Source organism: Streptomyces chartreusis (genome assembly GCF_008704715.1).
GTDB classification, from domain to species: domain Bacteria; phylum Actinomycetota; class Actinomycetes; order Streptomycetales; family Streptomycetaceae; genus Streptomyces; species Streptomyces chartreusis.
The window spans coordinates 1,767,438-2,690,183 of record NZ_CP023689.1; the positions used below are offsets into that span (position 1 = coordinate 1,767,438).

General features: G+C 71.7%; 759 protein-coding genes, 1 tRNA gene, 5 pseudogenes and 3 riboswitches (2 of these 768 running past the window's edge). Of the genes and pseudogenes, 337 read left to right on the plus strand and 428 right to left on the minus strand.

Translation table 11 applies throughout. From position 1 onward, the window contains the following. The 3 genes in view from CP983_RS07350 to ribA are tightly spaced (at most 33 nt apart) and all read right to left on the minus strand, a layout consistent with a single transcriptional unit that may run on beyond the window. A protein-coding gene (locus CP983_RS07350; RefSeq protein ID WP_150499005.1) for an NAD(P)/FAD-dependent oxidoreductase crosses the window boundary here: on the minus strand, positions 1 to 491 show its start. It extends 655 nt beyond the left edge of the window; 491 of the gene's 1,146 nt are visible here — the first part of the coding sequence; the start codon lies at positions 489 to 491; its stop codon lies beyond the left edge, outside the window. Next, entirely contained in the window at positions 488 to 1,462 is a 975-nt protein-coding gene (locus tag CP983_RS07355; RefSeq protein ID WP_150499006.1) for an ornithine cyclodeaminase family protein, read from the minus strand. The genes CP983_RS07350 and CP983_RS07355 overlap by 4 nt, the downstream gene beginning before the upstream one ends. A gap of 33 nt (positions 1,463 to 1,495) precedes the next feature. Then, on the minus strand, positions 1,496 to 2,164 hold the full coding sequence (gene ribA, locus CP983_RS07360) for a GTP cyclohydrolase II (RefSeq protein WP_150499007.1): 669 nt from the start codon (positions 2,162 to 2,164) through the stop codon (positions 1,496 to 1,498). Between the two features lie 41 nt (positions 2,165 to 2,205). Between ribA and CP983_RS07365 the strand changes: the two genes are divergently transcribed. After that, positions 2,206 to 2,988, plus strand: coding sequence for a creatininase family protein (locus tag CP983_RS07365; RefSeq protein WP_167537668.1), 783 nt, complete (start codon positions 2,206 to 2,208; stop codon positions 2,986 to 2,988). A 107-nt stretch (positions 2,989 to 3,095) separates the two neighbouring features. Here CP983_RS07365 and CP983_RS44660 read toward each other — a convergent pair. The 5 genes and pseudogenes from CP983_RS44660 to CP983_RS07390 form a co-directional block, all read right to left on the minus strand. Further along, positions 3,096 to 4,214: pseudogene (locus tag CP983_RS44660) on the minus strand (lysylphosphatidylglycerol synthase transmembrane domain-containing protein); the annotation flags it as partial. Then, the gene (locus tag CP983_RS07375; protein WP_373309804.1) at positions 4,211 to 5,161 is read right to left on the minus strand and encodes a class I SAM-dependent methyltransferase; all 951 of its coding nucleotides are present in this window, start codon (positions 5,159 to 5,161) and stop codon (positions 4,211 to 4,213) included. The pseudogene CP983_RS44660 and the gene CP983_RS07375, both read right to left, overlap by 4 nt. A 140-nt stretch (positions 5,162 to 5,301) precedes the next feature. Then, positions 5,302 to 6,546, minus strand: coding sequence for a glycosyltransferase family 4 protein (locus tag CP983_RS07380; RefSeq protein ID WP_373309789.1), 1,245 nt, complete (start codon positions 6,544 to 6,546; stop codon positions 5,302 to 5,304). After that, the gene (locus CP983_RS07385; protein ID WP_093747920.1) at positions 6,543 to 6,941 is read right to left on the minus strand and encodes a 6-pyruvoyl trahydropterin synthase family protein; all 399 of its coding nucleotides are present in this window, start codon (positions 6,939 to 6,941) and stop codon (positions 6,543 to 6,545) included. The genes CP983_RS07380 and CP983_RS07385 overlap by 4 nt, the downstream gene beginning before the upstream one ends. A gap of 152 nt (positions 6,942 to 7,093) precedes the next feature. Beyond that, complete coding sequence (locus CP983_RS07390) at positions 7,094 to 8,077, minus strand: zinc-dependent alcohol dehydrogenase (protein WP_150499010.1); 984 nt, start codon at positions 8,075 to 8,077, stop codon at positions 7,094 to 7,096. A 108-nt stretch (positions 8,078 to 8,185) separates the two neighbouring features. On the opposite strand from CP983_RS07390, the gene CP983_RS07395 reads away from it, so the two are divergent. Beyond that, on the plus strand, positions 8,186 to 8,944 hold the full coding sequence (locus CP983_RS07395; RefSeq protein WP_150499011.1) for a CDP-alcohol phosphatidyltransferase family protein: 759 nt from the start codon (positions 8,186 to 8,188) through the stop codon (positions 8,942 to 8,944). 106 nt (positions 8,945 to 9,050) lie between these two features. On the opposite strand, the gene CP983_RS07400 is transcribed toward CP983_RS07395, so the two are convergent. The 4 genes from CP983_RS07400 to CP983_RS07415 are packed head-to-tail and all read right to left on the minus strand — an operon-like array spanning position 9,051 to position 14,089. After that, positions 9,051 to 10,277 (minus strand): MDR family MFS transporter, encoded by a 1,227-nt coding sequence (locus CP983_RS07400; protein ID WP_150499012.1) that lies wholly within the window; start codon positions 10,275 to 10,277, stop codon positions 9,051 to 9,053. Next, on the minus strand, positions 10,274 to 12,064 hold the full coding sequence (locus CP983_RS07405) for an ABC transporter permease subunit (RefSeq protein WP_150499013.1): 1,791 nt from the start codon (positions 12,062 to 12,064) through the stop codon (positions 10,274 to 10,276). Before CP983_RS07405 ends, CP983_RS07400 begins: the two co-directional genes overlap by 4 nt. Before the next feature lie 3 nt (positions 12,065 to 12,067). Beyond that, on the minus strand, positions 12,068 to 13,552 hold the full coding sequence (locus CP983_RS07410) for an ABC transporter substrate-binding protein (RefSeq protein WP_150499014.1): 1,485 nt from the start codon (positions 13,550 to 13,552) through the stop codon (positions 12,068 to 12,070). Between the two features lie 3 nt (positions 13,553 to 13,555). Then, entirely contained in the window at positions 13,556 to 14,089 is a 534-nt protein-coding gene (locus CP983_RS07415; protein WP_150499015.1) for a GNAT family N-acetyltransferase, read from the minus strand. Between the two features lie 166 nt (positions 14,090 to 14,255). Here CP983_RS07415 and CP983_RS07420 point away from each other — a divergent pair, with 166 nt between their 5' ends. The 7 genes from CP983_RS07420 (at position 14,256) to CP983_RS07450 (ending at position 18,749) form a co-directional block, all read left to right on the plus strand. After that, complete coding sequence (locus CP983_RS07420) at positions 14,256 to 15,221, plus strand: ATP-binding protein (RefSeq protein ID WP_150499016.1); 966 nt, start codon at positions 14,256 to 14,258, stop codon at positions 15,219 to 15,221. Positions 15,222 to 15,330: 109 nt separating this feature from the next. Continuing rightward, positions 15,331 to 15,750 (plus strand): WXG100 family type VII secretion target, encoded by a 420-nt coding sequence (locus tag CP983_RS07425; RefSeq protein WP_150499017.1) that lies wholly within the window; start codon positions 15,331 to 15,333, stop codon positions 15,748 to 15,750. Positions 15,751 to 15,873: 123 nt separating this feature from the next. Beyond that, positions 15,874 to 16,734: a hypothetical protein gene (locus tag CP983_RS07430; protein WP_150499018.1), complete on the plus strand. Its 861-nt coding sequence runs from the start codon at positions 15,874 to 15,876 to the stop codon at positions 16,732 to 16,734. Then, positions 16,731 to 17,471 carry a hypothetical protein gene (locus CP983_RS07435; RefSeq protein WP_150499019.1) on the plus strand — a complete coding sequence of 247 codons (741 nt, stop codon included), beginning with the start codon at positions 16,731 to 16,733 and terminating at the stop codon, positions 17,469 to 17,471. The genes CP983_RS07430 and CP983_RS07435 overlap by 4 nt, the downstream gene beginning before the upstream one ends. Before the next feature lie 9 nt (positions 17,472 to 17,480). Further along, positions 17,481 to 17,954: a protease inhibitor I42 family protein gene (locus CP983_RS07440; RefSeq protein ID WP_150499020.1), complete on the plus strand. Its 474-nt coding sequence runs from the start codon at positions 17,481 to 17,483 to the stop codon at positions 17,952 to 17,954. Next, positions 17,951 to 18,364 carry a hypothetical protein gene (locus tag CP983_RS07445; protein WP_150499021.1) on the plus strand — a complete coding sequence of 138 codons (414 nt, stop codon included), beginning with the start codon at positions 17,951 to 17,953 and terminating at the stop codon, positions 18,362 to 18,364. Before CP983_RS07440 ends, CP983_RS07445 begins: the two co-directional genes overlap by 4 nt. 55 nt (positions 18,365 to 18,419) lie before the next feature. Next, positions 18,420 to 18,749, plus strand: a complete 330-nt coding sequence (locus CP983_RS07450; protein ID WP_150499022.1) for a deoxyxylulose-5-phosphate synthase — start codon at positions 18,420 to 18,422, stop codon at positions 18,747 to 18,749. 36 nt (positions 18,750 to 18,785) lie between these two features. Here the strand turns inward: CP983_RS07450 and CP983_RS07455 are convergent, their stop codons facing one another. Continuing rightward, positions 18,786 to 19,184 (minus strand): EVE domain-containing protein, encoded by a 399-nt coding sequence (locus tag CP983_RS07455; protein ID WP_125527648.1) that lies wholly within the window; start codon positions 19,182 to 19,184, stop codon positions 18,786 to 18,788. A gap of 209 nt (positions 19,185 to 19,393) precedes the next feature. Between CP983_RS07455 and CP983_RS07460 the strand changes: the two genes are divergently transcribed. Genes CP983_RS07460 through CP983_RS07480 form a run of 5 tightly spaced genes read left to right on the plus strand, consistent with a single transcriptional unit; the run spans position 19,394 to position 26,734 of the window. Beyond that, positions 19,394 to 19,915, plus strand: a complete 522-nt coding sequence (locus tag CP983_RS07460) for a hypothetical protein (protein WP_150499023.1) — start codon at positions 19,394 to 19,396, stop codon at positions 19,913 to 19,915. Further along, positions 19,915 to 21,309, plus strand: a complete 1,395-nt coding sequence (locus CP983_RS07465) for a hypothetical protein (RefSeq protein ID WP_150499024.1) — start codon at positions 19,915 to 19,917, stop codon at positions 21,307 to 21,309. The genes CP983_RS07460 and CP983_RS07465 overlap by 1 nt, the downstream gene beginning before the upstream one ends. Beyond that, positions 21,306 to 22,733 carry a vWA domain-containing protein gene (locus tag CP983_RS07470; RefSeq protein ID WP_150499025.1) on the plus strand — a complete coding sequence of 476 codons (1,428 nt, stop codon included), beginning with the start codon at positions 21,306 to 21,308 and terminating at the stop codon, positions 22,731 to 22,733. The genes CP983_RS07465 and CP983_RS07470 overlap by 4 nt, the downstream gene beginning before the upstream one ends. A 57-nt stretch (positions 22,734 to 22,790) precedes the next feature. After that, positions 22,791 to 23,915 (plus strand): ATP-binding protein, encoded by a 1,125-nt coding sequence (locus CP983_RS07475; RefSeq protein ID WP_150499026.1) that lies wholly within the window; start codon positions 22,791 to 22,793, stop codon positions 23,913 to 23,915. Continuing rightward, positions 23,912 to 26,734, plus strand: coding sequence for a DUF5682 family protein (locus CP983_RS07480; RefSeq protein WP_150499027.1), 2,823 nt, complete (start codon positions 23,912 to 23,914; stop codon positions 26,732 to 26,734). Before CP983_RS07475 ends, CP983_RS07480 begins: the two co-directional genes overlap by 4 nt. Positions 26,735 to 26,789: 55 nt before the next feature. Here CP983_RS07480 and CP983_RS07485 read toward each other — a convergent pair whose 3' ends face one another. From CP983_RS07485 to CP983_RS07505, 5 genes are all read right to left on the minus strand, one after another. Continuing rightward, positions 26,790 to 28,664, minus strand: a complete 1,875-nt coding sequence (locus CP983_RS07485; protein ID WP_150499028.1) for a discoidin domain-containing protein — start codon at positions 28,662 to 28,664, stop codon at positions 26,790 to 26,792. 140 nt (positions 28,665 to 28,804) lie between these two features. After that, positions 28,805 to 30,169, minus strand: a complete 1,365-nt coding sequence (locus CP983_RS07490; RefSeq protein WP_150499029.1) for a GH1 family beta-glucosidase — start codon at positions 30,167 to 30,169, stop codon at positions 28,805 to 28,807. A gap of 29 nt (positions 30,170 to 30,198) precedes the next feature. Further along, on the minus strand, positions 30,199 to 31,038 hold the full coding sequence (locus CP983_RS07495) for a carbohydrate ABC transporter permease (RefSeq protein ID WP_107908098.1): 840 nt from the start codon (positions 31,036 to 31,038) through the stop codon (positions 30,199 to 30,201). Positions 31,039 to 31,045: 7 nt separating this feature from the next. After that, positions 31,046 to 32,035, minus strand: a complete 990-nt coding sequence (locus CP983_RS07500) for a carbohydrate ABC transporter permease (protein ID WP_150499030.1) — start codon at positions 32,033 to 32,035, stop codon at positions 31,046 to 31,048. Between the two features lie 5 nt (positions 32,036 to 32,040). Next, the gene (locus CP983_RS07505; RefSeq protein ID WP_125527640.1) at positions 32,041 to 33,360 is read right to left on the minus strand and encodes an ABC transporter substrate-binding protein; all 1,320 of its coding nucleotides are present in this window, start codon (positions 33,358 to 33,360) and stop codon (positions 32,041 to 32,043) included. A gap of 206 nt (positions 33,361 to 33,566) precedes the next feature. On the opposite strand from CP983_RS07505, the gene CP983_RS07510 reads away from it, so the two are divergent. Continuing rightward, positions 33,567 to 35,375, plus strand: coding sequence for a coagulation factor 5/8 type domain-containing protein (locus CP983_RS07510; RefSeq protein WP_150499031.1), 1,809 nt, complete (start codon positions 33,567 to 33,569; stop codon positions 35,373 to 35,375). A gap of 75 nt (positions 35,376 to 35,450) precedes the next feature. On the opposite strand, the gene rph is transcribed toward CP983_RS07510, so the two are convergent. After that, positions 35,451 to 38,048, minus strand: coding sequence for a rifamycin-inactivating phosphotransferase (gene rph / locus CP983_RS07515; protein ID WP_150499032.1), 2,598 nt, complete (start codon positions 38,046 to 38,048; stop codon positions 35,451 to 35,453). 296 nt (positions 38,049 to 38,344) lie between these two features. Further along, on the minus strand, positions 38,345 to 40,393 hold the full coding sequence (gene fusA / locus CP983_RS07520) for an elongation factor G (protein WP_150499033.1): 2,049 nt from the start codon (positions 40,391 to 40,393) through the stop codon (positions 38,345 to 38,347). Between the two features lie 502 nt (positions 40,394 to 40,895). On the opposite strand from fusA, the gene CP983_RS07525 reads away from it, so the two are divergent. Next, positions 40,896 to 41,774, plus strand: coding sequence for an ABC transporter substrate-binding protein (locus tag CP983_RS07525; protein ID WP_150499034.1), 879 nt, complete (start codon positions 40,896 to 40,898; stop codon positions 41,772 to 41,774). 38 nt (positions 41,775 to 41,812) lie between these two features. On the opposite strand, the gene CP983_RS07530 is transcribed toward CP983_RS07525, so the two are convergent. Beyond that, a complete protein-coding gene (locus CP983_RS07530; RefSeq protein WP_229914719.1) occupies positions 41,813 to 44,479 on the minus strand; it encodes a SpoIIE family protein phosphatase in 2,667 nt (888 codons plus the stop codon). Positions 44,480 to 44,799: 320 nt separating this feature from the next. After that, a tRNA-Leu gene (locus CP983_RS07535) sits at positions 44,800 to 44,884 on the minus strand. A 142-nt stretch (positions 44,885 to 45,026) separates the two neighbouring features. Here CP983_RS07535 and CP983_RS07540 point away from each other — a divergent pair. Beyond that, positions 45,027 to 46,358: a DUF2254 domain-containing protein gene (locus tag CP983_RS07540; protein WP_150499036.1), complete on the plus strand. Its 1,332-nt coding sequence runs from the start codon at positions 45,027 to 45,029 to the stop codon at positions 46,356 to 46,358. Positions 46,359 to 46,396: 38 nt separating this feature from the next. Here the strand turns inward: CP983_RS07540 and CP983_RS07545 are convergent, their stop codons facing one another. From CP983_RS07545 to sucC, 3 genes are all read right to left on the minus strand, one after another. Further along, entirely contained in the window at positions 46,397 to 47,938 is a 1,542-nt protein-coding gene (locus CP983_RS07545) for an aldehyde dehydrogenase family protein (protein WP_150499037.1), read from the minus strand. 109 nt (positions 47,939 to 48,047) lie between these two features. Next, on the minus strand, positions 48,048 to 48,932 hold the full coding sequence (gene sucD / locus CP983_RS07550; RefSeq protein WP_107908091.1) for a succinate--CoA ligase subunit alpha: 885 nt from the start codon (positions 48,930 to 48,932) through the stop codon (positions 48,048 to 48,050). Positions 48,933 to 48,946: 14 nt separating this feature from the next. After that, complete coding sequence (gene sucC / locus CP983_RS07555) at positions 48,947 to 50,080, minus strand: ADP-forming succinate--CoA ligase subunit beta (RefSeq protein ID WP_125526838.1); 1,134 nt, start codon at positions 50,078 to 50,080, stop codon at positions 48,947 to 48,949. A gap of 145 nt (positions 50,081 to 50,225) precedes the next feature. Here sucC and CP983_RS07560 point away from each other — a divergent pair, with 145 nt between their 5' ends. The 5 genes from CP983_RS07560 (at position 50,226) to CP983_RS07580 (ending at position 58,209) form a co-directional block, all read left to right on the plus strand. Further along, complete coding sequence (locus CP983_RS07560; protein WP_030950510.1) at positions 50,226 to 51,908, plus strand: thiamine pyrophosphate-binding protein; 1,683 nt, start codon at positions 50,226 to 50,228, stop codon at positions 51,906 to 51,908. 10 nt (positions 51,909 to 51,918) lie between these two features. Continuing rightward, the gene (frc, locus tag CP983_RS07565) at positions 51,919 to 53,160 is read left to right on the plus strand and encodes a formyl-CoA transferase (protein WP_150499038.1); all 1,242 of its coding nucleotides are present in this window, start codon (positions 51,919 to 51,921) and stop codon (positions 53,158 to 53,160) included. A gap of 4 nt (positions 53,161 to 53,164) precedes the next feature. Next, positions 53,165 to 55,309: an acetate--CoA ligase family protein gene (locus CP983_RS07570; RefSeq protein ID WP_150499039.1), complete on the plus strand. Its 2,145-nt coding sequence runs from the start codon at positions 53,165 to 53,167 to the stop codon at positions 55,307 to 55,309. Positions 55,310 to 55,430: 121 nt separating this feature from the next. Continuing rightward, positions 55,431 to 56,819 carry an OFA family MFS transporter gene (locus CP983_RS07575; protein WP_167537669.1) on the plus strand — a complete coding sequence of 463 codons (1,389 nt, stop codon included), beginning with the start codon at positions 55,431 to 55,433 and terminating at the stop codon, positions 56,817 to 56,819. A gap of 1 nt (position 56,820) precedes the next feature. Next, entirely contained in the window at positions 56,821 to 58,209 is a 1,389-nt protein-coding gene (locus tag CP983_RS07580; RefSeq protein WP_150499040.1) for an OFA family MFS transporter, read from the plus strand. Between the two features lie 65 nt (positions 58,210 to 58,274). Here CP983_RS07580 and CP983_RS07585 read toward each other — a convergent pair whose 3' ends face one another. The 15 genes from CP983_RS07585 to CP983_RS07655 form a co-directional block, all read right to left on the minus strand. Beyond that, positions 58,275 to 59,315, minus strand: coding sequence for a sugar phosphate isomerase/epimerase family protein (locus tag CP983_RS07585; RefSeq protein ID WP_150499041.1), 1,041 nt, complete (start codon positions 59,313 to 59,315; stop codon positions 58,275 to 58,277). A gap of 84 nt (positions 59,316 to 59,399) precedes the next feature. Beyond that, positions 59,400 to 60,845, minus strand: coding sequence for an alkaline phosphatase family protein (locus tag CP983_RS07590; protein ID WP_229914658.1), 1,446 nt, complete (start codon positions 60,843 to 60,845; stop codon positions 59,400 to 59,402). Then, positions 60,842 to 62,011, minus strand: coding sequence for a metabolite traffic protein EboE (eboE, locus tag CP983_RS07595; protein WP_150499042.1), 1,170 nt, complete (start codon positions 62,009 to 62,011; stop codon positions 60,842 to 60,844). The genes CP983_RS07590 and eboE (CP983_RS07595) overlap by 4 nt, the downstream gene beginning before the upstream one ends. Positions 62,012 to 62,014: 3 nt before the next feature. Further along, positions 62,015 to 62,935, minus strand: coding sequence for a TatD family hydrolase (locus tag CP983_RS07600; protein WP_150499043.1), 921 nt, complete (start codon positions 62,933 to 62,935; stop codon positions 62,015 to 62,017). After that, positions 62,935 to 63,789 carry an EboA domain-containing protein gene (locus CP983_RS07605; protein WP_150499044.1) on the minus strand — a complete coding sequence of 285 codons (855 nt, stop codon included), beginning with the start codon at positions 63,787 to 63,789 and terminating at the stop codon, positions 62,935 to 62,937. The genes CP983_RS07600 and CP983_RS07605 overlap by 1 nt, the downstream gene beginning before the upstream one ends. Further along, positions 63,786 to 64,700, minus strand: a complete 915-nt coding sequence (locus tag CP983_RS07610) for a sugar phosphate isomerase/epimerase family protein (RefSeq protein ID WP_150506461.1) — start codon at positions 64,698 to 64,700, stop codon at positions 63,786 to 63,788. Before CP983_RS07610 ends, CP983_RS07605 begins: the two co-directional genes overlap by 4 nt. 359 nt (positions 64,701 to 65,059) lie before the next feature. Beyond that, complete coding sequence (locus tag CP983_RS07615) at positions 65,060 to 66,139, minus strand: SCO3242 family prenyltransferase (protein ID WP_150499045.1); 1,080 nt, start codon at positions 66,137 to 66,139, stop codon at positions 65,060 to 65,062. Next, positions 66,109 to 67,365, minus strand: a complete 1,257-nt coding sequence (locus tag CP983_RS07620) for an inositol-3-phosphate synthase (RefSeq protein ID WP_229914659.1) — start codon at positions 67,363 to 67,365, stop codon at positions 66,109 to 66,111. The genes CP983_RS07615 and CP983_RS07620 overlap by 31 nt, the downstream gene beginning before the upstream one ends. An 84-nt stretch (positions 67,366 to 67,449) precedes the next feature. After that, positions 67,450 to 71,172: a ThuA domain-containing protein gene (locus CP983_RS07625; RefSeq protein ID WP_150499046.1), complete on the minus strand. Its 3,723-nt coding sequence runs from the start codon at positions 71,170 to 71,172 to the stop codon at positions 67,450 to 67,452. A 322-nt stretch (positions 71,173 to 71,494) separates the two neighbouring features. Further along, positions 71,495 to 72,493 (minus strand): sugar phosphate isomerase/epimerase family protein, encoded by a 999-nt coding sequence (locus tag CP983_RS07630; RefSeq protein WP_150499047.1) that lies wholly within the window; start codon positions 72,491 to 72,493, stop codon positions 71,495 to 71,497. A gap of 36 nt (positions 72,494 to 72,529) precedes the next feature. Beyond that, entirely contained in the window at positions 72,530 to 73,786 is a 1,257-nt protein-coding gene (locus tag CP983_RS07635) for a Gfo/Idh/MocA family protein (RefSeq protein ID WP_150499048.1), read from the minus strand. Positions 73,787 to 74,024: 238 nt separating this feature from the next. Continuing rightward, a complete protein-coding gene (locus CP983_RS07640; RefSeq protein WP_150499049.1) occupies positions 74,025 to 75,062 on the minus strand; it encodes a substrate-binding domain-containing protein in 1,038 nt (345 codons plus the stop codon). A gap of 48 nt (positions 75,063 to 75,110) precedes the next feature. Further along, positions 75,111 to 76,130, minus strand: coding sequence for an ABC transporter permease (locus CP983_RS07645; protein WP_150499050.1), 1,020 nt, complete (start codon positions 76,128 to 76,130; stop codon positions 75,111 to 75,113). Further along, positions 76,127 to 77,647 (minus strand): sugar ABC transporter ATP-binding protein, encoded by a 1,521-nt coding sequence (locus CP983_RS07650; RefSeq protein ID WP_150499051.1) that lies wholly within the window; start codon positions 77,645 to 77,647, stop codon positions 76,127 to 76,129. Before CP983_RS07650 ends, CP983_RS07645 begins: the two co-directional genes overlap by 4 nt. A 142-nt stretch (positions 77,648 to 77,789) precedes the next feature. Then, positions 77,790 to 78,971 carry an ROK family protein gene (locus CP983_RS07655; RefSeq protein WP_125526592.1) on the minus strand — a complete coding sequence of 394 codons (1,182 nt, stop codon included), beginning with the start codon at positions 78,969 to 78,971 and terminating at the stop codon, positions 77,790 to 77,792. Between the two features lie 235 nt (positions 78,972 to 79,206). Between CP983_RS07655 and CP983_RS07660 the strand changes: the two genes are divergently transcribed. Continuing rightward, the gene (locus CP983_RS07660) at positions 79,207 to 79,707 is read left to right on the plus strand and encodes a DUF4231 domain-containing protein (RefSeq protein ID WP_150499052.1); all 501 of its coding nucleotides are present in this window, start codon (positions 79,207 to 79,209) and stop codon (positions 79,705 to 79,707) included. Positions 79,708 to 79,774: 67 nt separating this feature from the next. Here the strand turns inward: CP983_RS07660 and CP983_RS07665 are convergent, their stop codons facing one another. From CP983_RS07665 to CP983_RS07675, 4 genes are all read right to left on the minus strand, one after another. After that, complete coding sequence (locus tag CP983_RS07665) at positions 79,775 to 80,452, minus strand: GntR family transcriptional regulator (protein WP_126900353.1); 678 nt, start codon at positions 80,450 to 80,452, stop codon at positions 79,775 to 79,777. 140 nt (positions 80,453 to 80,592) lie between these two features. Further along, positions 80,593 to 81,531 (minus strand): beta-ketoacyl-ACP synthase III, encoded by a 939-nt coding sequence (locus CP983_RS07670; protein WP_125526583.1) that lies wholly within the window; start codon positions 81,529 to 81,531, stop codon positions 80,593 to 80,595. A 149-nt stretch (positions 81,532 to 81,680) separates the two neighbouring features. Further along, a complete protein-coding gene (locus CP983_RS44940) occupies positions 81,681 to 81,815 on the minus strand; it encodes an MFS transporter small subunit (RefSeq protein WP_255345596.1) in 135 nt (44 codons plus the stop codon). Further along, positions 81,796 to 83,127 carry an OFA family MFS transporter gene (locus tag CP983_RS07675; protein WP_107908073.1) on the minus strand — a complete coding sequence of 444 codons (1,332 nt, stop codon included), beginning with the start codon at positions 83,125 to 83,127 and terminating at the stop codon, positions 81,796 to 81,798. The genes CP983_RS44940 and CP983_RS07675 overlap by 20 nt, the downstream gene beginning before the upstream one ends. A gap of 258 nt (positions 83,128 to 83,385) precedes the next feature. Here CP983_RS07675 and CP983_RS07680 point away from each other — a divergent pair, with 258 nt between their 5' ends. The 5 genes from CP983_RS07680 to fdhD are packed head-to-tail and all read left to right on the plus strand — an operon-like array spanning position 83,386 to position 89,824. Then, positions 83,386 to 84,357: a 2-dehydropantoate 2-reductase gene (locus CP983_RS07680; RefSeq protein WP_107908072.1), complete on the plus strand. Its 972-nt coding sequence runs from the start codon at positions 83,386 to 83,388 to the stop codon at positions 84,355 to 84,357. Next, positions 84,354 to 86,273, plus strand: coding sequence for a molybdopterin oxidoreductase family protein (locus tag CP983_RS07685; protein WP_150499053.1), 1,920 nt, complete (start codon positions 84,354 to 84,356; stop codon positions 86,271 to 86,273). The genes CP983_RS07680 and CP983_RS07685 overlap by 4 nt, the downstream gene beginning before the upstream one ends. A gap of 5 nt (positions 86,274 to 86,278) precedes the next feature. Continuing rightward, entirely contained in the window at positions 86,279 to 88,111 is a 1,833-nt protein-coding gene (locus tag CP983_RS07690) for an NAD(P)H-dependent oxidoreductase subunit E (RefSeq protein WP_150499054.1), read from the plus strand. After that, positions 88,108 to 88,968 (plus strand): 2Fe-2S iron-sulfur cluster-binding protein, encoded by an 861-nt coding sequence (locus CP983_RS07695; RefSeq protein ID WP_030950548.1) that lies wholly within the window; start codon positions 88,108 to 88,110, stop codon positions 88,966 to 88,968. The genes CP983_RS07690 and CP983_RS07695 overlap by 4 nt, the downstream gene beginning before the upstream one ends. Before the next feature lie 7 nt (positions 88,969 to 88,975). Further along, positions 88,976 to 89,824, plus strand: a complete 849-nt coding sequence (gene fdhD / locus CP983_RS07700; RefSeq protein ID WP_150499055.1) for a formate dehydrogenase accessory sulfurtransferase FdhD — start codon at positions 88,976 to 88,978, stop codon at positions 89,822 to 89,824. Between the two features lie 238 nt (positions 89,825 to 90,062). On the opposite strand, the pseudogene CP983_RS45180 reads toward fdhD, so the two are convergent. After that, a pseudogene (locus tag CP983_RS45180) lies at positions 90,063 to 90,198 on the minus strand (isochorismatase family protein); the annotation flags it as partial. A gap of 342 nt (positions 90,199 to 90,540) precedes the next feature. On the opposite strand from CP983_RS45180, the gene CP983_RS07710 reads away from it, so the two are divergent. Both CP983_RS07710 and CP983_RS07715 read left to right on the plus strand, forming a co-directional pair. Continuing rightward, positions 90,541 to 92,427, plus strand: coding sequence for a sialidase family protein (locus tag CP983_RS07710; RefSeq protein WP_150499056.1), 1,887 nt, complete (start codon positions 90,541 to 90,543; stop codon positions 92,425 to 92,427). Between the two features lie 19 nt (positions 92,428 to 92,446). After that, positions 92,447 to 93,682 (plus strand): DUF4185 domain-containing protein, encoded by a 1,236-nt coding sequence (locus tag CP983_RS07715; protein ID WP_150499057.1) that lies wholly within the window; start codon positions 92,447 to 92,449, stop codon positions 93,680 to 93,682. Here the strand turns inward: CP983_RS07715 and CP983_RS07720 are convergent. Then, positions 93,618 to 94,628 carry a bile acid:sodium symporter family protein gene (locus tag CP983_RS07720; protein ID WP_167537671.1) on the minus strand — a complete coding sequence of 337 codons (1,011 nt, stop codon included), beginning with the start codon at positions 94,626 to 94,628 and terminating at the stop codon, positions 93,618 to 93,620. The genes CP983_RS07715 and CP983_RS07720 overlap by 65 nt on opposite strands. Before the next feature lie 180 nt (positions 94,629 to 94,808). On the opposite strand from CP983_RS07720, the gene CP983_RS07725 reads away from it, so the two are divergent. Next, on the plus strand, positions 94,809 to 95,672 hold the full coding sequence (locus tag CP983_RS07725) for a LysR substrate-binding domain-containing protein (RefSeq protein ID WP_150499059.1): 864 nt from the start codon (positions 94,809 to 94,811) through the stop codon (positions 95,670 to 95,672). Positions 95,673 to 95,778: 106 nt separating this feature from the next. Here CP983_RS07725 and CP983_RS07730 read toward each other — a convergent pair whose 3' ends face one another. Then, positions 95,779 to 96,759, minus strand: coding sequence for an Lrp/AsnC family transcriptional regulator (locus CP983_RS07730; RefSeq protein ID WP_150499060.1), 981 nt, complete (start codon positions 96,757 to 96,759; stop codon positions 95,779 to 95,781). 126 nt (positions 96,760 to 96,885) lie between these two features. Here CP983_RS07730 and CP983_RS07735 point away from each other — a divergent pair, with 126 nt between their 5' ends. Continuing rightward, positions 96,886 to 98,385 carry an MFS transporter gene (locus CP983_RS07735; RefSeq protein WP_150499061.1) on the plus strand — a complete coding sequence of 500 codons (1,500 nt, stop codon included), beginning with the start codon at positions 96,886 to 96,888 and terminating at the stop codon, positions 98,383 to 98,385. A gap of 250 nt (positions 98,386 to 98,635) precedes the next feature. Continuing rightward, positions 98,636 to 100,462, plus strand: coding sequence for an AMP-dependent synthetase/ligase (locus tag CP983_RS07740; RefSeq protein ID WP_150499062.1), 1,827 nt, complete (start codon positions 98,636 to 98,638; stop codon positions 100,460 to 100,462). A 30-nt stretch (positions 100,463 to 100,492) separates the two neighbouring features. Here CP983_RS07740 and CP983_RS07745 read toward each other — a convergent pair whose 3' ends face one another. The 7 genes from CP983_RS07745 to pqqA are packed head-to-tail and all read right to left on the minus strand — an operon-like array spanning position 100,493 to position 106,828. Continuing rightward, positions 100,493 to 102,562 (minus strand): PQQ-dependent sugar dehydrogenase, encoded by a 2,070-nt coding sequence (locus CP983_RS07745; RefSeq protein WP_150499063.1) that lies wholly within the window; start codon positions 102,560 to 102,562, stop codon positions 100,493 to 100,495. Between the two features lie 49 nt (positions 102,563 to 102,611). Further along, positions 102,612 to 103,385: a heparin lyase I family protein gene (locus tag CP983_RS07750; protein WP_150499064.1), complete on the minus strand. Its 774-nt coding sequence runs from the start codon at positions 103,383 to 103,385 to the stop codon at positions 102,612 to 102,614. Between the two features lie 4 nt (positions 103,386 to 103,389). Beyond that, on the minus strand, positions 103,390 to 104,571 hold the full coding sequence (locus tag CP983_RS07755; RefSeq protein ID WP_150499065.1) for a glycoside hydrolase family 88/105 protein: 1,182 nt from the start codon (positions 104,569 to 104,571) through the stop codon (positions 103,390 to 103,392). Continuing rightward, a complete protein-coding gene (pqqE, locus tag CP983_RS07760) occupies positions 104,568 to 105,653 on the minus strand; it encodes a pyrroloquinoline quinone biosynthesis protein PqqE (protein WP_150499066.1) in 1,086 nt (361 codons plus the stop codon). Before pqqE ends, CP983_RS07755 begins: the two co-directional genes overlap by 4 nt. Continuing rightward, a complete protein-coding gene (gene pqqD, locus CP983_RS07765; RefSeq protein WP_107908059.1) occupies positions 105,650 to 105,904 on the minus strand; it encodes a pyrroloquinoline quinone biosynthesis peptide chaperone PqqD in 255 nt (84 codons plus the stop codon). Before pqqD ends, pqqE begins: the two co-directional genes overlap by 4 nt. Then, on the minus strand, positions 105,901 to 106,656 hold the full coding sequence (gene pqqC, locus CP983_RS07770; protein WP_373309790.1) for a pyrroloquinoline-quinone synthase PqqC: 756 nt from the start codon (positions 106,654 to 106,656) through the stop codon (positions 105,901 to 105,903). The genes pqqD and pqqC overlap by 4 nt, the downstream gene beginning before the upstream one ends. A 22-nt stretch (positions 106,657 to 106,678) precedes the next feature. Next, entirely contained in the window at positions 106,679 to 106,828 is a 150-nt protein-coding gene (pqqA, locus tag CP983_RS44410; protein ID WP_189748492.1) for a pyrroloquinoline quinone precursor peptide PqqA, read from the minus strand. A 310-nt stretch (positions 106,829 to 107,138) separates the two neighbouring features. Here pqqA and CP983_RS07780 point away from each other — a divergent pair, with 310 nt between their 5' ends. Further along, positions 107,139 to 107,969, plus strand: coding sequence for an aldo/keto reductase (locus tag CP983_RS07780; protein ID WP_125529604.1), 831 nt, complete (start codon positions 107,139 to 107,141; stop codon positions 107,967 to 107,969). A gap of 105 nt (positions 107,970 to 108,074) precedes the next feature. Here the strand turns inward: CP983_RS07780 and CP983_RS07785 are convergent, their stop codons facing one another. Beyond that, positions 108,075 to 108,686, minus strand: a complete 612-nt coding sequence (locus tag CP983_RS07785; RefSeq protein ID WP_125529605.1) for a hypothetical protein — start codon at positions 108,684 to 108,686, stop codon at positions 108,075 to 108,077. Between the two features lie 207 nt (positions 108,687 to 108,893). Between CP983_RS07785 and CP983_RS07790 the strand changes: the two genes are divergently transcribed. Beyond that, a complete protein-coding gene (locus CP983_RS07790) occupies positions 108,894 to 109,589 on the plus strand; it encodes a glycoside hydrolase family 75 protein (protein ID WP_150499067.1) in 696 nt (231 codons plus the stop codon). A 26-nt stretch (positions 109,590 to 109,615) separates the two neighbouring features. Here the strand turns inward: CP983_RS07790 and CP983_RS07795 are convergent, their stop codons facing one another. Then, the gene (locus tag CP983_RS07795; protein WP_150499068.1) at positions 109,616 to 110,317 is read right to left on the minus strand and encodes an SDR family oxidoreductase; all 702 of its coding nucleotides are present in this window, start codon (positions 110,315 to 110,317) and stop codon (positions 109,616 to 109,618) included. Positions 110,318 to 110,413: 96 nt separating this feature from the next. Beyond that, positions 110,414 to 111,322, minus strand: a complete 909-nt coding sequence (locus tag CP983_RS07800) for a class I SAM-dependent methyltransferase (protein WP_150499069.1) — start codon at positions 111,320 to 111,322, stop codon at positions 110,414 to 110,416. A 137-nt stretch (positions 111,323 to 111,459) separates the two neighbouring features. Between CP983_RS07800 and CP983_RS07805 the strand changes: the two genes are divergently transcribed. Beyond that, complete coding sequence (locus CP983_RS07805) at positions 111,460 to 112,230, plus strand: phytanoyl-CoA dioxygenase family protein (RefSeq protein WP_150499070.1); 771 nt, start codon at positions 111,460 to 111,462, stop codon at positions 112,228 to 112,230. A gap of 114 nt (positions 112,231 to 112,344) precedes the next feature. Here CP983_RS07805 and CP983_RS07810 read toward each other — a convergent pair whose 3' ends face one another. Together CP983_RS07810 and CP983_RS07815 are read right to left on the minus strand one after the other, a co-directional pair. Continuing rightward, the gene (locus CP983_RS07810) at positions 112,345 to 114,063 is read right to left on the minus strand and encodes a glycoside hydrolase family 6 protein (RefSeq protein WP_150499071.1); all 1,719 of its coding nucleotides are present in this window, start codon (positions 114,061 to 114,063) and stop codon (positions 112,345 to 112,347) included. A 33-nt stretch (positions 114,064 to 114,096) separates the two neighbouring features. Further along, positions 114,097 to 115,572 carry a cellulose binding domain-containing protein gene (locus CP983_RS07815; protein WP_189748494.1) on the minus strand — a complete coding sequence of 492 codons (1,476 nt, stop codon included), beginning with the start codon at positions 115,570 to 115,572 and terminating at the stop codon, positions 114,097 to 114,099. Between the two features lie 251 nt (positions 115,573 to 115,823). Here CP983_RS07815 and CP983_RS07820 point away from each other — a divergent pair, with 251 nt between their 5' ends. Together CP983_RS07820 and CP983_RS07825 are read left to right on the plus strand one after the other, a co-directional pair. Next, positions 115,824 to 118,739, plus strand: a complete 2,916-nt coding sequence (locus CP983_RS07820; RefSeq protein ID WP_150499073.1) for a glycoside hydrolase family 48 protein — start codon at positions 115,824 to 115,826, stop codon at positions 118,737 to 118,739. 279 nt (positions 118,740 to 119,018) lie between these two features. Next, positions 119,019 to 121,667, plus strand: a complete 2,649-nt coding sequence (locus CP983_RS07825; protein ID WP_150499074.1) for a cellulose binding domain-containing protein — start codon at positions 119,019 to 119,021, stop codon at positions 121,665 to 121,667. Positions 121,668 to 121,682: 15 nt separating this feature from the next. Here the strand turns inward: CP983_RS07825 and CP983_RS07830 are convergent, their stop codons facing one another. From CP983_RS07830 to CP983_RS07850, 5 genes are all read right to left on the minus strand, one after another. Then, positions 121,683 to 123,437, minus strand: coding sequence for an MFS transporter (locus tag CP983_RS07830; protein ID WP_229914660.1), 1,755 nt, complete (start codon positions 123,435 to 123,437; stop codon positions 121,683 to 121,685). A gap of 51 nt (positions 123,438 to 123,488) precedes the next feature. Next, a complete protein-coding gene (locus tag CP983_RS07835; protein ID WP_125526338.1) occupies positions 123,489 to 123,938 on the minus strand; it encodes a MarR family winged helix-turn-helix transcriptional regulator in 450 nt (149 codons plus the stop codon). A gap of 109 nt (positions 123,939 to 124,047) precedes the next feature. Continuing rightward, complete coding sequence (locus CP983_RS07840) at positions 124,048 to 125,922, minus strand: rhamnogalacturonan lyase (protein ID WP_150499075.1); 1,875 nt, start codon at positions 125,920 to 125,922, stop codon at positions 124,048 to 124,050. A 97-nt stretch (positions 125,923 to 126,019) separates the two neighbouring features. Continuing rightward, positions 126,020 to 126,763 carry a class I SAM-dependent methyltransferase gene (locus CP983_RS07845; RefSeq protein ID WP_150499076.1) on the minus strand — a complete coding sequence of 248 codons (744 nt, stop codon included), beginning with the start codon at positions 126,761 to 126,763 and terminating at the stop codon, positions 126,020 to 126,022. Between the two features lie 3 nt (positions 126,764 to 126,766). Further along, positions 126,767 to 127,069 carry a 4a-hydroxytetrahydrobiopterin dehydratase gene (locus tag CP983_RS07850; protein WP_150499077.1) on the minus strand — a complete coding sequence of 101 codons (303 nt, stop codon included), beginning with the start codon at positions 127,067 to 127,069 and terminating at the stop codon, positions 126,767 to 126,769. Between the two features lie 173 nt (positions 127,070 to 127,242). On the opposite strand from CP983_RS07850, the gene CP983_RS07855 reads away from it, so the two are divergent. After that, on the plus strand, positions 127,243 to 128,073 hold the full coding sequence (locus CP983_RS07855; protein WP_150499078.1) for a helix-turn-helix domain-containing protein: 831 nt from the start codon (positions 127,243 to 127,245) through the stop codon (positions 128,071 to 128,073). Here the strand turns inward: CP983_RS07855 and CP983_RS07860 are convergent. Continuing rightward, positions 128,055 to 128,480, minus strand: a complete 426-nt coding sequence (locus CP983_RS07860) for a hypothetical protein (RefSeq protein WP_150499079.1) — start codon at positions 128,478 to 128,480, stop codon at positions 128,055 to 128,057. The genes CP983_RS07855 and CP983_RS07860 overlap by 19 nt on opposite strands. Positions 128,481 to 128,753: 273 nt before the next feature. Between CP983_RS07860 and CP983_RS07865 the strand changes: the two genes are divergently transcribed. From CP983_RS07865 to narI (CP983_RS07890), 6 genes are all read left to right on the plus strand, one after another. Continuing rightward, complete coding sequence (locus tag CP983_RS07865; protein ID WP_176574787.1) at positions 128,754 to 129,614, plus strand: helix-turn-helix domain-containing protein; 861 nt, start codon at positions 128,754 to 128,756, stop codon at positions 129,612 to 129,614. 61 nt (positions 129,615 to 129,675) lie between these two features. After that, positions 129,676 to 130,491 (plus strand): SAM-dependent methyltransferase, encoded by an 816-nt coding sequence (locus tag CP983_RS07870; protein ID WP_125526343.1) that lies wholly within the window; start codon positions 129,676 to 129,678, stop codon positions 130,489 to 130,491. A 148-nt stretch (positions 130,492 to 130,639) separates the two neighbouring features. Beyond that, the gene (locus CP983_RS07875; protein WP_150499080.1) at positions 130,640 to 134,332 is read left to right on the plus strand and encodes a nitrate reductase subunit alpha; all 3,693 of its coding nucleotides are present in this window, start codon (positions 130,640 to 130,642) and stop codon (positions 134,330 to 134,332) included. Next, positions 134,332 to 135,966 carry a nitrate reductase subunit beta gene (narH, locus tag CP983_RS07880; protein WP_107908040.1) on the plus strand — a complete coding sequence of 545 codons (1,635 nt, stop codon included), beginning with the start codon at positions 134,332 to 134,334 and terminating at the stop codon, positions 135,964 to 135,966. The genes CP983_RS07875 and narH (CP983_RS07880) overlap by 1 nt, the downstream gene beginning before the upstream one ends. Then, entirely contained in the window at positions 135,966 to 136,460 is a 495-nt protein-coding gene (narJ, locus tag CP983_RS07885) for a nitrate reductase molybdenum cofactor assembly chaperone (protein WP_107908039.1), read from the plus strand. Before narH (CP983_RS07880) ends, narJ (CP983_RS07885) begins: the two co-directional genes overlap by 1 nt. After that, positions 136,457 to 137,179 carry a respiratory nitrate reductase subunit gamma gene (gene narI / locus CP983_RS07890; RefSeq protein WP_125526347.1) on the plus strand — a complete coding sequence of 241 codons (723 nt, stop codon included), beginning with the start codon at positions 136,457 to 136,459 and terminating at the stop codon, positions 137,177 to 137,179. Before narJ (CP983_RS07885) ends, narI (CP983_RS07890) begins: the two co-directional genes overlap by 4 nt. Here narI (CP983_RS07890) and dnaK read toward each other — a convergent pair. The 6 genes from dnaK to CP983_RS07920 all read right to left on the minus strand — a co-directional run bounded on the left by dnaK (position 137,176) and on the right by CP983_RS07920 (position 145,427). After that, a complete protein-coding gene (gene dnaK / locus CP983_RS07895; protein ID WP_150499081.1) occupies positions 137,176 to 139,068 on the minus strand; it encodes a molecular chaperone DnaK in 1,893 nt (630 codons plus the stop codon). The two genes, narI (CP983_RS07890) and dnaK, sit on opposite strands and share 4 nt — an antisense overlap. A 231-nt stretch (positions 139,069 to 139,299) precedes the next feature. Further along, a complete protein-coding gene (locus CP983_RS07900) occupies positions 139,300 to 139,728 on the minus strand; it encodes an OsmC family protein (RefSeq protein ID WP_030946875.1) in 429 nt (142 codons plus the stop codon). 65 nt (positions 139,729 to 139,793) lie between these two features. Further along, positions 139,794 to 141,605 carry a vWA domain-containing protein gene (locus CP983_RS07905; protein WP_150499082.1) on the minus strand — a complete coding sequence of 604 codons (1,812 nt, stop codon included), beginning with the start codon at positions 141,603 to 141,605 and terminating at the stop codon, positions 139,794 to 139,796. Further along, on the minus strand, positions 141,602 to 142,663 hold the full coding sequence (locus tag CP983_RS07910) for an ATP-binding protein (protein ID WP_126900335.1): 1,062 nt from the start codon (positions 142,661 to 142,663) through the stop codon (positions 141,602 to 141,604). Before CP983_RS07910 ends, CP983_RS07905 begins: the two co-directional genes overlap by 4 nt. 102 nt (positions 142,664 to 142,765) lie before the next feature. Beyond that, the gene (locus CP983_RS07915; protein ID WP_189748592.1) at positions 142,766 to 144,796 is read right to left on the minus strand and encodes a phage holin family protein; all 2,031 of its coding nucleotides are present in this window, start codon (positions 144,794 to 144,796) and stop codon (positions 142,766 to 142,768) included. Positions 144,797 to 145,019: 223 nt separating this feature from the next. Continuing rightward, on the minus strand, positions 145,020 to 145,427 hold the full coding sequence (locus CP983_RS07920) for a hypothetical protein (protein WP_030961912.1): 408 nt from the start codon (positions 145,425 to 145,427) through the stop codon (positions 145,020 to 145,022). Positions 145,428 to 145,511: 84 nt separating this feature from the next. On the opposite strand from CP983_RS07920, the gene CP983_RS07925 reads away from it, so the two are divergent. Genes CP983_RS07925 through CP983_RS07935 form a run of 3 tightly spaced genes read left to right on the plus strand, consistent with a single transcriptional unit; the run spans position 145,512 to position 147,368 of the window. Further along, entirely contained in the window at positions 145,512 to 146,285 is a 774-nt protein-coding gene (locus CP983_RS07925) for an MBL fold metallo-hydrolase (RefSeq protein ID WP_107908035.1), read from the plus strand. Beyond that, positions 146,282 to 146,902 (plus strand): DedA family protein, encoded by a 621-nt coding sequence (locus tag CP983_RS07930; protein WP_107908034.1) that lies wholly within the window; start codon positions 146,282 to 146,284, stop codon positions 146,900 to 146,902. Before CP983_RS07925 ends, CP983_RS07930 begins: the two co-directional genes overlap by 4 nt. A 49-nt stretch (positions 146,903 to 146,951) precedes the next feature. After that, positions 146,952 to 147,368 carry a hypothetical protein gene (locus CP983_RS07935; RefSeq protein WP_107908033.1) on the plus strand — a complete coding sequence of 139 codons (417 nt, stop codon included), beginning with the start codon at positions 146,952 to 146,954 and terminating at the stop codon, positions 147,366 to 147,368. A gap of 3 nt (positions 147,369 to 147,371) precedes the next feature. On the opposite strand, the gene CP983_RS07940 is transcribed toward CP983_RS07935, so the two are convergent. The 4 genes from CP983_RS07940 to CP983_RS07955 all read right to left on the minus strand — a co-directional run bounded on the left by CP983_RS07940 (position 147,372) and on the right by CP983_RS07955 (position 152,041). Further along, positions 147,372 to 148,532 (minus strand): MBL fold metallo-hydrolase, encoded by a 1,161-nt coding sequence (locus tag CP983_RS07940; protein ID WP_150499084.1) that lies wholly within the window; start codon positions 148,530 to 148,532, stop codon positions 147,372 to 147,374. Continuing rightward, positions 148,529 to 149,776 (minus strand): aminotransferase class I/II-fold pyridoxal phosphate-dependent enzyme, encoded by a 1,248-nt coding sequence (locus CP983_RS07945; RefSeq protein ID WP_107908031.1) that lies wholly within the window; start codon positions 149,774 to 149,776, stop codon positions 148,529 to 148,531. Before CP983_RS07945 ends, CP983_RS07940 begins: the two co-directional genes overlap by 4 nt. 209 nt (positions 149,777 to 149,985) lie before the next feature. Further along, positions 149,986 to 151,104, minus strand: a complete 1,119-nt coding sequence (locus CP983_RS44415) for a hypothetical protein (RefSeq protein WP_189748603.1) — start codon at positions 151,102 to 151,104, stop codon at positions 149,986 to 149,988. A gap of 220 nt (positions 151,105 to 151,324) precedes the next feature. Next, positions 151,325 to 152,041, minus strand: coding sequence for an ANTAR domain-containing response regulator (locus tag CP983_RS07955; RefSeq protein WP_107908030.1), 717 nt, complete (start codon positions 152,039 to 152,041; stop codon positions 151,325 to 151,327). A 125-nt stretch (positions 152,042 to 152,166) separates the two neighbouring features. On the opposite strand from CP983_RS07955, the gene CP983_RS07960 reads away from it, so the two are divergent. After that, entirely contained in the window at positions 152,167 to 153,294 is a 1,128-nt protein-coding gene (locus CP983_RS07960; RefSeq protein WP_107908389.1) for a PAS domain-containing protein, read from the plus strand. Positions 153,295 to 153,328: 34 nt separating this feature from the next. On the opposite strand, the gene CP983_RS07965 is transcribed toward CP983_RS07960, so the two are convergent. Further along, positions 153,329 to 154,120, minus strand: a complete 792-nt coding sequence (locus tag CP983_RS07965; RefSeq protein WP_150499085.1) for an RNA polymerase sigma factor SigF — start codon at positions 154,118 to 154,120, stop codon at positions 153,329 to 153,331. 265 nt (positions 154,121 to 154,385) lie between these two features. Here CP983_RS07965 and CP983_RS07970 point away from each other — a divergent pair, with 265 nt between their 5' ends. The 4 genes from CP983_RS07970 to fxsT are packed head-to-tail and all read left to right on the plus strand — an operon-like array spanning position 154,386 to position 162,971. Then, positions 154,386 to 156,188, plus strand: coding sequence for a thiamine pyrophosphate-requiring protein (locus tag CP983_RS07970; RefSeq protein ID WP_150499086.1), 1,803 nt, complete (start codon positions 154,386 to 154,388; stop codon positions 156,186 to 156,188). Between the two features lie 52 nt (positions 156,189 to 156,240). Next, a complete protein-coding gene (locus CP983_RS07975; protein WP_150499087.1) occupies positions 156,241 to 158,055 on the plus strand; it encodes a VMAP-C domain-containing protein in 1,815 nt (604 codons plus the stop codon). Positions 158,056 to 158,097: 42 nt separating this feature from the next. Then, a complete protein-coding gene (locus CP983_RS07980; RefSeq protein ID WP_150499088.1) occupies positions 158,098 to 159,192 on the plus strand; it encodes an AAA family ATPase in 1,095 nt (364 codons plus the stop codon). After that, the gene (fxsT, locus tag CP983_RS07985) at positions 159,189 to 162,971 is read left to right on the plus strand and encodes an FxSxx-COOH system tetratricopeptide repeat protein (protein WP_150499089.1); all 3,783 of its coding nucleotides are present in this window, start codon (positions 159,189 to 159,191) and stop codon (positions 162,969 to 162,971) included. Before CP983_RS07980 ends, fxsT begins: the two co-directional genes overlap by 4 nt. Here fxsT and CP983_RS43910 read toward each other — a convergent pair. Then, positions 162,956 to 163,108 carry a hypothetical protein gene (locus tag CP983_RS43910; protein WP_167537673.1) on the minus strand — a complete coding sequence of 51 codons (153 nt, stop codon included), beginning with the start codon at positions 163,106 to 163,108 and terminating at the stop codon, positions 162,956 to 162,958. The two genes, fxsT and CP983_RS43910, sit on opposite strands and share 16 nt — an antisense overlap. 134 nt (positions 163,109 to 163,242) lie before the next feature. Here CP983_RS43910 and CP983_RS07990 point away from each other — a divergent pair, with 134 nt between their 5' ends. Next, positions 163,243 to 163,650, plus strand: a complete 408-nt coding sequence (locus CP983_RS07990; protein ID WP_107908023.1) for a DUF2795 domain-containing protein — start codon at positions 163,243 to 163,245, stop codon at positions 163,648 to 163,650. A 182-nt stretch (positions 163,651 to 163,832) separates the two neighbouring features. Next, positions 163,833 to 164,384, plus strand: a complete 552-nt coding sequence (locus tag CP983_RS07995; RefSeq protein ID WP_150499090.1) for a type 1 glutamine amidotransferase domain-containing protein — start codon at positions 163,833 to 163,835, stop codon at positions 164,382 to 164,384. Between the two features lie 28 nt (positions 164,385 to 164,412). On the opposite strand, the gene CP983_RS08000 is transcribed toward CP983_RS07995, so the two are convergent. The 3 genes from CP983_RS08000 to CP983_RS08010 form a co-directional block, all read right to left on the minus strand. After that, positions 164,413 to 164,688 carry a DUF6158 family protein gene (locus tag CP983_RS08000; RefSeq protein ID WP_107908021.1) on the minus strand — a complete coding sequence of 92 codons (276 nt, stop codon included), beginning with the start codon at positions 164,686 to 164,688 and terminating at the stop codon, positions 164,413 to 164,415. Between the two features lie 254 nt (positions 164,689 to 164,942). Further along, positions 164,943 to 166,562 carry an ABC-F family ATP-binding cassette domain-containing protein gene (locus CP983_RS08005; RefSeq protein ID WP_150499091.1) on the minus strand — a complete coding sequence of 540 codons (1,620 nt, stop codon included), beginning with the start codon at positions 166,560 to 166,562 and terminating at the stop codon, positions 164,943 to 164,945. Between the two features lie 146 nt (positions 166,563 to 166,708). Further along, positions 166,709 to 167,368, minus strand: a complete 660-nt coding sequence (locus CP983_RS08010) for a histidine phosphatase family protein (RefSeq protein ID WP_150499092.1) — start codon at positions 167,366 to 167,368, stop codon at positions 166,709 to 166,711. A gap of 72 nt (positions 167,369 to 167,440) precedes the next feature. Between CP983_RS08010 and CP983_RS08015 the strand changes: the two genes are divergently transcribed. From CP983_RS08015 to CP983_RS08025, 3 genes are all read left to right on the plus strand, one after another. Then, on the plus strand, positions 167,441 to 168,934 hold the full coding sequence (locus tag CP983_RS08015) for a bifunctional phosphatase PAP2/diacylglycerol kinase family protein (protein WP_125528261.1): 1,494 nt from the start codon (positions 167,441 to 167,443) through the stop codon (positions 168,932 to 168,934). A gap of 136 nt (positions 168,935 to 169,070) precedes the next feature. Then, entirely contained in the window at positions 169,071 to 169,916 is an 846-nt protein-coding gene (locus CP983_RS08020) for a methyltransferase domain-containing protein (RefSeq protein WP_150499093.1), read from the plus strand. A gap of 42 nt (positions 169,917 to 169,958) precedes the next feature. Then, positions 169,959 to 170,129, plus strand: coding sequence for a hydrophobic protein (locus CP983_RS08025; RefSeq protein WP_107908017.1), 171 nt, complete (start codon positions 169,959 to 169,961; stop codon positions 170,127 to 170,129). A gap of 25 nt (positions 170,130 to 170,154) precedes the next feature. Here the strand turns inward: CP983_RS08025 and CP983_RS08030 are convergent, their stop codons facing one another. The 13 genes from CP983_RS08030 to CP983_RS08090 form a co-directional block, all read right to left on the minus strand. After that, positions 170,155 to 170,439: a gas vesicle protein K gene (locus CP983_RS08030; protein WP_107908016.1), complete on the minus strand. Its 285-nt coding sequence runs from the start codon at positions 170,437 to 170,439 to the stop codon at positions 170,155 to 170,157. Further along, positions 170,436 to 170,624 (minus strand): gas vesicle protein, encoded by a 189-nt coding sequence (locus tag CP983_RS08035; RefSeq protein ID WP_030953078.1) that lies wholly within the window; start codon positions 170,622 to 170,624, stop codon positions 170,436 to 170,438. The genes CP983_RS08030 and CP983_RS08035 overlap by 4 nt, the downstream gene beginning before the upstream one ends. Next, a complete protein-coding gene (locus CP983_RS08040) occupies positions 170,621 to 171,415 on the minus strand; it encodes a GvpL/GvpF family gas vesicle protein (protein ID WP_150499094.1) in 795 nt (264 codons plus the stop codon). Before CP983_RS08040 ends, CP983_RS08035 begins: the two co-directional genes overlap by 4 nt. After that, positions 171,412 to 171,759, minus strand: a complete 348-nt coding sequence (locus CP983_RS08045) for a gas vesicle protein (RefSeq protein ID WP_107908014.1) — start codon at positions 171,757 to 171,759, stop codon at positions 171,412 to 171,414. The genes CP983_RS08040 and CP983_RS08045 overlap by 4 nt, the downstream gene beginning before the upstream one ends. Next, the gene (locus CP983_RS08050) at positions 171,756 to 172,889 is read right to left on the minus strand and encodes an SRPBCC family protein (protein WP_150499095.1); all 1,134 of its coding nucleotides are present in this window, start codon (positions 172,887 to 172,889) and stop codon (positions 171,756 to 171,758) included. The genes CP983_RS08045 and CP983_RS08050 overlap by 4 nt, the downstream gene beginning before the upstream one ends. After that, a complete protein-coding gene (locus CP983_RS08055) occupies positions 172,886 to 173,497 on the minus strand; it encodes a DNA primase (RefSeq protein WP_150506467.1) in 612 nt (203 codons plus the stop codon). Before CP983_RS08055 ends, CP983_RS08050 begins: the two co-directional genes overlap by 4 nt. Continuing rightward, positions 173,497 to 173,757, minus strand: a complete 261-nt coding sequence (locus CP983_RS08060) for a gas vesicle protein GvpG (RefSeq protein WP_107908011.1) — start codon at positions 173,755 to 173,757, stop codon at positions 173,497 to 173,499. Before CP983_RS08060 ends, CP983_RS08055 begins: the two co-directional genes overlap by 1 nt. A gap of 4 nt (positions 173,758 to 173,761) precedes the next feature. Next, positions 173,762 to 174,529 carry a GvpL/GvpF family gas vesicle protein gene (locus tag CP983_RS08065; RefSeq protein ID WP_150499096.1) on the minus strand — a complete coding sequence of 256 codons (768 nt, stop codon included), beginning with the start codon at positions 174,527 to 174,529 and terminating at the stop codon, positions 173,762 to 173,764. Then, complete coding sequence (locus CP983_RS08070; RefSeq protein ID WP_030953062.1) at positions 174,526 to 174,951, minus strand: gas vesicle structural protein GvpA; 426 nt, start codon at positions 174,949 to 174,951, stop codon at positions 174,526 to 174,528. Before CP983_RS08070 ends, CP983_RS08065 begins: the two co-directional genes overlap by 4 nt. A 51-nt stretch (positions 174,952 to 175,002) precedes the next feature. After that, entirely contained in the window at positions 175,003 to 175,335 is a 333-nt protein-coding gene (locus CP983_RS08075) for a gas vesicle protein GvpO (protein WP_150499097.1), read from the minus strand. A gap of 78 nt (positions 175,336 to 175,413) precedes the next feature. Continuing rightward, a complete protein-coding gene (ligD, locus tag CP983_RS08080) occupies positions 175,414 to 176,340 on the minus strand; it encodes a non-homologous end-joining DNA ligase (RefSeq protein WP_150499098.1) in 927 nt (308 codons plus the stop codon). Further along, on the minus strand, positions 176,337 to 178,184 hold the full coding sequence (locus tag CP983_RS08085) for a transketolase (RefSeq protein ID WP_150499099.1): 1,848 nt from the start codon (positions 178,182 to 178,184) through the stop codon (positions 176,337 to 176,339). The genes ligD and CP983_RS08085 overlap by 4 nt, the downstream gene beginning before the upstream one ends. Continuing rightward, positions 178,181 to 179,824 (minus strand): NAD(P)/FAD-dependent oxidoreductase, encoded by a 1,644-nt coding sequence (locus CP983_RS08090; protein ID WP_150499100.1) that lies wholly within the window; start codon positions 179,822 to 179,824, stop codon positions 178,181 to 178,183. Before CP983_RS08090 ends, CP983_RS08085 begins: the two co-directional genes overlap by 4 nt. Before the next feature lie 245 nt (positions 179,825 to 180,069). Between CP983_RS08090 and CP983_RS08095 the strand changes: the two genes are divergently transcribed. Next, a complete protein-coding gene (locus tag CP983_RS08095; RefSeq protein ID WP_150499101.1) occupies positions 180,070 to 181,161 on the plus strand; it encodes an enolase C-terminal domain-like protein in 1,092 nt (363 codons plus the stop codon). 67 nt (positions 181,162 to 181,228) lie between these two features. On the opposite strand, the gene CP983_RS08100 is transcribed toward CP983_RS08095, so the two are convergent. Next, positions 181,229 to 181,729 carry a phage holin family protein gene (locus tag CP983_RS08100; protein WP_125526241.1) on the minus strand — a complete coding sequence of 167 codons (501 nt, stop codon included), beginning with the start codon at positions 181,727 to 181,729 and terminating at the stop codon, positions 181,229 to 181,231. 97 nt (positions 181,730 to 181,826) lie between these two features. Between CP983_RS08100 and CP983_RS08105 the strand changes: the two genes are divergently transcribed. Continuing rightward, entirely contained in the window at positions 181,827 to 182,174 is a 348-nt protein-coding gene (locus tag CP983_RS08105) for a VOC family protein (RefSeq protein ID WP_107908004.1), read from the plus strand. Here the strand turns inward: CP983_RS08105 and CP983_RS08110 are convergent. The 8 genes from CP983_RS08110 to CP983_RS08145 all read right to left on the minus strand — a co-directional run bounded on the left by CP983_RS08110 (position 182,165) and on the right by CP983_RS08145 (position 190,960). Continuing rightward, positions 182,165 to 183,064 carry an arginase family protein gene (locus tag CP983_RS08110; RefSeq protein WP_150499102.1) on the minus strand — a complete coding sequence of 300 codons (900 nt, stop codon included), beginning with the start codon at positions 183,062 to 183,064 and terminating at the stop codon, positions 182,165 to 182,167. The genes CP983_RS08105 and CP983_RS08110 overlap by 10 nt on opposite strands. A 64-nt stretch (positions 183,065 to 183,128) precedes the next feature. Further along, positions 183,129 to 183,677, minus strand: coding sequence for a GNAT family N-acetyltransferase (locus CP983_RS08115; RefSeq protein WP_125526243.1), 549 nt, complete (start codon positions 183,675 to 183,677; stop codon positions 183,129 to 183,131). A gap of 19 nt (positions 183,678 to 183,696) precedes the next feature. Next, positions 183,697 to 183,951 carry a LapA family protein gene (locus tag CP983_RS08120; protein ID WP_185843910.1) on the minus strand — a complete coding sequence of 85 codons (255 nt, stop codon included), beginning with the start codon at positions 183,949 to 183,951 and terminating at the stop codon, positions 183,697 to 183,699. 56 nt (positions 183,952 to 184,007) lie between these two features. Then, on the minus strand, positions 184,008 to 185,786 hold the full coding sequence (locus CP983_RS08125; RefSeq protein ID WP_189748496.1) for a CocE/NonD family hydrolase: 1,779 nt from the start codon (positions 185,784 to 185,786) through the stop codon (positions 184,008 to 184,010). A gap of 141 nt (positions 185,787 to 185,927) precedes the next feature. Continuing rightward, positions 185,928 to 186,863 carry a S66 peptidase family protein gene (locus CP983_RS08130; protein ID WP_125526245.1) on the minus strand — a complete coding sequence of 312 codons (936 nt, stop codon included), beginning with the start codon at positions 186,861 to 186,863 and terminating at the stop codon, positions 185,928 to 185,930. Next, the gene (locus CP983_RS08135; RefSeq protein WP_229914661.1) at positions 186,860 to 188,812 is read right to left on the minus strand and encodes an LpqB family beta-propeller domain-containing protein; all 1,953 of its coding nucleotides are present in this window, start codon (positions 188,810 to 188,812) and stop codon (positions 186,860 to 186,862) included. Before CP983_RS08135 ends, CP983_RS08130 begins: the two co-directional genes overlap by 4 nt. 17 nt (positions 188,813 to 188,829) lie before the next feature. After that, positions 188,830 to 190,134 (minus strand): M20/M25/M40 family metallo-hydrolase, encoded by a 1,305-nt coding sequence (locus tag CP983_RS08140; protein ID WP_107907997.1) that lies wholly within the window; start codon positions 190,132 to 190,134, stop codon positions 188,830 to 188,832. After that, complete coding sequence (locus CP983_RS08145) at positions 190,127 to 190,960, minus strand: M55 family metallopeptidase (protein ID WP_150499105.1); 834 nt, start codon at positions 190,958 to 190,960, stop codon at positions 190,127 to 190,129. Before CP983_RS08145 ends, CP983_RS08140 begins: the two co-directional genes overlap by 8 nt. 100 nt (positions 190,961 to 191,060) lie before the next feature. Beyond that, a riboswitch (cobalamin riboswitch) is annotated at positions 191,061 to 191,246 on the plus strand. Positions 191,247 to 191,276: 30 nt separating this feature from the next. Here CP983_RS08145 and CP983_RS08150 point away from each other — a divergent pair. The 7 genes from CP983_RS08150 to CP983_RS08175 all read left to right on the plus strand — a co-directional run bounded on the left by CP983_RS08150 (position 191,277) and on the right by CP983_RS08175 (position 196,125). Next, positions 191,277 to 191,978, plus strand: coding sequence for an energy-coupling factor ABC transporter permease (locus CP983_RS08150; RefSeq protein WP_150499106.1), 702 nt, complete (start codon positions 191,277 to 191,279; stop codon positions 191,976 to 191,978). Beyond that, positions 191,975 to 192,343 carry an energy-coupling factor ABC transporter substrate-binding protein gene (locus tag CP983_RS08155; protein ID WP_150499107.1) on the plus strand — a complete coding sequence of 123 codons (369 nt, stop codon included), beginning with the start codon at positions 191,975 to 191,977 and terminating at the stop codon, positions 192,341 to 192,343. The genes CP983_RS08150 and CP983_RS08155 overlap by 4 nt, the downstream gene beginning before the upstream one ends. A 3-nt stretch (positions 192,344 to 192,346) precedes the next feature. Then, complete coding sequence (gene cbiQ / locus CP983_RS08160) at positions 192,347 to 193,096, plus strand: cobalt ECF transporter T component CbiQ (protein WP_150499108.1); 750 nt, start codon at positions 192,347 to 192,349, stop codon at positions 193,094 to 193,096. Continuing rightward, positions 193,093 to 193,236, plus strand: a complete 144-nt coding sequence (locus tag CP983_RS43915; protein ID WP_167537674.1) for a hypothetical protein — start codon at positions 193,093 to 193,095, stop codon at positions 193,234 to 193,236. Before cbiQ ends, CP983_RS43915 begins: the two co-directional genes overlap by 4 nt. Next, entirely contained in the window at positions 193,233 to 194,096 is an 864-nt protein-coding gene (locus tag CP983_RS08165) for an energy-coupling factor ABC transporter ATP-binding protein (protein WP_150499109.1), read from the plus strand. Before CP983_RS43915 ends, CP983_RS08165 begins: the two co-directional genes overlap by 4 nt. Positions 194,097 to 194,210: 114 nt before the next feature. Continuing rightward, positions 194,211 to 195,707 (plus strand): APC family permease, encoded by a 1,497-nt coding sequence (locus CP983_RS08170; protein ID WP_150499110.1) that lies wholly within the window; start codon positions 194,211 to 194,213, stop codon positions 195,705 to 195,707. 1 nt (position 195,708) lies between these two features. After that, positions 195,709 to 196,125: a universal stress protein gene (locus CP983_RS08175; RefSeq protein ID WP_107907991.1), complete on the plus strand. Its 417-nt coding sequence runs from the start codon at positions 195,709 to 195,711 to the stop codon at positions 196,123 to 196,125. Between the two features lie 16 nt (positions 196,126 to 196,141). On the opposite strand, the gene CP983_RS08180 is transcribed toward CP983_RS08175, so the two are convergent. Continuing rightward, positions 196,142 to 197,932, minus strand: coding sequence for an FAD-binding dehydrogenase (locus tag CP983_RS08180; protein WP_150499111.1), 1,791 nt, complete (start codon positions 197,930 to 197,932; stop codon positions 196,142 to 196,144). A 314-nt stretch (positions 197,933 to 198,246) separates the two neighbouring features. Here CP983_RS08180 and CP983_RS08185 point away from each other — a divergent pair, with 314 nt between their 5' ends. Beyond that, positions 198,247 to 198,774: a neocarzinostatin apoprotein domain-containing protein gene (locus CP983_RS08185; RefSeq protein WP_107907989.1), complete on the plus strand. Its 528-nt coding sequence runs from the start codon at positions 198,247 to 198,249 to the stop codon at positions 198,772 to 198,774. Positions 198,775 to 198,788: 14 nt separating this feature from the next. Continuing rightward, entirely contained in the window at positions 198,789 to 201,329 is a 2,541-nt protein-coding gene (locus tag CP983_RS08190) for an immunoglobulin domain-containing protein (RefSeq protein ID WP_150499112.1), read from the plus strand. A 75-nt stretch (positions 201,330 to 201,404) separates the two neighbouring features. On the opposite strand, the gene CP983_RS08195 is transcribed toward CP983_RS08190, so the two are convergent. From CP983_RS08195 to CP983_RS08210, 4 genes are all read right to left on the minus strand, one after another. Beyond that, positions 201,405 to 202,130, minus strand: a complete 726-nt coding sequence (locus CP983_RS08195) for a class I SAM-dependent methyltransferase (protein WP_150499113.1) — start codon at positions 202,128 to 202,130, stop codon at positions 201,405 to 201,407. Between the two features lie 182 nt (positions 202,131 to 202,312). After that, positions 202,313 to 204,748 (minus strand): ATP-binding SpoIIE family protein phosphatase, encoded by a 2,436-nt coding sequence (locus tag CP983_RS08200; RefSeq protein WP_150499114.1) that lies wholly within the window; start codon positions 204,746 to 204,748, stop codon positions 202,313 to 202,315. Positions 204,749 to 204,935: 187 nt separating this feature from the next. Next, positions 204,936 to 207,335 (minus strand): MFS transporter, encoded by a 2,400-nt coding sequence (locus CP983_RS08205; protein WP_150499115.1) that lies wholly within the window; start codon positions 207,333 to 207,335, stop codon positions 204,936 to 204,938. A 190-nt stretch (positions 207,336 to 207,525) separates the two neighbouring features. Then, positions 207,526 to 207,969 (minus strand): SRPBCC family protein, encoded by a 444-nt coding sequence (locus CP983_RS08210; RefSeq protein ID WP_107907984.1) that lies wholly within the window; start codon positions 207,967 to 207,969, stop codon positions 207,526 to 207,528. A gap of 192 nt (positions 207,970 to 208,161) precedes the next feature. On the opposite strand from CP983_RS08210, the gene CP983_RS08215 reads away from it, so the two are divergent. From CP983_RS08215 to CP983_RS08230, 4 genes are all read left to right on the plus strand, one after another. Then, a complete protein-coding gene (locus tag CP983_RS08215; protein ID WP_150499116.1) occupies positions 208,162 to 209,205 on the plus strand; it encodes an Rv2578c family radical SAM protein in 1,044 nt (347 codons plus the stop codon). A 136-nt stretch (positions 209,206 to 209,341) separates the two neighbouring features. After that, on the plus strand, positions 209,342 to 210,892 hold the full coding sequence (locus tag CP983_RS08220) for an alpha/beta hydrolase (RefSeq protein ID WP_150499117.1): 1,551 nt from the start codon (positions 209,342 to 209,344) through the stop codon (positions 210,890 to 210,892). A gap of 53 nt (positions 210,893 to 210,945) precedes the next feature. Then, complete coding sequence (locus tag CP983_RS08225; RefSeq protein ID WP_107907981.1) at positions 210,946 to 211,344, plus strand: RidA family protein; 399 nt, start codon at positions 210,946 to 210,948, stop codon at positions 211,342 to 211,344. A gap of 40 nt (positions 211,345 to 211,384) precedes the next feature. Next, positions 211,385 to 211,954 carry a GNAT family N-acetyltransferase gene (locus CP983_RS08230; protein WP_150499118.1) on the plus strand — a complete coding sequence of 190 codons (570 nt, stop codon included), beginning with the start codon at positions 211,385 to 211,387 and terminating at the stop codon, positions 211,952 to 211,954. Here CP983_RS08230 and CP983_RS08235 read toward each other — a convergent pair. Then, positions 211,945 to 212,520: an adenylosuccinate lyase gene (locus CP983_RS08235; protein ID WP_125526848.1), complete on the minus strand. Its 576-nt coding sequence runs from the start codon at positions 212,518 to 212,520 to the stop codon at positions 211,945 to 211,947. The genes CP983_RS08230 and CP983_RS08235 overlap by 10 nt on opposite strands. A 378-nt stretch (positions 212,521 to 212,898) precedes the next feature. Here CP983_RS08235 and CP983_RS08240 point away from each other — a divergent pair, with 378 nt between their 5' ends. From CP983_RS08240 to pssA, 10 genes are all read left to right on the plus strand, one after another. Beyond that, complete coding sequence (locus CP983_RS08240; protein ID WP_150499119.1) at positions 212,899 to 214,704, plus strand: 3-hydroxyacyl-CoA dehydrogenase family protein; 1,806 nt, start codon at positions 212,899 to 212,901, stop codon at positions 214,702 to 214,704. A 187-nt stretch (positions 214,705 to 214,891) separates the two neighbouring features. After that, positions 214,892 to 215,704 (plus strand): TetR family transcriptional regulator, encoded by an 813-nt coding sequence (locus tag CP983_RS08245; RefSeq protein WP_185843955.1) that lies wholly within the window; start codon positions 214,892 to 214,894, stop codon positions 215,702 to 215,704. Between the two features lie 131 nt (positions 215,705 to 215,835). Beyond that, the gene (locus CP983_RS08250; RefSeq protein WP_150499120.1) at positions 215,836 to 216,054 is read left to right on the plus strand and encodes a hypothetical protein; all 219 of its coding nucleotides are present in this window, start codon (positions 215,836 to 215,838) and stop codon (positions 216,052 to 216,054) included. Positions 216,055 to 216,497: 443 nt separating this feature from the next. Next, the gene (gene ccrA / locus CP983_RS08255) at positions 216,498 to 217,841 is read left to right on the plus strand and encodes a crotonyl-CoA carboxylase/reductase (RefSeq protein WP_107908387.1); all 1,344 of its coding nucleotides are present in this window, start codon (positions 216,498 to 216,500) and stop codon (positions 217,839 to 217,841) included. Positions 217,842 to 217,858: 17 nt separating this feature from the next. Continuing rightward, positions 217,859 to 219,907 (plus strand): protein meaA, encoded by a 2,049-nt coding sequence (locus CP983_RS08260; RefSeq protein WP_150499121.1) that lies wholly within the window; start codon positions 217,859 to 217,861, stop codon positions 219,905 to 219,907. Beyond that, positions 219,904 to 220,866, plus strand: a complete 963-nt coding sequence (locus CP983_RS08265; protein WP_125526851.1) for an HpcH/HpaI aldolase/citrate lyase family protein — start codon at positions 219,904 to 219,906, stop codon at positions 220,864 to 220,866. Before CP983_RS08260 ends, CP983_RS08265 begins: the two co-directional genes overlap by 4 nt. 5 nt (positions 220,867 to 220,871) lie before the next feature. After that, positions 220,872 to 221,384: a MaoC family dehydratase gene (locus CP983_RS08270; RefSeq protein WP_030948303.1), complete on the plus strand. Its 513-nt coding sequence runs from the start codon at positions 220,872 to 220,874 to the stop codon at positions 221,382 to 221,384. A gap of 2 nt (positions 221,385 to 221,386) precedes the next feature. Beyond that, positions 221,387 to 222,592: an acyl-CoA dehydrogenase family protein gene (locus CP983_RS08275; RefSeq protein ID WP_107907975.1), complete on the plus strand. Its 1,206-nt coding sequence runs from the start codon at positions 221,387 to 221,389 to the stop codon at positions 222,590 to 222,592. Between the two features lie 170 nt (positions 222,593 to 222,762). Continuing rightward, positions 222,763 to 223,422: a phosphatidylserine decarboxylase gene (locus tag CP983_RS08280; protein WP_030948297.1), complete on the plus strand. Its 660-nt coding sequence runs from the start codon at positions 222,763 to 222,765 to the stop codon at positions 223,420 to 223,422. A gap of 22 nt (positions 223,423 to 223,444) precedes the next feature. Beyond that, a complete protein-coding gene (gene pssA / locus CP983_RS08285; RefSeq protein WP_107907974.1) occupies positions 223,445 to 224,260 on the plus strand; it encodes a CDP-diacylglycerol--serine O-phosphatidyltransferase in 816 nt (271 codons plus the stop codon). A 223-nt stretch (positions 224,261 to 224,483) separates the two neighbouring features. On the opposite strand, the gene CP983_RS08290 is transcribed toward pssA, so the two are convergent. Then, positions 224,484 to 225,602, minus strand: a complete 1,119-nt coding sequence (locus CP983_RS08290) for a glycerate kinase (RefSeq protein WP_150506469.1) — start codon at positions 225,600 to 225,602, stop codon at positions 224,484 to 224,486. Between the two features lie 192 nt (positions 225,603 to 225,794). Here CP983_RS08290 and CP983_RS08295 point away from each other — a divergent pair, with 192 nt between their 5' ends. From CP983_RS08295 to CP983_RS08305, 3 genes are all read left to right on the plus strand, one after another. After that, positions 225,795 to 226,871 (plus strand): ADP-ribosylglycohydrolase family protein, encoded by a 1,077-nt coding sequence (locus tag CP983_RS08295; protein WP_150499122.1) that lies wholly within the window; start codon positions 225,795 to 225,797, stop codon positions 226,869 to 226,871. 65 nt (positions 226,872 to 226,936) lie between these two features. Further along, the gene (locus tag CP983_RS08300) at positions 226,937 to 227,443 is read left to right on the plus strand and encodes an NUDIX domain-containing protein (protein WP_107907972.1); all 507 of its coding nucleotides are present in this window, start codon (positions 226,937 to 226,939) and stop codon (positions 227,441 to 227,443) included. A 161-nt stretch (positions 227,444 to 227,604) separates the two neighbouring features. Beyond that, complete coding sequence (locus CP983_RS08305; RefSeq protein ID WP_150499123.1) at positions 227,605 to 228,351, plus strand: SIR2 family NAD-dependent protein deacylase; 747 nt, start codon at positions 227,605 to 227,607, stop codon at positions 228,349 to 228,351. Positions 228,352 to 228,469: 118 nt separating this feature from the next. Here the strand turns inward: CP983_RS08305 and CP983_RS08310 are convergent, their stop codons facing one another. From CP983_RS08310 to CP983_RS08325, 4 genes are all read right to left on the minus strand, one after another. Next, complete coding sequence (locus CP983_RS08310; RefSeq protein WP_150499124.1) at positions 228,470 to 229,708, minus strand: cytochrome P450; 1,239 nt, start codon at positions 229,706 to 229,708, stop codon at positions 228,470 to 228,472. Positions 229,709 to 229,732: 24 nt separating this feature from the next. Next, positions 229,733 to 231,124: an NAD(P)/FAD-dependent oxidoreductase gene (locus CP983_RS08315; RefSeq protein WP_150499125.1), complete on the minus strand. Its 1,392-nt coding sequence runs from the start codon at positions 231,122 to 231,124 to the stop codon at positions 229,733 to 229,735. Then, a complete protein-coding gene (locus CP983_RS08320) occupies positions 231,114 to 231,365 on the minus strand; it encodes a ferredoxin (RefSeq protein WP_308436540.1) in 252 nt (83 codons plus the stop codon). Before CP983_RS08320 ends, CP983_RS08315 begins: the two co-directional genes overlap by 11 nt. An 81-nt stretch (positions 231,366 to 231,446) precedes the next feature. Next, positions 231,447 to 232,088 (minus strand): hypothetical protein, encoded by a 642-nt coding sequence (locus tag CP983_RS08325; protein WP_107907968.1) that lies wholly within the window; start codon positions 232,086 to 232,088, stop codon positions 231,447 to 231,449. A gap of 154 nt (positions 232,089 to 232,242) precedes the next feature. Between CP983_RS08325 and CP983_RS08330 the strand changes: the two genes are divergently transcribed. Then, positions 232,243 to 232,611 (plus strand): VOC family protein, encoded by a 369-nt coding sequence (locus tag CP983_RS08330; protein ID WP_125529412.1) that lies wholly within the window; start codon positions 232,243 to 232,245, stop codon positions 232,609 to 232,611. Between the two features lie 10 nt (positions 232,612 to 232,621). Here the strand turns inward: CP983_RS08330 and CP983_RS08335 are convergent, their stop codons facing one another. Together CP983_RS08335 and CP983_RS08340 are read right to left on the minus strand one after the other, a co-directional pair. Further along, the gene (locus CP983_RS08335; RefSeq protein WP_150499126.1) at positions 232,622 to 233,104 is read right to left on the minus strand and encodes a methylated-DNA--[protein]-cysteine S-methyltransferase; all 483 of its coding nucleotides are present in this window, start codon (positions 233,102 to 233,104) and stop codon (positions 232,622 to 232,624) included. A gap of 10 nt (positions 233,105 to 233,114) precedes the next feature. Further along, positions 233,115 to 234,596 carry an AlkA N-terminal domain-containing protein gene (locus CP983_RS08340; RefSeq protein WP_271666685.1) on the minus strand — a complete coding sequence of 494 codons (1,482 nt, stop codon included), beginning with the start codon at positions 234,594 to 234,596 and terminating at the stop codon, positions 233,115 to 233,117. A gap of 155 nt (positions 234,597 to 234,751) precedes the next feature. Between CP983_RS08340 and CP983_RS08345 the strand changes: the two genes are divergently transcribed. Further along, positions 234,752 to 235,114 carry an ArsR/SmtB family transcription factor gene (locus tag CP983_RS08345; protein ID WP_150499127.1) on the plus strand — a complete coding sequence of 121 codons (363 nt, stop codon included), beginning with the start codon at positions 234,752 to 234,754 and terminating at the stop codon, positions 235,112 to 235,114. Positions 235,115 to 235,138: 24 nt separating this feature from the next. Here the strand turns inward: CP983_RS08345 and CP983_RS08350 are convergent, their stop codons facing one another. Continuing rightward, on the minus strand, positions 235,139 to 235,624 hold the full coding sequence (locus tag CP983_RS08350; protein WP_150499128.1) for a hypothetical protein: 486 nt from the start codon (positions 235,622 to 235,624) through the stop codon (positions 235,139 to 235,141). Positions 235,625 to 235,668: 44 nt separating this feature from the next. After that, positions 235,669 to 236,469 (minus strand): hypothetical protein, encoded by an 801-nt coding sequence (locus CP983_RS08355; protein ID WP_189748498.1) that lies wholly within the window; start codon positions 236,467 to 236,469, stop codon positions 235,669 to 235,671. Between the two features lie 158 nt (positions 236,470 to 236,627). Between CP983_RS08355 and CP983_RS08360 the strand changes: the two genes are divergently transcribed. After that, positions 236,628 to 237,593 (plus strand): alpha/beta fold hydrolase, encoded by a 966-nt coding sequence (locus CP983_RS08360; protein WP_150499129.1) that lies wholly within the window; start codon positions 236,628 to 236,630, stop codon positions 237,591 to 237,593. On the opposite strand, the gene CP983_RS08365 is transcribed toward CP983_RS08360, so the two are convergent. From CP983_RS08365 to CP983_RS08420, 12 genes are all read right to left on the minus strand, one after another. Continuing rightward, positions 237,590 to 238,339, minus strand: coding sequence for a phosphate ABC transporter ATP-binding protein (locus CP983_RS08365; RefSeq protein ID WP_229914721.1), 750 nt, complete (start codon positions 238,337 to 238,339; stop codon positions 237,590 to 237,592). The genes CP983_RS08360 and CP983_RS08365 overlap by 4 nt on opposite strands. Positions 238,340 to 238,480: 141 nt before the next feature. Beyond that, positions 238,481 to 239,422 (minus strand): sortase, encoded by a 942-nt coding sequence (locus CP983_RS08370; RefSeq protein ID WP_150499130.1) that lies wholly within the window; start codon positions 239,420 to 239,422, stop codon positions 238,481 to 238,483. Continuing rightward, on the minus strand, positions 239,419 to 240,717 hold the full coding sequence (locus CP983_RS08375) for an Ig-like domain-containing protein (protein ID WP_150499131.1): 1,299 nt from the start codon (positions 240,715 to 240,717) through the stop codon (positions 239,419 to 239,421). Before CP983_RS08375 ends, CP983_RS08370 begins: the two co-directional genes overlap by 4 nt. 36 nt (positions 240,718 to 240,753) lie before the next feature. Beyond that, positions 240,754 to 241,680 carry a hypothetical protein gene (locus CP983_RS08380; RefSeq protein WP_150499132.1) on the minus strand — a complete coding sequence of 309 codons (927 nt, stop codon included), beginning with the start codon at positions 241,678 to 241,680 and terminating at the stop codon, positions 240,754 to 240,756. A gap of 52 nt (positions 241,681 to 241,732) precedes the next feature. Beyond that, positions 241,733 to 243,523, minus strand: coding sequence for a WxL protein peptidoglycan domain-containing protein (locus CP983_RS44420; protein ID WP_150499133.1), 1,791 nt, complete (start codon positions 243,521 to 243,523; stop codon positions 241,733 to 241,735). A 155-nt stretch (positions 243,524 to 243,678) separates the two neighbouring features. Next, complete coding sequence (locus tag CP983_RS08390; protein WP_208852830.1) at positions 243,679 to 245,253, minus strand: Ig-like domain-containing protein; 1,575 nt, start codon at positions 245,251 to 245,253, stop codon at positions 243,679 to 243,681. Between the two features lie 49 nt (positions 245,254 to 245,302). After that, entirely contained in the window at positions 245,303 to 246,301 is a 999-nt protein-coding gene (locus CP983_RS08395; RefSeq protein WP_205614784.1) for a substrate-binding domain-containing protein, read from the minus strand. 101 nt (positions 246,302 to 246,402) lie between these two features. Continuing rightward, positions 246,403 to 249,063, minus strand: coding sequence for a hypothetical protein (locus tag CP983_RS08400; protein WP_150499134.1), 2,661 nt, complete (start codon positions 249,061 to 249,063; stop codon positions 246,403 to 246,405). Beyond that, on the minus strand, positions 249,063 to 250,826 hold the full coding sequence (gene pstS, locus CP983_RS08405; protein ID WP_150499135.1) for a phosphate ABC transporter substrate-binding protein PstS: 1,764 nt from the start codon (positions 250,824 to 250,826) through the stop codon (positions 249,063 to 249,065). Before pstS ends, CP983_RS08400 begins: the two co-directional genes overlap by 1 nt. A 62-nt stretch (positions 250,827 to 250,888) precedes the next feature. Then, positions 250,889 to 252,151 carry a phosphate ABC transporter permease PstA gene (pstA, locus tag CP983_RS08410; protein WP_150499136.1) on the minus strand — a complete coding sequence of 421 codons (1,263 nt, stop codon included), beginning with the start codon at positions 252,149 to 252,151 and terminating at the stop codon, positions 250,889 to 250,891. Between the two features lie 2 nt (positions 252,152 to 252,153). Beyond that, positions 252,154 to 253,209: a phosphate ABC transporter permease subunit PstC gene (gene pstC / locus CP983_RS08415; protein ID WP_150499137.1), complete on the minus strand. Its 1,056-nt coding sequence runs from the start codon at positions 253,207 to 253,209 to the stop codon at positions 252,154 to 252,156. Next, positions 253,206 to 253,622, minus strand: coding sequence for a hypothetical protein (locus tag CP983_RS08420; protein WP_150499138.1), 417 nt, complete (start codon positions 253,620 to 253,622; stop codon positions 253,206 to 253,208). The genes pstC and CP983_RS08420 overlap by 4 nt, the downstream gene beginning before the upstream one ends. A 283-nt stretch (positions 253,623 to 253,905) precedes the next feature. On the opposite strand from CP983_RS08420, the gene CP983_RS08425 reads away from it, so the two are divergent. Continuing rightward, positions 253,906 to 254,406, plus strand: coding sequence for a DinB family protein (locus CP983_RS08425; protein WP_150499139.1), 501 nt, complete (start codon positions 253,906 to 253,908; stop codon positions 254,404 to 254,406). Between the two features lie 48 nt (positions 254,407 to 254,454). Here the strand turns inward: CP983_RS08425 and CP983_RS08430 are convergent, their stop codons facing one another. From CP983_RS08430 to CP983_RS08495, 14 genes are all read right to left on the minus strand, one after another. Next, the gene (locus CP983_RS08430) at positions 254,455 to 254,961 is read right to left on the minus strand and encodes a GNAT family N-acetyltransferase (RefSeq protein ID WP_150499140.1); all 507 of its coding nucleotides are present in this window, start codon (positions 254,959 to 254,961) and stop codon (positions 254,455 to 254,457) included. 227 nt (positions 254,962 to 255,188) lie between these two features. Beyond that, positions 255,189 to 255,695 (minus strand): O-acetyl-ADP-ribose deacetylase, encoded by a 507-nt coding sequence (locus CP983_RS08435; RefSeq protein ID WP_150499141.1) that lies wholly within the window; start codon positions 255,693 to 255,695, stop codon positions 255,189 to 255,191. A 38-nt stretch (positions 255,696 to 255,733) separates the two neighbouring features. Then, positions 255,734 to 256,921, minus strand: coding sequence for a cytochrome P450 (locus CP983_RS08440; RefSeq protein ID WP_150499142.1), 1,188 nt, complete (start codon positions 256,919 to 256,921; stop codon positions 255,734 to 255,736). Beyond that, a complete protein-coding gene (locus CP983_RS08445) occupies positions 256,918 to 258,306 on the minus strand; it encodes an alkaline phosphatase family protein (RefSeq protein ID WP_150499143.1) in 1,389 nt (462 codons plus the stop codon). Before CP983_RS08445 ends, CP983_RS08440 begins: the two co-directional genes overlap by 4 nt. Then, positions 258,303 to 259,460, minus strand: coding sequence for a metabolite traffic protein EboE (gene eboE, locus CP983_RS08450; protein ID WP_150499144.1), 1,158 nt, complete (start codon positions 259,458 to 259,460; stop codon positions 258,303 to 258,305). The genes CP983_RS08445 and eboE (CP983_RS08450) overlap by 4 nt, the downstream gene beginning before the upstream one ends. Positions 259,461 to 259,466: 6 nt before the next feature. Beyond that, entirely contained in the window at positions 259,467 to 260,321 is an 855-nt protein-coding gene (locus tag CP983_RS08455) for a TatD family hydrolase (RefSeq protein WP_150499145.1), read from the minus strand. A gap of 2 nt (positions 260,322 to 260,323) precedes the next feature. Then, on the minus strand, positions 260,324 to 261,055 hold the full coding sequence (locus CP983_RS08460) for an EboA domain-containing protein (protein ID WP_189748504.1): 732 nt from the start codon (positions 261,053 to 261,055) through the stop codon (positions 260,324 to 260,326). A gap of 129 nt (positions 261,056 to 261,184) precedes the next feature. Beyond that, positions 261,185 to 262,045: a sugar phosphate isomerase/epimerase family protein gene (locus CP983_RS08465; protein ID WP_150499146.1), complete on the minus strand. Its 861-nt coding sequence runs from the start codon at positions 262,043 to 262,045 to the stop codon at positions 261,185 to 261,187. 34 nt (positions 262,046 to 262,079) lie between these two features. Continuing rightward, entirely contained in the window at positions 262,080 to 263,408 is a 1,329-nt protein-coding gene (locus CP983_RS08470; protein ID WP_189748507.1) for a UbiA family prenyltransferase, read from the minus strand. A gap of 130 nt (positions 263,409 to 263,538) precedes the next feature. Next, entirely contained in the window at positions 263,539 to 264,951 is a 1,413-nt protein-coding gene (locus CP983_RS08475) for a phytoene desaturase family protein (RefSeq protein ID WP_150506475.1), read from the minus strand. A 118-nt stretch (positions 264,952 to 265,069) separates the two neighbouring features. Then, on the minus strand, positions 265,070 to 265,915 hold the full coding sequence (locus CP983_RS08480) for an inositol monophosphatase family protein (RefSeq protein ID WP_150499148.1): 846 nt from the start codon (positions 265,913 to 265,915) through the stop codon (positions 265,070 to 265,072). Positions 265,916 to 266,034: 119 nt separating this feature from the next. Further along, entirely contained in the window at positions 266,035 to 267,861 is a 1,827-nt protein-coding gene (locus CP983_RS08485) for a gamma-glutamyltransferase family protein (RefSeq protein ID WP_150499149.1), read from the minus strand. Between the two features lie 52 nt (positions 267,862 to 267,913). Then, a complete protein-coding gene (locus CP983_RS08490) occupies positions 267,914 to 268,324 on the minus strand; it encodes a (2Fe-2S) ferredoxin domain-containing protein (RefSeq protein ID WP_189748510.1) in 411 nt (136 codons plus the stop codon). A 62-nt stretch (positions 268,325 to 268,386) separates the two neighbouring features. Then, positions 268,387 to 268,561, minus strand: a riboswitch (cobalamin riboswitch). A gap of 14 nt (positions 268,562 to 268,575) precedes the next feature. Then, positions 268,576 to 270,027, minus strand: coding sequence for a short-chain fatty acyl-CoA regulator family protein (locus CP983_RS08495; protein ID WP_150499150.1), 1,452 nt, complete (start codon positions 270,025 to 270,027; stop codon positions 268,576 to 268,578). 312 nt (positions 270,028 to 270,339) lie between these two features. Between CP983_RS08495 and aceA the strand changes: the two genes are divergently transcribed. The 5 genes from aceA (at position 270,340) to CP983_RS08520 (ending at position 277,488) form a co-directional block, all read left to right on the plus strand. After that, a complete protein-coding gene (gene aceA / locus CP983_RS08500) occupies positions 270,340 to 271,623 on the plus strand; it encodes an isocitrate lyase (protein ID WP_125527423.1) in 1,284 nt (427 codons plus the stop codon). A 97-nt stretch (positions 271,624 to 271,720) separates the two neighbouring features. Next, positions 271,721 to 273,250 carry a malate synthase A gene (gene aceB / locus CP983_RS08505; protein ID WP_150499151.1) on the plus strand — a complete coding sequence of 510 codons (1,530 nt, stop codon included), beginning with the start codon at positions 271,721 to 271,723 and terminating at the stop codon, positions 273,248 to 273,250. Further along, positions 273,247 to 274,119 (plus strand): 3-hydroxybutyryl-CoA dehydrogenase, encoded by an 873-nt coding sequence (locus tag CP983_RS08510; protein ID WP_150499152.1) that lies wholly within the window; start codon positions 273,247 to 273,249, stop codon positions 274,117 to 274,119. Before aceB (CP983_RS08505) ends, CP983_RS08510 begins: the two co-directional genes overlap by 4 nt. Then, a riboswitch (cobalamin riboswitch) is annotated at positions 274,113 to 274,336 on the plus strand. (Overlaps the previous gene by 7 nt.) Before the next feature lie 154 nt (positions 274,337 to 274,490). Beyond that, positions 274,491 to 276,809: a 5-methyltetrahydropteroyltriglutamate--homocysteine S-methyltransferase gene (gene metE, locus CP983_RS08515; RefSeq protein WP_150499153.1), complete on the plus strand. Its 2,319-nt coding sequence runs from the start codon at positions 274,491 to 274,493 to the stop codon at positions 276,807 to 276,809. Positions 276,810 to 276,903: 94 nt separating this feature from the next. After that, complete coding sequence (locus CP983_RS08520; RefSeq protein WP_150499154.1) at positions 276,904 to 277,488, plus strand: histidine phosphatase family protein; 585 nt, start codon at positions 276,904 to 276,906, stop codon at positions 277,486 to 277,488. Positions 277,489 to 277,603: 115 nt separating this feature from the next. On the opposite strand, the gene CP983_RS08525 is transcribed toward CP983_RS08520, so the two are convergent. Both CP983_RS08525 and CP983_RS08530 read right to left on the minus strand, forming a co-directional pair. Continuing rightward, positions 277,604 to 278,362, minus strand: a complete 759-nt coding sequence (locus CP983_RS08525) for a CbtA family protein (protein ID WP_150499155.1) — start codon at positions 278,360 to 278,362, stop codon at positions 277,604 to 277,606. 20 nt (positions 278,363 to 278,382) lie between these two features. After that, the gene (locus CP983_RS08530) at positions 278,383 to 278,604 is read right to left on the minus strand and encodes a CbtB domain-containing protein (protein WP_107907937.1); all 222 of its coding nucleotides are present in this window, start codon (positions 278,602 to 278,604) and stop codon (positions 278,383 to 278,385) included. A 365-nt stretch (positions 278,605 to 278,969) separates the two neighbouring features. Here CP983_RS08530 and CP983_RS08535 point away from each other — a divergent pair, with 365 nt between their 5' ends. From CP983_RS08535 to meaB, 3 genes are read left to right on the plus strand one after another with little or no spacing between them, the layout of a single operon-like run. After that, the gene (locus CP983_RS08535; protein WP_150499156.1) at positions 278,970 to 280,772 is read left to right on the plus strand and encodes a methylmalonyl-CoA mutase subunit beta; all 1,803 of its coding nucleotides are present in this window, start codon (positions 278,970 to 278,972) and stop codon (positions 280,770 to 280,772) included. Further along, entirely contained in the window at positions 280,772 to 282,934 is a 2,163-nt protein-coding gene (gene scpA, locus CP983_RS08540; RefSeq protein WP_150499157.1) for a methylmalonyl-CoA mutase, read from the plus strand. The genes CP983_RS08535 and scpA overlap by 1 nt, the downstream gene beginning before the upstream one ends. Then, a complete protein-coding gene (gene meaB / locus CP983_RS08545; RefSeq protein WP_125527415.1) occupies positions 282,931 to 283,962 on the plus strand; it encodes a methylmalonyl Co-A mutase-associated GTPase MeaB in 1,032 nt (343 codons plus the stop codon). The genes scpA and meaB overlap by 4 nt, the downstream gene beginning before the upstream one ends. Here the strand turns inward: meaB and CP983_RS08550 are convergent. Continuing rightward, a complete protein-coding gene (locus tag CP983_RS08550) occupies positions 283,911 to 284,600 on the minus strand; it encodes a response regulator (protein WP_150499158.1) in 690 nt (229 codons plus the stop codon). The two genes, meaB and CP983_RS08550, sit on opposite strands and share 52 nt — an antisense overlap. Further along, entirely contained in the window at positions 284,597 to 285,700 is a 1,104-nt protein-coding gene (locus CP983_RS08555) for a sensor histidine kinase (RefSeq protein ID WP_150499159.1), read from the minus strand. Before CP983_RS08555 ends, CP983_RS08550 begins: the two co-directional genes overlap by 4 nt. Before the next feature lie 167 nt (positions 285,701 to 285,867). Here CP983_RS08555 and CP983_RS08560 point away from each other — a divergent pair, with 167 nt between their 5' ends. Beyond that, positions 285,868 to 286,875, plus strand: coding sequence for a carboxymuconolactone decarboxylase family protein (locus tag CP983_RS08560; RefSeq protein ID WP_150499160.1), 1,008 nt, complete (start codon positions 285,868 to 285,870; stop codon positions 286,873 to 286,875). Between the two features lie 150 nt (positions 286,876 to 287,025). Beyond that, complete coding sequence (locus CP983_RS08565; protein ID WP_107907930.1) at positions 287,026 to 287,694, plus strand: hypothetical protein; 669 nt, start codon at positions 287,026 to 287,028, stop codon at positions 287,692 to 287,694. Positions 287,695 to 287,716: 22 nt separating this feature from the next. On the opposite strand, the gene CP983_RS08570 is transcribed toward CP983_RS08565, so the two are convergent. From CP983_RS08570 to CP983_RS08610, 9 genes are all read right to left on the minus strand, one after another. After that, positions 287,717 to 289,264, minus strand: coding sequence for an NCS1 family nucleobase:cation symporter-1 (locus CP983_RS08570; protein ID WP_150499161.1), 1,548 nt, complete (start codon positions 289,262 to 289,264; stop codon positions 287,717 to 287,719). Positions 289,265 to 289,496: 232 nt separating this feature from the next. Then, on the minus strand, positions 289,497 to 290,519 hold the full coding sequence (locus CP983_RS08575; RefSeq protein WP_150499162.1) for a TIGR03842 family LLM class F420-dependent oxidoreductase: 1,023 nt from the start codon (positions 290,517 to 290,519) through the stop codon (positions 289,497 to 289,499). Positions 290,520 to 290,530: 11 nt separating this feature from the next. Beyond that, a complete protein-coding gene (hydA, locus tag CP983_RS08580; protein ID WP_030956319.1) occupies positions 290,531 to 291,934 on the minus strand; it encodes a dihydropyrimidinase in 1,404 nt (467 codons plus the stop codon). A gap of 89 nt (positions 291,935 to 292,023) precedes the next feature. Continuing rightward, positions 292,024 to 292,866: a nitrilase-related carbon-nitrogen hydrolase gene (locus CP983_RS08585; RefSeq protein WP_107907928.1), complete on the minus strand. Its 843-nt coding sequence runs from the start codon at positions 292,864 to 292,866 to the stop codon at positions 292,024 to 292,026. A gap of 155 nt (positions 292,867 to 293,021) precedes the next feature. Then, the gene (locus tag CP983_RS08590; protein WP_125529183.1) at positions 293,022 to 294,587 is read right to left on the minus strand and encodes a PucR family transcriptional regulator; all 1,566 of its coding nucleotides are present in this window, start codon (positions 294,585 to 294,587) and stop codon (positions 293,022 to 293,024) included. A gap of 30 nt (positions 294,588 to 294,617) precedes the next feature. Continuing rightward, a complete protein-coding gene (locus CP983_RS08595; protein ID WP_125529182.1) occupies positions 294,618 to 295,901 on the minus strand; it encodes an aspartate aminotransferase family protein in 1,284 nt (427 codons plus the stop codon). Then, positions 295,898 to 296,740 (minus strand): nitrilase-related carbon-nitrogen hydrolase, encoded by an 843-nt coding sequence (locus CP983_RS08600; protein WP_107907925.1) that lies wholly within the window; start codon positions 296,738 to 296,740, stop codon positions 295,898 to 295,900. Before CP983_RS08600 ends, CP983_RS08595 begins: the two co-directional genes overlap by 4 nt. A gap of 191 nt (positions 296,741 to 296,931) precedes the next feature. Next, entirely contained in the window at positions 296,932 to 298,425 is a 1,494-nt protein-coding gene (locus CP983_RS08605; protein WP_150499163.1) for a hypothetical protein, read from the minus strand. 132 nt (positions 298,426 to 298,557) lie between these two features. Beyond that, on the minus strand, positions 298,558 to 298,818 hold the full coding sequence (locus tag CP983_RS08610; protein ID WP_030958005.1) for a helix-turn-helix domain-containing protein: 261 nt from the start codon (positions 298,816 to 298,818) through the stop codon (positions 298,558 to 298,560). 61 nt (positions 298,819 to 298,879) lie between these two features. Between CP983_RS08610 and map the strand changes: the two genes are divergently transcribed. Together map and CP983_RS08620 are read left to right on the plus strand one after the other, a co-directional pair. Next, positions 298,880 to 299,647, plus strand: coding sequence for a type I methionyl aminopeptidase (gene map / locus CP983_RS08615; RefSeq protein WP_150499164.1), 768 nt, complete (start codon positions 298,880 to 298,882; stop codon positions 299,645 to 299,647). 189 nt (positions 299,648 to 299,836) lie between these two features. Further along, a complete protein-coding gene (locus CP983_RS08620) occupies positions 299,837 to 302,389 on the plus strand; it encodes an ATP-dependent Clp protease ATP-binding subunit (RefSeq protein ID WP_150499165.1) in 2,553 nt (850 codons plus the stop codon). Between the two features lie 4 nt (positions 302,390 to 302,393). On the opposite strand, the gene ggt is transcribed toward CP983_RS08620, so the two are convergent. Continuing rightward, a complete protein-coding gene (gene ggt, locus CP983_RS08625; protein ID WP_150499166.1) occupies positions 302,394 to 304,193 on the minus strand; it encodes a gamma-glutamyltransferase in 1,800 nt (599 codons plus the stop codon). A gap of 118 nt (positions 304,194 to 304,311) precedes the next feature. Between ggt and CP983_RS08630 the strand changes: the two genes are divergently transcribed. Both CP983_RS08630 and CP983_RS08635 read left to right on the plus strand, forming a co-directional pair. Further along, positions 304,312 to 305,070, plus strand: coding sequence for a hypothetical protein (locus CP983_RS08630; RefSeq protein WP_107907916.1), 759 nt, complete (start codon positions 304,312 to 304,314; stop codon positions 305,068 to 305,070). Positions 305,071 to 305,186: 116 nt separating this feature from the next. Beyond that, positions 305,187 to 306,755, plus strand: coding sequence for a CocE/NonD family hydrolase (locus tag CP983_RS08635; RefSeq protein WP_150499167.1), 1,569 nt, complete (start codon positions 305,187 to 305,189; stop codon positions 306,753 to 306,755). Between the two features lie 395 nt (positions 306,756 to 307,150). On the opposite strand, the gene CP983_RS08640 is transcribed toward CP983_RS08635, so the two are convergent. Beyond that, positions 307,151 to 307,558 carry a DUF6278 family protein gene (locus CP983_RS08640; protein ID WP_107907914.1) on the minus strand — a complete coding sequence of 136 codons (408 nt, stop codon included), beginning with the start codon at positions 307,556 to 307,558 and terminating at the stop codon, positions 307,151 to 307,153. Between the two features lie 258 nt (positions 307,559 to 307,816). Between CP983_RS08640 and CP983_RS08645 the strand changes: the two genes are divergently transcribed. After that, positions 307,817 to 309,583, plus strand: coding sequence for an SGNH/GDSL hydrolase family protein (locus tag CP983_RS08645; protein WP_150499168.1), 1,767 nt, complete (start codon positions 307,817 to 307,819; stop codon positions 309,581 to 309,583). A gap of 15 nt (positions 309,584 to 309,598) precedes the next feature. Here CP983_RS08645 and CP983_RS08650 read toward each other — a convergent pair whose 3' ends face one another. The 9 genes from CP983_RS08650 to CP983_RS08690 form a co-directional block, all read right to left on the minus strand. After that, positions 309,599 to 310,378 carry an exodeoxyribonuclease III gene (locus CP983_RS08650; protein WP_107907913.1) on the minus strand — a complete coding sequence of 260 codons (780 nt, stop codon included), beginning with the start codon at positions 310,376 to 310,378 and terminating at the stop codon, positions 309,599 to 309,601. Between the two features lie 56 nt (positions 310,379 to 310,434). Next, on the minus strand, positions 310,435 to 311,070 hold the full coding sequence (locus CP983_RS08655) for an MBL fold metallo-hydrolase (protein ID WP_150499169.1): 636 nt from the start codon (positions 311,068 to 311,070) through the stop codon (positions 310,435 to 310,437). 33 nt (positions 311,071 to 311,103) lie between these two features. Then, positions 311,104 to 312,402: a bifunctional 3-oxoadipate enol-lactonase/4-carboxymuconolactone decarboxylase PcaDC gene (gene pcaDC, locus CP983_RS08660; protein ID WP_107907911.1), complete on the minus strand. Its 1,299-nt coding sequence runs from the start codon at positions 312,400 to 312,402 to the stop codon at positions 311,104 to 311,106. Positions 312,403 to 312,519: 117 nt separating this feature from the next. Continuing rightward, positions 312,520 to 313,527: a hypothetical protein gene (locus CP983_RS08665; protein WP_150499170.1), complete on the minus strand. Its 1,008-nt coding sequence runs from the start codon at positions 313,525 to 313,527 to the stop codon at positions 312,520 to 312,522. 110 nt (positions 313,528 to 313,637) lie between these two features. Continuing rightward, positions 313,638 to 315,326: an SWIM zinc finger family protein gene (locus tag CP983_RS08670; protein WP_373309806.1), complete on the minus strand. Its 1,689-nt coding sequence runs from the start codon at positions 315,324 to 315,326 to the stop codon at positions 313,638 to 313,640. Positions 315,327 to 316,105: 779 nt separating this feature from the next. Beyond that, positions 316,106 to 318,928 carry a DEAD/DEAH box helicase gene (locus CP983_RS08675; protein WP_150499172.1) on the minus strand — a complete coding sequence of 941 codons (2,823 nt, stop codon included), beginning with the start codon at positions 318,926 to 318,928 and terminating at the stop codon, positions 316,106 to 316,108. Positions 318,929 to 319,050: 122 nt separating this feature from the next. Further along, positions 319,051 to 319,629, minus strand: coding sequence for a sugar kinase (locus CP983_RS08680; RefSeq protein WP_107907908.1), 579 nt, complete (start codon positions 319,627 to 319,629; stop codon positions 319,051 to 319,053). Further along, the gene (locus CP983_RS08685) at positions 319,626 to 320,774 is read right to left on the minus strand and encodes an ROK family glucokinase (protein WP_030957628.1); all 1,149 of its coding nucleotides are present in this window, start codon (positions 320,772 to 320,774) and stop codon (positions 319,626 to 319,628) included. The genes CP983_RS08680 and CP983_RS08685 overlap by 4 nt, the downstream gene beginning before the upstream one ends. 212 nt (positions 320,775 to 320,986) lie before the next feature. Beyond that, a complete protein-coding gene (locus tag CP983_RS08690; RefSeq protein ID WP_107907907.1) occupies positions 320,987 to 321,724 on the minus strand; it encodes a GntR family transcriptional regulator in 738 nt (245 codons plus the stop codon). A gap of 129 nt (positions 321,725 to 321,853) precedes the next feature. On the opposite strand from CP983_RS08690, the gene CP983_RS08695 reads away from it, so the two are divergent. Beyond that, on the plus strand, positions 321,854 to 322,876 hold the full coding sequence (locus CP983_RS08695; RefSeq protein ID WP_150499173.1) for a Gfo/Idh/MocA family protein: 1,023 nt from the start codon (positions 321,854 to 321,856) through the stop codon (positions 322,874 to 322,876). Between the two features lie 37 nt (positions 322,877 to 322,913). Here the strand turns inward: CP983_RS08695 and CP983_RS08700 are convergent, their stop codons facing one another. The 3 genes from CP983_RS08700 to CP983_RS08710 all read right to left on the minus strand — a co-directional run bounded on the left by CP983_RS08700 (position 322,914) and on the right by CP983_RS08710 (position 326,217). Beyond that, positions 322,914 to 324,098, minus strand: coding sequence for a cytochrome P450 family protein (locus CP983_RS08700; RefSeq protein ID WP_150499174.1), 1,185 nt, complete (start codon positions 324,096 to 324,098; stop codon positions 322,914 to 322,916). 44 nt (positions 324,099 to 324,142) lie between these two features. Next, on the minus strand, positions 324,143 to 324,823 hold the full coding sequence (locus CP983_RS08705; protein WP_107907904.1) for a response regulator transcription factor: 681 nt from the start codon (positions 324,821 to 324,823) through the stop codon (positions 324,143 to 324,145). A 149-nt stretch (positions 324,824 to 324,972) separates the two neighbouring features. Continuing rightward, a complete protein-coding gene (locus CP983_RS08710; protein ID WP_150499175.1) occupies positions 324,973 to 326,217 on the minus strand; it encodes a sensor histidine kinase in 1,245 nt (414 codons plus the stop codon). Between the two features lie 178 nt (positions 326,218 to 326,395). Here CP983_RS08710 and CP983_RS08715 point away from each other — a divergent pair, with 178 nt between their 5' ends. Next, positions 326,396 to 326,596 carry a hypothetical protein gene (locus tag CP983_RS08715; RefSeq protein WP_150499176.1) on the plus strand — a complete coding sequence of 67 codons (201 nt, stop codon included), beginning with the start codon at positions 326,396 to 326,398 and terminating at the stop codon, positions 326,594 to 326,596. A gap of 60 nt (positions 326,597 to 326,656) precedes the next feature. Here the strand turns inward: CP983_RS08715 and CP983_RS08720 are convergent, their stop codons facing one another. The 4 genes from CP983_RS08720 to CP983_RS08735 all read right to left on the minus strand — a co-directional run bounded on the left by CP983_RS08720 (position 326,657) and on the right by CP983_RS08735 (position 329,159). Further along, a complete protein-coding gene (locus tag CP983_RS08720; protein WP_125528903.1) occupies positions 326,657 to 327,043 on the minus strand; it encodes a guanyl-specific ribonuclease in 387 nt (128 codons plus the stop codon). Between the two features lie 153 nt (positions 327,044 to 327,196). Beyond that, a complete protein-coding gene (locus CP983_RS08725) occupies positions 327,197 to 327,823 on the minus strand; it encodes a dihydrofolate reductase family protein (protein ID WP_107907901.1) in 627 nt (208 codons plus the stop codon). A 67-nt stretch (positions 327,824 to 327,890) separates the two neighbouring features. Next, positions 327,891 to 328,949: a P1 family peptidase gene (locus tag CP983_RS08730; protein ID WP_150499177.1), complete on the minus strand. Its 1,059-nt coding sequence runs from the start codon at positions 328,947 to 328,949 to the stop codon at positions 327,891 to 327,893. Between the two features lie 33 nt (positions 328,950 to 328,982). Further along, the gene (locus CP983_RS08735; protein ID WP_150499178.1) at positions 328,983 to 329,159 is read right to left on the minus strand and encodes a hypothetical protein; all 177 of its coding nucleotides are present in this window, start codon (positions 329,157 to 329,159) and stop codon (positions 328,983 to 328,985) included. A gap of 177 nt (positions 329,160 to 329,336) precedes the next feature. On the opposite strand from CP983_RS08735, the gene CP983_RS08740 reads away from it, so the two are divergent. Then, positions 329,337 to 330,083: a 3-oxoacyl-ACP reductase family protein gene (locus CP983_RS08740; protein ID WP_150499179.1), complete on the plus strand. Its 747-nt coding sequence runs from the start codon at positions 329,337 to 329,339 to the stop codon at positions 330,081 to 330,083. A gap of 92 nt (positions 330,084 to 330,175) precedes the next feature. Here the strand turns inward: CP983_RS08740 and alc are convergent, their stop codons facing one another. Together alc and allB are read right to left on the minus strand one after the other, a co-directional pair. Next, entirely contained in the window at positions 330,176 to 331,291 is a 1,116-nt protein-coding gene (gene alc / locus CP983_RS08745) for an allantoicase (RefSeq protein WP_150499180.1), read from the minus strand. Between the two features lie 38 nt (positions 331,292 to 331,329). After that, positions 331,330 to 332,667, minus strand: a complete 1,338-nt coding sequence (allB, locus tag CP983_RS08750; protein ID WP_107907897.1) for an allantoinase AllB — start codon at positions 332,665 to 332,667, stop codon at positions 331,330 to 331,332. A gap of 250 nt (positions 332,668 to 332,917) precedes the next feature. Between allB and CP983_RS08755 the strand changes: the two genes are divergently transcribed. Further along, positions 332,918 to 333,712: an IclR family transcriptional regulator gene (locus CP983_RS08755; protein WP_107907896.1), complete on the plus strand. Its 795-nt coding sequence runs from the start codon at positions 332,918 to 332,920 to the stop codon at positions 333,710 to 333,712. A gap of 9 nt (positions 333,713 to 333,721) precedes the next feature. Here CP983_RS08755 and CP983_RS08760 read toward each other — a convergent pair whose 3' ends face one another. Then, positions 333,722 to 334,006: a DUF5955 family protein gene (locus CP983_RS08760; RefSeq protein ID WP_030954509.1), complete on the minus strand. Its 285-nt coding sequence runs from the start codon at positions 334,004 to 334,006 to the stop codon at positions 333,722 to 333,724. A 211-nt stretch (positions 334,007 to 334,217) separates the two neighbouring features. Here CP983_RS08760 and CP983_RS08765 point away from each other — a divergent pair, with 211 nt between their 5' ends. Both CP983_RS08765 and aceB (CP983_RS08770) read left to right on the plus strand, forming a co-directional pair. Next, positions 334,218 to 334,820: a nucleotidyltransferase family protein gene (locus tag CP983_RS08765; protein ID WP_150499181.1), complete on the plus strand. Its 603-nt coding sequence runs from the start codon at positions 334,218 to 334,220 to the stop codon at positions 334,818 to 334,820. Between the two features lie 210 nt (positions 334,821 to 335,030). Continuing rightward, on the plus strand, positions 335,031 to 336,653 hold the full coding sequence (gene aceB / locus CP983_RS08770) for a malate synthase A (protein WP_150499182.1): 1,623 nt from the start codon (positions 335,031 to 335,033) through the stop codon (positions 336,651 to 336,653). A 1-nt stretch (position 336,654) separates the two neighbouring features. Here aceB (CP983_RS08770) and CP983_RS08775 read toward each other — a convergent pair whose 3' ends face one another. Together CP983_RS08775 and CP983_RS08780 are read right to left on the minus strand one after the other, a co-directional pair. Further along, entirely contained in the window at positions 336,655 to 336,936 is a 282-nt protein-coding gene (locus tag CP983_RS08775; RefSeq protein ID WP_126901106.1) for an Rdx family protein, read from the minus strand. Beyond that, the gene (locus CP983_RS08780; protein ID WP_150499183.1) at positions 336,933 to 337,847 is read right to left on the minus strand and encodes a HipA family kinase; all 915 of its coding nucleotides are present in this window, start codon (positions 337,845 to 337,847) and stop codon (positions 336,933 to 336,935) included. The genes CP983_RS08775 and CP983_RS08780 overlap by 4 nt, the downstream gene beginning before the upstream one ends. A 161-nt stretch (positions 337,848 to 338,008) precedes the next feature. Between CP983_RS08780 and CP983_RS08785 the strand changes: the two genes are divergently transcribed. Further along, positions 338,009 to 338,686, plus strand: coding sequence for a DUF429 domain-containing protein (locus tag CP983_RS08785; RefSeq protein ID WP_150499184.1), 678 nt, complete (start codon positions 338,009 to 338,011; stop codon positions 338,684 to 338,686). 40 nt (positions 338,687 to 338,726) lie between these two features. On the opposite strand, the gene CP983_RS08790 is transcribed toward CP983_RS08785, so the two are convergent. Then, positions 338,727 to 340,244, minus strand: coding sequence for an IucA/IucC family protein (locus CP983_RS08790; RefSeq protein WP_373309791.1), 1,518 nt, complete (start codon positions 340,242 to 340,244; stop codon positions 338,727 to 338,729). Positions 340,245 to 340,346: 102 nt separating this feature from the next. On the opposite strand from CP983_RS08790, the gene CP983_RS08795 reads away from it, so the two are divergent. Genes CP983_RS08795 through CP983_RS08805 form a run of 3 tightly spaced genes read left to right on the plus strand, consistent with a single transcriptional unit; the run spans position 340,347 to position 343,979 of the window. Then, a complete protein-coding gene (locus CP983_RS08795; protein ID WP_150499186.1) occupies positions 340,347 to 341,861 on the plus strand; it encodes an IucA/IucC family protein in 1,515 nt (504 codons plus the stop codon). A gap of 43 nt (positions 341,862 to 341,904) precedes the next feature. Continuing rightward, positions 341,905 to 343,176, plus strand: coding sequence for a VWA domain-containing protein (locus tag CP983_RS08800; protein WP_150499187.1), 1,272 nt, complete (start codon positions 341,905 to 341,907; stop codon positions 343,174 to 343,176). After that, positions 343,176 to 343,979 carry a hypothetical protein gene (locus CP983_RS08805; protein ID WP_150499188.1) on the plus strand — a complete coding sequence of 268 codons (804 nt, stop codon included), beginning with the start codon at positions 343,176 to 343,178 and terminating at the stop codon, positions 343,977 to 343,979. The genes CP983_RS08800 and CP983_RS08805 overlap by 1 nt, the downstream gene beginning before the upstream one ends. 49 nt (positions 343,980 to 344,028) lie before the next feature. Here the strand turns inward: CP983_RS08805 and CP983_RS08810 are convergent, their stop codons facing one another. Then, positions 344,029 to 344,655, minus strand: coding sequence for a winged helix-turn-helix transcriptional regulator (locus tag CP983_RS08810; protein WP_150499189.1), 627 nt, complete (start codon positions 344,653 to 344,655; stop codon positions 344,029 to 344,031). 87 nt (positions 344,656 to 344,742) lie between these two features. Between CP983_RS08810 and CP983_RS08815 the strand changes: the two genes are divergently transcribed. The 5 genes from CP983_RS08815 (at position 344,743) to CP983_RS08835 (ending at position 348,294) form a co-directional block, all read left to right on the plus strand. Next, positions 344,743 to 345,954 carry a pyridoxal phosphate-dependent aminotransferase gene (locus CP983_RS08815; protein WP_107907887.1) on the plus strand — a complete coding sequence of 404 codons (1,212 nt, stop codon included), beginning with the start codon at positions 344,743 to 344,745 and terminating at the stop codon, positions 345,952 to 345,954. A gap of 26 nt (positions 345,955 to 345,980) precedes the next feature. Further along, positions 345,981 to 346,520, plus strand: a complete 540-nt coding sequence (locus tag CP983_RS08820) for an HAD domain-containing protein (protein ID WP_150499190.1) — start codon at positions 345,981 to 345,983, stop codon at positions 346,518 to 346,520. Continuing rightward, positions 346,517 to 347,116 (plus strand): histidine phosphatase family protein, encoded by a 600-nt coding sequence (locus CP983_RS08825; RefSeq protein WP_107907886.1) that lies wholly within the window; start codon positions 346,517 to 346,519, stop codon positions 347,114 to 347,116. Before CP983_RS08820 ends, CP983_RS08825 begins: the two co-directional genes overlap by 4 nt. A gap of 74 nt (positions 347,117 to 347,190) precedes the next feature. Then, complete coding sequence (locus tag CP983_RS08830) at positions 347,191 to 347,820, plus strand: hypothetical protein (protein WP_150499191.1); 630 nt, start codon at positions 347,191 to 347,193, stop codon at positions 347,818 to 347,820. Positions 347,821 to 347,871: 51 nt separating this feature from the next. Next, positions 347,872 to 348,294, plus strand: a complete 423-nt coding sequence (locus CP983_RS08835) for an acyl-CoA thioesterase (protein WP_150499192.1) — start codon at positions 347,872 to 347,874, stop codon at positions 348,292 to 348,294. On the opposite strand, the gene CP983_RS08840 is transcribed toward CP983_RS08835, so the two are convergent. Further along, positions 348,295 to 348,690 carry a winged helix-turn-helix transcriptional regulator gene (locus tag CP983_RS08840; RefSeq protein ID WP_150499193.1) on the minus strand — a complete coding sequence of 132 codons (396 nt, stop codon included), beginning with the start codon at positions 348,688 to 348,690 and terminating at the stop codon, positions 348,295 to 348,297. 92 nt (positions 348,691 to 348,782) lie between these two features. Between CP983_RS08840 and CP983_RS08845 the strand changes: the two genes are divergently transcribed. Continuing rightward, positions 348,783 to 350,216 carry an MFS transporter gene (locus tag CP983_RS08845; RefSeq protein WP_150499194.1) on the plus strand — a complete coding sequence of 478 codons (1,434 nt, stop codon included), beginning with the start codon at positions 348,783 to 348,785 and terminating at the stop codon, positions 350,214 to 350,216. Between the two features lie 155 nt (positions 350,217 to 350,371). On the opposite strand, the gene CP983_RS08850 is transcribed toward CP983_RS08845, so the two are convergent. Then, positions 350,372 to 351,226 (minus strand): SDR family oxidoreductase, encoded by an 855-nt coding sequence (locus tag CP983_RS08850; protein ID WP_150499195.1) that lies wholly within the window; start codon positions 351,224 to 351,226, stop codon positions 350,372 to 350,374. A gap of 96 nt (positions 351,227 to 351,322) precedes the next feature. Between CP983_RS08850 and CP983_RS08855 the strand changes: the two genes are divergently transcribed. Next, positions 351,323 to 352,120 (plus strand): helix-turn-helix domain-containing protein, encoded by a 798-nt coding sequence (locus CP983_RS08855; RefSeq protein ID WP_150499196.1) that lies wholly within the window; start codon positions 351,323 to 351,325, stop codon positions 352,118 to 352,120. 13 nt (positions 352,121 to 352,133) lie between these two features. Here CP983_RS08855 and CP983_RS08860 read toward each other — a convergent pair whose 3' ends face one another. Next, positions 352,134 to 353,798, minus strand: coding sequence for a serine/threonine-protein kinase (locus tag CP983_RS08860; protein ID WP_150499197.1), 1,665 nt, complete (start codon positions 353,796 to 353,798; stop codon positions 352,134 to 352,136). Positions 353,799 to 353,929: 131 nt separating this feature from the next. Here CP983_RS08860 and CP983_RS08865 point away from each other — a divergent pair, with 131 nt between their 5' ends. Continuing rightward, on the plus strand, positions 353,930 to 354,532 hold the full coding sequence (locus tag CP983_RS08865) for a 3'-5' exonuclease (RefSeq protein WP_125527932.1): 603 nt from the start codon (positions 353,930 to 353,932) through the stop codon (positions 354,530 to 354,532). On the opposite strand, the gene CP983_RS08870 is transcribed toward CP983_RS08865, so the two are convergent. The 24 genes from CP983_RS08870 to CP983_RS08980 all read right to left on the minus strand — a co-directional run bounded on the left by CP983_RS08870 (position 354,498) and on the right by CP983_RS08980 (position 375,910). Next, positions 354,498 to 355,883 (minus strand): nucleobase:cation symporter-2 family protein, encoded by a 1,386-nt coding sequence (locus CP983_RS08870; protein WP_107907879.1) that lies wholly within the window; start codon positions 355,881 to 355,883, stop codon positions 354,498 to 354,500. The two genes, CP983_RS08865 and CP983_RS08870, sit on opposite strands and share 35 nt — an antisense overlap. Positions 355,884 to 356,103: 220 nt before the next feature. Then, positions 356,104 to 357,483: an 8-oxoguanine deaminase gene (locus CP983_RS08875; protein WP_150499198.1), complete on the minus strand. Its 1,380-nt coding sequence runs from the start codon at positions 357,481 to 357,483 to the stop codon at positions 356,104 to 356,106. A 113-nt stretch (positions 357,484 to 357,596) separates the two neighbouring features. Beyond that, a complete protein-coding gene (pucL, locus tag CP983_RS08880; protein WP_107907877.1) occupies positions 357,597 to 358,520 on the minus strand; it encodes a factor-independent urate hydroxylase in 924 nt (307 codons plus the stop codon). A 5-nt stretch (positions 358,521 to 358,525) separates the two neighbouring features. Next, the gene (uraH, locus tag CP983_RS08885; RefSeq protein ID WP_107907876.1) at positions 358,526 to 358,918 is read right to left on the minus strand and encodes a hydroxyisourate hydrolase; all 393 of its coding nucleotides are present in this window, start codon (positions 358,916 to 358,918) and stop codon (positions 358,526 to 358,528) included. 4 nt (positions 358,919 to 358,922) lie between these two features. Further along, the gene (uraD, locus tag CP983_RS08890) at positions 358,923 to 359,435 is read right to left on the minus strand and encodes a 2-oxo-4-hydroxy-4-carboxy-5-ureidoimidazoline decarboxylase (RefSeq protein WP_150499199.1); all 513 of its coding nucleotides are present in this window, start codon (positions 359,433 to 359,435) and stop codon (positions 358,923 to 358,925) included. A 123-nt stretch (positions 359,436 to 359,558) separates the two neighbouring features. Then, positions 359,559 to 359,927 (minus strand): helix-turn-helix domain-containing protein, encoded by a 369-nt coding sequence (locus CP983_RS08895; RefSeq protein WP_150499200.1) that lies wholly within the window; start codon positions 359,925 to 359,927, stop codon positions 359,559 to 359,561. Beyond that, positions 359,924 to 360,175, minus strand: a complete 252-nt coding sequence (locus CP983_RS08900) for a YkoF family thiamine-binding protein (protein WP_107907873.1) — start codon at positions 360,173 to 360,175, stop codon at positions 359,924 to 359,926. Before CP983_RS08900 ends, CP983_RS08895 begins: the two co-directional genes overlap by 4 nt. 178 nt (positions 360,176 to 360,353) lie before the next feature. Then, the gene (gene hypE, locus CP983_RS08905; protein ID WP_150499201.1) at positions 360,354 to 361,409 is read right to left on the minus strand and encodes a hydrogenase expression/formation protein HypE; all 1,056 of its coding nucleotides are present in this window, start codon (positions 361,407 to 361,409) and stop codon (positions 360,354 to 360,356) included. Further along, a complete protein-coding gene (hypD, locus tag CP983_RS08910) occupies positions 361,402 to 362,529 on the minus strand; it encodes a hydrogenase formation protein HypD (RefSeq protein ID WP_126902219.1) in 1,128 nt (375 codons plus the stop codon). The genes hypE and hypD overlap by 8 nt, the downstream gene beginning before the upstream one ends. Continuing rightward, positions 362,526 to 362,831, minus strand: coding sequence for a HypC/HybG/HupF family hydrogenase formation chaperone (locus CP983_RS08915; RefSeq protein ID WP_125527939.1), 306 nt, complete (start codon positions 362,829 to 362,831; stop codon positions 362,526 to 362,528). The genes hypD and CP983_RS08915 overlap by 4 nt, the downstream gene beginning before the upstream one ends. Before the next feature lie 71 nt (positions 362,832 to 362,902). Then, a complete protein-coding gene (hypF, locus tag CP983_RS08920) occupies positions 362,903 to 365,275 on the minus strand; it encodes a carbamoyltransferase HypF (RefSeq protein WP_150499202.1) in 2,373 nt (790 codons plus the stop codon). Continuing rightward, positions 365,272 to 366,054: a hydrogenase nickel incorporation protein HypB gene (gene hypB / locus CP983_RS08925; RefSeq protein WP_150499203.1), complete on the minus strand. Its 783-nt coding sequence runs from the start codon at positions 366,052 to 366,054 to the stop codon at positions 365,272 to 365,274. The genes hypF and hypB overlap by 4 nt, the downstream gene beginning before the upstream one ends. Before the next feature lie 3 nt (positions 366,055 to 366,057). Next, on the minus strand, positions 366,058 to 366,456 hold the full coding sequence (gene hypA, locus CP983_RS08930; protein ID WP_107907868.1) for a hydrogenase maturation nickel metallochaperone HypA: 399 nt from the start codon (positions 366,454 to 366,456) through the stop codon (positions 366,058 to 366,060). 139 nt (positions 366,457 to 366,595) lie between these two features. Beyond that, positions 366,596 to 366,709, minus strand: coding sequence for a DUF6893 family small protein (locus CP983_RS45185; protein ID WP_373309792.1), 114 nt, complete (start codon positions 366,707 to 366,709; stop codon positions 366,596 to 366,598). Further along, positions 366,706 to 367,242 (minus strand): hydrogenase maturation protease, encoded by a 537-nt coding sequence (locus CP983_RS08935; RefSeq protein ID WP_150499204.1) that lies wholly within the window; start codon positions 367,240 to 367,242, stop codon positions 366,706 to 366,708. Before CP983_RS08935 ends, CP983_RS45185 begins: the two co-directional genes overlap by 4 nt. Continuing rightward, positions 367,239 to 368,654, minus strand: coding sequence for a hypothetical protein (locus CP983_RS08940; RefSeq protein ID WP_150499205.1), 1,416 nt, complete (start codon positions 368,652 to 368,654; stop codon positions 367,239 to 367,241). Before CP983_RS08940 ends, CP983_RS08935 begins: the two co-directional genes overlap by 4 nt. Beyond that, complete coding sequence (locus CP983_RS08945) at positions 368,651 to 369,334, minus strand: DUF6084 family protein (RefSeq protein ID WP_125527945.1); 684 nt, start codon at positions 369,332 to 369,334, stop codon at positions 368,651 to 368,653. The genes CP983_RS08940 and CP983_RS08945 overlap by 4 nt, the downstream gene beginning before the upstream one ends. Beyond that, positions 369,331 to 369,960: a DUF5947 family protein gene (locus CP983_RS08950; RefSeq protein ID WP_150499206.1), complete on the minus strand. Its 630-nt coding sequence runs from the start codon at positions 369,958 to 369,960 to the stop codon at positions 369,331 to 369,333. The genes CP983_RS08945 and CP983_RS08950 overlap by 4 nt, the downstream gene beginning before the upstream one ends. Beyond that, positions 369,957 to 370,472 (minus strand): hypothetical protein, encoded by a 516-nt coding sequence (locus CP983_RS08955; protein ID WP_150499207.1) that lies wholly within the window; start codon positions 370,470 to 370,472, stop codon positions 369,957 to 369,959. The genes CP983_RS08950 and CP983_RS08955 overlap by 4 nt, the downstream gene beginning before the upstream one ends. After that, positions 370,469 to 372,253, minus strand: coding sequence for a nickel-dependent hydrogenase large subunit (locus CP983_RS08960; protein WP_107907862.1), 1,785 nt, complete (start codon positions 372,251 to 372,253; stop codon positions 370,469 to 370,471). The genes CP983_RS08955 and CP983_RS08960 overlap by 4 nt, the downstream gene beginning before the upstream one ends. Before the next feature lie 89 nt (positions 372,254 to 372,342). Further along, the gene (locus CP983_RS08965) at positions 372,343 to 373,431 is read right to left on the minus strand and encodes an NADH-quinone oxidoreductase subunit B family protein (RefSeq protein ID WP_107907861.1); all 1,089 of its coding nucleotides are present in this window, start codon (positions 373,429 to 373,431) and stop codon (positions 372,343 to 372,345) included. Between the two features lie 137 nt (positions 373,432 to 373,568). Beyond that, on the minus strand, positions 373,569 to 375,275 hold the full coding sequence (locus CP983_RS08970) for an enoyl-CoA hydratase-related protein (RefSeq protein ID WP_150499208.1): 1,707 nt from the start codon (positions 375,273 to 375,275) through the stop codon (positions 373,569 to 373,571). A 154-nt stretch (positions 375,276 to 375,429) separates the two neighbouring features. Then, on the minus strand, positions 375,430 to 375,678 hold the full coding sequence (locus CP983_RS08975) for a hypothetical protein (protein ID WP_107907859.1): 249 nt from the start codon (positions 375,676 to 375,678) through the stop codon (positions 375,430 to 375,432). After that, positions 375,665 to 375,910: a DUF6400 family protein gene (locus CP983_RS08980; protein ID WP_125528959.1), complete on the minus strand. Its 246-nt coding sequence runs from the start codon at positions 375,908 to 375,910 to the stop codon at positions 375,665 to 375,667. Before CP983_RS08980 ends, CP983_RS08975 begins: the two co-directional genes overlap by 14 nt. Positions 375,911 to 376,129: 219 nt before the next feature. Between CP983_RS08980 and CP983_RS08985 the strand changes: the two genes are divergently transcribed. From CP983_RS08985 to CP983_RS09000, 4 genes are all read left to right on the plus strand, one after another. After that, on the plus strand, positions 376,130 to 376,951 hold the full coding sequence (locus CP983_RS08985) for a TIM barrel protein (RefSeq protein WP_150499209.1): 822 nt from the start codon (positions 376,130 to 376,132) through the stop codon (positions 376,949 to 376,951). Between the two features lie 25 nt (positions 376,952 to 376,976). Beyond that, the gene (locus CP983_RS08990; protein ID WP_150499210.1) at positions 376,977 to 377,870 is read left to right on the plus strand and encodes a 2-hydroxy-3-oxopropionate reductase; all 894 of its coding nucleotides are present in this window, start codon (positions 376,977 to 376,979) and stop codon (positions 377,868 to 377,870) included. Between the two features lie 197 nt (positions 377,871 to 378,067). After that, positions 378,068 to 379,540, plus strand: coding sequence for a catalase (locus tag CP983_RS08995; protein WP_150499211.1), 1,473 nt, complete (start codon positions 378,068 to 378,070; stop codon positions 379,538 to 379,540). A gap of 389 nt (positions 379,541 to 379,929) precedes the next feature. Then, entirely contained in the window at positions 379,930 to 380,169 is a 240-nt protein-coding gene (locus CP983_RS09000; protein WP_125528963.1) for a hypothetical protein, read from the plus strand. 197 nt (positions 380,170 to 380,366) lie between these two features. Here CP983_RS09000 and gcl read toward each other — a convergent pair whose 3' ends face one another. Beyond that, positions 380,367 to 382,151, minus strand: a complete 1,785-nt coding sequence (gene gcl, locus CP983_RS09005) for a glyoxylate carboligase (RefSeq protein ID WP_150499212.1) — start codon at positions 382,149 to 382,151, stop codon at positions 380,367 to 380,369. A gap of 252 nt (positions 382,152 to 382,403) precedes the next feature. On the opposite strand from gcl, the gene CP983_RS09010 reads away from it, so the two are divergent. Next, positions 382,404 to 383,093: a hypothetical protein gene (locus CP983_RS09010; protein ID WP_150499213.1), complete on the plus strand. Its 690-nt coding sequence runs from the start codon at positions 382,404 to 382,406 to the stop codon at positions 383,091 to 383,093. A 55-nt stretch (positions 383,094 to 383,148) separates the two neighbouring features. Next, positions 383,149 to 383,652, plus strand: a complete 504-nt coding sequence (locus CP983_RS09015; RefSeq protein WP_150499214.1) for a GNAT family N-acetyltransferase — start codon at positions 383,149 to 383,151, stop codon at positions 383,650 to 383,652. On the opposite strand, the gene CP983_RS09020 is transcribed toward CP983_RS09015, so the two are convergent. Then, a complete protein-coding gene (locus CP983_RS09020) occupies positions 383,649 to 385,232 on the minus strand; it encodes an AMP-binding protein (protein ID WP_150499215.1) in 1,584 nt (527 codons plus the stop codon). The genes CP983_RS09015 and CP983_RS09020 overlap by 4 nt on opposite strands. Further along, complete coding sequence (locus tag CP983_RS09025) at positions 385,229 to 386,899, minus strand: AMP-binding protein (protein WP_150499216.1); 1,671 nt, start codon at positions 386,897 to 386,899, stop codon at positions 385,229 to 385,231. Before CP983_RS09025 ends, CP983_RS09020 begins: the two co-directional genes overlap by 4 nt. 128 nt (positions 386,900 to 387,027) lie before the next feature. Here CP983_RS09025 and CP983_RS09030 point away from each other — a divergent pair, with 128 nt between their 5' ends. From CP983_RS09030 to CP983_RS09045, 4 genes are all read left to right on the plus strand, one after another. Continuing rightward, complete coding sequence (locus CP983_RS09030) at positions 387,028 to 387,852, plus strand: helix-turn-helix transcriptional regulator (protein ID WP_373309807.1); 825 nt, start codon at positions 387,028 to 387,030, stop codon at positions 387,850 to 387,852. A 192-nt stretch (positions 387,853 to 388,044) separates the two neighbouring features. After that, positions 388,045 to 390,864, plus strand: a complete 2,820-nt coding sequence (locus CP983_RS09035) for a helix-turn-helix transcriptional regulator (RefSeq protein ID WP_150499217.1) — start codon at positions 388,045 to 388,047, stop codon at positions 390,862 to 390,864. Positions 390,865 to 391,086: 222 nt separating this feature from the next. After that, a complete protein-coding gene (locus CP983_RS09040) occupies positions 391,087 to 391,875 on the plus strand; it encodes a S1 family peptidase (RefSeq protein WP_150499218.1) in 789 nt (262 codons plus the stop codon). A gap of 148 nt (positions 391,876 to 392,023) precedes the next feature. Beyond that, on the plus strand, positions 392,024 to 392,671 hold the full coding sequence (locus tag CP983_RS09045) for a LysE family translocator (protein ID WP_150499219.1): 648 nt from the start codon (positions 392,024 to 392,026) through the stop codon (positions 392,669 to 392,671). Positions 392,672 to 392,685: 14 nt separating this feature from the next. On the opposite strand, the gene CP983_RS09050 is transcribed toward CP983_RS09045, so the two are convergent. Beyond that, positions 392,686 to 393,789, minus strand: coding sequence for a winged helix DNA-binding domain-containing protein (locus CP983_RS09050; RefSeq protein ID WP_150499220.1), 1,104 nt, complete (start codon positions 393,787 to 393,789; stop codon positions 392,686 to 392,688). A gap of 151 nt (positions 393,790 to 393,940) precedes the next feature. Here CP983_RS09050 and CP983_RS09055 point away from each other — a divergent pair, with 151 nt between their 5' ends. Beyond that, a complete protein-coding gene (locus tag CP983_RS09055) occupies positions 393,941 to 395,098 on the plus strand; it encodes a magnesium and cobalt transport protein CorA (RefSeq protein ID WP_107907846.1) in 1,158 nt (385 codons plus the stop codon). A gap of 8 nt (positions 395,099 to 395,106) precedes the next feature. On the opposite strand, the gene CP983_RS09060 is transcribed toward CP983_RS09055, so the two are convergent. The 7 genes from CP983_RS09060 to CP983_RS09095 are packed head-to-tail and all read right to left on the minus strand — an operon-like array spanning position 395,107 to position 404,884. Beyond that, a complete protein-coding gene (locus tag CP983_RS09060) occupies positions 395,107 to 395,853 on the minus strand; it encodes an anti-sigma factor (RefSeq protein ID WP_167537675.1) in 747 nt (248 codons plus the stop codon). Continuing rightward, positions 395,850 to 396,434 (minus strand): ECF RNA polymerase sigma factor SigK, encoded by a 585-nt coding sequence (sigK, locus tag CP983_RS09065; RefSeq protein WP_229914664.1) that lies wholly within the window; start codon positions 396,432 to 396,434, stop codon positions 395,850 to 395,852. The genes CP983_RS09060 and sigK overlap by 4 nt, the downstream gene beginning before the upstream one ends. Before the next feature lie 43 nt (positions 396,435 to 396,477). Then, a complete protein-coding gene (sbnA, locus tag CP983_RS09075; protein ID WP_229914665.1) occupies positions 396,478 to 397,638 on the minus strand; it encodes a 2,3-diaminopropionate biosynthesis protein SbnA in 1,161 nt (386 codons plus the stop codon). 40 nt (positions 397,639 to 397,678) lie between these two features. After that, complete coding sequence (sbnB, locus tag CP983_RS09080; protein ID WP_150499221.1) at positions 397,679 to 398,749, minus strand: 2,3-diaminopropionate biosynthesis protein SbnB; 1,071 nt, start codon at positions 398,747 to 398,749, stop codon at positions 397,679 to 397,681. Then, entirely contained in the window at positions 398,746 to 399,750 is a 1,005-nt protein-coding gene (locus CP983_RS09085) for a TauD/TfdA family dioxygenase (RefSeq protein ID WP_150499222.1), read from the minus strand. The genes sbnB and CP983_RS09085 overlap by 4 nt, the downstream gene beginning before the upstream one ends. 23 nt (positions 399,751 to 399,773) lie before the next feature. Then, entirely contained in the window at positions 399,774 to 402,335 is a 2,562-nt protein-coding gene (locus CP983_RS09090) for a non-ribosomal peptide synthetase (RefSeq protein WP_150506478.1), read from the minus strand. Further along, a complete protein-coding gene (locus CP983_RS09095; protein ID WP_150499223.1) occupies positions 402,332 to 404,884 on the minus strand; it encodes a Pls/PosA family non-ribosomal peptide synthetase in 2,553 nt (850 codons plus the stop codon). The genes CP983_RS09090 and CP983_RS09095 overlap by 4 nt, the downstream gene beginning before the upstream one ends. A gap of 216 nt (positions 404,885 to 405,100) precedes the next feature. Here CP983_RS09095 and CP983_RS09100 point away from each other — a divergent pair, with 216 nt between their 5' ends. The 3 genes from CP983_RS09100 (at position 405,101) to CP983_RS44670 (ending at position 408,331) form a co-directional block, all read left to right on the plus strand. Next, positions 405,101 to 405,985 carry an amidohydrolase family protein gene (locus CP983_RS09100; RefSeq protein ID WP_150499224.1) on the plus strand — a complete coding sequence of 295 codons (885 nt, stop codon included), beginning with the start codon at positions 405,101 to 405,103 and terminating at the stop codon, positions 405,983 to 405,985. Between the two features lie 132 nt (positions 405,986 to 406,117). After that, the gene (locus tag CP983_RS09105) at positions 406,118 to 406,819 is read left to right on the plus strand and encodes a LuxR C-terminal-related transcriptional regulator (protein ID WP_150499225.1); all 702 of its coding nucleotides are present in this window, start codon (positions 406,118 to 406,120) and stop codon (positions 406,817 to 406,819) included. Positions 406,820 to 406,975: 156 nt separating this feature from the next. Continuing rightward, positions 406,976 to 408,331, plus strand: a complete 1,356-nt coding sequence (locus CP983_RS44670) for a hypothetical protein (protein ID WP_229914666.1) — start codon at positions 406,976 to 406,978, stop codon at positions 408,329 to 408,331. A 156-nt stretch (positions 408,332 to 408,487) separates the two neighbouring features. Here the strand turns inward: CP983_RS44670 and CP983_RS09115 are convergent, their stop codons facing one another. Next, on the minus strand, positions 408,488 to 409,399 hold the full coding sequence (locus CP983_RS09115) for a LysR family transcriptional regulator (RefSeq protein WP_150499226.1): 912 nt from the start codon (positions 409,397 to 409,399) through the stop codon (positions 408,488 to 408,490). Positions 409,400 to 409,543: 144 nt separating this feature from the next. After that, positions 409,544 to 412,021 carry a SpoIIE family protein phosphatase gene (locus CP983_RS09120; protein WP_150499227.1) on the minus strand — a complete coding sequence of 826 codons (2,478 nt, stop codon included), beginning with the start codon at positions 412,019 to 412,021 and terminating at the stop codon, positions 409,544 to 409,546. Between the two features lie 233 nt (positions 412,022 to 412,254). Here CP983_RS09120 and CP983_RS09125 point away from each other — a divergent pair, with 233 nt between their 5' ends. The 4 genes from CP983_RS09125 (at position 412,255) to CP983_RS09140 (ending at position 419,171) form a co-directional block, all read left to right on the plus strand. After that, complete coding sequence (locus tag CP983_RS09125; RefSeq protein WP_150499228.1) at positions 412,255 to 414,321, plus strand: SpoIIE family protein phosphatase; 2,067 nt, start codon at positions 412,255 to 412,257, stop codon at positions 414,319 to 414,321. 58 nt (positions 414,322 to 414,379) lie between these two features. Beyond that, positions 414,380 to 415,138 (plus strand): IclR family transcriptional regulator, encoded by a 759-nt coding sequence (locus CP983_RS09130; protein WP_150499229.1) that lies wholly within the window; start codon positions 414,380 to 414,382, stop codon positions 415,136 to 415,138. Between the two features lie 104 nt (positions 415,139 to 415,242). Continuing rightward, positions 415,243 to 416,379: a PP2C family protein-serine/threonine phosphatase gene (locus CP983_RS09135; protein WP_229914667.1), complete on the plus strand. Its 1,137-nt coding sequence runs from the start codon at positions 415,243 to 415,245 to the stop codon at positions 416,377 to 416,379. A 110-nt stretch (positions 416,380 to 416,489) separates the two neighbouring features. Further along, positions 416,490 to 419,171, plus strand: coding sequence for a SpoIIE family protein phosphatase/ATP-binding protein (locus tag CP983_RS09140; protein ID WP_150499230.1), 2,682 nt, complete (start codon positions 416,490 to 416,492; stop codon positions 419,169 to 419,171). 45 nt (positions 419,172 to 419,216) lie between these two features. On the opposite strand, the gene CP983_RS09145 is transcribed toward CP983_RS09140, so the two are convergent. Next, positions 419,217 to 420,134, minus strand: coding sequence for a MurR/RpiR family transcriptional regulator (locus tag CP983_RS09145; protein WP_107907832.1), 918 nt, complete (start codon positions 420,132 to 420,134; stop codon positions 419,217 to 419,219). A 113-nt stretch (positions 420,135 to 420,247) separates the two neighbouring features. Between CP983_RS09145 and CP983_RS09150 the strand changes: the two genes are divergently transcribed. The 9 genes from CP983_RS09150 to CP983_RS09190 all read left to right on the plus strand — a co-directional run bounded on the left by CP983_RS09150 (position 420,248) and on the right by CP983_RS09190 (position 430,779). Next, entirely contained in the window at positions 420,248 to 421,384 is a 1,137-nt protein-coding gene (locus tag CP983_RS09150) for a C45 family autoproteolytic acyltransferase/hydrolase (protein WP_150499231.1), read from the plus strand. A 68-nt stretch (positions 421,385 to 421,452) separates the two neighbouring features. After that, positions 421,453 to 423,099 (plus strand): ABC transporter substrate-binding protein, encoded by a 1,647-nt coding sequence (locus tag CP983_RS09155; protein WP_150499232.1) that lies wholly within the window; start codon positions 421,453 to 421,455, stop codon positions 423,097 to 423,099. Between the two features lie 6 nt (positions 423,100 to 423,105). Beyond that, on the plus strand, positions 423,106 to 424,059 hold the full coding sequence (locus CP983_RS09160; RefSeq protein WP_107907829.1) for an ABC transporter permease: 954 nt from the start codon (positions 423,106 to 423,108) through the stop codon (positions 424,057 to 424,059). Then, positions 424,056 to 424,913 carry an ABC transporter permease gene (locus CP983_RS09165; RefSeq protein WP_107907828.1) on the plus strand — a complete coding sequence of 286 codons (858 nt, stop codon included), beginning with the start codon at positions 424,056 to 424,058 and terminating at the stop codon, positions 424,911 to 424,913. The genes CP983_RS09160 and CP983_RS09165 overlap by 4 nt, the downstream gene beginning before the upstream one ends. A gap of 5 nt (positions 424,914 to 424,918) precedes the next feature. Further along, a complete protein-coding gene (locus CP983_RS09170) occupies positions 424,919 to 425,920 on the plus strand; it encodes an ABC transporter ATP-binding protein (protein ID WP_150499233.1) in 1,002 nt (333 codons plus the stop codon). Next, positions 425,917 to 426,759 carry an ABC transporter ATP-binding protein gene (locus tag CP983_RS09175; protein WP_150499234.1) on the plus strand — a complete coding sequence of 281 codons (843 nt, stop codon included), beginning with the start codon at positions 425,917 to 425,919 and terminating at the stop codon, positions 426,757 to 426,759. Before CP983_RS09170 ends, CP983_RS09175 begins: the two co-directional genes overlap by 4 nt. Positions 426,760 to 426,951: 192 nt before the next feature. Further along, the gene (locus tag CP983_RS09180) at positions 426,952 to 428,451 is read left to right on the plus strand and encodes a family 43 glycosylhydrolase (protein ID WP_189748513.1); all 1,500 of its coding nucleotides are present in this window, start codon (positions 426,952 to 426,954) and stop codon (positions 428,449 to 428,451) included. A 46-nt stretch (positions 428,452 to 428,497) separates the two neighbouring features. Continuing rightward, positions 428,498 to 429,919 (plus strand): family 43 glycosylhydrolase, encoded by a 1,422-nt coding sequence (locus CP983_RS09185; RefSeq protein ID WP_150506482.1) that lies wholly within the window; start codon positions 428,498 to 428,500, stop codon positions 429,917 to 429,919. Positions 429,920 to 429,996: 77 nt separating this feature from the next. Next, the gene (locus CP983_RS09190) at positions 429,997 to 430,779 is read left to right on the plus strand and encodes a polysaccharide deacetylase family protein (RefSeq protein WP_229914668.1); all 783 of its coding nucleotides are present in this window, start codon (positions 429,997 to 429,999) and stop codon (positions 430,777 to 430,779) included. A 61-nt stretch (positions 430,780 to 430,840) separates the two neighbouring features. Here the strand turns inward: CP983_RS09190 and CP983_RS09195 are convergent, their stop codons facing one another. Beyond that, positions 430,841 to 431,851, minus strand: a complete 1,011-nt coding sequence (locus tag CP983_RS09195; protein WP_150499236.1) for a DUF2278 family protein — start codon at positions 431,849 to 431,851, stop codon at positions 430,841 to 430,843. A 216-nt stretch (positions 431,852 to 432,067) separates the two neighbouring features. Here CP983_RS09195 and CP983_RS09200 point away from each other — a divergent pair, with 216 nt between their 5' ends. Both CP983_RS09200 and CP983_RS09205 read left to right on the plus strand, forming a co-directional pair. Next, on the plus strand, positions 432,068 to 432,508 hold the full coding sequence (locus CP983_RS09200) for an SRPBCC family protein (RefSeq protein WP_150499237.1): 441 nt from the start codon (positions 432,068 to 432,070) through the stop codon (positions 432,506 to 432,508). Between the two features lie 62 nt (positions 432,509 to 432,570). Next, complete coding sequence (locus CP983_RS09205; protein ID WP_150499238.1) at positions 432,571 to 433,881, plus strand: lanthionine synthetase LanC family protein; 1,311 nt, start codon at positions 432,571 to 432,573, stop codon at positions 433,879 to 433,881. Here CP983_RS09205 and CP983_RS09210 read toward each other — a convergent pair. The 5 genes from CP983_RS09210 to CP983_RS09230 all read right to left on the minus strand — a co-directional run bounded on the left by CP983_RS09210 (position 433,827) and on the right by CP983_RS09230 (position 440,519). Further along, positions 433,827 to 434,984 (minus strand): XdhC family protein, encoded by a 1,158-nt coding sequence (locus tag CP983_RS09210; protein ID WP_150499239.1) that lies wholly within the window; start codon positions 434,982 to 434,984, stop codon positions 433,827 to 433,829. The two genes, CP983_RS09205 and CP983_RS09210, sit on opposite strands and share 55 nt — an antisense overlap. 47 nt (positions 434,985 to 435,031) lie before the next feature. Beyond that, complete coding sequence (locus CP983_RS09215) at positions 435,032 to 436,489, minus strand: NCS2 family permease (RefSeq protein WP_030952619.1); 1,458 nt, start codon at positions 436,487 to 436,489, stop codon at positions 435,032 to 435,034. Between the two features lie 166 nt (positions 436,490 to 436,655). Then, positions 436,656 to 439,040 carry a xanthine dehydrogenase family protein molybdopterin-binding subunit gene (locus tag CP983_RS09220; protein ID WP_107907821.1) on the minus strand — a complete coding sequence of 795 codons (2,385 nt, stop codon included), beginning with the start codon at positions 439,038 to 439,040 and terminating at the stop codon, positions 436,656 to 436,658. Position 439,041: 1 nt separating this feature from the next. Continuing rightward, positions 439,042 to 439,626 carry a (2Fe-2S)-binding protein gene (locus tag CP983_RS09225; protein WP_107907820.1) on the minus strand — a complete coding sequence of 195 codons (585 nt, stop codon included), beginning with the start codon at positions 439,624 to 439,626 and terminating at the stop codon, positions 439,042 to 439,044. Further along, positions 439,626 to 440,519, minus strand: a complete 894-nt coding sequence (locus CP983_RS09230; protein WP_150499240.1) for an FAD binding domain-containing protein — start codon at positions 440,517 to 440,519, stop codon at positions 439,626 to 439,628. Before CP983_RS09230 ends, CP983_RS09225 begins: the two co-directional genes overlap by 1 nt. 375 nt (positions 440,520 to 440,894) lie before the next feature. On the opposite strand from CP983_RS09230, the gene CP983_RS09240 reads away from it, so the two are divergent. Then, positions 440,895 to 442,568 (plus strand): PucR family transcriptional regulator, encoded by a 1,674-nt coding sequence (locus CP983_RS09240; protein ID WP_150499241.1) that lies wholly within the window; start codon positions 440,895 to 440,897, stop codon positions 442,566 to 442,568. A gap of 153 nt (positions 442,569 to 442,721) precedes the next feature. Next, positions 442,722 to 443,504: a hypothetical protein gene (locus CP983_RS09245; protein ID WP_150499242.1), complete on the plus strand. Its 783-nt coding sequence runs from the start codon at positions 442,722 to 442,724 to the stop codon at positions 443,502 to 443,504. A gap of 356 nt (positions 443,505 to 443,860) precedes the next feature. On the opposite strand, the gene CP983_RS09250 is transcribed toward CP983_RS09245, so the two are convergent. Next, positions 443,861 to 444,808 carry a GntR family transcriptional regulator gene (locus CP983_RS09250; protein WP_229914669.1) on the minus strand — a complete coding sequence of 316 codons (948 nt, stop codon included), beginning with the start codon at positions 444,806 to 444,808 and terminating at the stop codon, positions 443,861 to 443,863. 154 nt (positions 444,809 to 444,962) lie between these two features. Here CP983_RS09250 and CP983_RS09255 point away from each other — a divergent pair, with 154 nt between their 5' ends. Together CP983_RS09255 and CP983_RS09260 are read left to right on the plus strand one after the other, a co-directional pair. Beyond that, positions 444,963 to 445,814 carry a (2Fe-2S)-binding protein gene (locus CP983_RS09255; protein ID WP_150499243.1) on the plus strand — a complete coding sequence of 284 codons (852 nt, stop codon included), beginning with the start codon at positions 444,963 to 444,965 and terminating at the stop codon, positions 445,812 to 445,814. Positions 445,815 to 446,174: 360 nt separating this feature from the next. Continuing rightward, positions 446,175 to 447,215, plus strand: a complete 1,041-nt coding sequence (locus tag CP983_RS09260; RefSeq protein WP_107907813.1) for a DUF2637 domain-containing protein — start codon at positions 446,175 to 446,177, stop codon at positions 447,213 to 447,215. A gap of 105 nt (positions 447,216 to 447,320) precedes the next feature. Here CP983_RS09260 and CP983_RS09265 read toward each other — a convergent pair whose 3' ends face one another. Continuing rightward, positions 447,321 to 447,743 (minus strand): ATP-binding protein, encoded by a 423-nt coding sequence (locus CP983_RS09265; protein WP_107908368.1) that lies wholly within the window; start codon positions 447,741 to 447,743, stop codon positions 447,321 to 447,323. A gap of 723 nt (positions 447,744 to 448,466) precedes the next feature. Then, complete coding sequence (locus CP983_RS09270; protein WP_150499244.1) at positions 448,467 to 449,081, minus strand: hypothetical protein; 615 nt, start codon at positions 449,079 to 449,081, stop codon at positions 448,467 to 448,469. Positions 449,082 to 449,325: 244 nt separating this feature from the next. Here CP983_RS09270 and CP983_RS09275 point away from each other — a divergent pair, with 244 nt between their 5' ends. Beyond that, complete coding sequence (locus tag CP983_RS09275; RefSeq protein WP_150499245.1) at positions 449,326 to 450,624, plus strand: helix-turn-helix domain-containing protein; 1,299 nt, start codon at positions 449,326 to 449,328, stop codon at positions 450,622 to 450,624. 15 nt (positions 450,625 to 450,639) lie between these two features. On the opposite strand, the gene CP983_RS09280 is transcribed toward CP983_RS09275, so the two are convergent. Both CP983_RS09280 and CP983_RS09285 read right to left on the minus strand, forming a co-directional pair. After that, complete coding sequence (locus tag CP983_RS09280) at positions 450,640 to 451,956, minus strand: protein phosphatase 2C domain-containing protein (RefSeq protein ID WP_150499246.1); 1,317 nt, start codon at positions 451,954 to 451,956, stop codon at positions 450,640 to 450,642. Positions 451,957 to 452,165: 209 nt separating this feature from the next. Beyond that, positions 452,166 to 455,891 carry a S8 family peptidase gene (locus CP983_RS09285; protein WP_150499247.1) on the minus strand — a complete coding sequence of 1,242 codons (3,726 nt, stop codon included), beginning with the start codon at positions 455,889 to 455,891 and terminating at the stop codon, positions 452,166 to 452,168. A 219-nt stretch (positions 455,892 to 456,110) separates the two neighbouring features. On the opposite strand from CP983_RS09285, the gene CP983_RS09290 reads away from it, so the two are divergent. From CP983_RS09290 to CP983_RS09300, 3 genes are all read left to right on the plus strand, one after another. Next, positions 456,111 to 457,100 carry a helix-turn-helix transcriptional regulator gene (locus CP983_RS09290; RefSeq protein WP_150499248.1) on the plus strand — a complete coding sequence of 330 codons (990 nt, stop codon included), beginning with the start codon at positions 456,111 to 456,113 and terminating at the stop codon, positions 457,098 to 457,100. A gap of 121 nt (positions 457,101 to 457,221) precedes the next feature. Next, the gene (locus CP983_RS09295; protein ID WP_150499249.1) at positions 457,222 to 457,704 is read left to right on the plus strand and encodes a DUF456 domain-containing protein; all 483 of its coding nucleotides are present in this window, start codon (positions 457,222 to 457,224) and stop codon (positions 457,702 to 457,704) included. Positions 457,705 to 457,826: 122 nt separating this feature from the next. Continuing rightward, entirely contained in the window at positions 457,827 to 460,145 is a 2,319-nt protein-coding gene (locus CP983_RS09300) for a glycosyl hydrolase family 95 catalytic domain-containing protein (RefSeq protein ID WP_150499250.1), read from the plus strand. Here the strand turns inward: CP983_RS09300 and CP983_RS09305 are convergent. From CP983_RS09305 to CP983_RS09330, 6 genes are all read right to left on the minus strand, one after another. Further along, on the minus strand, positions 460,142 to 460,693 hold the full coding sequence (locus tag CP983_RS09305; RefSeq protein ID WP_229914670.1) for a methylated-DNA--[protein]-cysteine S-methyltransferase: 552 nt from the start codon (positions 460,691 to 460,693) through the stop codon (positions 460,142 to 460,144). The genes CP983_RS09300 and CP983_RS09305 overlap by 4 nt on opposite strands. Beyond that, positions 460,693 to 462,096, minus strand: a complete 1,404-nt coding sequence (locus CP983_RS09310) for a DNA-3-methyladenine glycosylase 2 family protein (RefSeq protein ID WP_150506489.1) — start codon at positions 462,094 to 462,096, stop codon at positions 460,693 to 460,695. The genes CP983_RS09305 and CP983_RS09310 overlap by 1 nt, the downstream gene beginning before the upstream one ends. A gap of 174 nt (positions 462,097 to 462,270) precedes the next feature. Further along, positions 462,271 to 463,362 (minus strand): ribosome small subunit-dependent GTPase A, encoded by a 1,092-nt coding sequence (rsgA, locus tag CP983_RS09315; protein WP_150499251.1) that lies wholly within the window; start codon positions 463,360 to 463,362, stop codon positions 462,271 to 462,273. 245 nt (positions 463,363 to 463,607) lie between these two features. After that, positions 463,608 to 465,089, minus strand: a complete 1,482-nt coding sequence (locus tag CP983_RS09320; RefSeq protein ID WP_150499252.1) for a cellulose-binding domain-containing protein — start codon at positions 465,087 to 465,089, stop codon at positions 463,608 to 463,610. Positions 465,090 to 465,305: 216 nt separating this feature from the next. Further along, positions 465,306 to 466,643 carry a radical SAM protein gene (locus CP983_RS09325; protein WP_150499253.1) on the minus strand — a complete coding sequence of 446 codons (1,338 nt, stop codon included), beginning with the start codon at positions 466,641 to 466,643 and terminating at the stop codon, positions 465,306 to 465,308. 124 nt (positions 466,644 to 466,767) lie between these two features. Then, on the minus strand, positions 466,768 to 467,775 hold the full coding sequence (locus CP983_RS09330; protein ID WP_150499254.1) for a hydroxyacid dehydrogenase: 1,008 nt from the start codon (positions 467,773 to 467,775) through the stop codon (positions 466,768 to 466,770). Positions 467,776 to 467,919: 144 nt separating this feature from the next. Between CP983_RS09330 and CP983_RS09335 the strand changes: the two genes are divergently transcribed. The 10 genes from CP983_RS09335 (at position 467,920) to CP983_RS09380 (ending at position 481,353) form a co-directional block, all read left to right on the plus strand. Then, complete coding sequence (locus tag CP983_RS09335; RefSeq protein ID WP_150499255.1) at positions 467,920 to 469,173, plus strand: D-arabinono-1,4-lactone oxidase; 1,254 nt, start codon at positions 467,920 to 467,922, stop codon at positions 469,171 to 469,173. 164 nt (positions 469,174 to 469,337) lie between these two features. Then, positions 469,338 to 470,585, plus strand: coding sequence for an ROK family transcriptional regulator (locus tag CP983_RS09340; protein ID WP_107908366.1), 1,248 nt, complete (start codon positions 469,338 to 469,340; stop codon positions 470,583 to 470,585). 11 nt (positions 470,586 to 470,596) lie between these two features. Then, positions 470,597 to 472,456: a glycoside hydrolase gene (locus CP983_RS09345; RefSeq protein ID WP_150499256.1), complete on the plus strand. Its 1,860-nt coding sequence runs from the start codon at positions 470,597 to 470,599 to the stop codon at positions 472,454 to 472,456. A 177-nt stretch (positions 472,457 to 472,633) separates the two neighbouring features. Next, on the plus strand, positions 472,634 to 473,899 hold the full coding sequence (locus CP983_RS09350) for an ABC transporter substrate-binding protein (RefSeq protein WP_150499257.1): 1,266 nt from the start codon (positions 472,634 to 472,636) through the stop codon (positions 473,897 to 473,899). A gap of 20 nt (positions 473,900 to 473,919) precedes the next feature. Then, the gene (locus CP983_RS09355) at positions 473,920 to 474,885 is read left to right on the plus strand and encodes a carbohydrate ABC transporter permease (protein WP_150499258.1); all 966 of its coding nucleotides are present in this window, start codon (positions 473,920 to 473,922) and stop codon (positions 474,883 to 474,885) included. After that, positions 474,882 to 475,772 (plus strand): carbohydrate ABC transporter permease, encoded by an 891-nt coding sequence (locus tag CP983_RS09360; RefSeq protein WP_229914671.1) that lies wholly within the window; start codon positions 474,882 to 474,884, stop codon positions 475,770 to 475,772. Before CP983_RS09355 ends, CP983_RS09360 begins: the two co-directional genes overlap by 4 nt. A gap of 12 nt (positions 475,773 to 475,784) precedes the next feature. Then, positions 475,785 to 478,658, plus strand: a complete 2,874-nt coding sequence (locus CP983_RS09365; RefSeq protein ID WP_150499259.1) for a glycoside hydrolase family 2 TIM barrel-domain containing protein — start codon at positions 475,785 to 475,787, stop codon at positions 478,656 to 478,658. Between the two features lie 79 nt (positions 478,659 to 478,737). Continuing rightward, on the plus strand, positions 478,738 to 479,745 hold the full coding sequence (locus CP983_RS09370; protein WP_150499260.1) for an ABC transporter ATP-binding protein: 1,008 nt from the start codon (positions 478,738 to 478,740) through the stop codon (positions 479,743 to 479,745). Next, positions 479,745 to 480,551: an ABC-2 family transporter protein gene (locus CP983_RS09375; RefSeq protein ID WP_150499261.1), complete on the plus strand. Its 807-nt coding sequence runs from the start codon at positions 479,745 to 479,747 to the stop codon at positions 480,549 to 480,551. The genes CP983_RS09370 and CP983_RS09375 overlap by 1 nt, the downstream gene beginning before the upstream one ends. 1 nt (position 480,552) lies before the next feature. Further along, positions 480,553 to 481,353: an ABC transporter permease gene (locus CP983_RS09380; RefSeq protein ID WP_189748515.1), complete on the plus strand. Its 801-nt coding sequence runs from the start codon at positions 480,553 to 480,555 to the stop codon at positions 481,351 to 481,353. Positions 481,354 to 481,402: 49 nt separating this feature from the next. Here the strand turns inward: CP983_RS09380 and CP983_RS09385 are convergent, their stop codons facing one another. From CP983_RS09385 to CP983_RS09400, 4 genes are all read right to left on the minus strand, one after another. Next, the gene (locus CP983_RS09385) at positions 481,403 to 483,424 is read right to left on the minus strand and encodes a DUF11 domain-containing protein (protein ID WP_229914672.1); all 2,022 of its coding nucleotides are present in this window, start codon (positions 483,422 to 483,424) and stop codon (positions 481,403 to 481,405) included. 126 nt (positions 483,425 to 483,550) lie between these two features. Beyond that, a complete protein-coding gene (locus tag CP983_RS09390; RefSeq protein ID WP_150499262.1) occupies positions 483,551 to 484,828 on the minus strand; it encodes an MFS transporter in 1,278 nt (425 codons plus the stop codon). 84 nt (positions 484,829 to 484,912) lie between these two features. Then, on the minus strand, positions 484,913 to 485,425 hold the full coding sequence (locus CP983_RS09395; protein WP_150506495.1) for a hypothetical protein: 513 nt from the start codon (positions 485,423 to 485,425) through the stop codon (positions 484,913 to 484,915). After that, the gene (locus CP983_RS09400; RefSeq protein WP_150499263.1) at positions 485,422 to 487,155 is read right to left on the minus strand and encodes a PHP domain-containing protein; all 1,734 of its coding nucleotides are present in this window, start codon (positions 487,153 to 487,155) and stop codon (positions 485,422 to 485,424) included. Before CP983_RS09400 ends, CP983_RS09395 begins: the two co-directional genes overlap by 4 nt. Positions 487,156 to 487,411: 256 nt before the next feature. On the opposite strand from CP983_RS09400, the gene CP983_RS09405 reads away from it, so the two are divergent. Further along, positions 487,412 to 488,740, plus strand: a complete 1,329-nt coding sequence (locus tag CP983_RS09405; protein ID WP_150499264.1) for a jacalin-like lectin — start codon at positions 487,412 to 487,414, stop codon at positions 488,738 to 488,740. An 18-nt stretch (positions 488,741 to 488,758) separates the two neighbouring features. Beyond that, positions 488,759 to 490,300, plus strand: coding sequence for a hypothetical protein (locus tag CP983_RS09410; protein ID WP_150499265.1), 1,542 nt, complete (start codon positions 488,759 to 488,761; stop codon positions 490,298 to 490,300). Between the two features lie 10 nt (positions 490,301 to 490,310). Here the strand turns inward: CP983_RS09410 and CP983_RS09415 are convergent, their stop codons facing one another. Together CP983_RS09415 and CP983_RS09420 are read right to left on the minus strand one after the other, a co-directional pair. After that, positions 490,311 to 492,626, minus strand: coding sequence for an ABC transporter permease (locus tag CP983_RS09415; RefSeq protein ID WP_150499266.1), 2,316 nt, complete (start codon positions 492,624 to 492,626; stop codon positions 490,311 to 490,313). Continuing rightward, complete coding sequence (locus CP983_RS09420; protein ID WP_125525496.1) at positions 492,623 to 493,330, minus strand: ABC transporter ATP-binding protein; 708 nt, start codon at positions 493,328 to 493,330, stop codon at positions 492,623 to 492,625. The genes CP983_RS09415 and CP983_RS09420 overlap by 4 nt, the downstream gene beginning before the upstream one ends. Before the next feature lie 139 nt (positions 493,331 to 493,469). Here CP983_RS09420 and CP983_RS09425 point away from each other — a divergent pair, with 139 nt between their 5' ends. The 5 genes from CP983_RS09425 to CP983_RS09445 all read left to right on the plus strand — a co-directional run bounded on the left by CP983_RS09425 (position 493,470) and on the right by CP983_RS09445 (position 497,918). After that, a complete protein-coding gene (locus tag CP983_RS09425; protein ID WP_150499267.1) occupies positions 493,470 to 494,336 on the plus strand; it encodes a sensor histidine kinase in 867 nt (288 codons plus the stop codon). Beyond that, positions 494,333 to 495,025: a response regulator gene (locus CP983_RS09430; protein ID WP_150499268.1), complete on the plus strand. Its 693-nt coding sequence runs from the start codon at positions 494,333 to 494,335 to the stop codon at positions 495,023 to 495,025. The genes CP983_RS09425 and CP983_RS09430 overlap by 4 nt, the downstream gene beginning before the upstream one ends. A 47-nt stretch (positions 495,026 to 495,072) precedes the next feature. Beyond that, positions 495,073 to 495,675: a TetR/AcrR family transcriptional regulator gene (locus CP983_RS09435; protein WP_150499269.1), complete on the plus strand. Its 603-nt coding sequence runs from the start codon at positions 495,073 to 495,075 to the stop codon at positions 495,673 to 495,675. A gap of 61 nt (positions 495,676 to 495,736) precedes the next feature. Next, positions 495,737 to 497,158 carry a prenyltransferase/squalene oxidase repeat-containing protein gene (locus CP983_RS09440; RefSeq protein WP_150499270.1) on the plus strand — a complete coding sequence of 474 codons (1,422 nt, stop codon included), beginning with the start codon at positions 495,737 to 495,739 and terminating at the stop codon, positions 497,156 to 497,158. 37 nt (positions 497,159 to 497,195) lie between these two features. After that, positions 497,196 to 497,918, plus strand: coding sequence for a hypothetical protein (locus CP983_RS09445; protein WP_107907788.1), 723 nt, complete (start codon positions 497,196 to 497,198; stop codon positions 497,916 to 497,918). On the opposite strand, the gene CP983_RS09450 is transcribed toward CP983_RS09445, so the two are convergent. Both CP983_RS09450 and CP983_RS09455 read right to left on the minus strand, forming a co-directional pair. Beyond that, the gene (locus tag CP983_RS09450) at positions 497,905 to 498,330 is read right to left on the minus strand and encodes an NUDIX hydrolase (protein ID WP_107907787.1); all 426 of its coding nucleotides are present in this window, start codon (positions 498,328 to 498,330) and stop codon (positions 497,905 to 497,907) included. The genes CP983_RS09445 and CP983_RS09450 overlap by 14 nt on opposite strands. Before the next feature lie 73 nt (positions 498,331 to 498,403). Next, positions 498,404 to 499,183, minus strand: a complete 780-nt coding sequence (locus CP983_RS09455) for an isocitrate lyase/PEP mutase family protein (protein WP_229914673.1) — start codon at positions 499,181 to 499,183, stop codon at positions 498,404 to 498,406. Between the two features lie 150 nt (positions 499,184 to 499,333). Here CP983_RS09455 and CP983_RS09460 point away from each other — a divergent pair, with 150 nt between their 5' ends. Continuing rightward, positions 499,334 to 499,999, plus strand: a complete 666-nt coding sequence (locus tag CP983_RS09460) for a hypothetical protein (RefSeq protein ID WP_150499272.1) — start codon at positions 499,334 to 499,336, stop codon at positions 499,997 to 499,999. Between the two features lie 24 nt (positions 500,000 to 500,023). Here the strand turns inward: CP983_RS09460 and CP983_RS09465 are convergent, their stop codons facing one another. Both CP983_RS09465 and CP983_RS09470 read right to left on the minus strand, forming a co-directional pair. Continuing rightward, positions 500,024 to 501,712, minus strand: coding sequence for a DUF2264 domain-containing protein (locus tag CP983_RS09465; protein WP_150499273.1), 1,689 nt, complete (start codon positions 501,710 to 501,712; stop codon positions 500,024 to 500,026). Positions 501,713 to 501,781: 69 nt separating this feature from the next. Further along, positions 501,782 to 502,810 (minus strand): rhamnogalacturonan acetylesterase, encoded by a 1,029-nt coding sequence (locus tag CP983_RS09470; protein ID WP_150499274.1) that lies wholly within the window; start codon positions 502,808 to 502,810, stop codon positions 501,782 to 501,784. A 160-nt stretch (positions 502,811 to 502,970) separates the two neighbouring features. On the opposite strand from CP983_RS09470, the gene CP983_RS09475 reads away from it, so the two are divergent. After that, a complete protein-coding gene (locus tag CP983_RS09475; protein WP_150499275.1) occupies positions 502,971 to 504,635 on the plus strand; it encodes a rhamnogalacturonan lyase B N-terminal domain-containing protein in 1,665 nt (554 codons plus the stop codon). Positions 504,636 to 504,642: 7 nt separating this feature from the next. Here the strand turns inward: CP983_RS09475 and CP983_RS09480 are convergent, their stop codons facing one another. After that, positions 504,643 to 506,055 carry an RICIN domain-containing protein gene (locus tag CP983_RS09480; RefSeq protein WP_150499276.1) on the minus strand — a complete coding sequence of 471 codons (1,413 nt, stop codon included), beginning with the start codon at positions 506,053 to 506,055 and terminating at the stop codon, positions 504,643 to 504,645. 1 nt (position 506,056) lies between these two features. Then, complete coding sequence (locus CP983_RS09485) at positions 506,057 to 507,148, minus strand: glycoside hydrolase family 43 protein (protein WP_150499277.1); 1,092 nt, start codon at positions 507,146 to 507,148, stop codon at positions 506,057 to 506,059. 171 nt (positions 507,149 to 507,319) lie between these two features. Between CP983_RS09485 and mmuM the strand changes: the two genes are divergently transcribed. After that, positions 507,320 to 508,243 (plus strand): homocysteine S-methyltransferase, encoded by a 924-nt coding sequence (gene mmuM, locus CP983_RS09490; RefSeq protein WP_150499278.1) that lies wholly within the window; start codon positions 507,320 to 507,322, stop codon positions 508,241 to 508,243. Positions 508,244 to 508,291: 48 nt separating this feature from the next. Here mmuM and CP983_RS09495 read toward each other — a convergent pair whose 3' ends face one another. After that, positions 508,292 to 509,869 (minus strand): carboxylesterase/lipase family protein, encoded by a 1,578-nt coding sequence (locus CP983_RS09495; protein ID WP_189748517.1) that lies wholly within the window; start codon positions 509,867 to 509,869, stop codon positions 508,292 to 508,294. 261 nt (positions 509,870 to 510,130) lie between these two features. Here CP983_RS09495 and CP983_RS09500 point away from each other — a divergent pair, with 261 nt between their 5' ends. Both CP983_RS09500 and CP983_RS09505 read left to right on the plus strand, forming a co-directional pair. Continuing rightward, on the plus strand, positions 510,131 to 511,186 hold the full coding sequence (locus CP983_RS09500) for a LacI family DNA-binding transcriptional regulator (protein ID WP_150499279.1): 1,056 nt from the start codon (positions 510,131 to 510,133) through the stop codon (positions 511,184 to 511,186). A gap of 221 nt (positions 511,187 to 511,407) precedes the next feature. Continuing rightward, positions 511,408 to 512,598: a ferritin-like domain-containing protein gene (locus CP983_RS09505; protein WP_150499280.1), complete on the plus strand. Its 1,191-nt coding sequence runs from the start codon at positions 511,408 to 511,410 to the stop codon at positions 512,596 to 512,598. A gap of 124 nt (positions 512,599 to 512,722) precedes the next feature. Here the strand turns inward: CP983_RS09505 and CP983_RS09510 are convergent, their stop codons facing one another. Next, positions 512,723 to 515,575 carry an AfsR/SARP family transcriptional regulator gene (locus tag CP983_RS09510; protein ID WP_229914674.1) on the minus strand — a complete coding sequence of 951 codons (2,853 nt, stop codon included), beginning with the start codon at positions 515,573 to 515,575 and terminating at the stop codon, positions 512,723 to 512,725. Positions 515,576 to 515,781: 206 nt separating this feature from the next. Continuing rightward, complete coding sequence (locus tag CP983_RS09515; protein WP_150499281.1) at positions 515,782 to 516,432, minus strand: ThuA domain-containing protein; 651 nt, start codon at positions 516,430 to 516,432, stop codon at positions 515,782 to 515,784. Between the two features lie 148 nt (positions 516,433 to 516,580). Between CP983_RS09515 and CP983_RS09520 the strand changes: the two genes are divergently transcribed. From CP983_RS09520 to CP983_RS09530, 3 genes are all read left to right on the plus strand, one after another. Further along, a complete protein-coding gene (locus CP983_RS09520) occupies positions 516,581 to 517,603 on the plus strand; it encodes a DUF5954 family protein (protein ID WP_150499282.1) in 1,023 nt (340 codons plus the stop codon). Between the two features lie 62 nt (positions 517,604 to 517,665). Then, positions 517,666 to 518,298, plus strand: coding sequence for a VOC family protein (locus CP983_RS09525; protein WP_150499283.1), 633 nt, complete (start codon positions 517,666 to 517,668; stop codon positions 518,296 to 518,298). Between the two features lie 73 nt (positions 518,299 to 518,371). Continuing rightward, on the plus strand, positions 518,372 to 518,773 hold the full coding sequence (locus tag CP983_RS09530; protein ID WP_150499284.1) for a VOC family protein: 402 nt from the start codon (positions 518,372 to 518,374) through the stop codon (positions 518,771 to 518,773). Here CP983_RS09530 and CP983_RS09535 read toward each other — a convergent pair. After that, a complete protein-coding gene (locus CP983_RS09535) occupies positions 518,770 to 519,471 on the minus strand; it encodes a helix-turn-helix transcriptional regulator (protein ID WP_150499285.1) in 702 nt (233 codons plus the stop codon). The two genes, CP983_RS09530 and CP983_RS09535, sit on opposite strands and share 4 nt — an antisense overlap. 76 nt (positions 519,472 to 519,547) lie before the next feature. Further along, on the minus strand, positions 519,548 to 520,486 hold the full coding sequence (locus CP983_RS09540; protein ID WP_150499286.1) for an AraC family transcriptional regulator: 939 nt from the start codon (positions 520,484 to 520,486) through the stop codon (positions 519,548 to 519,550). Between the two features lie 80 nt (positions 520,487 to 520,566). Here CP983_RS09540 and CP983_RS09545 point away from each other — a divergent pair, with 80 nt between their 5' ends. Then, positions 520,567 to 521,418 carry an NmrA family NAD(P)-binding protein gene (locus CP983_RS09545; protein ID WP_150499287.1) on the plus strand — a complete coding sequence of 284 codons (852 nt, stop codon included), beginning with the start codon at positions 520,567 to 520,569 and terminating at the stop codon, positions 521,416 to 521,418. Between the two features lie 28 nt (positions 521,419 to 521,446). Here CP983_RS09545 and CP983_RS09550 read toward each other — a convergent pair whose 3' ends face one another. Further along, the gene (locus tag CP983_RS09550) at positions 521,447 to 522,598 is read right to left on the minus strand and encodes a YihY/virulence factor BrkB family protein (protein WP_150499288.1); all 1,152 of its coding nucleotides are present in this window, start codon (positions 522,596 to 522,598) and stop codon (positions 521,447 to 521,449) included. Between the two features lie 134 nt (positions 522,599 to 522,732). On the opposite strand from CP983_RS09550, the gene CP983_RS09555 reads away from it, so the two are divergent. The 15 genes from CP983_RS09555 (at position 522,733) to CP983_RS09625 (ending at position 537,645) form a co-directional block, all read left to right on the plus strand. Continuing rightward, a complete protein-coding gene (locus CP983_RS09555; protein WP_150499289.1) occupies positions 522,733 to 524,367 on the plus strand; it encodes an acyl-CoA dehydrogenase family protein in 1,635 nt (544 codons plus the stop codon). 344 nt (positions 524,368 to 524,711) lie between these two features. Beyond that, positions 524,712 to 525,989, plus strand: coding sequence for a GAF domain-containing protein (locus CP983_RS09560; RefSeq protein WP_150499290.1), 1,278 nt, complete (start codon positions 524,712 to 524,714; stop codon positions 525,987 to 525,989). A 145-nt stretch (positions 525,990 to 526,134) separates the two neighbouring features. After that, on the plus strand, positions 526,135 to 527,424 hold the full coding sequence (locus tag CP983_RS09565; protein ID WP_150499291.1) for a hypothetical protein: 1,290 nt from the start codon (positions 526,135 to 526,137) through the stop codon (positions 527,422 to 527,424). A 142-nt stretch (positions 527,425 to 527,566) separates the two neighbouring features. After that, positions 527,567 to 528,139, plus strand: coding sequence for a GNAT family N-acetyltransferase (locus tag CP983_RS09570; protein WP_150499292.1), 573 nt, complete (start codon positions 527,567 to 527,569; stop codon positions 528,137 to 528,139). Positions 528,140 to 528,265: 126 nt separating this feature from the next. Next, on the plus strand, positions 528,266 to 528,349 hold the full coding sequence (locus CP983_RS45190; RefSeq protein WP_310591794.1) for a putative leader peptide: 84 nt from the start codon (positions 528,266 to 528,268) through the stop codon (positions 528,347 to 528,349). A gap of 129 nt (positions 528,350 to 528,478) precedes the next feature. Beyond that, the gene (locus CP983_RS09575; RefSeq protein ID WP_107907766.1) at positions 528,479 to 530,176 is read left to right on the plus strand and encodes a nitrite/sulfite reductase; all 1,698 of its coding nucleotides are present in this window, start codon (positions 528,479 to 528,481) and stop codon (positions 530,174 to 530,176) included. Next, positions 530,173 to 530,352 carry a hypothetical protein gene (locus CP983_RS09580; protein WP_030967755.1) on the plus strand — a complete coding sequence of 60 codons (180 nt, stop codon included), beginning with the start codon at positions 530,173 to 530,175 and terminating at the stop codon, positions 530,350 to 530,352. The genes CP983_RS09575 and CP983_RS09580 overlap by 4 nt, the downstream gene beginning before the upstream one ends. After that, complete coding sequence (locus tag CP983_RS09585; protein WP_150499293.1) at positions 530,349 to 531,059, plus strand: phosphoadenylyl-sulfate reductase; 711 nt, start codon at positions 530,349 to 530,351, stop codon at positions 531,057 to 531,059. Before CP983_RS09580 ends, CP983_RS09585 begins: the two co-directional genes overlap by 4 nt. Beyond that, positions 531,056 to 531,631, plus strand: coding sequence for an adenylyl-sulfate kinase (cysC, locus tag CP983_RS09590; protein WP_150499294.1), 576 nt, complete (start codon positions 531,056 to 531,058; stop codon positions 531,629 to 531,631). The genes CP983_RS09585 and cysC (CP983_RS09590) overlap by 4 nt, the downstream gene beginning before the upstream one ends. Continuing rightward, on the plus strand, positions 531,628 to 532,566 hold the full coding sequence (cysD, locus tag CP983_RS09595) for a sulfate adenylyltransferase subunit CysD (protein WP_107907763.1): 939 nt from the start codon (positions 531,628 to 531,630) through the stop codon (positions 532,564 to 532,566). The genes cysC (CP983_RS09590) and cysD (CP983_RS09595) overlap by 4 nt, the downstream gene beginning before the upstream one ends. Positions 532,567 to 532,568: 2 nt before the next feature. Beyond that, positions 532,569 to 533,897, plus strand: coding sequence for a sulfate adenylyltransferase subunit 1 (locus CP983_RS09600; RefSeq protein ID WP_150499295.1), 1,329 nt, complete (start codon positions 532,569 to 532,571; stop codon positions 533,895 to 533,897). A gap of 187 nt (positions 533,898 to 534,084) precedes the next feature. Further along, positions 534,085 to 535,188, plus strand: a complete 1,104-nt coding sequence (locus CP983_RS09610; protein WP_150499296.1) for an aliphatic sulfonate ABC transporter substrate-binding protein — start codon at positions 534,085 to 534,087, stop codon at positions 535,186 to 535,188. Between the two features lie 41 nt (positions 535,189 to 535,229). Further along, a complete protein-coding gene (locus CP983_RS09615; RefSeq protein ID WP_107908361.1) occupies positions 535,230 to 536,018 on the plus strand; it encodes an ABC transporter ATP-binding protein in 789 nt (262 codons plus the stop codon). Then, positions 536,005 to 536,898: an ABC transporter permease gene (locus CP983_RS09620; protein WP_107907760.1), complete on the plus strand. Its 894-nt coding sequence runs from the start codon at positions 536,005 to 536,007 to the stop codon at positions 536,896 to 536,898. The genes CP983_RS09615 and CP983_RS09620 overlap by 14 nt, the downstream gene beginning before the upstream one ends. 6 nt (positions 536,899 to 536,904) lie before the next feature. Beyond that, entirely contained in the window at positions 536,905 to 537,645 is a 741-nt protein-coding gene (locus CP983_RS09625; protein WP_107907759.1) for a sirohydrochlorin chelatase, read from the plus strand. 10 nt (positions 537,646 to 537,655) lie between these two features. Here CP983_RS09625 and CP983_RS09630 read toward each other — a convergent pair whose 3' ends face one another. From CP983_RS09630 to CP983_RS09645, 4 genes are all read right to left on the minus strand, one after another. Beyond that, positions 537,656 to 537,946: a hypothetical protein gene (locus CP983_RS09630; protein WP_189748519.1), complete on the minus strand. Its 291-nt coding sequence runs from the start codon at positions 537,944 to 537,946 to the stop codon at positions 537,656 to 537,658. Between the two features lie 189 nt (positions 537,947 to 538,135). Continuing rightward, positions 538,136 to 539,152: a ketopantoate reductase family protein gene (locus CP983_RS09635; protein WP_150499297.1), complete on the minus strand. Its 1,017-nt coding sequence runs from the start codon at positions 539,150 to 539,152 to the stop codon at positions 538,136 to 538,138. Between the two features lie 47 nt (positions 539,153 to 539,199). After that, on the minus strand, positions 539,200 to 539,532 hold the full coding sequence (locus CP983_RS09640; RefSeq protein ID WP_373309793.1) for a nuclear transport factor 2 family protein: 333 nt from the start codon (positions 539,530 to 539,532) through the stop codon (positions 539,200 to 539,202). Then, positions 539,525 to 540,073: a DUF1697 domain-containing protein gene (locus tag CP983_RS09645; RefSeq protein ID WP_150499298.1), complete on the minus strand. Its 549-nt coding sequence runs from the start codon at positions 540,071 to 540,073 to the stop codon at positions 539,525 to 539,527. Before CP983_RS09645 ends, CP983_RS09640 begins: the two co-directional genes overlap by 8 nt. Positions 540,074 to 540,437: 364 nt before the next feature. Here CP983_RS09645 and CP983_RS09650 point away from each other — a divergent pair, with 364 nt between their 5' ends. Next, positions 540,438 to 542,705 carry an MMPL family transporter gene (locus tag CP983_RS09650; RefSeq protein WP_150499299.1) on the plus strand — a complete coding sequence of 756 codons (2,268 nt, stop codon included), beginning with the start codon at positions 540,438 to 540,440 and terminating at the stop codon, positions 542,703 to 542,705. Positions 542,706 to 542,768: 63 nt separating this feature from the next. On the opposite strand, the gene CP983_RS09655 is transcribed toward CP983_RS09650, so the two are convergent. Continuing rightward, positions 542,769 to 543,089: a hypothetical protein gene (locus CP983_RS09655; protein WP_150499300.1), complete on the minus strand. Its 321-nt coding sequence runs from the start codon at positions 543,087 to 543,089 to the stop codon at positions 542,769 to 542,771. A 199-nt stretch (positions 543,090 to 543,288) separates the two neighbouring features. On the opposite strand from CP983_RS09655, the gene CP983_RS09660 reads away from it, so the two are divergent. Then, positions 543,289 to 544,239 (plus strand): zinc metalloprotease, encoded by a 951-nt coding sequence (locus tag CP983_RS09660; RefSeq protein ID WP_150499301.1) that lies wholly within the window; start codon positions 543,289 to 543,291, stop codon positions 544,237 to 544,239. A gap of 66 nt (positions 544,240 to 544,305) precedes the next feature. Here the strand turns inward: CP983_RS09660 and CP983_RS09665 are convergent. The 5 genes and pseudogenes from CP983_RS09665 to CP983_RS09685 form a co-directional block, all read right to left on the minus strand. Next, positions 544,306 to 545,545: pseudogene (locus CP983_RS09665) on the minus strand (glycosyltransferase). A 7-nt stretch (positions 545,546 to 545,552) separates the two neighbouring features. After that, positions 545,553 to 546,341 (minus strand): ErmE/ErmH/ErmO/ErmR family 23S rRNA (adenine(2058)-N(6))-methyltransferase, encoded by a 789-nt coding sequence (erm, locus tag CP983_RS09670; RefSeq protein ID WP_150499303.1) that lies wholly within the window; start codon positions 546,339 to 546,341, stop codon positions 545,553 to 545,555. A gap of 262 nt (positions 546,342 to 546,603) precedes the next feature. Continuing rightward, the gene (locus CP983_RS09675) at positions 546,604 to 547,884 is read right to left on the minus strand and encodes an ABC transporter substrate-binding protein (protein ID WP_150499304.1); all 1,281 of its coding nucleotides are present in this window, start codon (positions 547,882 to 547,884) and stop codon (positions 546,604 to 546,606) included. After that, on the minus strand, positions 547,884 to 548,717 hold the full coding sequence (locus tag CP983_RS09680; RefSeq protein WP_150499305.1) for a carbohydrate ABC transporter permease: 834 nt from the start codon (positions 548,715 to 548,717) through the stop codon (positions 547,884 to 547,886). The genes CP983_RS09675 and CP983_RS09680 overlap by 1 nt, the downstream gene beginning before the upstream one ends. Beyond that, on the minus strand, positions 548,714 to 549,649 hold the full coding sequence (locus CP983_RS09685) for a carbohydrate ABC transporter permease (RefSeq protein ID WP_150499306.1): 936 nt from the start codon (positions 549,647 to 549,649) through the stop codon (positions 548,714 to 548,716). Before CP983_RS09685 ends, CP983_RS09680 begins: the two co-directional genes overlap by 4 nt. Positions 549,650 to 549,818: 169 nt before the next feature. On the opposite strand from CP983_RS09685, the gene CP983_RS09690 reads away from it, so the two are divergent. Then, entirely contained in the window at positions 549,819 to 550,682 is an 864-nt protein-coding gene (locus CP983_RS09690; protein ID WP_150499307.1) for a phosphotransferase enzyme family protein, read from the plus strand. Positions 550,683 to 550,691: 9 nt separating this feature from the next. Here the strand turns inward: CP983_RS09690 and CP983_RS09695 are convergent, their stop codons facing one another. Beyond that, a complete protein-coding gene (locus CP983_RS09695; protein WP_125524773.1) occupies positions 550,692 to 551,615 on the minus strand; it encodes a LysR family transcriptional regulator in 924 nt (307 codons plus the stop codon). A 94-nt stretch (positions 551,616 to 551,709) separates the two neighbouring features. Between CP983_RS09695 and CP983_RS09700 the strand changes: the two genes are divergently transcribed. After that, the gene (locus CP983_RS09700; protein ID WP_150499308.1) at positions 551,710 to 552,678 is read left to right on the plus strand and encodes a DMT family transporter; all 969 of its coding nucleotides are present in this window, start codon (positions 551,710 to 551,712) and stop codon (positions 552,676 to 552,678) included. Next, a complete protein-coding gene (locus CP983_RS09705) occupies positions 552,639 to 553,139 on the plus strand; it encodes a YbaK/EbsC family protein (protein WP_150499309.1) in 501 nt (166 codons plus the stop codon). Before CP983_RS09700 ends, CP983_RS09705 begins: the two co-directional genes overlap by 40 nt. 21 nt (positions 553,140 to 553,160) lie before the next feature. Here the strand turns inward: CP983_RS09705 and CP983_RS09710 are convergent, their stop codons facing one another. The 4 genes from CP983_RS09710 to CP983_RS09725 all read right to left on the minus strand — a co-directional run bounded on the left by CP983_RS09710 (position 553,161) and on the right by CP983_RS09725 (position 557,598). Then, positions 553,161 to 553,883 (minus strand): 3'-5' exonuclease, encoded by a 723-nt coding sequence (locus CP983_RS09710; RefSeq protein ID WP_125524770.1) that lies wholly within the window; start codon positions 553,881 to 553,883, stop codon positions 553,161 to 553,163. 145 nt (positions 553,884 to 554,028) lie between these two features. Continuing rightward, entirely contained in the window at positions 554,029 to 555,267 is a 1,239-nt protein-coding gene (locus CP983_RS09715) for an SAV2148 family HEPN domain-containing protein (RefSeq protein WP_150499310.1), read from the minus strand. Positions 555,268 to 555,370: 103 nt separating this feature from the next. Beyond that, positions 555,371 to 556,681: a copper amine oxidase gene (locus CP983_RS09720; protein WP_125524768.1), complete on the minus strand. Its 1,311-nt coding sequence runs from the start codon at positions 556,679 to 556,681 to the stop codon at positions 555,371 to 555,373. Between the two features lie 98 nt (positions 556,682 to 556,779). Continuing rightward, a complete protein-coding gene (locus CP983_RS09725) occupies positions 556,780 to 557,598 on the minus strand; it encodes a Tat pathway signal sequence domain protein (RefSeq protein ID WP_107907742.1) in 819 nt (272 codons plus the stop codon). A gap of 181 nt (positions 557,599 to 557,779) precedes the next feature. On the opposite strand from CP983_RS09725, the gene glgX reads away from it, so the two are divergent. Further along, entirely contained in the window at positions 557,780 to 559,930 is a 2,151-nt protein-coding gene (gene glgX, locus CP983_RS09730) for a glycogen debranching protein GlgX (RefSeq protein WP_150499311.1), read from the plus strand. Here the strand turns inward: glgX and CP983_RS09735 are convergent. Then, on the minus strand, positions 559,927 to 561,249 hold the full coding sequence (locus CP983_RS09735; protein ID WP_150499312.1) for an MFS transporter: 1,323 nt from the start codon (positions 561,247 to 561,249) through the stop codon (positions 559,927 to 559,929). The genes glgX and CP983_RS09735 overlap by 4 nt on opposite strands. Positions 561,250 to 561,330: 81 nt before the next feature. Between CP983_RS09735 and treY the strand changes: the two genes are divergently transcribed. Then, positions 561,331 to 563,694, plus strand: a complete 2,364-nt coding sequence (gene treY, locus CP983_RS09740) for a malto-oligosyltrehalose synthase (RefSeq protein WP_150499313.1) — start codon at positions 561,331 to 561,333, stop codon at positions 563,692 to 563,694. A 360-nt stretch (positions 563,695 to 564,054) separates the two neighbouring features. Then, positions 564,055 to 565,305: a M14 family zinc carboxypeptidase gene (locus tag CP983_RS09745; RefSeq protein WP_150506503.1), complete on the plus strand. Its 1,251-nt coding sequence runs from the start codon at positions 564,055 to 564,057 to the stop codon at positions 565,303 to 565,305. A 37-nt stretch (positions 565,306 to 565,342) separates the two neighbouring features. On the opposite strand, the gene CP983_RS09750 is transcribed toward CP983_RS09745, so the two are convergent. The 3 genes from CP983_RS09750 to CP983_RS09760 form a co-directional block, all read right to left on the minus strand. Further along, complete coding sequence (locus CP983_RS09750) at positions 565,343 to 565,759, minus strand: SSI family serine proteinase inhibitor (RefSeq protein ID WP_150499314.1); 417 nt, start codon at positions 565,757 to 565,759, stop codon at positions 565,343 to 565,345. Continuing rightward, the gene (locus CP983_RS09755) at positions 565,756 to 567,126 is read right to left on the minus strand and encodes a M14 family zinc carboxypeptidase (protein WP_107907737.1); all 1,371 of its coding nucleotides are present in this window, start codon (positions 567,124 to 567,126) and stop codon (positions 565,756 to 565,758) included. The genes CP983_RS09750 and CP983_RS09755 overlap by 4 nt, the downstream gene beginning before the upstream one ends. 139 nt (positions 567,127 to 567,265) lie before the next feature. Further along, positions 567,266 to 567,817, minus strand: a complete 552-nt coding sequence (locus tag CP983_RS09760) for a DUF1707 and FHA domain-containing protein (protein WP_107907736.1) — start codon at positions 567,815 to 567,817, stop codon at positions 567,266 to 567,268. Positions 567,818 to 568,001: 184 nt separating this feature from the next. Here CP983_RS09760 and treZ point away from each other — a divergent pair, with 184 nt between their 5' ends. Beyond that, on the plus strand, positions 568,002 to 569,747 hold the full coding sequence (gene treZ, locus CP983_RS09765) for a malto-oligosyltrehalose trehalohydrolase (RefSeq protein WP_150499315.1): 1,746 nt from the start codon (positions 568,002 to 568,004) through the stop codon (positions 569,745 to 569,747). 35 nt (positions 569,748 to 569,782) lie between these two features. Here treZ and CP983_RS09770 read toward each other — a convergent pair whose 3' ends face one another. The 5 genes from CP983_RS09770 to CP983_RS09790 form a co-directional block, all read right to left on the minus strand. Beyond that, positions 569,783 to 570,727 (minus strand): aminoglycoside phosphotransferase family protein, encoded by a 945-nt coding sequence (locus CP983_RS09770; RefSeq protein ID WP_150499316.1) that lies wholly within the window; start codon positions 570,725 to 570,727, stop codon positions 569,783 to 569,785. Positions 570,728 to 570,788: 61 nt separating this feature from the next. Continuing rightward, positions 570,789 to 571,910, minus strand: a complete 1,122-nt coding sequence (locus tag CP983_RS09775) for an aminopeptidase P family protein (protein ID WP_150499317.1) — start codon at positions 571,908 to 571,910, stop codon at positions 570,789 to 570,791. Between the two features lie 107 nt (positions 571,911 to 572,017). Next, entirely contained in the window at positions 572,018 to 572,638 is a 621-nt protein-coding gene (locus CP983_RS09780) for a LysE family translocator (protein ID WP_150499318.1), read from the minus strand. A gap of 72 nt (positions 572,639 to 572,710) precedes the next feature. Beyond that, positions 572,711 to 573,295: a PDZ domain-containing protein gene (locus CP983_RS09785; protein WP_150499319.1), complete on the minus strand. Its 585-nt coding sequence runs from the start codon at positions 573,293 to 573,295 to the stop codon at positions 572,711 to 572,713. Between the two features lie 94 nt (positions 573,296 to 573,389). Then, positions 573,390 to 574,331, minus strand: coding sequence for a LysR family transcriptional regulator (locus CP983_RS09790; RefSeq protein ID WP_150499320.1), 942 nt, complete (start codon positions 574,329 to 574,331; stop codon positions 573,390 to 573,392). A gap of 94 nt (positions 574,332 to 574,425) precedes the next feature. Between CP983_RS09790 and CP983_RS09795 the strand changes: the two genes are divergently transcribed. Then, a complete protein-coding gene (locus CP983_RS09795) occupies positions 574,426 to 575,160 on the plus strand; it encodes a CTP synthase C-terminal region-related (seleno)protein (RefSeq protein WP_150499321.1) in 735 nt (244 codons plus the stop codon). 53 nt (positions 575,161 to 575,213) lie between these two features. Here the strand turns inward: CP983_RS09795 and phsA are convergent, their stop codons facing one another. Beyond that, on the minus strand, positions 575,214 to 577,103 hold the full coding sequence (phsA, locus tag CP983_RS09800) for an O-aminophenol oxidase PhsA (protein ID WP_150499322.1): 1,890 nt from the start codon (positions 577,101 to 577,103) through the stop codon (positions 575,214 to 575,216). A 162-nt stretch (positions 577,104 to 577,265) separates the two neighbouring features. Between phsA and CP983_RS09805 the strand changes: the two genes are divergently transcribed. Beyond that, complete coding sequence (locus tag CP983_RS09805) at positions 577,266 to 578,792, plus strand: hypothetical protein (protein WP_150499323.1); 1,527 nt, start codon at positions 577,266 to 577,268, stop codon at positions 578,790 to 578,792. Here CP983_RS09805 and cyc2 read toward each other — a convergent pair. The 5 genes from cyc2 to CP983_RS09830 form a co-directional block, all read right to left on the minus strand. Beyond that, positions 578,785 to 580,944, minus strand: a complete 2,160-nt coding sequence (cyc2, locus tag CP983_RS09810; RefSeq protein WP_150499324.1) for a germacradienol/geosmin synthase Cyc2 — start codon at positions 580,942 to 580,944, stop codon at positions 578,785 to 578,787. The two genes, CP983_RS09805 and cyc2, sit on opposite strands and share 8 nt — an antisense overlap. Before the next feature lie 88 nt (positions 580,945 to 581,032). Then, entirely contained in the window at positions 581,033 to 581,782 is a 750-nt protein-coding gene (locus CP983_RS09815; protein WP_150499325.1) for an ABC transporter ATP-binding protein, read from the minus strand. Between the two features lie 37 nt (positions 581,783 to 581,819). Continuing rightward, the gene (locus CP983_RS09820; protein ID WP_229914676.1) at positions 581,820 to 582,668 is read right to left on the minus strand and encodes an ABC transporter permease; all 849 of its coding nucleotides are present in this window, start codon (positions 582,666 to 582,668) and stop codon (positions 581,820 to 581,822) included. A 40-nt stretch (positions 582,669 to 582,708) separates the two neighbouring features. Then, positions 582,709 to 583,488, minus strand: coding sequence for an ABC transporter permease (locus CP983_RS09825; protein WP_150499327.1), 780 nt, complete (start codon positions 583,486 to 583,488; stop codon positions 582,709 to 582,711). Position 583,489: 1 nt separating this feature from the next. Further along, positions 583,490 to 584,398 (minus strand): ABC transporter substrate-binding protein, encoded by a 909-nt coding sequence (locus CP983_RS09830; RefSeq protein WP_229914677.1) that lies wholly within the window; start codon positions 584,396 to 584,398, stop codon positions 583,490 to 583,492. Between the two features lie 189 nt (positions 584,399 to 584,587). Here CP983_RS09830 and CP983_RS09835 point away from each other — a divergent pair, with 189 nt between their 5' ends. Beyond that, the gene (locus CP983_RS09835; protein WP_150499328.1) at positions 584,588 to 585,874 is read left to right on the plus strand and encodes a cytochrome P450; all 1,287 of its coding nucleotides are present in this window, start codon (positions 584,588 to 584,590) and stop codon (positions 585,872 to 585,874) included. A gap of 32 nt (positions 585,875 to 585,906) precedes the next feature. On the opposite strand, the gene CP983_RS09840 is transcribed toward CP983_RS09835, so the two are convergent. From CP983_RS09840 to CP983_RS09850, 3 genes are all read right to left on the minus strand, one after another. Then, positions 585,907 to 587,088 carry a damage-control phosphatase ARMT1 family protein gene (locus tag CP983_RS09840; RefSeq protein WP_150499329.1) on the minus strand — a complete coding sequence of 394 codons (1,182 nt, stop codon included), beginning with the start codon at positions 587,086 to 587,088 and terminating at the stop codon, positions 585,907 to 585,909. A 21-nt stretch (positions 587,089 to 587,109) separates the two neighbouring features. Further along, positions 587,110 to 587,757 carry a ScbR family autoregulator-binding transcription factor gene (locus CP983_RS09845; protein WP_030949148.1) on the minus strand — a complete coding sequence of 216 codons (648 nt, stop codon included), beginning with the start codon at positions 587,755 to 587,757 and terminating at the stop codon, positions 587,110 to 587,112. A 70-nt stretch (positions 587,758 to 587,827) separates the two neighbouring features. Next, complete coding sequence (locus CP983_RS09850) at positions 587,828 to 588,769, minus strand: ScbA/BarX family gamma-butyrolactone biosynthesis protein (RefSeq protein ID WP_150499330.1); 942 nt, start codon at positions 588,767 to 588,769, stop codon at positions 587,828 to 587,830. A gap of 190 nt (positions 588,770 to 588,959) precedes the next feature. On the opposite strand from CP983_RS09850, the gene CP983_RS09855 reads away from it, so the two are divergent. Then, complete coding sequence (locus CP983_RS09855; protein ID WP_150499331.1) at positions 588,960 to 589,637, plus strand: ScbR family autoregulator-binding transcription factor; 678 nt, start codon at positions 588,960 to 588,962, stop codon at positions 589,635 to 589,637. Between the two features lie 147 nt (positions 589,638 to 589,784). Here CP983_RS09855 and CP983_RS09860 read toward each other — a convergent pair whose 3' ends face one another. Then, a complete protein-coding gene (locus CP983_RS09860) occupies positions 589,785 to 591,590 on the minus strand; it encodes a S8 family peptidase (RefSeq protein WP_150499332.1) in 1,806 nt (601 codons plus the stop codon). 370 nt (positions 591,591 to 591,960) lie between these two features. On the opposite strand from CP983_RS09860, the gene CP983_RS09865 reads away from it, so the two are divergent. After that, on the plus strand, positions 591,961 to 592,905 hold the full coding sequence (locus tag CP983_RS09865; protein ID WP_150506507.1) for a lytic polysaccharide monooxygenase auxiliary activity family 9 protein: 945 nt from the start codon (positions 591,961 to 591,963) through the stop codon (positions 592,903 to 592,905). Between the two features lie 34 nt (positions 592,906 to 592,939). Here the strand turns inward: CP983_RS09865 and CP983_RS09870 are convergent, their stop codons facing one another. Beyond that, the gene (locus CP983_RS09870; RefSeq protein WP_093747675.1) at positions 592,940 to 593,593 is read right to left on the minus strand and encodes a Tat pathway signal sequence domain protein; all 654 of its coding nucleotides are present in this window, start codon (positions 593,591 to 593,593) and stop codon (positions 592,940 to 592,942) included. Between the two features lie 679 nt (positions 593,594 to 594,272). Here CP983_RS09870 and CP983_RS09875 point away from each other — a divergent pair. The 8 genes from CP983_RS09875 to CP983_RS09910 all read left to right on the plus strand — a co-directional run bounded on the left by CP983_RS09875 (position 594,273) and on the right by CP983_RS09910 (position 601,509). Then, positions 594,273 to 594,965, plus strand: coding sequence for a DUF6230 family protein (locus CP983_RS09875; RefSeq protein WP_107907721.1), 693 nt, complete (start codon positions 594,273 to 594,275; stop codon positions 594,963 to 594,965). Beyond that, positions 594,965 to 595,375: a DUF6114 domain-containing protein gene (locus tag CP983_RS09880; protein WP_150499333.1), complete on the plus strand. Its 411-nt coding sequence runs from the start codon at positions 594,965 to 594,967 to the stop codon at positions 595,373 to 595,375. Before CP983_RS09875 ends, CP983_RS09880 begins: the two co-directional genes overlap by 1 nt. 140 nt (positions 595,376 to 595,515) lie before the next feature. Next, a complete protein-coding gene (locus CP983_RS09885; RefSeq protein WP_150499334.1) occupies positions 595,516 to 596,319 on the plus strand; it encodes an SAM-dependent methyltransferase in 804 nt (267 codons plus the stop codon). Between the two features lie 240 nt (positions 596,320 to 596,559). Beyond that, entirely contained in the window at positions 596,560 to 597,555 is a 996-nt protein-coding gene (locus CP983_RS09890) for a substrate-binding domain-containing protein (protein ID WP_150499335.1), read from the plus strand. Positions 597,556 to 597,746: 191 nt separating this feature from the next. Beyond that, positions 597,747 to 600,143: a sensor histidine kinase gene (locus CP983_RS09895; protein ID WP_150499336.1), complete on the plus strand. Its 2,397-nt coding sequence runs from the start codon at positions 597,747 to 597,749 to the stop codon at positions 600,141 to 600,143. An 11-nt stretch (positions 600,144 to 600,154) separates the two neighbouring features. Beyond that, positions 600,155 to 600,574, plus strand: coding sequence for a roadblock/LC7 domain-containing protein (locus CP983_RS09900; RefSeq protein ID WP_030961072.1), 420 nt, complete (start codon positions 600,155 to 600,157; stop codon positions 600,572 to 600,574). Continuing rightward, entirely contained in the window at positions 600,555 to 600,935 is a 381-nt protein-coding gene (locus CP983_RS09905; RefSeq protein ID WP_176575067.1) for a DUF742 domain-containing protein, read from the plus strand. The genes CP983_RS09900 and CP983_RS09905 overlap by 20 nt, the downstream gene beginning before the upstream one ends. Continuing rightward, positions 600,922 to 601,509 carry a GTP-binding protein gene (locus CP983_RS09910; RefSeq protein WP_107907716.1) on the plus strand — a complete coding sequence of 196 codons (588 nt, stop codon included), beginning with the start codon at positions 600,922 to 600,924 and terminating at the stop codon, positions 601,507 to 601,509. Before CP983_RS09905 ends, CP983_RS09910 begins: the two co-directional genes overlap by 14 nt. Here CP983_RS09910 and CP983_RS09915 read toward each other — a convergent pair. After that, positions 601,497 to 603,005: a M81 family metallopeptidase gene (locus tag CP983_RS09915; RefSeq protein ID WP_150499337.1), complete on the minus strand. Its 1,509-nt coding sequence runs from the start codon at positions 603,003 to 603,005 to the stop codon at positions 601,497 to 601,499. The genes CP983_RS09910 and CP983_RS09915 overlap by 13 nt on opposite strands. Before the next feature lie 48 nt (positions 603,006 to 603,053). After that, a complete protein-coding gene (locus tag CP983_RS09920) occupies positions 603,054 to 604,217 on the minus strand; it encodes an ROK family transcriptional regulator (RefSeq protein ID WP_150499338.1) in 1,164 nt (387 codons plus the stop codon). Positions 604,218 to 604,390: 173 nt separating this feature from the next. Here CP983_RS09920 and CP983_RS09925 point away from each other — a divergent pair, with 173 nt between their 5' ends. The 6 genes and pseudogenes from CP983_RS09925 (at position 604,391) to CP983_RS09950 (ending at position 612,059) form a co-directional block, all read left to right on the plus strand. Further along, positions 604,391 to 606,148: a peptide ABC transporter substrate-binding protein gene (locus CP983_RS09925; RefSeq protein ID WP_150499339.1), complete on the plus strand. Its 1,758-nt coding sequence runs from the start codon at positions 604,391 to 604,393 to the stop codon at positions 606,146 to 606,148. 3 nt (positions 606,149 to 606,151) lie between these two features. Continuing rightward, positions 606,152 to 607,111 carry an ABC transporter permease gene (locus CP983_RS09930; protein ID WP_150499340.1) on the plus strand — a complete coding sequence of 320 codons (960 nt, stop codon included), beginning with the start codon at positions 606,152 to 606,154 and terminating at the stop codon, positions 607,109 to 607,111. A gap of 65 nt (positions 607,112 to 607,176) precedes the next feature. Beyond that, positions 607,177 to 607,992, plus strand: a pseudogene (locus tag CP983_RS09935) (ABC transporter permease); the annotation flags it as partial. After that, entirely contained in the window at positions 607,989 to 609,617 is a 1,629-nt protein-coding gene (locus CP983_RS09940) for a dipeptide ABC transporter ATP-binding protein (protein ID WP_150499342.1), read from the plus strand. The pseudogene CP983_RS09935 and the gene CP983_RS09940, both read left to right, overlap by 4 nt. Beyond that, the gene (locus tag CP983_RS09945; protein ID WP_229914678.1) at positions 609,614 to 610,561 is read left to right on the plus strand and encodes an ROK family protein; all 948 of its coding nucleotides are present in this window, start codon (positions 609,614 to 609,616) and stop codon (positions 610,559 to 610,561) included. Before CP983_RS09940 ends, CP983_RS09945 begins: the two co-directional genes overlap by 4 nt. Before the next feature lie 118 nt (positions 610,562 to 610,679). Beyond that, positions 610,680 to 612,059, plus strand: coding sequence for a glycoside hydrolase family 43 protein (locus CP983_RS09950; protein WP_150499343.1), 1,380 nt, complete (start codon positions 610,680 to 610,682; stop codon positions 612,057 to 612,059). A 58-nt stretch (positions 612,060 to 612,117) separates the two neighbouring features. Here CP983_RS09950 and CP983_RS09955 read toward each other — a convergent pair whose 3' ends face one another. Then, positions 612,118 to 613,077, minus strand: coding sequence for an ABC transporter substrate-binding protein (locus CP983_RS09955; protein ID WP_150499344.1), 960 nt, complete (start codon positions 613,075 to 613,077; stop codon positions 612,118 to 612,120). A 307-nt stretch (positions 613,078 to 613,384) separates the two neighbouring features. Here CP983_RS09955 and CP983_RS09960 point away from each other — a divergent pair, with 307 nt between their 5' ends. From CP983_RS09960 to CP983_RS09975, 4 genes are read left to right on the plus strand one after another with little or no spacing between them, the layout of a single operon-like run. After that, positions 613,385 to 615,880 carry an ATP-binding protein gene (locus tag CP983_RS09960; protein WP_150499345.1) on the plus strand — a complete coding sequence of 832 codons (2,496 nt, stop codon included), beginning with the start codon at positions 613,385 to 613,387 and terminating at the stop codon, positions 615,878 to 615,880. Further along, positions 615,877 to 616,353, plus strand: coding sequence for a roadblock/LC7 domain-containing protein (locus tag CP983_RS09965; RefSeq protein WP_030961655.1), 477 nt, complete (start codon positions 615,877 to 615,879; stop codon positions 616,351 to 616,353). Before CP983_RS09960 ends, CP983_RS09965 begins: the two co-directional genes overlap by 4 nt. A 19-nt stretch (positions 616,354 to 616,372) precedes the next feature. Further along, positions 616,373 to 616,798 carry a DUF742 domain-containing protein gene (locus CP983_RS09970; protein WP_107907706.1) on the plus strand — a complete coding sequence of 142 codons (426 nt, stop codon included), beginning with the start codon at positions 616,373 to 616,375 and terminating at the stop codon, positions 616,796 to 616,798. A gap of 34 nt (positions 616,799 to 616,832) precedes the next feature. Then, the gene (locus CP983_RS09975) at positions 616,833 to 617,360 is read left to right on the plus strand and encodes a GTP-binding protein (RefSeq protein WP_229914724.1); all 528 of its coding nucleotides are present in this window, start codon (positions 616,833 to 616,835) and stop codon (positions 617,358 to 617,360) included. 107 nt (positions 617,361 to 617,467) lie between these two features. Here the strand turns inward: CP983_RS09975 and CP983_RS09980 are convergent, their stop codons facing one another. The 4 genes from CP983_RS09980 to CP983_RS09995 form a co-directional block, all read right to left on the minus strand. Further along, positions 617,468 to 618,136 (minus strand): ABC transporter permease, encoded by a 669-nt coding sequence (locus tag CP983_RS09980; RefSeq protein ID WP_150499346.1) that lies wholly within the window; start codon positions 618,134 to 618,136, stop codon positions 617,468 to 617,470. After that, the gene (locus CP983_RS09985) at positions 618,133 to 618,846 is read right to left on the minus strand and encodes an ABC transporter permease (RefSeq protein ID WP_150499347.1); all 714 of its coding nucleotides are present in this window, start codon (positions 618,844 to 618,846) and stop codon (positions 618,133 to 618,135) included. Before CP983_RS09985 ends, CP983_RS09980 begins: the two co-directional genes overlap by 4 nt. Next, the gene (locus CP983_RS09990; RefSeq protein WP_150499348.1) at positions 618,843 to 620,021 is read right to left on the minus strand and encodes an ABC transporter ATP-binding protein; all 1,179 of its coding nucleotides are present in this window, start codon (positions 620,019 to 620,021) and stop codon (positions 618,843 to 618,845) included. Before CP983_RS09990 ends, CP983_RS09985 begins: the two co-directional genes overlap by 4 nt. Before the next feature lie 124 nt (positions 620,022 to 620,145). After that, entirely contained in the window at positions 620,146 to 622,821 is a 2,676-nt protein-coding gene (locus tag CP983_RS09995; protein WP_150499349.1) for an ATP/GTP-binding protein, read from the minus strand. 218 nt (positions 622,822 to 623,039) lie between these two features. Here CP983_RS09995 and CP983_RS10000 point away from each other — a divergent pair, with 218 nt between their 5' ends. Further along, positions 623,040 to 623,489 (plus strand): hypothetical protein, encoded by a 450-nt coding sequence (locus CP983_RS10000; RefSeq protein WP_150499350.1) that lies wholly within the window; start codon positions 623,040 to 623,042, stop codon positions 623,487 to 623,489. Here the strand turns inward: CP983_RS10000 and CP983_RS10005 are convergent. From CP983_RS10005 to CP983_RS10020, 4 genes are all read right to left on the minus strand, one after another. Next, entirely contained in the window at positions 623,429 to 624,181 is a 753-nt protein-coding gene (locus tag CP983_RS10005) for a zeta toxin family protein (protein ID WP_150499351.1), read from the minus strand. The two genes, CP983_RS10000 and CP983_RS10005, sit on opposite strands and share 61 nt — an antisense overlap. A 510-nt stretch (positions 624,182 to 624,691) precedes the next feature. Then, the gene (locus CP983_RS10010) at positions 624,692 to 625,588 is read right to left on the minus strand and encodes a methyltransferase domain-containing protein (RefSeq protein WP_229914679.1); all 897 of its coding nucleotides are present in this window, start codon (positions 625,586 to 625,588) and stop codon (positions 624,692 to 624,694) included. 80 nt (positions 625,589 to 625,668) lie between these two features. Then, the gene (locus tag CP983_RS10015) at positions 625,669 to 626,280 is read right to left on the minus strand and encodes a TIGR04282 family arsenosugar biosynthesis glycosyltransferase (RefSeq protein ID WP_150499352.1); all 612 of its coding nucleotides are present in this window, start codon (positions 626,278 to 626,280) and stop codon (positions 625,669 to 625,671) included. Further along, the gene (locus CP983_RS10020) at positions 626,277 to 627,131 is read right to left on the minus strand and encodes a glycosyltransferase family 2 protein (protein ID WP_229914680.1); all 855 of its coding nucleotides are present in this window, start codon (positions 627,129 to 627,131) and stop codon (positions 626,277 to 626,279) included. The genes CP983_RS10015 and CP983_RS10020 overlap by 4 nt, the downstream gene beginning before the upstream one ends. A gap of 104 nt (positions 627,132 to 627,235) precedes the next feature. Between CP983_RS10020 and CP983_RS10025 the strand changes: the two genes are divergently transcribed. Both CP983_RS10025 and CP983_RS10030 read left to right on the plus strand, forming a co-directional pair. Beyond that, a complete protein-coding gene (locus CP983_RS10025; protein WP_229914681.1) occupies positions 627,236 to 628,021 on the plus strand; it encodes a response regulator transcription factor in 786 nt (261 codons plus the stop codon). Between the two features lie 2 nt (positions 628,022 to 628,023). Next, positions 628,024 to 629,136: a sensor histidine kinase gene (locus tag CP983_RS10030; protein ID WP_107907698.1), complete on the plus strand. Its 1,113-nt coding sequence runs from the start codon at positions 628,024 to 628,026 to the stop codon at positions 629,134 to 629,136. 28 nt (positions 629,137 to 629,164) lie between these two features. On the opposite strand, the gene CP983_RS10035 is transcribed toward CP983_RS10030, so the two are convergent. The 3 genes from CP983_RS10035 to CP983_RS10045 are packed head-to-tail and all read right to left on the minus strand — an operon-like array spanning position 629,165 to position 632,369. Then, on the minus strand, positions 629,165 to 630,166 hold the full coding sequence (locus CP983_RS10035) for an NAD-dependent epimerase/dehydratase family protein (RefSeq protein WP_150499353.1): 1,002 nt from the start codon (positions 630,164 to 630,166) through the stop codon (positions 629,165 to 629,167). A 53-nt stretch (positions 630,167 to 630,219) separates the two neighbouring features. After that, positions 630,220 to 631,674, minus strand: coding sequence for a sensor histidine kinase (locus CP983_RS10040; protein WP_125528908.1), 1,455 nt, complete (start codon positions 631,672 to 631,674; stop codon positions 630,220 to 630,222). After that, positions 631,671 to 632,369: a response regulator transcription factor gene (locus CP983_RS10045; protein WP_107908353.1), complete on the minus strand. Its 699-nt coding sequence runs from the start codon at positions 632,367 to 632,369 to the stop codon at positions 631,671 to 631,673. The genes CP983_RS10040 and CP983_RS10045 overlap by 4 nt, the downstream gene beginning before the upstream one ends. A gap of 152 nt (positions 632,370 to 632,521) precedes the next feature. Between CP983_RS10045 and CP983_RS10050 the strand changes: the two genes are divergently transcribed. From CP983_RS10050 to CP983_RS10060, 3 genes are read left to right on the plus strand one after another with little or no spacing between them, the layout of a single operon-like run. Then, complete coding sequence (locus CP983_RS10050; protein WP_150499354.1) at positions 632,522 to 633,859, plus strand: ferredoxin reductase family protein; 1,338 nt, start codon at positions 632,522 to 632,524, stop codon at positions 633,857 to 633,859. Positions 633,860 to 633,877: 18 nt separating this feature from the next. Next, the gene (locus CP983_RS10055) at positions 633,878 to 634,309 is read left to right on the plus strand and encodes an FMN-binding protein (RefSeq protein WP_150499355.1); all 432 of its coding nucleotides are present in this window, start codon (positions 633,878 to 633,880) and stop codon (positions 634,307 to 634,309) included. A 1-nt stretch (position 634,310) separates the two neighbouring features. Further along, positions 634,311 to 635,051 (plus strand): FAD:protein FMN transferase, encoded by a 741-nt coding sequence (locus tag CP983_RS10060; RefSeq protein WP_229914682.1) that lies wholly within the window; start codon positions 634,311 to 634,313, stop codon positions 635,049 to 635,051. A 70-nt stretch (positions 635,052 to 635,121) separates the two neighbouring features. Here CP983_RS10060 and CP983_RS10065 read toward each other — a convergent pair whose 3' ends face one another. The 4 genes from CP983_RS10065 to CP983_RS10080 form a co-directional block, all read right to left on the minus strand. After that, positions 635,122 to 635,637, minus strand: a complete 516-nt coding sequence (locus CP983_RS10065; protein WP_150499356.1) for a YcxB family protein — start codon at positions 635,635 to 635,637, stop codon at positions 635,122 to 635,124. A gap of 5 nt (positions 635,638 to 635,642) precedes the next feature. Then, entirely contained in the window at positions 635,643 to 636,476 is an 834-nt protein-coding gene (locus CP983_RS10070; protein ID WP_150499357.1) for a hypothetical protein, read from the minus strand. 162 nt (positions 636,477 to 636,638) lie between these two features. Next, entirely contained in the window at positions 636,639 to 637,097 is a 459-nt protein-coding gene (locus CP983_RS10075; RefSeq protein WP_150499358.1) for a hypothetical protein, read from the minus strand. Then, positions 637,097 to 638,323, minus strand: coding sequence for a molybdopterin-dependent oxidoreductase (locus CP983_RS10080; protein ID WP_167537678.1), 1,227 nt, complete (start codon positions 638,321 to 638,323; stop codon positions 637,097 to 637,099). The genes CP983_RS10075 and CP983_RS10080 overlap by 1 nt, the downstream gene beginning before the upstream one ends. A gap of 114 nt (positions 638,324 to 638,437) precedes the next feature. Between CP983_RS10080 and CP983_RS10085 the strand changes: the two genes are divergently transcribed. Together CP983_RS10085 and CP983_RS10090 are read left to right on the plus strand one after the other, a co-directional pair. After that, a complete protein-coding gene (locus tag CP983_RS10085; protein WP_229914683.1) occupies positions 638,438 to 639,808 on the plus strand; it encodes a hypothetical protein in 1,371 nt (456 codons plus the stop codon). 64 nt (positions 639,809 to 639,872) lie between these two features. Further along, positions 639,873 to 640,580 (plus strand): DUF2470 domain-containing protein, encoded by a 708-nt coding sequence (locus CP983_RS10090; RefSeq protein WP_150499360.1) that lies wholly within the window; start codon positions 639,873 to 639,875, stop codon positions 640,578 to 640,580. Between the two features lie 86 nt (positions 640,581 to 640,666). On the opposite strand, the gene CP983_RS10095 is transcribed toward CP983_RS10090, so the two are convergent. Genes CP983_RS10095 through CP983_RS10140 form a run of 10 tightly spaced genes read right to left on the minus strand, consistent with a single transcriptional unit; the run spans position 640,667 to position 651,792 of the window. Next, positions 640,667 to 642,241: an ABC transporter ATP-binding protein gene (locus CP983_RS10095; protein ID WP_229914684.1), complete on the minus strand. Its 1,575-nt coding sequence runs from the start codon at positions 642,239 to 642,241 to the stop codon at positions 640,667 to 640,669. A gap of 20 nt (positions 642,242 to 642,261) precedes the next feature. Continuing rightward, the gene (locus CP983_RS10100; protein ID WP_150499361.1) at positions 642,262 to 643,050 is read right to left on the minus strand and encodes an ABC transporter permease; all 789 of its coding nucleotides are present in this window, start codon (positions 643,048 to 643,050) and stop codon (positions 642,262 to 642,264) included. Then, positions 643,047 to 644,000, minus strand: a complete 954-nt coding sequence (locus CP983_RS10105; RefSeq protein ID WP_150506520.1) for an ABC transporter permease — start codon at positions 643,998 to 644,000, stop codon at positions 643,047 to 643,049. Before CP983_RS10105 ends, CP983_RS10100 begins: the two co-directional genes overlap by 4 nt. 8 nt (positions 644,001 to 644,008) lie before the next feature. Continuing rightward, positions 644,009 to 645,571 carry an ABC transporter substrate-binding protein gene (locus CP983_RS10110; protein WP_150499362.1) on the minus strand — a complete coding sequence of 521 codons (1,563 nt, stop codon included), beginning with the start codon at positions 645,569 to 645,571 and terminating at the stop codon, positions 644,009 to 644,011. Positions 645,572 to 645,585: 14 nt separating this feature from the next. Next, the gene (locus tag CP983_RS10115; RefSeq protein WP_150499363.1) at positions 645,586 to 646,383 is read right to left on the minus strand and encodes a class I SAM-dependent DNA methyltransferase; all 798 of its coding nucleotides are present in this window, start codon (positions 646,381 to 646,383) and stop codon (positions 645,586 to 645,588) included. Beyond that, the gene (locus tag CP983_RS10120) at positions 646,380 to 647,603 is read right to left on the minus strand and encodes an MFS transporter (protein WP_150499364.1); all 1,224 of its coding nucleotides are present in this window, start codon (positions 647,601 to 647,603) and stop codon (positions 646,380 to 646,382) included. The genes CP983_RS10115 and CP983_RS10120 overlap by 4 nt, the downstream gene beginning before the upstream one ends. Beyond that, the gene (locus tag CP983_RS10125; protein ID WP_150499365.1) at positions 647,587 to 648,624 is read right to left on the minus strand and encodes a dipeptide epimerase; all 1,038 of its coding nucleotides are present in this window, start codon (positions 648,622 to 648,624) and stop codon (positions 647,587 to 647,589) included. The genes CP983_RS10120 and CP983_RS10125 overlap by 17 nt, the downstream gene beginning before the upstream one ends. Then, on the minus strand, positions 648,621 to 649,697 hold the full coding sequence (locus CP983_RS10130) for a PLP-dependent cysteine synthase family protein (RefSeq protein WP_150499366.1): 1,077 nt from the start codon (positions 649,695 to 649,697) through the stop codon (positions 648,621 to 648,623). Before CP983_RS10130 ends, CP983_RS10125 begins: the two co-directional genes overlap by 4 nt. Beyond that, entirely contained in the window at positions 649,694 to 650,539 is an 846-nt protein-coding gene (locus CP983_RS10135) for a Rossmann-like domain-containing protein (RefSeq protein ID WP_150499367.1), read from the minus strand. Before CP983_RS10135 ends, CP983_RS10130 begins: the two co-directional genes overlap by 4 nt. Then, the gene (locus CP983_RS10140) at positions 650,536 to 651,792 is read right to left on the minus strand and encodes an ATP-grasp domain-containing protein (RefSeq protein WP_189748525.1); all 1,257 of its coding nucleotides are present in this window, start codon (positions 651,790 to 651,792) and stop codon (positions 650,536 to 650,538) included. Before CP983_RS10140 ends, CP983_RS10135 begins: the two co-directional genes overlap by 4 nt. A 151-nt stretch (positions 651,793 to 651,943) precedes the next feature. Here CP983_RS10140 and CP983_RS10145 point away from each other — a divergent pair, with 151 nt between their 5' ends. Then, positions 651,944 to 653,431, plus strand: coding sequence for an alpha/beta hydrolase (locus tag CP983_RS10145; RefSeq protein ID WP_150499368.1), 1,488 nt, complete (start codon positions 651,944 to 651,946; stop codon positions 653,429 to 653,431). Between the two features lie 149 nt (positions 653,432 to 653,580). Here the strand turns inward: CP983_RS10145 and CP983_RS10150 are convergent, their stop codons facing one another. After that, positions 653,581 to 656,421 (minus strand): SpoIIE family protein phosphatase, encoded by a 2,841-nt coding sequence (locus CP983_RS10150; protein WP_150499369.1) that lies wholly within the window; start codon positions 656,419 to 656,421, stop codon positions 653,581 to 653,583. A 187-nt stretch (positions 656,422 to 656,608) separates the two neighbouring features. Here CP983_RS10150 and ligA point away from each other — a divergent pair, with 187 nt between their 5' ends. From ligA to CP983_RS10175, 5 genes are all read left to right on the plus strand, one after another. After that, complete coding sequence (gene ligA, locus CP983_RS10155) at positions 656,609 to 658,693, plus strand: NAD-dependent DNA ligase LigA (RefSeq protein WP_167537679.1); 2,085 nt, start codon at positions 656,609 to 656,611, stop codon at positions 658,691 to 658,693. Between the two features lie 164 nt (positions 658,694 to 658,857). After that, a complete protein-coding gene (locus CP983_RS10160; RefSeq protein ID WP_150499371.1) occupies positions 658,858 to 659,586 on the plus strand; it encodes a DUF4328 domain-containing protein in 729 nt (242 codons plus the stop codon). 276 nt (positions 659,587 to 659,862) lie between these two features. Further along, entirely contained in the window at positions 659,863 to 660,705 is an 843-nt protein-coding gene (locus CP983_RS10165) for an alpha/beta hydrolase family protein (protein ID WP_150499372.1), read from the plus strand. 31 nt (positions 660,706 to 660,736) lie between these two features. Further along, on the plus strand, positions 660,737 to 661,561 hold the full coding sequence (locus CP983_RS10170; protein ID WP_150499373.1) for an alpha/beta fold hydrolase: 825 nt from the start codon (positions 660,737 to 660,739) through the stop codon (positions 661,559 to 661,561). Positions 661,562 to 661,711: 150 nt separating this feature from the next. Continuing rightward, on the plus strand, positions 661,712 to 662,461 hold the full coding sequence (locus CP983_RS10175; RefSeq protein WP_107907675.1) for a DUF4142 domain-containing protein: 750 nt from the start codon (positions 661,712 to 661,714) through the stop codon (positions 662,459 to 662,461). Between the two features lie 93 nt (positions 662,462 to 662,554). Here the strand turns inward: CP983_RS10175 and CP983_RS10180 are convergent, their stop codons facing one another. Together CP983_RS10180 and CP983_RS10185 are read right to left on the minus strand one after the other, a co-directional pair. Then, positions 662,555 to 663,136 (minus strand): Rv1733c family protein, encoded by a 582-nt coding sequence (locus CP983_RS10180; RefSeq protein ID WP_107907674.1) that lies wholly within the window; start codon positions 663,134 to 663,136, stop codon positions 662,555 to 662,557. Positions 663,137 to 663,300: 164 nt separating this feature from the next. After that, entirely contained in the window at positions 663,301 to 664,065 is a 765-nt protein-coding gene (locus CP983_RS10185; RefSeq protein WP_150499374.1) for a sugar isomerase domain-containing protein, read from the minus strand. A 188-nt stretch (positions 664,066 to 664,253) separates the two neighbouring features. Between CP983_RS10185 and CP983_RS10190 the strand changes: the two genes are divergently transcribed. Then, positions 664,254 to 665,135, plus strand: a complete 882-nt coding sequence (locus tag CP983_RS10190) for a MurR/RpiR family transcriptional regulator (RefSeq protein WP_150499375.1) — start codon at positions 664,254 to 664,256, stop codon at positions 665,133 to 665,135. A gap of 65 nt (positions 665,136 to 665,200) precedes the next feature. On the opposite strand, the gene CP983_RS10195 is transcribed toward CP983_RS10190, so the two are convergent. Together CP983_RS10195 and CP983_RS10200 are read right to left on the minus strand one after the other, a co-directional pair. Further along, positions 665,201 to 666,274, minus strand: a complete 1,074-nt coding sequence (locus tag CP983_RS10195; RefSeq protein WP_229914685.1) for an N-acetylglucosamine kinase — start codon at positions 666,272 to 666,274, stop codon at positions 665,201 to 665,203. A gap of 63 nt (positions 666,275 to 666,337) precedes the next feature. Then, positions 666,338 to 667,837 carry a glycoside hydrolase family 3 N-terminal domain-containing protein gene (locus CP983_RS10200; RefSeq protein WP_150499377.1) on the minus strand — a complete coding sequence of 500 codons (1,500 nt, stop codon included), beginning with the start codon at positions 667,835 to 667,837 and terminating at the stop codon, positions 666,338 to 666,340. A 454-nt stretch (positions 667,838 to 668,291) separates the two neighbouring features. Here CP983_RS10200 and CP983_RS10205 point away from each other — a divergent pair, with 454 nt between their 5' ends. Then, positions 668,292 to 669,380 (plus strand): lysylphosphatidylglycerol synthase transmembrane domain-containing protein, encoded by a 1,089-nt coding sequence (locus CP983_RS10205; RefSeq protein ID WP_229914686.1) that lies wholly within the window; start codon positions 668,292 to 668,294, stop codon positions 669,378 to 669,380. Positions 669,381 to 669,405: 25 nt separating this feature from the next. On the opposite strand, the gene CP983_RS10210 is transcribed toward CP983_RS10205, so the two are convergent. The 5 genes from CP983_RS10210 to CP983_RS10230 form a co-directional block, all read right to left on the minus strand. Further along, entirely contained in the window at positions 669,406 to 670,152 is a 747-nt protein-coding gene (locus tag CP983_RS10210) for a PP2C family protein-serine/threonine phosphatase (RefSeq protein WP_150499378.1), read from the minus strand. Between the two features lie 181 nt (positions 670,153 to 670,333). Next, positions 670,334 to 670,741, minus strand: a complete 408-nt coding sequence (gene msrB, locus CP983_RS10215) for a peptide-methionine (R)-S-oxide reductase MsrB (protein WP_107907668.1) — start codon at positions 670,739 to 670,741, stop codon at positions 670,334 to 670,336. Between the two features lie 13 nt (positions 670,742 to 670,754). Beyond that, entirely contained in the window at positions 670,755 to 672,143 is a 1,389-nt protein-coding gene (gene murC, locus CP983_RS10220; protein WP_150499379.1) for a UDP-N-acetylmuramate--L-alanine ligase, read from the minus strand. A 182-nt stretch (positions 672,144 to 672,325) separates the two neighbouring features. After that, a complete protein-coding gene (locus CP983_RS10225; RefSeq protein WP_107907666.1) occupies positions 672,326 to 672,781 on the minus strand; it encodes an indole-3-glycerol phosphate synthase in 456 nt (151 codons plus the stop codon). 170 nt (positions 672,782 to 672,951) lie between these two features. Further along, entirely contained in the window at positions 672,952 to 673,884 is a 933-nt protein-coding gene (locus CP983_RS10230) for a pyrimidine reductase family protein (protein WP_373309794.1), read from the minus strand. 37 nt (positions 673,885 to 673,921) lie between these two features. On the opposite strand from CP983_RS10230, the gene zapE reads away from it, so the two are divergent. The 9 genes from zapE (at position 673,922) to CP983_RS10280 (ending at position 683,032) form a co-directional block, all read left to right on the plus strand. Continuing rightward, positions 673,922 to 675,031, plus strand: coding sequence for a cell division protein ZapE (gene zapE / locus CP983_RS10240; protein ID WP_125528591.1), 1,110 nt, complete (start codon positions 673,922 to 673,924; stop codon positions 675,029 to 675,031). A gap of 193 nt (positions 675,032 to 675,224) precedes the next feature. Further along, positions 675,225 to 675,629, plus strand: a complete 405-nt coding sequence (locus CP983_RS10245) for a hypothetical protein (protein ID WP_150499380.1) — start codon at positions 675,225 to 675,227, stop codon at positions 675,627 to 675,629. An 80-nt stretch (positions 675,630 to 675,709) separates the two neighbouring features. Further along, positions 675,710 to 676,288 carry a carbonic anhydrase gene (locus CP983_RS10250; protein ID WP_107907663.1) on the plus strand — a complete coding sequence of 193 codons (579 nt, stop codon included), beginning with the start codon at positions 675,710 to 675,712 and terminating at the stop codon, positions 676,286 to 676,288. A 5-nt stretch (positions 676,289 to 676,293) separates the two neighbouring features. Then, positions 676,294 to 677,751 carry a SulP family inorganic anion transporter gene (locus tag CP983_RS10255; protein WP_107908347.1) on the plus strand — a complete coding sequence of 486 codons (1,458 nt, stop codon included), beginning with the start codon at positions 676,294 to 676,296 and terminating at the stop codon, positions 677,749 to 677,751. A gap of 120 nt (positions 677,752 to 677,871) precedes the next feature. Next, positions 677,872 to 678,804 carry a slipin family protein gene (locus tag CP983_RS10260; RefSeq protein ID WP_150499381.1) on the plus strand — a complete coding sequence of 311 codons (933 nt, stop codon included), beginning with the start codon at positions 677,872 to 677,874 and terminating at the stop codon, positions 678,802 to 678,804. A 90-nt stretch (positions 678,805 to 678,894) separates the two neighbouring features. Beyond that, entirely contained in the window at positions 678,895 to 680,298 is a 1,404-nt protein-coding gene (locus CP983_RS10265) for a PhoX family protein (RefSeq protein ID WP_150499382.1), read from the plus strand. 63 nt (positions 680,299 to 680,361) lie between these two features. Beyond that, positions 680,362 to 681,897: a serine/threonine-protein kinase gene (locus CP983_RS10270; protein ID WP_150499383.1), complete on the plus strand. Its 1,536-nt coding sequence runs from the start codon at positions 680,362 to 680,364 to the stop codon at positions 681,895 to 681,897. 88 nt (positions 681,898 to 681,985) lie between these two features. After that, complete coding sequence (locus CP983_RS10275; RefSeq protein ID WP_150499384.1) at positions 681,986 to 682,834, plus strand: polysaccharide deacetylase family protein; 849 nt, start codon at positions 681,986 to 681,988, stop codon at positions 682,832 to 682,834. An 18-nt stretch (positions 682,835 to 682,852) separates the two neighbouring features. Further along, on the plus strand, positions 682,853 to 683,032 hold the full coding sequence (locus CP983_RS10280; protein ID WP_093747633.1) for a hypothetical protein: 180 nt from the start codon (positions 682,853 to 682,855) through the stop codon (positions 683,030 to 683,032). Here CP983_RS10280 and CP983_RS10285 read toward each other — a convergent pair. Together CP983_RS10285 and CP983_RS10290 are read right to left on the minus strand one after the other, a co-directional pair. After that, complete coding sequence (locus CP983_RS10285) at positions 683,024 to 683,695, minus strand: ABC transporter (RefSeq protein ID WP_150499385.1); 672 nt, start codon at positions 683,693 to 683,695, stop codon at positions 683,024 to 683,026. The genes CP983_RS10280 and CP983_RS10285 overlap by 9 nt on opposite strands. Beyond that, entirely contained in the window at positions 683,692 to 684,564 is an 873-nt protein-coding gene (locus CP983_RS10290) for an ABC transporter ATP-binding protein (RefSeq protein WP_150499386.1), read from the minus strand. The genes CP983_RS10285 and CP983_RS10290 overlap by 4 nt, the downstream gene beginning before the upstream one ends. 80 nt (positions 684,565 to 684,644) lie before the next feature. Between CP983_RS10290 and CP983_RS10295 the strand changes: the two genes are divergently transcribed. The 5 genes from CP983_RS10295 to CP983_RS10315 all read left to right on the plus strand — a co-directional run bounded on the left by CP983_RS10295 (position 684,645) and on the right by CP983_RS10315 (position 690,583). Further along, positions 684,645 to 685,376: a peptidyl-tRNA hydrolase gene (locus CP983_RS10295; protein ID WP_150499387.1), complete on the plus strand. Its 732-nt coding sequence runs from the start codon at positions 684,645 to 684,647 to the stop codon at positions 685,374 to 685,376. A 151-nt stretch (positions 685,377 to 685,527) separates the two neighbouring features. Next, positions 685,528 to 686,844 carry an MbnB/TglH/ChrH family RiPP precursor modification enzyme gene (locus CP983_RS10300; protein ID WP_150499388.1) on the plus strand — a complete coding sequence of 439 codons (1,317 nt, stop codon included), beginning with the start codon at positions 685,528 to 685,530 and terminating at the stop codon, positions 686,842 to 686,844. Positions 686,845 to 687,116: 272 nt separating this feature from the next. Further along, complete coding sequence (locus CP983_RS10305) at positions 687,117 to 687,914, plus strand: DUF4142 domain-containing protein (RefSeq protein WP_150499389.1); 798 nt, start codon at positions 687,117 to 687,119, stop codon at positions 687,912 to 687,914. Positions 687,915 to 688,015: 101 nt separating this feature from the next. After that, the gene (locus CP983_RS10310) at positions 688,016 to 688,813 is read left to right on the plus strand and encodes a TIGR04222 domain-containing membrane protein (RefSeq protein ID WP_150499390.1); all 798 of its coding nucleotides are present in this window, start codon (positions 688,016 to 688,018) and stop codon (positions 688,811 to 688,813) included. A gap of 123 nt (positions 688,814 to 688,936) precedes the next feature. Next, complete coding sequence (locus tag CP983_RS10315; RefSeq protein WP_150499391.1) at positions 688,937 to 690,583, plus strand: alpha/beta hydrolase; 1,647 nt, start codon at positions 688,937 to 688,939, stop codon at positions 690,581 to 690,583. 68 nt (positions 690,584 to 690,651) lie between these two features. Here the strand turns inward: CP983_RS10315 and hemQ are convergent, their stop codons facing one another. Together hemQ and hemG are read right to left on the minus strand one after the other, a co-directional pair. Next, a complete protein-coding gene (hemQ, locus tag CP983_RS10320) occupies positions 690,652 to 691,383 on the minus strand; it encodes a hydrogen peroxide-dependent heme synthase (RefSeq protein WP_150499392.1) in 732 nt (243 codons plus the stop codon). Between the two features lie 4 nt (positions 691,384 to 691,387). Beyond that, the gene (gene hemG, locus CP983_RS10325) at positions 691,388 to 692,869 is read right to left on the minus strand and encodes a protoporphyrinogen oxidase (protein ID WP_150499393.1); all 1,482 of its coding nucleotides are present in this window, start codon (positions 692,867 to 692,869) and stop codon (positions 691,388 to 691,390) included. Positions 692,870 to 693,076: 207 nt separating this feature from the next. On the opposite strand from hemG, the gene CP983_RS10330 reads away from it, so the two are divergent. Together CP983_RS10330 and CP983_RS10335 are read left to right on the plus strand one after the other, a co-directional pair. Continuing rightward, entirely contained in the window at positions 693,077 to 694,084 is a 1,008-nt protein-coding gene (locus CP983_RS10330; RefSeq protein ID WP_150499394.1) for a DUF4349 domain-containing protein, read from the plus strand. A gap of 27 nt (positions 694,085 to 694,111) precedes the next feature. Next, a complete protein-coding gene (locus CP983_RS10335) occupies positions 694,112 to 695,521 on the plus strand; it encodes an FAD-dependent oxidoreductase (protein ID WP_125528837.1) in 1,410 nt (469 codons plus the stop codon). Between the two features lie 93 nt (positions 695,522 to 695,614). Here the strand turns inward: CP983_RS10335 and CP983_RS10340 are convergent, their stop codons facing one another. Then, positions 695,615 to 695,959, minus strand: coding sequence for a hypothetical protein (locus CP983_RS10340; RefSeq protein ID WP_125528836.1), 345 nt, complete (start codon positions 695,957 to 695,959; stop codon positions 695,615 to 695,617). A gap of 134 nt (positions 695,960 to 696,093) precedes the next feature. Between CP983_RS10340 and CP983_RS10345 the strand changes: the two genes are divergently transcribed. Further along, a complete protein-coding gene (locus CP983_RS10345) occupies positions 696,094 to 696,918 on the plus strand; it encodes a rhomboid family intramembrane serine protease (RefSeq protein ID WP_150499395.1) in 825 nt (274 codons plus the stop codon). Positions 696,919 to 696,924: 6 nt separating this feature from the next. Here the strand turns inward: CP983_RS10345 and hemE are convergent, their stop codons facing one another. After that, positions 696,925 to 697,980, minus strand: a complete 1,056-nt coding sequence (gene hemE / locus CP983_RS10350; RefSeq protein WP_107907648.1) for a uroporphyrinogen decarboxylase — start codon at positions 697,978 to 697,980, stop codon at positions 696,925 to 696,927. Positions 697,981 to 698,126: 146 nt separating this feature from the next. Between hemE and CP983_RS10355 the strand changes: the two genes are divergently transcribed. The 3 genes from CP983_RS10355 (at position 698,127) to CP983_RS10365 (ending at position 701,138) form a co-directional block, all read left to right on the plus strand. Further along, complete coding sequence (locus tag CP983_RS10355; protein WP_229914687.1) at positions 698,127 to 698,762, plus strand: DUF3000 domain-containing protein; 636 nt, start codon at positions 698,127 to 698,129, stop codon at positions 698,760 to 698,762. Positions 698,763 to 698,993: 231 nt separating this feature from the next. After that, positions 698,994 to 699,656, plus strand: coding sequence for a response regulator transcription factor (locus CP983_RS10360; protein ID WP_030967662.1), 663 nt, complete (start codon positions 698,994 to 698,996; stop codon positions 699,654 to 699,656). Positions 699,657 to 699,857: 201 nt separating this feature from the next. Further along, on the plus strand, positions 699,858 to 701,138 hold the full coding sequence (locus tag CP983_RS10365; RefSeq protein ID WP_150499397.1) for a ribonuclease D: 1,281 nt from the start codon (positions 699,858 to 699,860) through the stop codon (positions 701,136 to 701,138). Between the two features lie 27 nt (positions 701,139 to 701,165). Here the strand turns inward: CP983_RS10365 and CP983_RS10370 are convergent, their stop codons facing one another. Genes CP983_RS10370 through CP983_RS10380 form a run of 3 tightly spaced genes read right to left on the minus strand, consistent with a single transcriptional unit; the run spans position 701,166 to position 704,253 of the window. Then, positions 701,166 to 701,996, minus strand: coding sequence for a carbohydrate ABC transporter permease (locus CP983_RS10370; protein WP_150499398.1), 831 nt, complete (start codon positions 701,994 to 701,996; stop codon positions 701,166 to 701,168). Further along, positions 701,993 to 702,940, minus strand: a complete 948-nt coding sequence (locus tag CP983_RS10375; protein WP_150499399.1) for a carbohydrate ABC transporter permease — start codon at positions 702,938 to 702,940, stop codon at positions 701,993 to 701,995. Before CP983_RS10375 ends, CP983_RS10370 begins: the two co-directional genes overlap by 4 nt. Continuing rightward, the gene (locus tag CP983_RS10380; RefSeq protein WP_150499400.1) at positions 702,940 to 704,253 is read right to left on the minus strand and encodes an ABC transporter substrate-binding protein; all 1,314 of its coding nucleotides are present in this window, start codon (positions 704,251 to 704,253) and stop codon (positions 702,940 to 702,942) included. The genes CP983_RS10375 and CP983_RS10380 overlap by 1 nt, the downstream gene beginning before the upstream one ends. 159 nt (positions 704,254 to 704,412) lie before the next feature. Between CP983_RS10380 and CP983_RS10385 the strand changes: the two genes are divergently transcribed. The 4 genes from CP983_RS10385 (at position 704,413) to CP983_RS10400 (ending at position 711,308) form a co-directional block, all read left to right on the plus strand. After that, positions 704,413 to 706,803, plus strand: coding sequence for a glycoside hydrolase family 2 protein (locus tag CP983_RS10385; protein WP_150499401.1), 2,391 nt, complete (start codon positions 704,413 to 704,415; stop codon positions 706,801 to 706,803). Continuing rightward, on the plus strand, positions 706,800 to 707,819 hold the full coding sequence (locus tag CP983_RS10390) for a LacI family DNA-binding transcriptional regulator (RefSeq protein WP_150499402.1): 1,020 nt from the start codon (positions 706,800 to 706,802) through the stop codon (positions 707,817 to 707,819). The genes CP983_RS10385 and CP983_RS10390 overlap by 4 nt, the downstream gene beginning before the upstream one ends. 142 nt (positions 707,820 to 707,961) lie before the next feature. After that, positions 707,962 to 709,182, plus strand: coding sequence for a thiolase family protein (locus CP983_RS10395; RefSeq protein WP_030952690.1), 1,221 nt, complete (start codon positions 707,962 to 707,964; stop codon positions 709,180 to 709,182). Then, positions 709,179 to 711,308, plus strand: coding sequence for a 3-hydroxyacyl-CoA dehydrogenase NAD-binding domain-containing protein (locus CP983_RS10400; protein WP_150499403.1), 2,130 nt, complete (start codon positions 709,179 to 709,181; stop codon positions 711,306 to 711,308). Before CP983_RS10395 ends, CP983_RS10400 begins: the two co-directional genes overlap by 4 nt. An 81-nt stretch (positions 711,309 to 711,389) precedes the next feature. On the opposite strand, the gene CP983_RS10405 is transcribed toward CP983_RS10400, so the two are convergent. From CP983_RS10405 to CP983_RS10420, 4 genes are all read right to left on the minus strand, one after another. After that, complete coding sequence (locus CP983_RS10405) at positions 711,390 to 712,406, minus strand: PLL family lectin (RefSeq protein ID WP_150499404.1); 1,017 nt, start codon at positions 712,404 to 712,406, stop codon at positions 711,390 to 711,392. Between the two features lie 158 nt (positions 712,407 to 712,564). Continuing rightward, complete coding sequence (locus CP983_RS10410; RefSeq protein WP_107907638.1) at positions 712,565 to 713,023, minus strand: hypothetical protein; 459 nt, start codon at positions 713,021 to 713,023, stop codon at positions 712,565 to 712,567. Next, positions 713,013 to 719,867, minus strand: coding sequence for a polymorphic toxin-type HINT domain-containing protein (locus CP983_RS10415; protein ID WP_150499405.1), 6,855 nt, complete (start codon positions 719,865 to 719,867; stop codon positions 713,013 to 713,015). Before CP983_RS10415 ends, CP983_RS10410 begins: the two co-directional genes overlap by 11 nt. Positions 719,868 to 720,038: 171 nt before the next feature. Then, a complete protein-coding gene (locus CP983_RS10420) occupies positions 720,039 to 724,346 on the minus strand; it encodes a LamG domain-containing protein (protein ID WP_150499406.1) in 4,308 nt (1,435 codons plus the stop codon). Between the two features lie 346 nt (positions 724,347 to 724,692). Between CP983_RS10420 and CP983_RS10425 the strand changes: the two genes are divergently transcribed. Both CP983_RS10425 and CP983_RS10430 read left to right on the plus strand, forming a co-directional pair. Further along, positions 724,693 to 725,583, plus strand: coding sequence for an NAD(P)-dependent oxidoreductase (locus tag CP983_RS10425; protein WP_150499407.1), 891 nt, complete (start codon positions 724,693 to 724,695; stop codon positions 725,581 to 725,583). Positions 725,584 to 725,658: 75 nt separating this feature from the next. After that, a complete protein-coding gene (locus CP983_RS10430; protein ID WP_150499408.1) occupies positions 725,659 to 726,030 on the plus strand; it encodes a PIN domain-containing protein in 372 nt (123 codons plus the stop codon). 37 nt (positions 726,031 to 726,067) lie between these two features. On the opposite strand, the gene CP983_RS10435 is transcribed toward CP983_RS10430, so the two are convergent. The 9 genes from CP983_RS10435 to ngcE form a co-directional block, all read right to left on the minus strand. Continuing rightward, positions 726,068 to 727,591: an amino acid permease gene (locus CP983_RS10435; RefSeq protein WP_150499409.1), complete on the minus strand. Its 1,524-nt coding sequence runs from the start codon at positions 727,589 to 727,591 to the stop codon at positions 726,068 to 726,070. Between the two features lie 144 nt (positions 727,592 to 727,735). Continuing rightward, a complete protein-coding gene (gene dxs / locus CP983_RS10440; RefSeq protein WP_125524631.1) occupies positions 727,736 to 729,664 on the minus strand; it encodes a 1-deoxy-D-xylulose-5-phosphate synthase in 1,929 nt (642 codons plus the stop codon). Positions 729,665 to 729,894: 230 nt separating this feature from the next. Further along, complete coding sequence (locus CP983_RS10445; RefSeq protein ID WP_125524630.1) at positions 729,895 to 731,187, minus strand: sugar ABC transporter permease; 1,293 nt, start codon at positions 731,185 to 731,187, stop codon at positions 729,895 to 729,897. Beyond that, a complete protein-coding gene (locus CP983_RS10450; protein WP_163017046.1) occupies positions 731,184 to 731,975 on the minus strand; it encodes an ATP-binding cassette domain-containing protein in 792 nt (263 codons plus the stop codon). The genes CP983_RS10445 and CP983_RS10450 overlap by 4 nt, the downstream gene beginning before the upstream one ends. A 202-nt stretch (positions 731,976 to 732,177) precedes the next feature. Next, entirely contained in the window at positions 732,178 to 733,281 is a 1,104-nt protein-coding gene (locus tag CP983_RS10455; protein ID WP_167537879.1) for a sugar ABC transporter substrate-binding protein, read from the minus strand. A 133-nt stretch (positions 733,282 to 733,414) separates the two neighbouring features. Further along, the gene (locus tag CP983_RS10460) at positions 733,415 to 734,614 is read right to left on the minus strand and encodes an ROK family transcriptional regulator (protein WP_125524628.1); all 1,200 of its coding nucleotides are present in this window, start codon (positions 734,612 to 734,614) and stop codon (positions 733,415 to 733,417) included. Positions 734,615 to 734,831: 217 nt separating this feature from the next. Next, positions 734,832 to 735,755 carry a carbohydrate ABC transporter permease gene (locus CP983_RS10465; RefSeq protein ID WP_107907631.1) on the minus strand — a complete coding sequence of 308 codons (924 nt, stop codon included), beginning with the start codon at positions 735,753 to 735,755 and terminating at the stop codon, positions 734,832 to 734,834. 3 nt (positions 735,756 to 735,758) lie between these two features. Next, positions 735,759 to 736,685 (minus strand): carbohydrate ABC transporter permease, encoded by a 927-nt coding sequence (locus tag CP983_RS10470; RefSeq protein WP_125524627.1) that lies wholly within the window; start codon positions 736,683 to 736,685, stop codon positions 735,759 to 735,761. Between the two features lie 58 nt (positions 736,686 to 736,743). Next, positions 736,744 to 738,207: an N-acetylglucosamine/diacetylchitobiose ABC transporter substrate-binding protein gene (gene ngcE, locus CP983_RS10475; protein ID WP_150499410.1), complete on the minus strand. Its 1,464-nt coding sequence runs from the start codon at positions 738,205 to 738,207 to the stop codon at positions 736,744 to 736,746. A 353-nt stretch (positions 738,208 to 738,560) separates the two neighbouring features. Here ngcE and CP983_RS10480 point away from each other — a divergent pair, with 353 nt between their 5' ends. After that, a complete protein-coding gene (locus CP983_RS10480; RefSeq protein WP_189748532.1) occupies positions 738,561 to 742,361 on the plus strand; it encodes a GH92 family glycosyl hydrolase in 3,801 nt (1,266 codons plus the stop codon). A gap of 125 nt (positions 742,362 to 742,486) precedes the next feature. Here CP983_RS10480 and CP983_RS10485 read toward each other — a convergent pair whose 3' ends face one another. The 7 genes from CP983_RS10485 to CP983_RS10515 form a co-directional block, all read right to left on the minus strand. Next, a complete protein-coding gene (locus tag CP983_RS10485; protein WP_150499411.1) occupies positions 742,487 to 745,753 on the minus strand; it encodes a GH92 family glycosyl hydrolase in 3,267 nt (1,088 codons plus the stop codon). 376 nt (positions 745,754 to 746,129) lie between these two features. Further along, positions 746,130 to 747,212 (minus strand): lytic polysaccharide monooxygenase auxiliary activity family 9 protein, encoded by a 1,083-nt coding sequence (locus CP983_RS10490; protein WP_150499412.1) that lies wholly within the window; start codon positions 747,210 to 747,212, stop codon positions 746,130 to 746,132. 177 nt (positions 747,213 to 747,389) lie between these two features. Beyond that, positions 747,390 to 747,863 carry a hypothetical protein gene (locus CP983_RS10495; protein ID WP_167537680.1) on the minus strand — a complete coding sequence of 158 codons (474 nt, stop codon included), beginning with the start codon at positions 747,861 to 747,863 and terminating at the stop codon, positions 747,390 to 747,392. Between the two features lie 108 nt (positions 747,864 to 747,971). Further along, positions 747,972 to 748,331, minus strand: a complete 360-nt coding sequence (locus tag CP983_RS10500) for an ArsR/SmtB family transcription factor (RefSeq protein WP_030954230.1) — start codon at positions 748,329 to 748,331, stop codon at positions 747,972 to 747,974. A gap of 208 nt (positions 748,332 to 748,539) precedes the next feature. Further along, positions 748,540 to 748,914: a roadblock/LC7 domain-containing protein gene (locus CP983_RS10505; RefSeq protein WP_030954228.1), complete on the minus strand. Its 375-nt coding sequence runs from the start codon at positions 748,912 to 748,914 to the stop codon at positions 748,540 to 748,542. A gap of 191 nt (positions 748,915 to 749,105) precedes the next feature. Further along, positions 749,106 to 749,654, minus strand: a complete 549-nt coding sequence (locus tag CP983_RS10510) for a GNAT family N-acetyltransferase (RefSeq protein WP_150499414.1) — start codon at positions 749,652 to 749,654, stop codon at positions 749,106 to 749,108. A gap of 68 nt (positions 749,655 to 749,722) precedes the next feature. Further along, positions 749,723 to 750,097: a VOC family protein gene (locus CP983_RS10515; RefSeq protein ID WP_163017045.1), complete on the minus strand. Its 375-nt coding sequence runs from the start codon at positions 750,095 to 750,097 to the stop codon at positions 749,723 to 749,725. Positions 750,098 to 750,243: 146 nt separating this feature from the next. Between CP983_RS10515 and CP983_RS10520 the strand changes: the two genes are divergently transcribed. Continuing rightward, positions 750,244 to 750,744 carry a GNAT family N-acetyltransferase gene (locus CP983_RS10520; protein ID WP_176575134.1) on the plus strand — a complete coding sequence of 167 codons (501 nt, stop codon included), beginning with the start codon at positions 750,244 to 750,246 and terminating at the stop codon, positions 750,742 to 750,744. Here the strand turns inward: CP983_RS10520 and CP983_RS10525 are convergent. Further along, complete coding sequence (locus CP983_RS10525; RefSeq protein ID WP_150499415.1) at positions 750,728 to 752,275, minus strand: sensor histidine kinase; 1,548 nt, start codon at positions 752,273 to 752,275, stop codon at positions 750,728 to 750,730. The genes CP983_RS10520 and CP983_RS10525 overlap by 17 nt on opposite strands. 241 nt (positions 752,276 to 752,516) lie before the next feature. Beyond that, entirely contained in the window at positions 752,517 to 755,231 is a 2,715-nt protein-coding gene (gene acnA, locus CP983_RS10530) for an aconitate hydratase AcnA (RefSeq protein WP_150499416.1), read from the minus strand. Between the two features lie 271 nt (positions 755,232 to 755,502). Here acnA and argG point away from each other — a divergent pair, with 271 nt between their 5' ends. The 3 genes from argG (at position 755,503) to CP983_RS10545 (ending at position 758,934) form a co-directional block, all read left to right on the plus strand. Beyond that, on the plus strand, positions 755,503 to 756,957 hold the full coding sequence (gene argG, locus CP983_RS10535; protein WP_107907620.1) for an argininosuccinate synthase: 1,455 nt from the start codon (positions 755,503 to 755,505) through the stop codon (positions 756,955 to 756,957). A 184-nt stretch (positions 756,958 to 757,141) separates the two neighbouring features. Continuing rightward, positions 757,142 to 757,339 (plus strand): DUF4236 domain-containing protein, encoded by a 198-nt coding sequence (locus CP983_RS10540; protein WP_093747609.1) that lies wholly within the window; start codon positions 757,142 to 757,144, stop codon positions 757,337 to 757,339. 65 nt (positions 757,340 to 757,404) lie between these two features. Beyond that, positions 757,405 to 758,934, plus strand: a complete 1,530-nt coding sequence (locus CP983_RS10545) for a helix-turn-helix domain-containing protein (protein ID WP_150499417.1) — start codon at positions 757,405 to 757,407, stop codon at positions 758,932 to 758,934. Positions 758,935 to 759,011: 77 nt separating this feature from the next. Here the strand turns inward: CP983_RS10545 and CP983_RS10550 are convergent, their stop codons facing one another. The 19 genes from CP983_RS10550 to CP983_RS10640 all read right to left on the minus strand — a co-directional run bounded on the left by CP983_RS10550 (position 759,012) and on the right by CP983_RS10640 (position 778,599). Then, positions 759,012 to 759,704, minus strand: coding sequence for a DNA/RNA non-specific endonuclease (locus tag CP983_RS10550; protein ID WP_150499418.1), 693 nt, complete (start codon positions 759,702 to 759,704; stop codon positions 759,012 to 759,014). A 54-nt stretch (positions 759,705 to 759,758) separates the two neighbouring features. Further along, positions 759,759 to 760,589, minus strand: coding sequence for a glycoside hydrolase family protein (locus tag CP983_RS10555; RefSeq protein ID WP_150499419.1), 831 nt, complete (start codon positions 760,587 to 760,589; stop codon positions 759,759 to 759,761). An 18-nt stretch (positions 760,590 to 760,607) separates the two neighbouring features. Continuing rightward, the gene (locus tag CP983_RS10560; RefSeq protein WP_125524617.1) at positions 760,608 to 761,105 is read right to left on the minus strand and encodes a CAP domain-containing protein; all 498 of its coding nucleotides are present in this window, start codon (positions 761,103 to 761,105) and stop codon (positions 760,608 to 760,610) included. Between the two features lie 88 nt (positions 761,106 to 761,193). Continuing rightward, positions 761,194 to 762,351: an ROK family transcriptional regulator gene (locus tag CP983_RS10565; RefSeq protein WP_150499421.1), complete on the minus strand. Its 1,158-nt coding sequence runs from the start codon at positions 762,349 to 762,351 to the stop codon at positions 761,194 to 761,196. Between the two features lie 179 nt (positions 762,352 to 762,530). Continuing rightward, positions 762,531 to 763,229 (minus strand): response regulator transcription factor, encoded by a 699-nt coding sequence (locus CP983_RS10570; RefSeq protein ID WP_150506531.1) that lies wholly within the window; start codon positions 763,227 to 763,229, stop codon positions 762,531 to 762,533. 177 nt (positions 763,230 to 763,406) lie between these two features. Continuing rightward, positions 763,407 to 764,282: a helix-turn-helix domain-containing protein gene (locus tag CP983_RS10575; protein WP_150499422.1), complete on the minus strand. Its 876-nt coding sequence runs from the start codon at positions 764,280 to 764,282 to the stop codon at positions 763,407 to 763,409. 181 nt (positions 764,283 to 764,463) lie between these two features. Continuing rightward, entirely contained in the window at positions 764,464 to 765,951 is a 1,488-nt protein-coding gene (locus tag CP983_RS10580) for a sensor histidine kinase (protein WP_150499423.1), read from the minus strand. 162 nt (positions 765,952 to 766,113) lie between these two features. Then, on the minus strand, positions 766,114 to 767,541 hold the full coding sequence (locus tag CP983_RS10585) for a sulfatase family protein (RefSeq protein WP_373309795.1): 1,428 nt from the start codon (positions 767,539 to 767,541) through the stop codon (positions 766,114 to 766,116). Positions 767,542 to 767,785: 244 nt separating this feature from the next. Further along, positions 767,786 to 768,811, minus strand: coding sequence for a trypsin-like serine peptidase (locus CP983_RS10590; RefSeq protein WP_150499424.1), 1,026 nt, complete (start codon positions 768,809 to 768,811; stop codon positions 767,786 to 767,788). Between the two features lie 109 nt (positions 768,812 to 768,920). Continuing rightward, positions 768,921 to 769,655: a chitinase gene (locus CP983_RS10595; protein ID WP_373309796.1), complete on the minus strand. Its 735-nt coding sequence runs from the start codon at positions 769,653 to 769,655 to the stop codon at positions 768,921 to 768,923. Positions 769,656 to 769,717: 62 nt separating this feature from the next. Continuing rightward, complete coding sequence (locus CP983_RS10600; RefSeq protein ID WP_150499426.1) at positions 769,718 to 770,134, minus strand: cysteine/serine endopeptidase inhibitor; 417 nt, start codon at positions 770,132 to 770,134, stop codon at positions 769,718 to 769,720. Between the two features lie 54 nt (positions 770,135 to 770,188). Then, a complete protein-coding gene (locus CP983_RS10605; protein ID WP_229914688.1) occupies positions 770,189 to 771,394 on the minus strand; it encodes a beta-1,3-glucanase family protein in 1,206 nt (401 codons plus the stop codon). Positions 771,395 to 771,929: 535 nt separating this feature from the next. Continuing rightward, positions 771,930 to 772,367 (minus strand): cupin domain-containing protein, encoded by a 438-nt coding sequence (locus CP983_RS10610; protein ID WP_150499428.1) that lies wholly within the window; start codon positions 772,365 to 772,367, stop codon positions 771,930 to 771,932. Between the two features lie 14 nt (positions 772,368 to 772,381). Further along, positions 772,382 to 772,684, minus strand: a complete 303-nt coding sequence (locus CP983_RS10615) for a putative quinol monooxygenase (protein ID WP_150499429.1) — start codon at positions 772,682 to 772,684, stop codon at positions 772,382 to 772,384. Beyond that, positions 772,681 to 773,763, minus strand: a complete 1,083-nt coding sequence (locus CP983_RS10620) for an Ldh family oxidoreductase (protein ID WP_150499430.1) — start codon at positions 773,761 to 773,763, stop codon at positions 772,681 to 772,683. Before CP983_RS10620 ends, CP983_RS10615 begins: the two co-directional genes overlap by 4 nt. 138 nt (positions 773,764 to 773,901) lie before the next feature. After that, positions 773,902 to 774,627, minus strand: coding sequence for a GntR family transcriptional regulator (locus CP983_RS10625; protein ID WP_150499431.1), 726 nt, complete (start codon positions 774,625 to 774,627; stop codon positions 773,902 to 773,904). Between the two features lie 149 nt (positions 774,628 to 774,776). Beyond that, positions 774,777 to 775,790, minus strand: a complete 1,014-nt coding sequence (locus CP983_RS10630; RefSeq protein WP_150499432.1) for a VOC family protein — start codon at positions 775,788 to 775,790, stop codon at positions 774,777 to 774,779. Beyond that, positions 775,787 to 776,668 carry an alpha/beta fold hydrolase gene (locus tag CP983_RS10635; protein ID WP_189748539.1) on the minus strand — a complete coding sequence of 294 codons (882 nt, stop codon included), beginning with the start codon at positions 776,666 to 776,668 and terminating at the stop codon, positions 775,787 to 775,789. Before CP983_RS10635 ends, CP983_RS10630 begins: the two co-directional genes overlap by 4 nt. Beyond that, on the minus strand, positions 776,665 to 778,599 hold the full coding sequence (locus CP983_RS10640) for a bifunctional 3-(3-hydroxy-phenyl)propionate/3-hydroxycinnamic acid hydroxylase (protein WP_150499433.1): 1,935 nt from the start codon (positions 778,597 to 778,599) through the stop codon (positions 776,665 to 776,667). The genes CP983_RS10635 and CP983_RS10640 overlap by 4 nt, the downstream gene beginning before the upstream one ends. Before the next feature lie 222 nt (positions 778,600 to 778,821). Between CP983_RS10640 and CP983_RS10645 the strand changes: the two genes are divergently transcribed. Beyond that, positions 778,822 to 779,871 (plus strand): amidohydrolase family protein, encoded by a 1,050-nt coding sequence (locus CP983_RS10645; protein WP_150499434.1) that lies wholly within the window; start codon positions 778,822 to 778,824, stop codon positions 779,869 to 779,871. 83 nt (positions 779,872 to 779,954) lie between these two features. Here CP983_RS10645 and CP983_RS10650 read toward each other — a convergent pair whose 3' ends face one another. Together CP983_RS10650 and CP983_RS10655 are read right to left on the minus strand one after the other, a co-directional pair. Next, entirely contained in the window at positions 779,955 to 782,159 is a 2,205-nt protein-coding gene (locus tag CP983_RS10650) for an ATP-binding SpoIIE family protein phosphatase (protein WP_150499435.1), read from the minus strand. 120 nt (positions 782,160 to 782,279) lie between these two features. Next, on the minus strand, positions 782,280 to 783,002 hold the full coding sequence (locus CP983_RS10655; RefSeq protein ID WP_150506536.1) for an IclR family transcriptional regulator: 723 nt from the start codon (positions 783,000 to 783,002) through the stop codon (positions 782,280 to 782,282). A gap of 186 nt (positions 783,003 to 783,188) precedes the next feature. Here CP983_RS10655 and CP983_RS10660 point away from each other — a divergent pair, with 186 nt between their 5' ends. The 3 genes from CP983_RS10660 to dmpG are packed head-to-tail and all read left to right on the plus strand — an operon-like array spanning position 783,189 to position 785,982. Further along, positions 783,189 to 783,995 (plus strand): 2-keto-4-pentenoate hydratase, encoded by an 807-nt coding sequence (locus tag CP983_RS10660; protein ID WP_150499436.1) that lies wholly within the window; start codon positions 783,189 to 783,191, stop codon positions 783,993 to 783,995. Continuing rightward, positions 783,992 to 784,966, plus strand: a complete 975-nt coding sequence (locus tag CP983_RS10665; RefSeq protein ID WP_107907598.1) for an acetaldehyde dehydrogenase (acetylating) — start codon at positions 783,992 to 783,994, stop codon at positions 784,964 to 784,966. The genes CP983_RS10660 and CP983_RS10665 overlap by 4 nt, the downstream gene beginning before the upstream one ends. Beyond that, positions 784,963 to 785,982 (plus strand): 4-hydroxy-2-oxovalerate aldolase, encoded by a 1,020-nt coding sequence (gene dmpG, locus CP983_RS10670; protein WP_150499437.1) that lies wholly within the window; start codon positions 784,963 to 784,965, stop codon positions 785,980 to 785,982. Before CP983_RS10665 ends, dmpG begins: the two co-directional genes overlap by 4 nt. 72 nt (positions 785,983 to 786,054) lie before the next feature. On the opposite strand, the gene CP983_RS10675 is transcribed toward dmpG, so the two are convergent. Beyond that, positions 786,055 to 786,519, minus strand: coding sequence for a DUF6299 family protein (locus CP983_RS10675; protein ID WP_150499438.1), 465 nt, complete (start codon positions 786,517 to 786,519; stop codon positions 786,055 to 786,057). A 238-nt stretch (positions 786,520 to 786,757) separates the two neighbouring features. On the opposite strand from CP983_RS10675, the gene CP983_RS10680 reads away from it, so the two are divergent. After that, positions 786,758 to 786,955 carry a DUF5999 family protein gene (locus CP983_RS10680; protein ID WP_107907596.1) on the plus strand — a complete coding sequence of 66 codons (198 nt, stop codon included), beginning with the start codon at positions 786,758 to 786,760 and terminating at the stop codon, positions 786,953 to 786,955. 43 nt (positions 786,956 to 786,998) lie between these two features. Here the strand turns inward: CP983_RS10680 and CP983_RS10685 are convergent, their stop codons facing one another. Both CP983_RS10685 and CP983_RS10690 read right to left on the minus strand, forming a co-directional pair. Continuing rightward, a complete protein-coding gene (locus tag CP983_RS10685; RefSeq protein WP_125525937.1) occupies positions 786,999 to 787,397 on the minus strand; it encodes a RidA family protein in 399 nt (132 codons plus the stop codon). Next, complete coding sequence (locus CP983_RS10690) at positions 787,394 to 788,575, minus strand: acyl-CoA dehydrogenase family protein (protein ID WP_150499439.1); 1,182 nt, start codon at positions 788,573 to 788,575, stop codon at positions 787,394 to 787,396. The genes CP983_RS10685 and CP983_RS10690 overlap by 4 nt, the downstream gene beginning before the upstream one ends. A 187-nt stretch (positions 788,576 to 788,762) precedes the next feature. Between CP983_RS10690 and CP983_RS10695 the strand changes: the two genes are divergently transcribed. The 5 genes from CP983_RS10695 to CP983_RS10715 all read left to right on the plus strand — a co-directional run bounded on the left by CP983_RS10695 (position 788,763) and on the right by CP983_RS10715 (position 794,051). Beyond that, positions 788,763 to 790,376 carry an AMP-binding protein gene (locus tag CP983_RS10695; RefSeq protein ID WP_189748542.1) on the plus strand — a complete coding sequence of 538 codons (1,614 nt, stop codon included), beginning with the start codon at positions 788,763 to 788,765 and terminating at the stop codon, positions 790,374 to 790,376. Between the two features lie 15 nt (positions 790,377 to 790,391). Further along, positions 790,392 to 791,204, plus strand: coding sequence for a PaaX family transcriptional regulator (locus CP983_RS10700; RefSeq protein WP_150499440.1), 813 nt, complete (start codon positions 790,392 to 790,394; stop codon positions 791,202 to 791,204). Between the two features lie 116 nt (positions 791,205 to 791,320). Beyond that, positions 791,321 to 791,872: an adenylyl-sulfate kinase gene (gene cysC / locus CP983_RS10705; protein WP_126901696.1), complete on the plus strand. Its 552-nt coding sequence runs from the start codon at positions 791,321 to 791,323 to the stop codon at positions 791,870 to 791,872. Continuing rightward, the gene (cysD, locus tag CP983_RS10710) at positions 791,869 to 792,786 is read left to right on the plus strand and encodes a sulfate adenylyltransferase subunit CysD (RefSeq protein WP_150499441.1); all 918 of its coding nucleotides are present in this window, start codon (positions 791,869 to 791,871) and stop codon (positions 792,784 to 792,786) included. The genes cysC (CP983_RS10705) and cysD (CP983_RS10710) overlap by 4 nt, the downstream gene beginning before the upstream one ends. A 29-nt stretch (positions 792,787 to 792,815) precedes the next feature. After that, entirely contained in the window at positions 792,816 to 794,051 is a 1,236-nt protein-coding gene (locus CP983_RS10715) for a sulfate adenylyltransferase subunit 1 (protein ID WP_167537880.1), read from the plus strand. Between the two features lie 25 nt (positions 794,052 to 794,076). Here the strand turns inward: CP983_RS10715 and CP983_RS10720 are convergent, their stop codons facing one another. Both CP983_RS10720 and CP983_RS10725 read right to left on the minus strand, forming a co-directional pair. Beyond that, positions 794,077 to 796,443, minus strand: a complete 2,367-nt coding sequence (locus CP983_RS10720; protein WP_150499443.1) for a bifunctional salicylyl-CoA 5-hydroxylase/oxidoreductase — start codon at positions 796,441 to 796,443, stop codon at positions 794,077 to 794,079. Positions 796,444 to 796,446: 3 nt separating this feature from the next. Further along, on the minus strand, positions 796,447 to 797,274 hold the full coding sequence (locus CP983_RS10725; RefSeq protein WP_150499444.1) for an enoyl-CoA hydratase family protein: 828 nt from the start codon (positions 797,272 to 797,274) through the stop codon (positions 796,447 to 796,449). A 317-nt stretch (positions 797,275 to 797,591) separates the two neighbouring features. Here CP983_RS10725 and CP983_RS10730 point away from each other — a divergent pair, with 317 nt between their 5' ends. Beyond that, a complete protein-coding gene (locus CP983_RS10730) occupies positions 797,592 to 798,044 on the plus strand; it encodes an ATP-binding protein (RefSeq protein WP_107907587.1) in 453 nt (150 codons plus the stop codon). 21 nt (positions 798,045 to 798,065) lie between these two features. Here the strand turns inward: CP983_RS10730 and argF are convergent, their stop codons facing one another. Both argF and CP983_RS10740 read right to left on the minus strand, forming a co-directional pair. Continuing rightward, complete coding sequence (argF, locus tag CP983_RS10735) at positions 798,066 to 799,076, minus strand: ornithine carbamoyltransferase (RefSeq protein WP_125525930.1); 1,011 nt, start codon at positions 799,074 to 799,076, stop codon at positions 798,066 to 798,068. 95 nt (positions 799,077 to 799,171) lie between these two features. Beyond that, positions 799,172 to 800,395 carry an arginine deiminase gene (locus CP983_RS10740; RefSeq protein WP_107907585.1) on the minus strand — a complete coding sequence of 408 codons (1,224 nt, stop codon included), beginning with the start codon at positions 800,393 to 800,395 and terminating at the stop codon, positions 799,172 to 799,174. Positions 800,396 to 800,517: 122 nt separating this feature from the next. On the opposite strand from CP983_RS10740, the gene CP983_RS10745 reads away from it, so the two are divergent. Continuing rightward, positions 800,518 to 801,582, plus strand: a complete 1,065-nt coding sequence (locus tag CP983_RS10745) for an SPFH domain-containing protein (RefSeq protein ID WP_150499445.1) — start codon at positions 800,518 to 800,520, stop codon at positions 801,580 to 801,582. Further along, complete coding sequence (locus tag CP983_RS10750; protein WP_125525928.1) at positions 801,579 to 802,478, plus strand: NAD(+)/NADH kinase; 900 nt, start codon at positions 801,579 to 801,581, stop codon at positions 802,476 to 802,478. The genes CP983_RS10745 and CP983_RS10750 overlap by 4 nt, the downstream gene beginning before the upstream one ends. Positions 802,479 to 802,481: 3 nt before the next feature. On the opposite strand, the gene CP983_RS10755 is transcribed toward CP983_RS10750, so the two are convergent. From CP983_RS10755 to CP983_RS10765, 3 genes are all read right to left on the minus strand, one after another. Then, on the minus strand, positions 802,482 to 805,022 hold the full coding sequence (locus CP983_RS10755; protein WP_150499446.1) for a polynucleotide kinase-phosphatase: 2,541 nt from the start codon (positions 805,020 to 805,022) through the stop codon (positions 802,482 to 802,484). Next, a complete protein-coding gene (locus CP983_RS10760) occupies positions 805,019 to 806,488 on the minus strand; it encodes a 3' terminal RNA ribose 2'-O-methyltransferase Hen1 (protein WP_150499447.1) in 1,470 nt (489 codons plus the stop codon). Before CP983_RS10760 ends, CP983_RS10755 begins: the two co-directional genes overlap by 4 nt. A gap of 154 nt (positions 806,489 to 806,642) precedes the next feature. Further along, the gene (locus CP983_RS10765; RefSeq protein WP_150499448.1) at positions 806,643 to 807,566 is read right to left on the minus strand and encodes an LLM class F420-dependent oxidoreductase; all 924 of its coding nucleotides are present in this window, start codon (positions 807,564 to 807,566) and stop codon (positions 806,643 to 806,645) included. A 245-nt stretch (positions 807,567 to 807,811) separates the two neighbouring features. Here CP983_RS10765 and CP983_RS43930 point away from each other — a divergent pair, with 245 nt between their 5' ends. Beyond that, a complete protein-coding gene (locus tag CP983_RS43930; RefSeq protein ID WP_167537681.1) occupies positions 807,812 to 807,988 on the plus strand; it encodes a hypothetical protein in 177 nt (58 codons plus the stop codon). Between the two features lie 69 nt (positions 807,989 to 808,057). Here CP983_RS43930 and CP983_RS10770 read toward each other — a convergent pair whose 3' ends face one another. From CP983_RS10770 to CP983_RS10785, 4 genes are all read right to left on the minus strand, one after another. Then, positions 808,058 to 808,528, minus strand: coding sequence for a DUF6099 family protein (locus tag CP983_RS10770; protein ID WP_150499449.1), 471 nt, complete (start codon positions 808,526 to 808,528; stop codon positions 808,058 to 808,060). A 198-nt stretch (positions 808,529 to 808,726) separates the two neighbouring features. Next, positions 808,727 to 809,053 carry a nucleotide pyrophosphohydrolase gene (locus tag CP983_RS10775; protein WP_125529745.1) on the minus strand — a complete coding sequence of 109 codons (327 nt, stop codon included), beginning with the start codon at positions 809,051 to 809,053 and terminating at the stop codon, positions 808,727 to 808,729. Next, positions 809,050 to 810,192 (minus strand): AAA family ATPase, encoded by a 1,143-nt coding sequence (locus tag CP983_RS10780; protein WP_189748545.1) that lies wholly within the window; start codon positions 810,190 to 810,192, stop codon positions 809,050 to 809,052. Before CP983_RS10780 ends, CP983_RS10775 begins: the two co-directional genes overlap by 4 nt. Before the next feature lie 178 nt (positions 810,193 to 810,370). Next, the gene (locus CP983_RS10785) at positions 810,371 to 810,760 is read right to left on the minus strand and encodes a cell division protein SepF (protein ID WP_176575169.1); all 390 of its coding nucleotides are present in this window, start codon (positions 810,758 to 810,760) and stop codon (positions 810,371 to 810,373) included. 255 nt (positions 810,761 to 811,015) lie between these two features. Here CP983_RS10785 and CP983_RS10790 point away from each other — a divergent pair, with 255 nt between their 5' ends. Beyond that, the gene (locus CP983_RS10790) at positions 811,016 to 815,071 is read left to right on the plus strand and encodes a bifunctional nitrate reductase/sulfite reductase flavoprotein subunit alpha (protein ID WP_150499451.1); all 4,056 of its coding nucleotides are present in this window, start codon (positions 811,016 to 811,018) and stop codon (positions 815,069 to 815,071) included. 70 nt (positions 815,072 to 815,141) lie between these two features. Here the strand turns inward: CP983_RS10790 and CP983_RS10795 are convergent, their stop codons facing one another. Then, the gene (locus tag CP983_RS10795; RefSeq protein ID WP_125525539.1) at positions 815,142 to 815,660 is read right to left on the minus strand and encodes a YceI family protein; all 519 of its coding nucleotides are present in this window, start codon (positions 815,658 to 815,660) and stop codon (positions 815,142 to 815,144) included. Positions 815,661 to 815,781: 121 nt separating this feature from the next. On the opposite strand from CP983_RS10795, the gene CP983_RS10800 reads away from it, so the two are divergent. Next, positions 815,782 to 816,264, plus strand: a complete 483-nt coding sequence (locus CP983_RS10800; RefSeq protein WP_125525540.1) for a MarR family winged helix-turn-helix transcriptional regulator — start codon at positions 815,782 to 815,784, stop codon at positions 816,262 to 816,264. A 101-nt stretch (positions 816,265 to 816,365) separates the two neighbouring features. After that, positions 816,366 to 816,824: a DUF6174 domain-containing protein gene (locus tag CP983_RS10805; RefSeq protein WP_150499452.1), complete on the plus strand. Its 459-nt coding sequence runs from the start codon at positions 816,366 to 816,368 to the stop codon at positions 816,822 to 816,824. Between the two features lie 38 nt (positions 816,825 to 816,862). On the opposite strand, the gene CP983_RS10810 is transcribed toward CP983_RS10805, so the two are convergent. Next, on the minus strand, positions 816,863 to 817,867 hold the full coding sequence (locus CP983_RS10810) for an RNA polymerase sigma factor (RefSeq protein WP_150499453.1): 1,005 nt from the start codon (positions 817,865 to 817,867) through the stop codon (positions 816,863 to 816,865). A 507-nt stretch (positions 817,868 to 818,374) separates the two neighbouring features. On the opposite strand from CP983_RS10810, the gene CP983_RS10815 reads away from it, so the two are divergent. The 4 genes from CP983_RS10815 to narI (CP983_RS10830) are packed head-to-tail and all read left to right on the plus strand — an operon-like array spanning position 818,375 to position 824,977. After that, a complete protein-coding gene (locus tag CP983_RS10815) occupies positions 818,375 to 822,055 on the plus strand; it encodes a nitrate reductase subunit alpha (protein ID WP_229914689.1) in 3,681 nt (1,226 codons plus the stop codon). Then, a complete protein-coding gene (gene narH / locus CP983_RS10820; RefSeq protein ID WP_163017041.1) occupies positions 822,055 to 823,683 on the plus strand; it encodes a nitrate reductase subunit beta in 1,629 nt (542 codons plus the stop codon). The genes CP983_RS10815 and narH (CP983_RS10820) overlap by 1 nt, the downstream gene beginning before the upstream one ends. Further along, entirely contained in the window at positions 823,680 to 824,303 is a 624-nt protein-coding gene (gene narJ / locus CP983_RS10825; protein WP_107907572.1) for a nitrate reductase molybdenum cofactor assembly chaperone, read from the plus strand. Before narH (CP983_RS10820) ends, narJ (CP983_RS10825) begins: the two co-directional genes overlap by 4 nt. Further along, positions 824,300 to 824,977, plus strand: coding sequence for a respiratory nitrate reductase subunit gamma (narI, locus tag CP983_RS10830; protein ID WP_150499454.1), 678 nt, complete (start codon positions 824,300 to 824,302; stop codon positions 824,975 to 824,977). Before narJ (CP983_RS10825) ends, narI (CP983_RS10830) begins: the two co-directional genes overlap by 4 nt. Positions 824,978 to 825,044: 67 nt before the next feature. Here narI (CP983_RS10830) and CP983_RS10835 read toward each other — a convergent pair whose 3' ends face one another. Then, on the minus strand, positions 825,045 to 825,332 hold the full coding sequence (locus CP983_RS10835; RefSeq protein ID WP_107907570.1) for a hypothetical protein: 288 nt from the start codon (positions 825,330 to 825,332) through the stop codon (positions 825,045 to 825,047). A 231-nt stretch (positions 825,333 to 825,563) separates the two neighbouring features. Here CP983_RS10835 and CP983_RS10840 point away from each other — a divergent pair, with 231 nt between their 5' ends. Then, positions 825,564 to 826,547 (plus strand): amidohydrolase family protein, encoded by a 984-nt coding sequence (locus CP983_RS10840; RefSeq protein WP_150499455.1) that lies wholly within the window; start codon positions 825,564 to 825,566, stop codon positions 826,545 to 826,547. A 43-nt stretch (positions 826,548 to 826,590) separates the two neighbouring features. Here CP983_RS10840 and CP983_RS10845 read toward each other — a convergent pair whose 3' ends face one another. From CP983_RS10845 to CP983_RS10900, 12 genes are all read right to left on the minus strand, one after another. Then, entirely contained in the window at positions 826,591 to 827,679 is a 1,089-nt protein-coding gene (locus CP983_RS10845) for an alpha-hydroxy acid oxidase (RefSeq protein ID WP_208852834.1), read from the minus strand. A gap of 63 nt (positions 827,680 to 827,742) precedes the next feature. Continuing rightward, positions 827,743 to 829,077 carry an aminotransferase-like domain-containing protein gene (locus CP983_RS10850; RefSeq protein WP_229914690.1) on the minus strand — a complete coding sequence of 445 codons (1,335 nt, stop codon included), beginning with the start codon at positions 829,075 to 829,077 and terminating at the stop codon, positions 827,743 to 827,745. A gap of 4 nt (positions 829,078 to 829,081) precedes the next feature. Next, on the minus strand, positions 829,082 to 829,996 hold the full coding sequence (locus tag CP983_RS10855; RefSeq protein WP_150499456.1) for a prephenate dehydrogenase: 915 nt from the start codon (positions 829,994 to 829,996) through the stop codon (positions 829,082 to 829,084). Next, positions 829,996 to 830,913 (minus strand): phytanoyl-CoA dioxygenase family protein, encoded by a 918-nt coding sequence (locus CP983_RS10860; RefSeq protein ID WP_107907568.1) that lies wholly within the window; start codon positions 830,911 to 830,913, stop codon positions 829,996 to 829,998. The genes CP983_RS10855 and CP983_RS10860 overlap by 1 nt, the downstream gene beginning before the upstream one ends. 52 nt (positions 830,914 to 830,965) lie before the next feature. After that, on the minus strand, positions 830,966 to 832,030 hold the full coding sequence (hppD, locus tag CP983_RS10865; protein WP_150499457.1) for a 4-hydroxyphenylpyruvate dioxygenase: 1,065 nt from the start codon (positions 832,028 to 832,030) through the stop codon (positions 830,966 to 830,968). Between the two features lie 44 nt (positions 832,031 to 832,074). Continuing rightward, positions 832,075 to 832,596, minus strand: a complete 522-nt coding sequence (locus CP983_RS10870; protein WP_107907566.1) for a flavin reductase family protein — start codon at positions 832,594 to 832,596, stop codon at positions 832,075 to 832,077. Between the two features lie 12 nt (positions 832,597 to 832,608). Further along, a complete protein-coding gene (locus tag CP983_RS10875) occupies positions 832,609 to 833,853 on the minus strand; it encodes an MFS transporter (protein WP_150499458.1) in 1,245 nt (414 codons plus the stop codon). A 52-nt stretch (positions 833,854 to 833,905) separates the two neighbouring features. After that, the gene (locus CP983_RS10880; RefSeq protein WP_107907564.1) at positions 833,906 to 835,150 is read right to left on the minus strand and encodes an ATP-grasp domain-containing protein; all 1,245 of its coding nucleotides are present in this window, start codon (positions 835,148 to 835,150) and stop codon (positions 833,906 to 833,908) included. Positions 835,151 to 835,153: 3 nt separating this feature from the next. After that, entirely contained in the window at positions 835,154 to 836,377 is a 1,224-nt protein-coding gene (locus CP983_RS10885) for an ATP-grasp domain-containing protein (RefSeq protein WP_150499459.1), read from the minus strand. Next, positions 836,374 to 837,432 carry an LLM class flavin-dependent oxidoreductase gene (locus CP983_RS10890; RefSeq protein WP_150499460.1) on the minus strand — a complete coding sequence of 353 codons (1,059 nt, stop codon included), beginning with the start codon at positions 837,430 to 837,432 and terminating at the stop codon, positions 836,374 to 836,376. Before CP983_RS10890 ends, CP983_RS10885 begins: the two co-directional genes overlap by 4 nt. 20 nt (positions 837,433 to 837,452) lie before the next feature. Then, positions 837,453 to 838,697, minus strand: a complete 1,245-nt coding sequence (locus tag CP983_RS10895; protein WP_125525549.1) for an ATP-grasp domain-containing protein — start codon at positions 838,695 to 838,697, stop codon at positions 837,453 to 837,455. A gap of 55 nt (positions 838,698 to 838,752) precedes the next feature. After that, entirely contained in the window at positions 838,753 to 838,989 is a 237-nt protein-coding gene (locus CP983_RS10900; RefSeq protein WP_150499461.1) for a hypothetical protein, read from the minus strand. 166 nt (positions 838,990 to 839,155) lie between these two features. Here CP983_RS10900 and CP983_RS10905 point away from each other — a divergent pair, with 166 nt between their 5' ends. Then, entirely contained in the window at positions 839,156 to 840,007 is an 852-nt protein-coding gene (locus CP983_RS10905; protein WP_150499462.1) for a helix-turn-helix transcriptional regulator, read from the plus strand. Positions 840,008 to 840,022: 15 nt separating this feature from the next. Here the strand turns inward: CP983_RS10905 and CP983_RS10910 are convergent, their stop codons facing one another. The 9 genes and pseudogenes from CP983_RS10910 to CP983_RS10950 all read right to left on the minus strand — a co-directional run bounded on the left by CP983_RS10910 (position 840,023) and on the right by CP983_RS10950 (position 869,663). Continuing rightward, a complete protein-coding gene (locus CP983_RS10910; protein ID WP_150499463.1) occupies positions 840,023 to 840,721 on the minus strand; it encodes an SDR family oxidoreductase in 699 nt (232 codons plus the stop codon). A 123-nt stretch (positions 840,722 to 840,844) separates the two neighbouring features. Next, the gene (locus CP983_RS10915) at positions 840,845 to 841,288 is read right to left on the minus strand and encodes a hypothetical protein (RefSeq protein WP_107907558.1); all 444 of its coding nucleotides are present in this window, start codon (positions 841,286 to 841,288) and stop codon (positions 840,845 to 840,847) included. A gap of 141 nt (positions 841,289 to 841,429) precedes the next feature. Further along, the gene (locus tag CP983_RS10920; RefSeq protein WP_125525553.1) at positions 841,430 to 841,921 is read right to left on the minus strand and encodes a pyridoxamine 5'-phosphate oxidase family protein; all 492 of its coding nucleotides are present in this window, start codon (positions 841,919 to 841,921) and stop codon (positions 841,430 to 841,432) included. Between the two features lie 103 nt (positions 841,922 to 842,024). Beyond that, entirely contained in the window at positions 842,025 to 848,594 is a 6,570-nt protein-coding gene (locus CP983_RS10925) for a type I polyketide synthase (RefSeq protein WP_150499464.1), read from the minus strand. A 69-nt stretch (positions 848,595 to 848,663) separates the two neighbouring features. Next, positions 848,664 to 851,948: pseudogene (locus CP983_RS10930) on the minus strand (type I polyketide synthase); the annotation flags it as partial. A 57-nt stretch (positions 851,949 to 852,005) separates the two neighbouring features. Beyond that, positions 852,006 to 865,688, minus strand: a complete 13,683-nt coding sequence (locus tag CP983_RS10935) for a type I polyketide synthase (RefSeq protein ID WP_150499466.1) — start codon at positions 865,686 to 865,688, stop codon at positions 852,006 to 852,008. 227 nt (positions 865,689 to 865,915) lie between these two features. Continuing rightward, entirely contained in the window at positions 865,916 to 867,337 is a 1,422-nt protein-coding gene (locus tag CP983_RS10940; RefSeq protein ID WP_150499467.1) for a flavin monoamine oxidase family protein, read from the minus strand. 173 nt (positions 867,338 to 867,510) lie between these two features. Continuing rightward, positions 867,511 to 868,398 (minus strand): NAD(P)-dependent oxidoreductase, encoded by an 888-nt coding sequence (locus CP983_RS10945; protein ID WP_150499468.1) that lies wholly within the window; start codon positions 868,396 to 868,398, stop codon positions 867,511 to 867,513. Positions 868,399 to 868,487: 89 nt separating this feature from the next. Beyond that, a complete protein-coding gene (locus tag CP983_RS10950; RefSeq protein ID WP_093747574.1) occupies positions 868,488 to 869,663 on the minus strand; it encodes an acyl-CoA dehydrogenase family protein in 1,176 nt (391 codons plus the stop codon). A 247-nt stretch (positions 869,664 to 869,910) separates the two neighbouring features. Here CP983_RS10950 and CP983_RS10955 point away from each other — a divergent pair, with 247 nt between their 5' ends. From CP983_RS10955 to CP983_RS10975, 5 genes are all read left to right on the plus strand, one after another. Then, complete coding sequence (locus tag CP983_RS10955; RefSeq protein ID WP_107908336.1) at positions 869,911 to 870,498, plus strand: maleylpyruvate isomerase N-terminal domain-containing protein; 588 nt, start codon at positions 869,911 to 869,913, stop codon at positions 870,496 to 870,498. Positions 870,499 to 870,759: 261 nt separating this feature from the next. Continuing rightward, positions 870,760 to 871,140 carry a YybH family protein gene (locus CP983_RS10960; RefSeq protein ID WP_150499469.1) on the plus strand — a complete coding sequence of 127 codons (381 nt, stop codon included), beginning with the start codon at positions 870,760 to 870,762 and terminating at the stop codon, positions 871,138 to 871,140. Between the two features lie 108 nt (positions 871,141 to 871,248). Then, positions 871,249 to 872,667: a flavin monoamine oxidase family protein gene (locus tag CP983_RS10965; protein WP_229914691.1), complete on the plus strand. Its 1,419-nt coding sequence runs from the start codon at positions 871,249 to 871,251 to the stop codon at positions 872,665 to 872,667. A gap of 50 nt (positions 872,668 to 872,717) precedes the next feature. Further along, positions 872,718 to 873,146 (plus strand): YybH family protein, encoded by a 429-nt coding sequence (locus tag CP983_RS10970; protein ID WP_107907552.1) that lies wholly within the window; start codon positions 872,718 to 872,720, stop codon positions 873,144 to 873,146. A 76-nt stretch (positions 873,147 to 873,222) separates the two neighbouring features. Continuing rightward, positions 873,223 to 874,398, plus strand: coding sequence for an acyl-CoA dehydrogenase family protein (locus tag CP983_RS10975; protein ID WP_107907551.1), 1,176 nt, complete (start codon positions 873,223 to 873,225; stop codon positions 874,396 to 874,398). A 103-nt stretch (positions 874,399 to 874,501) separates the two neighbouring features. Here CP983_RS10975 and CP983_RS10980 read toward each other — a convergent pair whose 3' ends face one another. After that, positions 874,502 to 875,047: a flavin reductase family protein gene (locus tag CP983_RS10980; RefSeq protein WP_150499471.1), complete on the minus strand. Its 546-nt coding sequence runs from the start codon at positions 875,045 to 875,047 to the stop codon at positions 874,502 to 874,504. Between the two features lie 188 nt (positions 875,048 to 875,235). Here CP983_RS10980 and CP983_RS10985 point away from each other — a divergent pair, with 188 nt between their 5' ends. Together CP983_RS10985 and CP983_RS10990 are read left to right on the plus strand one after the other, a co-directional pair. Beyond that, positions 875,236 to 876,837 (plus strand): aspartate aminotransferase family protein, encoded by a 1,602-nt coding sequence (locus tag CP983_RS10985; RefSeq protein ID WP_150499472.1) that lies wholly within the window; start codon positions 875,236 to 875,238, stop codon positions 876,835 to 876,837. Positions 876,838 to 877,029: 192 nt separating this feature from the next. After that, positions 877,030 to 879,297, plus strand: coding sequence for an ATP-binding protein (locus CP983_RS10990; RefSeq protein WP_150499473.1), 2,268 nt, complete (start codon positions 877,030 to 877,032; stop codon positions 879,295 to 879,297). On the opposite strand, the gene CP983_RS10995 is transcribed toward CP983_RS10990, so the two are convergent. The 4 genes from CP983_RS10995 to CP983_RS11010 are packed head-to-tail and all read right to left on the minus strand — an operon-like array spanning position 879,250 to position 883,735. Beyond that, on the minus strand, positions 879,250 to 879,831 hold the full coding sequence (locus tag CP983_RS10995) for a hypothetical protein (RefSeq protein WP_125528505.1): 582 nt from the start codon (positions 879,829 to 879,831) through the stop codon (positions 879,250 to 879,252). The genes CP983_RS10990 and CP983_RS10995 overlap by 48 nt on opposite strands. A gap of 60 nt (positions 879,832 to 879,891) precedes the next feature. Next, positions 879,892 to 882,312, minus strand: a complete 2,421-nt coding sequence (locus CP983_RS11000) for an AfsR/SARP family transcriptional regulator (RefSeq protein ID WP_150499474.1) — start codon at positions 882,310 to 882,312, stop codon at positions 879,892 to 879,894. A 29-nt stretch (positions 882,313 to 882,341) separates the two neighbouring features. Then, entirely contained in the window at positions 882,342 to 883,118 is a 777-nt protein-coding gene (locus tag CP983_RS11005) for a thioesterase II family protein (protein ID WP_150499475.1), read from the minus strand. Next, positions 883,061 to 883,735 (minus strand): NADPH-dependent FMN reductase, encoded by a 675-nt coding sequence (locus tag CP983_RS11010; RefSeq protein WP_093747569.1) that lies wholly within the window; start codon positions 883,733 to 883,735, stop codon positions 883,061 to 883,063. The genes CP983_RS11005 and CP983_RS11010 overlap by 58 nt, the downstream gene beginning before the upstream one ends. A gap of 174 nt (positions 883,736 to 883,909) precedes the next feature. Here CP983_RS11010 and CP983_RS11015 point away from each other — a divergent pair, with 174 nt between their 5' ends. The 3 genes from CP983_RS11015 (at position 883,910) to CP983_RS11025 (ending at position 888,799) form a co-directional block, all read left to right on the plus strand. Then, entirely contained in the window at positions 883,910 to 887,149 is a 3,240-nt protein-coding gene (locus tag CP983_RS11015; RefSeq protein ID WP_150499476.1) for an AfsR/SARP family transcriptional regulator, read from the plus strand. A 245-nt stretch (positions 887,150 to 887,394) separates the two neighbouring features. Further along, on the plus strand, positions 887,395 to 888,087 hold the full coding sequence (locus CP983_RS11020; protein WP_229914692.1) for an SDR family oxidoreductase: 693 nt from the start codon (positions 887,395 to 887,397) through the stop codon (positions 888,085 to 888,087). A gap of 94 nt (positions 888,088 to 888,181) precedes the next feature. Continuing rightward, positions 888,182 to 888,799 carry a VOC family protein gene (locus tag CP983_RS11025; RefSeq protein WP_150499478.1) on the plus strand — a complete coding sequence of 206 codons (618 nt, stop codon included), beginning with the start codon at positions 888,182 to 888,184 and terminating at the stop codon, positions 888,797 to 888,799. A 12-nt stretch (positions 888,800 to 888,811) separates the two neighbouring features. Here the strand turns inward: CP983_RS11025 and CP983_RS11030 are convergent, their stop codons facing one another. Both CP983_RS11030 and CP983_RS11035 read right to left on the minus strand, forming a co-directional pair. Next, complete coding sequence (locus tag CP983_RS11030; protein WP_150499479.1) at positions 888,812 to 890,281, minus strand: aldehyde dehydrogenase family protein; 1,470 nt, start codon at positions 890,279 to 890,281, stop codon at positions 888,812 to 888,814. Positions 890,282 to 890,368: 87 nt separating this feature from the next. After that, positions 890,369 to 891,109 carry an aquaporin gene (locus CP983_RS11035; protein ID WP_150499480.1) on the minus strand — a complete coding sequence of 247 codons (741 nt, stop codon included), beginning with the start codon at positions 891,107 to 891,109 and terminating at the stop codon, positions 890,369 to 890,371. Positions 891,110 to 891,339: 230 nt separating this feature from the next. Between CP983_RS11035 and CP983_RS11040 the strand changes: the two genes are divergently transcribed. The 24 genes from CP983_RS11040 (at position 891,340) to CP983_RS11155 (ending at position 922,720) form a co-directional block, all read left to right on the plus strand. Beyond that, complete coding sequence (locus CP983_RS11040) at positions 891,340 to 893,007, plus strand: IclR family transcriptional regulator domain-containing protein (protein WP_268256199.1); 1,668 nt, start codon at positions 891,340 to 891,342, stop codon at positions 893,005 to 893,007. 55 nt (positions 893,008 to 893,062) lie between these two features. Further along, positions 893,063 to 893,428 carry a winged helix-turn-helix transcriptional regulator gene (locus tag CP983_RS11045; protein ID WP_150499481.1) on the plus strand — a complete coding sequence of 122 codons (366 nt, stop codon included), beginning with the start codon at positions 893,063 to 893,065 and terminating at the stop codon, positions 893,426 to 893,428. Positions 893,429 to 893,547: 119 nt separating this feature from the next. After that, complete coding sequence (locus tag CP983_RS11050; RefSeq protein WP_150499482.1) at positions 893,548 to 894,783, plus strand: MBL fold metallo-hydrolase; 1,236 nt, start codon at positions 893,548 to 893,550, stop codon at positions 894,781 to 894,783. Positions 894,784 to 895,274: 491 nt separating this feature from the next. Further along, entirely contained in the window at positions 895,275 to 896,753 is a 1,479-nt protein-coding gene (locus CP983_RS11055) for a sugar transferase (RefSeq protein WP_125525833.1), read from the plus strand. Positions 896,754 to 896,835: 82 nt separating this feature from the next. After that, a complete protein-coding gene (locus CP983_RS11060) occupies positions 896,836 to 898,152 on the plus strand; it encodes a nucleotide sugar dehydrogenase (protein ID WP_150499483.1) in 1,317 nt (438 codons plus the stop codon). Beyond that, entirely contained in the window at positions 898,142 to 899,407 is a 1,266-nt protein-coding gene (locus CP983_RS11065; RefSeq protein WP_150499484.1) for a glycosyltransferase family 4 protein, read from the plus strand. The genes CP983_RS11060 and CP983_RS11065 overlap by 11 nt, the downstream gene beginning before the upstream one ends. After that, the gene (locus CP983_RS11070; RefSeq protein ID WP_150499485.1) at positions 899,404 to 900,771 is read left to right on the plus strand and encodes a Wzz/FepE/Etk N-terminal domain-containing protein; all 1,368 of its coding nucleotides are present in this window, start codon (positions 899,404 to 899,406) and stop codon (positions 900,769 to 900,771) included. Before CP983_RS11065 ends, CP983_RS11070 begins: the two co-directional genes overlap by 4 nt. Then, on the plus strand, positions 900,768 to 902,288 hold the full coding sequence (locus CP983_RS11075; RefSeq protein WP_150499486.1) for a Wzz/FepE/Etk N-terminal domain-containing protein: 1,521 nt from the start codon (positions 900,768 to 900,770) through the stop codon (positions 902,286 to 902,288). The genes CP983_RS11070 and CP983_RS11075 overlap by 4 nt, the downstream gene beginning before the upstream one ends. Before the next feature lie 3 nt (positions 902,289 to 902,291). Further along, positions 902,292 to 904,223 carry an asparagine synthase (glutamine-hydrolyzing) gene (asnB, locus tag CP983_RS11080; protein WP_150499487.1) on the plus strand — a complete coding sequence of 644 codons (1,932 nt, stop codon included), beginning with the start codon at positions 902,292 to 902,294 and terminating at the stop codon, positions 904,221 to 904,223. 17 nt (positions 904,224 to 904,240) lie between these two features. Beyond that, positions 904,241 to 906,415 (plus strand): bi-domain-containing oxidoreductase, encoded by a 2,175-nt coding sequence (locus CP983_RS11085; RefSeq protein ID WP_150499488.1) that lies wholly within the window; start codon positions 904,241 to 904,243, stop codon positions 906,413 to 906,415. A gap of 2 nt (positions 906,416 to 906,417) precedes the next feature. After that, entirely contained in the window at positions 906,418 to 908,361 is a 1,944-nt protein-coding gene (locus tag CP983_RS11090) for a heparinase II/III family protein (protein WP_150499489.1), read from the plus strand. Positions 908,362 to 908,363: 2 nt separating this feature from the next. After that, entirely contained in the window at positions 908,364 to 909,887 is a 1,524-nt protein-coding gene (locus CP983_RS11095; protein ID WP_150499490.1) for a right-handed parallel beta-helix repeat-containing protein, read from the plus strand. 1 nt (position 909,888) lies between these two features. Further along, the gene (locus CP983_RS11100) at positions 909,889 to 911,124 is read left to right on the plus strand and encodes a hypothetical protein (protein ID WP_107907529.1); all 1,236 of its coding nucleotides are present in this window, start codon (positions 909,889 to 909,891) and stop codon (positions 911,122 to 911,124) included. Between the two features lie 2 nt (positions 911,125 to 911,126). Beyond that, complete coding sequence (locus tag CP983_RS11105; RefSeq protein WP_150499491.1) at positions 911,127 to 912,371, plus strand: glycosyltransferase; 1,245 nt, start codon at positions 911,127 to 911,129, stop codon at positions 912,369 to 912,371. After that, complete coding sequence (locus tag CP983_RS11110) at positions 912,368 to 913,642, plus strand: class I SAM-dependent methyltransferase (protein WP_150499492.1); 1,275 nt, start codon at positions 912,368 to 912,370, stop codon at positions 913,640 to 913,642. The genes CP983_RS11105 and CP983_RS11110 overlap by 4 nt, the downstream gene beginning before the upstream one ends. Further along, positions 913,639 to 914,433 (plus strand): sugar phosphate nucleotidyltransferase, encoded by a 795-nt coding sequence (locus tag CP983_RS11115; protein ID WP_150499493.1) that lies wholly within the window; start codon positions 913,639 to 913,641, stop codon positions 914,431 to 914,433. The genes CP983_RS11110 and CP983_RS11115 overlap by 4 nt, the downstream gene beginning before the upstream one ends. Further along, on the plus strand, positions 914,430 to 915,077 hold the full coding sequence (locus CP983_RS11120) for a PIG-L deacetylase family protein (RefSeq protein ID WP_150499494.1): 648 nt from the start codon (positions 914,430 to 914,432) through the stop codon (positions 915,075 to 915,077). Before CP983_RS11115 ends, CP983_RS11120 begins: the two co-directional genes overlap by 4 nt. A gap of 3 nt (positions 915,078 to 915,080) precedes the next feature. After that, positions 915,081 to 916,106 (plus strand): NAD-dependent epimerase/dehydratase family protein, encoded by a 1,026-nt coding sequence (locus tag CP983_RS11125; protein ID WP_126901426.1) that lies wholly within the window; start codon positions 915,081 to 915,083, stop codon positions 916,104 to 916,106. Continuing rightward, positions 916,103 to 917,377, plus strand: a complete 1,275-nt coding sequence (locus tag CP983_RS11130) for a DUF4910 domain-containing protein (RefSeq protein ID WP_373309797.1) — start codon at positions 916,103 to 916,105, stop codon at positions 917,375 to 917,377. The genes CP983_RS11125 and CP983_RS11130 overlap by 4 nt, the downstream gene beginning before the upstream one ends. Positions 917,378 to 917,382: 5 nt before the next feature. Then, positions 917,383 to 918,672: an MATE family efflux transporter gene (locus tag CP983_RS11135; RefSeq protein WP_150506548.1), complete on the plus strand. Its 1,290-nt coding sequence runs from the start codon at positions 917,383 to 917,385 to the stop codon at positions 918,670 to 918,672. Beyond that, positions 918,669 to 919,616 (plus strand): glycosyltransferase family 2 protein, encoded by a 948-nt coding sequence (locus tag CP983_RS11140; protein WP_150499496.1) that lies wholly within the window; start codon positions 918,669 to 918,671, stop codon positions 919,614 to 919,616. Before CP983_RS11135 ends, CP983_RS11140 begins: the two co-directional genes overlap by 4 nt. Further along, a complete protein-coding gene (locus CP983_RS11145) occupies positions 919,613 to 920,839 on the plus strand; it encodes a polysaccharide pyruvyl transferase family protein (RefSeq protein WP_150499497.1) in 1,227 nt (408 codons plus the stop codon). The genes CP983_RS11140 and CP983_RS11145 overlap by 4 nt, the downstream gene beginning before the upstream one ends. Further along, complete coding sequence (rfbC, locus tag CP983_RS11150; protein WP_150499498.1) at positions 920,836 to 921,387, plus strand: dTDP-4-dehydrorhamnose 3,5-epimerase; 552 nt, start codon at positions 920,836 to 920,838, stop codon at positions 921,385 to 921,387. Before CP983_RS11145 ends, rfbC begins: the two co-directional genes overlap by 4 nt. 7 nt (positions 921,388 to 921,394) lie before the next feature. Continuing rightward, positions 921,395 to 922,720: a glutamate-1-semialdehyde 2,1-aminomutase gene (locus CP983_RS11155; protein WP_150499499.1), complete on the plus strand. Its 1,326-nt coding sequence runs from the start codon at positions 921,395 to 921,397 to the stop codon at positions 922,718 to 922,720. Positions 922,721 to 922,734: 14 nt separating this feature from the next. Here the strand turns inward: CP983_RS11155 and CP983_RS11160 are convergent, their stop codons facing one another. Next, positions 922,735 to 922,746, minus strand: partial view of a phosphatase PAP2 family protein gene (locus CP983_RS11160; RefSeq protein ID WP_150499500.1) — the final stretch only. It continues 669 nt past the right edge of the window; only the last 12 of its 681 coding nucleotides appear in the window; the start codon falls outside the window, past its right edge; the stop codon is at positions 922,735 to 922,737.

Sequence of the window (922,746 nt, forward strand, 5' to 3'; positions counted from 1 at the left end):
TACGCGCGGGCCGCGGACGCGTAGCCGTGCACGACGGATTCGGGGGTGCAGTGGCCGTCGTCCGGGGAGAACGCGGCCGCCAGCAGTCCGTCGGTGCTGATCAGCGGGGACAGCCGCCGGGCCTCGGCGGGGTCGATCATCCGGCTGGGCACCCCGAGGGAGTTCTGGAGCCGGACGCTCGCCTCGAAGCCGGCGACCTCCTCGGGCGTCGACAGCAGGAACAGATAGCCGACCCGGTGCAGCCCGATGTCGTGGCCCAGCTCCAGCCCGAACCGGGCGAACGCCTGGAGGCTGCGCGCCCCGAGCTGGATGTTGAGCTCGTCGGAGAACTGCGCGCGCACTCCGCCGGCCGCCTTCGAGGTGGAGCCGGAGGCCAGTTCGTCCCGCTCGACGAGGACGACGTCCCGTACGCCCCCGCGGGCGAGGTGATAGGCGATGCTGGTGCCCATCACACCGCCGCCGATGACGACGACACTGGCGTGGGTGTTCACGGGCGGGCCTCCTTCCGGGCCGCCTCGACGACGGCCCAGGCGGCGGCCGCGTCCTGGATGCCGAGGCCGACGCTGTTGTAGTAGACGATGTCGCCGGGCCCCGACCGCGGGAAGCTCTGCCCGGTGACCACGGCGCCGAGGCCGACCAGGTCCTCGGGGGCCAACGCCCCTTCGCGCAGGGCGTGCACCACGGGCCCGGCGTGCTCGGCGGCGGTCGCCGGGTCGTCGACGACGACGCTCGCGGCGCGCAGCAGCACGTCGTCGTCGACCTCGCGGCGGCCGGGCTCGAACGATCCGACGCTGACGACCGTGCACCCGGGTGCCAGCCACTCCCCCTGTACGACGGGGGTCGTGCTGAGCGTGCAGGCGGCGACCAGCGACGCCCCCGTCACGGCCTCCTCGGCGGTGCCGACCGCCTCAACGGCGAGACCGAGTTCGGTCGTGAGCTCCTGTGCGGCGCGGGCGCGGTTGCGCTCGGTCGGGCTCCACAGCCGTACGGACTTCAGCTCGCGCACCCTGGCGACGGCCCGGGCGTGGGCGAGGGCCTGGGTGCCGGAGCCCAGGAGGGCGAGGTCCGCGCTGCCCGGGGTGGACAGGGCGTCGATCGCGACGGCGCTCGCGGCGGCCGTGCGCAGGGTCGTGATCGCCGTGCCGTCCATGACGGCGGCCGGACGGCCCGTCACCGGGTCGAGCACGGTGATGACCGCGTGGACGGTCGGCAGGCCGGACGCCGCGTTGCCCGGGTTGACGCTGCCGATCTTCGCGACGGCCCCGGTGTCCGCGGACAGCCGGGAGACGTACGCGAAGACGACGCTGTCGTCGAAGCGGCTCGGGTGCATGATCTTCCCGGGCAGGTCGGCCGCGTCGGCGCCGAGCGCCGTGAAGGCCGCGCGCTGCGAGGCGATCGCCGCGTCGAGGCCGAGCAGGCGCGAGACCTGTTCTCCGGTCAGGAAGAGGACGTCGTCGGTCATTCCCTCTTCCTGTCCGGACGGGCCTCGCCGCAATCAGGACAGCTGCCCGACCGCGTCCAGATGGGGCAGGTGGTGGTCGAGACGCTCCCGCTTGGTGCGCAGGTAGGTGATGTTGTTCTCGCACGGCGGGATGAGCAGCGGGACCTGCTCGGCGACCTCGATGCCGTGCTGCACCAGCGCCTCGCGCTTGCGCGGGTTGTTCGACAGCAGCCGGACGCTGCGCACGTTCAGGTCGTGCAGCATCCCGGCGGCGACGCCGTAGTCGCGGGCGTCGACCGGCAGGCCGAGCGCGAGGTTGGCCTCGACCGTGTCCAGGCCCTCCGCCTGGAGGGCCATCGCCCGCAGCTTGGCGAGCAGGCCGATGCCGCGGCCCTCGTGGCCCCGCAGATAGACGACGATGCCGCTGCCCTCGGCGACGACCGCGCGCAGGGCTGCCGCCAACTGGTCGCCGCACTCGCAGTGCTGGGAGCCGAAGGCGTCACCCGTCAGGCACTCCGAGTGCAGCCGGGTCAGCACCCCGTCCGTGCCTATCTCGCCGTGGACGAGGGCCACTTGCTCGTCTCCGCGGTCGTGATCGAGATAGCCGATCGCACGGAATTCGCCGTACACGGTGGGCAGCGGCGCATTCACCACGCGTTCCACGCCGGAACGCTGCGTCCGCTGCGTGGACTTCTTGCCGAGGACGCCAATTTTTTCTGTCATGATTCTTCAGTTCCTAAGCAGAGACGAAAGGCCGTGAAAAGATGAGTGGTTCGCAAATGCGGCCGGCGGCGCACTCGCTGGTGCCGGCGGACACCACCGAAGACGTACGGACCCGAGGGGCGGGCGTCTCACGACAGGTGGCGGTGCTCCCCGTCGGAAGCTTCGAGCAGCACGGCCGGTTCCTTCCGCTGGCGACCGACACGCTGGTGGCCTGCGCCATCGCGCGCGAGATCGCCGCCGCGCACCCGGTGCACCTGCTTCCGCCCGTGACGATCTCCTGCTCGCACGAGCACGCGGCCTGGCCGGGGACCGTCAGCATCTCCTCAGTGACCCTTCATGCGGTGATACGGGACATTGCGGCTTCGCTCCGCCGCTCGGGCGTCGACGCCCTGGTGGTGGTCAACGGACACGGCGGAAACTACGTACTGGGCAACGTCGTTCAGGAGTCCTCCGCGCGTGGTGAGCGAATGGCGCTGTTCCCGGCCCCGGAGGACTGGGAGACGGCGCGGGTGCGGGCGGGGGTGGAGACCTCACTGCTCACCGACATGCACGCGGGGGAAATCGAGACCTCCATCCTTCTGCACGCTCATCCCGAATTGATCCGACCCGGTTATGAGACTTCCGATTTCGTGGCGGACGATCGCCGTCATCTGCTGACCCTCGGTATGTCCGCCTATACCGATTCCGGTGTCATCGGCCGCCCTTCACTGGGTTCCGCGGAAAAGGGGAAGGGGCTGCTGGCGAGCCTCGCGGATTCCTTCGGCGCGTATGTGTCACTGCTGACCTCCGCGGACGATTCCGTAGCGGACACGGGTGACGCCTGAAAATAGCCGCTGGGTTCCGGGTCCGCCATGGTCGCGGCGGATCCGGATTCCGCGCGCAGCCCGGTGTACCAGCGGACGACCAGGACGACGAGGCCGGGCAGTGCGGCCACGAAGCTGAGGACGCCGTACACGACGGCGACCGCGAGTCCGGTGGTCGCGCCCAGTCCCGCGGCGCCGAACGCCCAGGCGGTGACGCCCTCCCGGGGGCCCCAGCCGCCGACGTTCAGGGGCAGTCCCATCGCGAGCAGCGCCAGGACGGCGAGCGGCACCAGGGCGGCGACGGAGGCGTCGGAGCCGGCGACGCGGGCGGCGAGCACGAACATCCCGATGTGTCCGGCCAGCACGACGGCCGAGGAGACGGCGACGCCGGGGCCGTTGCGGCGGGACAGCAGGGCTTCCCGGGCCTCGTCGAGGGTGGTGCGCAGCGCGGACGGCCGGCTCCGGTCACGCCGCGACGGCGCCCGGTTCATGCGTACGGCGGCCACCACGGCGAGCGCGCCCACCCCGGCGAACAGGATGAGCGGGGTGATGTCGCGGGCCTGGTTCAGCACCGGTGACGGCATGGTCAGCAGCACGACGGCGCCGAACGCGGCGAGGACGACCTGGCCGGCGGTCCGCTCCAGCACGACCGCGCGGACGCCGCGCCCCATGTCACCGGCGCTCTGCCCGTGCCGTACGGCCCGGTGCACATCGCCGAGGACACCACCGGGGAGGGCGGCGTTGAGGAACAGGGCCCGGTAGTAGTCGGCGACGGCGGGCCACATCGGCAGCCGGATCCGCAGCCCGCGGGCCACCAACTGCCAGCGCCAGGCGCTGAACACGGTGGTGACGAGCCCGATCCCGAGCCCGCCGGCCAGCGCCGCACCGTCGATCCGCCGCAGCCCGTCGAGGAACACGCCGGTGCCGAGCCGCCAGAACAGCACGGCGAGAATCACGACGCCGACGACGGTGCCCAGGTGGGTGCGGAAGGCCGGGGTGTTGAGCCGCGACAGCGCTCCACGCAGCCGGCTGCGAGTCGTCGGCTCGGCGGACTCCGCTGCCGACGGGGCCTCGGTGACGACGGCACCGATCCGGTCCGGGGAGACGGCGGCGGTGCCCGGGACGGGGGCGGCGGGAAGGACCGCCTGCACGCGGGCGCCGCGCACGCCGGGCCGCTCCGCCCGGCGGATACGGGGCTTGGGGAGCCGGCGTTCCGGGCGGGTCCGAGCCACCGTCTCCACGGTCATGACGCTCCGCCCGTCGGCCGGCACAGCGCGAGCAGGTCGCTGTGGTGGACGATCACCCGCAGTTCGCCGGCCTGGCAGGCGGCGAGGCGTTCGGTCAGGTAGCGGTCGGCGCGCTCGCGCAGTTCGGGGCGGTGCTCGACCGCCGCGCCGACCCAGCCGCGCAGCCACTGGGCGGTGAGCGCGGACTCGCCGGGGCCGAGCTTCCACGGGCTCGGCTGGACCTGCACGGTCGCGCCGTGCTCGGAGAACGCCTCGGCAGCCACCGTGATCGCGTCGGGGCCGAGCAGTCCCGAGCGCCGCTGGTGGGCGTTGAACGCCTCGGCGATCTCGTCGTCCATCGGGTCGGACGGGGTGAGTTCGACGCGGCCCGCGACGGAGAGCGTCAGCAGCGCCGGGCAGCCCGCGCCCGCGCAGGCGGCGGCGAGGGTGCCGATCTCCTCGACCGTGAGGACGTCGAGGAGCGCGGACGCGGTCACCAGGGAGGCGCCTTTCAGGGCGTCCGGGGTGAGCCGGCCGACGTCGCCGCGGCGCGTCTCGACGGTGACCCGGCTGCCGTCGGCGGAGGAGCGCGGGGAGGCGACGGCGGCGAAGTGCAGAAGGTAGGGGTCGCGGTCGTGCAGGACCCAGTGCTGGGGGCCGTCCAGATGGGGCGCGAGCCAGCGGCCCATGGAGCCGGTGCCGCAGCCGATGTCGTGGATGACCAGCCCGCCGGACCGGGCCGGCAGGTTGGCGAGCCGGATCCGCAGCGGGTCGAGCAGGTCGTGCGCCCGCGCCGAGGCATCGGCGCCCTCCCGCAGCTCCAGCCACTCGGGCGCGTAGCGCGGCGGGTCGTCAGGGCCGGCGTCCCGCAGCCGTACGGTGGCCCGCTCGCCGGGCCGCACGGTGGGGCCGGCCCCGAGGATCACGGCGTCGGCGTCGGACGCCGACGGTATGGAAGCACCACCCATGTCACCCTCCGCCGAAACGATTTCGCCGTGCGTTCCGCTCTGCTCGTCGGCGTCCGCCCCGCGCTGCGTCGAGTCCGTCGCCTCCAGGGGCCCCGGCTGGGTCGGTATCGTCCCGCCGCTCTGTGCCGTCGCCGTCTTCCTCATGCCGCCCTCCGGGGTTCGTTCGGCAGTCGGCCCAGAACCGAGGCCAGGCTGCGGGCCGTGCCGGCCCAGCCGTTCAGGGCGGCACGCCGGCCGCGGGCCGCCGCCTTCAGCCGGCGTCGTACGTCCGCCTCGCCGAACCAGCCGCGCAGCTCGACGGCGATCGCGGCCGAGTTCTCCGGCGGGACGAGGATGCCGGGGACACCGCCGTCGGGTGCCCGGCCGACCGCCTCGGGGAGCCCGCCGACGTCTGTCGCAAGGACCGGGATCCCACGGGCCAGCGCCTCGGTGACCGCCATGCCGTACGTCTCGGCGTAGGAGGTGAGCACCATGAGGTCGGCGGTGTTGTAGCTGGCGTCGAGTTCGGCGCCGGCCTGCGGGCCGGCCAGGATCAGCCGGTCCTCGAGGCCGTGCTTCGCGATCAGGGACCGCAGTTCGGCCACGTATGCGGGGTCCTGGTTCAGCCCGCCCACGCAGACGCAGCTCCAGGGCAGGTCGGTCACCGCGGCCAGCGCCTCCACCAGCCGGTGCTGTCCCTTGCGCGGTGTCACGGCGGCCACGCACAGCAGGCGGGACACACCGTCGGTGCCGGCCGCGAGCGGCGCGATGTCGGCGCCGGGCGCCGCGACATGGACACGCTCGGGGGCGAGCCCGTGGTGGGAGACGAGGCGGCGCACCGCCCAGTCGCTGGTGGCGATCACCGCGTCCACCGCCCGCAGCACGGTGCGTTCCCGGGCGTCCAGGTCCGCGGCGACGGCGGGCTCCAGGCCCGTCTCGTCGCCGAGCGGGAGGTGGACGAGGATCGCGAGGCGCAGCCGCTCCGCCTCCGGCACGATGATCTCGGGCACGCCGCACGCGACCAGCCCGTCCAGCAGGACGACCGTGCCGTCCGGGAACTCCCGCAGTGTGCGGGCGAGTTCGGCGCGGGCCTCGGCGCCGGGGCGGGGCCAGCTGCCGTCCACCGGGCGCTTGTGCACCTGCCAGCCGAAGCCGGGCAGGTCCAGACACACGCGCCGGTCGTAGGCGTTGCCGCCGCTCGGTGCGGCCAGGTCGTCGACGCCGCCCGGCAGGACGAAGTGCACGGAGCGCAGGGACATGGGGATGATCTCGGCGTTCTTCAGGACGGAGTGCTGCACGGGCATATAGCCCAGCGCCGGCTGCTCCGTCTTGTCCAGGGTGACGTTCTTGCCGAGGACGCCGTTCCCGTCGCGGGCCACGTTCTTCTCCAGCGTCACGTCGGTCACAGGGCACGCTCGTAACTCGCCCAGGCGACGTGCGACTCGTGCAGGGTGACGGTGAGGCCGGCGAGGCCCTTGGCGCCCTCGCCCAGCGCGCCCTTCTCGATGCGCTCGGCGAGCCGGTCGGCGATGACCTTGGCGAGGAACTCGGTGGAGGTGTTGATCCCGGCGAAGTCGGGTTCGTTGTCGAGGTTTCTGTAGTTCAGTTCACCGACGACGGCACCCAGTTCCCTTGTGGCGAGTCCGATGTCGACGACGATGTTGTCGTCGTCCAGCTGCTCGCGCCGGAACGTTGCGTCCACCAGGAACGTCGCTCCGTGCAGGCGCTGCGCGGGTCCGAAGACGTCGCCGCGGAAGCTGTGGGCGATCATGATGTGATCGCGGACGGTGATGCTGAACAACGGACGACCCTCCAGGTGCGGTGCGCTCCTCATCCCCCGCTGATCACTGCCGGGGATGTCGTGTAGTACGGCTCTTCGCTTCCCCGTGTTCAGCCGACTCTCACTCTTTTCTGAGGTCAGGCGCTCTTGTCGTCCGGGAATGGACGAGTCCGTCAGGGCGTGTCCGCGTACCTGACGCGGTGGCAGAGGGCCGGGATCTCCCCCGAGGTGAGCTTCGGCATCACTTCGGGCAGCTCCTCGAAAGCGCTCTCTCCCGTGACGAGGGCGTCCAGGGCCGGGTCGGCGAGCAGGTCGAGGGCGAGGGCGAGCCGGTCGGCGTAACTGCGGGTGGCACGGCGGGCCGGGGAGACGGTGCCGACCTGGCTGCTGCGGATGACGAGCCGCCGGGAGTGGAAGGCCTCACCGAGCGGGAGGGCGACGCGCCGGTCGCCGTACCAGCTGAGTTCGAGGACCGTGCCCTCGGCCCTGAGCAGTTCGAGCGAGGAGTTCAGGCCCTGTTCGGTGGCGCTGGCGTGGACGACGAGGTCGCACTCGCCGAGCGCGTCCCCGGGCGTGGCGAATCCGACGCCGAGGGCCTCGGCGACCTCGGCCCGGCGGGGGTCGGCGTCGACCAGTTGAAGCCGTACTCCCGGGAAGCGGGCCAGCAGCGCGGCGACCGAGCAGCCGACCATGCCGCCGCCGACCACGGCGATCCGGTCGCCGACCAGGGGCGCGGCGTCCCAGAGCGCGTTCACCGCGGTCTCGACGGTGCCGGCGAGGACGGCGCGGGCGGCGGGCACGTCGTCCGGTACGACCGTCACGGCGCTCGCGGGGACGACGTACCGGGTCTGATGCGGGTACAGGCAGAACACCGTACGGCCGACCAGTGCCGTCGGCCCGGCCTCGACCACCCCGACGCTGAGATAGCCGTACTTCACGGGGGCGGGGAACTCGCCCTCCTGGAACGGTGCCCGCATGGACGCGTGCTGGTTCTCGGGGACGCCGCCGCGGAACACGAGTGTCTCCGTGCCCCTGCTGACTCCGGAGTACAGCGACCGCACCAGCACCTCGTCCTCGCCCGGCTCCGGAAGGACGGCCTCCCGGATCTCTCCTTCACCCGGAGAGCGGAGCCAGAACGCACGTGCGGCGCGGTTCATCGAAATCCTCCTGAACGATCGTGAAGCCGTGCACGTACGGAGGTGTGCACAGGTCGCGCACAGTACGCGGCCTTGATCGACTCTGTCATCTGGCCGGAGGAATGTGCGGTGGCCCTGAACAACACTTACGACGCAAGGCTGGTCCAGCAGGAGACCGCTGTGGGAGCGGGCGTGCAGATCCTGTTGCTGGCCCTGCTCGGATCGGCGATCGGCCTGGGGCCGGCGGGCTGGCTGACCGGCCTCGTCTTCGCCATCGCGACCTGGGCGCTGCTGTCGCTGGCCCTGCACCGGTCGGGGCTGCGCTCCTTCGGCCCGGCGAACCGGGTCACCCTCGGCCGCGCGACGCTGGTGGGCGGCGTCACGGCTCTGGTGGCGGACTCCTTCCAGAGCTCGCCGCCGGTCACGCTCTTCGTGGGCCTGACGGCGGTCGCGCTGATCCTCGACGGCGTGGACGGCAAGGTCGCCCGTCGGACGGGCACGTCCACGGCGCTGGGAGCGCGCTTCGACATGGAGGTCGACGCGTTCCTGATCCTCGTACTGAGCGTGTACGTCTCGATGTCGCTGGGCCCGTGGGTCCTCCTGATCGGCGCGATGCGCTACGGCTTCGTCGCCGCCGCCCGCGTCTGGCCCTGGCTGAACGCGCCACTCCCGCCGAGCACGGCCCGCAAGACGGTCGCCGCGTTGCAGGGCGTGTTCCTGCTGCTGGCCGCGTCCGGCTACCTCCCGTACGCGGCGACGTTCGCGGTGGCCGCGGTCGCGCTGGCCGCGCTGGTCTGGTCGTTCGGGCGGGACATCATGTGGCTGTACCGGACGTCGCGTACGGAGCCCGTCTCCGTGGCGGAGGTGCGGGAACTGGTGGCGTCCTGAACGCCATGGGCCGTCGATCATCTGCGCCATCGTCGTGGCTGGTCGCGCCCCGCGGCGGAGCCGCACATTGACACAGCCCCGCGCCCCTTCGGGGCGCTGCCGGACCCTACCGGCGAGGCAGCACCCCGATCGCCGCCAGTGGTACGGCCGCCAGCACCAGCCATGGCACGGCCGCCGGCAGGCCCGTGTCCAGGAGGGTTCCCGTCGCTGAGCTCCCGATGAGGACGATCAGGCCCGAGACCGACGACAACGCGCCGGTGTAGAGGCCGAGTCGGCCCTCCTCGGCGAGGTCGGGGATCCAGGCTCGGGCGACCGGTGCGACGAGCATCTGCCCGAGGGTGAGCAGGACGACGAAGCCGGCCGAGGGCAACAGCGCCGCCGTACCCGTCCAGTGGGCGGGGCGAGCCGCGGCCACGACCGAGAAGCCCGCCGCGATGAGGAGCAGGCCGGCCACCATGGACCGGCGCAGGGTGAGCCGCTCCCCCACCCAGCGGGTGACGGGCAGCTGGGCGATCACCACCAGCAGCGAGGACAGGGCGAACAGCCAGGCGAGCGCGGCCTGGGAGCCGGTGGCGCGCTCCACTTCGTCGGGCAGCGCGAGGTAGAGCTGGTTGTAGGCGAGCAGATAGGCGCCGTACGCGCAGCACAGGGCGAGGAAGCGGCGGTTGCGCAGCAGCTTCCCCAGGCCGCCGCGCAGTCGGACGCCGCCCCGTCCGGGTATGCGCTGCGGCAGCAGCCACGCGTGGCCGGCGAGAACGAGACCGAAGATTCCGGCGCCTGCGAGACAGACCGTGCGGAAGTCCACCGCCAGGAGCAGCGCGCCCAGCAGCGGTCCGACGAACGCGCCCGCCTGACCGGCGACCGTCAGCAGCGCGAGCACCCGGGTGCGCGAGCCGCCGCCCGCTTCCTCCCACAGCACGGCCTGGCGGGCGACCTCGGACTCCACGGCCGGTGAGAACAGGGCGGCGGCGAACCCGATCAGCAGCACCGCCCCGATCACCGCCCCGGTCGCAGTCGCGTACCCCAGCCACACGAACCCGGCGATCCGCAGCACGCACCCCGTGAGCACGACCGGCCGGATGCCGTACCGGTCGGCCAGCGCGCCGCCCACCACGAACAGCCCCTGCTGGCTGAACGTCCGCAGCCCCAGCACGAACCCGACCAGCCACCCCGCCATCCCGACGGCCTGCCCCAGGTGTTCGGCGAGGAAGGGCAGCACGGCGAAGAAGCCGATGTTGAAGGCGAGTTGGGTGAGGATGAGGAGACGGAGGAGGGGGGAGAGGCGGAGCCGGTCCGGAGCCGCCTTGCGGAGGCCGGGCGTCGGCGGTCTCATCCGGTCGTCACCAACTCCCTCGGTTCGGACTGCTTCTCGGGCACGTCCGTCGCCTCGGGTGCGGCGGTGCGCTTGTGTCGCCGTACCCCTCCGGCCGCCGTCACCGCCAGCGCGCCCAGCAGGGCGAGTACGGCGGCGGGGGCGAGGACCGCCCAGGGGGCGCGTTCGGCGTAGGGCTGGTTCTCGGCGAGGAGCAGGCCCCACTCCGGGGAGGGCGGCTGGGCTCCCAGGCCGAGGAAGGCGAGCGAGGCGAGGGCGAGGGCGACGCCTGGCAGCCGGAGCAGGGCGTGCCGGGTGACGGGCGGCACGACGGCCGGCAGCAGTTCGTGGCGCAGCAGATACCAGCGTCCGGCGCCCAGGGCGCGGGTGGCGGTGAGGTGGAGGGCGGCGCGTTCCTGCCGAAGGAGCGCGGAGGTGTGGGCGGCGAGCGGTGTCCACGCGACGGCGGCGACGGCGAGGGCGGGCGTGGTGCCGCCGCTGCCGACGATCGCGGTGACGAGCAGGGCGACGAGGACCGGCGGCAGCGCGGTGACGGTGTCCACGACGGGCCCGGACAGCCGCGGCAGCAGGCCGAGCGCCAGCCCGGTGAGCAGGGTGACGGCGGTGATCGCGAGTGCGAGCAGCAGTGTGTCGAGGGCGCCGTGCGCGACGCGGGCGAGGACGTCCCGGCCGAGGGCGTCGGTGCCGAACGGATGCGCGCCGGAGGGCGCGGCGAGTCGCTCGGCGGTGTCGAGGGCCAGCGGGTCGCGGGGCAGGCCGACCGCGATGACGGCGAGGAGCAGGCCGCCGTAGGCGAGGGGCAGGAAGCGGCGGGCGGGCAGTGCCGGCCGGTGCGGGGACGGCAGCGCGCCGTCGCGCAGGGCCGGGCCGATCAGCAGGCGGGTGAGGAGGTGGGCCAAGGCGGCGGCGACCGCGGCGAGCAGCACGAGGGCGAGCGTGCCGGCCTGGAGGACGGGCAGGTCCTGGGCGAGGGCGGCCTGGAGGGTGGTGCGGCCGAGGCCGGGGATGTCGTAGATCTGCTCGACGGTGACCGCCCCGCCGGTGATGCCCACGACGAACAGGCCGGTGTTGGGCAGCAGTCCGGGCAGGCAGCGGCGCAGGGCCCCTCGCGCGACGGTGCGGCCGGGCAGTCCGCGCGCGGTGGCGGCCAGGGCCCAGGGCTCGGCGAACGCGCCGGGCAGCAGGTCGTCGAGGAGCCGGCCGAGGACCGCGCCGGCGGGCAGGCCGAGGGCGAGGGCGGGCAGGATCGTCCACTGGAAGCCGTACCAGCCGAGCGCGGGCAGCCAGCCGAGCTGCACGCCGACGACGGTGGCGAGGACGGACGCGGTGAGGAACTCGGGCAGCGCGGCGAGGACCGCGGACCCGCCGCCCCCGGCCCGCCGCCCGTCCAGACGCTGCCCGGCGCCGAGCCGCAGGGTGCGCGCGCAGATCAGCGCGGCGGTGCCGGCGGCGACCACGAGGGCCACCGCCATCAGCAGCAGGGACACGCCGAGTGCCTGGAGCACGGCGGGCGTGACCTCGCTGCCCGAGATCCAGGACCGTCCGGCGTCCCCGTGCCACAGCCCGCCGAGCCAGTCCCCGAGGAGCCGGAACGGACCCTTTTCCAGGCCGAGTTGGGCGCGGATGTCCGCCAGGACCTCGGGCGTGGGGTCGCGGTCCGCCGACCGGGCCTTGAGGACGGTGAGCGCCGGGTCGGTGTGCGAGAGCCACGGCAGTACGCCGATGGCGCACACCAGGGCGGCCGCGATCCCCGCACGCCACAGGAGCGTGACTGCCTGGAGCCGCACGGGTCAGCGCCGGGTGCCGATGCCGACGAGGGTGCGCTCGTACGGGTCGAGGAGCTCGCCGCTGACGGAACTCCCGACGCCGGTGATGATCCGCTGGTGGACCAGCGGTACGACGGCGTCGGTGCCGAGGATGCGGGCCTCGGCGGCCATCGCCGCGTCCTGCCGCCCGGCGGTGTCGGCGGCGCGCTCGGCCTTGGCCACGGCCCGGTCGACGTCCTTGTCGCAGAGCTGGGCGAGGTTGTAGCCGCCGTCGCAGGTGTAGTCACTGGCGAGGACGGACACGGGGTCGGCGGTGTCGACGAGGGTGTTGCGGGCGAGGACGAACGCGTCGAACTTTCCGGCCAGCGCGTCGCTCTCCAGCCGCGAGTACTCGCGCACCTCCAGCGTGACCTCGAAGCCGGCCTTCTCCAGCTGCTGCTTCAGCACCTGGGCGACCTCGGGCAGTTCGGGCCGGTTGTCGTACGTGGCGAGCGTGACACGGGTCCCGTCGGGCCTGCCGGGCTCCGCCCGTCCGACCGGCTCGGTCCGCTTGCCCGCGGCCCAGGTGACAGCGGGGCCGTAGATGCCGGCGCCGCGGTCGGCGTATCCCTCGTGGACGTCCTCGGCGAGCGCGGAGGTGTCGACGGCGGCGCGGGCCGCGGCCCGCAGTGCGGCGTCCTCGAACGGGCCCTTCTGCGAGTTGAGGAGCAGGCTCGTGGTGCGGGTCGTGGCGGTCGCCTCGCGGGTGCCCTTGTCGAGGGTGGCGGCCTGGGCGACGGGGATCGCCTCGGCGAGGTCGACCTGGTCGGTGCGCAGGGCGCTCGCGCGGGCGGTGCCGTCGGCGACGAACTTGACGTCGATGCCGGTGGCCTGGGCGCGTCCGCCCCAGTAGTCGTCGTAGCGGTCGAGGGTGGCGGCGGTGGTGCCCATGACCTTGGTGAGTTCGTAGGGCCCGGTGGCGGTGCCGACCGGGTCGACGTCGTCCTTCTCCTTGTACGCCTTGGCGGAGAGGACGGCGAGGGAGGGGCTGGACAGCCGCAGCGGCAGGATCGGGTCGGGGGCGCCGGTCGTGATCCGTACGTCGCCGCCCTCGGCCTTCGCGGTGAGGGTGACTCCGGCGACGGCGGCCGGGGCGGGCGCGGTCCGGGTGGCGTGGGTGAGGGCGGCGGCGACGGCGGCCGGGGTGACCTTGGAGCCGTCCTGGAAGGTGGCCTCGCGGAGGGTGAACAGCCAGGTCTTCTCGTCCTCCTGGCGCCAGGAGGCGGCCAGGGCGGGGGTGGCGGTGCCGTTGGCGTCCAGCGCGGTCAGGCCCTCGGTGACGCCGAGGCGGCTGAGGATGGTGGAGTCGGCGCCATACGGCGAGAGGTTCTCGGCGGGCGGGAAGGCGAGGGCGACCCGGAGGCGGGAGCCGGTGTCGGCGGAGTCGCTGCCGCCTCCGCCGGAGGCGAAGCAACCGGCCAGCACCGGGGCGAGAACAAGGGCGAGGATCGGGCGGAGTCGGCGTCGCACGGTCTATCGCTCCATCGGTATGTCGAAGTGGACGACGCCGTTGCCGCCGCCGGTGTCCTCGCGTTCGTCGTGCACGACCTTGCCCAGTGAGCGCCAGAAGCTCTCGGCGCCGGGCACCTTCGGGTCGGTGTGGAGATAGACGGCGCGATAGCCGCCGTCGGCCGCCGCGAAGGCGAGCAGTTCATGGACGAGCCGCCGGGCGAGGCCGCGTCTGCGGTGCTCGGGGCGGACGTAGACGCGGCGCAGCTGCGCGGTCGCGCCGGAGGGGTAGCGCTCGGCGAGGTCGCGCGGGTTCGGCGGGTGGGCCGGGCCGCGCGAGTCGAGCGCGGCCGTGCCGACGACGCCGCCCCGGGCGTCGAGCGCGACGAGGAGGGTGTGGCGGGGTGAGGCGAGGTAGGCGGCGGCCGGATCGATGATGTCCGCGTGCCAGCGGGGCACATAGCCGGTGCCGAAGTCGCGGTAGACGGTGTCGAGCATCAGGGCTCGCGCACCGTCCAGGTCGTCCGGGCTCGCCGCCCTGATGCTGTAGTCGTGCACTTGCACATCATATGCATTAAGCAAAGAGGAAGATCGCGCCGCCCTCGACAACCCCGCAACCCCCTTCCGGCCCAAGCGATTTGACAGTGATCACGAGCCATGACCAACCTGGCCACATGACACTCATTTTCAACAAGGGTACCCTAGCCCGGAAGGCGGCCCGCTGATGCGCATCGCGTTCGTAGGCAAGGGCGGCAGCGGCAAGACGACCCTGTCGGCACTCCTCACCCGCCACCTCGCCGGCTCCGGCGCGCCGGTGCTGGCCATCGACGGCGACATCAACCAGCACCTCGCCGAGGCGCTGGGCCACACCGGCACCGCCCTGGACGCCCCGCCCCTCGGCGCCCACGTCCGGGACATCAAGGAGTACCTGCGCGGCACCAACCCGCGCATCCCCTCCGCCGACGCCATGATCAAGACCACCCCGCCGGGACGCGGCTCCCGCCTGCTGCGTCTCCTCGGCGACGACGAACTGCACACCCGTCACGTCCGGCGCGTCGGCGATGTGCCGCTGATGGTCACGGGCGAGTTCGACGAGAGCGACCTCGGGGTCGCCTGCTACCACTCCAAGCTCAGCGGGGTCGAGCTGTACCTCGGCCACCTGGTCGACGGCCCCGGCGAGTACGTGGTCGTCGACATGACCGCGGGCGCGGACGCCTTCGCCTCCGGCCTGTTCACCCGCTTCGACATGACGTTCCTGGTCGCCGAGCCGACCCGCAAGGGCGTCTCGGTCTACCGCCAGTACCGCGACCACGCCCGCGAGTTCGGCATCCGCGTCGCGGTCGTCGGCAACAAGGTGACCGACGAGGACGACCTGCTCTTCCTCAAGGAGGAGGTCGGCGACGACCTCCTCACCCACCTCGTCCACTCCTCCTGGATCCGAGCGGCCGAACAGGGCCGGGAAAAGGGCGAGTTGGAGGCCCACAACGTCCACGCCCTGAACCTGCTGCGCGAGGCGGTGGACGCCTGCGACAAGGACTGGCCGACGACCCACGGCCACGCCGTCGACTTCCACCTGCGCAACGCCCGCGCCTGGGCGGACGACAGAACGGGCACCGACCTTGCCACCCAGGTGGACCCGGACTTCGTACCGGGCCCGCCGGCACTCGGCTCTCACGCGGACGCGCGCTGACCGCGGCCCCTGCGGCCGCATGCGCATGACACGCAATCAGGTATCATCCCTGGTCAGCAGGTGTGGGCCGTCACAGGAGTTCGGCCGTTCGGATCCGAGGGCGGGGAACATGACAGGTGCGGGCTCGGACGGCTACAGGATCCACGCGAGCGGTATGGACGGCGAAGCCGGAAAGCTCGACCGGGCGGGCGACGACGTCGGCGCCATACGCAAGGCCGTGGAAGACCACATGTGCTACGCACCGGACGCTCTCGGCGGGTCGGATTCCGGCCCCGCGTACGACAACTTCGCCGCCGCCTGGCAGGCCGAGGCGAAAACGCTGGAAGCCGCGCTGCACGAACTCGCGGACAAGGTCGGCATCTCCCGGCGTAGCTACGAGAGCGCCGACAACGACACCATCGTCGCGCTGCACTCCGCGAGCGCGGACGGTGGCCTGACGACCGTCCCCGCACCCGCTGCTGCGCACCCGGGGATGGTCACGGGCGCCACCCCGGGGGAGCCTCCGCCGAGCCTCGCCGACTTCGGCTGACGGGCCGGCGCCCGCGGCGCAGTTCGAGATACCGGCGGCCGCGCGCACCCGGCCGACGTGTGCGCTTCCACCTGACACCTCTGACACCTCACACCTGAGCTAGGACGGCGGGGCTCTCATCACATGGCCGACGCAGGCGAATCCACCACCGACCGCAAGCAGAACATCGACCGTTACATAGGAGACCTCGCGGCCGCCGACAGCAAGAACGCGGTTCTGGAGGCCATCGGCAACCTCCTCGGTGTCCCCGCCCCGGTCGGTTCCCCGAGCACCCTGGACGCCATCGCCCAGCGCTACAAAAGCCAGGCCGACGAAGCCGCGGACGTACAGCACCGGGTTGAGAACGTCGCCGCGTCAGGGGTTCCGTCGGTGTGGGTGGGCAGCACCGGCGCCAAGGCGGCCGAAGTGGTGGCGGCCGCCGGCCGTTCCGCCGAGCAGATGTCCGAGGCGTTCCGCAAGGCGTCCAAGGCTCTCTACGACCTCTCCGACGCACTCACTTCCGCCCAGTCCAAGGACGGCGACGGCCGCGAACAGTTGCGCAGTGCTCGCACGATGCTCGGCGGCGGCGACGGCTTCTTCGACGACATGGTCGAGACGGACGACGAGGAATCCGACCGCAAGCGGGCCCAGGAGACAGCGGGAACGGGGGCCGACTTCCTCTACTACGCCGCGCAGGAAGCGGACGACGCGGCGCGGACGGCTGCGCGGGAGCTGAACAAGTACGCGGCCGAGGCCCGTGCCGGTCAGATGCACACCGACAACATCTCCGCCGCCGACCGCCTCGTCCTCGCCGACGTCGGCGTGTTCGGGGGCCCGCAGGAACAGAACGAACTCCTCACTGCCGGCGACCTCGAACGTTCCGGCCGTTTCATGGAGAAGATGAACCCGCAGGACGAGGCCCGCTTCGAGCGGATGCTCGCCGATGCCAAGACGCCGCAGGAGCGGGCGTATCTGGTCAAGGCGCTGGCCGCGGGCATGACGTGAACCAGGTCGGCCAGTTCCAGGACAAGATCCACGGCAAGGACCCGCACTGGCTTCAGCAGCACCTCAGCCCGGTCGTCACAGCCGGCGACAGCAAGGCGGACGAGGGGCGCAATGCCGACGGGTCGAACAAGAACACCGACTACCAGTGGTTCGGCGACGAGAAGTGGTCCCAGGAGGGCAACACCTGTGTGCCGTCGAGCACCGTGACCGCCCGCGCGATGGTCGATCCCGTCTACGCGCTGGAGTTGACCGGCGGGCCGTCCGGGCAGGAGAACGACCCCGACGCCTTCCGCGACCGTCTCCACGACGAACAGCTGCGCCTGCACGAGGAAGGCGACGGCGACTACACCCACTGGTGGTCCGACGCTCCGGATGGAATGGACAGCGACGGGCAGAACGAGATCGCCAACGCCGAGATCAGCCCGCACACCGGCAGCGAGTACGAGTACCAGCAGGTTCGCGGTGCGGACGAACGCCGTGACGTGCTGCCGGACATCGAGAAGTCCGTTGCCGAGGGCAGACCCGTCCCCATCGAAGTGGAGGGGTACGACAAGGACGGCCGGCACGGGCACCAGATGATGGTGATCGGTCAGGAGGGCGACATGCTGCAGATCTACAACCCGTGGGGCCAGACGACCTGGGTCAGCGAGGACGACTTCGTCAACGGCCGCATGGACAAGGCCTCCGACTCCCGCATGCCCGACGCGTACGCCGTCCATCTGCCCGCCGACCGATAAGTGAGCGTCATGACCAGCGTCCTGCGCCGACTCGCCCTTCCAGCCCTGCTGACGACCATGCTCGCGGGCTGCGGCCTCACCGGGCCGGACACCTACGAGCTGGGTGAGACGCAGATACAGGTGGACGAGGGGGAGGAGTTCACGCTGTCCGTTCCGGTCGACACCGCGATGGGCGAGTGGTGGTACCTGACCTCGCCGGAGCCCGACACCGACATCGTCCGGAACACGGACAAGCGGGAGGAGATCGAGGCCGACGACGACGCCATCGGCAGCGGGAGCGGAACGGACTCCTTCGACTTCAAGGCTGTCGGTCCCGGCACGACGAAGATCCGGCTCATCCAGTGCCCGCACGGTGCTTGCGCCGGCGGCGGCGATGCCGGCGGTCCCGTCACCGCGTCCCCCGTCCCGAGCGGCAGCCCCACCCCCGACAAGAAGTACCGAGCCACCATCCACACCTACACCGTCACCGTGAGCAAGCCATGACCCCCGCGCCGCAGACCTCGCCCCCTGGTCGGACCGACGACGAGCTGGCGCGGTCGGACATCCCGGCCATGCTGCGTTACGGCCTCTCCTTCGCCGGACGGCACCGCACCGCCCTCTTCGGCGACGGCGCGGTGGGCGCCGCCGTTCTGCTGGACCGGCTCGGCATCCGGCCTCGGGCCGTGGCCTTCCTCGCCCAGGTGGTGCGCAGCGGGGGTGTCCGGTACGCGGCCGAGCTGCGCGAGCCGGTGCCGGGCGATGAGGCGGTCTCCATGGTCCGTGCGTGGCTGGAGTCCGCGGCCACCGCCGTCGACGGGGTAGACGGCGACGAGGACGCGGCCCGCTGGCTGGAGACCGTCGCCGAACTGCTCGGCCTCAGACACGTCCACCGCTCTCGGGTGGCCGGGGAGTGAGCCGCGGCCCACAAATTCCGTCGAGTTCGCTCCGGTGGCTGCCTACTCTGGCCGTATGGCCCACGCGAAGACCTCGTACGTCTGCCTGCCCTGCCGGGCCTCGTACAAGCAGCCGTACGACAGGGACAGGCAGCGGATCTGCCCCCGTTGCGCGGAGCCGTTGATCCACGTCGGCTCCGCCTTCGCCGCGCCGCCACGCCGTGACCGCGCGGCCTGGCGGACCCTGTCCGTGCTGCTGCACGCGGGCGTCCGGTTCCACAAGAGTTGCTGCGGCGGGCCCGGTTACCGCCCGCGCACTCTGCGGGAGGTGCGTGAGCGGATGGCCCACGCGCGCCGCACCGGTGAACCCTGCGCTCGGGCACTCGTCCGTTGCGAGATGCCCTGACGCACTCCCCGGTCACGGGCGTTCATCCCGGCTGTCTCACAGCCCCGCCCGTGCCAGCAGCACCGGCAGCGCCTCCGGCTTGACTTTCTGTACCGACCGCACCTGGCCCAGGCCGAGTTCCTCGCGGCTCACCGGCTCCCGGTACAGCGCCTTCGTCGCCTCGGCGATCATGGTCACGGCGACCAGGTAGGGAACGTCGGGGTCCTCGTCGTCCGCCCGGGGTTCCTCGTCGACCTCGGCCACCGCGGCGACCGCCGACTCCGGCTGGGCGAAGAAGAACCAGAGGCGGTCGCCGGGCTGCATCCGGTAGCGACGGCTGAGCCAGAGCTCCAGTTCCGGCTCCTCCTCCGCCACTTGCAGCATCGTCTCCTTGTCGGACGGCTCCCCGTCCAACGAGTCCTTGCGCGGATTGAGGATGTAGATCCAGTCCGCCATGGGATCCCCTTCGGTCAGGGCCCTGGGCCCGCGGCAAGGCGCATGGTGCGGTGCCTCATCGTGCCAGGCCACGATCTCCAGGCATACACATTTTTCTGGGACCCGTCGGTCGGTCCGTGGCCGCCGTCCCGTGTCGGGGGCGTTGTCAGTGGGTGCCGATAGCTTGATCCCGTTGCGCCGCTCTGGCGTTGACGTCCCCTTTCGCATGCATGGGAGATGGTGCGTTGTCGGTGTGGGAGAAGTCGAGTACGGCGCGGGTCGTGCCGTCCGCGCGCCCGAGGAAGCTCGCGAAGGTGCCCTTCGTGGAGCTGGCCGACGGGCGGTTGCAGGGTGTGGTGTCCAGTGGGTCGGACATCGGACGGGTGTATGTGTCGTCGGTCGAGGCCGCGACGTACGCGTTCGCGTGCAGCACCAACAACAACCGCCCCTGCGGCGGGGCGCGCGGATGGTTCTGCAACCACATACGTGCGCTGATCAGTGAGGCGGTGCTTCAGTACGGCGTCGAGCGCGTGGGCCGGTATCTGAAGGTCGAGGTCGCCGGTGGCGCGTCCGCCGATGCGGGCTCCCTCACCGATGCGATGACCGCGGTTCAGCCGGGGCAGGGGGACAGTTCGGCCGCGGCTCAGGTGTTCAGCCGGTTCCTGCGGCATCTGGCCTATCTCGAACTCGCTCCGAGTACCGCTCCGTTGCCCGAGATGCAGTGGTTCCCCACGACGGGGGCGGTGGCCTGATGCGTGCCGATCTGCTGACCGACGCCGTCGACGGGCTCGACGAGGCCCTTGCCGCCGTGGACGGTTTCGACGAAGTGCTGGTCGCCGGTCTACTGCGTCCGCAGCCCGCCCAGGCCCACGGGCTGGCCGCACTCGCCGAGGCCGTCTCGGGCTCGCCGCTGGCGGCGCGGGTCGCCGAGGCCGCCGAGAAGACCGCTGCGGGGGCCGCCGGCGAGGATCACTTCGTCGCGCTCGCCGCCGCCCGCACCGCCCTGCTCGGCTCCGTGCACGATGCGCTCGTCCTGCGCGTCGAGGAGGCGGTCGGGCGGCCTCGGGACGAACAGCGCGCCGCTGTGGCCGGTGATGCGAAGGACGCGGTCAATCTGCTGACCGCGGCGCGCAGTTGGCTGTGCGACGTCGCCCGGGCCGGATGGCAGGGCATCGACCATGAACTCGTCGGCGGGGCGGTGCCCGTCGTGTCCGCGATGCTGCCCGACGCCGCCCTGCGCCGCCTGGCCACGCTGCTGGACGGTTTCGCCGCCGAGCTGGCCGCGTCCTGCCCCGGAGCGACCCTGGAGCGTGTCCCGGTGCGGCGCTGGGCCGACCTGTGGTCGCGCGCCATGCTGCTGACGGTGCCCGGAGCTGGGGCCTCCGCTCCCGGCGTCACCGAGGCGACGGGCCGTCTGCTGCCGCTCGGTGTCGACGTGCAGGAGCACGCCACCGCCGTACAGGCACAGGTTCATGCCGTGTTCGAACCGGCGGACGGCGGCACACCGCGGCTGGTGCGGGCCTCGGTGTCCGCGCCCAAGCCGGACACTGTCGTCGGTGCCGGGCTGTGGCAGCTGTTGCGGCCGCGCATGTCCCTGCTGGCCGCGGTGAGCGAGGGGCGGGCGATGGAGCTCGACGCGATGCCCGTCACCGGTGAGGGCGACCTGATCTGGGACGACGCCCGGGCCCGGACGGGTGAGCCCGCCGAGGTGTTCGCCACCGCGCGGGTGGCGCTGCCCACCGCTGCCGCCTTCCCGACAGCGCCGCTCGACCGGCATCCGGCGCGTATCGCCGTGCCCGTCCTGCTGGAGGGGTATGCCGTGGAGGAGGGCGAGGACGGGGTGGCGTTCCAGGTCGCGGGGCAGCGTCTCGCCGTCGACACCGACCGGGTTCCGGCCGCAGGTCCGCTCACCCCCGAGGTGGTCGCCTCGTCCGCCGCGTGTGTCGGGCTGCTCCGCTGGGACGCCGGGGAGTTCCTTCTCCAGCCGCTCGCCGTCGAGCGGACCGTGCGGAAGAAGTCCGTCGCGGTGCATGCCGGGGCCTGGGCCGGAGGTACGACCGACAAGGCCGGTGTACGGGCCGAGAAGGCCGCCACCGACGCCGTCAACGTGCTGCGCGAGCGGGCGGGGAGGCTGCTGCGGAAATGAGCGAGCAGATCATCGAAGAGGCCCCCGCGCCCGATGCTGAGGAGAACCGGCGGCAGGTGCTGTACTGGCGGCTGCTGGCCCGGCTGTTCGACCCCGAGGAGCAGGCCGGCCTGGAGTCGGCGAGTCTCGCCGTGGTCGAGGACATCGGTCTGCCGTCCGCGCTGCTCGACCCGGGGGCGTCCGTCGACTCCGTCGTGCAGCGGCATCCGGAGCTGGCCGCCGAGTTCGACGGACTGATGGCACCCGAGCCGGACGACGAGGACGGTGGGCGTGACCGGGCCGCCGAGGTGCGACGCGCGGCGCTCGTGTCGAAGGTGCTGCTGAACGTCTTCGCGACCGGCTCCGGCACCGTCACCGCCGAGCAGCTGGCGCGCTGGCAGTCCGACGCGGGATGGCTGGAGCGGGCGCTGGGCTGCCGGCCCGGCGACCTGCGCGGCGGACGTGGCGGTGCCGGCGGTGCGGGAGGCGGGCCGGGCGTCAGCCCGACCGGTACCGGTTTCGGCGGACCCACGCCCGACCTGAGCCGTCTGATCCCCGAGATCGGGCCGGAGCTCGGTGCCCTCGAGGCCGGTCTCGTCAAGCGCATGCATCTGCGCGAGGTGCTGGCCGATCCCGCGCTGGCCTCGCAGCTGACACCGAGCATGTCCCTGATCGAGCAGTTGCTGCGCGACAAGGACAACCTCTCCGGTGTCGCCCTCGCCAACGCCAAGTCGCTGATCCGCCGTTACGTCGACGAGGTCGCCCAGGTGCTGCGCACCCAGGTGGAGAAGGCCACGGTCGGTGACATCGACCGGTCCGTCCCGCCCAAGCGGGTCTTCCGCAACCTCGACCTTGACCGGACCATCTGGAAGAACCTCACCAACTGGGATCCGGAGGGCGAGCGGCTCTACGTCGACCGGCTCTACTACCGGCACACCAGCCGCAAGACGACACCCCAGCGGCTCATCGTGGTCGTGGACCAGTCGGGTTCGATGGTCGACTCGATGGTCAACTGCACCATCCTGGCGTCCATCTTCGCCGGGCTGCCGAAGGTCGACGTCCACCTCATCGCGTACGACACCCAGGCGCTGGACCTGACGCCCTGGGCGCACGACCCGTTCGAGACGCTGCTGCGGACCAAGCTCGGCGGCGGCACCGACGGCACCGTCGCCATGGCGCTCGCCCAGCCGAAGATCGCCGAGCCGCGCAACACCGTCGTGGTGTGGATCTCCGACTTCTACGAATGGCGCACGGACGAGCTGTTCGAGAGCATGGCCGCCGTCCACCGCTCGGGGGCGAAGTTCATCCCGGTGGGTTCGGTGACCAGCTCCGGGCGCGGCAGCGTCAACCCGTGGTTCCGGGAGAAGTTCAAGGACCTCGGTACGCCGGTGATCTCCGGCCACATCAAGAAGCTCGTGCACGAGCTCAAGACGTTTCTCACCTGATCAACCGGCGTACGTCCACGTCTCGTTGTGATCCCCTTGTACGGAAGGCTTTCCCACATGTCAGACCTGCTGCGCGCCCCTGCCGAGATCAAGTACGCCGAGGAGCTCGACTGGCTGGAGTCGATCGACGACGGTCCCAAGCCGTTCTCGTGGCGGCTCTCCCCGAAGATGGTCCGCCTGTTCGTCCTCGGCTCCGAGCGTGCCGACGGACTGGACCGCGAGGTGTCGCAGAAGTGGTTCGGCGACCGCAGCTTCGTCGAGCGGTCCATCGTCACCCTCGCCTCCGACCGCGGTCTGCTGCTCATCGGTGACCCCGGCACGGGCAAGAGCTGGCTGGCCGAACTGCTGTCCGCCGCGATCAGCCGCAACTCCACGCTGGTGGTGCAGGGCACGGCCGGGACCACCGAGGACCACATCAAGTACTCGTGGAACGTGTCGATGGTCATCGCCAAGGGCCAGTCACGGGAGTCGATGATCCCCTCGCCGATCATGACCGCGATGGAGGGCGGTTCGATCGGCCGCTTCGAGGAGCTGACCCGGTCGACGAGCGACGTCCAGGACGCGCTGATCTCGATCCTCTCCGAGAAGTACATCTCCGTCCCCGAGCTGGAGAGCGGCGGCGGTGACGACAACATCGTCTTCGCCAAGCCCGGCTTCTCGATCATCGCCACCGCCAACAGCCGCGACCGGGGCGTCAACGACCTGTCGTCCGCGCTGAAGCGCCGGTTCAACTTCGTCCGCATCCCGGTCGTGACGAACAAGAAGAGCGAGGCGGAGATCGTCCGCTTCCGCACCGAGGAACTGCTGCGCCGGCACTCGATCGACCTCGACGTGCCGCCGACCCTCCTCGATGTGCTGCTCCAGAGCTTCGCCGACCTGCGTGCGTCCGCCGCGGCGGCCGGCAGCGACGACGAGAAGCTGGAGTCCGCGCTGTCGACGGCCGAGCAGATCGGTGTGCTGGAGGACGCCGTCCTGCACAGCAACTTCTTCGGTGAGCGGGCCCTGACCGCCCGCACCCTGGCCTCGTCCCTCGTCGGCTCCCTCACCCGGCGTGAGCCCGAGGACCTGGCCATCCTCAACAAGTACCTGCACGGTGTCGTCGAGCCGCGCAGCAAGGAGGAGGGCGGCTCCTGGCCCGAGTTCCTCGAAGGCGGCCGTGACGCGATCGCCACCCTGTCATGAGCGGGCCCCGGGAGAGCACGTCGTTCGGCGCGCTCCGCGGCCAACTGCAGGAGGCCGCGGCCACGTTCGCGGGCGGGCCCGACGCCCTTGAGGGCATCCTCCTCGGCATGGTCGACGACGTCGACCGCGCGGTGCGCGAGCCGCTGGAGATCTTCCCCGTCTGTCACCACTCCCCCGCCTCGGCTCTCGCCATGGCCCGTCGGCTGCGCGAGAAGCAGCCCAAGGTGGTGTACCTGGAGCTGTGCGAGGACATGGCGCCGCTCCTGACCGAGCTGCGCAACTGCCGGCTGCCGGTGGCGGTGCAGGCGTTCGCCGGCGACGTCGACGGATTCCCGGCCGACTGGGCCCCGCTGTCGGTTGTGGCGCCGGTCACGGAGGCGTCCGCCGAGTACCAGGCGATCGCGTACGCCCTGGACACCCCGGGCGTCGAGCTGGTGCTCGTCGACCGGTCCTCGGACCACGTCTTCCAGTGGGACAGAAGAGGCGAGCACGCCCAGGACCAGGAGGGGGCCACGCCCCCGGAAGAGGCCGAGGCCGCGCTGCACGGCGAGGCCGTAGGCGTCGAGATCGGCGACCTGCGGCCGCGCTTCGCCGAGTTGGAGGAGCATCTGCTCCGCCACGGGAAGGTGCGGCACTGGTCGGAGTGGTGGCACCAGTACGTCGAAGTCCCGCTCGGGGACAGCGATCACGACACCTACCGCCAGGTCATGTTCCTCATCGGCACCCTGTTTCGGCGGCTCGCCCCCGGCGAGGGGTCCCGAGTCCGGGTGGACGAGGACCGCGAGCGGTACATGTGGACCCGTATGCGCGAGCACCTGACGGCCACCGGCACGGACCCGGAGGACTGCCTTTACGTGTGCGGCGCGTTCCATGCGGCCAGCCGTGTCGAGGAGTTCGGTGTCCACGGCGCCTCGGACACCTTCACGATCTCCCCTCGTACGGCCACCACCTGGCAGTACGGGCTGATCCCGTCCAGTCACGCGGCGATCGAGGCTCAGTTCGGGCTCGCCGCGGGCTCGGTGTCGATCGCGGCGACGGAGTGGGCGAAGACCCTGAAGCGGACCCGGGTGAAGCCGTTCCGGCTGGAGGGCCAGGCGGGGACGAAGAAGTCCGGGAAGAAGACGGCACTCCCCGCCGTCGCCGTGGCACCTCAGTCCACGGTCGCCGCGGACAAGCTGACCGGCTTCCTGCGCAGACCGCCCGTGCTCGACGGTCTGGACGAGGCCGAACTGCTCGGCTGGTCGGTCGACATCGTGCGCGCGGCCCGGCGCAACGGCTATCTGGCGTCCACCGCCGACGCCATCGCCGTCTTCGAGACGTCGATCCTGCTCGCCGGCATGCGGGACCGAGCCAAGCCGACGCCGTACGACTTCCAGGACGCGGCGGTCACCTGCATCGAGAAGGACAGCGTGCCGGGGCGGCGGGACGTGCGGCGTCTCGTCGAGATCATGATGGGCGGCGACCGGATCGGCCAGGTCGGCTACGACTCGCTGCCGCCGCTGGCACGCGATGTGTACGACCGGCTCGCACCGCTGGAGCTGAAGCTCGAGCAGCGCGGGGTGCGCCGGGCACTGCTGGACATGGCGTCCCGGCCGGAACTCCAGGCGTGTTCGGACGTGTTGTGGATGCTGCGGCGGCTGCTGCCGCAGGGTGCGGCACGGCCGATCATGGGTGAGCGGGGGCTCGGTGAGCGGTCGATCCAGGAGTCCTGGGACCTGGCGCTCGGCACGCATCAGCGGGCACTGATCGAGCTGGGCTACGAGGGTGTCAGCCTTGAGCAGGTCCTGGAGCAGCGGCTGCGGCGCGACGCGTACGGGGCGCAGGCGACGACGGCGACGGTGCTGGCCGCGGTCGAGGACGCGACCCTGTACCTGCGCAGCCGCCGTCTCTCCGACGAGTTGGGCACGCACGCGCTGAAGGTGCTCGCCACCGAGCGGAGCGTGGACGGCGCGCCGGAGGTGCTGCGAAGGGTGCGGGCGCTGCTGGCGTACTACCGCACCAGCGAGCCGGTGCTGCCGTCGTGGATCGAGTCCTTCGTCAAGACGGGCTACGCCCACTACTGCACGCTGCTGCCGACGGCGTTCCGGGACGAGGACGCGACGGTCGGGCAGGTCGCGGCGATGCTCGGCTTCCTGTTCAGCATGGAGAGCCTGGCCCTGTCGCTGGGCTGCGACCGGGCCCAGCTGGAGCTGGCGGTGGCCCAGTCGCACCCCGACGAGCCGTCGAAGACGGCACTGCTGTGGGCGGCACAGGTGCAGCTCGGCACGCTGTCCCGGGCCGAGCTGCGGGCGCGGTGTGCCGAACTGCTGGACAATCCGCTGGTCGTGCCCGCCTATCCGCGCTACCTGAGCGGCTTCGTACACGCGCTGGAGCCCGTGCCGGGGCTGGCGGACGTGGTCGTGGAGGCGGTGTCGAACGCGTTCGGGCGGCTGCCGGACACGGTGCTGCTGCCGTGGCTGCCGCTCCTGATCACCACCCTGCGCTCCGGCGCGTCCGACCTCGCTCCCCTGCTGATCCGCGAGGCCGGTCGCATCTTCCCGGGCCGGCTGGCGGCACTGGACACGTGGGTACCGCCGTGGCGGATGCCGCAGACGGATCCGTTCGCCGCGGCACGGCCGAAGCCCGCACCCGACGTCCACCGCGGCCCCACGCTCCTCACGAAGCACCCGGCGACCTGCGACGCGGTGGCGGAACTGCTCGGCTGCGACGGCGTATGGGCAGGGACCGCGGCCGGGCCGAACCCGTCGGGCGGGGCCGTGCTCACGGCCCGTCATCCGGCGACGGCGGACGCCCTGGAGTCCCTGCTCGCCGGCGGATGAGTCAGGCGGTGGCCCGGCCCGGAATGCCCGGGCCGGGCCATCTGCCGAGGACGGGTCAGCCCTTCTGCTCCACCCGCACCCAGTCAACCTCGGCCTGCACTCCCCCGCCCGCGATCCGGTCCACGCTCGACTGCGGCAGGCCCCAGTAGGGGGTCGTCACCTGGTTCCAGCCGGCGGGATAGGCGCCGCCCAGGGCCAGGTTCAGGATCACGTACTGGTTGTGGTCGAAGACCCACTTCCCCCGCGTCGACTCCAGCTTGTTGCGGGTCGTCTCCTGGACGAGGCGGTCGTCGACGTAGAAGCGCATGCCCGTCGGGGTCCACTCGACGGAGTAGGTGTGCCACTGGTCGACGGTGCCGCCGTTCGGGAAGATCTGGCGGGCGCCGATGTTGCCGTCGGCCGAGTATCCGGGGCCGTGCAGGGCGGTGCTGGTCCAGTCGCGGTACCCGACGTTCTCCATGATGTCGGTCTCGCCGGACGCGGGCCAGGAGACCGAGGGGTCGTCGACGTTGCTGCCGAGCAGCCAGAAGGCGGGCCAGAAGCCGTCGCCGACCGGGAGCTTCATACGGGCGCTGACCCTGCCGTACGTGAAGTCGAACTTGGTGTTCGTGTCGATGCGGCCCGACGTGAAGTCGTAGGTGCCGCCGCCTGCCTGTGTGCAGCCCTTGCAGTACTTCGCCCGCAGGACCAGCGCACCGTTCTCCGTGCGGATGTTGTCGGCGGAGTCGACGTACGCCTGCGACTCGCCGTTGACCGAGCCCATCTCGGTGCCGGTGCGCACCACGCGCCACTTGCCGCGGTCGAGCGCCCCGCCGGTGAAGTCGTCGAAGAACGTGGTCCGGTACGTCCCCGGCTGTTCGGCCGGGAGCGCGGGGTAGGCCGCCGCGGCGCTGCCGCCCGTGCCCCAGACCTCGAACTCGTAGAGGGAGTAGCCGAACTGGGCTGTGGCGGGGGCCGGGTTGTAGAAGCTGCGGCGTTCCTTGCCGAGCATGCGGACGTAGCGGCCGGTCGCGGGCGAGGGAAGGGTGATCGTGTCGTGCACGCCCACCGCCTCCGCCGGGGACTTCACGTTCGCCCGGCGGGCGGCGACGTCGGCCGCCGAGGGCTGGTACACCGTGCGCCAGGTGCGGTTGTCGTCGGAGACCTGGAGCTGGTAGTCGACCGCGTAGGCGGCCTCCCAGTACAGGTCCATGGAGGAGATCGTGGACGTGGTGCCCAGGTCCACCGAGATCCAGCGGTTCGCGTTCCAGTCGCTGGACCAGCGGCTCGCGTCGGCCTTGAGGTCCGCCGGCCGGCCGCCGTCGGTGACGAACGCCGGTGAGTTGCCCGCGTGCTGGTAGAAGTCGGAGTACGCCGGGTGGTTCAGGGCGAGGTTGGTGCGGGTGGTCGACGCCGGGGCCGGTTCGCCGCCGTAGACCTTGAAGGAGTACAGCGAGTAGCCCCAGGGCGTGGCGCGTTCGACGCCGCGCATGCGGACGTAGCGGCCGGTCACCTCCTGCGGGTAGGTGTGCGCGGTGACCGAGCCGCCGGTGCCGGCGGTCTCCGTGTAGAAGGGGGTCCAGTCCGTGCCGTTCTTCGAGACCTCCAGGACGTATCTCTTGCCGTAGGCGGCCTCCCAGTCGAGGACCACCCGGTCGACCCGGATCGTGGCGCCGAGGTCGACGCGGATCCAGGCGTCGTCGGCGAAGTCGCTGGACCAGCGGCTGGCGCCGTTGCCGTCGAAGGCGAGGCCTGGGCCGGTGGCGCCGTTCTCGCTGCCGGACGCGGTGACGGCGTTCGGGTTCGCGGCGTAGGCGGTGTTCGCACGGTCGGTGTCCCAGGCGACGGCGGCGGCCGCCGCGGACGCCGGTGCGCCGAGGGCAGTGCCCGAGGACAGCAGGGCCGCCGTCGCGAGGGCGGCCAGGAGGGTACGGGGGATGCGGGTCGGCATGCGGCTCTCCTGAGCGTCGATGATGTTGTGTACATGACAGAACGCATGACAGATCAGTGCCGGTCGCTGGTGCGCATGACAGTCCGAGGGGGTGGATGCGGTGGGCGTGGGCTCCGGCTCCCACGCCCACCGCGGTCGGGTCAGGCCGCCCGCTTCGCCCCCGCCCCGTGCTCGCGGACGATGTCCGCGTACCGGTGACCGGTGCCCTTGATCGTGCGGACCTGGGTCTCGTAGTCGACGTGGACCAGGCCGAAGCGCTTGGCGTAGCCGTACGCCCACTCGAAGTTGTCGAGCAGCGACCAGGCGTAGTACCCGGCCAGCGGGGCGCCCTTGCGGGCGGCGGAGGCACAGGCCGCCAGGTGCCGGATCAGGTAGTCCTGGCGCTCGGGGTCGTCGACCGTGCCGTCGGGGCGTACGACGTCCGGGAAGGCGGAGCCGTTCTCGGTGACGTAGATCTTCCGCGGCCCGTACTCCTCGGTCAGCCGCAGCAGCAGCGTCTCGATGCCGCTCGCGTCGATCTCCCAGTCCATGCCGGTGCGCGGCACGTCCGGGCGGCGGACCGCGCGGGCGTAGGGCGCGGGGCCCTCCGGGTCGTCGACGACGTGGGCCGGGAAGTAGTAGTTCAGGCCGAGCCAGTCCAGCGGGGCCGCGATCGTCTCCAGGTCACCGGCCCGCTCGGGGAGTTCGACGCCGTACGTCTCGACCATGTCGGCCGGGAAGCCGCGGCCGTGCACCGGGTCGAGCCACCAGCGGTTGACGTGGCCGTCCTGGCGGCGGGCGGCGGCCTCGTCCTCGGGGCGGTCGCCCGCCGCGTACACCGTCGACAGGTTGTTGACGATGCCGACCTCGGCGCCGGGCGCGGCGGCACGGATCGCCTGCGTCGCGAGGCCGTGGCCGAGGAGGAGGTGGTAGGAGGCGCGGACGGCGGCCGTGAGGTCGGTCAGACCGGGCGCCATCTTGCCCTCCAGGTGGCCGATCCAGGCCGAGCAGGAGGGCTCGTTCAGGGTGGCGAACTGGGTGACCCGGTCGCCGAGCCGGGCGGCGACCACGGAGGCGTACTCGGCGAAGTGCTCGGCGGTCGCCCGCTCGGGCCAGCCGCCCCGGTCCTGCAGCGCCTGCGGCAGATCCCAGTGGTAGAGGGTGACGGAGGGGGCGATGCCCGCCTCCAGCAGACCGTCGACCAACTCGTCGTAGAAGGCGAGGCCCTTGGCGTTCACCGGGCCGTCCCCGCCCGGCACGACGCGCGGCCAGGCCACCGACAACCGGTAGGCGTTGGTGCCGAGCCGGCGCATCAGGCCGATGTCCTCGCGCCAGCGGTGGTAGTGGTCGCAGGCGACGTCGCCGTTGTCGTCGTTGTCGATCTTTCCGGCAGTGTGCGAGAAGGTGTCCCAGATCGACGGGGAACGGCCGTCCTCCGACACGGCTCCCTCGATCTGGTACGCCGCTGTGGCGGTGCCCCACAGGAAGTCGTTCGGGAGTGCGGCGAGGTCGATGCGGTCGGACACAGAAATCCTCTCGGAACGGGGGGTGTGGATCACTTGACGGCGCCCGCGGTCAGGCCGGCGACCAGATAGCGCTGGAGCAGCAGGAAGCCCGCCACCACGGGCACGCTGACGACGAGCGAGGCGGCCATGATCTGGTTCCAGTACACGTCGTTGAGCGTGGAGTAGCCCTGGAGGCCGACGGCGAGGGTGCGGGTGGTGTCGTTGGTCATGACGGACGCGAAGAGCACTTCGCCCCAGGCGGTCATGAAGGCGTAGACGGCGACCGCGACGATGCCGGGGATCGCGGCCGGCACGACCACCCGGAACAGCGCGCCGAGCGGTCCGCAGCCGTCGACCAGTGCCGCCTCGTCCAGATCGCGCGGCACCGAGTCGAAGTACCCGATCAGCATCCAGATCGAGAACGGCAGCGAGAAGGTCAGATACGTCAGGATCAGGCCGCCGCGCGAGCCGAACAGGGCGATGCCGGTGGCGTTGCCGATGTTGACGTAGATGAGGAACAGCGGCAGCAGGAAGAGGATACCCGGGAACATCTGCGTGGACAGGACGGTGACCGTGAAGACGCGCTTGCCGCGGAAGTTGTAGCGGCTGACGGCGTACGCGGCGAACACCGCGATCACCACCGAGCACACCGTCGCCGCGCCCGCCACGATCAGCGAGTTCACGAAGTACCTCGCGAGCGGCACCGTCGACCAGATGTCGATGTACGGGCGGATCGTCAGACCGCTGGGCAGCCAACGGAACTGGCCCGAGACGTCCGCCAGCGGCTTGAGCGAGCTGGAGACCATCACATAGACGGGGACCAGGACGAAGCCGGTGAGCAGGGTGAGGAAGATCCGCCGGGACCACAGGAAGGAACGCGGCGGCGCCATGGGCGAGTTATGCATGCTTGGTCCTCCGTCCGCGCGAGGTGGCGACGAGGTACACGCCCGTCACCACGAGCAGGAACAGCAGCAGGAGCACGCTCATCGCGGAGCCGGCGCCGAAGTTCCAGGTGACGAAGCTGGCTTGATAGATGTGCACCGAGATGAGGTCCCCGGCCTGCGGCGCGGTCTTGCCGAACAGGACGTACGGCGTGTTGAAGTCGTTGAACGTCCACAGGAACAGCACCAGGACGAGGACCTGGTTGACCGGGCTCAGCGACGGCAGGGTGATGCGGCGGATCTGCTGCCACATGCCGGCGCCGTCGAGGGCCGCGGCCTCGTACAGCTCCTTCGGGATGTTCTGGAGGCCGGCCATGACGATGAGGAAGGCGAACGGCCAGCCCTTCCACACCGACACCGTCAGCAGCGCGATGAAGCTGTTGTCGCCGATCAGCCAGAAGGAAGGCTTGTCGGTGATGCCGAGCTGGTCGTGCAGGACGTGGTTCACCAGGCCGTTGTCGTGCTGGAACATGAACACCCAGGTGATCACGGCCGTGTAGACGGGCAGCGCGTACGGCACCAGGAACAGGGCGCGCAGCAGACCCCGGCCGCGGAAGTTGTCCTGCATGTAGATCGCCGCGGCCGTGCCGATCAGCCAGCACAGGCCGACGGACAGCAGGGTGAAGGCGAGCGTGACCAGGAACGAGTGGAGCAGCGCCTCCCCGACGGGGGCGTTGAAGTCCACCGACATCCGGTAGTTGTCGATGCCGTTCCAGGGCGCCGTGGTCCAGTCACGGATGTAGAACTGCGTGAGCTCCTTGAAGCTCATCAGGACGCCGATCACCATCGGCACCAGATGAACGAGGAGTTCCAGGAGCAGAGCGGGCAGAAGCAGCAGATAAGGCAGGCCGATGCGGCGGATCCGCCCGGGACGGCGGCGGGGGCCGTCCGCCGTCCCGGGGGAACTCTGACGCACCTCGGCCTTGGCGGGAACCGTGGTCGTCATCGTGCTCACTTCGTCGGCATCTGCTGCTGGGCCTTCTCCAGCGCCGCCTTCACCGAGTCCGTGGTCACCGGGCGTCCGGCGGCGGCGTCGGCCCACAGCTCCTTGATGGCCGTACCGACGGCCGTCTCGAACTGGGACTCGTCGGCGACCTGCGGTGCCGCGATGGCGCTCTGCGCGAGGGTGTCCTTCAGGACCGCGTTCGCGGGGGTGTTGAAGGACTCGTCCGACTGCGCGCCCTTGACCGGCGGGATCGAGCTGTAGGCCTCGTTGAGGATCTTCTGCTCGTCGTCGCTGGTCATGAACTTCACGAACTTCGTGGCACCGTCGAGGTTGTCGGTGTTCTTGAAGACGGCCAGGTTGATGCCCATGACCATGGAGTTGACGCTGGTGCCGGAGCCCGGGGTGCCGGACTGCACCGGCACCGGCGCGATGCCGTAGGCGTCCTCGCTCATGCCCTGCGACTTGAGGTTGGCGGAGGCGGACTGCCACAGCAGCATCGCCGTCTTGCCCTTGGCGAAGTCGCTGACGGACTGGTTCTGCGCGTACTCGGCGTTGCCGGGCGCGATGATCTTGTCCTTGGCCATCAGGTCGACGAACTGCTTGACGCCTTCGACGGCCTTGTCGGAGGTGAAGTCGGGCTTGCCGTCGGCCGTGAAGAAGTCGGCGCCGTGCTGCTTGGCGAAGACGACGGCGTGGTGGATGTTCTCCGAGGGGTTCGAGCCCTCCACGCCCAGGCCCCACTTGCCGCCCTTGGACAGCTTCTTGCCGTCGGCGACCAGCTCCTCCCAGGTGGCCGGCGGCTTGGAGATGCCCGCGTCGGCGAACAGCTTCTTGTTGTAGTAGAGCGCGTACGACATCGAGTACAGCGGGACCGCGGCCGGGTCCTTGCCCTCGGCGCCGGTCGAGCCGAGCGCGGAGTCGACGAACCGGTCCTTGCCGCCGATCTTGCCAAAGTTCTCGGCGTTCCACGGCAGCAGCGCTCCCGTGGCCTGGAGGGAGGCGCTCCAGGTGTTGCCGATGTTGAGCACGTCGGGGCCCTGGCCGGAGGTGGTCGCGGTCAGGATCCGGTTGAGCAGGTCCGACCAGGGCACGACCTCCAGCTTCACCTCGATGCCCGTCTCCTTCTCGAACTTGTCGAGCTCGGGCTGGAGGACCTTCTTGTCCACCTCGATGCTGGCGCCCTGATTGGAGGCCCAGTAGGTGAGGGTCTTGGGTGAGTCGTTCGACCCTCCACCATCGGTGGACGAACCGCCTCCGCAGGCCGTTGCGGCCAGGGCGAGAGACATGGTGACGGCAGCTACGGCCGCGGCTCGCGTTGTGCGCATGGCTCCAGGTGTCCCTTCCGGGAGTACTGCTGCTTAATTTAGAGCGTGAGTTAAGCCCTAAGAAGAGCCCGCGTCAAGGCTTTTGACGCAGTCGCCGGAGTCTGGTCCAAAGTCTTGACTCCATCGTTTTACAGATGAACCATTCAGCGGCGAGAGAGCGCTCCCACACCCCACCATGTTCATTTCCTGAACAAGGAGAGCCGCCCATGTCTGCTTCCTCCCCGGATTCCCGGCCACCCTCGATCGGCCGTCGCACGCTGCTGGGCGCCGCTGCCGTGGCCACCCCGGCCGTGCTCGGCGTGGCCACGCCGGCCGCCGCGGCGCCGTCCCCGGCCGCGTCCGCGTCCGCTCGCAAGAAGCCGCGCGCCCTGCCCGGCGGCGGCGACCTCGGCCCGAACGTCATCGTCTTCGACCCGTCGACCCCCGGCATCCAGGCCCGGCTCGACCAGGTGTTCCGCCAGCAGGAGTCCGCGCAGTTCGGCACCGGCCGCTACGCGCTGCTGTTCAAGCCCGGCACCTACAACGGCCTCAACGCCCAGCTCGGCTTCTACACCTCCATCGCGGGCCTCGGCCTGTCCCCCGACGACACCACCATCAACGGCGACGTCACGGTCGACGCCGGCTGGTTCAACGGCAACGCGACGCAGAACTTCTGGCGCTCGGCGGAGAACCTGGCCCTGGTCCCGGTCAACGGCACCAACCGGTGGGCGGTCGCGCAGGCGGCCCCCTTCCGCCGGATGCACGTCCGCGGCGGCCTCAACCTCTCCCCCGACGGCTACGGCTGGGCGAGCGGCGGCTACATCGCGGACAGCCGCATCGACGGCCAGGTCGGACCGTACTCGCAGCAGCAGTGGTACACCCGCGACAGCGCGATCGGCAGCTGGCTCAACGGCGTGTGGAACATGGTGTTCTCGGGCGTCGAGGGTGCACCGGCGCAGAGCTTCCCCAACCCGCCGTACACCACGCTCGGCACCACTCCGATCTCGCGCGAGAAGCCGTTCCTGTACCTCCAGGGCAACGACTACCGGGTCTTCCTCCCGGAGAAGCGGACCAACGCCCGCGGCGTGACCTGGGGCAACGGCACCCCGAGAGGCACCTCGCTGCCGCTGTCGCAGTTCTACGTCGCCCGGCCCGGCGTCTCGGCTGCCACCCTGAACCAGGCGCTCGCGGAGGGGCTGCATCTGCTGCTCACCCCCGGCATCTACCACCTCGACCGGCCGATCCAGGTCAACCGCGCGGGCACCGTGGTCCTCGGCCTCGGCTACGCGACCCTCATCCCCGACGGCGGCGCCACGGCCGTACAGGTCGCCGACGTCGACGGGGTCCGCCTGGCCGGATTCCTGGTCGACGCCGGACCGGTCAACTCCGCGACACTGCTGGAGATCGGGCCGCGGGGCGCCTCCCGGGACCACTCCGCCAACCCGACCACCGTCCAAGACGTGTTCGTGCGCATCGGCGGCGCCGGCGCCGGCAAGGCCACCACCAGCATGGTGATCAACAGCCGGCACACCATCGTCGACCACACCTGGGTGTGGCGCGCCGACCACGGCGAGGGCGTCGGCTGGGAGACCAACCGCGCCGACTACGGCGTGGTCGTCAACGGCGACGACGTGCTCGCGACCGGCCTGTTCGTGGAGCACTTCAACAAGTACGACGTCCAGTGGAACGGCCAGCGCGGCCGCACGATCTTCTTCCAGAACGAGAAGGCGTACGACGCCCCGAACCAGGCCGCCATCCAGAACGGCTCCATCAAGGGCTACGCCGCCTACAAGGTCGGCGACGGCGTGACGACGCACGAGGGCTGGGGACTGGGCAGCTACTGCTACTACAACGTCAATCCGTCGATCGTCCAGCACCACGGCTTCGCCGCTCCCGTGCGGTCCGGGGTGCGCTTCCACAACCTGCTCGTCGTGTCGCTCGGCGGCCAGGGACAGTACGAGTGCGTGATCAACGACACGGGGTCGCCGACGTCGGGGACCTCGACGGTGCCGTCGACCGTGGTGTCGTATCCCTGAGGTACGGCCGTACTCCGGTGACGAGCCGCTCTCCCCGGAAGGACGCTCCGGGGAGAGCTGCTGCGGGGCACCGGGTCAGGGCAGGATCTCGACGTACCCGTCGGTTCCGTGCACGCGGATCCGCTGCCCGTCACGGATCAGCCGGGTGGCCTGCTCCACGCCCACGACGGCGGGCAGGCCGTACTCGCGGGCGATCACCGCACCATGGGTCATCAGGCCGCCGACCTCCGTCACCAGGCCCGCGATGCCGACGAACAGCGGCGACCAGCTGGGGTCCGTGAAGGCCGTGACCAGGATGTCGCCCGCTTCGAGGTCGGCGTCGGCCATGTCGAGGACGACGCGGGCCCTGCCCTCGACGGTCCCGGCGGAGACCGGCAGACCGACCAGTGCGCCGGCCGGGACGTCGTCGCGCCGGTACGCCCCGGTGAGGGCGTCGCCTTCCGAGGTGAGCACGCGGGGCGGGGTGAGCGCGTGGTACGAGCGGAACGCGTCCTTGCGTTCCCGGATCAGCCGGTCGTCCACCTGACGGGAGCTCACGGCGTCGCGGAGTTCCTGGAACGTGAGGTAGAAGGCGTCCTCCGTACGCGTGAGCACACCGGCCCGCGCGAGGCTCCCGGCCTCCTTCAGCAGGGCCTGCTTGTAGGCGAAGTAGCGGCTGATGATCCCGTACTTCGGATACTCGCGATACCCGATGAAGGTGCGGACCCGGTCGATCATCCGCTTGGTCTCGTCGGCCTTCTGCTCACCGTCCGGCAGGGCGCGCAGGCGGGACAGCACGTCCTGTTCCTTCTCCTGCGCCCTCCGCCGCCCCTGCTCGAAACGCAACTCGGCGGCGCCCGGCCCGAAGTTCCTGACGTTGTCGAGGATCACGGGCACGAGCGTCGTGGGACGCTCGCTCCACCGTGGCCTCGTGATGTCGATCTCGCCGACGCAGCGCATGCCGTACCGGTCGAGGTAGGCCTCGATGGCGTCGCGCGCCTCGGCCCCGCCGGGGAGCTTCGCCAGCTCGTCGAGGAAGCCGTCGTCCTCGACGCCCTGAAGGAACGTCACCAACTCCGGGTGCGGGCGGATCACGTCAGCGACGTCGAGGAGCGCGAGCCCCATCTCGGAGGTGATGTTGCCGGGGGCGGACAGCGTGAGGGTGTCGGCGGCGTTCTTCTCGCCCAGCCACTCCAGCAGTTTGTCGTTGAGCCACCATGTGGCTTCCATCCCCGCCATGATCGCCTGGATGCTCAACGGGTCGCTGAGGACCCGCTTGTGCTCCTCGAAGGCCTCCACCAGGAAGTCGAAGAGCTCCGGTCCGGACTTCGTCCGGATGTCGCGCTCCAGGGCGGCGACGGACGTCTCGCTCCGCTCGATCAGCCGGGTGACCACGGCCGGGTCGGTCTCGAGCGGGGCGGGCGGGCCGCCTGCCGGGGGCCCGCCGGGGCCGGCGTCCGGGAGCGTCGGGACGAAGCCGTCGCGGTCGAGGACGGTCTCCAGCGCGTCCCTGATCAGCGGATCGCCCTTCCCCAGGACGTCCAGGAGGCCGGCGCGGCTCGTGGGCGCGGCCAGGCGCCGGGTGACGTCGACGAACAGTCTGCCGCCCGCCTCGTGCATCGGCACCATGGCCGTCAGCCGCCACATGGAGTGCCCCAGGGGCTTCATGGGGTCGGTCATCATCTGCCCGTGGCCGACGGAGACGTAGACGTGATTCTCCTGGTCGCCGCTCCCGGGCACCGGGAACAGCGTGGTGATCGGGCGGCTCTGCACGATCTGGAAGCCGTCGTCGGCCAGGCACCATTCGATGTCCTGCGGGCGGCCGAAGTGCGCCTCGATCCGGCGCCCGAGCCGCACCAGCCGCACGACCTGCGCGTCCGTCAGCGCGGGCTGCTCCTGCCGCTGCGAGTCGACCGTCACCTCGCGCGTGCCGCCGGCCGGCAGGGCGTGCACGGCACGCTGTTTGGCGGCGATCGTCCTGGCGACGATCTCGTCGTCCCGCACCTTGTAGACGTCCGGGTTCACCAGGCCGGAGACCAGGGCCTCACCCAGGCCGAAGCCCGCGTCCACGGTGGCGACCTTGCGGTTGCCCGTGACGGGGTCGGCCGTAAACAGGATGCCGGACGCGTCCGGGAGGACCATCCGCTGCACGACCACGGCCATGTGGACCGTGCGGTGGTCGATGCCGCTGCGCTCCCGGTAGATCACGGCCCGCTCGGTGAACAGCGAGGCCCAGCACCGGCTGACGTGCCGGAGGATCGCCTCCGGCCCGACCACGTTGAGGTACGTGTCCTGCTGGCCGGCGAAGGAGGCCGTCGGCAGGTCCTCCGCCGTGGCGCTGGACCGGACGGCGCAGGCGACGTCCTCACCGAGACCGCTGACCGCGCGGGTGATCGCCGCCGCGAGGTCGTCCGGGACGGCGGTCTCTTCGACGGCCCGGCGGATGCGCGCGCTGAGGGTCCGGATCGTCTCCCGGTCGTCCGGGTCCGCGCGCGACAGCCGATCGAGCAGCTCGTCGATCGACGGCACCTCCGCCATGACCCGCCTGAAGGCGGCCGTCGTCACGCAGAAGCCGCCCGGCACGCTGATGCCGTCGATCCGCGACAGCCCGCCCAGCTGCGCACCCTTGCCGCCGACGACGGCGACCTGCGTCTCGTCGATCTCCTGAAGACCCAACACGTACTGCTCAGTCAACGCGATCCTTCCGGGGCTGCCGTGGTCCGTCGTGCCGCGATGGCCGACGTGATCACCGGCGCCTCCAAGTCTGTCGAACCCTTTGTCGGGCATGGCCTCATCCGCACTTCCGATGCCGGATCGCGGCATCGGCCGACGATTGTGCGCCTTGACCCGGCCCTTGTGGCAAGCCCCCCTGTGCGCTATACGTTGAGAGTGGCAGGGAGAGAGTTCTCCTTGCCCTTTCTTTTGCCGTCCGCCAGGGGCCGCGCACGAGTACGGCCCCACCCGCGTACGAGTGGGGCCGCCCCCGTCGATCACCGGGCCGGTGCCGTCACCGGTGCCGGCGCATAGCCCGTCGGCCGGGCCGTGAACGTGCCACGGCCCTGGGTCCGGCTGCGCAACCGGGTCGCGTAGCCGAAGAGTTCGGCCAGCGGCACGGTCGCCGTGACGACCGTCGCGCCCGCCCGGGTGACCGAGCCGGAGACCCGCCCGCGGCGGGCCGCCAGATCGCCGAGCACGCTGCCGACGGCGTCGTCCGGCACGGTGACCGTGACCTCGACGACCGGCTCCAGCAGGACCATCGCGCAGGAGCGCAGGGCGTCGCGCAGGCCGAAGCGGCCGGCCGTGCGGAAGGCGGTGTCGGAGGAGTCCTTCACATGGGTCGCCCCGTCCGTGAGGGTGACGCGCAGCCCGGTCACCGGGTGACCGCCGAGCGGGCCCTCACCGAGGGCGTCCCGGCACCCGGCCTCCACGGCACGGACGTACTCCTGCGGCACCCGACCGCCGACGACGGCCGAGCGGAACTCGAAGCCGGCCCCTGTCTCCAGGGGCTCGACGTCGAGCACGACATGCGCGAACTGACCCGCGCCGCCATCCTGTTTGACGTGCCGGAACACGAAGCCGGACACGCCCCGTCCCACGGTCTCGCGGTACGACACCCTGGGGCGGCCGACGTTGACGTCCAGCCCGGCCTCCCGCCGGATCTTCTCCACCGCGACCTCCAGATGCAGTTCTCCCATCCCGGACAGCAGCGTCTGCTCGGTCTCCGCGTCGGTCCGTACGACCAGCGACGGGTCCTCCTCCGCCAGCCGGGCCAGCGCGGAGGCCAGCCGGTCGGTCTCTGTGGACCTGCGGGTCTCGACCGCGACCGACACCACCGGCTCTGCCACACCGGGCGGTTCGAGGACGAGCGGCGCGCCCGGCGCGCAGAGCGTGGAGCCCGCGCGAGCCGACTTCAGACCGACCACGGCCACGATGTCCCCGGCCAGGGCCACGTCCACCTGGGCGTGGCGGTCGGCCTGCACCCTGAGGATGCGCCCGATCCGCTCGGTGCGCCCCGCACCCGCGTCCAGCACCGTGTCTCCCTTCGCGATCCATCCCGAGTACACCCGCAGGTAGGTCAGCCGGCCGGTCGGGGTCGCGCTCACCTTGAACGCCAGCCCCGCGAACGGCGCCGCCGGGTCGGCGGGCCGCTCCACGTCGGCACCGTCGTGCACACCGCGTACGGCAGGCACGTCGAGCGGCGACGGCAGATACGCCACGACCGCGTCGAGCAACGGCTCGACACCGCGGTTGCGGTAGGCCGAGCCGCACAGCACGACCACGCCCTCGCCCGTGCGGGTCAGCTCACGCAGAGCACCGACCAGCGTCTCGGGCGAGACCGTCGACCGTGCGCAGAACTCCTCCAGCGCACCCGCGTGCAGTTCGGCGACGGCCTCCTCCAGCAACCGCCGACGCCGCCGCGCCTCCTCGCGCAGCTTTCCCGGCACTTCCTCTTCTACGAAGGTGTCGGCGCCGTCGGCCCAGACCAGCGCCCGCATCCGTACGAGGTCCACGACGCCGCGGAAGCCGTCCTCCGTGCCGATGGGCAACTGGACGACCAGCGGCGTCGGATGCAGCCGTTCCCTGATCGACTCCACGGCCCGGTCGAGGTCCGCACCGGCGCGGTCCAGCTTGTTGACGAAGGCGATCCTCGGCACGCCGTGGCGGTCCGCCTGCCGCCACACGGACTCGCTCTGCGGCTCGACGCCGGCGACGGCGTCGAACACGGCTACCGCGCCGTCCAGTACCCGCAGCGCACGCTCGACCTCGTCGGCGAAGTCGACGTGGCCGGGGGTGTCGATGAGGTTGATGCGGTGACCGTCCCAGGCGCAGCTCACGGCCGCGGCGAAGATGGTGATGCCCCGGTCGCGCTCCTGCGGGTCGAAGTCGGTGACGGTGGTGCCGTCGTGGACCTCGCCGCGCTTGTGCGTGGTGCCGGTGGCGTACAGGATCCGCTCGGTGACGGTGGTCTTGCCCGCGTCGACGTGGGCGAGGATGCCGAGATTGCGGACGACGGCGAGGCTGTTTCGGTTGGTGCGCACGGCCCTTGGCCTTTCGGATGTTCCGGAAACGGAAAGGGGTCAGCGCGATTCCCGGACGACGGTGCGTGGGCGCACGCGAGCGGGACCTGCCGCCCGTCGGCAATGGGCCGGGGCGGGGTGGTCGTGGTGCTCGGGCGCTGTCAGAAGTTCGTCACGGGCATCCGGTGCCGGCCGCGCAGCGGGCACCGGGAGGACGAAGACACCAGGATCACCTCGGACCGGAAGGACCGGGAACGGGGAGCGGCGACAGCGATGTGTTCACGCACGGCCGGGCTCCCCTCACTGGTCACGATGTCGTGGTGAGTGTAGGGAGAGGCGGGGCGGCGGGGCCACGGATTTTCCGACGGCGCCTTTGGCCCCTGGCACGGCGGAGCGTCGGGGTGCCTTGTCCCGTGGGCGACCCGACCCGCGCCCGGGAGTCCTCCCACGTGGCCATTGCGACCGTATGGCCATGGGTGATTTATGGTGAATCGAGGAGTATGCCCCTACCGGAGGTGCAAAGATGCGCGCCGCGGCAGCGATCGTCTCTCTGGCTGTCAGCGGGGCGCTCATCGTCGCGACATCGGCATGCGACCAGGGCGGGTCGGAGGCGTCGAAAGCCCGCTACGGCGACTGCCAGGTCTCGGGACATCACGGGGAGTTTCACCTGTCGCCCGAGACGGCGGGCGCACTCACGGTCAAGACGACCCTGCCCGCACCCGGCTGGTGGAACGGCGACACGCCCGAGTCCGTCAAGAGCGGCTACGAGTACTGCATGGCCGCCAACATCGCGTACCGGTCCGGACTCGACCGGCTCAACGTGAAGAACGCCCCCTTCCCGGAGGTCGTGTCCGGCCGGACGAAGGACTTCGACCTGGCCCTGGCGCAGATCACGATCACCCCGGAACGGAGCAAGGTCGCCGAGTTCTCCCCGCCCTACCTCTCCTCGACCCTGGGACTGCTGATCAGGGACGGCGAGAAGATCAACCAGGACAACGTCCGTGACGTCCGGATCGGCGTGGCCGAGGGCACGACGGGCGAGGAGTTCGTCAAGGACCGCATCAAGCCGACCAAGCCCGTCACCGCCTACGCCAACGACCCGGAGATGATCACGGCGCTGGAGGAGGGCCGGATCGACGCGGTCATCCACGACACGACCATCCTGCTGGCGTATCCCCAGAAGCCGGGAAGCAAGGTGAGCCTGGTGGGCCAGTACAGGACCGACCAGGGTTACGGCGCCCTGTACCCGGCGGGGTCGCCCAACAGGGACGAACTGGACCGGGTCATCAAGCAGTTGATCGACGACGGGACGCTCGCGAAACTGTCGGCCGTCTATCTCGGGGCCGCTTTCGGCCAGGACCCGGCCAAGATCCCGTACATCACGGTCGACGACGGCTCCTGAACGCTCAGAATGCCGCACACCCCGGTCTCCGTGCCGCTTCACAGGCTCGCCATCAGGAGATCGCTCACGTCCCCGGTGGCGCCGCCGTCGATCGCCTGCTCAGCCCAGATGATCTTGCCGCGGTCGGTGTAACGGGTGCCCCACCGGCGGGACAGCTGCGCGACGAGGAACAGACCACGGCCGCCCTCGTCGGTCAGGGTTGCCCGGCGCAGATGCGGGGAGGTGCTGGTGCCGTCGGCGACCTCGCAGAACAGGCTGTCGTGGTCGCGCAGCAGCCGCAGGCTGATGGGGCTCTTCCCGTACCGGATGGCGTTCGTGACCAGTTCGCTGAGGATCAGCTCGGTCGTGAAGGCCGTCTCCCCGAGCCCCCACGACTCAAGCCTGCGGGTGGCCTCGGCGCGGATCCGGGAGACGGCCGCTGGGTCCTCCGGCACCTCCCACTCCGCGACCTGATCGGGGTCGAGCAGCCGGGTGCGTGCGACGAGCAGGGCGACATCGTCACTCGGCCTGGTGCGCAGCATCGCGTCGAGCACCGTCTGACAGGTGTCGTCCAGGGTGGCACCGTGCGTACGGGCCAGTGCTTCCCTCAGCATGCCGAGCCCGACGTCGATGTCCCGGCCACGGGCCTCGACCAGGCCGTCGGTGTAGAGCACCAGCCGGCTGTCGGCGGCCAGCCGGAGCACGGCCTTCTCACCCGGCAGACCTCCTCCCACGCCGAGCGGCGGGGCGACCGGGATGTCGGGGAAGGTCACGGAGCCGTCGGGCGCGACCAGCGCGGGACCGGGGTGACCGGCCCGGGCGAGAACACACTGCCCGGAGACCGGATCGTAGACCGCATACAGGCAGGTGGCGCCGGTGACGGACTCGGTCTTGCCCTCGGCCTCGGCGTCCTGGTCGATCCTGCTGACCAGGTCGTCGAGGTGCGCGAGAAGCTCGTCCGGAGGCAGGTCCAGGGCGGCGAAGTTGTGCACCGCGGTCCGCAGGCGGCCCATCGTCGCCGCGGCGTGCAGACCGTGTCCGACCACGTCGCCGACCACCAGGGCCACCCGGGCCCCGGGCAGCGGGATGACGTCGTACCAGTCGCCGCCCACCCCGGCCTGGGCGGGCAGGTACCGGTGGCCGACCTCCAGGGCGGACAGTTCGGGGAGCACGCCGGGGAGCAGGCTGCGCTGGAGGGTGACGGCCGTGGTGTGCTCGCGGGTGTAGCGGCGCGCGTTGTCGATGCACACGGCCGCCCGGGTGGCGAGTTCCTCGGCGGGGGACACGTCGTCCGGCTCGAAGGGTTCCTGGTCCGAACGCCAGAACTCCACGACCCCGAGCAATTGGCCCCGGGCCTGGAGCGGCACCGAGATCATCGAGTGGATGCCGTACGCGATGACCTGCCGGGCCCGCTCCGGGTCCTGGGCCCGCCAGTCGTCGGCCGAGGCGAGGTGCGCCACCAGGACCGGCCGGCCGGTGGCGATACCGGTGGCCACGGGGTTGCCGGGCGCGTAGCTCACCAGCGTCCCGACGGGGTCCAGGGGCGCGTCCGCCCGGATGCCCGCGGCTGCGATGTGCCGCATCGCCGTACTGGCCCCCGTCGGTTCACCGCCTTGCAGCACGGGCTCCGCCAGCTCGACGGTGGCGAAGTCGGCGAAGCGCGGGACCGTCACCTCGGTCAGCTCCTCGGCGGTGCGCTTCATGTCGAGGGTGGTACCGATCCGCGTACTGGCCTCGTAGAGCAGCTGCAGGCGCCCGCCCGCCACATCCGCCCGGCCGGCGAGGGCGCGCAGTTCGGTGGTGTCGCGCAGGGTGGCCACGGAGCCCGCCTTCGGGCCGACCGGTCGCACGTTGACCGCGAGCAGGGTGTCCCCGGCCAGGAAGACCTTGTCGGTGGCCGCCCGGCCCGATCCCAGCAGTCCGGCCAGGGCGGGGCTCAGACCGAGTCCGGTGACCGGCCTGCCCTCGACCTCCGGCGGCAGTGCGAGCAGCCGGCGCGCCTCGTCGTTGACCAGCAGCAGCCTTCCGTCGCCGTCCAGGATGATCACGCCTTCACGGACCGCGTGCAGCACCGCGTCGTGGTGCTCGTACATGCGGGTCATCTCCACCGGCCCCAGGCCCCGGGTCTGGCGCCGCAGACGCCCGCTGACCAGTGCCGACCCGCCTGCGGCCAGCAGCAGCGCGACACCGCCGGCGGCGAGGATCACCGGCAGTTGCTGCTGCACCACGCTGGTGACCTTGTCCACCGTGACCCCCACGGTGACGAGGCCGACCGCGGTCCCCTTGTCGTTGAAGACGGCCACCGTCGAGTCGACCGCCTTCCCCAGACTGCTGTCGAACGTGGTCTGGTGGGGCTCGCCCTCGAGCGCCTGACCGTAGGAGGTGGAGACGTGTTTCCCGATCTGGTCGGTGTCCGGGTGGGTCCACCGGAAGCCGTAGGGGCTCAGCGCCACGACGTAGTCGACGCCGGTCTTCTTGCGCACCGCCTCGGCGTGCGGCTGGAGTTCCGCCGTCGGGTCGTCGCTCTCCATCGCCTCCGCGGTGCCCCGGGCGTTCGCGAACGACTCGGCCGCCACCAGTGACCGGTCCTTGGCTTCCTGGATCGCGCGGTTGCGGTCCTGGATCACGAGCGCCGTCACGGCCGTGGCGATGAGCAGCAGGACGACGACGAATTGCAGCAGGAAGACCTGACCGGCGACTGTGCGCGGCTTCCGCAGCGACAGCAGACGTCGGCCGACCGAAGGGCGACGGGCCGTCGGGCCGGATTCGGGTGGTCCGGCCGTCGGACCGCCTTCCGGTCGCCCGTTCGTCCGACCGCCTTCCGGTGGCCCGGCCGTCCGACCGGCTTCTTGTGGCCCGTCCTTCGGTGGCACGTGGTCGCCCCGGCGGCTCGCTGGGGCGTATCGCCCAAGTTTGCCCACTTCCTCAGTATCAGTGACCGAGCAGACGGGCGCGGCTCAGGACGGGCCGAAGTGGGCGGCGACGCCCCGGAAAAGCAGAAGCCCCCGCATGAGAACCATGCGGGGGTACTGGAGTCGATAGAGAGTGTCCGAGGGGGGACTTGAACCCCCACGCCCGATAAAGGGCACTAGCACCTCAAGCTAGCGCGTCTGCCATTCCGCCACCCGGACCAGGTGTCCGCCGCCTTGCCGGGGGTGTTCCCCTCGGCGACGTGGACAACAATACCAAGCTTTCGGAGTGCCTTTCACCTGCGTTTCCTTCGGCTGGGCGGGGGTCCGGGACCTCCTGCCCCGATGCGCCTAGGGTCACACCATGAGTGACTGGCTGGTTACGCAGAGCCCTCCCGCGCGCCGCCGCCCGCGGGCGCTGTCGCCTCTCAGGGAGCATCTGCGGGACACGTTCTGGTTCGCCCCGACCGCCGCGATGGTGGCGGTCTTCGTGGTCTGGCTCGCGGCACAGGCGCTCGACACGGCCATCGTGGACGCGCTGCGGGACGACGGCGACTACGAGACGCTCGCCGATCTGCTGCGGTTCGCGCAGGACGCGAAGGCCGTGGTGAGCGCTGTCGGGTCGGCGATGATGACCTTCATCGGCGTGGTCTTCAGCATCTCGCTGGTGGCCGTGCAGATGGCGAGCGGGCAGTTCACCCCGCGGGTGGTGCGGCTCTTCGTCCGCAGCCGGATCACCAAGGCGACCTTCGCCGTCTTCCTGGCCACGTTCGTGCTGACGCTGCTGGTGCTGACCGCCTTCGACACGGTCGAGGACCCCCGGGACGTGACGACGCTGCCCCTGGTGCAGTCGGTCCTCACGCTCGGCATGGTCGCGCTGAGCCTCCTGCTGTTCGTGCTGTACGTGAACTCCACCCTGCGGCTCATGCGGATCAGCCATGTGATCGCGCGGATCGCCACCGAGTCCTTCCGGGCGATCTCCTCGATGCCCCCGCCGGCGAGTGGCGCGGAGATCCCCGAACTGGGCTCCGCGACGGCGTGGGTGCCGCACGAGGGCCGGGCGGGGGTGCTGCGGGACGTGCACATCGCACGGCTGGTGCGGGTGGCCCGCAGGCACGGAGTCGTGCTGCGGCTCATCCCGCGGATCGGGGACTTCGTGGTGCCCGGCACTCCCCTGCTGGCGGTCCACGGGGGAGCCGCCCCGCCGCCCGGCGCGCTGCGCTACACCACCTCCGTCGGGGTGGAGCGGACCTACCACCAGGATCTCGGCTTCGGGCTGCGGCAGTTGTGCGACATCGCCCTGCGTGCCCTGTCGGCCGCGATCAACGACCCGACGACGGCTGTGCAGGCCCTTGACCGCGTCGTGCAGATCCTGGCGGCGCTGACCCGGCATCCGCTGGACGTCGCACTGCACCGGGACCGGGGCGGAGCCGTGCGGCTGGTGCAGCCGGTGCCGGGGTGGACCGAGCTGGTGGATCTCGGGTTCACCGAGGTGCGCCGCTGTGGCCTCGGGAGCCCGCAGGTGTCGCGCCGCATGCTGGCCGGCCTGGACGACCTGCTGCTGCTCGCCGGTCCGGACCGGCGGGAGCCGTTGCTGCGGCACCGCGAACTGCTCCAGCAGGCCGTCGACGAGTCCGCCCCTAACCCGACGGACCGCGCGTTCGCGCTGCACCCCGACCGGCAGGGCATCGGCTGACCGGTTCGCCGGCCGGCCGATGCCCCGGCACTCTCCGCTCAGGGAAGGAGCTGGTATTCCGGGAAGTTCCCCGGCAGCCTCTCCCCCGCCGGCCCCTGTGTCACCGCGCGCACCAGCAGCTCGCCGCCGACGAACGCGCCGCGCCAGGACGCGCCGAACCCGCCGAACAACTCGTCACGGTCACCGCGGGAGCGCGGCTTTCCGTGGCCGACCTTGAACGCACGGATCTGCGGCGCGAGTCGCTCGTACGTCGCGGGGTCGTCCGTGGACAGCGTGGCGACCAGCGCGCCGTTGGAGGCGTTCATCGCCGCCAGCAGCTCCGCCTCCGTGTCGACCAGGACGATCGTGTCGACCGGGCCGAACGGCTCCGCGTGATGGAGCGGCGAGGACGGCGGCGGGTTCAGCAGGGTGACGGGCTGGACGTACGCAGAGGTGTCCTGGCCGGGCAGGAAGCCGGCGTCGGACACCTCGCCCCGGTGCAGCGGGACGGCGCCGCGGTCGATCGCCTCGGCGACCTGGTCGTGCAGCTCCTTGGCCTTGGCGGCGTTGATCACCGGCCCGAAGTCCAGTTGCGGATACGGGTCGTCGCGCTGCTCGACCGCCAGGGGGTGCCCGACCTTGAGCGTGCGCACCGCCGGCAGGTAGGCCGCCAGGAACTCGTCGAACAGCTCACGTTGGACGACGAAGCGCGGATACGCCGTGCAGCGCTGTTTGCCGTAGTCGAAGAGCTTGGGGATGACCGCGGTGAGCGAGTCCCAGTCGGTGTGGTTCCAGATGCCCCAGGTGTTGAGTCCCTCCTGTTCGAGTACATGTCGTTTGCCGAGGTCGGCCACGGCCGTGGCCACCGCGGCGCCGGTGTCGCGGCCGCCGACGAAGGAGACGCAGCCGATCTCGGGCGCCCGCACCAGCGCCTGGGACAGCTCGCCTCCGCTGCCGCTGACGAGGGTGACGGGAAGCCCCTCGCGGGCGGCGAGCGCACACGCCAGGGTCAGACAGGCGACACCGCCGTCGGTCGGGGTCTTGGCGATGACCGCGTTGCCTGCCAGTGCCTGTACCAGCATTGCGTGAACGAGCACGCTCATCGGGTAGTTCCAGCTCGCGATGTTGGAAACCGGCCCGTTCAGCGGGGCGCGGCCGGCGACCATCGGCTCGATGCCGTCGACGTACCAGCGCACGCCGTCGATGGCCCGGTCGACGTCCGCCTGCGCGAGCCGCCAGGGCTTGCCGATCTCCCAGACGAGCAGCAGAGCGAGCAGTTCACGGTGCTGGGTCAGGGCGTCGAGGGTCGCAGCGACGCGTGCCCGGCGTTCCTCCAGCGGGATGTGCCGCCACGCGCGGTGCTGGTCGAGCGAGGCGCGTACGGCCTGGTGGGCGGTGTCTGCGTCCAGGCGTGGCGGGCCGGCGATCGGGCTGCCGTCGACGGGGCTGGTGGCGGGAAGGGCACGGCCGTCGGCCTGCCAGGTGGAGTTCCAAAGGTTGAGGACGCGGTCGTCCCGGAAGGCCTCCGGGGCGACGGTCAGGCAGCGCTGCCAGGCATCTGCCCAGGCGGTGCCTGATTTGAGGGTCAGGGTGGTTGCCATGGGGGCTCCGCTCTCGGTGCACAGTCGGGGGCGGTCGTTGATGGCTACGGCGGAAGTTAGCGGCGTGCGGCGACTCCTGAAAGTGACCTCACGCCGACTATGAGTGACGTCACGCCTCGACGGCCAGGCGGTCCAGCACCAGGCGGGCGGTCTCGGTGGGCGTGCTGCCGACTCCCACGCCGACCGACTCCAGCGCTTCCTGCTTCGCCGCCGCCGTGCCGGACGAGCCGGACACGATCGCGCCCGCGTGGCCCATCGTCTTGCCCTCGGGTGCGGTGAAGCCGGCGATGTAGCCGACGACCGGTTTGGTGACGTGGTCGCGGATGTACGCGGCCGCGCGCTCCTCGGCGTCGCCGCCGATCTCGCCGATCAGGACGATGAGTTCGGTGTCGGGGTCGTCCTGGAAGGCGGCCAGGCAGTCGATGTGGGTCGTACCGACTACGGGGTCGCCGCCGATGCCGACGCAGGTGGAGAAGCCGATGTCGCGTAGCTCGTACATCAGTTGGTAGGTGAGCGTGCCGGACTTGGAGACCAGGCCGATGCGGCCGGGCTTGGTGATGTCGGCCGGGATGATGCCCGCGTTGGACTGGCCGGGGGTGATCAGGCCGGGGCAGTTGGGGCCGATGACGCGGGTGCCGCGTTCCTTCGCGTAGGAGGTGAAGGCGACGGAGTCGTGGACGGGGATGCCTTCGGTGATCACGACGGCGAGTGCGATGCCGGCGTCGGCCGCCTCCACGACGGCCGCCTTGGCGAAGGCGGGCGGCACGAAGACGACGGTGACGTCGGCGCCGGTCGCCCGCATGCCGTCGGCGACCGAGCCGAAGACGGGGACGGCACGGTCGTCGAAGTCGACGGTGCGGCCGGCCTTGCGCGGGTTGACGCCGCCGACGACGTTCGTGCCGGCGGCGAGCATGCGCCGGGTGTGCTTCATGCCCTCGCCGCCGGTCATGCCCTGGACGAGGACCTTGCTCTCCTTGGTGAGGTAGATCGCCATGTCGTCGTGTCTCCTCAGGCTGTGGCGGAGGCGAGTTGGGCGGCCCGCAGCGCGGCGCCGTCCATGGTGGTGGCCTGCTGGACCAGGGGGTGGGCGCGGCCGTCGAGGATGGCGCGGCCACGGGCGGCGTTGTTGCCGTCGAGGCGTACGACGAGCGGCTTGGTCAACTGGACGCTGTCCAGGGCCTGCACGATGCCGTCGGCGACCGCGTCGCAGGCGGTGATGCCGCCGAACACGTTGACGAAGACGGACTTCACGTCCGGGTCGGAGAGGATGACGGAGAGTCCGTCGGCCATGATCTGGGCCGAGGCGCCGCCGCCGATGTCGAGGAAGTTGGCGGGTCGGGCGCCGCAGCCCGCGACGACGTCGAGCGTCGACATGACGAGGCCCGCGCCGTTGCCGATGATGCCGACCTCGCCGTCGAGCTTGACGTAGTTGAGGCCCTTGGCCGCGGCGGCCGCCTCCAGCGCGTCGTCGTGCTCGACACCCTCGGCGCCCCACCGGGCCTGCCGGAAGCGGGCGTTGTCGTCGAGGGTGACCTTGCCGTCGAGGGCGAGGATCTGGCCCTGTTCGGTGCGCACGAGCGGGTTGACCTCGACCAGGACCGCGTCCTCGCGGACCAGCACCTCCCAGAGTCTGACGAGCACGTCGACGGTCTGTGGTGGCAGGCCGGCCGCCTCGGCGATCTCGCCGGCCTTCGCCGAGGTGACGCCCTCGGCCGGGTCGATGGGGATACGGGCCACGGCCTCGGGCCGGGTGGCGGCGACCTCCTCGATCTCCATGCCGCCCTCGGCGGAGGCGATGGCGAGGAAGCCGCCCGCCGCGCGGTCGAGTACGTAGGACACGTAGAACTCGGTCTCGATGTCCACGGGCTGGGCCAGCATCACCTTGCCGACCGTGTGGCCCTTGATGTCCATGCCGAGGATCTGGCGGGCCGTGATCTCGGCCGACGCCGGGTCCGCGGCGACCTTCACACCGCCGGCCTTGCCCCGGCCACCGGTCTTCACCTGCGCCTTGACCACCACTCGGCCGCCGAGCCTGCGGGCCATCTCGCGGGCTTCCTTGGGTGAGTCCGTGACCTCCGCCCGTGGCACCAAGATGCCGTGTTCTTCGAAAAGTTCCCTTGCCTGGTGTTCGTACAGGTCCATTCCGGCTCCTGACTCAAAAGTGCCGCACGCCCCCTGGACACCACCCACTGGATGCGGGATAACAAGGTTCATACAGTATTCGTCGACTGTATGCAATGTACCGCGAGAGCCGTTCCACCCCCCTACGAAGGGACAGGACTTCGCCATGCCCGACGACACCCAGGACGTCATTTCCGGTGGTCATCTCGTTGCCAAGGCTCTGAAGGCCGAGGGGGTCGACCGCATCTACACCTTGTGCGGCGGCCACATCATCGACATCTACGACGGCTGCGTAGACGAGGGCATCGAGGTCGTCGACGTCCGTCACGAGCAGGTCGCCGCCCACGCCGCCGACGGCTACGCCCGTCTCACCGGCAAGCCGGGATGCGCGGTGGTCACCGCGGGTCCGGGCACCACCGACGCCGTCACCGGAGTCGCCAACGCCTTCCGCGCCGAGTCACCGATGCTGCTCATCGGCGGCCAGGGCGCGCTCACCCAGCACAAGATGGGGTCCCTCCAGGACCTCCCGCACGTCGACATGATGACGCCGATCACCAAGTTCGCGGCGGCCGTGCCGGACACGGCACGCGCGGCGGACATGGTGTCGATGGCGTTCCGCGAGTGCTACCACGGTGCGCCCGGGCCCTCCTTCCTGGAGATCCCGCGCGACGTGCTCGACGCGAAGGTGCCGGTGAGCAAGGCGCGTGTGCCGAAGGAGGGGGCCTACCGTGCCTCCACCCGTTCGGCCGGCGACCCCGAGGCGATCGAGAAGCTCGCCGACCTGCTGGTCCACGCCGAGAAGCCGGCCATTCTGCTCGGCAGCCAGGTATGGACGACACGTGGCACCGAGGCGGCCATCGAGCTCGTACGCACCCTCAACATTCCGGCCTACATGAACGGCGCCGGCCGCGGCACGCTGCCGCCCGGCGACCCGCACCACTTCCAGCTGTCACGGCGGTACGCGTTCTCCAACGCCGATGTCATCGTCATCGTCGGCACGCCCTTCGACTTCCGCATGGGCTACGGCAAGCGGCTGTCCCCGGACGCGACCGTCGTGCAGATCGACCTCGACTACCGCACCGTCGGCAAGAACCGCGACATCGACCTCGGTGTCGTCGGCGACGCCGGACTGGTGCTGAAGTCGGTCACCGAGGCCGCCTCCGGGCGCGTCAACGGCGGCGCGTCCAAGCGCAAGGAGTGGCTCGACGAGCTGCGCGCGGCCGAGCAGACCGCTCTGGAGAAGCGGCTGCCCAGCCTGAAGTCGGACGCCTCGCCGATCCACCCGTACCGGCTGGTCAGCGAGATCAACGACTTCCTCACCGAGGACTCGATCTACATCGGCGACGGCGGCGACATCGTCACCTTCTCCGGTCAGGTCGTGCAGCCCAAGTCGCCGGGCCACTGGATGGACCCGGGCCCGCTGGGCACGCTCGGCGTCGGGGTGCCGTTCGTGCTCGCGGCCAAGCAGGCGCGGCCCGACAAGGAGGTCGTCGCACTCTTCGGCGACGGGGCGTTCTCCCTCACCGGCTGGGACTTCGAGACGCTCGTCCGCTACAACCTCCCCTTCGTCGGCATCGTCGGCAACAACTCCTCGATGAACCAGATCCGTTACGGCCAGGCCCAGAAGTACGGCCTGGAGCGCGAGCGGGTCGGCAACACCCTCGGTGACGTCCACTACGACAAGTTCGCGCAGATGCTGGGCGGTTACGGCGAGGAGGTCCGTGACCCCGCCGACATCGGCCCCGCGCTGCAGCGCGCCCGCGAGTCCGGCAAGCCGTCGCTGATCAACGTCTGGGTCGACCCGGACGCGTACGCCCCCGGAACCATGAACCAGACCATGTACAAGTGAGGAGGCCTTCATGACTGGCACGTCGACCAAGGCTCTCGAAGGCATCCGCGTCCTGGACATGACCCACGTCCAGTCCGGGCCCTCCGCGACCCAGTTGCTCGCCTGGCTCGGCGCGGACGTCGTCAAGCTGGAGGCGCCGACCGGTGACATCACGCGCAAGCAGCTGCGCGACCTCCCGGACGTCGACTCCCTCTACTTCACGATGCTCAACTGCAACAAGCGGAGCATCACCCTCAACACCAAGACCGAGCGCGGCAAGGAGATCCTCACCGAGCTGATCCGGCGCTCCGACGTCATGGTCGAGAACTTCGGACCGGGCGCGGTGGACCGGATGGGCTTCACCTGGGACCGCATCCAGGAGATCAATCCACGTATCGTCTACGCCTCCATCAAGGGGTTCGGCGAAGGCCCGTACACCAACTTCAAGGCGTACGAGGTCGTCGCGCAGGCCATGGGCGGGTCGATGTCGACCACCGGTTTCGAGGACGGGCCGCCGCTGGCGACCGGAGCCCAGATCGGGGACTCGGGGACGGGTGTGCACGCCGTCGCGGGGATTCTCGCGGCGCTGTTCCAGCGCGAGAACACCGGGCGTGGGCAGCGGGTCAACGTGGCCATGCAGCACGCCGTACTCAACCTGTGCCGGGTGAAGCTGAGGGATCAGCAACGCCTGGCACACGGGCCGCTCGCTGAATATCCCAACGAGGACTTCGGCACCGAGGTTCCCCGCTCGGGCAACGCGTCCGGCGGCGGTCAGCCGGGCTGGGCGGTCAAGTGCGCGCCCGGCGGCCCGAACGACTACGTCTACGTCATCGTGCAGCCCGTCGGCTGGAAGCCGATGAGCGAGCTCATCGGCCGGCCCGAACTCGCCGACGACCCCGAGTGGGCGACGCCTGAGGCCCGGCTGCCCAAGCTCAACAAGATGTTCCAGCTGATCGAGGAGTGGTCCTCGACCCTGCCCAAGTGGGAGGTGCTGGAGCGGCTCAACGCGCACAACATCCCGTGCGGGCCGATCCTTTCGACCAAGGAGATCATCGAGGACTCCTCCCTGGTCGACAACGAGATGGTCGTCACCGTGCCGCACCCCGAGCGGGGCGATTTCGTGACCGTCGGCAGCCCCCTCAAGCTCTCCGACTCCCCGGTCGAGGTGAGCAGTTCGCCACTGCTCGGCGAGCACAACGAACAGGTCTACATCGGCGAGCTCGGCCTCGGTGACGAGGAGCTGCGCCTGCTCAAGTCGAACGGAGTGATCTGACGTGATGGCCGAAGACCGCGAGCTCAGGGTGCGGGCGCTCCTCGACTCCGTGCGGGCCGAGGGACGTACCGCGCTGACCGCGCCCGAGGGCAAGGTGATCGCCGACGCGTACGGGATCGCCGTACCGGGCGAGGAGCTCGCGACGGACGTCGACGAGGCGGTGGCCTACGCGGCGCGCTTCGGCGGGCCCGTGGTGATGAAGATCGTCTCGCCGGACATCCTCCACAAGACCGACGCGGGCGGCGTGATCGTCGGTGTCGAGGGTGCGACGGACGTACGGGCGGCGTTCCACAAGATCGTCGACAACGCCCGTGCGTACGACGCGGACGCCCGCATCGAGGGCGTCCAGGTGCAGGAACTGCTGCCGCAGGGGCAGGAGGTCATCGTCGGCGCGGTCACCGACCCGACGTTCGGCAAGGTGGTCGCCTTCGGGCTCGGCGGAGTGCTCGTCGAGGTCCTCAAGGACGTCACCTTCCGGCTCGCGCCCGTGAGCGCCGACGAGGCGCTGTCGATGCTGGACTCGATCCGGTCGGCGGAGATCCTGCACGGCGTGCGCGGCCAGGCGGGCGTGGACCGGTGGGCGGTCGCCGAGCAGATCCGACGGGTGTCCCAGCTGGTCGCGGACTTCCCGGAGATCGCCGAGGTGGACCTCAACCCGGTGATCGCCACCGCGGAGGGGGCGACCGCCGCCGACATCCGCGTGATCCTCTCCGAGGCGCCCGCGAAGCCGCGCCGGCGCTACTCGCGCGAGGAGATCCTCACCTCGATGCGCCGGCTGATGCAGCCGTCGTCGGTAGCGGTCATCGGCGCGTCCAACGAGCAGGGCAAGATCGGCAATTCGGTCATGCGCAACCTCATCGACGGCGGTTTCGCCGGGGACATCCACCCGGTGAACCCCAAGGCCGATGACATTCTGGGCCGCAAGGCGTACAAGAGTGTCACGGACGTTCCCGGTGAGGTGGATGTGGCGGTCTTCGCTATCCCCGCCAAGTTCGTGGCCTCGGCCCTGGAGGAGGTGGGACGCAAGGGGATCCCCAACGCCGTCCTGATCCCCTCCGGGTTCGCGGAGACCGGTGAGCACGAACTCCAGGAGGAGATCGTGGCCATCGCCGAGCGGCACGGCGTCCGGCTGCTCGGTCCGAACATCTACGGCTACTACTCGACGTGGCAGGACCTGTGCGCCACGTTCTGCACGCCGTACGACGTCAAGGGCGGGGTGGCGCTGACCTCGCAGTCCGGCGGCATCGGCATGGCCATCCTGGGCTTCGCGCGGACCACGAAGACGGGTGTGTCGGCGATCGTCGGCCTCGGCAACAAGTCGGACCTGGACGAGGACGACCTGCTGACCTGGTTCGGCGAGGACCCGCACACCGAGTGCATCGCGATGCACCTGGAGGACCTCAAGGACGGGCGTGCCTTCGTCGAGGCCGCGCGGGCGACCGTGCCGAAGAAGCCGGTCGTCGTCCTCAAGGCGGGCCGTACGGCCGCGGGCGCGAAGGCAGCCGGGTCGCACACCGGAGCCCTCGCCGGCGACGACGCCGTGTACGAGGACATCCTGAAGCAGGCCGGTGTCATCCGGGCGCCCGGGCTGAACGACATGCTCGAGTACGCGCGCGGGCTGCCGGTCCTGCCGGCTCCCAAGGGCGACAACGTCGTGATCATCACGGGGGCAGGCGGCAGCGGCGTGCTGCTCTCGGACGCCGTCACCGACAACGGCCTGACCCTGATGGACATCCCGCCGGACCTGGACGAGGCCTTCCGGAAGTTCATCCCGCCCTTCGGGGCGGCGGGCAACCCGGTCGACATCACCGGCGGCGAGCCGCCGTCGACGTACGAGGCGACGATCCGGCTCGGCCTGGAGGACCCGCGCATCCACTCGCTGGTCCTGGGCTACTGGCACACGATCGTCACTCCCCCGATGGTCTTCGCGGAGCTCACCGCGCGCGTGGTGGCCGAGTTCCGGCAGCGCGGCATAGAGAAGCCCGTCGTCGCGTCGCTCGCGGGTGACGTGGAGGTCGAGGAGGCCTGCCAGTACCTGTACGAGCGAGGGGTCGTGGCGTACCCGTACACGACCGAGAAGCCGGTGGCCGTGCTCGGCGCGAAGTACCGCTGGGCGCGGGCGGCGGGACTGTTGGGGGGCGGTTCATGAGGTGAGGCAGCGGGGGGCCGGCCGACGGTGCGCGTCGGCCGGCCCCGGGACCCGCGCGCGCACGAAAGGCATTGGACAGGGGGCGCTGGCCAGAACTTTCGACGCAAGGGGTGCAATTAACGTGACTACTACTGACGTTACGCGAGTCGCCGCCTATCGGGAGGTGACCGACAAGAACGGACGCGTCTACCGCGTCGGCGAGACAGACGTCGACATCATGGGGCGCAAGCGCAAGTGGATGGTGATCCTGCCCTGGGTCGGCATGATGGGCATCTCCTCCGCCGAGTACGCGTTCGCGTCCGCCGAGGACACGCTCCACACCGCGCACCACTGGGCCAGTGCGCACATCTTCTGGATGATGACGGTCTGGGTGTTCTTCCAGGCCGCGGTGGCCTTCCCCGCGGGCAAGCTGCGCGAGTCCGGGAAGCTGCCGGCCCGTTTCGCGATGATGCTGGGTGCGGCGGGCACGTTCCTGGGCTATCTCTCGCTGGCCTACGCACCACATGTCGTGGTCGCCTACATCGGCTTCAGTATGTTCAGCGGCATGGGCGCGGGCATGGTGTACGCCACCTGCGTCAACATGGTCGGCAAGTGGTATCCGGAGCGCAAGGGCGGCAAGACCGGCTTCGTCAACGGCGGTTTCGCCTACGGTTCGGTGCCCTTCGTCTTCCTCTTCACCGGCTACATGGACCTCACCAACTTCCGTTGGGTCCTGGTCTCGGTCGGTGTCCTCCTCGCCCTGATGGTGGGGACGGCCGGCTTCTTCTTCCGGGACCCGCCGAAGAACTGGTGGCCCGCGGACATCGACCCGCTCAACCCTCCGAAGGACCCGCGCGCGGCCCGCTCGCTGCGGATGAACCCGCCCGCGGTGCGCCAGTACACCCCGCTGGAGGCCTGGAAGACCGGCCGGGTCGCGCTGATGTGGTTCTGCCTGGCGTGCACGTCCGGCGTGAACATCTTCGGCATCGCCTTCCAGGTGGACATCGGCGAGGAGGCCGGCTTCGCGGGCGGCATCGTCGCCACGGCCATGTCACTGAAGGCCGTCGTCAACGGCACCGGCCGCGGCGTGATCGGCTGGCTGTCCGACCTGTACGGCCGTAAGCGGTGCCTGCTCGCCGTCTGCGTCATCCTGGGCCTCGCCCAGTACGGCATCCTCTGGTCGGCCGAGAGCAAGCACCTGGCGTTCTTCCTGATCTTCTCGGCGATCTCCGGCTTCGGCGGCGGCGCCATCTTCCCGATGTTCGCGGCCCTCACCGCCGACTACTTCGGTGAGAACAACAACGCGTCCAACTACGGCATGGTCTACAGCGCCAAGCTGGTCTCCGGTCTCGGCGCGGGCATGGGCGCCGTGGTCGTGAGCGCCTGGGGGCACTCCGGTGCCTTCATCCTGGCCGGCTCCATCTCCCTGTTCGCCGGCTGCGTGGCCCTGTTCCTCAGTCCGCCGGGACGCGACAAGAACTCGCGCGAAATCGCACCCAACCCCCAACCTCTCGGCGAGGACACGGCCTGACATGACGGCAGATCCGTACGCAGCAAACAGCTCGTCCGCACCATCCGACGCCGCACACCGTCCCTACCGCGAGGTGACCGACACACGAGGTCGCGTCTATCGCGTCGGCGAGACCGACCGCGACATCCTCGGCCACTCGCGCAAGATCATGGTGTATCTCCCGTGGATCGCCATGATGGCCATCAGCGTCTTCGAATACGCGTACGGCTCCGCGGAGGACACCCTGTCCCACGCGCACGGCTGGACGCAGAGCAACACCTTCTGGATCCTGAGCGTCTGGGTGTTCTTCCAGGCCGGCATCGCCTTCCCGGCGGGCTGGCTGCGCGAGAAGGGCATCCTGACGGCCCGGTCCGCCATGTACATCGGCTCCGGCATGTGTCTGCTGGGGTTCCTCGCCCTGTCGCACATGGGCAACGTCTGGCTGGCGATCCTCGGCTTCGGCGTCATCGGCGGCATCGGTGCCGGCCTGGTCTACGCGACCTGCATCAACATGGTCGGCAAATGGTTCCCCGAGCGGCGCGGCGCCCGGACCGGGTTCGTCAATGGCGGGTTCGCGTACGGATCGCTGCCGTTCATCTTCATCTTCAACTACGGGTTCGACACCGCGAACTACCACCGGGTGCTGGACCTCATCGGCTGCTACATCATGATCGTCGTGTTCGGCTGCGCGTTCTTCTTCAAGGACCCGCCGAAGAACTGGTGGCCCGCGGACATCGATCCCCTGTCGTACGCGGGCAGCGAGAAGAGCGCGACGAGCCTGGCCAAGAACCCTCCGGCGGTGAAGCAGTACACGCCGCGGGAGGCCATCAGGACGGGCATGCTGCCACTGATGTGGCTGTCCGTGGTGCTGACCGCCGGGGTGTCGATCTTCGGCATTTCCTTCCAGGTCGACTACGCCAAGGAGGTGGGCTTCGGCCCGCTGGTCGCGGCGTCGTCGATGGGCGTGATGGCGGTCATCAACGGCATCGGCCGCGGTGTCGTGGGCTGGCTGTCGGACCGGTGGGGCCGTAAGCCGACCCTGGTGTTCGTGATCGTCGTGCTGGGTCTCGCCCAGTTCGGCGTGATCTGGGCCGGAGACCTCGGGAGCGAGTGGCTGTTCCTGTTCTTCGCGTTCCTGTCCGGGTTCGGCGGCGGCGCCTTCTACCCGTTGTTCGCGGCGCTCACCCCCGACTACTTCGGGGAGAACTTCAACGCGACCAACTACGGCCTCGTCTACAGCGGCAAGCTGATCAGCGGCCTGTTCGGCGGCGGTCTGGGCTCCGTGGTCGTCGCGGCCTGGGGCTACGACGGCGCCTATGCGCTGGCCGGCGGCGTGTCGATCGTGGCGGCGGCCATCGCGCTGCTGCTGCGCCAACCGGGGCGCTCGGTGGTGCCGAGTCCCGCGCGCTGACGAGTCGCTCACATGAGGAGGCCCTCCCCGACTCCGGGGAGGGCCTCCTCATCGTGGTACGTCCGTCAGCACTTGTCCCGCAGCGAGTGCAGGTGCTCGCTGGAGCGGCGGGCGAACGTGAAGGACTCGGCCGGGTTGTCGTGCTCCGCCTGCCAGTGGTGGTCGGTGTGCCGGCCACGCAGCCGGGTCACGGCGGAGATGAACTTCTTGTAGTCGATGTCGCCGTCGCCGACGTCCACCATGCGGTAGCCGTAGGTGTCGGACGGGTCGCTCACGCCGTCCTTGACGTGGAAGAGCGGGTAGCGGTGGGGCTGCTTCAGGACGTAGTTCAGCGGCTCGAAGGGGGCGGGTGAGCCGTCGGGGCGCTTGGAGAAGCGGAACTGGCCCGAGTAGGCCCAGTAGATGTCCATCTCCAGGAAGACCAGGTCGGGGTCGGTCTCGGCGAGCAGCACGTCGTAGAGCCGGACCTTGGGGTTGTCGGTGGCGAAGGAGAACTCCTCGGAGTGGTTGTGCTGGTAGAACTTCATGCCGCGCGCCCTGGCCGCCGCGCCGTAGGTGTTGAACTCCTCGGCGGCACGCTTCCAGGCATCGACGGTGGAGCCGTAGCGGAACGGCCCTGACGCGGTGCCTATGTGCTTCAGGCCGAGGGCCTGGGCGTCGTCCAGGACCTTGGTGAGGTTCTGGGCGAAGGTGTAGGCGTTCGGGTCGTCGGAGTAGTAGCCGACGTGGCTGCCGATCGGGTTCAGGCCGTGGTTCCTGGCCAGCCGCTTGAGCTGGGCGAGGGTGATCGGGCCGGCCGAGCCCTGGGTGTATCCGGCGAACTCCACCTCGTCGTAGCCGTACTTCTCCAGCTCGGCGAATACGGGCGCGAAGCCGAGGGTGGAGACCTTGTCCCGCAGGCTGTAGAGCTGGATGCCGAGCCGCCCGGGCGGCAGGACGGGACGGCCGCGGCCGCCGCCGTGAGAGGCCGCCGCGGGGGCGGCGGTGGCGGGGCTGGTGGCCGCGCCCACCAGCGCGGCGGCCGTGGCGCCCGCCGCAACGCCGAGCATGCCTCGTCTGCTGAGTCGGTGGGTGAGTTCGGGGTCCGTCTGGGAAAAGCGGCTCATGCCTGGAACTCCTTGTGATCGAAGGCCGTTGTCAGTGGTGAGTGCTTCACTGGGGACCAGTCGGAAGTGACGGGCCGTGACCCGTCAGCCGAGACCGGCGAGTTGGAGCAGGAGTGACTTCACGTCGGTGGCCGCGACACGGTCGCCGACAGCGCGGGGGGTGGAGCAGATGAGGAGCGGACCGTCGTCGTCGCTCGCGGGAAGGCGGCCGTGGCTGCCGCGAATAGGTGACGGATCCAGGGGCACGACCGCCATGCGGTAGCGCATGCCGAGTTTCTTGCGGGCGAGCGCGGTCGCGGCCTTGACCTTGACGTAGGGGTCGAGGGGATCCATGAAGAGTTCGACCGGGTCGTAGCCGGGTTTGCGGTGGATCTCGACCAGTCGCGCGAAGTCGGGCGCGCGGGCGTCGTCGAGCCAGTAGTAGTACGTGAACCAGGCGTCCGGCTCCGCCACGGCGACGAGTTCGCCGGAGCGCGGATGGTCGAGATGGTGGGCCTTCTTGCCCTCGTCGTCGAGGAGTTGCTCGATGCCGGGCAGTCCGTCGAGCGCTTCCCTGGTCGCGTCGAGGTCTTCCGGCCGGCGTACGTAGACGTGGGCGATCTGGTGGTCGGCGACGGCGAAGGCGCGTGACGCCATCGGGTCGAGGTACTCCATGCCGTCCTGGGTGTGCACTTCCAGCAGTCCGGCGCGCCGCAGGGCCCGGTTGATGTCGACCGGTCGGTCCGCGCGGGTGATGCCGTACTCGGAGAGCGCCACCACGGTACGTCCCTCTGCCCGCGCGTCGCCCAGGAGCGGGGCCATGGCCGCGTCGAGGTCGGCGGCGGCCTTCAGTGAGCGCGGGTCGTCGGGGCCGAAGCGCTGCAGGTCGTAGTCGAGATGCGGGAGGTAGCAGAGCGTCAGATCGGGGTGGCGGGTGCGGATGATGTGCCGGGTGGCGTCGATGATCCAGCGACTGGAGACGAGGTCCGCGCCGGGGCCCCAGAAGTGGAAGAGCGGGAAGGTGCCCAGTTCCTCGGTGAGTTCGTCGTGCAGGGCGGGCGGCCGGGTGTAGCAGTCGGGTTCCTTGCGGCCGTCGGAGTAGTAGATGGGACGGGGGGTGACGGTGATGTCGGTGTCGGCGCCCATGGCGTACCACCAGCAGATGTTGGCGACGGTGTAGCCGGGGTGGGCGCGTCGGGCGGCGTCCCAGAGTTTGTCGCCGGTGACCAGACCGTTGTGCTGGCGCCACAGGAGTACGTCGCCGAGGTCGCGGAAGTACCAGCCGTTGCCGACGATGCCGTGCTCCGACGGGTGGGTGCCGGTGAGGAACGTGGACTGGGCGGCACAGGTGACGGCGGGCAGGACGGTGCCGAGGGACGCCTGTGAGCCGGACTGGGCGAGCGTCTTGAGGTGGGGCATGTGGTCGAGGAGACGGGGGGTGAGGCCGACGACGTCCAGGACGAGGAGGGGGGTGGGCCGGCCGGTGGCGGTGGCGTCCGTGCCGGTTGCGCGGTGGGTCGCCGGGGCTGCCGGTTCTGGTGGCTCGGTCATGGCAGCTCCTTGAGGCCGAGGTCGGTCAACAGGTCACGGGCGAGGGTGAGTTCGGCGGCGATGCCCTCGGTGAGCTGGCTTCGGGCGCGGGGGCGCAACTCGGCCGGGAGGGCCTGCCAGGTGTAGGTCTCGACCTCGAGGTGGCGGGTGAGCGGGTGCGGGCCGCCGACGAGGCGGACCAGGGCGCTCTTGAGGACGTCGAGCGTGGAGGTGAGGGGTGCGGCGGGGGCCGCGTGGAGCGGGACATGGAAGTGGGCGCGCCACGGGGAGGCGTCGGGGAGTGCCTCGCCGTCGAGGGCCTGGCCGAGGTCGTCGGTGCCGCGCAGGCCGGCGGCGGTGGCGGTGCGGGTCTGGTGCAGGAAGCGGGGTTCGTCGAAGGCGGCGAGGGCCTCGCGGACCTCGGGGAGGTGCGGGTGCTCGGCGTGCAGTGCGGCCGACAGCTGGGATTTGACGACGGGGACGCGGGCTTCGGTGAGTGCGTCCAGCGCGGGCAGCGGATCTTCGAAGGAGGTGGCGAGGTGACAGGTGTCGACACAGATGCCGATGCGGTCGTGTCCGATCGCGGCGAGCGGGGCGAGGGCGTCGCCGGTGGTCTCGACGATGCAGCCGGGCTCGGGTTCGAGGCCGACGCGGATGTCGCGGCCGGTCAACTCCGCGAGGGCGTCGAGGCGTTCGGCGAGGGTGCGAAGGGCGACGCGGGCCGTCTCTGCCCTGTGGTCGTCGTAGGCGGTGCGCCAGGCGAGGGGAAGGGTGGAGATGCTGCCCTCGGTGACGTCGTCGGGGAGGAGACCGGCGAGGACCCTGGCCAGGGCGGTGGTGTGTTCCAGGCGTTCGGGGTCGGCCCAGTCCGGCTTGTAGACGCGGTACTTGACCTCTTCGGCGCCGAACCCTTCGTACGGGAAGCCGTTGAGGGTGACGACCTCGAGGCCGCGCCTGTCGAGTTCGGTGCGCAGGCCGCGCAGGGCGGACGGGTCGGTGACGAGGGCGTGCGCGGCGTCCTTGGCGAGCCACAGGCCGATGCCGAGACGGTCTCGGCCGAGCCGTCGGCGGACGGGCTCGCAGTGGTCACGGAGTTGGGCGAGGACGCCGTCGAGGGTCTCGGCCGGGTGCACGTTGGTGCAGTAGGCGAGGTGGACGGTGGAGCCGTCGGGATGGCGGAAGCGCATGGCTCACGCTCCCGGGGCCGGGGCGGCGGGGTCGTCCCCCTGTCCCGGTGCTCTGCCCGGCCCTTCGTCGGGGTCCTTCGGGGCGCCGCGGAGTATGGAGTTGCCCTCGTGGGTCGCGTCCGGTGCGGCGACGTCGAGGTCGAGGCGGCCGCTGAGTCCGTAGAAGGCGACGGGGTTGCGCCACAGCACCCGGTCGACGTCGTCCTCGTCGAAGCCTTCCGCGAGCATCAGGTCGGCGACCTTGCGGGTCTTCAGGGGGTCGCTCCTGCCCCAGTCGGCGGCGGAGTTCACGAGCACCTGCTCGGGCCCGTACTCGCGCAGGATCGCGACCATCCGTTCCTCGTCCATCTTGGTGTCGGGATAGACGGAGAAGCCGAGCCAGCAGCCGCTGTCCTTGGCCTCCTTGACGGTGGTCTCGTTGAGGTGGTCGACCAGGACGTGGTCCGCGGGCAGGGCCGACTCCCGGACGACGTCGAGGGTGCGGCGCAGACCCGCCAGCTTGTCGCGGTGCGGGGTGTGGACCAGCGCCGGCAACTCGTGTGCGGCGGCGAGCTGGAGCTGGGTGGCGAGGGCGGTGTCCTCGGCGGGGGTCATCGAGTCGTAGCCGATCTCACCGACGGCGACGACCTGGTCCTTGACGAGATAGCGGGGCAGTTCGTCGAGGACGGGGGCGCAGCGCGGGTCGTTCGCCTCCTTGGGGTTGAGGGCGAGCGTGCAGTGGTGGGCGACGCCGTGCTGCGCGGCGCGGAAGGGCTCCCAGCCGAGGAGGGAGTCGAAGTAGTCGAGGAAGGAGGCGGGAGAGGTGCGGGGCTGGCCGAGCCAGAAGGAGGGCTCGACGACGGCACGGACGCCGGCGGCGTACATCGCCTCGTAGTCGTCGGTGGTGCGCGACGTCATGTGGATGTGGGGGTCGAAGAGGCGCATCAGGACTCCTTGCCGTCGGTGCCGCGGCCGCCGCGCTGGGCGGCGGGCGCGGGTGGGGTGGCCGTGGGGTCGGTCAAGGTCAGGACGCGGTACAGGTCTTCGGGCACGGGGCGGCCCGCGGCGGTGCGTTCGGCGGCGTAGTCGCCGAGCATGCGGGCGAGTTCGGTGTCCCGGTGGGCGCGGCGGTCCAGGTCGGCGACCGTCTCGACGTGGACGCCGGTGAACAGGCACTTCAGGACTGCGTGCCGCCACTGGTGGGAGTCGAGATGCCGGGCGGCGTACGGGCCGACGGCGGCGGCGAGGAGCCGGGTGTCGTTGGTGCGCAGGGCGTCCTCGACGAGCGGGAGGGCCTGCGGGCCGGGGACGAGGTGGGGCAGTGCTTGCAGGACGGCGCGGCGTTCGGCTCCGGTGCCCTGGAAGTAGACCCGGCTGAGGGCGTCCGTGTCGGCGCGAGCCGCGTGCAGGATGAGGACGCGGGCGGCGTCGGCGTGGTCCGGGCCGCAGCGCCGGCCGGCCTCGGCGATGCGGAGCTCCCATACGGAGATGGGGCCGTGGGTGCCGGGGTTGGCGGCGGCCTCGTCCAGGGCTCGGTGGAGCCAGGCGCGGGCGGCCGTGTGGAGGCGGGCGGCGAGGTGGGCGCGTAGTTCGGTGGGCGGGGTGAGGGCGAGGGGTTTGCCGTCCTCGAGGTCTGCCGGGTGGGGGGCATCTGGCTGGGGTTTGGTGTCCGCCTGTCTCTCGGTAGGCAGGGGGCTCTCGGTGGGCGAGTGGCCCTCGGTGGGTGCGTGGCCCTCGGTGGGCGGGGGGCTTTCGGTGTCCGCGTCCGGGGTGGCCGGGCTGGTGCGGGGGTGGGTCATGAGGTGCTCCCTTCGGGGATGGCGGAGGGATCGCCATGGGGTGGGACGAGTACGGGTGTTCTGGCGGCCGCGGCCTCGGCGTTGCGGAGGAACGGGAGGGAGTGTTCGGCGAAATGGGGGCCCGCGTGGGAGTGGCGGGGCAGTTCGACGACGGTGAGGCCTCGGTAGCCGGTGGCGGCGAGGGCGGCGAGCACGGGTGGGAAGTCGATCTCGCCGTCGCCGAAGGGGAGGTGTTCATGGATGCCGCGGCGCATGTCCTCGATCTGGACGTGGCGCAGATACGGGGCGGCGGCTCGGATGCAGTCGGCCGGGGACAGGGGTTCGAGGCACTGGCAGTGACCGATGTCGAGGGTGAGCCCGAGGTGTTCCGGGTCGCCGAGTGTGCGGCGGAGCCGGTCGAAGTCGGCGAGGGTGGCGAGGAGGTGACCGGGTTCGGGTTCGACGGCGAGGGGGACGCCGGCGGTGGTGGCCGCCTCCAGGACCGGGGTGAGCGCGTCGGTCAGGCGGTGCCAGGCGGTCGTCGGGTCCGTTCCAGGCGGGGTGATGCCGCTGAAGCAGTGCACGGCGTGGGCTCCGAGGTCGGCGGCCACGCGTACGGCACGGAGCAGCAGGTCGACGCGGCGGGCCCGGTCCTCCGGGTCGGGGTCCAGCAGGGAGGGGCCGTGCTTGCGGCGCGGGTCGAGCACATAGCGGGCGCCCGTCTCCACCGTGACCTCCAGACCTAGCGCGTCCAGCCGCTTGGCGAGGCGGTGGGTGCGCGCGGCCAGGTCCGCGGCGAGCGGGTCGAGATGCATGTGGTCGAGGGTCAGGCCGAGGCCGTCGTAGCCGAGGTCGGCGAGCAGGGCGAGGGCGTCGTCGAGGCGGAGATCGGCGAGGCCGTTGGTGCCGTAGCCGAAGCGGAGGGGGGTCACGGCGGGTGCGTCGGCGACCGGGGCGGTAGCGGGTTCGGCGCTGGGACCGCTGTCGGTGCCGTGAAGGTCGCCGTCGGCTCGCGGGGCGGCGAAGTGCCGCGGGGCGGGCGTCTTCGGGGTCACTTGACGCCCACCTTCCTGTCGCCGTCGCCTCGCGAGGCCGCCTCGGCGGAGGAACGCGGGACAGTCGTGGTGCGGCTCATATGCCACTCACCTTCCTGCCGCCGTCGCCTCGCGAGGCCACCTCCGCGCAGAGACACGGGACAGTCGTCGTGCGGCTCATACGCCACTCACCTTCCTGTCGCCGTCACCTCGCGAGGCCACCCCGGTGGAGTGCCCCGGCAGGGTCGTCGTCCGGCTCATGTCACGCTCACCTTTCTTCCGAACCGTCGGCCGAGCGGGGCGAGTCCTGCGATGAGCAGGGCGGTGAGGCCGGCTCCGGAGCGGGTGGACAGTGCGGCCTGGAGCGGGATCGTGGCGCGGATGCCGCCGCCGACGGCTCGTTGGGTGAGCGGAGGAGACGGGTTGAGGGTGGCGTGGAAGTAGGGGCGGGCGGCGGTCGCGGCGTAGGTGGTGGCCAGGGCCGTGGTCAGGGCTCGGCCCGGCGACCAGGCGGAGTCGGCAGACCGCGGTGGGGTGATCCGCCGGGCGTGGGCGGGCCCAGGTAGTTCAGGGCCGGCGGCCGCGGGTTCGGCAATGGCGGGCAGGGAGCCCGACATGACCGACCGGCGGCTGGGGACGGTCGCCACCCCGTCGGCATCGCCCGGTCCCGCGGCCGAGGGGCGGACCGACGGGACGCCGGTCGGGCGGTGGGCCAGGAGGCGGCTCAGCAGGGCCGTCGTCGTCAGGGCCGCGAGCGGTGCCAGGGGGGAACCGCCCTTCGTCTCCTGGCGGGACACCACGGTGACCGCGAGGGTGTGGGTGCCGAGCAGGGCGGCGGACGGGAGTGCCGCGCGGGTGCGGCCCGTTGTGGCCGCGGCGCCGAGGACGAGGTCCAGGGCACGGGCCGTGGCCATGGCGGCGGGGCCGCACGGGGTGTGCTTGAGGGCGAGGTCGTAGGCCCACACGGTGGCCGCGAGGGGCGCGGCGACGGTGAGAGCGGGGCGGCCGGCGCGAGCGGCGAGGGCCAGGCCTGCACCGGTCAGGGCGCAGGCCGCGGTGAAGGCGGCTGCGGGGTGGACGCGGCCGGACGGGAGGGGGCGGTGGGGGCGTTCGGCGGCGTCCTCCGCGCGGTCCGCCCAGTCGTTGAGGGCCATGCCGGCCTCGTAGAGACAGAGGGAGGAGCCAATGGCGAGCAGAGTCCGGGAGTTGGGCCGGGCCCCGACAGCGGCGGCGCCACTGAGTGCGTCGCCGGGGACGGTGAACAGGGCGGGCAGCCGGAGCAGTTCGGCCCAGGCACGGCTACGGCTCACGGGCGCTCCCCCGCAGCGGGCTCGCACGGATCGGCGCCCTGGCCGGCGCGCTCCTCCTGAGCCGCAGCCGCCTCCCGATGCCCGTCACCCTCACCCCCAACCTCGACCCCCCGCGCATCAGGGTCACCCCCCACCCGCCGGAGCCGAACCCCCAACCCCACCAGCTCCCCGTACTGCTCACCCAAGCTCGCCGGGCCCTCCCCCACCGGGTCCTTGAAGTAGAAGCCCAGTTCGGAGAGGGGGCCCGTGAGGCCGGTCTCGTGGGCTCGGGCGGTGAGGCGGGCCAGGTCCAGTACCAGGGGGGCCGCGAGGGCCGAGTCGCAGCCCTGCCAGATGGTCTGGAGGATCATGCGGGTGCCGAGGAAGCCGTCGAAGGCGATGTGGTCCCAGGCGGTCTTCCAGTCGCCGAGGGCCGGGACGTCGTCGATGTGGACCTCGCCCTCGGGGACGGTGCCGAGGGTGTCGGCGAGGACGCGTTCCTTGCCGGCGTTCTTCGCCGCCGCCGCGGCCGGGTCGGCGAGGGCCGCGCCGTCTCCGCCGCCGAGCAGATTCGTGCCGGACCAGGCCCGCACGTTCAGCGCCCGCTGCGCGAACATCGGGCCCAGGACGGCCCGCAGCAGCGTCTGTCCGGTCTTGCCGTCCCGGCCGGCGTAAGGGAGCCCGCTCCGTTCGGCCTCGGCCGCGGCGACGGGGTGGTGCATGCCCTCGGAGGGCGTGAAGTTGACGTAGGAGCAGCCCGCGCGCAGCGCCGCCAGTGCGTACAGGGTGCTGGCGGGCAGCGGGGCGCCGGGCCCTGCGGACGCGGGTTCCGTCGAGGCGACGTTGACCACGACCGTCCGCTCCAGCTCATGGCGTCGCGCGAAGTCGCGTATGTCGTCGGCGAAGGCCGTGATCAGCTCGGCCTCGCTCCGGGTGTCCCCGGGCGTGGGGCCGCCGGGCCTGATCTCGCGGTCGGCAGCGGCGAGTTCCGCGGCGACGGCGGTGGCGACGCCCGGTGGGAGGACGCCGCCGGCGGTCAGGGTCTCGGCACGCTTGGGCAGGGGGCAGTCGAGGGTGTCGTGGCCGCCGAAGACGAAGTCGGACAGCGCGGGCAGGCCGCTGCCGGTGAACGCCGAGGTCTCGGTCACCATGCCGGTGGGCGGATGCAGCCCCGCCGTGATGGCGGCGCACCCCGTGACGACGGTGGTGGCGACGGAACCTCGGGCTCCGATCAGCCACACTCCCACACGCGGTCGGGAGAGGGACGCGGACATGGGCAGCCTCCTGGTCGTGCGCGAGCCTCAAGGGGAGGGGTGGAGACGGCGGGCGGGGGTCCGGCGTCCCCCGCCCGCCGCCGTTCAGTCGCCCTGGACGGGCAGTTCCTTCAACTGGATGTTGCGGAAGGAGACCTGGTCGTCGGCGCCATGGTTCTGCAGGCCGATGTAGCCGTCGGTCAGGCTCCGCTCGGGGTCCTTGTTGGTGAAGTCGTTGATCCTGACTCCGTTGAGGAACACCTGGAGGCGTTCGCCCTGGACCTTGATCTCGTAGGAGTTCCACTGGCCGGGCGGCCGCAGAACCTGGTCACGGGCCTTGATGTTCGCCGACTTGAACGAGTAGACGGAGCCCGTGGTGCGGTCGGGCGCGTCCGTGGCGTCGATCTGGATCTCGTAGCCCTTGTTCACCGCGGACCAGGGGTCGTCGGAGGCCGGGAAGCCCACGAAGATCCCGGAGTTGTCGTCGCCCTGCATCTTCCAGTCGAGCTTGAGCGAGTACGACTTCAGCTCCTTGGCCTGGTACCAGAGCAGGCCCATGCCGCCCTCGGTCTCCAGGGTGCCGTCCTTGACGTTGAACTTGCCGGGACCGGCCTGCTTCCAGCCCTCCAGGGTCTGGCCGTTGAAGATCTTCCGGTAGTCCTTGCTCGGCTTGCAGTCCGCCTTCACCTGGCCGGTGGCGTACTGGAGGCCGCCGAGCAGGTGGGCCCGGAAGGCCTCGTCGGCGTAGGACTCCTTGGTGTGGCCGCCGCCGGTGTAGAAGGACCGGCCGCCGCCGTAGCTCTGGCACCAGGCGATCGGGTGGTCGCCCTTCATGTTCCCGCCCTGGTAGGTGGTCTCGTCCAGGGTGGCGAGGACCTTGGCCTGCTCACGCGGGTTGGTGCGGTAGTTGTACCACTCGTCGGTGCGCTCCCAAGCGTCGCCGAGGTGCGCGGTGGACGGGTGGTCGTGGTCCTCGACGCGGACCGTGGCCTTCTGGATCGCCGGGTGCGAGTCGAAGTAGGCGCCGACCAGGCCGCCGTAGAACGACCAGTCGTACTCGGTGTCGGCGGCCGCGTGGATGCCCATGTATCCGCCGCCGCCGGCCACGTAGTTCTCGAACGCCTTCTGCTGCTCGGCGTTCAACACGTCACCGGTGGTGGACAGGAAGGCCACCGCGTCGTACTTGGCGAGGTTGGCCGTGGTGAACTGCTTGGCCTCCTCGGTCGCGTCGACCGTGATGCCGGCCGGGCCGCCGAGCTCCTTCAGGGCCGCGACGCCGGCCGGGATGGAGTCGTGCCGGAAACCTGCGGTCTTGGAGAAGACCAGGACCTTCTTGCCGCCCTTGAACGGCTCCTTGGAGAACTCGAAGTCGTCCACGTCGTAGAGCGCGCCCGCGCCGCCCTTGAAGACCAGGTAGACCTCGGTGGTCTTCTTCGGCAGCGCCCGCAGCGGCACGTCGACGTTCTGGAAGGTCTCCCAGCCGCCGGTCGGCGGGATGTACGCCGAGCCGTGCAGCGGTCCCTCGGGGGAGCCCGTGCGCACCTCGATGAAGCCGCCCGCGCCGCCGGAGGAGGCCCGCACGGTCATCTTCCTCTGTCCGTCGAACCGGTAGGGGGTGAAGGCGATCCAGTCGCCGTCGTCGATGTTCCCGACGGTCTTGCCCCCGTTGGCGCCGGTCTTGTCGATCACCGACACGCCCGACTGGGTGGTGAAGTGCTCGCCCTGGCGGTGCAGCGGCTGGAGCACGGCGCGTGCGGTGCCGGTCAGGGCCTCCTGGCCGTTCGCCCCGCCGTCGGTGTAGCTGGCGCCGACCACGCCGTAGATGTTGGCGTTGGGGTCGTGACCGCCGTCACCGGCGGGCGGCGTCAGGGTGCCCTCGCAGCCCATCTCGCTGGTCAGCTCGTGGGCGTGGGAGTCGTGGCCGAGGCTGTAGGCGACCTTGACCTTGGAGCAGTCGACCGTCTCCTCGGGGTCGGTGACGGTCACCTTGAACGGGACGGGCTTGCCGAACTCGGCCAGCGCGCCGTTGCCCGGGATGTCGATCCTCACCTTGGGCTCGGTGTTGCCGACGACGATCCGGGTGCTGGCGTTGCCGGTGTTGCCCTCGGGGTCCTTGGCGGTGAAGGTGGCGGTGTAGGTGCCGACCTTCTTGTACTGGTGGGCGGGGTTGAGGCCCTCGCCCTTGGTGCCGTCGCCGAAGTCCCAGCTGTAGGTGAGGTCCGGGGAGTCGGCGTCCTTGGCGGAGCCGGTGAACTTGACCTTCAGGCCGGCCGCGCCGGACGTCTTGTCGGCGCTCACCTCGGCGATCGGGGAGAAGCCGTCCTCGGCGTTCTCGATCCGGTAGAGCGCGGAGTGCTCGTCGCCCTGGAACCAGGAGATGCCGTAGTCGAGGACGTAGAGCGCGCCGTCGGGGCCGAACTCCATGTCCATGATCTGGGTGCCGGTCCACGGGAAGTCGTTGATCTTCGCGACGGAGCCGTCCTCGTTCTGCTGGATCCGCTTGATCCAGCGGCGGCCGAACTCACCGGCGAAGAAGTCGCCGTCGTAGGCCTCGGGGAACTTCACGCTGGAGTCGAGGTCGGGGTCGTAGCGGTAGACCGGGCCGCCCATCGGGGACTCGGAGCCGGAGCCGAACTCCGGCACGGAGCCGCCGTCGTACGGGATCCAGGCGGCCTGCGCGGGCGGCAGGTCGGTGAGGCCCGTGTTGTACGGCGAGGTGTTCTTCGGCGCGGCGCAGTCGAACTTCGCGCCGGAGGTGCCGGTGGCGAAGTCGTAGTCGACGTAGGCGTCGTTGTTGCCGGTGCAGAACGGCCAGCCGAAGTTCGCGGCCTTGGTGACCTTCGCGAACTCGACCTGTCCGGCCGGGCCGCGCGTCGGTGAGGCGGCGCCCGCGTCGGGGCCGTAGTCACCGACGTAGACGATGCCGGTCTTGTCGTCGACGCTCATCCGGAACGGGTTGCGGAAGCCCATCGCGTAGATCTCGGGACGGGTCTTCTCGGTGCCCGCGGCGAAGAGGTTGCCCTCCGGGACGGTGTACGAGCCGTCCTCGGCGACCTTGATGCGCAGGATCTTGCCGCGCAGGTCGTTGGTGTTGCCGGAGCTGCGGCGGGCGTCGAAGGCGGGATTGCGGCCCTCGCGGACGTCGATCGGCGTGTAGCCGTCGGAGGCGAAGGGGTTGGTGTCGTCGCCGGTCGACAGGTACAGGTTGCCGGCCGCGTCGAAGTCGATGTCGCCGCCGACGTGGCAGCAGGTGCCGCGGGAGGCCGCGACGTCGATGACCTTCTTCTCGCTGGCCGTGTTGAGCGTGCCGTTGGCGTTCAGCGTGAAGCGGGAGAGGCGGTTGACGCCGTCGAACTTCTTGAAGTCGTCAGCGGTGCCGGTCTCCGGGGCGTCGCCCGCGGGGGTGTCTAGCGGCGGGGCGTAGTAGAGGTAGATCGCCCGGTTGTTCTCGAAGTCCGGGTCGATGCCGACGCCCTGGAGGCCCTCTTCGTCGTGGCTGTAGACGTCGAGCTTGCCGGCGACCTTGGTGACGCCGCCCTGGTCGGTGAGGCGCAGTGTGCCGTCGCGCGAGGTGTGCAGGACGCTGCGGTCCGGGAGCACGGCGAGCGACATCGGCTCGCCCATCTCGGGTTCGCCCTTGGCGAGCGGTACCTGCTGGAACTGGCCCTCGGCGGCTGCCGGTTCGTCGTGTTCCGGGTGGCCGGGGTGGGCGCCGGCGACGGTCGCCGGGGCGCCGACCGCGAGGAGCAGGCCGGTGAACAGGGCGACGGCGGTGCGAAGGCGCGGGCGCCTCGGGGTGCGGGTGCTTCGGGGTCTGGTTCTGTGCACGAAGTCCCTCCGGGAACGGGGTGTGCCGTACGGGGTGGGTGCGAAGACGTGCGGTGCGGGCGCCGGGGTGCGCCGTCACCCCGGGGGTGGTTGTGCCGTGAGTACTTCCGTGTGTCCTGAACACTTCCCTGTGTCCTGAACGCTTCTGCGTGTGTCCTGAACACTTCAGGGACGGTAACCGCGTACGTCCGGGGCGAACACCCCTTGCGTCAGGATCTGTTGAACTTTTTCCCATCGCAGGACAAAGCGGGATTCGGGCAGGTCGGAGGGGGGACCGGTGGTATCTCCGGTCCCCGTCCCCGACCTGCGCCGGGTGCGTGGTTCAGCTGTTGAAGGCGGCGTCGAAGGACGCGCTGGGCGGCTCGAAGTCGAAGGCCTTCAGCCGCGTCAGCGCCTCGGGGGCGCCCTGGAGCCGGTCCATGCCGGCGTCCTCCCACTCCACGGAGATGGGCCCCTTGTAGTCGATGGAACGCAGCATCCGGAAGACGTCCTCCCACGGGACGTCGCCGTGCCCGGCCGAGACGAAGTCCCAGCCGCGGCGCGGGTCGCCCCATGGCAGGTGTGAGCCGAGACGGCCGTTGCGGCCGTCGAGGCGCTTGCGGGCCTCCTTGCAGTCGACGTGGTAGATGCGGTCGCGGAAGTCCCACAGGAACCCGACCGGGTCGAGGTCCTGCCACACGAAGTGGGAGGGGTCGAAGTTCAGGCCGAAGGCGGGGCGGTGGCCGACGGCCTCCAGGGCGCGCTGTGTCGTCCAGTAGTCGTAGGCGATCTCGCTCGGGTGGACCTCGTGCGCGAAGCGCACGCCCTCCGCGTCGAAGACGTCCAGGATCGGGTTCCAGCGCTCGGCGAAGTCCTCGTAGCCGCGCTCGATCATCGACTCGGGCGCGGGCGGGAACATGGCGACGAGGTGCCAGATCGCGGAGCCGGTGAAGCCGATCACGGTGTCGACGCCGAGGGCGGCCGCGGCTCGCGCGGTGTCCTTCATACGGGCCGCGGCGCGCTGCCGGACACCCTCCGCGTCGCCGTCGCCCCACACCTCGGCCGGCAGGATGGCCTGGTGGCGCTCGTCGATGATGGCGTCGCACACCGCCTGGCCGACCAGGTGGTTGGAGATCGCCCAGCACTTGAGCCCGTACTTGTCGAGCAGGGCCTTCCTGGAATCGATGTACGACGGGTCCGCCAGAGCCTTGTCGACCTCGAAGTGGTCGCCCCAGCAGGCGAGTTCGAGCCCGTCGTAGCCGAAGTCGCGGGCGAGCCGGCAGACCTCCTCCAGCGGCAGGTCGGCCCACTGGCCGGTGAACAGCGTGAACGTACGCGGCATTGCGCGTCAGCCTCCTCGGGCCGCTATCGGGGTGGTTCAGACGGCGATCGGGGTGTAGACGGAGTTCTTCTCGGCGCTCTCCTCCACCGCCGCGAGCACGCGCTGCACCTGGAGCCCGTCGGCGAAGGACGGCTGCGGCCGGCGGCCCTCGGCGACGGCGTGGACCAGGTCGCGGGCCTGGTGGACGAAGGTGTGCTCGTAGCCGAGGCCGTGGCCCGGCGGCCACCAGGCGTCCAGGTAGGGGTGGTCGGGTTGGGTGACGAGGATGCGGCGGAAGCCGGCGTGCGCGCCCGGTTCCCTGCCGTCGTGGTAGGAGAGCTCGTTGAGCCGCTCCAGGTCGAACGCGATCGAGCCGAGCTCGCCGTTGAGCTCGATGCGCAGGGCGTTCTTCCGGCCGGTGGCGTAGCGGGTGGCCTCGAAGGAGGCGAGGGCGCCGGACGGGAAGCGGCCGGTGAAGACGGCGGCGTCGTCGACGGTGACCTGGCCGGTGCCGTTCGCGGAGACGGCGGACAGACCGCTCGTGGGTCCGCCGGGCAGGGGCCGTTCCCGCACGAAGGTCTCCGTCATCGCGGACACCCCGCCGAGCTGCTCCCCCACCAGGTACTGCGCCAGGTCGATGATGTGCGCGCCCAGGTCGCCGAGCGCGCCCGAACCGGCCAGCTCCTTGCGCAGCCGCCAGGTCAGCGGGAACTCGGGGTCCACCAGCCAGTCCTGGAGGTACGTCACCCGCACGTGGCGCAGGGTGCCGAGGCGACCCTCCGCAACCATGCTGCGGGCCAGCGCGGTGGCGGGCACCCGGCGGTAGTTGAAGCCGACCATCGCCAACTGACCGCGCCCGTAAGCCTCTTCGGCCGCCGCGGCCATCGCCTCGGCCTCCTCGACGGTGTTCGCGAGGGGCTTCTCGCACAGGACGTGCTTGCCCGCGGCCAGTGCGGCGAGGGCGATCTCGGCGTGGCTGTCGCCCGGGGTGCAGATGTCGACGAGGTCGATGTCGTCGCGTGCGATCAGCGCACGCCAGTCGGTCTCCGCCGACTCCCAGCCGTGGCGTTCGGCGGCCGCGCGCACGGCCGTGGCGTCCCGTCCGCAGATCGCGGTCATGACCGGCGTGCGAGGGAGGTCGAAGACACGGCCCGCGGTGCGCCAGCCCTGCGAGTGGGCGGCGCCCATGAAGGCGTAGCCGACCATGCCGACGCGCAGTGGTGGCTTGTGGGTCCCCGGGGCCGGCACTCCCGCCTCGCCGGCCGTGGCCCGTGCCTCCGCCTCGGCCTCTTCGGGCTGCTGCGGCTGTCCCATGCGATGGTCCTCCTCGTCGTCGTGCCGCGGTGGGGGGTTTCGGGGCGTCCTGCGGAATCGAGCCGTCACCTGCCGGGCCCGCCGGAGCCGGGGCGGCGGGCCGTCCCTGCGCGGCGGGCGCGCTCGGGTCCCGGGCGGTCGGCCCGCGTCCCGGTGCCACGGCCCGGGCCGGCCCGGTCCGCCGGACGCTCCCGGCCCTGCCCGACGGGCCCCTCGGCCGCGTCGGGCAGGGTGCGCCTCACTTGAAGCCGGTGGACATGTACTTGTCGACGTTCTCCTTGTCGACGACCGCCGAGTACAGCGTGATCGAGGCGGGGATCTCGAACTCGGCCATGCCGCCGACGCCCTTGCCCTGGCCCAGCGCACGGGCCAGGTCGATGGCGGACGCGGCCATGGTCGGCGGGTACAGGACCGTGGCCTTCAGGACGCCGTCGTCCTGCTTGATGGCCTGGAAGGCGGACAGCGCGCCCGCGCCGCCGACCATCAGGAAGTCGTCGCGCCCGGCCTGCTCGATGGCGCGCAGGGCGCCGACGCCCTGGTCGTCGTCGTGGTTCCACAGGGCATCGAACTTCGACTGGGCCTGGAGCAGTTGCGCCATCTTGGCCTGTCCGGACTCGACCGTGAACTCGGCGGCCTGGCGGGCCACCTTCTTGATGTTGGGGTAGTTCTTCAGCGCGTCGTCGAAGCCCTGGGTGCGCTGCTTGGTCAGCTCCAGGTTGTCCAGGCCGGCGAGCTCGATGACCTTGGCGTCCGACTTGTCCTTGAGCTTCTCGCCGATGTAGTGCCCGGCGTTGAGACCCATGCCGTAGTTGTCGCCGCCGATCCAGCAGCGGTACGCCTGCGGGGTGTTGAAGATCCGGTCGAGGTTGATGACCGGGATGCCCGCGCGCATCGCCTTCAGGCCGACCTGGGTGAGCGCCTTGCCGTCGGCGGGCAGCACCACCAGGACGTCGACCTTCTTGTTGATCAGCGTCTCGATCTGGCCGATCTGCGCGGCGGTGTCGTTGGAGCCCTCGGTGATCTCCAGGGTGACGTCGGAGTACTTCTTCGCCCGGCTCTTGGCGTTGTCGTTGATCGCGTTGAGCCAGCCGTGGTCGGCCTGCGGACCGGCGAAGCCGATCGTGACCTCCTTGCCGGGCTTGTCGTCGGCGGCCGGCTGGTCGTTCGCGGCCGGCTCGTCGCTGGACTCGTTGCTCGTGCAACCCACGAGGAGGGTGCCGGCACCTATGGCGGCGGTCCCGAACAGCAGCCCTCTGCGACTGGTGAGCTCTGGCATGGCGGTGAACCTTTCCTCAGGTCGTGCTCGGGGGTGGCGGTACGACCCTCAGGTCGTGCTTGCGGTACGGCGCTGGACCAGCACGGCGGCGACGATGATCGCGCCCTTGGCGATCTGCTGGACGTCGCTCTGCAGGTTGTTCAGGGCGAAGATGTTGGTGATCGTGGTGAAGATCAGGACGCCGAGCACGGAGCCGACGATGGTGCCGCGGCCCCCGGTGAGCAGGGTGCCGCCGATGATCGCGGCCGCGATGGCGTCGAGTTCGTAGAGGTTGCCGTTGGTGTTCTGGCCGGAGCCGGACAGGATGATCAGCAGGAAGGCCGCGATGCCGCAGCACAGTCCGGACAGCAGGTAGAGGTAGAGCCGCTGGCGGCGGACGTCGATGCCGGCCAGGCGGGCCGCCTCCGCGTTGCCGCCGACGGCGACCGAGCGCCGTCCGAAGGTCGTGCGGTTCAGCACCAGCCAGCCGATGATCGTCACGACCGCGAACACCATGACGAGCGGCGGGATGCCGAGGACGTAGGCGTCGCGTTCGCCGAGGTCGAGCACCGAGGGGATGGTGACGATCTGCGTCTTGCCGTCGGTGATCTGGAGGGCCAGACCGCGGGCCGAGGCCAGCATGGCGAGCGTCGCGATGAACGGCACCATCGCGCCGTACGCGATCAGCACCCCGTTGACCAGCCCGCATCCCACACCGACGATCACGGCGGTGAAGAGGATGCCGGCGAAGCCGTACTCCTGGGTCGCGACCGTCGTCGCCCATACCGAGGCGAGCGCGACGATCGCGCCGACGGAGAGGTCGATGCCGCCGGAGATGATGACGAAGGTCATGCCGACGGTGACGACGCCGATCACGGATGCCTGGGTGAGGACCAGTTGGAGGTTGCGGGTGTCCAGGAACTCGTCAGGCTTGGTGATGCCGCCGATGACGATCAGCGCGGCGAGGACGCCGAGCAGGGAGAGCGTGCGCACGTCGGCGTGGGCCATCAGGCCGCGCCAGGCGGGCGGTCCGTCGGCCGACTGCACCTTGCCGGTGCTGTCCCGCGGCGGGGAGGCGTGCTGCGTCATGACGCCGGGCTTCCTTCCATGACGAGGTCGAGTACGCGGTGTTCGTCGAGTTCACGCGCGGGTGCCGTGTGCACGACACGGCCCTCGCGCAGCACCAGGACGCGGTCGGCCAGGCCCAGTACCTCGGGCACCTCGCTGGAGACCAGCAGCACGGCGAGACCTTCGTCGGCCAGCCGTCGCACGACCGCGTACAGTTCGGCCCGCGCGCCGACGTCGACGCCGCGGGTGGGTTCGTCGAGCAGCAGGACACGGCAGCCGCGCAGCAGCCAGCGGGCCAGGACCGCCTTCTGCTGGTTGCCTCCGGAGAGGGTGCGCACCGGCACCGACGGGTTGTCGGGCCGCAGCGACAGCTCCCGGGTCGCGGCGCGCGCCGCGCCGAGTTCGGCGGCGCGGTCGATCCAACCGCCGCGCGAGAAGCGGGACATGGAGGACACCGACACATTGCGGGTGACGGACTCCAGCATCAGCAGCGCCTGCGCCTTGCGCTCCTCGGGGGCGAGCCCGAGGCCGGCGCGTACGGCGGCGCGCACGCTGCCGGGCTTGAGCGCCCGCCCGTCCACGAGGACCTGGCCGGCGCTGGGTTTGCGGGCGCCGTAGATCGTCTCCAGGATCTCGGAGCGTCCCGAGCCGACGAGTCCGGCGAGGCCCACGATCTCTCCGGGCCGCACGGTCAGGTCCAGGGACTCGAACTCGCCGTCCCTGGCGAGTCCGCGGACCTCCAGCAGCGGCTCGCCGCCGGTGGCGTCCTTCGCGGGCCGCTCGGGGAAGACGTACTCGACGTTGCGTCCCGTCATCATCGCCACGACGTCGCGCGTCGGCGTCGTCTTCGCCGGGAGTCCGCCGGCCACGGCCCGCCCGTCCTTCAGGACGGTCACCCGGTCGCCGATCCGGCGGATCTCCTCCAGGCGGTGCGAGATGTAGACGACGGCGACTCCGGCGCCGGTGAGGTCGCCGACGATGCGGAAGAGGTTGTCGACCTCGTCCGGGTCGAGGGCGGCGGACGGCTCGTCCATCACGATCAGCCGTACGTCGTGGGAGAGCGCCCGCGCCATGGAGACGATCTGCTGCTGGGCCGCCGACAGCTCGCCGACCAGCCGGCCCGGGTCGATCTCGGGATGCCCAAGTCGCTTGAGGAGCTGGGCAGTTGACGACCGTGCGGCTTTTCCGCGTACGACGAATCCGGCGGCCGTGGGTTCATGGCCGAGGTGGACGTTCTCGGCGACCGACAGGTGCTCGACGAGGTCGAGTTCCTGGTAGATGGTGGCGATGCCGAGGCGCATGGCGGCGATCGGCGAGCGGAGGGTGACCTCCTCGCCGCGCCAGCGGATGGTGCCGGTGTCGGGCTGGTGGGCGCCGGCCAGCACCTTGATGAGGGTGGACTTGCCGGCGCCGTTCTGGCCGAGCAGGCAGTGCACTTCACCGGCCTGGACGTCGAGGTCGACGCCGTCGAGGGCGCGGACTCCGGGGAACGACTTGGTGATGCCGTTCATGCTGAGCAGCGATGGTTCTGGTGCCATGAGGTCCCCTTGGCGGGCGTGCGGGCCGGTTTCAGGGCGGGGCGAGGCAGAGCAGGGCAGGAGCAGGGCAGAGCTGAGCGCTGTGCGAGGTGCTGTTTCGGTGCGCCGTGCGGTGTTCGGTGAGCCGTACGGGGCGAGTGGCTTACGCGGGTGAGAACAGGTGGTCGCTGATGAGCCGGGCCGCGCCGATGACTCCGGCGGTGGGGCCCAACTCCCCGAGCACGATGGGGAGGTTGCCGGTCGCGAGCGGCAGCGACTGGCGGTAGACCTGGGTGCGGATCGCGGCGAGCAGGTTGTGGCCGAGGCCGGTCACCCCGCCGCCGATCACCACCAGGCCGGGGTTGAAGAAGCTGACGAGTCCGGCGATGACCTGGCCGACGCGGTTGCCGCCCTCGCGGATCAGGTCGAGCGCGGTGGCGTCGCCGGCGGCGGCCGCGGCGGCGACGTCGACGGCGGTCAGGGTGCCGTTCGCCGCCAGCCGGGAGGCGAGTTCCTCCGACAGTCCCTGCTGGGCCGCCTCCACGGCGTCCCGGGCGAGGGCCGCCCCGCTGAAGTGGGCCTCCAGGCAGCCCCGGTTGCCGCAGGCGCAGGGGCGGCCGTCGGGCACGGCCTGGATGTGCCCGATGTCGCCCGCGCTGCCGGTGACGCCGCGGTGGACGTCACCGCCCGCGACGATGCCGCAGCCGATGCCGGTGCCGATCTTGACGCAGAGGAAGTCGCCCACGGAGCGTGCGACGCCCGCGTGCTGCTCCCCCATCGCCATGAGGTTCACGTCGTTGTCGACCATCACCGGGCAGCCGAGCTCCTGGCTGAGCGCCTCCCGTACGGGGAAGCCGTCCCAGCCCGGCATGATCGGCGGAGCCACCGGGACGCCCTCGGGGAAGCGGACCGGCCCCGGGACGCCGATGCCGGCGCCGTCGAAACCCTCCGCGAGCCCGGAGGCCCTCAACTTGGCCGCCATGGACAGGACTTGCTCGAAGACCGCGACGGGGCCCTCGCGTACGTCCATCGGCTGGTTGAGGTGTCCGAGGATCTCCAGCTCGGGGTTGGTGACGGCGACGTCGACCGAGGTCGCGCCGATGTCGACGCCGAGGAAGCGCAGATCGGGGTTGAGCCGGATGTTGTGCGACCGGCGGCCACCGCGCGAGGCGGCGAGTCCGTCGGCCACGGCCAGTCCCGTCTCCAGCAGGCGGTCCACCTCCACGGCCAGCTTGGACCGTGAGAGGTCGATCTGATCGCCCAGCTGGGCCCGGGAGTTGGGCCCGCCGTCGCGCAGCAGCCTGAGCAGCTTGGCCTGATGACCGTTAGCGGGTCGCGCCGTCATACGTCTCACGAGCCCCTCCCCGCCTCAATCGGCCTGAGCGCGCCGGGTTTCGGCCACATGTCCGTGACCTGCTTTCGAGGGGAACGTAGCAGTGGCCGCCGGGACTGGGAAGAACTTGAGCAGAGATTGCCGTCAACTTTCTCCACTCACAGGACAAAGAAGGGTCCCGGGGCGCGACGAGGCGCCGTTGGCTACGCTTTCCCTGCCGACAGCGGGTGCTTTGGGGGGAGCGCGAATGGCTCAGGACTCACCGGCCGCCGAACCGACGACGACGCCCAGGTCAGACGGCTCAGCCGACGCCGGCCCCAGCTACGCGATGGGCCTGGCGAACGGTTCGTACGACTGGTACCAAGGCGCCGCCGTCCGGGCGCGTCGCAATTTCCGGCTCTCCGAGACCCTGCTGCTGCTCGTCTCGGCCGCCATCCCGGTCTCGGCGGTCCTGTGGTCCAAGAACCCGGAGATTCCAGCCGTCCTGGGCGGCATCGTCGTGGTGATCACCGGCCTGCGCTCGGTCTTCCACTGGCAGGACGACTACCTGCGCTTCACCGAGGCCCGCGAGGCGGTCGAGGCGGAACGCCGCCTCTACAACACGGGGGCGGAGCCGTACGCCGATCCGGCGACCCGCGACCAGGCCCTCGCCGCCGCCGTCACCCGCATCGAACAGCGGGAGATGGGCACCTGGGTCCAACTGTCCGGTCCCCGCGCGGACACCACGGGGACCGGCGCGCTGCCCTGACCGTGGAACGGCGCGATCCTGAACACCGCGCCCGAGTGCCACGACGACTACGGCAGCACGGCCGCGGTCAGGAGTCGCCCCGGGCGTGGTACGACCGTCGCGTGTGTTCCGTGTGTTCGCGCATCAGCTGGGTCGCCTGCTGTTCGTCGCGGGCGGTGATCGCGGCGATCATGCCCCGGTGTTCGATCCAGGACTGGTGGCCGCGCTGGCGGGCGACCGGGGTGTAGTACCAGCGGACCCGGCGGTCGACCTGGGCGGCGAGTTCGGCGAGGACCGCGTTGCCGGCGAGTTCCATGATCTTGGCGTGGAAGCGGGCGTTGAGGGCGACGGCCGCGTCCACGTCGTCCGCGGCGACGGCCTTCTCCCCCTCCGCGCACAGCTCCTCCAGCGCCTTGATGCCGGCGCTGTCCGTGTGGGCCGCGGCGAGCCGGGCCGCCTCGGCCTCGAGGAGGGTGCGGACGGTGAGGAGCTGGTCGGCCTCCTCCTCCGTCGGCTCGTGCACGAACGCGCCCTGCGCGGGGCGCAGATCCACCCAGCCCTCGGTGTTCAGCCGCTGCAGCGCCTCCCGCACCGGCTGTCGCGACACACCGAGGTGACCTGCGAGTTCACTCTCGACCAGATGCTGGCCGGGCTGCAGGGCGCGGGTCGTGATGAGTTCGAGCAGCGCCTCGTAGACACGGTCGCGCAGCGGGCCGGGACGTTCGAGCTTGGGCACCGCACCCTGCGGTAGTCCTGTCGACAACATCGGTTCCCCTCCTGGGCGAACGCCGGGCGACTGCGTCCCGTAGCCGATCGTCACTGAAAGCCAGTATCGATTGTCTTTCGTCTACAGTCTACGGCGCACAAAGGCCAGGGAAACGGGGAGTTGGTCACATCACACCCGCATCAGGGGCAGCGGATGACCTGTCCGGCGTACGAAAGGTTCCCGCCGAACCCGAACAGCAGCACCGGGTCCCCGCCGGAGAGACGTCCCTGCTCCACCAGCTTGGACAGGGCCAGCGGGATGCTCGCCGCCGAGGTGTTCCCGGACTCCGAGACATCGCGTGCGACCACGGCGTTGACCGCGCCGAGCTTTTCGGCGAGGGGCTCGATGATGCGCAGGTTGGCCTGGTGCAGGACGACCCCGGCGAGGTCCTCGGGCCCGAGGCCCGCCCGCTCGCAGGCCCGGCGGGCGATGGCGGGCAGCTGTGTCGTCGCCCAGCGGTAGACGCTCTGCCCCTCCTGCGCGAACCGCGCGGGCTGCCCCTCGATACGCACCGCGTGCCCCATCTCGGGCACCGATCCCCACAGCACCGGCCCGATGCCGGCGTCCTCGGACGCCTCCACGACAGCGGCCCCGGCGCCGTCCCCGACCAGCACGCAGGTCGTGCGGTCGCTCCAGTCGGTCACGTCGGACATCTTGTCGGCGCCGATCACCAGCGCCCGCGTCGCCGCCCCCGCCCGCACAGCATGGTCGGCGGTGGCCAGGGCGTGGGTGAAACCGGCGCAGACGACGTTGACGTCCATCGCGGCCGGCGACGGGATGCCGAGCCGTGCGGCGACCCGCGCGGCCATGTTCGGGGACCGGTCGATGGCGGTGGAGGTCGCGACCAGGACCAGGTCGATGTCACCGGGCGTGAGGCCCGCCGCAGCGAGCGCCTTGGCGGCGGCGTGACCGGCGAGCTCGTCGACGGGTTCGTCGGGCCCGGCGATGTGGCGCGTACGGATACCCACCCGAGATGTGATCCACTCGTCACTGGTGTCGACCATGCCCGCCAGATCCTCGTTGGTGAGCACCCTGGCGGGCTGATAGTGGCCGACTGCGGCGATGCGCGAGCCGTTCATCGTTGGTGATCCCCTTGAACCTCGGGTAGCGGGATTCACCAGTCTGATCAGTGACTCACGGGTACGGCGGCACGTGATGCCACAGGAATCGGGCGCCCTCGTTGTCAGCTTCCATCAGACCCTCGGACGCCCGAACAGCTTCCGAACACCTACCCGGTGAACAGCTGCGTCGCCTTCTGCACGAGTTCGTAGAGCCCGTAGGCGAGCGGTACGCCCACCCACACCCAGGCGAAGGCGATGAGCCCCCGCCGGTCGGGCGGGGAGCTACTGCTGTCGCTGGACATCCGCGGCCTCCTTCTCGGCCTGCGCCGGCACGGGGATGTGATGGCGGGGGTTGACGGGCCTGACGAGTTCATTGGCGACGAAGCCGACGACGAGCAGCCCGATCATGATGAACAGGGACGTCGTGTACAGGGACGAGCCGTCCTTGCCCGCCTCCTCCTGCCGGTCGGCGATCCAGTTCACGATCAGCGGTCCGAGGACGCCGGCCGTGGACCAGGCGGTGAGCAGCCGCCCGTGGATGGCACCGACCTGGTAGGTCCCGAAGAGGTCCTTCAGATAGGCCGGGATCGTCGCGAAGCCGCCGCCGTAGAAGGACAGGATCACCAGCGCGCACAGGATGAACAGCGGCTTGGAGGAGTCGCCTGCCAGCGCGATCAGGCCGTACATCAGCGCACCCACGCCCAGGTACAGCCGGTAGACGTTCTTGCGCCCGACCAGGTCGGAGGTCGACGACCAGCCGATCCGGCCCGCCATGTTGGCGGCGGACAGCAGGGCGACGAAGCCGGCCGCCGCCGACGCGGACACCGGTGTGGAGGTGTTCGCGAAGAAGTCCGTGATCATCGGCGCGGCCTTCTCCAGGATGCCGATGCCCGCGGTCACGTTCATGCAGAGCACGACCCACAGACACCAGAACTGCGGGGTGCGCACGGCGTTGCGGGCGGACACCTGAGGCCCCTCGAAGACACCGGGCGCGTCGCCGACCGGCTTCTCGGTGCGCGGCACCCGGACCAGCAGCACACCGAGCAGCATGAAGACGGCGTACGACAGCCCGTGCACCAGGAACGCCAGGGCGATCCCGGAGCTGTCGCTGCCGAACGACTCCAGCATCTGCGCCGACCAGGGCGAGGCGATGAGCGCGCCGCCGCCGAAGCCCATGATCGCGATGCCGGTGGCCATGCCGGGCCGGTCGGGGAACCACTTGATCAGCGTGGAGACCGGCGAGATGTAGCCGATGCCGAGGCCTATGCCGCCGACGAAGCCGTAGCCGAGGACGATCAGCCAGTACTGCTCGGTGGCCGCGCCGAGCGCGGAGAGCAGGAAGCCGGAGGAGAAGCAGACCAGGGCGACCGTCATGGCCCAGCGCGGACCGTTGCGCTCGACCAGGGTGCCGCCGAAGGCGGCGGACAGGCCGAGCATCACGATGCCGAGCTGGAACGGCAGCGCGCTCTGGGTGCCGCTGAGACCGAGTGCGGATTCGAGCGGTGGCTTGAACACGCTCCAGGCGTAGGCCTGGCCGATGGACAGATGAACCGAGAGAGCGGCGGGCGGAACCAGCCAGCGGCTCCATCCCGGGGGCGCGAGCGGTGGACTCATGATCCCGAACGGTAGGGACGGGCAAGTCCGTTGAGAAGTCGGTGCGTCGACCGTATGCGGTGAGCGGTATGCAGGGCGCGACGAACGGTCGAACACTGTCCGGAAAGCCTTGTCGAAGGCTGTGCGCGAACTCTTGCTGACCCCCTATCCATACTGTAGACAATATTCCGTCGACAGGATTCGGCCCCCTTACCGGCCGAACCGAGAACTTCCCAGCCACCTCCGCGGTACTCCCTCGACCGAACGGAGCGTTCCGAAGTGAAAGTTGCAGTCCTCGGCGCCGGTGCCATCGGCGCCTACGTCGGAGCCGCGCTGCACCGCGCGGGAGCCGACGTGCACCTGATCGCCCGTGGACCGCACCTCGCGGCCATGAGGCAGCACGGAGTGCGCGTGCTCAGTCCGCGCGGTGACTTCACCGCGCGCGCCCACGCCACCGACGACCCGGCCGAGATCGGTCCGGTCGACTTCGTCTTCCTGGGCCTGAAGGCCAACTCGTACGCGGCCTGCGGGCCGCTGATCGAACCACTGCTGCACGACACGACGGCCGTCGTGGCCGCCCAGAACGGCATCCCCTGGTGGTACTTCCACCGCCACGGCGGACCCCACGACGGCCACCGCGTCGAGAGCGTGGACCCGGACGGCACGGTCAGTGCGGTGCTCGCCCCCGAACGAGCCATCGGCTGCGTCGTCTACGCCGCGACCGAACTCGAAGGCCCGGGGGTCGTACGGCACCTGGAAGGCACCCGGTTCTCCATCGGCGAGCCCGACCGCAGTGTGTCCAAGCGCTGTCTGGACCTCAGCGAGGCCATGATCGCCGGCGGTCTGAAGTGCCCGGTCGAACCCGACCTGCGCAACGACATCTGGCTCAAGCTGCTCGGCAACATCTCCTTCAACCCGATCAGCGCGCTGGCCCGCGCCACCATGCGGCAGATGTGCCTGCACGGCGGCACCCGCAAGGTCATCGAGATCATGATGACCGAGACGCTCTCGGTCGCCGAGGCACTCGGCTGCGAGGTCGGCATCTCCATCGAACGCCGGCTCGCGGGCGCCGAGAAGGTCGGCGACCACCGCACCTCCACGCTCCAGGACCTGGAGCGCGGCAAGCCGCTCGAACTCGACGTACTCCTCGCGGCGGTCGTCGAGTTGGCGGAGATCACCGGCGTGGAGGTGCCCACCCTGCGCACCGTGCACGCCATCTCGGACCTGCTCGCGCTGAGGAGCGCCGCATGAGGAAACGGCAACCGAAGAACTACACCCGGCTGACCCACCCGCTCGTCCGCGACTCCCGCGACGAGCCGTTCCGGCCGGCGACCTGGGAGGAGGCACTCGACCGGGCGGCCGCCGGACTGGCCCGCAACCGGGGCGCCTTCGGCATGTTCTCCTGCGCCCGGGCCACCAACGAGATGAACTACGTGGCGCAGAAGTTCGCCCGCGTCGTCATGAGCACGAACAACGTCGACTCCTGCAACCGCACCTGTCACGCCCCCAGCGTCGCCGGCCTGTCGGCGGCCTTCGGGTCGGGCGGGGGCACCTCGTCGTACGAGGAGATCGAGCACACCGACGTCATCGTGATGTGGGGCTCCAACGCCCGCTTCGCGCACCCGATCTTCTTCCAGCACGTGCTGAAGGGCATCCGGAACGGCGCCCGGATGTACGCCGTCGACCCGCGCCGCACCTCCACCGCCGAGTGGGCGGAGAGCTGGATGGGGCTGAACGTCGGCACCGACATCCCGATGGCGCACGCGATCGGCCGCGAGATCATCCGCGCGGGCCTGGCGAACGAGGCGTTCATCGAGCGGGCGACCAGCGGCTTCGAGGACTACAAGGCCCTGGTCGAACCGTGGACGCTGTCGCTGGCCGAGAAGGTGACGGGCGTGCCGGCCGCCGCCATCAAGGAACTCGCGCACGCCTACGCCCGCGCCGAGCGCGCCCAGCTGTGCTGGACCCTCGGGATCACCGAGCACCACAACGGCACCGACAACGTCCGCGCGCTGATCAACCTGTCCCTGCTGACCGGGCATGTCGGCCGCTTCGGCAGCGGGCTCCAGCCGCTGCGCGGACAGAACAACGTGCAGGGCGGCGGCGACATGGGCGCGATCCCCAACCGGCTGCCCGGCTTCCAGGACATCCTCGACCCGGACACCCGCCTGAAGTTCGAGTCCGCCTGGGACACCGTCATCCAGCCCCACTACGGCCTGAACCTCACCGAGATGTTCGAGGCGATGGAGGACGGCGACCTCAAGGCCGTCTACTGCATCGGCGAGAACCCGGCGCAGTCGGAGGCGGACAGCGAGCAGGCCGTACGGCGCATGCGGCAGCTGGACTTCCTCGTCGTGCAGGACATCTTCCTGACGAAGACGGCCGAGCTCGCCGACGTCGTCCTGCCCGCGACCGCGGGCTGGGCCGAGACCGACGGCACCACCACCAACAGCGAGCGCCGGGTCCAGCGGGTGCGCCGGGCGGTCACCCCGCCCGGCGAGGCGCGCGAGGACATCGACATCATCTGCGAGCTGGCGGGACGGCTCGGCCACGAGTGGAAGTACGCGGACTCCGAGGCCGTCTGGAACGAGCTGCGCTCGGTCTCCCCGGACCACTACGGGATGACGTACCACCGCCTGGAGGAGCACCAGGGCATCCAGTGGCCGTGCCCGACCACCGACGGCCTCGAACCGAGTTATCTGCACGGCCGGTTGTGGGAGAGCGACCCGGCCGAGCGCGGCATGCCGGCGCCGTTCGGTCTCGTCCAGCACGATCCGCCGGTCGACCTGACCGACGAGGACTACCCGGTCCGGCTCACCACGGGGCGGCGGCTCGACTCCTACAACACCGGTGTGCAGAGCGGGAGTTTCGCCTCCCCGCTGCGGCGCGGCGAGTACGTCGAACTCAGCCCGGAGGACGCCGAGCGCTACGGGGTCGTCGTCGGCGAGGAGGTCCAGGTGACCTCGCGGCGCGGCTCGGTCGTCGCACCGGTGTGGGTCGACACGGCCCTGCGGCCCGGGCTCGCCTTCATGACCATGCACTTTCCCGACGAGGTGGACACCAACCAGCTGACGATCGAGGCGAACTGCCCGATCGCGGGCACGGCGGAGTTCAAGGCGTCGGCGATCCGGATCGAGAAGCTCCCCGTCGCGACCATCGTGAGGTGACATAAGTGGACCTGCACTTCGGTGACAGCAAACCGACGGACGACGAACGGGCGGCCGTCGACGCCCTGCTCGGGCCGCCCGAGTCGTCCTGGGAGGGCGCCGCCCGCGATGAGATGCGGGCCGCCGACCTCAGGTGGGCCAAGGGCGGGCGCGCGGCCCGGGACCGCCGCGACCTGCTGTTGCCGGGGCTGCACGCGATCAACGACCGGATCGGCTGGATCAGCGAGGGCGCCCTCGACTACCTGTGCCGGCGGCTGACGGTGCCGCCGTCGGAGGCGTACGGCGTCGCCACTTTCTACGCCATGTTCTCCGTCAAGCCGCGTCCCGCGACCGTGCTGCACGTGTGCACGGACCTCGCCTGCGCGGCGGCCGGCGCGAACGACCTGTGCGCCGGGATCGAGGCACGCCTCGGGCTCGGCAGTGGGGTGTCGGTCGAGCGCAGCCCGTGTCTGGGGCTGTGCGAACGGGCGCCGGCGGCGCTCGCGATCAAGGCCGGCGACCCGGTGCGTACGGCGGTGGCGGCGCCGGCGACCGTGCACGACGCCGTCCTCGCCGCGAGCGCCCCGGACTCCGCGCCCGAGGAGCCGGCGGCCGCGATGGCCGTACCGCAGGCGGGCAGCGACGAGCTGGTGCTGCTGAAGCGCGTGGGTGTCGTCGACCCCATGAGTCTCGACGACTACCGCGCCCACGGCGGCTACAGCGCACTGCGCCGGGCCTTCGAGCTCGGTCCCGCCGGAGTCATCCGCGAGGTCACCGACTCCGGCCTGGTCGGGCGTGGCGGCGCCGCCTTCCCCACCGGCCGCAAATGGCAGGCCACGGCGTCGCAGCCCGACCATCCGCACTACCTCGTCTGCAACGCCGACGAGTCGGAGCCGGGCACCTTCAAGGACCGCGTGCTCATGGAGGGCGACCCGTACGCGCTGGTCGAGGCCATGACGATCGCGGCGTACGCGACCGGCGCCCACAAGGGCTACCTCTATCTGCGCGGCGAGTACCCGCGCGCCCTCGCCCGTCTGGAACACGCCATCGCGCAGGCACGCGCGCGGGGCTTCCTCGGCGACGACGTCCTCGGTCAGGGCTACGCCTTCGACATCGAGATCCGGCGCGGCGCCGGGGCGTACATCTGCGGCGAGGAGACGGCCCTGTTCAACTCCATCGAGGGCTACCGGGGCGAGCCGCGCTCGAAGCCGCCGTTCCCGGTGGAGAAGGGCCTGTTCGGCAAGCCGACGGTGGAGAACAACGTCGAGACGCTGGTCAACGTCCTGCCGATCCTGACCATGGGAGCCCCGGCGTACGCGGCGATCGGGACCGGGCGGTCCACCGGGCCGAAGCTGTTCTGCGTGTCCGGGAGCGTCGCGCGGCCCGGGATCTACGAGCTGCCGTTCGGCGCGACGCTCGGCGAGCTGCTGGAGCTGGCCGGGGTCCGCGAGGGGCTGCGGGCGGTGCTGCTGGGCGGCGCCGCGGGCGGCTTCGTACGGCCGGACGAGATGGACATCCCGCTCACCTTCGAGGGCACGCGGGAGGCGGGCACGACGCTCGGTTCGGGTGTCGTCCTGGCCTTCGACGACACCGTGCCGCTGCCCCGGCTGCTGCTGCGCATCGCCGAGTTCTTCCGTGACGAGTCGTGCGGGCAGTGCGTGCCCTGCCGGGTCGGGACGGTCCGGCAGGAGGAGGCGCTGCACCGGATCGCCGAACGGACGGGCGCGGCTGCCGCCGATGACATCGCCCTGCTCAGGGAGGTCGGCCGCGCCATGCGGGACGCCTCCATCTGCGGTCTCGGACAGACCGCGTGGAACGCCGTGGAATCCGCCATCGACCGACTGGGGGCGTACGAATGACCGTGACACCGCTGGGGATTCCGCGCCGGCTGCTGGAGTTCACCATCGACGGGGAGCCGGTGCGCGCCCCCGAGGGTTCGACCGTCCTCGACGCCTGCCGGGCGGCCGGGAAGGACGTCCCGACGCTGTGCGAAGGGGACACGCTGCGGCCCAAGAACGCCTGCCGGGTCTGTGTCGTCGAGGTCGAGGGCTCGCGCACCCTCGTCCCGGCCTGCTCCCGCAAGGCGGAGCCCGGCATGGAGGTCAGGACCGACACGGAGCGCGCACGGCACAGCCGCAAGATCGTCCTGGAGCTCCTCGCCTCCTCGGTCGACCTGTCGACGACGCCGCGGGTCGCCGAGTGGCTCAAGGAGTACGAGGCCAAGCCGGACCGCTTCGGCCCGGACGCGGCCCGGCTGAACGAGGAACCGAAGGTCGACAACGATCTGTATGTGCGGGACTACGACAAGTGCATCCTCTGTTACAAGTGCGTGGACGCGTGCGGGGACCAGTGGCAGAACAGCTTCGCGATCTCGGTCGCGGGCCGCGGGTTCGACGCGCGCATCGCGGTGGAGCACGACGCCCCGCTCACCGATTCGGCGTGCGTGTACTGCGGGAACTGCATCGAGGTCTGCCCGACGGGCGCCCTGTCCTTCAAGTCGGAGTTCGACATGCGGGCGGCGGGTACCTGGGACGAGAGCAAGCAGTCCGAGACGACCACCGTGTGCGCCTACTGCGGTGTGGGCTGCAACCTCACGCTCCATGTGCAGGACAATGAGATCGTCAAGGTCACCTCACCGCACGACAACCCGGTGACCCACGGCAACCTCTGCATCAAGGGCCGCTTCGGCTACCAGCACGTACAGAACCGGGACTGAGAGAAACATGGGACGAGTCACGGAACGACGCAAGGTCATCCGGATCCGGGACGGGGCGGTCTCCAGCCGCCCGGACACGCTCGTGGCCGAGGAACCGCTGGAGATCCGCCTCAACGGCAAACCGCTCGCGATCACCATGCGCACCCCCGGCGACGACTTCGCGCTGGCGGCCGGTTTCCTGGTGAGCGAGGGCGTGCTGGCCGAGGGCCCGGACCTGGAGAACATCGTCTACTGCGCGGGCGCCACGGCGGACGGTTCGAACACGTACAACGTGGTGGACGTGCGGACCGCGCCGGGCGTGGTCATACCGGACATCACTCTCGAACGGAACGTGTACACGACGTCGTCCTGCGGGCTGTGCGGCAAGGCGTCCCTGGACGCCGTCCGTACGACGGCCCGCTGGCCGATCTCCGACACTCCCCCGGTCCGGGTCGATCCCGAACTGCTCGCGAGCCTCCCCGACCGGCTGCGCGCGGCCCAGCGGGTCTTCGACCGGACCGGGGGCCTGCACGCGGCGGCCCTGTTCACCGAGGACGGTGAGCTGCTGGACATACGGGAGGACGTGGGCCGCCACAACGCGGTCGACAAGCTGGTCGGCCGTGCCCTGCAGAACGACGACCTGCCGCTGTCCCGGACGATCCTGCTGGTCTCGGGGCGGGCCAGCTTCGAGCTGGCGCAGAAGGCGGTGATGGCGGGTATCCCGGTGCTCGCCGCGGTCTCGGCGCCGTCCTCGCTGGCCGTGGATCTGGCCGCGGAGACCGGGCTGACACTGGTGGGCTTTCTGCGGGGCAGCTCCATGAACGTGTACGCGGGCGAACACCGGCTCGCCCTGCGGACCGCGGCCGCCCAGGCCTGACCGGCTCCCCGCGACACGGCGGCGGGGCCCCGAACCGGCGGGGAGCGCCCCCTGCGCCGTAGCCGGGGCCCCGCTGTTCTCATGACCGGGCCGGCGGCTCAGCCGCTCGTGAAGGACACGTCCGCGGCCCGTACCACCGAGCCCGGCCTCCGGAAGTCCAGCCGTACCGACGCCTCGTGCTCTGGTGGCGATGTGGAAGCCGCCGATCGTCCGCTTCACGATCTCGATGCCACCCTCCTGCCGCCAACTCCTGCGAGACGGCGAGGGCTTCGGTCCTCTTCCGGGGCTCCAGGGGCAGGGCGACGATGCGGTCCCATCAGGTCGACCAGCACGAGGGCGGTCTGTACGGGCCGGCGCACGATCGGTGCGGTCATGACGGAACGTCAACCGCCGTCAGCTCTGAGTACGGGAAATCCGCGTCAACACCGTCGCGGCGCTCCCGCGTGGCGGGCGGCTTGTGTCATACAGTTCGGACAATGGGACGATTCGGGCATATGACCTGGAGGCTGCTTGAAGAGGGGGCCGTCAAGCCCGTCGCGCCTGAGTCGCGAGTCAACCGGGGGACAGCGGTACTCCATCCGTGACATGACACGTGCACGGTTCTTGTGATGAATGCGATAGCCCAACTAACGTCTGTGATGCGCACTTTGGACGTGGGATGTCCGAATGTTCAGATGCCTGGACGCATGACCAGACGATGAAGGGCGGGCCGCACCATGCCGTCAAGAGTTCGCGCACGTCTCAGAGCTGCCCTCGTCGCGGCCGTCGCCACCACCGCGACGGCCGCGACATTAGGTCCTGCGGAGGCCCAACCGGCCAGGACGGCCCCGTTGTTCGAGCAGCAGGTGCTGTTCAAGGCGTCCCAGGACCCCGGGTACGCCTGCTTCCGCATTCCCGCGATCGTGAAGACCAAGGACGGCACGCTGCTGGCGTTCGCCGAGGGCCGGGTGCTCAACTGCGGGGACTCCGCCGACATCGACATCGTGCTCAAGCGCTCCACCGACGGCGGGCGCACCTGGGGCCCGCTCCAGGTCGTCAACGAGGGCAACGGCGACACCCACGGCAACCCCGCGCCGATCGTGGACCACGAGACCGGGCGCATCCTGCTGGCCGAGACGTACAACACGGGCCGTACGGACAGCGGCAGTTGCTCGGTCCCCTGTGATCGCACGCCCCATCTCCAGTACAGCGACGACGACGGCCGGACCTGGTCGCAGCCACGCGACCTGAGCCCCCAGATACTGCCCGCGGACTGGAACTCCTGGTACGCCACCGGCCCCGTGCACGGCATCCAGCTCACCAAGGGCAAGCACGCCGGCCGGCTCGTCTTCGGCGTCAACACCGAGACCTGGGACGGCAGTCGGGTCAGCGCCAACCACGCCGCGCTCATCGTCAGCGACGACGGCGGCGACAACTGGCGGGTCGGCGCCACCGACTCCTGGCCCATCTCCGCCGCCGACGGCACCTTCCGGCAGAAGCCGTCCGAGGTGACGCTCACCGAGCGCTCCGACGGCAGGATCCTCATCAGCGGCCGGGAGCAGGACGGCACCGACCTCGGGCACCGCTCGCAGACGTACAGCAGCGACGGCGGCGACAGCTTCACCGGGCCCTTCCGCGACCAGCCGGACCTGTACACGCCCCAGGTCCAGGGCGCCACACTGCGGTTGGGCAACCGGATACTGCTGTCCGCGCCCGGCGACCCGGACCGCCGGCGGACCATGATGATCCGCAGCTCCTACGACAGCGGCGAGACCTGGGAGAGCGTGGACCGCGGCAAGGTCGTCACCACGGACTGGTCCGGGTACTCCGACATGGCCGAGATCGACGCGTCCACGGTGGGCCTGATGTACGAGGGCGGCGCCGTCGACGCACGGGACGAGATCCGTTTCGCCCGGTTCGACGAGGACTGGCTCGGCCCCCGGCGCGGCCCCGACCCGACCACCCCCGACCTCGCCATCGGCGCACCCCGCGCGACCGTCCTGGGCGGCCCCGCGAAGACCGACGGCGTCTTCGGCGGCGCCCTGGAGTTCGACGGCCGCGACGACGCCGTACGCCTGCCCTACCGCACCCAACTGCCGCTCGGCAGCGGCGAGTTCACGGTGTCGCTGTTCTTCCGCTACTCCGCGACCAGCGGTGAGCAGCCGTTCCTGTGGATGGGCGGGATCGGCAGCACCCAGCCCCAGGTCTGGATGCGCGGCGAGCCCGCCAACGACCGGGTGCGTGCCCTGATCACCACGCGGGAGGGGTACGGGACCGTGCACACCTCGTCGGTGTGGGCGGGCGGTGCCGCCAACGACGGCGAGTGGCACCATCTGGCCCTGCGGCGCGGCGACGGCCGGCTGACGCTGTTCGTCGACGGCAGGGCGGTCAGCACCACGGACGTGCCCGGTTCGGTCAGCCGGAACTCGCCGTTCGGTGTGCACGTCGGCCAGCGCATGGACAGCCGGGCCTTCCTCACCGGCACCCTCGACGACGTGCGCGTGTGGAACCGGGCGCTCGGCGACGCGGAGCTCACCGCGGCGTCGGCGACACGGTCCGACACCCGCAAGAAGGTGAACACCCGCGACACCGTTCTGTGGCTGCCCATGGACCAAGTGGGCTGAGGCCACTAACGTCCCGGGCGTGCCCGACGACGCACGTGCACGGCAGCGCACGGGAACCGGCCTCGGACTCCTGCTGGCCCTGGTTCTCGCGGCCGTGCTGCTCACCGCCCTCCCGGACGACGGCGATCGGGAGGGCGGTGGCGCGTGCGCACCGCACTCGGTGGCGTCCTGGTCGGCGCACCAGGACCTGACCGCCGAGTTCGCCCGCTACGGCGACGACCCGTCCCGCACCGACGACTGGACCGGCGGCGACGGCACGCACTCGGTGCGGCTGCCGGACGGCCGGGTGCTGTGGCTGTTCTCGGACACCTACCTGGGGCAGGTGCACGCGCCGCCCAACCCGTTCGGCGAGTCCTTCACCTGGCGGGAGGCGTCCGCTCCCCTGGTGCGCAACTCGGCGGTCGTCATGCGCGACGGCCGTCTTCAGCGCACGCTCCCCGCGCCGCTGTTCCCCGATCCCGCCCCGAACCAGTGGCGCTGGCCGGTCGCGGCCCGCGTCGAGCCCCGCTCCCCCGGCTCGTCGGAGCAGGTGCTGCGGGTGCTGCTGTGGGTGCGCACGGCCGGGCAGTCACCGTGGATCTTCGGCGTGCCGACCGCGACCGAGGTGGCCACGCTCTCGCTGCCCGAGCTGCGGGTCGAGTCGGTCGTGAAGGTCCTCGACCAGCAGCTGGTGCCGGATCCCTCGCGGCGGGTGCTGTTCGGCACGACCCTCCTCGAGGAGGACGGCTGGACGTACGTCTTCGGCGGCGACGACGGTCAGGCGGCCTCCCGTCCGGTCTCGCGCGCCTATGCCGCGCGGGTACCGAAGGGGCGGCTCGGCGAGCCGGGGGCCTGGCGGTACTGGGACGGCTCCGCGTGGTCGAAGGCGAAGCCGCGGTTCCGGCCGGTACTGGGGGACGGCCGGGGCACCGGCGTCGGGAGCGCGTTCTCGGTGGCGCGGGTGGACGGGACGTACGTGCTGTTCACGATGGCCGCCGGCACCGACGGGCTGACGAGCGTGACGTCGTACTGGTCCTGCTCCCCCGTCGGCCCGTGGCACGGGCCGACGAAGGACTTCAGTCCGGCGCTGCCGCCGGGCGGCCAGGTCGCCGCCTACAACCCGCAGGTGCACCCGGAACTGAGCGGCGGCGGGCGCCTGGTGCTGAGTTACGACGTCAACTGGCTGGACCCCGGCGGCGCGGCGGCGCAGCTCAGCCGGAACGTGTCCCTGTACCGACCGCGGTTCGTGACGCTGCGGGCGGCGCCGACACGGTGATCGTCTCCTGGACGTCGCGGGCGCGGCGCTTGGCGATGACCGCGCACACCATCAGCTGCATCTGGTGGAAGAGCATCAGCGGCAGCACGGCCAGCGAGGCGTGCGCGCCGAACAGGACGCTCGCCATGGGCAGCCCGGCGGCCAGTGACTTCTTCGAACCGGCGAACTGGATCGCGATGCGGTCCGCACGGTCGAAGCGCAGGGCCTTGGCGCCGTACCAGGTCAGGGCGAGCATCACGGCCAGCAGCACCGCCTCGACGGCGAGCAGGCCGCCGAGCCGCAGCGGGCTGACCTGGTGCCAGATGCCCTGGACCATGCCCTCGCTGAACGCGGTGTAGACGACCAGCAGGATCGAGCCGCGGTCGACGAGCCCGAGGGCCTTCTTGTGCCGGGTGACGAAGCTCCCGATCCAGCGGCGCAGCAGCTGCCCGGCGGCGAACGGCACCAGCAGCTGCAGCACGATCTCGACCAGCGAGTCGGCCGAGAAGCCGGCGCCGCTGCCGAGCACGGCGGCCGCGAGCAGCGGCGTGACGACGATGCCGACCAGCGAGGAGAAGGAGCCGGCGCAGATCGCCGCGGGCACGTTGCCGCGGGCCATCGAGGTGAAGGCGATCGACGACTGGATGGTCGACGGGACGAGGGTGAGGAAGAGCAGGCCCTGGTAGAGGGGCTCGTTCAGCAGCACCGGGACGAAGCCGCGGGCGGCCAGGCCGAGCAGCGGGAAGACGAGGAAGGTGCAGGCCAGGACGGTGACATGGAGCCGCCAGTGCTTCAGCCCGTCCAGCGCCTCACGGGTGGACAGCCGGGCGCCGTAGAGGAAGAAGAGGAAGGCGATCGCGGCCGTGGAGGCACCGGATGCCGCATCGGAGGCCGCCCCGCGCGCCGGGAACAGGGCCGCGAGGCCCACGGTCCCGAGCAGCAGCAGGATGTACGGGTCGATCGGCATCCGACGCGGCCATTGCAGGCGTTTCACTGTGCTCCACTACTTCGCTGTCGCTTCGCTGAACTTCCGGTTGCGGGCACGGACGTGCCCTCCCCATCGTCCTCCGGCGGTCAGCGATCGGGAATCCGGCATACCACTCTGACTGTCATCACGTTCCACGATAGCCGCGGGTAGTCTGACGGTGTGTACGACCCCTCCCACCTTCGCACGTTCCTCGCGGTGGCCCAGACACTGAGCTTCACGCAGGCCGCCCGCCGGCTGGGGCTGCGCCAGTCGACCGTGAGCCAGCATGTCCGGCGGCTGGAGGACGCCACCGGGCGGCCGCTGTTCACCCGGGACACCCACTCCGTGGAGCTGACCGAGGACGGCGAGGCGATGCTCGGGTTCGCCCGCCGGATCCTGGAGGTGCACGAGCAGGCGTCGTCGTTCTTCACCGGCACCCGGCTGCGCGGTCGGCTGCGCTTCGGCGCGTCCGAGGACTTCGTCCTGACCCGGCTGCCGGAGATCCTGGAGGGCTTCCGCTACGAACACCCCGAGGTCGACCTGGAGCTGACGGTCGAGCTCTCGGGAACCCTGCACGAGCAGCTGGCCGCCGGGAAGTTGGACCTCGTGCTGGCCAAGCGGCGCCCCGAGGAGCCGGGGGGCGAACTGGTCTGGCACGACCGGCTGGTGTGGATCGGCACCGAGCGGCTGCGGCTGGAGCCGGACCGTCCGGTGCCGTTGATCGTCTATCCGCCGCCGGGGATCACCCGGGCGCTGGCGATGGAGGCGCTGGAGCGGGCGGGGCGGGACTGGCGGATCGTGTGCACCAGCGGCAGCCTGAACGGGCTGATCGCGGCGGCGCGGGCCGGGCTCGGGGTGATGGCGCACTCGCGGGGGCTGATTCCGCCGGGGCTGGTGCGGGTGCCGGAGCGGTCCGGGCTGCCGGAGCTCGGGCGGGTCGACTTCGTGCTGGTGCACGGGCCGCGGCGGACGGCCGCGCAGGGGGCGGCGGATGCGCTCGCGGCGGCGATCCTGGCGGGCGGGGACCGGTTGCACCGGCGTTAGGACTTCGCCGGGAGGTCCGTGGTCGGGTGCCGGTCCGCCTTGGCTTGTCGCGCCCGCGCGGCGGCAGCCGCAGATCCAGTACAGTCCCGCGCCCCTGAAGGGCGCTTCAACGCGACGGCACCTGGTAGGTCAGCTGCTTCACGCGTCGCAGGAACGGTGACGCCTCCACGTGCTGGACGCCCTCCAGGCGGCCGATCGGGCCGCTCAGGTAGCCGTACAGGTCCGCGCTGTTGCGTACGACGGCCGTCGCGAGGATGTTGCACGGCCCCGCCGTCGCCGCCGCGTGGGCGATCTCGGGGTGGGTGGCGAGCGCCTCGCCGACCGAGGTCAGGGCGGCCGGGGTGGTCGTGATCCACAGGAGGGCGGCGAAGGGGTAGCCGAATCTCTCGGACAGGTACTCCACGTCGATGTACACCGCCCCGGACGCCAGCAGCGCGGCCAGCCGGCGCTTCACCGCGGACTCCGAGCGGCCGGTGGCGCGCTGGAGCTCGGGGTAGGTGGCGCGTCCGTCGCGTTCCAGGGCCGTGATCAGCGGCTCGTCGTCGGGGTCGATACGGGCCGGACCGGGCTCGGGGACCGGCTCGGGGCGCAGTGCCTCGACCTGGTCCTCGGTCAGCGCCCAGAACTTGCGCAGCCAGCCGCTCGGACCGCCGTAGAAGCGGTGCAGGATCTGGTGGGCCCGGATCTCCAGGACGCGCGGGGTACGCGGGAGCTTGCCGAGCAGGAGGTCGTCGCGGTCGCCGGGGCTGCGCGGCCGGGTGCCGAAGATGACCTCGGTGCCGCCGGAGGCGATGCCGATCCAGCTGGTGTCGTCCCGTTTCGCCAGGGCCTGGGCGATGGCCTGGGCGCTGTCCGGCACGCAGCGCAGCCGCATCGTCCAGTGGTCCTGGCCGAGGCGTTCCGGGTCGCGGACGGCGACCACCCTCAGGCCGGCCTCGGCGCACAGCCGGCGGTAGCGGCGGGCGACGGTCTGGTCGGAGACGCCGAGCACCTCGCCGATGCGGGCGAAGGACGCCCGGCCGTTCACCTCCAGCGCGTACAGCAGCTGAAGGTCGAGCCGGTCGAAGACATCGGATTCCATCTCCATCGGCGCGTCCCCTGTCAGATTCCGGCGATCTGGCGCCCGGCACGGCCGTGATCGACCGCGCACGGCCCATCGTACGGACACGTACGCGGCTCGCGTACGTGTCTCGCATTCGGAGGGGAATCAGTCATGCGCACATGGGGGCCGCTCACGGCCGTGTGCCTGGGCACGTTCATGTTGTTGCTGGACGTGACGATCGCGATCGTCGCACTGCCGGACATGGCGCGGGCGCTGGACGCCTCGCTCAGCGATCTTCAGTGGGTGATGGACGGCTACGCGCTGGCGCTGGCGGCGCTGCTGCTCGGCGTGGGGGCCGCCGCCGATGTGCTCGGGCGCCGGCGCGTCCATGTCGTCGGCGTCGTGGTGTTCGCGGCGGCGTCGCTGCTGTGCGGCCTCGCGACCGGGCCGGAGATGCTCGTCGCCGCCCGGGGGCTGCAGGGGATCGGCGCGGCGGCCATGTTCGCGACGACCCTGCCGCTGCTCGGCTCCGTCTACCAGGGCAAGCGGCGCTCGGTCGCGCTCGGCGTGTGGGGCGCGGTCAGCGGGGCGGCGGCCGCGGTCGGGCCGATCGCCGGCGGGCTGCTCACCGACGGACCGGGCTGGCGGTGGATCTTCTACGTCAATCTGCCGGTGAGTGTGGCCGCGGTTTGGCTGACGCTGCGCGTGGTGCCGGAGTCGCGGGGCGCCCGGGGCCGTCGTATCGACTGGGCGGGCACGGTGACGTTCGCGGCGTTCGCGGGTGCGGTGACGTACGGCGCCGTGCGGGCCGGGAGCCACGGGTGGGGCGAGTCGGGGACCCTGCTGTGGTTCGCCGGAGCGGTCCTGGCACTGGTCTGCTTCGTCCTGGTGGAGCGGCGGGTCGCCGATCCGCTGCTGGACCCGCGGCTGTTCCTGCGGCCGGCGTTCTCCGGGGTGATGGCGGGCTCGCTCGCCTTCAACGCGGCGGCGTTCGCGGCCATGGCGTACACCTCGATCTGGCTCCAGACGCTGCTCGGGATGAGCCCGGTGCGCGGCGGTGCGGTCTTCCTGTGGCTGTCGCTGGCGTCGTTCGTGGTCGCCGCGCTCGGCGGGCGCCTGCTGCACGGGGTGTCGGCGCGGCTCACCATCGGGGTCGGGCTGCTCCTGATCGGCGCGGGCCAGTTCTGCATGGCGTTCCTGGACGCCGGGTCGAGCGCGAGTGCCCTGATACCGGGGCTGGTGCTGGTGGGCGTCGGGACGGGGCTGGTGTCCCCCGGCATCGCGGGCGCCGCGCTGGCCTCGGTGCCGCCGGAGCGCTCGGGCATGGCGGGCGGTGCGGTGAACACCTTCCGGCAGCTCGGGTACGCCCTCGGCATCGCGCTGTTCGGCACGGTGCTGACCTCGCGGATGGGCGACTCGCTGCCGGAGGGGGCGGCCCACGCCCTGGCGGGCGGCGGCGCCGGTGCGCTGCGGGGCGCCTTCGGCGAGGAGACGCTGCGCGCGGCCTTCGCGGACGGGCTGAACGCGGTGGCGGTGGCGGCGGGCACCACGGGCGTGGTGGCCGGGCTGCTGGTGCTCGCCCTGGTCAGGCGGCCGGCAGTGACGAAGACCTCAGTGACACCCGGGGCTTCTCGTACGCTGACAGAGGAGACGACGGTACGCAGGGGATGACTTGATCGACACGGCCCGTACCCGGTAACCGGGTCGTACAGATTCGGTGGAGATTACGGGCCCGAAACTTACTCAACCGTCAGTTTTCTGTCCGACCCTTCCCCATGTGAGCGCATTTTCCTGCGCTGACCTGTGCGTACCTGAGTACCGCTCGGCTTTGCACCCCCTCCCGCCCTCACGGCGGGTGGGGTAGCTTTCACGGCGCTGAGCGGAGCTTTTCAGCCGAGGCATTCGGAGCGGGGAGCGGGGTTTGCGCGAGTTCACCAACCCTCCGTTGGCGTTGGCACCGCCGGTGGGCGGCCTGGCCGACGTCGTCTTCCAGCATGCCCAGGAGGACCCGTTGTATGTCGTCCTGGGCCGCAAGGACGAGGACGACAAGTGGCGGGACGTCACCGCCGCCGAGTTCCGTGACGAGGTCCTGGCCCTGGCCAAGGGCCTGCTGGCCCGGGGCATCCGGTTCGGCGACCGCGTCGCGATCATGTCCCGCACGCGCTACGAGTGGACGCTCTTCGACTTCGCGCTGTGGACGATCGGCGCGCAGGTGGTGCCGATCTATCCGACCTCCTCGGCCGAGCAGTGCTTCTGGATGCTGTACGACGCCGAGTGCTCGGCGGCGATCGTGGAGCACGAGGACCACGCGATGACCATCGCGACCGTCATCGACCGGCTCCCCCGGCTGCACCAGCTGTGGCAGCTGGACGCGGGCGCCGTGCAGGAGCTGTACGACGCCGGTGCGCACCTCGATGACGACGTCGTCCACCGGCACCGGCAGGCGGTCACGCCTGACTCGACCGCCACGGTCATCTACACCTCGGGCACCACGGGGCGCCCCAAGGGCTGTGTGATCTCGCACGGCAACTTCATGTACGAGGCGGACACCGTCATCGAGCGGTGGGAGCCGGTGTTCCACTCGAAGAAGGGCGACGAGGCGGCGACCCTGCTGTTCCTCCCGCTCGCGCATGTCTTCGGGCGGATGGTGCAGGTCGCCGCGATCCGCGGCCGGGTCCGCTTCGGGCACCAGCCGCAGATGAACGCCGCCGCGCTGCTGCCGGACCTCGCCGCGTTCAAGCCGACCTTCTTCCTCGCCGTGCCGTACATCTTCGAGAAGGTCTTCAACGCCGCGCGGCGCAAGGCCGAGAAGGAGGGCAGGTCCGGCCCGTTCGAGAAGGCCGTCGAGGTGGCCGTGAAGTACGCGGACGCCGTGGAGGCCAAGGCGTGGGGCATCGGGCCCGGCCCGTCGGCGGGGCTGCGGATGCAGCACCAGCTGTTCGACAAGCTCGTGTACTCCAAGATGCGGGCGGCGATGGGCGGCCGCATCCGGCACGCGATGTCCGGCGGCTCGGCGATGGACCGGCGCCTCGGGCTGTTCTTCGCGGGCGCGGGCGTGCACATCTACGAGGGCTACGGCCTGACCGAGTCCACGGCGGCGGCGACCGCGAACCCGCCGGAGCGCACCCGGTACGGCACCGTCGGCCGGCCCATCCCCGGCATGACCGTGCACATCGCGGACGACGGGGAGATCTGGCTGAACGGCGGCAACATCTTCCAGGGCTACCTCAACAACCCGAAGGCCACCGACGAGTCCCTGCACGACGGCTGGCTGGCCACCGGTGACCTGGGCTCCCTCGACGAGGACGGCTATCTCACGATCACCGGCCGCAAGAAGGAGATCCTGGTCACCTCCGGCGGCAAGAGCGTCTCGCCGGGGGTGCTGGAGGAGCGCGTCCGGGACCACCCGCTGGTCTCCCAGTGCATCGTCGTCGGCAACGACCGCCCGTACATCGCGGCCCTGGTCACGCTCGACCAGGAGGCCGTGGAGCACTGGCTGATGATGCGCGACAAGCCCCAGATGACCGCGGCCCAGCTGGTGCGGGACCCCGACCTGGAGACCGAGGTGCGGCGCGCGGTCGTCGCCGCCAACACCCTGGTCTCGCAGGCCGAGTCGATCCGTACCTTCCGTATCCTCGCGCAGCCGTTCACCGAGGAGCACGGGCTGCTCACCCCGTCGCTGAAGCTGAAGCGCAAGGCGATCGAGAACGCGTACTCGGGCGAGGTCGAGGCGCTGTACCAAGCCTGAGGCAGGGCCCCGACCCGCCCGCACCGGCTGTCAGTCGATGCTCACGCGGAAGATCTTGTCCGCGCCGTCCGGCTCCCCTCCGTTGTTGTCGCTGTTGGTCGTGGACAGCCACAGCTGGTCGGCGCCCGGCACCTTGGTGACCGTGCGCAGCCTGCCGTAGGTGCCGACGTAGTAGGCGGTGGCCGCGCCGACGTTCTCGGTGTCGCCGTCGATCGGGATGCGCCACAGGCGTTCGCCGCGCAGGGCGGCCATGTAGATGACGTTGCGGACGATGGCGATGCCGCTGGGGGACGCCTCGGCGACGCGCCAGGTCTTCCTGGGGTTGGTCATGCCCGAGACCGAGCAGGTGCCCTCGCAGGTCGGCCAGCCGTAGTTGGCACCCGGCTTGATGAGGTTGAGCTCGTCGAAGGAGCTGTTGCCGAACTCGGCCTCCCACAGCCTGCCGCCCCGGTCGAAGGCCAGGCCCTGGGGGTTGCGGTGGCCGAGGGAGTAGACGTAGGTGCCGAACGGGTTGCCGGGTGCCGGCTTGCCTTCGGTCGTCAGGCGCAGGATCTTGCCGTTGAGGGAGTTCCGGTCCTGGGCGAGGGACGAGGTCTGGGCGTCGCCGGTGGAGGCGTAGAGCAGGCCGTCCGGGCCGAAGGCGAGGCGGCCGCCGTTGTGATAGCGGTTCTTCTTGATGCCCTGCAACAGGACGGTGTAGCCGCCGAGGGAGCTGCCGTCGTAGGTCATGCGCGCGATGCGGTTGCCCTCGGCGGCCGTGTGCATGAAGTACACGCGGTGGTTCGTGGCCCAGCCGGGGTCGACGGCCACGCCGAGCAGTCCGCCCTCGCCGTCCGTGGTGACCGCGTTCGGCACGCTGCCGACCTGCGTCTTCGCGCCGTCCTTGGTCAGTTTGAACACCTTGAAGCTATCGCGTTCGGTGACCAGGGCGCTGTTGCCGTCGGGCATCCAGTACGTGCCCCAGGGGATGCTCCAGCCGGACGACACGGTGCCGATCGACGACGGGACGCCGCCGTCGGTGGCGCAGGCACGGGTGGTGAAGGTGACCGCGTTGCTCTGCGGTGAGGTGTTCCCGGCGGCGTCGCGTGCCACGACGTTCAGGGTGTAGGGGCTGTTGCAGGCCAGCCCGGTGACGGTGGTCGAGGTGGCGGGCGGGGTGCCGGTGACGGTCTTGTAGACGGTGGAGCCGCTGCGGATGTCGTACGCCGTGACCGCCTTGTCGTCCGTCGCGGCGCCCCAGCTCAGCTCGGCGCTGTTCGCGGTGACTTCGGTGTACGACAGGGTGCCGGGCCCGGTCGGCGGGCTGGTGTCGGAGCTGGGCCGGGTCGTGCAGTCCACGGCCGGGCTGGCGAGGGAGGCGTTGCCGGCCGCGTCGCGGGCGATGACCGTGAGGTTGTAGGTGGTGGCCGGGGTGAGCCCGGTGAGGTTCTCGGTGGTCGCGCTCCCCGCGGCTTCGCCGATCTTGTTGCCGTGCTCGTAGATGTCGTACGCCGTCACCGCCACGTCGTCCGTGGAGGCGCCCCAGTTCAGGGTGAGGCCGTCCTCGGTGACGGCGGAGCAGTTCGGGGTGCCGGGGCGGGTCGGGGCCTGGGTGTCGGCCGCGGCGTCCACGGTCAGCTTGTCGAGGTTGGGGCCGCCGGACGGGGTCGTCGCGGTGGCGCGGACCTTGTTGCCGCCGGCGGCGAGGTCGGCGTTGACCGTCTTCGTGGCCCAGGTGGTCCAGTTCGCGGTGGGCGGGAAGGACACGTTCGGCGCGACGACCCTGCCGCCTATCGAGATGTCCATGGGCCGGTCGGCGCCGGTGCCGTTGGCGTAGCGGAAGGCCAGTGAGGCACCGCCCGCCGCGCCCGCGCTCACCGTGAACTCGACGTAGGAGCCGGTCACGTTGGTGTAGTCGACGAAGCCTGAGCCGGTGTAGCCGCTGTGGTTGGAGGCCACCGTGCCTTGGGAGATCGTCGCGGTCTCGGCCTGGTGGTCACTCGCCGCGGCGGCTGCGGCGCTCGACGGTGGGGAGGCCGTGAGGAGGGACAGCAGCAGACCGCCCAGAGCGGCGGTGAGCACGCCCCGGCGAGGACGGCGTCCGGTGGGGATGACATGCATGGAGGTCCACCTCCAGGTGGGGGATGTCGGTCTCATCGGGCCGTGGCGCTCACACGAGTTGGTAGCCGCGCAGGTCGGTGAGCAGCAGATGGCAGTCCTGGAGGGAGCCGGAGGTGTCGCCGAGGGAGCGGTAGATGCCCCACTTGGGGCGCACCCGGTCGGCCAGGAAGGTGTCGACGCCCGTCTTGGACTTGTCGATCACGGTGGTGCCGCCGCTCTTGAGGATCCAGCGGACCGAGCCCGCCGAGCCGTTGCCGACCTTGATCTGGAAGTCGACGTCGGTCCATTTGTCGTGCAGCGGCTCCAGGTCGGTACGGCCGACGAGGGTGTCGCTGTCGAAGAGCTTCAGCTCGATGGTCTGCACTCCGTTCACCCGGCGCAGGGACTGCACGACGATCGGCGAGGAGCCGGTGCCCGGCTGCTTCATCTGCATGATGTGCGTGAAGCTGGTGGTCGCCTTCAGCGAGCTCGGGATGTACATGGAGTACGTGATCCGCCAGGTCTGGCCCGAAGTCCACTTCAGATAGCTGGAGGAGGAGGTGCGCAGTCCTGTGACCTCGTGCCGCTGGCGGTCGGTCGAGGTGTCCCGGTCGGCCATGTGCATGTTGAAGCGCCAGTTGTTGCCGGTGGTGTGGATGTGCGGCTGCCCGCCGGGGTGGGAGTCGGCGCGGTCGTCCTCGATCGTCTCGAAGGCTCCGAGCCCGTCGCTCGCGGACGGGGACCACTTGAGCTGCCAGGACGCGGCCCGCGCGGGCTGTGCGGCGGCGGCCGAGGCCACCCCGCCGAGCGCGGCGCCCAGCACCATCCTTCTGGATGTGTTCATGACACTAATCACTCCTCAGCTGTTCGTTCATGATCAGGAAGGCTCCGAGGCCGTGGAAGTCGTTGGTGGCCCGGGTGCGGGCGGCGTAGTACGCGTAGTCGCCGACGTTGGTGCCGACGGAGATGTCGGTGAGTTCGGTGCGGCCGTCGGCGCCGAGCGAGACCTTGCGCAGGACGCCGCGGTAGCCGCGTTCGGCGACGGCCGCGTAGTGCCGGTCCAGATAGCCGCGCTGTGCGGCGCGGGAGAGGGCGTAGGTGAACATGCTGGAGCAGGACGTCTCGGTCCAGTTGTCGGCGCGGGCGCCCTTGTCGATCACCTGGAACCAGCGTCCGGTGGCCGGGTCCTGGTGGCGCTCCAGGCCGGCGGCGAGCGCGCGCAGGATGCGCAGCAGCGCCGGGCGGCGCGGGTGGCCGGCCGGGACGGCGTCCAGGACGTTCACCATCGCCATCGAGTACCAGCCCACGGCCCGGCACCAGTGCTCGGGGGCGAGTCCGGTGGCCGGGTCCGACCAGGCCGCCGTGCGCGACTCGTCGTAGGCGTGCCGGAGCAGGCCGCCCGCGACCTGGAGATGGCCGCCGTACAGCTGGAGTTGCCTCGCCGCCTCGTCGTTCGCGTAGGCGGAGTCGTGGAACTCCTTGCCGTACTCCACCAGGAACGGGTTGACCATGTAGACGCCGTCGGCCCACAACTGGTGCGCGCGGCTCGCGGTGTCGGCGTGCCAGAAGCCGCCGTCCCCGGTGCGCGGGTAGGTGTCGAGGCGGTCGCGGATCCTCTTCGCCGCGACGCGGTAGCGGTCCTCGCCGGTCTCGTGGTGCAGGATCGTCAGCAGTCGCCCGGCCTGCATGCTGTCGAGACTGTTGAAGCCCTGGCTCATGGAGCCGTCCGCCGCCACGAACCGGTCGACGTAGCTCTTGATGTACGACAGGTACCGCGGGTCGTGGGTGCGGCGGAAGACCAGGTACTGGCCGTAGAGGTAGAGGCCGACCGGGTACGACCAGCCGCCGATGGTGGTCGGCGTGTAGCGGGCCGTGGTGGAGTCGACCACGGCGACGGACCAGTCCGCCGTGGCGGCGGGGGTGTTGAGCGCGGTCGTGGCCGGCGCCGGATCGGCCGTGGCCGCGGGGACGGCGGTGAGGGTCGCTGCGGCGAGCACGGTCGTCGTCAGCAGCGCGTGCAGGCGTCTCATGGTGCTCCTTCGCGGTAGGCGTGGACGGGGTTTCCGGCCGGCGGGCGAGCGCTGTCGACCAGGTCCCGGACCAGGGCGTGGTCGGGTGAGAGCCGGCAGGCGGGGTCGGTTCTCGTGGCATCGCCGGTGAGGGCGTACGCCTGGCAGCGGCAGCCCCCGTGGTCGGTGGCGGCGAGGGCGCAGCTCCGGCAGGGGCCGCGCATCCAGGAATCGCCGCGATAGGCGTTGAACGCCCTCGACTCCCACCAGATCCAGGAGAGTTGGCGGTCCCTCACATTGGGCGGGTCGAGGCCGGGGAGAGCGGCCGCGGCCGGGCACGGCAGGACCGTGCCGTCGGGGGCGACGGTGAGCGAGAGGGCGCCCCAGCCGCCCATGCAAGGCTTGGCGACTCCGTCAATGTAGTCCGGGGTGACCCAGATCAACTCCGGTACGGGGTCCGGGTGTTCGCGCCAACGGGTCAGGGTGGTGCGGGCGCGGTGGACCTGGTCCCGCGTGGGCAGCAGGGTGGCACGGTTGCGCAGGGCCCAGCCGTGGAACTGGGTGTGCGCGAGCTCGACCCGGTCGGCGCCCCAGGCCGCGCCCAGGGCGATCAGGTCGTCGAGGGCGTCGATGTTGGCGCGGTGCAGGACGATGTTCAGGCCGAACGGCAGCCCGGCGGCCCGGATCAGCCGTGCGGCCCGCTCCTTGGCGGCGAACGAGCGGGCGCCCGCGATGCGGTCGGAGGTATCAGGATCGGCGTGCTGCACGGACAGCTGGACGCTGTGCAGCCCGGCCTCGACGAGTTCGCCGAGCCGCCTCTCCCCCAGTCCGACACCGCTGGTGACCAGCTGGGTGTACAGGCCCGAGCGCTCGGCGGCGGCGACGATGTCCGGCAGCTCGCGCCGCAGCAGCGGTTCGCCGCCCGACAGATGGGTCTGCACGACGCCCAGGTCGGCGGCCTGCCGGAACACTCCGGCCCATTCGTCCGCGGTCAGCTCTGTTGACCGACCGACCAGTTCGACCGGGTTGGAGCAGTACCCGCAGCGCAGCGGGCAGCGGTGGGTGAGTTCCGCGAGCAGGGCCCACGGCGGGTCGGCGGTCATCGCAGCCAGCCCTCCTTCCGCAACGTCCGGAGGAACTCGGGCACTTCGTCGGCGACGGGGGCGCCGGGGAACCGCGCCCCCAGCTCGGCGACGATGTCGCCCACGGCCCGGCTGCCGTCGCACAGCCGCAGCACGCCGCCGGCGCTGCCGTGCAGGACGACCACCCGCTCGGGCAGCAGCAACAGGTCGGTGCCGCGCACCCGGTCGTGACGCAGCACCACCGAGCGGGCGAGGGCGGGACGCCAGGTCATGGGCCGCCTCCCCCGGCCGCTGCGCCGGCGCCTCGGCCCCCGCCTCGGTCCACCGCGTCCAGCAGCGCCCACAGCACGTCGCACTTGAAGGCCAGCGCGGCCACCGCCCGCTCCTGCTGCTCGCGGGTGCGGGCCCGCTCCAGGACCAGGGCGAGAGCCTCCTCGCCGTCCCGGGCGCCCTGGCCGACACGGGTGCGGAAGTAGGCGAGGCCGGCCGGGTCGATCCAGTGGTAGTGGGTCTCGAAGGCGGCGATGCGGGTGCACATCAGGTCCGGTGCCGACAGTTCCGTCAGGGACGCGGCGACGGCCTCGGCCACGGGGCTCAGCCGGCAGAAGTTGACGTATCCGTCGACCGCGAGCCGGACCCCGGGCACTACGCGGGAGGCGTCCCACAGTTCCTCACGGTCGAGGCCGGCCGCCTCGCCGAGGCGCAGCCAGCGCTCGATGCCGCCCTCGCCCTCGGCCGTGCCGTCGTGGTCGCGGATGCGACGCAGCCAGGCGCGACGCGGCGCGGGCCGCTCCAGCTTGGCGAGGATCAGGGCGTCCTTGACGGGGATGTGGCGCTGGTAGTGGAAGCGGTTGGCGATCCAGCGGCGCAGTTCTGCGGGCGTCAACTCACCCTTGTGCATACGGAGGTTGAAGGGGTGGCGGTCGTGGTAGCGGGCCGCGGTGACGGCGCGCAGCCGCCCGGTGAACTCGGTGGTCGTCCAGGGGGCTGCGGCGCCGTCGGCGTGCACGCGAGTCGCGGTCACGATGCTCTCGCGGTGCGGGCGGCTAGCGGTCGGTGAGGGCGTAGGCGGTCACTTCGAGCGCGGTGTCCACGACGGTGTACCCCGGGCTTTGCCAGACCTTTTCATCCGATGTTTCCTGAATGACCTGGTCCGTCGGGTGGGCAGGGAGGGCGTGGAGCAGCTTCTCGTCCATGTGCGCATACCTGCTTCCTGAGGAAGTGGGGGGTCTCAGAGCCCAGACAGGCGGCTGGCGTTCACATGCATGCACCGAGTTCATCAACACGTTCGGTGGCGCGATACAGAGTCGCGGCAGGACGAGCGAGGGTCAATGGTCCGGACCGATAACATCGGATGCGTTTCCGGCCAATCTCGCCGCCGCCCACTGACTCGTCGGTCAGTTGCGGCGACTTCCCGGGCGGATCGGGCGGTCAGGAATGCATCACGCCTCGTGATCGTTGACGATATGAGTACCACCTGACGACAACCGTAAGGATCAAGAGCTCGTGAGCAGCAAGGTCCCCCCGATCATCCTGAACAACGGCGTCGAGATGCCCCAGCTGGGCTTCGGCGTCTGGCAGGTGCCGGACGACGAGGCCACGCGGGCGGTCGGCACCGCGCTGGAGGCCGGGTACCGCAGCATCGACACAGCGGCGATCTACGGCAACGAGGCGGGCACCGGCCGGGCCATCGCGGCCTCCGGCGTCCCCCGCGAGGACATCTTCGTCACCACCAAGCTCTGGAACGGCGACCAGGGCTACGACTCCACCCTGCGCGCCTTCGACACCTCGCTGGAGAAGCTGGGCCTGGAGTACGTCGACCTGTACCTCATCCACTGGCCGGCGCCGTCGCGCGACAAGTACGTCGACACCTACAAGGCGTTCGAGAAGCTGCACGCGGACGGCCGTATCCGCGCGATCGGTGTCTCCAACTTCCTTCCGGAGCACCTGGAGCGGCTGTTCGGCGAGACGTCGGTCGTCCCGGCCGTCAACCAGATCGAGTTGCACCCGCACCTTCAGCAGCACGCCTCCCGCGCGCTGCACGCCGAGCGGGGCATCGCCACCGAGGCCTGGTCGCCGCTCGGTTCCGGCAAGGGTCTGCTGGAGGTCCCGGCGATCGTCGCCATCGCGCAGAAGCACGGCCGCACCCCGGCCCAGGTAGTGCTGCGCTGGCACCTGCAGATCGGCAACGTCGTGATCCCGAAGTCCGTGACGCCGTCGCGGATCAAGGAGAACATCGAGGTCTTCGACTTCAGCCTGGACGACGAGGACCTGGCGGCGATCAGCGCGCTCAACGAGGACCGGCGGATCGGCAGCGACCCGGCGGACGTCAACTGACACCGCCGCACCGCGACCCCCGTCCGCCCGCCGCTCAGCTGTCCGAGCGGCGGGCGGACGCGTACGGATGGGCGCCCGGATCCCCGGTCGCCCGCGCGGAGCGCCTCAGTCCCCGCGCACGTCCGTGAAGACGACCTCGAACTCCTCCAGCCCGATGACGCTCACATGGGCCTTGGCCGCGCCCTCGTGCCGGGCCGCCGCCTGACCCGAGCGCGACGCCGCCAGGGACGTCTGGTCGACGAAGATCACTCCGACCATCCCGCGCCCGCGCTCCCGGTCGACCAGCAGGGACGCCCGGGCCAGCCCCTGGAGCGTCTCCAGCCGGGGCACCACCGTCGCCCGGAACGTGTCGGCGAGCAGGTCGGTGTCCCTCGGGTCGAACTCCAGCCTGGTCAGCCGCAGTCCGCCGCCCGCCTGCGGCGGGCGCGCCTGGTGGAAGACCAGCGCTTCGTAGTTGTCGACGGCGAGCGTCCCCGCGAACGGGTCCAGCATCGCCGCCCGCCGCTCGCGCAGCACCTCGTCGCTGTTCTGCCGGGCCCGCTCCGACTCCCACCAGCTGGCGGCGAGCAGTTTCCCGAGCGTCCGGTCCACGAAGACACTCGCCCCGCGGTATCCCGGACGGTCCTCCAGCAGATCCCGCCCCTCGGTGTTCATCGCCCGGATGGCCGTGTCGATCTTCGTGGGATCGCCGGTCGTGTAGATCGCGCGTACGAACATGGCACCTCCCGAAAATCCGGGGCACACATCCGAAATCTTCGGCAATCTCCAGTCTTCTACCGGGGCGATCGCGCCGCAATCAGCGCCGGGGACCCCAGGTCGCACGCGAGGGCTTGACGGGGCCATGTAAAGAGGGCCACCTTGTACGGCACCCAGTCAGGAAACTTTCCTAACAGAAGTACTTCCTCACAGAAGGGTCCCCCCACAGTGCGCATCCGAACACTGACCCTCGCCGCGGCCTCCGGCGCCGCGCTGCTCGCCGCCGGACTGCTCCCCACGAGCGCCTCCGGCCATCCGCAGTCGCCGACCCTGCGGGAGGGCTCGGTCAGCGCGGCCGCCCTGCTCGCGAAGGTGACGTCCTGCGCGCAGATCTCCAACGGCAAGTACCGCACCGACGAGGAGACGTCGGCCACCGTCCCGGTCTGCGGCAAGAACGGCGCGGTCTTCTGGAAGGCCGACATGGACATCGACTGCGACGGCCAGCGCACCGCCAAGTGCAACGAGGACACCGACCCCTGGTTCCAGCCGGACACCGCGTTCCACCAGTCCGACGGCAAGCCGCTGCGCTCCGACACGCTGCCCTACGTCGTGGTCCCCAGCATCAGCGGCACCTGGAACTACTCGGCCGCCGGCATCCAGGGCGCGGGAGTGGTGGCCATCGTTTACAACAACCAGGTCGTGTACGCCGTCGTCGGCGACACCGGCCCCCAGCCGATCATCGGTGAGGCCTCCTACTCCGCCGCCGAGAAGCTCGGCATCGACCCCGACCCGGAGACCGGCGGCACCGACTCCGGCGTGACCTACATCCTCTTCAAGAACTCCCGGGTCTCGCCCATCGAGAACCACAGCACGGCGGTCTCGACGGGCGATCGGCTGGCGAAGGAGTTCATAGCCAACAACTGAGTCGGTCGACTCAGCGCTGCGGCAGGTCAGTTGGGCTGTCCGAGCGGCCGTACGACGAGGGTGTTGACGTCCACTCCGTCGGGCTGCCGGATGGCCCACACCACCGAGTCGGCGATCTGGTCGGCGGTCAGCAGATGCCCCGGCGGCAGGCTGCCGTAGCTGTCCCAGAACGGTGTCTCGACCCGGCCCGGGGCGATGTGGGTGACGCCCACGCCCCAGTCGGTCACCTGTCGCCGGGTGTTCTCGGCGAGCCCGGTCACCGCCCACTTGGTCGCCCCGTAGATGTTGCCCGGCCCCGGCACGAACCCGGCGACGCTGCCGACCAGCACGATCCGGCCGCGGGTCTCCTTGAGGGCGTCGATGGAGGCCCGGATGAGCAGGGCCGGGCCGAGGACGTTGGTCAGGACCATCTCGGTCCAGCCGGCCGGGTCGCCCTCGGCGACGCTGTCGTGGGTGGCGAACCCGGCGTTGGCCACGACCGTGTCCAGCCGCCCGAACGCCTTCAGCGTGGCCTCGACCGCCGCCTGTACGTCCGCGTACTCGGCGGCGTTCCCGACGACCGTCAACAGGCCCTCAGGCTCCCCGAGTTCCTCGGCGAAGGCCCGCAACCGCGCCTCGCCGCGGCCGGTGACGGTGACCCTGTGCCCGGCGTCCAGCAACTGCCGTGCGACGGCGGCGCCGATACCGCTGCCGCCGCCGGTGATGAGCGCGACCGGAGAGTCGTTCATGGTGGTTCCCCCTGTGTCTCGGTTCGGGACGAGGGGGAGTCCATCACTTGGAGAGTTCTCGAAGTCAAGCCCCGCCGCCGGCCGCCGTGCCCGGTGTCACCTGGTCCGCACCGCCGTGTACACCGTCTGGGCCGCCAGCACGAACAGATCGGGGCGGTGGTGCACGCTCGCCTTGTCGTCCGGGTCGAGCAGCCGGTCGAGGGTCGCACGGTCCTCGGCGTCGAGGCGGTCGCCGACACCGTCACGGGTGCGGGTGAGGACGTCGGCGGCGTAGGCGCGGGCGCGGTCCGTGGTCGGGGCGGGGAGGTCGAGGAGGAAGGTGCGGGTGCCGGTGGGCCGCAGACCTGCGGCGGTGATCAGCGCGGGCCAGTCCTCGGTCTCGGCGACGGAGCCGGCGAGGTCGGCCCTCATCCGCGCGAACCACTCCGTCTCCAGCACGTCGAGACGCGCCTGGAGCCCGGGCCGTCCGAAGCCGATGTCCCGGGGCAGGAACCGCGTCGGCAGACCGCCCTCCTGGAGGGCCAGCGTGCCGCCGGCGGCGAGACGGTCACCGAACGCGGCAAGGGCGGCCCGCTGGTCGCCGAGGTGGTGCAGACTGCGGCCGGCCCACAGCAGATCGGCCGGATAGTCCAACTCTCCGAGCACATCGGGGAGTTCACCGGCGAGCGTGCCGAAGCGGTCCGCGACACCGAGCCGCTCCGCGCGTGCCTGCGCCCGCTCCAGAAGCGGTTCGGACCCGTCGACGGCGACGATCCGGGCGCCGGGGAAGGCGTCGGCGAGCAGGCAGGACACGACTCCGGGACCGCTGCCGACGTCCACGATCAGCCCCGGCTCGGTCTGCCGCTTGCCCAGCCAGGCCATGGCGTGCTCGTACAGCGGCAGGAACAGCTCGGCCTGCGTCTCCAGCATCGGACCCATCGCGGCCCAGTCGACATCGGTGTGGTCGTGGTGGTGCCCGTGTCCCGGGTGCTCGTGCCGGTGGTGCGGGTGCTCCTCGTGCGCCATGGTGGTCAGCCTCTCGTCCGGTTGCCGCCAGCCTGCTCCGCCGCACCGCCCCGATGCCACTGTCCTTGCCGTGGCGGCAAAAACGGGGCAAAGAAAATGGGGTGCGAGGACCGGTGCGCCTCGCCCACCATGGCCCGATGGACGACGAGATGGTGGAGCGCTTCCTCGAGGACGGTTTCGTGAGGATCGAGGGCGCCTTTCCGCCACGGGTCGCCGAGCACTGCGCGCGGCTGCTGTGGCGCGAGACGGGGCGCGACCCGGAGGACCCGGGCACCTGGAAGGACCCCGTGCACTGGGTGTACGACATGGCGCAGGGCCCCTTCGCGGCCGCCGTGAACACGCCCGTCCTGCACGAGGCCTTCGATGTGCTGGTGGGCGAGGACCGCTGGCAGTCGCGCTACTCACTGGGCAGCTTCCCGTTGCGGTTTCCGCACGCGGAGGAGCCCGACGACGCGGGCTGGCACATCGAGGGCAGCTATCTGCCCGAAGGCGCGGAGCACGTCCACACGAACGTGCACTCCAAGGGCCGTGCCCTGCTGATGCTGTTCCTGTTCAGCGAGGTCGGCGAGGACGACGCCCCGACCCGCATCCGGGTCGGCTCGCATCTCGACGTACCGGAGGTCCTGGCACCGTACGGCGAGGCCGGCGCGACCTTCCTGGAGCTGGGCCCGAAGGTCGCCGAGGCCTCCGCGCACCGCCCGCTCGCCCACGCCACCGGCCGCCCCGGCGACGTCTACCTCTGCCACCCCTTCCTGGTCCACGCCGCCCAGCCCCACCACGGCACCCGCCCCCGCTTCATGGCCCAGCCACCGCTGCACCCGGCGGAGCCGCTGAACCTGGACCGGACCGACGCCGACTACTCGGCGGTCGAGTTCGCGATCCGCCGGGGCCTGGCCAGAGAGAACTGACCGGACCCCGGCGACCACCGCGCCCCTGAAAGGGGCGCGGGGCTGTATCCAATGTGCGGCTCCGCCGCGCGGGCGCGATCAACCACAGCGCACCCGCAGTCCCGATTCACCGCGTTACGACAACGGCGGGTAGGCGTTCTGCATCAGCTGCTGGAACTGCGCGGAGAACCAGTGCCCCGACAGCGGAGCGTTCGGCAGCGCCCCGGACAGGTTGTTGCCGTTGCGCGGGTTACCCGTGTACGTCGGGTCGCACATCCGGTCGAACCCCTTGCCCTCGTCGTTCGGGATCTCCGAGCTGGCCCCGTCGGACTCACCCGGGGGCTTGATCCAGACGTACGCGTCGATCCCCGCCGCGGGACTGGCCTGCGGACGCTCGCCGAGGCCGGCCCCGGACTGGTTGCACCAGTTGCCGACGTGGATACGGCGGTCGTAGCGGCCGCCGTTGACATAGGTGTCGACGTCGGTCGTGGCACCCGGCCCGGCCGGCCGTGCGCTGCCGCCCCAGCCGTTCCTCGACGTGTCGATCAGCATGCCGATGCCGGAGTTGAAACCGGTCGTGACCAGCTGGTTGCGGAAGCCCTGCGCGAAGGACAGCTCGTCGGTGTAGCGGTTCCAGTCGACCCACTTCGACTCACGGACGGACTTGCCGGCGACGGAGTCGTTGATGGTGAAGTTGTTCTCCTTCAGGGCGCTGTAGTTGGCCGTGTTGGCGATGAAGCCGTGCACGTCGTTGACGGTGGCGCCCTCCGAGGTCGCGGCCTCCTTCATGACGGCGGCGCTGGAAGCGAAGTTGTCGTCCCAGCCGATCCAGCCGTGATGGCCGGCGTCGATGTAGTTGTAGACGTTGGCCGCGTCGCCGAGCTTGTTCAGGGCGTAGCCGACGCCCTTCTGGTAGTTGCCGTTGGCCTTCATCACGTCGCACTGCGGAGTGGCCGTCGGACGGCTGCCGGTGTTGGTGACCAGGTTCGGCAGCGAGTCGATCTCGATCGTGGTGACGATCCGCAGCGCGGCGTACTTCGGGTCGGCGAGGATCGCGGCGATCGGGTCGATGTACTCGGTCTTGTAGCGGCCGAGCTCCGTCGGGCCGAGCTCGCCGTTGGAGGCGAGGGCGGCACAGTCGCGGCCCGGCAGGTTGTAGATGACCAGCTGCACGACCAGCTCGCCGGAACCCTTCTGCGTCAGGGCCGCGTCGAGGTGGTCGCGCAGGCCCATGCCGCCGTTCACGCCGTTGATCGCGGCGATCCGGTCGAGCCAGACACCGGTCGGCTGACCGGCGATCCGGCTGCCGCCCGGCTCGGCGGCGGCCTTCGCGGACCACTCCGGGTTCACGTACACCTTGGCGCCGGAGTAGGGGTTGTCGACCTTGGGACCGGTGGGGCCGGGGTCGGTCGGATCGGTGGGGCCGCCACCGCCGTCGTCGACGTTGCAGGTCACGCCGTCGAGGGTGAAGGTGGCCGGCAGGGCGTTGGTGCCGCTGTAGGAGGCCTGGAAGCCGAAGCTGACCGAACCGCCGGTCCCCAGCGTGCCGTTGTAGGTCTCGTTGGCCGCGGTGACGGCGGCGCCGCTCTGGCTGATCTTCGCGTTCCAGCCGCTCGTGACCTTCTGGTTCCCGGCGTACGACCACTTCACCGACCAGTTGGACTTGGCTGCGCCCTGGTTGGTGACCGTGACGGCGGCGGTGAAGCCGGTGTCCCACTGGTTCTGCACCTTGTAGTCGACGGTGCAGGGCACGGCGGCCAGGCCGATTCCACCCGGGTCCGCGGCGAGCGCGGTTCCCGAGGCCCCGGCGACCAGCGCCGCGGCGGCGAGCATCGCTGTTCTGGTACGACTCATGAGTGCGGGTTCCTTCTCGAGTGAGGGGAGTTGTCAGTCCAGGGCGCGCAGATGGTCGCGCAACCCGATGCCGTACGACGTGGGGGTTCCGTCGTAGCCGGAGATCAGGGCCGGGCCCGAGGAACAGTCCCAGGTGTTCCAGGTCCAGCCGAGGTAGGACAGGTCCCGGTCGTCGAACCACTTCATGACCCGGTCGACGAAGGAGTGCGAGCAGGTGTTCTCCCCGATCTCCCCCGCCACCAGCGGCACCCGGTCCGCGACGGGGGCGAGCGTGGAGTTCCAGCAGCTCTCGTTCGCGCAGGTGTTGAAGTTGTAGACGTGCCAGGCGGCGGCGAGATTGCCCGCCGGGTCGGTGGGCCGGTACGTCAGCCACTGACTCAGGTCGTTCGAGTACGCGAGCCCGCCGAGCAGGATCGGGTTGCCGGCGCCCGTGTCCCGCACGGCGTCGACGAGGTCCTGCATGCCGGCCACCTCGTACCCGATGCCGGGACAGGTGCCGCCGTCCCGCCAGCACTGCCACGCCTGGGTGGTCGTGGACGTCGCGCGGTCCGGGTAGGGCTCGTTGAACAGGTCGAACACGACGGTCGGGTCGTCCTTGAAGGTGCCTGCGACCGACGTCCAGAAGGCGGGCGTGTACTGCATGTTCGGCATCGGCTTCTGGCAGGTGGCGTGCACGTCGGAGCAGCCCGCCGAGTTGCCGGTGTACTGGCCCCAGGACCAGTGCAGTTCGAGCATCGGCGTCATGCCGTGGGCCTTGACCCGCCCCACCAGGTCCTTGACGGCGCTCACGTAGTTCGTGCCGCCGTACTCGGGCTTGATGTTCGACAGGCCCAGCCAGCACTCCTCGTTCAGCGGAATGCGGACCGTGTTGGCGTTCCAGTCGGCGATCGCCCCGATGGCGGCGTCGTCGACCGGACCGTCCCAGATGCCGTAGCCCTGGACGCACATGAACTCGCCGCCGGAGCGATTGACGCCGAGCAGGCGACGGGTGGTGCCGTCGGCGTCCACGAGCTTGTTCCCGGCGACATGCAGGGCCGGCACCGAGCCGTCACCGGGTTCCGGCGGATCGGTCGGGTCGGTCGGGTCCGGTTCGGCGCCGGCATTGCAGGTGGTGCCGTTGAGCTGGAACGCGGTCGGAACGGCGTTGCTCCCCGACCACGAGGCGATGAACCCGGCGCTGACGCTCGCGCCGGTGGCGAGGGAGCCGTTCCAGCTCTCGTTCGTCGCCGTCACCGTCGTACCGGACTGGGACCACTTGGCGTTCCAGCCCTGGGTGACCTTCTGCCCGCCCGCGAAGTCGAAGCCGAGGCTCCAACCGCTCACGGGTGCGGCGTTGTTGGTGACGGTCACGGCCCCCTGGAAGCCGCCGTCCCACTGGCCGGTGACGGAGTACTCCACCGTGCACGCGGGTGTGGCTCCCTGCGCCGTGACCACCGGCACCGTCACGGCCGCGACAAGGGCGACCGCTCCGGTGACGGCTAAAAGTACTGAACGCGGGGGGTGTCGCATGAGCGACTCCTTGCAGATCAGGCGCGCCGTGACGGACGCGTCGACTGATGGAATCGCTCCCACTGGTGCCCATGAAGTTAGCGCCAAGTGACGACGAAGGACAGAGGAGTAACTGACTTTCGCTCAACTGAACTCGTCGAATCTTTTCGACTCTTCAAGCACCTTGACCCCTCGCACCCCCGTCCGCACTATGGGAGCGCTCCCACTGGTTCAAGCCTTGACTTCTCCGAGCCGCAAGGAGGAACCAGCACGTGCATCCCCCACGCAGACGCAGAACCGCAGGACGGTTGTGGACGGCGGTCGTAGCGGCCCTGGCGCTCCCCTTGACGATGCTGAGCACGGGTTCGACACCTGCTCAGGCAGCGGCAGTTCAGTGCAGTGTCGACTACAAGACCAATGACTGGGGCTCCGGCTTCACCGCGGATCTGACGATCACCAACCGGGGTACGGACGTCATCGACGGCTGGACCCTGACGTACGGCTACGCGGGCAACCAGAGGCTCAGCAACGGCTGGAACGGCACCTGGTCCCAGTCCGGCCAGACGGTCACCGTGAAGGACGCCGGCTACAACGGACGGATCCCCGCCGGTGCCGCCGTCACCACGGGCGCGCAGTTCACGTACAGCGGCAGCAATGCCGCGCCCACGAACTTCGCGATCAACGGCACGAGTTGCACCGGCGCCCATCAGCCCCCGATCACCGTGCTGACCAGCCCGGCGGCGGGTGCCGTCTATTCGCAGGGCGACGCCGTCCCGCTCGCGGCCACGGCCGCCGCCGCGGACGGCGCGACGATCGGCAAGGTCGAGTTCTACGACGACACGACCCTGCTGGGCACGGACACGACGGCGCCGTACTCGCTCTCGGTCTCAGGCTTGACCGTGGGCAGTCATTCGCTTCTGGCGAAGGCGTACGACAGCCTGGGCGCGTCCGCGGACTCCACGCCGGTCGGCATCACGGTCGCCTCGGGTCCCGCCGTGGTGGCCGCGCCGACCCAACTCCCGGTCCAGCAGGGCAGAACGGCGACGTACGACGTGAAGCTGTCGACCCAGCCGTCGGCCAATGTCACCGTCACGACCGCCCGCACGAGCGGCAACCCGGCTCTGTCGGTGACCGGCGGTGCCTCGCTCACCTTCACGTCCTCGAACTGGAACACGGCCCAGAAGGTGACCATCACCGCGGCCGCCTCCGGCACGGGCTCGGCGACCTTCGAGTCGACGGCCACCGGGCACGCCAAGGCATCGGTGACGGCGACCCAGATCGCGGCGACGAAGGCGTACGACGCCCGGTTCCTGGAGCTGTACGGCAAGATCACCAACCCGGCGAACGGCTACTTCTCGCCCGAGGGCATCCCGTACCACTCGGTCGAGACGCTGATCGTCGAGGCGCCGGACCACGGTCACGAGACCACGTCGGAGGCCTACAGCTACCTTCTCTGGTTGCAGGCGATGTACGGCAAGGTCACCGGCGACTGGTCCAAGTTCAACGGGGCCTGGGAGATCATGGAGAAGTACATGATCCCGACCCACGCCGACCAGCCGACGAACTCCTTCTACAACGCCTCCAAGCCGGCCACCTACGCGCCCGAGCTGGACACCCCGAACGAGTACCCGGCGAAGCTCGACACCGCCGTCTCGGTCGGTCCTGACCCGATCGCGGCCGAGCTGAAGAGCGCGTACGGCACGGACGACGTCTACGGCATGCACTGGCTCCAGGACGTCGACAACGTCTACGGGTACGGCAACTCGCCGGGCAAGTGCGAGGCTGGGCCCGCGGACACGGGGCCGTCGTACATCAACACCTTCCAGCGCGGTGCGCAGGAGTCGGTGTGGGAGACGGTGCCGCAGCCGACCTGCGACCAGTTCAAGTACGGTGGGAAGAACGGGTACTTGGACCTGTTCACCGGTGATGCCTCCTACGCAAAGCAGTGGAAGTTCACCAACGCCCCGGACGCCGACGCGCGTGCGGTGCAGGCCGCCTACTGGGCCGACAAGTGGGCCGACGCGCAGGGCAAGGGCGGCGACATCTCCGCGACCGTCGCCAAGGCCGCGAAGATGGGCGACTATCTGCGCTACGCCATGTACGACAAGTACTTCAAGAAGGTCGGCAACTGCGTCGGTCCGTCGACCTGCCCGGCCGGCACCGGCAAGGACGCCTCGCACTACCTGCTCTCCTGGTACTACGCCTGGGGCGGCGCCACCGACACCTCGGCGGGCTGGGCCTGGCGCATCGGCTCCAGCCACACCCACGGCGGCTACCAGAACCCGATGGCCGCGTACGCCCTGGCCTCCTACGCCGATCTGAAGCCCAAGTCGGCGACGGGGCAGGCGGACTGGGCCAAGTCGCTTCAGCGGCAGGTCGAGTTCTACCGCTGGCTCCAGTCCAGCGAGGGCGCGATCGCGGGCGGGGCGACGAACAGCTGGGCGGGCCGGTACGCCACACCGCCCACCGGCACGTCGACCTTCTACGGCATGTACTACGACCAGCAGCCCGTCTACCACGACCCGCCGTCCAACCAGTGGTTCGGCTTCCAGGCGTGGTCGATGGAACGGGTCGCCGAGTACTACCAGCAGACGGGGAACGCCTCCGCGAAGGCCGTCCTGGACAAGTGGGTGGACTGGGCGCTGTCCGAGACGACCGTCAACCCGGACGGCACGTACCGGATCCCGTCGACGCTCCAGTGGTCGGGGCAGCCCGACACCTGGAACGCCTCGAGTCCGGGCGCCAACAACGGACTTCATGTCACCGTCGCCGACTACACCGACGACGTCGGCGTGGCGGCCGCGTACGCCAAGACCCTGACGTACTACGCCGACCGCTCCGGTGACACGCAGGCCGCGAGCACCGCCAAGGCGCTCCTCGACGGCATGTGGGACAACCACCAGGACGCCCTGGGCATCGCCGTCGCGGAGAACCGCGCCGACTACAACCGCTTCGACGACGCGATCCACGTCCCGAGCGGCTGGACCGGCACCATGCCGAACGGCGACGCGATCAGCTCGTCGTCGACCTTCGACTCGATCCGTTCGTTCTACGAGGACGACCCGGCCTGGTCGAAGATCGAGGCGTATCTCGCGGGCGGTGCGGTGCCGTCGTTCACGTACCACCGGTTCTGGGCCCAGGCGGACATCGCCCTGGCCATGGGTTCGTACGCGGAGCTTCTCGAATAGTCCCCGCCGGGCGCTCCGCGGGTTGGGCCGTGACTTGTCTGCGGGTCCGTTGTGGCTGGTCGCGCAGTTCCCCGCGCCCCTGAAGGGGCGCCTTCAGGGCACGGCGTTTCCTCGGAACCGCCTGAAAGCTCCTCGTGCGTGGTCCCGTCACCTGACGGTGGGACCGAACCGCCGGGCGGCCCCCTCCCGCACAGGGGTCGCCCGGCAACTCTCGGGCCATGCGGAAAGCGCTTACCCCCCACCCGCTTCTCCCCACTCCCTTTCCGGAAAGGACCCCCCGTGCAAAGAACCCGCATCCTCACGGCGGTGCTCGCGCTGGCGGCCGGGCTGCTCGCGGGCGCTCCGCCCGCGCTCGGTGCCGACGCCGCGAAGAACGTGTCGATCACCGCCGACACCTACACCTGGAAGAACGCCCGCATCGACGGCGGCGGCTTCGTCCCCGGCATCGTCTTCAACCGCAAGGAGAGGAACCTCGCCTACGCCCGCACCGACATCGGCGGCGCCTACCGCTGGCAGCAGTCCTCGAAGACCTGGACGCCGCTGCTGGACTCGGTCGGCTGGGACGACTGGGGGCACACGGGTGTGGTGAGCCTGGCGTCCGACTCGGTCGACCCGGACCGGGTGTACGCGGCGGTCGGGACGTACACCAACAGCTGGGACCCCGGGAACGGCGCCGTGCTGCGCTCCGCCGACCGGGGCGCGAGCTGGCAGAAGGCCGACCTGCCGTTCAAGCTGGGCGGCAACATGCCCGGCCGCGGCATGGGCGAGCGGCTCGCGGTGGACCCGAACCGGAACAGCGTGCTGTACCTGGGGGCGCCCAGCGGCAAGGGGCTGTGGCGCTCGACCGATTCCGGGGCGTCCTGGTCGCAGGTGGCGAACTTCCCCAACGTGGGCAACTACGTGCAGGATCCGAGCGACACGAGCGGGTACGCGAGCGACAACCAGGGCATCGTGTGGGTCACCTTCGACGAGTCCACGGGCACGGCCGGGACCGCGACACGGACGATCTACGTCGGGGTCGCCGACAAGGACAACGCGGTGTACCGGTCGACGGACGCGGGGGCGACCTGGTCGCGGGTCGCCGGGCAGCCCACGGGGTACCTGGCGCACAAGGGCGTCCTGGACGCGGCGAACGGCTATCTCTATCTCGCCTACAGCGACAAGGGCGGCCCGTACGACGGCGGCAAGGGCCGGCTGTGGCGGTACGCGACGGGGACGGGCACCTGGACCGACATCAGCCCGGTCGCGGAGGCCGACACCTACTACGGCTTCAGCGGTCTGACCGTCGACCGGCAGAAGCCGGGCACCGTGATGGCGACGGCGTACAGCTCCTGGTGGCCGGACACGCAGCTCTTCCGCTCGACGGACAGCGGCGGCACCTGGACGAAGGCGTGGGACTACACGTCGTATCCCGACCGCGCGAACCGCTACACCATGGACGTCTCGTCGTCTCCGTGGCTGACCTGGGGCGCGAATCCGTCGCCCCCCGAGCAGACTCCGAAGCTGGGCTGGATGACCGAGGCGCTGGAGATCGACCCGTTCGATTCGAACCGGATGATGTACGGGACGGGTGCGACGATCTACGGCACCGAGGATCTGACGAAGTGGGACGGCGGCGGTCGGTTCACCGTCCGGCCGATGGTGCAGGGGCTGGAGGAGACGGCGGTCAACGACCTCGCCTCTCCCCCGTCGGGCGCCCCGCTGCTGAGCGCTCTCGGTGACGTCGGTGGCTTCCGGCACACGGACCTCGCCAAGGTGCCGTCGATGATGTTCACCCAGCCGAACTTCACCACGACGACCAGCCTGGACTTCGCCGAGACCAGCCCGAACACGTTCGTCCGGGTGGGCGATCTCGACTCGGGTCCGCACATCGCGTTCTCGACGGACAACGGCGCCAACTGGTTCGCGGGCACCGACCCTTCGGGGGTCAGCGGCGGCGGCACCGTCGCGGCGGCGGCGGACGGCGGCCGGTTCGTGTGGAGCCCGGCCGGGGCGAGCGTGCAGTACACGACGGGCTTCGGCACGTCGTGGCAGGCGTCGAGCGGGATCCCGGCCGGGGCGGTCGTGGAGTCGGACCGGATCGACCCGAAGGTCTTCTACGGCTTCAAGTCCGGGAAGTTCTACGTCAGTTCGGACGGCGGCGCGACCTTCACGGCGTCGTCGGCGAGCGGGCTGCCGAGCGGGGACAGCGTCCGCTTCAAGGCGCTGCCCGGGACGAAGGGCGAGATCTGGCTGGCGGGCGGTGCGTCGGACGGCGCGTACGGTCTGTGGCACTCGACCGACGCGGGCGCCACGTTCACCAAGCTGTCCGGTGTCGGGCAGGCCGACACGATCGGCTTCGGCAAGGCGGCGCCGGGAGCGTCGTACCAGACCCTCTACACCAGCGCGAAGATCGGCGGTGTGCGCGGCATCTTCCGTTCCACCGACAAGGGCGCGACCTGGACCCGCATCAACGACGACGCCCATCAGTGGGGTTGGACGGGTGCGGCGATCACGGGTGATCCGCGGGTGTACGGCCGGGTGTACGTGTCCACGAACGGCCGCGGGGTCGTCTACGGCGACACCTCGGACGCGGGCGGCGGGACCGACCCCACTCCTGCGCCGACCGGCGCCTGCACCGTGACGTACCGGATCACCAACCAGTGGTCGGGCGGTTTCCAGGCGGAGGTGCAGCTGTCCAACACCGGGTCGTCGGCCTGGGACGGCTGGTCGCTCGGGTGGTCCTTCGCGGACGGTCAGCGCATCACGCAGCTGTGGAACGCCGAGTACACGCAGTCGGGTTCGGCGGTGACCGCGCGGAACGTGAGCTGGAACGGGGGCGTCGCGGCCGGGTCGTCCGTGAGCTTCGGGTTCACGGGGAGCTGGTCGGGGACGAACGCGAGACCGGCGTCGTTCAGGCTGGGTGAACAGAGCTGCACGGTGGTGTGACGACCGGCGGCGTTTTCACGGTCGTTCCGCCGGTGCGGGCGTGGCCGTGCGCCTGCGGCGCCGGATCAGGGAGGCGGCCGTGGCGGCCAGGGACATCGCGATGGCGAGGGAGAAGACCACGACCAGGCCGTCGTGGAAGGGCTGGGAGATCAGGTGCGGGAAGAACTCCCGGCCGGTGAGGTGCGCGGCGTTCTCCGGCGGGAGCCCGCCGAGGATGCTGCCGCCGAGCAGGTGCTGGATGGGGTTGTAGCCGAGGAACGCGGCGAACAGCACGCCGACGGGCGGGAGTCCGGCCACCGTGTGCGCGGCGCCGGCCGGGACGCCCTGCGCGGTCAGTCCGGAGGTCAGGGTTCCCGGCAGTGAGCCGGAGAGTCCGGCGACCATGAGCGAGAAGAAGACGCCCATCGACAGGACCATGCCCGCGTTCTGGAAGGTGGCGCGCATCCCGGAGGCGGCGCCGCGGGCCTCGGCCGGCACGCTGGACATGATGATCGAGGTGTTGGGGGCGGCGAACAGCCCGCCGCCGAGGCCGTTGAGGAAGACCAGCAGCGCGAAGAGCCCGTAGCCGAAGTCGGTGGGCAGGGCGAGCAGTCCGGCGAAGGACGCGGCCATCACCACGAACCCTGCGGCGGCGAACAGCCTCGCCCCGTACTTGTCCGAGAGGTATCCCGAGACGGGCCCGGCGACCAGGAACCCGACGGTCAGCGGCAGCATGTAGATGCCGGCCCACAGCGGGGTGTCGGCGTAGTCGTAGCCGTGCAGCGGCAGCCAGATGCCCTGGAGCCAGATGATCAGCATGAACTGGAGCCCGCCGCGCGCGATGGAACCGAGCAGCGCGGCGAGGTTGCCGCCCGCGAAGGCCGCGTCGCGGAAGAGCCGCAGCGGGAACATCGGTTCGGCGACCTTGGTCTCGATCACGCAGAAGAGCGCGAGGACGGCGGCGCCGCCGATCAGCCCGGCCAGCACCCAGGGGTTGGTCCAGCCCATGGTGCGGCCGCCGTAGGGCTGGATGCCGTAGGTGATGCCGGCCAGCAGCGCGGTCAGCCCGACGGCGAAGGTGAGGTTGCCCCACCAGTCCATCCGGCCGGGGGTGCGTACGCCGGTCTCGTGCAGCGACTTGTACGCCCACACCGTCCCGATGATGCCGATCGGCACGTTGACCCAGAAGACCGAGCGCCAGTTCCAGGTCACCAGGGCCCCGCCGAGCACCAGGCCGACGAACGACCCGGCGATGCCCGCGACCATGTTGACGCCGAGGGCCATGCCGCGCTGCCGGGCGGGGAATGCGTCGGTGAGGATGGCCGCGGAGTTGGCCATGAGCATGGCGCCGCCGACGGCCTGCGCTATGCGCCAGCCGATCAGCCACAGCGCCCCGCCCGCGCCCTGGAACGGGTCGAGGGAGAGGATCACCGAGGTCAGGGTGAAGATCAGGAACCCGGCGTTGTAGATGCGGACCCGGCCCCACATGTCGCCGAGCCTGCCGAGGGCGACCACCAGCACCGCGGTGACGAGCATGTAGCCCATCAGCATCCACAGCAGATAGCTGACGTTGGCGGGCTGGAGCGGGTCGAGCCGGATGCCGGTGAAGATGCCCGGCAGCGAGATCAGCACGATCGAGCTGTTGATGGTGGCGAGCAGGATGCCGAGGGTGGTGTTGGTCAGCGCCACCCACTTGTAGCGGGGGTGGTCGGCGCCGATCCAGGCGCTGCGTCCGCGCTGCCGGGCGGCGGGTGCGCCGGCCCTGCGGTCGGTCGTCTCCTCGGTGGCCATGGCCTGCTCTCTCTGCGTTCCGGGACCGGCCGTCCTCCTCGGTCGGGCCGGTCAGCGCTGGACGTCGCCGGGGCGGTCCGGCTCGTGCACCATCCGCCGGACGAGCGGTACGGCCGTCTCCATGGCCGCGCCCAGCGCTTCCCGCTCGTCCTCGGTCAGGGCGGCCAGCAGGTTCACCAGCCGCGCCTCCCGTTCCCGTCTGCGCTCGGCCAGCACCTCGCGCCCGGCGTCCGTGACGGCGACGAGGCTCACCCGTCCGTCGTCGGGGTCGCCGACCCGCCTCGCCAGCCCCTGGCTCTCCAGCCGCTGCACGAGCTGGGTCATCGACGGCTGCGCGACGCCTTCCGCCGCCGCGAGCGCGGTCAGCCGGACGGGGCCCTCCCGCTCCAGCCGGCCCAGCGTGGAGGCGGTCGTGAAGCTCATGCCCCGGCGGTCCGTCAGGCTGCGGATCACGGTTCCCGCGACTTCGGCGAGCGCCCGGGCGATCTCTTCCGACTCCATCCGCTCCACACCTTCATTCGTATCACGTGCCTATATAGGTTCCCTATTAAAAATAGGGTAAGAGAGGCGGCCACCCGGCGCACCGCGGTGACCGCCTCTCCCTACCGGGTCACGGTGTGTACACCGCGGGCCTCGGTGCCGTCCCCATCCCGTTTCCGAGGAAGAAGCTCGGGTGCGGAGGCTGGTTGTATGCCGTGTTCTGCCAGGCCAGACCCGTGCGGTACATGGTGTCGTGGAGCAGGGTCGTGATCCTCGTGCTCGTCTCGTACGGCGTGGAGTAGATGCGCAGGGCCGTGTTGCCGCTGGTGCGCCAGACGACCTCCTCGCGCCAGTCGCCGAGGATGTCGCCGGAGAGCACGGGTGTGGCCTTGGTGCCGTTGTTCGAGGAGACACCGGAGCCGGTCAGCAGGCGGGTGTCGGACGAGGTGCCGTACTTGTCGATGTGGGTGCCGTCGAGGAGTTCGCGGACGGTGTCGCCGTCCCACCAGGACAGGAAGTTCACGGACGACGGCTCGCGGCCCTTGGTGGCGCCGGCCTCGTCGCGGACGGAGGTGTCGGAGGCGGACCAGACCTCGGCGCCGTCGTTGCCCGCGTAGATGTCCCCGGCCACGCCCCGGCCGTTGTCGCAGCAGGCGGCGAGCTTCCAGTTCACGGCGCCGTTCGCCGGGTTGATGTACAGCTCGGCGGGCTGGCTCGTGGACTCGGAGACCTTGAAGTACTCGAGTCCCGCGTGCGAGGGGTCGAGGTCACCGAGGTGCTGGGCGTCGCCGTGGCCGGTCTTCGTGGTCCACAGGCCGCTGCCGTTGTCGTCGACGGCCATCGCGCCGTACACGATCTCGTCCCTGCCGTCGCCGTCGACGTCCCCGACGGACAGGCTGTGCGAGCCCTGGCCGTCGAAGCCCTTGCCGCTGTTGGTGGAGGAGTTGGTGTCGAAGGTCCAGCGCCGCGTGAAGGCACCGTTCCGCCAGTCCCAGGCCGCGATGACCGTACGGGTGTAGTAGCCGCGGGCCATGATCAGCGAGGGGCGGGAGCCGTCCAGGTAGGCGGTGCCGGCGAGGAACCGGTCGACGCGGTTGCCGTAGGAGTCGCCCCACGAGGAGACCGTCCCCCGGGCCGGGACGTAGTCCACCGTCCCCATCGCCCTGCCGGTCTGCCCGTTGAACATGGTCAGGTACTCGGGCCCGGCGAGGACGTAGCCGGAGGAATTGCGGTGGTCGGCCGACGCACTGCCGATCACCGCGCCCGTCCCGTCGACCGTGGCGTCGGCGGTCTTCATGGCGACCTCGGCCTTGCCGTCGCCGTCGTAGTCGTAGACCTGGAACTGCGTGTAGTGCGCGCCGGAGCGGATGTTGCGGCCCAGGTCGATGCGCCACAGCCGGGTGCCGTCGAGTTTGATGCCGTCGACGATCGTGTTGCCGGTGTAGCCGGACTGGGAGTTGTCCTTGGCGTTGGTGGGCTGCCACTTCAGGACGAAGTCGAGGGCGCCGTCGCCGTCGAGGTCGCCGACGGAGGCGTCGTTGGCCTCGTAGGTGTACGCGACCCCGTCGGGGGTGGTGCCGCCGGCCGGCGGGCTGATGGGGACGTCCTTGTAGCCCGGGCGGAACTGCACGGCGTGCACGGAGTCGGCCTGCTCGACGCCGCCCACGACGGCCCGGACGGTGTAGTCGGCCTGTTCGGGGGCGCCGGAGTGGAAGTAGTTCGTGGAGCCGGTGATCGGGGCGGAGTTGACCTTGGTGCCGGCCCGGTAGACGTTGAAGGAGACGTCGTTCGGGTCGGTGCCGAGCCAGCGCCAGCCGACCAGGTTGCCGGCGGCTGTGTGGACGCTGACGACGCCCCGGTCGAGGGCCTCGACCTGGCGGGCGGTGGCGGCCTGCGCCGTGCCGGCGCCGCCGAGCGTGGTGAGTCCGGCGGCGATCAGACCGGCGGCGGCGATGGCCGCGGACAGTGCGGCCCGGCGTCTGCGGTGCCTGCGCGGGTGCTGCACGGGACGTACCTCCTCGGGAGGACGGACGGGTTCCGTTCCCTCAGTCGCCGCCGTGCGTACGGGAGTTGCCGCGTTTCCCGGCCGGTTCCGCGGAATGTCACCCGGGCTTGCGGAACGCCCGCACGGTGAACACCGGATCGGGTCTGGGGCGGTCCTGGTCCGGGAGTTCCGCCAGCCGGGCGGCGAACCCGGCCGCCAGATCGCCGCCGGGCGGAACCGTGACGAACCAGCCCCGGCGCAGGTCGGCCACCGTGCGGCGGGGGCTGCGGCCCTGGCCGTGCCCGGTGAAGCGGGCCTCGCCCGCCGGGAGCAGGGCGTGGTCGAGGGCGTACGACTCGACGAGCGCCGCCGCGTCCCGGGCCGCGCGGCACGGGCGGGAGGCCATGACGGCGTCGATGTCGCTGCCCACGTTGTGCGCGGCGGCCTTGTCCACGGTGGTGACGTAGACGCCGCCGGGCCGCAGCATCCGGGCGCACTCGCCGACGATGGCCCGCACGTCCTCGGCGGTCGGTGCGAGGTGCAGCAGCCACACACTGCTGACGGCGTCGAAGCGGCCCTCGCGGAACGGCAGCCGGCGGCTGTCGGCGAGCACCACGGTGCCGGGCAGCCGGGCGGCGGCCTGCCGGGCCATGGCGGGCGCGAGATCGACGCCGGTCACGCACAGGCCGTCCCGCCCGGTGGCCAGCCGCCGCGTCACGATGCCGGTGCCGCAGGCCACGTCGAGCAGGCGCCGGGTGCCGTCCGGCACAAGGCCCAGCACGGCCCGCGCGGCGGCCGCCGCTCTGGGCTCGCCGCCGCGCGAGGCGTCGTACCGCTCCGCTTCCTTGTCGTAGTCGAGCACGCCTCACTGCGCTCCGTGACCGGAGGCGAGGTCCTCGATCCTGCGGGCCAGGGCGAAGTCCCGCTTGGTGACGGCACCCACGGTGTGGGTGTTCACGGTGAGTGACACCGTGTTGTAGCCCAGGGTGAGATCGGAGTGGTGGTCGAGCTCCTCCTGGACCTGGGCGATGTGCACGACCATCGCCGTGGCCGCGAAGTGCGAGGGGAGCCGGTAGGAGCGGGCGATCCGGTCGCCCTCCAGCGACCAGCCCGGCAGCTCCGCGAGCCGGTCCTCGATCTCCTTCTGCGACAGCGGTTCGAGGGGCATGGCCTCGCTCCTTCCTGCACGGGAGGGTTCGTCTTCAGCCTGCCACAGCATGGGTGCGGCGGTCCTGGTCAGAGGGGTTCCCGCTGGGCCGGTGCCGCACGCCCCGAGCCGTCGACGATCACCGCCGCGCCCGCCCCGGCCGTTCTCCGCGCTCCTCGGCTACCGTCGTACCCATGACCTCCGTCCCGTCCGGCAACGCCGCCCGCGTCACCGCCCCCACCGGCCAGGGCGTGGGCCCCCTGCTGCGGGCCTGGCGGGAGCAACGCCGGGTCAGCCAGCTGGAGTTGGCGCTGCGGGCGGACTCCTCGGCACGGCACATCAGCTTCATCGAGACCGGCCGCTCCCGGCCCAGCGAGGAGATGGTGCTGCGGCTCGCCGAGCACCTGGAGGTGCCGGTGCGCGAGCGCAACGCGCTGCTGCTGGCCGCCGGCTACGCCCCGCGCTACCCGGAGACCCCGCTGGACGACCCGGCGCTGGACGCGCTGCGGGCCGGCATGGAGCAGCTGATCCAGGGCTACGAGCCCTACCCGGCACTCGTGGTCGACGCGATGTACAACGTGCACGCCGCCAACCGGGGCATCCTGATGCTCCTCGACGACATCCCCGAGCACCTCCTCCAGCCCCCGCTCAACGCGATGCGGCTGACCCTGCACCCCGACGGTCTCGCGCCACGCATCCGCAATCTGCGCGAGTGGCGCGGCCATCTCCTGGCCCAGATGCAGCGGCAGATCGCCCTGCACCGCTCCGAGCCGCTGCGGGAGTTGTACGAGGAGGTCGCGGCCTACCCGGTGCCGGAGGACGTGCCCGGCGCTGAACCGGAGGAGCCCGTCCCGTACTTCGCGCTGCCGATGCAGATCGAGCACGAGGGGCGCGTCCTGTCGTTCATCTCGTCCATCTCCACGTTCAACACGCCCATGGACGTGACCGTCGCCGAGCTGGCCATCGAGACGCTGCTCCCGGCCGACCCGGCGACGGTCAAGTACCTTCAGTCGCTGCTGCCCTGACGGATCCTCAGGGCCGCGTACTGCAACCCGGCGAACCCGGCGACGGTGAGCGCCTGCAGCACGGTCCACACCGCGCCCGCCGTGGTCGGCGACAGCCACAGCGCGAGCGCGACGAGGCTCAGTACCGTCCAGGCGAGGTTGGCCTCGATCACGGCACGCACCGGGAGGTCCGCGGGCCGGGCCCGCGAGGCGAGCAGCGCGACGGCACCGGCGTAGACCGCGAGGAAGGCGCCCAGGGCGAGCAGCAGTGACGACTCGACGCCCAGCAGCCGCCCGAGCGGACCGGACACGGCGAGGTAGGCGAGCCCGTTCGCCCCGGTCACCACCGCGTCCAGGGCCAGGAAGCGGCGCAGCACGGTCTGCGGGTCGGAGGTCCGGGCGAGAGCGGTGAGCGAGGTGGCGGACATGACGAATCACCCTCCGTCGAGGTCGAGTGGCGTGCGGCAGGACCCGGATCCCGGACCGGAGTGCGCCGGCCCGGAATCCGGTGGGTCAAAGGTCTCGCGGAGAAGCGGACGGGTCGATTACCTGCCGGGTAATGACAACGCCCCTCAGGGGCGCGGGGAACTGCGGGCAACCACGACGGACCGGCAGCCCGCACACCACACACCGACCACCCCACGGCTAACCGGAACGTGGCACACTGCACCCCGTACTTCGGCGCGTAGGGGAGGCGTGGCGTGAGTGAGCGGCGGCCCGCACCCACCGTGGGCCAGGTGGTGCTCGGCAAACGCTTGCAGGAACTGCGCGAGGCGTCCGGACTGGGACGCGAGGAGGCCGCGCGGGCCCTGCGGGTCACCGCGGCGACCGTACGCCGCATGGAGACCGCCGAGGTCGCGCTGAAGATCCCGTACGTGCAGGTGCTCCTGGAGACGTACGGCGTCCCGGAGGACGAGGCGGAGGCGTTCGTCTCGCTGGCCGAGGAGGCCAATCAGCCGGGCTGGTGGCAGCGGTACCACGACGTGCTGCCGGACTGGTTCAGCCTGTACGTGAGCCTGGAGGGCGCCGCCCGGATCGTCCGGTCCTACGAGCCGCACTTCGTGCCCGGTCTGCTCCAGACCGAGGAGTACGCCCGCGCCGTACTGCAGGCGGGGACGATAGGGCAGACGGGGCCGGAGACGATAGAGCGGCATGTGTCGCTGCGCATGGAGCGCCAGCGTCTGCTGGAGCGCCAGGACCCGCCCCATCTGTGGGTGATCATGGACGAGACGGTGCTGCTGCGTCCGGTGAGCGGCGGCGAGGTGATGCGCGAACAGCTGGACAAGCTGCTGGAGTTCGCCGAGCGCGACCGGGTCACGCTCCAGATCGCCGAGTTCGCCTCCGGCCCGCACCCCGGCACGTACGCGCCGTTCACCCTGTTCCGGTTCGCCGAGCCGGAGCTGCCCGACATGGTCTACACCGAGTATCTGAGCGGCGCGCTGTATCTGGACTCCCGCAAGGAGGTCGCGGCGCATCTGGAGGTGCTGGACCACATGTCGACGGCCGCCGCGTCCGCCGAGCGCACCAAGAAGATCCTGCGGGAGCGCCGCGAGGACTGCTGAGACAGGGGACCGTCCGGGCAGCGGACCGTCCAGGCAATCGACTCCGAGGAGAAGACCGCGCATGTCCGGATCCGAGTCCGTGCCCGCCCGCGTCGACACCAGCCGGCCGCATCCGGCCCGTGTCTACGACTGGTGGCTGGGCGGCAAGGACAACTACCCGGTGGACGAGGAGCTGGCCCGGAAGATCCTCGCCGTGGACGGCACGGTCCTGCGCGGCGCCCGCGCCAACCGCCGGTTCATGCACCGGGCCGTGCGCACGGCCGCCGAGGCCGGGACACGCCAGTTCCTGGACATCGGCACGGGCATCCCGACCGAGCCCAATCTGCACCAGGTGGCGCAGGGCGTGGCCCCGGAGTCCCGGGTGGTGTACGCCGACAACGACCCGATCGTGCTGCGGCACGCGGAGGCGCTGCTGCACGGGTCGGCGCAGGGCAGCACCGAGTACGTGCACGCCGACGTCCGGGACGCCGACGCGCTGCTGGCCCGGGCCCGCGAGTCCCTGGACTTCGACCGGCCGATCGCGCTGTCGCTGGTGGCGCTGACCCACTACCTGAGCGACGACCCCGACGGCGACGACGTGTACGGCCTGCTGGAGAAGTACGTCGCCGCGCTCGCCCCCGGCAGCCACCTGATCCTGTCGCAGGTGACGCCGGACCTCAGCCCGCAGGCCATCGAGCACGCGGCGAACCACTTCCGGCGCAGCGGCACCCCGTTCTTCCCCCGCTCGCTCGCCGAGTTCTCCCGCTTCTTCGACGGTCTGGAGCTGCTCGGCCCGGGCGTCATCCCCGTATACGGCTGGCGCCCCGAGCCGGCGGACGTGGCGGCCCAGGCGGAGGGCATCGTGCCCGTCTACGCGGGGGTCGCCCGCAAGCCCTGACCCGTACGGGTGCCGTGAACGGGTGCGCTCCCGCGCCCCGCCCTAGGTTCGGGACTAGGGCCTGTCTGACAATTCCCGTCGTCCGCCCGGAGGGCGGGGCAGGCGGGAATTGTCAGACAGGCCCTAGGGGCAAACGTAGGGAGCGTCCGTGACCGACACCCGGGTACCGCCCACCCCGCCCGCCGAGCCGGGTGCGGCGTTGCTGAAGGCCGGCAGGTTCTTCCGGCCCGGCACGCCCGCGTCCGATCTTCACAGCATCGCGCTGACGGGCGGCCGTGAGGCGGACGCGTTCTACCGGGACCGGTGGAGCCACGACAAGGTCGTGAACTCCACGCACGGCGTGAACTGCACGGGCTCCTGCCGCTGGAAGGTGTACGTCAAGGACGGCATCATCACCTGGGAGACCCAGGAGACGGACTACCCGTCGGTCGGCCCGGACCGTCCCGAGTACGAGCCCCGCGGCTGCCCGCGCGGCGCCGCGTTCTCCTGGTACACCTACTCCCCCACCCGGGTCCGCTACCCGTATGTGCGCGGTGTGCTCCTGGGGATGTACCGGGAGGCGCTGGAACGCCTCGGCGACCCGGTCCTGGCCTGGGCGGACATCCAGGGCGACCCGGAGCGCCGCCGGCGCTACCAGCAGGCCCGCGGCAAGGGCGGCCTGGTGCGGGCGACCTGGGACGAGGCGATCGAGATGGTCGCCGCGGCACATGTGCACACCATCAGGACCCACGGCCCCGACCGCATCGCCGGCTTCTCCCCCATCCCGGCGATGTCGATGGTGTCGCACGCGGCGGGCGCCCGCTTCCACTCCCTGATCGGCGCCCCGATGCTGTCGTTCTACGACTGGTACGCCGATCTCCCGGTCGCCTCCCCGCAGGTCTTCGGCGACCAGACCGACGTCCCCGAGTCGGGCGACTGGTGGGACGCGGCGTATCTGATGATGTGGGGCTCGAACGTCCCGGTGACTCGCACGCCCGACGCGCACTGGATGGCGGAGGCCCGCTACCGGGGCCAGAAGGTCGTCGTGGTCGCGCCGGACTACGCCGACAACGCCAAGTTCGCCGACGAGTGGCTCCATCCGCACCCCGGCACGGACGGCGCGCTGGCCCTCGCGATGGGGCACGTCGTGCTCAAGGAGTTCTTCGTCGACCGCGAGACGCCGTTCTTCGCGGACTACGTACGCAGGTTCACCGACCTGCCCTTCCTGGTCACCCTGGAGGAGCGGGACGGCGCCTACGTCCCCGCGAAGTTCCTGCGCGCCTCGGACCTGGGGCAGGAGGACGAGGGCGCCGGGTGGAAGACGGTCGTGCTGGACGAGGTGTCGGGTCGCGCGGTCGCCCCGAACGGCTCCCTGGGCTTCCGCTGGACCGAGTCGGGCAAGGGCCGCTGGAACCTCGAACTGGGCGACGTGCGACCGAAGTTGAGCCTATACGGCAGTGAGGTGTCCGCCGGCGTCGAGGTGCTGCTGCCGCGCTTCGACACCGAGGGCGGGCCGCACGGGCAGGGCCGCGGGGACGTCATACGCCGGGGCGTCCCGGTGACCAAGCTCGGCGGTGCGGACGGCCCGCTGGTGACGACGGTCTTCGATCTGCTGCTCGCCCAGTACGGGGTGGCGCGGCCGGGGCTGCCGGGCCGCTGGCCCGCGTCGTACGACGACGCCGACTCCCCCGGTACTCCGGCCTGGCAGGAGGCGCACACCTCCGTCCCGGCGGCCAAGTGCGTGCGGATCGCGCGGGAGTTCGCGCGCACGGCCGAGCGGTCCGAGGGCCGCTGCATGATCCTGATGGGCGCGGGCACCAACCACTGGTTCCACTCCGAGACGATCTACCGCGCCTTCCTCGCCCTGCTCCAGCTCACCGGCTGCCAGGGCCGCAACGGCGGCGGCTGGGCGCACTACGTGGGCCAGGAGAAGTGCCGTCCGGTGACCGGCTGGGCGACGCTCGCCGCCGCGTCGGACTGGTCGCGTCCGCCGCGCCAGATGATCGGCACGGCGTACTGGTTCCTCAACACCGACCAGTGGCGCTACGACCGGTTCACGGCCGATGTGCTCGCCTCGCCGCTGGGCGCGGGGCGTTTTCGCGGGATGACGGGCGCGGACTGTCTGGCGCTGTCGGCGCGTGTGGGCTGGATGCCGTCGTATCCGACCTTCGACCGCAATCCGCTGGAGCTGGGCGAGGTGTTCGGCGACGCGGTGTCGCGGGTGGTGGCGGAACTGCGCGCCGGCACCCTGAAGTTCGCCTGCGAGGACCCGGACGCGCCGGAGAACTGGCCGCGGATCGTGACGTTGTGGCGGGCGAATCTGCTGGGCTCGTCGGCGAAGGGGGCGGAGTACTTCACCCGGCATCTGCTGGGCACGCAGTCGTCGCTCCAGGCCGAGGAGGCCCCCGAGGACGTCCGGCCGAAGGAGGTGACCTGGCACGACGAGGCGCCCGAGGGCAAGCTCGACCTGCTGCTGTCGCTGGACTTCCGGCAGACGTCGTCGACGCTGCTGTCGGACGTGGTCCTGCCCGCCGCCACCTGGTACGAGAAGCACGACCTGTCCAGCACGGACATGCACCCCTACGTGCACTCCTTCACCCCGGCCGTGGATCCGCCGTGGCAGGCGCGCACCGACTTCGAGGCGTTCAAGGCGCTCGCGGAGCGGCTGAGCGAGCTGGCCGTCGACCATCTGGGCGTGCGCAAGGACCTGGTGGCCTCGCCGCTCCAGCACGACACCCCGGGTGAGATCGCCCAGCCGGGCGGGGTGGTCCTGGACTGGCGGCGCGGGGAGTGCGATCCGGTGCCCGGCAGGACCATGCCGAACCTGACGGTCGTGGAGCGGGACTACACCGCGATCGGCGCCAAGTTCGCCTCGCTGGGCCCGCTGGCGGAGCGACTCGGCCTGCCCGCCAAGGGCATCACGCTCCGGCCGGACGAGGAGGTCGAGGACCTGCGGCTGCTGAACGGCGAGACCGCTGACGGGCGCCCTCTGCTCGACACGGCCGTGAAGGCGGCGAACACCATCCTCGCCCTGTCCGGCACCACCAACGGCCGTCTGGCCACCCAGGGCTTCCGCACCCTTAAGGAGCGGACCGGGCAGGAGATGGCGCACCTGGCGGCCGAGCACGAGGGCAGACGGACCACGTACGCGGACACCCAGGCCGCGCCGGTGCCGGTGATCACCTCGCCGGAGTGGTCGGGCAGCGAGTCGGGCGGGCGCCGCTACACCGCGTTCACGCTGAACACCGAGCACCTCAAGCCGTGGCACACCCTCACCGGCCGCCAGCACTTCTTCCTCGACCACGACTGGATCCACGAGCTCGGCGAGGCGCTCCCCGTGTACCGGCCGCCGCTGGACATGAACAAGCTGTTCGGCGAACCGCGGCTCGGCCCGGACGGGCAGCGGGAGGTGACGGTCCGCTACCTCACCCCGCACAACAAGTGGTCCATCCACTCCGAGTACCAGGACAACCTGTTCATGCTGGCGCTCTCCCGCGGCGGCCAGAACGTCTGGATGTCCCCGCAGGACGCGGACGCGATCGGCGTCGCCGACAACGACTGGATCGAGGCGGTCAACCGCAACGGCGTGGTCGTCGCACGGGCCGTCGTCTCGCACCGGATACCGCAGGGCACCGTCTACATGCACCACGCGCAGGAACGCACGGTCGCCGTCCCGAAGACGGAGACCACCGGCGGGCGGGGCGGCATCCACAACTCGCTGACCCGGCTGATCCTCAAGCCGTCCCATCTGGTCGGCGGCTACGCCCAGCTGTCCTGGGCGTTCAACTATCTGGGCCCGACGGGCAACCAGCGCGACGAGGTCACGGTGATCCGCCGTCGCAGCCAGGAGGTCGAGTACTGATGCGTCCGATGGCCCAGATCGCCATGGTGATGAACCTCGACAAGTGCATCGGCTGTCACACCTGCTCGGTCACCTGCAAGCAGGCGTGGACCAACCGCCGTGGCATGGAGTACGTCTGGTTCAACAACGTCGAGACCCGGCCCGGCCAGGGCTATCCGCGCCGCTACGAGGACCAGGAGCGCTGGCGCGGCGGCTGGGAGCTGAACCGGCGCGGCGCGCTGAAGCTGAAGGCGGGCGGCCGGCTGCGCAAGCTCGCGGGGATCTTCTCCAACCCCGAACTGCCGGAGATCAAGGACTACTACGAGCCCTGGACGTACGACTACAAGAACCTCACCGACGCCCCGCTGGGCGACGACTACCCCGTGGCCCGGCCGATCTCGCAGCTCGACGGCAAGCCGATGAAGATCGAGTGGTCGTCGAACTGGGACGACAACCTCGCCGGCGCCCCCGCCTACGGCGACCTCGACCCGATGGTGGAGCGCACGCGCACGCAGGCGTCCGAGAAGGTGCGGTTCGAGTTCGAGCAGAGCTTCATGTTCTATCTGCCGCGGATCTGCGAGCACTGCCTGAACCCGTCCTGTGTGGCGTCGTGCCCGTCGGGCGCGATGTACAAGCGGGCGGAGGACGGCATCGTCCTGGTCGACCAGGACCGGTGCCGGGGCTGGCGGATGTGCGTGACCGGATGCCCGTACAAGAAGGTGTACTTCAACCACGCCACCGGCAAGGCGGAGAAGTGCACGATGTGCTATCCGCGCGTCGAGGTCGGTCTGCCGACGGTCTGCTCGGAGACGTGCGTGGGCCGGCTGCGCTATCTCGGGGTGGTGCTGTACGACGCGGACAGGGTGACGGCCGCGGCCTCCGTCCCGCGTGAACGGGACCTGTACGAGGCGCAGTTGGGTGTCTTCCTCGACCCCGAGGACCGCGAGGTGCGGCGGGCGTGCGAGGAGGCGGGGATCCCCTACGACTGGCTGGAGGCGGCGCGCCGCTCGCCCGCGCACGCGCTGATCAGCAAGTACCGGGTGGCGCTGCCGCTGCATCCGGAGTACCGGACGATGCCGATGGTCTGGTACATCCCGCCGCTGTCGCCGGTGGTGGACGCGCTGTCGGAGACCGGGCACGACGGGGAGGACGCCGGGAACCTGTTCGGCGCGATCGACACGCTGCGCATCCCGCTGGAGTACCTGGCGGAGATGTTCACGGCAGGCGCGATCGGCCCGGTCCGCTCCTCGCTGGAGAAGCTCGCCGCGATGCGCTCCCACATGCGGGCGATCAACCTCGGCGAGGAACCGGATCCCTCGGTTCCGGACGCCGTGGGGATGGCGGCCGGGGAGATCGAGGACATGTACCGGCTGCTGGCGGTCGCCAAGTACGAGGACCGGTACGTCATTCCGACGGCGGCGGTCGCGGATGCCCGGCGTCTGGAGGAGTCGGCGCTGCCGCAGGGGTGCAGCCTCGACTACGAGGGCGGGCCCGGGATGGGCGGGGACGGCCCCTTCGGCCAGGACTCCGGCGGCCGCAAGCTGCTGCCGCTGATGCCGGTCGAGAACTTCCACGTCCTGCGCAGACGCCAGACCTCCGACGACGCGGCCGACGCCGCCGGACCCACCCGCACAGCCGACACCGAGGAGGCGTGATGCCGTCCTTCGAGGTGCTCTACCAGGCGGCCGCACTCTGTCTGACCTATCCGGACGACGACTTCCGCGCGCGCCTGCCGCTGCTGCGCGAAGCCGCCCCGCAGCTGCGGGAGTTCACCGACCACGCGGCAGTCACGCCGCCGGACGAACTGGCCGCGCACTACGTCCAGGTCTTCGACTTCAAGAACCGGCACAGCCTGTATCTGACCTGGTGGCTCGACGGGGACACCCGGCGGCGCGGCATGTCGCTGCTGCGCTTCAAGGAGGTCTACCGCGCCCACGGCCTGGAGTTCACGGGCGAGGAACTGCCCGACTTCCTGCCCGCGGTACTGGAGTTCGCGGCCCGCACCGGCGAGAACGATCTGCTGCTGGAGCACCGCGAGTGCCTGGAGCAGCTCCGCTCCAGGCTCACCGACTTCGGCACACCGTACGCGTCCGTCCTGGACGCGGTGTGCGCCACACTGCCGACCGAACGCACGGGGGTGCGTCCATGACCACGCTGCTCTGGGGCGTCCTGCCCTACGTCACCTTCGCCCTGCTGGTCGCCGGCCTGTTCTGGCGGCACCGCTACGACCGCTTCGGCTGGACCACCCGCTCCTCCCAGGTCTACGAGTCGAGGCTGCTGAACATCGCCTCGCCCGCCTTCCACTACGGCATCCTGTTCGTGCTGGTCGGCCATCTGGTGGGCCTGTTCGTCCCGGCGTCCTGGACGGACTCGCTCGGCGTGAGCGAGCACACCTACCACCTGTTCTCCCTCTACGGCGGTACCGCGGCCGGCGCCCTGACCGTCGCCGGGATCGTGCTGCTGATCTACCGGCGCCGCACGAACGCGCCGGTGTTCCGGGCGACGACGGCCAACGACAAGCTGATGTACGTCGTCCTGCTCGGCGCGATCGTGCTCGGCATGGTCGCCAAGCTCACCCACGTCTCCGGCGACGGCTACGACTACCGGCAGTCCATCGCCCCCTGGGCCCGCAGCCTGTTCACCCTCCAGCCGGACCTGGACCGGATGGCGGGCGTGCCGGTGCTGTACCAGATCCACGCGGTGGTCGGCATGGCGCTGATCGCGCTGGTGCCGTACACCCGGCTGGTGCACATGTTCAGCGCGCCGGTGCAGTACCTGTTCCGGCCGTACCTGGTGTACCGCAGCCGCGACCCCGAGCAGCTGGGGCCGCGGCCGGAGCGGCGCGGCTGGGAGAAGGCGGGCTCCTAGGCGGCCCCGCCCTTCCGGTCCCGCTGGTCCTTCTCGTCGTCGACGATCTCCGCGTCGACCACGTCGTCGTCCTGCGCGGCGCCCTGCTCGGTGCCGGTGCCGGTGCCGGCGTCGGCCGAGCTGTCGGCGGGGGTCTGCTGGGACTGGGCGTACATCGCCTGGCCCATCTTCTGGCTGACCGTGGCGAGCTTCTCGATGCCGGTGCGCAGGACGTTCGTCTCGGCGTTCTGCTCCAGCTGCTCCTTCAGCTCCGTGATCGCCGACCCGACCTCGGCCCGGGTCTCCGCCGGGACCTTGTCCTCGTTCTCGCGCAGGAACTTCTCGGTCTGGTAGACGAGCTGCTCGCCCTGGTTGCGGGTCTCGGCGGCCTCGCGGCGCTTGTGGTCCTCCTCGGCGTACTGCTCGGCCTCCCGCATCATCCGGTCGATGTCGTCCTTCGGCAGCGCCGAGCCGCCGGTCACGGTCATCTTCTGCTCGCGGCCCGTCGCGAGGTCCTTCGCGGAGACGTGCATGATCCCGTTGGCGTCGATGTCGAAGGCGACCTCGATCTGCGGCACCCCGCGCGGGGCCGGCGGCAGACCGGTGAGGTCGAAGACGCCGAGCTTCTTGTTGTACGAGGCGATCTCGCGTTCGCCCTGGTAGACCTGGATGCCGACGGAGGGCTGGTTGTCGGCGGCGGTCGTGAAGATCTCCGAACGCCGGGTCGGGATCGTCGTGTTGCGTTCGATGAGCTTCGTCATGATGCCGCCCTTGGTCTCGATGCCGAGGGACAGCGGGGTGACGTCGAGCAGGAGGACGTCCTTGACGTCGCCGCGGATGACGCCGGCCTGGAGGGCCGCGCCGACGGCCACGACCTCGTCGGGGTTGACGCCCTTGTGCGGGTCCTTGCCGGTGAGTTCCTTCACGAGGTCGGTGACGGCGGGCATCCGCGTGGAGCCGCCGACGAGGATGACGTGGTCGACCGCGGAGAGCTTGATGCCAGCGTCCTTGACGGCCTGGTGGAAGGGGGTCTTGCAGCGGTCGAGGAGGTCGGCGGTGAGCTCCTGGAACTGGGCGCGGGTCAGCTTCTCGTCGAGGTGGAGGGGGCCCTCGGCGGAGGCGGTGATGTAGGGCAGGTTGATCGTGGTCTCGGAGGAGCTGGACAGCTCGATCTTGGCCTTCTCGGCGCCTTCGCGCAGCCGTTGGACGGCCATCCTGTCGTTGCCGAGGTCGATGCCGTTCTGCCCCTTGAACTTCTTCACCAGGTACTCGACGACCCGCTGGTCCCAGTCGTCGCCGCCGAGGTGCGTGTCGCCGTTGGTGGCCTTGACCTCGATGACGCCGTCGCCGATCTCCAGCAGCGAGACGTCGAAGGTGCCGCCGCCGAGGTCGAAGACCAGCACGGTCTGCTCCTCGCCGCGGTCCAGGCCGTAGGCGAGGGCGGCGGCCGTGGGCTCGTTGATGATCCGCAGGACCTTCAGGCCCGCGATCTCCCCGGCCTCCTTGGTGGCCTGCCGCTGGGCGTCGTCGAAGTAGGCGGGGACGGTGATCACCGCGTCGGTGACGTCCTCGCCGAGATACGCCTCGGCGTCCCGCTTCAGCTTCTGGAGCACCCGGGCCGACAGCTCCTGGGCCCGGTAGCGGGTGCCGTCGATGTCGCCCTGGTCGGGAAAGCGCCAGCTCCCGTCGCCCATGTAGCGCTTCACGGAGCGTGCGGTGCGGTCGACGTTCGTCACCGCCTGTCGCTTGGCCACCTCCCCCACGAGCACCTCGCCGTTCTTGGCGAAGGCCACGACCGACGGTGTGGTCCTGGCCCCCTCCGCATTGGCGACGACAGTGGGCTCGCCGCCCTCCAGAACGGCGACCACCGAGTTCGTGGTCCCGAGATCGATCCCGACCGCGCGTGCCATCACTGTCCCCTTCCGCCAGGGCACCTCTTGAACTCCAGCACAAAACTTGAGTGGGCTCTTGTCAATGGGGCGGGTGACCCGGGGGGCGGGTGCCAAACGAGGGCTGAGCGCCCGCTCAGGCACTGGGGGGCGGCCCGAAGGGCCGCAACCCCCAGGGGCGCGGGGAACTGCGCGACAGGCCACGACGGCGCCGCAGCCGCACGACGACCTGTCGCGGCTCCTCGCGGAGCGCTACGCCAGCTTGGCCGAGAGCGTGATCGTCGTCCCCGTCAGCGCCTGGCTTACCGGGCAGTTCTTCTTGGCGTCCTCCGCGGCGGCGACGAACGCGTCGTTGTCGATGCCGGGCACCGTCCCCTCCACCGTGAGGTGGATCCCGGTGATCCCCTCACCCGGCTGGAAGTTCACGTCGGCCGAGGTGACCAGCTTGGTGGGCGGCGTACCGGCGCCGTTCAGGGCGTGCGACAGCGCCATGGAGAAGCAGCTGGAGTGCGCGGCGGCGATGAGCTCCTCGGGGCTGGTCTTGCCGTTCGCGTCCTGCGAGCGCGAGGCCCACGTGACCGGCTGCGCGGCGATGGCACCGGAGGAGTCGAAGTTGACGACACCGTTGCCCTCGAGCAGGTTGCCTTCCCAGACGGTGTGTGCGGAGCGCGTGGTAGCCACGATTCTTCCTTTCGCATGGGGGCCCGTTTCCGGGGTCCGTGTCCCCCATCCGATCACACTCCGGCTCAACTCACCCGGAAGACCGGCCCACGCGGGGTGAACGGCAGTCGACGGCCCGGGGGAATCAGGTACGCGTGCTCTCGCCGTACCCGCAGCACGTCGCACCAGCCGTCCGTGATGACAAGGACGGGCGCCCCGGGCGGGAAGTCGTCCGCACGCAGCAACAGGTCGATCCCGGGCTGCAGGACCGTACCGCCGCGGCCCCGCACCCGCACCCGTCCGGCGATGTCGGTGACCGGCACGTACCCGGCGTCGTACGGTCCCGCGTCGCAGAACACCACGCGCGCGGCCGGGACGTCGCGGGCCTCGGCGTACGAGGCGATCGCGCCGAGCGCCTTGCCGAGCAGGCCGGCACTCATGGACCCGGAGGTGTCCAGGACGACGCCGAAGGTGCAGCGGGCGATCTCCTCGGGCGGGAAGTAGCGTCCGGCGCGCGGGATTTCGGGGGTAGAGGCCTGCCGGCGCGAGGGCCGGGCGTAGGTCCGCACCGGTTCCGGGCGGGGCACGAACTCGTCGAACCAGCGGGCGAGTCGGGCGTCCCAGGGCAGCGGCGGATGGCTGAGCGCGCGGATCTCCTGGACCAGGCCGCCGGGCAGGAAGCCGCGCTCGTGCTGCTGGTGCAGGTCCAGGCCCTGGCACAGGCCCCGGCGGTACAACTCGTCGAGGTCGACGTAGTCACCGGGTGCGCCGAGCGGGGCGCCGAGGACGTCGCCGACGCCCTTGCCGCGCAGGGTGGCGAGACGGCGCATCCGGCGCAGGTCGCCGGCGATCCGGTCGTAGACCTCCTCGGCGGACAGGCCCGTCATCTCCTGGTCGTACAGCAGTCCTTGGGGCATCTCGCCGACCTGCATCTCGCGCAGCCAGCCGTTGATGACGTAGTCGCAGGCGACGTTGAACAGGTAGGGGTCGCGGGTGCCGCAGCGGTCGCCGTGGCGCAGGGCGGCGTGCAGCATCTCGTGGGCGAGGATGAACCGCCATTCCTCGGGCTCGAACTGGCGCAGCGGGTTGATGTAGATCTCGCCGGCCTCCGCGTTGACGGCGGCCACCGCGATGCCGTGGGCGCGGGCGAGTTCGGCGTCGGCGACCAGCTTGATGCCGGCCGCGATGCCGCCGAGCAGCGGGTAGGAGGTGATGAACCACTCCAGCGCCCACTGCCAGGGCCGCTTCTTGACGGGCTCGCCGACCATGGAGTCGCGGCGGCCGCCCGCCATGTCCATCGCGGTGGAGACGGTCCGGGTGAGCGCGGTGGCGAAGGCCAGCTGGTGGTCCGGAGGGGATCCGTACCAGCTCGTCCACTCCACGAGGAGCTGGTCGGGCTCAGGGCCTGCCGTGCCGCAGCGCTCGTACGCGGCCGGGACGCCGTCGCGCCGCCAGGGCGCGGCGAGCTGCTCCTCGTCGCCGGCCGGGTAGGTCAGCGGCAGGTCCTCCGGGGCCTTGCCGACGGGGAAGGTGAGCAGGAAGCGGTTGACGGCGACGCACCGTGCCGCGAGGTCGGCGCGGTCGGGCTGCACGGGCACGCCCTTCCTGGAGGGGACGTGGCCGAAGCCGAGGTGCAGGACGGCGTGCGCGATCGCCCAGGCCCAGGTGGCGGGTTCGGCGAGCCGGGCGGGGTGGACGTGCAGGACGCCGTCGGAGTCGACGCGAAGAAGTCCGTCGCGCGGGGCCTGTTCGCAGCTCTCGTGGCGGCAGACGGTGAACTCCACGGCGGCGAGTGCCGGGTTGGCGCGCACCAGCCGCAGCCCCTCGGCGAAGGCCTCCGCCGCGAGGTCCCGCTTCTTCTGCCCCTTGCCGCCCTTCTGGCCGCCGCCGCGGCTCATCGCCGCGCCTCGACCAGCCGGGGCATGTCGCGCGCGGCCTCCACCAGGAACCAGGCCGGCAGTACGGGATTGCCGTCGGTGTCGGAGGCGATGACGCTCTGGGCGACCTCGACGGAGATCTCCGCGAGCTGCACCAGCAGCGACTTGGCGCGGTACGCGGTCTGCCGGGCGGCCGCCGACATGTGGTCCTTGCTGACCGGCAGTTCCTTGATCAGACGGCCGCGGAAGGACTCGGCGAGGTAGTAGAGCAGATCACGGTCCTGCATACCGTGCGGCCAGCCGGCGTCGCCCTTGATGATCGCCTCGATGCCGTACTGGCTGCGCACGATCTTGACGTAGCCGCAGAACGCGGTGGCGTGCGTCGGCGTCAGCGTGCCGTGCGCCAGGACCTTCAGGGTCTCCTCGTCGAGGTCGCGGCCGAAGGAGTGCAGCGCGTCGGAGAGCATGTGCCAGGAGCGGGGCGTGGAGAACGGCTCCTCGGTCTTCGGCGGCTTGGACCACAGGTGGTCGGGGCGGTCGGTGAGGTGGTCCAGGATCCACGGGTGGATGCCGTTGTTCGCGGCCCAGGTCAGCCAGTCCTTGGCGGACGCCTCCAGGTGGACGTGGGTGAGCCGGTTGACCAGCGCGGACGCTATGGGCCGGGCGAGGGCGTTGTCGGTGGCGCGGTTGCCGGCGCCGATGACGATGGAGCCCTTCGGCAGTTCGTAGTTGCCGATACGGCGGTCCAGGATCAGCGAGTAGAACGCCTTCTGCACATCGGGCGTGGCCGCGTTCAGCTCGTCCAGGAACAAGCAGTACGGCTCGTCGCGGGCGATGGCCTCCGGCGGGCAGAACACCGAGCGTCCGTCGCGGATCTGCGGCACGCCGATCAGGTCCTCCGGCGCGAGCTGCGTACCGAGCAGACTCACGCACTCCAGCCCGAGCGACGCGGCGAAGTCCCTGACGAGGGACGACTTTCCGATGCCGGGGGCGCCCCAGATGAACACGGGCCGCACGGTGGCGAGGCCGAGGAGCAGTTCGGGGATACGGGTGGGCGTGACGGTGACTGCAGCCTGCAACGCAGAGGCTCCCCTCTTTGCGCCTAAACCGGCGCCGCTCTCGCGGATGTGGTTGCTGTCCGTCGAGGTTCTCAATTGATGGTTGCGCTCGTCATTCGATTTTCAGGCGGCCCGCTCCTGCGGTTCCGCCTCCACCGGCACCTGCGGCCCGTTCGCCTCGCGCAGCCAGCGCCGCAGCACCCGGTGCACCTGCTCGGCGCCGACGAGGTCCTGCCCGTCGTCCACGGGCGCGGACAGGGCGACGGGAGACAGTAGGAACGGCCTGCCCTGCGCGCCGCCGAGCCCGCCGTGCGAGCCGATCTGCTCCTCGAAGGCGAGCACCTCGCCGTCGGCCGGGTCGTAGGCGGAGTTGACCATGATGTCTGCGGTGCTCGGGAAGGAGTGCGTGCGGCGTACGGCGTCGGCGGCGCCCGGTCCGAAGACCTCCAGCGGGCCCGGATCGTCGTCCAGCCGGTCCAGGGGGATCTCGGCGCCGTACGCGCCGAGCACGACCCCGCCGTGCCGCTCGCTGCGCACCAGCAGGAAGCCGATGCCGGGGTGGTTGGCGAGGGTGGTGAGCAGCGCCGGGTGGCGGGCGTCGATCTCCTCCTTGGTCATCCGGTGCGGCACGTCCGGGAAGGACACCAGGCCGAGATTGCCCGAGGCCAGCACGATCGGCTCGGAGCGGCGGCGCGAGGGGCGGTGCTGCTCGCCGCCCTCCTCGACGGGGCGGCGCAGCGCGGCGCGCACGGCCGCGCGGGCCTCGGCGCCGCTGTGGGTGCGCCGTGCCCTGCGCGGCACGGGCAGCCCGCAGCCGGCCCGCACCAGGTCGCCGAGGCCGAGGCCGTAGCGGGCGCGGAAGGTCTCGCCGGGGCTCTGGCCGTGGTCCGACAGCACCACGAGCCGGTACGGCCGCGGCGCGTGCTCGGCGGCCTTCTCGATCAACGCCAGCGCCCGGTCGAGGCGTTCGAGGACCTTCTCGACGTCGCGGCCGAACGGCCCGGAGTGGTGCGCGACCTCGTCGTACGCCACGAGGTCGGCGTAGACGGCGGTGCGGCCGGCGAACATGTCGCCCATGACCGCGGCGACGACGACGTCCCGTTCGACGACGGTCGCGAAGGCCCGCACGAACGGGTAGAGACCGCCGCGGGAGACCCTCGGCCTGGCCTTGCGTGCGCGGGCCCGGGTCGCCTGGCCGATCTCCCGGCCGACCTCGGCGATGAAGGACAGGGCGGTGCGCACGGCGTTGGCCGGGTCGGAGAAGTAGGCGAAGTAGCCCGCGCGGGAGCGGTTGCGGCGGTCGCGCCGCTTGGTGGCGATGGACAGCACCAGGGCCTGCTCGTCGGCGCCGCCGCTGAAGAGGTTGCCGCGGCTGGCGCCGTCGGCGGTGAGCAGTCCGCCGTCGCCGGTGCGGTCGATGGCGCGGCGCTGGAGCTCGGCGGCGCTGGTGGGACGGTTGCAGACCATCACCTCGCGGGCCGCCTTCTCGTACCAGCGGAAGGCCGGGACGTCGTGGTTGCTGCCGTGCAGGATGCCGAGCTGGCTTGCGCCGGTCTGGCTGGACCAGTCGGTGCGCCAGGCGGTGAGCCGGTGGGTGGGGCGCCGGCCCGCACCGGCTCCCTCCCCGAGCCAGCGGGCGACGGTGGGCATCAGGCCCTTGCCCACGGCGGCGAGCAGGAGGTCGTGGCCGACGCCGTCGAGCTGCATGAAGACCGTGCCGGGGCTGGAGGGGCCGGGCGGCAGGGCCCGGCGCCGCCGGTCGGCGAGTCGGTACAGCCGGCGCCGGTAGGCGTCGTCGTCACGAACGGCCAGGGCACCGCCGGTGGCGGAGGCGACGGCGGACATCACGGCGGCCACGATGACGGCGGTCTCTGGGGCGGCCTCACTGTCGCCGGAGGGCACCAGGCGCAGGGCGACGATGAGCAGCGAGCCGTTCAGGAAGAACACCAGCAGGCCGAGCACGAGCGCGGGCACGAGCAGCAGCAGCCGTACGAGCAGGGGCCAGACGAGCGCGGAGAGCAGACCGAAGGCACCGGCGCCGAGGGCCGCGGTCATGGCGAGCCGGGTGGTGCTCTCGTCGTCGGCCGACTGGAGCTGGAAGTCCGGCAGGATCCCGGCGAGCACGAGCATGGTGACGGTCGAGACCGCCCACACGGCCACGCTCCGCCCGACCTGACTGGCAACCCGCCGCCAACGCCCACGCACGCCCAGCCCACCTCACGTCCGGCCCACCGCCCCGAAACGGGCCTTTACGCCCCCAGCCTCGCACAACGCCGGGTTCGGCAGCGCCCCTGAAAGGGGCGCGGAGAACTGCGCGACCAGCCCCGACGGCGCCGCAGCCGAAACACGACACGACCCGGCGCCACAGGGGACCCGCCTATCGGCCGTCGTACCCCGCCGTGGGCATCGACAGCCGCCGATGCACCCGGGCCTTCATCTGCGCGTCGTACAACGGCTCGGCCCGCCCCACCGTCTCCACCCGCACCCCGCGCCGGGCGCACTCCGCGGTGAACTCCTCGACGGACGACAGCGCGCTCTCCAGCACCCTCCGGCTGGGCGCCACGAACAGATCGAGGCCGGGCCGCACGCCCTCCCACAGCACGCTGTGGTCCGCCCGCAGCCCCCGTACGAGGAGCTCACGCGCGACAAAGTACCCGTGCTCGGCGGCCCAGCGCGTGCACATGGCGTGCTGGCTGCGGGAGTCCACCAGGAAGGGGTCGGCGTCCAGCTCTTCGAGCGGCGTCAGACTGGCGATCGCCGTGACGCGCACTATGGATGGCCCCATGGCGTCCCCCCTCACCTCCGGATTTCGCCGCCGACCCTACTCCAGCCCGTACGCTTCGGGGAGTCGCGCGAAGGAGGCAAAGAAGTGCCGGTGGAGATCACCTGGTGGGGTCACGCCACCTGCACGGTCGAGGACTCGAACGTGCGCATCCTCACCGACCCTCTGTTCGCACGCCGGCTCGCGCACCTGCGCCGACGCCGGGGTGCGCTCCCTGCGCCCGACTCCCGGCGCGCCGATGTCGCCGTCGTCTCCCACCTCCACGCCGACCACCTGCACGTTCCCTCACTCGCCGGGCTGCCCGAGGACACCCGCCTGCTCGTGCCCCGGGGTGCGCCGGGCGCGGTCCCGGGTCTGCGCCGGCTCACCCATCTACGGGTGACCGAGATGGCGCCCGGCGATGTGACGACGGTGGGCGGCGTGGCCGTACGGGCCGTTCCGGCGCGGCACGACGGGCGGCGGCTGCCCGTCGGACGGCACCGCTCCCCCGCCCTCGGCTATGTCATCGAGGGCCAGGTACGCACGTACTTCGCCGGGGACACCGGCCTGTTCGACGACATGGCGGAGGAGGTCGGGCCGGTCGACGTGGCGCTGCTGCCGGTGGGCGGCTGGGGGCCGTATCTCGGGGAGGGGCACCTGGACGCGGGGCGTGCTGCGGAGGCGCTGGCCCGGCTCGCGCCGCGCAGTGCGGTGCCGGTGCACTACGGCACCTACTGGCCGATCGGCATGGACGCCGTGCGCCCCCATGAATTCCATGCGCCCGGCGATGAGTTCGCGCGCCTCGCGGCGGAGCGCACGCCCGGCGTATCGGTGCACCGGCTCGCGCACGGCGAGAGTGTGCGCCTGGAGGTGGCCAGGTGACGGTGCTGGCCGCCGCCACGACGACGGTGACGCCGGAGTCGACGCAGCAGGCGATCGGCTATCCCACCCTGTTCCTGCTGGTGCTGATCGGGGCGCTGGTGCCGATCGTGCCGACGGGGGCGCTGGTCAGTTCCGCGGCGGTGGTGGCGTTCCACCAGACGGCGCCGTTCTCGCTGGCGCTGGTGTTCGTGACGGCGTCCACGGCCGCGTTCCTGGGCGATGTGACGCTGTACTGGCTGGGCCGGCGCGGCCTCGGCTCGAAGAACGGTTCGCGCTGGCTGGAGGCGATCCGCTCCCGTGCGCCGGAGGAGCGGCTCGCACAGGCCCAGGAGAAGCTCGCCGAGCACGGGGTGGCGGTGCTGGTGCTGTCCCGGCTGGTACCGGCGGGCCGGCTGCCGGTGATGCTGGCCTGTCTGCTGGCGGAGTGGACGATGCGACGGTTCGCGCGGGGGAACCTGCCGGCCTGTCTGGCGTGGGCGGTGACGTACCAGCTGATCGGGATCCTCGGTGGTTCGCTGTTCAGCGAGCCGTGGGAGGGCGTGGTGGCGGCGGTCGCGCTGACCGTGCTGATCAGTGTGGCGCCGAGTCTGTGGCGGCGGGTTCGCTCCGCCAAGTGAGCCGTGGCATCGGTAGCCTGCTGCGAGCTGTGGATCGGGGGAGCTGGGCGTGGAGAACATCCTGTCCGTGGCCATCGGGGCTGCGATCGGCGTCATGGGGGTCGCATTCGGCTCCTGGTTCACTGCCCGTCGCCAGGACCGTATGTGGCTGCGAGAGCAGAAGCTGAAAGCCGGGGTCGCCTTCAACACGGCCGCGACCCAGCTCATCGACCACCTGCGCGAAACGCAGCTGAGTCACGACGGTGCCGGCGCCAACGAGCTGGCAGGCCGGATGCAGGAGGCCCGGTCGGCCCTCTACCTGCTGTGCGCCGAGGAGACCACCGAGCTCGCCGAGGCTCTCGCGCGTCGGGTGTGGAGCTCCCGGCCCAGCGGGGGCAGGGACGACCGCAGGGCCGAGCACATGGAGACGCTGGACCTGCTTCGCCGCTTCACCCATCAGCTCAGGCGAGAGATCGCCGGGACCTAGTGCCTAGGCGCGCAGTTCTCCGCGCCCCGGGGCGGGCCTCCGGTCCGTCCGCTCCTTCAGCACGCGTGATCCTCCTACCGGCAGGTCCCACAGGTCCTCCCGGTCCAGGCCCGCCTTCTCCCATGCCGCCCGCACCCTCGTGAGCGGCTCCAGGACCGGCTCCGCCGACAGGACGAACGTCGCCCAGTGCATGGGTGCCATCCGCCGCGCGCCCAGGTCCTGAGCCGCCCGTACCGCCTCCTCCGGGTCGCAGTGGACGTCGCTGAGCCACCAGCGGGGGTCGTAGGCGCCGATGGGGAGCAGGGCGAGGTCGATGTCCGGGTAGCGCTCGCCGATGCGGGTGAACCAGTGGCCGTAGCCGGTGTCGCCGGCGAAGTACACGCGCTGTCCGTCCGGCGCGGTGAGCACCCAGCCGCCCCACAGGCTGCGGCAGGTGTCGACGAGGGTGCGCTTGGACCAGTGGTGGGCCGGCACGAAGTCGAAGCGGACGCCGGACAGTTCGGCCGCCTCCCACCAGTCCAGCTCGGTGACCTGCGTGAACCGCCGCCGCCGGAACCAGCCCGCGAGGCCGGCCGGCACGAACACGGGGGTGTCGCGCGGGAGTCGGCGCAGGGTGGGGGCGTCCAGGTGGTCGTAGTGGTTGTGGCTGACGACGACCGCGTCCACGCGCGGCAGGGCGCTCCACGCGACGCCGACGGGGGTGATCCGGGCCGGCGTGCCGAGGATCCGGCGCGACCAGACCGGGTCGGTGAGCACGGTCAGCCCGCCGATCTGCACGACCCAACTGGCGTGCCCCGCCCAGGAGACGGCGACCGTGTCGGCGCCCACGCGGGGCACCGGGCCGGGCTCGAAGGGCAGGAGCGGGATGTCGGCGAGGCCCTCGCGGCCCGGACGTACGGCGCCCTCGCGGGCGAAGCGGGCGAGGGTCTTGATGCCGGGCAGCGGGGCGGTGAGCCGGTCGTGGAAGGAGCGGGGCCACACCCGGCGTTCGCCCAGCGGGCGGGGGGCGGCGAGGGGAGGGATCGGGGTCGCGAGGGGGGATGGGTGGCCCGTCGGATCGCCGGTTTCCTGGGCGGTCGTGCTCGCGGTGGTCTTGTGCTTCGCGGTGGCCTTGTGCGTCGTGGTGGCCGTTCGCCCGGTGGTCGACTCGGACTGCTGCGTCATCGAGGAGGCTCCCGTCGCTGAGCTTCGTCGCGGAGATCGTCGAAGACCGACCTCATGTGGATCAACGCGCGTTGCACGTGTGGCAGTTCCAACGGCGAGGGGGAGGCGATGCATTCCGCGCGCTCCTCGTCGGTGCCCGCCAGCAGCGCGCCGGTGGACAGCCGTACGCGCAACGCCGCGAGGTCGTCGCCGAAGCGGTGCCCGCCCGGCGCGGGCATGCCGAGCCGCGCGGCGAGGAAGTCCTCCAGGTCCTGCGCGTCGCCCACGCCGTGCGAGGACAGCCCGGCGCGCAGGGGACCGAGGTCGACGTACAGGTGCCGGCCGGCCTGCGGGGGCCGGGACAGGGCGCCGGCTCCCACTGCGGCTGCGTGCGCGGCGGCCGCCACGCGCGCGTGCAGCCGTACGGCGGCGCCGATCCGCGCGGTGACGGTCTCCGGCTCGGCGAGCGCGTACCCGGCGGCGAGGGCGACCGGGCCGGCGACGCGGGCGCCGAGTGCGGTGAGCACGTCCAGCACGCGCGCGTGGAGGCCGTTGCCGGCGTTGTGCGCGGGGAACCGGGCGACCGCGGCGGGCCAGCCCGGCGGGAGGTGGGCGCCGGCCAGGTCGGTGACGACGGTGACCTGCTCGGGCAGCATCTCGGCGGGGCTGACCAGCACGGTGTCGTGCGGCGCGTGCACGGTGTCGCGCCAGGTCTCGTCGCTCACCAGGTGCAGGCCCTCGCCGGTGGCGGCCTCCACGGTCTCGTGCAGCACCTCGGGCGGGGCGACGGTGGCGGTGGGGTCGTCGGCGACGGACAGCACGAGCAGCCGTGGGTCACCGCCCTCGTCACGGACCCGGCGGACGGTCTCCAGAAGGGCGTACGGATCCGGGACGCCGCCGCACTCGGCCGGGGTCGCCACGTGGAAGACGGGCCGGCCCAACAGACGTGCGTACGGCGCCCACCAGGCCGCGCAGGGCCGCGGCACGAGGACGTCGCCGCCGAGCGCGAAGGTCAGGCCGAGCAGCAGGGCGGGGGCGCCGGGGCCGGCCACCGCCTGCTCGGGCTCGGTCGGCAGTCCGCGCCGGCCCCAGTAGCCGCACGCGGCCTCCAGCAGGGCGGTGCCACCGCCGACCGGCTCGCTCTCGGCGCGGCCCGCTGCGGCGGCGAGCACGGCCGCGATCTCGGGCAGTACGGGCAGTCCGTCGTCGGGGAGCGGCGGCCCGTAACGGACGGGGCCGTGGCCTTCGGGGTCCGTCCGGCGCATCCGTGCCTCCGCTGTGCCTGGTGCCGTGGTGGGTCTGGTCGACGTCGTCCGATGCTCCGTGCGGGCTGGTGGGGGGTGGGGGTCGTGGGGTCTAACGGTCCGGGGGCGACGTGCGGTGCATCGTGTGTCTCCGCGCTTCGCCTACCCAGCGTGGCGCAACTGCATGGGTGGCCGCCGGGGTTGCGCGGGTCGCGGAGCGGCCGTACGCCTCAGTCCTCCGGGGTGGTCGTCCTGCGACGCAGCCGGTACGCCGCGCCTGAGAACGCACCCGCGATCAGTACGCCGCCGGCCACCAGCGCGGGGACGGAGTCGGTGAAGGTGCCGCCGGTGCCGGCCTGCACACCGTGCTGGTCGGTCGCGCCTGCGCAGTCCTCCGCTCCGGGTTCCTTCTTGCCGGCTCCGGTGTCCCACTCGGGTGCGATTCCGCTCGCGTCGGTTCCACCGGCGTCGGTTCCTCCGGTCTCGCCGGCACCGCTCCCGCCGGTGTCCGTGCCGCCGGTGTCGAGCCCTTCCTCGCCGAGTCCCCCGGTGTCGGTCCCGCCGAGTCCTCCCGTCCCTTCGGTTTCGGCGCCGTCCCACCCGGGTTCGGCCTTTCCGGCCTCCGACTCGGCCGCGTAGGGCTCGGTCTTTCCGGCTCCGGTCCAGTCGGAGTCGGGGTCCTTGCAGGTGTGGCCACCGCCGGTGCCGCCGCTGCCGCTGCCGCCCTGGTGGCCCCCGCTCTCCTCACCCTTGCCGCCCGCGTCGCTCCCCTTGCCGCCGCCGGAGTCGCTCGCGCTCAGGTCGCTGACACCGGAGTCGGTCAGAACGGAGTCGGTGGCATCCGAGTCAGTCGGATCGGAGTCGGTCGGATCGGAGTCACTGCCACCGCCCACGCTCCCGGCACCACCGCTCCCGGTACCACCGCTCTCCCGCGCCACCGTGAACGTCGCGCTCCACTCCTTGCCCTCGCCGCCGCCCACTGCCGGGCAGGTCCCGTCGACCGTCCAGTCGGACTCGGCTCCGGCCGCGTCCGGGTCGCCCTCGAAACTCTCGGCCGGGGGGACCCGGGCGCTGCCGCGGTACACGGCCCCGGCGGCCTTCTCGCCCGTGCCGGAGACCCGTTTCAGCTCGACGGTGCCTTCCTCGAACGCCTGCGAGGTGGCCTGGAGGGTGGCGGGCGCGGACCCGTCGAGGGCGTCGCAGGTGACCGAGACGGTGACGCTGCCGCCCGGCGCGACCGTGCCCGGACTGACCTCCGCGGCCGGGTCCGCGGAGGCGGCCGAGGCGGGGGCGCCCAGGGCGACACCCGTCAGAGCGGCGACGGACAGGGCGCGGGCGGTGCGGCGCATGGGGTGGACTCCTTCGGCCGACGGCTGCGGGGGAACGGCGGTCGTGCCCCCGCAGCCATGACAGCCCGCCCGCGGCCCGGGCGCGCGCGGCCGGACCCCATTCGCGGGATCGGGGAGGGCCGAGCGGGTGACACGACACGCCCCGACGAGCCCGCTCGCCTCTCCCGTCCTGGAGCCGGCCGAGTCCTCTACGCCCCCACCCCCGACTCGCCCCACCCGCTCAGTTCAACAACGCCGCCAGATCCCGCTCGAGCCCCCGCCCGCGCCTGCTGACCACCCCGGCCGCGACGTCCGCCAGCTTGCGGTTCGTGCCCTGTGAGATGCGGCGGAGTACGCCGAACGCGGCGTCGGCGTCGCAGCCGAGTACGTGCATGACGATGCCGCAGGCCTGGTCGACTACGGGACGGGAGCGCAGGGCGGCGCCCAGGTGGTCCAGCTCGGTGAGCGCGGCGCGGTAGGAGCGGTCGCGGACGAGACAGCTCGCGGCGAATTCCCCGAGCGCGTGCACGGGGCCGTGCCGGGCGTCGTCCAGGGCGCCCGGACGGAAGCTGTAGAGGCTCAGCGTCACCGTCAGGCCGGACCGGCGGAACGGCAGCGTGACGCTGGAGCGCACGCCGGAGTCGAGCGCCAGGGCGCGGTACTCGGGCCAGCGCTCGTCGTGCAGCAGGTCGGCCGAGTCGACGGGCTCACCGCGTTCCAGGGCGGCCGGAATGGGTCCGTCCCCGGAGCGGAGCTGCACGGCGACGAGCCCGGCCAGGTCGGGGTGGGTGACGGCGGCGGGCCGGTCGGCGCCCGCCTCGGCCACCGTACTGCTGGCGCCGCAGCAGTCGGCGGTGCAGCGCGCGGCCTGTTCGGCGAGGGCCGACAATCTGCGCCCGGGAAGGGCGGCTTCGGCGGACTCGTCTCCCCAGTGACCCACACGGTCGCGAGCGGGCATCGTCAACTCCTCCTTCTTTTCTGCGCGTTCCCGGTCCCGGCCGGGGAAAACGGTCGTGGAGCGACCAGGAACCGGTTGGATCCCCGCTGCCCCGCAACGTGTCGCCGCGAGCTAGGTTCATGCCCATGGAGAAGACGGACGGATTCGGTGAGGAGCTCGCGGATTTCGTACGCCGCGTCGCGGAACTGAAGGCGGCGCGGTCCGTGACGGGAGAGGACCTGCCGACGGTCCTCGACGCGGCCATCTTCGAACTCGACCATGTCGCCGATCAGTTGTGGCCGTGGTACGAGCGGCTGTCCTCGGCCGGGCTGCCGCGTACGGCCTCCGCCGACCGTCAGGAGCAGCATCTGCTCCGGGCGGTGTTCCAGCAGTTCCCGCTCCCGGTCGCGCTGGTGGACCGGGAGGCGGTGGTACGCCGGCTGAACCTCGCGGCGACCGCTTTCACCGGTGTCCGCTCGGGCCATGCGACGGGCCGCCCGCTGTCCGGCCTCCTCGCGCACGCCGACCGGGCCGCGTTCCGTTCCCAGGCCGCCGCCGTGGCCCGCGGCGAGGGCGACCGCAGTCTGACCGTGCATCTCCAGCAGCGTCCGTCGGCCCCCGTCCACGCGACCCTGACCGCCGTACGTCCGAGCGGGGAGCCGCACCCCACGGTCCTGGTGGTGATGCAGCCCGGCGCGCTCGGGGCACTCGAACCGCCTGCCCGGCCGGCCCCGCAGGCGACCCGGGTCCCCGACCTGGCCGAGACGACCCGGCACGCGACCCTGATGGATCTGCTGGACGAGATGACGACGGCCCTGCTGACCGCACCGCGCGGCGACCGCGAGTCCGTGCTGCGGCGGGCGGCCCGGGTACTGCACGGCGGCTTCGCCGACTGGGTGATCGCCGACGCGACCGCCTCGCCGATGACGCGTACGGCGGTGCTGGCCCCCTCACCCGAGGAGGCGACGGCGCTGGCGGCGCAGGATCCGGCCGCGTGTCCCCTGGTCACGGAGACCACGCGCACCGGATCCCCGTCGCTCCAGGTGCGTCCGGAGGACCCGGACGCCTTCGGGAGGGACCCGCAGGGTGCCCCCGTACTCGTCCGGGCGAACGTCACGTCACTGCTGTGCGTCCCCCTGGCGGCCGGCGGCACCGTGCGGGGCACCCTGACCCTCTTCAGATGCGGGGCCCGGTCCCCGTTCTCCATGGCGGAGGCGAAGGCCCTGGACACGATGTCCCGCCACATATCGCTGGCGGCCACCGAGGTCCCCTAGGAGCGGCTCTCAGACCGTCTCCCAGGGGCGGCCCTCAGGCCACATCGCTGAGCACTTGTTCCCGCACCCGGTTGCAGCACCGGCTGATCAGCCGGGACACATGCATCTGCGAGATGCCCAGGTGCTCCGCGATCCGGCTCTGCGTCATGTCGCCGAAGAACCGCATGTAGAGGATCGCCCGCTCCCGCTCGGGCAGCGCGGCGAGCCTCGGCCTGACGGACTCGCGGTCGACGACGGTGTCCAGCGCGGGATCGGCCGAGCCGAGCGCGTCGCTGAGCGAGTAGCCGTCGTCGCTGCCGGGCAGTTCCGCGTCCAGCGACAGGGCGGTGAAGCTCTCCAGCGCCTCCAGGCCGACCCGGACGTCCGCCTCGGTCATGTCCGCGTGCGCGGCGATCTCGGCGTTGGACGGCATGCGGCCGGAGACGGTCTGGAGGTCGTGCACGGCGAACCGTACGCGGTTGCGCAGGTCCTGTACCCGGCGCGGCACGTGCAGCGTCCACATGTGGTCGCGGAAGTGCCGCTTGATCTCGCCGGTGATGGTGGGCACGGCGTAGCTCTCGAAGGCGTTGCCGCGCTCGGGGTCGTATCGGTCGACGGCCTTGACCAGGCCGAGTGCGGCGACCTGCCGCAGGTCCTCGAAGCTCTCGCCGCGGCTGCGGAAACGTCCGGCGAGCCGGTCGGCCATGGGCAGCCACGCCTCTACGATCCGCCCGCGGAGGGCGTCGCGCTGCGGTCCCTCGGGCAGCGCGGCCAGCCGGCGGAAGTCCTCGGCGGTGTCGGGGGCGTCGTCGTGCGGGTGGTGCTTCGCGCTCACTGGTGTGGGCATGTGCGTCGCAACTCCCTTGGTTGTGCTCTGGCTTGGACGGTCAACCGCGGGAGTGCGGGCGCGCACCGGTACCGGACACACCCGTGGCGGGACTCGCCGTTCCCACGGACGTGCCTCCTGTCCGAAGCACTGTTCGTCCGCCTGCCCTCACTCACCGTCCTCAAACGCCCACGCGGGTTTTCCGCCTGCCCCCGGGGTCACTCGTGGCGGTGCCGCACAGCCCCCGCACGGAGGGCCGGCCCCCGATCGGACCGGGAGGTCCCGCATGAGCAGCAAAGTCGCCGACCATGTCCTTGAGCGCCTGCGCGAATGGGGTGTGGAGCAGGTCTTCGGCTACCCCGGCGACGGCATCAACGGGCTGCTGGCCGCCTGGGGCCGGGCCGGGAACCGGCCGCGTTTCGTCCAGTCGCGGCACGAGGAGATGTCCGCGTTCCAGGCGGTCGGGTACGCCAAGTTCAGCGGCCGGCTCGGGGTGTGCGCGGCGACCTCGGGGCCGGGCGCGATCCACCTCCTGAACGGCCTGTACGACGCCAAGCTCGACCATGTGCCCGTCCTGGCGATCGTCGGCCAGACGCACCGCTCCGCGATGGGCGGCTCGTACGAGCAGGAGGTGGACCTGCACACGCTGTTCAAGGACGTCGCCTCGGACTTCGTGGAGACGGTGACGGTCCCCGAGCAGCTGCCGAACGTCCTGGACCGGGCGATCCGTACGGCGTACGCGCGCCGCGCCCCCACGGCCGTCATCATCCCCGGCGACGTCCAGGAGCTGGACTACTCGCCGCCCACGCACGAGTTCAAGATGGTGCCCTCCAGCCTGGACCGCACTTCCTGGACGGCGGTCCCCTCGGAGGACTCGGTGCGGCGGGCGGCGGAGATCCTCAACACCGGCGACAAGGTGGCGATCCTGGTCGGCCAGGGAGCGGCCGGCGCACGCGCCGAGGTGGAGCGGATCGCCGAACTGCTCGGCGCGGGCGTGGCGAAGGCGCTGCTCGGCAAGGACGTCCTGAGCGACGAACTGCCCTATGTCACCGGCGCGATCGGCCTGCTGGGCACACGGCCCTCGTACGAGCTGATGCGGGACTGCGACACGCTCCTGACCATCGGATCGTCCTTCCCGTACTCGCAGTTCCTGCCGGACTTCGGCAAGGCGCGCGGTGTGCAGATCGACATCGATCCGCACATGGTCGGGATGCGGTATCCGTACGAGGTGAATCTCGTCGGCGACGCGAAGGCGACGCTGGAGCGGCTGATCCCGCTGATCGCCGCCGAGGAGCGGGGCCGCGAGTGGTACGACACGGTGTGCGACAACGTGGCGCGCTGGCGGGACGTCATGGAGCGGCGCGCGGGGCTGTCGGCCGACCCGATCAACCCGGAGTACGTCACCCGCGCGCTGGACCCGCTGCTGCCGGACGACGCGATCGTCTCCTCCGACTCGGGCTCGGCGGCCAACTGGTACGCCCGCCACCTCACGATGCGGCCCGGCATGCGCGCGTCGCTGTCCGGGACGCTGGCGACGATGGGCTGCGGTGTGCCGTACGCGATCGGCGCCAAGTTCGCCCACCCGGACCGCCCGGCGATCGCCCTGGTCGGGGACGGGGCGATGCAGATGAACGGGCTGGCGGAACTGATCACGGCGGCGAAGTACAAGCACCTCTGGGATGACCCGCGTCTGATCGTGGCCGTGTTCAACAACCGCGACCTCAACCAGGTCACGTGGGAGATGCGCGCCATGGAGGGCGCCCCGTCCTTCCTCCCCTCCCAGGAACTCCCCGACGTCGACTACGCCGCCTTCGCCCGTTCCCTCGGCCTGACCGGCATCCGCGTGGAGAAGCCCGAGGAGGTCGAGCCGGCCTGGCGCGCGGGCCTGGAGTCGGACGGCCCCGCCGTACTCGACTTCCTCACGGACCCGGCCGTCCCCCCGATCCCCCCGCACGCCACCTGGGACCAACTGGAAGCAACGGCCACATCCATCCTGAAGGGCGACCCCGACCGAGGCGCGATGATCCGCCAGGGCTTCAAGTCGAAGATGCAGGAGTTCTTGTCGGGACGGGAGAAGAAGCCCAACTGAACCGGTTCGCCCGACTACCCTGAGTTCCTGCGCGGGAGGGGGCACGGGGGACATGGAGTACGGGGCGGACACGGCGGTCGGGGCAGGAAGACCGCGGGTCTTCATCTCCTACGCCCATGACGACCAGCATCACGTCGACAAGGTGGAGACGCTCTACGAGCTGCTGCGCACACAGGGCGGTCTCGACGCGAAGGTCGATCTTTACGCCGGCGTGCAGCCCCAGGACTGGCCACGGTGGATGATGCGGCAGTATGCCGACGCGGACTACGTCCTCGTCGTCGCGTCTCCCGCATACAAGATCCGCGGTGACCACGAAGAGCAGGACGGGGTGGGACTCGGAGTCTCCTTCGAGGCCACTCTGCTGGGCACGGAGCTCTATGAGAACTACAGAGCCTGGTTCCGGAAGGTCCTCCTGGTCATCCTGCCCGGACGCAGTGAGAAGGAACTGCCCTCGTTCCTGGGAGCCGTGCGAATCAGCCGCTTCCGTGTACCGTCGCTCAACTCGGCGGGCATCGAGCAGCTCGTGCGTTACATGACGGACCAACCCGAGCGCGTCGAGCCGCCGCTCGGCCCAATCCCCGTGTACGGCACCCGCCCGTCCTTGCTGGCGGCATCCTCGCCGTGCTCCCCCGCCGGGGACGTAGTGACGCCCGCCGCTGCGCCCGCGGACATGCCGTCGGGCGGGCTGGACGAGGCTGCCTGGCGGCAGTTGGGCGGGCTGCTCAAGGACGTAAGGCCGGAGAGTTGGGCCGGCCAGGCGTACCAGTGGTCCTTCGGAGCCCCGGGCGGTCCGGGACAGGCCGCCGCACCGTACGGCACGCCCGAAGGCGACTTGTACGCATGGGCCGAGGATCTGGGCGAGCGCCGCCACGCTCCGGGCGCGGTGCCCAAGCCGGTCGCCTTCGCGCACGCCCTCGCGGCCGGTTACGCCGCCGGTGAGAGCCCCGCCGACCAGCAGCGTGCATCGGCGCTGGCCACATGGGTGAGCCGGTTCCTGGACAGCCGGGAGCTGCCGACGCTGCCCGAGGCCCCGGGCATCAAACGCGGCGAGGCGACGCTGACCGTGCGGCTGACGGAGCACCCCCAGCGGCCGGACCGGTACTACGCGGAGATATGGCTGCGCACGACGGACGGAAGACAGCCGCGCCGCCTTCAGCCACCCGAGGACGGGTCGTCGATGGTGGTGGACATGGACGGGGCGCGCGACCTGCTTCAGGAATGCATGCGCAATCTCGCGGAGGCGCTCACCGACGGGAAGCAGGGCCCGGGTACGAAGCTGGAGCGCATCGAGTTCGCCGTCTTCGACGGCCTGCTGGAGGAGGCGTTCGAGCAGTGGCCACTGCAACTGCCCAGGGGGACGCGCTCGCTCGGCAAGCTCTACCAGGTCGTGGTCCGCTGCCCGGACGAGCGCTGCGAGTTCGACCTGCCGCAGCTGTGGTCCCGCCGGTGGCAGTGGCTGACCCGGCGCAACGGCCATGCCGAGCGGCCCACGGCGTGGGTGGCGGAGGAGGACGTCGAAAGCCTGGACGAGCGCATCGGCGAGTGGCGCAGGAACGACCACCCGGTGTGCGTCGCGGTGTCGACGACGCCGGCCCGGTCGAGTGTGTACGCGGCGCTGGACGCCGGAATGCCGATCATCGTCTGGCAGCGCGACAGTCATCGTAGTGATCCCGACGTACCGCCGCTGGATGCGCTGCTGGACCTGCACAGCGTGGCCGACGTGGCGGAACTGCCCGACACGGTGGCGAAGTTGCGCCGGAGCACGAAGGTGCCCGACGCGGCCCGGGCGAGCGTGGTCCTCCTGTGGGACGACCCCAACCACTCGCCGGCCGCGGACCCGTTGAGCGACACGAACCTGATCGCGTGACACGACCGTCCGGCACGCTGCCGGAAACCTACCGGAGGTGCCGTGAAGGACTGGTGGATCTACAAGGGCGACCGGGCGGTGCCGACGCAGCGGCACCTCGCCCGGCTCGCCGAACACCGGCCGCCATGGCGGGTGTTCGAGGGCGAGATCGACCCGGGTCACATCGTGCCCTCGCTCGACGACGAACGGTACGCGGCGGACCGTGAGCGCGGGGCGGGCTACCTCGCCGACGACAACGAGATCGACCTCGTCAACACGGCGCTCCTCCTGCGGCGCCCGCTGCTGGTCACAGGCGTGCCGGGGGTGGGCAAGTCGACGCTGGCGTACAGCATCGCGCAGGACCTGGGACTCGGCCCTGTGCTGCGGTGGCCCATCACCAGCCGGGCCACGCTGCGCGACGGCCTGTACCGGTACGACGCGCTACGGCGCCTGGAGGACGCCAACCTCGCACGCATGCGCGCAGCCCCGGACGAGTCACCAGAGGCGGACGAAGGCGACCGGGAAACAGAGGAGGAACGGCCGTCGGACCGTAAGGCGGCCGCGGACGGCATCGGACGCTATCTTCGGCTGGGCCCCCTGGGCACCGCGTTCCTGCCCGCCGAGCGTCCTCGCGTCCTGCTCGTCGACGAGATCGACAAGTGCGACATCGATCTGCCGGGCGACCTGCTGACCGTTCTGGACGAAGGGCGCTTCGACATCCCGGAGCTGGCCCGGCTCGCGGATCACCAGCAGACGATGACCGTGGGAACCGACGACCCCGGCGTACGGGTCCGGATCACCGCGGGTCAGGTGCAGTGCCGGGCCTTCCCCGTGGTCGTCCTCACCAGCAACGGCGAGCGGGAGTTCCCGCCGGCGTTTCTGCGCCGCTGCATCCGGCTGACCATCGACCTGCCGGAAGAGGAGAAGTTGCTGCGCATCATCGAGCGGCGCATCGGGCCCGACGCGGTGGCGACGGCGACCGGTCCCGATGGTCTGATCCGCACGTTCCTGAGTCGGCGCGAGCGCGGTGAACTGGGCACGGACCAGCTGCTCAACGCCGTGCAGCTGCGCCTGGCCGGAGCGTGGACGGCTCCGGAGGAGATCAAGCAGTTGGCGGACGCGACCCTGCAGCCGCTCAGCGGGCCGGACGCGACGTGATCTCCCACCTCCTGGATCTCCTGCGGGAGGGCGGGGTCGAGGACCCCGGCCCCGAGGAACTGGCGGACATCCTCTGGCTCGCCCAGCACGTCCTGGACGGCCGTTCGTCCGGTACCGAGGACGAGCCCGACGCGGAACCGGAGGAGTCCCCCGCCGAGACACCGGAATCCAAGGAGGATCCGACACCACCGCCCACAGAGCCCGTCGACGGCACCGGCGCCGCGCGCCAGGCAACCCTGCACATCCGGGGCTCCCGCCGGCCTGCGCCACGGGAGCGGCTCGCCGCCCCCGTGCACGTCCCGGCGGAGGCCGCACTGCCGCACGGTCTCGCGCTGACAAGGGCGTTGAAGCCGCTCACCCGCAAGGTGCCGTCCCTCACCGCGTTCGAACTGGACGAAGAGGCGACGGTCACGCGACTCGTGGACGAGGACATCATGGTCCCCGTCCTGCGCCCTGAACCGGCCCGCCGGCTCTGCCTCACCCTGGTCGTCGACACCAGCCCCTCAATGGCCCTGTGGCACAACGAGGTCCGGGAAGTCCAACAAGGACTGGCCCGCCTCGGCGCGTTCCGCGACATCCGCCGCTGGAACCTCTCCCCCGCCCCCGACGGCTCCGGGGTCGAGGTGCGCCCGCACCCGTCGGTGGGCAGACCGGCCCGCCACCACCGCGAGATCCTCGACCCCACCGGGAACCAGCTCATCGTCGTCCTCAGCGACACGGTGGGCTCCATGTGGCACGACGCAACGGCGGAACGCCTGCTGCTCGACTGGGCGCAGCGCTCCCACGTCAGCCTCATGCATCTGCTGCCCAGCTCGCTGTGGAGCCGCGGCGGCGCCGCACCGACGCCGGTGTCGCTGCGGGTGCCGCAGCCGGGGGCGCCGAACTCACGATGGGGCCTCGAGCCCTCCCGCCGCTTCGACTCACGTCGCCGACCGGCCCTGGCGGTTCCCGTGGTGGAGCTGGAGCCCGGACCACTGCGCGGCTGGGCCGAGATGACCGCGGGCAGTTGTCGCTGGACCCCGACGGCCGCGCTGCTGCTGCGGCACGGAGCGCGGGGACGGCGTCGCGAGAAACTGCCGGCCCACCCGACCCCACCAACCGGAACGACGGACGCGGACGCGGACGAGGCGATCCTGCGGTTCCGCAGATCGTCGTCGCCCCGGTCCTGGCAGCTGGCCGGGCTGCTGTCGGCACTGTCCACGGTCACCCTTCCGGTGGCGCGGGTGGTGCAGCGGGCCATGCTGCCGGACTCGTCACGAAGCGAACTGGCCGAGGTCTTCCTCGGCGGGATGCTGCACCGGGCCGAGGACAGGGCCGACGACGCCGAACACGGCGAGCCGCGCTTCGAGTTCACTCCCGATGTCCGCGACGCACTCCTCAACGCTCAGTACCACAGCGATGTGAGCAGGGTCCTGGAGCTGCTGCGCGACGAGGTGACGGCCTTCCTGGAGCCCCGGATCGGGCATCCGCGCGCTTTCGACGCGGCCCTCATGGGTGTCGACCGTGATCAGGCGACCGTGCCCGTGGCCGGGGAGGCCTTCGCCGCTCCCTCTGCTGCGGGGGTGACACGGCTCGGGCACGCCCTTGCGCCCGCCGGCGGCGAAGGGCCTGGCACGTGGGGAAGCACTCAACCGTGCGTCCTGATCAGCCATGTGGGCAGGGATCGCGCGTGGGCCGAGTGGGCCGCATGGCACGTACTGGACGCGGGCTACGAGGCCGTGCTGGACGAGTGGGGACCGGAGCCGGGGCACGACCTGGTCGGCCGGTTACGGCACGAGCTGGAGCGGCCCGGTACGCGAGTCCTCGCCCTGTTCTCCCTGCACTATCCCGGCCCTGATCGGCCTCTCTTCCCGAAGGGCCTCGACTTTCTCACCTTGGTCGGTGACGTCGTCCCGATCAGCCTCGACGAGACCTCGTACCCGCCGCTCGGCCGGCCTCTGCCGACCCTGTCCGGGCTGGGTGAGCAGGAGGCCCGGGAGGCCCTGCTGCGCACGGTGCGGAGCCCGTTCGGCGGCCGTACGGAATTCCTCCCCGCCGGTCGGCCGGGCCGACTGCGGCGGGGAAGGGACGGGGGGCCCAGGCTGCCCGGCACACCTCCGCGGGTGTCGAACCTTCCCGCGCGTGGCTCCGGGTTCACCGGCCGGGAGAGCGAGCTCGCCGACATCCGCGTGCGGCTGGCCCATGAGGGGCGCGTCGCCGTCATCGCCCAGCACGGACACGGCGGGGGCGGACGGAGCAGGCTCGCCGTCGAGTACGCGCACCGCTTCAGTGGTGAGTACGACGTGGTGTGGTGGGTGACGGCCGACAAGCTCGCGCGGATCCCCGAGCAACTGGAGAGGCTGGCGCTGGTGATGGGCGTGGCCCGACCGGGCATCTCACCAGGAGCCGTCCTGCCCGCCCTGGCGGCCGAGCTGCGTTCCCGGCCCCGCTGGCTCCTCGTCTTCGACAATGCCGACGACCCTGCCGTCGTCACCCACATTCCCGACGGGCCCGGGCACGTCCTGGTCACCTCCCGTGACGCCAACCTGCGGCTGAACATCCCGGCCGTCTCCCTGGACGTGCTGTCGGTCAAGGCATCCGTGGCACTGCTGCGCAGCCGACGTCCACAGTTGTCCGCGAGGGACGCCGAGCGGCTGGCGGAGGCCCTTGGCCATCTTCCGCTGGCTCTGGAGATGGCAGGCGCCCTGCTCTCCACCATGAGCCTGGAAGTCTTTCTGCGCGGCCTGGCCCGCGAGGTCGCAGGGCAGCCCGGATGGACACCGCCGGTGGTCGCCGTGATCCGGCAGAGCGCCCTGCGTCTGCGTCGGCGCGATCCCGCGGCGGCGGACCTGCTCGACGCCTGCGCGCTGTTGCCGGCCACGGAGCCCTTCCCGCTGCACGCCTGCGTCCCGGCAGGGAAGAACGCCTCCCGTCTGGGCCGGGCCCTGGCCGACCTCAGGGCCCGGCAACGGCTGTTGAAGGAGGTGAGTGAGATCGGGCTGGCTCGGGTGTCCGACGGCACTCTGCAACTGCATCAGCTCACCAAGGCCGTACTCCGCGGGGATCTCTCCGCCGACGAGCGTCGCCGGGCCGCCGGTGACGCCGGTCGGCTGCTCTCCTCGGCATTCCCCAGCGGAGTGCCCGACCCCGCGACCAGGGCACACTGGCCGGCCCTGCTGGCCCATCTGCTGGCCGTCGCCCCCCGGGATCTCACGACGTCGGCAGCCCGGCAAGCCGCCGGTGAGGCCTGCCGCTACCTCTACGACCGGGACGAGACCGAGATCGTCCTGCGTCGGCTGCGGGAACTCCACGAAGGCTGGACGGCCTCGCTCGGGCCCGATGACCGGGACACCCTGCGCGTCGCGTCCCACCTCAGCGTGGTCCTGGCCGAGGCGGGACATCTGGAGGAGTCCCGGGTCGTGGCGGAGGAGACGTACGAGCGTCGCCGCCGGACACGCGGTGCCGATCATCCGCGCACGCTCAACGCGGCCTCCCATCTCGCCGACCGCCTGGCACGGCTGGGACTGTCCGGGAGAGCGTTGCGGCTGACCCAGGACATCTACGAGCGTCGCCGTCGGACTCTCGGGGACGATCATCCGGACACCCTGCGCACGGCGTCCGTCCTCGCGAGGCGGCTCGCCGAGAGCCTGCGGCCGGGCGAGGCGCAGGGCGTGGCCGAGGAGACGTACGGACGTCAGCAACGGGTCCTCGGCATCCACCACCCCGACACCCGGCGTACCGAGTCCGTTCTCGCCGCCCTACGGCATGGCGGACCTGAAAGCGGTCAGCCCGAAGCGTGACGGCTCACCGTCGGGGCCGGCGGTGCGGTCGGGTCGAGGGGGTCCGGCTCTCGTGGCAGCAGGAGGTCCTCGTACCGCCCCAACGCCAGCACCACGCCGAGCATCAGTAGCGGGAGAAGCACGGTGAGCAGTGCCATGGCCTGGGTCCTTCCCCGGATCGTTCGTGGGGGGGGTACCGGTCCGGGTCACCCTCCTTCCGGGATGCAAACCCCCGTGTCGGTCCCCTCTCATCGGGTACGCGGACCGCAGACCCGAAGATCTGGAGGGAGTCATGCAGCGAGGCAGTGACCGGCTGAGCGTTCACCGCGACGACGAGATGAAGCACGAGCTCCAAGGGCTGCTGCGGTCCGGACATCCGACCCGGACCGAGGAGTGGCACGATCCGGAGCCGTCCGCCGAGGACGACCCGCAGGTCGCGGGTGGTCCGGTGGCTCCGGGGACGTCGGCGGCGTCGCTGGCGACGGTACGGCTGGAGCTCGCGCGGTTCCTCGGCCGAAGCGCCTTCCCGGCGACCCCGCGGGACCTGATCCGCGAGCTGCGCCGGGGGTACGCGCCCGACGCCCTGGTCGAGTCGTTGGAGCGGCTGTCGCGAACGTCGCACTATGCAAACGTCCAGGAGCTGGCCGAGGCCGTGACCGGCGGTGAGCGAGAGACCGCCGCCCGGCGCAGGAGCCGGTAGCACGAGATGGGCGCACAACGCCCCGCTTCGGACACATGAGTGCGCGGGCGTTCAGCACCCTTCGGCGGTCGGCCGGGACAACCGGTCGGCCGCCGGTGCCGGTTCCGCGGCCGCGACGGCGAGGCCGGCGCACGACGTAGTCACGAGGCCCTCACAGGGTCGCGGAAGGACACTGAGACATCATGCGTATCGCTTTTCTGACCGCGCCCGAGGGCGTCGAGCAGATCGAGCTCACCGACCCTTGGCGGGCGGCGGTGGACGCGGGGCACGAGCCGGTGCTCGTGTCGACGAGGCCGGGCACGATCCAGGCGTTCCACCATCTCGACAAGGCGGAGAAGTTCCCCGTGCAGGAGGTCGTGGGCGAGACATCGGCCGGCACCTTCGGCGCGCTGGTGCTGCCGGGCGGGGTCGCCAACCCGGACTATCTGCGGATGAACCGCAAGGCCGTCGCCTTCGTACGGGACTTCTTCGACCGGGGCCTGCCGGTCGCGGCGATCTGCCACGCGGCCTGGACGCTGGTGGAGGCGGACGTCGTACGCGGGCGGGTGCTCACCTCGTGGCCGAGCCTGCGGACCGATATCCGCAACGCCGGTGGCTCCTGGGTCGACGAGCAGGTACGGATCTGCGACCACGGCCCGAACGCGCTGGTCACCAGCCGTAGGCCGGACGACCTGAAGGCGTTCTGCGAGACGTTCCTCGAAGTGTTCGCCAGGGAGTCGAGGGCGGCCGTGTAAGACGGGCGACCGCTGCAGGAAGCCACGCTCACATCGGCGGCGTCGCCCCGCCCGGCGCCCGGTCGCGGGCGCCCTCGCGGGTGCGGCCCGAGGCCACCGTGCGGCGTGGGTTGCGGCGCAGATACTCGCCCTCCAGCTGCGCCATCCGTTCGTTGTGGGCCCGAAGCGCGTCGTTCGAGCCGTACAGCAGCGTGTCGTGGCGCGTCCGGTGGATGTTCTCCAGCTCCTTCATGAGCTGTTGGTCGTCCAGCCGGCTGGGGTCGACTCCGGTCATGGTGGTGCCCCGCTCGTCGTGTTCAACCATGCGGTCCCCGCACCCGCCCGTGAGCACGGGGCCCGCGGGCGGTGTACGGGAGACAGCCTTGGGTCTCGCTTCTGCATCCACTGTACGAACAGCGGGGTCCCCGGGCCTCCGTGCGTGTCGGCACTTACCGGGCGCACGGCGGACAGACCCCGTACGCGGCGCCCGACGGCCCGGGTCGCGATCTTCGCCCGTGCGGGTGAGGTCTGCCGTTCACCCTCGGCAATGACCCCGAGCGACGGACCGTACGTCCACGGTTACCGAACCCGCTCGACCCTCCGCTCGTCCCACACCGGCTCCGCCGTCTCCCGTACCCGTCCGTCGCTGCCGAAGACCAGGTAGCGGTCGAAGGAGCGGGCGAACCAGCGGTCGTGGGTGACCGAAAGTACCGTGCCCTCGAATGCCTCCAGCCCCTCCTGGAGCGCCTCGGCGGACTCCAGGTCGAGGTTGTCGGTGGGCTCGTCGAGGAGCAGGGCCGTCACTCCCTGCAGCTCCAGCAGGAGGATCTGGAAGCGGGCCTGCTGGCCGCCGGACAGACGGTCGAACGTCTGCTCGGCCTGCTGGGTCAGCTCGTAGCGGCGCAGACGGGACATCGCGGCGCCCCGGTCCTGCGCGTGCTCCTTCCACAGGATGTCCAGGAGGGTCCGGCCGAGCAGCTCGGGGTGCGCGTGGGTCTGGGCGAAGTGCCCGGGCACGACCCGCGCGCCGAGCTTCCACTGCCCGGTGTGCGCCACGTCGTCGCCGGCCAGCAGCCGCAGGAAGTGCGACTTGCCGGAGCCGTTGGAGCCGAGGACGGCGACCCGCTCGCCGTAGAAGACCTCCAGCGAGAACGGCTTCATCAGGTTCGTGAGCTCGAGGCTCTCGCAGGTGACGGCCCGCACGCCGGTGCGGCCGCCCTTCAGCCGCATCCGGATGTCCTGCTCGCGCGGCGGCTCCGGCGGCGGTCCCGCCTCCTCGAACTTGCGCAGCCGGGTCTGGGCGGCCCGGTAGCGGGAGGCCATGTCCGGGCTGTTCTCAGCCGCCTGACGAAGTGTCAGTACGAGCTTCTTCAGCTGCGCGTGCTTCTCGTCCCAGCGTTTGCGCAGCTCCTCGAAGCGGGCGAACCGGGCACGGCGGGCCTCGTGATAGGTGCCGAAGCCGCCGCCGTGCACCCAGGCGTCCGCCCCGGCCGGCGAGGGCTCCACCGACACGATCTTCTCGGCCGCGCGGGCCAGCAGCTCCCGGTCGTGGGAGACGAAGAGGACCGTCTTGCGGGTCTCCTTCAGCCGCTCCTCCAGCCATCGCTTGCCGGGCACGTCGAGGTAGTTGTCGGGCTCGTCTAGCAGCAGCACCTCGTCGGTGCCGCGCAGCAGCGCCTCCAGCACCAGGCGCTTCTGCTCACCACCGGACAGGGTGCGCACCTGCCGCCACTGCGCCTTGTCGTACGGCACGCCGAGCGCGGCCGTGGTGCACATGTCCCACAGCGTCTCGGCCTCGTACCCGCGCACCTCGGCCCAGTCGGAGAGGGCCTGCGCGTACTTCAGCTGGGCGGCCTCGTCGTCGACGGTCATGATGGCGTGCTCGGCGGCGTCGACGGCCTGCGCGGCCGCGCGGATCCGGGGCGGCGCGACCGACACCAGCAGATCGCGCACGGTCGTCTCGTCCCGTACGGATCCCACGAACTGGCGCATCACCCCGAGACCGCCGCTGACGGTGACGGTGCCGCCGTGCGGTTTCAGTTCCCCGGAGATCAGTCGCAGCAGGGTCGTCTTGCCGGCGCCGTTGGGTCCGACCAGCGCCACGATGGCGCCCTCCCCCACGCGGAAGGACACGTCGCCGAGCAACGCCCTCCCGTCGGGGAGGTAGTACTCGAGGTGCGCGGCTTCCAGATGTCCCATGGACCGGATTGTGCGGGCCGCCTCGGAGCGCGGGCAAACCGTTATCCGCGGCGGCGGGCGAGAAACCGCCCTCGGGCCTCTTTCGGCCTCCACTGGAGGGCCTCCACGAGAGCTGCTACGAGGAGACCGCCGCTACGAGACCGCCGCTACGGCAGGTCCTCCTCCACGGCCTGCCCGGCCGGTCCGCTCTCCCCCGTCGACGCCACGACCGCGCCCGCCCACGACAACGCCTTCCACCCGTCCTCGGGTGAACCCTCCAGGACCACCACGCCGGTGTTGTCGAGCGGATGCGCTCCCGCGAAGGCGACGTCGACATTGGCCACCCGGGCCGCCGCCCACATGCGGATCGCGGCGCCGTGGCTGACCAGGGCGACCGTCCCGGCCCCGCTGCCGGCGGCCTCGGCGACCACCGCGTCGTAGCGCGCGAGTGCCTCCGCACCGCTCTCGCCGCCCGGCATGCGCAGCTCCGTGTCGCCCGCCGCCCAGGCGAACACCGTCCGCATGTAGACATGCCCGGCCTCGGTGTCGCCCGGCAGCATCTCCAGGTCGCCGGCGAACACCTCGCGGATGCCGGCGCGGACGATCACGTCCAGGCCGCGGGCGGCGGCCAGCGGGGCGGCGGTGAGCTGGGTGCGGACGAGGGTGGATGCGTAGATCGCCTCGATGTCCTCGCCGGTCAGGGCGGCGGGCAGCGCGGCGGCCTGCCGTTCGCCGAGCTCGGTGAGACCGGGGCCGGGGACGGCGGTGTCGAGGAGGTAGTCCACATTGGTCGGGGTCTGGCCGTGGCGGACGAGCAGCAGGCGCATCTACGGGTTCCTCCGTGTGTCGGTCACCGCCGGCCGGACAGCAATCGGCCACTTCAGGGTACCCAGCCCTGTATGAGCCCAGACGTCGACCTCACCGTCCTCAAGCCCGGCCGGCACGCCCTGCGCGACCGGTTCCTCTCCCTCGACTCGCGGCTGTTCGAGTTCGCCGCCGAGCAGCACTGGCCGTACGCCGAGCGGATCCTGCCGCGGCTGAGCCGGAGCGCGAACCACGGGCTGCTGTGGTTCGCGGCGGGTGCCGTCATCGCCGCCAGCCGTACGCCACGGGCCCGCCGGGCCGCGGTGCGGGGCCTGGCCTCGCTGAGCCTCGCCTCGCTGACCATCAACACCGTCGGCAAGCGGTCGGTGCGCCGGACCCGGCCCACGCTCGATCCCGTTCCGCTGGTCCGGCAGCTGAAGCGGCAGCCGATCACGACCTCGTTCCCGTCCGGGCACGCCGCCTCGGCGGCCGCGTTCGCCACCGGTGTCGCCCTGGAGTCGCCCGCCTGGGGCCTGGCGGTGGCGCCGATCGCCTGGTCGGTGGCGCTGTCGCGGGTGTACACCGGCGTGCACTTCCCCAGCGATGTGCTGGCGGGCGCGGCGCTGGGCGCGGGCGCCGCCTTCGCCGTACGGGGCATGGTGCCCACGCGTGTCCGGCAGGTCCCGCCGGCCAGGCCCCGTACGGATGTCCCGGCGCTGACCGAGGGGGACGGCCTGATCGTGGTGGCGAACAGGGCGGCGGGCACCTCCGACCGGGTGCACGCCCTGCTGGACCTGCTGCCGCGCGCCGAGCTCGTCGAGTGCGAACCGGCGGACATCGCAGCCGAGTTGGACAAGGCTGCGGGCCGCGCCCAGGTGCTCGGGGTGTGCGGCGGCGACGGCACGGTGAACGCGGCGGCCGAGGTGGCGCTGCGGCACGACCTCCCGCTGGCCGTGCTGCCCGGCGGCACGCTGAACCACTTCGCCCTCGACCTGGGTGTGGAGAGCGAACGCGACGTCGGCCGGGCCGTCCAGCGCGGCGAGGCGGTGCGCGTGGACGTGGGCCGCTTCAGGTGCGGTGCGCAGGAGGGGCTGTTCCTCAACACGTGCAGTCTCGGCGTGTATCCGGAGCTGGTGCGCGAGCGCGACCGCTTCGCGCCCCGGATCGGCGACTGGCCGGCCGGGGTGGTGGCGGCGCTGCGCGTGCTGCGCCGGGACCGCCATCCGCTCCAGGCCGAAGTGGCGGGCAGCTCGCACCCGTTGTGGCTGCTGTTCGCCGGGAACGGCACCTACCACCGGCTGGGCCTGGCGCCCGCGCGCCGGCTGAACCTCGCGGACGGGGTGCTCGACGTAAGGGTCGTGCACGGCGGCCGGCGGCCCGCGCTGCGCCTGCTCGCCGCGGCCGTCGCGGGCCCCCTGACCCGCTCCCCCGCGCACGCGGCGGTCCAGGTCGGCCGCCTGCGGCTGACGGGCGTCACTCCGGGGGCGCTGCTCGCCTACGACGGTGAAGTCACCGAGGTGGGCGGTGAGGTGACGCTGGAGAAGCTGCCGGAGGCGCTGACGGTCTACCGTCCGCTGATCGGTTCCTGATCCGCTTCCGACACCCCGTCAGTCCACATCGCAAAATGCAGGTCTCAGCATTCGACATGCGGGCGTACGGTGTCGAGTACCGCCCGGCGGGGCCGCGCGCCCCGTGAGCCGGTACGACGAGACGAGGGGATCAGGCATGTCGAAGGCACAGCCGGACGCACACTCCAAGGCGCGGGAGACCGCCGTCTACACGCACGGGCACCACGAGTCCGTGCTGCGTTCGCACACCTGGCGCACCGCGGCCAACTCGGCGGCCTACCTGCTCGACTCGCTGAAGCCGCACATGCGGATCCTGGACGTCGGCTGCGGCCCGGGCACGATCACCGCGGACCTGGCCGCCCTGGTCCCGGACGGCCGTGTCACGGGCGTCGACCGGGCGCCGGGGATCCTGGAGCAGGCCCGGGCCACGGCAGCCGGGCGGGGTGTGCCGAACGTCGATTTCGCGGTGGCGGACGTGCACGGCCTGGACTTCCCGGACGAGACGTTCTGCGTGGTCCACGCCCACCAGGTGCTGCAGCACGTCGGCGATCCGGTGGGCGCGCTGCGCGAGATGGCGCGGGTCACCAGGCCGGGTGGTCTCATCGCGGTCCGCGACTCCGACTACGGGGCCATGTCCTGGTATCCGCCGTCCCGCGGCATGGACGACTGGCTGGAGCTGTACCGCCGGGTCGCGCGCGCCAACGGCGGTGAGCCGGACGCCGGACGCCGGCTGAAGTCCTGGGCGCTGCAAGCGGGGCTCACCGACGTCACGGCGACGTCGAGCACCTGGACCTTCTCGACCGAGGAGGAGCGGGACTGGTGGAGCGGGCTGTGGGCGGACCGCACGCTGGCCTCGGCGTATGCCGAGCGTGCCACGGAGGGCGGGCACGCGACCGCCGAGGAGCTGCGGGCGGTCTCGGAGGCATGGCGGGAGTGGGGGCGGCGCGGCGACGGCTGGTTCAGCGTGCTGCACGGGGAGATTCTGTGCCGGAAAGAAGCCTGAACGGCGAATTATTGGTAACTCGCACGAGCAGGAGGTTGGACTATGATTCCTATTCTGCTCGTGCTGCTGCTGGCGCTGATTCTGTTCGGTGCCGGATTCGCGTTGAAGGCCCTTTGGTGGATCGCGATCGTGGTTCTCGTCGTATGGCTTCTGGGATTCGTGATGCGTGGCACGACCACGGCAGGGGGCAGGGGACGCTGGTATCGATGGTGAGTTGATCCGACTTCCCGAGTCGAATTCACTCCCTGGGAAGCAGCGGTCCGAGCGGCCCGAGGTCCAGATTCAGGTCCTCGGGCCGCAGCCCGTACCGCTCCCGGAGTTCGGCCATCCGGTCCTCCAGCAGCATCAGCGTCAGCCCGATCCGCTCCTCCTGCTCCTCGTCCAGCTCGCCCGTGTCGAAGCGGCGCAGCGCCTGGCGTTCCATGAGCTGGCGGAGCAACTCGACGACCGTCAGGACGAGTTTCACGAGGTCGCGTTCGACCGTGTCGGGGTCGAGGTCCAGCCGGTTGCGCGGTGACGTCATGTCAACTCTCCCCAGGGCGACGGGACCTGCTCGTTGACGGAGCTGATCAGCGCGTTCAGGTCGATGCGCACGAGGTCGACGTCGGCGATGCGCAGGGTGATGTCGCCGGTGACGACGACGCCCCCGGCGAGCAGCCGGTCGAGCAGGTCCACGAGCGCGACCTCACGGCGTTCGACGACGGTCACCGGTCCACCTCCGACTCCTCGGCGAACTCACCCGTGAAGGAATACGCCGCCCACGGCCCGGTCAGTTCGACCCGGATTCCGGGGGCGTCGTCCTTCTCCCGGTCCACCAGTTCCACGAATTCCTCGGAATCCGAGCGCGGCACCAGATAGGCGGCATTGAGCACGTTCTGCCCGGACGCGCCCGAAAGCGTGGCGTTCTGCGGGGCGTGCAGCCGGGCCTCCTCACCGAAAGCGGAAAGCGTTTCGTGCAGCCGCCCGGCGAATTCGGTGGCCCGCTGCCACACGTCCTCGTGGGCGCGCGTCTGCATTCGGCGCCGGCGCAGATAGTCACGGCCCGACCCCGCCGCGTGCTCGGGCGGGCCGGGCGCGGTGGGCTCGGCGGCTTCCGTGGGCTCTCTCTCCACGTACACCTTGACGCCCCACTCCACCCGGCCCTCCAGCCGGTCCAGGACGCGCAGGAAGTCCTGCTCGCGCGCCTCCATCATGGTCCGTACGCCGCTGTCGTCCCGGAAGACGGTGCCGAGCCGCAGCGGCAACGGCGTGGTGACGGCGGTGAGCGCGTCGATGACCTGCTGATGGGCGCGGGCCGTGACGGTGAGCCAGTCCAGGTCCTCCAGGTGGGCGCGCAGCGGCGCCTCGGCGAAGTCCGACTCGGGCACCGTGCTGACGACGGCGACCAGGCCGTGGTGGGTGAGCTGCTTGGGCGGCGCCCCGGCGACCCCTGTCAGCTGCGCCTGGAGGGCGGAGCGAAAGGGGCGGCACACGGCGTAGACGTAACGCAGAGCGGTCATGGGGCCTCCTCCTGCGCGCGGGCGCTCTCCCTGGCCGGCTCCAGCTGCTCGAGCCGCTCCAGTCGCTCACGCAACTCGGCGTTCTCCCTGGCCAGTTCGTTGCGGCGGGCGCGGGAGGACAACGCGGGGTCGTCCTCCCACCAGTCGATGCCCATCTCCTTCGCCTTGTCGACGGAGGCCACGATGAGGCGGAGCTTGATGGTCAGGAGCTCGATGTCGAGCAGGTTGATCCGGATGTCGCCCGCGATCACGATGCCCTTGTCGAGCACCCGTTCCAGGATGTCCGCGAGGTTGGCTCCGCTGCCCTGGCTGTAGGGCTCGGGCAGCCTGCTGGACATGGTCATCGCCGGCTCCCACTGCCTGCGTACTCGTCCTCGTCCTCGTACTCGGCGTCTGCTTCGTCCTCGTACTCGGGCTCGTCCTCGTACGCGTCCTCGGGCTCCTCCTCGCCCTCGGCGTCCTCGGCCTCCTCATCCTCCTCGTACTCGTCCTCCGGCTCGTCGTCGGAGTACTCGGCGTCCTCGGCGTCCTCACCGTCCTCGCGGTTCTCGGCGCCCTCGCCGTCCCCGTCCTCGTTCTCTTGGTACTCCTCCTCGTCCTCCTCCGCGACCGCGTCCTCATGGGTGCGCACGACCTCGCCGTCGCGGATCTCGCCGCGCCAGCCGTCCTCGGCCTCTCCCTTGAGGGTGATGAAGCGGACGTAGTTCTTGAGGTCGAGCCGGGCCCGGCGGCCCTGGGCGCGCCAGATGTTGCCGGTCTTCTCGAACAGGCCCTTGGGGTAGTACTCGATCACCAGCAGGACGCGGGTCAGGCCGTCGGTGAGCTTGTGGAAGGAGACGACACCCTTCGTGGTGCCCTTGCCACCCTCCGAAGTCCAGGCGATCCGGTCGTCCGGCAGCTGCTCGGTGGTGTGCGCCTTCCAGCTGCGGTTGGACCAGAACACCTTCAGCTGCCAGTCCGAGGTCGTGTCGTCGGCGCGGTTCGCGCTCTTCACGCCCTTCGCGAAGGTGCTGAAGTCCTGGTACTGGGTCCACTGGTCGTAGGCGGTGCGCAGCGGCACGCCCACGTCGATGTGCTCGATGATGACCGTGGGCTTCTTGCCCGCCCCGCCCTTCTTCTTGCCCTTGCCGCCCCCGCCGAGGTTCTTGAACGCGTTCACGACGTTGTCCTTCGCGCGGGTTGCGCCGAGTTCCAGCGCGCTGCGCAGCGGCCCCTTGCCCTCGGCGAGCTTGCGCCCGCCGTCGAGGGCGAGTTGTGCGAAGCCGGGGCTGCTGCCGTCGGCGATGTCGTTCAGTTTGCCGGTGGTCTCGCCGAGCTTGCGGCCCGCGCCGGTCAGCAGACGCGTGACCTGCGCGGCGAGATAGTCCTGGAGTTCGGACTTCAGCCGGTCGGCCGCCTCACTGTTGGCCAGGCCGGACAGGGGCTTCGCCGCGCCGCCGGCCGCGGAGCCCGCGGATCCGAGTGTCTCGGTCATGACCCGTCACCACCCTTCGAACGGCGTGCCCCGGCCGTCTGCCGGGCCGCCGACCTGGCGGCGCCGCCGGTCCGCTTCGCCGCCGTCTTCTTCTTCGGCGCCGACTGCTTCGCGGGGGCCTTCTTGGCCGCCTTCGTCGCGGTCTTCTTCGCCGCGGGCTTCTTGGCCGTGGCCTTGCGGGCCGGCCGCTCACGCTCTTCGTCGTCCGTGGAGTCCTGCGCGGACTCCTCCGGCTCGTCGTCGCGGTCCTCGCCGTCCTCGTCCTTCGCACCGAGATCCGGCGTCGGCACCGCGCCCGTCAGCTGCTCACGCACCTCGGCGGTACGGCCGTGCAGCCGGTCGGCGAACGCGTCGAGCTGCCGCTCGACCATGGCGCCCGAGGCGGCCTGGCCGACGCCGCGCAGATCCTCGCGCAGCTGGTCCCCGATCTCCTTGAACTGGGGGTTGTTCTTCAGCTGCCCGGAGACCAGGTCCATGATCCCCTGCGGGGTCAGGTTCAGCCGCTTGCCGGCCACCAACGTGCCCAGCGCGAACGCCAGTTTCATCTTCTTCGTACGTCCGAGGACGTATCCGGCCCCTACCGCGAGGCCAAGTCCCACTCGGTTCATCATGCCGTCCCGTCACTGTTCCCGTAGCCTGCGCGCAGGCCGATCTCCAGCCGGTCGAGAAGTTCGTCCTCCAGGCGGTCGAACTCCTCCTCGTCGATCTCGCCCGCGGTCAACCGCTCCTCCAGCCGTGCCAGTTCGGCGCGCACGGCACTGGGGTCGTAGTAGATGCGTTCCGCTTCGCTCAGCACCTGCCTGATCACCCATCCGCTGCCGCGCACCGGGGCGAACGGCAGCAGGAATACCTCTCCGATCAGTCCCATGACCTCACTCCTCCGCGTGCTCCGCGGCGCTCGTGATGGCGGGCTCGGCCGGGCCGGGCTCGACGAAGCTGTACGGCGGCAGCGGGCCGTTGACGCGCAGTTCGAGGTGCGGATGGCCCGAGCGGAGCTGCTCGACCGCCGTGAGGAAGTTCTCCGCCCCGTCGCGGTCCACCAGGAAGGACACGTTGGCGAGCCAGCCGCTGGAGTCGGGGCCGACGCTGACGGCGTCCGCGGCCGGTTCCAGGGTGTGCTGCACATCGGTGGCGTCCTCGGCCTCCTGGGCCTTGACGGCGGCGACCACCATCTCGCCGAGGTGGAGCCGCTGGTCGTAGGTGCCGCCGCCGGCCTGCCGGTTGGCCTGGGTCATGGCCCGCAGCTCCGGGTTCTGGGCCATCACCCGGTGCAGCACGGCCTCCTCGTCGTGCGACGCCTTGACGTTGTACTCGACCTTGCCGTCGAGGGCCGTGAGACGTTCCTTGTAGTGCTCGGAGCGTTCTGCCAGGACCGAGCTGACGGTGTCGTCGTCGGGGGCGACGCTCCCGAACCGCATGGGCAGCACGCAGCCGGCCGCGCCCGCCTCGTCGAGTACGGCGGAGTGGGCGAGCAGTTCCCTGCGCTTGGGACGCAGCCCGTCGGGCGCGTCGCTGACGAGAGCGGCAAGCGCACCTTCCTTGAGCACCCGCACCGGGCGGGCCGGGTCACCGATGCCGCCCATGCCCTTCGGAAGCGCGGGGTGCGAGCTCGCGGTGATGCCATAGACGTACGTGTTCACTCCTGCTCCTCCTTCCGGCGCGACGTCGTGGACTTACGGGTGCGCTGCCTGGGTCGTTCCTCACCTTCCTCACGTGCCTGCTTGAAGGCGTCGGAGATGGTCTCGGCGGCGCCGGAGAGCGCACCCTTCGACTTGCCCTTCGCACCGGATTCGGTGATCTCCCCGACCAGGTCGGGCAGGCCCGGGTCCTTGCGCGGCCCGGCCTCCAGGTCGAGCCGGTTGCACGCCTCGGCGAAGCGCAGATAGGTGTCCACACTGGCCACGACGACCCGGATGTCGATCTTCAGGATCTCGATGCCGACCAGGGAGACCCGCACGAACGCGTCGATCACGAGCCCCCTGTCGAGTACGAGCTCCAGCACGTCGTAGAGGCCGCTGCTGCCGCCTCCGCCGCCGCTCTGCTGTGCCGGGACAACGGTCATGCCGCCGTTCCTCCTTGTCTCGGGACGGTGTACTGGGCGCGGGCGGGCGGCCTACCGGCCGCCCCGCCTCTGCGCGTCGGAACGCCCACGCTCGTAGCGGCGCACGCGCCGGTACCCGGTGAGCTGTCCCTCTGGGTCGAGATCGACCTGGTAGCTCGCCATCAGGCTCATCGTGTCGGGCACGCGGGACAGTTCCAGTACCTCGATCTCGAGGGACCAGCCGTCCTCCGACTGTTCGAAGGACGTCACCTTCTCCGCGTCCGCACCGGTGAGTTCTGCGAGCTGGGTCCGTGCCTGTCGCAGGATTTCCATGGGGCCCGGTTGCTTCTTCGCCCCGCCCGTCTGCCGTCTGGATGTCTTGGGTGTGTTCTGTGAATCATTCATGGCGCCTCCGACGCCGAGTGGCCTGAGAGGCGTGGGTCAAACACTCGGTACGGCTTCTTCGGCCCTCATTCGGCTTCTTCAGCCCTTGAGCGAGTCGAGCCTGCGGCGCGCCGGCCCGAGAGCACGGGCCCGGCGCATCAGCCCGGCCCACGGGTCGCTGCGCGCCTTTTCCACGGCGTCGGCGATGGTCCAGCGCCGCGCGTGGAGGTCCGGGTCGTCCAGGTCGGCCCAGCCGATCGGCGTGGCCACGGGGGCTCCGGGGCGGGCGCGGACCGTGTAGGGCGCGACCACCGTCTGTGCATAGGCGTTGCGCTGCACGTCGAGGTAGAGGCGGTCGCCGCGGTCCTTCTTGCGGGCGGCGGTGGTGAGCCGGTCCGGGTGGGCCGCGGTGAGCGTGTCGGCGACGTCCCGCGCGAACTTCCCTACCTCGTCGCAGTCCTGACGTGCCGTCAATGGCACGACGATGTGCAACCCGCGTGAACCGGTGGTCATCGGCGCCGAGGGCAGCTCCAGTTCGTCGAGCAGTTCGCCGAGGAACCCGGCGGCCTCCCGGACCTGTCCGAAGTCGTCGTCGGCCGGGTCGAGGTCGAAGACCAGCCGGTCGGGGCAGTCGATACTGCAGGTGCGGGAGAGCCAGCGGTGCAGCGTGAGGCAGGCCTGGTCGGTGAGGTACAGGAGACTCGCGGTGTCGTCGCAGACCGTGTGGCGGACGGTGCCGTCCTCCTTGGACACCTCTACCCGGGTGATCCAGTCCGGGTAGTGCTCCGGGGTGTTCTTCTGCATGAACTCGGGCCCGTCCAGCCCGTCGGGGTGCCGTTCCAGCATCAGCGGGCGGCCCCGCAGATGCGGCAGCATGAACCGGGCGACGGAGCGGTGGTAGTCGACGAGGTCGCCCTTGGTGTACTCCTTCGCGTCCCCGGAACCGGGCAAGAGCACCTTGTCGACCCGTTTGACCTCGACGGTACGGCGGCCTGCCCGCACTCTCCTGGTACCGCCGTCGGTCACCGTACGACCGCCTCCTCCACCAGCAGCTTGCCCGCGGCGGCGATGGACGCCGCGTCGATGCCGGCGGCGTGCAGCTGTTCGTCCGGGGACGCCGAGCCCGGCATCATGCGTACGGCGAGCCGTACCAGGCGCGGGACCGGGCGCCCGTCCAGGAAGGCGTCCAGGACGGCGTCGCCGAGGCCGCCCTCCTCGTGGTGGTCCTCCACCGTGAGCAACAGGCCGGTCTCCTCGGCCGCCTGACGCAGCGTGAGCCGGTCGACGGGCTTGACGGAGTAGAGGTCGATCACCCTGATGGCGATGCCCTCGCGGGCCAGGACGTCGGCGGCGGCGAGTGCCTCGTGCACGGTGACTCCGGCCGCGACGACGGTCAGCCGGTCGTGGTCCCCGGCGCGCAGCACCTTGCTGCCGCCGACCGGGAACTCCTCGTCGGGGCCGTAGATCACGGGGCCTGCGCCGCGCGAGGTGCGCAGATAGCGGATGCCGTCGAGGCCGGCCATGGCGGCGACGAGCTTCGCGGTCTGGTTGGCGTCGCACGGGTACAGCACCGTCGAGTCGTACACGGCCCGCATCATCGCCAGGTCCTCCAGGCCCATCTGGCTGGGCCCGTCCTGCCCGATGGCGACACCGGCGTGCGAGCCGACGAGGTTGACGCCGACGCCGCTGATGGACGCCATGCGCACGAAGTCGTAGGCGCGGGTCAGGAAGGCCGCGAAGGTCGAGGCGTACGGCACCCGGCCGCGCGTGGCGAGCCCCACCGCGGCGGCGACCATCTGCTGCTCGGCGATGTAGCACTCGAAGAACCGGTCGGGGAATTCCTTGGCGAAGAACTCGGCGCGGGTGGAGTCGCTGACCTCGCCGTCGAGGGCGACGACATCGGAGCGTGCCGCGCCGAGGGCGGCGAGCGCCTCGCCGTAGGCGTTGCGGGTGGCGACCTCCTCCCCCTTGTCCCAGCGGGGCAGTTCGAGGTTTCCGTCGGGCACGGCGTGCAGGGCGCGGGTCGCGGGCGGCTCGTGGACCCGGACGTGCAGGTCGCGCGGTCCGCCGAGTTCGGCGATGGCCGCGTCGGCGTCCGGGAGCGGCTTGCCGTGCAGCCCCTCGCGGTCCTGGACGTCGGCGACGCCCTTGCCCTTGAGGGTGCGGGCGAGGATGACGGTGGGCTGCCCGGTGGTGGAGCGGGCCTCCGCGTAGGCACGGTCCACGGCGTCCACGTCGTGTCCGTCGACCTCGACGGTGTGCCAGCCGAAGGCCTGGAAGCGGCGGGCATAGGCGTCGAGGTCGTGGCCGTGCCGGGTCGGGCCGCGCTGGCCCAGCCGGTTCACGTCCACGATGGTCGTCAGGTTGTCCAGATTCTCGTACGCCGCGTGCTCGGCCGCCTCCCACACGGAGCCCTCGGCGAGTTCGCTGTCCCCGCACAGCACCCACACCCGGTAGCCGGCGCGGTCCAGCCGCTTCCCGGCGAGCGCGATGCCGACGCCGATCGGCAGTCCCTGTCCGAGCGAGCCGCTCGCGGTCTCCACCCAGGGCACCCGGCGCGGGGTGGGGTGCCCTTCGAGACGGCTGCCGATCCGGCGGAAGGTGAGCAGCTCGCCGTCCTCGATGGCGCCGACGGCCTTGTAGGCCGAGTACAGCAGCGGCGTGGCGTGCCCCTTGGACAGGACGAACCGGTCGTTGCCCGGGTGGGCGGGCCGCTCGAAGTCGTAGCGCAGATGCCGCGCGAGGAGAACGGCCATCAGATCGGCGGCCGACATCGACGACGTCGGATGCCCCGACCCCGCGGCGGCGGACGCCCGCACACTGTCCACCCGCAACTGCTGGGCGAGCTCGGTGAGTTCGGCGGTGTTCATGAATCTCCTTCCGAGGAGGCGGGCGAGCCGGGTTCCGGCGGGGCGAGGGTCGAGGGGTCCCTGGGGCGATGCTTGTGAACGGCCGGCGCGTCGGAGGAGGCGGCGCCCGGGGTGCGCTCGGGAGCCTGGGCCGGGTCCGGCTGCTTCACAGGACCCGGGGGCTCGGCGTGCTGGGCCGCGTCGGCGTCCTGGATCAGGTCCGGCTCCTTCAGCGGGCCCGGAGGTTCGGCGTGCTTGCCGGCGTCGGCGTCCCGTATGGCGTCCGCCGGTTCGGCGCCCTCACCGGCAGGCGATCCCCCGGCCGGCCCCGGGTTCCCCGCGCGCGCCTTCTCGGGGCCGCCCGGCACCCGGGCCAGCTCCGGCGAGGCCGTGTCCAGCGGTACCGACCACGACCGTACGAGACCCAACTGGACGGCCTGGCGCGGCAGTACGGCGTCCAGGAGCCAGTCGGCGGCCACACGGACGCGGTTGCCGGGCATCGCGGCGAGGTGGTAGCCGCGGGTGACCGCGCCCGCGGCCACTCCGGACAGGGGGATGCCCAGCGGGTTGGCGGCGGCCTTGACGCCGCCGAGGTCGACGACGAAGCCCAAGTCGCGGTGGCGGTAGGCGCGCCGCTCCCCCAGGCCCAGCGACGCGGCGACGTTGTGCGCCACGGCCTTGCCCTGCCGCCAGGCGTGCTGGGCGGTCATCGGCGTGTAGGCACCGGGCTTCTCCAGGTCGGGCACCGCGGCCGCGTCCCCGGCGGCGAACAGGCCGGGCCGGCCCGGCACCTGGAGGTAGGGGTCGACGAGCAACCGGCCCTTCTCCAAGGGGAGTTCGAGCGACTCGGCGAGCGGGTCGGGCCGTACGCCGACGCACCACACCAGGGTGCGGGTGTCGACGAACTCGCCGTCGGTCAGCAGCACCCCGCGGTGCGTGGCCTCCTTCACGGAGGTGCCCATCCGCACCTCGACGCCCCGCTGCCGCAGCACCCGGTCGGCGGTGCGTGACAGGGTCTCGTCCAGCTCGGGCAGAACCCGCTCGGCGATGTCGAGCAGCAGCCAACGTGGCCGCATGCCCGCTCGCAGGGGGCGCCTGCGGACCTGGGAGTCGGTGAAGAGCTTGCCCTGCGCGGCGACCTCGGTGCCGGTGTATCCGGCGCCGACGACGACGAACGTGCAGCGTTCCGCACAGCTCGCGGGGTCGTCGGCGGCGGCCGCCAGCTCCATCTGCCGGGTCACGTGGTCCCGCAGGTACAGCGCCTCGGGCAGGCCGCGGAAGCCGTGCGCGTGCTCGGCGACGCCGGGGATGGGCAGCAGCTTGTTGACGCTGCCCGCGGCGAGGATCAGCCGGTCGAAGGGCAGGGTGCCGCCGTCGCCCTCGGGGCCGGTGTGGCGCACGGTGTGCCCGTCGAGGTCGACGGCGTCGGCCTCGCCCAGCACGAGCCGGACGTCCGGCAGTGTGCCGGTGAGCGAGACGGTCACCCTGCGTGGCTCCAGGATGCCCGCGGCCACCTGGGGCAGCAGGGGCAGATACAGGAAGTAGTCGGTCGGGTTCAGCAGGGTGATGTCGGCCTTGTGCCGGGTGAGCCGGGACAGGACGCGGGCCGCCCGGTACCCGGCGAATCCGGCGCCGACGATCACGATGCGGGGTCGACTCACAGTGCGCCTCCGACGCTGTCGCGTACCTCGGAGCCTTCCGCGTCCCCCAGGTCAGGACCGCCAAACGTCGGCCCGGGCAGCCAACGGCCCACGCCGCGCCGACCTGCCGGGACCGGTTTCCGGCGCCGCATGCGGGTACTCGGGCGGCGATCCGTCCGCGCCGCCGAGGCGGCAGTACCGGAGGTGTCCCGCATGCCCGCGTACGGCCAGGTCACGGCGAGCGTGGAGTGGGACGGGCCGGCGCGATGAAACTCCGTCTCCCCGTCGTATCCGTGTACACGGTGCCCACCGACGCCCCCGAGGCGGACGGCACTCTGAGCTGGCACTCCACGACGGTGGTGATCGCCGAGGTGACCTCGGGCGACACCACCGGCACCGGCTGGACGTACGGTCCGGCGGCGGTCGGCGACTTCCTGCGCGACCATCTCGCCCCGCTGATCGAGGGCCGTGGCGCCCTGGACGTCCCGGCGGCGCACGAAGCGATGTGCCGCGCGATCCGCGACGCGGGCCGGGCGGGCGTCGCCGCGTGCGCGATCTCGGCGCTGGACATCGCCCTGTGGGACCTCAAGGCCCGGCTCCTGGAGCTGCCGCTGGCGCGACTGCTCGGGGTGTGCCGTGAGCGTGTCCCCGTCTACGGCAGCGGCGGCTTCACGACGTACCACGACAAGCATCTGGCGGCACAGCTGAACGGCTGGGTGCACGGCCAGCACATTCCGCGCGTGAAGATAAGGATCGGCGAGGACCGGGGCCGTGCGACCCCGCGCGACCTGGACCGGGTGCGCACGGCACGCCAAGTGATCGGCCCCGAGGCCGAGTTGTATGTGGACGCGAGCGGCGCCTACACCCGCAAACAGGCGATCCGGGTCGGCCACGGGCTCGCCGGGCACGACGTCGGATGGTTCCAGGAGCCGGTGTCCTCGGACGATCTGACGGGCCTGCGGCTGGTCCGCGACAGCCTGCCGTGCGACGTCACGGCCGGTGCGTACGGCTACGACCTGCCGTACTTCGCCCGCATGATCTCGGCCGGCGCGGTCGACTGCCTCCAGATCGACGCCACGCGCTGCGGCGGTCTGACGGAGTTCGTGCGTGCCGCCGCCCTCGCGCAGGCCCACGGCCTGGAGGTCTCGGCCCACCGTGCCCCGCACGCCCACGCCGCCGCGGCCGCCGCGATCCCCAATCTGCGGCACATCGAGTGGTTCCACGACCATGTGCGCCTGGAGGACATGTTCTTCACCGGCGCCCTCGACCCGACGGGCGGCACGGTCACCCCGACCCACGGCCTCGGACACGGGCTGACCCTGCGGACGGAGGAGATGGAGCAGTACCGGGTCGCCTGATGGCCCCGGTCATGACGAAGGCCCCGCCGGGAGGGCAGGGCCTTCTTCGTCGTCGCCGCCTCAGGCGTCACGCCCGGTGGTGCGGCTGCTCGGGGTCGATGTCGTCGGGGTGCGGTGTCCGCGTCCCGCCCGTGCCCGGTGCTCCCGCCTGCGGCGGTCCGGGCGGCATCGGCGGATACGGCATGCCGAGTCCGCTGGGCGGAGTGCCCGGCGCCGTGCCGCCGAGGGTGCGCCCGGGTGCGGCTCCGGTGGCCGTGTCCGCCGTCGGCCGGGACGCGGACGGCCGTGCCGCGCCGCGCAGCAGGTACGCCAGCACACCGAGGATCACCGCGGTGATCAGTGCGGCCGCCCAGTCGGGCAGTGCGGCGGCGAGGCCGAGCCCCATCGCGAGCGCGAGGGCCGCGCCCGCGTACAGGGCGACGGCGCCGGACCCGGCGTACAGCGTGGCCCGGCGGCGCTGCCGGCGGGTCTGCTCGCGCAGTTCGTCGCGCACGGTCTCGCGCGCCACCTGCGCCAGCTCGTCGACCAGTTCCTTGTCCAGATGCTCAAGATGATCCAAGCGATCCATGGGCGCCGGGTACCCCTGCCGGCACCGGCATAACGGGGAGTGCGGGGATCGCGTGAAACGATCTCCGTATCCGGCGGCTCCCAACTAGGCTTCCAGCATGGACATTCTGGGAGCCACGCTGCGCGTATGCGTCGACGACCTGGAGACCGCGGTCCCCTTCTACGAACGCCTCGCCGGCGGCACAGCACTGCGCTTCGAACGCGGCGGTGTCCAGGTGGCCGCGGTCGGCTGCTTCCTGCTGATGAGCGGCCCCGCGGCCGAGCTGGAGGTGCTGCGCAAGGTCGCCGCGACGATCGCCGTCAAGGACGTCGAGGAGGCGCGCCAGGTGCTCAGCGAGCTGGGCGCGCACATCGTCGCCGGGCCGATGGCGACTCCCGCCGGGCGCAATCTGATCGCGATGCACCCGGACGGGGCGATCTACGAGTACGTGGACCGTCAGGCGTAGCCCAGGGCCGTCACGACCACGTCGGTGAGCAGCGCCCCGGCCGTGCCCTCCGGGTCCAGGTCGGGGTCGTAGATCGTGACGTTGAGGCCGACGCAGTGCTCGGAGGCCAGCAACGGCCGCAGCAGCGCGACCAGTTCGTCGGGCATGAGCCCGTCCGGGTCGGGGCTGTCCACGGCGGGCATGACGGACGGGTCGAGGACGTCGGCGTCCAGGTGCACCCAGAAGCCGTCCAGTTCGGGGATCTCGAAGGCCTGCCGGGTGACGGTCGCCAGCGCCTCGGCGCCCCATTCGCGCAGGTCTCCGACGGTCACCACGGGAATCTTCAGCTCGGCGAGCTCGGCGCGGTCCTCCTCGAAGCAGTCGCGGATGCCGAAGTACCGCACGTCCTCGTCCCGCAGATAGGGCCGCAGCCCCTCCAGGTCCGTCAGGTCCGCCTGCCCGCGCCCGGTGGCCAGGGCGACCTCCTCGCCGCCGGCCGCGCCGACCCGGTCGGAGTTGCCGGGGTGCCGGAAGTCGGGCGAGGCGTCCACGACCGCCAGCCCGTACCGGCCGGCGCGGCGCAGCGCGAGGGCCGCGCCGAGGTTGATCGAGCAGTCGCCGCCGAGCACGAGCGGGAAGTCCCCGGCGCGCACATGAGCCTCGATGCGGTCGGCGAGCCTGCGGGTGTAGGAGGCGAGGGCGGCCGCGTTGAAGACGCCGTCGCCTTCCTGCCAGTCCCCGCGGTCGTAGCGCGGCGGCACCACGACCCCGCCCTCCAGCGCCCGCAGCCGCTGGACGATCCGCTGCTCGCGCAACGCGCCGGCGAGCTTGTGGCAGCCGGGGACCGTGCCCGGGGCCGGCGGGCGCAGGCCCAGGTTGGAGGGGGCGTCGAGCACCACGATGTTCCGCATGCGCCCCATCCTGTCCGACGTGAAGTCGGCGCTCAATGCCATGGCATCGCGACGGTGACCGGCTTCAGGGACGCATCTCGGCGGTGATCGCCCACCGTTCGTGATCGCGCCAGGCCCCGTCGATGAAGAGCATGTTCGGCGAGAAGCCCTCCAGACGGAAGCCGCAGGCGCGGGCGAGGGCGATGGAGCCGGTGTTGGCCGGCTGGACGTTGATCTCCAGCCGGTGCAGCCGCATCGGGCCGAAGGCATGGCCGACCACCAGGTCGAGGCCCTGCCGCATCAGGCCGCGGCCGGCCGCGTGGGAGAAGGCGCCGTAGCCGAGGGCACCGCTCCGGAAGGCGCCCTCGACGATGTTGTTGATGTTGACGAACCCGGCGATCCCCCCGCCGTCCTCCTTCGCGCACACCAGGAACCCCGCCTTGGTCGGATCCTCGATCAGCCGCCCGGCATAGGCGGCGTACGCGGCTTCGCCGTCCGGCGGGAAGAGCCACGGGCGGTGCAGGTCCTTGCTCTCCCGGGCACGCGCCGTGAATTCGGCGGCGTCCGCGTGGGTGAAGTGGCGTATGCCCACGCGGGGGCCTTCGGCGAGGTAGCGGGACGAGGGCTGCGGCATTGCGCCAGCCTACGACCCGCTAACGGCGGCGTCGCATGAAGTAGCCGCCGACCAGTGCGCCGATGAGCCCCACGGCCAGCAGCGCCAGCCACAGCGGCATCGTCACCAGGGGGATCAGCAGCCGGATCTCGGTACTGCGGGTGTTCTCGAAGATGAAGATCAGCGCGAGGGCGGCGAGCACCAGCACGGTGATCCTGCCAGGGGTCATGTGCCCGGACAGGCCACTCCGCTTCCCGCCGGCCTTCGAGCCGCTCTCCGACGTCTTCGCGGTCATACCACCAAGGATGCTCCCGAAGTGGCGATCACGCACGGTGAGCGGCCCGCCGGGCGCTATCCGATCACCGGCAGCCGGAGCACCCCGGCGTCCTGGGACGCGCCGGCCACGGTCACCGGCTTGATCCCCCGGTTCCCGAAGTACGCGTCGTCACTCGCCGCGATCACGAACCGCAGCCGGTGCCCCTTCTCGTACCGGTGCACGATCCCCGGCAGGGTCACGGTGAAGCTCCTTCTCACGTCGGGCACACGCACCGGTGCGACGAGCCGGTGCACCAGCGTCCGGGTGCCGTCGGGGGCGACGTCGTACAGCTTGGCGAAGAGCACGAGCCTGTCGGCCGCGTCCCCTGAGTGCTGGGTCCGCTCGGCCACCGGGGAGCTGACCCGGAGCGTGGCCCGGGGCGCGCCGACGACGTCGGTGGTGCGGGCGAGCGGCTCGCTGGTCCAGGCGAGGTGGGTGCCCGGGGTGTCGTACGGCGCCGGGTCGGGGAGGCCGATGAGTGAGGCGAGCGAGCTCTCGGAGTGGCTGGTGGGGACGGGCCAGTTGGTGTACGTACGGCTGCCGCGCCGCACCTCGTTACGGTTGCCGACGAGCTTGCCGTCGCCGGAGAGGTAGAGCGTCCTGCTGAGCGCGGGGACGCGGTCGGCGGTGGCGTAGGTATGGTCCGGGTCGGTGATCCAGTCGCGGTAGTAGGCGAAGGCCGGTCCGGTGTCGACGGCGTGCCCGCGCAGGTGGCGGTCGAACCAGGCGAGGACGCGGCGGCCGACGTAACTGGTCTCCAGGTTGCCCTGGCCGAGGTTGAGTTCCCCGGAGGCGGGGTCGCTCATGCCGCCGCTGTGGCCCCAGGACTGCCAGATCATCTTGGTCGGGGTGCCCTGGTCCTTGAGCGTGCGGTACGTCGCCGTCGCCTCGTTGAGGTTGAAGAGGCTGTCGGCCTGGCCCTGGACGAGGAGGGTGGGTGCCTTGACGCGGCTGAGGTACGAGACCGGCGAGACGCTGCGGGCGTAGGCGAGCAGTTCGGCGGTCCGTTTCGCCGGGTAACGGCCGGAGTTGAGGGTGCGGATGGTGTCGCAGGCCTTGGTGACGAAGTGCAGGCAGGCCATGGAGTTGATGCGGGAGGGGTCGAGGTTGGGCTCCAGCAGGGGCTGGCCCTCGCCGATCAGGTAGAAGCCGTTGGCCCACTGCCATTTGAAGGAGCCGGGGACAGCGCCGCTGCCGACGGCGTTGTTCGGGTCGAGGGAGTACGCCAGGTCGTTCCAGGTGATCATCGGCACCAGTGCGTCCAGGCGGCGGTCGACGGCGGCCGTGGCCAGCTGGACGGCCCCGCCGTAGGAGCCGCCGACCATCCCGACACGCGGGTCGCCGGGGGCGTCGAGGGTGACGTAGTCGGCCCTCGTGCCGTCGTCGGCGGCGCGCCGGCCGCCCAGGAAGTCGACCAGACCGGAGGCGGCGACGCCGTCGAGGGTGGGGTCGTCGAGACCGATCAGACAGCCGGACCTGCCGAAGCCGAGGCCGGAGTAGACGAGGGAGACGTATCCGCGCTCGGCGAACGACTTGCCGATGATGTCGGTCGAGCCGTCGGACTTGCTGCCGCCGAAGCCGTTGGTGGCGACGACGGCGGGTGCGGGGTGGGCGCGGTCCACGCCTGCGGGCCGGTACAGATCGGCGTCGACGGTGCAGCTGCGGTCGCCCGCGCGGACGGTGAACTTCAGGGCAGTGACGGTGTACTGGCCGGTCGCGGCGGCGGCCGGTGCGGTGAGCGCGAGGGGTGCGGTGAGCGTGGCGCCGAGGACGAGAGCGAGTGGGGCTCGGAATCTGGGCACACGACGGGACACGGAGACCTCCACACTGAGGCACGTCTGGACAGCCCTGCATACCGACCAGTAAGTACTGGCCGGTTGTCATGGTGTGACACGTGTCAGACGAGGTCAATCGCCGTGACGGAGGTTTCTTGACGGAGATTCAGTGAATCGTGTTCAGCGCAGAGCGGGCTCGTCGAGCGTCAACGTCCCCGCGTCGGCGTCGAGTTCGGCACTCACCCCGAACGGAATCGTCAGCGCTCCCTCACAGTGCCCGAACCCGAACTCCTCCACAACGGGCACACCGAGGCCACCCAGTCGGTCCAGGAGCAGCGCACGCACCCGCTCCTGCGGCTCGCACGCCTGCCACGACCCGAGCAGCACGCCGCGCACGCCGTCGAACAGTCCGGCGCGCAGGAGCTGGGTGAGGTACCGATCCAGACGGTACGTCTCCTCGCCCACGTCCTCCAGGCACAGCAGGCCGCCGCGCGCGGAGGTCCGGGCGTGCGGGGTGCCGGTCTCGGCGGCGAGCAGGCAGAGGCAGCCGCCGAGCGTGACACCGCGCGCCCGGCCGGGGACGAGCGCGGAGCCGGCGGAGGTGATCGTGCGCACCGACTCCGGGTCGAGGAGCGTGGCCCTCAGATGCTCCTGGGCCCGCGCGTTCTTGATGAAGTCGATGCCGGCCGCCATCGGACCGTAGAGCGTGGCCAGGCCCAGTCGGCGGGCGAAGGCCTCGTGCAGGACGGTGATGTCGCTGAAGCCGACGAAGACCTTCGGTCCGGCCGCGGCCATCGCGTCCCAGTCGAGCAGGTCGATCATCCGCTGCACGCCGTAGCCGCCCCGGGCGCACAGCACGGCGTCGACGGACGGATCGCACCAGGCGCCCTGGAGATCGGCGGCCCGGTCGGCGTCCGTGCCCGCGAGGTAGTCGAACTCGCCGTGCCGGTCCAGCACATGGGGTGCCACCACCGGGTCGAGGTCCCAGCCGCGCAGCACGTCGAGCCCGGCCTGGAGCCGTTCCTCGGGGATCGGTCCGCTGGGGGCGACGACGGCGACGCGGGCGCCGGCGGCGAGTCGGGCGGGCCGCACGAGGGGCGGTACGGACTGTGTCACTTGGCGAGCTCCAGCTTGGGGATCCCGGGCGGGTCGATCCCGAAGACCTGGGCGTACAGGGAGAGTTCGGACTCCAGGACGCGGACCATCGTCTCCGCCCGGCGGAACCCGTGCCCCTCGCCCTCGAAGGCGATGTAGGCGTGCGGCACCCGCCGCCCCTCCATGCTGGCGAGGAACCGCTCGCACTGGGTGGGCGGGCAGATCACGTCGTCCAGGCCCTGGAGCAGCAGGAACGGCACCGTGAGGTGCTCGGCGTGCTCCGCGGGCGAGCGCTCCAGGTACCGTGCGGGCACCTCGGCGAGCGGTCCGACCAGGGACTCCAGGTACTGGGACTCGAAGTCATGGGTCTCGCCGCTGCCCCAGCCGGCCAGGTCGAGGATCGGGTAGAGGATCGTGCCGCAGGCGAAGACGTCGGTCGTGGTGAGCGAGGCGGCCGTGGTCCAGCCGCCCGCGCTGCCGCCGCGGACGGCGAGCCGCCGCCGGTCGGCGGTGCCCTCGTCGGCGAGGGCGAGCGCGACGGCCGCGCAGTCCTCGACGTCGACCACGCCCCACTGCTCGCGCAGCCTGTTGCGGTACTCCCTGCCGTAGCCGCTGGAGCCGCCGTAGTCGACCTCGGCGACGCCGATGCCGCGGGAGGTGAAGTAGGCGATGGCCAGGTCCAGCACGAGGGGTGCCCGTGAGGTGGGGCCGCCGTGCGCCCAGACGACGTAGGGCGGCGGGGCGTCGCCTGGGGCCACGCAGCCCGGGTTGTGCGGCGGGTAGATGTGCGCGTGGATGTCCTGGCCGCCGGGTCCGGTGAAGGTGCGGATCTGCGGCTCGGGGTAGTAGGCGGGGTCCACCGCGTCGTCGTGCACGGCCCCGATCACCCGGGTGCGGCCGGTACTGGCGTCCAGCTCGACCACCTCGTAGGCGCTGCGCGGGCTCGCGCCGACGGCCACGACCCGCTCGCCGTACGCCGAGAGCGTGGGCGCGAACTCGGTCCAGGGGCCGGCCGCGTCGACGATCTCGCCGGTCTCCGGGTCGAGCACCCCGAGGGCCGTCGCGCCACGGCCGTGCACGACCGCGACGAGCCCGCTCGCCAACGGCGCGAACCAGCTCAGGCCGAGCTGCCACAGCGGTCCGCCGAACTCCTCCTCGCGGGGGCACAGCGGTACGCCGTCGCGGTAGAGGTTCCACCAGCCGCTGCGGTCGCTCGTGTACAGCAGCCGCCCGTCGGCCGACCAGTCGGCCTGGGCGATCGACTCCTGCGGTCCGCCCGCGACGGTCCGCGGGCTGCCGAGGGTGCCGTCCGCCGCGACGTCCGCGACCAGCAGTTCCGTGCCGTCCCACGGCATGTGCGGGTGGTCCCAGGTGAGCCACGCCGCCCGCCGCCCGTCGGGCGAGATCCGCGCGCCGGTGACGAACCGGCGTCCGTCGTCGGTCAGTTCGCGCACTGCGCCGCGGTCCCCGGCCGCCGAGCCGTCCAGCGGTACGGCGGCCAGGACACGTCGTACGTCGGTGGGTCCGGGGCCGGTGAACTCCTCCAGTACGCACCACACCTCGCCGAGGTCGAGCCGCAGCCGCGGCTCGACCCAGCGCAGTCCGCCGCCCACCTCGGAGACGGGGGTGAGGGGACGCGGCTCGCCGCCCTCCTCGTAGCGGTAGAGCCGCTGGTCGGCGAAGTCGACGAAGACGACGAGCGGCCGGCCGTCCGCGACGGCACCGGCCCACGGCTGTCCGCCGTACTCGATGACCCGGCTGCGTACGTTCCACGGGGCGGGCAGCACCGACTCCTCGCCGCCGTCGGTACGGCGCCGCACCAGCGTGTACCGGCCGCCCTCGGTGGGCCGCGCCTCGGTCCACCAGGCCTCCTCCCCCACGAAGCCCACGAAGTCGGGCCGCCCCTCGTGCGCCGCGGCGACGGCCGCGTCGATGGGCGAGGGCCAGGAACCGTACGCCAGCGTCCGCACTTTCTCCCCCAACTCCCCTAGGCCGTACGCAGAAAACGGTCGAGCACGCGTACGCCGAAGTGCAGTGCCTCGATGGGCACCCGCTCGTCGACGCCGTGGAACATGGCCCCGTAGTCGTAGCCCTCCGGCAGCTTCAGCGGTGAGAAGCCGTAACCGGTGATGCCGAGCCGTGAGAACTGCTTGGCGTCGGTGCCGCCGGGCATGCAGTACGGCACGACGTGCCCCTCGGGTGCGAACTCCTCGACGGCCGCGCGCATCCGGGCGTACGTCGGCGAGTCCACGGGCGACTGGAGGGCCACCTCGTGATGGTGGAACTCCCAGTTCACGTCAGGTCCGGTGAGCTGGTCAAGGGTGGCGCGGAACTCGTCCTCGTGACCCGGGAGATATCGGCCGTCGACATACGCGACGGCCTCCCCGGGGATGACGTTGACCTTGTAACCGGCCTCCAGCATGGTCGGGTTGGCGCTGTTGCGGACGGTCGCCTCGACCAGCCGGGCGGCCGGGCCGAGCTTCTCCAGCAGGCCGTCCACGTCGTCCAGGTCGGCGTCGAGGCCGTAGAGCGCGGCGAGTTCGGTGAGGGCCGCGCGGACGGTCGGGGTGAGCCTGAGCGGCCACTCGTGGGCGCCGATACGGGTGACAGCGGCGGCGAGGCGGGTGACGGCGTTCTCCCGGTTGGGCCGCGAGCCGTGCGCGGCACGCCCGTGGGCGGTGAGCTTGACCCAGCCGGTGCCGCGCTCGCCGGCGGCGAGGGGGTAGAGCTGTCGGCCGCTGCCGTCGTGGACGGTGAACGCCCCGGACTCGCTGATTCCCTCGGTGCAGCCCTCGAACAGCGCGGCGTGCCGGTCGGCGAGGAACCCGGAGCCGTCCTCGGCGCTGGCCTCCTCGTCGGCGGTGAACGCGATCACGACGTCCCGGCGGGGCCGTACGCCCTCGCGGGCCCAGGACCGCACGACGGCGAGGATCATCGCGTCCATGTTCTTCATGTCGACCGCGCCCCGGCCCCACACGACGCCGTCGCGGATCTCCCCGGAGAAGGGGTGCACGCTCCATTCGCCGGCCTGCGCGGGCACCACGTCCAGGTGACCGTGCACGAGGAGTGCGTCCGCCGACGGGTCGGTGCCCTCGATACGGGCGACGACGTTGGTCCGGCCCTCGGTGCGCTCCAGCAGGGCGGGTTCCAGGCCCGCCTCGGCCAGCCGCGCGGCCGCGTACTCGGCGGCGGGGCGCTCACGGCAGTCACCGCCGCCGCGGTTGGTCGTGTCGATGCGGATGAGGTCGGAGGTGAACGTGACGACTTCGTCCAGTGCCTGCCCGTCAGCCATACTGCTCCTCCACCGAGGCCGAGGCGATCGTGGTGACCGCCTTGAAGGTACGGATTCCCTCGTACATTCGCTCGCTGGTGTACGCCACCTTGCGCTCGCCGATACGTTCGACGCCGGGAACGACGGTGACGGCCATCGCGAGGTGTTCGGCGTCGAACTCGACGGCGACGGTGAACGGTCCCCCGCGCACCGGTTCGTGACGGACCGCCAGCCCGGCCGCCTCCTTTGCCGCGGCACGGATGTCGGCGGCGGTCCTGGCCGGCGTACGGCACACGGCGGCGTACCGCGAGACGTGGTCCTTGACGGCGACCTTCGGCGCCCCGGGCGCGTAGCCGAGCGCGTCCTCGCAGGCCAGGTCGTCGCCGGTGACCAGCACCACGGGGACGCCGTACTCTGCGACGACGTGCGCGTTCAGCAGGCCCTCGCTGGCCCGGACGTCGTTCAGCCACACCCCTGTGATCTGGTTCGCGAGGTAGGTGTGCGCGAGAACACCCTCCATGCCGGCGCCCGCGTGGTAGCCGACGAAGGCGATGCCGTCCACGTCGCCGTGCTGCACGCCCTCGACCATGGACAGCGTCTTGTGCCGGCCGGTGAGCATCTCGGCCCGCTCGTCGAGCCGTTCGAGCAGCAGATTGCGCATGGACCAGTGCGCCTCATTGATGAGGACGGCGTCGGCGCCGCCGTCGAAGAATCCCAGCACGGCGGCATCGACGTCCGAGGTGAACATCGCCCGGCAGCGCTCCCACTGGGGAGTCCCCGGAAGCACGTCGGCCGGCCAGGTCACACCGGTGGCGCCCTCCATGTCGGCGCTGATGAGGATCTTCATGCTCGATCACGTTACGCGCCCGGGAGGGAACCCGCCACGAAGCGGACGAACGCCGCTTTCACACCTTTGGGGTGTGCTTGTCAGCCACCCGCCAAGGGCACTAATGTCACCACGCCTTGGTGAACGGGAAATCCGGTGTGATGCCGGTGCGGCCCTCGCCACTGTGAATCGGGAAGTCCGGCTCCTGCCCTCGCGGGCAAGCCACTGGGTCCTTGTGACCCGGGAAGGCGGAGCACGGGCGGTGTCACCCGTCAGCCAGGAGACCGGCCAAGGCACGTCAACCATCCACGAGGTGCTGGAGAGGGTCTGCTGAGCCATGCACATAGCCGAGGGTTTTCTGCCCCCGGCGCACGCGGTCGCCTGGGGCGTCGCGTCCGCGCCGTTCGTCGTACACGGAGTACGGTCACTCACCCGTGAGGTCCGGGAGCATCCCGAGAGCACACTGCTGCTCGGCGCCTCCGGGGCCTTCACCTTCGTCCTTTCCGCCCTGAAGCTGCCGTCGGTGACCGGCAGCTGTTCGCATCCCACCGGCACGGGCCTGGGCGCCATCCTGTTCCGGCCGCCGATCATGGCGGTACTGGGCACCATCACGCTGCTGTTCCAGGCGCTGCTGCTCGCGCACGGCGGTCTGACCACGCTCGGCGCCAACGTCTTCTCGATGGCGATCGTCGGGCCCTGGGCCGGCTACGCGATCTACAAGCTGCTGCGGCGCTACGACGTGCCGCTGATGGTCGCCGTGTTCTTCGGCGCGTTCGTCGCGGACCTGTCGACCTACTGCGTGACCAGCGTCCAGCTGGCGCTCGCGTTCCCCGACCCGGGCAGCGGATTCGTGGGCGCGCTCGGCAAGTTCGGCTCCATCTTCGCCATCACCCAGATCCCGCTGGCGGTGAGCGAGGGCCTGCTGACGGTGCTCGTGATGCGGCTGCTGGTGCAGTCCAGCAAGGGCGAACTGACCCGGCTGGGCGTGCTCCTCGCCAGGAAGCAGTCCCGCAGCGAGACGGAGGCGGTGGCCCGATGAGCAGGAACACGAAGATCAACGTCCTGCTGCTGCTCGTGGTGGCCGCGCTCGCCGTGCTGCCGCTGGCACTCGGCCTGGGCGACCACAAGGAGGAGCCGTTCACCGGCGCCGACGGCGAGGCGGAGACGGCGATCACCGAGATCGAGCCGGACTACGAGCCCTGGTTCTCGCCGCTGTACGAGCCGCCGTCCGGTGAGATCGAGTCGGCCCTCTTCTCCCTCCAGGCGGCGCTGGGTGCCGGTGTCCTCGCCTACTACTTCGGGCTGCACCGGGGACGCAGGCAGGGCGAACAGCGGGCAATGGAGCGGGCCGGCGAGGAGGCGGCGGCCGGTGCCGCCGAGGAGTCGAAGGCCGACAGGGTCTGACACGTGCTGCCGATCGACGCGGCGGCGCACAGCAGTCGCTGGCGCCGCCGTCATCCCGTGGACAAGGCCGTGCTCGGGCTCGGTCTCACCGTGCTCGCGATCTCCCTGCCGCCCTGGCCGGGTGCCGCGTTGGTCCTTCTCACCGCGCTGACCGTGCTGCTGGGGCCGGCGGGCGTGCCCGGGCGGCGGCTGTGGCGGGCGTACCGCGTGCCGCTCGGTTTCTGTGTGACCGGCGCGGCCACGCTGCTGGTCCAGGTCGGCGGCGGGCAGGGCTTCGTGTCCCTCGCCGCCGACGGGCCGCTGCGCGCCGGTGAACTGCTGCTGCGCACCTCGGCGGCCTCGCTCGGGGTGCTGCTGTTCGCGTTCACCACGCCGATGTCGGACCTGCTGCCGCGGCTGGTGAAGGCGGGGGTGCCCGCACCCGTCGTGGACGTCGCGCTGGTGACGTACCGCATGAGTTTCCTGCTGCTCGACTCGATGCGCCGGGTGCGGGACGCGCAGGCGGCCCGGCTCGGGCACACCACCCGCGCCGCGACCTGGCGTTCGCTGGCCGGCCTCGGCGCGACCGCGTTCGTGCGGTCCTTCGACCGGGCCACCCGCCTGCACGCCGGGCTCGCCGGGCGCGGCTACGACGGCACCCTGCGCGTCCTGGTGCCCGAGGCGAAGGTCTCCGTCCGTTTCACGGCCGCGAGTTGCGCCCTGCTCGCAGCGCTGGCCGCTCTCACCCTCGTACTGGAAAGGGCCCTGCCATGAGCGAGCCCACCGCCCTCGTCGCGGGCCGGGACGCGACCCACGCCCACCAGAGCGACCCCGTCGCACCCACGGCCACGAGCCACTCCCCTGTCACGACGCCGGCCACCCCCACCCCCGCACGGAAAAAGGCCCAGCCATGAGCGAGCCCACCGCCCTCGTCGCCCTGCGGGGTGTCTCCTACGCCTACGAGGACGGCCCCGTCGTGCTCAGCGGCCTCGACTTCGACGTCCGCGAGGGGCGGGCTCTCGCGCTGCTCGGCCGCAACGGCAGCGGCAAGACCACGCTGATGCGGCTGCTCAGCGGCGGACTCAAGCCGCACGACGGCCGGCTGACGGTCGGGGGGACGCCGGTCGCGTACGACCGCAAGGGGCTGACCCGGCTGCGGACGACCGTGCAGCTGGTGGTGCAGGACCCCGACGACCAGCTGTTCGCCGCGTCCGTAGCGCAGGACGTCTCCTTCGGCCCGCTCAACCTCGGCCTGCCGGACGCCGAGGTGCGGGCGCGGGTCGACGAGTCGCTGGCCGCCCTCGACATCACCCGGCTGGCGGACCGGCCCACGCATCTGCTGTCGTACGGGCAGCGCAAGCGCACGGCCATCGCCGGGGCCGTCGCGATGCGGCCGCGCGTGCTGATCCTCGACGAGCCGACCGCCGGGCTCGACCCCGACGGCCAGGAACGCCTGCTCACGACCCTGGGCGGACTGCGCGCGAGCGGCACCACGGTCGTCATGGCCACCCATGACGTCGACCTCGCGCTGCGCTGGGCCGACGACGCGGCGCTGCTGACCCCGTCCGGTGTCCGCACCGGTCCCGCGGACACGATGCTGGCCCGCACGGACCTCCTGCGGGAGGCGGGGCTGCGACTGCCCTGGGGCATCGCGGCGGCCCGGCTGCTGCGGGCGCACGGCCTGCTGGACGACTCGGCACCGGGCCCGCGCGACGCGGACGAACTGGCCGCACTGGCGGCGCCGACCACTCCCACGATCGCGGCCGACGGCTGAGACCGCCCGTGCGCTGGGCACACGGGTGATACATACCGCGACCGGCCGCCAAAGGCCCGGCGGACCCCGGGGCTGCCTGTTTCATGAGGTCACGCACGACCGAAGTGAGGCAGCATGGCCGAGGCCACCGAGGACACCAGCCCGCCCGAAGGACTGAAACCCGACGCGATCGGGTTCGTCGACGCCCTCGTCATCGGGCTCAACGCCACCTCGCCCGCGTACTCGCTGGCCGCGGCGATCGGCCCGGTCGTGGCCCTCGTGGGCGTCTACGCCCCCGGCGTCATGCTCGCGTCGTTCGTCCCGATGCTGCTGATCGCGTCGGCGTTCTACTACCTCAACCGGGTGGACCAGGACTGCGGGACGACCTTCTCGTGGGTCACCCGGGCGATGGGCCCGTGGGCCGGCTGGCTCGGCGGCTGGGCCATCACGATGACCGGCGTCCTGGTGATCGGCTCGCTCGCGGACGTCGCGGTGACGTTCGCGCTGATGGCCTTCGGCCTCGACAGCTGGGCCGAGAACGAGTTGGTGCGCCAGACGCTGACGGTGCTGGTCATCCTCGGCATGACGGCCCTGTGCGTGATCGGCACGGAGGTGTCGGCCAGGGTGCAGAACGCGCTCATCCTCGCGCAGGTCGCCTGTCTGCTGGCGTTCGCGGTGGTGGCGATCTACCGGGTCTACGCCGACACCGGTTCGCTCGACGCCGCCGATCCGGCGTTCAGCTGGCTCAATCCCTTCGGGGCAGGCGGCGCCGAGCTGACGGCGGGTCTGCTGCTGGGCGTGTTCATCTACTGGGGCTGGGAGTCGGCGGTCAATCTCACCGAGGAGGTCGAGAACTCCGCCACCGCTCCCGGCAAGGCCGGCGTGTGGTCGACGGTCATCCTGCTGGTGACGTACGTGTCGGTCGCCTACGCGGTGGTCGCCTACGCCGGACCGGCGTACCTGTCCGAGAACGCCTCCGAGGAGGAGTTCATCTTCGCCCTGCTCGCCGACGAGGCGATGGGCACCTGGGACTGGGTCGTGCTGCTGGCGGTCTCGACGTCCGGCCTGGCGTCGACGCAGACGACGATCATCCCCGCCTCGCGGACCGCGCTGTCCATGGCCCGCAGGCACGCGCTGCCCGCGCACTTCGGGCACATCAACCACCGGTTCCGCACCCCCGACGTGAGCACGTGGTGGGTGGCCGCCATCGCCATCGCCTGGTACCTCGTCGTGCGCCAGATCAGCGAGAACGCCCTGTTCGACTCGCTGACCGCGCTGTCGCTGCTGATCGCGTTCTACTACGCGCTCACCGGCCTGGCCTGCGCGGTCTACTACCGCCGCCATCTCACCGAGAGCCTCCACAACTTCCTGCTCATCGGCCTCGGCCCGCTGGTCGGCGCCGGACTGCTGGCGTGGCTGCTGGTCGAGTCGGTCGGCGACATGTCCGACCCCGCCAACTCCTACAGCGGGGTCTCGTGGTTCGGCGTCGGCCCGCCCCTGGTCATCGGCATCGGGATCACCCTCGCCGGGGTGATCCTCATGGTCGTGTGGCGGTTCGTGTCCCCCGCCTTCTGGTCGGAGCGCCCGGAGGTGGCCGACCCCGCACTCGTACCCGGCCACGAGGAGCCCTGAGATGTCGGTCGTTCTCGGTTACGACGAGTCCCCGGGCGCGGTGCGCGCGCTGCACGTCGCCGTGGAGGTGTCGGCCGCGTTCGACGAACCTCTCGTCCTGGTCTACGGCGCGGCGGCGCCCGGCTCCCTCGGCGAGGAGGCCACCGCTCACCGGGACGCCCTGCGGGAGGCCGGGCGAACCGCGCTCTCGCACGCGGTCCAGGTCGCCGACGAGGCCGGGGTGCGCACCACCGTCGAGGTCATCGACCAGAAGCCGGCGGAGGCCCTGATCGACGCCGCGACACGTCATGCGGCGCGGGTCATCGTGGTCGGCAGCTGGGGCGAGAGCCCGCTGCGCGGCGCCCTGCTGGGCGCCACGCCCCACAAGCTGCTGCATCTGGCACGCACTCCGGTGCTGTGCGTGCCCACCGAGCCGTGAGGCCGGGGCGTCTCGCTCAGCTCGCGGTGGCCGCTGCCGCCGCCCGCCCCGCCGTGCGGCCGGAGAAGAGGCAGCCGCCGAGGAAGGTCCCCTCCAGCGAGCGGTAGCCGTGGACGCCGCCCCCGCCGAAACCGGCGACCTCACCGGCCGCGTACAGCCCGGCGATCGGGGTGCCGGCGGCGTTCAGGACCCGGCCGGAGAGGTCGGTCTGGAGGCCGCCGAGTGTCTTGCGGGTGAGGATGTTCAGGCGTACGGCGATGAGAGGGCCGGCGCCCGGGTCCAGGATCCGGTGCACGGAGGCGGTGCGGCTGAGCGTGTCCCCGGGGTACGCCAGCGCGTTGCGGATGCCCATGACCTGGACGTCCTTGGTGTAGGGGTTGTCGATCTCGCGGTCGCGGGCCTCGATCTGCCGCTTGAGGCCGGCGAGGTCGATCAGGTCGTCCCCCGTCAGTTTGTTCATGCCGGCGACCAGTTCGGGCAGGGTCTTGGCGACGACGAAGTCCTCGCCCTTCTCCTTGAACCGCTCGATCGGCTCCGGGGTCTGCCAGATGCGGGACAGCAGCTTCCAGATGTTCTTCTCGGTGAGGTCGGGGTTCTGTTCGGAGCCGGAGAGCGCGAACTCCTTGGCGATGATCTTCTGGGTGGTGACGAACCAGGAGTAGTCGTGTCCGCTGTCGGTGATCGACTTCAGGGTGTGCAGGGTGTCGTAGCCCGGGATGTCGGGGCTGGAGAAGCGTTTGCCGGTGGCGTCGAACCACATGGAGGACGGGCCGGGCAGGATGCGGATGCCGTGGCCGGGCCAGATCGGGTCGTAGTTCTTCAGGCCCTCGGTGTAGTGCCACATCCGGTCCGGGTTGACGATCCGTCCGCCGGCGCGCTCGGTGATCGCGAGCATGCGGCCGTCCACGTGCGCGGGTACGCCGGTGATCATGGACTTCGGCGGACTGCCGAGCCGGGCGGGCCAGTTGGCGCGTACGAGGTCGTGGTCGGCGCCGATGCCGCCGGAGGTGACGACCACGACGGGGGCCCTGAGCTCGAACTCCCCGACGACGGTGCGGGAACTGGGCTTGCCGCGGGCCGCGTCGCTCGGCTGCAGGACCGCGCCGCGCACTCCGGTGACGGCGCCGCCGGTGACGATCAGCTCGTCCACCCGGTGCCGGAACCTGAAGGTGACCAGCCGGTCCGCCACCGCGGCCCGCACCTTCTTCTCGAAGGGCTCGACGACGGCCGGTCCGGTGCCCCAGGTGACATGGAACCGGGGCACCGAGTTGCCGTGCCCGTCGGCCAGTCCGCCGCCGCGCTCGGCCCAGCCGACGATCGGGAACCACTGCATGCCGAGCCCGGCCAGCCAGGCCCGCTTCTCCTCGGCGGCGAAGTCGACGTACGCCTCGGCCCACTTGTAGGCCCAGTGGTCCTGTCCCTCGGGGTCGTCGACGCCCCGGTCGAAGCCGGCCGTGCCCAGCCAGTCCTGCCAGGCCAGCTCGCGGGAGTCCTTGACGCCCATCAGCCGCTGCTCGGCGGAGTCGACGAAGAACAGGCCGCCGAAGGACCAGAACGCCTGCCCGCCGAGGCTCGCCTCCGGTTCCTGGTCCAGCAGCAGCACCTTGCGCCCGGCAGCGGCGAGTTCGGCGGTCGCGACCAGTCCGGCCAGACCGTGTCCCACGACGATGGCGTCCGCGTCCGACGCCGCCGTGGCGCCGAAGGCCGGTGACGCCGCCTGCGCGAGCGCGGCACCGGCGAACACCCCTCCGGCGACCGTGAGGGCACGGCGTCGGGTGATCGCGCCGGGGACTGACGGGTTCTCCATGGGCTGCCTTCCGGGGAGACGCGACCACTGGGGGTGCGCAGGGGGCGGGAGACACACGGGATGCCGCTGGGAAAGCGGGTGTTACCGACGGTAGCCCAGGGGAAGTCGGGGTCGCCAGATGCTGCAACTGTGAACTTTTCTCATGTTTGGCGGACGCGGTCCACCAGGAGTGCGCGTCGGCTTGCGCGCCAACTCCCCTTCCCGAAGCCGCCGTTCACGACCCTTTGCCTTCCATTGACAAATAGAGGCAACGTCAATTTAGGTTAGCCTCACCTAAGTCACTACTCGGGTTTCTTCCAGAAGGGTGCTCCCTGATGAGATCCATCCCCGCCGCCCGCGCGGCCCTCACCGTCGTCGCCGCCTCCGCCCTGACCCTGGGCCTGGCGACCTCGGCCTCCGCCGCGACCTCGACCCGTACGGTCACCGACGGCGGCACGACGTACAACCTGTCCCTCACCGCGCCGGGCACGGCCACCGCCGCGGGCCAGGTCGTCACCGTCTCCGGCTCCGGCTACAACACCGGCCAGGGCATCTACGTCGGACTGTGCGTGGTCGACGGGGCGCAGGGCGCGAACAAGCCCACCCCGTGTCTGGGCGGCCAGGACGAGTCCGGCACCACCGGCGCCTCGCACTGGGTCAACAACACCTTCGGCGGCATGTTCGCCAACAGCTCCAAGTTCGGCACCGGCGGCACCTTCAACGTGCAGATCTTCGTCAAGGCCACCCTCGACGACGGCAGCGTCTGCGGCGAGGACGTCGAGTGCGCGGTGGTCACACGCGCGGACCACTTCGACAGCGGGGACCGCAAGTACGACGTCCACGTGCCGATCACCTTCCAGTGACCGGAGGAACCCCCATGCAGCACAGACGACCGGCGGCGCTCCTGGGCGCCGCCGCGCTCGTGGCCGCGGCCGGCACGTTCGGCTCCGCCGCACAGGCCGCCGACACACCGAGGACCGGTCTCGGCAAGGACGGCCAGAAACTCACCGTCTCCGCCTCGGCGAACCTCGACCCCGAGGGCGAGACGCTCCGCGTCACCGGCTCCGGCTACGACGCGACGAAGGCCGTCTACGTCGCCCTGTGCAAGGACAACGGCGACAACCGCGCCCCCGGCCCCTGCCTCGGCGGCGCCGACCAGACCGGCACCGGGAGCTCCTCGCAGTGGGTCGTCCCCGAGGGCGACGAGTACGCGGGCGACCTGGCCGTGCAGTGGGGCACGGGAGGCACCTTCGACGTGGAGATCGCCGTCAGGGCCAAGGACACGAGCCTCGACTGCGCCAACGTCACCTGCTCGGTCGTCACCCGCGTCGACCACCGCAACCCCGGCGACCGCTCCCAGGACGTCCGTGTCCCCGTCGGCTTCGAGGGCCAGGACCCCGGCGACGGCGGTGACGGTGACGGTGTGGACGTGCCCGCCGGCACGGTCGGATATGTCAAGGCGGCCGAGTTCACGGCGGCCGGCGAGGTGAAGGACCTGCTGCTGCACCCCGGCTCCGGGAAGCTGTACGCCGGTTCGGAGGACTTCGTCGACACCGGTGACGTCAACGAGCGCGGCCTGTACGCCCTCGACGCCGCCGACGGCAAGGTCCTCACCCACGTCAGCCAGGCCCCCGGCACCGGCGGCACCATGGCGGCCCGCAACGTCGCCCTGATCGCCGCGCCGCTCGCCGGTGACGGCGTCGTCTTCCACTACCCGCTGCGGGGCATCGGCACCGCCAGGGACGGTGACACCGCGGCGGCCGGCGCATGGCTCGCGGGCGCCACGGTCACCGGTGCCGGCCCCGGCACCGAGGCCGGCACCACCCTGGTCGCACAGGGCCCCGCGCTCTCCGAGATCCGGACCGCGACCGGCGCGGTCGAACGGACCCTCACCCTCGACGGCGGCTCCCAGCTCGGCGTCGACCCCGCGCACGACGCGGCCTGGTCCGCCGGTTCCGCGGGCGGACAGCTGCGCCGCGTCGACACGAAGACGTTCACCGTCACCGCCACGGCCGAACTCCCCGCCGCTTCCGTCGGTTTCGTCGAGGCCGACCCCGCCACCGGCAACGTGTGGGTGGGCAGCGGCACCTCCGTGCTCGTGTACGACAAGGACGCCAAGCCGCTGACCACGCTGAGCGGGCCGGACGAGACCACGGACGTGGCCTTCGACACCGGCACCGGGCGCGCCTTCGTCGTCCGCCAGGACAACGGCGACAGCGGCAACGGCAACGACCTCAGCTCGCTGGCGGTGTACGACACCGGGACCTTCGAGGAGGCGGCGAAGCCGACCGAGCTCGTGGGCAACCACTCCCAGCTCGGCGAGGCCGCGGTCGCCGTCGCCCCCGGCGGCACCTCCGTCTACGTCAGCAGCCCCGCCGAGGGCAAGATCGTCAAGCTCGACCGGCGGATGTCGCCGAAGGTCGTCCGGTCCCCCACGGACCGGTCCGTCGCGCCGGGCGACAAGGTCACCTTCGTCGCGGCGGCCGAGGGCGCCCCGGAGCCCACGGTCCGCTGGCAGGTCAGCCCGGACGCCGGTCAGACCTGGTCGGCGATCGAGGGCGCCACCGGCAACACGTACGCCTTCACCGCGAAGGCCGCCCACGACGGGCACCGCTACCGGGCCGAGTTCACCAACTCGGCGGGTACGACCCGCACTTCGCCCATCACGCTCACCGTCACAGAGCCCGGCGACGGCGGCGACGGCGGGAGCGACGTTGGGGACACCGAGCCGTCCGGCAGCGGCACGGCCACCGGCCCGAACGGCCAGAGACTCACCGTCACCCCGGTCAACGACCTCGCCACGAAGAACCAGACCCTGAAGGTCACCGGCTCCGGCTACGACACGAAGAAGGGCATCTACGTCGCCCTGTGCGTCGACAACGGCGACGGCGAACCGCCCACGCCCTGCATCGGCGGCGTCGGCATGAGCGGTGGCTCGCAATCCTCGGCGTGGATCTCCTCCGACCCGCCGGACTACGGCGCGGAACTGGCGGTCCCGTACGGCGCGGGCGGCACCTTCGAGGTCCAGCTGACCGTGGACGCCAAGGACGAGTACACCGACTGCTTCAAGGCGACGTGCGTCCTGGCCACCCGCAACGACCACACCCTCTCCGGCGACCGCTCCCAGGACGTCAAGGTCCCGGTCCGCTTCGTCGGGCAGGACCCGGTGGACACGGATGACGGCGACGGCGGGTCCGGCGGCACGGGTGGCGACGGCGGCTCCGGCACGAGCACGTCGGGCGGCGGCACCGGCGGCACCGGCGGCGGGACCGCTTCCCCGACCGGCGGCACCGGCACCTCCGCCGCGGGTGGCAGCCTCGCCTCGACCGGCGTGACGGTGCTCTCCGTCGCGGCGCTCGCGGCCGCGCTGCTCGCCGCGGGCTGGGTGGCGTACCGCAAGGGCCGCAACGCCAACTGACGCACGGCAGAACCGAGTTCGCCCTCCGGCGCACGGAACCCGCACCGGAGGGCGTTCGTCGTTCGCACCGGTCCGTCAGACGGCGCGGCCCGCCACCACCCACTTCGACGGCAGCTCGATCCGGGTGCCGTCGGGCCCGTACTCCGCGGTGATCAGGGGTATTTCGCCGCTCGCGAGGATGCCGAGGCCGGCCGCCCGCAGGAACTCGGGCACCGCGTCGTCGGCCACCTCGCCCGGGGCGATGCCGTGCCGGAAGATCGGCGCGAGTTTGGGCGGCGGTCCCGACGGGCTCTGCGCCAGGCCCATGAGAACGGGCTTGGCCTCCTGGGAGAGCTCCACGAGGAAGGCCCGGCCGCGCTCGCCGACCAGCGTGGCGATGCCGTTCACCAGCTGCTGCCGGTCGTCGGGCTCGGTCTGGTGCAGCACGCCCCGCATATAGATGTTGACGTCCCCGAGCTCGGCGTGGAGCGTCTCCGCCTCGGCCTTCTCCACGGCGTCGAACAGCCGGTACGTCGCCTGTCCGGCGGGGTCGGCGTGGCGGGCGTGGTCGAGGGCCGCGGCGGACAGGTCGACGCCGACGACGCGCGGGAAGCGGTCGGCGAGGAACCGGGTCTGGGTGCCGTTGCCGCAGCCCAGGTCCACCATGGCCAGCCCGGGGTCGGCCAGATGGGCCTCGAACAGGGCCAGATGGCGTCCGGCGGTCAGGGCCGGCTCGGCGTCCCAGAACACCGCCCCCTGTTCCTCGGGGGCTTCACGCCAGAAGCCCTCCCAGGCCTCCCGGTACCGACTCGTCACGCTCATGAACGACTCCCCAGGTAGCGCTGCCGACCCGCCGTCAGATGGCGGGCGACTACGGTCTATCGCGGCGGGGTTGCGGCTACAAGCGCATGGCACATTCCTTCACTCCGCATTCGACACTCGTGCGCCGTTGCACGCCCTGCGCGTCACAAGTCGCAGGTCTTCGAGGCGCCGAGAGCCGGGAATCAGCGTCGCGGGAGCGTGAGTTCGAACCAGACGGTCTTGCCGGTGCTCGTCCGGCTCGTGCCCCACTCGCGCGCGAGCATGCTCACCACGCGCAGCCCGCGTCCGGCGTCGTCGAAGGGGCCGGCGCTCAGCAGGGTCGGCAGATCGTGATCGTCGTCGTCCACCTCGCACAGCAGCGTGTCGCCGCGGACGAGGCGCAGTTCGACCGGGCGGCCGTGGGAGTGCCGTAGGGCATTGGTGACCAGCTCGCTGACCAGCAGCTCGGCGGTGTCCGCGAGGCGGGCGAGGCCCCAGTCGTGCAGCTGTTCACGGACGACATCGCGGGCCCGGCCGACCTCTTCGGGGTCGAGGCCGATGCGCCAGGAGGCGACGTCCTCGGGTTCGATGCCGTTGAGGCGGGCCATCAGCAGGGCGACGTCGTCCTTGCGGCCGCCGCGGGTGTTGAGCGCGCGGATGATGGTGTCGCAGGCGTCGTCCATGGACGCGGCCGGGTGGGCTGCGGACTCGCAGAGGGTCGCGAGTCCGACACCGATGTCTTCGCCGCGCATCTCGACCAGGCCGTCGGTGCACATCACCAGTCGGTCGCCGGGTCGCACACGCACGCGTACCGCCTCGAAGGGCACCCCGCCGACGCCGATCGGCGCTCCCGTGGGCAGGTCGAGCAGCTCGCTGCGCCCGTCGCCGGCGCGAACGAGGACGGGCGGTATGTGACCGGCGTTGGCGATGTGCAGTTCGCTCGCGATGGGGTCGTAGACGGCGTACAGGCAGGTCGCGAGGTAGGTGTCGCCGAGGCGCTGGGCGAGGTCGTCGAGGTTGCGCAGGAGCTGGGCGGGCGGCAGGTCGAGAGCGGCCATGGTCTGCACGGCCGTGCGCAACTGCCCCATCATCGCGGCCGAGTTGAGGCCGTGGCCCATGACGTCGCCGACGACGAGGGCGGTGCGGGCGCCGGGGAGCTTCACGGAGTCGAACCAGTCGCCGCCGACCCGGCCGAGCAGGGTGCCCGGCAGATAGCGGGTGGCGATGTCGCAGCCCGCCATGCGCGGCGGGATGTGCGGCAGCATGCTGTCCTGGAGGGTCTCGGCGACGCTCTCCTGGTAGGTGTACATGCGCGCGTTGTCGAGCACGAGGCCCGCGCGGGCGGCGAGTTCGGCGCCGGTGACGCGGTCCATGTCGTTGAACTCGACGCGCTCCGGGTGACGCAGCAGGATCATGAAGCCCAGCACCACATTGCGGGCCTTGAGCGGGACGACAAGCATGGAACGGCCGGTGATGAGCGGCCGGATGTCCCGCTTCTCGAACTGCGAGGCGATGGCGTGGCCCATCTGCTCGCTGATCCGCGGCACGAGGACGGGCTCACCGCTGGTCATGCACTGGAAGAAGGGGGTGTGGGCCGGAAAGGGCATGGCCTCGCCGACCGGTACGACGTCGTCCCAGCGGCCGGGTTCGTCGGTGTGCTCGACGGCGACCCGGTGCCACATGGTGGTGGTGTCCGGCGCCCCGTCGGGGAATCCCTCGCCGGCGACGACCTGTTCGCGCAGATAGGTGCCGGCGACGTCGGTGAACCGGGGCACCACGGCTCTGCTGACCTCGACGATGGTCCGCGACAGGTCGAGGGAGGTGCCGATGCGGCCGCTGACCTCGTTGAGGAACTCCAGGCGTTCACGGACCGCGGTGTACTCGAGGTCCTCGGCCTCGTCGGAGTACTCCCGCGGTATGGGTAAGCCCTGGGCGGCCGCCTGTGCGGCGCGCTCACGGCGTGCCCTGCGCTCCACGCGCCGGGGCACGCCCCAGTCGGGGGTGACGGGCACCCGGTCGTTCTGGCTGAACTCCAGTACCGGATAGCCCAGTTCGAGGATCTGGCCGACGATGCGGGCGCTCTCGTCGACGCTCATGCTGGGCAGGATCTCGGGGAGCTTGCCCGCGAGATCCTCGGCGCCGGGGAAGTCGGTGTGCAGGGCGAAGCCGGGCGCGACGCGATCGAAGCCGGGGTCGTCCTCGCCGTCCTCCTGCCGGAGGCGGCCCACGTCGGCGCCGAGCACGAGGAGCCGCTCCGGTCCGGGGCCGATCAGCGGGTAGGCCCACCACAGCACGTCGACGCGGTCCCGCTCGGGGACCGTGAGCCGGGCGCGGCCCGCGGCGGGGTAGTACAACCGCCCGTCCAGGGACGTCTCCAGATCGTGGCCGAGTCCGTCGTACGCCCCGTAGGCGCCGTACAGCGAGGGGTCGTCGTCCTCGGGCAGTGCGCCGGAGACCGGCAGCAGATCGACGGCCGGTCGGCCGAGCGCCTCTTCCTTGGTGGCGCCGAACAGACGGCGTGCGCCGGAGCTCCAGTGGGAGACCAGGCCTTCGCGGTCCACCACGACCACGGCCAGCGGGATGCGTCCGGACGCGGCGTGTTCCGTCACCGCGCCGTCCCTCTCGGTGCCACGGTTCATGGCCCAGGCCCTCTCTCCCCAAGGCTCCGCAAGATCTGCGCGCCCTCACCACCGTACGGCTCGGTGCCTCGATGATGTGACTCAATACGGGAATTGATGTATCGGGATCATTGGCGGGCGACAGTGTGCGCCGGTGTCCGCCCCCGGCGCGTCCGCGCTGGACAGCCCGGGTGCGGGTGGTTCCGGTTCAGTCCTCGTGACTCAGCTGAAGATCTCGTTCCGTTCGGCCTCCTCCGGCGACCTGGAGCACGGTGGCGACCGGCGGGTAACCGGCGGCGATGACGGTGTACTCGCCGGACGACAGGTCGACGAAGCGGAAGGTGCCGTCGGGGCCCGTGGTGAGCGTGTCCATGACGTTGCCGGCGGCGTCGAGGAGCGTCACGCGCGCGTCCTCGACGGGACGTCCGCCGCACGCCCGCACGGTGCCCCGCAGCAGGGCGCCGCCGGCGAGTTCGATGTCCTGGCGGGTCTCGCGGGCCGCCTTCACGGTGGCCGGGACGGCGGCAGGCCGGAAGGCGGGCGCGCTCGCGGCGAGGGTGTACTCGCCGGCGACCAGCTCGGTGATGACGTAGCCGCCCTCGCGTCCGCTGCGAGTGGTGGCGACGACCTCGCCCCGGACGTCGGTGAGCGTGACGGTGGCGTCCACGGGGGTGCCGTCCGGGGTGAGCACGGTTCCGGCGAGGCGTCCGGCGCCGCCGAGGACGATGTCCAGTTCGACGGGGCGCTCGCCGACGGTCACGGTGACGGCCTGCGGCTGGTGCCCGCCCGCCGCGGCGATCATGACGTACGCCCCCGCGCCGGGCGCCGCCAGCGCGTACCGCCCGTCCTGGCCGCTCGCGCCCCGGCCGACCTGCTGCCCAGCGACGTCGATGAGGGTGAGCGCCGCGTGCGGTACGAACGTCCCGTCGGGGTGCTGCACGGTGCCGTGGACGGGGAGCGAGGGGGCGTGCGCGGAACGGGCCTGCGGGACGCGGGAGTTCACCGGGGCGGATGCCGTCTCGGGGGCGGGGGCGTCGGGGGACGCTGCGCTGTTCACGAGGGGGATCTCCTTGAGGAAGCAGGCGATGAGCAGTCCGAGCACCAGCACCGGCACGAGGTAGAGGAAGATCCTCGGCATGGCGTCGGCGTAGGCCTGGATGTAGGCGTCGCGCAGCGCCGGGGGCAGCGAGTGGACGAGCTGCGGGGTGATGGACTCGGGCTCGGGCAGGTGCGCGCCGGCGTGCGCGGGGAGCCGTTCGGCCAGGGCGTCGGTGAGCCGGGCCGCGAACAGGGTGCCGAAGATCGCCGCGCCGACGCTGCCGCCGATCTGCCGGAAGTAGTTGTTGGCGCTGGTGGCGGTGCCGAGGTCGGTGGGGCGCACGGAATTCTGCACGGCGAGGATCAGCACGGGCATCACCATGCCGATGCCGGCGCCGAGCACGGCCATCCAGATGCTGTAGTGCAGCCGCGGGGTGTCGCTCTCCAGGCGGGACAGCAGCCACATGCCGAGGACCGACAGGGCGCTGCCGAGCACGGGGTAGATCCGGTACCGCCCGGTGTGGCTGATGAGCTGGCCGCAGACGATCGAGGCGCCGACGATGCCGCCCATCATCGGCAGCATCAGCAGGCCCGACTCGGTGGCGGTGGCGCCGTCGACCATCTGCAGGAAGGTCGGCAGATAGCTGGCGGCGCCGAACAGGGCCACGCCGATCACGAGGCCGACAAGGCCGGTGACGTTGAAGACGGAGTCCCTGAACAGCCGTAGCGGGATGAGGGGTTCGGCGGCGAAGTGCTCGGCGACGAGGAAGAGGACTGCGGCGACGGCCGCGCCCGCGCCGAGGCCGAGGATGACTCGGGAGTCCCAGGCGTACTCGGTGCCGCCCCAACTGGTCAGCAGGACCAGGCAGGTGGAGGCGGCGGCCAGCAGCAGCGCGCCGAGGATGTCGAGGCGGGCCCGGCCGGCGGGCTTGGGCAGCTTCAGCACGACCGTGACGACGGCGAGGGTGACCAAGCCGAAGGGGACGTTGACGTAGAAGCACCAGCGCCAGGAGAGGTGGTCGGTGAAGTAGCCGCCCAGCAGGGGTCCGGCGACCGAGGCGAGGCCGAACGCGGCGCCGATCAGGCCCATGAAGCGGCCGCGTTCGCGGGGCGGCACGATGTCCGCGATGATCGCCTGGACGCCGATCATCAGCCCGCCCGCGCCGATGCCCTGGATCGCGCGGTAGGCGATCAGCTGGTCCATGGTCGCGGCCCGGCCGGCGAGCGCGGAGCCGATGACGAAGACGACGATCGCGAACTGGAAGACACCCTTGCGGCCGAGGAGGTCGCCGAGCTTGCCGTAGACCGGGAGGCCGACTGTGGCGGTGAGCAGGTAGGCGGTGATCGCCCAGGACATCCTGTCCAGGCCGTGCAGCTCGCCGACGATCTTCGGCAGCGCGGTGGCGACGATCATCTGCTCCAGCGCGGCGAGCAGCAGCGCGAGCATCAGGCCGAAGAAGACCAACCGCACCCGGCGCGGGCCGAGTTCACCGGCCGGCGCCGGTGCGGGAGGGGGGACGTCCGGCGCCGCCGCGACCGGTTCGTCCTGTACCAGAGTGCTCCCGCCCACGTGCCGTTCCCCTCGTCGCGCTGCTGCACAATTTCCGCGTAAGCGAACAACTACGAGCAAGCGCGACGAGTTACGGAACCGGGTCGGTCGACGATGGAATCCACCCGATCCGGTGAGGGGGCCAACGACCGCCGGGCACCGGTGGGTTGAAGGGCCCGGGAAGTCGCCTCCCCGGGTCGGCCGGCAGGTGCTACTTCTCGACCTCGGCGGCGAGCTTGACCAGCAGCGCGTCGTAGATCCGGCCGAGGCCCTTGGGCGCGAAGGTCCTCTCGAAGAAGCCGCCGATGCCGCCGGCGCCCTGCCAGGTGCTGGTCACGACGACCCGGGACCTGCCCTCGCCGGCCGGGGTGACCCGCCAGGTGGTGACCATGGAGGAGTTGCGGTCCTTCTCGACGAGCTCGCCGTCGGTGGGCTCGCTGACCTCCAGGAGGCAGTCGCGCACCCGCTTGCTGGTGGCCTGGAGCTTCCAGTGGACGAGGGTGCCCTCGCCGTCGCCGCCCTCGCGCACCTCGTACTCGCTGAAGTGCTCGGGCAGGAGCTTCTGCCGGGTGCCGCTGTAGTCGGCGAGGGCGTCGAACACCTTCTCCGCGTCCGCCGCGACGACCCGCTCCGTAGTGGCCTCGACCTGCGCCATTGACTTCCTCCAGGACCAGAATTCTCGGGGGCTGGAGCAAGCCAACCACCCCGCTCCCGGCCCGCCCAAATCGGGGTCCCGAACTCTTCCCCGAAGCGGTCGCACAGTGATCGAAAACGAAGCACGGCAAGAGGTCGCACGATCAAGGGAACATGTGTTCTATTCTGTGGGCAGTGCTACCGAGGAGGCCTCATGCGCTGGGAGAACCTCACCCTGGAGTCCGACCACAGCCGTGCCGACTCCGCGCTGTTCGGCGCGGACGCGGTGGTCACCCGTACCTTCGACACGCCCGAGTTCGCCGGGATCACGTTCCACGAGATCCGGGCCCGCTCGATCCTCAACCGGGTGCCGGGCGCCTCGCGCATGCCCTTCGAGTGGACGGTCAACCCCTATCGGGGCTGCTCGCACGCGTGCGTGTACTGCTTCGCGCGCAAGACGCACAGCTATCTGGACCTCGACACGGGCCTCGGCTTCGACTCCCAGATCGTGGTCAAGGTGAACGCGCCGGACGTGCTGCGCCGCCAGCTCGCCTCGCGCCGCTGGCAGGGCGACCACATAGCGATGGGCACGAACGTCGACTGCTACCAGCGCGCGGAGGGGCGCTACCGGCTGATGCCGGGGATCCTCGCCGCCCTGCGGGACCACGCCAACCCTTACTCGATCCTCACCAAGGGCACGCTCATCCTGCGCGACCTCGACCTGCTGAAGCAGTCGAGCGAGGTGACCGACGTCGGCATCTCGGTGTCGGTCGGCTTCGTCGACCCCGAGCTGTGGCGCACCGTGGAGCCGGGCACGCCCGCCCCGGAACGGCGCCTGGACGTCGTACGGACCCTGACCGAGCACGGACTCGGGTGCGGGGTACTGATGGCGCCGGTGATCCCGTTCCTCGGCGACAGCCCGGCGCAACTGCGGGCCACCGTGCGGGCGATCGCCGCCTCCGGGGCCACCTCGGTCACCCCGCTGGTGCTGCATCTGCGGCCCGGGGCCCGTGAGTGGTTCATGGCGTGGCTGGGCCGTGAGCACCCGTATCTGGTGCGCCGCTACGAGCGGCTGTACGCGGACGGCGCCTACGCGCCGAAGTGGTACCAGCGCCGGATCACCCGTCAGGTCCACGACCTGGCGCAGGAGTACGGCATCGGCCCCTCGCGGGCGGGGATGCCCCGACGGATCCGCGAACCGGAGCCTGCCGAGGCCGGGGCGACGACAACCGAGCCGACCCAACTCTCGCTCATTTGAGAGCATTGGAGGGCATCCCTCGACCCAATCGGGTCAAGTGTGATCATAAGAAGTTCTCCCGGGCGTCCATGCCGGGACGATGCGGCCAGGACCGCGACCCTCGCGGCCCCAGACCCTCCGTCCTGGGGAGGACCCCATGGGAAAACGCGCAGCCGTACTGTGCGGCGCCGCCGTCCTCGTCGCCGGGACCGTGACGGCCGTCCCCGCGCAGGCACAGACAGCGCCCCTCGCCTGGAAGAAGTGCGGCACCGCGAAGTACCCGAGGCTCCAGTGCGCGTCCCTCGAAGTGCCGCTCGACCACAGCGCCCCGCAGGGCCGGCGGATCACCCTCGCGCTGTCCCGCGTCCCGCACACCGCGAAGAAGTACCAGGGCCCCCTGCTGGTCAACCCCGGCGGCCCGGGCGGGAGCGGCCTGACCCTCGCCGGTTTCGTCGCCTCGGCGCTGCCCAAGGCCGTCGCCGCCCAGTACGACGTCATCGGGTTCGACCCGCGCGGGGTCGGCAGGAGCAAGCCCGCCCTCGACTGCAAGCCGCGCCACTTCGCCCCGGTGCGCCCCGACTCCGTGCCGGTCACACCGCGCGCTGAGCAGGCCAACCTGTCGCGCGCCCGGGCCTTCGCGCGGGCCTGCGCCGAGAAGTACGCGAGCGTGCTGCCGTACATCGACACCATCAGCTCCGTGCGCGACATCGACCGCATCCGTGCGGCCCTGGGCGAGCGGCGGATCAACTACTTCGGCTACTCGTACGGCACCTATCTGGGCGCCGTCTACGCCAAGCTCTACCCGCAGCGGGTGCGCCGGGCGGCCCTGGACTCCGTCGTCGACCCGACCGGCGTCTGGTACGGCGCCAACCTCGCGCAGGACATCGCCTTCGACGACCGGCACCGTGCCCTCATGGCCTGGATCGCCAAGCACGACGCGACCTACCGGCTCGGCACCGACCCGGCGCGGGTCGAGGCCAAGTGGTACGCGATGCGGGCGGCGCTGGCCAGGAAGCCGGCCGGCGGCAAGGTGGGCGCCTCGGAACTCGAGGACACCTTCCTGCCCGGCGGCTACTACAACGGCTACTGGCCCTACCTCGCCGAGGCGTTCGCGGCGTACGCGAACAAGAAGGACACCGCCCCGCTGACCGAGGCGTACGCGAACTTCGGTGCCGCCGACGCCTCCGACGACAACGGCTACAGCGTTTACGCGGCGGTGCAGTGCCGGGACGCCTCCTGGCCGCGCGACTGGCGGCGGTGGCGGACGGACAACCGGGCCGTGTACGCCAAGGCACCGTTCATGACCTGGAACAACGCCTGGTACAACGCGCCGTGCGCGTTCTGGCCGACGAACTCGCTGCGCTCGGTGGACATCGCCAATACGAAGGTGCCGCCGATGCTGCTGTTCCAGGCGACCGACGACGCCGCCACCCCGTACGAGGGCGCCGTCACGGCCCACCGGCGGCTGGCCCGCTCCAGCCTGGTCGTCGAGCGCGGCGGCGGCAACCACGCGGTCACGCTGGGCGGGAACGCCTGCCTGGACAAGCACCTCGCGGCCTACCTCGCGGACGGCACGGTGCCGCGCGGCACGGGCACGGTCGACGCGGTGTGCGACGCGCGGCCCGACCCGAAGCCGCTGAGCGCCAAGGCCAAGGTCACGGCGTCACGCGGCGCCGAACTGCACGGACTGCTCGGTTTCCGGCACTGAGCGGCCGATGACCCGTCGGGGGCGTTGTCAGTGCCATGCTCCACGATGGACGCATGAGTGAGCTGACCAGGATTCCCGCCCCCGACGGCGTCGCCCCCGCCGCCCAGTACTCGCACGTCGTGCTGGGCACCGGCCGTTTCGTCGCCGTCTCCGGCCAGCTCGCCCTGGACGAGGACGGCGAACTCGTCGGCGAGGGCGACGCGGCGGCGCAGGCCCGCCAGGTCTTCGAGAACCTGCGGCGCTGTCTGACCGCCGCCGGGGCGACCTTCGACGATGTCGTCAAACTCACCTATTTCGTCACGGACATGGCCCATATGCCCGCCGTCCGCGCGGCCCGCGCCGAGCACATACCCGACGACCGGCTGCCGGCCGCGTCGGCGGTCCGGGTCGCCGGTCTGGTGCGTCCGGAGTTCCTCATGGAGGTGGAGGCGTACGCGGTGCTGCCGGGTTAATGGGCCGCGCCGCCCCGGCCGGCACGCCTAGGGTCCCTTCATGGACGACGACCGCATACGGATCCGCCCCATGACCCCGGCCGACTGCGACCGGGTCGCCGAGATCCGCATCGGCGGCTGGCGCAGCGCCTACCGGGGACTGGTACCGCAGTCCTACCTGGACGCCCTGGATGTGGCGCGGGACGCCGAGCGCCGGCGCGGCTATTTCTCGCAGCGCGACGCAAGCGTGGTCGACCTGGTCGCCGTGGGGGCACCTCCCAGGCCGTCCAGGCACTGGGGGAGGGACGGCGAGATCGTCGGCTGGGCCTGCCACGGTCCGTACCGCGACGGCGAAGCGCGCACCGAGGACGTCGAGTTGTACGCCATCTACGTCGACCCCGGGCGGTACGGCACCGGCATCGGGCACGCCCTGCTCCAGGAGTCGGTGCGCCGCTGCACGGCCGCCGGTCATTCCCGGATGCTGCTGTGGGTGCTCAAGGACAACGCCCGCGCCCGCCGCTTCTACGAGCGGGCGGGCTTCCGCGCGGACGGCGCCGAGGAGCCCTTCGAGGTGGAGGGGGTCGAGGTGCCGGAGGTGCGGTACGCGCGGGAGTTGACGCCTCACCGTTGACGGGGGATCAGCGCCAGCGCCCGTACCGCCGCCTCCGCGAGGGTCGGATGGGCCAGGGCCTCGTTGAGGACCTGCCGGGCCCGCGCGTCGCCCAGCGCGCCGAGCCCGTCCACACAGGCGAGGGCCACCCGGCGGTAGGGGTCGTGCGGACGCAGCCGCCGCTCCAGGGTGGTGATCAGGGCGGGGACGGCCTCGGGGGCGCGCAGTTCGACCAGGAGCCGGACGGGGTGCAGCGCGTAGGCGACGCGGAGTTCGTTGGTGGCGAGGGCGGCGGCCGCGCGGGCCGTGCGCGGGTCGCCGAGGCGGGCGAGGGCGTGGGCTGCGGAGACACAGCGCTCCGGATCGCGATGGTTGAGCAGCAGGACGAGCGACTCGAAGGCCCGCCGGTCCCGGGCGAGGCCCAGCCGGAACGCGGCCAACTCCCTCGCCCACAGCGGCTGCCCCGGCGCGACCAGCACCTCCGCCAGTTCGTCGAGGTCCCCGGTCGCCACGAGGCGGTCGTACGCGGCCGACGCTCCCGACTCCTGCCGTAAGCGCTCCGTGAGTGATCGCAACTCTTCGTCCATGATGCCGAGCGTATGCAAGCGGCCCGCGGTACGGGACCTACATCACAAAGACGGGGGCTGGCGCGCTCGTTACCCACCGGTTAAGCTCATACGAGCGAGTTACCCACTCGCACACTTGCTTGCAGCGGCCTGGTGACGCAGCCGCCGCGAGTGCTGGTCGGTTCGGTACTTCAGGTACCTCAGTACGACTCGGCTCCGGGACAGGGCCGGTCGGATCGCTGTTCCCCGAGGCGTGTGCACGCTCTCGGCGACGGCACCGGGCGTGTGCGCCAGCAGCCCGGCAACACCCGCACTCAGTCTCCTCATCCGCACCCGGTGCGCGCTCTTCGCGCACTCGGGCGCGCTCCCAGTCGTCACCCTCATTCCTGGAGTCCCGCGATGGCCACTCCCCTGTCCGACACCCCTCAGTCCCCGCTCAAGACCGTCGCCGTGGTCGGCCTCGGCACCATGGGCACCGGTATCGCCGAGGTCCTGGCGAAGGCCGGTCGCGAGGTCATCGGCATCGACATCAGCGAGGCCGCGACCGCCAAGGCCGTCGCCGCACTGGAGTCCTCGACCGCCCGCGCCGTGGAGCGCGGCCGGCTCACGGAGGACGAGCGCACGGACGCTCTCGCCCGCGTCCGCACCTTCACCGACCTGCGGGCCGCGGCCGACGCCGACCTGGTCATCGAGGTGGCTCCGGAGTCGTACGAGATCAAGCACCAGATCTTCCGCGAGCTGGACGGGATCGTGCGCCCCGGGACGATCCTGGCGACCGGCACCAACGCCCTGTCGGTCACCCGGCTCGCCGCCGACTCGGCCCGCCCCGAGCGGGTGCTCGGCCTGCACTTCTTCAACCCGGCGCCGGCGATGCGGCTGGTCGAGGTGGTCTCCTCGGTGCTGACCGCGCCGACGGCCGTCTCCGCGGTCACCAACCTCGCCCTGGACCTCGGCAAGGAGCCCGTCGCGGTCGGCGACCGGCCCGGTTTCGTCGCCGACGGCCTGCTGTTCGGCTACCTCAACCAGGCCGCCGCCATGTACGAGGCGAAGTACGCCTCCCGCGAGGACATCGACGCCGCGATGCGGCTGGGCTGCGGCCTGCCGATGGGTCCGCTGGCGCTGCTCGACCTGATCGGCGTCGACACCGCCCGTACGGTCCTGGACGCCATGTACGCCGAGTCCCGCGACCGGCTGCACGCCCCCGCGCCGATCCTCAAGCAGCTCAGCGAGGCGGGCCTGACGGGCCGTAAGTCTGGCCGTGGCTTCTACACCTACGAGGCCCCCGGCAGCGCCACCGTCGTGCGGGACGCGCTGACGCCGCTGGAGGGCGCCGCCCTGACCCCGGGCCGGACCGTCACCTCCGTCGGTGTCGCGGGCTCCGGCACCATGGCGTCCGGGATCGCGGAGGTCTTCGCCAAGGCCGGGTACCAGGTCGTGCTCGCCGCCCGCAGCGAGGAGAAGGCGCACACCGCGAAGGCCAGGATCGGCAAGTCCCTGGCGCGCTCCGTGGACAAGGGGCGGATGACCGCCGAGGCCGCCGCGCGGACCCTGGACCTGATCACCGCGGCGGGCAGCTACGACGCGTTCGCCGACGTCGATCTCGCCGTCGAGGCCGTCGCCGAGGACCTGGAGATCAAGCGTCAGCTGTTCGCGACGCTGGACAAGGTCTGCAAGCCGGGCGCGGTGCTGGCCACCACCACCTCCTCGCTGCCCGTCGTCGCCTGCGCCCGTGCCACCTCGCGTCCGCAGGACGTGATCGGCATGCACTTCTTCAACCCGGCGCCGGCGATGAAGCTGGTCGAGGTCGTCCGCACGGTCCTGACGGCCGACGACGTCCACGCGACGGTCCGCGAGGTCTGCGGCCGGATCAGGAAGCACGCCGTGGACTGCGGCGACCGGGCCGGGTTCATCGTGAACGCGCTGCTGTTCCCGTACCTGAACAACGCGATCAAGATGGTGCAGGAGCACTACGCCACCCTCGACGACATCGACGCGGCGATGAAGCTGGGCGGCGGCTACCCGATGGGCCCGTTCGAGCTGCTGGACGTCGTCGGACTCGACGTCTCCCTCGCGATCGAGAAGGTCCTGCACCGCGAGTTCCGCGACCCGGGTCTGGCTCCGGCGCCGCTCCTGGAGCACCTGGTGGCCGCGGGCTGCCTCGGCCGCAAGACGGGCCGCGGCTTCCGCGAATATGCCCGCCGCTAAGGGACGTCCCGGCGACTGGTTCAGAGACGGTCAGGAGTGGGGCGGGCTGCTGGACCCCGGCAGCTCTCCCCCGGTCGTCCGGCGCGGCCCGGCCCCGACCGCCGAACCCGGTACTCCCCCGCCCGCGAAGGGCGGGGGAAACCCCGTGCATGCGCATCAAGCTGCGCACATGCAGTACGTTCGGGTCATGTCCCAGCCCGCCAAGTCCTCACGTACACCCACGACGCCCGACGCGCCGGAAAGTGCCGCCGGCAGTCGCGCGGCCGCTCAACGGCTCAAGATGCGCCGCGAACTGGCGGCCGCGGCGATGGAGCTGTTCGCGACCAAGGGGTACGAGGCGACCACCGTCGACGAGATCGCGGCCGCGGCCGGGGTCGCCCGCCGTACGTTCTTCCGCCACTTCCGTTCCAAGGAAGAGGCGATCTTCCCGGACCACGACGACACCCTGATCCGCGCCGAGGCGGTCCTGAACGCCGCCCCGGCCCATGAGCACCCGCTCGACACGGTGTGCCGCGGCATCAAGGAAGTCATGCGGATGTACGCGGCCCGGCCGGAGATCTCGGTCGCCCGCTACAAGCTCACGCGTGAGGTGCCCACCCTGCGCGAGGCGGAGATCGCGTCGGTCGCCCGCTACGAGCGCCTCTTCACCCGCTACCTCCTCGGCCACTTCGACGAGCACGCCCACGACGACGACGCCAACGACGACCCGCTGCTGGCCGAGGTCGCCGCGTCGGCCGTGGTCACCGCGCACAACCACGTACTGCGGCGCTGGCTGCGGGCCGGCGGCCAGGGCGACGTGGAGGCACAGCTCGACCACGCCTTCGCGATCGTCCGCAGGACCTTCGGATCGGGCATCGGGGCGGGCCGGGACACCGCCCCGCGCACGGCACCGGCCTCGGTGGCCGCGCAGGGCGAGGTGCTGGTGACGGTGGCCAGGACCGACGCCCCGCTGGACGAGGTGATGCGGACGATCGAGCAGGCGCTGAAGGAGCGGGCCTAGGCGGTCCGGTCCGGCCCCGGGCCCGACTCGGTACGCACGCGATGGATCCCCCGGCGGGAACCATCGCGTGCGCTCGTCCGTCCTCCATGTCGAGGCACGATCTTCGTGGTGTGCGACGGAAGCGAGTTGCCATGCAGGCGGACGACCCGACCAGGCTCGAAGCCACTCTCACCGACGGACGGCGTATGACCCTGTCCCTGCCGCAGAGCGACGCGAAGTGGGCCGCGGACGGCATAAAGGGCCTGCGCGTCGTCCCGCCCACCCACACGGGCCGCGGCGAGGAGCCGCCCGCCCTCCCCGACGAGCCGATGCTCCCGCTGAAGATGGCACTGCTCGGCTTCGACGGCTAGCCCCGACGCCCGACGCCAAGCCGCCCCGTTTACCGGGGCGGCTTTTTTGTGCCTCGAGATGACCGGCAGATGACGACCGAAAGCGCCCGATTGATACCTACTCGCGAGTAGCTTTGATCGATCATCGCTCATTTGTTACGTAAAGATTTCATCTGAGAGCAAGTTCTGGCACTCGGTGCCTTGCCAGGTGACACGCCGTGCCATACGTTGAAAGTGTCCGGGCGGCCGGCGTGCAGAGACCTTTCGTACGTCGGCTGTCCCCGCAAGTCCCTCCCGGGACCTGCGCGCCCGGGCGCCTGCGTCACAGGCAACCTCCCGCGCCACAAAGCGCTGCCGAACAGCAAGACCCGCCGAACCGACGGCAACCACCCGAAATCCCTCAGCAGCACCGACGTAACCCTCAGCACCCCTCCCTCAGGGTGCGCATCGCCGGAGGCAACACCGTGACCACTCAGGCCATTCTGGACGCGATCCAGTCGCCGGACTCGACGCCGGACGACTTCGCCGCCCTGCCGCTCCCCGAGTCGTACCGCGCGATCACCGTGCACAAGGACGAGACGGAGATGTTCGCGGGCCTTGAGACCCGTGACAAGGACCCGCGCAAGTCGATCCACCTCGACGAGGTGCCGCTGCCCGAGCTCGGCCCGGGCGAGGCCCTGGTGGCCGTCATGGCCTCCTCGGTCAACTACAACTCGGTGTGGACCTCGATCTTCGAGCCGCTGTCCACCTTCGGCTTCCTCGAGCGCTACGGCCGCACGAGCGACCTGGCCAAGCGCCACGACCTGCCGTACCACATCATCGGCTCCGACCTCGCGGGCGTCGTCCTGCGCACCGGCCCCGGCGTGAACTCCTGGAAGCCCGGTGACGAGGTCGTCGCGCACTGCCTGTCCGTCGAGCTGGAGTCCTCGGACGGCCACAACGACACGATGCTCGACCCCGAGCAGCGCATCTGGGGCTTCGAGACGAACTTCGGCGGCCTCGCCGAGGTCGCGCTCGTCAAGTCCAACCAGCTGATGCCGAAGCCGGGCCACCTGAGCTGGGAGGAGGCCGCCGCTCCCGGTCTGGTCAACTCCACCGCCTACCGCCAGCTGGTCTCCCGCAACGGCGCCGGCATGAAGCAGGGCGACAACGTCCTGATCTGGGGCGCGAGCGGCGGACTGGGCTCCTACGCCACGCAGTTCGCGCTGGCCGGCGGCGCCAACCCGATCTGTGTCGTCTCCAGCGACCAGAAGGCGGACATCTGCCGCTCGATGGGCGCCGAGGCGATCATCGACCGCAGCGCCGAGGGCTACAAGTTCTGGAAGGACGAGCGCACCCAGGACCCGAAGGAGTGGAAGCGCTTCGGCAAGCGCATCCGCGAGTTCACCGGCGGCGAGGACATCGACATCGTCTTCGAGCACCCCGGCCGCGAGACCTTCGGCGCCAGCGTCTTCGTCACCCGCAAGGGCGGCACCATCACCACCTGCGCCTCGACCTCGGGCTACATGCACGAGTACGACAACCGCTACCTGTGGATGTCCCTGAAGCGGATCATCGGCTCGCACTTCGCCAACTACCGCGAGGCCTGGGAGGCCAACCGGCTCATCGCGAAGGGCAAGATCCACCCCACCCTGTCGAAGGTCTACTCCCTTGAGGAGACCGGCCAGGCCGCGTTCGACGTGCACCGCAACCTCCACCAGGGCAAGGTCGGCGTGCTGTGCCTCGCCCCCGAGGAAGGTCTCGGCGTGCGCGACGAGGAGATGCGCGCCAAGCACATCGACGCCATCAACCGCTTCCGCAACGTCTGAGACACCCGGGGTCATAGATGACTGAGCGTCAGCCCGCCGAAGGCAAGCGGGAGAAGGACCGGCCGTGGCTCATGCGGACCTATGCCGGTCACTCCACGGCCGAGGCGTCCAACGAGCTGTACCGGCGCAACCTCGCCAAGGGCCAGACAGGTCTGTCGGTCGCGTTCGACCTGCCGACCCAGACCGGCTACGACTCCGACCACATCCTCGCCCGCGGCGAGGTCGGCCGGGTCGGCGTGCCGGTGGCCCATCTCGGTGACATGCGCCGGCTGTTCCAGGACATACCCCTGGAGCAGATGAACACCTCGATGACGATCAACGCCACCGCCATGTGGCTGCTGGCGCTCTATCAGGTCGTCGCCGAGGAGCAGGGCGCGGACATCACCAAGCTCCAGGGCACGACCCAGAACGACATCGTCAAGGAGTACCTGTCGCGGGGGACCCATGTCTTCCCGCCGGGGCCCTCACTCCGGCTGACGACGGACATGATCGCGTACACGGTCTCCCACATCCCGAAGTGGAACCCGATCAACATCTGCAGCTACCACTTGCAGGAGGCGGGCGCCACACCGGTCCAGGAGATCGCGTACGCGATGTCCACCGCGATAGCGGTTCTCGATGCCGTGCGCGACTCAGGGCAGGTCCCCCAGGAGAAGTTCGGGGACGTCGTGGCCCGTATCTCCTTCTTCGTGAACGCGGGCGTCCGCTTCATCGAGGAGATGTGCAAGATGCGGGCGTTCGGGCGGATCTGGGATCAGGTCACGCGCGAGCGCTACGGCATCGAGAACCCCAAGCAGCGCCGCTTCCGGTACGGCGTCCAGGTCAACTCCCTCGGTCTGACCGAGGCGCAGCCGGAGAACAACGTCCAGCGGATCGTCCTCGAGATGCTGGCCGTGACGCTGTCGAAGGACGCACGCGCCCGTGCCGTGCAGCTGCCCGCCTGGAACGAGGCGCTGGGGCTGCCCCGGCCCTGGGACCAGCAGTGGTCGCTGCGCATCCAGCAGGTCCTGGCGCACGAGAGCGACCTGTTGGAGTACGAGGACATCTTCGAGGGCTCGCACGTCATCGAGACGAAGGTCGAAAAGCTCGTCGAGGAGTCGCTCGCCGAGATCGAGCGGATCCAGGAGATGGGCGGTGCGATGGCCGCCGTCGAGTCCGGCTACCTCAAGTCGCAGCTCGTCTCCTCGCACGCCGAGCGCCGTGCTCGTATCGAGTCCGGCCAGGAGAAGATCATCGGCGTCAACATCTTCGAGACGACCGAGCCCAACCCGCTGACCGCCGACCTGGACACCGCGATCCAGACGGTCGACCCGGCGGTCGAGGCCAGGGTCATCGCGGGCCTGGAGCACTGGCGCGACACCCGCTACCAGCCGCCCTTCAACCACCCGCGCCCGTGCAAGGCGCTGGACAGGCTGAAGGAGGCCGCCAAGGGCACCGACAACCTCATGGAGGCCACCCTGGAGTGTGCCCGCGCCGGTGTCACGACCGGCGAGTGGGCCGGGGCCCTGCGCGAGGTGTTCGGCGAGTTCCGGGCACCCACGGGTGTCTCGTCGGCTCCGGTGGCCGTGCCGGCCGAGGAGGGCAGCGCGCTGTCCCTCGTCCGCCGCAAGGTCCAGCTGACGGCGGACGACCTCGGCGTCGGCAAGCTGCGCTTCCTGGTCGGCAAGCCGGGCCTGGACGGGCACTCCAACGGTGCCGAGCAGATCGCCGTCCGTGCGCGTGACGCCGGCTTCGAGGTGGTCTACCAGGGCATCCGGCTGACGCCGGAACAGATCGTGGACGCGGCCCTCGCCGAGGACGTGCACGCGGTCGGCCTGTCGATCCTGTCCGGTTCGCACGCCCAGCTGGTGCCGGACGTGCTGGAGCGGCTCCGTGTGGCCGGTGCCACAGATATACCCGTGATCGCCGGTGGCATCATCCCGAATGGTGATGCCGACCAGCTCAGGGCCGCCGGAGTGGCTGCCGTCTTCACCCCGAAGGACTTCGACATCACCGGAATCATCGGCCGCATCGCCGACGAGATCCGGAAAGCGAACAAGCTCGACCCCCTGGAGGTCCCCGCATGACGACCGTCAACCGCCTTCGCCCGCGGCGCTCCTGCCTGGCCGTACCGGGCTCGAACCCGCGCTTCCTCGAAAAGGCGCAGGGTCTGCCGGCTGACCAGGTCTTCCTCGACCTCGAGGACGCGTGCGCCCCGCTCGCCAAGCCCGAGGCGCGGCACACCATCGTCAAGTTCCTCAACGAGGGCGACTGGACCGGCAAGACGAGGGTCGTGCGCGTCAACGACTGGACGACCGAGTGGACGTACCGCGACGTCGTCACGGTCGTCGAGGGCGCCGGCCAGAACCTCGACTGCATCATGCTGCCGAAGGTGCAGACCGCCGAGCAGATCGTCGCCCTCGACCTGCTGCTGACGCAGATCGAGAAGACGATGGGCTTCGAGGTCGGCAAGATCGGCATCGAGGCGCAGATCGAGAACGCCCAGGGCCTGAACAACGTCAACGAGATCGCGACGGCGTCCCAGCGCGTCGAGACCATCATCTTCGGCCCGGCCGACTTCATGGCGTCCATCAACATGAAGTCGCTGGTCGTGGGCGAGCAGCCGCCCGGCTACCCGGCGGACGCCTACCACTACATCCTGATGAAGATCCTGATGGCCGCCCGCGCCAACAACCTCCAGGCGATCGACGGGCCCTACCTCCAGATCCGCAACGTCGACGGCTACCGCGAGGTCGCCCAGCGCGCCGCCGCGCTCGGCTTCGACGGCAAGTGGGTGCTGCACCCTGGCCAGGTCGAGGCGTCCAACGAGATCTTCTCGCCGTCGCAGGAGGACTACGACCACGCCGAGCTGATCCTGGACGCGTACGAGTACTTCACGTCCGAGGCCGGCGGCAAGAAGGGCTCGGCGATGATCGGCGACGAGATGATCGACGAGGCCAGCCGCAAGATGGCCCTGGTCATCTCCGGCAAGGGACGCGCCGCCGGCATGCAGCGCACGTCGAAGTTCGAGATCCCGGAGGCCTGAGCGCGATGCAGTTCGGACGCACCTACGAGGAGTTCGAGGTCGGCGCGACGTACAAGCACTGGCCGGGCAAGACGGTCACGGAGTACGACGACCACCTGTTCTGTCTCCTCACGATGAACCACCACCCGCTCCACATGGACACGAACTATGCGGAGAAGACGACGGACTTCGGCAAGAACGTCGTCGTCGGGAACTACATCTACTCGCTGCTGCTCGGCATGAGCGTGCCGGACATCTCCGGCAAGGCCATCGCCAACCTGGAGATCGAGTCGCTCAAGCACGTGGCGCCGACCTTCCACGGCGACACGATCTACGGCCAGACGACCGTGCTCGACAAGTGGCCGTCCAAGTCGAAGAACGACCGCGGCATCGTCTACGTCGAGACCAAGGGCTACAAGCAGGACGGCACTCTGGTCTGCGTGTTCCGCCGCAAGGTGATGGTGCCGACCGAGACGTACATCAAGGAGCGGGGCGGCGAGCAGCCCGGCCGCCCCGAGCTCAAGGAGCAGGAGAAGTAGTCATGGCGCGACTCGCCCAGACCGCCGGTCTGACCGACATCCAGCAGGAGATCCTGTCCACCGTCCGCGACTTCGTGGACAAGGAGATCATCCCGGTCGCGACCGAGCTGGAGCACCGCGACGAGTACCCGCAGCAGATCGTCGACGGCCTCAAGGAACTGGGCCTGTTCGGCCTGATGATCCCCGAGGAGTACGGCGGCCTGGGCGAGTCCCTCCTGACGTACGCCCTGTGCGTCGAGGAGATCGCCCGCGGGTGGATGTCGGTGTCCGGCATCATCAACACCCACTTCATTGTGGCGTACATGCTCAAGCAGCACGGCACGCAGGAGCAGAAGGACCACTTCCTGCCGAGGATGGCGGCCGGCGACATCCGCGGCGCCTTCTCGATGTCGGAGCCGGGTCTGGGCTCGGATGTGTCGGCGATCACGTCGAAGGCGGTGAAGGACGGCGAGGAGTACGTCCTGAACGGCCAGAAGATGTGGCTGACGAACGGCGGCACGTCAAGTCTGGTGGCCGTTCTCGTCCGAAGTGACGAAGGACACCCCGAGGGCACGGCGCCCCACAAGTCGATGACGACCTTCCTCGTCGAGAAGGAGCCCGGCTTCGGAGAGGTCCGCCCCGGCCTCACCATCCCCGGCAAGATCGACAAGATGGGCTACAAGGGCGTCGACACGACCGAGCTCATCATGGACGGCCTGCGAATTCCGGCCAATCGGGTGCTCGGCGGCGTCACCGGGCGCGGCTTCTACCAGATGATGGACGGCGTCGAGGTCGGCCGCGTGAATGTGGCGGCGCGTGGCTGCGGCGTCGCTCAGCGTGCGTTCGAGCTGGGCGTTCAGTACGCACAGCAACGACACACCTTCGGTAAGGCGATCGCCCAGCACCAGGCCATTCAGTTCAAGCTGGCCGAGATGGCTACCAAGGTCGAGGCCGCGCATGCCATGATGGTGAACGCGGCACGCAAAAAGGACTCCGGGGAACGAAACGACCTTGAGGCTGGGATGGCGAAGTACCTCGCCTCCGAGTACTGCAAGGAGGTCGTGGAGGATGCATTCCGGATCCACGGCGGCTACGGCTTCTCCAAGGAGTACGAGATCGAGCGCCTCTACCGCGAGGCTCCGATGCTGCTGATCGGTGAAGGAACTGCCGAGATCCAAAAAATGATCATCGGTCGCCGGTTGCTCGAAGAGTATCGCTTCCAGGGCTGAATGTCCGGATACGGGGTGTTTTCTTGGAGAAGAAGATCACACCCCGTCAACACTCTTCGGCCGCCGACTCGGCTTCCTGGCTTGCCCAGTTGTGGCCCACGACCGGTACCATCCCGGGAAAGCCGCCGTCCCCTGTTACCGCGCGGCATCATCCGCTACGAAGGTCATCCATGCCCCACAGCCAAACCTCTGCACCACGCGACAGCCAGGTCGGCGGCGTACGCCTCGCGCGCGGAGCATCGCCGTGGCTTCTCCCGACCGTCGCCACCGCAGCCGTCAGCCTGCTGCGCGCTCGCCGCTCCGGCGTCGCCAAGGCCGTCGCCGTGCCCGCCACCGCTCTCGCAGCGGGCATGCTGTGGTTCTTCCGCGACCCCGAGCGCGAGATCGCCCAGGGCCGGGTCATCTCGCCCGCCGACGGTGTGGTGCAGAGCATCATGCCGTGGAAGGACGGCCGCACCCGCGTCGCGATCTTCATGAGCCCGCTGAACGTCCACGTCAACCGTGCGCCGCTCTCCGGCACGGTGACCTCCGTGGAGCACATTCCCGGCGGGTTCGTTCCGGCGTTCAACAAGGAGAGCGAGAACAACGAGCGCGTGGTCTGGCATTTCGACACCGAGCTCGGTGACATCGAGATGATCCAGATCGCCGGCGCGGTGGCCCGCCGTATCGTCCCGTACGTCCCGCAGGGGACGAAGGTCGAGCAGGGTGACCGGATCGGTCTGATCCGCTTCGGCTCGCGAGTCGACATCTACCTGCCCGAGGGCGTGGAGGTCGCGGTCGAGGTCGGGCAGAAGACCGTGGCTGGGGTGACTCGCATTGACCGTGATTGATCCTGAGACCCAGCCGGGCTGGGTGCCCGAGGCCGACGAGGTGGACGAAGAAGAGGAGATGCCCCTCTCTCTTCGCCTGTCGATAGCGGACACCCTCACTCTCGGCAACGCGACGTGCGGCTTCATGGCGGTGTACTTCACCACCACCGGCATCCTGATCCCGCACCTCACCGGTGACCAGGAGACCGGCATGGCCCGCCACAGCGCGGCCACCGCGGTCATCCTGATGCTGTGCGCGGCGGTCTTCGACCTGTTCGACGGCCTGGTCGCGAGGAAGCTCCGCTCCTCCCCGATGGGTGCCGAGCTGGACAACCTCTCCGACCTGATCAGCTTCGGTCTGGCGCCGGCGTACTTCGTCCTGGTCTACGGCATGGTCGCCGACGACGCCCACCAGCGGGTGGCGGCGGTCGGCGCGATCGTCGTACTGCTGGCGGTGGTGCTCAGGCTCGCGAGATTCTCCTGCGTGACACCGCCGAACGGCATGTTCCAGGGCATGCCCTCGCCGTTCGGCGCGCTGACGGTGGTGTCGATCGTCCTGCTGGAGCTGCCCTTCGTGGCGACGCTGCTGGCGATCCTCGGTACGGCCTGGCTGATGGTGAGCCGCGTCGAGTACCCGAAGCCGCGGGGCCGCCTCGCGGTGGCGATGCTCGCGTGGATCGTGGTCAGCATGGGTCTGCTCGCCGCCTGGGCGTTCGACGCCCCGAGCGGCCAGCTCCTCCTCCAGACGGGCTGCGCGCTCCAGCTGGTGATGGGAGCGGTGATCCCGCTGTTCGCCACGGCTCGCCGGGTGAACAACTTCCGCGACAACCGCAGAGAGGCGCGGGCGGCTCAGCCGTAACGCTGCGCTTGGCTTGGGCCCCGGACCGGGTTGGTTCGGGGCCCCTTGCTTTTCCCCTGGGGGCTGCCGCCCCCAGACCCCCGCTTCGGCCCTGGACGGGCCTCGTCCTCAAACGCCGGACGGGCTGGGTATGTCAGCCCCTCCGGCGTTTGAGGAGCGGGGTCTGGGGCGGAGCCCCAGAAGGACGGGACGGGTAGGGGCGGCGGGGGCGAGAGAAATCGGGTCAGGACAGGAAGTCCCGGGCGATCCGTTCCGCCGACTGCTCCAGGATGGGGCCCGCTTCCGCGATGCACTTCGCCACGTCCGGCTCGATCTCCGTCAGGGGGTACGCGCGCCGGATGCCGGCCCGTCCGAGGGACTCGGGGGCCAGGGCGAGGCGGCCGCAGACCGCGACGACCTCCTTGTCCGCGGCGCGGGCGGCGGCGGCGACGCCGGCCGGTGCCTTGCCGTGGAGGGTCTGCTCGTCCAGGGAGCCCTCGCCGGTGATGACGAGGTCGGCCCGCTCAAGGGCGGGCGCGAAGCCGAGTACGTCGAGCATGACCTCGATGCCGGGGCGGAAGCGGGCGCCGAGGAGGAGGGCGCCGTAGCCGATGCCGCCCGCGGCACCGGCACCGGGCGCGGCCGCATGTTCGGCGGCCCGGGAGCCCACCGACTCCTCCAGCACCTTCGCGAAGTGCGCGAGCGCGGCGTCCAGCGTCTCCACGTCGTCCGGCGAGGCCCCCTTCTGCGGGCCGTACACGGCCGGGGCGCCCTTCGGGCCGGTCAGCGGGTTGTCGACGTCGCTGGCGAGCACCATGTCGACCGCGGAGAGGCGCGGGTCCAGGCCCGACAGGTCGGCCGTGGCGAGGTCGCCGAGGCCGCCGCCGCCCGGCGCCACCGGCTCGCCGTCCGCGTCCAGGAAGCGCGCGCCGAGCGCGGTCAGCATGCCCGCGCCGCCGTCCGTCGTGGCGCTGCCGCCCACCCCGAACACGATCGTGCGGGCACCGGCGTCCAGCGCGGCCCGCAGCAGCTCCCCGGAGCCGTAGGTGGACGCCGTGAGCGGCGCGAAGACGCCCGCGGGCAGCCGCTGGAGGCCGCTCGCCTCGGCCATCTCCACGACCGCCGTGTCGCCGCGCAGCGCGAACGCCGCGCTCACCTCGTCCCCGAGGGGCCCGGCGACCCGGACCTCCCGCCGCTCGAAGCCGGCCGCGACCGCAGCGTCCACGGTGCCGTCGCCGCCGTCGGCCACGGGCATGGCCTCGACCTGGACGTCCGGCACGATCCGGCGCAGACCGGCGGTCACTCGCTCGGCGACCTGCACGGCCGTCAGCGACCCCTTGAACTTGTCCGCGGCGATGAGCACGCGCTGTGTCACCTGTTTTCCCCTTGCTCTCCGGGCCTCGCGCACGTCAAGGCCAGTCGCGCCGCTGCGACCTTAACCGGAGGAGGCCCATGACGTCATGCCCTGCCCGGAGCCTGAGAACGCCCTGCGAGCCCGCTGTGCGTACCGGCGGAACCCCGAGCGGACGCCCCCGGAATTGGGTAAACCGGTCCTATGACCCCTGTGGGCACTGAGCCAGAGCTCGCCGACCGCGTCCTCGGGGGCTGGCTGGGCCGGATCGCGGGCAACATGCTCGGCAAACCGGTCGAGCAGGGCGACCTGTGGACGCGGGACCGTATCGATCAGTATCTGCGGCAGGCCGCCGCCCTGCCCCTCACCGACTATCTCCCCGAGCCGCCCAGCGAGGCCGCCGGGTTCGAGCTGCGCCCGGAGTGGCGCCAGTGCGTGCGCGGCCGTATCCACGGCAGCTGCCGGGACGACGACGTCGACTACGCGATCCTCGGCCTCGACCTGCTGGAGACACACGGCTTCGGCTTCAGCACCGAGCAGGTCGGGGACCTGTGGCTGCTGCGGCTGCCGTACCTGCAGACCTTCACTGCGGAGCGGGCCGCGTACCGCAATCTCGCGAACGGGCTGAAGCCGCCGCTCACCGCGACGTACGACAACCCGTACCAGGAGTGGATCGGCGCTCTCATCCGCGCCGACATCTACGGCTGGACCTGCCCGGGCGTCCCGCGGCGCGCTGCCTCGCTGGCCCGCCGGGACGCGGTCCTTTCGCACACCGGCAACGGCGTGTACGGCGCGATGTGGGCGGCCGCGCTGATCGCGGCGGCGTTCACGGCGTCCACCATCCGGGAGGCGGTCGACCAGGCGCTCGCGGTGATCCCGGCGAGCAGTCGTCTCGCGCGGACCGTGCGCCGTGTCGTCTCGCTCCACGACACCCGGATGACCTGGGAGGACACGCTCACCACGGTCGCCGAGGAGACCGCGGGACTCGGCTGGATCCACACCATCCCGAACGCCGCGGTGCTCACCGCCGGGCTGCTGTACGGCGACGGCGACTTCACCCGCAGCATCACCCTCACCGTCCGCGGTGGCCTGGACACCGACTCCAACGGGGCGACCGCCGGTTCGGTGGCGGGCGTACTGACCGGGGCGCGGGCCATCCCGGGGCAGTGGACCGAGCCGCTGGAGGACACGGTGCGCAGCGCGGTGTTCGGGTTCGACGGGGCGCGGATCAGCGAGCTGGCGGAGCGGACGGTGCGGCTGGCGGAGGCGGAGGAGCAATAGGGCGGCTCCGCAGGGTGCTGCTCTGGGCCGAGGGTGTGGTTGCGCTGGCTGGTTACGCTTCCCCAATGACCACCACGCAAGACTTCGCCACGTACATCGCGGGTCTCCCCCGCGTCCTCGCCGGTGCCGCCGCCCTGTTCCGGGACGCGCAGGGCCGGGTGCTGCTCGTGGAGCCCAACTACCGTGAGGGATGGGCGCTTCCGGGCGGCACGGTCGAGTCCGACGACGGCGAGACACCCCGGCAGGGCGCGCGCCGGGAGACGGCCGAGGAGATCGGCCTGGACCGGCAGCTGGGCGCGCTGCTCGCGGTGGACTGGGTGCACGGGGCGGGGCGGCCGCCGCTGGTGGCCTATCTGTACGACGGCGGGGTCCTCGGCGAGGACGAGCTCAAGGCGATCCGGTTGCAGGAGGAGGAGCTGCTGTCCTGGCGGCTGGTCGCGCGCGAGGAGCTCACGGCGCATCTGCCGGGCTCACTGGGCCGGCGCGTCCTGGCCGCGCTGGACGTCCTGGCGGACGGCGGCGGGACGGTGGAGCTGGAGAACGGGCACCCGGTGAACTCCGGCGCCGTGTGAGTCCGGCTGGGTGCGCCGGGGCCGGCGGACCGTACGCGAATCCCCGTATCGAGCCCTCCGGGCTGCCGGAAGCGGACGGCGAAAAGGGCTGACGGGAAGGGCCGCGGCGGCGCCCCGGAAATCCGTTCGCCGCCGTCATCGCCCCGTCCTACCCTCGGGGCATGACCAAGCCGCCCCTCGTCGCCCTCCTCAGCGGCGCCGGTATCAGCACGGACTCCGGGATCCCCGACTACCGCGGGCCGAACGGACTGTGGCGCCGGGACCCGGAGGCCGAGAAGCTCGTGACGTACGAGTACTACATGGGTGATCCGGAGATCCGGCGCCGTTCGTGGCAGATGCGGCGCAAGAACCGCACGCTGAAGGCGGAGCCGAACGCCGCGCACCGGGCGGTGGCCGAGCTGGAGCGGTCCGGGGTGCCGGTGCGGGTGATCACACAGAACGTCGACGGGCTGCACCAGCTCGCCGGAATGCCCACCCGCAAGGTCCTCGAACTGCACGGCAGCGCACGGAGCGTGGTGTGCACGAAGTGCCATGCGCGCGGGTCGATGGAGGACGCCCTGGCCCGGGTCGACGCCGGCGAGGCGGATCCGCCGTGCCTGGAGTGCGGCGGGATCCTGAAGTCCGCGACGGTCATGTTCGGCGAGCGGCTCGACCCGGCCGTGCTCGGCCAGGCGGTCGCGATCACCAAGGCGTGCCAGGTGTTCATCGCCGTCGGCAGCAGCCTCCAGGTGCAGCCGGCGGCCGGCCTCGCGGGCGTCGCCGCCGACCACGGCGCGCGGCTCGTCATCGTGAACGCCGAGCCGACACCGTACGACGACCGCGCCGACGAGGTGATCCGCGAGCCGATCGGCACCGCGCTGCCGGAGCTGCTGCACGGCCTCGGCGTGAAGAGCGGCCACGTGGACTGACCGGCGGTCCTCGGTACGGCTGGGGTCTGTCCGGCGGATCAGGTCGGCTGCAGGAAGCTGCGCATCTCGGCCGACCCGAGCGGACCCCGCGACGCCGAGCTGATCCGCCGGACAGGCCCTAGGGGCGGATGCCGTCGCAGGCGATTTGCAGTTCGCGCGGGCCGCGCAGCACCGCGTTCTGGCGGTACGGCGGCGGGTCCTGGAGCAGTCGGGGGTTCTCCAGCCTGCGGGCCAGCTCGGACAGGGCGAGCTGGGTCTCCAGGCGGGCGAGCGGGGCGCCGAAGCAGCTGTGGATGCCGCTGCCGAGGCCGAGGTGCTGGATGTCCGGGCGGTCCGGGTCGAAGCGGTCGGGGTCGGTGAAACGCTTCGGGTCGCGGTTGCCCGACGCCAGGACCAGCCAGAGGGCGGCGCCCTTGGGGATGGTGACCCCGCGGACCTCGATGTCGGCGAGGGTGGTGCGCTGCGGCACCAGCTGAACCGGCGGCTCGAAGCGCAGCAGTTCCTCGACGAGGGGCGCCGCCAGCCGCGGTTCGGTGCGCAGCCGCTCCAGGACGTCGGGGTGGCGCAGCAGGGTGAGCATGCCGTTGGTGATGAGGTTGACCGTGGTCTCGTGCCCGGCGATCAGCAGCAGGGCCGCGGTGCTGAGCAGTTCCATCGTGGTCATCGGGCCGTCCTCGCCCTCGGCCGTGGCCAGTTGGGAGAGCATGTCGTCGCCGGGGTTCTTGCGGCGCTCCTCGATCAGGCCGGCCAGGTACATGCCCAGCTGCATACGGGCGTCGTGCGCGCCCTTGCCCCGCTCGGCGGAATCGGCGTCCGGGTCGGGGTCCAGGCTGGCGGCGAGGGTGTCCGCCCAGACGTGGAAGCGCGCCTCGTCCTCGCGCGGCACCCCGAGCAGCCGGCAGATCACGGTCACCGGGAACGGGTACGAGAACTGTTCCACCAGGTCGATCCGGCCCGGGTCGCCGATGCCGTCGATGAGGCCGGTGACGATGTCGTGGAGCTCGGGGCGCATGCCGTCGACGCGGCGCGGCGAGTGCGGCGGGCCGAAGGGGCGGTTCGTCATGCGGCGCAGCCGGTCGTGCTCCGGCGGGTCGAGCTTCAGGAAGCCCGGCGGCAGGGCGCCCTCGCCCTGGGGCGCCTCGGGCAGCGGGTCGCCGGCCTGCGAGGCGAGGTTGCGGGCGTCGGAGCTGATCCGGGGGTCGTGCAGCAGGCTGCGGATCTCGTAGTAGGTGCTGATCACGTACGGTCCGTCGCCGCCCTCGTGGTGGACCGGCGTCCTGCGCAGCTCTTCGTACAGCGGGTACGGGTCGGCCCGGTTGGCGTAGTCCAGGATCTGGTGCAGCAGGCTTTGCGTCATGGCGGGTCCTCGGGGCCGTGCTGGTCAGTGCGCGGGGGTGAACGTCGTCCGGCGGTCGGCCGGCGAGTAGCCGCTGAGGGTCACGGTGGGGCCGTGGGTGGGGACCGAGGGGTCGGGGAAGTCCGCATCGACCGGGCGCTGTCCGCCGGGGCGCCGGTCGACCGTCGCGAACGGCGGCGGGAACGGCGCGGTCGTCTCGATCAGCTCCTGGTAGAACGGCAGCCAGCGGCCGTGGTCGAACGAGACGGCGCCGATGACGCGGCCCTGGTAGCCGTAGACGCCGACGAACCGGCGGCTTTCGAGGGAGCCCTGCGTGATGAGGATCTCCGTCGCCATCGACGGCACTCCGACCGACTTGATGTTGACGCCGAACTGCGCGGACCAGAAGGACGGCACCTCCATGTGGGGCACGCGCTCGGCGCTTTCGCTGAGCATGTTGTGGGCCGCGATCCGGGCCTGGGCGACGGCGTTGCCCCAGTGCTCAAGTGCCAGGAACTGGTAGCCGAAGAGGGGGTGCGGGCAGCGGGCCACGTCGCCGGCCGCGTAGATGTCGTCGGTGACGATCCCCCGGATGTCGAAGGCGCGGCAGCCGGCGTCGCAGGCGATGCCGCGGGGTCCCGCGCCGAGTCCGGACCCGGCGAGCCACTCGGTGTTGCGGGTGGCGCCGAGCGAGACGACCACGACGTCGGTCTCCACGGTGGAGCCGTCGGACAGCCGCGCGGCGCGCACCCGTCCCGAGGCGTCGCCCTCCAGGGCGGTCACCATGACCCCGCACCGCAGGTCCACGCCCCCCTCGCGCTGCATGTCGGCGGCGACCGCCCCGACCACGCCGCCGAGGGCGCCGACCAGGGGCGCCGCGCCGCGTTCGGCGACCGTGACGGGCAGGCCCCGTTCGCGGCAGGCGGAGGCGATCTCCGAGCCGGTGAACCCGGCCCCGATGACCAGGACCCGCTCGGGTCCCGCGTCGAGCCGTCGCGCGAGTGCCGCGCTGTCGTCGCTCGTCCGCAGCACGAAGACGCCGTCGAGTTCGGCCTCGGCCTCCTGTGGCCAAGGGCGCGCCCGCACCCCCGTGGCGATCAGCAGCCGGTCGTAGGGCACCTCGTCGCCGTCGGCCAGTCGCACCAGCCCGGCGGCCATGTCCAGACCGCTCGCCGCGACGCCGAGCCGCCAGGTGGCGTCCACGGCCCGGAGCCTGGGCAGCGCGGTGCGCCCGGCCGAGGCCCGGCCGAGCAGCACCTGCTTGGACAGCGGGGGCCGGTCGTACGGTTCGTGGGGCTCGTCGCCGATCACGGTCAGCGACCCGGCGAAGCCCTCGTCCCGCAGGGCCTCGGCGGCCCGCAGGCCGGCCAGGGACGCGCCCACGACGACGATGCGGCCCTCGCGCCCGAGTCGTTCCAGGGCCCCGTCACCGCGCACCGGACACCGCCTCGGCCGGTACGTCCACGGCGTCGACGAGGATCGCCTGGACGGGGCAGGCCGCGACGGCCCGGGCCAGCTGCTCGCGCTGTTCCTCGTCGGCCTCCGGGACGTACAGCAGGGCCTCCTCGCCGTGCATGGCGAAGACGTCGGGGGCGAGGAACGCGCACTGCGCGTACCCCTGGCAGCGATTCAGATCGACGGCAATCCTGACCACGGGATCGGTCCTCTCCAACGGCACGGTCAACCCTCCTTCGACCACTCTCGGCGTCCGGACGGGATGCGGCGACGAAGAGCGGACCGATCGAGTGAGCGGGGCCGATCAGGCCGGGCCGGCCGGCCGTGCACCGGTGCCGCGCCGGCGCTGCCACAGGATGTTGAGGCTGAGGAGCAGCGCCCAGCCCGGGAAGACGAGTTCGGACCAGGGCACGTCGGAGCCCACCACGAGCAGCGTCAGGCCGGCGAGAAAGCCGAGGACGACGAGCGGGCGCGGCAGGACGCCGAGCCGGCGGCCGATGGTCGAGGTGGTGAGGATGAACACCGCCGCCATCCGCATGGCGTACGTGGTCAGCAGGGCGTAGGCGTAGTCGCGGCCGAAGGGCGAGCCCTGCTGGGTCTCGGCGAGCACGGTCCCGGCCGCCGCGGCGGCGCCGAACAGGGTGGCGACGAAGAGCAGTCCGCTGCCCAGGAACACGGTGGAGACGAACCGGTCCTCGGCCCGGCCTGCCTGCTCGCGCAGGGCGCCCATGAACCACAGGAACGCGATCCCGGCGAACGGGAGCAGTTCGAGGGCCGTCCGTACGGCGTCGCGCTGTCCGGCGTCGATGCTCACGTCACTGCCTTCGACGCCCTGGGGCAGGGCGACGCGCACCAGGACGATCGCCACGGCCATCAGGACCGCGAAGATCACCCCGGCCAGCCCGGCGGCCCAGGGTGTCGCGAGGTGCCGGTGCTCTGGCTCCATGCTCTCCCGCTCTCTGCCTGCTTCCCCTTCGTACAGACACCAGCGGTCGCGGCACCGGCGCCACCGGGGTCACCCGGGAGGCGGGGCGAGGTGCGCCATACAGGTCAGCGCGACCCGCTGCGCGGGCCCCGGGCGGTGGACCAGAATTGCGATCATGACTTCCGACATCCGCCATACGACGATCGACTCCACCGACGCCTACGGGCTCGCCGGGTTCTGGTCCCAGGTGCTCGGTCTGCCCGTGCACGAGGAGAACAGGCCCGGGGACGAGGACGTGCTGATCGAGGGCGCCGGTCTGCTGTTCGTGACCGTCCCCGAGCCCAAGACCCTCAAGAACCGCGTGCACCTGGACCTGCAGCCCAATGACCGCACCCGGGAGGAGGAGGTCGAGCGGGTCCTCGCCCTCGGGGCCACGCTGGTCGACGACCGCCGCAACCCGGACGGCACGGGCTGGGCGGTCCTCGCCGACCCGGAGGGCAACGAGTTCTGCGTGGAGCGCAGCGCGGCGGAGCGGGCCGGCTGAGCCGCCGTACTCAGAACAGCGCCGCCGCGCTCTCGAAGTCCAGCAGGCGCTGCTTGCGGGCCAGGCCGCCGCCGTAGCCGGTCAGGCTGCCGCTCGCGCCGACGACGCGGTGGCAGGGGACGATGATGCCGATCGGGTTCTTGCCGTTGGCGAGGCCGACCGCTCGGGACGCGCCGGAGTTGCCGAGGGCGTCGGCGAGCTGGCCGTAGGAGCGGGTCTCGCCGTACGGGATCTTCTTCAGCTGTTCCCAGACGCTGCGCTGGAACGGCGTGCCGGGCATCCGCAGTTCGAGGGTGAACTCCTTCAACTCGCCCGCGAAGTACGCCTTCAGCTGGTCCTCGGCCTCCGCGAAAGGTGTCTCGTCGCGGAGGCCGAAGGTCTCCTCGGCCGGGCGGTGGCGCTGGTCGGACATGTAGAGGCCGCACAGGATGCCGTCGTCGGCGACAAGGGTGAGCGGGCCGTAGGGGCTGTCGATGACGGTGTGCTGTTTCACTGCTTTTTCCTTATACGGGGAGGAAGTTGATCGGGTGGCTGTCCGTCGCCCACAGGTACTGGACGGCGTACGCCCGCCAGGGCCGCCAGGCCGCCGCGCGTGCCGTGAGGGCCGCGGGGGTGGACGGCAGGCCGAGTTCCTGGGCGGCGCGGCGGATGCCGAGGTCGGTGGGGAGGAAGGCGTCGGGGTCGCCGAGGGCGCGCATCGCGATGACGTCGACGGTCCAGGGGCCGAAGCCGGGGAGGTCCAGCAGTCGGGCCCGGGTCGCCGGCCAGTCGCTGTCGGGGCCCAGGCGCACGTCGCCGTCGGCGAGTTGACGCACCAGGGTGGTGAACGTCGTGCGGCGGGTGCGGGGCATCGCCAGTGACTCCGGGTCCACCGACGCGAGTGCCTCGGGTGCCGGGAAGAGGTGGGTGAGGCCGCCCTCGGGGTCGTCGACCGGCTCGCCGTGGGCGGTGACCAGGCGGGCCGCGTGGGTGCGGGCGGCCGCGGTGGAGACCTGCTGGCCGAGCACGGCACGGACGGCGAACTCGGCCTCGTCGACGGTGCGCGGCACCCGGCGGCCGGGCGCCTTGTCGACCAGGGGCGCGAGCAGCGGATCGGTGCGCAGCTGGTCGTCGATCGCGACGGGGTCGGCGTCCAGGTCGAGCATGCGGCGGCACCGGCTGATCGCCACGGTCAGATCGCGCAGGTCGCCGAGGGTGAGCCGGCAGGCGATGTGGTCGGGCTTCGGGGTCAGGGTCACGATGCCGTGGCCGTACGGCAGCCGCAGCGTGCGCCGGTAGGCGCCGTCCCGCCACTCCTCGACGCCGGGTACGGCGGTCGCGGCGAGGTGCCCGAAGAGGTTGTCGGGGTTGAGGGGGGCGCGGAACGGCAGGCGCAGGGTCAGGGCGCCGGTGGTGTTGCCGGGGTTGCCGCGGGGTGCGCGGGCGCGCAGGTCGCTGGGTGAGAGGGCGAAGACCTCGCGGACGGTGTCGTTGAAGGTGCGGATGGAGGCGAACCCGGCCGCGAAGGCGACGTCCGCCATGGGCAGCGGTGTCGTCTCGATGAGGAGGCGGGCCGCCTGGGCGCGCTGGGCGCGGGCCAGGGCGAGCGGGCCTGCGCCCAGCTCGGCGAGGAGCTGGCGTTCGACCTGCCGGGTGCTGTAGCCGAGCCGGGCGGCGAGGCCGGGCACGCCCTCGCGGTCCACGACGCCGTCGGCGATGAGCCGCATCGCGCGGGCCACGAGGTCGGCGCGCTGGTTCCACTCCGGGGAGCCGGGGCTGGTGTCCGGGCGGCAGCGCTTGCAGGCCCGGAATCCGGCCTGCTGGCATGCGGCCGCGCTCGGCAGGAACCGCATGTTCTCGGGCTTGGGCGGGACCACCGGGCAGCTGGGCCGGCAGTAGATCCCGGTCGTGACGACCGCGGTGAAGAACCATCCGTCGAAGCGGGCGTCCTTGGACTGTACGGCGCGCACACAGCGCCCCGTGTCGATGTGCATCCCCTTCTGCATACGTCCAGCATCGTCCACGGCGGCAGCCGGGGCTGGCGAGAATCCGACATCGACGTGGCCTGCGCTGGGAGCGGCCGTATCACCTCCGCGAGCCTCGCACCTCGAAGCATGAATGATCGTTCATATGTTTGTGTGCGGCGGGTAGGATGACCCGCATGGGTCATGGAGCCGTCACCGCCGCGCAGGACGTCCCCGAGCGCGTGCGTCTGGACGCGGCCAACGTGGCCAAGGTGGCCACCACCCTCCAGGCCCTGTCCACCCCCTCCCGTCTGCTGATCCTGGCGCGCCTGCGCGAGGGACCGCTGCCGGCCACGGAGTTGGCGGCCGAGGTGGGCATGGAGCAGTCCGCGTGCTCGCACCAGCTGCGGCTGCTGCGCAATCTGGGCCTGGTCGTGGGCGAGCGGCGCGGCCGGTCGGTGGTGTACGCGCTGCACGACCACCATGTCGCCGAACTGCTCGACCAGGCCGTGTACCACGTGGAGCATCTGCGGCTGGGCCTCAGCGACACGACCGAGTGAACCGCGTCGCGCGAGCCCCGCGCGTCAGGAGCCGCTCGGGCCAGGAGCCGGACCCACGCCCTGCAACTCCTGTATCTTCCCGCCCAGTTGGGGGCGGAGCTGTTCCAGCAGCTTTGGTTTGGCGCTGACCACCCAGCGGGTGCCGACGAGGTACTTGCCGCCGTAGACCGCGGCCGAGTCCAGCCAGGTGAGCTTGTACTTCTCCTCGGGGAACGTCGTGATGAGGTAGTCGCCGCGCTTCGTGTGGCAGACCCCCTCGCGCAGTTCGTCGGCATCGGTCCGGATCTTGACCTTGCAACCGGTCAGGTCGGCGATCACCTCGACCTTCGCCGGTGCGACGACGCCGGCCACGGTGGCGGCGACGTTGGACGGACTGCTCTGCGCGGCGGCTCCTTCGCCGTCACCGCCGCCGCACCCGGTGGCGGTGAGCAGGAGGACCAGGACCCCGGCCGCCGTGAGGCGGCCGGTGCCGCCTCTGCTTCCTCTGCTGCTTCCTCGCTGTGACTGCACGAGAAGTGGTACGGATCAAGCCCGGCGGCCGTTCACCGCACCGGTCAGGCGGGCTCGGGCGGCAGCCGGCGGTCGCCGTACCCGTACCCGGTCGAGGGACCGGTCGCCGACACCGAACCGGGTTCCGTAGGAATCCAGTTACCGGCCTCCTCCCGCCCCCGCACGCTCGTGTCGATCAGCAGCTGGGCCCGGGCGGTGGCGAGCAGTTCCTTCTGCTCCGCCAGCCGCTCGCGGGTGGCGACGGTGTCGAACAGCAGCTGGTAGACGTGGCCGGCCTTGCCCGCGACGAACACCTCGACGCGTCTGCGGGCCTCGGAGCGGTCGGCGTAGTGGTAATCGATCTCCAGCAGCAGGGCTTCCTTGCCGTTCTGCCGGGTGGGGCGGGTGACGGCCTTCAGGTCGGCCATGGAGGACTCGGGTGTGTCGCGGTACCACTCCAGCTGACCGGCGACGGCGGCCTTCGGCGTCCGCCCGTACGAGGAGTCACGCTTGAGGCTCATGGCGTGCTCCTCGGCCGGGGAGCTCCAGCCGCTCTGGATGGCGCTGTCGACGTCCTGGGTCCAGTCGTCGGGGAGGGCGAAGGCTGCCCTGAGGTCCGGTGCGGCGATGCGGCGCCAGCCTTGCTGCAGCGGGAGCGAGGGTGACGCCTGCGGTGTGTCCGACGCGGCCGGTGCCGCCGCGGCGCCGTCGACCACGGGCCGGCCGGGCGAGGATCCCCCGAGCAGCGGCACCCCGAACACCGCCAGGAGAAGGCCGACGACCGCGGCGGCCGCCGAGACCAACGCGGCCATCTCGCCCGCACTCATCCGCCGCCTCGAAGGCGTCCCGTCCCCCGCACCGCTCATGCCGTACCCCTCCCCCGTGTCGCCGGAACTCACCGGCGTCTCGGGAGTGTTCCCGGGATTGGGCGCAACTCCCGTCGAAAGTCGGCCAGTTGTCGTCGCCCTGCGCCACCGCGGACCTGCATGGCCGCCCCGGCTCCACGGCACGTACGCTCGTCCGCATGGTCGTGCATCGGATGGTTGACGTGAACGGGGTTCGGCTGCACATCGCCGAGCAGGGGGACGGGCCGCTCGTGGTGCTCCTGCACGGCTTTCCCGAGTCGTGGCACTCCTGGCGCCACCAGTTCGGGCCGCTGGCCGACGCCGGGTTCCGGGTGGTCGCTCCCGACCAGCGGGGGTACGGGCGCAGCGACCGGCCGGAGGCCGTCGACGCGTACACCATCCTGCACCTGGTCGGTGACGTCGTCGGGCTCATCCAGGCCCTCGGCGAGGAGAGGGCTCATGTCGTCGGCCACGACTGGGGTGCGCCGGTCGCCTGGCACACCGCCCTGCTGCGGCCGGACCTGGTGCGCGGGGTGGCCGGGCTGAGCGTGCCGCCCCCGCTGCGGGGGCCCCATCCGCCGCTGGCCTCGATGCAGGAGCGGTTCGACGGCCGGTTCTACTGGAACCACTTCGCCCGACCCGGTGTCGCCGACGCCGAGTTCGCGAAGGACACACGCACCGCCCTGCGGAAGTTCTTCTACTCGGCCTCCGGCGACGCTCCCCACGCGGGCGAGTTCAAGCACCCTCTGGTCGACCCCGAGCGCGGCTGGCTCGCGGACATGCCGGACCCCGAGGTGCTGCCGGACTGGTTCACCGAGGACGACCTCGACGCGCTCACCGAGAGCTTCTCGCAGGGCTTCACCGGCGCCCTCAACTGGTACCGCAACATGGACCGCAACTGGGAGCTGACCGCGCCCTGGCACGGGGCCGTCGTCACCACGCCCGCGCTGTACATGTACGGCGACCGCGACCTGGTCCCGGCGTTCCCCGGCACCCCCGAGTTCATCGAGCGCCTGCCCACGCTGATGCCCAACCTGTGGCGCCCGCCCGTCGAGTTGGCGGGCTGCGGCCACTGGACCCAGCAGGAGCGGCCCGCCGAGGTGAACGCGGCGCTCGTCGAGTTCCTCACCCGCAGCGGGGCCTAGCCGAAGCGGCCCTCCACGTAGTCCGCCGTGCGGGGGTCCGACGGGGCCGAGAACATCGCCGGGGTGGGGCCGTGCTCGACGATGGCGCCCGGGGTGTTCTGCTCGGCCAGGAAGAACGCGCAACTGTCGGAGACGCGGGCGGCCTGCTGCATGTTGTGGGTGACGATCACGATGGTGACCTCGTGGGCCAGCTCGCGGATCGTCTCCTCGATCCGGCGGGTGGAGGTGGGGTCGAGGGCCGAGCACGGCTCGTCCATCAGCAGGACCTTGGGGCGTACCGCGAGCGACCGGGCGATGCACAGGCGCTGCTGCTGGCCGCCGGAGAGCGCGCCGCCGGGCTGGCGCAGCCGGTCGCGGACCTCCCGCCACAGGCCCGCCTTGGTCAGGCACTCCTCGACCAGGTCGTCCTTGGCGTCCCCGTTCAGGCGGGTGCCGGTGAGCTTCAGACCGGACGTGACGTTGTCGTAGATCGACATCGCGGGGAAGGGGTTCGGCTTCTGGAAGACCATGCCGATCGTCCGCCGCGCCTCGGTCAGCCGCTGCCCGGCGGCGTAGACGTCCCGTCCGTCGACCAGGACCTCACCGGCCAGTGAGGCGGTCGGGACGAGTTCGTGCATGCGGTTGAGGATGCGCAGGAACGTCGACTTGCCGCAGCCGGACGGGCCGATGAGGGCCGTGACCCGGCCGGCCGGCATGGTCAGGGACACCCGGTCGAGGACCTTGTGGTCGCCGAACCAGGCCGAGATCCGGCGGGCCTGGAGCGTCGCGCCGGTGGCCCCGGTCCCCGGCACCGGCGGGAGGGTCAGCGTGGTCGCGGTCTGGGTGGTCTGGTCGGTCACGGCGAGTCCTTCATCGGCGTCGGCGACGCGGGGCGTCGGGGCGGGTGGTCACAGCAGGTTGGGCAGGAGCAGCAGCGTCTGGTCGGCGGCCGCGAGGCCGAGTGCGCCGAGCAGCGGGACACCGACGACCCAGGTGTGCCGGCGGCCCCAGCGGGCGCGGGCCCAGGCGAGGCCGGCGGCGGCCAGCGTGAGCCCCTGTCCCCACAGCACCAGCGGCAGCCAGGCCGACTGCTGGGTGGCCATCGGCTTCTCCTCCTCGGGCAGTGCGCCGGAGCCGAGGGCGGGCGCGGGCGTGGGCTGCGCGGTCGACACCAGGTCGGCGTCCACGCGCAGGATGCCCCGGGGCATGAAGGGCGTTCCGTCGGCGGTGATCAGGGTCAGGCGGCCCTTGTCCGCCGCGGGCACGGGCGGCTGGGGGTCGCCGGCCCTGCGCGGTCCGATGACCCGGTAGGTGTGCTTGCCCTGCCCGGTGGTCACGGTGAAGGTGTCGCCGGTGCTCAGCTCGCCGAGCCGCCGGAAGGGGCCGCCGTAGGTCGCCTGGCGGCCCATGACGACGCTGACTCCCGACTGGCCCGGCAGGGGCGTGTCCCTGCGGTGGCCGGGTCCGTGGGAGAGGTCGCCGGCCGTGGTGCCCTCGCGGATCACCTCGCGCACCCCGAGTTCGGGGATCGCCAGGATCGCCACGGGTTCACCGGCCTCGGGCGCCCGCCCGCCGCCGACGGACTGCCCGACGGGGGCGGTGCCGCCTGCGAGGGCGGCGCGGAAGGCGGCGTAGTCGACCTGCCGGTCCCGGGCCTGTCGCAGGTCGCCGACCATGCCGGCGTCGGCGACGAGGCCGAGGAGCAGCGCGGCCAGGATGCTCAACGCCGCGCCGGCGACGCGCAGTCCGGGCCCGGCGGTGGGCCGGGCGGGCCGCGCCCGGCCGGGCCCGGGGGCCGACGCGGGGTCGGCCGCCACGGGCCCGGCGGGGGCGATGACCGGTGCCGTCATCCGATCCTCACCGCGGCGGAGGTGGCGGTGCCGTCGGCGAACCCGGCGCGCTTGGCCGTGACGGTCAGGGACAGCAGGTGCCCGCGGTCCGCGCTGGTGGGGGTGTACGTCGAGCGGGTGGCGCCGGTGATGGCCCGGCCGTCGCGCTTCCAGACGTAGCCGTACGACTGGGCGGCGGGGGTCCAGGTGCCGGGCTTGGCGGTCTGCTTGTAGCCGACCTTGCGGGTGCCGGTGAACGAGGGCTTCGTGCCGTTCTTCAGGGCGGGGCCCAGGGCCACGGTCACGGAGGGGCTGGTCGAGGTCGTGCTGCCGGTGCTGTTGGTGGCCTTCGCCCGGCAGGCGATCTTGTGCGCCCGGTCGGCGGCGCCGAGCGCGCGGGTGCGCCCGGTCGCGCCGCTGAGCACCGTGCCGTCCCGCAGCCAGGAGTACGCGACCGAGCTCGCGCCGCTGAACGTCACCGAGCAGGTCACGGTGGAGCCGACCCGGACGGTGCCGGTGACCTTCGCCGCCGAGGTGACGGCCGGGGGCTTGATCTTGACGGTGTAGGAGAGCGCCGCGGATGTGGAGCCGCCGTACAGCGCCGGGTCGGCCGGTACGAACTGGGCCTTGAGCGAGTGGGTGCCGACGGTCAGCGAGCTGGTGGTCCTGGTGGCCACGCCGCCGGAGACGGTGACGGCACCGCCGATCTGGGTCGTGCCGTCGAGGAAGCGGACCGTGCCGGCCGCGGCGGACGGGGAGACGGTCGCCGTCAGCTTCACCGACGTGCCCTGGACTACCGGGCCGGCCGGGCTCGCCGCGAGCTTGGTCGTGGTGGCGGTGACGGGCGCGGTGTTCTGGTACACCGTGTTGGAGGTGAACCAGATCGGCGCGGTGAAGTCGCCGTGGGTCGCGGAGCCGAACGCGCCCCGGCAGGTGAGGGTGAAGTCGTAGCGGCCCTGGAGGGTGGTGAACCCGGCGGTGCTCGCGTAGTTGCGCATGGTGTCGGACAGCGGCACCACGATCCCGCCGTTCGGGGCGGTGGCGTACGTGCTGATCGGCGAGTTGCCCACGACGATCTGGCCGTCGGCGGGGAAGCCCGCCCCCTTGACGCCGACGATGAGGTTGGTCGAGGGGTCCGGGCAGGGCGCGGGCGTGGTCAGCGTGATGCCGCTGGTGTCCGTGCCGGTCGCCGGGGACACCTCCATCGGACCGAGTACGTCGGCCTCGGCGCCACTGGTGCCGAGCACGAGCGCCCCGGCGGCCAGCGCGGTGACGAGGGTGGCCGCCAGGGGGCGGCGTACGGCCTTGACCTGCATGGTTGGTCGTCTCTTCCTGTGGGGTCCGGGCACGGATCAGGCGGTCGGGGTGTCGGTGGCGGGGAAGTCCTCGCGCGGGCGGGCCCGGCGGACGATGACGATGCCCGCGAGCACGAGTGCGGCGGACAGGGCGCCGAGCGCGCCGGCGTTGACGCCGGTGGCCGCCATGGAGCCGCCGCTGCCCGAACCGCCGCCGGACGCACCGCCGCTGACGTCGGTGGAGATGTCCTGCGAACCGCCGCCGCCCGAGGTGCCGCCGTCGGCCGCCGCGGTGTCCGTCGGGGCGCCGGTGTCGGTCGGCGTCGGGGTGTCGATGGGCAGGCCCGTGTCGGTCGGCGACCCGGTGTCCGTGGGCGTCTCGGTCGGCGGGTCGGTGGGCGTGGCCGTGTCCGTCGGCGTGCCCGTGTCCGTCGGGGTCGCGGTGTCGGTCGGCGTCGGGGTGTTGCCGCCGCCGGCCGGATCGGTGTTCCGGTAGGCGGTGTTGGAGGTGAACCAGACGGACGCGGTGAAGTCGCGCAGGCTGGTGCCGTTGAACGCGGTGCGGCAGGTGAGGGTGAAGTCGTAGCGGCCCTGGAGGGTGGTGAACCCGGCGGTGCTCGCGTAGTTGCGCATCGTGTCGGACAGCGGCACCACGATCCCGCCCTGCGGTGTGCTGCCGTAGGTGCCGATCGGGGAGTTGCCGACGACGTTCTGGCCGTCGGCCGGGAAGCCCGCGCCCTTCACGTCGATGATCAGGTTCGTCGCCTCGGCCGGGCAGGCCGCCGAGGTGGTCAGGCTCATGCCTTCGGTGTCCGTGCCGGTCTCGGGGGTCACGGACATGGCGGCGGGGGCCTCGGCGGCGGACGCCTGCACGACGGTGGCGGCGGTGACGAGCAGCCCGGCGGTGCCGCAGGCGGCGACGGCCGAGCCGACGCGGACCGCGGCCGCCCTGGGCATCCGGAGTGTGCGGGGTGTGATGGACACGGGGTTTCTCTCCCTGGCAGTTGGTTCGTTCGGTACGTGGTGTGGTGCGCGGTCACTCGCTCCGGGCCCGGCGTCCGCGCGCCCAGAGGGCGCCGCCGGTCGCGAGGGCCAGCAGGCAGACGCCGAATCCGGTGACGGACCAGGCGGTGAGCGCGGGGGCGGGCTCCTGAGCGGCCTGAGTGCCGTCCGCCGGTACGGCGCCGGGTGCGGCGGAGCCGCCCTGCTCGCCCGGCACGGGCACGGGCAGCCCTTGCGACTGCCCGGGCTGTCCCGGTGCCGTCGGCGTGCTCCCGCGGGGTGTCGGTGCGGCCGGACTCTGCGGCACGGGCGCCTTCTTGGGCAGCGCGACCTCGGTGCCGTCCCGGTAGGCGTGCTCCTTCGCGAACCGCAGCGAGCCCGTGAAGTTCCGCAGACTGCGCTGGTCGAAGGGGCCCTTGAGACAGCTGACGGTGAAGGTGTACGTGCCGCTGAGGGTGGTGAACCCGGCGGTGCTCGCGTAGTCCCGCATGGTGTACGTCAGCGGGATGCTCGGCCCGGCGCCCGGGACCTTGCCGTACGTGGCGAGCGGCGCGTTGCCGACGACGATCTGCCCGCCGCGCGGGAAGCCGGTGCCGGTGACCCGGGCGATGACGTTGGCGGTCCTCGTGGGGCAGGGCGCCTCGGTGGTGAGGGTGATGGGCTGGGTGTCGCTGCCCTTGGCCGGGGTGACGGTGAGCCTGCCCGCGTCCGCCGCGCGGGCCTCCTCGGGGGTGCCCCCGACGGCGGCGGCGGCCAGCAGGGTCGCGGCCGCCAGGCCGACGGCCTGCTTCGGACGGGACACGGAACGCACCGGCGCGCTCTCGGTCCTGCGGCGCCGCCGACGTCGTAGCAGGAGGAACGTGACGGCCGTGGCGAGCAGGAGCAGCAGTGCCAGGAACGCCCAGGGCACGGCGGTGAACGCCTCGGTGCGGGTGACGCGGGGCAGGATGCGGTGCTGGATGTCGCCGCGGACCGGCTGCGGGTCGATGGTGACGCTGGTCGTGTCCCGGAAGGCGGGCAGCACACCGTCGGCCCTCACTTTGACGGACACGGAGTCGCCCGGCAGCAGTTCGGGCAGGTCGCGGAGCTCGGCCGGCTCCGCCGTGCCGCCCAGTCCGTCGCGGACACCGACCGTCTGATGGGCCGCCAGCCGCACGTTGCCGGTGTTGCGGACGGTGTACGTCACCGTCGCGGTGCCCGTGCCGAAGGGGTTGGCGGTGCCGTGGTAGACGGTGCGCAGGTCCTCGACCGCGAGGCGGGGCGTGAGGGCGCCTGCCACCCGGAGGTAGACGCGTGCGCCGACCCGCTGGTCGAGGGCGACCTTGTTGCCCTTCCTGTCGGCGCCGGCGGCCGAGAGGGAGGCGACGATGCCGCCGGTGTGGTCGCCGGGGGTCGCCTTCGCGGGGACGGTCAGGGTGAAGGGGACGATGACGCGGGAGCGGGCGGGGACCTTGACCTCGCTCCTGCGGAGCTTGATCCAGGAGCCGACGTCGGCGGGCCTGTGCCGGGCGGCGAAGAGGTCGAAGCCGCCGTCGTCGGTGGTGAAGGCGTCCTGCGCGTACACCCGCAACGTCAGCGGTTTCCTGCCGTAGTTGAAGACGGCGATGTGATCCTTGACGAGGGCGCCGGGGGTGGCGCCGTAGGAGAAGTTCGGCCGGGCGTCGGGCTTCTTCGCGGCCGAGGGCTGGACACCGAACGTCGTGCGCCCGGGACTCCCCTGTCCCCCGTCGGCCGGCGCGGCGGCCGACGCGGCGGTGGCCGGGAGGACGGCGAGGAGGCAGGCGGCCAGGACGGCGGCGATGCGGCGGGCCGATGTCGTGATCATGTCGGGGTCGTCCGTTCGGGCGCGGTACCGGTGCACGGGTGGGCGTGGGCCTGGGCGGGCGGGTGCGGCCGGGACGGGCAGGAGGGCTGCCCGTCCCGGCCCGGGGCGGATCCGAGGGGGATGCGGGGGTCCGCCCCGTCAGCCATCCGCCCGGGTCAGATGGCCGTCAGGGTGAGGGTGGCGGTGTAGGTGCCGGCCACGGTCGAGGTCGGCACGTTCAGGGCCAGGTCGGCGCCGAGGTGGGCGGTGCCCAGACCGGTTCCGCCCGCCAGCGAACGGGAGGACTTCAGGCCGGCCGAACCCGCGTCGCCGGGGGCAACACCGTGGGCCGCGGCGACCGCCGCACCGGCGGTGACCGTCTGGGACGCGCCCTTGTCGGTGACCTTCGGGTTCCAGCCCAGGTTCTGGCCGTTGATCCTGTGCGAGCCGCCGTCGGCGAAGTCGGTGACCTGGCCGCTGACGGACCAGCCGGGGTTGCCCGCACGGGTGTCGGTGAGCGTGACCGGGTTGATCGCGCCCGCGGTGGTGAGCAGGTCGCCGTCGCTGTTCAGCTGCGGCGAGGGCAGCGTGACGTGCGGGTCGTCCACGCTGATGACGAGGGCGCCCGACTCGACGGTGGTGGTGATGTCCTGCGAGGCCGTCACGCCGTCGAAGGCTCCGATGACGTACGGCACGTTGCCGGAGGACGAGCCGGTGAAGGCACCGGGGTCCGCCGGGACGAAGACCGCCGTGAAGGAGTGGTCGCCCTCGGCGAGGCTGCTGGTGCTGAAGGCCGCCTGACCGCCCGCGACCTGCACGGTGCCCAGGGTGGTCGTGGTGCCGCCCACGGTGTCCTGGAACTTCACGGAACCGGCCGCCGAGGCGGGCGACACCGAGGCGGTCATGGAGACCGGGCTGAACCTGTCCGCCGTACCGGCCGGGGAGACGGCCAGCGCGGTGGTGGTCGGGGTCGCCGGGGCGGCCTCGACGGCGAGGGCGACCGCGCTGGACGTCGAGCCGTTGTAGGCGGCGCTCGACGGGGTGAACACGGCGGTCAGCGAGTGGTTGCCGGCGCCGAGGCTGCTCGTGGTGAGCTGGGCCTGGCCGCCGGTGACGGCCACCGGGGCGCCGAGCGGGTTGCCGTTGTCGCGGAACTGGACCTCGCCGGCAGCGCCCGCGGGGGCGACGGTCGCGGTCAGCGTCACCGGGGAACCCGCGGTGACCGGGGAGGCCGGGGACACCGCGAGGGACGTGGTGGTGTCGGTCTTCACGGCCGGGTCGGTGTTCTGGTACGCCGTGTTGGACGTGAACCAGACCGAGGCCGGGAAGTCACCGAGGCTGGTGGCGTTGAACGCGGTACGGCAGGTGATGGTGAAGGTGTACTTGCCGGTCAGCGTGGTGAAGCCGGCCGTCTGGGCGTAGCCCCGCATGGTGTCGGTGAGCGGGATGATCAGCCCGCCGCCCGCCGTCGTGCCGTAGGAGGTGATCGGCGAGTTGCCGACCACGATCTGGCCGCCGGCCGGGAAGCCGGAGCCGGTCACCGAGGCGATGACGTTGGTGGCGTTCGCCGGGCAGGCGCCCGACGTGGTCAGCGACATCGGGGAGGTGTCGGCGCCGGTGGCCGGGGCGACCTCGGCGGTGCCGATCTCGGCGGCCTGCGCGGCCGGTGCCGCGGCGACACCGCCCGCGAGGACGGCGACCAGGCCCGCGAGGCCGCCGGCCAGAGCCCGCAGATGAGTCTTCTTCAGCACTGTCGTGCTCTCCTTCTGGAGGATGTCTTCCGAAGATCCGGGATGGGCGTCAGGAGGTCTGCTTGCTGGTGTCGCCGCAGTTCGGGTTGGTGGCGAAGCCGTAGGTGTTGATCACCGAGGCCTGCTGGCAGATCAGGGAGTTGTTGCCGACGAAGACCGTGCTCCACGGCGCGGTGCCGAGCTTGCCGGTCGGAATGACGTTGTAGACGTCGCGCTTCACACCGAAGTTGCTGTTCAGCACGGTCGGCGCGAGACCGTCGACGGTGCCGAGGATGGCCCGGCCGCGGAGGTCGGCGATGGTCTGCGAGGCCTGCGAGTTGTACTGCGCGATGGAGAACGGGACGATCGACTTGTCGTCGAGGACGCGGCCGTCGTGCTCCTGGACCGGGCTGCCGTTCTTGGTGTCCTTGATGCACGGGTAGACACCGGCGACGACGTCGGCGTCGGTGATGCCCATCTGGGACTCCCAGAAGCTGCGGGTGCCCGAGCCGGCCTGCGGCAGGTACACCGTCAGGCTGTAGTTGGGGCCGGCGCCCACGTAGTTGGGGTCGCAGTGGTAGATGGCCTTGAGGTCGGCCAGCGTGAGCTTGCGCGGGACCGTGCTGGTGGGCGTGATCGAGTAGCTGACGGCGTCCACGGCGAACGGGACGTAGGTCAGACCCGGGCTCGCGGCGGCCAGGTTGAGGCTGGAGGAGCGGGAGAAGTCCAGGCAACCGTTGCCCGCCTGGAGGGAGTTCTGCAGGGCGGTGCGGCCGGCGCCGGAGCCGTTCGGGCGGGCGATGGTGCAACCGGGGGTGGCGGCCGGGTCCTTGGTGGTGATCTGGGCCGAGCCGGTGGCGTCGTAGGAGCCGATGACCTTGGTGCCGTTGATGGTGATGGCCTGCGCCATCCCGTTCATCACGTCCTGCGTGGTGTCGGAACCCACGCCGGAGAGCTGACGGTAGGTGGGCGGGCCGGCCGGGTCGGCGGCGGCCTGGGTGGCGCTGAGGGTGCCGGTGACGAGGCCGGCGAGACCCACGGCGGCGACGGCGGCCATTCTCTTGTTCACTTGCTGTACCTCTCGATTAGGCTTCGCCCGGGCGGTGGTGCCCGGCGCGGTGATTCGGACAGTTCGTTGGCGCGGACCTGTCGGTGTGTCGGGTGCGGGCATCACCTCCCTTCGCCGGTGGCCGACTTGCCCCTGGCCCGCCGGTCCGCGACCGCTGCGGCCAGTCGCGGCACGGCCCGCGGCAGCAGGGGGCCGCCGACGGCGGCGGCGAGCCCGGTGACCAGGGCGATCAGCAGGGCGTAGCGCACGGCGCCGAGCGCCCACTTCGGGGTGCGCAGCAGCGGGCTGTCCGGGGCGGAGGCGGCGGCCGGTGCGGTGGACGGGGAGCCCGAGGGAGTGCCGCCGCTCGCCGCGGCGGACGGGGAAGCCCCGGTGCCCCCGGCACCACTCGCACCGGCCGACCCGCCCGCGGACCCGGCGCCGCCGTCGAGGGCGGCACCCCCCGAGCCCGCCGCGGCGACGCCGCCCGCGTCCCCGGAGCCGAAGCCCCCGGTGCCCGAACCGCCCGCCGAGCCCCCGCCGGAGGCGGAGCCCCCGGTCGTCCCGCCCGGTGCCGCGGCACCGGCCCGGGAGGCGATGGCCTCGGCGGCGGCACGGGTACGGCCCCGTACCTCGGCCGGCAGCGGCGCGTACCCCTCGGGCAGGGTGCCCGCGGCGACCCCGGGCCGCTGCCCGTCCCCCGCCGCGTAGTTCAGCAGGGCCGCGTAGTCCCGGCCCTCCTCCCTGGTCAGCTTCTCCGGCACGGTCGCGGCATAGCTGAGGAGGGTGAGCGGATAGGCGTCGCGGTTCCTGGTGGCCGGATCGGCGATCTCCACACCGTCGGCCCCGCTCGCCCTCATCGCCGCCTGCCCGGCGAGCAGCCCCCGGGTGTCGGGGGCGACGAACCGGCCTGCGGCGTTCTGGAGCCTGGCCGTCACCAGGCCGTAGCGCGCAGCGGTCGCCGTGTCGGTGAGGGCGAGGACGGCGCGCCGGCCTGCGGGCTGCGGCGGGTTCTTCTTGTAGCCGGGCGGAGTCGCGGTGTTGTCCCAGTTGGTGCGGGCCAGGGTGTCGCCGCGCGCGGCGGCGCGGGCCGCGGAGTGCAGGTCGGTGGCGTACGGGTGCTTGTCCTGGATGCACAGCGGGTGGTCGGGGTGGTCCTGGAACTGCTGGCAGAACGGGTCGCTCTTCGGGAACTCCTCCCGCGGCAGCTCCATGTCCTCGTAGTGCGGGTTGACCTTCATCCCGGAGAAGGCGGGATCGCCGTACCGGCCGGTGTCGTCGGCGGTGCCGCCGAGGAACTCCCGGGCGGCCGGGTCCTGGCGCACCCAGTTCCACAGCTCCCATGTCGCGTCGGCCAGCGCCTCCGGCACGAGCGCGTCGCCGAGGCTGCCGCCGAAGCTGAGGTCCTTGTAGCCGGGGTTGTGCCTGACGAACTCGGGGTCCGTGGCCAGGTTGAACGGATTGGCCAGCGTGCTGGGCGCGAGCCGTGAATTGCCGTCCTGGTACGACTCGGTGAGCAGTTTGGCGACCAGTCGTGGGGTGAGATTCAGCGAGGTCAGCCGGGCTCCGTCCCGCGCCTTCACGGCGGCGGGCGCGTTGAACCCGGCCTGGCTCTCGATGAAGAACCCGAGGGTCAGCCCCGACAGCGCGACCGGCGCGTAGACGGGCCGCTGCCCCGCCGGCACCTGATCGCCGGTGGCCGGACGTCCGAGGAAGACCAGTCCCGGCGAGCCCGATACCAGCTTGGCGCGCGCGGTGTCGTCGGTGACCTGGGCGTACCCGTAGATGGTCCGGCTCGCGGACTGGCACAGGGCGGGCTGCCAGCGTGTGACGACCTCGGCGACGATCTCGTTGCCGAGCGTGCCGCGTTCGTCGGCGCCGATCGGGCAGAACCGCCCCATCGGCTCGAAGCCCAGCGGCACGACGAGCCGGTGCTTCCAGTTGCTCGCGCTGAGCGGCGAGGACTCCAGCAGCCCGCTGGACCGGGTGGTGTACGGGGTGCCGTCGACCTCGCTCCGCCCGCGCGGCACGACGACCAGCCAGCACTTGCGCCCGGCCGTGGCTCCCGAGGCCCCCGCGGGCACCTCGCCGCATCCCAGCCCGGGTGCCTCGAGACCCGTCTGCGCCTCGAAGTAGACCTCGCCGGTGCCGTCGGGTCCGGTGCGGGCGTACGGCACCTCGTTGGAGGTGTTCACGTCGTAGAACTCGTTCCAGTTCCCCTTCGTGATCACGTCCCCGGTCACGGACCGGAACGGCACGTACGAGATCCCGGTCCCGGACGCCGGCGGCAACTCCTGCGCCGGGTCCTTCAGCCCGCCGTAACTGAGCTGCCGGGTGTTGGTGTACGCCCCCGCGGCCTGGCTGCCGGCACCCGCGCCCAGCGCGGAGGACCCCCCGAACTGACACTGCGCGGGGTCGGGCCCACCGCTCGCGTCACCCCAGCACTGCATGATCTGGAGGTAGTCGGCGGCGTAGGTGGTGTCCGAGACGGTGGGAGCACCGCCCTTCCAGGACACCCGGACGACCTGATTGACAAGGTTACGAGTCTGACTGACCGTCACCTTCAGTCCCCCGTAGGGACCTTCTCCGGAGACGGTCACGGCGGAGGAGGAGTCGGCGGCGGAGGCGGGCCCGGGCGAGACGAGCACCGCAGCGCCGATCACGGAGAGCAGGGCGACCGCGACGGCCGTCGAGGTGGCGACGAACCGACGTACAACGCCCCTGAGGGGCGCGGGGAACTGCGCGACCAGCCCCCACGGCGCAGCAGACGAAAGACGACCCATCACAGCGAAGCGCCCCGCTTGAGTCGCCGACTGAGCAACGGAGGCCCAACCGTGATCGCCAGCAGCAACCCACCCGCCAGCACCATCAACGCCGTACGCGTACCCCCGCCGATCCCTCTCGACGTACTGACAGGCTGGGCAAAGGCATCCACCCCGGTCCCGCCGCCCGCAGGGCCCCCCGCTCCGATGACCTGCCCGGTGTCCGGATCGACCGACGCACCCCCACTCGCGGCAGGTGCCCCGGACGCACCCCCGGTCCCGGCGCCGCCGGACCCTCCGGTCGCCCCCGCGGCCGTACCGCCCGTCCCGGCGCCACCGGTCCCTGCGCCGCCGGACGCGGCGGCCCCACCGGTGCCGCCCCCGGACGCGGAACCGGCTCCGCCGCCCGAACCGCCGGTCGCGCCACCGCCGGAACCGCCGCCGCCCGAGCCACCGCCGACCTGGGTCGGCGCCTTGGCCCCACCCGTCCCGGTGGCGCACTGGGACGCGCCCTTCTTGTCGCAGGAGGGCGGATAAGGAGCGGTCCTGACGAGCGTGTTCGTGCCGTCCGGGGAGAACGTCGGGTTGTTGCACTTCTTGATGTCGACGCTCTCGACGTCGACGCCCGGGATCCTGCGGACCTGCTTCAGCCCGGCCTGCACGAGGTTGATCGGCAGCGGCGAGTACCCGAGGCTGTCGACGCGCTGCTGCCCCTGGCAGAGGAAGTAGTACGAGAAGGCACCGAGCGTCTTGCCCTTCTGCGCGTTGAAGTTCGACTCCAGCTTGGTCGGGATGATCATGTAGCTGTAGCTGGAGAGCGGATAGCTGCGCCGGTCGCTGTCGTTGTAGACGCGCTCGAGCTTCTGGGTCAGATACGCCGGCGAGGCGGCGTTCTCCTCGATGTCCGCCTTGGTCAGCGCCACCGCCACGTTCTTCGCGGTCGGCTCGACGTAGTACCCGGCCCGGTTGAGCACCTTGGCGACCGGGAACCCGGTGGTGTACACGGCGTAGGAGTACTCGACGTACGTGATCGTGCCGACGTTGCCGGCCTGTGCGACATAGCCGGAGACGCCGTTGGAGCCCGACTGGCCGACGAAGCCGGCGCCGGACACGACCGGGTAGCTGGAGGTCGCCCCGCAGGGTGTGGTGCGGCCGGCCCGGCGGCAGTAGGAGTCCCACAGCGAGGGGTACTGCTTGCTCATCCAGGTGGTGAACTGGGCCGTGGTGCCGGAGCCGTCGGAGCGGACCACGGGGACGACGCGGCGGGCGGGCAGCGCATTGGCGAGCGCCGGGTTGTCGGCCTTGATCGCGGGGTCGTTCCAGGTCCTGATCTGCCCGGTGAACATCTTGGCGATGACGTCGCCGGACAGCCGCAGGTTGGTCACCCGGCGGCCGCCGATGGTGAGGTTGTACATGAACGACGTACCGCCGGCCACGATCGGCATGTACGCGTACTTCCGGGACGGCGGCGAGTCGACGACGCCCGAGTCCTTGATGCCGTACGGGATTTCGGAGACGGCGTAGTCGACGGTGCCGTTGCGGAACTGGTTGCGGCCGTCGGAGGAGCCGGTGCCGTTGTAGTTCACGGTCATGCCGTACTGCTTGACGTTGGCCCGCCACTGGTCGAGCGCGTTCTGGCTCCAGGTGGAGCCCGCGCCCGAGATCGGCACGTAGGTCGCGGCGTTCGCGGGCACGGCGCCGACCAGCAGGGCGGCCAGGAGGACGAGGGCGGTCACGGCTCTCGTACGGAGGCGTGCGGAGGTGGCCGGAGGTGATCCGGGCATGACGGGGAACTCCAGGTCGGGGTCGGTGATGCGGCGGGTGTGGCCGGGGGGTGCGTCAGGGATTACTCGGGGGCCGGCCCCGGGGCGGTGTCGACGGGTGGCGGGGAGCCGGTGCTCGGGGAGCCGGCGGGCTGCCGGGGCCTGAGTCCGGCGCGCCTGCTCATGCGCTCGGCGTCGCGCCGTGAGGCGAGCACTCGCCGGTGGCGCTGATTGCGGGTCAGCTCGCCCGGGCCGCGCCCGCCGATCACCCGGGCCAGCACGAACAGCAGCAGGACCAGGGCCATCAGCAGCGCGGCGGAGCCGAACCCGCGGGCGATGAAGGAGGGCTGGGGCGAGCGCACCAGGTCGAAGGTGGCCAGCGGCAGCGAGATCTGCGGGCCGTTGAGCGGATCGGCGTTCAGGCCGGCGTTGACCCCGGAGGTGAGCAGCACCGGGGAGGTCTCGCCGATGCCGCGGGCGGTGCCCAGGATCACGGCGGTCGTGAGCCCTGAGCGCGCGGTGGGCAGGACGACCGTCCACACCGTCCGCCAGCGGCTCGCGCCCAGCGCGTACGACGCCTCCCGCAGCGAGCCCGGCACCAGCCGGATCACCACGTCGGCGGCGCGGATGACGATCGGCAGCATCATCACGCCGAGCGCGAGCGCGGCGGCGATGCCGGACTTGTCGAAGCCGAGGATGAGGATGACGGTGGCGTAGATGAACAGGCCGGCCACGATCGACGGCAGGGCGGTCATCGCCTCGACGATGGTCCGTACGAAACGCGCGTAGCGTCCGGGCACTTCGTTGAGGAACACCGCGCAGGCAAGCCCGAGCGGCACGGTGACGGCCAGGGAGATGGCGATCTGCTCCAGCGTGCCGACGATCGCGTGCACCACGCCGCCCTCGCTGAGCGGCTCCAGCGGGCCGGTGCCCGACATGTCCTCGGTGAAGAAGCCGATGTGGACGAGGGCCGACCTGCCGCGCCACAGCGTGTACCCCACGACCAGTGCGAGCGAGCCGAGCAGCAGCACGGCGAGGCTCTGCCACAGCACGGCGGTGACCTTGTCGCGTACGGCGACGGAGTTCTCGTCGAAGGAGACGAGCACCGCGTACAGCGCGAGGAACAGCAGGTACGCGACGACGACGAAGCCGAGGACCGAGTCGAACGGGGCGATCCACACGAACAGCAGCGCCGTGAACGACACCCCTCCCGCGGCGGCGCCCGCGAGGGCGAGCAGGTCAAAGGCCTGCACCGAGGAGGTGTTCCGGCGGACCTCGGGGGCGCTGTCGTGGTCCTCGGCGGCCGGTCGCACGGTCGCGGGTTCCTTGAGGAGCTCGGTGGTCATGCTCAGGCCTCCGTTCCGGCGCCGGAGCGGCTGCGGGCGGCGATCGAGGACGCGACGAAGTTGACGACGAGGGTCAGCAGGAACAGCGCGAGCCCGGCGGCCATCAGGGCCGACATGCCGAACTCGCTGGCGGAGCCGTAGCGCAGGGCGATCAGCGCGGAGACGGAGTTGGCGCCGTTCTGCAGGACGTGCCACTGCACGGAGAACACCGGCGAGATGATCATGTAGACGGCGATCGTCTCGCCCAGCGCCCGGCCCAGGCCCAGCATGGTGCCGCCGATGATGCCGCCCCGCCCGTACGGCAGGACGACCGCGCGGATCATCCCCCACCGGGTCGCGCCCAGCGCCAGGGCGCCCTCGCGTTCCCCGGGCGGCGCCTGCGAGAAGGTCTCCCGCATCACCGAGCAGGCGATCGGCGTGACCATCAGCGCGACGACGATGCCGGCGATGAACGTGGAGGAGGTGTAGACGGTGGTCGTCTGGAGCGGGTCGCCCGGGTCGACGCCGTCGACCGCGAAGACCGGGATCCAGGAGAAGTAGGTGGCGATCCACCGGGACAGCCCGACGACCTGGCCCTGGAGCAGGAAGAACCCCCACAGCCCGTACACGACACTCGGCACGGCGGCCATGAGGTCCACCAGGCTGATCAGGGTCCGCCTCAGCTTCCGGGGCGCGTACTCCGAGATGTAGAGCGCGGTCCCGAGGGCGAGCGGTACGGCGATACAGATCGCGGTCACCCCGATCAGCACCGTGCCGGTGAGCACGGCGGCGATGCCGAAGCGGCGCGAGTCGGGCTCCCAGGCGGAGGTGGTGAGGAACGACCACTGGGCGACGCCCAGCGCCTGGGACGCGCGGTAGGTGAGGAAGACGCCGACCAGCAGCATGATCGCCAGGACGACGGCCCCGCTGCCGCGCAGGACGCCCTGGAAGAGGCGGTCCACGGGTTCGGTCCGGCCGCGCGGTGCGCGTCGGGCGCCGCCGTCGTCGGGACCGCCTTCCGGGCCCGGTTCGGGCGGGGGTCCGCAGGGCTGCCCGAGTCCGGGTACGACGGCACTCATCGCACACGCGTCCCGGCACGCCGCCGTGCGCCGGCCCCTCGCGACGGGGGTGGCAGCGGCTCTGCCAGCTCTGCCACCTGGACCGTGTTGAGGAACTGGGCGAAGTTGTACTGGCAGTCCCGCTGTCGCTGATAGCGCCGCCCCGCGACCGCGACGGCCCTGCCGTCGATCTCCAGGCGCCAGCTCCAGCCGCCGGCCGCCTCCGTCGTGGTCAACAGCACCCTGGCGTCGGAGATCCGCTCTCTCAGCCACAGCACCGCGGCCCGGCACTCCGTGAAACCGGCGAACGACTCGGCGCTGCGCCCCAGTTCACGGTGATTGGATCCGACCAGCCGCCAGCCGACCGACTGATCCTCCTCGACGGGTCTCTGCGGTGTCCCCCAAACCACATACAAGAACCGCGACGAAACCATGGAAACCACCCCCTCTCCACTCCACCGGATGGGCTGTTTTTCGCCGGCAGCGAAGAATCACCCAAAGCGCACTGAGAGTCGCGGACTTGTGTGCGATCTGTGTTCACGGCTGAGTAAAGGCCGAACGGAGGGTAAATGAACGGCAGAGGCGGCACGGTCAGGAGAGGCGGGCGGGGCGTGGTACCGGCGGTGGGGTCCCCCTTTGTTGCCGTAACCGCAACATTCCGTGCCGGGGCGCCGGGTGCCTGGCCACACTGGCCGTCCGCCGACACCGGGAGACCCGATGAGCAGCACCGCGCGCCGCACCCGCCGCCGTGACAATCCGCCGCCCCGGACCGGAGGCGGCGAGAGCGAGGTCCTGCGCGGGTTCCTCGACTACCTCCGCACGTCGGTCGCCGCGAAGGTCGAGGGCGCATCCGAGCCACAGGTGCGCACCGCCGCGGTGGCGTCGGGGACGAACCTGCTCGGCCTGCTCAACCATCTGACGTTCGTCGAGCGTTCCCTGTTCCTCGGGGAGCACGTCCCCGACTGGAAGGCGACCTTCCGGGCGGCGCCGACGGACAGCGTGGCCGATGTCGTGACCCGGTACCGCGACGCTGTCGCGCGTGCGAACGAAGTGCTCGACGGGTGCGCCGACCTGGGTGCGCCGCTTCCCCGGCCGGGGTCGGACCGCCCCGGTCCCGGCGTCCGTTGGGCCCTTGCCCACATGATCGAGGAGACCGGGCGTCACGCGGGGCACGCGGACATCCTGCGGGAGCTGATCGACGGCTCGACCGGCCGCTAGACGGCCGGTGGGGCGGAGGCGAGGTGCCGCCCCGCCCCACCGGTCGGGTCAGATGCCGAACGGTGCGGCGTAGCGCACGGTTCCGCCGGGCAGCGGGTGGCCGGCGTCCAGGGCGAGGGCCATCAAGGCCTCGTCGGGGACGTCGATGGTGAGGCCGATGCCGTGGGCGGAGGCGCGGGTGAAGCCGAACCGGGGGTAGTAGGCCGGGTGCCCCAGGACGACGACGTGGTGCTCGCCCATGTACCGGGCGGCGGCGAGGGCGGCGCGGACGGCCGCGGAGCCGGCGCCGGTCCTCTGCCACTCGGGCCGGACCGCGCAGGGTGCGAGGCACAGGGCCGGCACGTCGCCGATGTGGCACCGGGTCAGCAGGGCGAATCCGACGGGGCGGCCGTCGTCGTCGGTGGAGACGAGGGACAGGCCCTCGATCCAGGAGGGGTCCTCGCGCAGCGCGTCGACGAGGTCGGCCTCTTCCGAGGTGGGGAACGCGGCGAGGTTGATGTCACGGACGGCGCGGATGTCGGCGCTAGTCTCGGCGCGGGTGATCCAGTTGCGCATGATGGATGGGGATCCGTTTCATGGTCGTGTTCGGGTGGGCGCCCCGCGAGCTCACGCTCCCGGCGAGGGCGGACAGGCTGAGGTCAGGCCACGGCCCGGGACGTGAGGGAGACCCGGACGCTGCACACGGTGGCCCTGCGCGCGGTCATCAACCCCACCTCCCTGATTTCTCGGCTCCTGATCGAACACGACCTGGTGGCAGGATACGGGACGCCTCCCCGGGAGCGTCAGCCCTGCTGTGCGAACGCCTCGTAGGCCCGGTCGTCGAACAGGACGAACCGCACCTCCTCGACGGAGGTCGGCGTGTCCCGCACCGTCTCCGTCGCGATCCGCGCCGCGTCGTCCATCGGCCACCGGTACACGCCGGTGGAGATCGCCGGGAAGGCGACCGTGCGGGCGCCCAGCTCGTCGGCCACGCGCAGGGACTCCCGGTAGCAGGAGGCCAGCAGCGCCGAGCGGTCCTCGGAGGCCGACCAGACCGGGCCGACCGTATGGATCACCCAGCCGGCGTCCAGGTCCCCCGCGGTCGTCGCGACCGCCTGACCCGTGGGCAGGCCCTTGCCGTACTGCGAGGCGCGCAGGTCCCGGCAGGCATCGAGGATCGCCGGGCCGCCGCGGCGGTGGATGGCGCCGTCGACTCCTCCCCCGCCGAGGAGGGAGGAGTTCGCGGCGTTGACGATCGCGTCGGCCGTCTCGCGTGTGATGTCGCCCTGCACGAACCTGATGGTGGTCATGACTGCCTCTATAGCAGGGCGGTACCGCCACCGCAGGTTCACCGCCAGGCGACCGGCAGCGAGCGCACCCCGTGGACCGTGCTGGTGGACAGGCCGAGCGAGTCCGACGGGGCCGTCAGGTGCAGCATCGGGAGCCTGCGGAACAGGGTGGCCAGGCCCAGGCGGAGTTCGGCGCGGGCCAGGGCCTGGCCGAGGCACTGGTGCAGCCCGTGCCCGAAGGCCAGGTGGCCGGACGCGTCGCGGTGCACGTCGAGGTCGTCGGGTCCGGTGTACCGCGCCGGGTCGCGGTTCGCTGACTGCAACGCCACGACCACGCCCTCCCCCGCCCGGATGCGGACCCCGGACAGCTCCACGTCCGCCGTGGCGATCCGGCGGATCCCGGAGTGGATGACGGTCAGATGGCGCAGGAGTTCCTCCACCGCCCCGGGCCACAAGGACTCGTCCGCGCGCAGCGCGTCCAGTTGGGCCGGGTTGTGCAGCAGGGCGATCACGGCGAGCGGGAACATGTTCGCCGTGGTCTCGTGGCCGGCCAGCAGGAGCAGGGAGACCATGCCGGTGGCCTCGTCGAGCGTGGCCTCGCCGGTCGCCACGCGCTCCGCGGCCAGCCGGGAGATCAGGTCGTCGGCGGGGTCCTGCGCCCGCCGTTCGATCAGGGCGCGCAGATAGCCGTAGAGCGCCGTGCGGGCGTTCATCGCCTCGGCCGGATCGCCGGCGACGCTGGTGAGGGCGTTGGATTTCTCGCGGAAGAAGCCGTGGTCCTCGTAGGGCACGCCGAGCAGTTCGCAGATGGCGAGGGTGGGCAGCGGCAGCGCGTACGACGCCACCAGGTCCGCCTCGGTCGTGCCGGCCGCTGTCATCGTGTCCAGCAGGTCGTCGCAGATCCGCTGGATGGCGCCCTCCATCTGCTCGATCCGCCGAAAGGTGAAGTCGGGGATCAGCATGCGGCGCAGCCGGGTGTGGTCCGGCGGGTCCATCTGGTGGAAGAGGCCGGGGGCCTGGGGCGGGGCTCCGGGGCGGGTGTGGGGGAAGTCGGGGTGATTGGCGTCCGCGCTGAAGCGGGGGTCCGCGAGGACCGTGCGGGCGTCCTCGTGACGGGTGATCAGCCAGGGGCTGTTGTCGCCCCAGATCGTCACCCGGCTGATCGGCTCCTCGGACTGCCACTTGGCGTATTCGGGGGCCGGGTCGAGCAGGGGGCGGACCGTGGGGAGGGGCGGGTGGGCCGTCATTTCTCGGTTCCTTCGGTGTGCGGGTCCGCGAGGGCGAGGAGCAGGGACTTGACCTCCGTGGCCGCGTAGGCCTCCCGCGCCCGGTCCGGCCGCGAGCACAGCAGTACGGGGCCGTCGGCGGGGTCGGCGGGCAGCCGGCCGTGGCTGCCGCGGACGCCGGACGGGTCCAGCGGCACCGTCTTGAGGCGGTAGCGGAAGCCGAGCTTCTTGCGGGCGACCTGGCCGACGGCGCGCAGCTTCACCGCGGGGACCGTCTCGTCGTAGAGCAGCTCGGCGGGGTCGTAGCCGGGCTTGCGGTGGATCTCGACCTGGCGGGCGAAGTCGGGGGCGCGGTCGTCGTCGAGCCAGTAGTAGTACGTGAACCAGGCGTCGGGGTCGGCGAGGGCGACGAGTTCGCCGGAGCGCTCGTGGTCCAGGCCGTGGGCCGTCTTGCCCTCGGCGTCCAGCACCCGTTCCACGCCGTCCAGTTCGGCGACGAGCTTGGCGACCGCCTCGGTGTCCGCCGGGTCACGGACGTACACATGGGCGATCTGGTGGTCGGCGACCGCGAAGGCCCGGGAGGTCCACTGGTCGAGGTACTCCATGCCGTCCTGCGTGTACACCTCCAGCAGGCCGGACCGGCGCAGGGCCCGGTTGATGTCGACGGGGCGGGAGGCGGGCGTGATGCCGTACTCGCTGAGCGCCACGACGGTCGCGCCCTCGCGCAGGAAGTGGTCGAGCAACGGGCGCAGGGCGTCGTCGAGCCGGCGGGCCGCCTCGGCGGTCGCGTCCGAGTCCGGGCCGGAGCGCTGGGGCTCGTAGTCCATCTGCGGGATGTAGACGAGGGTGAGGTCGGGGCGCTTCTCGTCGAAGACCTGGCGGGCTGCGGCGAGGATCCACTGGGTGGAGGGCATGCCGGCGCCCGGGCCCCAGTAGGTGAACAGGGGGAACGGGCCGAGCCGGTCGGTGAGTTCGTCGTGCAGGGCGGGCGGCCAGGTGTAGCAGTCGGGTTCCTTGCGGCCGTCGGAGTAGTAGACGGGGCGCGGGGTGACCGTCCAGTCGACGTCGGCGCCCATCGCGTACCACCAGCAGATGTTGGCGACCTTGTAGTCGGGGTTCGACTTCCGGGCCGTCTCCCAGATCTTCTCGCCTGCGACGAGGGCGTTGTGCTGGCGCCACAGCATGACCTCGCCGAGGTCGCGGAAGTACCAGCCGTTGGCCACCGCGCCGTGGGTGGAGGGGGGTTCACCGGTGAGGAGGGTGGACTGGACGGTGCAGGTCACGGCGGGCAGCACGGTGTCGAGCCGGGCCTGGAAGCCGCGTTCGCCGAGGGCGGCGACGGACGGCATGTGCTTCAGGAGCTTCGGGGTCAGGCCGACGATGTCGAGTACGACCACACGGTTCATGACGGGTCCTCCTTGAGGCCGAGGCCGGTGAGCCGGTCGCGGGCCCAGGCGAGTTCGGCGGCGATGCCGCCGGGCAGGTCGGCGGGCGGTTCGGGCAGGACGGACCAGGTGTAGGTCTCGACCTCGATGTGTGCGCAGTCGGCCGAAGGGCCGCCCAGCAGTCCGGCGAGAACCTGGTCGAGCTGGGCGGAGGTCGTACGCAGCGGCGGTTCGGGCCGGGTGTGCAGCGGGGCGTGGAAGTGGACGCGCCAGGGCCCGCCGGCATCGGGGAGGCCGCCGCCGAGGGCGTCCGGCAGATCGTCCACGCCGAGGACGTCGCCGTCGGCCGTCGTGCGGGTCTGGTGCAGGAACCGGGGCTCGGCGAGCCGGTGCAGGGCCGCGCGGGCGTCGGGGTCGGCGGGGCGGGCGGCCTCCACGGCGCAGGACGCCTGGAGCTTGACGACGGGAAGACCGGCCTCCGCGAGCCGGTGCAGCGCGGCGGCCGGGTCCTCGAACTGGACGGCGAGATGGCAGGCGTCGAGACAGACGCCGAGCCGGTCGGGATCCAGTCCGCCCAGTTCGCGTACCGCCTGGGTGGTGGTCTCGACGACGCATCCCGGTTCCGGTTCGAAGCCGACGCGGATACGGCGGCCCGTCCTCGACTCCAGCGCGGCGAGCCCGGTGGTGAGCCGGTCCAGCGCCCGGCGTGCCTCCTCGGCGCGGTCGCGGGGCCACGGCGCGCGCCAGGCGAGGGGCAGGGTGGAGACGCTGCCCTGCCGGACGTCGTCCGGGAGGAGGGCGGCGAGGACGCGGGCACAGTCGAGCGTGTACTCCAGGCGGGCCTCGTCGGCCCAGTCGGGCAGGTACACGTCCTTCTTGACGACCTCGCGGTGGAAGCCGGCGTACGGGAAGGCGTTGAGGGTGACCGTCTCCAGGCCGCGCGCCCGCAGCTCGCTCCTCAGCCGCCCCAACGCGCCCGCGTCATCGACGAGTTCGCCGACGACGCCGCGGGCCAGCCACAGCCCGATGCCGAGCCGTCCGGTCCCGAGCCGCTCACGGACGGGCTCGGCGTGGTCGGCGAGCTGGGCGATCACGCCGTCCAGGTCCTCCGCCTGGTGGACGTTGCTGCAGTAGCCGAGGTGGACGGTGCTGCCGTCCGGGTGCAGAAAGCGCATCGGATCTCACGCTCCCCCGCGGCGTATGGAGTTGCCCTCGAAGGTCGCCGTCTCGTCGGGCTCGGGTTCCTCCAGCTCCAGCCGCCCGCTCTGCCCGTAGAAGGCGACCGGGTTGCGCCACAGCACCTTGTCGACGTCGTCCTCGTCGAACCCGGCGGCGAGCATGGCGTCGGCGGTCCGCCGTGTCTTCAGCGGATCCGAACGCCCCCAGTCGGCGGCCGAGTTGACGAGCATCCGGTCGGTGCCGTGCTCCTTCAGGATCTCGACCATCCGGTCCTCGCTCATCTTGGTCCTCGGGTAGATCGAGAACCCGGCCCAGCAGCCGCTGTCGAGGACCACGCCGACGGTGAGCTCGTTGAGGTGGTCGAGAACGACGAGTTCCGGGGCGATGCCCGATTCCCGTACGACGTCCAGGGTGCGGCGCGTACCGGCGGCCTTGTCGCGGTGCGGGGTGTGCACGAGGGCGGGCAGCTCGTGCTCGACGGCGAGCCGGAGCTGGCGGGCGAGCGCCTCGTCCTCCTGCGGTGTCATCGAGTCGTAGCCGATCTCACCGACGGCGACGACCCGGTCCTTGGCGAGATAGCGGTCGAGTTCGTCGAGGACGGGGAGGCAGCGGGGGTCGTTCGCCTCCTTCGGGTTGAGCGCGATGGTGCAGAAGTGCTGGATGCCGAACTGGGCGGCCCGGTGCGGCTCCCAGCCCAGCAGCCCGTCGAAGTAGTCGTAGAAGCTCTCGGGCGAGGTACGGGGCTGGCCCAGCCAGAAGGCGGGCTCGACGACGGCACGCACCCCGGCCGCGTACATCGCCTCGTAGTCGTCGGTCGTCCGGGAGGTCATGTGGATGTGGGGATCGAAGATGCGCACGGTCAGTCCTCTTCCTCGAGTACGTCCGCTTCGTTGGGTACGTCGGCTTCGTTGGGTACGTCGGCGCCCGGGCCCATGAGCGCGGGTGCGAGCGCGGTGCCGATGACGTCCGGAAAGGCACGCACGACGGGCCGGATGTCCGGGGGCACGTCCCGTCCGGCGACGATCCGCTCGTGCGCGAAGTCGGCGAGCATCCGGGCCAGTTCGCGATCGGCGCGGGTGTCGAGGCCGCTGACCCGGGCGAGCGGGATCTCGCAGAACACGCACTTCAGTACGGCCTGGCGGTACTCGGCGTCCGGGAGGTGCGCGGCGGCGTACGGGCCGAGCGCGGCCTCGATCAGGGTGGTGTCGTTGCCCCGCAGGGCCTCCCGGACCAGGGGCAGCGCGAGGTCGCCCAGGTCGAGCAGCGGCAGGGTCCGAAGGACCGCACGCTGTTCGGCAGGGTCGCCGTGCCGATGGAGCCGGCTGACCTCGTCGGCGAGCGCCCGCCCGCTCAGGGGCAGCGCGTTGAGCAGTACGGCCCGGGCGGCCTCGTCGACGGTCCAGTACGGGGTGAGGCGACCGCGCCCGCAGCGCCGCCGGACGGCCGGGAACAGACGCCGCACGGCGCCGGGTTCGGCGGCCACCTCGGCGGCACCGCCGTCGAGCCAGGCACGGGCGGCGGGGTCCAGTACGCCGGCGAGGGCGGGGCGGGGGTCGGGTGGGGGCGAGGGGGAAGCGTTCGTTACGGCCATGGGGGGCGACTTCCGGCTAGTGGGGAGGGGTTGAGCCGTGATGCGGGTGATCGGAACCGAGGGGGAGGTCCGAGCCGGAACCGATGTGGGACCTGACCCGGACGAGGTCGGGGGCCTGCGGTGGTGGGGCTAGAGATCGGCGGCGGCGCGTTCGGCCGTGCGCAGGTAGTCGATCGAGCGGCGGGCGACCTCGGGCGCGTCGAGCGAGCCGCCCTGGATCTCCACGGAGACCAGTCCGCGACGGTCGAGGTCGCGCAGAGCGGCCAGCACGGCCGGGAAGTCGATCTCTCCGGAGCCGAACTCCAGATGCCGATGGACCCCGCGCCGCATGTCCTCGATCTGCACGTTGCGCAGGAGGGGCGCGGCCAGGCGGACGCACTCCAGCAGTGGCTGCTCCTCCACGCAGTGCGCGTGGCCGATGTCCAAGGTGACCCCGAACAACGGGTGCCCACCGACGAGTCGGGCGAGCCGCAGACATCGCTCGACGGTGTCGACGAACATGTACGGCTCCGGCTCGAAGGCCAGCGCCACCCCGTGCTTCTCTGCGCTCTCCAGCACCACCCCGACGCCTTCCGCGAGCCGCTTGAAGGCGTCCTCCTCCGGCAGCCCCTCCGGTGCCGGGCCGCTGCACAGGTGCACGGTGGGCGAACCGAGGTCGGCGGCGATGCGCAGGGCGCGGCGCAGCAGGTCGATCCTGGGCTCGGAGCCGTCCGACATCAGCGTGGGCAGGTGCTTGCCCCAGGGGTCGAGGAAGAAGGGCGCGCCGGTCTCCACTGTCACGTCCAGCCCGAGCCGGTCGAGCTGCCGGGCGAGCGCGGTGACGCGGCGCGGCAGGTCCTCGGCGTACGGGTCGAGGTGGTTGTGGTCCAGGGTGAGCGCGACGCCGTCATAGCCGAGGTCGGCGAGGACGACGAGGACGTCGGCCAGCCGGTGATGCGTGAAGCCGTTGGTGCCGTAGCCGAACTTGAGGGGCGTGGGGGGAGGTCTCATGCTTGCCGGTTCCTCACACGGAGGTGGGTGGGTCTCAGGTGGGGGATATACGCCGTGCCAGCCGTCGCGCGAGGGGATGGACGACGCCGAGGGCGGCGGCGACACGGGGCGAGCCACCCCGTGCGATCAACGCGGCCTGAAGAGGCATCAGCCCGAGGATCCCGGCCCCGACGGCCCGCTGCACGTTGCCGGCCGAGGGCTCCCGCAGGGCCCGGACCTGCGCGCTCCCGTACGCCCCGAGATAGGCAAGAGCGGCACCGGCGGCGACGACAGCAGGCAATGTTCCGGCGGAGACAGTGCCTGACCTTCCGAAGACGACGGCACGAAGCTTTTCAGAGGCGGCGACCCGAAGCCCTTCGGAGGCCGGCGCACGAAGCCCTCCGGAGACGACGGCACGAAGCCCCTCCGCGGCCGGCGCACAAAGCCCTTCGAAGGCGGCGACCCGAAGCCCCTCGGCGGCCGGCGCACAAAGCCCTTCGAAGGCGGCGACCCGAAGCCCCTCGGCGGCCGGCGCACGAAACCCTTCAGAGGCCGCGGCCCGAAGCCCTTCGGAGGGGGCGGCGCAGAGTTCCCTGAGGCGCGCGGCAGCAGCAACGCCCTTCAGGGGCGCGGGGAACTGCGCGACCGGCCGAGACGGCGCCGCAGACGACAGACGCCCCGGCCCGGCACTCCCGGAGTCGGACCGGGCGACAGGAACGGCCGCGGCAAGCGCCGTCACCGCCGACACGGCCAGGGTCGCCGCCGGCACCCGCACCGGCGCACCGCCGATCTCGTGCCGGCTGAGAGCCATCAACGTGCCCGTGTGCGCACCGACCAACGCGGCAGGCACGGCGGCACGGCGAAGCGCGACACCTGCCGGCTGCGCACCGGACCCGGGCACGACCGCCCCGGCCAGGACGTCCAGCATCCGAGCCCCCGCCATGGCGAAGCCACCCGCCGCCGTCGACTTCAGCTTCAGGTCGTACGCCCAGACCAGCCCGGCCAGCGGCAGCGCGGCACAGACACTGCGGCGGCCACCCGCGACCGCCGCGAGACCCAGCCCCGCCGCGGTCAGCCCGCCGGCCACGGCGAGAGCGGTGCGGCGCGGGACGCGTCCGGACGGCACCGGCCGATCGGAACGTTCGACACCGTCGACGGCCGCGTCGGCGTAGTCGTTGAGGGCCATGCCGGCCCAGTACAGACAGACGGAGGAACCGATCACTCCGAAGGTACGGGCACCCAGCGGCCGTCCGGCGGCGACCGCTCCCGCGATCACGTCACCGGGGACACTCAGCGCGGCCGGCGCTCTGACGAGCAGGGCGAGGTCGGCGAGGCGCACGGCAGACCGGGATCGACAGCGGGCAACCGCTTTCCGATCTTTCATGGCCGCACCCTACTCGCGGCCGTTGAGCATTCAGCTACCTACCCCCCGGTAAGCGGAGTGACAAAGAAGACACAGGTTTTCCTTACCCTGCGGCCTCAACTACCGGTAAAAGTAGATCGTTTGAGCGGCGTCAGGGCTCCTGCCGCAGCCGCCGCCACACCGCCTTGGCCGCGTTGTGCCCCGACATGCCGTGCACGCCCGGTCCGGGCGGGGTCGCCGACGAGCAGATGAAGACCGCCGGGTGCGGGGTGGTGTACGGGAACAGCGACAGCTTGGGCCGCAGCAGGAGCTGGAGTCCGGACGCGGCGCCGGAGCCGATGTCGCCGCCGACGTAGTTGGCGTTGCGGACGGCGAGTTCGGCGGGGCCGGCCGTCGCGCGGGCGAGGACTCGGTCGCGGAACCCCGGGGCGAAGCGCTCCAGTTGGCGTTCGATGGCGTCCGTGAGATCACCGGTCCAGCCGTTCGGGACGTGTCCGTACGCCCAGAAGACCTGCTTGCCCTCGGGGGCGCGGGACGGGTCGACGACACCGGGCTGCACGGTGATCATGAACGGCTTGTCGGGCGCCCGGCCCTGCCGGGACGCGGCGCGCAGTGCGGCGTCGATCTCCGCGCTGTTCCCACCGATCTGCACGGTGCCGGCGCGGCGCGCTTCGGGCGCGGTCCACGGCACCGGGCCGTCCAGCGCGTAGTCGATCTTGAAGACGCCGGGGCCGTAGCGATAGCCCTCGTAGTAGTTGCCGAGGCCGGCGATGCGGGCCAGGGCGGTGGGCGAGGTGTCGAAGACGTACGCGCGCGCGGGCGGCAGGTCGTCGAGCCGCTTGACCTCGTAGTCGGTGTGGACGCTGCCGCCGAGGTCCTCCAGGTACGCGGTGAGCGCGTCGGAGATGGACTGGGAGCCGCCGCGGGCAAGGGGCCAGCCGCGGGCGTGCGCGGCGAGGGCGAAGACCAGGCCGATGGCGCCGGTGGCGAAGCCGCCGAGGGGGGCCATGACGTGCGCGACGAGACCGGCGAAGAGGGTCCTGGCCTGCTCGTCCTTGAAGCGCCGCATCAGCCAGGTGGACGGCGGCAGCCCGACCAGGCCGAACCGGGCGAGGGTGACCGGGTCGCGGGGCAGCGCGGTCAGCGGCAGGGACATGAAGTCGCGGGCCAGGGTGTCCCACTTGGGCAGGAACGGTTCGACGAGCCTGCGGTACGGTCCCGCGTCGCGCGGCCCGAAGGACGCCGCGGTCTCGGCGACGGACCGGGACAGCACGGCGGCGGTGCCGTCGGCGAAGGGGTGCGCCATCGGCAGGCCGGGGTGCAGCCACTCCAGGCCGTAGCGGTCCAGGGGCATGGTCCGGAACACGGGTGAGTTGATGCCGAGGGGGTGCGCGGCGGAGCACGGGTCGTGGCGGAAGCCGGGGAGGGTCAGCTCCTCCGTACGGGCGCCTCCGCCGACGGTGTCGCGTGCCTCGAACACGGCCACGGAGAAGCCGCGGCGGGCCAGCTCCACGGCAGCGGTCAGTCCGTTCGGCCCCGCACCCACCACGACCGCATCGAGCATCGACGGCACCTTCGGACTCCTTCGTCAGCCGACGGCCTTGAAGGATCAGGATATGCCGGGGCACCGACAGCGCAGGGCGCGGGCGGTACCGCCCGGTGGGCGCGGCCCAGGTCGGTCCTCACGCCCCGCCGGCCAGCAGCCCCGCCACCCGGCGAGCCGTCGCCGCGTCCCGTGCCGCCGTGAACGGCAGTGCGTTGCCGCCGGTGATCCGGAACGGCTCGCCCGTGCGGGTCAGGTGGGCGCCGCCCGCCTCCTCGACCAGGAGGATGCCCGCGGCGTGGTCCCAGGCGGCCTCCCAGCTGAACGCGGTCGCGTCCAACTCGCCCCGTGCGACGGCCAGATACTCCAGGCCCGCCGATCCGCAGGAGCGCGGCGCGATGCCGTCGGTCCACAGGCCGAGCAGGCCGCGCTTTTGGTCATCGGTCGTGTAGTCCGGGTGGGACGTGGCGATTTCGAGGTCGCGGCCGGGTTCCGGCGCGCCGGACCGCAGCCGTACGCCGTCGAGGTGGGCACCCTGGCCGCGCACCGCCGTGGCGAGTTGGTCGCGGGCCGGGGCGTAGGTCCAGGAGGCGAGCAGGACGCCGTGCCGGGCGAGCGCGACCAGCGTGCAGAAGCCGGTGTCGCCGTTCACGAACTGGCGGGTGCCGTCGACGGGGTCGATGATCCAGACCGGCGCGTCGCCGCGTATCGCCTCGTACGACGCCGGGTCGGCGTGCACGGCCTCCTCGCCGACCACGACCGAGCCGGGCAGGAGCGCGCCGAGGGCCCCGGTGAGGAACCGCTCGGCGAGCCGGTCGGCGTCGGTGACCAGGTCGTGCGGTCCGCTCTTCTGGTCGATCTCGTGCTCGGCGAGCTGCCGGAAGCGGGGCATGATCTCGGCCGCGGCCGCCTTGCGGACCGCTTCCTCCACGTCGGCCGAGTGCTGTGCGAGAAACTCTTCGATGGTTTCGTTGTATTCGATCACGCGTCAATAAGAACACGGCCCTCTGACAATCCCTGCCCGCCGGGTGACCGGCAGATGGCATCGACGTGAATATGAGGGGCCGATATCAGCAGGTCAGAAAGCTGAGACCGGTGTTCTCCTCAGCGCCCGACCGCGTATCCCTGCATCCCGCGCGGATTCGCCGCGGCCGACAGGACGCCGGTCTCCGGGTCCCGTGCCACCGCGCACAGCCGGCCCTCCGACCAGGCGTCACCGACGGTGACGTCATGACCGCGCCGCCGCAGCTCCTCCACCACCGCGGCGTCCGTCCGGGACTCCACGGTCACACTCCCGGGCCGCATCCCGCGCGGGTAGAAGGAGCCGGGGAAGCTGTCGTTGTGCCAGTTCGGGGCGTCGATCGCGCCCTGGAGGTCGAGGCCGCCGCGGACCGGGCCGCGCAGGGCGACCGCGAGGAGGAAGTGGAGCTGCCACTGGTCCTGCTGGTCCCCGCCGGGCGTGCCGAAGGCCATGACGGGCACGCCGTCGCGCAGGGCGACGGAGGGCGTGAGGGTGGTGCGGGGCCGCCGGCCCGGGGTCAGGGAGTTCGGCAGTCCCTCCTCCAGCCAGGTCATCTGGAGCCGGGTGCCGAGCGGGAAGCCCAGCTCGGGCACGACGGGGTTGGACTGGAGCCAGCCGCCGCTGGGGGTCGCCGCGATCATGTTGCCCCAGCGGTCGACGATGTCGATGTGGCAGGTGTCTCCCCGGGTCCCGCCGTCGGCGGCGACATCGGGCTCGCCCGGCACCGGGGACGTGGGGCTCTTGGCGACGGTCGGCTCCCCGGCGCCCGGCGCGTGGGAGCCGGGCCGGGCGGCGGCCGCCACGCGCGCGTGGGCGCACAGTCGCGGGTCACGCCCGCCGGGGCTGCCGGGCCGCAGCTCGTGCGAGGCCTTCTCGCCGATCAGCGCCCGCCGGGCGGCGTTGTACTCGTCCGACAGCAGGTCGGCCAGCGGCACCTCGGCCGCGTCGCCGTACCAGGCCTCCCGGTCGGCCATGGCCAGCTTGCAGCCCTCGATCAGCAGGTGGACGTAGTCGGCGGACCCGTACCGCGGCAGCTCGGGCGGGAGCAGCGCGAGCTGCTGGAGGAGGACGGGGCCCTGGCTCCAGGGGCCGGCCTTGCACACGGTCCAGCCGTTCCAGTCGTACCTCGCCGGCGCCTCGTAGGTCGCGGACCAGCCGGCGAGGTCGGCGGCCGTGAGCGTGCCGGAGTGCCGCTCGCCGCTGGTGTCCAGGGTCGGGCGGCCGGCCTGCCGTACGAGCGCGTCGGCGATGAAGCCGGAGCGCCACACCTCGCGCGCGGCCTCGATCTGCGCGATCCGGTCGCCGGCGTCCGCGACCTCGTGGAGCAGCCGCTTCCAGGTGGCGGCGAGGGCGGGGTTGCGGAACGGCTCCCCGGGGCGGGGCGCCCGGCCGCCCGGCAGATACACCTCGGCCGACGAGGTCCACTCCGTCTCGAACAGCTCCCGCACGGTCTCCACGGTCTCGCCGACCCGCTCCACGGGCGCGTGCCCGTGTTCGGCGTACTCGACGGCGTACCGCAGCACCTCCGCGAGCGGCTGGGTCCCGTGGTCCCGCAGCAGCAGCATCCAGGCGTCGAAGGCGCCGGGCACGGCGGCCGCCAGCGGCCCGGTCCCCGGCACCAGCTCCAGTCCGAGTTCCCGGTAGTGCGCGACGGTGGCCCCGGCCGGCGCCGGCCCCTGCCCGCACAGCACCCGTACCTCGCCGCCCGCCGGGGCGAGCAGGATCGGCACCTCCCCGGCCGGACCGTTCAGGTGCGGCTCGACCACGTGCAGCACGAACGCGCCCGCGACGGCGGCGTCGTACGCGTTGCCCCCGCGCTCCAGCACGGCCATCGCGGACTGCGAGGCGAGCCAGTGCGTGGAGGACACCATGCCGAAGGTGCCCTGGAGGGTGGGACGGGTGGTGAACATCGGGTCTCTCACCTCGCTGTCGCGCGGATCGGTCCTTCCGATCTTCAGGCACTCACTGTTCTGGCTTCAACCTTTTGGCGTCCGCGGCCCGCCGGGGCGGTGTGAAGGTGTAGAGGTCGAGCACGTCGGGGCAGGGCGCGACGCCGGGGCCGCCGGCCCGGACCCAGGTGATGATGTCCTCGGTGGCGTCGGGGTCGTTGACGAGGCCGAGCCAGACGGGGCGGGCGCCGGCCGCGCGGGCGGCGGCGGACGGCTGGACGACGATCACGTTGGCGTGTTCGCACACGTCGAGACAGTCGGAGACGCGCACGGGCACGTTCGCGGCGAGGCGAGCGGTCTGCTGCGCGTGGTCGACCCCGGTCACCTTCGGGGTGCCGCAGCAGCAGTCCCGGCAGACGACGACGCGAGACGGTGCGGCGGTGGGTGCCGGGGGTTCGGTGGGCGCGGGGCGGGAGGGGAGCACGGGCCTGCCTCGGGTGTCGGGGCTCGTACGCGGAGCCTGGCCTACGGACGTCCTCCCCGCCCGGGGGCGTGGAGGTGCCAGCAGGTCTTCGGACTCGGGTTCGTCCGGCCGGGGCGCCTTCCCGGTCTCCCAGTGGCGCGTGCCCCGCCCGTCCCCCTCACCGCTGCGCGTCAGTTCCGGATTCGCACCGGATTCCCTGGCCTCGGATGTGGCTCGACTGGCCCGCCGAGGCTATCAACTCCGCGCACCCCTCAACTCGTGCGCCCGGTCACGGGGTACGGCACGAAGGTGCTGGTGTTCTCGTCGATGCGCAGGGTCCGCCCGAGGGGCGGCGCCGCCCGCTGCGGGCAGTCGAGGCGTTCGCAGACGCGGCAGCCCATGCCGATCGGGGTGGCGGCGGAGGGGCTGGTGAGGTCGAGGCCGTCGGAGTAGACGAGCCGGTGGGCGTGCCGGATCTCGCAGCCGAGTCCGATGGCGTACGTCTTGCCGGGCTCGCCCCAGCCGCCGCGGTGCCGGGTGACCGCACGGGCGGCCCACAAGTACCTTTGTCCGTCCGGCATTTCGGCGACCTGCACATGGATCCGGCCGGGCGCGGCGAACGCCTCGTAGACGTTCCACAGCGGGCAGGTGCCGCCGCCCCGGGAGAAGTGGAACCCGGTCGCGGACTGCCGCTTGGACATGTTGCCTGCCCGGTCGACCCGCACGAAGGAGAAGGGCACTCCGCGCAGGCGCGGGCGCTGGAGGGTGCTGAGCCGGTGGCAGACGGTCTCGTAGCCGAGGCCGTGGCGGTCGGTGAGCCGCTCGATGTCGTAGCGGACCTCCTCGGCCGCCGCGTGGAAGGCGGTGTACGGCAGCACCAGCGCGGCGGCGAAGTAGTTGGCGACGCCGATGCGGGCCAGGGTGTGGGCGGGCGAGCCGGCCGGGAAGTCCTCGGCGGCGTGCCGGTCCAGTTCGCCGGCGTACTCCAGCAGCGCGAGCTGGGTCGCCATGCGGAAGGCCCGCTGGCCGGGGCGCAGCCGGGTCGAGAGGTGGAGGGTGCGGGTCGACGCGTCGTAGTGGTGGAGCCGGTCGCCGGAGCCGGTGGGCGGGCGGTTCCCCCGGGCGTCGGCCTCCCGGGCGGCGTGGGTGTCGGCGAGGCGGATCCCGTGGGCGTCCGTCAGACGGGCGGTCAGGGCCCGCAGGACCTCGCCGGGCCGGATGCCGATCCGCTCGGCGAGCTGCTCGGCCGCGACGTCGGTGTCGTGGAGGTAGTTCTGGCGACGGTAGAAGAAGTCGCGGATCTCCTCGTGCGGCGAGCGGGGTGCCGCCTCGGCGATGTCGCGGCCGTCGGGCCCCGCGAGCCGCTCGGACAGCAGTTGGTTGCGGCGGCCCAGGTCGAGCAGGACCTGCGCGACCGCGGGCATGCGCGAGGCCAGTTCGGCGAGGTCGGTCGGGGAGACCCGGGCGGCGGCGATCTCGCCGGTGAGCGCCTCGCGCAGGTCGGCCACGAGCCGGGCGGTGTCGCGCTCGGAGAAGAAGCCCGGGTCGACGCCGAACGTCTCGGTGAGTCGGAGCAGCACGGGCACGGTGAGCGGGCGTGAGTCGTGCTCCATCTGGTTCAGATAGCTCGGGGAGATACCCAGGACGCGGGCGAGTTCCGCCTGGCTCATCCGGCGTTCCTCGCGCAGCCGCCGCAGCCGCGCACCCGCGTACGTCTTGCTCACCGCGCACCTCCAGGTCCGGGACGCAACCCGGTCAGCGTACGCGAACACCCGCCTGCCGAACCCTTCGCAAGCTTGGCAAACGGCGGCGAGAAGATTCGCAGAACTTGGCAGACGTCCACCATTGTTGGCACTCAGTGCCAGTGTCAGAGTCTTCGTGCGGCCCGCCGAAACTCATTAGAGGCCAGCAACATTGCTCTGCTTCGCCCTCCGGGCGGCGGCGAGCCGCAACCCCTTGACGACACACAGTGCCAGCCATTGCCGCGATCGGCACGGACTTGGCAGACGCAACAGACCGAGGAGACGGTGACAGTCATGGCACAGGCGAGGACGCAGGCGGCCGAGGCACTCGCGCGGCGCTGGGCCACCGACCCGCGCTGGCGGGGCATCGAGCGCACCTACACCGCCGAGGACGTCGTACGGCTGTCCGGCAGCGTCCGCGAGGAGCACACCCTGGCCCGGCGCGGTGCCGAGCGGCTGTGGCGCCAACTTCACGAGCGGGACTACGTCCACGCGCTCGGCGCGCTCACCGGCGGCCAGGCCGTGCAGCAGGTCAGGGCCGGCCTCCAGGCGATCTATCTGTCGGGCTGGCAGGTCGCCGCGGACGCCAACCAGGCCGGGCACACCTACCCCGACCAGAGCCTGTACCCGGTCAACTCCGTTCCCCAGGTGGTCCGTCGGATCAACAACGCCCTGCTGCGCGCCGACCAGATCGCCGTCTCGGAGGACGCCGGTGACCGCACGGACTGGCTCGCGCCGATCGTCGCCGACGCCGAGGCCGGGTTCGGCGGTCCGCTGAACGCCTTCGAGCTGACCAAGGCGATGATCGCGGCCGGCGCGGCCGGCATCCACTACGAGGACCAGCTCGCCTCGGAGAAGAAGTGCGGCCACCTCGGCGGCAAGGTCCTGGTGCCGACCTCGCAGCACATCCGCACCCTCAACGCGGCCCGCCTCGCGGCCGACATCGCCGATGTGCCGACCGTCGTCATCGCCCGCACCGACGCCCTCGCCGCGAACCTGCTCACCAGCGACGTCGACGAGCGCGACGCCGAGTTCGTGACCGGCGAGCGCACGGCGGAGGGCTTCCACCGGGTACGCAACGGCATGGCGCCGGTCATCGCACGCGGACTCGCCTACGCCCCGTACGCCGACCTGATCTGGGTGGAGACCGGTACGCCGGACCTCGCGCAGGCGCGGGAGTTCGCGGAGGCCGTGCACGCCGAGTACCCGGATCGGATGCTCGCCTACAACTGCTCGCCGTCCTTCAACTGGAAGGCCGCGCTGGACGACGACCAGATCGCCAAGTTCCAGCGGGAGCTGGGGGCGATGGGGTACCGGTTCCAGTTCATCACGCTGGCCGGGTTCCACTCGCTGAACCACGGGATGTTCGACCTTGCGCGGGGTTACGCCGAGCACGGGATGACGGCGTATGTCGACCTCCAGGAGCGGGAGTTCGCGGCGCAGGCGCAGGGATTCACGGCGGTGAGGCACCAGCGGGAAGTCGGTACGGGTTACTTCGATCTCGTGTCCACGGCGGTGAATCCCGCCTCTTCCACGACCGCGTTGGCCGGTTCCACGGAGGAAGAGCAGTTCCACTAGGCCGGTTTGTCGGCCGCGGGTGCGTGGGGGCTGGTCGCGCAGTTCCCCGCGCGCCCCAAGAACAGGACGTTTCGCCGCCGTTTGTCAGGAGAAAGCGTTGTCCACCACCGCACTGACCCATCACGTCCGTGTGCTCGGCGCCCCGGGCCGGCGCCACGACGAGATCCTCACCCCCGCCGCCCTGGATTTCCTGGGCCACCTCGCCGCCGCCTTCGGTGGGCGGCGTCAGGACCTGATGCGGGAGCGCCGGCGTCAGTCCCTCCGGCTCGCCGCGGGCACCCCGCTCGACTTCCCCATGGTCACCTCGACCGTCCGCGCCGATCCCACCTGGCGTGTCGCACCGCCCGCCCCGGGGCTGGCCGACCGGCGCGTGGAGATCACCGGGCCGCCCGATAGCCGTACGGCGTCCGACGCGCTCGACTCCGGTGCCCAGGTGTGGGTGGCCGACTTCGAGGACGCCACCTCCCCGACCTGGGACAACGTCATCGACGGGCAGATCGCGCTGCTCGACGTCGGGGAGCAGCACGCCACCCTCGTGGTCCGCCCCCGCGGCTGGCACCTGGACGAGGAGCACCTCGCGTACGACGGGCGTCCCGTGCCCGCCGCCCTCGTCGACTTCGGGCTGTACTTCTTCCACTGCGCCCGGCGCCGGATCGAGGCGGGGCAGGGACCGTACTTCTGTCTTCCGAAGCTGGAGAACCGGTACGAGGCCCGGCTGTGGAACGACGTGTTCGTCCTCGCCCAGGAGTTGCTCGGCATCCCGCGCGGCACCGTCCGCGCCACCGTGCTCATCGAGACGGTGACCGCCGCGTTCGAGATGGAGGAGATCCTCTACGAGCTGCGCGAGCACAGCTCGGGGCTCGGCGCGGGCCGCTGGGACTACCTGTTCAGCCTGATCAAGACGTTCGGCCACCGCACCGACTTCCTTCTTCCCGACCGGGCGCAGGTGACGATGACCGCCCCCTTCATGCGGGCGTACACCGAACTGCTGGTGCGCACCTGCCATCGGCGCGGTGCCCATGCCATCGGCGCCATGGCCGCGCAGGTGCCCGGCGAGGATCCGGCCGCGCTCGCCAGGGTCCGGCTGGACAAGGAGCGGGAGGCGGAGGACGGCTTCGACGGATCGTGGGTGGCCCACCCGGACCTCGTCCCGGTCTGCCGCGAGGTGTTCGACGGTGTCCTCGGCGACCGCCCGCACCAGATCGACCGTAGTCGTGAGGACGTGGAGGTGACGCCCTCCGACCTGCTTTCGGTACGCCGGATCAGCGGGCCGCCCACCCCCGACGGCGTGCGCACGAACGTCGCCGTCGCGCTGCGCTACTTCGCGGCCTGGCTGCGCGGGCAAGGTGCCGTCGCCGTGGGCGGACTGATCGAGGACGCGGCCACCGCCGAGATCGCACGCGTGCAGATCTGGCAGTGGCTGCGGCACCGGGTCATCGACCGGGAGACGGTGCTGCGGCTGCTCGACGACGAGCTCGCCGCTCTGGGCGCCGAGTACCCGTGGGCGCCGGTCGACGAGATACGTGCCCTGTTCGAACGGACGGCGCTGGCAGGCGAGTTGCCGCTGTTCTTCACCCCGGACGCCTACTCCCGTCATCTGGTGCGCCGGACGGAGGCCGGGGCATGAGCGGGGGCATCCGGCGGGTCGGGGTGGTCGGCGGCGGGCAGATGGGCGCCGGGATCGCCGAGGTGTGCGCACGGGCCGGGCTCGACACGGTGGTGTGCGAGGTGGACGCGGTCGCGGCGCGGGCCGCCCGGGACCGGGTGACCGCGTCGCTGGACCGCGCGGTACGGCGGGGGAAACTGACGGAGCCGGCCGCGGCCGACGTGCTCGACCGTCTGGTGTTCACCGGCAGCCTGGAGGACCTGGCCGACCGGCAGCTCGTGGTCGAGGCCGTCGTGGAGAACCCGGACGCCAAGACCGAGGTGTTCGCCGCGCTAGACAAGATCATCGAGGACCCCGCGGCCGTCCTGGCCACCAACACCTCCTCACTGCCGGTCATGCGGCTCGGCATGGCGACCGGCCGCGCGGACCGGGTCGTGGGCCTGCACTTCTTCAACCCCGTTCCGGTGCTGCCGCTGGTGGAGGTCGTGACGTCGCTGCACACCTCGGCCGAGACGACCGCCGCCGTCGAGGAGTTCGCCGCCCGGACGCTCGGCAGGACCGTGATCCGCTCCCGGGACCGGGCCGGCTTCGTCGTCAACGCCCTGCTGATCCCGTACCTGTTGTCGGCGATCCGGATGGCGGAGTCCGGCTTCGCCACCGCCGCCGACATCGACACCGGCATGGAACTCGGCTGCGCCCACCCCATGGGCCCGCTCCGGCTCGCGGACCTGATCGGCCTCGACACCGTCGCCTCGATCGCCGAGTCCCTCTACGACGAGTTCAAGGAACCCCTGTACGCCCCTCCCCCGCTGCTCCAGCGGATGGTCGAGGCGGGGCTGCTGGGCCGCAAGAGCGGGCGGGGGTTCCACACGTACGGCCGGGTAGGCTGACCGGTGCAGCTGGTTCGCCCCGTCCGCCAGGCGGGATGCGTCGTAAGAGGGAACCCGGTGGGAATCCGGGACTGCCCCGCAGCGGTGAGCGGGAACGACCGCCGTCATCAGCACTGAGCCCGACGTACCGGGCCTGGGAAGCGACGGCCAGTAGGAGTCCTCACGAGATGAGGACGTGCCCGCGAGTCCGAAGACCTGCCAACTGCCCGCGCGCGAACCACTCGTGCGCGGACATCCCGGTGACCTCGAGGGCGGGTCGGCGAACATGACCGAGCGGTGGCCGTACGGCCGCTGCCGTCCGGTCCGTCACCCCTTCGCGCTCTCGTCCCGTCGCCGGGATCTCAGGGATTCATCTCGCGAAGGAGATCTCCGTGACCACCAAGCCCGCAGCCGCGGCAGCACGGGCCACCGTGTACGGCTACCCCCGTCAGGGCCCGGACCGGGAACTGAAGAAGGCGATCGAGGGCTACTGGAAGGGCCGCGTCACCGCCGACGCCCTCCGTGCCACCGCCGCCGAACTGCGCCGCGCCAACTGGCGCCGGCTCGCCGACGCCGGCATCCACGAGGTGCCGACCGGCGACTTCTCGTACTACGACCACGTCCTGGACACCACCGTCGCGCTCGGCGCGATCCCCGAGCGGCATCGTGTCGCCGTCGAGACCGACGCCCTGGACGGCTACTTCGCCATGGCCCGCGGCACGCAGGACGTCGCGCCGCTGGAGATGACGAAGTGGTTCGACACCAACTACCACTACCTCGTACCCGAGTTGGGCCCGGACACGGTCTTCGCGGCGGACTCGGCCAAGCAGGTCGCCGAACTGAAGGAGGCCCTGGCGCTGGGCCTGACCGCCCGGCCGGTCCTGGTCGGGCCGGTCACCTACCTGCTGCTCGCCAAGCCGGCACCCGGCGTCGCCGCGGACTTCGAGCCGCTCACCCTGCTGGACCGGCTGCTGCCGGTGTACGCGCGGATCCTGGCCGACCTGCGCGCGGCGGGCGCCGAGTGGGTCCAGCTGGACGAGCCCGCGCTGGTCCAGGACCGCACCCCGGCCGAGCTGAACGCCGCCGGGCGCGCCTACCGTGACCTCGGCGCGCTCACCGACCGGCCGAAGCTGCTGGTCGCCTCGTACTTCGACCGGCTCGGCGAGGCGCTGCCCGTGCTGGCGAAGGCGCCGGTCGAGGGGCTGGCGCTCGACTTCACCGAGGCCGCGGGCGGCAACCTCCAGGCGCTGGCCGCGGCAGGCGGGCTGCCCGGCAAGCGGCTGGTCGCCGGTGTCGTCAACGGCCGCAACGTCTGGGTCAACGACCTGTCGGCGTCGCTCGCCACGCTCGGCACCCTGCTGGGCCTCGCGGACCGGGTCGACGTCGCGGCCTCCTGCTCCCTGCTGCACGTGCCGCTGGACGCGGCGGCCGAGCGGGACATCGAGCCGCAGATCCGGCGCTGGCTGGCCTTCGCCCGGCAGAAGACCGCCGAGGTCGTCACCCTCGCCAAGGGCCTCGCCCAGGGCACCGGCGCGATCACCGCCGAACTCGCCGCGAACCGGGCGGACCTGGCCTCCCGAACGGGCTCGCCGATCACCCGCGACGCTGCCGTACGGTCCCGTGCGGCAGCCGTCACCACCGGGGATGCCCGCCGCTCGCAGCCGTACGCCGAGCGGGCCGCGGCCCAACGCGCCCACCTCAGGCTGCCGTTGCTGCCGACGACCACGATCGGTTCGTTCCCGCAGACCGGCGAGCTGCGCACCGCACGCGCCGACCTGCGGGCCGGCCGGATCGGCATGGCCGCCTACGAGGACCGTGTCAGGGCCGAGATCCAGGAGGTCGTCGCCTTCCAGGAGAAGACCGGCATCGACGTCCTGGTGCACGGCGAGCCCGAACGCAACGACATGGTCCAGTACTTCGCCGAGCGGCTCACGGGGTACCTCGCCACACAGCACGGCTGGGTGCAGTCCTACGGCACCCGCTACGTCCGCCCGCCGATCCTGGCCGGCGACATCTCGCGGCCCGAGCCGATGACGGTGCGCTGGACGGCGTACGCCCAGTCCCTGACGTCCCGCCCGGTCAAGGGCATGCTCACCGGGCCGGTCACCATGCTCGCCTGGTCCTTCGTCCGCGACGACCAGCCGCTCGGCGAGACGGCCCGCCAGGTCGCCCTCGCCCTGCGCGACGAGGTGACCGACCTGGAGGCGGGCGGCGCCCGCGTCATCCAGGTCGACGAACCCGCCCTGCGGGAGACCCTGCCGCTGCGCGCCGCCGACCGGGCCGGGTATCTCGCCTGGGCGACGGAGGCGTTCCGGCTCACCACCGGCGGGGTCCGGCCGGACACCCAGATCCACACCCACATGTGCTACGCCGAGTTCGGCGACATCGTCCGGGCCATCGACGACCTCGACGCGGACGTCATCAGCCTGGAGGCCGCCCGCTCGCACATGCAGGTCGCCCGCGAGCTCGCCGCGCACGGCTATCCGCGCGAGGCCGGGCCGGGTGTCTACGACATCCACTCCCCGCGGGTGCCGAGCGTGACGGAGGCAGCCGAACTGCTCCGTACCGGCCTCAAGGCGATCCCCGCCGAACGGCTGTGGGTCAACCCCGACTGCGGCCTGAAGACCCGCGGCTGGCCGGAGACCCGGGCCTCGCTGGAGAACCTGGTGGCGGCGGCCCGTACGGTACGGGGCGAGCTGTCCCCGTCCTGACCCGGCCCACCGGCCAAGGGCCCTCACCGCTCTCGCGGTGAGGGCCCCCGGGCAGCCAGGAGCACGTCATGACCCCGGCCCGAGGAGCGACCGCGTGACCAGCCGCGTCACCTTCATCTCACCCGCGATGAACGCAAGCCTGCGCCGGGCCCGCTTCGACGACGGCCGGACCCCGCTCGACGACACCGGCGCGGCGCGGGCACGCGCGGCCGCCGGCACCCTGCCCCCGGCCGCCCGGGTGCTCACCTCGCCGGGCCTGCGCTGCCGGGAGACGGCCGGGGCTCTCGGTCTGCACGGCCCGGCGGTCCCGGAGTTGGCGGGACCGGACGTCGGCCGCTGGCGGGGCCGCACGCTCGACGAGGTGAGTGCCGCCGAGCCGGAGTCGCTGGGCCGCTGGCTCACGGACCCGGGCCACGCTCCGCACGGGGGCGAGTCGGTGCGGGAGTTCTGCGGCCGGATCGCCCGGTGGCTGACGGACGTCGAGGACCTGGACGGCCGTACGGTCGCCGTGGTCGAGCCGGAGGTCGTTCGCGCGGCTGTCCTGCACGCCCTCGGGATGCCCGAGGCGGCCTTCTGGCGTCTCGACGTCGCCCCGCTGACGGCGACGGAGCTCAGTGGGCGCGGCGGGCGCTGGAACCTGCGACTGGGGCGGCCCCTCGCGGCGCCGGACGCCGACTAGGGGCGGGCCGCCCGGGATCAGGGCTTGCCCTGCCGGTCCGGTCGACCCGGTGGCCGGGGAACGCGCAAGGGCCCGCGGACGGTTCCGCGGGCCCTTGCGCGTGAGCGCATGCCGGTCAGCCGGTCACGGCCGCCGCCGACGCCGGTGCCGCGGGGGCCGGCCGGGGGTTCAGCAGTCGCTCGGCCAGCTCGCCGAAGAGCAGCCCGAAGCCCGCCCACAGCGTGGCCTGCATGGCCAGTGCGGACAGCCGGAACCGCCACAGCACGGTGGCCGGGAAGTCCGCGGGGACCTCGTCGACGGCCGGCAGGAACGCGAACGCCAGGCCGATCACCAGGGCGAACGCGGCCACCGCGACGACGGTGGCGTACCAGTTGCCCAGTCTCGGGGCGAGTCGCCTGCCGAGGATGGTCGCGGCCACCGCGAGGAGGACGCTGAGCACCATCATCAGGAAGTACAGGGTGGTCCGCCTGCCGATGGTGTCGGGGTCGCCGACGGCGGGCGGGTTGGCCGGGTACTTCAGGAACGGCACGACATAGACGGCGAGCAGCGCGCAGCCGGACAGCAGCAGCGCGGTGGCCCGCGGCGAGAAGCGGCCGACGCGGCCGAGGGCGAAGCAGTGGGCGAGAGCGGCGATGCCGCCGAAGGAGACGCCGTAGATCAGGACACCGGTGGCGAGGCCGGCGGTGGACTGGAGGCTGCGGGAGACGAGTTCGACCTCGTGCTCGTGCCCGGAGGCGTGGGCCTCCTCGAAGCCGATCGCCCTGTCGACGCTCGGCTCACCGAGGACGTAGGCCACGATCAGCGCGAGGACGCCCGCGGCGAGGCCGGCGAGCATGCCTCGCACGAGCAGCTTCCGTACGGTTGCGGAGTTCATGGTTCTGTGGCTCCCCGGCGTCAGTGGCAGGGGAAACCGAGCAGGTGGCGGGCGTCGTGCACCCACTCGTGGACGTCCTCGCCGGAGACGACGGAGGTGGCGCCCTGCTCGGCGCCGACGAAGTACAGCAGGACCAGCATCAGGATGCCGAAGAAGACCGCCCAGGGGACGATCGCGCCGATCGGCAGCTTGGCGGGGAGAGCGGGGGTGTTGGCGGTCGGCTGGGCGACATGCTGCGCCATGGCAGGGCTCCTTCGGGAGTTCGCGTCCCATTTCGGTGGTGCACATGACGACGGCCACGGGTCTGACTCACCGCCCCTGCGAGAGGCGCGGCATACAGTGGCGCGACCGTGCCGGATTCCCACCGGCTTCCGTCGTACCGTCGTCGATATCGCCCTGACCGTACCGCTCGACCAGGACATGACCAATGGCGGGCGGGCTCGCGGGACCCCGCCCTGACCGAACCTTTACCTGAGACGAAAGCCGCGGAACGCCCCTTCCCCGACGGCCGGAAAGGATGCGGAGACGCAGGTCACAATGCGGGAGAGGGCAAGGTCACAGCCGTGCCCACTGCTGCTCCTTTGTCGATCTGACCTAGCATCCGAGCATGACGGTCCTGCCTGACGACGGGCTCTCGCTGGCCGCCGAGTTCCCTGACGCAACCCATGAGCAGTGGCAACACCTGGTGGAAGGTGTGCTGCGCAAGTCGGGCAAGGACGTCTCGGGCACGGCCGCGGAAGACGCCCTGTCCACTGCCCTGGAGGACGGGTTGCGCACCCGCCCTCTGTACAGCGCGCGTGACGCCGCGCCCGATGCCGGCCTGCCCGGGTTCGCCCCGTTCGTCCGCGGCGGTCGAGCCGAGGGCAACACGGCCGGCGGCTGGGACGTCCGGCAGCGGCACACGGCGCTCACGGACGGCGTGGTGCTCGCGGACCTGGAGAACGGCGTCACCTCGATCTGGCTGGTCCTCGGCGAGGGCGGCATCCCGGTGACGGAACTCGGCCGTGCCCTGGACGGCGTCTACCTCGACCTGGCCCCCGTCGTCCTCGACGCGGGCACCGAGGTGGAGCCCGCCGCGCGTGAGCTGCTGCGGCTGTACGAGGAGCGGGGCGTCGCCAAGGAGGCGGCGCGCGGCAACCTCGGCGCGGACCCGCTGGGCCACGAGGCCCGTACCGCGAAGTCCTCCGACTTCACCGCCGTCGCCGGGCTGGCGCGGCTGTGCGCCGAGGAGTACCCGGGGCTGCGGGCGCTGACCGTGGACGCGCTGCCGTACCACGAGGCCGGCGGCTCGGCGGCCCAGGAGCTGGGCGCTTCGCTGGCGACCGGCGTCGCGTATCTGCGGGAGCTCGACGCGGCCGGGCTGACGGTCGAACAGGCCGCCGCACAGCTGGAGTTCCGCTACGCCGCGACCGCCGACCAGTTCCTGACGATCGCCAAGCTGCGCGCCGCGCGCCGGCTGTGGGCGCGGGTGACCGAGGTGTGCGGGGCGTCGAGCGCTCAGGTGCAGCACGCCGTGACCTCGCCGGTGATGATGTCGCGCCGCGACCCCTGGGTGAACATGCTGCGCACGACGGTCGCCACGCTGGCCGCCGGCGTCGGCGGCGCCGAGTCCGTGACGGTGCTGCCCTTCGACCACGCGCTCGGCCTGCCGGACGCGTTCGCGCGGCGTATCGCCCGCAACACCTCGACCGTCCTCATCGAGGAGTCGCACCTGGCCCGGGTGATCGACCCGGCGGGCGGCTCCTGGTACGTGGAGCGGCTCACCGACGAACTGGCCGAGGCGGGCTGGGAGTTCTTCCAGCGCATCGAGCGGGCCGGCGGCCAGGCGGCCGCGCTGCGCTCCGGGCAGCTGGGCGAGGACCTCGCCGCCACCTGGGAGGCCCGCACCGGCAAGCTCGCCAGGCGCCGGGAGCCGATCACCGGCGTGAGCGAGTTCCCGAATCTCGCCGAGCAGCTCGTGGCGCGCGAGCCCGCACCCGAGGCCCGCTCCGGCGGCCTGCCCCGGGTCCGGCGCGACGAGGCGTACGAGGCGCTGCGCGCCCGCTCCGACGCCCACCTGGCCGCGACCGGCTCCCGGCCGCGGATCTTCCTGGCGGCGCTCGGTCCGGCCGCCGCGCACACCGCGCGCCTCACCTTCGCCTCGAACCTGTTCCAGGCGGGCGGCATCGAGCCGGTCACCGGCGGCACCTTCGCCGAGAGCGGCGCCACCGAGGTGTGCCTGTGCTCCAGCGACGCTCTCTACGAGGAGCAGGCCGAGTCCGTGGCCGCCGAGTTCAGGTCGGCGGGCGCGGCGCAGGTGTTCCTCGCCGGCCGCCCCGGGCAGTACACCGATGTCGACGCCTACGTCTTCGCGGGCTGTGACGCCGTCGCCGTGCTGTCCGCCACCCTCGACCGCATGGGAGTGTCCTGATGGGAATCCCCGACTTCTCCGGGATCGAGCTCGGGGAGCCGAGGACCGACGCCGGCGTCGACGAGTGGCGGAAGGCGGCCGGGACCGACGGGGCCTTCTGGGAGACCCCGGAGGGCATCGCGGTCAAGCCGCTGTACACCGGCCGTGACCTGGAGGGCCTGGACTTCCTCGGCACGTACCCGGGCATGGCGCCGTATCTGCGCGGCCCGTACCCGACGATGTACGTCAACCAGCCCTGGACGATCCGCCAGTACGCGGGCTTCTCGACCGCCGAGGAGTCCAACGCGTTCTACCGGCGCAATCTGGCGGCCGGCCAGAAGGGCCTGTCGGTCGCCTTCGACCTGCCCACGCACCGGGGTTACGACAGCGACCACCCGCGGGTGACGGGCGACGTCGGCATGGCGGGCGTCGCCATCGACTCGATCTACGACATGCGCCAGCTCTTCGACGGCATCCCGCTGGACCGGATGACCGTGTCGATGACGATGAACGGCGCCGTGCTGCCGGTGCTGGCGCTGTACATCGTGGCGGCGGAGGAACAGGGCGTCGCGCCCGAGAAGTTGGCCGGGACCATCCAGAACGACATCCTCAAGGAGTTCATGGTCCGCAACACCTACATCTATCCGCCGAAGCCGTCGATGCGGATCATCTCCGACATCTTCGCCTTCACCTCGCAGCGGATGCCGCGCTACAACTCGATCTCCATCTCCGGCTACCACATCCAGGAGGCCGGAGCGACGGCCGATCTGGAGCTGGCGTACACGCTCGCGGACGGCGTCGAGTACATCCGCGCGGGCCGTGAGGCCGGCCTGGACGTGGACGCGTTCGCGCCGCGCCTGTCGTTCTTCTGGGCGATCGGCATGAACTTCTTCATGGAGGTCGCCAAGCTGCGGGCGGCGCGCCTGCTGTGGGCGAAGCTGGTGAAGCAGTTCGACCCGAAGAACTCCAAGTCCCTCTCGCTGCGCACCCATTCGCAGACGTCGGGCTGGTCGCTGACCGCGCAGGACGTGTTCAACAACGTCACGCGTACGTGCGTCGAGGCGATGGCGGCGACGCAGGGCCACACGCAGTCGCTGCACACCAACGCCCTCGACGAGGCGCTCGCGCTGCCCACCGACTTCTCGGCCCGCATCGCGCGCAACACCCAGCTGCTGATCCAGCAGGAGTCGGGCACGACCCGGGTCATCGACCCGTGGGGCGGCAGCGCCTACGTGGAGAAGCTGACGTACGACCTCGCCCGCCGTGCCTGGCAGCACATTCAGGAGGTCGAGGCGGCGGGCGGCATGGCCAAGGCGATCGACGCCGGCATCCCCAAACTGCGCATCGAGGAGGCCGCGGCCCGCACCCAGGCCCGGATCGACTCCGGACGCCAGCCCGTCATCGGCGTCAACAAGTACCGCGTCGACAGCGACGAGCAGATCGACGTGCTCAAGGTCGACAACTCCTCCGTGCGCGCCCAGCAGATCGAGAAGCTGCGGCGGCTGCGGGCGGAGCGCGACGAGCAGGTCTGCCAGGACGCGCTGGACGCGCTCACCCGGGCCGCCGGCGGCGAGGGCAACCTGCTGGAGCTGGCGGTGAACGCGGCCCGCGCGAAGGCCACCGTCGGTGAGATCTCGGACGCCCTGGAGAAGGTGTACGGCCGGCACGCGAGCCAGATCCGTACCATCACCGGCGTGTACCGCAACGAAGCCGGGGAGTCGCCGTCCGTGGACCGCACCCGCACCCTCGTGTCCGACTTCGAGGAGTCCGAGGGGCGCCGCCCGCGCATCCTGGTCGCCAAGATGGGCCAGGACGGCCACGACCGCGGCCAGAAGGTGATCGCCACCGCGTTCGCCGACCTCGGCTTCGACGTGGATGTCGGCCCGCTGTTCCAGACGCCCGCCGAGGTGGCCCGCCAGGCCGTCGAGGCCGATGTGCACATCGTCGGGGTGTCGTCGCTGGCGGCCGGTCACCTCACCCTCGTACCGGCGCTCAAGGAGGCGCTGGCCGAGGAGGGCCGCGAGGACATCATGATCGTGGTCGGCGGTGTGATCCCGCCGCAGGACGTGCCGACGCTCATCGAGATGGGCGCGGCGGCGGTCTTCCCGCCCGGGACGGTGATCCCGGACGCCGCGTACGACCTCGTACGGCGGCTGGGGGCCGACCTCGGGCACGAGCTGTGATCGATCTCGACGCGTATGTGAAGGGCGTGCTCGACGGGAAGCGTGCGATCGTCGCGCGCGCCATCACGCTCGTCGAGTCCACCCGGCCGCAGCACCGGGTGCTGGCACAGCGGTTGCTCACCGAGCTGCTGCCGCACAGCGGCAGGGCGCGGCGGATCGGCGTGAGCGGGGTGCCGGGGGTCGGGAAGTCGACGTTCATCGACGCGTTCGGGACCATGCTCACGGGGCTCGGGTACCGGGTCGCGGTCCTGGCCGTGGACCCGTCGTCCAGCCGGACGGGCGGGTCGATCCTGGGTGACAAGACCCGGATGGAGCGACTGGCGGTGGACCCGGCGGCCTTCATCCGCCCCTCCCCCACGGCCGGCACGCTGGGCGGTGTCGCCAAGGCCACCCGTGAGTCGATCGTGGTGATGGAGGCGGCCGGCTACGACGTGATCCTGGTGGAGACGGTCGGTGTCGGCCAGTCGGAGACCGCGGTCGCGAACATGGTCGACTCCTTCCTGCTGCTGACGCTGGCCCGTACCGGCGACCAGCTCCAGGGCATCAAGAAGGGCGTCCTGGAACTGGCCGACGTGCTGGCCGTCAACAAGGCGGACGGCCCGCACGAGCGTGACGCCCGCGCCGCCGCTCGTGAACTGGCGGGCGCCCTGCGGCTGATGCACGGCAAGGACGCCGCCTGGACGCCGCCCGTCCTGCACTGCAGCGGGCGTGAGTCGATCGGCCTGGACACCGTCTGGGACCGGCTCGAACAGCACCGTACGCTGCTCGACTCGACCGGCCGGCTCGCCGCCAAGCGGCGTGAGCAGCAGATCGACTGGACCTGGACCATGGTCCGCGACGAGCTCCTGGGCCGCCTCCACGCGGACCCGTCGGTGCGGGAGGTCGCGCCGGGGCTCGAACAGCAGGTCAGGGACGGCGAGTTGACGGCGACGCTGGCCGCCGAGCGGATCCTCGCGGCCTTCGAGGGCGTACGTGATCAGCACACCGGGGTGTCGGAACCTCGCGGGGCCACCAGCCCCGACTCGTAGGCGAACACCACGAGTTGGGCCCGGTCGCGCGCCCCCAGCTTGGTCATCGCCCGGCTGATGTGGGTCTTGGCCGTGAACGGGCTGATCACCATGTGCGCGGCGATCTCCTCGTTGGTCAGTCCGCGTGCCGCGAGCGCCGTCACCTCGCGTTCGCGGCGGGTCAGCCCCTCCAGGCCGGGTGCGGTGGCCCGGTCCGGAGGGCGGGAGACGAACTCGCCGATGAGGGTGCGGGTGACGGCCGGGGACAGCAGCGCCTCGCCGCGGGCCACCACCTCGATCGCCTGGAGCAGGTCGGCCGGTTCGGTGTCCTTCAGCAGGAAGCCGCTGGCGCCGGCCCGCAGCGCCTCGAAGACGCACTCGTCGTGGCCGTAGTTGGTGAGGATCACCACGCGGACGGCGGCGAGGGCGGGGTCCGCGGCGATGCGGCGGGTCGCCTCGATGCCCGTCATCACCGGCATCTGTACGTCGATCAGCGCGATGTCGGGTATCTGCGCGCGGATCAGCGCGAGGCCACGTTCGCCGTCGCCCGCCTCGCCGACGACCTCGATGCCGTCCTCGGCGTCCAGCAGGGCCCGGAAGCCCGCCCGCATCAGCGCCTGGTCGTCGACGAGCGCCACCCTGATCACGTCGTCCGTCATCCCGCCTCCCCCAGTGGCAGCCGTGCCCGGACCGCGAAGCCGCCCTCCGCGCGCGGGGCGGCCTCCAGTGTGCCGCCGAGAGCCGTGACGCGCTCGCGCATACCGGTCAGGCCGATGCCGGCGGTGGGGGGACGGGTCGGGTCGGCGGTGCCGTCGTCCTCGACGCGTATCGTCAAGTCGCCTTCTTCATAAGTGAGTTGCACGCTCACCTTGGCCGGGCCCGCGTGCCGGGCCGCGTTGGTGAGCGCCTCCTGGACGATGCGGTACATGGCCCGGTCGACGGTCGCCGCGAGCGGCCGCTCGTCGCCGGTCACGGTCAGGTCGACCGCGAGTCCGGCGGCCCGTGCCCGCTCCACGAGCAGTGCGGGCGTGCCGGTCGCCTCGTCGGTGCGCAGCACCTCCAGCGTGGCGCGCAGTTCGCGCATGGCCTCGCCGCTCGCCTCCTGGATGGCGAGCAGGGCGGGCGGCACGTCCTCGCCGCGCTTGCGGGCGAGGTGCGCGGCGACGCCGGCCTGGAGCTTGACGATGGAGATGCTGTGGGTGAGGGAGTCGTGCAACTCCCGTGCGATGCGCAGGCGTTCCTCGCCCGCTCGGCGCAGCGCCGCTTCCTCGCGGGTGCGTTCGGCCTCCAGCGCGCGCTGCTCGGTCTGGCGCAGGTAGGCCTGCCAGTTGCGGTCGGCGAGGCCGGTCACGACGGCGCACAGGAACCATCCGGCGAGCAGCAGTGCCTCGCGGACGACGTCCGAGGCCGCGGAGCCGACCGTGACGTATCCGGCGAGGAAGACGCCGGCCGCCGCGGCGGCCGTGCCCCGGTGTCCGGTCCGGGCGGCGGTGTGCACGGCGCCCACGACGGGGAGGGCGAGGCTGCTCGCGGGCCCGGCGTGGACGACGTCGGCGAGCAGGCAGGCGGTGGTGATCGCGAGCACGGCGCGCGGGGCGGTGCGGTGTGCTGCCAGGGCCAGTGAACCGGCCGCGATCAGTACCCAGTCGACGGGCCCGGCACGGTCGTCGGCCACGGCGGCGAGCACGGTGATCGCGCCGGCCACGACCGCTACGGTCGCGTCGGCGAACCGCTCGCGTGTGATTCGTTGCCCGCTCATGCCCGCACATTAGACGGCGCCACCGGCAGGTACGTCAGCCCTGTGGACGGCTCCTGGACTACTCCCGGCGCAGTAGTGCGGCAAGCCGGGCCGCCCCGCCGGCGCAGCTCCGACTCCGTTCGCCGGTACGACGACCCGCACGGCCCCGGCGGCGCACGCTACTGCCCATGACCACACCCTTCCGTCACACCGAACCCCTGCCGCCCGCATCGGCCGCCGGCACCGTCGCCGAGGTGTACGCGCAGATCGCCCTCGACTTCGGCATCGCCGAGCCCTCGACCTTCGTGGTCCTGTCGTCCGCACCCGAACTCCTGGCTCCCGCCTGGGCGTTGCTGCGCGAGTCGCTCATCGCCGGTCCGGGCAGCCGGACCGGCAAGGAGCTGGTGGCGCTCGGGGTGTCGCTCGCCAACCGGTGCCCGTTCTGCGTGGACGCGCACACCGTGCTGCTGCACGCCACCGGCGACCACGCGCTCGCCGAGCGGGTGGCCCGCGGAGGGACCCCGCACGACGAGGAGCACGCGCGCCTGCTCGACTGGGGGCAGCGCACGCGCGTGCCCGGCGCCGACCTGGAGCCGTACCCGTTCCCGCGCGAGCACGCCCCCGCCTATCTCGGCACCGCGCTCACCTTCCACTTCATCAACCGGATCGCGTCGGCCCTGCTGACCGAGAACCTGCTCCCGGCGGGCGCCCAGCGCTTCCGGGCGGTACGGAGCATCGCGGGCCGCGCGCTGTCCCGGACGGTGCGCCGCACCGCCCGCCCCGGGCAGTCGCTGGCCCTGCTCGACGACATCGACGCCGGTGAGGCGCCCGCGTGGGCGCGCGGCACGCCCGTCGGGGTCGCTTACGCGTCGCTGCTCAGGGCGGCCATGAGCGGCGCGGGCCTGCTCGACGCCACGGATCACGACCTCGTGGAGGCGGCCCTCCAGGACTGGGACGGCACGCATCCGCCGCTCGGCCTGGCCGGGATCCCGGACCGCCGGGAGCGTCCCGGCGCGCGGCTGGCGCTGCTGGCCGCGCTGGCGCCGTACCGGATCACCGACGAGGACGTGGCGGCATGGCGCCGGCCGCAGCACTCGGACCACTGTCTGGTGCATCTCGTCGCGTACGGCGCCTTCATCGCCGTGGACCGTATCGAAAGCGCCTTTTCAGCCCAAATCACCCAGGAGGCTCTGTAATTGGCCCAGGGCACCACGTAATCGGGACCGGTCCGTAATGGCGTCGGCACGGAGCGAGTTGGCCCTTCCGCCTCACAGTGAGTCATGTGACACTGGCGTCCCGTCCGCAGTGCGGACTGCTTCCGCACCGTCCCCCACGAGAAGTGCGCCGTGCGTTCTCTTCCCTTGCCGCTTGCCCTCACCGCACGACTGTCGCCTGTCGTAGTGCTCGCCGCCGCGGGCTGGGCGCTGTCGTCGGGACCCGCCACGACGCCGGCCGCCGAGGACCGGACGGCGACACAGAAGACGGACGAGGACTCGCCGTCGGCCCCCGCGACCGCGGCGGCGTCGAAGACGTACGCCGCCGCCCCCTCGCCCTGCGGCAGCATGGGCTCGAAGTCGATAAAGGACCTCGTGCCCGGCGCCAAGACGGCCGGCAAGGAGATCCCGTCCTCCGACGCCAAGCTGCGCCGCACCTGCTCGTGGAACGCGCTCAAGGGCTTCGAATACCGCTGGCTGGACGTGTCCTTCGAGATCACGGCCTCGGACGAGGCGGCCGAGGAGTCCTACAAGGGGCGCGTCGCGGACAAGAGCGGCGGGGGCACCGTGCCCGGGGTCGGTGACGCGGGCTACTCCGTGGTGAACCTCAGCACCGACGACGGGCAGCAGACCCGCGAGGGCACGGTGCTGGTCCGCGCGTCCAACGCGCTGGTCTCCATCACCTACAGCGGAAGCGACTTCGAGTCGAAGAAGGCGCCCGGCACCGACGACATCAACAAGGGTGCGATCAAGGCGGCCAAGGAAGCGGTCGCCGCCCTGGAGGACGGCCAGAAGGGCTGACCGTCCTCCCCGGCTCGCCTCGTCAGGCGTCCGCGCGTTCCTTGCGGCCGCCCATCAGCACCACGTACAGCACGAGCGCGGTGCCCAGGCCCACCGCCCAGCCGTAGTCGGCGAGCGGCTTGAGGAACGGGATCAGTCCGTCGGCCGGGAACGGCCCGGTCTTCGAGCCGTCCGCGCCCACACCCGAGTACGAACCGCCTACCGCGAGGACGCCGCCGACGACGAAGGCGGCGATGGCACGCCAGTTCCAGCCCGAGGAGTACCAGTAGCGTCCACCGGGCGTGTACAGGTCGGCGAGGTGCAGGACCGTCCGGCGGACGATCCAGTAGTCGGCGATCAGGATGCCCGCGACCGTGCCGAGCAGGCCGCCGACCACGCCGAGCCAGGTGAAGATGTAGAACTCCGGGGTGGAGATCAGCTTCCACGGGAAGATCAGGATGCCGACGACGCCGGTGATCAGCGCGCCCGTACGGAAGTTGATGAGCTTCGGCGCCAGGTTCGCCAGGTCGTACGCCGGGGAGACCACGTTCGCCGCGATGTTCACGGAGATGGTCGCGATCAGCACCACGACGAGCGCGAAGAGCAGACCGAAGGCGCTGTCGGTCTTGGCGGCCAGGGCGACCGGGTCCCAGATGGCCTCGCCGTAGACCACCTCGGAGCCGGACGTGACCAGGACGGCCAGGATCGCGAAGAGCGTCATGGTCGTCGGCAGACCGAGGGACTGTCCCCAGGTCTGCGCCCGCTGACTGGCACCGAAGCGGGTGAAGTCGGGGATGTTCAGGGAGAGCGTCGCCCAGAAGCCGATCATCCCCATCAGGGACGGGAAGAAGACCGGCCAGAAGTCGGGGCCCCAGCCGAGCTTCGAGGGCTGGTCGAGCAGCGCGCCGAACCCGTCCGCCTTGACCGCGATCCAGACCAGCAGGACCAGCGCGCCGACGATCACGAAGGGCGCTGCCCAGTTCTCGAAGTGCCGCAGGAAGTCCATGCCGCGGTAGATGATGGCGATCTGCACGGCCCAGAACAGGATGAAGCAGAGCCACAGCGGCCACGGGTTGCCCGCGATCTGGCCGGCGTTCTCCCAGTGGCCCCCGGTGAGCTTGGAGCCGAGCGCGAAGATGCCGCTGCCGCCGATCCAGGTCTGGATGCCGAACCAGCCGCAGGCCACGGCCGCCCGGATCATGGCCGGGATGTTGGCGCCGCGCAGCCCGAAGGAGGCCCGCGCCAGTACCGGGAAGGGGATGCCGTACTTGGGCCCGGCGTGCCCGGTGGCCAGCATCGGCAGCAGCACGATGACGTTGGCCAGCGCGATGGTGAAGACGGCCTGCTTCCAGTCCATGCCGAGCGCGACCAGGCCGGAGGCCAGGGTCCAGCTGGGGATGCAGTGGGCCATCGAGATCCACAGGGCGGCGAAGTTGTACGTCGTCCACTTGCGCTCGGCGACCGGGACGGGACGCAGGTCCTCGTTGGCGAAGGGGCTGTCGGCGGGGTACGCCTGAGGGGCGAGCTCGATCCGGCCGCCGCTGTCGGCGGACTGGGATATCGGCGACCCCTTGGGGACTGTATTGGTCATGAGCAGGCCAATCGATCTTGGACGGGAACGGGAGAGGCCGTGCGGGGGCCGGCGGGGCGACGGGAACGGGCGGGTACGGTCCCGCGGGTGCGGGTGCGGGCCCACCCCTCCCCGGGGCCCCGCCACCCCTCCCCTCCCCGGGGCGGCGGGGAGGCCGGGACCGGTGGGGAGGGGGACAAGGGGTGGGGGGTCGGTGGAGCGGTGCCGTGGCGCGTGAACTCGCGCGGCGGCGTCAGGAGTTGACCGCGGGGATGACCGACGAGCCGTACGCGTCGATCACCGCTTCCTGCGCGTCGTGCATGTCGTAGACGGCGAACTGGTCGACGCCCAGCTCGCGCAGGGCGTTCAGCTTCTCGATGTGCTTCTCGACCGGGCCGATGAGGCAGAACCGGTCGACGATCTCGTCGGGCACGAACGCGGTGTCCGGGTTGTCGGCGCGCCCGTGGTGGGAGTAGTCGTAGCCCTCACGGGCCTTGATGTAGTCGGTGAGTTCGTCGGGGACGGCGGCGGAGTGCTCGCCGTACTTGGACACCAGGTCGGCCACGTGGTTGCCGACCATCCCGCCGAACCAGCGGCACTGCTCACGGGCATGGGCGAGCTTCTCGGGCGAGTCGTCCTCGGTGACGTACGCCGGGGCGGCCACGCAGATCTTCACCTCGGACGGGTCACGGCCGGCCGCGACCGCCGCGTCCTTCACGGCCTTGACCATGTACTCGGTCAGATAGAGGTCGGCGAGCTGGAGGATGAACCCGTCGGCCTCCTCACCGGTCATCTTCAGCGCCTTCGGACCGTACGCCGCCATCCAGACGGGGAGTTCGGCGCCGGGCTTGATCCACGGGAACCTGACGACCGTGCCGCCGCCGAGGTCGGCCTCCCGGCCGCTGCCGAGCGCCCGGATGACCTTCATGGCCTCGCTGATCCGGGCCAGGGTGTTGGGCTTGCGGCCGGCGACGCGCATGGCCGAGTCGCCGCGGCCGATGCCGCAGACCGTGCGGTTGCCGAACATGTCGTTGAGGGTGGCGAAGGTGGAGGCGGTCACCTCCCAGGTGCGGGTGCCCGGGTTGGTCACCATGGGACCGACGGTCAGAGTCTGCGTGTTGGCCAGGATCTGGCTGTAGATGACGAACGGCTCCTGCCACAGCACGGCCGAGTCGAAGGTCCAGCCGTAGGTGAACCCGCTGCGCTCGGCGCGTTTCATCAGGCTGACGACCCGCGAGGCGGGCGGGTCGGTCTGCAGGACGAGTCCGAAGTCCATGTGCTCCGCTCCTAGTTGAGGTACTGACAGGTGGAGCGGGGTGTGTAGACGCCGTGCCCGGCGTGACCGGTGTACTCCCGCTCGGTGATGACGAGTTCGCCGCGCGAGAGGACCGTCTCGACCCGGCCGGTGGTCCGCCTGCCCTCGTAGGCCGAGTAGTCGACGTTCATGTGGTGCGTCTCGGCGGACATGATCTGGGTGGCCTGCGGGTCGTAGATCACGACGTCGGCGTCGGCGCCCGGCGCGATGGTGCCCTTCTTCGGGTACATGCCGAACATGCGGGCCGGGGACGCGCAGGCGATCTCGATCCAGCGGCGGCGTGTGATGCGGCCCTCGACGACGGCCTGGTGGAGCAGGTCCATACGGTTCTCGATGCCGGGCATCCCGTTGGGGATCTTGGAGAAGTCGCCCCGGCCGAGCTCCTTCTGGCCGACGAAGCAGAAGGGGCAGTGGTCGGTGGAGACGACCTGGAGGTCGTTCGTCCTGAGGCCCTTCCACAACTGCGCCTGGTGCTCGCGCGGCCGCAGCGGCGTCGAGCACACGTACTTCGCGCCCTCGAAGTCCGGCTCGGCGAGGTTGTCGGTGGACAGGAACAGATACTGCGGGCAGGTCTCGCCGAAGACGTTCAGGCCCTCGTCGCGCGCCCGGGTCAGCTCTGCCACCGCCTCCATGGCCGAGACGTGCACGACGTACAGCGGGGCGCCGGCGACCTGCGCGAGCCGGATCGCCCGGTGGGTGGCCTCGGCCTCCAGCAGCGCCTTGCGCACTTCGCCGTGATAGCGCGGGTCCGTCTCGCCCCGGGCGAGTGCCTGCTCCACCAGCACGTCGATCGCGATGCCGTTCTCGGCGTGCATCATGATCAGTCCGCCGTTCTCGGCGGAGCGCTGCATGGCGCGCAGGATCTGGCCGTCGTCGGAGTAGAAGACCCCCGGGTAGGCCATGAACTGCTTGAAGCTGGTCACGCCCTCCTCGACCAGCAGGTCCAGCTCCTTGAGCGTGTCCTCGTTCACGTCGGAGACGATCATGTGGAAGCCGTAGTCGATGGAGCAGTTGCCCTCGGCCTTGGCGTGCCAGGCGTCGAGGCCCTCGCGCAGCGAGCGGCCCACGCTCTGCACGGCGAAGTCGACGATCGTGGTCGTGCCGCCCCAGGCGGCGGCCCGGGTACCGGTCTCGAAGGTGTCGGAGGCGAAGGTGCCGCCGAACGGCAGCTCCATGTGGGTGTGGACGTCGACGCCGCCCGGGATGACGTACTTCCCGGTGGCGTCGATGGTCCGCTCGGCCGTCCAGGCCTCGGCGGCGGACGTTCCGGCGGCGGCGAGGGCGGCGATACGGCCGTCCTCGATCAGGACGTCGGCGTGCAGCTCGTCGGATGCGGTGATGACGAGGCCGCCGCGGATTACTGTTCGGCCGGTCATGGGTCCTCTCCCTCGTGGTCGCGTGCGGGTCGTTCGTGGCTGGTCGCGCAGTTCCCCGCGCCCCTGAGTCGGCTGCGCCGCCGGCGTTTCTACGGTGCCGTCAGCGGGCCGTACGTCCCCGGGGCGCGGTCCCGGTAGAACTGCCAGCGGTCGCGGACCTCGCGGAGCTTGGCCAGGTCCAGGTCGCGGACGACGAGTTCGGTCTCCTTGTCGCTCGCCACCTCGCCGACGAACTGGGCCTCCGGGTCCACGAAGTACGTGGTGCCGTAGAAGTCGTTGTCGCCGAGGTCCTCCACGCCGACCCGGTTGATCGCGCCGACGAAGTACTCGTTGGCGACGGCCGCCGCCGGCTGCTCCAGCTGCCACAGGTAGCGGGAGAGCCCGCGCGAGGTCGCCGAGGGGTTGAACACGATCTCGGCACCGGCCAGGCCCAGCGCCCGCCAGCCCTCCGGGAAGTGACGGTCGTAGCAGATGTAGACGCCGATCTTCCCGACGGCCGTCTCGAAGACCGGCCAGCCGCTGTTGCCCGGGCGGAAGTAGAACTTCTCCCAGAATCCCTGCACTTGGGGGATGTGGGTCTTGCGGTACTTGCCGAGGTACGAGCCGTCCGCGTCGATCACGGCGGCGGTGTTGTACAGGACGCCGGGCTGCTCCTCCTCGTACATCGGCAGCACGAGGACGATGCCCAGCTCCTTGGCGAGCGCCTGGAAGCGCCGCACGGTCGGGCCCTCGGGGATCTGCTCGGCGTACTCGTAGAACGCCTTGTCCTGCACCTGGCAGAAGTAGGGCCCGTAGAACAGCTCCTGGAAGCACAGCACTTGAGCGCCCTGTGCGGCCGCGTCGCGGGCCGCCTGCTCGTGGACCTGGATCATCGATTCCTTGTCGCCGGTCCAGGCGGTCTGGAAGAGGGCGGCGCGGATCACTCGGCTCATCGGGACCTCCGGTCACTCGGTGTGCCAGAAGGCTAGGAAGTCCGAAGCGGCGGTTTGAGTTGCACGGTGTCACGTCTGCGGGCATGCGGCGTGCCACGGTGTCACCCTGTCGTGATCCCATGTTTCACCGCCGTTTTCCCAGGTCGTGGCAGGTTTCAGCTCTGTTGCGCGTCGTGCGCGAGGAGTGCGATGTGCACGGATGCGGCCTGTTCGAAGTCGTCGAGGTCGACGCCGAGCCGTGTCTGTATCGCCTCCAGGCGGCGGTAGAGCGCGGGCCGCGAGACATGGTGGAGCTGGGCGGTGCGGGACTTGTTGCGGCCGGTCGCGAGGTACGTCCGCAGCACCGACAGCATGTCTTCGTCGGCCGCGCACAGCAGCCCGTCCAACTCCCGCTCCGCGAACGACTGCACATGCGGGTCGTCGCGCAACAGGCGGATCAGACCGCGCAGATGGACGTCCCTGAGGCGGACGACGGCCGGGAGGTCGAGGGCGGCCGAGGAGTCGGCGGCGTCGGCGACGTGCTGGGCCTCGCGCAGCCCGGTGGGCACGTCGTCCCAGGCGGTACGGGGGTCGGCGGCGGCCACGACGGTGCGGGCGGCCTCGGAGTGCACCCGGGCCGCGAAGTTCGCCGTGAGCACCGGGGCGTCCTGGTCCCGGGCGAGGCTCAGCAGTACCGCGACGGCCCCGTCGGCCAGCTCGGCGACGAGCCCGGAGAGCCCCACCATCCGCAGTACGCGGTCGAGTTGGCCGGGTTCGACGTCCCGCACGACCAGCGGGACGAACGTCCGACGGTTGACGGGCAGCCCGGCCGCCCGCGCCCGCGGCAGCAGCTGCCGTGCCGGTACGACGCCGCTGACGAGGTCGGTCAGCAGGCTCTGCGCGGACTGCTCCTCCCAGGTGTGCGCGGAGTTCCCGCCGAGCATGCGGTGCAGGACGAGGGCCTCGGCGGCACGGTCGGCGAGCAGCCGTCCGGTGGCGGTGTCGCCGCGGTGCCCGCACAGCATGATCTGTCCCCAGCGCTCGCCGCGCCCGGCGAGTTCGGCGCGGATCCAGCCGTCGCCCTCGCTGCCGCCGGCCTGCCGGGCGATGCGCTCCCAGTCGCGCAGCACGTCGTCCACGGCGGACCGCTCCCCCGCGGTGGCGAGGACGCGGTGGGCGAGGTTGGTGACGACGACGGGGCAGGCGCTGTGCGAGGCGACCTCGTCGAGCAGGCTCTGCAACGGGGCACCGGAGGTGATGAGCGCGGTGAGTGCGGTCCGTACGGACTCCGAGAGGCTGACGGCGGCGAACTTGCGGCGCACGAGCCGGCACTGGACCTCTTCGGTGAGCTCGGCGAAGGGGAACGGCCGGTGCAGGACCACCATGGGCAGTCCGCACCGCTCGGCCGCCCGGCGCATCACCTCCGGCGGGGCGGGGAACGCCCGGCCGAGGCCCAGTACGACGGCCGACGCCTCGGCGCGGTGCAGGGATCGGATGTACTCGGCCTGCTTGTCCTCGTCGCCGGCGAGCAGCACGCCGGTGGTGAGGACCATCTCGCCGCCGGTGAGCATCACCCCGACGTCCGGTGCCTCGGCGACGTGCACCCAGCGCACCGGCCGGTCCAGCTGACCGGCGCCGGCCACCACCTCGGGTTCCCCGGCCAGCACCCGCTCCAGGGTGAGGACCTGCCGGACCGACAGGGCGGGTTCGGAGAGTTCCGTGGGCTCCGAGGTGGTGGTCATGGCGGCGTTCCCTTGCTCGGGCGGGTCGTGCTAGAGGCTCCTCAGAGCGTTCTCCAGGATCGCGGCGCCCTCCTCGGCCTCCGCGACGGTGAGGGACAGGGGCGGCGCGACGCGCAGGGCGCTGGTGTTGTGGCCGCCGCCCTTGCCGATGAGCAGGCCGCCCTCGCGGGCCGCCTCCAGCACGGCGGACGCCGCTGCGGGGTCGGCCTCGTCGGTGCCGGGCCGGGTGAGCTCGATGCCCAGCATCAGGCCGCGGCCGCGCACCTCCCGGACGTGCGGCACCTGCGCGGCGACGGCCCGCAGCCGCTCCAGGAGCAGCCCGCCGACCCGCCGGGCGTTGCCCTGCAGGTCGTGTTCGATCAGGTACGAGAGGTTGGCGAGGCCGGCCGCCATGGTGATCTGGGTGCCGCCGAACGTCGAGATGCTGTTGGAGTCGAGGCAGTTCATGATCTCGGCGCGGGCGACGACGCCGCCGATGGACATGCCGTTGCCGATGCCCTTGGCGAAGGTCAGCATGTCGGGCGGGCCGGAGCGGGCGTGTGCCTGCCAGCCCCAGAAGTGGTCGCCGGTGCGGCCCCAGCCGGTCTGCACCTCGTCGGCGATCCACAGGATGCCGCGCTCGGCGAGCACCTCGCGGAAGGCGGCGTACAGCCCGTCCGGGCCGGAGGTGAAGCCGCCGACGCCCTGGACGGGCTCGGCGATCAGCGCGGCCGGCGGGCGGGTGTGGCCGAGGAGGTCCTTGAGGTCGTCGACGCAGGCGGCGATGAAGTCGTCGTCGGAGAGGTCGGCGTAGGGGCCCCGGGTGCGGACGCCGCCGTGCACGTACAGCGTCTGGAGCGGCGACAGCGAGGTCGGTGACCAGCCGCGGTTGCCGGTGATGCCGACCGCGCTGAAGGAGCGGCCGTGGTAGCTGTTGCGCATCGCGAGGATCGAGTTGCTCTGCTGGTAGGTCGTCGCGAGCAGGAGCGCGGTGTCGTTGGCCTCGGTGCCGGAGGTGGTGAAGAAGACGCGGGCGTCCGGGATGCCGCTCAAGTGGGCGATGCGCTCGGCGAGTTCGACCATGGGCCGGTTCAGGTACAGGGTGGATGAGTGCACGATCCGCCCGGCCTGCTCGCTCACCGCCTTGGTGACCTCGGGCAGCGCGTGCGCGGTCATCGTGGTGAGGATGCCGCCGAAGAAGTCGAGGTAGCGGTTGCCCTCGGCGTCCCAGACGTGGCGGCCCTCGCCGTGGGTGATCTCAAGCGGCTCCTCGTAGTACAGGGCGAGCCAGTCCGGCATGACGGCACGGTGGCGTCCCAGCAGGTCCTTGGTCACGGCTGCACCAGCCCTTCGTATGCGTCGGGGCGGCGGTCGCGGTAGAACGCCCACTGCTGCCGCACCTCGTCGATCAGGTCGAAGTCGAGATCGCGCACGACGAGCTCCTCGCTCTTGTCGCTGGCGATCTCCCCGACAACCTGCCCACGCGGATCGACGAAATAGCTCGTCCCGTAGAAGTCGTTGTCGCCGTACGGCTCCTGTCCCACCCGGTTGATCGCGGCGACGAAGTACTCGTTGGCGACGGCCGCGGCGGGCTGCTCCAGCTGCCACAGGTAGGCCGAGAGGCCGCGCGAGGTGGCGGACGGGTTGTAGACCAACTGGGCTCCGTTGAGGCCGAGTTGCCGCCAGCCCTCCGGGAAGTGGCGGTCGTAGCAGATGTAGACGCCGACCTTGCCGACCGCCGTTTCGAAGACGGGCCAGCCGATGTTTCCGGGCTTGAAGTAGTACTTCTCCCAGAAGCCCTTGACCTGCGGGATGTGGTGCTTGCGGTACTTGCCGAGGAAGGTGCCGTCGGAGTCGATGACGGCGGCGGTGTTGTAGTAGAACCCGGCCTGCTCGACCTCGAAGACGGGCACGACGATCACCATGCCGGTCTCGCGGGCCAGCTCCTGCATACGGCGCGTGGTGGGCCCGTCGGGGACCGGCTCGGCCCAGCTGTAGTGCTCGGGGTCCTGGACCTGGCAGAAGTAGGGAGCGTTGAAGACTTCCTGGAAGCCGATGATCCTGGCGCCCTGCCGGGCCGCCTCGCGGGCGTGCTCCTCGTGTTTCGCCACCATGGACTCGGTGTCGCCGGTCCAGGTGGCCTGGACCAGAGCGGCGCGTACGACGTTGGCCATGAGCTGCTCCTTCGACGGGACGTCAGAGCCTCTACGCCCGTAGAGGGGGGCCGTAGAGGCTCGAAAGTAAGCCCCCGGAACAGCCTTGCCAAGACCATCGTCGTTAACCCGCTGAGTCGATCAGGTTTCACCCTCCTGTGGGTGATGGATGGGGCCGGTGGGAGGGGTGTGCCGGGTGATGCGGGCCCCGGTCAGGCGGTGAAGCCCGCGACCCGCAGCGCGTGGACGAGGTCCCACCGGCACTCCTCGGAGACGCCCCGGGCGGCCTCCAGCAGCAGCGGCACGAGCGCCCGCGGGTCCGTCTCGACGCTGCGGGCGGCCTCCTCCGGGGTGCGCACGCGGACGTAGGCGTCGAGGAGCGCGCGGACCTCGCGGCGGCGTCCGGCGCCGGCCAGGCCCAGTACGGCCTGCCCTATCTCGGGCGCGGGCCGCAGCACACCCTGCCGCAGTATCTGCTCCCCGTCCTCGGCGCGCCCTGCGGCGGTCAGCGCGTCCGCGGCGGCCACGAGCCCCTCGGCCGGCAGCGAGGCGGCCTCCCACAGCAGGGTCGCCCAGTCCGCCCCGAGTCCGGCGCGCTGCATCTCGGCGGCGAGCAGCGGCAGGCGTACGGCGGGCCAGTGCGCGGCCTCGACGAGCAGTACGTGCGCCTCGCCGCTGCGCCCCTCACGGCGCAGCCGCACCAGCGCCTCGACGCTCCCGGCGACCTCCCGCCGGTCCTCCGGTCCGGCCGCTTGCGCCTGCGGCTCCGGGGTCACGGCCGCACCCTCGTCGTCCGCCCCGGCGAACCGGGCCCCGCGCGGGGTGCGGCGGGTGGTGGCGGCGGGCTGGGCGGGCAGCGTGGGCAGGACGGGCTCGGCGGTCGGCGGTACGACGACGGGGGCGGCCTCCTCCTCGGCCATCCCGGCGAAGCGGGCGCCGCCGCGGCGGCGTTTGCGCTGCTTGGGTACGGGAGCGGGGTCGGTGTGCGGCTCCTGCGTGTGCCGCGTGTCCGGCTCATCGGGCACCCTCGCCGCGCTCTCGGCGACATACGCACCGGCGATCCGCTCCTGACCGGGGCCGGGACCGTCGGGCGCTCCGGCACGCGCGTGCCATTCGGCCGGGTCGGCGGCCGAGCCGCCATCGGCACGACCCTCACCGAACCGGTCCCGCTGGATCACCCGCTCCCGTGCGCTCGCCGCGCGGCGGTCCAAGTCGGTCATCCGGAAGCGGAGTTCGGCGCATCGGGCGGTCGCGCGTTCGTGGTCGTCGCGGGCCCAGGCGAGGTCGAGCCGGATGGCCTCGGCCTGGTCGCGGCTGGTGGCGGAGGTGAGCAACCGGCTCAGTTCCGCCTGCCGTTCGGCGGCGTAGTGCTGTTCGCGGAGCATGACGTCGAGGCGGTCCCGGATGGCGTCGCGCCCGCCGGGACGGGCGTCGTAGGCGGCGAGAGCTGCCGCGTGCAGGGCGCGGGCGCGTTCCGTCTCGGGGCCGGCGCCGCCGGGGCCGTACTGGCCGGCGAGGTCCTGCAGCAGGGACTCCACCACGTCCCAGGGCGGCACCTCGCGGCCGGCGAGGCAGGCCCGCATGCCCTCGGGGTCACGCTGCCAGAACACCGCGCACCAGCCGCCGCCCTGGTCGAGGCGCGCCGTGAGACCGTCCAGGTAGTTAACGAACTCCCGCATCCGAGCCGGGAGTTGATCCACTGACATTGCTCAACTCCCGCCAGACCGGAGCACTCCGGTCCGTTAGGCAACACCAGCCGTGTTACGGACGTGCTACGGGGAGTTTTCCGACTGAACGCAGAGTACGCCGGACCTACCGGAACGTGACGTGCGCACCTTTCAGGCGGCGGCCTCGACGGCCGGCGCGCACCGCCCGACCAGTTCGTCCATCGACAGCCCGAGGGCCGCGGCCAGGGCGGCGACCGTGAAGAAGGCCGGCGTCGGCGCCCGGCCGGTCTCGATCTTGCGCAGCGTCTCGGCGGAGATCCCGGCGTTCGCCGCGACCTCCGTCATGCTGCGGCCGCCGCGGGCCTCGCGGAGCAGCCGGCCGAGCCGCTCGCCGCGTTCACGCTCTTCGGGAGTGAGAGGGGTGCGCACCATGGCACCCATTCTAATACCGCCCCCGAGCGACCCCCATTTAAATACCGGTATAGTAATTGGCATGGTGGAACTGAAGACGGACAAGTCGATCGATGCGATGTACGTGACCGGACAGGTCGTCGGCCAGGCCCTGACGGCCGTGCGCAAGGCCGCCGACGTGGGGGTCTCCCTGCTGGAGCTGGACGAGGTTGCGCGCGAGGTGCTGCGCGACGCCGGGGCGACCTCGCCCTTCCTCGGCTACCGCCCGTCGTTCGCCCCCACCCCGTTCCCCGCCGTCATCTGCGCCTCGGTGAACGACGCGATCGTGCACGGCATCCCGACCGGCTACCGCCTGCGCGACGGCGACCTGGTCTCCATCGACTGCGGCGCCGAACTGGGCGGCTGGGCGGGCGACTCGGCGATCAGCTTCACGGTGGGCCGGGCGCGCCCGGAGGACGTGACGCTGATCGAGACGACGGAGCGGGCGCTGGCGGCGGGCATCGGGGCGGCCGTGGTCGGCAACCGCATCGGCGACATCGCCCACGCCATCGGCTCGGTGTGCCGGTCGGCCGGATACGGCGTCCCGGACGGGTTCGGCGGCCACGGCATCGGCCGCAAGATGCACGAGGACCCGGGGGTGCCGAACGAGGGCCGCCCGGGCCGGGGCATGCCGCTGCGCCGCGGCATGGTGCTGGCCATCGAGCCGATGGTCATCGCGAGCGGCCGGGACGGCTACCACGCGGCCCCGGACGGCTGGACCCTGTGCACGAACGACGGCTCCCGCGCGGCCCACGCGGAGCACACGGTGGCGATCACCGACGCGGGACCGCGCGTCCTCACGGCCCGCTGAGGCCCGTCGCGGGCCGGGGGCGGCCCCGCTGCCTGCGCGTTTCGCTGAAGGTGCCCCCGGCCACGGTTCGTGCGAAGGTGTTCTACGAACGCGGCCAGGTGTAACCGGCTTCAGCCCGGGTTACCCGACTCCGGCACGTCGATCAGCGAGGGCGACCCTGCCCGCGCAGGGAAGCCGGATGGGAACGCCATGAGCAGCGGCTTCAGTGGTCCTGAGGACTACGACCCCTTCGGAGAATTCCTCGCCCGCTTCTTCGGCGGACCGCGTCCCGGTCCGCGCCAGATCGACATCGGGCGGTTGCTCAGTCAGCCGGCCCGGGAGCTGGTGCGCGGCGCCGCGCAGTACGCCGCCGAGCACGGCAGCCGGGACCTGGACACCCAGCATCTGCTGCGCGCCGCGCTGTCCGCCGAGCCGACCCGGAGTCTGCTCAGCCGGGCGGGCGCGGATCCCGACTCGCTGGCGACGGAGATCGACGAGCGCTCGGGCCCGACCCAGCACCCGCCGGGCGAGGGCCCGCCGCCGACCTCGCTGTCCCTGACACCGGCCGCCAAGCGCGCCCTGCTGGACGCGCACGACCTGGCCAGGGCGCGGGGAGCCGGTTACATCGGCCCGGAGCACGTGCTCAGCGCCCTCGCCGCGAACCCCGACTCGGCGGCCGGGCACATCCTGAACGCGGCCCGGTTCGCGCCCTCCGGCATGCCGCCCGAGGCGCCGGACTCGACGCAGTCCCGCCCCGGCGTCGACCAGCGGCCCCGCGTCGACACCGGCACGCCCACGCTCGACAAGTACGGCCGCGACCTCACCGACCTGGCCCGCCAGGGCGGTATCGACCCGGTGATCGGCCGGGACGAGGAGATCGAGCAGACCGTCGAGGTGCTGTCCCGGCGGGGCAAGAACAACCCGGTGCTGATCGGTGACGCGGGCGTGGGCAAGACCGCGATCGTGGAGGGCCTGGCCCAGCGGATCGCCGACGGCGACGTGCCGGACGTGCTCAGTGGCCGCCGGGTGGTCGCGCTGGACCTGACAGGAGTGGTCGCGGGCACCCGTTTCCGGGGTGACTTCGAGGAGCGGCTCACCAATATCGTCGACGAGATCCGGGCGAACTCCGACCGACTGGTCGTCTTCATCGACGAGTTGCACACCGTCGTGGGCGCCGGGGGCGGCGGCGAGGGCGGGTCCATGGACGCCGGGAACATCCTCAAGCCGGCGCTGGCCCGCGGGGAACTGCATGTGGTCGGCGCGACCACGCTGGAGGAGTACCGGCGGATCGAGAAGGACGCGGCGCTCTCCCGCCGCTTCCAGCCGATCCTGGTGCCCGAGCCGACCGCGACCGACGCCATCGAGATCCTGCGCGGACTGCGCGACCGCTACGAGGCCCACCACCAGGTCCGCTACAGCGACGAGGCGCTGGTGGCCGCCGTGGAGCTGTCCGACCGCTATCTCACCGACCGCCGGCTCCCCGACAAGGCCATCGACCTGATCGACCAGGCCGGCGCCCGGGTACGGCTGCGCGCGCGGACCAAGGGCACGGACGTACGGGCCATGGAGCGCGAGGTCGAGCAGCTGACCCGGGACAAGGACCAGGCCGTCGCCGACGAGAGCTATGAGCAGGCGACCCAACTGCGGGACCGCATCGTCGAGTTGAAGAAGCGCATCGCGGACGCCTCCGGGGACGAGGAGGTCGACGAGGGCATCGACCTGGAGGTCACCGCCGAGGCCATCGCGGAGGTGGTGTCACGGCAGACCGGCATCCCGGTGAGCAGCCTCACCGAGGAGGAGAAGGACCGGCTGCTGGGCCTGGAGGACCATCTGCACGAGCGGGTCGTCGGGCAGGACGAGGCGGTGCGCGTGGTGTCCGACGCGGTGCTGCGCTCGCGGGCCGGGCTGGCGAGCCCCGACCGGCCGATCGGCAGCTTCCTCTTCCTCGGCCCGACCGGCGTCGGCAAGACCGAACTCGCGCGGGCGCTGGCCGAGTCGCTGTTCGGCAGCGAGGAGCGCATGGTCCGCCTGGACATGAGCGAGTACCAGGAACGGCACACCGTGAGCCGGCTGATCGGCGCCCCGCCCGGCTACATAGGTCACGAGGAGGCCGGCCAGCTCACCGAGGTGGTGCGGCGGCACCCGTACTCGCTGCTGCTGCTCGACGAGATCGAGAAGGCGCACCCGGACGTCTTCAACATCCTGCTCCAGGTGCTGGACGACGGCCGGCTGACCGACTCGCAGGGCCGCACGGTGGACTTCACCAACGCGGTCATCGTGATGACGAGCAATCTCGGCTCGGAGGCGATCGGCCGCGGCGGCGCCGGGATCGGGTTCGGTTCGGGCGACACGGAGGCCGACGAGGAGGCGCGCAACGAGCGGATCCTGCGGCCGCTGCGCCAGCAGTTCCGGCCCGAGTTCCTCAACCGCATCGACGAGATCGTCGTGTTCCGCAGGCTGACGCCCGAGCAGCTGGAACGGATCACCAATCTGCTGCTGGACCGGACCCGCCGGCTGCTGCACGCGCAGGGCGTCGAGGTCGAGTTCACCGGCGCGGCCGTCGACTGGCTCTCCGAGCGCGGCTACCAGCCGGAGTACGGCGCCCGCCCGCTGCGCCGCACCATTCAGAAAGAGGTCGACAACCAGCTGTCCCGGCTGCTCCTGGACGGCCGGATCGGCGAGGGCGGCCGGGTCACGGTCGACGTGGCGGACGGGCAGCTCGCCTTCCGCACGGAAGACCTGCCGCCCGCCCCCGAGCTCTGAGGCGCTACCGCGCCGATCGCACCACCATCGCCGAGCCGCCGCCGCGTCGTACCTTCTCGGCGGCGGCGAGCCACCTGCCGTCCGGCAGTCGCTGTACGCCGGTGGCCGCGCCGATCTCCGGGTTGGCCCTGAAGCCGTGCCCGATGGCCTCCAGCCGAGTCCTGAGCGGGCTGTCGTAGAGGCCCGGTTCGAGTTCCGTGGTCGCGGCGTTGCGCTGGCTGGCGCGCGGCGCGGCGATCGCGTCGACCAGCGGCAGGCCCCGGTCGAGGAACCCGGTCAGGGTCTGGAGCACGGTGGTGATGATGGTGGCCCCGCCGGGCGAACCGAGCGCCACGACGGGCTTGTCGTGCCGGTCGAGGACGATCGTCGGCGACATGGACGAACGCGGGCGCTTGCCGGGGCCCGGCAGGTTCGGGTCGTGCACGGCCGGGCTCGCCGGGGTGAAGGAGAAGTCCGTCAGCTCGTTGTTGAGCAGGAAGCCGCGGCCCGGGACGGTGATCCCGCTGCCGCCGGTCTGCTCGATGGTGAGGGTGTACGAGACGACGTTGCCCCACTTGTCGGCCACCGTGAGGTGGGTGGTGCTGTCGCCCTCGTAGGTGGTCGGGGCGGCGGTGCCGCGCGCGTCGCAGGACGCCGGGTCGCGCGGGTCGCCCGGCGCCACCGGGCTCGTCAGCACGGCGTCGTCCTTGATCAGGCACGCCCGCGAGTCGGCGTAGCGCTGCGACAGCAGCCCCTTCGTCGGTACGTCCTCGAAGGCCGGGTCGCCGACCCAGCGCCCGCGGTCGGCGAAGGAGATGCGGCTGGCCTCGATGTAGCGGTGCAGGTAGCGGACCTCGCTCGCCTTCGACAGGTCCGTGTTCTCCAGGATGTTGAGGGCCTCGCCGACGGTGGTGCCGCCGGAGGAGGAGGGCGCCATGGAGTAGACGCCCAGACCGCGGTAGGAGGTCTTCGAGGGCGCCTGCGACCTGACCCGGTAGGCGGCCAGGTCCTTCGCGGTCAGGTCGCCGCGGCGGGCGTTCCAGCCGGAGGCCGGGTCCACGGGCGGGTTGTCGACGGTGTCGACGATGTCGTCGGCGATGTCGCCCCGGTAGAGCGCGCCGACGCCCTTGTCCGCCAGCTCGGCGTAGGTGCGGGCGAGGTCGGGGTTCTTGAAGCTGGAGCCGACGACCGGCAGCGCGCCGCCCGGCAGGAACAGCTTCGCGGTGTCCGGGAAGTAGCGGAACCGGGCCTCGTTGGCGGCGGTCTGCGAGCGGAAGGTGTCGTCGACCCGGAAACCGTCGCGGGCGAGGCGCTCGGCGGGCTTCAGGACCGACCTGAGGCTCTTGCTCCCCCACTGGTCGAGGGCCTTCTGCCAGGTGGCGGGCGTACCCGGGGTACCGACGCTGAGGCCGCTGCTGACGGCCTCGGCGAACGGGATCGCGGTGCCGTTCTCCGTGAACAGGCCCGAGTCGGCGCTCAGCGGCGCGGTCTCCCGGCCGTCGATGGTGCGCACAGTTCGGGACCCGGCGTCGTAGTAGACGAAGTAGCCGCCTCCGCCGACGCCGGCGGAGTAGGGCTCGGTGACACCGAGCGCGGCGGCCGTGGCGACGGCGGCGTCGACGGCGTTGCCGCCCTTGCGCAGGACCTCGATGCCGGCCGCGGAGGCATCGGCGTCGACGCTCGACACGGCTCCGCCGTATCCGACGGCCACGGGAACCTTCTCGACGGCATGGGTGCCGGTGCCGGGCGGTGCCGCCGCTCCCACTGACACCACGGCGACCGAGATCGCCAGGACCGACAGTTTCCGCGCGACAGGGCGACGCATCAGCACCTCCAGTCAGGGACCGTTCGCGCAGCCTATTCGATCGGCATGCCCGCGTCAGCCTGCCCTCGCCGTCTTTCGTCGAACGTGGGTTTGCGTTCGCCCGCTACCATGCGCGCCCATGAATGACGACGTACGCAACATCGTCCTGGGCGTGGTCGCGGCCGGCATCAGTGCCACGCTCGGCTGGCTCGCGCGCACCTATCTGTGGAAGCGCAGACTGCGCCGCAAGCAGGCCTTCTTCGGGCTGCCCGACAACGCCGAGTCCTTGCTGGTGGTCAACCGCGGGGCCGGCGGGCCCGAGCTGACGGTGATGCGTTACGACGTGTTCGCGCTGCTCGAACTGGCCGCCCTGATCAAGGACTGCAACGCCCACGCCCAGATAATCCCGCACGACGCGGCCCGCCAGGGCTTCGGCGAGCGCACCGAGTTCTGCGTCGGCGGCCCGGCGTCGAACCGGCGCATGGCGGCGCACCTCGCCTCGCTCCTGCCGGGGGTGCTCGTGAACGTGGACTCCGAACCCGGCCCGGACCGGGGTGCGTTCCAGATCGGCTCCGAGCGCTACCGGGTGGAGGTCGGCAAGGAGGAGTACGCGCTTCTGGCCCGCCTCACCGTCGGCGAGAGCCAAGGCCCGCGCCCGGTCTTCCTGTTCTGCGGGCAGACCGCCATCACCAACCAGGCGGCCACCCGTTATCTCGCCCGCAATCACGAGCGGCTGTCCCGCAAGCACGGCAACGGCACCTTCGCCGTGCTGCTGAAGGTGGTCAACTCGCAGGCGTACGGCCCGGACGTGGTGGAGCTGGTCGCCGATGTCACACGCGCCGCGCAGACCCCCTTGCCGACACCCGCGGCTCCCCGCAATAGCCACCGTGCCTCCTGAGGTCCGCCACATTCCGCATATCGTTACTGGCACGTAACTTACCGACGGGTTACTTGCGGTAAGAGGCCGCGGTTACCGTCGGGTCACTTTGCACTGACACGAGTGAGGAGTGACCCGTGGGAACCCATCGCAAGGCACTGCGTACGACCGCCGTGGGCGCCGTCTCCGCGACCCTGGTCGCCGGTAGCGCCCTCGGGCTCGCCCCCGCGGCCCAAGCCGCCCCGAACAGCGTCCGGTTCGTCGACATCGGCGGCGACGGCGGCACCACCCTGAAGGCGAACGTCGTCACGCCGGCCGGCGCCGACGGCACGCACCGCTACCCGCTGCTCGTCATGCCCACGAGCTGGGGCCTGCCCCAGGTCGAGTACTTCGCACAGGCTCAGAAGCTCGCGAACTCGGGCTACGTCGTCGTCAGTTACAACGTGCGCGGCTTCTGGCAGTCCGGTGGCGAGATAGAAGTGGCCGGGCCGCCCGACATAGCCGACGCGTCCAAGGTCATCGACTGGGCGCTCGCCAACACCCCGGCCGACGCACGGCAGATCGGCATGGCGGGCGTCTCGTACGGCGCCGGCATCAGCCTGCTGACCGCCGCGCACGACAAACGGGTCCGGGCGGTCGCCGCCCTCAGTGGCTGGGCCGACCTCATCGGCTCCATCTACTCGGGCCGCACCCAGCACGTCCAGGCCGCCGCGCTGCTCGACGGCGCGGGCCTGATCACCGGCCGCCAGGGCGCCGAACTCCGGCAGATCTTCGACGACTTCTACGCCTCCAACCTGTCCAAGGAACAGGACATCATCAACTGGGGGAAGAAACGTTCTGTCGGTACATACGTGGACCAACTCAACGACAGCGGTGCCGCGGTCATGATGGCCAACGCCTGGGGCGACACGATCTTCCCGCCCAACCAGTACGCGGACTTCTACGAGAAGCTCACCGGCCCGAAGCGGCTGGATTTCCGCCCCGGCGACCACGCCACCGCCGAGCTCACCGGGCTGTTCGGCCTGCCCAACGACGTGTGGACGGACACCGAGCGCTGGTTCGACCACTACCTCAAGGGCGAGGACAACGGCATCAACCGGGAGCTGCCGGTCCAGCTCAAGTCCCGGTCCGGCGGCGCCTACGAGGGCTACCCGGACTGGAAGTCGGTCGGCGCGACGGACAAGAAGATCTCCCTGGCAGGCACGACGACGATCCGCGCGAACGTCGACTCGGGAGCCAACGGCGGCGTCGTCTTCCTGTCCAGCATCCTCGACCAGGTGGCCCAGGTGCCCCCGATGGCCGCGATCCCGCTGCTGCCCCGCCGCTGGGCGGCCGTATGGCAGTCGGAGAAGTACTCCTCGGCCCAACGTGTGCGCGGCACCTCGAAGTTGCACACCACCGTCACCCCGACCAAGGAGAGCGGCACCCTCGTCGCCTATCTGTACGACGTGGGCCCGCTCGGCCTCGGCAAGCTGGTCAGCAACGCGCCGTACACCTTCCACGGACGGACACCCGGACAGCCGTTCGGTCTCGACCTGGAGTTGTACTCCACGTCCTACGACGTCCCGGCAGGGCACCGCCTCGCGATGGTCGTCGACACGGTCGACCCGCTCTACATCGAGCACAACCCGTCCGGCGCGCGGCTGACCTTCTCCTCGCCGGCGAACGACCCGTCGTACGTGTCGATTCCACTGCGCGAACAGTGATCTCCGGCCGGCGCCGGACGGGTATGGCTCTGTGACTGCTGCCCCCTGCTGCCCCTGTCCCCAGGGGCCGTGGGGGGATCCCCACCCGGCAGCAGCGTCCCTGGTCGTGGGCGGGGCCACCGCCACGGCCTTGGGGACGGACGAAACATCGTAGTCGAGGTCCGACCCGGCGGGGCCGGAAGGGTTCACGGACCACGAAGCGACAAGTCCCCCACATGGTTGTCGACGTCACGCGGCACGATCGGTGGATCGCCAGCCATGCCCAGCCCCAGTCCTGTTCAGTACAGCGATGACCGCAAACTAGCGGGACAAGAGCTGACTTATTGGACGACACGCACTTTTCGGACATAAGCCGTATTTACTTGGTACTTATGCCGCACCCCACGGCCGGGGCCTCAGGCCTCCGCGACCTCCGCGTACAGCTGCGACAGCTCCGGCACGCCGCTCACGGCCCACTCCCGCCCGGAGGCGACGACGTCGAACTCCCGGCCGGACGCGAGCCGGACGACCGGCTGACCGTCCGGCCAGATCTCCCAGGCGGCGCCGGGCACGGTACGCACGATGACGGTGCCGAGGTACAGCCCGGCGTCGTTGCCCAGCCAGGGCAGGATCTCCTCGTCGTCCCGCCAGCGCGGCAGCAGCTGATCGAGGGCCTCCAACGAGGCCACGGTGTCATCGAGTTGGATCCCCGCCCGGGACGCGTGGGAACGCAGCAGCTCGCACTCGGAGAGCAGTTCGGCGATGCCCTCGGGGTCGGGGGCCCCGCGCTTCTCGGGCCGATGGCCAAGAAAAGGGATCTTCATACGCACAGCGTGTCATTCGCACGGCCGAACGCACCACAGGCGCGCGGACCGTCGATTCCGGTCGAGTTCACGCCGACTTGTGGCATGGCTCGTTGACGGGTCACGGGTGCCTCTCTAACTTCTCCGTGCGTCATGCGTCTCGTCGGAACGACTCACACCTGAAAATCTCGCAAGCACTTCTCTTCTGAGTGTCCTGCCCGAACTTGTCATGCGCAGTCATCCGCAGTCCTGAGCGGTCGTGAACGGGAGGAGTCGGCCGTGCGCCGATGTGTGTGGATCTCCGCGGTCGTCCTTGCCCTCTTCGCAGCCCTGGTGCCGGGTGTCTCCGCCCATGCGTCCGGCGAGCGCAGAGCCGTGCCGCTCCCGCTGGAGCGGCTCTTCGACAACACGGCCGTCAGTGACGACGCCCGTCCCGCCGCAGCCGACTTCGACGGGTCGGGCGCCTCTCTGTCCGCGCAGGACCTCGCCGCCGCCGGGTGGACGCCGGGCCGTGCGCTGACCGTGCAGGGCGCCCGGCTGACCTGGCCCGACCGGCAGCCGGGCGAGCCCGACAACGTTCTCGCCGCCGGGCAGGACGTGCGGGTGCGCGGCCGCGGAGACGCGCTCGCCTTCCTGGTGGCGGGCACGGCAGGCATCGACGTGGGCGCGGCGGGGACGGTGGTCTACGCCGACGGCGCCCGGTCCGGGTACCGGCTGACCGCCCCCGACTGGCGCACCGGCCCGCTCGCCACCAAGGCGGTCGCCCTGCCGCACATCAACACACCCGGCGGCCAACTCGCCGAGCGCGCGCGGCTGTACGTGGTGACCGTGCCGCTGGTCGCGGGGAGCCAGGTCGCCTCCGTACGGCTGCCGCAGGCGACCGGGCTGCATGTGTTCGCGGTGGCGGTGCGGTCCCCGGCCCCGGGCTGGACGGGGAGTTGGGCCGCGGCGACGGGCGGCTATCCGACCGTCGGGCCGTGGACCGACCGGACGCTGCGTCTGGTGGTGCACACCTCGGCGGGCGGGCCGCGGGTGCGGCTGCGGTTCGACAACACCTTCGCTGCGGGGCCGGTGCGGATCGGTGGCGCCACGGTGGCGGTGCAGCAGTCGGGCGCGGCGGCGAAGGCGACGCCGGTCCGGCTGTCGTTCGGCGGCGCGGCGGGCGTGGAGGTCCCGGCGGGCGCGCAGGCGTACAGCGATCCGCTCGGCTTCGCCGTGCCCGCCGACACCAACCTGCTGGTGAGCTTCCATCTGCCGGGGACCGTGCCGGCCGCGCCCGTGCACCGGCTCGCGCAGCAGCGGTCGTACGTGAGCGAGCCGGGCGACCACACGGCGGACCTCGCCGCCTCCGCCTATCCGACCGTGCTCACCAGCTGGCCGCTGCTGACGGGCGTCGACGTGGGCGGCGGGCCGGGGTCCGTGGTGCTGCTGGGTGACTCGATCACCGACGGCGACAAGTCCACGACGGATGCGAACCGGCGGTGGCCCAACGTCCTCGCCACACGGCTGCTGAACCAGAGTGCGGTCCCGCGCTACGGGGTGCTCAACCAGGGAATCTCCGGAAACCGTGTGGTCTCCGACCGCTACCCCGGGGACGGCGTCTCCACCGACACGGCCGGGGTGAGCGCCCTGCACCGGTTCGACCTCGATGTGCTGGCCCAGACGTCGGCGCGTACGGCCGTCGTGTTCGAGGGCATCAACGATGTGCGCTGGGACACGACCGCGGAGCAGGTGATCGCCGGGCTGCGCGAGATCGCGGACCGTGGGCACGCGCGGGGGCTGCGGATGCTGGCGGCGACGATCCTGCCGTGCGCGGGCGAGGCGCGCTGCACCGCCGCGGCCGACGCCGAGCGGGTCGAGATCAACGCGTGGATCCGTGGCGCCGGGGTGTACGACGGGGTGCTCGACTTCGACGCGGTCGTACGGGACCCGGCACAGCCCTCCCGGATGCTTCCCGCCTACGACAGCGGGGACCATCTGCACCCGGGGGACCCGGGGCTGGCCGCCATGGCCCGGTCGGTGGACCTGCGGGCGCTGGTGCCGTGACCGCGGCCGGGTGCCTTACACGTCCAGGTCCACGACCACCGGTGCGTGGTCCGAGGCGCCCTTGCCCTTGCGCTCCTCGCGGTCCACGTAGGAGTCGCTGACGGCCTTGGCGAACGGTTCGTTGCCGTAGACCAGGTCGATGCGCATGCCGCGGTTCTTGGGGAAGGCGAGCTGGCGGTAGTCCCAGTAGGTGTAAGGGTGGTCGTACTTCAGGGGGCGCGGGACCACGTCGGACAAGCCGGACTCGCGCAGCGCCGTCAGGGCGGCGCGCTCGGCGGGGGTGACGTGGGTGAGGCCCTCGAAGGCGGCCACGTCGTAGACGTCGTCGTCCGTCGGCGCCACGTTGTAGTCGCCCAGCACGGCGAACGGGCGGCTCCCTCCCGCGTCGCCGGCGACGGCCGCCTTCAGCGCCTCGAACCACTGGAGCTTGTAGGCGTAGTGGGGGTGGTCCACCTCGCGGCCATTCGGCACGTACACCGACCAGACGCGGACCGGACCGCAGGTCGCCGAGACGGCCCGGGGCTCCTGCACGCCGTCGTAGCCGGGGTCGCCGGGCAGGCCCTTGACGACGTCCTTGAGGCCGACGCGGGAGAGCACCGCCACGCCGTTCCACCGGCCGGTGGCGTTGACCGCCGCCTCGTAGCCGAGGTCGCGCAGCGGCTCGAACGGGAACTGGTCCTCGGAGACCTTGGCCTCCTGGAGGCACAGCACGTCGGTGCCGCTGCTCTCCAGCCAGGCCAGGAGCCTCGGCAGGCGTGCGGTGATCGAGTTCACGTTCCAGGTCGCGATGCGCATGTCTCACAACCTACCGGGCGGGACTGACAACCCGGCCCCGCCCGGGGTGGGGCCGGTCACAGCTCCGCGGAGTCCCCCGGCGTCAGGCGCAGGTGCTCCGAGCCGCCCAGGGCGCCGATCTGTCGGTCGTAGATCGGCCGGGCCAGGTCGGTCAGGAGGGCGTCGTGGATGTCGTAGGCGCGCTGCGGCTTGACCTCGCGGACGTAGTCGATGACCTCCGCGATCTTGTTCCAGGGCGCCATGACCGGGAGCATCAGCGTCTCGACCGGGTGCTCGGGCACGGTGAGGGCGTCGCCCGGGTGGAAGATGCGCCCGCCGTCCACGAGGTAGCCGACGTTGGTGATGCGCGGGATGTCCGGGTGGATGACGGCGTGCAGTTCGCCGTGGACCTGGACGTCGAAGCCGGCGGCGGTGAAGGTGTCGCCGTGGCCGACGGTGTGCACGCGGCCCGGGAACGCCGCCGAGATCTGCTCGGCGACGGACTTCAGCGTCCAGATCTGCGCCGCCGGGTCGGCCTCCATGGCCGCCCGCAGCCGCGCCTCGTCGAAGTGGTCGGGGTGCTCGTGTGTGACGAGGATCGCGTCCGCGCCGACCGCGGCGTCCTCCTCGCTGAACCCGCCGGGGTCGAGAACGAGCGTCTGTCCGTCCTTCTCCAGGCGGACACAGGAGTGCGACTTCTTCGTGAGCTTCATGGGTCCATCCTGGCGCGCACCCGCCGGGGATGCTCACTCCTCGGGAGTGGTCTCCTCCCTTATGACCTTCTGGGCGACCTTGAACGCGCTGTTGGCCGCCGGTACGCCGCAGTAGACGGCCGCCTGGAGCAGCACTTCCTTGATCTCGTCCGGGGTGAGGCCGTTGCGCAGTGCGGCGCGGGTGTGGAAGGCGAGTTCGTCCAGGTGGCCGCCCGCGACCAGGGCGGTGAGGGTGACACAGCTGCGGGCGCGCCGGTCGAGGCCGGGTCTGCCCCAGACCTCGCCCCACGCGTAGCGGGTGATGAGCTCCTGGAAGTCCCCCGAGAAGTCGTCGGCCTGCGCCAGGGCCCGGTCGACGTGCGCGTCACCGAGCACCTCACGACGGACCTTGATCCCCGCGTCGTACGGATCCGCCCGCCCCGTCGTCTGCTGCGGTACGACGGCCGGGGCGATCTCGGCGATGGGCGCCGGCTGCGACGGCACGGGGGCCAGGACCGGCTTCACGGGGGCGGCGACGATGGCCATCTGGCCGGTCGTGGAGTCGTAGGCGGGCTGCCAGGCGGTGGAGAAGTGCCGCACCAGCAGGTCGGTGACGGCGGCGGGCTGCTCGACCGGCACGAGGTGGGAGGCACCGGGGACCACGGCGAGCCGCGCGTCCGGTATGCCGGCGACCAGGGTGCGGGCCTCGGCGGGGCCGGTGACCTGGTCGTCCGAGCCGACGAGGACGAGCGTGGGCACGGCGACGCCCGCGAGCTGCGACCGTACGTCGAAGGAGGCGAGGGCCTCGCAGGCGGCGATGTAGCAGCCGGGGTCGGTGGTGCGCACCATCTGCACGGCCCACTCCGTGATGGCGGGCTGGGCGGCGGCGAAGCCGTTGGTGAACCAACGGTCCGGCGAGGTGCGGGCGATGGGGTCCAGGCCGTTCGTGCGCACGATCACGCCGCGCTGCCGGAACTCGTCCGCCGTGCCGAAGCGGGGCGAGGCGGCGATCAGCGCGAGCGAGGCGATGCGCTCGGGGTGGCGCAGGGCGAGTTCGATGCCGAGCGCGCCGCCGAGCGCGCAGCCCGCGTAGCCGAAGCGCTGCACGCCGAGGCCGTCGAGGGTGACGAGCAGTCGTTCGGCGAGTTCGGCGACGGAGCCCGCCGGGTAGGCGGGCGCGCCGCCGTGTCCCGGCAGGTCGAACCGGAAGACACGCCACTGCTGGGTCAGCTCGGGAACCTGCCGGTCCCACATGTGCCAGGTGGTACCGAGCGAGGGGCCCAGGATGAGGACCGGGGCATCTTCCGGGCCGTCGAATCGGTACTGGAGGGCGGGGGTCTTCGTCTCACTCACCGCTCCACGCTAACGTCCGCATCCGAACACCGGCCCCACGGACCCCACGTCCTCACACCTGGCTCCCGCAGATCGGCGAGGAACTCTCACACGGCCTTCACGGGACGGAGGTTCGGCTCAGCCGCGGACGGTGACGCCGTACCGGGTGCGCAGCCGCCACATCTCCCACGCCGAGACCGCGGTCACCGACAGCGGGCCGCCCAGCACCGAGCAGAACTGGGCCACCGGCGGACCCGCGGGCATGCCCTCGCTGATCAGGTTGAAGATCGCGAGGAGCCAGACCAGGATGCCGGTGACCACGGGCGGCAGCATCGGGTGCACATGGGCGGTGTTGAAGGCGCTGCGGGCGGAGTACAGCGACGCCAGGAACAGGAACGGCAGGCCCCAGAAGATGGCCGCCATGGTGATGAGCGCGACCGGCACCACCAGCCACGGGTTCTTGCTCTCCATGACCCCGCTGCTGCCCACGAAGTAGATGATCGCGGCGACGACGGCGAGGGACAGCAGAAACCAGCCGACCGCCTTGAGCGGGGCGCGCAGGCGTGAGCGCAGGTGCGGCCTCAGGTGCGGGGGCGCGTAGTAGATGAACCCGAGGATGACCAGCGGCCCGGCGCAGATCAGCAGGAACGGCGTGACGATCGCGTTGGCGAAGCCCGCCTCGGCCGCGTTGTTCCAACGGTCCTTCTCCACGCCGTAGGCGAGGATCAGCCCGATGGTGGCCAGCGCGCCGAGCACCGTGCGCGCCACCTGCACGCGGTCCACGGTGCGGTCCACGATCCGGTCGCCGCTCTCGTGCACGAACAGCTTGGTGGCGACGCGGTGCGCGGAGCGCAGGAGCAGGACCGCGAGGAAGAGCGGCGAGAAGTACCAGAGGCAGCCGCGGCGGCGTGCCACCGGTACGGGACGGCCGGGCGGCGGGCCGTAAGGGTACGGACCGGGGTGGGGGTTGGGATACGGGTTCGGGTTCGGCGGGGGCGGGCCGTAGGGGGTGCCGCCGTTGCCCGGCCCGTAGGGGCCGTTGGGCGCCGGGCCGGGTCCGTACGGGGCGCCCCAGCCCTGGCCGCCGGGTCCGTTGCCGCCCGGTTGTCCCGAGCCGGGTCCGGGACCCCATCCCCCCGTTGCCATGGCCTCTCCCACCGTTCGCTTCCGGCCAGTTGCTGTGTGCCGCCTGGGCGACAACGCGGCAGTGTAGTTGCTCCCCGAAAGGGCGGTCGTCGGTGCGGGGCATGGTCGGGTCAAGCTTCCGGCGGCGCGAACCCGAGGTCGTCGAGGGCGCCCGCCGGGTCGAGACCGGTGAGCGCGCCGACGGGGTCGAGGTCCGGGGTGCCGCGTGGCCACCAGTCGTCGTGGCCGGGTTCCGACTCGTACGGGTACCACAGCCCGTCGCGGCCGAGGCGGAGTTGGACATGGCCGCGGGGGTGGGTGAGGCGGTTGCGCCAGGGCCGGAAGGCCGGCAGGTCGGCGGCGAGCAGGAGCGGTCGGGCCCGGTCGAAGCGGCCGGCCGGCGGGTCCCAGGGCTCTTCGAGGACGGTGAGCCCTTCGAGCCCGCCCTGCCGCCAGGCCGCGACCGCGCGGGCCAGGTCGGCGGGGGTGCGGTCGGTGGCTGCGGCCAGGGAGGCGTACAGGGCGCGGGTGGCGGCGGTCAGGCCCGAACCGGGGCGGGCGGCGGCGAGCCGTACCGCGTCCTGCCACAGGGTCAGTTCGGCGACCGGGTCACGGCCGGTGCCGAGCATGGCGTGGGCGCGCGCGGCGGCGTCCGTCGCCAACTGGTCCAGCGCGAAGGGGTCCGGGCCGCCCGGGGCCGCCGGATAGACGGGCGGTTGCTCGGGGTGCGGGGGCACCGGCAAGGAGGCCGGGAGGGGCGGGAGCCGACGCTCCGGGTCCAGTGCCTCGGTGGCACGTACGCCCGCGACGGGCGCGGGCTGCTGTTCCTGTGCGGCCCGGGCAGCGCGGGCGGCGCTCAGCCGGGACAGCGCGTCGAGCAACTGCCGTTCACCGCGGCCGCGCAGCAGGAGCAGTACGAAGGGGTCGGCGTCCAGCAGGCGTGCCGTCTGGTAGCAGAGGGCGGCGGCGTGCTTGCAGGGGTGGCCCCGGTCGGGGCAGCTGCAATGGGGGTCCAGGTCGCCCGGCCCCGGCAGCAGCGGCACCCCGCAGTCGGCGAGGGACTGCGGCATCTCCTTGTCCAGCAACGCCGCGATGTGGCCGGGCCGTTCGGCGACGGCGTCCAGGAACCGCGTCCAGTCGGCGTCGTCCAACGTCCGCAGCCGCACCTGCACACGGTACGGACGCGGACGGCTCCCCAGCACGTACGCCAGCACCAGCCCCGGCGTCACGGTGATGGCGTCGACATGCCCTTCCTGCGCGTAACCCCGCCCCCGCGCAAGCCGCTTGACATCGAGAGCACCCTCCTCCAACGCGGTCACCCAGGCGTTGCCCCACCAGCTCTCGGCGAACCGGGTGTCATCCGCGGGGCGCACCGCGAAAGCCGGGAAGGTACGCCGGAGTTCGCCATCGCGGGAGGGGGCGGCCATGGATCGGGGGACCTGGGGGGTGGGGTTGGTGGAGTTGGTGGGGTGGGGACTTGGCGGAGGGGTGGAGGGCGAGGCGGGCGAGGACTCAGGCGGAGATGCGGGGGCAGGGAAAGGGTCGCCGTCGGTGGGCGGCGCGGAGGGGTGCCAGGGGTGGTCGGGCGCGGCTGAGGAGGGACTCGCCGGGTCGCGTCGCGGGTGATCGGGTGCGGCTGAGGGAGGACTCGCCGGGGTACGCCGCGAGTGGTCAGGTGCGGATGAGGAAGGACTCGCCGGGCTGCGTCGCGAGCGGTCGGCCGGATCGGGCAGGCCCGAGTCCTCGTCGCCCTCGGGCGCGTCCGAGGACGGCATCATGAAGGCACCGGCAAGCAGGCTCTGTACGTCACGGACACGCATGCGGTCGGCGGCACGGACCGGCCGGCGGGGCGGCTCGCTCCCCCGCTGCCGGACGTCATCGCCGCCCGCGTCCCGTCGGGGTCGATCCCCGGCTCCGGAACGGGTCGGTGACGCGGGCCGGCGCGAAGTGCCGGCGCCCCGAACTCCCCTGCCCGCTTCCTCCGACTCGGCCCGTCGCCTCTCCTCCAGGGCCGCGCGCAACGCCTCACGCGCGGCGTCCCCAGGACGCGGACCGGGACGGCCGGACGCCGGAGCGGGCGACTCGGTGCCGGGCTCGCTCGACGTGCCCTGCACGCCGTGCTCGGTCGGCGTGCCGGACGGGTCCGACTCGGCCGGATCCGCTTCCGCGCCAGGGCGGTTGGCTCCCTGCTGATGCGCTCCCGGCCGACGCGCGTCCTCGCTCGACACGCGGCGTGCCCCGGACCGCGGAACATCACGGCCGCCCTCCACGACGTCCGGGCCACCGGCAGAGCTCGCACCCACGCCGCCCACACCATGGGCTCGGTCCCGGTCAGGCTCTCGGGTGGACCGCACCGCGGCACGAGCGGCATCCCCCGGTCGAGCAACCCGCCGCTTGTCCTCCCCTGCGGCCGACTCGTCCCCCGCGGCGGCCCCTTGCTCGGACTCCCGCCGCTCCCGGGCGGCCCGCAGCGCACGGCGTGCGGCATCGGCCGGCCGGTGCTCGGCATCCCCGCGCCGACTAGCTTCGGCCTCCGCCGACGGGGCGTGCCGCACCTCCGACTCCTCGCCCTCCGGACTCCTCCACTCCCCCGCCCCCGTCATGACTCCCTCCTCAGCGACACGAGGTCGGACAGTTCGTGGTCCGTCAGTTCGGTGAGGGCCGATTCGCCGGAGCCGAGGATCGCGTCGGCCAGGGCTCGCTTGGATTCGAGCATCTCGGCGATGCGGTCCTCCACGGTGCCCTCGGTGATGAGGCGGTGGACCTGGACGGGCTGGGTCTGGCCGATGCGGTAGGCACGGTCGGTGGCCTGTTCCTCGACCGCCGGGTTCCACCAGCGGTCGAAGTGGACGACATGGCCGGCGCGGGTGAGGTTGAGGCCGGTGCCGGCGGCCTTGAGGGACAGCACCAGGACCGGGGTCGCGCCGTCCTGGAAGCGGTCCACCATCCGTTCGCGGTCCGGGACGGGCGTACCGCCGTGCAGCAGCTCCACCGGGACCGCCCGGGAGGCGAGGTGGGCGGCGATCAGGCGGGCCATCCCCACATACTGCGTGAAGACCAGCACCGAACCGTCCTCGGCCAGCACGGTGTCGAGCAGTTCGTCCAGCAGGGCCAGCTTGCCGGAGCGGGCGGCGAGGCCGGCGGCCGGTGCCGCGGTCTCCTCCTTCAGATACAGCGCGGGGTGGTCGCAGACCTGCTTCAGGGACGTCAGGAGTTTCAGCACCAGCCCGCGGCGCGCGATGCCCTCCGCCGTCTCGATGGCGAGCAGCGACTCACGCACCACGGCCTCGTAGAGCGCGGCCTGTTCACGGGTGAGCGGGACGGGGTGGTCCGTCTCCGTCTTGGGCGGCAGTTCGGGGACGATCCCCGGGTCGGACTTCTTGCGGCGCAGCAGGAACGGCCGCACCAGGCGGGCCAGCCGGGTCACCGCCTCCTCGTCCTCACCGTTCTCCACGGCACGCGCGTGCCGGGCGCGGAAGGACTTCAGCGGACCGAGCAGGCCGGGTGTGGTCCAGTCGAGCAGGGCCCAGAGTTCGGAGAGGTTGTTCTCCACCGGTGTGCCGGTCAGCGCCACGCGCGCGGGCGTCGGGATGGTGCGCAGCGCCTTCGCGGTCGCCGAGTGGGGGTTCTTCACGTGCTGTGCCTCGTCGGCGACGACCATGCCCCAGGTGTGCTCGGCCAGCGTCGGTGCCGTCGACCGCATGGTGCCGTACGTCGTCAGGACGAAGCCGCCGTCCATGTCGTCCAGGGTGCGGTCCGGGCCGTGGAAGCGGCGGACGGGGACGCCGGGGGCGAAACGGGTGATCTCCCGCTGCCAGTTGCCCAGCAGGGAGGCCGGGCAGACCACCAGGGTCGGGGCGGTCCTGGCGCGCTTCAGATGCAGCGCGATCACCGTGATCGTCTTGCCGAGGCCCATGTCGTCGGCCAGGCAGCCGCCGAGTCCCAGGGATGTCATGAGGTCCAGCCAGGCCAGGCCCCGGAGTTGGTAGTCGCGCAGGGTGGCGTGCAGGCCCGGCGGTGCCTCGGCCGGCCGTACGCCCGTGGTGAGCCGGTCCCGCAGGGCCGCCAGTGCGCCGACCGGCACCGCCTCGACCGTCTCGCCTTCGACCTCCGCGGTGCCGGTGAGGGCGACGGACAGTGCGTCGACCGGGTCGAGCAGGCCCAGTTCGCGCTTGCGTGCCTTGCGGACGAGCGCCGGGTCGACCAGGACCCAGCTGTCCCGCAGCCGGACGACGGGGCGGTGCGCCTCGGCCAGAGCGTCCATCTCGCCCTCGGTGAGCGGGTCGCCGCCGATCGCCAACTGCCAGCGGAACTGGAGCAGTTCCTCGCTCTCGAAGAACCCGGTGCCGTCGGTCGCCGAGCCGGGCGCGGGCCGTACGATCGCCGCCGCGCTGAGGTCCTGCGCCAGGTCCCGGGGCCAGTGCACGGCCACCCCGGCCGCCGCGAGGCGGGTGGTGGCCACGCCCAGCAGGTCGCCCAACTCCTCGTCGGAGAGGGCCAGTACGTCGGGCACGTCCTGCTCGGCGAGGCGGTCGAGCGGGGCCCACACCCGGGCCGCGCGGCGCACCGCCAGAGCGGCGTCCACCCGCGCGCGCGGCCCGAAGGCGTCGTCGGCCTGGCCGGCCCACAGGGCGGCCGCGTCGGCCACCAGGGTGGGGTCGGCGAGGCTGTGCACCTGGACGACGGCCGCGCCCGCGCGGCGTGCGCCGTCGTCGCGGTCGTCGAAGAGGTCGTACGCCGAGAGGTCCAGGCGCAGTGAGATCCGTACGCCCGCGTCCATGCCGGCGGCGACCTCGGCCGCCCAGTCGTGGGCGCCGGGCAGCCGCTGGGCCTCGCGCGCGGCGAAGGGCTTCCCCGAGACGTGCGGCGCGGCCGGGGTGCGGGGCAGGGTGTCGGCGACCGCGTCCAGGAAGGCGCGCATCAGCGCCTCCGGCTCGGGCAGCCGCAGCGGGCCGGGGCCGGGCAGGGGGACCGCGTGGCCCTCGTGGGGCAGGGCCGCGGCGACCGCGCGCAGGTGTGCGATGTCGTCGGGGTCGAGGGGGCCAGCGCGCCAGGCGTCGTGGCCGGTGGGGGTCAGGCCGGGCAGCAGCCGGCCGCGTGCGGTGAGCCGCAGGGCGTGCAGGGCGGCCGCGCCCCAGCAGGCGGTGGCGGGGTGGGCGGCCGGGTCCCGCCGCGCCCGCACGAGCAGCGGCAGCGCGTCGTCGAGCGGCAGGGTCAGCGCGGGGGCGGTCCTGCGGCGGACTCCTGCGCCATGGCGCCGTACGACGGTGAGCTCGGTGTCCTCGGCGGGCAGCGGGCCGCCCTCCGGGTCCCAGAAGGCGATCCGCCCCTCGCGCGGAAGGGACGCGGGCAGGAAGACGGCCGCGAGCCGCACAGGGACGTCCCGCCCCGCCCTCTCGGCCACCGTGGCCATGTCGCTCATACGCCCTGTCACCTCCCGCCTTCGAGTCCGATCAACCGTCTTCGACTCTACGGGCGGGGTCTGACAATCGGCCCCGGCGGCCCGTCCGGGCCGGGGACCGCCACGTCGTGATCACCGTGTCGTCAGGGAACCGTACGGGAGACCGCGTACACGAAGGGGTGGTCCGGGTCGGACAGGTTGACCACGATGTCCTGGGTGGGCGCCGGGTCCTTCTGCTTGCGGACCAGGCCGTACCAGGACCCGGAGTCCTTGAAGTGCCAGCCGGTGACCTTCTGGTCGCGGGCGTTGATGGTGACCTCGTCCGCCTCCAGGTCGTCCCGGTCGGCGCCGATGGACTTGAGGAAGACGTCCAGGTTGCCCTTGGTGGTCTCGAACTGGACGTAGAGACGGCTGGTCTTCCAGTTGTTCGTCTCGTAGTAGGCGACCTTGTACGACGGCACCGGGATCGGGATCTGGTAGAGCCGGCGCTGCACCCTCGACGGCCAGCCCTTGGTGAGGCCGGTCGCGGAGTACTTCGCCTCCTTGTCCTTGCCGCTGTCGCGGCTCTGGTTGGCGGAGATCACCAGGTAGCCGGCCGGCACGCCGATGAGCAGCACGATGATGAGCAGGGTGAGCGCCCTGCGGCGGTTCCTGTGGCGACGGCCCTCGGGCTCGGACTGCTCGTCCGGCGAGTCGGCCTGGCGGGGTACGGACACGGTCACGCCGACCCCTGGGACGTCCGGCGGGCTTCCGCGAACCGCGCGTAGCGCTCGTAGCGCTCCACCCGGCGCCGGTTGGCGCGCCGGAACCGGCGGGCGACCAGGCGGGCCAGGTCGGCGGCGCCGACCATGCCGGCCTCGGGGCCGAGCTGGGCGCGGGTGATGCGGGCCTCGGGGCGGTAGCCGCGGCCGGTGAGGTGGCGCTTGAAGGCGTCCCGCGCGGGGCCGATCAGCAGGTCGTCGGCGGCCGACACACCGCCGCCGATGACGAAGCAGGAGGGGTCCAGGGCGGCCGCGAGGTTGGCGATGCCGACGCCGAGCCACTGGCCGATGTCCTGGAGCAGCTCGATGCACATCGCGTCGCCGTCGCGGGCCAGCTCGGTGATCATCGGGCCGGTGATGTCGCCGATCTGGCCCTTGACGTGCTCGATGATCCCGTACGCCACGGGAGAGTCGGCGGCGGCCAGCTCCTTCGCCTCGCGCACCAGCGCGTTGCCGGAGCTGTACTGCTCCCAGCAGCCGCGGTTGCCGCACGGGCAGCGGTGGCCGCCGGGCACGACCTGCATATGGCCGAACTCGCCGGCGACGCCGTACTTGCCCCGCTTGACCTGCCCGTCCTCCAGGATCGCACCGCCGATTCCGGTACCCAGGGTGATCATGACGAGGTGGTCCTCGTCACGGCCGGCGCCGAAGCGCCACTCCGCCCAGGCGGCCGTGTTGGCGTCGTTGTCGACCAGGACCGGCACGGCGAGCCGGCCCGCGATGCGGTCCCGCAGCGGCTCGTTGCGCCAGGACAGATGAGGCGCGAACAGGACGCGGTTGCGGTCGGCGTCGACCCAGCCGGCCGCACCGATGCCGACGGCGTGCACGTCGTGGCGGTCGGACAGGTCCAGGACCAGTTCGACGATGGTGTCCTCGACGACCTTCGGGCTCTTGGACTTGTCCGGGGTCTCCGTGCGGACCTTCTCCAGGATGTTGCCGTCGGCGTCCACGACGCCCGCCATCACCTTGGTGCCACCGATGTCGATGCCCACGGTGGGGACTCTGGGCGCCGTCAGGTGCGAACGGCGCTCTCTTGGGCCCACCGTCCTCAGAACGGGGGCCCGCCGTGAGCCGATCGGGGCGGTGAAGTCGCGGTAGGTGCTCATCAGGGCCGATTCTGCCGCACGCTCACGCTGGGTGCCGAACGGGGCGGCAAAGGCGGGTGCGCGTCACATGCCGGGTGCCGGTTCGGCGTGGTCGGGCGCGCGGTTCCCGCGTCCCTGCCGGGGCGATGCCCTCCAGGCACGTTGCATTGTCCTGACATTGCAACGTACCGATCGGTCCGTCCCGGTTGGTCAGGCGCGCTAGGGGCTTGCGTTCACGACCGTACGAGCAGCTGGAACTCGAAGGAGTAGCGGCTCGGGCGGTACGTGTGCGTGCCGTACTCCACCGCCCGGCCCGTGTCGTCGAACGTCACGCGCTGCATCGTGAGCAGCGGGGCGCCCTCCTCCTCGGCCAGGCGTTCGGCCTCGGCGGCGGTGGCGGCGCGGGCGCCGATCGTCTGGCGGGCACTGTGCAGGGTGATGCCGGCGGCGCGCATCAGCCGGTACAGGCCGGTGGCCTCCAGTTGCGCGGTGTCCAGGCCGAGCAGCCCGGGCGGCAGGTAGTTGCACAGGTAAGCCATCGGCTCGCCGTGCGCCAGGCGCAGCCGCTCGATCCGGTGCACGTCGCTGTCCTCGGCCACCCCGAGGGCCGCCGCGACCTCGGCGGACGCCGGGACGACGGTGTTGACGATCACCCGGGTCGCGGGGCGCTGGCCGGCCGACTCCAGGTCGTCGTAGAGGCTGCTGAGCTCCAGCGGGCGCTTGACCTGGCTGTGCACGACCTGGGTCCCGACGCCCCGGCGGCGCACCAGCAGGCCCTTGTCCACCAGCGACTGGATGGCCTGGCGGACCGTGGGACGGGACAGGCCGAGGCGTGCGGCGAGCTCGATCTCGTTGCCCAGCAGGCTGCCGGGCGTGAGCGCTCCGTGCTCGATCGCGGCTTCGAGCTGTTGGGACAGCTGGAAGTACAAGGGCACCGGACTGCTCCGGTCCACGCTGAGCTCGAGTTCCACGGTCGGGTCCTGTTCTGGTTTCGGCACGGGCCGACTGTAGCTCTACGCGTTGTTGACGGGAAGTCGTGTAGTTTGATTGTCCGGACATTTGCATTGACAGCGCACGCACTGAACCCGCACTTTGTTTCCATGCGCATCGGGGTCATCGGTACGGGCCGCATCGGCACGATCCACGCCAACACGCTCAGCCGTCATCGCGACGTCGGCTCCTTGATCCTCACGGACGCGGATGTCTCGCGCGCCCAGGAGCTGGCTCACCGGCTCGGCGAGACGGCGGCGCCCGGGGTCGACGAGATCTTCCGCTGGGGCGTGGACGCCGTGGTGATCACCACGGCGACTTCGGCCCATGCCGAACTGATCGGCCGGGCGGCCCGGGCGGGGCTCCCGGTGTTCTGCGAGAAGCCGATAGCCCTCGACCTGCCGGGCACCCTGCACGCGATCGGGGAGGTGGAGACCGCCGGGACGATCCTCCAGATGGGCTTCCAGCGGCGCTTCGACACCGGCTACGCGGGCGCCCGTGAGGCGGTGCGCTCCGGCCGGCTCGGGCGGCTGCACACGGTGCGGGCCCTGACCAGCGACCAGGCGCCGCCGCCGGCCGCCTGGCTGCCGCTGTCCGGCGGGCTGTACCGGGACACGCTGATCCACGACTTCGACGTGCTGCGCTGGGTGACCGGGCGTGAGGTCGTCGACGTGTACGCGGCCGGGTCCGACGCCGGACCCGCGATGTTCCGTGAGGCGGGCGACGTGGACACCGCGGCGGTGGTGCTCACCATGGACGACGGCACGCTCGCCACGGCCACGGCGACCCGGCTGAACGGCGCCGGGTACGACGTGCGCATGGAGCTGGCCGGTGAGCTGGACACGGTCGTGGTCGGGCTGGACGACCGCACGCCGGTGGCGTCCACCGAGCCGACGGGGCCACCCGCGGCGGACAAGCCGTGGCCGGGGTTCCTGGAGCGGTTCGGGCCCGCGTACGAGGCGGAGCTGAACGCGTTCGTGGAGGTCGTGCGCGGCGAGCGGGCCAACCCCTGTGACGGCCGGGAGGCCTTGCAGGCGCTGCGGATCTCGGAGGCGTGCGAGCTGTCGAGACGCGACCGAAGACCGGTCGCCGTCGCCGAACTGCCGGGCGGGACCCAGAACGCGGCGATGTGAGGGCGAGTACCCCGAGGAGCCCTCACGGCTCGCGCCTCTACCACCGCACCGGCAGGCTCCGCACCCCACGTATCAGCACCCCCGGCAGCCACTGCCCCGGCGGTCCGTCCAGGGCCAGGTCAGGGGCGCGCTCCAGCAGGGACCGGATGGCCGTGCGGGCCTCCATGCGGGCGAGCGGGGCGCCGAGGCAGTAGTGGATGCCGTGGCCGAAGGCGAGGTGGCCGCGGGTGTCGCGCCGGATGTCGAAGCGCTCGGGGGCGGGGAAGCGGGTGGCGTCGCGGTCGGCGGCGGTGAGGCCGATCATCACCGCCTCGCCCGGCGCGATCGGCACTCCGGCTATCTCCAGGGGCTCGGCGGCGAACCGGAACGTCGCGTTCTCCACCGGCCCCTCGTAGCGCAGCGCCTCCTCGACGGCGCCGTCGATCAGGGTCATGTCAGCGCGCAGGGCGGCCAGTTGGTCTGGGTGGGTGAGCAGGGCGTGGACGGCGTTGGTGATGAGGTGGACCGTCGTCTCGTGGCCCGCGATCAGCAGGACGAAGGCCATGCCGCGCAGCTCCTGCGGGGAGAGCCGGTCACCGTCCTCGGCGGTGGTGCGGATCAGGTCGCTCAGCAGGTCGTCGCCGGGGCCCGCGCAGCGCTTGTCCTCGATGAGTTCGGTGAGGTACTCGGCGAGGCGCACGAAGGCGTCGTACTCGCTCTGTGCGCTGGTCGGGGCGACCGCCTCCGTGGAGATCTTGCGGAACTCCGTGCGGTCCATCTCGGGCACGCCGAGCAGCTCGCAGATGACGGTGATGGGCAGCGGGTAGGCGAAGGAGTCCACGAGGTCGGCGCGCCCCTGCGGGAGCATCGCGTCGAGCAGTTCGCCGGTGATCTGCTGGATCCTCGGGCGCAGTTCCTCCACCCTGCGCATCGTGAACGCGCGTGTGATCAGGCTCCGCAAGCGGGTGTGCTGGGGCGGGTCGGCGACCAGCAGATACTTCCCGATCAGCTCCTCGTCGAGGAAGGTCACCCCGATCCTGCTGCCGTCCTTGGCGAGCCTGGGGTCGGCGAGCGCCGCGCGGGCCTCCTCGTGCCCGACGACGAGCCAGGTCTCGTGGTGCGCATCGGGTTCCTGGAGCCGCACCCGGTGCACCGGGCCCTCGGCACGCAGTCGCGCGTACACGGGGTGCGGGTCCGTGCGGAACCCGTCGCCGAACTCCCCGAGGTCGATCACTTCCACCATGACGCTCCCCCTCCCACTGCACCGAGAACGCACGGCATCGCGGACTAGTGCCCGTTGTCCTCCATTTCCTCCGACAACCCCGCGTCGTACGCCAACAGGGCGATCTGGACACGGTTGTTGAGGTCGAGCTTGGCCAGGACGCGCGAGACGTGGGTCTTGACGGTGGCGACGCTCATGAACAGTTCGGTGGCGATGTCGGCGTTGGACAGGCCCCGGCCCACCGCGACGGCGACCTCGCGTTCGCGGTCGTTGAGGACGGTGAGCCGCGCGCGTGCGCGCGTGCGGCGGGTGTCCGCGGCGGAGCCGGCGGCGTGGTCCATCAACTGCCGTGTCACGGTGGGCGAGAGGACCGGATCGCCGGCCGCGACGCGGCGCACGGCGGCGACGATCTCGGCGGGCGGGGTGTCCTTGAGCACGAACCCGGCGGCCCCGGCGCGCAGGGCGCGCAGCACCTGGTCGTCGGCGTGGAAGGTGGTCAGCAGCACCACCTGCGGGGCGTCCTTCCTGCCGCGGAGGCGCTCCGTGGCGGTGAGGCCGTCGACGGACGGCATCCGGATGTCCATCAGCACCACGTCCGGCCGGGTGCGGTCGAGAAGCGCCTCGACCTCGGAGCCGTCGGACGCCTCGCCGACGATCTCGATGTCGTCGGCGCCGCCCAGCATGAAGGACAGACCGGCCCTGACCAACGGGTCGTCGTCGACGAGGAGGAGCCTGATCGCAGTCATGTGCCTTACGTAATCACGGTTGCACGGGATTCAGGTGCCGGACCGCTTGGAGCGCCCCCGGGGACGCGTCGGCGGCCGGTGCCCGCTGCGGCTCCGCGCGCACAACAGCACGCGGCGGAGCGGCTGTTGGGCGCCCGGTAACACGGACGTCACGCCCACGGCAGCCGCCCCCGCACCTCGAAGCCCCCGTCCGCCGCGGGCCCGTGCTCCAGCCGCCCTCCCGCGAGCGTGGCCCGCTCGGTGAGCCCGATCAGGCCCTGTCCCGAGCCGGGAACGTGCGGGACCCGGCCCTCGGGCGCGGGATTGCGCACCGTGACCGACAGTCCCTCGCCCGGTGCGCCGGTCACCGTCACCGTGACCTCGGTGCCGGGGGCGTGCTTGCGGGCGTTGGTCAGGCCCTCCTGGGCGATGCGGTAGGCGGTGCGGCCGACGGAGGACGGTACGGCGCCCGGGTCGGTGACGCGCTGGACGAGGGTGACCTTCATGCCGGCCTCGCGGGACTCGGCGACCAGCGCCTCCAGTGCCGCGAGGGTCGGCTGCGGGCGGCCGCCGTCGTCGGCCTCGCCCGCGCGCAGCACGCCGATGATCTCCCGCAGGTCCTGGAGTGCCTCGTGGGCGCTCTCCCGGATCACGCCCGCCGCCCGCTGGATCTCCTCGCGGGGCGCGTCGGGCCGGAACTCCAGGGCGCCCGCGTGCACGCTGAGCAGCGTCAGCCGGTGCGCGAGGACGTCGTGCATCTCCCGGGCGATGGCCTCGCGCGCGAGCCGCTGCGCCTGCTCGGCGCGCAGGACGGCCTCGGTCTCGGCACGCAGGGCACGGTCGCGCAGGCTCAGCATGAGCTGCCGCTTCGACCGTACGAACATGCCCCAGCCGACGATCGCCCCCGTCAGCAGCACCCCGAAGACGATCGCCCAGATGTACGGCACATCGGGGTCGGGGCGCAGCCAGAAGAACACCGGGACCAGCGCCAGCTCCGCCAGGGCCACCCAGGCGACGTACCGGAAGGGCCGGTGCACGGCGAGCGTGAAAAGGGCGACCACGGCCGCGCCGCCGGCGGTGTTCGACACGAAACCGATCGGGATCATCGAGACGGCGAGCCCGAGGGGCCAGCGGCGCCGCAGCCACACCGCGGCGCACGAGAGGGCGCCCACCACCTGGTCGAAGACGACGTAGCCGTCCGGCAGGTCCTCGCTGCGCAGCGTGTCGGCGGCCAGCAGCCCGATGAACACCGCGAGCAGGAAGCAGCAGAAGTCGACCACCCAGTCGCGTGCCGTACGCCGGGTGCGCCCGGAGCCCCCGGGGTCGAGTCCGAGTTCCTTCACCAGGGCGGACGGCAGCAGCCAGCGCGGCCCCGCGAACGCCTGCGGGGCGTGCTCCTGCTTGTCACCACTCACGGTCGACAAATCTACGCAGTGCGGGGCACCGATGCGCTGCCTCGAAAGCGATCGCCGACCAAAGTCGCGGCATCACCGACTTTGGACGCGGCGGTCCCTGCGGAAGGTGGACTTCCGTCGGTCATGCCTCGCCCCGCGGCCGATTGGCGTGGGGGGTCCGCGGGGCGAGAGTCATGACATGAAGCAGTTGCTGGAGCTACTCGGATTCATCGCCCTGGTGCAGGGCGTCGCCGGTCTGGTGCACGAGTTCACCGACTGGAAGTGGGGCCTCGTGCAGCGGGTCGGCTTCCTCGACGGCTTCGAGATCTACGCGAGCGTCGCACTGCTCGTGCTGGCGTTCGCGCTGTTCGCCGCCGCCGAGAGCCGGAAGTCCGGCTGAATCCGGACCGGACTCCCGGCCGGTCGCGCCGTTCCTCGGCGTCGGCCGGGGCCCGCGGACTCAGCAGCCGTGGTCGACCAGGTCGAACGACTCGTAGTGGTCGGCCGTGTAGTAGTCCTCCTGGTTCTCCTCACCGGTGACGATCCGGCGAGCTCCGCGTGTGGGGGACCCGGGAGTGATGACCGTGTACTCGTGGTAGTACCCGGCCGACTGGCTCGGCAGGATGCCTTCCCGGTTCTGGAAGACGGTGCCGTCCTGCTCGTACGGGTAGGGGCCGCCCTGCTCGATGAGGTCGAGCGTGTCGTGCGCCTGGGAGGGCAGAGCGCTGTAACAGATGCTGCCCACGGCCGCTGCGGCCGGAGTGGCGGTGACGGTGCCACCGACGAGAAGGGCGGACAGGACGGCGGCTGCGGCGCCGATGCGAGTGATTCGTGGGGGGAATCTCATGACTTCATGATGACGCGCGTAGACAGTGGCATGTCAATGTCAAGAAGGGAGATTTTCCCTTCGAGTCCGATGAGTTCTCGGGAAGTTAACGTGCGCCCCGGCGCTCTCACCCGATCTCCATGAGGCCGTGCGGGAGCGCCGACGTGGGGTGTTTCACGCATCCTCGGGAAGTCCGAACGTGCCGTACTCGGGGCGGCCCGCCAGGTCGTAGGAGTTGATGGCGACGCCCTTGCCCGTGCTGCTGCCGCCGGTGTGCTTGAAGCGGGTCGGCACGGCGCCCTCCGTGAACAGCCGGTGGCCCGAGCCGAGCACGACCGGGAAGGTCATCAGGTGCAGGGTGTCCACGAGGCCGAGGGCCAGCAGCGAACGGACGAGGGCGCCGCTGCCGTGCACCTGGAGCTCGCCGTCGGTGCGCTCCTTGAGGGCGGTGACCTCCTTGCCGAGGTCGCCGCTGACCACGGTGGTGCCGGCCCACCCGGGGTCGGTCAGCGTGGAGGAGGCGACGTACTTCGGCAGCGCGTTGAGCTTGGCGGCGACCGGGTCGGCGGGGTCGGTCACCTTCGGCCAGTACGAGGCGAAGATGTCGTACGTGCGCCGCCCGAGGAGGAAGGCCGCGGGACGCTCGAAGACCCCGGTGATGAACTTCCCGAAGTCGTCGTCGGCGTACGGAAAGACCCAGCCGCCGTGCTCGAAGCCGCCGCGGGTGTCCTCCTCCCGGCCGCCGGGCGCCTGGTAGACGCCGTCGAGGGTGACGAAGAGGGTGGAGACGAGCTTGCCCATGACGAGTGCCTCTTTTCCTGAAATGGCGTCTGCTGTCATGAGCTCAGACCCCGGCGACGCCCGCAACTCATCGGTGGGCCGGGTGCCCCAGCAGGGCGAGCAGCGCTTCCGACGGCAGCGGGTGGCGCGTACGGCCGCCGGGGCCCGTGGTCGTGGTGGCGGTCAGCAGGGCGTTGAGGACGGCCTCCTCCACCGCGTCCAGTACGGCGGTGAAGAGCGGGTCGAGCGTGTCGTCGGGCGCGAGGGCGGGCCCTGACGGACTGCTCGTCGGCCGGGTGCCGAAGGTGATGCCGTAGTCGCCGCTGCCGTGACCGTAGGCGCCACCGGACCTGGCCAGCGCGAAGACGGAGCGGCGGGCGAGCCGGGTCAGCTGGCGGGCGTCCAGCGGGGCGTCGGTGGCGGCCACGACCATGCAGGAGCCGGCCTCCGGCTGCTCGGCAGGGGCCGGCAGGCCGACATCGGCGGGAGTGACCGTCCGCCCGCCGACCCTCAGCGTGCCCCCGAAGTTGGCCTGCACCAGCACGCCGAGGGTCGCCTGCCGCCCCGCCACCGGCACCCTTCGCGACGAGGTACCGATGCCGGCCTTGAAACCCAGGGCGACCGTGCCGGTGCCCGCTCCGACGCAGCCTTCGGGCACCGGCCCGTCGGACGCCGTCTCCAGCGCCGCGCGGACGTGGTCGTCGCGGACCGGGCGCGAGCGGATGTCGGACAGCAGCCCGTCGTTGCACTCCCCCACCACGGGGTTCAGGCTCCGGGCGCGCGCTCCCTCGGGGCGTTCGAGCAGCCAGCCGACCAGGGAGTCCGCGACACGGAACGCGGACAGCGTGGAGGTGAGCAGGACGGGCGTCTCCAGGGCGCCGAGTTCGGCCAGTTGCGTGGCGCCGATCAGCTTGCCGTAGCCGTTGCCCGCGAACACCCCTGCGGGCAACGGGCTTTCGGGCCCCACCCCGGCGGGCACGATCGCGGTGACCCCGCTGTGCACGCGCGGTGGGGACACCAGGGTGGTGTGCCCCACGCGGACCCCCGGCACGTCGGTGAGCGCGTTGTGGGTGCCCGTCGGCAGGTCACCCACGCCCAGGCCGATGTCACGGGCCCGGCGCGGCGCGGGTGGTGCGGGTGGGTGCATGGCGGCACCCTAGTCCGGCCCTGCTCGCGGCCGTCACCTCCGGCGGCCGCGTGCCGACCAGCCGCTGCCGACGCCCGCCAGTTGGAGGGCCAGCACCATGAGGCCGAGCAGCATGATGTTGGTGGAGGTGAAGGTGTCGTTGGTCGAGACCTCCGCCGCGTTGATCAGGAAGGCTATGAAGAACAGGACTGCGGAAACGATGGCCAGCACGATGTCCGTCCCTTTCGTCGACTCCGGCCGGTGCGCCGGTCGCCATCCGGATGCCCCGAACCCGCCGGAGCATGCGGCGGGGTGACGGGCCGGCGTTCGACGGGCGCCGCGAACCCGCCCGGACTCGGTGTCCGTTCGCCGCCGGCATCGCCGTCCGCGCGGAGCTGGGATGGACCCATGACAACCACTTACGGAACTCTGCACGGCAAGGTCGCCCTGGTCACCGGGGGCAGCCGCGGCATCGGCGCGGCAACGGCGCTGCGGCTGGCGCGGGAGGGCGCGGACGTCGCCCTGACGTACGTGCACGGCAAGGAGGCGGCCGAGGAGGTCGTACGGGCCGTCGAGGCACTCGGCCGGCGGGCCGTGGCGCTGCGGGCGGACGCCGGTGACGCGGACGAGGCGCAGGGCGCCGTGGGCCGTGCCGCCGAGGCGCTCGGGGGCCTGGACGTGCTGGTGAACAACGCCGGCATCGGTGTGCTGGGCCCGCTGGAGGGCCTGTCGCTGACCGATGTGGACCGGGTCCTCGCGGTGAACGTCCGGGGCGTCTTCCTGACGTCACGGGCGGCGGCCGCCCGCATGGACGCCGGGGGCCGCATCATCACGATCGGCACCTGCATGACCCAGCGGGTGCCTGGTCCCGGCGGCACGCTCTACGCGACCAGCAAGTCCGCCCTGATCGGCCTGACGAAGGCGCTGGCCCGCGAGTTGGGTCCGCGCGGGATCACGGCGAACATCGTCCATCCCGGTCCCATCGACACGGACATGAACCCGGCCGACGGCCCGTTCGCGTCCGGCCAGGCGGCCATGACCGCGCTGGGCCGCTTCGGCACGGCCGACGAGGTGGCGTCGACGGTCGCGTACCTTGCCGCGGCTGACTACGTCACGGGTACGGAGTTCGCGGTGGACGGGGGCCACGCGGCGTGAACGGACGCGGGGCGCACCGGTGCTGTCCGGCCGGTGCGCCCCACGGGTTTCGGGCGCGCCGCTGCCGTACGGCCCGTGCGCGCCCTACGGAATCAGCCGCCCAGTTCCTGGTGGCGTGCCGCGAGCCCTGCCGTGCCCTGCTCGGTCAGGGAGCCGTGCAGGCGCAGGCGGGAGATGCCGCCGTCCGGGAAGATGTCCACGCGCGCGTGCGTGCCGACGGCCGGGGTCGGCAGGACGAAGCGGTGGTTGGTGTCGGGCTGGAGGCGGGTGCGGGGCAGGATCTCCGTCCACTCGCCGTCCTCGCCGTCCTTCACCGACACCGACGCCCAGCCGGCGCTGTTGCCCTTCAGGTACGCCGTGTCGATCTCGACGGCCCTGATCAAGGACTGCGCCACCAGCCGGTAGCTGATCCAGTCGTTGCCCCGGTCGCGGCGCCGGCGGGTCTCCCAGCCGTCGTCCATCTTGCGGGAGCGCCCCGGCTGGATGGTGTTCGTGGCGGGCGAGTAGAACAGGTTGGAGGCATTCTCGACCTGGCCGCCGTTCTCCAGGGCGACCACGTCGAAGGTGCCAAGCACCGACAGCCACTCGGGGTCGGGCACGACCTCACCGTGCACGCGCAGGCGGGCGATGCCGCCGTCCGGGTGCTGGTTGACCCGCAGGTGGGTGAAGCGCTGCTCGGCCAGGACGGCGAAGCCGTTCGCCGCGTGTCCGCCGATCGGCGTGCGCGGGACCAGGGTCGTCCACTTGACGTCGTCGCCGAGCAGTTCCTCGGGGGACGGCGAACCCGGTACGGACGCGCCCTCGACGGACACCGCCTGCGGGTAGTTGCCGCGGAAGTGGGCCGTGTCGACGACGATCCCGCGGATCACGCCGGGCGCCCCGAGGCGCACCAGCGCCCAGTCGTGGTCCTCGGCCGTCGGCCACGGGTGCTCGGAGGAGGCACCTCGGCGGCGCCGCGTCTCCCAGCCGTCCATGATCTTGCCCTTGTGCCCGAAGTGCTCGGGGTCGAACTCGGCCCGCTCGGGCACCAGCAGGTTCTCCCGCTGGGCGAAGAACTCGTCGTTGGCGGCGATGACTCCGGCGCCCAGCCGGCGGTCGGCGAGGTTGGCGTACTGGGTGAACGGGAAGTCGGCGGTGCGGTAGTCCGCGTACGGGTCGCCGCCGCCGTAGGGGTTCGCGTCGCCGGTGAAGCTGGGTATCGCCGTCACGGTGATCAGGTCTGCCTTTCGAGATCGATGGGTGGGAATCAGTCGGTCCGGGTGAGGAGTCGCCCCTTCGGGTCGGTGAACTCGCCGTCCGCGACGATGCGTTCGCCGCGCAGCCAGGTGGACTTCACGACGCCGTACAGGGTCTTGCCGGCGTACGCCGTCACGCGGTTGCGGTGCTGGAGGGCGGCCGGGTCCACGGTGAAGGTCTCGTCGGGTGCGAGGACCGCGAAGTCGGCGTCGCGGCCGGCCTCGATGGCGCCCTTCTGGTCCAGTCCGACGAGCTGTGCCGTCCGTGCGGACATCCAGCGCACCACGTCCTCCAGGCCGTGCCCGCGCCTGCGGGCCTCGGTCCAGACGGCCGCCAGGCTCAGCTGGAGCCCGGAGATGCCGCCCCAGGCGGTGGCGAAGTCGTCGGTCTTCAGGTCCGCCGTGGAGGGCGAGTGGTCGGTCACCACGCAGTCGACGGTGCCGTCGGCCAGCGCCTGCCACAGCAGGTCCTGGTTGGCGGACTCACGGATCGGCGGGCAGCACTTGAACTCGCTGGCGCCGTCCGGGACTTCCTCGGCGGTCAGGGTGAGGTAGTGCGGGCAGGTCTCGACGGTGATCCGTACGCCGTCCCGCTTTGCCTCGGCGATCAGCGGCAGCGCGTCGCTGGAGGAGAGGTGGAGCACGTGCACACGCGCGTGGAGCCGCTTCGCCTGCGCGATCAGCTGGGCGATCGCGGTGTCCTCGGCGTCGCGCGGGCGCGAGGCGAGGAAGTCTGCGTACCTGGGGCCGCCGTGCTGCGGGGCGGCGTCGAGGTGGTGGGGATCCTCGGCGTGCACGATCAGCAGGCCGCCGAAGGAGGTGATCTCCGCCAGGGACCGGGCGAGCCGGTCCTGGTCGAGATGCGGGAACTCCTCCACGCCGGACGGCGACAGGAACGCCTTGAAGCCGAAGACGCCGGCCTCGTGCAGCGGGCGCAGGTCCTTGACGTTGTCGGGCAGGGCGCCGCCCCAGAAGCCGACGTCGATGTGCGCCTTGTCGGCGGCGACCTCCTGCTTCGTACGGAGGTTGTCGACCGTCGTGGTCGGCGGCAGGGAGTTGAGCGGCATGTCGACGAGGGTGGTGATGCCACCGGCCGCCGCGGCGCGCGTGGCGGTCCAGAAGCCCTCCCACTCGGTGCGCCCGGGATCGTTGACGTGCACGTGCGTGTCGACCAGGCCGGGCAGCAGGACGTCGTCGCCGAGGTCCACCAGCCGGGCGCCGGACGGGACTTCGGCGTCGTGGCCGAGTACGGCCGTGATCTTGCCGGCGGAGACCGCGACCGAGGCGGCCCGTGTCCCCTCCGGGGTGATGACGCGCGTCGAGCGCAGCACCAGTTCAGCGTCGGACACCCGGACCCCTCTCTGCCGCCCCTTGACTTCCGCTCAGCGGAATTCAACGTTCTGTTGAAGGAGTCTTCACTCCCGTTCCGGTGCCGTCAAGGGCACACTTCTCCACAGTGCACCCGTGCGACACTCTCTGGACGTTTCCACAAAGCGGAATTACAATTCCATCAAGCAGAACGTAGCTACGTACAACCAGGGAGTCAACCGACCGACGGGTAGGCTTCAGCCCTTCCACCGGTCCCGAAAGGAACGCGCCGTGCCGACGTCCAGCGCCAGCACCACCGACACCGCCAAGTCCAACGGCGGCGGCGTCCAGTCCCTCGAGCGCGCCTTCGACCTGCTCGAGCGGATGGCGGACGCGGGCGGCGAGGTGGGCCTGAGCGAGCTGTCCGCGAGCAGCGGGCTGCCGCTGCCGACCATCCACCGCCTGATGCGCACGCTCGTGGCCTGCGGATACGTCCGCCAGCAGCCCAACCGCCGCTACGCCCTCGGCCCCCGCCTGATCCGCCTCGGCGAGTCGGCCTCCCGCCTCCTTGGCACCTGGGCCCGCCCCTACCTCGCCCGACTGGTCGAGGAGACCGGTGAGACGGCGAACATGGCCCTGCTCGACGGCGACGAGATCGTCTACGTCGCCCAGGTGCCGTCCAAGCACTCGATGCGCATGTTCACCGAGGTCGGCAGGCGTGTACTGCCGCACTCCACCGGCGTCGGCAAGGCACTGCTCGCCTCCTTCCCGCCGGAGGAGGTACGGGCGCTGCTGTCCCGTACCGGGATGCCGGCCGCCACGGAGAAGACGATCACCACCCCGGACGGATTCCTCGCGGCGCTGGAGGACGTGCGGCGCACCGGCTACGCGGTCGACGACAACGAGCAGGAGGTCGGGGTCCGCTGCCTGGCGGTCTCCGTGCCCGACTCCCCCACCGCGGCGGCGATCTCGATCTCCGGCCCGGCCGGCCGGGTCACCGAGGCGGCGACGGAGAAGATCATCCCGGTGCTCCAGCAGGTCGCCCACGAACTGTCCGAGGCCCTGGCCACCCAGAACCAGACCTGACACCCAAAGTCAGCGACGCGGTTCGCCGAACATCTCGACCGCGTCGCGAACTTGGGTGAGACCCGGGGACAGGGCGCTCACCGAGCCGATCGCACCCGCGATCAGCAGCAGGGACCTTCGTAGTCGGGGAGTCTCCGGTGCCCCTGTGACCGCCATCGCGGCCAGTGCGGCGAGTTCGTCCTCGGCGATGGCCCGGTCCGGGAACTCCGCGGGATGCGCGGCGAGTTCGCGGCGCAGACGGGACACGGCCGTCCGCAGTTCCGCCACCCTCGAGTCCTCGTCGCTGCCCGTCACCGGCCTCTGCCCCAAGCTCCGCAACAAAGCTCCCCCTCGCACGCCGTTGTGCGCCAGCCTTCGCGCAATTCCGCCGAGCACCCCTGGCGTAGCTCGGGCGCCGGGGATGCCGGTCAGTAAACGCCACCCCTTGCCCAAGCGCCACCACGCGGACGGAAATTCAGTCGTTGGGAGTCGGGGCGCTCGCGCGGGTGTCAGGTATGCAGGACGCATGACTGAGAAACAAGCGCCTCCGGTCGCCGGTCTGCTCCTCGCGGCCGGCGGCGGACGACGCCTCGGCGGACGGCCCAAGGCCCTGCTCCCGCACCGCGGCCGGCCGCTCGTCGAGCACGCCGCCGGAGTCCTGCGCACGGCCGGCCTCACCCGTGTGCACGTGGTGCTGGGGGCGCGGGCCGCCGCTGTACGGGAGCAGGCGGAGCTAGGTGACTGCGTACTGGTGGAGAACCCGGACTGGGCCGACGGGATGGGGTCCTCGCTGCGCGCCGGGCTCGATTCGCTGGCCGGCACGGGCGCGCGGGCGGCGCTCGTCTCGCTGGTCGACCAGCCCGGCATCGGCCCGGAGGCCGTGGCGCGGGTGCTCGCCGCGTACGAGGACGAGACGTCACTGGTCTCGGCCGCCTACGACGGGGTACGCGGGCATCCGGTCCTGTTCGGCGCGGCCCACTGGGCCGGTATCGCGGCGACCGCGACCGGCGATCAGGGAGCACGCGCCTATCTCAAGGAGCACCGGGGGTCGATCAGGCTCGTCGAGTGCGGGGACGTGGCTCAGCCGTACGACATCGACACGGAGGCCGACCTGAGCCACCTTGAGTGAGCGGGGTGGCACCGAGCGCCACCTTGCCTCGACTCAGAGAATCTCGACATCAACAAACCATTGAACTTCCACCATGAGGAAACTAGTATCCACTGTTCAGAAGCGCCTGACCGCTCCACGGGCGCCGCTAGCCGTATCCGGGAAGACTGGCACCCGGTGCCAGAAGCTCGACTGCTCGTCCACGTAGCTCGCTGAAGGAAGTGACAGCTCATGTCCGCACCAGCGCCGTCCCCGCTGGCCATCGTCGACGCCGAGCCCCTGCCGCGGCAGGAGGAGGTCCTCACGGAGCCGGCCCTCGCCTTCGTGGCCGAGCTGCACCGCCGGTTCACGCCCCGGCGTGATGAACTCCTCGCCCGCCGCGCCGAGCGCCGCGCCGAGATCGCCCGCACCTCCTCGCTCGACTTCCTCCCGGAGACCGCAGCGATCCGCGCAGACGACTCCTGGCGGGTGGCCCCGTGCCCGCCCGCGCTCCAGGACCGCCGGGTCGAGATCACCGGCCCCACCGACCGCAAGATGACCATCAACGCCCTCAACTCGGGCGCCAGGGTCTGGCTCGCCGACTTCGAGGACGCCTCCGCGCCCACCTGGGAGAACGTCGTCCTCGGCCAGGTCAACCTGAGCGACGCCTACACCCGGAACATCGACTTCACCGACGAGCGGTCCGGCAAGTCGTACGCCCTCAAGGACGCCGAGGAGCTCGCGACCGTCGTCATGCGCCCGCGCGGCTGGCATCTGAACGAGCGTCATCTCCAGGTCGACGGCGTGCCGGTGCCCGGCGCCCTCGTCGACTTCGGGCTGTACTTCTTCCACAACGCCCAGCGCCTGCTCGACCTCGGCAAGGGCCCGTACTTCTACCTGCCGAAGACGGAGTCGCACCTGGAGGCCCGCCTCTGGAACGACGTGTTCGTCTTCGCGCAGGACTACGTCGGCATCCCGCAGGGCACCGTCCGCGCGACCGTCCTGATCGAGACGATCACGGCGGCGTACGAGATGGAGGAGATCCTCCACGAACTGCGCGACCACGCCTCGGGGTTGAACGCCGGCCGCTGGGACTACCTGTTCTCCATCGTCAAGAACTTCCGTGACGGCGGCGCCAAGTTCGTCCTGCCGGACCGCAACGCGGTCACGATGACGGCCCCGTTCATGCGGGCCTACACCGAACTCCTCGTCCGCACCTGCCACAAGCGCGGCGCGCACGCGATCGGCGGCATGGCCGCGTTCATCCCGTCCCGCCGGGACGCCGAGGTCAACAAGGTGGCCTTCGAGAAGGTCCGCGCCGACAAGGACCGCGAGGCCGGCGACGGCTTCGACGGCTCCTGGGTCGCCCACCCCGACCTTGTCCCGATCGCCATGGAGTCCTTCGACAAGGTCCTCGGCGACAGGCCGAACCAGAAGGACCGGCTGCGCGAGGACGTCCACGTCGAGGCGGCCGACCTCATCGCGATCGACTCCCTGGAAGCCAGGCCGACGTACCCGGGTCTGATCAACGCCGTCCAGGTCGGCATCCGCTACATCGAGGCCTGGCTGCGCGGCCTCGGCGCGGTCGCCATCTTCAACCTCATGGAGGACGCGGCAACCGCCGAGATCTCCCGCTCCCAGATCTGGCAGTGGATCAACGCGGGCGTCGAGTTCGAGAACGGCGAGCACGCCACGCCTGAGCTGGCCCGCAAGGTCGCCGCCGAGGAACTGGCGAACATCCGCGCCGAGATCGGCGAGGAGGCCTTCGCCGCCGGGCACTGGCAGCAGGCCCACGACCTGCTCCTGGAGGTCTCCCTCGACGAGGACTACGCGGACTTCCTGACGCTGCCCGCGTACGAGCAGCTCAAGGGCTGACCTACTCCTGCGACGCCTTGTCCGAGTGGCCCAGGGACTTTCCCGGGGCCACTCGGTCGCGTACGGCCTGCTTGACCGCCGTCGGCTCGGGGAAGCCCTGCTCCCGGCGGTCCCAGACCGTCTCGCCGTCCACGCGGACGACGAAGATCCCGCCCTTGCCCGGCTTCAGCGCCAGTTCGGACAGCTCCGCCTCGAAGGTGGTGAGCAGTTCCTGCGCCAGCCAGGCCGCGCGCGGCAGCCATCTGCACTGGGTGCAGTACTCGATCTCGACACGACCGCTCATCCCAGGTGCACCGACCAATCCTGTTCCGCGGCCGGCTTGCCGTGCAGGTCGGGGACCTGCTTGAGCCAGTTCGGCCGGCCCGCTTGAGACTTCGCCGCCCTGCGGGCCTCCTCGGCGGCGAGTTCCTCCCGGGTGGGGAAGTCGGTGGGGAGCCAGGCGGCGGAGGCCCGCACGCGCGCGTGGAGGTGCTCCACGTAGGCATCGCGGGCCGCGTCGGGCGTCACGTGTCCGGGCTCGTCGGCCAGCCAGGCGTCCGGCACCTCGTCCACGATCGTCCGCAGCAGTTCCTCGGTCACCCGGGGGGCCAGCTCCGCGTCGGCGGCACGCACGTCCGGGGTGGAGTGACCGAGGGCGTGATGGCGGAAGTCGTAGGACTTCTCGGGGTCGGCGCCGTCCCAGCGGTGGTGGAAGATCAGGGCCGCTCCGTGGTCGATCAGCCACAGGCGCGGCGGGACCGTGCCGGACGTCGGCCAGATCATCAGGTTCGAGCTGTGGACCGTACGGTCGACGTTCGCGGTCAGCGCGTCCAGCCAGACGATCCGGCCGGCCTCCAGCGGGTCCACGCGGAACGTCTTCGCGACCTCCGGGGTGAAGTCCCGCGCGCCCGGCAGGAAGTCCATGCCGAGATTGACGCCGGCGCTCGCGGCGTGCAGCTCGCGCACCTCCTGGTGCGGCTCGCTGTCCGCGACCGCCGGGTCGAAGTGCACCAGGACCAGCTCGGGGAACCGCAGCCCCAGGGCCCGCGCCAGCTCCCCGACGATCACCTCGGCGACCAGCGCCTTGCGGCCCTGCGCGGAGCCGGTGAACTTCACGACGTAGATGCCCAGATCATCGGCCTCGACGACACCGGGCACGGAGCCGCCGGACCGCAGTGGTTCGACGTAGCGGGTCGCGGTGACCTCTCTCATCATCTTCCAAGGCCCCGCATCTCGTTTGCCTTACATTCCATCATTCCAGGATCAGCTCCGCCCGGGTGCGATCCAGAAAACCTTAACCAGGCGGAACGGCCGGGTCTTCCCGCAACCTCCGGGTACCTTTTCCGCACGCGACCGACAGGGGAGAACGAGTGCCGATGGACGTCCTGGGTGTCGATGCCTGCGGCAAGCAGGGCTGGGTCGGGATCAGGGTCTCGGACGGCGGTTATGCCGGGAGCCTGGTGGACGTCCGGCTGGAGGCGTTGATCGAGCGGGCCGGCGAGGTCTCGGTGATCGCGGTGGACATGCCGCTGGGGCTGGTCGAGCGGGGCTGGCGGGCCGCTGATCTGGGGGCGCGGGTGCTGCTCGGGGAGCGGCGCAGCACCGTCTTCCTCGTGGCGCCGCGGGCCGCGTGGCTGGAGTCGGAGTACGTGGCGGCCGGTGACCGGTGCCAGGAGCTGACCGGGCAGCGCCTGAGCCGGCAGGCGTGGGCGCTGGCTCCGAAGCTGCTGGAGGCCCGGGCGTGCCGGCTGGCCGACGAGCGGATCCACGAGGTGCACCCGGAGCTGTCCTTCCGTGCCCTGGCCGGCGGGGTGCCGCCGGCGTTCGCGAAGAAGACCTGGCGCGGCCAGAACACGCGCCGAGCGCTGCTGGCGGCGGCCGGGGTCGTACTGCCGGACGTGCTCGGCGAGGCGGACCGGGTACCGGTCGACGACGTGCTCGACGCCGCCGCGGCGGCTTGGTCGGCGGACCGGATCGCGCGGGGAGTCGCGGAACGGGTCCCGGAGATAGCGGAGTTGGACGCGGAAGGCCGTGCCGTGGAGATCCGGTACTGACCGGCGGGCGGTGCGGCCCGCCTGCCGCCTCTCTCCGCACTCACCCGGCCAGCGGGTTCGGCAGGGGCAGATAGCGGGCGGCAGCGCCGTCCGCGCCCGTCCAGCGCAGGAGCAGGTTGGTCTTGCCGGGCAGGGTCGGGGACGACAGCAGGGCCGGGATCTCGGGGAGGTCGTGGCGGGACAGCTCGCGGCGGAGCGCGGGCCAGGGATCCAGGGCCGGGTGCTGTTCGACGAGCGCGCCGGCGATCTCCACGAGGTGGTTGACGACCAGGCAGTACACCAGCCGCTCCCAGCCGGCCTCCCGTGACACCTCCGGCAGCAGCTTGACGCCCTCGGCGTCCCGGAACAGGGCCTGGACCGGCGTCCCGGCGGCGTCGACGGCGACCAGGGTGTTCTGGAGGTGTGCCTCCAGGACGACGCCGTGGTCGGCGAAGGCCGTGAGGGCGGGCGGGACGACCTGGGCCAGATACGCCTCCCACCAGGACTCCGGATCCTCGGCGCCGGCCAGTGGGCTGCCGTCGAAGCCCTCGACCAGTCCGGCGGCGAGCAGCGGTGTCGCGCCCGGGAGCACCGTCCCGCGCAGCCCGTCGCGGACCAGGACCGCGAGTTCCTCGAAGGCGAAGCCGGCGGTGCGGTAGCCGCGGTCGGCGAGCCAGGCGGCGGGGCCGTCCTGCGCGGCGAGGGCGGTGGCCGCGGCGGTGTCGGTGCGGCGCAGTCTCAGCAGGTCGTGGCGCCACAGCCGGCGGATGTCGTTGGTGATGCGGACGTCCAGGCTGAACTTCAGGAACAGGTCGCGCCCGGGGGCGTACAGCGTGCGGATCGCGGCCGTCGGCCAGGCGTCGAAATCGGTCGTGCCCAGCCGCAGCAGCCGCCCGTCCGCGAACGCGGCAGCGAGCTCCCGGCCTGCCAGATCCAGCTGCCAGGGGTGCGCCGGAAGCAGGCGGTAGCCGGGCGGGGCCTCGCCGAGGGCGTCCAGGGCAGTGGTGTCGCCCTCCTCCACGACCGCGTCCTCGCGCACGCCGAGCAGCGTCAGCGGGAAGCGGGCGTACGCCTCGGGGGCGTAGGGCAGCCAGGCGGCGACCGGGCCGCCGCCGCGCGCCTTGGGGGCGGGGTGGTAGGGGTGACCGGTCAGCAGTGACTGCTCGGAGCGCAGGTAGCGGTCGTCCGGCGGCGTGGCACGCGCGCGTGCCGTGAGCAGCGCGGCCACCGCGTCCCGGCTGTCGATCATCTCGGCGGGCAGTTCGTGGTTGGACTGACCGGTGTGGCGGCGCAGCTCGTCGGCCACGAGTTTGACCAGCTCGGTGTGCCCGACGCGCCGCCAGGCGCCGTCCACCCGCACCTCCGGCTCGGCGGGCCGCCGCTCGCCGAGCACCCGCAGCAGCCGGCCCGTGCCGCCCAGCCGATACACCCGCCGCTCGCCGTCCGGGCCGGTCGGGTCCGCCCCGGGCTCCCGGAGCGGCTCGGCCACCTCGCGCAGCAGGCAGTTGAGCAGGGGCGCGAGCGCGCGGGCGTCGGCACGGTCCGCGAGGTCGGCCGCGGTCGGAGGGTTGAGGTGCACGTGATCCACTCGGTCTCTACGGTCCGTTCAGGTGGGAAGACGATCAGTATGTCTGTCGTCGGCGCCTGCCCGACGCCCTACTCGTACCCGAGGAGCCCGCCCGTGCACCGTCCTCACAGCGCAGAGGCCGAGGTCGCCGCCGAACTGGCCGAAGTGCGCCCCGACCTCGCAACGCGCTACACGGCCGAACTCCCCGGAGCCCGGTCGGCCGTCCTGACGCGGCTGTGGCGTGCGCTCGCGTACGAGCCGCTGCCCTGGGTGGCCGGCCGTGAACGGGGCGGGGAGGGCCTGACCCTGCGTCTTTCGGACGGCCGCCGGCTGCACGGCCCGCATGCCGACCCGTACGCGACCGCCGCGTACGTCACCGACGTACGACTCGACGGGACGTCGTACGACGATCCGGCCCGGCTGCTGAGCGAGCTGTCCGTGGCGCACGGGACGTCGTTCGCGGCCGAACTCGGCCACAGCGTCGCCTCGTTGGCGCTGTCGCGGGCCGGGCAGGTGACTCGCTCCGAAGATTGGCCGTCGCCGGAGTGGGAGTGGGAGCAGCGGGTGGTGGACGGGCATCCGTTCCACCCCAACTGCCGTTCCCGGCCCGGCTTCTCGGTCGCCGAGCAGTTGGCGTACGGGCCCGAGCACCGGCCGGTGGTGACGCTGGGGCCGGCGCCGGTGCGGGCGGAGGAGTGCCTGGTGACGGGCGCGTGGCCGCGGGACCTGCGGGACGGCGAGCGGCTGCTGATCCCGGTGCATCCGTGGCAGGCCGAGCACGTCCTGAAGCGGCCCCGCGACCCCTACGACGACGGGATCGCCGCGCATCCGCTGATGTCCCTGCGCACGCTCGCGCTGCCGGGTGGGCCGCACGTCAAGACGGCGCTCAGCGCCCGGCTCACGTCGTCGGTGCGGGACATCTCGGGGTACTCCATCGGTCTTTCGGCCACCCTGTCGTCGTTCGCGGAGATGCTCGCGGCCCGTATGGACGGGCTGCTGCACGTCACGCGCACGCTGGGCGCGGCCACGGCCGGCTCCCCCGATCTGGCCGCGGTGGTGCGCGAGTCGCCGCAGGAGTACGCCGGGCCGGGTGAGCGGGTGGTGCCGGTGGCCGCGCTGGCGACCACGGAGCTGCCCCGGTCCCCCGCGTGGCTGGCGCGGTTCACGCGGCTCGCGCTGACCGTGGGATTGCGGCTGCTGGAGCTGGGCGTGGCGCTGGAGGCGCACGGACAGAACCTGCTCGTGGTGCTGTCGGCGGACGGCTCGCCGGTGCGCCTGGTCTACCGCGACCTCGCCGACATCCGCGTCGGTCCGGCGCGGCTGGCCCGGCACGGCGTCCCGGTGCCGGAGCTGACCGGCCGGATCGTCACGGACGACGTGACGGCCCTGCGCCGCAAGTTGTTCGGCTCGCTGGTGGCGGGCGCGCTCGCGGGTACGGCGGGCTCGGGCCCGGCGTTGCGCACGGCGCTGGAGTCGGTCGTGGGCGACCTGCCGGACACCGCGGACGTGCCGGCGCTGCGTGGACAGCCGCTGCCGACGAAGGCGCTGACGCTGATGCGGCTCTCGCCGGGGACGCCGGGGGATCAGTGGACGCTGCTGCCCAATGCGCTGGTCACCGAGGTGTTCTGACCTCGTTTTGAAGCGGGACACCTGAGATCAATAGGATCCGCCGATGATCAGAACACAACGGCTGGCGGCAGGGGTCTGTGCCCTGCTCGCCGCGCTCACGGCCGGGATAGCCTTCCCGGCCGGGGCGGTCGCCGACGAAACCACCGCCACCGCCCCGAAGGTCGATCTCGTGATCGACGTCAGCGGCTCGATGCGGGCGAAGGACATCGACGGCCAGTCGCGGATGGCCGCGGCCAAGCAGGCCTTCAACGAGGTGCTGGACGCGACCCCCGAGGAGGTCCAGCTCGGCATCCGCACCCTCGGTGCCAACTACCCGGGCGACGACCGCAGGACGGGCTGCAAGGACACCGCCCAGCTCTACCCGGTCGGCCCGCTGGACCGCACCGAGGCCAAGACGGCGGTGGCGACACTGACGCCGACCGGCTGGACCCCGATCGGCCCCGCGCTGCTGAAGGCCGCCGACGACCTCGACGGCGGCGAGGGCTCCAAGCGCATCGTGCTGATCAGCGACGGCGAGGACACCTGCGCCCCGCTCGACCCGTGCGAGGTGGCCCGCGAGATCGCCGCCAAGGGCATCGGCCTGACCATCGACACGCTCGGCCTGGTCCCCAACACCAAGCTGCGCCGGCAGCTCAGCTGCATCGCCGAGGCGACCGGCGGCACCTTCACCTCCGTCGAGCACACCGACGAACTCGCCGACAAGGTCAACCAGTTGGTGGACCGGGCGGCCGATCCGGTGGTGACGCCGGTCGCGACGACCGGCGCCGACCGGTGCGCGAAGGCGCCGACGCTGAAGTCCGGTCTGTACACCGACCGTGAGGAGTTCGGGCAGCAGCGCTGGTACCGCGTGGACGTCGAGCCCGGCCAGGAGCTGCGCACCTCGGTGAGCGTGTCGGCCGACCGGGCCGTGAACCCCTCCTACGGGGTGCTGCTGCGGGCGGTGACCGAGCGCGGCCGGGAGATCGTGCGCGGCGAGGCCGCGGGCAACGGCCGTACGGACGTGGTGTCGACCGGTCTGCGCTACCCGAAGGCCGAGGCCGACGGCGACGACGAGGACTCCGCGCCCGCCGAGACCGTGTGCCTCCAGGTCACCCAGTCCTTCTCCGCGGGCTCCGGCGTGCAGTCCACGCCCGGTCTGCCGCTGGAGCTGACGGTCGACGTCGTGGACGGACCGTCGACGTCGAGCGACGTGGCCTCCTTCGGCCTCGGGCGCGGCTGGTGGCTGCTGGGCGCGCTGATCCTCACCGGCTTCCTGGCCGGTGTCGTCTGGGGCTGGCTGTCGCGCTGGCGGTTCGCGGTCTGGAGGACCAACTGATGCGGATCACACGAGTGTTGAGCGGCGCCCTGCTGGCGCTGGGGCTGGCGGCGGGTCCCGCGGCGGCCGACTCCTCGCCGTCGCCGAGCGCCTCGGAGGAGGGCGGCGCGCCGACCACGGCGGGCACCTCCTTCCGTACGGCGGCCGAGGTCGAGCAGGGGCGGACGGCCACGGCGAGCGCCTCCACCGGCGACTACCTGTACTGGTCGTTCCCGGCCGACGCCGGACAGCGCCCCACCGTGAAGGCGACGGTGAAGCTGCCGGACACGCACGCCGCCGAGACCTGGCAGATCGACGTGTACGACGGCCTGCGCCGTCGTCAGGCCTGCCAGTACGGCGCCCAGACGCGCACCGCCGCGGCGAACAGCTCCTCGGTCGAGCTGACCTGTGTGCTGCGCACCGTGCGGGCCTGGTCGGAGCAGTGGGCCGACGACCCGCTGCCGGGCACGTACTACATCCGGCTGACGACCGTGGAGGTGCCCACCTCCGACCTGGGTCTGCCGGTCGGCGCCGAGGTCCGAATCGACTCCGAGGACATCGGCGGTTCGGCCGCCGTGGACGGGTCGCTGGCGGAGCCGCTCGTGCCGGGCGTGGCCGTGAAGTCACAGGAGGACGAGGAGAGTTCGTCGGACTCGGCGGTGCTGTCCAGCATCGAGCCCGACGACGGCTGGGCCTCCGGCTGGTGGTCGGACCGCTGGGTGTGGACCGCGATCGGCGGTGTGCTGGCCGCGCTCGCGGGCATCGGCGGTTACGCGCTGACCCGTGGCACGGGACGGCCGTCGCGGATGCCGCCGGGAGCCTGACACTCCATCACAAGGGGCTCACCGCACCAGCGGTGGGCCCCTTGGGCGTTCACGCCTCCCTGAGCGCCTTCGCGAGCGTGCCCTCGCCGGTCACCTCGATGCGACCGCCCCGTAGCGCGTCGGTCACGCTCATCTCCCCGCGGGCGACGGCCTCGCACGTCCCGGAGTCCAGGACCAGCCGCGCGTCGGGCTCCCCGGGGGCGGGTCCGTCGCCGTAGACCGGCCCGTCCTCGGCGCCGACGTGCAGATGGAAGTCGCCCTCCTCCAGGCGGACTTCGACGAGACCCTCCCCGTCCAGCGCCCGCAGCAGCGGCAGCGCGAACCAGTGCGCGCGCACCGCGTCGGTGGGCCGCCGCTCGCCGAGCTCGGCCTGGCCCCACTCCCCGAGCGCCTGGAGCACGGGCAGCAACTCCCGGCCGCGCGGGGTGAGTTCGTAGACGTAGGCGGCTCCGGGCGGCGGCAGCCGGCGCCGGGTGCTGATGCCCTCCCGCTCCATGTCCTTGAGCCGGGACGCGAGGACGTCGGTGCTGACGCCGGGCAGGTCGGCGTGCAGGTCGGTGTAGCGCCGCGGGCCGGCCAGCAGTTCCCGGACGATCAGCAGGGTCCAGCGGTCGCCGACGGCGTCGAGCGCCCGGGCGGCGGAACAGTACTGGTCGTAGCTTCGGCGAGGTGACATGCGACGCAGTCTAGACATGTTGTTGGACTTTCCAAGCTCGAACTTGGTAAAACCAAGCAACACACGAAACCGGAGGGGCGAGCGCGCATGGAGTTCCGGCAGTCGAGCAAGCTGAGCGAGGTCTGTTACGAGATCCGCGGCCCGGTCATCGAGCACGCGAACGCGCTGGAGGAGGCGGGCCACAGCGTGCTGCGCCTGAACACCGGCAACCCCGCGCTCTTCGGCTTCGAGGCGCCGGAGGAGATCCTCCAGGACATGATCCGGATGCTCCCCCAGGCGCACGGCTACACCGACTCCCGCGGCATCCTCTCCGCCCGCCGCGCCGTCGCCCAGCGCTACCAGACGCTCGGGCTGACGGTCGGCGTCGACGACGTCTTCCTCGGCAACGGCGTGTCCGAGCTGGTCTCCATGGCCGTACAGGCACTGCTCGAGGACGGCGACGAGATCCTCATCCCCGCCCCGGACTTCCCGCTGTGGACCGCGGTGACGACGCTCGCCGGCGGCAAGGCGGTGCACTACCTGTGCGACGAGCAGTCCGAGTGGTACCCGGACCTGGACGACATGGCCTCCAAGATCACGGACCGCACCCGGGCCGTAGTCATCATCAACCCGAACAACCCCACCGGCGCGGTCTACCCCAAGGAGGTCCTGGAGGGCATCCTCGACCTCGCCCGCCGGCACGGCCTGATGGTCTTCGCCGACGAGATCTACGACCAGATCCTGTACGACGACGCCGTGCACCACTCGGTCGCCGCCCTCGCCCCCGACCTCGTCGTCCTCACCTTCTGCGGCCTGTCCAAGACGTACCGGGTGGCGGGCTTCCGCTCCGGCTGGCTGGTCGTCACCGGTCCGAAGCAGCACGCGAAGGACTATCTGGAGGGCCTGACCATGCTGGCCTCCATGCGGCTGTGCGCCAACGCGCCCGCCCAGTACGCCATCCAGGCGGCGCTCGGCGGCCGCCAGTCGATCCGGGACCTGACGACCCCCGGCGGCCGGCTGCGCGAACAGCGCGACGTGGCCTGGGAGAAGCTCAACGAGATCCCCGGCGTGTCCTGTGTGAAGCCGAAGGGCGCGCTGTACGCCTTCCCGCGCATCGACCCCAAGGTGCACAGGATCCACGACGACGAGAAGTTCGTCCTGGACCTGCTGCTGCGCGAGAAGATCCAGGTGGTCCAGGGCACCGGCTTCAACTGGCCGACGCCCGACCACTTCCGCATCCTGACCCTGCCGTACGCGGAGGACCTGGAGGCGGCGATCGGGCGGATCGGGCGATTCCTGAGCGGATACCGGCAGACATGACCGCCCGGGGTGGGTAGGACCCCTCCATGACCACCCGCCCCTTTCTGCTGCTCGACGTGGACGGCCCCCTGAACCCGTTCCGAGCCCTGTACCTCGGCCATCGCGGCTATGTCACGCGCCGGCTGCACCCGGCGAACTGGTCGCAGCGCCAGCGGCCGGGTTCGCTGCGGCAGCGCCGCGGGCTCCGGGTGCGGCTGCATCCGGAGCACGGGGCGCGGCTGCTGGCGCTGCCCTACGAACTGGCGTGGGCGACCACCTGGCAGCACCAGGCCAACGAGATGATCGCGCCGGTCATCGGGCTGCCCCGTGATCTGCCGGTCATCGAGTGGCCCGAGATGTTCACCGCGGACCCCGACGGGCTGTACTGGAAGACCCGGCACGTGGTGGCGTGGGCTGCGGGACGGCCCTTCGTCTGGGTCGACGACATGGTCACCGACCGCGACGTACGGCATGTGGAGGCGCACCACGGCGGCGCCGCGCTGCTGCTCCCGGTCGACGCGCGCAGAGGGCTGCGCGAGGGGGATTTCGCGGAGTTGGAGCGCTGGGCTCTTAGCCTGAGGCCATGAGTGATCTCTTTCTCGTCCGGCACGGCGAGACCGAGTGGTCCCGCTCCGGACGGCACACCGGCTGGACCGACGTACCGCTCACCGAGCACGGGCGGGAGGAGGCGCGGCGGCTCGTGCCGCTGATCCGCTCGCACCGGATCGGGGCGTCGTTCGTCAGCCCGGCGCAGCGGGCACGGGAGACGGCCGAGCTGATCGGGCTGCACGGCACGCGGGTCGACACCGATCTGCGGGAGTGGGACTACGGCGGCTACGAGGGCATCACGACCGTCGAGATCCAGGCCGAGCGGCCCGGCTGGTTCCTGTTCCGGGACGGTGTCGCGCCGGGGCCACCGGACCATCCCGGGGAGACCCCCGAGCAGGTCGGGGAGCGTGCCGACCGGATGCTGGCCAAGGTGGACGCCGCGTTCGCGAACACCGAGGGCTGCGTGGTGCTCGTGGCGCACGGGCACTTCCTGCGCGTGCTCACGGCCCGGCGGCTCGGGCTGCCGGCCGCGGACGGGGCACTGTTCCAGCTGGCCACGGGGACGGTGTGCCGGCTGAGCACCGAACACGGGCGGCCGGTGATCTCGGGGTGGAATGTCAGACCCGGGCCGTAGCCTTCCCAGCAGATGAGGTCTCCGCTTCGCCGACAGGCGGGGCGGTGCCCGAGCGCCCCGGGGAGGAGCACGCCGTGACCAGACCACCGACCGCGGCCCAGCGGCGTGTCATCGACGCCGCCGATCCCGACACGGGACGGCTCAGGGGCACGGAGACACAGCTCGCGGCCCTGGTGAAGCGGGGCCTGGCCTTCCGGCACCCGCGCCCGCCGCACGATCACTTCCTGACACCGGCGGGGCACCGGATACGGGAGGCCGCGGAGCCGGCGCCCGCACCGGCCGAGGCGACCGGTGCGAGGGGCGTGTTCGCCGCGCGGATCGGTGGTGAGGCAGATGCCCCGCCGTCGGGCCCGGCCCGGCTGCGCGAGGTCCGCGGGGCCTGGCAGGGCCTGCTGGAGCTGCGCCGGATGACCAACCCGGACGGAGCCCTGGACCGGCCCTGCGCCTGGGAGCGCACGCACCTCGTGCAGGCCGCCGCGCTCGCGCTGGAGGCGGCCGGCCACCCGCCGGCCGGGCCGGACCCCGAGGAGGGGTACCGGGTGCGGGCGACCCCGCAGCCGGAGGCCGTCGCCGTGCACGAGAGCGACGGCGCGCGGCTGCGGGCCTGCGCGGCCACACTGGAAGAGGCGGGCTGGCAGGTCGGCGAGCACACCGAGCCGCGTGGCAGAGCGCGCTATCTGCTGGCGTCCCCACGACGGGCATGACGTGCGTGCCAAGATCGGTGCACTCAGCACCGAAGGCGAGAAGGGGAAGCAGTGAGCGAGCAGTTTTCCGTCCGGGTCACCGTCCGCGGCTACGAGACCGATACCCAGGGGCACGTCAACCAGAGCGTGTACATCAACTACGCCGAGCACGCCCGCTGGTCACTGCTCCAGGCCGCGGGCATCACCCAGACGGGGCTCATCGGCAAGGGCGTGGGTCCCGTCGCCCTGGAGACGACGATCCGCTACAAACGCGAGCTGATAGCCGGTGACGAGATCGACATCACGTGCGCCTTCGAGTGGTCCGGCGGCAAGACGTTCCGCATCCAGCAGCTCGTGCGCAAGACGGACGGCACGGTGGCCGCCGAACTCACCGCGGTCGGCGGCCTGCTGGACCTCCAGGAACGCAAGCTGGTGGCCCGCCCCGACGAGGTCTTCAAGGAGCTGTCGTCGGACCCGAGCATGTTCGGGCTGTAGTCACACCTGCTCCTTGTCGTGCTCGACGTCGTAGGCCGCGCGTGACTCGGCGATGTAGACCCTGTTCCGCTCGGCCCAGGCGGTCAGGCGTTGCAGGGTCTCGTGCAACTCCCGGGCCACCGGCGTCAGTTCGTACTCCACCTTCGGCGGCACCGTCGGGTGCACGGTGCGGGTGACGAGGCCGTCGCGTTCCAGATTGCGCAGGGTGAGGGTCAGCATCCGGCGGCTGATGCCCTCGATGCCGCGCTCCAACTCCGTGAAGCGGATCGGCCCGTGGGCTGCCGCGACGAGGATCTGGACGCTCCATTTCCCGGAGACCCTGTCAAGAACTTCCCGGACCGGGCACGCCTGCGCGTTCACTGCCTGCACGGTCACACCGGTGTTCCTCTGGGACATCGGACTGCCTCCTTACGCCGGCCTCCATGGTCACTCACGATGTACCCCGTTACAAGTCGTGTACCTATGGAGAACCCGGAGGCAGCGCCGTCATGGCCCTCGTCGAGTCCCGGACGCGGACACCGCGCCGAACGCAGCGAACCCACTCCCGCCGGGCGTCCCTCGTCGTGCTCTGCGCGGGGACGCTGATGACGATCCTGGACGGCAATATCGTCACGGTCGCCATGCCGGCCATCCAGAGCGACCTCGGTTTCTCGGCGTCGGGGCTGGCCTGGGTCGTCAACGCGTATCTCATCCCTTTCGGCGGGCTGCTGTTGCTGGTGGGCCGGCTCGGCGATCTGATCGGCCGCAAGCGCATGTTCACGGCGGGCCTGGCCGTGTTCACCGCGGCATCCGTGCTGTGCGGGGTGGCGACCGGGCAGAGCGTGCTGGTCGCGGCGCGGGCGTTGCAGGGCGTGGGCGGGGCGATGACCTCGGCGGTGGTGCTCGGCATGCTGGTCGCCCTTTTCCCCGAACCGCGTGAACAGGCCCGCGCCATCGCGGTGTTCAGCGCGGTCGGCGCGGCGGGCGGGGCGCTCGGCACGTTTCTCGGCGGGGCACTGACCGAGGCCCTGAACTGGCACTGGATCTTCCTGATCAACCTGCCGATCGGCGTCGTGGCCTGGCTCGCGGCGATCCGCGTACTGGAGCCGGACCGCGGCGCCAGGCTCGGCAGGGGCGCCGACTACCCGGGCGCGGCGCTGGTCACGGGCGCGCTGATGCTCACGGTGTACGTCATCGTCGGCGCGGGCGACCGCGGCCTCGCCCCGACCCTGCTGCTGGCCGCCCTCGCCGTGACCCTGTTCGTGGCGTTCACGCTCCGCCAGGCCCGGGCCGCGCGTCCGCTGCTGCGGCTGCGGCTGTTCGGCTCCCGGGTGCTCAGCGGCGCGAACGCCGTGCAGATCCTGATGATCGCTACGATGTACGGCTTCCAGTTCATCGGCGCGCTCTATCTCCAACGCGTCCTGGGCTACGGCGAGTTGCTCACCGGCACGGCCTTCCTGCCGGCGCCGATCGCGATCGGGGTGCTGATGCTGGGCCTGTCGGCCCGTACCGTCGGCCGGTTCGGCGCGTACCGGGTGCTGCTCGCCGGGCTGCTGCTCATCGTCGCGGGCATGGCGCTGCTGAGCCGCGCGCCGGTCGACGGCTCGTACGTCACGGACGTCCTGCCTCCCCTGCTCCTCCTCGCCACCGGCTTCGCCGCGGCGATGCCGGCACTGACCGGGCTGGCGATGTCGGGGGCCCGGGAGGAGGACGCCGGGCTGGCGTCCGGCCTCTTCAACACCACGCAGGTGGTGGGCGGTTCACTGGGCCTGGCGGTGCTGTCGGTACTGGCGGCGAGCCGGACGGAGGGGCTGCTGGCCGACGGTGCGGGCTCGGTGGCCGCCACGGCCGAGGGGTACCAGCTGGCGTTCCGGGTGGCGACGGGGATCGCGCTGGCGGCACTGGCGGTGGCGGCGGTTGTGCTGCGGGGGCGGAAGGACTGAGGGCGTTCGGGGAGGGGCTGATGCTGAGGGCGTTCGGGCAAGGGCTGGTGCTGAGGGCGTTCGGGCGGGGGCCGACACTCAGGGCGCTCGGGCAGGGCTTGCCCGACCTGGCGGGGGGCGTCGAACCCAAGTGGTCCGGCGCCCCCGCGCCGTGCTCACTCCGCCCCGAAGGCCGTCCGGTGGTCCTCGGCCCACTCCCGGTAGCTCCGAGCCGGCCGCCCCAGGACCTCCGGTACGTCGTCGGTGACGACGGCGTTGCCGCCTTCCTCGATGAAGCGGGCGCCCGCCATGAGGCTGTCCGCGTAGTCGGCGCCCAGGCCCGCCCCGAGCAACTGCTCTCGGCGCTGGTCGGCGGTCGGCGAGAGGAGTGTCACCGGGCGGCCCAGGATCTCGCCGAGGACAGCGGCCTGGCCGCTCGCGCTGATGGTCCCGGGGCCGGTCAGGGTGTAGGTGCGCCCGGTGTGGCCGGGTTCGAGCAGCGTGCGCACGGCGACCTCGGCCACGTCCCGGGGGTCGACCACCCCCTGTTTTCCCTCTCCCATCGGATTGGGCGCCGGGGTGCCCTCGCGGACGGCGTCCGCCCAAGCCAGCGTGTTGGAGGCGAAGGAGGAGGGGCGCAGCACGGTCCATTCGAGGCCGCTCCCCCGCACCGCCTCCTCGCCGGGCAGGTGCCAGCGGCCGAACCCGGCCAGCCGCGGATCCCCGGTCCCGATCGAGGAGAGCTTCACGATGCGCCGCACCCCGGCCGCCCGCGCCGCCTCGACCAGGCCCCGGTCCTGCTCGGCGTCGTCCGGGCCGAACACGCCGACCAGGAAGGCCGCTGTCACGCCCGCCATCGCGCCCTCGACCGAGGCCCGGTCCCCGGGATGCCCGGGCACGGCTTCGACGCCCGTGGGCACCCGGGCCGCCGCCGGGTCCCGGGTCAGGGCGCGCACCTTCTCCCCACGCGCCGCGAGCTGCCGTACGACTTCACTGCCGATGGTGCCGGTGGCACCCGTAACAAGGATCATGTCCACCACGGTGGGCCCCGGGCGGCGCCGGACTCTTGGAAATTCCGGCACGGTTCGCCGGCCCGGACTGCCGGGTGCCGGGCATACGGTGGAGGGGTGACGAACACCTTCTCCCGACAGGTCCTGCCCACGCCGGAGGCGCTGCGCCCCTGGGTCACGGGCATCGGTTCCGTGTCGGTGGGGACCGGGTCGGCGGAGCCGTACGTCCAGCTCCCGGACACCGCGACGACTGTGGTGTTCCGGGTCGGTGAGAACGGCCACCGCAGCACCCTGGTCGTCGGCCCGCGCACCCGCGCCTCGTACCACCACGGCAAACGGTTCGCCTCCTGCCTGGAGATGCGGCTCGCACCCGGCACCACCCGCCCCCTGCTCGGCGTCCCGGCGGTCGATCTCGTGGGCCGGATGGTGCCCCTCGACGAGCTGGCCGCCGCTCCCGCCCGCCGCCTGGCCCGTGAACTGCGGGACCTGGAGCCCGAGGAGGTCGTGCCGCACCTGGCCCGGTCGTTCCCCGATCTGTCCGGCGCCGCGGACCGCTCCCGCACCGCGCTGGTGACGGCCGGTGCGGACGCCCTGTCGATGCGGACCGGCCGTGTACCCGGGCCGGTGCGGGACGTGGCGCGCGAACTCGCCGTCAGCGAGCGCCAGTTGCGCAATCTCTTCGCCGAGGGCGTCGGCCTCTCCCCCAAGCACTACGCCCGCATCAACCGCGTACGCGCGGTGCTGGCCCAGGCCGACGACGTGCCCTGGGCCCAACTCGCCGCGACGACCGGCTACTACGACCAGTCCCACATGACGACCGACTTCCGCACCCTGATGGGAGTGCCACCCCGCTCCTTCTTCACCGGCCGCCTCCCCGCCGCCCGGCCCTGCCGAGCAGCACTCGCCGGGCGCTGAGACGCGACGGGCCCTAGGCCGCCTTCCGCCAGATAGTCATGTCCAGCTGGAGGAAGGCCAGGTCCTGCAGCGCGGTCGCCTTCTGCTGGAGCACGAGCAGCGCGATGTCACCGGAGGAGTGCTTGACGCAGATCTGGCTGCCGTTCGCCGCCGCGGCGAGCGGCCAGCGGTGTCTGTCGGCACTGGCGAGGAGCAGCCGGCACTCGTCGAGAGAGACCTTGGCCCCGGTGTCGTCGAAGATCTGGACGAAGACGCTGGTGTCGCTGTCCAGCGAACACCCGGCGTCCTTGCAGTCGAAGCGGATGTCTCCCTTGCGGTCCCGGCGCTGGAACGGCTTCGTGAAGCTCAGGGAAGTCTTCGCGTCCAGCCACAGAGGGCTGTTCGCGATGGGTCCGGGCGAGGCGGGCGCCGTCGGGGAAGGCGAGGGCTTCGCGTCCTTCGGTGTCCCGGCGTCGGTGTCCTTGTCCGAGGCCCGCCCGGACGCCTCGGAGGACTCCGACGACCGGGTGGACCCGTTCGGGCCGGGTGTGGCCGACCCGCCGGACACCCAGTCGCGGAACCGGTCCCGCGCGTCCGGGAGCGTCCACACCAGGCCGGTCAGCAACGCCACCACCGTCACCGCCGACGCCGTGATCAGCGCCGTACGCCGTCTGCGGGCCCGCCGCTCCTCCGGCCCCGCGGGCTGCGGCTGCGGTCGCGTGACCACCAGCGGCGCCTGGTGCAGCACCCGGGTCGGGTCGGGCACCGGGGACGGACCCACCCGGGCGAGGTCGGGCACCGGCGACGGAACGCTCACCTCCGGTCCTGTCACCTCCCGCCACACGGCCGGTCCCGCGCCCGCGTCGGCGTCGCTCCCCAGCCGGCCCCGGCACCATTCGACGACCTCCGCGAGGGTGGCCCGCTCCGCCGCGTCGGCGGCCAGGCAGCGCGCGATCAGCGGGCGCAACTGCTCGGGCAGCGCGGACAGGTCGGGCCGCTCGTGGACGATGCGGTAGAGGACGGTGGCCGCGGGGCCCTCCCCGTACAGCGCCCGGCCCAGGGCCGCGAAGGCCGCCGTCTGGCCGAGTGCGAAGACGTCGGTCGCCTCGGTGACGTCACCCGCGAGCGCCTGCTCGGGAGCCATGAACTGGGGTGTGCCGACGGCCGAGCCCGTGGCCGTGCGGAAGGTGGCGTCCGCCGCCAGCGAGATGCCGAAGTCGATGACCCGTGGCCCGTCGGCGGCCAGCAGCACGTTCGACGGCTTCAGGTCCCGGTGCACGATGCCCGCGCCGTGAATGGCCTGGAGCGCCTCGGCGACCCCCGCCATCAGCCACAGCACCGCCGGCACCGGCAGCGGTCCGCGCCAGGAGACCGCTTGCGCCAAGGAGGGACCCGGCACGTACAGCGTGGCCAGCCAGGGCGGAGTGCCCTCCGCGTCGGCGTCGATCAGTTCGGCGGTGTACGCGCCCCGCACCCGGCGGGCCGCCTCCACCTCCCGGCGGAAACGCCGCCGGAAGTCATGGTCGTCGGCCAGTTCCGGCCGGACCACCTTGATCGCCACCGGTCTGCCGCCCTGCGTGTGCGACAGATAGACCCGGCCCATGCCGCCCGCGCCGAGCCGGGCGGCGAGCCTGTAGCCCGCCACCACGGGCGGATCGTCGCCCCGAAGCGGCTCGAACACCTCGGTCGCACTGCTCATCGGCCCGCTGCCCCCATCCCCTTGAGCCCCCGGAGTCCCCTGACTCCCGGTCAACCGTGAGTTGACCAAGGCAGCAGCCTAGGCGGAATTCGGATGCGGGAAGCCCCGGTCACCTGGGAAGCTTCCTCTCCATGGCCGCACGACGTATCAAACCGAGCCGTTACATCTCCGTCGACATCGAGGCGGACGGCCCCATCCCGGGGCCCTACTCCATGCTGAGCATCGGCGCGGCGGTCGCCGGGGTGCAGGACGGCGACGGGTTCACGGCGGCCGACCCGCAGGAGCACACCTTCTACCGTGAACTGCGGCCGATCGGCGAGGAGTTCGTGCCGGAGGCGCTGGCCGTGAGCGGGCTGGACCGGGAGCGGCTCAAGGCCGAGGGCAGTGAACCGGCTCTCGCGCTCACGGAGTTCGGCGACTGGGTGCGCGAGGTGAGCGCCGGGGCGCAGCCGGTGATGTGCGGCTATCCGGCCTCGTACGACTGGACGTTCCTGTACTGGTACCTGATCCGGTTCACCGGAGCGAGCCCGTTCGGCCACTCCGGCTGCCTGGACATGAAGACCCTGTACGCCACGAAGGCGGGCCTGCCCCTGCGGGCGGTGGCGAAGGGCACGATGCCGCGTGAACTGCTGTCGCGGCGCCGTCACACGCACCATGCGCTGGACGACGCCGTCGAGCAGGCCGAACTGTTCGCCAACCTCATGGAGTGGCAGGGGCCCGGGTCGCCCCGGTGATCTCCTCTCCCGCCTCCATGGGGTGGGTGACGTCCTGGGCGTCACGGCTCCCGCCCAGGTGGTTGAAGACCAGGTTCAGGGCGACCGCCGCCACACAGCCCGTCGAGATGCCGGAGTCCAGGACGATCCTGACCGTCTCCGGGAAGGCGTGGTAGAACTCCGGCGCGGTGATCGGGATGATGCCGACGGCCAGCGAGACGGCGACGATCAGGATGTTGTTGTCCTTGTCCAGGCCGGCCCGCACCAGGGTCTGGATGCCGCTCGCGGCGACCGACCCGAAGAGGACCACGCCCGCGCCGCCCAGCACCGGGCGGGGTACGACGGCGATGAGCGAGGCGGCCATCGGGCACAGGCCCATCAGCACCAGGAACCCGCCGCCCACGGCGACGACGTACCGGCTGCGGATCTTCGTCATCGCGACCAGGCCGATGTTCTGCGCGAAGGCGCTGCACATGAAGCCGTTGAACAGCGGGCTGACCGCGGAGCCGAGGGTGTCGGCGCGCAGGCCCGCCGCGATGGTCTTCTCGTCGGCCGGGCGGTCGACGATCTCACCGAGCGCGAGCATGTCGGCGGTCGATTCGGTCATCGACACCACCATCACCACGCACATCGAGATGATCGCGGCGAGCTGGAACTGCGGGGCGCCGAAGTGGAACGGGGTCGGGAAGCCGACGACGTCCGCGTCCGCCACCGGCCCGAAGTCCGTGACGCCGAACGGGATCGCGATCAGGGTGCCGGCGACCAGGCCGAGGAGTACGGCGATCTGCTTGACGAAGCCGCGGGTGAAGCGGCGCAGGAGCAGCACGATGAGCAGCGTTCCGGCCGCCAGTCCCAGGTTCGTCGCCGAACCGTAGTCGTGGGCCGCCGGGTTGGGGCCCTGGGCCCAGCCGAAGGCGACCGGCAGCAGCGAGATGCCGATCAGGGTGATGACGGTGCCGGTCACCACCGGCGGGAAGAAGCGCACCGCCTTGCTGAAGAAGGGGGCGGCGACGAACCCCAGGAGGCCGGCGACGATGACCGCGCCGAAGATGACCGGCAGGGCGTCGGACTTGTCGTCGGTGGAGGCGACGATCGCCGTCATGGGGGCGACGCCCGCGAAGGTGACGCCGTTGACGAAGGGCAGCCGGGCGCCGATCTTCCAGATGCCGAGCGTCTGGAGGAAGGTCGCGATGCCCGCGGTGAACAGGCAGGCGCCGGTGAGGAAGGTGAGTTCGGCTGCGGTCAGGCCTATGGCCGCGCCGACTATCAGGGGTGGGGCGACGACTCCCGCGTACATGGCGGCCACGTGCTGAAGGCCGGTCGTCGCCATTTTCAGCGCCGGGAGTTTCTCATCGACAGGGTGGGCGGACATTGCGGCTCTCCTCCGGTCGGTTAAACGCGTCGACTCTGACGCGGGTTCAAGGAGGTGGTGCGCGGTCGTGCGGGACCGGGGACGGGCCGTTCCGGGGGAAACGGAGACCGTTCCGGGGCGCACGCGCCGCGCGCGCCCCGGAGACGGTCGCCGTGGACCCCGCTCGGGTCCACGGCCACCGGTCGGGAGCCGTCCCTCCCGACCGGAGATCTTCAGCCGCTCAGGCCTGACCGGCGATACCCGCCAGCCGCTGCGCCTGCTCGCGCGTCGAGCGGGCGATCGCGTCCTCGTCGGCGGTGAGCAGCCGGCCGTGCTCCACGATCTGCCGGCCGTTCACGAACGACGCGGTGACCGGGGCCGCCGCGCCGAAGACCAGCGCGGTCACCGGGTCGGCGATGGAGGCGTGGGCGAGCGTGTCCAGCTTCCACAGCACCAGGTCGGCGAGCTTGCCGGGCTCCAGGGAGCCGATCTCGGCGGCCCGGCCGAGCACCTGGGCGCCGCCGAAGGTGCCGAGGCGCAGCGCCTGCCGGGCGTTCAGCGCCGCTTCCCGGTGTGCGCCGAGACGGTTGATGAGCAGGGCGTTGCGCAGCTCGGTGTGGAGTTCGCCGGACTCGTTGGAGGCGGTGCCGTCGACGCCGAGGCCGACCGGGACGCCGGCCGCGAGCATGTCGGGGACTCGGGCGATGCCGGCGGCGAGGCGGGCGTTGGAGGACGGGCAGTGGGCGACGCCGGTCTTCGTGCGGGCGAAGGCGGCGATGTCGGAGTCGTTCATGTGGACGCAGTGCGCCATCCACACGTCCTCGCCGAGCCAGCCGGTGGACTCGAAGTAGTCGGTCGGGCCCATGCCGAACAGCTCGTGGCAGAACTTCTCCTCCTCCACGGTCTCCGAGCCGTGGGTGTGCATGCGCACACCGAGGCGGCGGGCCAGCTCGGCGCCCTGCCTGAGGAGTTCGGTGGAGATGGAGAACGGCGAGCAGGGGGCGACGGCGACCTGGGTCATCGCGTCGAAGGAGGCGTCGTGGTGCTTCGTGACGGTCTCCTCGGTCGCGGCCAGCGCGCCTTCGAGGGTCTCGACGGCGAAGTCCGGCGGCAGCCCGCCGTCCTTCTCGCTGCGGTCCATGGAGCCGCGGGCGAGGGTGAAGCGGACGCCCATGTCGCGGGCGGCGCCGATGATGGCGCCTGACAGGTCGCCGGAGCCCTGTGGGTGGACGTAGTGGTGGTCCATGGCGGTGGTGACACCGCCGCGGGCCATCATGGCCAGGGAGCCCTGCGCGGCCGAGCGGACCATCGGCTCGTCGATGCGCGCCCAGGTCGGGTAGAGGGCGACGAGCCAGTCGAAGAGGTTGTGGTCGGTGGCCAGGCCCCGGGTGATCCACTGGTAGAAGTGGTGGTGGGTGTTGATCAGGCCGGGGGTCACGAGATGGCCGGTGGCGTCGATGCGGCGTACGACGTTCTCCAGGCCCTCGGGGGCCCTGCCCGCGCCGAGCGACTCGATGCGGTTGTCCGCGACGACGATGTGGCCGGTGGCGTACTCGGTGTCGTTCGCGTCCACCGTCGCGATCGAACAGTTCTCGATGACGATGCGCTGGGCTGCTGCCATGATTCGTCCTTTGCGCTGTTGTGGAGGGGGCACGGCAGGACCCTGGGGGATTTGAGTGCCGCGGCCGGATCGGGGAGGACCTCACCGGCCGCGGGTGCCGATATGTGGAGTTACTACAGGTTGGTGAGGTCCACCGGGATCTTCGGCTCGCAGCCGTCCCGCAGGATGGTGGCCTCGATCAGGCCGTACGGCCGGTCGGCGGCGTAGTACACCTCGTTGTCGTTCTTCAGCCCGAACGGCTCGAGGTCCACCAGGAAGTGGTGCTTGTTCGGGAGGGAGAAGCGGACCTCGTCGATCTCGCTGCGGTTGTTGATGATCCGCGAACCCATCTGGTACAGGGTCTGCTGGAGCGAGAGGGAGTAGGTCTCGGCGAAGGCCTGGAGCATGTGCTTCTTCGTCTGCTCGTAGGACTTCTCCCAGTTGGGCATCCGCTGCTCGTCGTCGGTCCAGTTGAACCGCCAGCGGGCGGAGACCTGGGTGGCCAGGATGCGGTCGTGCGCTTCCTTGAGCGTCGTGTACTTGTCCTTGACGTAGCCCCAGAACTCGGAGTTGGTCGAGTTCATCACGACGAGGTCCTTGAGGCCGGAGACGACCTCCCACTTCTCGCCGTCGTAGGTGATCTGCGTGAGCCGGGTCTCCTGGCCCTTGCGGACGAAGGAGTGCTTGACCTCGTCGGAGCCGATGAACTGGGAGTTGGCGTCGGACGCCTCGATCCGCTCCCAGGCGTACTCCTCGATGCGGATCCGGGCCGTCTGGATGGGCTCCTGGCTGGTCACGAAGTGCCGGGCCAGGTGGATGCCGAACTGCTCGGCCGACTCGATGCCGTGCTCCTTGGCGAACGCGAACACCGTGTTCTTGGTGGTGTCGGTCGGCAGGACGTTGGCGTTGGAGCCGGAGTAGTGGACCTCGTCCATGTCGCCGGAGAGGGCGACGGAGACGTTCAGGTCCTTGATGTGGTGGGTGGCGCCGTCCCGCGTGATCTTTACGACTCGGTTCTCGGCCTTGCCGTACTGGTTCTGTCCCAGGATCGTGGGCATGTCTGCTAGCTCCCTCGGTAAACGGAGTAGCCGAACGGGTTGAGCAGCAGCGGTACGTGGTAATGCTCCCCGGCCGTCACGGCGAAGGTGATCGCCACCTCGGGGAAGAACACGGCACCGCTGTCCCGATTCGCGGGGGCGTCCTGCTGCGCATCGGCTTGCTTCTTCTCGAAATACGGCTCGACGGCGAAGTCGAGCCGTACGTGTGTGGTGCCCTCCGGCAGCGCCGGGAGGTCCTTGCACCGCCCGTCCACGTCGGTCGCGGAGCCGCCGAGCGCCTGCCATTCGGCGTCCCGGCCGCTGCGGGCCGCGAGCCGGACGGCGACACCCTCGGCGGGGCGTCCGACGCTGGTGTCCAGGATGTGCGTGGACACGGATGCGGTGGTGCTGGTGCTCATGGGGTCAGGCTTCCTCTTCGACGATGCGGGCGAGCCGGATGCGGTTGATCCTGCCCAGCTCGGTGCGGACGATCTCCCGCTCCTGCTCGGGCGAGTTGCCGATCCGCGCCTTGACCGCGTCGCGCATCTGCTCGCCGGTCCGGCCGGTGGCGCAGATCAGGAAGACATGGCCGAACCTGTCCTGGTAGGCCAGGTTGAGTTCGAGCATCTCCGCCTTGAGCTCCTCGGAGACGCCGGCCATGCCGCGCTGCTCCCGTGCCGAGGTCGGGTCGCCCGGCTTGGGGCGGCCGATCGGCGGGTGCCCGGCCATGGCCTCCGCGAGGTCCTCGGCGGTCAGCTCGGCCGTGGCGGCGTCACTGGCGGTGAAGAGGGTGTCGGTGTCGGCGTAGGGGCGGCCGGCGAGCAGCCGGCGCACCCATGCCGTGGAGGCGCACGCCTCGTGGAGGGCGGCGTGGGCCGCGTGCTCCTCCAGGGCGTTGAACCGGGCCAGGCCCGGGGGCGTGGAATTCGACGTCACGGGAGCCTCCGTGGCCGCGAAGGGCCTTCGTGCTGAACGGGCGTGCCGATAGCTAACGCCCTACGACGACGAGACGTCAACACTTTGTTGAAAATTCGCGATGTCGATACCGGACGGGACGCGTCAGGTGTTCTTGTCCCGGTTCAGGTAGTTATAGACCGTGAAGCGGCTCACGCCGAGCGCGCCGGCGACGGTCTCCACACCGTGCCGCACGGAGAACGCGCCGCGGGCCTCCAGTATCCGTACGACCTCCTGCTTGGCCTTGCGGTCCAGGTCGGCGAGCGGCTTGCCCTTGCGGCGCTCCATGGCGGCCAGGATGTGATCGAGGGAGTCGGCGAGCTGCGGCAGACGTACGGCGACGACGTCCGCGCCCTCCCAGGACAGCACGACGTCCTCGGGCCCGGCCTCGTCCGGCGGGAGTATCTCGCCGCCCATGGCGTCGACCAGCGGCTTGACGGCCGCGATGAAGGTCTCGTCCCCGGTACCGGTCACTCCGCGTCCTCCCCGACCACGTTGACCTGGAGGGAGATCCGGGTGGCGCCGGCCTCCAGGGTCCTGCGCAGCAGGGCGTCCACGGCGGTGAGCACGGCGTCGCCGTCACCCTCCGCCGTGTTGCCGAACGGGCCGACGTCCACCGCGTCGAGCTCGGCCGCCTCGATGACCTGGCGGGCGACCAGCGCGTGCGCGGGTGCCTCGTCGAGATCGAAGGGCTCGGTCGTGAACTCCACTCTCAATCGCACGCGCTCAACCTAACGCGCGCGCGATTGTTCGGGCAGCCCCTTCTTCACCGGCGCGACCTGCCTTGACAGGCCGGAATGAGCGACGGCATGCTTCCGCCCAGCGAAATCAAACTTTCGCTGGGCGGAATCACATCGCTGGAGTCATCGCTGCCGGGAGTCTCCGCACCCGGAGTCCGGTTCAGCAGATCCTCGGCAGCTGCTCCCCCAGCGGCAGGTCGACCACGCGTGTGCCGCCCAGCCCGGTGCGGGCCACGACCATGCCGGGGTGGGCCTCGACTGCCTCGCCGATGATCGCGGAGTCCGCGCCCAGGGGGTGGGCCCGCATCGCGTCCAGTACGGCGTCGGCGTGCTCGCGCGGCACGAAGGCCACCAGCTTGCCCTCGTTGGCGATGTACATCGGGTCCAGCCCGAGGATCGCGCAGGCGTTGGCCACGGCGGGCGGGACGGGGACGTCCCGTTCCCGGACGACCACGCCCGCGCCGGAGGCCGCCGCGATCTCGTTGAGGGAGGCCGCGAGACCGCCCCGGGTGGGGTCGCGCAGCACGTGCAGATCCGGGGTGACGGCGAGCATGGTGTCGACGAGACCGCCGAGCGCCGCACAGTCGCTCTCGATCTCCACGCCGAACTCCAGGCCCTCCCGGACGCTCATCACCGCCACCCCGTGGACGCCGATCGCACCGCTGACGATCACGACGTCGCCGGGGACGACCCGCTGCGGTCGCAGATCGACGCCCGCCGGGACGACACCGATGCCGGCGGTGTTGACGTAGATCCCGTCGCCGTGCCCGGACTCCACCACCTTGGTGTCACCGGTCGCCACCTCCACGCCCGCGGTGCGCGCGGCGGCGCCCAGCGCCTCGGCGACCCGGGTGACCGTCTCCAGCTCGACGCCCTCCTCGAGGATGAACCCGCAGGAGAGGTAGGCGGCCCGGGCCCCGCTCATGGCGAGGTCGTTGACCGTGCCGTTGACCGCCAGGTCACCGATGCTGCCACCGGGGAAGAACAGCGGGCGTACGACATAGGAGTCCGTGGAGAAGGCCAGCCGGGCCCCGCCGAGGGAGAGGACGGCGGCGTCGCCCATCTGCGCGAGCACCTCGCCGCCGAAGGCCGGGGCGAAGATCTGCTGGACGAGTTCGGCAGAGAGGGCTCCGCCGCCGCCGTGGCCCATGACGACGCGAGGCCGGTCGCGCAGCGGGGCCGGGCAGGTCCACGAGGTCAGATCGAGGTCAGACAACGGGGCTCGCCTCCCGGGCCGTGGCGGCGGGCACGTCCAGCCGCCGGTACAGGTAGTACGCCGCGCAGGCGCCCTCGCTGGAGACCATCGTGGCGCCCAGCGGGGTACGGGGCGTGCACAGGGTGCCGAAGGCGGCGCACTCGTGCGGCTTGAGCAGGCCCTGGAGGACCTCGCCGCTGCGGCACTCGGCCGGCTCCTCGGTCCGGATCCCCTCGACCGAGAAGCGGTGCTCTGCGTCGTGGTCGCGGTACTTCGGCGACAGCCGCCAGCCGCTGTCGGGGATCACGCCGATGCCCCGCCAGGCGCGGTCGGTGACCTCGAAGACGTCCTCCAGCATGGCGCGCGCGGCCGGGTTGCCCTCGGGCCGCACGGCGCGCGCGTAGGCGTTGTCGACGGTGTGCTCGCCGCGCTCCAGCTGCGCCACGGTGCGGCGTACGCCTTCGAGGATGTCCAGCGGCTCGAAGCCGGTCACCACGATCGGCACCCGGAAGCGCTCCGCCAGCTCCGGGTACTCCCCCATGCCCATCACGCTGCACACGTGGCCGGCCGCGAGGAAGCCCTGCACCCGGCAGCTCGGCGACGACATGATCGCCTCGATGGCGGGCGGGACGCGGACGTGGGACACCAGCATGCTGAAGTTCTTGACGCCGTGCCGACGGGCCTGATGGACCGTCATGGCGTTCGGGGGCGCGGTCGTCTCGAAGCCGATGCCGAAGAACACGACCTCGCGGTCCGGGTTCTGCTGCGCGATCCGCAGGGCGTCGAGCGGCGAGTACACGACGCGTACGTCGCCGCCCTCGCCGCGCACCTGGAACAGGTCACGGCCGGTGCCGGGCACCCGCAGCATGTCGCCGAAGGAGCAGAAGATCACGTCGGGGCGGGAGGCGATCTCCAGCGCCTTGTCGATGACCTCCAGCGGGGTCACACAGACCGGGCAGCCCGGCCCGTGGATCAACTCGACCTCGTCGGGCAGGAGCTGGTCGAGACCGTGCCGGATGATGCTGTGGGTCTGCCCGCCGCACACCTCCATCAGCGCCCACGGCCGGGTCACCGTGGCCCGGATCTCGTCGAGCAGCCGACGGGCCAGCGCCGGGTCCTGGAACTCGTCGATGTACTTCACTGGTTGCCCACCTCTTCCACCGGTGCCACGCCCGCCTCCGCCGCCGCCATCTCCCAGGCGTCGCCGAACTCCTCCTGGAGCATGCCGAGTTCGGCGAACAGCTCCAGCGTCTGTTTCGCCGACTCCTCGTCCAGCCGCTGGAGGGCGAAGCCGACGTGGACGATGGCGTACTCGCCGACCTGGAGGTCCGGCAGATACTCCAGGCACACCTCCTTGACCACGCCGCCGAAGTCGACGGTGGCCATCCGGGTGCCGTCGCGTTCCTCGATCTCCAGCACTCTGCCGGGTACCGCCAGGCACATGGGCCTCTCCTCGCTGTGGTTCGCGGGTCGCTTGGTCGTCGCTTCGTGGTCGCTTCGTGGGTCGTGGGTGCTCAGTCGTCGGGCGTCGTGCGGGCCGCCACCATCAGCTGGCCGAGCGCCAGGCCGCCGTCGCCCGGTGGCACCAGGCGGTGCCGCAGCACCGTGAAGCCGTCCTCGCGCAGGGCGGCCGCGCAGGCCGAGGACAGCAGCGTGTTGGCGAACACGCCGCCCGTCAGGGCCACCGTGTCCAAGCCGTGCCGCTCCCGCGCCCGACGGCACAGGGCGTGCACCAGCCCCGCCACACCGCGGTGGAAGCGGGCGGCGACCGTCGCCGCGGTGCGGCCTTCCCGCAGGTCGCGGACGATCGCCGCGATGACTGGCGCGGAGTCGGCCCGGACCGGCTCGCCGTCGCCGAGCGCGAAGGCGTACGCGGTGGTGTCGTCGGCGGGCGCCTCCAGCGCGGCGGCCTCCAGCTCGACCGCGGCCTGTGCCTCGTGGCCGGCGCGGTGGCAGACACCGGCGAGCGAGGACACGGCGTCGAAGAGCCGCCCCATGCTGGAGGTCGGCACACAGTTCAGGTCGCGCTCCAACTGCCGCTGGAGAAGGCGCAGTTCGTCGGGCGGGCAGGCGGCCGTGCAGGGCAGGTCGCCGGACCATTCGAGGCCGGCCGCGCGCAGCTGGGCCAGTGCCATCCGGTACGGCCTGCGCACCGCCGTGTCGCCGCCGGGCAGGGGGACGTACGCCAGGTGTCCGAAGCGGGTGAAGCCGGCGTAGTCCGCGAGCAGGAACTCCCCGCCCCAGACCGCGCCGTCGTCGCCGTGGCCGGTGCCGTCGAAGGCGACGCCGATCACGGGCCGGGTGCCGTCCAGCCCGTGCTCGGCCATCGCTGCGGCGATGTGGGCGTGGTGGTGCTGGACGCGTACGACGGTCCGGCCCGCCGCGTTCCGGTCGGCCCAGCGGGCGGAGCGGTAGCCGGGATGCCGGTCGCAGGCCAGGCTCAGCGGCCGTACGCCGGTGATGGACTCCAGCTGCTCGACGGCGCGTTCGAAGGCGCCTTGTGTCGCGAGGTCGTCCATGTCGCCGATGTGGGCGGAGAGCCAGGCCTGCCGTCCCTCGCCGAGGCAGAAGGCGTTCTTGAGGTCTCCGCCGGTGGCGAGGGCCGGGCGGACCGGCAGCGGGAGGGTGAGCGGCAGCGGGGCGTAGCCGCGGGAGCGCCGGAGCACGAGCGGTTCGGCGTCGCAGACGCGGACCACGGAGTCGTCGCACGGCACATGGATCGGCCGGTCGTGCGTGAGCCAGCCGTCGGCCAGGTGCGCGAGCCGCTCCAGGGCCTCGTCGTCGTCGGTGACGATCGGCTCGCCCGAGACGTTGCCGCTGGTCATGACGAGCAACCGGGGGCCGTCGGGGTCGCCTGGCAGGCCGAGCAGGAGGTGGTGCACCGGCGTGTACGGCAGCATCACGCCGAGGTCGGGGCTGCCGGGCGCGACGGCCTCGGCGGGGCGCGGCGCCCCCTGCGCGTACGCCGGGTCCGGGCGGCGGCGCAGCAGGACGACCGGCCTGGCGGGGCCTTCGAGCAGCCGCCGCTCCTCGGGCCCCAGCCGGACGAGGTGCTCCACGTCGCTCGCGGCCCTCGCCATCACGGCGAAGGGCTTGTCGCCGCGTGCCTTGCGGCGGCGGAGCAGGGAGACGGCACCGGCGTTCGTCGCGTCGCAGGCGAGGTGATAACCGCCGAGCCCCTTCACGGCGAGGATCGCACCACGGGCAAGCATGACGCGGGCTGCGGCGACCGGGTCGGCCCCGGAGGTTCGCTCTGCCCGTCCTGCGTCCCCCGGCACGATCAGCCGCAGTCGGGGCCCGCAGGACGGGCAGGCCACCGGTTGTGCGTGGAAGCGTCGGTCGGTCGGGGCGGCGTATTCGCGGGCGCAGGCGGGGCACATCGGGAAGGCGGCCATCGTGGTGTTCGCGCGGTCGTACGGGACGCCCGTGACGATCGTGAAGCGCGGGCCGCAGTGGGTGCAGTTGACGAAGGGGTGGCGGTGGCGCCGGTCGGCCGGGTCCGCCAGTTCGGCGAGGCAGTCGGCGCAGGTGGCGGTGTCCGGGGAGACCAGCGTGCGGACCGGACCGCCGCTGCGGGAGGCGAGGATGGTGAACGCCTCACCCCCGGCTGCGGGCAGCTCCTGGTGGTCGACGGACTCCACCCGGGCCAGCGGCGGCGCCTGCACCGCGAGCCGGTCGCAGAAGCGGGCCACGGCCGCGACAGTGCCCTCCACCTCGGCGACCACGCCCTCCGGCGTGTTCGTCACATGCCCGACCAGGGCGAGTTCGGTGGCGAGGCCGTAGACGTACGGCCTGAAGCCCACGCCCTGCACCACGCCCCGGACGAGCACGCGCCGCCGGTGCGGCGGGTCCTGGGCGACGGCGGCCGGCCGCGGCGGGGCGCTCACGAGTGCGTCGGGGACACGGCCGCGGTGTCCGCCACGTGCGTGTGGGAGTGGGCGTGAGAGTGGGAATGGGCGTGGGCGTGGTCCCCTTCGGGGTGGCGGGCCATGACCGGTGCGTGCAGCTGCGCGCCCTCGGCCGCGGCGAGCGCCCGGTCGAGCAGTGTGCCGACGCCACGGTCCCGGCGGGCCGAGGTCAGGACCACCTCCACGCCCGGGTTGACCCGCTGCACGTTCGCCCGGAACGCGTCCTCGTCGAACTCCACCGCCTCGGCGATGTCGGTCTTGGTGACCACGACGAGATGGGCGAGGCCGAAGGCGGTTGGGTACTTGAGCGGCTTGTCCTCGCCCTCGGTCACGGAGGCGAGGACGACCCTCAGGGTCTCCCCCAGGTCGTAGGAGGCGGGGCAGACCAGGTTGCCGACGTTCTCCACGAACAGCAGCCGGGTGCCGTCGGGCAGCCATCCGTCGAGGTGCCCGGCGAGCATCGCCGCCTCCAGATGGCACAGCCCGTCGGTGAGCACCTGCTTGACCGGGACGCCGGAACGCGCGAGCCGTTCGGCGTCGTTCTCGGTGGCGAGGTCGGCGGTGAGCGCGGCGACGGCGACGGACCGCTCCCGGGCCAGCAGCAGTTCGCGTTCCAGCAGCGCGGTCTTGCCGCTGCCGGGGCTGGACAGCAGGTTGACGACCGTGGTGCCCCGGGACTCCAGGTGCATGCGCAGCAGGTGCGCGCTCGCGTCGTTCTTCGCGAGCACGGCCTGTTGCAGGTCGACGACACGGCACATGGTTCAGCACTCCTCGGGGATCGGTTCGCGGGCGTCCGCGCGCGGCGGATCGCCGTCCTCCCAGTGCACCTCGGCGATCTGGAGCTCCCGGCCCGAGAGCAGCTCGACCTCGGCGCCACCGCACTCGGGGCAGGTCAGCCGGGGCGGCATGCCGACGGCCCACTCGTGCGCGCAGGGCGTGCAGCGTGCCCGGCCGGGCACCGGCTCGGTGACGAGTTCGGCGCCTTCCAGCAGGGTCCCGGCGCAGGCGAGTTCGAAGCAGAAGGCGAGGGAGTCGGGTACGACGCCCGCCAGTTCGCCCACACGCAGCCGCACCGAGCGCACCGCGGTGACGTCCCGGGTCTGTGCTGCGGCCGTTTCCACCTGGTCGATCACGGCCAGCGCGACGGACATCTCGTGCATGGGTCCTCGTCCTTAAGGGGCCGGCCTTCATTAGAGGCGAGCCCCCCAGGCGCGAGGGCCAGGCACGCCGTGGCCGGGGCGCCGGGTACGCCGTTCGACGCAAGGCGGCGCACCCGGCACTCGCCCGGCGGGCACGGGTTCACATCCGGCGGATCCGCAGGTAGCGCCGGAGGTCGGGCAGGACCTGGGTGGCGACGGCGGCCGCGGCGGCCAGTGCGGCGCCTGCGGCCCCGGCGGCGAGGATCTTCTTCATCCCGTCTCTCCTCCTGTGGAAGCTTCGGCGGCCGTGGTCCGTACGGGGACCGGCATCCCGCCTTCCAGCAACTCTTCGATCAGGCGCACGGCCCGGGGTACGGCGTCGGACACCTGCGCGCTGAGCCCCATGCCCTCCTCGATCGCGGCCGGTTCGCAGCCGACGACCAGGACGCGCCGCGGTGGCTGTCCGCCGGTGCCGGCGCAGAGCGTGTCCAGCAGCGCGAGCACGGTGTCCGGCGTCATGCGGTGGCCGTCGATCGCGGGGACGGCGTCGCCGGCGCCCGGGGGACCGTCGTGCTCGATGACGTACAGCGTGCCCGGGGCCTCGCCGCGTGCCGTGGCATCGACGAGGACGAGGGTGTCGTAGCCGTCCAGGAGCTGGTAGGCGAGGTGCACCCCGCGCACTCCGATGTCCACGACCTCGACATGGGACGGCAGTTCCCGTTCGGTGAGCCGGCGTGCGGTCTCCACGCCGAAGCCGTCGTCGCCGAGGAAGATGTTGCCGATGCCGGCCACGAGGGTGCGCTTCATCGGGGATCCTCCGGCAGCACGACCTCGTCCGGCTGGAAGTACAGGTAGCGGCCCTGTTCGCGGCGGATGTCGGCGCCGGGGTCGCCGTCGACCGTGACCGCGAGGTGCACCGCGCCGTCGACGTCGTGCAGCACCGCCTCGACGGTGGCGGTGCGGCCCTGGAGGAACAGGTCCTGGGCGTCGGTGTGCCGCAGTCCTGGGCGCAGTTCGACGCGGCTGCCCCTGGCGACGGGTCGGCCGTCGACCATGACCCGGTCCTGCCCGGGGTCGAAGCCCGCGTCGCTCGCCGGGTCCCACCAGGGGGTGTCGGGGCGGGTCACGCCGAACTCGTCGGGGAAGCCGTCGGGCTCGCCGGTGATCTCGCGCAGGCCGCGGACCGCGCCGTGCAGGCGTTCCAGCACCTCGGCCGGCATGGAGTCGGCGAGGTCGATGACGGCGGCGGCCCGTGCGTCGGTGCCGCGGGCCTCGCGTTTCTCCGCGTCGGTGAGGGCGGCGGTACGCAGGGCGAGGATCTCGTCGATCTCGGTGGCGTCGTAGAGGGCACCCAGGCTCTCGGGGGCGATGGCCGGGTGGTCCTCCAGGATGATCGGCGAGGACAGCACGAGGTCCGCGCGGCCGGGTTCACCGGCGAGCACGGGCCAGGTGTGCAGATTGCGGCAGGCGGCGACCGCGCCCTTGGCCCACTCGGGCGGGTCGGTCATCGACAGGAACGAGCCGTTGCTCAGGGCCATGAGGAGGTGCGTGGCCACGAGGGAGTGCGGCAGCGCCGCGTCCCGGTCTGCGGCACGGCCCTCCGGCGGCGTCCAGGGGGTGGTGTTCTCGACGACGGCGGTGAGCCGCAACACCCGGTAGGGGCCGTCGAGTTCGCTCGCGGAGAGCCGCACCACGCCGGTGACCTCGGCGCTGCGCCGGACCAGTCGGCCGACGGTCCGGCCAGTCGCGTCCAGGACCGGCTCGGTGTCCTCGACGGCGGGCTTGCGGAAGGGGAACTCAACGCCGTCGCCGGTCAGTTGCGCGACCGGTGCGACCAACTCGACGCGTTCCTCGGCCCCTTCGTCCCAGGGCACCAGCACCCGGTCGTCGAGGTGGAGCTCGGGTACGGTCTCGAAGCCGCCGTCGGGCAGGGCGCGTTGCACGGTGCGGCGGCGGGCGTGCAGGAAGCGGACCTCGACCGCGAGGCTCGCCTCCGCTCTCGGCTCCATCAGGCACTCGGTGTGCTGGAAGTCGTGCTCCTCGCACTCGGCGCCCCAGGCGGGCGGCACCAGGACGCCGAACTGCCAGCGCAGCCGGTTCTTGGCCGCCGAGGCACGGTACGGGTAGAGCACGTAGCCCTCGAAGAGCACGGCGTCGGCCACCTGCCGGGCGAGGGCGAGGCGCTCCTCGGTCTCGGGGGCGAACGCGGGGGCGGTCACGGCCGGGTCCTTCCGGTGCTGCCGGTGAGGGTGCGCAGCGGGTCGCTCGCCGCTGGGGCGGCGTCGGCGAGGAGCGCCTTGAGCGTCGCCTCCCAGGAGGGCAGCGCGTGCCGGGAGCGGTAGGCGAGGAGGGCGTCCATGGTGTCATCGGGCAGCCGGATCCAGCCGCAGCCGGGGAAGTGCTGCTCGATCATCTCCCGCCAGGTGGTGACCGGCATCCTGAAGGACGCCTCGCGGTCCCACGGGACGGGCTCCACGCGGAAGCCGCCGGTGCCGGTGAACGCCGTGCCGGAGAACAGCATCAGCAGCGGGACCTCGCCGTCGGTGAGGGCGTCCAGGTAGCGGGTCGCGGCGATGTCCATGTCGTAGGTGCACGGGACGACGAGGTCGGTCTCGGTCTCGCCCGTGAACGCGGAGACCATCACCGGGACCTGCGCGAACTGCACGGGCTGAAGGGTGCTGCCCCAGCGGGCGCGCTCCCCGAACAGATCGGTGAGCCCGTCGGCCTCGGCGGGCGCGTACCCGCGGCGCGCGGGCTCGATCCGGATCTGGCAGCGCAGGGCGATGGCGTGCACGGGGACATCGCCGGAGGCGGTGACCCGCAGCCGGAAGACCAGGGTGGGACCGGCGGCGTAGCGATCGGCGCGGACCCCGGTGCAGGTGAAGGAGAACTCGGTCACGTGCGCTCCGCCTCGTCCAGGGGCCGGACGCGACTTCGGACGTCGTCGAAGAAGGCGTCCAGCGCCGCCCGTGCCTCCGCGCCGCCGTCGAAGCCCTGCCACAACAGCCGCATCCGGCCGACGAGTTCGTAGCAGACGTCGATCGGGACGAGGTGGCACTCGAAGGTGTCGCCGTCGCGGCGCAGCAGGAGAGCCTCCACGTCGGGTGCGAGGAGGGCTGCGAGCCGGCTGCCGCCGAGGACCTCGTCGAAGGCGGCCGGTTCGAGTTCGCTCTCGGTGGCGCCGGCCGGGCTGGGATAGAGGGCGACCAGCCGGTCGAGGGCTGCGTTGCGGAAGAAGAAGACGACGCCGACCGGGATCCGCAGCGCCTCCCACGCCCGCTCGTCGAGGCGGTGCCCGGGGTCGGTGAGGTAGCGGGCCGGGACCGCGCGGAAGCGGCCCGCGGCGGCGCCCGGTTGCTGCATGAGCAGCGCGCAGGCACCGCAGGCGCAGACGAGGGCGCGTTGTTCGGTGTCGACCAGGTGGCGGTGGTCCTCGGGCACCACGACCCCGCACAGCTCGCATCGCTCGGGCTGCGGCGGACGCTCGGCCAGGAACCGCCGCAGGCCGACGGTGGCCGCGGTCACCGGGTCTTCGTCCCGATCTGCAACAGGGCGGGCGCCGCCTCCAGCTCGACGGCCCTGACCTCGGGAGCGAAGCAGGCGAGCGCCGCCTCGGCGGCCTCCTGGGCGCCGGTGCCGGAGCCACAGCCGCAGCCGCCGCTCGCGGCCGCCCGCAGCCGAAGGGTGCCCGTCTGCTCGTCGAAGCCCGCCACGTCCAGGTCGTGCCCGCGCACGCTGTCCAGGGCGCGGCCGATGCGGGTGTCGCGGTCCTCGGGGTGCAGGTCGTGCAGGACCAGCAGGCTCGCGACGAGTTCGTCGCCGAGGAGCCGCGGCAGCGGATCGCCGGGTGCGGCCGACAGCAGGTGCAGGACGCGGGCCAGTCCGGAGCCGTAGAAGTCCATGAGGCACCGGACGAGTTCCTCGGCCGCGGCGGCGCCGGCCGGCTCGCCGCTCGCGCTCAGCCGGTCGAGGATCTCCTCGATACGGCGGCCGGTCTCCTCCGCGCTCACCGGCCGCGCCGTCGTCGTCGCGCTCATCCGCCCAGCCCGCTCAGGCCGGTGGGGACGTGCATGCTCTTCACCGTCTTGCCGCCGCCGACGTACATGTGGACGCCGCAGGGCAGACAGGGGTCGAAGCTGCGGACGGCGCGCATGATGTCGATGCCCTTGAAGTTCTCCGGGGTGTTCTCCTCGAAGATCGGGGTGTTCTGCACGGCGTCCTCGTACGGGCCCGGGGTGCCGTAACTGTCGCGGACGCTGGCGTTCCACGGAGTGGGCGGGTACGGGTGGTAGTTGGCGATCTTGCCGTCGCGGATCACCATGTGGTGGGAGAGGACACCGCGCACGGCCTCGGTGAAGCCGCAGCCGATGGCCTGGTCCGGGACCTCGAACTTCTCCCAGGTCTGGGTGCGTCCGGCGCGGACCTCCTCGAGGCCCTTCTCGGCGCAGTGCAGGGCGACGGCGGCGGCGTACGCCTGGAAGTAGGTGCGCGCGCGGTTGCGCTCCAGGGCGTTGGACCACTGCGGGATCTTCCACTCGAAGGTGGTCTCCGGCTTGGTCATCGTGCGCGGCAGGTTGATGACCACGCTGTGGCCGGTGGCCTTGACGTACCCGATGTCGACGAGCCCGGACAGGGCGGTGGACCACAGGCGGGCGATGGGGCCGCCGCCGGTGTCGAGGGCGAGGTGGTCCTTGCCGTCGAACCAGCGCGGGGACATCACCCAGCTGTACTTGTCGTCGAAGTCGCGCTTCTGCGGGGCGGGGATGGTGTGCTGGTTCCACGGGTGGCGCGGGTCGACCGGGTTGCCGAGCGGGTCGTGGGTGACGAACTGCTCCTGGCCCTGCCAGTCCTCGTAGTAGGAGCTGCCGAGCAGGATCCGGATGCCGAGGTTGATCTCGGTGAGGTCGTTGGTGACCAGCTTGCCGTCGACGACGACACCGGGCGTGACGAACATCCGCCGGCCCCAGTCCGTCATGTTGGCGTAGGTGAAGTCGCAGTACTCGGGATCGTTGAGCGCGCCCCAGCAGCCGAGCATGACGCGGCGGCGGCCGACCTCCTCATAGCCGGGGAGGGCCTCGTAGAAGAAGTCGAACAGGTCGTCGTGCAGGGGCACGACCCGCTTCATGAACTCCACGTACCGCATGAGGCGGCTCATGTAGTCGGTGAAGAGCTGTACGGAGGCGACCGTGCCGACGCCGCCCGGGTAGAGCGTGGAGGGGTGCACATGGCGCCCCTCCATCAGGCAGAACATCTCCCGCGTGTAGCGGCTGACTTGAAGCGCCTCGCGGTAGAACTCGCCCTCCAGCGGGTTCAGCGAGCGCATGATGTCGGCGATGGTGCGGTAGCCGTGCTCGGCCGCGTGCGGGGCCTCCGTGCGCTCGGCGAGTTCGAGGACGCCGGGGTTGGTCTCGCGGACCATCTTCTCGCAGTAGTCGACCCCGACCAGGTTCTCCTGGAAGATGTTGTGGTCGAACATGTACTCCGCGGACTCGCCGAGGTTGATGATCCACTCACCGAGGTGCGGGGGCTTCACGCCGTACGCCATGTTCTGCGCGTACACCGAGCAGGTGGCGTGGTTGTCGCCGCAGATGCCGCAGATGCGGCTGGTGATGAAGTGGGCGTCGCGGGGGTCCTTGCCGCGCATGAAGACGCTGTAGCCGCGGAAGACGGACGAGGTGCTGTAGCACTCGGCGACCCGCTTCTGCTTGAAGTCGATCTTCGTGTGGATGCCCAGGCTGCCCACGATCCGGGTGATGGGATCCCAGGACATCTCCACCAGGCCGCTGCCGTCGCCGGCCGCCTTCGTCTTCGCTGCCATCGTCGTTTGCCGTGCCCTTCGTTGCGCGGGAGGTTCGGGTTGTGTGTCGGGGGTGCACGAAGCAGGGGCGGATCAGGGGTGGCGGGGTGTCACCAGGGGGGCCGGTAGCCGGTGGTGATCTTCTCGCCGGTACGGCGCCACTTGGGCTCCTTGTCCACCGTCTTGCCGGTGACCTGCCGCAGCTTGCGGACCACTGCGCCGTAGACGGAACTGCCCGAGACGGACAGCTTGGCGCCGGGGGGTTCGTCCATGAACGGCATGAACTTGTCGGGGAATCCGGGCATGGTGCAGGCGATGCAGATGCCGCCGACGTTCGGGCAGCCGCCGATGCCGTTCATCCAGCCGCGCTTGGGCACGTTGCACTTCACCACCGGGCCCCAGCAGCCGATCTTGACCAGGCACTTCGGTGAGTCGTACGACTCCGCGAACTCGCCCTGCTCGTAGTAGCCGGCCCGGTCGCAGCCCTCGTGCACGGTGGCCCCGAACAGCCAGGTCGGACGCAGCTTGTCGTCCAGCGGGATCATCGGGGCGGCGCCGGTCGCCTGGTAGAGCAGGTAGGTCAGCGTCTCGGCGAAGTTGTCGGGCTGGATCGGGCAGCCGGGGACACACACGATCGGGATGCCGGCCTGGGACTTCCAGTCCCAGCCGAGGTAGTCCGGGACACCCATGGCGCCGGTCGGGTTGCCGGCCATCGCGTGGATGCCGCCGTACGTGGCACAGGTGCCGATGGCGACCACGGCCAGGGCCTTCGGGGCGAGCCGGTCGATCCACTCGCTGGTGGTGATCGGCTGGCCGGTCTCGGGGTCGTCGCCGAAGCCGCACCAGTAGCCCTCGGGCTTGATCGCCTCGTTGGGGATGGACCCCTCGACGACCAGCACGAACGGGTCGATCTCGCCGCGCTCGCCCTTGAAGAACCACTCGATGAAGGTGTCGGCGCCGCCGACCGGGCCGCACTCGAAGTCGATGAGCGGCCAGTGCACCTGGATCTTCGGCAGCCCCGGCAGCACGCCGAGGACGATCTCCTCGATGCTCGGCTGCATGGCCGCCGTCAGCGCGACCGAGTCGCCGTCGCAGCTCAGGCCCGCGTTGATCCACAGGACATGGATCGTGGGTGTCTCGTCGGCGGGCGCGCCTGTGGTGTCCGCAGCGCCGACCGTCTCCGACGTCGCCTCAGTCATGGGACCGCCTCCAAGGGAGGTAAGGGATGAAGGCCCGCATTTCGGGTCATCGGATTCTTGGTATCAGCGGTTCGGCCGGGGTGAAACACACCGTGGGCCATTCGTGTGACGCGGACGGCACTGGTGGCGGGGCCGCATCACGCAACCGGGGGCGGGGCGAGGTGCGGCGGGGTGCACGGGGGCCGGCGCTTGTGGACGAACGCGCGGCGCAGGGCGTGGTACGGGGCGTCGGGGTCGTCGAAGGTCCGGCGCATGAGGGCCAGCTCCCGTTCGCGGAAGCCGGCGAGCGGCGTCGTGGCCTCGCGCCGGTCCAGCTCGGCCTTCTTGGCGGCGATCCGGGAGGCCGTGGCCGGCAGTGCCGCGAGGCGTGCGGCCAGGGTGCCGGTCTCCCGGGCGAAGTCGCCGGGGCCGCAGTCGATCACCCGGTCGGCGAGTCCGAGGCGCAGGGCGCTCGCCGCGCTCACGGGCAGCGCCTCCCGCATGAGCCGTTCGGCCGGGGCCGGCCCCACCCTGCGGGGCAGGGTGTACGTCCAGTACTCGGAGCCGTACAGGCCCATCAGGCGGTAGTGCGGGTTCAGGACGGTGCCGTGGCGGCACCACACCTCGTCGGCCGCCAGGGCGAGCATCGCCCCGCCCGCGGCGGCGTTGCCCGCGACGGCGGCGACCACGAGCCGGTCAGTGGTGGTCAGGACCGCCTCCACGAGGTCGTCGATGGCGTTGATGTTCGCCCAGGACTCGGCGGCGGGGTCGGCGGCGGCCTCGATGACGCCCAGGTGGATCCCGTTGGAGAAGAAGTCCCGCTCGCCGCCCAGTACGAGGACCGAGGTGGGGCGGGTGCACGCCTCGCGGTAGGCGTGCAGGAGGCGCCGGCACTGCTCGGTGCTCATGGCGCCGCCCGGGAAGGCGAACGTCAGGAAGCCGGCTCCGCCGTCCTCCCGGTAGCGGATGTCCGTCCAGGTGCCCTCGCGCGCGTCGGGCAGGACGGGTGACGCGTGCTCCGGCAAGGGTGGCAGCCGGTCGCCCAGGGCCCGCACGGCGGGGAGCTTGAAGGTGGGCGGCATGCCGGGCAGGCGGCGGGGCCGCAGTTCCGGGATCCATACGGCACCGTCAGCGGTGGCCCGGCAGATGGCTCCGGCGCGGGTGGCGAGGAGTTCGCCGGGGCGGCCGCGCAGGGTGCTCTCGGGGTGGCCGCCGTGCAGGTACCACTCGCCGCCGAGCAGCAGGTCCAGCACACCGGGCTGTGAGTCGGCCGCCCGCAGCTTGCGTACGACGGTCTCGGTGGTGTCGGCGGCCCAGTCGATCCGCCGGACGCTCTGGTCGAGGTACGGCCGGACCCGCACGGGCGCGCCCGCCAGTCCCGCCTCGTCCTGCGCGGCCGGGACGTGGGTGCCGCCGGCGAAGCGTTCCACGGCGAGGAGTACGGCGGTGAGCGCGGCGTCGGCGACCTCGCCCCGGTACAGGTCGCTCTTGGCCACCGGAGGGACCCGGCACGGCACCGAGGCCCACACGTCGCCCGCGTCCATCTCGGCGGCGGCCTGAAGGACCGTGACGCCCCAGCGTTCGGCGCCCTCGTGGATCGCCCAGTCCACGGAGGACGGCCCGCGGTCGCCGAGGGGCCCGGGGTGGACGATCAGGCAGGTGTGGGCCGACCACACCTCCTCGGGGACGGCCGTCCTCAGCATCGGCGCCACGACGAGCTGCGGGGCGTGGCGCCGTACCGCTTCGGTGAGGGAGCGGTCCGGCAGGGCGAGTTCCACCGCCACCTTGTGGCCGCGGTCGCGCAGCTCGGCGTGGACGCGCTGGGTGAGGCTGTTGAACGCGCTGGCGACGAGCAGGATCTGCACGGCTGCCTCCGGGCGGACGACCGGCGGCCGGGGGTGGCCGCCGACCGCGATCCTCGGTCACGCCGGCGCGTGGTCCGCGGTGACAGACGGTGGGGTCATCCGAATGACAGACGGTGGCATCGTCCGAACGCGCGGGGCGGGTCGCCGGCCGGTGTCACCAGGCGCGGGTCATGCGCTGCCAGAGGGAGCGCGTCGCGCCGAAGCCGGTCTCGTGGGTCCAGACGTGGGTGCACGACCGGCACTGGAGGTGCAGCAGGCTGCCGGTGCTGGAGAGCAGGTAGCGCCAGTGCCGCGAGCAGGTGCGCTGCTGCTCGCAGTCCCCGCAGCCGCGGCGGTCGTCGCAGTTCGGGCAGGCCACCCAGGCGCGACGGCCGATGTCCGCCTGCGGGTCACGGGGCAGCATGCCCGCCTCCTCGCGGCGGGAGCACGCCGGCCGCGACCAGCTCGTCGTAGACACGCTGCTGGTCCGCGTCGAGGCCGGAGTACAGCAGCTCGTTCGCCTCTTCCTCACCGCGCAGGGCGGCGACGGGGTCCCAGTCGGGGCCGAGGGCGTCCAGTACGTGGGCCCGCCGGAGCATCTCGTGCGCGCTCAGGTCGACGGAGAACTCGACGGGTGCGGGGCCGTGGGAGGACATGCGACCGAACGTAGGTAAGCCTTCCCCGCCCGGGCAAGGGCGGGTGGGGGAAGTCACAGCAGGTCAGAGCTCGCCGTGCACCCCCGCTCACTGCCCGACGTCGGCGTTTTTGCCCCGCGCTCCTCTTGACAAGGGATGGCCGCGAACGGCAATCTTCCATTAAGCAGAAACAAACTTCCGCAATACGGAATCTTGACACGGAAGGGAGCGCCGACCCCCATGGGATTCGCAGAGCAGCGCTTCAACGTCAACCTGTCGATCCTCTTCACGGAACTCCCGCTCCTGGAGCGCCCCGCGGCCGCCGCCGCGGCGGGCTTCACCGCGGTCGAGCTGTGGTGGCCCTGGGTCGACTCCCCCACCCCCGAGCGCGCCGAGCTCGACGCCCTGAAGAAGGCGATCGAGGACGCGGGCGTCCAGCTCACCGGCCTGAACTTCTACGCCGGCCAACTGCCCGGCCCGGACCGCGGCGCGCTGTCGGTCCCGGGCGAGGAGTCGGAGAAGTTCCGCGCCAACATCGACGTGGCGGCCGGCTTCGCGGCCTCGCTCGGCTGCACGGCGCTCAACGCCCTGTACGGCAACCGCGTCGAGGGGGTGGACCCGGCCGAGCAGGACGCGCTCGCGCTGGAGAACCTCGTTCTCGCGGCCCAGGCCGCCGACCGGATCGGCGCGATCCTGCTGATCGAGGCCCTGAACCAGCCCGAGTCGCCGCTGTACCCGCTGGTGAGCGCACCGGCCGCGGTGGGCGTCGTCGACCGGGTCAACGAGGCCACCGGCCTGGGCAACGCCCGCTTCCTCATGGACCTCTACCACCTGTCCATGAACGGCGAGGACCTCCCGGCGGTGATCGAGGAGTACGCGGCGAAGACCGGTCACGTGCAGATCGCCGACAACCCGGGCCGCGGCGCTCCGGGCAGCGGCTCGCTCCCCCTCGAAGACCTCCTCGACCAGCTGAAGAAGGCGGGCTACGACGGCTGGGTCGGCCTTGAGTACAAGCCGGGCGACCGCCCGAGCGCCGAGGCCTTCGACTGGCTGCCCCGCTGACCCCGTTACCGAAAGGCACCCCATCATGAGCAACACCCTCCCCAAGATCGCCTGGATAGGCCTCGGCATCATGGGCTCCCCCATGTCCGAGAACCTGATCAAGGCGGGTTACCGGGTCACCGGCTTCACGCTGGAGCAGGACAAGCTGGACCGTCTCGCCGCGGCCGGCGGCAGCGCCGCCTCCTCGATCGCCGAGGCCGTGCGCGACGCCGACGTCGTCATCACGATGGTCCCGGCGTCCCCGCAGGTCGAGGCCATCTGCTACGGCCCCGACGGCATCCTGGCGAACGCGAGGTCCGGCGCCCTGCTGATCGACATGTCCTCGATCACCCCGCAGACCTCGGTCGACCTGGCGAAGGCCGCGAAGGACAAGGGCATCCGCGTGCTGGACGCCCCGGTGTCCGGCGGCGAGGCCGGCGCCGTCGAGGCGGTGCTGTCGATCATGGTCGGTGGCGAGCAGGCCGACTTCGACCAGGCCAAGCCGATCTTCGACGCCCTCGGCAAGACCATCGTGCTGTGCGGTCCGCACGGCTCGGGTCAGACCGTGAAGGCGGCCAACCAGCTGATCGTCGCCGTGAACATCCAGGCGTGCGCCGAGGCCGTGGTCTTCCTGGAGAAGTCCGGCGTGGACCTCCGGGCGGCCCTGGACGTCCTCAATGGCGGCCTTGCGGGCTCGACCGTGCTGACGCGGAAGAAGGACAACTTCCTCAGCCGGGACTTCAAGCCGGGCTTCCGCATCGACCTGCACCACAAGGACATGGGCATCGTCACGGACGCCGCCCGCAACGTCGGTGCCGCCCTGCCGGTCGGCGCCGTGGTCGCCCAGCTGGTCGCCTCCCTGCGCGCCCAGGGCGACGGCGGCCTGGACCACTCGGCCCTGCTGCGCGCCGTGGAGCGCCTGTCCGGCGCCCAGGTCTGAGCCGGGTCCTTCCCCAGACTTCCGGGCCGCGGCGCCGCTGACAACTGTCCTGTCGCGCCCAGGCGGCGCCGCGGCCCGGAATCCACTTCAACAAACCGTTGATTTGATTCAACAAACTGTTGACCCCAGATCACCCCACTTCTAGGCTCCACGAAGCGGAAACAGTTTTCCGCTGACACCCGCACGGAAGGTCCCCGATGTCGAAGCGCGCGCTCACGACTCGGACTCTCACCACGGAGTCCGGCGCCCCGGTCGCAGACAACCAGAACTCAGCCTCCGCCGGCATCGGCGGCCCGCTCCTCCTCCAGGACCAGCACCTCCTGGAGAAGCTCGCCCGCTTCAACCGCGAGCGCATCCCGGAGCGCGTGGTGCATGCCCGCGGCTCCGGCGCGTACGGCCACTTCGAGGTGACCGACGACGTCACCGGCTTCACCCACGCCGACTTCCTGAGCGAGGTGGGCAGGCGCACCGAGGTGTTCCTGCGCTTCTCGACGGTCGCCGACAGCCTCGGCGGCGCGGACGCGGTCCGCGACCCGCGCGGCTTCGCCCTCAAGTTCTACACGGCGGACGGCAATTACGACCTCGTCGGCAACAACACCCCGGTGTTCTTCATCAAGGACCCGATCAAGTTCCCCGACTTCATCCACTCGCAAAAGCGTGACCCGTTCACGGGCAAGCAGGAGCCGGACAACGTCTGGGACTTCTGGGCGCACGCCCCCGAGGCCACGCACCAGGTGACCTGGCTGATGGGCGACCGCGGCATCCCGGCGTCGTACCGCCACATGAACGGCTACGGCTCGCACACCTACCAGTGGACGAACGCCGACGGCGAGGCCTTCTTCGTCAAGTACCACTTCAAGACCAACCAGGGCATCCGCTGCCTCAGCGGCGAGCAGGCCGCCGAACTCGCGGGCAAGGATCCGAACTCCCACCAGACGGATCTGCTCCAGGCGATCGAGCGGGGCGTGCACCCGTCCTGGACGCTGTACGTCCAGCTCATGCCGGCGGCCGAGGCGGCCGACTACCGCTTCAACCCGTTCGACCTGACCAAGGTCTGGCCGCACAAGGACTACCCGCTCCAGCGCGTGGGCCGGCTGGTCCTCGACCGCAACCCGGACAACGTCTTCGCGGAGGTCGAGCAGGCCGCGTTCTCCCCGAACAACTTCGTCCCCGGTATCGGCCCCTCCCCGGACAAGATGCTCCAGGGCCGCCTCTTCGCCTACGCGGACGCCCACCGCTACCGCCTGGGCGTCAACCACACCCAGCTCGCGGTGAACGCCCCGAAGGCGACGACCGCGCAGAACTACGGCCGCGACGGCCTCATGGCGGCCAACTCCCAGGGCCGCGGGGCGAAGAACTACGAGCCGAACTCCTACGACGGCCCGGTGGAGACCGGCCGCCCGCTGTCGGCGCCGCTGACGGTGACCGGCTGGACCGGCACCCACGAGGCCCCGCTGCACACCAAGGACGACGCCTTCTTCCAGGCCGGCGAGCTGTACCGGCTGATGTCCGCCGAGGAGAGGTCCCGTCTGGTCGCGAACATCGCCGGTGGCCTGTCCCAGGTCTCCCGCGACGACGTGATCGAGAAGAACCTGGCCCACTTCCACGCCGCCGACCCCGAGTACGGCAAGCGTGTGGAGGAGGCGGTCCGCGCGCTGCGCGAGGACTGAACCCCCAGGCTGCGTCCGCCTCCTGACGGGAGGTCATGAGTCGGACGCACCGCCCGCGCAGGACGCCGAGCGACCCGGATGAGGGGTGGTCACCGGCGAGCGGCGCGGGCAACGCTAGGACCGCGGCGGCGTGCGAGCCAGTGCGGTGGTGAAGGTCCGGCCTCCTTCTTCGACCAGAGGGAAGGAGCCCCGGTTCCGTCGCTGCCGCCGCGGTCCAAAGCCCCCAGACCCCGTCCGGCGGCGCGAACGTCCTGTCGCGCCCAGCCTCGCACCGTCGGACGGCCACAACCGAAGAAAGCCTCACCGGCCGGAGAGCGCCGGGTACGGACGGTCCCGTACCCGGCGCTCTCCGGCGTGCGCGGGAGCGGCTTCCGCAGGAGGCTGAAGGCATGGCACATCCAACGGAGCATCCGCATGTCGTGGTGCACCCGCCGGCGCTGGACGGCTCCCGGCGGGTCACCGAGGGCGACGAGACGCTGGGCATCGCCACGCACGTGGACGACGTGAGCGAGATCCTGAGGCTCGCCGATCTGTATGTCACGGACATCTCGGAGAGCGACTTCATCGACTGGCAGGGCGGCGGCCCCGACGACTGGCCGGGGCTGTCGGAGCATCACGAGGAGCCGTAGCCGGACTGCGCAAACCTCAAATCAAGCTCTGAATCTTGTTCAAGAGGCTTCAACCACCGCCGTGGAAGGGCACATTGTCCTCAACACGGGGCCCGCCGACACGGGGGCGGCGGGCCCCGACGAGGGAGCACGGAAAAGGGGCGGCCCAGCCTTTCGGCTGGACCGCCCCTTCTGCGCGCGGGCGTCGAGCGGACGCGTCAGACCTTCAGCGTCCTGATCGACGTCGGCGCGTGGCCGGGCTCCGTCGCGATCTCCTCGAACTCCACGACGTTGCTGATGTCGTTGGTCGTGGACATGGAGATGTTGGTGATGCGCTCCAGGATCGCCTCGACGACGACCGGGACCCGGTACTCCTGGGCGAGCTTCTTGGCCTGCTCCAGGGCCGCGCCCAGGTCGGCCGGGTCGGTCACGCGGATCGCCTTGCAGCCGAGGCCCTCGGCGACCTTGACGTGGTCGACGCCGTAGACGCCCAGCTCGGGCGAGTTGATGTTCTCGAACTCCAGGTTGACCTGGAAGTCGATCTCGAACGCCCGCTGCGCCTGCCGGATCAGGCCCAGGTAGGAGTTGTTCACCAGGACATGGACGTACGGGATCCGGTGCTGGGCGCCGACCGCCAGTTCCTCGATCATGAACTGGAAGTCGTAGTCGCCGGACAGGGCGACGACCTGCGCCTCCGGGTCGGCCTTGGCGACGCCCAGCGCGGCCGGGACGGTCCAGCCGAGCGGGCCCGCCTGGCCGCAGTTGATCCAGTGGCGCGGCTTGAAGACGTGCAGCATCTGGGCGCCGGCGATCTGCGAGAGGCCGATCGTGGAGACGTACCGGGTCTCCGGGCCGAAGGCCTTGTTCATCTCCTCGTAGACGCGCTGCGGCTTGATCGGGATGTCGTCGAAGTGCGTACGGCGCTGGAGGGTCGCCTTCCTCTCCTGCGCGGACGCGGCCCACGCGGAGCGGTCGGGCAGCCGGCCGGCCGCCTTCAACTCCCGTGCCACCTCGACGAACAGATCCAGGGCGGCCTTCGCGTCGGACGCGATGCCGTAGTCCGGGGCGAAGATCTTGCCGATCTGGGTGGGCTCGATGTCGACGTGGACGAACTTGCGGCCGGCCGTGTAGACGTCGAGCTTGCCGGTGTGGCGGTTGGCCCAGCGGTTGCCGATGCCGAGGACGAAGTCGGACTCCAGGAAGGTCGCGTTGCCGTAGCGGTGCGAGGTCTGCAGGCCCACCATGCCGGCGTTCAGCTCGTGGTCGTCGGGCAGCAGGCCCCAGCCCATCAGGGTCGGGACGACCGGGGTGCCGGTCAACTCGGCGAACTCGACGAGGAGTTCGGCGGCGTCGGCGTTGATGACACCGCCGCCCGCGACGATCAGCGGGCGCTCGGACGCGTTCAGCATCCCGATCGCCTTCTCGACCTGGGCGCGGGTCGCGGCCGGCTTGTAGACCGGGAGCGGCGCGTAGGTCTCCGGGTCGAACTCGATCTCGGTGAGCTGGACGTCGATCGGCAGGTCGATGAGGACCGGGCCGGGGCGGCCGGAGCGCATCAGGTGGAACGCCTGCTGGAAGACGCCGGGGACCTGCGCGGCCTCCAGGACGGTCACCGCCATCTTCGTGACCGGCGCCGCGATCGAGGCGATGTCGACGGCCTGGAAGTCCTCTTTGTGGATCACGGCGGTCGGGGCCTGGCCCGTGATGCACAGGATCGGGATGGAGTCGCCGATCGCGGAGTACAGGCCGGTGATCATGTCGGTGCCGGCCGGGCCCGAGGTGCCGATGCAGACGCCGATGTTGCCCGCGTGCGTGCGGGTGTAGCCCTCCGCCATGTGCGAGGCGCCCTCCACATGGCGGGCGAGGGTGTGGTTGATGCCGCCGGAGGCCTTGAGCGCCGCGTAGAAGGGGTTGATCGCCGCGCCCGGCACGCCGAACGCGTTGCTGACGCCCTCGCGCTTGAGGATCTCGACTGCCGCTCGGGCAGCGGTCATACGTGCCATTGAGTACTCCTGCTTCGGCTGTCGGATTCGCACTCCCGTCGCGCCCCGCGGTGAGCAATTCCGTGACGATGTCGGTCCCGCTCGTGGACTCCGGAAGTCAATCCCTTCGATTTCCACATTGCGGAAACTCTTTTCTGCTATCTGGAAGCAATGTAGGCGGGCGGGTGAAGACCGTCAAGAGGGGGACAACCGGGCGCCGCCTGGAGGACGATGGGTGCGCTGTCCCGATGCGAGGTCGTCCTGGAGTGGGCCATGTCCGAGAGCGTGTCGGTGCGCTGCCCGGCCTGCCGGCGCGAGCATCTGTACGCGGCACCCGCCTATCCCTGCGAGTGCGGGGCCCCTGTCGTGCCGCCGCTCGACCCGGCCGGCACCGCGACCGCGGTCACCCATCGCGCCTGGGACGACGAGTGGATCAGCGTCCGGTGCACCGCGTGCGGCCGCGAGGGCGAGTGGCCCCGGCCCGAGCTCGGCTGCACCTGCGGCACGCTGCTGCGGGTGCCGGTGGCACGGGCGAGCGCGGAGGACGAGGAGGCGGAACCGCCGAAGGCGCCCACCCCGCGCCGCGCCTTCCAGCCCATCACCATCCGTACCGCGCGGGACGCGGTCACCGCGGCCGCCGTGTATCTGCGCTGGCTCGGCTACCGGGACATCCGCCGCGCCGACCAGCGCCCCACGTCCGGCATCGGCATCGCCGCGCACGGTCTGCTCGCCCAGGTCGACCCGACCGTCCGGCCGGCCTCGCTGCGGGACGTGGAGTGCCTGTGGCTGACCGCCATGACGGAGTCGGCGGCCTGCGTCTACTTCTCTCTCTCCGGCTACGCCCCCGACGCCCGCGCCCGCGCCGACACCCTCGGCGTCCCCCTCTTCGTCCTGGACCTCACCGGCACGCCCCAGCCGGTCAACACCCTCGCCGACGAGCTGGACTCGACGGGCGCCTGCTGACCGGCCCCGGACAATCCGCTCGCCCGGGACCCGGCCCGCGACGGAGACTCGGCGTATGCGCATCCGCCCCGTCACATCCGACGAGCTCCCGGTCCTCCAGGACATCGAACGCGCCGCGGGCGCCCCCTTCCGCGACCTCGGCATGGCCGCCGTCGCCGACGACGAGCCGCCGACGCTGGAGGTCCTGGAGCACTACCGCCGGGCGGGCCGGGCCTGGGCCGCCCACGACGGCGACGGTCCCCCGGTCGCGTACCTGATCTGCGAGCCGGTCGACGGCGCCCTGCACATCGAGCAGGTCTCGGTGCACCCGGACGCAGCCCGCCGGGGCGTGGGCAGGGCCCTCCTCGCGTACGCCGCCGACCGCGCACGCGAGGAGGGCCTCGCCGGCCTCACCCTGACCACCTTCACCGAGGTGCCGTGGAACGCCCCGTACTACGCCCGCCTGGGCTTTCGCACCCTGGAGGAGGCCGAGCTCACCCCGGGGCTGCGCAAGATCCGCGCCCACGAGGCAGAACTCGACCTCGACCGCTGGCCACGGGTGTGCATGCGCCGCGACTAGCCGGTCGCGAAACGCTCGCGCAGTTCCACCTTGCGCACCTTCCCCGACACCGTCATCGGGAAGGCGTCGAGGGTGCTCAGCCGGCTCGGGATCTTGTAGTGGGCGAGCCGGCCCTCGCAGAAGGCCCTCAGCTCCTCCAGGGTCAGCGGGTCGGCGGCGTCGCGCGGGATGACGCACGCCAGGACCTCCTCGCCGTACCGCTCGTGCGGCACCCCGACCACCTGCACGTCCGCGATCTTGGGGTGGGCGTAGAGGAACTCCTCGATCTCGCGCGGGTAGATGTTCTCGCCGCCACGGATGATCATGTCCTTGATGCGGCCGACGATCTCGACGTAGCCGTCCTCCCGCATCGTCGCGAGGTCACCGGTGTGCATCCAGCGCCCGGCGTCGACGGCCTCGGCGGTCTTCTCGGGCTCGTTCCAGTAGCCGAGCATCACGCTGTAGCCGCGGGTGCACAGCTCCCCCGCCGTACCGCGCGGCCGGGTCACGCCCGTCGCGGGGTCGACGACCTTCACCTCGATGTGCGGCAGGACCCGGCCGACCGTGCCGGTGCGGTGCTCCAGGTCGTCGTCCATGCGGGTCTGGAGCGAGACAGGGGACGTCTCGGTCATGCCGTAGCAGATGGAGACCTCCGCCATGTGCATCTCGGCGACCACCCGCTTCATCACCTCCACCGGGCAGGGCGAGCCCGCCATGATCCCGGTGCGCAGCGTGGAGAGGTCGTAGGAGGCGAAGTCGGGGAGGTTGAGCTCCGCGATGAACATGGTCGGGACGCCGTACAGCGAGGTGCAGCGCTCCTGCTGGACCGCCTCCAGCGTGGCTTTCGGGTCGAAGGAGGGCGCCGGGATGACCATGCAGGCGCCGTGGGAGGTGGCGGCGAGATTGCCCATCACCATGCCGAAGCAGTGGTAGAAGGGCACCGGGATGCACACCCGGTCCTGCTCGCTGTAGGCGATCAGCTCCCCCACGAAATAGCCGTTGTTGAGGATGTTGTGGTGGGAGAGGGTGGCCCCCTTGGGGAAGCCCGTCGTCCCCGAGGTGTACTGGATGTTGATGGGGTCGTCGCAGGACAGCTCCTCGAACGCGGCGGGCGTCCCGCGCCCCAGCAGCTCCTGCCAGCTCGGGTCCCCGATGTACACGGTCTCCCGCAGCTGCGGGCACTTGCCGCGCACCTCGTCGACCATCGCCCGGTAGTCGCTCGTCTTGTGGCTCAGGGAGGCGAACAGCAGCGAGATCCCGGCCTGCTTCAGGACGTACTCGACCTCGTGGGTGCGGTAGGCCGGGTTGATGTTCACCATGATCGCGCCGATGCGGGCGGTGGCGTACTGGACCAGCACCCACTCCGGGCAGTTGATCGCCCAGATGCCCACCCGGTCGCCCTTCGCGATCCCGCTCGCGAGCAGCGCGTACGCCAGCTCGTCCACGTCGGCGGAGAACTCGGCGTAGGTCCAGCGCCGCCCGGACGGCACGTCGACCAGCGCCTCCCGGTCCGGCCAGGCCGCGACGGCCCGGTCCAGGTTGGCCCCGATGGTGTCGCCGAGCAGCTGCGTGTCGCCGGTCCCGTGGGTGTAGGAGCTCACCGGAAGTCCTCCTCGCGGTACTCGGCGTCCGAGCCGGCGGCCGTGGCCTCGCGCAGCTCGATGCGGCGGATCTTGCCGGAGACGGTCTTGGGCAGCGGCGCGAACTCCAGGCGGCGCACCCGCTTGTACGGCGCGAGGACCTCCCGGGAGTGCTCGAAGAGCACCTTGGCCGTGTCGGGCCCCGGCTCCCAGCCCTCCGCGAGGACCACGTACGCCTTGGGCACCGCGAGCCGCACCTCGTCCGGTGCGGGCACGACGGCCGCCTCGGCCACCGCCTCGTGCTCCAGCAGCGCGCTCTCCAGCTCGAACGGGGAGATCTTGTAGTCGGACGCCTTGAAGACGTCGTCGGCCCGGCCGACGTAGGTGATGTAGCCGTCGGCGTCCCGGGAGCCGATGTCGCCGGTGCGGTAGTAGCCGCCGGCCATCGCCTCCGCCGTACGGTCGGGGTCGCCGTGGTAGCCGGTCATCACGCCGACGGGCCGCTCGGACAGGTCGAGGGCGATCTCGCCCTCGTCGGCGCCGGGCGCGCCGGAGACCGGGTCGAGGAGTTCGACGCGGAAGCCGGGGCTGGGGCGGCCCATGGAGCCGGTCTTCAGGGGCTGGCCGGGGCTGTTGGAGACCTGCACGGCGGTCTCGGTCTGCCCGAAGCCGTCCCGGATGGTCACCCCCCAGGCCCGCCGGACCTGCTCGATGACCTCGGGGTTCAGGGGCTCGCCCGCCGCCACGACCTCGCGGGGCGGGGTGCGCAGCGCGCCGAGGTCGGCCTGGATGAGCATGCGCCAGACCGTCGGCGGGGCGCAGAAGGTGGTGACGCCCGCCCGGTCCATCTCGGCCATCAGCCGGGCCGCGTCGAAGCGGGGGTAGTTGTGGATGAAGACCGTCGCCTCCGCGTTCCACGGCGCGAACAGGTTGGACCAGGCGTGCTTGGCCCAGCCGGGCGAGGAGATGTTCAGATGCACGTCACCGGGCTTGAGGCCGATCCAGTACATGGTGGCCAGGTGCCCGATGGGGTACGACGTGTGGGTGTGCTCGACCAGCTTGGGGCGGGCGGTCGTGCCGGAGGTGAAGTAGAGCATCAGCGGGTCGTCGGCACCGGTGGGCCCGTCGGGGGTGAACTCGGCCGGCGCGGTGTAGGCGTCCTCGTACGTCTGCCAGCCCTCGCGCGCCCCGCCGACGGCGATCCGCGTGTAGCGGCCGGGCACCTCGTCGAACTTGCCGGTGTCCTCGGACCGCACCAGCACATGCCGGACACGTCCGCGCTCCACCCGGTCGCGCAGGTCGGCCGGGCCGAGCAGCGGCGTGGCCGGGATGACGACGGCGCCCAGCTTCATCGCGGCGAGCGCGGTCTCCCACAGCTCGGCCTGGTTGCCGAGCATGACGAGGACCCGGTCCTCGGGCCGCACGCCGCGGGCCCGCAGCCAGTTCGCGACGCGGGCCGAGCGCTCGGCCATCTCGGCGAAGGACAGCCGGACCTCGGTGCCGTCCTCCTCGACGATGTGCAGCGCGAGGCGGTCGTTCCCGTCCGCGATCACGTCGAACCAGTCCAGCGCCCAGTTGAATCGCCCGGGCCGCGGCCAGGAGAAGCCCTCGTACGCGGTGGCGTAGTCCTCGCGGTGTGCCAGCAGGAAGTCCCGCGCGCTGCGGAACAGCTCCGTCCCCGTCGTCATCTGTCCTCCTAGTTACCGGACCTTGCCGGGCGGCTCTCTGCCATCGTGTAATCCGTGACGTGGGTCTCACTACCCCCGAACGGGGGTGTGCGCTCGGGAAGCAGCGGTGAAAGGGCGAGTACGTGGCAGTGAACGCGGTCGCAACGGTGGAGATAGGGCGTGCGCTGGCGCGCCTGCGCCGCTCGACCGGGCTGCCGGTCGCCTTCGGCGGACTGGTGGAGCCCGGGCACCCGCGGGTGCGCATCAGCGAACTGAACGGCACGTCCACCGAATCGCTGCGCAGACTCGCGGTGACCTCCGGCAACGGCCTGGGCGGCAAGGCCGTGGCGCTGGCCCGCCCGTGCGCCGTCACGGACTACTCCTCTTCGCGGCAGATCACCCATGAGTACGACGCCGCGGTCGCCATGGAGGGGCTGTGCTCGGTGGTGGCGGTCCCGGTCGTCGTACGGCGCCGGGTGCGCGGTGTCCTGTACGGCGCCCTGCGCACACCCCAGCCGCTGGGCGACCGCACATTGACGGCGGCCGTGGACGCGGCGCGGGACGTCGAGCAGGCGCTGGTGGTGCGCGAGGAGGCGAGCGGGCTGCTGGAGGCGGCCCGGGCGCAGCCGGCGCCGCCCGACCGCAGCGCGGTGTGGGAGCAGGTCCGCGAGGCGCACGCGGCGCTGCGGGCGCTCGCCCCGCGCATCGGCGACCCGGCCCTGCGCGCGGAGCTGCTGGACGCCTGCGGCCTGCTGACGGAGCCGCTCGCGCCGAATGGCGTGCAGCTGGCACCGCGCGAACTGGACGTGCTGGCGTGCGTGGCGGCCGGCGCCACGAACGCGGGCACCGCCGAGCGGCTGGGGCTGCGCTCGGAGACCGTGAAGGGCTATCTGAGGTCGGCCATGCGAAAGCTGGGTACCCACACACGGGGTGAGGCGGTGGCGGCGGCACGCCGGGCCGGGCTGCTGCCGTAGCGGCACGGGCGCGGCGGTGGTCCGGACCATTGTCGCTGTGGTCCGGACCACCGCGACAACCCCTCATTCATTCATCCGTGCTTTGAATTGCCCCATGCTCCACGGTTGTTATTTGGCTCACCTTGCCGGCGGTCCGAAATTCAAAGACCTATTGCCTAATATTGGCCCGGACACGACACACGGAGGGGAGCGGTGACCGTGCGACGGGACTTCAAGGAGCCTGCCAGATGCCGCCCCGACCAGGTCATCGGCAGGGAGGAGCTGTTCACGGCGGCACGTGACCAGCTCGCGCGGGGCGGCAGCGTGCTGCTTCACGGCCCTGCCGGAATTGGGAAGTCGACGGTCCTGCGGGCATTGGCCGGCGAATGCGGCGCGACGGCGCGCACCGTGTTGCGCTGCTCGCCCACGGAGTCCGAATCCCACCTTCCCTTCCTGGCCCTGGCCGACCTCCTCGGCCTCGTCCTGGACGAGGTCTCCGACCGGCTCCCCGCCGCCCAGCTCACCGCCCTGGAGGCGGCGCTCACCGGTCGCGGCGAGTCCACCCTCCAGCGCGACGGCCTCGCCCTGCGCCTGGCCGTGCTGTCCGCGCTGAGGGCCCTCGCCGACACCGGCCCCGTCCTCGTCGTCGCCGACGACCTCCAGTGGCTGGATCCGGCCAGCGCCGAACTCCTCGGCTTCGCCGCCCGCCGCCTCGGCGACACCCCGGTGCGCATGCTGTTCGCGGTGCGGACCGACGGCGAGGAGTACGACCGCCATCTACGCGCGTCTCCGCCGGACACCCTCGCCGTACGGCTTGGCCCGCTGTCCCGCGCCCAGATGTCCACCCTGCTCGAGAACCGCGGCTACACCGGCCTGCCCCGCTCCACCGTCCGGGACATCCACCGCACCAGCGGCGGCAACGCCCTGTTCGCCCTCGAACTGGGCCGCGCCCTCGCCGAGAACGCCACCCCGCCCCGCCCCGGCGAGCCGCTGCCGGTGCCGACCTCGCTGCGCGCCCTGGTGCTGAACCGGCTGGAGATGCTGTCGGACCAGGCCCGCCGCACGCTCCTCGTCGCGAGCGCCGGCGCCCGCCCGACCCTCGCCCTGCTGCACGCGGCCGGCCGGGACGACGCCGAGGCCGAGACCGCGCAGGCCGCCGAACTCGGGCTGCTGGCCACCGAACCGGAGGGTCCCGCCGTCCGGTTCGCGCACCCGATGATCTCCGCCGCGCTGTACGCGGAGGCACCCGCGCAGGAACGCCGGGCCGCACACGCGGCGCTGTCCACCGCCGCCTCCGACCCGATCGAACGCGCCCGGCACCTGGCCCTCGCGACCACCGGCACCGACCCGGAGGTCGCCGCCCGGCTGGCCGAGGCCGCGGCGCTGGCCCGGGACCGGGGCGCCCCGTCGGTGGCCGCGCAGCTCTCCCTGCTCGCCGCCCGGCACACCCCGGCGGACGGCACGCCGAGCCCGGACGCGCTGCGGCTCGCCGCCACCGAGGACGCGATCACCGCGGGAGAGCTGGACCTCGCCCGGGACATCGCGCGCGAGGTGCTCGCCCGCACGGCCGTGCCGGCGGAGCGGGTGCGGGCCTGGATCGCGGTGATCGAGACGGCCGGCCACGCCATGACGGAGGTCGACTCGATCTTCCCGCAGGCGCTGGCCGACGCGGGCGAGGACCCGAAGCTGCTCGCGCTGGTCCACTACCAACTGACCTGGCGCGCCCTGCTCGTGGAGGGCGACTTCGACGAGGCCCGCGAGGAGGCCGGGTACGCGGCGGAGCTGGCCGCGCGGGCGGGTGACCGCTACACCGAGCTCCTGGCGCTCGCCCTGAAGGCGCAGATCGAGACCCTGATGGGCCACCCGGACGCCCCCGCGACCATCCGGCGCGCCCTCGAGGAACCCCAGGACCCGAGGGTGGCCTGCCATCACAACGGGGCCGGCTACTCCCGCTTCCGCTGGCTGATCATGAGCGACCAGCTGCCCGAGGCCCGCGCGGCGGTCACCGCGCTGCTGCGCGAGGTGCGCCGGCACGGCTGGGTCGAGAGCGAGGTGCACTTCCTGCGCGGGGTCGCGGAGACCGAACTGCACTCCGGCCACTGCGGACGCGCCCTGGACCTGGCCCGCGAGAGCCTGCGCCTCGCCCGTGACACCGGGATCGGCGAGGTCGCCTCCGCCGTGCTGACCTCGCTCGCGGAGGCGGCGGGCGGCGAGGTGGAGCGGGCGCTGACGCTGGCGCGGGAGGCGATGGAGCACGCCGAGGAGGACGGCGACCAGATGTACGTCTCCCGGGCCCTGGCCGCCCTCGGGCACGCCCAGCTGGTGGCCGGGGACACCGAGGCGGCGGTGCGTTCACTGCGCCGGGTGCGTGAGGTGGAGCAGGGGCTCGGCATCACCGATCCGGCCCGCGGCCGCTGGCACGGCGACCTCGCCGAAGCCCTGGTGCGCTGCGGGGAGATCGCGGAGGCGCAGGACGTCATCGACGTCACCCGCGAGCAGGCGCTGCGGCTGGACCGTGAGAGCGTGCTCGCCGTCCTGGACCGCGCTCAGGCGCTGGTGCGCGCGGCACGCGGCGACCGGGACGCCGCGGTAGCCCAGTTGACGTCGGCCCAGGACCGGCTCGGCAAGCTGGGGTACGGCCTGGAGGAGGCGCGGGCCGCCTTCGCGCTGGCCCAACTGCGCGCCGGAGCCGCGGGTCCGACGTCGTACGACGAACCGGCCCGGCTGTTCCGCCGCTGCCGGGCGCTGCCGTGGCTGCGGCGGGTGGAGGCGGCGGCCGCGGTCGGCGCCGTGGAACCGGCTCCCGCTCCCCTCGTCGCACCGGACGGCCTCGACGGTCTGGACGGGCTCGCCTCGATGGAGCGTCAGGTCGCCGCGCTGGTCATGGAGGGCGCGACGAACCGGGAGATCGCCGCGCGCCTGTTCATCAGCGTCAAGACGGTCGAGGCGACCCTGACCCGGGTCTACCGCAAGCTCGGGATCCGGTCGCGGGTCGACATCGTCCGACTGGCGGCAGGGCGCCGCACGACGTGAATTTCACCCTTCCAGGTCGGTCCGCACAGGTTTAGCGGTACACGACCGAGGGTTTTCCCTGCCCAACTCCCTTAGGGGGTTCCCTCATTGGGAAGGGGAACGTCCGGGACCTACCTTATGGGTGTGCCGCTCGCCCGGGCACACGGGGGCCGGTCCCGCGTCCCTCGTGAAACCCCCCACACCCGTGCGACCCCCCACCGGCAATCCCCCTCGAGGAGTCTCATGTTCGGGCTCACCCGTGCCAGAAGGACGGCCGCCGTGGCGGCCACCGTCGCCGCCGCCGCGGCGGCCCTGCTCAGTGCCCCCACCGCTGAGGCCGCCGACTCGCGCATCGTGGGCGGTTCGACCACCACGACGAGCGCGTACCCGTTCATGATGCAGATCACCGACGCCTCGCAGAACCAGTTCTGCGGCGGCACCCTGGTCTCGGCCACCAAGGTCGTCACCGCCGCCCACTGCATGGTCGGCGAGAGCAACTCCAGCGTCCGGGTGGTCGGCGGCCGCACCTACCTCAACGGCACGAACGGCACGGTCCGCCGGGTCAGCGACATCTGGATCCACCCGGACTACCAGGACGTCACCCAGGGCAACGACGTGGCCGTGCTGACCCTGTCCACGTCGATGTCGTACACGCCGGCCTCGTACGTCGGCTCCTCGGACACCGGTGTGTACGCCGCGGGCACCACGGCCCGCATCCTCGGCTGGGGCACCACCTCCTCGGGCGGCAGCTCCTCCAACCAGCTGCGCACGGCGACCGTGCCCACGGTCTCCGACGCCGGCTGTGCGAGCTCCTACGGTTCGGACTTCATCGCGTCCGACATGGTTTGCGCCGGATACACCTCCGGCGGCGTCGACACCTGCCAGGGCGACAGCGGCGGTCCCCTGCTCATCGGGGGCGTCCTGGCAGGGATCACTTCCTGGGGCGAAGGTTGCGCCCAGGCCGGTCACCCGGGTGTCTACACCCGGCTGACCACGTTCTCGGACGAGGTGACCGAGCAGATCGGTTCCTGATCGGCAACGTCGTCCAGAAGGTCTCCTGAGCACACCTCAGGTGAAAGACCGGGGGGCGTTGCGGGCCTCCACGAGCGGCCCGCAACGCCCCCTATCCATGTCCGCCCGCCGCGGGGTTGAATGGCCGGGTTCCACGGAGGTGATGGTCATGGTGTCCACCGACCGGCTTTTGGCGTTCGCGGCGATGTCGCTGCTGGTGGTCCTGATCCCGGGACCCAGCGTGCTGTTCGTGATCGGCCGGGCGCTCGCCCACGGCCGCCGCACCGCGGTCGCGACGGCCATCGGCAACGTCTTCGGCTCGTACGCGCTGGTGATCGCGGTCGCGGTGGGCATCGGCTCGCTGGTGGAGCGGTCCGCCGCGATCTACCTCGCGGTCAAACTGGCGGGCGCGGCCTATCTGGTGTTCCTGGGCGTCCAGGCGTTCCGGCACCGGCGGGAGCTGCGGGTGTCGGCGGCCGAACCCGCCTCGGCGCGTCCGGCCCGCGGTGATCTGCGCACGGTCCTCGACGGCGCCCTGGTCGGCATCACCAATCCCAAGGGCGTCGTGTTCTTCGCCGCCGTACTCCCCCAGTTCGTGGACCAGTCCGCGGGCCGGGTCCCCCTGCAGATGCTGCTGCTGGGGCTGATCCCGATCATGATCGGCCTGGTCACGGACACCGCGTGGGGCCTGACGGCGTCCGCCACGCGCACCTGGTTCGCCCGCTCGGACCGGCGGCTGTCGCTGATCGGCGGCGCCGGCGGCTTCACCATGATCGGGCTCGGCGTGACGGTGGCGGTGACGGGCCGCGCGGACTGAGGAACGCCGCCCGGCTACGGCAGGACGGTCCCGAACCGGATGTCGTACGACTCCTGCGGGTGCATGACCTGAAGCGTGCGTGCCGCCTCCTCGGTCACCTCCTTGCACTGGGCCTTGGTCAGCTCGGCGAACGGCTCGATGACGAGGGCATCGTCGAGGATGCGCCACACGCCGGCGAGGAAGCCGTCGACGAGGAACGGGCAGTAGACGGTGTTCGCCTGCCAGGTGCGGCCGCGGTTCGCGGGCGGCACGACCCGGGTGCGGTCGGCGTGGGAGAGCAGCAGGTTGTCGAACTCCGGCAGGAAGCGGGGCGGCGCCGGGGTGTCCTCGTCGGGGCGGGGGGCGTCGGGGAGGTCGAAGAGTTCGACGCCGTTCTCGTCCCGGAAGACGAGCAGCTCGGGGCGCAGACGCTCGAAGGCGGGGCGCATCCGGGTCAGCCCGGACCAGGTCTGCATGTCCTTCACGGACGCCGGCCCGAAGGCGGCCAGATAGCGCAGGACCGTGGCGTCGGCCGAGGCGGCCGGCTCGGCGGGGCGCCCCAGCCAGTGCTCGACGGTGGTGAGGGAGACCTGTGCGCCGCGGCCCCACAGTCCGCGCGGGGTGACCTGGACGAGGGGCAGCTTGCAGCGGGCGGCGACGGCCAGGGACTGCGGGTCGGCGTCCGGCCACTCGGCGCCGAGTGCCTCGCGCAGCTGCTTCATGGTGCGCGGCTCGGCCTCGACGAGTTCACGGGAGAGCACGGCGAGCCGGTCCAGGTCGACGCCGACGAGGCCCTTGCGGAAGTAGTTGATCTCGCGGTCCCGCGCGGGCTGCACCAGCGGGCGCAGGGCAAGGCTGTCCTCGGCGCTGTGCAGGTGGATCGTCGAGCGCATGGTGACCATCCGCACGGCCGAGCGGTCGGCGAGCAGCCCGGACAGGTCCTCGGGCGTGAAGCCGTCGAGACGGGCCGCGAGGGCGTAGTACGGCGGCTTGACCTCCTGCGCCTGGAGGCCGACCAGATGCTCCACGGCCGCCATGGCGGACAGCGGCGAGCGGCGCAGCAGGAGCTGCCGGTCGAGGGTGGCGCGGTTGAGGGCGCGGGTGCTGAGGACGGGCTCTGCCGTGGTCCGCTTCGTCATACCGGTCACGCTAGCGAGGCTTGCGGACACCTTCTGTCCGCAACTCTCACGCGGTCCTGGATCGGCTCGCCCCGCCCATGTCATTCGCCCCGTATATCCTGCTCGGTGATCACGCACCTGCACCCGCCGCCCCGATCGGGAGGGAGCCGCAATGTCCGAGCGACGCCCCCGCCCCGCCTCGAAGAACCCCATGAAGTCCGTGTGGCGCCGCGGTTTCACCCCGCCGCCCGCGGAGCCCCCCGCGCCGGCGCCCGCGCCGCCCTCCGGTGCTCCGGAGCAGTCCGAGGTGGTCAGCGTCGTGCAGGCGGCGCTGTACCGGGACGGCGTGCGGGTGTCCTCCCCCGCCACGCTCGCCGAGACCTACCGCGAGTTGCGCGACCAGCCGTCCGGCATGGCGTGGATCGGCCTGGCCCGGCCCACGGAGGCCGAGCTGCTGTCCCTGGCCGCCGAGTTCGACCTGCATCCGCTGGCCGTCGAGGACGCGATGGAGGCACATCAGCGGCCCAAGCTGGAGCGCTACGGCGAGACGCTCTTCGTGGTGCTGCGCGCGGCCCGCTACCTCGACGCGCCCGAGGAGGTCGACTTCGGCGAGCTCCATGTCTTCGTCGGCCCCGACTTCGTGATCACGGTCCGGCATGGCGCGGCCCCCGATCTGTCGGGGGTGCGCAGGCGCATGGAGGAGACGCCCGAGCTGCTCAAACTCGGCCCGGAGGCGGTGCTCTACGCGATACTGGACGCGGTCGTCGACGGCTACGAGCCAGTCGTGGCGGGCGTCCAGATCGACATCGACGAGATCGAGACCGAGGTCTTCCGCGGTGACCCCGAGGTCTCCCGCCGCATCTACGAACTCTCCCGCGAGATGGTCGAGTTCCAGCGCGCCACCCGCCCGCTCGTCGGCATGCTGCACGGCCTGATGGCGGGCTTCTCCAAGTACGGCACGGACGAGGAGCTCCAGCGCTATCTGCGTGACGTGGCCGATCACGTCACGCACACCAGCGAGCGCGTGGACGGCTTCCGCCAGGCCCTCACCGAGATCCTCACGGTCAACGCGACCCTGGTCACGCAGCAGCAGAACGCGGAGATGCGGGCGCTCGCGGAGGCGGGGTTCGAGCAGAACGAGGAGATCAAACGGATCTCGTCGTGGGCGGCCATCCTCTTCGCCCCGACCCTCGTCGGCACCATCTACGGCATGAACTTCGACCACATGCCGGAGCTGCACTGGGTGTTCGGCTACCCGTTCGCGATCGCCCTGATGGCCGTCGTGTGCACCAGCCTGTACGTCATCTTCAAGCGCAAGGACTGGCTCTGAGCACAGGGTCAGGCGGCGGGCAGGGGCCAGGTGGCGAGGGGGTTGCCGCTGGGTTCGGCGGAGCCCTTGCCCGGCTCGACGGTGATGGCGAGGGAGTCGGCGGTACCCGGCGGGGGCAGGGACACGGCCTGAAGGGCGGTTCTGGCGGCGAGGAGGCCGGCGGAGCGGACATGGTTCCCGGGGGCGATGTACCAGAGCTGGTAGGTCCTGTCCGGGGGCAGCGGGGCCAGGTCCTCGCAGAAGTAGGCGGCCTGGTCCAGGTGGCGTGACACCGCGACGGTGCCGGTGCCGCCGTAGGGGACGTCCTGCCTGACGAAGGTGGTGTCGGGGGCCGACAGGAGCCGGGTGAGGTCGGCGGTCCTGCTGTCGGCCGCCTGACGCGTCTGCTGCGCCTCCTGGTGCTGCCAGGCCGCCAGACCCCCGAACGCGGCGGCCGCGGCCAGACAGGCGGCCAGCGCGAGATTCAGCATCCGGGGCGTGAACCGCCGGCCGCGGTGCTCACCTTCCCGAGCCCCGGGCGTCGGGGGGAGCTGAGGGGTCCGGGCCGCCTCGGCGAGGACACGGTCCTTCAGCTCCGGCGGAGGGGTGCGGGCCGCCGCGAGTCCGAGCCAGGTGGCGGCCTGCTGATGAAGCGCGATCTCGTGCGCGCAGTCGGGGCAGTCGGCGGCGTGCCGCAGGAACCTCTCGCGCTCCTCCCGGGTGAGGGCGTCCACCGCGAAGGCACCCGCGAGGTCGTGTGCGTCGGCGGTGATCACGGAGGATCTCCCAGGCAGTGCCGCAGGTGGGTCAGTGCCCTGCGCAGGCGGCTCTTGACGGTGCCCAGCGGCAGGGACAGCGCCGCGGCGATCTCGGTCTGGGTCAGGCCCTGGTAGTAGGCCAGCACCACCGGCTGCCGCAGCTCGGCGGTGAGCTCCTTCAAGCAGGAGCGCACCTGTTCGCGTTCCCCGATCGACTCCACCGTCTCCACGACGTCGTCGTACGCGAGAGCGGCTTCCTGCTGGGAGACGGTGCGCTCGCGTTCCGCGGACCGCTGCAGGGTGCGGACGCTGTCCACGGCGCGGTGGTGGGCGATGGTCATCATCCAGGTCATGGCGTGCCCGTTCTCGGGCCGGTAGCGGGGGGCGCTCTGCCAGACCTCGAGCATGACCTCCTGGGCGACCTCCTCGGCACGTCCCTGGTCCTGGAGGACTCGGCACGCCATGCCGTAGATCGGGCCGGCGGCCACGTCGTAGAGGCGGCTGAAGGCGTCCCTGCTGCCGGCGGCGACGGAGACCAGCAGACGGTCCGTCTCGGCTGCACCGATGTGCCGGGCCTCGGAGGCCTGCCGCTTCGCCACAGCCTCTCCCACCTGTGTGTGCCTCGATGCGCAGTGCCGGGAGTCATGCGCCCTCCCCCACAGTGTCCGAGGCCCGGCCGTCGCCCGCATCCCGGAGTGGGGCGGACCCGGCCGGCCAGGACCCGGGTGCGGGCCGGCCCGGGCCCACGGTCCTGATGCCATCGGTCCGGGCCTCGTCCCGCCGGCTCGGGTGACGCACCCGGGGCCCGGACACGAGCACCGGTGGCGCGGCGTCGGCGGCCGGGCCGCCGGGGAGCAGGACGTCCTCGCCGTAGAGGGCCTCGACCCAGTTGGCCTGGTAGACGGTCTCCAGATAGCGCTCGCCCAGGTCCGGGGCGATGGCCACCGCGGTGAGGCCGGGCGAGTCGTGGGCGGCCAGCCAGCGCATCGCGCCGCTGACGACGGTGCCGGTGGAGCCGCCGAAGAGGAACCCGCGGCGGGCCAGGTGATGGCAGGCGCGGATGGTGTCCGCCTCCTCGACATGCACGGCCTCGTCGACGTAGGACTCGTCGAGCAGGGGAGGGCAGACACTCATGCCCAGGCCGGGCAGCATACGGCGGCCCGGGGCGCCGCCGAAGGTCACGGAGCCGACGCTGTCGACGGCGACGATGCGGACCCGCCGGTGCCAGTGCCGGAAGTAGCGGGCGCAGCCCATCAGCGTCCCGGTGGTTCCGGCGCCGACGAACAGCACGTCCAGCTTCGGGAAGGAGCGGGCGATGGCGGGTCCGGTCCTGCGGTAGTGCGCTCGCCAGTTCTCCGGGTTGGTGTACTGGCTCAGCCACACGTACCGGTCGTCGAGGGCGCACAGCGCGCGAACGTAGTCGATCCGCGCACGGAGGAAGCCGCCTTCGGCGCTCGGCTCGGTGATCACGTGCACCTGGGCGCCCAGCGCCTTCATCACCAGCCTGGTCGACAGGTTGCAGCGGGAGTCCGTCACGCACAGGAACCGGTAGCCCTTGCTCGCCGCGATCATGCTGAGTGCCACGCCCATGTTCCCGGACGAGGACTCAAGCAGCACCGACCGCGGGGTGAGGACCCCGGCCCGTTCGGCGGCCTCCACCATCTCGGTCGCGGGCTTCAGTTTGATCGAGCCGGCGAAGTTGAAGCCCTCGCACTTCAGATAGAGCCCGCGCCCGAGTACCGGCCGGAGGTCGACGTAGAGATCCTCCTCGTTGAAGGTGTAGGGAGCGGATATGACTGACACGATGGCCTCCGCGGATCGAATGCGGCCGGGCCGGACGGTGTCATCCGTACCGGCGCAGCTCATGGAAGAAGCCGTCGACGACGTCCAGCTCCCCGGAGCCGGCCACCTCGTCGTAGACGTATTTGCCGACGGCCAGGTCGAGCACTCCGAGGCCGAAGGGCGAGAACACCACGGTCCGGTCCGCCGACGGTGTGACGCGTGCGGCCATCACGTCGGCCAGCGTGCCCGTGAGGAAGTCGCGGTTGCCCGTGAGCCGTTCGGCCAGGTGGACGGAGGTCTCCGCCCTCAGGCAGTGCTCGACGTCGTCGACGATGTTGTCCGAGGCGAGCACGATCTCCGGAGCCAGGTCGCGCAGCGAGACATGCAGCACGAGCGGACCGTGCGCGAACCACGACGGCTCGCTGACGTGCGGCCGGGCGGCGACCGTGGCGAAGACGACCAGGTCGCTACGGCGGATCAGTTCCTCGGCGCTGTCGTGCACGGCGATCCAGCCGGTGGCGCCGGACTGCTCCAGATAGCAGCGGAAGCCGGCCGCGCTGTCGGCGGACACGTCGTGGATGCCGATGGCGTCGAACGACCAACCGGTACCGGTCAGGAAGGTGTGGATGTAGCGGGCGATCAGGCCCGTCCCTATGAAGCCGACGCGTGTCGGGCGTCGTCTGTCGCGGCTGAGCAGGTCCGCCGCCAGTGCCGCCGACGCCGCCGTCCTCGTGGCGCTGATGATCGACGCCTCCATGCAGGCGAAGGGGTAGCCCGTACGGCGGTCGTTGAGGATGAGCACCGCCGACGCCCTCGGGATGCCGGCCGCCACGTTCTGCGGACAGCTGGAGATCCACTTCAGGCCGTCCACGCCCGACTCCCCGCCGATCGAGGCGGGCAGGGCGATGATCCGGGACGACGGGCGGTCGGGGAAGCGCAGGAAGTGGGACGGGGGGTTCACCGAATCGCCGGCGCCGTGCAGCCGGTAGGTGTCCTCGACCACCTCCACGATCTGCTTCTCGCGCCCCCGCAGCGCCTGCTGGACCTGGCCGCCGGACACGACCGCGAACGGTGGCACGGTGACCGGCCCGTTCCGGGCGGGCTCCCAGGTGGTGGATGGAGTGGCGGTCATCGGGCGGTCACCTCCACGGTCGGTGCGCAGTCGGCCAGGCGCACCGCGTCCGTCATCGCGACGAGCACTTCGCGCGGCCCCTCGTACGGCTCCCTGCTGTGGGCGGTGCGGACGTTGTCGACGAGCATCAGGTCGCCGTCCTGCCACGGCTCGCGCACGGTGTGGGACCGGTAGACCTCGTTGAGCAGTTCAACGGTGTCCTCGCCGATCGGTGTGCCGTCCCCGTAGCGGGTGTTGAACGGCAGCCCGTCGGCGCCGTAGACGTCCACCAGGTACTCACGGATCTCGGGGGCCAGCGTCCACTCGTTGAGGAACGCGATCTGGTTGAACCAGCACCGCCGGCCCGAGACCGGGTGGCGCACCACGGCGCTGCGGCGCTGCCGGGTGCGCAGTCCGCCGTCGGGCTGCCACTCGAACTCGATCGCGGCCGCCCGGCAGTAGCTCTCGATCACGTCGCGGTCGTCGCTGCCGAAGGCATCGGCCAAGGACGCCCCGATCTCCTCGTTGTAGCTGCGGGTGAGCAGCCAGCCCTCCCTCAGGAACCGCTCGACGAGGTCGGTGGGCAGCGCGCCCAGCACGGCCGGCCCGTCGGCCAGCGCGGTCGCCCCGTCGGCGGCGGGCGCGGTGAGGCAGGCGAACAGCATGAGGCCGGGGAACTCCAGGGCGTAGCTGAGCTCATGGTGCATGCACATCGGCTGGTGGGGCGGCCACTTCGACGAGGAGTAGACGCCGTCGGAGTGGGCCCGCCGGGGCGCGAAGGCCTCCTTCTCGGTCATCGGAGCGGAGGCCAGCCGCCGGACGACGGCCGCGGTGTCGGCCGTGTCGCCCAGCCCGAGGCCGCGTACCAGGACCGAACCGTGCTCGGCTACGAGGGCGCGTACGGCGTCCCGGTGCTCGGCGGCCCAACTCGCCGCGTCGCCGGTGGAGTCGGCCCGGAGGATCGGCGGTTTGCCGGGCTCCAGATCGACGCCGGGCATCGACAGGGGCAGCGAGGACGGCATCTCGGTCTCCTTTCGGTCGTGGTTCAGGGGGAGGTCGGTGGTGCCGGGCCGGCGGTGGCCGCGGATGCCGGGGGCACGGCGGCCGGTGACCCGTCGTCGAGGACGCGGGCGAGGTCGGCCAGGACGGGGTGGCGGGTGATGTCCTTGATGTCCAACGCACGGTCCAGGGCGATCGCGAGCCGCACCGCCGCGAGCGATGTGCCGCCGCGGTCGAAGAAGTGGTCGTGCCGGCGGATCTTGTCCTGCGGTACGTCGAGCACCTGGGCCCACAGGCCCGCCAGCCGCAGCTCGGTCGGTGTGCGGGGTGCGGCGCGGTCCTCCCCGGCCGTGCCGGCGGATCCGGCGTCCGGGGCAACCGCGCCGAGCCGTGCGGCGAGCGCGGTCAGTGCCTTCCGGTCGACCTTGCCGTTCGCGGTCACCGGCAGGCTCCGCCGCCGGTGGAACTCCGAGGGGACCATGTATTCGGGCAGCGACCTGCCGAGCCGGTCCCTCAGGACGCCGTCCTCCAGCGGGCCTTCGGCGCGGTAGAAGGCCACCAGACGTCCGCCCTGCCCGGCTCCCTCGACGACGACCACCGCTCCGTCGCGGACCCCGGGCACCCGTAGCAGGGCGCTCTCGACCTCGCCGATCTCGATCCGGAATCCACGGATCTTGACCTGGTTGTCCTGGCGGCCGAGGAACTCCAGCTTGCCGCCGGGCGCCCAGCGGCCGTAGTCGCCGCCCCGGTAGAGCCGTAGGCCCGCGTGGTGCGGATCCGCCATGAAGGACTGCCGGGTGCGCTCGGGGTCGTTGACATAGCCGCGGCCGACGCAGACTCCGGCGAAGACGATCGCGCCGGGGGCGCCGAGCGGCACCGGTGACAGGTGCTCGTCCACGACGTAGACGTGCACGTTGCCGATGGGAGAGCCGAGCGGGACCCGTTCGCCGTCCGGCGCCCGGTCCATCACCTCGTGATTGGTGTCGTCGGACGTCTCGGTCAGCCCGTAGGCGTTGACCAGCCTGATACCGGGCGCGACCGCGAACCAGCGCTGTACGAGCTCCTTCTTCAGCGCCTCGCCGGTGACCGACACGCACCGCAGGTCCGGCAGTGCCCGCGGCCGGCGCTCCAGGTAGGACACGACGGCGTCCAGGTACGACGGCACGACCTGGAGCACGTCGACCCCGCCGCGGGTGATCGTGTCGACGAACCGCGGGACGTCCAGGATCGCGTCCTGCTCGACGATCAGGGTCCGCCCGCCGGCCAGGAGCGCGGCGGCCAGTTGCCACAGCGAGATGTCGAAGCACTGGGGCGCGGTCTGGGCGACGGTGCGTCCCTCGCCGATCCCGAGGTCGTCGATCTTCGCGTGGACGTGGTTGAGCATGCCCGCGTGCTCGCACATGGCGCCCTTGGGCTCGCCGGTCGAGCCGGACGTGAAGTAGATGTAGGCGAGTTGGTCCGGCGCGACTCCGACGCCGGGGTCGGTGTCCGGGTGGCCCTCCGAGTACGCCTCGTCGACGCGGAGCGCCCGGACCTCAGGCAGCGCGTCGAGGGCCCGGTCGAGCGTGGTGGTGCTGCCCGGTTCGGTCAGCACGAGGCGGCACCCGGCGCGGGAGAGCATGGTCGTGATGCGCTCGGCCGGGAAGTGCGGCTCGACGGGCAGGTACACCCCTCCGGCCTTGAGGACCGCGAGGACGGCGGCCGCCCAGTCCAGGTCGCGCTCCATGACCACCGCCACGACGCCTTCCCGGCGCAGCCCCCTTGCCGGCAGGGCCCGTGCCAACCGGTTGGCCCGCGCGTTGAGTTCGCGGTACGTCCACCGTCGCTCACCGCACACGACCGCGATGGCGTCGGGGTGCGCCCTGACACGTTCCTCGAACAGTTCGTGGACGCGGCGGTCGGGCAGCTCCCGGCGGGGTCCCGCGAGCCCTTCGAGCTGGAAGCGGCGCTCCTCGGCGGAGAGCAGGCTCTGCCGGCCGTGCGCGGCGTCCGGATCGGCGGTGAGCAGCGTGAGCGCGGTGAGGTGGTAGCCCGCGATCCTCGCGGCGCCGGCCCGGTCCAGCGCGTCGGTCCGGTACCGCAGCCGCAGCGTGCGCCGGTCGCCGCCGCGCGGGAACTCCACGCGCAGCACGGCGTTCCCGGGGAGGTCGCCTCCCGCGCCGTGCGGGTCGAACACGGCCTCGCCCGACGGTCCGGGCAGGCCCAGTTCATGCCGGAGTCCGTCCACGGGGAAGTCCTTGTGCCGCAGCAGTTCCGATTCGGCCCGGTGGGTGCGGAGCACCAGCGTCCGCCACGAGTCGGGGGCGACGGTCAGACGGCAGGGCAGCGGACGCCCGGCCGGTACGGCGACGTATCCGGTCGTGACCTCCTGCTCGCCGGACAGAGCGGCGAGCACCTTGGCGTGGGCGGCAAGCAACAGCGAGCGCAGGGGTACCGCCAGCTCGTCCGCGAGGCGGCTCAACGCGTCCGTCAGTTCCCCGGTGAGCGTCGTCTCGTGCTCGGCGACTCGGATCGCCGGGTCCGCCGTCCATCGCGGGATCGTGGTCACGCCGCCGGCGCCGAGGACGCCCCGCCAGAACTCCCGGCCGGCCGTCTCGGACCTCGTCATGACTGCCATGGGCCCGGCCTCCTCTCGTCCTCGCCGCGCGAAGGGATCGGCCTTGCCGGATTGCCGGCCCACCACGCGTTCCGCGGGACCACCTCGCCCTTCATCAGGAAGGAGTCGGGGCCGAGCACCGCGCCGTCGCCCACCGTCGTGCCGTAGTGGACGAAGGCGCCGACCCCGAGGGTGCAGCCGGAGCCGATCGTGATCCGGTCGGACTTGAAGGCGCCGTCCTCCTGCGAGTGGCACTGGACCACGCTGCCCGAGTTGAGCGTGGAGCCGTCCCCGATGGCGGCCATGGCACGTTCCGTGAGGTGGCAGCCGTCGTCGAAGACCATGCGGCCGAGCCGCACTCCCAGCGCCCGCCAGATCACGTTCTTGAACGGGGTGCCGTTGAAGATCCTCAGGTACGTCTCCGACGGCACCTTCCAGTAGCGCTCGTGCTGCCAGAAGTCCGGGGTGTAGATCGAGCAGAACAGCGGCCGCAGGGGGCGGAGGGCCGTGACGACGCGTTCGACCAGCACGAAGTACGCGGTGGTCAGGAGCAGGACGAGGAGGTCGGCCAGCACCAGCCCCGTCACGCCGAGCGGTCCGTACAGCTCCGCGGCGGCTGTGACGAGCAGGGCGAGGGCGAAGACGTAGATCCAGCGCGACAGCAGATACCACGCCATGGTGGCGACGTTGTGCTTCGTCTTGGCGGCCAGACCGCGCCGCAGCTCCTCAGGGCGCTTGAACCTCTCGAAGCTGCTGTCCCTCAGCACCGAACGGGGAATCTCGAAGCTGGGCGAACCCAGCAGCCCGACGCCCTCGCGGATCTCGCCGTCGACCGGCACCATCACCTTGGTCGCGAGGAGGCAGTTGTCGCCGGTCCTGCCCCGCGTGGGGTACGCGATCCGGTTCCCGAGGAAGTTGCGCGGCCCGATCGACACCCGGGACACGCGGAACGCGGTGCTGGAGAAGTCGGCGTTCATGACCGACAGACCGTCCGCGATCATCGTCCCGCGCCCGACGGAGCTCAGATACGGCGTCTCGTGCTTCATCTCCGTGCCGAAGTTCGACCCGGTCTGCTCGACGCGGGAGAGGTCGTACCCGAGGCCCTTCAGGTAGTGGACGATGGCGGAGCTGTCACCGAACAGTCGCTTGAGGAACTTCCAGTTGGTCAGGAGCGCGATCGTCCGGTGCGCCTCGAAGTGGAAGCCGTACAGCCGGTAGGTCCGGCCCGGCGTGATGGTCAGGCCGAGCAGGCGGGGAACCAGGGTCAGGACGAGGAGACCGGCGGGCACGGCGCCGAACACGAGGACGAAGGAGATCACCAGGGTCTCGATGTAGAACGTCCCGTCGCCGAGCACCGCGGGTCCGGGTTCCAGGGCCGTGCGGAGCTGCGGGACCTCGACGAGCAGCGCGACCAGGCCGCCGACCGCCAGCGGCGCGTACACGGCCAGCGCGACCAGCAGTTGCACGAGGCTGTGGGCGGCTCTGCGCACCGCGCCGCAGCGGGCCGACCCCACGACCTGGTAGTCCACGTCGGTCGGCTGTGCCGGGGAGCCGTGCCAGTGCTCGCCGTCGGGGACCGCCTGCCCGCGGTGCAGCGAGGAGGCGTGCCCGAGCTGCGCCCCGTCACCCATCGAGGTGTCGATGTCGAGCACCGTGGCCTCGCTGACCAGCACGTTCCTGCCGAGGGTGACCGGGCCGGTCTGAATCACCGAGGCATGGGCCCGGTAACAGGCGAAGAGTGAATCCTTGCGGACGACCGTGCCGTCACCGATGGTCAGCAGGTCGGTGCACACGGGAACCTGCCGCGAGAGGACCACCGCGCCCCGCCCGACCTTCGTGCCCAGTGCCCTGAGGTAGAGCAGGTAGAGCGGCGAACCGCTGAACAGCACCAGGGGGTCCGACCGGACCAGCGTCTTCACGATCCAGAAGCGGACGTACGACAGGCTCCAGATGGGTATGTTCCGAGGCTTCCACCGCCCGACGAGCGTCCATTTCGCGAGCACGGGAAACGCGCACAGGCCGACGAAGGCCACACCGCCGAACACGACCGAGCGCGAGTAGGTGTCGAGGAGACCCGATCCGGCGGAGATCCACTCGTAGCCCACGGCGGTGCCGAAGGCGATGCCGTAGAAGTACCCGAGGAAGGCCACGAGCTGGAGGGCGCCGCACAGGACGTACTGCCGCCTGCCTGCCGGGGACCGAACCGGCACCGGGGGCGGGGCCGTGGACTCCACAGCGGGATCCGCCTGCGCGACGGGCGGATCGTCCGTGAGGGCGGTCGCGAGACTCCTGATCGTCGGATGCCGGTAGACGTCCTTCATCGACACCGACGGCAGATCCCCGCGCTTCCTGACTCGCGCGCAGAAGTGCGCCATCACCAGTGAGTCGGCGCCCAGGTCGTCGAAGAAGTGGCTGTCGACGGGCACGTGCTCGGTCCGCACGACCGATGCCAGCACGGCGGCGAAGGTCCTCTCGACCGTGGCGGGTCCGCCGCCCCCGTCCAGGAGGGCCGTGGAGTCCTCCCGAGCGGTGGGCAACGTCTCCACCGGCTTGTCCGCCATGTCAGCTCCTGGGGAGGTACCGAGAAAATGCCGCCCGGCACCGGCCCGCCTGCGTCGCACACCGGTTTCGGACTGCTACCGGGTGCGAACGACGCGGACCGTGGCCGGAACCACCCATGCACTTGATTCGGCACCGGGACGCCGACGGATCTCCGCACCCGGAAACTTCGCGCGAGAATCGACGACGGAACGCGACCCGACTCCGAGAGGCACCGCATGGACACGGCCGACGAGGCTGCGGCGGTACGGCGGTTCTGGCAGCGGCTCGGGCTGCCGGGGCTCGTCGATGTGCACACCCACTTCATGCCGGAGCGCGTGCTGCACAAGGTCTGGGGCTACTTCGACTCCCTCGGCCCGCTGACCGGCGGCGTCGAGTGGCCGATCACCTACCGCGCCGAGGAGTCGGAACGGGTCGCCGTGATCCGGGGCCTGGGCGTGCGGGCCTTCACGTCGATGCTCTACCCGCACAAGGCGGAGATGGCCGAGTGGCTCAACGGCTGGGCCGTCGACTTCGCCCGCCGCACCCCCGACTGCCTGCACACCTCGACCTTCTTCCCGGAACCGGGCGTCGAGTCCTACGTCCGCGAGGCGATCGAGGCGGGCACCCGGGTCTTCAAGGCGCATGTGCAGGTGGGCGCGTACGACCCGGCCGAAGAGGCCCTCGACGCCACCTGGGGCCTGCTCGCCGAGGCCGCGACACCCGTCGTGATCCACTGCGGCTCGGGACCCATGCCGGGCAAGTACACCGGGCCCGAGCCGATAGGGCGCGTCCTCGCCCGGCATCCCCGGCTGCGGCTGATCATCGCGCACATGGGACTGCCCGAGTACGAGGACTTCCTCGACCTCGCCGAGCGGTACGACGAGGTGCGGCTCGACACGACCATGGCGTTCACCGACTTCAGCGAGCGCATGGCGCCGTTCCCGCGCCGGGCGCTGCCCCGCCTGGCGAGCCTCGGCGACCGGATCCTGCTCGGCACCGACTTCCCCAACATCCCCTACCCGTACGCCCATCAGCTGGCGGCCCTGGAACGGCTGGAGCTCGGGGACGAGTGGCTGCGCGGTGTGTGCCACGACAACGGGGCCCGCCTGTTCGGGCTGTGACGGGCCCGGCCCTGGTGAAGTAGTGACCGATCTCCTACTGCGTCTTTACGGGAGCCGCGCTAGCCTTGCTGAACGAAACCGTTTCGTTCAGCTGGCAGGCCGCCACCCGCCTCCACCAGGAAGAAGACAGGCATGGTCTCCGTACTCGTGGTCAACGACCAGTCTCTCCAGCGCCTCGCCCTGCGCATGCTTCTCGGTGCCGAGCCGGATCTGCACGTCGTCGGCGAGGCGACGAGCGAGGCCGAGGCGGTCCGGCTGAGCGCCGCGCTCCGGCCTGACGTCGTCCTGGTGGCCGACCGCCCGTCCGGGCCGTCGGACACCCTGGAGACCGTCCGTCACCTCACCCGCCGGGACCGCCTCCCGCGCCCCCTCGAACCCGGGGACGCGGAGCCGCACACCCCCCGGGTCCTCGTGCTCACTCCCGCCGGCCACGAGGAGCACGCCTACGCCGCCCTGCGCGCCGGCGCGGACGGGTTCCTGCTGGAGGACGCCGCGCCCGACGAACTCGCCTCGGCCGTCCGGGTCGTGGCCGCCGGGGACGCCGTCATCACGCCCGCCCTGACGCGCGCGCTCATCGACGCCGTCCGTGAACAGCGCACCGTACGCCCCCTGTCACGCACTTCGGGGCTCGACACGCTGACCGGACGCGAACGGGACGTCCTGGTCGCCGTGGCCTCGGGTTGGTCCAACGCCGAGATCGCCGAACGACTCTCCATCGCGCCTACCACCGTGAAGACGCACGTGAGCAATATCCTCACCAAGATCGGCGCCCGCGCTCGCGTCCAGGCCGTGACATTCGCGTACGAGTCCGGCCTCGTCCGCCCCGCCGCCTGACGCCGGGCCAACTGGCGGGCGCGCGCTACACGATCCGGTGGCTTCTCGCCGCTTGAGCGTTATTCATATCACCCTATTTCCTATTCATTCCACTGTCCGGCTCTTGGTGCTGACCAGCCGTCACGAGGCCCTGAACCAAGTCGAGGAGAGTGGAAGATGACGACATCGCCTAAGTGGCGATCTGTTCTGACGCCGGCGGCCATGGCCGCCGCGCTCGCCGCAGCCGCCCTGGCGAGCGGGGGCACCGTCTACGCCGACGACCACGCGACGCCCCACCCGCCGTACCCGAGCAAGCCGGTCCACCCGGCCCACGCTCCGCAGCCGGCGCATCCGGCGAAGCCGGAGCACCCGGGGAAGCCGATGCACCCCGTGAAGCCGGAGCAGCCGGGCAAGCCGATGCATCCGGTGAAGCCGGAACATCCCGGCAAGCCGGCCAAGCCCGAATACCCGGCGAAGCCGGTGCACCCGGACAAGCCGATGCATCCGGTGAAGCCGGAGTACCCCGCGAAGCCGGTGAAGCCCGAGCACCCGGTAAAGCCGGTGCACCCGGAGAAGCCGGTCAAGCCCGAGTACCCCGCCAAGCCGGTGCACCCGGAGAAGCCGGTCAAGCCCGAGTACCCGGCGAAGCCCGTGAAGCCGGAGTACCCCGCCAAGCCCGTACACCCGGCCAAACCGGTCTATCCCGCGAAGCCGGTCAAGCCCGAGCACCCGGTAAAGCCGGTCAAGCCCGAATACCCGGCTCACCCGGTGAAGCCTGAATACCCCGCGAAGCCTGTCTACCCGGCCAAGCCGGTGAAGCCTGAATATCCGGCCAAGCCGGAGTACCCCGCGAAGCCGGTGAAGCCCGAGTACCCCGCCAAGCCCGTCTACCCCGCGAAGCCCGTCAAGCCTGAATACCCGGCCAAGCCCGCTTACCCCGAGAAGCCCGCCTATCCGGCCAAGCCCGCCAAGCCCGAGTACCCGGCGAAGCCGGCCTACCCCGCGAAGCCGGCGAAGCCCGAGTACCCCGCCAAGCCCGCGTATCCGGCCAAGCCCGCGAAGCCTGAGTACCCGGCCAAGCCTGCGTACCCCGAGAAGCCCGCCAAGCCGGAGTACCCCGCCAAGCCGGCCTACCCGGCGAAGCCCGCGAAGCCCGAATACCCGGCCAAGCCCGCGCACCCCGAGAAGCCTGCCTACCCGGCCAAGCCGGCGAAGCCCGAGTACCCGTCGAAGCCGGCACACCCCGAGAAGCCGGCGAAGCCGGACTACCCCTCGAAGCCCGCCCACCCGGCGAAGCCTGACTACCCGTCAAAGCCTGCGCACCCGGCCAAGCCGGAGAAGCCCGACTACCCGTCGAAGCCCGCGCACCCCGAAAAGCCGGCCAAGCCCGACTACCCGTCGAAGCCCTCCCACCCCGACAAGCCCTCCCACCCGGACAAGCCGTCGCACCCCGACAAGCCCTCGCACCCCGACAAGCCTGACTACCCGTCAAAGCCCACCCACACCAAGCACCAGGACAAGGACCAGTGGTAACCAGGAGCAGCTGATCCTGTCTGGTGCCGTCTGGAGTGCCGGGCCCGGTCGATCCGGGCCCGGCACTCCCCTGTCCGGCCTCCGCACTTCCCTGTCGGCTTCGGTATCCCGCTGTCCGGGCCGGGTATTGCCCTGCGTCCGCGTGCGGTCCCCGCGTCAGCGGGCCGTCTCGATCGTCCGGTGCAGGGCGTCCCGGCAGGCCAGGATCGCGGGGTGCCGGCCACCGCCTCCGCGTACGACGGTGAAGACGCGACGCGCCCGCCGGCCGCGCGGCAGTTGCCGTAGAGCCACCGTCGCGGGCTGTCCGCTCCACACGAGGTCGGGGAGGAACGCGACGGCGAGCCCTCGTTCGACGAGGCGTACGTGGAGCAACAAGTCGGTGGTCTCGAACCGTACGTCGGGTTCGAACCCGGCGTTGCGGCACAGGGTCATGGCCCAGTGCCGGGCGGCCGTGCCCTCGGGTTCCATCACCCAGGGGTGGCCGGCGAGCGAGCGCAGCGTCGCGGTCGGGCCGTCGGTGTCGGGGTGGTCGGCATGCGCGGGCAGCGCGAGGTGCAGGGGGTCGTCGAGCAGGTCCGCCTGTTCGAGTTCGGGGGGCCGCGGGTTGGGGTTGCCGGGGTACTCCTCGGCGAGGACCAGGTCGAAGTCGCGGGCCTGAAGGGCCGGCAGGGCCCTCTCCGGCTCCAACTGGGTCATGTGGACCCGCAGGTGCGGGTGCCGCTCGCGCAGCAGGTCCAGGGCGGTGGGGACCAGCGCCAGCGCGGCGGTCTGGAACGAGGCGATGCGCAGGGTGCCGGTGAGGTCCGTCAGGGAGGCGGCGATGTCCGCCTCCGCGCGCTCCAGGCGTTCGAGGACGGCTTCGGTGTGGGCGACGAGGATCTCGGCCTGCTCGGTCAGCCGTACCCGTCGCCCGACGGGTTCCAGCAGCGGGACGCCCACCTCGGCCTCCAGTTGGGAGAGCTGCTGGGAGACGGAGGAGGGTGCGTACGACAGGGCGGCGGCGACGGCCGCGAGGGTGCCGCGGTGCTTGAGTTCGCGCAGCAGGCGCAGTCGGTGCAGATCGAACATCGCCGGAAGCGCCCTCCCCTCGACTCGGCTCGGCTCCTCTCGGCTTCTCGACGGGCCGAAAGCGTGTGTGCAGGAACGATCGTAGAAGCGTCCCGGGCAGCGGGCGTCAGGCGACGTCCCCGGGGGCGGCCGCGGGTGACCGGTTCAGTGCGTTCGCGGGAGTTCCTGCTCGGCCCAGATGATCTTGCCGTCGGCGGTGTAGCGGGCGCCCCAGCGGTGGGCGAGCTGGGCCACCAGGAACAGGCCGCGGCCGCCCTCGTCCATGCTGCGGGCGTGGCGCAGTCGCGGGGCGGTGCTGCTGCCGTCGGCGACCTCGCAGGTCAGCCGGGAGTCTCGGAGCAGCCGTAGCCGGATGGGCGGTTCGGCGTAGCGGATGGCGTTGGTGACCAGCTCGCTGACGATCAGCTCGGTCGTCATGGCCAGTTCGCCGAACCCCCACGCCTCGACCTGGCGGGTCGCGCGGGCCCGGGCCTCGGCGACGGCGGCCGGGTCCACGGGCACGTCGAAGGAGACGACGTGCTCGGCGCCCAGGGTGTGGGTGCGTGCCAGGAGCAGGGCGATGTCGTCGGGCTGCGGCGCGGGCACGAGCTCGCGCACCGCGGACGTGCACAGCGTGGCCAGGTCCGGCCCCTGACGGGACAGCAGCTCGCCCAGCCGGGCCATGCCGCGCTCCATGTCGTCGTCGGCCGCCTCGACGAGGCCGTCGGTGTACAGGCCGAACAGGCTGCCCTCGGCGAGTTCGATCTCGCCGGCCTCGAACCCCATTCCGCCGAGTCCCAGCGGGGGTCCCGCCGGGGGCTCCGGGAAGGACACCTGCCCGTCGGGCGTCACGACGACCGGCGGCGGGTGACCGGCGCGGGCCATCGTGCAGCGCCTGGTGACCGGGTCGTAGACGGCGTACAGGCAGGTCGCGCCGAGGAAGCCGGCCGTGTCCCGGTGGTCCGCCCCGGTGCCGTCCTCCGACCGCTCCTCGCTGAGCCGCAGCACCAGGTCGTCGAGGTGGGCCAGCAGTTCGTCGGGCGGCATCTCCATGTCGGCGAGGGTCTGTACGGCGGTGCGCAGCCGGCCCATGGTCGCCGCGGCGGTGATGCCGTGCCCGACGACGTCGCCGACGACGAGGCCCACCCGGGCGCCGGACAGCGGGATCACATCGAACCAGTCGCCGCCCACGCCGCCCGTCGGGTCCGCCGGCAGGTAGGAGGAGGCGACCTCCAGTGCCGTACCGCCCGTCAGGACCTGTGGCAGGAGGCTGCGCTGGAGGGTGACAGCCGCGGTGTGCTCGCGGGTGTAGCGGCGGGCGTTGTCGACGCACAGCGCCGCCCGCGCCACCAGTTCCTGGGCGACGAGGACGTCGTCGGGCTGGAACGAGATCGGGTTGAGCGAGCGGATGAACGTGGCGAGGCCGAGCGCGGTGTTGCGGGCCCGCATCGGCACCGAGATGAGGGAGTGCAGGCCGAACTCGCGCATGCTGGCGGCCCGCGCGGGCTGTTCGGTGACCCACAGCTCGTCGGCCGGGTCGAGGACCGGGATGAGGATCGGATCGCCCTCGATGAGCAGATCCGCGCCGTGCGGCGGCGGCACGAAGTCCACCCGCTCCCCGATCCGCGCCACGGCCTCCGGGCAGCCCTCGCGCACCGAGCTCATGCCGGCCCGGCGCATCACGGGCTTCACGGGCGCCGGGCCCGCGTCGGTCAGCCATGCTCCGTGCCCCTCGTTGCTGAGCACGGGCTCCAGCAGGTCCACGACGACGAAGTCCGCGAACCGGGGCACGGCGAAGTCGGCCAGCTCCTGGGCCGTCCACAGCACGTCCAGGGTGGTGCCGATGCGGGTGCCGGCCTCGTTGACCAGGGACAGCAACTGGCGGGCGTTCCACCGTTCGGTGACGTCCGAGACCATGTAGCAGACCCCGGTGATCGCGCTCTCGGGGCCGGTGAGGGGGAAGAACGACGTGGAGTAGGCGTGCTGGCGGCGCGGGTCGGCCCAGCTCCAGCCGACGTACTCGTAGTCGGTGACCGGCACTCCGGTCTCCAGGACCTTGCGCATCAGGCCCTCGATGGTGTCCGCCTGGAGGCCGGGCAGCAGTTCGCTGAGCCGGCGGCCGAGCCGCTGCGCACGGGGCACGCCGCCGAAGCGTTCCAGGGTGTCGTTGAGCCAGATGTAGCGCAGCTGGGTGTCCATCACGGCCATGCCGACCGGGGCGCGGGTCAGAAAGCCGTCGAGGACGGAGTCACCGACCGCCCACTGCTGGTGCTGTTCGCGGGCCGAGATCAGGAAGCACTCGTCGGCGCCCACCCGGAAGGCCGCGGAGACCCGCAGATCCACGTCGACACGGCTGCCGTCGGTGTGCCGCAGCGGAATGAGGCCGCTCCACCCCATGCCGGCCCGGCAGCGGTCGGCGACTCCTGCCACCCGCAGCGGGTCGCCGGGCATCGCCAGCAGCCGCGCGGCGGAGGAGCCGACGATCCCCGAAGCGGGCAGGCCGAGGAGTTCCTCCGCGGCCCGGGTCCAGCCGAGCACGACACCGTGCCCTGACACCACCGCCGCCGCGTCGGTCGACGCGTCGAAGAGGGCGCGCGGTCCTGCCGACGCGGGCGCGTCGGGCCTTTCTCGCGGTACGTCCATGGGTCCTCACGCAGCGTCCCTGGGTCCCGTCCTCTACAGGACCATGTTCCTGCTAGTCCGCCCGATGTGCACGGGCCCACGGCGCCCGTTCCCGTCCCGTGACGGTCGTGGAACGCCCGGAGTGGGCAAGGCGCGCACGCGGAGAGAGCATGGAGGTGCCGGTCGTCGTCACCGCGGTACCCGGGGGGAGCCGTGGTCGGCGGTCGTGGCCGGCCCGCGGCGGAGGAGCTGGGATGGCAGCCGAGACCTTCGAATCCGACAGTGGCGGGTACGCCCCCGTGCCGCCCCGGCCGACCGGCCTGCTCGACGTGCTGAGCGTGGCCGCGGTGGTCGTGGACGCCGAGGGGCGCGTGGTGTTCTGGACCCCGCAGGCGGAAGAGCTCTTCGGGTACACCGCCGACGAGGCGCTGGGCACGCCGGCGGCGCGGCTGTTCATCCACCCCGACCATCTGCCGGCCGTGGTGCAGCTGTTCACGGAGGTCCTGGAGACCGGCCGCAGCTGGGCCGGCACCTTCCCGGTGCGGCACAAGGACGGCAGCACCCGGCTGACGGAGTTCCGCAACATGCGGCTGCTGGACGATCTCGGGGACGTGTACGCCCTGGGCATCGCGGCCGACCACTCGCTGCTCCAGCGCGTGGAGACGGACCTGGCGCTGTGCGAGCGGCTGATCAACCAGTCCCCGATCGGTATCGCCCTGGTCGACCCGGAGCTGCGGTTCCTGCTGGTCAACCCGGCGCTCGAGCGGATCGACGGCACGCCCGCGGAGGACCATGTGGGCCGCCGGCTGATGGAGACGCTGCCGCTGCCCGACATCGACACGATCGTGTCCTGCCTGCGCCAGGTGCTCACCACCGGCACCCCGCTGCTCGACCAGTACCACGTGGGCCGCCCGCCGGCCGACCCCGAGCACGAGCACGCCTGGTCGCTGTCCTTCTACCGGCTGGAGGATCCCGGCGGGCGGGTGCTGGGCGCCGCCATCTCCTTCGTCGACGTCACCGAGCGGCACCGGGCCGCCGCCGAGGCCGACCGGGCCCGCCGGCGTCTCGCCCTGATCGCGGACGCCTCCACCCGGGTCGGCACCACGCTGGAGGTGGAGCGCACCGCGGACGAGCTGGCGGAGATCGCCACGCCCGAGCTGGCCGACGTGGTCGCCGTGGACGTGCTGGACTCGGCGCTCGCGTGCCGGCGCATGCGGCAGCCGGACAACGGCCCCGAGCTGTTCCGGGCGCTCGCGCTGAAGTCGTCGTACCCGAGTGCGGCGCTGCGCGCGGCCGACCCGCCCGGTGATCTCGCCGCCTACGAGGGGGACCGCCTGGTCACTCTGTGCGTGCACACCGCCCGGCCGGTCCTGGTGCGGCACGTCGGCGAGGACGATCTGCGGCGCATCGCCCGGGACCCCGAGGCGACGAGTCTGCTGGCGCGGGCCGGCGTGCACTCCTACATGGCGGTACCGCTGATCGCGCACGGCGAGGTGCTGGGCGCCCTCGACCTCAAGCGGACCCGCAACCCGGTGCCGTTCGACGAGGACGACGTCGTCCTCGCGACCGAGCTGGCCAGCCGGGCCGCCGTCGCCATCGACAACGCCCGCTGGTTCCAGAGCGTGCGCAACACCGCGCTCACCCTCCAGCGCAGCCTGCTGCCGGACCATCCCCCGCACCACACGGGCCTGGAGATCGCCTACCGCTACCAGCCCGCCCAGGCCACCAGCGAGGTCGGCGGCGACTGGTACGACGTCATCCCGCTGGAGGACGACAAGACCACGCTGGTCGTCGGCGACGTCATGGGCAACGGCATCGACGCCGCCGCGACCATGGGCCGGCTGCGCACCGCGACCTGCGCCTACGCCGACCTCGATCTCGATCCGGGAGCCGTGCTGCGGCACCTGGACAAGATCACCTGCGATCTGGAGCACTACATCGTCACCTGCCTGTACGCGGTGTACGACCCGCGCACCAGGCGCTGCCACATCGCCAACGCCGGACACATGCCGCCCGCGCTGGCCCGCCCCGGCCGGCGGCCGGAGCTGCTGGAACTGCCCGCCGGTGCCCCGCTCGGTGTCGGCGGCATCCCGTTCCGGACCACCACCGTCGAGCTCGGCCCCGGCGATCTGCTGGTCCTGTACACCGACGGCCTGGTCGAGACCCGGGCCCACTCCATCGACGACCGGCTGAACGTCCTGCTCGGCTTCCTCGACGAACCCCGCAGACCCCTGGAGGAGACCTGCGACCTCCTGCTGTACGGCCTGCGTCATCCGGACGACCACGACGACGTCGCGCTGCTGGTCGCCCGGGTGCTGTAGGCGCGCTCCGCCCGACCCCGCCTTGCCCGCGCCGGGTGCCCGGCGCACGCTGGTTGCTATGGGTGTCAGTGACGGCCCCACGCTCATCGGCTCGGTGCAGCGCGCCTTCCGGCTGCTCGAGGCCATGAGCGCGCACGAGAACGGCGCGCCCGCGAAGCAGCTGGCACGGGAGACGGGCCTGCCCCTGGCCACGGCGTACCACCTGCTGCGGACACTGGTCCACGACGGCTATGTAAGCAAGCTCCCCGACGGCGGGTTCATCCTCGGCGAGCGGCTGCAGACACTGCACACCACCGGCCGGGCGCAGGCACTGATCAGCCGGATCCGGCCCACGCTGGCCGCGCTGCGGGACGAGCTGTCCAGCGCCGCCTACCTCACCTTCTACGAGGAGGGCGAGATCCGGGTGGCCGAGATCGTCGACGGTCCCCGCGCGCCCCGCGTCGATCTCTGGGTGGGGTTCGAGGACGCGGGGCACGCAACGGCCCTCGGCAAGTCCGTGCTGCGGGAGCTGGACGAGGAGGCGCGCAAGGAGTACCTGTCCCGGCACCAGCTCGCCGACCTCACGCCGCGGACCATCACCGACCGCCCCGAGCTGCTCAGACGGCTCGACTCCTCGCCGCTGGCCCCGGCGGTCACGGACATGGAGGAGTACAGCCTCGGCACGGTCTGTGTCGCGGTGCCGGTGTACAGCGGGAACACGCTCGGCTCGCTCGGCGTCTCGCTGCGGGCCGGCCACCGTTCGCGGCTGGAGGAGGTCACGGCACGGCTGATCCCGACCGCGGACCGGGTGACCAGGGGCCTGTCGCTCACTATCTGAAATCCCGGCGCTTGTCCGATACGGGGTCCAACCCGTTTCCTGAATAAATCGGACATTTCATTGGGCGTACGCCCCAGCGCACAGGTGAGGACAGCGGACAAGCGATGAGCAAGGCCCCTGATCACGACCCCGACCACTGGCCGAGGCGCATGGTCGCCGCCACGCCCGTACTGCCCATTCTGATCGTCTGCGGTCTCGTGCTCGTCGACCTCGCGGGTGGCTCCGGGGTGACCTGGGTGCCGCTGCTCGCCACGGGCCCCGCGCTCGCCGCCGCCACCGGCGGGCCGCGCGGCGTCCTGTGCGTGGGGCTGCTGTCGGCCGTGCTGGGGGTGTCCCTCGGCCTGCGGGGCGGTGCCGCGGACAGCGAGCTGGCGGTCGCGCTGGCCTCCCTGCTCGTGATCACCGCGGCGTGCGCCGCGACCAGCGCGCTGCGCATCCGGCGCGAGCGGGTGCTGGCGGCGGTTCGTTCGGTCGCCGAGGCCGCGCAGCACGCGCTGCTCCAGCCGATTCCGGCGACAGTCGGACCGTTCCAGGTGGCCGTGCGCTACAGCGCCGCCGCGGCCGAGGCCCGGATAGGCGGGGATCTGTACGCGCTGGTGTCGACGCCGCACGGGGTCAGGCTGATCGTCGGTGACGTGCGCGGCAAAGGGCTGCCGGCCGTGAGCACGGCGGCGCTGGTGGTCGGCGTGTTCCGCGAGGCCGCCCATGACGAGCCCGATCTGCTGGACGTCGTCGCCAGGATCGAGCGGAGCCTGGCGCGCAACCTGGGCAGCGACGACTTCGTGACCGCCGTGGTCGCCGGGTACCCCAGGGACGGGCAGCTGGAGGTCGTCAACTGCGGGCACGCGCCGCCGCTGCTGGTGCGGGACTCCGTGGTGGTCGCGGTGGAGCCGGACCGTCCGGCGCCGCCGCTCGGTCTGCGCAGCCTGTCGGGCGAGGCGCCCGCGCTGCACGTGCTGCCCTTCACCGACGGGGACCAGCTGCTGCTGTACACCGACGGCGTCACCGAGGCCCGCAACCACGACCGCGAGTTCTACCCGCTCGCCGAGGGGCTGGCCCGGCACACCTGCGACGAGCCCGTGGACACCGTCACCGCGCTGCACGGCGAGCTCCAGGACCACGTCGGCGGCCGGCTGCACGACGACGCGGCCCTGCTGCTGCTCCGCATGCCGGCCATGGCAGGGGCGCCGGCCACCCCCGAGCCTGCGGGCGCCGGACGCGTGGAGTCGTGCTCGCCGTAGGTCCCACGGCGTCCCCGGGTCCGCGGTTTCGCCGACGGCTCCGGGCAGGGTCCGCGGCTTCCCTCGTCAAGCACCGTGCCCGCCTGGTGAAACGGTGTTAGAAATGATGCATGGCCGGATTCCTCGGCCGCCTGCGCTCGCTGTTGAGCGCACGTACCGTGGCCCGGCAGGTCTTCGTGCTGCAGGCGGCCATCGTCGTGCTCCTCGTGGTGGCCGCCGTGGTGGCTCTGGTGCTCCAGGTGCGCACCGACACCAAGCGGGAGGCGGGCAACCGGTCCCTCGCCGTCGCCCAGTCCTTCGCGAAGGCTCCGGGCATGGAAGAGGCCCTGTCGAGCCCCGACCCCAGCGCGGTGCTCCAGCCCCGCGCCGAGGCGGCACGCAAGGCCACCGGCGTGGACTTCATCGTCGTGATGACCACGGACGGCATCCGCTACACGCACCCCAACCCCGACCGGATCGGCAAGCACTTCGTCGGCACCATCGCCCCGGCCGCGGCGGGCGGGATCGTCCGGGAGACGTACACCGGCACCCTGGGTCCGTCCGTGCGGGCCGTCGTCCCCGTGGCCGACGACAACGGCCATGTCATCGCCCTGGTCTCCGCCGGGGTGACGCTGGACAGCGTCGGCGGGGTCGTGGAACACCAGCTGCCCACGCTGCTCGGCTCGGCGGCCGGCGCCCTCGCCCTCGCCACCGCCGGGACCGCGCTGGTCAGCCGTCGGCTGCTGAAGCAGACGCACGGGCTCGGTCCCGAAGAGATGACGCGGATGTACGAGCATCACGACGCGGTCCTGCACTCCGTGCGGGAAGGCGTGCTGATCATGGACGACCGGCGCCGGCTGGCGCTGGCGAACGACGAGGCGCGCCGGCTGCTCGGACTGACCGCGGACGCCGAGGGGCGGCCCTGTGTCTCCCTCGGCATCGGGAACGACCTGGCCAGGCTGTTCGCCTCCGGGCGGGACGCCACCGACGAGGTGCATCTGGCGCAGGGCCGGCTGCTGGCGGTCAGCCAGCGTTCGACCGACCGGGACGGCGGGCCGCCCGGCAGTGTGGCGACGCTGCGGGACACCACCGAGCTGCGCACCCTGACCGGCCGGGCGGACGTGGCGCAGGAGCGGCTGAAGCTGCTGTACGACGCCGGGCTCGAGATCGGCACCACCCTCGACGTCACCCGCACCTCGCAGGAGCTGGCCGACTTCGCGGTGCCGCGGTTCGCCGACTTCGTCTCCGTCGACCTCGCGGATCCGGTGCTGCGCGGCGAGGAGCCCAAGGAGGGCCGCGCCGACATGCGCCGGGTGGCGTTCCAGGGCGTACGGGGCGACAGCCCGCTCTACCCGATCGGCAAGCTGATCCACTTCGCCGCGGGGACTCCGCAGGCGTTCGGGTTCGGCACCGGCAGGTCGGTCCTGGAGACGGACCTGCCCGCCTTCGCCGGCTGGCAGGAGCAGGATCCCGCCAACGCCCGCAGGCTCGTGCGGTACGGGATCCACGCGATGCTCACGGTCCCGCTGCGGGCCCGTGGCGTGATCATGGGCATGGCCACCTTCTGGCGCGCCGACCGGCCCGACCCCTTCGAGAGCGAGGACGTCTCGCTCGCCGAGGAGCTGGTCGCGCGGGCCGCCGTCAGCATCGACAACGCCCGCCGCTACACCCGCGAGCACACCCTGTCGGTGACGCTCCAGCGCAGTCTGCTGCCGCGGGCCCTGCCCGGGCAGAGCGCCCTCGACGTGGCCTACCGCTATCTGCCTGCGCAGGCCGCGCAGGGCGGGGTCGGCGGGGACTGGTTCGACGTCATCCCGCTGCCGGGCGCGCGGGTGGCGCTGGTCGTGGGCGACGTCGTGGGCCACGGGCTGCACGCGGCGGCGACGATGGGCCGGCTGCGCACCGCGGTCCACAACTTCTCCACGCTGGATCTGCCGCCCGACGAACTCCTCGGCCATCTCGACGAGTTGGTGGCCCGCATCGACCAGGACGAGGGCGAGGGCGAGGAAGAGGTGGCGCCGATCACCGGGGCGACCTGCCTGTACGCGGTGTACGACCCGTCCACCGGGCTGTGCGCCCTCGCCCGCGCCGGCCACCTCGAACCGGCGCTGGTGCACCCGGACGGCCGGGTCGAGTTCCTGACCGTGCCCGGCGGGGCGCCGCTGGGCCTGGGCGGCAGCCTGCCCTTCGAGGCGACCGAGGTGCGGCTGCCCGAGGGCAGCGGGCTGGTGCTGTACACGGACGGGCTGGTCGAGGACCAGGGCCGGGACATCGACGAGGGCCTGGAGCGGCTGCGCGAGGCGCTCGCCGCGACGCCCCCGACGCAGGGCCGAGGTCCGGAGGAGACGTGCAAGGCGGTTTTGGAGACCATGCTGCCCGAGCGTCCCCGTGACGATGTCGCCCTCGTCGTCGCCCGGACCCGGCGGCTGCCCTCCGACCGCACGGCCGCCTGGGACGTACCGGACGAGGCCTCCGCCGTGTCCCGGGTGCGGGCGGCCGCGGCCCGCACGCTCACGGAGTGGGACCTCGAGGAGGAGGCGTTCACTACCGAGCTGATCCTCAGCGAGCTGGTCACCAACGCCCTGCGTCACGCCACCGGCCCGATCCGGGTCCGTCTGATCCGCGACCTCACGCTGATCTGCGAGGTCTCCGACGGCAGCAGCACCGCCCCGCACCTGCGCAGCGCGGCCACCACCGACGAGGGCGGCCGGGGCCTGTTCCTGGTGGCCCAGTTCGCCGAGCGCTGGGGCACCCGTTACACGGCGGACGGCAAGGTGATCTGGACGGAACAGCCGCTGCCGCAGGGACGGTGACCGCCCGCACGGCAGAGCTGTAACGGGCGATACGACGGGACGGGCTCAGGTCGTCCTGCGGGTCCGCGGCTCCTTCTGCGCCAGCAGCTGTTCGCGCAGCGCCGTCAGCTGGTGGGAGTGCTCCACCGCTCGGGTCTCGTCCAGGGTGGTCAGGGCGAGGACCAGCGCGTCGGCGAGGATCAGGCCGGTCAGGGCCTCGTTGGTGTTCCCGGTCGGCGTGTGGGGGGCGGTGAGCACGGCGTCGACGCGGTCCTCGAAGACCTCCCCGAGCTCGTCGGTGACGAACACGACCCGGGCGCCGACCGCGCGCGCCCGCTCGACGACGACGTGCAGCTCGGCCAGTTGCCGGCCCGGCTGGAACACGACGACCGCGTCGCCCTGGCCCAGCGCGAGCAGCGGATCGGCGAGGGCGAAGCCCGTCTCGCCGACGAAGCGGGCCCGCCGTCCGATCCGGCCGAGTGCCAACGCCAGGTGCCGGGCGGCGAGTTCGCAGGCGGCGACGCCGTAGCAGAACACCTCGCGTGCCTCGGCGAGCGCCTCGACGGCGCTCTTCAGCGCGTCGGTGCCGGTCAGCCGGCGGCACTGCTCGATGCGCTCCTGCGTCTCGTCGAAGACGTCGTTCCAGATGCCCTCCAGATCCTGCCCCACGTGCGCGATGCGCTGCTGGAGCCGCACCTCGGGCGCGAGCGCGGAGGTGAAGTCGGCGGCGAGTTCCCGCTTGAGCGCGGGCAGGCCGGCGTATCCGAGGCGTTGCAGGGCGCGTACGACGGTGGCGTTGCTGGTGCCGCTGGCGGCGCCCAGCTCCTGCGCGCTGGCGAACATCATCTGCTCGGCGGGGGCGCTGGCCAGGTACTGCGCCACGGTCCGCTCCGACGCGGACAGCTCGTCCCACATGTCACGGACGGCGGCCCGCAGCCGTGTGAGGCCCCCGGGACCCGCGCTACCAGATTCTGGATTCTTCATTACAGGTATTGACTCTCACGTTTCGGCCATTACGCTCTGAGCATCTCGTTCCAAGAAGATGAATTCTCGGAACGGATGTTACAGCACTGGTGTGTCCCCCGAGGAGTCCCGCGATGAATCACAGCCTGCCGGTCGTCGAGATCTCGGGGACCCCCCTGGAACGGGGACGAAAGTACGGCGAGGCCGTGGCCCCCCAGCTCGAGATCGCGCTCGGCTACTACGCGGAGGCCTTCGGCGTCTCCTCCGGACTGACCTGGAACCAGGTCACCGGCCGCGCCGCCCGATGGCTGAAACCCGTCCGTGAGTACGCCCCGCATCTGCTTCAGGAGATGCAGGGCATCGCGGACGGCGCCGGCCTGGACCTGCTCGACGTCCTCGCGCTCAACGCCCGCGGCGAGGTCATCTACGACGACTCCTTCGCCCGGATGCGCGAGGAGGAGCCCGCCGAGGGCTGCACCTCCTTCGCGGCGTACGGACCGGCCAGCGGCGACGGCCATGTCTGGGCCGGACAGAACTGGGACTGGCGCGCCGGGGTCGCCGGCACCGTCGTCATGCTGCGGATCGTCCAGCCCCCGGCGCCCACCCTGATCATGCAGGTGGAGGCCGGCCAGATCGGCCGCCAGGGCGCCAACTCCGCCGGGATCGCCCTCAACGCCAACGGTCTGGGCGGGCGGTTCGGCGAGGCCGTCGGACTGCCGCAGACCGTGCTGCGCCGCGATGTCCTGGACCAGGCGTCCATCACCGACGCACTCGACGTGCTGTGCCGCAGCCGGGCACACATCGCCAGCAACGCCCTCCTCACCTGCCGCGAGGGCTTCGCCATCGACCTGGAGACCACCCCGGCCGGCCACGGCTGGCTCTACCCCGACGACGGGCTCCTGGTGCACGGCAACCACTACCAGGCGGGCATCCCTGCCGCCCTGGCCGACGGCTACCGCCCGATCGCCGCCGACTCCCTGGTGCGCGTACCCCGCGCCGAGGCGGGTCTGCGCCGGCTGCGCGACTCCGCCGGCACCGACGAGTCGCGCAAGCTCATCAAGGACGCGATGTCGGACCACCTCGGCTTCCCCGAGTCGCTGTGCACCCACTCCGACCCCCGCAAGCCCGAGGTCAGGCACTGGAAGACCCTCGTCTCCTCCTGCGTCGACCTCACCGCCGGCGACTACCACGTCACCGCCGGCACCCCCTGCGACCGCGAGTACCAGCATCTGCCCTTCAACCTCTACGACGGCCCCCACGCCCCGAACTGACGGCCCGTCATCTGCCCTTCTACAAGCCCCCCGCTCCCGTTCACCCTCCCCGCTCAGGAGCCCTCGCAATGAAGCTCAAGACCGTCACAGCCGCCGCCGGTGTCGCCGGCGCGCTGGCCCTGGCCACCGCGTGCAGCGGAGCCACCACCGGCGCCTCCGCGGGCGGCGGCAAGGCCCCCGGGGCCGCCGACCTCACCCTCACGCCCACCACCGCGCGGGCCACCGGATCCGTCGCCGCCGTCAACTGGCTGCTCGAGGACGAGCCGGACTCCCTGGACCTCGACACCCAGGGCGGCAGCGCCGGCCGCACCGTGCTCAGCAACGTCTGCGAGCGCCTCTACCAGCTCCAGCCCGACATGTCCGTACGCCCCTCCCTGGTCCGCCAGGCGACCCGGCCCGACGCGAGACACCTGGTCCTCGCGCTGCGGGACGACGTCACCTTCCACGACGGGTCGGCGATGACGGCGGACGACGTCCTCTTCAGCCTGAAGCGGCACGCGCAGCCGGAGATGGAGCAGTCCGACGAGTTCGGCAACGTCTCCGCGATGCGCAGGACCGGCGACCACGAGATCACGATCACCTTCAAGCAGCCCGACGCCCTGTTCACCAAGGCACTGGCCGGTGACGCCGGGCTCGTCTACAACCGGGAGCAGGTGCAGAAGGCCGGCAAGGACTTCGGCACCCCCGGTCAGGGCGACGCCTGCTCCGGGCCGTACGAACTGTCCGGCTGGAAGTCCGGCGACTCGATCACGCTGACCCGCGCCGAGACCTACCGGGGCGAGAAGCCGCTCACCGGCAAGGTCGTCTTCCGCTGGGCGGACGACAGCGCCATGGTCAACGCCCTCGCCACCGGGGCCGCCGACGGCACCTACGCCGACTCCATCGGCACCGCGGCCGCGCTGCGCGGCAAGAAGGGCCTCGACGAGCACTTCGGCCCCAGCACCGCCGCCCTCGCACTCATCCCGACCGAACGCGGCGGCCTCGCCGACCCGGACGTCCGCAAGGCGCTCTCGCTGGTCCTCGACCGCTCCGGCATCGCCAGGTCCGGCTACGGCGGCCTGGTCGAACCGTGGGCCACCCCGGTCGGCTCCGGCGCCTGGGGCTATGCGAAGGACGCCTTCGCCGCCGCCCAGAAGCAGCTCACCGACGCCCCGGCGAAGCCGGACGCGCAGGACCTCGCCCGGGCCAAGGAGCTGGTGAAGAACGCCGAGAAGGCGCCGGGTGGGCCCATCGTCATCGGCACCGACAGCAGCCAGGGCCGCATGGTCATCGCCAACGCCGTGCGCGCCGCGCTGGCGCAGATCGGGCTGAAGGGCGAGATCAGGACCGTCCCGGCCGCCCAGTACGGCGAGTTCTACGGGGACAAGGAGGCCCGCGCCGACATCGACGTGCTGGTGGCCGACTGGTACATCTCCAAGAGCGACCCGCTCGGCTTCTACGACAACGGCCTGTCGGACAGTTCCAACAACTGGGTCGGCTTCAAGAGCGCGGAGTACGACGCGAAGGTCGCGGAGGGACTGCGCACGCTGGACGACGCCGAGCGCGCCGAGCTCGCCATCGACGTGCAGCGGCGGTTCGCGGACGCGGCCGTGTGGATCCCGATCGCCCAGATGCCGACCGCTCTCGTCCTCGCCGACGAGCTGACCGGTCCTCCCGCCTCGATGGCGTACCTCTACTACCCCTGGGCCGCGCAGCTCGGCGCGAAGAAGGGCTGAGCTGCGATGTTCGTCTCGATCGGACGCCGGCTGGCGGGACTTCTCGCCACCCTGCTGGCCGCGTCCTTCGTCATCTTCGCCGCCGTGTACGCGGCTCCGGGCGATCCCGCCGTGTTCCTCGCGGGTGGGCGCGACAAGCTCACCCCCGAGCGGCTGGCCGCCGTCCGGGAGCAGTACCACCTCGACGAGCCGCTGGTCGTGCAGTACGGCCGCTGGCTCTGGGACTGCCTGCACCTGGACCTCGGCCGCTCCTTCCAGTACGGCGACCAGGTCTCCGACCTGCTGGCGTCCCGTTTCCCGACCACGCTCGCGCTGGTCGGCTACGCCACGGTCCTGTTCGTGGTGCTGGGGGTGGGCGCCGGAGTGCTGGCCGCGGTCCGGCGCGGCAGCTGGGTGGACTCGGCCGTCGTCGGGACCACCACCCTCACCGCGTCCGTGCCGTCCTTCGTCGGCGGCATCGCGCTGGTCGCCTTCTTCGGGGTGCGGCTGGGCTGGTTCCCGGTGACGGGCAGCGGCGAGGGGTTCGGCGGGACGCTGCACCACCTCACCCTGCCCGCGCTGGCCATGGCGCTCGGCGCGGTGGCCGTCATCGCCCGGGTCACCCGGCAGGCGATGGTCGAGGCGGGTGCCGCCGACCATGTGGAGGTGGCCCGCGCGGCCGGCCTGCCGGAGCGTCGGATCATCCGCCGGCACGTCCTGCGCAACGCACTGGGACCTGTCGTCACGATGTGCGGCCTGGTCACGGCCGGGATGCTTGCCGGCACGGTGGCCATCGAGACCGTCTTCGGGCTCAGCGGCATCGGCTCCCTGCTGGTCGGCGCGGTCAACAGCCATGACTTCCCGGTCGCCCAGGCGGTGCTGCTGCTGATGGTCGCCGGCTACATCACCGTCACCACCCTCGTGGACCTCGTGCACCCGCTGCTCGACCCACGCCTGAAGGCCATGAGGAGTCCCGCATGACCGCCGTCTCCGCCGATGTGCTGCTCCCGGCCCGCCGCAGGCGCGGCCGGCGGCGCCCCGTCCTCGTCCTCGCCGGGGCCGCCTTCCTTGCCCTGGTGGTACTTGCAGCCGGTTTCGCGCCTCTGCTCGCGCCGTACGCCCCCGACGCCGTGGACCTGTCGGCGTCGCTGGTCGGCACGAGCGGCGACCATCTGCTCGGCACCGACGCCTCCGGTCAGGACCTGCTCTCGCGCGTCCTGTACGGCGCCCGCACCAGCCTGATCGCCCCGCTCGCGCTGCTGGCCATCGCCGCGCTGCTCGGCGTCACGCTGGGCACGGTCGCCGCCTGGCGCGGCGGCTGGACCGACACACTGGTGTCCCGGGTCACCGACGTGATGTACGCCTTCCCGGGCCTGCTGTTCGTCGTGCTGATCATCGCGGTGTTCGGGGCGGGCATCACCACGTCCGTCCTGGGCCTCGGGCTGGCCTTCGCGCCGACGATCGCCAAGTACACCCGCAGCGTGGCGCTCGCGGAGCGGGCGAAGCCCTACGTCGACGCCTATCGCGTGCAGGGCATGAGCGGTTCGCGGATCTGCGTACGGCATCTGGTGCCCAACCTCGCCCGGTCGATCGTCGGGTACCTCGTGGTGCTGTTCGGCGAGGCGCTGATGAGCCTGGCCACCCTCAGCTATCTGGGGTTCGGCTCCCAGCCGCCCAGCTCCGACTGGGGGTTGATGGTGCAGGAGGGCCAGGCGGCCATCGTCCAGGGCGCCCTGCTGCCCGCGCTGGTGCCTGGCACCGCCATCGCCGCCGTCGTGGTGGCCTTCAACGTGGTCGGGGTCTGGGCCGCCGACCGGCTCGGCGCCAGGAGGTAAGCCGCATGCTGCTCGACATCCAGAACCTCACCCTGGGCCTGCCCGGCGCGGCCCGGCCGCTGCTCGCGGAGGTGAGCCTGCGGGTCGGCTCCGGGGAGACCGTCGGTCTCGTCGGCGAGTCCGGCTCGGGCAAGTCCACCACCGCGAAGGCGGTCCTGCGGCTGCTGCCGGAGGAAGCGTCGGTCGCCGGCCGTGTGCTGGTCGACGGCGACGACGTACTCGCCCTGAGCGGGGCCGCGCTGCGCGCACACCGGGCGGGCACGGTCGCGATGGTCCACCAGGACCCGCGCTCCGCCCTCAACCCGGTGCGCCGCGTCGGTGACTTCCTGGTCGAACGGCTGACCCGGACCGGCGCCGTCGACCGGCGCACGGCACGCGCGAAGGCCGTCGAACTCCTCGGTGCCGTGGGCCTGTCCGACCCGGAGCGGCGGTTCGGGCAGCGGCCGCACGAGATGTCCGGGGGCATGCTCCAGCGCGTGGTGATCGCCGGCGCGCTCGCCGCCGAGCCACGGCTGCTGCTGGCCGACGAGTCCACCAGCGCGCTGGACGTCACGACGCAGGCGGAGATCCTCGCGCTGCTGCGGTCCCTGCGCGAACAGCGCGACCTGGGGATGCTGTTCATCACCCACGACCTGCATCTGGCCGCCGCGTTCTGCGACCGGGTGTACGTGATGTACGCCGGCCGTGTGGTGGAACAGCAGGACGCGGAGCGTCTCTTCACCCACGCCCGGCACCCGTACACACGCGGACTGCTCGCCTGCTCCCCCGAACTCGGCGACACCGAGCGTGCGTTGCGGCCGATCCCCGGCCGGCCGCCGTCCCTGTCCGACGCGTTCACCGGCTGCCCGTTCGCGACGCGCTGCGCGCACGCCGAGCCGGAGTGCGCCGACTGGACCCCGGAGCCGCTGCCGCTGCCGGGCGGCGGGACGGCGGCGTGCCGGCGGCTGACCGACCTCCCGGACGAGCTGTCGCTCACCTCCGCCCTGGCCAAGAGGAGCCCCGCATGACCGCGATCGAAGCCCGGCCACAGCCCCTTCTGGTGGCCGACGGCCTGACCAAGGCGTACCGGCTGCCGGGCGGCGAGCGTCTGACCGCCGCCGACCGGGTCTCCTTCACCGTGCCGCGCGGCGGCTCGCTCGGCGTGGTCGGCGAGTCCGGGTCGGGCAAGAGCACCGTGGCCCGGATGCTGGTCGGCCTGGTGCGGCCGGACGCCGGCACGGTCACCGTGGACGGCCGGGACCGTGCCGTGCGGCCGAGGGCGTTCGGCGGGGGCCGGGCCGCGCACCGGCTGGCGCGTGCCCGTGAGATCCAGATGGTGTTCCAGGACCCCTACGTCTCCCTCGACCCCCGGCTGACGGCACGTCAATGTCTGCGTACGTCCCTGCGGCTGCACGGCCGTGACGCCGACGACGGGCGGATCGCCGCGCTCCTGGACCAGGTGGGGCTGGGCGCGAGGGAGGCGGGGGCGCGCCCGCACGAGCTGTCCGGCGGGCAGTGCCAGCGGCTGGCCATCGCCCGTGCCCTGGCCGTCGACCCGCGCGTCCTCGTGCTGGACGAGGCGGTCGCCGCGCTGGACGTGTCGATCCAGGCGCAGATCCTCGGTCTCCTCGGCGAGATCCGGCGGGACACGGGGGTGGCGCTGGTCTTCGTCAGCCATGACCTGGCCGTCGTCCGGCACATCACCGACGAGACGGTGGTGATGCGCCGCGGCACCGTGGTGGAGCAGGGTCCGACGGACCGGGTGCTGGACGCGCCCGAAGGCCCTTACACCCGGCTCCTGTTGGCCTCCGTCCCGCGCCGGGGCTGGGATCCGGCCGACGCGGTGCGGGCGCGGGCGGTCGTCTGACCGAGGCACGCTCGCCGTCGTGAACCCGCGTGCGCGCACGCGGGTTTGCCCTTTCGGCGGCACGAATCCGATGCGCTGGCACGACGAAACCGTTGACGCGGACATGGCTCACTTTTATCTTCTGACCGACTCACGATCGGAATCACGAACTTCGTTCGAAATTACGGACAGGGACGGTCTCGTATGCCTCGAATGTCTCACCCGCCACTCAGGAAACGCCGCAGATCACTGATCCTCTGCGTACTGGCTTCGCTGCTGGCCCTGGTGGCGACCACCCAGCCGGCGACCGCGGCGGACGGCCGCCCGTACGCCAATCCGCTGAAGTCGTTCAAGGGCGCCGACCCCTGGCTCCAGTACCACGACGGCAACTACTACCTGATCACCACGACGTTCACCGGCATCCTCGGCATCCGCAAGTCGCCGACACTCGCGGGGCTCGCCACCGCACCCAACGTGCAGGTGTGGTCGGACACCACGTCGACCCGCAACACCAACTTCTGGGCGCCGGAGATGCATCTGGTCGACGGCCACTGGTACGTGTATTACTCGGCCGGCCGGAGCGGCGTCGCCTGCTGCGACTCGCAGCGCACGCACGTCCTGGAGAGCGCCGGGACCGATCCGATGGGGCCTTACACCTACAAGGGTTCACTGACCGGGTCGAACCTCACGCCGGGCGGCTGGCTGATCGACGCGAGCCTGCTGCGGGCGAACAACAGGCTGTACCTGGTGGGCAGCGGGTTCGTCGACGGCAGCACGCAGAGCCTGGTCATCGCCCCGCTCAGCAATCCGTACACCCTCGCGAGCAGCACCTTCACGGTCATCTCCGGCCCGACCCTGGACTGGGAGCGCTCCGGCAGCCCCGTCAACGAGGGCCCCGAGCCGCTCTACCACGACGGCCGCACCTTCCTGACGTACTCCGCGAGTTCCTGTCAGACCGCCGACTACAAGCTGGGCCGGCTGGAGCTGACGGGCACCGATCCGCTCAGTCCGGCGTCCTGGACCAAGAAGCAGACGCCGGTCTTCCAGCGCAGCGACACCAACGGCGTCTACGGGCCGGGCCACAACGGCTTCTTCAGCTCGCCCGACGGCACCGAGAACTGGATCGTCTACCACGCCAACTCCGCGTCGAACGGCGGCTGCGGCAACGGACGCACCACCCGTGCCCAGGAGTTCACCTGGAACGCCGACGGCACCCCGAACCTCGGCACCCCGGTCGCCCTCGGCACCACACTGCCGGGCCCGTCGGGCGAGAGCGCCGCGACACCGACGGCGTACACGCTCGTCAACCGCAACAGCGGCAAGTGCCTGGACGTCGACGGCGGCGGCACGGCCGACGGCACCGACATCTTCCAGTGGACCTGCAACGGCGGGACCAACCAGAAGTGGCGGGTCGAGGACCTCGGCGACGACACCAACCGCCTGGTCAATGTCGCCACCGGCAAGGTGATGGACACCGCCGGCTGCTCCGCGGCCGACGGCGCGGGCATCCGCCAGTGGTCCTGGCTCGACAACAGGTGCCAGCGCTACCGGCTCGTGTTCACCGCGGCCGGCGACCACGTGCGGATCGTCAACGAGTCCACCGGCAAGGTCGCCGACGTCGCCGACTGCTCCGCCGCGAACGGTGCCGACGTACGGCAGTGGACCTGGCTGAACAACAACTGCCAGCAGTGGCGCCTCGTCCCCACGACCTGACGTGAACCGGAGAACCCCCTTGAGAATCAACCCCGTTCGCCTGCTCATGGCGATGCTGGTGGCCCTCGCAGCCTGCCTCGTCGCACCGGGCTCCCCCGCCCAGGCAGCCGTCCCCGACTCCCCCGCCGTGACCTACACCAACCCGATCGCCGAGAAGCGGGCCGACCCGCACATCTTCCGACACACCGACGGCTACTACTACTTCACCGCGACCGTCCCCGAGTACGACCGCATCGTGCTGCGCCGGGCGACCACCATCCAGGGTCTGTCCACGGCCCAGGAGGTGACCATCTGGACCAAGCACTCCAGTGGTGTCATGGGCGCGCACATCTGGGCGCCGGAGATCCACTTCATCGACGGCAAGTGGTACGTCTACTTCGCCGCGGGCGCCACCAATGACGTGTGGGCGATCCGGATGTACGTCCTGGAGGGCACCGGATCCAACCCGCTGACGGCCACCTGGGCGGAGAAGGGCCAGATCAGGACCCAGTGGGAGAGCTTCTCGCTGGACGCCACGACCTTCGTGGTGGGCGGCGTGCGCTATCTGGCGTGGGCCCAGCGCGACCCGTCCGTGAACAACAACACGGACGTCTATCTCGCGAGGATGGCCAACCCCTGGACCATCACGGGCACTCCGGTGATGCTGTCGCGGCCCACCTACTCCTGGGAGACGGTCGGCTACAAGGTCAACGAGGGCCCGGCGGTGATCCAGCACGGCGGCAAGGTCTTCATGAGCTACTCCGCCAGCGCCACCGACAGCAACTACTGCCTGGGGCTGCTGTCCGCCTCCGCGAGCGCCGATCTGCTCGACGCGGCGAACTGGACCAAGAGTTCCACGCCGGTGTTCACGAGCAACGCGGGCACGAGCCAGTACGGCCCGGGGCACAACTCCTTCACCGTGTCCGAGGACGGCAGGAGCGACGTCCTCGTCTATCACGACCGCAGCTACAAGGACATCAGCGGCGACCCGCTGAACGACCCCAACCGCCGCACCCGCGTCCAGAAGCTGTACTGGAAGGCCGACGGCACCCCCGACTTCGGCATCCCGGTGGCCGACGGGGTCACCCCGCAGCGCTTGTCGTCGTACAACCTCGCCGACCGGTTCATCCGGCACTGGGAGTACCGCGCCCGCGTCGAGGCGGGCGTCTCCCCGCTCGCCGACTCGCAGTTCCGCGTCGTCGCCGGCCTGACCGGCAGTGGCACGGTCTCCCTGGAGTCGGCCAACTTCCCCGGCTACTACCTGCGGCACAAGAACTTCGAGGTGTGGCTGGAGAAGAACGACGGCACGGCGCGGTTCGCCTCCGACGCGACCTTCTCCAGGCGGGCCGGGCTGGCCGACCCGGCGGGGGTCTCCTACGAGTCGTACAACTACGCGGGGCGCTACATCAGGCACTACGAATACCTGCTGTACGTCCAGGCGCCGAGCACGGCCACGGACCGGGCGGACGCCACGTTCTACGCCCAGTAGAGAAGCGGAACGCCCAGTTCAGAGCCTATGAACAGTGACTATACATGGCGAGTATACTCGCCATGTATAGTCGCGATATGCCTTCTCTGACCAAGAAGATGAAAAAGCCATGGGCCTGGTTGTGTGCAGCCGCCGCTCTGGTGGTGGCCGCTTCCCTGGTGGCCTTCAGCCAGTACGTGCGTCTGGAGACCACTTCGCCGAGCGCCGCACGGGCCCAGGCCGCGTCCACCGCCAGGACCCTCTCCGGCGGTGTCGACTGCCGCGAGGACAAGTGCGTCGCGCTGACCTTCGACGCCGGCCCGAGCGAACACTCCGCGCGACTGCTGGACATCCTCAAGGAGAAGGACGTCCCGGCGACCTTCTTCCTCCTGGGCAAGCGGCACATCGAGAAGTACCCGGAGCTCGTCGAGCGGATGGCCGACGAGGGCCATGAGGTGGCCAACCACACCTGGGACCACAAGAGGCTCACGGAGCTGGAACCCGACGAGATACGCGACGAGATAGAGCGCCCCAACAAGGTGATAGAGCGCATCGTCGGACGGCGCCCGACGCTGATGCGCCCGCCCCAGGGCCGTACCGACGACACGGTGCACGACATCTGCCGCGAGCTGGGCATGTCCGAAATCCTGTGGAGCGTGACCGCCAAGGACTACAAGACCGACGACTCCGAGCTCATAGAGCAGCGCGTCCTCGACCAGACGGACCGCGACGGCATCATCCTGCTGCACGACATCTACGACGGGACCGTGCCGGCCGTGCCCGGGATCATCGACGAGCTGAAGAAGCGCGGATTCGTGTTCGTGACCGTTCCGCAGCTGCTCGCGCCGGGGAAGGCCGAGCCGGGAAAGGTGTACCGGTGAGCCGCCTCACCGGGTGAGGCGGCCGCGCGCGTCGCGCCCCGCGCCCGGTGGACGGCCCGCGTCAGAAGACGACGGTCCAGCCCTCCCGTGCGGCCTGCACGGCCGTGTACGAGACGCCGTCTGCCTTGAGCCCTCTGGCGTCCAGGAGGCTGATCTCGCCACCGTGGTTGCCGAGTTGGGCGCCGCCTCCGAGACGCACGACAAGACTGGCGCCGGGCGCGAGCGGGCCGGCCGGCACGGCGGAGCGCCGGCCCAGCCGGTCCTGGAGCTGCCACCCGGTCAGGTCCACGGCATCGGGCGAGGCGTTGAGCAGCGTGACGGTCTCGGCCTCGGGGACGGGGCCGCGCGGGTTGACGAGCGCGGCGACGATACGGACCGGCCGGGTGCCGGGCACCGGGCGTGAGCCGTCGACGTCCCCGATGGTGTGGCCGGTGACGTCGTCCGTCTTCCAGGACTGGCTCTGGAAGGCCAGGAAGACGGCGACCCAGCGGTCCTGCGCCGGGAAGTGCACGAGCAGTCCGCCGTCCTGCCACACGCCGTCGGCGTCGCGGAACCGGCCGCTGTTGCCCTGGTTCATATGGATGTCGTGCACACCGTTGCCGGGCAGGAAGCCGAAGATCTTGTCCTTCGTGCCGGCCTCGGACCCCCAGCGCTCGCCGAACAGATACAGCCGGGCCTCCTGGTCCGCGACCGCACGGCGGACGGAGTGGTCCAGGAGGTCGGCGAGGTCGTTGTCGGGGCCTTCGAGGTCCGGGGGCAGCTTCCGCATCAGGGCCGGGTCGAAGAGGTTGCCGCGCACGAAGTCGAGGTTCGGGCCGCCGGGGCCGGACGGCAGGGTGTTCCAGCCGCTCGCCAGGCCCGCCAGACGGGCGGTGACCGGGTGCCGGAAGTCGTCGCTGACGAAGTACAGCAGCTCGGACGGCCGCTGCTGGGACAGGACGTTGACGGCGGCCCGGTAGCGGGTGCCGGAGTCGTCGGCGACGAGGATCTGGTAGTGCGGCGAGTCGTTGCCGCTCTCGCGCCGGGTGTCGACGGCCCGACCGATCAGTACGCCGTAGGTCTTCAACGGCATGACGATCAACTCCCCCCTGGAGGTGGGCGGATTGCCCACTCTTGGGAGGAAGGGTAGGGGTGGGGCGGCTCGGTCGAGGGCGAGTTCACCTCATGTACGTCCGCGCGCCGACGCGCGGCCGGACCCCCTGTACGCCCCGTATACGCCACGCGCTCCACCGGATGACGGTGCCGTGACCAGCCCTGTTCGCACAGCGCCGTTCCGTAAGATCGCTCCGTGGCGAACTTCTCCCTCGAACGCACGGTTCCGCTCCCTCTCCCGGAGGCGTGGCGCCGCCTGACGGAGTGGCCCCGCCACGCCGAGGTCGTCCCCCTGACCCGTATCCGGGTCACCACCCCCGCCCCGACGCACGAGGGCACGCACTTCGTCGCCCGCTCCGGCCTCGGCCCTCTCTCCTTCGACGACCCGATGGAGGTGACGGTCTGGCAGCCCCCGTCCGACGACACACCCGGCCGGTGCCGCCTGGAGAAGCGGGGCCGGGTGATGCGCGGCTGGGCCGAGATCGAGGTGCGTCCCGGGCCGGGCGGCCGGGCACGGGTGGTGTGGCGGGAGGAGCTGCGGGTGCGGTTCGTGCCGGGGGCGCTGGACGCAGTGGTGGAGCGTACGGCGCGGTTCGTGTTCGGGCGGGCCGTGAACCGGTTGCTCCGACGGGCGTGACGGCCCTGCGGCCGGAGGAGCCGCAGGTGAGGCAGCCGGACGGCCGTGCCAGAGTGGGCGCCATGACCGAGACCGATGCAACGACCATGAAAACGGACGAGGTTGAGGCGCTGGCCGCGGACGGGCTGCGGTGGCTGCTCTCCGTCGCCCGGGACACCGGGGGCGGCGGGATCGGCTGGCCCGTCACGCCGTCCGACGCCGACGTCGACCCGATGCTCTACAACGGCACCGCCGGAGTGGTCCCGGTCCTCCTGGAGGCGTGGCGGCACTTCGGCGACGACTCCTACGCCGACGCCGCCCGGCGCGCGGCCCGCTGCCTGGCCCGGTCCGTCGAGGAATGGCAGGACGACTCGCTCTACTTCGGCCGCACCGGGATGGCCCTGGCGCTGCGGGCCGTGCACGACGACCTGGGCGACCCGGCCGCCGGGGCCGCCGCCGACCGGGCGCTGGAGCTGGTGCGGGCCGGCTTCGACGGGGAGCGCTGGGGTGAGCTGTACGAGCTGATGGGCGGCAACGCGGGCATCGGGCTGGGCGCGCTGCTGATGGGGGCGGACGATCTCGCCGTACAGGCCGTGGAGCCGTACGCGCGCACCGCCGAGCCGACCGCGCACGGTGTGCAGTGGCAGCACCGGCCCGGCGCGACGGGCCGGATGCACCACATCTCGCACGGCACCCTCGGCATCGTCCACGGCCTGGCCGCCGTCGGGCACGCGGCCGGCCGCGCCGATCTGGTCGAGCTCGCGCTGGCCGGTGCCGCGGACGTCGTGTCCCGCGACGAGGACGGGCCGGACGGCTTCCTCGTCCCGCACTCCGATCCGCAGCACCGCCCCGATCTGGTCCAGCGCCACAACTACGGCTGGTGCCACGGCCCTTCGGGCGACGCCCAGGTCTTCCGGCTGCTGCGGGACCTGACCGGCGACCCGCGCTGGCAGGCCCTCGCCGACCGCTGCTGGCACACCGTCACGCACTCGGGTCTGCCGAGCCGGCTGCGCCCCGGCTTCTGGGACAACAACGGCCGCTGCTGCGGCACGGCGGGCGTCCTGGCGCTGGCGGACGACCGGATCGCCGAGCAGGGCGACTCCCCCGAGTTCGCCGAGGTCCTCGTCGCCGACATCGCCGCGCACGCCACCCGGGACGCCGACGGCGCCCGCTGGTCCAACGTCGAGCACCGGGCCACCCCGAGCGCCCTGGAACCGCGGACCGGGTGGGCGATGGGCAGCGCGGGCATCGTGCGGGAACTCCTGCGCCATGTGCGGATCTCACGGGGCGGTGCGCCGGCCTACGCCTTCGCCTGGCCCGACCAGCCGGCGCCGCGGGCTCAGGCCACCGACCCGATCCGGCCCGCCGGTTCGGACGTGGACGCCGCGTCGTGATGGATCGGCGTGTGCGCGCCGGTCAGGGAGGCACCGCTGCCGCCACGCCGGCCCGCGACGATCTCCGAGGCGATCGACAGGGCCGTCTCCTCGGGCGTACGGGCGCCGAGGTCCAGGCCGATCGGTGAGCGGAGCCGGGCCAGCTCCAGTTCGGTGACGCCGACCTGCCTGAGCCGCTCGTTGCGGTCCAGGTGGGTGCGGCGCGAGCCCATCGCGCCCACGTACGCCACCGGCAGCCGCAGCGCCGACCGGAGCAGCGGAACGTCGAACTTGGCGTCGTGGGTGAGCACGCACAGGACCGTCCGCGCGTCCACCTCGGTGCGCTCCAGGTACTTGTGCGGCCACTCCACGACGATCTCGTCGGCCTCCGGGAAGCGGGTCCTGGTCGCGAAGACCGGCCGGGCGTCGCACACCGTCACGTGGTAGTTCAGGAACTTGCCGATCCGCACGAGCGCCGACGCGAAGTCGATCGCGCCGAAGACGATCATCCGGGGTGCGGGGACGGAGGACTCCACCAGGACCGTGAGCGGGGCGCCGCAGCGCGAGCCCTGTTCGCCGATCTCCAGGGTGCCCGTGCGGCCCGCGTCCAGGAACGCGCCCGCCTCCGCGGCGACCGTGCGGTCCAGTTCGGGATGGCCGCCGAAGCCGCCGTCGTGGCCGCCGTCGGGGCGGACCAGCAGCGCGCGGCCCATCAGGTCCGAGGGTCCGGACACGATGCGGGCGACCGCCGCCGCCTCGCCGGCCGACGCCGCGGCCAGGGCCGTCGCCAGCACCGGGCGGGCCGGGTCCTGCGCCCGTACCGGGGTGACGAGGATGTCGATGATGCCGCCGCACGTCAGGCCGACGGCGAAGGCGTCCTCGTCGCTGTAGCCGAAGCGCTCCAGGACCGTCTCGCCGTCCTCGAGGGCTTGTCGGCACAGTTCGTAGACCGCGCCCTCCACACAGCCGCCGGAGACAGAGCCGATCGCCGTGCCGTCGGCGTCCACCGCGAGCGCGGCGCCGGGCTGGCGGGGTGCGCTGCCGCCGACCGCCACCACGGTGGCCACGGCGAAGTCACGTCCCTGCTCGACCCACCGGTGCAGCTCTTCGGCGATGTCCAGCATCTGTCGGTCTCCTTAAAGCGGTCGTGTGGAGGGCGGTACGCGCACGGCTAGTGCACGCCCATCCAGCTCTCAATGGGATTGAGGGCGAAATAGACGATGAAGATGCCTGTCAGGGCCCACATGAACGCCCCGATCTCCCGCGCCTTGCCCTGAGCGATCTTGATGGCGACGTACGAGATGACACCGGCGGCGACACCGGCCGTGATCGAGTACGTGAACGGCATGATCACGACGGTGAGGAACACCGGGATCGCGGTGGCCCGGTCGGCCCAGTCCACGTGCCGTGCGTTCATCATCATCATGGCGCCGATGACCACCAGGGCCGCCGCCGCGACCTCGCCCGGCACGATCGCCGTGAGCGGGGTGAAGAAGAGGCAGGCCGCGAAGAACAGGCCGGTGACGACCGACGACAGGCCTGTACGGGCACCCTCGCCGACGCCGGTGGCCGACTCGACGAACACCGTCTGCCCGGACGCGCCGGACACACCGCCGATGGCGCCGCCGGCACCGTCGATGAACAGCGCCTTCGACAGGCCCGGCATCCGGCCCTTGTCGTCGGCGAGCTTGGCCTCGGTGCCGACGCCGATGATGGTGGCCATCGCGTCGAAGAACCCGGCGAGCACCAAGGTGAAGACGATCATGCCGACGGTCATCGCGCCGACCTCGCCCCAGCCGCCGAACTCGACGTTGCCGAAGATCGAGAAGTCCGGCATGGACACCGCGCTGCCGTGCAGTTCGGGGGCGCCGCTGGCCCACTGCTTGGGGTCGATGGCGCCGAAGGCGTTGAGGACCACGGCGAGCACGGTGCCGCCGACGATGCCGATCAGGATCGCGCCGGGGATGCCGCGCGCCTGGAGCATGAAGATCGCGAGGAGGGTGACCGCGAAGAGCAGGACGGGCCAGCCGGCCAGTTCGCCGGCGGGGCCGAGAGTGACCGGGGTGGCCTCGCCCTGGTGCACGAAGCCGGCCTTGTAGAAGCCGATCAGCGCGACGAACAGGCCGATGCCCATGGTGATGGCGTGCTTGAGCGCGAGCGGGATCGCGTTCATGATCATCTCGCGCAGGCCGGTGACGACCAGCAGCATGATGATCACGCCGTACATCACACACATGCCCATGGCCTGCGGCCAGGTCATCTGCGGGGCGACCTGCGAGGCGAGGACGCCGGAGACGGAGAGGCCGGCGGCGAGGGCGAGCGGCACCTTGCCGAAGAAGCCCATCAGCAGCGTGCTGAAGGCCGCCGCGAACGCGGTCGCGGTGATCAGCGCCTTCTGGGCGAGGGTGTCACCGGCCGCGTCCTTGCCGGACAGGATCAGCGGGTTGAGCAGGAGGATGTACGCCATCGCCATGAAGGTCGTGACGCCGCCGCGCACCTCACGCGCGACCGTGGATTCTCTCTTGGATATGTGGAAGTACCGGTCGAGCCAGGACCTGCCGGCCGGGACGCGGGTGCCTTCTCCCGCGTCTTCGGCTGTGGTCGCCGGCTCCAGAGACTGCTGGGTCATGTGGGCCTACTCCCAAGGTTCAAAGGGGCACCCGCGCATTGCCTTCGGCGATCAGCGGGGTTTGGGGAGGTGCACGACCCGGGGGACGGCCCGAGACGAACAGTTGGGGCGCCTGGGGGGACGAAGTCCCCCCAGGACGGAATTGACCGGTTCAACGCCCGGAGGGCTACGTGCCGGTGAGGTGTTCCGGCCGTACCGGCGTGCGGTTGAGCTCCAGCCCGGTCGCGCTCCGGATCGCCGCGAGGACGGCCGGGGTCGAGGACAGGGTGGGTGCCTCGCCGATGCCACGGAGCCCGTACGGGGCGTGGTCGTCGGCGAGTTCGAGCACGTCGACGGGGATGGTCGGCGTGTCGAGGATCGTGGGGATGAGGTAGTCGGTGAAGGAGGGGTTCCTGACCTTCGCCGTCTTCGGGTCGACGATGATCTCCTCCATCACCGCCACGCCCAGGCCCTGGGTGGTGCCGCCCTGGATCTGGCCGATGACGGACAGCGGGTTGAGGGCCTTGCCGACGTCCTGGGCGCAGGCCAGCTCGATCACCTTCACCAGGCCGAGCTCGGTGTCCACCTCGACGACCGCGCGGTGCGCGGCGAAGGAGTACTGGACGTGTCCGAAGCCCTGGCCGGTGCGCAGGTCGAACGCCTCGGTCGGACGGTGCCGCCACTCGGCCTCGACCTCGACGGCCTCGCCCTCCAGCAGGTCCACCAGATCGACGAGCACTTCGCCGCCGTCGGTGACTACCTTGCCGCCCTCCAGCAGGAGTTCGGCGGTGGCCCAGGCCGGGTGGTAGGAGCCGAACTTGCGGCGTCCGATCTCCAGGACCTTCTCGCGGACCAGCTCGCAGGAGTTCTTCACGGCGCCGCCGGTGACGTACGTCTGCCGGGAGGCCGAGGTCGAACCCGCCGAGCCCACCTGCGTGTCCGCCGGGTGGATGGTCACCTGGGTGACGCCCAGCTCGGTGCGGGCGATCTGCGCGTGGACGGTGACGCCGCCCTGGCCGACCTCCGCCATCGCGGTGTGCACGGTGGCCACCGGCTCGCCGCCGACGACCTCCATGCGCACCTTGGCGGTGGAGTAGTCGTCGAAGCCCTCGGAGAAGCCGACGTTCTTGATGCCGACCGCGTAGCCGACGCCTCGTACGACGCCCTCGCCGTGCGTGGTGTTGGACAGGCCGCCCGGCAGCTGCCGTACGTCCGCGCCCTCGCTGGACTCCCACTGGCGCTCCGGCGGCAGCGGCATCGCCTTGACGCGGCGCAGCAGTTCGGCAACGGGGGCCGGCGAGTCGACCGGCTGCCCGGTCGGCAGGAGTGTGCCCTGCTCCATGGCGTTGAGCTGCCGCAGCGCCACCGGGTCCATGCCCAGCTTCTCGGCCAGCTTGTCCATCTGCGCCTCGTAGGCGAAGCACGCCTGGACCGCGCCGAAGCCGCGCATCGCGCCGCAGGGCGGGTTGTTGGTGTAGAGGGCGATCGCCTCGATGTCGACGTCGTCGATGACGTACGGGCCCACGGACAGCGAGGAGGCGTTGCCGACGACGGCCGGGGAGGCGGAGGCGTAGGCGCCGCCGTCCAGGACGATCCGGCACTTCATGTGGGTGAGCTTGCCGTCCTTGGTGGCCCCGTGCTCGTAGTACAGCTTGGCGGGGTGGCGGTGGACGTGCCCGAAGAACGACTCGAACCGGTTGTAGACGATCTTGACGGGCTTGCCGGTGCGCAGCGCCAGCAGGCAGGCGTGGATCTGCATCGACAGGTCCTCGCGGCCGCCGAAGGCACCGCCGACGCCGGACAGCGTCATGCGGACCTTGCTCTCGGGCAGGCCGAGGACCGGGGCGATCTGGCGCAGGTCGCTGTGCAGCCACTGGGTGGCGATGTACAGGTGGACGCCGCCGTCCTCGTCCGGCACGGCGAGGCCGGACTCCGGGCCGAGGAAGGCCTGGTCCTGCATGCCGAAGGTGTACTCGCCCTTGACGATCACGTCGGCCCGCTCCGCGGCCTTGGCCGCGTCGCCGCGGATGATCGGCTGGCGGTGGACGATGTTCGGGTGCGGGACGTGGCCGCTGTGGTGGTCGTCGCGGCCCTCGTGGACGAGGATCGCGTCCGGCGCGGTCGCGGAGGCCTCGTCGGTGATGACGGGCAGCTCGCGGTACTCGACCTTGATCTTCGCGGCGGCGCGCCGGGCCGTCTCCGGGTGGTCGGCGGCGACGATGGCGACCGGCTCGCCGTGGTGGCGGACCTTGCCGTGGGCGAGGACCGGGGTGTCCTGGATCTCCAGGCCGTAGTTCTTCACCTCGGTCGGCAGGTCGTCGTAGGTCATGACGGCGTAGACGCCCGCCATGGCCAGTGCCTCGCCGGTGTCGATGGACACGATCTCGGCGTGCGCGACGGTGGACCGGAGGATCTGCCCCCAGAGCATGTCCTCGTGCCACATGTCGGAGGAGTACGCGAACTCGCCGGTGACCTTGAGGGTGCCGTCCGGGCGGAGCGTGGACTCGCCGATGCCGCCCTTGGTCTGGGAACCCTGGGTGATCTTGGTGGGAGTGCCGTTAGGAGTGGACACGTCAGACCGCCTCTCCCTGCCGGGCGGCCGCGAGGCGGACCGCGTCCATGATCTTCTCGTAGCCGGTGCAGCGGCACAGGTTGCCCGACAGCGCCTCGCGGATGTCCGCGTCGGTCGGGTTCGGGTTGCGCTCCAGCATCTCGTCGGCGGCGACCAGCAGACCCGGCGTGCAGAAGCCGCACTGGACGGCGCCCGCGTCGATGAACGCCTGCTGGATCGGGGAGAGTTCGGTGCCCTCACCGGTCTGCGAGTCCTGCCCCTTGGCGGCCCAGCCCTGGGCGTCCTGGAGCGACGTACCGCAGGCACCGGTCGCACAGCCACCGTGCTCGGCGCGCTGCTTGGCGAAGTCGGCGAGCCCCTCGACGGTGACGACCTCGCGGCCCTGGACCTGCCCGGCGGCGACCAGACACGAACAGACCGGCACACCATCCAGCCGGACGGTGCAGGATCCGCACTCGCCCTGCTCACAGGCGTTCTTCGAGCCCGGAAGGCCCATCCGCTCGCGCAGCACGTACAGCAGGGACTCGCCCTCCCACACGTCGTCGGCTTCCTGCGGACGTCCGTTGACAGTGAAGTTGACACGCATTACGCGGCTCCCTCCGTGAGGCGGCGCTCGCCGCGATACGACTCCCAGGTCCAGGTCAGCGTGCGGCGCGCCATGACGCCGACCGCGTGCCGGCGGTAGCTCGCCGTGCCCCGGACGTCGTCGATCGGGTTGCAGGCGCCCGAGCACAGCTCGGCGAACTGCTTGGCGACCGACGGGGTGATGATCTTGCCGTTGTCCCAGAAGCCGCCCTCTTCGAGCGCCGCGTTCAGGAACTCCTCGGCGGCCTTGGCCCGCACGGGGGTGGGGGCGGCCGAGCCGATGCCGGTGCGCACGGTCCGCGTCTCGGGGTGCAGGGCGAGCCCGAAGGCGCACACGGCGATGACCATCGCGTTGCGCGTGCCGACCTTCGAGTACTGCTGCGGCCCGTCGGCCTTCTTGATGTGGACGGCACGAATGAGCTCGTCCGCCGCCAGCGCATTGCGCTTCACGCCGGTGTAGAAGGCGTCGATGGGGATGAGGCGGGTGCCGCGCTCGGCCGACTCGACCTCGACCTCGGCACCGGCCGCGAGGAGGGCGGGGTGGGCGTCACCGGCCGGGGAGGCGGTGCCGAGGTTGCCGCCGACGCCGCCGCGGTTGCGGATCTGCGGGGAGGCGACCGTGTGCGAGGCGAGCGCGAGGCCCGGCAGCTCGGCACGGAGGCTCTCCATGATCCTCGTGTACGGCACAGAGGCGCCGAGCCGCACGCTCTCCTCGCCGACCTCCCACTCGTAGAGGTCGCCGACGCGGTTCAGGTCGAGAAGGTACTCGGGCCGACGGTGGTCGAAGTTGATCTCGACCATCACATCGGTGCCACCCGCAATCGGCACAGCGGTGGGGTGCTCGGCCTTCGCGGCGAGCGCCTCCTCCCAGCTGGCGGGGCGAAGGAAGTCCATGACCGGCTCTCTTCTTCGTCTCGTGGGTCGTACGGTTTGAGCCAGATCAGGTGCGGCGGGCCCGGCTCGTTCATGTGCTGTTAACGCGCATTGACGTCAGTACACAGCGCGCTGCTCCACCGGGGTCAGTCACGGAAACCATGAAGGAGTTGGCTGGCCAGGGTAGGCATCTTGTAGATTCGTATGAACGGAGGTCACCAGTAACCTCCACGTCTTTCTCCGGAAACAGCAGCCACGGCGCTGTGACCTGGGACACCGTCCGAAAGACGACGAGCACCGCCCCCGGCGCCGCTCATCGGCCCGCCGTACGGGCCGCCCCGACTGACCCTTCAAGATTCATCGTAGATTTCGAGACAAAGAACGGCGGCGACGAGAATGCGGCTGCGCGCACTGCTGGAATCCGACGCGCTGGGCCTCAAGCTGCTCGGCGGCGAGGACGAGCTGGATCGCACCGTGCGCGGCGTGATGACCACCGACCTGCGCGACCCCAGCCGCTATCTGTCCGGCGGTGAGCTGGTGCTCACGGGCCTGGCCTGGCGGCGCGACGCCGCGGACTCCGACCCTTTCGTGCACATCCTGGTGCAGGCCGGCGTGGCCGCCCTGGCCGCCGGTGAGGCCGAGCTCGGAGACATTCCCGACGACCTGGTGACGGCCTGCGCCCGGCACCGTCTGCCGTTGTTCGCGGTGCACGAGTCGGTGGCCTTCGCGACGGTCACCGAGCATGTCGTACGGCAGGTCAGCGGCGAGCGGGCCGGGGATCTGGCGGCCGTCGTCGACCGGCACCGCCGGATGATGACCTCGGGCCCGGCGGGCGGCGGCCCGGACGTGGTCCTGGACCTCCTCGGCTCGGACCTGGACCTGCGGGCCTGGGTGCTGTCGCCGACGGGCCGGCTCATCGCGGGCTCCGAGGTCGGGGGCCCCGCCCTGCCCGCCGAGCTGTGCGCCAGGCTGGCGGCGGAGCATCTGACGGCCGCCCGCACGGGCCGCCGCGGCCCGCACCGGATCACCCTCGGCACCGCGACGTACTCCCTGTTCCCGATCCGCAGCAGCAGTCGCGGCGCCCAGGGCTCGCGGGACGTGCGCGAGACGCTGCTGTCGGACTGGCTGCTGGCCGTGGAGGCGGACGCGAGCGACTGGCCGGAGGAGCGGCTCGACCTCCTCCAGGGCGTCACCCAGCTGATCGCGGTCGAACGGGACCGCCGGGACGCGGCCCGCACGGTCCGCCGCCGCCTCGCCCAGGAGGTCCTGGAACTGGTCCAGACGGGTGCGGCGCCGGCCGAGATCGCCGCACGCCTCCGGGTGGCCGCACCCGTCCTGCTGCCCGGCCTCGGGGCCGCCCCGCACTGGCAGGTGGTGGTCGCGCGGGCCGAGTGGGAGGGCGCCGACATCGAGGCGGGCCCGATCGCCCAGTCCCTCCTGGAGGAGATCCTGGTGGACCCGCTGGCCACCGGCCCGGAGCCCTCCGACCGCATCGCGGTGGCCCACACGGGTGACGAGGCCATCGCCCTGGTCCCCCTCCCCGCCGTCTCCTCGGAGCACGACGGCTCGGAGGCCGGCATCCTCGCCGACGCGCTGCTGGAGTCGGTCCGCACCCCGCTCTCGGCGGGCCTGAACGACGACGGCCGGGTCACGCTCGGTGTCAGCGCGGCGGTGCACTCGGCGGAGGGCCTGCGCGGCGCCCTGGAGGAGGCCCGCCACGCCCGCCGGGTGGCGGCGGCGCGCCCCGGCAGGGTCTGCGCGGCCGGCCACCAGGAACTGGCGTCCCATGTCCTCCTGCTGCCCTTCGTCCCCGACGACGTACGCCGGGCCTTCACCGCGCGCCTCCTGGACCCCCTGCGCGACTACGACCGCCGCCACCGGGCCGAGCTGATCCCCACCCTCGAAGCCTTCCTGGACTGCGACGGCTCCTGGACCCGCTGCGCGACCCGTCTCCACCTGCACGTCAACACACTGCGCTATCGGGTCGGCAGGATCGAGCAGTTGACGAGTCGGGACCTCTCCCGGCTGGAGGACAAGCTCGATTTCTTCTTGGCATTGCGGATGAGTTGACCCCACGCGGCCACCCCGCCGGATGGCACCAAGTGCCGTCGCTGTCCCACGACTTTGTGAAATCCTTCACCCACCCTCTTGGCCGGGCCGCCAGATTCGTGCTGAGATGCCGCCACCACTCAACAGCTCGATGGCGTGCTCGGGGAGGGACAGGTGGCGCATACCGCCATGTCTGGTAACGGAACGACCGACGGTGACGATCCACTCCAGACCGCGGTATGGCGGCTGCGTTCACGCGCCTGCTGGGCGGACGCGGCGGCCCTGCTACGGCCGGTGACGGCGTCGGCCTCGCTCCAGCGGGCGTCGCTGCTGGTGGAGCGCTGCCTCTACACCGAGCAGGGCTGGGAGGAGGCCGAGGACGCACTCCGTACGGCCGAGGCGCTCGCCCACAGTGACGACGAGCGGGGCGCGGCAGCTTGTGAACGCGGGCAACTTGCGTACGCGGCGACGCTGCACGGAGTGCGCGACCGGGCGGACGAGGCGCGGGCGGCACTGGGCCGGGCGGCGGCGCTGATCCCTCCGGGGGCAGCGGGCCGGTCCCTCCTGGACTTCCGCCGCGGCCTCCTGGCGGAGAACCTGGCCCGCTCACCCCAGGCCGCACGAGCCGCCTACCGCCGAGCCCACGCCGGCGCCACGGCGCACGCCGACCCGCTCCTGCTCTCCTTCACCTGGCGCCACCTGGCCGGACTGGCCCTGCGCGACGGCGAGTTGGCGGAGGCCCGGCACGGCTTCGCCGAGTCCCTGCGCATCCGCGAGGAACTCGGCTACCTGGTGGGTACGGCCCCCGCGCTCGCGTCCCTGGCCGACGCGGAATCCGAACCGGAGGCGTCCCGCCTCCGCGAGGAAGCCACCCGCCTCTTCCGCCTACTGGGCGGAGTCCCCACCTGGCTGGCCCACCAACTGACCCCACCGGCCCCGGACGCAGCAACGGCGTAGCCCCAGGACCAACCCTGGGGCTGCCGCCCCAGACCCCGCTTCGGCCTGAACGGCCTCGTCCTCAAACGCCGGACGGGCTGAAGGGGTGGGTGCCCACCGGCGGAAATGGTTGCGGCCCGGCGCGGAACGGGCGGCAAGAGGCAGGCGGAGCCGAGAGACGCGCCCGCCCACGGCGGCAAGGGGACGTGCCGGGGGGTGTCCGCCCGCAGCGTCGGGCGTCAAGACACAGCACCCTTCTAAGTGAGGGCAACCGCCCGACCGAGGACGGACACCCCCCGGCACGGCCCCGACCCACCCCCACCCGCAGGCGCTACGCAAGCCCCCACTCGGCGCAACGGGCCGCCGCAGGCATCCCGTCAGCGCGCCCCGCCGAAGTGCTCCCCCACCAACGACCGCACCACATCCAGATCCCGCGCGATCAACGCATCCAACAGCGCCATGTGCTCCGCCGCATCCGCCAGCAGATCGGCATGCCCCCGCCCCGACACCCGCACCGGCCCCACCAGCGGCCACTGAGCCCGCCGATGCAGATCATCGGCGAGCTGGACCAACTGCTCGTTGCCACAGAACGCGAGCACCGCCCGATGGAACGACCGGTCCGACTCCGCATACGTGGCCCGGCACCCGGAAGATGCCGCCCGCACCGTAGCCTCCGCCAACGGCCGCAACTCAGCCCACCGTTCGACAGAAACCGTACGCGCCAGCCGCAGCATCACCGGCACCTCGATCAACGCCCGCACCTCGGCCAGCTCGGCCAGCTCCCGAGCCCCCCGCTCGACCACCCGGAACCCCCGGTTGGGCACGACCTCGACGGCCCCCTCCAACGCGAGCTGCTGCATCGCCTCCCGCACCGGCGTCGCAGAAACCCCGAACCGCTCCCCCAACGCAGGCGCCGAGTACACCGCCCCGGGCGTCAGTTCACCGGTGACCAGCGCGGTACGCAACGCGTCCAGGATCTGCCCCCGCACCGAGGCCCGCTGCACCAAGGCCCGAGGCCGCGGAATAGGCGTCTCACTGTGCGTGTGCTCACCCCGAGCCAAGGCCCCGGCGTCACCCCGCCCCGGCCCACCATCCACACCACGCTCAGCCCGCTCAACCCTGTCAGCCCGCTCAACGCGCTCATCCCGGTCGACCCGACCGCCCCGCTCCCCCTCCACGCCCCGCCCCTGCACAGGCACACGCGGCACATCCACCCGAACCTCGGGACCCCCGACCCCCACGCCGCCCACACCTTCCGCCCCGCCCAAGCCACCCGACCCATCCGGATTCCCCGTCGCCGCGGAGCCCTGCGCGCCCTGCTTCACGGGTCCTCCTCCGGACGTGTCGGTACTTGGGGTCATTACGGCGGGTTGTTACTCACCCGTCAAGCACCATAGGCGCAGAACGCGACAGTTCAAACCGCAGCGATCTTCGGTAAGGTAAGGCTTACCTTTGAAGCCTCATGGATCGGCGGCCACCATGCCCGTGCCCCCTACGGCCCTCGCAGACGCCTACACCCGTCTCACCACGGCCTTCCCGGGGCTGGACATCATCCAGCCGCCCGCCCCCGAGCCCATGCCCGACCACGACGGATGGGTCACCGCGGCCGCCCTCGCCGCCGGCGGCGGCACCCTCGACGCCTTCCTGGCCTGGGACGACGCACAGGTGGTGCGCGACTACGGACAGCCCGCCCGCCCGGACGTCGTCGCCAGCTTCGGCCTGCACCGCTACGCCTGGCCCGCCTGCCTGCTGATCACCGTCCCCTGGTTCCTGCTCCGCCGCGTCCCCCGCCTCCCCGTGACACATGTCTCGTACGACCGCACGGCCCCCGGCCTCGCGATAGGCCGCCTGGCGGCCCGCCCGGCCGCCTTCGCCTGCCTCCCCGGCGACCCGGCGGCCACCCTGCCCGGCGCCAGGGTCGTCCCGGACGAGGAGGCGCTGCGCGCGGAGGTGCGGGCCGCCCTCGCCGAGCACCTCGAACCCGTCCTCGCCGGCTTCGGCCCGCGCATGCGCCGCCGCGGCCGCGCGCTGTGGGGCATGGCGACCGACGAGATCGTCGAGAGCCTCTGGTACGTCGCCCACCTGTTCGGCGACGGCGAGCAGGACCGGGCCCGCCATGAGCTGGAACTGCTCCTGCCGGGGGCGACACAGCCGTACGTCGGCTCGGCCGCCTTCCGTGAACTGACCGGCCCGAACGGTGAGTCACTGCCCACCCGGGACCGGGCGAGCTGCTGCATGTTCTACACGCTGCGCCCCGAGGACACCTGCGCCACCTGCCCGCGCACCTGCGACGCGGACCGGGTCACCAAACTGCTGGCGGCGGCGAGCTGAACTTCCGGCCACCGAGTTCGTCCGCCCGCCCAACACCCTTTGAACAGCGCGAGTTGAGGCCCCCTCAGGCGGCGCGTCACCCTTCGTGCCGTAAGATCACCCACGAGCGGGACACTCGTTACGGTTACAGGCGTTTCACAATTTCCTCACTCCGCGCAGGAACTTTCCGTGGCACCACCCTCACGGGTAGTCTTGTTCGAACTCAACTCCTGCCCCTCAAGCGGCAGTTCGAGCAGAATGCTGCCCTGGGCATCCCCTTGCACTTCCTTGGCGGCCTCTTGCCCCGAAACCCCCTGAGGGCCAGCGGGATTGGGCCACTATGGCGGGCGTTACGCCCTATCCCAATGCAAGGGACCCCAGATGAGATTGACCGACATATCGCTGAACTGGCTGCTTCCGGGCGCCGTACTGCTCCTGGGCATGCTGGCGGCGGTAGCGGTACTGGCGCGCGGCAAGCGGTCGGGGGAGCACGCGAAGACCGAGGACTCGTGGGAGCGCAGCGAGGAGCGTCGCAGGCGCAAGGAAGCCATATACGGCACGGCCTCCTACGTACTCCTCTTCTGCTGTGCCGCGGTCGCGGCCGCGCTCTCCTTCAAGGGCCTGGTCGGCTTCGGTGAGCAGAACCTGGGCCTGTCCAACGGCTGGCAGTACCTCGTGCCGTTCGGTCTGGACGGCGCGGCGATGTTCTGCTCCGTCCTCGCCGTGCGCGAGGCCAGCCACGGTGACGCCGCACTCGGCTCCCGGATACTCGTGTGGACGTTCGCGGGCGCCGCGGCCTGGTTCAACTGGGTGCACGCGCCTCGGGGCCTCGCCCACGCCGGCGCCCCGCACTTCTTCGCCGGCATGTCCCTTTCTGCGGCCGTGCTGTTCGACCGCGCACTGAAGCAGACCCGCCGGGCCGCCTTGCGCGAGCAGGGTCTGGTGCCGCGTCCGCTGCCGCAGATCCGCATCGTCCGCTGGCTGCGGGCGCCGCGCGAGACCTACAAGGCATGGTCCCTGATGCTGCTGGAGAACGTGCGCAGCCTGGACGAGGCGGTCGACGAGGTCCGCGAGGACAAGCGGCAGAAGGACGCGGCCCGACTGCGCCGCCGCGACAAGGAGCGCATGGATCGCGCCCAGCTCAAGGCCATCAGCCGGGGCCACCGCGGCTTCATCGGCCGCGGCAACGGACGGACGGTGGAGCCGCAGGCCCTGGAGTCCGGTTCCGCCCAGGTGTCCGCGGAGCCTGCCATATCCGCGGCGGAACAGCTGCCCGTGCTCACGCGTCCCTCTTTGCAGCCCGTACGCACCGGTTCTGACCCGGTGAAGGTCGACCTCACAGCGGAGGACGACACCATGGCGCTCCCCCGGCTCGACTCCCTCGAGCGCAAGCTGAAGGACCTGGAGCAGCAGTTCGGCTGAGCCTTGGTCAGCGACGCATCGACGTCATCGACGAAGGGGCGCGACCCGTGACGGGTCGCGCCCCTTCGTCGTCGCACGCCACCGGTCACGCGCCGCGCACGTCCGCTACGCGGGGCCCGCGTCGAGTTCGAACCACACCGCCTTCCCGACCGCGTGCGTCCGCACTCCCCAGGCGTCCGCGAGGGACTGGACCAGGATCAGGCCCCTGCCGCTCGTACCGTCGTCGGCGTTCGGTACGCGTGGTCTGGGCAGCCGGGTCACGAAGTCCCTCACCTCCACCCGAAGTCCGCCCGGTCCGACCGTCGCGGTCAGGACCGCGTCCCGGTCGGTGTGCACGAGCGCGTTGGTGACGAGCTCGCTGGTGAGCAGTTCGGCTATGTCCGGCTGTCCCGGCCTCCCCCAGTGCCGCAACCACTCCCGCAGCGCCCTGCGTGTCTCGGGGACGGCCCGTAGGTCCCGCCGCCCGAGTCTGCGCCTGAGCTGAGGCGGCTGCGCGTGTTCCCCGGCGCTCGCGGCCCTGTCCTCCACTGTCTCCACCGAGGAGGCCCCGTATGTCACGGGACCGCCTCCTCGCGCCTGCCTCTTCATGACCCCCGCCCGCGTGCCGATGTCGGTTCCCCTCCTGGCTCGAACACGTTCACGGGGACCATTTCCCAATGGGACTTGGCGCCAGTCATGTCGAATCGTGAACGACCAGGTGTTCGGCCACCGTTGTGGCGGTCCAGGCACGATGGATGAAAGCCGAAACGTCACCCGTCGGCCGCCCGGAGGCCGCCGCGGGAGACGACGGGGCCGGGTCGGCCACCGGCCACACCCGGGTTTCCCGGCCGTGGGAGCGCGCGCGGCGAGCGGAGGCGGGGCCGTGCATCGGTTGCTGGAGGGAGAGGGCACGCCCGTGCGGTCGTGCACGGCAGCGGACCGACTCCCCTGCGGGCGGGCCGACCGCGCGGGATCGTCCCGTGCGTCGATGCGACCCTGCCGAACCGGCCGTAGTCGACGAAGTGCTGGGGCGGCTGGGGTCGTAGGCGGGGTGGCGGCCCACACGGCCGGCGGCGGGGCAACAGGGCGCCTCGGGCCACCTTTCCGCACCCTGTGAAACTGGCCGGAATTCGCGGGTGTTCACCGCCGTGAAAGGCCGGCGGCACCGCCGTGGCGGCTCCGGAACCGGTCCGCGAGGGATGCGGGGCCGCCCGCCCGACCCCCGTCCGGGAGGGCGGCCCCGCTGTTGCGGTGGTCCGGTTGCCGCGTCGGTCAGTAGAGCTTGTTGACCGCGGTGGTCGTCGTCTTCTTGAAGGCCTTCACCGGCGCGTCCCCGAAGTCGCCCATCTGTCCCCACTGCACGACGGTGACGGTGCCGCCGTCCCGGCCGACGGAGACCAGGTGGATGTCCATGGCGCCCCACGAGGCACGGGTCGCGAAGCCGTGGACGCGGGCGCCCTCCTCGACCGGCAGGCTGCCGTAGCTCTTGTGGTCGGCCTCGACCTCCGGGTCGGCGTCCATGCGTGCGACGCAGTTCTTGACGTCCTTGTCGAGGCGGGTGGCCAGGGCCTTGGCCTTGGCGCTGTTCCCGACGACGACGTTGAGCTGCTGGGCGCCGGTGTCGAGGTCGGTGCGGAAGGTGCGGTAGCTGGAGGTGTAGGCGAGCAGGGACTCGCCGAAGCAGTACTGCATCTCCTCCGGGACGCCGCCCTTGACCTTGTCGGCGGTCCAGCCGGTGGAGTGCGGCGGCAGTTCGGACGCCGCGAGGAACCTCGGCGCGGGCGCCTTCGGTGCGGCGCCGGCCGGCGCGGCGGAGAGTGCGGTGCCGGCCGTGAGGCCGACGACGGCGAGTGCGGTGAGCACGCCGGCTCGGGTGCGCTTGGGCATGGGTGTTCCCCCGTGGATGAGATGAGTGCATGACTGCGTGAACGTGCGGAAGTGGATCGTCACCGACGCCGGTCGGTCCCCCCGGTCCTGCTCGGTGCCACACCAAGAGCATCAGCCGTCACAGCGGGCGGCCGCAAGCGCCGTCTCCCGATCCGCGACGGTGGAACCATCCCAGCCCTTCTGACGTGCAGGTATATGGAGTGCCTGGGATACCGTCCCGGGACGCGGAGGACCCGGGAGAACAGTGTCGGAAGTACGCGACGACGACGTCCAGGAGTTCGCGGCGCTACTCAGACGTCTGAAGGAACGCACCGACCGCAGTTACGGTCAGCTGGCCCGCCGCCTGAACATGAACACCTCCACGCTGCACCGCTACTGCGCCGGTGACGCGGTCCCTCTCGGCTTCGCCCCCGTCGAGCGGTTCGCCGCGCTGTGCGGGGCGACTCCGGAGGAGCGTCTCGAGCTGCACCGGTTGTGGATCCTGGCGGTGGCCGCGCGGCAGAGGTCGCGCACGGCGGCCGCCGAGGCGAAGGGCGCGGCGGTCACGCCCCCCTCGGACCCGGCCCCCGAGCCGGCGGGCGAACCGGTGCGGGACCCGGCATCGCCCGAGCCCGCGCAGCGCCGTTGGTACCGCAGTCGGCGCCTGCTGGTCTCGGCGGCCGTGACGACCGCGCTCCTCGCCACGCTCGGCAGCCTGTCCGCCCTCCCGGACGACCGCGCCAAGGGCAGCGACTCCGTCGAGGCCGTCGACCCGCCGCGTACGACGGCGCCGGACTCCCCGCGCCCGAAGTCGTCCAAGTCGCCGAGCCCCTCCCCCAGTACGCCCTCGCCGTCGGCCGACGGGTCGAAGAAGCCCTCGGCGAAGGCCTCCGGCGACGCCGACCGGCCCTCGAACAAGGCGGGCAAGCCGCAGCCCTCCACCGGGGTGCCCCTCACCTGGAGCGCCGACTCGCACGTCTGGCAGGCCGGCTGCGGTCACGACTACGTCATCGACAAGCCGCCGCCGCAGGTCCCGCCGCCGCCGAACCCGCAGGACGCGGCCACCTGGGCGGCGACGATGGGCGCCGTGCACGGCAAACAGACGCTGGTGAGGGTCACGGTGCAGGGCAAGTCGTCCACCGCCGTGGTCCTGGAGGCGCTGCGGGTGCGCGTCGTCGGCCGTTCGGCGCCCATGGCGGGCACCAACTACGCCATGGACAACGGCTGCGGCGGAGCGCTGACGCCCCGTTACTTCGATGTCGACCTGGACAAGGACCGGCCCGTCGCCCGCCCGGCCGACGGCAACGACTCGGGTGTCACGATCCCCGCGATGCGGCTGCCGTACCGCGTGTCCGCCGAGGACCCGGAGGTGCTGCTGATCGACGCGCGGACTGTGGCCTGCGACTGCAGCTGGTACCTGGAGCTGGACTGGTCGTCCGAGGGCCGCACCGGCACCGTCCGCGTCGACGACCGCGGCCGCCCGTTCCGTACGACCGGCAACAAGGGTCTGAAGAACTACGCCTACGACACCTCGGCCCGCGCCTGGGTGCCCTGGGAGGAGTAGCGGCGCCCGGGCTCGTCACACCTCCCAGACGGCGGCGGCCGTACGGTCGTCGGCGTACCCCTTCACCCGGACCTGGGCGTCGGCGAGGAACTCCGCGAGGCCGGGCGGTTGGAGGGCGGACCAGCGTCCGGTCAGGTGGGCGGCGAGCTCGGCTTCGCCGCGCAGGGGGTCGGCGAGGCCGCTCGTGCACATCAGGAGGGTGTCGCCGGGGCGGGCGACGGAGGCACGGAAGCGGAAGGGTTCACGGGGTGGCTCGGGGGCCGGGTCGTAGGGGCTCGGCGGAGTGGTGATGCCGAGGTCCATGGTGAGCCGGTCGCCCTCGGGCGTCTCGGCGGGCAGCGAGCCGAAGCCGACGACGGGTTCGCCGGTGGCGTCGGTGACGCGGGGTTCGATGTCCTGCCACTCGCCGTTCCGCAGCCGGAAGAGTCCGCCCTCGCCGACGCCGAAGAAGACGCGCGTACGGCACTCGGGGTCGGCGGGCAGCAGGAGGCAGCGCAGGGTCGCCGCGTACTCCTCGGGTTCTATGCCCTGTTCGGCGGCGCTGGCGCGGAGTTTGCCGAGGCTGCGGTCGGTCAGTCGGTGCAGCCCGGACTTCAGGTCACCGCGCCGCGCTCCCCTTATGTCCTCGGAGAGTCTCGCGTGGCTGCGGCCGACGGCGCGGCCGATCCAGTGGCAGGCCTCGGCGGCGGCGCGGTGCGCGCCCGGGGTGGCGCGGGCGCCGGTGGCCATCGCCACGAGGAGCAGGGCGTGGTCGCCGGTGCCGAAGCGGGCGGTGAGCAGGGAGTCGCGGCGGGGTTCGCCGCGGTAGCGGGCGGAGTCGCCGCGCAGGGAGACGGCGCGCAGGGTGCAGGCGCCGTAGTGGGCGCCGTCGAGGACGGTGTCGGCGACGAGGTCGTCGAGGTCGTCCGGGTCGGCGGGCGGCAGGGCGGTGGGTTCGGCGGCGTAGGTGGGCGGGCCGTCGCCCACGTAGTCGAGGGGGCGCGGCGGCGGGGTGGGCTCGATGGGCGGGCCCGGCCGCTCCGGAGCCTTGACCGGGGGCGGCGGGGGCGGCGGCCCCACGTCGGCCGGCGGTGACTCCACGGTGAATCCCGGCGGCCTGGGCAGCCCGGCCGGGAAGGTCGACGCGGGCTCCACGGCATCGGAGTCCGCGCGTGGTGACGGGACCGGCGCAGCCGCTGCCGACCGCTGGTTCACCGTCCCGGCGGCCGAGGCGAAGCGGTCGTCCAGTGAGTCGCGGGCCGTCGTCGGGCCCGTGTCGTCGGCGCGGTCACCGTACAGCTGCCTCCACCAGTCGTCCTCGCGGCCGGTGGGCCTACCCCCCTGCTGGTTCATGCCCTCAATTGTCCACCGCTCGGCCCGGATGAAAACGGGGCATCCGGAAAATCCGGCCTCGCGGGGCCCACCCGGACGGCACGTCGGGTGACGCCTTGAACAACCTTGCGAAACAACGGGGGAAACACGTCGCCGGGCGGCCCCACCCCCCACGGGAGAACCGCCCGGCGACTGCCGGGTGACCCGGGCCCGGATCCCCTTCGCGCGCGTCAGCGCACGTCGTAGGCCCGGGTCACGATCTGGGTGACCGAGGCGCCGTGCGCGTCGGTCAGGACCGATCGAATACTGACCTGCTTCCCTCTCGCTCCGCTGTGGTTCACCGTCGCCCTCCAGGTCCCGTCGTCCCGGCGCACCGTCCGTGCCTCGGTCCAGGTCCCGCCCTCGTCGTACGAGTACGAGAGCCGGGCCCGCGTCAACTCACCGGGCTCGTAGCCCGCGTGACCGGTCGCCGAGAGCGTGACGGTCTGTCCGTCCTCGGCGGGGAGGGTCTTCAGACCGTCCTCCGGCAGCGCGTACCACGGGAACAGCAGCGGTATGCCCTGAGATTGGGTCTTCTCGTCGCGGGCGGAGCGGAAGGTCCAGGTCGTGGTGGTGCCGGTGGAGCGCTTCCACGCCCGGGCCGGGGGGCCGATCTTGGCGGTGTTCAGCGTGAGTTCGTAACGGGACTCCTCGGCGGGAACGGTGAACACGCCGAAGGGGTAAGGGCTTTCGCCGATCGTCTCACCGTTCCGGCTCAGTGTCATGCTGCCGATGTCCCCGAAACTGCCCTGCCCGCCCTGGTGTTGGCCGTCGCCCCAGAAGCCGGGTGCCACGCCGATCAGGTCGCCCTGCCGTTCGGCGGCGAGCGCGGGCCGGCCGGTCCCGTCGCGCGGGGTGGCGGGGGCGAGGACGCCGCCGTACCACTCCTCGGTGCGCCGCTCGCCCTTCGTGTAGCCGCGCATGGGGTCGATCATGAACTCGCCCCACGGGAAGCTGCTGGACACCTCGTGCTCCCAGCCGGTCGTGCCCGGCGAGTGGAACTCGGTGCGCCCAAAGGGCGCGGGGACCGTCTCCAGGCCGCCGAAGTAGCCGGTCAGCCCGTTCGGGCGGGTCATGGAGGTCAGGTCTATGTGGTCGGTGGCGCCGCCCGCCATGGAGTTGTACGTCGCCGTGGTCGCCGCGAGGTCCCGGTCCCGGACGCGGTAGGTACGGTCCCCGCCGATCCGGCCCTTCTCGGGGAAGGCGAGGTTGTACACGTACGGGCTCTTGGCGGTGGCCGTCCAGCGCAGGGTCACGTCACCGGCCGTGAGCAGGGTCTTCGCCTCGTCGGCCGGGACGGCGAGGACGGGCAGCGGGCCGCCGGTGAAGCCGGCCGACGGGTACCAGCGGCCGGGTGCGTCCCGGTGGACGAGGACGGCCACGGCCCCGGCCTCCTTCGCGCGGGTCGCGATCTCGTAGGCGCTGCCGCCGTCCGGGATCCCGACGAGCGCGATCTTCCCCGCGGCCCCCGAGAGGTCCTCCGCCGTACCGGACTCGGCGTCGAAGAGCGCCGCGCGGCCGCGGCCGTCGAGGTTGGCGGAGCTGTAGGACGCGGTGGTCGGGTGCAGCGACGGGCCGCCCTCGACGGCGAGTTCGGTGATCTGCGGGGCCGCGGCGCGCCAGAAGCTGTCGAACTCGAAGTCCCCGTCGGTCGCCCGGCCGGTGACGGAGGCGTAGTAGCCGCGCAGCTCGCGCCCGCCGGCCGCGGTGCCCGCGTGCAGCCAGGTGTCGTCCCAGCTGCGGGCGAACCCGAGGGTGGCGCCGCGCGGTTCGGTGGGCCGGTCCGTGCGGACGGTCAGCCGGTGGGCCTTGCGGGCGTCGAGGACGACGGTCGTGTCCTCGGAGATCTCCAGCTGAGGACGCCCGAGGTAGGTGAGGGAGTCCAGGAGCGTGCCCTCGGTCTCCGGCGTGGTGACGAAGCTGGAGAGGAAGTAGGCGCCGGGGCGGATCCGGTACGTCTGGTCGGCCGCGCCCTCGTTGAAGCGGCGCTCGCCGCTCGCGTCGTCGGTGCCGATCAGGTCGACGGAGGAGGCGCCGCCGGCCGGCTCGCCGAGGCGGTCGAGCAGCTTCACCCGCAGGGTGACGGTCTCCGGCTGGACGTACAGCGCGAACGGGGTGGAGACCTCGACGCCGTCCGTCGTGGCGAGGACGCGGCCGGTCACGTCGCCGTACTGGGCGCGCTCCAGCCGGGCCGTCGGGTCTATGCGCAGCGGGACCTCGACCGTCGCCCCCGCCGGGACGGTGACCCTGCGGGCGTCGAGGCGGGCCGGGGCCGAGCGGACGGTGGAGCCGTCGTTGCCGGTGACGGCGGGCACCGTCAGCTTCAACTCCACCGCCCTGTCCGTGGTGTTGGTGTAGGGCACGGCGAGGGTCGTGCGGTCGCTCGCGTCCTGCGGCCAGTTGTAGGTGCCGGCCTGCAGCGCGGGTGCGCCGAGCATCTTCTGCCCGATCGCGGCCCGCACGTCGAGGCGTCCGCCGCCGGTCTCGCGGACGTCGCCGGGGATGCCGGTGTCGGCGGAGGAGACCAGGGCCGCCTTGATCTGCCGGGCCGTCCAGTCGGGGTGGCGCTGTTTGACGATCGCCGCCGCGCCGGCGACGTGCGGGGTCGCCATCGACGTACCGCTCATCGACCGGTACGCGTACACGCCGCGCCCGCCGGCCGCCGCGGCGGAGATGCCGACGCCCGGTGCGGTGATCTCCGGCTTGAGGGTGTGCGAGCCGTACGCCGGGCCGCGGCTGGAGAAGGAGGCCGTGGTGTCGTCGCGGTCGACGGCGCCGACGGTCAGGACACTCGGGGCGCAACCCGGGGAGGAGACCGTGTTGTTGCCGGGGCCGGTGTTGCCCGCCGCGATGACGAACAGGGTGTTCTCGCTTCTCCGGGCGAGTTCCTCGGTGGCCTGGGCCATCGGGTCGGTGCAGTCGGTGCGGGCCGGGTTGCCGAGGCTCATGGAGACGACGTCGGCGCCTTGGTCGACGGCCCACTGCATGCCGGCGATGATCCACGAGGTCTCGCCGTAGCCGTAGTCGTTCAGGACCTTGCCGTTGAGGAGCCCGGCGGCCGGGGCGACGCCCTTCTTGGCGCCGTCGCTCGCGGCGCCCGTGCCGCCGACGGTGGAGGTGGTGTGGGTGCCGTGGCCGTCGTGGTCGTCGGCGTCCGGGGAGTCGGTGAAGTTCTTCGAGGCGGTGATCCGGCCCTCGAGGTCAGGGTGTTCGGCGTCGGCGCCGGTGTCCAGGACGGCGACCTTCGTGCCCTTGCCGTCATAGCCGGCGGCCCATGCCTCGGGGGCGTGCACCTGGCGGGTCGAACGGTCCAGCGTGGCCCGGACCCTGGCGTCGAGCCACAGCTTCCTCAGATCGCCGGCCGCGCGGGAGCCGTGGCCGGTGAGGTCCGCCCAGACGTCGGCGGCCTTCTTCTTGTCGGCCTCCAGCGCGACCCCGTCGATCGCGTCGAGGACCGGGCCGCGTTCGGCGCCGCGCGGGGTGGGCGGCACGGTCCGGGCGACGGAGCGGTCGTAGGTGGCGATCAGCGGGAGCGTCGCGCGGTGCGTGTCGTCGTAGCCCTGGCGGACCAGGCCGGTGACGTTGAACAGTTCCTCGTCGACCCGGCCGGCGGCGAGGGCCTCGATCGCACGCTCGGGATAGACGTACAGGTCGTCGCCGGAGCGGCGGGTCTGGGTGAAGGGGGTGGTGCCGTCCGCGCCGGGCAGGGCGACGGCCCCGTCCCGGGTGACGAGGACGCGGTCACCGGTGACCAGGGTGACGACGGAACCGGCGTCGGCGCCGGGGGTGGCCCGGTCGCCGGTGCCGGCCGGCGGTCTCGGCCCGGTGGTGGCCGCGTGTGTGGGTACGGCCGGCGTCACGGCCAGGATCGCGGCGGTGGCCGCGCCCAGTGCCGTACGCGAAATCGCTCTCCCCAAGATCGCCCTCTTCCCGTGCTGCCGCTTGCCCGCGAGCGCGAAAGCGCAGGCCGATGAGGCCCAACTCGGGCATTGCGGGCGGTGGTTGATGCTGCGGTGGCGACACCTTGGCAGAGTGAGCGGTGGTACCGCGATGATGTGCGGAGGCGGTTTTGCGCCGTGGCCGTTTTCCGCCACGGACCGGACACCGGTGTTCGACCTGGGGAGGAACGCGGCCCGATGCTGGGAGCGATTGGTCTCGACGAGACGCACGAGTCGGCGTACCGGGCCCTGGTGTCCGCGGGCGCCGCCGACGTAACCGATCTCGCCCGACGGCTGACGCTCGGCGAGCACGACACCGAACGCGCCCTCCGTCGCCTGGAGCGGCACGGGCTCGCCGCCCAGTCCTCGGCCCGCCCCGGCCGCTGGGTCGCCGCGCCGCCCGGGGTGGCGCTGGGTGCGCTGCTCACCCAGCAGCGGCACGAGCTGGAGAAGGCTGAGCTGGCGGCCGCGCTGCTCGCCGAGGAGTACCGGGCGGGGGCCACCGAGACAGCCGTACACGACCTGGTCGAGGTGGTGATCGGCGCGGCCGCGGTGTCGCAGCGCTTCCTCCAGCTCCAGCTCGGCGCGAGCGACGAGGTGTGTGCGCTGGTCACCGGCAGCCCGGTCGCCGTCACCGGCATGGAGAACGACGCCGAGGAGCAGGCCGCCGATCGCGGGGTGCGCTATCGCGTGGTCCTGGAGCGGGCGGTCCTCGACCAGCCGCACGGCATCACCGAGCTGTCCGCCGCGCTGGGCCGCGAGGAGCAGGTGCGGGTGGTGGACAGGGTTCCGACGAAGCTGGTGATCGCCGACCGGACGCTGGCGCTGGTGCCCCTGACCTCGCACACCGCGGAGCCTGCCGCGCTGGTCGTGCACGCGAGCGGGCTGCTGGAGCTGCTCTCCGGGCTGTTCGAGTCGGTGTGGCGGGACGCGCTGCCGGTCAGCCTCGGTAAGTCCGGCGTCGCCGAGCAGCAGCCGGAGGGCCCCGACGACACCGATCTGGAGGTGCTCTCCCTGCTGCTGGCCGGCCTGACAGACGCGAGCGTGGCCAAGCAGCTGGACCTGGGGCTGCGGACCGTGCAGCGCCGGGTGAAGCACCTGATGGAGCTGACCGGGGTGTCGACCCGGCTGCAGCTGGGGTGGCACGCGTACGAGCGGGGGTGGGTGTCGCGGGAAAGGCGGGGCTGACGTGCGGGGGCGCGAGGGCGTACCCCGTACGGCGCCGCTGACATGCGGCGCGAGCACCGGACCGTACCCCTTGCGGCATCGCTGATCTGCGCGTTCTCGCGGGCTCCGGCACTCTGGTCAGATGGGAGTCTGGGACCTGCTGCTGGTCGGTCTGGTCCTCCTGCTCGGCCTGTGCGGAGTGCTGGTGCCCGGTGTGCCGGGGTCGTGGCTGGTGTGGGCCGGCGTGATGTGGTGGACGGTGAAGGACCCCCAGCCGGTCGAGTGGTGGGTGCTGGTGGGGGCCACGGTCGCGCTGTTCCTGTCCCAGGTGGTCCGCTGGGCGCTCCCGCCCCGCCGGTCGCGCCCGAACTGGGCCGGCCGCCGGATGACCGTGTACGCCGCGGCGGGGTCCTTCCTGGGCTTCTTCCTGATCCCCGTCATCGGTTCGATCCCCGGCTTCATGGCCGGTGTCTACCTGGAGGAACGGCTGCGTCTGGGCAGCCACGGCGAGGCGATGTCGGCGCTGCGGACGGCGATGCGCTCGGGCGGGTCGAGCGTGCTGGCAGAGCTGTTCACCTGCCAGCTGATCGCGGGTGCCTGGCTGGGAGCCGTGATCTGGGGCTGATACATCGGGTCTCTCCCCCCTACTCACTCCACTATTGACGACGGTTGGCACGTTCCCTACGTTGCGTTCCGGGATAGCTCCGATGAATCTCCATGCAGCTGTACGAGTCGCCGGGAGGCGCCATGCCCAGCCCGTCCAGACGTACCGTGCTCGCCACCGGCTCCGCTCTCGGCGGGACCCTCCTCGCCGGCGGGCTGCCCGAACAGGCGAGCGCGGCCGGCCCGAAGCCCGGGGCGCCGGGCTCCTCCGACCCCTGGCGCAGCGTCCTCGACGACGCCGACCTCGTCTGGCGCCGCATGCCGGCGACCTGGTACGAGGGCCCCTTCCTCGGCAACGGCTTCCTCGGCTCCGGCATCTACGCCGAGCCGGGCGCCGCGAAGAGCGCCGTGCGCTTCAACGTCCAGCACTCCGAGGTGCAGGACCACCGTCCTGAATTCGGCTCGCTCTTCGGGCTGGCCCGCCTCCCGATCGGCCACTTCACGCTGGAGCCGGTGGGCGCGATCACCGGCGTGGACTGGCGGCTCGGGCTGCGCGACGCCGAGCTGACCGGCACGCTCACCACGGACCGGGGCACGCTGGCGCTGCGGGCCCTGGTGCACAACGACCGCTCGGTCCTCGCCGTCGAGGTCACCCCGAGCGCGGGCGAGCGCGACTTCCGGTGGGTCTTCCACCCGGCGGACGCGATCAGCCCCCGCGCCGCCTTCAAGCCGCTGCCCGAGGGCTACCGGGGCAACCCGCCCGCCGAGGTCGCCGAGCACGACGGTGTGTCCGCGGCAGTGCAGCCCCTGCTGGCGGGCGGACAGCACGTGACGGCGTGGCGGGAGCGGAGCTCGGGCAGGGCGCAAACGCTGTACGTTCATGTCGCGCACTCGTACCCGGGTACGTCGGCGCTGGAGCGGGCGCTGAAGGCCGTACGCCGCACGAGCCCGCTGTCCTACTCGGCACTGGCGGTGTCACACCGGGCCTGGTGGCACGCCTACTACCGCAAGAGCTTCCTGTCCCTGCCGGATGCCCGGATGCAGCGCTTCTACTGGATCCAGCTGTACAAGACGGCCTCCGCCGCCCGCCGCGACGCCCCCGTGATGGCGACCAGCGGACCCTGGCTGGAGCCCACCCCGTGGCCCAACACCTGGTGGAACCTCAACGCTCAGCTGGAGTACTGGCTGATCCACGGCTCCAACCATCTCGAACTGGACGCGATCACACGGTCGTTGAGCGAGTTCCGGGACAACCTGGCCGCGGAGACACCGGCCCCGTACCGCGCCGACTCCCTCGGCATCCCGCGCACCACGGATCCCCGGCTGGTCAACGGGGCCGCCGACCCGCTCACCGGCTACGGCGTCGGTGTCCCCGGGCAGAACCCGCCCACCCCGGAGGTCGGCAACCTCACCTGGGCGTTGCACAACGTCTGGCTGAGCTACCGCCACACCATGGACGAATCGATCCTCAGGGACGTCCTGTTCCCCCTGCTCCGCAGGGCGGTCGCCTACTACCTGCACTTCCTGGAGCCGGGCCCGGACGGGAAGCTGCATCTGCCGGCGACGTTCTCCCCGGAGTACGGCGGTGACTCACGGGACTGCAACTACGACCTGATGCTGCTGACCTGGGGCTGCCGCACGCTTCTCGAATCGGCCGAACTCCTCGGCATCGACGACGAGTCGGCGCCCCGCTGGCGTGAGGTGCTGGCGAAGAGGGCGCCGTATCCGACCGACGCGAACGGCTTCATGATCGGCGCGGACATCCCGTTCGCGAAGTCGCACCGCCACTACTCCCATCTGCTCGCGGTGTACCCGCTGTACGAGCTGACGGGCCGCAGCGCCGACGAACGGGTCCTGATCGAGCGGTCGTTGGCCCACTGGGTGGGCTTCGAGGGTGCCTTGCAGGGCTACACCTTCACCGGCGCGGCGTCGATGTCCGCACTGCTCGGCAAGGGGGCGGACGCCCTGCGGTATCTGGGCGAGCTGATGAACCGGTTCGTGCAGCCCAACACGATGTACAAGGAGTCGGGCCCGGTCATCGAGACACCGCTGTCGGCCGCCCAGTCGCTGCACGACATGGTGTGCCAGTCCTGGGGTGGGACGGTCCGCGTCTTCCCCGCCCTCCCGGACGTGTGGCAGGACGTGACGGTGCACGACTTCCGTACGCAGGGCGCGTTCCTGCTGTCGGCGGTCCGCGCGGGCGGCGTCACCCGCTGGGTGCGGCTGACGAGCGAGGCGGGCGCGCCCTGCGTCGTGCGGCACGGCATCGCGGGACCGGTCGAGGTGCGGGACGGCAGGGACCGTCCGCTGCGGTACTCCGACGCGGGTGACGGGGCGATCCGCATCGCCCTGCCGAAGGGGAGGTCGGCGCTGATCACGGCGCGGGGCGACCGGCCGGACCTGACGATCGCGCCGGTCCGGCCGAACGGGGAGGCGCCCCGCTGGGGGCTGGAGGACGCCTAGAGCGAGCGAGGGCCGGGGGACTCCTGGAGCGAGCCCTCCAGCGTCAGCAGCCGCACCTTGCGGTCGAGGCCGCCCGCGTAGCCGGTCAGGGAGCCGTCGGCGCCGATCACCCGGTGGCAGGGGCGGACGATCAGCAGCGGGTTGGCGCCGATCGCGCCGCCGACGGCCCTCACGGCGGCGCGGGGAGCGCCGATCCGTGTGGCGATCGCGCCGTACGTGGTGGTGGCGCCGTAGGGCACGTCGTCGAGGGCGGCCCAGACCCGCTCCCGGAACTCGCTGCCGTGTGTGCTCAACTCCAGCTGGAACTCCTTGAGTTCACCGGCGAGGTAGGCGGCGAGCTGTTCCTCGGCCGCGCGGAAGAGCGCGGGGTCGCGCCGCCAGCCGTCCTGGACGGTCCGCCCGCCCTTCTGACCCGGCACGGAGAGCGAGGCCAGAGCGCCGGTGGCGGGGTCGGCGGTGAGGAGGAGGGGGCCGAGCGGGCTGTCGAGCTCGGTCCACGGGGTGGGGGTGGCGTCGGCGGCCATGGCGGTCCTCGTGTTCGTCGTCATCACTGATCCAACTCCCCTGCTGCACGCAGGTGTTGCAAGGCGTAGGAGCGCCAGGGGCGCCAGCTGTCGGGGGTGTCCGCGCCGGGCGGGCCGACGTCGGGGTCGCCCAGGGCCCGGGTGCGGATCACCGCGATGGTCCGGGCGTCCAGGCCCGGCACGCTCAGCAGCGCGCCGTGCGCCTCGTCGCGGTCGGCGCCGGGGTCCAGCCGTACGGCACCGTCGGCGAGGGCCGTGGTCAGCGCGCCCAGGGGGCCGCGGGGCTCGGCCCCGGCGAGCACGGCGGCCTCCGGGAAGAGGTGGGTGAGGCTGCCGCAGGGCGCGTCGAGCGCCTTGCCGTACCGGCGCACCAGTTCCTCGGCGCGCCGCGGGCCCACCAGCGCGCGTACGGCCAGTTCGTCCGCGTCCGCGGCGCCGGGCGAGCGCAGTCCCGGCCGGGCGGCGACCAGTGGAGCGAGCCGGGCGTCGGCGCCGAGCCGTTCGTCGACGGCGTACGGGTCGGCGTCCAGGTCGAACAGTCGCCGCAGCCGCTGTACGGCGGTGGTCAGGTCGCGGAGGTCGGTGAGGTGGAGCCGGGCGTCGAGCCAGCCGCCGGGGTGGGCGGCACGTCCCTGCCCGGCGGCTTCGCCCGGCGCCTCCTCCACCGCGACGATGGCGGTGCCGTGCGGCAGCCGCAGCGTGCGCCGGTAGGTGCGGTTTCCTGCCGGGCCGGAGACCTCCTCGATGCCGGGTACGGCCTCCTCGGCCAGCAGGTCGAAGACGGCGCCGGCCTGGTAGGGGCCCCGGTGGGCGAGCCGCAGGGGTATGCCGGCCGACGGTGTGGCCGTACGGCCTGCGGAGCGGCCGCCGCGCGGCGCGGCGGCGCGCACCTCGCTCGGGGTCGAGGCGTAGACCGCCCGGACCGTGTCGTTGAACTGGCGGACCGAGGCGAACCCGGCCGCGAAGGCGATCTCCGTGATCGGCAGTTCGGTGGTCTGGAGCAGGACCCGCGCGGTGTGCGCCCGCTGGGCCCGGGCGAGTGCGACCGGGCCCGCGCCGAGCTCGGCGGTGAGCTGCCGCTGCACCTGCCGGGCGCTGTAGCCGAGCCGGGAGGCGAGTCCGGCGACGCCCTCCCGGTCGACGATGCCGTCGCCGATCAGCCGCACGGCCCGGCCGACCACATCGGCCCGTACGTTCCACGCGGCCGACCCCGGCACGGCGTCCGGCCGGCACCGCCGGCAGGCCCGGAAACCCGAGCCCTGCGCGGCGGCGGCCGTCGCGAAGAACCGTACGTTGCGCCGCTTCGGCGTCACCGCCGGGCAGCTCGGGCGGCAGTAGATGCCGGTCGTCTCGACGGCGAAGAAGAACTCCCCGTCGAACCGGGCATCACGGCTGCGCACCGCCTCGTACCTGCTGTCTTCGTCCATCACACTGCCCAGTCTCCGCCGCTGCGGGAGCCACTGCTAGCGGAAATCGGACACAGCCCTGCAACCCCTGGGGGGAGCGGCTCCGCCGCGTCCTTCAAGGGGCGCGGGGAACTGCGCGACCAGCCACGACGAACCGGCAGCCGCAAGCCGACGGACGAGGCACCCCCGTGGGCGCTACTGCCACCGCCCCCGCTTCGCCTCCATCGCCGCGCGCCCCTCCGCCCCCTTCCGCTTCCAGTCCTTCTTGATCTCGGCCCGCAGCCGCGCATCGGTCTTGGCCACGATCCACTGGTTCTCCCGCATCAGCTTCCGGTAGCTCTCCAGCCGCCGCACGGGCAGCTCACCGGCGTCGACGGCGGCGCGCACCGCGCATCCCGGTTCGCTCTCGTGCGCGCAGTCGTGGAAGCGGCAGCGCGCGGACAGCTCCTCGATCTCCGAGAACACCTGGCCGACGCCGACCTCGGCGTCCCACAGCCCGACGCCGCGCAGCCCAGGTGTGTCGATGAGGACTCCGCCGCCGGGCAGGGCGAGGAGGTTGCGGGTGGTGGTCGTGTGGCGGCCCTTGCCGTCGACGTCGCGCGCGGCCTGGACCTCCATGACGTCCTCGCCGAGCAGCGCGTTCGCGAGCGTCGACTTGCCCGCGCCGGACTGCCCGAGCAGCACCGACGTACCGCCCCCGACGAGCGCGGAGAGGACGTCGAGCCCCTCCCCCTGCGTGGCGCTGGCGGTCAGCACCGGCACGCCCGGCGCCGTGGTCTCCACGTCCTGGACGAGGTACGCGAGCGTCACCGCGTCCGGCACGAGGTCGGCCTTGGTGAGGACCACGACCGGCTGCGCGCCGGACTCCCACGCCAGGGCGAGGAAACGCTCGACGCGACCGAGGTCGAGTTCGACGGCCAGCGACACGGCGACGATCGCGTGGTCGACGTTGGCCGCGAGGATCTGCCCCTCGGACCGCTTGGATGAGGTGGAGCGTACGAATGCGGTACGGCGCGGCAGATACGTCCGTACGTAACGTGGATTGCCCGCAGGTTCGACGGCGACCCAGTCGCCCGTGCACACGACCCGCATCGGGTCGTGCGGGGTGACGAACGCCGTGTCGGCGCGTACGACACCGTCGGCGGTGACGACGTCGCACTGCCCGCGGTCGACCCGCACGACGCGCCCGGGCAGCAGCCCCTGGGCGTCGTACGGGGTGAACGCGTCGGCCCAGGCCGAGTCCCAGCCGTAGGGAGCCAACGCGGTGGAAACGGAGGTGGAAGTCAACGGGTGACCCTTCACGAGGAATGGCCCCGGCAGCCGCGCGCACAGGCGCGGAGGGAAGTGAAGTCTGGGTTCAGCCGGCGGCCACGGAGGTGGACTTGATGGTCTGGATGCGGGCAGCGCTCGTCGCAAAGACAGCCATGGGTCGACACCTCCTCGTACACGTCCGCTCGACTGCGGTGGCCGATCGGCCACCGCCTTGAACCGCTGTCACTTTAGCCGGGGCCGGGGAAGGCCCGTCAACCGAATTATGAGGCGCAGTCTTCCCCGTTGAGCGTGAAGTCGGCCGCCGGTGAGTTCTCGTCCTCCCAGGAGGCGATGAACCCGAAGGCCAGCGAGCCGCCGGCGGGGACCGTGCGGTTGTAGTCGGCGGCCTCGGCGGTGATCCGGGAGCCGTTCTGGGCGAAGTTCGCGTCCCACATCTGGCCGACCGTCTGGCCGTCGTGGAAGGACCAGCCGACGCGCCAGTCGTCCAGGGCCTCCTCGGTGGTGACGGTGACGGTGGCCTGGAAGCCGTCGGGCCATTCGTTGACGAGGTCGTAGACGACCTCGCAGGCGGGGGCCGCGCTCGGGGACGGTTCCGGGTCGTCCTCGCGGGCCGTGGAGGACTGGGTGCCCTGGGGTTCGGGCTTGGGGTTCTTCGGCTCGGGCGAGTCCTCGTGCGGGGCGCTCCGCGACGGCTCCGCGGAGCCGGTGGGCGACTGGGTGGCGGCCGTGACCGGCAGGGAGAAGCCGGGGTCGGCGACCGGCCGGCGGTCGGAGGCGTCGCCGCCCGCCGCGGTGCCGTCACCGGTTCCGCCCGGCGTCATCGACACCGCGAGGGCCAGCGCGGAGACCAGGACGGCGGCGACGAGCAGGCCGTTGCGCACGACGCGGGCCTTGTGCGCGCCGGGGTTCTGCGGTCCCGCGTCCGCATCCGGCGCTTCGGGGCGTCCGGCGCCCAGGCGCACCTCGGCGGCCCGACGGCGGCGCTCCAGGTAGGCGAGGCCGCCCCAGCCGATCACTCCGCCGGCCAGCGCCCCGGGCAGCCCGCCGCCGTGCAGCCGCAGACAGGCGGCGGCCTCGGCGCAGTTGACGCAGGTGGCGAGGTGGCGGGAGAGGTCGCCGGGGGTGTCGGCGGCGGTGGAGCGGGTGACGGCGTCGAGGAGGCGGGCGTAACTGCGGCACTGCGCGTCCATCGGGGTGTCGAGATGGTTGCGCTGGCAGCGGTCCCGGAACACGCCGCGAACCTGGGTGAGTTCCTCGGCGAGGGTGGCGGGGTCGAGGCCGAGCCTGCGGGCCACGACGGCCTGCGGCAGCGCCTCCACCTCGGCCAGCCACAGCAGCGCGGCGTCCGGTTCCTGCATGTCGCGCAGTCCGCGCAGCGCGAGCGGGCGCTGGAGCGGGGGTCCGGCGAAGCGGGCGGCCTTGTCGGAGTTGAGCCACAGTCGCAGGTCGGGGTCCAGCTTGTGGCCCTGCCCGCTCTCCTCCCAGGCGGCCGCCGTGTTGCGTACGGCGGTCAGGAGGAGGGGGATCCGGGGCAGGCGGGCGGGGCGGCGGCCCGCGCTGCGGAAGGTTATGGCCTCGGCCTCGCGGGCCTCACGTATGCCGGCGGAAAACGCCTCGGCGGCCAGTTGCTTGGCCGCCGAGGACCCGGCCGTGCACAGGTCGGCGTACGACAGCACGGCGTCCCAGCACTCGGAGAACAGCGCGGCCTCGGTGGCGTCCTGAGGGGTCGGCAGGTCGGGCATGAGTCTCCTGCATCCACATGCGAGGTCAACTCGCCATATTGGCAATGGAGTTGGGGGGAACCTCGCGGCGGGACATGACCCTTTCACGTTTTCAACACAACTGACAAGCGCTGTGTTCAGATGTCATGACAGACCGTGGTGGACCGGCAACTCCAGCCACAGTTACGGACGCGAGCCCCTTCCGTCTCACCTATACCGGCATCCGTGCCGCCCCGACTAGACCGCCGACGGAGTCTCTGTCGTCGCCGGCTCCTGCGCCGGGAGGCTGTCCATGAACGAGCTCACCGAGAACACCGCGTTGCCGGGTCCGGGCGGGCCGTACCCGGGGGGCGAGGACAGCCCGAAGTCCTCCATGGTCTGGCGATAGGCCTGGAGCAGCCGGATGTGGTACTCCAGCGGCGCACCCTGCGGGTTGGCCTTGCCGAGCGGGGTCGTCGGCTCGGGGCACCAGGTGGTGAAGCGGGGCGTGATGCCGTTGGACATGAAGAAGCGCAGGCCCTCGGTGGTGGAGTCGATGGCCTCGTCGACCGTCTTGAAGCCGAAGGGCTCGGCCATCTCCACGCCGGCCACGAAGTTGGGGATCACATTGCGCGCGCCGAAGACGTCCGCGGAGTCCAGGATCCGCTTGTGCCACTCGTCCCGGCCGACGTACCGCTCCTTGCCCGGGCAGTACATCTTGAACAGGTACTCGTCCCACACCTCGTAGTTGGGGTGGTAGATCTGCACGCCGTAGTCCTTGAAGCGCTGGACGTCGTCCTTGGGCAGCGCCTGGGCGACGACCTTGCCGATCCAGCGGCCCGGGAAGTGCTCCTCGATGGCCTTGGCGTACATGCCGTAGAAGTCGGCCTCGTCGCGGCCCTGGAGCTTCGAGGTGATGGCGCCGCCCGTGAGCGTGTACGCGGTCGACGCCTTCGCGGTGTCGTACCGGTTGATGATCTCCAGCGCCTCGAGGACCTCGTCGACGTCCTTGACGCCGGTGTACGGCCGCCCGGCCGCCTTGTGCTGGCGCCAGTTGTGGTTGATGTCGCAGTACTGGCACTCCTCCTTGGCGCCGAAGTACTGGCAGACCCGGAAGACGGTCAGGTAGATCAGGTAGCCCCACTGGATGGTCGGGGCGACCTCCATCACCGACTTCCCGTTGGAGAGGGTGTGCCGGTAGTACTCGGGCATGGGCGGCACGCCGACGTCCGAGACGCGCTTGCCGTCCAGGTAGAGGCCGAGCACGCCGTGCTCGTCGGCGGCCACCCGGTAGGGCGAGGCCGGGTTCACGCGCACGGAGACGACGGTGCGGCGCAGGTCGTACGGCCCGCCGGTGAGGATGATCTCCTCCGGCGGGCGCCGCAGCGCGGCCTCGCCGAGCTCCGGCAGGGTCCCGTGGTCGAAGGAGAAGATGAAGTACGACTTCGGCTTGACCTCGCCGCCCTCGTTGTCGCTGAGGGCCGACGGGTCGAAGGCGACTCCGCCCCGGAGCAGGTCCTCCTTGAAGACGGCTTCCCGCGGAACGTGCGGGAATCGCTCCATCAGATCCTCGACCAGTGCGGTGCGGCTGCCCATCCGTAATCTCCTCCAGGCTCTCTGGCGTACGACTCCTCACGGTATGCCCCCACCGGAGCCGGGACCGCATCGGGTCCCCTCCTGGGTGTATGTGTCAGGCATCCTCCGGATCGCCGGGGCCGCCCTACGCCTCCCGCGCCAGCGCCATCGGGTCGACCGGGTACGCCGGCTCCTCGCCCGCCACCAGCCGTTCGGCCTCCTCGGTGACCGCGAGGCCCAGCCGGGCGGCCTCGTTGCCCTGGGAGCCGGCGAGGTGCGGGGTGACGACGGCGTTCGGCAGGTCGTACAGGGGCGAGTCGGCGGGCAGGGGCTCGGGGTCGGTGACGTCGAGGATCGCGGAGATGCGGCCGGTGCGCAGTTCGGCGATCAGGGCCTCGTGGTCGAGCAGGGCGCCGCGCGCGGTGTTGACCAGGACCGCCCCGTCGGGCATCAGGGCCAGCTCGCGGGCGCCGATGAGGTGGCGGGTCTCGGGGGTGTCGGGGGCGTGGATCGTGACGACGTCGGACGTGCGCAGCAGGTCGTCCAGCGGGAGCAGGGGCACGCCGAGGGCGGCGGCGCCCGCCGTGTCGACGTAGGGGTCGCTGAGCGCGGGGACCAGGTCGAAGGGGCGCAGCAGCTCGATCAGCCTGCGGCCGATGCGCGAGGCCCCGATGACGCCGACCCGGCGGCCGTGGTTGCCGATGCCGGGGACCAGGCCCCAGCCGGGGAAGACGCGTTCGCCGCGCAGCCGGTCGCGGGCGGCGAAGAAGTCCTTGCCGGCGAGCAGGATCACGGCGAGCGTGTACTCGGCGACCGGCACGGCGTTGGCCAGGGCCGCCGAGCTGACCGAGATGCCGCGCCGCCACAGCTCGCCAGTGGCGAGGCCCTTGACGGAGCCGGCCGCGTGGAGCACCGCGCGCAGCTTGGGGGCGGCGTCGAGGACGGCCGGTTCGAGGCGGGGGCAGCCCCAGCCGGTGACCAGGATCTCGGCGCGGGCGAGGGAGTCCGCGATGCGCGGGTCGGTGAAGTCCTCGGCCACCAGGCCGGGGTCGATGTCCAGCGACTCCCGCAGGCGCGCCAGCACTCCCGGCGGGAAGACCAGCGGCACGTTCTCGGCGGACATGGCGAACAGGGCGTGCGGCCGCTCGGTCAAGGACGGGCCTCCGGCTCGGCGAGGTGGGGCGGGACGGGACGGCCGAATGGGGCGGGTGTGGTGGCCGTGGAAAACGGTCTCTACGGTAGGCAGCCGCGGATGAGAGGGTCAACGCGCAGGCACTCACCCTGGAGGACGGCGGGCATGACGGAGACGATCACCAACTGGGCGGGCAACATCACCTACACCGCCAAGGAGCTGCACCGGCCCTACTCGGTCGGCGCGATCGGCTCGCTGGTGGCGGGGAGCGCCCGGGTGCGGGTGCTGGGCAGCGGGCACTCCTTCAACGAGATCGCCGAGCCGGGCCCCGAGGGTGTGCTGCTGTCGATCGCCGATCTGCCTCCGGTGATCGACGTCGACCGGGCGGCCCGTACGGTGCGGGTCTCGGGCGGTGTGCGGTACGCCGAACTCGCCCGCACGGTGTACGCGCACGGCCTGGCGCTGCCCAACATGGCGTCCCTGCCGCACATCTCGGTGGCCGGCTCGGTCGCCACCGGCACCCACGGCTCGGGGATCGGCAACGGCTCGCTGGCCACCTCGGTGCGGGAGGTGGAGCTGGTCACGGCGGACGGGTCGGTGGTGACCGTCGGCCGCGAGGACCGGCGGTTCGGCGGCGCCGTCACCTCGCTGGGGGCCCTCGGCGTCGTCACGGCGCTGACCCTGGACCTGGAGCCGTCCTTCGACGTCGAGCAGCACCTGTTCACCGAACTGCCGCTGGACGGGCTGGACATGGCGGCGTTCGAGACGGTGATGTCGTCGGCGTACAGCGTGAGCATGTTCACCGACTGGGGCGCGCCCGGCTTCCGGCAGGTGTGGCTCAAGCGGCGCACCGACCAACCGCTGCCGGACTTCCCCTGGGCCGCGCCCGCCACCGAGAAGCTGCACCCGGTGCCGGGCATGCCGGCCGTCAACTGCACGGAGCAGTTCGGGGTGCCCGGGCCGTGGCACGAGCGACTGCCGCACTTCCGGGCGGACTTCACGCCGAGCAGCGGGGCGGAGATCCAGTCGGAGTATCTGCTGCCGCGCGAGCACGCTCTGGCCGCGCTGCACGCGATCGACGCGATCCGGGCGACGGTCGCCCCGGTGCTCCAGACCTGCGAGGTGCGCCTGGTCGCGGCCGACGAGCAGTGGCTGAGCCCGGCCCACGGACGGGACACGGTGGCCCTGCACTTCACGTGGGTCGAGGACGCGGCCGCCGTGCTGCCGGTGGTGCGGCGGCTGGAGGAGGCGCTGGCCGGCTTCGAGCCCCGGCCGCACTGGGGCAAGGTGTTCGCGCTGCCGGCGGAGGTCGTGCGGGGGCGGTATCCGAGGCTGGGCGACTTCCGGGCGCTGGCGCGGGAGCTGGACCCGGAGGGGAAGTTCGCCAACGCGTTCGTGCGGGATATCCTCGGCGCCTGACGGCGACTGATACCCGCCGGTCCCCCCACACCTGGTGCTTCCAGCGGAAAGACTTTCTACAGCCCCTTTCCTAACCCCTTGTCGAAAGTCCGCCGCACACCATAGCCTTGCGCCGCGCCGGTGCCGACGACGACCCGGCCGGAGCGAAGGGACGGGGGCACCCGGTGAAGCGCACATCACGCGACATCCGCACGGCGAACCGCTACGAGGTGCTGCGCCAGATCATCGCCGCGTCACCCACCTCCCGGCAGGAGCTGGCGGCCGCCACCGGACTCAGTCTCGCCACGGTCGCCACGCTCGTGGGCGAGCTGCTCGACCTCCGGATGATCACGGAGGTCGGGTTCGAGGACTCGGCGGGCGGCCGTCCCCGCGGGCTCGTGGCGGTCAACGCCTCCGGTGGCGCGCTGATCGGCGTCGACATCGCGGAGACGTACGTCCGGGTCGAGCTGTTCGATCTCGCGCTGAACGTCCTTGCCCGCGCCGACGAGGACATGCGCCCCGGTGAGAGCCGCCCCGAGCAGGTCGTCGGCCATGTCGCCGCCGCCGTCGGCTCGGTGGTCGCGCAGGCCGGGGTGGAGGGCGCCCGGGTGCTCGGCGTCGGGGTGAGCGTGCCGGGGCAGGTGGACCGGGACACCGGTGTCGCCGAGTACGCGCCCAACTGGGACTGGCACGACGTGCCGTTGCTCGATCTGCTCGCCGAGCACATCGCCTACCCGCTGTACATGGACAACCCGCTGCGCGCGAGTGCGGTGGCCGAGCTGTGGTTCGGGGCGGCGCGCGGTCGCGGCGACGCCGTGGTGGTCAACCTCGGCACCGGCGTGGGCGCGGGCCTCCTGCTCGGCGGCGGGCTGCACCGGGGCGTGAGCAACAGCGCCGGCGAGTGGGGTCATACGACGCTCGTGCTGGACGGGCGGCTGTGCCACTGCGGCAACCACGGCTGTGTCGAGACGTATGTCGGCGCGCCCGGAATCATGGTGAACCTGCGGGAGCTGGCCGCCGAGAGCGCGCTGCTGCACCCGGACGACCAGACGGCGACGATCGACGCGCTGGCCCGTGGGGTCGCGGCGCAGGATCCGGTGGCGCTGAAGGTGGTCCGGGACACCGCCCGCTATCTGGGTGCCGGGATCGCCGACCTGGTGAACCTGTTCAACCCCGAAGTCGTCGTGCTGAGCAGTTGGGTCGCCGCCGCGCTCGGCGAACCGCTGCTGCACGAGGTGCGCGAGGCCGTCGCCCGGCACGCGCTGAGGCGGCCGCTGGCCGCCACCGAGATCGTCCTCTCCGCCATCCCCACCGACCCGGTGTGCCTGGGCGCGGCGACCTTCGCGCTCGAAGGGGCCCTGCAGACCGTGGGCCAGAGGACTGCCGCAAAACGCACCACCCCCGCAAGGAGCCGTACCGCACCACCTTCGTGACGACGGAAGGGATGCACGTGACTCTCCCCCGCAGGAACCCCCACCCCAACAGATCGGCCTTGCTGACGGCCGCCGCGGCGCTGGCCGTCGCGGGCCCGCTGATATCCGCCCCGTCCGCGGGCGCAGCCGCCGCTCCGGCGGCCGAGGTCTCCCCGCACGCCGCGCAGGCCATCGACAACATCGGTGCCTCGGGCGCCTGGTGGGTCAACGACCTGAAGAACTTCGACCCGAAGGTCCAGGCCCGGGTGGCCAGGCTGCTGTTCGCCCCCGACGGCCTGGACCTGAGCGCCTACCGCTACAACATCGGCGGTGGCGGCACGGGCGTGACCTACGCGCCGCGCGCCCCCGAGGACTTCCGGGGCGACGACGGCACGTACGACTGGAGCAAGGACAAGGCCGGCCGTGCGTTCCTGTACGCCGCCGCGAAGTACGGCGTCGAGGATCTGATCGGCTTCGTCAACAGCGCGCCCGCCGAGTGGAAGACCAACGGCAAGAGCTGCGGCGGTTATCTGAAGGCCGAGAACGAGCAGGACTTCGCGAAGTACGTCGCCGACGTCACCGACCACTTCGCGAAACAGGGCGTGAAATTCGACTACATCAGCCCCTTCAACGAGCCGACGAACAGCTTCGACTCCTGCGGCCAGGAGGGCATGCTCGTCGACGTCCCGCAGCGCGACGACATCGTGCGGGCGCTCGGCGCCGAGCAGCGGGCGCGGGGGCAGCGGACCGGCATCATCGCCGACGAGTCGACCAGCACGGTGAAGTTCAACGACGAGGTACCGCGCTGGATCGACGAGCCGGGCACCGCGCAGTACGTCGACAAGCTGGCCCACCACACCTACGACAACCCCTCCGACGCCGACCGCGCGAAGGTGTACGAGACTTCGAAGTCGGTGGGCAGGACCTCCTGGTCGACGGAGATCTGCTGCTTCGGCAACGGCGGCACGGGCTGGGCGCAGGAGTACGATCCCACGATCGACGGCGGTCTGAACCTGTCCCGGATCATCTACAAGGACTTCGCGACCGCGCACGACTCGGCGTTCCACTGGTGGGTCGCCCTGTCGGAGATGATCGGCTCCGACCCGCTCGCCAGGAACGACCAGGGCTGGAACGACGGCCTGATCTACTACGACCCGGACTACGCGAAGAACGGCAACCGGACGCTGTACTTCACCAAGCGGTACTACGCGCTCGGCCAGTACAGCAGGTTCGTGAAGCCGGGCTCGGTCATGCACAACGTCACGGGTCTGCCGGACGGCGTCGAGGCCTCCGTCTACGACCGCAACGGCAAGTGGGTCGTCGTGGTCAACAACCACAACACCACCGGCACCGACCTCGACCTGCACTTCAACAGCAAGTCACCACTGCGGGCGGCCGAGGCGGTCCGTACGTCGGCCGACGAGAACTGGGCGAAGGTCGCCCGGCCCTCGGTGAAGGGCGGCACGGTGTCCGCGGCACTGCCGGCCCGCTCCATCACGACGTACGTCCTCGACCAGAAGCCGTACGCCGCCGCCTCGGCCTTGACCGGTGCCTGGCAGGGCGAGCAGTCGGGCAAGTGCCTGACCGCCGACGCCTCGGGTGCGGTGATCGGCGCCTGCACGGGCGCGGCCGGGCAGGAGTGGTCGTACGACCGCCGGGGTGCGCTGAAGGGCCCCGACGGCTATCTGACGGCGGGGAGTTCGGGGCTCAAGACGACGGCCGGCTTCACCGGTGACGCCGGGCAGCGGTGGCTGCTGAACTCCAACGGGCAGGTCGTCAGCGAGGCTTCGGGCAAGTGCCTCGACGTCGGCGGACAGGCGACGGCCGACGGCAGCAAGGTGGGCCTCTACACCTGCAACGGCGGCGCCAACCAGGTCTGGCTGCGCCGGTAACTCCCGTAACCACCAAGGGGGTTGCGGGTCCCCGGTGCGATGGTCCGCAACCCCCTGACGTCCGGTATTCCGAACGTTGCACAACGCTTCGTGCAGACTTCGTCCAACCCCTTGCCGAAGCCTTAGCCGAAGGTTAACGTCCCGCACCGCAGCCGTACTCGAGACAAGGACGTCACCATGTCGGCACCGAGCAACAGCAACTTCAGCCGCCGAACCGCACTGCGGGCCGCGTTGGGTCTGGCCGCCGCCGGCGGGCTCGCCGCCTGCGGCGGCAACAACGGGCGCGGCGGCGGGTCCGGTTCGGGCGTCAGCCTCACCCAGTACTTCCACGCCTACGGCGAGGCCGGCACCGAGCAGGCCGTCAAGAAGTACGCCAAGGCATACAAGGACGCGAACGTGACCACCCAGTGGATCACCGCCGCCGACTTCGAGAACAAGCTCTTCGCGACGCTGCTCACCGACAACGCGCCCGACCTCTTCGAGTTCCACCCGCAGATCCAGATGGTCAGGAGCGGGCAGGTCGCGGACCTGACCGACATCATCGAACCGGTCAAGGACGACTTCAACCCGGCCGACATCGCCTCGCACACGGTCGACGGGAAGACGTACGGCGTCCGCATGATCGACGACCCGCAGTTCTTCTTCTACCGCCCCTCGCTCTTCGAGAAGGCGGGCGTGAAGGTCCCCGAGACCCTCGACGAGCTGATCGAGGCCGCCGCCAAGCTCACCACCGGCAAGGTCAAGGGCCTGTACCTCGGCAACGACCTGCACGCCGTCATCAACCCGATGATCTGGTCCGCGGGCGCCGACACCCTCGACGACAGGAACCAGATCGCCTACCACACCGACGGCGTGGTCGAGGGCCTGAGGAAGATGCGCTCGCTGTTCACCAGCGGTGACCTCCTGCTCGGCGCCCCGACCGACTACTGGGACCCTTCCGCCCTCAACCAGGGCCTGTGCGCGATGCAGTTCTGCGGCATGTGGGCGATGCCGCAGTTCCAGCAGACCCTCGGCGACGACGTCGGCGTCTTCCCCTTCCCGAAGGTCACCGCCGACGGCAAGCCCTCGGTCTACAACGGCGGCTGGTCGATGTTCGTCAACGCCAAGGGCAAGAACGTCGACGCGGCCAAGGAGTACGTGAAGTGGCTGTGGATCGACCAGAAGGAGTACCAGGAGGACTGGGCGACCTCGTACGGCTTCCACATCCCGCCGCGCACCTCGATAGCCGAACAGGCCACCAAGCTGAAGTCCGGGCTGCCGGCCGAGGGCGTGAAGCTCTTCAACGAGTTCGGCCACTTCGACAACATCGGCTGGACCCAGGCCATGATCACCGCGCTGGAGGACGTCTTCGCCAACTGCGTCCGCAAGGGCGGTGACCCCGAGGCCGCCCTCGACAAGGCGGACGCGGCCGTCGGCCGTGAGCTGAAGAAGCTCTTCGGATAGGCCGGCGGACGGACCACGACATGTCGACGACCTCCGAGCTCGACCTCGCGAGCCCCGCCCCGGCCAAGGCCACCCCGGCCAGGTCGCGGCGGGGTCTGCGGGGCAACAGCACCTTCAACTTCTGGCTCTTCACCGGGCCGTTCCTCATCGGGCTGGCGATCTTCATCTACGTCCCGATCGGCTGGAGCGTCTACCTCAGCTTCTTCGAGGCGCGGTTCACGGTCACGCCGGAGAAGTTCATCGGCCTCGACAACTACCGGCACATGCTGACGAACGACGACTTCGTCGGCTCGCTCGGCACCTTCACCGTCTTCGCCGCGTTCATCGTGCCCACCACCTGGGCGCTCTCGCTCGGCCTCGCGCTGCTGGTGAACCGGCTCAGGTTCATGCGGGCGTTCTTCCGGTCGGTGTTCTTCCTGCCGACCGCGGTCAGCTATGTCGCCGCGGCGCTGATCTGGAAGATGTCCATCTTCAGCGGTGTCCGCTTCGGTCTGATGAACACGGTCCTCGGCTGGTTCGGCATCGAGAACATCGCCTGGCTCGCCGACCCCAACCCGCCCTGGTACTGGCTGGTCATCGTCTCGGCCCGGCTGTGGCTCCAGTCCGGCTTCTACATGATCCTGTTCATCGCGGCGCTCCAGAACATCCCGGCCGAGCTGTACGAGGCGGCGGCCATCGACGGCGCCAAGCGGGGCTGGCAGACGTTCCGGTACATCACGCTGCCGCAGCTGCGGGCCACCTCGACGGCGGTGATCCTGCTGCTGCTCGTCGCCGCCTACCAGGCCTTCGACGAGTTCTACAACCTGCTGGACAAGACGACCTGGGGCCGTCCGCCGCTGGTCGAGCTGTATCTGAAGGCCCTGGGCGAGAACCAGGACTACGGCGCCGGCAGCGCGGGTGCCGTGATCCTGACCGTGCTGATCTGCGCCGTGACCCTGTTCCAGGGCAGGCTCATGGGCTTCGGAAGGGGGGACGAGTCCAAGTGACCACCACCACGCCCGGCATCCGCGAACCCGCCCCGGACGGCAAGGCCCGCCGTACCGGCCGCGGCGGCGTGATGGGCAGCACCGGCCTGTATCTCGCCACCGGCGTCGCCGCCCTGCTGTTCCTGGTGCCGTTCTACATCCTGGTGCGCAACGCGCTGTCCACGGATGCCCAGATCACCGGGGAGAACTGGACCTTCTTCCCCACGGACGTCCAGTGGGGCAACATCACCTCCCCGTTCGACGACTCCTCGGTGCCCTTCGCCCGGTCGCTGTGGAACTCCACCGTCGTCGCCGTGCTGCACACCGCAGGTGTCCTGCTGGTGTGCTCGCTGGCCGGCTACGGCCTGGCCCGCATCCCCTACCGGCACGCCAACAAGGTGTTCTACGTCGTGCTGGGCACCCTCATGGTCCCGACCGCCGTGACGTTCGTCCCCAGCTTCGTGCTGGTCTCGTCACTCGGCTGGGTGGACAGTTACCGGGGTCTCATCGTCCCGGGCCTGTTCAGTGGTTTCACCTGCTTCCTCTTCCGGCAGTACTTCCTGGGGTTCCCCAAGGAGCTGGAGGAGGCGGCGCGCGTGGACGGGCTCGGCTACTGGGGCGCGTACTGGCGTGTCGTGGTGCCGAACTCGCTGAACTTCTTCGCCGCGATCGCCACCATCACCTTCATCAACGGCTGGAACTCATTCCTGTGGCCGCTGGTCATCGGCCAGGACCCCGGTGCGTGGACCGTGCAGGTCGCGCTCTCGTCGTACACGACCGGCCAGACGGTCGTGTTCCACCAGATCTTCATGGCGACAGCGATTTCTATCCTGCCCTTGTTGTTCGTGTTCCTCTTCCTTCAGCGCTGGCTGGTACAGGGGATAGCACAGACCGGCATCAAGGGCTGAGCAAGGAGACAGATGTCTTTCCGCACTACCCGAACCGTCGACTACGTCGAGGACGTCGCACCCGGCGCCGGGGCCCTGGCGCCCCGCGCCTGGTACGCCGCCTCGGACGCGAAGTCCCTGTCCCTGAACGGGGACTGGCGCTTCAGGCTGTCGGCGACCGCCGACGCCGAGGACGACTCCTTCGCCGCGGAGGGCTACGACGCCGGGGACTGGGCCGAGGTCACGGTCCCCGGCCACTGGGTCCTCCAGGGCGACGGCGCGTTCGGTGCGCCGATCTACACCAACCACCTCTACCCCTTCCCGGTGGACCCGCCGCACGTCCCCACGGAGAACCCGACCGGCGACCACCTGCGGGTCTTCGACCTGCCGGACGACTGGCCGGCCCTCGGCGACGGCGGCGCCGTGCTGCGCTTCGACGGCGTCGAGTCCTGCGCCCGCATCTGGCTGAACGGCACCGAGCTCGGCGAGTTCAAGGGCTCCCGCCTGCCCCACGAGTTCACGGTCGGCGCGCTGCTGAAGCCGGCCGGGAACGTGCTCGCCGTCCGTGTGCACCAGTGGTCGGCGGGCTCCTACCTGGAGGACCAGGACCAGTGGTGGCTGCCCGGCATCTTCCGTGACGTCACTCTGCTGCACCGCCCGGTGGGCGCGGCGGGCGACTTCTTCGTGCACGCCTCCTACGACCACACCACGGGCGAGGGCACCCTGCGCGTCGACTCCGACGTCGACGGGCGGGTGTCCGTGCCCGCCCTCGACATCGATGTCGCGACCGGTGAGCCGGTCACCGTCGCGGTCGAGCCGTGGTCGGCGGAGACGCCGAAGCTGTACGACGGCGAGCTGGTCACCGCGGGCGAGCGGGTGCCGCTGCGCATCGGCTTCCGTACGGTCGTCCTGGCGGACGGCCTGATCAAGGTCAACGGCAGGGCGATCCTGTTCAAGGGCGTCAACCGGCACGAGTGGCACCCCGAGCGGGGCCGCACCCTGGACCTGGAGACCATGCGCGAGGACGTGCTGCTGATGAAGCGGCACAACCTCAACGCGGTGCGCACCTCGCACTACCCGCCGCACCCGGCCTTCCTCGACCTGTGCGACGAGTACGGCCTGTGGGTCATCGACGAGTGCGACCTGGAGACCCACGGCTTCACCGAGCAGCGCTGGCGCGACAACCCCGTCGACGACGACCGCTGGACCCCGGCCCTGCTGGACCGCGCGGCCCGGATGGTCGAGCGCGACAAGAACCACCCGTCGATCGTCTTCTGGTCGCTGGGCAACGAGGCAGGCACCGGGCGCGGGCTCACCGCGATGGCCGAGTGGATCCACGGCCGGGACACCTCCCGTCTGGTGCACTACGAGGGCGACTGGAACTGCCGCGACACCGACGTGTACTCGCGGATGTACGCCTCCCACGCCGAGGTCGAGCGGATCGGGCAGCACCTGGACGGCGGCCCCGGCAAGCGCCGCGAACTGCCCTTCATCCAGTGCGAGTACGGGCACGCGATGGGCAACGGGCCCGGCGGCATCGCGGACTACCAGCAGATCTTCGAGCGCCACGACCGGCTCCAGGGCGGCTTCATCTGGGAGTGGATCGACCACGGCGTCCGCCACCCCGAGCTGGGCTTCGCCTACGGCGGCGACTTCGGCGAGGAGCTGCACGACGGCAACTTCGTCTGCGACGGGCTGGTCTTCCCGGACCGGCGGCCCTCCCCCGGGCTCGTCGAGTACAAGAAGGTCATCGAGCCGGTGCGGATCGAGGGCGCCGACGGGGCCGTACGGGTGACGAACGCGTACGACTTCGCCGACCTCTCGCACCTGGAGTTCGAGTTCGCCTACCAGGTGGACGGGGAGTCCACGGGTGCGCACACGCTGGCCGTGCCGCCGCTCGCGCCGGGTGAGTCGGCGGAGGTCAAGCTGCCGGCGGCCGCTCCCGACGGCGACGGGGCCGAGGTCCGCTGGACGGTCCGGGCGCTGCTCGCGGCCGACAGCCCCTGGGCGGGCCGCGGCCACGAGGTGGCGTGGGGGCAGCGGACGGTCGCGCCGCGTGCTCCCCTCCCCACGGCCACCGGTGCCGAACCCACGGCCGACGGCGACCTGATCGTGCTCGGCCCTGGCACCTTCGACGCGGCCACCGGCGCCCTGCTGTCCGTCGGCGGGGTGGACGTCACCGGTCCGCGCCTGGACGTGTGGCGTGCCCCCACCGACAACGACGACGGCGCCTCGTGGCAGGACGACGCCCGGTGGGGCGTGCTGTGGCGGCAGCTGGGCCTGCACCGGATGCGGCACCGCCTCGACGGTGTGGAGGCGGAGTCCGGCTCGCTGACCGTCCGGACCCGGGTGGCGCCCGCCGCCCGCGACGTGGCGTTGCGCACGGTGTACCGGTGGACGTCCGACGGCGAACGGCTGCGGCTGACCGTGTCGGTCACGCCCGAGGGCGACTGGAAGGTGCCGCTGCCCCGGCTCGGCGTGCGGCTCGGGCTGCCTGCCGCGGTCACCGGGTCGGCGACGTGGTTCGGCAGCGGGGGCGAGGCGTACCCGGACACCAGGGCCGCGGCGAAGCTCATGCGGTGGGACGCGGGCATCGGGGAACTCCAGACGCCGTACGTCCGCCCGCAGGAGAACGGCGCCCGGTCCGACGTCCGCTGGGCGGAGCTCGGCGGGCTGCGGATCGAGGGCGAGCCGGAGTTCTGGTTCAGCGCGCGGCCCTGGACCAGCGAGCAGCTGGACGCCGCACGGCACCTCACCGATCTGGTGCCGGGCGACACGGTGTGGGTCAACCTCGACCACGGCCAGCACGGGATCGGCTCGCAGTCCTGCGGTCCGGGCCCGCTGCCGCAGTACTTCCTGAAGGCCGAGCCGGCGGAGTTCTCGTTCGTCTTCGCTACCGCCCGGTGACCCACGTCCGTTCAGCGGCCGGCCGGCAGCCCCGCCGGCCGGCCGCACCCTGTGTACAGCGCAAAGGAGTTGATGCCCCTTGAGTGGCAGCATCGAGGTCCGCGACCTGTCCCGGACCTTCCACACCACCGTCCGCCGCCCCGGGTTCGGCGGCGCCCTCCGCTCGCTCGTCAACCCGGAGAGGGTCGCCAAGCACGCGGTCTGCGACGTCACCTTCTCCGTCGCCCCCGGCGAACTCCTCGCCCTGCTCGGCCCGAACGGGGCAGGCAAGTCCACCACCATCAAGATGCTCACCGGCATCCTCACGCCCAGCGCCGGCGAGGCCCGGGTCGCGGGCGTGGTGCCGTACGAGGAACGCGAGCGCAACGCCCGCAACATCGGCACCGTGTTCGGGCAGCGCACCCAGCTGTGGTGGGACCTCCCGGTACGCGAGTCGTTCGCGATCCTGCGGGACATCTACGAGGTGCCGAAGGCCGAACACGCCGCGCGGCTGGCTGAGTTCGACGACCTCCTGGACCTGTCGTCCTTCTGGGACACCCGGGTCCGGCATCTCTCCCTCGGCCAGCGCGTGCGCTCCGACCTGGCCGCGGCGCTGCTGCACGACCCGCCGGTCGTCTTCCTCGACGAGCCGACCATCGGCATGGACGTGGTGGTGAAGGAGCAGGTGCGGGAGTTCCTGCGGCACCAGGTGGCGGAGCGCGGCCGTACGGTCCTGCTCACCACCCACGACATGACGGAGGTCGAGCGGCTCGCCGAGCGGGTCGTGCTGATCAACCACGGGCGGCTCGTCCTGGACGGCACCCTCGACGAGATCCGCCGCCGGTTCGGCTCGACCTGGCAGGTGCGGGTGACACTGGCCGACCCGCACACCGAGGTCGGTGGCCTGCCGGGCGTCGCGCTGCTGCGCCGCGAGGGCCCGCAGGCGGTGTTCGGTCCCGACGGGCCGGACGCGCCGACCGTGCACCAGGCGCTGAAGCAGGTCATCGAGCGGTACGAGGTGACGGACCTCGCCCTCGACGAGGCGGACCTGGAGGACGTGATGCGGGCCGCGTACGTGCATGCAGGTCCCGCGGCGGAGGGAGCCTGATGGCCTCCGTCCTGCACGGCTGGCGGGCGGCACGTGTCACCCCGCTCGGCGAGCTGCACACCCCGCCCCGGATGACGGCCGTCCTGCTGCGGCTGACCGTCCAGGTGGTCCTGGTGGCGTCGCTGTGGCGCGGTCTGTACGCGCACACCGGCACCACCGCCGGACTGACCCGCGAACAGGCGGTGACGTACGCCGTCCTGGCCGTACTCGCCTCCCGGCTGCGGGAGCTGGACCAGTACGCGGGCCGGGACACGGTCATCCAGCACATGCACTTCGGCACGATCGTCTACTGGTACCTGCGCCCGCTGCCGCCCCAGCGCTACTACGCCCTGCGCGCCCTCGGCGAGCAGCTGTACGGCCTGGCGTGGGCCCTGTTCGGCTATGCGATCTGCCTGGCCGCGGGGGTGGTCGAGCCGCCCCGGTCCGCCGCGGTGGCCGGGGTGTTCGCGCTGAGCATGCTGCTGGGCCAGTGGGTCCTGTACTACGTCATGCTCCTGCTCGACCAGCTCTGCTTCTTCACCATCCGCAACAACTCCGCGATGCTGATCCTGATCTTCGCGCAGAACCTGATGTCCGGGGTGTACGCGCCGCTGTGGTTCTTCCCGGACTGGTTCATCACGCTGAGCGGCTTCCTCCCGTTCCAGGCGACGCTGAGCGTGCCGTTGTCGATCTACGTCGGCCGGATCGAACTGTCGGACGCGGGCGCCCAGTTGGCGGTCCAGGCGGTCTGGGTGCTGGTGCTGGCGCTGGTCACCCGCCGGGTGTGGCGGCGGGCCGCGCGACGTGTGATCTCGCAGGGAGGCTGAGATGTCGCTGAAGGCTCTGCGCATCGTCTGGCGCATCTCGCTGCTCAACATCCGTGCCGCGATGGAGTACCGCACGGAGTTCCTGCTGAACATCGCGATCGGCGCGATCTGGCAGATGTCGGTGATCGTGTTCGCGACGGTGCTGCTGGCCCGGTTCACCGGGATGGGCGGCTGGGACAGCGGGGACGTACTGCTCATCCCGGCGATCCGGATGCTCGCGCACGGTCTGTTCGTGCTGCTGCTGGGCCGGGTGCACTTCATCGGCCGGCAGGTCCAGGAGGGGCGGATCGACATCTATCTCCTGCGCCCGATGCCGGTGCACCGCCAGGTCCAGCTCGACTACTTCCCCACCAACGCGATCGGTGACCTGACGGTCGCGGCGGGCCTGATGGCGGGTGCGCTCAGCCGCAGCACCCTGGACTTCTCGGCGGGCAGCGTCTCGTACCTGATCGCCGCGGTCGTCGGCGGCATGCTGCTGGAGGCGGCCCTGTTCACGGCCGTCGCCTCCGCGTGCCTGCGCTACCCCGCCGCCGACCACTGGGGCCGCTGGCTGGAGGAACTCCTCGGCACCTTCGGCAGCTACCCGCTGAACGTCCTGCCGAAGGCGGTAGGCGGCTTCCTCACCTTCGCCCTCCCGCTCGCGTTCGTCGCGTACTTCCCGGCGGCGGTCCTCACGGGCCACGACACGGCCGTTCCTTACTGGCTGGCCGCGTCCTCGCCGCTGCTGGGGCTGGTGGCGTATCTGGGGGCCCGCGGGCTGTGGCGGTGGGCGCTCGGGCACTACACGGGGGTGAACGGGTAACGGGCCGGCCGGCAGCCGGGGGGGCTGCCGGCCGGTGCGGGGCGGGTGCCTACGGGCAGCTGATCCGTGTGTCCCCGGCGTCCGTCGTGCAGGTGTCCAGGCCCGGGCCGCCGTTGGCGGTGTCGTTGGCCCCGACGTTGTCGATGGTGTCGAGCCGGTCGTTCCCGGAGTTGCCGAGCAGGGTGTCGTTGCCTGGGCCGCCGGTGAGGACGTCGTTGTTCAGGCCGCCGTCGACGCGGTCGTTGCCGAAGTCGCCGTACACCGTGTCGGTGCCGGAGCCGGCGTTGATCGTGTCGTCGCCGCCGAGGCCGCACATGACGTCGGCGCCGGCGGTGCCGGTCATCGTGTCGTTGCCGCTGGTGCCGATGCGGGTGCAGCCGCGGGCGTTGTTGACCGTGGTGGGTGCCGTGGCCGTGTTGTTGGCGGTGTCAGGGTCGGACTGCGCCGCGCTCGCCGTGGCCCGGTCGGTGAGGGTTCCCGTGGCCCTGGGTTCGACGACGACCGTCACGGTGGTGCGGGCGCCGGCCGCGAGGGTGCCGAGGGCGCACGTCGCGCCGGTGGCGGAGGTGGTGCAGGTGCCCTGGCCCGGGGTGGCCGAGACGACGGTGGCGGCGGGGCCGGTGACGGTGTCGGTGAGGGTGACGCCGGTCGCCGAGGTGGTGGTGCTGTTGTTGACGACCGTCACGGTGAACGTGGCCCGGCCGCCGATGCTGACCGCGCCGGTGCCGGTCTTGGTGACCGACAGGTCGACCCCGGCGGGCGGAGGCGGCGGGGGCGGGGTGCCGACGCCGCCGAGGTAACGGGCCATGAGGCGGCGGCCGTTGCTGTCGCCGCCGAACGCGATGGCCTTGCCGTCGGGCTGGAGGGCGAGGGCGTTCGCCCGGTCGCCCGCGCCGAAGTCGGTCGTGGCGCGGCCGCCCGTGCCGAAGCCGGTGTCGAGGGTGCCGTCGGCGTTGAAGCGGGCGAGCAGGAAGTCGCCGGGCGACCCGCTGCCGGCCGCGACGATCCGGTCGTCGGGCTGGACGACGAGGTCGTTCACGCCGGCGGTGCCACCGAAGTCCGTGGTCGCGACTCCGCCGGTGCCGAAGGCGGTGTCGCGGCTGCCGTCGACGTTGTAGCGCACGAGTGCGAAGCGGTCCGCGCTCTGTCCGCCGACGATGATCCTGCCGGTCGACTGGACGGCCACGGTCTCGCCCCAGTTGTAGCCGCCGAGGTCGGTGGTGACCTTGCCGTCGCCGCTGAAGGTGGTGTCCGGGCTGCCGTCGGGGTTGTAGCGGGCCACGGCGAAGTCGAAGAAGCTCTCGCCCGCGGAACCGGCCATGACGATCTTGCCGTTGGGCTGGAGGATCATGTCCTGCGCGCTCGCACCGCCGCCGCCCGTGTCGGAGAACGCGGTCATGGTCAGGCCGTCACCGCCGCCGAAGGTACTGTCCGGGGTCCCGTCCGACAGGTACCTCAGGACCGCGAACCAGCCGCCGGCGTAGGCTCCGGCGACGATCCTCCCGTCCGGTTGCACCGCGACCCCGACGGCTTCCTCGGCCCCGCCGGCCAGGCCGGGACTGACCCAGCCGTCACCGCCGCCGAAGGACGTGTCGACGCTGCCGTCGGCGTTGTAGCGGGCCACCGTGAACCAGCAGCAGCCCGCGAACTCGTCGTCGGTCTCCTGGTGCCGGCCCGCCACGACGATCTTCCCGTCGGGCTGGATCGCGACCCTCTGGGCCACGTCGTTGCCGTTCTCGAAGTCGGTCACCACCTCGCCGTCGCCACCGCCGAACGAGGTGTCGACGCTGCCGTCGGCGTTGTGCCGCGTCAGGACGAACTCGGCGTCGAGGTACTCGGGGTCCTGGAGCCACCCGACCGAGACGATCTTTCCGTCGGGCTGGACCGCCACGTCCTCGCCCTCGGAATAGCTGGGCGCGGTGACGGTGACCCGGCCCCCGGTGCCGAACGTGGCGTCCAGGTCACCGGGTGCGGCGAAAGCGCCGTGCGGTGCCGCGACGACGAACGCCAGCGCCATGACCGAGGCGGCCAGGGCGCGTGTGGTTCCCCGTAGGGAATCAATGATGGACATGGCGCAAGAGTCGGGACGCGGCGGCGGTGGCCGGGCACGGCAGGCTGGTGAATCGGCTTACTGGGCCGCAGAGTTCCACCCTGCGGGGTGACCGTTACGACGATATGAAGCGCGGTGGCGGGCGGGTCAGGTCCGGCTGCCCGAGCGCCTGATCGGCGTGAACAGGGCGGCGCCCGCGATCAGTACGCAGCACGCGCCCGCGACCAGGCTCACCGGGGTCGTGCCCTGCTGTTCCGCGGCCCAGGTCAGGACGGCCGCGCCGATCGGGGCGGCCGCGTACTGGAGGGTCCAGAAGGCGGAGGTGACGCGGCCGAGGAGCGGCTCCGGGGTGACCTCCTGGCGCAGCGACATGGAGCAGGTGCCGGCCATGCCGACGCAGGCCAGGAACGCCGCGGTGAGGGCGGCGACGACGGGGACGTCCCGCGCCCAGCCGAGCCCGGCGAAGGCGAGTCCGCACACGGCGACCGATCCCGTCCAGGTCGCTCCGAAGCCGAGCCGGCGGCGGACCCGGGCCACCAGGAGGGCGCCGGTGATCGTGCCGAGCGCGCCGACGGCCATGACGGTGCCGACCGTGCCGTCGTCGTGGCCGAGGTCGTGCTTGAGGTGGTAGATGACCAGGTCGTTCAGGCCGAGGGTGAGGAAGCTGAAGACGAACAGCAGGGCCGTCAGGGCGCGCAGCACCGGGTGGCCGCGGAGGAAGTCGATCCCGGTGCGCAGGTCCCGCCACAGTCCCGACCGTTCGGTGGCCTTCCCGGGCCGCCCGCGCAGCCGTACGAAGGCCAGGCAGGCGGCGGAGACTCCGAAGCTCGCCGCGTCCACGCCGACGGCCGCGGCCGGGCCGGACCAGGCGGCGACCAGGCCTGCGCACAGCGGCCCGAGCACCCCGGCCGCGGCGGCGGTGGCGTTCAGCCGGCCGTTGGCCTCGGTGAGCCGCTCGGTGCCGACGAGACCGCGCACCACCGTGACGTACCCGACGGCGAACAGCATGCCGACGGCCTCGCACAGCGGCAGGACGACGTACAGCAGCCAGATCTGCGGCCCGAACAGCCAGACCAGCGGGACGAGTCCGTACAGCACCATCCGCACGAGATCGCAGGCGATGAGCAGCTTGCGCCGGTCGACGCGGTCGACGACGGCCCCCGCGAACACCGCAGCGACCACCGAGGCGGCCCCGCCGACGGCCGTGAGCAGCCCCATCCGCGCGATCGAACCGGTCGCCTGGAGCACCAGCAGCGGCAGCGCGATCAGCGCGAAGGAGTCCCCGAGAAAGGAGAGCGTCTGCGCGACCCAGAAGGTCGTGAAGTCGCGTTGCCGCCACAGGGGTCGTGCGGGGCCGTCGGACGCGGACGCGGGAGGGACGCGTGGGTCGTCGGCTTCCCTCTCATGCTCTGCCTCGTACGTCATCCGCCCCCCGTCGATTCGAGACCCGGAGATGGATCGAACCTCCGGCAACCCTACGGGGGGCGGTGACGACCGACGAACGGCACCTCAGTGATCGGCGCAGCAGGGCGTGGGTTCCGGGACCTCGAACGGGACCAGGGTGCCGCCGATCGCCGGCATGGCGGTCAGGACGAGTTCGTCGTGCTGCCACTGCGGGCGGACGTGGTCCCTCGTCACCAGGGGGGTGTCGGGGGCCGGGCCGCCCGGGGTGCCGAGCACCGTGACGCGGGCGATGGCCGAGCGGGACAGGACCTCGGCGATCGTCAGGGTGCCGGTCAGGGTCGAGACGCCCGGGTAGAGGACCGCGCGGCCGACCGCGTCCGGCGCACCGGGAGACACCTCGTGGCCCCCGGCCGTGAGCCGCTCCTGGGCGGTACGCAGGAGCGGCTCGGACGGCAGGGCCAGCGAGAGCGCCACGCGCGGACGCTCTCCCCGCACCAGGTGGGTGCAGCCGAACACGCCCTCGGGGAGGGCGAGTTCGGCCGCCAGCGTGTGGAGCAGGTGGTCGGCCGCACGGAGGTCCCTGACACCCGCGTCCACGGTCAGGACGTACGGCGTCACGAGGGCAGGACCCACACCGGGTTGGAGTAGAACCACAGGTCGCGCCACGGGTCGGCGTCACCGACGACGTCGATGGCGGGGCCCGCCGGGTCCACGGCCGCGCCCATCGCGCCGACGGCGCCACGGTTGCCGTCGGTGCCGCGCAGGCGGACGTAGACGGGGCGGTCGACCCTGCCGAGGTCGTAGGTGAGACGGACCGCTCCGGAGGACTTGTTCACCTCGTAGGACTTGACCACCTTCGCCGTCGGCGCGCTGAACGTGTCCTTGTCCGCGACCGGGCCGGTGACATCGCCCTGGATGACGTCGACGCGGGCCAGCTTGGGCACGAAGCCCGCCCAGTTGGGGCCGCCGGCCATCGCCACGTCCACGGTCAGCGTGACGTCGGTGCCCTTGCGGACGTGCAGGGCGCCGCCCAGGGTGGCCCAGCGGTGGCCGCCGGTCACGCGGACGTCGAGGCCGCTGAGGAGCTGGCCGTGGTCGACCCAGATGCGACCCGCGCGGATGCCCTCCATGACGGCGGCGTAGGAGAAGCCGTCGGAGCCGACGTGCGTACGGCTGTACTGGCCGGGCCAGTAGTCGCCCTGGGCGATGTCGATCTGGCCGCCGTAGACGGGGTCGGCGTAGCGGCCGTCGGTCTCGAAGTTGCCGCCGGTGCCGCGCGCGGCGGTGTCGGCGTAGACCTGGTGGGAGTCGGAGTTGGCGGTGATCCACCACGGCTTGCCCTCGGCGAGGAGGCTGTCCCACAGGCCGCCGACGGTCGCCGTCATCCAGTCGAAGCCGCCCCAGGTGCGGTAGCTCTCCAGCGGGTAGCCGGCGAAGGAGTTGGCGCTGGGGTTGTTGTCGTAGATGCCGCGGGCGCGGCCCGGGCCCATCGGTGCGGGCAGGCCGGCGGCCTGGTGGCCGGGGGCGCCCTCGAAGCCGATGGCGATCTGGCGGCCGCGGCCCGCGTCACGCCAGTTGCGTATCTCGTGCGGGGAGTCGACACCGCGCCGCGCCGGGTGGTTGGCGAGCATCAGCGCGTCCTTGACCTTGCGGCGCTGGACCTGCTCGGCGAGGAAGTTCAGGCCGGCGACGGCAAGGGCCTCGTTGGCGGGCGTCGAGTCGGAGGCGTTCTTGACGCTGCCGTCGTAGTCCGTCTCGAACTGCTTGAGGACGGAGACCTCGTTGCTGCCGGGGTGCACGAAGACGGTGCCGTGCTCGGCGCCCGGGATGTTCCACTCCAGGCCCTGGAAGACGAGGGTGTCCTCGTAGGCGGCGCGGGCCGCCCTGATGTCCGGGTTGACCTTGTCGACACCGATCTTGGCGTGGGTCGTGCTGCCGTGGTCGGTGATGACCAGCCAGTCCATGCCGTGCTTGGCGCCCTGGCGGACCTGGTCGACGACGCGGTACTTGCCGTCGCTGCTGTACTGGGTGTGGATGTGGTGGTCACCGGACAGCCACAGGAAGCCGTTCGACCGGCGGCCGCCGGAGGCCGGGGCCGAGGAGGCGGCGGACGCGGGAGCGGCGGCGGCCGCGGCCGGGGCGACGACGCTCGCGGCGGCCAGACCCGCGCCCAGCAGTCCCGCCCGGCGCAGCAGGGTGCGGCGCGACTGCTGCTCGGGGGTGAGGGCCTCGTCGGGCACGGCGGGGTCGAATGCGGCGGGCAGCGCGGCCGCCGCGTCGTGCGAGTGGTCGTGGTCGTGTCCGTGGTGGTGATGATGGCCGTGGCCGTGCGTGTGCCCGTGTCCCATGAACGCCTCCTGGGATGCCGCCGGCTTCCAGCGGCTGCCTTCTACGGCGCTGTTGCGCCGCCTGTGGAGGATCAAGGCGAAACATGAACGTTGAACGAGCGAGGCATGACCGCCGGGTGCCACCGACACGGCGGATCGCCCCGCCTCTCACAGTTTCCTCAACGACCCTTGTACGTCAGCCTTGTTGACACCGAACCTGAACAACGCTCAACTTCAACGTTCATCTTCTTCGTCACCGACCGGAGACACCCCCACCATGAGAAGACTGATCGGTACGCTCGCGGCGGCCGCACTGGCCCTCACCGGCCTCACCGCCACCGCCGCCACCCCCGCGACAGCCACGACGGCCGCCGCTTCCGGGTCCTTCAACGTGCTGACGTACAACATCGCGGGCCTCCCTCTCGGCCTCGGCGACAGCGACCCCGAGACGAACACCCCGCTCATCGGACAGCGGCTGGGCCCGTACGACATCGTCAACGTGCAGGAGGACTTCAACTACCACGCCTCGCTGTACGCCAACGACACCCACCCCTACCGCACGGCGACCAGCGGCGGCGCGGCCTTCGGCGACGGCCTCAACACCCTCTCCGACCACCCCTTCGAGGACTTCGAGCGGGTGCGGTGGAACGACTGCACCGGCACCAACTGCCTTACGCCCAAGGGCTTCACGCTGGCCCGCGTGCGCCTCGCCGAGGGCGTGTTCGTGGACCTGTACAACGTCCACACCAACGCCGACTCCGACGACGCCGCCCTCGCCGCCCGCCGCGCCAACGTCGAGCAGCTGTCGGACTTCATCCAGGCCAACTCGGCCGGCAACGCGGTGATCGTCATGGGCGACACCAACACCCGCTACACCCGCACCGGTGACAACATCCGCACGCTCGTCGCCGAGAACGGCCTGACCGACGCGTGGGTGCAGCTCGTGAAGGGCGGCACGCCCCCGGCGGCGGGCGGTGACGCGCTGCTGTGCGACGCGACGGCCCCGGCCAACGACTGCGAGGTCGTGGACAAGGTCCTCTACCGTGGCGGCGAACTGCTGTCCCTGAACGCGACCCGCTACAACGACGACTGGGCGAACTTCCTGCGCGAGGACGGCAAGCACCTCTCCGACCACTTCCCGCACACGGTCGACTTCTCCTACACCCTCGACCCGTCCCTGAGGGCGAGCGACTTCATCGGTGGCCCGCACGGCACGGCCTTCAACGACGCCGACGACCTCCCGGCCACACCCGCGCCCCGCACCCTGACCCTGCGCGGCGGCTCCCGCCTGGACGCGGTCGCCCTGACCCACGACGGCGGCAGCGCCCTCACCCACGGCGGCACGGGCGGCACCGCGACGTCCCTGACCCTCGCCGCCGGCGAGCACCTCACGACGGTGAGGCTGACGCAGGGCCAGAAGGACGGCCGTACCCGGATCTTCTCGGCGGCCTTCACGACCGACAAGGGCCGCACGCTGTCGTCCGGTACGGCGACCTCGGACGCGAAGACCTTCACGGCGCCGTCGGGTTGGCAGATCGTCGGGTTCACCGGGCGCTCCGGCGACGAGATCGACAAGCTGGGGGTGCTGTACGCGCCGATCGGCTGACGGTGCGAGACTTCCCCGGTGACACCGGAGGCGCTGGGACCGTACAACCGCAGGGTTCGCCTGGTCGTCGAGGTCCGTGACGACCAGGACGAACTGGAGCTGGCGAGCGGGGTGTTCGGCGCCCAGGGGTGGGGGGTGCGGCCCGCGCGGGACGGCGACTCGGTCACCGTGGACGAAGGGTACGCCGGGGTCGTCGTCGAGGTGCCCGTGCACGGCTCCCGCTGGACCGCCCGCTCGACGGCCGTCGAACAGCTCACCACCCTCGCCAAGCGGCGCAAGCTCGATCTGTGGGTGCGCGAGAGCAAGCTGATCCCGCCCAGGCCGACCGAGACGCAGACGGTGTACCACGTGCACCGCAGGGTGCCGGCCGACGCGGGACCGGTCCTGCGGTGGCTGGCCGAGCACTGGGCGGCCGTCGGCGGCCTGGACGTGCGGCACACGCTCCAGCTGCGCGGCGAGTACTCCGACGAGCAACGGGAGCGGGCGCTGGCGGAGTTGGGGGCGCGCAACATCGGCGGCCCGCCCTTCGACCCCGACGCGCACGACATACGCCGGGCGATCGGGCCCCGCCCCGAGGCCGGGGCGACGCAGTGGCGTCAGGATGCCGGACGGGTCGCGGTGATCAGCGCCGTAGTGCTGGTCTGTGTCGCGAGCGGCATCGTGCTCGGGGCGTTCGACACCGCGTGGCGCTTCACCGCGCTGCTGGTGCCCGCGGCCGTCTCCTGGCCGACGGGTGCGTGGATGACCTCGAACGCGCCGCGCCCCAAGCTCGTCCGGCTGGGCTGCGGCCTGATCCTGGCGGGCAGCGGGACGTTCGCCGGCTGGATCTGGGGACGGTCCGAGGACACGGGGCTGTCCGGGCTGCTCGCCGGATTCGGCATGACGCTCGGCCTCGGGCTCACGGCCTTCGGGCTGTGGTACGCGCTGAGCGCGTCCTGGTTCAGCCGCAACGTGCAGTGGTTCCTGCCCGTCCTCGCGGCGCCGCTGCCGTTCGTGCTGCCGTGGGTCGGGGCGTTCCTGCACGCCGTCTATCTGGAGGACATGTTCGGGATCCCGGCCGACTCGGTCCATGTGGGCTTCTACTGGCAGTACCTCGTGGCCATGCGCCCGCTGGCCGTGGCCGTGCTGTTCCTGCTGGGCCTCATCGCGCTGGCGGGGTGGGCCCGGCACTTCAACGTGCAGGCGCCGGTGAGCGGCTTCTTCCGTGTCTCGCTGGTGCTGGCGGGGCTGATCGCGGTCCTGACCGTGGTGCAGATCGCGCTCGACGACGTGGAGAAGGCCGCCGGTCGCGCGATGGCCGCGGCCGGCGCCGGCCACCGCCCGCCCGGCTACTTCGGCCTGCGGGCCGAACTCGTCTGCGTCCGCCCCCTTGGCCCCGAGACACCCGTCGTGAACGGCCCCGTCCCGACCGCCCACCCGGTGCTGTCCTTCCAGCCGAGCGGCGACACCCTCTGGCTCTGGGACCCGTCGTCGTCCCGGGGCGACGACACCGAGCGCCACGCCCTGCGGGTGCGGGCCGAGGACGTGGAGCTGGTCGTGGCCCACGGCGGGCGCTGCTGAGGCCGCCGCCTCACTCGCTGCGCAGCACCTCCCCGATCGTCAGCCGGGCCGCCCTGCGCGCCGGTACGTAAGCCCCCAGCACCGCGATCAGCAGCCCCGCGAGGGCGAGTCCGGACAGGGCGGGGGCCCGCCAGACGTCCGTCATCCAGGGCGGCAGGGTGATGTCCACCGCGTCCGCCATGCGCGGGATCACCAGCTCGTAGCCGAGCATGCCCAGGGGGATGCCGAGCAGGGAGCCGAGCGCGCCGAGGACTGCCATCGACGTCACCGTCATCGCCGTGACCTGCCGCGGGGTCATGCCGATCGACTTGAGCATGCCCAGGTCGCGCCTGCGGTCGCGGGTGTTGAGGACGACCGTGTTGAAGACGCCGAGGGAGGCGACCGCGGCGAGCATCAGGGTGAGGACGGAGGCCGAGCCGACGATGGTCTGCGTGACGGAGTTGGAGCCCCGCACGTCCGGGGTGATCCCGGCGTCGGCGGCGCGGGCCGCGCGGGCGTAGCCGGCCGCGTCGGCGCCGTCGCGCAGTGCCACGTGGTAGGCGATGGGCCGCTCGGCCGGGGCGAGCGCCGTCAGCGTCGGCCAGTCGGAGAGCACGACCCGGGCGTTGCTCTCCATGAACTCACCCACGACCAGGACCCGTTCGGTACGGCCGCCCTTCTCCAGGCCGACCCGTTCGCCGACCCGTACGCCGTTCTGCCGCAGGAAGGCCGAGCCGGCGACGATCTCGCCGCTCTCGCGCATCCACCGGCCGTCCGTGAGCACGCCGTCCAGTCGGAGCCGGTCGCCCCGACGCCCTTCGAGGGTGACCTGATGGGCCGAGCCGGTCAGCCGTACGTCCACCGACGCCCGTGCGGTGACCTCTCGGGCCCCCGGCAACTCCCGTAGCAGAGCGTCGAGTTCGCGGTCGTCGTGCTGCGGCTCGATCTCCTTGCCGTGCCGGAAGCTGGAGGCGTACACCGTGACCTGGTAGGCGTCGCGGCCCGCGTTCCCGAACCGGTCCATGGTCGTCGCGAGGCCGGTCGCGAACGTCACCGTGGTCACCCCCAGGACCACGGCGGCCAGCGTCAGGACGCTGCGTCCGGGCCGGGCGAACGGCAGCCCCATGCCCAGGCTCACCGAGCGCGGCAGCCTGCTGCCGGCCAGCCGGCGCTGGATGCCCAGGGCACGCCCGACGCGCGGGGCGCTGCCCGCGCTGATCGCCCGCGCCGCCGACATGCCGTGGGCGCGCAGGGCCGGGGCGAGCGCGGCGAGGACGCAGACCGCGGGCATGCCGAGCAGGGTGACGGCGTTCACCCATGCGGCGACGGACACGTCGTCGTGGAGCACTCCCGCGTCCGGCCCCATGAACACGAACTCGAAGAAGGGGCGCGCGAGCACATTGCCGAGAAGTGTGCCGAGCGCACAGCCGACGACCGCGGGCACGGAGATCATCGTGAGGTGGACGGCGACCACCTGCCCCGGCGTGAAGCCGAGCGCCTTGAGCACGCCGATGTGCCGGAACCCGGAGATCACCGCCCCGCTGACGACGTTGGCGACGATGAGCACCGCGACGGCGATCCCGAGGATGCCGAAGGCCATCAGATAGGGCGTGTACGCCCGTGCCGAACTGCTCACCTGGTGCTTGAGGGTGAGATACGTCCGGGAGGCGGTGAGCGCGTCCGCCGGGAGCCGTTCGGTGACCGTGCCGAGCTGGGCGCGCAGCCGGTCCTCGGAGGACGCGTCCGGGAAGCGGAACAGCATCTGGGTGGCGGTCGGTTCCAGGGCGTCGATCTGGCGGGGCGCGACCCAGGCGTCGGCGGTGCGGCTCAGGTCGAAGGCGAACCCGACGACGGTGAGTTCCGGGCCGCCCGACGGCATCGGGAGCCGTTTGCCGAGGTCGTCCGGGGTCCAGTCGGACTGCCGGTTCAGCACGACCTCGCCGGGGCGGGTGGCCCAGCGGCCCGCCCACAGGTCGAGCCGGTCCACGGGGCCGTCGGGGTCGGCGCGGCCGACGACCGTGATCTGGGTGCCGAGGCCGAAGTTCATCGCGCCGTCCGGCAGTTCGACCGTGGCCTGCGCGTAGGGGCCCGCGGCGGCCGCCACGCCGGGCTGCCGGGCGGCCCGGGCGAGCTGCGGCGCGGACACCTTCGCCGGGTCGAACACGGCGGTCACATGCGGGCCGCGCTGCCGGCCGAAGGCCTTGTCGAAGGGGGCGGAGGCCGCGTCGAGCAGACCGAGGGCGACGACCATCGCGGCCGTCGAGGTCAGGGTGACCAGCGCGATGACGAGCGTCTGGAGTCTGCGCCGCCGTACCGCCGCGCGGGCGGCGCGCCACACGGCCCTCATGCGGACGGCTCCAGGGTGTGCTCGCCGGTGACCCGGCCGTCGGCGAACTCGACGAGCCGGCTGGCGCAGCGCCGGGCGAGGTGCTCGTCGTGGGTGACCAGGATCAGGGTCTGGCCGATCTGGTTGAGGTCGAGCAGCAGGTCCATGACCTGTTCCCCGGAGCGGCTGTCCAGGGCGCCGGTCGGCTCGTCGGCCAGCAGCAGGGCCGGACGGTTCATCAACGCCCTCGCCACGGCGACGCGTTGGCGCTCGCCGCCGCTGAGGACGGCGGGGTAGGCGTTGCGCCGGTGCCCGATGCCGAGTTCACCGAAGAGCTCCAGGGCACGGCGGCGGGCCTGCCGGGCCGGGGTGCCGGTCAGCTGGGCGGCCAGCGCCACGTTGTCCAGGGCGGACAGGTCGTCGATCAGGTTGAAGAACTGGAAGATCATGCCGATCCGGCGCCGCCGGTACAGGGCGAGCCCCTTCTCGCTCAGCTCCCCCACGTTCTCCCCGTGCACGACGACCGTGCCGCCCGTGGGCCGGTCCAGGCCGGCGATCATGTTGAGGAGCGTGGACTTGCCGCACCCCGAGGGGCCCATCACCGCGACCGCCTCCCCGGCCCGGATCTCCAGCGACACCCCGGCCAGCGCCGTCGTCTCGCCGTACTCCTTGTGCACGCCGTCGAGCCGTACGACGACCTCTCCACTGCTGTCCTCGACTGTCATGGGCAGGACGCTACGAGGCGGACCCGCGTCCGGGCATCCCACCCGGGATGGCATCCGGCCGGGCGCCTCAACCTCAGGATGCAGGGTCTGCATCTCCCGGCCGATGCACTCGCGGTGATCGTCTGTCAGGGTGAGCGCCATGGGGGACTGGGAGACGAACGCGCCGGTGGTGGGACTCGCGGTGGCGTGCGCGGCCGTACTGGCGCTGTCCGTCGCGCTGCTGCGGACGCGGCGCCGCTGGCGGCAGGCGGTCGGGGAGCGCGGCTGGCTGCTGGAGCGGGAGCGGGAGAGCGCGGCCCGGGCGGCGGTCTCGGCCGAACGCGACCGTATCGCCCGCGAGTTGCACGACATCGTCAGTCACACCGTCAGCCTCATGGTCGTCCAGGCCGGCGCCGCCCGCGAGGTCATGGGCACCATGCCGGACGAGGCGTCGGCGGCACTGCGGGCGGTGGAGGACGCGGGCCGCGGCGCGATGACGGACCTGCGGCATCTGCTGGGGCTGCTGGCCCCGTCGCCGAGCGGCGAGGACGACGACGCCGAGACCGGCGTGGACGACCGTGCGAGCGCCACCGACCTCGCCCCGCAGCCGGGCATGGACCGGCTGGGGCAGCTGGTCGACCGGGTGTCGTTCGCGGGGCTGCCGGTCGAGGTGCGGATCTCCGGCGAACCCCGCCCGCTGCCGCAGGGGATCGACGTGACGGCGTACCGCATCGTGCAGGAGGCCCTGACGAACGCGCTCAGGCACGGCGACGGCGGCAAGGCCGAGGTCACCGTGCGCTACGCGGAGCACGCGCTGCGGGTGGAGGTCCTGAACACCGGTCCGAGCGTGCTGACCGGCGGCGCCCCGCAGGAGCCCCGGCCGGTACCGCGGCACCGGGACGGCACCGGGCGCGGCCTGCTGGGGCTGCGGGAGCGGGTCGCGGTCTACGGCGGTGACCTGGACGCCAGGCGGCGGCTCGGCGGCGGTTACCGCGTCCGGGCGCGCATCCCCCTGGACCGGCCGTGACGGCGCCGGCGGCCGGGCCGTCGCCGCGTGTGCTGGTCGTCGACGACCAGACGCTGATCCGCACCGGCTTCCGGCTGATCCTGACCGCGCGCGGCATCGAGGTGGTCGGCGAGGCCGCGGACGGCGTGGAGGCGGTGTCGCTGGCGCGTGAACTCGGCCCGGACGTGGTGCTGATGGACATCCGCATGCCGAACATGGACGGCCTGGACGCCACCCGCCGAATCCTCCGGCAGGCCCCGGACTGCCGGGTGCTGATGCTCACCACCTTCGACCTGGACCGCTACGTCTACACGGCCCTGTCGATCGGGGCGAGCGGTTTCCTCCTGAAGGACGTCACACCCGAGCACCTGGCGGCGGCCGTACGTCTGGTCAGCACCGGCGACGCCCTGCTGGCCCCCTCCATCACCCGCCGCCTGGTGGAGCGCTTCGCCACGGACCCCGCCACCCACGCGCCCGCCGTCCCCGCCGGCCTGGCGTCCCTCACTCCCCGCGAACGGGAGGTCCTGACCCTGCTCGGCCGGGGCCTGTCCAACACCGAGCTCGCGGCCCGTCTCACCCTGAGCGAGGCCACGGTGAAGTCCCACGTGGCCCGTATCTTCGCCAAGCTGTCGCTGCGGGACCGCGCCCAGGCCGTCGTCCTGGCGTACGAGACGGGGCTGGTCAGGCCGGGTGCGAGCGGCGACCACTAGCATCCTGCCTAGTCACTTTAGGTTTCCGCAGTCGAAGGACGCACCCCATGGCCCGCGCAGGACTCACCGCCGACCGCCTCACCGCGGCCGCCGCGGAGCTCGCCGACGAGGTGGGCTTCGAGAACGTCACCCTGTCCGCGCTGGCCCGGCGTTTCGGCGTGAAGGACGCGAGCCTGTACTCGCACGTCCGCAACCTCCAGGACCTGCGCGTCCGCCTCGCCCTGCTGGCGGGCGGCGAGATGATCGACCGGATCGCCGCGGCCGTGGCGGGACGCGCCGGCAAGGACGCGCTCGCCGCCTTCGCGGACGCCTACCGGGAGTACGCCCTCAAGCACCCGGGCCGGTACGCCGCGACCCAGATCCGCGTCGACCAGTCCCTGGCCGCCGACTCCCCCGCGATGCGCCGCACCGCCGAGATCACCTACGGCATGCTCCGCGCCTACGGCCTCGAGGAGCCCGACCTCACCGACGCCGTCCGTCTGCTGCGCAGCACCTTCCACGGCTACTGCGCCCTGGAGTCCACCGGGGCGTTCGGCGCTCCCCGGGACGTGCGCGAGTCGTGGGACCGCGCGATCGACGCCCTGCACGTGGCTCTCGCCAACTGGCCGCGCGGCGGGCACCACCGGCCGTTGCCCCAGGTGCCACGCTGACCACTTAGACTGGAAGCTTCGCGGAGTTCACACGCCGCCGCCACGGGGGAGGGAGCGCGTCTTGTCCCAACAGCAGCTCGGACGCGGCCCCTTGAGGTCCCGTCGGCCCGATCCCGCACCCCCCTCTCCGGACGCGGACGACCCGCACACCTCGCCCCCGGCACGCTTCGTGGGCTGGCTCGGGGGCCTCGGCGCCGCGGCCGCCGGGTACGGCGTTTTCCAGTTCCTGTTCAGTGTCCTGCCCGACTCCATCGACGGCTCGGCCGCCCGGTATCTCATCTCCGGGGTCAGCGGGCTCGGCACCTTCGTCGCGGCCTGGCTGGCGGCGGGCCTGCTGCGGGCGCGGACGGCTGCCGACTCCGCGCCGGCTCCCGTCGTGGGGCCCGGCGCGATGGCACCGGGCGCGCCCGGCCCGCTCCCGGTCGTGTTCGCCACCGCCTACGACACCCTCGTCGAGCAGGTGACCGTGGTGGAGGACCCGGAGCACGGGCGGCTCACCGGCTGGCCGCACTCCCTCGGCGAGGACACGCCGTCCCGGCCCACTCCCGTCGGCACCGCCTACGGCCTGCACATCATGCTCGACCTCGGCGTGCCCGAGGGACGGCTGAGCACCGGCGAACTGGTCGACACGCTGTGGCGGCTGCGGCTTCCCGACGGCGGCTGGTCGGCGCGCTCGCAGGGCTCCGAGGCGCGGCCGGAGGTCACCGCGCTGGTGCTGGGGGCGCTGGCCCGCGCGGGTGCGTCCCCCGAGCGGCTGGCGGCCGAGGTGGAGCACTGCGCCGACGGGTTCACCCGCCGACTCGACCGCACCGGGCGGGAGTCCACCCATGTCGTGACGACGGTGCTGCGCGGTCTGCTGCGGGCCGCGCCCCGCTCCGAGGTCCTGCCCCTGCTGCGCGAGGCCCTCGCCGACGGCGCGATCAGCGACCCGCGCCGCGACCATCTGCGCTGCTGGGGCTACCGGCTCCAGCCGCCGTACGGCAGGCCGTCCCCGCTGCACACCGCGCAGGCCGTCGTCGCCCTGGACCGGGCCGCCCGGGTGCTGGGCGAGGACGGCGACGCGCGCGCCGAACGCGCCCGCGCCGCTCGTGAGGACGGCATCCGCTGGCTGCTGTCGTGCCCCGACGCGCCGCACGACACCTGCCCGGACCTGGCGAACCTCCACGAGGAGGTGCGCCGGCCGCGCACCGACGACCCCGCCCGCCACGAGGTGCTGAACGTTCGGCACTTCACCGCGTCCTGGCTCGCCCGCGCCCTGCTCACGCCGAGCGCGCTGGAGATAGCCCGCGCGGAGGGGCTGGAGGACGAGCTCCGGGTACGGCTGGAGGGCGCCGTCGCCGCGGTGTGGGCGGGGCAGACGGACGGCATCTGGCTGTGGGCACGGGACGAGGCGACCGAGCGGCGGCGGCCGATGTGGATGACCTATCAAGGTCTTTCGGCGCTGCGCGCGCATGCCGTATGGATGTACCAGCCACAGGGCTGAAGTCGGGTGATTCGAGCGGGCGTTGGAGGATGGGTGCATGGGCGGTCGGCAGGTCCTGGCGGCACGGAGGCTGCTGGCCGGGGCGCTGGACGGTGAACTGCCCGAGCACCGGCTGGTGGCCGCGGCCCGCGCGGTCGTCACCGAACTCGGTTCGCCCGAGAGGCTGTTGGAGCTGGTCGCCGAACTCGCCTCGGGCGAGGGGGATCCGGACGCCCGCGCCCGGCTGTCGTACCGGCATGTCCTCGGCTTCGACAAGCTGTTGCTGATCGACGGCGGCCCGCGTCAGATGCTGCGCGCGCATGTGTGGCATCCGGGGGCGGGCGCGATCGGCAAGGAGGACATCCACAACCACCGTTCCCCGCTGGCGTCCTATGTCGTACGGGGCCGGCTGGCCATGGAGCTGTACGAGGTCGGCGACGGCGGTATCGCGGCCGCCCGCTACGAGGAGTCGCTGGCGGAGCATTCGGCGAGCTGGGTGCTGGAGCCGGCGGGGCCGGCGCGGCTGCGGCTGACGCATCTGGGCCAGTACGCGGCGGGCAGCTCCTACGCCCTGCCCGCGCACACCCTGCACCGGGCCTGGTGCGACACGGACCGGCCGACGGTGACGCTGTTCCTGGAGACGGGCGCCGAACGACGGCCGCACACCGATGTGTTCACGGCGGCGGGCCCGCATCCGGGTGCGGTCGCGAAGGTGCCGTTGGGGACGGCGGAGTATCTGGCGGCGCTGCGGGACCTCGCGGAGCAGCTCAGAACTCTGTGAACGCCTGCCGGACGATGTCGAGGTTGTATTCGTCGATCTCGACGGCCGTCAGCTCGGCGCGGGCGAGCCAGGCGTGGTCCTGGTCGGGCTCGGGCAGGGTGATCTCCCCGGTCAAGGGCCGGACCAGGAAGTTCTCCTGCCAGTTCTTGATCTCGTGCCCTCGGTAGTCGCTGAGGAAGGAGGACTCGCCGACCTTGCGGACGATCTCGCCGAGCAGTCCGGTCTCTTCCTTCAGCTCGCGCAGGGCACCGTCCACGGCGCTCTCACCGGGCTCCAGTTTCCCGCAGGGAACGCCCCACACCCGGGGCAGGAACCGCTCCTTCTCGCTGCGGCGCACCAGGAGCACCCGCTGTCGGTCGTCCATCACGACGGCGGCCGCCAGGCGCCTGTCGCCGGGGATGTCCATGGTCATGGTTCCTCGGTCCCTCGCCGGTGATGAGTCCAAAGGGTGTGATACCCGCGAAAGAGTCAAGGCTAACAGGAACCTACGGCTCGTCGCTGTGAGTCACGTCGCCCCGGCGGCTGAGCGCGTCCACGTCCCCGTACGACGGGGCGGGCCCGCGCGGTGTGCGCCCCTCGCGGATGTCCAGTGCGGTCTGAAGCGCCGCGCCCAACGCCCGCCGGTAGAGCAGCGAGCCGAGGCTGACCCGCCGGACGCCCAGGTCGGCGAGCTGGGGAAGGGTGGGGCCGGTCGGGGTGCAGAGGATGTTGAGGGGGACGTCGAGGTGTTTCACCAGGGCGGCGATCGCGTGGGGTTCGGTGAGTCCGGGCACGAACACGCAGTCGGCGCCGGCCTGTTGATAGGCGTCCAGCCGGGCCCTGGTGTCCGTGTCCCCCTTGCCCAGCCAGTACGTGTCGGTGCGGGCGTTGACGAAGAGGCCGGGTGCGGCCGCCTTGACGGCGGCGATCTTCGCGGCGTGCAGCCCGGGTGAGCCGAGACCGTCCTCCAGGTTGATGCCGACGGCCCCCACGGCCACGAGCTCCCGGGCGAACTCCCCCACCTCGTCCGGGTCCTCGCTGTAGCCGTCCTCGGCGTCCACGGAGAGGAGGTACGGTCCCGAGCCGAGGGTGAGGGCCAGGCGCAGGGTCTCGTCGCGGGTGGCCGACGCCCCGTCGGGCAGGCCGACGGCGGCGGCCACGCCGAGGCTGGTCGTGCCGACCGCGCGGAAGCCCTCGGCGGCGAGCGCGCCGGCCGAGGCGTGGTCCCAGGCGTTGGGGAGCAGCAGAGGCTCGTGGCCTCGGTGGAGTTCGGCGAAGGTGGTCACGACGGTCTCCCTGGGCGTCGGCGGTCCTCGTTCCTGTTCCGACGCTAGGCCCCGGTCACTTCGGTGCCGGCCGAAGCATGCGGGGCGGGCGGGTGAAGGTCGTACTGTTGCGGTGATCATCATCGTGACGAGTACGACTCGGGGGAACGCATGACCATTCATCGACCGGGGCTGCCGGGGGACCTTCCGGCGGCCGAGGTGCTGTGGGCGCGGTGGGCGCTGATCGCCGCCGTCGAGGCGACGACCGAGAGGGAAGAGACGCCGACCGTTCACAGGAGCGGCCACTGGATCGACGAGGACGGTCTGCACTGGGACGACTGCGGCTGCACCTGGTGGGTCATGTCGCGGATGGGCGAGGGCCGGTTCGTGCTCTACGGCGAGGACGAGTCGAGCGGTGTGAAGTGGCACGAGCCGCCGATCGACATGCTGGCCGGCGGCCCCGACTGGCTGCCCTACGAGGAGCTGCGCGACCGGCTCGAAGGCTACGAACTGGGCTGCGTCTACTGGTACGAGAACGGGGCCTGGAGCCGGGCGCCCTACCCCGACAGCCTGGGGGACGACGGCCTGGACTGCGGTCTCAGCGACTTCGTCGACCGTGCCGCCCTGCTGAGGGACCTGGCTTGCCACATCGACGGCACGGTCCCCGGTCCGGGCGCGTCCGACCTCCTGGCCGACGCCGAGGCATACCGGCTGGAGGCGCGGCTGCTGCTGGAGCGGCTCGGCTCCACCGACCCCGACGGCGATCCCCGGGACCTGCCCGCCGTCGCCCGGTCGCTCGACCGCGCGGGTCTCTCGGGGAGCGCCACGGCCATGTGACGCCGTCGCGGCGCCCGGCCGTGCTCAGACGGTGACGCCGACACCCTCGCCGTCCGTCAACCGGGCCCGGACCTCACGGCCGTCGCTCCAGCGGACGAGGATCCCGTCCGCACCGTCCGGCCGCACGGTCACCAGCTCGTCCAGCGGCGTGGGTTCCGGTTCGGCGGTGAGTCGGGCGAGGGCGACGAAGAGGGTGGGGCGGTCGCCTGTGACGCCGGTGAGGCCGGCGTCGAGACCGGCGGCGGGCCGGAGTTCGCCTCGGAGCCCGTCCTGCGCGGCCCAGCCGGTGACCCGCACCGGCGTCCCCGGCCGCGCCCCCGCGACGAGATGGGCCCGCACCTCGACGGCGCCCCGCGCGAGCACCACGCTCGTGACCCGCACGCCGTCGCCCATCGAGTGCCGTGAGGCCGCCCAGCCCTCCCCCACGCCCAGCGGCACGATGTCCGTACGGCTCGGGTCGTCGCCGACGATCACGCTGTTGTCGTGCGCGGGTGCGGGCCGGGTGGCCGTCGAGTAGGCGAGGCGGGTGTAGTGCGGGTCGTAGCGGACGTCCTCGCTGCCGTGGTTGTGGAGGCGGACCAGGCCGTCCGAACTCGTGGACTGCAGAAGCCAGTTGGGGGCGGCGATCGCGGTGACCGCGTCGACGCGCTCGGCGGGGCCGGGCTCCTCCTGCGCCGTCCACACCTCGTGGTCGGCCGGGAGGAGCAGGCCGAGGAAGCCCTTGCTCGCCCAGTAGGGGGACGCCGGGCCCGAATAGCCTTGCAGGACCGTCTCGTCGGGACCGTGCCAGCCGAGGGTCAGCAGGCCGTTCGCGTCCACGGCGCCGCGCTCCAGGAAGTACTTCAGCGCGCCCGAGGCCAGCCGGCGCGTCTCCCCCGGCGGCAGCGGGGTGCGGCCGGTGAGGGCGCCCAGCCACAGCGGGGCGGTGGTCGCGAAGCGGTAGGTCAGGGAGCGGCCCTGGTGCAGCGGGGCGCCGTCGCCGCCGAACAGGCGGGCGTAGTCCGCCAGATGGCGTTCGAGCCGGCCGCCGTACAGGTCGAGAAGGTGTTCGTCGCGGGCGAGCCAGGCGTGCAGCACCGGGTACAGGTGCATGGCCCAGCCGTTGTAGTAGTCGTACTTCCGGCCGTCGCCGTCGGTGTACCAGCCGCCGCCGACGTACCAGTCCTCGATGCGCTCCAGGCCCCGCTCGATCGCCTTGCGGGACGCCTCGGGCTCGTAGCCGGCCTCCTGGAGGAAACCGCCCACCGTCACCGGGAACAACTCCCAGTTGCAGGGCCAGGCTTCGGCGGTCAGCGCGTCCCCGAGCCAGGCCGCCGCGCGCTGCCGCACCCCGTCGTCCAGCCGGTCCCACAGCAGTGGCCGGGTCAGCCGCAGCGCGAGAGCGATCGACGCCGCCTCGACCAGGGGCTGGCCGCGGTCCTCGATGCGGGGCCAGACACCCGCTACGCCGGCGGCGAGCCCGTCGGCGTAGCGCTCCAGCGCCGTCTCGTCCCGGCGGAACGCCGCCGTCAGCAGCGTGCGGGCGTAGCCCTCGAGGCCGTCGGAGAGGCGGCCGGACCAGCTCTCGTGCTCGCCGGGCAGGTGGTAGAGCGCACGGTCCTCGGTGGCGTACGGCTCGACCGCCGCGAGCAGGGAGTCGGCGGCGGCCTCCCAGTGGGCGCGGGTGTAGCCGGTGCGGGGGCTGCGGGTGCGGTCGTCCGGGGGCAGGTGCATCGCTCTCTTTCCGTGCGGCTCGGTCAAGGCCTGGGGCGCCCCGGTTCCGGTCGGGACGCCCCAGGGGTTTCATCCCACCCGCACCTGGCCCTGTGGCACCAGATGCCGGGAGACGAGTTCTTCGCGGACCAGGCTCGCGTACACCGTGGCGCCGTGCACGGAAGTGTGCGTGTTGTCCCGTTTCTCGTCGTAGAGGTACAGCGCCTTGGAGCCCTCGACGCCGAGCGACTCCACCAGCGCCTTGGTCTTCGCCGTGAGGTCGATCAGGGGGACGTCCCGGGCGGCGGCGACCGAGCGGATCACCGCGGGATGGTCCACGCCCAGGCCGTTCACCAGCAGGGCGGTGCCGTTGTTCAGCGTGCCGTCGGAGTTGAACCAGCGGCGGACGATCGGCGTCACGAGCACCGGCTCGCCTCCCTTCTCGCGCACGCCCGCCACGAGTGTCTCCAGATTCGCCCGGTACGTCGCCTCGTCGGTCGTCTTGTCGTTGTGGGCGAGCTGGATCAGCACCAGGTCGCCGCGGCGGATCAGCGGCCGGACGGTGGCCCACAGCCGGGCGTCGGCGAGGTAACTGACCGTGCTCTCACCGGAGTCGGCGTGGTTCGCGACGGACAGACCCTTGCGCAGGTACTGCGGGAGCTGCTGGCCCCAGCCGGAGTACGGGTCGCCGGGCTGGTCGCAGACCGTGGAGTCGCCGACGAGGAAGATCCGGCGTGCGTGGCGGGCCGGGGTGACCTTGATGCCGGCGAGTGCGGGGGCGGCGCCTTCCAGCCGCAGGTCCAGGCCGGGAGTGCCCTCGGCGCCGGTCGGCTCGCCCTCCGGTGTACGGACGTCCACCGTGAAGCTGCGGGCGATGCGCTCACCGGCCGGGACGGACGTCTCGGGGAGCAGGGCCCGGCGCGTCTCGCCCGCGATGCTCGTGCTCGACGCCGCGTCGCCGCCGAGGACGACCTTCACGTCGTAGCTGCCGGGCGGGACGTCGAAGTGGCAGGCGGAGGCGGTGCAGTTGGCGAAGGTCTCGGCGGCCCGGGCCGGTGCCGCAGTCAGCACACTGCCCACGGCGGCCGCCACCAGGACGGCGACACTGAAACGTCTCATACGCGACTCCCCTCACTCGACTTCGACAAGCGCTTTCTAGATCTGGATTGCAGTTCAGAGAACCGCCCAGTCCAAGCTCTGCGCAAGCCCTTTCGCGAAATCGATTCAACTGCCACCCTGCACAACACCCGCACCCCAGACTCCGAAGGAGGCACCCCCCATGTCCGGATCCCACGGAAGATCCGTTCGCCGCCGCACCTTCGTCCTCGGCACCACTGCCGCGGCCGGCACCGCGGCCCTCGCCGGCACGGCACGCGCCGCGACCTTCGGCTGGAGCGACGACGGCTCGAACTACGTCGTCGACACCGGCGCCGACCTGGTCTTCAAGGTCAGCAGGACCAACGGCGACCTGACCTCGCTGATCTACCGCGGCACCGACTACCAGGGCTACGGCGGCATGAACTCGCACATCGAGTCCGGCCTCGGCACCTCCACCGTGTCGATAAAACAGTCCGGCACGACGATCCTGGTCTCCGTCGCCCACGGCACGCTGCGGCACTACTACGCGGCCCGCAGCGGCGAGAACAACATCTACCTCTGGACCGGCAAGGCCGACACGTCCGTCTCGGCGACCCGCTACATCCTGCGCGTGAAGAAGGGCCTGTTCCTCAACGACGAGCCCGACTCCTACACCTACGCGCCCATCACCGTCGAGGCCTCGGACGTGTTCGCGAAGTCCGACGGCCAGACCCGCTCGAAGCACTACTCCGGGCTCCGGGTGATGGACTACGACCACGTCGGCTGGACGGGTGGCGGCGTCGGCCTGTGGATCGTGCGCAGCAACCACGAGAAGGCGTCCGGCGGCCCGTTCTACCGCTCGCTGCTGCGACACCAGAGCGCGGACGGCGGCGGCCTGTACGAGATCCTGTACTACGGCCAGAACCAGACCGAGGCCCAGCGCTTCGGCCTCCAGGGCCCGTACGTCATCGCCTTCACGGACGGCGGGGCGCCCTCCTCCTCCCTGTTCCCGGGCACGCTCACCACCTCGTGGGCGGACTCGCTCGGCATGTCCGGGTACGTGGGCGCGGGCGGGCGGGGCCGGGTGGCCGGCGTCGGGATCTCCGGGCGGAACACGGCGTACCCGTACACGGTCGGGCTCGCCGGCCCGGCCGCCCAGTACTGGGGTTCGGCCCGCGCCTCCGACGGCTGGTTCTCCATCGGGGGCGTGCTGCCGGGGACCTACACGCTCACCGTCTTCAAGGGCGAACTGGCCGTGTACACGGGCTCGGTGACGGTCACGGCCGGTGGCACCACCACTCTCAACACCATCGCGATCCCGTCCTCGAACGACCCCGGCAACGCGAGCGCCATCTGGCGGATCGGCGACTGGAACGGCACGCCGGCCGGCTTCAAGAACGCCGGACTGATGACGTACGCGCACCCGTCCGACGTCCGCGCCGCCCCCTGGACCGGCAACGTGGTCGTCGGCAACGACGAGACGGCGTCCTTCCCCTGCTACCTCTGGAAGGACGTCAACAGCGGGATCCTCGTGTACTTCAAGCTGACGGCGGCCCAGGCGGCGGCCGCGCACACCCTGCGGATCGGGGTGACGACGGCGTACGCCAACGGCCGCCCCCAGGTGACGGTGAACGACACCTGGACGTCCGCGATCCCCTCCCCGCCCACCCAGCCGAGCACCCGGTCGCTGACCAACGGGTCCTACCGGGGCAACAACCACACGTTCACGTACAGCGTGCCGGCGTCCGCCTGGCGGACGGACACCGGCCAGTACAACGTGCTGCGGATCGACGTGGTGAGCGGTTCGGGGACCACGGGCTATCTCAGCGCGGGCACGGCGATCGACGCGATCGACCTGCTCGCCTGACGGCATCTCACGACCCTCGTGTCCACTGCTGGTTGGCGCCGCCGTTGCAGGTGTAGGTGATGATCGCGGCGGAGTTGGCGGTGGACGCGCCGTTCACGTCGAGGCACTCGCCGCTCGCGCGGGAGACGACGGCCACGTAGGAGCCGCTGGTGGTGACCGACCACTGCTGGGCGGTGGACGAGGCGTTGCAGTTCTCCTGCGTCACCGTGCTCGCGTTCTCCTGGACGCACAGGGAGCTGTGCCGGGCCATCAGCTGGTGGTAGCCGCCGCCGACGGACTTGAACCAGTACTTCTGGTTGGTGCCGCCGTTGCAGTCGTACTGCTTGAGCTGGGCGCCCTGCCACTGCGACTGGCTGGTGACGTCGGCGCAGCGGCCGCTGTGCCGGGCGACGAGGGTGTTGTAGGTGGCGCTCGTGCCGCTGATCGCGCCGGTGGCCGTGTCGACGGTGACCTCCGGGGACCAGGACATCGACATCGACGTCGAGGAGGGGAAGGTCAGCGGCAGCCAGACGTAGCGGGAGTCGTTCACGGTGCCGCCGAAGGAGTTGCCCCAGCGGTCGCCGAGGTAGAGGTACGAGGTGGCCGAGGTGCCCTGCACCGGGAGGACGTACGCGGTCTGTGAGCCGTAGGTGGTGGAGTCGCCGACGTTCGTCATCGCGGTCCACGGCCCGGCGATGTTCGTGGCGGTGGCGTACTGCTGCTGGTTGGGGCTCCAGCCGGTGGCGCCCGAGGTCAGCATGAAGTAGACGCCGTTCCGCTTGAACAGGGCGGGGGCCTCGCGGTGGCCGCCGTGCCAGGGGTCGGCGACCAGGGCGGCGATGCCCGTGTAGTCGCTGGTCAGGCGATAGATCTGGAGATCGTAGTTCTCCCGGGCGGCGGAGATCATGTAGCCGGTGCCGTCGGTGTCGACGAACACCGTGATGTCGCGGGACATGTGCTGGCCGAGCGGGCGGAAGCTGCCCTGCCAGGTGTAGTTGCCGTCGACCGTGTCCGATACGGCGACGGCGGCGCGGGCCTCGCTGTAGTCGGTGCCGTTCTCCTTGTGCATCCACATGACGAACTTGCCGGTGGCGGCGTTGTACATGACCTTCGGACGCTCGATGTTGGCGGTGGCCAGCTCGGCGGCGCTCGACTGGGTCAGGACGTGGTTCCTGAACTCCCAGTTCTGCAGGTCGGTGGAGCGGTAGGCGTCCACGTAGCGGAAGGTGTTGTCGGCGTTGCGGTGCTCGCCGAACCAGTAGTAGTAGGCGCCGACCTTGAGGACACCGCCGCCGTGGGCGTGCACCGGGTTGCCCGAGGTGTCGGTGAACTGCGTGCCGGTGGTGACGGTCCGGGGCGCCGCCTGTGCGGGGCCCGGGGTGACCAGGGCGCCGGCCAGGGCCAGGCAGAAGGCGAGCAGAACCGCGTACGCACGTCTCATCTCACTCACTCCTCTTCACGGTCGCGGCGGTCGTGTCCGCCGCGGTGTCCGCCACGGGTATGCCGAAGTCCGGGGTGCCGTCCGGGTGCCAGCCGAGCCGCTGGACGCGGGTGTGGCGGTTGGGGTCGTTCAGGGGGTCGCCGACGATCTCCTTGTACTGGCGGGCGTGGTACACGAGCACGTCGCTGCGGCCGTCCTCGGCGACGGTGAAGCAGTTGTGGCCGGGACCGTACTGCTTCGTGGTCTCGTTGCCGGTGAAGACCGGGGCCGGGGACTTGGACCAGCTGCCCGGGTCCATGAGGTTGCGGTCGGCGTCGGCGGTGAGCATGCCGACGCAGTAGTGGTGGTCGGTGGCGGAGGCCGAGTAGGTCAGGAAGATGCGGCCGTTGCGCTTCAGGGCGTAGGGACCCTCGTTGACCTTGTAGCCGACGCACTCCCAGTCGTACTCCGGTGTGGACAGCCGGATCTGAGGTCCCGTCAGTGTCCAGGGGTTCGCCATGGCGGAGAGGAACAGGCCGGTGTTGTTGTCCATGCCCGGCTCGTGCTGCGCCCAGCACAGGTAGCGGGTGCCGCGGTGGGTGAAGGTCGTGGCGTCGAGGGAGAAGGTCTCCCAGGCCGTCCTGACCTGCCCCTTCTCCACCCAGGTGCCTTTGAAGGGGTCGGGGTGGGAGTTCTCCAGGACCCAGATGCGGATGCGCCACACGTCCTCGGCGGGCGCGGCGGCGAAGTAGACGTACCACTTGCCGCCGATGCGGTGCAGCTCCGGCGCCCAGATGTGCGCGGCCATGTCGCCGGTGGGGTGGGCCCGCCAGATGACCGACTCGGCCGCCGTGGACAGGCCGTTGAGGGTGCGGGCGCGGCGCAGGACGATCCGGTCGTACTCCGGGGCGGTGGCCGTGAAGTAGTAACGGCCGTCCGTGTGGCGGTGGATGTGGGGGTCGGCGCGCTGCCGGACGAGAGGGTTCTCGTAGGGCGCCGGCCCGGGCGCGGAGTGGGCGACGCCGGGGACGGCCGTCAGGGCGCCGGCGGCCGCGGCACCCTTCAACAGCAGTCTGCGGCTGGGGACTTGGGGCAGGTCGTGTTCGCGGCTCATACGGACTGCCTCTCGGGGGCACATGGGGGAATCGTTCGAAATCGCGGACGCGATCTGTCATTACGAACGCCGAAAAGGTAAGGGTGTGCCACCGGGAGGTCAACGGGTTCGACGGGACGGGAGAGAGCGCTTTCCCCTGGGGTCGAGTCCCACTCGACTACCGTCGTCCGTATGAACAGCACCATCGCCCTCGCCGAAGCCCTCGCCGCCGGGACCGTCGTGCTCGACGGCGGGATGTCCAACCAGCTCGAGTCCGCCGGGCACGACCTGAGCGACGAGCTGTGGTCGGCGCGGCTGCTCGCGGAGGTGCCGGAGGCGATCACCGAGGCGCATCTCGCCTACTTCGAGGCGGGCGCGGACGTGGCGATCACCGCCGGCTACCAGGCCACGTTCGAGGGGTTCGCCAAGCGCGGCATCGGGCGTGAGCGGGCCGCCGAACTGATCGCGCTCGGCGTGGAGTTGGCCCGCGAAGCGGTAGCGCGGGCACGGGCCGAGGGCATCGCGCGGCCGCTGTGGGTGGCGGCGTCGGTGGGGCCGTACGGGGCGATGCTCGCCGACGGCTCCGAGTACCGGGGCAGGTACGGGCTGAGCGTGGCGGAGCTGGAGCGCTTCCACCGGCCGCGTCTGGAGGTGCTGGCCGGGGCGCGGCCCGATGTGCTGGCCCTGGAGACGGTCCCCGACACCGACGAGGCCGAGGCGCTGCTGCGGGCGGTGCGCGGGCTCGGGGTCCCGGCCTGGCTGTCGTACTCCGTGGCCGGTGACCGCACCCGTGCCGGGCAGCCGCTGGAGGAGGCGTTCGCACTCGCCGCCGGCGTCGACGAGGTGATCGCGGTCGGCGTGAACTGCTGTGCGCCCGAGGACGTCGAGGGGGCGGTGGAGACCGCCGTCCGGGTCACGGGCAAGCCCGTCGTCGTCTACCCCAACAGCGGCGAGGCCTGGAACGCCGCGGCGCGTGCCTGGGACGGCCGGTCCACCTTCACGGCGGAGGAGGTCCAGGGGTGGCGGGCGTCCGGCGCACGGCTGATCGGCGGCTGCTGCCGGGTGGGCCCCGAGGTGATCGGCTCGATCGCACGGACGCTGGGGGCCACGGCGTAGCTCCCCGTGCCGACGGTCGGCCACCCCCGGAAGAGCGCCCGGTGGCCCTCAGTGCCGGCGTACCGCGCCGGGCAACCGCAGTCGTCGTACGACCGACCGCATCTCGGTGCCGCGCGCGGGCACGCCGTCGGCCAGGTCCGTCGTGACGGCGGGCTCGCGGGGCTGGGCGGCGGCCCACAGGGCGAGCTCGGGGTCGCGCGGACCGTGGGCGGTGTGGGTGTCGCCGTCGCCGAAGATCCGTACCGGATGCGTGTCGTCCCACGCCTGCCACCCGGGGTCGCCGTCCGCCGCGAACCGCACCCAGGCCCGGTGCATCTCGTGGGCCAGCTCCTGCGGAGCCCCCTCGCCGGCCAGCTTGCGGGACTCGGGGACCTCCCCGGTGTCGAAGACGAAGCCGAGCTCCAGCGCATGACAGGCACCGAGTTCGGGGAGGCTGGAGGGCCAGGCGAACTCGTACACGTACGACGATCCGGGGCGGGCGTCGGCCAGGCGGTGCAGGGGGAGGCGCAGCAGGTGGTCGGTGACCATCTGGCCGACGATCTCGGCGGTGCCGGCCTTCGGGTGCAGGGCGCGGTAGCCGCGGGGCACATCGGCGCCGACGCGGCAGCGGGCCATGGCGCCGGCCAGGGCGACCGCGCCGAGCCGGTCGACGCGCTCCAGGAGCCCGCCGGGCACCAGCCACAGCCGGTACTCGTCCCGGGTCCAGCCCAGCATCAGCTCCACGCCGGCCGCGACATCGCCCTCGGTGAGGGCCACCAGCGGATCACGGGGCACGAGGTCGCCGTCGACGACGATGCCGAAGGCGGGCCCGCCCACCACGGGGCTGCTGAGCCGGCCCACCTCGGCCTGGGTGCGCAGCAGCAGCTCGGGGTCGACCTCGGCGAAGGCCGCGGCGGTGGCGGGGATCTTCAGCCGGGTCGCCATCCGGCGCACCATGCGCCGCACCTTGTCCCGCTCGGCCGCCTCCGGCGGGCCGCTCTGGAGGATCGCCCGCCGGACCAGGCCCTGGGCCTGCGGGGCGGCGAGCAGCGCGCCGATGCTGATGGCACCGGCGGACTGGCCGAACAGGGTGACGCGGTCCGGGTCGCCGCCGAAGGCCGCTATGGAGGCATGGACCCAGTTCAGGGCGGCGAGCTGGTCGCGCAGGCCCGGGTTGGCGGGGGCGTCCGGGAAGTAGCCGTAACCCTCGACGCCGAGCCGGTAGTTGACCGAGACGAGGACGACGCCGTCCCGGGCGAAGGGGCGCCCGTCGTACACGGGCACGCCGGAGGAGCCGCGGGTCAGGGCGCCGCCGTGCAGCCACACCATGACCGGGAGGCGGGCGGCGGGGCCCGGCTCGGGCGTCCAGACGTTCAGGTTGAGACAGTCGTCGCCGGGCACGACCGGGTCGGACAGGTACTGCGCGAACGCCTCCGAGTACGGCGGCTTCGGCGGGGTCGGCCCGAAGGCCACGGCCTCGCGCACACCGTCCCAGGGCTCGGGCGGCACCGGCGGCCGGAACCGGAGCGGGCCGAAGGGGGGCGCCGCGTAGGGGATGCCCCGGAACACCGCGACACCGTTCTCGTACCGGCCCCGCACCGAACCGTAGGGCGTGCTCACCACGGGGTCTGCCTGGACTGCCGTCATACGTCCACCAGCCTCCTCACCGCGCTCGTGCACCGTGAAGATCAGAGCAACTCATTGTGGCCCGGTATTCCGGCGCACGGGCGGCTGAGTGGGCTGTTCGGCGTACCCGTGCCCGGCGTGCATCGGGTGCGACCCCGTGACCCCCGCGAACTCCGGGCTCTTCCGGACTCGGCGCGGCGAACCTAGGGTAGGAAGCGCTTACTGTTTCGCGCTGGTCGAAACTTTTCATGGCCCTCGGGCGGGCCGGAGAGGTGGTTCCCGATGGTCCGTACGGGCGGTGCGAGCGTGGCTGCCGGGCCGACCCTCGCGGTGGTGGCCCGCGAGGCCGGGGTGTCCGTACCGACCGCCTCCAAGGTGGTCAACGGCCGTGAGGACGTGGCCCCGGAGACGCGCCGCCGGGTCACCGAGGCGCTGGACCGGCTCGGCTATGTCCGCAGACCGCGCTTCGACGCGGCGAAGACACCGGGCCTGGTCGACCTCGTCGTGCACTCGCTGGACAACTCGTGGTCGGGGGCGGTGCTGCACGGGGTGGAGGCGGCGGCCCACGACGCGGGTCTGGAGGTGGTGGTCTCGGCGGGGCTGACCCGGACGCGGGGCGCGCGGCCGGAGCGGGGCTGGCTGGACAAGCTCACCGCGCGGGGCTCCTCCGGGGTGCTGTTCAACCTGGCCGAGCTGACGCCGTCGCAGTACGCGTGGCTGGAGCAGCACCGCATCCCGTTCGTGATGATCGACCCGGTCCTTGAGCCGCCGTCCGGTGTGGTGTCGGTGGGCGCGGCGAACTGGCACGGCGGGGTGACGGCCGCCGAGCACCTCCTGGCGCTCGGCCACGAACGCATCGCCGTCATCGCCGGTCACCAGCGCAAGATGTGCAGCGCGGCCCGGGTGGCCGGCTACCGCTCGGCGCTCGCCTCGGCCGGGGTGCGGCACCGCCCCGAGTACGTCAGGCACGCCGGCTTCGACGAGGGCGTCGCGCACCTGCGGACGCTGGAGCTCCTCGACCTGCCCGAACCGCCGACGGCCGTCTTCGTCTGCTCGGACCGGATGGCCCTCGGAGTCTACGAGGCGCTGGCGGAACGGAGGTTGAGCGTGCCGGACGACATGAGCGTGGTCGGCTTCGACGATCTGCCGGAGGCGCGCTGGATCTCCCCCGCCCTGACCACCGTCCGCCAGCCGCTGTCGGAGATGGCGGCGACCGCGCTGCGGCTGCTGGTGCGGATGATGGACGGGGACCGGCCGGAGAGCACGCGGACGGAGTTGTCGACGCGACTGGTGCGGCGGTCGAGCACGGCCGCACCACGGGACGCGACGCCGCGCTGAGACCTTCGGCCACATCCCCCCGGCGGTCGCGGCGGCACCCACGCACCCGGTCTCGTGATCGTTGGCCCGACAGGGTGGTCGATGCGCCGTTCGGCACGTGTGCCCTGGTGGCGGCGATGATCGCTGCTAGCTTCGCGAGCTGTCGGAGGGGCCCCGGCCGCGGTGCGGCTGGCCGAGGCGGGGCCGTCCCTATGAGCTGAGGCGAGGTTGACTTGACGGGTATGGGCGAAGAGCCGGACGAGCCGGCGGTTGCTCCGTTCAAGCGCAGAAGGTTCCTGGCGTCGGCCGCGGTGGCGGCCGGGGCGCCGACAGCGGTCGCCGGGCCCGCACAGGCCGCCGCGTCACAGGCGGACGTGACGGCGGCCGACGTGGCGGCGACCGAGGCCGCGGCGGCGCAGGCGCCCGCGCAGACCGCGGCGGGCCTCGGGTCCGTGGCGCGTCTGATGGCCGTCCCCGAGGACAGCCGCGGGGTCGCCTGGCTCAGGTCCGCCCTTCAGGTCGCCGTGGGCCTCGAACTGGCCACCATCCCGCCTTACTTGTGCGGCTGGTGGTCGGTCAAGGACCAGCGCAGCGAGGTGGCGCGGATGATCCGCCGCATCGTCGGCGACGAGATGTACCACCTGGGCATCGTCTGCAACCTGCTCGTGGCCGTGGGCGGCAGGCCGCAGATCAAGGCCGCCGCGCCCGTCTACCCCGGTCCGCTGCCGGGCGGCGTGCGCGCCGGGGTGACCGTCTATCTGTCGGGCCTCACCAGGCCCTTCGTGCGTGACGTGATGATGGCGATCGAGGCCCCCGAGGTGTCGCTCGCCCGCAGCGTGCAGTCCCCCACCGTCGGCGAGTTCTACGAGGGCATGATCGGGGCGTTCCGGGCGGTACGGCCGGACCTGGCGACGCGGGGTCAGGTGACCCAGCACATCGACACCGACGAGCTGCGCCCGGTGCGCAGCCTCGACGACGTCGAGCACGCGATCGAGATCATCAGGGAGCAGGGCGAGGGCACCGAGAGCTCCCCGACCGACTCCTTCTCGGACGACCGCCCGGCGCACTACTACGCCTTCGGCGAGATCTATCACGGCAGGGAGCTGCGCGAGACCGACGACGGCTGGAGATACGTCGGCCCGCCCGTGCCCTTCCCCGACGTGCGCCCCATGGCCCCCGTCCCGGTCGGCGGCTGGCGCAACACGTCCGCCCATGTCGGGGGGCTGCTGTTCCGCTTCGACGCCATGTACAGCACGGTGCTGGACTCACTCGACGCGGCCTGGGCGGGCGGCGGCCACCGCACCCTCGGCGCGGGCATCCGCACGATGCGCGGACTGGAGAAGCCGGCCGTGGAACTGATGGAGACCCTCGTCCCCGGCGGCCGGGGCACGTACGGCCCCCAGTTCCGCGCGCTGCGCAGGCCCCGTCGTTGAGGGTCGCACCGTGACGACAGGATCTCGGGGCCGGACCGGACACCGGGTCAGCAGGCGTCCCTGATCCCCGGACATCCGAATCCCCCGCCCTGAGAGCCCGCGTCGGTCCCGAACCGACGCGGGCTCATGCGGTCGGGCCGTCCAGCTCGCGCAGGAGTGCGCGGACCTCGTCCACCTCCCGGGCGGGGGCGTCGATGTCGAGATGGATGGCCAGTGCCTCGCGCAGGGCCTGCGCTGCGGCTTCGGTGGCTCCCGTGGCGCGGTGGGTGCGGCTGAGGTGGACCAGGGTCTCGGCCTCGTTGTAGCGGTGGCCGAGTGCTCGGTTGAGGTCGAGGCTGTGTTCGTAGCAGTCGACGGCGGCGGTGTGGTCGCCGAGTTGGTGATGGGCGCAGCCGAGGGTGTCCCAGGTGGCGGCCTGCCCGCGCTCGTCGTTCAGCTCGCGCTGGATGGCGAGGGCCTGCCGGCAATGGCGTACCGCCTCGGCGTGGTCGCCGAGCCCGGTGTGGTCCCAGGCCACCGCGTTGAGGGCGCGGGCCCGGCCCGGGAGGTCGTCGAGCGAGGTGAACAGGTCCACGGCCCGCTGGTCGTGCCGAAGTGCCGCGGCCCGGTCCTCCTCGCGTTCGTACAGCCAGCCCGTGGCGAGATGGGTGTGGGCGGCCGAGCGGAGGTCTCCGTCGGCCTCCGACAGGGCCAGCGCGTGGGCGAGTTGTTCATGGGCCTCGGCGTAGCGGCCGGTCTCCGTGCATGCCCAGGCGAGGGTGCGGTGGGACTCGGCGCGGGCGGCGGTGTCGCCGAGGCGGACGGCGGCGGCGAGGGCGGTGGTGTGCACGGCGGTGACGTCGGCCCAGCGGCCCCGGCGGGCGAGGAAGGTGCTGAGCGCGCGGGCCAGCCGCCACGCCTGGGCGTCGTGGCCGGTGCGTACGGCGTGCTCGACGGTCGCCGTCAGCACCGGGTGCTCGCGGGTGAACCACGCCATCGCGGCCTCGTGCGTGGCGAGTTGTTCGGGCTGTGCGCCGTCCGCCGTCGGCGCCGGGTCGAGCCGGTCGCGGTGGGGCAGCAGCAGGAGGTCGGCGGCGTACGCCGTGTGCGCGTAGTGGTCGAGTACGCGGGTGAGTGCCGCGTCCGCTTCGCCGGCGGGCCCTTCGGTCCGGGCCAGTTCGAGGGCGTAGGACCGCAGCAGGTCGTGGCAGGAGAAGCGGCCGGGCCGGTGTTCCTGGACCAGGTGGTGGGCCTGGAGGCGGCGCAGCAGGGTGCGGAGCCGGGCGGGTGGCAGCGCGGTGAGGCCGGCCGCGGCGGGCAGGGCGATGTCGGCGGCGGGCGCCTGGGCGAGCCGGCGGAAGACCCGGGCGGAGTCCGGGTCCAGGGCGCGGTAGGAGGAGGCGAACACGGCGCGTACGTCCGCGGACGCCTCGCCGGTCTCCAGGGCGTCGAGCCGGGTGGCGGTGTCGCGCAGTTCGGCCGCCAGGCCGGCCAGGGTGAGCACCGGGTTGGTGGTGACGCGGGCGGCCAGGACGCCGACCGCCAGCGGGAGTCCGGCGCAGTGGCGCAGGAGTTCCGCCGCCGCGTCGGGCTCGGCGGCCAGGCGGTCGGCGCCGATGCGGCGGACGAGCAGGTCGCGGGCCTCGGTGGTGTCGAGGGTGTCCAGGGTGAGGCGTCCGACGCCGTGCGAGGCCGTGAGTCCGGGGAGCTGGTGGCGGCTGGTGATCAGGACCGTGCATCTGGGGCTGCCCGGCAGCAGGGGCAGCACCTGGTCGCTGTCGCGGGCGTTGTCCAGCACGACGAGGACGCGCCGGTCGGCGGTGAGGCTGCGGTACAGGGCGGCCTGGGCCTGCGGTTCGGTGGGCAGGGCCGCCGGGTCGGCACCGAGGGCCTCCAGGAAGCCCCGCAGGACCGTGTGCGGGTCGGCAGGTTCGCCGGAAGGGGCGAAGCCGCGCAGGTCGGCGTACAACTGGCCGTCGGGGAACAGCTCCTGCTGGTCGTGGGCCCAGCGCAGCGCGAGCCAGGTCTTGCCGACGCCGCCGGTGCCGCAGATCGCCGCGATCAGGACGCCACTGCCGGCGTGCTTGGCGTGGGGCGCCAACAGTTTGTCGAGACGGGCGAGTTCGCTGCCACGGCCAGTGAAAAGGGGCGGTGAGGCGGGCAGTTGCCGTGGCTGTGGCGTGGCGGGAGCGGTCGGTGGCTTCGGGGCGGTGTCGCGGGTCGGGGCGGTGAGCCGTGGGTCCGAGACGAGGATCCCCTGGTAGAGCTCCTGGAGCGGTGGGCCGGGGTCGATGCCCAGCTCGTCGGCGAGCCGGCGGCGCAGGAGCTGGTAGTGCTGGAGCGCGTCGGCGGGCCGGCCGCCGCGGTAGAGGGCGAGCATCAGCTGGCCGGCGAGCCGCTCGTCCAGCGGATGGCTGTCGGCGAGGGCCGGCAGGGTGCTCAGCAGCTCGGCGTGGCGGCCTCGGCGCAACTGGACGTCGTTCCGGTCCAGGACGGCCGCGATCCGCTCCAGTTGAGCCGTCTCGCGCCGGGCGGTGAACCAGGCGCTGTCCATGCCGGGGCACATCTCGCCCCGCCAGAGCGCGAGGGCCTCCTCGAACAGCCGCGCCGCCTCGTCCTCGCGGCCCGCCCGTACGGCGGTGCGCGCCTCCGCGCCGAGGGAACGGAAGCGGTGCAGGTCGACGGCGGCCGGGTCGACGGTCAGTTCGTAGCCGCCGTCGCGTCGCGTGATCCCCGCTCCCCCGTCCGTGCCCGTGGCGGTGGCCGCCGGCTGTAACGCCCGGCGGAGCCTGGAGAGGTAGCTGTACAGGGTCTCCCGCGCCCGCTGCGGGGGCCGCTCTCCCCAGACGCGGTCGAGGAGCTGGTCCACCGTCACCATGTGCGGGGCCTCGCAGGCCAGTGCCGCGAGGACACACCGTTGCCGCGCGGGACCCAGCTCCAGCCGCCGGCCGTCGACACGGACCTCGACCTCGCCCAGCACACGGAACTCCACGGCCACACGGACCACCCCCGAGGCAGGATCCTAAATCCCAAGTCACGTGCTCTGACCAGCGAATTCAAGCTCTTTTCAAGGTTCGGGCAGGGTCGGCCGAGCAGTGTTCTCCCCGGACCACCGGACGGGGGAACGACGGAGGGCCACCCCGCCGGGCGGCAGTGGCCCTCCGTCGCGTCCGGCCAGGTCGGCACGGTTACCGGGCTGCGCGACTACCGGGCGGGCCTCGCCGCCCAGTCGATGCCGCCGAGGAGGTGGGCGCGGAAGGCGGGGTCCGCGTACGCCTCGGAGGCATGGCCGAGCGCCGTGTAGAAGACGCGCCCCGCCCCCTGCTCACGGCACCACACCAGCGGATGGTCCTCGCCCATGCCGCCGCCCTCGTACGACGACTCGTCGGCGCGGGCCAACACCCTGACCGCACCACGGGGGTTGGTGCGGAAGTCGTACCACTCGTCGACGAAGTCCCATACGGCGGGCAGGTGCCGGGTGGCCGGGTGCTCGCGGTCCTCGACGATCGCCCTGCCCGGCTGGAGGTCGGGGTGCCGGTCGAAGCGGGCGCCGAGCAGTTCGCCGTAGTACGGCCACTCGTACTCGGTGCAGGCCGCCGCGTGCACCCCCACGAAGCCGCCGCCCGCCTCGACGTACGCGGCGAGGCGCTCACGCCCGGCCGGGGTGAGGACCTCGCCGCTGGTGGAGAGGAAGAGGACCGCCGCGTACGCGTCGAGGGGCGTTTCCAGGGCCCGTGGATCCTCGGTGTGGTCCACCTCGAAGTCGCCGAGGGCGCGGACGGCCTCGACGCCGGCCTGGATGGAGTCGTGCCGGTAGGCGGTGGTGCGGGTGAAGACGAGGAGTCGTACGGGCATGCGGGCGAGCCTAGGCGAGCGATGGGGCCCGCCCCACGGCCGGCGGTGATCGGAAAGTTTCGTAGCGTCGCCCGCGGGCCGTCCAACCGCCGTGGATGTTGGGTCCGTTCACCCCTGGGCGTGAAGGCACCCTCGCGACAATGCGTGCATGACCCATGACTGGCAGCAACAGATCCACGCGCTGCACGAGGAGTTGGTGCGCCGCGACGATCCCGCCGCCCTGGTGCGGGAGGCTGACGCGGTGGACGCCTCGGTGCGCTATCCGGGGTTCGCGCTGCGCGGTCCGGTGTTCGGGGTCGCCGTGCGGGATCCGGCGGCGGGGCCGCGGTGGCGGCTGCTGAAGCCGGTCGTGAACGGGATGCCGCAGATGTGCCGGGACTCGCTGAACACGCACCTGTGGTTCCGCGCCAAGGACGGCACCGACGACCCGGGGAGGCGCCGTGAACTCCTCGCCGCCGTCGCGGTGTTGAACAGGGAGCCGGTGAACGAGGTCGAGGCGTGCGGGGTGCGGTACCGGATCGTGCGCGGGGACGAGTTCACGCGCTGCGACGACCGGGCGCTGGAGCCGCCGCGGCCCACCGACCCGGAGCCCGCCGAACGGACCTGGAACTTCCGGGACGGCCACACACCCTCCCCCGACCTGGACCTCGCCCTCGACACGGACCGCGCGGCCGGCGGCCCGATGGCCGGTGCCCTGCGGGCGTGGCTGCGGGGTTTCGCGTACCGGGGCGTGCGCTTTCCCGCCGAGGTGCGCGGCGACTCGGAGCGGGCGGTGCGCTCGCATCCGGAAGTCGTGCTGCTGCCCACGTGCTTCGGCGTGGTCGAAAGGGAGCGAAGCCGCTGGGAACCGGCCCTGGCGCTCCAGGCCACCCCGCACGACGCCCGGCGCGTGCTGCACGACGCGATGGCCGAGATGTGGCCCCTGCTGTACCGGTTCGACGACGCGAAAAAGGCGGTGTACACGCGGGCGGCCGAGGAGTTCAGGGCGCTGGAGCGCGCCGACGAGGCCCGGGTGGAGGGACGGGTGTTCCGGATCTGCCGGGTCGAACGGGTGCTGCGGATGGGCCCCGACGGTCCGGAGCCGGCACGCCCCTCGGACGTGGACGAGTACGGCCCCATGAAGATCCATCCGACGCTGCTGCCCGACGGCACGGTCGTTTTCGACGACTGACCGGCGTGTCGTGGCGCACAGGTGTTCCATCACGGACGCCGCTCTGCGTAGCCTCGGCTGCGATGAACGCCATTCCCGCGCTTCTCGATCACCTCGTCCTCGCGACCCCCGACCTGGCCGCCACGGTCGCCGACTTCACCCGGCGCACCGGTGTGGCCCCCGCCCTGGGCGGCGTGCACGTCGGGCTCGGCACGCGCAACTACCTGGTGTCCCTGGGCGGCACCAGATACCTGGAGATCATCGGCCCGGACCCCGAGCAGTCCACACCCGGCGAGCCCCGCCCCTTCGACGTCGACGGGCTCACCGTCCCGCGCACGGTCACCTGGGCGATCAGCCCGCCCGACCTGGACGCGGCCGTCGCGGCCGCCCGCGCCCGGGGCTACGACCCCGGCCCGGCGCAGTCGATGAGCCGCCGCAAGCCCGACGGCACGCTGCTCCAGTGGCGCCTGACCGACGGCGACGACGCCCACCCCTCCGGGCTCGTCCCCTTCCTGATCGACTGGAGCGCCACGGTCCATCCCACCGCCTCCGGCCTGCCCACGACCCCCCTGCTGTCGCTGACCGCGAGCGCGCCCGAGCCGGACGAGATCCGGCCCCTGCTCGCGGCCCTCGGCACGGACCTCGACCTCACGACGGGCCCGGTGGGGATCTCCTTCACGGTGGACACGCCGCTGGGGGCCGTGACCTTCGGCTGAGCCGGCCCGGCGAACAGCAGGGGTGTCCGAATCCTTCAAGACCGGCCGGCCCGCCCCTGCCTACGGTGGCCGCATGACTCCACGATTCGATGCCATCGGCCTCGTCGTCACCGACATGGCCGCCGCCGTCGCCTTCTACCGCCGCCTCGGCTTCACGTTTCCCGACGGCGCCGAGAGCGAGCCGCACGCCGAGGCCGAACTGCCGGGCGGGCTGCGGCTGTTGCTCGACACCGAGCAGACCGTGCGGTCCTTCCACCCCGCGTGGCAACCGCCCAGCGGGAGCGGCCGTCACTCGCTGGCGATGCGGTGCGAGGACGCCTCGGAGGTCGACTCGGTCTACGAGGAACTGGTGGCCGCCGGCCACCACGGCGAGCTCAAGCCCTGGGACGCCTTCTGGGGGCAGCGGTACGCCTGTGTGCAGGACCCGGACGGAAACGGCGTCGACCTGTTCGCTCCGCTGGACGGGCGCCCCTAAAGGGCGCTGCCGACGCGTCGGCCGAGTAGCTCGCCGAGCGGCAGACCCGCCAACTCCCGGACGTCCCGGGCCAGATGAGCCTGGTCGGCGTACCCGGCTCGGACGGCCGTGTCCGCGAAGGCCGTGCCTCCCCGGGCCAGCGCGAGCGCGCGTTGCAGCCGCAGGATCCGGGCCAGCGTCTTGGGTCCGTACCCGAAGGCACTCAGACAGCGTCGGTGCAACTGCCGTGCGCCGAGGCCGAGTTCGTCGGCGGTCGCGGCGACGGGGTGTCCCGAGTCGAGGGCGGTGACGACACGTCGTAGCACCGGATCGGGTTCGTCCACGGCGGCGGCCCGCTCCAACGCCGCGTCCTCCAGCGCGGTCACCGGGTCGGCGGCGGCCTCGACTCGGCCGCGCAGCCGTCGTACCTCCACGGCCGGCCACAGGTCCACGAGCTCGACCCGCCGGTCGCGCAGTTCGTGCGCGGGCACGCCCAGCAGAGCGGGCGCCGTCCCCGGAAAGAACCGGACACCCGCCCAGCCGCCCGACTCGCCCCCGGTGACGTACGCACGTGTGTCGGGCCCGGCGACGAACAGCCGCCCGTCGTGCCACAGCAGGTCCATGCACCCGTCGGGCAGGACCCGCCCGGCGCCGTGCTCATCAGGGGTGTTCGTCCACACCACGGCGCCAGGCAGCCGTGACGCCCGCTCCGCGTACATACAGGCGAGGCTACGCCGCACCGCCGTCAGGGGCGCGGGGAACTGCGCGACCGGCCACACGCGACCCGCGGCCGCCCTACGACGGAACCCGCCCCCGGTGCTCCTGCGGACTCACCCCGTACACCCTCTTGAACGCGCTGGACAGCGCGAACGCGCTCCCGTACCCCACCCTCCGCGCGATGGCGTCCAACGTGTCGTCGGTGTCACGCAGCGCGTCCGCCGCGAGCGCCATCCGCCACTCCGTGAGGTACGTCATCGGCGGCTCCCCCACCAGCTCGGTGAACCGGCGGGCCAGCGCGGCCCGCGACACCCCCGCCTTGGCGGCAAGGGAGGCCACGGTCCAGGGCAGGGCCGGGTCGTCCTGGACGAGCCGCAGCACCCGGCCGACCACGGGGTCGGCGAGCGCCGCGTACCAGGCCGGCGCCTCCGCCTGCGGACGGGAGAACCAGGCCCTGAGCGCGGCGATGACCAGCAGGTCGAGCAGACGGTCCAGGACGACCTCCTGACCGGGTTCGTCGCGGACGATCTCGTCCATGAGGTACGGGGTGAGCGGGCAGTCCCACACGTCCGAGGTCAGGGACAGCAGCGGCGGCAGCGCCTTCAGCAGCCGCCCGCTGATCTCGCCCTCCCACAGATACGTGCCGATCAGCATCACGGCCGAGCCGTCGGGCCGGTCGCCCCAGGTGCGCACGCCGAGGTCCATGGAGCCGTTGAGGGGGCGGCCGTCGGGGTAGCTGCACTCGGCGCCCGGCAGGATCAGGGCCTGCGGCTCGGTGCCGGGGGCGTCGGCACAGGTGTAGGGGTCGGGGCCGCGGGCGATCGCGAGGTCGCCGGGCCGCAGCCGGATCGGCTCGCCCCGGTCCGGGAGCACCCAGGCCTCACCGCGGACCATGACCATGACGGTGAGCGGGGCCCGGTCCTCGATACGGATGGACCACGGCGGTTCGAAACACGCGCGGATCATGAAGGCGCCACGGGCACGTGGTCCCTCCAGCAGACCTGCAAGGGCGTCCATGCCGCCAGCGTAGACGCCCGCGCATGGGAATGAGCCGTTCGGCGATGGGCTGTTGGGGCGCGCGGCCGTTGACTGGAGACATGACGGAGAACGCAGCCGAGAAGGCGAACACGCAGCGGATGACGGTAGTGGTGACCGGTGCCTCGGGTCGTACCGGGAGCCGGGTGGCCCGGGCGGCCCGCGACGCGGGGCTCACGGTGCGGGCCGCGTCCCGGCCCCTGGGCTTCGACTGGGAGGACCCGACGACATGGGCGCAGACCCTGCGGGACGCGGACGCGGCGTATCTGATGTACCCGTCCGACGTCGGCTCCCCGGCGGCGGCCGAGGGCATCGGCGCGCTCGCCCGGGAGGCGGTGGGGCTCGGGGTGCGGCGGCTGGTGCTGCTGTCGGCACGCGGTGAGGACCAGGCGCTGCCGACCGAGGAGGCATTGAAGTCGTCCGGCGCGGACTGGACGATCGTGCGGGCCAGCTGGTTCGCGCAGAACTTCAGCGAAGGGCCGCTGGTGGAGGGGATGGTCCACGGCGAGCTGGTCTTCCCGGCGGGCGAGGTGCGGGAGCCGTTCGTCGACGTGCGGGACATCGCGGACGTGGTGACGTCCGTGCTGACGTCCGGTGACCGGTACGCGGGGCGGACGCTGGAGCTGACCGGGCCGCGGCTGCTGTCCTGGCGGGAGGCGGTCGCGGAGATCTCCGCGGCGGCCGGCACCACGATCACGTACACGCCCGTTCCGACGCGGGCGTACGGCGAGGCCCTGGCCGGCTTCGGAGTGCCGGCGGAGGAGGTCGCGCTGCTGGTGGAGGTCTTCGAGACCCTCATGGACGGCCGCAACGCCCACCTGACGAACGACGTCGAGAAGGTCCTCGGCCGGGCGCCGCGCGACTTCACCGACTTCGCGAGGGAAGCCGCGGCGGCGGGGGCGTGGAAGGCCTGAGCCGGGGCCACCGCCGCCGTGCGGGCCGCTAGGAGTCCTCCGGCTTGTGCGGCGGATGGTGCGGGCTCTTCACATGGGTCCGCAGCCGCGACGTGAGGTCCTCCGGGGGCAGGAAGCGGGACCAGCGCTCCGGGAACTCCGACGGCATGTCCGGGTCGTCCGGGTCGTCGGGGTCGGACTCGCGGCTCGCGGCGGCGCGGGCCACGTACTCGGCGACCTGCGCCTCCCGCAGCCGTTCGTTCGCGGCGCGGGCGGCGGCCGTCGCGGCGGCGGGCCAGACCCGGTCGATCGCGGCGTTGACCGCGGCCCCGACGAGCACCGCGAACGCGGACACACCGATCCACAGCAGTACGGCGACGGCGGCCGCGAGGGAGCCGTAGATCGTGGCGCCCTCGACGGTGTTCTGGAGGTAGATGCGCAGCAGGAAGCTGCCGAGCACCCACATCCCGAGGGCGACGAGCGCGCCGGGCACGTCCTCGATCCAGGGCGAGCGGACCGGCACGGACACGTGGTAGAGCGTGGTCAGGAACGCCACCGACAGGATGATCACGACCGGCCAGTACAGGACCTGCACCAGGGTCTCCGACCAGGGCACGATCCGCACGACCGCGTCCGGCCCCGCCACCATCAGCGGCAGCGCCACCGAGCCGATCAGCAGCGCCGCGATGAACAGCAGGAACGCCACCAGCCGGGTCTTGACGATGCCGCGGACGCCGTCGAGGCCGTACATCACGGTGATCGTGTCTATGAAGACGTTCACCGCGCGGGAGCCCGACCACAGGGCGAACAGGAAGCCGACGGAGATCACGTCGGGGCGCCCGCCGTTCATCACGTCGTCGAGGATCGGCTGCGCGATCTGCCGCACGCCCTTGTCGGACAGGACGGTGCGGGAGGCCTCCAGCAGGTTGGCCTCCAGGCTGTTGATCGTGTCGGTGCCGGTCCAGCTGTCGACGTAACCGAGGAGGCCGATGAGGCTGAGGAGGAGCGGGGGCACGGACAGCAGCGTGAAGAACGCGGCTTCGGCGGCGAGTCCGAGGATGCGGTACTCGATGCAGGAATTGACGGTGTCCTTCAGCAGCAGCCAGGCGGTCCTGCGTTTGGAGACGTTCCGGTAGAGGGCACGCGCCCGGTGGAGACGACCGGAGGAGTGCTGGGGAGACGGTTCACTTGCTGGCTGCACGACCTAAAGGTATCCGTCGTGCGGCGCGGCACTCATCGCGGCGCCGGGCGGGCGCGCTCGCCGCCTGCCCGCGCACCGTGCCCCCGCCGTGTCAGGGTGGTGACATCGCCCGACGGAGGGAGAGCTTCACAGCCATGGCAGGCAGCACGCACACGGTGACCAACCAGCCACCGCCCCTGGTCGGGTACGACGTCTACACCGCCGACCGGGCCCTGTCCGAGGCCGTCGGACGCCATGTCGCACCCGAGCTGCAGGACGAGGTCGGCAAGGAGCTGGCCGCCTTCGGGCGGACCTGCGGCTCGGCGCAGGTGCAGGAGTGGGGCGTACTGGCGAACGAGAACCCGCCGCGCCTGCGCACCCACGACCGCTACGGCCACCGGATCGACGAGGTCGACTTCCATCCGTCCTGGCACCGCCTGCTCGGCAAGGGCGTCTCCGCGGGGCTGACCGCGGCCTGGGCACGGCCGGCCGGGCATGTGCGGCGGGCGGCGGCGTTCCTGCTGTGGACGCAGGTCGAGGCGGGCAACGGCTGCCCGCTGTCCATGACCCACGCGGCGGTCCCCGCCCTGCGCACCGACCCCGGCCTGGCCGCCGAGTGGGAGCCGCGGCTGACGTCGATGATCTACGACCGTGAGCTGCGCCCTGCGGAGCGGAAGGCCGGTGCCCTGTTCGGGATGGGCATGACGGAGAAGCAGGGCGGCAGCGACGTACGCGCCAACACGACGACGGCCACCCCGCTGGCCGAGTCCGGGACGTACTCCCTGAGCGGGCACAAGTGGTTCTGCTCGGCGCCCATGTCGGACGGGTTCCTGGTGCTGGCCCAGGCGCCGGACGGGCTGACGTGCTTCCTCGTGCCGCGGGTGCTGGCGGACGGCGGCCGCAACGTGTTCCGGATCCAGCGGCTGAAGGACAAGCTGGGCAACCGGTCGAACGCGTCGGGCGAGGTCGAGTTCGACGGGACGTGGGCGCGCCGCGTCGGTGAGGAGGGGCGCGGGGTGCGCACCATCATCGAGATGGTCGCGGCGACCCGGCTCGACTGCGTGCTCGGCTCGGCGGGGCTGATGCGGCAGGCCGTCGCGCAGGCGGTCCATCACTGCGAGAACCGCGAGGCGTTCGGCGGCCGGCTCGTCGACAAGCCGCTCATGCGCAACGTCCTGGCGGACCTGGCGATCGAGTCCGAGGCGGCGACCACCCTCGCGCTGCGGCTCGCGGCGGCCTACGACACCGGCGGCGAGCAGGAGAAGGCGCTGCTGCGGATCGCGGTGCCGGCCGCCAAGTACTGGGTGACCAAGCGGTGCGCGCCGGTGACGGTCGAGGCCGCCGAGTGCCTGGGCGGCAACGGTTACGTCGAGGAGTCCGGGATGCCCCGGCTGGTGCGCGAGTCGCCGCTGAACTCGATCTGGGAGGGCGCGGGCAACGTCCAGGCGCTGGACGTGCTGCGGGCGTTGCAGCGGGAGCCCGCGGCGTTCGACGCGTACCTGCGGGAGGTGGGGCAGGCACGCGGCGCCGATCACCGTCTGGACGGCGCGATCAAGGCCCTGTTGACGGACCTGGCCGACCTGGACGGCATCGAGGCACGGGCCCGGCGCCTGACCGAACGCCTCGCCCTGGTCCTCCAGGGCTCCCTCCTGGTCAGATTCGCGCCACCGGAGGTCGCGGACGCCTTCTGCGCATCGAGGTTGGGCAGCGACGGCGGCAGTGCTTTCGGAACCCTCCCGCACACTCTGAACCAGACCGCGATCGTGGACCGCTCAAGGCCGCAGACCTGACCGCGGGGGGGGAAGGCCGCAGGCCTGTCCCTCAGGGGCGCGGGGAACTGCGCGACCAGCCACAGAGCACCCGCACATGCCGACGTACCTGAACCGGTGTCCTTGGAACCGCGCCCGGCCAAACCGCCGGAGGTGGGTGGCAAGGGGTGGTGCTGCGCCGACACGGCACCACCCCCGCCATGGCCCGTTCGAGGCCGCGAACGCCGCTCGGGACGGCGTCGCTCAAGTCTCAATCAGGCCAGGGCGGTCCACCAGGGTTGCAAGGGGTTGCAACTTGTTGGCGACTGTGTGCGGACTGTGTCCCTCCGCGAGCGGCGGGGCGGCACTATGAGACACACAGTCAGATGAGAACCGTTCTCCCGGGAGGACCCTTGGACGCGGCACGGGCGGCGCGGCTGCTGAGCGAGGTCCGCGCCGCCACCCTCGCAGGCCAGCGCTCACCCGTCGCACCGCGGCCGGTGATCGAGCAGTCCTGGGAACGCATGCTGCGCGGCGGGGTCGATCCGGACCACGACTTCCGGTCGGGTCTGCTGTCCCGCGAGGAGGTGCAGCGGCGCCGGGAGTCCACCGCGCTCAGACATGTGCTGCCGGTGCTGCGCGAGGGTCTGCTTTCGGTCGCCGACGTCGCGCACCACATCATGGTCGTCGCCGACGGCGAGGGCCGGGTGCTGTGGCGGGAGGGCAACTCCTCGGTGCTGCGCAAGGCGGACGGCCTCGGCTTCGAACTCGGCGCCGACTGGCGGGAGGACGTCGTCGGCACGAACGGCATCGGCACCCCGGTCGTGGTGCGCCGGCCCGTACAGGTCTTCGCCTCCGAGCACTTCCACCGCTCGCAGACCTCCTGGACCTGCACGGGCGCCCCCATCACCGATCCGCGCGACGGCCGGCTGCTCGGCGTCGTCGATGTCAGCGGCCCGCTGGAGACCATGCATCCGGCCACGCTCGCCTGGGTCGACTCGGTGGCCAAGCTCGCCGAGGCCCGGCTGCGGGAACTGCACCTGACGGGGCTGGAGCGGCTGCGGGCGGTTGCGGCGCCGGTGCTGGCGCGGCTGACCGGGCGGGCGCTGGTGGTGGACCGGGACGGCTGGACGGCCGCGGTGACCGGGATGCCGTACACGAGCCGGATCGTGCTGCCCAAGTCGTTGTCGCCGGGCCGGCGGTGGCTGATGCCGCTCGGCCTGTGCGCGGTGGAGCCGCTGGCGGGGGGCTGGCTGCTGCGGCCGGCCGACGAGCCGGTGCCGGCCGGGGCGACACGGATCGCGCTGGATCTGACGCAGCCGCGCCGCTCGTCGGTGACGGTGTCCGGAGGCGCGGGCACCTGGAGCCACGAACTGAGTCCCCGGCACGCCGAATTGCTGTACCTGCTGGCCCTGCACCAGGGGGGTCGCAGCGCGGCGGGGCTGGCCGAGGACATGTTCGGCGACCCGGGCCGCACGGTGACGGTGCGGGCGGAGCTGTCGCGGGTGCGGCGCTATCTCGGGGGCCTGCTGGAGCACCGGCCGTACCGCTTCCGGGAGGACGCGGAGGTCGAGGTGCTGCTGCCGGAGGACCCGCGTGAGCTGCTGCCGCACTCGACGGCGCCCGCGGTGGTGCGGGGGCGGTTCTCGGCCGAGATGCCCTGAGTCCGGACTCTTCTTCCGCATATTTGCAGGGTCTTAGTCCGCAAGCGTGCCCAACTGCCGTAGCATCCCTGTACGGGCCACCCCACCTGCTCCTTTGGTCAACGCACAAACCAATGGCCGCAGTTGGCTCGCCTCGGGAGGTTTGATGAAGCACCGCGGCAGACACCGTCGACGCAGGCAGGGGCGTGCGCTGCGCGCATTCCTCGCCGGAACCGCCCTCGCACTCACCGCCGCCGCCACGATGATCAGCGCCTCACAGGCCACGGTCGGCGACAACCCCGGGGCTCTGACCCCTCTCACCAGGGCCGCCGACACCGGCGCGCTCCGGCTCCAGGAGCGGCTGGTCCCGCAGGCCACGCTCGACGAACTCTCCTTCGGGATGGGCAAGCCGGTCGGCGTCAGCGCCGTCCTGGAGACCGCCGACCGGAGCCTGCGCGAGGCGAACGGCTGTACGCCGACCGAGCGCACGGCGCTGCCGATAGCCCCCGCCGCCACGCGCGCGTACTGCTGGGACGGCGCCGACACCCGGGGCTGGCGGGCGGGTGCCGTGACCACCTCGGGCGACGCCGACGACGACGGCTGGTGGAACGACAACCGGGTGATCCTCTCCGGCTGGAACGAGGGCGCCGCCGACCGGGGCCTCGCCCGGGTCGCCTTCGTCGACGCCAACGACCTCACCCACCTGAGGTACGCCTCCGCGCTCCTCGTCGTCCCGGTGGACGGCGGACGCGACTACCGCGCCCTGACCTCCCGCCTCTCCGGCATGGTCTGGTACCAGGACAAGCTGCTGGTGACCGCCGCCGACGGGCTGTACGTGTACGACATGAACCGCGTCCAGCGCGCCACGGTCGACAGTGCCGCCGTGGGCCGCGTCCCGGACGGCTGGTCGGCCCACGGCCAGCGCTTCGTCCTGCCGGCCGTCGGCTCGTACCGCCTGACCGGGGCGGGCAGCGCCCCGCACCTCGGCGGTATCTCCCTCGACCGCAGCACCGCGCCCGACAGCCTGGTCGCGAGCGAGCGCACGGCGGTCGACAGCGACCGGCCGGCCCGGCTGTGGCGCTACGACTTCAGCAAGGACCCGGCCCGCCCCGGCCTGCTGGCCACCGGCGCCACCGGATCCGCGCAGGCCGTCGAGGCCTACGAGACGGACGCGTCCGGCATCGAGGGCGTCCTCTCCTACCGGGCGGGCGGAGCGGACCGCGCCGGCTGGTACGTGGGCCGCGCCCCGGGCAGCACGGACCGGCACGGCAGCCTGTGGCGCCAGGACACCGAGGGCGCCGAGGCGACCCGCTGCGGCTCGGAGAACGCGCCCCGCTGCTGGGGCCTGAAGGCCGGCCCCCTGTCGTACTGGGAGGCGACCGGCGAGGTCTGGTCCCAGTCGGGCCGGATGCTGTTCGCGATGCCACTGACGTCGATCGACCGGGCGCTGGACTGAGTCGCGACCGGCATGGCCCGGTTGAGCCCCTCGATCGCCGCTCGGCTGAGCGCCCCAAAGGGGCGCGGGGAACTGCGCGACCAGCCACGACGGCGCCGCAGTCGATCGACAAATCACCCACCCGGATGATTCCCTGGCCGACATGCCCAACCTCGCCGTGACCACCTGGTCCCTGGAACAGACCTCCCCCGACGACCTCCTCCCGGCCGAAGCCCCGCAGGGCGACGTGCGGGTCGTCCGTGCCGAGGTGCCCTCGCCCGAGTTCAGCCGGTTCCTGTACGCCTCGGTCGGCGGCGACATCCTGTGGACCGACCGGCTCGGCTGGCCGTACGCACGGTGGCAGGAGCACCTGGAGCGGGACGGCGTCGAGACCTGGGTGGCCTACGACCGGGGTACGCCCGCCGGGTACGTGGAGCTGAGCCCGCAGGACGACGGGGTCGTGGAGATCGAGTACTTCGGCCTGATCCCGGCCTTCCGCGGCCGCCGCATCGGCGGGTACCTGCTGGCGTACGGCGCCGCGCGCGCCTGGGACCTGGCGGAGCGCTGGCCGGAGCGGGCGCGGACGAAGCGGGTATGGCTGCACACATGCAGCAAGGACGGCGAGCACGCCATGGCCAACTACCAGCGCCGCGGCTTCAAGCTCTTCGACACCAAGGTCGAGGAGGAGGCCGTGGTGGCCACGCCCGGACCGTGGCCCGGGGCATACCCAGCCTGACCTGGGAAGAAACGACCCAATACGGCCATGTGACCGACGACACCCTTGTCTCACTCTACGGGACAAGGGTGTCCGCATGATGGACGAAGCTGGACTGTGTCCAGATCGCCGTGCCACGCTTCCGTCATGTCTGGAACTGGAATTGCCTTGGTGAGTCGGCGGCACGTCGACCTCGGCCGCATGTCCAGCGCCATCTGTCCGGCGCGCTGACAGCCCCGCAGCGCCCAGACATCTCTCTCTTCCCGCTTCATTCCCGCGCAATGTCGCGCACGTATGCCCATGCGCCCGTATGCGCAGGTCAGAGCCGCATTCCCGCCTGTCCCGAAGGACGTATCAACCATGGCCGCCACCCCGCAGAAGCCTGCCGCCGCGACTCCCCGCCGCAAGGTGAGCCGTCACCGCGGTGAGGGTCAGTGGGCCGCGGGGCACTTCACCCCGCTCAACGGCAACGAACAGTTCAAGAAGGACGACGACGGTCTCAATGTGCGGACACGCATTGAGACGATCTACTCCAAGCGTGGCTTCGACTCCATCGACCCGAACGACCTTCGCGGCCGGATGCGCTGGTGGGGGCTCTACACCCAGCGCAAGCCCGGGATCGACGGCGGCAAGACCGCGATCCTGGAGCCGGAGGAGCTGGACGACAAGTACTTCATGCTGCGGGTGCGGATCGACGGCGGCCGGCTCACCACCCAGCAGTTGCGGGTGATCGGTGAGATCTCTCAGGAGTTCGCGCGGGGCACCGCCGACATCACCGACCGGCAGAACGTCCAGTACCACTGGATCCGGATCGAGGACGTGCCCGAGATCTGGAACCGCCTGGAGGCGGTCGGCCTGTCCACCACCGAGGCCTGCGGCGACACCCCGCGTGTGGTCATCGGCTCGCCGGTCGCCGGCATCGCCGAGGACGAGATCATCGACGGCTCCTCCGCCATCGACGAGATCCACAGCCGCTACATCGGCAGCAAGGAGTTCTCCAACCTGCCGCGCAAGTTCAAGACGGCGATCTCCGGCTCGCCGCTGCTCGACGTGGCCCACGAGATCAACGACATCGCGTTCGTCGGTGTGAACCACCCCGAGCACGGCCCCGGCTTCGACCTGTGGGTCGGCGGCGGCCTGTCCACCAACCCGAAGATCGGCGTCCGGCTCGGCGCCTGGGTGCCGCTGGACGAGGTCCCGGACGTCTGGGCGGGCGTGATCGGCATCTTCCGCGACTACGGCTACCGGCGGCTGCGCACCCGCGCCCGCCTGAAGTTCCTGGTCGCCGACTGGGGCCCGGAGAAGTTCCGCCAGATCCTCCAGGACGAGTACCTGGGGCGGGAGCTGGTCGACGGCCCCGCCCCCGCCCAGCCGCTCCAGCGCTGGCGCGACCACGTCGGTGTGCACCGGCAGAACGACGGCCGCTTCTACGTCGGGTTCGCCCCGCGCGTCGGCCGGGTCGACGGCACGACCCTGACGAAGATCGCCGAGCTCGCCGAGGCGCACGGCTCGGGCCGGGTCCGTACCACCGTCGAGCAGAAGATGATCATCCTCGATGTCGAGGAGGCACAGGTCGACTCGCTCGTCGAGTCCCTGGAGGCGCTGGACCTCACCGCCCGGCCGTCCTCGTTCCGGCGCGGCACCATGGCCTGCACCGGCATCGAGTACTGCAAGCTCGCGATCGTCGAGACCAAGGCACGCGGCTCCCAGCTGATCGACGAGCTGGAGCGCCGGATCCCGGACTTCGACGAGCCGCTCACCATCAACATCAACGGCTGCCCGAACGCCTGCGCCCGTATCCAGGTGGCGGACATCGGTCTCAAGGGGCAGCTGGTCGTCAACGACCGGGGCGAGCAGGTCGAGGGCTACCAGGTGCACCTGGGCGGCGCGCTCGGTCTGGAGGCCGGGTTCGGGCGCAAGGTGCGTGGCCTGAAGGTCACCTCCGACGAGCTGCCGGACTACGTCGAGCGCGTCCTGAAGCGGTTCCAGGAGGAGCGCGAGGACGGCGAGCGGTTCGCCACGTGGGCCGCCCGTGCCTCCGAGGAGGCCCTGTCGTGAGCGAGCGGGCCGCCCCCTTCTACTGCCCCTACTGCGGCGACGAGGACCTCCGTCCGTCCGAGCAGGGCCACGGCGCATGGGAATGCGCGGCGTGCAACCGCGCATTCCAGCTGAAGTTCCTCGGGTTGCTCACCCGGGGCCTTCAGCCCAACGACGCAGGGGGAGACGAGATATGACCGCGGTTCAGGAAGAGCGCACGACCGACGATCTGAAGGCGCTCGCCGAGCAGGCGGGCCGTGACCTGGAGGACGCCTCCGCGCTGGAGATCCTCCGGTGGGCGGTCGACACCTTCGGGGCGCGCTTCTGCGTGACCTCGTCGATGGAGGACGCGGTGGTCGCCCACCTCGCCTCCCGTGCCATGCCCGGCGTGGACGTCGTGTTCCTCGACACGGGCTACCACTTCGAGGAGACCATCGGCACCCGAGACGCGGTCGAGGCCGTGATGGACGTCAACGTCATCACGCTGACCCCGCGTCAGACGGTCGCCGAGCAGGACGCCGAGTACGGGCCCAAGTTGCACGACCGGGACCCCGACCTGTGCTGCAAGCTGCGCAAGGTCGAGCCCCTGGAGCGCGGGCTCAAGGGTTACGTGTCCTGGGCGACCGGGCTGCGCCGCGACGAGTCGCCGACCCGGGCGAACACCCCGGTCGTCGGCTGGGACGAGAAGCGCCGGAAGGTGAAGGTCTCCCCCATCGCCCGCTGGACGCAGGACGACGTGGACGCCTACGTCGCCGAACACGGTGTGCTGACGAACCCGTTGCTGATGGACGGCTACGCGTCCGTCGGCTGCGCCCCCTGCACCAGGCGGGTCCTGGAGGGCGAGGACGCGCGCGCCGGCCGCTGGGCCGGCCGCGGCAAGACCGAGTGCGGGCTCCACGGATGACGACCACCCGGACGAATCAGACTCAGGAGAACCAAGTGACGACCGGAGCCACCGTCTGGCTCACGGGTCTGCCGAGCGCCGGCAAGACCACCATCGCGTACGAACTGGCCGGCCGGCTGCGCTCGGAGGGCCACCTCGTCGAGGTGCTCGACGGCGACGAGATCCGCGAGTTCATCTCGGCGGGCCTCGGCTTCAGCCGCGAGGACCGGCACACCAACGTGCAGCGCATCGGCTTCCTCGCCGAACTGCTCGCCCGCAACGGCGTCAAGGCGCTCGTGCCGGTGATCGCCCCCTACGCGGACAGCCGTGAGGCGGTGCGCAAGCGCCACCAGGAGGGCGGGGCACCGTACATCGAGGTGCACGTGGCGACTCCGGTCGAGGTGTGCTCCGTACGGGATGTGAAGGGTCTGTACGCCAAGCAGGCGGCGGGCGAGCTGTCCGGGCTCACCGGGGTGGACGACCCCTACGAGCAGCCCGAGACGCCCGACCTGCGCATCGAGTCGCAGCACCAGACCGTCCAGGAGTCCGCGGCCGCGGTCCACGCGCTGCTCACCGAAAGGGGACTGGCATGACGACGACCGTCGCCGAGGTGGAGGAGGGTACGGACTCCCCGTACGCCCTCTCGCACCTGGACGCGCTGGAGTCCGAGGCGGTGCACATCTTCCGCGAGGTGGCGGGCGAGTTCGAGCGGCCGGTGATCCTGTTCTCCGGCGGCAAGGACTCCATCGTCATGCTGCACCTGGCGCTGAAGGCGTTCGCCCCCGCGGCGATCCCCTTCTCGCTGCTGCACGTCGACACCGGGCACAACTTCCCCGAGGTCCTGGACTACCGGGACCGTACGGTCGCCGAGCACGGCCTGCGGCTGCATGTCGCCTCCGTGCAGGACTACATCGACCGCGGGGTGCTCAAGGAGCGTCCGGACGGCACCCGCAACCCGCTCCAGACGCTTCCCCTCACCGAGAAGATCCAGAGCGAGAAGTTCGACGCGGTCTTCGGCGGCGGTCGCCGCGACGAGGAGAAGGCGCGGGCCAAGGAGCGCGTCTTCTCGCTGCGCGACGAGTTCTCGCAGTGGGACCCGCGCCGGCAGCGGCCCGAGCTGTGGAACCTGTACAACGGCCGGCACGCCCCCGGCGAGCACGTCCGTGTGTTCCCGCTGTCCAACTGGACCGAGCTCGACGTGTGGCAGTACATCGCCCGCGAGGGCATCGAGCTGCCGGAGATCTACTTCGCGCACGAGCGCGAGGTGTTCGCGCGCAGCGGCATGTGGCTGACGGCCGGCGAGTGGGGCGGCCCCAAGGACGGCGAGACGGTCGAGAAGCGTCTCGTGCGCTACCGGACCGTCGGTGACATGTCCTGCACGGGCGCCGTCGACTCCGACGCCGTGACCCTGGAGCAGGTCATCACCGAGATCGCCGCCTCCCGGCTCACCGAGCGCGGCGCGACCCGCGCCGACGACAAGATGTCCGAGGCCGCGATGGAAGACCGTAAGCGCGAGGGGTACTTCTAAGCATGAGCACGACCACGGAACTCTCCGAGACGACCCTGCTGCGGTTCGCCACCGCCGGCTCCGTCGACGACGGCAAGTCCACGCTCGTCGGCCGGCTGCTGCACGACTCCAAGTCCGTCCTCGTGGACCAGCTGGAGGCCGTGGAGCGCGCGTCCGCCTCGCGCGGGCAGGACGCCCCGGACCTCGCGCTGCTCACCGACGGTCTGCGGGCCGAGCGGGAGCAGGGCATCACGATCGACGTGGCGTACCGTTACTTCGCCACGCCCCGGCGCCGGTTCATCCTCGCCGACACCCCGGGCCATGTGCAGTACACCCGCAACATGGTCACCGGCGCGTCGACGGCCGAGCTGACGGTGATCCTGGTCGACGCCCGCAACGGCGTCGTCGAGCAGACCCGGCGGCACGCCGCGATCGCCGCGCTGCTGCGGGTGCCGCACGTGGTGCTCGCCGTGAACAAGATGGACCTGGTCGACTACCAGGAGTCCGTGTTCGCCGCGATCGCCGAGGAGTTCACGGCGTACGCGCTGGAACTGGGCGTCCCGGAGATCACCGCGATCCCGATCTCGGCGCTGGCCGGCGACAACGTGGTGGACCCGTCCGCGAACATGGACTGGTACGGCGGGCCGACCTTCCTGGAGCACCTGGAGACGGTCCCGGTCACCCACGACCTGAGCCACTGCCACGCCCGGCTGCCCGTGCAGTACGTGATCCGGCCGCAGACCGCCGAGCACCCGGACTACCGGGGCTACGCCGGTCAGATCGCCGCGGGTTCGTTCCGCGTCGGCGAGTCGGTGACGGTGCTGCCGTCGGGCCGTGTGTCGAGGATCTCCGGCATCGACCTGCTGGGCGAGCCGGTCGACGTCGCGTGGACCACGCAGTCGGTGACCGTCCTGCTGGAGGACGACATCGACATCTCGCGCGGCGACCTGCTCGTGCCGACGAAGGACGCGCCCGCGACCACGCAGGACATCGAGGCGACCGTGTGCCACGTCGCCGACGCGCCGCTGACCGTCGGCCACCGGGTGCTGCTCAAGCACGGCACCCGCACGGTCAAGGCGATCGTCAAGGACATCCCGTCCCGGCTGACGCTGGACGACCTGTCCCTGCACCCGCACCCGGGGCAGCTCGTCGCCAACGACATCGGCCGGGTGAAGGTCCGCACCGCCGAGCCGCTGCCGGTCGACTCCTACGCCGACTCGCGCCGCACCGGTTCGTTCATCCTGATCGACCCCAGCGACGGCACCACGCTCACCGCGGGCATGGTCGGCGAGTCGTTCGCCTCGCCGGAGCCGGTCAAGGACGAGGCCGAGGACGACGGGTGGGACTTCTGACATGAAGGCCCTCGACTTCTTCTCCACGTTCGCGAAGGAGGGCGGCCGCGTCGGCAGCGGCGCCCTCGGGAGCGGGCAGGGCGGAGTGCCGCGATGTGTGCGCTGACCCGCCCTTCGTCCATCCGCCGATCTCCCGGCCGCGCCTGAGCAGGGCGTGAGTGCCGGGCCACCGAGAGGAACCCCTCCCGTGCCTGCCACCCCCGCCCTGCGACGGACGCTCGCCGTCCTGGCCGCGCTGCCACTGCTCGCCCTCGCGGCGTGCGGCTACGGCTCGCAGGCCAAGGACAACGCCGAGCAGGCGATCGCCGGGGCGGCCAAGGTCGACGGCCTGGACTCGGTGAAGATCGGCTACTTCGGGAACCTCACCCACGCCACCGCCCTGGTCGGCCGGCACGAGGGGCTGTTCCAGAAGGAGCTCGGCGGCACGCTGGCGCGGTACTCCACGTTCAACGCCGGTCCGTCGGAGATCGAGGCGCTGAACTCCGGCTCCATCGACATCGGCTGGATCGGCCCGTCCCCCGCGGTCAACGGCTACATCAAGGCGGGCGGCAAGAACCTGCGGATCATCTCCGGTTCGGCCTCGGGCGGCGTGAAGCTCGTGGCGAACCCGGAGAGGATCAAGTCCCTGAAGGACGTCAAGGGCAAGAGGATCGCCACCCCGCAGCTCGGCAACACCCAGGACGTGGCGTTCCTCAACTGGGTCTCCGAGCAGGGCTGGAAGGTCGACGCGGAGAGCGGCAAGGGCGACGTCTCGGTCGTCCGCACCGACAACAAGATCACGCCGGACGCCTACAAGTCGGGCTCGATCGACGGCGCGTGGGTGCCCGAGCCGACCGCCTCGAAGCTGGTCGCCGAGGGCGGCAAGGTGCTCCTCGACGAGGGCGACCTGTGGCCCGACAAGAAGTTCGTGATCACCAACGTGATCGTGTCGCAGAGCTTCCTGAAGGAGCACCCGGACGTCGTCGAGGCCGTGCTTCGCGCCTCGGTGAAGACCAACAAGTGGATCGGCGCCAACCCGGACAAGGCCAAGGCGGCGGCCAACGCCCAGCTCGAGGCCGACACCGGCAAGCCGCTCCCGGCCCATGTGCTCGACCCCGCGTGGCGGTCCATCCGGGTCACGGACGACCCGCTGGCGGCCACCCTGAACACCCAGGCCGAGCACGCGGTCAAGGCCGGGCTGCTCCAGCAGCCGGACCTGGCCGGGATCTACGACCTGGCACCGCTGAACAAGGTCCTCAAGGGCGAGGGCGAACCTGAGGCCGACGACGCCGGACTCGGCGCGAAGTCGTGAGCAAGGCACTGATCCCGATGAGTTCCCAGGAGGTGACGACCATGGCGACAGCTCTCGCCAAGGCCGCCGACACGGATGTGTCCGTGGAGCACGCCGCGCGCATCGACCACGTCTCGAAGTCCTTCGCCGGCCCCGCCGGGCAGCAGCTCGTGCTCGACGACATCAACCTCGACGTGGCGCCCGGCGAGTTCGTCACCCTCCTCGGGGCGTCCGGCTGCGGCAAGTCGACGCTGCTGAACCTGGTGGCCGGCCTCGACCGGCCCAGCGCCGGCAGCATCACCACCGACGGCCGCCCGGCGCTGATGTTCCAGGAGCACGCCCTGTTCCCGTGGCTGACCGCGGGCAAGAACATCGAGCTCGCCCTGAAGCTCCGGGGTGTCGCCAAGGCCGAGCGGCGCGAGCGCGCCGAGGAACTCCTCGAACTGGTCCGCCTCAAGGGCGCGTACGGCAAGCGGGTGCACGAGCTGTCCGGCGGTATGCGCCAGCGCGTGGCCATGGCGCGGGCGCTCGCCCAGGACAGCAAGCTGCTGCTGATGGACGAGCCGTTCGCCGCACTCGACGCGATCACCCGGGACGTGCTGCACGACGAGCTGACCCGGATCTGGCGCGAGACGCAGGTGTCCGTGCTGTTCGTGACGCACAACGTGCGCGAGGCGGTCCGCCTGGCGCAGCGCGTCGTCCTGCTGTCCTCCCGCCCGGGCCGGGTCGCGCGGGAGTGGACGGTCGGCATCCCGCAGCCGCGCCGCATCGAGGACGCCGAGGTGGCGGAACTGTCCCGGGAGATCACCGAAGAACTGCGTGGGGAGATCCGCCGTCATGGCCAGCACTGAGACGACCGCCGCCAAGGACGGGGCCGATCTCGCCGGGCTCGAAGCGGGCCTGGACGCACTGGAGACGGTCCAGACGGGCCGTACGCCGTTCCGCAGGACCCTGACCCAGAAGATCCTGCCGCCGGTCGTCGCCGTCGCGCTCGTGCTGGCGGTGTGGCAGTTCCTGGTGTCGTCCGGGATCGCCGGCGACCCGACGAAGCTGCCCGCGCCGTCCGACGTGTGGGGCGAGCTGCGCGAGTCGTGGCTGGAGGGCACCCTCCACGAGTACATCTGGACGTCCGTCTCGCGCGGTCTGCTCGGCTTCCTGCTGGCGCTCGCGATCGGTACGCCGCTGGGTCTGGTGGTCGCGCGGGTGCGGTTCGTGCGCGCGGCGATCGGGCCGATCCTGTCCGGCCTCCAGTCGCTGCCGTCGGTGGCCTGGGTGCCGCCGGCCGTGATCTGGCTGGGCCTGAACGACCGGATGATGTTCGCGGTGATCCTGCTGGGCGCGGTCCCCTCGATCGCCAACGGCCTGGTGTCCGGCGTCGACCAGGTGCCGCCGCTGTTCCTGCGGGCCGGCCGCACGCTGGGCGCGACGGGTCTGAAGGGCACCTGGCACATCGTGATGCCGGCGGCGCTGCCGGGCTATCTCGCGGGCCTGAAGCAGGGCTGGGCCTTCTCCTGGCGTTCGCTGATGGCGGCGGAGATCATCGCGTCCTCGCCCGACCTCGGCGTCGGCCTCGGCCAGTTGCTGGAGAACGGCCGCAACACGAGTTCCATGTCGATGGTGTTCTTCGCCATCCTGCTCATCCTGATCGTCGGCATCGCCATCGACCTGCTGATCTTCAGCCCGCTGGAGCGGTGGGTGCTGCGCAGCCGCGGTCTGCTGGCAAGGAGCTGAACCCCGATGTCCAAGAAACCGGTCCTCCTCGTCATCGCCCACGGCAGCCGCGACCCGCGGCACGCCGCGACCGTGCACGCCCTCGTACGGCGGGTCCGCGCGCTGCGCCCCGACGTGCGGGTGGAGACCGGCTTCCTGGACTTCAACATCCCCTCCGTGCAGGGCGTGCTGGAGTCGCTCGCGGCCCAGGGTGTGCGGGACGTCGTGGCGCTGCCCCTGCTGCTGACGCGCGCCTTCCACGCGAAGGCCGACATCCCGGCGGTGCTGCGGGACGCGCCGCCGCAGCTGCGGATCCGGCAGGCGGAGGTCCTCGGCCCGTCGCCGCTGCTGATGGCGGCCCTGGAGCGGCGCCTGTACGAGGCGGGCCTGACGCCCGCCGACAAGTCCTCGACCGGGGTCGTGCTGGCCTCGGCGGGGTCCACCGACCCGGAGGCGATCGCAGTGATCGCTGAAATCGCGCGGGAGTGGCGGCACACCGGTTGGTGCGCCGTGCGGCCTGCGTTCGCCTCCGCATCTCTGCCCCGCACCGAGGACGCGGTGCGCGAGCTTCGCGAGCTCGGCTGTGAGCGGGTGGCCGTGGCGCCGTACGTCCTGGCGCCGGGCTTCCTGCCGGACCGCATCGCCCGGGGCGCCGCCGAGGCGGACGTCCTGGCGGACGTGCTGGGGGCAGCGCCCGAGGTGGCCCGGGTCCTGCTGGAGCGCTACGAGGCGGCACGGGTGCCGGTGCTGGCGGCCGTCGGGGCCTGAGCGCCCGGCGTCACACCTCCAGCACGCGGCCGATCTCCTGGACCAGGATCAGACAGCCGCCGCCGGCCACCACTCCGGTGCCGATGGCCTCCAGGGCGAAGCGGATCCGGCCGCGGTTGGCGGGCAGGCCGTCCTGGGCGGCGTACAGCAGCTCGTCCCGGACGATCTCCCCCTGCGGGACCAGTGCGGGCTTCTCGATGTGCAGCCGCTCCACGAGCCGCTCCGCCAGGCGCAGCAGCGCGGCCGGGTCGGACCCGTCGTGGGCCGAGCCGTCGAAGTCGCGCATGTTGTAGGTACTCACTGTCCCGCCTCCTGTGGCTTGCACGGCCGAGAGCCCGGCCGGTGCCGCGGCCCGGCCGCACCGTCGCGGGCATGCCCGTGCCGCGCCGCCCGCCACGGTGACCTGCTCTTCCCGCCGTCCTGGCGCGGATCACCCTAGGGACAACGGCCGCTGTTTGTCGCGTGGTTGGGGCGAGCCGCGGTCAGTTGATCAGCGTGTGTTGACGACCGCCGCGTCGGCCAGCCGCATCAGCTCCGCCACCGGCATCGAGCCCGCCGCCCGCCGCTCGCGCGCGAAGGTGTCGGCGAGGTGCTGGAGGAGTTCGTTCAGCGGGGTCGGTACGCCGTGCAGCCGGCCCAGCAGGGCGATCTCACCGTTGAGGTAGTCGGCCTCGATGGTGCCGGTGCCACGGGTGAGGGACTGCCAGGAGGAGCCGCCGCCGCGCGGGGCGCCGTCCAGGGGGACGAGGGTGACCTTGTCGCCCCGTACCGCCTGCTGTTCCTCGGTGCTCGCGTACGCGATCCCGGCGGCGTCGAGCACGGCCGCTCCCTCGGCCCGCACCCGCCGGAACAGCGCGAGGGCGTCCTCGTCGGAGACGGGGCCGGTGACGGCCTCCAGGGCGTTGCCGAGGTTGGACAGCAGCTTGGCGTACTGCCAGCGCGCCACGTCCGGGACGACCGGCGCCTCGAAGTGCGACTTCTCCAGGTCGGCGGCGACGAGGCGGGCGGTCTCGTCGGTGCCGTGGGGGTGACGGCCGAGGTGCAGGATGCCGGTGAGGGGGCTGCCGGCGGCGGAGACCACGCCGGGTTCGACGTACGTCGACGGCAGCCACACGCAGACGCCGTAGACGCGTCGGAAGAGCCTGAGGGCTATGCGCTGGCCCTCCACGCCGTTCTGCGCGCAGAACAGGGGCAGCCGCTCTGCTGCCATACCGCCGCCGGCGACCGGGGCGGGGCCCCAGGTCCGGAGCGCGGCCACGCTGTCCTGGGTCTTCACGGCGAGCACGAGGACGTCGTCGGGGCGCAGTTCCCCGAGCGCTGCGGGTCCGTCGACGACGGGCAGCCGGTGGGTCAGCTCGCCCTCGGGCACCCTGAGCCGCAGCCCGTGATCCCGTAGGGCCTCGAAGTGGGCGCCGCGGGCGACCAGGACGACCTCGTGTCCCGAGCCCGCTAGCCGTCCGCCGATGACGCCACCGACGGCTCCGGCCCCGATGATGACGTAGCGCAAGGTCACTCCCCCTCGGCGGGGAACGGCGTCCCCTGATGGAAGTACATCTACCAGCCGGCGTCCGTGCGCCGCCACAGGGAGCTGCGGTGCGCGTGCCTGCCGGCGTGCACGGTGTCGAAGGTGAGGTGGACGAGGTCGGGGGCGAGCTGGACGCCGTCCATCCGTGACACGACGACGGGCCGCGGCCCCGGGTCCTCGCCCGCGACCAGGGACTCGATGATCGACGGCCGGTCCCAGTACCGCCCCGACGAGCCGAACTCCCGGAACTCCGGGTGCAGCAGTTCGGCGAGCAGCTCCGGGGAGGACCGGACCTCCGGCTGGAGCAGGCGCAGTTCACCCTCGATGGCGGCTTCCACGGCGGCGGTCCGGGCGTCAGGCACCGGTCATCTCCACGAGTTTCACGACGGTGTTCCAGTTGCGGCTGGTGGCGATCAAACCCTTGTTGATCCGCGGTCTCGACAGGATCTCGGCGAGCTTGGAGCGGCCCAGGCCGTTCGGGGCGTACAGGTACAGGGCGCGGTCGCCGAGCCGGAACTCCTCCGGGAGGTGGGCGTCCCGGTCGATCTCCGCGAACCGCTCGGCCTCGACCGGGGCGGAGAAGTAGGTGACATGGAGCTGCTTGGGCTCCAACTCGGCTGCCGGGAAGGGGCAGTTGTCGGCGATCGCCTTGAGGTAGGCGTGGTCGCGGACGATCACGTCGACGGCGAAGCCGAAGTGCTTCTCGATGGCCGAGGCGAGCTCCGCGGCCAGGGACTCCTCGTCGCCGTGATCGGCGGCGAACACGGCCTGGCCGCTCTGGAGATGGGTGCGAACGCCGTCGTGGCCGAGACCGGTCACCAGGGTGCGCAGTTCGGCCATCGGGACTTTTCTGCTGCCGCCCACGTTGATGCCACGGAGCAGAGCCGCATACGTCGTCGTCATCCGGCCACCTTATGGCGATCACGCGCGCCCCGGGCGGTCCGGTCGTCGTGAGGCGGCCGTCGTGCCCAGTGGGGGCGGGCACGACGGCCGGACCCGTAAGTTACTTACCGGTCAGCATGAAGCACAAGCTCCTTCACCCGATCCACCCGACCGCGGCCTCCCTGATCCACTCCCCCGACCCGGCCGGATAGATGTAAGGGGCCCCCATCCTCCCCAGTGGGGAGAGCCCGGGGGCCGAGCGGATGATTTCCGGCCGCCGCACTTCACCGGCGAGCACGACGAGATGGCTTTATCCGGCCCATACCTTCGAAACGAAAGGAGGCGGCAGGGGGCCGCCACCGCAAGACGAGGGGGCAAGCCCATCATGGGGAACGGAGAAACGCGGGTACGGGGCCTCGCCGCCCGCGCCGGCGGCTGGAGCGCCCGCCATCGATGGGCTGCCGTCGGCATCTGGGTGCTGTTCGTCGTCCTGGCGATGGGGCTCGGTTCGGCGGCCGGCCGGGTCGACGTCAAGGACAGCGACCAGCTCAAGGGCGAGACGCACACCGCCGCCAAGATCATCGAGGACGCCGGGATCGAGGAGCCGGCCAGTGAGACCGTCCTGATCCAGTCGAAGGACGGTTCGCTCAAGGCGACCGACGCCGAGTTCAGGTCGGCCGTCACGGCCGTCGTCGAGGCGGTCGAGGGCACCGGCAAGGTCACGGACGTGACCTCGCCGTACGACACTCGGACGATCTCCAAGGACGGCCGCAGCGCGCTGGTGCAGTTCGACATGCGCGGTGACTCGGACACCGCGGGTGAGCGCGTCGAGCCGGTGCTGAACGCGGTCGAGGACGTCCAGAAGGACCACGGGTCGCTGCGGATCGAGGAGATCGGCGGCGCCAGCATGATGAAGACGTTCGACGACGCGTTCGGGGACGACTTCCAGAAGGCCGAGTACTCCGCGGTGCCGGTGGCCCTCGGCATTCTGCTCATCGCCTTCGGCGCGCTGGTGGCGGCCCTGCTGCCGGTGCTGCTCGCGGTCACCGCGATCATGGCGACGATGGGCCTGATGGGCATCGTCAGCCATGTCATGCCGATGAGCGACACCGCGAACTCCGTGATGCTGCTGGTCGGTCTGGCCGTCGGCGTCGACTACTGCCTGTTCTATCTGCGCCGTGAGCGCGAGGAGCGCCAGGCCGGCCGGGACGCGCAGACCGCGCTCCGGGTCGCCGCCGCCACCAGTGGCCGCGCGATCATCGTCTCGGGTGTCACGGTGTGCGTGGCGATGGCGGGCATGCTGTTCACCGGTCTCGCCGAGTTCGAGGCGATGGGCCTGGCGTCGCTGATGGTCGTGGCGGTCGCCATGGTCGGGTCGGTGACCGTGCTGCCGGCGCTGCTGTCGCTGCTGGGCGAGCGGGTCGAGAAGGGCAAGATCCCCTTCCTGCACCCGGAGAGCAGGCTCCGCCGCAACAAGGGCGCCGCGAACCGCGAGAGCCGGTTCTGGACGGCCGTGCTCAAGGGAGTGCTCGCGCGGCCCGTCATCTCGGTCGCCGTCGCGGCCGGTGCGCTGCTGGCCATCGCGGCTCCCGCGCTCGGCATGAAGACCCAGAACCTCACGCTGGACCAGGAGTTCGGGGACTCGCTGCCGATCGTGCAGACGTACAACCGCCTCAACGAGGCCTTCCCCGGCGGTTCCGACCCTGCCGAGGTGGTCGTCAAGGCCGACGACATCAACGCTCCCGAGGTGAAGTCCGCGCTCGCCGACTTCCGTGACCGTGCGGTCAGTTCGGGCGCCTCGCGCGGTCCGGTCGAGATCAAGCTGCACGACGAGCAGAACATCGCCTTCGTGTACGTCCCGCTGGTCGGCGGCTCCGACCTCGACAAGGCGGGCGCGAGCCTGGACAAGCTGCGCGACGACGTGCGCCCGGCCACGCTGGGCAAGGTCGACGGCCTCGATGCGCCGATCACCGGGCAGGTCGCGGGGTCGAAGGACTTCAACGACCAGCTGGCCGGAGCGGTCGTCCCGGTCTTCGCGTTCGTGGTGGTCTTCGCCTTCGGGCTGATGCTGCTGTCGTTCCGCTCCCTGACCGTCGCGATCACCTCGATCGTGCTGAACCTGCTGTCGGTGGGCGCGGCGTACGGCATCCTCGTCGCCGTCTTCCAGCACGGCTGGGGTGCGTCGCTGGTGGGCGCGGAGGGCGTCGGAGCCATCATCACCTGGCTGCCGCTGTTCCTCTTCGTGATCCTGTTCGGCCTGTCGATGGACTACCACGTGTTCGTGGTCTCGCGGATCCGTGAGGCACGGCTGCGGGGCCGTACGACGAAGGACGCGATCCAGCACGGTGTGGTCACCACGGCCGGTGTCGTCACCAGCGCCGCGGTCATCATGGTCGCCGTGTTCGCGATCTTCGGGACGCTGTCCATGCAGTCCATGAAGCAGATGGGCGTCGGCCTGGCGGCCGCGGTCCTCATCGACGCGACGATCATCCGGGGCGTCCTGCTCCCGGCGGTGATGGCACTGCTGGGCGAGCGCAACTGGTACTTCCCGAAGTGGCTGCACCGCCTGCCCGACATGACCCACGACGAGGCCCCCGAGGCCGTGACCCACGGCCCGGCCCACGACGACAAGGGCGAACGCGTACCGGTCTGACCCACCCACCCCTGATGCAGGGCCCGTTGACTCCGGGGGAGCCAACGGGCCCTGTGTGTGCCCTCAGCGCATGATGCGGCGGACCTCCAGCACGGCCCCGTCGCAGCGCACGATCTCCAACTCCCGCTCCGGGCGTGCCCCTTCGAAGGTCAACACGACGTGACCGTCCGCCGCGAGCCGCCAGTGGCCCGGTACGGCGTCGGGAGCGTCACCTCGCCCCAAGGGGTGGTCGACGAACGCGCCGTCGGCTGCGAACTCCAGCCCACGGCGTCCGCGGGCCGGCGGGAACGGGTAGTCGTCCGGCCGGTAGACCCGCACATCACCGCGGTCTTCCTCGTAGGAGTGGATCCAGGACCGGAACAGACCCGCAGGGGGCTCTCGCATGACCCGGCCACCTCGCTCACTTCCATGCCGCAAAAATTGCCGGTCTTCTCCGAGAATGTCTAGGATTATCAGTGTATGGGTCCAGGGGGAACGGGCAACCGGCTGCCGACCGGTGTCACGCGGCCCCCACAGCGCGTGTCCGACGCGCAGTACGCCGCCGTGTGCGCGGCAAGTCCAACACCCTTTGAGGGGCGCAGCCATGTCCGATGCGCAGTCATATCTCCGCGCCACTTCCGCCGACTACAGCCGCTGGTGCGGCGCCATGGAAGTGCACCGCCGACTCCTCACCGTGAATCCGGAGTACGCCGGCAATCGTGCCGTGATCGAGAACACCGCGTTCAGCTACGAGACACAGCGCCGCGAGGCCGCCCGTCAGGGCGTCATCGACGTTCCCGTAGTCGTGCACGTGGTGCACAACACCCCCGAGCAGAATATCGACGACGCCCAGATCAACAGTCAGATCGACGTTCTCAACCAGGACTTCCGGGCGGCCAACGCCGATGTGAACCAAGTGCCCCCGGTGTGGCGGGACCTGGTGGCCGACGCACGTCTCCAGTTCCATCTCGCCCGGACCGATCCGCTGGGCCGGACCACCGACGGCATCACCCGGACCCAGACCTCGGTCACGGACTGGGACACGGACGATCTGGTCAAGTTCAGCCTGAGCGGAGGACGTGACGCCTGGCCCGCGGACGTCTACCTGAACGTCTGGGTCTGCCGGCTGCGCGGCGGACTGCTGGGCTACGCCCAGTTCCCGGGTGGCGCCGCGTCCACGGACGGCGTCGTCATCACACACAGCGCCTTCGGCACGCGTGGCACGGCCCGCGCGCCCTTCGACGGCGGCCGCACGGCCGTGCACGAGATCGGCCACTGGCTCAATCTGCGCCACATCTGGGGTGACGACGACGAGGGGTGCAGCGGCAGCGACTTCGTGGCGGACACGCCCAACCAGGCCGGGCCGAACCTCGGTTCACCGAGCTTCCCCACCGCCACGTGCGGCAACGCCCCGAACGGCGACATGTTCATGAACTACATGGACTACACCGACGACGCCGCGATGTTCATGTTCACCAAGGGCCAGGCCGCCCGGATGGACGCCACTCTCGACAACGCGCGTCTGCCCCTCAGCCGACAGGCCGTCACGGTGTGACGGACCTCCGTTCCCATGTGATGGCCGCCCCCGCAGTGGGACGGCCATCGCGACGCCGTTCCCGGACTAGCCCCGCCGAGCGTGCAATTCGGCCTCGATCAGGTCGGCCGCCCGCCGAGTGCCGCCCTCCTCGGACATCTGGGCCTGGAGGGTCTTCAGGCGTTGGGCGACCTCCGGGTCGGTGGTGAGGGTGAGGGCCGTTTCGCGGAGCGTTTCGGCTGTGGCCTTCTCGGTCGGGATGTGGTGGGCGACGCCGAGGGACTGGAGCATGTCGGCGTTGCCGAACTGGTCGACCGCCTGGGGGACGGCGATCATCGGGGTGGCCGTGGCCAGGCCCTCCTGGCTGCCGCCGGCGCCCGCGTGGGTGACGAACAGGTCGGCCTGCTTGAGGATCGCCAACTGCGGCACCCAGTCGTGCACTTCGACGTTGGGCGGGATGTCCCCGAGCTCGGCGGGGTCGACATGCCGGCCGACCTGGAGCACGAGGTGCCAGCCCGGCAGACCGGCGAAGGCGCGCACGCACTCCCGGTAGAACGCCGGCTGCTTGGTGAACGCCGATCCGAGGGAGACGAGCACGACCTTCTCGGCCGTCTCCGGCCGGCGCCACCCGCCCTCGGCGGTGCGGTCGCCCTGGCAGGCGCCGACGAAGGTGTGGACCGATTCGTCGACGCGGTCGGCGTTGGGCTGAAGGGCCCGCGGGATGAGGACCAGCGAGCGGTCGGGGCGGCCACCGAACGCATCGGGGTGCAGGGCGATGCCGTTCTCCTCCAGCCAGGCGTGGAAGCGGCGGTAGTACGCCTGCCCGCGCTCGGTCTTCTTCGGCTCCGCCCACATCGGCTCGGCGATCTCCTCCTCGTAGCCCTCCCAGGCGACGAGGTTCGGCGAGAGCGAGATCGCGGGCACACCCCAGCGGTGGGCGAGGACGCGTGCCGGGTACGAGGTGATGTCCTGCAGGACGAGGTCCGGCTCGTCCCCGGCATACGCCTCGATCAGCTGCGGGAGCGCCTGGATCGCGTCGGCGAGGAACGGCTCGACGTTGTCCAGCAGGGTGCTCCCCCACGCCTCCGGGTCGGCGTCGGGGCCCGGCAGCGTGGAGTTCCACAGCTTCGGCTCGGCGCCGGTGGCGGCGACCTTCTCGGCGAAGACCGGCGGGATCGCGTAGGTGACCCGGTGCCCGCGCGCCACGAGCTCGCGGATCACTTCGAGGCTGGGGTTCACGTGGCCGTGCGCGGCGATGGAGAACATGGCGATGTGAGCGGGACTGGTCATGACCCTGACGCTAATCGAGACGATACGTCTCGTGCAACTCGCTTTCATGTCGCCGGCACCCCCAGCACCTCGTGCAGCGTCAGCCAAGCCCCCGGCGGCACCTCGCCCACGAGGGCCCTCGTGTCGAGGCGGGCCGCGCGGAACGCCGCGTCGACCCGCCGCCTCGGGTGCGCCCGGCACAGCGACGCGTGCAGCGAGCCGCCGACCCCGGAGAAGCCCAGCTCGACCAGGCGCCGCCAGCCGTCCTGCGCGCCGGCGCCCAGCAGCGGCGTGCGCCGCCGTTCGATCCGTACGATCCCGGCGTCCACCCGAGGTACCGGCCGGAAGCTGTGCCGCCCGACCCGGCCCACCAGCCGCCACTCGTGACGCGGCCAGGTCAGGATCGTCAGCCGGGTCCAGCTGCCGTAGTCGCCCGTGCGCTTGCGGGCGTACTCAAGCTGGGTCAGGAGCGTGGCGTCGGTGAGTGCGGGCGCGTGCAGGCACCAGTCGACGATGGCGGCGGTGCGGGAGAAGGGGACGTTCCCGGCGACGGAGAACGGTGTGCGCGGGGGCCGTGCCGTGAGGAAGTCCTCGCCCACGACGCGGACCTGCGGCGTGTCGGAGAAGCGCGAGCGCAGCGCGGCAACGAGGCGTGGGTCGATCTCGTAGGCGAGTAGGCGTCGGCAGTGCGGGGCGAGCTGCTCGGTCAACGCGCCTTTTCCGGCGCCGACTTCGAGCAGCAGGGGTGCCTCGCGTCCGAGTGGCACGGCGAGGCGGGCGAGTCGTCCGGCGGCCGTGCGGTCGGCGAGGAAGTTCTGGGAGAGCGCGCGGGATACGCGGGTGGGGCGGGCCATGGCCTGCGGTCCTTGTCTTCCGTGGAGAGGGAGAAGGGCAGACGAAGGCCCTGACCGGAAGACAGGAGAAAAGGAGGGAGAAGCGGGTCCGCGTGGAATCAGCGGACGGTGTGGCTCCCCGGGCCGGTCAGGGCTCCGGGGCCGCGGCGCATCCGTACGGAGTGCGCAGCGCCCCGGCCGAGACCGGTGCTGGTGATCGCATTGTTCGCTGCCACGGACCGCACGTTAGGCGGGGCCGGGCGGCGCCTACAACCGAATTACCTCAGCGCTGGTAGCGGGCGAGTACGAGATTGCCGTCCTCCTCCAGCCGATCGCGCAGTTCGTCGAGGCCGATGGCCCCGCTGTAGTACTCCTGGAAGGCCGGCGTGGCGATCTTGTCCTTCCACTCCGGGTAGCCGCGTACCGACTGTGCGGGCGCCGAGCGCAGATGTGTAGCGAGGGCGGTGCCGGTGGCCCAGTCGTTCTCGGTGGTGTGCAGGGCCGGGTCCTTCAGGGCCTCCGTGCCGGTGGGGAGCATCCAGTCGCCCAGGGCCAGCCGCACCATGTTGTCGGGGCGCAGCAGGAAGTCGATGAACTCTGCCGCCTCCCGTTTGTGCGGGCTGTCCTCGGCGATGGACAGGGTCTGCGGACTGACGCCCTGGGTGAGCCCGTCGGCGCCGGCCGGGGCGGGCAGCACCTGCCAGTCGAAGCCCTTGGGGGCCTGCTGCACGATCTGCTGCCGGTAGGAGAAGCCGAGCGGGACCATCGCGTACCGGCCGCCGAAGAAGCCTGGCAGGGTGTCCGAGCCGCCGCTGCCCAGGGTCGTCGGGGAGGCGCTGCGGTCGGCGTTGACCTGGTCGTGGACGGTGCGCGGCATGACCTCGTCGTCCGCGCCGAAGCGCACGGTCACCTTGCCGTCGGCGTCCCGGTGGAAGAGCCGTCCGCCGGACGACAGCGACAGATTGAGCGTGGCGGAGACAGGCTCCTTGAGCGGCCAGGCCACGCCGTACCTGCCGTCCCCGCTGAGCCGCTCGGTGATCGCCCGGAACTCCGCCCAGCTCCACGGCCGTTCAGGGGTCGGAATGCGTACGCCCGCCTGCTTCAGCCACTTCGCGTTGGCGACGAGCACCCGCGGCTCCTGGAGGAACGGCACGCCGTAGATCCCGTCCCCGAAGGTCGCGGTCTCCCAACTGCGCTGCGGGATGTCGGACTTGAGCCGTGCGGGCAGCAGGTCGGTCAGATCGGCGAGGTAGCCGCCGTACGCGAAGTCCGCGAGGTCGTCCGAGGCGTCATGGATGATGTCCGGGGCCTCACCGCCCTCGAAGGAGGTGAGCAGCTGGTCGTGGACGCCGTCCCAGCTGCCCTGCACATACTCGACCTTGACGTCCGGATGGCTCGCGTTCCACTCCTTCACGAGCTCCTCGTTGGCCTGGACGGACTCCTCCTGCCAGGCCAGGGACTGGAAGCGCAGGGTGATACGGCCACCGGCAAAGTCGCCGCCGTCGCTGCAACCGGCGAGCAGCAGCACCAGGGCCAGGCAGCCCAACAGCAGTCTCGTTCGCATCAGTTCTTCACCGCCCCGGTGAGCATGCCGCCCGTGATCCGTCGCTGGATGAGCGCGAACACGACCAGCGAGGGCAGCGTCGCGAGGAACGCGGCGGCGGCCAGCGGGCCGAGGTCGGCGACGCCCTCCGCGCCGATGAAGTGCGTGAGGATCACCGGCAGGGTCTGTTTCTCCGGGGTCTTCAGCAGGACGAGGGCGAAGAAGAACTCGTTCCACGCCGTGACGAACGCGAACATCGCCGTCGCCACGATCCCGGGCGCCAGCAGCGGCGCGGTCACCGAGACCAGGGTCCTCAGCCGTCCGGCCCCGTCGACCGCCGCCGCCTCCTCCAGCTCGGGCGGCACCGCGCGGACGTAGCCGACGAGCATCCACAGCGCGAACGGCAGTGCCCACACCACGTACACCGTGATCAGCCCGGGCATGGAGTTGATCAGTCGCAGGTTCTTCAGCACCAGGAACAGCGGGATGATCACCAGGACCAGCGGGAACGCCTGGCTGACGATTACCCAGCCGGTCGCCGCCCGGGCTAGCCGGGTGCGGTGGCGGGCCATGACGTACGCCATCGGGGTAGCGAGCAGCACGGCGACGAGGGCGGCGCCGAGCGCGGCGATCAGGGAGTTGAGGGCGGCGTGCAGCAGGGGCTGTTCGTCGAAGGCCTGGCGGAAGTTGGCGAGGGTGGGGTCCCTCGGGATCCAGGTGGGATGCAGACTGCCCAGCTCCCGCGGCGGCTTGAAGGCGGTCGAGATCAGCCACAGGAAGGGGAACGCCAGGAACACGAGGTACGCCAGCAGGGCCACGTACTGCCCGGCTCGGGCGGTTCGGCCGGTCCTCATGCCTCGTCGCCTCCCCTCAGCCGGCCGACGAGGAAGAGCGCGAGGAGTATCGAGATCAGCGCGACCATCACGCATCCCATCGCCGCCGCGTAGCCGAACTGCCCGTAGCGGAAGGCCTCTTCGTAGGCGAAGAGCATCGGCAGGCGGGTGCGGCCGCCGGGGCCGCCGCTGGTCAGGACGTAGACCAGGGCGAAGGAGTTGAAGTTCCAGATGAGGTTGAGTGCCGTGATGGACAGGGCGACGGGCCGCAGGGCGGGCCAGGTGACGGTGCGGAAGCGGCGCCAGGCGCCGGCGCCGTCCACGGCCGCCGCCTCGTGCAGTTCGCGCGGGGTGTTCTGCAGGCCCGCGAGCAGGGCGACCGTCGTGGTCGGCAGGCCCGCCCAGATGCCCACGACGACGACGGCCGGCAGTGCGGTGCCGAGCCCGCTCAGCCAGTCGCGGCCGTCACCGAGGCCGAGGTCGCGGATCGTCTCGTTGAGGATGCCCGCGTCGGGGTTGTAGACCAGCCGCCACATGACACCTACGACGACCTCGGGCATGGCCCACGGGACGATCGCGAGGGCCCGGGCGAGCCAGCGCAGGCGCAGGTCCTCGTTGAGCAGGAGGGCGAGGCCGAGCGCCAGCAGGAACTGCGGGACGGTGACGCCGACCGCCCAGACCAGGCCGATCCGGAACGACTCCCAGAACAGCGTGTCGTGCAGCAGGTCCGTGAAGTTGAGCGTGCCGATCCACTGGGTGGGCCGGGTCCGTCCGGACTGGGCGTCGGTGAGGGACAGCGCGATGCCGTACAGCAGCGGACCGACGCTCAGGACCAGGATGGGGATCAGCGCGGGCAGGACGAGGAACCAGGCGCCGCGGTCCATGACACCGCGCCGCTCCTTGCCGCCCGGCGCAGGTCTCACCGCCTTCTGCGCCTCGGTCACCGATGTCACGGAATCAGCCCCTTTGTGCGGCTCGGGTGGGCCCCGTCATGGTCGTGAAGGCGCCGTACCCCGTCAAGGCCGCGCGCACGCGGTCCGACCTGTGGAAATGCGAGACTGAGCGCGGATGGCGGGAATCCGACGCCGATCCCGGCGGCGGACGAACACACGGAGGCGGACGATGGACGAGGCACGGGCGCGGGACGTACTGGCCGCGGCGGACGTACTGCCCGGGCCGGCGCGGGACGCCCGGCTGCTCGCCCTGGGCGAGAACGCGGTCTTCGCCGCCGGTGACCTGGCCGTCAAGGTGGGCCGTGACGCCGAACTCCTCGACCGGGCGCGGCGCGAGCTCGACATCGCCGTGTGGCTGGCGGAGGCGGGCGTGCCTGCGGTGCGGGCCGCCGAGCCGAAGGCGCTTCTGGTCCAAGGCCATCCGGTGACCGTGTGGCACCGGCTGCCGGATCCCGTACGGCCCGCCGGGCCACGGGATTTGGCCGAACTGCTACGGGTCGTGCACGCCCTGTCCGCGCCTTCCTTCACCCTGCCGCCACGTGAGTTGCTCGGCGGGGTGGAGCGTTGGCTGCGGCTCGCCGGTGACGCGATCGATCCGGCGGACGCGGCGTATCTGCGGGAGCGGCGGGACGGTTTCGCGGCCGCCGCGGCGGGGCTGACGCCTCATGTGGCGCCGGGGCCGATCCACGGGGACGCGCTGCCGCGCAATGTCCATGTGGGGGCGGACGGGCCGGTGCTGGTCGACCTGGAGACCTTCGCCTTCGATCTGCGCGAGCACGACCTGGTGGTCATGGCGCTCTCCCGGGACCGGTACGGGATGCCGGCCGCCGACTACCGGTCGTTCGTCGAGACGTACGGCTGGGACGTGCGCGAGTGGGAGGGCTGCTCGGTGCTGCGCGGGGCGCGGGAGACGGCGAGCTGCGCGTGGGTGGCCCAGCACGCGCCGACGAACCCGAAGGCGCTGGCCGAGTTCGGACGACGGGTGGCCTCGCTGCGGGACGGGGACGAGACGGTGCGGTGGTATCCGTTCTGATCGCGCCCTTCAGGGCGTGACCCCACCCTCGGACAGCCGGCTCTGGATGTCGCTCGCGGCGTGGCGCAGCTCGGTCAGGACCGTGCGGACCGCCGATCTGGCCGTGCGTTCCGGGCGGTAGAGCGCGTCGATGTGTCGTCTGGCCTGGACGCCGCTCAGTGGTCTCAGGGTCAGCGCCGGATGCCGGGGCATCGTCCAGCGGGGCATCAGCGCGATGCCGCCTCCGGCCGCCACCACCTGCGCGACGACCGCGAACTCGTTGATGCGGTGCGCCAGATGCAGTCGCCGGCCGGCCGCCGCGGCGATCGCCTCGATGACCGCCAGCACCGGGAAGCCGTCGTGCACGGTGATCCACGACTCGTCCGCCACGTCGCGCGGGGTGACCCGGCGCTTCGCGGCAAGAGGGTGGTCGGCGGGCATGGCCACGTCCAGCGGCTCACGCAGCAGCGTCGTCGCGGCCACCGTGTCAGGCCAGGGCGGGGCATGGTCCAGCCGGTGGGCGAGGACGATGTCGTACTCCCGGGTGAGCCGCGGGAAGTCCTCCTGCGGCACGTCCTCGTCGACGAGCCTCGGTGCCGGTCTGCCCGCTCCGGCCAGCGCGCGGAGCAGCAGCGGGAAGAACGCGGTGCCCGCGCTGTGGAACGCCGCCACCGACACCTCGCCGTCCGGCCGCTGCACGAACTCCTCGACGGCGTGCCGCGCCCGCGCGAGCGCCGTCTCGACCTCCACGGCCGCGCCCGCCAGCGCCTGCCCGGCGTCGGTGAGGACCAGGCGGCGTCCCTGCCGCTCGGTGAGCGGCACCGGGATCGACCGCTGGAGCAGCCGCAGCTGCTGGGAGATCGCCGACGGCGTCACGAGCAGCGCCTCGGCGACCGCCGTGACACTTCCCAGTTCGCCGAGCTCCCGAAGGATCCGCAGCTGCCGTTCGTCCATCGCCTCAGTGTAGGCCGACGATGTAGGACTGCTAAATGATCGTTTTAGAAAGTGGTACTGGGCTTCAAGGATGTCTCCGGTGCACGGTGGGCCGGTGTCCGACGTCCGCCGTACCGATGCGGTACTCCTCCTTGTCGCGCTCGTCTGGGGTTCCAGCTATCTGTCCGCCCAGACGGCGACCGCGGCCCTCCCCGTCCTGCTCGTGCTGTTCGCCCGCTACGCCCTGTCCGCGCTCGCCTGTCTCGGCCTGGTCGCCGCCCGGCGGCGCGGGGCGCGCCGGTGGACGCGGGACGAGCTGCGGATCGGGGTGCCCCTGGGCCTGACCCAGGCGGCGGTCCTGGTCGTGGAGACGTACGGCGTCGCCCACACCAGCGCCGCCAACGCCGGCCTCATCATCAGCCTGACCATCGTCCTCACCCCGCTCCTCGACCGCGGCGGCCGTCGTGGCCCGCTGCCCGCCTCCTTCTTCGCCGCGACCGCCGTCTGCGTCCTGGCCGTCGGACTGCTGATGTCCGGCAACGGCTTCCACGAGCCCCGCCTCGGCGACCTGCTGATGCTCGGCGCCGCGCTGATCAGGGCCGTGCATGTCGCCCTCGTCGGCCGCCTGACCGCAGGGCGGGCGATCCGTCCGTTGCAGCTGACGACCGTGCAGACCCTCGTCGGCACCGCCCTGTTCCTGCCGGTCGCGGCCCACGACCTGCCGACGCTGGTCCGCTCCGACCCGGCGACCTGGGCCCAGCTCGTCTATCTCGCCCTGTTCTGCAGCGTGTTCGCCTTCCTCGCCCAGACCTGGGCCGTGCAGCGCACCTCGGCCAGCCGGGCCAGCCTGCTGCTGGGCACCGAACCGGTCTGGGCGGTCGCGGTGGGCGTGGCCCTCGGCGGCGACCACCTGACCCCGCTCACCGGCCTCGGGGCGGCCCTCATGGTCGCCGGCACCTACTGGGGCCAGGCGGTGGAACGCGCCCACCGACGCGCACCGCAACACCGACTTCCCCCGGCCGACCCCCTCGACAAGGACCCCGCATGCCCGAGCACACCCACCACGACACTTACGACCACCTGATCGCCCTGCTCGACTCCGCCCACGTCGACTACCGCCTCATCGACCACGAGCCCGAGGGCAGCACCGAGGCCGTCTGCGCGCTGCGCGGGCACCCGGCCTCGGAGGCCGCGAAGTGCATCGTGCTGCGGGTCAAGGTGGACCGGCGCACGACGCGTCATGTCCTCGCCGTCGTGCCGGGAGACCGGCGGGTGGACCTGGACGCCGTCCGGGCGCTGTTCGACGCCCGCTACGTCGGCTTCAGCGACGCGGAGACCGCCGAGCGACTGGCCCACGCCGTCCCCGGCACGGTCCTGCCGTTCAGCTTCGATCCCGACCTCGAGGTCGTCGCGGATCCGGACGTCGTCGGACGGGCGAAGCTGTACTTCAACGCGGCCCGGCTGGACCGGTCGCTGCTCATCTCCGGCGCGGACTACGAGCGGTTGGCCAAGCCTCGCATCGAGCGCATCGCGGCGGCCGCGTAGGCACGCGAAGCGACACCCTTCTCAGACCGTCTCGTCCGCCGGCTCGCGCAGCGGCCACGTCCCGTCGACCACCGCGGTCGCGTCACCCTTGCGGCGCAGGAAGTTCTGGAAGTCCGCCGCCCATTCCGCGTACCACTCGATCTGGCGGCGGTGCAGCTCCGCCGGGCCGAGGCCCGCGATCTTGGGGTGGCGGGCGGCTATCGCGCAGGCGAGCCGGGCCGCGGCGAGCGCGTCGGCGGAGGCGTCGTGCGCGGAGTCGAGGACGATGCCGTACTCCCGGCAGACCGCTTCGAGGTTGCGCTTGCCACGGCGGTAGCGGTCGGCCCAGCGGTCGATGGTGTACGGGTCGACGACCGGGGCGGGTTCCCGGCCGCCCAGACGGTCGCGCAGGGACGGCAGTCCGTACCGCCGCAGTTCGGCGGAGAGCAGGCTCAGGTCGAAGGCGGCGTTGTACGCGACGACCGGTACGCCCGTGTTCCAGTAGGTGACCAGGACGTCGGCGATGGCGTCGGCCACCTGGTCGGCGGGGCGGCCCTCGGCGGCCGCGCGTTCGTTGCTGATGCCGTGGACCGCGACGGCGTCCGCCGGGATCTCCACGCCCGGATCCGCCAGCCACTCCTTGTGCCCGATGGGCTGCCCGTCCCGGACCTCGATCACGGCGCCGGTGACGATGCGCGCCTCGCGCGGATCCGTACCGGTCGTCTCCAGGTCGAAGCCGATCAGCAGCTCACGGTGCCAGCCCATGGGCGGTCCCCCTTCTTGGTGGTGCGTTCCCCCAGTGGTCTCCACCTTCCCATGTGCCACTGACAATCAGAGGACCGCATTCCGCTTGTGCGCCCCCGAGGCCGGGGGCCGGTCGTGGGCGGCCCGCCGGCCACCTCGGGACAGTTCAGGACACCGGCCGCGAATCCGCCCACATGAGTTCGAACTCCTCGCGATACGTCGGGAAGAGCCCGCCCTCGTCGATCTCGTCCGACTTGACCACCCGGGTGCCGTTGCGCAGCACCAGGACCGGTGCCTCCAGCCCCCGTGTCCGCCGCAGATATGTCTGCACGACCGCCACTCCGTCGGCGCCGTCGCCGTCCACGAGGTACGCCGTGAAGCGGGGCGTCTCGTCGAAGACCTGGATCTCGAAGGCGCCGGGGTCGCGCAGCCGGGACCGCACCCGGCGCATGTGCAGGATGTTCATCTCGACCGCGCGGCTCAGCTCGCCGCGCTTGATGCCGAGTTCGCGCTCGCGCCGCTTGACCGCGCTGGAGGCCGGGTTCAGGAACAGCAGCCGCACCCGGCAGCCGGATTCGGCCAGGCGCACCAGGCGCCGCCCGGAGAAGTTCTGCACCAGAAGGTTGAGGCCGATGCCGATGGCGTCGAGCCGGCGGGCGCCGCCGAAGATGTCCTCGGCCGGGAACTGGCGCAGCAGTCGCACCCGGTCGGGATGCACGGCGACGACGTCGGCGTAGCGGTCGCCGACCAGGTCCTCGACCGCGTCGATGGGCAGCCGGCGGGCCGAGGGCACGTCACCGCTGCCGCCGAGGACCTCCAGCAGCCGCGCGGAGGCCCGCTCGGCCTGGTTGAGGACCGCCTCGGACAGGGCCCGGTTGCGGGAGACGACGTTTCGGGTCACCTCGAGCTCGTCCAGGGCGAGTTCGACGTCCCGGCGGTCGTCGACGTACGGCTCGAAGCACGGCCAGTGCTGCACCATCAGCTCGCGCAGCTGCGGCAGCGTCAGGAAGCTGAGGACGTTGTCGTCGGCGGGGTCCAGCAGATACCCCTTGCGGCGGCTGACCTCGCGTACGGCGACCGCGCGCTGCACCCACTCCTGGCCGGCCGGGCCGGCGGCCGCGACGACCCACTCGTCGCCGTGGACGGGTTCGTAGATGGGGCGCAGAACAGCGGCCACGACCGCGCGCAGCCGCTGCTCGACGAGGTTCAGCCAGATGTAGGCCCGGCCCGCTCGTTGGGCGCGCGTACGCACCTCGCGCCAGGCGTCGGGGTCCCAGTCCAGCTCCGGGCCGATGGAACTCGTCTCCATCGGCCGGGCCAGGGACACCGTGCCGGGTGGGACCTCTGTGGAGTTCCCCTCGTGACCCTCGTCACCAGGGGGCAGCTCCAGCCCTCCCGAGCCCACCCGCGCACCGCCTTCCGCTCCCCCGAGCACTCCCCGTCTCAACGATCAAGGAAGGGTACTCCGCGAGCGGTGGGCGGTGCAGCCGGATGGACAGGGTCGTTTCTCAACTACGAGGCTGCCAGTGCCCGTTCTGCCAGGCGAGCTCGCTCGGAGTGAGCGGATTCATAGCCGTCACGTCACGCGGGACGATGGAGAATCCCTGCCAGTGGACGGGCATGGGCTGCTGGTCCTCGTCCCGGGCGATGTGGTGGAAGCCCACGTTCATCCAGGTGATCGGGTGCTTGAGGGCCTGGCCGCCGACCCACTTGTCCACGGACTTGGGGTGGCCGTTGCCGCAACCGGGGTTGTTGGTCGCGAACTTCTCGCACTTGTCGTACTCGGTGAAGTACACGTCGTGCTTGGTGAAGCTGCGGCCCGGGTACTTCGTGGTGGCGCCGGGGACGATCTCGTACGAGCGCGCGTGGCCGTCCTTGTTCTTGCCCGTCGCGCTGACCATGCGCCACCAGCGGTAGGCCTTGGCGTCGCCCGCGAGCTCCTTGCCGACCTTGGTGACGGTGGTCTTGGTCTTCGGGGCGCGGTCGCCGGCGGCGGGCGCGGTCACCGCCGAGTCGTACTGCTCGACCCGGTTCTTGGTGGAGCCGTCCAGGCCGAAGTCGAGGCGCCAGAAGACGTTGTGGCTGTGGCTGGTGGCCTTGGCGCGGTCGCCCTTGCCGATGGGCCAGCCGCGGCCGTCGCCGGCGTCGTAGTCGTCGTACGACAGGCTGCCGGTGGCGCCGACGTTCATGGTGACCGTGCCGTCGTCCTGGAAGCGCCACTCGGTCATGTACTCGTACCAGCCGACCTGGTTGACCGTGTAGACGAGCAGGTCCTTGCTCTGCGCCTGGTAGACCTTGTTCGCGGTGTCGCCCTGCATGCGGTAGGCGTGTCCACGCGCGCGGGTCGTGGTGCACAGGCCCTTGACGTTCGGGTCCTGCCAGGCCTCGGGGACCTTGACGGTCTTGATGGTGCCGCCGGGGCACTCGCCGGGGTCGAGGTTCATCAGGCCCTGGGCGAAGCCGAAGCCCGTGAGGTCGTCGTACTCGACGCTGCCATCGTCGTAGGGGACGTGGATCTGGCCGAGCCGGGCGCTGTTGAGGACCTTGATCGGCTTGGTCTCGCCCTTGGGCTGGTAGGAGATGTTCTCCAGGACCAGCCCGGCCTTGCCGTCGTAGCGCCAGCACATCCGCCAGGTGGTGCCGCCGGTGAGCTTCTGCTCGATGCGGTAGTCGGCGCTGCACTCGGCGGCCGGGGCCGGGGCGGCCTTCGGCTGGGCGGAGGCGGACCCGGCGCCGGTGGTCGCGCCGGCGGCCAGCGCGGCCATGGACAGGCCCACGGCGGCGCCCTTGCGGGCGCGGCTCATTCTGTTCACGCGCATGAAGAAGTGACTCCCTTACAGGAGGTGCAAGTACGTGAGGTGCCGGTACGCGAGAGATCGGTACCGGCGTGCGAGTTGGAAAAGCGAACCGAATGCGGTCAGCGCATGTCGAGCTTGGCGACCTTGCGGGCGCTCAGGTCGATCACGAAGGAGCGGGCGTCGATCCAGGGCCCGTTCTTGACCTTCGGGAACAGCCGCACGCAGCGGTGTTCGCCGCACTTGTCGAGCACGGCGGGCTGGGCACCCGGGGTCGCCCGGTACACGGCGCCGTTGAGCAGCAGCTGCTCCGGGGAGGTGAGCTCCTTGTCGGTGGCGTCCTTGAAGTCCGCCTTCATGCCCGCGCCCAGCGGGTCGGCGATCAGGAGCTTCGCCGCCTCGGCGTACTCGTCACGGCTCAGGGGCGGCTGGACGCCGTGCTCCGTGGAGGTCTCCTCGACCTTCCCGGTGTCGAGGTTGACGATCCGGGTGACGAGCGCGTCGGCCTTGTAGTCGTAGAACGACACCTCGGCCCGGCGCGGTGCGTTCGCGTCGCCCAGTTCGTCGGCGTCGGGCTCGGCGATGTCGACGCCGAGTCGCTGCGGGCCACGGTCGCCCTCGACGTCCTCGCCGGCGCTGCGCATCTGCGGGCTCGCCGCGAGCTGTGCGGCCCGGTCCATCTCGTCGTCGGTCAGCGGGTCGTTGCCCGTGCCCTTGTCACCCTCGTCCGGGGCCTGCTCGACGACGCCCGGCGGCACCGCGCCGGCCCCCTGCCCCTGGGCGGCCTGCTGGGCCGACTGGCCGCCTCCGCTGTTCCCTCCCGTTTCGTCGGCCCCCGCCGTCCCCGGCAGGGTGATTCCGACCATCACGGCCGTTCCGGCCACCGCGATGGCCGCACCCGCCACCACCTTGCCCAGATGGCGGTGCACTATCTTGCGCACATCTTCCCCCTACTCCCCCTGAATCCCCGGGAGTACGTGTCGGCCCCACTGGTTTGGCATACCGCGTATGCACTGGTCGCCCGGTAAGAGGGACGTAAGTCAGGGGTGGTTCCATCACTTTCGGGGAGACTCGATGTCAAGGCGCCCCCGGTGGCGCGCTCCGGCTGAAAGAGTCGTGTCCATGCAGGTCTGGCCTGGTGAGGCATATCCACTCGGTGCCACGTACGACGGCGCCGGCACGAATTTCGCGGTCTTCACGGAGGCCGCGGACCGAGTAGAGCTGTGTCTGCTGCACGACGACGGCTCGGAGACGGCGGTGGAACTGCGGGAGAGCGACGCCTTCGTACGGCACGCGTACCTGCCGGGCGTCATGCCGGGACAGCGGTACGGCTTCCGGGTGCACGGCCCGTACGCCCCGGAGCGGGGTCTGCGCTGCAACTCCGCGAAGCTGCTGCTGGACCCGTACGCGAAGGCGATCAGCGGCTCGATCCGCTGGGGCGAGGAGGTCTACGGCTACCACTTCGACGAACCCGACCGGCGCAACGACCTGGACTCGGCGCCGCACACGATGTCGTCGGTCGTGGTCAACCCGTACTTCGACTGGGGCGACGACCGCCGCCCGCGCACCGAGTACCACCACACGGTGATCTACGAGGCCCATGTGAAGGGCCTGACGATGCGTCACCCGGGGCTGCCCGAGGAGCTGCGCGGCACCTACGCCGCCCTCGCGCACCCGGCGGTCATCGAGCACCTCACCGGGCTGGGCGTGACGGCGCTGGAGCTGATGCCGGTCCACCAGTTCGTCAACGACCACCGCCTGGTCGACATGGGCCTGAACAACTACTGGGGCTACAACACCCTCGGCTTCTTCGCCCCGCACAACGCGTACGCCTCCTGGGGCGACCGCGGCCAGCAGGTTCTGGAGTTCAAGTCGGCGGTGCGCGCCCTGCACGAGGCCGGCATCGAGGTGATCCTCGACGTGGTCTACAACCACACCGCCGAGGGCAACCACCTGGGCCCCACGCTGTCCTTCCGGGGCCTGGACAACCCGCGGTACTACCGGCTGACCGACGACCCGCGCTACTACATGGACACCACCGGGACCGGCAACTCGCTGCTCATGCGGTCCCCGCACGTCCTCCAGCTGATCATGGACTCGCTGCGCTACTGGGTCACCGAGATGCACGTCGACGGCTTCCGCTTCGACCTCGCGGCGACGCTGGCCCGGCAGTTCCACGAGGTGGACCGGCTGTCGTCGTTCTTCGACCTGGTGCAGCAGGACCCGGTCGTCTCCCAGGTGAAACTGATCGCCGAGCCGTGGGACGTGGGCGAGGGCGGCTACCAGGTGGGCAACTTCCCGCCGCTGTGGACCGAGTGGAACGGCAAGTACCGCGACACCGTGCGGGACCTGTGGCGCGGCGAGCCGCGCGCGCTCGCGGAGTTCGCGTCCCGGCTGACCGGCTCCTCCGACCTGTACCAGGACGACGGGCGGCGCCCGCTGGCCTCCATCAACTTCGTGACCTGCCACGACGGGTTCACGCTGCACGACCTCGTCTCGTACAACGACAAGCACAACCACGCCAACGGCGAGGACAACCGCGACGGCGAGAGCCACAACCGGTCCTGGAACTGCGGCGCCGAGGGCGAGACCGACGACTCCGCGGTCCTCGAACTGCGCGCCCGCCAGATGCGCAACTTCGTCGCGACGCTGATGCTCTCCCAGGGCGTGCCGATGATCAGTCACGGCGACGAGTTCGCGCGCACCCAGCGCGGCAACAACAACGCGTACTGCCAGGACAGCGAGCTGGCGTGGGTGCGGTGGCCGCAGGACGGCGCCGACCCGGCGGGCGACGACGGGGCCGCGGAGGGGCTGTCCCGCGAGCTGCTCGACTTCACGCGCGCGATGGTGTGGCTGAGGCGGGACCATCCGGTCTTCCGCAGGCGGCGCTTCTTCCACGGGCGGCCGGTCGAGGGCACGCACGACGACCTCTCGGACATCGCCTGGTTCACTCCGCAGGGCAACGAGATGGCCCAGCGGGACTGGGACCGGGCGCAGGCGTCCGCGCTGACGGTGTTCCTCAACGGCAACGCGATCTCGGAGCCGGGCGCGCGCGGCGAGCGCATCGGGGACGACTCGTTCCTGCTGATGTTCAACGCCTCCCCGAAGACTCTCGACTTCGTCGTGCCGGTCAATCACGGCCGTCAGTGGCAGGTGGTCGTCGACACCGGCCGCACGGACGGGGTGCCGCCGGGGACGGGAGCGAAGGTGGAGGGCGGGGACCGGCTGACGCTGGTGGACCGCAGCATGACGGTGTTGCAGCGGCCGGTCTAGAGCCTGTCCGACTCCTCGACGGTGCGTCCGGTGTACGACTCCGGGCGCGCCGTCAGCGCGATCAGGCAGGCGAGCGCCGCCGCGAGGCTCGCCGCTCCGAAGGCCGCCGCGGGGCCGTGGGACTCGGCGAGGCGGCCGGTGACGGCGACCGCGAGGGCCTGCCCGCCGACCAGCGCGCTCGTCGCGAGCGCCATCGCCTCGGCGAGCCGCGTGGGCGGCACGACGCGCTCGGTGAGCCCGAAGACCGTGATGAGGTGCGGGGCGTAGGCGACGCCGAGGACGGTGACGGTGGCGTAGAGGGCGGGCAGCGTGTCGGTCCACAGCAGGGGCAGCGACAGCGCGCAGGCCGCCGCCGTGGCCGCTCGCCAGCGGGTGGTCAGCCCTACGCGGGCGGGCACCGCGGCCATGCAGAGTCCCGCGACCGCGCTCATCACTCCCATGGCGGCGTACACGAGCCCAGTCTGATCCGGCTGCCCGAGCCGCTCGGTGAGCGCGGTGATGCCGGCCTGGCAGGCACCGAACATGGCGCCCTGCAGGGCGAGGGCGGCTCTGAGGGAGTGGACGGCGAGAGGGGTGCGGGCCGGGGCGGGAGCTGTCGAGGCGGACCCGGAGCGGCGTTTCGCCGGTGCGCGTCGTTCCGCCGGTGCGCGCCCTACCGGTCCGGGCCGTGTCGCCGCCGCCGTCCGGTGCAGTGCGAAGCCGGTGCCGCAGGTGGCGACCAGCACCGCCGCGCCGCCCAGGGCGTACGCCGGATGCGCCGTCACCGCCGCGAGGCCCACGAGGGCCGGGCCCAGGACGAAGGAGATCTCGTCCACGGTGCTCTCGAAGGACAGCGCGGCACCCACCGTGGCGTCGCGAGCGCCGGCCCGGCGGGCGAGCGCGACCAGGCGGGCACGGGCCATCGGCCCGATCTGCGGCACCGTCGCCCCGGCGCAGGCCCCGAGCAGCGCCAGGAAGGGCGTCGCCAGCCCCATGAGCGCCCCGGCGACCAACCCGGCGATGGCGAGGGCGTTGGCGAGGGAGAACACGAGGACGACCGCGCGTTGGCCGTGCCGGTCGGCGAGCCGGCCCACCAGCGGACCGCAGACCACCTGCCCGACGGCCAGCGCACCGCCGGTCAGCCCCGCCGCGGCCAGGGAGCCGCTGGTCCGCGCGACCAGCAGCACGCTGCCGAACTGGATCGTGGCGGTCGGCAGCCGCGCCGGGAAGGACACCACCGGCAGCAGCGGCCCGGTCAGGCCGATCACCTCGCGGTAGGTCCCGAGCCCGCCCGGGGCCCCCTTCCCGCCGCTCTGCGCCCTCTTCCTCGTCGTCCGCATCGTCCGACGCTAGGCACGCGCGTGGGCCCACGTGGAGGGGACGATGACACGAAGGGCGGCAGGGCGGGTACGTACGTTTCCATGACACCTGAGCGACCTGACCCGACGGTGCCGACCGCCACGTACCGGTTGCAGCTCCAGCCCGCGTTCCCGTTCGGGGCCGCCGCGGCGGCCGTGCCGTATCTGGCCTCGCTCGGCGTCTCGCATCTGCATCTGTCGCCCGTCCTGGAGGCGGTCCCGGGCTCGGGGCACGGCTACGACGTCGTGGACCACGCGCGCGTGCGCGAGGAACTCGGCGGCGAGGAGGGGCTGCGCGCGCTGGCCCGCACCGCGCGGGAGCACGGGCTCGGCCTGGTGGTGGACATCGTGCCGAACCACATGGCCATGTCCCCGCGTCACAACCGCGCCCTGTGGGAGGTGCTGCGCGAGGGCCCCAAGTCGCCGTACGCGCGCTGGTTCGACATCGACTGGGACGCGCAGGGCGGCAAGGTGCTGCTGCCGGTGCTGGGACACCCCCTCGGCGAGGAACTGGACCGTCTGGAGGTCGACGGCGAGGTCCTGCGCTACTACGACCATGTCTTCCCGCTGCGCGAGGGCACCGCGGGACTGCCGCTGCCCGAGCTCCTGGACGCGCAGTTCTACCGCCCGGCGTGGTGGCGGCTGGCCCGTACGGAGCTGAACTACCGGCGGTTCTTCAGCATCTCGGAGCTGATCGGGGTGCGGGTCGAGGAGCCGGAGGTGTTCGACGCCACGCACGCGAAGATCCTCCAGCTGCTGCACGAGGGCGTGATCGACGGGCTGCGCATCGACCACCCCGACGGCCTCGCCGACCCCGACGGCTACCTCCGGATGCTGCACGAGGCGACCGGGGGACGCTGGACGGTCGTGGAGAAGATCCTGTCCGACGGCGAACACCTGCCCGCCTCCTGGCCGGTCGCCGGCACCACCGGTTACGACGCCCTGCGGCACGTCGACGGCCTCTTCACCGACCCTGCCGGGTTCGGTGAACTCCTCGGCCTGTACCGCCGGTTCGCGGCCCCGCAGACGGACCGGGGCGGCGACTGGGAGGCGACGGTGCGGCGGGCGGCGTACAAGGTGCTCACGCACGAGCTGGCCACGGAGGTCGACCGGCTGACGCGGGTCGCAAGCCGGGTGTGCGCGACGTCCCCGGAGCCCGCGCTGCGCGACCGGGCGCCGTGGGCGCTGCGGACCGCGCTCCAGGAGCTCCTGGTCCGGCTGGAGGTGTACCGGCCCTACGCCTCCGGTGACGCGGCCCGTGTGGTCACCGAGGAGGCCGCCGCCGAGGCCCGGCTCGCGTTCGCCGTGCCCGAGGAGGCCGCGGCGGTCGACGTCGTGCGCGATCTGGTGCTCGGGCGGGCCGGGGACGGGCCGGAGCAACTGGAGTTCAGGACGCGGTTCGCGCAGACGGCGTCGGCGCTGCGGGCAAAGTCCGTGGAGGACACGGCGTTCTACCGCTATGTGCCGCTGCTGTCGGCGACCGAGGTGGGCGGGAACCCGGGGAGCCCCGCCGTCCTGCCGGAGGAGTTCCACGCGTACTGCGCGCGCGTGCAGCGCGACTGGCCCGCCACCGGCACGGTCGCCTCGACGCACGACACCAAGCGCAGCGCCGACGTACGGGCCGCGCTGGCCGTGCTGACCGAGTGCCCGCAGCGTTGGGCGGACGTCCTGGCCGAGGTGACCCGTGACGGAGAGGGCGTGCCGGACGCGCAACTGGCGTGGGCCGCCTGGCAGACGGTGTTCGGGCTGGGCGAGGCGGACGTCGGCCGGGTGCGGGAGGCGCTGCTGAAGCATGTGCGCGAGGCCGGGCTGTTCACGAGCTGGACGGAGCAGGAGCCGCCGTACGAGGAGGCGGTGGCGGAGTTCGTCGCGGCGGGCCCGTGCGGGGCTCCCGGCGAGCGTGTGGCGGCCTTCCGGAGCGCTCTGGAGCCGCACATCCGGGCGAACGTGCTCGGCACGGCCCTGACCCAGCTCACGATGCCGGGCGTCCCGGACGTCTATCAGGGCACCGAGGGCGAGTACCGGGCGCTGGTCGACCCGGACAACCGGCGGGCCGTGCACTTCCCGCACCAGGACCCGGGCGACAAGGGCGCGGTGACGGCGGCGGCACTGCGGCTGCGCTCGCGGCGCCCCGAGGTGTTCGGCGACTCGGCGTCGTACACACCGCTCACCGCCGACGGACCGGCCGCCGGCCACTGTGTGGCCTTCGTGCGGTCCGGGGAGGTGCTCACGGCCGTGACACGGCTGTCGCTGCGGCTGACGCGGTCCGGAGGCTGGCGCGAGACGCTGCTGCCGCTGCCGCCCGGACGGTGGGCCGATGTGCTGGCCCCGGAGCGGGAGTTCACCGGGCACGCACGCGTGGAGGAGCTCTTCGGGCGGCTTCCGGTGGCGTTGCTGGAGCGGGTGGGGGACGCGTCGGCGGAATGAGGAGGGCGGGGCGGCCGGTGGGCGCGCTGCGGGCGTGTACGGGTCTGCCGCGCGCCGCGGGTACCGCCCCGCGACCGGCTCGGACCCGCGCACACTCCGGAGGCCCGTATACGACGATCGGCGCATGATGACGAGCGGTGAAACGGCTCGCACGCCTGTGCGCCCGGCGTCCATCGGCGCAGGCGGGCGCAGTGCGGCAGCCTGGCCGCCCGGCCCCGTCGCACCCGCCGAAGCCGGCCCTCCGGCCCTTTCGGCATTGAATGCAACTGGGCGCCCCCGGGAGGCTCCCCCGTCAACTCCTTGACACGTAAACCAGACCATGGGGTACTGCGGATGCGACGCAGGGCGGACATGACGGGGGTGAGTCTCCTGCCGGAGCTGCGCTACCCCTCGCTTGCCGAACTGGTGCTGTCCGCCCGTGCACTGGTCGCCCACCGACCCGCCCTGTGCACGCTGAGACAGGTGGGCATCTCCCGGGCCGGCAGGCCCCTGCATCTGCTGTCCGTCGGCCATGCCAGGCGCGCCGTCCTGGTGGTCGCGGGTGCGCACTCCAACGAACCGACGGGCGGCCCGACCCTGCTCGCCGTCGCCGAACGGGTGCTGCGCGAGCGGGAGTTACGGGCCGACGTCTCCTGGCACTTCCTGCTGTGCGCGGATCCCGACGGGGCGAGCCTGCACGTCACTCCGGCCCCCCGCACCCTGTTCGACTACCACCGCGGCTTCTTCCGGCCCGCCGCGCCGGAGCAGCCGGAGTGGGCTCCGGCCGCGCTGCCGCCTGACCGGCTGCCGCCCGAGACCCGGGCGCTGACCCGGGTCATCGACGAGCTGCGGCCGTACCTCCAGGTGACCCTGCACGGCACCGATCTGGGCGGCAGCTGGGTGCAGCTGACCAAGGACGTCCCCGGGCTCGCGGAGCCGTTCGCGAAGTCCGCCGCCGAGCTGCACATCCCGGTGGAGACCGGCGCCTCGGACGCGGCGGGCTGGCCCGCCTCCGGACCGGGGGTGCATGTGATGCCGGCACCGGGCGCGGGCGCGGCGTACCCGAGCATGCCGGACGACGCGCGCAGCAGCACCTGGTACCACGTGCACCGCTACGGCGGCCTCACCGCGGTCGTCGAGGTGCCGATGTGGGCGAGCGACCTGGTGGACGACCCGGCGCCGCATCCGGACCCGGCCAGGGCGATGCGCCGGCTCGCGGGCCGGCTGCGGCGGGACGCGCTGGAGGTGGAGCGGGTGCTGGCCGAGGCGCTCCCGCGGCTGGACGGCGTGGACGGGCCCCTGTTCCGGGCCGCGAAGTGGGCGCTGGAGCTGGTGCCGGGGCTGGCCGCGGACTGGGCGCACACGCCGCCGGCCGACGACACCATGGCGTACGTCGGGAGCGTGGACGCGTTCGGGCGCCGGCTGCCGCTGCGGGCGGCGGCCATGCTGCTGCGGGTCCTTCAGGAGACGGACGACCGCGGGGCGGAGCGTCTGGAGCACCTGGTGGCGTCCTGGAGCGACTCCTTCGCCGAACGGTTCCGCGCCCGCTGGGTGCCCCTGGAGAACCAGGTCGAGCACCAGTCCCGCACGGTCGTCGCGGCGGCGCTGCACGCGCGCGGGCGGGCGGCCTGAACCGCGTCGCCGCACACGCGCGTGCAGCCGGACATCGTCAGGCTTCGACCGCGAACACGGACCCGGTCTGCGCCGCGAGACCGCACCCGTTGGAGAACGTCTCCCGGTAGTCGACCGGATGGCCGTCCCACTCCCCGCGCGCCTGGGCGGTCACCGGCGCGTAGATCATGGGGCAGAAGGCGTCCTTCTGCCGGAGCCTGCCGATGTCGCCGCCCACCCGGTCGAGGTCCGCGCAGGCCTCGGCCGCGTGTGCGTGGCCCTGCGGCGGGTCGCACAGCAGCAGGTTGCCGGGCGTGGACGCGCCATGGCGGCCGTCGCCGCGGGTGACCGTCACGAAGAGCCAGTTGCCGGAGTCGGAGTCCTGTGCCGTCGCCGGCGGCGTGATCACGCCGAGGGCGAGGGTGGCGGCTGCCGCGAGCAGACCGCCTCGTACCGCTGAGATGCTTCGCGTCATTCCCGGTGTATCGGCACGGCGGCCCCGGCATTCCACCCCGCCTCACCCGAACGGGAGCACGCGGGCGCGTGGCGTCCGGCGAGTTCGAACGCGGCGAGCACCACCCGCGCCTGGTACTCCACCTGACGGGCGACCGGTATCCAGCGCGCCCCGCAGCCGTCGCGGTAGTCGTCGCACCATTCGTCGATGAGCCGGTCCAGCTCGGGCAGCGCCCCGGCCGGATCGCGCCCGGCGACCGTCACGAGCTGGTGCAGCAGCCCGGCGGTGCGCAGGGCGAGCCGCCGCCCGGCGATGCGCAGGGCCGCCAGGTGGGCGGTGCTCAGCGGAGGGAGGGCGTGTGCGCCGACGGGGTCCTCGAGGTCGGGGTCCCAGGTGTCGGCCAACCCTGGACAGACCAGTAAATAGTCGTCCACCGGTGCAAGCAGCCGGGCCGTCTCCGGCCCGGCCGGAAGGTGCGGCCGGATGCGTTCCAGCAGCCGCTGCAGGACGCCGGTGTCATGGCGGAGGGTGTGGCTCACCATCCGCAGGACCGTTTCCTCATCTATCGGCCGCGCACCGTCCTCCACCGCGGCGACACCCCACATCGGCGCCTCGACGACCGCCGTGACCGTGCCGTGCCGGTGCGGATGGAACCAGGTCGACTCCACCGCTGCCTCGGTGATCGCGGCGGCCAGGTCGCCCCGGCGGGGCCTCGGGATCCGGTAGACGGCGGGGCCGAGCTCCGGCCAGTACAGGGTGTCGTAGGGGCCGAGTTCGCGCGGGATGCCGAGGCGGGCCGCGGAGTGCGCGACGCGCTGGGCGAGGCCGGGCAGGTCGTGGGTGAGCTCGACGAAGCCGCCGCCGACGTCGACTCCGTGCAGGGAGCACTGGAGGAAGGGCCGCAGTTCGTCCTGGAGGTCGAGCAGGGCGCGGGTCTCGGGCAGCGTGACGGCGGCCGCGCCGTCCGGCAGCCATTCGGGCTGTTCGAGGAAGCCCGGCCGGAAGAAGTGCCGGAAGTAGCCGCCGAGGGCGTACGGGCCGCGCAGCCAGCCCTCGTTGCGGCGCAGGCCGTCGGGGTCGAGGCAGAGCAGCAGGTTCCAGGTGGCGTCGGCGCCCTCGTGCAGGCGGGGATCGGCGAGGACCCGTTCGGCCAGCCGGAGCACGGTGCCGCCGCCGACCGGTTCGTTGGCGTGCGGGCCGGCCACGATCAGGGCCTGGCGGCTGCCGTGGCCGATGGACAGCAGCCACAGGGGTGTGCCGGCGCGGGAGGTGCCCACACGGCGCAACCGGGTGTCGCGGGGGCGCCGGGCGACGAGTGCGGCCGCCCGCGCGCCGAGCTCGTCGACGGTCGGGTAGCGGAGGAGTGGCGGCAGGGCACACCTCCACAAATGTGGTGCCGTCGGTTCACCTGGTGTGCATGGTGTACGCACAGTCAGTCACGACTTGTCGACTACGTCAACACCGCGAAAGGCAAAGGGACTTACCTCGACAGATCCGGTCGGGCGGCGGCACGGGCCGCCCGGCGGCTCAGTGCAGGGCCAGGCGGAACGACATCCGGCCGAAGCCGACCTGGTCGCCCTCGCGGACCATGACGGCGCCGATCACACGCCGGCCGTTGACCGTGGTGCCGTTGGTGGAGCCGAGGTCCCGCAGGATCCAGAAGCCGCCCTGGTGACTGAGTTCGGCGTGCACCCGGGAGACGGTCTCGTGGGTCAGCCGCAGTCCGTTGGCGGGGTCACGGCCTATCCGCAGCGGATGGCCGCTCGTGGGGTGGGGCAGCAGCAGCTTGGGCAGCCGCTCGGCCTGCCAGGCCCTGCGCAGCCGTACGGTGAAGCCGGACAGCGCCTCGACGGTGCCGAACACGACGCGCGACAGCCGGCTCTCGGAGGGCAGGTCCGCGGTGAGGGCGGCGAGCTCGTCCGCGCGGCGGGCGGAGAGGGCCAGTTCCATGCGCCGTACGAACGTGTCGTGCGACAGCCGCCCCATGGCGACGCCGTCACGCAGCACCTTCAGCGCCTTGTCGCGCTCCGCGTCGGAGAGCCGCGCGGGGTACGTGTTGAACTCGAAAGACGACGTCACGGTGCTGATTGTCGGTCAGTGAACCTCGGGTGTCCAGAAAACGGGGAAACGACCGCCACGCGCGCGTGCTCGGCCCGGCAGCCGCGACACCCGCCGCAAAAGGGAAGATTCAAAAGCGGATTGATCTCGTTTGAAGCACCATGGACGGGCTACATCACGGTGAGCAGACGAAGGGGAACCGTCCGTGCAGTTCGAGGTGTGGGCACCGCAGGCCGACCGTGTGACGCTCCATTGCGAGGGCACCACGCGCGCGTTGGAGCGCGATTCCGATCGCGCGGGATGGTGGTGGGGGGAGGCGGAGGCGCGGGACGGGACACGGTACGGCTTCGCGCTCGACGACGGCCCCGTGCTGCCTGATCCGCGCTCGCGCCGGCAACCGGACGGCCCGGACGGGCTGAGCGCGGTCGTCGACCAGAGCACCTACGCATGGCGTACGGAGTGGGCTGGCAGGCCGCTGCCCGGCGCGGTGCTCTACGAACTGCACGTGGGCACGTACACGCGGGAGGGCACGCTCGACGCAGCCGCCGGGCGGCTGGAGCATCTGGCCGAACTGGGCATCACCCACGTCGAGTTGATGCCCCTGAGCCCGTTCCCCGGGCGGCACGGCTGGGGGTACGAGGGCGTCTCGCTGTGGGCCGTGCACGAGCCGTACGGCGGCCCCGAGGCGCTGAAACGCTTCGTCGACCGGGCCCACGAGCTGGGTCTGGGCGTGGTCCTCGACGTGGTCCACAACCACTTCGGCCCGTCCGGGAATTATCTGCCCGTATTCGGCCCCTACCTCACGGACACGCATCAGACGCCCTGGGGCGCGGCCGTCAACCTGGACGCGCCCGGCTCGGACGAGGTGCGCGCGTATCTCGTCCAGAGCGCGCTGGCCTGGCTGCGGGACTACCGGATCGACGGGCTGCGGCTGGACGCGGTGCACGCGCTGAAGGACACACGCGCGTGCCACTTCCTGGAGGAGCTGTCGACGGCCGTCGACGCGCTCGCCGCCGACCTGGGCCGGCCGCTGTCGCTGATCGCCGAGTCGGATCTGAACGACCCCCGGCTCATCACCGCACGAGAGGCGGGCGGGCTCGGTCTGCACGCCCAGTGGAACGACGACTTCCACCACACCCTGCACGTGGCCCTGACCGGCGAGTCCCAGGGCTACTACGCCGACTTCGCGCGGGCCCCCATGGCGGGCCTCGCCAAGACCCTCACCGGCGGCTGGTTCCACGACGGCACGTACTCCAGCTTCCGGGGCCGCCGCCACGGCCGTCCCCTGGACCGTTCGCGCACGGCGGCACACCGGCTCATCGGTTACGGCCAGACCCACGACCAGGTCGGCAACCGGGCCCAGGGCGACCGGCTCGCGGCGACGGTCTCCCCCGGCCTGCTGGCCTGCGCGGCCACCCTCACACTGACCGCGCCGTTCACGCCGATGCTGTTCATGGGCGAGGAGTGGGCGGCGGGCACGCCCTGGCAGTTCTTCACCGACCACACCGACCCGGAGCTCGCGGAGGCGGTACGGCGCGGCAGACGGCGGGAGTTCGCGGCGCACGGCTGGGCCGAGGAGGACGTGCCCGACCCGCAGGACCCGGCGACCCGGGAGCGCTCCTGCCTGGACTGGTCCGAGCTCGACGGCGAGCCCCACGCGCGCGTGCTGGCCTGGTACCGCCGCCTCATCGCCCTGCGCCACGAGCAGCCCGACCTCACCGACCCCGACCTCGCCGACACCAAGGTGGCCTACGACGAGCGGGAGCGGTGGCTGGCGTTCCGCCGCGGTGACGTACGCGTGGCCGTCAACCTCGCCAAGGAGCCGGCGGCGATCCCGCTGGGGCCGCGCAAGGCGGACGTACTGGCGGCGTGGGAGCCGGTGGAGGCGCCGGGCGCGGACGGGGTGCTGCATGTGCCCGGGGAGTCGGGTGTGGTGCTGTTGCAGGGCTGACCGGCCCCGAACGGAAGCAGCGCCGCGTCCCCGGTCTAGAGCTCTTCGGCGTCCTCGTCATCACGGAACTCCGTCACGCGCTCCAGCAGGATCGTCTCCCAGGCGTGGTTCAGCTGGGCCCGCAGCTGGGTGAGGGGTTCCTCGCGCTCGCCGGCGAGGCGGGCGGCGAGGTTGAGCACGGTGTCGCAGCGGGCCAGCCACAGGCCGCGCAGGCAGGGGCGGGCGCCGTAGCCGGCGAGGGTGGCGGCGCGTACGGCTGCCGGGGAGCCGAGGGCACGGGCGAGGCCCGCGATGTCCTCGGCGGGGTCGCCGAGGACGGTGTCGGCCCAGCCGAGGACGCCGCGCACCCGGCCGTCGGCGCTCACGACGAGGTGGTCGCCGATGAGGGCGTGGTGGACGAGGACGGCGGTGCCGGGCTGGGCGGCGAGCTGGACGGCGGCCGGCTGGGTGAGCTGGCGCAGCCGGGCGGCGTCGAACTCGTCGGCGTCGGCCAGCCGCGCTGCGGCGCTCTCGGCGCCCCTGCGCAGGGCGTCCAGCGAGCGGGGCGCGGCCCGTGGCACGCCGAGCGTCTCGGCCTGCCGTACCGGGACTTCCCGCAGCCCCGTCAGCAGCCCCGCCAGGTCGGCCTCCCCGACCGCGGAGACGTCGCTCTCCGCGCCCGACCCGCCGGGGACCTTGGTGTCCAGGGTGTAGGTCAATCCGGGCGCCCACTCGCCGTGCGCGACACCCGTCGGCAGGGCGACGGGGACGTGCGGGCGGACGAGGTCGCGCAGGCGCAGTTCGCGGCGCTGGCGGACGGCGGCCTCGCGGTCGCGGGCGAGGCGCAGCACATGGCGGGTGCCGACCCACCAGGTGGCGGGTTCGGCGCCCGGGGAGGCGGGCCGGACCTCGGGTCCCGCCGAGTCGTCCACGCCGTCCTTGAGCAGGGAACGGACCAGTCGGCGGACGGTGTCCGCGGTGGGTGTCGGTGCCTGGGTCATGGTCGCGCCGTTGTCGCTCGGGGGTCTACGGGGGCTCCTTGCGCCGGGACGGGTCGGCGGGTCAGTCGACCACGACCAGCTCGCGGGTCGTGTCGTTGAGGCGCCGGCCGCCGTCCTCGGTGACCGTCACGATGTCCTCGATCCGTACTCCGAAGCGGCCCGGCAGATAGACGCCGGGCTCCACGGAGAAGCACATGCCGGGCACGAGTGGCTGCTCCTCGCCCTCGATCATGTACGGCGGCTCGTGCGTGGTGACGCCGATGCCGTGCCCGGTGCGGTGGATGAAGTACTCGCCGTACCCGGCGTCCGCGATGACCGCGCGGGCGGCCCGGTCGACCTCCTGGCAGGCGACGCCGGGCCGCACCGCCCGGAAGCCGGCCTCCTGGGCCTCGCGGACCAGGTCGTGGACCCGGCGCTCCTCCTCGGTGGGTTCACCGACGTGGACCGTGCGGGAGGTGTCGGAGCCGTAGCCGTCCTTCAGGCCGCCGAAGTCGAGGACGACCATGTCGCCGTCCTCGATCAGCCGGTCGCCGACCTCGTGGTGCGGGTTGGCGCCGTTGGGCCCGGACGCGACGATCGTGAAATCGACCTGCGAGTGGCCGAAGCGGCGCAGCAGCCCGGCGAGGTCGGCGCCCACCTCGGACTCGCGGCGCCCGCCGAAGCGCACCTTGCGGATCTCCTCGAACGCGGCGTCGGCGGCGGCCCCCGCGGCGGCCAGCAGCTGGAGCTCGGCGGCGTCCTTGACCGCGCGCAGCATCGGCAGGGCGTCGGTGAGGGAGGCGTACGAGGTGCCGGGCAGCGCCCGCTGGAGTGCCAGCAGGTGCATCGCCCAGGCGTTGTCGCTGATGCCGAACCGGCCGCTCGCGTCGAGGAGGGCGGCGGTGGCGGCGTAGGGGTCCTTGCCGTCGGTCCAGTCGCGCAGGGTCAGGCCGGGCGCGCCGGACGCCTTCGCGGCGTCGGGGGCCTCCAGGGCGGGGACGACGAGCACGGGGTCCCGGCCGGGGACGAGGACCAGCAGGGTGAGCCGCTCGGTCTCGGCGGTGGGCGCGTAGCCGGTGAGCCAGATCAGGTCCGGGCCGGGTGCCACCAGGAGCCCGGCGAGGCCCGCGTCGGCGGCCGCCCGCGCGGCGCGCTCCATACGGGTCCGGTAGTCGTCCGCGGTGAAGGGTGCGGTGCCGGTCATCCGGGCCTCCCTGGGCGCTGATAGGGACTACGGGCAGCATCCTGCCCGGACGCAGGGGGCGGCGCGAGCCGGTCGGCGGGACCGGCGGGCGGCTGCTGCGGCACGGCTCAGCCCTCCAGCGCCATGCGGACGCCGAGGAGCAGCAGCACACCGCCGGAGACCTGCTCCAGACGGCGGCGCACGCCCGCGCGGGACAGCACGGACTTCAGCCTGCCCACGAACCACACGTACAGGCCGTAGTAGCCGACCTCGTAGACCGCCCAGAGCGCCGCGAGGCCGACCATGGCCGGCAGGTGCGGGGCGCCCTCCGGCACGAACTGCGGCAGGAAGGACATCGCGAAGACGGCCGCCTTGGGGTTGGCGAGGTTGAGCAGCAGCCCGCCGCGGTAGGAGTGCCAGCCGCTCTTCGGCGCGCCTTCCCGGACGCCGTCGTCGGCATCCTTGCCGCGGCGGGCCTGCCGCAGCGCCTGGATGCCGAAGCCGACGAGGACGACCGCGCCGACGACCCGCATCACGTCGTACGCCACCTCGGACGCGGTCAGCAGCGCGGTCAGGCCGAACGCGGCGACCACGCCCCAGATGAAGACGCCGGTCTCGTTGCCCAGCACGGTCAGGAAGCCGGAGCGCCTGCTGTGCAGCGACTGCTTGATGATCAGCACCGTGCTCGGGCCGGGCGAGGCGGCGATGAGGGTGCACGCCCCCAGGAAGGCGAGGAGAGTGGTCGGCATGGGGGCATCGTGGCCCTGCCGGCGGAACGGGACCAGTGGTTTTCACGGACTCCCGGACGCACGCGGGGGCGCTCAGGTGACGACGCCGGGCACCACCGTCAGCTCTTGGTGGACGCCGCCGCGATGGCGCACCGTCAGGGTGACCCGGTCGCCCGGACGGGAGCGGGCGACGGCTCGCGCGAGGTCGGCGGCGGAGTCGAGGCGGGTCCTCCCGAACGCGAGGAGCACATCGCCCCTGACCAGGCCCGCCGAGTACCCGGGCCCGGGAACGTGCACGCCGACGACCTGGGCACCCCGCCTGTCGTCCACGGCTTCCACGCCCAGGGTCGCGACGACGGCCGGGGACGGCGTGGCGGACGGTGGGGTCGAGGACCCGGGGTGCGCGGAGGTGGCCGGGTCTGCGGGCGCGCCCGGCCGGGCCTGCTTCTGAAGTTCGGCGAGTCGGCTCATGCCGATCACCGTGGCCCCGAGCGTGCCCAGTCCGACCCCGCTCAGGACCAGGACCGCCCCGGCCAGCAGGGCGCACAACAGGGTCGTGAGCCGTCGGCCCCGGCGCCGGGGCGCGGCATGCGGACGCCGCACTCCGGGTTCGGTCGTCTCGCTCTCGGCGGGCCCCTGACCAGGCATGGGCTTGGGTCGCAACACAGTCTGTTCCATCGGATCGCCTCCGGCTGGTGACTACCCTTCGCCCCGGCGCACAACGAGCCACGATCGAGTGAGACTGACCAGTGGTCAGGAACGGGAAGTCCCTTTACTCAGAGGCACCAGGGGTTCGGGATAGCCCGCCTCGGGTCGGCGTGGGGCTCGCGAGGGCCGGTGCCGCGGCGGGCGTGGGCGGTACCAGTACGTCCGTCAGCATCGCCGCCGCTCCCCTCGGCGCTCCCGTGTGCACGAGTTCCGTGCGGTGCACCACCCGGGGCTCGGTGACGGGGACGGGGACCGTGCCGGGCACGTCCACAGCCGCCGAGCGGGGCAGCAGGGTCAGGCCGTGGCCGGCCGCCGCGAGGGCGGTGAGGGTGCGCACGTCGGTGCCGTCGCAGCGCAGGGCCGGGCGGAAGCCGTGGCCGCCGTTCGCGGCTCGCAGGTGCGCGAGCGGCAACCCGGTGTCGGGGGCGTCGAGCCAGCGGGCGTCGGCCAGGTCGCCGAGGCGCAGGCCGGTGCGGCGGGCGAGCGGGTGGGTGGCGGGCAGCAGGACGCAGACCGGCTCCTCGGCGATGCCGTGCGTGGTCAGCGGGGCAACGTCGGGCAGGCGCAACGGGTCGCTGGGGGCGGCCAGGCCGTCGACGAGGCCGAGGTCGGCCGTGCCGGTGGCGACGGCCGCCGGGACGTCGTCCCGGGGCAGCACGCGCAGCGTCACGCCGGACGCCGGGAGCGCGGCGAGGACAAGCGGGCCGAGCGCCGTCGGCGTGGTCGCGAGCGTCAGCCCGTGGTCGGGCGCGGCCGCCATCCGTACGACGTCCGCGCGTGCCGCGTCCAGGCGCAGCAGCAGGGGTCCCGCGTGTTCGAGGAGCCGCTCGCCGGCCGCCGTGGGTGCGACGGGACGGCGGGTCAGCAGAGGTGCGCCGAGGTCCTGTTCGAGCGCGGCGATGTGCTGGGACACCGCCGACTGGGTGTAGCCCAGTTCGCGGGCGGCTTCGGAGAAGGAGGCGAGGCGGGCGACGGTGACGTAGGTGCGCAGCAGGTGCGGGTCCATGGCGGACAGCATCCCGTATCCATCAGCGGTGCTTATCGAGCGTGCAGAAATCATCGTTGGACGTGAACTCGGGGGCCCGCCCAGGATGAGGGGCATGACGAACTCCACCGCTCGGACGGCCAGACTCGCCCTGGTCGGGGACCGCTCCCCCAACGTCGCCTCGCACACGCGGGTACCGCTTCTGCTGAACGCCCTCGCCGAACGCGACCGGCTGCACCTCGACGCCTACTGGATCCCCTCGCAGGATGCCGAGGCCGAGGACGCGGTGCGCGGCTTCGACGCCGTGTGGGTGCTGCCGGGCAGCCCCTACCGCAGCGAGGCGGGGGTGCTGGCCGCCGTCCGCACCGCGCGCGAGGAGGGCATCCCGTTCCTCGGCACGTGCGGCGGCTTCCAGCACGCGCTCCTCGAATACGCCCGTCATGTGTGCGGGCTGACGCGGGTCGCCCATGCCGAGAACGACCCCGACGCCGACGACTTCCTCATCGAGCCCCTCGCCTGCTCGCTGGTGGGCCACGAGGCGGTCGTACGGATCGAGCCCGGTTCGCTGGCCCAGGCGGCGATCGGCTCGGAACGGACCGTCGAGCGGTACTTCTGCGCCTACGGCCCCTCACGCCACCTCGACACCCTGCGCGCGCACGGCTTGCGCTTCACCGGCCACGACGAGGACGGTCATGTCCGGATCGCCGAACTGCCAGGTCACCCCTTCTTCCTGGCCACGCTGTTCCAGCCGGAGCTGTCCGGCGACGGCTCGCGCCCGCACCCGGTCGTGCGGGCGCTGGCGCGAGCCGCGGTCGAGCACGCGGCGCGGGAGGCCGGCATGCGCGCGTGACGTGCGAATAGCGTCACGCGCGCGTTGGGCTTCTGCCGGCCGGTCCCCTGCCGTCAGCCCGTGTGGCCCGCCCCGTGGCCCTCGTGGCCGCCGTGACCGGCGCCGTGGTCGAACTTCAGGGCCTCCGGGGGCATGACGACGAAGGGCCGCATCATGCCCATGTCCTCGTGTTCGAGGAGGTGGCAGTGGTACATGAACCGGCCGTACGCCCCGTCGAACTTGCCCATGACGCGCAGGATCTGGTTCCCCGGCACCCGGAAGACGTCCTTGTGGCCCAGCTCGTTGGGCGCCAGCGGGATCGTGGTGCCGGCGTCGTGGCGGATCGGGCTGCGGGTGCCGCCGATCGCCGGGTCGAAGCCGGAGACATCGTAGGCGTCCCGGCCGAGCAGCTGGAAGTCCGCCAGGTGGATGTGCATGGGGTGGACGATCGGCGCGAGGTTGAGGAAGCTCCACTGCTCGTGGCTGCCCTCGGCGATGGTGAAGCCCAGGCCGTCGTTGAACGTCCGGGCGGTGCGCCGGTAGGTCTTGGTCCTCCCGTCCGCTCCGGTGACCTGGATGACGCCCTCGGTGGGGACCTGGATGTCGCCCGGGTTCTGGACCTCCGTCATCTCCCAGATCTCCGGGTGACCCCCGCCGCCCTTGGTGGCGGGCGGGGTGAGGACGATCAGCCGGTGGCCGTGCTCGATGTCGTGCGTGAGCCGGCGGAAGGAGCCGGAGAGCACCTCGGGCAGTTCGAAGGTGTCCGTCTCGCAGCTCTCGCGGACCCGGAACTCCATGACCGCCGGATAGCGCACGTCACCTGCCGGGTCGGAGACGCCCGGCGGCTGGTTGCGGCCCTTGTTGACCAGGCGGAGCCGCCCTCCCGCGAGGCCGCGGAAGTCGACGAGCAGATCGAAGCGCTCGGCCGGCGCCGCGGTCAGGGTGGGCAGCGCGCCGTCGAAGTCGACCGGGACGGGACGCGGCAGCAGCCCGCCGTCGCTGCCGATCTGGTGGACGATGCCCGGGACCGGGTTGTCGTCCTCGTCGACCAGGACGAGGTCGTAGATCCGCGCGTTGGACGCGTTGACCAGCCGGAAGCGGTACCAGGCGTCGTCCACGTCGGCGTACGGCCAGATGCGGCCGTTGACCGTGTTGTACGGGCCGCTGAACGGGATGGAGACCGGCTTGCCCGTCTCCGGGTTCTGCTGCTGGACGATCAGCGTCTTGTGCAGCAGCCGTCCGTTGAGCCGGCCGTCCTCGTCGGTGTCGAGGTTGCGGTCGGCGAGCAGCAGCGGGATCTCCCGCTCCCCGCACGGCAGATGGAGGGCGTCCTCCTCGTCGTCACGGACGAGGTAGGTGCCGTACAGGCCCGTCATCACGTTCCACCGGGTGATGTTCATGGCGTGGTCGTGGTACCACCACTGGACCGCCTGGTGGTCGTTCGGGTACTCGGAGAGCTGGGCGTCTCCGAAGCCGACCGCGTTGTCCGCCCAGCCGTCGTTGCCGCCGCCCGTCTGCGCGCCGTGCAGATGGGTGACCGACCAGGCGGGCAGCGCGGCGACGTCCTTGTTCGGCTCGACGCCCTCGCGGCCGGGCTCGGTGGTGGACTGCGGGCGGCCGTCGGCGCGCAGCGGCACCTCCACCGAGGTGACCGGGTACTCGCTGTCCTTGGGAATGCGGTTGGTCCAGGCGATGCGGACGCGCTGTCCGCGCCGCACCTCGATGGTCGGGCCCGGCACCTGGCCGTCGTATCCCCACATCAGGGTCGGCGGCAGCTGCGGGTGCAGGCGCACCCAGGCCGGGCGTAAGGCGATCTCGGTCTCGTGCAGGACGTCGTCGGAGGCCGGGCGCAGGACGGGCGGGACGGGCAGTGGGGCCATGTACGGCGTGAGTTCGCCGGTGCCGAGCTGCTCCTCCTCCGGCTTCCTGTCGCTGTCCGTGAGCCTCTCGATGATGTCGGTCAAGGTCGAACACCCCCGTGTTCTCGTTGTCTGTTCCCCTCACCCCAGAAGACTCCCGCCGCACCGTCGAAGTTCCCTGAATATCCCGTTCCGGACGGAAAGTTTCGGAAACGGCATCCGGAGGCGGGAAGTCCGTTGTCAGTGAGGGCTGTTACGTTCTGTGACATGACCGATCGCGCGCTGCGGCTGCTCCGGCAGAACCCTCATCTGGCCGAACTGGCCGCCTTCCCCTTCGACTTCGACCTGGCCCGCGCGGACCACGGCCATGTCGAGGAGGTCCGCCTCGCCTCGGGCGGGCCGCTGGAAGTGATCGCCGGGGACGACACGGGCGGCACGTACTTCGTGTGCGCGGACGGGTCGGTGCTCTACGCCGACTCGGAGGGCGGTGCCGGGGTGCTGGGCGCCGGTGTCGACGAGGCCCTCGACATCATGACCGGCCTGCCGGGCTGGCGCGACTGCCTGGGTCTGTCGCCCGAGGACGGCGAGGAGAAGATCCTGGCGTGCGTCGCGGAGACCGAGGAGGAGATGCGCGAGTACCACGGCATCGACGAGGAGCGGGCCGAGCTGCGTGCGGCGCTGGGGTTCCCCGAGCGCTCGGCCGTCGAGCTGGTCGGCATGCTGCATGCCGCGCTGTCGCGCACCGAGCCGGACTTCGTACTGCTCAACGCCGAGGAGGGCTGCGCCTACGAGCTGATCGGCCCGCCCCCGCCCGCGCCGTGGGTTGCGGTCCTCGCGGCCGGCCGCACGGATCTCGCGCTGCTGCGGGCGGGCGACCGTACGGCCTGGGAGGACGTGGCCGGGGATCCGGTGCGGCGGCGACTCGCCCTGCGGGCGGCGCAGTTCGACCGCGCGGACGGCGACTCGGAGCTGCTGAGGCATCTGCTGCGGCACGAGACGCGGTCCTCGATGACCGACGAACTGCGGCTGGCCGCCGTGCTGCTGGGGCTGCGCGGGGACACCGGGGACCTGCCGCTGCTGCACGAGGTGCGGGAGACGGACTTCGACACCGCGTGCGGGCTCGGCGGGATGCCGGAACCCGACGCCGGGGCAGATGAGTTGCGGCAGTGGGCGCAGGACCTCGACGACACGATGTTCGGCACGGACCCCGCGGACGAGCCGGTGTCCACCTGGACCGACCTGGCCCGCGACCAGGGCATGACCGAGCTCGCCCGGGTCGCCCTGATCCGCGACCTCGACGAGATCGTCATGGACCAGAGCAGACTGCGCCGCCCGGACGCGCCGCGCGGACTGGCCACGGCCCCGCTGCGTGCGCTGGCCCGGGACTTCGAGGAACTCGGCGACCTGACCCAGGCGTTGCGCGCCCAGCGGCTGTACGCCGCGTTGCAGGAGACGGCCTGGGACCGGGTGTCCGCCCGCCTGGACCTGACCCGCCTGGAGCGTGTCGCAGGTCAACTGCCGCAGTCCGTACGGACGTCGGCGACCCTGCGGGAGAACCTGACGGCGCCCGGGGACGACTCCCTGCGGCACTGGCAGGGCGTGAACCTCGGCCGCTTCATCGCCGAGGAGCACTACCGACTCGCCGGCGCCCTGGCCGACGCGGACCTGGTGGAGGAGGCCGCCGCGCTGCTCGCGGCGGCCGACGCGATACTCGGCGAGCTCTCGGAGAACGCCGCGAAGGGCGTCCGGGAGCTCGCCGAGGAGACCGCGGCGCGGGTGCGGGAGGTCAGCTGAGGACGGGCACGGCGGGCCCGCGGTCCGGCACGAAACCGTGGGCGCGCCGGGCCAGGTACTCGGCCTTGTAGCGGTCGACCTTCTGGTGCCAGTTCAGGATGCCCGCGAGCCAGTTCTGGAGGTCGGTCACGTAGTTCCGCATGACTTCCCTGCCCTCTTCGGACAGCCCGAAGTCCTCGTACACGATGGGCAGTTCGTGCGCCGCCACGTGCTCGAACTGCTGCATGCGCTGGGTCATCAGGTCGTGGACGACGTGCAGCGCGGTCGGGTAGTCGATGCCGAAGAAGTTCTGCACGACGAGGATCGCGTTGTGGATCTCGCCCTCGTACTCGATCTCCTTCTGGTACGAGAAGACGTCGTTGAGGAGGCACGCGTAGTCGACGGCGGCGTTCTCCAGTGAGCGGACGGGGCCGCTGCGGTACACCTCCGGCGGTACGGCGGGGCCGTGGCCCATCCGGCACAGGCTGAGGGTGAGGTCGGAGCCGAAGGTGGCGCGCCGCATCTCCAGGTAGTCGACCGGGTCGGGGATGCGGTTCTGGAGCTGGTTGGACAGCTCCCACACCCAGCTCTCGGTCATGACGTCCACCGAGGCCTTCATGGCGCGCCGCTCGTCGGGGGTCATCTCCGCGGTCGTGCGCGTCCACAGGTCGATCAGGCCGCGCTCCATGCCGTTGACGGGGACGAGCGCCGGCTCACCGTCGACGGGCATGCAGTCCGACAGGCGCCGGGTGGTGAGCCGGGCGGCGGCCAGGTCACGGCGGTGCCCGAAGACGAGGGGGTAGTAGTCGTCGCCGTAGGTGCCCCAGGCGAGCCACTGGGCGCTGAGGTCGAGGGCCTCGGGGGTGCCGTCGGGGTCGAGGCCCGCCGAGCAAAGCGCGAGGTCGTAGGCGGCGAGCTTGTCCTCGTCCCAGACGCCCTCCTGGAGCATGCCCATGCGGTGCATCCACTCGGTCAGACGGCCGCGGGTCGCGGCGAGGTGCGGGCTGACCTCGACCGCGAAGGGCATGTGGAAGTCGGGGAGCCGCGACGGGCCGACCTTCTGGAACGGCACGTGCGTGTACGCGCGCAGGCGTTCGGCGCCGGCCGAGGCGAGCAGCGCGCCGATGTCGGCGGCGGAGGTGCCGGGACCGGTCAGGCCGTGCCAGGACGCGGTCGGGCGGGCGCGCGCGTTCATGTACCTGCTGGAGCGCATGTGCCACTCGTGGCCGCCGGACTGCCAGTCCTGGAGCCCCTGGGTGTACGCGGCGACCGCGGCGACCTCCACGGGCGTGAGCCCGTTCTCCAGCGCGACGGCGGGGACCTCGGTGAGGGCAGTGTGCTCGAACTGGTGCAGCCGGGAGGTGAGGACGTCGTTGACGATGTCGGCGGCCTGCTGGGTGGTGCAGCCGAAGAAGGTCTCCAGCACCAGCACGCCGTTGCTGAGTTCGCCCTCGTCCTCGACCTCGCGCTGGTAGGAGAACAGGTCGTTGCGCAGATGGACGGCGTCGGAGAACGTCTCCATCAGCACCCTGAGCGGCCTGGACTCGGCGACGGACGCCGGGACCTCGGCGGTCGCGTACTCCACGAGGCCCGAGGACCAGGGGGCGCCGCCGACCTTGCGGCGCATCTCGATGTACTCGACGGGGTTGGCGACCCGCCCTTCGTTGATGTTGGACAGCTCCCACAGGGACTCGTTGAGGAGGTGCTCGGTCGCGACGGAGAAGCGGCGGCGCCAGTCCGCGGACATCTTGGGCACCGTGCGTGTCCACAGGTCGGCGAGCCCGGCCTCGACGGGGTTCTGCGGCTCCGGCATCGGGGTCGACGGGTCCATCGGCATGAACAGGGGCAGCCGGTCGAGATAGGCCTTGCCGCCGACTCGGTCCTGGGTGCGCTTGAAGGTCTCCAGGAAGTGGTCGTCGAAGAAGAAGACCCACACGTACCAGTCGGTGATGAGGGAGAGCGCGGGCCCGTCGCACTCGGGGTGGGTGTAGGCGCAGAGCAGGCCGTAGTCGTGCGCGTCCAGGTCGGCCCGCTCCCAGATCCCGGACCCCTCCAGCATGCCCATCTCGCGCGCCCACTCGGTCGAGTGGGCGCGCGCCTCGTCGACATGCGGGTTCAGCCGCGCGGGATACGGCATGTAGAAGTGCGGGAGTTCGAAGGGCTGGTGCGTCATGGCCGGGGCCCTACCCCTGGCCTCCGAGGGGCATCCACGGCGCGGGACATGATCACACCATCGCGTGAATGAGGGGCGAATCCGGGGGCTAGCTGTTGCGCACCGCCCGCCCCACCTCCGACCTCAGCGCGACGAACTCCGTCAGACCCCGGGTCGTGATCTGGTCCCGGGGGCCGGGGAGTTCGACGGGCAGGTCCAGGACGACCTTGGCGCCGGGGCCCGGTGAGAGGACGACGACCCGGTCGCCCAGGTACACGCTCTCGTCGATGTCGTGGGTGACGAAGAGAATCGTCGCGCCGTCCGTGCGGTGGACCTCCAGCAGGAGGTCCTCCAGGTCCTCGCGGGTCTGGGCGTCCAAGGAGCCGAAGGGCTCGTCCATGAGCAGCAGGGAGGGGCGGCAGACCAGGGCGCGGGCGATGGCCACGCGTTGCTGCATGCCGCCCGAGAGCTGCCACGGGTGCCGGCGGGCGGCGTCCGTCAGACCGACCCGCGCCAGGATGCGGTCGGCCTCGGCCCGGCGTTCGGCTCGCGGCAGGTCCCGGCGGCGCAGCGGGAGGGCCACGTTCTCGCGGACGGTGAGCCAGGGATAGAGGGAGCGGGCGTAGTCCTGGAAGACCACGGCCAGGTCGTCGGGGACGCCCCGCACGGGCGTGCCGTTCAGGGTGATCGTGCCCTCGTACCCGGGCAGCAGGCCACCGATGGTGCGCAGGAGGGTGGATTTGCCGCAGCCGGACGGGCCGACGACACAGAGGAGTTGGCCGTCCGGCACGGTGAGGGAGATGTCGTGCAGGACCTGGTGGTCGCCGTAGTGCCGGCCGACCGCGTCTAGGCGGAGCATGGCTGTCCCTGGGCGGAGGTGGTAGGGGGCGTACGGGTCATCCGGTCGTCGTCCTCCCCCGGCCGACGAGGCGCTTCTCGACCGCCAGCAGGCCGGTGTTGAGGAGATGACCGAGGGCACCGAGCAGGACCAGCGCCGCCCAGACGGTGAGCAGGTCTGAGCGGGACTGGGCGTCGGTGAGCGTGAAGCCGATGCCGTTGGCGGTGCCGGGGAGCAGTTCCGAGAAGACCATGAGGATGAGGGAGAGGGAGAGGCTCAGGCGCAGTCCGGCGAAGATGCGGGGCAGCGCGGAGGGCAGGATCAGGAAGCGGAGCCGTTCGAGTGGGGTGAGGCGCAGGACGGCGGCGACCTCGATGCGCAGCGGGTCGGTGTGGCGGGCCCCTTCGGCCGTGTTGATCAGCACCGGCCAGACGGCGCTGAGGACGATCGAGGCGATCTGCATGGGCGTACCGAAGTCGAGGATCACGACGAAGACGGGGACGAGGGCGGGCGGCGGGACGGCTCGGGCGAATTGCAGAACGGGGTCGCACAGGGCGTACACGCGCCGCGAGCGGCCGATCGCGATGCCGAGAGCGATCCCGGCGACGGCGGCGACGCAGAACCCGGCGGCCATCCGCCCGAGGCTGGGCAGGATGTTCCCGACGGCCTCCTCGGTGAGGAACACGTGCCGGACGGGCCCGGAGAACCAGAGATCGACGGCGTGCCGGGCGATCTCCACGGGCGGCGGGAAGTACACGCTGCCATGCGCCCGGGCCGCCAACTGCCAGACGGTGACGGCCGCCGCGAGCACGGACCAGCGGAGCAGGGCGTGCCGCGCGGCGACGGAGCCCGCGGTGTGACCCGCGCGCCCCGGACCCCGCGGCGGCACCTTCGCCCGCGCCGTCACCCGACCTCCCGCCATCCCGCCGTCACCCGACCTCCCGCCGTCACCCGACCTCCCGCCGGCCCGGCGTCCACGGAAACAGCCTTCGCTCCCCCCACACCAGCGCCCCGTTGATGACCAGCCCGAGCGCCCCCGCCCACACCACGCCCGCCAGCACGTCCCGGGTGCCGTCGGTGGCCAGGCCCGCCTGGGCGATGAAGATGCCGAGGCCCTCGCCGAAGCCGGAGAGGATCTCCGTGGCGACGGCCAGGATGAGGGCGATCGCGGCCGAGATGCGGATGCCGGCGGCGATGAAGGGTGCCGTGCCCGGCAGTTCGACGCGGAGCAGGACGGCGAGGCGGCCGAAGCCGAAGGCGCGCAGCGTGTCCTTGGCGAGGGGGTCGGTCTCGCCGAGGCCGTAGACGGTGTTGAAGAGGATCGGCCAGATCGACGCGTACGTCACCAGCGCGACCTTGGTCTCGGTGCCCGAGCCGAGCAGCAGGGAGACCAGGGGGATCAGCGCGACGGACGGCAGCGGCCGTAGGAACTCGACGATCGCGCGTGCGGCGGCGTCGACGACCGGCACGCTTCCGAGGACCAGGCCGACCGGGACGGCGATGGCGACGGCCAGCGCGAGCCCGAGCGCCCAGGCCCGGAGCGTGGCGGCGATGCCGTCGAGGAAGACGGAGTCGCCCGCCAGCTCCACGGCCCGCGCGAGGACCTCCGAGGCGGGTGGGAGATGGCTGCGCCGCACCAGTCCGGCGCGGGAGACGGCCTCGCAGGCTCCGACGGCGAGCAGCACCCCCAGAGCGCCGAGGACGACCTGTTCCTGACGGGCCCTCACGTCACTTGACCAGCAGCGTCGCCGGATCGATCGGCTTCTTCAGCATCCCCTGCTTCTCCATCAGGTCGGTGAGCCGGGTGAGCTGCGTGGCGTCCATGACGGGCGGGAAGACGGGCAGGTCGATCGACTCGGCCTGCTCCTTGGTCACCTTGGTGTAGGTCGGCAGGGTGTCCCGCACGACGGAGGGGTCCTTCTCGGCGATCTCCACGGCCGCCCTGATGGCCCGCTGGAACGCGGCCAGGGTCTTGCCGTGTCCGTCGGTGTAGTCCCCGGTGCTGATGTAGCCGCTGAGCGGGATGGCCTCCACCGGTGCCGAGGCGCCGTCGACGAGGACCCTGGCCTTCAGCTCGTCCTGGATGGCGCTGTCGTAGGGCTCGACCGCGTGCACGGCGTCGACCTGCCCCTTGTCGAGGGCGGCGCCCATCTGCGGGAAGGGGATCGCCCGGTAGTCGGGCCTGCCCACGCCCTGTTTCTCAAGGATCTCGTCGAAGGTGAGCGACTGGACGTTGTTCAGGACGTTGACCGCGAGCTTCTTGCCCGCGAGGTCGGCGACGGTCTTGATGTCCGAGTCCTCCGGCACCAGGACATCCATCATGCGCGGCGCCGCCCTGATCGCCTCGGCGACGATCCGGATGTCGAGGGTGCCCTTCTCGTGGGCCTGGAGATAGGTCACGTAGTTCGCACTGGCGACCATGTCGATCTGCCCCTTGGCCAGGGCCGGCAACGCCTGGAGGCTCTGCTGGATCTGCTGGATCCGGACGTCCAGGCCCTCCTTCTCGAACAGGCCGCGGTCCCGGGCGATGTAGAGGGCGGCACAGTCGACGAGGGGCAGGGCCGCCACCGTGACGGTCTCCCGCCCGCCGGTCCCGGACGAGGAGTCCCCGTCGTCGCCGCAGGCCGTGGCGGCCATCAGCATGAGGCCGGCCGCGGCTGCCGCCGCAGTCCTCGTTCCCGAGCGCAATTGACGTAACGGCATGGCGTCATGACTAGCAAGAATTTGTCATGATCACCACATGCGGCACGGTGATGTACACAGTCCGCACACCGACCCGGACGAGTCCGTCTGTCGGTCTTCACCGGTATGCGTCACCTTGGTCACATGACCTCCGTCCCCGACGTCTTCGACCCCCGGCAGTACGCCGCCGGCGTCCCCTACGACGCCTACCGCGTCCTGCGCGACCACCACCCCGTGGCCCGGCAGGACGAGCACGAGGTGCTGGGCTGGCCGGCCGGGCCCGGCTTCTGGGCGGTGACCCGGCATGCGGACGTCGTACGGGTGCTCAAGGACTCGGCGACGTACTCCTCACACATCGGCGCGACCCAGATCCGTGATCCCGATCCGGACGATCTGCCGTTCATCCGGCGCATGATGCTCAATCAGGACCCGCCGGGGCACGGCCGGTTGAGACGGCTCGTGAGCCGGGCGTTCACTCCGCGCCGCATCGACCGGTTCGAGCGGGTCGCTCACGAGCGGGCCCGCACGCTCCTGGCCCACGCCCTGGAAGCGGCCCGTGCGACGGACGGCACCGTGGACCTGGTCGGCACCGTGACCGACGACTACGCCCTGCTCAACCTCGCCGACCTGCTCGGCGTCCCGGAGGCCGACCGCAAGCTGCTCCTGCACTGGACACAGCGGGTCATCGGCTACCAGGACCCCGACGAAGCGGGCCCGCAGGTGCTCGACGGGCGGGGCAGGCCGGTCAATCCGCGCTCGCCCGCGATGCTGCGCGACATGTTCGGCTACGCCCGCCAACTCGCGGCACACAAGCGCCGCTTCCCCGACGACGACGTCATGACGACCCTCGCGCTCCCCCAGTTCTCGACTTCGCTCGAACCGGGAGGTGCCCCCATCGCCGAACTCGCCGAGCCCGAGCTGGAGATGTTCTTCTTCCTACTCACGGTCGCCGGCAACGACACCGTCCGCAGCGCGGCTCCGGGCGGGCTGCTGGCCCTGGCCGAGCACCCGGAGTCGTACGAACGACTGAGGACCGGCGAGGCCGAACTACCGGCTGCCGTGGACGAGTTGCTGCGCTGGCACCCTCCGGTGCTCACGTTCCGCCGTACCGCAGCAGTGGACACCGAGCTCGCCGGCCGGCATATCCGCGCGGGCGACAAGGTCGTCGTCTTCCACGCCTCCGCCAACCGTGACGAACGGGTCTTCACCGATCCCGACCGACTGGACCTGTCCCGCGCGCCCAACCCCCATGTGTCCTTCGGCGACGGCCCGCACGTCTGCCTGGGCGCCCACTTCGCCCGGCTCCAGCTGCGCGTGCTCTACCGGGAGGCCATGCGCGCTCTGCCCGTGCTGCGGCCGGCGGGACCCCCCGAGCGGTTGGTGTCGAACTTCATCAACGGCATCAAGTCACTGCCGATGCAGGTCACTTGATCCGGGAAGCCATCCGAGCCGGGAGGTCGTCGTCACGCGCGCACCTGGATCAGCGCATGCGTGCCGCCGGTCCGCCACTTCTGGCCCTCCGCCGCCACCAGCGCGGCCTCCGTGCGGGCGGACAGACCGGTGATGACGTCGGACTTCAGGGTGCGCAGGGCCGCGACCGGTCCGGGGAAATACGCGGTGACGTCGGCGAAGGCTGTGGTCGGCGGCCAGAGCCGGTCGCCGACGAGACGGCGGTAGTTGAGGTCACCCTTGAGGACGGTGAGGGTGGCGGCGCCCAGCTCCTCGCGCAGGTCGCCCGGCATCTCCGCGTACGGCAGGGGGCCGCCGGAGAAGGGGTGGGCGCGCACGATGAGACGGCCGTCCGTCAGCGCCGCCCAGAGCGCGCGGCCGTACGCCGCCGCCGCACCCGGCGCCGACGTCAGCCGGCGCAGCGCGTCGAGCACATCGGCGTGCGTGGCGTCGGAGACGTAGTAGGGGTACGGCTTGATGTGCAGGACGGCCCGGGCGATTCGGCCCTGGGTGAGGAGGTGGGCGATGAGGAGCAGGTCGGGGACGAGTTCGCGGCCGGCGTTGTCGGCGATCAGGGCCAGGGTGGCGGCGCCGGAGGGCGGGAGCAGGGACCAGAGGGTGTCGCTGTCGTCGGCCACCAGGGGCGGGGTGTCCGAGGAGGTCTCGTCGGACGCGGCCGACAGCCGGAAGCCGAGGTCGGCGCGGTTTCCCCACAGCGACCCGTGCAGCAGTGCCCGGTCCTGTTCCGCGGCGGGCCGGTCGGCGAGGGCGTCGAGGGCGGAGAGTTCCTCGTCCGTCTCCGGGGCGTCGAGTTCGGCCAGCTTGGAGGGCCGGAAGGGGTCGATGCCCTGCCAGGGTCCGGGTGCGAAGTAGCCGACGGCTTCGAGGAGTTGGCGGTAGAAGTAGCTCTCCGACCACAGCCACGGCACCTCGAACCAGGACCGGCCCGTGTACGCGTCCGCACCCCAGGCCGTCCAGCGGTCCCGGTCGTGCGCGTCCGCAGGGAGCGGCTCGATCACGCCCTCGGTGCAGCCGGCGAGGAGCGCGTCCAGCGCACGGTGCCGCTCGGGGTCGTACGGGAAGGACTCCCGTACCTGTCGGATGATCGCCGGGTGGCGTTCGGCGAGCACGCTGTGCGGGAACGAGCCGGGTTCGTTCCCGAGGAGCACGGGCGGGGTGTCGGACCTCTCGGGCATGCGCTCACCGTATCGCCCGCGTCATACGGCTTTGATCTCCCGCTCCAGCTGTGTCGCGAGGGCGAGATAGCGGGCCCGGCGGGGCACCGGGACCAGGCCGCGGATCATGATGTGCCACATCTCGGCCACCCTGCGGGGCTGGCGTGCGACCGGTTCGAGGGAGCGGCCGACGACCCGGGTGCCGACGAAGAAGCAGACCAGGGCGTGCGCCGCGGCCTCCGCGTCGACGTCCGGGTGGACGTCGGACTCCTTCGCCGCGCCGACGAGTCTGCGGGTCGTGATGTCCAGCAGCTCGGCGAACGGGTGCCGCAGGGGCGGCCGTATCACCACTCCCCCGGTCGCCAGGCGCAGCCCGGCGCGCGTGATCGGTCCCTCGACGGCGAGACGCGTGATGCCGAACGTCGTGCGCATCAGGGCCTCCAGTGAGGTGTGGCCCCGGGCGTCCATCTCGCTCGCCACCTGTCTGGACGCCCTGGACTGAAGCTCCATGATCGCCTGCGCCAGGTCCTCCTTGGCCGCGAAGTGGAAGTACAGCGCGCCCTTGGTGACTTGGGCGTGCTCGACGATGTCGCTCAGGCTGGTCGACTCATAGCCATTGCGGTCGAACAGCTCGGCTGCGGCTGTGAGGATCGTGGTGCGGGTCTGTTCGGCGCGTAACTGCCTCGCCATCGGCTGGCTCTCCTGGGACGGGAAAAGAACGGGTCATGCCGTTTGTTTCTTACTCCCTGTACAAGATAACTCACCCGCCCACGGTGCCCACCTCGCACTCGAAGACTGTCGCCTCCCCCTGCTGGCCCACTACTTGCATATCGCCGCCGTGCGCCCCTGTCTTGTCGAATGCCTCTATCCATGCGGGCTGGTCGAGTTCGGTGTAACGGTGGAAGAAGGCATGGAAGGAGACCGGTGTGCGGCGATCGCCGGTTGTCCGCGCTCGTACCGCCTGGCGGGTGGCCTCCAGCAGCAGCATGCCGGGGACATGGTCGAGCGGATGATCGAAGAAAACAGCATGTGCGGTATCGACTCGCAGCCGCCATCGGTCGGAGTGGTCGGACGGGGCGAGGACGACGTCCGCGGGCAGGGGGCGGTCCACGTCGGCGGGCGGCAGACCGGCCGGTGCCGGCAGCGGGGACACGGTGGCCGCGGTGCGGCCGCCGCGCAGCCGGCGGTAGGCGGCCGCGCTGGTCCAGTTGGCGGCCATCTCGGCGGTCGCGACGGGTTCGCCGTCAAGCCATATCTCTGCCTCGTAGCGGAATCCGGCCGGGCGGGCGCCGCGGTGATCGACGTCGGTGACGGTGATGTGCAGGACCGGTTCGGCGGGTGTGCTGCCGAGCGTCAACCGCTCGGTGAGCGCGCTGATCCGCACCTCGTTGAGCACGAACTGATGGCCCAGCGGGACGTCGTAGGCGGTGTGCGCGAGGAGCGTCCCGGCCTGGCGGGCGGTCTCGGCGACGAGGAGGGGCTCGTAGACCGAGCGGTCCGGCGACACGTGTAACTGATGGGCTCGGGGCCACTCGGCGAAGACCGTGAATTGGCCGGGTTCCCCGCTGGTCATACCGGTGAGAAACGTTTCCGCCAGCGAGGCACGGTGCACCAACTGGCGGAGTACGGTGGCGGTCAGGCCTTCCGGCGCCTCAGGGGTTGCGGCGAGCGGGGTCGCGGCGAGCCGGCGCGGATCAGACATGTGCCCTCCTTGGGTCCCCCCGTATGTGCCATGGCAGACGGCGAGGTGCCCGTGCCGCGAGCGTTAGAGTACGAGCCGACCGGTTTGTTTTCAATGCGGCCTGGGGTCGCCCGGCCCTGCCCGAACCGCTCCGGCGCACGCCGGGCGCACCGACCGAATCGGGCGCTGCCGGACATACGGAGGGGCTGATATGGCGAGGCAGGAGCGCGCCATCAAGACGCGGAAGGTGATCCTGGAGGCCGCCGGGGCGGTCTTCGACGAGCACGGTTACACCGCGACGACCATCGCGATGGTCCTGGAGCGGGCCGAAGTGACCAAGGGCGCCCTCTATTTCCACTTCCCCTCGAAGGAATCCCTCGCCCAGGCCGTGCTGGACGAGCAGATCCCGCGCGGCGCGGTGCCGCCGCAGCCGTGCAAGCTCCAGGAACTGGTCGACATCACCTTCGTGTTCGGGCAGCGCCTACTCAACAACTCCCTGCTCAAGGGGAGTGTGCGGCTCGCCGTGGACCAGTGCGCACCGCCCGGCGTGGACCACTCGGGCCCGTACCGGCAGTGGGCGGACCATCTCGTCCTAGTACTCGAACAGGCCGCCGCACAAGGCGAGTTGCTGCCCACCGTGGAGCCGAGGCAGACGGTGGAACTGCTGGTCGGGGCCTTCGCGGGCATCCAGTTGATGTCCCGGGCACTGACCGACCGGGCGGATCTGGCGGAGCGGATCTCGGTGCTGTGGGGTCACATCCTGCCGAGCGTCGCGGTGCCGGGGCTGCTGACCGGCATCGACCGGAGCCCCGACCGCGGGGTGCGGGTGCTGGCCGGCATCGAGGAGACCGACGCCGACGAGGCGGAGCTGGATCTGTCCCGTCGCTGAGCGTGCACGGGACCGACCGGAGTGTCGGTTTCCGCCGTGCCGGTCGGCCCCTCATGACATGTGGCGGGCCGGCCGATGCCCCATCCGCATCGGCCGGCCCGCCCGTTCGTGGTGCGCGCCCGCTCCGGGCCCGCGTTCAGCTGCCGCTCAGAAGGTCAGCTTCCAGCTGTTGACCCGGCCGGTGTCCTGGGCCGCGGTGTCCTGGACGCGCAGCTTCCAGGTGCCGTTGGCGGTCTCGGTGGAGGCGTTGACCGTGTAGGTGGCGATGACGTTGTCCGCGGAGTCCGAGGAGCTGGCGGACTTCAGTCGGTACGTCGAACCGTCCGGGGCCACCAGGTCGACGACCAGGTCACCGCGGTAGGTGTGGGTGATGTCCACACCGACCTGGAGCGCCGAGGGGGCGTTGCCGCTGCGGCCGCTCACGGTGATCGGGGACTCGATCGCGGAGCCGTTGTCCGGGATGGAGACCGCGGAGGTGCTGGTGAAGGTGGTGCCCCCCGTGGAGCCGCCGGACCCGCTCACCGCCTGCACCGTCTTCGCCGCGTCCGCGAGGCCCGCACCGCAGCCGCCCGAGCAGGTACCGGGAAGAGCACGCGAGTTGGTCTTGATCGCGGACTCGATCTGGGCCGGGGTCAGCGCCGGGTTGGCCGACTTCATCAGCGCGGCCAGGCCCGCGACGTGCGGGGCGGCCATGCTGGTGCCCTGGTAGTAGTCGTAGTTCTCGGCGGACGGGCTCTGCGCGCCGGAGTTCAGCGTGGACAGGATGCCGTTGGCCGCGACGGAGTTGGTCTCGCCGCCGGGCGCGGCGATGTCGACGACCGTGCCGTAGTTGGAGTAGTAGGAGCGGTTCCCCTGGCGGTCGGCGGCCGCCACGCTGATGACGTTGGCGCAGCTCGCCGGCGAGTAACCGGAGGCGTTGGCGTTGCTGTTGCCCGCCGCGACGACGACCGTGGTGCCGCGGTTCACGGCGGCGTTGATGGCGCTCTGGGTCGCGGTGGAGCAGGCGCCGCCACCGCCCAGGCTCATGTTGATGACCTTGGCGACGTTGGCGTTCGCCGGGACACCGGAGACCGTCCCGCCGGACGCCCAGGTGATGGCGTCGATGATGTCGGAGTCGTAGCCGCCGCACTTGCCGAGCACGCGCAGCGGGGAGACCTTCGCGCCGTACGCGATACCGGCGACGCCCTTGCCGTTGTCGGTGACGGCGGCGATGGTGCCGGCGACGTGGGTGCCGTGCCAGGAGGAGCCGTAGGCCGGGTCGCCGGAGGCGCACTCGTTCGCGGCGGTCCAGTCGCCCGGGTCGGCCGGGTTGCTGTCGCGGCCGTTGCCGTCGTTGCCGACCGTGGCGTCGGAGATGAAGTCGTAGCCCGCGACGATGTTGGCGCCGAGGTCGGAGTGGGTGACGTAGCCGGTGTCGATCACGGCGACGGTGACCCCGCTGCCGGTGGCGACGTCCCAGGCACCCGGCACGTTCATGCCCGCGGTGGTCTCGAACAGGTCCCACTGCTTGGAGTACTCGGTGTCGTTGGGGGTGGCCAGCGGCTTGTTCAGCCGGTCCGGCACGACGTAGGCGACCTGCGGGTCGGCCCGGTACTCGGCGACGACGTCGGCGACGTCCGTCCTGCTGAGGTTCTCGCCCAGGTCGACGAGGGCGGCGCCGGAGCCGAGGCGGCGCTCGAAGTCGAGGTCCTCGCCGGCTTCCTCGCCCTTGGCGGCGGCGTCGGCCTCGGCGGCCTTGTTCGACTTGGCCTCGGCGGCGCCGGACTTGTAGCCGACGATGAGGCGCTCGGCCGGAGTACCGGGAGCGGCCTCGGCCTGGGCCGCGGGGACGGCGGCCTCCTGGGTGGGGGAATCCTGGGCCACGGCGACCGAGGTGGTGGCGGCCGTGAAGAGCGCGGCGGAGACCGCGGCGACGGATATCAGCTTCCGTCTGAGGGAGGTGGAGGTACGCAAGGGGAGTGCCTTTCGTGGCCGGCCGTACTCCGGGCAGCGCGGAGCGGCGGACTTTTCGCTTCGTCCTCGAAGCGGCGGGGGGCGTTTCGAAAGTGCGAAAGTGCGGGAGCGTGGTGGCCGGCCTGGCGCGAGCTGCGACCCGTTCGGGGTTACCTGTGGGTCGGCTGTGGTCGAACGATAGGCAAAGGAAAGGTCATCGGGATACAGGGGAAACCCTCGATCCGGCCGGAAACCCACCCTCTACGTCGGCTGGTTGACCGCTATCGACGGGCTCGGCCCGGTTTATCGCGCAGTGAACGCGCCGGGCCGGTTTCCCGTACTCCACGAGGACCCTGCCCTGCCGGCCGAGGAGACGTTCCGGATGTCCCGGATGCCCTGGATGAGATCGCATCGCTCCGCCCTGGCGGCCGCCGCCGTCACGCCGTTGCTGCTCACGGTGTGGGCCGCGGGCCCGGCCCGTGCGCACGGCGCCCCGACGGATCCGGTCAGCCGGGTGTACGCCTGCTCGCCGGACGGCGGCAGTCCGTCCCGGTCGGCGGCGTGCCGGGCCGCGGTCGCCGCGAACGGCGGGCCCTTCACGGCGTGGGACAACCTGCGGATCGCCGGCGTGAACGGACGTGACCGTCAGGTGGTCCCGGACGGGAAGCTGTGCAGTGGGGGCCTGGCCGCCTACAAGGGCCTCGATCTGGCCCGCGCCGACTGGCCGTCGACCCGGCTGACCCCGGGTACGACGCTGACCATGCGGTACGTCTCCACGATCCCGCACACCGGCACCTTCAAGCTCTACCTCACCGAGCCGGGCTACGACCCGACGAAGCCGCTGACCTGGTCCGATCTGCCGGACAAGCCGTTCGCGCAGGTGCGGGACCCCGCGCTGGCGGACGGCGCGTACCGGCTCACGGCGAAGCTGCCGTCCGACCGCTCCGGGCGGCATGTGCTGTTCACGATCTGGCAGAACAGCAGCACGCCGGACACGTACTACTCGTGCTCGGACGTCGTGTTCCCGGCGGGCGGGAGCGCCGGAGGCGGTGCGGGGAAGGCATCGGCCACGGCGAGCGCCGGCGGTCGTACGACTGCCGCTTCTTCGCCGACCGCGAAGCCGCGCGCGAGTGAGCGGCGTACGACCGGCCCCTCGCCCACGCCCGCGGCGGCCACCGGGTCCGAGACCCCGCGCACGCGGGGCGACAGCGTGCCGGTGGCGTCCACCGGGGACGCGGGCAACGGGCCGGCGATGCCGCTGGTGGCGGGCGGCGCCGCCGCGGTGCTGGTGCTCACCGGGGGCGCCGCCCTGGCGCTGCGGTTGCGCCGGAGGTGAACTCCGGTGCGGGCAGGGCCGGTTGAGGGCGGGGTCAGTTGACGTAGACCGCCTCGCCGCTGCTGGTCACCGGGGCGTACTTGGCGGTGAAGTAGCCGTTGGCGAAGCAGAGGGACGAGCCGGAGACCTTGGTGAACTGCGCGGCGGCGAAGTTGATGGTGTTGTCGGCGTTGCTCGCCGTGCCGGCCAGGCTGGGTGCCTGGTAGACGCAGTTGATGCTGCCGAGCAGGGTGCGCAGGACGACCGTGGTCTGGATGGTGGAGCCCGCGGCGGGCGTGACCGTGACGCTGCCGTCGGAGCCCACGGCGGAGCTGTACGGCAGGTTGTTGACCGTGATGCTGGTGACGCCGAGCACGCCGACCACGTTGGTGGTGCAGCTGGCGGCGTTGAAGGTGTGCGCGGAGACCGACTCCGTCGCGGTGCCGGGCGCGCTCGGGTTGTCCGTCACGGTGGCCGTGAACTGCGACGACGTGCAGGATATGCCGCTGGTGCCGGTGGCGCTGGAGTAGAACGTGGCGGCGGTGCCGCTCGCCAGCGGTGCGGTGAGCACCTCGCCGGCCGCGACGGCCGTACCGCCGACGGAGCCGGTGGTCAGGACGGCGCCGTCGGCCGCGGACGCGGGGCCGGCGAGGGGGAGGGTGAGCGCGGCGACGGTGCCGGCGAGGGTGAGGAGGGTACGCGTACGCATGCGGGTGTACCTCGGCTTTCGTTGCGGGGGTGTGCCCTGAGGACCTGAGGACCCAGGGGGTTCGGGGGGTGGCGGGAGGACGGCCGGTGGGGCGCCGGGTGCGTGTGCGCCGTCGCCGGTCCGTGACGCCTTCTCCGTACGACACGGACCGGCGACGGCTGCCCGCCGGAGGCCGGCCGGAGACCGTGGGAAGGGCTCCGGCCGGAACCGGGCGGGGGGTGCGGCCGGCACGGACCGAGGGGGGAAGCGACCGTGACGGCGCCGTGGAGTGATCTCGCGAAAAGGAAACGTGAAGGACATCAGGTCCGGGAACGCGGGCGGAGGCCACGCGGCGGCGGATCCGGCGCCACGGATCCATGGGGGAGCCAGGGAGAGTTGTAAACCTGAGGGTCAGTCAACGTCAAGGCATCACAAGGGAGTTGCTGTTTTCCAAGCAACTTTTCGAGGCCCTCGGCAGCTCATGACCCACAGGTGGGGCACAACCAACACCCTTTTTACACAACTGCCTTGACCCTCAGGTGTAACCACCGGTAACTTCCGGGCTTGGCTACTGCGGAGTACGAGAAAGCCCTTGCACCCGCCGGGAGTTGCGAGGAGACGTGCGCCGCGGGCGCTGTCCGCGCCAGGACAACGTGCCGCTGATGCCCTACCCGCACTTTTTCTGCACCTGGGAGCAGTCATGGCCTCGTCCCCGGACGTCACCCCGTCCGCCGGAAACACCCCCGAGAACCCGGAAAGCGGTTCCGTGCCCGAAGCGTCCGAAAACCCCGTAGGCACCGCGAGACGCGGGCGGGTCCGGGCACGCCGTGCCGCCGTGATGGCCGTGCCGGCCACCCTGGTCGCCGGTGCGCTCGCGGTTCTCACCGCCGAGGGCGCGCTGGGCGTCCAGTTCGCCATCTCCGGCATGCCCTTCACGGTCACCGCGACTGAGCTCAACGGCACCGGCTTCGAGCAGTTCGGCGGCCTCGACAACATGGCGCCGGGCAGCCCCAACGAAGGGGACACCGGCGGTCAGGTCCTGATCGTCACGTCCGCCATCAAGAACGCGACGCTCACGAAGCTGTGCCAGAGCGTCGACCTCGGTGGCACCAACCTGCTGATCACCGCGGGCGGCGGCGCCGAGAAGGTGAGCGCGACCGACCTGACCACCGACTCGACCGAGCTGTCGGGCGACGCGGCGTTCAACAACATCGAGATCGGCAACGACGCGAGCACCCTGACCAAGGCCGGGGTGAAGGGGCCGATCGGTGTCTTCAGCCAGCAGGCCGACACCGTGCGCATCGCCAATCTGCGCCAGACCAACTACGCCACCACGGCCGGGGTGTTCAAGCTGCCCGGCCTGAAGCTCCGCTTCAGCAGCACGGGTTGCTGATGTACGGGCCGGATGGATTCCGGTCGGCCTTCCGTCGCTGGCGGGCCGACCGGCCGTTCTGGGGCGGGCTGCTGCTCGCCCTGGGCGGGGCGTGGATCCTGCTCACGATGAAGGCCTCGCTGAAGGTCGTCCTGCACGTCGGCATGCAGGGCCTGGCGGGGTACCTGCTGCCGGCGCTGATGGTGCTGCTGGGGCTGCTGACCCTGTTCAACCCGGCGCAGCGGCTCTTCTACTCGATCACCGGGATCCTGGTGACCCTGGGCACCTGGCTCACGTCGAACCTGGGCGGGTTCTTCGTGGGTCTGCTGCTGGGGGCGGTCGGCAGTTGTCTGGTGTTCGGATGGCTGCCCGATCAGGAGCCTCGGCGCGGGCGGCGACAGCGCAGGAAGGAAGCGGCGGCGGCGCAGTAGGTCTGGGCCGTGTCGGGCGGCTGCGGGTGTGTGGGGGCTGGTCGCGCAGTTCCCCGCGCCCCTATTAGGTTGGCAGTGTGAACGCCAACCTCTAGGCGTGCATGCGTAATTGATGATGCCGCAGCCCCCAGGAGGCACTCATGCCCGCAGGCTCCATCGACACCGGACACCCCCACTCCGCCCGGATCTACGACTACATCATCGGCGGCAAGGACCACTACCCGGCCGATCGGGAGGCCGGGGACGCGATGGTGCGTGAGTGGCCCGCGTTGCCCGTCCACATGCGGGCCAACCGCGACTTCATGAACCGGGCAGTGCGCCACCTCGCCGCGGAGGCGGGGATACGGCAGTTCCTGGACGTCGGCAGCGGGATACCCACCTCGCCCAACATCCATGAGATCGCGCAGTCGGCGGCACCCGGGGCACGGGTCGTCTACGTCGACAACGATCCGCTCGTACTGACGCTGTCCAAGGGCCTGTTGTCCCCTGCGGCCGAGGGCACGACGGCGTACATCGAGGCCGACATGCGCGACCCGGCGAGCATTCTCGACTCCCCGGCGTTCCGCGAGACCCTCGACCTGGACCGGCCCGTCGCGCTGGCCGTGATCGCGATCGTGCACTTCATGCTGGACGAGCACGACGCGGTCGGCATCGTGCGCCGGCTCCTCGAACCGCTGCCGGCCGGCAGCTATCTCGCGATGTCCGTCGGCACCGCCGAGTTCGCGCCGGACGAGGTCGGCCGGGTCGCCCGGGAGTACGCGGCGCGGGGCATGCCGATGCGGCTGCGCACCCACGGCGAGGCGGCGGAGTTCTTCACCGGTCTGGACCTCGTCGAGCCGGGCATCGTCCAGGTCCACAAGTGGCGCCCGGACGGCACGGGCACCGAGGTGAGCCGGGACGAGGACATCGCGATGTACGGAGCGGTGGCGCGCAAGCCGGGTTGACGGCTTTGCGGACGCAAGCGATACGGGCGGCCCAGGTTCCGCTTCGCCCTCCCGCCAGCGTTCATCACGATGTGGCAGCAACGAATAACACGGTGTGGTTGCACACTTGACTACCGATGGTCACACGCGATTGGCTCCGCCACAGCGAGAGTTCACCCGGTCGGCGAACCTCCCGTTCGGAGCCGGCCGTTCTCCCGTTCGTTCCTCCGGCTCGGCCGCACAGCGAGGTGCCGCACCCTCATGAAGACTCCACCCCCCTCCCCCGCCCGCGTTCGCGTCGCCGTCCTCCCGGCCGCCGCCTGCCTGCTGCTGGCGGGCTGCTCCGCCGTCGGCGGGTCCGACGACGCGTCCGGCGCGGACACGGCGGGCGGCGCACGGCTGAAGATCACCCTGATCACGCACGGCGGCGAGGGCGACGCCTTCTGGGAGCTGGTGCAGAAGGGTGCGCAGGTCGCGGCCGCCAAGGACAACGTCGAGCTGACCTACGCCGCCGACGACGAACCGGCGAGCCAGGCCGAGCTGATGCGGGACGCGATCCGGCAGAAGGTCGACGGCATCGCGGTGACCCTCGCCAAGCCGACGGCGATGGCGGGTCCGGTCGCCGAGGCCCGGGCGGCCGGCATACCCGTGATCGGCCTCAACTCAGGTATAGACGAGTGGAAGTCCGCCGGACTCCTCGAGTACTTCGGCCAGGACGAGAGCGTCGCCGGCCGCGCCGTCGGCGACAAGCTGGACGACCTCAGGGCCAAGCACGCGCTGTGTGTGATCCACGAGCGCGGCAACGTCGCCCTGGAGGCGCGCTGCGCGGGCGTGAAGAAGGCGTTCGGCGGCGAGACGGAGAACCTCTACGTGGACGGCACCGACATGGACGCGGTGACGGCGACCGTCGGGGCCCGGCTGACGCAGAACCCGGACATCGACGAAGTGGTCATGAACGGCGCCCAGTTCGCGCTGGCCGCGGTGAAGTCGGTCGACCAGTCCCGCTCCAAGGCCCACGTCGCGACCTTCGACCTCAACAAGGACCTGGTCAAGGCGGTCCAGGACGGGGACGTGCAGTTCGCGGTGGATCAACAGCCCTATCTCCAGGGCTATCTCGCGGTGGACTCGCTCTGGCTCTACCGCACCAACGGAAACACCCTCGGCGGCGGCGAGGCGCCGGTGCTGACCGGGCCGGCCTTCGTCACGAAGGCGAACGTCGCCTCGGTCGCGAATTTCGCCGACAACGGAACCCGCTGAGCGGACAGTTCCCCCGACGGTGTCGCCAAAGAATGGGTCCCGCATGACGCGTACGGTCACTTGTACGGATAGCATCCTGCGCACCCCTTGTGACGTGCCGGACACGCAGTCACCCCTGACGTCCGTCCTCCCGTCCCCCTGTTCCTTCGCGCTGACCCCGCCCGCCCTCCGCTGATCGCCCTAGGACGACAATGTCTCCACGGACAGGTCCCCGGCGCCGCCTCGGCTCCATCCGTCTCTCCCTGATCCTGCTGGCGCTGGTGCCCAGCGTCACGCTCGCCGCCATCTGGAGCGTGACGACGATCCAGATGTTCTCGGAGGGCCTGGGGCTGCGGTCCCAGACCGGGCTGAGCAAGTCGACGGGGGCCATGGGCACCGAGGCCACGCTCGCCCTCCAGCGGGAGCGCAGCTACTCCGCCGTATGGCTCGCCACGCGGCAGGACTCGGCCCGCACGGGGCTGGACGAACAGCGCGGCAGGACCGACAAGGCGGTCGCCAAGCTCCTCGCGCAGTCGGACGAGATCCAGCGGGCGCCCGCCCGTGTGAAGGACCGGCTGTACTCGGTCGTCGCGTCCGTGAGCAGCCTGGAGTACTACCGGGGCCAGGTGGACAACCCCTCCGACATCTCCGCCGTACAGGCGCTGGGGCAGTACACGTCGATCATCGACGACCAGATCCACGCCTTCCAGGAGCTCTCCCAGGTCGACGACGGGGACCTCACCTCGCAGGCCGGTCCGCTCGTCTCGCTGGAGCACGCGGCGGAACTGATGTCCCGTGAGGACGCGCTGCTGACGCTGGCCTCGCCGACGCGACGGATGGACGAGAAGGAGTGGACCGAGTTCGCGGAGCTGGTGAACACCCGGCGCTGGCTCGTCGAGGACCAGATCCTGCCCTCGCTCACCGGGCCCGCCAAGGCGGAGACGGAACGGATCCTGGCCGGTGCGCAGTGGCGGACCCTGGAGCAGGTCGAGGACCGGGTGCTCGCGGCGCGCGCGTCGGCGGGCAAGGACGGGACCATCGCCGTCCCGGACTCCCAGAAGGAGTGGCGGGCCGCGCTGACCGGGGTCACCGAGGAGTACTCGGTGCTGATCAAGCAGCAGACGACCGGACTGCTCCAGCGCAGCGGCGACGAGGCGCGCGGACTGCTGATCAAGGCCGCGTCGCTGAGCGCGGGCGGGCTGATCGCGCTGCTGCTGTGCGTGGGGATGTCGTGGCGGATCACCCGCTCGCTGTCCCGGCGGCTGCACGGCCTGCGCGAGGCCACCCTGGGGCTCGCCCAGGAGCGGCTGCCCGACGTGGTGGCCCGGCTGGAGCGGGGCGAGAAGGTCGACGTGGAGCTGGCGACACCGCCGCTGGACTACGGCCGTGACGAACTCGGGCAGGTGGCGAAGGCGTTCAACACCGCGCAGCGCACCGCCGTGCACACCGCCGTCGAACTCGCCGACACCCGGCGCGGCTTCCAGAAGATCATCCTGGGCATCGCCCGGCAGAGCCAGAACCTGGTCAACCTCCAGCTCACGAAGCTGGACGCGCTGGAGCGCACGCACCAGGACCCCGACGTCCTCAAGGGCCTGTACGAACTCGACTCCACCGCCAGCCAGCTGCGCCGCTACGAGGAGAACCTCGTCATCATCAGCGGTGAGCGGCCGGGCCGGACCTGGAGCGAGCCGGTAGCGCTGATCGACATCCTGCGCAGCGCGGTCGGCGAGGTCGCCGAGTACCGGCGGGTGGAGGTGCAGACCGACGAGGAGGTGCATCTCGCGCCGCCCGCGGTGGCCGACGTCATCCATCTGCTGGCCGAGCTCATCGAGAACGCCACGCTGTACTCCCCCGCCCCGGCGCCGGTCGGCGTGCGGGCCGCGATGGTGGCCAAGGGGCTGGCCGTGGAGGTCGAGGACCGCGGCCTCGGCATGTCCGAGGAGGAGTACGCGGCGTTCAACGCCCAGTTGGCCGAGCCGCCGCAGTTCGACGTGGTGGCGCTCGCCGACGACCTCCGGCTCGGCATGTTCGTGATCGCCCAGCTCTCGCGGCGGCACGGCATCACGGTCACGCTGCGCTCCTCGCCGTACGGCGGTACGACGGCGATCGTGCTGATCCCGCACGACGTCGTGGTGCGGGACCTGCCGGCGCCGGACCGGGAAGAGGTCGAGCACACCGGGGCCGCCGAGCCGGAGGAGCCCGTACGGGAGGCCCGTCCCGTCGTGCAGGCCCGTACCGAGACCGCCGCGGATCCAGAGGCCGGCGCGCGCCGGGACGGCCTCTCGCCGCTGCCGCGCCGGGTGCCGCAGACCAGCCTGGCGGCCGAGCTGCGCGAGGAGTCGGCGCCGGCCGAACACAACGGCCACGACGAGGACTTCACCGCCGAGCAGGCCGCCTCCTCCCTGGCCGGCTTCCAGCGCGGCACGCTCCGGGCCCGCGACGACGACGGCGCGGGGGCGCCGGACGAGCCCGGGGCCGGGGACCAGCTGGTCCCGGCCGCGCGTCGGGCGCGTGACGACGCCACCCCCGACGAGCCGCCCGCGGCCGGGTCCGCCGCCTCCCCGGCCGCCGCTCCCACGTCCTCCACCCCGCCCGCCGACCGCTCATGAAGGACACCGCCATGACACGCCCCACTCCAGCCACGGACACCCAGCTCGACCAGTTGCTCACCGGACTCGTGGAGCGGGTCGCCGACGTCAACCACGCGGTGGTGCTCTCCGAGGACGGCCTGGTGGTGAGCAAGTCGATCGGGTTCCTGCGCGACGACGCCGAGCGGCTGGCGGCGACCGCGTCCGGCCTGATGAGCCTCAGCAAGGGCGTCAGCATGGACTTCCGGGGCGGGCCGGTGCGCCAGGCGCTGATCGAGATGGCCAACAGCTATCTGATCCTCACCTCCGCCGGCCCCGGCGCCCACCTGGTCGTGCTGACCAACCAGGGCGCGGACGTCGGGGTGGTGGCGTACCAGATGAACATGCTGGTGAAGAAGATCGGCGAGCACCTCTCGGCGGCACCGCGGGCCCATGTCGGCCCTGGCGCGTGAGGTGGGCGGAGACGATCCGGCGGGCCGGCTGGTCCGTCCCTTCACGCTGACCGGGGGGCGGACCAGGCCCAGCCGCAGCGACTTCACCCTGATCACGACCGTGACGGCGGTGGATCCGCCGCCGGAGCGGGCACCTCGTCCACAGCCCGAGCAGGTGCGGATCCTGCGGCGCTGCGCCCGGCCGATCGCCGTGGCGGAGCTCGCGGCCCATCTGGACCTGCCGGTGAGCGTGGTCGCCATCATGCTCTGCGATCTGCTGGAGGCGGGCCTGATCACCGTTCACCCCCCGCATCCCGTCACCCCCCGTACCCCGGACCTGGACCTGTTGCAGAAAGTGAGGGAGGGCCTTGGCCGGCTCTGACACCACCGTGCAGGCGGACGCGCCGCCCGACACGGTCAAGATCCTCATAGCCGGCGGCTTCGGCGTCGGGAAGACGACCATGGTCGGCTCGGTCAGCGAGATCGCCCCGCTGCGCACCGAGGAGTCCCTGACCATCGCGAGTCTGGGCGTCGACGACCTCGACGGCATCGAGCAGAAACGCGCGACGACCGTGGCCCTGGACTTCGGCCGGATCACCATCAGCCGGGAGCTGGTGCTGTATCTGTTCGGTACGCCCGGGCAGCAGCGGTTCTGGTTCATGTGGAACGACCTGGCGATCGGCGCGCTCGGCGCCGTCGTCCTGATCGACGTGCGGCGGCCGCAGTCCAGCTTCGCGGCGATCGACTTCTTCGAGCGCCGCGAGATCCCCTTCGTCGTCGGTGTGAACGGCTTCCACGGCGAACACCCCTACCCGGCCGAGGAGATCAGGGAGTCCCTCGCGCTGCCGGAGCACGTACGGGTGCTGCTGTGCGACGCGCGGGAGCGGGAGTCCTGCCGGGACGTGCTGATCGCCCTGATCGACCAGCTGATCGCGCAGGCCCGTCAGGCGAACTGAGCCGGCGGCCGGTTCGCGGGCGCGACGATCCGGGCCGTGAGGTCCGGGTCGGGCATCGCCGGGTCGAAGGGGAACATGGGCCGGTGGATGCGCCGGTGGCCGAGCCGCACCAGGTCCTGGTCGACACCGCCCGGGGTGAGGGCCATCTTCCAGCCGGCGGCCATGGCGAAGAGCTCGGGCTCCAGATAGCCGATCTTCACGATCACGACATCGGCGGCGCGCGGGTCCAACTCCAGCTCCGTGAAGTCGCGTTCGAGGTGGTACGGCTTGCGCAGCCGGGTCAGGATCACGTGCACGCTCCCGACCCGCAGCACGGCCTCGGTCTCCGCGTCCCGGTCGCCGTGCCGGACCGAGTGGACCACGCCGGTCATGGTGAGCGGCCCGGCGTGCCGGCCGTCCACCTCGGCTCCGGCGGTGACGGTGACCATCGCGCCGACGCCGGCCCGCACCGCCGCGTCGACCGCGGACGGCCCCGGCAGGGAGGCGTAGACGACGACCGGGCCGGCGGGGTCCTTGAACTCCGGCCGGGCGAGGACGTGTTGGAGTCCCCATGTGACGTCCCCCGCGCCGCCCGCCGTCGGATTGTCGCCGGTGTCGCTGATGAAGTACGGGCGCCGGGCGCCGGCGGCGAGGGCCTCGTCGAGACAGTCGTCGAGGGTGCCGGTGGGGGCGACGAAGGCGAAGTCGTGCCGGGCGTCCCAGAATCCGCGGGCGAGCCGCTCGGCGCCCGCGGCGACGGCGGCCTCGTCGGGTCCGGTGACCACGACCGCGGCACGGTTGCGCGGCTCGTCCGCCCAGGCGTACCCGACCCAGACGGCGGCGTCGGTCACGCCGTCGGCCGCCGCCACCTCGGCCACGGCCGCGTACACGCTCCTCGCCGGTTCGATACGGGTGGACGTCTGCTCCCCGGCCAGCAGCACCGGCACCGGCACCCACGCCTTGACCGGGCGGGGCGCGCCGCCGGCCAGGAGGTCCACGAGGTTGCGGGCGGCCCGCTCCTTCGTCTCCATGGCGTCCTCGTGCGGGGCCATGCGGTAGCAGGTGATCAGGTCGCTGTGGTGGACGAGCGGGCGGGAGACGTTGCCGTGCAGGTCCATGGAGGTCGACACGAGGGTGTCGGGGCCGATCACCTCGCGGATGCGGGTGAGCAGGTCGGCCTCGGCGTCGTCGAGTCCCTCGACGGTCATCGCGCCGTGGATGTCGAACCAGAGGCCGTCGAGGGGCCCCAGGTCCCGGAGCCGGTCGATGAGTTCCGTCGAAAGCTCGGCGTACGCGGCGGCCGTCACCGTGCCGCCGGGCAGCGCCTTGCCGACCAGTGCCCCGCGCCAGTCGGCGGCTTCCCGCAGCGGCTCTCCCGGGGCCAGGAACGGGTAGCGGGTGAGGACGTCCTGTCCGCGCAGCGGGTGGAAGGCGGGGGCCTCGGTGCGGGCCGGGGAGAAGGTCGACGACTCGATGCCGAGGCCGGCGATCGCGACGACGGGACGGGGCTGGGGCATGGCTCCTCCGGGATCTGACGGGACGGGCGTGGGCGTGGGCGGCGTCGGTCAGGGGTGGGCGCCGGTCGCCGTGTGCAGGGCGTGGGCGAGGGCCCGCTGGAGCGCGAACTGGCCCGCGCCGACCAGGCCGGCGTCGGCGCCGAGGCCGGCCCGCTCGATGACCAGGTGCTCGGTGACCAGGGGGTGGCAGCCCTCGTACAACTGGCTGCGCACGGCGGCGACGAAGGGCTCCAGCGTGGAGAGGATGCCGCCGAGGTACACCGCGTCCGGATTGAAGAAGTTCACGTTGGGGGCGAGCACCGTGCCCAGATAGCGGCCGGCCTGCCGGACCGCGCGGGTGGCCTCGGGGTCGGCGTCACCGGCGAGACGTACGACGTCCTCGGTCGACGTCACCTCCAGGCCGCGCTCGCACAGGATGCGGACCAGCGCCGCGCCCGAGGCGACCGTCTCCAGGCATCCGGTGTTGCCGCAGGAGCAGGGGATGTCGTGGGCGGCCTCGACGCGGACGTGGGTGATCTCGCCCGCCGCGCCCGAACCGCCCCGGTAGAGGCGGCCGTCGGCGATGACGCCGGCGCCTATGCCGGTGCCCGCCTTGACCATGATCGCCTGGCGTTGCGCGGCGGGGCGGACACTGTGCTCGCCGACGGCCATGCAGTTGGCGTCGTTCTCGATGGCCACCGGGACCCCGAACCGCTCCTGGAGCCAGTCCCGTACGGGGAAGCGGTTCCAGCCGGGCATGCGGGCGGGCAGCGTCACCAGGCCCGCCTCGACGTCGACCGGTCCCGGCAGACACAGGCCGACGCCTCTGAGGAGTTCCCGGCCGTGCCGGTCGGCGAGGCCCTGGAGGGTCTCGACCAGGCCGGGCAGGGAGGCCTCGGGGCCGTCGGCCGTCGCGAACGGCACCGTGGAGACGTCGGCGAGACCGCCTCCGGAGTGCACGATGCCGACATGGGCGTGCTTGCCGCCGAGTTCGGCCGCCACGGCGTATCCGTCGCCGCCGCCGAGCCGGAGGACCTTGCGCGGCCTGCCGCCGTTCGACGACAGGGTGCCCTCCTCGGTGACCAGGCCGTAGTCCAGCAGCTTGCCCACCGCGAACGACACCGTCGACGGCGCGGCGCCGAGCAGTTCGGACAGTTCCGTGCGGGTGGACGCCTGCCCGGAGGCGAGGAGTTCGAGGATGCGCCGGGTCAACGACCCACTTTTTTCAGTCATGGACGAAGTTACTTCCGTCTCCTATGGCCGGGACAGCGAGATTAGGCCCACGGAGACCTCGCCCGGCTATTTCCAGATCAGCAGAAACATACTTTTTACAGCGGCACTCCTGTTTCTTCGAACAGTCGGGGCTTTCACTGACTGCACCTCGCTTCTGTCCCCTGAGGAGAGCCATGTCCCCTGCTCGCACAAGACTCCTCGCCGGTGCCGCGGCCCTGTCCGCCGGCACGCTGCTGCTCGCGGGCTGCTCCGGGAGCAGCGGCGCGTCGTCCGGATCACGCGACTCCATCAACTACGCGCTGCCCGCGAACTTCACGCCGAACTGGATCCTGCCGATCGGTACCGCGGCGCATCTGAACACCAACAACATCTCCATCGCGAACACGCTGTGGGAGCCGCTCATCGCCTACGACGGCTCCACCGGCGAGATCGGCTGGAACAAAGCCGGTTCGGTCGCCACCGCCGCCGACTTCGCGCCCGGCAACAGAAGCGTGCGGATCACCCTGGGCGACCGGCACTGGAGCGACGGCAAGCCGATCACCTCCGGTGACGTCCAATTCTGGTTCGACCTGATCAAGGCGAACAAGAAGGAGTGGGCGGGATACAACCCCGGTCAGGCGCCGGACAACTGGACCTCCTTCGAGGCCGAGGACGACCGCCACTTCACGATCACCTTCGACAAGGCCTACAACCCGCAGTGGATGCTGGCCAACGAGCTGAGCTCCATCACCCCGCTCCCCCGGCACGTCTGGGACAGGGGCGGCGACGCGAGGCAGGTGTGGAAGGACCTCAACGACGCCGCGAAGAACATCGCCGGCTACGAGAAGAACGCGCTGTGGAAGACCATCAGCGGGCCGTACGCGGTCAAGTCGTACTCGACGGCCGGCAAGGTCGTGCTCACCGCCAACAAGAAGTACGACGGCGGTGAGAAGCCGGCCGTCCCGACGGTGAACCTGCTCCCCTTCACCACGGCGGAGGCCGAGAAGAACGCCCTGCGCTCCGGCACGGTCGACTACGGCTACATCGAGGCGACCGACCTCGATCAGAAGGACAGCTTCACCGCGCAGGGGTACGAGGTGAAGCCGTGGTCCGGCTGGGCGATCACCTACATGCCGTACAACTTCAACAACCCGGCGATGGGCGCCGTGTTCAAGCAGCTGTACGCCCGTCAGGCCGTCCAGCGTTCCATCGACCAGAAATCTCTCGCCGAGGTCGTCTTCAACGGCACGGCGGTCGCGGGCTACGGCCCGGTCCCGCAGGGACAGGCGTCCGACTTCGTCTCGCGGGCGCAGAAGGACAACCCTTACCCGTTCTCCACGACGGCCGCCCGGGAGCTGCTGACCGGCCACGGCTGGACCGAGCGCGGCGGGGTCATGACCTGTACGGACCCCGGTACCGGAGCCGACCGGTGCGGTGCGGGAGTCGCCGAGGGCACGAAGTTCGAGATGCGGGTGCTGTCGCAGTCCGGGTCCACGGTCACCGACAACATGATGAGCGCGATCCAGTCCTCGCTGGCGAAGACCGGCATCAAGTTCACGATCAAGACCGCGCCCGTCAACTCCGTGCTGGCGCAGACCCCGCAGTGCGAGGCGGACCAGCCGCTCTGCAAGTGGCAGTTGTCGTTCTTCGGCACGGCGGGCAGCTGGTACTTCCCCGCCTTCCCGACCGGTGACTCGCTGTTCCAGTCCGGCGGCGGCTCGAACTTCGGCAACTACTCCGACCCGGCGGTCGACAAGCTCATCTCCGCCTCCACGACGTCGAGTTCGACGAAGGCCGTGCAGGACTACAGCGCCGCCCTCGCCGAGGACCTGCCGGTGATCTGGCTGCCGGAGCCCGTCTATCAGATCTCGGTCGTCCGCAAGGGCCTCGGCGGCTTCGCCCAGGACTCGCTCGCCAACTTCCACCCGGCGCAGTGGAAGTGGACCGGCTGACGCATGGACACGCTCCTGTATCTCGTCCGCCGGTTCCTCCAGGCCCTCGCGGTGATCCTGATCGTCACGATCGTGGTCTTCTGCCTGCTGCACGCGCTGCCCGGAGGACCCGCACGCGGGATCCTCGGCCCGCAGGCCACGGCCCAGCAGATCGCCGCGTTCAACCACGAGCAGGGGCTCGATCGGCCGCTGCCCGTCCAGTACGTCTACTACCTGCGCGAGTTGGCGCAGGGTGACCTCGGGACGTCGTACACGCTCAACGAGGCGGTCTCCCGGCTGATCGAGCAACGGCTGCCGAAGACGCTGGTGCTGACCCTGCTGTCCGCGCTGGCGGGGCTGCTGCTGGCTGTTCCGCTCGGGATGTGGCAGGCGGTGCGGCGCAACAGGCCGGCCGACTACGTCATCACCACGCTGAGCTTCGTGGCGTACTCGACGCCGGTGTACTTCCTCGGTCTGATCCTGGTGCTGGTCTTCACGCAGACCCTGCGCTGGTTCCCCTCCCAGGCGCCCCAGGGGGACACCCTGGCGCAGGTGTTCGCGGATCCGGCGGCCCTCGTGCTGCCGGTGGTGACGGGCGCCGCGTCGATGGTGGCCGTGTTCAGCCGGTACATGCGGGCGGCGACGCTGGAGAACCTGTCCGAGGACTATGTGCGCACGGCGCGCGCCGGCGGTGCCGGGCAGTACGCGGTCCTGTTCCGGCATGTGTTCCGCAACTCCCTGACGCCGGTGGTGGCGATGCTCGGGTACTACGTGCCGGTGCTGTTCGGTGGGGCGTTGGTGGTCGAGCAGCTCTTCAACTACCCCGGGATGGGGCTGCTGTTCTGGTCCGCCGCGCAGTCGTCCGACTATCCGGTGCTGCTGGGGTGCGTGCTCGTCATCTCCGTGGCGACGGTGGTGGGGACGCTGCTCGCGGATGTGGTGCAGCGGGTTGTTGATCCTCGGGTGAAGGAGGGGCGGGTGTGAGTGGTCGTGTTGAGACTGCGGGCCGGTGGGGGCTTGTCGCGCAGTTCCCCGCGCCCCTTAAAGCGCGCTTCGCGCGCAACAAGCTTGCCTTGGCCGGCGTATCGGTCGTGGGGCTCTTCCTCCTCTTCTGCTTCGTCGGTCCGCTCCTCTACTCCACCGACCAGACCCACACCGACCTCACCCAGGTCAACCTCCCGCCCAGCGGCTCCCATTGGCTCGGTACCGACGCCGTCGGGCACGACCAGCTCGGGCGGCTCATGTACGGCGGGCAGGTCTCGCTGCTCGTCGGGCTGACGGCCGGGGTGCTGGCGACCGTCATCGGGACGCTGTGGGGTGCCGTGGCGGGGTACGCGGGCGGCTGGGTGGACGCGGTGATGATGCGGGTCGTGGACGCCGGGATCGCGATCCCCGCCCTGTTCATCCTGCTGGTGGTCTCCGCGATCACCTCGCCGGGCACGTTCGGGCTGATCGTGATCCTCGGTCTGGTGTCCTGGCTGGTGCCGTCCCGGCTGGTGCGGGCGGAGACGCTCACGCTCAAGAACCGGGACTACGTGCTGACCCTGCGGGCGACCGGCGGCACCCACGGGCGGGCGATCCGACGGCACATCCTGCCGAACTCGGTGTCGACGATCGTCGTGGCGGCCACCTTCCAGATCGCCGACGCGATCCTGCTCGTCGCGTACGTGTCGTATCTCGGGCTGGGCGTCCAGCCGCCGAAGACGGACTGGGGCGGCATGCTGTCCGCCGGTCTGACGGCGGCGTACTCCGGACGCTGGTGGCTGATCGTTCCGCCGGGCCTCGCCATCATCCTCGTCGTGTGCGCGTTCAACGCGATCGGCGACGGGTTGCGCGACGCCTTCGACGTGAAGGGACGCGGATGAACATCCTGGAGATCGCCGACCTGGGCGTGACCTTCTCCACCGACACCGGTGACGTGCCGGCCGTGCGCGAGGTGTCGCTGCGCGTACGGCCGGGCGAGACGCTGGCCCTGGTGGGTGAGTCGGGGTCCGGCAAGTCGACGGTGGCGCTCGCGACGATGGGGCTGCTGCCGGGCAACGCACGGGCCTCGGGGCGGGTGACGGTCGACGGCACCGACGTGGTGGGCGCGCCGGAGGCCGCGCTGGCCCGGCTGCGGGGCCGTACCGCCTCCATGGTCTTCCAGGAGCCGGCAGCCGCCCTCGATCCGCTGACCCGGGTCGGCTCCCAGATCGCCGAGGTCGTACGGAACCACCGCAGGCTCTCGCGGTCCGAGGCCGCCCGAGTCGCGGTCGACCTCTTGCGGCGCGTCGGGATCCCCGAGCCCGAGCGGCGGGCCTCGGCCTTTCCCTTCCAGTTGTCGGGCGGGCAGCGGCAGCGGGTCGTCATCGCCATGGCGATCGCCAACTCACCGGCCCTGTTGGTCGCCGACGAGCCGACCACGGCGCTCGACGTGACGGTGCAGGCCGAGATCCTGGATCTGCTGCGCCGGCTGGCGGCCGACTCCGGCACGGGCGTCCTGCTGGTCACGCACAACATGGGCGTGGTCGCCGACTTCGCGGACCGGGTCGCCGTGATGCTGCGCGGCGAGATCGTGGAGACGGGGACCGTGGAGGACGTGCTGCTGCGGCCTCGGCACGAGTACACGCGAGGCCTGCTGTCGGCGGTGCCCCGGCTGCGGCTCAGCGGCACGGACGCCCCCGCGACGCAGGAGCCCCCTGTGGTGCGACTGAGCGATGTGTCCGTGCGGTTCGGGCGGGTCCGGGCCCTCGACGGTGTCTCCTTCGACGTCCGGCCCGGCGACACCGTCGGACTCGTGGGCGAGTCCGGGTCGGGCAAGTCGACGGCCGCCAGGGTCGCGCTCGGACTCGTCGCGCCCGCCGCCGGCTCGGTGTCGCTGTTCGGCACCGACCTCGGGCGTGCCCGGGGCCGGGCGCGCCGTGCCCTGCTGTCCGGTGTCGGTGTGGTGCTCCAGGATCCGGTGGCCTCGCTGGACGCGCGGATGAGTGTGGCGGAGTGCGTCGCCGAGCCGCTCAGGGTGCACCGGCGGGGCATGACGTCCGCCGAGCGGCGGGCCAGGGTCGCCGAGGTGCTGGAACTCGTGCGGCTGCCGCAGGAGTTGGCGAACCGCGGGCCGCGTGAGCTGTCCGGCGGCCAGCGTCAGCGGGTGAGCCTCGCGCGGGCGCTGGTGCTGCGGCCCCGGCTGCTGGTCGCGGACGAGCCGACGAGCGCGCTGGACGTGAGTGTGCAGCGGACCGTGCTGGAGGTGATCGCCGAGTTGCAGCGCGAGCTGGGGTTCGCCTGTCTGCTCGTCTCCCACGACCTGGCCGTCGTCCAGGAGTTCGCACGCCGGGTCGTCGTCCTGCGGGACGGCCGGATCGAGGAACAGGGGCCGACCATGGCGACGCTGCTGCACCCGGAGACCGAGTACACGCGCCGCCTCATCGCGGCCGTACCCGTGCCGGATCCGGTGCTGCAACGGCGACGCCGGGAAAGCCGGGCGGCTCTCGGGACGGGGGCCGGCGCGTGACGCGTGCGGTGCTGGCCGGTGTCGACATCGGCGGTACGACGACCCAGGTGGTGCTGTGCGATCCGGCTCTCGGTGTCCTGGACCGCGCCGGCGTGCCCACCCCGGCGGCGGACGGCGGCGCGGCGATGGTCGGCGCCGCGCTCGATGCCGTACGGCTGCTGCTCGGCCGTACGCCCGCGCGGCTGCTCGGCGTCGGGGTGGGGGCGGCGGGCGTGGTGGACGCGCGGGCCGGGCGGGTGCTGGTGGCCAGCGACTCGTTCCGGGGCTGGGCGGGGTTCGCGGTGACGGCGGCGGTCGAGGAGGCGCTGGGTGTGCCGGCGTTCCTGGACAACGACGTCAACGCGTTCCTGCGCGGTGAGGCGACGGCCGGTTCGGCGGCGGGCGCTCCGCATGTGCTCGGGATGACTCTGGGCACCGGTGTCGGCGGGGCGCTGTGGCTCGACGGGCGGCTGTACGACGGCCCGCACGGCGCGGCGGGCGAGATCGGGCACGTGCCCGGCTTCGGCGATCTGCCGTGCACCTGCGGCGGGCGCGGACACCTGGAGACCCTGGCCTCCGGCCGGGCGATCGCCGCCCGGTACGCCGACCGCGCCGGTGTCCCGCTCACCGCGAGGGAGGTCGCCGAGGCAGCGGCCTCGGGCGACGGTGACGCGGTCGGCGTGTACGCGGAGGCGGGTGCCGCCGTGGCCCGCGCCCTGCTCGTGACGGCCGGGCTGCTGGACGTCACCACGGTGGTCGTCGGCGGAGGTGTGAGCCGCTCCTGGGCCCTGCTGGAGCACTCGATCCACGCCGCGCTGACCGCCGAGCCGCCCGTCAGCGGCCACCCGATCGGTGTGCGGCCGGCCGGACTCGGCGTCGATGCGGTGGCGATCGGGGCGGCGGCACGCGCGCGTGCCGAACTCGGGCCCGTGACGGACCGGGTGGCGGGAATCCGCCAAGCGTGACCGTGTGATTGACGCGACCTCGGCGCTCTCCTACCTTCTGGTCGATTCACCGAACTCCGTTCGATATACCGGCCATTCAGTGACCCGGCCAGAAGGCCCGCACCCCCCTGGAGAGCACATGGCCCACCCGTCCCGCAGAGACGTACTCGGCATGGCAGCCACCGTCCCGCTCGCCGCGACCGGCGCCCTGGCCCTCGGTGCCGGGACCGCGCACGCCGCCGACTCGGCGTACGCGATGGTCTACTTCACCGAGTCCAACACCATGCTGGAGGCGAACTACAACCTCCACCTGGCCGTCAGCACCGACGGCCTGCGGTGGACGCCGCTCAACCAGAACGCGCCCGTCGCCACCCCCACCCTGGGCGCCGGCGGTCTGCGCGACCCCTTCGTGCTGCGCAAGCAGGACGGGACGTTCGTCGTCCTCGCGACCGACCTGAGCGGCACCGACTGGACCCGCACCAGCGTGTACATCCACGTCTGGGACTCCGCCGACCTGCGCACCTTCACCGGGTACCGGCTGGTGAAGCTGCACGACATGACCGGCACGCACAGCTGGGCGCCGGAGGCCTACTGGGACGCCTCACGCGGCCGGTACGGCATCCTCTACTCGTCGGTGAACAGCAGCGGCCACAACGTCATCATGGTCAGCTACACGACCGACTTCCGCACGACGACCGACCCGCAGGTCTTCTTCGACCCCGGCTACGACGTCATCGACGGCAACCTCACCGTCGGCGTGAACGGCGTCAACCACCTCTACTTCAAGCGCGAGGGGACCCTCGTCGGCGCCCGCTCGACGACCCTGAACCCCGGCAGCTTCACCCCGTTCAGCACGGCGGTGAACCACGGCGGCACCGAGGCTCCCACCGTGGTCAAGTCCCTGACGGGCAACAACTGGTACCTGTGGGGAGACACGTACACCCCGAACGGCGTGTTCTACGTCTGGCAGACGAGCGACCTGGCCGCCGGCACCTGGACGGCCCTCGACCAGCGGCTCTATACCCAGCCGCTCAACTCCAAGCACTGCGGCATCCACCCGATCACCTCGACCGAGTACAGCAACCTGATCGCCAAGTGGGGCGCCCCGGCCTGGAACCGGCTGAAGTCCTACAACTACCCGGCGCGCTACGTCCGGCACAGCGGATTCGCCGGGCGGATCGACGAGTACCCCTTCGACCCGTTCCCCGACTCGCAGTGGAAGCTGGTACCGGGGCTCGCCGACTCCTCCGGCGTCTCGTTCCAGTCGGTCAACTACCCCGCCCGTTATCTGCGCCACTACGACTACGCCCTGCGCCTGGACGAGAACGACGGCACGTCGACGTTCGCCGCGGACGCGACCTTCCACCGCACGGCCGGGCTCGCGGACGCCTCCTGGGCGTCGTTCCGCTCGTACAACAACCCGACGCGCTACATGAGGCACGCGAACTACGCCCTGCGCATCGACCCCGTCTCGACGGCTACCGAGCGCCAGGACGCCACCTTCCAGGTCGGTCACTGAACAGCACAGCGGGGTTGTGACGGGCGTCCCGTCACAACCCCGCGAGAGCTGCCGTACGTCAGCCGAGGCCGGCCGTCTTCAGCCAGGCCTTGGCCACGTCCAGCGGGTCCTTGTTCTCCAGCTGGACCTGGGAGTCCAGGTCCAGGAGGGTCTTGGTGTCGAGCTTGGCGGAGACCGCGTTGAGCGCGTCCACGCCCTCCTTGGACAGACCGCTCTTGTAGACGAGCGGGGTCACGTTCGCGAAGCCGAAGAGGTTCTTCGGGTCCTTCAGGACGACGAAGCCCTCCTTGGTGATGGTCGGGTCGGTCGTGAAGATGTCCGCGGCCTGCACGGCGTTCTTCGTCAGCGCCGCCTGGGTCAGCGGGCCGCCCGCGTCCAGCGCCTTGAACGACTTGAACTTCAGGCCGTACTCGGACTCCAGGCCCTTCAGACCCTGCTGCCGGGTCTGGAACTCCGGCGAGCCGCCGATGACCAGGTCCGGAGCGATGTCCTTGAGGTCCTCGAGGCTGGAGTCGGCGGTGAGCTTGTGCTTCTTCGCCGTCTCCGCGTTGATGCTGACGGAGTCCTTGTCCTCGGCCGGCGAGGACTCCAGCAGCGTCAGCTTGGCGTCCAGCTTGCCCTTGACCGCCTCGTTCACGCCGTCGGCCGAGGTCTGCTCGGCCTTCGCGTCGAGGTAGGCGAGCAGCGAGCCGTTGTACTCGGGCAGAACGGTGATGGAACCGTTCTTGAGCAGGCCGTACGTCGTCTCACGGCTGCCGATGTTGGGCTTGTAGGTGACCTTGATGCCCTTGGCCTTGAGGGCCTCGCCGTAGATGTCGGCGAGCAGGATGCTCTCGGCGAAGTTGTTGGAGCCGACGACGACGGTGTCGCCGCTCGCCCCGTCCCCGGCGAGAGGGTCGGACTTGTCGTCGGAGGAGGAACATCCCGCCAGCAGCGCCGCCGTTGCGGCGAGCGCGACCGCGGCCGCGCCGGGATGGTTCCTGAGGGAGGACCTGCTGCGTGAAGCGGTGAAAGTCACGGTTCCCGTTCCGGATTCAGGGGGTTGGGAGAACTCTTCCACTGATCCAATCCAGCCGGTTCTCGGTCAGTCAAGACCGGTCAGGTCACCGATTGGCCTCAAAAAATGGAAGGTAACGGGCAGTTGTGCCGTGATGTGAAGGCGGGACGGTTGGGGTGCAGGGGGCTGTAACGGATTCTTGACGTACAGTTCCGGTCACGGCATTCAAAGGGCGGTACTGTCCCCCGGACAAAGCCGGTTCACTTCGAACAACAGCGGTCACGTGAGACCTCGCGCGCCGTGCGACGCCCACGAAGGAGGCAACTCGGTGTCCACGAACGAGGAGGGCGCATCGCGCCCGCGTCGTATACGCGACTTCGCCGACCGCTGGCCCTTCAGACGCAAGCTGAACCTGCTCGTCCGGGTGCCGCTGGCCGTGGTCGCCGTGCTGCTCGCCTACCTCATCGCCGAGCAGACGATGCAGTCGCGCGACGCCTCGGACGCCGCCCGGCTGGTGCGGGAGAGCGCCGAGGTCGCCACGCTGGTGGACCGGCTGGCCGCCGAGCACCAGCAGGCGATCCTGCTCTCCGTACGGCACGAGGCCTCCGACGGCGACGAGCCCTCGTCCGCCGCCTACCGCACCGCCCAGACCATGGTGGACTCCCAGGTCCAGCGGGTGCGCGACACCTTCGGGGACCGGCTGCCCGACACCGAGGCGCAGGCCCTCAAGAGCGTCACGGGACTGAACAGCCTGCGGGACACCGTCGAGCAGAGCTATCTGCCGGCCAGCAACATCGACCCGGCCTACACGCACGCCGCCAACGGGCTCATCGACGGTCTGGGTCTGGACCGCAATCCCGACCTCGCCACCACGTTCACCGGCAACCTCCTCGACTCGCTGCTGCGCGCGGGCGCGGCCCACAGCGCCTTCGAGACCGGCGTCTTCTCCGCGTCGACCGGTGACTCCAACGCGCTCATCGAGTTCATCGGAGCCATCGGCTCCTACGACGAGTACACGCATCAGGCAGAACGTTTCGCCAGGTTCGCGACCGAGTCGCAGACCGCGCAGCTCGACGGCATCAAGTACACGGCGGCGCAGAGCATCATCAGCCGCCAGTACACCGACCTCCAGATCGACCCCGGCTCCTTGCAGGGCGATTCGCCCGCCGAGATCCGCAGCTCGCTCGCGGCGGCGCTGGACTCCTACGGCGCCTACCGCGACCAGGCGAAGACCCGGCTGGCGATCACCACCTCGCTCATCCACCAGCTCGCCGACGAGGCGGACAGCGCCTCCGACTCGGCCGCCTGGCGCGCGGTGCTGCTGCTCGGTTCGGCCCTGCTCGGCTTCGCCGTCTGGCTGGTCCTCGCGATGCTGGTGCGCCGCTCGGTGGTCCGCCCGGTGCAGGCCCTCACGGGCGCCGCGCGGGAGGTCGCCGACGTCGCCGAGCGCGAGCTGGCCCGGGTGGCCGACGACGACGCCGAGGACGACGGTCCGCCGCGGCTGCGCGAGATGCCGGTGACGGCCCGCGACGAGATCGGTGAACTCGCCGAGGCGTTCAACCAGGTGCAGACCACGGCCGCCGCGCTGCTGGAGCGGCAGGTGCTCAGCCGGCGCAACGTCGCCGAGATGTTCGGCAACGTGGGCCGCCGGGTCAGCAACCTCACCACCCGGCAGCTCGCCCTGATCGACGCGGTGGAACGGGGCGAGACGGACCCCGCGCTGCTGGAGCGGCTGTACTCCATCGACCACATCGCGGTCCGGCTGCGCCGCAACGCCGACAGCCTGATGCTGCTCGCCGGCATCCACGAGGCCGTCCTCGACGCCGGTCCGACCTCGCTCACCAACGTCGTACGTGCCTCGCTCGGCCAGATCGAGGGCTATCAGCGCGTGGAGATGCGTGCGCGGACCGAGGTCAGGGTGGAGCCGGAGGTCATCGGCGACCTGACGCTGATGATGGCCGAACTCCTGGAGAACGCGGTGTCGTTCTCGCCGGAGGGCAGCCCGGTCGAGGTGTCGGTGTCCCTCTCCGGCGACGACGCGGTCGTCGTGGTCGCCGACCACGGTCTCGGCATGAGCCCCGAGCGGCTCGACGAGGAGAACGCGCGCCTGATCCGCCGCGAGCGGCTGGACGTCGTACCGACGAAGGTCCTCGGTCTGTTCGTGGTCGGTACGCTGGCCCGCCGCTGGGAGATCACGGTCGCCCTGTCGCGCACCCCGGGCGGCGGCGTGACGGCCGAGGTGACGGTGCCGTCCTCGCTGCTGGTGACGGGCAGTACGACGGGGGCGACGGCGACGGCGGCGCTGACCGCGGTCGCCGCGGCCGCGAAGACGCCGGAGGCGGCGGACGACGCCCCTGCCGCTCCTGTCTCTCCTACGGCTCCTGCCGCTGCGGCCGCTTCTGCCGTGACGCCCACCGGGCCCGTGCCCTCGCCCGCCGCCGAGGTGGACGCCGCACCGGACGACGACGGCGACTCCGACAGTCCGCGGCGCCTCCCCCGCCGGGTGTCCCCGCGGGAGTCCGCGCCGGAGCCCGCTGCGAACGGGACGCCGGTGGCCGCCGGGGCCCGGCCGCTGCGGCGCCGGGTCCGAGGTGCGACCCTGCGCACGACGGGAGTCGACACCGCCGAGCGTCCGGTGTCGCGGCAGGCCGCGCCGACCGTGGACGCGGACGAGGTGCGGGCCGCGCTCGAGGAGTTCGAGGCGGCCGTCGAGCGGGCGAACCGCGACAGCAACGACAACGGCGGCCATGAGGATCGGGCCGTCCCGAGCACGACCCCCCGCACGCACGACCAGAACGGCCTCCCGGAAGGAGCGCAGCAGTGAGCACGTCGACAGGTGGCACCCCGGCGGAAGGCGCCACGCCGGCCGAACTGAAGGCCGCCGCAGCCGACTTCACCTGGCTGCTGAACCGCTTCGCGAAGGAGACGGCCGGCGTCGTGGACGCCATCGCCGTCTCCTCCGACGGACTCCTCATCGCCGTGTCCGAGCTGCGTGAGCAGGCCGACTCCGAGCGGCTCGCCGCGATCGTCTCGGGCATCACGAGCCTGGCCGCCGGAGCCTCCGGCAACTACGGCCTCGGCGGCCTGAACAAGGTCATCATCGACCTGGAGGGCGGCCATGTCCTGGTCTCCGCGATCGGCAGCGGCGCCGTGCTCGGCGTGGTCGCCGACAAGGAGGCCAAGCTGGGCAACATCGCCTACGAGATGACCGTGTTCGCCAACCGCGCCGGTGCCGCTCTCAGCCCGCAGCTCGTGCTGGAGCTGAAGAACAGCGTCGGCGCCGCGTCGGGTCGCTGACCCGGGAACGGACAACGCCATGGCGGACGGCACCCCACCACCGCGACCCAGCGGTCCGGACCCGGCCGGCTTCGCCTCCGCCGTGCGGCCGTTCCTGCTCACCGCCGGCCGGGTGGCGGACGGCGGCGACGGCCCGTCGCTGCCCGTGGAGACCCAGGTGGTGGCCACCGCCGAGGGGCTCGACGCGCTCGACCGGCTCTCCTTCGAACAGCACGACATCGTCGCCGTGTGCCGGATCCCGCAGTCCCTCGCGGAGATCGCGGCCCGGCTGCGGCTGCATCTGAACGTGGTGCGCGTCCTCGCCGAGGACCTGCGCGCGGCGGGGCACCTGACGGTGCACGTGCCCGACTCCGGCGTCGTCCACGACGCATCCGTCCTGCGCAGGGTCATCGACGGCCTGCGCGCCATCCCCGACGCACGAGGGGTTCTGAGTGACAGCGACTGAACCGGCGACCGTACGACCGCCGTTGCCGGTCAAGATGGTGATCTCGGGCGGCTTCGGCGTGGGCAAGACCACCGCCGTGGGCGCGATCTCCGAGATCGAGCCGCTGACCACCGAGGCCGCCATCACGGAGGTCGCGGCGGGCGTGGACGACCTCACGCACACCCCGCTGAAGACCACGACCACCGTGGCCATGGACTTCGGCTGCCTCACCATCGACCCGACGCTGAAGCTGTATCTGTTCGGCACGCCCGGCCAGGAGCGGTTCGGGTTCATGTGGGACGACATCGTCGAGGGCGCGGTCGGCGGGCTGGTCATCGTCGACACCCGGCGCCTGGACGACTGCTACGCGGCCGTCGACTACTTCGAGCACCGGGGCATCCCCTTCGCGGTGGCCGCCAACGCCTTCGACGGCAAGGTCGAGCACACCATGGAGGAGATCCGCTGGGCCCTCGACGTCACCGAGGGCGTCCCGGTCGTCGTCTTCGACGCCCGGGAACGCGGCTCGGTACGGGACGCTCTGCTGGTCGTACTGGAACTGGCACTGGCCCGCACGGGCGCCTGACGGGGTGCAGGGGCGAGTCCTCGGCCGCGGCGCCGTCGTGGCTGGTCGCGCAGTTCCCCGCGCCCCTGGGGGCGTTGCCCGGCCGCAGCTGGATCCGTCGGGCCCGCTCAGGCCCGCCTGCGTACCCCCGGCGACACCGCGAAGCGGCCCGCTGCCCAGAAGACGCCCAGGGTCACCAGGGCCAGGCCCGCGACGAGGGTGGCGCCGCCCACCACCTTCTCGTAGTTGCGCTGGTAGAGGCCGTCGACGATGTAGCGGCCGAGGCCGCCCAGGGCCACGTACGCGGCGATGGTGGCCGTCGAGACGATCTGGATGGCCGCGGAGCGCAGGCCGCTGAGGATCAGGGGGAGCGCGGCCGGCACCTCGACCTGGAAGAGGACCCCCAACTCGCCCATGCCCATGCCCCGGGCCGCGTCCACCGGCGACGGGTCGACGGAGCGCATCGCCTCGTACGTGGTGACGAGGATCGGCGGGACGGCGAGGATGACCAGCGGGGTCATCACGTTGACCATGCCGAAGCCCACCAGCAGCGTCATCAGCACCAGCAGGCCGAAGGTGGGCAGGGCCCGCCCGGCGACGGCGATGAAGGCGAGGGCGTTGCCGCCGCGTCCGTAGTGCCCGGTGACCAGGCCGACCGGCAGCGCGATCAGGGCGGCGATGCCGAGCGCCTGGAGGGTGTACTGGATGTGCTCGCCCACGCGCGTGGGAATGCCGTCGTAGCCCTGCCAGTGGGCGCTGTCGTTGAAGAAGTCACTGATGAAGTGGAACAGGTTCACCGGGCTGCGTCCTCCAGGGCTGCGGCGGCCGGTTCGGGCCGGTCGGCCTTCGTTGTCGGACGCGAGCGGCGCGGCATCCACGGCGTCAGCAGTACGCGTACGGCGACCAGCAGCGCGTCGGCGAGGATCGCCAGGACGGCCATGCTGAGCACGGCGTTCAGGGCGAGTTCGGGCCGGTTGTAGATGTTCGCGTCGTTGATCATGTTGCCGAGCGCGCCCTGGTTGCCGATGAGGGCACCGACGCTGACGAGGCTGATGCTGGACACGGTCGCCACGCGCAGCCCGGCGACGATCGCCGGCACCGCGATCGGCAACTGCACCTGGACGTAGCGGCGTACGGGGCCGAAGCCCATGGCCGTGGCGGCGGCGAGGGTCTCCTGGGGGACCGAGCGGACGCCGTCGACGATCGCCGGGACCAGGACGACGAGGCTGTAGACGGTGAGCGGGATCATCACCGTGAGCTCGGTCTGGCCGGTGTAGTCGATGAGCAGGACGAAGAAGGCCAGCGAGGGGATGGCGTACAGCACGGTCGTGACCCACAGCACCGGCGGGTACAGCCAGCGGAACCGCACGCACAGCTGGGCCAGCGGCAGCGAGATCAGCAGTCCGGCGAGGACCGGCAGCAGGGCCTCGCGCAGATGCAGCCCGACCAGTCCGAGCCAGCTGTGCTGGAGGTCGCTGGGGATGTCGAAGAAGCGGTCCCAGTTCATCCGGCGACCTTCACGTCCGTACGGCCCTCGCCCCGTCCGTCGGAGCCGCCGCCGTCGGCGTCACGTGCCCCGCCCTCGGCATGGGCGCCCCGGATGGCCTCGGCGATGGTCTGCTGGGAGACGACCCCGGTGGCCCGGCCGTCGGCGTCCACCGCGACGGCCCAGCCGGTGGGCGAGAGCACGGCGCAGTCCAGTGCGGCGCGCAGCGAGTCGGTGCCGGGGGCGAACGGCCGCCCGTGAGGCAGGAGTTGATCCGTCTCGACGGATCCGGCGGTCAGGTCCCCCGGCTCGCTCCAGCCGAGCGGCTTGCCGTCGGGGTCCGTGACGAGGAGGTAGGGGGCCTCGGTCGTGTCGTGCGCGGCGATCCGCTCGGCCGTGGCGTCGATCGCCACGACGGGCCCGGTGAGCAGGTCGAGGCCGGCGGCGGGGAAGAAGGACAGCCGCCGGATGCCGCGGTCGGCGCCGAGGAAGTCCTCGACGAACGCGTCGGCGGGGTGGGAGAGCAGTTCGGCGGGCGGCGCGAACTGGGCGAGTTTGCCGCCGGTGCGCATCACGGCGACCATCGTGCCGAGCTTGACGGCCTCGTCGATGTCGTGGGTGACGAAGACGATGGTCTTGCCGAGCTCCTCCTGGATGCGCAGCAGTTCGTCCTGGAGTCCCTTGCGCACCACGGGGTCGACGGCCGAGAACGGCTCGTCCATGAGCAGCACCGGCGGATCGGCCGCGAGGGCCCGTGCCACGCCGACGCGCTGCTGCTGGCCGCCGGAGAGCTGGTACGGGTACCGCTTGGCGAGGGTGCCGTCGAGGCCGACCCGCTCCATCAGCTCGCGGGCCCGGGAGCGGGCCTTCTCCTTGCCCCAGCCGAGCATGCGGGGCACGGTGGCGATGTTGTCGAGGATCGTGCGGTGCTGGAAGAGACCGGCGTTCTGGATGACGTATCCCATGGACCGGCGCAGGGTGTTGACCGGCTGCTGCTGTATGTCCACGTCGTCGAGGAGGATCGTGCCCTCGCTGGGCTCGACCATCCGGTTGATCATCCGCAGGGTGGTCGTCTTGCCGCAGCCCGAGGGCCCGACGAGAACGGTGATCGAGCGGTCGGGTATCTCCAGCGAGAGCCGGTCGACCGCCACCGTGCCGTCCGGGTAGCGCTTGGTGACTGAATCTATCCGTATCAAAACGCCGAATATCCTTCGGAATTGGCGGAGACTGACCGTTCCGTTCCGGCCATTCACACAGGCCGTCGCTGGTCGAGTCTAGACCGCTTGTGTTGCAGAAATTCGAACGGCTGCACCGGCCCTGTCAGATGCCGCGCAGGTGGGCGCGGCGGACGGTGACCAGCGCGCGCCAGCGGGCACGGGTGGTCTCCTCCCCGTCGATCCAGCGGGCCCGGGACGGCCGGCCGTCGGGCAGGGGCCGGCCGGCCATGAAGCACACCAGGTCCGGGTAGTAGGCGTAGTCGCCCGCGACCAGGTCGCGCAGGCGTCCGAGGGAGGCGGTGAGCCGGTCCCGGTCGTCCAGGACGGCGTGGTGGAAGCCCAGGGCGAGTTCGAGGGTCAGCCGGGCCGCCGTGATCCCGGAGACCTCGGCCTCGGCGCGCAGCACACGCGCCCGGTCCTCCAGCCCGGCGGCCGCCGCGCCGGCGTCGCGCACGAGGGCGGCGATACGGGTGGTGAGGCGGGTCGCCCGCAGGTCGAGGCCGGTGAGCAGCTGCTGGGCGAGGACGAGTTCGTCCTCGGCGACGGCGGGGTCGGCGAAGGCCAGTGTGAAGGCCCGCTGGGCCTGGGCGGTGGCGCGTTCCCCGGCGACCGCGTGCTGCTCGGCCTCCTCGCGCGCCGCCTCGTAGGACCGCGCGGCGCGCGCCATGTCGCCCTGCACCCACCACACGTCGCCGAGGATCCGGTGATGGCGGCCGGCCCAGCCGAGGGTGCCGGCGGTGCGCAGCGCGGTGGGGAAGTCACCGGCGAGCCGCGCCAGGTGGGCGAGTCCGCGCCGGGCCGCGGGTGCCAGCCGTCCGCCGCCGTCGGCGACGAGGCACATGCCGTGCCGGGAGTCGTCCGACCGGCCGAGGTCCCGCTCGGCCTTGGCCCGGTAGTAGACGGCCATGTCCCGCAGTTCGGGCGGCAGCAGCCCCGACTCGACGACCGCGGTGAGCCGGGCGACCGTGGACTCGCGGTGCTCGTGCTGACGGCGGCCGAGCGCGCCGAGGGTCTCCACCAGGGCGTCGGCCGCCGTGCGCGGCGCGGTCCCGTGCGCCGGACCTGGCGGGGCGAGCGGTTCCCACACGGAGTCGCCGACATAGCTCCAGGCCGCTTCGGCCAGCCACCCCAGGTCGAGACCGAAGTCCCGGGCCAGACGCAGCCCTTGGCGCAGACAGTTGACGAGCAGGTCGCGGTCCCCGTCGGCGGCGGCCGCCCGGCGTTCGCCGATCGCGTCGAAGGCGCGGGCCGCCGCGCGCGCCCAGTCCCCGGCGGACCAGCGGTCGTCCGCCCGGTCGTCGGCCGTGCGGATGGTGGAGCGGATCACCGCGTGCAGGTGGTACGGCCACACCGCGTGCGGATCGGTGCGCACGAACGGGCGCTCCACGAGGCGCAGCGCCGCCGCGTCGTACGTCATCCCGGCGGCCCTGGCGGCCAGGGGCACGTCGAAGTTGTCCAGCAGGGACACCGAGCGCAGCACATGGCGCTCGTCGGGTGTGAGGTCGCTGAGGGTGCGGCTGATCAGGGCCGGGAAGTCGACGTCGAAGTCGGCGGGGCCGGGCTCGCGCCCGCTGCGCCGGATCGCCAGGAACCGCTGGACGGCGAGGTCGAGGTGGAGCGGGAGGCCGTGCGAGCGTGCGGTGACGACCGCGCGGACGTCGGGTGCGATGACGGGGGTGCCGTCGCGGGTGAGCCGGCGGGCCAGGTAGTCGTCGCAGTCCTCGGCGGAGAAGTCGCCGATGAGGATCTGCCGGCGCGGGGACGGTCCCGCCGAGGCGGCCTCCGCCGCGGGCCCGCTGGGCACGGCCAGGCCTGGCCAGGCCGTGGGCCCGGTCCAGTCGAGCTGGCCGTGCAGGGCTTCCTCGGCCCATTGCAGCCGGCTGCGTCCGGTGACGACGAAGAAGGCGTTGGGCATGAGCCATACGACGCGCTGGAGAAGTCGTTCCAGGTCGCGGTGGACGCGGTCGCCGACGTCCTCGAAGGTGTCCAGCAGGATCACCGGCAGGACCGCCCTGCCCGCGGGCAGCCGCGCGAGCTCCCAGGCGAGCAGGTGGGTGTAGTAGGAGAGGGCGTCCAGGTCGGGCTCGGCCTCCAGCAGGTCGGCCAGCCGGGAGCAGCCCGCGAGCGCCCGTACGGAGGCGCGGTGGTCCCGCAGTGCGCGGACGACGCTGCCGGTGACCTGCCCGACGACCGCGCCGACCGTGCCGGGCAGCAGCACCGCCTGGGCGATGTCGGCCAGCGCCGACTGCATCTGCTGCGGCACTGCCTTGCCGAAGCGCCGGCCGAGCCCGCCGCGGCGCAGGAACTCCTCCAGGGACTCGCCGGGGTGGACGTGGTCCCAGTAGCGGCGCAGCGCCAGGTCGAAGGCGGGCAGCGGGCGGCCGAGCTCGGCGAGGGCGAGCCTGACGGTGAGGACCACGCGCTCGAAGTCGGTGCCCGCCGAACGGGCGAGGTCGATCCGCACCGGCAGGACGCGACCGGTCACCCGGACGGGTTCGCCCCACTGGGTGGGCCGGTGCTCGCCGTGAGCGAGGGCGGCCTCCACCTTCCGGGACAGGGTCGACTTCCCTATGCCGCCGACGCCGTGGAACACGAGAACGTTGTCACGCGGCGCCTCCAGGTCCTCCACGTCGAAGCCGGGTGCGGCCACTGTCCGCACATGCCCGGCGAGGGCGTCGGTGACGGCCTCCCACTGCTCCTGACGGTTGGTGAAGTGCTCCTCGACCTGGATTCCCCGATCATTCGAACCGAACAGCGCACGAAGATCCCGTCCGCCCACCGACACTCCCCCCGGGTATACCCGGATTTTATGTGCGGGCAACCGAGCACCCCATAGCGGAATCGGCCATTCCACAAGAACTCTGCGTGTTCGTCACGACGTACGAGTGTCACTGACGAGGCAAGGGTCCTAAGCTGTGGGCCACGGAACGGGGGAAGGACACACGCCTCTCCGCGCTCCGCTCTCGCCCCATAGGACACGGAGAGAAATAGGTGTGGTTGACCAGGGCCCTGGGAATTCTTACGCCCGACAAAGGCCAGGCCGCTGAAGCCGTCGAGGTGCCCGTCGTGCCCGAGCCGGAAATCCCGCAGCGCCCGCCCGCGCCACCGCCGGAATCCCCCCGCACCGAGGCGGCCGGGTATGCCGCGGCGCTGGAATGCGTACGCCTGGCCATCGCCTGGTACAACAGGGCCATTTATCTCGAGGAACGTTCACCGTCACCGGACCGTGAACGCCTGGACAGCCTCATCTCCGAACGCCGCGCGTGTGTCACCGACCGGAAATACCTCGCCGATGCCGAGGCTTCCGAAGTCGCGCGCATGTCACTGGTTTACGGCCGGAAGTTACGGCGCCTGCTGGAGGAATGCCCGGCGGAGTGGGGCGCCTCTCAGTTGACCGACGGCATCAACGGTCCGGCGAGTTCCTCGATGCGCTCCCATTCCTTCTGATACATCGGCAGGTCGCGGTACAGCCGCTTCTGATTGGCGCGAAAGGCCGCGGCCTCCGCGTTCGTATAGCCACGCCACCACTCCTTGCGCAGGGCTTCGACCGCGCCGGGCGGGAGCAGGCCTGCGGTGTCGCGCTCGCTGTGGTGCAGGACGGTGCCGTCCCGGCGCACCACCTTCAGGGAGTCGACCGCCGACTGGGCCTCCACCGCCTCGACGACCCGGGCGAGCGCGCGGAAGCAGGCGTGGTGTCCGGTCGCGGAGGTGAACCGGGCGGAGGGACTGTTCTCCCGGTACGCCTGCGCGTACCGCAGGCCGATGCCCTGCCAGCTGTCCGCCTCACGGACCGCGAGGACGACGAGTTCGACGCGGTAGCCCTCGCCGCGAAAGGCGCTGACGTCGTCGAGGAACTCCTGGGGCGGCCCGGGGCTGATCTCGACGACGAGGTCCCCGCCCTGACGGCGGACCATGCCCTCCACGCGTCGCTGCCACGCCTTGTACACGGGGCGGATCCGCTCTCCCGCGGTGCGGGGGTTCGCCGCCAGGAGCATCAGATAGGCGGGGTGCTCGACCTTGAATTCGTCCCCGCAGATACGCGTCGCCTTCTCGCGCCCCCGCACCAGATGCCGGTTCTCGGACTTGCCGGCGCCGGGCTGCGCCATGACGTGCACGACGACGGGGTTCGCCTGCGGCACGATCGCGTGCTCGTAGTCGGGCCGGATACGGTCCTCGAAAATCGACTCCAGGTCAGCACGCGACAGTTCGACGTAAAAGCCCGAACAGGTACCGCACGGACATCTCCGCTCACGCGGAGAGGAACCAACCCGACGAACGATGTACAAGGGGGGTCCTCGCTCTGTGAAGCCTCATCAGCACGGAAGCGGCGGTGGGGCATCGGAAATCCGCGGGGCGTGATTCCCACGGATCGCCGCAACCTCGGCAGCATCAGGAATCATCTTCGCTCCCACCCCGTCCCTACCGCAACGGCCATACAGCATTCCGAGCGGTATCGCTCTCGCACACGACGGTGAAAGACCGTCCACCATGCGTACAGCAGGTGTACCAGCAGCCCCATCTGACACATCGCCAGCGCAAATACGTTACTGCAAATTTGCGCCAATACTGAATCGGGCGGGTTTCAGAAGGCCGGCGCCGCCCTGCTGCGGCCTGCTCAACTCCCTTTATCGGAAGCCCTCTTGCGGCGTTTACCGGCTCGACGGCGCCGGGGCCGGCGGGCCGCTGCGCAGGGCGGCGAAGGAACGGCCCCCCGCCGTCCACCGGGCGACGGTGTGCCAGCCGGCGCGCTCCGCGTACCGCAGCAGGGCGGGCGTGCCGAGGCGGGCCCACGGGAAGGCGGTGCCGGTCGCTCCGCGGGCGTCGGTGACATGGACCCGGACTCGTTCGTCGAGGTCGATGTCCGGCACGGTCTCGGCGATCAACAGGCCGCCGGGGGTGAGGAGTCGGCCGGTCCGGGCGAGCAGGGCCGCGGGATCGCCGCCGATGCCGATGTTGCCGTCGATGAGCAGGGCGGTGCCCCAGCGGCCCTCGCCGGGCAGGGGGTCGAAGACGGAGCGCCGCAATGCCGGTGCGCCGAGCCGCAGCGTGCGCGCCACGGCGGCCTCGCTGACGTCGATGCCGAGCACGCGCCGGCCCTGCCCGCTCAGCGCCGCGACCAGCCGCCCGGGTCCGCATCCGACGTCGAGCACCGCACCCTCACAGCGCCGCAGCACCTCCAGATCGGCCGCGTCGGCCTCCGCACACCACCGCTCCACGTCCAACGGCAAGAGCCAGCCGTCGGTACGACGCAGGAAGAGGGGGCCGCGCCCGCTGCCGAGGGCGAGGGAGTAGGGGTCAGCGGACCATGCGCCGTCGGCGGGCGGGGGTGGTACGGGGAGGGGCTGTCGTGGGCCGGTGTCGGTGGTGGTGCCCGTGCTGGTGGCGGCCGGGGCGGGGACCGGGGGTTCGGTGACGGTACTCGCGCCGGCGACGACCTGTCCGGGGGCGACGGGCTCGGTGACGCTCCCTGCGCGGGTGGCGGCAGGACCGGGCACCACCGGCTCGGTGACAGTCCCCGCGCGGGTGGCGGGAGGACCGGGCACCACCGGCTCAGTGAAAGTCCCCGGGACCGTGCGGCGGGTCGGCTGGCGGGATATCCATGTCGCCGTCAGGCGGCGCAGGGGCGTCATCGGTGGGAGGCCGGGGCGAGGCGGGCAAGTGCTGCGGCGAAGCGGCCGGTCGGGGCCGTTCTGGCGACCAGGTCGGCGTCGTACGCCGTGTCGACGTCCCGCAGTCGCGGCAGGTCGCGTACCCGGAGGTCCCCGAGGCGGGCGCGCTGGGCGGCGCCCGTGTGCGGGGTCGACATCGGGACGCCGCGCAGGCGGGACGGGTCGGGTTCGGCGAGTCCGAGTGCCCAGAAGCCGCCGTCGTCGGCCGCGCCGAAGTACGCGTCGCAGTCGGACCAGTCCACCGTCAGCAGTTCCGGCGTCACCTGCGGGGTGTCCATGCCGATGAGCAGCGCCGGGCCGTCGCAGCCCGCGAAGGCGGCGGCCAGCCGTTCGTCGAGGCCGCCCCGGCACTGCGGTACGACCTCGAAGCCGTCCGGCAGCCAGGGACCCGGCGTCCCCTCCAGCACCAGCACCCGGCGCCGCGCGGGCGCGTTAGCGACGGCGTCCAGCGTGTCCGCGAGGGACGCCTCGGCGAGCGCGGCGGCCTCCTCGGGGGTGAAGGGCGGCGTCAGCCTGGTCTTCACCCGGCCCGGCCGGGGCTCCTTGGCGATGACGAGGAGCGTGGTCACGAGCGGGTTCCCTTCCGTTCGGGGGTGTCGGCCCCGGCGCCGGCATCGAGGAGACCAGGACGGTCAGCGGCCTCGGGCGCCACCGCCCCCGTAAGCGACACCCCCGCACCCCCTCCCGAGGGCGCCCGCGTACGCGACGCCCCCGCACTCCCGCCCTCCGCCAGCACCCTGCTCATGTCCCGTACCGCCTGCCAGGTCCCCCGCCAGGTGCCGGTCACCTTCGAGGTGCCGGTGCGTGGGTGGTACGGGACGTCGTGTTCGGCGATGCGCCAGCCCGCGTCGGCGGCGCGGACGACCATCTGGAGCGGGTAGCCGCTGCGCCGGTCCGTCAGGGCGAGGGCGAGAAGGGACTCCCGGCGGGCGGCACGCAGCGGGCCCAGGTCGTGCAGGCGCAGGCCGGTGCGGCGGTGGAGGAGGCGGGTGACGGCGAGGTTCCCGGCCCGGGCCCGCAACGGCCAGGCACCGCGGGACTCGGGGCGGCGTCGGCCGAGGACCAGGTCGGACTCGCCCGCCACGATCCGCCGTACGAAGGGCACCAGGTCGCCCGGGTCGAGCGTGGCGTCGCAGTCGCAGAAGCAGACGATGTCGGCCGTGGCGGCGGTCAGCCCTGCATGGCAGGCGGCGCCGAACCCGCGCCGCTCCTCCCGGACCACCGTCGCCCCGAGCGCCCTCGCGACCTCGGCCGAGCCGTCCGTGGAGCCGTTGTCCACGACCAGCGCCCTCCACCCGGGCGGGATGCGCTCCAGGACCCAGGGCAGCGCCTCGGCCTCGTCGAGACAGGGGAGCACGACGTCGACGGACGCGGCGCGGGGCGGGTTCGGTCCTGCGGATGGGATCGTCACGGCTTTCACCCTACGAGCACGAAACGGGCAAATCGGGCTACGGGTCCTTACGAAACAAGGACGTCGGGCACCGCCAGCCGCATTCACGCGCGCGCGGTGCGAGGCTTGGCGGCATGGAGCAGCAACAGCCGTACTCGCAGGCCGGGGCAAGGAAAGGGGCAGTGGAGGGGACCGGGGCAGGCGCCCGTGTCCTGGTCGTCGACGACGATCCCACCGTCGCCGAGATCGTCACCGGGTACCTCGACCGCGCAGGCTACGTCGTGGACCGCGCCGGCGACGGGCCCGACGCCCTCGCCCGGGCCGCCGCGCACTGGCCGGACCTCGTCGTCCTGGACCTGATGCTGCCCGGCATGGACGGCCTGGAGGTGTGCCGCCGGATCCGTGCCCGCGGCCCCGTGCCGGTCATCATGCTCACCGCGCGCGGCGACGAGGACGACCGCATCCTCGGCCTGGAGGTCGGCGCCGACGACTACGTCACCAAGCCCTTCAGCCCCCGCGAACTCGTGCTGCGCGTCCAGTCGGTACTGCGCCGCACGAGCCCCGTCCAGACGTCGGACACGCTCCGCGCGGCCGGACTCTCGGTGGACCCGGCGGCCCGCCGCGCCGCCAAGGACGGCACCGAACTCGCCCTCACCACCCGCGAGTTCGACCTCCTCGCGTTCTTCCTGCGGCACCCAGGCCGGGTCTACGGCCGGGAGGACCTGATGCGGGAGGTGTGGGGCTGGGACTTCGGCGACCTGTCGACCGTCACGGTCCACGTACGGCGGCTGCGCGGCAAGGTCGAGGACGACCCGGCCGCGCCGCGGCTCATCCAGACCGTGTGGGGCGTGGGCTACCGCTTCGACGCGAGCGGCACCACCGGTACCCCTCCCAGTACCGCACCCGACGAGGTGGCCTGACCATGCGCGACGCCCTCCTGATCGCCCTCTTCGCCTTCCTCGGCGCCGCCGCGGCCGGCGTGCTCGGCGCGTGCGTGCTGCTGCTGATCCGGCGCCGCTCGCTCATCGCGCATCTGACCGTGGTCGCGGGCGTCGGCGTCACCGCGATGCTCGCGGGCACCCTCGCGGTGGCCCAGGCGATGTTCCTGTCCGGGCACGACCTGAGCGTCGTCACGACCGTCGTCGCCATGGCGGCCGTGGTCTCCCTGGCCACCGCCCTGCTGCTCGGCCGCTGGGTCGCTGCCCGCAGCCACGCCCTCGCGCTCGCCGCCCGCTCCTTCGGCGACGGCGGCGACTTCACCTCCCCCGACGGCCCCGCCACCGCCGAACTCGCCGCGGTGAGCCGGGAACTGGAGGCGACCAGCGCGAGACTCGCCGAGTCCCGTGAGCGGGAACGCGCCCTGGAGACCTCCCGGCGCGAGCTGGTCGCCTGGATCTCGCACGATCTGCGCACCCCGCTGGCCGGCATGCGCGCGATGGCAGAGGCCCTGGAGGACGGGGTGGCCGCGGACCCCGACCGCTACCTCAAGCAGATCCGTATGGAGGTCGAGCGCCTCAACGGCATGGTCGGCGACCTGTTCGAGCTCTCCCGGATACACGCCGGGACCCTGACCCTCTCGCTCGCCCGGATGTCCCTGTACGACCTGGTCGGCGACGCCCTCTCGGGAGCGGACGCGCTGGCCCGCGAGCACGGCGTCACGCTGGTCGGCGGGCAGGTCGAGGGGGTGCCGGTGGAGGTGGACGGCCGGGAGATGAGCCGTGTCATCGGGAATCTGCTGGTCAACGCCATCCGGCGCACCCCGGCCGACGGCACGGTCGCCGTCACCGCCGAACGCTCCCCGGACGGTGTCGTGCTGTCCGTGACGGACGGCTGCGGCGGCATCCCCGAGGAGGACCTGCCGCGCGTCTTCGACACCGGCTGGCGCGGCACGCACGCCCGTACGCCCCCGGCGGGCGCCGGGCTCGGCCTGGCCATCGTGCGGGGCATCGTGGAGGCCCACCAGGGGCGGGCCACGGTACGCAACGTCCCCGGGGGCTGCCGTTTCGAGGTGGTACTGCCCGCCGCCGCTTCCTGAACGCGGGCAGTACCACCGGTCCGGCAGGCTACGCCGTGCGCATCCCCGCTTCGGCGAACTCCCGCATTCCTTCCTCGAAGCCCACCTCCGCCTTCCACCCCGACTCGGCCCGCAGGCGCGCCGAGTCCGCGGTGATGTGCCGTACGTCGCCGAGTCGGTACTCCCCCGTCACGACCGGTTCGGGACCGCCGTACGCCGCCGCGAGCGCGTGGGCCATCTCGCCGACGGTGTGCGGGTCGCCGCTGCCGGTGTTGTACGCCGTGAGGGCACCGTCCACGGAACTCGCCTCCAGCGCACAGACGTTGGCGGCGGCGACGTCCCGTACATGGACGAAGTCGCGTCGCTGGCGGCCGTCCTCGAAGACGCGTGGTGCCTCGCCGCGTGCGAGGGCCGAGCGGAAGAAGGAGGCGACCCCGGCGTAGGGGGTGTCGCGGGGCATGCCGGGACCGTAGACGTTGTGGTAGCGCAGCGACACCGCCGTGCCGTCCGTCGCGCGCGCCCACGCGGCCGCCAGGTGTTCCTGGGCGAGCTTGGTCGTCGCGTACACGTTGCGCGGGTCGGCCGGGGCGTCCTCGCCGACCAGTCCGGGCGAGAGCGCGGCGCCGCACGCCGGGCACGGCGGCTCGAAGCGGCCCGCCTCCAGGTCGGCGACGGCACGCGGGCCGGGGCGTACGACGCCGTGCCGCTCGCACTCGTAGCGGCCCTCCCCGTACACGACCATCGACCCGGCCAGCACCAGCCGCCGTACGCCCGTGTCGGCCATGGCGGTGAGCAGGGCGGCCGTGCCGAGGTCGTTGCGGGAGACGTACTCCACGGCGTCGGCGAATCCGGTGCCGAGGCCGACCATCGCGGCCTGGTGGCAGACGGCGTCGACGCCGGTCAGGGCGCGGCGGACGGCGTCGGTGTCCCGCACGTCCGACGCGGGGTCGGTACGGACGTCGTACACGACGGGCTCGTGCCCGCGGGCCGCGAGCGCCTCGACGACATGGGACCCGATGAACCCGGCACCGCCGGTGACAAGTACGCGCATGCCGTCACGCTAGGGCCGGAACCGGCGCCGACGGCTCCCGCGCGCCCGTCACGTCATGACTTCGTAAGGGCTCCGACGGTCAGCGGGATCGTCACCGTGAACACCGTCGCCCCGGGCTCGCTCGTCAGGTCGATACGGCCGCCGTGCGCCCGGACCAGTGACTCGGCGACCGCGAGGCCCAGGCCGCTGCCGCCGCGGTCGCGGCTGCGGGCCTTGTCGACGCGGTAGAAGCGGTCGAAGACCCGCTGCCGGTCGGCGGGCGGGATGCCGGGTCCGGCGTCGGCTATCCGGACCTGTGCGGCGTCGCCGATCAGCGACACCGCCACGGACACCCCGGTGCCGGCCGGGGTGTGCATCGCCGCGTTGGTGAGCAGGTTGTCCAGGACCTGGCGGATGCGCTGCGGGTCCAGGCGCAGCGCGAGGCTGCCGGGGCCGGGGGCCACGGTCAGCGGGTGGCCGGCGTGGGTGACGCGGAAGGCGTCCGCCGCCTGCTCGACGAGGTCCACCAGGTCGGCCTCCTGCGGCCGCAGCGGCGTCTCGACCTCCGCGGCGTCGAGGCGGGCGAGCAGCAGCAGGTCGTCGAGGAGGAAGCCCATCCGGGCGGCCTCCGCGCGCAGCCGCGCCAGGTGCCGGTCGCGTTCCTCGGGGGCGTTGGCCGCCGCGTACTGGAACAGGTCGGCGTAGCCGCGCACCGACATCAGCGGGGTGCGCAGCTCGTGCGAGGCGTCCGCCACGAAGCGGCGCAGGCGCTGCTCGGCCTCCGCGCGGACCACGAGCGAGTCGTCGATGTGCTCCAGCATCGTGTTGAACGCGGTGCGCAGCTCCTCCACCTCGGGCCCGCCGCCGCGCCCGTCGTGCCGCACCGAGAGCCGCCCCGAGTCGGTGAGGTCGTGCGAGGTGATGCCGCGGGCGGTGTGCGCCATGTCGCTCAGCGGCTGCAGGCCCCGGCGCAGCATGCCCCGGCCGAGCACCACGAGCGCCAGCAGGGCGAGGCCGAAGGTGACGGCCTGGATGGTGATCAGCTGGCCGACGGTGTCCTCGATGTCCTCCATGGGCGCCGCGCTGACCAGCACCACACCGGGCTCGACCTCGCAGGCGCGCAGCCGGTACTCGCCCTTGCCCCGCAGATGCTCGGTGCGCAGGACCTCGGTGCTCGCGACGGTCTGCGCGCGGGCCAGGGAGGTGAAGTCGTCGACGTCCGCCGGGACGTCCGCCGGGTCCTCCGGTCTGCGCAGCACGGGCTCGCCGTCCGACACGTCGTACACGGCGTAGTACCAGCTGTAGTACTTCTTGCCGGAGAGCGTGCCGTAGTCGGCGATGGACTTGGACTGGGCGACCTGGCCCTGCGCGAGCTGGGTGTCGAGCTGCGCCGACAGGTAGTCGCGCATGTACGTCGTCAGAGCCGTGCCGACGACCGCGAACACCACCAGCGACAGCACGCCGAGACCCAGCGCCAGCCGGGTCCCGAGCCGCATCCCGCGATACGCCCGCCGCAGCCGCCCGCTCACTCGGCCGCCTGCCGGATGACGTACCCGAAGCCGCGCACGGTGTGGATCAGCGGTGCGGTGCCGTCGTCGGGCTCGTCGAGCTTGCGGCGCAGCCTGCTGACGACCAGCTCGACGACGTTCGAGCGGCCGCCGAAACCGTACTCCCACACATGGTCGAGGATCTGCGCCTTGGTGAGCACGGTCGGCGACTTGCGCATCAGATAGCGCAGCACCTCGTACTCGGTCGGCGTGAGCGTGAGCAGCCTCTCGCCGCGGCGGACCTCGCGGGTGTCCTCGTCCATCGACAGGTCGGCCACCCGAAGGACGGAACGCTGGAAACCGGGACCCGCGCTGCGCCGCAGCACGGTGCGCAGCCGGGCCATCAGCTCCTCCACCGCGAACGGTTTGACCAGGTAGTCGTCCCCGCCGCGGGTCAGTCCGGCCACCCGGTCGGCGACGCCGTCCCGGGCGGTGAGGAACACCACGGGCACCATAGTCCCGGCCGCGCGCAGCCGGTCCAGGACGCCGAACCCGTCGACGTCGGGCAGCATCAGGTCAAGCACCACGATGTCCGGGTGGAACTCGGCGGCCAGCCGCAGCGCCTCCTCGCCGGAGTTCGCGGTGGCCGCCTCCCAGCCCTCGTAGCGGGCGACCGTCGCGACGAGGTCGGCGATGGGCGGGTCGTCGTCAACGACCAGAAGACGTACTTTCTCCACCCGTTCATAGTGCGGCACCCGGCACCGGTCCTCGGGGCCGGGTGCGGGACCGCGGCCACATCGATAATCAGCTGATAGAGGTACGACAGCTTTTCGACAGCTCCGGCCGGACAAGCTCGGTATCCACAGACGAGATCAAGGAGCTGTCGCACGTGACGACCGTCCAATCGCCCCCTGCGCCCCCCACGGCGATACGCCCCAGGGTCGTCGCCCGCACGGGTCTGTACGCCGTGCTGGCCGCGAACGTGGCCGTGGTGCTCTACTTCTTCTTCGCCGCCGGTTTCGCCTCCAACGCGCTCATCGTGACCGGCCGCCTCGCCGGCCTTCTCGGTGCGCTGCTCATGGCCTTCCAGCTGCTGCTGGTGGCCCGCCTGCCGTGGCTGGACCGCCGTATCGGCATGGACCGGCTGACGTCCTGGCACCGCTGGACCGGCTTCAGCGTCCTGTGGGCCCTCCTCGCGCACGCCGTGTTCATCACCTTCGGCTACGCCGAGTCGTCCTCGCTGGACCCGGTGAACCAGCTCATCGACCTCGCGGAGACCGTCGAGGGCGTGCTGCGCGCCGTCGTCGCGCTGGGCATCATCATCGTGATCGGCGCGGTGTCGGCCCGGTTCGCGCGGCGCCGGCTGGCGTACGAGACCTGGCACTTCATCCATCTCTACACCTACGTCGCGGTGGTCCTGGCGTTCACGCACCAGGTCGCGGTCGGTACGTCCTTCACGTCGTCGTCCGCCGCCACGGCGTACTGGTACGGCGTGTGGGGCGTCGCCCTCGCCTCGGTGTTCACCGGCCGCCTGGTCCTGCCCCTGTGGCGGAACTGGCGTCACCAGTTCCGGGTCGAGGCCGTCGTCCCCGAGTCCCACAACGTCGTCTCGATCTACATCACCGGCCGTGACCTGGACCGGCTGCCCGCGCGGGCCGGCCAGTTCTTCCTGTGGCGGTTCCTGACGAAGGACCGCTGGTGGCAGGCCAACCCGTTCTCCCTCTCTGCCGCGCCCGACGGCAGCCGGCTGCGGCTGACCGCGAAGGCGGCCGGCGACGGCTCGGCGGCCCTGCGGCATCTCGAGCCCGGCACCCGCGTCTTCGCCGAGGGCCCCTACGGCGCCTTCACCGCGCTGCACCGGACCCGGCCGGAGGCCGTGCTCATCGCGGGCGGCGTCGGTGTCACCCCGATCCGGGCCCTGCTGGAGGAGCTGCACGGCCACGCGGTGGTGATCTACCGGGTCGCCTCGGACCAGGACGCGGTCCTGTACGGCGAACTGGCCGAGCTCGCCCACGCCAAGGGCGCCGAGCTGCACCTGGTGACCGGCCCGGTCACGCCGGACAAGCTGGCCCCGGCCGAGCTGACACGGCTGGTCCCGGACATCACCGACCGGGACGTCTTCCTGTGCGGGCCGCCACCGATGATGAACGCGGTGATCGGCAGCCTGCGCGAGGCGGGCGTGCCCAAGGAGCAGGTCCATTTCGAGCGCTTCAGCCTGGCCGGCTGAGCAGGACGGGAAGACAAAGTGAAGCGAGCGATACCTGTCCTGGTCCTGAGCGTGGCGGGCCTGATCCCGGTCTGGCGCTACGAGCCGTCCCTCGGCACGCCCACCACGGAGGCGGCCTCCCCGGCCTCGACCCCGTCGGCGGAGTCCGGCGCCGCCGAGTCCGGGTCGTCGGATTCCGGTTCGGCCGCCGGCACCGTGGTCAAGGGCTCGACCGTGAACACCGACAAGGGTCCGGTGCAGGTCCAGGTGACCTTCGCCGGCGACAGGATCACGGCCGTGAAGATGCTCCAGCAGCCGAACCACCCCCAGACCACGGCAGCGGTCCCGCAGCTCGTCGCCGAGACCCTGGAGGCCCAGAGCGCGGACGTCGATACCGTCTCCGGCGCGACGATCACCAGCGACGGCTACAGGGAGTCCCTCCAGGCCGCCATCGACGCGAAGGGCGCGTGACGTGCACCGCGTCGAGCAGGTGATGGGGTTCCCGGTCTCGCTGCGGGTCGACGACGCGCACGTGGGCCCGGAGGCCGCCGACGCCGTGTTCGCGTGGCTGCGCGAGGTCGACGCCCGGTTCAGCCCGTTCAAGGCGGACAGCGAGGTGTGCCGGCTCGACCGGGGCGGGATCGCGCGCCGGGACGTCAGCGCGGACCTCGGCGAGGTGCTGGGGCTGTGCGAGGAGTACCGGGCCGCCACCGGCGGCGCCTTCGACGTACGGCTGCCGGGGCGCGGGCTCGATCCGTGCGCGGTGGTGAAGGGCTGGTCCGTGCAGCGGGCGGCCGAGTCGCTGCGGGCGGCCGGTGCGCGGCGGTTCGTGCTGAACGCCGGTGGTGACGTGGTCGCGGGCGGCGGGCCCTGGCGGGTGGGGGTACGGCATCCCGAGCAGGCCGACAAGGTGTGCACGGTGGCCGAGTTGACGGACGGGGCGATCGCGACGTCCGCGCGCTACGAGCGCGGCGACCACATCATCGACGGCCGCACGGGGCGTCCGGCGACCGGGCTGCTCTCGCTGAGCGTCGTGGCGTCCTCCCTGACCGTCGCGGACACGGTGGCGACGGCGGCGTTCGCGATGGGCGCGGAGGGAATCGACTGGGCGGCGTCCCGGGCGGGTTGCGAGGTGTTCGCGGTGGACGCGGAGCGGCGGGTCCAGCGGACGGAGGGCTTTCCGGTGGCCGGCACGGAGGCGCGAGCGGCGTGAGGGGCCCAGGGGCCGCGTGATCGGCTGAGTGGCTGCCGGGCCGGCGGCCCCTCAGCCGTATCCGGTCGGGTCAGACGCGGGGCAGATGGCGGCTCAGGACGGCCACCAGCCGCTCCGCCTCCTCCGGAGCGTGCAGCCCCCGCTTGGGCAGCACCTCCACGAGCAGGATGTTCGGGTCCCGGCTGAGCAGCACCACGTGGTCGCGGGTCTCGCGGAAACCGCGGAAGACGGACCAGCGCTGGAGGAGCGTCGTGTGCACGGTGTCGGTGGCGATGCCCGTCTCGTTCACGGACGTGCGGTACTCGCCCTGCCAGGAGACGGTGCGCACCACGTGGTGGGCCTGGAGATGCGGGATCGACCAGATCAGGGCGGCGCAGAGGACCGCGGTCACCCATGACGGCGAGGAGCTTCCCTGCGCGGCCACCACCAGCGCGGCGGCGACCGCGAACAGCCCCGTGAAACCCCACCGCACCAGATGCAGGTGCCGTCGGCGCTCACGCACCAGAACGCCCGCGAGGATGTCGGCACGCGTCGGCCGGTAGACCAGCTCGACCGTCTCCTGTGTTCCGTCCTGCTGCAACTCCACGCCCCTCACCCCAGTCCTTCCGGCACCGCGACGACCTCGTCGTACGTCCCCGACGTCCGCTCGGTCACATCCTGCTCGTAGCGGATGCGTTGCCCGTCGTACGGGATCAGGAAGGTGCACTTGAAGGTATGCGCCGTGACCCGGTAGGTCGAGGGGTTTATGACGAGCAGCTCCTCCACGTCCCCGACGGCGATCGCGCTCTCGGGGGTGGTGACCCCGGCCGCGCGCAACTGCCGCAGGGTCGGGGCGAGTTCACGCAGCGCCTTCTGTACGACCGCCCTGTCCCGAACTCCGGTCAGCGGACCGCTCGCCGCACGGGCGCGCAGCTCGACCCGGCCGTCCGGCTGGGCGAGGGTGACCTCGTCGCCGTACTCCCGGAACGCGCCGAGCGCGGCGATCGGGTCCTCGACCTTGTCCGCGAACTCCGGGTCGGTGACGGGCCCGTGCTCCCAGCCGGCCGCGCCTTTCCTGACGTAGACCGTCCCGTCGGCCACGTAGATCTCCTCGGACTTGCTGACGCCCTTGCTGACGGTGGCGCCGGTGGAGTGCAGAGCCCACGCCTCGCCCGTGGTCCGGCGCACGGTGGCGCTGTAGGTCGCGGAGCTCGCCCGCCCGCTCAGCACCAGCCCCTCACGCCCCTTCACCGCGAACGTCCAGCCCTTCTGCCCGGCCATCGCCTCCTCGGCCCGGGCGAGGAACTCCGCGACGGTACGGGGCTCGGCCTCGACGGGAGCGGCCTGCGGGCTCCGGGCACCGGGCTGCGCGGACGCGACGGGCTTCCCCTCGTCCGCCGCGCCCGCACAGCCGGTCAGAGCGGCGGCCAGCAGCACCGCCACCACGGCGACAGCCCTCCCGACACCGGCACCCGTACCTCGCCCGTCAACTGGGCCCATGTGATTCCCCACCCGCTCGCTCGATCAACCGGGAGACCCGCATCGGCTCCCGATGGATCAAGCGAATTCCACGTCAGGAGCGTCACAGGCCACGGGAATGTCGGCGGCTCACTCCCTCCGTGCGCCCCCGGACCGCCACCGGCCGATGGCGAACACCACCGCAGAAGCTCCGAAGAGGGCGGCTGTGAGCAGTAGCCAGCGGGCCGCGAAGTCGGCCGGGGGCCGGCCCGTCGCGCCGGTGTAGCGGTGCGTCACGCGACCGGTGATCAGGGGGAACCAGACCAGGAGGAGCAGGAGGGAGAAGGCGGCGGGGACTCGCACGTAGGGGATCCAGGTGCGGCGGCCGGTCGCCTCGAAGGTGCGTAGCAGGGTCTGGTCCGCCGCCCCGTACAGCGGCACGAGGACGAGGTCGTGGACGATCGCCGCGCCCACGAACCAGAGCGCGATCTCGAACCAGGCTCCGTCCAGCAGCCGCACTCCCGCGTATCCGGCGAGAACGAACGAGCAGGCGAGGAGGAGGATCTGGAGTGGGTTGCCGATCGGGACGGGCAGCTCGGGGCGTCGCATCACAGGTCTCCGAAGGTCAGCCGTGCCACCCACTTGGTGTTCAGCACGCCGGGTGCGGCGGGCACGATGATCCGTGCCGGGTAGCCGTGGTCGGGGGTGAGGTCCTCGCCGTTGACGGCGAGGGCGAGCAGGGAGCGGGGGTCGGCGACCTGGTTGGCGCGCAGGGCGGCCCGGCGGAAGGCGCCGCGCTGCTGGAGGGACTCCACGAGCACGTCGGGCGGGTCCTCGTCGTGGCCGACCAGCGCCGCCAGGTCCCGCAGCCGTACCCCGCGCCACCACTGGTCGGACGTCGACCAGCCCTCCACGCACGCGATCGGCAGGGCCGCGCTGTACTGCGGCATGGCGAGGAGGTCGGCGCGGGTGAGGCGAACCGTGTGGCCGTTCGCGCCGACTACCACCAGCCGCCACGCATCCTCGCTGGTGTCGGCGTCGCGGATCCCGGCGTACGCGGCCGTCTTGTTGATCTGGAAGCCGCCCGGCCCGCTCCCCGGCTCGGCGCCGCCGTGCGGGGCGAGGAGGGCGGTGCGGCGCAGGGGGCCGTCGAAGTTCTGGCCGACCGTCGTGCCGAACAGGAGCAGTGAGCCGCCGCCGACGAACCAGAGGGCGCCGCGCCGGGAGACCGTCGGCTCGGCGGGGCTCGACGCGATCAAGTCGCTCTGTTCTTCGCGGAGTTGACGCAGATTACGCAGGGCCATCGGCGTCTTCAGGACCGCGTGGGCGACGAACGCGGCGATGAAGACCCACGCCCCGTAGAAGTGCAGTGTGTAGAAGGAGCCGGGGAAGATGTAGTCCAGCTGGACGTTGAGCACCCCGGTCACGAACTCGAACAGCGCGCCGCCGACCAGGAGCAGCAGCGAGAGCCGCTCCAGCGCGTGCGCGAGCGACCGCGCCGGCGGCAGCGTGAACAGCCTCGGCACGACCGACCACAGTTTGGCCAGCAGCACGGGGATCAGCGTGATGCCGAGGGTGACGTGGACGCCCTGGTTGAGCCGGTACAGCCAGTGCGGGTCGGTCGGCCAGGAGAACAGGTAGAAGCCGAGGACGCCCTTGTCCGGGGTCTTGTCGTTCACCGGCGACAGGTCGGGGTTGTATGCGGCGTAGGACACGAGGCCCGTCACGAACAGCACCGTGATCCCGCCGAGCAGGACGACGCCGAGCACCGAGGTGAGCCAGGGGCCGCGCAGCGGGCTGCGCCAGAAGGAGGGTGAGAAGGGAGACCGAGCCATGCGCCGACCGTAGGCCGGGCAGGGGCGGGAAACGCCGTCGTGAACCATGACGAATCTCTGACGTCCCCGCCCGTCACGCGTCCGGCGGACCCCGCGCGTCCTAACGTCGGAGACGTGACCAGCGATCTTCTGCCCGAGGCCCCCGCCGACACCACCCGCACCACCGCTCGCCGGGACCTCCGTCGCGATCTGTACGCCGCCGCGGCGGCCGTCCTGCTCTTCGCGACGGCAGCCGTCGTCGGCACCGTGATCGAGCACCGGGACGGCACCCTCTTCGTCAACTGGCCACCGCTGCTGGCCTATTGGGCACCACACCTGGGTCCGGGCACGCCGGCCGCGATCGCCGTCGCGGTCGCCGTCGTGGCGTACGGCCCGGCCCTGGCCGCCCGGCTGCCGTGGCGGCGACTGCTGCTCGCGGTCTGGGCAGCGGGCACGGCCTGGACCTTCTCGCTCGCGCTCGTCGACGGCTGGCAGCGCGGCATCGCCCGCCGGCTGACCACGCGGTACGAGTACCTCCAGGTCATCGACCGCTTCCAGGACATTCCCGCGACGCTGCGGGACTTCACCTCGCACATCGTGGTCGGCGCCTCGCCGGAGCACTGGCCCGCGCACATCGCCGGACATCCCCCTGCGGCCACGCTCACCTTCGTCTACCTGGACCGGATCGGCCTCGGCGGCGGCGCGTGGGCCGGGGTCTGGTGCATCACCGTAGGGGCGACCGCCGCGCTGGGCGTCCTCGTCACCGTCCGCACCCTCGCCGACGAGAAACTCGCCCGCCGCGCCGCGCCGTTCCTGGCCCTGGCACCGGCCGCCGTGTGGATCGGCACCTCCGCCGACGGCTACTTCGCGGCGGTCGCGGCCTGGGCGGTGGCGCTGCTCGCGCTCGCGGTGACGGGACACCGACCACGCCGGACCGGCCTCGCCTCGGGGCTCCTGTTCGGCCTCACCGTCTTTCTGTCGTACGGCCTGACGCTGTACGCCGTGATCGCCGCCGCCGTCCTCGTGCTGGGCTCCCGGCGCGCCCGGCCCCTCCCCTTCGCGCTGGCGGGCTTCGTCGTCGTACCGGTCGTGTTCACGGCGATGGGCTTCTACTGGTGGGAGGCGTACGACCTGCTGCTCACCCGCTACGACCAGGGCGCCGGCGGCACCCGGCCGCAGGCCTACTGGGTGTGGGCCAACCTCGCCTGCCAGGTGCTGGTGGTGGGCCTGGCGACGGTGGCGGGGCTGCGGCGGACCGGGGCCGTGCTGCTGCGCCGGGACCGAACGGCCGCGTTCCGGCTCGGCGTTCTGGTGCTCGGGGCCCTGGTCGCGATGCTGGTCGCGGATCTGTCAGGGATGAGCAAGGCGGAGACGGAGCGCATCTGGCTGCCGTTCGCACTGTGGCTGCTGACCGCGTGCGCGTTCCTCCCGAGACCGCGCGTCTGGCTCGCGGCACAGGCCGTGCTCGCGCTGCTCGTCAATCACCTGTTGCTGACGGGTTGGTGAACACGAACGGGAATGGATAAGGTTAGGCTTACCTAAGTCGAGCTGGAGCGTTCGAAAGGTTCCCATGTCTGCTGCCTCCTGCCCTGAGCCGACGCCCGCCGAGCGTGCCCGCTCGGTGCTGGCGGCGGCCGACTCGCTGACCGTCACCACGCACGGCCATCGCGTCGAGCTGATCGGCCTGCACACCGTCGACACGGCCGCACGGCTGCTCCTGAACAACCCGCCGGACGGTCACCTCGCGGCCGAGCTCGCCATGGCACCGCACGGCGATCTGACCGCCCTGGTGGAGTTCACCGACGTCGCCCCCGTCGCCGTACGCGAACGGGTGCGCGCCCGCCTCACGCTGGGCGGCCGGCTGACCGTCCTCGGCCCGAAGGCGCTGGTGTTCCACCCGGCCCGTGCCGTGCTCACCGAGGACGGCCGCACGGCGGTCATCGGCCTCGACGAACTGGCCCACTCCTCGCCCGACCCGCTGGCCACCCACGAGGCCGAGATGCTGGCCCGGCTGGACGCGGCGCACGCCGACACCGTGGCCCCGCTCTCCCGGCTGCTCCCGGCGAAGCGGCAGCTGGGCGCGTACGAGGTACGGCCGTTGCGGCTCGACCGGCACGGCCTGGTGCTCCGCTCCCAGACGCCGGACTCCCACCACGACACCCGCCTGCCCTTCGCCACCGCGGCCACCCACCCGGGTGACGCGGTCCGGCAGATCCACATCCTGCTCGCCCGGGCCACCGCCCGCCCGCGCCGCCGACGCCTGCCGACCAGGTCATAGGCGTCGGGCGCACCCAAGGTCGCCGGCCTCCGGGCCGCTCGCAGAGGCTCCCGTCTCCTCCTGCGAACGAGCCCGGAGGCCGGCTCTCAGCTGCGGCCGCCGGTCGCGAGGTGCGAAGTCGTCTCCATGAGGGAGACCGAGAACGGGTGCCGCGGCGCCGTCAGGACGCGTTGCGCCGGGCCCTGTTCGACGACCTCCCCCTCGTCCAGTACGGCGATGCGGTGGGCGAGGCGTGCCGTGTCCAGGTCGTGCGTGACGAGGACGAGGGACAAGCCCTCACCGTCGCGGACCAGCCCCGCGAGGACGTCGAGGATGCCGCGTCGGGTGACCGTGTCCAGGCCGGAGGTGACCTCGTCGCAGATCAGCACGCGGGGGCGGGCGAGCAGGGCGCGGGCCAGGGCGGCGCGCTGGAGTTCGCCGCCGGAGAGCTCGCCGGGGCGACGCCGGGCCAGGTCCGGCGACAGGCCGAGGCGGTTCAGGGTGGCCGATGCCTCGTCCGTGGCCGCCCGTTCGCCCGCTCCGCGCAGCCGTACCGCCGTGCGGGCCACCTGTTCCAGCACCGGCCGGTGCTCGTCGAAGGCGGCGCGGGCGTCCTGGAACACGTACTGCACGGCGGCCAGTTGAGCACGGCTCCGGTGGCGCAGGCTGCGCGGGAGCGGTGTGCCGTCGAGCAGGATCTCGCCCGAGTGCTCGCGGTGCAGGCCCGCGAGGCAGCGGGCGAGCGTGGTCTTGCCGCTGCCGGAGCGGCCGACCACGGCGAGGCACTCACCGGGGTGCAGGACGAGGCGCGGGGCACGCAGCACGACGGTCCGGCGATCGTGCACGGCGGTCAAGTCCCGTACCTCCAGGCTCGGTCGGCTGCCCCCGTCGCCCGCGCCGTCCGGCGGGATTCCGTGCCGCGCGTCGAGCAGGCGACGGGTCCACTCGTGCCGGGGGGCCTCCCACAGCCGCTCCGCCGGTCCCGACTCGACGACCCGGCCCGCGCGCAGCACGAGGACCTCGTCGGCGAGTGCGCGGACCACGTCGAGGTCGTGGCTGAGCAGGACGACGGCGATGCCGCGTGCAGCGACCGCCGCCAGCTGTTCGACGATCCGGTTCTTGGTCAACGCGTCCTGACCGGTGGTGGGTTCGTCCGCGACGATCACCCGGGCGCCGAGCAGCAGGGCCTGGGCGAGGACCACGCGCTGCTGCTGGCCGCCGGACAGCTGGTGCGGATGGCGACGCAACAGGGCTTCGGGGTCGGGGAGTTGGGCATCCGACAGTGCGCGCAGGACCAGCGCGCGGGCCGCCTCACGGCGCTGCGCCCGCGGCAGGTGGCGGACCTGGGGCCGGGCGATGTCGTCGAGCAGGGCGCCGACCCGGCGGGCCGGGTTGAGGACGGCGGCGGGGTGCTGCGGGACGTAGCCCACCGGGCCGTCGCCGGGCCGCCGTACCTCGCCCGTGACGCGGGCGCCGGACGGGTACTCGCCGAGCAGGGCGAGCCCGGTGGTGGTCTTGCCGCTGCCGGATGCGCCGACCAGGGCGGTCACCTTGCCCGGCAGGACCTTCACATGCACGCCGTCGACGATCGCCCGGCCGTCGATCTCGACACGCAGGTCGCGGATCTCGGCGACCGCGATCTCCGTGGCCCGGCTCACCGGTGTCAGGTCATCTGCCGTCACCGGCGTTCCATCTCCCCTCGTCACCGGCGTCCCCTCTTCTCAAGAGCCGCGTCGAAGAGCAGGTTCGTGCCCATCGTCAGCGCCACGATCAGCAGCGCGGGCACCACCACGGCCCACGGTTGCACCAGCAGCCCCGTGCGGTTGCGGTCGACCATCACCGCCCAGTCGGCGGCGTCCGGCGCGACGCCCACCCCGAGGAACGCGGCCGTCGACACCAGGTACAGCACACCGGTCAGCCGGATCCCGGCGTCGGCGGCGAGGGTGCGCAGCGTCGAACGGCCGACGTACCCGACGGCGATCCGCCACCGGCTCTCGCCCTGCATGCGCAGCGCCTCGACGGCGGGGCGGGCGGCGACCTCCCCGGCCGCGGCCCGTACGATCCGGGCCGCGTCGGGCACGTTGACCAGCGCCACGAGCAGCGCGAGCCCCACCGCACCCGGTGCGAACACGGCGGCCACGAGCAGGATCAGCAGCAGCGACGGCACGGCGAGCAGCACGTCCAGCGGCCGCATCAGCAGGTCCTCCAGCCACCGCGACCGGGTGAGCGCGCCGGCCAGCGCGACCGGGACGGCGACGAGATGGGCGATCGCGGTCGCGGCGAGGGCGGTGACCACGACGGTACGGCCGCCCAGCAGGGTCTGCCGCAGGACGTCGCGGCCCACGAAGTCGGTCCCGAGCAGGTGGCCGTCGCCGAGGACGAAGGACGTGGCGCGCGGCCCCGGGTCGCCCGCGAGGAACGGTCCGAGGAGGGCGAGCAGGAGCGGGACGGCGACCACGCCGAGGCCGAGCGCGAAACGGCGGTGCGTCACGCGGCCACCCCCGCCCGGGGCGTGAGCCGATGGGCCACGAGGTCGGCACCGAGGTTGAGCAGCACCGTCAGGACGCCGAAGACAACGGCCAGCCCCTGCACCACCGGTACGTCGCGTTCGGCGACGGCGTTGAGCAGGACGGTCCCGAGGCCCGGGATCACGAAGAGGGCCTCCACGACGATCACCCCGCACAGCAACCAGTCGACGGTACGGGCGAGTTGCTGGACGGCCGGGGCGAGCGCGTTCGGCAGGGCGTGGGCGTAGCGGACTCGGGCGCCGGGGACACCGCAGCGGCGGGCGTGGGCGACGTACGGGGAGGCGAGGGCGTCGACCATGCCGGCCCGCACCAGGCGGGACAGGGAGCACACCGGACGGGACAGCAGGACCAGGACGGGCAGCACCAGCACCGCCGGATGGGCGAGCAGGTCGGTGCCGTGGCCGACGGCCGTCGGCGGCAGCCAGGCGAGCTTCAGGGCGAGGACCGTCACCAGGAGCACTCCGAGGGCGAACTCGGGTACGGCGTACACGGCCAGCGTCACCGAGCTGACCAGCCGGTCCACGAGGCCGCCCTCGTGGCGGGCGGCGAGCACGCCGAGGCCGAAGCCCAGCGGGACCAGCAGGGCCAGGGTGAGGGCGGCGAGGGTGAGGGTCGGTCCGAAGCCGTCGGCGATGTACCGGGTGACCGGGCGCCCCGAGGTCAGTGAGGTGCCGAAGTCGCCGTGCAGCAGGCCCGTCGCCCAGTCCGTGAGGCGTTCGTACGCGGGCCGGTCCAGGTCCATCGCCTCGCGGATCGCCGCGACGCGGGCCGGGTCCGGCTGGTCACCGGCGAGGGCGACCGCCGCGTCGCCCGGCAGCGCCTCGGTGAGGACGAAGACCAGGAGTACGACGGCCACGGTCTGGGCTGCGCCGAGTACAACGCGCCGGGTGACGAAGGATGTGCCGCCGTCCAACCGCGTTCTCACGCCAGCCACACCCTGTCGAAGCGGGCCCAGTCCAGGGTGTTGGCGGGAGCCTTCCTCTCGACTCCCCTCACCGTGCGCGACGTTCCGATGATCCAGTCCGCGAAGCCCCACACGAGGAAGCCGCCCTCGGTGTACAGGCGGCGCTGCATGCGCCCGTAGACGGCGGCCCGCTCCGTCCTGTCGCGGGTGGACTGGGCCTGCTGGTAGAGGGCGTCGAAGTCCTTGTGCCGCCACTTGGTGGCGTTGGTGGTGGAGTCGGTGAGCAGCCGCTGGGAGATGTGGGCCTCGACGGGCATGGCGCCGGAGCGGTAGCAGCACAGGGTGCCGCCGTCGAGGATGTCGCTCCAGTAGGAGTCCTTGCTGCCCATCCTCACGTCGATCGTGACGCCCGCCTTCGCGGCCTGGTCCCGGAAGATGCCGGCGGCCTCGGTGAACCCGGCGGCGACCGCGGAGGTGTCCAGGGTGACCTTGAGGTTCTCGGCGCCGGCCTGCTTCAGCAGGGCGCGGGCCCGGTCGAGGTCCTGGGTGCGCTGCGGCAGGTCGGCGGCGTAGTACTCGTAGCCCTTGCCGAACAGGTCGTTGCCGACCTCGCCGGCGCCGGACAGTGCGCCGTCGACGAGTTCCTGCCGGTCGGCGATGAGGAAGAACGCCTCGCGCACCCGCTTGTCGTCGAAGGGTGCCCGGTCGGTCTTCATGCAGAACGCCTGCATGGCGCTGTTGCGCAGCCGCACGATCTCGATCTGTCCGCCGCCCTCGTGGGCGCGGGCGGTGGTCGGGTTGAGTTCGTGCGCGTACTCGACCTGCCCGCCGAGGAGCGCGCTCACGCGGGCGGACTCCTCGTTGGCGACGACGAACTCGATCTCGTCGAGGAGCGGGGCGCCGTCCCAGTGGTCGTCGAAGCGGCGGAAGACGGCGGAGCGGCCGGGCGCGAAGGACACGAACCGGAAGGGGCCGGAGCCGATGGGCCGGTCGTCGAACTCGGTGGCGTTCTCGGGGACGACGTACGCGCCGAACGCGGCCAGGACGTTGGGGAATTCGGCCGTCGGGCGCTTGAGCACGAACTCGATGGTCCGTTCCCCGGTGGCCCGGCTGGCGTCGAGGTCGATGGGCTCCAGGGACGCCTTCGCGCGGAACGCCTGCTTCGGGTCGGCGATCCGGCGGTAGCTGTAGAGGACGTCCTCGGCGGTGACCGGCTTTTCGTCGTGGAAGGCGGCCTTGCGCAGTGTCACCTGCCAGCGGTCCAGCGTCTTGTTGGACTCCCAGCGCTCCGCGAGCCGGGGCCGGGCGGAGAGGTCGGCGCCGTAGTCGGCGAGCTTGTCGAAGAGGGCCTTGGCCCGGGCGGCGTCGGCGAAGAGGCTCGCCAGGTGGGGATCGAGGGTCTCGCTCGCGCCGCCGCCGGCGAAGGCGGCGCGCAGCCGGCCGCCGCGCCTGGGGGCGCCGTCGGAGGTCGCCGTCTCGCCGGAACCGCCGCATCCGGTGAGGGCGAGTGCGGTGGCGGCGCCGGTGGTGGCGGCGAGGAAGCCGCGTCGGCGCAGGCCGGGGAAACGTTCGTCGTTCATGACTGTCCTTCGGGTCAGTGGGTGTGCAGGCGCGCGACGAGGTGCAGTCGGTCCGCGTCCGTGGCGGTCCCGGGCAACCGGCCGTCCCGCCAGGGCGGTTCGGTGCGCGGGCCGGGTCCGTCGTGCAGTTCGAGGACCTCGAAACCGTGCGCGGTGAGGAAGTGCCGCAGCTCGTGCGGGAACAGCAGCCGCCAGGCGGAGTGCTGGGCGACGGGCGGCGAGCCGTCGTCGCGGGTCCACACGCGGGTGCGGCGCAGCAGCTGGGCGGTGCGGTCGACGGTGAGCGTGGTCGTCGACCGGTGGGCGATGCCCCGCCAGGTGAAGGTGTTGCCGGACGGGCGGTCGAGGAGATCGGTACGGCCCAGGAAGTACGCCCCGTTGCGCATCTCCGCGACCAGCAGCCCGCCCGGCGCGAGGGCGCGTCGGCAGGAGCCGAGGAACCCGTCGAGCTGGTCGTTGGTGTGGCAGTACAGCAGGGAGCTGTCCAGGCAGACGACCGCGTCGAAGGCGGCCCCGCCCGACTCCCGCAGGTCGAAGCCGCGCAGGTCGGCCCGGACGTACGCCGGTCCCGGGTGGTGGGCGCGGGCGTGGGCGAGCATCGCCTCGGAGAGGTCGGCGCCGGTCACCGTACGGCCCGCGCGGTGCAGTCGGGCGGCGTCGCGGCCGGTGCCGCAGCCCATGTCGAGTACGCGCGGGCCGGCGCCGTGGCGGCGCAGGCAGTCCTCGGCCCAGCGTCCGGCGAGCCGGTCGGGGTCGGGGAAGCGGGCCTCGTAGAGGGCGGGGTGGTCGGTGAGGAGGTTGCCGTCGGTCATGCGTCGGCCTTCTCCCGCACCGGTTCCGCCGGCGCCGGCAGCGCGCCGCGCCGACGCAGCCACGCGACCCCGCCCGCCGAGGCCGCCCCGAACACCGCGCAGCACACCCACGGCAGCCAGGCACGGCCGGCGCTCTCCCCCGCGTCCATGGCCCAGCCGACGACGGTGTTGCCGACGGCCGCGGCGATGCCCGAGACGACGTAGAAGATCCCGAAGTACGTGCCGGTGAGCTCGGGACGGCCGAAGCGCGGGATCAGCTCCATCACGAACGGCGAGGCGATCATGATGCCGAGGTAGAGCAGCAGTGCGCTCGCGAGAACCGGCACGGCACCCGGGGCGAGGGCGGGCGGCAGGAAGGCGAGTGCCATCACCGCGAGCCCCACGGCTATCCAACGCGCCCTGTCGTGGCGGGACTTGAGGTATCCGGTGATCCTCAGCTGGAACGCCAGGTTGGCGACCGTGCCGACGAGGAAGACGATGCCCGCGGCCCCGTCCCAGCCGGTGGCCTCCCGGGCCCGGTCCGGCAGCAGCAGGTACAGCTGGTTCTCCAGGGTGAACATGCCGACCATGGCGAGCGAGAAGGCCAGGAAGGCCCGGTTGCCGACCACCTCGCGCCAGTCGCCGAGGACGCCGCTGCCGCTCGGCTCGACCTTGCGCGCGGGCAGGACGAGGGCCTGCGCCACGGTGAGCACCGCGAAGATGCCGGCGGCGGTCAGCGCGGAAGTGCGGAAGTCGACGAGGAGCAGGGCGCTGCCCAGCAGCGGCCCGACGAGCGCCCCGGTCGTGGCGAACACGTTGAACAGGGCGAACGCCTCCGCCTTGCGCTCCCCCGCCTCCTGCGCGAGATAAGCGCGCACGGCCGGGTTGAACAGCGCGCCCGCGAGCCCGCTGAGCACGGACGCGGCGAGCAGCACCGGCAGCCCGTCGCCCAGCGCGAACAGCGCGAAGCCGACGGTCCGCAGGGCGCACCCGGCGATGATGACGCCCCGCGCCCCGAGCCGGTCGGCTGCCGAGCCGCCGATGATGAACAGGCCCTGCTGGCTGAGGTTGCGCACACCGAGGACGATCCCGACGACCGCCGCCGACATGCCCAGGTTCTCGCCGAGGTGGGTGGCGAGGTAGGGGATGAGGAGGTAGAAGCCGGTGTTGACGCCGAGCTGGTTGACGAGCAGCAACCGGACGGCGAGCGGGAAGCCGCGCATCTCATGCCACGTCCTCATGCGCGGTCACCTCCTGGACTCCCAGTCCGGGCAGGCCACTCGGGCGTACGACGCCGTCGGTGCCGCCGATGCCGCGCCACGGGTCGTGGGCGAGCAGCAGATGCCCGTCGAGGTCGGCCCAGCGGGCGCGGTCGGCGAGGTGGACGGCGGGTGCCAGGCCGAGGGTGCTGGCGGTGAGGCAGCCGAGCATCAGCTCGGTCCCGCTGCCCGCGATGAGCTCGGCGATGCGCCGGGCCGCCCGGACTCCGCCGCACTTGGCGAGCTTGACGTTGACGCCGTGGACGCGCCCGGCGAGCCGCCGTACGTCGTCCAGTCCCACCGCGTCCTCGTCGGCGACGACGGGCAGCGGAGACCGCTCGGCGAGGGCGGCCAGCGTGTCCGGGTCGCCGGGCGGCAGCGGCTGTTCGACGGCCTCGACGCCGAGCGCGGCGAACCGGGGCAGCAGTCGCTCGGCCTGCGCCCTGCTCCAGGCCCCGTTCGGGTCAAGCAGCAGCCGCGCTCGCGGTGCCGCGTCCCGGACGACCCGTACGCGCTCCACGTCGTCCTCGGGATCGGGCGAGCCCGCCTTCACCTTGAGGACCTCGAATCCGCTCGCGGCGAGGCGCCGGGCCGCGGCGGCGGCGTGCGTGAGCGGGGTGATGCCGATGGTGCGTGCGGTGGCGACGCCGAACGACGCCTCGGTGCCGAGGAGTCGGTGGACGGGCACACCGGCCCGCTTGCCGGCGAGGTCCAGGAGGGCGGACTCGACGGCGGCGGTCACGGCCGGCGGTACGGCACCGGAGGGCAGGGCCTCCAGGGCGCTCTCGGGGTCGGGGAACCGTTCCACGCCGACGGCCGTGATCAGCCGTACGAGCGTGTCGGCGTCCAGCCCGTAGTAGACGCTGCTGACGGCCTCGCCGTGTCCGGTGACGCCGTCGTGCTCGACGCTCAGCCAGACGGCGTCGCGGGCGGTCATGACGGAGCGGGAGATGCGCAGCGGCTCGGCGAGTTCGAGTCGTACGGTGCGCAGGCGGGCCTTCATCGTGTCCTTCCGGCGGAGAGTGGATCGGCGACCCGCGCGCACCGCGCCCACCCGCTCGCCTCGGCGGCGTACGGGTGCGGTATCTCCACGGGCCGGGTGGCGGCGCCGGCCAGGTCGAGGCCGTGGGCGGCGATGAAGTCGTCGTCGTAGACGGTGCCGAGGTAGCGGTGGGGCCCGTCGGGGAACACGGTCGCGACGACCGCGCCGGGGTGCACGCGGGCCGCCCAGGCGGCGACCCTGGCGACCGCGCCGGTGCTCCAGCCGCCGCTGACGAACGAGCCCCTGGCGAGCCGTCGGCAGCTGTCCACGGCCTCGGCGGGGCCGATCCAGTGGACCTCGTCGAAGGCGTCGTAGGCGACGTTGCGGGGGTGGATGCTGCTGCCGAGGCCGCGCATCAGGCGGGGGCGGGCGGGCTGGCCGAAGATCGTCGAGCCGGTCGCGTCGACGCCGACGAGCCGCAGCGCGGGCCAGTGCCGGCGCAGCGGGCCGATGACGCCCGCGCTGTGCCCGCCGGTGCCGACGCTGCACACCAGGATGTCGAGGTGGTCGAGCTGGGCGGTGAGCTCGGCGGCGAGGGAGGCGTAACCGGCGGTGTTGTCGGGGTTGTTGTACTGGTCGGGCCAGTAGGCGCCGGGGAGTTCCGCGAGCAGTTCGCGCAGCCTGCCGAGCCGGGCCGCCTGCCAGCCGCCCTGCGGTGCGGGACGGTCGACGAGCTCCAGCCGGACGCCGTGCGCGCGCAGCAACTGCCGCATGAACGGCTCCAGTTCGCTGTCGCCGACCAGGACGACGGGGTGGCCGAGCGCCTGTCCGGCGAAGGCGAGCCCGATGCCGAGGGTGCCGGAGGTGGACTCCACCACGGGCGCGCCGGGGCGCAGTTCGCCGCGTTCGCGCGCGCCGAGCAGCATGGACACGGCGGCCCGTGCCTTCATGCCGCCCGCGGCGAGCCCTTCGAGCTTGGCCCAGAACCCGGGGTGGGCCTGGGGCAGCCCGGCCGTGACCCGCACGACGGGGGTACGGCCGAGCAGGGCGAGCAACTCCGCCTGCGCGGTGGGACGTACGGCTGTCGCGGTCATCGCTCACCTCCAGGACAGCGGTAGCGGTGGACGACGCCGGGGCCGCCGTCGAGCCAGAAGAAGGGGTACGGCTCAGCGCACACCGCGGTGACCCCGTGCCCCAGGAAGCGGGGCAGGACGGCGCTGCCGGTCTGTGCGAACAGCACCAGTTGCTTGCCGTGCCGCAGGGCGTGCGCGCGCAGCGGTTCGAAGGTGCCGTTGCCCAGGGTCATCCCGGACACGAGCAGCGCGTCGCAGCTCCCGGCGGCGGCGAGCGCGTCGGCGACGACCGGCTCGCCCCACTCCGTGAGCCCGCCCTTGAGGTCGCACGGCACATAGCCGAGGCCGCGCGAACGCAGCGCCTCCAGCAGGGAGTTGACGACTCCGACGACGAGCACCGTGCCGCCGTCCGGCAGGTCCAGCAGCTCGACCACGGCCCTCGCCCGCGCCCTGGACTTCGCGAGGGACGAGCCGGCGGGCAGGGCGACGGAGCGGGCTCCGTGCTGCGGGGTGTGCGGGGCGACATGCATCAGGTAGGCGTCGAGGGCGGCCACCCGCACCGCGGGCAGCGGATGTCCGAGGAGGGCTGCCACGTCGGCGCCCACGCAGTCGTCGAGCGCGCCGTCGGGCAGTTCGCCGGGTTCGACGGCGCACGAGCCGACGGCCTCGGCGAGCCGCAGGCTGAGCACCTCGTTGCGGTAGCCGGTGCCGCGCCCGTCGTGCCGTACGGCCTGCCGGGTGGTGAAGGCGACGGCGACGCGCAGCGTGCGCGGGTCGGGCCCGAGGGCACCCGCGCGGACGTCGGCGACGAGATCGTCGTACGTCCTGACGGGCGCCGCGGGCCGGGCGCCGACGGGGGTCACCGGATCACCAGCCCGGCGCGCAGAGCCGCCAGCAGCCGCTCGACGCGGTCGCGGGCGCCGGGCCCGTCGGGGTCGCCGGCCATGACGTGACCGAGGTACTCGTTGTTGCTGCCGGCCGCCTTCACGGCCGTGCCGGGCTCGGCGAGCCGCACCTCCAGCACATCGGGTTCGGCGGCGAGTCGACGGGGGTCGAGCGCTTCGAGGGTGCCTGCGCGGTCCGGGACGAGGAAGCCGATGGCGGCGCTGTGCAGCCCGGTGTCGGTGCGCCTGAGGTCGGGCTCGCGGCCGAGGGCGACGTCCACGCAGGCGGCGGCGAGGTCGATGCCGGTGACATGGCGGACGAGCTCGGTGATGCGGTTGCCCGCGGGGCGGGGGTTGACCTCGACGACGCGCGGGCCGGCGGAGGTCAGCTTGATCTCGGTGTGCGCGACGACGGCGTCCGTCAGCCCGAGCGCCTTGAGCGCGCCGCGCGTGGTCTGCTCGGCGGCCTCGATGCCGGCGGGCGGCAGGGCGGCGGGGAACATGTGGCCGGTCTCGATGAAGGCGGGCGCCCCGCCGACGCTCTTGTCGGTGACGCCGACCACGTGGACCGCGCCCGCGTACGACACGGTCTCCACGCTCACCTCGGGGCCGTCCAGGAGCTCTTCGAGAAGCACGGCGGGGTTGCGCCGCTGTCCCCGGGCGTTGACCGGGAAGTCGGCCAGCGTCCGGAAGAGCTCGGCGAGTTCGGCCTCGTGCTCGATGCGCCGGACGTACATGCCGGCGCACAGGTCGACCGGCTTGGCGACGAGCGGGTAGCCGATCTCGCGGGCGGCCCGCGCGAGGTCGGCCCACTCCTCGTGCACGGCGAAGCTCGGTCCCGGAAGGCCCGCCTCGGCGAGGATCCGGCGGGTGGCGTCCTTGCGGCAGGCGTTCGCCACGGCCTCGGGTCCGGGGCCGGGCAGGCCTAGGTGCCCGGCGATCCGGGCCACCGCCGGCAGGTAGTAGTCGCAGGAGGTGATCACCCCGTCGAAGCCGAGCACCGAGTGCAGCCCCGCCACCTCGGGCAGCAGGGCGTCGGTGTCGTTGGTGTCGGCGGTGAGCACATTGCGGGCGCCGAGCAGCGGATGCGCGGTCCCCTCGGGCGCCGAGCGCAGGTAGTGGTGCAGGTCACGGGTGAGGAAGGTGAACTCGTGCCCGCCCTCGCGGATGGCGCGCGGCAGCAGCCTGCTCATCGATCCGACCCAGCTCTCGACCACCAGCAGATGAGCCACAACTCCCCTTTTCGTGCCATGGGTTCCGTCGTCAGGGCAGCCCGGGGCACCCCTCGGCGGGAGGGGGCCGGACTTGACGGGCACACGCTATCGATAATCATTTTCATTTGCTACCCCGTTCTCACCCGCCCTCCCAAGACCCGGAGCGACCTTGTCCGTCCTGCCCCGCCCCACCGCCGTGCTGTGTGCCTTCGTGGCCGCGGCCGCCCTCCTCCCCACGACCGCCCCCGCCCGCGCGGCGACCACCCTGGCCTTCGGCGCGTGCCCCCACTCCGTGCCGAGGCCGCCCGCCCCGGACCGCGTGGAGTGCGGGCGCCTCTCCGTCCCGCTCGACCGGCACCACCCCTCGGGCCCGCACATCGAGATCGCCGTCTCCCGGGTCCCCGCCTCCGGCACCCCCGCCGAGCGGCGCGGCATCCTGCTGGTGAACCCGGGCGGCCCGGGCGGCTCCGGCCTGCCCTACGCGGTCACCAAGCGCGCCAAACTCCCCGCGAGCGTGCGGCGTTCGTACGACGTCATCGGCTTCGACCCGCGTGGCGTCGGCGGCAGCGCGCCCGTCGACTGCGGCGCGATGGGCGGCCTGTTCGCGGCGCCGGGCGCGGACCCGGTACCGGTGGGCCCGCGGTCCGAGCGCGCCTATCTCACCGCGCAGCGGCACATGGCCGACGACTGCGCGGCGGGCGCGGGCACGGAGGCACTTCCGTACCTGTCGACCGAGCAGACCGCGTACGACATGGACGCGATCCGCGCCGCGCTCGGCGAGCCCCGCACGGGCTTCCTCGGTGTCTCGTACGGCAGTTACCTGGGCGCGGCCTACGCGGCGCGCTTCCCGCACCGGGTGGGCCGGATGGTGCTCGACAGCGTGGTCGGGCCCTGGGACTGGCACGACTTCGACATGATCCAGAGCCGGGCCCTGCTGCGCGCCCGCGACACGTTCTTCGGCTGGACGGCCGCACACCCGGACCGCTTCGGCCTGGGCGCGGACACGGCCGCCGTACGCCGTTCGTACCTGCGCGTACGCCAAGGGCTCGCCGCCCGCCCGCTGAACGGCTTCGGCCCGGCGGAGTTCGACCGCGCCGTCTACCGAGCCCTCGGCCGCACCGAGCGCTGGACCTCACTGGCCGACGGTCTGCGCGGGTACCTGACGGACGCCACCGTGGACGGCCTGCGCCCGCCCTCCGCCTTCGACGGCCCCGAGTCCCGCAACTACGAGGCGGCCAACCGGATCGTGAAGTGCGCGGACGGCCCGGGGCCCACCCCGCGCGAGATCGTGACGGACATGCGGCGCATACGCCGCCTGGACCCGCAGCCGCTCCTGACCGGCCTGGAGGCCACGACCTGCGCCTACTGGCGACACCGCCCCGACCACCGCACGCCCCTCGGCGGCCCGGCCACCCCACCCGTCCTCCTGGTGGCCTCCGCACACGACCCGGTGACACCGATCCGCGGCGCCCATGAACTGCGGAGCCTGCTGCCCGGCTCACGCCTGGTCACCCTGGAGAACGACCACTCGCACGGCGTGTTCGCAAGCCGGGGGAACGCGTGTGTGGACGGTGCGGTGGCGGCTTATCTGGTCGACGGGGTGGTGCCGGCGAGCGATGTGCGATGTGGCGGGGCTGGGTTGCCGGGGGTGCGGTGATGCGATTCATCCTCGATGCCGGTCCGCAATCCTTCAGCCCGTCCGGCGCTTGAGGACGAGGCCCGTTCAGGGCCGAAAGCGGGGGTCTGGGGGCCGCAGGCCCCCAGAGAACGCCCGCACAATCCCCGGCGCCCCGAATACCACGCCCCTTAGCGGCAGCGTCCGGGCAGGGGCTGCTCCGTCCAGATGACCTTGCCGTCAGGCGTGTAACGCGTACCCCAGCGCTCGGTCAGCTGCGCGACGAGGAACAGACCCCGGCCACCCTCGTCGGTGCTCTGGGCACGCCGCAGCCGGGGCGAGGTACCGCTGCCGTCGGACACCTCGCAGATCAGGGCGCGGTCGCGGAGCAGACGCAGCTGGACGGGGCCGGTGGCGTGCCGGATGGCGTTGGTGACCAGTTCGCTGGCGATCAGTTCGGTGGTGAAGGTCAGCTCCTCGAGGCCCCACTCGGCGAGCTGGGCGGTGACCGCCGCGCGGGAGCGGGAGACGACCGCCGGGTCGCTGGGCAGGTCCCACTGGGCCACCCGGTCGGCGCCCAGCGAGTGCGTACGGGCGACGAGCAGCGCCACGTCGTCGCCGGGGCGGGCCGGCAGCAGGGCGTCGAGGACGGCCTCGCAGGTGTCCTCGGGCGAGCGGTCGGCACCGGCCAGGACGGCGCGGAGGTCGTCGAGGCCGGCGTCGATGTCACGGTGCCGGTCCTCGACCAGACCGTCGGTGTACAGCACCAGCCGGCTGCCCTCCGCCAGCTCCAGCTCGACCGTCTCGAAGGGCATGCCGCCGAGACCGAGCGGCGGGCAGGCGGGGAGGTCGACGAACTCGACGCTGCCGTCGGGGGCGACGACCGCGGGCAAGGGGTGCCCGGCGCGGGTGAGGGTGCAGCGCCGGGACACCGGATCGTAGACGGCGTACAGACAGGTGGCTCCGACGATGCCGGAGTCGGGACTGTTCTCCGCCGCCCAGCCCTCGCCCCGGTCGAGCCGTACGACCAGGTCGTCGAGGTGGGTGAGGAGGTCGTCGGGCGACAGGTCGAGGGAGCAGAAGTTGTGGACGGCGGTGCGCAGCCGGCCCATGGTGGCGGCGGCGTGCAGGCCGTGCCCGACCACGTCGCCGACGACGAGTGCGACGCGGGCACCGGACAGCGGGATGACGTCGAACCAGTCGCCGCCGACGCCGGCCTGCGCGGGCAGGTAGCGGTAGGCGACCTCGACGGCGCTCTGCTCGGAACGACCCCTCGGCAGCAGGCTGCGCTGGAGGGCGAGTGCGGTGTTGTGCTCGCGGGTGTAGCGGCGGGCGTTGTCGATGCAGATCGCCGCGCGGCCGACCAGCTCCTGGGCGAGGGACAGGTCGTCGTCCTCGTAGGAGTCGGGTTGCAGGGAACGGTAGAAGCTGACCACGCCGAGGGTCGTGCCGCGGGCCCGCAGCGGCACGGTGATCAGGGAGTGGATGCCGGCCTCCAGCACCGGCGTCAGCCGCTCCGGGTCCTGCGCGATCCAGCCGTCCGCCTCGGTCAGGACCGGTTCGATGACGGACTGCCGCGTCTCCAGGGAGCGGGCCTGCGGCGTGGAGGGGACGTACTCGACGGTGTCCCCCACCTCGTACAGATTGTGCGGCTGCTTGCGTACGGCCCGGATGGCGACCCGGCGCAGTGCGGTACGGCCGCCGAGCGCCTCCGGTTCCTCGCCGCGCAGCACGGAGTCGGGCAGGTCGACCGCGACGAAGTCGGCGAACCGGGGGACGGTCACCTCGGCGAGTTCCTCGGCGGTGCGGGTGACGTCCAGGGTGGTGCCGATCCGCACGCTCGCGTCGTGCAGCAGCTCCAGCCGGCGCCGCGCGAGCATGGCCAGCCGGCCGACACCGGGCTCCCCGACGAGCAGCAACCAGCCTTCGGCGCCTGCGGGTTCGCCGTCCGGTGTGGTGACGGGTGTGGTGGCCGGGGCTTGTGGGGCGGGCGTGGAGTGGGTCACGGGCGATCCGGCCGGCCGCCGTACCGCTGATCCGAGCCGCCCCTCCCGCGCCGGCGCTGCCGGGATCCCCGTCTCCCCCGGAGCCGGAGCCACGTCCAGATGCCTGAGGCGGGGGCCGCCCAGGACGCGGGCCTCGACGGCTACGCCGGTCTCCCCCGCCGCGCCCGTGACCTGCCGGCGCAGCAGCGTCGCGGTGCGGCCGCTGGGCAGGGTGACCTCGTCGAGGGTGCGATGCGGGGAGGCGATGAGTTCCTCGGCCTTGGCGCGCAGCACGGCCATGTCGATCCGGCCGAGCGCCCCGCCGTCCAGGTCGGGCCGCAGCCCGTCGGGCTGTCCGGGCCGGTCCCCGGCATGGCCGTCGGCCCGCCGGTACGCGGCGAGGAGCGCGCGTTCGCGCAGGTCGGCCTGTTCCAGCAGCCTGGCCTCGATGCTCCGGGCGGCCTCGCGGACCATCCGCACCATGGCCGGGTCGCCCTGGTCGCGCAGACAGGTGATGTCGAGGACGGCCTCGATACGTCCGCTGAGCGGGTCGCGTACGGGGGCGCCCGCGCAGGCGAAGGGCTGGAGGCAGTCGGCGAAGTGCTCGCGGCCCGCGATGTAGACCGGGCCGCGTTCGGCCAGGGCGGTGCCTACGCCGTTGGTGCCCACGACCGACTCCGAGGCGTCGAAGCCGGGGGCGAACCGCACCGCGTCGAGGCGGTCGCGCAGCTGCCGGTCGCCGCCGAGCCGCTCGACCATGCGGCCCTGTCCGTCGCACAGCGCGATCGTCATGCTGGCATCGGCGAAAGAGCCGGTCAGGTCGGCCAGGACGGGGTCGGCGGCGTGCCGGAACCGTTCGTCCAGGGCGACGTCCCCGGTGTACCGGACCAGCAGCCGGTGCGGCTCGAGACCGACGGAGCGGCAGCGTTTCCAGGAGTCGAGCACCGAGTCCCGCACGTCCGACTCGACGAGTGAGCCGGCGAGGAATCGTTCATGGGCATCGACGAGACCGCCGATGTCGTCCCAGGCGACGGACAACGGGACCACTTCCTCACCCGAAGCCGGGCCGGACGCGCACCACTGCTCGGCCCGCGACCCGGGGGCTTCGCCAAGCGATATCACCCTAGTCCTTCCGTGACGCGCATCACAATTGCTCGCCAGGGCCTCGCGGGCGGCAGTGCCCGCCAGGGTTCGGCGGAGGGCATTGTCAGTGGTGGCAGGCAGGATGACAGGCATGACAACACCAGTTGCGCAGATCGTGGACGCCGCCGGGTACGCACGGGCCGTCGAGGACGTCGTGAAGGCCGCGGCCGCCTATTACACGGACGGCACGTCCCCGCTGGACGACGACACCTACGACCGGCTGATGCGGGGCATCACCGCGTGGGAGGCCGAGCATCCCGATCAGGTGCTGCCCGACTCGCCGAGCGGGAAGGTCGCCGGGGGCGCCGTCGAGGGCGATGTGCCGCACACGGTCGCGATGCTGAGTCTGGACAACGTCTTCTCGGCCGAGCAGTTCACGGCGTGGACGGCCTCGCTGGCCCGCCGCATCGGGCACGAGGCGGAGAGATACAGCGTCGAGGCGAAGCTCGACGGTCTCGCGATCGCGGCCCGGTACACCGAGGGGCGGCTGACGCGGCTGATCACACGCGGTGACGGGACGGCCGGGGAGGACGTCTCGCACGCGATGAGCACCGTCGAGGGCCTGCCCGAGACGCTCGCCGAGCCGGTCACCGTGGAGGTGCGCGGCGAAGTCCTCATGACGGGCGCGCAGTTCGAGCACGCCAACGAGGTGCGCACCGCGCACGGCGGGCAGCCCTTCGCCAACCCGCGCAACGCCGCGGCGGGCACCCTGCGGGCCAAGGACCGCGCCTACACGGTCCCGATGACGTTCTTCGGCTACGGTCTGCTGCCGCTGCCCGACACCGACGAGGCCCTGACGGCGCGGCTGGACGGTCTCGCGCACAGCGAGCTCATGGCCCTGGCCGGGCAGCTGGGCGTGCACACCACCGCCACCACCGAGGTGCCCGGCGTCACCGCCGACACCACGGACGGCGTCCTGGCCCGGGTGCGGGAGATCGCCGCGCTGCGCGCCGAGCTGCCGTTCGGGATCGACGGGATCGTCATCAAGGCCGATCTCGCCGACGACCAGCGGGCCGCCGGGAACGGCTCGCGGGCCCCGCGCTGGGCGATCGCCTACAAGCTGCCGGCCGTGGAGAAGATCACCCGGCTCCTGGACGTCGAGTGGAATGTGGGCCGCACCGGCATCATCGCCCCGCGCGGCGTCCTGGAACCGGTCGAGATCGACGGCTCCACCATCACCTACGCCACGCTCCACAACCCGGCCGACATCACCCGGCGCGATCTGCGGCTCGGCGACCAGGTGATGGTGCATCGCGCGGGTGACGTCATCCCGCGCATCGAGGCCCCGGTCGCCCATCTGCGCACCGGCGACGAGAAGCCGATCGTCTTCCCCGAGGCGTGCCCGCGCTGCGGCTCGGCCATCGACACCAGCCAGGAACGCTGGCGGTGCGAGCAGGGACGCAACTGCCACCTGGTCGCCTCCCTCTCGTACGCCGCCGGCCGCGACCAGCTCGACATCGAGGGCCTGGGCGCCACCCGTGTCGTGCAGCTCGTCGAGGCCGGTCTGGTGGCCGATCTCGCCGACCTGTTCACCCTGACCCGCGAGCAGCTCCTCGGGCTGGAACGGATGGGTGAGACCAGCACCGACAACCTGCTGGCCGCCCTCGCCACGGCGAAGGCACGCCCGCTGTCGCGAGTCCTGTGCGCGCTGGGTGTCCGGGGCACGGGCCGCTCCATGTCCCGTCGTATCGCCCGGTACTTCGCCACCATGGACAACATCCGTGCCGCCGATGCCGAGCAGTTGCAGCAGGTCGAGGGCATCGGCCCCGAGAAGGCGCCTTCGATCGTCGCGGAGCTCGCCGAACTCGCCGGTCTGATCGAGAAGCTCGCCGCCGCAGGGGTCAACATGACCGAGCCGGGTGCCGTCTTCGTGCCCGTGGACACCACCGACGTGGATGCCGACACGGCCGACGCCCCGGTGGGCGGTCCCCTTTCCGGGATGACCGTGGTGGTCACCGGCGCCATGACCGGCCCCCTGGAGAAGCTCAGCCGCAACCAGATGAACGAACTCGTCGAACGGGCCGGCGGCCGCTCCTCCTCCAGCGTGTCCAAGAAGACCAGCCTCGTGGTGGCCGGGGAATCCGCCGGGTCCAAGCGTGCCAAGGCCGAGGACCTCGGCATCCGGCTCGCCACCCCCGACGAGTTCGCACTCCTCGTCGCGGACTACCTCGACTGATCGCCCGCGGGCCGGGGGGGGAGGGTCCGACCTGCGGAATTGTCGGACCCACCTGCGAAATTTGTCATGGACGGGATGGGCGAGATCGGCATATCGTGCCTCGGCCACGCGCTGTTCCGCGGGCCTGTATCTCTTCTCGTCCCGCCCGTGGGGGGCTCATCACCATGTCCGCGACCAATGACCCGCTTCCACGTCCGCAGCTGCCCGCCGAAAGACCCGGAGCAGCGCCCATCTGGCTCCTGGTCACTGCGGTGGCGGGCCTCTCCCTGGTCGCCCTCACCGACGCGTTCAGCCTTTTCGCCGGCCTCAGGCTCAGGACGGTGATCGACGGGGACGACGGCTTCCTGTTCGCCCCGCAAGAAGACCTGGGAGCCGCCGTCTCGCTGTACGACACGGCTTCGCGGTACCAGGTCATGGTGTACCTGCCGGCCGCGATCGCCTTCGTCCTCTGGTTCTTCCGGATGCGCGCCCTGACCGGCCTCATGGCACCGGACCGGTTCCGCAACGGCCCCGGCTGGGCCATCGGCGGCTGGCTCATCCCCCTGGTGAACCTCTGGATGCCGTACCGCATCGCCGTGGACATGTGGGGAGCCGCCACACCACTGACGACCGAGGGCGAACGATTCCGGGCGCGGCTCTGGCCGGTGAACCTGTGGTGGGGCCTGTTCGTCTTCAGCGTCCTGTTCAACCGCTTCGCCGGCACGAAGTACAACGACGCCGAGACCTTGATGGAGACGAGGGACGGGGTGGATCAGTACATGACGTCCGACGCACTGCACATCCTCGCCGCCGCAGCCGCCATGTACTTCGCCATCCGCCTGACCACGATGCAACGCTTCAAGACGGCATCGGGCCCGTACGGCTTTACGCCGACCAAGGATCCGACGGCCTGAGGCTCCGCGCCCACCGGACGCCCGACCCCCGCTCCCACAAGGCCGACCCCGCCGATCCGCGCCATACTCGACCCCATGCGGTCGCTACGGGGCCTCGTCGGGGTTGTCGCCGGGATGGTGCTGGTGGTTGCCGTCGGGTGCACCGGGAGTGATGGGGAGGGTGCCGCGGGTGCGCGCACGGCATCGGTCTCGGCCTCCGGCCCGGCCTCTGCCACGGCATCCGGCTCGGCATCGGTTTCGCCCAGTCCCGGGGATCCGGTGTCCCTTCCGGCGTTGATGGCGCGTGAGCAGCGGGGGTCGGACCTGCGGGTCGGTGCGGTGCGGGTTCGGACGGATGCGTACACGCAGTACGCGGTCACCTATCGGTCGAACGGGCTGAAGATCTCGGGGATCATGAACGTCCCGCGGGGCGACGGGCCGTTCCCGGCGCTGGTGCTCGCGCATGGCTACATCGATCCGGACATCTACACCACCGGCCGTGGCATGCCGCGGGAGCAGGACGTCCTCGCGCGGGGCGGGTACGTCGTCCTGCACACCGACTACCGCAATCACGCGGGCTCCGACGACGATCCCGACAACGACGTCAATCTGCGGCTCGGCTACACCGAGGACGTCATCAACGCCGTGCACGCCCTGCGGTCCGCGTCCCGGCCGAACGTGGACGACGGGCGGATCGGGCTGCTCGGGCGGTCGATGGGCGGCGGGGTCGTGTACAACGCGCTGGTCGTGGCGCCGGGGCTGGTCGACGCCGCCGCCGTGTACGCGCCGGTCAGCTCGCGTCCGGAGGAGAACATCGACCGGTTCCAGCGGCCGGAGGGCGACCCGCTCGTCGAGGAGATCGAGGCCGCGCACGGCACCCCGCGGGAGAACCCCGAGTTCTGGCGGCAGGTCTCGCCGGTCACCTATGTCGACCGGGTCACCGAGCCCCTGCTGATCCACCACGGCACGGCCGACGACACCTGCCCCCTGGCCTGGACGAGGGCGACGGTCGCCGCGTTCGAGGCGGCGGGCAAGGACGTGGAGCTGCGGACGTACCGGGGGGAGCGGCACACGTTCGGGCCGCGGTGGGCGGACTCGATGGACGTCACCATGAGCTTCTTCGACCGGCATCTGCGGTGATGGAACGGGCGGGAACGGGGAGAGCTGCTACATGCCACATGTCTCGGTGAACGGCGTCGAGCTCTACTACGAGGTGGCCGGCGAAGGCGATCCGCTGGTCCTGGTCCATGGCTCCTGGGGCGACCACCACAACTGGGTGCCGGTGATGCAGGACCTCACCCGGGACCACCGGGTGCTGGTCTACGACCGTCGCGGGCACAGCCGGAGCGACTGCCCGCCGGGGCAGGGGTCACGCCGTGAGGACGAGGACGATCTGGCGGACCTGATGGAGACCCTCGGCTTCGCCCCCGCGTTCGTCGCGGGCAACTCCTTCGGCGCGTCGACCGCGTTGGGGCTGGCCGGCCGGCACCCCGAGCTGTTCCGGGGCATCCTCGCGCACGAGCCGCCGCTGCTGGGCGTCGTGGCCGACGACCCCGGGTCGGGTCCGTTGCTCGTGGAGACCGGGCGGCGCCTGGCGTCCGTCGTCGAGCGGCTGCGGGCCGGTGAACCGCTCGCGGGAGCGCGGCAGTTCGTGGAGGAGGTCGCGTTCGGTCACGGGGAGTGGGAGCGGATGCCGGACCGGGTGCGGGAGACCTTCCGCGTCAACGCGCCCACGTTCGCCGACGAGCAGGGCGACCCGGGATGGGCCGAGCTCGACCTCGCCGCTCTCTCCGGATACACGGGTCCCGCGCTGCTGACGAAGGGCAGCGAGAGCCCGCCGTGGTTCGCCGGCATCGTCGGCCGGCTCTCCGGCGCGCTCCCGCAGGCGGCGACGTACACCTTCGAGGGCGCCGGACACATCCCGCACGTCAGCCACCCCACCGAGTACGTGCGTCAGGTGGCCGCGCTGGTCGCCCTGGGCCGCCGGACGCCGTAGCGGCCGAACGGGGGCCCGGCTCCGTACGGTTCGCGGGTGATTGTGACGGACGACGCACAGGGAACCTCAAGTTTTTTCCCGCGACGGTGATTGTTTCGCGCGTCCCGTCCGTACCTCCTGGAGACCAAGCCGCTCACGTCAGGAGGCACGATGCCCATCTCGCGCCGCATGGTAGGAACCGTCTTCGTGGGAGGCGCGCTCGTCCTCACCCTCTCCGCGCTCGCCTACCCGGCCATGCTGGGCGTGGAGACCACCTCCGCAAGCCAGGACCGCGTCATCGCCAACACGCAGTACGGGCCGCTGACCGAGGCCGACCGCGACTTCGTCGTGAAGGTCCGCGCCGCCGGGCTGTGGGAGCACCCGCTGGGCATGATGGCGATGCAGCGCGGGACCACGGCGGAGATGAAGGAGGCCGGCCAGCACTTGGTCGTCGGGCACGCCCGGCTCGACCTCGCCTGCCGCAAGCTCGCGTCCGAACTGAACATCACGCTGCCGAACCAGGCCAGCCCGCAGCAGCAGCAGTTCGTGGCGACGGTGGACTCCAAGACGGGCAAGGAGTTCGACGCCACGGGCGTCGCGATCATGCGGGTGACGCACGGGCAGATCTTCCCGGCGATCGCGAAGATCCGTGGCACCACGCAGAACACCCTGGTCCGTCAGCTGGCCGACCTGGCGAACGACACCGTGCTCGACCACATGACCATCCTGGAGAAGACGGGCATGGTGAACTTCGACGCGAACAACTTCCAGCAGACCACCCCGCCGAAGCTCCCCAAGGACCAGATGACACCGCCCGCGCCCCAGCCGGGCGCGCCGGTCCTCACGCTCGCCATCCCCAAGGGCCTGGAGGACCTCAACACCGCGTCCCCGACGGCGTTGCCGAGCGCGGACGTCAAGTGACGGACGCTCGGCCGACGGTCGAATGAGCAGGGCCCCGGAGCAGTCGCTCCGGGGCCCTGCTCGTGTCCGGCAGCACCCGATCGCGTCCGGTCCTCAGCCCGTCTTCCAACCCCACGGCGTGTCGACCCGCTCCCACTCGGCGGCCCACTGGTCCAGACGGCGCCGCTCCATCCCGAGCCGGACCACCCAGGCGGACCCGAGCACGAGGCCCGCGGTGCCCGCCCCGGCCAGGATGCCGCCGGCGACGGCGTGCAGCATCATCTCGGTCTCCGTCAGGGGCTCCTTGGGCAGGACGCCGGTGCGGTCGGTCCACACCTGGACCTTGCCGCCCGCCTTCATATGGGGCGGCACCCGCGCCTCGTCGGTGCGCGTGGAGCCGTTCGGGTCGGTCCAGCGGACCGGAGCCCACACCAGATGGTCGGTGGTCACCCGGGCCGGCCCCGGATCTTCCGCGTCCTTCACCAGGACGGCGGTCACCTTGTGGCTCTGGGCCCGCTGGTGCTCCGCGGAGCGCACGACCGCGTCCGCCGCGACCAGGCCCCCGAAGACGGCGCCGACCAGCGCGAGGAGCCATCCGCACAGAACCACCCAGGCCTCGATGACGTCGCTTCGCCGCCGCAGCGGGTTGCGCCGCCACCGCCACAGCCGCACCTTCGTGCACTCCGACACAGCCATGCCGACACCCCCTTGAGCACCGACAGCACCCTTCCAGTGTGCGCCTGTTGACTCCTTCGCGTAGGTCGAGACGGCACTGAATGAAACATTCAGCAGTTTCAGTTTCTTTCGGTGGATCCATTCACCCCTGGGTCGAGGCGGCCGCACCGACCACCCGGGGCCGATCAGCTCGCGGTGCGCCTGATGCGGCCGGCGTACCGCTTCTCCAGCTCCAGGTTTCCCTCGAACCCGCCGGGCACGTTGGCGGAGACGTACACGGGCGGACGCTCCCCGGCGGCGATGAGTAGCGCGGACGCCTCGGCCACGGCCATCTGCACGAGCAGGACGCCGGTCAGGGTCGACAGCGCGCACACCGCGCCTCCGCCGGGCAACTCCATCAGCGCGTCGCCGCGCGGGGCTGCGTTGTCGAGGACGACGTCCGCGAGGTCGGCGAGCTTCCGGCCGCTCGGGTGGCCTGCGGGGACCGCTCGGGTGTGGGCGAGGGAGGTGATGGCGAGGAGGCGGTGGCCGCGCTCCTTGGCGTGCAGGGCCATCTCCACGACGACGCTGTTGACGCCGGAGTTGGAGATCACGACGAAGAGGTCCTGGGGGCGGGGTGCGGCCAGTTCGTAGAGCCGGGCGGCGACCCCGGCGCGGCGCTCCAGGAGCGGGTCGTCCAGCGCGCTCGGGGGCTCACCGCCGTAGAGGACGAGGTCGGCGATGCTCAGCCGGTTCGTCGGCACGAGCCCGCCGGCCCGGCCCGCGATCTCCAGGACGGTGGCCTGCGAGTGGCCGGTGCCGAAGGCCTGGATCACACCGTCCGCGCGGACGCAGTCGGCGATCAGCTCGGCGGCGCGGGCCACCTCGTTCTGTGCGGACCCGGTCAGCCGGTCGAGGACGGCCATGCTCTCGCGCGCGAAGCGCCGGGCACTGACGGAATCGTCGGACACGCGTCACTCACTCCCCACGACGGAATGACACCGCTGGATGAAACCACCCTGCGATACCGCATCGGTGAATCACTGAATCACACACCGGCGGTACGGGCAATGAGCCGTCCCTCCGGCGGCCGACGCAACGGCCGGTTCGGTCCTGGTATTCAAACGGTGGGACATACGGTGGCTGATACCTTCGATTCATGCCTCCGACGGACGTCACGACCCTGATCCGCACCGAGCTGCCCAGGCTGGCCGGCTCCCTGCGGAAGGTCGGCGAGCTGATCCTGGAGGATCCGGCCGCCGTCACCCACTGCTCGGCCGCAGAACTGGGCCGCCGCACCGGCACCTCGCAGGCGACGGTGACCCGTTTCTGCCGCGCCATCGGCCTCGACTCCTACCAGCATCTGCTGATCGAGCTGGCCCAGGAGCGCGGGCGCGGCCAGGTCTCCGACTGGGGCACCGCCGAGATCGGCCCGGAGATCTCCCCCGACGACTCCCTGGAGCGGGTCGTGCAGGTCGTGGGCAGCACGGACCTGCGCGCGGTGCAGCAGACCATCGACCGCATCGACCTGGACGCGATCGAGCGGGCCGCGCAGGCGGCGGCACGGGCCCGCCGGATCGATGTGTACGGGGTCGGCGGCAGCGGCGCGGTGGCGCTGGAGACCGAGACGCGGCTGTTCCGGATCGGCTGCGCGGTGCGCGGCTGGACCGAGGTGCACGGCGCCGCCACCTCCGCCGCCCTGCTCACCCCGGCGGACGTGGCCATCGGCATCTCGCACTCCGGGGCCACCCGGGAGACGGTCGAGCCGCTGGAGCTGGCCAAGGAGCGCGGCGCCACGACCGTGGCGATCACCTCCGACCCGCGCTCGGCGCTCGCGAAGGCCGCCGGCATCCGGCTCATCTCGACCGCCTCGGAGACCGGCTTCCTCACCGGCATCGGCGGCCGGCACTCGATCCTGGTCCTGATCGACTGCCTCTACGTCCGGGTCGCCCAGCTCTCGTACCAGCGCGCGAGCGCCTCGCTGGCGCTGACGGACCACATCGGCCCGCAGCACACGGTGAAGTCCCGGCGCTCGCGCTGAGCGCGGCCGGTGCGGCACGGAGGAAGCACCGGCGAGCCGTGCGGTGACCGTCGACTCGGGCGCCTTCAAGTGCCGGGGCGGTGCGGCGTGTTCGCCCTTCCGGGCGCCTCGGCCTCTTCGGCAGTGAGCCGGGCGAGCGCCACCGCGCCCCGGCAGCCGTCCCTCACCCAGTCGAGCGTGAGCCCGAGGGGCCGGAAGCGGGCCGTGAGGAGGTCGGTGAGCGGGCCGTCAGGGCCGAGGAGGGAGCCGGTCGCGACGATCCGTTCGCCGGAGCGCGGGGCGAGGGCGCGGACGGTGTCGGTGAGGTGGTCGGCGGCCGTGGCGAGGATCCCCTCGGCGACCGGATCCCGGTGCCGGGCGGCCTCGGCGGCCAGCGGTGCGAGGTCGGCCAGCCGCACGGGCGGGCGGTCCATGGCGGCGGGGAGCAGGTGCATGCGGTAGGCCTCGCGCCGGGCCCGGGTCCAGGACTCGACGTCGTACGGGCCGGGAGCCTCCGGCGGCAGGACGTCCTCGGGTACATCCAACGCCCGCCCGACCGAGGCGCCGAGCGCCGTGGGCGCGCCCCGGCCGTCCGCCATGCGCAGCGCCGCCCGTACCGCCTCGCGCCCGATCCAGAAGCCGCCGCCGTCGTCGCCGAGCAGCCAGCCGTCGCCGGCGACGGTCTCGGTGCAGGCACGCCCGTCGATGCGTCCGGCGACCGCTCCGGTGCCGGCCACCAGCGCGAGCCCGTCGGCGGGGCAGCCGGACGCCGCGGCGAACGCCACCTCGATGTCGCCGTGGATCTCGACCGGGCCGGTGCCGATGCCCAGCCTGCTCAGCGCCACGGTGAGCGCGGCGTACGCCTTGACCCGCCCCGGCTCGTCCGGTGCGGTGCGCGAGGCCCCCGCGAACCCGCCCGCCACGGCCACGACATGACCGCGCAGCTCATCCGGCACGGCTCGCGCGAGGGCCTCGACGAGATGCTCGACGAGCTGCGCCCCGGGGACGGTCAGGGCATTGCCGGGCCCGGAGACACCCTCGCCCTCGGGCTCGCCGCCGCCGACGGGTGCCAGGACGGCGCGCGTACGGGTGCCACCGGCGTCCAGGCCGACGACGTAGGCCGGCGCCGACCCGCCCGAGTCTCGGTTCACATCACTCATCATCACGACCTCACGGCCTCGATCGCACGACCGAGGCCGTACGGCCGCCCCGGCCACCGCCCGTCAGACCCCCGCCAGCACCTCGGCCACCGCCCGCAGATTGGCCCTCCCCCGCCCGTACGAGTGCAGCGCGCCGCCCTCCGGCAGGCCCGTGTCCACCCGCACCGCGTCCGGCCGTCGGCCCAACAGGGCGTCACGCAGGCGCACTTGCCAGGGGTGCAGCCCGGCGTCGCAGGTGGCCACGACCAGCGGGGCGGCACCGCAGCGGCGCACGATCCCCTCGACCAGGTCGTCCGGGTCCGCGCACTCACCGGTCACCGCGGTCCCCGTGGCCGTGGGGTCGACGGCGCGCACCTCGGTGAGCAGGTCCTCGCCGCCCCAGTTGAGGACGGGGTGCGGCGGTGGGAACAGGTCGACGACATGGGCCCCGCGCACGGCGGGCGGCACTCCCCGGCTCCGTACGGCCCGGCGCGCGGCGTCGAGTCCGACGCCGGCGACCTCGGACACCGGGGCGGGGACGGTCGTGGCGGTGGGCGGGGTCGCGTACCGCGCGGCGAGCCGTCGTACCCGCCCTGCCGCCTCCTCGACCCGCTCGGGCGCCAGCGCTCCGGTCCGCAGCGCGTCGAGTACGGCGTCCCGGCAGTCCAGGGTGAGGTCCAAGTCCCCCGCGGAGACGACCACTTGGTCCGCTCCGGCGGCGAGCGCGATCCGGGCGCCGGCCGCCGCGCCGTACTCGTCGGCGATGGCCTTCATCTCCAGCGCGTCGCCGACGAGGACGCCGTCGAAGCCGAGGTCGCGGCGGAGCAGATCGCCCAGGATGCGCCGGCTGAGCGTGGCGGGACGGTTCGGGTCCAGGGCCGGGAAGACGACATGGGCGCTCATCAGCATCGGCACGCCCGCGGCGACGGCCGCGCGGAACGGTTCGAGGTCGGCCCGGAGCTCGTCGTACGGCCGCGGATCGACCGCCACTCCGTGGTGGCTGTCGGTGACGGTGCCGCCGTGGCCGGGGAAGTGCTTGGCGCAGGACGCGACTCCGCGGGCCTCGGTCGCGGTGATCCAGGCGCGCAGATGCCGGGCGGCCGACTCGGGGTCGGCGCCGAAGGAGCGGGTGCGCACGATCGGGTTGTCCGGCCGGTGCTGGAGGTCGGCGACGGGGGCGTAGGAGGCGGTGATGCCGAGGGCGGCCTGGTGCGCGGCGATCTCGTCGGCGCAGCGGGCGGTGAGGTTCGGGTCGTCGACGACGCCGAGGGCATAGGAGCCGGGGGCCTGCGGGGCGCCGACCGTACCGAGGTGGCCGATGCCGCCGCCCTCGTTGTCGATGGCTACGACGAGGTCGGGGCGTATCGCGCGCAGCTCGTCCGTGAGGCGGCGCACCTGCTCGGCGTCGCGTATGTTGCGAGTGAAGAGGATGACGCCGCCGAGGCCGCGGTCGATGAGTTCCTTGAGCGGGTCAGGGACGGTCGTGGCGCCTTCGAACCCGGCGACAAGGCAGCGGTGGGCGGCTTCGTCCAGGTCGACCGGCAGTGCGGTCGACCCGAGGGATGTGTGCTCGAAAGGGCTCACCCCCGTAATGCTCTGGCTCGGTCAGCCGAAAGTCAACCTTCCGGTGGATGACTGATTCAGCCCCTCGGCGTGCAGCTCAACAGCAGAGCACCGGGCGGCAGCTTCCGGGCGGACGGCGCGGCGGAGGGCGGGGCACGCCGGTTCCTGGGCTGGAGCACCGGCGGGCATTGGATGCGGTGAGGGCGGGGATGTACGTATGCAGGTACTCACCTGCCCCGCCTCTGCGCAGGTCGGACCACGCGACGTCCTTCCCGCCCCACCAGCACCACCCGCCCCTCCACGCACACAGCGGCGCGATGCCCCCGGTCACGTCGCTCATCCGCCGACACCCCGTCGGCTGCCGGACACCATCGCTTCACACCGGAAGGGCACGTTGCCGTCGTCCCCTCCTGCCCTCGCCCTCTAGCCGTCCGCCCGCGTCCGCGCGGGTGCGACGCGGAAGGACGACCGCGCCGTGTCCTCCTCGCTCCCGCTCAGCGATCTCCCCGGACCGCTGCCCACCTGCCCGGTCCCCGCAGTCGCCGCCCTGACGACCGTCCCCGCCGCCTCGGCCGCCCCGGCCGAGGCGGGCACCCACTCCCCGCTCACGCCCGCCGACTCCCCCATCGCCCCGGCGCGCCTCGCCCGTCACGCGCTGACGCTGCTCCCGCTCGTGCTCATCGGGGCATGGGCGGCGGCCGACTGGCACACCGTCCGTGACGGCGCCGCCCGGCTCGCCTCCGCCGATCCCTGGTGGCTGCTGGCCGGCCTCTTCTTCACCTGCATGGGCTGGGTGTGCGCCGCCGTCGTCCGCCAAGGGGCGATACCCGACCGCCTGCCGCCGGGCCTGCTGCTGGCGTCGCAGTTCGCGGCGGGCGCCGCCAACCAGGTCCTGCCGGCGTCCATCGGCGCCCACGCCGTCACTCTGCGCTTCCTGCAGAGCCAGGGCATACCGCTGGCCCGGGGCACCGCGTCGCTCGCCCTGTACTCGCTCGCCAAGCCGGTCGCGAAGACGGTCGTGCTGTTCGGCTTCCTCGTGGCGTTCCCCGAACTGCTGCACCTGGGCGAACTCGTTCCGGACCGGCGGACATGGGTCCTGGTCGCCGCGGGCGTCGTGACGGCCCTGGTCACGGCGGCCGTACTCATGACGACCGTACGAGCGCTGCGCCGCCCCCTCCTCGGCTTCGTACGCACCGCCCTGTCCGACGCGCGCATCCTGCACACCCGCCCGAGCCGCGTGCTCGCGCTCTGGGGCGGCGCCGCGGCGACCCCGCTGCTCCAGGCGAGCGTGATCGCCTCGGTCGGCTTCGCGCTGGGGCTGCCGCTGTCCTGGACGCAGGTGACCCTGGCGCTCCTCCTCGCGAGCACGGCGGTCGGCGCCGTGCCCGCGCCCGGCGGGATCGGCCCCGTGGACGCGGCCCTGGTGTTCACGATGGTCACCTTCGGTGCGCCGATGGGCCTGGCCGCGGCGACGGTGATCGGGTACCGCGTGCTGACGGTCTGGGTGCCGCTGCTGCCCGGCGCACTGGTGCTCTCGATCATGGTCCAGCGCAAGATCCTCTGACCGCCGGGGCGCGAGGAAGGCGCCGCTACTCCTGCCCGATCCGCACCACTGCCACGGTGATGTTGTCGGGCCCGCCGGCCTCGATCGCGGCCTTCCACAGCTCGAAGGCCGCCCGGCCGTCGTCGTGCTCGGCGAGGATCTCGTCGAGGACGTCCGTGGGCACCGGGTCCGTGAGGCCGTCCGAGCAGATCAGGTACCGCTCGTCGGGCGCCGGGGTCTCGGAGGTGACGTGGGGCTGGACGGCCCGGTAGGTGGGCGAGCCGCCCAGGCACTGGGTGACCAGGGAGACGGTCCGGCCGGGCGGGTGCGGCGGGTTGTCGTCGACGCTCACCTGGCGCAGCCCGTCGCCGCCGGCCGCGAAGACCTGGCTGTCGCCCACGTTGAACACCAGCACCGAGTCGGCCTGCACGACGAGGCCGGCGACGGTCGTGCCCATGGCGGTGAGCGCGGTCTCCTCGTCACCGCCGGCCGCCTGGTACACGGCGCGGTTGCAGGCGTTCACGGCGTCACGCACGGCGACCTCGCTGGTCAGGGCGGGCCCCAGGGCCGCGAGCTGCCGGGCGACCAGGGAGCTGGCCACCTCGCCGCCGGGATGCCCGCCGAGCCCGTCGGCGACGGCCACGACGAGGGGCGTGCCGAGCGGGAATACCAGGGTCTGCGGATTCTCGGTCACCGTGCCGCACAGCGTCCACGGCCCGACGACGAGGCTGTCCTCGTTCCGTTCGCGCAGCAGTCCGGGATGACTGATCGCACTCACAGCCACGTAGGCCACAGGCCGCCACCGCCCTCCCGCACGGATCCCGACGCCGGACCGGCCCGCCGCCCCGGCTCCCGGCTTACGAGTCTAGGAACACCCGCCTCACCCGTGCCAGCGCACCCGGACGTGACACCGGCCGGGATGCCCGGGGCGGTGTCGCCCCGGGCACTCGTGGCTGAGGGCGGCGGGCCTTCGGTCAGGACTCGTCCGGCGTCATCCGCAGCGAGATGCTGTTGATGCAGTAACGCTGGTCGGTCGGCGTGGCGTAGCCCTCGCCCTCGAAGACGTGTCCGAGGTGGGATCCGCAGTTGGCGCACCGCACCTCGGTGCGGACCATTCCGTGCGAGCGGTCCTCGATCAGCTCGACCGCGTCGGAGTCCTTCGGGTCGTAGAAGGACGGCCAGCCGCAGTGCGACTCGAACTTGGTGGTGGAGGTGAAGAGTTCCGCGCCGCAGGCCCGGCAGGAGTAGACGCCCTTCTCCTTGGTGTTGGTGTACTCACCGGTGAAGGCGGGCTCCGTGCCGGCCTGGCGCAGGACGGCGTACTCGGCCGGAGTCAGCTCCGCGCGCCACTGCTCGTCCGGCTTTTCGACGTCGTACGACATGAGTGTGTGCCCCTCACTTCGACAGGCGGTCCAGGATGAGCGGGCCGAGGTCGGTGACATCGCCCGCGCCCATGGTGAGAACGAGATCACCGGGCTTCGCCATTCCCGCGACGAGCGAGGGCACCTCGCCCTTGTCCGGCACCGCCGTCACCTCGGCCCCGGCCGCCCGGGCCGCCTCGATGATCAGCTCGCTGGTGATGCCGGGGATCGGGTCCTCGCGGGCCGGGTAGATGTCCAGGACCAGCGAGGCGTCGGCCAGAGCGAGGGCGTCGCCCATCTCCTTGCCGAGCTCCTGGGTACGGGAGAACAGGTGGGGCTGGTAGACGACCACGATCCGGGCGTCACCGGCGGCGGCCCGCATCGCCTCCAGGTCGGCGGTCATCTCGGTCGGGTGGTGGGCGTAGGAGTCGATGACCTGGACGCCCGCGACCTCGCCCTTCAGCTGGAGGCGCCGCTTGACACCGGTGTAGGCCGCGAGCGCCGGGGCCAGCTCGGCGGCCGGGACACCGAGGGCCGCGCCCGCCGCGAGGGCGGCGACCGCGTTCAGGGCGTAGTGGCGGCCCGGGACGGAGACCGTGAAGGTGAGCTCCTGACCGTCCAGGACGACGGTGACCTGGCTCTTCAGGCCCTGCGCCACGATGGACAGCACGCGTACGTCGGCGTCCTCGGCCTCGCCGTACGTCACCGTCCGCACGGTCCCGGCGACCTGCCGGGTCAGCTCGCGCGCCCCGTCCTGGTCCGCCGAGATCACCAGCGTCCCGCCCTCGACGATGCGGTCGGCGAACGTCACGAAGGACTCGTAGATCTCGTCCATCGACGCGTAGTTCGCGTGGTGGTCGAGCTCCACGTTCAGGACGATGGCGACTTCGGGGGCGTACTTGTGGAAGCTGCGGTCCGACTCGTCCGCCTCGGCGACGAAGATGTCGCCGTCGCCGTGCAGGGCGTTCGAGCCGGGGGCGTCCAGGTCGCCGCCGATGGCGTACGACGGCTTGAGGCCCAGCTCGGTCAGGGAGACCGCCAGCATCGACGTGGTGGTCGTCTTGCCGTGGGTACCGGCGACGGCGATCGGACGCAGGCCGCCCATCAGCGCGGCGAGCGCGTCGGAGCGGTGCACCACCGGGATGCCCAGCTCGGCGGCGCGGGCCAGCTCGGGGTTGTCCTGCCGGATGGCCGACGACACCACGACACAGCTCGCGTCGTCGGCGAGGTGCTCCGCCGCGTGCCCGATGTGCACGGTCACGCCGAGCGCCCGCAGCGCGTCCGCGGTCGCCGACTCCTTGGCGTCGCTGCCGGCCACCGCGGCCCCGCGCTGGGCGAGAATCTTCGCGATCCCCGACATCCCGGCCCCGCCGATGCCGATGAAGTGCGGTCGGTCCATGGCGGTGGGAATGCCGGGTGCCATGCGTGTTCTCCCAGGATTGCGTACGACGGTGAGGCCCCAGCCTATTGGGTGAGGGGGCTCTCCCCGCGCATGGGACACCGGGACCGGTGCCCACCCAGGGGCGCGGGGAACTGCGCGACCAGCCACCGGCGACCGGCACCCGGCAATTCCCCCTGGCCCCTCACGGCGCTCCCGGTGAGCCGCTACGCCTTGCTGTGCGAGAACAGCTTCAGCACCGGCACGCCGACCTTGTGCCGGGCTCTCGAGGCCCAGTCGCGGTGGAAGAACTCCTCCACGTAGTGCGGGTCGGTCAGCACGATCACCTCGTCGGCGCCGACCTCGTCCACCACGGCCCTGAGCGCGTCCAGCGGATGGTCCTCCAGCAGTCGCCCGCCGGCCTCCGCCCCGGCCGTGCGCAGCGCCGTGAGCGACACCTCCAGCGCCCGCTCCCCCGTGCTCAGTGCCTCTTTCCCCTCCGGGGTCTCCCCCTCCCGGACCGCCTCGTCCAGCTCGCCGAGCGCGATGTCGTCGATGGCGCGCAACAGCCTGTCGGCCTGCTCGCCGCGCGGCTGGAGCAGCACATGGAAGGCGACCTCTTCGTCACCGTGCAAGGTGGTGACGAACTCCACGTCGGCGGACGTCAGGGCCTTCTCGATCATCAAAACGCTTGTGAACACCGGGGCGCCCCTTCTGCGGAAACCATCCTGCCCCGTGCCCGGCACGGGGACTGCGAGATTTAGTGTGCCCGGCGGAAGCTAAACGGAACGGTGGATTCCGCCGTTTTAAGGATCACGGCATCCCTAGAACCCATTTCCGAGCCGACCTAACCTCACGTCCGCCGGTAGCGGCTGAACAGAAAACCCTCCTCCTCCAACAGGGACACCAGCTCGAATCGTTTCGGGACCGCCACCGAGGGCCCGCCGGCGATGCGCTGGGCGTCGCCCGCGGTGAGCATCGGGGAGATCGTCAGACACAGCTCGTCGAGGACGCCGGAGGCCACCAGCTGGCCGAGCAGCCGCGGCCCGCCCTCCGTCAGCAGCCGGGTGTGCCCGAGTTCGGCGAGGGCCTGGACGACGCGAACGGGGTCCACACCGACGCCGTCACCGGCGATCACCACGCGGGCGCCGGCCTTCTCCGCCGCCGCCATCCGGTCGGGGGCCGCGGCGGCACCGGTCAGGATCAGCGTGGGCACCGAGGGCGAGGTGAACAGCGGCAGGCCGAAGTCCAGGTCGAGGCTCGCGCTGATGACCGCGATGGCGGGCGCGGGCCCCTGACCGGCCGCCTCCCTCGCCCCGGCGAACTCCGCACGCGCGCGTGCCGGGCGGTACCCCTCCTGCCGTACCGTTTCGGCACCGACGATCACGACGTCCGCCAGCGCCCGCAGCGTGCCGAAGATGCGCATGTCGGTCGCGGTGGAGATGGGCTGCGAACGCCCGTCGTGCTGGGCCGCGCCGTCCAGCGTGGACACCATGTTGGCCCGCAGCCAGGGCTGCGGCTCCCCGGGACCGGGCTCCGGATAGGCGTAGGCCAGACCGAGCTCGGCGAGGCTCCACTCCCGGTCGACGAGATCACCACCGGGAAGGCCGCCGGACCCACCGGGAACACCACCGGGCCCACCAGGCACGCCCCCGGACCCGTCAGGAACACCGCCGGACCCACCGGACGCGAGCGCACCTCCGGCAGCTCCACCCCCGTCTTCCCCGGCCGAACCGCCGGAGGCCCTCGCTGCTGTTTCATCGGTCACAGGGAACAGGCGTCGCATGTCAAGGAGTGTGGCACGGCGCTTACCATGGTGACCCGTGTCGTCCTCCACAGCCGCGTCCAAGCCGAGCGCGATAGCCGAAGCGAGCCCGCTGTCCCTGTGCACCCGTGAGCCGCATGTGCCCGCGGACCGCCTGGTCGCCGAGATGGTGCCGCCGCCCCGCTTCGACTCGGTCCGCTTCAGCACCTACATCCCGGACCCGAACCAGCCCAGCCAGACCGAGGCGGTCGGCGTCCTGGAGGACTTCGCCGGCGGGCTCGGCGGAGCCCACGCGAGCGGCGCGGGCAAGGCCAAGCGCGGCTTCCTCGGCTTCGGCCGGTCCAAGGCCCCCAGGACCCCGGCGGGCCCTCGCGGCGTCTACCTCGACGGCGGCTACGGCGTCGGCAAGACCCATCTGCTCGCCTCCCTCTGGCACGCCACCCCGGCCGAGCCGTCCCTGAAGGCGTTCGGCACGTTCGTCGAGCTGACCAACCTCGTCGGCGCCCTCGGCTTCCAGCAGACCGTGCAGACCCTCTCCGGTCACCGTCTGCTGTGCATCGACGAGTTCGAGCTCGACGACCCGGGCGACACCGTCCTCGTCTCCACCCTGCTCGGCAAGCTCGTCGACGCGGGCGTGGCGCTCGCCGCCACCTCCAACACGCTGCCCGGCAAGCTGGGCGAGGGCCGCTTCGCGGCGGCCGACTTCCTGCGCGAGATCCAGGGCCTGTCGGCACACTTCCGCGCCCTGCGCATCGACGGCGAGGACTACCGCCACCGCGGTCTGCCCGAGGCTCCGGCGCCGTACTCCGACGAGCAGGTGACGAAGGCGGCGTACGCCACCGAGGGCGCCTCCCTCGACGACTTCCCGCATCTGCTGGAGCACCTCGCCCGCGTCCACCCCAGTCGCTACGGTGCGTTGACCGACGACCTGAAGGCCGTCTGCCTCACCGATGTGCAGCCGATCGAGGACCAGTCCACCGCCCTGCGGCTGGTGGTGCTCGCCGACCGGCTCTACGACCGTGAAGTCCCGGTCCTGGCCTCGGGGTTGCCCTTCGATCGGCTCTTCAGCGAGGAGATGCTGAAGGGCGGCTACCGCAAGAAGTACTTCCGCGCCATCTCGCGACTCACCGCGCTCGCGCGCGACGCCAAGGGCCTCGTCACCGCCTGACGTCCGACCGCCCCTCAACTCCCCCTGTTCAGGGGGAGGTTCCGGCCATGCCACCCGCGCATTTCAGGCTCTCTTCAGGTTGAAACGTTAAGTTAACCCTGCAAACAACTTTGCCGGGCTAATGTGTTTCTTGACCAACGATTGACCAAGCGTTGGTCTGCGCATGAGGTGTGGACCGTCTGGAGGGAGGCGCATGTTCCGAGGTACGACGGCCAGGACCGTGATGTCGACCCTCGCCGCCGTCCTGCTCGCCCTCCAGTTCTTCGCACCCGGCGCTTCCTTCGCACACGCGCATACGGTCAGTCAGGCCGAGGCCAAAGCCCTCCCCGGAATCAAGCTCTCCGGGAAGGCGCTGCGCGACGAAACCCTCATGTCCCGCGAGTGCGCACCGTCGGGTGATGGAGACCCGACCGGCCCACTGCGCACCCGGGACCGTTCACGCCTCGCCGACTGCGGGCCCACGACGCCCGACCGACCGCCCCTGAAGCGGGACCCCGCCGCCGCGCACGCGCCCGCCATACCCGGCTCCGCGCAGCACCGCACGTCGAGACCGTCGGCGTCGCACACCCCGGCCGCGCTCCAGGTCTTTCGCTGCTGAGAAGCAGAGCAGCCCCCCCCCACCTCTGTCATGCAAACCCCGACGCGCCGACGGCGGCGCGCCAGGAGGAGTCACCACACATGCAGCCCCTCATCGACAACGCCCGTATGTTCGGACAGCGCCCTGAGGAGTTCGCCAGGCTCGCCGAAGGGCAGTCTCCGCAGGTCCTGTTCATCACCTGCTCCGATTCCCGGGTCGTTCCGGCCCTGATCACGGGCGCCCGTCCCGGCGAGCTCTTCGAGCTGCGCACCGCGGGCAACATCGTCCCGCCGTACACCTCCGAGCACCCCACGAGCGAGGCGGCCACCATCGAGTACGCCGTGGAGGTCCTCGGCGTCCGCGACATCGTGGTCTGCGGCCACTCCCACTGCGGGGCCGTCGGCGCGCTGGTGCGCGGCGACGACCTGGACGCCGTGCCGGCCGTGCGCGACTGGCTCGCGAACGCCACCCCGCGCCCCACCGGTGCCGCCGAGGACCCGGAGGTCGCCGAGGGCGTCCAGGCCCATGTGCTGACGCAGCTGCTGCGGCTGCGTTCGTACCCGTTCATCGAGAAGAAGCTGAAGGAGCGTCAACTGGCCCTGCACGCCTGGTACTACGAGGTGCACAAGGGCGCCGTGCGCGCCCACAGCACCGAGACCGACGCGTTCGAGGCGCTGTGATCGCCATGATGACCAAATTCCCCCACATACGGCAGGACTTCGCTGCCTCGCTGGTCGTCTTCCTGGTCGCGCTGCCGCTGTGCGTCGGCGTGGCCGTCGCCTCCGGAGTGCCGGCCGAGCTCGGGCTCGTCACCGGCATAGTCGGCGGCATCGTCACCGGGCTGATGCGCGGCAGCAGCCTCCAGGTCTCCGGGCCCGCCGCCGGTCTGACGGTGCTGGTCTACGAGGCCGTCCAGGAGTTCGGGCTGCCGGTCCTCGGTGTGCTGGTGCTCGCCACGGGCCTGCTCCAGCTCCTCATGGGCGCCCTGAGGCTGGGGCGCTGGTTCCGGGCCATCTCGGTCTCCGTCGTCGAGGGCATGCTGGCCGGCATCGGCCTGGTGCTCATCGCCGGCCAGCTCTACGCGGTCGCGGACGCCGAGGCGCCCGCCTCGGGCCTGGAGAAGATAGCCGGGCTGCCCGGCGCCCTCGCCGGGGCCGCCGGGAGCACCGAGGCGCTGGCCTCGATCGGACTGGGCGCCGGCACCGTCGCCGTACTGGTGCTGTGGCGGCGGCTGCCGCGCCTCGTGCGTACCGTTCCCGGCCCGCTGGCGGCCGTGGGGCTCGCCACGCTGGCCGCCGCGGTGTTCGCGCTGCCGGTCGCCACCGTCGAGGTCAAGGGACTGCTGGGCTCCGTCCAGCCGCCCTCCCTGACCGCCTTCGGTGAGCTCGCCGACGTGGGCGTGCTCGCCACGATCGTCGCCTTCACCCTCATCGCGTCCGCCGAGTCGCTGTTCAGCGCGGCGGCCGTGGACCGGCTGCACGACGGGCCGCGCACCCAGTACGACAAGGAGCTGATGGCGCAGGGCGCCGGCAACACCGTCTGCGGTGCGCTCGGGGCGCTGCCGATGACCGCGGTCATCGTGCGCAGCTCCGCCAACGTCCAGGCGGGCGCGAGGACCAAGGCGTCCCGGGTCATGCACGGCGTGTGGCTGCTGCTGTTCGCGGCGCTGCTGCCCGCCACGCTGGCGCTGATCCCGATCCCCGCGCTGGCCGGCATCCTGGTCCACGCGGGCTGGAAGCTGATCCCCTTCCGCGGGATCGTCTCGCTGTGGCGGGGGCACCGCGGCGAGGCGCTGATCCTCGTCGTCACCGCCCTGTCGATCGTCGCGGTGAACATGTTCGAGGGCGTGCTGATCGGTCTGGCCCTGTCGGTCGCCAAGACCGCCTGGGAGGCCTCGCACGTGAAGCTGGAGGTCATCGACAAGGGCGCGGGACCCATCCAGGCGTACCTGTCGGGCAACGCGACCTTCCTCAGGCTGCCGAAGATCCTCGACAGCCTGGAGGCCCTGCCGCAGGACCGTCCGGTGGAGCTGGACCTGTCCGGGCTGCACCACCTCGACCACGCCTGCCGTACGGCCCTGGAGAACTGGGCCGAACGCCACAGCGCGGCCGGCACGGAACCGGTGCGGGTCACGGCGCCCTGACCGGCGTAAGCCCCCCGTAAGGCATGACCGCTGGTCCGGGGCCGTTTATGGCCCCGGACCAGACTCCGGGCATATCGTTGCAAGAGCATACGGAACTGACCTCTCGGCGAGGAGGTCGTCATGGTCGAGGAAGTACTGGGCATCGTCGCGGGTGTGGGTGCCGCGGGCCTGGTGTACGTCGCCGCCGCGGCGCGCGTCGTCAAGCAGTACGAACGCGGGGTCGTCCTGCGGCTCGGACGGCTGGCCGGAGACGTGCGGGCTCCCGGGTTCACGATGATCGTTCCGATCGTGGACCGGCTGCACAAGGTCAACATGCAGATCGTCACGATGCCGGTGCCGGCCCAGGAGGGCATCACCCGCGACAACGTGACCGTGCGGGTGGACGCCGTCGTGTACTTCAAGGTGATCGAGCCCTCGAGCGCCCTCATCAAGGTCGAGGACTACAAGTACGCGGTCTCGCAGATGGCGCAGACGTCCCTGCGCTCGATCATCGGCAAGAGCGACCTGGACGACCTGCTCTCCAACCGCGAGAAGCTCAACCAGGGCCTTGAGCTGATGATCGACAGCCCGGCCATCGGCTGGGGCGTGCAGGTGGACCGCGTCGAGATCAAGGACGTGTCGCTGCCGGAGTCGATGAAGCGCTCCATGGCCCGGCAGGCCGAGGCGGACCGCGAGCGGCGGGCCCGCATCATCAACGCCGACGCCGAGCTGCAGGCCTCCCGGAAGCTGGCCGAGGCCGCCCATCAGATGGAGGACACCCCCTCCGCGCTCCAGCTGCGCCTCCTGCAGACGGTGATGGCGGTGGCCGCGGAGAAGAACTCCACGCTGGTCCTGCCGATCCCGGTGGAGCTGCTGCGCTTCCTGGAGCGGGGCGGCGAGGAGCACGAGGACCAGCCCACACGGCGCTACGCCGCTCCTCCCGTGGAGAGTCCCGCCGACAAGGACGACCGGCAGGCCGTCGAGCCCCCGGCCGAGCGGGAGATCGAGCCCCCGCCCGAGCGGGAGGTCGAGCGGACCATCGAGGACATCATCGAGGACGCCCACGGGAAGTGACACGTGCTACGCGCGTGGTTCCAGAGGCCCGCGCCAGGTGATAGACACAGCGGGGTCACAGTCCCTGTCCGCCAACAGGAAGGCTGCCCCATGTCCGAAAACGCGCCTGTCACGGCGTCCGAGTCCGGCTCCACGACCCGCCGTCAGCTGCTCGCCCGCACCGGGGCGTTGAGCGTCTCGATCGCCTTCGCCGGAAATCTCACCGAACTCTTCGCGGGCACCGCCGCCGCACAGACCCTGGGCCACACGGGATACGGCCCGCTGGTCCCCGACCCCGACGGTCTGCTCGATCTGCCGGAAGGTTTCAGCTACCGGGTCCTCTCCCGTGAGGGCGACCGGCTCCGCTCGGGCGAGGGCCCGGTGCCCTCCAACCACGACGGCATGACGGCCCTGCCCGGCAGAGGCGGCCGCGTCCACCTGGTCCGCAACCACGAGAACCGCGCCGACGGCAGGGTCCCGGTGCCCACGGTCACGGGCCTCACCTACGACCCGGCCGGCAAGGGCGGCTGTACGGCCCTGACGCTCGACCGGCACGGCCATGTCCTGTCGGAGCGTGTCGCCATCGCCGGCACCGCCGTCAACTGCGCGGGCGGGCCCACCCCTTGGGGTACCTGGCTGACCTGCGAGGAGACCGAGGACCGGGCCGGCACCAACGGCTACACCAAGGACCACGGCTTCATCTTCGAGGTCGATCCGTCGAACCCGTACGCCTCCGGCGCGGTCCCGCTCACCGCGATGGGCCGCTTCCAGCACGAGGCGATCGCGGTGGACCCGAAGCGCGGCGTCGTCTACGAGACCGAGGACGCCTTCCTCAAGCCCTTCGGTCTGTTCTACCGCTTCCTGCCGAACCAGCCGCGCGGCGGCCTGGGCACCCTGCGTGCGGGTGGCCGGCTCCAGGCGATGCGGGTGCCGGGCGTGCCCGACCTGTCGTCGATCCAGGAGCCGGGAGCGAGCTTCGGGAACGTCGAGTGGGTCGACGTACCGGACCCGCTGGCCAGGCAGACCCCCATCCGGCTCCAGGACTTCGGCCCTAAGGGCATCACGCACGCGCAGAAGCTGGAGGGCTGCTACTGGGGCGGTCGCAGCGTGTACTTCGTCTCCTCCTTCGCCCACAGCGCGGAGGGTTCGGCGGCGGACCACTACGGCCAGATCTGGCGCTACGACCCCACCGAGCGCCGTCTCACCCTGGTGATCGTCTTCGGGCCTGACACGGATGTGCAGCTGCCGGGCGAGTCCCCGGACAACATCTGCCTCGCGCCCAGCGGCGGCCTGATGGTCTGCGAGGACGGCAACGGCGCCCAGCACGTCTTCGGGGTGACGCGGCGCGGCGAGGTGTACGCGATGGCGCGCAACGCGCAGAACCTGGGCACGCCCGAGGAGCCGGAGTGGGGCGAGTTCGCCGGGGTCACGTTCTCGCCGGACGGCCGCACGATGTACGTCAACTGCTACACACCGGGCACGACGTTCGCGGTGACCGGACCCTGGCGCAAGTGACGGCCCGGTCACGGGACTCCCTGTGGAAGCAGACCCTCCGGGACGTCCTCTAACCTGTGCGGCATGAACGCACCGGGGGATCTCGTCGACGGCCGTTTCGAGCTGGTGGAACGGCTCGGCAGTGGAGGTATGGGCACCGTGTGGCGGGCTCGCGACACGGTGCTCGACCGCGAGGTCGCGCTCAAGGCGGTGCGGTCCGACGCGGACACGGTCGGCGTGGTGCGCGAGCGTGTGATGCGGGAGGCGCGGGCGCTGGCCCGGCTCAGCCACCCGAACGTGGTGACGGTCCACCAGATAGTGGATGCCGAACCGCATCCGTGGATCGTGATGGAGCTGGTGCCGGGCCTCTCGCTGCAACAGCGGCTGGACGAGGGCCCGTTGACGCCCGCAGGGACGGCCCGGCTCGGCCGCCAGGTGCTCGCCGCGCTGCGGGCCGCGCACGCGGCGGGCATCCAGCACCGGGACGTCAAGCCGGCCAACATCCTGCTGCGGCCCGACGGCAGCGCGGTCCTCACCGACTTCGGCATCGCCGCCCTCCAGGGCACGTCGGGGCTCACGGCGACCGGTGAACTGGTCGGCTCGCCCGAGTACATGGCTCCGGAGCGGATCCGGGGCCACGGCGACGACCCATCCGCCGACCTCTGGTCGCTGGGGGTGGTCCTGTACGTCTGCGCCGAGGGCATCAGCCCGCTGCGCCGCCCGACCACCCTCGCCACCCTGGCCGCCGTACTCGACGACCCGCTGCCTCCGTCGTCCCGCTCGGGCCCGCTGACGCCGGTGCTCGAAGCGCTGCTGGTCCGGGACCCGGCGGCCCGGCCGGACGCCGCCCGGCTGGACGCGATGCTGACGCAGGTGGAGTCGGGGGCGACGCCGTACTGGGCCGCCCAGCCGACGATGACCGCCACCGCGCCGCACCCGATGCCGGCACCCACCCCCACCCAGCTGGACACCCCGCGCCCCACGGTCCCTCAGCGCGCGAGCGGCACCCGGCGGCGCACACCCCTCGTGGTCGCCGCGACCGCGGTGCTGGCGATCGCCACGGCCACGACGCTGATCCTCACCCTGCGCACCGGTGGCACGGGCGGTACGGGTGACACGGGCGGTACCGGTGGCACGGGCGGCAACAAGGCCGGCGCCACGACGGATCCGTCGGCCAAGGCGTCCACGCCCACCCCGTCGGACCGGCAGACGCCCCCCGCGCCGTCACCCAGCCAGAAGACCCCCACTCGCACGCCCACACCCAAGCCCGGCAACCTGGCCGGCCGCTGGATCGCGCAGCTCCACTCCGAACCCGTCTCCGCGGGCCTCGCCAACCGGGACCGCAGGCTCACCACGATCCGCCGGTCGGTTCCGCAGGCCAAGGTGCTCCGCAGCGACGACTTCGCGTCCCTGCGCGGCGGCTACTGGGTGTTCTACGCCCCCGGCCCCTTCCCCAACGGCCGTGCGGCGCTGACCTTCTGCGCCGAGCACGACCGCACCACGGTGAACAGCTGCATCGGCCGCTACCTGAGCAAGAACCCGAAGGACTTCGACCTCCAGTGCCGCCCTCCGGCCTCCGCGCCGACGGGCACCTGCACCCGCAAGAACGGCAACGGCTGACGGACCCGGGCCCGCCGGGCGGGTGACGCGGGCCCGGCGCACCCTTCGGCGTGCCGAAACGACCGTTTGATTATCATATCTTCATTTGGTGATCACTCCTGTACGAAGCGTCACCGCCGCCTGCGTCCTGGGTGCGGCCCTCGTCGTGCTCGCCGCGTGCGGGGCGCGCGAGACGACCCGGGCCCCCCTCCCGGCGCCCAGCGCCACCTCTCCGGTGGCCGAGCCGCCGACCCTCGCACCCGGGCCCGCGGGCATGACGGCCGTCTTCGAGCACGGCCCGCGCGACGCGGGGCGGACCGTCGCGCTCACCTTCGACGCCGACATGACCGCCGACCAGGGGCCGCGGGCGGCACAGGGCGAGCGGTTCGACAATCCGGGGCTGATCGCGGCGCTGCGGGAGCTGAAGGTGCCGGCGACCGTGTTCATGACGGGGCGATGGGCCGAGGAGTACCCGCGGCAGGCCCGGTCCATCGGCCGGGACCCCCTCTTCGAGGTCGCCAGCCACTCCTACAGCCACTACGCCTTCACCGACCACTGCTACGGGCTGCCGACGATCGGCGAGGAAGGGATGCGGGCGGACGTGGAGCGGGCGTACGCGGTGTTCCGGAAGGTGGGGATCCGAGACGCGGTGCCCTACTTCCGGTTTCCGGGCGGGTGCCACGACCGGCGGGCCCTCGAAGCGCTGACCCCGGTCGGTGTCACGGCCGTGCAGTGGGACGTGGTGAGCGGGGACGCCTTCGCGACGGACGCCGGCGCGGTCGCCCGGGAGGTGCTGAACGGGGTGCGGCCCGGGTCCGTGGTCGTCCTGCACTGCACGCGCAGTGCCGCCCCGACGACCGAGCGGGTGGTGCGCAGCATCGTGCCGGAGCTGCGCGCGAAGGGCTTCCGGCTGGTGAAGGTGTCCGAGCTGATCGGGGCCTCGAACGGGCGGCGCTGAGCGTCCTACGCTGGAGTCATGAGCGAGGACTACTGCACGATCGTCGACGTGCCGAAGCCGCCGAAGGCGGAGGGACCGCCGTACGCCGAGTGCGTGCTTTGCCGGGAGCCGACGGAATACCCGGAGTCGTACAAGGGGATCACCCTGTGCCCGGTGTGTGAGTGGCAGGAGGCGCAGCGCACGGCGTGCTCAGGGTGATCTGCGGGACGTGAGCGCGCAGGCCGCCGCGATCGCCGCTGCCGTGAGCAGGGCCGCGGCCGCCAGGGGCAGTACCGGCATCGGGACCGTGCCCGAGCGGGAGCCCGTGACCAGGCCGCTGACCGCCGCCTGTGCCGGGGAGCCCGTCACCACCACGGACAGCAGGGCCGCGAGCAGCATCGTCGGCACCGCGCGGCCGGTCGAGCGCAGCACCGGCCAGGTGGTGAGGGCGCCGACGGCCGTACCCAGCAGGGCGCAGGCCAGCGTGGCGAGCAGTCCGGCCGCGCCCGCCGCGAGGCGTGACAGGTGCGTCTCGTTGTCCGCGCTCGCCGAGTGGCTGATCAGGGTCACGGCGACGGTCGCGACCAACCCCAGGGCCACGGCGGTGGCCAGTGCCACCAGCAGCGCGGCGAGGTGCGCCCGCCCGGGGCCCACCGCCGCGGAGACGCAACTGCGGGCGGCGGGCGGTTCGTTGGTGACGCAGATCCGTACCAGCCAGGCGGCGACGGGCAGCAGGGCCGCGGCCGTGTAGCCGAGCGAGTCGAGGATCGGCTGGCCGCCCTGCACGCCGATGCCGAGGAACGCGACGTACAGGATGAGCGGCGGCAGCCAGCGCTGCGAGCGGGCGAGCAGGGCGGCCTGATATCCGAGCAGGGCGGTCATCTGCGGCTCTCGTGGTCGGGGGTCGGCTGCGGGCCCACGCTCACCACGTGCCAGGGCGGCCGGGCGGTGAGCAGTGCCCGCAGAAGGATGTCGGAGTGCGACGCGGGCACGGTGAGACGGTGGGTGCCGGGGGTGAGTTCCTCGGCAGAGGCGGCCGTGCGGATCGCGTCGGCGGGGAGTCGCCCGCCCTTCGGTCCCTGGACGACGACGGCCACGCGCGGGCCCTCGGGCTCGGCGGACGCCGGTTCGCCGCGGAGCCGAAGTCCCGCGTCGCGCACGGTGTACGTCGCGTCGGGCGCCCCCGCCAGGCGGCGCGGGTCGTGGTCCACGAAGACCACGGCGGTGCCGCCCGCGGTCCGTTCGGCGACGGCCCGCTCCAGCTCCGCGCGGGCGTCGGTGTCCAGGCCGGTCCATGCCTCGTCCAGCACGAGCAGCCCCGGTTCGGCGAGCAGGGCCTGCGCGACGGCGACCTTCTGGCTGCTGCCTTTCGACAACTGGGCCATGGGGGTACGGGCGTAGGGGGCGGCGCCGAAGCGGTCGAGCCAGTCGCCCGCGGCGCGCTTGGCAGCGAGGTGGGACAGGCCGTGGACCTTGCCGAGGTGGGTGAGGTAGCCGAGGGCGGTGAAGGGGAGCGCCGTGGGGAAGCGCTCGGGGACGTACGCGGTCCGGGGACGGCCGGTGATACGGCCCTCGGTCGGGGCGTCCATGCCCGCCAGGAGCCGCAGGAGGGTGGACTTGCCGGTGCCGTTGGGGCCTTCTATTCGGATGAGGGTGCCGGGCAGCACGGTGAGGTGGATGCCGCGTAAGACCCATGGACCGCGCAGGCCGTAGCGGCGGCCCACGTTGTCCAGACGAAGATCGCGTCGCATGAGGGGCATCTTCTCGTATGCGCGACAGCCGCCGAGTGGGGGTTTGTCGCGCAGTTCCCCGCGCCCCTTAGGGTGTTGCTGTGAGCCATGATTCGTCGTCCGGCGGCGACAGTCCTTTCCGGCCCGGTCCCGACGTACGCGACGAGGCGCCGCAGTTCGTGCTGCCCCTGGTCGTCCGCATCGAGCGGAACGCTCCCCCCGCCCGCACCGACGCCCTCGAGACCTCCGCGCGTGCCGTCCTGACGATCCTCAGTGACGAGCGGTCGCTCGGTGAGGGCGAGTGGGCGCAGGCGATCCATGACTGGCAGGACGCACGCATCCGCAAGGTCGTGCGGCGGGCCCGTGGGGCCGAGTGGAGGCGGGCGGAAGGGCTGCCGGGGATCACCGTCACCGGGAAGTCGGCCGAGGTGCGGGTCTTCCCGCCGGTGCCGCTGGACGGCTGGCCCAAGGAGCTGGCGAAGCTCCAGGTCTCCGGAACCGACCTCGACGATCCGGAGCCGCCCGTCGACGCCGACCCCTCGGCGCCGGTGCTCTGGCTGAACCCCGAGCTCGACATGTCGGCCGGCAAGGCGATGGCGCAGACGGGGCACGCGGCGCAGCTCGCCTGGTGGGAGCTGTCGGACGAGGAGCGGGCCGGCTGGCGTGACGCGGGGTTCCCACTGGCCGTACGGGCCGCGGACCCGGCGCGCTGGGGCGCGCTGACGAGCGGTGCGCTGCCGTTGGTGCGGGACGCGGGGTTCACGGAGATCGCGCCCGGCTCGTGCACGGTCGTCGCCGACCACCCGGCGCTGCGGCGGACGCCCCGCGGTTGAACATCCCGGCCGTCCCGCCCGTACGAGCCTGTGGCGGGGCGCGGTCCCAACCTCAAATGTTGCTCTGAAGGTGGCCCCCGAGGGGTTCGGCCCCCTGCTCAGGGGCCATACCCCCGTCACATCCGACACGGAGCAGGCCGAGGAGGGGACGATGGAGCGACTGGGTACGGGAATCGGATGGCGTCCGGAGATCGCGGACGCCGTTGAGCGCATGCCGGGCATCGACTGGGTCGAGGCCGTCGCCGAGAACGTCTGCCCCGGCCATCTGCCGGAGTCCCTGGTACGGCTGCGGGAGCGCGGTGTCACCGTGATCCCGCACGGTGTCTCGCTGGGCCTCGGCGGCGCCGAGCGGCCCGACGCGGGGCGGCTGGCCGCGCTCGCCGAGCGGGTGGAGGCGCTGGGGTCGCCGCTGGTCACCGAGCACATCGCGTTCGTACGGGCGGGCGGTGCGCTGACCGCCTCCCCGCTGCTGGAGGCCGGGCACCTGCTGCCGGTGCCGCGGACCCGGGACGCCCTCGACGTGCTGTGCGAGAACGTCCGGATCGCGCAGGACGCGCTGCCGGTGCCGCTCGCCGTGGAGAACATCGCCGCGCTGATCTCCTGGCCGGGCGAGGAGATGACCGAGGGGCAGTTCCTGTACGAGCTCGCCGACCGCACCGGCGTACGGCTGCTCATCGATGTGGCCAACCTGCACACCAACCACGTCAACCGGGGCGAGGACCCGGCCAAGGCGCTCGCCGAGCTGCCGCTGGAGGCCATCGCGTACGTCCATGTCGCGGGCGGCTTCGAACGCGACGGTGTCTGGCACGACAGCCACGCGCACCCCGTCCCCCAGCCGGTCCTCGACGTCCTCACCGACCTCGCCTCCCGGGTGTCCCCGCCGGGGGTGCTGCTGGAGCGCGACGAGAACTTCCCCGAACCGGCCGAGCTGGAGCGGGAGTTGGGGGCGATCCGGGGGGCGCTGGAGAAGGGCGCCGCCGAGCGGACCGCGCAGAGCGGGACGCCGGCGACCGGGAGCTCACGGGAGGCGGCGCCGGTCCAGGAGGCTCCTGAGCCCGTCCGGCAGCGGCTCGCTCTCGCGCAGGCCGCGCTGCTCTCCGCGCTGGTCGCCGGGACGCCCGTGCCGGAGGGGTTCGACCGGGTGCGGCTCGGTGTGCAGGCGCGGGCGCTCGCCGGGAAGCGTGCGGACGTCGTGGCGAAGGTCGCGCCCGAGCTGCCGGTGATCCTCGGCGACGGGTACCGGCCGGCCTTCCTCGGATACGCGCACGGGCACCCGATGACCGGCGGCTACCGGCGCGACGCACTGGACTTCGCCGGGTATCTGCTGACCGGCGACCGCTGCGAGGACGCGGGGGTGCGGGCCAAGTTGCGGGAGTGGTGGCTGGAGCGGTCGGGGCCCGCGCCGCGCTCCCGTCGTCCGGCGGTACGGCTGGCCCGGGCCACGCGCCGGGTGCTGCTGCGTCGGTGAGCGGGGGCGGACTACGCCGAATCCCACTCGCCGGTGGACGCGGTCGCGGCCGGCGAGTGTGCCGGGGTTAACACCGGGGCCCGTGCCGTGCTCCGCACGCCCGCTTGGCCCGTGTATGGCCCCATAAGCCCCTCGCCACTACTCCCTTTTCGCCCGTAAGCGCCCCGCTTGCAAGCATTCGCTCCTGTACGGAAGTTGGCGTAGGCGCCGAAGTAATATGCCAACCTCACCCTCGAAGCGCACTAACGTGCGGTGCCGCAACAGGAGGCACCATGCGATCCCGCAAGCGACCCCCGATCAACGGCCGCGGCATCTTCAGCGGCACCGGGATCATCGTCGCGGGCCTGATGGCGACGCTGCTGGCGATGATCTTCCCGATCTGGTCGTACGCCGACCGGTCCGGGACCGGTCTCGACGTGCTGAACGCCGACACCGTCTCGACCGGCTACGGGCCGCTGTCCGCCCTCGACCGCGACTTCATCACGAAAGTCCGGCTGGCAGGGCTGTGGGAACTGCCCGCCGGCCGGCAGGCCCGGCAGAAGGGCAGCACCCCGGCCGTACGGACCGCCGGTGAGCATCTCGTCGAGGGGCACGCGTTCCTGGACGAGCGGGTGCGCGACGTGGCGGCCAAGCTGAGCCTCCAGCTGCCCAACGAGCCCAGCGAGCAGCAGCAGGAGTGGCTGGCGACCCTGAACGCCGCGCAGGGCGTGGAGTACGACAGCCGGTTCGCGAACATCCTGCGGCTGGCGCACGGCAAGGTGTTCTCCGTCGTCGCCCAGGTCCGGGCCAGTACGCGCAACTCCCTCGTACGCAAGCTCGCCGACGACGCCAACACCACGGTGCTGGACCACATCACGGTCCTGGAGGCCACCGGGTACGTCGACTACGACGCCCTGGCACGGGACATGGTCGCCGACAGCACCCCGCCGCTGACCCCGTCCCCCGCCCCGCCGGGTCCGACCTCGGATCCCGCTCCGGCCGTCCCGATGACACCGCCCCCGTCGCCGGGGTACACCCTGCCGTCGGCCGCCAGCAGCCCGCGTCCGGAAGGCGGTTCCGGGGACTCCTGACGCCCCGCCCGGCCGATCCGGAACGTCACATCCCGGCAACTCTCTGTCCGTATTGTGAACAAGGCATGGCGTCGCACAGAGCCTTGGCATAGAAACGCGGCATGTTCTGGGTGCTTCTTCTGCTGCTGGCCTGGGCCGTCGCCGGCACGGCGTGCACGCGGCTGTGCCTGGCCGCCGTGCACACCGCGGCCATGGAAACGAAAGAGGCGGCCGCGGCCCGGGACCACGATCTGACGCTGTACGAGGCCGCGTTCCTGTCCGGTGGCCCCCGCAGGGTCGCCGATCTGACGCTGGTCTCCATGGCGCGCCAGCGGCGGCTGCTGCTCGCGCGCACCGGGTGGGCGACCGTCGTCGATCCGCGCGGCCGGGACGAGATGGAACGCTCGGTGATAGGGGCCATCGGGCCGGAGGGCCAGTCCCTGATCGAGCCGGTGCGCGACGCCGCGGCCGCCGCCGACGCGGTGGGCAGCCTCGGCGACCGGCTGGTGAGCGCGGGCCTCGCCGTGCCCGCCGGAGCGCGTGACGGCATAGGCGCCGCGATCCGTCAGGTGCGGCTCGCCGCCGCGGTCGTGGCGGCGCTCGGCGCGATCGCCCTGCTGGCGCCCGCCCAGTCGGACATGCCGGCGCACCTGGTCGCACTGTGGTTCGCGCTGCCGTTCGTGCTGACCCTGAGCTGTCTGGCCATCGCCCGCATCGAGATCCAGCCGTACGCGCGTTGGGCCTCCCCGGCCGGGCAGCGGCTGCTCGGTGCCCTGGTGCGGCACTCCGGGGGCGGCGGCGACCGTACGTACCTCACGTCCGTGGCCGTGCGGGGCGTGCGCGCGATCGGCGAGCCGGACCTGCGCGCGGCCTTCGCGCACCGCGAGCAGCACCACGAGGCGCTGCACCGGCGCGACTGACGGCGCCGCAAGTCGATAACGCATAGGGGGCATTGCGGCGACTTCGGCGAGGCGGTGCTTGCCTTCATCAACAGACGAACCAAATATCCCTTTTGTTGCTGCCGTGCACCGAAGGGAAATGCCATGCGAGCTGCCGCCCTCTACTCGGCCGCGGGGGCCATGCTCCTGTCCGCTCTCTCCCTGGCCCCGGCCACAAGCGCCGGGGCGGCTCCGGGAGCGGACGAGCGGCACGGCACGACGGTGGCCGCGGCGCGCGCCAAGGCCGCCGGCATCACCTTCGGGCGCTGCCCCAAGGCGCAGGGCCTGCCCGGCACCGTGCGGTGCGGCACGGTGTCCGTCCCGCTGGACTACGCGCACCCCGAAGGCAAGCAGATCCGGCTGCTGGTCAGCCGGGCGCAGGCCACGCACAAGGACCCGCACAACAGCAAGCGCCGGGTGCCGGGCAAGGGCGCCCTGGTCTACAACCCGGGCGGACCCGGCGCCTCCGGCATCCAGTTCCCGCTGATCGGGGTCGTCCCGGCATGGAAGCGGCTCGCGGCCGCGTACGACCTCGTCGGCTACGCCCCGCGCGGTGTGGGACCCTCGGCGCCGCTGTCCTGCCAGGACCCCAAGCAGTACTTCAAGGTGCCCTCGCAGGCCCCGACGTTCCCCTCCGAGGCGTACAAGAAGGAGCGCGTCGCCCGGGCGAAGGCGTACGCGCGCGGCTGCGCCGAGCGCGCCGGCAGCGCCCTGCGGCACTACAACTCCCTCAACAACGCCCGTGACCTGGACGTCCTGCGCGCCGCGCTGGGCGAGGAGAAGCTGACGTTCATCGGCGCCTCGTACGGCACCTACTTCGGCGCGCTGTACGCGCACCTCTTCCCCCAGCACGTACGGCGGATGGTGTTCGACTCCGCGGTGAACCCGGACCCGAAGCAGATCTGGTACCACAACAACCTCGCGCAGTCGGCCGCGTTCGAGGGCCGCTGGACGGACTTCCGGGAGTGGGTCGCCGAGCACGACGACGTGTACGGGCTCGGCATCACCGCCGACGAGGTGCTGGCCAACTACGAGAAGGTGCGCACCCGGCTCGCGACGCGGCCGGCCGGCGGGAAGATCGGGCCGGGGCAGTTGCAGGAGGCGTTCCTCCAGGCCGGTTATTACGACGACTACTGGCCCTCGCGGGCGCAGGCGCTGTCGGCGTATCTGAAGGGCGACGCGAAGCCGCTGATGGAGCTCGCTTCGCCGGTGACGGAGGCGGCGGCCGAGGAGGAGAACACGAACGCGGTCTACACGGCCGTGGAGTGCAACGACGCGCCCTGGCCGACGGACTGGGCGACCTGGGACCGGGACAACACCCGGCTCGCTCGCGTGGCGCCGTTCGAGACCTGGGACAACGCGTGGATGAACCTGCCGTGCGCCTTCTGGAAGGCCCCGCGGCAGCAGCCGGTGGACGTGCGGACCGGTCCGGGTGAGCTGCCGCCGACGCTGATCCTGGCCGCCGAGCGGGATGCCGCGACACCGTACGACGGGGCGCTGGAGATGCACCGGCGGCTCGCGGGCTCGGTCCTGGTGACCGAGCGGGACGCCGGGACGCACGGCATCGCGTACGGCCCGAACGCCTGCGTCAACGGCCACATCGACGCGTATCTGCTGGAGGGCCGTCTGCCGGCGCGGCACGCCTCGTGCGAGGGGCACCCGGAGCCGAAGCCGCAGCGGGCGGGCGAGCACAAGGCGAAGAAGCCCGCCACGCGGCACAAGGACCACCGCGAGACCGCGGCCCGTCCGTAGCCGGCAGCGCTCGCACGGCGAAGCCCCGCACCCCGTGGAGGGGGTGCGGGGCTTCGCCGTGCGAGCGGCTAGGCGAGTCCGGCGACCAGTTCGGCGACGGACCTGCGGCGGCCGGTGTAGAAGGGCACTTCCTCGCGGACGTGCATCCGGGCCTCGGAGGCGCGCAGGTGACGCATGAGGTCGACGATGCGGTACAGCTCGTCGGCCTCGAAGGCGAGGATCCACTCGTAGTCGCCCAGCGAGAACGAGGCGACCGTGTTGGCGCGGACGTCGGGGTAGCCGCGGGCCATCTTGCCGTGGTCGGCGAGCATGCGGCGGCGGTCCTCGTCGGGCAGCAGGTACCAGTCGTAGGAGCGCACGAAGGGGTAGACGCTGATGTAGTTCCGCGGCGTCTCGTCGGCGAGGAACGCCGGGATGTGCGAGCGGTTGAACTCGGCGGGGCGGTGCAGCGCCATGTTCGACCAGACCGGCTCGAGCGCGCGGCCCAGCTCCGTGCGGCGGAAGAGGTTGTACGCGTCCTGGAGCTGGTCGCTGGTCTCCGCGTGCCACCAGATCATGACGTCGGCGTCGGCGCGCAGGCCGGACACGTCGTAGGTGCCGCGGATCGTCACGTCCTTGGCGGCGAGCTGGTCGAACAGCTCCTGGACCTCGTCGGCGTAGCCCGCGCGGTCCTCGGGGAGCACGTCCTTCAGCTTGAAGACGGACCAGAGGGTGTAGCGGATGACCTCGTTGAGGTCCTTGGCCAGCTTGCCCTTGTTCGGGATCCTGCCGGACTCGGTGGTGGAGGCGTCGTCACTCATGCCCTTATTCTCCCGCTCCGCCGTGCAGACTCTGCACCGGGTTGGCGGTGAGCTCCTGCACACCGCCCGGATCGCCGTCGAGCTGGTCGACGGCGGCGTACGCGCTCGCGATGCACGCCGGGATGCCCACGCCGTCGTACTGCGCGCCGCACACCGCCAGGCCCGGCACCCGGGCGACGTGCTCGCGGACGCGGGCCACGCGCGCGTGGTGGCCGACCGGGTACTGCGGCAGGCCGTCGGTCCAGCGGGTCACGCGGGTCTCCAGCGGGGTCGCGTCGAGGCCGGTGGCCTCCTTGAGGTCCCGGCGTGAGACGTCGACGAGGCCGGCGTCGTCGCGGCCCAGGATCCCCGTCTCGCCGTACCGCCCGACCGAGGTGCGCAGGACGATCGTGTCCGGGTCCTCGTCGGCGATCCAGCCCCACTTCTGGGAGGCGAACGTCGACGCCTTGATGGTGCGCCCGTCGACCGGCGGCACGAGGAAGCCGCTGCCCGCCGGGAGCCCGGCGTCGGAGCGGCGGTAGGCGAGGGTGACCAGGGCCATGGAGGCGTACTCGACGCCTTCCAGCTCGGCGGCGGCCCCGGGCACCTCGGCGCGCAGCAGGGCGGCGGCGGCCGGGGCGGGCACGGCGACGACGACGGCGTCGGGACGCAGCACCCGGTCACCGGCGACCACGCGCCAGCCGCCGGACGCCTCGCGGCGCAGCTCGGTCACCGGTGCCCCGGTCACGATCTCGCCGCCCCGCGCGCGCACCGACTCCGCGACGGCGAGCGGGAGTCGGCCCACGCCGCCCTCGATGCCCATGAACACCGGTCCGGTCTGCTGGTTCGCCGTGGCCTTGGCCTGGATCTCCCGGACGGCCTCGGTGAGCGAGTCGTGGGTCCGCGCGGCCTGGTACAGCTGCGGGACGGCGGAGCGCAGCGAGATGCGGTACGCGTCGCCCGCGTAGACGCCGCCCAGCAGGGGTTCGACGAGGCGGTCGACGACCTCGCGGCCGAGGCGTGCCGCCACGTACGCGCCGACCGCCACGTCGTCGCCGACCTCGGTGCGCGGCAGGTCGGCGTCGCGCTCGATACGGGCCAGCCCTTCGTCGGACAGGACTCCGGAGAGGGCGGCGGCGGTGCCGGGGACGCCCATCACATGCCCCTTGGGCATGGGGCGCAGGGCGCCACGGGTCCAGATCGACGCGCTCGCACTGGCCGGCGGCTGGAGCCGCTCGGCGAGGCCGGCCTCCCGCGCGAGGGCGATCGCCTCGGGGCGGCGGGCCAGCATCGACTCGGCGCCGAGGTCCACGCGCACACCCGCGATCTCGCCGGGCAGCAGCTTGCCGCCGACCCGGTCCGAGGCCTCCAGGACGGTCACGTGTCTGCCGCGCTCCAGCAGCCGGTGGGCGGCCGCCAGTCCGGCGATCCCGCCGCCGACGACCACGACATGACCGGGCCGTACGGGGTTGTCGCCGGTGCGTGTGTCCTCGCTGTGCTCGCGCATGATCCCACTCTCTCAAACGCCACCGACACCGCTGCCACGGCCGTACGGCCCCCGTCGCGCCGCCGTCCGGCCCCGGGTCGTCCGCCGCGTGTGCCCGCCCCGAGTCCCGACCGTGACCGCATCGGGACCGTTTCCGGCCAACGTTCCGCGGGGTCCCCGCGTCGAAGGAGCGTCAGTCGTCACGACGACCCTCGGGGGTAGGCCCACATGCGCACACGACGTTCCGCACGACCGGTTCAGGCCCTGGCCGGCCTCCTGCTGGCCACCGCCCTCGCGCTCACCGGTTGCAGCGCCGCGAACGACTCGGGCGGCGACAGCAAGGCCGCCGCCGGCGAGGCCGCCCGGGCGGACTCCGACGGGGGCGCCAATTCCGACGCAGGCGCGAAGGAGGGCGCGCCCGGCACCGGCTCCGACGCCGGCCGGGCCACCACGCCCGCCAAGGTCAGCGCGAGCCACATCATCCGCACCGCCTCGCTGACCGTGCAGGTCAAGGAAGTGCCGAAGGCCCTCGACGAGGCCCGTGCCACCGCCGAGAACGCGGGCGGCTACGTCGGCAACGAGACCACCACCCGCGACGAGGAGGGCCACGAGCACACCCGGGTCGTGCTGCGGGTGCCCGTCGACAAGTACGCCGAGGTCCTCGCGGACCTGGAGGGCGCGGGCAAGCTGATCGAGCGCAGCGCCAAGGCGCAGGACGTCACCGACCAGGTCGTGGACGTGGAGAGCCGCATCAAGTCGCAGCAGGCCAGCGTGGCCCGGATCCGTGAGCTGATGGACCAGGCGACCAGGCTCAGCGACGTGGTGACGCTGGAGGGCGAGCTGAGCCGCCGGCAGGCCGACCTGGAGTCGCTGCTGGCCCAGCAGGCGTCCCTGAAGGACCGCACGAGCCTCGCGACGATCTCGCTGACCCTCTCCGAGACGCCGGTGAAGAAGGCCGCGAAGGACGACGACCCGGGCTTCGTGGACGCGCTCGCGGGTGGCTGGAACGCGTTCGTGACGATGCTGCGCTGGATCGCGGTGGCGTTCGGCGCGCTGCTGCCGTTCGCGGCGGTGGCGGTGCTGATCCTCCTGCTGTGGCTGAAGGTCCTGCGCCCCCGGCTGCCGCGCCGCCCGGCGACCGTGCCCGCGAGCCCCGTGCCGGGCCCGCTGCCGGCGGCCCGCCCCGCTCCGCGTCCCGCGCACGCGGGCGACGAGCAGAGCGGCGGACAGGACTGAAATTCCCTGCCCCCGTAGCGTGTTCGCATGAACATGAGCGCTACGAGGGGTGTGCCGGGCGAGCGGGAGCGGCTGGTGGTGATCGGCGGCGACGCCGCGGGGATGTCCGCGGCGTCGCAGGCTCGCCGCCTGAAGAGCGCCGAGGAGCTGGAGATCGTGGCCTTCGAGCGCGGCCACTTCACCTCCTTCTCGGCGTGCGGCATCCCGTACTGGGTGGGCGGCGAGGTGCCCGAGCGGGACCGGTTGATCGCCCGTACGGCCGAGGAGCACCGGGCGCGGGACATCGACCTGCGCATGCGGACGGAGGTCGTGGAGATCGACGTGGCCGGCGGCCGGGTACGCGCGCGTGACGTCGATTCCGGCGCCGAGTCCTGGACGTCGTACGACAAGCTCGTGATCGCGACCGGTGCCCGTCCGATCCGCCCCGACATGCCGGGCGCCGACGCCCCCGGTGTGCACGGCGTGCAGACCCTCGACGACGGCCAGGCCCTGATCGACCGGCTGGCACGCACGCGTGGCCGTCGCGCGGTGGTGGTCGGCGCCGGCTACATCGGCGTGGAGATGGCCGAGGCGCTCATCAACCGCGGCTACGAGGTGACGGTCGTCAACCGCGGCAGCGAACCCATGTCCACCCTCGACCCGGACATGGGCCGCCTGGTGCACGAGGCCATGGAGGGCCTCGGCATCACCATGGTCGACGACGCCGCGGTCACCAAGATCCTCACCGGCGACGACGGCGCCGTCCGCGCGGTCGCCACCGAGGACGCCGAGTACCCGGCGGACGTGGTGGTCCTCGGCATCGGGGTCCGCCCGGAGACCGCCCTCGCGCGGGCCGCGGGCCTCCCCCTGGGCGACCACGGCGGACTGCTCACCGACCTCGGCATGCGGGTCCGCGGCCACGAGAACATCTGGGCGGGCGGCGACTGCGTCGAGGTCCTCGACCTGGTCTCAGGCCGGGAACGCCACATCCCCCTGGGCACCCACGCCAACAAGCACGGCCAGATCATCGGCACGAACGCGGCGGGCGGCTACGCCACGTTCCCCGGCGTGGTCGGCACGGCCGTCAGCAAGGTCTGCGACCTGGAGATCGCCCGCACGGGCCTGCGCGAGAAGGACGCACGCAGGGCGGGCCTGCAGTACGTGACGGCCACGATCGAGTCCACGAGCCGCGCCGGGTACTACCCCGGCGCCTCCTTCATGACGGTCAAGATGCTCGCCGAACGCCGCACGGGTCGTCTGCTGGGCGTACAGATCGTGGGCCGTGAGGGCGCGGGCAAGAGGGTCGACATCGCGGCGGTCGCCCTGACGGCCGGCATGACGGTGGAACAGATGACGTCCCTGGACCTCGGCTACGCACCCCCGTTCTCCCCGGTCTGGGACCCGGTCCTGGTAGCGGCCAGAAAGGCGGTGAAGGCGGTGAACGCCGACCGCTCATGACAGACCGCGCCACCAACCCCCAAGGGGCGCGGGGAACTGCGCGATCAGCCACGAACGGCCCGCAGCCGCCGAGCACCCGCACCCCCACGGCGCTCACGCGCTGCCGTTGATCCTCTCGATGGCCTGCCGGGCCTGCTCGGCCGGCGGCCGGGACGGCAACGAGGAAACCGACGCACTCACACTCGGCGGCATCGCGGCAGCGGCGGCGGCCGCGGGTTGCTCCCCCGCCGGCTTCGCATGCGCCGCCGCGGGCCGAGCCGACCGCAGCCGATGACTCACGGCCTCGTCCAGCGTCACCGGCCGCTGCATCTGCGACGCGAGCCGTCCGGCCTCCTGGCCCAGCCGCGCCACGTCTTCCCACGGCAGCCGCACCACCAACGCGATCTCGGCCTCCCCGTCGGGCAACGCGTGAATCGGAGGAGTAACTCGGTCGTTCATCGCCTGTTCCTCACGTAGACCCCGCGACCCGCCTTCCCCGTGCCGCGGGCGGTTGCCGACTCATACGCAGGCGGCCACACCCCCGTTCACCCCGTACACCGATTCGCCGCACGGATCCCGGGCAGATACCAGTCGTGGTCATCCCCGTCCATGACGTGAACCCGGTGCGCCGCACCCCTTGGGTGACATACGCGCTGATCGCCGCGAACGTCCTCGTCTTCCTGTCCACGCCCGGCATAGCCGGGTCCGTGTCCGGTGAGAGCAGCCTGGCCCAGATGTGCCATCTGCACGCGTTCCTGGACCACTACGCGGCCGTGCCGCGGGAGTTGATCCACGATCAGCTGCCCGGCGTCGTCCCCACAGGACAGGTGTCCGCCGGCCCGAACGGCCCCGGCTGTGCGATCGGCCCGCCGGGCTACGAGAAGTCCCCCGCGCTGTCGGTCTTCACCGCGATGTTCCTGCACGGCGGCTGGGTGCACCTGCTGGGCAACATGCTCTTCCTGCTGATCTTCGGCAACAACATCGAGGACCGCATGGGGCACGTGCGGTACTTCCTCTTCTACGTCGTCTGCGGCTACGCGGCCGGCTACGGCTTCGCGTACCTCAACGCCGACTCGGCGGACCCGCTGATCGGCGCCTCCGGGGCCATCGCCGGTGTCCTGGGCGCCTATCTCGTGCTGTACCCGAGGGCCAGGGTGTGGGTCCTGGTGCCGTTCCTGATCTTCCTGCCGCTGCGGCTGCCCGCCTGGCTGGTGCTCGGGTTCTGGTTCGTGCTCCAGGCCGTGTACTCGTCCGGCGAGGGCGTCTCCGACGCGGGCACGGTGGCGTACGCGGCGCACATCGTCGGCTTCCTCGCGGGGATGCTGCTCGCCTGGCCGCTGAAGCCGGGGACACCGCCTCCGCCGGAGCCGCGGGGCCTGCTGTTCGGCAGACGGGCGCGACCCCGGCAGACGTGGTGAGCGCTCCTAGCGGGCGGTCCGGGTGTGGACGTACTCGACGAGCCGGGTCAGGGCGTCCGGGTCGGTGGACGGCATGACGCCGTGGCCGAGGTTGAAGACGTGGCCCTCGAGGCCGGCCGCGGCGTCCAGCACCTCGCGGGTCTTGACCTCGACCGCCTCGGTGCCGGCGAACAGGACGGTCGGGTCGAGGTTGCCCTGGAGCGCCTTGCCGGGGCCGACCCGGCGGGCGGCCTCGTCGAGCGGGACGCGCCAGTCGACGCCGACGACGTCCGCGCCGGCCTCGCCCATGAGCTTCAGCAGCTCACCGGTGCCGACTCCGAAGTGGATGCGCGGGACGCCGTACCCGGCGACGGCGTCGAAGACCTTCGCGGAGGCGGGCATCACCGAGCGGCGGTAGTCGGCGGGGGCGAGGGCGCCGGCCCAGGAGTCGAAGAGCTGGACGGCGGAGGCGCCGGCCTCGATCTGCACCTTCAGGAAGGCCGCGGTGATGTCGGCGAGGCGGTCGAGCAGGTCGGCCCACAGCTGCGGGTCGCCGTACATCATCGCCTTGGCGTTCTCGTACGTGCGCGACGGACCGCCCTCGACGAGGTAGCTCGCGAGGGTGAAAGGCGCGCCCGCGAAACCGATGAGCGGGGTGGCACCGAGCTCCGCGGTGAGCAGGCCGATGGCCTCGGTGACGTAGGAGACGTCCTCGGGCGTGAGGTCGCGCAGTTGGGCGAGGTCGGCGCGAGTGCGGATGGGGCGCTCGACGACCGGGCCGACGCCGGGCTTGATGTCGAGGTCGATGCCGATGGCCTTCAGCGGCACGACGATGTCGCTGAAGTAGATCGCCGCGTCCACGTCGTGCCTGCGCACGGGCTGGAGGGTGATCTCGGTGACCAGGTCGGGCCGCATGCAGGACTCGAGCATGCCGACGCCCTCGCGCACCTTGCGGTACTCGGGGAGTGAGCGCCCGGCCTGCCGCATGAACCACACCGGCGTGTGCGGCACGGGCTCGCGCCTGCATGCCTTGAGGAAGGCTGAGTCGTACGTGGCGGGCGGCGGCGTCTGGTTGGCACTCACGGGGGCAAGTCTCGCACGGCCGCGACGGGCTCCACGCCGGGGTTGCCGTGTTGTCCGGGTGTCTCTCCCTGCACGAAGCCCGCGTTCCCCTTAATCTTCCCGGCATGGCTGCGGCTCAGGGAAGACTGTCGGACGGCACTGGCGGAATGGATGACGCGAAGGAGGCCGGGGAGGGGGACCGGCATTCGCACAGTACGGCTCCAGCGGCGTTCCGTGCCGCTGTCGAGGCACTGCGGGCGAGTCGCCTGCGGCCGCAGATCGAGATCGAGCAGACCAAGGCGCCCCAGCGCCTTGCCCCGTACGCGTACGCCCTGGAGGCGGCGGTCGTCGACGGCGACGAGGATCTGGCCGACGGCCGGCTGGTGCTGCTGCACGACCCTTCGGGCCACGACGCCTGGCGGGGCACCTTCCGGCTGGTGACCCTGGTGCGCGCGGAGCTGGAGCCGGAGATGGCCGCGGACCCGCTGCTGCCCGAGGTGTGCTGGTCCTGGCTGACCGGCGCGTTCCAGGCGCGGGGGCTGTCGTACGGCGAGCCGAGCGGCACCGTCACGCGGGCGAGCTCCCACTACTTCGGCGGCCTGTCCGAGCGCCCGGCGGCCTCGCAGATCGAGATCCGTGCCTCCTGGACCCCGCGTGAGGGCCTGGGCGGGGTCCCGGACACCGCGGCCCATCTGGCGTCCTGGTGCGATCTGCTGGCCCAGATCGCGGGCCTGCCGCCGGCCGGTCCGGGGGATGCGTCGGTGGTGACGCTGCCTCAGCGCCGCGACCCGCAGTCCCGGTAAACACGCACGGCATCCGACGGCCGGAACCTTGACCGTCACTTTGTCGATACGGCCACTTTCGGTCAGGAAACAGTCCATGATCGAAGCGAATTACTCCCCGAACGATCGACCACGTGTCCGAATTGCCCCAATTGTTACTCACTAAATCGTGATCTTTCCCTAAAGGGCCAGAGGTTTGGTGCCGAAGACGACTGTGACCTTGAAAGCCGTCCCCGCACCCCAGGAGGCCCGGTGTCCGTTCTCCTCGAGCAGCCCGCAAGCCTGGTCGCCTACCGCCCGAACAAGCCGACCGCCATGGTGGTCGTGGCCGATCCGCGCGTCCGCTCCACCGTCACCCGTCATCTCTGGGCGCTCGGTGTGCGCGATGTCATCGAGGCCTCGTCCATCGCGGAGGCCCGTCCTCGCGTCGGCAACCCCCGCGACATCTGTGTCGCCGACGTCCACCTGCCCGACGGCTCGGGCCTCACCCTCCTGTCGGAGACCCGCGCCGCGGGCTGGCCGAACGGCCTCGCCCTGTCCGCCGCCGACGACATCGGCGCCGTACGCAACGCCCTCGCGGGCGGTGTGAAGGGCTACGTCGTCACCGGCACCCGCACCAACGTCGGGCTCCCCACCCGCCCCGGTGCCGCCCCCATCGGCGCCGCCGCCGCCCGTATGCACCGTCGCCACCCGGGTGCCCCGAGCCACCCGGGCGGCTACCGCGAACTGTCCGGCCGTGAGGTCGAGGTACTGCGGCTGGTGGCGGAGGGCCAGTCGAACAAGGCGATCGGCGTCTCGATGGGCCTGTCCGCCCTGACCGTCAAGAGCCACCTCGCCCGCATCGCCCGCAAGCTCGGCACCGGCGACCGCGCCGGTATGGTCGCCGTGGCGCTGCGCACCGGCATCATCCACTGAGCCCGTCCCCCGAGCCCGCCACCGACGATTCAACGCTTGATCATTCACTGACGTGAACGGGATCGGCCGCTGATCCCGCCCCCGTCCCCTGTCCGTCGTGAACCGGATCCTTCACTTGACTGACTGGTTTACGACCCTTGAGCGCCCGCCGACGGAACGTTCCGTCGGCGGGCGCTGTCCATACACAGATACCCTTGACATGTGACCGACGCCCAAGAAACCGCAGCAGACAGTTCACTGCGAACCACCGGAGGCGCCCCTCCGGAAGACGACGGATCTTCTGTTACGGAGGCGCCGATCCCTTTGCTTGAGCCCCGTGAGGGCATTCCGCCCGTGATCGCCGACGAGGGCGCGCTCGCCGAGGTGATCGCCGCCTTCGCCGCGGGCTCGGGCCCGGTCGCCGTCGACGCCGAACGCGCGTCCGGCTACCGCTACGGCCAGCGCGCCTATCTGGTGCAGCTGCGCCGCGCGGGCGCGGGGTCCGCGCTGATCGACCCCGTGGCCTGTCCCGATCTGTCCGGCCTCGGCGAGGCGCTGTCCGGAGTGGAGTGGGTGCTGCACGCCGCCACCCAGGATCTGCCCTGTTTGCGTGAGATAGGCATGGTGCCGACCCGGCTGTTCGACACCGAGCTGGCCGGACGCCTCGCCGGCTTCCCCCGGGTCGGCCTCGGCGCGATGGTCGAGGGCGTTCTCGGGTTCGTGCTGGAGAAGGGCCACTCGGCCGTCGACTGGTCGACCCGCCCGCTGCCGGAGCCCTGGCTGCGGTACGCGACGCTGGACGTCGAGCTGCTCGTCGACCTGCGCGACGCCCTGGAGAAGGAGCTCGACCGGCAGGGCAAGCTGGAGTGGGCGCGGCAGGAGTTCGACGCGATCGCTTCCGCGCCGCCCGCCGAGCCGCGCAAGGACCCCTGGCGGCGGACGTCCGGCATGCACAAGGTGCGCAGACGCCGGCAGCTCGGTGTCGTGCGGGAGCTGTGGCAGGCGCGGGACCGGATCGCCCAGAAGCGGGATGTGTCCCCGGGCAAGGTCCTCAGCGACGCGGCCATCGTCGAGGCCGCGCTCGCCGTGCCCGGCAATGTGCACGCCCTGTCCGCGCTGAACGGCTTCGGGCATCGCATGGGGCGCCGGCAGCTGGAGCAGTGGCAGGCCGCCGTCGACCGTGCGAAGGCCATGACCGAGGCCCAGCTGCCGGCCCCCGGCCAGCCGGTCGCGGGGCCGCCTCCGCCGCGAGCCTGGGCGGACAAGGATCCGGCCGCCGCCGCCCGGCTCTCCGCCGCGCGGGCCGCGGTGTCGGCGCTGGCCGAGCAGCTGAACATGCCTCAGGAGAACGTGATCACCCCGGACACCGTGCGGCGGGTCTGCTGGGAGCCGCCGAAGGAGGTGAGCGCGGAGACGGTCGCCGAGGCGCTGGCCGGCCACGGGGCTCGGCCCTGGCAGGTCGAGCAGGTCACGCCGGTTCTGGTGGCCGCCCTGTCCGCCTAGTCGCGCGGCCGCCCGCGCCCCCGGTTCTCACCGCGTCGCTCCCTTCGTGAAGCCGTTGTAGATGAACCGCTGGAGGAACAGGAAGACGATCAGTGTCGGCAGGATCACCAGGACCGCTCCTGCCGAGATCGTTTCCCAGTGGGCGCCGAACGGGCCCTTGAAGCGGAACAGCGACGTCGAGATCACGCCAAGATCTTCCGAGGGCATGTACAGGAACGGGATGTAGAAGTCGTTGTAGGTGGTGATGCCCTTGACGATCACCACCGTCGCGATCGCCGGCTTCAGCAGCGGGAAGATGATCCTGCGGTAGATCGTGAAGGCGTTGGCACCGTCCAGTCGGGCCGCCTCGTCCAGGGAGACCGGGATGGAGCGGACGAACTGGAGGAAGATGTAGATCGACACGATGTCCGTCCCCATGTAGAGGACGACCGGCGCCCAGATGCTGTCGAACATGCCGAGGCTGTTGACGATCTGGAAGGTCGCCACCTGGGTCGTGACACCGGGGACCAGCGCGGCGACCAGGAACAGTGCCACGACCGGCTTCTTGAAGCGGAACGTGAAGCGGTCGATGGCGTACGCCGTCATCGAGCCGATGAGGACCGTGCCGCCGATGGCGAGGAGCAGGATGACCGCCGTGTTGGCGAAGGCCGGGAGCATACGGCCGTCCTGGAACGCCGTCGCATAGTTGGAGAGGTTCAGCAGATCGTCGGGGAGGGCGAGGGCCCCGCTGCCGTTCGCCATCTCCCGCTCCGACTTGAGGGACGTGAGGACCACGGCCGCGGGCGGGAGCAGGACCACCACCGTCGCGGCGATGAGCGACGCGTACATCAGGGTGCGGGCCACGGTACGGCGGGTCATACGAGGTCCACCTTGTCGTCGGGGACGAGGCGTCGCTGCACCCAGGTCACCGCCAGGACGATCAGCAGCAGCACGACCGCGGCCGCCGAGGCGAGCCCCGTCTTGTTGAACTGGAAGGCCAGCTTCACGGTCTGGATCACGAAGGTCTCGGTGCCGGTCGCCCCGCCGGTCATGATGTACGGGATCTCGAAGACCGACAGCGAGCCGGAGATCGACAGGATCACGGTCAGGGACAGCACCGGCTTGATGCCGGGCGCGATGATGTGGCGGAACTGGTGCCGGCGGTTCGCGCCGTCCAGTTCGGCGGCCTCGTACAGCTCCCCCGGGATCGACTGGATCGCGCCGAGGAACAGGACGAAGTTCAGGCCCAGGTAGCGCCAGACGGAGACCGCCGCCAGCGAGGTGTTGGCGGAGGCCGGGGTGCCCAGCCAGGCTCGGTCCGTGTGCACGCCGAACAGGCTCAGCACCGAGTCGAGGGTGCCGCCGTCCTGGAAGAAGTACAGGAAGACGAAGCCGATCGCGACGCCGTTGATCAGGTAGGGGAAGAACAGCACGCCCTTGAAGAAGTTCCGGAAGCGGACGTTGAAACTCAGGACCGTTGCGAAGTACAGGGCGGCGACGATCTGGACGACGGAGGCGGCCAGGTAGTAGCCGCTCACCCAGAACACCTCGAACAGGTCGGAGCGGGTGAAGAGTTCGGTGTAGTTCCCGGCGCCGGTGTAGTGCAGCTCGGGGCTCACGCCGTCCCAGTCGGTGAAGCTGTAGGCGACCATGTTGGCGATCGGCGCGTAGGTGAAGACGATCAGCAGGGTGAGCGGCGCGAGCAGGAAGAGCCAGGGGGTGGCCCCGCGCCACAGCCGTGCCGTGCGCGGGGCGGGGGCCGGTCCGGGCACGGCCGGTCCCGGGGCCGGCGGGGCGGCCGCCTTCTCGGTGGTGTCCGTCATCAGGACCCCAGGGACGCTTGCGTGTCGGTCCACTTCTTCGCGAGGCCGGCCAGGAAGTCGTCCAGGCTGCCCTTGGTGGCGCCGCGGGCGAGGTCGACCAGGTCCTGGCGGTAGTCCGGCTTGTTGATGCCGACCTCGGACCGGTTGTCGATGGCCTTCACCTCGGCGCCCTTGGTGTCGTCGAGGTCGAGGAGTTCGACGCCCTGCTCCTCGTAGGGCGCCAGGACGTCGGGCAGCGGGGCGTCCTTGAGCGGGGAGAGGGCCAGGTTGTCCGCCGCGTAGCCGGACTTGTCGGTGAACCAGTCGAGCCAGGCGCGGGCCGCCTCCTTGTGCTCGGAGTGGATGTTGACGGCCTGGTTGTAGTCGGGCAGGGCGACCGCGCAGAACTTTCCGTTCCGCTGCACCGGGAAGGGCATGAACCCGATGTCGTCGGGGTCGGCGCCGGCCTGCTCGGCCGCGCCCCGCATCTGGATGACCGCCCAGGAGCCGAGCCACATCGTGGCGATCTCGCCCTTGGCGATACGGGGCTTGGACGCCTCCCAGTTGGTGGTCGTGGGGTCCTTCTCGACCAGTCCCTCGCGCACGATGTCGTACAGCAGGGTGTCGGCGGTGCGCAGGTCCGCGCCCTCGGCCCACGGGTCGCCCTCGGCGAGCCTGGTCGTGGCCTGTTCGTCGCAGCTGACCGAGCCGTTGACCTGGGTCCACTGGGTCAGCGGCCACATGTCCTTGAAGTTGGTGTAGTACGGGACGGAGTCGGTCCTCGACTTGATCGCCTTCAGGTCGGCGAGGAACTCGTCCGGTGTGGTGGGCCAGTCGGTGATGCCGGCCCGCTGCCAGACCTTCTTGTTGTAGATGAAGCCGGGGACCGCGCCGAGCGGGCTCTGGCCGTAGACCTTGCCGTCGACGGTGGTGTAGTCGGTGAAGCGGTACTTCTTGCTCCGCTCGGCCGGGGTGCCGAGGGAGGCGAAGAACCTCGGGTAGTCCTTCTTCTCGATCACGCCGGGGATCATGAGGACGTCGCCGTAGTTCTCCGTGTTCATACGGATCTTGACTTCGCCCTCGTAGTCGGTGACGGCGTCGAACTCGACCTTCACCTTCGGGTACGTCCTGCCGAACTCGGCGGCGTACGCCTTCATCGTGCCGTCCTGCACGAGGTCGGTGCGATGGGTGAGGACCGTGATGGTGCCGCTCACCTCTGACGGGTCGTCGGGCGCCTTGGCCTCCGCGCCCTTCGAGCTTCCTCCGGTGCCGGTGCACGCCGCGAGCAGCAGGGCGGCACCTGTCGTGATGGCGAGGACTGTACGGCGGTTCATGTGCGTCAGCTCCGTTCTGGGGACGGACGAGGACGAGCATGTGCGGGGTTGGCTGGTTCGGAACTCTGACAACGTTTTCTTAACCGGTAAAGTCCCTATCTCGCCAACGATGCCAAACTGTTTCCCAGTACTGGGATGAATCGGTTTAGGAGTGCGCGCATGCTTCAGGCGACACCACTCACCGACGGATGGATCCTGCGACACCCCGACGGGGCGGCGGCGTCGCTGCCGGCCGCCGTGCCCGGCTGTGTGCACACCGACCTGCTGGCCGCCGGCGTGATCCCGGACCCCTTTCTCGGGCGGGCCGAGACCGAGGTGGCATGGGTGGGGCGGCGGGACTGGACGTACGAGACCGACCTGGACGCGGCCTCCGCCCATGAGCAGACCGACCTCGTCTTCGACGGGCTCGACACCGTCGCCGAGATCCTGCTCGACGGCCGGGTCCTGGGCCGGGTGCGGAACATGCACCGCTCGTACCGGTTCGACGTCACGGGCCTGAGCGGGCGGCTCTCGGTGCGGTTCGCCTCCGCTTACGCCGAGGCCGAGGCGGTGCGCGGCAGGCTGGGCGAACGGCCCGCCGCCTACGCCGAGCCCTACCAGTACGTCCGCAAGATGGCCTGCTCCTTCGGCTGGGACTGGGGACCGACCCTGGTGACCGCCGGGATCTGGCGGCCGGTGAGGCTGGAGCACTGGTCGACGGCACGGATCGCGCGCGTGCGGCCCGTGGTGGGCGTCGAACAGGGCACCGGACAGGTCGAGTTGACGGTCGACGTGGAGCGGACCCGGGTCGAGGCGCCGCTCACGGTCGAGGCGAGAGTCGGCGGGGTCCGGGCGCGGGCCGAGGTCGAGGGGACGGGCGGGACGGTACGGCTGACCGTGCCGGACGTACGACTGTGGTGGCCGCGCGGCTACGGCGAACAGCCCCTGTACGACGTCGAGTTGCGGCTGCTGCACGGCGACGCCCCGTTGGATGTGTGGCGCCGCCGGATCGGCTTCCGGACCGTCGGGCTCGACCGCTGCGCCGACGAGCACGGCACCGGCTTCACCCTCGTCGTCAACGGCGAGCGGCTCTTCGCGCGGGGCGTCAACTGGATCCCGGACGACGTGTTCCCGTCCCGGGTGACCCGCGAGCGGTACCGCACCCGGCTGCGGCAGGCCGCCGGCGCGGGCGTGGATCTCGTACGGGTCTGGGGCGGCGGGATCTACGAGAGCGAGGACTTCTACGACGCCTGTGACGAGCTGGGCCTGCTGGTGTGGCAGGACTTCCCGTTCGCGTGCGCGGCCTATCCGGAGGAGCAGCCGCTGCGCGGGGAGGTGGAGGCCGAGGCCCGCGAGAACGTCGTACGGCTGATGCCGCACCCCTCGCTGGTGCTGTGGAACGGCAACAACGAGAACCTGTGGGGGTTCCGGGACTGGGGCTGGGAGCCGCGGCTGGCCGGGGACTCCTGGGGCGAGGGGTACTACCTGGGCGTGCTGCCGCGGGTGGTGGCCGAGCTGGATCCGACGCGGCCGTACACCGCCGGCAGCCCCTGGTCCGGGTCGTGGGACCGGCATCCGAACGACCCGGCCCACGGCACGCACCACTCCTGGGAGGTGTGGAACCGTCGGGACCACGCCGACTACCGGCTGAGCGTGCCGCGTTTCGTGGCCGAGTTCGGCTGGCAGGCGCCGCCCGCGTACGCCACGCTGCGGCGGGCGCTGCCGGACGAGGAGCTCGCGCCGGACTCCCCCGGCATGCTGCACCACCAGAAGGCGGACGACGGGAACGGAAAGCTGCGGCGAGGGCTGGAGCGGTACTTCGCCCTGCCCGAGAAGGACTCCGAGCAGGACTTCGACCGCTGGCACTACCTCACCCAGGTCATTCAGGCGCGGGCCGTCGCGGCCGGAATCGAGCACTGGCGGTCCAACTGGCCGGTGTGCGCGGGCACGGTCCTCTGGCAGCTCAACGACTGCTGGCCGGTGACGTCCTGGGCGGCGATCGACGGGGACGGGCGGGAGAAGCCGCTGTACCACGAGCTGCGGCGGCTGTACGCGGACCGGCTGCTCACGCTGGCGGTGCGGGAGCAGGGGCTGGAGCTGGCCGTCGTCAATCAGGCGGGCCTGGCGTGGACCGGGACGGCGCGGCTGCGGCGGATGTCGGTCGAGGGGGCGGTGCTCGGCGAGGCGAGTGCGGGCTTCGGTGCCGAGGGGCGTGCGGTGGCCCGCATCGGCGTACCGAAGGAACTGGAACCCGTCGGACCGAAGGAGTTCCTCGTGGCGGACGCGGACGGTTCACGCGCCGTGCACTTTCCCGCGCCGGATCGCGAAGTACCGTATCCCCGGCCCGAGTTCGAGGTCTCGCTCGTGCCGGGCGGGGTGCTGGTCGCGGCCCGCACCCTGGTGCGGGACCTGCTGCTCCAGGCCGACCGGCTGCACCCGGACGCCCGGGCCGACCGGGGGCTGGTGACGTTGCTTCCTGGCGAGGAGGTGACCATCGGGGTGAGTGGCTGGGAGACTCCTGACGCGGCCGCCGCCCGGTCCGCCCTGTACTGCATGGAGCCCTCCCGATGACGACCTCGCGCGTCACCATCAAGGACGTCGCCGCGCGCGCCGGCGTGTCCAAAGGCGCGGTCTCCCTCGCCTTCAACCACAAGCCCGGACTGTCCGAGGCGACCCGGGACCGGATCTTCCGGGCCGCGCGGGAGCTGGGCTGGGCGCCGAACCTCACGGCCCGGACGCTGGCCGGGTCGCGGGTGGACGTGGTGGGGCTGGCGATCTGCCGGCCGGCCCGGCTGCTCGGGCTCGAACCGTTCTACATGGAGTTCATCTCGGGCGTGGAGAGCGTGCTGACCGAGCACTCCTGTTCGCTGCTGCTGCGTCTGGTGCGGACCGTGGAGGAGGAGGCCGGGCTCCAGGACACGTGGTGGCGCGGGCGGCAGATCGGCGGGTCGATCCTGGTCGACTTCCGGGCGGACGACCCCAGGGTGGCGATGGCCGAGCGGCTCGGGATGCCGGTGGTCGCGGTCGGGCACCCGTCGCTGACCGGCGGGCTGACGTCGGTGTGGACGGACGACGCCACCGCCGTGACGGAGGCCGTGCGGTATCTGGCCGCGCTCGGGCACCGGCGGATCGCGCGGGTGGGCGGGGCGGCCGCCCTCGGCCACACGGCCATCCGCACGGCCGCGTTCGACGAGGCGGCGGGGGCGCTGGCCGGGGCGTGGCAGGTCGCGACGGACTTCTCGGGCGACGCGGGGGCGCGGGCGACCCGGTCCCTGCTCGCCGCGTCACCGCAGGACCGGCCGACGGCGATCGTGTACGACAACGACATCATGGCGGTGGCGGGGCTGGCGGTGGCCGCGGAGATGGGGCTGCGGGTGCCGGAGGACGTGTCGCTGCTGGCCTGGGACGACTCGCAGCTGTGCCGGCTGACGCATCCGACGCTGTCCGCGATGAGTCATGACGTGCACGGGTTCGGGGCGGAGGTGGCGCGGACCCTGTTCGGGGTGATCATGGGGGACGGGGCCGGATCGCATCCGGTGCCCACCCCGGTGCTGACCCCGAGAGGGTCCACGGCGCCGCCTCGGTGAGCACCGTTCAGGTGTGACCTTCGCCGCTCCACCCTCCAGGACTGTGCAGCTACGTTACTCATAAGTAGCATGAGCCTGAGCGCGCGCTCAGCGCTTGCGTGCCGCAGCAGTGCAGATCCCGCACCTCTGGAGGAGAGCCATCGTGCCTCGTACCGTCAGGGACGTCGTCTTCGTCGACGGCGTCCGCACCCCGTTCGGCAAGGCGGGCCCGAAGGGCATCTACCACGAGACCCGCGCCGACGACCTCGTCGTGAAGGCGATCCGGGAGCTGCTGCGCCGCAACCCCGGTCTCGACGCGAAGCAGATCGACGAGGTCGCCATCGCCGCGACCACGCAGATCGGCGACCAGGGCCTGACCATCGGCCGTACGGCCGGCATCCTCGCCGGTCTGCCCCAGTCGGTGCCCGGCTACTCGATCGACCGTATGTGCGCCGGCGCCCTGACCGCCGTCACCTCGGTCGCCGGTTCGGTCGCCTTCGGTGCGTACGACATCGCCATCGCCGGTGGTGTCGAGCACATGGGCCGCCACCCCATGGGCGAGGGCGTGGACCCCAACCCGCGCTTCGTCAGCGAGAAGCTGGTCGACGAGTCCGCCCTGTTCATGGGCATGACGGCGGAGAACCTGCACGACCGCTACCCGCACATCACCAAGCTGCGCGCCGACGAGTACGCCGTGCGCTCGCAGGAGAAGGCCGCAAAGGCGTACGCCAACGGCAAGATCCAGGCCGACCTGGTCCCGATCTCCGTGCGCCGCACCAACCCCGAGGCCGGCGAGACGGGCTGGGGCCTGGTCACCGCCGACGAGCCGATGCGCCCGGGCACCACGCTGGAGAACCTCTCCGGTCTGAAGACCCCGTTCCGCGTCCACGGCCGGGTCACCGCCGGTAACGCCGCCGGTCTGAACGACGGCGCCACCGCCTCCCTCATCGCCTCCGAGGACTTCGCCCGCGAGAACAACCTCCCGGTGAAGATGCGCCTGGTCTCCTACGCCTTCGCGGGCGTCGAGCCGGAGGTCATGGGCTACGGCCCGATCCCGGCCACGGAGAAGGCCCTCGCCAAGGCGGGCCTCGACATCTCCGAGATCGGTCTGTTCGAGGTCAACGAGGCCTTCGCCGTCCAGGTCCTGGCCTTCCTCGACCACTACGGCATCGCGGACGACGACGAGCGCGTCAACCAGTACGGCGGCGCCATCGCCTTCGGCCACCCGCTCGCCTCCTCCGGCGTCCGTCTGATGACGCAGCTGGCCCGCCAGTTCGAGGAGCAGCCGCACGTCCGCTACGGCCTGACCACCATGTGCGTCGGCTTCGGCATGGGCGCGACGGTCATCTGGGAGAACCCGAACTTCGACGGAGGCAGCAAGTGAGCACCACCGCTGAGCTTTTGAAGGGTGCGGCCGAGCTGTTCCCCGACGAGGTCGTGACGTCGGCGCACGTGCGCCACCTCGACCTGCCGTTCGGCGCCGGGCGCTTCGCGCTCATCACGCTGGACAACGGCTTCGACCACACCAAGCCGACCACCTTCGGCCCGGCCTCGCTGGCGAACCTCAACACCGCCATCGACCAGGTCGAGAAGGAGGCCGCGGACGGCGACATCGTCGGCGTCGGCATCACCGGCAAGCCGTTCATCTTCGCCGTCGGCGCCGACCTCAAGGGCGTCGAGCTGCTGAAGGAGCACAAGGACGCGCTGGCCATCGGCAAGGGCGGCCACGAGGTCTTCAAGCGGCTGTCGGGCCTGGCCGTGCCGACCTTCGCGTACTACAACGGTGCCGCGATGGGCGGTGGCGTCGAGGTCGGTCTGCACTGCGAGTACCGGACCGTCAGCAAGGCCCTCCCGGCCTTCTCGCTGCCCGAGGTGTTCCTCGGTCTGGTCCCCGGCTGGGGCGGCTGCACGATCCTGCCGAACCTGATCGGCGCCGACAGGGCCGTCCAGGTGATCATCGAGAACAGCCTCAACCAGAACAAGCAGCTCAAGGGCCAGCAGGTCTTCGACCTGGGCATCGCCGACGCCATCTTCGAGGGCGCCGACTTCCTGGAGCAGTCGCTGATCTGGACCGCGAACGTCCTCAAGGGCGACGTCGAGGTCGAGCGTCCGGTGATCGACCGCGGTGAGGGCTGGGACCAGGCCGTCGCCAAGGGCCGCTTCGTCGCGGACTCGAAGGTGCACGGCGCCGCTCCGGCCGCCTACCGCGCCCTCGACATCATCGCCGCCGCCAAGAACGGCGACCTCCAGCAGGGCTACGACGCCGAGGACAAGGCGCTCGCCGACCTGATCATGGGTGGCGAACTGCGGTCCGGCATCTACGCCTTCAACCTGGTGCAGAAGCGCGGCAAGCGCCCCGCCGGCGCGCCGGACAAGAACCTGGCCCGCCCGGTCACCAAGGTCGGTGTCGTCGGCGCCGGTCTGATGGCCTCCCAGCTCGCGCTGCTCTTCCTGCGCCGCCTGGAGGTCCCGGTCGTCCTCACGGACATCGACCAGGAGCGCGTCGACAAGGGTGTGGGCTACGTCCACGCCGAGATCGACAAGCTGCTCGGCAAGGGCCGTATCAACCAGGACAAGGCCAACCGCCTCAAGGCGCTGGTGACCGGTGTCCTGGACAAGGCCGAGGGCTTCGCGGACGCGGACTTCATCATCGAGGCCGTGTTCGAGGAGATCGGCGTCAAGCAGCAGGTGTTCGCCGAGGTCGAGGCGGTCGCCCCGGCGCACGCCGTCTTCGCCACCAACACCTCGTCCCTCTCGGTCTCCGAGATGGCGTCGAAGCTGAAGAACCCCGAGCGGGTCGTCGGCTTCCACTTCTTCAACCCGGTCGCGATCCTGCCGCTGCTGGAGATCGTCCGCGGCGAGCAGACCGACGACGCCTCGCTGGCCACGGCCTTCGCCGTCGCCAAGAAGCTGAAGAAGACCGGGGTCCTCACCAAGGACGCCCCGGCGTTCGTCGTGAACCGCATCCTCACCCGCTTCATGGGCGAGATCCAGAACGTCATCGACGAGGGCACCCCGGTCGAGGTCGCGGAGAAGGCGGTGGAGCCCCTGGGCCTGCCGATGTCTCCTCTCGTCCTCCTGGAGCTGGTCGGTCCCGCGATCGGTCTGCACGTCTCGGAGACCCTCAACCGGGCCTTCCCGGACCGCTTCACGGTCTCCCCGAACCTCGCGGCCGTCGTCAAGGCGGGCAAGCGCGGCTTCTACGTCTACGACTCCGGCAAGCCGGAGCTGGACCCCGAGGTCGCCGCGCTGCTGAAGCAGGGCGACTCCGTCCTGACCGAGGAGCAGGTCCGCGACCGGGTCCTCGACGCCGTCGCCCAGGAGATCGGGCTCATGCTCGACGAGGGTGTCGTCGCCGAGGCCCAGGACATCGACCTCTGCCTGATCACGGGCGCCGGCTGGCCCTTCCACCTGGGCGGCATCACGCCGTACCTGGACCGCGAGGGTGTCTCCGAGCGCGTGAACGGCAAGAAGTTCCTGGCGCCGGGCGTGGCGTCGGTTCCGGCGTAACACGACTCCTACGCGAGTGAGGCCCCTGCTCCGGCAGGGGCCCTTTCGTGTCCGGGACTCTTCGTGCCGCGCGGCGGGCGGTCAGACCTCCCGCCACGCCTCCAGGGCCAGCCCCGGCTCGTCCTTGCGGCGGGTGATGAGGAGTTGGTCGGTCGACGGTGACAGCGTTGCCGCCACGACCCGGCCGTCCTCGTCCACCGCCATCGCCACCACCGCGTCCGCCGGGAGCTGCGGGCCCGACTCGGTCCACCACGCGCCCGCCGACTCCTGCTCCGTCGGGTACGCGGCGAAGGCGACGCAGCCGCTCGTCGAGCGCTGGGCGAGCAACGTGCAGTCGTGGCCGTCGAGTTCGCAGCGGATCGCGGTCACCGGGCCGGGGCCCGCGGACGTCAGGAGGGTCACCGGCTTGGTGCCGGGGCGCCAGACGCACAGGTCGCCGGAGTCGTCGGCGTAGAAGAGGGTCGTGTGCTCCGCGGAGGTCGCCAGGGCGTGCAGGGTGCCCGCCCGCACCGGTGTCTCCATCGCCTCCTCCAGGACCGGGACGCTGCCCGGCTTCTCCTGCCGCCAGTGCAGCAGGGCGCCGGGGACGGCCGCGTACAGCTCGACCCGTCCCGACTCCCCCGTCACCGCGGCCAGCCGGTCGTCGACCTCGGCGCCCTTCAGGTCACGCCACGGGCCCCAGCCGCCGACCTCCTTCTGGCCGCGCATGCTGACGCCGCCCTCCCGGTTGCGCACGAAGACATGCGCCCGCCCCTGCGCGTCCACCGTGACGGCGGGCGTGCCGGTGCGGTCGCCCGCCTTGTCCGGGTGGCCGATGGACGTCCAGTCCAGCGGGGCCAGACGGGGCCGGAAGTGCGTGGAGTGCACCAGGCCCGCCTCGCCCTCCTTGGTGGGCCGCCAGGCGGCCAGATGGGCGTAGGCGTCGGCGCCCTGGCCGACCGCGGGGCCGGGGCGCAGCTTCTGGTCGCCGCCGACCTTGCGCGGGGGTTCCCAGGGGCCGCCGGGACCGAGTTCCGCCCGGCACAGGACGGCGTCCTCGGTCGGCAGATAGACGCTGAGGCGGCCGTCACGGCCGCGGATGAGCCAGTCGCCGTTCACCGGGTCACCATATGCGGGGCGGCCCGGCGCCGGTGTCCCGGCCCCGGGTTCTCGGCTCGCGAGGCCGTGACCGCGACGGCACCGGACACGGGCCGGCCCCCGCTCCGTGGTGGCACGGAACGGGGGCCGGGTGACGCTGCCCTGAAGGGGCGGCCGGTTCAGACGGTGTCCGGCGGGAATCCGTGGTGGGCTCCCCCACGGACCAGGACCCGCCAGGCCTCCATCGGCCCCGAACAGACCGGGAACGCCTCGAGCCTGAACGCGGGCTCCCAGGTCACGGTCAGTTCACCCGCGGCACCGACGCTCACAGCGTCGACGGTGGGCCTCAACTCGCCGAGAATCGCGTTGAGCTTGGTGGACCGGGCGTCGTAGACGGTACGGAACTCGTCGAACGCCCGCTCTCCCGCGCCCTTCTGCGGGTACCGCATGTCCGCGGACCCCACGAGGATCGTCCCGTCCTGGACGATGCGGAACGGGCACTGAAGATGGGCCATGACCGTCTCGCCTGCGGGTCCGTCGAACTCGACGACTCCCATGTCCACGGCCCTGCCGACGGAGCGTGCGACCGCGCCCGTCAGGATCGCAGTGATCTCGCCGACGTGGATCTCAGCAGCCACCGAACAGCCCCCTGCCTTCCTCGACGATGCGATGGTAGCCGTAGCCCTGGCCGGTGACGCGGTCGTGCAGCATGCGCCGCTCGGCGGGGGTGACGCTCCGTCCGAGTTCGCCCTCGATCTTCTTCAGCGCGTCCCTGAACTCCTTGTTCTCGGCCTGGTTGCCGCGCGGGGAGTGCTTGCCGTCGTCGTCGAGGTCGCCGCCGTCCCAGGTCTCCTTGAGCTCCGACAGACCCTTCTCCCAGTCGAACCCGCCGTCGTCGTTGTGCACGAGGAGCGGGGTCGTACCGGCGACGACGTAGTACGTGTGGATGTCGTCGATGGTGAGGTCGTGCGTGCGCTGGAGCTTGTGGTACTCGCGGGTCTTCTCGACCCGGACCGTGCCGCCTTCGGCCGTGCGCAGCGTCATGCCGGGTGCGAGGTGGCCGGCGTCGATCCAGGTGCCCTCGGAGGGCGACCAGAACGGGTGCGTCGTCGTGGACGTCAGCGACTGCGCGCCCCGAGTGCCCTGGTGAGAGACCGTCAGGTCGACGAAGTGCTTGTCGTCCTTGGTGATGATGGTGGCGACGACGGTCCGCGTCGTGGTCCGGCCGGTGTGCGGGTCGGTGACCACGATCTCGTCGCCGAGCCGGACGTCCTCGATCCGCTTGGTGGACCCGTCGGACATCAGCACGCGCGTGCCGGGCGTGAAGCTGTGCCTGCCGCCGCCGACGAGGCACTGGATGGGGATGGAGTCCGTCTTCTTCAGAGCCGCCTTGAAGCCCTTGAAGACGACCTTGGCGCCCTTGCCGAGCAGGCCGGTGCCGACCGCGATGCCCGCGTCGATCGCCGCGGCCTTGCAGGCGCTGCCGGAGCCCGTGGCGCAGCCGACGTAGTCGTCTATGCCCAGGACCTCCAGGATGCCCGGCCCGTTCTGGTCACCGAACCAGCCGAGTTCGCCCACCGCGGAGCAGAACTCCGAGCCCGCGACGGTCAGTCCGGTGCACCGGGCGCGCGCCCAGTTCATGAGGTTGTGCTGGTAGTCCAGGCGCTCGTGGTAGTACGGGAAGTGCTCGGCGAGTTCCGCCTGGGTCGGGACGTAGACGCCCTGGATGGTGATCGAGTCACCCTTGGGCTGGATGACGATCGGCTTCTTGCCGTAGGTGCCGTTCCGCTTGGCCTCCCGCGCCATCTGGCGGGCGGTCTCGTTGCAGGACGTGCTGTGCGTAGGACAGTTGTTGGAGTCGCTGTTGATGACGCCGTCGGTGTCACCCGGGACGCCGGCGCAGATGCCGTCCGCGCCGCCGCCGGGAGCGCCGTGGATGCAGCGCAGGCCGTCGGGGTCGCTGAAGGTGAGCGGGCTGTTGTTGCCGTAGGCGTAGCCGTTGAGCGCCTGCGGGTCGCCCGGGGTGATCAGCGGGTCGACCGAGAGGAACCGGCCGGTCGCCGGGTCGTACTCGCGGGCGCCCAGGTGCTGCAGCCCGGTGGAGTCGCTGTCGTCGACGCCGCCGACGAAGCCCTGCACACCGGGCCAGTTGCTCGGCTCGGTGCCGCGGGCTCCGCCGAAGGGCAGGGTGCGGCGCTGGGTCAGCTGCTGGTTCGCCGCCTCGACCGCGAGCTGTCCCGACCCCTGGTGGTCGGCGACGGTGAACGAGACCGAACCGTCGTTGTCGATCACGGCCTGGTGCCCGCTGCCGAGGTCCAGGGTGCGGGTGGCCACTGCGGTCGTGCCGCCCTTGGCCACGGTGATCCGGGTGGCGCCGAGGTGGAGCGTGTTCTCCTTCGAGGTGCGGGCGATGAGCCGGTTGCCGGCCGCGTCGTAGACGTACTCGGTGATGTCGTCGGCCTTGCCCTCGACCGGCTTGGTGACCTTGACCAGGTGACCCTCGGCGTCCCAGTCGAGGTCCTGGGTGGTGCCGGCGAGGGTGCGGGTGTCGGTGTTGCCGACCACGTCGTAGCCGTAGGAGTCCTGCGCGGTGCCGCCGGGCCCGGTCTGGGTCACCGTGTGCACGGCGTGCGGACGCGGCTTGCCCGGGTCCGGGTAGTCGTAGGTGCGTACGGTGTTCTTCGCCACGTCACCTGTGACGTCGTGCAGGGTCTCGGTCTCCCGGTTGCCCACCTTGTCGTAGGTGTAGGAGTGCCAGTACGGCGCGGGGCCGCCGACCGTCTGCCCGCTCGGGGCGGCGGCGCAGGTGGTCGTCGACTGGGACCAGGCCGTCGTCATCCGGCGCAGGTGGTCGTAGTCGAAGCACTGCGTGTCCGTGCCGGAGCGGGAGACGTCCGAGACGGACAGGACGTTGCCCATCTGGTCGTAGCCGTAGGTGTTGTTCCGGTCGACGCCCGGCACGTCCTGACGGTCCACGCGGGACGTGGCCAGCCGCTGGGTGCCCCACTCGTAGGTGTTGGTGACCCAGGTCTTCTTGCCGCCGTTGTTCGACAGTTCGAACTGGAGCGGCTTTCCGGTGAGGCTGTAGCTGGTGGTGACGTCGATTCCCTGGCTGCCGCTCAGCGCGATCGGCCGCTGGGTCTCGTCCTCGTAGGTGAACGCCACCGTGGTCGCGGGCAGGGCGCCCGCGGCCGGGGAACCGGTCGTGCGTACCGAGCCGTCCACGTTGTACGCGGTGGCCGACAGATACGTGCCGGCGAGCGCTCCTTCACTCGCGGGGATCGTCACGGTCGAGCGCAGCGGGCGGTAGAGCCGGTCGTAGGCGACGACCTTGTTGGTGTACGCGTCGGATCCGACGTATCGGGTGGACTCGGCCAGGTGGCCCTTCGCGCCGCTGATGGTGTCGTAGACCCACTTGGCGCGCAGCTTGCCGGTGGCGCTGTTCTCCCGCAGCTCGGTCTGCCGGCCGAGGCCGTCGCGCACGTAGTAGAGGTCGGTGGACCGGTCGTCGGAGACGGACAGGACCTGTCCGCGGTCGTCGTACTCGGTGGAACTGGGTCCCTTGTCCGGGTCGACGGCCGTCCTGAGGTTGCCGAGCAGGTCGTAGGTGTAGCTCCAGACGTTGCCGGCCGGGTCGGTCAGCTTCTCCAGCTCGCCGCGCGGGGTGTACGTGTACCGGGTCGTGTCGAACGCGGCCTGGGCGGAGCGTGTGTGGTGCTGGCGCAGCTCCGTGGTCCGGCCGCGGGCGTCGGTGACCGTGGTGACGGCTGTGCCTCCCTCCGGGGGGATGACCGTGGTGCGGTCGCCGCCGTAGAGGGTGCGGGTGGTGCCGAGCGACGGGCCGCCGTCGCCGTTGCCCGCGATCTGCTCGCTCGCCGTGGGGCGGCCCATGCCGTCGAACGTGGTCCGCGTCTGGGTCTCGACCGCGAGCGCGTCCGTCGGCTTGAACAGGGTGCGGGAGGGTGCGCCCGTGGCGTAGTAGGTCTCGAACGTCTTGGCCGTCAGCCCGCGTTCGTCGTAGAAGACGTCGGACAGCAGGCGCCCGCCGTCGGGGCCCGGCTTCTGTGTCTGGCGCTGGCGCAGGAAGCCGTCGTACAGGCTGTACGCCGTCACCTGGCTGCCGTTGGTGCCGAGCGCCTTGGTGGCGACTGCGACCGGCCGGCCGTCGGTGAGGAGGTAGTCGAACTCGTAGCTGGGCGTCAGTGTGGTCTGGCGGTCGGCGAGCCATACCTTGGTGGAGCGGCCGAGCGCGTCGTAGGCGAAGGTGGTCACCTTGCCTTTGGTGTCGGTCTGCGTCAGCGGCAGCCCGCGCGAGCCGTGCGTCGTGGTGTTGGCGAGGGCCGTGGTGGCGTCCCCGGGCTTCGCCGGAGGTGTCGTCGTCACCGTCCTGGTGACGAACCCGGTGGTCGGTGTCCGGTCCGTGGTGGTGGTCCGGCCGTCCGTGCGGGCGGTGCGTACGGGTGCGGCCGTGCCGGTGGCCGTGACGTTGGCGGTGAGGTCGGTGCTGGTGAGGACTCGGCCGTAGGAGTCGAAGGTGGCGCCGGACTCCAGGTAGGTGGCCGTGGTGCCGTCGTGCTTCTTCAGCAGGGCCGTCGCGGTGGCGTCGCCCTTGGTCGGGGCCGTGCCGTAGGCGCCGCCGTCGTAGGCCGAGCGGACGTCGGAGATGACGTCCTTGGCGCGGTCGACGGGGTCGTCGCAGGCTTTGGCGACGGTCTCGACCCGCGCGGGCAGGTTGAGGATGTTGTCGGTGCTGTTGGTGGCGTACGTGGTGCGGGTGCAGCGGTTGTCCGTCGCGGTGGAGCCGTCGCCGAAGTCGTCGATCTGGGTGACCCGGCCGGCCACGGTGTCGTACGAGGTGGCGGTGGAGGTGGTCCGCCAGGACGTACCCGCCCCGTCGTCCAGGGACGTCCAGGTCTTGGTGTGGCCGATGCCGGTGAAGTTGGCGGTGACGGTGCCCCAGTCGCGCGTCTTCTTCGCGGTCTGGTGGTACCAAGGGCGGTTCACGGTCTTGGTGAGGACCCGGCCGTCGTTGCCGGAGTAGCCGACGGTCTTGTAGGCGGTGCCGGCAAGAGCCTCGTGGTCGGTGATGGGGTCGCCCTCGCCGTCGCCGAGGGTGATGCCGACGTTCTTCGTGCCGCCGGTCGGGGATTCGCGGTCGCCGTCCATGCCGCGCAGGAAGTAGGTGTCGGCCTGCGACTTCATCGCCGCGTCGCCGCCCTGCCCGCCGGTCTTGACGCGCACGTGCCCGTAACCGCGCCACTGGGACCAGGTCTTGGACTTCTCCTTGGTCAGACCGTCGTCATCGTCGTAGTGCCAGGCCGCTCCGCCCAGGTACTCGTACCGGGTGACCTGGTCGGGTGCCCCTCCGGTGCGGTCGGTGCCGGTGACCGAGGTGACGACGTACTTGTTGAACCAGTGCCGGTCGGGGTCATCCGTGGCGCTGCCGCCGATGTACTGCGGGAAACAGCGCGTGGTGTTGGTCTGCGGTGTGGGCAGTGCGGCCCAGTCGCAGGCCGGGGCCGAGTAGTTGACGTCGATCTGGCCGCCGTACTCGTCGGCGACCGTCGCGAGGCGGTCCTTGATGAACGGGGCGAAGCCGTCACCGGTCCTGTCGAGCCGGTTCGCCAGCTGGACGTAGCTGAAGGTGGTCTTCGGCAGCGTGATCGCCGGTGTGGCGGTGTGACCGGTGTGCTGGATCGAGTCGAGCAGCAACTGGTAGTCGATGTCCGCCATGCCCCAGCGGTGGGTCAGCTTCCAGGAGTCGACCTTCTGGTAGGCGCCGGCCGCGTCGATGACCTGCGTGGTCACCTCGCTGAGGCGCTTGCGGGTCCAGAACGTGGGCGAGAGACGGCCGTTGTCGCAGTCCTTGCCCTCGTCGCAGTTGAGGTCCCAGGGCGTGTCGTACCAGTACGCGGAGTCGCCGGTGATGGACGAGCAGGTGGTCCGGGAGTCGGGCAGGCAGCGTTCCGCGTTGGTGAAGGTGACCTTCGCGAGGGCCGGGGTGCCGTACATCGAGGACGACTTGAGGCCGTACTGGATCTCGTCGAGGTAGCCGCCGCGGGTGTAGCGGGTGTCGTCGGCGGCCTTCAGGTTGCGGCCGTAGGAGTTCTTCTCCTGGGTGTAGTGGTAGGCGATCGCGTTGCCGCGCGGGTCGACGACGTAGTCGAGGTTCCAGCGCCAGGCCTGCTGGCACCAGGAGTCGGCGAAGGCGGACGCGTGGCAGGGCTCGTTGGCGTCGTCGCCGAAGACGGGGGTCGTCCAGGCGGAGTTGGTGGACTTCTTGCCGTCGGCCCAGCCGGGCAGCCGGTGGTAGCCGAAGTAGTAGCGCACACCGTCGGGATCGGTCAGCCGCCAGTACTCGCCGTTGTCGTCGCCGTTGCCCCGGTCGGTGGACGTCAGCCGCGCGATACGGGTGCCGTCGTCCTGGCGCAGCTTGAACTCCCCGGCGGTGCCGGTGGGGACGAGTTCGCCGCCCTTGCCGTTGAAGCTGATGAAGGCGTTGTCGTAGCCCCAGCACAGATCGCCGGGCTTCAAGCCGTCGCTGTTCTCGACCCCGTCCTCGGCACACGGCTTGTAGCGGCGCTCTATGTAGCCCGGCCACATGTCGAAGCCGCTGCCGATCCAGGAGGACTGGTTGTTGGTCTCGGTGGTGCGGCCGTCGACCGAGCCCGAGGAGTAGCCGAGTCCGATGCTCGGCTTCAGTCCGCCCGGCACGTCGGGGACGCCCATGTCGTACGACCAGGCGAAGTCACCGGTGTTGAGGTTGGTCTGCCAGGTCGAGGAAGGGGCGAGGGTGGTCGCCTTGTAGTCACCGGTGGCCGCGCTGTCGTCCGCCACCGCCGCGAGCACGGTCGGCCGCGCGGCCGTCAGTCGCACCGAGGCGGCGGTGAGCGCGCCGCCCTCCGTGTCGTTCACCGCCTCGACCGGCTTCTGGATACGGCACTTGGCCTGCTCCGGGATCTTCAGGACACAGGCGGGCAGCTCGACCAGGGTGAGCCGGGCGCCGTAACCGCCGCCGTACGCCTGGGTGAGAGCGCGGTAGTCGACGCGCACCCGAGCCGCGCCGTCGGAGAAGCCCGTGCGCTCGGGGGCGAGTGTCACGAGCAGTCCGTCGACGGCGGCCTTCTCGGCCTGTCCTCGCCCGGCCAGTGCGACCCGCACGGCACCGGCGGCACCGCGAGCCTTGGCCGCGCCGACGGAGACCGGCAGCTTCCCGGCCTGCACCGGAGTGGGAGCCACGCTCTTCGCGCCCGCCGGCGCCCCGTCGAGGGTCACCCGGCCCGAACCCGCCTTCGGCCATTGGGCCTTCGGGGCGGTGCGCGGGGTGCGCGGCCCGCGCTCCACCGTGCGCGGCTTGACCTTGGCCGCGGCACCGGCCACCGGCCGCTCCGTCTCGGGCAACACCGGCCGCCCGCGCCCGTCGTCCGCCACGGCACCCGCGCCCGCGGGTGCCGTGACCCCCTGGAGCACGGTCGCGATCATGACGATCCCGGAAGCCAGCGCGGTCTTCCGTCTCCAGCGGGCCGCGCGGCCCGCTCGTGCCGTATCCCTCATCGTTCCCCTCGGATTCACTCGTGGTGAGAGTGGTGTAGAAAGCTCGCAAAGCAGTGCCGGCCCGCGCGCCGGAGGGCGACGGGCCGGCATCGCTCCTGGTCAGTCCGTGCCGGGGACCTCGGTGGCGACACCCGGCATGCCCAGCGACAGATGGGCGATCTGCGAGTCGCTGAGGGCGCCCTGGAACGTCCAGACGTCCGAGAGGGTGCCCGGGAAGTAGGCGCCGGCCCGGTCGCGGCCGACGCGCAGGGACTGGACGGCCTTGAAGGTCAGCACGTTCTCGGAGTAGGAGATCTGCTCGGTGCAGCCGCTGACGTCGGGTTCACCGTCGTCGTCGGCGTCCTGGCAGGCGACCTCTTCCAGCTCGCCGTTGACGTACAGCCGCATCTCGCGGGCGAAGCCGTCGTAGACGAGGGCCAAATGGGTCCAGTCCTCGGGGCCGTAGAACTGCCCGTTCTCCACCTCGACGGACGAGGCGTCGGTCTTGTCCGCGTCGGCGGTGGTGATCCGCCAGCGGCCGCCGTTGATCTCCGGAGTGCTGCTCGGGATGTACCGGACCGAGAAGGCGTCCTTGTTCGTACCCGGCGCGCTCAGCAGCGCGACCTGGCCGGTGGGCCGGGCCGATGCCTGCGCGAAGGCGCTGACGGTGAAGCTGGCCGCGGTGTCGAGGGGCACGGTGCCGCTCGCGGTGGCGGCGTAGTCGTCCACCCCGTCGAGGTCGAGGCCGCCGTCGACCCAGCCGGAGCCGAGCCGGGCTCCGTTGTTGAGGGTCAGGCCGGCGCCCGCGGGGCCGGCGTCCGGGGTGACCGGCGGGGTGGCCGTGGACGCGGTCTCGAACTTCCAGCGGCTGGTGACCAGCGGCCGCTGCTTGAAGAGCTGACGCACCTCGTCGTCGGACACCGCCCGGTCGTAGAGGCGTACGTCGTCCATGGCGCCCTTGAGCGGGCTGCCCAGGGTGCCGTCCGCGCGGTAGGTGCCGCCGAGGGTGACCCGGCCGACGGCGAGCCACGGGGTGGTGAAGGCGGCCGTGCCCTCCAGGACGCCGTTGACGTAGAGCAGGATCCTGCCCGCGTCGACGTCCTGGACGGCGACCACGTGGTTCCACTCGCCGAGGCGCGCCGCGGCGCAGTTGGTGTTGGCGGGGCAGGCGGACTGGGTGACGCGTACGACCGTGGAGTCGGCCGTGTCGCTCTGTTCCCGGATGAAGACCCAGCCGCCGAGCGCGGTGGAGTGGTACAGCTCGAAGCCGGGGTTGACGGTGCCCGCCTGGGCGACGGCCGTCATCGCCTTGGCCTCCTTGTCCTTGGGCAGTTTCACCCAGGCGGAGACCGCGAAGCTCTGGGCGGTGTCCATGATCGGACGGCCGGTGGTGGCGTAGTCGTCGATGCCGTCGAACTGCACCGCGCGGCCGTTGACGCCGCCGACGCCGCTGGTGGCGCCGCCCAGGAGCTGGGCGGGGGCGTGCTGCGCACGGCCGGTCAGCGCGACGTCGGTGGCGGCCTCGTCCATCGGGAAGACGAGCTTGGCAGGGCGGGCGCTGCTCACCGGCTGCCGGTTGTGCAGCTGGGTCACCTGGGCGTCGGTGAGCTGGTAGTCGAAGAACTGCGCCTCGTCGAGGGAGCCCTTGAAGAAGCCCTCCACGGTTCCGTAGTGGGAGGCGGCACCGAGGATCGTGCGGCCGCGGGCGTCCCAGGGGGTGGTGGTGTACGGGGCGGTGGCGACGAGCGCGCCGTCGACGTACAGCTTCAGTTGCCGGCTCGGGTAGTTGAACGCGCCGACCAGGTGGGTCCAGGTGCCTGTGCGGGCCGTCTGGCAGGCGGTGTCACCGCTCACGCAGGCAGGCTGTACGGCCCTGGCCACCGAGGTGCCTGAGGCGTCGGCGGTGTGCCGCAGGAAGACCCAGCCGCCGAGCGCGGTGGAGTAGTAGATCTCGTAGCCGCTGGTGCTGGAGCCGGCCTGGGCGACGGCGACGGGCGCCCCGGTCGGGTTGGCGGACAGCTTGGCCCACACCGACACCGTGAAGCTCTTGGCGGTGTCGAGGACCGGGGAGTCGCTGGCCGCGTGGTCGTCGGTGCCGTCCAGTTCGAGGCCGTTGCCGGTGATGCCCGCGCCGCCCGGCTTCAGACCGCCGTTCAGCGTGGCGGGCCACTCCCCGCCCGCGCCGTTCACCTGAGTGGCGCCTGCGCCCTCGTCCATCTGCCAGCCGAGCCGGTCGGGCTGCCCGGAGCGGACCCGGAAGTAGTAGGTGCGGGTCTCGGAGCCGTTGCCGGCGGCGTCGAAGGCCTGGGCGGTGATGAAGTTGACGCCGGGCTTGGTCGGCATGAACTTCATCGTCTTGGCGCCGCCGCCGGAGGTGGTCAGCGTGTGGGCGCTGGAGGGCGAGCCGTTGATGCCGAACCAGTACTTGGTGACGTCACCCGAGGAGGTGTCGATGGAGAAGGTGCCGTACCGGCCGACGCCGTCCCACCAGGGGTCGTTCGGGTCGGCGGGGTCGGAGCTCGGGTACTGCGACGAGGCGATGGACGGGCCCACGGGCACGGTCGTGTCGTAGACGAAGTGGCAGCTGTGCGCGTTCTGGGAGCTCCAGGCAGACCACTGGCCGCCGTCCCAGGCACGTGCCTGCCAGCCGACGATCTTGTTCTGCGGGATGGAGGTGGGCAGCTGGACGGAGAAGTCCGAACCGGATGCCTTGTCCGTGCTCTTGGCCGAGATCCAGTGCTGCTTCCAGCCGTCACCCGTGTCCCACAGTGCCCGGAACTGCACCTGGATCCGGTCCTTGTCGGGGTCGGTGACATTGTTGGCGCGGACGGTGGCGCGGGAGCGCACCCGCACCCGGGTGTCGTTCGGCTCGCAGGTGCCGCCGGGGTCCATGGTGAGCTGCGAGGTGGCGATCCGCGGCGGCGGCCTGTTGTAGCGCACGCGCAGGAACGCGTCGTCGGAGAAGCGCTTCCAGCTGTAGCGGTCGCTCTCGCCGGAGGCGCTGGCGCGCATGCCGAAGGTGATCTGCGGCCACTTCTTCGACGCGGCCATCGCCACGGCGTCCTTGACGTCGAACTCCGCGTCGGCGGCGGCACAGCCGTCGTAGCCGTGGGCGAAGCTGCGGTTCTGGAGGTGGTCGATCCAGAAGCCGGAGGCGTCCTGGGTGTTCCAGGTGGTGGAGGAGTTGATCCCCTTGGTCCGCCAGAGCTGCACCTCGCGTGCCTCGCAGGAGGACGACCAGGTGTTCCGTACGACGAACTCGGCGGACAGGATGCTGCGGCCCGCGAACTTGGTGGTCGGGATCTGGTAGAAGAGCCGCTTCACATCCTGCGGGTTGCAGTAGTTCCAGCCGCAGTAGCCGAGCCCGGCGTCCGGGTCGCCGTTGAACTTCCACTGGGGCGAACTCGCCCAGTACCGGGAGGCCATGGTCCAGGAGGTGGCCTTCGGCGAGTACCACTGCGGGTCGATGAAGACGGGGTAGACGGTGTCGGACCCGGTGAGCAGGTCCTTGTCCGGGGTGAGGACGAGTTCGTCGCCGCCGGCGGGGATGTCGACACCGATGGGCTCGACCCGGCCGGAGTCGGCGGCGGTGGGCTCGGTGGTGGTGGACGCCCCGGCCTCGCCAACCGCGGTCGCTGTGAATGACGCGGGCTTCACGGCCTTCGCAGCCGACGTCGGCTGCGCTCCCGCCGTGCTGGAGTCCCACATCACCGGCCTAGGAGCCTCGAAGACGACTCCGCCCGACCCCTCGTCGACCGCGGCGAGTCCTCCGTTCGCGGTCTCTCGCGTCGCCAGCCCCTCGGTCCCCAACTTGAGCCGGAGCTGGGCCAGTTCGTCGCTCGCGGCGGCCTCCGCCGACTTCACTACGAGCAGCTGGGTGAAGCCCTCGGGCCGGGCGGCGAGCCGTAGGTCGACGTCCGGGAGGATGTCGGGGTAGGTGGCGGTGTCACCGTCGAGCCGAGGCGCGGGCACCGTGCCCGGCCAGGACAGCTCAAGGCTCCGGCCTGCGCGCTCCAGCCGTACCAGCGGCCCCTCGCCGCCACCGGAGAACGCCAGCCCGACCGAGGCCGCCCTCGGGGCGACCATGCCCTTGTCGGCACCCCCACCGACCACCGCGAGCACGGTGTCGATCGACCGCCACTCGCCGTCGACCCGGGTCCGCACCGGACGCAGGTACTCACGGGACTCGAGGTCACCGCCGGGCGTGGCGTACACATCGGTGCTCTCACCGCGCAGCGAGAGGACCTCGACGTTCCTGCCCAGCCGCTTCGCCCGGGCGAACGCCTCGTCCTCGGTGGCCGCGACCGCGGCTTCCCCGGCACCGGATGCCTGCTCGCTCGCAGGCGGTGACTGTGACGCCGGCCGCCCGGCGGCGACCGCCGGCATCGCTCCCGTCGGCAACAGGCCGACGGCCACGGCGATGCCCATCCCCACCGCTACGGACGCGACGGATCTACCCGCCCTCCTGCGTCCACGCACACGACGAACCACCCTCACGGCCCCTCCCCGCCCTGGTCATGATTCGACCAAGATCCGCTATGGACACGTCAAGTTAAGGGGGAATGGGGAAGGAGCGGTGAATTCCGAATGCCTGAATCCTGAACTACCTCACGCCTCGTCAGACAACTCCGGCCCTATGGAACCGAGCCGCCACCGGCATACGGCCGATGTCACCAACTCCCCCTCCGCGTCGTGGGGTCCGCGGCATCTCCGTGTGCCCGGGGCAAGCTGGATCAGAGCAGCAACGTCCGCACGAGAACAGGAATTCGACGTCATGACCGACAAGCTCACCGTGAGCGTCCTGGGCACCGGCATCATGGGCGCCGCGATGGCCCGCAACCTCGCGAAGGCCGGGCACACCGTCCGTGCCTGGAACCGCACCCGGGCCAAGGCCCAGCCGCTGGCCGCCGACGGCGCCTTCGTCGCCGACTCCCCCGCCGAGGCGGTCGAGGGCGCCGATGTCGTCCTGACCATGCTGTACGACGGTCCCGCGACCCTCGAAGTCATGCGCGAGGCGGCGCCCGGACTGCGCTCCGGTGCCGTCTGGATGCAGTCGACGACCGCCGGTATCGACGGCATCGCCGCTCTGGTCGCCTTCGCCGACGAGCACGGCCTCGTCTTCTACGACGCCCCCGTCCTCGGCACCCGCCAGCCCGCCGAGGCCGGTCAGCTCACCGTCCTGGCGGCCGGTCCCGCCGAGGGCCGTGAGAAGGTCACGCCGGTGTTCGACGCCGTCGGCGCCCGTACGGTGTGGACCGGCGAGGACGGCGGGGCGGGCAGCGCGACCCGGCTGAAGCTGGTCGCCAACAGCTGGGTGCTGGCCGTGACGAACGCCGCCGGCGAGGTGCTCGCGCTGTCCAAGGCCCTGGACGTGGCCCCGCAGCGCTTCTTCGAGGTGATCGACGGCGGGCCGCTCGACATGGGGTACCTGCGGGCCAAGACGGACCTGGTGCTGAACGACCGGTTGTCCCCGGCCGCCTTCGCGGTGAGCACGGCGGCGAAGGACGCACGGCTCATCGTGGAGGCCGGCGAACGGCACGGCGTACAGCTGGACGTGGCGACGGCGAGCGCGGAGCGCTTCGAGCGGGCGACGGCGCAGGGACACGGCGACGAGGACATGGCGGCGGCGTACTTCGCGAGCTTCGAGGAGGGGGCGGCGGAGTGAGCGTGCCGGCTCCGGCAGGGGGCCCGGAGTGAGCGGGCCGGTCTCCTGCGCACGCCGTCGTGCGACCCTTGCCGCATGAATGCCGACGTCCCCCTGCTCGTGATCGTCGACGCCGCGAACGTCGTCGGGTCGGTGCCCGACGGGTGGTGGCGGGATCGGCGGGGGGCCGCGGAGCGGCTGCGGGACCGGCTGGCGGCCGACGGGGTGCCGGGGCGTGCGGGGCCCGTGGAGATCGTGCTCGTCGTGGAGGGGGCCGCTCGGGGCGTGGAGAGCGTGCCGGGGGTGCTGGTGGAGTCCGCCGCCGGCAGCGGGGACGATCACATGGTCGAGCTGGTGACGCGGGCGGCCGGGCGGGCCTGTCTGGTGGTGACCGCGGACCGGGAACTGCGCCGGCGGGTGACGGAGTTGGGGGCGGACGTGGCGGGGCCGCGCACGGTCCGGCCGTAGCCGGCTGCCGTACGCGGCCCCAAGCCGTCGGATCGGGCTAGGCGGGGCCTGTGCCGTTGCCCTTCTCGACCTCGGCCTCGGTCGTCTCCTCGTGCCGTCCGAGGCGGCTGTGGGAGCGGCCGTAGAGGAAGTACACGCCGAAGCCCACCACCATCCAGATGGCGAAGCGGACCCAGGTCTCGGCGGGCAGGTTGATCATCAGCCACAGCGAGGCGCACACCGACAGGATCGGGATGACCGGCACCCACGGGGTGCGGAAGGACCGGTGCAGGTCGGGGCGGGTCTTGCGGAGGATGATCACGCCGATCGCCACGACCACGAAGGCGAACAGGGTGCCGATGTTCACCAGGGCCGCGAGTTCGGTCAGCGGGGTGAAGCCGGCGAGGATCGCGATGATCACGCCGAGCAGGATGGTCGGCCGGTGCGGGGTCTTGAACCGCGGGTGGACGTGGGAGAAGAACCGCGGCAGCAGTCCGTCGCGGCTCATCGCGAAGAACACCCGGGTCTGGCCGAGCAACAGGATCATGCACACCGTCGTCAGGCCGACCGCGGCGCCGAAGCTGATGAAGCCCGCGAACCAGGGATGCCCGGTGTCCTTGAACGCGTCGGCGAGCGGGGCGTCCACGGACAGTTTGGTGTAGTGCTGCATGCCCGTGACCACGATGGACACGAGGACGTACAGCGTGGTGCAGATGATGAGCGAGCCGATGATGCCGCGCGGCATGTCGCGCTGCGGGTTCTTGGTCTCCTCGGCGGCCGTGGCCACGACGTCGAAGCCGATGAAGGCGAAGAACACGACCGAGGCGGCGGTGAAGATGCCCATCACGCCGTAGTTGGAGGGGGCCCAGCCGAACATGAGCTGGATCAGCGGGGCGTCGAGATTGCTGGCGGCTTCCACCGTCTGCGTCTTCGGGATGAACGGGTCGTAGTTGTTGCCGTCGATCAGGAAGGCGCCGGCGACGATCACGGTCAGGACGACGGCCACCTTGATGGCGACGACCAGGGACGTGATCCGCGCGGACAGCTTCATGCCGAGGACGAGGATGAAGGTGAGGACCAGGACGAGCGCGGCGGCGAGGATGTCGAACCCGAAGGTGTCGGCGCCCTCCCGGCTGCCCAGCGCGTCGGGCATCGTCCAGCCCGCGTTGTCCATGAGGGACTGGATGTAGCCCGACCAGCCGACGGCCACCACCGCCGTGCCGAGCGCGAACTCCAGGACCAGGTCCCAGCCGATGATCCAGGCGGGCAGTTCACCCAGCGAGGCGTACGAGAACGTGTACGCGGACCCGGCCACCGGGACCGTGGAGGCGAACTCGGCATAACAGAGCGCGGCCAGCGCGCAGGCGACGCCGGAGACGACGAACGCCAGGGCCACGGCGGGTCCGGCGTTGTCCTTCGCGACGGTGCCGGTGAGCACGAAGATGCCGGTGCCGATGATGACACCGACGCCGAAGACGGTCAGGTCCAACGCGGACAAGGACTTCTTGAGCGCGTGCTCCGGCTCCTCGGTATCGAGGATGGACTGCTCGACTCTCTTCGTCCGGAAGAGTGTGCTGCTCACGGGTCGTACCTCCCACTTGTCGTCCTCGACATGATCGAGAGGGGGCGTGATACGCCTGCCCCGGCGTGGGCGGATTCACACAGATGGGCCGGTTTCGCCACCGTCATGGGTGGTGAAACCGGCCCATCCGGCCGTCAGCGGCTGTCAGTCGCGCGCGGGTTCCACCGAGTCGACCTCGGCGGCCGTACGGTCGAACCGGCCGTCCAGCTTGGAGACGAGACCGGTGACCTGGCGGGCGATGTCGGGGGCGGTGAGCCCGATCTCGGCCAGGACCTCGCCGCGGGAGGCGTGGTCGAGGAAGCGCGGCGGGATGCCGAAGTCGCGCAGCGGGACGTCGACGCCCGCGTCGCGCAGGGCCTGGGCGACGGCCGAGCCGACGCCGCCGACGCGGGAGTTGTCCTCGACGGTGACGACGACGCGGTGGCGCTCGGCCAGCGGGGCCATGGCCTCGTCGACGGGCTTGACCCAGCGCGGGTCGACGACGGTCGTGGTGATGCCCTGCTTGTCGAGCAGACCGGCGATCTCCAGGCACATCGGCGCGAGGGCGCCCACGGAGACCAGCAGCACGTCCGGGGTGTCGGTGCCGGGCTCGCGCAGGACGTCCATGCCGCCCACGCGGCCCACGGCGGGCACGGCGGGGCCGACGGCGCCCTTGGAGAAGCGGACGACAGTCGGCGCGTCCGTCACCTGGACGGCCTCGCGCAGCTGGGCGCGCACCTGGTCGGCGTCGCGCGGGGCGGCGAGCCTGAGGCCGGGGACGACCTGGAGGATCGACATGTCCCACATGCCGTTGTGGGAGGCGCCGTCGGTGCCGGTGACACCGGCGCGGTCCAGCACGAAGGTGACGCCGCACTTGTGCAGGGCCACGTCCATGAGGACCTGGTCGAAGGCGCGGTTGAGGAAGGTCGCGTACACGGCGAAGACGGGGTGCACCCCGCCGTGGGCGAGGCCGGCGGCCGACACGGCGCCGTGCTGCTCGGCGATGCCGACGTCGTAGATGCGGTCCGGGAAGGTGTCCGCGAACTTCTTCAGGCCGACCGGCTGGAGCATCGCGGCGGTGATCGCCACGATGTCGTCGCGCTCCTTGCCCAGCTTCACCATCTCGTCGCCGAAGACGGACGTCCAGTCGGCACCCGAGGCCTTGATCGGCAGGCCGGTGTCGGGGTGGATGGGGCCGATGCCGTGGAAGCGGTCGGCCTCGTCCTGGAGGGCGGGCTGGTAGCCGCGGCCCTTCTCGGTGAGGCAGTGCACGATGACCGGGCCGCCGAAGCGCTTGGCTCGGGCCAGCGCGGACTCCAGGGCCTCGATGTCGTGTCCGTCGATCGGGCCGACGTACTTCAGGCCGAGGTCCTCGAACATGCCCTGCGGGGCGATGAAGTCCTTCAGGCCCTTCTTGGCCCCGTGCAGGGTCTCGTAGAGGGGCCTGCCGACGACCGGGGTGCGGTCGAGGATCTCCTTGGTGCGGGTCAGGAAGCGCTCGTAGCCGTCGGTGGTGCGCAGCGTCGCCAGGTGGTTCGCGAGGCCGCCGATGGTCGGCGCGTACGACCGCTCGTTGTCGTTGACGACGATGACCAGGGGGCGGTCCTTGGCCTCGGCGATGTTGTTCAGCGCCTCCCAGGCCATGCCGCCGGTCAGCGCGCCGTCACCGATGACGGCGACGACATGGGCGTCGCGTTTTTGCAGCTCGTTGGCTTTCGCGAGGCCGTCGGCCCAGCCGAGGACGGTCGAGGCGTGCGAGTTCTCGATGACGTCGTGCTCGGACTCGGCCTGCGAGGGGTAGCCCGACAGGCCGCCCTTCATCTTCAGCCGGCTGAAGTCCTGACGGCCGGTGAGCAGCTTGTGGACGTAGGACTGGTGGCCGGTGTCCCAGAGGACCTTGTCCTTCGGCGACTCGAAGACCCGGTGCAGGGCGATGGTCAGCTCCACCACACCGAGGTTGGGGCCGAGGTGGCCGCCGGTCTTGGAAACCGCCTCGACGAGGAAGGTCCGGATCTCCTCGGCCAGCTGGTCCAGCTGCTCAGGGCTGAGCCGGTCCAGATCGCGCGGTCCCGTGATGCGGGTCAGCAGCGGCACCCGTGCCTCCTTGCAGTAGAGCTGTTCGAGCTGTTGCCGGGCTTGTCGAGTCTAATGTTCCGCTCAGCCGGAAGGTTCCCGGCCCCGGCGACGTACATCACGCATTCGGCTCTACCCGGTAACACCCCGTGCCACAACGCCGGAAGGGGCGCGGGGAACCGCAAGGCCGGCCACAACGGACCGGCACTCGCCAGTTCTCCCGCGCCCCTGCGGCGCTACTGCGTTCCGCGCTATGCGCGACCCGCGGTCTTCTGCGTCTTCCGGGTGATCGAGTCGATCACGACGGTCGTGAGCAGAACACCGGCGGTGATCATGTACTTCACCGGCTCGGCGATGGACTCCAGCTGGAGGCCGTACTGGATCGAGACGATCACCAGCACACCGAGCAGCGCGTTCCACGTGCGGCCACGTCCACCGAACAGGGACGTACCACCGATGACGGCCGCCGCGATGGCGTTCATCAGCAGGTCACCGGTACCGGCGCTCTGGTTCGCGGAGGCGATCTTCGAGGCCAGGAACAGACCACCGATGGCGGCGAAGCCACCCGAGATCGCGAACACGGTGATCCGCACCGTGGTCACGTTGATACCGGCACGACGCGAGGCCTCGACGCTGCCACCGAGGGCGAAGATCTTGCGGCCGTACGCGGTACGCCGGAGCACGAAGTCCGTGGCGACCAGGAACACCAGGAAGATCACCGTGGCCAGCGGCAGGCCCTTGTACTGGTTGTACATGACAGCCGCGGCGAAGGAGACGATGCCCAGCAGGCCCGTGCGCAGGAGGGTGTCGCTCATCGGCCGGAACGGGATTCCGGCGGCCTCGCGGCGGCGGTTGCCGAGGAACGAGGTGATGAAGAACACCGCGGTCACCACGGCCGCCAGGCCGTACGCGGCCGCCACGTCCGTGAAGAAGTACGTCGTCAGCTTGCCGATGAGGCCGTCGCTGTCGAGGTTGATAGTGCCGTTCTCGCCCAGCGTCTGGAGCATGAAGCCGAGCCAGAACAGCAGACCGGCCAGCGTCACGGCGAACGCCGGGGCGCCGAGCACCGCGAAGAAGAAGCCGTGCGCCGCACCGATGACGGCACCCGCCGCGACGGCGAAGAGAACGGCCGCCCACTCGGGCCAGCCCTGGTTCACCGCGAGGACGGCCGCGATGGCGCTGGACGCGCCGCTGACCGAGCCGACCGACAGGTCGATCTCGCCGAGCAGCAGCACGAAGACGATGCCGACCGAGATCATGCCCGTGCCGACCATCGTGACGGTGATGTCACTGATGTTCTGCGCGGAGAGGAACGCGGAGTTCAGGCTCTGGAAGATGACGCAGATGACGACCAGGCCGAGGATGACCGGCAGGGAGCCCAGCTCACCGGCCTTCAGCTTGCGCCGGAACTCGGTGAGGTAGCCGGCCAGGCCCTGCTCCTGCACCAGCAGGCGCGGGTCGACCGCGGTCACCGCGGCCGAGGCGGCCTCGGTGTTGAGTACCTCGTGGTCCTGCGCCGTCGCGGAGGTCTTGTCGATGCTCACTTGGAAACCTCCCCGTTCGTGCGCGCCGCACGGCGGGTCACGGCGTTCTCGGTGGCGCCCGTGATGGCGGAGATGATCTCCTCCTGCGAGGTCGTCTTGACCTCGAAGACGCCGTTGTTGCGGCCGAGGCGCAGCACGGCGACCTTGTCCGCGACGGCCTTCACGTCGGCCATGTTGTGGCTGATGAGGATCACGGCGTGCCCGCGCTCGCGCAGCCGCTCGACCAGGTCGAGGACCTGGGCGGTCTGCTCGACGCCGAGGGCGGCGGTGGGCTCGTCGAGGATGACCAGCTTGGGCTCGCCGAGCATGGAGCGGGCGATGGCCACGGTCTGGCGCTGACCGCCGGAGAGCGAGGCGATCGGGATACGCACGCTGGGGATGCGGATCGACAGGGTCTGGAGCAGCTCGCGCGAGCGGCGCTCCATCTCGACCTCGTCGAGGACACCCCATTTGCGGACCTCACGGCCCAGGTACAGGTTGCCGACGACGTCGATGTTGTCGCACAGCGCGAGGTCCTGGTAGACCGTCGCGATGCCCAGGGCCTGGGCGTCATGCGGCCGGTTGATCGAGACGGCCTTGCCGTCCCATTCGATGACGCCCTCATCGATGGGGTGCACGCCGGCGATCGTCTTGACCAGCGTGGACTTTCCGGCGCCGTTGTCGCCGACCAGGGCGACCACTTCACCGGCGTGGACCTCAAGCTCTACGTCGGTGAGCGCCTGAACGGCACCGAATCGCTTGGAGACCCCGCGCAACGCCAGCACGGGCGTAGCGGACACGTGAACCATCTCCTTCGCCGCCTGACCCGGCGGAAGGGTTGTGCAATGAAAAGTTGGGGGGTTCCGTCCGGCGCCCCGCGCCGAGCTTGCGGGGCTGACGTATACGCGGGACGCCGGAGGAGTCTTGTGCAGTCATGTCCCGTGCGGGAATTCAAGGACGAATTCCCGCACTTGGAAAGGGACCTGGGGCTGCTGTACCGCTACCGCTGGGTCAGCCGGTGACGCCGGCCTTGTCGCAGGCGGCCTTGTACTTGCCGGTGCAGATCTCATCGGCGGTGTAGACGCCGTCCTTGATGACGGTGTCGTTGATGTTGTCCTTCGTCAGCGAGGTGACGGGGACGAGGACCGCCGGGATGGCCTTCGCGCTGCCGCTGTCGACCTTGTCCTTGGCGATGGAGTCGAGCGACTTGCCCTGGGCGAGCGCGACAGCCATCTCGGCGGCGGCGTCGGCCTCGGGGGCGTACGGCTTGTAGACGCTCATGTACTGCTCACCGGTGACGATGCGCTGCACGGCGGCCAGCTCGGCGTCCTGACCGGTGACCGGGACGGTAATGCCCGCGGCCTTGAGCGCGGTGATGATACCGCCGGCCATGCCGTCGTTGGCGGAGTAGACGCCGGCGATGTTCTTCTTGCCGACGGCCGAGATCGCGGCCTCCATCTCGGAGTTGGCGTTCTCCGGCTTCCACTCCTTGGTGTCGTACTCCTTGGCGATGGTGACCTTGCCGTCAAGGGCGGAGTGCGCGCCCTCCTTGAACATGGCGGCGTTGGGGTCGGTCACCGAACCGTTGATCATGACGACCTTGGAGTCCTTGGTGGCCTTGTCGCCCAGGGCCTTCAGCAGGGCCTCACCCTGCGTCTTGCCGACCGCCACGTTGTCGAAGGACGTGTAGGCGCTGATCGGGCCCTCGGCCAGGCGGTCGTACGCGACGACCTTGATGCCGGCGTCGACGGCCTTCTGGACCGAGTTCTTGATCGCCTTGGCGTCGACGGCGTCCAGGATCAGGACGTCCACCTTGTTGGTGATCATGGTGTCGACCTGCTGCGCCTGCAGGTTCGCGTCCTGCTTGGCGTTGTTGTAGTCGATCGTGGCCTTGCCGTTCGTCAGCTCCTTGATCTTCTTCTCGATCAGGGGCCGGTCGAACTTCTCGTACCGAGCCGTCTGGTTCTCCGGGAGCAGGAGACCGACCTTGATGTCGTCGCCCTTGGCCGCGGAGGCGGTGGAGTCGTTGTCGCCGCCCGCTTCCTCGGCGCTGCCGCAGGCAGCCAGCGAGATGGCCATCGCACCAGCGGCAATGGCAACGGCGGCACGACGCATGCGCGTGTTCACTTCAGAAACCTCCCTGACGAGGCCGCGTCCTTGCGGCCGAGGTGGCTGGAAGTCAACTCGGCCACACGTGCGACGTCAAGAAGTAAATCCTTAACGGGTTGGCAACGGTGCCATCCGTTCTCTAAGTGAAGGCAGGGGCAGCGGCGTGCAGCGTGCTGTCCAAAAGGGTTGAATCACCCATCTCGCTGAGCGCCAGCGCGAGTGCCCCGAGCACCTCCGCGCGACCGCCAAGTGCCCCGGGAAGAACGGAGAGTTGGCGCGCGGCACTGGGGATGGCGTAGCGTCCGACGGACTCCCGGATGGGCCCGAGGACCAGCTCACCGGCCTCGGCGAGATCACCGCCGAGGACCACTCGGCTCGGGTTCAGGAGGTTGCAGAGATTGGCGACTCCACTGCCGATGTGACGGCCGACGTCGGCGATCACCCGACGGCAGCCCGGATCTCCGTCCCTGGCCAGCCGTACGACGCCCTCCATGGTCAGATCGGTGCCGTGGCTCGACTGGAGCAGCGGGAGCACGTAGCGCGCGGCCGCGAAGGTCTCCAGGCAGCCCCGGTTTCCGCAGCGGCAGACCGGGCCGGATTCATCCAGAGTAATATGCCCGATTTCTCCCGCAGTGCCACCCGGGCCGCGGTAGATCTTGCCGCTGATCACCAGACCGGCACCGACACCGCTGGCGACCTTGATGTACGCGAGGTCGCGCACGCCCCGCCCGCTGCCCCAGACCAGCTCCCCGAGGGCGCCCAGGTTGGCGTCGTTGTCGACGTGCACGGGCACGCCCAGGCGGCCGCCCAGCTCCTCGGCGGGCTTGGTGCCGGTCCAGCCCGGCAGGATGGCGGTGGAGCCCAGCGTGCCGGACTCCACGTCGATCGGGCCGGGTACGCCCAGACCGACCCCGGCGATCTTGGACCGGTCGACACCGGTCGCCGCGATCAGCCGGTTGACCAGCTGTTCGGCGCGGTCGAAGCCCTGCTTCGAGGAGGCGTCCACGTCCAGCGGCTCGGACTCCTCGGCCAGCACCTGATGGGCGAGGTTCCCGACCGCGACACGCAAGTGCGTATGGCCGAAGTCGACCCCTATGACGATGCCGGCGTCCCCGCTCAGCGAGACGCTGCGGGCCCGGCGGCCGCCCGCCGAGGTGGGTGTGACCTCGACCGTTCCGCCGTCCTTGAGCTCACGGACGATATTGGAGACGGTGGCCGCGGACAGACCGGTGGTCCTCGCGATCTCCGCCTGGGTGAGAGATCCGGCCAGCCGTACGGCCCGCACGACCCGCTCCAGATTGGCTCGGTGCAGCGACGACTGCGACCCCGGAGTCTCCACGACGACCTCCTGCGCGCGGGACCGCATCGATGAGGCCCCGTTCGTGTCCAACTAGTGAACTCTAAGCTGAGCCGTTCGGGTTGCCTCCCGTCAAGAGGTTGAACCGGATCCGGGTACGTGCACACACCTGTGCACGCCGCTCCCAGGGAGGGGAACGGCGTGCACGCGGGCGGTTTCGGAGCGCTACGTTCGACTTACGTCACCTCGCGGCCCCGGACTACTTCAGAGCTCCCGCCGTCAGCCCCGCCACCACCTGGCGCTGGAAGATGATGTAGGCCGCGAGCACCGGCAGCATCGCCATCACCAGACCGGCGAAGAGACCGGACCAGTCGCCCTTGTAGCCCTGGCTGACGGCCAGCTGCACCAGGCCCTGGGTGAGGACCCGCTTGTCGGGATCGGTGTTGAGGACCGTGGGCAGCATGTACTGGTTCCACTGGCCCAGGAAGTTGAAGATGCCCACGCTGATCAGCCCCGGCTTGGCCATCGGAAGCATGATCTGGAAGAACGTACGGCTGTGCGAGGCACCGTCGACGAAGGCCGCCTCCGCCACCGATGTCGGCAGCGTTCGGAAGAACGCAGTGAGGAAGAACACGGTGAACGGCAGCGAGTACGCGATGTAGACCAGGATCAGCCCGTGGATCGTGTTCAGCAGTCCCATGTTGTTCACGACGTAGAAGAGCGGGACCAGCGCGAGCATGATCGGGAAGCTCATGCCGCCGATGAACAGGAAGTAGATGAAGCGGTTGCCCGGGAAGTCGAACCGGGCGAGGACGTAGGCCGCCATCGATCCCAGCACCAGGGTGCCGATCAGCGAACCTCCCACCACCAGGATGGTGTTGAGGAAGTAGTCGCTCATGTTGGCCTGGGTCCACGCCCGCGACCAGTTCGAGAAGTGCAGCTTGTCCGGCAGTGACCAGGGCGAGCTGAAGATCGAGGCGTCGTCCTTGAAGGACGTCATCACCGCCCAGAGCAGCGGCATGGCGACCATGAACGCCCAGATGACGAGCACGCCGTGGGAGAAGACGTTGAGGACGGTGCCCTCTTTCCTCTCCTTGGCGGGCGCCTTCGCCGGCACCCCGGTCTTGGTGATGGGCATCCCGGACTCGGCCGGTACGGGAGCGGTGGTCTCGGTCGTCTTCATCTGTCAGAACTCCAGCCGCTCGCGACGCCCCAGCCGCATGACGACCGCGGCGAAGGCCAGCGTGACGACGAGCAGGGCCACACCGATCGTGGTGGCGTAGGCGGCCTGCCCGTCACGGAACGCTTTCTGGTACACGTACAGGACCATGACCGTGGTCGAGTAGTCGGGGCCACCGGGTCCGGTCGTCATGATGTGTACGACCGCGAACGACTCGGCGCCGAGGGCGAGGATGCCCATGTAGACCCAGCCGGACTGCACGGTGTCCCACAGCAGCGGCAGGGTGATCCGGAAGAACGTACTGGCGCGGCCGGCCCCGTCGAGCAGTGCGGCCTCGTACAGATCCGCCGGGATGGAGGCCATGCCTGCGGAGAACAGGACCACGAAGAAGCCGACCGTGGACCAGACGATCACTCCCATCACGGCCCACAGCGCGAGATTCGGGTCGCCCAGCCACAGCGGCTGGACGCTGTCGAGTCCGATTCCGCGCAGGATCGAGTTGATCGCTCCGCTGTCCGGGTTGTACGCGAAGGCGAACAGCAGCGCGACGATCGCGATCGAAAGGACCTGCGGGAAGAAATAGACGATCTTGTAGAACGACGACCCGCGGACACCGGTGATGGCCGGGCCGCCCTTTCTGCGCCGGCCGCCCACATTGATCATGAAGGCGAGGAACAGCGCGAAACTGAGTGTCACCAGCGGCAGCAACAACGCGAACAACAGGCTGTGCTGCAACGACTTCCAGAAGATGTCGTCGTCGAGCATCCTCTCGTAGTTGTCGAAGCCGACCATCTTGAATTCGGGGCTCAGCCCGGTCCAGTCCGTGAACGAGTAGTAGATGGACTGGATGAACGGCCAGACGACGAAGAGCGCGTACAGCCCCAGGGGCACCGCGAGGAACCCCACGATGAACTTGTACTTGCCGTGCTGCATTGCTATCGACCCCGATCTGCGCGCGGGTGCAGCCGCTGGTGACAGGTCCTCACGGGACCTACTGGTGCTTGTAGTGCTTGATCGACGTGTCCTTGACCGCCTCGTCGGCGAAGCCCTGGATCTTCTTGATGGCCTCGGCCGGGGTGAGGCGTCCGGCCATCATCTCGCCGAGACCGGAGACACCGATCTTCTCCTTCTGGAGCTGCACGTACCAGTCCTGGAGACGGGGGTTCACCACGTTCTGGCCGGCCTTGTCCAGCGCCGCGACGCCGGACTTCAGACCGGGGGTGAGCGTGATGCCGTCGGTGCCGCCGTTGTAGGCGGTGAGCGACTTGACCTTGCCGGTGAAGTTCTTGGAGCTGGCCTCGCTCAGCATGATGCGCAGCTGCTCCATGCCGCCCGCGGTGTTCTTCGCCTTGGCCGGGACGATGAAGGGCTCACCGCCGGACGCCCAGATCGTGCCGAAGGGCATCTTGTCGGAGGAGTCGATGCCGGTCGGCGCGGAGACGGCGAGGTCGAAGTCCTTCGGGATGACGTTCGCCGACTCGTTCTCCACCCAGGAGCCGTTCGGGATGAACAGCGCCTTGCCCTGGGCCCACGCGGTCTGCGACTGGATGTGGTCCAGGCCCGGGGTGCCCTTGAGCACGTAGCCCTTCTTGTAGAGCTCGTAGTAGGCCTCGAAGCAGGCCTTGACCGCCGGGTGCTTCCAGGCGTTCGGCTCCAGGTTGTCGATGGCGTCGAGGACCTCGACACCGCCGACCTTGCCGATCATGGGGTAGAGCGAGAAGGGGAGGTAGTACGGGTACTTGCCCGCGTACGTCCAGCCCGCCATGCCCTTCTTCTTGGCCTTCTCGCAGACCGCGAGCATCTGGTCCCAGGTCTCCGGGTACTGCTCGTCGAGCGAGTCCAGGGCCTTCTGCGAGTACCAGACGCCGTACACCGTGTAGGCGTAGTAGAGGATCCAGACCTTATCGCCGTCGAACTGGCCCATCTCGACGATGCCGGGGCGCAGCGTGTCGCGGACCTTCTTGCTCGGGTCGTCGTACGACGGGGCGTCCAGCAGGGGCGTGAGGTCGGCGAGCTGGTCCTTGCCGACCAGGACACCCATGTCCATCTGCTCGGCGCCGGAGTTGTCGATGAGGTCCGGCGGGGTGCCCTGGTTGAAACGGGGCTGGAGGGTGGACTGGATCTTCTGGGTGGCGGCGAACTTGACCGTCACCTCGGGGAAGTTCTTCTCGTAGATCTTGACGGCGTCCTCGGCATACTCCTTGCCGAAGCCGCCGTCGAACAGCACGAACTCCATCTGCGCCGTGTCATTGACGGCGAGCGGGTTCTTCGCGGTCTTCTTGCCTTCTTTGGCCTTGTCCCCGTTGCCCCCGCCCCCGCCGCTGGCACACGCGGAAAGGAAGCTCATCGTGGGTACGGAGATCAGGCCGAGCGCGGCGGACCGCTTGATCAGATCGCGACGGCCGACGCGTGCGGAGCCGTTGTACTCGGGGTTCTGGGCGGAAGTGGATCCCATGCTCAAGTCCTCGCCTTCTCCAGGACTCAGGCGGTGAACCGGATCACCGCCGGCACCGCGATCGGGTCAAGCTGGGGTTGTGCAGGAAGTGCGGAATCGTGCGAAGTGCCGACAGGTATAGTCCACTTCCCGCCAGCGGAGCAAGATCGAATGCAAGGTTCACCGGTGGTCTTTTCCGAGTTGAGACCTCACGGAAATATGAGGGGCCTGTGCGCCGCTTGCCCGAAAAATCCGCGACATAAGCCCCGAATGCCACAGCCAACACCCTTGACAATACTTGGCACTTGAGCCACAACTGATCCTTGCGCAGCGAATTGACAACGTTGTCCCGTGCGCAGGGAGGGTACCGGCTTATGCAGCAGAGAGCTCGGCACAGATGGGGTACGGCGGTCGTGTCGGCGACCGCCTTTTGTTTGGCCGTGGGCTCGCAGGGCGCGGCGGTCGCCCTGCCCCAAGCGCCCGCCGCGGCGGACCGGGAGTTCGCGTCGTCCTTCGAGGCGGACGACCCGGCACCCGACTGGCTCAACACCGTCGACACCACCGCGGACGGCGGCAAGCGCGCCTCCGGTGTGGACGGCGGCTACAGCAGCGGCATCCCGGGCAACGTGACCGACCATGTCACGGACGTACGGGCGAACGGGGAGAACTCCGGCGGCGGTGAGGTGAAGGAGAACCTCGTCGACGGGGAGCCCAGCAGCAAGTGGCTGGTTTTCGAGACCACCGGGTGGGTCGAGTTCGACCTGGACAAGCCGGTGAAGATCACCAAGTACGCGCTCACCTCGGCCAATGACTACGCGGAGCGCGACCCGCGGGACTGGACCCTGAAGGGCTCCTCCGACGGCAAGGACTGGAAGACCGTCGACACCCGCTCGGACGAGACGTTCTCCGAACGGTTCCAGACAAAGACGTACGATCTCGCGGAATCGGCCGAATACCAGCACTTCCGGCTTGAGGTCACCAAGAACAACGGCGCCTCGGGCATCCTCCAGCTCTCCGACGTCCAGTTCTCCACGGGCGGCGGCGACGCACCGATACCGCAGGACATGCTCTCCCTGGTCGACCGGGGCCCGAGCGGCTCGCCGACCGCGAAGGCGGGCGCCGGCTTCACCGGCAAGCGGGCGCTCAGGTACGCCGGCCGGCACACCGCGGACGGTCGGGCGTACTCGTACAACAAGGTCTACGACGTGAACGTCGCCGTCGGCCGCGACACCCGGCTGTCCTACCGCGTCTTCCCGTCGATGGCGGACGGCGACCTCGACTACGACGCCACGAACGTCTCCGTCGACCTCGCCTTCACCGACGGCACCCATCTGAGCGACCTCGGCGCCACCGACCAGCACGGCTTCCCGCTGACGCCGCGCGGGCAGGGCGCCTCCAAGGTGCTCTACGTCAACCAGTGGAACAACGTCGCCTCGCGGATCGGGTCGGTCGCGGCGGGCAAGACCGTCGACCGGATACTCGTGGCCTACGACTCCCCCAAGGGCCCGGCGAAGTTCCGGGGCTGGCTGGACGACATCGCGCTGAAGCAGGTGGCTCCCGAGAAGCCCAAGGCGCATCTGTCCGACTACGCGCTCACCACCCGCGGGACCCTCTCCAGCGGCGGTTTCTCGCGCGGCAACAACTTCCCGGCGACGGCCGTGCCGCACGGCTTCAACTTCTGGACGCCGGTGACGAACGCGGGCTCGCTGAGCTGGCTGTACGACTACGCCCGCTCGAACAACGCCGACAACCTGCCGACGATCCAGGCGTTCAGCGCCAGCCATGAGCCCAGCCCCTGGATGGGTGACCGGCAGACCTTCCAGGTGATGCCGTCGGCCGCCTCCGGCACCCCGGACACCGGGCGTGAGGCGCGCGAGCTGGCCTTCCGGCACGAGAACGAGACCGCGCGGCCGTACTACTACGGGGTGCGGTTCGAGAACGGGCTGAAGGCCGAGATGGCGCCCACCGACCACGCGGCGGTGCTGCGCTTCACCTACCCGGGTGATGACGCGAGCGTCCTCTTCGACAACGTGACGGACCAGGCGGGGCTCACGCTCGACAAGGAGAGCGGGACCTTCACCGGCTACTCGGACGTGAAGTCCGGGCTGTCCACGGGCGCGACCCGGCTGTTCGTGTACGGCACCTTCGACAAGCCCGTGACCGAGGGTTCCTCCAGCGGGGTGAAGGGCCGTCTGCGCTTCGACGCCGGGGACGACCGGACCGTCACGCTGCGTCTCGCCACCTCGCTGATCAGCATCGACCAGGCGAAGGACAACCTGCGCCAGGAGGTCGACGGCGCCTCCTTCGAGACGGTGAAGTCGCGCGCCCAGCGCCAGTGGGACAAGCTCCTCGGCAAGGTCGAGGTCGAGGGCGCGACGCAGGACCAGCTGACCACGCTGTACTCCAGCCTGTACCGGCTGTACCTGTACCCCAACTCGGGCTTCGAGAAGGTCGGTTCGAAGTACCAGTACGCGTCGCCGTTCTCGCCGATGCCGAACCCGGACACCCCGACGCACACCGGCGCGAAGATCGTCGACGGCAAGGTGTACGTCAACAACGGCTTCTGGGACACCTACCGGACGACCTGGCCCGCGTACTCGCTGCTCACGCCGAGCCAGGCGGGTGAGATGGTCGACGGCTTCGTGCAGCAGTACAAGGACGGCGGCTGGACCTCCCGCTGGTCCTCCCCCGGCTACGCGGACCTGATGACCGGCACGTCCTCGGACGTCGCCTTCGCGGACGCCTACGTCAAGGGCGTCGACTTCGACGCGAAGTCCGCGTACGACGCGGCCGTGAAGAACGCGACCGTGGTGCCCCCGTCGTCCGGTGTGGGCCGCAAGGGCATGTCGACCTCGCCCTTCCTCGGCTACACCAACACCGAGACGCACGAGGGCCTGTCGTGGGCGCTGGAGGGCTACCTCAACGACTACGGCATCGCGAAGATGGGCCAGGCCCTCTACAAGAAGACCGGCGACAAGCGGTACAAGGAGGAGTCCGCGTACTTCCTCAACCGCGCGCAGGACTATGTCAACCTCTTCGACTCCAAGGCCGGCTTCTTCCAGGGCCGCGACGAGAAGGGCGACTGGCGCGTCGAGTCCTCGAAGTACGACCCGCGGGTGTGGGGTTACGACTACACCGAGACCAATGGCTGGGGCTACGCCTTCACCGCCCCGCAGGACAGCCGGGGCCTCGCGAACCTCTACGGGGGCCGCAGCGGTCTCGGCGACAAGCTCGACGAGTACTTCGACACCCCGGAGACGGCCTCGCCCGACTTCGTCGGCTCCTACGGCGGTGTCATCCACGAGATGACGGAGGCGCGGGACGTCCGGATGGGCATGTACGGCCACTCCAACCAGGTCGCCCACCACGCGAACTACATGTACAACGCGGCGGGTCAGCCCTGGAAGACCCAGAAGAACGTCCGTGAGGTGCTGTCGCGGCTGTACGTCGGCAGCGAGATCGGGCAGGGCTACCACGGCGACGAGGACAACGGCGAGCAGTCGGCCTGGTACCTGTTCTCCGCGCTGGGCTTCTACCCGCTGGTGATGGGCAGCGGCGAGTACGCCATCGGCTCGCCCCTGTTCACCAAGGCGACCGTCCATCTGGAGAACGGCCGGGAGCTGGTCGTCAAGGCGCCGAAGAACAGCGCCCGCAATGTGTACGTCCAGGGCGTGAAGCTCAACGGCGTGCCGTGGAAGTCGACCGCGCTCCCCCACTCGATGCTCGCGAAGGGCGGCGTGCTGGAGTTCGACATGGGCTCACGGCCCTCCACCTGGGGCACCGGCAAGAACGCGGCCCCCGTGTCGATCGCCCAGGACGACAAGGTGCCGACGCCCCGGGCGGACGCGCTGAAGGGCGACGGGGCGCTGTTCGACGACACCTCGGCGACCCAGGCGAGCGCCACCTCGGTGGACCTGCCGGTCTCCGAGGGCACCAAGGCCGTGCAGTACACCCTGACGTCGCCGTCGGACCGGACGAAGGCGCCGACCGGCTGGAAGCTCCAGGCGTCGAAGGACGGCACCACATGGCGGACGCTCGACGAGCGCTCCGGTCAGTCCTTCGCCTGGGACCGGCAGACACGGGCGTTCTCCGTGGGGTCACCGGGTACGTACGAGAAGTACCGCCTGGTCCTCGACGGTGAGGCGACTCTGGCGGAGGTCGAGCTGCTCGGCTGAACAACGGAGCTGGGAGACCCATGGCGAAAGCCGTCGCCCGGTTCGGTGGTCGCGTCGTACGCGACCCCGGGCCGGGCGACGGCGTTTCGTAGGACCTGGGCGGGGGCTCGCCCTGCCCGAGGCCGTCAGCCCACGGCCACTGTGAACACGTGCAGGTCGGTGTCGTCGGGCAGCTTCACCCGCGCGACGGTCCTGCCCTCGGGTGCCGTGAACGGCTTGGTGGCGAAGACGTAGGTGTCGACCGGGTCCCGGTCCGCGCCCGCGACGTTGCGGTAGGCGGCCCTGGCGACGACCTCGTTGCCGTACTGGACGGTGCCGGCGCCGCCGCCGACGGTCCAGTCGGTGAAGGCGAGGTCGATCGTGTCGGTGCCGCCGTCGGTGTAGGTGACGGTGGCCCTGGACTGCTGGTTGCCGTTGACGCCGCTGCCGAGGAAGGACAACCGGCTCGCCGGAGAGGCGAGTTCGATCGTCTGGCCCGCCGCCGAGACGTTGTCCGGACGGCCGCCGGGCGAGTCGGGCCAGGTGAAGGCGAGGCCGCCCACCGTGCCCTGCCCGCCCGGCTCCAGACCGGCCTCGGCGAGGGCCTGGCGGGAGTAGCTCCAGCCGCCCCCGTCGAAGTCGGCCTCGTCGTGGTCGCCCGCGTCGTCGGAGACTCCGGTGTTGTTGTAGGCGGCCAGCAGCGTGCCCGGCGCCGCGACGGTCAGGGACACGGGCTGGACGTAGGAGCTGTCGCCCGAGGTCACGGTGACGTCGACCGAGTAGAAGCCCTGTTTCGCGCCCTCGGCCGAGGTCAGCGTGATCTTCTGCGAGCCGTCGGTCACGGTGCCCTCGGCGGGCGACGCGGTGATCCCGTCAGGCGCCTCGACCCGGAAACGCACCTCGGGGCCCGCTCCCCCGCTCATCGACAGCGCGCGGATGCCGACGTCGGCGCTCCCGCCCGGCGCGACGGTCGCCGCGGTCGGGCCGACGCCGATCTGGTACGGCTGCTCACCCGCCCGGAAGGACGGCGGCGCCTCGGACGCGCCCCAGGCCGGGTCGGGCGTGGCGGACAGCGTGTAGTCCAGCCGGCCGCCGTCCCGCACGAAGGACGCCGGGAGCCAGGCTCGCTCACTGCCGCGGCCGTTGACCGCCAGGGAGTGGACGTACGGGGCGCCGGCGGCGGCACCCTGCGCGCGCACGGAGATGTCGCCGCCGCCCGGACGGTCGATCTCGATGCGCGGGAACAGCGGTGAGGCGAGGACCAGTTCGGCGCGGGACGGCACCTGCGGGTACATGCCGAGCGCGGAGAAGACGTACCAGGACGACATGGCGCCGAGGTCGTCGTTGCCGGGGATGCCGCCGGGCTCGGTGGACCACAGCGCGCGCATCGCCGCGCGGACCGTCTCCTGCGTCTTGTACGGCGCGCCCGCGTAGGCGTACAGGTAGGGCACGTTGATGGACGGCTCGTTGTCCATCTCGGACTTGTCGCCGCCGCTGCCGGTGAAGGCCCAGCCGCCGTCGGCGTCGTGGAAGAACGTGTCGAGCCGCCGCTCGGCCGCGGCACGGCCGCCCATGGCGGCGAAGAGTCCGGCCGGGTCGTGCTGGACCATCCAGGTGTACTGGGCGGCCGTACCCTCCACGAACCCGTTGCCGGTGGCCGGGGTGAAGCCGGTGACCCAGCTGCCGTCGGCCTTGCGGTTGGCGATGTAGCCGCCGTCCTCGGTGGCGGCGATGTTGAAGTTGTTCTGCCACCACTGGGAGCGGTCGGCGAAGGTCTTCGCCGTGTCCTTCTGCCCCGCCTCGGCGGCGAGCTGCGAGAGGGCGAAGTCGGCGCCGGACATCTCCAGCGTCTCGGCGGCACCGCCCCACGCGTTCGACACGGACGGCATGTAATGGTGCTTCAAGTACTTGTCCAGGGACGGACGTTGACCGACCGACAGCACCGGCTTGCCGGCCGGCGACAGGTCCTTGTCGGTGGGTACGGTCGCCGCCTTCACCAGCGACCGCAGGGCCCCGCGCAGGTCGAAGTCCGTGCCGCCGAAGGCGCGGATGCCGGCCAGGGCGATGGGCGAGGGGTCGCCGTTCATGACGTGCGTGCCGCTCGCGCCGTGCAGCCAGCGGTCCCAGACACCGCCGTTCTGCTCCGCCAGCTCGTACAGCGACTGGGCGATGTCCGAGCCGACGCGCGGATCGAGGAGCGTGAGCAGCTGCACCTGGTCGCGGTAGACGTCCCAGCCGGAGAAGGTGCCGTACTGGGCCCGGTGGCCCTTGCCCACGACGTGGACCTGGCCGTCGGAGCCCCGGTACCTGCGATCGGCGTCACTGATGACGTTCGGGTGCAGCAGCGCGTGGTACAGCGCGGTGTAGAAGGTGGCGCGCTCGGCGTCGGTGCCGCCGCCGACCCGGATCTGGGAGAGGCGCTCGCGCCAGGCCCGGCGCGCCGCGTCCGCCACGGTGTCGAAGGAGCGGTTCGGCGGGTTCTCCGCCGCGAGGTTGGCCTCCGCGCCGGCCTGGCTGACGTACGAGATGCCGACCTTGACGTTCACCGGTCCGGTGCCGGGCGCGAACTCGACGTAGCCGCCGGCCCCCTTGCCCGCGACGGGCCGCCCGCCGCTGCCGAACCCGCCCGTGCCGCCGCTCGCCTCGGTGGACCCGGGGTCGAGCCGGTCGTCCTTCCAGGTGCCGGTGGTCTTGAAGGCGCGGTCGAAGCGGGCGGTGAAGTGGACGGTGTAGTAGGAGCGTTGCCCCTCCGGGTCGAGGTAGCCGCAGAAGTTGCCGGAGGTCACGGACCCGGAGATCGTCCGCTTCGCCGGGTCGATCCGGACGGTCGAATCGGTCGACCCCACCTCGGAGTTGGCGCTGCGGACGAGCAGCGAGGCCGGTTTGCCGGCGGGGTAGATGAAGCGGGCCGAGCCGGTGCGGGCGGTCGCGGTGAGGTCGGCCAAGACGCCGGACGCGAGGCGGACCCGGTAACGGCCGGGTTCGGTGCTCTCGTCGGTGTGACTGAAGTCGGAGGCGTAGACGGCGTCCTTGGTGTCGCTCGCGGGCGACGAGGTGACCTCGCCGGCGTACGGGAAGAACGGGATGTCGCCGCTGCCGCCCGCGCAGCCGGTGCCCGACATGTGGGTCAGGCTGAAGCCGCGGATGCGGGTGGCGTCGTAGTGGTAACCGCCGGGCGCGGCGGTGCGGGTGGCGTCGCCTCTGGTGTTCTCCGGGCTGAAGGACAGCATGCCGAACGGCGTGACGGCACCCGGGAAGACATTGCCGCCGTTCCTGGTGCCGATCAGCGGATCGACGTACGACGTCGGATCCTGGACGAGATCCGGGGGCGCCGTGGGCGCCGCGAGGGCGGGGGTGGCGCTGCCGACCGCGAGCACGGCGGCGAGCAGCAGGGACGTGGGACGGAAACGCATGACGCGGCCCCTCCTCCTTCGGACGGGTCGCGCACCACAGGTCGCACAAGCCGCAGGGACAGTAGCGTGAGTCACCGGTACCACGGAAGGGCGCGTTCCGAGGCGGGGCACGAGGGGCCCCTCACCTGGATGGGGCAGCGGAACGACCGGATCCGCAGGATGCCGGAGGTCACTTGACCCCCAACTGGCTTGACATCGTTGTCCGTTGAAGCGGTAGAGTCATCCGGCAGACCACTAGACAACGTTGTCGCACCGCGACCTCGCACAAGCCACTCACCCACCCGGACGGTCCCACTTCCCCCCCCCTCGGGCTCGTCCGGCTCGCGGACCCGGTGGACGGCGGCTCACGCCCACCGGGTCCGCCCGGAGCGACGGTTCAGCCCACTCGGCAGGGCAGCGCCGTCGTACTGTCGCCGCCGGATCCGGTCACCACATAGCCGAAGGTCGTACTCTCCCCCGGATCGAGGGAGCCGTTCCAGTCGGCGTTGTGGACCATCACGTCCTGGCCGGTGTAGGTGGCGTTGCCGCTCCAGAGGCTGTCGACCTTCTGGCCGGCCGGGAGCGTCCAGTCGACCATCCAGCCGAGCATCGGGACGTCGCCGGTGTTGGTGACGGTCACCTCGGACTGGTAGCCACCGGACCAACTGCCCGTCGTACGGCGGGCCGCGGAGCACTCACCGGGCACCGGGTCGGTCGGGTTGCCCGGCTCCTTGATGCCGGTGACCTCGCCGTTGCCGCCGTCGAAGACGACGTCGGAGCAGGAGTAGAAGGTCTCGGCGCTGTCCGAGCGCTGCCAGACCATGTAGACGATGTGGCGGCCGGACTTGTTCGCGGGCAGCTGTCCGGTCCAGGAGTAGTTGGCCTCGACCGTGCCCGGGGAGCCGTTCAGCGGCGGGTGGTCGACGCTGAGGAACGGCTGCGACTCCATGTCGTCCCAGGTGAGCGTGCGGGTGGGGTCGAAGCCGTCCTTGGTGATGTAGACGTAGAACCAACCCGGGTGCGCCGCCCAGGCGTTGTAGGAGAAGTCGACGGTCGCGCCGGAGGTCAGGTGGGTGAGCGGCCAGTCCTTGCTGGGTGTGTTGAAGCCGGTGAAGTTGGTGTTGCCGCCGCTGCACAGCTGGCCGTCGGGCACGAAGCCGCGGGTGCGGCCGGCGCCGTCGGAGCGCAGCACGGAGAACCAGTTGTAGAACGGGGTCGTGCCGCTGACCTGCTGGGCCGCCCTGCAGGCCGGGTTGACCGGCTTGATCTCACCGGTGTCGGTGAGGCCGTCCCGCCAGCACAGGAAGGTACGGCTGCCGGGCGTCATGGGCGTGCCGTGCGCCTCCGCCCTGCCTCCGGTGCTCATGACGAGGGTGACGGCGGGGATGGTCGCGAGCAGCGAGATCAGGACGAGGAAGAGGGCTCTGGTGCGGGTGGGGAGGGTTAATCGGCGGGGTGCGTCCTTTGTTGTCAGGATCATGACAGTCCAGTCCGTTCCTTCAGGTGCGGGCTGTGGGGATTGCGGACGAGTGCGGGGTGGGAGCGGTTCGGGGCGGCGGGTTCCGGTCCACCACTCATGGGAGCGCTCCCACCCCGTCTGTTGCGGAAGGTAGCGCCGTGGGGCGTGGTTGTAAATATCAGGTGCGGGCCGGCGGCCTCACGCAGCCGACCGAACGACGACTTCGAAACACACCCAGACACCCACGAGAAGCAACTCGGCCACTCCGCCCGCCCGTCGGGCGCTGCTCGGTTCCGGAGTGTCGTCGGAGCGGCTGCGACCTGCCTCGACGAGGCCCGTCATCGCCTGGCGACCGAGGTGCCCGGCGGGCCAACCGGCGTAGGCGTCCAGGCGGACCACCGGGTCGCTGCGCAGCGTGAGCAGGGGCCCCTCACCGGGCAGCCATGTCAGGTCGGCGATGTCGCCGAAGGGGATGTGCCACTTGGTGAAGCGGTTCCTCACCGTCAGCGCCGACGCGCTCGCCTTGAGGTACGTGCACAGGCTGAAGCGCCAGATCCAGTAACCGCCCATCGCCGCCATCGTGCAGAAGGCCGCACGGCGCCAGGGTTCCAAGAACCAGACTTCACGGACAAGTTCGGCGCAGAAGGCCGGCCACACGATCAGCACGATCACCCAGCAGACCGTCTTGCCCACTCGCCTGCCTGCGATCTCGATGCGCCGGCCACCAGCTGCGACACATGCCCTCGCCGGCTCCACCTTGGCTGCGACTTCCGCAGCATGTCACCTCGTCGTGTGCAACGTCGCCGTGTCGTCGTCGGCTCGTTGGAGTTCGGTGAGGAGCTGGTTCTGGCCGGCGAGGAGTTCGGTGAGGATGCGGCGGGCGGCGCGCAGGAGTTCGGCGACGTCGCCTCCCGCGAGGGCGTAGCGGACGGTGGAGCCCTCCCGCATGGACACGACGATGCCCGAGCGCCGCAGGACGGCCAACTGCTGCGACAGGCTGGACGGTTCGATGTCGATGTCGGCCAGCAGGTCCCGTACGGACACCGGCCCGTGCTGGAGGAGTTCCAGCACCCGGATGCGCACGGGGTGGCCGAGCATGCGGAAGAACTCCGCCTTGACCTGGTAGAGGGGGGCCTGCATGGCTGCTCGCTCCTGCTCGGGTGGGTGGGATTGCGGTCGCCGCGACGCGGCGGTGCCGAAGGACACCGCCGCCTCGCGGACCGCTCTCGGATGTCGATCCTTCACGTCTCGGACCCGGCAGGAACGCACATTGGCACCATGCTGATGTGGTGACTTGAAGAAGTCTTCACATCATGGGCAGACGTGGCCACCGGCTTCTTCGAGCGCGCTAGATCTCGATCGCCTCCTCCACGCGCTTGAGTTGGTGGCGGGCCATCGCCAGATTCGAGTTGCCCTTGTCGAGGACGAGGTACAGGAACAGTCCGTTGCCCGTACGGCCGGTCACCAGGCGGATCACGTGGTACTGCCGGTCCAGCGTGATCAGGATGTCCTCGATCCGGCCCTTGAGGCCCAACTGCTCCATGGTGCGGACCTTGGCCCGGATGACATCCGTGTTCCCGGCCGCGGCGACGGTCAGGTCCAGGTCCTTGCCCCCACCGAGCGTGCCCAGGGCCATTCCGCTGGTGTAGTCGACGACGGCGGCTCCCAGCGCTCCCTCGACCCCGGCCATCATCTCCTTCAACGACACTTCCACACTCGCCACTGCGCCTCCCATTGCGTGCCTTCGACTGCGGCGGGCCGGCACCGGCCGACCCGCCTCGGTGTCCGGACCGTAGGCACGCCGTCGGCGCGCGAGCGGGAAGTCTTTGGGACTGATCTCTGACGACCGAACGACGTCGCGAAGCGACCGTTCGATTGACCGCAAGTGCCGTGACGGGAAGTGAAGTTGACGCCCTAGCCTCTCGGGCCGGGGCCCGGCTTCCAGTCCTGGACGAGGAGCCCGAGCAGTACCTCGTCCAGGAACTCGCCCATCACCCAGGCCGAGGAGCGCAGCACGCCCTCGCGGACGAAGCCGTTGCGCTCGGCGGAGCGCAGCATCGCGGCGTTGTCCGAGAGCGTCTCGATCTGGAGCCGCCGCAGGCCGCGTACGACGAATCCGTAGTGGCACAGCACCGCGACCACATCGGTGCCGTAACCCTTGCCGCGCGCGGACGGCAGCAGGCCGAGCCCGATGTGCGCGGACCGGTTGTGGTTGTCGATGCCCCACAGCGTCGCGGTGCCGATCAGCGAGCCGCCGTCCAGCTCCACCACGGAGAACGGGACGTGTCCCTGCTCCTTGTCGTCCACCACGAGCCGCGGGTCCTTCGAGCCGGGGCTGATCGGCCGCCACGGCCCGCTCTCGGCCCGCGAGGAGTTGACCACGTCGTCGTAGAGCTCGGTCAGCAGAACCGGTATGTCGTCCTCGTGGCGGGCCCTCAGCCCGACCTTGTCGCCCTTCAGCATGCAGGCTTCCTATCCGACCGGTCCGGCCCTCGGCAAACGATTAGAAGGCCGGGTCAGCCGGCCGGGGCTCAGTGGAAGCAGAGGCAGAACGGGTGGCCCGCCGGGTCCGCGTAGACCCGCCAGTTGGCCTCCGGGCGGAGCTGGTCCGTGCGCTCCAGCACGGTCGCCCCGAGGGCCAGCGCCCGCTTCTCCTCCCCTTCGAGGTCGTCGACGTCGAAGTCCAGGTGGAGCTGCTGCGGGCGCTCCTGGCCGGGCCACTCGGGCGGTCGGTAGCCGTCCACCCGCTGGCAGGCCAGGGGCGTCCCCTCGAACCCGTGCACCTCGATCCAGTCCGCGTCATCGGGGTCGGCGACCACCCGGCCGCCGAGCAGCTCCGCGTAGAACTCGGCCAGCCGTACCGGATCGGCGCAGTCCAGCGCGATCGCCTGCAGCTTTCGAATCACTTCCGACGCTCCTCGCTCATCGATCGTCTCCCACCCCACTCCCCGAACCGTGCTCCCGGAAACGTCCGCACCGTCCCGCGCACGGGCCTGCCGCCGCACCGCAAAACCGGTTGGTACCGGGGGCTCGCCCCGGCTATAGCACTGTCATGACCCTTACGACCTCCTGGCAGCTGGCTCCAGAACCCTTCGACACGGCGGACGCGACCGCTCTGCGCCGCGACTACTACGACGAGGTCGCCAGCCGTTACTGGAAGCGGCCCGCGACTTCCGAGGAGATCGACGAGGGCCTGGCCGGTGACGGCGTGGAGCTGCTCACCCCGCCCACGGGGCAGTTCGTGGTGGGCCGGTTCGACGGCGAGGCCGCCGCCTGCGGCGGTCTGCTGATGCTGGACCCCGGGCTCGCCGAGCTCACGCGCGTGTACATGCGCCCCGCCTTCCGCGGCAGGAAGGGCGCCGGTCTGCTGCTGGGGCTGCTTGAGGCCGAGGCACGGCAGCTCGGCGCCTCCCGGATGGTCCTCAACACCCGTCTGGACCTGATCGAGGCCCGCTCGCTCTACGTCCGCCACGGCTACCGCGAGATCCCGGCGTACTGCGCCGGTCCGTATGTCGAGATCTGCTACGGCAAGGAACTCACCAGGGCCGACTGACCGACCCCGAAGCCTCCCGGCTGCCGGCCATCGTCGCTACTGTCCCAGCCGGGCGACGCTGCCGGCCATCGTCGGGCCAGTACCGCCGCTCCGCCGCGAGCGGCAGCCGTACGGTGAATTCCGTCCGGCCCGGTTCGCTCGTGACCTCGATGTGCCCGCCGTGCGCCGTGACGATCGCCGTCACGACGGCGAGGCCCAGCCCGGAGCCGCCGTCGTGCGGGTTGCTCCGGGCGCGGGAGGTGTCGGCGCGGGTGAAGCGGTCGAAGACCGTCGGGAGCAGGGCGGGCGGGATGCCGGGGCCGTCGTCGCGGACGCGTACGACGCACCGGTCGCCCCCGGTCTCCACGACCGCGACGACCCTCGTGCCCGCGGGCGTGTGCATCCGCGCGTTGGCCAGCAGGTTGGCCACCACCTGGTGCAGCCGGGCCTCGTCGCCGAGGACCGGCGGGGTGTCGTCCGGGCGGAGTTCGAGCCGCCAGTCGTGTCCGCCGCCGACGGCCTGCGCGTGCCGGACCGCCTCGGCGACCAGTGCCGCCATGTCGACCTCTGCGCAGTGCAGGGGTCTGCCCTCGTCCAGCCGGGCCAGCAGCAACAGGTCCTCCACCAGGCCGGTCATGCGCGCGGACTCGGCAAAGACGCGGCGCCAGGCCAGCAGCGGTTCGACGGGGCCGGTGCCGCGGTTCATGAGTTCGGCGTAGCCCGCGATCGAGGCGAGCGGGGTGCGCAGTTCGTGGCCGGCGTCGGCGAGGAAGCGGCGCATGCGTTCCTCGGTGCGCCGGCGCGCGGTGTCGGAGGACTCGACGTGCTCGATCATGCGGTTGAGGGCGGCGCCGACCTGCCCGGCCTCGCTGGCGGGGTCGGTGTCCCGGGCCGGGACGCGGGCGATGCCGGTGACCTCGCCCCGGTCGAGCGGCGCGCGGGAGACCTCGGCCGCGGTGGCGGCGACCCGGCCGAGAGGCCGCAGCTGACGTCGTACGACCACCGCGCACAGGCCGCCCGCGACGGCGAGGCAGGCCACCGCGACGACCGCCTCGACCACGACCATGCCGCTGATCATGTCCTGTACGTCGTCCATCGGGAGGCCCGCGAGGACCCGGATTCCGCCGCTCCGGGCGACGGTGAGCCGGTAGGTGCCGAGGTCCGGGACGGTCGCGGTGTGTATCGAGCCGTCGGTGGCGACGCCCGCCAGGGCCGTCCGCTGGGCGTCGGTGAGCGCGCGCGGCGCGGCGTCCCGGCGTACGACCCCGGCGGCGAGGATGTCGCCGTCGGTGTCGAGCCGGGCGGCGAGCATGCCGGCTGGGTGCCCGTTCTCCAGGAAGCTCAGGTCGTCCGCCGGCCCGGGGTGCTGGCGGGCGCCGCCCAGGCTGCGTCCGGCGGCGTCGTGGACCCGGTCGTCGAGGTTGTCGAGCAGATAGGCGCGTTGGACGAACACGGTGGTCAGCGCCATCGCGGCGCATACGGCGACGAGGGCCGTGGCGATGAGCACGAGCAGGCGCGTGCGCAGGGAGCGCGGGCGCCGCCGGGCGCTCATCCGCCGTTCTCCGGCAGCCTGATGGCGTGGCCGGTTCCGTGCACGAGCCCGTCGTCGGCCATGAGCGCACGGACGTGTGCGGTTCGAGGCCCTGCGATGCCGGTCATGTCCCGATCCTGTCCCGGCGGGCTGGGGGAACCCTGTGTTCCGGCTGAGCCCCGGCGATGTCACGGGACGAGAACGACAAGGGCCGCATCCCCGGTGATCGGGGATGCGGCCCTCAACTGCCGTGCCGTACCGCTTACTTGCGGATCAGGCTGCGCAGCACGTACTGCATGATGCCGCCGTTGCGGTAGTAGTCGGCCTCACCGGGGGTGTCGATGCGGACGACCGCGTCGAACTCGACGCCCGTGTCGGTGGTGACCTTGACCGTGCTCGGGGTGGTGCCCTCGTTCAGCTCGGTCACGCCGGTGATGGAGAAGGTCTCCTCGCCGGTCAGGCCCAGCGAGTCGGCGTTCTGGCCGGCCGGGAACTGGAGCGGCAGGACGCCCATGCCGATGAGGTTCGAGCGGTGGATGCGCTCGTACGACTCGGTGATGACGGCCTTGACGCCGAGCAGCGCGGTGCCCTTGGCGGCCCAGTCGCGGGACGAGCCGGAGCCGTACTCCTTGCCGCCCAGGATGACCAGCGGGGTGCCGGCGGCCTGGTAGTTCTGCGAGGCGTCGTAGATGAACGACACCGGCGCGTCGGCCTGGGTGAAGTCGCGGGTGTAGCCGCCCTCGGTGCCCGGCGCGATCTGGTTGCGCAGGCGGATGTTGGCGAAGGTGCCGCGGATCATGACCTCGTGGTTGCCTCGGCGCGAGCCGTAGGAGTTGAAGTCACGACGCTCCACACCGTGCTCGGTGAGGTACTTGCCGGCCGGGGTGTCGGCCTTGATGGCACCGGCCGGGGAGATGTGGTCGGTGGTGACCGAGTCGCCCAGCTTGGCCAGGACGCGGGCGCCGGCGATGTCCGAGACCGGGGTGGTCTCCATCGTCATGCCCTCGAAGTACGGGGGCTTGCGGACGTAGGTCGACTCCGCGTCCCACTCGAAGGTGTTGCCGGTCGGGATCGACAGGGCCTGCCACTGGGCGTCGCCCGCGAAGACGTCGGAGTAGGACTTGGAGAACATGTCCTCGCCGATGGCGTTCGCCACGACGTCGTTGACCTCGGCCTCGGAGGGCCAGATGTCCTTCAGGAAGACCGGGTTGCCGTCCTGGTCGGCGCCCAGGGCGTCACGGGTGATGTCCACCTTCATGGAGCCCGCGAGGGCGTACGCGACGACCAGCGGCGGGGAGGCCAGGTAGTTCATCTTGACGTCGGGGTTGATCCGGCCCTCGAAGTTCCGGTTGCCGGAGAGGACCGAGGTGACCGCGAGGTCGTGGTCGTTGACGGCCTTGGAGACCTCCTCCGGCAGCGGACCGGAGTTGCCGATGCAGGTGGTGCAGCCGTAGCCGACGAGGTTGAAGCCGACCTTGTCGAGGTACGGGGTCAGGCCCGCCTTGTCGAAGTAGTCGGTGACGACCTTGGAACCCGGGGCGAGGGTGGTCTTGACCCACGGCTTGCGGGTCAGGCCCTTCTCGACCGCCTTCTTGGCCACCAGCGCGGCGGCGACCATGACGTACGGGTTCGAGGTGTTGGTGCAGGAGGTGATGGCCGCGACGGTGACCGCGCCGTGGTCGATCTCGTAGGTCGAGCCGTCGGGGGCGGTGACCACGACCGGGTTGCTCGGGACGCCGTTGGTGGCGGCCGGGGCGTCGGAGGCCGGGAAGGACTCCTCGCCCGCCTCGTCGGCGGTGGCGACGTAGTTCAGGACGTCCGTCTTGAACTGCTCGGCGGCGTTCGCGAGGACGATGCGGTCCTGCGGGCGCTTCGGGCCGGCGATGGAGGGGACGACCGTGGAGAGGTCGAGCTCCAGCTTCTCGGAGAAGTCCGGCTCGGCCTTCGGGTCCAGCCAGAGGCCCTGCTCCTTGGCGTACGCCTCGACGAGCGCGACCTGCTGGTCGGAACGGCCGGTCAGACGCAGGTAGTTCAGGGTTTCGTCGTCGATCGGGAAGATCGCGGCGGTGGAGCCGAACTCCGGCGACATGTTGCCGATGGTGGCGCGGTTGGCGAGGGAGGTCGCGGCGACGCCCTCGCCGTAGAACTCGACGAACTTGCCGACGACGCCGTGCTTGCGGAGCATCTCGGTGATGGTCAGCACGAGGTCGGTGGCGGTGGTGCCGGGCTGGAGCTCACCGGTCAGCTTGAAGCCGACGACGCGCGGGATGAGCATGGAGACCGGCTGGCCGAGCATGGCGGCCTCGGCCTCGATGCCGCCGACGCCCCAGCCGAGGACGCCGAGGCCGTTGACCATGGTGGTGTGCGAGTCGGTGCCGACGAGGGTGTCGGGGTACGCCTGGCCGTTACGGACCATGACCGTGCGCGCGAGGTGCTCGATGTTCACCTGGTGCACGATGCCGGTGCCCGGCGGGACGACCTTGAAGTCGTCGAACGCGGTCTGGCCCCAGCGCAGGAACTGGTAGCGCTCCTTGTTGCGGCCGTACTCCAGGTCGACGTTCTGCTTGAAGGCATCGTTCGTGCCGAACTTGTCGGCGATGACGGAGTGGTCGATGACCATCTCGGCCGGGGAGAGCGGGTTGATCTTCGCCGGGTCGCCGCCGAGCGCCGCGACGGCCTCACGCATGGTCGCGAGGTCCACGACACAGGGCACGCCGGTGAAGTCCTGCATGATCACGCGGGCCGGCGTGAACTGGATCTCCTGCGACGGCTGGGCCTGGGAGTCCCAGCCGCCGAGGGCGCGGATGTGGTCGGCGGTGATGTTCGCGCCGTCCTCGGTGCGGAGGAGGTTCTCCAGCAGCACCTTCAGGCTGTAAGGGAGGCGCGCGGAGCCCTCGACCTTGTCCAGCCGGAAGATCTCGTACGACTCGTCGCCCACCTGCAGCGTGCTGCGGGCGTCGAAGCTGTTCGCCGACACGACAGTCTCCTTCATTGATGTGCGCGTACCACCACGATCCTGCCGCCACGGCATCTTGGCCGATCCGCTAAGGTAAGGCTAAGTTAGGTAACCCTTACCGTTGGATCGGTGACCCCGCGCGGCTGCGGTGCACCTCGGCAGATATCTCGATGTCGAGATAACTCTAGTACATGGGGCCGGGATGGTCATGCCTGGGGCTTCGGCATGCCTCTTTTCCTGGATTCCGCATACCCCCTTTGCATGACCATGCATCGTGATGCATACTCTTCCTATGTCCAAGGTCCTCACCTCCCTCCCCTCCGGCGAGCGCGTCGGCATCGCCTTCTCGGGCGGTCTCGACACCTCGGTCGCGGTCGCCTGGATGCGCGACAAGGGCGCCGTCCCGTGCACCTACACCGCTGACATCGGCCAGTACGACGAGCCCGACATCGCCTCGGTGCCCGGGCGCGCCAAGGCCTACGGCGCCGAGGTCGCGCGCCTGGTCGACTGCCGTGCCGCCCTCGTCGAGGAGGGCCTGGCCGCGCTGACGTGCGGCGCGTTCCACATCCGCTCCGGCGGGCGGGCGTACTTCAACACCACGCCGCTGGGCCGTGCCGTCACCGGCACGCTGCTGGTGCGCGCGATGCTCGAGGACAACGTCCAGATCTGGGGCGACGGCTCGACCTTCAAGGGCAACGACATCGAGCGGTTCTACCGCTACGGCCTGCTCGCCAACCCGAACCTGCGGATCTACAAGCCCTGGCTCGACGCGGACTTCGTGACCGAGCTCGGCGGCCGCAAGGAGATGTCGGAGTGGCTGCTCGCCCACGGGCTGCCCTACCGGGACTCCACGGAGAAGGCGTACTCCACGGACGCCAACATCTGGGGCGCCACCCACGAGGCCAAGACCCTGGAGCACCTGGACACCGGCGTCGAGACCGTCGAGCCGATCATGGGCGTGAAGTTCTGGGACCAGTCCATCGAGATCGCCCCCGAGGACGTCACGATCGGCTTCGAGCAGGGCCGCCCCGTCACGATCAACGGCAAGGAGTTCGCCTCCCCCGTCGACCTGGTGATGGAGGCCAACGCCATCGGCGGCCGGCACGGCCTCGGCATGTCGGACCAGATCGAGAACCGGATCATCGAGGCCAAGAGCCGCGGCATCTACGAGGCGCCGGGCATGGCCCTGCTGCACGCCGCGTACGAACGCCTCGTCAACGCGATCCACAACGAGGACACCCTCGCCCAGTACCACAACGAGGGCCGGCGGCTGGGCCGGCTGATGTACGAGGGCCGCTGGCTGGACCCGCAGGCGCTGATGATCCGTGAGTCGCTCCAGCGGTGGGTCGGCGCGGCCGTCACCGGCGAGGTGACGCTGCGGCTGCGGCGCGGCGAGGACTACTCCCTCCTCGACACGACCGGCCCGGCGTTCAGCTACCACCCGGACAAGCTCTCCATGGAGCGCACCGAGGACTCGGCGTTCGGCCCGGTGGACCGGATCGGCCAGCTCACCATGCGCAACCTCGACATCGCCGACTCGCGCGCCAAGCTGGAGCAGTACGTCGGCCTCGGCCTGATCGGCACCGGCAGCCCCACCGTCGGCGCCTCCCAGGCGGCCGCGACCGGTCTGATCGGCACCATGCCGGAGCTGCCCGAGGGCGGCGCCGAGGCCATCGCCTCCCGCGGCGAGGTCTCCGAGGAGGACGCGCTCCTGGACCGCGCGGCGATGGAGTCCGGCACGGACTGACATACCGGACAGGGGACGGACCACTGGAAGGGCCTGTTCGACGCACACGGCGTCGAGCAGGCCCTTCCGGCATTCCCTTCCGGCATTCCGACGTGCCATCAGGCGGCCGAGTCGGGGTAACCGAGAGATACACACCCGACGTCGAACGTCGGACCCCGGACCCCGGACCCCGGAAGGAGCATCCATGCCCCTGACATTTCGTAAGAGTTTTCGCATCTTGCCCGGCGTGCGGCTGAACATCAACCGGCGCTCCTGGTCCATCACCACGGGCGGCAGGAACGGCCCGCGACACACCCACAGCAGCACCGGACGCCGTACGACATCGATGGATTTGCCCGGACCTTTCGGATGGCGCCGCACCCGTACCGCCAGGCGGCGTTGACGGCACGTCACCCGAATGGCCCCCCTGAGAATGTGCCATCTCATATCTGAGATAGCCTCAACCTCATGGCAGACGACTACCTCGTACGCATCGGCAAGCTCATCCGTGACGCCCGGCAACACCGTGGCTGGACACAGGCACAGCTGGCCGAGGCGCTCGGCACCTCACAGAGCGCCGTCAATCGCATCGAGCGCGGCAACCAGAACATCAGCCTTGAGATGATCGCCCGAATCGGTGAAGCCCTCGACAGCGAGATCGTGTCGCTGGGTTACGCCGGTCCGATGCATCTGAGGGTCGTCGGCGGACGTCGGCTGTCCGGTTCGATCGACGTCAAGACCAGCAAGAACGCCTGCGTGGCACTGCTGTGCGCCTCGCTGCTCAACAAGGGGCGCACAGTGCTGCGCCGGGTCGCCCGCATCGAGGAGGTGTACCGCCTGCTGGAGGTGCTCAACTCCATCGGCGTGCGCACCCGTTGGATCAACGACGGCGTCGACCTGGAGATCGTGCCGCCGGCCGAGCTGAACATGGCGGCGATCGACGCCGAATCCGCCGTGCGCACCCGCTCGATCATCATGTTCCTCGGTCCGCTGCTGCACCGCATGGACCGCTTCATGCTGCCGTACGCCGGCGGCTGCGACCTCGGTACGCGGACCATCGAGCCGCACATGATCGCGCTGCGCCGCTTCGGCCTGGACGTGGCGGCGACCGAGGGGCAGTACCACGCGGTGGTGGACCGGGGCGTACGTCCCGACCGGCCGATCGTGCTGACCGAGCGCGGCGACACCGTGACCGAGAACGCGCTGCTGGCCGCCGCGCGGCACGACGGCGTCACGGTCATCCGCAACGCCTCCTCCAACTACATGGTCCAGGACCTCTGCTTCTTCCTGGAGGCGCTCGGGGTCCGGGTCGAGGGCATCGGCACGACGACGCTGACGGTGCACGGTGTGCCGAACATCGACGTGGACGTCGACTACTCCCCCTCCGAGGACCCGGTCGAGGCGATGAGCCTGCTGGCCGCCGCCGTGGTGACCGAGTCGGAGCTGACGGTTCGTCGCGTGCCGATCGAGTTCCTGGAGATCGAGCTGGCGGTCCTGGAGGAGATGGGCCTCGACCACGACCGCACGCCGGAGTACTTCGCCGACAACGGCCGTACGCGCCTGGTGGACCTCACGGTCCGTCCCTCCAAGCTGGAGGCGCCGATCGACAAGATCCACCCCATGCCCTTCCCGGGCCTGAACATCGACAACGTCCCGTTCTTCGCGGCGATCGCCGCGGTGGCGTCGGGCAAGACGCTGATCCACGACTGGGTCTACGACAACCGGGCGATCTACCTCACCGACCTCAACCGCCTCGGCGGCCGCCTCCAGTTGCTGGACCCCCACCGCGTCCTGGTCGAGGGCCCGACTCGCTGGCGCGCCGCGGAGATGATGTGCCCGCCGGCCCTGCGCCCCGCCGTGGTCGTCCTCCTCGCGATGATGGCAGCGGACGGCACGTCGGTCCTGCGGAACGTGTACGTCATCAACCGGGGTTACGAGGACCTCGCCGAGCGCCTGAACTCGATCGGGGCGCAGATCGAGATCTTCCGGGACATCTGACCGACGGAAGCCGCCGCACCCCATCCCGGCCTGCTGCTCAGCAGGCCGGGATGGGGTGCGGCGGCTTTTTTGGGACTTCAGCAGCGCATCGCTTCCACCTGGTCGGCCAGCGAGTCAAGCAGCCTGCGCTCGCCGGCCTTGGTGTACTCCTTGTTGTCGAACGCCAGGAACGAGTTCGCGCCGAATTCGATGGCGCGGTTCTTCACCTCGAGGGAAACACTGAACCTGGACGGAACAACTCCGTCGTCGTTCTTCTTGTAATGGGCGGTGACCCCGAGGGTGACGATCTTGTAGCCCGCGTTGCACCGCAGGGTCTTGCGCTCCACGGCCTTCAGGATCCTGTCGGCCGACTTGGCGACCGGGACGACATTGGCGCGGTGGCCCGCACCCTTGACGCCGGCGGGAATCATCCGCGCGCCAACCTGCCCGGGACCGCCCCACTCACCCACGACCGCCTCGCACAGGCCGAGCCTGGGATCCCGATCCACAGCCCCGACCCGGATCTCGGCGTCGGCCGGCCTGCCAAGCTTGTCTGTCTTGTAGGTCTGCCAGGAGGGGCCCGCGGGGTTCGTCCGATAAGTGTGCTTCTTCTGGAGGTACTTGGCACAGGGGATCTCCGCCGCGCCCGTCGCATTGACCTGTACGGCCTGAGCCCCGTCCGAGGACCCGGTGTCGGCGTGGGCCGACGAGCCGGCGCCCGCCATCACGGCGAGAGAGGCAGTGGCGGCCAGTACCGCCAGGACACGTCCAGTGGGCTGACGATCGCGCATTTCGCGTCCTTCCTGAGAAGAGAAGAGAGGGAATGAAAGAGAAGAGGCGTCTCGCTACCGCGCAGCGCGGTAGGCGGCACCCACGCGGTTGGCCTGCGTGCCGTTGTAGAGGCCGCTGCCATGGCCTCGCTCCGTGGAAAGCGTGAACCACGCATACCGCTTGACGTACGGCAGCTTCTCCAGCATTGCGGTCGACTTCTTCACGAAGGCGGCCTGCCGTTCCTTGGTCGGATACCTCGGCGTACCACTGGAGAAGTCGATCAGCGCGTACTCGGTCAGCCAGATGGGTTTCTTGTAGCGCTGGTGCACGGCACGGAGATAGCTCTTCAAGTGACCTGTCGCAGCTTGGGCATTGAAGTCCGAGCCGTACCAATGCAGGGGAATGAAGTCGACCCGGTAGCCGCGGGCGGCGGCGCCTTTCATGAAGCGGTCGAGCCAACCGCCGGCGAGGTCACCGCCGGTGGCCACCGCGGGTGCTCCGAGACGCATTCCGGTCGACTGCAGCCGGGGCCACAGATCGAGGGCCTCCTTCACGGACATCCCCGCCTGGTCCGCCCGGTCCGGTTCGTTGAACCCGAGCAGGGTCCTGCCCTGCGCCTTGGCTCGTCCGAGATGCTGTTCGGTCACGAATTCACGGCCCCAGATCATGGGTACGAACTCGACGCCGGACGGGGGCTTGATCTGCTGCTTGTCCGAGGCCCAGGTGTAGAACCAGCCGACGTTCGCGTCGGCCATCGCCCCGGTGACGCCGTTGAATTTCCAGGCGCTGACGCCCTTCTTCTTCGCAGCGGCGGTGGATGCGCTCGCGTCGGCCCGGTTGCTCCCGGTGGAGGCGAGCATGGTCAGGGCGGCCAGCAGCACCACGAGTAGGCGCAGCTTGCGCATGGCTTCCACGCTCCCGTGTCAGAACTTGGCGCCGAAGTCCTGCGTCCAGTACGTCCCGTGCGCGGTACCGGCCTTCTTCACGTAGCCGACGCCCAGGTGCTTGAGCGAGCAGTCGAGAATGTTGGCCCGATGCCCGGGGGAATTCATCCAGCCCCTCACGACCGCGGCGGCGCTCCTCTCACCGGCGGCGACGTTCTCCGCGAGCGCACTGAAGCCGGTGTAGCCTGCCGCCCTGGCCCTGGTCACCATGGTGCTGCCGTCGGAGCCGACGTGGTCGACGAAGTTGTGCCTGGCCATGTCCGCCGAGTGCCGTTGGGCGGCCTTGGCGAGCGCGGAGTTGTACTTCAGCTTGGGGCAACCGGCCTTGACCCGTTCGGCGTTCGTCAGCTTGAACACGCCGGCTCGCAGCGATCCAGCGGACGGTGCCGCCGATGCCGAGGCGGCGGAGGTGGCCGACAGAGTGGTGGTGGCCGCGGTGACCGTAAGAACCGTGGCGAGGTACCTGGATATGCGCATTCTTTTCCGTTCCCATCTGGTAGGAGCTCTCATTCGAGCTTTCCATTCCAGATTGAATGCGGTCAATTTAATCCGGTTCTGCCGGCCTTTAATTCGCGCGCAATCCGCCCGATATCCTGACCCCCGTATCGAGTCCTTTTCCGGCGGAATGCGAAGGATCCCTGCCGGGCTGCCGCAGGAGTGACGCGGCTCCGAGGGCGGCGGCATGGTCGCCCAACTCCGCGGGCCGGACGAGGGGCGACGGGCGCGAGCCGCACCGTACGACGTTCGCCAGCAGTTCACGCCGTACCGACTCCAGCAGGGTCGGGCCGGCGGTGACGAGTTCGCCGCCCACGACGACGATGCCGGGTTCGAGCGCGTTGACCAGACCCGCCAGGACCCTTCCCACGTAGGTGCCTGCCCGGCGTAGCACCGCATGGGCGGCCGGATCTCCGGAACCCAACGCGGCCAGCAGGTCAGGTAGGTCCGCCCCGGGTCGGTACGCGTCCAGCATGGCCGTGGTCGAGGCGACGGTCTGCAGACAACCCCGCCCACCGCAGGGGCACTTCGCGCCCCCGGGCTCCGCGGTGATGTGCCCGAACTCCCCCGACCGGCCGTGTGCGCCGCGGTGCAGCACGCCACCACTCACCAGCGCCCCGCCGACAGGGTCCGAGAGTTCCAGGTACAGCACGTCTCGCTGTCCGTGGGCCGCGCCCCAGACCGTCTCGGCCAGGGCCGCGAGGCGCGCTGCGTTGTCGATCCGCACCCGGGTGCCCAAGCTGCGGCCCATCATCACCGCCATGGCCCGCCGGTCGAGCGGGGCGCGCGCGTCGGTCGCCGGGCCCGTCACCGCGACTCCCACAGCGTTCAGGGCATCGAGTCGCAGTCGTCCGCCGGTCAGGGTGCCGACGAGCCGACGTGCGATGACAATACGGTCCGGCCACTGAGCCGTTGGGGAATGCGCTTCGCTCGCTGTACTGATGGCGTCCTGGTGCTCCAAGTCGTCGCGGTCCCCCGCCACCGCGACCACGCGAACAGCCCGCCGCCCGAAATCGATCCCGAGCACCCGGCCGGCCTCCGGGTTCGGAATCAGCTTCTCCGCCGGGCGGCCCCGCCCGCGACGAGTGCTGTCCGGCACCGCGGCGATCACCTGGCCACTGTCCACGAGCCTGCTGACGACCTCGTACAGCGTGGTGCGCGACAGTCCTGACAGCTCCCCCAGCTCGCTCCGTGTCAGCGGGCCGAACTCGCGGAGCAGGCGCAGCATCCGGTCCCCGTACTGTCCCCGTGCCCACGTGGTGTTGTGTGTCGCGTTCGGCACTTCTCCCCCTCCCCGCGGCGGACCCCGGCCGCCGCAAAGAGGAAAGTAGGGACCGTTCTTGTGGAATCTTTGTGATCGCGCCCCGCCCCTCCTGAACCGCTCCTCCCGGCACGGTGGACAGGCGGTCAGGTCGGGCCGTTGTCAAAGCGCAGCACGAAACCGACACCCCGCACCGTGTGCAGGATGCGGGGGCGCCCCTCTGTCTCCGTCTTGCGCCTCAGATAGCTGACGAACGTGTCCACGGCGTCCGTACGGACGCGGGCGTCGTAGCCCCAGACGTGTTCGAGCAGTTGGCCGCGGGTGAGGACCAGGCCCGCGTTCCGGGCCAGCATCTCCAGGAGGTGGAACTCGCGGGGCGTCAGGTGCAGGAGCTGCCCGTCCAGCCACGCCTGGCGGGCGGACGGTTCCACGACCAGGCCGCCCACCCGGACCCGGTCCGTCGCGGCGGGGGGACGCCGGCGCAGGAGGGCGTGCAGGCGCAGCGTCAGTTCTTGCAGGGCGAAGGGCTTGACCAGGTAGTCGTCGCCGCCGGCCTGCAGCCCGGCGATCCTGTCGGCCACTTCGTCCAGTCCGGAGAGCATGAGCACGGGCACGTCGTCCCCGTTCTCGCGCAGGGCCCGGCACACGTCGATGCCGCTCAGGTCGGGCATGCAGACATCGAGGACAACGATGTCCGGACGGAGTCTGTTCATCGACTCCATCGCGGAACGGCCGTCATTGGCCAGCGTCACCTCGAAGCCCCCCAGCCGGAGTCCGCGTTCCAGCGAACGTCGCGTGCTGACGTCGTCGTCGGCCACGAGAACTCGTCCGGCCCTGCCGGCCATGCGTCGTTCCTCTCCAGGCTCCGAGTGGATGGTCCGGCGGACCAGCCCGTCCCGCTCCAGCGCGCGGAGTGTCTCCTCGCTCACGCCCTCCGTCTTTCGGCGCGGCACGTCGCAGGACGGAGAGCTGCCGCGGTAAGCGTATCCAGGGGAGGGAAACCCTCCGAAGCGACGGGGACTCTACGCTGGAGAGTGCCCGGCCGCAGGCGACTCGGGCCGGGTCGCGCGGTACTGCGACGGTGTGCAGCCCATGACCCGGCGGAAGCTCCGGGAGAAGTGCTCGGAGCCCGAGAAGCCGCAGCGCTGGCCGATGGCTGCGATGGTCTCGGTACCGTTCTCCAGGTGCGTTCGCGCCGACGCGATCCTCAGCTCGGTGAGATACCGGTAGGGCGTGGCGCCCGTGGCGTTCTTGAAGCAGCGCAGGAAGTGGAAGCGGCTGAAGGAGACCAGGGCGGCGAGATCGTCCAGGGTGATGGGCCGCGCAGAGTTGGCTCTCATGTACGCGGTGATGGTGTCCAGTTGCCGCTGGGTGAGACCGCCCGCCGGCGCGCTCGGGGCGGCGGCGCGCGACCGCGGAATGCGGAGGTGGGCGAGGATGAAACGCGCCGCCGAGTCCGCGTACACGTCGTCGGCGCCGAGTTCACTGGCAGCCACCACCGCCTTCACCATCTCGGCGAGCACCGGGTCGGAGGTGACAGCGGGACAAGGGTGCGGGGACTGCCGCTCCCCCATCCGGAATTCCTCGCCGGCAAACCGGCGCACCATGGCCTCGGGAATGGCGAGGGACGCGATCACGGCGGGCCTGTTCCCTCTCGGGGACACGACCAGCGGCCGGTTCGGTTCCGCGGGGGTGACGCAGACGTCCTCCGGCAGCAGGACCGTCTCCCGCGTGTCCCCGCGGTCCCCGTGGACGGCGAGGATGCCGCTCACGTGCACACTCAGCCCGATACCCGTCGACGGCGGCACCGGAAGCGTGTGCACGCCCTTGCCCAGCGTCCGCTTCCACACATGCAGCGCACGCCACATCGTGTGGGCCACCGCGGTGGTTCCGTTCAACGTCGGCGTTCCTCTCTTCCTGGGATCCGACAGTGCTTTCCGGAACCATGGCAAGGAAGACGTGCCGTTCTCAAGGAATCCGCGCGGGAAAAAACGACGCCGGGCGGGATTTATTCAGCGCGGCAATAACCAACCCTGATTCGCCGAGACCCTGGGCGAGGTGGGTTCGAGCCAGAATTCCTCAGCCTCGGCCGGGATTAATTCCGGATGCCTCCGCCGTGCCGCTCAACCAGTCGCGGCGCAGCAACGGCAGTGTGTGCTCGAACTCCCGCACGCCGGTCAGCGGCAGCCGTACCTCGCAGCGTGTGCCGCGTTGCCCGTCCGGGCGGTCCGACATCGAGACCTGCCCCTGGTGCAGGCTGACCTGCTGGGCGACGAGGGTGAGGCCCAGCCCGGAGCCGGGGCTTTCCGGACCGTGCCAAAAGCGCTCGAAGATCTTCTCCCGGCGTTCGGGCGGGACGCCGGGGCCGTCGTCGTCCACGGTGAGCACCGCGGTCCGCTCGCCCGGCCGGTCGGACTGCCGCAGGGTCACCACGATGGTGGCGGCACGTTCGCCGACCCTGCCGTGCACCCGGGCGTTGGTCAGCAGGTTGTCCACCGCCGAGCGCAGCCCCTCCGCCCAGCCGTCCGCGATCAGTCCCGACGCCGCCCGCACGGACACCTCGGTCCCGGGGTGGGCGCGGCGCAGTCCGTCGACGCAGGAGTGCACCAACTCCCCGAGGTCCAGCGACTCGAACGCCTCGGCCTCGACCAGATCGCCCTGCGCCAGGGTCCGCAGCATCGAGAGCAGACCGACCAGCCTCTCCTGCTCGGTCACCAACTCGGCCAGCAACTCGTCCCGTTCCGCCGGTTCGAGCTCGAACGGCCCGGCCAGGACATCCAGATTGGCGCGGATGCTCGTCAACGGCGAACGCAGCTCATGGGAGGCCGCCGCCGCGAACGACCGGGCCGTGGCCAAAGCCTCTCCGGTACGCGCCACCTGCTCGTCGTAGCGGTTGAGCACCGTCTGCAGGGTGAGCGCGAGGTCGTCGACCTCGGCGATGCGGGTGGGCCGGTGTTCCAGCCGGGACGAGCTGGTGCGCGGGTCGAGTCCGCTGGTACGCCGTTGCAGTCGGCGCAGCGGCAGCACAGCGCGGTTCGCGATGGCCCAGGCGACCGCTCCCGCCGTCGGCAGGGCCACCGCGGCCCCGACGTAGACCCGTCGGCGCACCAGCGCCAGCTCCTCCTCGACGGTGTCCGGTGAGAACAGCCAGAGGTTGGGCCGGTCCCGCTGCCGGTCGATCGCGACGGGCAGCGACAGGACCAGCCAGTCCCGGCCTTCGACGGTCACCTTCAGCGGTCTCGGGGCGCTGTACGGCAGCTGCGCGGACGGGAGTTGGGGGCCGGCTCGCAGTGTGCCCGTGGGTCCGGTGACCCATACCCCCATGCCGCTGGTGGACTTGATGAGCCGCTGCCGGCGGACCTGCTCCACAACCGGCTGGCCGGTCCCGGCCGCGTCCAGGTAGTTCTTGGTGTTCTTGGCCACGACGGTGGCACGGGCCTGCAATTGAGCGTCCTGCTGCTGGCGTAGGTCATCGGTGATGAGGCTCAGCAGCAGCCAGCCGCAGGCCACGATCAGCACGGGTACGCCGCCGCCGACGGTGAGGGCGAGCCGGGTGGAGAGCTTCACGGGCCTGCACCGGTCGTCCGCTCACCGGCATCCGTACGCAGGACGAATCCTCCGTCGACCATCAGCACCCGTCACCCGCACTCCGCCGGCCTCGGCCCGTCCAGTGCGTGCGGACGGCCCCCGCCAACACTACGGGGCGGGGGACGTCTGCGGGAAAGGGACCTACGGGTTCGCGGCGCTCCAACAGCCGTCGCCTCGGCAGTTCTTGAGCCGCGTCAGCGCGTCGTGCAGGTTGTCCAGCCGGGCCCCGCCGAGCTGCCCCACGGTGTTGTGCAGCTGGTAGGGGTCGGTGCGGAGGTCGTAGTACTCCTTCGCTCCGCTTCCGTACTCGACGTAGGTGTAGGAGTTGGTGCGCAGGGCGTGGTAGTTCGGCGGGCTGATGCTCTCACCGCCGTTGTTGTCGGGGTCGCCCGGCGACCTGTCGGCGTGACGGTGCTCGATCAGGTTGGTCGTGCGCCAGTTGGAGTCGGGGCCGCCGTCGAGGAGCGGAAGCATGCTGTGCCCGTCCACCCGGGACGACACCGGGGCGCCGCCGATCCGCTGGAAGGTGGGCGCGAGGTCGATGTTCGACACCTGGGCGTTGCTCGTCCTGCCTTTCGCGACACCGGGTCCGGCGATCACCAGCGGTACCCGGACGTCGGTGTCGAAGGCGGTCTGCTTGCCCGCCTTGAGGCGGTACTCGCCCAGGTGGAAGCCGTTGTCGGAGCCGAAGACGATGTACGTGTCGTCGGCGACACCGGCCCGGGTCAGGGCGCCTCGCAGCTTCCCGATCATCTCGTCGACCGACTGGAGCGCCTGGGCACGCTTGCGGAACTTCCGGTCGATCGTGTTCTTCTCGCGCTGGGTCAGCCGGTCCTGCCGGGCCAGCCACGGCGGGGCGTTAGTCGGCAGCTTGTCGAACGCGGGGCTGCGCGGGGCCTCAAGGCCGGGGAAGGCGTTCTCGTGGCGGGGCGCCGGCGTTGAGGGGCCGTGCGGCGTGAAGAGTGCGATCTCCAGCAGGAACGGCTTGTCCGCCGCTGCGGACTTCTTGACGAAGCTCGTGCCCTTCTTGCTCAGCACGTCGGTCAGATAGTCCTTGGGCCGGTCGTCGTGCGACTCGATCTGGTGGTTGTGGGCGAGCTTGTAGTTGTAGCCCTCATAGCCGCCGCCGACGACGTCCCACTGGTTCCAGCCCGGCGGTACGTACGGCTTCTGGCCCGCGACCGTGTCGCCCGGGCTGTAGCCGTTCAGGTACTTGCCCATCATGGCGGTGCGATAGCCCTTGGCCTGAAGGGCCGTGGCGAAGGTGTCCCGCTCCTCCCCGCCGCTGTGGAAGGCGCCGAATCCGCCGTTCGGCCCCTCGTTGCTGAGGACTCCGGTGTTGTGCGGGTACCGGCCGGTGAAGAGGGACGCCCGGGACGGGCAGCAGAGCGAGTTGCTGACCACGAAGTCGCTGAACGTCATGCCCTGCGACTGGAGTTTCTGAACCTCCGGCATGTACGGCAGGAGATTCGAGGACATGTCGTCGGTGAGGACGAAGACAATGTTCGGCTTTTCCGCAACGGCCGCGACCGGCTGTGTGGCGACGGCGGGACTGTTTGTCACGGCCATTCCACTCGGGGCTGCCAGAGCCAGTGCCGCTGCGCCGACCATCAAGGTCAGCAATTGACGAGTACGAATCATATCGAAAGCGTGGCAGTCGGATTCCGTGCCGGTCAACATTCATAAGTGCTGGGGGAATTATTCCGGGATTTATTCCGGCTCTGCGGCCAGTCAATTCGGCACGCAACAAAGGAACACCGGGCGCAGGCACGAAAACCCGTGCCTGCGCCCGGTGTTCCGGGGAACCGGAGGATCAGGCCCTGCTCGCGGCCTGGTAGAGCCGGCGGGCGCGGTCGCCGAGACGCGGGTGGTACTCGCTCACGTCCGTGCCGACGGCGATGTTGCCGACCAGAACACCGACACCCTTGTCGGCCTTGAACTCGGCGAGGAAGGCACCGCCGCTGGATCCGCCGGTCTGCACGCAGTCGATGCCCCACATGGTGGAGCCGGGGCGCCCGAGGTCGCGGTGCTCCTTGCCCTGGCAGTGGTTCAGCCGCTCGCCGTTGCCCTCGGCGCGCGAACCGCCGTAGCCGAAGGAATGGACGTAACGCCCGGTCGGCGCATTGAACTTGATGCCCTGCGCTCCACCCACGATCTTGGCGAGCGGGCGGCCGTCACGCTTGCGCAGGGCGGCGAAGGCGACATCCCAGTTGGCATTGCCCTGGCTGGACACGTACGACTTCAGATGGAAGAGCTTCTTCGCGGTGAAGGTGCCGTGCGGGCGCTCACCCTTGTGGTAGCCCGGGATGAAGATCCATTTGCGGAAGACCCCGCCGGTACGGGCGTCCACCACACAGTGCCCCGCGGTGAGGACGACCGACTTGTTCCTGGTGTTGGCGACGGTCGCCGAGCAGGTGAACAGGTCGCCGGCGGCATTCTCGAAGAACACCTTGCCCGCGGTCCTGCTGATCAGCCCGCCGCGCTTCCAGGGCTTCGGCTCGGAAGCGAGCGTGGACACGGGCGTCTCGTCGGTGGCGGGCGCGGTGGTCTCCGCGTCCGGGAAGACCACGGGCGGGACGGACAGTCGAGGCCCGCCGTCGTCGGTGGCGGACGACGTGACGGCGGGCGCCTCCGGGGCGGCGGTGGGCGCGGCCATCTCCCTGGCGGAGTTCAGCCGGGCGTCGGTCCAGAACTCCAGGGCCCTGTCCTGCTCCTGGTCGGAGAAGGCGGTGGCACGGGTCTCGTTGTCGGCGGGTGCGGGTCCCGCCTGCGCCGGCCCGACGGTGGCTCCCAGGGCGGCCAGGCTGAGGATGCTGACCAGCATCGCGGTACGTCTCATGGAATCGGCTCCGAAGAAGGTGGGGGGTGCTACGGCATGGCGTGGCGTCGCGATGCCGGACGCCCGGGGACTTCACGGGCGTCCGGCACCGGCTCAGCGGGTCAGCGGGTCAGCAGCTGAGGTTCTTGCCCGGCTTGACGTCGAGGATCTTGGTGAACTTCTTGTACGTGTTGACCCGGCTCCGCACCTGGGCCGGGTTGCCGCCGTTGCACTCGATGGCGCCGTTGATGCTGCGGATCGTCTGTCCGAAGCCCTTGCCCTGGACCATGGCGCTGTGCGGGGTCATGGTGCCCGCGCCGGACTGGGTCATCCAGAACCACAGTCCCGTCTTCCACGCCACGACGGGGTTCTTCTGCACCAGCCCCGGCTTGTGGAGCAGGTCGATGCCGAGCGCGTCACCGGCGGCCTTGTAGTTGAAGTTCCAGCTGAGCTGGATCGGCCCGCGACCGTGGTACGCGGACTGCCCCGCCGGGCAGCCGTACGGCTGCGTGGTGTCGCAGTACGACGGCCAGTTGGCCTGGTTCTGCTCGACGATGTAGCGCCCGCCGCCGGTCTCGTGGTGGACGTTGGCGAGGAAGGCGGCCGCCTCACGCTTCTTGGTCCTGGCGTTGCCCTTGTCCGCGAAGGCCGGGTACTTCTTCATCGCCTTGACCAGGGCTTCGTAGTTGTAGAAGGGCTTGTGGTGGGGGAACATCCTGTTGTACTCCGCCTTGCTGACGACGAAGTCACCCTGGGCGGCGGGCGCGGCGAGCTCGGCAGGCGCGGCGGACGCGGTCGCCGCGGTGAGCCCGGCCCCGGTCGTCGCCAGCAGCACGGCGGTCAGAAGGGCATGAGCGGTACGCATCTTCGGCATGGTGGAAACTCCCCGATTGAGTGGGTTCTTGGTCGACGGAATGAATCAGCCGGTCAGCGGACGAACTTCCACTTGACCTTGTGAATGACGCCCTTGGAAGGATCGGCCAGCCGCGCGAAAGCCGGCTGACTGAGGTCTATGTGCTTGGATCCGCATTCCATGCACTTGTCCCTGACCGGGACGGTGATGGTCTTGCCGCGGAAGGTCAGCCGGACCTTGGCGTGACAGAGCGGGTCCCTGTTGGGGTTCTCGGCCTTCCACCACTTCGGTGAGACCGCCACGAGCATCTGGGTCGCGGCGTCGAGCGGCTTCCCGCAGGCCCCGGTGCCGGCATCGTTGTAGAAAGTCGCCTTGCCCTGGCGGACCTTGCCGAACGGGACCGCGGACGCCGGCGACGCCTGGGCGACTCCGAGCACGGCCGCCGCCAGCGTGACGGCGAGGACCGACTTCGTACGACGGACAACGGGCATGACAGATCGCCTTTCGTCGGTGGATCGGGAGAGGAGAGCGGCCGTACCGGCCCGTCAGAACGGGGTCAGCGTCAGGTGCATGGCCTGCGGCTGGGTGTCCTGGATGTACGACGCCCACTCGGCGACGTCGTCGAAGGCAAAGCCGTACGCCTTGCCGTTGCCCATCTGGGCGTGGATGGCTCGCGCGTAGTGGTTGGTGATCTCCGGCTTGTAGAAGGTCGCCGCGCGGGTGGTGGGCTGCTTCGGATGGCTGAGCAGCGTGGAACGGTTGAAGCCGGCGCCCAGGATCGCGGCGACCGGACCGGTGACCCCGTCGTTGGGGGCGGCGAGCGCGCCGTCGCAGAAGAGCACGTCGCGGGTGGAGGGCTTGGCGAAGGAGACCGTCGCCGGGCCGTGGAAGGTGAGCTTGCCGTTGTCGACCCGGCCGGTGAACGCACCCGCGACGGTACGGACATGGAGCGGCTGCTGCCGGTAGGCCTGCCAGACCTTGTCGATGTACGGGTCGAAGTAGTGCTTGCCGAACCGACCGGCGTCGAGTCCGTGACTCGGCGCGATGACCCGCCGCTCGCCGACGACCAGCTTCCCGAATCCAGGGGTGTTCCCCATGGCCCGGAAGATGCGGGCCCGGCCGCCCTGCCGCATCGTGCCGGTGGTCTGGTCCCGGTTCCCGGAGAGCCGGATCATCAGCGGCACGCTGAACATGTCGACCATGGTCGTGTTGCAGAACATGCCGGACTCGTTGTGCGTGAACTCCACGAAGTCGTGCAGCACGGGGAAGTTGGGGTCGTTCTTCACCCAGCCCGCCGGGTGCTGGAGCGCGGGCCGTCCGGCCCCGTCCTGGACGGCCTTGAGCTTGAGCCTGCCGCCCAGGGACACGTAGATCCGGCCGGACATGTGCGGCAGCCGGATCCGCGTGGTGCCGCGGGCGTCGAGCGGGATGGCGTAGTCGGTGAAGCCGTTGTCCTTGTTGTCGGAGACCTTGACCGGCTCGACCGTGCCGCGGCGTGTGACCCGGACCTGACGGTCGCCCCGGCTGCCGACTATGTACAGGTGCACGTTGCGGTTGGCGAACTCACCGCTGTTGTTGTGGATGACCAGAGGCAGGCCGCCGGCGCGCTCCTCCGGGAGGGCCGGGCCGTCCCCGTCCGCGGCGAGGGCCGGACGCGCACCCGCGGCGAGCGCGGCGCCGGCCACTGCGGTACCGGCCAGCGAGGTGAGTGCCCTGCGGCGGGAGAACACCGGTGAATCAAGCGGCACCATGCGGGAAATCCCTTTCTTTACCACGGACATGTCCGTTTCTTTTCTCGAACACTCCTTGCTTGAACGCGGTCAAACGTAGCCAGCGGTGTCGCGCGGCAGTCATCAAAAATTGCTGGGGGACGGACAGTTGTTGCGCGGCCGTTGTGCGTAGAGAGCTGTTGCAGGAACCGCGAACGTCAAAAAGGCTGTGCCTGCCCGGGAATTACCAGCAAAAGGGTGGACCGAGACTCAGCGCGGCGTCGCCTCGATGAACGAGAACGGCGGGGTACCGGAGACGTCCACCGGGGAAGCGCAGACCCATCCCGAACCTCAGCGGAGCCTGCGGCGTGCAAGGCGCAGGGCCGTGTGGGTTACACTTGGTTCAGAGCTGGTCGCCGGAACTTCGGTTGGCTGGTGTTGCGTTGGTGGTCCAAGGAAAGACGCCCCACTTCCTGTGGGGAGATGCAGGTGCAAGGCCTGCCCGGCGCTCGGATTCGGGCCCGTCCACGGTTTGCGTGGACGGGCCCGATTTTTTGTGCGGTCGGGGCCGGGAGCGTCAGGTGGTGGGGGCGCCTCCCCTGTCGTGGGTGGAGAGGTGCTCGAAGGTTTCGCCGGTGGCGGTGATGGTTCGGGTCACGTCGCGGCCGCCGTACACCCAGTAGATCCGCATGACTCCCTGTCCCCGGTTGAAGAAGCGGTGCGGGACTCCGGCCGGGACCCAGGTCGCCTGGCCGGTCTCCAGGTCGAAGAACTCGCCGGCTATCTCCGCGGTGGCCTCGCCTTCGAGGATCAGGACGGACTCCTCGACGTTGTGGCTGTGGAGGGGCAGGCCGGTGCCGGGCTGGAAGACCGTCTGACCGGTGGTGACGGTCGCCCGGTCGGAGTTCCATCTGCCGACGTAGGGGATGGTGGCCACACCTCCGCCGCGGTCGAAGCGGGCGACCTCGTCGGGGTGGACGAGCAGCGCCGGGGCACTGGGGCGGTGGGGGCACATGTGGGCGGCTCCGATCAGGCGTGGTGGAACAGGCGGCGGGAGAGGGTGTTGACCTGGCTGCCGGGCACGACGTACTTCGCGGCCGCCTCGCGCCAGACCTTGTAGTGGGGCGCGGTGCGGTGGGCGTCGACGGCGGCCTCGTCGTCGTAGATCTCGTGGAAGACGAAGTGGTGGTCGTCGTCCAGGTCGCAGACGACGTCGAAGGCGCGGCAGCCGGGCTCGTCGGCGAAGGTGCGTTCGGCGTTCTCCTCGATGGCCCCGAGGAAGGCGTCACGGCAGCCGGGGACGACCTGGAGGGACACGGTCAGGGCGATCATGCGGGGAACTCCTCGGACTTGGAGGGGACGGTGCGAGCTGCGGGCAGGGGTACGGCCGTGGTGACGGCGATCCTCGTGAGAGCGGTCCAGGTGTCGTCGGCGAGTGTGATGCCCTCCGTGCGCAGGCGTTCGGCCGTACGGGCCTCCGGCTCTCCCGGGACGAACACCTCCGCCGCACCCGGGGCGGTGGGAGTGGACTTCGTCTCCTCGATGAGGGCCTCGATCCGCTCCTCGAACTCCGCCGGGTCGGCCATCGACCGGATGTCGACGCAGATCAGCAGGTGGCCGACGCCGCTGCGGCCCGTCGCGCGGTACGGGCCTACGACCCCGGAGCCGAACGCGCTGCCGGTCAGCACGCCCGCCAGCACCTCGAACATGAAGGAGATGGCATAGCCCTTGTGGCCGGCCATCGGTAGGATCAGGCCCTCGATCGCGCGGCGTGGGTCAGTGGTCGGAGCGCCGTCCGCGTCGGCCGCCCAGCCCGCCGGGATCGGTTCGCCGCGTTCCTGGGCTGCGTAGATCTTGCCGCGTGCGACGGCGGTGTTGGCGATGTCCATCACGACCGTGCCGTAGCGGCCGCCAGGTGCCGCGATCGACCACGGGTTGGTGCCGAGCCGCTTCTCCCGGCCGCCCCAAGGGGCCATCGCCGGGCTGGCGTTGGTGGCCAGCAACGCCACACAGCCCTCATCGGCGGCCTTGCGGGTGAAGTACGCCGCCGTCCCGAAGTGGCCGGAGTTGCGGAGCGCGACCGCGCTGATGCCGTGGCGCCGGGCGCGTTCCACGCCCCAGGTGATCGCGCGGTCGGCGAGCACCTGGCCGAGACCGTCGCGGCCGTCGACGACGAGTACGGCGCCGTTGTCGGACACTATGGCCGGAGCGGTCACCGCTGCCGTCGCGCCGCTCTCGATACGGGCCAGGTACCACGGCAGCCTCAGCATCCCGTGGGACGGATGGCCCCAGAGCTCCGCCGTCACCAGGGTGTCCGCGAGCAGACGGGCGTCGGCGGCCGGAACGCCGTGCGCCTCAACGGTGGCGGCGGCGAACTCCAGCAGGTCCGGGGCGCCGACGGTGTGCGGCATGGTGGCCCTCCTGGCTGACTGGGTGAGTGGCAGGCGCGTTAACTGGCGTGCTGTATTCATTACTGTATACAGCAGTGGATACAGCAAGACCATGGGTGGGTCGGTCCGGCCCTGGCGGCGCCCGACCTCGGCCCGCACTCAGCCCGCGATATCCACCTGGAACTCCGCCCCGGTCGTCAGGTCGTGACTCGTCAGGCTCTCGATCAGGGCGTTCTGGGTCTGGGCGAGGTGGTGTCGGCCGGCCGCCTCCGCCGCCGGGGCGTCGCCCTGCACGATCGCCCTGAGCATCGCGCGGTGCTCCTCCAGCGAGGTCAGCATGCGGCGCGGGCCGCTGTGCGAGATCCGGCGCAGGCGGGCGGTCTGGCCGCGCAGGTCGCGGATCGTGCGGGCGAGGTAGGGGTTGCGGCAGGCGGCGATGACGGCCTGGTCGAAGGACTCGCTGATGTCGTAGAACTCCTGGTAGGAGCGGGTCTGCTCGGCGGTGTCCAGGGTGCTGAAGGTCGCGTCGAACTCCTCCAGGCGGGTGAGCAGTTCGCGGAACGGCACCAGCACCCGCTCGTCCGCCGCCCCCGCCCGCGTGACCGACGCGGCCGCCTCGGGTTCCAGGAGCATGCGGAACTCGAACAGGGCCCGCACTCCGCCGAGCGAGATCGTGGCCACCCTGGCCACCTCACCGGGTACGAAGTCGACCAGCCCCTCCCCCGCGAGGCGCCGGATGGCCTCGCGGACCGGGGTGCGTGAGGCACCCAGTTCCTCGCCCAGCTGGACCTCGCTGAGCTTGGCGCCCGGACGCAGCCGCAGCGACTCGATGTCGGCCTTGAGCCGCTCGTAGACCGCCGCGCTCTTTCCCGTCGCCCGCACCATGGAACTCCCTCGCGCTCTCGCCGTACACCAGGCTGTATACAGGCTAGCGGCCCGGGGTGGCGAATATCGCGAGTCGTCGGGGATGCCCGTGCCGGTCAGTCGTCGGGGATGCCCGTGCCTGGTCAGTCGTCGGGGATGCCCGTGCCTGGTCAGTCGTCGGGGATGCCCGGGCCACTGAGGGCGGGGACCGTCCGCTCGGGGCGGGTGAGGGAGCGGGCGCCGAGGCGGAACTGGGTCAGTTTGTCGATGATGGTCTGGCCGACGGGGGTGTGGCCCCAGATGCTGATGCCCTGGTGGGTGCCGGGTTCCCAGGTGGACTCGTCGATGACCACCGGGTTCCAGCCGACCTCCCACTCGAAGCCCGAGGGCGTGCGGGCGTAGTAGGAGAGCTCCTTGTCGTTGGTGTGTTGCCCCACGGACAGGGCCATGTCGAAGCCGAGTTCGTGGACGCGCTGGTAGCTGCGGGCCACGTCGTCGAGGGTGGCGGCCTGGATGTTGAGGTGCTGGACGCGGGTGCGGATCGGGTCGACGGGCAGGCCGCGGACGGCGGCGATGGCGATGGAGTGGTGGCGTTCGTTGACGCGCAGGAAGCGGATCTTGAGCTTCACGCCGCTGATCGTCTCGTCGATGTAGTCGGTGAGACGGGCGTCGAAGACCGTGTCGAAGTAGCCGCGCATCAGGGCCGGTCTGGTGGAGGTGATGGCGACGTGGCCCATGCCCGAGTCGCCCGTGACCCAGCCGGACGCGAGCATGTCGAGGGGCTGCGGCGAGAGGACGGGGCTCGTGTAGATCTCCTGGGTGATGCCCTTGGGGCCGGGGAAGCGCAGCAGGCGTTCGACGCCGCGCATCCTCGCCTCCTCGGCGGATCCCCGAACGACGGGGACACCATGGGCGCGGACGCGGGCTTCGATCTGTTCGAAGGAGGCGTGGTCGTCGATGTGCCAACCGGTCGCCACGACGTCCTCGGCCGGCCCGCGCCGCAGCAGGAAGCGGCACTCCTGGCCGTCGAGGCGGAAGCGCATCAGGCCGGTGTCGAGGTCGTCGTGGTGCATGCCGATGGCGTCGGTCCCGAAGCGGCGCCAGTCGGCGAAGCGGTCGGTCTCGATGACGATGTAGCCCAGGTGGACCGCACCGAAGACGGACGGGGAGGTGTACGGGGTCATCGGCGGCCCGCCAGGAAGTCTGTGCAGAGCCGGTTGAACAGCTCGGCGCGCTCGAACTGCACCCAGTGCCCGGTGTTGGCGACCTCGTACAGGTCGCAGTCGGGCATGCGGTCGGCCAGCATCCGGCCGCCGGACGGGCGGTTGACCCTGTCGGCCGCGCCCCACAGCACCAGGGTCGGCACGGGCAGGCGGGCCAGGCGGGTGTCGCGGGTGAAGTCCATTCGCCACAGCGTGCGCAGGGCGTTCGGGCCGGAGGGGCGGCGCAGCGGCGGGGCCGCGATCACCTCCGGGTCGATGCTGGCGCGGTAGCGCGCGTCGATGACGCCGTCGGGGACGTCGGCGGCGTTGAAGACGAGGTAGGTGCGGATGAACTTCTCCAGCTTCAGCCGCGAAGGGCCGTCGCCGGAGTAGTAGTCGAGCAGGCTGTTCAGACCCGGCGTCGGCAGCGCGCGGGTGGTGCCGACGCCGCCGGGGCCCATCAGGACCATGCGGTCGACCCGGTCGGGGGTGTCCAGGGCGAGCCGCAGGGCGCAGGCGCCGCCGTAGGAGTTGCCCACCAAGTGGGCCTTGTCCAGGCCGAGTTCGTCGAGCAGGCCGCGGATGCCGGAGGCGAGGTGGCCGAAGGGGTCCGTGCCGTCCACGCCCTTGGTGCTACGGCCGTAGCCGGGCAGGTCGGGGACGATGACCCGGTACTCCTTGGCCAGGGCGGCGATGTTGCGGGCGTAGTTGGAGACGCCCGAGGCGCCGGGGCCGCCGCCGTGCAGGAGCAGGACCGGCGGGCCGTCGCCGGTCTCCGCGACGAAGATCTTCCTGCCGAGGACCTCGACCAGTGACTCGTGCATCGGGGTTGGTGGTGGGGTGTGAGTGTGGGTGCTCATGGCGTTCCTTGGGCTGCGGGCGAGGAGGACGAGGCGGGCGAGGCGGGCGAGGCGGGCGAGGCAGGCGGGGGTGTCGTTGCGGGCGGAGTACTCGCTGTGTTCGTGCGCGGGGTCAGGGTCAGTCCCTCCGGGGGCGGTGGGAGCGGGGTGCCGGTGGGGGCGGCCGCGTAGACGTAGGCGTCGGGGCGCAGCGCGAGGGTGGTGGCGCGGTGGCTGGTCAGCCAGGCGCGCAGTACGCCGTCACAGTCGACGACCGCGCCCTCGGCGGGACTTGAGCCGGCCGGCAGGACGGTCAGGGAGGGGACGCCGGCCCGCTCCCACTCGGGCTGCGGGGTCGGCAGGGCTCCGTGCAGGAGCAGCCAGCGGCCGCCGAGCACGTCGTCCAGCCGGACCCGGGTGCCGTCGGGGGCGGTGACCCAGGGCTGCGGGATCTGGTGGCCGGGGGCCGTGGTGCGGGAGGCGCGGGTACGGGAGGTGCCGGTGTGGGCCGTACCCGTGTGGGGCGTACCCGTGTGGGCTGCACCCGTGTGGGCCGTACCCGTGTCGGCCTTACCCGTGTGGGCTGCACCCATGTGGGCCGTACCGGTGTCGGCCGGCCCGGTGCGGGAAGTACCGGCGCCGGAGGCACGCCACCTACCGAACGTGATGCCGGAGGACTTGATGCGGGGCCGGTCCCGGAGGCCGTCCGCGTAGTGGGCGACCGGGATCCAGTTGGAGTCCTGGAGGCGGCCGGCGACGCCCGGTACCCGGTTCAGCAGCGGCAGCACCGCGTCCCGGACCCGGGTGACCGCGAGCCGCCGGTCGGTGATGATGCGGCCGACGAACACCGCGCGCCGCGTGACTTCCTTGACGTGCGGCTTGCGTTCGGCCTCGTAGCTGTCGAGCACCGACTCGGGCAGCTCCCCGCGCAGCACCGCGTCGAGCTTCCAGCACAGGTTCGCCACGTCACGCACGCCTGCGGCCATGCCCTGCCCGATCCACGGCGGCATCGCATGCGCGGCGTCACCGGCGAGGAAGACCCGGCCCACCCGGAATCGGGCGGCGAAGCGGACATGGTGGCTGTAGACGGTGGCGCGCAGGATCTCGATCTGGTCGGGGCCGATGCCGTACCGGGTCACCATCGCGTGGATCGCCTCGTCGGTCGTCAGGTGCCGCTCGTCGTCGCCCGGCAGGATCGGGAACTCCCAGCGGTGGTGGCCGAGCGGGGTCGGGCAGTCGACCGCCGGGCGGGCCGGGTCGCAGCGGAAGCGCAGCCGGTCGTGGTCGGGCCAGGGCTTCAGCATCTTGGTGTCGATGACGACCCAGCGGTCCTCGTACGTCCGTCCCTCGTAGCCCACGTTGAGCTGGGCGCGGGTGAGGCTGGAGCCGCCGTCGGCGGCGATGACGTACCGGGCGCGCAGCCGTCGTACGGAGTCGTCGGCGGTGCCCACGACGGTCAGTTCCACCCCGTCGGCGTCCTGGCGCAGCCGCAGGCACTCGTGGCGCAGCCACACCTCGACATTGGGGTGGCGGGCGACTCCGTCGCGCAGGACCTGCTCCAGTGCGGGCTGGTAGAGGAACATCTGCGGCGGGTGGCCATGGCCGCGCGGTGTGGGGTGGGCGCTGAGGAAGGCGCGGCCGCGCGCGTCGACGAAGTCGAGCGGCCGGTCGGCGAGCATGTCCTGCTTCAGCCGGTCGGCCAGGCCGATGCGCTGCCAGATCCGCATGACCTCCTCGTCGGTGGAGATCGCCCGGGCCCGGGAGTAGATCTCGGCGTCGCGCTCCAGCACGACGACCCGCAGGCCCGCCGCGCCCAGCAGATTCGCGGCGGTCACGCCGGTGGGGCCGTACCCGATCACCGCCACGTCGTACTCGGCCTCGCCACCTCCGTGGTCGCCACCGCCGTCGTCGGCCCCGGCTCCGGCCCTGCTCCCGGCGCTGATCTCACTCATCGGGCCACCTCACTGTCGTCCCTGTCGCGGTTGCTCCGCTGCTTCTCGTGGCTCCGCGTGGCTCTTCGCGGCTCGTCACGGCTCATGCACGGCTCATTGCTGTAGCGTTTACTCCAATTGGAACGGACGCTACGGTAAGCTCGGCGTCAGGGCCGGTCAAGTGCCGGTACGACGGGAAAGCGGCCGTGCATCCACTCCCCCGAGAACGCCGAGAGGCCGCCCATGACCACCGCACCCCGCCGGATCGACGTCCACCAGCACCTCGTCCCGCCCCTCTACCGCGATGCCCTCGCCAGGTCCGGCATCGTGGACGCGGGCGGTCGCGCCCTGCCGGACTGGAGTGCCGGGGCGGCGCTGGAGCAGATGGACCTGCTGGGGACCGAGGCGGCGATCCTGTCCGTCTCCACCCCCGGCACCGGTTTCCTCGGCGACGCCGGCGAGGCAGCCGACCTGGCCCGGCGGCTCAACGACTTCTCCGCCGCCCTGACCGCCGAACACCCCTCCCGCTTCGGCTGGTTCGCCACGCTGCCGATGCCCGACGTCACCGCGTCGGCGCGGGAGGCCGAGCGGGCGCTGACCGAGCTGGGCGCCGACGGCGTCACCCTGCTCGCCAACAACCAGGGCTCCTATCTGGGCGCCGAGGGGCAGGAAGCCCTGTGGCGGGTCCTCGACGAGCACGGCGCCGTCGTTCTCGTGCACCCGGCCGACCTTCCCGCGCCCGCCGTCGAGGGCATCCCGCCGTTCGCCGCGGACTTCCTCCTCGACACCACCCGCGCCGCGTACCTGCTGGTCCGCAACGGTGTCCCGCGCCGCTACCCGAACATCCGGTTCGTCCTCAGCCACGGCGGCGGGTTCCTGCCGTACGCCTCCCACCGCATGGCCGTCGCGATCGCCGCCGACATCGGGCGCGGCCCGCGCGACGTCCTGGAGGACTTCCAGGGCTTCTACTTCGACACCGCGCTGTCCTCCAGCCCGGCCGCCCTGCCGACGCTGCTGGCCTTCGCCCGGCCGGGGCACGTCCTGTTCGGCAGCGACTGGCCGTTCGCACCGGCCGCGGCGGGCCAGTACTTCGCCAACGGGCTCGACGACGGTGTCGACGCCGGCACCCTCGCGGCCGTCAACCGAGCCAACGCCGAGGCGCTCTTCCCGCGCCTGGCGCAGGGCGCCCCGGTGCCGGTCCCGTCCCGGCCGCTGCCGGTGCGGCTGCGTCAGTCCGCGCAGCGGGCGGGTGCCCGGTTGTTCTTCAAGCTCGTCCAGCCCGGCGCCAAGTGACACCGCGGCACCGCGGCTGTCCTTCAAGCTCGTCCCACCCGGCGCCGAGTGACGTTTGCGGCCCGGTCCGCCGAGATCCCGCCCTACTCGAAGGCGAGGGCCGGGAACTCGGCGGTCTCGCTCAGTTCCGCCCAGACCGTCTTGCCGCGCCGGGCGTGGCGGGTGCCCCACTGCCCGGCGAGCTGGGCGACCAGCAGCAGACCGCGCCCGCCCTCGTCGAAGACGCGTGCCCGGCGCAGATGCGGGGTGGTGCTGCCGGCGTCGGAGACCTCGCACAGGAGGGAGCGGTCATGGATGAGGCGCAGCCGGATCGGGGGTCTGCCGTAGCGGATGGCGTTGGTGACCAGTTCGCTGACCACCAGTTCCGCGACGAAGGCGAGTTCCTCCAGGCCCCAGTCCGTCAGCTTCCGGGACACGTCCGAACGGGCGCGGGCGACGACCGCCGGGTCCGCCTCCAACTCCCAGGTGGCGACCCGGTCCGCGCCGAGCGACCGGGTACGGGCGAGCAGCAGGGCTACGTCGTCGTCCGGCCTCGACGGCAGCAGCGCCTCCAGCACGGAGTCGCAGGCCGCCTCCAGGGAGGGGGCCGGCCGGGCGAGGACCTGCCTCAGCGTGGCGAGGCCGGCGTCGATGTCGGGGGTCGGGTCCGAGGCCGCCCCGGTGGGGGCGGAAGGGTCTTCCCCGGTGGCCCTCGCAGGCGTTCGCGCCTCGATCAGGCCGTCGGTGCACAGCGCGATCAGGGTGCCCTCGGGGAGGTCGACCTCCATCGTCTCGAACGGCAGGCCGCCCCGGCCGAGCGGCGGGCCGGGAGGCAGTTCCAGGACGTCCGCCGTGCCGTCCCGGACCACCACCACGGGCGGCACATGTCCCGCGCGGGACAGGGTGCAACGGCGCGCGACGGGGTCGTAGACGGCGTAGAGGCAGGTGGCGCCGTTGTCGCGGCCGACGTCGGCCTCCGGGCCGGTGTCCGGATCGGACGACGCCTCGTTGGCCAGGCGCAGGACGACGTCGTCGAGGTGGGTGAGGAGCTCGTCGGGCGGCAGATCGATGTCGGCCAGGGTTCGCACTGCGGTCCGCAGCCGGCCCATGGTGGCGGCGGCGCGGATGCCGTGCCCGACCACGTCGCCCACCACGAGGGCCACCCGCGCGCCGGACAGCGGGATGACGTCGTACCAGTCGCCGCCCACCCCGGACTCGGAGCCGGCCGGCAGATAGCGGTAGGCGACGTCCACGGCCGACTGCCGCGGCGCCTCCCGGGGCAGCAGGCTGCGCTGGAGGGTGAGCGCGGTGGCGCGGGCGTGGGTGTAGTGGCGGGCGTTGTCGACGGCGACGGCCGCTCGTACGGCGATCTCCTGGGCGAGGAGCAGATCCTCGTCGTCGTAGGGCTTGGCGGTGCCGTAGCGGTGGAACTCGGCGACGCCGAGCGTGGTGCCGCGGGCGCGCAGCGGCACGACCAGGGTGGAGTGGACTCGCGGGACGCCGGACGCCCTGCCGTGCTGCTGCCGGCTGGGCCGCCCGCTGCTCAGGGCCTCCGCGCACGCCGATCCCTCCGGGCAGACGTGCAGTTCCTGGGGCCGGACCGGCGGTTGCAGCCCGCCCGCGTCCGCGTCCGGTCCCTGGGCCATGCGGCGCAGGGTCAGCGGGCTCTGCCCGGCCGTGTCCTGTCCGCGCAGCACGGTGTCGAGCAGGTCGACGGTGACCAGGTCGGCGAACTGCTCGGTGGCGAAGTCCGCCAGTTCCTGGGTGGTGCGGGCGATGTCCAGGGTGGTGCCGATGCACATGCTGGCCTCGTTCACCATCGCCGACCGCCAACGCAGCCGACGGTCCCGTTCCGCCTGGAACGCGCGGACGCCCTGCTCCGACACCCGGTCCACGTACTTCGTGGAGACGACGTTGAGCTGCCGCGCCGCCGCGCTGACCTGCTCGGCGTCCTGGCTGAGCCGGGGCAGTTCGGCGAACAGCCGGTCGAGGACGATCTCCTCGGCCAGCCGGAAGGCGCGCAGCATCGCGCTGAGAGGCGTGCCGTGCCGGGCGAGCACCCGCGCGCGCTCCACGTCGGCGGACGGCAGCTCGATCAGATCGGGCGCTACGGCGTGCTCCAGCCCGGCCAGGGCGGCGACGACGTGCTCCACGACGTTCTCGGCGGCCGTCCGGGCCACGTCCGGGTCCTCCCACAGCGCGGGCAGTTCGTGCCGCAGGCGTTGTTCCACCTCGGCGGTGAGCTCGTCGGCGCGCAGGCCGAGCTCGTGCGCCGCGCGCGAGATGAGACCGGCGGCCGTGCGTTCCACACAGTCGACGTTACGCCGCTCTCGCGGATGCCTCAGACCGTACGGCGGAGGTGGCCCACCTGGGTTTCCTCGCCCCGCCGGCAGTCCTGGCGGTTCCGGATCGGTGAGCGCCGCCCGCCGTCAGTGCGCGCCGCGCAGGACCCGCGACAGTCCCAGCGCCGCCGTCCGTACCGCGGGCGCCAGCTGGGCGGGGCTGAAGCGGGAGCGCGGCACCGCCACCGAGAGGGCGGCGACCGCGGTGCCGCCCGCGAAGACGGGGGCCGCGATGCAGCTGACGCCGAGCGCGGCCTCCTGCTCCTCGTAGGCGAGGCCGGAGACCCGGGTCTTCTCCAGGGCCATGCGCAACCGGTCCGGGTCGGTGATCGAGTGGGGCGTCAGGCTCGGCAGCGGGCCGGCGAGCACCTCCTCGGTCAGCTCCGCGCCGGAGAACGCCAGCAGGGCCTTGCCCACGCCGGTGCAGGTCAGCGGCAGGCTGCCGCCGATGCGGGAGGGCAGCCGGAGTGCCTCGTGGCCGTGGATGCGCTCCAGGTAGACCACCTCCATGCCGTCGCGGATGCCGAGGTGCACGGTCTCGCGGGTGGCCTCGAAGAGGTCCTGGAGGAACGGCAGGGCCGCCTCGCGCAGATCGAGCCGGTGCGGGACCAGCGAGCCCAGCTCGAACAGCTTCGCCCCGAGCCGGTACCGGGTGCCCGAGCGCTCCAGCCAGCCCAGCCGGACCAGGTCCGCCGCCAGCCGGTGCACGGTGGGCTTGGGCAGGCCGGTACGCACCGAGAGTTCCGACAGGCGGTACGGGCCTCCGCTGGGGCGGAAGCAGTCCAGGATTTCCGCGGCCTTCTCCAGCATGCTGCCGCTCGCGTTGTTCCGTGTCACGGAACAGAGCTTGGCTCCTTCGGGGAGGGCCTGTCTATATCGAGCATGTCGAGGGCGAGCCGCCGCAGACGAATCCCGGTGGTTGCCGACAGCCGGCCCGTCATCGCAGGCCGCCCGCCCCTCGGCCGACGCCATCCGCCACTTTCCAGGAGGCATCCCATGCCGAGCCCACCCGCCGTCGTCGAAGCCGCCGATCTGCTCGCGGACGCCGCCCGCACCCGGGCCGCCTGCCCTCCGGTGCGTGAGCTGTTCGAGGGCGGTGGCGATCTGGAGACCGCGTACGCCGTGCAGCAGCTGGGCATCCGGCGCGGACTGGACGCCGGTCGCCGGATCGTGGGCCGGAAGATCGGCCTGACGTCCTTGGCCGTGCAGCGCCAACTCGGCGTGGACCGGCCCGACTTCGGGGCGTTGTTCGCGGACATGGCGGTGCCGGACGGCGGTGAGGTGGCGGTCGGGCGGCTGCTCCAGCCCAAGGTGGAGGCCGAGGTGGCGCTCGTCCTCGGCCGGGATCTGCCGCACGGCGCGTGCACGGTCGTCGACGTGCTGCGGGCCGTGGACTTCGCGCTGCCCGCGCTGGAGATCGTCGACAGCCGGGTGCGGGGCTGGGACATCTCCCTGGTCGACACGGTCGCGGACAACGCCTCCTGCGGCCTCTACGTCCTCGGAGCGACCCCCGTGCCGCTCACCGCCGTCGACCTGCGGACGGTGACGATGGCCATGACCCGCGGCGGCGGGACCGTCTCCGAGGGCACGGGCACCGACTGTCTCGGCGGTCCCCTCAACGCGGCGGTGTGGCTGGCCTCCGCGCTCGCCGAGCGGGGCGATCCACTGCGCGCGGGCGACCTGGTGCTGACGGGCGCGCTCGGCCCGATGGTGCCCGCCGGGCCGGGGGATGTGTTCGAAGCACATATCTCGGGGCTGGGCTCTGTGCGGGTCGGCTTCGCCAAGGAAGAGGGCGAACTGTGAGCACCAAGGTCGCCGTCATAGGTTCCGGCAACATAGGCACCGACCTCATGATCAAGATCCTGCGGCTGTCGGAGTCGCTGGAGATCGCGGCGATGGCCGGTATCGACCCGGCCTCGGACGGGCTCGCCCGCGCTCGCCGGCTGAAGGTCGCCACGACCCACGACGGCGTCGAAGGGCTCGTCGCGCTGGACGAGTTCGCCGACGTGGAGATCGTCTTCGACGCGACGTCGGCCGGCGCCCACCGCCGTCACGACGAGGTGCTGCGCCCGCTCGGCCGCACCCTGGTCGACCTCACCCCGGCCGCCCTCGGCCCGTACGTCGTCCCGCCGGTCAACGGCGACGCCCATCTCGACGCCCCGAACGTCAACATGGTCACCTGCGGCGGCCAGGCCACCATCCCGGTCGTCGCCGCGGTGAACGCCGTGACCCCGGTCCACTACGGCGAGATCGTCGCGTCCATCGCCTCCCGTTCCGCCGGGCCCGGCACCCGCGCCAACATCGACGAGTTCACCGAGACGACCTCCGCCGCCGTCGAACGGGTCGGCGGCGCGGCGCGCGGCAAGGCGATCATCGTGCTCAACCCGGCCGAGCCCCCGCTGATCATGCGGGACACCGTGCACTGCCTGGTCTCCGACTGCGCCACCGAGGCGGTCACCGCATCGGTCGAGGCGATGGTCGGGCGGGTGCGGAGGTACGTCCCCGGCTACCGGCTCAAGCAGAAGGTGCAGTTCGAGCGGGTGGCGTCCGACGACCCGCTGCGCACGCTGGCGCCCGGCGCCGGCGAGACCCTGAAGGTCTCCGTGTTCCTGGAGGTCGAGGGCGCCGCGCACTATCTGCCGGCGTACGCCGGGAACCTCGACATCATGACCTCGGCCGCGCTGCGCACCGCGGAACGCATGGCCGCTCTCCACCGCTCCCGGCTCAGCCCGAACGGTGGGAGCCCCATCGCCCCGGAGGTGGCGTCCCGATGACCCGTCTGTACGTCCAGGACGTGACCCTGCGGGACGGCATGCACGCTGTCAGGCACCGCTGCACCGTCGACCAGGCCCGCGAGATCGCCGCCGCGCTGGACGCGGCCGGGGTGGCCGCGATCGAGATCGCCCACGGCGACGGCCTCGCCGGCTCCAGCATCAACTACGGCGTCGGCGCCCACACCGACTGGGAGTGGATCGAGGCGGTGGTGGACGCCACGCGCCAAGCGGTGCCCACGACCCTGCTGCTGCCCGGCATCGGCACCCTGCACGACCTGCGCCAGGCACACACCTTGGGCATCCGCTCGGTACGCGTCGCCACCCACTGCACCGAGGCCGACATAGCCGCCCAGCACATGGCCGCGGCGCGGGAGTTGGGCATGGACGTCGCCGGGTTCCTGATGATGTCCCACATGGCCGAACCCGCCGAACTGGCCCGTCAGGCCAAGCTGATGGAGTCGTACGGCGCCCATTGCGTGTACGTCACCGACTCCGGCGGGCGCCTCACCATGGACGGCGTCCGCGACCGCTTCCGCGCCTACCGCGACGTCCTCGACCCGGAGACCGAGCTGGGCATCCACGCCCACCACAACCTCGCCCTGGGAGTGGCCAACACGGTCGTCGCCGTGGAGAGCGGCGCGGTACGGGTGGACGCCTCACTGGCCGGGCAGGGCGCGGGCGCCGGCAACTGTCCCCTGGAAGCGTTCATAGCGGTCGCCGACCTCATGGGTTGGGACCACATGTGTGATCTGTTCCCCCTGATGGACGCGGCCGACGATCTCGTACGGCCCTTGCAGGACCGCGAGGTGAGGGTGGACCGCGAGACCCTGAGCCTCGGCTACGCGGGCGTCTACTCCAGCTTCCTGCGGCACGCCGAGTCGGCCGCCGCCCGCCATGGCCTCGACACCCGCAGCATCCTCGTCGAGGCGGGGCGCCGCCGGATGGTGGGCGGGCAGGAGGACATGATCACGGACATCGCATTGGACCTGGCCGCACGTGCGCGGGCCGCGTCCTGACCCGCACGCGCCGGCGCCGCGCCCTTCCGGTGGGGAAGGCGCGGCGCGCGGTGTTGTCGGCGTGGAGCGTCCTCACGCCTTCGACAGCGTGACGTTCTTCTTCAGCGCCGCGTGGAAGTGCGGCAGCGGCAGGCCGCCCAGGCCCTCCATGGGACGCAGTTCCACGATGGTGGCCTCGACGTCCGCCTTGCCGCGCTTCAGGGTGGACGGGGCGGGCTTGCTCTTGTTCTTCCAGCGGTGCACCTTGCCGTCGCACTCGGCGACGGTGCCGCCGATGGCGTACCGGTTGGTGGAGTCCTTCTGGCCGATGGAGGAGCTCACGAACGTCGGGCCCTTGCTGTCGGCGCAGCGGTAGGTGCCGGAGACGGTGACGTTGCCGTCCGCGGCCAGCCGGGCCGGGGCGTCGACGGTCACGGACTCGGTCACGGCCTTCTCGGCCTCGGTGGACTTGTCGGAGTCGGCGGGGGCGGAGGGCGCGGCGACCAGCAGGAGCAGCGCGGCTCCGACTGCGGTGGCGAGTGCGGGGCGCAGGGGCATGGGATGACCTCCCGGGTGAGCGGAGTGAGGGCTTCCACTCGTACCCGGCGGGTGCGCCCGGGGACGTGATCGTCACCCCTTCGGTGGCGAGTCCGCTCCGACCTTCGTGGATCGGTCAGAGAGTTGTCCGCGTGTTGTCACGGTTCACAGCAGGCCGTTCCGATGAGTTCGCGGCAGGAGCATGGTCTACCCATATGGACGACCCACACGGCTCGTCCGCCCTATGTGGAGGTGCGCCATGTGTTCACACCAGCCTTCATGCCCTTCCTCCTCCGACACCCTCAGCGCCCATGTGGTGGCGGCACACCCCGAGCAGGGCTGGAGCCTGTTGTGCACCGGCGCCATCCTGTTCGACGACAGCGGCGAGCTGCTGCCCGACGGCCGCGTGGTCGCCCCGCACCGGGTGCCGGCGGACCGCCTCGCGATGGCGGCGTGAGCACGAGGCCCAGCAGCGCGAAGCGCAGCGGTACGGCGCCGCCCTACGGCAGTACGGCGAAGCCGTCGAGTTCCACCATCGCCTCCTCGTCCCACAGACGCACGGCCCCGACGACCGCCATCGCCGGATAGTTCCGGCCCGCCAACCGGCTCCAGACGCGGCCGAGTTCGGCGGCATGGGTGCGGTACGCCGCCACGTCGGTGGCGTAGACGGTGACCCGGGCGAGGTCGGCCGGTGTTCCGCCGGCCGCCGCCAGCGCGGTCAGCAGATTGGTGAGCGCCCGCTCGAACTGCTCCGGCAGTGTCTCCCCCACCACCTTGCCGTCGGAGTCGAGTGCGGTCTGCCCGGCCAGGAAGACGACGCGGGAGCCGGTGGCGACGACCGCGTGCGAGAAGCCGGTGGGCGGGGACAGCTCCGGCGGGTTGATGCGCTCGCTGCTCACTGGCCGGCCTCCATGGTCGCGTACAACTCCTTGGCGATGATGCCGCGTTGCACCTCGCTGGCGCCCTCGTAGATGCGCGGGGCGCGCACCTCGCGGTAGAGGTGTTCGAGCAGGTGGCCGTGGCGCAGGGCGCGGGCTCCGTGCAGCTGGACCGCCGAGTCGACGACGTACTGCGCGGTCTCCGTCGCGAGCAGCTTCGCCATCGCCGCGCGGCCCGGCACGTCGGGGGCCTTCTCGTCGTACGCCGTCGCCGCCGCGTACACCATGAGGCGGGCCGCCTCCGTGCGCAGGGCCATTTCGGCGACCTGGTGGGCGACGGCCTGGAGGTCTCTCAACTTGCCGCCGAACGCGTCCCGTTCGGCCGTGTGGGCGAGGGTCGCGTCCAGGGCTGCCTGTGCCATGCCGACGGCGAAGGCGCCGACGCTGGGCCGGAAGAGGTTGAGGGTGCCCATGGCGACGCGGAAGCCGCGGTCGGGCTCCCCGAGCACGTCGTCGGCGGTGACGGGGACGGCGTCGAAGGTGAGGCTGCCGATGGGGTGCGGGGAGAGCATGTCGAGGCCGGTCCCGGTGAGGCCGGGGCGGTCGGCGGGGACCAGGAAGGCGGTGACGCCGCGGGCGCCGGCGCCTGGGGTGGTGCGGGCGAAGACGGTGTAGAAGTCGGCCTCGGGGGCGTTGGAGATCCAGCACTTCTCGCCGGTGAGCCGCCAGCGTGCGGTGCCGTCGGGCTCGGCGGCCGGCGACTCTCCCTCGCCCTCGCCGTCACCTGCGGCTTCGCCCTCCGCGCGCAGCTCCAGTGCCGCCGCGTCCGACCCCGCCCCGGGCTCGCTCAGTGCGAAGGCCGCGACCGCGCTCCCCTCGGCCACCCGTGGCAGCCAGCGTTCCCGCTGGGCGCGGGTGCCGTGGGCGTGCACGGGGTGCGCGCCCAGCCCCTGGAGGGCGAGTGCGGTCTCGGCCTCCGTGCAGGAGTGGGCGAGGGACTCGCGCATGAGGCACAGGTCCAACGCTCCGGAGGTGAAGAGGCGCTCCAGCAGCCCCAGCCTGCCGAGTTCGGCGACCAGGGGGCGGTTGACATGCCCCGGCTCGCCCTTGTCCGCGAGGGGGCGCAGTCGTTCGGCGGCCAGGTCGCGCAGTTCGGCACACCAGGCGGTCTGTGACGGATCGAGTGAGAATGCGGGCATTGCCGACCTCCCTGGGAGCCGTCCGCGACGGACCCACTCGGCGGACCTTCTCTACGGGTCCCCTCGACGATATCGCGCCCCATTGACTGTCGTCACCAACACGATACGCTCCCCTTGCGATCCCACCTCGACGCCCGATACGCACCACGCCCGTAAGGCAGCCCACAAGGCAAGGGGGCGAACCGCCATGGCCGGTCTGCACCGATCCGCCCACGTCGACACCTTCGCCCGCGAGCACCTGCCACCGCCCGACCAGTGGCCCGAGCTCCGTTTCGACCTGCCGGGGCTGCGCTACCCCGAACGGCTCAACGCCGCGGCCGAGCTGCTCGACGGCCCCGACGACGACCGGCCCGTGTTCCACACCCCGGCCGGCGACACATGGACGTACGGCACACTGCGAGCCCGGGTGGACCGGCTCGCCCATGTGCTCACCAGTGACCTCGGAGTCGTTCCGGGCAACCGGGTGCTGCTGCGCGGCCCGACCACACCGTGGCTGGCCGCCTGCTGGCTGGCGGTGCTGAAGGCGGGCGCGGTCGCCGTCACCGTGCTGGCCCAGCAGCGTCCGCACGAGCTGCGGACCATGTGCGAGATCGCCCGGGTGCGGCACGCGCTGTGCGACATCCGCGCCGTGGACGACCTCGCCAAGGCCGAGATGCCCGACCTGCGCATCACGACGTACGGCGGCGACGCCCCCGACGACCTGCTGCGCCGCCCGGCCCCCGACACGCCGTACCCGGCCGTCGACACCGCCTGCGACGACGTCGCGCTCATCGCCTTCACCTCCGGGACCACCGGACGGCCCAAGGGCTGTATGCATTTCCACCGGGATCTGCTCGCGATAGCCGACACCTTCTCGGAACATGTGCTGCAACCACATGTGGGCGATGTCTTCGCCGGCAGTCCCCCGCTCGGCTTCACCTTCGGGCTCGGCGGACTGGTCGTCTTCCCGATGCGGGCCGGCGCCAGCGCCCTGCTCCTCGAACAGGCCGGTCCCAAGCAGCTGTTGCCCGCGATCGCCGAGCACCGGGTGTCGGTGCTGTTCACGGCCCCGACGGCGTACCGCGCGATGCTCGACGAGCTCGACCCGAACGACATCTCCTCCCTGCGCCGCTGCGTCTCGGCGGGCGAGAACCTGCCCGCCGCCACCTGGCAGGCCTGGCACGAGCGGACCGGGCTGCGCATCATCAACGGCATCGGCGCCACCGAGCTGCTGCACATCTTCATCTCCGCCGCCGACGAGCACATCAGGCCCGGGACGACCGGCGTACCCGTCCCCGGCTGGCACGCGCGCGTGGTCGACGACGAGGGGCAGGGCCTGCCCGACGGGGAACCGGGTCTGCTGGCCGTGCGCGGCCCCGTCGGCTGCCGCTATCTCGCCGACCCGCGGCAACGCGAGTACGTGCGCCACGGCTGGAACGTCACCGGCGACACCTACGTCCGGGAGGGTGACGGCTACTTCCGCTATGTGGCCCGCGCGGACGACATGATCATCTCGGCCGGTTACAACATCGCGGGCCCTGAGGTCGAGGAGGCCCTGCTGCGCCACCCGGACGTCCTGGAGACGGCGGTGGTGGGGCGGCCCGACGAGGCACGCGGCCAGGTCGTCGTGGCATACGCCGTGCTCAGGGAGGGTGCGCGACGCGACGCGGAGGCCCTGCGCGCGTTCGTCAAGGCGGAGTTGGCGCCGTACAAGTCGCCGCGCGAGATCGTCTTCCTGGACGCGCTGCCGCGCACCGCGACCGGAAAGCTCCAGCGGTTCCGGCTGCGCGACGGCGGTGACCCACAGGGTGACCGGCACTGATCCGTACGACCTAAGATGATCAACGTGTCCGACCAACATGCACCACGGTCTCTGATTGTCACGCTCTACGGCGCCTACGGCCGCCACATGCCCGGCCCCGTGCCGGTCGCGGAGCTGATCAGACTGCTGGCCGCGGTCGGCGTGGACGCCCCGTCCGTCCGCTCGTCGGTGTCGCGGCTGAAGCGGCGCGGGCTGCTGCTGCCGGCCCGTACGGCGCAGGGCGCGGCCGGGTACGAACTGTCGCCGGACGCCCGTCAGTTGCTCGACGACGGCGACCGCCGCATCTACACCGCCACGCCGCCCGAGGACGAGGGCTGGGTGCTCGCGGTGTTCTCGGTCCCGGAGTCGGAGCGGCAGAAGCGGCATGTGCTGCGCTCCCGGCTGGCCGGCCTCGGCTTCGGTACGGCGGCGCCCGGTGTGTGGATCGCGCCGGCGCGGCTCCACGAGGAGGCCCGGCACACCCTTCAGCGGCTGCGCCTGGACGAGTACGTCGACTTCTTCCGCGGCGAGCACCTCGGCTTCACGCCGACCGCCGAGGCCGTGGCCCGCTGGTGGGACCTGGCCGCGATCGCCAAGGAGCACGACGCGTTCCTCGACCGGCACGAGCCCGTGCTGCACGACTGGGAGCGGCGGGAGGACACCCCGCCCGAGGAGGCGTACCGCGACTACCTCCTCGCCCTGGACTCCTGGCGTCACCTCCCCTACACCGACCCCGGGCTGCCCGCCCGGCTGCTGCCCGAGTACTGGCCGGGCGCGCGTTCGGCCGCCGTCTTCCAGGGACTGCACGAGCGTCTGCGCGACGCGGGGGCGACCTACGCCGGTCTGTGACACCGGGCACACCATGTGCCACTAACGGAACCCTCAGGTTCCTCTGCGGCTCCTCTCAACTTTCTTACCTAGCGTCCATCGGGTCGTCCGCAGGTAAGAGATGAGGACTGTTGCGCATGACCACCACGCCAAGAACCCGGGGAGCCACGGTCTGGCTGACGGGGCTGCCGAGCGCGGGCAAGACCACGATCGCCCGGCTGCTCGGAGACCGTCTGAAGACCGAGGGACACCGCGTGGAGGTCCTCGACGGCGACGAGATCCGGCGTTTCCTCTCCGCGGGCCTGGGCTTCTCACGGGAGGACCGCAACACCAACGTGCAGCGCATCGGCCTGGTCTCGGAGGTCCTCGCGCGCAACGGCGTGCTGTCCGTCGTCCCGGTCATCGCCCCGTACGCCGACAGCCGCGAGGCGGTGCGCAAGAGGCACGAGGCGAGCGGTACGCCGTACGTCGAGGTGCATGTGGCGACCCCGGTCGAGGTGTGCAGCGAGCGGGACGTGAAGGGGCTGTACGCCAGGCAGGCCGCGGGTCGGCTGACCGGGCTGACCGGCGTCGACGACCCGTACGAGCCGCCGTCGGATCCCTCGCTGGTCCTGCCCACACAGGTCCAGTCGCCGCAGGAGTCGGCCGACGCGGTGTACGCCGTGCTGGCGGAACGGGGGCTGCTGTGACGGGGGCTGCGGTGACGGGGTCCGTGCTTTCGCACCTGGACGCGCTGGAGTCCGAGGCGGTGCACATCTTCCGCGAGGTGGCGGGTGAGTTCGAGCGGCCGGTGATCCTGTTCTCCGGCGGCAAGGACTCCATCGTCATGCTGCACCTGGCGCTGAAGGCGTTCACGCCGGCGCCGGTGCCGTTCGCGCTGCTGCACGTCGACACCGGGCACAACTTCCCCGAGGTCATCGACTATCGCGACCGTGTGGTGGCCGCACATGGGCTCCGGCTCCATGTGGCCTCCGTACAGGACTACATCGACCGGGGTGTGCTGCGCGAACGTCCCGACGGCACCCGTAACCCGCTGCAGACGCTGCCGCTGACGGAGAAGATCCAGAGCGGGAGGTTCGACGCGGTCTTCGGCGGCGGTCGCCGGGACGAGGAGAAGGCGCGGGCCAAGGAGCGGGTGTTCAGTCTCCGGGACGAGTTCTCGCAGTGGGACCCGCGCCGGCAGCGGCCCGAGCTGTGGAACCTGTACAACGGCCGGCACGCCCCCGGCGAGCACGTCCGTGTGTTCCCGCTGTCCAACTGGACCGAGCTGGACGTGTGGCAGTACATGGCGCGCGAGCACATAGAGCTCCCGAACATCTACTACGCCCATCAGCGTGAGGTGTTCCGGCGCGGCGACATGTGGCTGACCGCCGGTGAGTGGGGCGGCCCCAAGGACGGCGAGACCGTCGAGAAGCGGCAGGTCCGCTATCGCACCGTCGGCGACATGTCCTGCACCGGCGCCGTGGACTCCGACGCCGACACCATCGACAGGGTGATCGCCGAGATCGCCGCCTCCCGCCTCACCGAGCGCGGCGCCACCCGCGCCGACGACAAGCTCTCCGAGGCCGCGATGGAGGACCGTAAGCGCGAGGGGTACTTCTAAGCATGACCGGCACGACCAGCACAGCCAACATGATCAGCACGGCCAACATGATCAGCACGGCCGTCGGCGGCATCGACACCCTGCGCCTCGCGACGGCCGGTTCCGTCGACGACGGCAAGTCCACCCTTGTCGGCCGGCTGCTGCACGACTCGAAGTCCGTCCTCGCCGACCAGCTGGAGGCCGTGGAACACGCCTCCCGCAGCCGTGGCCAGGACGCACCCGACCTCGCGCTGCTCACCGACGGCCTGCGCGCCGAGCGGGAGCAGGGCATCACCATCGACGTGGCGTACCGCTACTTCGCCACGCCCCGGCGCCGGTTCATCCTCGCCGACACCCCGGGCCATGTGCAGTACACCCGCAACATGGTCACCGGCGCCTCCACCGCGGAGCTCGCGATCATCCTGGTCGACGCGCGCAACGGCGTCGTGGAGCAGACGTGCCGGCACGCGGCCGTCGCCGCCCTGCTCCGGGTCCCCCAGGTGGTCCTGGCCGTCAACAAGATGGACCTGGTCGGGTACGGGGAGAAGGAGTTCGACCGGATCGTCGAGGACTTCGCGGGCCATGCGGCGGAGCTGAGTCTGCCGGGCTTCACGCCGATTCCCGTCTCGGCACTGGCCGGCGACAACGTCGTGGAGCGCTCCGCCCACATGGACTGGTACACAGGGCCGGCGCTGCTGGAGTTCCTGGAGGAGGTCCCCGTTGGCGCCGACCCGGCGGACGCGCCCGCCCGCTTCCCCGTCCAGTACGTCATCCGGCACGGCGAAGTCCGCCACTACGCGGGCCAGTTGGCGTCCGGTGCGCTGCGGGTCGGCGACCGGGTGACCGTGCACCCGTCCGGCGAGACGTCCGAGATCACCGGCATCGACGTCCTCGGCACGGGTGTCGCGGTGGCCCGCGCGCCGCAGTCGATCAGTGTGCGTCTCGCCGACGAGCGGGACGTCTCGCGCGGCGACATGATCACCGCGGGGGTCGGCGTCCCGGTGCTCACCAAGGAGGTGCGGGCGGCGGTCTGCCATCTGGCCGACCGGCCCCTGAAGGTCGGGGACCGCGTGCTGGTCCGGCACACGACGCGGACCGTGAAGGCGGTCGTCAAGGACCTGGCCGGCGCCGCCGAGCTGACCGCGAACGACCTCGGCCGGATCGGCCTGCGCACGGCCGAGCCGCTGGCCCTGGACGACTACGCGACCTCTCGGCGTACGGGCGCGTTCCTGATCATCGACCCGGCGGACGGCACGACGCTGACCGCGGGCATGGTCGAGCTGTAACTCGTCCGCACCTGCCTGTCGGCCCTCAAGTCCCCAGCGTCAGCCGGGGCTTGGGGGCGTCGGTGCGTCCGGTCTGGGGTCGGCGGCTGCCCGCCCGGTACGGGTCCGGCCACACGACGCCCGGACCGTCGTAGCCCTGCTCGGCCGCCGCGTGCAGGGTCCAGTTCGGGTCGTAGAGGTGGGGGCGGGCGAGGGCGCACAGGTCCGTGCGGCCCGCCAGGATGAGGGAGTTGACGTCGTCCCAGGAGGAGATCGCGCCGACCGCGATCACGGGCAGGCCGGTGGTGCGGCGGATCCGGTCCGCGTACGGCGTCTGGTACGACCGTCCGAACTCCGGGCGTTCGTCGGCCACGACCTGCCCCGTCGACACGTCGATGGCGTCGGCGCCGTGCGCGGCGAAGGCGCGGGCGATCTCCACGGCGTCGTCGGCGCCGGTGCCGCCCTCGGCCCAGTCGGTGGCGGAGATACGGACGGTCATGGGCCGCTCCTCGGGCCATACGTTCCGTACGGCGTCGAAGACCTCCAGCGGGAAGCGGAGTCGTTTCTCCAGGGTGCCGCCGTAGGCGTCGGTACGCCGGTTGGTGAGCGGGGAGAGGAAGCCGGAGAGCAGATAGCCGTGCGCGCAGTGCAGTTCGAGGAGGTCGAACCCGGCACGGGCGGCGCGCCAGGCGGCGGACGTGAACTGCTCGCGGATGTCGGTGAGCTGGGAGCGGCTGAGTTCGCGCGGAATCTGGCTGTCCGGCTTGTAGGGGATCGGGGACGCGGCCACGAGCGGCCAGTTGCCGTCGTCCAGTGGCTCGTCCATGCCCTCCCACATCAGCTTGGTCGAGCCCTTGCGTCCGCTGTGGCCGAGTTGCACCCCTATCGCGGTGCCGGGTGCCTGGGTGTGCACGAACTCGACAACGCGCTTCCAGGAGTCGGCCTGCCTGCCGGTGTAGAGGCCGGTGCAGCCGGGGGTGATGCGTCCCTCGGGGCTGACGCACACCATCTCGGTCATCACCAGGCCGGCGCCGCCGAGGGCGCGGGAGCCGAGGTGGACGAGGTGGAAGTCGCCGGGGACGCCGTCCGTGGCCGAGTACATGTCCATGGGGGACACGACGACCCGGTTGCGCAGGGTCAGGCCGCGCAGCCGGAACGGGGTGAACATCGGCGGTGTGCCGGTGGGGCAGCCGAAGTCGCGTTCCACGGCACCGGTGAAGCCGGCGTCGCGCAGGCGCAGGTTGTCATGGGTGACGCGGCGGCTGCGGGTGAGCAGGTTGAAGGCGAACTGCAGGGGCGGCTGGTCGAGGTAGAGCCCGAGGTTCTCGAACCACTCCAGGCTGGCGCGGGCGGCCCGCTGGGTGGAGGCGACGACCGGTCTGCGCTCCTCCTCGTACGCGCTGAGCGCGCTCGTTATGTCGGGCTGTTCCTCCAGGCAGGCGGCGAGGGCGAGGGCGTCCTCGACGGCGAGCTTGGTGCCGGAGCCGATGGAGAAGTGGGCGGTGTGGGCGGCGTCGCCGAGCAGGACGACGTTGCCGTGCGACCAGTGCTCGTTGACGACCGTGCGGAAGGTGGTCCAGGCCGACTTGTTGGACTTCAGCGGCCGTCCGCGCAGCGCGTCCGCGAAGATCTTGGCGCAGCGGTCGACGGACCCCTGTTCGTCGAGTTCCGCGAACCCGGCGGCCTGCCAGACCTCTTCGCGCATCTCGACGATCACGGTGGAGGCGTCGGCCGCATACGGGTAGCCGTGCAGTTGCATCACGCCGTGCTCGGTCTCGGCGATCTCGAAGCGGAAGGCGTCGAAGGCGAAGTCCGCGGCGAGCCAGATGTAGCGGCAGTGGTGGGTGGCCACATGTGGGCGGAACACATGGGCGTAGGCCTCACGGGTGGCGCTGTTCACACCGTCGGCGGCGATGACCAGGTCGTACGTGTCCGCGAGCCCGGCCGGGTCGAGGGCCTCGGTGCGGAAGCGGAGTTCCACGCCGAGGTCGCGGCAGCGGTCGTGCAGGATCTCCAGGAGGCGTTTCCTGCCGAGGGCGGCGAAGCCGTGGCCGCCGGAGGTGTGCCGGGCTCCTCGGTGCACGATGTCGATGTCGTCCCACCGCACGAAGTCGTTCTGCATCGCCTCGTAGACCGCGGGGTCGGCGTGCTCGATTCCGCCGAGGGTCTCGTCGGAGAGGACGACGCCGAAGCCGAAGGTGTCGTCGGGGGCGTTGCGTTCCCAGACGGTGATCTCGCGGGTGGGGTCGAGGCGTTTGAGCAACGCCGCCGCGTAGAGCCCTCCGGGACCGCCGCCGATGATCGCGACGCGTAGGGGGTGGCTGGTCTTCGTCGGCGACTGCGGGTCGTGCGTGGCTGGTCGCGCAGTTCCCCGCGCCCCTGAAGTCGGGACAGTCCCCTTGGCCGACAGCATCCGCTACCTCCCCTGCCACTTCGGCGGGCGCTTCTCCGTGAAGGACGCGTGGAACTCCGCGTAGTCCTCGCCGTTCATCAGCAGGGCCTGCGTCGACGCGTCCATCTCCACGGCCGCCGCCAGCGGCATGTCCAGCTCGGCCGTCAGCAGCGCCTTCGTCTGGGCGTAGGCGAGCGCCGGGCCGTCGGCCAGGCGGCGGGCGAGGGCCGCCGCGGCTTCGTCCGCGCCGCCCTCCTCCGTCAGCTCGCTGATGAGGCCGATCCGCTCGGCCTCGGGAGCCCGGACCGGTTCGCCCAGCATCAGCAGCCGGGTCGCGTGGCCGAGGCCGACGACCCTGGGCAGCAGGTACGCGGCGCCCATGTCGCCGCCGGACAGGCCGACCCGGGTGAAGAGGAACGCGAAGCGTGCGGTGGGGTCGGCGACCCGGAAGTCGGCCGCGAGCGCGAGTACGGCGCCGGCCCCGGCCGCCACCCCGTGCACGGCCGCGATCACCGGGAACGGGCACTCCCTGATCGCCCGCACGGTCTGCCCGGTCATGCGGTTGAAGTCGAGGAGCTGGGCGGTGTCCATGGCGAGGGTCGCGCCGATGATCTCGTCGACGTCGCCGCCGGAGCAGAAGCCGCGGCCCTCGCCGGCCAGCACCAGGGCCCGTACCGCCTTCTCCCGGGACAGCTCCGCGAGCAGATCGCGCAGGTCGGCGTAGGCGCCGAAGGTGAGCGCGTTGAGTTTCTCGGGACGGGCGAGGGTGACGGTGACGACCCCGTCGGCGTGCTCGACCCGCAGGTGTTTCCAGTCGGGGGTGCGGGCGGCGGAGCCGGTGAAGGGACTCATGACGTGCGGCCTCCTCGGGCGGACGGCGGGCACTGGCTCAGTGAGCTCTGCTCTCCGAGCTCTTCCCCTCGAAGTTATCACTCAACTTTGACTGTCGTCATGAGTGCGCGATAGCCGGAGGGCCGTGACCCGGCGGCGTCACATCCGTCACGGCTCGGCGACACCCCCGTAACGGCGGGATCAGCCGTGCGCGGCCGACCGTTCATCTGGGTAAGCCGCATGTCAGTCGGGACCACAGGTCCCGAACGGCGCCCGACGAGCGGCCTCGCCGGGGGGCGCCGTACCATTCATAAGGTTGAAAGCAGGACAGCCTGCTCATGAACGGACCCGCCTTGCACGATCGCTCCGCCGCCTCCGCCTCATGGCGTATCGCGCTGCCGCACACCACCGCGGCCGTGCCTGTCGCACGCGCACTGGTCCGTACGGCGCTGGCGGAGCTGGAGCATGCCGCGGACAGCGACACGGCGGAGCTGCTCACGGCGGAGCTGGTCGCGAACGCCGTGGAGCACACCGCGGGAAGCGGCCCGATAGAGCTCGTGGTGGAGTTGCTGCCGTCCGGCTGCCAGGTCGAGGTGCACGACCCGGACCCGGCCCCGCCGGGCAACCTGACACAGCCCACCCGGGGTGAGCCCGACCCCTGGCAGGAGCACGGCCGCGGCCTGCTCCTGATCCGCACCCTCAGCTCGTCCTGCGGTCACCGCCCGACGGGCTCCGGCAAGGCGGTGTGGTTCAGACTGCCGGTCGTACCGGCCCAGCGCCGCCCGCTGTGACGCCCCGGCGGCGCTGTGCGTCTAGCGTCCGAGCGTGGCCACCAGGACGGCCTTGATCGTGTGCATCCGGTTCTCCGCCTCGTCGAAGACCACCGAGTGCTCCGACTCGAAGACCTCGTCCGTGACCTCCAGCGACTGAAGACCGTACTGCTCGAAGATCTCCCGGCCGACCTTCGTGCCGAGGTCGTGGAAGGCCGGCAGGCAGTGCAGGAACCTGACGTCCGGGTTGCCGGTGGCACGCAGGACGTCCATGGTCACCGCGTAGGGGCCGAGCGCGGCGATCCGCTCGGCCCAGACCTCCTTGGGCTCCCCCATGGAGACCCATACGTCGGTCGCGACGAAGTCGGCGCCCCGGACCCCGTCGGCGACGTCCTCGGTCAGCGTGATGACGGCGCCGCTGTCCTCCGCCAGCTTCCGGGCCCGGGCCACGACGCCGTCGTTCGGCCAGTACTCCTCGGGCGCGACGATCCGTACGTCCATGCCGAGCAGCGCGCCGGTGATCAGGTACGAGTTGCCCATGTTGAAGCGGGCGTCGCCCAGGTACGCGAAGGCGATCTCCTTGAGCGGCTTGTCCGAGTGCTCGGTCATGGTGAGCACGTCGGCGAGCATCTGGGTGGGGTGCCAGTCGTCGGTCAGGCCGTTGTAGACGGGCACGCCCGAGTACACCGCCAGGTCCTCCACCTTCTCCTGGCTGTCCCCGCGGTATTCGATACCGTCGTACATCCGGCCGAGCACGCGCGCGGTGTCCTTCACGGACTCCTTGTGCCCGATCTGCGAGCCGGACGGGTCCAGGTACGTCGTGGAGGCGCCCTGGTCGGCGGCCGCGACCTCGAACGCGCAGCGCGTGCGCGTCGAGGTCTTCTCGAAGATCAGCGCGATGTTCCTGCCCCGCAGGTACTGCATCTCGACGCCGGCCTTCTTGGCGGCCTTCAGCTCCGCGGCCAGCTCGATCAGCCCCAGGAACTCCTCCTCGGTGAGGTCGAGCTCCTTGAGGAAGTGGCGGCCGGCGAGGGCGTTCGGGACAGTCGCCATGGGGGGCGCTCCAGAGGTACGTGAACAGGGCCCTGGAAGTCTATACGACGATAGGCATTTCTATACGGCCGGTTTTCGCGGGCCTCCGCAAGGCCCTACACGGCCGCACGCTCGACCGGACAACTCATGCATCGCGGCCCCCCTCTCCCCCGGCCCAGCTCGCTGCCCGGGATCTCGATCACCTCGATGCCCTGCTTGCGCAGGTGCGTGTTGGTGGTGGAGTTGCGTTCGTAGGCGACCACGACACCCGGCTCGACGGCCAGCACGTTGCAGCCGTCGTCCCACTGCTCGCGCTCGGCGGAGTGGACGTCCTGGGTCGCGGTGAGGACGCGGATCTCGCTGAGCCCGAGGGCGGCGGCGATCGCGCGGTGCATGTGCTCCGGCGGATGGTCGGTGACCTTCAGCTCCTTCTCGCCGGTGCCCGGTTCGATGGTGTACGAGCGGAGCATGCCGAGCCCGGCGTACTGGGTGAAGACATCACCGTCGACCATCGTCATCACGGTGTCGAGGTGCATCAGCGCACGCTTCTTGGGCATGTCGAGGGCGACGATCGTGTGCGCCGAGCCGGCGTCGAACAGCTTGTGGGCGAGCATCTCGACGGCCTGCGGGGTGGTCCGCTCGCTCATGCCGATGAGCACCGCGCCGTTGCCGATCACCAGGACGTCGCCGCCCTCGATGGTGGAGGGGAAGTCGGCCTGACCCTCGGACCAGACGTTGAACCTCTCGTCACGGAACAGCGGATGGTGCCGGTAGATCGCCTCGAAGTGCACGGTCTCGCGCTGCCGGGCGGGCCAGCGCATGGCGTTGACGGAGACACCGTCGTAGATCCATGCCGAGGTGTCCCGGGTGAAGAGGTGGTTGGGCAGGGGCGCGAGCAGGAAGTCGTCGAGCTCCATGACGTGGAAGCGCACGGAGGTCGGCTCCATGTGCGCCTCCAGGAACTCCCTCTTGGTCATGCCGCCGACGAGCGCCTCGGCCAGTTCGGGCGCCGGGAGGCTTTCGAAGGCCGCGCGGAGGTGGTCGGTGGCGAGGACCCCGTACTCCTTCTCGTCGAAGACCCGGTCCAGGACGAGCTCACGGGCCGCCGGGATCTCCAGGGACTCGGTGAGCAGGTCGCCGAACAGGTGGACGGTGACCCCGCGGTCACGCAGCACGTCGGCGAAACCGTCGTGCTCGGCGCGCGCCCGGCGCACCCACAGCACGTCGTCGAAGAGCAGGGCGTCCTTGTTGCTGGGGGTGAGCCTTTTGAGCTCGAGGTCGGGCCGGTGGAGTATGACGCGGCGCAGCCGCCCGGCCTCGGAGTCGACATGGAATCCCATGTCTCCATCCTGACCATCGCGGGGCCGATTCACCCCCCACTTGCCACCATCTTCTTTTCGTCCCCTTGACGACAAGCGAGCCGGAGGATTATCGTCCACATGACGAAAAAGAGGGGGGCCGCATGGCCGACATCACCCGGCGCCTGGGCTGGCGCCATCTGCGCGGCGCGCCCACGGCGCACATCCGCCACCACCGCGGCACCCGGCTGCTGCACGACGGCCCCGGACTCAGCTTCTGGTTCCGTGCGCTGACCGCCGCGATCTCCGAGGTCCCGGTCGACGACCGGGAACTGGCGATGACCTTCCACGCCCGCACCTCCGACTTCCAGGACGTGGCCGTCCAGGCGACGCTCACCTACCGGATCAGCGACCCGGCCGTGGCCGCCGCCCGCCTCGACTTCTCGATCGACCCGGACTCGGGCGCCTGGCGCGCCGCGCCCCTGGAGCAACTCGGCACCCTGCTCACCGAGACGGCACAGCAGCACGCGCTGGACGTCCTGTCCCGTACGCCGCTGTCGGCGGCACTCGTCGACGGCGTGACGGCCGTACGGGAGCGGATCGCGCAGGGCCTCGCCGGAGAGCCGCGGCTTCCCGCGACCGGCATCGAGGTGGTCGCCGTCCGTGTCGTCGCGCTGCGGCCGGAACCGGAGGTGGAGCGGGCCCTGCGCACGCCGGCCCGTGAGCAGATCCAGCAGGAGGCGGACCGGGCGACGTACGAACGGCGGGCGGTCGCCGTCGAGCGGGAGCGGGCCATCGCCGAGAACGAACTGGCCAGCCAGATCGAACTCGCCCGCCGCGAGGAGCAGTTGGTGGACCAGCGCGGCACGAACGCGCGGCGCGAGGCCGAGGAGCACGCGGCGGCGGACGCGGTCAGGGCCGAGGCGGAGGCGGCCCGTACGGTGCGGCTCGCGGACGCGGAGGCGGCACGCACCGTACGAATGGCCGAAGCGGAGGCCACTCGCTCCGTACGGCTGGCCAAGGCCGAGGCCGAGGGCGCGCGTGAGGTCGGCGAGGCGCGGGCGCAGGCCCAGGCGGCCTGGCTGCGGGTGCACGGGGACGTGGACGTGGCGACGCTGAACGCCCTCACCGGGACGCGCCTCGCCGAGAACCTGCCGCGGATCGACAGCGTGACGATCTCGCCGGACGTCCTGACCGGGCTGCTCACCAGGCTGGGAACGCGGGAATGAGCCTCGCCCCGCGGGTCGTCCTCGTCCATCGCACCACGGAGTACGAGGAGTTGGTGGCCCGGCACGGCACGCACGGCCAGGCCGCCTTCTTCCTCTCCTCCCGGGGCCGGGACATCGAGGAGGTCGCCGAACGCCATCGCCGGGCCCGCCGGGCGCTGACGGAGGTGACCGCCGCCATCCCGCTGACCTGGCGGCAGAGCCGGGTGGAGCGCGCCGACCTGGACCGGTTCCTGTTCGGACCTGAGGACGTGGTGGTCGTGGTCGGGCAGGACGGCCTGGTCGCGAACGTGGCCAAGTACCTCGCCGGGCAGCCGGTGCTGGGCATCGACGCCGACCCCGGCCGCAACCCGGGCGTCCTGGTGCGGCACCGTCCCGAGGACGCGGCGGGATTGTTCGCGTCCGCGCAATCCGCAAGGGGCGACGTCGACGAACTCACCATGGTCGAGGCCGTCGCCGACGACACACAGCGGCTGGTGGCGCTCAACGAGATCTACCTGGGCGCCGTCGGTCACCAGACGGCCAGATACCGCCTGGGCCTGGAGGACGACGGGGGTGTCGTCGAGGCCCAGGCCTCGTCCGGGGTGCTGATCGGCACCGGGACGGGGGCGACCGGCTGGATCCGGTCGGTGTGGCAGGAGCGGGGAGGGCGGCTGCCGCTGCCCTCCCCCACCGAGGAACGCCTGCTGTGGTTCGTCCGGGAGGCCTGGCCCTCCCCGGCCACCGGTACGTCACTGGTGGCCGGGGAACTCGCCGCCGCGACCCGGCTGCGCCTGACCGTCGAGTCCGAGCGGCTGGTGGCCTTCGGGGACGGCATGGAGACGGACGCGGTCGAGCTGACCTGGGGGCAGACGGTCCGGGTCGGTGTGTGCCGGGACCGTCTGCGCCTCGTCAACTGACGGTCACAGCCGCGGGTCCACGGGCTCCGACTCCAGCGCCAGCACCCCGAACACCGCCTCGTGCACCCGCCACAGCGGCTCGCCCTCCGCCAGCCGGTCCAGGGCCTCCAGGCCGAGTGCGTACTCGCGGACGGCGAGGGACCGCTTGTGGTTGAGGAACCTCTTGCGCAGGCGGTCCAGGTTGTCCGGGCGCGTGTACTCGGGACCGTAGATGATCCGCAGGTACTCGCGGCCACGGCACTTGATGCCCGGCTGCACCAGACGGCCCTCCTTGCTGCGTACGACCGCGCCGAGCGGCTTGACGACCATGCCCTCGCCGCCGCGGCCCGTCATCTCCAGCCACCAGTCGACGCCCGCCCGGACCGACTCCGGGTCACCGGTGTCGACGTACAGGCGCCGGGTGGTCTGGAGCAGGCCGCTGCCGTCGTGCTCCACCAGCCGGTCGAGGAGCGCGAGCTGCTCGTCGTGCGGGAGCCCGGTGAGGCTGCGGCCCTGGACCGCCAGGACCTGGAAGGGGGCGAGGCGTACGCCGTCCAGGCCGTCCGTGGTCCAGCAGTAGCGGCGGTACGCCTCGGTGAACGCGGCGGCGTCCGAAGCCCGTTCGCGCTGGCGCGCCAGCAGGTCCGACACGTCGACGCCGCGCGCGGCCGCGCCCTCCAGCGCGGCCACCGCGCCGGGGAACACCGCTCCGGAGGCGGCGCCGACCGCCGCGTACTGCGAGCGCAGCAGACCCGACGCCTTCAGCGACCACGGCATCAGCTCGGCGTCGAGCAGCAGCCAGTCGGTCGCCAGCTCGTCCCAGAGCCCGGCCTCGCCGGCCGCGGTGCGGATCCGGTCGAGGATCGTCTCCGTCACCGACTCGTCGTCGAAGAACGGCCGGCCGGTGCGGGTGTAGAGCGAGCCGGTCGGGCCGTCCACTCCGAACCTCTTGAGCGCCGTCTCCGCGTCCCGGCACACCAGGGCCACGGCCCGCGAACCCATGTGCTTCTCCTCGCACACGACCCGCTCGACGCCGTCCGCCTGGTACTGCGCGAAGGCCTCCGCCGGGTGCTCCAGGTAGCCCTCGATGTGCGAGGTCGCCGTCGGCGCCATGGTCGGCGGGAGGTACGGCAGCAGCCGCGGGTCGACCGCGAAGCGGCTCATGACCTCCAGGGCCGCCGCCGCGTTCTCCTCACGGATCGAGACACGGCCCTGGTGCCGGGTCTCCACGACCCTGCGCCCGTGCACGTCCGCCAGGTCCAGCGGGCGGCCGTCGTGTCCGCCGGGCGCCTCGGTCCGCAGCGGCTTCGCCGGCTCATACCAGACCTGCTCCGCGGGTACGTCGACGAGCTCTCGCTCCGGCCAGCGCAGCGCGGTCAGCTTGCCGCCGAAGACGGCGCCGGTGTCCAGGCAGATGGTGTTGTTCAGCCATGTGGCGTCCGGGACCGGTGTGTGGCCGTACACCACAGCCGCGCGGCCTCGGTAGTCCTCCGCCCACGGGTAGCGCACCGGCAGCCCGAACTCGTCGGTCTCCCCGGTGGTGTCGCCGTACAGGGCGTGCGAGCGCACCCGCCCCGACGTGCGGCCGTGGTACTTCTCGGGCAGACCGGCGTGGCAGACCACCAGCTTCCCGCCGTCGAGGACGTAGTGGCTGACGAGCCCGTCGATGAACTCCCGCACCTCGGCGCGGAACTCCTCGCTCTCGGTCTCCATCTGCTCGATGGTCTCGGCGAGTCCGTGGGTGTGCTGGACGTTGCGGCCCTTGAGGTAGCGGCCGTACTTGTTCTCGTGGTTGCCCGGCACGCACAGCGCGTTGCCCGACTTCACCATCGACATCACGCGCCGCAGCACACCGGGGCTGTCCGGGCCGCGGTCGACGAGGTCACCGACGAAGACGGCGGTACGGCCGTCCGGGTGCACGCCGTCGCGGTAGCCCAGCGTGCCGAGCAGCGTCTCCAGTTCGGACGCGCAGCCGTGGATGTCGCCGACGATGTCGAAGGGGCCGGTGAGGTGGGTGAGGTCGTTGAAGCGCTTCTCGGTGACGACGGTGGCGTTCTCGACGTCCTCCGTACCGCGCAGCACGTGGACCTTGCGGAAGCCCTCGCGCTCCAGGTGCCTGATCGAGCGGCGCAGTTCGCGGATGTGCCGCTGGATGACCCGGCGCGGCATGTCGGCCCGGTCGGTGCGGCCCGCGTTGCGTTCGGCGCACACCTCCTCTGGGACGTCGAGGACGATGGCTATCGGCAGCACGTCGTACTTCCGCGCGAGCTCGATCAGCTGGCGGCGGGAGTCCTGCTGGACGCTGGTGGCGTCGACGACCGTACGGCGGCCGGCCGCCAGGCGCTTGCCGGCGATGTAGTGCAGGACGTCGAAGGCGTCCCGGGTCGCGCTCTGGTCGTTCTCGTCGTCGGAGACCAGGCCGCGGCAGAAGTCGGAGGAGATCACCTCGGTGGGCTTGAAGTGCCTGCGGGCGAAGGTCGACTTGCCGGAGCCCGAGGCGCCGACGAGGACGACGAGGGAGAGGTCGGTGACGGGCAGGACACGCCCGTTCGTCGCCTGGTTCATGCGGCCTTCGCCTCCTTCTCGTCGGTCACGTTCACATTGAATACGGCCATCTGCGTGGGCGGCCCCACCTCTGGGTCGTCGAGCCCCACGGGCACGAACTCCACCTCGTACCCGTGCCGTTCGGCGACCGCCCGCGCCCATGCGCGGAACTCCTCGCGCGTCCACTCGAACCGGTGGTCGCTGTGCCGGACGTGACCGGCCGGGAGGGACTCCCAGCGGACGTTGTACTCGACGTTCGGGGTCGTCACCAGGACGGTCCTCGGGCGGGCGGAGCCGAACACCGCGTACTCCAGGGCGGGCAGCCGCGGCAGGTCGAGGTGCTCGACGACCTCGCTGAGCACGGCCGCGTCGTAGCCCTTGAGGCGGCTGTCGGTGTAGGCGAGGGAGGACTGGAAGAGCCGTACGCGCGAAGCCTGCCGCTCGCCCATCCGGTCCAGCTTCAGCCGCCGGCCGGCGATGGTGAGCGCGCGCATCGACACGTCCACGCCCACGATCTCGGTGAACGCCGGGTCCTTGAGCATGGCCTGCACCAACTGGCCCTGTCCGCAGCCGAGGTCGAGGACGCGTGCGGCGCCGGACGCCTTCAGCGCGGCCAGGATCGCGTCCCGGCGCTGCACGGCGAGCGGCGTCGGCTTCTCCTCCGCCTCCGTCTCGGCCTCCACGGCGTTGTCGATGTCCTCGACCTCGCTGTCGTCGGCCTCCGCGAGCCGTACCAGCTCCAGCCGCTCCATCGCCTCGCGGGTCAGCGACCAGCGGCGCGAGAGGTACCGGCTGGTGATCAGCTTCTGCTCCGGGTGGTCCGGCAGCCAGCCCTCACCTGCGCGCAGCAGCTTGTCGACCTCGTCGGAGGCGACCCAGTAGTGCTTGGCGTCGTCGAGGACGGGGAGCAGGACGTACAGGTGCCGCAGGGCTTCGGCGAGGGTCAGTGCCTGCGACTCCAGAACGAGCCGGACATAGCGCGAGTCGCCCCACTCGGGGAACTGCACGTCCAGCGGCACGGGCTCGACGGTCACGGCCCAGCCGAGCGGCTCGAAGAGCCGGCGTACGAGCTCCGGGCCGCCCCGGGCCGGCAGCGAGGGCACCTCGATGCGCAGCGGCAGCGGCTCGGCGGCGCGCTCGGGACGGGCATTGCACACACCCCGCATCGCGCTGGAGAACACGGCACTCAGCGCCACGGCCAGCAGCGAGGAGGCCGCGTAGGGGCGGTCGTTGACGTACTGCGCGAGCGCCGCGTCGGGGGCGCCGCCGCGGCCCTTGCCCTTGCCGCGCCTGACCAGCGCCACCGCGTCGACCTCCAGCAGCAGCGCGGCCGTGCAGCGTTGGTCGTCCGCCTCGGGGTACAGCACATGGGCCGTGCCGTACGAGGTGGAGAACCGCTGCGCCTTCTCGGGATGCTTGTGCAGCAGGAAGCCGAGATCGGTCGCGGGGCGTTCGGGGGTCCCGGTGGTGGTGATGGTCAGGAACACGGTGGTGGGCCTTCGGATAGATTCTGCGCCGCGCCGGTGCGCAGCCTGTACAACCTACCGAGCGCGAACCGGAACCACCTGCGGTTTTCTCCCCGCAGCCCGACACACACGACGGCCCCCGAGGACGTACTCCCCGGGGGCCGCGGGTTCGGGACTACGACAGCTGGGACTGGACCTGGGAGGAGATCAGTTCCAGGTGGTCCAGGTCGTTCAGGTCGAGGACCTGGAGGTATACGCGCTGTGAGCCCGCCTCCTGGTAGCGGCCGATCTTCTCGACGACCTCCTCGGGGGAGCCGGCGAGCCCGTTGACCTTCAGCTCGTCGACCTCGCGGCCGATCGCGGCGGCGCGGCGGGCGACCTCCTGGTCGTCCTTGCCCACGCACACCACGAGGGCGTTGGAGTAGACGAGGTCGTCGCCCTTGCGGCCGGCCTCCTCGGCGGCGGCCCGCACCCGCCCGAACTGCCGCTCGCTGTCCTCGATCGAGGCGAACGGCATGTTGAACTCGTCGGCGTACTTGCCGGCCAGCCGCGGCGTACGGGTGGCGCCGTGGCCGCCGATCAGCACCGGAATCCTGTCCTGCGCGGGCTTGGGCAGGGCGGGCGACCCGGTGAGGTCGTAGTAGGAGCCGTGGAAGTCGAAGGTCGCGCCGGCCTCGGTCGACCACAGCCCGGTGACGATGGCGAGCTGCTCCTCCAGCCGCGCGAACTTCTCCTTCGGGAACGGGATGCCGTACGCCTTGTGCTCCTCCTCGAACCAGCCCGCGCCGAGGCCGAGTTCGACACGGCCGCCGGACATCTGGTCGACCTGGGCGACCTGGATGGCGAGCACGCCGGGAAGCCGGAAGGTGCCGGCGGTCATCAGGGTGCCGAGCCGGATCCGCTTGGTCTCACGGGCGAGGCCGGCGAGCGTGATCCATGCGTCGGTGGGCCCGGGCAGACCGTCCCCGGAACCCATCTTCAAGTAGTGGTCGGACCGGAAGAAGGCATCGAATCCGAGGTCCTCGGTGGCCTTCGCCACGGTGAGCAAGGTCTCGTAGGTCGCCCCCTGCTGGGGCTCGGTGAAGATGCGAAGATCCATGACTCCATCCTGCACGCCGGGACGCATGTGGACCGCACCGGTCCCCCTGGCCCCCGCCAACCCGGTCGGGTGAATTCCGTCAACGCCGAAGACGACGTCAGCCCAGGCCAGTGACCGCCCCCGACAGTGATCGTTGGCTCGGTCGGAGCCGGACCGCCCGGCCCTCGCCCCGGCCGGTCGGAGCCGGAGCGTCACCGTGTCGGCCCACTGCCACTGGGGGGGGCCGGAGGCCCGAGGAGGCCGTGATGTCCGAGGAATTCGCGCCACAGCAGAGCGACGGGAACGGCCGGCCGAAAGGGCTGCTCCAGCAGATGGAGGAGCTGATGGCGGCGCTCAACGCGGACCTGTCGGCCCTGGACGCGGATCTGCAGGCCACCGGCACCCCGGGGCAGGGCCGGCGTCAGGAGGGCGAGGCGGGCTGACCCACCCCGCCGCCCGGCCGACCGGCCCTCGGCGCTGTGACAGTCGTCGTGCCGGGGGCTGTCGGTCGGCTACCCCGCCTCCCGCTCCGCCAGCACCTCGTCCCGGTCCGCCAGTCTGCGCAGCATCTCAAGGACCCGGTCCCGGGACTCGTCCGCCGCGTCGATGGCCTCCATGCACTGCCAGTACGTCGCCTCGTCGTCCGCGGCGCTTGCCAGGCCGACCAGGGCGATGCCGGCCTCGCCCAGCAGGCTCCCGAGGTTCAGCAGCGTCTGCCGCGCGTCGCCCAGCTCCGTGAGCTGGGCCGCCCGTAAGGCGCCGTCCGCGAGGTCCGGTGTGTCGAGGACCCCGCAGCCGCGCCCCGCCAGCTCCGTCAACCCCAGCGCCTCACCGCGCAGTTCGGGTGGACCGAAGACCGCGAACCGGCTTCCTATCGCCTGAGCCAGGGCCTGCGCCTGCCACACCTCGGTCATGATTTCCGGCGCGCCCCCGCTTCCCGCCAGCGCACGCCTGCTAGTCACGATGAGCCGCACCGCGTCCATCCGCAGTCCCCGTCTGTCTGGACGCGCTGCCCACGCGTCCGCCTGAACTCCCTTGTTCACTACCCAGCGTGAAGGGCGCTGAGACGAAAAGCCAGAGGAAGACGGAAATCTGCGGACAACTTTTCGGTTGCGGTCTGCTGAATAGATACGGAGAGTTAAAGCGGACGACGACCTTCCCCGCGCGCCCGCGCCCCTTCACTACGGCGCGGGAAACCTCCGCTCGTTGCGGTCGATCTTCGCGTCCAGCGCAGCCAGCACATCGATCCCGAGCACCTCACAGAGCTGCAACAGATACGCCAGCACATCCGCGACCTCGTCCGTCACGCGCGCCGCGGACGCCGCGTCGTCCATGACCCGTGCCGACTCCTCCGGCGTCAACCACTGGAAGATCTCCACGAGTTCGGACGCCTCGACGCTGAGCGCCGCGACGAGGTTCTTCGGTGTGTGGTACGGCTGCCAGTTGCGCGCGGCGGCGAACTCGGCCAGCCTGCGCTGGAGCGCCGCCACATCAAGGGGTTCGGTCACGGCTCCAGGTGTACCACCGACACGCCGGCCGTCCCGGACACCCCCGACGCGTCGCTGACGGCCCCGAGCAGCCGGATGTGCCCCCGCTCGCACATCCGCGCCGCCAGCCCGGTCAACTCCCGCAGCTGGGCCGGGTCCAGCCCCCGGTCGAGCCCGTCCGCCAGCACGGTCAGCGTCTGCATCGCCGCGGGCACCTCCCCCGCGGGGTCGACCTCCAGCACCCCGGGCCCCGTCAGCAGGACCAACGACAGCGCGAGATGACGCAGCTCACCGTCGCCCAGCCGGCCGAGCTCCGTCCGCACTCCGTCGCCCCGGTCGAGCACGCCCCGTACCGTTCCGTCCGCGAGCACCTCGGCGAGCACGTCCGCCACGGGCCCCGCGCAGCCCGCCCGCGCCGCGGCCACGAGCAGCGCATGCCGCTGTCCGCACTCGGCCCGCGTCCGCCACAGCACCTCGGCGAGGTTGTCGCACCCGCCGAGCAGCCGCCCGGACCCGGCCGGTACGGCGGCCCGCATCCGTTCGGGACGCGGGTCGCAGGCGAAGACCGACCGCAGCGCCACCACCATCTGCTCCGCGGCGGCGAGCACCCGGCGCTGCCCGTCCGTCTTGCCGGCCACCCGCAGCGGCAGCAGTGCGGTGCCGAGCCGGTCGTCGGGCAGCGGAGCCCGTGTCACCGGCGACTGACCGGCCGTGTGCCAGGCCGCCTGCACGAAGGGGCGGCTCGGATCGCGCAGGGCCGTCTCCAGCAGGACGAGGCCGCCCGCACTGAGCCGCTCCCCCACGATTCGCAGTTCGGGCTCGGCCTGGACGGCGACGTCGAGCCGGACCGGTCCCTCGGGGCCGTCGGCCGTGCACCCGATGCGGAAGCCGCGCCGCCGCTGGGCGTCGGGCCGGGCCCGCTCCGGGACGTACGCGACCGGGTCCGAGAACGCCTCCCCGACCCCGGCGCCGCCACCGAGCCGCGCCAGCGCCTCGTACGCCCGCAGGGCACTCGTCTTGCCGCAGCCGCTGGGCCCGGTGAGGAGCGTGAGCGGTCCGAGCGGGAACGCGGCCCGCCGGTGCCGGGCGAACGCGGACAGCCGCAGCTCGGTCAGCCGGGGCCGGCCGGGGTGCGCCGCGCCGCCCGTCGTATCGGACACGCCCGTACGGCGTTCAGAAGGATGATCGCCCGCCCGCCGCCCCTGAAGCGGTAAGGAGACGGCATCGGCACCAGACACAAACGACACGCCCATGTCCGGACCGTAGGCCCCCCGGCGGCGGGCGAACCGTTCCACCCGGGAGCCCTTCCTACGATCGGGCGACCGTAACGCCGGGCCGTCAGGTACCGGGAACCCCGGCGCCCTCCATCAGTCCGCTCACCTCGGTGCCGGGCGGGGTCAGCAGGAACACGTTCCGGTCGACCCGGTGCATCCCGCTGCCCAGGCCGAAGACGACGCCGGTGCTGAAGTCGAGGACGCGCTTGGCGACCTCGTTCTCCGCCCCGGTGAGGTCCAGGAGCACCGGGATGCCCGCCATCAGCGTCTCGGCGACCTCGCGCGCGTCGCCGAACACATTGACCCGCAGAACGACGAAGCGGCGGCGGGGCTCCGTCTCCGCCTCCGGCATCGCACGATGGTCGACCGCCGACGGCCACGCGTCGCGGCCGCGCAACGGCACGACCTGGGCGAGCCCCTCCCACTGTTCATCGGTGACGTCGTGGCTGTTCACCGGCTCCCCCCGCCTTGACTCGCCTTCAATGCCTGCACCGGCCAATTCTTACGCCAAGTCACCCGTTCGGCCCAACAGCGACACGGTGCGCGACCGCCTCACACGCCCCACATCGCGCCACCGCAAGCCCCTCACATCGCACGACGGGCGGCTGTGTGGCCGACGTAACTCCTCATGATCAAGGGATGTGACATCGACGTAACGGGCAATTCGTACGCTCCAGGCAGCACCCCGGCAGCCGGAGAAAGGCAACGCGTGACCTCGACCACCTCCACGTCCCAGGTCCGCACCGTCTGCGCGTACTGCGGGGTCGGCTGCGGAATCCTGCTGGACGTCGGGATGGGGCCCGACGGGCGGCGTACGGTCCTGAAGGCGTCCGGGGACAAGGCACACCCGGCGAACGCGGGCCGGCTGTGCACGAAGGGCGCGACGACGGCCGAGATGCTGGCCGCGCCCGGCCGGCTGACGACGGCGCTGGTCAGGGGCGAGCGGGGCGAGGAGCCCGGGCCCGCCCCGATGGCGGACGCCGTGGCCCGCACCGCCGGCCGGCTGCGCGCGATCATCGACGAGCACGGGCCGGACGCGCTCGCCTTCTACGTCTCCGGGCAGATGAGCCTGGAGGCCCAGTACCTGGCGAACAAGCTGGCCAAGGGGTTCGTGGGGACGAACCAGATCGAGTCGAACTCCCGGCTGTGCATGGCGAGCGCGGGGGCGGGCTACAAGCTGTCGCTGGGGGCGGACGGGCCGCCCGGGTCGTACGAGGACTTCGACAGGGCGGACGTCTTCCTCGTGATCGGCTCGAACATGGCCGACTGCCACCCGATCCTCTTCCTGCGGATGATGGAGCGGGTCAAGGCGGGCGCCAAGCTGATCGTGGTCGATCCGCGGCGCACCGCCACCGCCGCGAAGGCCGACCTCTTCCTCCAGATCGAGCCGGGCACCGACCTCGCGCTGCTCAACGGTCTGCTGCGGCTGCTCGTCGACAACGGCCGCACCGACCCCGGTTTCATCGCCGAGCACACCGAGGGCTGGGAGGCGATGCCCGGCTTCCTCGCCGACTACGCGCCCGCCGCCGTCGCGGAGATCACCTCTCTCGCCGAGGACGACATCCGCGAGGCCGCCCGGCTGATCGGCGAGGCGGGCGAGTGGATGAGCTGCTGGACGATGGGGCTGAACCAGTCCACGCACGGCACCTGGAACACGAACGCCCTGGTCAACCTGCATCTGGCGACCGGAGCGATCTGCCGTCCCGGCTCGGGTCCGTTCTCGCTGACCGGGCAGCCGAACGCCATGGGCGGGCGCGAGATGGGCTACATGGGGCCGGGGCTGCCGGGGCAGCGGTCGGTGCTCGTCGAGGCCGAGCGGACCTTCGTCGAGGAGCTGTGGGAGCTGCCGCCGGGGACGCTGCGTGCCGACGGGGTGGGCCGGGGCACCGTGGAGATGTTCCAGAAGATGGCCGACGGCGAGATCAAGGCCTGCTGGATCATCTGCACCAACCCGGTCGCCTCGGTCGCGAACCGCCGTACGGTCATCGAGGGGCTGGAGGCCGCTGAGTTCGTCGTCACTCAGGACGTGTTCGGCGAGACCGAGACCAACGCGTACGCCGATGTCGTACTGCCCGGCGCGATGTGGACCGAGGGCGAGGGCGTCTTCGTCAACAGCGAGCGCGGTCTGACGCTGACCCGGCCGGTGGCGGACCCGCCGGGCGAGGCGATGGCCGACTGGCGGATCATCGCGGCCGTGGCGTGTGCGATGGGGTACGAGAAGGGGTTCTCCTACGACAGCGCCGAGGACGTCTTCGAGGAGATACGGCGGGCCTGGAACCCGGTGACGGGCTGGGATCTGCGCGGGGTGACCTACGAGCGGCTGCGGGCCACGCCCGTGCAGTGGCCGGCGGCCGAGGTGGACGGTCCGGCGCGCAATCCGATCCGGTACGTCGACGAGGACGGCGGGCTGCGCTTCCCGACGGCGAGCGGGCGGGCGGCCTTCCATGCGCGTCCGCACCTGCCGGCCGCCGAGATGCCGGACGACGACTATCCCTTCCTGCTGAACACCGGGCGGGTGCAGCACCAGTGGCACACGCTGACGAAGACCGGGAAGGTCGCCAAGCTCAACAAACTGAACCCGGGGCCGTTCGTGGAGGTGCATCCGCGGGACGCCCGGGAGCTGGGCATCGCCGACGGGGACCGGGTGGAGGTCGCCTCGCGGCGGGGGCGGGCGGTGCTGCCGGCCGTGGTGACCGAGCGGGTGCGGCCCGGGGGTGCTTTCGCGCCGTTCCACTGGAACGACCTGTTCGGGGAGTATCTGAGCGTCAACGCGGTGACCAGCGACGCGGTGGATCCGATCTCCTTCCAGCCGGAGTTCAAGGTGTGCGCCGTGTCCCTGACGAAGGTCGCGGCCCCCCTGCCGGAGGCGCCGGTGCGGGCGCTGACGCCCACGGCCGTCACTCCGGGCCCGGCCGGTCCCTTCGGGCTGGAACCCGCGCCGCCGCCCGTGCTGACCGCTCAGGAACGCCTGTATCTGACCGGCTTCCTCGCCGGTATCGAGACCGGCGCGCCCGGCATCCCTGTCCTGCCGCCGGGCGCGCCCTTCAGTCCCGAGCACGCCACGTGGGTCAACGGCGTCCTCGCCGGCATGTACTCACGGTCCGCGAGTGCCCCCGCCGCGGCGGAGGGGCCCGGCCGTGAGGTCGTGGTGCTGTGGGCCTCGCAGACCGGCAACGCCGAGGAGTTCGCCACCGCGACCGCCGAGCGGCTCGGCTCGGCGGGGCACCGGGCCACACTGGTCGGCATGGACGAGGCCGACGTCGGCACTCTCGCCCGCAGCGCCGATCTGCTCTTCATCACGAGCACGTTCGGCGACGGCGACGCACCCGACAACGGCTCCGGCCTCTGGGACACGCTGACGGACGAGGGCGCGCCCCGGCTGGACGGCGCGCGGTACGCGGTGCTCGCCCTCGGCGACTCCTCGTACGACGACTTCTGCGGGCACGGCCGCCGCCTCGACGCGCGCCTCGACGAGCTGGGCGGGGTGCGGCTGGCCCCGCGCACGGACTGCGAGCCGGACTACGAGCCGTCCGCGGGGGCCTGGCTCGACGAGGTCCTCACGGCGCTGGGCGGCACCGAGGCCCCCGCCACCGAGAGCCCCGGGTCCGTGCCCGAGCCCGGGCTCAAGTCCGAGGTCAAGTCCGGGCGCAAGCCGGCTCCCGCCACCGCCCGGCTGGTCGGCAACCGGCTGCTGAGCCGGCCCGGCGCGGGCAAGGAGGTGTGCCGGTTCACGTTCGACACGAGCGGGACCCCGCTGACGTACGAGGCGGGCGACGCGCTCGGCATACGGCCCGTCAACTCGCCCGCGCTGGTGGAGGAGTGGCTGGCGGTCACCGGAGTCGACGCCTCGGCAGCCGTGGAACTCGACGGCATCGGCGCGACGTCGTTCGCCGAGGCCCTGCACCGGCATCTCGACATCACGCGGATCACTCCGGACCTGCTGCGCTTCGCCGCCGAACGCGTCCGCGACGACCAGGAGTTGCGCAGGCTGCTGCGGCCCGACAACAAGGACGGGCTGGCGCAGTGGAGCTGGGGGCGGCAGGCCGTGGACGTGATCGCCGAGCATCCGGTGCGGGCGGGTGCCGGAGAGTGGGCCGGGGTGCTGAAGAAGCTCCAGCCGCGTCTGTACTCGATATCGTCCAGCCCGCTCGTCGACCCGCACAGCGTGTCCCTGACGGTCTCCGTGGTGCGGTACGAGAACCTGCACGGCCGGCGGCGCGGCGGGGTCTGCTCGCCCTTCCTCGCCGACGCCGGCGCGGACACCGAGGTGCCGGTGTTCGTGCAGCGCTCCCCGCACTTCAGACCGCCCGCGGACGCCTCGACGCCGATGGTGATGGTCGGCCCTGGCACCGGGGTCGCGCCGTTCGTCGGCTTCCTCCAGGAGCGGCGCGCGCTCGGGCACCGGGCACCCAACTGGCTGTTCTTCGGCGAGCAGCACCGGGCCAGCGACTTCTACTACGAGGAGGAGCTGACCGGACTGCTCGGCGAGGGCACCCTCGACCGTCTCGACACGGCGTTCTCCCGCGACCAGCGCAACAAGGTGTACGTCCAGGACCGGATGCGCGAGCACGGCCCCGAGCTGTGGCGGTGGCTGCAGGACGGCGCCCACTTCTACGTCTGCGGCGACGCCTCGCGGATGGCCAAGGACGTGGACCGTGCCCTGCGGGACATCGCGGTCGCGCACGGCGGGCTGGCGGAGTCCGAGGCGTCGGCGTACGTGAAGCAGCTGGCGGCGGCGAAGCGGTACGTGCGGGACGTCTACTGACTCCCACCCGCCTCGCACCGGACTCAAGGACGGCTGCAACCGGATGACGACGCCGCTGCGAGCGCAGACGTCAGGCCGCGGTCGTCCGGGTGAAGCGGAGCGTGCCGGTGACCGTGGTGAGGCCGCGCATCATGCCGAGCTGGTTCCAGCCCATGCCGAACTGCTCGCGGTCCACGGTGAATTCGGCCTCCAGGGTGAGCGACTTGTCGTCCGCGCCGACGAGGCGGGCGGTGACGGACTTGGGGCGGCTGATGCCGCGCACGGTGAGCTGACCGACGACGTGCACCTCCTCGCCGTCGCGCAGTTCGGCGCTGCGGACCGAGAAGGTGATCTCGGGGTGATTGGCGGCGTCGAAGAAGTCGGCGGAGCGCAGGTGCTCGTCGCGCTTGGCACTGCGGGTGTCCAGGGAGGTGGCGTCGAGGGTGATCGTGCCGACGGCGGAGCCGTCGGACCGCACCTCGCCGTTGCCGGCGACGGCGGCGAAGGCGCCCTTCACCGTGACCAGGCCCCACATGGTCCTGTGCCGCAGGGCGACGGTGGAGGCGGTGCTGTCGAGCTGCCAGGTTCCGGTTTCGACGGCGACGGTCATGATCTTTCACTCCTGAGCATCGGGGGCATCGCAGGGGGACTGCAAGGGGGGTGTAATCCAAATTTGGACGACACCACACTAACCGATACTCCAAATTTGAACAACAGATACACTCGAATTCATGGCCGACCACTCCGACTGCCCCTCCGCCTCCGGCGACAGCCTGCTGCCCGTCGAGCTGCACGCCTGGATGCTGATGCTGGCCGCGACGGGAGCGGTCGAGCAGGAGCTGCGCAGCGTGGTCAAGGACCGGCTGGACGTCTCGCACGACGAGTTCCTGGTGCTGTGCCTGCTCGCCGCGGACCCCGGCCAGGCCCTGCGCATGACGCGGATCGCCGAGCTCCTGGGCCGTCCCAAGACTCGCCTCACCTACCAGATCGCCTGCCTCCAGCACGCCGGCCTGGTCACCCGGAGGTCGGTCTGCGGCGACAAGCGCGGCGTCGAGGTCGCGCTCACGGAGAAGGCCCGAGGCCTCCTCAAGGAGGCTTCCGCGGCCCTCGCGGAGACGGTCAAGGAGGCGCTGACCCGGTTCATGGGCCCCTCCCAGCGCGAGGCGATGTGCGCGCTGATGCCCGACTTCATCGGAGAGCCGGCTCCGGAGTAGTCCCGGCGACCGGGGGCGCGCGGACCGGCGGAGCACGTCCGCCGAACGTTCCCGGCGCGAACGCCGTCATAGCGGTACCGGCCCTCGAAGGGAGTGCCGCCATGACCGCCGTACCCGTCAGTGCCCGCGTCGTGTTCCGTGCCGCAGCGGCGGTGGGGCTGGTGTGCGCGGTCGCCGGCTGCGCCGACGAACCCGAGCCCGCGGCGACTGTCACCTCTTGGCGTGAGCCCGACTCGTACACCTACACGCTGCGGTCCAGCGAGGGAGAGCGGAGCCTGATCGGTGCCTTCCGGATCACTGTCCGCGACGGTGCCGTGGTCAAGGCGGTGGGCCTCGACGACAGCGGCCGGCGCGTCGTCGACGACGTCCCGGACACGGTGCCCACCATCGGGGAGCTGCTGGGCGAGTGGCGGCAGGCGCGGCGGGACGACGCGGACAAGGCGGAGGTCGAGTACGCGCGCGACGGGCACCCGGAGCGGATCTCGCTGGACTGGATGGAGAACGCGATCGACGACGAAGCCCTCTACGTCATCAGCGACTTCGAGCCCGTCGACGGCTGACCCGGGGCCGCACGGGAGACCGTCGTCCGGAGTCGTCGTCAGAGGTCGTCGAGATAGTCCCGCAGCGCCTGGGAGCGGGACGGGTGGCGGAGCTTGCTCATCGTCCTGGTCTCGATCTGACGGATGCGTTCGCGGGTGACGCCGTAGACGTGGCCGATCTCCTCCAGGGTCCGGGGGCGGCCGTCGGTGAGTCCGTAGCGAAGGGCGATGATGCCGGCCTCGCGGGCGGTCATGCCGGTCAGCAGCTCGCGGATGGCGTCCTGGAGCAGGTGGTGGGTGACTGCCTCCCAGGGGGAGGGCAGGTCGGTGTCCTCGATGAGGTCGCCGAACTCGCCGTCGCCGTCGTCGCTCAGGGCGGCGTGCAGGGAGACCGGTTCCCTGGTGTAGGCATCGATCTCGACGAGCCGCTCCACCGGTACCTCGGCCTTCGCGGCGAGTTCCTCGGGGGTCGGCATGATGCCCGTGTCCTGCATCAGCTCCCGGCGCGCGCGTGCCACCCGGTTGATGATCTCGACGGTGTGCACGGGGATCCGGATGGTGCGGCTCTGGTCGGCGAGGGCCCGGGTGACCGCCTGCTTGATCCACCAGGTCGCATAGGTGGAGAACTTGAAGCCCTTGGCGTAGTCGAACTTCTCCACCGCCCGGATGAGCCCGGCGTTGCCCTCCTGGACGAGGTCGAGGAAGTCCAGACCGCGGCCGGTGTACCGCTTGGCCACGGAGACGACGAGGCGGAGGTTGGCCTCGGTGAGGTGCGCCTTGGCCCGCCGGCCGTCCTCGATGAGGAACGCCAGCTCCTCCGCGTGGCGCCCTGGCCGCCCCTCCGCCAGGAGCCGCTCGGCGTACAGACCGGCCTCGATGCGTCTGGCGAGGTCCACTTCCTGGTCCGCGGTGAGCAGCCGGACCCGGGCGATGACGCGCAGATAGTCCTTCACCGGGTCGGTGCTGCCGCCCTGGCCTTCGAGCTGCGGCCGCGGACCGTCGGTGTCGTCGTCGGGCGGCGTCGGCGGCGCCGGGTGTGCGCCGTCCCGTTCCAGGACGCTCATGTGGCCTCCCTCCGCGGACGGCAGGGGAATTGCGGAAACCGCGCCGAACGCCAAGTCCGGCCTGCCGAACCGGAAACGTCGACGAATGGGATCAGCGCGCCTCCGGGCAATTCCGCGGACCCGTCAGGGAGATTGTGCTGCCGGGCACCTTTGACGACGCTTCGACTGCTCACTCATTCGAGGCTACCACCGCGATTCCGCCGCAGACGGCCGTCCGGGAGCCGCTATTCGCTGTGATGAACCTCGCGCTTGACAGGCGTTTCAGGGGTGTGGGCAATGAAACCGAGCGGATGCTCATTTCGCCTCCCGTCGCCCCTGCGCCCCTTGACCGAAACCCATCCACGTCATTTGCAAAGGGAATCAAAAAATAGTTTCTAGATACATCAAGGTGGCCTGAAAGAGATCCGTGCAACAGGTCCACGAGGCGCATCCTTGCCTTCGTTCGCCGACATGCTCGTGCCGGAGGCGACCGCTCCGGCACGCCGATCCCCGAGGGAGTCACAGGGCGTGGGACGTGGCAGGGCAAGTGCGGAAAAGATCGCCGCGGAGGCGGCCGAACGGCTCCTCGCGGCCGGTCGGTTGCTCCAGCGGGCGCCGACCACACCGGAGGGACGGGCGGTCTTCCGCACGGACCAGCAGGTCAACGACGCGCCGTACCGGGAGCGCTGGGCGCACGACAAGGTGGTGCGCTCCACCCACGGCGTGAACTGCACGGGCTCCTGCTCGTGGCAGGTGTACGTCAAGGACGGACTGATCACCTGGGAGACACAGGCGACCGACTACCCCTCGACGGGCCCGGACCGCCCCGACTACGAGCCCCGCGGGTGCCCGCGCGGCGCGTCGTTCTCCTGGTACACCTACTCACCGACCCGGGTCCGCTACCCGCATGCGCGAGGTGTGCTGGTGGAAATGTTCCGTGCGGAGAAAAGCCGTGCGGGAGGGGATCCCGTGGCGGCGTGGGCGGAGATCACCGGGGACCCGGACAAAAGGCGCCGCTATCAGTCGGCGCGCGGCAAGGGCGGCCTGGTCCGGATCGGCTGGGACGAGGCGCTGGAGATCGCCGCCGCCGCGCATGTGCACACGCTGCTGGAGTACGGGCCCGACCGGATCGCGGGATTCTCGCCGATCCCGGCGATGTCCATGGCCTCGCACGCGGTCGGCGCCCGCTTCCACGCGCTGATCGGCGCGCCGATGCTGTCGTTCTACGACTGGTACGCCGATCTGCCGATCGCCTCGCCACAGGTCTTCGGCGACCAGACCGACGTCCCCGAGTCGGGTGACTGGTGGGACGCGGCCTATCTGATGCTGTGGGGCTCCAATGTGCCGGTGACACGGACCCCGGACGCGCACTGGATGGCCGAGGCCCGCTATCGCGGTCAGAAGGTCGTCGTGGTCTCGCCGGACTACGCGGACGCGACGAAGTTCGCCGACGAGTGGCTGCATCCGCATCCGGGCACCGACGGCGCGCTCGCGATGGCCATGGGCCACGTCATCCTGCGCGAGTGTTTCGTGGAGCGGCGGGTGCCGTACTTCACCGACTACGTCAGGCGGTTCACCGATCTGCCGTTCCTCGTCACCCTCGACGAGCACGAGCACGAGCACGAGCACGAGCGGGGGCAGGGGCCGGGGCGGGAGACGGAGACGGCCACCCACACCCCCGGCGCCTTCGTGACCGCCCGGGACCTCGATCTCGCCCGGACCGCCGACGCAGCGGCGCGGCGCTGGATGCCGGTGTTCTACGACAGGGTGTCCGGCGGTCCCGTCGTGCCGAACGGCACGCTGGGCGACCGCTGGGGCAAGGCCGGTGAGGGCCGCTGGAATCTGGACCTCGGCGACGCCGAACCCCTGCTGACCTTCCACCGCCGCCCCGGCGCGACCCGTGCCGAGGTGGTGCTCCCCCGCTTCGACGAGGCCGGCGCGACGGTGCGGCGCACGGTGCCGGCGGTGCGGCTCGGCGACCGGCTGGTGACGACGGTGTTCGATCTGATGCTGGCCCAGTACGGCGTGGGACGCGACGGGCTCGGCGACTCCCGGCCGGTGCCGTACGAGGACGCGGCCACGCCCTGCACCCCCGCCTGGCAGGAGGCGATCACCTCGGTGTCCGCCGGGGCGGTGGTGCGGGCGGCACGGGAGTTCGCGCGGACCGCCGAGCAGACCCGGGGCCGCTGCATGATCGTGATGGGCGCGGGCACCAACCACTGGTTCCACTCCGACACGATCTACCGCTCGTTCCTGTCGCTGTTGCTCCTCACGGGCTGTCAGGGCGTCAACGGCGGCGGCTGGGCCCACTACGTCGGCCAGGAGAAGGTCCGCCCGTACGCCGGGTGGCAGCAGCTGGCCACCGCCTCCGACTGGGTGCGCCCGTCACGGCAGATGGCGGGCACGCCGTACTGGTATCTGCACACGGACCAGTGGCGCTACGAGAGTTCCGGCGCCGGCGCCCTGACCGCGCCGACCGCGTCCGGCACGCTCAGCGGTCTGCACACGGCCGACCTGGTGGCGCGCTCCGTCCGGCAGGGCTGGATGCCGTCGAGCCCCACTTTCGGCGCCAATCCGCTGCGGCTCGGCCGGCGCGTGCACGAGGACGGCGTCGACCCCGCGCAGTGGGTGGCCCGCGAGCGGGAGGCGGGCCGTCTCTCCTACGCCTGCGAGGACCCCGACGACCCGGCCAACTGGCCGCGGGTGCTGACGGTGTGGCGGGCCAACCTCATCGGCTCCTCGGCCAAGGGCAACGAGTTCTTCCTGCGGCATCTGCTGGGCGCGTCCGACAACGCCGCCGCCGAGGAGACACCGCCCGGCCTGCGGCCCCGGGAGGTGACGTGGCGGGAGGGGGCGCCGCGCGGCAAGCTCGACCTGCTGCTCGCGCTGGACTTCCGGATGACGTCCACGACCCTGTTCGCGGACCTGGTGCTGCCCGCGGCCACCTGGTACGAGAAGCACGACCTGTCCAGCACGGACATGCACCCCTACGTCCACGCCTTTTCCCCGGCGATCAGCCCGCCGTGGCAGGCGCGCACGGACTTCGAGATCTTCCACGGGCTCGCCGCCGAGGTGGCCCGGCTGGCCGCGGGGCGCCTGGAGACGGCCCACGACCTCGTCGCCACCCCGCTCCAGCACGACACCCCCGGGGAGGTGCCGCCCGACGGGCCGACCGCCCCGCAGTTCACCCTCGTCGAGCGGGACTACACGGCGATCGCCGACCGGATCGCCGCGCTCGGCCCGCTGGTCGAGGAACTGGGGGTGACGGCGAAGGGCGTGACCGTGCGGCCGGCGCGGGAGGTGACCTGGCTGGCCGCGCGGTGCGGCACGGCGGCCGCACGGCCCCTGCTGGACACGGACGTCAAGCTGTGCGAGGCGATCCTCGCCCTGTCGGGCACGACCAACGGCCGGCTCGCCGCCGAGGGTTTCGAGCGGCTGGCCGAGCGGTGCGGCGCGGACACCGGTCTCGCGGAGCTGGCGGCGTCGGTGGCCGAGCGGCGGGTGGAGTTCTCCGACACCCAGGCCCGTCCGGTGCAGGTCGGCGCGAGTTTCGAGTGGTCGGGCAAGGAGGCCCCGGACCGCCGCTACTCGCCGTTCACCATCAACACCGAGCACTTCAAGCCCTGGCACACGCTCACCGGGCGGCAGCAGTTCTATCTGGACCACCCGTGGATCGCGGAGTTCGGCGAGCAACTGCCCGTGTACCGGCCGCCGTTGGACCTGACGTCGGACGTGCGCGAGGAGGACGGCCGCTCGGTGACCGTCCGCTATCTCACCCCGCACTCGAAGTGGTCCATCCACTCCGAGTACCAGGAGAACCTGCTGATGCAGACCCTGGCCCGCGGCGGCCCGGTGATCTGGATCGGCGTGGACGACGCCGCCGCGATCGGTGTCACGGACAACGACTGGGTGGAGGCGGTCAACCGCAACGGCGTCGTGGTCGCCCGCGCGGTCGTCTCCCACCGCATGCCGCCCGGCACCGTGTTCATGTACCACGTGCAGGAACGCCTGGTGAACGTCCCCAGGTCCGAGGCCACCGGCCGGCGCGGCGGCGTCCACAACGCCCTCACCCGCCTGCTGATCAAACCGACCCATCTCATCGGCGGCCACGCCCAGTTGTCGTTCGCGCCCAACTACTACGGCCCGACCGGCAACCAGCGCGACGCGGTCACCGTCATCCGCCGCCGCTCACAGGAGGTCGACTACTGATGCCGCAGGGCGAGACCAAGGTCGGACGCGTCATGGCCCAGGTGGCGATGGTGATGAACCTCGACAAGTGCATCGGCTGCCACACCTGCTCGGTCACCTGCAAACAGACCTGGACCAACCGGTCGGGCACCGAGTACGTGTGGTTCAACAACGTCGAGACCCGCCCCGGCCAGGGCTATCCGCGCTCCTACGAGGACCAGGACAGGTGGAAGGGCGGCTGGCGGCTCAAGCACGGCCGGCTGGTGCCGCGCAGCGGCGGCCGCGCCCGGCGCCTGGCCCGCCTCTTCGCCAACCCCGAACTGCCCTCGCTCGACGACTACTACCAGCCCTGGACGTACGACTACGAGAACCTGATCGGCGCCCCGCTGGGCGACGACGTCCCCACGGCCCCGCCCCGCTCCCTGATCGACGGCCGTCCGACACGGGTGACCTGGGGCCCGAACTGGGACGACGACCTGGGCGGGGGACCCGAGCACATCGCCGGCGACCCGGTGCTCCGGCGGATGAACGAGCAGGTGCGGCTGGAGTACGAGCAGGCGTTCATGTTCTATCTGCCGCGGATCTGCGAGCACTGCCTGAACCCGTCGTGCGTGGCGGTGTGCCCCTCCGGGGCGCTGTACAAGCGGATCGAGGACGGCATCGTCCTGGTCGACCAGGACCGCTGCCGGGGCTGGCGGATGTGCGTGACCGGATGCCCGTACAAGAAGGTGTACTTCAACCACGCCACCGGCAAGGCGGAGAAGTGCACGATGTGCTACCCGCGCATCGAGGCGGGTCAGCCCACCGTCTGCTCCGAGACCTGCGTCGGCCGGCTGCGCTATCTCGGGGTCGTCCTCTACGACGCCGACAGGGTCGGCGAGGCCGCCGCGACCGCCGACGAACGGGACCTGTACGAGGCGCAGTTGGGCTGCTTCCTCGACCCCGAGGACCCGGTCGTGCGGCGGGCCGCCGAGGACGCCGGCATCCCGCACGACTGGATCACCGCCGCCCGGCGCTCCCCCGTGCACGCGCTGATCAGCCGGCACCGGGTGGCGCTGCCGCTGCATCCGGAGTACCGGACGATGCCGATGGTCTGGTACGTCCCGCCGCTGTCGCCGGTCGTGGAGTCCCTGACCGCCACCGGCCACGACGGGGAGGACCCGGCGAAGCTGTTCGCGGCGATCGACTCCCTGCGCATCCCGCTGGAGTACCTGGCGGGCCTGTTCACCGCGGGTGACGTGGCGCCCGTGGAGGCGGCGCTGTGCAGGCTGGCGGCGATGCGCTCCCACATGCGGCGCGTGAACCTCGGCGAGGAGCAGGACCCGGCGATCGCCCGCTCGGTCGGGATGGACGCGGCGGGCATCGAGGCGATGTACCGGCTGCTCGCCCTCGCCAAGTACGACGAGCGCTATGTCATCCCCACCAGCTACACGGCCGAACTGCCCGGGGACGACGCCGACGCCGGGTGCAGTCTGGACGGCCACGGCGGTCCGGGCATGTACGCGCCGGACACCTTCCACGCCCCGCCGGGTCCCGGCCCGCAGCCCGAGCACGCCGGGGCGTCGCTGCGCGGCCGTGTCAACCTCCTGAACTGGAACGGGCGCGGACGCCCCGACGGCCTCTTCCCCGGCGGCGAGGAGCGGACATGAGGACTGCGCTGATCCACCAGGCGGCCTCGCTGCTCCTGCTGCACCCCGGCCCCGACTGGCCGCGGCGGCTGCGTCTGGTCACCGACAGCCTGGCCGGTGTACCGGGGGCGGACACCGAGCCGCTGTCCCGGTTCTGCGCGGCGACGGCCGGGGTCGCGGACCTGGAGCTGTCGGCGCGGTACGTGACCACCTTCGACCGCAGCCGCCGGCGCACACTGCACCTGACGTACTACACGGACGGCGACACCCGGCGCCGCGGCCGGTCCCTGCTGGCCTGGCGGGAGTTGTACCGCGCCCACGGCTGGCAGCCGCCCACGGACGAGCTGCCCGATTTCCTGCCGCTGGCCCTGGAGTTCGCCGCCCGCTGTCCCGGGCCCGGCCGCCGGGCCCTGCTGGACCATCGCGCGGCGCTTGAGCTGCTGCGCCTGGCGCTGCGCGAGCACCGCAGCCCGTACGCCGACGTCCTGGAAGCCGTCTGCCGGACGCTGCCCGGTGCCTCGCCCGCCGACCGGGCCGCCGCCCTTCGCCTGGCCCGCTCGGGCCCGCCCGTCGAGACGGTCGGTCTGCTGCCGTTCCCCCACCGCCCGTCGTCGCCGCACGCGCAGGAGCCCGCCCGGTGAAGCATCTGCACATCGCCCTGTGGGGCGTACTCCCCTATCTGGTCCTCACCGTCCTGGTCGCCGGGACCGCCTGGCGCTACCGCTACGACCGCTTCGGTTTCACCACCCGCTCCAGCCAGCTGCACGAGCACCGCCTGCTGAGCGTCGGCGGGCCGCTGTTCCACTACGGGCTGTTCTTCGTGGCGGCCGGGCACGCCGTCGGCCTGCTGGTGCCGGAGTCGTTGACCGAGCGCGTCCACGTGCATGAGTGGCTGTACCACGCCAACGCCCTGGTCGTCGGCGGGACCGCGGGCCTCACCACCCTCGCGGGCCTGGCGGTCCTGCTGTACCGGCGGCTGCGCGTGCCCGCCGTCCGGGCCGCGACGAGCCGCAGCGACCGCGCGGTGTACCCGCTCCTCGCCTGTGTCCTGCTCGCCGGGCTCACCGCGACCGCGACGACGCTGCGACCGGACTCCTACGACTACCGGCTCGGCGTCTCGGTGTGGTTCCGCTCGCTGCTGGTCCTCGACCCGGACGTCCCGGCCATGTCGGGGGCGCCGTTCGCCTATCAACTGCACGCCCTGCTCGGCATGGCCCTGTTCGCGCTGTGGCCCTTCAGCCGTCTGGTCCACGCCTTCACCGCACCGCTCGGCTATCTGGCCCGCCCTTACGTCGTCTACCGCTCCCGCGGCTGACGGAGAGGCGGCCGGCGCTGTGCGCCGGCCGCCTCTCCGTTGCCTCCGTGGCGACGCAGGACGCGTCTCAGAAGGCGGAGTTGCTGCAGCCCATCTCCGAACCGAGGTGGGTGCTCTGGCTGGCCGGGTTGCCCTCACCGTTGAGGCCGTTGCCCAGCACGCCGTTGAGGATGCCGACCACACCGAGGATGTCGATGTTCAGGTCGTGGGACTTGCACTGGGTGCTCTGCTGGACTTTGTACGCGTTGCCCTGGCCGTCGCCGTCCATGCCCGCGGCGTGGGCGGAACCGACGGACAGGACTCCGACGCTGCTGAGGGCGGCGACCAGGACGGCGGCCTTACGAAGCTTGTGCATGTCATCTCCGGTGAAGCGAGGTGGATGCGATACGTGAAGGATCGACTCCTTACCGGAAATGGACATTAGTGAGAAATGCCCCAAATAATCCTTTGACGCGCCGAGTTTCTCGATCTCATCCCGTTCACACCCGCCCACGCCTCCCTCCCGATGGAAGGAGTGCAAATGCCCGGTTAGCATACTTTTATGGCGCCGTTGTGGGGGTACGCCATCGAGGAGGCTCGGACGGGCATGGCAGATCCCGCACACACGGACCCGGGACGCATCGACGTCCATCAGCACGTCATCCCACCCGCCCGCGGACAGGCCATGGCAGGCCGCGCCGCGGCCGTCGGCTGGCCGGCGCCCGCGTGGGACGAACAGAGCGCGCTCGCCATGATGGACCGGCGCGAGATCGCCACCGGAATGCTGTCGTACGCCGCACCGCTCGCCGGCCCCGACGATCCCGCCACCGCACGCGAGGTGGCCCGGAGCGTCAACGAGTTCACGGCCGAGCTGGTGAAGAACCGGCCCGACCGCTTCGGCCACTTCGCCGTCCTCCCGCTCCCGGACGTGGACGGCGCGCTCGCCGAGGCGGCGCATGCCCTCGACGAACTGGACGCGGACGGCGTCCTCGTCCTGTCCAACGCGCACGGCCGCTATCTCGGCGACCCGGCGTTCGAGCCGCTGTGGGCCGAACTCGACGCCCGCTCCGCCGTGGTCCTGGTCCATCCGACCGCGCCGCCGGGCCCTCCGATGGCGGATGTGCCGCTTCCGCTGGTCGACTTCCCCTACGACACGACCCGCGCCGCACTGCACATGACCATGCGGGGCGTGCCGCGCCGTTACCCCCGGATGCGGATGATCCTCCCGCACGCCGGTGGCTTCCTGCCGTACGCCGCCCAGCGCTTCGCCCTCGCCGCCCGGCTGCACACGGACGCGACCGGCGACGGCGGCGGCACGACACCCGAGGGCTTCCTGACGGACCTGCGGCGCTTCTACTTCGACACCGCCATCTCGACCGGCCCGGCGACCCTGCACGCCCTGCTCGCCTTCGCCGCGCCCGATCACATCCTGTACGGCAGCGACTTCCCCATGCTCCCCGAGGACTGGGGCACCGACTTCGACACCGCGCTGGGCGCCTACCCGAACTGGGAGCCGGGCCGGCTCCACGCCATCGATCGCGGCAACGCCGAACTCCTGATTCCGCGGCTGGCCCGGACACCCGTGACGTGACCGCGGGCGGGCCGCATCGCTCAACTGCCCGCGGCAGGCCGGGCTATGTGTGACGGCACGTGGGCAGGGCGACCCCGGACGGGGCGAAGTCGGCGACCGTCGGTGCGCCCATCAGGGCCATGACCTCCTCGAACTCGTCGATGAGCAGGCGCAGGACCCCGGCGACACCCTCGGCGCCGGAATGGGCGAGGCCCCAGAGGGCCGGGCGGCCCGTCAGTACCGCGTCGGCCCCCATGCACAGGGCCTTGGCGATGTCCGCGCCGTGGCGGATCCCGCCGTCCAGGACGACCTGGCATCGGCCGTCGACGGCGGCCACGATCTCCGGCAGGCACTCCGGCGCGCTCGTGGCGAAGTCGAGCTGGCGGCCGCCGTGGTTGGAGACGATGAGCCCGGACACGCCGTGCTTGACGGCCAGTTCGGCGTCCTCGGCGGTCAGAACACCCTTCAACACCAGCGGCAGGGACGTCAGTTCACGCAGCCAGGCGAGGTCGTCCCAGGTGATGGAGGCGTCGAACTGCTCCATCGAGTGCCTCGCGATGGCGGACTCCCCGTCCCGGCTGCCGTGGGACGCGGCCATGACCTCCGGCGACAGGTTGACCGCGCGGATGCCGGCAGGGACGGCGAACCCGTTGGCGGCGTCCCGGGGGCGGGACGCGACCCGGGGCGCGTCGACCGTCAGCACCAGCGCGCGGAATCCGGCGGCCTCGGCCCGGTGGACGAGGTCCGCGAGCAGATCGCGGCGCTTGAGCCAGTACAGCTGGAGCCACAGGGGCCCGCTCGCCGCCGCCGCGATGTCCTCCAGGGTCCGGCTGGCGAACATGCTGACCGTGAGCAGCGCGCCGGCCTCGCCCGCGGCCCGCGCCGTCGCCACCTCGCCCTCCGGGTCGGCGAGCCGGTGATAAGCCATGGGGGCGATGCCCAGCGGGGCCGCCAGCCGCGCACCCAGCAGTTCCGTGCCGGGGTCGCAGCGGGAGACGTCGACCAGGCAGCGCGGCCGCAGCCGGATGCGGTCCAGCGCCTCCCGCCCCGCCGTCAGCATCGACTCGGTGCCGCTGCCGCCCGCGAGGAAGTCCCAGACCGGCCCCGGCAACCGGCCCTTGGCCGCTGCCTCGTACGTGCGCAGCGTCAGCACCTTGTTCTCTCCGTTCTCCGAAAGGTGGATGGTGGGGTGTGCAGTCGGCCCGGTCGCGTGCCGTCAGGCGGCGGTGGCGGTGAGCTGCGCGGTGATGAAGGCGGCCAGCCTGGCGACGCCCTCGGTGATCTCCTGTGGGCTCTGGGAGCTGCACGACAGCCGCAGCCGGCGGGTGCCGCCCCCGTCGAGGTGGAAGTCGGACATCGGGGTCCACAGCACGCCGAAGGCGCGTGCGGAGAGTTCCAGGGCCCGGTGGTCGGCGGTGAAGGGGACGTCGACGACGAGGAAGAAGCCGCCGTCGGGACGGTTCCAGGAGATGCCCAGCTCCGCGCGGCGCCGCGCGGGGAAGTGCCGCTCCAGTTCGTCGAGCAGCGTGTCCATGTTGGTGCGGTAGTGGGCGATGGTGCGGGCGTTCGCCTCGCGGAGCCGGCAGTCGCTCTCGATGAGCAGTCCGCCGATGACCGCCTGGCTGACGGCGGAGGTGTTGACCGTGGTCATGCTCTTGATCTTCGACAGCTCGTCCGCGAGCAGTGAGCGCCCGCCGGCGGGGCCGACGACCTCCTGGTCGGCGATGACGTAGCCGACGCGGGCTCCGGGCAGCGCCGTCTTGGCGAAGGAGCCGAGATGCACCACCCGCCGGCCGCGGTCGAGGGCCTTCAGTGTGGGGCGGGCCGGGCCGGTGCGGACGAAGAAGCCGTAGGGGTCGTCCTCCAGGACGAGCAGGTCCTCGTCCGTCGCCACCTCCAGCAGGCGTTCACGGGCCGCGAGGCTCATGCTCCCCCCGGACGGATTGGCGAAGTCAGGGACCGTGTAGAAGGCCCGCGGGCATTCACCGGCCTCCCGGCTCGAGCGCACCGCCGCGAGCACGGCCTCCGGGTCCGGTCCGGCGGGGCCCTCGGGTACGGGGCGCACCCGGATGCCCAGCAGCCGGGCCGCGCCCGTGATGCCGACGTAGCAGGGGGAGCTGACCAGCAGAGTGTCCTCGGGGCGGGCGAAGAGTGCCCGCAGGGTGAGGAGCATGGCCTCCTGGCAGCCGGTCGTCACCACGATCGCCTCCGGCGGGACGTGGATGCCCTCGTCGTTGGCGACCGTCCTGGCGATCAGTTCGTGGATGAGGCCGTTGGTGCGGCCGTACTGGAACAGCTGGGTGCGTACCCGGTCGCGGGACCAGCAGAGTTCCTTCTCCAGGTAGGTGGTGTAGGTGAGGAGGTGGCGGGCGAGGTCCTCCGGTTCGAAGTCGCCCTCGGTGGGCCGACCGGGGGCGAAGGAGATGGCGTCGGGGAAGCGGCCGACGACCTCGTTGAGGAAGTTCATCGCGTCGAGCACCGGGTCGCTGAGCGATCCGTGCAGCTCGGCGAGCGACAGGGCCTGCGGGAGTGGTGGCGCTGCTCGGGTCACCGGTTCAGGCCCCTCTCGGCGCGGCCGCGAAGGCCGTACTCAGGTTCGGTCCGGGCGTCGTGCTGCGGGCGGGGATGCGGGCCCGGCCCTGGATGCCGCGGACCAGGGCCGTGGAGAGCAGCTCCGTGTGGGCGCGCCGCTGTTCCGGCTCCCGTACGGTGCCCAGCCCGCGCAGGGCGTCGACCACCTGGTGCAGGTCGAGCGCGAACTCGGCGAGGACGTCGGCGACGGCGACGGCGTTGGAGCCGAGGATGTCGGTCCACAGCTCGGCGCTGCCCGCGGCGAGGCGGGTCACGTCCTGGAGTCCTTGTCCGGCGAGCCCCAGCTGGGTCTGCTCGCCGTGCAGCAGACGTGCCGCGAGCAGGCTCGACACCAGGTGCGGGGCGTGCGAGGTGAGGGCGACCGCGCGGTCGTGCTCCGCGTGGGCCATCACGACGGGCCGGGCCCCGCACAACTCGGCCAGCCGACGGGCGCGTTCGACGGCCTGCACGCGGGTCTCCGGTGAGGGGGTGAGCACCCAGGGCCGGCCTTGGAACAGGTCGTCCTTCGCGGCGAGCGGCCCGGACTGCTCCCGGCCGCCCATGGGGTGCCCGCCGACGAAACGGGTCAGGTCGCAGCCGGCCCTCGCGGCCTGTCGCTGCGGCAGTTCCTTGACGCTCGCCGCATCGGTGAAGTCGTGCGCGAGGTCCTGCGTCTGGTGCTCCTTGAGTGCCGCCGCGACGTGCTGCGGCGGCACCGCGAGAACGGCGAGATCGACCGGCTCGCGAGGTCTTCCCGCGATGCCGGCCCCGAGGTCGGCGGCGATGCGCGCCGCCTCGGGGTTCGTGTCGATCAGATAGGTGGTCACGCCCCGGCCCCGAAGGGCCAGGGCGATCGAGGTACCGATCAGGCCGGTTCCGACCACTGCGGCACTGCGCATCAGTGATTGCTCCACAGCAGCGGCAGGAACTCGGGGTCGCTGTAGTCGGGCCTGCCGTCGGCACCGCGGCGGACGAGGACGTCGTGGTTGTAGGCGACCTTGGTGCCGTCCGAGCGGAAGAAGTCGCGGTAGCGGTTCTCGCCGTCCTGGAGGTGGAAGGAGATGGCGCGGCGCGGGCGGTCGCTGACGTTGGCACCGCTGCCGTGGTAGGTGCGGCAGTGGTGGAAGTTCACATGCCCCTTGGGGATGAGGACCGGGATCTTGCGGACCTCGACGCCGTTGTAGGCGGCGTTCTCCTCCAGCATCACGTCCAGTTCGGAGCGGTCGCGCTCGGCGAAGTGGAGCGAGGTGCTGTCGTTGTCGGCGGTCTCCTTCCACACGTGGCTGCCGTCGACCATCGTGATGGTGCCCATCTCCTCGTCGCAGTCGTGGAAGGGGATGAACGCGGTCAGCATCCGCTCCGAGGTGGACGTGGACCAGTAGTGCCGGTCGAAGTGCCAGGGCACGATGTTCGACTGCTCCTGCGCCACCGGCGGCTTGTAGATGAGGGTCGACTGGAACACCCGTATCTGCTCGGCCTCGGCGAGCCGTGCGGCCACCGCGCCCAGCAGGGGCTTGCGCAGGATGCGGCCGATGGTGTCGTCCTCGTAGTGGATGTAGTCGTTGTGCCGCTGCACGGGACCGTGCTCCGGCTCCCAGTACGCCAGCTTGGGCGGGCGGGCCGGCAGGGTACGGTCGCGGTGGCCGCCGTAGAAGCGCTCGCTGGCGGCCTCCAGCTGCTCGACCTCCTCGTCGGTGAACAGCTTCTTCGACAGGTACCAGCCGTGCTCGACGTAGAAGTCGACGTCCTCGTCGGTCGGAAGGAGGGCGCGCTCCTCGTCGGTGAGGGTGAAGTTCCGGGAGTCCTGCACAGTCATGGTCTTCCTTACGCGTACGTGGATCGATGGACGGTTGCGCGAGGTACCCGGGTCAGGAGGTGGCCTTCTCACGGGCCACGGCCTCGTAGAGCGCCTTGATGTTGCCGCTGCCGAAGGTGCGGGCGCCGTGCCGGTCGATGACCTCCCAGAAGTAGGTCTTCCGCACGTGCTGGGACTGGGTGAAGATCTGGAACACCTGGCCCCAGTGGTCCTCGTCGATCAGCACGTTGGTCCGGCGCAGGTCCTCGACCTGGAGGTTCATGCTGGCGAAGCGCTCCTGGAGCTGGTCGTAGTAGGAGCCGGGAGTCTGGAGGAACTTCACGCCCCGGTTCTCCAGGGTCTGCACGGTGCCGACGATGTCGTCGCACAGCAGCGCAAGGTGCTGCACACCGGCGCCGCCGTGGCGGGCGAGGAAGGTGTCGATCTGGCCGGGCTCGCGGTCGGCGACCGGCTCGATCAGCGTGAAGGTCACCTTCCCGGAGGGGCTCTGGACCACCTTGGAGTCCATGGCCTGGGTGCCGACCTCGATGAACTCCTCGAAGATCTGGGAGAACCCGAAGACCTTCTCGTAGAAGGCGACCGTGGGCCGCAGTTGCCCCGCGGGCAGGCAGATCGCCGCGTGGTCGACGGTGCTCAGGAGGTGCTCGCCCTCGTCGGGGTCCGGGGCGATGATGTCCATGACGCCGGGCAGGAACTGCTCGCGGTCACCCGAGCGCTGGACGAAGCGGTGCGCGACGTCCCCGAAGCCCAGGACCGACGCGGTGACGACCTCGGTGCCGTCCTTGCTGTGGACGGCGGGCTGCTCGACCGGGGTGGCACCCCGCTCGACCGCGAGCTCGAAGGCCTTCGTGGCGTCGGTGACTTCGAAGGCGATGTTGGCGACGCCGTCGCCGTGCCGGGCCACGTACTCGGCGGCCGGGTGGGCGGGGCTCAGGGCGGAGGTGAGGACGACCTCGATGCCGCCCTGGCGCAGCAGCAGCGAGCGGTGGTGCGGCTGCCCGGTCTCGGGGCCGGCCTGCCCGCATATTCGGAAACCGAACGCGGTGCACAGGTAGAAAGCGGACTGCTGGGCGTCCCCGACGTAGAACTCGACGTGGTCTACGGCTCCGATGTCCATGCCGTGCCTTTCTTTTTGAATGATCGACAGGTGTGGCCGGCGCGTTATCGGACGGCCGACAATTCTGCTGCATCGATATTCTGCGGCGACCAGAATCCGTAGTCGCCCCGACGGTAGAGCAGTGGTTCACGGGGGAAGACCGCGGTGCCTTCCACCCGGGCTATGAAGAGCCAGTGGTCGCCCACCTCGATCGCGTTCTCGACTTTGCATTCCGCATAGCTGAGGGCGATGTCGACGAGCAGTGGCGCGCCTTGGGCGACGGCGGAGGGCCGCCACCGCGTGTTCGCGAACTTGTCCGTGGCCTTGCTCGCGAAGACCTGCGAGGCGACCTGGCCGGACGTGGCGAGGAAGTTCACCGCGAACGCCTGCGACGACATGATCGCCGGGAGCGTCCGGGAGCCCTTGCCCACGGAGATGAGCAGTGACGGATCAGCCGCCGAGACCGCGCACACCGCGTTGCTGGTGAATCCGAACGGCTGCCCTTCTCCGTCCATCGCGGTGACGATCGCAATGGGAGTGGGGAAAGAGCCGAAGAGTTCGCTGAACCGTGCAGAACCTACGTCCATGAAATCCCCCGGTTATTCTGCGGTGGCGCCCACGAGAGTTTCCTCCCGCGCGGCTATTGCGAGGCCGAAAGCACGTACCGTCAGAGGCAGCATGATCGCGCCGAATCCGGTGAGAGCGATCGCGAGCACGAGGACGAGCCGTTGCGGGCTCACGTCGTTCCCGGAGCCGGCCACGAGAAGACCGGCGATCGGCAGGGCCATCATGTTGAGCAGATAGAAGGGCCCCATCACCTTTCCCAGGTGCTCCTCCGGCAGGACCTTGATCCGCTGCGTGCGGTTGAAGACGTTGAAGTACGTCACGCCGACCATGGCCGCCACGAACGCCGGGGCGTACAGCAGCATGGAGTCGGCGAACCCGATGAGCAGCAGGCAGGCGCAGAGAAGGGCGAGGCCGAAGACTCCGAGCATCCGCACGTCGACCCGGCGCAGCACCAGCGGAATCACCAGGAGATTGACGATTCCGAGTACGCCGATGCAGATGTTGAGCAGGGCGAACGACGATTCGGGGGCGTGGAACACGCCCGTGACGAGTGCTGCGTTCGCGGCGAGCACCGTGGCGAAGACCAGGTTGATCGAGAAGTTCAGCGAGGCCAGCAGGACCAGCGGCCTGCTGCCGGCCAGCAGAGACCAGCCCAGGCGGAGTTCGGCGAGGATCTCGCGCGCTCCGCCGCTGCCGGGCGAGCGCAGCCCGCGCGGCAGCGGCAGCCAGCAGGCCGCCCCCGCGAAGAAGATCGCCGCGGCGCCGCCCAGCAGCCAGACCTTGTCGATGAAGGCCACGCCGAGCATGGCGAGGGCGGGGCCGACGGCCATCGCCGACACCTCCATGCTCTGCACCAGGCCCTGGATCTTGGCCAGTTCGGTGCCCTTGGCGAGCTGCGGCACCACCTTCTCGACGGACATCCGGACCGGCGCCATCAGCAGGGACAGCAGCGCCCCGGAGGTCATCAGGATCGGTGTCAGCAGCGAAGGTGCGGCCAGGCAGCCGATGAGGGCGCCCGTCAGGACGACACCTCGGCCGGCGGTGACGACGGAGAACAGCCGTGAGCCGCCGTCCCGGTCGGCGAGGAGGCCCGCGAACGGATACGCCAGCAGGGCGGGCAGCCACTCGATGGCATAGGCGAATCCGAGGGCGGACACCTCTTCGGTGTCCTGGAAGATCAGCAGAGGAACGGCGAACAACACCATCTGCTCTGCGACGATTCCGAGGAGGACACCGCAGGCGAAAAGCCTTTGGTGCAGCGCTGATCCCTTGGTCATGACTTCGGTCGCTCCCTTTTGCTCGGCCGGCCGGGGCCCGGCGCGAGACGGCTCACTCCGGCACCGGAACGGTCTCGATGCGGAATCCAGCGATGATCTTGCGAATGTCCGCCTCCACGGCCGCCTCGTCGCCGGTCAGGATGAACCGCCCGCTGTGCACCGCGTCATAGCTGCCGCCCGGCTGGAGCACTTCTCCGGGGCTCGGCACCAACTCGCGCCATACCGTGGGGAATTCGTCGCTCATCGGAGTCGAGGTGACGACCTTCGCGGGGAGACCGCCGGGCTTCGGAATGATGAGCCAGCCGCCCGAGGGGTCATCCGGCATCGGCGGAAGCGTCACCCGTCCCTCGCAGAGGGCGTCCAGCCAGACCTCGAAGAGGTTGACCCCGAAGAGTTTCTCCGTGAGATACGGCACCTCGGCCCCGCCGATACGGCCCGCGATCTCCAGGAAGACGAGGTCCTCGTCGGCCGTGACGAAGAGTTCGAGGTGGAACGGCATGGAAGTCATGCCGAGGGCGGACACGCAGCGCCGGGCGAATTCCTCGATGCGGCCGCGCAGCGGGGATTCCTGGACGACGACCGAACCGAGCGGCTGTCCGCCGGCCTCGAAGGCGAGGCAGTCGTTGATGTAGCGGGACACCGCCATGAACGGGATGCCGGCGTCCTCGCCCGCGAATCCGTCCACGTGGAAGATGGACCCCTCGATGAACTCCTCGAGTTCGTAGTCGTCGGTGTCGATCTGCTCCAGCAGCTTCGAAAGCGTGCCTTCGTCGTCGACGCGGTGCACTCCCATGCTGGCCGCGCCGGACACCGGCTTGAGGATCAGCGGGAACCCGGTCGTACGGGCGAAGTCCACCGCGGAATCGGCACCGTCGCAGGAGGCGAACCGGGGTACCCGGACGCCGGCTTCCGCGACCAGTTCCTTCATCCTCAGCTTGTTGCGGTAGACCGCGACGTCCTCGGGGCGCGGGCCGGGAATGCCGAGCGCCTCGCGCACCTCGGCCGCGATGCCGAGCGTGAACTCGGAGACGGCGATGAGCCGGTCGACCGGACCGACCTCGTCCGCGACCCCCCGGACCGCTCCGCACAGCGCGTCGAAGTCGTTGACGTCGCCGACCTCGACGAGCGCGGCGATGTGCGCGGGGTCCGCGAGGACGCCGGTGGCGCCGACCGGGTCGACCACGTAGCTGACGCGGTGCCGCTCATGGTCGATGAGTTCCTCGAAGCGGCCGAGGGAGAAGTCCCAGCGCTGTCCGTCGGGGAACCTGGGCCAGCGGTTGACGACAACAATGTGCACGGGTCACTCCTCCGTCGCCGCGGGAACCGTCTTGATCGACAGGGTTCGCCGGGTGAACTCGATTGCTTCTTCCAGCTCCTGGGGCGAGTCGGCGGCGAGCACCGCGTACGCGGTCCGCTGGAGTGACGAGGAAGCGGGGCCGACGGTGTCGCCGACCGCCACCCTGAACGCGGCGTCCACGACGGCGGGGTGCTCCCGGACCTCGTCCAGCCCGTCCAGGGCGATGACCTCGCCGGGGTCGGAGACCAAGAAGAGGCTGGCGGCGTGCCGTACCGGCCCCTGCGGCGGCGGTGGCAGTTCGGCGCCGACGGCGAGCCGCACGACCATCTCGTGCCAGTCGATCCCGTACGCCAGGGAGCAGAGCTCCATGATGTGGTCGCCGGGCGTGCGGACCGCCACCTCCATCACGGCCGGCCCCGCACTCGTCAGCCGGAACTCCAGGTGGACGATTCCGGTGCGCATCCCGATGGCGGTCAGGACCGAGCGGCCGAGTTCGGCGACCCGTTCGGCGTCCGCCGCCGGCAGGGGCGCCGCGACCCGGTGGGCGAGCTCGATGAAGCGGGGCGGGCCCGTGGTGGTCTTGGCGGTCAGGTTCGCGAACCAGATCTCGCCGTCCCGGACCAGGGCCTCCCAGCTGTACTCGGGTCCCTCCAGCGCGCTCTCCACCAGCAGCGGCCGTTCCGCGGCCCGGCGGTGTGCGGCATCGTCGAAGGCGGCCGCGTCGGCCACCAGTTCGACGCCGGCGCTGCCGGCCGACGACAGCGGCTTCACCACCACGGGCAGCCGGGCGCCGGCCCACTCGGCCGAGGCCGGCAGGTCGTCGGTCAGGAGGTACTCGGGCTGGCCGATGCCGTGGGCGCGGAAGCGTCCTCGCTGGAGTGCCTTGTTCCGGGAGACGACGGCCGCTTGGAGGGACGGTCCGGGCAGTGCGAAGCGGTCCTGGGCCATGGCGGCGCCGAGGACGTGCGACTCGGTGAACGCGAGGATCCCGTCCGGCCGGCTCTCCAGCGCGGCCGCGTGGACGGTCTCGGCCCACAGCTCGTCCAGCGAGCCGTACCTGCCCCCGCTCGGCTCGACGGCGTCGACCAGGTCCTCGATCGCGCCGGCCCAGTCCCGCGCCTCGATGGCGCGCACCCGCAGGCCGAGTCGCCGGGCGGCCGCCACGTACGGGCGGCCCATCATCCCGACGCCGACGAGCAGCAGCTCCCGCTCACCGTGCTCGCTCATGACGACTGCTCTTCGAGGCGCCGGATCAGCGGCTCGACGTTGGTGAAGAAGTTCCGCATCTCGTCGCGGGTCGGCCAGCCGGAGAAGATGAACTCGCTGATGCCCGCGGCCTTGTAGCTGTGGATGTACGTCGCCACTTCCTCGAAGCTGCCGACGATGCACAGCGCCGGGCCGCCGCGGTAGGCGACGGCGCCGGTCCAGATGTACGGCGACAGCCACTCGTCGGCCGCTTCGTCGGCGAGCTTGTAGGAGGACTTCACCGCCTCGGAGTCGGTGGTGTTCACCCACTGGCGGATCCACGCGGCGTGGTCCTCGTCCGGGTTGCGCATGAGGTGGGCGAGCTCCGCCACCGCTTCCTCGCGGGTGGGCCGGGCCAGCACATGCATCCGGGTGCCCACCCGGCAGCCCTTGTCGATCAGGGGCCGGGCCGCCTCGGCGATCCCCTCGGGGGTGTCGCCGTAGCGCAGCCAGCAGTCGCCGGAGGCCAGCGCCGTCTGCTGGGCCACGGCGGAGGCACCGCTGATGTAGATCTCGGGCCTGCCGCCGTCCTTGTGGCCGAGGCCCAGCGCCGCGTCCTTGACGGTGTAGTGGTGGCCGTCGTAGCTCAGCGGCGACTCGCCCTCCCAGAGGCCGCGGATGACCTCGAGGAACTCGTTGCAGCGCGCGTAGCGCTCGTCGTGGCTGAGGAAGTCGCCGTAACCGGCCTGCTCCGCGGGGGAGATGCCGGAGACGATGTTGAGCGAGATGCGTCCGTCCGACATCCAGGACAGCGTGTTGACGACCTGCGCGAACAGGGTCGGCGACATCAGGCCGGGACGGTAGGCGAGCATGAACTTGACGCGTTCGGTCACCTGCGAGAGCGCGCCGAGCACCGGCAGCGGGTCGGGCAGGTAGTTGGAGATGCCGAACAGCAGGCTGTCGACGCCGAGTTCCTCGGCCTCCTGGACGAAGTCGACGACCTCGCCCATGTCGAGCTTGCCGATCTTGTACGTGTCGGTCGGCGTCGACTGCCCCGTGTCGGGCGGCGAGCACCAGTGAAAGCGCAGAGCGTCCATGTTGAGTGTTCCCTTTCAGTTCAGGCGCCGAGAACGCGCACCCGGTCACCGATCTCGGACCAGCGTTCGTGGGCCTCTTCGGGGGAGTCCGCGATGAACACGACGGCGGCGACCCGGCAGCTGTAGTCCGCCTCGTCCGTCTTGATCCCGGCACCCGGCTCGATGAGGACGGGGCTCGCGACGACCCACGGCTCGGCCGTCAGTTCCTCCCAGCCGTCGAGCCGTGCGTACGAACCGGCTCCGCCCGCGGTCAGGAAGCGGATTCCGGCGGCCTTGGCGGCGGGCTCGCGATGCGCCTGCGCGCTCACCGGGTCGGCGCCGGTGAGGTCCGCGAGGACCCGGCCGGGCAGCACGAGGCCGGTGGCCATCTCCATGAGTTCGGTGATCTTGTCCCCGGGCAGCCGCGCGGCGACCTCCATGAGGACCGGGCGGCCCTCGTCGAGGCGCAGCTCGCAGTGGAACGGCCCCGCCGTGATCCCGACGGCCCTGACGACGTCGGTGGCGTACGAGGCCATCGCGTCGCGGGCGCCGTCGTCGACCGGGGCCGGGGTGAGGTGTCCGAGCTCCAGGAACCGGGGCTCGGGGCCGAGCAGTTTGCGGGTGACGGCCACGACGACGACCTCGCCGTCGTGCACATAGCCGTCGGCGCTGTACTCCGCGCCGGGCACGTACTGTTCGAGGATCGCGTCGGTGGTCAGCGCCCGGTCGAACTCGAGGCCCTCCTCGGCGTGCATCGCGGCCAGCGCGGCGCGCGCCTCCTCGACGGTGTCGACGCGGGACACATGGACGCTGCCGCCGGAGTCGACCGGCTTGATGACGGCGGGGAAGCCCACGTACGCGCAGGCGTCGTCGATCTCCTTCGGATCGCCGACCACGATGAACTTCGGAACCTCAAGTCCGGCCGCGGCCACCGCCTCGCGCATGCTCGCCTTGTGGCGGACCTTGTCGACGGCGTCGAGGTCCAGGCCGGACAGCCCGAGGAGGGCCGACAGCCGTGCGGCGGCCGGCACGTAGTACTCGCCGCCGGCGACGACGGCGTGGATGGGGTTCCGCCCGTGGGCACGCTCGACGGCCGCCTCCAGGGCAGCGTTGTCATTGGTGTCCACCGTGAGTATCTCCGTGGCCAGCGAGCGCACGGCGTCGGCGACTCTGCGGCCCTCGTTCTCATGGGAGGCCACCACGACGTCCCAGCCGAGGGAACGGGCATGTACGACGTAGGCGTTCGCGGAGAACGCCGGCTGCACCACCAGGACTCGATAAGACACAGAAATTCCTCGAATCTGACTCTGACGCGGAGATGTCCCGCTCGACGGAAATCGGTCAGGCGGCCGTACCCGGCTTCGGCCCGTTCCAGCCGACGTCCCCGGCGTACACAGAAGTCGAACCGGCGCCTTCGGCCGTGGGCCCCGCGACAACGGCTGCCGCCGGCAGGCCGAGTCCGAGGGTTATCGCGACGACCGCGCCGGCGACGTTGCCGCGAAACACGGCACGGGCGGCGCGAGCGAAAAATCGCTGATCCTGAAGCATGAAAACCAGACTCCCCTTGCAGATTGCCATGCTGGAAGGGAGTTGGAACCGGATCTCTCCCCCCAGAGACCTTTCGGTGCCTCCAATATTTCGCGACCGCGCCCGGCGGGCAAAGCACTAAGATGGTTCGGGTTTCCGCAGTACCGGAAACCGCATGGTCCATATCTATGCAAAACGGGCATAACCAGGGGGAAGAGTGAAGGACGCAAACGACTCGGAAGATGATAAAAACGGCCAAACCAACCGCCGTCTCGCGGCGCCGGCGAGTAACTCGGCGGAGCCGCAAAAGTTCTTCCGCGGAATGGTCGAGCATCTCGCAGAACTGAGCCGACTCGCAGATGAACACGTCTGCCGGTTGAACAGCACATTGCCGGAAGACAGCGGTCAGCGTTCAGACATCCGCTACATCCACGGCCTGACCGATATCTCCGAGGCAATCAACGAAGCTCTTTCGGGAGCCACTCGGGAAATCCTTACCGCACAGCCGGACGGTTCCCGCCCGAGTGGAGTTCTGAAAGACGCTCTGGAAAGCGTGCGGCGGCATATATCTGCGGGTGTCGCAATGCGGACACTTTATCAACACAGTACGCGTTTCGATGAGGCGACCAAGGAATACGTGCGCGAGGTGACCAGACTCGGCGCATCGGTCCGTACCCTGGACGAGTTCTTCGACCGGCTCGTCATCGTGGACGACGTCGCCTTCATAGCCGCGAACGAGGACCGCACTTCCGCGGCGGCGGTGCGGGAGCCGGCCGTCGTGCGATTCCTCCGCGACACCTTCGACAGATCGTGGGACCGGGCCCAGCCCTTCCCCTTCGTGCCGCACCACGCGGCGAAGGCCGCGGACGAGGTCATCCCCGCGATCCGCACGTCCATCAAACGCCTGCTGATCGAGGGCTATCCGGACAAGCAGATAGCCCGTCGGCTCGGCATCAGCGAGCGGTCGCTCCAGACGCACATCGCGTCCATGAAACAGGAACTGGGCGCCCGCAACCGCTTACAGATGGGGTACCTGCTGGGCAGGAACGGCACGACGTTCGTGCTGTGACCCGGCCTCGGCCGGTCAGTTGACCTGACCGGCCGGTCGCATCGTGAGCTGGTTGATGTCCACGCCCTCGGGCTGGTTGATGGCGAAGACGATCACGTCCGCGATCTGCTCGGCGGTCATCGCGGGCGCCGCCTCGGGGACACCACCGCGCTCGTTCCAGAACGGGGTGTCCACGACGCCGGGGGCGACCAGGGTGACGCCGACCCCGTCCTTGGAGACCAGCAGCCGGGTGTTCTCGGCCAGGGCGTGCACGGCCCACTTGGTGACCGAGTACAGGTTGCCCGGGGTGTTCCGGACGCCCGCGACCGAACCGACGAGCACGATCCGGCCCTTGGACTCCCGCAGATGGGGCAGCGTCTCCCGGACCAGCAGGGCGGGCCCGAGGACGTTCGTGAGGACCATGGAGCGCATCGCCTCGGGCTCGTGGTTCTCCAGGTTGCCGGGCAGCGAGAACCCGGCGTTGGCGACGACGTGGTCCAGCCGGCCCCACGCGCCCACGATCTCCCGTACGGCCGAGGCGAGATGGTGCTCGTCGCTGCTGTCACCGGTGAGCGTCATCAGCCGCTCTCCCGCACCGGCGGTCGCGGCGAACGCGGCCAGCCGGTCGGCGCTGCGGCCGGTGACGGCCACGCGGTGCCCCTGCTTGAGCAGGGCGCGGGCGGTGGCTGCGCCGATGCCGGTCGAACCGCCGGTGATCAGCGTGACGGGTTCCAAGGGACGGCCTCCTCGTGGACGGCGAACATCGGCGGCCACAAGGGCAGTTGGAGACCGGCTCCGGCGCACCGGCCGACGGTCGGCCGCTCGTTCCTGGTCCCGATGCTAGTACGTCGGTGCCCGTCAGAAGGTGTCGCGCCAGTCGCGTGAGCCCGCCGTCGGCGTCGCCGTGCCCGCGGTGACGCGGCGGTAGGCGGCGCGGGCGTGGACGATCCTCGCCAGGATCGTGCCGACGAGGCTCGCGGTGAACAGGCAGGCGAGCCAGACGGTGTCGCGGGAGCCGGTCCAGGTGAGGGTGCCCGCGGGCGGGATCGCGAAGCCGTTGAGGAACAGCCAGCACAGCAGCGCCGTGCCCGGGGCCGCGGTGAAGCGGGCGCACAGTCCCAGCAGGGCGGCCAGCAGGGACAGCCCGGCCAGGGCGAATCCGGGTCGGTCCGGGCCTATGAGCAGGTTGTGCACCGCCACCAGGAGCAGAGCGCCGGCGAAGGCCGTGGCCCACACCAACGGCGTGGCCACGGGGCGGGGCACGGGCCTTGCCTCGACGCTGAGGGACACCCACCGGATCATGCAGACAGTTCCTTTCCGTCCTCCCCGATGCCCCGGCAGCCCATCGCTCGGTCAGTCGGAACCCGGACGTGGATTGTCCCACCCGGCCCGGCCCCCCTGGGTAGCACCTATCCGGACGTGCGCGGCCATGGGCACCGCCCCTCAGGCCGGTGGGTCGACCGCCCAGATACGGCTGCGCAGGTCCGAGCCGCGCACCACCTGCACGCGCCAGGGGTCGATGCGCAGCAGCTGGTAGTCGGGGCTGTCGGGGCCGCCGCTCCAGTAGAGGTGCGGGTCGTAGCCGACGCCCGGAGGGCTGGTGCGGCGGTACAGCTCCCAGCCGCGCAGTTTGGTGTCCCGGTCGTCCACCCAGGCCGAGACGCTGTCGACGAACACCGCGTCCTGGCAGGGGTGCCAGTAGGCGTACGTCGTATGGGGGTTGTTCGCCAGGTGTGCCGCCTTGACGGGGGTCCGGAAGACCGCGAGCCAGCCGACGGGGCGCTCGTCGACGGTCTCCCAGACGGGCTGGACGACCCGGGCCCGGGGCCGGTTGCGGCGGTCGACGGTGATCATCGTGCAGTAGACGGTCTGCTGGACGTACTTGACGAAGGCGGCCTCGATCTCGGAGAACGAACGCACCTGTGCGGCGCCCATGGCGGTACCTCGGATTCGCGGATGTGGGAAACGGGGCGGGCCGCCCGGCCGCTCGCGGGGAGCGGCCGGGCGGCCGGTGGTGCCGGAAGGGTCGGTCGCACGGTCAGGGGGCGGGCGGGAAGTGCCCCTCCTGGACGAAGAAGTCGACGTATCTGCCGAAGAGTTCGCGGGTCAGGGGCGGGCAGACGATGTCCGTGTCGGCCAGTGCCGTCTCGGTCTCGGTCGTGTCGATGGGCGGGTAGAAGCCGTCGGTGTCGGACGTCATCAGCTCGAAGGCGTGCAGCAGCGGCAGCAGGGCGTTGTCCCGGTCGGACCGCACCGCGGCGCTCCACTCGTCGCGGCCCGTCTCGTCGAGCCGGTAGCCGAGGTCGCGCAGGTACGACACACAGTCCGCGAGGCTGAGCGAGGTCCGGTTGAACAGGTGGAAGGTGCCGCCGGCCGGCTCGCGCCGCGAGATGCCGACGATGGCGGCGCTGACGTAGTCGACGGGCAGCAGATGGAAGCGCCCGTCGACGCCGGCCGGCGCGGCCTGCGCCTGGAGGAGGCCCTTGAGGCTGAGCCAGACGAAGTCGCGGGTCTGGCAGGCGCCGTTGCGGGTGTCGCCGGAGATGACGTCGACGCGGTGCACGGACACCGGCAGGCCCCGGTCCCGGGCGAGCCCGACGAGCTGCTCGGCGACCCACTTGGACTGGAGGTAGCCGCTGGGCAGCCGCTCGGCGGGGCCGGTCGGGTCGGTCACCTTCAGCGGGACGCCCGGCGTGACCGGGCCGTCGAAGACACCGACCGTGGAGATGTAGTGCACCGGGACCGTGCGGTGGCGGGCCGCCAGGCGCAGGATCTCCCGGGTGCCGTGGACGTTGGCGGCGCGCAGTGCCTCGTAGGGGTGGAGCCAGTGCACGGTGGCGCCCGCGTGGTAGACCGCGTCCACGCTGCGGGCGAGGCCGTCGAACCGCTCCTCGGTCAGGCCGAGCCGTTCGTCGGCCAGGTCGCCGGCGAGCACCCGCAGGCGGCTCTCGTCGATCTCGTCCCAGACGCGGTACCAGGTCAGGCTGGAGCGCAGTCGCTGATACGCCGTCCGGTCGTCGGCGCCGCGGACCAGGCAGTGGACGCGGGCGTTCGTGGTGCGCATCAGGTCGCGCAGCAGGAACGCGCCGAGGAACCCGCTGGCGCCGGTGACCAGGATGTCGGCCGGGTCGGTGACGGTGCGGACGACCTCGTCGGCCGGGCGGATGTCGGCGGGCAGGTCCAGGTCGGCGGCGTAGTCGAGGGCGGGAATCCGCGCCGAGGGGGTGGCGGTGTCCCCGGACGCGAGGAGTTCTGTGCGCAGGTAGGTCGCCAGGGCACGGGGCGTCGGGTGGTCGAAGACCAGGGTGGCGGGCAGTCGCAGGCCGGTGAGCGTGGCGAGCCGGTTGCGCAGTTCGACCGAGGTGAGAGAGTCGAATCCGCTGCTCTGGAGGGGGCGTTCGGGGTCGGTGCCGGTGGTGTCGGTACGGCCGAGGACCCGGGCGATCTCCGCCGCCACGGCGTCCAGGACGACCTCGTGCTGTTCCGTCTCGTCGAGCCCTGCGAGCCGGTCGGCGAGTGCGGGCCCGGCCTCGTCCGCACCGCGTGCCACCGCCCGGACCGGTACCCGCACCAACGACCTGAGCAGTGCCGGAACCTGCGGCTGCCGGCGCAGCACCGGGAGGTCGAAGGGGGTGGCCACGAGGTACGGCCGGCCGGTGTCCAGGGCGAGGTCGAACAGGGCGGTGCCCAGTTCCTCGGGAACGGTACGGAAGCCGCTTCGGGCGATCCGCTTCAGGTCCGTCTCGCTGAGGCCGCCGGTCAGCCCGGTCGCCTGCTCCCACAGGCCCCAGGCGATGGACGTGGCGGGCAGCCCCGACGCGGCGCGGTGCGCGGCGAGGGCGTCCAGGTGGGCGTTGGCGGCGGCGTAGGTGGACTGGCCGGGCCCGCCGATGGCGGCGGCCACGGACGAGAAGAGCACGAACGCCGTCAGGTCCGCGTCCTGCGTCAGCTCGTGCAGCGTCCAGGCGGCGTCGGCCTTCGGCCGCAGTACGGCGTCGAGCCGGTGCGGCGTCTGCGCGGCGATGACACCGTCGTCGAGGACGCCCGCGGTGTGGACGACACCGCGCAGCGGGTGCTCGGCCGGGATCGCCGCGAGGACGTCCGCGAGGGCCGCGCGATCGGCGACATCGAGGGCGGCCACGGTCACGGTCGCGCCGAGGGCACACAGTTCGGAGCACAGCTCCGCGGCACCCGGGGCGTCCGGACCGCGCCTGCTGACCAGCAGCAGCCGGCGCACACCATGACGGGCGACCAGGTGGCGCGCGAAGTGGGCGCCGAGCGAGCCGGTGCCGCCGGTGATCAGGACGGTACCGGCAGGGTCCCAGACCGTGGTCCCGTCGGCCTTCGGCTCCGGCACGGGCGTGCGCAGCAGACGCGGCACATGGATCCGGGGGGCGGCACCGCCGGATCCGGTCACGCGGATCGCGGCCTGCGGTTCCCCGGAGGCGACCACCGCGGACAGCGCGTCCGGGCCGACGTCGGAGTCCGCATCCACCAGGACGATCCGCCCCGGCGCCTCCGACTGCGCCGAGCGCAGCAGGCCCCAGGCCGCCGCGGCGGCGGGGTCGGTGACGTCCTCCTCGCCGTCGACCGCCACGGCCCCGCGGGTCACGACCACCAACGGCGTTGCGGACAAGGCTTCTTCGGCGAGCCACTGCCGGGCGTGGGCGAGGGCGCGGCCCACGGTGTCCCGTGCGGCGTCCTGCGCGGACTGTCCGGCCGGGGTGGTCAGGTCCAGACGTACGGCACCGATCGGTCCCCCGGCCACGGCGGCCGTCACGGCGGGCACGTCCGGGTGTGTGGCGGAGCCGAGGGTGCGCCAGTTCAGGGCCGCCGACGGCAGCGGCCGGGCCGTCCACTCGACGTGGTGGAGGGCGTCACGGTCGCGGGAGCGGGCGGCACGCAGCGCGTCGGCGCGGACGGGGCCGACGGTCACGGCGTCGGCCACCGCGACGGTCTGCCCGGCCGGGTCGGTCAGGCGTACCGCGTAGGTGTCGTCGGCGTCGGGCACCGGGGCGAGGTGGACGCGCAGGGTTTCCGCGCCGGTGGCGTACAGGCGCAGACCGCGCCACCTGGTCACGGTGTGCGGACGACCGGGCAGTCGGGCGGCGTACAGGGGTTGCAGGGCGGCTTCGAGCAGCGCCGGGTGGAGGCCGAAGCCTTCGGGGCGGGAGGCGGGCTGGTCGGAGGGCAGGGTCACCTCGGCGAAGAGGTCACCGTCTCGACGCCAGGCGCTGGTCAGGCCTTGGTACGGGGGGCCGTAGTGGATGTCGGCGGCGGTGAAGCGGTCGTAGAGGGGGGATGGGGTGGTGGATCGCGGGGTGGCGGGGGGCTTCAGGGACTCGGCACCTACGAGGGACTCGGCGTCGGCCGGTGGCCACGGTGCGGTCGGCCCGGATTCCGCCGGCGGGACGAGCGGCGTGTCGCTCAGCAGCCCGTGCGCGTGGCGTGTCCAGGAGGCGCCGGGGTCGTCGGGCCGGGCGTGGACGGTGAGGACGCGCCGACCGGTGTCGTCCGGTTCGCCGACGCGGACCTGGAGGTGCAGGGCACCGGCGGCGGGCAGCACCAGCGGTGTCTCCACGACCAGTTCGTCGACCGACGTGCAGCCGGTCTCGTCGCCGGCCCGGACGGCCAGTTCGGCGAGGACCGCGCTCGGCACGACGGTCTCCCCGGCGACGGCGTGCGCGGCCAGCAGCGGATCCATACGGGCCGACAGACGGGCCGTGAACAGTGCCTCGTCTCGGTCCCCCGGGAACAGCGCGGCGCCGATGAGGGGATGGTCGGTGCCGTCCAGACCGAAGCCGTCGGCGTCACGGCCGCCGGCCGCGAGCGCGTCGACCCAGTACCGCTGTTGCCGGAAGGCGTACGTCGGCAACGGGACCCGGCGGGCACCGGTGCCGGCGAAGAACGCCTCCCAGTCCACCGACACCCCGCGCGCGTGCAGGGTGCCGATGCCGGCGACCAAGGCGTCCGGTTCGGACCGGTCGGAGCGCTGGAGGGCCTGGACGGTCATGTCGTCGCGGTCGGCGAGGACGCTCTGGGCGAGGGCGGTGAGAACGCCGCCGGGACCGATCTCGACGAGGGTACGTATGCCGTGGTCGTAGAGGGTGGTGACGGCGTCGGCGTAGCGGACGGCCTCGCGGACCTGGGTGACCCAGTAGTCCGCGGACCGCAGATCCTCGCCCTGCGCCAACCGGCCGGTGACCGTCGAGACCACACCCAGGCTGGGCGCGTCGTAGCGGACTTCCTTCGCCACCGAACGGAACTCCTCCAACATCCCGTCCATCAACGGCGAATGAAACGCATGCGACACCTCAAGCCGACGCACACGCCGACCCGACAGCCCGGCGAGAACCTCCTCGACCGCGCCCTCAACCCCGGAGATCACGACCGCCGACGGGCCGTTCACCGCAGCCACACCCACCGCATCACCACGATCACCGATCGCGGCCCGCACCTCCGCCTCCGTCGCCTCCACCGCGACCATCACGCCCCCGGCGGGCAACGCCTGCATCAGGCCCGCACGAGCCGCCACCAAACGACCCGCCTCACCAAGATCCATCACCCCCGCCACATGAGCAGCCACCAACTCCCCCACCGAATGCCCAGCCACAAAATCAGGCCGCACACCCCACGACTCCACCAACCGGAACAACGCCACCTCAAACGCAAACAGGGCAGGCTGCGTCCACCCCGTCTCCCCCAACACCGACTCATCAGCCTCGAACAACACCCCCTTCAACGACCCGCCCAACAACGGATCCAGCACCCCACACACCTCATCCAGCGCCCCCGCAAACACCGGAAACGCCCCATACAACTCACGACCCATCCCCACCCGCTGAGCACCCTGGCCGGAAAACACCACCGCCAGACCACCGGGACGGGCAGGGGCGGCGAGGCTCGTGGGGGTCTCGCTGAGTTGCCGGAGTGCGTCGGCCAGGTCGTCGCGGTCGGCGCCGGTCAGGACGGCGCGGCGGTCGTGCAGGGTGCGGGTTGTCGCGAGGGAGTAGGCGAGGTCGGTTGCGGACTGCTCGGGGTGGGCAGCCATGTGGTCCTGGAGTCGCCGGGCCTGGTCGCGCAGCGCGTCCTCGTCGGGTGCGGAGAGGAACCAGGGCAGGGCGGGGATGGAGCGTTCCGGCGGCTCCGGGGCGGCGGTCTCCGCTGCCGGGGCCTCCTCCAGGATCACGTGGGCGTTGGTGCCGCTCACGCCGAACGCCGAGACGGCGGCGCGGCGCGGGGCCGCAGCCCGGGCGGGCCATTCGCGTGCCTCGGTCAGCAGCTCGACCGCGCCGGAGCTCCAGTCGACCATGGGCGTGGGCCGGTCGACGTGCAGGGTCCGGGGCAGCACGCCGTGCCGCATGGCCTGCACCATCTTGATGACGCCGCCCACGCCGGCCGCGGCGACGGTGTGGCCGATGTTGGACTTCAACGAGCCGAGGAACAGCGGACGTTCACGGCCTTGGCCGTATGTCGCCAGCAGTGCCTGTGCCTCGATCGGGTCGCCCAGCCGCGTGCCCGTGCCGTGCGCCTCCACCGCATCCACATCCGCCGCCGACAGACCCGCCGACGCCAACGCCTGCCGGATCACCCGCTCCTGCGACGGACCGTTCGGCGCCGTCAGACCATTCGACGCGCCATCCTGGTTGACCGCGCTGCCCCGCACGACCGCCAGCACCCGATGCCCCTTGCGCACCGCGTCCGACAGACGCTCCACCACCAGCAGACCCACGCCCTCCGACCACGACGTGCCGTCGGCGGCCTCCGCGAAGGACTTGATCCGCCCGTCGGGGGCGAGGCCGCCCTGGCGCGAGAAGTCGACGAAACCGCCCGGGGTCGCGGTGATCGTCGCGCCGCCGGCGAGGGCGAGGGTGGACTCGCCCCGGCGGACCGACTCCACGGCGAGATGCAGGGCGACCAGCGAGGACGAGCACGCGGTGTCGATCGAGACGGCCGGGCCTTCGAGGCCGAAGGTGTAGGAGATGCGCCCGGAGGCCACGCTGCTGAGCTTGCCGGTCATGAGGTGGCCCTCGAGCTCGGCGGGGCCTTCGAGTCCGAGGTAGCTCTGCTCGATGACACCGGCGAACACGGCCGTACGGCTGCCGCGCAGGGTGGCGGGGTCGATGCCGGCGTCCTCGAACGCCTCCCACGCGGTCTCCAGCAGAACGCGCTGCTGGGGGTCCATGGCGCGGGCCTCGCGGGGCGAGACACCGAAGAAGTCGGCGTCGAACAGGGCTGCCCCGTCGAGGAATCCGGCCTCCCGGGTGTACGACGTGCCGGGCTCGTCGCGGTCGGTGCTGTACAGCGCGTCGAGGTCCCAGCCGCGGTCCGTGGGGAACGGTCCGATGGCGTCCCGGCCTTCGGCGGCGAGGCGCCACAGGTCGTCCGGGGAGGCGACGCCGCCGGGGAAGCGGCAGGCCATGCCCACGATGGCGACCGGTTCGGTGGCGGCCGACTCCAGCGTCTCGATGCGCTCGCGCGCCTTCTGAAGGTCGGCGGTGACCCACTTCAGGTAGTCGACGAGCTTCTGTTCCCTGGTCTGGTCCTGCCCGGTCCGGTCTTTCCCGGTCTGGGTCTGCTCCTGCGCGCGGGACATGTCAGCGGACATGCGGAATCAGTCTCTCCTCGGTACCGAAAGGGTGATGGTGCGGGGCGGGGGAACGGTGAGCGCGGGGCGTCAGTCCGTGGCCCGGCCCAGCTGCGTGTCGATGAAGTCGAAGATCTCGTCCGCGGACGCGTCCGTGAGGTCTGCCGCCTCCGGGGCGGACGGCGCCTCGGCCGGGCCCGCGAGACGGTCGGCCAGTGCTCTCAGCCGCGCCGCGACGGCGGGGTCGGAGCCGTTCGCCGCGAGGGCGTCGACGGACGCCTCCAGGCGCTCCAGTTCCTCGGTCGCGCTGCCGGGTGCGGCGGCCTGAGTCCGCACATAGGTCGCGAGCGCGGCGGGCGTCGGATGGTCGAAGACGACGGTGGCGGGCAGCGCGAGACCGGTCTCGCCGCCGAGCCGGTTGCGCAGTTCGACGCCGGTCAGGGAGTCGAAGCCGAGTTCCTGGAACGGGCGGTGGGGCACAACGGCCGAGGTGTCCGGGTGCTTGAGCACCTTCGCGACCAGCTCCGTGACGAGGGTCAGCAGGTACTGCTCCCGCTGTGCCTCGCTCAGCGGGGCGAGCCGCTCGGCCAAGGGGACCGTCCGGGGTGCCGCTTCCGGGACTTCGGGTCGCCCGGCGGGCGCGACGGGTCGCGCGTGGGTCCCGTCGACGGCCACTTCGTCGAGCCAATAGCGCTGTTGCTGAAAGGCGTACGTCGGCAACGGGACCCGGCGGGCACCGGTGCCGGCGAAGAACGCCTCCCAGTCCACCGACACCCCGCAAGCATGCAGCGTGCCGAGCGCTTCGACCAGGGTCTCCGGCTCGGGGCGTCCGGCACGGGTGGCGACCGTGGCGGTCAGGGCGTCGTCACGGACGGCCTGGGCGGCGAGGGCGGCGAGCACACCGCCTGGGCCGAGTTCGAGGATCGTGGTGACGCCCTCGGACTCCAGAGTGGTGACGGCGTCGGCGTAGCGGACGGCCTCGCGGACCTGGGTGACCCAGTAGTCCGCCGACCGCAGATCCTCGCCCTGCGCCAACCGGCCGGTGACCGTCGAGACGACACCCAGGCTGGGCGCGTCGTAGCGGACTTCCTTCGCCACCGAACGGAACTCCTCCAACATCCCGTCCATCAACGGCGAATGAAACGCATGCGACACCTCCAACCTGCGCACACGCCTACCCGAGAGCGAGCTGAGCACCTCCTCGACCGCGTCCTCCGCACCCGACAGCACCACGGCAGAGGAGCCGTTCACCGCAGCCACACCCACCGCATCACCACGATCACCGATCGCGGCCAGCACCTCCGCCTCCGTCGCCTCCACCGCGACCATCACACCGCCGGACGGCAACGCCTGCATCAACCCCGCACGAGCCGCCACCAAACGACCCGCCTCACCAAGATCCATCACCCCCGCCACATGCGCAGCCACCAACTCCCCCACCGAATGCCCAGCCACAAAATCAGGCCGCACACCCCACGACTCCACCAACCGGAACAACGCCACCTCGAAGGCGAACAGGGCAGGCTGCGTCCACCCCGTCTCGCTCAACAGCGAGCCCTCCCCCTCGAACAACACCCCCTTCAACGACCCGCCCAACAACGGATCCAGCACCCCACACACCTCATCCAGCGCCCCCGCAAACACCGGATACGCCCCATACAACTCACGACCCATCCCCACCCGCTGAGCACCCTGACCGGAGAACACCACCGCCAGACCACCGCTTGAGGGGTTGGTCGGGGTCAGGTGGTGCAGGCCGTCGAGGAGTTCGGTGGGGCCGGCGCCGACGACCGCGGTGCGGTGCGGCAGGGCGGCGCGGGTGGTGGCCAGGGAGTAGGCGATGTCGAGTGGGTCGGGGGCGCCGGGGGCCGAGGCGAAGGCGTGGAGCCGCTCGGCCTGGGCGGTCAGTGCCTGGGGTGAGCGGGCCGACAGGATCCACGGCATCGCGGGCAGGGTGCGCCCGTCCGTGGTCTCGGTCTCGGCGGGCGGGGTGGCCGGGGCCTCCTCGATGATCACGTGGGCGTTGGTGCCGCCGAATCCGAAGGAGGAGACGCCCGCGCGACGCGGTTCGCCGTCCCGCGCTGTCCATTCACGTGCCTCGGTCAGCAGCTCGACCGACCCCGTGTCCCACTCCACGAACGGCGACGGCTCATCGGCGTGCAGGGTCCGAGGAAGCACGCCGTGCCGTATCGCCTGCACCATCTTGATCACACCGCCCACACCGGCGGCGGCCTGCGCATGCCCGATGTTCGACTTCAACGAGCCGAGGAACAGCGGACGTTCACGATCCTGGCCGTACGTTGCCAGCAGCGCCTGCGCCTCGATCGGGTCACCGAGTCGCGTGCCCGTGCCGTGCGCCTCCACCGCATCCACATCAGCCGCCGACAGACCGGCCGACGCCAACGCCTGCCGGATCACCCGCTCCTGCGACGGACCGTTCGGCGCCGTCAGACCATTCGACGCACCGTCCTGGTTGACCGCGCTGCCCCGCACGACCGCCAGCACCCGATGCCCCTTGCGCACCGCGTCCGACAGACGCTCGACGACCAGTACGCCGACCCCCTCCGACCAGGCGACACCATCGGCCCCGGCCCCGAAGGACTTGCACCGGCCGTCGGGCGACAGGCCGCGCAGTCGGGAGAACTCCAGGAAGGCCACCGGTGTCGACATCACCGTGACGCCGCCGGCCAGGGCGAGGGAGCACTCGCCGTTGCGCAGGGCGTTCACCGCGAGGTGCAGGGCGACCAGCGAGGACGAGCAGGCGGTGTCGACGGAGACCGCGGGGCCCTCGAAGCCGTACGTGTAGGAGAGCCGGCCGACGGCGATGCTGCCGGCGCTGCCGCTGAACAGGTAGCCCTCGAAGTCCTCCGGGGGCAGGTGGGGGCGTGAGCCGTAGTCGTTGTACATCTGGCCGGTGAACACGCCGGTGTCCGAGCCGCGCAGGGCGGTGGCGTCGATGCCGGCGTGCTCGAACGCCTCCCACGCGGTCTCCAGCAGCATCCTCTGCTGCGGGTCGATCGCCATGGCCTCGCGCGGGGACATCCCGAAGAAGGCCGGGTCGAAGCGGTCGGCGTCGTAGAGGAATCCGCCTTCGCGGGCGTACGAGGTGCCGGTGCGGTCGGGGTCCGGGTCGTAGAGGCCGTCCACGTCCCAGCCCCGGTTGTCGGGGAAGCCGCCGACGGCGTCGGTGCCGTCGGTCACGAGGCGCCAGAGGTCGTCGGGCGAGGAGACGCCGCCGGGATAGCGGCAGGCCATGCCCACGATCGCGATCGGCTCGCGGCGCCTGTCCTCGATGTCCCGCAGCTGCCGGCGTGCCTCACGGGCATCGGCGACGGCCTTCTTGAGGTAGTCGCGGAGCTTGTCCTCGCCCGCCATGGTGTGTCAACTCCCGTGTGTCGTGTGGTGGTTCGGTGTCTTCGTGGGCGGTCGTGGTCAGTTCAGGTCGTCGACGAGGGCGAACAGCTCCTCGTCCGTGGCCGAGTCGAGGTCGTCGTCCAGGTCGTCGGTGAGGTCGTCGGCCTCGTCGTCCCGGCCCCGGCCGGTGGCGCGGGCCGCGCTGTCGGCGGCGTCGAGGAGTTCCCGCAGCCGGGCGGTGATCCGGCCGTGGGCCGACGTGTCGACGGCGGCCGTCGCGATGGCGGCCTCCAGCCGGGCGAGTTCGGCGAGCACCGGCTCGTCGGGCGCGACCTCCTCGACCGTGAGCCGGTCGGCCAGGTACTGAGCGAGCGCCCTGGGCGTGGGCTGGTCGAAGACGAGGGTGGTCGGCAACCGCAGTCCCGTCTCGCCGGCGAGCTGGTTGCGCAGCTCGACGGCGGTCAGGGAGTCGAAGCCGAGTTCCTGGACCGGCCGGTCGGCGTCGATCGCCGTGTGGTCGGCGTGTCCGAGTACGGCGGCCACCCTGCCGCGTACGAGATCCACCAGGGCCCGTTCCCTGTCGGTCGCGGACAGGACGACGAGCCGCTCGGCGAGCCCCTGGCCTTCCGTACGGGTGGCGGGGGCGCCGTCCGTGGCGGCGGGTCGCTGAGCCCTGTTCACTCGGACGAGTCCGCTGAGGAGGGGCGGCACCTGGTCGCCCAGGGCGCGGATCGCCCGGGTGTCGAGCCGGGTGACGCCGAGGACGCTGTCGCCGGTGGCCGGCGCGGCGTCGAAGAGGGACATCGCGTCGTCGGTGGCCAGCGGCAGCAGGCCGGAGCGGGCGAGGCGGCGCAGGTCCGCCTCAGCCAGGTGGCCGGTGATGCTGCTGGTCTCCTCCCAGAGGCCCCAGGCGAGGGAGGTCGCCGGGAGCCCGGCAGCCCGGCGGTGGGCCGCCAATGCGTCCAGGAACGCGTTGCCCGCCGCGTAGTTGGCCTGGCCCGCCGTGCCGAGCAGTCCCGCGATGGACGAGTACAGGACGAACGCGCCGAGCCTCATGTCCCGGGTCAACTCGTGCAGATGCCAGGCCGCGTCCACCTTCGGACGCAGCACGGAGTACAGGCGATCGGCGGTCAGGCCCTCCACCGTCACGTCGTCCAGCACACCCGCCGTATGCACCACACCCGACAGCTCACCCACCTCGGTCAACAGCGAGGCCAGAGCGGACCGGTCCGACACGTCACAGGCAGCCACGGTCACCGAAGCACCCGCCGCCTCCAGCTCCGTACGCAACTCCCCCGCACCGGCAGCCGACTCACCGCGCCGACTCACCAGCACCAGCGACCGCACCCCGTGCACCCGCACCAGATGCCGAGCGACCACGGCACCCAGCCCGCCGGTGCCACCGGTCACCAGCACCGGGCCCGCACCCCACGACACCGCACCCTCTCCGGGCACGGCCCGCCGCAGCCTGGGCACGACCAACTCACCCGACCGCACCGCCACCTGCACCTCGCCCGAGGCGACGGCGGCCGTGAGGGCGGGTGTGTCCGTGGTGTCGACGTCCAGGAGCCGGATGCGGCCGGGGCTCTCGGTCTGGGTCGAGCGCAGCAGGCCCCACAGCGGGGCGTGCGTCAGGTCGGTGACGTCCTCGTCGGCCGCGGTGGCGACGGCTCCCCGGGTGACGGCCACGAGGCGGGAGTCCGCGAAGCGTTCGTCCTGGAGCCACTCCTGCACCTGGGCGAGGGCCCGGTGCGTCGCCTCCCTCGCGCTGTCCGGCAGCGCGTCACCGGCGGGCGCGGAGGTGTGGGGGGTGAGGACCACGGCGGGCGCGGGTTCGCCCGCGTCGACGGCCCGTGCCAGCTCGCCGAGGTCGGAGTAGGAGCGGACCGTGTCGGACGGAAGGCCGAGGGCCGACGCCGGGCCGACGACCGCCCAGGTCGCGAGGTCGGGCGTGGTGTCAGGCGTGGCGCCGGTCGTGGCCGGCCGGCTCCACTCCACCCGGAGCAGGCCGTCGTTGGTGCCGGTGTCCGCGGCGCGCAGCGACTCGGCGGACAGCGGGCGCAGGGTCAGGTCCGCCACGGTGGCGACCGGTGCGCCCGAGCCGTCGGCCACCGTCAGCGCGACGCTCGTGGAGCCGCCGTCGGTCGAGGGGGCCGTGGCTCCCGCGAGCCGGACCCGGAGCACGGACGCGCCGGCGGCCGTCACACTCACGTCCGCCCAGGTGAACGGGAGCAGCGGCTCGCCCTCGTCACCGGCGACTCCGGGCAGCAGCGGGTGCAGCGCGGCGTCGAGCAGTGCCGGGTGGAGGGTGAACCGGCCCGCCTCGGTACGGCGGTCGTCGCCGAGGGCGACCTCGGCGAAGAGGTCGTCGTCGGCCGTCCACAGCCTGCGCAGGTTGCGGAACGCGGGCCCGTAGGCGTAACCCCGTTCGGCGAGACGCTCGTAGGCACCGGTGAGGTCGATCTCCCGGGCTCCGGCGGGGGGCCAGACGGTGAGCGCGTCCCCTGCGGTGGCGCCGTCGGCGCGCAGTGTGCCGTAGGCGTGCAGGGTCCAGGTGCCGTCGTGGGCGGGGTCGCCGTCGGGCCGGGTGTGGATGCGCAGCGGGCGTGTCGTGTCGGTGTCCTCGGCGCCGACGGACACCTGGAGGTGTACGCCGCCGCGCTCCGGCAGTACCAGGGGTGCGGCGAGGGTGAGTTCCTCCACCGTGGTGGCGCCGAGCTGTTCGCCCGCCCTGAGGGCGAGTTCGAGCAGTCCGGTGCCGGGCACGAGCACGGTGCCGGCGACGGCGTGCTCCGTCAGCCAGGGGTGCGTGCCGCGTGCCAGGCGGCCGGTGAGGACGTGTTCGTCGCGGTCGGCCAGCGGCACGGCGACGCCGAGCAGCGGGTGGTCCGCCGGTACGAGTCCGAAGCCGGCGGCGTCCGAGACGGTCGTCGGCGCGTCGAGCCAGTAGCGCTGCCGCTGGAACGCGTAGAGCGGCAGGTCGGTCCCGCGCGCGCCGGGGAACACGGTGTCCCAGCGGACGTCGGCGCCACGAGCGGCGGCCAGGCCGAGGGCGGCGGCGAACACCTCCGTCTCGGGCCGGCCCCTGCGCAGGACCGGGGTCACGATCCCGGAGTCCGCCTCCAGGGACTCGGCGACCAGGGCACTCAGCACCCCGTCGGGGCCCAGTTCCAGCCACTCGGTGACGCCCCTGGCCTCCAGGAGGCGTACGCCGTCCAGGAAGCGGACGGCGGCGCGGATGTGGCGGGCCCAGTAGTCGGGCGAGGCGAGTTCCTCGGCCGTGGCCAGCTCACCGGTGACGTTGGAGACGACGGGGATGCGGGGTGCGTGGAAGGTGAGGTCCGCGGCGATCGCGCGGAACTCGTCCAGGACCTCCTCCATGTGCGGCGAGTGGAAGGCGTGGCTGACGGGGAGGCGCTTGACCCGCGCGCCCCGGGCCTTGAACCGGGCGGTGAGTTCGTCGACCGCGTCGGCGTCGCCGGAGATCACCGTGGCGCGGGGCCCGTTGACCCCGGCGACGGCCACCCGGTCGCCGTAGGGGGCGAGTGCGGTGCGTACCTCGTCCTCGCCCGCCTCGACGGCCGCCATGGCGCCGCCCTCGCGTGCCGCCTGCATCAGCCGGCCGCGTTCGGCGACGAGGACGCAGGCGTCGGGCAGGTCGAGCACGCCCGCGAGGTGGGCGGCGGTGACCTCGCCGATCGAGTGGCCGAGCAGGAAGTCCGGGGTGAGGCCGTGGTGTTCGGCGAGCCGGAACAGCGCGGTCTCCAGGGCGAACATGGCTGCCTGGGTGAACGCGGTCTGGTCGAGCAGCGCGGCGTCCGCGCTGTCCTCGGCGGCGAAGAGCACCGACTTCAGCGGGCGCATCAGTTCGGGGTCCAGGTGGGCGCACACCTCGTCCAGGGCCGCCGCGAACACCGGGGACGCCGCGTACAGGTCGCGGCCCATGCCGAGGCGCTGGGCGCCCTGCCCGGTGAACAGGAACGCGGTACGGCCGCGTGGCGGCGCGGGCGTGCGCTGGGCCGCCGGGGTGGTCTCGCCGCGGCCCAACGCGGCCAGTCCGTCGAGCAGTTCGGCGCGGTGCCGGGCGACCACCACGGCCGCACGGCTGTGCCGGGCCCGCCGGGTCGCGAGCGACCAGCCGAGGTCCGTGAGGGACTGCTCGGGGTGCGTGTCGAGGTGGTCGTGCAGGCGTCGGGCCTGGGCGCGCAGCGCCGACTCGTCCCGCGCGGACAGCACGAACGGAACCGGCCCGGCAGGCTCCGACCGCTCAACGGCCTGCTCCGCCGACACGAACTCCTCGACGACCACATGCGCGTTCGTCCCGCTGATACCGAAGGACGAGACACCCGCTCGACGCGGCACACCGTCCCGCGCGGTCCATTCGCGCGCCTCGGTCAGGAGCTCGACCGAGCCCGTGTCCCACTCCACGAACGGCGACGGCTCGTCCACATGCAGGGTCCGAGGCAGCACACCGTGCCGCATCGCCTGCACCATCTTGATCACACCACCGACACCGGCAGCGGCCTGGGCATGCCCGATGTTCGACTTCAACGAGCCGAGCAGCAGGGGCTGTTCACGATCCTGGCCGTAGGTCGCCAGCAGCGCCTGCGCCTCGATCGGGTCGCCGAGCCGCGTCCCCGTACCGTGCGCCTCCACCGCGTCCACATCGGCGGCCGACAGACCGGCCGACGCCAACGCCTGCCGGATGACCCGCTCCTGCGACGGACCGTTCGGCGCCGTCAGACCGTTCGACGCGCCGTCCTGGTTGACCGCGCTGCCGCGCACGACCGCGAGGACCTGGTGGCCGTTGCGGACCGCGTCCGACAGGCGCTCCACGACGAGGAGGCCGACGCCCTCGGACCAGGCCACGCCGTCGGCGGCGGCCGCGAAGGACTTGCACCGGCCGTCGGGCGACAGGCCGCGCTGGCGGGAGAACTCGACGAAGACGTGCGGGCCGGCCATGACGGTCACACCGCCCGCGAGGGCGAGCGAGCACTCGCCGTTGCGCAGCGCGTTCGCCGCAAGATGCAGGGCGACCAGCGAGGACGAGCAGGCCGTGTCGACCGTGACGGCGGGGCCCTCGAAGCCGTACGTGTAGGAGAGCCGGCCCGATACGACGCTGGAGAGGTTGCCCGCGAGCAGGAAGCCCTCGTACTCCTCGGGGCTCGCCGCGAGCCGGGACGCGTAGTCGTCGTACATGGCGCCGGTGAACACGCCCGTGTCCGAGCCGTGCAGGGCGGTCGGGTCGATACCGGCCTGCTCGAACGCCTCCCACGCGGTCTCCAGCAGCAGCCGGTGCTGGGGGTCCATGGCGGTGGCCTCGCGCGGCGGGATGCCGAAGAAGGCGGGGTCGAACCGGTCGGCGTCGTGCAGGAATCCGCCGTGCCGGACGTAGGAGGTGCCGGTGTGCGCGGGGTCCGGGTCGTACAGGCCGTCCAGGTCCCAGCCCCGGTTGCCGGGGAACTCGCTGATCGCGTCCGTGCCTTCGGAGACCAGACGCCAGAGGTCGTCCGGGGAGGCGACACCGCCCGGGTAGCGGCACGCCATGCCGACGATCGCGATGGGTTCGTCGTGGTCGAGAGCGGCCCGCGCGGTGCGGGCGGGCGCCGGGGCGGCGGTGTCCACGATCCTGGTGAGCAGGTGGTCGGCGACCGCGTCCGGCGTCGGGTGGTCGAAGACGACGGTCGCGGACAGCCGTAGCCCGGTGGCGGCGTTCAGCCGGTTGCGCAGTTCGACACCGGCGAGGGAGTCGAAGCCGCTCTCCTTGAAGGCGCGCTTGGGGTCGAGGCGTTGCGGGTCGGTGTGGCCGAGGACACCGGCCACGATCCCGCGGACCAGGTCGAGTACGGTCTCGCGGCGCCGTTCCTGCGGCAGGGCGGCGATCCGCTCGGCCCAGGTGGTGCCTTCCGCGCCCGAGTCGGCGGCGCGGGCCGCCGTGCGACGGGAGCGGGTCGGGGCCAGCTCCCGCAGCAGGGGCGAGGACTCCCCGCGCAGCGCACGTTGTTCGAGGACGACGGGGACGCGCAGTGCGTCGTCGCCGGTGAGGGCGGCGTCGAAGAGGGCCAGGGCCTGCTCGGGGGTGAGGGTCCTGATGCCCTGGCGCGTCCAGCGGGCGAGGTCGGCGTCGCCGAGGGTGCCGCCCATGCCGTGGGTGCCGTCCCAGAGGCCCCAGGCGAGGGACGTCGCCGGGAGCCCGGCAGCCCGGCGGTGGGCCGCCAGTGCGTCCAGGAACGCGTTGCCCGCCGCGTAGTTGGCCTGCCCTGCCGTGCCCAGGAGGCCCGAGACCGACGAGTACAGGACGAACGCCTTGAGGTTCATGTCCCGGGTCAGTTCGTGCAGGTGCCAGGCCGCGTCCACCTTAGGACGCAGCACGGAGTGCAGACGGTCGGCGGTCAGACCCTCCACCGTCACGTCGTCCAGCACACCCGCCGTGTGCACCACACCCGACAGCTCACCCACCTCGGTCAACAGCGAGGCCAGAGCGGACCGGTCGGACACGTCGCAGGCGGCCACGGTCACGGCAGCGCCCGCCGCCTCCAGCTCCGTACGCAACTCCCCCGCGCCGGCAGCCGACTCACCGCGCCGGCTCACCAGCACCAGCGACCGCACCCCGTGCACCCGCACCAGATGCCGAGCGACCACGGCACCCAGCCCGCCGGTGCCACCGGTCACCAGCACCGGGCCCGCACCCCACGACACCGCACCCTCTCCGGGCACGGCCCGCCGCAGCCTGGGTGCCGTCAACTCGCCCGACCGCACCGCCACCTGCGGCTCACCGGAGGTGAGGGCGGCGGACAGGAGCCGGTCGTCGGCGGATGCGTCCGCGTCGACCAGGACCACGCGGCTCGGGTGTTCGGACTGCACGGTGCGCAGCAGACCCCACAGGGGGGCCTGCGCCGGTTGTGGGACGAGGTCGCCGGGCGCGGCGGCCACGGCGCCCTGGGTGAGGACCGCGAGGCGGGCCCCGGTCAGGCGCTCGTCCGTGAGGAAGTCCTGCACGAGGCGGAGGAAGACCTCCGTGGTGCGGTGGGCGGCGGCCGCGACGTCGCCGTCACCTGCTGGGGCGCGGACGAGCAGCACGTCGGCCGTGCCGTCCGCCTCCGCGAGGTCGGACACCTCCACGATGTGCGGGGCGTCGCCGTCGGCCGCCGTGACCGGCGTCCAGTGCACGGCGTACAGGGCGTCGTGGAGCCGCGGTGCGGAGCGGAGCCGGTCCTTGGCGACCGGGCGCAGGGCGAGGGACTCCACGCTCATGACGGGCGCGCCCACGGTGTCGGCGGCGTGCAGCGCGTAGGTGCCGGATCCGCCGGGCTCGACGCGCACCCGCAGGGTGTCGGCGCCGCCGGCGTGCAGGCACGCGCCGGACCAGGCGAACGGCAGGCGGATGGTGTCCGCCGCGGTGTCGTGCCCGGCGGCGTGCAGCACCACCGGGTGCAGGAGCGAGTCGAAGAGGGCGGGGTGCAGTCCGAACCGGTCGGCGCCGTCCTTGTGCGCGTCGGGCAGGGCGACCTCGGCGTACAGCGTGTCGCCCGCGTGCCACAGGCGGGTCAGGCCCTGGAAGGCGGGGCCGTAGGCGTAGCCGAGGGCGGTGAGGCGGTCGTAGGCGTCGTCCAGGGGCACTTCGTCGGCGTCGGCGGGCGGCCACTGGCTCAGGTCGGGGCCGGTCCGCGGGGTGCCGCCGAGGGTGCCGGAGGCGTGCCGCGTCCACAGCTGCTCGGCGTCCGGGCCGCTGTCCGGGCAGGCGTGGATCTCCACGGGCCGGCTGCCGGAGGCGTCCGGCGAGCCGACGGCGACCTGGACGCGTACGGCGCCCTGTTCCGGCAGCTCCAGGGGTGCTTCCAGGGTCAGTTCGTCGATCTGGTCGATGCCGAAGCCGCCGGCCGCGGCGAGCGCCATCTCCAGGAACGCGGTCGCGGGCACGAGGACCGTGCCGGCGACGGTGTGGTCGGCGAGCCAGAGCTGGTCCGCGACGGCGAGGCGGCCGGTGAGGACCAGCCCGTCGCTTCCGGCCAGCTGCATCGAGGCGTGCAGCAGCGGGTGCCCGGCCGGGTCGAGGCCCAGTCCCCGTGCGTCCAGCGGGCGTCCGGGCGCGAGCCAGTAGTGCTCACGCTGGAAGGGGTACGTCGGCAGGTCGATTCGGCGACCGGCGGCGTGGAAGGTCTCGGCCGCGAGCGGCCCACCGCCCGCCCAGGCCGCGGCGATCCCGGCGAGGAACGTCTCGGCCTCGGGCCGCCCGGCCCGCAGCAGCGGAACGACGGCCGCGTCGGCGTCGCCGAGGGCGGTGCGGGTGAGCGGGGCGAGCACGGCGTCGGGGCCGGTCTCCACGAAGACGGTGGCGCCGTGCCGGTGCAGGGTGCGGGCGGCGTCGACGAACCGGACGGGCCTGCGGATCTGCTGCGCCCAGTACTCGGGCGAGGTCAGCTCGTCCGGAGTGGCGAGCTCACCGGTGACGGTGGACACGAGGGGGATGGCCGGCGGGCGGAAGGTGAGGTCCTCGGCGACCGCGCGGAACTCGTCCAGGACGTCGTCCATGTGCGGCGAGTGGAAGGCGTGGCTGACCTGGAGCCGACGGGTGCGGCGGCCCCGGGCGCGCCACTGTCCGGCCAGTTCCTCGGCGGTGTCCTCGTCACCCGAGATCACGACGGAGTCGGGGGCGTTGACGGCGGCCAGGGCGACCCGGCCCGCCCTCTCCTCCAGATCGGCGGCGAGTTCGGCCTCGGTGGCCTCGACGGCGATCATCGCGCCGCCGGCCCGTGCGGCCTCCATGAGCCGGCCCCTGGCCGCGACGAGCCGGGCCGCGTCGGCGAGGGACAGCACGCCCGCGACATGGGCGGCGGCGAGTTCGCCGATGGAGTGCCCGGCCAGCAGATCCGGCGTCGTGCCGTGGTGGCCGAGCAGCCGGAACAGGGCGACCTCTACGGCGAACAGGGCGGGCTGGGTGTAGGCGGTGCGGTGCAGCAGCCGGCCGGGCTCGCTGTCCTCGTCGGCGAACATCACGGTGCGCAGCGGGAGTTCGAGGTGTTCGTCGAGAGCGGCGCACACCTCGTCGAGGGCCGCCGCGAACACCGGGGACGCCGCGTACAGGTCGCGGCCCATGCCGGCGCGCTGGGCGCCCTGCCCGGTGAACAGGAAGGCGGTACGGCCCGCCCCGCCCGCGCTGCCGGTGACGACCTGCGCGCTCTCCTTGCCCTGGGCCAGGGCGGCGAGTCCGGCGAGGAGCGCGTCGGTGTCCGTGGCGGTGACGACGGCACGCTCGGGCAGGGCGGTACGGGTGACGGCGAGGGAGGCGCCGAGGTCGGCGGGACGGGAGCCGCTGTCGGCGACGAAGTCGTGCAGGCGTCGGGCCTGGGCGCGCAGCGCCGACCCGTCCCGCGCGGACAGCACGAACGGAACCGGCCCGGCAGACTCCGACCGCTCGACACCCTCCTCCACCGACACGAACTCCTCCACGACGACATGCGCGTTCGTCCCGCTGATACCGAAGGAGGAGACGCCCGCGCGGCGCGGCCGGCCGTCCCGGGCGGCCCATTCGCGCGCCTCGGTCAGGAGCTCGACCGAGCCGGTACCCCACTCCACGAACGGCGACGGCTCGTCCACGTGCAGGGTCCGAGGCAGCACACCGTGCCGCATCGCCTGCACCATCTTGATCACACCGCCCACACCGGCGGCGGCCTGCGCATGCCCGATGTTCGACTTCAACGACCCCAGGAACAGGGGCTGTTCGCGCTCCTGGCCGTAGGTCGCCAGCAGCGCCTGCGCCTCGATCGGATCGCCGAGCCGTGTCCCCGTGCCGTGCGCCTCCACCGCGTCCACGTCGGCGGAGGTGAGACGGGCGTCGGACAGGGCGTCGCGGATGACGCGCTGCTGGGCGGGGCCGACCGGGGCGGTCAGGCCGTTGCCCGCGCCGTCCTGGTTGATTGCGCTGCCCTTGATGACGGCGAGGACGCGGTGGCCGTGCCGCCGGGCGTCGGACAGGCGCTCCACGACGAGGAGGCCGACCCCTTCCGCCCACGAGGTGCCGTCCGCCGAGGCGGCGAAGGACTTGGAGCGCCCGTCGGCGGCCAGGCCGCGCTGGCGGGAGAACTCCACGAACATGCCGGGCGACGACATGACGGTGGCGCCGCCCGCGATGGCCAGGTTGGTCTCACCGGTGCGCAGCGAACGCACCGCCATGTGCAGGGCGACCAGCGAGGACGAGCAGGCCGTGTCGACGGTGACGGCCGGGCCGAGCAGCCCGAGCTGGTAGGCGATGCGTCCGGACATGACGCTCGGCGTGGTGCCGGTGAGGAGATGTCCTTCGACGGTGTCGGGGGCCTCGTGCATCCGGGGGCCGTAGTCGAGGGTGGTGGCGCCCACGAACACGCCGGTGCGGCTGCCCTTGAGGGCGGTGGCGTCCAGGCCGGCGCGCTCGACGGCCTCCCAGGCGGTCTCCAGCAGGAGGCGCTGCTGGGGGTCCATGGCGAGGGCCTCGCGGGGCGAGATCCCGAAGAACTCGTTGTCGAACAGGGCGGCGTCGTGCAGGAAGCCGCCCTCGCGGACGGTGCTGTGCCCGCCGTTGGCGGGGTCGGCGTCGTACAGGTCGGCGTCCCAGCCGCGGTCGCCGGGGAAGCCGGATATGGCGTCCCGGCCGTCGGCGACCAGGTGCCACAGCTCCTCGGGCGAGGTGACGCCCCCCGGGTAGCGGCACGCCATTCCGACGATGGCGATGGGTTCGTGTGCCAGGTCGGAGGTGGTGCCGGCGCGGTCCTCGGCGTCGGTGCCGGTGTCTGGGCCGGCGAGCAGGGTGGTGAGGTGCGCGATGAGGGCGGCCGGGGTGGGGTGGTCGAAGAGCAGGCCGCCGGGCAGCTTGAGACCGGTGGCGGTGGCGAGCGCGTCGCGCAGTTCGACGGTCATCAGGGAGTCGAAGCCGAGGTCCTTGAACGCGGCCTGCTGGTCGACGCGTTGGACGTCGGTGTGCTCCAGGACTGCGGCGACCTGCTCCAGGACGAGGGCGGTGGCGTCGGGGGCCGGTGCGGTGCGCGGCCTGCCGGCGTCGGCTGCGGGCAGGGCCGGTGCGGCGACCGGCGTGTCGGTCTCTGCGGAGGGCCGGGCCGGTGCGGCCGGGCCGTCGATCCAGTGGCGCTCGCGCTGGAAGGCGTACGTGGGCAGCGGGACGCGGCTGCCCGGGCCGTCGGCGTGCACGGCGGCCCAGTCGACCGGCGTACCGCGGACGAAGGCGGCGGCGATGCCCGCGAACAGGGCGCGGACCTCGGCGCGTCCGGCGCGGAGCGTGGCGACGGCCGAGGTGGCGTCGCTGTCGTCGACGCTCGCGGCGGCCAGAGCGGTCAGGACACCGTCGGGGCCCAGTTCCAGCAGGGTCGCGGCGCCCAGGTTCTCCAGGGTGCGTACGGCGTCGAGGAAGCGCACGGGGCTGCGTACCTGCTCGACCCAGTAGTCGGGCGAGGCCCACCGGCCCGGCTCGACGGCGGTGCCCGTGACCGTGGAGACGGCGGGGATCCGGGGCTCGTGGAACGTCAACCGCCCCACCACGGCCCGGAACTCCTCCAGCATCGGGTCCATGAGCGGGGAGTGGAAGGCGTGGCTGACGGTGAGGCGGTGGGTCTTGCGGCCCAGCACCGCGAGCTGCTCCGCGACGGCGGTGACGGCGGCCTGCGTGCCGGAGACCACCACGGAACGGGGTCCGTTGACGGCGGCGATCGCCACCGGTGCGTCCTGCGCCGCGAGCAGGGGCGCGACCTCGTCCTCGGTGGCCTGTACGGCGATCATGGCGCCGCCGGCCGGCAGTTCCTGCATGAGCCGGCCCCGGGCGGCGACGAGCCGGGCGGCGTCGTCGAGGGACAGCACACCGGCGACGTGGGCTGCGGCGATCTCGCCGATGGAGTGCCCGGCGACATGGTCGGGGGTGACGCCCCAGGAGGTGACGAGGCGGTACAGGGCGACCTCGACGGCGAACAGCGCGGGCTGGGTCCATGCGGTGTCGTCCAGGCCGGTCCCGGAGTCCACCACCTCGGCGAGGGGGCGGTCGAGGAACGGGGCGAAGGCCCGGCACACCTCGTCGAAGGCGGCGCGGAACGCCGGGAAGGCGGCGCGGAGTTCGCGTCCCATGCCGGCGCGCTGGGCACCCTGGCCGGTGAACAGGAAGGCCGTCGTGCCGGGGCGGACGGCGCCCGTGACGAGCTGCGCGGCCGGTCGGCCCTCGGCCAGCGCGGTCAGGCCGGTGACCATTGCGGCGCGGTCGTCGGCGAGGACGACGGCGCGGTGGTCGAAGACGGTGCGGGTGGTGGCCAGGGACCGGCCGATGTCCTCGGGGCGCGGTTCGGGCGCCGTGGTGACGGCGGTGCGCAGCCGGCCGGCCTGGGCGGCGACGGCGGTGGCGTCACGGCCGGAGACGATCCAGGGCAGCAGTGCGCCTTCGGGAGCGGCGGGCCGCGGCTCGGCCGGCGGCGGGGTCGGTGCCTCGCCGAGGACGACGTGGGCGTTGGTGCCGCCCATGCCGAACGAGGAGACACCGGCGATCAGCGGCCGGTCGGCGGCTGGCCACTCGCCGGTCTCGCGCTGCACCTCCAGGCCGAGGTCGGCCAGCGGGATCGCCGGGTTCGGGGTGGCGAAGTTGAGGCTGGCGGGCAGAAGGCGGTGCCGCAGCGCCAGCAGGGTCTTGATCAGGCCGACGATGCCGGCGGCGCCCTCCAGGTGGCCCACGTTGGTCTTCGCGGACCCGACGCGCAGCGGGGCGGCCTCCGCGCGGGCGGCGCCGAGGACCGCGCCGAGGGCGGCGGCCTCGATCGGGTCGCCGACCGGGGTGCCGGTGCCGTGCAGTTCGACGTACTGGACGGCGTCGAGTCCGAGGCCGCTCCTGTCGTACGCCTCGCGCAGGACCCGCTCCTGGGTCTCCTGGCCGGGCACGGTCAGGCCGGGCGTCGAGCCGTCGTTGTTGACGGCGCTGGCGTGGATCACGCCGAGGACGTCGTCGCCGTCCGCGAGGGCCCGGGACAGCGGCTTGAGGACGACGGCGCCGCCGCCCTCGCCGCGCACGAAGCCGTTGGCGCGGGCGTCGAAGGCGTACGTGGTGCCGTCGGGCGAGAGCCCGCCGAAGCGCTCTCCGGCGATCGCGGCCTCGGCGAGGATGTTGAGGTTGACGCCCGCGACGAGGGCGGCGTCGGACTCGCCGGAGCGCAGGGACTCGCAGGCCAGGTGCACGGCGACGAGCGAGGAGGACTGGGCCGAGTCGACGGTGAGGCTGGGGCCGCGCAGACCGAGGTGGTAGGAGACGCGGTTGGCGATCACGCCGCGGTTGACGCCGGTCATGGTGTGCTGGGTGACGGTGCGGGCGCCGTGCTGGTAGAGCAGGGCCGCGTAGTCGTCGCGCAGGGTGCCGACGAAGACGGCGGTGCGGCTGCCGCGCAGGGTGGCCGGGACGATGCCGGCGTTCTCCAGGGCCTCCCAGGCCAGTTCGAGCACGAGGCGCTGCTGCGGGTCCATGACGCGCGCCTCGCGCGGGGCTATGCCGAAGAAGCCGGCGTCGAAGGTGTCGACGCGGTCCAGGAAGCCGCCGTGGCGCAGACCCGGCCCGGTGTCTTCGGGCGCGGTCTGCCAACGGCCCTCGGGAACCGGGGTGATCGCGGAGGTGCCGGTGCTGAGCAGTTCCCAGAATTCCTCCGGGTTTCCGGCTCCGGGCAAACGGCAGGAAATTCCGACGACCGCGATTTCCTCGCTCTGTGCACGGCGCGTCCCGATCGATTCGGACTGGTGCTGATACGTCATCGCGCTCGACTGCCCTTTCCGGCCGAATTACCGCAAGACTGCTGAGTGGGGGAGTGTTCGGACCGATCGTAGGCAGGGGGGTCTCTCCCCCTCCTCAGTGTCCGGCCTCGCTCCGGTAATTCGGTACGGACAAAGGAAGTCGGGAATATGGGAAGACGCCATGACCGGGCGGTGGACGGGGACCGCACTCCCCGTTTCCCACCGCCCGGTCATGGCGCTGCCGTCGGTCAGCCGGCCAGGGCGGCCGCCTGTTCCGCGGCACGGAAGCCGGACTCCAGGGCACCTTCGACGAAGGCGCCGTTCCAGCCGCTCGCTATGTCTCCGCCCGCGAACACGACACGGCCGAACGGCTGCTGGATGTCCGGCAGCTGGCGCAGGAGCTGCCCCGGCCTGCGCAGGCCCCAGCCGCCGCGCGCGTAGGGGTCCTTGTGCCATTCCTTCGCCCGGTACTCGACGACCCTGGCCTCCGGCAGCAGCCCGCGGACCGCGGCGCGCACCGCCTGCGGGTCGGACACGTCGAGGGCGGGGCCGGTGAAGGCGACGAAGATGCGGCCGTCGGGCAGCTCCTTCTGCGGGATCAGCAGCAGGATCGGGGCGCCCTCCGGTGCCTGGGCGGACACCGCCTCGGAGGTGCCCCGCACCCGCAGCCACAGCTTGGTGGCGTGCGGGACGCCGAGGCCCTCGCGGGCGGCGTCGGCGTACACCTTGGGCAGGCCGGGCTCGAAGGTGAGCGTGGACCACATGTTGACGGGCGTGGCGAGCACGACGACCGGCGCCTCGTGAACCCGGCCGCCGCGGACCTCGACCTGGGTGCGGCCGCCGCGCTCCCGGATCGCGGTGACCGGCGAGTTGAGGCTGACGGTCGCCCCGGACTCGCGCAGCATCCGCTCCAGGATCGAGATCATGCCGCCCTGCGGGAGCTCGCTCATCACCGACAGGAACTTGTCGTAGGTGCCGCCGGCGAGCTGGTACCACTGGGCGAGGCCTGTGAGGGAGCCGGTGCGGTTGCCGCCGGCGAACACAGAGGTGGCGCCGCTGACCCAGTCGTGGTCGACGCCGGTGAGGCCGAGCTGGGCGATGCGGTCGGCGAGCGACAGGCGGTCCACGGACGCCAGCAGGTCCCCCCGGTGCAGCGGCTCGTAGGGCCGCTCGAAGTACTGCTCGGAGCCGGCGTAGAAGTCCGCGAAGAGGCTGTTGAGGCGGGCGCCCGCCTCCTGCGGGGTGTGGCTGGCGTAGCCGCCGGGGCCGGGCATGACCATGCGGGTGGCGTGCACGTCCTCGGTGGTGGTCAGCGAGTAGCGCCGCAGTTCGCGGGCGACGAGGTCCTGGCCGGGGCCGAACCAGCCGCCGCCGAGCTCGATGTGCTGTCCGGCCAGCGTGCCGGGCTCGATACGGCCGCCTATCCGGCCGCGCGCCTCCAGCACCAGGACCCTCATGCCGCGGGCGCCCAGCTCCCGGGCGACCGTGCCGCCCGCGTACCCTGCGCCGACGACGATCGCGTCGTAGGGCCTGCCCTCGGCCGCGGCTGAGGACGTCGTCGCGGTGACGGCGCCCGCGGTGAGCGCGGTGGCGCCCGCCGCTTTGAGGAGCGTTCTTCGGGTGACGCCTGCGGTGGCGCGAGGTGTCGTGCTGTCGCCGTTCTCGGTCATGGAACACCTTTCGCGAGGAGCGGGAATTACTGGACGGAAAGCGCACGGAATCGGCGGCCGAAATCAAGGACGATGCCCCGGCGCCGGTTTTCGGGCATGTGGAAGGGGCCGGTTCCGACGGGGGATTCAGAACCGGCCCCTTCGTCAGGGGGTGAAGCGAATACCGGACCCGGTCACTGCTGCGGGCGGCGGTACGCCTTCACGACACTGGCATAGCTGTTCTTGGCGTGGCCCTGGGCGATGATGCCCTCCATCAGCGCCTCGGAGTACTTGGGCAGTTCGGTGTCGACGCCGAGCGCCTCGCTCTCCTCGACGAGGTGCTTGAGCGCGCCGAGGTGCGTCTCCAGGGTGGCGTCGTTGGCCGGGAACTTCCCGTCACCGGCGTCGATCTGCGCGGCGTAGTCGGCCGTGAACATCTTGATGGCGTCGAGCCACATGTGCGCCCAGGGCAGGAACTCCTGCGCCTTCACGTCACCGGTCTCCACGATGGCGACGCCGTGCAGGAAGCTGTTGAGGGCGCCCCACATCAGGCCGAGCAGCGACACGTCGAACAGGGCGGGCTTGCCGTGGTCGGTGCCGAGGTAGGTGGTGCCGCCGCCGAGGAGCTTCAGCACGGGCTCGTGGGCGTCGAAGACGGCCTGGTCGCCGGCGTAGAAGAGGACGGACGTCTCGGCGCCGATCCCGGGCGGGGTGATCATGATGGCGCCGTCGAGGTACTTGGCGCCGTTCTTCTCCGCCCACTCGGCGGTCTGCCGGGCCTGCTCGGAGGAGCCCGTGGTCAGGTTGACGACGGTCTTGCCGCGCAGGTCGTCGCCCAGCGAGCCGATGACGTCGTGGACCACGTCGTACGTCGACACGCACACGACCACGAGGTCGCTCGCGGCGACGGCGTCGGCGGGGTTCGCGGCGCGGACCGCGCCGTCCGCGACGAGGCCGTCGGCCTTGTCCGCCGAACGGTTCCACACGGTGGTGGCGTGACCCGCCTTCAGGAAGGCGGCGGCCAGGGCCTGCCCCATCAGGCCGAGGCCGAGCACCGACACCGAGGTGTGGTTGTCACCCATGAATCAGTTCCTCCAGTACGGAAGTGTTGTGCTGAACGGTCCGGCACGCGAGGCGTGCCGGTGGGAAAGGGGGCTGTCCGGGCATCGGCTCAGAGGAAGACGGTGCCGGGCTCCAGGCCGACCAGGACGCGGCCCTGGAGTTCGAGGTTGACGTCGGCGTTGGCGAGGGCGTGCAGGGCGAAGCCCTGGATGTCGCGGTGGAAGCGCTGGAGGTGGACGTCGCGCCGGATGACGGAGCCGCCGCTCGCGTTGTGGAGGATCTCCACGGCCTCCTTGGCGAGCTGGGCGGCGAAGCCGGTCTGGCCGCGCACGATCGCCTTCTCGTCGTCGGTGGGCTGCTCGCCGGCGTCGGCGCGCTCCTGGAGGAGGGTGAGCCAGCGGGTCGACAGGGCCTCGGCGGCGTCGATCTTGTTGCGGGCGGTGGCGACCTGGATCTGGGTGAGCGGGTGCAGCTTCTGGTCGGTCCAGTCGGTGTAGGTGATGCCGCGGCCCGGCAGTCGGTCGAGGAACAGTTCGTAGGCGCCGCGCGCGATGCCGATGAACACGGCGGCGCACTCGGCCATGACGAAGCTGAGCAGACCGTAGTTGCGGCCGGTGGCGCCGGTGTTGGAGCGGTCACCGGTCGCGCTGACCATGACCTCCTCGAAGGACACCGCGTGGTGGGCCGGCACGAAGACGTCCTCGGCGACCGCGGTGGCGCTGCCGGTGGCGGCGCCCGCGGAGACGTCCCAGTCGTCGACGACCTTGAGCTGGTCCATGGGGACGAGGGCCATGATCTCGCCCTCGGTGCCGTCCGGGTTGCGCACCATCGCGGCGGTGAAGTCCCAGTCGGCGCCCTTGCAGCCGGTGTTGAACTTCCAGGTGCCGTTGAGGAGGTAGCCGCCGTCGGTGGGAACCGCGACGCCGGTCGGCGCGAACGCGCTGGAGATCTTCACGGAGCCGGCCGCGAAGACCTCTTCCTGGGTGCGGTCGGGGTAGAGCGTCGCCGTCCAGGTGCTCGTGACCCACACCATGGTCACCCAGGCGGCGGCCGGGCAGCCGCGGCCGATCTCGGTGATGACCTTCGCCTGGTCGGCGAGCGGCAGGTCGAGTCCGCCGAAGCGGCGCGGCACGGCCATGCGGAACACGCCGGCCTTCTCCAGGAGTTCGATGCTCTCGTCCAGCAGCCAGCCGCGGTCCTCGGCGGCACGGCCGTTCTCGCGCAGCGCGGGGACGATGCTGTCCACGGCCTCCAGTACGGCTGCCAGGTCGTCGTTCGTAGCCATTTCCGGCTCCTCGATAGTGATGCGTACTGCCGGTCGGGAGGCGCGAGAACCCAGCGCTCTCCGGGCAGTTCAAAACCTTAACGAAAGGCTCGGGGAATTCAGTAAGAGAGCACTCATCGCCCGGTCATCACGGCCGCACCTTCGACGGTCCGGCCGCGGATGCCGCACAATTACCGGGCAATTACCGGGCGCTGACCGGAAAATGAGCGGACGGTGCCCGCGAGGCCACGTATGGGAACATCCCCACATGACTCTTTCATGGCCCGAACTGGTACGAACGGCGGCCGAGGACACCACTTCGGCACTGGAAAAGGGAGCAGATCAGGACTGGCGCGGAAAGGCGGGTGATCTGGACTGGAGCTGTCGGGAAACGCTTTCGCACATCGCGCTCGGCGTCGTGGGTTATGCCGGGCTGCTCATCGCCCGCCCCACCGACCGCTACATCACCCTGTTCTCCTCGATCGACGGGCACGCCCCCGTGCCGGCCGCGCTCGAGGGCATCCGGATCGCCGGCACGCTGCTGGCCGGCACCGTGCGCGACACGGAGCCGGACGTCCGGGCCTGGCACCCGTACGGGCACTCCGACGCGGCCGGGTTCGCGGCGATGGGCGTGCTCGAACTCGTCGTGCACGGGCGGGACATCGCGCAGGCCGTGGGCGTGGAGTACACGCCCTCGGACGCGCTGGCGGCGCCGGTCGTCGAGCGGCTCTTCCCGGACGCGCCGGCCGGCCACTCCCCTGCCGAGACGCTCCTGTGGTGCACGGGCCGCGCCTCCCTGCCGGGGCTGCCGCGTCGCGGTGCCTGGCGCTGGGACGGCCGGGTGCGCCAGGCGTAACCCTCCCCGCCCGACCGGATCACGTGCCGCCGGGGCGACTGGCAGACAGTCGCCCCGGCGGCACTGTCATGTCCTGCCCCGAATCCGGGAGACCACGGTATTACCGCGGCGTGGCTGGAACGTTGAACTCACCCGAATAGTGTCGGCCACGGAATTGCACGAGCGCCCGCACCGACCGTGCATGCACCCATGTTGAACGTTCTTTCTCCGGAGCGTTCCTCCCAAACGTTCTCCAGCCAAGAAGGCAGGTCGATCTCCGCCATGTCCGAGCTCGTCGCGGAACTGGAAAACCACACCGCTCGTTACGTCGAGGCAGTCAACGCCGGTGACTTCGAGACGGTCGAGAAGTTCTACACGGCCGACGCCGTCGCCGTATGGGAACCGGGCAAGCCGCTGAGCGGCGACGAGCGCCGTAAGTACCAGCGGGAATTCCTCGAGGCCGGGCCGCGGATGGCCGCCGAGCCCCGGCAGGTGTTCGTTACCGGCCGGACCGCCCTGATGATCGTCGACTGGACGATCGACATCCCCGGCACCGACGGCACGACCGAGCACCTCGAGGGCGTCGGGGTGGACGTGCTGACCCTCGGCGAGGACGGCGTGTGGCGCTACGCCATCGACGACCCGTACGGCCAGGCGAGCTGACCGGCGCGAGCGCCGCGGCACGCAGATCCGAAAGCACCTTGGCTCATGAGTGACATGTCGGTTCCGCACGGCGGGCCCGCATCCAGTACACGGGGGACAGACCGCACCATGCACACCACCGGACCCAACAGTCGGCCGCGGCCGACGCGCCGCACCCTGCTCAAGGCGGCCGGGGCGGCAGCAGTCGCCACGCCCGCGCTCACCCCGGTCGCCTCGGCCGCCACCCGCGTCGCGGAGGCGGCGGACTGGGACGTCGTCGTCATCGGAGCGGGGTTCGCGGGCATCACCGCCGCCCGCGAACTGCGCGCCCGTGGCAAGCGGGTGCTCGTCCTGGAGGCCCGCGACCGCATCGGCGGCCGCACCTGGACGGACACCTACGGCGGCCAGCTGATCGAGCGCGGCGGGACCTGGGTCGAGCCGACCCAGCCCTACCTCGGCGCCGAACTCACCCGCTACTCCCTGGCGTTGGAGGAGGACGAGCCGATCTCGACCACCTGGCTGCCGACGCCCAGCGGGCCGCGGCAGTTCACGCCGGAGGACGGGTTCGGCCGGATCGGTACCATCTTCGACCGCATGTTCGATGGTTCGCGAACGTACTTCGAGCGGCCGTTCCAGCCCCTGCACCGGTCCGACCTGCTGCAGAACCTGGACAAGCTGACGCTGCGCGACCGTCTCACCGAGCTCGCCCTCACGCCCGAGGAGGAACTCCTCGTCAACGGGCAGACGGCGGTCTACGCCGGCGGGTCGAGCACGACCGGCGCGTTCACCATGTTCGCCCACTGGTGGGCGCTGGCCGGCCACACCAACCAGGGGTGGAACGACACCATGCGCTGGCGCATCGCCAAGGGCACCAAGGCCCTGCTCCAGGCGATGATCAACGAGGCCAGGCCGACGATCAAGCTCAGTTCACCGGTCGCCTCGGTGAACGACACCGGTTCGATCGCGTACGTCACCACCACCTCCGGCACCCGCTACAGCGCCAAGGCGGTCGTCGTCGCGATGCCCGTCAACGCCCTGAGCACGGTCAAGTTCACCCCGTCCCTGCCCGCGGTGCTCACCACCGCCACCACCCAGGGCATCGCCGTCGCCAACGCGGTCAAGCTGTGGATCCACGCCCGCAAGGGAGCCGGCCGGGTCTACGGCCAGGGCGCCGAGGGCGGTTCGCCGATCCCCATGCTGCTGCCGTTCAAGGAGACGAGCGAAGGCATGCTCTACATCGCCTTCAGCACCGACCCGCGGCTCGACCCGACCAGTGTCCCCCAGGTGAAGAAGGCCGTGCAGCAGCTCGGCGTGAACCTGGACATCATCGGGCTCAAGGTGCACGACTGGGGCCGCGACCCCTACGCACGCGGCGGCTGGGCCTTCCGCAAGCCGCGTCAGCTCACCACGCTCTACCCGGATGTCACCTTCACCAGCGGGCGGCTCTCGTTCGCCAGCGGTGACATAGCCAACGGCTGGAGCGGCTACATCGACGGCGCCATCGAGTCCGGTCTGCGTGCCGCGCGGCAGGCAGCGGGCGAGGAATGACCGCCGACGCATCACCCACCCACCACCCCCCGGAAGGGAAGCGCTCAGCCATGTCTGCCACCTCCTTCACCGTCCCGTTCGACCCGGAACGGCCCGACCTCACCTCCGACACCGACATCCAGAACGAGATCTTCATCCAGGTGTTCAACTCGGGTGACGGTGAGCTGTTCAACCGCCTCTACCTCGAGGACTCGGTGTCGAACTTCTCCGGCGAGCCCCTGACGGGCGCCGACCGGCTGAAGTTCTTCAAGGAGTTCCTGTCCGCCAAGCCGACCCTGAAGGCGAAGGTCACCCACTCGTACGTGGCCGGCGACGTCGCGCTGATCGGCGTCGAGTACTCCATCGACACCACCGGCCCGGACGGTGAGCCCGTCCGCCTGGAGGGCGTCTGCACCGATGTGCTGCGCCGCATCGAGGACGGCCGCTGGCTGATGGCCATCGACCGCCCGGTGGCGGCGACCGGTCTCGTCGCCGACTAGCAGTCATGGGAGCCCCCCTGGTGCGCCAGGGGGGCTCCGCCGTGCCGGCACACCCACGATCGTCCGAGGAGAGACAGTGACCGAACAGGAAGAACTCGCGACCGTACTGGACGCCGTCCGCGAGGCCGTCCCCACGCTGCGTGCGAACGGCGTGGAGGCGGAGGAGCGGCGGTGGATACCCGAGGAGAACATCCAGCTGCTCGAGAAGGCGGGCGTGTTCCGCGCCTCGGTGCCCAGGGCCCACGGCGGGCTCGACCTCGGCGTGGCCGACCAGTTCAAGGTCATCGCCGAGGTCGCGCGCGGCTGCCCGTCCACCGGCTGGCTGACCATGGTGTGGCTCACCAGCACCTGGTGCGCCTCCCTCTACCCGGACCGGGCGCAGGAGGAGGTCTTCGCGGGCGGCAGCACCCGCGTGTCCATCGTCTTCGCCCCCACCGGCACCCTCACGCCCGTCGACGGCGGCTACCGTCTGACCGGCACCTGGCACTACAACTCCGGTGTCCGGGGCGCCGACTGGGATCTGCTCGCCGCGATGGTGGAGCGCCCCGACGGCACCAGTGAGGAACTCGTCGCGCTGGTCCCGGTCGCCGAGCTGGAGGTCGCCGACGACTGGCACGTCAGCGCGGGGGCCGCCACGGGCAGCTGCTCGACGACCGCGCGGGACGTGTTCGTACCGGCCCACCGTGTGGTCTCCCTGGAGGAGGCCATGGTCAGCGCGACCGGCGACCGTGCCAACACCGGTGCCACCGGCCGCAACTACGGGCTCCTCGGCTATGTGCTCTCCGGCGTCGCGGCCGCGTTCACCGGCATCGCGCGCGGCGCCTACGAACTGTTCCTCGACCGCCTGCCGGGCCGCGGGATCACGTACACCGACTGGACCGACCAGAAGCTGCACCCGCTCACCCAGATCCAGGTCGCCACCGCCCGCAACAAGATCGACGCCGCCGAGGCGCTCGCGGACCTGTGGCTGGAGGTCCTCCAGCGCAGCGCCGACGCGGGCGAGCAGCCCACCGACGAGGAGAAGGCCGTGATCCGCGGCCGGACGGCGTACACGGCGCAGCTCGCCAAGGAGGCCGTGGAGCTGCTGTACACGGCGAGCGGCGGCTCGGTCATCCGGCGCGAGGTCGCCATGCAGCGCTTCCACCGCGACATCCAGGGCTTCGCGCTGCACGCCCTGGTCCAGCGCGACGCCAACCTGGAGGTCCAGGGCCGCGTCCTGCTCGGCATGGACCCGGGCACGTACTTCCTGTGACGGCGGGCCTCCCGCACCCGCGGGAGGCCACGGCACACGACAAGGGCGGCACCATCCGGAGACCGGTGGTGCCGCCCTTGTCGTGCCCGCCGTACGGGGCGTGTCAGGAGGCGGTGGCAGGCCTGCCGAAGCGGCCGTTGACGAACAGCAGCTCCTCGCCCGCGACGCCCTGGCCCGTCGCCAGCACGGTGCCGATGAAGATGGTGTGGTCGCCGAAGGCGTGCGACTCGGTCAGCTCGCACTCCAGCCATGCCACCGAGTCGTCGAGGACCGGCGCCCCCGTGTGCTCGCCGGCCCGCCAGTCCACCCGCTCGAACTGGGCGGCACCCAGCGTGCGGCTCTTGTCGGCGAAGTGCCGGGCGACCGGCTCCTGGTGGGCGCCGAGTATGTTCACGGCGAACCGGCCGGCCGCGGTGAGCGCGTCGTGCATGACCGCGCTGTGGCCGACGCTGCACAGCACCGCCGGGGGGTCGAGGGAGACCGAGCTGAAGGCGTTCGCCGTCATGGCGTGCAGGTGTTCGCCGCCCACGGTGAGGACCGTGACGCCGGTGGCGAAGCGGGACATCACCTCCCGCAGCCGGTCCGGCCGTACCGGTTCGTGACCGGAACGCACGGCAGCGTGATCGAGTTCGGCGGACGCGGAATTCATGCCACTCTCCGATGGGTCACACGGGACACGTCAGTGCCGTCCGCGGAAGAGCAGCCGGCGAAAATCAACGTAGTCGCGGCGTCTCGCGGTTCCTTCATGCCCGGGTAACCGGTGGGCCTCCTGTGACCGGGCGAGACCGATGACCTTTCAATGACCGTACGTTTACTGCGTCATCGGACCCTGAGGGCATGACTGAGACCTCCGCCGCAGCCGCGGAACGCGAACTCGCCGAGCCCTATCTCCGCCAGGTACTCGACACCGCGGGCCTGGCCGTGGAATACGTGCGCGCCGCGGGAAACACCCTGTACGTGCTGGACGACGACGGGGCCGAGATCCCGGTCGTGGACTTCGCCGGCGGATACGGCTCGGTGCTGCTCGGCCACCATCACCCGGAGATCACCGAGTACGCCCGGCGGCTGCTCGCCGAACATACCCCGATCCACGCGCAGTTCTCGCGCCACCCCTACGCGAACCGGCTGGCCGCCGAACTGAACCGCATCATCGCGCGTGAACTCGCCGACGACGAGCCTTATTACGCCATCTTCGGCAACAGTGGCGCGGAATCGGTGGAAGCCGCCGTCAAGCACGCCGAACTGGACCGGGGCATACGGATATCCGAGCTGCTCGGCACCGTCGACGCCGAACTGGCCGCGGCGCGTGCCGCCGCGGCGGACGGGTCGGCCACGGTCCACGGGGAGGCGGCCGCCCGGCTCGGGGTCGCCCTGGCCGCCGACGACAACGATGCCGTACGCCTCCTGGAGGCGGCGATCAGGCAGCGCAACGAGGAGACCGCCGGTGCCCCGCCGCTGTTCCTCGCCCTGGAGGGCGGCTTCCACGGCAAGCTCGCCGGGAGTGTGCAGCTGACCCACAACGAGGGCTACCGGCTGCCCTTCAAGTCCCTCGCCGCGCAGGCCCGGTTCGTGCCGCGGGACAGCCCCGAGGACCTGAACGCCGTGTACGCGCGCGAGCGCCGGGTGCTGCTCGGCCTGAGCACCGACAACGGCAGGATCACGGTGACGGAGCACGAGTTCCCGGTGTTCTGCGCCTTCCTCGTCGAGCCCGTGCAGGGCGAGGGCGGAATCCGGGTGCTGTCCCGCGAGTTCGCCCGGGCGATCCAGGAGTTCTGCGAGCGCATCGACTGCCCGCTCGTCGTCGACGAGATCCAGAGCGGAATGGGCCGTACCGGAACTCTGCTCGCCAGTTCCCGGATCGGGCTGCGCGGTGACTACTACACCCTCGCCAAGACGCTCGGCGGCGGCATAGCGAAGGCGTCCGTGATGCTGGTGCGCGAAAAGCGCTACCGGCGGGATTTCGAGATCGTGCACAGCTCGACCTTCGCCAAGGACAGCTTCTCCTGCCACATCGCGCTGAAGGTCCTCGAACTCCTGGAAAGGGACGGCGGAGCGGCGTACCGGCAGGCCGAGGAGCGCGGGGCGGCGCTGCGCGCGAAACTCGACGCGCTGCGGGCGGAATTCCCCGACGTGGTGGCGGACGTGCGCGGGGACGGGCTCATGCAGGGCCTGGAATTCCACGACCAGTCCGACTCGTCGTCGCCGGAGCTGAGCCAGATCGCGCAGAGCGGCCTGTTCGGCTATTTCCTGGCGGGCCATCTGCTGCGCCGGCACCGGGTGCGGACGTTCCCGACGGCGAGTGCGGTCGGAACGTTGCGTTTCGAGCCCTCGATTTATGTCACAGACGACGAGCTGGGTCAGTTGTACGCCGGGCTGCGTGACGTGTGCACACTGTTGCGCAAGCAGGCCGGCGACGAACTCATCGGCGTCGGCCGCTGATCCACTCCTGGTGGGTCCGTCGCCTCCCCCCACCGGTGGACTCCCAGGGCAGTGCGGGCACGTGCGGCCGTGACCGGGCCCCGCGTACCCGAGGCAGAACGGGAAGCGGAACGCGTCCTCGGCCCGTCGGTCGGGCGGGCACCGCTTCCCTGGGAACGCAGCACACTGGAGCGAGCGGAAGCGGGGGAGTTCATGCATTTCCGAATACTGGGACCACTGGAAATAGAGAATCCGGACGGCCTGGTGGACCTGGGCGGGCACAGACAGCGCGCGGTGCTGGCGTATCTGCTCTTACAGGCGAACCAGGTGGTGTCCACCAGCCAGTTGCTGTCCGCCCTGTGGGCCGACGACGACGCGCCGATGACCGCGCGCAAGATCCTCCAGAACGCCGTGTGGAAGCTGCGCGGCGTGCTGTCGCGGCCGTCCAGGGCCGAGCAGGGCCCCGAGCTGCTGACCCGTGCGCCCGGCTATCTGCTGCGCGTGCCCCAGCAGCGCGTCGACCTGCTCGACTACCAGCAGCGGGTGGTGACCGGGCGGGCCGCGCTGGCGGCGGGCGAGGTGGAGCGTGCCCGCCGCTCGCTCGGCGAGGCGCTGGCGCTGTGGCGCGGGCCCGTCCTGTCCGACCTGGTGGAGGAGGGCATCTGCTGGCCGGAGCTGACGGCGCTGCAGAACCGGCGGCTCGATGTCATGGAGGATCACTTCGAGGCCGCCCTCGCCTGCGGCCGGCACCAGTCGGTGCTGCCCGACATCGAGAGCCTGGTGGCCGCGGAGCCGCTGCGGGAGCGCGCCTCGGGGCAGTTGATGGTGGCGCTGTACCGGTGCGGACGGCAGGCGGAGGCGCTGGCGGTGTTCGGCCGGGTGCGCTCCGCGCTGGTGGACGGGCTCGGACTGGAGCCGGGGCGCGAACTGCACCGGCTCCAGCAGGCGATCCTCACCCAGGACCCCACGCTGGAGGCACCCCGCACGGCGGGCACCTGGGAGCGGGCCCACCTCGCCCCGGCGAACCGGGGTGCGCAGCCGCCCGCCGATTCCCCGGCCGGGCCGGCCACCGCGCCGACGCCCGCCCTGCCCGCACTCCAGGCTCCCGAGCTCTCGGCGTCCGCCGAACCGGTCACCATCCCCCCGGCACCGGTCGCACCCGCCCCCAGGATCCCCTCCCCCGCCACGCACGAGTCCCGTACCGCCAGCGTGGTCATGCTGCGCTTCGGGCTCGGCGGGGAGCTGGGGCGGGTGCTGGCCGAGGACCGGGACCGGGTGCTCGACGTGCTGACGCAGATCGCCCGGGAGAAGACCGAACTGCACGGCGGCCGGGTGACGTCCGTGCTCGGATCGACGGTCCTCGCCGTGTTCGCCGACGGCGCGGACCCGGCCGACATCGCCGAGCGAGCGGTCCGTACCGCCGCCGCCGTCCGTGACAGCCTCAGTGTCCCCACCGGCACGCTGACCCCGCCGCAGGCCGCCGTGCGCGGACTGACCGTGCACGCGGCCGTGGCCTCCGGGGAGGCCCGGCTGCCGCGCCGGCCCTGCGCCGACTCGCCGTCGCCCTGGGGCGGTGGCCGGCTCGTCGACACCTGCCGGACGATGCTCGACCATGTGCAGGCCGGGGAGATCCACGTCTGCGACGAGACCCGCCGGCACGGCGAGCGGGCGGCGGCGTTCCGGCGGGCCTGTGCCTCCGCCCTCGCCCCGTGGGAGCTGCACGCGCTGCACGACGAGGCCGCGGACCAGCCGTGGAGCCGGGCCGACGCCGGTGTCCACGTCAGCGAACTGGAGCTGATGCAGCACACGCTGCTGCACACCCGGCAGCGTTCGGCGGCGCACCTGATCACCCTCATCCAGGGCTCCGGCCGGGCCAGGACACGGCTGCTCATGGAGTTCCAGCGGCGGGTCGAGGAGGGCCACCGCGGACATGTGCGGGTGCTGGCCGGCACGGTCCCGCCGCCGCGCACCGGCGATCCGCTGGCGGTGCCTGCGGAGATCCTGGCCGCCTACTGCGGCATCGAGCCGGACACCTCCGAGGCCCACGCGACGGCGCGGCTGCGGGCCACGCTCGACGGCCTCGGCCCGGCCGACGGGGCGGACCTGTACGCGCCCCTGGCCCGGCTGCTGTCGCCCTGCCCGACGACCGTGACGGCGGCGGGGACCGGTGAAGTGCTGCGGGCGTGGGGGAAGTTCCTCGCGCGGGCGGCGCGCAAGCAGCCGCTGGTGCTGATCTGGGACGACCTCCAGCACGCCGACGACGCGCTGCTGGACGTGGTGGAGCGGCTGACGCAGACCCATGCGGGCGTGCCGCTGCTCAATGTCGTCGGCGCGGACTCCGGGCTGCCGGACCGGCGTCCGGGCTGGGCCACCGCGCACCCGCGCACGGTGACCCTGAGCCTGAGCCCGGAGGCCGGCGACGCCCTGGACCGGCTACTGGAGTCCCTGCTTCCGCCGCTGCGGGAGTCCGAGGTCGCCTGAGCGCGTCCCGCTCGTGCCGGCCAGGCGGATGGCACGGGCGAGGGCGCCGAGGGCCCGGGGGACGTCCGGGGACCCGGCCGGCAGGACGTCCGCCGCCGATTCGACGAGCAGCGACCCCGCGACGGCCTCCCACTGGGCGGCGTCGCCCGCGCGCGGCGGACCCGCGAGCCCGGGTGGGCCGAGCACCCGCCGCGCCCACGCGGTGATCCGGGTCCGCTCCGCGTTGCTGACGCCCGGTAAGGCCCGCAGCCCGGCGCGGAAGCGGGCCAGTATCTCCACGGCGTACTCGACGAGCAGGGCGTCCTGCCGGGCCGCCGCGGCGCCGGGCGGCCGGGCGGGACGCTCGGAGTCGGGCTGCGCCTGGCCGGCGTCCCGGGGGCTACGGGCCCGGCGCAGCCCGTCGTGCAGGGCCTCGGCGAACCGGGTGCCGACGAAGACGGCAAGCGGGGCGTCCATGTCGCCTGCGGCGACGGCGCGCACCTGCCGGGAGGTCTGCCGTACCGGGCGGCGGGTCTGTGGGGATGCGATGTCCATACGGACAGCACATCAAGTCCCGCACACACGCCGCCCATTCGCGATTCCTCGTCCCGGTCATCACATGGCCCGGCGCCGGGCCCGTACGTCGACCGGCTCCGCTCCCCTGCCGCGGAACCCGCCGTGGAACCGGCCCGAGACCCGGTGCCGGTCCTCCTGCCGCCACGGGCGGCAGTCCGGGAAGGGCAGTGTGCGGCGCTGGGTCGGGGCGGCGGGCTCGCGCAGGCGCGGCAGGGTCAGCCGGCTGGCGTGCTCGTGGCCGCTGCCCCACAGGGGCCGGCGGAGCAGCAGGTCGGAGTGGCCGCACGCGACCACGAGCAGCGGGCCGGTGCCGGCTCCGCCGAGGCTCTCCACCCAGTCGAGCACCACGTCGTCGGCGAGGTGCAGATCGTCCAGGCAGAGGACCAGGGGGCGGTGCTGTGCCGCGTGCTCGATCACCTCGCGCCAGGCGGCGAGCACTTCGGCCCCGTCCGCGGGCCGGCCGGAGTGGGGCGCGGGGCACAGGACGCGCAGCAGGCGCGCCGCGTCCACGTCCGACTCGACCGCGGAGCGCACCAGTGCCCGCAGCCGCTGCTCCGGCGGGTCGAGCGGCGCCCGGTGCCGCGCTGGGGTCGACGCCTCGAGCAGCGCGGTGGCCAGGCCGGCGGCGTCGTAGCCGTCCTTCGGCACGCGCGGCCGTAAGACCCGCACTTCGTCCGGGTCGCCGAGGACGCGGCGCTCGAACTGGGTGAGCAGGGGGGTCTTTCCTACGCCGTGGTCGCCGAGGACCGTGAGCATGCAGGGCACGTCATGGTGGCGCGAGTACTCCAGGAGGTTCTCCAGCAGGGCGAGTTCGGGCCGGCGCCGGGTGTCGGTGCCGTGTCCGGCCGGGTGCAGGGAGCGGGCCTCGCGGATGCCGACGGTGCCGTCGGCGGTGCGGGTGGACTCGTCGTAGCGCACCCAGGCGTCGGTGTCGCGTGCCACGTCGTCGCTGACGTACAGCTCGCCCTTCGGGACACCGGTGAGCAGGCCGTGCGCCTTGTCGAGCAGGGTGCCCACCACGGAGACGGCGGCCCTGGGGTCGTGCGGATCGTGTCGCACGATCGCCTTGCCGGAGATCACCACGGCACGCATCACCATGCCCGCGCGGGCGGCCAGTCGTTCGCGGGCCTCGAAGGCCGCGCGCACCGCGTTCAGCGATGCCTCGGGCCGGTCGGAGCGCAGCCCGAACAGGGCGGCGCACAGTCCTCCCATGGAGCCGACGATGGTGCCGGAGCGGGTCTCGACGCTCTCGGTGAGCGCGGTGACCGCGTCGTGCAGGGAGGTGTCCAGCTGCTCGCTCTCCATGGCCGCGGCGTCCCCGGCGGACTCGGTGCACACCACGAGCACGCAGACGTCCCGGCGCTCGGCGACCGCGCCGGTGTCGGCGGAACCGTAGGACGCCCGCGAGTGGTCGCCGGTGTCCGTCGCACCGGGCGCGGGCGGCGGAACGCTCGTCGGGTCGCCGCTCTGCGGGGCGTCGCAGGAGGACGACACCGTCGTCCCGTGGTCGGCCGGCGCGAGCGCGGGCGCCTGCCCGGGCTCCGGGGCGGCTACGGCGGTGTCGCGGGCCGGTGCCTCCCTGTGGTTCTCCCCCGCGGCCGGGTCCCGCCGCGGCGCCCCCGCGTCCTGAGCGTCCGAAGTGTCCGGTGCGTCCTGGGCGTTCGGCTCCGTACGGTCCTCGGTGGGTGAGGCCAGCGCCCGGTCGTGGCGCAGGATGCGCTGTTGCAGGTTCTGCAGGGAGGCGGAGGGCTCCAGTCCGTACTCCTCCACCAGCGCCTGCCGCACCTTGCTGAACACGCTCAGCGCCTCCGCCTGCCGCCCGCAGCGGTACAGGGCGAGCATCAGCTGCCCGCACAGCCGCTCCCGCAGCGGCTCCGCCTCGGCCAGCGAGGTCAGCTCGCCGAGCACGGCGTGGTGCCGGCCGCACGCCAGCTCCGCCTCGAAGCGGTCCTCCATGGCATCGAGCCGCAGCTGCCTCAGCGCCGTCAACTCGCCCCACTCCACGCCCTGTTCGGCCAGGTCAGACAGGGCGGAGCCGCGCCACTCCGCGAGGGCGTCCCCCAGCAGCACCGCGGCCTCGGCCGCCTCGCCCGCGTCCAGGCGTGCCCGCCCGGCGGCGACGGCGCGCTCGAAGCGGGTCGCGTCGAGCCGTTCGGGGTCGAGGCGCAGGACGTAGCCCGGCGCCCGGGTGACCAGCTGCGGCGGCGTGCCCTCACGTGCCTCGCCGTCGCCGCTCTCCAGCAGTGCGCGCAGCCCCCACACCGCGTTCTGCACCATCTTGCGTGCCGTGACGGGCCTCGCGTCCTCGGGCCACAGGGCGTCGAGGAGCTGGCTGGTGGCGACCACCTGGTTGGCGTGGAGGAGCAGCATGGCGAGCACCGCCCGCTGCTTGACGCCGCCCAGCGGCAGACTCCGTCCGTCGCTCACCACTTCCAGCGGCCCGAGAACCTTGAATTCCACGCCTACCCCCGTACGTAGAGCACCCTTGTTCAGTCATGGCGGGCGCCGTTGCCCGCCCGAGCGGCGCTCGCCGAGCGGACGCCGCGCAGGACCGTCCCGGCGACGTCGCCGAGCCGCTGGTCCAGATAGAAGTGACCGCCGGGAAAGACCCGCACCTCGGTCCGGGCACGGGTGTACGTCCGCCAGCCGGCCGCCTCCTCGACGGCGACGACCGGGTCGGCGTCGCCGCACAGCACGGTGACCGGTACGTCCAGCGGTTCCCGGGGTGTCCAGGAGTACGCGGCGAGGGCCGCGTAGTCGGCTCGCAGAGCCGGCAGCACCATTGCCGCCAGCTCGGGGTCGTCGAGCAGTTCCACGCCGGTTCCCCCGAGCCGGCGTACCGCGGCGAGGATCGCCTCGTCGTCCGCCAGCACGTCGTGCGGGCTGGGCGTCGGACCCGGCGCTCCCCGGGCCGACAGGAAGAGCATGCGAGGTGGTCGTGCCCCGCGCTCCTGAAGGATCCGAGCGGTCTCGTAGGCGATGAGCGCGCCCATGCTGTGCCCGAAGAAGGCGAACGGTGTCTCCGCGTCGTCGGCCGCGAGCTTTTCGGCGACGATCGCGGCGAGTTCCCCGATGTCGGTCACCGGGGTCTCCAGCCGCCGGTCCTGGCGGCCGGGGTACTGCACGGCCCGGACCTCGACGTGCGGCCGGAGCGACCGGGACAACGGCAGGTACGCGCTGGCGGCGCCGCCGGCGTGGGGGAAGCAGATCAGCCTGAGAGCGTCGGGCTCGGGATCGCCGAAACGTCGGAACCACTGGCCGTCCATGGCGCGCTGCGCTCCTGTCTGTTCACTTGCGGTGGCGGGTATCCGCGCTCGGCCCTGGCCCGGTGCAGCACACCGGCCCACCAGCTGAGGCGGTCGAACATCAGCCGGGCCGACGTGTCCCAGTCGTCGGAGGCGATCAGGGTGCCGTCCGGCCCGAGGCGCTCCCAGTAGTTGTGGAAACTGACGGTCTCGTGGACGGTCACGGTGTGGACCTCGCTGAAGACCTGGCGCAGCGCGGACACCGCGCACAGGCCGCTGGAGGGGCCGCCGTAGGAGAGGAATCCGACGGGCTTGGCGTGCCATTCCTCGTCGTACCAGTCGATCGCGTTCTTCAGGGACGCCGGGAACGTCTGGTTGTGCTCGGGTGTGACCACCACGAACGCGTCGGCCGCCGCCAGCCAGGGCGCCAGGTCCTTGACGGCCTGGGGTCTGGGTGCCGCCGGGTCGGCGGACATCACGTCGGGCAGCCAGGCCGTGGCCAGGTCTATGACGTCCACGTCGAAGTCGTGCCGCAGCCGGGCGCGCGAAGCGAGCCATTCCGCCGCGACGTGCCCGAACCGTCCTTTCCTGATGCTGCCGATGATGATCGCCAGCCGCAGTCGTTCATTCTCGGCCACCTGCCCCCGCCTTCCGCACCGCCGCCGAACCGCATTCCTCCGGGAAGGCTGGCATATGCCCCTTCGGATTCGCTTCGGACGACTTCGGAATTGCTGCGTCCACGCACTTCGGACGGATGGCCGAGCCCTTTTCGTCACAAGTCGCGCCGTCCGGCGTCCGGTTACGCTGAGATCATGGAATTCGGGGTGCTGGGACCGCTGGAGGTGCGCACGGACGAGAGACGTCTGGTGCGGGTGCCCGAAGTCAAGGTCCGCATGCTCCTCGCGGACCTGCTCGCCCATCAGGGGCAGGTCGTCCCGGCGGCCCGGCTCATCGAGGACCTGTGGGGCGGCTCGACGTTCACCGCCCGGCCCACCGCCTCGCTCCAGGCGAAGGTGTCCCAGCTGCGCCGTGCGCTTCAGGACGCGGAGCCGGGCGCCCGCGAACTCGTCGCGCACCGGCCGCCCGGATACGTCCTGGACATCCCCGCCGGCGCCCTGGACGCCGGGCGGTTCCGTGAACTGGTCGGCCGGGCCCGGGCCGTCGAGGATCCCGTGAAGCGGGCCGCGCTCTACACCGAGGCGCTGGCGCTGTGGCGCGGGCCCGCCTTCGCCGAGTTCGCGGATCAGCCTTGCGTACGGCCGACCGCGGCGAGCCTGGAGGAGGAGCGCCTCACCGCAATCGAGGAACACGCCGGGGTGCGGCTGGAGTTGGGCGAGCACAGCCTGCTGGTCGGCGAGCTGACCGAGCTGGTCGGGCAGCACCCGTTGCGTGAAGGGCTGCGGGGCGCGCTGATGTGGGCGCTGTACCAGGCGGGCCGCTCCTCGGACGCGCTCGACCACTTCAACGACCTGCGGCGCCGGCTCGACGAGGAGCTGGGGCTCACACCGGGGCCGCCGCTGGAGGCGCTGCAACAGGCCATCCTGCGGCACGACCCGGTGCTGGCCCGGCCGGAGCCCGCCGTACAGCCGGCGGCGGTGACGCCGGTGGCGCCGGAACCGACCACTTCGGCCTCGCCCCTGGTGGGCCGCGACGAGGACGTCGGGGCGATCCGGACGCTGCTCTCCCGGCGCCGCCTCGTGACGCTCACCGGTCCGGGCGGGGTCGGCAAGACCCGTCTCGCGCAGGCCACGGCGCAGAGTATGGCGGGCGCGTTCGCCGAGGGCACCTGGCTGGTGGAACTCGCCGACACCGGGGGCCTGGAGCGGTTCGCCGGGGTGGAGTCGCTGGCCGAGCAGGTGATGGCGACGCTGGGCATCCGGGAGAACATCCCGGACGACGACTGCAAGGGCCCCACGGACCGCCTCGCGAACGCGCTGGCCGGCCGGCGGCTGCTGCTCGTGCTGGACAACTGCGAGCATGTCGTGGACGCCGTCGCCCGGCTGGCCGGCCTCCTGCTGAGCAGGGCGCCGTATCTGCACATCCTGACGACCAGCCAGGAGCCGCTGCGCACCCGGGACGAGACGGTGTACCCGGTGGCGCCGCTGTCCCTGCCCCCGGTCGACGGGCCGGACCTCGACGCGCTGGCGAGTGCGGGCGCCGTACGGCTCTTCGTGGACCGGACCCTCGCCACGGACCCCGACTTCGTCCTCGACGCGACCACCGCCCCGCTGGTGGCGGACGTGTGCCGGCGACTGGACGGCATCCCGCTCGCGCTGGAGCTGGCCGCCACCCGGGTGCGTTCGCTGGGCATCAGGGAGCTGCACGACCGTCTCGACGACCGCTTCAGGGTGCTCAACAGCGGGTACCGCGACGCCCCTTCGCGGCACCGGACACTCCAGGCCACGCTCGACTGGAGCTGGGGCCTGCTCGACGTCCGGGAGCAGACCGTGCTGCGCAGGCTGTCGGTGTTCAGCGAGGGCTGCGGACTCCAGGCCGCCGAGGAGGTGTGCTCCGGTGGCGGTGTGTCACCCGCGGACGTCCTGGACGCCCTGAGCCTGCTCGTAGAGCGCTCTCTGGCGGTCCGCACCGAGGGACCGCGGGGTCCGCGCTACCGGTTGCTGGAGTCGGTCGCGGTCTACGCGCGTGACAGGCTCGCCGAGTCCGGCGAGTACGAGGGGACCGCCGCCCGGCATCTGCGCCACTGCGTCCGTCTCGCCGAGCGCGCCCGGCCGCATCTGCACGAGCGGGAGCAGGCCCGGTGGTTCCAGTACCTCGACCCCGAGGCGGCCAATGTGCAGCGCGCGCTGACCGAGGCGGCCCGGGCCGGGGCCGCGCAGGAGGCGCTGCGGCTGGTCAACTCGCTGACCTGGTACTGGTACGTCCGTGGCCGGCTCGGCGAGGCGGGCAGAGCGCTGGCGACGGCCCTGGACACGCCGGGCGACGCCGCGCCCGAGGAACGGGTGGAGGCCGTCTTCTGGTACACGGGCATCCGTCTGCTGCTCGGCGAGCACGACCGGGAGTGCGACGCGCCGGCGGAGTACCCGCCCGAGTCCAGCCCGGAGTCCACCAGGGCGCAGTGGTTCCTGGCGCACGCGCAGTGGACGGTGGGTGCGCTGGCCGAGGGCGAGCGGCGGGTCGAGCACGTCCTGGTCCGCTTCCGCACCCTGCGCGACGCGTGGGGGATGGCGGCCTCGCTGACCACGCGTGCCTGCTTCGCGCTGGCGCGCGGTGACCTGGAGGTATTGCGCGGCAACGCCGAGGAGGCCCGCGCCCACTTCGCCGAACTGGGCGATCTGTGGGGCCGGTTGAAGACGGCCGACCTGCTGGGCAGGCTCGCCGAGATCAACGGCGACTACGACCTGGCGGCCCAGTTGCACAGGGAGGGTCTGCGGATCACGCAGGCCCTGGAGATGTGGCCCGAGATGTCGACGAAGCTGTCGGGTCTCGGCAGGATCGCCCTGCTCACCCAGCGCTGCGACGAGGCCGACGACCTGCACACGCGTGCCCTGCGGATCGCGGCCGAGCAGGGCAATCAGCCGGCCGAGCAGTTCGCCGCGCTGGGCCTCGCGCTGAGCGCCCGACGGCAGGGCCGGCTCGCCGCCGCCGAGGAGTGGCTGCGGCCCTGGCTCGCCTGGAACCGCAGGCGCGGCGACGGGCCGGGACTCGCGCTGGTCCTGGCCGAACTGGGCTTCATCGCCGAGCAGCGCGGTGACGCCGACCGCGCCCTCGCCCACCACCGGGACGGTCTGCGGGCCGCAGCGACGACGAAGGATCCCCGGTCGGTCGCGCTGGCGCTGGAGGGTCTGGCGGGCGCGTACTCCCTGGCCGGGTCCCCGCAGCGGGCGATCCGCCTGCTCGGCACGGCGGCGGCGACCAGGGAACGCGCGGGCGCTCCGCACCCGCCCGCGGAGCGGGGTGACGTGGAGCGCATCGCCGGCCGTCTGCGCGGCACGATCGACGAGGCCGCCTACGCCCGCGAGTTCACCGTCGGCACCCGGACGGACCACGAGTCCCGGGTCGCGGAGGAGCTGCCGGGGCAGGGAGCCCCGTGATCCGGTGCCGGCCGCGGGCAGCCGGGCCCGGGTGCGGCTCGGCCGGACGGGTGACAGACTGAGATTTCGGGCCGGGCGGCCCGGCGGAGGCTGCGGGACGGCCTCCTGCCGCCGCCGAGGGGGACATGCGCGTACGCCCAGAAACCGAGTCCGGACGGCGGTGACCTCCTGTGACGGCGAGCGGGGAACAAGGAGGAGGGGCCCCTCCGGTACCGGGAGGGCCGGCCGGGCAGACGGTCGTCGTCGTGGGCGGCAGCTCGGGTATCGGTCTGGAGACCGCGCGCCAGGTGCGTGCCGCCGGTGGCGAGGTGGTGCTCACGGCACGCGACGCCGAGCGGCTGAAGCGGGCGGCGGACGAGCTGAGCCCGCTGAGCACGGCCGCGTTCGACGCCATGGACCCCGACCGTCTGGAGCGCTTCCTGCTCGATCTGCCCGGGCCCGTCGACCATGTGCTGGTGACGGCGGGCAGCCCGTCGTACACCCCGCTCGACGACCTCGACCTGGCCGCCGGTGGACGTGACTTCGGCGGGCGTCTGGCGATGCTGCTGGCGGCGGCGCGGGCGAGCCGTAAGAAGGTCAGGGCCGGAGGAACGCTGCTGTTCATCGGCGGGACCGGTGCCCGCCGGCCCGCGCCCGGGATGGCCGTGATGGGTGCCCTCACCGCGGCGCTCCCGGCGCTGACCGCGAACCTGGCGCTGGAGCTGGCCCCGGTCCGGGTCAACCTCATCGCGGCCGGCTTCGTGGACACGCCGCTGTCGGCCTCTCTCCTGGGTGATCAACTCGACGCCCGTCGGGAGCAGTTGAGGAGCACGCTGCCCATCGGCCGGGTGGTCGGTGCGCAGGACGTCGCCGCTCTGGCACTGCACCTCATGGCCAACGGCGCCCTCACCGGTGCCACCTACGACATCGACGGCGGCCAGCAGTTCGTCGCGCGCTGAACGCACGGGCGGGCGGCCGTCCGCCGTCGGGCCGTCCGAACCGTCCGGCCGTCCGGCCGTCCGAGCGGTCCTTTGAGACGAGGAGCAACAACTCATGGACATGAAACTGGAGGTCGTCGTGGTGCCGGTGGCCGACGTCGACCGGGCCAAGAAGTTCTACGCGGCGCTGGGCTGGAGACTCGACGCGGACGTCGCCCCGGACGCCGGGTTCCGGGTGGTGCAGATGACCCCTCCGGGCTCACCGGCATCGGTCATCTTCGGTACGTCCGTGACCGAGCAGGCGCCCGGTTCGGCTCAGGGCCTGCATCTGGTGGTCGACGACATCGAGGCCGCCCACGCCGAGCTGGAGCGCAACGGCGCCGACCCGAGCGAGGTGTTCCACGACGCCGGTGGCGTCTTCCACCACGGCGGCACCGACGCCCGCGTGCCCGGAGCCGACCCGAAACGCGGCAGCTACGGCTCCTTCCTGTCGTTCGACGACCCGGACGGCAACGGCTGGCTCCTCCAGGAGGTCACCACCAGGCTTCCCGGACGGCTGGACCCCGCCACGACGGAGTTCGCCTCGGCCGGGGACCTGGCGGGCGCCCTGCGTCGTGCGGCCGCGGCGCACGGCGAGCACGAGGCCCGCACCGGCGCGGAGGATCCCGACTGGCCGGACTGGTACGCGCGGTACATGGTCAGCGAGCAGGCGGGAACCAAGCCGCCGGTGTGAGCCGTTCGGGCCTCAGATCGGGTAGTGGGCGTGACCGACGGCCTGCGCGGTGACCCAGCGGGTGTCGGTGAACGCCTCGGCGCCCGCCTGGCCGCCGAAGCGGCCGTAGCCGGAGCTCTTCACTCCGCCGAACGGCGCCTGCGGCTCGTCCGCGATCGACTGGTCGTTGACGTGGACGATGCCGGTGCGCAGGCGGCCCGCGACCGCCAGGCCCGCCGCCAGGTCCTCGGTGATGACACCGGCGGTCAGGCCGTACGGGGTGTCGTTGGCCAGGGCCACGGCCTCGTCGGTGCTGTCGACGACGTGGACCACGGTCGCCGGGCCGAAGATCTCGTCGTAGTAGACCTTCATCTCCCGGGTGACGCCGGTCAGGACGACCGGGCGGATCAGGGTGCCGCGCCCCTCGATCTCGCCGGTGCCGGCGACCGGTTCGGCGCCCTTGGCCACCGCGTCCGCGACCAGCGCGGCGACCCGGCGGGCGGCGTCCGCGCTGACGACCGGGCCGACGGCCGTGCCCGCGTCGCCGGGGTCGCCGCACGGCAGCGCCCGGACGCGGGCGGCGAACTTCGCCGTGAACTCGTCGGCCACCGCGCGATGGACGATGACCCGGTCCACGCACATGCAGATCTGCCCGGCGTTCATGAAGGAGCCGAAGACCGCGGCGTCCACCGCGTAGTCGACGTCCGCGTCCTGAAGCACCAACAGGGCGTTCTTGCCGCCGAGTTCGAGCACGGCGGGCTTGAGGTGCCGGGCGGCCTGGACGCCGATGGCGCGGCCGACCTCGGTGGAGCCGGTGAAGTTGACCATCCGCACCCGGGGGTCGGCGATCAGTGCGGAGACGACCTCGGCGGCGTCGGCGCGGTCGTTGGTGACGACGTTGAGCACGCCCGCGGGCAGGCCGGCCTCGTGCAGGACGTCCGAGATCAGCAGACCGCAGGCGATGGGCGCGTCCTCGCTCGGCTTCATCACCACGGTGTTGCCCATCGCGATCGGCATCGCGACCGCGCGGACGCCGAGGATGACCGGCGCGTTCCAGGGGGAGATCGCGGCGATCACCCCCTTCGGCACCCGTACCTGCGCGGAGTGCACGCCCTCGGCGTTGGTCGCGAGGGTCTGGCCGGTCGGCCGGGTGACCTCCGCCGCGGCCTCCAGCAGGATGTCGGCGGCCAGGCGGGCGTTGAAGCCGGCCCAGGGCGCGACGCCGCCGACCTCCTCGGCCATCAACCGCACGACCTCGTCGACGCGTTCACTCATCAGCTGCGCGGCGCGGAGGAGGATCCGGCGGCGCTCGGCCGGCTTGGTCGCGGCCCACGCCTCGAACGCGGCGTCGGCGGCGTCCACGGCCCGGCGCACGTCGTCCGGGGTGCCGGCGGCGACCTCGGCGCAGACGGCACCGGTCCAGGGGTTGATGTCGGACGTGGTGCGGCCGGAGGAGGCGGCGACCTCCCGGCCGTCGATGATCAGTCCTCGCGTGACGGACATGGGGTTACTCCTGACGTACGGATCGAAGCGGGGGGCAGGGGCGGCAGATCTCGGGTTCCGCCGCCCCTGAGCGGGGTTCGGTACGGCTCACGCCTCGGCCGGCGAGGCCTCGGGGGCTCTGCGCGCGCTCAGTGCCCGGTGGGCGAGGCCGACGAGTGCCGGGCCGGCCAGCGGCGCGATCATGTAGTTCCAGAAGTGCTCGTACTGGCCGGAGAGCAGTGCGGGGCCGAAGGCACGGGCGGGGTTGATGCTGGCGCCGGTGACCGTGCCCAGGGTGGCGATGACCACGCCCACGCCGAGTCCGATGACCGCCGGGATCAGGCCGCGCAGCGCGGGTCTCGTCATGACCAGGGTGACCGCGACGAACACCGCGGCGAGCGCGCAGCCCTCGATGAGGAACAGCTCGACCGATCCGGTCCCGGCCGCGGGGTGCACGGCGGCGTAACCGATCCGGCGCACGGGTTCGCCCCAGACGAGGCCGGCCAGCGCGGTCCCGGCCGCGGAGCCGGCGAGCTGTGCGGTGACGTACGGGAGGACCGCGCGGCGGGGGAAGAGGCCGCAGGCCCACAGGAAGACGGTGACTCCGGGGTGGAGGTGGCCTCCGGAGGCGCGGCCGGGCGGCGAGTACATCAGCGCCGCGATCAGTACCGCGACGGCGATGCCCGCGACGGCGAACAGGGTGTGCGGGTCGGTGATCGCCAGCGGGGAGCCGGGGAGGGCGAGCCAGCGGACCAGGGTGACCACGGCGAAGAGAAGCACCGTGGTGAGGGCGAACTCGTAGACGGTGTGCCGGACGAGGTCCGCACGGCTCTGGGCGGAAGCGCTCATGAGAGTCCTCGGGAAGGGGCGGGGAGGGAGCGGGGCCGGGTGCACGCGTCCCGCACAGCGCACCCGACCGTCCCGATGAGTTTTTCGCTGAGTGAACTATCATTCATTCAGCGAGTGAGCCCGAGTCTGCGGGTCACTGTGACGGCTGTCAATGGCCGGTAGCGTTCTCCCGACGACGGGTACGAGCACGGCCTGAGGCGCCGGGACGCGGGAAGCACGGGAGGAGATCGGTGACATCCGACGAGGCGGGGGCCCCTGACCTGGAGGCCGCCGGCCCGCTGGAGCGCGGTCTGGCGATGCTGCGGATCATGGCCGCCGCCTCGGAGCCGATGCGTCCGGGCGACCTGGCCCGCGCCACGGGTCTGGCCCGTTCGGCCGTCGACAGGGTCGCCGCCACACTGGTCCATCTCGGCCAGCTGCGCACCGAGGGACGCGAGTTGGCGCTCGCCCCGCGCCTGATGGAACTCGGCAACGCCTATCTCGACGCGAGCGGCTGGTCGCGCGCGCTGCGACCGAGCCTGGAGCGGCTGACCCGGACGCTGGACGAGTCGGTCTCGGCGATCGTCCTCGACGGATGCGACGCACGCATCGTCGGTACGGCCGTCCCGCCCGGACGCATGATCCCGCTGGGCTTCCGCGTCGGCGACCTGCTGCCCGCAGAGCGCTGCGCGGCCGGCGCCGTACTCGCCACCGCCTGGGACCCTCAGACGTACGCGGCCTGGCGGGCCCGGCAGGCCGCCGACCCCCTGGACGCCGCTTTCCCGGCCGTTCCCACCCGCCGCACCGCCCCCGGCGCCGAGCAGGCGGAAGCCGACTTCACCTCCTGGGTCGCGGACACGGCCGCGAACGACTGGGCGCTGGACGACCAGCTCGTCGCCCCCGGCCTGGTCGCCCTGTCGGTCCCGGTGCGCGCACCCGACGGCCGGCCCGTGTGCGCGATCAGCGTGCTCGCCCACACCAGCCGGCACAGCGCCGACCAGCTGCGCGAGCACGCCCTGACCGCGATGAACGAAGCCGCCCGGGACATCGCCGGGGCGCTGTACGACACCTCCGGCACCCCGGCCGCGGCGCCGCCACCCGCCTCCCCCGCATACACCGACGCCAAGCCCGAACTGGGGCCGTCCTTCCTACAGGCCCTGGCCCGGGGCCTGGCCGTGCTGACCGCGCTCGGCCGGCAGCCCGGCGGACTCACCCTCTCCGAGGCAGCTCAGGCCGCCGGACTCTCGTACCCCAGCACCCGGCGCAATCTGCTGACACTGCGCGAGCTCGCCTACGTGGAGCAGCACGGGCGCCGGTTCCTGCCCGCCCCGCGCGTCCTGGAGCTGGGATACGCGCGGCTGTCCACCCTCACCCTCGCCGACATCGCACAACCCCATCTCGCCGATCTGGTCGGACAGGTGCGGGAGTCCGCCTCGCTCGCGGTCCTCGACGGTGCCGAGGTCCGCTACATGGCCCGGGTGGCCACCGAGCAGATCACCAGCGCCCGCATCACGCCCGGCACCCGGCTGCCCGCCTACGCCACCTCCATGGGCCGGGTCCTGCTCGCGGACCTGCCCGCGGCGGAGCGACAGGAGCGGCTCCGGGCCATGGACCCGCGGGCCCTGACCCCGCACACGCTCACCTCGCACTCGGCGCTCGCGGCCGCGATCGACGAAGCGGGGCGCGCTGGATTCGCCCTGGTGGAGCAGGAGTTGGAGGCCGGTCTGAGGTCGTTGGCCGTGCCGGTCAGGGACCGGAGCGGGCGCGCCGTGGCGGCCCTGAACATCGCGCTGCACGCCGGTCCGGAGCCGCCCGAGCACAGCCGGGACTTCATGCTGCCCGCCCTGCGCGCGTGCGCCGCCGGCATCGAGGCCGACCTGGCGGCCGCGTTCCCGCACGGATCCGTGACGACGCCCTGACGCTCCCGCCGACTGACCGACGGCAGCTCCCCGACCGGTGAACGACACTGGCGGAATGCATCTGAGCAAGACGAACCCGTACTCGGCCGCGTGCCCCGGCCGGCCGCTGATCGATCTGATCGGGGCCAAGTGGACGATCCTCGTCGTCGGCTGCCTGACCCGGGGGCCGCAGCGGTTCGGCGAACTGGCCGCCGAACTCGAAGAGGTCACGCCGAAGGCGCTCACCCAGACGCTGCGGCAGCTCGAACGCAACGGCCTGGTACTGCGCACGGTGCACCCGGTGATTCCGCCCCATGTCGAGTACGAGCTGACCCCTCTCGGCCGGACCCTGCTCGGGCCCGTCGAAGCGCTGCTCGGCTGGACCGACGCCCACATCGAGGTGTGTTCCGCGGCACAGCGCGCCTATGACGCCGACGTCTGAGCTGCACGCTTCACTCGGGTATAGCCACTAGCAAAAAAGTGCAATCTTCAAGCACTTGGCGCGCGTCCCTAGCGTGATCGAGGTGCCGACAACGGCACCCGGAATCCAGGGAGTTCGTCATGTGCGAAGCAGAGCAGCACGACCACCGGTCGCCGTCCCGCCGCGGCATCCTGCGCTGGGGCGCGGCAGCCGTGCCCGCGGCCGCCGGCCTCTCGGCGCTCGCCCTGCCGACGCAGGCCGCCACCGCCGCACCCGCCGTCACGGGCGGCGGTGCGTACTACGAGGCCGCACGCGGAGACACCCTGCGCGGCATCGCCTCCCGCTTCCTCGGCTCCGAACGGCGCTGGACGGAGCTCTACCGGCTGAACCAGCAGGTCCTGGACAAGAGCGGTGAGCCGCGAACCGGCCAACGTCTGGCGCTCCCCGAATCCCCCGACGGCGCCGCGACCCGTACTTTCGCGCCACTTCCCGCCACCGCCAAGCCCCTGCCGGTCCCCCCTGAGGGCTACCGGCTCGACCGCATCGGCGACGCGTTCTACGCCGTGACCGCCGGCGGTACGCAGGCGGCCTTCCTCGTCACCGGCGCCGGGGTGGTCGTCATCGACGCACCGCCCTCGCTCGCCGAAGCACTTCCGGCCGCGATCCGCCGCGTCACCGGCCGCAAGGTCACCCACCTCGTGTACAGCCACGACCACGCCGACCACACGGCCGGCGCGTCGGCGTTCGGCGACGTGGTCCGCATCGCGCACACCGCGACCGCTGAACGGATCAGGACGGCCAAGGACCCGGGCCGCCCGATGCCCACCGTGACCTTCGACGACCGCTACCGCCTCGACCTGGGCGGTCAGCGGCTGCTGCTCAGCTATCCGGGCGCCAATCACGAGGCCGGCAACATCCTCATCCACGCCCCTCGCCAGCGCGCCGCCATGATGGTCGACCTCGTGATGCCGGGCTGGGCCCCCTTCCGCGCCTGGGGCACCGCCGACAGCGTCCCCGGCGTGCTGCGGGCCCACGACCAGCTCGCCCGCATGGATCTGGACACCTACATCGGCGGTCATGTCCACCGGCTCGGCACCAAGGAGGACATCGAGGTCTCCCGCGAGTTCGTACGGGACCTGTGGAACGCCACGGGCAAGGCCGTCGCCGCCACCGACATGGCCCCCTACTTCGGCAAGGTCGAACCCGGGAACAACTGGGCCGGCTTCGACCTCTACCTCCAGGCCGTCGCCGACAAGGTCGAACCGGTCATGTACCGGAAGTGGTTGGGCCGCCTCGGCGCGGTGGACGTCTTCACCCGCGAGAACGCCCTCACCGTGGCCCTCTCCCACATCGTCGACGCCCCCCGCGACCTGTGAACCGGAATCCGCCGACCGGTGTCGAGGAGGGGTCGTCATCAGCCGGTAGACCATGTCCCAAAGCTTGTCCACAAATCACACACATCCCCTCCTCATTTCTGGCCCCGATGGTCTAGATTGACCGTGCTTCAGCTGATCGGACACGAGGCGACCACCAATGATGTGTAGGTCCGTTGCTCTGCAGAACCAGCAGTCTCGTCCTCCGCGCCACGCGTGGGGGTGATCGATTCCCGGCGCCCGGGAGGGGCCGTGGGTGCGGGGAGCACCCGAGGTCTCGACGGGATCGCGCTCAACCCGACAGGTCGGCAGTACGGGCAACTGTGCTGCCGTCAGGGCGGGTTGTTCAGGTAGCGCCGTAACGCCGGGATGTCATGCGCGGGGCGGGGGCCCCGAGGGGAGGAACAGCGCGGCGCGGGGGGCGGGGGTGCCTCCCGGGCGAGAAGACAGTGTTGGGCGAACTCTGTCGAACCACTGGCGACCTGGGGGGTCCCGTGCAACAGGGGGAATTAATAGACCCGTTTTCGTCGGCGCGCGGGCGTCTGGCGAACGGGACGATGTCCCGGCCCGCGAGCGACTGGGAGCAGCGCTACCGGCGCTCCGTGATCATCAGCGATACCGTGGCCACCGCCTTCGTGGTGGGCGCGATAGGCAACTTCTTCGGGGCCCGGGACGCGGCCAACTGGCACGAGAAGTGGGGAATCCTCGCCTTCTGCACCGAGCTGCTGGTGCTGGGGGCACTCGCGGTGAGCAGGTCGTGGTCCCCGGCCGTGCTCGGTCAGGGCGCCGAGGAATTCCGCCGGCTCGGACGCTCCATGTTCACTGCGACCGTCGTGCTCGCGCTCGGCGGGATCGCCCTCACCTCGCGCAACATCAAGCTCTGGATCTTCGTCGCGATCCCCGCGATCGCACTCGTCACCATGACGACGCGCTATCTGCTCCGCCTTTCGCTGCACAAGCAGCGCAAGGAAGGGAGGTGTCTCAGACCGGTGCTCGCTGCCGGGAGCCCGGCAACCGTACGCGACCTGATCACCCGAACCCGCAAGTTCCCGCACCTCGGGTGGCGCGTGGACGGAGTGTGCACGACGGACGGTCGCGGGATCGACGGCGACCAGCTGGACGGGGTGCCGGTCGTCGGCCGGCTGACGGACGTCGCCAAGTACGTCGAGCACGACGGCTACCGCGTCGTCGCGGTCACGCCGGACCCGCACTGGACACCGGACCGGCTCCAGCGGCTGGCCTGGAACCTGGAGGGCAGCGACGCCGAAATGGTCGTGGCCCCCGTGCTGATGGAGGTGGCAGGCCCGCGGCTGCACGTCGACGCGGTGCTCGGGATACCGTTGCTGCGGGTCAGCATGCCGACCTTCACCGGGGGGCGCCGGGCGATCAAGGTGGTCGTCGACCGGGTGGGCGCGGCGTTCCTGCTGCTGCTGTTCGCGCCGCTGATGGCACTCGTCGGACTGCTCGTGGTGGCGGACAGCCGGGGCGGGGTGTTCTACCGCCAGCGCAGGGTCGGCAAGGGCGGCCGCGAGTTCACCATCCTCAAGTTCCGCACCATGGTCGTCGGGGCGCACAAGGCACGTGCCGAGCTGGCCGACCGCAACGAGGGTGCGGGGCTGCTGTTCAAGCTCCGCCGGGATCCGCGGGTGACCCGGGTGGGAGCAGTGCTGCGCCGGTACTCGCTCGACGAGCTCCCGCAGCTGTTCAACGTGCTCACCGGATCGATGTCGCTGGTCGGGCCGCGGCCTCCGCTGCCGGAGGAGTCCGCCGCGTACGGCCCGGACATCCGGCGACGGCTGCTGGTCAAGCCCGGACTCACCGGACTGTGGCAGATAAGCGGACGCAGCGACCTGCCGTGGGAGGAGGCGGTCCGCCTCGACCTGCGGTACGTGGAGGACTGGTCGCTCGCCCTGGACACGGTGATCTTGTGGAAGACGCTGCGGGCGGTGCTCTACGGCCAGGGGGCCTACTGATGCGCGAGGGACTGCAACTGAACGGTCCCGCCGATGCGCGGACCGCAGGCCACAAGGGCCTGCCTGGGGGGAGGAACGGGACATGAGAGTCAGCGTTTTCGGGCTCGGCTACGTGGGCTGTGTGTCGGCCGCGTGCCTGGCCGGCATGGGCCACGAGGTCATCGGGGTCGACGTGAACCAGGTGAAGGTCGACCTGGTCAACGAAGGCAAGGCCCCGGTGGTCGAGGAGCGGATCGGCGAGCTCATCGCCGACGTCGTACGGACCGGAGCATTAAGGGCCACGGTCGACGTCCGTGAGGCGATCATGGACAGCGAGGTGTCGCTGGTCTGTGTGGGCACGCCGTCGGAGCCCAACGGCAGCCTGTGCACCACCTACTTGGAGCGGGTCACCGAGCAGATCGGCGCGGCCCTTGCCGAACGCGGCGGGCGGCACACCGTCGTGTTCCGCAGCACCATGCTCCCGGGCACCTGCCTGAACCTGCTGGTGCCGATCCTGGAGAAGTCCGTCGGCGGCACGGCCGGCGTGGACATCGGGGTCGCGGTCAACCCGGAGTTCCTGCGCGAGGGCACCAGCGTGAAGGACTTCTTCGACCCGCCCAAGACCGTCGTCGGCGAGCTCGACACGGCGAGCGGCGACACGGTGCTGGCGCTGTACGACGGCCTGCCCGGCGAGGTGTTCCGGGTGCCGATCCCGACGGCCGAGGCGATCAAGTACGCCGACAACGCCTTCCACGGCCTCAAGATCGGCTTCGCGAACGAGCTGGGCGCGGTGTGCCAGGCGCTCGGGGTGGACTCGCACCAGGTGATGGACGTGTTCCTGGCCGACCGCAAGCTGAACATCAGCCCCGCCTATCTGCGGCCCGGCTTCGCCTTCGGCGGGTCCTGCCTGCCCAAGGATCTGCGCAGCCTGGTCCACGCGGCACAGCGGGCCGACGTCTCGGTGCCCATCCTCTCCCATGTGCTGCCCTCCAACTCCGACCATCTGCAGCGCGCGGTGGAGCTGGTCGAGCGCACCGGCAAGCGCCGGATCGGCATGTTCGGGCTGTCCTTCAAACCCGGCACCGACGACCTCCGCGAGAGCCCGCTCGTCGAGCTGGCGGAGCGGCTCCACGGCAAGGGGTACGACCTGCGGATCCACGACGCCAACGTGAGCCTGTCCCGGTTGCTCGGCGCGAATCGCGAGTACATCGAGACCCGGCTGCCGCACCTCGCACAGCTGCTCGCGGACTCCGTCGAGGAGGTGCTCGAGCACGCCGAGGTGTGCCTGGTCGGGACCAAGGACCCGGCCGTCCTTGCCGCGCTGCCCCATGGCGGCGGCCCGGTGATCGTCGACCTCATCCACCTTCCCGACGCCGACGCGCGCCGGACCGAACCGGGGTACATAGGCCTTGCTTGGTAACGCAGTCAGCGGTGAGGGGTCGGGGCGGCGCGCGCTGATCCTGGTGGAGAACCTGTCGGTGCCGTTCGACCGGCGGGTGTGGCAGGAGTGCACGACGCTGCGCGACGCGGGCTGGGAGGTGCACGTCATCTGCCCCCGGGGGGAGAAGCGGGACACGGAGCCGGAGGCGTTGGTCGACGGGGTGCGGATCCATCGCTACCCGTTGCGCGCGGCCACCGGCGGACCGGCCGGCTACCTGCGGGAGTACGGATCGGCCCTGTGGCACACGGCCCGGCTGGCCCGCAAGGTCGGCCCGGTCCATGTGGTCCACGCCTGCAACCCGCCCGACCTGCTGTTCCTGGCGGCACGGTGGCTCAGGCGGCGCGGTGCGCGGTTCGTCTTCGACCAGCACGACCTGGTGCCCGAGCTGTACCTCTCCCGGTTCGGCCGCGGCAAGGACCTGCTCTACCGCGCCGTGTGCGCGCTGGAACGGCGGACCTACCGGGCCGCCGACATCGTGCTCGCCACGAACGAGAGCTACCGGGACGTCGCGATACGCCGGGGCGGCCGACGCCCCGAGGACGTCTTCGTGGTGCGCAGCGCGCCCCAGGTCGACCGGTTCCAACCGGTGCCGCCCGAGCCGGAGTTGAAGCGCGGCAAGCCCCATCTGCTGTGCTACCTGGGCGTCATGGGCCCCCAGGACGGCGTCGACTACGCCCTGCGGGCTCTTGCGAAGCTGCGCGACGAGCTGGGGCGGACCGACTGGCACGCGGTGTTCGTCGGCGCGGGCGACGCCTTCGACGCGATGGTGGAACTGTCCCGGCAGCTCGGACTGTCGGACCAGGTGCAGTTCACCGGGCGCATACCGGACGCCGACCTGGTGCGGTACCTGTCCACCGCGGACGTGTGCCTGTCCCCCGACCCTCGCAATCCGCTCAACGACGTGTCGACGATGAACAAGGTCCTGGAGTACATGGCGATGGGCCGGCCGATCGTCTCGTTCGACCTGAAGGAGGCGCGCGTCTCCGCGGGTGACGCCGCCGTCTACGCGCCCGCCAACGACGAGGCCCGGTTCGCCGACCTCATCGCGGAGTTGCTGGACGACCCGGACCGGCGGGTCCGGATGGGCAAGGTCGGCCAGGAGCGGATCACCGGCCGGCTCTCCTGGGAGAACTCGCAGTCGTCACTGCTCGCGGCCTACGCCGCCGCGTGCCGTGACCGCACTCAGGCTTCGGCGGGCGGCCCGGTCCGCACAGGGAAGAGGCAGCGGCGTTGAGCGAAGACACGATCCGCCTGGTCACCGTCGGGCGGATACTCCGGCGCAGGTGGCGGCTTCTCGCCGTCCTCGCCGTGGCGGGCGCACTCGTCGGCTACGGCACCTCGCTGGTGTTCCCACCGCGTTACACGGCTTCGGCATCGGTACTGCTGCCGGGGCAGTGGGAGGAGCGCGAGCTGCTGACCCAGGTCGACATCGTCACCAGTTCGACGGTGGTCGACCGGGCGGCAGCCGACCTCGGCTGGACCGGCCTCAGCAGCGACGAGCTGCGGGACCGGGTGAGCGCCAAGGCGTCCGACGGAAACATCATCAAGATCTCCGGCACGGCCGACACCCCGAAGCACGCGCAACAGCTGTCGGACCGGGTGGCCCAGCAGTTCGTCGCGTTCGCCGAGCGGATCGCGGGCGGCGGCACCGACTCCGAAGCGGCCACGGGACCCGAGGCGCTGCGGCAGCAGGTGGAGGAGACCAACCGCCGTATCAGCGACCTCGCCGACGCGGCCGATCCGGGGCGGACCGTGGAGAGCGTCCAGGCCCGCACCATGCTCGAGAAACTGCGCACCTCGCTGGAAGAGGCCATGACGAAGCTCGACGAGGCCGATCCGGCGAACAACAAGGCGGGCCTGGTCGTGATGGGCCCGGCGGCCCGGCCGACCGGCGAGGCACCGCCGACGCGGGTGCAGCTCGTCGTCACCGGGGCCGTGCTGTTCTTCCTGCTCGCGGTCGTCGGCCATCTTGTCGCCGCACGGATGAACCGCCGGCTGCGCACCGAGCAGGAGGTCGCCGCGACCCTGGGCGCGGCGCTGCTCGGCACCGTCGACGTGCCCGACGACCCGCGTGCGCGGCGACCGGAGGGCGGGGGCTCCGGGGCCCGGATCCGAAGGCTCCTCGGCACCGACACCCGGTGGGACCTGCCGGCCCCGCTGCGGTCCGGCGACGAGAGCGGCCGACGGATCCGCTACGGCCGGGTGTGCGCCCGCATCCGGGAGCTGCTGCCTGCCCCCCGGCTGCTGCTAGTCGTCGTACCGGACGACGACGAGATCGCCCGCCGGGCCGCCGGGCAGCTCGTCGCCGAGGCCAAGGGAGATCCGCTGCTGCGGGTCGTGGAGGTCTCGGCGGACCGGCCGATGGTGCCGGACCGCGACACCGAGTCCGGTGCCCTCGTGGTGCTCGGCGCGGGCAGCCGGACCGCGGAGGAACTGGCCGGCATCGCCGAGGCGTGCGCGGACGGCAGGCACGAGGTCGTCGGCGTCGTCGTCGCCGACCCGGTCCGGGCCCGCCCCGCGCGACATCCCGCCGATCCGCCGGACGACGCCGCTCCCGCGCTCGCGGTGCGCGGCCACGCGACGGGAGGTCCGGCATGACGACCGGCACGGTTTCGGAGTCGTCGGCGGCCGGTCCGCTCATCGACCTGCAAGGGCTGGTGGTGGCGGTGCGCAGGCGCCGCCGCCTGTGGTGCACCATGGCGCTCCTCGGCCTGCTGGCCGGGGCGGCGGTGGCGGTCCTCATGCCGCCGCCACCGAGCGCGGTGACCAAGGTGCTGGTCTCGCACGAGGACGACCAGCCGAACGACACCGGCACGCTGATCCGCACCGATGTCGCGCTGCTGCAGACCACACGGGTCGCCGACATGGCCCTGCGGTCCCTGAAGTCCCCGGAGAAGACCGAGGACTTCATGCGGGACTACCGGGGTACCGGCCTGACCAACAACCTGCTCCAGATCGACGTGACCGGTGACAGCGACGCGGAGGCGGTGGCCCGGGCCAAGGCGCTGGCCGAGGCGTTCGTGACGGACCATGTGCGGCGGATGCGGCAGTCCGCGCAGGCCGAGGCCAAGGCCCTGCTCGACCAGCGCGACCGCATGCGGGACGAGCTCGACGAGGTCAACAAGGCAATCGGCGACCGCTCCCCGGAGAGCGACCCGCAGGCGTCGGCGAGCATCGAGTCGCTCTTCGCCCGCCGCGCCGAACTCAACTCCCGGATAGCCGACTTCGACCAGCGCGCCGCGGACGCGCGCACCGGCACGCCCAAGGTCGTCGCCGGCACGCAGATCGTGGACGCCCCGCGCGCGGTGCGGCACTCCCTGCCCAAGGCGGTCGCCACCGACTCCGCGATCGGGCTCGTACTCGGACTCGTCCTCGGGCTCGCGCTGGCCGCGGTCGGCACGGTGGTGGCGGACCGTCCCGTGCTGCGCCGGGACATCGCGGCACACCTGGGTGCCTCGGTCATCGCGGAGCTGCCCCGTCGCTCGGGCAGGCTGTGGCAGCGCCGCCGGACCCGGGCGGCACGCGAACGGCTCACCGGGACCCTGGCCCGCACGGTACGCGGCTCCACGGAACCGCTGTCGCTGCTGGAACTGGGCTGTGCGCGCAGCACGACCGTGCTCGCCCTGAACGTCGCGAAGGCACTGGGGCAGGAGGGGCCGGTGGTCGTCGTCGACGGTCTGCCGGGCCAGCTGCTCTCCGGCCGCCGTCCGAAGCCGGGGGATCCCACGGTGGTCAGCGGGGAGCATGCCGCGGCCGGGTCGCCGCAGGAGCGCCGGATCGGCGTCGGCTCGGTCGCGCCGGGCACGGCGTGGACCGACCTCCAGTACCTCGGCACCCGGACCGTGCTGGTCGTGCGTGCCGGGCACGGCAGCGCCGCCTGGCTGCACACCGTGGCGCGGCAACTCGCGGACCAGCACATTCCGGTGATCGGTGTGGTGCTCATCGACCCGGATCCGCGTGACCGCACCGACGGCACGCTGTGGGACGGACTGCACATCGCACTGCGCGGCCAGAACGAGCGGCTCGCCCGGCAGAGCGGGACAGGCCGCCCGCGTACGGATCGGCAGCCGATGTGGGCCACTCGGGTCCCGGACAGCAACCAGGAGGCGCGGTAGTACATGTGTGGCATCGCAGGCACCTATCGGTGGCCGGACGGGAAGGCCGTGACCGACCGGCTCACCGAGACGCTCGCCCACCGCGGACCCGACGGGGCGGGCCGGTACAGCCACCCCGTCGGTGACGGCGAGGTGCACCTCGGGCACCGCCGGCTGGCCATCATCGACCTGTCCGAGACCGGCGCCCAGCCGATGGTCTCGGACGGCCTCGCCCTGACGTACAACGGCGAGCTGTACAACGCGCCGGAGCTGCGGGCCGAGCTGGCCGCCGCCGGGGTGCGCTTCCGCGGCACCTCCGACACCGAGGTGCTCCTGGAGGCGTGGCGGCGCTGGGGCACGGACTGTCTGCCCCGGCTGCGCGGCATGTTCGCGTTCGGGATCTTCGACGAGCGCACCGGTGAACTGGTGCTCGCCCGCGACCAGTTGGGCATCAAGCCGCTGTTCCTGCTGCGGCGCGGCGAGGGCATGGTGTTCGCCTCCGAGCTCAAGGCGCTCGCCGCCGCCGGCGGATCGCTGGAGGTGGACCAGGCGGCGCTGGTGGCCTCGCTGCTGTACTACTGGGTGCCGGACTCACGGTGCGCGTTCCGCGAGGCGGAGAAGCTGCCGCCGGGGAGCTGGCTCAGGTGCCGGCCCGACGGCCGGGTGGAGCGCGGCACGTTCTGGAGCCTGAAGGACGTCGCCGCCGAGGGCCGGGAGCGGGCCCGCAGCGGCGAGCTGCCGGACCTGAACGCGGTCGTCGAGGAGTCGACCCGGCGCCACCTGCTCTCCGACGTACCCGTGGCGACGTTCCTCTCCGGCGGTCTCGACTCCAGCTATCTGACGGCCCTCGCGGCCCGCCACCAACCCGGGATCTCCGCCTACACGATCGGATTCCGGGCCGAGGACGCCAAGTTCGAGGCGATGCCGGACGATCTGCGCTACGCCCGGCAGGTCGCCGGGCGGTTCGGTGTCGACCTGCACGAGATCGAGATCGCCCCGAACGTGCTCGACCTGCTGCCGCAGATGACGTACTCCCTGGACGAGCCGATCGGCGACCCCGCCGCGATCAACACCTTCCTGATCTGCTCGGCCGCCCGGGAGGCCGGGGTGAAGGTGATGCTCTCGGGGATGGGCGCCGACGAGCTGTTCGCCGGGTACCGCAAGCACCTGGCCAACCTCCTCGCGCTGCGCTACCAGCGCGTCCCGCGGCCCCTGCGGCGCGGGGTGTCCGCTCTAGTGGACCGGCTGCCGGTCGCGACGAGCCGCCGGGGGTACCGGTCGGTGCGCTTCGCGAAGCGGTTCCTCTCCTTCGCCGATCTGCCGGAGGAGACCGCGTTCCGGCGCAGCTACACCATGTACGACCAGGACGAGCTGCTCGACCTGGTCGATCCGGATCTGGCCGGGACGGTCGAGGACGTGCTGACCGAGCACGCGGACGTCTACCGGGACAACGACCTCGACGACTTCGTCAACCGCATGTGCCTGACGGACGCCCGGATGTTCCTGCCGGGCCTGAACCTCACGTACACCGACCGCTCCAGCATGGCCGCGTCGACCGAGGTGCGGGTGCCGTACGTGGACGTCGAGGTGGTCAGGGCGGCGTTCGCCTTCCCCGGCGACCGGAAGATCGCCGGGCGGCAGGGCAAGGCCGTCCTCAAGGAGGCGGCCACCTCGATCCTGCCCCGGGAGATCGTGTACCGGCCCAAGGGCCTGTTCAGCGCGCCGCTGCGGGCCTGGATGAGCCGGGATCTGGCACCGCTGGTGCGCGAGGTGATCCACGACGGCGAGCTGGTCAGGTCAGGGCTGCTGCGCCGCGACGCGCTGGCGCGGATGGCCGCCGAGGACGCCGCCGGGCAGCGGGACTTCTCCAAGCATCTGTGGCATGTGCTGACCCTCGAGTACTGGTATCGCGACGCGACCTCTGGGTCCGGCCAGAGCACTCGGTTAACGGCTTAGGAATCAGAGGAGTTCGGGTGAAGCAGGTTGTACAGAACTACAAGAGCGGCGAGCTGGCGGTGCTCGACGTGCCGGAGCCGGGGTGCAAGCCGGGCGGGGTGCTCGTCCGCACCGCGTACTCGCTGATATCCACCGGGACCGAGATGATGAAGGTGTCCGAGGCCGGCATGTCGATGCTGGGCAAGGCCCGCTCCCGCCCGGACCAGGTGGCCAAGGTCATGCAGAGCGTGGCCACCAACGGCGTGCCCGCCACCTACCGCAAGGTGATGGGCAAGCTGGACTCCTACACGCCGCTGGGCTACTCGCTGTGCGGTGTGGTCGAGCAGGTCGGCGCCGGGATCGACGACGTGAAGGTCGGCGACCTCGTGGCCTGCGCGGGCAACGAGCACGCGCTGCACGCCGAGCTGAACTGGGTGCCGAAGAACCTCTACACCCCGGTGCCGGACGGCCTCGCGCCGCGGCACGCGGCCTTCGGGACCGTCGGGTCGATCGCGATGCAGGGCGTCCGCCAGGGCGAGCCGCAACTCGGCGAGGTCGCCCTGGTCATCGGCCTCGGGCTGATCGGGCAGCTGGTGGTGCAGCTCCTCACGGCCTCGGGGGTCCGTGTCGTCGGCGTCGACCCGGACCCGGCGCGCTGCGAGCTGGCCGAGCGGCTGGGCGCCGCGGCCTGCGGCGATCCCGAGTCCGCGGCCGTGGAGGCCGCCGTCGCCGAACTCACCGACGGGCACGGCGTGGACCAGGTGTATCTGGCCGCGGGCGGCGGCAGCAACCAGCCCGTCGAGCTGGCCGCGCGGCTCTGCCGGGACCGCGGCCGGGTCGTCGACATCGGCAAGTGCCGCCTGGACCTGCCGTGGAACGCGTACTACGAGAAGGAGCTCGACGTCCGGTTCTCCCGCAGCTACGGCCCCGGGCGCTACGACCCGGAGTACGAGCTTCAGGGGCGCGACTACCCGATCGGCTATGTGCGCTGGACCGAGCGCCGGAACCTGGCGTGCTTCCTCGACCTCGTGGCCCGCGGCCGCGTCGACGTGGAGCCGCTGGTCTCGCACATCGCCGACTTCGACGACGCCGTGGAGACCTACCGGAGTCTGAAGGACGGCGATCTGAAGGCCGTGGCCGTGCTGTTCCGGTACCCCGAGCAGGAGGACCGGGCCGAGGCCCCGGCGGTGGCCGTGCCCACGGTGAACGTGAAGCCGGCTCCGGCCCGGGCGGCCGCGAGCGGGCCGGTGCGCCTCGCGTTCGTCGGCGCCGGCAACTACGCGACGTCGATGCTGCTGCCGCACCTGGCCGGGCGTGACGGCGTCGAGCTGTCCACGGTCGTCACCACGACGGCACTGTCCGGGGCCAACGCGCAGCGCAAGTTCGGCTTCGCCGAGGCGACCACCGATCTCGACGCGGTGCTCGGCGACAAGTCCATCGACGCGGTGTTCGTGGTCACCCGCCACAGCTCGCACGCCGACCTGACCCGGCAGGCGCTGCTGGCCGGCAAGGCGGTGTTCGTGGAGAAGCCGCTGGCGCTCACCGAGGAAGACCTGGCGGGTGTGCTCGCGGCGGTGGAGGAGTCCGGCAACGACCGGCTCCAGGTCGGCTTCAACCGCCGGTTCGCGCCGCTGCTGACCGAGGCCAAGGAGCGGTTCGGCGCCCGGACCGGTCCCGCGAGCCTGCGCTACCTCGTCAACGCGGGCCGGCTCCAGCACGGCAGCTGGTACCTCCAGCAGGGCACCGAGGGCTCTCGGTTCGAGGGCGAGGGCGGACACTTCATCGACACGGCGAGCTGGCTCCTCGAAGCCGACCCGGTGTCGGTGTACGCGGTCGCCCCGGCCGGCAACGAGGACCTCCAGGTCGTGCTGCGCTACCCGGACGGGTCCACCGCCACCATCAGCTACGTCACCACCGGCGCGCCCGGCTTCCCCAAGGAGACGCTGGACCTGGTCGCGGACGGCAAGGTGCTGCGGCTCGACGACTTCGTCCGCGCCTCGGTGTACGCCCGTAAGCGGTGGGTCAGTTCGCGGCTGCCCAAGGCCCGGGACAAGGGCCAGAACGCCGAACTGGCCGCGTTCGTCAAGGCCGTGCGGACCGGCGGGCCGATGCCGGTCCCGCTTCAGTCGCTGGTCGCGACCACCTCGGCCACCCTCGCCGTGCAGGCCGGCCTGGCCGCCGGTGCGCCGGTGACGTTGGCGAGGGCCCTGTGAGCATGAGCGCGGGCTGGTACCTGCGGCGCCTGTCCCGGATGGGGCCGCGGGAGATCGGCGGCCGGGCGGGCGACGCGGTGCGCCGGCGGCGGTGGCGCTCGTCGCTGCCGGACAGCCCGGGCGTGAGCGGCGCCCGGTTCACGGCGGTGCTGCCCCCGGGGACGACGGCCGCGGTGCCGCCGGACGCCGCGAAACGTCTCATCGCCGAGGCGGACCGGCTGATGGCCGGGCACGCCGAGTTCTTCGGGGTGGTCCGCGACGACCTGGTCGACCCGGACTGGTGCCACGACCCGAAGACCGGGCGCCGGGCGCCGTGGGGCTACGCCTTCGACGTGCCGTACCGCAGCGAGGACACGGTCGGGGACATCAAGCAGATCTGGGAGCCGTCCCGGCATCAGTACCTGACCGTGCTCGCCGCGGCCTACGCGATCACGGGGGACGAGCGGTACGCCGAGCGTGTCGCCGAGCACCTGCGGTCGTGGTGGGCGGCCAACGCGCCGCTGCGCGGGGTGCACTGGATCAGCGGCATCGAGCTGGGTATACGGCTGCTGTCCTGGGTGTGGATCCGCCGGCTCCTCGAAGGCTGGCCGGGCGCGGCCGGGCTGTTCGAGGACAACCCGGTGGCGCTGGACCAGATCTGGCACCACCAGCGCTGGCTGGCCGCGTTCCCCAGCCGGGGGTCGTCGGCGAACAACCATGTGATCGCGGAGGCCGCCGGGCAGTTCGCCGCGGCCTGCGCGTTCGACTGGTTCACCTCCTCGGCGCGTTGGCGGGCCGACGCGCTGCGGTCGCTGGAGCGGCATCTGCGGGCCAACACCTTCGGATCCGGCCTCAACCGTGAGCTGGCCACCGAGTACCACGGGCTGGTGCTGGAGCTCGGCCTGGCCGCGGTGGCCGAGGCGGACGCCGCGGGCGTGCCGGTCCCGGCGACCGTCCGGCTGGTCCTGCTGCGGATGACCGACGCGCTCGCGGCCGTGGTCGACAACCGGTTGCGGCCTCCGCGCCAGGGCGACGCGGACGACGGTCACGGTCTGATCGTGGACGGCACGGGCACCGACCGCTGGGCCTCCCTGCTGGCCACCGGGGACGCCGTGTTCGGCCGGCTCGCGTGGTGGCCGGAGGTGACCGGCGGCGATGTGCGCACCCCGCTGCTGGCCGCGCTGATACGACCCGGCGCCATCGAAGTGACGCGCCCGGCGAGCCGGCCGGATCATTTCGCCGACGCCGGCATGACCGTCCTGCGCGGGCCGGAGGAGATCTGGTGCCGCTGCGACGGCGGCCCGCACGGCTTCCTGTCCATCGCCGCCCACGCCCACGCGGACGCGCTGTCCGTGGAGGTCCGGCACGACGGCGTCGACGTGCTCGCCGACCCGGGGACGTACTGCTACCACGGGCAGCCCGAGTGGCGGCGGTACTTCCGCTCCACCCTCGGCCACAACACCCTGCAGCTGGACGGCGACGACCAGTCCGACTCCGGCGGCCCGTTCCTGTGGACCCGGCACGCCCGCAGCCGCGTCCTGGTCGCGGACACGTCCGGCGAGAACATGGCCCGTTGGTGTGCCGAACACGACGGCTACCAGGGCTCCGTGCACCGCCGCCAGGTGGAACTCACGGCCCCGAGCCGTGAGTTGAGGATCGTCGACGAGGTCAGCGGCCCGAGCCGTGCCGTGCGGCTGGCGTTCCACCTCGGCCCGGCGATCACCGCGGAGCTGGTGGGCAACCGGGCCGTCCTCACCTGGACCCGGGACGGCGAGGAGCGCTCCGCGGTGCTCGACCTGGCCGGACAGCTGAGCTGGCGGGCACACCGCGGCGAGAGCGACCCGCCGCTGGGCTGGTACTCCGCCGGATTCGGGCGCAAGGAACCCGCCACCACGCTGGTCGGCACCGGCTCCACCGACGGCACGGAGGGCTTCGTCACCGTGCTCGGGTTCGGCAGCCAGGGGTGAACGTGAGGATCAAGAGGCGGCACTGGGCGTCGGTGGCGGCACCGGCGGCTCTCGCCCTGCTGGCGGTGACCGGCTGCGACAGCACGTCGGACGCCGGGGCGAAGCCGGCCGCCACGCCGTCGCCCACGCCCGTGGCCCGGGTGTGCGCACAGCCCGCGGCGGGGCCGGCGAAGGCACCGGCGGGCGCGGTGACCGTCGACCCCGAGGTCGTCGGCGACCTGGCGGCGAAGACCAGGAGCAACCCCCCGAACACCACGTTCTGGCTGCGGCCGGGCAAGCACAGGCTCGACCCGGACCGCTACGCCCAGGTCATCCCCAAGGAGGGGAACCGCTACCTCGGCGCGCCGGGCGCCGTGCTCGACGGCCGCAAGAAGAACCAGTACGCGTTCGGCGGCGGCGCCCGCCACGTCACCATCGGCCATCTGACCGTGCAGCGCTTCGTCGCGCCGCCGGACGAGGGCGTGGTCAACCACGACTCGGCCGACGGGTGGGTGATCGAGCACGCCACGATCCAGGACAACTCCGGTGCCGGACTGATGGCTGGCGCCCACCAGCAGGTCCGCGCCAGCTGTCTGCGCGGCAACGGCCAGTACGGCATGAACGCGTACAAGGGCGGCGGTCGTATCAGCGGTCTGGTGGTCGAGGGCAACGAGATCGTCGGCAACAACACCGACGACTGGGAGCGGCGCAGGGAGGGCTGCGGCTGCACCGGAGGCATCAAGTTCTGGGCCGTCGACGGCGCCGACGTACGCGGCAACTGGGTGCACGACAACCGCGGAACCGGGTTGTGGGCGGACACCAACAACAACGACTTCCGCATCGAGAACAACGTGCTCGAGGACAACGACGGTGCCGCCCTGATCTACGAGACCAGCTACAACGCGGTCATCCGGGGCAACACGATCCGGCGGAACAACTGGGTCGAGGGCCGCAGGCAGGCCGAGCGCGGGGACAACTTCCCCTTCGCGACGGTCTACCTGTCCGAGTCCGGCGGCGAGCCACGGATCAAGGCCCGCACCGACAGGATCGAGATCTACCGGAACGTCCTGGAGAACAACTGGTCCGGCATCACCCTGTGGGAGAACGCCGACCGCTTCTGCAACAGCCCCGCCAACACCTCCTCCGGTGACTGCACCTTGCTGGTCAAGGACACCGACCGCTGCGCGGAGCCGGCGATCGCCAAGGCACCGCTCTACGCCGACTGCCGGTGGAAGACCCAGCGCGTCGACATCCACGACAACCGCTTCGTGCTGGACAAGTCCGTCGTCAAGTGCGCGGCGAAGTGCGACCGCATGGCCGTCCTCGCCAACTACGGCACCTATCCGGACTGGTCGCCGTACCAGGGCGAGCGGGTCTCCGAGGCGATCACCCGCAAGCAGCACAACCGCTGGCACGACAACGTCTACGTCGGACCGTGGACGTTCGTCGCCCACGACCCGAGCCAGGTGCTCGACTTCGGGCGCTGGCAGGCCACGCCGTACCGGCAGGACCCGGGCAGCACCTTCCGCGCACGGGACGGTGGTTGAGATGGCCGGAGATCGCACACCGAAGATCGTCGGGACGGTCTGGGGGCTGCTGGTCCTCAACACGCTCGGCTCCGCCGGGGCGAAGACCATCGTGCCGCTGCCCCGTTCCCTGATCCAGATGGTCACCATGGGCGCGCTGGTCGCCGCGTTCACGCTGGCGCTCACCGTCAATCTCAAGCTGCGCATCCGAGCCAGTGCGTACGTGTCCCTGCTCACCCTGCTCCTGGTGACGAGCGTGATCTCCAGCGCCAACCTGGAGTCCGGGTTCGGTGCGCTGTTCCGGTGCGCCCGGCTCGCTCTCTTCGTCGGCACGCTGTGGCTGCTCAGCCGCTGGTGGGACGGCAGCACGACGTTCGTACGGCATCACATCCGGATGTACTTCGCGGTGCTCGGGCTGGTGGCCGCCGGCCTGGTCATCTCACCGGGCGCGGCCCTGCCCGACCTCTACGGCGGGCGGCTGGTCGGCGCGCTGTGGCCTCTCACGCCACCGCAGATCGGCCAGTACGCCGCGGTGATCATCGGGCTCACCGTGCTGCTCCTGCTGGGCCGTCGCACCGACCGGAAGGGCGCTGCGGTGGTCATCGTGCCCTCGCTCGTCCTGCTCGCGCTGACCCATACCCGCACGGCCACGCTCGGCCTCGTCATCGGGCTGACGCTGGCGATCGGTTCGCTCATCCTGACCAGCGCCGCCGCCCGCCGCTTCTTCACCTGGGCGGTGGTGTGCGCCACGGTGGCCGCGGTGGGGTTCGCCTCCGTGCTCCAGGCGTGGTTCCTGCGCGGGCAGAGCAAGGAGAACTTCTCCAGCCTGACCGGCCGGGCCAAGGTCTGGGACGCCCTGCTGGCCGAACCCCGGTCGACCGGGGAGACGTTGTTCGGCATGGGCCTGGGCGACAAGTCGTTCGGCGGGCTGCCCATCGACAACAGCTGGCTGGCCGTCTACCAGGAGCAGGGGCTGATCGGTGTCTCGCTGGTGGCGGCGATCATCATCGGCCTCGGCGGCATCGCGTTGCTGCGGCCGCCCTCGCTGGAGCGGGCCTGCGCGATCTTCCTGATCAGCTACTGCGCGATGGCGTCGTACACCGAGGCCGGACTGGGCGACGCCTCGCCGTATCTGCTGCATCTGGCGCTGGCCGCCTCGCTGCTCGCGGCGCCCGTGCCCGAGGCGCCGTCTCTCGCGACGCCCGAAGCCCCTCGACGACGCGTCCCGCAATGGGCCCGCAGAACGGAGGTGATCTGAGCATGCACGTTCTCGTGGTGCACAACCGCTACGCCTCGGCGCAGCCGAGCGGGGAGAACAAGGTCGTCGACCAGGAGGTGGAGCTGCTGCGTGCGGCCGGCCATCAGGTCGAGCTGTTCGAGCGGCGCAGCGACGACATCGCCGACCGGTCCCTGCTGGGCAAGGCCGCGCTGCCGTTCCTCGTGCCGTGGAACCCGGCGGTGCGCACCGAGCTGGCTGCCCGGCTCCGCGCCGAACGGCCGGACGTGGTCCACGTCCACAACGTCTTCCCGCTCCTGTCGCCCGCGGTGCTGGCCGCCTGCGCGGACGCCGGCGTGCCCGCGGTCGCCACGCTGCACAACTACACCCAGGTCTGCCCGCCGGGCACGCTCCAGCGGGACGGCCGGCCGTGCACCGAGTGCGTCGGTTCGGCGGCTCCGCTGCCCGCCGTGCGGCACGGCTGCTACCGCGACTCGCGCCTTGCGACGGTGCCGCTCGCGGTCAGCATGTCGGTCAACCGGCGGCGTTGGTGGTCCGGCGTGGAGCGGTTCCTGTGCATCTCCGCGGCGCAGCGCGACGTGCTGGTGCGGGCGGGCATGCCGGCCGAACGGCTGGTGGTGAAGCACAACTTCGTGCCCGACCCGGAGGACCGCCGCTCGGGCACCGGCGAGCACGTGCTGTATCTCGGCCGGCTCGCGGAGGCCAAGGGCGTACGGCTGCTCATGACCGCGTGGGACGAGCTGGCCGCGGCCGGCGGGGTGGGCGTGCCGCTCGTGATCGCCGGCACGGGACCGCTGGAGCAGGAGGTGACCGCGTGGGCGGCGGGCCGGGACGACGTGCGGTACGTCGGCCTGTACGACACGGCGGAGTGCCAGAAGGCCATCGCGCGGTCGGTCGCCGTGGTGGCCCCCTCGACGTGGCTGGAGGCGTTCGGCCTGGTGGTCGTCGAGGCGATGGCGGCCGGGGTCCCGGTCGTCGCCGCCGGTCACGGCGCGTTCGTCGAACTCGTCGAGGACGGTGTGACCGGGCTGCTGCACCGGCCGGGCGAGCACGAATCGCTCGCGTCGTGCATACGCCGGATCGCGGCCGGACCGGACCGCAACCAGGAGATGGGCCGGGCGGCCCGACGCCGGTACGAGCTGGGCTTCAGCCCGGCCGTCGGCCTCGAACGCCTGGTGGAGGAGTACCGCACCGCGATCGCGGGACGGTCAGCACTGGCTCGCGGCGGGGACGCCGTCGCGAACAGGGGGGATGGGGACAGTAGATGACACGATGCCGACTCTGCGGCTCGGAAGCGATGGCGAGCGTCGTCGACCTCGGGGCGACGCCACCATGTGAGAGCTTCCTCGCCGCGGACCAACTGGACAAGCCGGAGCCGGCGTACCCGCTGCACCTGCGGGTCTGCACCGACTGCTGGCTGGCACAGATACCTCCGCTGATCACGCCGGAGGAGACGTTCAGCGAGTACGCGTACTTCTCCTCCTTCTCGACCTCCTGGGTGGAGCACGCGCGTACGTATGTCGCAGACGCCGTGCGGCGGTTGGGTCTCGGCACCGACGCCTTCGTGGTCGAGGTCGCGAGCAACGACGGGTACCTGCTGAAGCACGTGGTGGACCACGGGATCCGCTGCCTGGGCATCGAGCCGTCGGTGAACGTCGGCGCCACGGCCCGGGACGCGGGCGTGCCCACGCTCACGGAGTTCCTGTCCCCCGACACCGGCTCGGCCGTCCGCGCCGAGCACGGACCGGCGGACCTGGTCGTGGCCAACAACGTGTACGCGCACATCCCCGACGTGGTCGGGTTCACCCAGGGGCTGCGTGCCCTGGTCGCCGACGACGGCTGGGTCTCCATCGAGGTGCAGCACCTGCTGACCCTGATCGAGGACAACCAGTACGACACGATCTACCACGAGCACTTCCAGTACTACACGGTCGCCTCCGCGATCCGGGCCCTGGCGAGCGGCGGACTCACGCTTGTGGACGTCGAGTTGCTGCCCACGCACGGCGGCTCCATCCGGCTGTGGGCCCGGCCCGCCGAGGTGGCCGGCGAGCCGTCGAATGGGGTATCCCCTGCTCGAGCGGAGCCGAGAGCTTGGGGAAGGGTGGCGGACGTGTTGGCCCGGGAGAAGGCCGCCGGGCTCCAGGAGCTGTCCGGGTACACCGAGTTCTCCGCCCGGGTGGCCAAGGTGCGCCGGGACCTGTTGAAGTTCCTCATCACAGCGGCGGAGCGCGGCGAGACGGTCGTCGGCTACGGCGCTCCCGGCAAGGGCAACACCCTGCTCAACCACTGCGGCATCCGGCCCGACCTGCTCCCGTACACGGTCGACCGCAACCCCTACAAGCACGGCAGGTACACCCCGGGTACCCGCATCCCGATCCTGGCGCCCGATCAGATCGCCGCCGACCGGCCGGACTACGTCCTGATCCTCCCTTGGAACCTGCGGGCGGAGCTGGTCGAGCAGCTGTCCTTCGTGGGCGACTGGGGCGGCCGGCTGGTCTTCCCCATCCCGGAACTGAGCATTGTCGAGGTAAAGCGATGAAGGTCGTCCTGTTCTGCGGCGGTTACGGGATGCGGATGCGCAACGGCGCCTCCGACGACGTGCCCAAGCCGATGGCGATGGTCGGCCCCAGGCCGCTGATCTGGCACGTCATGCGCTACTACGCGCACTTCGGGCACACGGAGTTCATCCTGTGCCTCGGGTACGGCGCCCACCACATCAAGGACTTCTTCCTCAGCTACGAGGAGACGACGTCCAACGACTTCGTGCTGCGCGGCGGGCGGACCGAGCTGCTGTCCACCGACATCTCGGACTGGACGATCACGTTCGCGCAGACCGGCATCGAGTCGCCCATCGGGGAGCGGCTGCGCCGGGTGCGGCACCACCTGGACGGCGACGAGATGTTCCTCGCCAACTACGCCGACGTGCTCACCGACGCGCCGCTCGACGAGATGATCGACCGGTTCGCCGCGCGTGACGCCGGGGCGTCGATGATGGTGGTACCGCCGCAGTCGTCCTTCCACTGCGTGGAGCTGGGCGAGAACGGCCTGGTAGGAGGCATCACCGCGGTGAGCGACATGCCGCTGTGGGAGAACGGCGGCTACTTCGTGCTCCGCCAGGAGGTCTTCGACCACATACCGGAGAACGGGGACCTGGTCGCCGACGGCTGCGCCCAACTGGCCAAGCGGGGACGGCTGGTGGCGCACCAGCACCGCGGCTTCTGGAAGCCGACCGACACCGTCAAGGAGCGGGCCGCGCTGGACGCCGCCTACGCCAGGGGCGACCGCCCGTGGGCCGTGTGGGAGCAGGCCGGCGCCGGAGCGCGGGCGTGATCCGGCTGGGCGCCGGGCGCCCGGAGAGGATCGTCGCCGTCGGCGCGCACTGCGACGACATCGCCATCGGCGCCGGCGGCACGCTGCTGACGATGTGCCTCGCGCGGCCCGGTATCCGTGTCGACGCGCTGGTGCTGTCCGGCGGCGGCACCGACCGGGAGCAGGAGGAGCGGGCCGCGCTCGCCGCCTTCTGCCCGGGTGCCGACCTGCGGCTGACGGTGCTGAAGCTGCCGGACGGGCGGATGCCGGTGCACTGGGACGAGGCCAAGGCCGCGGTCGAGGAGCTGCGCGGGCAGACCGAGCCGGACCTGATCCTCGCCCCGCGTACCGACGACGCGCACCAGGACCACCGCGGCCTGGCGCAGCTGATACCGACGGCGTTCCGCGACCACATGGTCCTCGGCTACGAGATCGTCAAGTGGGACGGCGACCTCGGCCGCATGGCGGCCTACCAGCCGCTGTCGACGGAGATCGCCGAGGAAAAGGTACGGCTGCTGCAGGAGCACTACGACTCGCAGCGCCACCGCCCGTGGTACGACCGGGAGGCCTTCCTCGGCCTCGCGCGGATCCGCGGCATCGAATGCCACGAGCGATACGCCGAAGCGTTCGCCGTCACCAAACTCAAGCTCAACCTGGGGGGTTGAACCATGCGCGTACTGCTGACCGGTCACCAGGGATATCTGGGAACCGTCATGGCCCCGGTGCTCGCCGCCGCCGGACACGAGGTCGTCGGCCTCGACGCCGGCCTCTTCGCCGACTGCGTCCTCGGCGAGACCCCGGCGGACCCGCAGGGGCACAAGGTGGACCTGCGCGACGTCACGGCCGAGCACGTGGCCGGCGTCGACGCCGTGATCCACCTGGCCGCGCTCTCCAACGACCCACTGGGATCGCTGGCGCCGGAGCTGACGTACGACATCAACCACCACGCGTCCGTACGGCTCGCCCGACTCGCCCGCGACGCCGGGGTGGGGCGTTTCCTGTACGCGTCCACCTGCTCGGTCTACGGCGCCGCCGGCGGCGACGAGCTGGTGGCCGAGGACGCCCCGCTGCGCCCGGTGACGCCGTACGCGGAGTCCAAGGTGCGCGTCGAGGACGACCTGCACGAGCTGGCCGACGGCGACTTCACCCCGGTGTACATGCGCAATGCCACCGCCTTCGGCTACTCGCCCCGGCTGCGCGCCGACATCGTGCTGAACAACCTCGTCGGCCACGCGCTGCTTTCCGGCGAGGTGTTGGTTCTCTCCGACGGCACCCCCTGGCGCCCGCTGGTGCACGCCGTCGACATCGCCCGGGCCTTCACGGCCGCGCTCACCGCGCCCCGGGAAGCCGTGCACGACCGGGCGTTCAACATCGGCAGCGAGACCAACAACGTCACGGTCGCCGAGATCGCCGAGCAGGTCGCCGAGGCGGTGCCCGGCTCCAAGGTGAACATCACCGGGGAGAACGGCGCCGACCCACGGTCGTACCGCGTGGACTTCTCCCGCTTCCGCGCCGCGATCCCCGGCTTCGACTGCGAGTGGACGGTGAAGCGGGGCGCGCTGGAACTGGCCGACGCCTACCGGAAGTTCGACCTGACCCGGGAGGCCTTCGAGCAGCGCTTCACCCGGCTCGCCGTGCTCCGCTCGGCGTCCGACGCCGGCGCCGTCGACGACACCCTGCGGTGGCGCCGATGACCGACGCAGGCGAGGAGATGTTCGAGCTGGTGGAGCGGCTGTACCCGCTGTGCCGGAGCATCACCGGCGACGGTGTGCGCGCCACCCTGGACATCGTCGGCGAGTACATCCCGCTCCAGACGTACGAGGTGCCGACCGGGACCCAGGTGCTGGACTGGACGGTGCCGCAGGAGTGGAACATCCGGGAGGCGTACATCGCCGACTCCGACGGCAACCGGGTCGTCGACTTCGCCGAGTCCAGCCTGCACGTGCTCGGCTACAGCGTGCCGGTGTCGGCGACCATGCCGCTCGCCGAGCTGCGCGCACACCTGCACACGCTCCCGGAGCACCCGAGCTGGGTGCCGTACCGCACCAGCTACTACAAGCCGGAGTGGGGGTTCTGCCTGGCCCAGGAGACCCTGGACGCGCTGCCGGACGGCGAGTACGAGGTGCACATCGACTCCACCCTCGCCGACGGCCACCTCACCTACGCCGAGTACGTGGTCCCCGGTGAGGTCCCCGACGAGGTGATCGTCTCCTGTCACGTCTGCCACCCGTCGCTGGCCAACGACAACCTGGCCGGCATCGCGGTGGCGACGTTCCTGGCACGGGAGCTGGCGCAGGAGACGCCGTACTACACCTACCGGTTCATCTATGCGCCCGGCACCATCGGGGCGATCACCTGGCTGGCCCGCAACGCCGAGCGGGTCGACCGGGTCAAGCACGGGCTGGTGCTGGCCTGCGCCGGTGACTCGGGCTCGCTGACGTACAAGCGGAGCAGGCGCGGGGACGCGGAGATCGACCGGGTGATGGGGCATGTGCTGGCCGCCTCCGAACGCCCGCACCAGGTCAATGAGTTCACCCCGTACGGCTACGACGAGCGGCAGTACTGCTCGCCCGGCTTCAACCTCGGCGTGGGCTCGCTCAGCCGGACCACGTACGGCGGCTACCCCGAGTACCACACCTCGGCGGACAACCTGGACTTCGTCTCCCCGCAGGCGATGGCGGACACCCTCGCGGTCTGCCGTGAGGCGTTCGGTGTCCTCGACCGCAACCGGAGGTACCTCAACCTCAGCCCCTACGGCGAACCACAGCTGGGCCGACGCGGGTTGTACGACGCGCTCGGCGGCCGCAGCGACACCAAGCAGGCCCAGATGGCCATGCTCTGGGTGCTCAGCCTCTCCGACGGCGAGCACAGTCTGCTGGACGTCACCGAGCGGTCCGGGCTGCCGTTCGACACCGTCGCCACCGCGGCCGACGCCCTGCACGGCGCCGGTCTGATCAAGGCATGACGCGGATGACCACCGAGGAGGAGAAGGCGAAGGCACCGGCGGGGTCCACCCGGCGGGCCTTCGCCGGCCGGCTGTCCTGGGGGCTGGCCGACCAGGCGGCCTCCAGCATCAGCAACTTCGCGGTGGGGATCTACGTGGCCCGCTCGCTCGGGGTGACCGCGTTCGGTGTGTTCAGCCTCGCCTGGGTGACCTACGGCGTGGTGCTCAACGTCTCCCGGGGCCTGGCCACCGACCCGCTCGTGGTCCGCTTCAGCGGCGTGTCGGACACCGCCTGGCGCGGGGCGGTGGCCCGGTCGTCGGGTACCGCGCTCGGCGTCGGCACCGCGATCGGCGCGGCGTGCGTGGTGGCCGGCCTCGCCCTCGGCGGCCAGGTGGGGCCCGCGTTCGCCTGTCTCGGCGTCATGCTGCCGGGGCTGCTGCTCCAGGACGCCTGGCGGTACGCGTTCTTCGCCGCCGGCACCGGGAAGAAGGCGTTCGTCAACGACGTCGTGTGGGGCGTCGCGCTCGTCCCGGCGATGGTGCTGGCCGCCCGCGCGGGCAGCGTGGCCGCCTTCGTGCTCGCCTGGGGCGCGTCCGCCACGGTGGCCGCGGGATACGGCTACGTCCAGTCCGGCATCCTGCCGCGCACGGCCCAGGCCCGCGACTGGCTCCGCGAACAGCGCGACCTCGGCTACCGGTACCTCGTCGAGAACGTCAGCCTCAGCGGCGCGAGCCAGCTGCGTGCGTACGGGCTCGGCGCGATCGTCGGCGTGGGCGCGGTGGGCGCGGTCCGGGGCGCGGAGCTGCTGCTCGGTCCGTTCCTCGCCGTGCTGATGGGCCTGTCGCTGGTCACCGTCGCGGAGGCGGCACGGGTGCTGCGGCGTGCCCCGGACCGCCTGGGCAGGTTCTGTCTCCTGCTGGGGGGCGGGCAGGCCGTCGCCGCGCTGTGCTGGGGCGCGGCGCTGCTCCTGATGCCGGACCGGCTCGGCGAGCTCGTGCTCGGCGACGTCTGGCACTCCGCCGCACAGCTCATCGTGCCGGTCACCCTCGGCGTCGCGGGCGCCGGCCTCGGCACCGGCGCCGCGGCCGGGCTGCGCGCGCTCGCAGCGGCCCGGCGCAGCCTGCGCTGCCAGCTGTTCGCGTCCGCCTGCTACGTGGCGGGCGGGCTCGGCGGCGCGGCCCTGGCCGGCACGGTCGGCTCGGCCTGGGGTGTCGCCACCGCGACCCTCGCCGCCTCCGCCGTGTGGTGGCTCCAGCTGCGCTCCGCCCTGCGCGAGCACCACCAGGACTCCATTCCCGAAGTGAGGACGCCATGACCGCCCGACCCAGGCTGAGCATCGGCCTGCCCGTGTACAACGGCGAGGAGTACCTCGCCGAGTCGCTCGACGCCCTCCTCGGGCAGACCTACGAGGACTTCGAGCTGGTCATCTCCGACAACGCCTCGACCGACGGGACCGAGGAGATCTGCCGCAAGTACGCCGCGCAGGACTCGCGCATCCGCTATCTGCGGCTGCCCCGGAACGTCGGCGCCGCGCCGAACCACAACTACGTGTTCACCCAGTGCCGCGGTGAGTTGTTCAAGTGGGCCTCGCACGACGACCTCTACGCCCGGGACCTGCTGCGCCGCTGTGTGGAGGCGCTGGACGAGCGGCCGGAGATCGTCCTCGCGCACTCCGACCAGGCGGTCATCGACGGCGACGGACAGGTGAAGGTCCCCTACGAGTACGGGCTCGCGACCGCCTCGCCCGACGCGCCGGAGCGCTTCCGCAGCTTCCTGTTCGAGCCCGGCGGCGACGACTTCTACGGGGTGATGCGCGCCGACATGCTGCGCCGGGTGCGGCCGCACGACAGCTACCACCACGCGGACCGCACGTTCGTCGCCCAGCTCGTCCTCCAGGGCCCCTTCCATCAGGTGCCGGAGCTGCTGTACTTCCGCCGCGACCACCCCACCCGCGCCGAGCGGGCGAACCCGAGCAAGCGTTCCCGGTGCGTCAACCTGGACCCGCGCCGGGCGGGCCCGCTGCACCCGACGCCCCGGCTGCTCGCCGAGTACGTCCTGGGCTTCGTCTCGGCGATCCGGCGGGCACCGCTGTCCGGGGCCGACAAGCGCGCCTGCTACCGCCACCTGGGCGAGTGGATGACGAGCCGGGCCCGGCCGGGCGCCGGCGAGCGCGTCGAGGACCGCGCCCCCGTCGACCCGGCCAAGCTCACCGTCTCCGTCGACGACCTCGTCGCGGGACGCGAGGGGCGGCGGGCATGAGACCCCCCGTACGCGTCGGGGTGTTCGGCCTGCTCGGCTCCGGCAATCTCGGCAACGACGGGTCGCTGGAGGCCGTCCTCGGGTATCTGCGCGCCGAGCACCCGGAGGCGTCCGTGGACGCGCTGTGCGGCGGACCCGAGGTCGTCACGGCCCGGTACGGGATCCCCGCGACGCGGCTGCACTGGTACCGCGGGGAGTACCGGACCGCGTCACGTGCGGGCGCGATCGCGGGCAAGGGGCTGGGCAAACTCGTCGACGTCGTCCGCACCGCCGCCTGGGTGCGCCGGCACGACGTGGTGATCGTGCCGGGCATGGGCGTCCTGGAGGCCACGCTGCCGCTGCGGCCGTGGGGCTTCCCGTACTCGCTGTTCCTGCTCTGCGCGTCCGGCCGACTGTTCGGCACCAAGGTCGCGCTGGTCGGCGTCGGCGCCGGCCCGATCGGCAACCGGCTGACCCGAGGCCTGGTGCGCCGGTCGGCGCGGCTGGCCGCCTACCGGTCGTACCGGGACGCCCAGTCCCGCGACGCGCTGCGGGAGATGGGCGTGGACACCGCGCGCGACGAGGTCTACCCCGACCTCGCGTTCGCCCTGCCGACACCACGGGCCGGCGCACCCTCCGGCCCGCCGGGCCCGGTCTGCGTCGGTGTCATGGACTTCCACGGCGGCGACGACGACCGCGCCCGGGCCGAGGAGATCCACCGGCGCTACCTCGACGGGACGACCCGGTTCGTCCGCGCGCTGGTCGAGGACGGCAGGCCGGTCCGGCTGCTCACCGGCGACGAGTGCGACCGGTCCGTGGTCGCCGCGATCCTCGAAGCGGTGGACTCGCCGCTGGTGACCGCCGCCGAGGCGACCTCGCTTGCCGACCTGATGAAGGAGACGGCGGCCGTCGACACCGTGGTGGCGACCCGGTACCACAACCTGGTCTGCGCGCTGAAGGCCGGCACCCCGACGCTCGCACTGAGCTACGCGGCGAAGAGCGACGCGCTCATGGACCGGATGGGCCTCGCCGCGTACTGCCATCCGGCTCGCGAGGTGGACGCCGACCGGCTGCTGGAGCAGTTCCGGGCGCTGGAGAAGCGATCGGCCGAGCTGCGGCGGACTCTCGCCGAGCGGAACGCGGTCGCGGCCCGGCAGCTCCAGGACCAGTTCACCGCCCTGACCGCCGCCCTGTTCCCGACAACCGACCGCGCGCAGGCCCGTACCCGGCAGGAGACTCCATGAAGGCCATCGAAGTCCCGGCGATCGCCGGCGCCCACCTCTTCGAGCCGACGCCGTACGCGGACGAACGCGGCTTCTTCTGCCGCACCTTCGACGCCGACGTGATCCGCTCGGTGGGCATCGATCCGGACGCGTTCGTCCAGGACAGCGTGTCCCGCTCGGTCCGGGGCGTGCTGCGCGGCCTGCACCTGCGCTCCGGCGCCGGCGAGGCCAAGCTGGTGCGGTGCTCGTACGGGCAGATCTTCGACGTCGTCGTGGACCTGCGGCCCGACTCGCCGACCTACCGCAACGTGGCCACGTTCGAACTGTCCGGCGAGACACAGACGACCCTGTACATCCCGGCGGGATGCGCACACGGCTTCCAGGCACTGACCGGGACCGCCGACACCTCGTACCGGATCGACCGTCCGCACGATCCGGCGGAGGACGTGACGATCGCCTTCGACGACCCGGAACTCGCGATCCGCTGGCCGCTGCCGGCCACATCGATGTCCCAGCGGGACCGCCAGGCGCCGAGCCTCGCCCAGGTCCTGAAGCAGAGAGAGAGCTGAAGTCAGCGTGGACACTGAGGAGTTCTTCCTGCCCCGGTCGCGGGCGGCGAACGAGCGGCTGCACGCCCTGGTCCCCGGGGGTGCGCACACCTACGCCAAGGGCGACGACCAGTACCCCGAGAACCTGGCCCCGGTCATCAGTCACGGCCGCGGCGCCCACGTGTGGGACGTCGACGGCAACCGCTACATCGAGTACGGCTCCGGCCTGCGCTCGGTCAGCCTCGGCCACGCCCACCCGCGCGTGAACGAGGCGGTGCGACGGGAACTCGACCGCGGCACCAACTTCGTGCGGCCGTCCGTCATGGAACTCGAAGCCGCGGAACGCTTCCTGGCCACGGTGCCGACCGCCGAGATGGTGAAGTTCACGAAGAACGGCTCCGACGCCACCACCGCCGCGGTGCGCCTCGCCCGCGCCGTCACCGGCCGTCCGCGGGTGGCGATCTGCGGCGACCATCCGTTCTTCTCCGTCGACGACTGGTTCATCGGCACCACACCGATGTCCGCCGGCATCCCGACGGCCACCACCGAACTCACCGTGGCGTTCCCGTACGGCGACCTGGCCGCCACCGAGGAACTGCTCACCCGGTACCAGGACGAGATCGCCTGTCTGATCCTCGAACCCGCCGGCCACACCGAGCCGCCGCCCGGCTACCTCACCGGCCTGCGCGAACTCGCCGACCGGCACGGCTGCGTACTGATCTTCGACGAGATGATCACCGGCTTCCGCTGGTCCGAGGCGGGCGCCCAGGGCCTGTACGGCGTCGTCCCCGACCTCTCCACGTTCGGCAAGGCGCTGGGCAACGGGTTCGCCGTCTCCGCGCTGGCCGGGCGCCGGGAGCTGATGGAGCGGGGCGGGCTGCGGCACTCGGGCGACCGGGTGTTCCTGCTGTCCACCACGCACGGTGCGGAGACGCACTCGCTGGCCGCCGCGATGGCCGTGCAGGCCACGTACGCGGAGGAGGGCATCACCGCCCGACTGCACGCCCTGGGCGAGCGGTTGGCCGCCGGTGTCCGCGAAGCCGCGGCCGGCATGGGCGTCGCCGACCACGTCCTCGTCCGTGGCCGGGCCAGCAACCTGGTCTTCGCCACCCTCGACGAGAACGGCCGGCCCTCACAGCCGTACCGCACGCTGTTCCTGCGCAGGCTCCTCGCGGGCGGGGTGCTGGCACCGTCGTTCGTGGTGAGCAGCGCGCTCGACGACGCCGACATCGATCAGACCGTCGACGTGGTGGCCCAGGCATGTGCGGTGTACCGGAAGGCACTTGACGCGGCCGACCCGACGCCGTGGCTGGGCGGACGGCCGGTGAAGCCGGTGTTCCGCCGCCTGGCCTGACATGTGACGTGAAGTCAGCGCAGCTC

Bases quoted from the DNA above. Each gene is read 5' to 3' on its own strand.
- CP983_RS07355 (WP_150499006.1), bottom strand. From the start codon at position 1,462: ATGACCGACGACGTCCTCTTCCTGACCGGAGAACAGGTCTCGCGCCTG.
- ribA (WP_150499007.1), bottom strand. From the start codon at position 2,164: ATGACAGAAAAAATTGGCGTCCTCGGCAAGAAGTCCACGCAGCGGACG.
- CP983_RS07365 (WP_167537668.1), top strand. From the start codon at position 2,206: ATGAGTGGTTCGCAAATGCGGCCGGCGGCGCACTCGCTGGTGCCGGCG.
- CP983_RS07375 (WP_373309804.1), bottom strand. From the start codon at position 5,161: ATGGGTGGTGCTTCCATACCGTCGGCGTCCGACGCCGACGCCGTGATC.
- CP983_RS07390 (WP_150499010.1), bottom strand. From the start codon at position 8,077: ATGAACCGCGCCGCACGTGCGTTCTGGCTCCGCTCTCCGGGTGAAGGA.
- CP983_RS07400 (WP_150499012.1), bottom strand. From the start codon at position 10,277: ATGAGACCGCCGACGCCCGGCCTCCGCAAGGCGGCTCCGGACCGGCTC.
- CP983_RS07420 (WP_150499016.1), top strand. From the start codon at position 14,256: ATGCGCATCGCGTTCGTAGGCAAGGGCGGCAGCGGCAAGACGACCCTG.
- CP983_RS07425 (WP_150499017.1), top strand. From the start codon at position 15,331: ATGACAGGTGCGGGCTCGGACGGCTACAGGATCCACGCGAGCGGTATG.
- CP983_RS07430 (WP_150499018.1), top strand. From the start codon at position 15,874: ATGGCCGACGCAGGCGAATCCACCACCGACCGCAAGCAGAACATCGAC.
- CP983_RS07440 (WP_150499020.1), top strand. From the start codon at position 17,481: ATGACCAGCGTCCTGCGCCGACTCGCCCTTCCAGCCCTGCTGACGACC.
- CP983_RS07445 (WP_150499021.1), top strand. From the start codon at position 17,951: ATGACCCCCGCGCCGCAGACCTCGCCCCCTGGTCGGACCGACGACGAG.
- CP983_RS07450 (WP_150499022.1), top strand. From the start codon at position 18,420: ATGGCCCACGCGAAGACCTCGTACGTCTGCCTGCCCTGCCGGGCCTCG.
- CP983_RS07455 (WP_125527648.1), bottom strand. From the start codon at position 19,184: ATGGCGGACTGGATCTACATCCTCAATCCGCGCAAGGACTCGTTGGAC.
- CP983_RS07460 (WP_150499023.1), top strand. From the start codon at position 19,394: ATGGGAGATGGTGCGTTGTCGGTGTGGGAGAAGTCGAGTACGGCGCGG.
- CP983_RS07465 (WP_150499024.1), top strand. From the start codon at position 19,915: ATGCGTGCCGATCTGCTGACCGACGCCGTCGACGGGCTCGACGAGGCC.
- CP983_RS07470 (WP_150499025.1), top strand. From the start codon at position 21,306: ATGAGCGAGCAGATCATCGAAGAGGCCCCCGCGCCCGATGCTGAGGAG.
- CP983_RS07475 (WP_150499026.1), top strand. From the start codon at position 22,791: ATGTCAGACCTGCTGCGCGCCCCTGCCGAGATCAAGTACGCCGAGGAG.
- CP983_RS07480 (WP_150499027.1), top strand. From the start codon at position 23,912: ATGAGCGGGCCCCGGGAGAGCACGTCGTTCGGCGCGCTCCGCGGCCAA.
- CP983_RS07485 (WP_150499028.1), bottom strand. From the start codon at position 28,664: ATGCCGACCCGCATCCCCCGTACCCTCCTGGCCGCCCTCGCGACGGCG.
- CP983_RS07495 (WP_107908098.1), bottom strand. From the start codon at position 31,038: ATGGCGCCGCCGCGTTCCTTCCTGTGGTCCCGGCGGATCTTCCTCACC.
- CP983_RS07500 (WP_150499030.1), bottom strand. From the start codon at position 32,035: ATGACGACCACGGTTCCCGCCAAGGCCGAGGTGCGTCAGAGTTCCCCC.
- CP983_RS07505 (WP_125527640.1), bottom strand. From the start codon at position 33,360: ATGCGCACAACGCGAGCCGCGGCCGTAGCTGCCGTCACCATGTCTCTC.
- CP983_RS07510 (WP_150499031.1), top strand. From the start codon at position 33,567: ATGTCTGCTTCCTCCCCGGATTCCCGGCCACCCTCGATCGGCCGTCGC.
- CP983_RS07525 (WP_150499034.1), top strand. From the start codon at position 40,896: ATGCGCGCCGCGGCAGCGATCGTCTCTCTGGCTGTCAGCGGGGCGCTC.
- CP983_RS07540 (WP_150499036.1), top strand. From the start codon at position 45,027: ATGAGTGACTGGCTGGTTACGCAGAGCCCTCCCGCGCGCCGCCGCCCG.
- CP983_RS07545 (WP_150499037.1), bottom strand. From the start codon at position 47,938: ATGGCAACCACCCTGACCCTCAAATCAGGCACCGCCTGGGCAGATGCC.
- sucD (WP_107908091.1), bottom strand. From the start codon at position 48,932: ATGGCGATCTACCTCACCAAGGAGAGCAAGGTCCTCGTCCAGGGCATG.
- sucC (WP_125526838.1), bottom strand. From the start codon at position 50,080: ATGGACCTGTACGAACACCAGGCAAGGGAACTTTTCGAAGAACACGGC.
- CP983_RS07560 (WP_030950510.1), top strand. From the start codon at position 50,226: ATGCCCGACGACACCCAGGACGTCATTTCCGGTGGTCATCTCGTTGCC.
- frc (WP_150499038.1), top strand. From the start codon at position 51,919: ATGACTGGCACGTCGACCAAGGCTCTCGAAGGCATCCGCGTCCTGGAC.
- CP983_RS07570 (WP_150499039.1), top strand. From the start codon at position 53,165: ATGGCCGAAGACCGCGAGCTCAGGGTGCGGGCGCTCCTCGACTCCGTG.
- CP983_RS07580 (WP_150499040.1), top strand. From the start codon at position 56,821: ATGACGGCAGATCCGTACGCAGCAAACAGCTCGTCCGCACCATCCGAC.
- CP983_RS07585 (WP_150499041.1), bottom strand. From the start codon at position 59,315: ATGAGCCGCTTTTCCCAGACGGACCCCGAACTCACCCACCGACTCAGC.
- CP983_RS07590 (WP_229914658.1), bottom strand. From the start codon at position 60,845: ATGACCGAGCCACCAGAACCGGCAGCCCCGGCGACCCACCGCGCAACC.
- eboE (WP_150499042.1), bottom strand. From the start codon at position 62,011: ATGCGCTTCCGCCATCCCGACGGCTCCACCGTCCACCTCGCCTACTGC.
- CP983_RS07600 (WP_150499043.1), bottom strand. From the start codon at position 62,935: ATGCGCCTCTTCGACCCCCACATCCACATGACGTCGCGCACCACCGAC.
- CP983_RS07605 (WP_150499044.1), bottom strand. From the start codon at position 63,789: ATGACCCACCCCCGCACCAGCCCGGCCACCCCGGACGCGGACACCGAA.
- CP983_RS07620 (WP_229914659.1), bottom strand. From the start codon at position 67,365: ATGTCCGCGTCCCTCTCCCGACCGCGTGTGGGAGTGTGGCTGATCGGA.
- CP983_RS07630 (WP_150499047.1), bottom strand. From the start codon at position 72,493: ATGCCGCGTACGTTCACGCTGTTCACCGGCCAGTGGGCCGACCTGCCG.
- CP983_RS07635 (WP_150499048.1), bottom strand. From the start codon at position 73,786: ATGGGACAGCCGCAGCAGCCCGAAGAGGCCGAGGCGGAGGCACGGGCC.
- CP983_RS07640 (WP_150499049.1), bottom strand. From the start codon at position 75,062: ATGCCAGAGCTCACCAGTCGCAGAGGGCTGCTGTTCGGGACCGCCGCC.
- CP983_RS07645 (WP_150499050.1), bottom strand. From the start codon at position 76,130: ATGACGCAGCACGCCTCCCCGCCGCGGGACAGCACCGGCAAGGTGCAG.
- CP983_RS07650 (WP_150499051.1), bottom strand. From the start codon at position 77,647: ATGGCACCAGAACCATCGCTGCTCAGCATGAACGGCATCACCAAGTCG.
- CP983_RS07655 (WP_125526592.1), bottom strand. From the start codon at position 78,971: ATGACGGCGCGACCCGCTAACGGTCATCAGGCCAAGCTGCTCAGGCTG.
- CP983_RS07660 (WP_150499052.1), top strand. From the start codon at position 79,207: ATGGCTCAGGACTCACCGGCCGCCGAACCGACGACGACGCCCAGGTCA.
- CP983_RS07665 (WP_126900353.1), bottom strand. From the start codon at position 80,452: ATGTTGTCGACAGGACTACCGCAGGGTGCGGTGCCCAAGCTCGAACGT.
- CP983_RS07670 (WP_125526583.1), bottom strand. From the start codon at position 81,531: ATGAACGGCTCGCGCATCGCCGCAGTCGGCCACTATCAGCCCGCCAGG.
- CP983_RS44940 (WP_255345596.1), bottom strand. From the start codon at position 81,815: ATGTCCAGCGACAGCAGTAGCTCCCCGCCCGACCGGCGGGGGCTCATC.
- CP983_RS07675 (WP_107908073.1), bottom strand. From the start codon at position 83,127: ATGAGTCCACCGCTCGCGCCCCCGGGATGGAGCCGCTGGCTGGTTCCG.
- CP983_RS07685 (WP_150499053.1), top strand. From the start codon at position 84,354: ATGAGGAAACGGCAACCGAAGAACTACACCCGGCTGACCCACCCGCTC.
- CP983_RS07695 (WP_030950548.1), top strand. From the start codon at position 88,108: ATGACCGTGACACCGCTGGGGATTCCGCGCCGGCTGCTGGAGTTCACC.
- fdhD (WP_150499055.1), top strand. From the start codon at position 88,976: ATGGGACGAGTCACGGAACGACGCAAGGTCATCCGGATCCGGGACGGG.
- CP983_RS07710 (WP_150499056.1), top strand. From the start codon at position 90,541: ATGCCGTCAAGAGTTCGCGCACGTCTCAGAGCTGCCCTCGTCGCGGCC.
- CP983_RS07720 (WP_167537671.1), bottom strand. From the start codon at position 94,628: ATGCCGATCGACCCGTACATCCTGCTGCTGCTCGGGACCGTGGGCCTC.
- CP983_RS07730 (WP_150499060.1), bottom strand. From the start codon at position 96,759: ATGGAGATGGAATCCGATGTCTTCGACCGGCTCGACCTTCAGCTGCTG.
- CP983_RS07735 (WP_150499061.1), top strand. From the start codon at position 96,886: ATGCGCACATGGGGGCCGCTCACGGCCGTGTGCCTGGGCACGTTCATG.
- CP983_RS07745 (WP_150499063.1), bottom strand. From the start codon at position 102,562: ATGCATGTCATCCCCACCGGACGCCGTCCTCGCCGGGGCGTGCTCACC.
- CP983_RS07750 (WP_150499064.1), bottom strand. From the start codon at position 103,385: ATGAACACATCCAGAAGGATGGTGCTGGGCGCCGCGCTCGGCGGGGTG.
- CP983_RS07755 (WP_150499065.1), bottom strand. From the start codon at position 104,571: ATGAGACGCCTGCACGCGCTGCTGACGACGACCGTGCTCGCCGCAGCG.
- pqqE (WP_150499066.1), bottom strand. From the start codon at position 105,653: ATGACCGCCGACCCGCCGTGGGCCCTGCTCGCGGAACTCACCCACCGC.
- pqqD (WP_107908059.1), bottom strand. From the start codon at position 105,904: ATGACCTGGCGTCCCGCCCTCGCCCGCTCGGTGGTGCTGCGTCACGAC.
- pqqA (WP_189748492.1), bottom strand. From the start codon at position 106,828: ATGGACGAGAAGCTGCTCCACGCCCTCCCTGCCCACCCGACGGACCAG.
- CP983_RS07785 (WP_125529605.1), bottom strand. From the start codon at position 108,686: ATGTTCGTACGCGCGATCTACACGACCGGCGATCCCACGAAGATCGAC.
- CP983_RS07795 (WP_150499068.1), bottom strand. From the start codon at position 110,317: ATGAACGACTCTCCGGTCGCGCTCATCACCGGCGGCGGCAGCGGTATC.
- CP983_RS07800 (WP_150499069.1), bottom strand. From the start codon at position 111,322: ATGGCGCACGAGGAGCACCCGCACCACCGGCACGAGCACCCGGGACAC.
- CP983_RS07805 (WP_150499070.1), top strand. From the start codon at position 111,460: ATGGACGACGAGATGGTGGAGCGCTTCCTCGAGGACGGTTTCGTGAGG.
- CP983_RS07810 (WP_150499071.1), bottom strand. From the start codon at position 114,063: ATGAGTCGTACCAGAACAGCGATGCTCGCCGCCGCGGCGCTGGTCGCC.
- CP983_RS07815 (WP_189748494.1), bottom strand. From the start codon at position 115,572: ATGCGACACCCCCCGCGTTCAGTACTTTTAGCCGTCACCGGAGCGGTC.
- CP983_RS07830 (WP_229914660.1), bottom strand. From the start codon at position 123,437: ATGGCCACCGAGGAGACGACCGACCGCAGGGCCGGCGCACCCGCCGCC.
- CP983_RS07835 (WP_125526338.1), bottom strand. From the start codon at position 123,938: ATGGAGTCGGAAGAGATCGCCCGGGCGCTCGCCGAAGTCGCGGGAACC.
- CP983_RS07850 (WP_150499077.1), bottom strand. From the start codon at position 127,069: ATGCCCCTCGAACCGCTGTCGCAGAAGGAGATCGAGGACCGGCTCGCG.
- CP983_RS07855 (WP_150499078.1), top strand. From the start codon at position 127,243: ATGACCTCCGTCCCGTCCGGCAACGCCGCCCGCGTCACCGCCCCCACC.
- CP983_RS07860 (WP_150499079.1), bottom strand. From the start codon at position 128,480: ATGTCCGCCACCTCGCTCACCGCTCTCGCCCGGACCTCCGACCCGCAG.
- CP983_RS07870 (WP_125526343.1), top strand. From the start codon at position 129,676: ATGTCCGGATCCGAGTCCGTGCCCGCCCGCGTCGACACCAGCCGGCCG.
- narH (WP_107908040.1), top strand. From the start codon at position 134,332: ATGCGTCCGATGGCCCAGATCGCCATGGTGATGAACCTCGACAAGTGC.
- narJ (WP_107908039.1), top strand. From the start codon at position 135,966: ATGCCGTCCTTCGAGGTGCTCTACCAGGCGGCCGCACTCTGTCTGACC.
- narI (WP_125526347.1), top strand. From the start codon at position 136,457: ATGACCACGCTGCTCTGGGGCGTCCTGCCCTACGTCACCTTCGCCCTG.
- dnaK (WP_150499081.1), bottom strand. From the start codon at position 139,068: ATGGCACGCGCGGTCGGGATCGATCTCGGGACCACGAACTCGGTGGTC.
- CP983_RS07905 (WP_150499082.1), bottom strand. From the start codon at position 141,605: ATGAGCCGCGGCGGCGGCCAGAAGGGCGGCAAGGGGCAGAAGAAGCGG.
- CP983_RS07920 (WP_030961912.1), bottom strand. From the start codon at position 145,427: ATGGGGCCATCCATAGTGCGCGTCACGGCGATCGCCAGTCTGACGCCG.
- CP983_RS07940 (WP_150499084.1), bottom strand. From the start codon at position 148,532: ATGACGCAGCAGTCCGAGTCGACCACCGGGCGAACGGCCACCACGACG.
- CP983_RS07945 (WP_107908031.1), bottom strand. From the start codon at position 149,776: ATGCGCCGGACGGACCCCGAAGGCCACGGCCCCGTCCGTTACGGGCCG.
- CP983_RS44415 (WP_189748603.1), bottom strand. From the start codon at position 151,104: ATGCGCCGCACCGCCCGCGCCCTGTCCGTCGCCGCTCTGACGGGTGTC.
- CP983_RS07955 (WP_107908030.1), bottom strand. From the start codon at position 152,041: ATGCCCGCTCGCGACCGTGTGGGTCACTGGGGAGACGAGTCCGCCGAA.
- CP983_RS07960 (WP_107908389.1), top strand. From the start codon at position 152,167: ATGGAGAAGACGGACGGATTCGGTGAGGAGCTCGCGGATTTCGTACGC.
- CP983_RS07965 (WP_150499085.1), bottom strand. From the start codon at position 154,120: ATGCCCACACCAGTGAGCGCGAAGCACCACCCGCACGACGACGCCCCC.
- CP983_RS07970 (WP_150499086.1), top strand. From the start codon at position 154,386: ATGAGCAGCAAAGTCGCCGACCATGTCCTTGAGCGCCTGCGCGAATGG.
- CP983_RS07975 (WP_150499087.1), top strand. From the start codon at position 156,241: ATGGAGTACGGGGCGGACACGGCGGTCGGGGCAGGAAGACCGCGGGTC.
- CP983_RS43910 (WP_167537673.1), bottom strand. From the start codon at position 163,108: ATGGCACTGCTCACCGTGCTTCTCCCGCTACTGATGCTCGGCGTGGTG.
- CP983_RS07990 (WP_107908023.1), top strand. From the start codon at position 163,243: ATGCAGCGAGGCAGTGACCGGCTGAGCGTTCACCGCGACGACGAGATG.
- CP983_RS07995 (WP_150499090.1), top strand. From the start codon at position 163,833: ATGCGTATCGCTTTTCTGACCGCGCCCGAGGGCGTCGAGCAGATCGAG.
- CP983_RS08000 (WP_107908021.1), bottom strand. From the start codon at position 164,688: ATGGTTGAACACGACGAGCGGGGCACCACCATGACCGGAGTCGACCCC.
- CP983_RS08005 (WP_150499091.1), bottom strand. From the start codon at position 166,562: ATGGGACATCTGGAAGCCGCGCACCTCGAGTACTACCTCCCCGACGGG.
- CP983_RS08010 (WP_150499092.1), bottom strand. From the start codon at position 167,368: ATGCGCCTGCTGCTCGTCCGCCACGGCCAGACCCCGACCAATGTGGAC.
- CP983_RS08015 (WP_125528261.1), top strand. From the start codon at position 167,441: ATGAGCCCAGACGTCGACCTCACCGTCCTCAAGCCCGGCCGGCACGCC.
- CP983_RS08020 (WP_150499093.1), top strand. From the start codon at position 169,071: ATGTCGAAGGCACAGCCGGACGCACACTCCAAGGCGCGGGAGACCGCC.
- CP983_RS08025 (WP_107908017.1), top strand. From the start codon at position 169,959: ATGATTCCTATTCTGCTCGTGCTGCTGCTGGCGCTGATTCTGTTCGGT.
- CP983_RS08030 (WP_107908016.1), bottom strand. From the start codon at position 170,439: ATGACGTCACCGCGCAACCGGCTGGACCTCGACCCCGACACGGTCGAA.
- CP983_RS08040 (WP_150499094.1), bottom strand. From the start codon at position 171,415: ATGACCGCTCTGCGTTACGTCTACGCCGTGTGCCGCCCCTTTCGCTCC.
- CP983_RS08045 (WP_107908014.1), bottom strand. From the start codon at position 171,759: ATGACCATGTCCAGCAGGCTGCCCGAGCCCTACAGCCAGGGCAGCGGA.
- CP983_RS08050 (WP_150499095.1), bottom strand. From the start codon at position 172,889: ATGACCGAGACACTCGGATCCGCGGGCTCCGCGGCCGGCGGCGCGGCG.
- CP983_RS08055 (WP_150506467.1), bottom strand. From the start codon at position 173,497: ATGAACCGAGTGGGACTTGGCCTCGCGGTAGGGGCCGGATACGTCCTC.
- CP983_RS08060 (WP_107908011.1), bottom strand. From the start codon at position 173,757: ATGGGACTGATCGGAGAGGTATTCCTGCTGCCGTTCGCCCCGGTGCGC.
- CP983_RS08070 (WP_030953062.1), bottom strand. From the start codon at position 174,951: ATGACCGTTGTCCCGGCACAGCAGAGCGGCGGCGGAGGCGGCAGCAGC.
- CP983_RS08075 (WP_150499097.1), bottom strand. From the start codon at position 175,335: ATGAATGATTCACAGAACACACCCAAGACATCCAGACGGCAGACGGGC.
- CP983_RS08085 (WP_150499099.1), bottom strand. From the start codon at position 178,184: ATGAACACCGCCGAACTCACCGAGCTCGCCCAGCAGTTGCGGGTGGAC.
- CP983_RS08095 (WP_150499101.1), top strand. From the start codon at position 180,070: ATGAAACTCCGTCTCCCCGTCGTATCCGTGTACACGGTGCCCACCGAC.
- CP983_RS08100 (WP_125526241.1), bottom strand. From the start codon at position 181,729: ATGGATCGCTTGGATCATCTTGAGCATCTGGACAAGGAACTGGTCGAC.
- CP983_RS08105 (WP_107908004.1), top strand. From the start codon at position 181,827: ATGGACATTCTGGGAGCCACGCTGCGCGTATGCGTCGACGACCTGGAG.
- CP983_RS08110 (WP_150499102.1), bottom strand. From the start codon at position 183,064: ATGCGGAACATCGTGGTGCTCGACGCCCCCTCCAACCTGGGCCTGCGC.
- CP983_RS08115 (WP_125526243.1), bottom strand. From the start codon at position 183,677: ATGCCGCAGCCCTCGTCCCGCTACCTCGCCGAAGGCCCCCGCGTGGGC.
- CP983_RS08120 (WP_185843910.1), bottom strand. From the start codon at position 183,951: ATGACCGCGAAGACGTCGGAGAGCGGCTCGAAGGCCGGCGGGAAGCGG.
- CP983_RS08140 (WP_107907997.1), bottom strand. From the start codon at position 190,134: ATGGCTGACGGGCAGGCACTGGACGAAGTCGTCACGTTCACCTCCGAC.
- CP983_RS08145 (WP_150499105.1), bottom strand. From the start codon at position 190,960: ATGAAGATCCTCATCAGCGCCGACATGGAGGGCGCCACCGGTGTGACC.
- CP983_RS08150 (WP_150499106.1), top strand. From the start codon at position 191,277: ATGCACATAGCCGAGGGTTTTCTGCCCCCGGCGCACGCGGTCGCCTGG.
- CP983_RS08155 (WP_150499107.1), top strand. From the start codon at position 191,975: ATGAGCAGGAACACGAAGATCAACGTCCTGCTGCTGCTCGTGGTGGCC.
- CP983_RS43915 (WP_167537674.1), top strand. From the start codon at position 193,093: ATGAGCGAGCCCACCGCCCTCGTCGCGGGCCGGGACGCGACCCACGCC.
- CP983_RS08165 (WP_150499109.1), top strand. From the start codon at position 193,233: ATGAGCGAGCCCACCGCCCTCGTCGCCCTGCGGGGTGTCTCCTACGCC.
- CP983_RS08170 (WP_150499110.1), top strand. From the start codon at position 194,211: ATGGCCGAGGCCACCGAGGACACCAGCCCGCCCGAAGGACTGAAACCC.
- CP983_RS08175 (WP_107907991.1), top strand. From the start codon at position 195,709: ATGTCGGTCGTTCTCGGTTACGACGAGTCCCCGGGCGCGGTGCGCGCG.
- CP983_RS08180 (WP_150499111.1), bottom strand. From the start codon at position 197,932: ATGGAGAACCCGTCAGTCCCCGGCGCGATCACCCGACGCCGTGCCCTC.
- CP983_RS08185 (WP_107907989.1), top strand. From the start codon at position 198,247: ATGAGATCCATCCCCGCCGCCCGCGCGGCCCTCACCGTCGTCGCCGCC.
- CP983_RS08190 (WP_150499112.1), top strand. From the start codon at position 198,789: ATGCAGCACAGACGACCGGCGGCGCTCCTGGGCGCCGCCGCGCTCGTG.
- CP983_RS08195 (WP_150499113.1), bottom strand. From the start codon at position 202,130: ATGAGCGTGACGAGTCGGTACCGGGAGGCCTGGGAGGGCTTCTGGCGT.
- CP983_RS08200 (WP_150499114.1), bottom strand. From the start codon at position 204,748: ATGAACCGTGGCACCGAGAGGGACGGCGCGGTGACGGAACACGCCGCG.
- CP983_RS08210 (WP_107907984.1), bottom strand. From the start codon at position 207,969: ATGGCGCAGGTCGAGGCCACTACGGAGCGGGTCGTCGCGGCGGACGCG.
- CP983_RS08215 (WP_150499116.1), top strand. From the start codon at position 208,162: ATGCGCTGGGAGAACCTCACCCTGGAGTCCGACCACAGCCGTGCCGAC.
- CP983_RS08220 (WP_150499117.1), top strand. From the start codon at position 209,342: ATGGGAAAACGCGCAGCCGTACTGTGCGGCGCCGCCGTCCTCGTCGCC.
- CP983_RS08225 (WP_107907981.1), top strand. From the start codon at position 210,946: ATGAGTGAGCTGACCAGGATTCCCGCCCCCGACGGCGTCGCCCCCGCC.
- CP983_RS08230 (WP_150499118.1), top strand. From the start codon at position 211,385: ATGGACGACGACCGCATACGGATCCGCCCCATGACCCCGGCCGACTGC.
- CP983_RS08235 (WP_125526848.1), bottom strand. From the start codon at position 212,520: ATGGACGAAGAGTTGCGATCACTCACGGAGCGCTTACGGCAGGAGTCG.
- CP983_RS08240 (WP_150499119.1), top strand. From the start codon at position 212,899: ATGGCCACTCCCCTGTCCGACACCCCTCAGTCCCCGCTCAAGACCGTC.
- CP983_RS08245 (WP_185843955.1), top strand. From the start codon at position 214,892: ATGTCCCAGCCCGCCAAGTCCTCACGTACACCCACGACGCCCGACGCG.
- CP983_RS08250 (WP_150499120.1), top strand. From the start codon at position 215,836: ATGCAGGCGGACGACCCGACCAGGCTCGAAGCCACTCTCACCGACGGA.
- CP983_RS08260 (WP_150499121.1), top strand. From the start codon at position 217,859: ATGACTGAGCGTCAGCCCGCCGAAGGCAAGCGGGAGAAGGACCGGCCG.
- CP983_RS08265 (WP_125526851.1), top strand. From the start codon at position 219,904: ATGACGACCGTCAACCGCCTTCGCCCGCGGCGCTCCTGCCTGGCCGTA.
- CP983_RS08270 (WP_030948303.1), top strand. From the start codon at position 220,872: ATGCAGTTCGGACGCACCTACGAGGAGTTCGAGGTCGGCGCGACGTAC.
- CP983_RS08275 (WP_107907975.1), top strand. From the start codon at position 221,387: ATGGCGCGACTCGCCCAGACCGCCGGTCTGACCGACATCCAGCAGGAG.
- CP983_RS08280 (WP_030948297.1), top strand. From the start codon at position 222,763: ATGCCCCACAGCCAAACCTCTGCACCACGCGACAGCCAGGTCGGCGGC.
- CP983_RS08295 (WP_150499122.1), top strand. From the start codon at position 225,795: ATGACCCCTGTGGGCACTGAGCCAGAGCTCGCCGACCGCGTCCTCGGG.
- CP983_RS08300 (WP_107907972.1), top strand. From the start codon at position 226,937: ATGACCACCACGCAAGACTTCGCCACGTACATCGCGGGTCTCCCCCGC.
- CP983_RS08305 (WP_150499123.1), top strand. From the start codon at position 227,605: ATGACCAAGCCGCCCCTCGTCGCCCTCCTCAGCGGCGCCGGTATCAGC.
- CP983_RS08310 (WP_150499124.1), bottom strand. From the start codon at position 229,708: ATGACGCAAAGCCTGCTGCACCAGATCCTGGACTACGCCAACCGGGCC.
- CP983_RS08325 (WP_107907968.1), bottom strand. From the start codon at position 232,088: ATGGAGCCAGAGCACCGGCACCTCGCGACACCCTGGGCCGCCGGGCTG.
- CP983_RS08330 (WP_125529412.1), top strand. From the start codon at position 232,243: ATGACTTCCGACATCCGCCATACGACGATCGACTCCACCGACGCCTAC.
- CP983_RS08340 (WP_271666685.1), bottom strand. From the start codon at position 234,596: ATGCAGAAGGGGATGCACATCGACACGGGGCGCTGTGTGCGCGCCGTA.
- CP983_RS08345 (WP_150499127.1), top strand. From the start codon at position 234,752: ATGGGTCATGGAGCCGTCACCGCCGCGCAGGACGTCCCCGAGCGCGTG.
- CP983_RS08355 (WP_189748498.1), bottom strand. From the start codon at position 236,469: ATGAGCGGTGCGGGGGACGGGACGCCTTCGAGGCGGCGGATGAGTGCG.
- CP983_RS08360 (WP_150499129.1), top strand. From the start codon at position 236,628: ATGGTCGTGCATCGGATGGTTGACGTGAACGGGGTTCGGCTGCACATC.
- CP983_RS08370 (WP_150499130.1), bottom strand. From the start codon at position 239,422: ATGACGGCACCGGTCATCGCCCCCGCCGGGCCCGTGGCGGCCGACCCC.
- CP983_RS08375 (WP_150499131.1), bottom strand. From the start codon at position 240,717: ATGCAGGTCAAGGCCGTACGCCGCCCCCTGGCGGCCACCCTCGTCACC.
- CP983_RS44420 (WP_150499133.1), bottom strand. From the start codon at position 243,523: ATGATCACGACATCGGCCCGCCGCATCGCCGCCGTCCTGGCCGCCTGC.
- CP983_RS08400 (WP_150499134.1), bottom strand. From the start codon at position 249,063: ATGGGTCGTCTTTCGTCTGCTGCGCCGTGGGGGCTGGTCGCGCAGTTC.
- pstS (WP_150499135.1), bottom strand. From the start codon at position 250,826: ATGCCCGGATCACCTCCGGCCACCTCCGCACGCCTCCGTACGAGAGCC.
- pstA (WP_150499136.1), bottom strand. From the start codon at position 252,151: ATGACCACCGAGCTCCTCAAGGAACCCGCGACCGTGCGACCGGCCGCC.
- pstC (WP_150499137.1), bottom strand. From the start codon at position 253,209: ATGAGTGCCGTCGTACCCGGACTCGGGCAGCCCTGCGGACCCCCGCCC.
- CP983_RS08420 (WP_150499138.1), bottom strand. From the start codon at position 253,622: ATGGTTTCGTCGCGGTTCTTGTATGTGGTTTGGGGGACACCGCAGAGA.
- CP983_RS08425 (WP_150499139.1), top strand. From the start codon at position 253,906: ATGAGCAGCACCGCGCGCCGCACCCGCCGCCGTGACAATCCGCCGCCC.
- CP983_RS08430 (WP_150499140.1), bottom strand. From the start codon at position 254,961: ATGCGCAACTGGATCACCCGCGCCGAGACTAGCGCCGACATCCGCGCC.
- CP983_RS08435 (WP_150499141.1), bottom strand. From the start codon at position 255,695: ATGACCACCATCAGGTTCGTGCAGGGCGACATCACACGCGAGACGGCC.
- CP983_RS08440 (WP_150499142.1), bottom strand. From the start codon at position 256,921: ATGACGGCCCACCCGCCCCTCCCCACGGTCCGCCCCCTGCTCGACCCG.
- CP983_RS08445 (WP_150499143.1), bottom strand. From the start codon at position 258,306: ATGAACCGTGTGGTCGTACTCGACATCGTCGGCCTGACCCCGAAGCTC.
- eboE (WP_150499144.1), bottom strand. From the start codon at position 259,460: ATGCGCTTTCTGCACCCGGACGGCAGCACCGTCCACCTCGGCTACTGC.
- CP983_RS08460 (WP_189748504.1), bottom strand. From the start codon at position 261,055: ATGGCCGTAACGAACGCTTCCCCCTCGCCCCCACCCGACCCCCGCCCC.
- CP983_RS08465 (WP_150499146.1), bottom strand. From the start codon at position 262,045: ATGAGACCTCCCCCCACGCCCCTCAAGTTCGGCTACGGCACCAACGGC.
- CP983_RS08470 (WP_189748507.1), bottom strand. From the start codon at position 263,408: ATGAAAGATCGGAAAGCGGTTGCCCGCTGTCGATCCCGGTCTGCCGTG.
- CP983_RS08475 (WP_150506475.1), bottom strand. From the start codon at position 264,951: ATGCTCGATGCGGTCGTGGTGGGTGCGGGGCCGAACGGACTGACCGCT.
- CP983_RS08485 (WP_150499149.1), bottom strand. From the start codon at position 267,861: ATGTTCACCACCCGTCCCACCCTCCAGGGCACCTTCGGCATGGTGTCC.
- aceA (WP_125527423.1), top strand. From the start codon at position 270,340: ATGGCACAGGCGAGGACGCAGGCGGCCGAGGCACTCGCGCGGCGCTGG.
- CP983_RS08510 (WP_150499152.1), top strand. From the start codon at position 273,247: ATGAGCGGGGGCATCCGGCGGGTCGGGGTGGTCGGCGGCGGGCAGATG.
- CP983_RS08525 (WP_150499155.1), bottom strand. From the start codon at position 278,362: ATGAACTCCGCAACCGTACGGAAGCTGCTCGTGCGAGGCATGCTCGCC.
- CP983_RS08530 (WP_107907937.1), bottom strand. From the start codon at position 278,604: ATGGCGCAGCATGTCGCCCAGCCGACCGCCAACACCCCCGCTCTCCCC.
- CP983_RS08535 (WP_150499156.1), top strand. From the start codon at position 278,970: ATGACGGTCCTGCCTGACGACGGGCTCTCGCTGGCCGCCGAGTTCCCT.
- scpA (WP_150499157.1), top strand. From the start codon at position 280,772: ATGGGAATCCCCGACTTCTCCGGGATCGAGCTCGGGGAGCCGAGGACC.
- CP983_RS08550 (WP_150499158.1), bottom strand. From the start codon at position 284,600: ATGACGGACGACGTGATCAGGGTGGCGCTCGTCGACGACCAGGCGCTG.
- CP983_RS08555 (WP_150499159.1), bottom strand. From the start codon at position 285,700: ATGAGCGGGCAACGAATCACACGCGAGCGGTTCGCCGACGCGACCGTA.
- CP983_RS08560 (WP_150499160.1), top strand. From the start codon at position 285,868: ATGACCACACCCTTCCGTCACACCGAACCCCTGCCGCCCGCATCGGCC.
- CP983_RS08570 (WP_150499161.1), bottom strand. From the start codon at position 289,264: ATGACCAATACAGTCCCCAAGGGGTCGCCGATATCCCAGTCCGCCGAC.
- CP983_RS08575 (WP_150499162.1), bottom strand. From the start codon at position 290,519: ATGGACTTCGGACTCGTCCTGCAGACCGACCCGCCCGCCTCGCGGGTC.
- hydA (WP_030956319.1), bottom strand. From the start codon at position 291,934: ATGACCGGCCGAACAGTAATCCGCGGCGGCCTCGTCATCACCGCATCC.
- CP983_RS08585 (WP_107907928.1), bottom strand. From the start codon at position 292,866: ATGAGCCGAGTGATCCGCGCCGCCCTCTTCCAGACCGCCTGGACCGGC.
- CP983_RS08590 (WP_125529183.1), bottom strand. From the start codon at position 294,587: ATGACCACCACCTCGGAGCCCACGGAACTCTCCGAACCCGCCCTGTCG.
- CP983_RS08600 (WP_107907925.1), bottom strand. From the start codon at position 296,740: ATGGCCAACGTCGTACGCGCCGCTCTGGTCCAGGCCACCTGGACCGGC.
- CP983_RS08605 (WP_150499163.1), bottom strand. From the start codon at position 298,425: ATGTCAGTGGATCAACTCCCGGCTCGGATGCGGGAGTTCGTTAACTAC.
- CP983_RS08610 (WP_030958005.1), bottom strand. From the start codon at position 298,818: ATGGTGCGCACCCCTCTCACTCCCGAAGAGCGTGAACGCGGCGAGCGG.
- map (WP_150499164.1), top strand. From the start codon at position 298,880: ATGGTGGAACTGAAGACGGACAAGTCGATCGATGCGATGTACGTGACC.
- CP983_RS08620 (WP_150499165.1), top strand. From the start codon at position 299,837: ATGAGCAGCGGCTTCAGTGGTCCTGAGGACTACGACCCCTTCGGAGAA.
- ggt (WP_150499166.1), bottom strand. From the start codon at position 304,193: ATGCGTCGCCCTGTCGCGCGGAAACTGTCGGTCCTGGCGATCTCGGTC.
- CP983_RS08630 (WP_107907916.1), top strand. From the start codon at position 304,312: ATGAATGACGACGTACGCAACATCGTCCTGGGCGTGGTCGCGGCCGGC.
- CP983_RS08640 (WP_107907914.1), bottom strand. From the start codon at position 307,558: ATGAAGATCCCTTTTCTTGGCCATCGGCCCGAGAAGCGCGGGGCCCCC.
- CP983_RS08650 (WP_107907913.1), bottom strand. From the start codon at position 310,378: ATGCGCATCGCGACCTGGAACGTGAACTCGATCACCGCACGCCTGCCG.
- CP983_RS08655 (WP_150499169.1), bottom strand. From the start codon at position 311,070: ATGAAGCTCACGAAGAAGTCGCACTCCTGTGTCCGCCTGGAGAAGGAC.
- CP983_RS08665 (WP_150499170.1), bottom strand. From the start codon at position 313,527: ATGGCAACGGGGGGATGGGGTCCCGGACCCGGCTCGGGACAACCGGGC.
- CP983_RS08670 (WP_373309806.1), bottom strand. From the start codon at position 315,326: ATGCGTGTCCGTGACGTACAGAGCCTGCTTGCCGGTGCCTTCATGATG.
- CP983_RS08675 (WP_150499172.1), bottom strand. From the start codon at position 318,928: ATGAGCGACATGGCCACGGTGGCCGAGAGGGCGGGGCGGGACGTCCCT.
- CP983_RS08685 (WP_030957628.1), bottom strand. From the start codon at position 320,774: ATGAGCACCTACCGCGACTTCACCGCCCCGATCGGCTCACGGCGGGCC.
- CP983_RS08695 (WP_150499173.1), top strand. From the start codon at position 321,854: ATGCGCATCGGGGTCATCGGTACGGGCCGCATCGGCACGATCCACGCC.
- CP983_RS08700 (WP_150499174.1), bottom strand. From the start codon at position 324,098: ATGGTGGAAGTGATCGACCTCGGGGAGTTCGGCGACGGGTTCCGCACG.
- CP983_RS08705 (WP_107907904.1), bottom strand. From the start codon at position 324,823: ATGACTGCGATCAGGCTCCTCCTCGTCGACGACGACCCGTTGGTCAGG.
- CP983_RS08715 (WP_150499176.1), top strand. From the start codon at position 326,396: ATGAAGCAGTTGCTGGAGCTACTCGGATTCATCGCCCTGGTGCAGGGC.
- CP983_RS08720 (WP_125528903.1), bottom strand. From the start codon at position 327,043: ATGAGATTCCCCCCACGAATCACTCGCATCGGCGCCGCAGCCGCCGTC.
- CP983_RS08725 (WP_107907901.1), bottom strand. From the start codon at position 327,823: ATGGGCAAGCTCGTCTCCACCCTCTTCGTCACCCTCGACGGCGTCTAC.
- CP983_RS08730 (WP_150499177.1), bottom strand. From the start codon at position 328,949: ATGCACCCACCCGCACCACCCGCGCCGCGCCGGGCCCGTGACATCGGC.
- CP983_RS08740 (WP_150499179.1), top strand. From the start codon at position 329,337: ATGACAACCACTTACGGAACTCTGCACGGCAAGGTCGCCCTGGTCACC.
- CP983_RS08765 (WP_150499181.1), top strand. From the start codon at position 334,218: ATGACTGAGAAACAAGCGCCTCCGGTCGCCGGTCTGCTCCTCGCGGCC.
- aceB (WP_150499182.1), top strand. From the start codon at position 335,031: ATGTCCGCACCAGCGCCGTCCCCGCTGGCCATCGTCGACGCCGAGCCC.
- CP983_RS08775 (WP_126901106.1), bottom strand. From the start codon at position 336,936: ATGAGCGGTCGTGTCGAGATCGAGTACTGCACCCAGTGCAGATGGCTG.
- CP983_RS08780 (WP_150499183.1), bottom strand. From the start codon at position 337,847: ATGATGAGAGAGGTCACCGCGACCCGCTACGTCGAACCACTGCGGTCC.
- CP983_RS08785 (WP_150499184.1), top strand. From the start codon at position 338,009: ATGGACGTCCTGGGTGTCGATGCCTGCGGCAAGCAGGGCTGGGTCGGG.
- CP983_RS08800 (WP_150499187.1), top strand. From the start codon at position 341,905: ATGATCAGAACACAACGGCTGGCGGCAGGGGTCTGTGCCCTGCTCGCC.
- CP983_RS08805 (WP_150499188.1), top strand. From the start codon at position 343,176: ATGCGGATCACACGAGTGTTGAGCGGCGCCCTGCTGGCGCTGGGGCTG.
- CP983_RS08810 (WP_150499189.1), bottom strand. From the start codon at position 344,655: ATGTCACCTCGCCGAAGCTACGACCAGTACTGTTCCGCCGCCCGGGCG.
- CP983_RS08815 (WP_107907887.1), top strand. From the start codon at position 344,743: ATGGAGTTCCGGCAGTCGAGCAAGCTGAGCGAGGTCTGTTACGAGATC.
- CP983_RS08820 (WP_150499190.1), top strand. From the start codon at position 345,981: ATGACCACCCGCCCCTTTCTGCTGCTCGACGTGGACGGCCCCCTGAAC.
- CP983_RS08825 (WP_107907886.1), top strand. From the start codon at position 346,517: ATGAGTGATCTCTTTCTCGTCCGGCACGGCGAGACCGAGTGGTCCCGC.
- CP983_RS08840 (WP_150499193.1), bottom strand. From the start codon at position 348,690: ATGTCCCAGAGGAACACCGGTGTGACCGTGCAGGCAGTGAACGCGCAG.
- CP983_RS08845 (WP_150499194.1), top strand. From the start codon at position 348,783: ATGGCCCTCGTCGAGTCCCGGACGCGGACACCGCGCCGAACGCAGCGA.
- CP983_RS08850 (WP_150499195.1), bottom strand. From the start codon at position 351,226: ATGATCCTTGTTACGGGTGCCACCGGCACCATCGGCAGTGAAGTCGTA.
- CP983_RS08860 (WP_150499197.1), bottom strand. From the start codon at position 353,798: ATGAGCAGTGCGACCGAGGTGTTCGAGCCGCTTCGGGGCGACGATCCG.
- CP983_RS08865 (WP_125527932.1), top strand. From the start codon at position 353,930: ATGGCCGCACGACGTATCAAACCGAGCCGTTACATCTCCGTCGACATC.
- CP983_RS08870 (WP_107907879.1), bottom strand. From the start codon at position 355,883: ATGTCCGCCCACCCTGTCGATGAGAAACTCCCGGCGCTGAAAATGGCG.
- CP983_RS08875 (WP_150499198.1), bottom strand. From the start codon at position 357,483: ATGGCAGCAGCCCAGCGCATCGTCATCGAGAACTGTTCGATCGCGACG.
- pucL (WP_107907877.1), bottom strand. From the start codon at position 358,520: ATGCCCACGATCCTGGGACAGAACCAGTACGGCAAGGCCGAGAACCGA.
- uraH (WP_107907876.1), bottom strand. From the start codon at position 358,918: ATGAGCACCAGCACCACCGCATCCGTGTCCACGCACATCCTGGACACC.
- CP983_RS08915 (WP_125527939.1), bottom strand. From the start codon at position 362,831: ATGTGCCTGGCGGTACCCGGCAGAGTGCTGGAGATCGAGGAACGCGAC.
- hypB (WP_150499203.1), bottom strand. From the start codon at position 366,054: ATGTGCCGTGTCGTCGACCTGCAACAGGCCGTGCTCGCGAAGAACGAC.
- hypA (WP_107907868.1), bottom strand. From the start codon at position 366,456: ATGCACGAGATGTCCGTCGCGCTGGCCGTGATCGACCAGGTGGAAACG.
- CP983_RS45185 (WP_373309792.1), bottom strand. From the start codon at position 366,709: ATGAAGAAGATCCTCGCCGCCGGGGCCGCAGGCGCCGCACTGGCCGCC.
- CP983_RS08935 (WP_150499204.1), bottom strand. From the start codon at position 367,242: ATGAAGCGCACCCTCGTGGCCGGCATCGGCAACATCTTCCTCGGCGAC.
- CP983_RS08955 (WP_150499207.1), bottom strand. From the start codon at position 370,472: ATGAGCGCGACGACGACGGCGCGGCCGGTGAGCGCGGAGGAGACCGGC.
- CP983_RS08960 (WP_107907862.1), bottom strand. From the start codon at position 372,253: ATGGCAGCGAAGACGAAGGCGGCCGGCGACGGCAGCGGCCTGGTGGAG.
- CP983_RS08965 (WP_107907861.1), bottom strand. From the start codon at position 373,431: ATGACTGAGGCGACGTCGGAGACGGTCGGCGCTGCGGACACCACAGGC.
- CP983_RS08975 (WP_107907859.1), bottom strand. From the start codon at position 375,678: ATGCTGCCCCGTGACCCGCAGGCGGACATCGGCCGTCGCGCCTGGGTG.
- CP983_RS08980 (WP_125528959.1), bottom strand. From the start codon at position 375,910: ATGTCCTCCCACGGCCCCGCACCCGTCGAGTTCTCCGTCGACCTGAGC.
- CP983_RS08985 (WP_150499209.1), top strand. From the start codon at position 376,130: ATGGGATTCGCAGAGCAGCGCTTCAACGTCAACCTGTCGATCCTCTTC.
- CP983_RS08990 (WP_150499210.1), top strand. From the start codon at position 376,977: ATGAGCAACACCCTCCCCAAGATCGCCTGGATAGGCCTCGGCATCATG.
- CP983_RS08995 (WP_150499211.1), top strand. From the start codon at position 378,068: ATGTCGAAGCGCGCGCTCACGACTCGGACTCTCACCACGGAGTCCGGC.
- CP983_RS09000 (WP_125528963.1), top strand. From the start codon at position 379,930: ATGGCACATCCAACGGAGCATCCGCATGTCGTGGTGCACCCGCCGGCG.
- gcl (WP_150499212.1), bottom strand. From the start codon at position 382,151: ATGGCACGTATGACCGCTGCCCGAGCGGCAGTCGAGATCCTCAAGCGC.
- CP983_RS09010 (WP_150499213.1), top strand. From the start codon at position 382,404: ATGTCCGAGAGCGTGTCGGTGCGCTGCCCGGCCTGCCGGCGCGAGCAT.
- CP983_RS09015 (WP_150499214.1), top strand. From the start codon at position 383,149: ATGCGCATCCGCCCCGTCACATCCGACGAGCTCCCGGTCCTCCAGGAC.
- CP983_RS09025 (WP_150499216.1), bottom strand. From the start codon at position 386,899: ATGACGACGGGGACGGAGCTGTTCCGCAGCGCGCGGGACTTCCTGCTG.
- CP983_RS09040 (WP_150499218.1), top strand. From the start codon at position 391,087: ATGTTCGGGCTCACCCGTGCCAGAAGGACGGCCGCCGTGGCGGCCACC.
- CP983_RS09045 (WP_150499219.1), top strand. From the start codon at position 392,024: ATGGTGTCCACCGACCGGCTTTTGGCGTTCGCGGCGATGTCGCTGCTG.
- CP983_RS09050 (WP_150499220.1), bottom strand. From the start codon at position 393,789: ATGACGAAGCGGACCACGGCAGAGCCCGTCCTCAGCACCCGCGCCCTC.
- CP983_RS09055 (WP_107907846.1), top strand. From the start codon at position 393,941: ATGTCCGAGCGACGCCCCCGCCCCGCCTCGAAGAACCCCATGAAGTCC.
- sbnB (WP_150499221.1), bottom strand. From the start codon at position 398,749: ATGACCGCCACTCCATCCACCACCTGGGAGCCCGCCCGGAACGGGCCG.
- CP983_RS09085 (WP_150499222.1), bottom strand. From the start codon at position 399,750: ATGCCGTCCTCGCTGCCCCTGTCGATGCCCGGCGTCGATCTGGAGCCC.
- CP983_RS09090 (WP_150506478.1), bottom strand. From the start codon at position 402,335: ATGACGAGGTCCGAGACGGCCGGCCGGGAGTTCTGGCGGGGCGTCCTC.
- CP983_RS09095 (WP_150499223.1), bottom strand. From the start codon at position 404,884: ATGGCGGACAAGCCGGTGGAGACGTTGCCCACCGCTCGGGAGGACTCC.
- CP983_RS09100 (WP_150499224.1), top strand. From the start codon at position 405,101: ATGGACACGGCCGACGAGGCTGCGGCGGTACGGCGGTTCTGGCAGCGG.
- CP983_RS09105 (WP_150499225.1), top strand. From the start codon at position 406,118: ATGGTCTCCGTACTCGTGGTCAACGACCAGTCTCTCCAGCGCCTCGCC.
- CP983_RS44670 (WP_229914666.1), top strand. From the start codon at position 406,976: ATGACGACATCGCCTAAGTGGCGATCTGTTCTGACGCCGGCGGCCATG.
- CP983_RS09115 (WP_150499226.1), bottom strand. From the start codon at position 409,399: ATGTTCGATCTGCACCGACTGCGCCTGCTGCGCGAACTCAAGCACCGC.
- CP983_RS09120 (WP_150499227.1), bottom strand. From the start codon at position 412,021: ATGGACGTACCGCGAGAAAGGCCCGACGCGCCCGCGTCGGCAGGACCG.
- CP983_RS09125 (WP_150499228.1), top strand. From the start codon at position 412,255: ATGGCAGCCGAGACCTTCGAATCCGACAGTGGCGGGTACGCCCCCGTG.
- CP983_RS09130 (WP_150499229.1), top strand. From the start codon at position 414,380: ATGGGTGTCAGTGACGGCCCCACGCTCATCGGCTCGGTGCAGCGCGCC.
- CP983_RS09135 (WP_229914667.1), top strand. From the start codon at position 415,243: ATGAGCAAGGCCCCTGATCACGACCCCGACCACTGGCCGAGGCGCATG.
- CP983_RS09140 (WP_150499230.1), top strand. From the start codon at position 416,490: ATGGCCGGATTCCTCGGCCGCCTGCGCTCGCTGTTGAGCGCACGTACC.
- CP983_RS09145 (WP_107907832.1), bottom strand. From the start codon at position 420,134: ATGAAGAATCCAGAATCTGGTAGCGCGGGTCCCGGGGGCCTCACACGG.
- CP983_RS09150 (WP_150499231.1), top strand. From the start codon at position 420,248: ATGAATCACAGCCTGCCGGTCGTCGAGATCTCGGGGACCCCCCTGGAA.
- CP983_RS09155 (WP_150499232.1), top strand. From the start codon at position 421,453: ATGAAGCTCAAGACCGTCACAGCCGCCGCCGGTGTCGCCGGCGCGCTG.
- CP983_RS09160 (WP_107907829.1), top strand. From the start codon at position 423,106: ATGTTCGTCTCGATCGGACGCCGGCTGGCGGGACTTCTCGCCACCCTG.
- CP983_RS09165 (WP_107907828.1), top strand. From the start codon at position 424,056: ATGACCGCCGTCTCCGCCGATGTGCTGCTCCCGGCCCGCCGCAGGCGC.
- CP983_RS09170 (WP_150499233.1), top strand. From the start codon at position 424,919: ATGCTGCTCGACATCCAGAACCTCACCCTGGGCCTGCCCGGCGCGGCC.
- CP983_RS09175 (WP_150499234.1), top strand. From the start codon at position 425,917: ATGACCGCGATCGAAGCCCGGCCACAGCCCCTTCTGGTGGCCGACGGC.
- CP983_RS09180 (WP_189748513.1), top strand. From the start codon at position 426,952: ATGTCTCACCCGCCACTCAGGAAACGCCGCAGATCACTGATCCTCTGC.
- CP983_RS09185 (WP_150506482.1), top strand. From the start codon at position 428,498: ATGGCGATGCTGGTGGCCCTCGCAGCCTGCCTCGTCGCACCGGGCTCC.
- CP983_RS09190 (WP_229914668.1), top strand. From the start codon at position 429,997: ATGCCTTCTCTGACCAAGAAGATGAAAAAGCCATGGGCCTGGTTGTGT.
- CP983_RS09195 (WP_150499236.1), bottom strand. From the start codon at position 431,851: ATGCCGTTGAAGACCTACGGCGTACTGATCGGTCGGGCCGTCGACACC.
- CP983_RS09205 (WP_150499238.1), top strand. From the start codon at position 432,571: ATGACCGAGACCGATGCAACGACCATGAAAACGGACGAGGTTGAGGCG.
- CP983_RS09210 (WP_150499239.1), bottom strand. From the start codon at position 434,984: ATGCTGGACATCGCCGAAGAGCTGCACCGGTGGGTCGAGCAGGGACGT.
- CP983_RS09215 (WP_030952619.1), bottom strand. From the start codon at position 436,489: ATGACCCAGCAGTCTCTGGAGCCGGCGACCACAGCCGAAGACGCGGGA.
- CP983_RS09225 (WP_107907820.1), bottom strand. From the start codon at position 439,626: ATGCGTGTCAACTTCACTGTCAACGGACGTCCGCAGGAAGCCGACGAC.
- CP983_RS09230 (WP_150499240.1), bottom strand. From the start codon at position 440,519: ATGGACTTCCTTCGCCCCGCCAGCTGGGAGGAGGCGCTCGCCGCGAAG.
- CP983_RS09240 (WP_150499241.1), top strand. From the start codon at position 440,895: ATGCGGCTGCGCGCACTGCTGGAATCCGACGCGCTGGGCCTCAAGCTG.
- CP983_RS09255 (WP_150499243.1), top strand. From the start codon at position 444,963: ATGCCCGTGCCCCCTACGGCCCTCGCAGACGCCTACACCCGTCTCACC.
- CP983_RS09260 (WP_107907813.1), top strand. From the start codon at position 446,175: ATGAGATTGACCGACATATCGCTGAACTGGCTGCTTCCGGGCGCCGTA.
- CP983_RS09270 (WP_150499244.1), bottom strand. From the start codon at position 449,081: ATGCCCAAGCGCACCCGAGCCGGCGTGCTCACCGCACTCGCCGTCGTC.
- CP983_RS09280 (WP_150499246.1), bottom strand. From the start codon at position 451,956: ATGAACCAGCAGGGGGGTAGGCCCACCGGCCGCGAGGACGACTGGTGG.
- CP983_RS09290 (WP_150499248.1), top strand. From the start codon at position 456,111: ATGCTGGGAGCGATTGGTCTCGACGAGACGCACGAGTCGGCGTACCGG.
- CP983_RS09295 (WP_150499249.1), top strand. From the start codon at position 457,222: ATGGGAGTCTGGGACCTGCTGCTGGTCGGTCTGGTCCTCCTGCTCGGC.
- CP983_RS09300 (WP_150499250.1), top strand. From the start codon at position 457,827: ATGCCCAGCCCGTCCAGACGTACCGTGCTCGCCACCGGCTCCGCTCTC.
- CP983_RS09305 (WP_229914670.1), bottom strand. From the start codon at position 460,693: ATGACGACGAACACGAGGACCGCCATGGCCGCCGACGCCACCCCCACC.
- CP983_RS09310 (WP_150506489.1), bottom strand. From the start codon at position 462,096: ATGGACGAAGACAGCAGGTACGAGGCGGTGCGCAGCCGTGATGCCCGG.
- CP983_RS09320 (WP_150499252.1), bottom strand. From the start codon at position 465,089: ATGCCCGACCTGCCGACCCCTCAGGACGCCACCGAGGCCGCGCTGTTC.
- CP983_RS09325 (WP_150499253.1), bottom strand. From the start codon at position 466,643: ATGGGCAGCCGCACCGCACTGGTCGAGGATCTGATGGAGCGATTCCCG.
- CP983_RS09335 (WP_150499255.1), top strand. From the start codon at position 467,920: ATGACGGAGACGATCACCAACTGGGCGGGCAACATCACCTACACCGCC.
- CP983_RS09345 (WP_150499256.1), top strand. From the start codon at position 470,597: ATGCACGTGACTCTCCCCCGCAGGAACCCCCACCCCAACAGATCGGCC.
- CP983_RS09350 (WP_150499257.1), top strand. From the start codon at position 472,634: ATGTCGGCACCGAGCAACAGCAACTTCAGCCGCCGAACCGCACTGCGG.
- CP983_RS09355 (WP_150499258.1), top strand. From the start codon at position 473,920: ATGTCGACGACCTCCGAGCTCGACCTCGCGAGCCCCGCCCCGGCCAAG.
- CP983_RS09365 (WP_150499259.1), top strand. From the start codon at position 475,785: ATGTCTTTCCGCACTACCCGAACCGTCGACTACGTCGAGGACGTCGCA.
- CP983_RS09375 (WP_150499261.1), top strand. From the start codon at position 479,745: ATGGCCTCCGTCCTGCACGGCTGGCGGGCGGCACGTGTCACCCCGCTC.
- CP983_RS09380 (WP_189748515.1), top strand. From the start codon at position 480,553: ATGTCGCTGAAGGCTCTGCGCATCGTCTGGCGCATCTCGCTGCTCAAC.
- CP983_RS09385 (WP_229914672.1), bottom strand. From the start codon at position 483,424: ATGTCCATCATTGATTCCCTACGGGGAACCACACGCGCCCTGGCCGCC.
- CP983_RS09390 (WP_150499262.1), bottom strand. From the start codon at position 484,828: ATGACGTACGAGGCAGAGCATGAGAGGGAAGCCGACGACCCACGCGTC.
- CP983_RS09400 (WP_150499263.1), bottom strand. From the start codon at position 487,155: ATGGGACACGGGCACACGCACGGCCACGGCCATCATCACCACCACGGA.
- CP983_RS09405 (WP_150499264.1), top strand. From the start codon at position 487,412: ATGAGAAGACTGATCGGTACGCTCGCGGCGGCCGCACTGGCCCTCACC.
- CP983_RS09415 (WP_150499266.1), bottom strand. From the start codon at position 492,626: ATGAGGGCCGTGTGGCGCGCCGCCCGCGCGGCGGTACGGCGGCGCAGA.
- CP983_RS09420 (WP_125525496.1), bottom strand. From the start codon at position 493,330: ATGACAGTCGAGGACAGCAGTGGAGAGGTCGTCGTACGGCTCGACGGC.
- CP983_RS09425 (WP_150499267.1), top strand. From the start codon at position 493,470: ATGGGGGACTGGGAGACGAACGCGCCGGTGGTGGGACTCGCGGTGGCG.
- CP983_RS09435 (WP_150499269.1), top strand. From the start codon at position 495,073: ATGGCCCGCGCAGGACTCACCGCCGACCGCCTCACCGCGGCCGCCGCG.
- CP983_RS09445 (WP_107907788.1), top strand. From the start codon at position 497,196: ATGGGCGGTCGGCAGGTCCTGGCGGCACGGAGGCTGCTGGCCGGGGCG.
- CP983_RS09450 (WP_107907787.1), bottom strand. From the start codon at position 498,330: ATGACCATGGACATCCCCGGCGACAGGCGCCTGGCGGCCGCCGTCGTG.
- CP983_RS09460 (WP_150499272.1), top strand. From the start codon at position 499,334: ATGACCATTCATCGACCGGGGCTGCCGGGGGACCTTCCGGCGGCCGAG.
- CP983_RS09465 (WP_150499273.1), bottom strand. From the start codon at position 501,712: ATGCACCTGCCCCCGGACGACCGCACCCGCAGCCCCCGCACCGGCTAC.
- CP983_RS09470 (WP_150499274.1), bottom strand. From the start codon at position 502,810: ATGAGACGTTTCAGTGTCGCCGTCCTGGTGGCGGCCGCCGTGGGCAGT.
- CP983_RS09475 (WP_150499275.1), top strand. From the start codon at position 502,971: ATGTCCGGATCCCACGGAAGATCCGTTCGCCGCCGCACCTTCGTCCTC.
- CP983_RS09480 (WP_150499276.1), bottom strand. From the start codon at position 506,055: ATGAGACGTGCGTACGCGGTTCTGCTCGCCTTCTGCCTGGCCCTGGCC.
- CP983_RS09485 (WP_150499277.1), bottom strand. From the start codon at position 507,148: ATGAGCCGCGAACACGACCTGCCCCAAGTCCCCAGCCGCAGACTGCTG.
- mmuM (WP_150499278.1), top strand. From the start codon at position 507,320: ATGAACAGCACCATCGCCCTCGCCGAAGCCCTCGCCGCCGGGACCGTC.
- CP983_RS09495 (WP_189748517.1), bottom strand. From the start codon at position 509,869: ATGACGGCAGTCCAGGCAGACCCCGTGGTGAGCACGCCCTACGGTTCG.
- CP983_RS09500 (WP_150499279.1), top strand. From the start codon at position 510,131: ATGGTCCGTACGGGCGGTGCGAGCGTGGCTGCCGGGCCGACCCTCGCG.
- CP983_RS09505 (WP_150499280.1), top strand. From the start codon at position 511,408: ATGGGCGAAGAGCCGGACGAGCCGGCGGTTGCTCCGTTCAAGCGCAGA.
- CP983_RS09515 (WP_150499281.1), bottom strand. From the start codon at position 516,432: ATGCCCGTACGACTCCTCGTCTTCACCCGCACCACCGCCTACCGGCAC.
- CP983_RS09520 (WP_150499282.1), top strand. From the start codon at position 516,581: ATGACCCATGACTGGCAGCAACAGATCCACGCGCTGCACGAGGAGTTG.
- CP983_RS09525 (WP_150499283.1), top strand. From the start codon at position 517,666: ATGAACGCCATTCCCGCGCTTCTCGATCACCTCGTCCTCGCGACCCCC.
- CP983_RS09530 (WP_150499284.1), top strand. From the start codon at position 518,372: ATGACTCCACGATTCGATGCCATCGGCCTCGTCGTCACCGACATGGCC.
- CP983_RS09535 (WP_150499285.1), bottom strand. From the start codon at position 519,471: ATGTACGCGGAGCGGGCGTCACGGCTGCCTGGCGCCGTGGTGTGGACG.
- CP983_RS09540 (WP_150499286.1), bottom strand. From the start codon at position 520,486: ATGGACGCCCTTGCAGGTCTGCTGGAGGGACCACGTGCCCGTGGCGCC.
- CP983_RS09545 (WP_150499287.1), top strand. From the start codon at position 520,567: ATGACGGAGAACGCAGCCGAGAAGGCGAACACGCAGCGGATGACGGTA.
- CP983_RS09555 (WP_150499289.1), top strand. From the start codon at position 522,733: ATGGCAGGCAGCACGCACACGGTGACCAACCAGCCACCGCCCCTGGTC.
- CP983_RS09560 (WP_150499290.1), top strand. From the start codon at position 524,712: ATGAGAACCGTTCTCCCGGGAGGACCCTTGGACGCGGCACGGGCGGCG.
- CP983_RS09565 (WP_150499291.1), top strand. From the start codon at position 526,135: ATGAAGCACCGCGGCAGACACCGTCGACGCAGGCAGGGGCGTGCGCTG.
- CP983_RS09570 (WP_150499292.1), top strand. From the start codon at position 527,567: ATGCCCAACCTCGCCGTGACCACCTGGTCCCTGGAACAGACCTCCCCC.
- CP983_RS45190 (WP_310591794.1), top strand. From the start codon at position 528,266: ATGTCTGGAACTGGAATTGCCTTGGTGAGTCGGCGGCACGTCGACCTC.
- CP983_RS09575 (WP_107907766.1), top strand. From the start codon at position 528,479: ATGGCCGCCACCCCGCAGAAGCCTGCCGCCGCGACTCCCCGCCGCAAG.
- CP983_RS09585 (WP_150499293.1), top strand. From the start codon at position 530,349: ATGACCGCGGTTCAGGAAGAGCGCACGACCGACGATCTGAAGGCGCTC.
- cysC (WP_150499294.1), top strand. From the start codon at position 531,056: ATGACGACCACCCGGACGAATCAGACTCAGGAGAACCAAGTGACGACC.
- cysD (WP_107907763.1), top strand. From the start codon at position 531,628: ATGACGACGACCGTCGCCGAGGTGGAGGAGGGTACGGACTCCCCGTAC.
- CP983_RS09600 (WP_150499295.1), top strand. From the start codon at position 532,569: ATGAGCACGACCACGGAACTCTCCGAGACGACCCTGCTGCGGTTCGCC.
- CP983_RS09615 (WP_107908361.1), top strand. From the start codon at position 535,230: ATGGCGACAGCTCTCGCCAAGGCCGCCGACACGGATGTGTCCGTGGAG.
- CP983_RS09620 (WP_107907760.1), top strand. From the start codon at position 536,005: ATGGCCAGCACTGAGACGACCGCCGCCAAGGACGGGGCCGATCTCGCC.
- CP983_RS09625 (WP_107907759.1), top strand. From the start codon at position 536,905: ATGTCCAAGAAACCGGTCCTCCTCGTCATCGCCCACGGCAGCCGCGAC.
- CP983_RS09645 (WP_150499298.1), bottom strand. From the start codon at position 540,073: ATGACGACGACGTATGCGGCTCTGCTCCGTGGCATCAACGTGGGCGGC.
- CP983_RS09650 (WP_150499299.1), top strand. From the start codon at position 540,438: ATGGGGAACGGAGAAACGCGGGTACGGGGCCTCGCCGCCCGCGCCGGC.
- CP983_RS09655 (WP_150499300.1), bottom strand. From the start codon at position 543,089: ATGCGAGAGCCCCCTGCGGGTCTGTTCCGGTCCTGGATCCACTCCTAC.
- CP983_RS09660 (WP_150499301.1), top strand. From the start codon at position 543,289: ATGTCCGATGCGCAGTCATATCTCCGCGCCACTTCCGCCGACTACAGC.
- erm (WP_150499303.1), bottom strand. From the start codon at position 546,341: ATGGCCCGCCCCACCCGCGTATCCCGCGCGCTCTCCCAGAACTTCCTC.
- CP983_RS09675 (WP_150499304.1), bottom strand. From the start codon at position 547,884: ATGCGAACGAGACTGCTGTTGGGCTGCCTGGCCCTGGTGCTGCTGCTC.
- CP983_RS09680 (WP_150499305.1), bottom strand. From the start codon at position 548,717: ATGAGGACCGGCCGAACCGCCCGAGCCGGGCAGTACGTGGCCCTGCTG.
- CP983_RS09690 (WP_150499307.1), top strand. From the start codon at position 549,819: ATGGACGAGGCACGGGCGCGGGACGTACTGGCCGCGGCGGACGTACTG.
- CP983_RS09695 (WP_125524773.1), bottom strand. From the start codon at position 551,615: ATGGACGAACGGCAGCTGCGGATCCTTCGGGAGCTCGGCGAACTGGGA.
- CP983_RS09705 (WP_150499309.1), top strand. From the start codon at position 552,639: ATGCCCGAGCACACCCACCACGACACTTACGACCACCTGATCGCCCTG.
- CP983_RS09710 (WP_125524770.1), bottom strand. From the start codon at position 553,883: ATGGGCTGGCACCGTGAGCTGCTGATCGGCTTCGACCTGGAGACGACC.
- CP983_RS09720 (WP_125524768.1), bottom strand. From the start codon at position 556,681: ATGCGCGTGAACAGAATGAGCCGCGCCCGCAAGGGCGCCGCCGTGGGC.
- glgX (WP_150499311.1), top strand. From the start codon at position 557,780: ATGCAGGTCTGGCCTGGTGAGGCATATCCACTCGGTGCCACGTACGAC.
- CP983_RS09735 (WP_150499312.1), bottom strand. From the start codon at position 561,249: ATGCGGACGACGAGGAAGAGGGCGCAGAGCGGCGGGAAGGGGGCCCCG.
- treY (WP_150499313.1), top strand. From the start codon at position 561,331: ATGACACCTGAGCGACCTGACCCGACGGTGCCGACCGCCACGTACCGG.
- CP983_RS09750 (WP_150499314.1), bottom strand. From the start codon at position 565,759: ATGACGCGAAGCATCTCAGCGGTACGAGGCGGTCTGCTCGCGGCAGCC.
- CP983_RS09770 (WP_150499316.1), bottom strand. From the start codon at position 570,727: ATGACCCAGGCACCGACACCCACCGCGGACACCGTCCGCCGACTGGTC.
- CP983_RS09775 (WP_150499317.1), bottom strand. From the start codon at position 571,910: ATGACCGGCACCGCACCCTTCACCGCGGACGACTACCGGACCCGTATG.
- CP983_RS09780 (WP_150499318.1), bottom strand. From the start codon at position 572,638: ATGCCGACCACTCTCCTCGCCTTCCTGGGGGCGTGCACCCTCATCGCC.
- CP983_RS09785 (WP_150499319.1), bottom strand. From the start codon at position 573,295: ATGGAACAGACTGTGTTGCGACCCAAGCCCATGCCTGGTCAGGGGCCC.
- CP983_RS09790 (WP_150499320.1), bottom strand. From the start codon at position 574,331: ATGGACCCGCACCTGCTGCGCACCTACGTCACCGTCGCCCGCCTCGCC.
- CP983_RS09795 (WP_150499321.1), top strand. From the start codon at position 574,426: ATGACGAACTCCACCGCTCGGACGGCCAGACTCGCCCTGGTCGGGGAC.
- CP983_RS09805 (WP_150499323.1), top strand. From the start codon at position 577,266: ATGACCGATCGCGCGCTGCGGCTGCTCCGGCAGAACCCTCATCTGGCC.
- cyc2 (WP_150499324.1), bottom strand. From the start codon at position 580,944: ATGACGCACCAGCCCTTCGAACTCCCGCACTTCTACATGCCGTATCCC.
- CP983_RS09815 (WP_150499325.1), bottom strand. From the start codon at position 581,782: ATGCTCCGCCTAGACGCGGTCGGCCGGCACTACGGCGACCACCAGGTC.
- CP983_RS09830 (WP_229914677.1), bottom strand. From the start codon at position 584,398: ATGGCCGCCACGGCCTGCGGCGACGACGGGGACTCCTCGTCCGGGACC.
- CP983_RS09835 (WP_150499328.1), top strand. From the start codon at position 584,588: ATGACCTCCGTCCCCGACGTCTTCGACCCCCGGCAGTACGCCGCCGGC.
- CP983_RS09840 (WP_150499329.1), bottom strand. From the start codon at position 587,088: ATGCCCGAGAGGTCCGACACCCCGCCCGTGCTCCTCGGGAACGAACCC.
- CP983_RS09845 (WP_030949148.1), bottom strand. From the start codon at position 587,757: ATGGCGAGGCAGTTACGCGCCGAACAGACCCGCACCACGATCCTCACA.
- CP983_RS09850 (WP_150499330.1), bottom strand. From the start codon at position 588,769: ATGTCTGATCCGCGCCGGCTCGCCGCGACCCCGCTCGCCGCAACCCCT.
- CP983_RS09855 (WP_150499331.1), top strand. From the start codon at position 588,960: ATGGCGAGGCAGGAGCGCGCCATCAAGACGCGGAAGGTGATCCTGGAG.
- CP983_RS09865 (WP_150506507.1), top strand. From the start codon at position 591,961: ATGCCCTGGATGAGATCGCATCGCTCCGCCCTGGCGGCCGCCGCCGTC.
- CP983_RS09870 (WP_093747675.1), bottom strand. From the start codon at position 593,593: ATGCGTACGCGTACCCTCCTCACCCTCGCCGGCACCGTCGCCGCGCTC.
- CP983_RS09875 (WP_107907721.1), top strand. From the start codon at position 594,273: ATGGCCTCGTCCCCGGACGTCACCCCGTCCGCCGGAAACACCCCCGAG.
- CP983_RS09880 (WP_150499333.1), top strand. From the start codon at position 594,965: ATGTACGGGCCGGATGGATTCCGGTCGGCCTTCCGTCGCTGGCGGGCC.
- CP983_RS09885 (WP_150499334.1), top strand. From the start codon at position 595,516: ATGCCCGCAGGCTCCATCGACACCGGACACCCCCACTCCGCCCGGATC.
- CP983_RS09890 (WP_150499335.1), top strand. From the start codon at position 596,560: ATGAAGACTCCACCCCCCTCCCCCGCCCGCGTTCGCGTCGCCGTCCTC.
- CP983_RS09895 (WP_150499336.1), top strand. From the start codon at position 597,747: ATGTCTCCACGGACAGGTCCCCGGCGCCGCCTCGGCTCCATCCGTCTC.
- CP983_RS09900 (WP_030961072.1), top strand. From the start codon at position 600,155: ATGACACGCCCCACTCCAGCCACGGACACCCAGCTCGACCAGTTGCTC.
- CP983_RS09905 (WP_176575067.1), top strand. From the start codon at position 600,555: ATGTCGGCCCTGGCGCGTGAGGTGGGCGGAGACGATCCGGCGGGCCGG.
- CP983_RS09915 (WP_150499337.1), bottom strand. From the start codon at position 603,005: ATGCCCCAGCCCCGTCCCGTCGTCGCGATCGCCGGCCTCGGCATCGAG.
- CP983_RS09920 (WP_150499338.1), bottom strand. From the start codon at position 604,217: ATGACTGAAAAAAGTGGGTCGTTGACCCGGCGCATCCTCGAACTCCTC.
- CP983_RS09925 (WP_150499339.1), top strand. From the start codon at position 604,391: ATGTCCCCTGCTCGCACAAGACTCCTCGCCGGTGCCGCGGCCCTGTCC.
- CP983_RS09930 (WP_150499340.1), top strand. From the start codon at position 606,152: ATGGACACGCTCCTGTATCTCGTCCGCCGGTTCCTCCAGGCCCTCGCG.
- CP983_RS09940 (WP_150499342.1), top strand. From the start codon at position 607,989: ATGAACATCCTGGAGATCGCCGACCTGGGCGTGACCTTCTCCACCGAC.
- CP983_RS09950 (WP_150499343.1), top strand. From the start codon at position 610,680: ATGGCCCACCCGTCCCGCAGAGACGTACTCGGCATGGCAGCCACCGTC.
- CP983_RS09970 (WP_107907706.1), top strand. From the start codon at position 616,373: ATGGCGGACGGCACCCCACCACCGCGACCCAGCGGTCCGGACCCGGCC.
- CP983_RS09975 (WP_229914724.1), top strand. From the start codon at position 616,833: ATGGTGATCTCGGGCGGCTTCGGCGTGGGCAAGACCACCGCCGTGGGC.
- CP983_RS09985 (WP_150499347.1), bottom strand. From the start codon at position 618,846: ATGAACTGGGACCGCTTCTTCGACATCCCCAGCGACCTCCAGCACAGC.
- CP983_RS10025 (WP_229914681.1), top strand. From the start codon at position 627,236: ATGGAGCAGCAACAGCCGTACTCGCAGGCCGGGGCAAGGAAAGGGGCA.
- CP983_RS10030 (WP_107907698.1), top strand. From the start codon at position 628,024: ATGCGCGACGCCCTCCTGATCGCCCTCTTCGCCTTCCTCGGCGCCGCC.
- CP983_RS10035 (WP_150499353.1), bottom strand. From the start codon at position 630,166: ATGCGCGTACTTGTCACCGGCGGTGCCGGGTTCATCGGGTCCCATGTC.
- CP983_RS10075 (WP_150499358.1), bottom strand. From the start codon at position 637,097: ATGCGACGCCCCGAGCTGCCCGTCCCGATCGGCAACCCACTCCAGATC.
- CP983_RS10080 (WP_167537678.1), bottom strand. From the start codon at position 638,323: ATGGCTCGGTCTCCCTTCTCACCCTCCTTCTGGCGCAGCCCGCTGCGC.
- CP983_RS10090 (WP_150499360.1), top strand. From the start codon at position 639,873: ATGTCTGCTGCCTCCTGCCCTGAGCCGACGCCCGCCGAGCGTGCCCGC.
- CP983_RS10110 (WP_150499362.1), bottom strand. From the start codon at position 645,571: ATGAACGACGAACGTTTCCCCGGCCTGCGCCGACGCGGCTTCCTCGCC.
- CP983_RS10115 (WP_150499363.1), bottom strand. From the start codon at position 646,383: ATGACCGACGGCAACCTCCTCACCGACCACCCCGCCCTCTACGAGGCC.
- CP983_RS10120 (WP_150499364.1), bottom strand. From the start codon at position 647,603: ATGAGGACGTGGCATGAGATGCGCGGCTTCCCGCTCGCCGTCCGGTTG.
- CP983_RS10125 (WP_150499365.1), bottom strand. From the start codon at position 648,624: ATGAAGGCCCGCCTGCGCACCGTACGACTCGAACTCGCCGAGCCGCTG.
- CP983_RS10130 (WP_150499366.1), bottom strand. From the start codon at position 649,697: ATGACCGCGACAGCCGTACGTCCCACCGCGCAGGCGGAGTTGCTCGCC.
- ligA (WP_167537679.1), top strand. From the start codon at position 656,609: ATGACAACACCAGTTGCGCAGATCGTGGACGCCGCCGGGTACGCACGG.
- CP983_RS10160 (WP_150499371.1), top strand. From the start codon at position 658,858: ATGTCCGCGACCAATGACCCGCTTCCACGTCCGCAGCTGCCCGCCGAA.
- CP983_RS10165 (WP_150499372.1), top strand. From the start codon at position 659,863: ATGGCGCGTGAGCAGCGGGGGTCGGACCTGCGGGTCGGTGCGGTGCGG.
- CP983_RS10170 (WP_150499373.1), top strand. From the start codon at position 660,737: ATGCCACATGTCTCGGTGAACGGCGTCGAGCTCTACTACGAGGTGGCC.
- CP983_RS10175 (WP_107907675.1), top strand. From the start codon at position 661,712: ATGCCCATCTCGCGCCGCATGGTAGGAACCGTCTTCGTGGGAGGCGCG.
- CP983_RS10180 (WP_107907674.1), bottom strand. From the start codon at position 663,136: ATGGCTGTGTCGGAGTGCACGAAGGTGCGGCTGTGGCGGTGGCGGCGC.
- CP983_RS10190 (WP_150499375.1), top strand. From the start codon at position 664,254: ATGCCTCCGACGGACGTCACGACCCTGATCCGCACCGAGCTGCCCAGG.
- CP983_RS10195 (WP_229914685.1), bottom strand. From the start codon at position 666,274: ATGAGTGATGTGAACCGAGACTCGGGCGGGTCGGCGCCGGCCTACGTC.
- msrB (WP_107907668.1), bottom strand. From the start codon at position 670,741: ATGTCGTACGACGTCGAAAAGCCGGACGAGCAGTGGCGCGCGGAGCTG.
- murC (WP_150499379.1), bottom strand. From the start codon at position 672,143: ATGGCACCCGGCATTCCCACCGCCATGGACCGACCGCACTTCATCGGC.
- CP983_RS10225 (WP_107907666.1), bottom strand. From the start codon at position 672,781: ATGATCGAGAAGGCCCTGACGTCCGCCGACGTGGAGTTCGTCACCACC.
- CP983_RS10230 (WP_373309794.1), bottom strand. From the start codon at position 673,884: ATGCGACGCCTGTTCCCTGTGACCGATGAAACAGCAGCGAGGGCCTCC.
- CP983_RS10245 (WP_150499380.1), top strand. From the start codon at position 675,225: ATGTTCCGAGGTACGACGGCCAGGACCGTGATGTCGACCCTCGCCGCC.
- CP983_RS10250 (WP_107907663.1), top strand. From the start codon at position 675,710: ATGCAGCCCCTCATCGACAACGCCCGTATGTTCGGACAGCGCCCTGAG.
- CP983_RS10255 (WP_107908347.1), top strand. From the start codon at position 676,294: ATGATGACCAAATTCCCCCACATACGGCAGGACTTCGCTGCCTCGCTG.
- CP983_RS10260 (WP_150499381.1), top strand. From the start codon at position 677,872: ATGGTCGAGGAAGTACTGGGCATCGTCGCGGGTGTGGGTGCCGCGGGC.
- CP983_RS10265 (WP_150499382.1), top strand. From the start codon at position 678,895: ATGTCCGAAAACGCGCCTGTCACGGCGTCCGAGTCCGGCTCCACGACC.
- CP983_RS10270 (WP_150499383.1), top strand. From the start codon at position 680,362: ATGAACGCACCGGGGGATCTCGTCGACGGCCGTTTCGAGCTGGTGGAA.
- CP983_RS10280 (WP_093747633.1), top strand. From the start codon at position 682,853: ATGAGCGAGGACTACTGCACGATCGTCGACGTGCCGAAGCCGCCGAAG.
- CP983_RS10285 (WP_150499385.1), bottom strand. From the start codon at position 683,695: ATGACCGCCCTGCTCGGATATCAGGCCGCCCTGCTCGCCCGCTCGCAG.
- CP983_RS10290 (WP_150499386.1), bottom strand. From the start codon at position 684,564: ATGCGACGCGATCTTCGTCTGGACAACGTGGGCCGCCGCTACGGCCTG.
- CP983_RS10300 (WP_150499388.1), top strand. From the start codon at position 685,528: ATGGAGCGACTGGGTACGGGAATCGGATGGCGTCCGGAGATCGCGGAC.
- CP983_RS10305 (WP_150499389.1), top strand. From the start codon at position 687,117: ATGCGATCCCGCAAGCGACCCCCGATCAACGGCCGCGGCATCTTCAGC.
- CP983_RS10310 (WP_150499390.1), top strand. From the start codon at position 688,016: ATGTTCTGGGTGCTTCTTCTGCTGCTGGCCTGGGCCGTCGCCGGCACG.
- CP983_RS10315 (WP_150499391.1), top strand. From the start codon at position 688,937: ATGCGAGCTGCCGCCCTCTACTCGGCCGCGGGGGCCATGCTCCTGTCC.
- hemQ (WP_150499392.1), bottom strand. From the start codon at position 691,383: ATGAGTGACGACGCCTCCACCACCGAGTCCGGCAGGATCCCGAACAAG.
- hemG (WP_150499393.1), bottom strand. From the start codon at position 692,869: ATGCGCGAGCACAGCGAGGACACACGCACCGGCGACAACCCCGTACGG.
- CP983_RS10330 (WP_150499394.1), top strand. From the start codon at position 693,077: ATGCGCACACGACGTTCCGCACGACCGGTTCAGGCCCTGGCCGGCCTC.
- CP983_RS10335 (WP_125528837.1), top strand. From the start codon at position 694,112: ATGAACATGAGCGCTACGAGGGGTGTGCCGGGCGAGCGGGAGCGGCTG.
- CP983_RS10340 (WP_125528836.1), bottom strand. From the start codon at position 695,959: ATGAACGACCGAGTTACTCCTCCGATTCACGCGTTGCCCGACGGGGAG.
- CP983_RS10355 (WP_229914687.1), top strand. From the start codon at position 698,127: ATGGATGACGCGAAGGAGGCCGGGGAGGGGGACCGGCATTCGCACAGT.
- CP983_RS10370 (WP_150499398.1), bottom strand. From the start codon at position 701,996: ATGACCCGCCGTACCGTGGCCCGCACCCTGATGTACGCGTCGCTCATC.
- CP983_RS10375 (WP_150499399.1), bottom strand. From the start codon at position 702,940: ATGACGGACACCACCGAGAAGGCGGCCGCCCCGCCGGCCCCGGGACCG.
- CP983_RS10380 (WP_150499400.1), bottom strand. From the start codon at position 704,253: ATGAACCGCCGTACAGTCCTCGCCATCACGACAGGTGCCGCCCTGCTG.
- CP983_RS10385 (WP_150499401.1), top strand. From the start codon at position 704,413: ATGCTTCAGGCGACACCACTCACCGACGGATGGATCCTGCGACACCCC.
- CP983_RS10390 (WP_150499402.1), top strand. From the start codon at position 706,800: ATGACGACCTCGCGCGTCACCATCAAGGACGTCGCCGCGCGCGCCGGC.
- CP983_RS10415 (WP_150499405.1), bottom strand. From the start codon at position 719,867: ATGATCGCGACCGTGCTCCAGGGGGTCACGGCACCCGCGGGCGCGGGT.
- CP983_RS10420 (WP_150499406.1), bottom strand. From the start codon at position 724,346: ATGGGCATCGCCGTGGCCGTCGGCCTGTTGCCGACGGGAGCGATGCCG.
- CP983_RS10425 (WP_150499407.1), top strand. From the start codon at position 724,693: ATGACCGACAAGCTCACCGTGAGCGTCCTGGGCACCGGCATCATGGGC.
- CP983_RS10430 (WP_150499408.1), top strand. From the start codon at position 725,659: ATGAATGCCGACGTCCCCCTGCTCGTGATCGTCGACGCCGCGAACGTC.
- CP983_RS10450 (WP_163017046.1), bottom strand. From the start codon at position 731,975: ATGGTTCACGTGTCCGCTACGCCCGTGCTGGCGTTGCGCGGGGTCTCC.
- CP983_RS10455 (WP_167537879.1), bottom strand. From the start codon at position 733,281: ATGCGTCGTGCCGCCGTTGCCATTGCCGCTGGTGCGATGGCCATCTCG.
- CP983_RS10465 (WP_107907631.1), bottom strand. From the start codon at position 735,755: ATGAAGACGACCGAGACCACCGCTCCCGTACCGGCCGAGTCCGGGATG.
- CP983_RS10470 (WP_125524627.1), bottom strand. From the start codon at position 736,685: ATGCAGCACGGCAAGTACAAGTTCATCGTGGGGTTCCTCGCGGTGCCC.
- ngcE (WP_150499410.1), bottom strand. From the start codon at position 738,207: ATGGGATCCACTTCCGCCCAGAACCCCGAGTACAACGGCTCCGCACGC.
- CP983_RS10480 (WP_189748532.1), top strand. From the start codon at position 738,561: ATGCAGCAGAGAGCTCGGCACAGATGGGGTACGGCGGTCGTGTCGGCG.
- CP983_RS10485 (WP_150499411.1), bottom strand. From the start codon at position 745,753: ATGCGTTTCCGTCCCACGTCCCTGCTGCTCGCCGCCGTGCTCGCGGTC.
- CP983_RS10490 (WP_150499412.1), bottom strand. From the start codon at position 747,212: ATGATCCTGACAACAAAGGACGCACCCCGCCGATTAACCCTCCCCACC.
- CP983_RS10500 (WP_030954230.1), bottom strand. From the start codon at position 748,331: ATGCAGGCCCCCCTCTACCAGGTCAAGGCGGAGTTCTTCCGCATGCTC.
- CP983_RS10510 (WP_150499414.1), bottom strand. From the start codon at position 749,654: ATGCTGAAGGGCGACAAGGTCGGGCTGAGGGCCCGCCACGAGGACGAC.
- CP983_RS10520 (WP_176575134.1), top strand. From the start codon at position 750,244: ATGACCCTTACGACCTCCTGGCAGCTGGCTCCAGAACCCTTCGACACG.
- CP983_RS10525 (WP_150499415.1), bottom strand. From the start codon at position 752,275: ATGAGCGCCCGGCGGCGCCCGCGCTCCCTGCGCACGCGCCTGCTCGTG.
- argG (WP_107907620.1), top strand. From the start codon at position 755,503: ATGTCCAAGGTCCTCACCTCCCTCCCCTCCGGCGAGCGCGTCGGCATC.
- CP983_RS10540 (WP_093747609.1), top strand. From the start codon at position 757,142: ATGCCCCTGACATTTCGTAAGAGTTTTCGCATCTTGCCCGGCGTGCGG.
- CP983_RS10545 (WP_150499417.1), top strand. From the start codon at position 757,405: ATGGCAGACGACTACCTCGTACGCATCGGCAAGCTCATCCGTGACGCC.
- CP983_RS10550 (WP_150499418.1), bottom strand. From the start codon at position 759,704: ATGCGCGATCGTCAGCCCACTGGACGTGTCCTGGCGGTACTGGCCGCC.
- CP983_RS10555 (WP_150499419.1), bottom strand. From the start codon at position 760,589: ATGCGCAAGCTGCGCCTACTCGTGGTGCTGCTGGCCGCCCTGACCATG.
- CP983_RS10560 (WP_125524617.1), bottom strand. From the start codon at position 761,105: ATGCGCATATCCAGGTACCTCGCCACGGTTCTTACGGTCACCGCGGCC.
- CP983_RS10565 (WP_150499421.1), bottom strand. From the start codon at position 762,351: ATGCTGCGCCTGCTCCGCGAGTTCGGCCCGCTGACACGGAGCGAGCTG.
- CP983_RS10570 (WP_150506531.1), bottom strand. From the start codon at position 763,229: ATGGCCGGCAGGGCCGGACGAGTTCTCGTGGCCGACGACGACGTCAGC.
- CP983_RS10585 (WP_373309795.1), bottom strand. From the start codon at position 767,541: ATGGCCGTGACAAACAGTCCCGCCGTCGCCACACAGCCGGTCGCGGCC.
- CP983_RS10590 (WP_150499424.1), bottom strand. From the start codon at position 768,811: ATGAGACGTACCGCGATGCTGGTCAGCATCCTCAGCCTGGCCGCCCTG.
- CP983_RS10595 (WP_373309796.1), bottom strand. From the start codon at position 769,655: ATGCGTACCGCTCATGCCCTTCTGACCGCCGTGCTGCTGGCGACGACC.
- CP983_RS10600 (WP_150499426.1), bottom strand. From the start codon at position 770,134: ATGCCCGTTGTCCGTCGTACGAAGTCGGTCCTCGCCGTCACGCTGGCG.
- CP983_RS10605 (WP_229914688.1), bottom strand. From the start codon at position 771,394: ATGGTGCCGCTTGATTCACCGGTGTTCTCCCGCCGCAGGGCACTCACC.
- CP983_RS10610 (WP_150499428.1), bottom strand. From the start codon at position 772,367: ATGTGCCCCCACCGCCCCAGTGCCCCGGCGCTGCTCGTCCACCCCGAC.
- CP983_RS10615 (WP_150499429.1), bottom strand. From the start codon at position 772,684: ATGATCGCCCTGACCGTGTCCCTCCAGGTCGTCCCCGGCTGCCGTGAC.
- CP983_RS10620 (WP_150499430.1), bottom strand. From the start codon at position 773,763: ATGCCGCACACCGTCGGCGCCCCGGACCTGCTGGAGTTCGCCGCCGCC.
- CP983_RS10625 (WP_150499431.1), bottom strand. From the start codon at position 774,627: ATGGTGCGGGCGACGGGAAAGAGCGCGGCGGTCTACGAGCGGCTCAAG.
- CP983_RS10630 (WP_150499432.1), bottom strand. From the start codon at position 775,790: ATGACCCCGTACACCTCCCCGTCCGTCTTCGGTGCGGTCCACCTGGGC.
- CP983_RS10635 (WP_189748539.1), bottom strand. From the start codon at position 776,668: ATGAGCACCCACACTCACACCCCACCACCAACCCCGATGCACGAGTCA.
- CP983_RS10640 (WP_150499433.1), bottom strand. From the start codon at position 778,599: ATGAGTGAGATCAGCGCCGGGAGCAGGGCCGGAGCCGGGGCCGACGAC.
- CP983_RS10645 (WP_150499434.1), top strand. From the start codon at position 778,822: ATGACCACCGCACCCCGCCGGATCGACGTCCACCAGCACCTCGTCCCG.
- CP983_RS10655 (WP_150506536.1), bottom strand. From the start codon at position 783,002: ATGCTGGAGAAGGCCGCGGAAATCCTGGACTGCTTCCGCCCCAGCGGA.
- CP983_RS10660 (WP_150499436.1), top strand. From the start codon at position 783,189: ATGCCGAGCCCACCCGCCGTCGTCGAAGCCGCCGATCTGCTCGCGGAC.
- dmpG (WP_150499437.1), top strand. From the start codon at position 784,963: ATGACCCGTCTGTACGTCCAGGACGTGACCCTGCGGGACGGCATGCAC.
- CP983_RS10675 (WP_150499438.1), bottom strand. From the start codon at position 786,519: ATGCCCCTGCGCCCCGCACTCGCCACCGCAGTCGGAGCCGCGCTGCTC.
- CP983_RS10680 (WP_107907596.1), top strand. From the start codon at position 786,758: ATGTGTTCACACCAGCCTTCATGCCCTTCCTCCTCCGACACCCTCAGC.
- CP983_RS10690 (WP_150499439.1), bottom strand. From the start codon at position 788,575: ATGCCCGCATTCTCACTCGATCCGTCACAGACCGCCTGGTGTGCCGAA.
- CP983_RS10695 (WP_189748542.1), top strand. From the start codon at position 788,763: ATGGCCGGTCTGCACCGATCCGCCCACGTCGACACCTTCGCCCGCGAG.
- CP983_RS10700 (WP_150499440.1), top strand. From the start codon at position 790,392: ATGATCAACGTGTCCGACCAACATGCACCACGGTCTCTGATTGTCACG.
- cysC (WP_126901696.1), top strand. From the start codon at position 791,321: ATGACCACCACGCCAAGAACCCGGGGAGCCACGGTCTGGCTGACGGGG.
- CP983_RS10715 (WP_167537880.1), top strand. From the start codon at position 792,816: ATGATCAGCACGGCCAACATGATCAGCACGGCCGTCGGCGGCATCGAC.
- CP983_RS10720 (WP_150499443.1), bottom strand. From the start codon at position 796,443: ATGCTGTCGGCCAAGGGGACTGTCCCGACTTCAGGGGCGCGGGGAACT.
- CP983_RS10725 (WP_150499444.1), bottom strand. From the start codon at position 797,274: ATGAGTCCCTTCACCGGCTCCGCCGCCCGCACCCCCGACTGGAAACAC.
- CP983_RS10730 (WP_107907587.1), top strand. From the start codon at position 797,592: ATGAACGGACCCGCCTTGCACGATCGCTCCGCCGCCTCCGCCTCATGG.
- argF (WP_125525930.1), bottom strand. From the start codon at position 799,076: ATGGCGACTGTCCCGAACGCCCTCGCCGGCCGCCACTTCCTCAAGGAG.
- CP983_RS10740 (WP_107907585.1), bottom strand. From the start codon at position 800,395: ATGGGATTCCATGTCGACTCCGAGGCCGGGCGGCTGCGCCGCGTCATA.
- CP983_RS10745 (WP_150499445.1), top strand. From the start codon at position 800,518: ATGGCCGACATCACCCGGCGCCTGGGCTGGCGCCATCTGCGCGGCGCG.
- CP983_RS10750 (WP_125525928.1), top strand. From the start codon at position 801,579: ATGAGCCTCGCCCCGCGGGTCGTCCTCGTCCATCGCACCACGGAGTAC.
- CP983_RS10755 (WP_150499446.1), bottom strand. From the start codon at position 805,022: ATGAACCAGGCGACGAACGGGCGTGTCCTGCCCGTCACCGACCTCTCC.
- CP983_RS10765 (WP_150499448.1), bottom strand. From the start codon at position 807,566: ATGGATCTTCGCATCTTCACCGAGCCCCAGCAGGGGGCGACCTACGAG.
- CP983_RS43930 (WP_167537681.1), top strand. From the start codon at position 807,812: ATGTCCGAGGAATTCGCGCCACAGCAGAGCGACGGGAACGGCCGGCCG.
- CP983_RS10770 (WP_150499449.1), bottom strand. From the start codon at position 808,528: ATGGACGCGGTGCGGCTCATCGTGACTAGCAGGCGTGCGCTGGCGGGA.
- CP983_RS10795 (WP_125525539.1), bottom strand. From the start codon at position 815,660: ATGACCGTCGCCGTCGAAACCGGAACCTGGCAGCTCGACAGCACCGCC.
- CP983_RS10800 (WP_125525540.1), top strand. From the start codon at position 815,782: ATGGCCGACCACTCCGACTGCCCCTCCGCCTCCGGCGACAGCCTGCTG.
- CP983_RS10805 (WP_150499452.1), top strand. From the start codon at position 816,366: ATGACCGCCGTACCCGTCAGTGCCCGCGTCGTGTTCCGTGCCGCAGCG.
- CP983_RS10810 (WP_150499453.1), bottom strand. From the start codon at position 817,867: ATGAGCGTCCTGGAACGGGACGGCGCACACCCGGCGCCGCCGACGCCG.
- narH (WP_163017041.1), top strand. From the start codon at position 822,055: ATGCCGCAGGGCGAGACCAAGGTCGGACGCGTCATGGCCCAGGTGGCG.
- narJ (WP_107907572.1), top strand. From the start codon at position 823,680: ATGAGGACTGCGCTGATCCACCAGGCGGCCTCGCTGCTCCTGCTGCAC.
- CP983_RS10835 (WP_107907570.1), bottom strand. From the start codon at position 825,332: ATGCACAAGCTTCGTAAGGCCGCCGTCCTGGTCGCCGCCCTCAGCAGC.
- CP983_RS10840 (WP_150499455.1), top strand. From the start codon at position 825,564: ATGGCAGATCCCGCACACACGGACCCGGGACGCATCGACGTCCATCAG.
- CP983_RS10855 (WP_150499456.1), bottom strand. From the start codon at position 829,996: ATGCGCAGTGCCGCAGTGGTCGGAACCGGCCTGATCGGTACCTCGATC.
- CP983_RS10860 (WP_107907568.1), bottom strand. From the start codon at position 830,913: ATGACTGTGCAGGACTCCCGGAACTTCACCCTCACCGACGAGGAGCGC.
- hppD (WP_150499457.1), bottom strand. From the start codon at position 832,030: ATGGACATCGGAGCCGTAGACCACGTCGAGTTCTACGTCGGGGACGCC.
- CP983_RS10870 (WP_107907566.1), bottom strand. From the start codon at position 832,596: ATGGACGTAGGTTCTGCACGGTTCAGCGAACTCTTCGGCTCTTTCCCC.
- CP983_RS10875 (WP_150499458.1), bottom strand. From the start codon at position 833,853: ATGACCAAGGGATCAGCGCTGCACCAAAGGCTTTTCGCCTGCGGTGTC.
- CP983_RS10885 (WP_150499459.1), bottom strand. From the start codon at position 836,377: ATGAGCGAGCACGGTGAGCGGGAGCTGCTGCTCGTCGGCGTCGGGATG.
- CP983_RS10890 (WP_150499460.1), bottom strand. From the start codon at position 837,432: ATGGACGCTCTGCGCTTTCACTGGTGCTCGCCGCCCGACACGGGGCAG.
- CP983_RS10900 (WP_150499461.1), bottom strand. From the start codon at position 838,989: ATGGCAATCTGCAAGGGGAGTCTGGTTTTCATGCTTCAGGATCAGCGA.
- CP983_RS10915 (WP_107907558.1), bottom strand. From the start codon at position 841,288: ATGATCCGGTGGGTGTCCCTCAGCGTCGAGGCAAGGCCCGTGCCCCGC.
- CP983_RS10920 (WP_125525553.1), bottom strand. From the start codon at position 841,921: ATGGGCGCCGCACAGGTGCGTTCGTTCTCCGAGATCGAGGCCGCCTTC.
- CP983_RS10925 (WP_150499464.1), bottom strand. From the start codon at position 848,594: ATGTCCGCTGACATGTCCCGCGCGCAGGAGCAGACCCAGACCGGGAAA.
- CP983_RS10935 (WP_150499466.1), bottom strand. From the start codon at position 865,688: ATGACGTATCAGCACCAGTCCGAATCGATCGGGACGCGCCGTGCACAG.
- CP983_RS10940 (WP_150499467.1), bottom strand. From the start codon at position 867,337: ATGACCGAGAACGGCGACAGCACGACACCTCGCGCCACCGCAGGCGTC.
- CP983_RS10945 (WP_150499468.1), bottom strand. From the start codon at position 868,398: ATGGGTGACAACCACACCTCGGTGTCGGTGCTCGGCCTCGGCCTGATG.
- CP983_RS10950 (WP_093747574.1), bottom strand. From the start codon at position 869,663: ATGGCTACGAACGACGACCTGGCAGCCGTACTGGAGGCCGTGGACAGC.
- CP983_RS10955 (WP_107908336.1), top strand. From the start codon at position 869,911: ATGACTCTTTCATGGCCCGAACTGGTACGAACGGCGGCCGAGGACACC.
- CP983_RS10960 (WP_150499469.1), top strand. From the start codon at position 870,760: ATGTCCGAGCTCGTCGCGGAACTGGAAAACCACACCGCTCGTTACGTC.
- CP983_RS10965 (WP_229914691.1), top strand. From the start codon at position 871,249: ATGCACACCACCGGACCCAACAGTCGGCCGCGGCCGACGCGCCGCACC.
- CP983_RS10970 (WP_107907552.1), top strand. From the start codon at position 872,718: ATGTCTGCCACCTCCTTCACCGTCCCGTTCGACCCGGAACGGCCCGAC.
- CP983_RS10980 (WP_150499471.1), bottom strand. From the start codon at position 875,047: ATGAATTCCGCGTCCGCCGAACTCGATCACGCTGCCGTGCGTTCCGGT.
- CP983_RS10985 (WP_150499472.1), top strand. From the start codon at position 875,236: ATGACTGAGACCTCCGCCGCAGCCGCGGAACGCGAACTCGCCGAGCCC.
- CP983_RS10990 (WP_150499473.1), top strand. From the start codon at position 877,030: ATGCATTTCCGAATACTGGGACCACTGGAAATAGAGAATCCGGACGGC.
- CP983_RS10995 (WP_125528505.1), bottom strand. From the start codon at position 879,831: ATGGACATCGCATCCCCACAGACCCGCCGCCCGGTACGGCAGACCTCC.
- CP983_RS11005 (WP_150499475.1), bottom strand. From the start codon at position 883,118: ATGGACGGCCAGTGGTTCCGACGTTTCGGCGATCCCGAGCCCGACGCT.
- CP983_RS11015 (WP_150499476.1), top strand. From the start codon at position 883,910: ATGGAATTCGGGGTGCTGGGACCGCTGGAGGTGCGCACGGACGAGAGA.
- CP983_RS11025 (WP_150499478.1), top strand. From the start codon at position 888,182: ATGGACATGAAACTGGAGGTCGTCGTGGTGCCGGTGGCCGACGTCGAC.
- CP983_RS11030 (WP_150499479.1), bottom strand. From the start codon at position 890,281: ATGTCCGTCACGCGAGGACTGATCATCGACGGCCGGGAGGTCGCCGCC.
- CP983_RS11035 (WP_150499480.1), bottom strand. From the start codon at position 891,109: ATGAGCGCTTCCGCCCAGAGCCGTGCGGACCTCGTCCGGCACACCGTC.
- CP983_RS11045 (WP_150499481.1), top strand. From the start codon at position 893,063: ATGCATCTGAGCAAGACGAACCCGTACTCGGCCGCGTGCCCCGGCCGG.
- CP983_RS11050 (WP_150499482.1), top strand. From the start codon at position 893,548: ATGTGCGAAGCAGAGCAGCACGACCACCGGTCGCCGTCCCGCCGCGGC.
- CP983_RS11060 (WP_150499483.1), top strand. From the start codon at position 896,836: ATGAGAGTCAGCGTTTTCGGGCTCGGCTACGTGGGCTGTGTGTCGGCC.
- CP983_RS11075 (WP_150499486.1), top strand. From the start codon at position 900,768: ATGACGACCGGCACGGTTTCGGAGTCGTCGGCGGCCGGTCCGCTCATC.
- asnB (WP_150499487.1), top strand. From the start codon at position 902,292: ATGTGTGGCATCGCAGGCACCTATCGGTGGCCGGACGGGAAGGCCGTG.
- CP983_RS11090 (WP_150499489.1), top strand. From the start codon at position 906,418: ATGAGCGCGGGCTGGTACCTGCGGCGCCTGTCCCGGATGGGGCCGCGG.
- CP983_RS11100 (WP_107907529.1), top strand. From the start codon at position 909,889: ATGGCCGGAGATCGCACACCGAAGATCGTCGGGACGGTCTGGGGGCTG.
- CP983_RS11105 (WP_150499491.1), top strand. From the start codon at position 911,127: ATGCACGTTCTCGTGGTGCACAACCGCTACGCCTCGGCGCAGCCGAGC.
- CP983_RS11110 (WP_150499492.1), top strand. From the start codon at position 912,368: ATGACACGATGCCGACTCTGCGGCTCGGAAGCGATGGCGAGCGTCGTC.
- CP983_RS11115 (WP_150499493.1), top strand. From the start codon at position 913,639: ATGAAGGTCGTCCTGTTCTGCGGCGGTTACGGGATGCGGATGCGCAAC.
- CP983_RS11125 (WP_126901426.1), top strand. From the start codon at position 915,081: ATGCGCGTACTGCTGACCGGTCACCAGGGATATCTGGGAACCGTCATG.
- CP983_RS11130 (WP_373309797.1), top strand. From the start codon at position 916,103: ATGACCGACGCAGGCGAGGAGATGTTCGAGCTGGTGGAGCGGCTGTAC.
- CP983_RS11135 (WP_150506548.1), top strand. From the start codon at position 917,383: ATGACCACCGAGGAGGAGAAGGCGAAGGCACCGGCGGGGTCCACCCGG.
- CP983_RS11140 (WP_150499496.1), top strand. From the start codon at position 918,669: ATGACCGCCCGACCCAGGCTGAGCATCGGCCTGCCCGTGTACAACGGC.
- CP983_RS11145 (WP_150499497.1), top strand. From the start codon at position 919,613: ATGAGACCCCCCGTACGCGTCGGGGTGTTCGGCCTGCTCGGCTCCGGC.
- rfbC (WP_150499498.1), top strand. From the start codon at position 920,836: ATGAAGGCCATCGAAGTCCCGGCGATCGCCGGCGCCCACCTCTTCGAG.